This is a genomic window from Chryseobacterium oryzae (assembly GCF_022811665.1).
Lineage (GTDB): Bacteria > Bacteroidota > Bacteroidia > Flavobacteriales > Weeksellaceae > Chryseobacterium > Chryseobacterium oryzae.
Window position 1 is genome coordinate 57,672 of sequence record NZ_CP094529.1, and the last position, 922,746, is coordinate 980,417.

Here is a 922,746-nt window from a genome sequence, read left to right on the forward strand (position 1 = left end):
TAGATGTGGCGTGTCTTTCGAAAGCCATTCTTGCATCGGTTTCGGACATCCCTTTTCCGTCATCCACAACCTGAATAAGGTTTTTTCCGGCATCACGAATAATCAGTTCAATTTTTGTAGCTCCCGCATCAATAGAGTTTTCCAAAAGTTCTTTCACAATAGATGCAGGGCGTTGTACGACCTCACCTGCTGCAATTTGGTTGGCTACATGATCGGGTAAAAGCTGAATGATGTCTGACATAGATGAATAATGAACTTACAAAAATAGGTAAAGCAAATAAGATTTAAAATAATTAAAGAATGAATTAAAAATTAAGTTTCTTTGAGAGATTGGTTTCATCCATGAAAAAGCTCTCATTACGTTTTAATTTAATGAGAGCCAAAACTAAGTAAACTATGATTATGCTTGTGTTTGAAAAATTATTTACATCATTTTCTTTTCCAAAACGAGTTTAGATTTTTCCGGTCTTTTTTCTTTTACTGTTTCCTCTTCGGTTCCGTGTATTTTATCGTATATAAATGCCATGAAATTTGGTTTGTTATATATTTTGGAGTATCTGTAATTCGTATAAAAATGTCTTAAATGAATTTTATAAAAATCGTACCCGATAACTACGAGAAGACATGTACTGATGACATAGAAAACCCTAAATTCAAGATAATAATAGGTAAGTCCAGAAAAAATAGCTCCCAAAACATAAGAAATCATAATACTGGAAAGTAACTTTGCTCTTGCAATAAGTTCCGGATTTTTACGGTATTTCTTTTGGGTAAACATAGATGTTAAAATGCCCAAATCGGTAGTAGTTCCTGTTAAATGGGTTGTTTTTACTAAGAAATTAGAAATACTTGCTGTTAAACCATTCTGAAGACCTGTTGCAAAAAGCATTAGTGCAACCATTACTTGTGCTTCTTCAATGGTTTTCTGGTAATAAAACTGACCATAAATTCCGACAGATAAAAGACACACAATCTCCAGTACCAAAGGGAATGCATGGGCAAAATATTTACTTTTCTTGTTGAAATTAATTACCGAAAAATTTGCCGTAAAACTTCCGAAAAAGAAAAGGAAAATCCATGCGCCAACTATTGCAACCTGAGTCCAGTTGCCTTTGCTTATTTCTGCGGCAAAAACAGCGTAATGACCGGTTACATTGGAGGTAAAAGATAAAAAAATAAGGAGAGATGCTATATTTATAGTTCCTGCCGTAAAAGCAGTCAGCGTTCCCAGTCTAATGTTGTCTCCCAACGTTCTGCTGTTACTATAATTTCTTAACATGATGATTGATTTTGAGGTGAAATAATGTTTTAAATTTCTGCGAAAACTTCTGCAAGCCTGCCTTTTTCCGGCATTACTTTAGGTGTTTCTAATACAATTTCGGATGAAAAAGTTTCTTTACATTTCTTAATAAAAGGTGTAAGATCGAATTTGCCTTTAGTATTTTTATTTTTGAGCGATGGAGAATAGTATATTTCAGCAATATTTTCTGCCTTTACATAGTTGTTAAAAGATCTCTGCAGACTTCCGGTAAAAATATCGCACACTATTTTATCTACTAAATGAGAATATTTATTCGCAATGATAGAATAGGCATCGCAAAATTCTTTAGTTCTTATTTTGCTGAAAGTAGTTGTTTTTGTGTTGAATAAAAGATCTCTTATAGAATCTCCGGTATCATACCCCGAAACCAATAATATTCTGTATTTTGTATTTTGTTCGGTTGTACTTTTTTCTTTCAGTACCTTTTTTAAAATATTGAGGGATTCAAGAGAATAATCTGTTGCTATTAGAATTGTTGTGCTCATATATGGATGATTTAGTTGTGTAACATTTTTATATTACAAAATTATATCTGCCATATTAAAAGCTTTTTGGAAAGGAATTAAAATGTAATTAGAGAGATTAAAATCAGATTAAAATTTATCTTAAACTGAACTCGGGATAAGCAAGTTTTTTAGTGTTATCCTGAATTCACGTTATCCTAATATGTTGGATTAAGAATTATCCAGATTCATTAAAGTACCGTAAAGACTGGGAAAACGCATCTGAACTGTCGTTCCTTCATTCTCGTTTGAACTTACCAAAAGTTCTCCGTTATGCATTCTTACAATATTCCTTGCAAGAGGCAACCCGATTCCGTAACCTTCATAGTTTCGAGTGTTAGATGCCCGGAAAAAAGGATCGTATATTTTATTCATTTCAGACTGCGGAATTCCTATTCCTGTATCTTTTATAATGATATAAAGATCTGTGTCTGTTGCACCTAAAGAAACCCTTACCTGTTGATGATTAGAATACTTGCACCCATTATTAATGATATTGGCAACTGCTAAGTGAAGAAGCTGTTCATTTCCCTGAACTTTCAGTTTTTTGGGATTATCGGGAAGCATACTGATGTCAAGAAAAATATTGTTTCGGGAATCTATTCTTCTTAAGGTTTCGATAACGTCCCAAAGAAGCTGATCCATTCTAACACGGTCTATTTTCTGAATCTTTCCGTCAAAACCTGTTTGCGCAATAAGCAGAAGTGCTTTTATTTTTTTATCTAGTTTTTCGGCTTCATCTAAAATAATTTCCAGTGTTTCTTTATATTCTTCGGCAGTTCGGGTAATGGAAAGCGCAACATCTGCTTCTCCCATAATTGAGGTAAGAGGCGTTCTCAATTCATGCGAAACATTTCCGATGAGGTGGTTTTGAGTTTCAAAGGAAGTTTCAATTCTCGTAAGCATGGTATTGAATGTTTCTACCAGCTCATTCAGCTCTTTATTTCCGGGCTGAGGTTCCAACCTTAGATGAAGATTTTCCGAACTGATTTCCTTTACTTTTCCTGTAATTTTAAGAATAGGTTTAAAAAGGGTTTTAGAAAGGTAAAAAGAGAAAATCATGCTGAAAAATATCGAAAGAATCATACATGTAATTAATGTACGTTTCAAAAACCCGAGATAATGAACTACGTAATGATTTTTTGCTGAAGCAATCGCAATGTAGTCTTTATTTTGATACCGGAAGGTTTGCCCAATGTAATAAAATTCTTCATCATTGAAATTGGCTTCCCCTTTTTTGATGATGTTACGAAAAAAAGTATCCGGAATATGTATTTTTTGAGAAATATGGCTGAAATTAGAATCTGTAGGTACCGCAAAAACATAATCTCTTTCCATGGGAAGTTCTTCATCATTTGTACTGTTGAGAACGTAGTTTTCCGGAAGATCGAGAAGTTCTTTATTTTTTTCGATCTGAACAATGGTGGTTGTTCGTATTTTCAGCAATTCATAAAAACGTTGATGCGAAAAATTAACGATAGAAAAGTACACCGAACCTCCAAAAATAAGAATGACAGTTGTAAAAACAGCCATCAGAAGAATCATCGTTTTGGTTTGGTTGGTAATAACTTTTTTAAACATTTTCTAAGGTTTTTTAAGCACATATCCCATTCCTATAACCGTATGAATGAGTTTTTTATCTTCCTGACTGTCGATTTTTTTCCTGAGATAATTTACGTAAACATCTACAACATTGGTTCCTAAATCATAGTTTACGCCCCAAACCGCATCCAGAATTTCTGCTCTGGAAATTACTTTTTCAGGGTTGTTGAGAAAATACATAAGGAGTTTATATTCTGTAGAAGTTAGAGAAACTTCTTCTCCCGACCGGGTTACTTTTTTGGTGTAATCGTTTACAACAAGATCAGAAAACTGATGAACATATTCGCTGTCGGGCTTATCTTCGGTATTTTCGTTTTTCATGGGGTTGCTTCTTCTGAGAAGAGATTTTATTCTTGCAACCAATTCTATAAACTTAAAGGGTTTTACAAGATAATCGTCGCCGCCGTTTTCCAGCCCTAAAACGATATTTTCTGAAGTTCCCAAAGCGGTAAGAAAGAGAATAGGAACATTTTTGTTGGTTTTTCTGATTTCCTTGCAGACTTCCAGCCCGTTCATTTCGGGAAGCATAATGTCTAAAATAACAAGATCGAAATCATTTTCCTGTACGAGATTTACGCCGGTACGACCGTCGAATGCAACAGAAATTTCGTAGCCTTTTTCCTGAAGTCCTTTTTTAATAAAAGAAACCACGCTGGTTTCGTCTTCAATCAGCACAATTTTTTTCATATCAGTAACCAATATCACAAAAATAGGGAAAAGAATATTAATGAGTTGGAGATGATAAAAAATAGGATGTATTCAAGACTCAATTTTGAGTTTTAATATATTTATGAGAACGGCATAAAAAATCCGCTTCAATAGAAACGGATTTTTTTGTTATTGTAACTCGATAGGATTGCTGTTGTTTTTAGCCTCTTCTTTTATTCTTTCCTCCATTCTTTTTCGCATATCCGCAGGATTAGGATTTCCGCCACCGCCTCTCATTGGTGGCGCAATTCCACCACCACGACCTGCAGCTAAAAAAGACATGGGATCTTCTCTAAATTTTTCCTGCTGTTTAAGATAATCTTTACGTTTCAGTTTGATGATGTTTCCGAACTGGTTCATTTCAGGAAAATCTGAAATTTTATAGTTTTTCATTAAATCGAAAGAATAGTCTCCGGAAGAATCTTCCACTTTTATAATTAAACCCGGAAGACCGGTAAACTTATACGGGCCGTCCTGATAGGGTAAATCTGTAGTAAACCATGCAGTCCATTTTCTTCCCGCAAACTCAGTTTCGGCTTTCTGCACTTTGTAATCGCCAATTTTTGTAGTTTCGGCTAAAACTTTCCAATCTAAAGGACGGTCTTCCTCATAAGCGTAAATATCTCGTCCAATACGGTCTTTGAAAGTTGTTTTCTGAGATTTTTTATCCTTTTCAACAGAATAGTTAATATTAGATCTCAGACTTTCCATTTGTTCGCGGTTTACACCTCTTTCGCCTCCACTTTGGAAGTTAGAACGTAATATAGAATCTCTTTTTATTCTGTTTTCAGAGTAGAATAAAGATTTTTCCCCGGAAATATCTAAATATGCATTCTCGGTTTTTACATCTTTTTTATCGCTTGCGTTGGGTTTCATGGTAACTTGGTAAACGAATCTGTTCGTTTGCGCCATAGAAATTTGTGCCACAATTAATAATGCTACAACGGCAATTTTTTTCATTGTTATTTTGATTTATTCTTTTGATTTTAAAATACCTGCAAAGTTAAGCCCATCAATAATAAATATAGGCAAAATAAAATCACCAATTTTTATTTACTAATAATTGTTCGTATTTTTGCATGATTAAATCATTCTAAATAAATACAATGATAAAGGTTTCAGATCAGGCAAAGGTTAAAGCGGTTCAGCTGATGACAGAAGACGGCTTTAATCCTGCTGAAGATTATATAAGAGTTGGGGTAAAAAGTGGAGGATGTTCAGGCTTAGAGTATGTTCTTGGTTTTGATAATAAACAAAACGAGACAGATCAGATTTTTGAAGATAACGGAATAAAAATAGTCGTTGAAAAAAAATCGATACTTTATCTGGCAGGAACCACATTAGAATATTCCGGGGGATTGAATGGAAAAGGATTTGTTTTTAATAATCCTAATGCATCCAGAACATGTGGGTGTGGAGAGAGTTTTAGTTTATAGACACGAGATGAAAGGTGTTGGATGTCGGGCTTTTGTCTGAAATCTGATGTCTGGATTCTGAAATCTTAAAAAATGAGTAAATACACAGAAGACGATTTACGCGTCGATTTAGAAAATAAAAAATACGAATTCGGTTGGGAAACCAAAATTGATTATGAAGATTTCCCGACAGGATTGAATGAAGACATTATTCGGGCTATTTCTGCAAAAAAAGAAGAGCCGGAATGGATGACTGATTGGAGATTGGAGTCTTTCAAAATCTGGTTGAAAATGACTGAGCCAGACTGGGCAAATATTAAATATGAAAAGCCGGATTTTCAGGCAATTAAATATTATGCAGCCCCGAAAGCAAAACCAGAACTGGAAAGTCTGGATGAAGTAGATCCTGAGTTATTGAAAACCTTCGAAAAATTAGGGATTAACATCGAAGAGCAAAAAAGACTTTCTGGTGTTGCAGTAGATATTGTAATAGATTCCGTGTCTGTAAAGACTACTTTTCAGGATACGCTGATGGAAAAAGGGATTATTTTCTGTTCCATTTCTGAAGCCATTAAAAACCATCCTGATTTAGTGAAAAAATATCTCGGCAAAGTAGTTCCTAGAGGAGATAATTTCTACGCAGCTCTAAATTCTGCTGTTTTTTCAGATGGAAGTTTTTGCTACATTCCGAAAGGAGTAAGATGCCCTATGGAACTTTCTACCTATTTCCGTATTAATCAGGCAGGAACGGGGCAGTTCGAAAGAACTTTAGTGATTGCTGACGAAGGAAGTTACGTTTCTTATCTTGAAGGTTGTACAGCACCATCACGAGATGAAAATCAGTTGCACGCAGCTGTTGTAGAACTCATTGCGATGGACGATGCGGAAATTAAATATTCTACCGTTCAAAACTGGTATCCTGGTGATGAAAATGGTAAAGGTGGTGTTTTCAACTTTGTGACGAAAAGAGGACTTTGCGAGCGCAATGCAAAAATATCTTGGACGCAGGTAGAAACCGGTTCTGCTGTTACCTGGAAATATCCAAGCTGTATTCTGAAAGGTGATAACGCTGTGGGCGAATTTTATTCAATCGCCGTTACCAATATGCATCAATATGCCGATACGGGAACGAAGATGATTCACATCGGAAAGAATACCAAATCAACGATTATTTCAAAAGGTATCTCTGCTGGGAAATCGAATAATTCTTATCGAGGTTTAGTCAAAGTAATGCCTTCTGCAAAAGGTGCGAGAAACTTTTCTCAGTGTGATTCACTTTTGATGGGTAATGAATGTGGTGCACACACGTTCCCTTACATCGAAATCAAAGACCCAACGGCACAACTGGAACACGAAGCAACCACTTCAAAAATCGGGGAAGACCAGATTTTCTACTGCAACCAAAGAGGAATTGATACAGAAAGAGCCATTGCTTTGATTGTGAATGGATTCAGTAAAGAAGTATTGAATAAGTTGCCAATGGAATTCGCCATAGAAGCTCAGAAGTTGTTGGAAATTTCTTTGGAAGGTTCAGTTGGATAGTAGATTTAACATTAAGGAATTAAGAAAATTAAAGGCTTAACTTTTTAATGTTTAAAAATTAAGGAATTGATAAATCAATTCTTTTGAAGAAAAATTAAATATGACCAAAGCAGAAGTAACACAGCTTTCTTATGATATTGTAGGATGCGCAATCAAGGTTCATAAAGAATTAGGACCAGGATTGTTGGAAAGTGTTTACGAATTGTGTTTGGCTTATGAATTAAGAGAAAAAGGATATTTAGTTAATCAACAGGTTACTACAAAAATCAACTACGGAAAGATTGAAATCGAAACTCCGCTTAAGATTGATTTACTTGTCAACGAGATAGTCGTTGTAGAAATTAAAACTGTTGAAAAATTATTGTCTGTTCATCAAGCTCAATTGATGACCTATATGAAAATTTTGAAAAAACCTCAAGGACTTTTGATTAATTTTTATACAGATAATATTACTAAATCAATGATTCCATTAGTGAATGACTATTTTTCAAAACTGCCGGAATGAATCATATAACATTAAGGAATTAAGTTAAATAGTAAAAACTTAAAAACCTTAATTTAAATCAATTTATTGATTTACTTAAAATAGAAAACAAACATAAGATTACTTCAATCTTTAATGTTTAAAATATAATATTTAAGAAAATTTGCGATAATTTATATAATTAAAATGTTAAATATCAAAAACTTACACGCCAAAATTGAAGACGGCGATAAAGAAATTTTAAAAGGAATCAATCTTGAAATAAAACCAGGCGAAGTACACGCTATTATGGGGCCTAATGGAGCCGGAAAATCTACTCTTTCTTCTGTGATTGCAGGAAAAGAAGATTACGAGGTGACTGATGGTGAAATCCTCTTCGATGGCGAGAATATCATCGAAGATGCTCCGGAAGAAAGAGCTCATAAAGGGATTTTTCTTTCGTTCCAGTATCCGGTAGAGATTCCTGGAGTTTCGGTTACCAACTTTATTAAAGCAGCTTTAAACGAAAACAGAAAAGCCAACGGATTGGAAGATATGCCTGCTAAAGAAATGTTGGCAATGATTCGTGAAAAGTCTGAAAAACTAGGAATTAAAAAAGATTTTCTTTCCCGATCTCTAAACGAAGGTTTCTCTGGAGGTGAAAAGAAGAGAAACGAAATTTTCCAGATGATGATGCTTAATCCGAAATTGGCGATTTTAGATGAAACCGATTCCGGATTGGATATTGATGCCTTGAGAATCGTTGCTGATGGTGTAAATGCTTTCAAAAATGAAGGAAATGCAGTTCTTTTAATTACGCATTACCAGAGATTGCTTAATTATATTCAACCAGATTTTGTTCACGTTTTGGCAAACGGAAAAATCATCAAAACGGGAGATAAATCTTTAGCATTAGAATTAGAAGAAAAAGGTTACGATTGGTTACTAAATTAAGATTATTGAATTGTAATTAAATCATTGCAAATGAAATATACTCTTAAAATTTGGGGAATTACAAATTTAATTTCAGCAACATTTTTTTTAATTTCATATATTATCAAACCTTACGAACTATTTAGTTTTATAGTTGTTTATGTGATTTTTTTGGGATTAATTTTATCTATTCCAGCAATGATTATATTTTGGTTTTTGCAAAAAAAGCTTTTTGAAAAATATACTGTTATTAAATCAAAAGTAATTTTAAGTATATATTCTTTTGTTTCGGTTTGGGTTACTTTATTCCTTTTAAATATTTTGATGTATTCGATTCCGATTAAGAATTTTGTAAGCACATTTTATCGAATGGCATTTTTATATATAATTCCTATGATTTTTGCAATTTGGCTTTTTAAAAATTCTAAAGCATTAAAATTAAATTTAGAGTAAAAGTTGTTTCAAACCAACAAAAATAAAATAAATAATAAATGGTGCAAACCACAGAAATACCAGCAATGGCATTAAAAGAACAAATTTTAAATAATCACAGCGAATTTCTTGGTGCTCTTCGCCATCGTTTTTTAGATGAAACAAGAATTGAAGCATTGGCAAGATTTGCTCAGATTGGCTTTCCTACAAAGAAAGACGAAGAATATAAATACACGAATCTAAAAGAAATTACAGAAAAGGATTACAATTTCTTTCCAAAAGAAAATCATCATATTACTAAAGAACAGCTTAATGAGTTGCATTTAGGAGAAGAAAATTTCGACTGGATTGTGTTCGTGAACGGCAAGCTTCATAAAGAGCTTTCTAATATTTCGATTGAAAATGCTGAGTTTTTGTCTTTCAATTATGCTTTGAATGATGATAAACATAAAGATGTTTTCGAGCAGTATTTTAATACAATTGCTGCGAAAGATTTAGCTTTTACCAATTTGAATCAGGCTTACTGTAGACATGGTTTTTTCCTTAAAGTGCCTAAAAATGTAGTAATTGAAAAGCCAATTCATATTTTTTATCTTTCTCAGAATCAGGATGAAAACACTTTTTATAATACAAGAAACCTGCTTATCGTAGAAGAAGGTGCCAAAGTGGAAATTATAGAAAGTCATCATAATTTCGATGAAACGTATGTTTTTACGAATTCTGTGACAGAGATTTTCACTTCCCCTAATGCTAAAGCAGACTGGCATAAATTGCAAAATGATAATGACACGTCTTATTTGGTAGATCATACATTTGCAAAACAGGAAAAAGACAGTTTAACAACTGTAAATACCTTTTCTTTTGGAGGAAAGTTGGTGAGAAATAATTTAGATTTCATACAAAACGGATCGAATATTAATTCTTTCATGAACGGAATTACCATTATCGGAAAAGATCAATTGGTAGATCATCATACCGCTGTTCATCACAACCAGCCCAACTGCGAAAGTTACCAAAATTACAAAGGAATTTTTAAAGATCAGTCGCACGGAGTATTCAACGGGAAAGTTTTTGTAGACAAAATTGCTCAGAAAACCAATGCTTATCAGCAAAACAACAATGTTTTATTAAGCGAAGGGGCAACAATTGATACTAAGCCTCAACTTGAAATTTTTGCAGATGATGTTAAATGTTCTCACGGATGTACCGTAGGTCAGCTGAATGAAGATGCGATGTTTTATTTAAGAGCAAGAGGTATTTCTAAGAAAGAAGCTCAGGCACTGCTTTTATACGCTTTTGCCAATGATGCAATGCAAAATATTGATATTGAACCGTTAAAAGAGAAAATATCTAAATTACTTTCAGAAAAGCTTGAAGTAAATATTGAATTTTAAAATCTTAATAAAAATGGGCGGTTACTTTTGCAACCGCCCATTTTTTTTGTCATTGCTGACTATTTTTTCTGCCACCACTGGCTGTCTTTTCTGTTAGATCTTTTTACTCCATTGTCGAGATTATAAGCAAAGCCGATTCCTAAAGTTTGTTTCAGCTGTGTTTTTTGTATTTGGTTGTGGTCGTACATTAAATCTAAAGTAACAATTGAAGAAACGAATTTGTTAATCTTCATCTTCAGCAACATATTGTACGAAAGAACCATATGATCCGGATTTTCCAGATAATTGGAGAAAATAGAACCCGTATTGGTCATTTCAATATTCTCCATTAATTTAACTTTATAAATTGCAGAAGCCAAGAAACCTAATTGCATTAGGAAGAAATCTCCATCAGCCTTTAAACCATAGTTTCCGGCAAGCTGAAGATCTTTATCTAATACAAACGTAAACCTTCCGTTGATGGGTCTTAGAGTAACTGTTAGATTATCACTTGGTCTGTATGTAATACCAATACCGGCATTTACATAACCTGGTGCCATGAAATTTGAAATTTTATTAGCTTCCGGATTGTTTCCGTCATCAAATCCACCCGAAAACTGAGAAAGTAAGCTGGCTCCTGTAGAAACATACCAACTCTTAGAAAACTGAAGTCCATAGTTCGTAGAGATATTAAGAACGTCCTGGGTTTTTCTTGTGCCTACTCCTTTAGTCGTATTTTGCCCATAATTCATAATAATGATGTTTTCCCAAAGATTACGGCCTTTCTCGTAAACCAAATTATAATTTGCACTTGCAAGCCAACCAACATTATTGGCTCCACCACCTACCCAATTGGAGAAAGCAGCCTGATTAAACATGACACTGTTGTTAGCATTTATAGACCAATGTCTCGGTTTTTTGATGGTGTCTACAGCTACAGAATCATTAATTACCACTTGTGCCTGAGTGCTTAGACCAAAGAATAGAATAGAGAAAACAAAGAGTTTTTTCATAGAAATGTGTTTACTTAGTTTTAAATAATCAAAAAAATAGGTTTTTTTAAAATTTTTGAAGCATCAAATTTATTACTTTTTGTCTCAAATCACAACTCAACACCTCAATCATCGCCAAAATTACCGAAATTTATCCTTGGCTTTTGATTTGACAGCATACAGATATGATTAGAAATATTATTCATAAAAAAGCGATTCTTGCTCCAATAATAATGCTCGCCGCGATGTGGTTTGGCTTTTTGCTGCAACATTTTGGTTTTTTTTCAAGTTGTTTTGGGGCTATTATTCCTTTATTACCAGAGGGATTATTGGGTATTATTACTTCTCCCTTATTGCATGGAAATATTGATCATATTATAGGAAACTCCATTCCTATTGTTTTTCTGCTGTTTCTCCTTTACCAGTTTTATCCTGAAGTGGCAACTAAAGTTTTTATTACAGGCTGGATAAGTAGTGGTTTTCTTCTTTGGATACTTCCTCCAATAGATATTTTTTCGGGCGAATATCTCTACACATGTACTATTGGAGCCAGTGGTATTGTTTATGTACTCGCTTTTTTTCTTTTCTTCGGCGGTGTTTTCAGGTGGAATATGAAACTGCTTACCATTTCCCTGCTTGTCGTTTTATATTATGGAAGTTTAATTTGGGGAATGTTTCCCGAAGAACTATTTTATACAATGAACGAGCCGAGCAGGATTTCTTGGCAGGCACATTTATCGGGAGCAATTATAGGAAGTATCATGGCGTTCGTTTTCAAAAAATATGGAGAAAAAAAGAAGAAATATATCTGGGAGTTTCCCAATTATTACAGTGAAAAAGATGATAAATTGTGGCAGGAATACAAAGAAAACAATCCTGACGATTTTATGGAATTACCCTATAAAAAAAGAGATGATATTTGGGATCATTTAGAAGAATTAAGGAAAAAATAAATTCGTTAATTTTGGAAATAAAACACAAATGTATAAAGAAGAACATCTCTACTCAATCGCTTTAAGACAATGCAATTTTATAGGAGATATTACTTTTAATAAGCTTGTAAGAAACTTTGGAAGTGCTAAAAATGTTTGGGAAACTGCTAAAAACGAACTTGCGAAAACCCATGGAGTAGGAAAAAAAATTATTTCGGACATTGGTAATTCTGAACATTTGAAGTTTGCAGAAAAAGAGATAAACTTCTGCGAAAAAAACCAGATAAAAATAAATTTGCGTCATCAGAAAGATTTGCCATTTCTCCTGAATGAATGCGATGATGCTCCTGCAATACTATATCAAAAAGGAAATTTTAATCCTGACTTAAAATGCGTAAGTATAGTAGGAACAAGGAATATTACCTCTTACGGAAAAAAGTTTATTGAAGATTTTTTCGCTGAAACCAAGCAGTGTAAATATCAGTCTGTAAGTGGTTTAGCTTTAGGTGCAGATAAAGAAGTACACGAAAATTCTCTGAAAATGGAAGTTCCTACTATTGCAGTGTTGGCTCATGGTTTTCAGACACTTTATCCTTCTAAGAATAGGCAACTTTCCGAAAAAATATTAGAAAATGGCTGTTTGTTTACAGAATTTAATTCAATGCGCAAACCCGATAGGGAAAATTTTATTCAGAGAAACAGAATTGTTGCAGGAATATCATCTTCAACAATTGTAGTAGAAACAGCCTTTGGTGGAGGTTCCATAAGCACTGCCACTTTTGCGAATCAGTATAACCGGGATGTCTTTGCACTGCCCGGCAAAATTACAGATAAATACAGCCAAGGATGCAATCAGCTTATATTACAGAACAAAGCATCTGCAATTTCAACCATTAAAGATCTTTCGGAATCTCTAGGATTATGCCCGAATTCCCTTAATATGGAAGAACTTTTTCCTCAAAGTACATTTTCGATTCCGCTTACTGAAAATCAGGAAGAAATTTACAGGGTTATTGCAGATCATCCTCAAATTACTTTAGACGATTTGTCCGGGAAAATATTGCTTGCATCACACAAAATATTGCCTGTTATTCTAGAGCTTGAGCTTTTAGGTAAAATAAAATCATTTTCAGGGAGACAATTTGTTGCTTTGTAAGAATTAATGATTTCTTAATATTTCATCATTTCATAAATAACATTTAATTTTTAATAACATTTAAACAACTATTATTAATTTAATAATATTTTGTCGCATTATTATTTAATTTTTCATAAATAACAAAACTACTATTGTGAATATTGAAAAAAAAATTAAATTTGTTGAAATAATATTCAACCTTACCTAATATGGAACAATATAATGTTGACCAGAAAATTCAGGAGTTTATTGCAAAAATAGAAGCAAAAAACCCGAACGAACCAGAGTTTTTACAGGCTGTAAAAGAAGTTGCGGTTACTGTAATTCCTTTTATTCTAACAAGAAAAGAATATACCGGCATGAAGCTGCTTGAAAGAATGGCTGAAGCTGAAAGAGTTATCATTTTCAGAGTTCCGTGGGTTGATGATAAAGGAGAAATCCAAGTAAACAGAGGTTTCAGAATTCAGATGAACTCTGCAATCGGACCATATAAAGGAGGAATTCGTTTTCACCCTACAGTAAACCTTTCTGTATTAAAGTTCTTAGCTTTCGAACAGGTTTTCAAAAACTCTTTAACGACACTTCCTATGGGTGGTGGTAAAGGAGGTTCAGACTTCGATCCTCAAGGGAAATCTGATATGGAAGTAATGCGTTTTTGTCAGGCATTTATGACAGAACTTTGCAAACATATCGGTCCTGAAACAGATGTACCTGCAGGAGATATCGGTGTTGGAGCAAGAGAAATCGGATATTTATTCGGACAGTATAAAAAAATAAGAAACGAATTTACAGGAGTTCTTACCGGTAAAGGTCTTGCTTATGGAGGTTCGCTTATTCGTCCTGAAGCTACAGGATATGGTGTTGTTTACTTCGCAGAGCAGATGCTAAAAACTATCGGACAAACTTTCAAGGATAAAGTAGTAACAGTTTCAGGATTCGGAAACGTAGCTTGGGGAGTTATTAAAAAAGTAAACGAATTGGGCGGAAAGGTTGTTACCATTTCTGGACCAGACGGTTACATCTACGATAAAGATGGTATCGATGGAGAAAAAATAGAATATTTGCTAGAGCTTAGATCTTCGGGTAACAACAGAGCTGAAGATTATGCTAAAAAATATCCTTCAGCAGAATTCCATGCTGGAAAACGCCCTTGGGAAGTGAAATGTGATGTAGCGATTCCTTCTGCAACACAAAATGAACTCGATTTGGAAGATGCTAAAATTTTAGTAGATAACGGATGTGTATGTGTAACTGAGGCAGCAAATATGCCTTCAACATTAGATGCGATTAACTACTTCCTAGAGAAAAAAGTATTATTCTCTCCAGGGAAAGCTTCTAACGCTGGTGGTGTAGCAACTTCAGGTTTAGAAATGACTCAAAACTCTATCAGATTAAACTGGACTTCTGAGGAAGTAGATGCAAGATTGAAAGAGATTATGATCGGCATCCATAAAGCATGTAGAGATTACGGAAAAGAAGAAGACGGATACGTAAACTACGTAAAGGGAGCAAATATTGCAGGCTTCGTAAAAGTGGCAGAAGCAATGTTGGCACAAGGAGTAGTGTAAAATAAATATAAAGGTCGGAAGTTTTTTCGGCCTTTTTTCTTATAACCTGTCCCGGGTTAATGGGAAAAAAGTAAAGTGAAAGAAAAAGCACAGAAAATTATTTTTCTGCGCTTTTTTTGTAGTGATAGATAGAGTGAATTATAGCATTCCAAGTTCAAATTTAGCTTCTTCACTCATCATGTCTTTATTCCAACTTGGCTCAAAGGTAAGTTCAAGATCTACCTCATTTACATTTTCAACTGCTTTTACTTTATCTTTTACTTCCTGTGGCAGAGTTTCTGCAACCGGACAATTGGGAGTAGTTAATGTCATGATGATTTTAATATCTGCATCATCCGAAATCTGCACATCATAAATAAGCCCCAATTCGTAAATATCTACCGGAATTTCGGGATCATAAACGGTTTTAAGAACTCGTATAATTTCGTCACCTATATCTGCGATTTGATCGTCTGTAAATTTCATTATTTAATTTAATCTAAATTCAAATTTCTTTGTAGTAAATCTTCCTGACGCATTCGCCGGAAAATATTTGCCAAAGTTAATACATCTTTTTCACAATAATCAATTATTCTCTGCAAGTCTTTTTCTATGTAGTAAATTGATGAAACCATTGAGCCATCAATATCATCTTTAGGGGTTGGAATTCCAAAAACATGGGCTAAAAGCTCTAAAGAAACAAAACTTTTATAATCCCCGAATTTCCAGAGTTCCATTGTATCTATGTGAGGGATTTCCCAAGGTTTTTTACCAAACATCTGAAATGGATAAGGCGGTTGCATTCCGTTGATAAGAAAACGTCTTGAGATCCAAGGGAAATCGAATTCTTTTCCGTTGTGAGCACAAAGAATGACTTCCCGAAGTCTTGGGCTGTTAAAAATTTCTCCAAATTCAAGCAATATTTTTTTCTCGTCATCTCCAGCAAAACTTTTTATTTTTAAAGTTTCATTCTTCTCCAGCATACCAATGCTAATGCAGATAATTTTGCCAAATTCTGCCATTATTCCTGCTTTCTCATAAAAATCCTCAGCAGAAATTTCATCTTTACGCTGATATTTGGTTTTTTTGTCCCACAAAGCTTTCTCAGTTTCGGGAATTTCTTGCCAGTTTCCGTATAAAGGAACGGTTTCTATATCAAGAAATAAAACTTTTTCTAAAGGAATATTTTGTATCATATTTGTGTTTTAAAAATTTAGCTTTAACCTACTTGAAGCCCATTTTTTACAGGCAAAGACGGACTTAAAAGGGTGACATTTTTTACATCCTCTCCGTAAACGCCCAAAACAAGGCATTCGCTGAAGAAATTGGCAATTTGCTTTTTAGGAAAATTTACTACAGCTAAAATCTGTTTTCCTATCAATTCTTCTTTTGAATATAGAGAAGTAATTTGCGCAGCAGATTTTTTAATTCCTAAATCTCCAAAATCAATTTCAACCTGATAGGATGGGTTTCTTGCTTTCTCGAAATCTTTGGCAGAAATAATGGTTCCGCTACGGATGTCTAATCTCTCAAAATCCTGCCAGGAAATTTCAGGCTTTATACTCATTATTAGCTAATTGTTTGTGGTGTCTGTTTACACAAAAGTATAAAAAGACGTATAAAATTAGCAAAAAACAGCTTTAAAAAGTAACGAAAAGTTTTAACTTTACTAAAAACACAGCGATATGTTGATAAAAATTTATGGAAGTGCCATCTTCGGAGTTTCAGCTCAAACCATCACCATAGAAGTGAATGTAGATACTGGTGGAGTTGGTTATCATCTTGTTGGTTTACCAGATAATGCCATTAAAGAAAGCAGTTACAGAATTTCTGCTGCATTAAAAAATGTAGGCTACAAAATTCCTGGAAAGAAAATTACGATTAATATGGCTCCCGCAGATTTGCGGAAAGAAGGTGCTGCGTATGATTTGAGTATTGCTATGGGCATTCTGGTAGCTTCAGACCAAATTGTTGCAGAGAATGTACAAGATTATATTATTATGGGTGAACTTTCTTTGGACGGGAGCCTTCAACCTATAAAAGGGGTTTTGCCAATTGCCATTCAGGCTCGGGAAGAAGGTTTTAAAGGAATTATTTTACCAAAACAAAATACTAGAGAAGCTGCAATTGTAAATAATCTTGAGGTATATGGAGTTGAAAATATTAAAGAGGTTATTGATTTTTTTAATGAGGGGAAAGCTTTAGAAAAAACCGTTTTAGATACAAGAAAAGAATTCCAGGAAAAAATTAATCAGTTTCCTTTTGATTTTTCTGAAGTTAAAGGTCAGGAAACAGCCAAAAGAGCAATGGAAGTTGCTGCAGCAGGAGGCCACAACATTATACTCATCGGTCCTCCCGGAAGTGGAAAAACGATGCTCGCCAAAAGAGTTCCGAGTATTTTGCCTCCGCTCACCTTAAAAGAAGCTTTAGAGACTACAAAAATACATTCTGTTGCCGGAAAAATGGGTGCAGAAACATCATTAATGACGGTTCGTCCTTTTCGTAGCCCTCACCACACGATTTCGGATGTAGCCCTTGTGGGCGGCGGAAGTTATCCTCAACCCGGAGAGATTTCTTTGGCTCACAACGGAGTTTTATTTCTTGATGAAATGCCGGAATTTAAAAGAACCGTTCTTGAAGTGATGAGACAACCTCTTGAAGACCGGGAGGTAACCATTTCGAGAGCTAGATTTACGGTAAATTATCCTTCAAGTTTTATGCTGGTTGCCTCGATGAATCCAAGTCCCAGCGGTTATTTTCCGGATGATCCCAACAATACTTCTTCTGCGTTTGAAATGCAGCGGTATATGAATAAACTTTCGGGACCGCTGTTAGACAGAATTGATATTCATGTAGAGGTGCAGAAAGTAGAATTTGAGCAACTTGCAGAAAAACGGAAAGGTGAAAAAAGTGAAGATATACGGAAACGTGTTTTAATCGCACGTGAAATTCAAAATGAACGATATAAAGATTTAAAAATCAGTTATAACGCTCAAATAGGATCTCGCGAGATTGAACAGTTTTGCGAACTTGATGATGCTTCGTTTCAACTTATCAAAATGGCGATGGACAAGCTTAATCTTTCAGCAAGAGCTTACGACAGGATTTTAAAAGTTGCCAGAACAATTGCTGATCTTGAAGAATCTGAAAATATTTTATCACATCATATTTCGGAAGCCATACAGTACAGAAGTCTAGATCGGGAATTTTGGAATGTTTAATAAATATTTAATACATATTAGCTTCCAGAAATTTGATACCAATAGGTGCCATCCGATTGAAGGCAAACTGTAGAGGTTATGTTTATACTGTTTTGAGAGCCTGTAGATTTCATTATTTTGGGTGTTGTGTTAGTAGTTACGATTGTGTCTGTAGTTCCAACATTCATGATATGAAGAATTCTTCCAATATTCGTGCTTGAGGGATCGGGTAATGTAATTGTAATATTACTATTAGAATTTTTAATAATGGTATAATCTGAATCCGTAATAGTATAATCTGAACTTATGGTTTTAATAGACATACTAACGCTTCCAGCAACTTGGAGAGAACTGTTAGGAGTAGTTGTTCCAATCCCAATCTTTGTAGAAGCTGTCGCATTATTTATACCATTTATAGACCCTAAAACCAAAGAGTTGCTTGCCTCAACTCTAGAGTTTTGTCCTATAGCAGTGGCGTTAGAAAGGGTATCTGCAACGTCAGAATTTGTCCCAATAGTGGTATTGCCATTACCAGTCTTGTTAGAGTATGCGGTGTTATATCCTACTGCAACATTATCTTGACCAGAGAGAGAGGTTCCGCTGGAGGATCCAATCATGGTATTGTTGGCTGTAGAGGAACTTGCGCTTGATGCTGATAGAGCAGCATAACCCAAAGCTGTATTATTAGAGCCTTTCGCAAATTGTCCTGTGCTATTGCCTAAATATGTATTTTGTGCACTATTCCCAGCAGAAGCACCACTGTTGACACCAATCATGGTATTGTTATTACTACTGTTTTGAGAACCTGCACTTTCACCAATCAGTATATTGCCGTTGCCAGACAATGTATTTCCAGCAGATGCACCAAGGAGAATATTTTGATTTCCATGAGCTCTGGCACCAGCCTGCGAGCCAATCGCTATATTATTATTCATGCCACTATCGGTATTGTTAAAGGCTTGATTACCAATGGCAATATTGCCGCTACCTGTGCTTATGTTGTTTGCGGTACTTTCTCCAATAAAAATATTTTGGCTGCCGCTAGATAAGACTCTGCCAGAATAATATCCAATAACGGTATTGCTACCGCCAGTCATGTAAGCCGCTGCGTTTTGTGCGCCCAAAATAACGGCACCAGAGGCATTAATATTGTTGCCAGATCCTGCTCCAAATACTGTACTGTTGCTAAGGTTGGCATTGGTAGATTCGGAATCATAACCAATTATGGTATTGTTAACATCAATTCTCCCAGAACGGTTATTGTAGATCTTAAATTTGAGAGGATTACTGTCATTGGTCCCAATGTAGTTGGTTGCTGCAGATGTACCAGAATTTCCTGTTGTGCTCCAACTGCTTGTAGAAAGTGGGGTTACACGTACCCAAACAGTATCATTCCAGTAATGGAATCCTTGAAAATAAGGAGAAGCATCTGTAATTAGATAGACTAACTGACCATTAGTAGAGCCATTAGTAGATAAAGAATTTACACGAGGAACTAAAATACCGTCATTAGAAGTAACCGTACCAAGATGATTTTTTGCTCTTATATCTAGTGTAGATTCTGGGGTTGTAGTATTTATACCCACTTGTGAAAATAGATTTACAGAAATCATTAAGCACGCAGCTATTGATAAATTTTTATTTTTCATCCCTTTGTTTTTTAGTATAATAATTCAAAAATAAAAAAAATATATATTGTTTGTTACTTTAATTATTGAAAAGTATTTTATCTTTTAAACACACGAATGTTTAATAAAAAAACCGCAAAATTAAATTTTGCGGTTTAAATAGATATTTTTTAAAATATTATTTTTTCTTTTTTGCAGGGGTAGCTGTTTTTATTTTAGAAGCACCTGCATCAGCAGGAGTATTTTCATCTCTTACCAATTTCAATTCATCTACTAATCTTCTTGCACCTGCAAATTTATCAATCGTCCAAAGAACAAATCTAATATCAACATTAATTGTTTTTTGCCACTCTTTCTCGAAAACAATATCGCCACTTAAAGCTTCACTGTTCCCGTCAAAAGCAATACCAATAAGGTTACCTTCTCCATCAATTACCGGAGAACCAGAGTTACCTCCTGTAATATCATTATTAGATAAGAAATTTACAGGCATATATCCCGCTTTGTCTGCATATTGTCCGTAATCTTTAGCGTTATTAAGCGCAATAAGTCTTTGCGGTAAATCGAATTCTTCATCACCAGCTTTGTATTTTGCCACTAAACCGTTCATATCGGTATAATAGTTATCTGTAATACCATGATAATCTCTATCATTTCTCATTGGAAGAGTATCTACAGAACCGTATGTTAATCTCATTGTAGAATTAGCATCCGGATAGAATTTTTTCTCTGGCTGAGCTTTTCTCAAACCATCTAAAAACAGACGGTTGTTTTTTGCGAAGAAATCATCAACCAAAATAAATTTGTCGCTATAATACTTTTGGTCTGTTACAATACCTCTGGCAATTTTTAATAGTGGATCTGCATCCAGTTTCAAACGGTCAGGGTTGGCAATAAAATTACTTACAGAAGTTTTATTGGCAAAAATTGAAGAAAATGCAATATTAGAAAGAGTGGATGCATTAAGTTCCATTAAAGTTGGAGATGCAACTTCTTTATTTACTCTTGTCTGATAAAGATTTACCATAGAATTCAACATTTCTCCTTCAAGATCTGTATTGATGTTTTCATAAGTAGTCTTTACAGCTTCTTCCAGTTTTGGTTTCATAGCAAGTCTTCCTGCCATATCCTGTTTAGCATACGCATCTAGCATTGATGAAAGCTGATATGCAAGAGAAATATATTTAGCATTTCTTGTTAATAAAGAAGAATACATTTTTTCCACATTTCTGTCCGAAACCTGTTTGTAATATTCTCTTATGTTTTCTAAAACTCCATCGTACATTTCGTTTCCAGGCTGTAATGCCCAGTTTGCATAAACTTTTTCAAGATTCTGCTTATCTTCAATAGTTCCGTTTTTGTTTACGGCATCAATAGTTCCTTGTCTGTTTTTCCAATAATTGGCAACACTTGCATATTGAGAAGCGTAATTAAGCTGAGTTGCTTTATCTTTATCCATGTACTTCTTCATTACATCCATTGCCATTTTAGAACCTTCAACCCAAGCTGGGTAGTCTTTGGTTACCATTTGTTGGATTCCGTAAGATGTTAAATAACGGTTGGTTCTTCCCGGATAGCCTAAAATCATCGCAAAATCCCCAGGTTTTACTCCTTTAAGAGAAACCGGAAGATAATGTTTAGGTTTCAAAGGAACGTTTGTAGGCTTGTATTCGGAAGGATTTCCCGCAGCATCTGCATATACTCTGAAAACAGTAAAATCTCCTGTATGTCTTGGCCATTCCCAGTTGTCTGTATCGCCACCAAATTTTCCGATTGAGGATGGTGGTGCACCTACTAATCTGATATCTTTATAATCTTGGTATACAAAATAATAAAATTCGTTTCCGTTGAAAAAATCTTTTACAATTACAGTGTACTTTCCGTTTTCAGAATTTTCTGTCTGAATTGCTTTGGTTTCCGCATCAATTACTGCCTTTCTTTGGGCACCCGTCATGTCATTATTCAGTTTAGAATTAATTCTCTGCGTAGCATCATCCATTCTAACCAAAAATCTTACATACAAATCTTTAGCATTAAACTCATCTTTGTCTTTCATTGCCCAAAAACCATTCTTCAGGTAATCTTTTTCCGGGGTAGATGCTGCTGCAACTGCTCCGTAGCCACAGTGGTGATTGGTAAAAATTAAACCTCTGTCTGAAACTATTTCTCCGGTACAAAAACCACCGAAGCTTACAATAGCATCTTTTAAGCTAGAATTGTTTACAGAATAGATTTCTTCAGGAGTTAGATGAAGACCTTCTTTCTGCATATCCACGCCATTTAATCTCTTGATGAGCATCATTAGCCACATCCCTTCGTCTGCCCTCATTTGGACAAAACTCAATAAGAAAGTGAATAGTAAAAATATTCTTTTCATTGTATTAAAAAATTTTTGTGTGGCTAATTTACTAATTTTTGCGGTATTTCAGGTTTAAATGGTATGAAAATGGTTTTCTGCGAATAATGAAAAGGTTTCTTTCTGTTTTTTTCTCCTTCTTTGTTTTTATTTTATTATTGAATTGCCATTCTGTACAGCGGAAAAATGACTATGTCCAAAGACAATGGATGTTGGTTTCTTTTAATCAGTTTAAAAAAGCTGAACTGATAAAAAACAGAGCAGAAGTCAATCTCACATCAGAAATTAAAGACCGGAAAATAAATGGCTCCGCATTTATGGGTTGTAACAGAATTTTCTTTAAAATGGAATTTAAAACCAATAACAGAATCGAAATTTCAGGAATCAGAAGTACGTATATGTCCTGCGAAGCAATGGATTTAGAAACAAAATTTTTACAATCTTTTCAAAAAATGTCTCACTATCACATTGATGGTCATTTTCTTATTTTGAATGATAAGCAGGGAAATACAATAAAGTTTTTGGCAGCAGATTGGGATTAATAAATATCATCAAATTCAGTATTTATAGTTATTTTAAAGTTTTAAAAATAGCTTTCTCTTGGAGAAATGAATGGTTAATTTTCGAGGCTATAATTTGAATAAGAGGCTATGCCTTCGCTGCTTTAATGGTAATTTGTATTTCTTGTATAAAAATGTTATCTTGTGAAACATATAAAATAGGTAGATTTTAATGTTAGAAAAAAAACAGCACAATTACGAAAAATCAGTATTAGTAGGCGTTATTACGCAGCAACAGGACGAAGATAAACTGATAGAATATATGGATGAGCTGGAGTTTCTTGCTTTTACAGCTGGGGCTTCTGTAGATCGCCGTTTCACTCAAAAATTAACTCAGCCAGACTCTAAAACTTTCGTGGGCAGCGGAAAAGTTCAGGAAATTAAAGACTATATAAAAGAAAATGAAATAGGAACTGTCATTTTCGATGATGAGCTTTCACCTTCTCAGCTAAAAAATTTAGAGAGAGAAATGGAAGTTAAAATCTTAGACAGAACCAATCTTATTTTAGATATTTTTGCACAGAGAGCACAAACTTCTTATGCGAGAACTCAGGTGGAATTAGCTCAGTATCAGTATCTTCTTCCCAGATTAACAAGAATGTGGACTCACCTTGAAAGACAGAAAGGAGGTATCGGGATGAGAGGTCCCGGAGAAACCGAAATCGAGACAGACCGAAGAATTATCCGCGACAGGATTACTTTGCTAAAAGAAAAGCTGAAAACCATCGACAAGCAAATGGCTACCCAAAGAAACAACCGCGGAAAAGTGGTGCGTGTTGCTTTGGTTGGGTATACCAATGTGGGTAAATCTACCCTGATGAATGCTTTATCGAAGTCTGAAGTTTTTGCTGAAAATAAATTATTCGCAACACTGGATACTACGGTAAGAAAAGTAGTTATCGGAAACCTGCCTTTTCTTCTTACGGACACGGTAGGATTTATTCGTAAACTTCCTACACAGTTGGTAGAATCTTTCAAATCTACATTGGATGAAGTTCGTGAAGCGGATCTTCTTATTCATGTTGTGGATATTTCGCATGAAAGTTTTGAAGATCATATCGAATCTGTTAATCAGATTTTAATGGAAATCAATGCCCATCAAAAACCGATGATTATGGTTTTTAATAAAATTGATGATTTCAGCTACGAAAAGAAAGACGAAGATGATCTTACCCCAAGTTCTAAAAAGAATATCTCTCTGGAAGAATGGAAAAATACTTGGATGGCAAAATCTAAACATCCAACCGTATTTATTTCTGCACTTACCAAAGAGAACTTCCCGGAAATGAAGAGAATGATTTATGATGAAGTAATGAAAATTCATATTTCCAGATTTCCTTACAACGATTTCCTTTTCGAATATTTTGATAATGATGAGGAAGAAAACGAAAACAACAAGTAATGAAATGTAAAATTTTCTTCCTTTTGCTAATGATTCCTTTTTTGGGAATTGCCCAAATGAAACTCAATTTAAAAGAAATTGAGAAAGATTTAGGTAATTCCAAATCTCAGTATAATTACGAGAAACTGATATTCAAATTTAAAGGATATCCCAAGTCATTAGACAGCATCGAAGCCCAACATTTGTACTATGGTAGAAATTTTTTAAAAACAAAAGTTTCTGTAACCGATGAGGATTTTAAAAATCTTGCAGACGCTTTTAAAAGCGGAAATTTTGAAGAATGTATTAAATTAGGGAAAATTTTATACGAAAAAGACCCTACAAATCTAGATGTTATTCTTATACTTCTCAGAGCATACGATTTTACGAAAGATGCAGGAAATTTTGTGCATCACCTTAATCAGCTACGGTTACTTACAGAAGCAATAAAGGATTCTGGGGACGGAAAAACTGAGAAAACGCCTTACATCGTAAATTCTGTCGGAGATGAATACATTCTGCTGAATGTTTTAAATGTTGGAAAAGATTTTACAAGGAATTCCACAACCTATAAAGATTCGGTAGTTGATGTTTGGTCTAGAGATGATCAAAAAATTTACATCAAAGTTCTCTATTTAAATTTTTAATATTAATCAAATAACTATTTAACAAAACTTAATTTTGGAATTATATTATTCTTTTTCAGTACTCATTGTACTCGCTTCTATTTTTGCATACATCAATTACCGTTTTCTAAAACTGCCAAGTACAATTGGGATTATGGTAATTGCCATTGTTGTATCTATTATCCTGGTGTTTTTCGGACAGAGCTTTCTGCCAAAAACATTCAATCATCTAAATAATTTAATGAACAGTATAGATTTTACGGAGGTTCTAATGGGTGCAATGCTTAATTTTCTTCTTTTCGCAGGAGGAATTCATATCAACATCAACGATTTGAAAGAACAGTTGCGGCCCGTCTTGATATTTTCTACAGCCGGAGTCGTAATTTCTACTTTTATTGTCGGTTTTGGAATGTTTTATCTGCTGCCGTTTGTAGGGATAAATATGCCTTTCATTTATTGCCTTTTATTTGGAGCTTTAATATCGCCAACAGATCCTGTAGCTGTTCTAAGTATTTTGAAACAGGCAAATGTATCAAAGTCTTTAGAAACAAAAGTTGCGGGAGAATCTTTATTTAACGACGGGATGGCGGTTGTTGTTTTCACAGTTGTTCTTCAGCTGGCAATTGGGAAAGAAGTAGATTTGGGAATAGAAAGCATTACTCTTCTTTTGCTGAAAGAAGCCGGAGGCGGTTTGCTTCTTGGAGTGGTTTTAGGATACATTACATCCAGACTTATGCGGGAAGTAGACGATTATATTATTTCTGTACTTGTAACTTTAGCAGTCGTAATGGGAGGTTATCTTGTCGCAAGGCAACTTCATATTTCCGGACCGCTTACTATGGTTGCTGCAGGACTTTTTATGGGTAATTTTAATGTTAAATTTAAGATGAAATCGATTACTCAGGATTATTTAATTAAATTCTGGGAACTGATAGATGAAATATTGAATGCAGTTCTTTTCCTGTTCATCGGTTTCGAATTGTTGATGATTAAAGATCTGAACCACTACATTGTTCCTGGGATGATTGGTATTTTGGTGGTTTTGGTGGCACGTTTTATTTCAATTTGGGGACCTACCAAATTTATGTCTTTCAGAACAAGATTTAGTCCGCAGACGATTAAAGTTCTCTTTTGGGGCGGAATTCGAGGCGGGGTTTCTATCGCTTTGGCAATGTCGATCCCTAAAAGTGAAAACAGCAATATTATTTTAAGTATCACTTATTGTGTTGTTGTATTTTCTATTATTGTTCAGGGACTTACCATTGCTAAAGTTGCCAATCCTAAGCAGATTGCCAAAGAAGAGCAGGAAAAAGAAAGTGTTACTTTAGAATAGGTTTGTTAACGGATTGTATTTCAGACATAAATGGTAAATGAAATTAAAAATGCTCTTGCAGAATTAGCTATTCCTGAAAAAGCAGCATTTCTGCCGAAATTTTTCAAAACCGGAAAAGGAGAATATGGTGAAGGCGACTTGTTTTTAGGGATAAAAGTTCCCGACCAGAGAGCGGTTGCGAAAGAATATTATCTGCAATTAAGTTTAAAGCAAATCAGTGAATTGGTGCAATCTCCTTATCATGAACACCGTTTAACCGCTTTGTTTATGCTCGTCTTTAAATACGAAAAAACTAAAGACATAGATGTACAAGCTGAAATCGCCGATTTTTATCTGAATCATTTAAAATATATTAATAATTGGGATCTTGTAGACTCCAGTTGCTACAAAATTCTTGGCAGATATGCTTTTGACACTCAAAATGATGATTTGCTGAGGAAATTGTCTTTGTCTGAAGCAATGTGGCATAAAAGGATTGCGGTTGTAGGAACAATGTATTACATCAAAAAAGGTTTTTTTGAGCTTACCAAAGAATTTGTAATGCACAATTTGCAACATCCACATGATTTGATGCATAAAGCCAACGGATGGCTTCTGAGAGAAATGGGCAAAAAAAATGAAACTGAACTCATTTCGTTTTTAAATAAAAATTATCAAGAGATGCCAAGAACAACGCTTCGCTATTCGATCGAGAAGCTGGATGAGAATCTTCGGCAAAGTTACCTTAAAGGAAGAATATTGTAAAAATAGTCTTCACCAGAGTATGATATACGATAAAACATTATTTTTGCTTTTTTAATTCATTCGATGAAAATTATTATAAAAACTTTTGCTCTTTTTACGGCTCTGCTTTGTTTAACAAGCTGTTTTGATATTTTGGACAAAGTAAATCTTAAAGCCGATGGAAGTGGCGAATATTCTATCATTATAAACGGCAGCAAAAGCAAAACCAGATTGGCTTCTATTGCTAAAATGGAAACCATTAACGGCAAAAAAGTGCCCAAAAAAGCAGAAATTGAAGCGAAAATAAATGAGGCAGCTAAAATTTTTAAAGCCACACCGGGAATTTCTAATGTGAAAACTTCCATGGATTTTGATAATTATATTCTGAAGCTGAGCTGCACATTCAAGAAAATTGAAAATATTAATGCAGGATTGGAGCAGTTAAAAGCAAAAAATATTCTCGGGAAAATGGTTCCTACACAGATTTACAGTCATAACCAGGTTAAAAATATTTTTTCTAAAAATAAGGTGAACACCTTTAAAAGCGATTACGAAAAACTCAGCAAAGCAGACAAAGAGGTCTTCAACGATGCAAGATACGTTTCGGTTTTACAGTTCGAAAACAGCGTAAAATCCCAATCTAATCCTTCTTACCAAATGTCTCCCAACAAAAAAGCATTAAAGCAGGAAGGAAATATTCTGGATTTTATTTTTCAGAAAAAACAAATTCAGAATACCATTCAATTACAGTAATACAGTCAATCATGAAAACTCTATTCTCAAAGACATCGGTTTTATTATTTATTCTTATCAGTACAGTATTTTGGGCTCAAAAAAGCGCAAAACTTCCTGCGGATGCTGTTTTTTATATGGAAATAAATGGCAAACAGCTTAATAAAAAAATAAACTGGGATAAATTTAACCCGATTTTAAAGGAAATCAATAAAAAAGAAGATAAAAAGAATTCGTGGAATGATTACTCGAAGACAGGAATCAGATATGATGCAACTCAGTATCATTATGGAACAATTAACGATTCTGTACAATCTTACACCACGCTTTTTACTTTAGAAAATAAGGATAAGTTTCAGGAGTTCATCAATTCAGTGAAAAAACACGGTTTAGAAGTCAGTAAAAAGAACAATTATTCTTATGTAGATATTGAAAATGACATTTTCGTGGCGTGGAATGATAAAAAGGCTGTCCTAAAATTCATTAATTATAACAAGAAAGAAAAAAATGTTTGGGAAGATAATGCTGAGGTAGATAGTGCAGTTGCGGCAGTAGATACTGTAGCAATAGACAGTGCATATGCAGAAGTAGAAAAACCGTTCGACTATAAAGAAGAAATTGGGTATCTGAAAGACGATATTAAATATCTGAAAGAAAGTATTAAAGAAAATAATGCAGAAATAGCCAAGATTCAAAAAGATATAAAATATCTGCAGAAACACCACAAATACCCGGAAGAAAAGAAAGAAGATTCTGAAACAACCGACAGTAATTATCAGCACGACAGTGCAGAAGTTTCGCCGCCATTATCTCAGGATGATTATTACGGAAGCGATCAATATGAGTTTGATTCGGTGTATCAAAAACAGCAGGATTCTATCAGTATTGTGAGATTTAAAATGCTAAAAAAGTTTGCAGAAAATGATTTCGACGAATATTTCAGTTCTAATCTGGAACTGGATGTAGACAAAAACATGCTCAGCTTCCGAGATGCTAATTCCGATGCTTTTATTTACGCAGATTACGATAAAATTATCTCCAAAGGTTTGTACGATAAGCTTTACAAAGGCTTTAATTTTATGAGTGCTTTGGGGAAACTTTACAGTTCAGATTCTGCTTATAATTTGTATTTTGATAATGAAAAAGTACGTCTTGTAAACAACCACAGAAATAAAAATCCGGAGCTTCAGAAAAGTATTTCGCAGGTTTACAAAGGCAAAAAGAATAAAAAGCTTGCAGCACTTATTAATGATAAAAGTGTAGGGTATTATACAATGAATATCAACGGATACAAGTATTTTGATATGATGTACGATATGATGCAGAATGCCGGAGACGAAAAGTATCAGAAAGAAATTCAGCTGGTAATGGAAACCATTAAGATTGTTCTGGACGAAGAAGCGATTGCAAAAATTGCTCCCGGAAACGGAATTTTTGTACTGAATGAACTTAAAACTAAAAATGTAGAATACACAGATTACACGTATGACGACGACTATAATGAAAAAGAAGTAAAGAAGAATAAAGATATTGTAGTTCCGGATTTCACATTTGCATTTGCTACAGAAAACGAGAAGTATTGGAACAGAGTGTTCGATGTAATTACTAACAACAAAGAAATTGCAAAGAAATTTACAAAAGATGGAGATTTTTATGTGTTTAAAGATGAAAAAAACAAAAATAGCTACATAGACCAGCTGTTTTTTACGGTAAAAGACGGGATTGTTTATTTAACGACTTCCAAAAATACACTTGAGCAGCAAAATCAGTCTGAAATGTCTAAAAAATGGATGAAAGACTCTTCAAAATATCCTTTATCGGGGAGATTAGATATTCAGAAATTGATGTTGGGATTAGATAAAGAATTTAAGAAGAAATCTGAAAGAAAAATGCTTGATGCCGTAAGAAAGAATGTTGGAGAAATGTACTTTAAAACTGAAGTTAAAGACAACAGCATTCAGACCGAGATAAATTACAACATCAGAAACTCCTCCGAAAACAGTCTGATGTATTTCTTCGATCTTTTCGACGAGTTGTATAAAATTTCTGAAGAAGACCAACCAAGCCAGACTTTATAAATGAAGCCGAAAAAAATTGGTCTTGTTCTTATTGTTTTACTTTCTGTAGGAATCTATTTTCTGCTTTATCACAAAGACAAAAGCCTGAAATTTATTCCTGAGAATTCTGATGCCGTTATTTTAATCGACAAAAAAAAACTAATTAGGCAATACATTTCTGCACTTGCAGTTCATCCTTCCGAGTGGTTTGGAAGTCGCAAAAAAGAGCAAAAACAGATTTCAATTTTTAATTCGGGGATTAAAATTCCGGATTATGTACAGATATTTCACCTCAAAAATTCAAAACTGAACGAATGGTACAGTGTTTTTGAAATTGAAAGCCAAGAGAAACTTTCAGCTTTTTTAAAAGAAAGAAAGTTTCAGAATTTAGGAAACAATCTTTACAGAAAAGACTTTTTCTATATTAAAATTGAAAATAATCTGTGTATTGCAGGAACGAGTAAAAACTTAGAAACTATAGGGAAATCTTTTTACGGAAATTCCAGAACCAAAATCCTGAATGCAGATGTGTTTATGGAAGGAGGTGTAGGAAGTGTTGCATTTATTTCTGAAAGCAGAACCAGAAATATTTCCATTGAACTGAAAGATAACAGAATCGAATTCAAAAAAGGGGATGGTTATCAACATTTTCTTTCTTTAATTTCAGAATTGAACAAAGAAAACCTTTTCATAAACGCAGATTTAGACCAAGAAAATCTGTCTTTGTTAAGTAGAATTTTTCCAACTGTTTCTAAGGATTCTCTAAAGATGAATCGTCTTAAAATGAATGCGAAGCTGGAGCTTAAAAATGATACAATAATTACTTATGGCTACGATGAAGACTTCAACGAAGTGCAGAAGCTAAGTTACCAGAAAATTGTACAACCCGAATATTCTGTTCAAATTGACACAAAAAACAGGGACGAAGTCTGGAATTATTTTAAAAATAAAAAATGGCTGAACGATAAAAATGAATTTCTTGCCATTCCGTTTCAGCCAAATACAGCTTTCAAAACCAAAAATGGCATTGAAATAAAATCGGGGCAAAATTCAGCATTGCCAATAACTCATAAAAACAGAAATTTTGTTTTGGTAAAGAACGATCCTTTATTGTTCTCTTTCTTTAAGGGTCTGAATGATTTTAAACTTCTAAAAAATACAGAATACCTTTTCTACGGAAACGATAAGCAAAGTTTTTTTCTTACCTTGAAGTTTAAAGATAAAGAACTTCCCTTAATTCTTCAATAATTTTAAAATGTGCTCACCGGAAATTGTTGTCCTAAAAAACGTTACACACTATTTTTTACATTTTGGTTTTCCTGCGGTAGTAGCATTTTTATTTTACCGTAAAGACTGGAAGAAGGTTTATCTGATTTTTTTAGCCACAATGCTCGTAGATTTGGATCATCTTTTTGCGGATCCCATTTTCGATCCAGACCGCGGAAGCATAGGTTTTCATTTTTTACACTCGTATTATGCAATAGCGGTGTATTTTTTGCTTTTATTTTTCAAAGGAAATCTGAGACTGATTGGGATTGGTCTTTTATTACACATGTTAACAGATTTTCAGGATTTCCAATGGTGGTGCCATTAGAATAAAAGTATTTTTCTATCTGTATTACGGCAGATTACACAGAATTTTTGTATTTTAGAGACAACTATGAAACTTAAAGAAATCTTTCATTACACGTTTGTTTTTCCGATTATTTCGGTTATTTATTATTTCGCAGGATTATTAGGAACAGGAGCTATTTTTGATTTGATTGGCGGTGTATTATTAACAGGAAGTGTGCTTTCTGCCGTACATCATGCCGAAGTGGTTGCCCATAAAGTTGGAGAACCTTACGGAACAATAATTTTGGCACTCTGTATTACCATTATAGAGGTTGCTCTTATTATTTCTCTTATGGTTGCGGGCGGAGAACAGGCAATTACCTTGGCAAGAGATACTGTATTTGCCGCAGTAATGATTATTCTGAACGGAATTTTAGGAATATGTGTATTAATAGGTGGCGTAAAATATTTTGAGCAGTTTTTTGCTAGAACATCTGCAACTACTTATCTAGTGTGTATTGTTTCTATTTTAGTTATAACATTGGTTCTTCCCAATTTTACATCGAGTGTAAATGGTCCTTTTTATAATAATGCCCAACTGGTATTTGTTTCTATTGCCTGTCTTGTAATTTATGGAGTTTTCCTAATGGTTCAGACTGTTAGACACAGAAGTTACTTTGTGGCATCAGATAGCAATACTCAAGAATATTATATTCCAACAAAAAACCAGGCAATTTTAAGTTTTTTCTTTTTGGTAATTTGCTTAATCATTGTAGTTCTCATGGCGAAAGGTCTTTCTAAAACCATTGAAGATCTTGTACAAAGTATTGGTGCTCCAAAATCCTTAGTGGGAGTAATTATTGCAGGAGTTGTACTGCTTCCGGAAAGTTTAGCGGCAATTCGGGCAGCAAGAAACAATCAGTTTCAGTCGAGTTTAAATCTTGCATTGGGTTCTGCTTTAGCAAGTATAGGACTTAGTATTCCGGCAATTTCTGCGGTAAGTATTATGTTCGATATTCCTCTGGTATTAGGTTTAGACAAAAAAGATATTATTTTGCTTACTTTGTCTGTATTTATTGTAATGCTTTCTCTAAGCCGTGGTAAAACCAATATACTTTACGGAACGGTTTTACTGGTAAATCTGGCGGCATACATTTTTACAGTCGTAGTCCCTTAAAAATTGTCTAAAACCTAAATTTTTAAATTTTTCTTGCCATTCCCATTTTGTAGGACATCAATTTGGCGATATTCTCAGATTTGGTTATTGCCATTGAAGCATTTTCTCCTTCAAAATTTTCTGAAATTGTTTCCTTCCAAAGGCTTAGCCATCTGTCGAAATGCTTTTTCTCCATTGCAGTACTCTCATTAATGGGAAAATGTATAGCCATAGGGTTTCCTTTGTAGCTCATTTGTCCGAAAAGAATGCTTTCCCAAAAAGAATACATTTTGGGAAGGTGGAGATCCCAATTTACTTTTACTACTTCTTTAAAGAAGAAACCGATAACTTCATCTTTAACCACTTTGGAATAAAAGGAATTTACCAGCAGTTCTATATCTTCTCTTGATTCTAAATTTTTCATTTCAGTTTTAAAAATATTTCCAAATTTAAGGTGAAATTAATATAATTATTAATGAAAGATAAGATTGTGGTATTGATAAGATTCATAAAAACAATATTTTATCTTTGCATTTCGAAATAAAAAGAAAGTATTGAATTTAGACTTTTATAAAACTCAGGCTCTGCAAAAACAGAAAGAGCATAAAAAATTTTTAGACGGACTTAAAAAGAAGCCCCCCAAAAATCTGGACTATATCGTACAGGAAACCCATGATGAGGTTTTTGAAGAGATTGATTGCCTTCAATGTGCGAACTGCTGTAAAACTACGGGACCTCTATATACAGAGAAAGATATCGAAAGAATATCGAAACATTTGAGAATGAAGCAAGCCGATTTTGAGACTAAATTTCTCAGAACTGATGAGGATAATGATAAGGTTTTGCAAAATCTTCCATGTTTTTTTCTGAATGACGATAATACCTGTTCTATTTACGAAGTGCGTCCCAAAGCCTGTCGCGAATATCCTCACACAGACCGAAAGAAAATTTACCAGATTAATCACCTCATGATTAAAAATACGGTTATCTGTCCCGCCGCATTTGAATTTGTGGAAAAGATGATGAAGAATATTAATGCTAAATAAAATCATAAAAAACCGCAGAATTTCTGCGGTTATGCTTACTGATAAATAAAAACCATCGTCTGTACCAAATCTGGATGAAGACTTTTGGCAACAGGGCAATCATGGGCTGTTTCTTCAATGAAAGCTTTTTCCTCTTTAGAATATTGGTCAGAAAACACAAAATTACATACGATTTCTGTTATCCTTCGGGGGTTTGCAGCCATTATTTTCTGAAGATTACAATAGGCTCCTTCAATATTAATTCCTTTATCTTTTCCTAAAATAGCAATAGTTGTAAGAGCACATTCGGCTAAAGAAGTTGCACAAAGGTCGGTGGGAGAAAATTTTTCACCTTTTCCGTGATTATCCGTAGGTGCATCGCTTTCTATAATTGTTCCGGATTGTAAATGTTCTGCAGAACATCTTAAATCTCCTATGTAGGTTATTTTTGAAGTCATTTTTTTTAAAATTTAATGATTTTTGAGAATAATTTTTAGAATTCTTGTTTGTTGAATATCAACTTTCACTGAGTAATATTACAAAAACTATTCTCTTTTTTAAAAATGAAAAATATCTTTTGCTTTATTATATGAGCTTTCAAAATTCAGTAAATTAAGCTTATGATTTACCTTCTCTACACTCATAAAATTAATTACCTGTTCTGTTGGCATATTTCCTACTAAATCATCTTTTGCCATTGGACAGCCGCCTATTCCCTTTATGGCAGAATCGAATCTTCTGCAACCTTTGTCGTAGGCAGCTTTTAATTTAGAATAAGAATCTTCGTATCTGTTATGGAAATGGGCTCCAAAATCTATTTCTGGATATTTAGAAGGAATTTTTTCGAATAATAAACTTATTTTTTCTGGTGTTGCTACTCCGGTAGTATCCGAGAGTAAAATATTTTTAATTCCGATCTCCGAAAATCTCTGAGCCCAAAAATCCACATCTTCCCATTTCCACATTTCTCCGTAAGGATTTCCAAATGCCATGGAGAAATAGAGATTAAATTCTCTGTTTTCGGATTTTGTGAGTTCAAGAATTTTTACAATATCATCAAAAGCTTCTTCCTGATTTTTGTTGGTATTGCGATGCTGAAAGGTTTCAGAAATAGAAAAAGGAAATCCTAAAATATCTACAGACTGATGCTTCAAAGCCTTTTCTGCACCTCTGTAATTGCCAATAATAGCAGAAACTTTGGTGTTAGATAAAGACTTGTCTATATTTTCGGCAACTTCGGCAGAATCTGCCATTTGCGGGATGGCTTTCGGAGATACAAAACTCACACAATCGAGCACATCAAAACCCACTTCCATCAGCGAGTTGATGTAATCTATTTTTTTACTGGTGGGTATAAATTCGTCCCAACCCTGCATGGCGTCTCTCGGACATTCGGTAAGAAACATTTTACTTTTGATTTTCTCAAATATAATAAAACTAAACTATTTAAATCGGAATAGAGATTGTTAATTCATTTAATTGATTGTCAGTGTTTTATTTTGCATTCATAAAATCAATGAAATTTATTGGATAACAATAATCTGTTCGGACATTGAGAATTGCTAACTTTGTTAAAATTTAAAAATCAAAAATGAGTACAATAGAATTCAACTCAATGTGGAGAGAAAAACTGCTGAACCGTTTTATCAGCTATGTAAAAATATATTCAACAAGCGATGCGGAAAGCGAAACAACCCCTTCTACCAAAAGACAATGGGATATTGCCAATTATATTACAGAAGAATTGAAAAAAATCGGTCTGGAAGATGTTTCTATTGATGAGCATGGATATATTATGGGATATGTTCCTTCAAATTTGGAGAATGATAATCTACCGACCATCGGATTTATTTCCCATTACGATACTTCACCGGATTTCAGTGGTGAAGATGTAAAACCTCAGATTTGGGAAAACTATCAGGGTGAAGATTTGGTTTTAAATAAAGAAACAAATTTCACTTTATCTCCTTCAAGATTCGAAAGTTTAAAGAAATATGTTGGTCAGACTTTAATTACGACTGATGGAAATACCCTTTTAGGAGCCGACGATAAAGCTGGTTGTGCAGAAATTGTTACGGCGGCAGAATATCTTATTGCTCACCCGGAAATTAAACATGGAAGAATTGCTGTAGGATTCACTCCAGACGAGGAAATTGGGAGAGGAGCACACAAATTTGATGTAGCAAAATTTGGAGCAGAATTCGCTTATACAATGGACGGTGGAGAGGTAGGAGAACTGGAATATGAAAATTTTAATGCAGCCGGAGCGGTAGTTAAAATTCACGGGTTGAGTGTTCACCCAGGTTATGCTTACGGAAAAATGATTAATGCCGCTTTATTGGCATCTGAATTTGCACAAATGCTTCCTGCCAACGAAACTCCTTCTACTACGAAAGGTTTTGAAGGTTTTTATCATTTAATGGATATTAATGCAGATATTTCTGAAGCAAAACTTCAATACATTATCCGTGATCACGATGAAGAGAAATTCGAAGCCAGAAAGAAATTTATGGAAGAGAAAATTGCCGATTTTAATAAAAAGCATGGAGAAGGAACTGCCGAAATCGAGATTAAAGAGCAATACCGCAATATGAAGCAACAATTTGAAGGTAAAATGCACATCGTAGATCTGGCTGCAAAAGCAATGAAGGAAGCGGGAATTGAGCCTAAAATTAAAGCAATTAGAGGTGGAACAGATGGAGCACAATTATCTTACATGGGATTGCCTTGTCCGAATATTTTTGCGGGCGGAATCAATTTCCATGGGCCTTACGAATATGTAGCTTTGGAAAGTATGATGAAAGCAACTGAAGTGATTGTGAATATTGTGAAAAAAGATATTTTCTAAGAAATCAAGCTATCGGATTATAAAAAAGTCCGTTTTCACAATTTGTGAAAACGGACTTTTTAATTTAAGTCGAAAATTTTATTATTCGTCAGATTTCTCTTCTGTTGTAGGAACAAGAGGAGATTGATCTTTTACTTCTTCTTCTAATTCTTCATCTTCTTCATCCATTGCTGCTGCACCACCTTTCATTGCATTTCTAGACATCTTAACAGCTACAACAACTGCATTATCTGGGTGCATGAAAGAATATCCTTCTGCTTTAATGCTTCCTACATAAAGTTTGTTACCAATTCTTAATGGAGTAACATCTACAACGATTTCGTCTGGCAAATTAGCAGGAATCGCTTTTACTTTTAATTTTCTGAAAGACTGACGAAGAACACCACCAGCCACAACACCTTTAGAACGACCTGTAATTCTAACAGGAACTTCCATAACAACAGGTTTGTCTTCAGCTAACTGATAGAAGTCTGCGTGAAGAATTTTGTCTGTAATTGGGTGAAACTGAATATCCTGAAGAACAGCCGGAATAGTTTGTCCGTCAACCTCAATAGATACCGTGTGTGCTTCAGGAGTGTATACCAAACCTTTGAAAGATTTCTCTGTAGCAGAGAAGTTCAAAGGAGCTTCACCTCCGTAAACAACACAAGGAACTAATTCAGCATCACGTAAAGCTTTTGTAGACTTTTTGCCCACGCTTTCTCTTTTTGTACCTTGAATTGTAATAGATTTCATTTATAAAAAATTTAAAAAATTGTTTTTAATTTTAATTGCAAATGTTTGGTTATTAATTAAATAACAAACTTACTGCTGATAGATTGATGCTCGTGCACCATCTTCATAACATCTGCAAATAATGGGGCGCAAGATAGCACTTTTATTTTAGATGACAAAGATGTTTTTACAGGAATTGAGTCAGTTACAATAACTTCCAATAATTTTGAGTTCTCTATATTCTCATAAGCTTTTCCCGAAAGTACACCATGTGTAGCCATTGCTCTCACAGATTTTGCTCCTTTTTCCATTAAAATATCTGCAGCTTTACAAAGTGTACCGGCAGTATCTATCATGTCGTCGATAAGAATAACGTTTTTACCTTCAACATCTCCAATAAGGAACATTTCTTCAACTACATTTGCCTTTTTTCTCTCCTTATAAGCAATTACAACATCGGCTCCTAGGTGACCGGCATAATTTTTTGCTCTTTTCGCGCCTCCCATATCTGGAGATGCAATGGTAAGATTCTCCATTTTAAGATCTCTAATATAATCTACGAAAATGGTAGAAGCATAAAGGTGATCCACAGGGATCTCGAAGAACCCCTGAATTTGATCTGCATGGAGATCCATTGTCATAATTCTTGTTGCTCCGGCAGCTGTTAAAAGATTAGCAACCAGTTTTGCACCGATAGGAGCTCTTGGTTTATCTTTTCTGTCTTGTCTTGCCAAACCAAAATAAGGAAGTACTACAGTAATGCTTTTTGCAGATGCTCTTTTTGCAGCGTCAATCATGAGAAGTAGCTCCAAAAGATTGTCTGCCGGCGGAAATGTAGATCCTATAAGAAATACTCTTCCTCCTCTTACGGATTCGTCCAAAACAGGCTCGAATTCTCCGTCGCTAAATTCCTGAATGATGATTTTTCCTAACTCTTTCCCATAATACTGGGCGATTTTTTCTGCAAGATCCTTGCTCGTTCTTGTTGAAAACAGATAACTTTGTTGATCAGCCATTTTTACTTTTTAAAAGATTTTGCAAATTTAACAAAAAACCACAAGAATTAATCCTGTGGTTTCTAAGTTTTTATTTTTATTAATTTTTATGGGAAGGTAATCCCAGAATATTTGTTAGGATCTACTTGTGGAAGGGTAGATTTGTATTTAGCATTAATTGCTTTAATAAACTCGTTTGCTATAATGGCATACCCTCTTCCGGTTAAATGAACTCCATCTAAAGAGAAAGCTCCGCCTGTTACAAATTTAGCACTGTATCTTACTCCATCCCACACAATACCAGATTGTCCTCCAAGTTCATTCATCTTCGTATTTGCATCAACATAAGCAAGTCCTTTAGAAGCTGCAATATCTTTAAGGGCATCATTGTAAGCCTTTGTAGCAGTTATAACTTTTAAAGTTTCTTTTTGTGTAAGTACATATTTGTCTGCTAAAGGAACTGCAGTTCCTGCGCTCATTCCTTGAGGATTGCATGTCGCATCGAAAGGTTTGATAAGATTTGCAGCAGGTAATATGATGAAATCTTCGCTTGTTGTCTGTCTGTAAGATTTAAGTGCCGGATTCAATCCTGTTAAGTCTTTCAGATCTTTGTCTAAAATTACGGCACCGTTGGCAACGCTTCCTGCGGTAAATTTAATTACTCTGCTTTGATATTCTGCATCTGAAATTACCCCCATAGATTTCAACTGTAGAATTCCTGCATTGTAAGGAGCATAAGCTGTGTTCAGTTGGCTCGCTTGTGAATCAGTAAGGTTAGAAATTGGCTTACTAGGAACTGTAGTGAAAAAAGGAATTGATGTTACATTCGGAATATTTGCTAATACACCTTTAGCACCATTTGCAGTAAGTGCTGTTACGTAAGTGTTGATTACTGATTTGTAAAGGGTAGGATCTGTAATGTCATTATTGCCATAAGTTGTTACATTAGCATTACCTGTTTGGTCTACTCCTGTTCCTCCACTTGTGGCGTAAGAAAGGACATCGTTATTTCCTATCCATAATGAGAAAAATGTTGGAGCTTGAGAAACTGCGGCGTTTATCGGACTTACCCCTGTAGAAAATCTTGTATAGTAAGGGTTTAGCATTCCGTAACTGCTAAGTCCTAGATGAAATGACTTGGCTCCAGGAATTCCAAGGTTTTGGTAAGGGCCTCCAGTAGAGATATTGTCCAAAGCTGCTCCGGGTGCAGATGGTTTTGGTGCTAATGCATTATTACATCCAACACCTAAAACAATTTTGCCATAAAAATCTCCTGTCGCAGGATTGGCAAGATTAGAAAATCCTCCCGAATTGTTTGGCATCATAGGTTGTTTAAATGCACCTCCTCCTGCAAGTTTCATCTGGTTAGAGAGAATTAACGGATAAGATTCGTTCTGTCCGTCAATATACAATGCATTATCTCTAAAGCCTGAAGTAAGTGAGTTTCCAAGTGCTACATATTTCGAGAAGTTTGCTTCACCATTTGTAACAGCTATATCTTTTACATCAGTATCAAAATCTGTTTTACAACTTGTTGTAAAAAGAAGTGCGGATATAGCTAATGTTGATATTATAATTTTTTTCATATTCTTAATTAAAAACGTTATACGATAATCCAAGACCAAAATAGAATGCTTTAGCTTTAGCCTGTCCGTAGAAACCAATGTTTGGGTTTTTTACATCTCTTGCCTGTGGCATAGCATATCCTCCCGCAACATCTACACCGAATTGTTTCAGTTTAAATCCAAGACCTCCTGTTACTACATAAGTGTTGAATGATGGCGTTTCGGGGATGAAGTTTTCATCTGAATAAGGAGATTCGTCATAATATGCTCCTAAACGACCGTAAATCATATTGGAGAAAGCATATTGGGTTCCCAATCTGAAAGTTTTAGAGTTTTTGAAGTTTTTAGGAGCTACCAAAACTGTAGGATCTGCCTGATTTCCGATAGGAGCATTGGCGAAATCTAAAGTAAGTTTACTGTATCTTCCCCATCCGTGATAATTAAAATCTGCAGAAATAAGCCATTTTGAAGTGGCTTTGTATGTCATACCAATGGTGTATTCTTCTACAAGAGGGAGTGTTGCGGTAAAACTGTCTTGTCCTGCACTGTTTAGTCCCAAAAGAGCATTTACTGTGTTTTGAGAAGGAGCTTTAAAAGTTGCTGTACCATTTTTTGCTTTCATGTCTACAGGAGAACGGTAGGCAATACTCATATCAAACGAAGGGTCTGGTCTGAAGTAAAAACCAAATCCGTAACCATGTCCGCTGGCTTTATTATCATTAATATTAACAGTGCCTCCGAATTGTGTTACAGCCTTATCCCAGTCTACTTTTCCTTTAGCATAAATATAACTTGCTCCGAAAGAAAGCCAATCGGTCATTTTCACAGAAACCATAGGCTGAAAATAGAAACTTTTAAGTTCCATTTTCTGAACCAATTCTTTTCCTTCCCAATCGTTAGGATATTGCACCGTGCTCCCAAAAGGTGTGGAGAAGCTAAAACCTACTGAAATATTTTTAGCTGGTTTATACGCAATTGCCGCATAGATAGGAGTTCCAAGAGGGTTGTCGGTTTCTGCACTGCTTAAGGTGTTTAGATTTTGAAAAGTAACCTTATTGCTTGCCCCGAAACCTCCGGCTACAATACTCAATTTGGAAGGAATGAACGACATTCCCGCAGGGTTGAAGAATGCTACACTTGCATCTTCAGCATGAGCACTTGTATGAGCCATTGCCAATTGCTTTACACCTTGCAGAGAAACCCTGAAGCCTCCCGCATAAGATAAAACACCAGCCAATAAAGCGGTGGATATTAATATTTTTTTCATAGACTATATATTATATAAGTCAAATATAAAATTATTTTGAATACATCTGTTAATATTTCTTAATATTTTAAACGTAAGCATCAATTAAAACTATGTTTAAAATAGCAAATTGATTTAGTAAACTTCTAAATGCCTGATTAATAAATGATTAATTTTGATTTTTAGATTTGAATACCTTCTAGTTTAATATTAAACAATATCTGAAATTAATATTTAGTACATTTGGAAATGGTATAAAGATAAAAATCAATAAATTTGCAAGATTAAATAAATTATAATATGAGTTGTGGATGTAAAACATCCGGCGATTCTGGGCATTCATGCGGAACAAAATCTGCGAATGGCTGTGAAAATGTAAATACCTGCGGTAATAGTTATAAATTAAGTGTTTTCGACTGGCTTTCAAATATTCAAAATCCATCATCTAATAGGTATGATTTTGTTGAAGTTAGATTTAAAAATGACAGAAAATCCTTTTATAAAAATGTAAATAATATTCCTTTACATATAGGTAGCGTTGTAACAGTAGAATCTAGTCCGGGGCACGATGTGGGCGTAGTAAGTCTCACAGGCGAATTGGTGAAAATTCAGATGAAGAAAAAAAGATTTTCGGATGAAGGAGCACCCAAAATATACAGGCTTGCCAACCAAAAAGATATAGAAATTTGGCAGGAAGCCAGAAAAAAAGAAGAAAGTGTAAAAATAGAATCCCGTAAAATATCGCACAGATTGGGTCTTGAAATGAAGATTACAGATGTGGAATATCAGGGAGATGCTTCTAAAGTTACATTTTATTATACAGCAGATAGCAGGGTAGATTTCCGAATGCTTATTAAGGAGCTTGCAGGAACTTTCCGTACCAAAATTGATATGAAACAAATCGGTTTCCGACAAGAAGCCGCAAAAGTTGGAGGAATAGGATCTTGTGGAAGAGAATTATGCTGTTCTACTTGGTTAACAGACTTCAGATCAGTAAATACAAATGTAGCAAGATATCAGCAATTAAGCATCAATCCTCAGAAATTGGCGGGACAGTGCGGAAAGCTGAAATGTTGTCTGAATTACGAACTAGACAGTTACTTGGATGCATTAAGCGATTTTCCATCTTCGTCTACAACACTTGAAACTGAAAAAGGAAAGGCTTTTTGTATTAAAATTGATGTTTTCAAGAAGAAAATGTGGTTTGCGTATGTCGATAGTTCTATGGCATGGTACGATTTTGATGTAGCTTTGGTAAAAAAGCTGATTTCTCAAAATAAAAAAGGCGAAAGAACGTTACCTCTTGAAGAATTGAAACAGCCTGAATTGGCAGTTCAGACCGTGGATCTTATTCAGGAAAACAGTGTAGACCGATTCGAGAAAAAGAACCGAGGTTCCAACCGAAACAGAAATCAGAACAAACCGAACAATAGCCAGAACGGAAATAGAAAGAACCGTCCTGAATCGACGGATAAAAACGTACGTGCTGAGAAAAGTGAAAGACCGGTAAGACAAGAAAGAAGTACAAAACCGAATTCTAATTCTGCAAACACTCCAAAACCGCAGCAAAAGCAATCTCCAAAACCGGTATCGGAAAAAACAGAGGCAATAGTTGCTAACGATAGTGAGAAAAAACCTCAAAATCAGCAGCCTAAAAAGAAATTTAAAAAGAAATTTCCTCCCAAAAAAGATAATAATGCGTAAAATTTCAGGTTTTCTTCTTTTAATGAGTATTGTAGCATGTAATGCATCTGAAGATCAGGTAATGATGAATCATGTTGATAATAAATGGGATAAAAAAAATCAACAAAAATTTAATCTTGATATTTCCGATCCTGAAAATGCTAAAAATATTATATTTGTTGTAAGAAACAATAACGATTATCCTTACAGTAATATAAGATTTATCGTAAATTTTACCAATCTAAAAACCAAAAAAGCAGAGATAGATACGCTGAATTACATATTGGCAAATCCGAACGGAGAGTGGTTGGGAACGGGGTTTGGTGAAACGAAAGAAACATTATTTCAATATAAACTGAATTATAAATTTCCGGCAAAAGGGAAATATGAGATTGCAGTTTCTCAGGCAATGAGAAACGATGCACTTCCGGGAATTGAAGATTTAGGAATAAAAGTAGAAACGGCAAAAACCGTAAGTACAAATGGAACAAAATAATCAAAATACAAGCAGTACGGGAAATAAGTTCCCGCTTCCTCCTAAAAAAAATCAAAAAAATACTGCTTGGAAAAGATGGGTGAAAATCATCTGGGTAGGTTTTATTGCAGTGGTTTTAGGGATTTCGGGACTCTTTTTTGCGGTCTCGCAAGGTTTTTTGGGCGAAATGCCGGATGTGAAAGAGTTGGAAAATCCGGATATTTATGTAGCGTCTCAGATATTTTCTTCAGATGGAGTTCTGTTAGGGAAATTTGAGAAAGAAAAAACACAGCCGGTTGAGTACAAAAATCTTCCGCCTTATCTTATTTATGCTTTGCAGGCAAAAGAAGATGAACGTTTTAAAGAACACTCTGGGATAGATTTGCAGTCGGTGGTAAGAGCTGTAGTTTTCAGAGGTGGAAGAGGTGGTGGATCTACCATTACCCAACAGCTTGCAAAATTGCTTTTTACCAAAGAACCCTCCAAGAACTCTGTTAAAAGAGCGATTCAAAAGCTTAAAGAATGGGTAGTAGCAGTAAGTCTCGAAAAAAGATATACTAAAGAAGAAATCATAACTTTATATTTCAATAAGTTCGATTTTACCCACAATGCCAATGGTATTGAAATGGCATCTAAAATTTACTTCAACAAATCTGCTTCTCAGCTCACATTACCAGAAGCTGCGGTATTTGTGTCTATGTTGGAGGCTCCAAATGCCAATAATCCTCTTCGTCATAATAGTGCAAGACCAAAAGAAAGAAGAGATGTCGTTTTAAAGCAGATGCTGGAAACAGGTTATATCGACCAGCCAACGTATGAAAAAGCAGTTGCAACTCCAATTGTAACAGACTATCGTCCAATAAAAGATATTACCGATGATTATTCTGCGTACTATAAATTTTATTTGAGAAAAGAAATAGATAAATATCTTAAAGACTACGAAAAAGATACGGGTAAGAAACTTAATCTTTATAAAGATGGTTTGAAGATATATGTTACTTTAGATTCCAAAATGCAGAAGTATGCAGAAGAAGCCATTAAAGAACATTTAACAGACCTTCAAAGAAGATTCGATGCAGAACAGAGAGGAAGAAAAGACAGACCTTTTTATAAACTGAACTCCACTCAAATAAATAATTTGATGATGCAGGCTGTTAAAAGAACAGGTCGTTATAAACAAATGGTTGCAGAAAATATGCCTGAAGATTCAATCTTAATGGAATTTCATAAACCCGTTAAAATGACAAGGTTTACTTGGGCAGGAGAAGAAGAAGTAGAAATGAGCCCTTGGGATTCAATAAGATATCATAAGCAAATTGCACAGGCGGGGTTAATGTCTATGGTTCCGGGAACAGGAGAAATTAAAGCATGGGTTGGAGGAATCAATTGGCAGCATTTCCAGTATGACCACATCAAACAAGGGAAAAGACAGGTAGGATCTACTTTTAAACCATTTGTATATGCAACTGCAATCATGAAATTAGGTTTAACTCCATGTTCAACAATTTCTAATGCATCTTACAGAAAAGGAACCTGGAATGTTGTAGGTTCTGGTGGAATGTTAACACTTAAAAATGCTTTGGCTCATTCTAAAAACCCTGTTGCTGTTAGATTGGCAGAAATGGCAGGTACTCAGAGTGTTATTCAGACTGCAAGAGATTTGGGAGTTACGGAAGAAATATCTACCAGTTTACCGATGGCGCTTGGATCTTCCGATATCACAATTTATGAAATGTTGGGAGCCTACAGTACTTTTGCCAACTATGGTAATTACAACAAACCTGAAATGATTTGGCGTATAGAAGATGTAAATGGTAGAGTTATTAAAGAAGTAAATCAGGATCCCAAAGAGGTAATGAACCCTAATTATGCTTACACCATGATTGAATTGATGAAAGGTGTGGCAGAATTTGGTACAGCCTCCGGAGAATTAGGAAGAAGAGGAATATCTAAAGCTGTTGAAATTGCAGGAAAAACAGGTACTACACAAAATAATTCCGATGGTTGGTTTATGGGTATGGTACCGAAACTGGCAACCGGAGCTTGGGTAGGATGGGAAGACAGAGCTACTCACTTTTTAGGAACTGGTGAAGGGCAGGGAGCGAAAATGGCATTACCAATTTGGGCAATTTATATGAAGAAAGTATGGGCAGATAAGAGTCTTAAAATTTCTCCAGACGATAAATTTGTAAAACCAAGTGATTGGAAAGATGGCTGTAGCAATCTTCAAGGTTTAGGTGGTGGATATGGTGACGAAGGTGGTTTACAAACCATAGATGATCTCAAAAATCCTAGACCTGCAGATAATTCACCTAAAAATAACTCAGGTAAGAAAGAAGAAAACATCAATGAGAATCTCAACACAGGAGAAAATATTGATTTTAATAAGTAAACAATCTTAATAATTGTTATAAGACCTTTCAATAATTTGGAAGGTCTTTTTCTTTTTAGTTTTTAATATCTTTGATGTATGAACATCGACAAAATACAGCAACCTTTTACTGAGATTTTTCCCGGAGATTTTTCAGGAAATACCATGCAGAGAAACACTCCGAAAGTTCTTTTTTCTTTGGTGAAACCTGTTGGGTTTGAAAATACAACACTTATTCATTTTAATGAAGAACTGTCCGAAGAAATAGGACTTGGAAAATTTGAGGATCAAGATATTCCGTTTTTAACAGCTTCAGATTTACCACAAAATATTAAAACTTATGCAACTGCCTATGCGGGACATCAATTTGGGAATTGGGCAGGACAACTTGGAGACGGGCGTGCAATTTTTGCAGGAGAAATTATTAATGATTTCGGGCAGAAAACAGAAATCCAATGGAAAGGAGCAGGAGCCACACCATACTCACGTCATGCAGATGGAAGAGCGGTTTTAAGATCTTCAGTTAGAGAATATTTAATGAGTGAAGCCATGTTTCATCTGGGAGTTCCTACAACAAGAGCTTTAAGTCTCGCTTTGAGTGGAGAAAACGTGGTTCGAGATATGATGTACAATGGTAATCCAGAGTCGGAAAAAGGTGCAGTAGTCATCAGAACCGCAGAAAGTTTTCTCCGATTTGGTCATTTTGAATTAATTTCTGCACAAAAAGAATACGATACGCTTCGAAATTTGGCAGATTTTGCTATAGCCAATTATTTTAAGGATATAAAATCTGAAGGAGTTGAAAAATACAAAGATTTTTTTGCTCAAATATGTAAAAGAACAGCAGATTTAGTAGTAGAATGGTATAGGGTGGGGTTTGTACACGGTGTTATGAATACCGATAATATGTCAGTTCTTGGGTTAACCATAGATTATGGTCCATATTCTATGATGGATGAATATGATTTGAATTTTACTCCCAATACAACAGATTTGCCCGGCAGAAGATATGCTTTCGGAAAACAGGGACAGATTTCGCAATGGAATTTGTGGCAGTTAGCTAACTCTTTATTTCCTTTAATAAAAGATGAAAAATTTTTAGAAGAAACATTAAATCAGTACGGAAATTACTTTTGGGAAGCGCATGATACAATGTTATGCAAAAAATTTGGGTTTGATGAACTGGAAAAAAATGATGAAGAATTTTTCAGCAATTGGCAAGGGCTTATGCATGAATTGCAATTCGATTACACATTGTTTTTCCATGAAATTGAAAAGATGCGTAACGAAAAAGATGTTGATTTCGAAGCTGTGAGTTATGGATCTTTAGATCAAAATAAAAAAGACAAGCTTAATCATTTCCTTGAAAGTTATCAAAATAGACTGTTGGACAATACTTTCTCAAGAGAAGATTCTTTAGAAATTATGAAAAAAAATAATCCGAAATTTATTCTTCGAAATTATATTCTCTTCGAATGTATTGAAGAAATTAATGAAGGAAAGAAAGAATTGTTTGAAAAACTAATTTCAGCACTAAAAAACCCGTATAAAGAAATTTATCCTGAATTTTCCATCAAAAGACCCTCAAAGTATGATGATGTTTCAGGATGTTCTATGCTTTCATGCAGTTCTTAGAATAATTTTGCTTAAAATTTAAAAATAATTCATACATATAACGGTTTAATTATTAATTTTAAACAAAATTAAATCTTATGAAAAGAACTTTACTTTCTGCTTTTGTATTAATATTTTCTACATCAGCATTTGCTCAGTATTGGGGCACACAGAATTCCGGATTCAGTACGGCATCCAGAGGAATTTCAGGATTAGAAGTTTTCGATTCTAATGTTGTTTGGGCTTTTGCTTATGATGGAGGATCTACGAATCCACCGAATGTTCAGGAGTTTACTAAAACGTCTAATGGTGGTACTACTTGGACTGCGGGTAGTATTAATGTTGGAAACCCTGCACTTACCATTACAAATATCTCTGGAGTAAGTGCCACTACAGCATGGGTTGGTGCATTATTGTCTACTTCAAGCGATGGTATAGGAGCTGTTTATAAAACAACAAATGGCGGAGTAACTTGGACGGCTCAACAACCTTTTTCAACAGCTGGAGAATCTTTTTTGAATTTTGTACATGCTTTTGATGCTAATAATGTAATTGCCGGAGGAGATCCTGAAAATGGAGAATTTGAACTTTATACTTCTTCTAATGGAGGAACTTCTTGGACTAGAGTTGCTTCAGCAAACATTCCAAACCCGCAAGGCTCGGAATACGGATACAATGCGGGATATTATGCCGTAGGAAATAATATATTCTTTTATACTAATCAGGGTAGAGTTTATAAGTCTACCGATAAAGGTTTAACATGGAATGTAGCATTTACAGGATCTTCTTATGGATTAACAGATTTTGGAGGATCTAGCGTAAATGGTGATATGGCTTGGAGTGATGCTAACAGAGGTATTGTGATGAAGAAAACATTTACAGGAACAGGAAGCTCTGCTACACCAACTGGATTGGAAATTTACAGAACTACTGATGGTGGAACTACTTGGTCTTCAGTAACCTTTACGGGTATTAATGCTTCAAATAAAATAAATGACATAACATATATTCCAGGAACAAATTTTTTGGTTGCAACAAGTACATCGGGAGGATCGTGGAAGAGTTTAGATAATGGTACAACTTGGGCATCTCTTGATACCGGTGTGCAACATTTGGCTGTAAGATGTTCCGATGTGAATACATGTTTCTCAGGAGGTTTCAATACTTCTTCTACCGCGGGCGGAATGTTTAAGTCGACACAAAACCTCGGTGTTGCAGATGTTAAAAAAACTAAAAATTCTATAAATGCTTATCCTAATCCAACAAAAGATTTTGTTAGTATTAAAACAGATAAAAAAATAGTATCTTCTTCATTATTAGATTTTTCAGGAAAAGTAGTTTCTAAAGGAGATTTCTCTGGTAAAGCAGATTTAAGGTCTTTAGAAAAAGGTATTTACCTTCTTAAAGTAGAGTTTGTAGATGGTACTTCCGCAATAGAAAAAATTATTAAAGAATAATCTTATCATTTAAAACAAATAAACCCACTGCTAAGGTGGGTTTTTTATTTTATTTTTGCAAAAACTTCTCTTGTGTCATTTAAATCTAAACTGATTTCTTTTTTTAAAATTGTTTTTCCTTCAACTTTAGCAGAATTGCTATTGTTTGCTTTTTTTGTAACTATGTATGGTATTTTGGGTACTTATCTTGCTCAGCATTACAGAATAATCTTTGATGCAAGAATTCCTTGGGATGCTTACTTTAGTTTCGACAATAAAGCTATTGTAATGACCGGCGGAAGTTTTGAAAGACATCCTCTTTCTTACTATTTCTTTAACTGGGTTAGAGAATTGGCATTTTGGGTTTCCAACGGTAAAACAGGTGTGGGTTTCAGGCTTACATTAGCTTGGCTGAGTAATCTTACCATCAGCTTAAGTCTTATTCAAATTTTTAAATACCTAAAAAATATTGTAGAAATTCCGCTTTGGTTAAGTCTGTTAATTGTCTTGTTTTTCAGTGTGTTTTCCACAAATATTCTATTATCCTTTACTCCGGAAACTTATACGTATACATTTTTCCTTTTAATACTCTATAATTATTATACAGCTATTCAGATTAAAAAAAATAAAAAAATAGCTGGTTCTGCTATGGTTTTAGCTGGAGTTTCGATTGGCGGACTTACGGTAACCAATATTGTAAAAGTTTTTATCCCAGTTTTATTTGAGAAAGATATATTTAAAAGCTGGAAAAAATTCGGTAATGCAGTGATAAGAGTGGTAACTACAATTGTTGTTTTCGTTTTGCTGTATTTGTATCGAATAGATTTTAAGTATCAGAATATTCTTTCCAAATCTGGTGAGCAATATGAGAAATTTTCTAATGTGAAGTCGGTTCCGGTTTGGGATATGATTGTTTCATATTTTTTTGGAGGAAATATTTTGTTTCCTGCTTTTTTCATTCGTGAAAAACATAATATGAAGGGATTTTATTATCAGGCTTTATTCATGGATGTGTATACAACTTTTTTTCAGTATGCTTTTATAGTTATATTAATTGGGTTAGTATTATGGAGTTATGGTAAGAATTTTAAAAACAAATTGGTTCAGATTCTTATGCTTTCCTTTTTAGTAGATATTTTAATTCACTGTGTTTTGAGGTTTGGACTTCATACCTCGTATATTTATGGTGGACATTTTGTCTTTGTATTTCCTCTTTTATTGGGCTGGCTTTTCTATTCTTATAAAAACTCTCCCAAAATACTTTCTTTTTTAACCGCTGTTGTGGGAGTAATGCTTGTTTTTATTATTGAAAACAATTACATCAGAATGTATGAATTTTTCGATTTTATCAATCAATTTTACAGTTAAAAAAACCGGAAAATAATTCCCGGCAATGTGTTATTGTTTTAAATAAATATTATTTTGCTTCTGCACAGAAAACCCTGTATTGTACGGCAGTAGCAGATTTGAAGTATTCTTTTATTTTTGCAAGATCTCCCGATGCACTTTGTTTGTTGAAATAACTTCCGGCAAGTATTTTATAATTTGGTCTAAGTGAAGCATCTGTTTCCACCTTTATATTGGGAAATCTTTTTCTGAAATATGTTTTAATTTCATTAGCTTCGTCATTACTTTTTACAGTTGTTATCTGTATTTTATAACCTAAAATTCTAGGATTTCTTCTGCAAATTTCGGCATTGGTCAGTTCTCGGCTAGGAACAAACACTTTTGCGGGCTTTGTAAAGGTTTCTTCATCCGAAGTTTTAGAAACTGTAGAATTATTGCATTTATTTTCAAGTGCAGAAATTGCGTCATTTACCTTAGTATCCATAGTTAAGGTAAGAGCAGTTCCGGATAGAGTGTCTTTCTTTACAACTTGTTGTGCATCAACAGTGTAAAAGCCGGTGAAAGATAAAAAAGCAAATATTTTTATTAAATTTTTCATTTAAAGTTGTTTCAGCAAATTTAGGATAATTATAAAAACCCCACAAATGCTACTATTTAGAATAGTTATAAATTAAACTTAAATGACATTTTACCTTTTGTTAAGGTCGTTAAATTCTTCTTAAAAATATTATTTTTGCGGAATTGATTACATACTCAATATTTACTAACATAAGATAATTTAAATGATTAGTTGGAGAAAGCATTATAAAAAAGGGCTGGTTGCAATAGGATTATTGCTGTCAACAAGTGCTTCAATTTACGGGCAAGCCGGCGATCCTAAAAACGGCGAAAAACTTTTCAAGGCAAATTGTACAGCGTGTCACGCACTAGACAAACAGGTTGTAGGACCCGCATTGAAAGGTGTTGTTGATAGATTGAAAAAAGATCAAGGGCTTAATACAGATTGGCTTCATAAGTGGATTAAAGACAATGTAGCTTTAAGAGCTTCTGGCGACAAGTATGCCAATGAAGTTTTCGAAAAGCACAACAAAACTGTGATGCAGCAATTTCCAAATCTTTCGGATAAGGATATTGATGATATTTTAGAGTACACAACTAATCCGCCTGCTCCGGATACAGATAAAGCTGCAGATGCTACCAAAGCGGGTGCAGATACAGCGCAGGCTCCAGCAAGTAATAATACCACTTCTAATGTTGCTATTATTTCACTTTTGGCAATTGCTGGTCTTTTGGTTTGGATTTTAATCAAATTAAGACAGCTTGTAAAATTAGGTCAGTCTGAAGAATTATCAGGGCTTAATGAAACAAGAGTAAAATCTTTCAGCGAAATCTATGCAAAATATCATTACGTTGGTAAAGGGCTATTAGCAATTTTGGCGATTTTGGCAACTTATGGTATTTGGAACTGGATAATGTGGATTGGTGTTTACAAAGGATATAAACCAGAGCAACCAATTTATTTCTCTCACAAAATTCACGCTGGTGAACAGAAAATCGACTGTCAGCTTTGTCACTCAAGTGCTAAATACGGTAAAGTATCCGAAATTCCTTCGATGAATGTTTGTATGAACTGTCACAGAACAATTTCAGAATACAACGGTAAATACCTTGAACCAGGAAAAGATAAAGCATTCTATGATGGTGAAATCCAGAAAATTTATGCTGCAACAGGTTGGGATCCTGCAAAACAACAATATACAGGTAAAACAACTCCTGTAGAATGGACGAGAATTCACAATATGCCGGATTTCGTTTACTTTAATCACTCTCAACACGTTATTGCTGGTGAACAGGCGATTATCAATTCATTCAACAAGAAAAATCCTGACAACAAAATTGACGTAGTTTGTAAAGCTTGTCACGGAAAAATCGATACCATGAATGTTGTACAAATGGCGAACGACTTTACGATGGGATGGTGTATCGAATGTCATAGAACGACAGAAATCGATATGAACAACGGTTATAATAAAGAATACTTCAAAAATCTACACGAAAAGCTTAAAAAGCAATACCCTAAAGATGGCGGTAAGATTACTGTAGATGCAATTGGAGGTCTTGAATGTGGTAAATGTCATTATTAATAACTAAAAAATTAGAAGTATAAATGGCTTCAAACAAAATACAATTTAGAAGTATTCACGAACTTAAAGATCCGGCTTTAAATAATAAGCTGGCTCAGAAAGAGTTCCAAGAAGAAATTCCGGTAGAAGATTTCTTAGAAGGTGCTCAGAAGAACGAATCCGGAACGTCAAGAAGAGATTTCTTGAAACTGTTAGGATTCTCTACAGCAGCAGTTACACTTGCTGCCTGTGAAGCACCGGTAATCAAAACGATTCCTTACGTGGTAAAACCACACGAAATTATTCCGGGTATTCCTAATTATTACGCTTCAACTTATTTTGATGGATTCGATTTTGCAAGTGTTTTAGTAAAAACACGCGAAGGAAGACCTATTAAAATTGAACCCAATCCTGTTGCGGGAGATTTAGGTAAAACAAATGCAAGAGCTCAGGCAAGTGTACTTTCTCTTTATGATAATGATAAAGTAAAACAACCTAAGCTAGACGGTAAAGATGAAACTTTTGATAAAGTAGACGATTTTGTTATCAAAGGTCTTAATGAAGCTCAGGCTTCAGGAAAAAAGATTGTTTTGCTGTCGCATTCTTTTGCTTCACCAACATTCAAAAAATTATTTTCTGAATTTAAAGCAAAATATCCTACTGCCGAACTGGTAACTTACGATGCTTTTCCATATTCTGCAGGTTTAGATGCAGCACAGGAGGTATTTGGTACAAGAGCATTACCAGTATATGATTTTAAAGGAACAGAATTAGTTGTTTCTTTCCAGGCAGACTTCTTAGGAGATTATAATGCATCAGGTTTAGAGTCATCTTATGCTGCGGCTAGAACTCCGGGAGCAAATATGTTAAGACACGTTCAGGTTGAATCTAATATGTCTTTAACAGGAGCTAATGCAGACGAGAGAATCAGACTGAAACCAAGCTTGGTTAACAAAACTTTGGTGGAAGTTTACAATGCAGTTGTAGGAGGAGGTTCTTCAGATAAAGTTGCTTCAGGTATTGCAAAAGAACTTCAGGCGAAAGGTAGCAAAGCTGTCGTTTTTGCAGACGGTTCTAAAGCGGCTCAGGTCTTAGCACATTTAATCAACCAAAAATTAGGTTCTGTTGCTTTCACTGGTAAAGCAAACTTCCTAAAAGAATTTGACAAAGCAAGATTCCAGGAATTTTTAGGATGGGTAAATGCAGGTCAGGTTGGTGTTTTAATCACAAACAATGTAGATCCAATCTATTCTTACAATAAAGGAAATGATTTCAAAAAATCTTTAGAAAAAGTTCCTTATGTAATTGCGGTTACTGATAAAAAGAACGAAATGTATAAAGCAGCGAAAGCTGTAATACCAGTAGCTAACTGGCTAGAGTCTTGGGGAGATTTAGAACCTCAGACAGGTGTTTATACATTAATGCAGCCAACAATTCAGAAAATCTATAAATCTAGACAGATTGAAGAATCTTTATTGGTTTGGAAAAACGGTAAAAACAATGCTGCTAATAATTATTATGATTATTTGAAAGCAAACGCTGCATCTATCCTTGGTGGTACTTCTTTTAATAAAGCACTATATAATGGTTTTGTAAACTCTGCGAATGCAACTTCTTTAGCGTATGCAGGAGGAAATGCAAATCAGGCGATTGCAGAATTAGGAAACTTTAAAGCTTCAGATTTAGAATTAGTTTTATATACAAAGACTTCAATGGGAGACGGAACTCAGGCAAACAATCCTTGGTTGCAGGAATTACCGGATCCGTTAACAAGAATGTCTTGGGATAACTATTTAACTATTTCTCCAAAAGATGCTGAAAGATTAGGCATTGAGAACGATTTGAATGCAAGAATGCAGTTAGATGGTTCTGTAGTGAATCTTACAGTAAATGGCGTTAAAGTTGAAAATATTCCGGTATTCATTCAGCCAGGTCAAGCAGACGGATCTGTTGGTCTTGCAGTAGGTTATGGTAAAAAAGATTCTGGTGCTACAGCTGATACAGGAGTAAATGCTTATCCATTATACGATGGATCTAACTTAGCGGTTTCTAATGTTGCCATTGAGAAAACAGGTGAAGATCATGAGTTTGCTGGAATTCAGCTTCAAAATACTTTAATGGGTCGTTATGATATTGCTAAGGAAGTTCCTTTGGCTGAATTTATTAACGTACCTTTCGATGATGAGCATAAAGGTTGGAATAAACCATTGGAATATCACACCATAAGTGGGGCACTTCCAGCGGGTAAAATAGACCTTTGGGATGCTTTTGATGACACAGACGGCCCTCACTTTAATTTATCTATAGACTTGAACTCTTGTACTGGTTGTGGAGCATGTATCATTGCTTGTCAGGCAGAAAACAATGTTCCAGTTGTAGGAAAAGAAGAAATAAGAATGTCTAGAGATATGTATTGGTTAAGAATTGACCGCTACTATTCTTCTAAACAGAAAGTTGATGTTTATGACGGATTGAAAGAAGGAATGTCTGTTCCGGAACTTTACGGAAGCAGAGTTTTAGGTATTGAAGGAGCTTTAGAAAATCCTGCAGAAAATCCTGATGTTATCTTCCAGCCGGTGATGTGTCAGCATTGTAACCACGCTCCGTGTGAAACTGTTTGTCCGGTTGCGGCAACATCTCATGGTAAGCAAGGACAAAACCACATGGCTTACAACAGATGTATCGGTACAAGATATTGTGCGAACAACTGTCCATATAAAGTTAGACGTTTCAACTGGTTTACATATAACTTGAATGACAAGTTCGATTTCAACATGAATAACGATCTTGGAAGAATGGTTCTTAATCCTGATGTTGTTGTAAGAACAAGAGGGGTTATGGAGAAATGTTCTATGTGTATCCAAATGACTCAGAATACCATACTTGAAGCTAAGAAAGAAGGTAGAAAAGTGGTAGACGGTGAATTCCAAACAGCTTGTTCTAAGGCTTGTTCTACAGGTTCTATGAAGTTTGGAGATATGAATGATAAAGGATCTGAAGTTAGAAAACTATATTCTGATAACAGAAGATATTATTTACTTGAAGAGATCGGAACAAAACCAAATGTGTTCTATCATACTAAAGTAAGAAACAGAGTAGAAAAATAAAGTTTAAATAATAAATAGGTAAAAAATGTCAGGACATTACGAAGCTCCGATAAGGGAACCTCTGATTATTGGTCACAAAACTTATCACGATATCACAGAAGATATTGCACGACCTATCGAAGAAAGAGCAGGTAAATTATGGTGGATTTCACTATATGCAGCCTTGGTTCTGTTCATCTACGGATTTGGCTGTATCGCTTACACTATCGGGACAGGTATTGGAGCATGGGGGCTTAACAGAACTATTAACTGGGGTTGGGATATTACCAACTTTGTATGGTGGGTAGGTATTGGTCACGCCGGTACACTAATCTCAGCGGTATTATTATTATTTAGACAAAGATGGAGAATGTCGGTAAACCGTTCTGCAGAAGCGATGACAATCTTCGCTGTTGTACAGGCGGCTATCTTCCCGGTAATTCACATGGGTAGAGTTTGGGTAGGTTATTGGGTATTCCCTTTACCGAACCAGTTCGGTTCTCTTTGGGGTAACTTTAACTCTCCTCTACTTTGGGACGTATTTGCAATCTCTACTTATTTCTCTGTATCTACAGTATTCTGGTTCATGGGATTAATTCCTGACTTTGCAATGATTAGAGATAGAGCAAAAACACCTTGGACTAAGAAAATTTATACTTTCCTTGCATTTGGATGGGGTGGTAAAGCAAAACACTGGCAAAGATTCGAAGAACTTTCTTTGGTTCTTGCAGGTTTGGCAACACCGCTTGTATTCTCAGTACACACTACTGTATCTTTTGACTTCGCAACTTCAGTAATTAAAGGATGGCACTCTACCATTTATCCTCCTTACTTCGTAGCTGGAGCTATCTTCTCAGGATTCGCAATGGTACAGACGCTATTATTGGTTGCAAGAAAAGTTTGTCACCTTGAGGATTATATTACAATGTATCATATCGAGATTATGAATATCGTAATCATCTTAACAGGTGGTATGGTAACTGTAGCTTATGCAACAGAATATTTCATCGGATGGTATTCAGGTTCTAGATATGAAGACTTTACTTACCTTTCTCCTGGTGCAGCTGTTGGACCTTACTGGTGGGCATTCTGGTCTTTAATTATCTGTAACCTTGTTATCCCGGCTTCATTCTGGTTCAAGAGATTGAGAACAAATATTATCTGGACATTCATTGTTGCATTAATCATTAACATTGGTATGTGGTTTGAGCGTTTCGATATCATCGTAATTAACCTTTCTAGAGATTATTTACCAGGATCTTGGACGATGTTTAAGCCAACAATTATTGATGTGGGTGTATATCTAGGAACAATAGGATTTTTCTCTGTATTATTCCTATTATACGCAAGAACATTCCCTGTAATTGCACAGGCTGAATTGAAATCAATTTTGAAAATCTCAGGTGAAACTTATAAAGCAAAAGAAGGAGATGAGCACCACTAAAATTGTATACGGACTTTATGCTGATGACGACGATTTAATGAACGGCGTTAAAGCATTCAACGATAAAGGAATCGCAATCAACGAAGTTTATACTCCGTTTCCGGTTCATGGACTAGACAAAGCTTTAGGCTTAAAGAAAACAAGAATTTCTGATGCTGCTTTTATTTATGCTTTATATGGTGTGAGTATTGGTGCAACTGTTACCTGGTATGTTATGAATCACGACTGGCCTCAGAATATTGGGGGTAAACCTGCTTTCGACTGGGCACACAATATGCCTGCATTTGTGGTTCCAATGTTTGAATTGATGGTTTTCTGTGCAGCACACATGATGTCTTTAACTTTCTTGGTTAGAAACAAAATGTATCCTGGTGCTCCAGCACAAAACCCAGATCCTAGAACAACGGATGATAAATTCTTAATGGAATTTGTTACCAATGATGTTGAATCTGTGAAACAGTTACTTATTGAAACAGGAGTAGAAGAAATAACCGTTAAAGATGCTTAAAATGAAGAAAAATATTTTAAAAATTACAGCGGTTTTAGGTTTAACTACAGTTTTACTTAATTCTTGCGGACCAAAAGAAAACGCACCTCTTGTTTATTTTCCAGATATGTATTTCCCAGTAGCTTACGATCCTTTGATGAAAGCTCAAGATGCATACTCTGATCATGAAAATGAAATTCCTGCGTTTGTAAGAAATAATGGTGCTACTGGTCTTTCTCCTGTAGAAGGTTCGGTTGCTCAAAATAAAGATGGCGTATTTGAAGAAGGTAAACTTCCAAAAACACCAGATGAATATAATGCAGGATATGATGCATCAAAAGCAATTACCACTTCTCCGCTAAATCCTGCGAATGCTGCAAAAGATTTGGAAAGAGGAAAAATTCTTTTCGATCATACTTGTGCAGCATGCCACGGAACTGGTGGTGACGGACAAGGAACAATTGTACAAAGTGGAGCATATTCTGGTGTACCAAACTACGCAGATAGAGATATTACTGTAGGATCTGTACATTATGTATTAACAAACGGTAGAAATGCAATGGGATCTTATGCAGGTCAATTAAATGCTGGCGATAGATGGAGAGTTGCAATGTATGTAATTAATACATTCAAAAAAGCATCTGCTCCTGCTGCTGCAACTGCTGCTCCGGATGAGAAGAAAGAAACTACCGAAACTAAAAAATAAGAAAAGAAATGTATAGTTTTTCACCAAAATTAAAATCAGCTTCTATAATACTTCTTGTTGTAGGTTTAGTTCTTTTTGCTGTTGGTTTCTTTATGAACAAAGGGATGTCAACAGAAAAAATTGAGCACATGATGGAGGCATTACATGCTTCAGGTCATACTGCTCCTACACATTCAAGCGAAATGGTGGGTCCGCAGGATCATGAAGCACATCTTAAACATGCTGAATTGCAGGTTCATAATTCACCATTAGCAGCTATTCACTTTGTAGCCGTATTCTTTTTCGGAGTTAGCTGCTGTGTATTGTTTTTCTATTGTATTCAGCACGCTGCACACGCAGGTTGGCCAATTATTATCACTAGAGTAATGGAAGCTATTGCTTCTTACATTCCTTGGGGTGGTGCTATTTTGATTATTATTATGATTCTTAATATCACGCACAATGGACATCTTTTCCATTGGATGGATCCTGAATTAACTAGAGAAGGTTCGCCGGAATTTGATGTAATCCTGTTCGAAAAGAAAAGATTCTTGAATATTCCTTTCTACGCAGTTAGAACAATTATCTACGTTGTTGGAGCTTCGTTCTTCGCTTGGAAACTTAAGGCAATGTCTAAAAAAGTAGACGAAACAAAGTCTAGAGTAGATTACCAATATCTTTACAGATGGGCAGTAGGATATATTGCATTCTTCGGATTTGCTTCTGCAGCTTGGGCATGGGATTGGTTAATGTCTATTGACCCTCACTGGTATTCTACAATGTATATCTGGTACTCAATGGTTAGTTGCCTTTCTAGTGGAATTGCTGTTATTATTTTACTAAGTGTATTCTTGAAAAAGAATGGTTTCTTACCACAATTCAACGATAACCACTTACACGATTTAGGCGTATTCCTTTTTGCAACAAGTATGCTTTGGACATATACTTGGTTCGCACAGTTTATGTTATACTGGTATGCAAACGTTCCGGAAGAAGTTAATTATTTCTTCGGAAGATTCGAACACTATTCTTCTACTTTCTTGCCAATGCTTATTGTAAACTTCGTATTGCCATTATTGGTATTAGTAAGCAGCAGCATCAAGAGAAATTACAAAGTAGTAACTACAATGGCTGTAATAGTTATTTGTGGACACATTTTAGACTACTTTAATATGGTAATGCCAGGAACGGTAGGTCCTTACTGGAAGACACCTGAAGTTCTATTGCTGGTATTAGGTTCCATATTATTTGTAGCAGGATTATTTATGTTTACTGTGCTTTCTGCATTAGCTAAATTGAAATTAATTCCTACAGGTAACCCTTACCTACACGAATCTGAAATTTATGAATATCCTTTCTAAATTTAAGGATTACTAATATTAAAAGAGACTGATTTCAATAAATCAGTCTCTTTTTTTTGAACAATTTGTAAGTTTAATTTTTAAAAGGCAACCTTTTTATAATTTGGGAGTCTTTTAAGTGTATAACTTATTATCTTAATTCAATTAAAACTAAACTATGAAAAAGACCTATTTACTGAATTTTCTATTTCTGATATTTTTTAGCTTATTCAATTCACAAAATATCAGATTTGTATCTGAAAAAACAGGTTTACCATTATCTAAAGTGGTTGTTTTTGGAAAGGATGGTAATATTCTTGCAACTTCCGATATTGATGGGAAAATAGATAAATCTGCTATTAAACAAGATCAGGAAGATTTTCAATTGATATATGATAATTTTCCGTTAGCAAAACTTTCATTCAACGAGATCAACAAAGATATTGTTAAGCTTAATGATAAAGTAAAAGATATTGAAGCGGTTGTAATTAAAAACAACAAACCGGCGAAATATATTTTTCTTAAAGGGAATTTTAATGCTTATGTAACGGTTAACGGAAAGCTAAATTGCTACATTGATGGAATTGCCACTTATGTTTTTGATAATAAAACCAAAAAGCTTAAAAGTAAAAATATAGAACAGTATAGATTATTTACACTTCAAAATCCCACGGAAGATCATAAACAGACAAGTCTATTCGATTATAATGCTTTTCTTAATTTGCCAGAGCTTAAAAATGCAGGCAATATAGAAGATTTTAAAATTGGAAAAGCAAATATTAAAGAAATTAAAGGAACATCCAAAGACGAGATTGAAATAAGCGGAAGTGCTTTGCAGGAAAAAGAACTTGCTTTATTCGGTTATAGATTATACGATATCAGTGCTGTTATAGATCACTCTTATGAAAAAGCATCTCAAAAAACCTTACGAGACTTTTTGGAATCGGCTGAAATAGGATATATTAAACTGAAACATAAATCTGAACCGGAATATAATCAACTCATTTCTTACAGAAATTTTTATGTTACAGAAATAGATTTCAGTAACGAAAACGATGTGGAAGGAAAAGTAAGACTCAATAAAAATTATAGCAATTATTCTACAAATTACTGGCAAGAATCATCATTTCCAAATATGCAGTCCGTTTTCTCATCATTTTTTAAAGAAGATCTGAAGGAAAAAGAAAACAAAAAATAAAAAAACGGTATTAATAAAGGTTTTTACTAAATTTGTCGGAAACCATTATTAAAATGAAAAAGTTTTCTTTACTGTTGTTGTTCAGTCTATTCTTGTTTACTTCTTGTAAGAAAGACAGTGTAGATGCATCCACTACTCAGACTTTGCAGTCGAGTATCAACGATATGGCATCGAGTCTTACTACGATAAAGCAAATTAAATTTAATGAAGCTCTTTATATTCTTAAAACTTTCGGTGTTGAAGCAGATGGTGATGTTGCAGAATTAAAAGCACTCGGTCAACTCATTAATGGAAAAAAAGTGCCTGAAATTTTGGCAATGGCAGATCAGGTTGCTCAACAAAATGGAATAGAGTGGGCAAGTACTGCACCGCCTTCATTAGGTGAAATGAATATTTTCGGGGATGATTTAGCAAAAGAAAGCGATCCTAACGATGTTAAAGCAAGTGGATTAAGTATTGCGACTCAATTATCTGGCGATAACGGAAATGGTCCTACTGCTATTCAGATTATTCCTCGTTTGGTGGATAATGCCGGAAATCCGGTTGCATTTACAGGGGCTGGCTTAGAAGCTATATTGGAGGTTTACAGCAACGGAACAAAAATTTCTACGGCAAAAAATCTAATGCAGGATAATAATTTTAAAGGGTTCAATTTAAAATTTGCTTCTTTGTTGGCGTCGAAAATTTATGATAATAAGATCGACATTACTGTTTCTGTTAAAACTACTGCAAAAACGTTTAAAATGTCTAAAATTGGTTTGGATGTTAACCCTTCTGCTCTGAAAGTTCCGGAAGCTCCAAAAACAGATTCTACGATGGTTACCCAAGATCCTAATGCTGTTATCGATCCGAATAATCCCGCAGGAACTCCAACGGGTACAGAACCTTCTGTTTCTGCGCCGGTACAGTCTAAACAGCCAACTGCAGATCCTAAAAATACAGTGAGTAAATTTTTGAATAATGTAAATTCTCAAAATTTGAAAGCCGCTTTTGAGTCGTCCAATAATCCAAGTTGGGGAAGCTACGAATCATTCTCGAATCCTACTTCTGGTTTTGGTGCCATTAAAAGTGTGAGTGTGAAAAATATTACAACCAATGGTTCTTCCACTAATTCATCCAGTGTAAATGCTACGTATGATGTTACCGATAAAAACGGTAAAACCACATCTTTAAAAGCAACATTTGGTCTGAAGAATGTAAACGGAGAATGGAAAATATCCAGTTACAAGATTAATCCCTAAATTATGGTATCCAAAGAACTAATTGCCAAGCTGGAAGCAACTATAGAAAATATTGCAGATTTTCCTATTCCGGGAATTCAGTTTAAAGATATTTCACCTGTTTTTCTTGATCCTAAATTGTATGAAGAAGTCATTAAAGATTTTGTACAATTCAGTAAAGGTAAAGTAGATGCGGTATGCGGAATTGAAAGTCGTGGTTATCTTTTTGGGATTGCCATTGCTGTAGCATTGGATGTTCCGTTTATTTTAATCCGAAAAAAAGGAAAACTTCCGCCTCCTGTTATTTCAGAAAAATATGATTTGGAATACGGAAGTGCTGAAATAGAAACCAGAGAAGGACAAATAAAAAAAGGACAGAGAATACTCATACATGATGATCTTTTGGCAACCGGAGGAACTACAGAAGCTGCAGCAAAATTGGTAGAAAAACAAGGTGCTGAAGTCGTGCAGTTTAGTTTTTTGATTGGTTTAAAAGACCTAAAAGGGGATGATAAGCTAAAAAAATTTGGTGCAGAGATTTATCATATTTTAGAATATTAAAATTAATCTTAACGACATCAAAAAGGAAGATGTTTTTAAAATGAATTTAATTTTGAATGAAATGAGTTAATAGATTTTCAAGTATTTAAGAGGATTCATTAATAATACAAATAAACATTTTGTAAATCATTCAGAAACAATTAAATTTGCAGTTCAATTTTTAAGAATTTATGGCAAAATTGGGAAAAAATGCTCAGGAAGAGCTGGAAGGAAAAGAAACAGTAGAGTTTTTTAAAGATCTCGATAGAGAGGCTTTAAATACAGAAAAATTCCTGGAAAAATATCAAAAACCTTTAAGTATTGCTTTTGTAGTGCTAATTGCAGGAGTTTTAGGATTTTTCGGATATCAGCAATTTATTGTGGCTCCAAAAAATGCAGAGGCAGTAAAAACTTATTTAGCAGCACAGAAAAATCTTACAGAAGGTAAAGATAAAGAAGCTTTTGGAGGGAAATCAGGGGCAAATCCTGGTTTTATGGGAACCTATAACGAATATTCTTCTACTGAAATTGGGAAATTATCTGCTTACAATGCAGGGCTTATAAAGTTTAAAGAAGGTAAATTTCAGGAAGCTTACGATCTTTTAGATAAATTTTCTTCAGATAATAAGACTTTAATGGCGATGAAATATGGAGCAATGGCAGATGCAAAATCTGGTTTGAATAAGAATGATGAAGCATTGTCTTTATTAGATAAAGCAGCTTCTGCATCAGACGATCCATATACTTCTTATTATTTTACAAGAAAAGCTGGTATTTTGGCTTTAGGAATGAAGAAAAATACCGAAGCTAAAAAATACTTTACTACAATCGACGAAAAATATCAGGATTACGACAACGGAATGTCGGATTCTTACATTGAAATGTCTAAATATCTAAACTAAAATGGCAACAGTTAATCTTTCAGATTACAAGCCACTTGATATAACCAATGCCGAAGATTTTTCTATCGGCATTGTTTTTTCTGAGTGGAATGATTTTGTAACACATAATCTTCGTGATGCAGCTTTGGAAATTCTAGAAAAAGAGGGTGTAAAAGCAGAAAATGTAAAGGTTTTTTCTGTTCCCGGTGCTTTCGAATTAAGTTATGCAAGTATGCAACTGTGTAAGGAACGTAAATTTGATGCGGTAATTGCAATTGGTTGCGTTATAAGAGGAGAAACGCCTCATTTTGATTTCGTATGCGATGCTGTAGCGCAGGGAATAAAAGATTGTAATATCCTTACAGATACCCCGACTATTTTTTGTGTTTTAACGGACGATAAAAAAGAACAGTCGATTGCTAGAAGTGGAGGCGATTTAGGCAATAAAGGGGTAGAAGCAGCTGTTACTGCTCTAAGCATGATTAATTTTAGAAGAAATCTATCCGATAAAAAAGGGAATATAGGATTTGGGCATTCTCAAAACCAATAATTTCTGATTGAAGAAAATTTTTAACTTTACTTTAAAAATTACAAATTATGAAATGGACAGACGATAGAAGCGATAATGTAGACGACAGAAGAGGTTCCGGCGGAGGCGGAGCAATCGTTGGAGGTGGTTTAGGAACCATTATTATTGCTGCAATTGTGTTTTTCTTAGGTGGCGATCCTTCTGCAATACTTTCTTCGGGAGTTAGCTCACCACAAAGAACAGAACAGCGACAGCTTACACAAGAAGAGCTCAACACAAAAGAATTTATACGAATGCTTACCAAAGAGAATGAAGAAACCTGGACTCAGGTTTTTGGTCAAAACGGTATGCAATATCGTCCGGCTAGAGTGGTTTTATTTGAAAGAAATACAGATTCGGGATGTGGTACTGCACAATCTGCTATGGGACCTTTTTATTGTCCGGCAGATCAAACAGTGTATATGGATATGAGTTTCTTTAGTGAGTTGCAGCAAAGATTTGGTGCAAAAGTTACCGAGTTTACTGTTGCGTATGTTCTAGCTCACGAGATGGGGCATCATGTACAGAATTTGTTGGGAACACTAGACAAAACGAACGAAGCCCGAAGAAGCGGAAGATATTCTGAAGAACAACTGAATAGAATTTCTGTTGCCACAGAGCTTCAGGCAGATTTTTATGCAGGAGTTTGGGCGAGAATAACAGGCGATCGTGAAAAATCTTTTATTGAACCTGGAGATCTGGAATCTGCCGTAAATGCGGCTGAAGCCGTTGGAGATGATAATATCCAAAAAAGATCTCAAGGATACGTCAATCAGGAGAGTTTTACGCATGGTTCTTCCGAGCAAAGGAAAGAATGGTTTATGAAAGGATACAATACTGGAGATATTCGACAAGGGGATACCTTTAGCCAGTTAACGAGATAAATTTACAACCTGAAGTTTTCTTCAGGTTTTTTTATGAACCTAATAGATATTTTGAACCAAATTTTCAGGAAAAAAGCCGTAAATTTGAAGAGTTCTAAATAAGGAGCTTTATTATTAAAATTTTATTAAATGTTTGACATTCACGAAATTAGAAGTCAGTTTTCTATATTAAATCAGGAAGTAAATGGTAAACCTTTGGTTTACTTGGATAATGCCGCAACATCGCAAAAACCGAATTCAGTTTTAGAAGCTTATAACCGCTATTATACTGAGATTAACGCTAATGTTCATCGTGGAATTCATACTTTGAGCCAATTGGCAACAGAAGAAATGGAACTTTCCAGAAGAAAAATTCAGAAATTCATCAATGCAGAGCATGATTTTGAAGTTATTTTCACGAAAGGGACGACTGAAGGTATAAATTTAATTTCCTATATTTTAACTTCAGAATTAAAAAAAGACGATGAAATAATCATCTCATATCTTGAGCATCACTCCAACATTGTTCCTTGGCAAATGCTTTGCGAAAGAACCGGTGCAAAACTGAGAGTAATACCAATGGATGAAAATGGTGTTTTGCAACTGGAATATTTAGATGAATTTCTTAGTGAAAAAACAAAAGTTGTTTCTTTAAACCAAGTATCTAATGCTTTAGGAGTGGTTAATCCGATCTCGGAAATTACTGCTAAGACAAGGGCAGCTTCAGATGCTTATATCATTATAGACGGTGCACAGTCGGCTCCACATTTTAAGATAGATGTACAGACTTTAGATTGTGATTTTTTTGTTTTTTCCGGGCATAAGATGTACGCTCCTATGGGAACCGGAGTTTTATATGGGAAAAGAGAAATTCTTGAAAAGTTACCACCATTTCAGGGAGGTGGGGAAATGATTGCCACTTGTTCTTTTGACAGAACTACTTATGCAGGTTTGCCTTTCAAATATGAAGCTGGAACACCCAATGTAGGAGGAAACATCGCTTTAGGTGCCGCTGTTGATTTTATCGAAAGAGTAGGACATGAAAATATTCAAAACCATGAAAATGCTTTGTTGGAATATGCCCAAAGACAGCTTCTGGAAATTGAAGGATTAAAAATTTATGGTGAGAAAGCCAATAGAACTGGTGTAGTTTCTTTTAATCTTGAAGGAATAGGTATTTCATCCGATGTAGGGATGATCCTCGATAAAATGGGTGTTGCGGTAAGAACCGGACATCATTGTACGCAGCCAATTATGGATTTCTTTGATATTGCCGGTACTGTAAGAGCCAGTTTTGCGGTGTATAATACCTTTAATGAGATAGATATATTGGTAGAAGGAGTCAAAAAGGCAAAAAGAATGCTTGCTTAAATGGTTTTAGTTAGCCAAACAGAAGTTTTTTGATAACAATTTTAATGTAATAACATTTGTTACATTATAGATTTTAACAATAATTCAAATTTAGTTTTTATGCAGTTTTTGAAGTGTATTTAAATTAATTTTGTCAGCGAAAATTTATTCAATTATGGAATTGTTAGAAAAACTAAACTGGAGATTTGCTACAAAAGCAATGAATGGTAAAAAAATACCACAGGAAAAGATAGACATCATATTAGAAGCGGCAAGGCTTGCTCCTACTTCCAGTGGGCTTCAGCCTTACGAAATTTTGGTCATCACCAATCAGGAGGTTAAGGAGAAAATAAAACCTCACGCTTGGAATCAGTCTCAGATTACAGATTGCTCGCATCTTTTGGTTTTCGCAGCATGGGATAATTATACCGAAGAGAGAATCAATAATATGTTCGATTTAACAAACGAAATTAGAGGATTCAAAAATGAAGGTTGGGAAAACTACAGACAGCAGCTTTTACAGGTGTATCCTCCGAGACCGGCTGAAGAGAATTTTACTCACGCAGCAAAACAGGCATATATTGGTTTTGGAGCCGCTATTATCGCAGCAGCTTTTGAAGAAGTAGATTCAACACCCATGGAAGGGTTTTCTCCTGATGCAGTAGATGAAGTTCTGAATTTAAGAGAGAAAGGACTAAGAAGTGTTCTGCTTTTACCGTTAGGCTACAGAGATTCTGAAAACGACTGGTTGGTAAATCTTACCAAAGTAAGAAAAACAAAAGAAGATTTCATTACTGAAATTAAATAACGAGTGTTTGGGATAAGCAATATTTTAATCTTTAGTTTAACTTTGCATTTTATTATAAATCCTTATTTCAACTCAGATTAAATAACAATTATTTTATAAAAACCGGCTTTCAAAATTTTGAAAGCCGGTTTTATTTAGTTTAGAATTTCACAGATTAATTATAAGCAAGAATTGCTTTAAATTGTTAATCTGTTTAATAATTTGGTTTCCAATCTACTACAGCTCGTATAAATGCTTCTGCATTTTCTACAGGGATGTTAGGTAAAATTCCGTGTCCCAAATTAGCAATGTATTTATCTTTACCAAAACGGTTTATCATTTCAGTTACCATTTTTTTAATGGTTTCCGGAGTAGAATGTAATCGAGAAGGATCGAAATTTCCCTGCAATGTTACAGAATTGTTGGTGAATTTTCTTGCAAGTTCCGGAGTTATGGTCCAATCTACTCCAAGAGCAGATGCTTTAGATTTTGCCATATCTTCTAATGCAAACCAACATCCTTTTCCGAAAACTACAACATGAGTTAATGGGCTTAATGCATCTACAATCTTATTGATGTATTGTAGCGAAAATTCTTGATAATCTGCTGGAGAAAGCATTCCTCCCCAAGAATCAAAAACCTGAACTGCAGATACTCCTTTTTCTACCTTTCTTTTTAAATAAGCAATTGTGGTGTCTGTAATCTTCTGTAAAAGTTGGTGTGCCGCTTCTGGCTGTAAGAAACAGAAAGATTTAGCAATGTTGAAATCTTTGGATCCTCTTCCTTCAATACAGTAACAGAAAATAGTCCATGGGGAGCCGGCAAATCCGATAAGAGGAATCTCGTTGTCCAGTTTCTGTAAAGTAAGTTCAATGGCATCAAAAACGTATCCTAAAGTATCATCTACATCGGGAACAACCACATTATCTACCTGTTCGGCTGTTCTAATAGGTTCTTCAAGCCAAGGTCCTACAGATTCTTTCATTTTAAAATCTATTCCCATAGCTTGCGGAACTACCAAAATATCCGAAAATAAAATTGCAGCATCCAAAGGAAATCTGCGGATCGGTTGAACTGTGATTTCAGATGCTAATTCAGGAGTTTGGCATCTCGTAAAAAAATCATATTTATCACGAAGTGCAATAAATTCCGGTAAATATCTTCCTGCCTGTCTCATCATCCAAACAGGAGGTCTTTCTACAGTTTCTCCACGAAGTGCTTTTAAATATAGGTCGTTTTTAATCATAATCTTGATAGATATTATAGGTTTCAGGATTAGATTTTGCTAATCTTAACCTTGTTTTTGATAAGCGAAATTAAATTCAGCAAAGTATTCTCTTTACTGGTGAAAATTTCAGCTTTTGTAAGTTTTTTCAGTTCTTTGGAAGTGGTTTCACCTATCGAAAAAAGAAGAGTGTTTTCCAGAGAATTATTTTTCGCAAAACTACGAACTCCACTTGGGCTAAAAAAAACTATTGCATGATATTTTTCATGTACCTTAGGATTTAGTTCTTTCGTCTCATAGACCGTAACTTTTTTATACTGAATATTCTGTAGCGGAAGCTCCCGATCCAGAATATCTAATGCAAGATTTCCACAAAAATGAAGAAATCTTTCCTGAGCACAGTTTTCTATAATGAAACGGGAAAGAGTTTCTGCGTTTTTTAAGACTTTAAAGGTTCCAAACCTGTTTTTTCTAAGTTCTTTTTTGGTCTTCTCACCTACACAGTAGATTTTATTATAATTTTTTTCGGTAAAATCTTCATGAGGCTGAAAACCGTTTTCAAAAAATGCTTTTACACCGTTACTACTTGTAAATATGATAGATTTATCTTTTAAATCGAAATTTTTTACAGGAAGAGATGTTGTTTTTATGACCTCTATGCAGTCAGCCGAAATATCGTCTCCTAATTTCTCAGAAAGATAATTTTTATTGATATTTTTAGTGAATAAAATGTTCATTTCTCAATTGCCTTTTTTAAGTGGCAATATTTAATGTAAAGGTCGCAAAGTTTTTTTAAATGCTAACTATTAATGGGCTTGAAAAGCTTTGTTCTATTGGAGAAGAAATGGAAAAATTAGTTTATGAATTTATTTTAAGGCTTTTCCTTTAATTTTAAATCGGCTACTTGATATCTCACTTTGCTCATAAAATCTTTTCCGGGATCTTCTTTTTCTGTGAAATATTTAGAATCAGTTTCTTTCCATAATTTAGAATTTCTGAAAGCTCCATATTCAGAATGCCCGATCAGATATTCAATTTTATATTTTTGAGTTAAAAGTCTGATGAGCTGAGCATTGGCAACGACCTGTTTCTCTGTAAGCGGTTGGGTTTTACTGCCAATATTTTCAATTCCTATGGCGCAATAATTAAGACCGATGGTGTGTCTAGCAAATTGATAGGGTTCCATTAACTGATAAACAGTTCCGTCTCGGTCGATAATAAATTGTGAAGAAACGTTTAATTTACTTTGTTTTTTTAAGGTATTTCTTGCACTCTCAAGATAGGTTTTGTTGAAGTATTTAAAATTACTTTCAACATTTCCTGCGGCAGTATAATGAAGGACAATTATTTTCGGAGTAATGGTTGCCGTTTTCTGTATAAGACCATGATGGTCTTTGAGATATTCTAAACTAAGCTGAATTCTTTCCGGAGAATAATTAATGGGTTTTTTGATGATTTTTAAATCTGAATTTTGTGCAAAACTGAAATTCAGAATCATTAAAAAAATAATGGAAGTTATCTTCTTCATCATAAAATTATTTTGAATATTGATAATGCCCTGTAATGGTAAATTTAAAAAGACAGTCTTCCAAAACCTGTCCTGCACCGATGTTATGAACAATTAAATATCGTTTTCCGTCTGCGGATTTTTTGTTGACAACTATTCCGATATGGGTTAGATTTCCAGGAAGTAGCCATGTAACAATATCTCCGGGAACGTATAATTCAGGTTTTGTTTCCGTTGATTTGGAAATTCCGAATCTGCTGAAAAATACCATAAGATTAGGAACTCTTCGATGATCTATATTGGTGTCTGGTCTTTTTAAACCAAATTTTTTAGGATATAAAGAAAAATTCTTCTTCATATCTTCATGCACTTCTTTCTGTAAATCGATGCCTAATTTCCTGTAAGCTCTTATAATTACATCTGTACAAACTCCTTTATCTGCAGCAACATCCCCATTAGGATAATTTATCGTGATGTATGAAGGATCATAGGTTACCTTATCTTTGGTTAAAGCTAAGGCGGAGGTTGACAGTTTCTGTGCAAAAGGGTTTTGTGCATTTGCAGTAAAGAGGACAAATAAAAAAATAAAGAACGAAAAATACTTTTTCATAGGCAGAAAACTTAGAACCAAAAAGTGGAAAATTAAAAAGAAGTTCTGAAAATAAAGTATAATAACTTTATTAATTAACTGAAAAATAAAACTTTATAATTGAGTTTTAATTTCAGCCATTAATTCTTTACCCCCATTTTCTAATACAATATTAGCAAATTTTTCACCGAAATTTTCGTCCTCATTATATTCAAAACTTTCATCGGTTGAGATGCAATTTTTACCGTCCAAAGAACATAGTGCGGCTTTAAATCTTACCTGATTTTCTATTATTTCTGCAAAAGCACCAATTGGAGCTGTACACCCGCCTTCTAATGTACTTAGGAAATTTCTTTCAATTTCAACACAAATTTGGGTTTTCTGGTGATTAATTTTTTTAAGGATATCGTTTATTTCTTTTTTGTCAGAATGTCCTGCAACAGCAACTACGCCTTGTGCAGGGGCAGGAATCATCAATGGAAGCATTTCGTAGTTAATTTCCATATTCATTCTTTTAATTCCTGCTAAGGATAAAAGTGTTGCATCGAAATCCTGCTCTTCAAGTTTTTGAAGTCTGGTTTGTATATTTCCACGGATATCCGAAAATTCTGCTTCAGGATAATATTTAAGCCAAAAAGCTCTTCTTCTTAAACTGCTTGTTGCCAGTTTAAGTTCATGAAACTCTTTATTTTCTGCAGATTTTCTTCTGATAAGCACGTCTTGTGGATGATCTCTTTCGAGATACGCAACGAGTTCAATGCTTTCCGGAAGTTTTGTAGGAACATCTTTTAAAGAATGAACTGCAATATCAATCTCATCATTCAGCAGAGCAATATCCAAATCTCGGGTAAAAACACCTGTAATTCCTAAAGAATAGAGCGGTTTATGGAGGTTTTTATCGCCAGAAGAAACGATTGGGATAATTTCTGTAAGATAATTGAGGTTTTGTAATTGTCTTGCAACTTCTCTAGCCTGCCACATTGCAAGCGCCGAATTTCTGGTTCCTATTCTAATGCTTTTCATTGAATTCTTTATTGGGTTGTTCAACTAAAATTTCGTGCATTAATTTACTAATTTCTTCGGCTTTTAAAGGGTTATCGATGATATATTTTGCAAAACGGCTCGTAATTTTTTGAATCATTTTATCTGAAAGCTCCATGTCGTTGATATTGACATATTTATTCTTTCTGTAGAAATTATGCATTTCGTTGCGTTCCATATTTTTAAGAACAGCTTTGAAATGATGAATGTTAGGAGCCAATTTTCTCTTTTTTTCCCATTCGATAAAATCCTTAGCCATTTCTTTGATGATTTTTTCGGCTTTCGGAATTTCTTTTTCTCTTTGCTGAATAGTTTCCTGAATTTGTTTGGAAAGCTCATCAACATCAATTAAGGTAACATGTTCCAGTTCAGAAACACTTTTATCCACATTGTTTGGGATAGAAAGGTCGATAACCAGAATTTCTTTTCCGCTCGAAAAATGAGATTGGTTGATAATGGGAGATTTTGCCCCTGTTGCAACAATTAAAATATCGGTATCATTCAGTTCACGATCAAAATTATTATAATCGATATTCGGAATATTGTATTTCTCTGAAATCTTGGCAGCTTTTTCCTGAGTTCGGTTAGCGATTTTAATTTTCGGCTGATAAACGTGTTTTACCAAGTTTTCTACCGTGTTTTGTCCGATTTCTCCTACACCGAGAAGTAAAATGTTTTTTTCGGTAATTTTCTTTTGATTGTTTAAAATATAATGTACCGCAGCATAAGAAACCGAAGCTGCTCCGTTGGAAATGCCGGTTTCATTTTTTATTTTCTTTGAAATCTGAATCGCAGAATTAATCGATCTTTCTAAAAATGGATTAGAATTTTTTCTTTCCCTTTTAAAACGGGCGTAAGCTTTTTTAATTTGCCCTATGATTTCGAAATCTCCGATAATCTGGCTTTCCAAACCTGCTGCAACCCTAAAAAGATGGTTTAAAGCTTCATCTTTTGTTAAAATATTGGCAAACTGAAGAAAATCTGAAAGATTTACACCAATGGTTTTGCAGTATTCTTCTGCTACAAAAAGATAATTGGAAGTAGTGGTGTAAATTTCTGTCCTGTTACAGGTAGAAACCACAAATGCATCCCCAAGATTCTCCTGATGGATTCTTTCAACAAAATTTTTAATATTATCATCAAAAAAAGCAAATTTCCCTCTTGTTTCTACATCGGCTTTTTCGTAGCTCACCGATAGAACGGCAAAATTTGAGGTCTGATGAATATTATTATACTGTGTCATAATCAGCTGCAAATTTACATATTTTTTGCCGAATGATTCTCTGATTCTCTGTATGATAATTATCGTAAAAAGCTATAAAATTATGATGAGATTTAAAAAAATGTAAACAAAAAAAGCAGTCAATAGACTGCTTCTGTTTTATTTAAGATTTTAACCATTCCGAGGAAGAGAGATAATTTTCGTCTGGATAATAGATGAAAAGTACATTCTTACCTTTAATGGTATTAATAATCGGCTCAGCCAAATTTCTAGGAACTGCGGGACAACCCCAACTTCTTCCGATTCTTTTGTGGGCGGCTGCAAATTCTTCGCTTACATAATCTGCACCATGCATTACCACTGCTCTTTGTAAGGCAGCATCGTTAAAGCCTTTATCCATCCCTAAAAGTTTGAGAGAATAGCCATTTCCGCCTTCATAAGTTGTGTCTGTAATATAAAATCCTAAACTGCTTTGGTAAGAACTTTCGGTATTAGAGAATTTCTCTGCAAACTCTTCACCGGTATTTTTTCCATGTGCCACAAGAGAATTGAAGACAACTTTTCTCTCGTTCATGTCGATTACCCAAAGTCTTTTTTGGTTAGAAGACATAGAAAAATCGCATACAGTAAGAAGATGAGAATTTTCATCCAGTTTTCCTGCTTTTTTAAGATTGTTATATCCTGTTAATGCTTTTGCGAAAACATCAAAATTCAGTTTGTGGTCAGTTTCAAAAAGAATAGCATTATAAAGTTCTTCAGAAGAGCTTTCGGTACTTTTTATCGCCAATTTACTTTCTGCTTTTGTTTCTTTGCTGATGGAGGTATGATTAGAATTGTAAATCTTTTTATCCGGAGAAAGGTAAAAAGATGTTGTTACAAGATAAACCATTCCTAATAAGCTATAAAATCCTTTCATTAATATTATGTTAAATTAAACTCGGTCATGCAAAATTATAAAAACATAATTATCAATACGTTAATCTCAAAAAAGTTTAACTCAATTTAAGAGTATTTAACTCAATTTTCTCCAAAAAACGGGTGTTTTGTTGTTAGAAATTATGTTAAAACAAAATTATGGAATGTTTTTTGAAATGTTTTTTGGTTAATTATACACACCGAAACTTATCGTAAAACGGATTCATTGCGAATTTATTATATTTGATTATGAATGACGAAATTAAACGCAAACAGCTTAATAAATACAAAGCTTTTGCTACCGGACTTTTTGTTTTGATGGCTTTAGTTTTTATTGCAACCACTATTCTGCAAAAAACACAAGAATCTCATTGGATTGGCTATGTGCGAGCTTTTTCTGAGGCGGCAATGGTAGGTGCTTTGGCAGATTGGTTTGCCGTAACTGCCCTGTTCCGGCATCCGTTGGGATTGCCCATTCCGCACACGAATTTAATTGAAAACAGTAAACAGAAACTGGGTGATAATTTGGGAAATTTTGTGGTTTCTAACTTTCTTTCTCCCGAAAACATCCGCCCCTATATTCAAAAGCTTAAAATCTCAGGTTTTGTCGGGGAATGGCTCGGAAAAGAGAAAAATCAGGAAGTTTTAATTAAAAATCTATCAGATATTATTCTGGATATTTTAAATAAGCTTGATGACTCTCAGGTCAGTCATTTTATCAGTAAAAAAGTGTCTGAAATGACCGATAATATTAAGCTCAATACGATTCTCGGAAACGGAATTATTTATCTTTTAGACAAAAACGACCATCAGAAAATCATTACCAATCTTTCAAAACAAATTAAAGATTATATTATTGAGAATGATGAAATGATTCAGGAAAGGGTGAAGAGGGGAAGTTATTCTTTTATTCCTTCGTTTGTGGACAATAAAATTGCCGATAAAATTGCCAGCGGACTTTCAGATTTTTTTAAAGAAGTGGAAGAGAATTCTAATCATGAAATCCGGGATTTAATTACCAGAAAAATCTATGAATTTTCTAATGATTTAAAAGAAGATCCAAAATGGAATGATGAATTTAAAACCATTAAAAACGACCTTTTAAAGAACGATAAACTAGCAGAATATTCTACCGATATCTGGAATTCCATCAAAAAAACTTTAACAGAAGAGCTTCAAAATGAAGATTCTACGCTGAAAATTTATCTTTCAAAAAACCTGAATGAATTTTCTCAAAACTTAAAAACCGATGAAATTCTTCAGAATAAGATTGATTCTTGGGTAAGAGCGACGGCCTACAAATATATTTTAAGAAATACGCATCAGGCAGGGAACCTTATCAGTTCAACCGTCGGAAACTGGCAGGGAAAAGAGTTGAGCCAAAAACTTGAACTGGAAGTTGGGAAAGACTTACAGTTTATCCGCGTGAACGGAACTTTGGTTGGCGGTTTAGTCGGTTTGATTATTTACACGATTTCACATTTTTTCATCTAAAACAAAAAAAAGCGTATAAAATCCCTATCTCGGCAAACGACTTGCTCTCGTTAAAATTTCCTGATTAATATCGTTAATTAATTGTGGACCTTCATAGATAAATCCGGTATAAAGCTGAACTAAAGTTGCACCAGCATTCAGTTTTTCAATCGCATCTTTTGCAGAATGAATTCCACCCACTCCAATAATTGGGAAAGCTCTATTGCTTTTATCTGAAAGATATTTGATCATTTTTGTGCTTCTCTCACGAATCGGTTTTCCGCTTAACCCACCGTTTCCGATATGTTCTAAAACTTCAGGCGAAGTTTTCAGACCTTCTCTGTTCACTGAGGTATTAGAAACAACCACACCGTCAATTTTGGTTTCAGCAATCAATTCGATAATTTCATCAAGCTGATTGTTATTCAAATCCGGAGCGATTTTTAAAAGAATTGGCTTCTGAGTGGGTTTGCTTTGATTGATTTTTTTAACTGCTGTAATCAATTCTCTGAGGTATTCAACATCTTCCAGTTTGGCGTGGCTTCCCACATTCGGACAACTTACATTCAGCACAAAATAATCTACGTAAGGATGAAGTCCTTCAAAACATTCAAGATAATCCTGAGTATAATTTTCCGGTGTTGTGTTGGTGTTTTTTCCGATGTTTCCGCCGATGATTATTTTTCCTTTGTTGTCTTTCAGTTTTTCAATCGCTGCTTCTAAGCCGTCATTGTTAAACCCCATTCTGTTGATGATTCCACCGTCTTCAATTAAACGAAACAGTCTTTTCTTAGGATTTCCAGCCTGAGCTTTTGGGGTAACCGTTCCTATTTCTACAAACCCGAATCCTAAATCACCCAATTCATTAAATAAAACTGCATTTTTATCGAAACCTGCTGCTAATCCAACCGGATTTTTGAATTTTAATCCGAAAACTTCTCTTTCCAGCCGTTGGTCTTCAATAGGTTTTGGAAGAAATAATTTGGTAATAAAACCAAAATTTTTGAGCATTGAAAAAGTAAAATGATGAACTTCTTCAGGATCAAATTTGAAAAGAATGGGACGGATGAGCGATTTGTACATTGAAAAAAAGTTTTACAAAAATACTCATTTTAAAATTAATGAAATCTTGATGTGAGATAGTTTTTAAGAGTATGCTTTTAAATCGAAACCTAAAAGATCTCCTACTTGTCTGAATTCTTCATCAACAGTTGCATTAAGCATAATTCTATCTTTGGAAACCGGATGAGTAAACACCAATTGATGAGCGTGAAGCGTCATTTTGTTGATGCCGAAAGTTTGAAGCCAAAGTTTGTTCTGTTTATTGCAGCCATGCTTTCTGCACCCTAAAATCGGATGTAAAATGTGTTTAAAATGTTTTCTCAACTGATGGAATCTACCCGTTTCAGGGGTTGCTTCTACCAAACAATATCTTGAAGTTGGGTGTTTTAAGAAGGGGAGATCTATTTCTGAAGTCTGCAGTCTGCGATAATGGGTAACAGCATTTTGTCTAACCTCATTTTCGTTAATTAAATCATAATCAATGGTTTCTTCTTCTTTTGCCCAGCCCCGGAGAATGGCAATGTATCTTTTTTCAACCATTTTTTCCTCAAATTGGGTACTCATCGCTCTTAGCGTATCTTTATCTAAAGTAAACAATAAAACACCAGAAGTTTTTCGGTCTAGCCGATGCACCGGATACACTTTTTGCCCGATCTGCTTTCTCAGTTCCTGAATCGCATAAGTATCTGCTTCTCCGGAATAAAAAGACTTGTGAACCAGCAATCCGCTGGGTTTGTTGATGGCAACAAGGTATTCGTCCTGATAAAGAATTTCTAACATTTTGCAAAACTAAATATAATTAGCTCTACAACTCTCTTTTAAAAGTATAAATTATACCATAAGAGCTTCCTCCATAATCTCTACTTTCTGCAGTTACCAGTTCCCAACCTTCATTACCATGTTGGTTTAAAATTTTATCCATTTCAGCCGGTTCATATCTGGTTTTCCAAAAACCTTTAGGCTCAATAACAACTGTTTTGTACTCAAATCTTTTTTTCATGATGAATTTCTTTTATAATTCTAAATGTAGAATAAATTTTTGAAATTTAAACTTAAACCTAATGGGTTTCAAAAACCCGTTAGGTTTTGGACAATTATACGTGCTCCAGTAATATGATTTGTAGGTTTGCGGAGCTCCGGAGGAGCGACACCTTTGTGTTTTTTTTAATTTGAAGGCTTAACTATGCGAACAAATAGGTCTCTTAAAACTTGTTTTGTTTTACAATGGACTCGTAACTAGCCCTGATTGCAGTGGAAATCCCGCAGCGAGGCGGCGGAGCGAAGCGGAGCTGCCCGAGCGAGGAATTGAAACGGAAAGCAGGTTCCCGGCTCCTAAAAATTTTAAAGTTAAAAACTTCTCTTTTCCATCTTCCAACTTCCCGCTTTTTCACTATTTTTGCAGATAAGACGAAAAATTTATGGCAAAGCAAGAAGATGTTTTCAGGAAAGTGATTTCCCACGCTAAGGAATATGGTTTTATTTTCCCTTCCAGTGAGATCTACGATGGTTTATCCGCTGTTTATGATTACGGGCAAAACGGTGCAGAGCTCAAAAATAATATCAAACAATATTGGTGGAAAGCGATGGTACAGCTTAACGAAAATATTGTAGGTATTGATTCTGCGATTTTGATGCATCCTACAACATGGAAAGCTTCAGGACACGTAGATGCTTTCAACGATCCATTGATTGATAATAAAGATTCTAAAAAACGTTTTCGTGCGGATGTTTTGGTGGAAGATTATTGTGCTAAAATTGAAGACAAAGAAAATAAGGAAATCGAAAAAGCGGCAAAAAGATTTGGGGATGCTTTTGATAAAGATCAGTTCGTAGCTACAAATCCAAAAATTTTGGAATACAGAGCAAAAAGAGAACAAATTCTTTCCAGATTGGCAAAGTCTCTTGAAAATGAAGATTTGGCTGATGTAAAAGCATTAATTGAAGAGCTGGAAATTGCCGATCCTGATACCGGTTCTAAAAACTGGACGGAAGTAAGACAGTTTAACCTAATGTTCGGAACTAAATTGGGGGCTTCTGCAGATTCTGCGATGGATCTTTATTTGAGACCGGAAACGGCACAGGGAATTTTTGTTAACTTTTTGAATGTTCAGAAAACTTCACGTCATAGGCTTCCTTTTGGTATTGCACAGATTGGTAAAGCGTTTAGAAATGAGATTGTTGCAAGACAGTTTATTTTCAGAATGCGAGAATTTGAGCAAATGGAAATGCAGTTTTTTGTTGCTCCGGGCACAGAACTGGATTTCTACGAACAATGGAAACAAAAACGTCTGAATTGGCATAAAGCTTTAGGTTTAGGTGATGAAAACTACAGATTCCATGATCACGAAAAATTGGCTCACTATGCAAATGCTGCAGCTGATATTGAATTTAATTTCCCATTCGGGTTCAAAGAATTGGAAGGTATTCACTCAAGAACAGATTTCGACTTAAAGGCACATGAAAAATTCTCAGGAAGAAAGCTTCAGTTTTTCGATCCGGAAAGAAATGAAAACTATGTTCCTTATGTTGTAGAAACTTCAGTGGGGTTAGATAGATTATTCCTTTCCATATTTTCTCATTGCCTTAAAGACGAAGTGTTGGAAGATGGTTCAGAAAGAACGGTTTTATCTTTACCACCGGCTTTAGCACCAATTAAAGCAGCTATCCTTCCGTTGATGAAAAAAGATGGTTTGGCAGAATATGCAGAAAAAATCTTCAATGATCTGAAATATGATTTCAATTTATTCTATGAAGAAAAAGATGCCATCGGAAAGCGTTACAGAAGGCAGGATGCCATTGGTACTCCTTACTGTATCACCATAGATCACGATTCTTTAACCAATCATACAGTAACGATAAGAGACAGAGATACTATGGTTCAGGAAAGGGTTCCTGTTTCTGAGCTGAGAAGAATTATTGATGAGAAAACGAACTTCAGAAATTTACTTTCTAAAATATAAATTAAAGCCTTGAGAAATCAGGGCTTTTTCTTTGTTGGTAAGAGTGAATGATGATATTTGATATTAATGCAGTACAATACTTATATTTTCTTTAACATCAGGTGAAGAAATGTTTTGTCAGATATTCAGATTTTAACTTAATTTATTACATTTGGATTAAAATAATAGAGAATGAAGAAAATTTCCTTTTTAATTTTTGGATTATTCCAAACATTTGCTTTTTCACAAACTCAGGATCTGGCTTCGTTGGCATCAGGAACCAATGTCGGGATGAATGCCCTTTTTGATACTAAAGACAATCTATACGGTTACGTATCAATCTATTCTTACGGAAAAACGCATGATAAAATGCAGAAGTTTGAGTATGTACTGTTAGATAAGAACCTCAATCCTGTTGCGAATAAAGAATTTGAAGCCAATATGCTGGTCGCCAATTATTATGGTTATGTAGATTTTAAAGGCCAGATAATTCTTCAGCCATCAGAATTCAATTACCTTCAGGCTTTCTCTAAAGATGCCACAAGACCCGTTTCTATGGTTATTGATCCGCAAACCAATACTGTAAAGCCCAAAGTATATTATGACTATCTGGAAAACGGAACTTTTGTGGAAATTACTCAGCCAAAAAGCTTTAAGGAGGAAAGAAAGGAAAACCGTGCCGAAAAAAGAGAAAAAGGCTATAATTATATTTCTTCTGTATCAGAAATTAAAGAAGGTGGTTATCTTGCAGTGGAACTCAATGATTACGGTAGATATGTTAATAAAAACAGCCTGATAAGATTTGATGAAAACAAAAAGCAAATGTGGAAGTACAGTTATAATACTGATGGCAGCAAAAAGGTTTTTTCTGATCTCACTATTCTGGAAAGAGATGAAAACTATCTTTACGGAATCCTGAGAAAAGTAAACGATGATGACAAAACATTTTCGGTTCTTATATTGGATATGAAAACTGGAAAAGAGGTTTCCAACAAGCCTCTTACCGGGCTTTCGCCGGAGACAATTTATAATATTGATGTATTATACTCCAACGGCAGAAAAATAGATAATGATAAAACATTTGATGATAAAGTGGTTTATTTAGGCAGAAACTACGAAAAAGGCGTTAAAGGCTTTGCCCGTTTGATGCTTGATAAAAAGAATTTTAATGTTGATCTTAAAACGTTAAATTATAAACCGGATCTGTCTGCCCGAATTCCTAGGTTAAGTGCAGATGGCGGTGTAGAAAACGGATATTATCTTCAGACGAAAGATGTTTATTTTATGAGTGACGGAAGCGTAGGGATTTTATCAGAAAAATTTAAGCCTGAAGGTCAGTACAATGCCCCAAAAACTACCGATTTGGTATTTATTAATACCGATAAAGATTTTAAGGTAAAGGATGTTCAGGTTTTTGAAAAAGAAAAATCAAAATGGGTAAACAGCGATTATCTGTTTTCGCAATACCTGAATAACGGGAAAGATGTTGTTTTTTTCTTCAGAGATTATCAAAAAGATGAGGTAACAAGAGAAAAAAAATGGAATCTTTTTATCAATACCATTATCAACGGAAAATTTAAGCAGGAAGTTATCCCTATTTCCCAAAAAGATAATTATGTTGTAACACCTTATGTAGCCAAGGAAGGATACATTCTGCTCCGCGAGTTTAACGAGAAAGAAAAGTATAATAAAGTTCGTTTGGAGAGATTAAATTATTAATTCTAAAAACAATATTCAGATCATAAATATTTAAAGTATAAAAACCTAGCAGACCTCAATATCTGTTAGGTTTTTTTTTCTTTGAAAATCCAGGGAATTACTATTGAAAAGCTAAGATTCTTTTCTGTAATAATCAGCAATATTTTTTATTTCATCCAAACTCAGGTTCCACATAAAATTGAGAAACTGCTGATAGCTTTCGCTTTGGTTTTTTGGATCTACACGGTCCAAATATCGGTTTAAATTATAATTTTTGCGTGCCTCATAAATTTTAGAAAAGCATTTCCCGAGCCAGCCTTTATAATAACGTTCTTCCTCATCGTCCTGCAAAAACTGAAGGCTTGCGTAAATTCCTAATCCGTAATTTTCAGAATGAAATAAATTGGGCAGGGTTTCCATTCTGGCAATTTTTTCGAGAACAGTATAAGAACCGGATGGCTTTTCATCTTTGATCTCTGTCTGGAGCTCCGGAAAAAGTTTTTTTAGCTGGTTAATTCTTAGCGTAATTTCGGGATGTGATCGTATAGAGTCTTTATCTAATTTTTCTTTAAAATGATTATAGTTGTAGAGCGAAAAATCTTCTTTCTTCATCCATTCTTCTCTGAATGCCTGATTGGGAAGATTAAAATACTTTTTGTAGGTTTCAGTCTGGAGGGTTCTTGGCGAAATAGTATCGAAATTTTCAAGCCTTTTCAAAGTATTTACAAATTCAGCGGGTTTGAAGCTGCTTTTTTTAAACAGCACATAGCCTAGTGAATCTGCCTGCATTTCCTGTTTTCGGTTTTCAATACCTTTTTTATAAATGCGGTTTTTCAGAACATCAAAAGCTCTTTTATTACGGTTTTCTTTGTTTTGCTTTATATTCTGCACCACAAGACGATCCATTTTGTTTTGATCAATTAATCTTACAAAAGTTTTCAGGGTATGATTTTCAATTCTGTGACCCAATTCGTGTGCAATTACCGCAGTGAGCTGCTCATCGTTATTCAGCCAGTAAAAAAGTCCCATATTGATTACAAAGGTGCCGTCTGCAAAACAATATGCATTCGGTGTATTGTCTTTGGCAACGAGGATTTTCAGGTCTTGTGGAATTTGGCTGTTATTCTTTCTCAATCCCGCAATCAGGCTGTTTATTTTTTCGTTAAAAACAGAATGGAAAACAAAATCTTTGTCGCGCACCTTTTCGGCAAAATCTTTCTCGAATTCTTTGTATATTTTTGCCAGTTCATTCCCTTGTTTCCCGGAGAAATCTGTTTTAGCTTTCTTGATGAGATTTTCATTGTTCAGGGAAAATGTTTTAAGAAATTCTTTTCTCTGCGGGTAATCTGCCGTATCTAAAGGCTTATAAGTCTGCCCGAAAGAAATAAAAAAAACACAGAACAAAAAGAAAATAGAGATTTTTTTCATGATGATGTGATGACTGTCTACAAATGTAAATCATTTCATTTTAGTTTTCAAATTTGTCTTACATTTGTTTTATATCAAACTATAGTTATGTGGGTGTTTTTATACTTTATTTTAATTTTTGCGGTACTTTTAACGGTTTTTCACCTTCTTGGTTACGGCTATCTGATTAACGGAATTTCTAAAACCTACCTTAAAGGAAAAACGAGTGCCAATATTGATGACGGCAATTTTTTCTCTAAAAATAATATCGAAACGAAAGATCCTAAGCCGTGGGAAACTGCAGAAAATTACAATAAAACAGTTTTACCTAAAAATATAGTTGATGATTTAATACACTCTGATACTGCTTCTTTTTTAGTAGTAAAAGACGGGAAACTGGTTCACGAACAATATTATAAGAACTATAAAAAAACGTCGCTTACCAATTCGTTTTCTATGGCAAAGGCAATAACTGTAATGCTTTTTGGTAAAGCTCTGGAAGAAGGAAAAATTAAAAATATCGATCAAAAATTTTCAGATTATTTTGATGAATTTAAAAATAGAGATTTTGCCAAGGATTTAACGTTAAGACATCTTGCACAAATGGAATCTGGTCTAGACTGGAGAGAAGATTATAAAAATCCTTTTCTTCCCAATGCAAAGGCATATTATGGCAAAAACCTGATGGACGCTACTTTTAGAAGAATATTTAAAGAAAAACCAGGTGAGAGGTTCGAATATCAGAGTGGTACTACTCAGCTTTTGGGATTTGCTGTGAGAAAAGCGGTTAACCAAACTTTGGCAAGCTATCTTTCCGAAAAATTTTGGATTCCTTTGGGGATGGAACATAATGCCATTTGGAGTACAGATTCTTTGGGGATGGAAAAAACTTATTGCTGCATTCATGCTACTTCAAGAGATTTTGCTAAGCTCGGACAGTTATTTTTAAATGATGGTCAATTTGAAGGCAAACAACTTTTAGATCTTGATTTTATCAATGAGATGCGAAAGCCAACCCAGAAATCTGAAGAAATTTACGGAATGGGATTCTGGATCAATCATGATAATCCTATAAAGCATTACTATTTTTTAGGATTACAAGGTCAGTACATTATTATAATTCCTGAGCATAAAATGGTTATTGTAAGAACCGGAAGCTATCAAAATCTGCCGAAAACAGACAGGGGAAGACCCGATCAGGTAAAGTTTTTGGTAAACGAAACAGTGAAAGTGTTTGTTTGAGAAAAATTTCAGTGAAATCGGAAATTAGCTTCAGAAAGGGTGTTGCTCTTCAAAAATTTTTCATATTCCGGAGATAATTGTTTTCTTCCCCATGTGTTTTCACCGCTCATGCTTCCAAGGCGTACTTTGTCTTTTCCGAATTTTTTGTTCATGGCATCCATAGCTTTCATCGCTGGAAGATGTTGGTTTTGAGTATCTTTTTCGAAAAGGCTGATTTGTCTTTGGTCTTCCGGAACAAAATTGTTCACTATTACTCCCGCTTTTTTATAATGATATCCTTCTTTAAATAAAGCTTCGAAAAGATCGTTTACCATTCTGCCGATAAGAATAGATGAATTGGTAGGGTTGGGGATTATCTGGGTTTTAGAATTTCTGTATTCCGGCAAATCTTTTCTAAAGCGGTTGGTTTGCAGAAAAACAGTAATCATTGTGCAGCAGGAGTTTTGTTTTCTTAATCTTTCGGAGCAGTACATACCGAAAGTTTCTACACGTTCCCGAACGTCTTCTTTTTGGGTAAGCATTTCCATAAAGCTTCTCGTTACGGCAATCGACTTTTTGGGCGAAGGTACATCCAGTTCCAACTGGCGGATTCCTTTAAGTTCATTAATCATTCTTACCCCATGAATGCCCATTACTTTACGAACCCACATTTCTGGTTTTTGCAATAAATCCCATGCTTTATGAACGCCGTTGTCGTGCATTTTTATGGCGAGTCTTCTTCCGATTCCCCAAACATCGCCAATGTTGAGCCATTTTAAAGCTTTTTCAATTTTTTCTGGCGTGTCTAAAGCGAAAACACCATTAAATCTTTCGGGGTCTTTTTTTACAATTCTGTTGGCTACTTTGCACAATGTTTTTGTTGGTGCAATTCCTATGCTTACAGGGATTTTAGTGCTGGATTTAATTTCTTCTTTAAGCTGAATGCAATACTCAGAGACATCAAAATATTTAAAGCTTCTAAGATCCAGAAAAAGTTCGTCTATACTGTAAATTTCATAATCTCTTTCTCCAACATAAGATTTTGAAATATGGATAACTTCCTGGCTTTTGAAATTGTACAGTTCAAATTTTGCAGAGAAACATTTTACATGGTGTTTCTTAAACAGTTCTTTGTACTTAAACGCAGGAGCAGCCATGGGGATTCCCAAATCTTTTGCTTCTTTGCTTCGGGAAACCACACACCCATCATTATTACTAAGAACAACAACGGGTAGACCTTCAAGATTGGGGTCTAAAGTTCTTTCGCAGGAAACAAAAAAGTTATTGCAGTCTACCAGAGCGTACATCGGAAAAAGTTATTTTAGAAACACAAATCTAAAGATTTCTCAACGAAATTTTGTTCTGAATTTAAATTTTAACTTTTGAATTAACGTATTGGTATTTAGTGGTTTAAATACTTTTAAATACGACGATTTTTGTCGCTTAAAGCTGTAGTATTGGCTTTTCTTAAATTTAAAGAAACTAATATTTAATCATACAACTTAAAAAAAAAAAATTGTAATTTTATGCCTAACCCTTAAATATTCACCTATGAGAAAAATTGTATACTTTATTTTATTTTTCATTTGTTCCTTCTTCTCTGCGCAATCGTTCCCTTACGATCGTTCTTGGGGGACATATGTAGGAGGAGGAGGGACGGAAGTTTTGAATCTTGTAGATACTAAAGCATTTATTGTTAATCAGCAAGATGAGGTTTTTGTAAACGCCAATACATTAGATGGTAATAATGTTTACCCGGCTTCGTATCATAATCAATTTGCGATTTCTTCAGGGGGGTATGCTTATGATAGTAGCCAACAGAATCAATTTTTAAATATATTTTCAACCAATGGTACCCAGTTGTATGGTGCTTATAAAGGAACTGTGGCTGGAAGTTCTGAAAGGTTAATGGCTATAGATGCGCAGAATAATAGATATATATTAAAGCGATTTGCGGGATTGGTTCCCAATCTTGCCACTTCTGGTGCCTGGCTTTCATCCCCGGTTGGTTCCACCAATAAAACAGTGGTTTTGTATAAATATGCCCCTAATGGTAATGTAATCTATGCAACATATTTACCTTACTCTATTAGTGTATCTTGTTTTGCTGATGGCGATGCTGTATATGTGGTGGGAGATGTAAAGCAGGAAATTGCAGGGCTTTCCAACCCCGGTGTTTTTCAGGAAAATTACACCAACTTTGGTCCATCAGGTCTAAATGGCTTTTATGTAAAGCTTTCGGCAACAGGAAGTAAGCAAATAGGGACTTATTTTCCAACACCTATCTATGCGGCATATTACAATGGAGGACTGTATTTTTGGACAGATTTTTCTCTGAGTGGACAACAGTCTTTGGTTACTCCCGGAACCTTTCAGTAAAGCAGCGGCAACCAAGTTCTTTGTAAGTTTAATGCAGATACGGCTACTTTGGTTTGGGGAACCAGTATAGGGGTAAATAATCCCAGTGCAGCTGGTAGTGGGATTTTTAATTTCAACGTAAACCAAAATGGTATTTATCTCTACGGAATTGCAGATGGTGTTGTTGGCAGCTATTATGCTACACCCGGAACTTACAGAACACAAATATTGGGAGGTACAGATTTGTTCCTGAATAAATTTGATGATACCGGCAATCGTTTGTGGGGAACTTATTTCGGCGGGAATGGCTTTGATGACATACTGGGCAGTGGGGAAATAGCATTAGGGAATAATAAAATTGTTGTTGGAGGAAATACTTTTGGAACAGACAATATGTCTACTCCCGGAGCTTTTTTGGCAACCCCTCCTAATAATTCTTATTGGGGAAATGTGTTTTTTACAAGTTTCGATGATAGTGGTAACCGTCAGTTCTGTTCTTATTTCGGAGGGGCAAAGAATCTAAATTCTATATATGGAGAGTCTATAAATACATCTTTCGATCATGCAGGTAATTTGTATCTTTGGGGGTCTACCACTGCAATAAGCGGTATTGCAACCTCTAACGGAGCTTATCCTAATGCCATAAACCCACAAGATTTACCCTTTGGTTATTTGGTGAAGTTTTCTCCCAAAGAATCTGAAATGGGAACTTCCGAAGTAGAACTGCTAAAAGATCTGGTGCTTTATAATAATCCTAATAACGGAAATTTTACCTTGTCGGGAAATGTTTTAGAAAAGCAACGCTGTAAGGTTAAGATTTATGACAGTGCAGGAAGATTTTTGGCAAGTCCTCTATCTAAAAAAGCAAAAACCCAGAATTTTGATATGCATGGCTTCCTGAAAAACGGCATCTACATGATTCATATTCTTGATGAAAACGATAAAAATTTGAAAGTTTTTAAAATGACGGTTAATTAGAAATCCAATAAGAATATATATTGAGTATAATTTCAAGGCACCCCTTAAAAAATAGGGGTGTTTTTATTTTGTAATATATTTTTTGTAAATTTGCCCCGTAAAAATCAAACCTAATATGTCAACTTTAAGATTCAAAGCGTTAGAAACTTTACCATTTAAGGACTTTAGAAAAGATAATTCTGTGGAAGTTCCTGTAAAATTATCAGAGTTATTCTGTCAAAATGTTTTCTCTGAAGAAACCATGAGAGAATATTTAACGAAAGAGGCATTCAATTCTATTATGGATGCTGTAAAAAAAGGAAGTAAAATCCAAAGACACATCGCAGATCAGGTTGCAGTAGCTATGAAAGACTGGGCAATGAGCAAAGGGGTAACCCACTACACTCACTGGTTTCAGCCATTAACAGGATCTACGGCAGAAAAGCACGATTCTTTCTTCACTCCCATCGAAGGAGGCAGAGCTATAGAAAGATTCAGTGGAAATTTACTGATTCAGCAGGAACCGGATGCATCTTCTTTTCCGAATGGTGGTATCAGAAACACTTTTGAAGCAAGAGGTTATACCGCTTGGGATCCTACATCTCCGGCATTCATTATGGGAACTACATTATGTATTCCTTCAATTTTCATCTCTTATACGGGAGAAACTTTAGATTATAAAGCGCCGCTGTTAAGAGCTTTGAACGCTGTAGACGAAGCTGCAACCAATGTAATGCAGTATTTCGATAAAAACGTAACCAAAGTAACGCCTACTTTAGGGTGGGAGCAAGAATATTTCTTGGTAGATTCAGCATTGTATCAATCTCGTCCTGACTTAGTTTTAACAGGTAAAACTTTGTTGGGGCATTCTCCGGCAAAAGGGCAGCAGTTAGATGATCATTATTTCGGTTCAATTCCTACAAGAGTAATGAATTTTATGAAAGAATTGGAGGTAGAATGTATGAAATTAGGAATTCCTGTTACTACAAGACACAACGAGGTGGCTCCAAACCAGTTTGAACTTGCTCCAATGTTTGAGGAAGTAAACGTGGCAGTAGACCACAACTCTTTGTTGATGGATGTAATGGCAAGAATCGCACACAGACACCATTTCCATATTTTATTCCACGAAAAACCATTTGCGGGTGTAAACGGTAGCGGAAAACACAACAACTGGTCTTTAGCAACCGACACGGGTGAAAACCTTTTAAGTCCGGGTAAAAATCCAAAGAAAAACTTACAGTTCTTAACGTTCTTTGTTAATACCATTAAAGCTGTTCACGAATATGCCGATCTTTTAAGAGCAAGTATCGCTTCAGCAAGTAACGATCACAGATTGGGTGCCAACGAAGCTCCGCCGGCAATTATTTCTGTATTTATCGGAAGCCAGTTATTCCGAGTTTTAGAAGAACTTGAAAAAGTAACCGAAGGCAAACTTTCTCCAGATGAAAAAACAGATTTAAAATTGAATGTTGTTGGAAAAATTCCGGAAATTTTATTGGATAATACCGACAGAAACAGAACTTCTCCATTCGCATTTACAGGAAATAAATTCGAAATCAGAGCGGTGGGCTCTTCTGCAAACTGTGCTGAATCTATGACGGTAATGAACACCATTGCAGCTAAACAATTAAACGATTTCAAAAAAGAAGTGGATGCTTTAATTGAAACAGGTCTTAAGAAAGATGAAGCTATCTTCAATGTATTGAGAGAGTATATCAAACAATGTAAAAGCATTATGTTTGAAGGTGATGGATATTCTGATGACTGGGCTAAAGAAGCAGAAAAAAGAGGTCTAAATAACCTGAAAACGACTCCTGAAGCATTAAAGCAGGAAATGGACCAGAAATTCTTAGAACTTTACGAAGAGATGGGAATTTTTACGCACAGAGAAGTAGAAGCAAGAAACGAAATTAAACTGGAAAAATATTCTACAGTTATTGATATTGAAGCAAGAGTTTTAAGTGATATTGCAAGAAATCACATCATTCCTTCTGCATTAAACTATCAGAACAGATTAATAGAAAACGTAAAAGGCTTGAAAGATATCTTCGGAGAAAAAGAATTCAAATCTTTAGCAAAAGAGCAAATGAGTTTAATTACCAATATTTCTGAAAATGTTTCTAAAATTAAGTTGGGTGTAGAAGATTTAATAAAAGCCAGAGAAGCGGCAAAATCTGTTACAGAAAGCCAAACTCAGGCGGAAGATTACTGTAATAAAGTTAAGCCTTTATTCGATACAATTAGAGATGCATCAGACGACTTGGAGATGATGGTTGATGATGAGCTTTGGCCAATGACAAAATACAGAGAAATGTTATTTACAAGATAACATCTGTAAAGTTCCATATTAGTGAAGGTTCTCCGGTTTTCCGGGGAACTTTTTTTGTTGAAGTTTAACACAGTGTTGCTAAAGGTAAAATATTATAAATCCCGATTGGGAAAAGAGATAAAATCTATTTTGTTAAAAAATCTTAATAAAAAAAACCGCCGGATCGCCATAAATGGGAGCTTGCGGTTTGTTTTTCTTTAACATACTTAATAGATATGTTAAAATGTGTTAAATCAAGAGCCGGATACTGTTCATATACAGCTGTTTTTTGGGGGAATATCTACTTTTGTAATGCTTTAGAGAAATAAATATTCCTTTTTAACACGGATAATAAAATTTATATGAAGAAAAGAGTTTTGTTTTATTTAGTTGCTTTTGTTTCTACAATATCATTACAATCATGCGTTACAAATTATGTAGTTTCAAAACCGGCAACTTACACTAAAGAGTACAAAACAGATGCCAAACTAGCAGATATAGATACTCAGCTAGAAAAGGATAAGAAATTACTAATCAGCTCATTCGTTTCAGAAAAGGCAGTAGCTTTATCTAATGCAAAGAACTCTTTAAAAAATTCTGAAATTGCAAAAGCAATTAAGCATACCCAAGCTATTGATAATATTTTAGCAGAAGCTTCAACATATTTGGGAACTCCTTACAGATACGGAGGAACTACCAGAAATGGAATAGATTGCTCGGCTTTTGTGCTATCTGTATTTGGTGCAGCTGCAGGTCTTAGCTTACCAAGAGTGGCGGCTTCTCAGGCTCAGGAAGGAGAAAGTGTAGAGAAAGGAAATCTTCAGAAAGGAGATTTAATTTTCTTCTCTCACGGAAAAAGAATTTCTCACGTAGGAATTGTAGAAGAAGTTACAGAAGATGGAGAAATTAAGTTTATACATTCTGCTACTTCCAAAGGAGTGATGGTTTCTTCTCTAAATGACTCTTATTGGGGACCAAAGTTTAGGTTTGCAAAAAGAGTAATTAATGAAAACGGAGAAAACTACAATGCTCTTGCTGCATCTTCAACGTCTTCAGCAGTAGGTTTTTAATCTTAGATAATTGATTGATATAAATATAAAGCCATCAGATTCTGATGGCTTTGATTTTTTAAAATTGATAAAATTTACTGTTCTAAAATTTGTGAAGCATGATCTTTTGTTTTCACTTTATCTATTACTTGGCTACAGATTCCTTGTTCATCAAAAATAAAAGTGGTTCTCACAATTCCCATAAATTCTCTGCCCATAAATTTTTTCAGCTGCCAAACTCCGAATTTTTCGATGATATCATGATTTTCATCTGCTATAACATCAAACGGAAACTCGTACTTATCACTAAAAGCTTTCTGTCTTTTTACAGAATCTGCACTTACACCAAGTAATTGATATCCTTTGTCTTTCAGTAAAGAATAATTATCTCTCAAATTGCATGCTTCCGCTGTACAGCCTGGAGTACTTGCTTTTGGATAAAAGAAAACAACAAGTTTTTTTCCCAGCAGATTTTCCGATTTTACCATTTCCCCATTCTGATTTACCCCTTCAAATTGGGGTAACTGATCGCTGACTTTCAACATAATGATTTATTTTTGCTCAAATTTAGTGTTTTCAATGACAAAAAAGCAAAGAGCCGAGCTGGTTCAAACCGAATTAGAAAAATTATATCCACAGGTTCCTATACCTTTAGATCATACCGATCCTTATACTTTAATGGTAGCTGTTGCACTCTCAGCACAAACAACAGATAAAAAAGTAAACCAAGTAACGCCAGAACTTTTTGCGGTTGCAGGAACTCCACAAAGAATGGCTAAGTTGGAAGAATATCAAATTAAAGAACTGATTAAAGAAATAGGACTTTCGAATACCAAAGCCAAAAATCTTAAAAGAATGGCGGAGCTTCTTTTGGAAAGACACAACGGAATTGTTCCGCAAACTTATGAAGAGCTTGAAGCGCTTCCCGGAGTTGGCCATAAAACCGCCTCAGTTGTTATGAGTCAGGGATTTGGTTTTCCGGCATTTCCTGTAGATACGCATATACACAGATTAATGACACAATGGAAACTTACTTCCGGGAAAAATGTTGTAGAAACAGAAAAAGACGCCAAAAATCTTTGGAAAGAAGAGCTCTGGAACAAACTTCACCTACAGATTATTTTTTACGGTAGAGAATATTCTCCTGCACGAGGCAAAGGAGAGAGAGATTTTATTACTAAAATGATGTTTGAAAAAGATTTGTAAAATCTTTTCTTAAATAATCACTTTTAAAAATATGCATTCATAATTTATTATAATAAAAGTAAATTATATTTTATGCAAAGCATTGGTTTTGAGATATTTAAAATAATTTCATTTTTTCAATAAAAATACTGTAACAAAATTTAATTTTAAATACTAACTATTCGAGAGTTTGTTTTGTTTGCTTGTAAATATGTAATTGAAACATACTGATACTTGGTTTTTATTTTCAACTAAAATCTATTTTTATTATTTAAAAATCATTTATTATTTAAATATTATTCAAACTAAAATTTATACAAATGAAAAAAATCTTACTTTTTACAGCTTTAATGTCGATTTGCGGATTGCATAAAGCGCAATTACTCTCTGAAAACTTTGACGGAACTCAAGGTTCAGCATTACCTAGTGGCTGGACAACCACAAACCAAACACAACCCAGTACCTTATGGTATTCTGGTAATGATTACTACAACGTTCCTGTGCTTAGTAAAGCCGCAATGTTTGGTGCTGTAATCGTGTCTCCTTATCAGTTTTTTCCTACTACAGACGCGACTCTAATTTCCCCGGTAATGAATTTGTCTAATTACCCAAATGCAACGTTAAGTTTTAAAGCTTTTGTAAGCAATGTTTTATTAGACCCCGATTGCACTTTATACGCAGAGGCATACACAGGAACAGCATGGGTGCCAATTTGGTCATCGGCAGGCCAGCAACTAGGGAGTGCAGCTGGTACCGAGATAGATTTCTTTCAAGTTTCAAACATAAGTTTATCTGCTTTTAGCAATTCCGACTTTAGAATACGTTTTATTTACAGTACCGGTAATGCATTTATTGCATTCGGAGCCATTTTAGACGATGTTATTATAACAAATGGCAGTTTATCTACTGTAGAAACAAAAAACAATGCAGCGAAGATTTCTGTATTTCCTAATCCCGCTACGGATTACTTCAAAATAAAAGGGTTGCAAGACGAAACCACGCCAATAAAACTAGTAGACATTTCTGGCAAGGTTATAAGAATTTATAAAAACACATCCATATATCAATTGTCTGGAGTTTCGCCAGGCGTTTACTTTGTTGTTTCAGATTTAAACAAACTGAAAGAGAAAATAATTGTAAAATAAGTAAACAACCAAAGGTTAAAGTTTTTAATGAAATTTTAACCTTTTTTTTTCATTAATAAAATTTAGAATAATTCATTTTTCATATCTTTGTAAACTTAAATCAAGCAGAAAATTATGAGTTTATTCGATATGTTTACGCAAGAAATTGCGATAGACCTGGGAACAGCCAACACGCTTATCATCCATAATAATAAAATTGTTATAGACCAACCTTCCATTGTAGCTATTGAGCGTTCTACTGGAAGACCGATTGCTGTAGGTGAACAGGCGAAACATATGCAGGGTAAAACCCATGAAGATATTAAAACGATCCGACCACTAAAAGACGGTGTTATTGCCGACTTCCACGCTTCGGAACACATGATTAAAGAGTTTATTAAACTTATTCCGGGAATAAAAGGTAAATTTATCCAGCCGGCGTTAAGAATTGTAATCTGTATTCCTTCAGGAATTACTGAAGTTGAAAAAAGAGCAGTAAGAGACTCCGCTCAGAAAGTGAATGCAAAAGAAGTACGCTTAATCTATGAGCCAATGGCAGCTGCAATAGGTGTCGGGATTGATGTTCAGAAACCGGAAGGAAATATGATTATCGATATAGGCGGCGGTACAACCGAAATTGCTGTAGTAGCTTTGGGAGGTATCGTTTGCGACAAATCCGTAAAAATTGCAGGAGATGTATTTACCAATGATATTGCTTATTTCCTAAGAACTCATCATAATTTATACATCGGAGAAAGAACTGCCGAAAGAGTGAAGATTGAAGTAGGTTCTGCTGTTGAAGATCTTGATGTAGATATCGACGATATTCCGGTACAGGGAAGAGATCTTATCACTGGAAAGCCAAAAGAAATAATGGTTGGATATAAGGAAATTGCCCGTGCTTTAGATAAATCTATCATTAGAATTGAAGATTCTGTAATGGAAACTCTTTCTCTTACTCCACCAGAATTGGCAGCGGATATTTACAAAACAGGAATTTATCTTGCCGGAGGAGGTGCATTACTAAGAGGCCTTGCAGACAGACTTCACAAGAAAACAGGGCTTCCGGTATTTGTTGCAGAAGATCCTTTGAGAGCTGTTGTAAGAGGTACAGGGATTGCGTTGAAGAATATGGATAAATTCAATTTCTTAATTAAATAATTTTTAATTTTTACGACTTTTTATCGGAATGGGATTTTTGCTGAGATTATTTTCTAAGAATGCTCTATTTGTATTCTTTGTTTTCCTGCAAATTATTGCTATTGTTCTGATATTTTCTAAAAATGCGATGCAGAAATCCTGGCTTGCCGGGCAGACTGCAGCATTCAATTCTTGGGTTTCGGGTGGAATTGATGAGGGGGTTTCTTATCTCAAGTTAAAACAGGTAAATGAAGATCTTGTTGCACAAAACAAATCTTTAATGGTACAGCTTTACGGGAAGCAAGGTGCTGCAAATCCTCAATTCCGAAAAGTGCATGATACTGTGGGAGGCGGACAAATATACACTTTTACAGATGGTGAAATTGTTTTCAACAGCATTAATAGACGAGATAATTATTTCACTATAAATCGTGGAAGAAGAGACGGTGTTTTTCCTCAGATGGGAGTAATGGCTCCAAAAGGAATTGCAGGGATCGTTATTAATTCTACCGACAGCTACGCATTGGTACAATCTATTCTGAGTGTAAATAAAATCAGAATAAATGCAGCCTTGAAAAATTCAGGATATTTTGGGACTTTAACATGGAGAGGAGATAATTCTCGACTTATGCACTTATCAGATGTGCCCAAATATGTTTCCCTAAAAATTGGAGATACCATAGAAACAGACGGAAAATCTGCGATTTTCCCTAAAGGAATTATGATTGGTACCATAGCAGGATATACTGTAGACAATAAAACCGGTTTTTGGGACATTTCTGTAGAACTCAGCGAAAAAATGGGAGCTTTAAACAAAATATACGTGGTGAAAAATCTCAGAAAAGCTGAAGTTCAGAAAATTCAGGATACCATGCAGGCTGTAATAAAAAAAGAACATGATTAGCAGAACATTATTTACCGATATTTTGATAATGATGTTTCTTGTTGCATTACAATTTTTTGTTTTGAACAGGATCGTCATATTTGGTAAATATACACCGGTTTTATATCCGGTTTTTGTCATGTTTTACCCATTTTTCAGAAATAAATTTCAATTTTTGGCATTAAGCTTTTTAATTGGGCTTATCATGGATACATTTCTGAATACTGGAGGCATTAATGCTTTTGCTACAACATTTATCGCTTATTTCAGAACTTTAATATTCCGTACATCTACGGATACGTCAACAGATTTTTTCTCTTTTCAATCTCTCCAGTGGTCTCAGTTTTTGCTGTTTTTACTGTCGAGTATCTTTTTGCACCAGCTTTTTGTGCAGTATATAGAGTTTTTTAAATTCAGCCGAATTTTTGAAATCTTACTTAATGTGTTGGTAACTACCGGGATTTCCTTTATATTTATCATTATTTACGCATTAATCTTTAAAATCAAACAAAAAGTTTGAACCCACGTCATTTAAAAATCTTATCCGTTCTTATCATCATTGCTGTAATTTTTATAGCAAGACTTTCTTACCTACAGTTATTTACAGACCGCTACGCACTCAATGCAGCCAACACATCCATTAAGACTGAATACATCATACCTCAACGAGGCGTTATTTTCGACAGAAACGGTAAAATTTTGGTGGGAAATCAGCCTGCGTATGAAATTTCTTTCACTCAGGCATTGATGAAACCCGACTTTGACACAGTTGCTTTCTGTAACCTGATGAAAATTCCCGAGCAAGATTTTATCAACAGAATTAATAAAATTAAGACAGAAAAATACTATTCTAAACTTACCCCAATGACTTTTCTGAAAGATCTAAGCAGAGAAGACATTGCAAGAGTACAGGAAATTATTTTTAAGTTCCCTGCTTTCAATATCGTTCAGCGTCCACAGAGACAGTACGAAGTTTCTACTTCGGGAAATTTATTAGGATACACCAGTGAAGTTAACGAACGCGATATTAAAAAAGATTCGGCATATTATTTACCCGGAGATCTTATCGGAAAAACGGGTGTTGAAAAAGCTTATGAAAAAGAACTCAGAGGAATAAAGGGAATTAAGTATATTCAAAAAGATATTAAACTCAGAAATGTTGGCCCTTACAAAAACGGAACTCTCGATCGTGATGTTGTTACGGGAAAAGATATTACTTTAACAATAGACTACGATTTGCAAAGAATGGCTGAAGAAATGCTCGTGAATAAACACGGTGCCATTGTTGCCATAGATCCTAACAACGGAGAAGTTTTGGTTTCTGCTACAGGACCAGATATTGATCCTAATCTTTTTACAGGACCTTACAAATCGAAAAATTTGTATGCACTTTCAAAAGACACTATTTACGAAAATAAACCTACTTTCGACCGTTCTTTACAGGCTGCATATCCTCCAGGATCTACGTTTAAACTTCTGACTGCTTTGGCAGCAATGCAGATGGGAGTAATGGATGAAAAAACAATTTTCCCTTGTGGTGGTGGTTTTTTCTATAAAGGAAAAAGAATTAAAGGACATGGAGGGGCAGATCCGCTTATTCCTTCTATTCAGGTTTCGAGTAACTGTTTTTTCACATATGCTTTTATCAAGATAATCAAAAAATATCCAGGAAATCCGTCTAAAGGTGTTGATGAATGGAAGAAAATAATGAGCAGTTTCGGAGTAGGAGAATTTCTGAATAATGATTTTGCCGTAGGTGCTAAAGGCAGAATTCCTTCAGGTGATTTTTACGAAAGAAGATTCAAAGCAATTATGAAAGCGAGCGGATCCAAAAGGCAGGATTTTAAAGACTGGGATGAAATGTCTACCGGAGCAATTTATAACGGAATGGGACAAGGAGATGTTTTGGTAACTCCTATTCAGCTTGCTAATTATGTTGCAGCCATTGCAAATAAAGGTTGGTATTATACGCCACATATTGTGAAATCTATTGATGGTAAACCAAATCCTGATCCAAGATTTAAGAAAAAACACCAAACATTAGTAGATAAAAAATATTTTGATCCTGTTCTGAAGGGGATGGAAGCGGTTGTACTTGCAGGAACGGCAAGAGGTTTAAAGTCTAATGATTTTACTCAACTTGCAAAAACCGGAACTGCACAGGTACCTCAGGGAAAAGATAATTCAATTTTTGTACTTATTGCTCCTGCTGATAAACCCAAAATTGTGGTTGTTGCGGTTATGGAACACGCAGGTTTTGGTGCGACTTGGGCTGGTCCTGCCTCTACAGTGATTGCCGAAAAATATATTATGGGCGACTTAAAAAGAGAAAATCTCTACAAAAAAATGGTTACGGCCAGTTTTATGCCCGAGTATAAAAGACAATGGATTGCAGATCTGAAAAGGAAAGGTCTTTATAAAGAACCAAAACCAGATTCTGTGAAACTGAAAAGAATTAAAGACAGTCTTATCATTGTTCAGAAAAAGAAAGAAGAATTACTGAAAAAAACGAAAGAGCAACAGCAAAATACCAAAAGACAATGAAGTGGACAGAAGGAATAGATAAAATTGGGCTTGGTCTTTATTTTCTGCTTTGCATTTTTGCTATAGCCAATATTTACAGTGTAGATGAAGGATTAGGAAAAAAACAGTTATTGTTTTTTGGAATCTCGATTTTCGTAGGAATTATTATCTTCTTTAGCCGCAGCAAGTTTTTCGAAAATATGTCTGGTATTATTTATATCGGAGGTGTACTCATGCTTGCAGGACTTCACGTGTTCGGAACAGAAATCCTAGGACAGAAAAACTGGTATAAATTCGGAAGTTTTACCATGCAGCCCGTAGAGTTTTCCAAAATTGGTGTGGCACTTATGTTGGCAAATTACGTTTCTAGTGCAGATTTCAATCTTCATAACAGAAAATCTCTGCTCACTGTTTTAGCTATTATCGGAATCCCTGCTATTACGGTTTTATCTATTCCCGATGTAGGTTCACTGCTTGTTTTTACTGCTTTTTTTATTGCATTATACCGAGAAGGTCTTTCCGGGAAGCTTTTTGTTGTGGGCGGGCTTTTTGCAGCAGTTTTCTTAATTGCCAATTATCTGAATGATCCACTACAATGGAGTTTATGGTACTTTACGGTTTTTATTCTGGTTATTGGCGGAATTTGGTTTGCATTTAATGCCGCTTTTCTCCGAAAAAACATTTACAACCTTTTACCAGGAGTAGCAATTATTGTTTTACTTGCTGGTTTATCGGTTATTTCACCAATCATTTTCGAAAAACTACCAAAACACCAACAAGAGCGAGTTGAAGTTCTCTATAAAGGAGAAAGAGAATTTCGGGATACTTCCGGATACAATTTGCTGTATTCTAAAACAGCAATAGGTTCTGGCGGACTTACCGGTAAAGGCTATCGTGAAGGTTCTGTTACCCAAGGTAAATTTGTTCCCGAACAAGAAACCGATTATATTTTCTGTACAGTAGGAGAAGAATGGGGATTTGTAGGAAGTGCTATTCTGGTTCTTTTCTATTTAATTTATATCGGAAGAATATATTACCTCTCCGAACAACAGAAATCTGTTTTTAATCGCGTTTTCGGGTATTGCTTCGCCTCAATATTATTCATGCATTTTTCTATTAATTTGGGCATGGTTATGGGGCTTTTTCCTACCGTTGGTATTCCGTTGCCTTATTTCAGTTATGGGGGAAGTTCTTTACTTGCATTTTCTATTATGACTTTTATATTTTTTAAGCTTAATTATGCTGATAAAAATAGCTTAGTATAATTAAATTTGAGTTTGTTATACTTCATTTAAGTATTTTGTTTTTAAATTCAAAACAAAAATTATGAAAGACAATTATATTTCTGATGATACTTTCGATACCGTAAATTTCACTCAAATAGCTTTAGCAGGAGGAGAATATGAAAACTGTATTTTTAAAAACTGCAATTTCGAGAATGTAAACCTTTCGGGTTTTAAATTTACAGATTGTGAATTTATAGAGTGTAATCTGAGCATGACTCAACTTTTGGGAACTGCTTTTAGAGAAGTGGCTTTTAAAGACTGTAAAATGTATGGAATGTCTTTTTGTGACTGCAACGAATTTGGAATGTCTTTTACATTCGATAATTGTTCTTTAAATAATTCTATATTTTATCAATCGACCATCAGAAAAACTGTTTTCAAAAATTCTAAACTAATTGAAGTAGATTTTTCTGAATCCGATCTTACAGCATGTATTTTTTCAGGTTGCGACCTTAGTGGTGCTGTTTTCGAAAGAACAAATCTTGAGAAAGCAGATTTCAGAAATTCTTACAACTATACTATCGAGCCTTCGTTAAACAGATTTAAGAAAACGAAATTTTCACTTTCGGAAATCCAAGGACTTCTACGCCAGTTGGATATTGAAATTGATGAAAATAGCTGATTAATTTTCAAAAAAACCTCTTTCCTATCAGAAAAGAGGTTTTTATATTTTTTCAGTTAGACATTTATTTAAAATCTACAAGGTCAATATCAAAAATAAGAGTTGCTCCTGGAGGAATTACATTTCCGGCTCCGCTGTCTCCATAAGCGAGATTAGAAGGGATATAAAATCTGTATTTTGCTCCTTTGCTCATTAGTTGTATTCCTTCTGTCCATCCCGGAATTACACCCGAAAGATTAAGTTCAATTGGTTTTCCTCCGTTTTTATCTGTAGAATCGAAAACGGTTCCGTCCAGAAGTTTTCCTGTATAAAGTACATTTGCGGTATTTGTTGCTGTAGGCTTGGTTTTTCCGTCCCCTTCTTTCAAAACTTCATATTGAAGACCGCTTGCTGTTGTTTTGATGTTTTTCTTCAGTTTATTTTTTGCGGAGAAATCTGCCCCGATTTTTTTGTTTTCTTCAGCCTTTATTTTCATTTCGGCTTGTTTTTTTTCATTTTGCTTCTGCATGAAACCTTGTAAAAAAGTTGCCATTTCTTCTTTTGGGAATAATGTAGCCTTTTCTGTGAGTGCATCTTTTATTCCCTGAGCCAAAAGATCGGCATCTGCAGGAAATCCTTGCTTTTTCATATTGGAAGCGATGTCCAGACCAATATAATATGAGGCTTTTTGCTCATCTGTATATGTTTTTTGTGCAAAAACGATGTTTGCTCCTGCAAGAAATGTTAAGGTAATTAATGCTTTTTTCATTGTTGAATGTAATTATTTTTGCGAATTTAAGGTTTTGCAGTTAAATGCATGAAATTATAGAAAAGATAAACTTAATTTGGTAAGGTCAGGTTTCTGAAGTTGAAATTAAAAGAAACTATTTTCTCTTTTTAGGTGTTTTCTTAGGTGTTGTTTCTTTAGGAGTCTCTTCAGGTTGTTTTTTTTGAAGCCGAGGGTTGTTTGTGCATTTTTTGGTGTAAACCTCAGTGTAAGTTCCGTTTTCTTTTACATTGGTAATAATTCCTGAAGATTTATTAACCGTTAAAGTAAAATGCTTCTTTTGATAAGGGCATTCCGTAGAAGTTATTTTCCCAAGATCTAAATAATAATTGGTTTTATCTTCGTAATAATTGGCGGCAACATCTACAAATTGTTCATCAATCATATAGCCTTCCAAAACAGCAGATAATGCTGCTTCATCTACATTGTCGATTTTTCCGATGAAACTTTTAAGATCTTTAAGTTCTGTGATGTAAGAAATTTTACCTCCAGAAGAATAAACGATATAGAAAAAACTGTCTTCTCCAGGTCTTAGATTAAATCCTGAAAATTGCGGAACATAATCTTTTTTAGTTCCTGAAACTTTAATTTCTTTCCCCTTTCCGTAATGATTGTGAACCAAAACCCAAAAATCTAATTTGGAGTCGGGTTTAATATTCAGTAAAACGTTTTCAACATTGGGAAATTTCTTCTTTTCCTGAGAAAAAGTAAAAATTCCAAGAGATAAAAGAAACAGTAAAAAAATATTTTTATATATCGACATAGCTTAATATAAAGACACAAAACGTGCCATAATTATACATATTTTTCACCTTTTTTTAGGCCTTTCAAGTCTAAAACATAGTCTTTAATCTGCTGATCGTGTTCACGCGGACAAATGAGTAAAACTTTATCTGTATCTACAATGATAAAATCTTGTAACCCGTCAATTACTACCGCTTTATTGCTTTTAGCATGAATAATATTTCCTGTAGAATCGTAGGTAAGGGCTGTTTTGATATTCACCGAATTGTTGTGTTCGTCTTTTTCGCTGTGTTCAAAAATAGAATTCCATGTTCCCAAATCGCTCCATCCCAAGTCTGCCGGAATCACATATACATTTTTTGCTTTTTCTAAAATGCCGTTATCAATAGAAACTTTCTGTATTTTAGGATAAATCAGTTCAATACAGCTTTCTTCACTTTCTGCATTATACTCGCAGGCGATAAACTGCTGAGTCATTTCGGGAAGAAAAATTTCAAAAGCTTTACGGATAGATTTTACATTCCAGACAAAAATTCCGGCATTCCATAAAAAGTCTCCGCTTTCCAAAAAGGTTTTTGCCAGTTCCAGCATGGGCTTTTCTGTAAATGTTTTCACTTTGTAATATTCAGAATTCTTTTTTTCAACAAACTGAATATATCCATATCCAGTATCTGGTCTTGTAGGAGTAATTCCTAATGTTAAAAGATAATCATTATCTGAAGCAATTTCAAGGGCAATTTTTACCTTTTCGAGAAATATATCTTCTTTCAAAATAAGATGATCCGCAGGTAAAACGATCATGGTAGCATCGGGATTTACTTCTGCAATTTTATTCGCCATGTAAAGATTACATGCAGAAGTGTTTTTCATTAAAGGTTCTCCTACAATATTCTGCAAAGGAACTTCCGGAAGTTGCTGATGAGAAAGGGCAATATATTCTTTATTGGTGATTACAAAAATATTTTCATTGGGAATAATCTTACTGATTCTGTCGTAAGTCTGCTGAATCATCGTACGACCTGTTCCAAGAATATCCTGAAATTGTTTAGGGAATTTCTGTGTGCTTAATGGCCAGAATCTGCTGCCGATTCCTCCTGCCATAATCACGCAGTATTGATCTGATTTTGACATTTTTAACTGCATTTTATCACTCTTGCTAATGGCTTGAAAGAATATTTTCTTCCACTAGCCAGATGCATACAAAGATAGTTTTTTTTAATAAGACTTTGAAGAACGTATTTTTCGTTTCTGTAGATAAACTGATCTCCGTTTTTTAGCGCGTGGATGTATTCTGAGCCATCATCTTGATTTCTGATTTCAAAATATTTTACCAAATCGGGGCTCGCCATAAAGTTGGCTTTTGGAGAACGGGAGAAGTTGATGATAATAGGCTTTAAATTGTCTTCGTAAACCTCAATACTTTCTAAAAGCATATTTCTGAAGGTGTGTTTCCATTCTGCGCCGTGTGGAGCAATTTTCCTTCCATATTTTTCAAATGCAAGGAGATGGGCTAATTCGTGAGTTAAAACGAAAAAGAAAAGTTGTGGCGGAAGCGTGGAATTCAAACTTATTTCATGAGAATTATCCCTCAGTTTTCTGTAATCTCCAAGTTTAGATTCTCTGTTTTTAGTTATTTTGATATGAATATAATGGTTTGAAAACCAATTTTTTAAATATGGGAACGTGTTTTCGGGTAAATAATTTTGTAAAGACTGAATAGACATTCTACAAACTTAATGGAATTCCTGCATAGAAATTCAATAATTTAAGACTGAAAACATAATTGTATTTTGCCTGCTCCACAGAACCTTGAGCATTAGCATAATTATTTCTTGCAATATTTAAATCGTAAATGGTTGTGCGTCCTGCCGCAAAGCTTTTATCTGCAAAATCCATTGCCAGTTTTGTACTTTTCTCTGCTTCTACTGCTGCAAGATAAATCTCGTAATTGGCATCTACATCAAACTGAGCCTGCTGTACATTTTGTCGTACAGCCTGTTTTTGTTGCTCTAAAGAATTTTTTGCAATAAATTCATTAATTCTTGATTGTTCTACCTGAAGTTTTGTTATTCCTTTATTGAAAATAGGAATGTTTAAGCTTATTCCGCCTTGTTGCCCGAAATTATCTTTATACTGCTGGAAGAAACTTGCTTCTTTCACATAGAAAAATTCATTTCCTACATTATTGGTGTTCAGTAAATTGTTATAAAATGTTCCGATTCCCACATTGGCGGTAAGAGTGGGCCAAAAAGCTGTTTTAGAAACTTCTGTCTGTGCTTCAGCAGATTTTATTCTGCTTTGGGCCGCTTTTACCTGAGGCTGAGTTTCGTATGCTGTTTCCAGGACATCACCCACGGAAATTAGCTGTGGACTTAAGGTTTCTGAAATTTCTACATCCTCCACATCAAAGTCTTTATATTCTTTAAGCTGAAGGAGTTGTGCTAATGCAAAAAGGCTTCGGTTTACGTTAATTTCTGCGGTTTTAAGATTTTGTTTTTCTCTTGCCCAAGCTGCTTCTGCTTCTGCTTCAATCGTTTTTGCTGTAGTTCCTACTTCGGTAGTAATTTTTGCTCTGTCGAATTGCTTTTTAGCATTTTCTGTCGCACTTTGGGCTATTTTAACGATTTCTTTATTCAGTAAAGTTGTAAGATATTGTCGTGCAATTTGAAGTGAAATATCATTTTTTACGGTTTCAATATCGTATTGGCTGGCTTCAACATCAAACTGGGTTTTTCTGATATTTTTTTCAAGCCGTCCGTTATTGTAAATTAAAATATCTGCTCCAATGTTGGCATTGTTGCTAAATCTGTCGTTCCGGATACTTCCTGTTCCTAAAGAAGCCTGTCCAAAACTTACATTATTGCCCATATTGGCATTTACAGAAGGAAGATAGTTTTTCTGTGCAATTCTAAGATTAGAATCCTGCATTTGTTTTGAATATTCGTTTTGAATTACCTGTAGATTGTGCTTTACGGCATAATCTACACATTCTTTCAGAGACCACTTTTCCTGTGCATTAAATCCTACAAAGGTTAATCCTAAAACAATCGTCAAAACTTTTTTCATGGTGAAATGTTTATTCTTTTCAAATATTACCTAAGCTATTCTAAGCTGGGGTAGCTGCTTTTTCTGCATTAGACGAAGAGATTGCTAAAAAGTTACAAAAAACGAAAAATTTTGTGCAAGAATTATAAAAGATTTTAGAATTTTGCGGTATGACAAATCTAGACTATAAAGAGGCAGTAGAATGGCTTTTTGTGCAGGCTCCCAATTATCAGATTGAAGGTGAAAAAGCGTATAAGCCAGGATTAGATAATATAAAAAAACTCTGTAGTTTTTTTGGAAATCCACAAGAAAAAATCCGCTGTATTCATATTGGAGGAACCAACGGTAAAGGTTCTACAAGCAATATGCTGGCTTCTGTTCTTCAGGAATCGGGTTACAACGTTGGGTTGTACAATTCTCCTCACCTTATAGATTTTACAGAAAGGATTAAAGTAAATGGAAAAAACTGCGATAAACAATTTGTCTATGATTTTATTTTAAAATTGAAAAAACTTCCGCAAGATATCCGACCATCTTTTTTTGAATTTACAACCATTATGGCATTCGAATATTTTTCTCGGAAGAAGGTAGATTTTGCTATTATTGAAGTTGGTTTGGGTGGAAGACTGGATTCTACCAATATCATTACGCCGCTGGTTTGTGCAATTACAAATGTTCAGTTGGATCATCAGAATATTCTGGGAGATACCATTGAAGAAATTGCAGCGGAAAAAGCTGGGATTATTAAGCCGGAAATTCCGGTGGTTTCCGGAGATGAAAATATGGTAGTAAAAAACATTATTAAAGCTAAAGCTGAAAAAGAACATTCCTTATTGATAGATGCCACGAAAATAGAAACTTTATTGGTGTCCGATTTAAAAGGAGATTATCAAAAGAAAAACATTCGCGTTGTTTTGGGTTTGGTTGAGCAGTTGAAGCAGTTAAATGTTAATATTCCTGAAGAAAATATAGAGAAAGGCTTGTTGAAAGTTCATGAAAATACAGGTTTTATAGGTCGTTGGTTTGAATATTCTAAGAATCCTTTAACGATTTGTGATACGGGGCATAATCAGGCTGGTTTAGAATATGTTTTTTCTCAATTAAATTCTATTAATAAGGATAAGCATGTTATTTTAGGCTTTGTTAATGATAAGAAAATTGAAGAAGTGATGGGGATTCTTCCCAATAATTCTAAATTTTATTTTGCAAAACCTTCTATTCATCGTGGCCGACACCCTGAAGATTATAAAGATTTACTACAAAAAGCAAAAATTAATTATAAAATTTTCGATTCGGTACAAGAAGCCTATCTTTCTGCAAAACAGGAATGTAAAGATGATGAAATGATTTTTATCGGAGGAAGTAATTTTGTTGTAGGAGAATTTTTAGAAAAAAATTTGGAGATTTCTAAATAAGTCGTATATTTGCACCACTCTAATCGAGGAAACAACGATAAAGAGGGTTCTTAGCTCAGTTGGTTCAGAGCATCTGGTTTACACCCAGAGGGTCGGGGGTTCGAATCCCTCAGGACCCACAGAAAAGGAAACGAAACCTTTCAAAAAAATTCGGGTTCTTAGCTCAGTTGGTTCAGAGCATCTGGTTTACACCCAGAGGGTCGGGGGTTCGAATCCCTCAGGACCCACAAAAAGTCTTCTAATTTATTAGGAGACTTTTTTATTTCCGTAATTTTCCTTTATTCGTTGGGTTTGTAGAAGATTGGCTCTTCTATAACATTCTTTTTAAATTCTCAATATTTTTAATTTCAAGGCGTACTTTTAGATTGCCAACTTTTGTATTTCATTTCAATATTTTTGGAAAGAAATTTGCTTTTTAGGGTGATGGGGTTTAAAATTTGTGTTTTTTTAAGCTTATTTTAAGATAAAATTTGATAATATTCGTTTATTTTTGTCGTTTAAACTATAGTAAATAATCTTGTAATGCTATTAACCGAACTTACACAACTTGTGTTTGCACAGGCAGTAACGCCTGCTGTTACAATCAAAAAAACTGAATTTTCATTTTGGGAAATCCTTTTTCATGGTGGTCCTTTTGCGAAAATTGTAATGGTAACAGTTCTTTTGTTGGGTGTTTTCTCTGTTTATCTTTTTTTTGAGAGGTTTTTCTTCATCAGGAGAATGGCTTCCAAAACCGATTCTAATTTTATGAATAATATTGAAGATTTCATAAGAAACGGAAAGATTGAAGCAGCAGCAGATTATTGTAAGACCCAGAATTCTCCTGAATCCCGTATCCTAGAAAAGGGGATATCGAGATTGGGAAGACCTGTTTCAGATATTGTAAGTGCAATGGAATCTCAAGCGCAGGTGGAAGTCGCCAATATGGAAAAAAATCTTAATCTTTTGGCGGCTGTACCAAGTATTGCGCCTATGTTGGGGCTTTTAGGAACTGTTATCGGGATGATTATTGCTTTTTTTGATTTGTCTCACTCGGAAGATGCATTCTCTCCAAAAACACTTTCGGAAGGTATTTATACGGCATTGGGACAGACTGCTGTTGGTTTGGCAGTGGCAATTCCTGCAAACTTTTTCTATAATCTTCTGCTTACAAGAATAGATAAATTTATTTTGAGAGCTCAGAATATTTCTGGAGAATTTTTAGATATTATCAATAAACCTTTATAATCGCGAAGGATGAAAATTCAAAGAAGAAACAAAGCGCATCCGGAATTCAGTTTAGCAGCAATGACCGACGTTATTTTGCTGATGCTGATTTTCTTTATGATTACCTCTTCGGCGGCAAACCAAAGTGCGATAGATGTAAGCTTGCCAAAAACGGCAAGTGTGGAAAATAATATCTCGAATCCGATGACGGTAAGTGTGAAATCTGACGGTTCTTATTATGTAGACGATAAACCTGTTAAAAAAGAATTGGTAGAACAAACGATAATTAACGACTTGCAGAATAAATCGTCTCAATCTTTTACGATAAGAGCAGATGAAAATACAATGCATAAAGATGTTGTTTTCTTAATGGAAATAGCCGAAAAACATAAACTTAGCATTGCTATTGCCACGGTAAAAGAATAATAGCTTAAATCTGTATTTTTGATGCAATAAATAGAAATGAAAGGTTATACAATAAATAAAAACGAAGAATATAAGGATAAGATTAAAAGTGCAGTGCTTTCTGTGTTAATTTGGTCTGCTGTCTTATTATTTGTTTTTATCTACAAAATGAAACCTAGTGAGCCTGAAAAGAAGCCGGAAGTAATTACAACAATGCTGGTTAATTTCGGAGATAACAGAAACGGGTCAGGCATTGAAGAACCCGCAAATCAAGAAGGGAGTTTGGCGGCTAAAGCTATTGAAAATACTCCTGAACCTATCGAAAATAAGGTGTCTGAGCCTAAAACCATTATAAATCCCGAACCTAAGCCAGAACTAAAAAAAACTGAAGCTAAAGACCACTTTATTACCGGAAATAATACAAAACTTACAGTACCTAAAAAAGAAGAATCGAAAACAAATAGCAAATCTTCTGCAAGTTCGACTCTTAAAAGTGCAAAGCCATCTTCTAATGCCGCAAATTCTAAAATAGGTGTAGGCGATGGCAAAGGAACTGCAGCTATTGGAAATTTATTAAATGGGAGAGGTACAAAAGCTGGAGGTCAAGGTACTGGAAAAGGAATAGGTAATGCCGGCGATCCTTTGGGAGGAGATGGAAATGGTGATAGTAAAATTGGCATCGACAGAAGGTTGGTGGGATATATTCCTGGAACAATGGGAAGAGGAGGTGCGCAACCGAGTCATAATTGTTCAGGAAGCGGATCTATAACTATTTCATATACAGTAGACAAGGCAGGAAATGTTGTTTCTGCGAGGAGATCGGGAGGGATTTCGGATCCCTGCATTGTTTCCACTTCGGTCGGTTGGGTAAAAAAATATGTAAAAGCTGAAAAAGCTTCGGTATCATCAACCGGTAGTTACAATATTACTTTCTAAAATATAATAACTGTCCCTCGGGGCAGTTTTTTTATTCAATATAATATTAATAAAAACTTATTCTGAAAATCTTTCAGTTTATTCCCCAAAATCTTAATTTTAAAAATTCATAAAAACTAAAGGATTGTATTTTAATCATTGTTAAGTGGTTAATTTTTAGTGATTTAAAATATTAAAAATATTTTTCGTAACTTAGCAGACTTTTTATAAAAATTTTAAATATATGACAAATTCTAGAGCAAGAGAAACCACCGAGGCAATTGAAAGACTTTACATTTCTATGAGACACCTGTTTTATAGAGGTTTTTTCAAGCCGAGCGGAGTTTCAGGAGAAAGCATTAGAAGTTTGTTGAAGACGATCAATCCGGAAATTTACGGTACCATGAGTATTCCAAGCAAATTGGAATTGGATGGTTTGATGTATGTTTTAGACAGACTTCCAGAAGGGATAGAAGAGTGTGCATTCATTCATCTTACATCGGATGAAGGTTTTGATAAAGGAAGCTTTGAGCCAATTGTCCCTAAAAAAAGAAGAAGAAACTGTTACAGAATAGACGAGCACCAAATGAACATTGAGGTGCTTTTGGGACGTTCCGAAATTTATGATATTCTTACCCATTTAACGTTTCTTTTTATTGAAGCAGATAAAATAAGAAACCTTGCATTTATTCAGGATGAAAACTGGAAGCCAACCAGAGCCTTCAAAATTATTGAAGAAGTAGTAAAAGGCGAGAAGAAATTCAGCAGAAAAGAGAAAGAGGTTGCCCTGATTCATTTATCTTCTTTAATAGGAAGAACCTTCGATGAAACTTTAAACGCTTATAACACTTTTGGCGAAGACGATAATCCCGACAGATTATTCAAAATCATCTACCATTTGGCAAAAGTAAGTTTGGAAGATGCAAAACAGATCCGCGAAAGAGAGATTTATTTCAGTGCAATTCTGAAAGAAAGAGTGGGGCATCATTATTTTGGTGAAAAATGGGCTCATAAAGTAAAAGAAGTTTTGTTTGAAAATAATCTCCACATGCGACCGTTGCACATTATTTCTGCGAACATGCATTCGGTGAAAAATATGCTGTATGCCAATGATGCTCTCAAGAAAAAACAAAGCAAAGAGGTAGATTACAAACTGTATGAAGAGATTTCAAACAAAAAAGATCTTAGAGATAAAGTTTTAAAATATTCTTTAGAACAGGGTTTAATTTATATTGATGACAATACGGGAAGCAATATTGATGTTCAGATTATTGATTTAAGTAAAATTGATTTTAAAAATACACCGTTTAGTCATACCAAGTTCAGTGGTGATGATGTAGTTTTGGTTTTTGATTATGCTTTCGGAGAACAGGCGTATGAAATTATGGATGAACTTCTAAGACCTTTTGAACATAAAGGAGAAGTTTATATGATGAAAGTAAAATCTGTTTCAATTATGGGAAAAGCGGGTATTCTTGCTGGTGGAAAAGGGGATATTATGATCCCAACTGCCCATATCTTTGAAGGAACTGCAGACAATTACCCTTTTGAAAATGCGTTAAAACTGGATGATTTTCAGGATGATGAATTAAGAGCTTTTGAAGGACCGATGATTACCGTTTTAGGAACATCCCTTCAAAACCGGGATATCCTTTCTTATTTTATGAATACTTCTTGGAAGGCTATTGGGCTGGAAATGGAAGGAGCTCATTATCAGAAAGCCATTCAGGTTGCCTCAAAAATCAGACATCATATTGCACCGGATCTTTTCGTAAGTTATGCTTACTATGCATCAGATAATCCTTTGGAAACGGGTGCTACACTTTCTTCAGGCGGTTTGGGATTAACAGGAGTGAAACCTACCTATCTGATTACTCTAAGAATCTTAGAAAAGATTTTGCAAAGCGGAAAGAAAGAGGTTTCTGACAAGAAATAAATTTTACATTTTTAATAAATCAATCCTTCAAAGTTTTCAGAATTTTGGAGGATTTTTTTATGGTCAGAAATGTGTTTCTCATTCATGAAATTTGTTAAGAAAAACTTATATTTAACCTGAGTTCGGGATAAAGATTTATAAAACGCAAAGCTAAACAAAAGATTAAAATTTTTGATTTACATATGTTTAAGATAAACCAAGGCGTATAACTTAGCAAAGTAAACACAAAACTTTGTGTTATTTTCCTAAACAAAGTGCCTTTGTATAGCTTAAAAGCATTTCAAAAAGTAAACTTCTCTTTGTTTTTCTTTGCGATAAAATAATTAATATCTGAATATCAGAACTATTTAAACTATTTAAAATATTTCTTATCCCTAACTCACATTATATTTAGAAGAAAATTAAACAAATGAGTTCAACATTACAATTAGCCAAAAGATTCAGAGAAGTCATTTTGGATGGAAGATGGATTGCCAATACCAATTTTAAAGACCAGCTTTCGGATATATCCTGGGAACAGGCAACCACAAGAGTTGGAGAGCTAAACACTATTGCAATGCTTACTTTTCATATTGATTATTATATTTCAGGTTTAGTAAATGTTTTCGAAGGGGGAAATTTAGAAATCAGGGATGTGTACAGCTTTGATCTTCCACCAATTGAATCTCAGGAACATTGGCAAGATCTATTGGATAAACTTTGGATAAACTTTGGAAAAATTCTGAAAAATTTGCTTCATTATTAGAAAAAATGCCCGATTCTAAAATGAATGAGAATTTTGCTGATGAAAAGTACGGAACTTATCTAAGAAATATTGATGGCATGATTGAGCATCTAGGGCAGATTACTTTGTTGAAAAAGATAATCAATAATTCTCATAAACACTGATGTTTTAATAAAGTGTCTCAAGCTTCCTATTTTATCTTGTTTTAAAATTTACATACCTTTAGACAAATAAAAAATTAAATGAAAAAATCAGTTGTAATCTTGTTTGCATTTATTTTTATGCAATTTCAGGCTCAACAAGGGGCGTATTATCAGCAATTTGCAAAATATAAAATGGATATTGATGTAAATGCAGAAAATTTTACCTACAACGGAACCCAAACCTTAGAGTACTCCAACAATTCCCCGGATGACTTAAAAGTTGTTTACTTTCACTTATACTGGAATGCCTTCAAACCCAATTCTATGATGGATCAGAGAGTTGCCGGACAGGGGAAAAATGGTGATTCAAGGTTGCAAAAAAACGGAATTTCCAGGCTGGCTGCAATTCCTAAAAATGAAGAAGGCTCACAAAACATTCACTGGATTAAACAAAACGGGAAAAACCTGAAGTTTGAAATTCAGGAAACCATTATGAAAGTTTATTTGGCAGAGCCTGTTAAGCCTCATTCTAAAACTAATTTTACATTGGAATGGGATGCTGTAATTCCTCAACAAATTAGAAGATCAGGAAGAAATAACAGGGAAGGTGTGGATATGACCATGACGCAATGGTATCCGAAAATCGCAGAATATGATTACGACGGATGGGCAACTTTCGATTATGTTGGAAGAGAATTTCATGCACCGTTTGCAGATTTTGATGTAACGATTAAAATCAATAAAGACTATGTAGTAGGAGCTGGAGGAACACTTTTGAATCCTTCAGAAGTAAAAGGCTACGAAAGTTCAGCAAAAATTAAAGCCGATAAAAACAAAGCAACCTGGAAGTGGTCTGCCAAAAATATGCTGGATTTTGCGTGGGCGGCAGACAGAGAGTATTCTGTAGAAAGTTTTGAGGTTCCGCAAGGCCCGAAAGTATTTTTTGTTTATCAGAAAAATGATAAAACGAAAGCTTGGGGTGAAGCAAAACCTTATGTCACAAAATATTTCCAGATTATGAATTCCCGGTTCGGGAAATATGCTTACCCTTCTTATGCTTTCATTCAGGGAGGAGACGGCGGAATGGAATATGGGATGTGTACTATGATTTTAGGTGAAGCAGAAAGTGTTGAAGAGTTAATGGGATTAATGGTTCACGAAGGCTCACATTCCTGGTATCAGCAAATGTTGGCTACTAATGAGTCTATGCGTCCGTGGATGGATGAAGGTTTCACTAGTTACGCAGAAAGTATTGTGATGCACGAATTGTTTCCGCCTAAAGACAACAGACCCAATCCTTTTGTTGAAAAAATTGATGCGTATAGAAATTTCATTAAAAGAGGAATAGAAGAACCTGCTGTTTGGCTGGGAGATCATCACGATAACGGAACGGCATATTCTTATGCTAGTTATGTGAAAGGAGAATTGTATCTGGTTCAGTTGGGATACATTGTGGGCGAAGAAAATTTAGCCAAAATTATGCAGGAGTATTTTAAAGAATGGAGCCTGAAACATCCTACAGACAGAGATTTCTTGCATATTGCACAGCAAATTTCCGGGATGGATCTGAAATGGTTTCAGCATTATTGGATCAATACCACGAAAACCATTGATTATGGAATTAAAGATGTAAAATACGATGATAAATCTACAACGATAACTTTAGTTAATAATAGTCAGGTTCCCATGCCGATTGATTTTTCTGTGATAACGAGCGATAATAAAGTAATTCAGTATTACATTCCTTTAAACATGACACGTACCTGGAAAACTAAGGATGCATACGGAGATTTCACTACTTTGAAATACTGGCCTTGGACACAGAAAGAATATACGTTAACAGTTCCTTACACCAAATCTCAGCTTAAAGTTTTAGGAATAGATTTCAGCCAAAGAATGGCAGATGTAAACCCTGCAGATAATTTTGTTGAGGTAAAATAATTCATAAAGATGACCCCTGAAATTTATATTTTGGGGGTTTTTAATTTTAAAGTATAGATAAGCAAGAATTATTAAAATTAGTTTATGAAGAAATAGACTTTAGCAAAGGAGAACTAAAGGAGGATGAAATTGTTTGGAAAAATACTTTTGGAGCAGAGCATTTCGTTTCTAAGTATAATATTGCTTTTCAAAAAGATAGATTAGCTTGGTATGAAAATAATGAGGTAGGCTTAGATGTTGTAAAATTAAAATTGAACAAAAATTTTACGCTCGAATGGAAAGTTTCTGTAAATTCTATGGGTTTTTCTTATGGCGGATGTCGTTTTATTCAATTTTGTAACAAATTTTTAATTGTTGTGTATGCTGATAAACACACAAATTTTCTTGCAATTATCAATATCAAAACTTTTGAGTTAGAAAAATTGGCAATAAAAGATTACAGTTCGGTTAATTTGAATGGAAATGTGTTAACAGTTATTTCAAAAAATGATGAACATCCTAATCTAACAGTAGAATTTCATGATGAAGGTTATTTAATACATAAGTCTTAAATGGGTGTAATTTTTAATAATTGAATATTGAAATTAAGAAAATGTAACAATAATGAAATTATCTTTACTAATATTTAAAAGGAATACAGCATGTTTTTAAAATTTCTGAGATTAGAGATTAAAAGTTTTTTCCGGGGGAATTCTTTAGGGATTAATCTTGCCATGAAGATTTTCCGTTTTCTGGGAATCATTTGTTTCATTTTATATTTTATCGGCGGAGCATTTCTCGCTTATTTTTATATCAATGAGAATATGGAGCAGGATCCTCTGAAGGTAGTATCCAGGTTTATTGTCATCGTTTGGGTGGCAGATCTTATTCTTAAATATATGATGCAGCAGATTTCTTCACAGAATATTAAGCCTTTTCTTACCTTAAATATTCCTAAAAGATCTCTGGTAAATTATACTCTGGTAAAAACCTTTCTTTCCCCTTTCAGTTGGCTGAATTCTTGGTTTTTTATTACATTTTCGGCCATTCTTCTATTTAATGGATATAGTTTTGTTGGAGTTTTGGCTTGGTTTCTCGGGATTTCTTCTCTGCTTTATCTTAATAATTTCATCAATATTTTTATTAACGGAAAAGAAAAAGTTGCGGTTGCAGTAGGAGTTGCGATAGCTGTTTTATCTGCTTTAGAATATTATCATGTAGTTTCTATTTTAGATTACTCTGCTAAGGTTTTTTACAGCTTTTACGAGAGTCCGTTTTTTGCATTAATTCCCATCGCTCTGTTTATCTTGCTTTGGCAGTTATGTTACCGATATATTTTAAAAGAATTTTATCTCGATCAGGGTTTAGAGTTAAAAAAAGAAATCGGAAAAACTGAAAATATTGCTTTTTTAAACAAATATGGCTCTTTGGGAACATTTATCAATAATGATATAAAAATGCTCCGTAGGAATAAAATGACCAAAAGTATTCTCTTCGGAAGTATTATGTTCACTTTTTATGGTTTATTAATGTTTACCTCGCCTGTTTATAAAACGCCTTATATGATGATGTTCATGGGATTGTTTGTAACTGGAGGATTTCAGTTTCTTTTTGGGCAGCGGGTTCCTGCCTTCGACAGTTCGTATTATCCGTTGATGATGACGCTTAATGTTCCGTACAAAGAATATCTTAAAGCAAAATGGTGGCTCATGATTATTGTGACTGCTGTTTCCATGATTTTGGCCCTATTTTATGCTTTTATCGGGTGGGAAATCTATGTTACTTTTTTTGCAGCAGGATTGTACAATATTGGCGTAAATTCTCAGTTTACACTGTGGTCTGGAGCTTACAACAAAACGCAGATAGATCTTAATTCCAAGGAAAAAAGAATGGGGCAGAAGAATAGTTTTAATCTGAAAGCTTTATTACTGCTGATTCCCAAATTATTACTCCCGATGGCGGTATTCGGGATTACAAAATATTTTTACGGAATGACTGCCGCGGTAATAAGTATCGCAATTTTAGGAATGATAGGTTTCTTTCTCAGAGAGAAAATATTTGATATTATCGTTAAGCAGTACAAGCGCGAAAAATATTCTACCATAGAAGCATTTAAAAATAAAGATTAGTACAATGATTACAATACAGAATTTATCTAAAACCTACGGAAAAGCTACGGTTCTTAATATTGAAAATCTCGAAATCCCGAAAGGCGAAACGTTTGGTTTGGTAGGAAATAACGGGGCAGGAAAAACCACCCTTTTCAGTTTGATGCTCGATTTAATTCAGCCAACTTCGGGGTTTGTAAAGATAGACGATATAAAAGTAAATGAATCTGAAGCGTGGAAATCCAAAGTTTCTGCTTTTGTAGATGATAGTTTTTTAATAGGCTATTTAACTCCAGAAGAATATTTTTATTTCATTGGCGAATTAAGAGGTCAGAATAAAGCTTCTGTTGATGAATTTCTTAAGCAGTTTCATGATCTTTTTAGCGGTGAAATTTTAAATTCAGGTAAATATGTAAGAGATTTATCCAAAGGAAACCAGAAAAAAGTAGGAATTGTGGGAGCTCTTATAGGAAATCCTGAACTAATTATTCTCGATGAGCCTTTTGCCAATCTGGATCCTTCCACTCAAATTAAACTGAAAAATTTAATTAAAGTTTTGTCTCAGCAAAGTGGTGTTACTTTCTTAATCTCCAGTCACGATCTTTCTCATACAACCGAAGTCTGCAACAGAATTGTGGTAGTAAATAAAGGCCGTTTGGTAAAAGATATACAAACAAGTCCGGAAACTTTAAGAGATTTAGAACAATATTTTGCAGATCAGGTAAGTGTAATCGACTAATACTAAGCCGGATTTTCGACAAAATAAAAGCTAGACAAAAATGAATTCTGTCTAGCTTTTTTATGGATTTTATTTGAAATTACTTATTCAGTTTTCTGATTCCCATTTCATATAAAGCAAACGAGATTAAATCTGCATTTTCGCTGATGATTTGGTCTGTAGCTCTCCCTGCTCCATGTCCTGCATTTTTCTCAATTCTCAGTAAAATAGGATTTGCACAAGATTGTTTTTCCTGTAATTCTGCCCCGAATTTAAAGGAATGCGCCGGAACCACTCTGTCATCATGATCGCTCGTAATAATCATCGTCGAAGGATAGCACACTCCAGACTTTACATTATGTACTGGCGAATACGATTTCAGATAATCAAACATTTCTTTGTTATCTTCTGCAGTTCCGTAATCATAAGACCAGCCTGCTCCTGCGGTAAATTTGTTGTATCTCAACATATCCAAAACTCCAACTCCGGGGAAAGCAACTTTTGCCAGATCAGGACGCATCGTCATCGTAGCTCCTACAAGAAGCCCGCCGTTGGATCTTCCGGAAAGTGCCATATATTCTTTTGACGTATAGCCTTTATTCTGTAAATATTCTCCTGCTGCAATAAAATCTTCAAAAACATTTTTCTTCTGCATTTTCGTTCCTGCGTCATGCCATTTTTTTCCGTATTCTCCGCCTCCACGAATGTTCGGAACAGCGTAAATTCCTCCATTTTCCATCCAGATAGCATTTACCACAGAAAAAGAAGGCTGCAGACTGATATTAAAGCCCCCGTAAGAATAAAGAATGGTAGGATTTTTCCCGTCCAGCTTTGTTCCTTTTTTATAATTAATCATCATCGGAACTTTTGTCCCGTCTTTAGAAGTGTAAAATACCTGTTCAGAAACGTAATTTTCAGGGTTGAATTTTACTTTTGGTTTTTGATAGACTTCAGATTTTCCGGTGTCTGCATTAAATTTATAGGTGGTTCCCGGAGTAATATAGTTGCTGAAAGAATAATAAAGCTCTTTTTCTGATTTTTTTCCACCGAAACCACCTACATTTCCTTTTCCGGGAAGAATAATTTCTCTGATCAGTTTTCCGTTTTTATCGAATTGTTTTACCTGATCAATAGCATCAATCATATAGGTTGCGAAAAAATATCCGCCACCTCCGGAAATTCCCAGTACATTTTCAGTTTCAGGAATTACATCTTTCCATGTTTCAGGAGAAGGATTTTGAATTGTTGTTTTTACCAAACGCATATTCGGAGCATCTTTGTCGGTAAAAATATAAAGCGTATCACCATCTGTATCAACAATACTGGCATTAATATCAAACCCTTTATTAATCTGAACAAAATCTCCTCCTTTTTTTAAATCTTTAATGTAAAGCTCATTTCCATTCGTTGCATTGGCTGCGGAAACAATTAGATATCTCTGATCTTCCGAAACTCCAGCTCCAATATATCTTCTTGGTGTTTTTTCTCCACCAAAAATAAGTTTGTCTTCGGATTGCTTTGTTCCCAGTTTATGAAAATAAACCTTGTGTTTATCGGTCATTCCGGAAAGTACTGTTCCTTCTTTCGGCTTGTCGTAGCTGGAATAATAAAAACCTTCATCACCCAACCATGAAATTCCGCTGAATTTAACATCTACAATGGTTTCGTCAATTTGTTTCTTCGTAACAGCATCAATAACGATAATTTTGTTCCAGTCGCTTCCGCCTTCAGAAATGGAGTAGGCCGCAAGATTTCCTTTTTTGTTGAAAGAAAGTCCTGAAAGTGAAGTAGTTCCTTTTTCTGAAAATTTATTGGGGTCCAGAAATACTTCAATTGCTCTTGTCTTATTATTGGTTCTGTATAAAACAGACTGAGCCTGTAAACCGTTGTTTTTATAGTAATAAGTATAATTTCCCTCTTTAAAAGGAGCGCCTATTTTTTCGTAGTTCCAAATGTCGGTAAGCTGCTTTACAATTTCTTGTCTGTATGGGATTTTAGACAAATAATTCTGGCTGAAAGCTACTTCTTCATCTACCCATTTTTTGGTGGGTTCAGAATCATTTTCTAAATCTCTGTACGGATCGGTAACGGCGGTTCCGAAATAAGTATCGGTTTGATTTCCCTTGATAGCTTTAGGATATTGCATTTTCTGAGCATAAAATTAGCTGAAAACAATACTCCAGCTGTTAATAAGATTGGTTTAAAATTCATCTTAGAGGATTTTACCAAAAATACGGAAAGTTGCGGGAATAAAAAAAGCTTCCTTTTGGAGAAGCCTAATATTTTAATCTAACAAATCAGGAAGTAAACTTTTTATCCAATTAACTCTTTAGCCTGCGTTAAAGCGGCTTCGGTAATCTTACTGCCTGAAAGTAACTGTGCAATTTCATTCAATTTTTCTTCATCGTTCAGCGGGATAATAGTAGATTGGGTTTTCCCATTAACATCCTGCTTTATCACTTTATAATTGTCATTTCCTTTTGCAGCAACCTGTGCTAAGTGAGAAATAACAATCAGCTGCATATCTTCAGACATTTCTCGCATCAGATTTCCTATTTCTTCGGCAACTTTTCCGGAAACACCGGTGTCGATTTCATCTAAAATTAAAGTCGGAAGTTCATCACTTTCAGCAATAATTTTTTTTACCGCCAACATTACTCTAGACCTTTCACCGCCAGAAATTGCAGTCTGAATGGGCTTCAAAGGAAACCCCGAGTTTGCCTGAAATAATAACTGAATATTTTCTTTCCCGAATGAGTTAAAATCTTGGGAAATACCGAGTTCAATATCCACTTTAGCTTTTTCCAGACCTAATTTTTTAAGCAAATCTTCTGTTTTTTTTACGAAAACAGGGATACTCTTTTTTCTGTTTTTAGAAAGCTTTTGTACTAAACTTTCCATAGATTCTTCTTTGTTGGAAATATCTTCCAGAATTTCTTTTATCTGAATTTCTGTTTCCGCAGTTCCTTTTTGTTCTCCCGAAAGCTGATCTCTTATTTCAACCAAGCTTTTGATGTCTGAAACATTATGTTTTAAGAATAAAGCATTGATTTTATTGTTTAATTCTGAAATCTGGGCTAAATTTTCGGGATTAATTTCTACTTTGTCTGCTTCGTTCTCCAATTCAGAAATAATGTCTTTTACTTCCACAAACGAAGTTTCCAGCCTTTCGTTGAGTTCGGTAAATGTATGGGAAACCTCTGCAATTTTAGAAAGTTTAGATTTTGCCTCATTGAAGAATGAAAGAATTCCCACTTCTTCCTGATGAAATCTCGATAATATCTGAGCCAGATTTTCAGAGATCATTCCGGCATTTTCCTGTACGGAAAGTTGGTTTTGAAGATCTTCAAAATTAAGATCGTCTAATTTCAGATCTTCCAGTTCATTAAGAAGAAAAAGTTTGTAATCGCTTTCTTTAGTACTTTCTGAAAGTTGGGTTTGAAGTTTTTTCAGCTGATTTTTAAGGCTCTGAAACTCCAAAAATTCCTGCTGATAATTTTCTATAATTGTTTTATTCTCAGAAAGCCCGTCAATAATTTTAAACTGATATTCTTGGGTAAAAAGATTAGATGTTTCAAACTGAGAATGAATATCAATAAGTTGCGAAGAAAGTTCTTTAAGGATATCCAAAGTTACCGGAACGTCGTTAATAAAAGCTCTGGATTTTCCTGAAGGTAAAATTTCTCTTCGGATAATGGTTTGATGTTCATAATCCAGATCATTTTCAATGAAAAACTTTTTGAACTGATTGTTTAAATCAAACTCAGTTTCTACAATGCTTTTCTCATCGGTTTTAGAAATAGATTTTATATCTGCTCTTTCTCCTAAAATAAGCCTGAGTGCACCTAGAATAATAGATTTTCCGGCTCCGGTTTCTCCCGTAATTACCTGTAAACCATTGTTTAAGGAAACTTCAAGAGCATCAATTAGTGCAAAATTTTTAATGTAAATTCTCGAAAGCATAAATCGGTAGCAGATTTCATTTAATACTGCAAAGATAAAATTTGGAAATCAGAATTTGGGATTTGTACGGGGTTATTTCCATTTATTCCAACGAGAATCTGCATTTTTTGGAGAGAAAATAATCATTTGCTGCTTCAGTTCGTTCATGTTTACGCCACCATTATTGCCTGAATTGAAAATATTGAAAATTTCATCGGCTTTGGTATCCATAAACAGATTGAAGAAATAATTTTGCTGAAAAGTGTTTTCATATATTTTAAGCTGCAGCAAAGCATCAGCAATAATTTTCTTAGCCTGAGTCTGATCCTGATTGTATAAAGCGTCTAATCCTGCTCTGTGATAGGTGTACATTGTAGCCCGAAGCTGGCTCATATTAGGATTCAGTATTTCTCCAATTAAAATAGATCTGCTTCTTGGTTCATTAATTTGGTTCCAGCCTTCATAACCTCTGTTCTGAGAGTTTTGGGCAATTTGCTGGGCTTTAGAAAACCATTGCGATCCGCTCATAGATTGGAAGCTGTCTGCATCGTACCCTAAAATAAGATATACATAAAAACTGATGACATCGATGAGGTTTCTGCCAGAAAATTGTCTTTCATTAAATATTAAATTTTCGTTTTCTGCGTATTCAAAACCGAATTTTGTGTCCTGAAGATTAAGCAGCGGCGACTCGTAAGAGGTGTTGTAAACTGGGCGAACTGCCTGTACAACGATAGATCCTTTATACTTGTTTCCGTCTCTTTCGCTGAGAACAATTGCGAAATTAGATTTTACTTTTTCAAAATTCTGAAGTTTTCTGCCTGTCCAGCTCGTATTATTAATGAAATCTCTTAAGCTTTTCTCTAATGATTTGTATGCCTGAGTGTTACTTCCGCCTAAAAGTTGAGAGTTTACCTGAACTGTAGCAAGGATTTCCTGGGAAAAACCAAAATTAAACAGGATCAGAAAAAAAAGTATGATTGTTTTTTTCATTTTTTTATTAAATATTCAGAACGGAAATTTATAACAATTATTTTAAAATTTGGGTTTCAATACAATCAAGTATATCTTTAGCAACCTCTTCTTTAGATTTCAGCACAAAATCAAATACTTCTTTTTTTGAGAAAATTTTTATTTTGTTGGTGTCATTTTTAAAACCTGCTCCTTCATCGCGAAGAGAATTTAAAACAATGAGGTCTAAATTTTTCTTCTCTAGTTTAGCTTTTGCATTTTCTTCTTCATTTTGTGTTTCAAGGGCAAAACCTACGAGCGTCTGATGGGTTTTTTGCTCGCCCATCGCTTTTAGAATATCCGGATTTTTGATGAGTTCTATGGTTAGGTTTTCATCATTTTTTTTAATTTTTTCAGGAGAAACTTCTTTTGGAGTATAATCTGCAACGGCAGCACTTGCAATGGCAATATCGGTGTGACTGTAAAATTCAAAAACCTTATTGTACATTTCTTTTGCAGAGGTAATTCTATACAAATCAATATTTTGGTGGGTGGTTTTTAAAGATGAGGGTCCAGAAATAAGAATAACTTTGGCTCCTCTTTTTGCTGCTTCTTCTGCTAAAGAAAAACCCATTTTACCGGATGAATGATTTCCGATAAATCTTACAGGATCTATAGCTTCGTAAGTAGGTCCAGCTGTAATTAATACGGTTTTCCCCAGTAAACTTTTTTTAAGATGAGATTCAAAAAAATCTTCTATTGTTTTTACAATGGTTTCTGGTTCTGCCATTCTTCCTTGTCCGTACAAACCGCTTGCAAGCTCTCCGCTTTCGGCAGGAATTACGATGTGTCCGAAATCTTCTGCCATTTCCAGATTGTTTTTGGTGGAAGGATGTTGATACATATCCAAATCCATTGCGGGAGCAATAAAAACAGGGCATTTAGCAGACATATAAGTTGCAATAAGAAGATTGTCGCAAATACCGTGGATCATTTTTGCTAAAGTATTTGCGGTACATGGTGCAACCAGAATAATATCTGCCCAAAGTGCCATTTCTACATGGCTGTTCCATGTTCCGTTTTCGCTGTAAAAATCTGAATACACAGGTTTTTTGGAAAGGGTAGAAAGACTTAGTTTGGTTACAAAATTTTCTGCATCAGGAGACATAATTACCTGTACTTCTGCATCTTTTTTGATAAGTTCTCTAATCAGAAAATGAATTTTATATGCTGCGATGCCGCCAGAAACTGCAATGAGAATTTTTTTTCCTGATATGCTCATGAAAGAAATTTTTAAAGGACTAATTTACTTATTTTTTTTCACAAAGATTACTATAAACAGTAAAGGTCATAAAAGAACTCTTCTATGACCTTTGCCTATAATATTAAAAAATTGATTACTTCTGTCTGTCTTCAGTTTTTCTGAAGTAAACTTCACCATCTAACCATTCCTGAATGGCAATAGAAGTAGGTTTAGGAAGTTTTTCGTAGTGTTTTGAAATTTCAATTTGCTCTCTGTTTTCAAAAACTTCTTCCAAAGTAGAGTTGTGTACCGCAAATTCGTCTAATTTATTGTGTAATTCAGTACGGATTTCTGCGTTAATCTGTTCTGCTCTTTTTCCCATGATAACAATAGCTTCATAGATTGAGTTTACTTTGTCTTCAATCTTATCTTTATCGTAAGTAATGGTGTTTACTTCTGCTTTTGTATCTTTTACGCTCATTTTGAGAAAATTAATTTAATTATAAGTTGGCAAATTTACGAATTATCTTTGAATTCTGAAAGTCGCTGCAGGTGGTGGTGTATTTATCGCTGCACTGTCTCTCTGGATCTGCATTGCCTGCTTTTCGTGAGAGATTTGATCTTTAATCTGCTGTTCTGTTTTAGAGTCTTTCGCTTGTTTATCTGCTATTCTTTTCTGTTTGGCAGTAAGCAAAGCTATTCTTTCGTCATTTTGTTTTTTAACTATTACAAAATCTTTCTTTTCCTTTTCAAGCTTTTCTCTTAAGTCTGCAGCTGTTTTGGCGGCCTGAGAATTAGGAAGTTCCTTTTCTACTTGTTTGGTGAAAGCTAAAGCATTATCTATACGTTCGTCTTTCAGCTCAAAGTTGGATCTCATTGCCAGAAAATAACGTGCATTCAGGATATAATCATAGATTTTTGGACGAAGCTTTGTACTTGGGAAATCTTCCAGAACATTTTCAAATGCAACGGATGTAGATTTGTAATCTCCCATTTTGTAGTATTGTTTAGCATTTTCATAAGCTTTAAATTCCAGCTTATAAGAAAGCTCATCAATCATTGTATTGATGTTTTTTGATCTTTCGGAATTCGGATAATTGTTGATGAATTCCTGTAGCTCATTAATAGCCAATTCTGTGCTCGACTGATCCAGGTTATAGTCCATAGAGCCATTATAATAACACAAAGCAGACATGTAAGCTGCTTCTTCTTTGCGGCTGTCTTGCGGGAAACTTACAGAGAAGTTTTTAAACTGATTTCCTGCAAGTCTATAGTTTTTGTCGTAATAATTAGCGTATGCAGAATTGAAGACTACATTCGGCGCATCATCTGTACCGGCAACCAGATTAGGAAGTCTATCGTATAATGCTAAAGCATTTTTCCATTTCTTTTTAGCAAAATTTTCGTTAGCAGTTTTCAGAATAAAATTTTTATCTGCACTTCTCAGAGCTTTTTCCTGCTGACTTTTACATGCTGCCAAAACAGCAACGGCGAAAATACCTAAAATATATTTTTTCATATACATTGTAACAGTTCACGGGTTTACCGTACTATCAATTTGCAAAAATATAACTTTTTTGCTAAAAGATTTTTTTTTATGATTTTTTAACGTTAAAGGAAAGCAAAAGTGATAATTTTTCCTATTCTGAAGCGTATCCCAAAACGGCAAAAACACTCATCAGTAAATTCATTTTTACTTTTTTCTCAGCTTCTTTTTGGTAGGTTTCTGCGTTTTTATGAGGAACATACATTTCGTAAAAACTTTTATTCCGAATTACAAAAAGAGTAGAACCAATAATGGTGGTGAGAAGATCTTCAGGTTTTGGTGTAAAAGTGAAAACACCTGTAACGACTCCTTTTTTTATAACTTCATCCAGTTTTCTTACAAAAAGCTGGTAAAATTCCATCAATTCATCTCTTAAACTTTCGGTGTGCCGAAGTTCTTGGGTTACAAAACCATGAAAGTAATTGTATTTAAAAAGCTGATTTACAATGTACTTTATAATTTCCTTCATCTGCATTTCCGGCTTTCCGTTCTTTATTGTATCTGTAAATTCAGAAAAGTTTTCTCTGGTCTTTAGCACACGATATTGGTAAAGCGAAGACATCATTTTTTCTTTGGAACCGAAGTAATAAGAAATCATGGCTACATTAATATTGGCTTTTGAGGAAATATCTCTTACCGAAGTGCCTTCATATCCTTTTTGGGCAATAAGCTCTTCGGCAACATCCAGAATGTGCATCTGTTTATCCGTAAATTTTTTAGCCATATCAGTTTTTAGTAAAAATAAGTATTTTTAATTTGATGCAAAATGTTTGTTTGATGATTTTTTGCGATTCTTAAATAGAATTATCTGTTTTGTTTAGTTTTTGAATGGTTTAAAGGTTTTTAAAATTATATAGTGAAAATCTCTCTTCGTATTCTTTAATGATTATCTTTTTCAAAATTTGTATTTTTGGTTATGGAATTTTTTGATTTTCATCATCATAAAAAACAGGTAGCTTATGGAATTTATAATATAGATATAGAAACCAGTGCACCCGATTTTTTGTATTCTGCAGGAATTCATCCTAAAGATATTGACGAGGAAAATATAGAAAATCAGTTTAAATGGTTACAGTCCGTAATTTCTGAAAACTGTTTTGCGATAGGAGAGTGCGGTTTAGATTCTACAGTTCTATCAAGCATGAAACTTCAGGAGGATGTTTTTTTAAGACAGATTCAAATGGCAAATGATTTTAATAAACCAATTATTATCCATTGTGTGAGAAAGTTTTATGAAATTATTTCTTTTAGAAAATTTTCTCAACAGCCAATGATTATCCATGGTTTTAATAAAAAAGAAAAGGTAGCCGAAGATTTGCTAAAGAATAATTTTTATTTAAGTTTTGGAAAAGCTGTACTGTATAATTTATCTTTGCAGAATACGGTGAAAAAAATTCCTTTAGATAAATTTTTTTTAGAAACGGATAACGATAATTTTAATATCGCAGACTTATACCTCAAGGTTTCTGAACTTAAAGGGATTTCTTTGGAAAAACTTCATTCGCAGATTTTAGAAAATTTAGATACGTTAAAAAATGGATAAATATTGGCTGGAAAGAACAGAACTGCTCATTAAAGAAGAAGGTTTGCAAAAACTGAACAGTGCTTCTGTTCTGGTAGTAGGATTAGGAGGTGTTGGTTCTTTCGCAGCAGAATTTTTGGCTAGAGCTGGAGTAGGAAATATGACGATTGTAGATGGTGACACGGTAGATACTACCAATATCAATAGGCAATTGCCGGCTTTACATTCTACGGTAGGAAAAAATAAAGTAGATGTTGTGGCAGAAAGACTTTTGGATATCAATCCTGCCCTGAATTTAATTAAAATAAATGAGTTTCTGAATCCCGAAAGAATGGATGAAATTCTCGATAGCGGAAATTTTAACTATATTTTGGATTGTATTGATAGTGTTACCCCAAAACTTACTTTAATAAAATCTGCTAAAAGAAGAAGAATAAAACTCATCAGTTCTATGGGAGCTGGAGGTAAAACAGACCCGTCTAAAGTCATGGTAAGGGATATCAGTAAAACTCAAAACTGCTATCTTGCGAGACAGATAAGGAAAAGATTACGAAAGGAAAAGATAAATAAAGGATTCAAGTGTGTTTTTTCTAATGAACTTCAGAAAGATGACAGTTTAAAAATGACCGATGGAACTAATTATAAAAGGTCTTTTTATGGAACCATAAGTTACATTCCTGCAATTTTTGGGTTGTATGCCGCTGCGGAAGTAATTAATTATTTAGTGAATAAAAATTAATGTCAGACTACAAATACCCGAAAGCCGAAAAGCTGAAGAAAAAAGCAGAAATAGATATTCTTTTTGCCAAAGGAAAATGGAAAACTTCTGGAAACCTCAGGGCGATTATTCTTAAAAATCATCCAAATTTGCCAATGGAAGGGGTGAAGTTTGGTGTTTCGGTTTCAAAAAGATATTTTAAAAAGGCAGTTCACAGGAATCGAATTAAAAGACTTTTGAGAGAATGTTATCGCCTGAACAAAACCCTTTTTAGAAAAAGTTTCGGAGAGAAAACTATTGCCATGCTCTTTTGGATTTCAAAAGATATACCGCAAAAATTTCAGGATGTTGAGGCTGAGTTTATTCAGCTTTGCGAATCTCAGACCCCCCCAAAAAAACTAAATTTTTAAAGAAAATGACTGCACTCTTTGGGGTGCAATTTTTTTATCTCTCCAATCATATAAATTTTTGTAGCTTTAGTTAAATATTACACGAATGGATACTTTAAATCAGATTCCTTATTTTGATTTTCTACTTAGTGCTTTTTTAGGAATCGGACTTTCGGCTGCAACGGGATTTCGGGTTTTTCTCCCGATGTTTTTGGTAAGTCTTGCGTCTTATTTTCATTGGATTCCTTCTCTTAATACTTTTGAATGGCTTTCAACACTTCCTGCTCTTATTACTACAGGAATTACGACTTTAGTTGAGATTTTAGCATATTATATACCCGTTGTGGATAATTTTTTAGATACCATTGCGGTTCCAATGGCAAGTGTGGCAGGCTCTGTGCTTTTTGCGAGTCAGTTTGCAGGTTTGGGTACTGTTCCTCAATGGGGATTGGCGATTATTGCGGGAGGAGGAACAGCGGCAACCATCAGCTCTGGTTTTGCAGGAATACGGGCTGTTTCTACCACAACAACCGCAGGTGTGGGAAATAATATTGTAGGAAGTTCGGAAACTGCCGGAGCAGGAATTATGACTGTATTGGCAATGGTAATTCCTGTAATTGCGGCATTAATTGCTATTTTTTGTGTTGTACTGGTTGTTTTTTTCGGAAGAAAAGCGTGGAAAAAATTATTAAGCAAACAAAACTGAAATGAACTTATAGTTGAATTGTAAAATCATCTCTGTCGTTCAAAAACTGAAAATGGCTTCTGAAATTTTCTAGTTCAGTTATATTTAATTCAGCTGAAATTAAATTATCTTTTTTGTCGGAAACTTCTCTGCCATCTGCAAAAAAGCAATGAGAACTTTCTTGGTAGAAAAGATTATTTCCATCTGTGCCGGTTCTGTTTAATCCAAATACATAAGATAAGTTTTCTATAGCTCTGGCTTTTAGCAAATGTTCCCATGCGGCAACTCTTTTTTCCGGCCAGTTGGCAACGTATAAAATGGCATCGTAATCGTTATTGTTTCGGGAAAAAACCGGAAAACGAAGATCATAGCAAACTTGTAGTAAAAACCTGAAGCCGCCATATTCTACAATAACTCTTTCTTTACCGGGAGTATAAACTTTGTCTTCACCCGAAAAAGAAAAAAGGTGTCTTTTGTCATAAAAGATAACATCAGAATTCGGTTTCACAAAATACATTCTGTTATAAAAATTTCCTTCATGCTCAATAGAAGCACTACCACAAAAAGCTGCATTTTTTTCTTTGGATATTTTCTTTAAAAATTCTAAAGATTCTTCATTTCTGTCGGATATTTCGTCTGCATCCATACAAAACCCGGTAGAAAACATTTCTGGAAGAAGAAATAAATCTGCACTTTCGTTGTTCAGTATTTCAGAAATTTTTTCAAAATTCTGCTTTTTATCTTTCCAAATGATATCTAAATTGATTCCGGTAATTCTCATGCGGCGATTTTTTCTTAAATGTATTAAATTTGAATCATTCAAATGAAACCTATTTTCAGTATAAAAGTAAGATTTTAAATTGATTTCGGTTTTATTTTTGATGCAGATATTTTTTAATATAAATTTGAAGAGTATGAAGAAAATTGTTTTAATGATGCTGTTTTTTGCCGGAATCGCAACTAATGCTCAGGCATATACCGGAAAGGGAGATCATAAAGTAAATGCAGGGCTTAACGCTTGGGGGTACGGAACCGGTATTGCCGCAACGTATGATTATGGTCTCAACAAACTTATTTCCGTTGGAGCCGGGGGAAATATTTATTTTGATAATTATAGAGATAATAATAAAGACAATAGAGTTTTTGTTTTCGGGCGTGTAAATTTTCATCTTAGAGAAACGTTAGATTTGCCTCAGCAATTAGATATTTATCCCGGTGTGGATTTGGGTGTTTTAGGAAGAGATTTTGGTATCGGAGCTCATATCGGAGCAAGATACTTTTTCACAGATAGTATTGGTGTTTTTGCCGAAGTCGGTAATAACGGCAGTCTTGGGGTTTCATTTAATTTCTAAATACATAAAACATCTGACAAAGCTTCTCATTATGAGGAGCTTTTTTATTTGGCATCCTATTGATAATTCTTACCTTTGCAAATTAAAATTTAAAAATAATTAATGGAATTAGCAATCAAAATTTTTCAATTTATATTAAGTATCTCTATTCTGGTTATTCTTCATGAATTGGGGCATTTTCTGCCTGCGAAATGGTTTAAAACTAAAGTAGAAAAGTTTTACCTGTTCTTTGATCCTTGGTTTTCTGTGGTGAAAAAGAAAATTGGAGAAACAGAATACGGAATTGGTTGGCTGCCATTTGGTGGTTATGTGAAAATTGCCGGGATGGTAGACGAAAGCATGGATACCGAACAGCTTAAAAAACCTGCACAACCTTGGGAATTTCGTGCAAAACCAGCGTGGCAAAGGTTAATTATCATGTTGGGAGGAGTTACGGTAAACTTTTTTCTTGCATGGATAATTTTTTCTTGTCTTATGGCAAACAATGGAGAAAATATTTTTGAAGCTGAAAAAATGACTACGCCTTTAAGTTATTCGGATGCAGCAAAAAAAATGGGGTTTGAAGATGGAGATAAAATCCTTAAAGTGGATGGGAAAACTCAGAAGGACTTCAAAAAATTGGCATTAGACGTTTTATTGAGCGATGAAGTTACTGTGGAAAGAAAAGGTAAAGAAGTTACTTTTCATACCAACGATGACGGTAAAGCTTTGGCATTTAATGATCCAGAGCCAAGATCTTTTCTTACTCCGAGATTACTGCCGGTAATTGATACTATTGCCTTTAAAGAAGCAAAAGACGCAGGTTTAAAAGTTGGAGATCAAATTACTGAAATCAACGGTAAAACCATTCATTTTTTTGATGAGGTAAGACCAATTGCAACTCAGTTCGCTGGAAAAACGATTGATCTTAAAGTATTGAGAGATCATAATGTTGTAGATCTTAAAGTGCCTGTATCTAAAGAGGGAGCAATAGGAATTAATGCCATGAAACAGATTGAAAAGTACAATAAACACATAGATTATGGTTTTGCGGGTGCTGTTCAGAGAGGATTTACCTTAACCATTGAAAGTTTGACTTATCAGATTAAACAATTTAAACTTGTTTTTAACAAAAAGGTACAGGGATATAAAAAAGTGGGAGGTCCTTTAGCGATCATCAATAAAATGGAAGTAAAGAAATCAGAAAACGGAAGCCTTTCTATAGACTGGAGCTGGTTTTGGGGATTTACTGCAATGTTTTCTGTATGGTTGGCTTTCTTAAATTTAATTCCTATTCCGGGATTAGACGGTGGACATGTTATTTTCACACTGTATGAAATGATTGTAGGAAAACCTGTTCCGCAAAAAGTTTTGGAAAATGCTCAAATGGTGGGAGTTATATTCCTTTTAGGATTAATGGTTCTTATCTTCGGAAGCGATATTTTCAAGTGGATTTCGGGAACATTATAATTTTTTGAAAAATATTTGAAAAATATTTGCGTGGTATAAATATCTGTCCTATATTTGCACCACTTAAAAACAAGGACATTCCTCCTTAGCTCAGTTGGTTAGAGCATCTGACTGTTAATCAGAGGGTCGCTGGTTCGAGCCCAGCAGGAGGAGCAAAAAGACTTACAGAAATGTAAGTCTTTTTTTATTTCTTTTACAAGATTTCTACAAGAGTTTTGATATGTAAAACGACTTATAAAGTTAATTTTTCATTTTTGTTCAAAGTGCATTTCGGTAGTTCGTTTATGTTCCTGACAAAATATTCGAATCAATATAGGGTAGAATGTATTCAGGTATAAAAAAGAAAAGACTTTTTGCCTTTATAACTTTTTATCCTAGTCAATATCCTTTCAATTTTACATTCTTCAAAGACCATCACCTAAAAAAGAAAAGAGACTGCCGTAAAAACAGCAATCTCTAATTTTATTATAATTATATAATACGTAAGTAAGTCTTATAATTATTTTTTTATGAATTTAAAGCTCTTTATTTGTCCATTTTTATTAATATAATTACCAACATAATCCCCTTTCAGTAAGCTACTAATATTTAGTCTCTTTTCGGTAAGTTTAGATGTTAATACAAGTTTACCAGATACATCATAAATGTTAACAACGATATTATCATCTTTATCATTAATTTGAATAAAATCGCTTGCGGGATTAGGGAATACATCTACTTTCAAGTCATTATTTTTAACCAAATCATTAGTAGATAAATTAGATAAATTATCGGAGGTAACAATTAATGTGAAATTTTGGCTACCAGAACGTAAATTGCCTTTATTAGTAACTACTATAGTATAAGTTCCTGAAGGATTATTAATATCGACTCTCTCAAAGTTATCTACATCATTTGTTCCTGAGTTTGTTGCGGCTGCAGAAGGATTAGACATTCCTTGTAGTTTCCAAGGATAATATGTGTTACCATCTTTAATAACTTTTACATCTAAATCATTAACCAAATACTTGTCGTTTGGATCTGTAGCTCCATTATTTACAAGAAATTGAGAAGCTTGTGGATCTGTCCAAGATATAGAAACTTTTAAAGGGTTTGTGCCTGATGCTGTTATAGTTTTGCTGTAAGTAGACCCACTCGTAAGATTAAGTTCTTGGATAATGCTTTGATTTGCGCCAGTTGAGTTTTTATCTCTAATTGTAATAGCTGCTTTTTGTGCATTTACCAATCCCCATCCAAATTTGTAATCTGGACCAGGAGTACTTCCTGCTTCATCAGCGGTATGGAGTATTAATCCCTTTACTGAAGCAGATTTCAAATAATTAGAATATAATTGGTTATGATATTGCTGAAGCAATAAAGTGACTGCAGTAATACCAGGTGCCGCCATTGATGTACCAGACATTAATCCTGTTGCATTATCAGCGATTGCTAAGGTAGATCTTACGTCTACACCTTTCATTGAGATTTCGGGCTTAATTCTACCGTCATCCGATGGTCCCCAACTGCTAAAGGGAGACATTGTTACACTTGATGAACCAGTATAAGGATCTACCTTATAGACGGCAGCAACGGTAAGAGCATTTTTCGCATTTGCATGTCCAAATATTAAATCATAACCATTTTTCGCATTTAATTGTGATAATGCTGGTTGGGTTGTTACATTTCTGTCATTACCTGCTGCATATACAGGTAAATAAAATGGGTTGTTATAGGTAATGTTATCAACTTGTTGTGCACGAGAATCATACGCACCATAGTACCAAGCACTGCTTAGTTGGCCGGATGCATAAGAATGATTAGATACTAATAATCCGCTTCCAGCTTCACTTGTCATTTCAGATAAATCATTATCCCAATTGTAGGACCTTACAGAAGAATTGAATGCCACGCCTCTTACACTTGATAAAATAATACCTTGTGCGCATATTGTGCCTGCAACGTGAGTAGCGTGATCATGATAAGGTGAACCATCAAGATTTGTAATTTTACTAGCGCCGTTTACCATAAATTCTATATGGGTATCTCTTACATTTCCTCCATCCCAAACACCTGCTATCATATTTTGTCCTTGGATATTTATGCCTAGAGAACCTCCATTGTAAAGAGTGTTTGCTCTAGCTGTAAGAGCTGCTCCCTCATTATCTGTTCTAGCAAAAACTTTTTCTCCATTTGGTAAAACATCTAATAACTCCTGTGTCCCATATTCTCCTATTTTTGTAATAGGATTATAGTTTGGATTTGTTTTTAAAAAATTTGCAAGTCTCGCTTTTCTTTCTAAATTTTCTTGTGATAATTTCTGTTGTAATAAAATGTTACCAGATTTATTAGATTGTTCAGCAATTATTTTTCTTTCCGATGCAGTTTGGGCATTCAATAGAATCGGGCTTAAAAACAAATAGCTTAATAAATATACATGCTTTTTCATTATTAATTATTAAATTTAGACAAATATATGTAATTTCCAAATAATATATAAAAGTTAGACCCAAAATAAAAGTTAAAATATTTGGTGGTTTTAATAATTATTAACATATTTGCAACAAATAATATTAAATTTTTGTTAATATGAATGTGAAATTACGTGTAATAACTGCAGGTATGCTGTTTTTTATTGGAGGGCAAACAATATTAGCTCAAGAAAAAAAACCGAAACTTGACACAGGTACAACAGAAAAAAAAATTGAAGAAGTAGTATTGCTTGGTTTTTCAAAAACAATTACTCAGGCAAAATCAACTGTTGCATCTAACACTGTTGGAGAGATTTTCATGAAAGATCGTCCAAACATTAATATGCTTCAATCACTACAAGGTTCTGCGCCTGGTGTGCTTATGAATGCGGGATCTGGAAGCCCTGGATCTGCAAAATTTAGCCTTTTGATTAGAGGAACCAGTTCAATTAATGGTAATACTGATGCCTTAATTGTTATTGATGATGTTCCATCTAACTCATCTGAGTTTAGAAACTTAAACCCTAATGACATTGAATCTTATACTGTATTGAAAGATGCAGGTGCAACTTCTCTTTATGGAAATAAAGGAGCAAACGGTGTTGTAGTAATTAAAACTAAGAGAGGTAGATATAATAGTGGGCTTAAATTTAGCTATACGGCTAATACAGGTTTGTCATTACGTCCTTTAACTAAGTATAATCTAGCAAATTCTCAAGAGTATTTTCAAATTATGAAAAACTTTGGAATTGATATTAATCAGCCAGGTTATGAATTAGCTAAAGAAGGGTTTCAAAAAGGAACAGATACTGATTGGGCTAAACGTTTCTTCAAACCAGAACTTTATCAGTCGCATGATTTATCAATATCTACTGGTGGAAAAAACATCTCTACATATAACTCTTTTGGATATATGGAGCAAGGAGGAGCGGTTCCAACAACAAGTTTTAAAAGATTTTCATTAAGATCAAACTTAAATGCTAGATCTAATGATAATAAATTAAATGTTAACGCTCAGTTAGGACTAGGTTTTTCTAGAAGATACGAACTAAACGAAGAAACTAATTCTGGAATTAGAAATAACTCTGTACAAAATCCACTATTAGGTGTTTTACAAGGGTTACCTTATTTAGAAGCTAACAAATATCAAACAGGTAAAGATCTTCAAAATGCAATCGGTACAAATTTTGACCGTGGACAAAATATTTGGGTTTTAGAGGATATTTTAAGACCTAATAGTATACCAAGTTACGTAGATCAGTTAACTGTATTGGCAAACGTTGGTGCTACATATAAATTGACCGATAATTTTACAATCGGAAATAAAGCGGGTATTGATTTCCGTCAAAGTGATGGAGTATTTGGTCGTGCACCTTGGGCATATTTGTCATTAGTTACAATGGGATCTGCTAAATATGGAGGATTCGAGAGACAATCTACTGGTAAAGACTTCAGTTTTAATAATGTTGCTAGTGTTAACTATTCTGGTAAAACGGGAGAGCATTCATTTGATGCCTCTGCAAACATGGAATATAATAAAGTTCAAGTAAAGAGTACGTTATTTGGACAGAACGGACTAGATCCAAGAACTTATATACCTGGAGCAGGAACTGGATATATTCCATTTGATAACTCTGCTACATCTCCGTATGTGCCGAATGTAAGTGCGGGAAGAGTTAGAGCAGGTTCATTATCATTTTTTGGAACATTTAATTATGACTTCGCAGATAAATATGGCTTGAATGCAACTATAAGAAGAGATGCTACTTATAGATTTGTTGGAGAAAATAAGTGGGCAACATTCTGGGCTGTCTCTGGTAGATGGAACATCGAGAAAGAAGACTTTATGCAGAATTCAGGATTTAATGTGCTGAAGTTGCGTGCATCGTATGGTACTAATGGTAACCAAAATATTGTTGCTGCATCTGCTGGAGGTAATCCTCTAACACCAGCAAATAGAGCTGTAAGAGATCAATTTGTTAATGTTACCGGATATGGTAACCAGTCATCATTCAATTTTAGCTACGGGAATCCTTATGCTCAATGGGAAGAAGTTACTCAGGCAAATGTTGGTTTAGATTTTAGAACTTTCAATAATAGATTAGAAGGAACTATTGATGTTTATGATAAGGTTACAGATAAATTGTTCAATTCAGTTTATACATCTGGAGTTTCTGGTTCTTTCACAATATCGGGTAATAATGGTAAATTGTCAAACAGAGGTGTTGAACTAGGTCTTAGATATAAACTTATTAATAACGAAAATCTTGCACTTTCAATTTTTGCAAACGGAGCTTATAATTATACAAAAGTAATTGATTATGATAGAGGTTCTAAGCAAGAGCCAGGAAGTACTGTTATTGAGCCGGGTAGACAGCTATATCAGTGGTATGTATATAAATATGCAGGTGTAAACAAAAGTAATGGTAATTTATTATTCCAAACTAAAGATGGTGGTGTAACAGAAACTCCAGATATTTCTGATGCTTCTTATGTAAACGCCAGTACAATTCCAAAATACAACGGAAGTTTCGGATTTGAAGCTAATTATAAAGGGTTCTTCCTTAACTCACTCTTCACATTCCAACAAGGTATTAGAAAATTTGATAATGCATTATATTGGTTAGCAAATCCTGTTGGTCTTGGTTCTAATGCTGTGGGTTCTAGTAATTTGTCAAGCGACTTGCTTAATGCTTGGACACCAACTAACTCGAATAGCGATATTCCAAGTTTGAACGCAAGCAATTGGAATTATACGGCAGATTCGGATTATTTCTTGAAAGATGCTTCTTTCCTAAAAATAAGATCAGTTTCATTAGGTTATTCTCTTACAAAGCAACAATTAAGCTCTCTTCCAATACAAGGACTTAAACTGTATGTTCAAGCAGAGAATATCTATACATGGACAAAATGGAGAGGGTTTGACCCAGAACCAATTGTAGGATCTAGTTTAAGTATTTATCCTAACCCAAGAATGTTTATGCTTGGAGCAACAATTGATTTTTAACTGTCAATTAAATTATTAAATTATGAAAAAGTTTTTTTTATTATTATCATTTTTTGCTTTATTAACGTCTTGCAAAGATGCAATTGATATAACACAAGATGCGGAGATTAATGATATTCCTACAAGATTTCAAAATGTAGAAGATATGCAAAGATTCATTAATGGAGCGGTTTATCCTGCCTTTAATCCATTAAATGAAATATACTTTACATCTATTTTTACGGATGAAGTTGGATTTGGTCCTAGTAGTGTTAGTACTGATGATATTTTAACGCATAGATTTGTTTTAAACTCAGCTAATGGTTCTGTAGCAGGTATTTGGACGCATAATTATAATATTATTAATAAAGTTAATATTTTAATTAAAGGTAGTACTTATGTTAACTTTAATTCTTTATCTACTGGAGACAAAAATTTATATTTAAATATTTTGGCTCAAGCAAAAGCAATGAGAGCGTTAGCTTACACTACTTTAGAATCTTATTTTTCTACAGATATGAAGGATCCAAATGCTTTAGGAGTTATATTATCAACTGAACCTGCTGATATATTTGGTCCGAAACTACCAAGAGTAGCAAACTCTAGTATTTTTCAGTTAATTGAGTCTGATTTAACATATGCTTTAGCAAATGCTAATACAACTACAGTAAATACGGGTTCTGTACCAGTGCAAAATTCACTAAGTAAAGGAGCAATCAATGCAATAGCTGCAAGATATTACAATTATAGAGAAGATGATAATAAAGCTAGAACGTATGCAACTGCTGCAATTACTACTAGTGGATTATCATTATCTAGTGCATCGGTTTATCCTACAATTTGGGCAGATACTGCAAGAGGTGAAATAATTTGGTCACTATATCGTCCTAATAGTACAACAGGTAGCTGGTCTAATATTGCAAGTCTTTGGACTACCAATACAACAGATTTAGATGGTTCTGTTAACTGGGATATGGGTAGAAAATTATACAACCTTTTTGGTAATTCAGATGTTAGAAAAACTGCATTTGTAGATGCAACATCTATTTTTGAATATCCATCATCTTTCGATCCTCGTAATAGAGATGTAATTGTAATTAATAAATATCCTGGAAAAACTAATGCAGCTTCTGCGGCTTTACTTCTTAGAAATGATATTAAGATGTTTAGAGTTTCAGAAATGGCTTTAATTCTAGCAGAGGTAGCGGCTAGACAAAATGATTTTGCTACAGCAGCAAATTATATAAGTGCTATTCAAGGTGCTAGAAATAATGACCCTTCAATTACAGTTACCTATACAACAGCACAACAAGCGTTTAGAGGAATTTTAACTGAAAGAAGATTAGAGTTATGTTTTGAAGGTCATAGATATGTAGATATTAAAAGATTGGGTGGTACAAATAGAGCAAATATAGGTGTTGATAGAGATGCTTACGATGATACTGATACTACAATGCCACTTACATTACCTGCTTCTGATTACAGATTTACTCTTCCAATTCCATTAAACGAATTAAACTCAAATCCAGTAACACAAAATCCAGGATATAATTAAAATTAGTTTATTTATGAAAAATAATATTTTATCAATACTATCAACACTAACAATACTTTTATTTGTTACAAGTTGTAAAGATGAGCCAGTGGTATATGATGGCGATGCATTTTTGCATTTCAATAAAGGTACAGAGACAACAGCCGTTGTAGAAGCAGGTTCTGGCTTTAAGACAGTAACGGTAGACTACGGAACTGTGCAAACGTTAAGTTCGGACGCACAAGTAACTCTAGTTGCTGATAAACAATTCAGTACAGCAGTTGAAGGAACAGATTTCCAAATTGTTAATCCTACGCAAACTTTGCAAGCAGGTAAAATAAGTGGTCAATTTCAAGTTAGATTGCTAGAATCAGGAGCAACTACTTCTTCTAAACTTATCATTTTGAGATTGAAATCTAATACCATTGCTAATGCAAATTTTAATCAAACTTATGTAATAAGTTATACAAAAAAATGTCCTGTTAGCCAATTATATGGTAACTTTACAAATACAGAAACTTGGTTTAATGATCCAGGGGGAAATTTTTCAATTGTTGAAAAGACTCCTTTAGACACTCAGAATCCTGCTATCGTGGTAAAAGAGTTTTTTGGAGCAGGAATGGATCTTGTTGCACATTATAACCCTCTTACTTACGTAGTTACTGTAGATAACCAAAATACTGGAGTTTACAGTGCTACAAATGGAGGATACGTTTGGGCTAAACAATCTACTGATGCTACTCAAGTTTCATATTTTAACCCTTGTACTAGAGAAGTAAGACTTTTTGTAAACTACGCTATTCCTAACGTGGGTGGTTGGGGTAACCAAAAAGAAACTTTTATTGGTAATTAAAAATTATATCATAATATAACGAATATTGATATAATATAATTTCAAATATTTTTAACCAAAGCATTAATTTGCTTTGGTTTTTTTTGTACTTTTAATAAAATTTATCTAAAATAAATAGCACAAGAAATTAAATTTAATAATATGAGAACATACATTAAAATAAGTATTTTAGCTATCAATGTATTTGTGGTTAATAATTTAATAGCTCAAGCAACCAACACTCCGTCTTTGTCAAACAATGGAGGTTCTTTATTTTCAGATCATACATTGCATGATTTGAATTCTGTTACATCCAAAGATAAACCTTTAACTTATGAAGATATCAACGGAACTCCTTATTATGACAAATTTTTTAAATCGGCTAAATTTACTTTTGATAACAATTCTGAAATTGCTTTGGCTCGATATAATGCTTATAGAGATGAAGTAGAATTTAGAAAAGGTGATGAAATTTTAGCTTTAAAACCAGCTAATGTTAAGAATATTTTTTTTCAAGATTCTGGTACCACAATGGTTTATTTTGATGGTCCCAATGAAAATGAGAAAGGCTATTTTTTTGAACTTGTAAATGGTAATAATTCTTTATATAAGAAAGTACATATTAAATACAATGAGTTTGTTCCAGCAGCTAATTCATATTCTTCAGATAAACCAGCTAATTTTTCGAAGGCGGATGTAGTTTATTACCTTAAAACTAAAAATGCTTTTATTAAAATTTCTAAGAACAATAGAGATTTCCTTTCTAATTTCGATTCTAATAAAAATGATATAAAATCTTTTATTAATTCAAATAAAATTAAATTAGAGAATGAGAATGATCTCATTAAGTTGGTAAATTATCTAAACAAATAGATATTCTTTGTATCGTACAAACTGTATATATTATAAATTATTAATCGATATGTTTGTATTCTTAATAAATCTGATTAGGTTATAAAAACGACAAATTTTTTCTTACCTATTCTTTATAAAAATTAAAAATTGCAATTTGCAATTTTTAATTAAAGATATTACGAGGCCTAATTAATATAGAAATTAATTAGGCTTTCTTTTTCTCTAAATATGTTCTTACTTAGTAATACAATAGAGTTTAGCAGTTTATTAATATTCTCGGTTTCAAAATTTTTATCTAAAAATTTTGAAACCACGGCTTATATATGCTATAGGTCTTTATTTCCTTTTATTTCTTACTTTTGCCTAACAAAAAATATTCATGAAATACCTATTGCTCATCATATTTTTCTTCAGTTTTTCTGCTGAAGCACAATTTGTTAGAAATAAAAAAGATTCTAGTAGTGTTGATAAGAAAAAGTCTGACACTTTAATAGTAGACTCTGGAAAAAAAGATTCTCTGAAAATTTTTAAGCCAACCATTAATGATTATCAATATCAAACACAGTTTTCTGAAAAGAAAATTTTTGATACGGTTATGACGTATAACAAGACGTTCATTTTTTCTCAATATAATAATCGTGATAACTTTGGGCGTGCGCAATTTGCAAATATTGGTAGTGGATTTAATCCTCTCTCTTATGAATTCAATCCAGAGCAGAATCTTTCACTGCTTCCATCAAATAAATCTTACGGTATAGTTGGTATCAACGATGTTAAATATTATGATGTTAAGACACCTACAGCAACTTTCATCTATCATACCGCGATGAAAAATGGTGCTGCTTTGCAATCTACTTATACTCAAAATATCGGTAAACAGTTCAATTTTGCGATAGATTATATGGGACTTAGATCGCAGGGTTTTTATAGAAATGCTTTAGCTACAAATAATAACACTATATTTTCGGGGCACTATATTTCTAAAAAAGGCAACTACGAACTTTTCGCTCATTACATCCATCAAAACGTAAATAATCAGGAAAATGGTGGTATTGTAGATGATGATCTTTTCATGTCTGGCGAAAAACAAATCAAAAACAGACAATATGCATTAGTTAATCTACAGGCAACAAATTCTAAGTATTCATACAGAAGATATTATTTAAGCCATCAGTTCACCCCTTTTAATTCGGAAAAATTTCCTTTTAGAATTAGGCATACACTTTTCAATCAGGGAAATAAATATTACTACCATCAGGACAATATAGAGAATTACTGGTTTGTAAACCCTCAGGATCTTATTAATGGCTTTCCTCTTTCCACCAAAAAATATTCTAATAATTTCAGTAATACAGTAAGTCTTGTCTTCGATAATGAACGTTTTAAACTGGATGCAGGTGTAAGATATCAAAATTTAAAATTTGGAATTACAGATAATATTTTATCTAATATAGATATGCCTTCAGAACTGAAAGAGAACAGGATAGGAGCTGTTGGTAATATTCAAATAAAATTATTTGATAAGTTTGAGTTGAAATCCTTTCTGGAAATTTCTAAAGGCAGTCAGTTTGGTAATTATCTCAGAACAACCAATAACGTGAAGTTTGAACCTATAAAAGATTACTTTGTAGATGCAAAAGTAAATTTCCAAAGTTCTTACCCATCATTTAATTATCTTGCTAATACTTCAATCTACAGAAATTTTAATTATTTTCTTGCAGATGCTAAAAACCAGTCTGTAACAGAAATTGGCGGAAGTTTACATCTTAAGTGGTTTCAGTCTCAGTTATTTGCTAATTATTTCAGGATAGATAATTATACTTACTTTGGATCCGACTCAAAACCTAATCAGAGCTCTAATTCGCTTAATATTTCTCAGATAGGAGGAGATGCAACTTTTTCTTACGGAAAATTCCATTTGAATACGCGCTTGCAGATTCAGAATGTTTTAACCAATAAAGAGCTTATGCCATTACCAAGCGTTATTGGGAGGGCAGATTTTTTCTTTCAGTCTAAAGCATTTAAAGGAGCTGCAGAAATACAGACCGGAGTAAAAGTTTACTATTTTTCAAAATTTGCTTCGAGAGAATATTTTCCTGTTCTTAACGAATATATCTTGCCAAGAGACAATTCTTTTTCTATAGGTGGACAGCCAATTGCAGATCTATATTTTAATATGAAGGTGAAGAAAATGTTTTTTTTCATAGAAGGTCAGCAAATAGGAACTTTAATCTCACATAACAAGGCTTATGCATTTCCTCACTATCCAATATATGATTTTAGATTGAATATTGGTATTGTTTGGTATTTGTTCAACTAAATAATTAGTCGATATAGCTGAATTGTTCTATAAATAGCCTTTAACATTAAATATTAACTTTTGAAAACAATAAAAAAAATATCATTTAATGATATAGAAAGCATTCCTCAACTTGTAAAAGATTTTCTTAAATCTGATATTGAGGGTTTTGAAAATGCTGTTTTTTCAAAAAGAAACTTTGAAAATCAAATTCAAAGGAAGCAAAACTCTTTTTCTCAGGAAAAAAGAATGATTCTTGCCGAGACCATAGAAAATCAACTTTCTGAGTATATTCTTACTTCAAAACAATCTGAAAATTTAGGTTATCTAAGATCGAACAATACTTTTACCATAACAACAGGACATCAGCTGAATCTTTTTTCGGGACCGGTTTTTTTTATTTATAAAATTTTGCAGACGATTAAAACCTGTACTTATTTAAAAGAAAATTTTCCGGATTATAATTTTGTTCCGGTATATTGGATGGCTTCTGAAGATCATGATTTTGAAGAAATAAATCACTTTAAAACTGAAAATAATTTTTATGAAATCAATGAAAAAAGTGGTGTTGTTGTAGGCAAGATTAAAATTAGCGATACTTTTTTTATTTCAGAGTTTGAAAAGGAATTCAGAGATACTGTTTTTGGAACGGAACTTACTTTAATGCTGAAGGAAGCTTACAAATCCGGAAATACGTTAACACAAGCGATACGGATTTTAGTTCAGAGAATATTTTCGAAATATGGTTTATTGATTTTGGATGGCGATAATAAAGCATTGAAAAATGAAATGGTCGAGGTTTTCAAAAATGAATTAAAACACTTCCGTTTACAACATGCTTCAAAAGAAAAAGTTGAATCTCTTACAGAAAAATATGGTAAAGTTCAGGTAAATCCCCGCAAGATTAATTTGTTTTACCTCACAGATACAAGAGACAGAATTGATTTTGATGGCGTAAAATATTTTGTGGTAGACAAAAATATAGAGTTTACTCCAGAAGAAATTTTTGAAGAGCTAGAAAATCACCCGGAAAAATTCAGTCCGAATGCTTTAATGAGACCGGTTTATCAGGAAACTGTTCTTCCTAATCTCGCCTACATAGGTGGAAATGCAGAAATTATGTATTGGCTGGAATTAAAGGATTATTTTAACGAACTCAGTTTACCTTTTCCTATTCTTATACCGAGAAATTCGATGCTTTTTTTATCTGAAAAGATTCTGAATAAAATAAACAAACTCGATCTTTCTATAGAAGATTTTTTTGGGAACTTCACAAAACTGGTTAATGATAAAATTTTGAATGATAACAAAATTTTAGATGTGCTGAATAGCCGAGAAGAAATACTTCATAAACAATTTTCCGAAATAAAAGATTTGGCACAACTCACAGATCAATCATTTGGCAATCTTGTGAAGGCTGAAGAAACCCGACAGACAAAATCTTTTGAAAGAATGAAAAAAAGACTTTTAAAAGCTGAAAAAATAAAACAAAATGAACTGTTGGAACGTCTGGAAAATCTTTTTCTTGCTGTGCATCCGGCTAAATCATGGCAGGAAAGAGTCTATAATTTCAGCGTTTTTTACTCAGATTTTGGTTCAGAATGGATAGATTTCTGTTTGGATGAAATGGAGGTTGAAGAATCGAAACTGATAATTGTTGCCATTTAATTTTAAAGAAGTATTTTTGTAAACTATAATATAGATTATGATAAAGAGGTTTTTTGTATTATCTGGTTTATGTGTTTTTCTAAGTATGTCTGCACAGAAAACTCATACCGTTGTAAAAGGCGATAATCCTTACAATATTTCCAAAAAATATGGGATTACGGTTGAAGAATTGCTTAAAATGAACCCAAAAGTAAAAGACGGAAAACTTTCTATTGGGGATACTTTGAGTGTGAAAGCTGGAAGCAATACAGGGGTTAAAACTAATTCTGGTTCCAAAACCACTCAGTTGGGTAAAATTGTTCTGCAGCCTAAACAAACCATTTATGGCATTACCAAACAATACAAAATTTCTGAAGAAGAACTAAGAAGGTTAAATCCAGATTTAGATTCTAATATGAAGATTGGCAATGAAGTGGTTCTCCCTCTTGAAAATGTTAAAAAATATGGCGGAGCTTCGGTAATTTCTTCTGCAAAACCAGTTGAAAGTTCTTCTAACACTTCATCAAGCACAAAATCTAAAATAGATTCGGATATAGACAAATCTTCGCATTCAGTCTCAGATAATTCTCAGGATGAATATGCTACTTATACTGTAGAACAAGGCGATACCGTTTTTTCCATCGTTAATAAATTCGGAATTACAATAGACGAATTGGTTGCCTTAAATCCAGATCTTGCCAAAGGTCTTAAAGCGGGAATGGTTTTAAAAATAAGAAAACTTGATCCTGGTTATATAAAGAAGAACGGAGATGCTTTAAGCGTTGTTTTGATGTTGCCTTTTGGGTACAGTACCAATGAAACTCAATACCGATCCATGGCTTTAGATTTTCTTACGGGAGCTAAATTGGCAATCGAAAGAAATGCAGCTTCAGGGCAGAAACTGGATATTAAAATTGTAGATTCCGGAAATGAAAATTCTTTTAAGAGTTCGCTTTCTCAAATCAATACCAATAATACAGATCTTATTATTGGGCCATTTTTCAAGTCTAATGTTATAGATCTTTTAGATTTTACTAAAACTCAAAAAATTCCTGTAGTTGCTCCATTTGCAAATTCTTCAGAATTATATGGTTACAGTAATCTTATCATTTTAGAAACTACAGATCAAACCTATGCAGATAAAATAGCTGAAGAAGTTAAAAACGCATATTCTAATCAGAAAATCTATATTTTGGCAGATGCAAAAAAAGAAAATGCCAATTATCTGAAGTCAATTCTTGAAAAAAATTTGAAAAACGCAAATATCATCATTGTAAATTCAGCATCAGAAATTCAGCTCGACCAAAATATGATGACGGGACAATCTGCTCCTGTTATTGCTGTCTTGGCAAATGATAATGACGCTGTGGGAGAGGCTTTTTCAAACAAAATGATTGCTCTCTCTAAAGAAGTTCAGGGGATAAAAGCATTCAGTATGTACTCCACCCCAAGTTTTGAGAAAAAAATTGACGATTTAAGTCAGGCAAGTTTGGTGTATCTTATGGATAGAAAGATAGATACAGACGGAAGATTCGAAAAAGAAGTTTTAGCAGCTTATAAGACCAAATATTGTAAAACACCAGGGAAATATGCCATTATTGGCTTCGATGTGGTAAACGATATGCTTACAAGAGAGAATAAAAGAGGTGAAATTTTTAAACAAATCAATAAAGTGCAGACTCAGTTGGCAACTAAGTTTGAATTTGTAAGAACAAAGTCTAACGGAGCTTACATCAACAAAGGTTTCCGAGTGATAAGACTGGTACCATAATTTTATCTTTATTTACATAATATATTATATTTGCATTAATATTTAAATTTATAAATGAAAGCACTTGTATTTCCTGGGCAGGGATCGCAGTATGTAGGAATGGGAAAAGAATTATACGATTCCCGAAAAGACATCAAAGATTTAATGGAATCTGCCAATGAAATTTTAGGGTTTGACATCCTTTCACTCATGTTCAGCGGAACCGATGAAGATCTTAAAAAAACAGAGGTTACTCAGCCTTCTATATTCATCCATTCTGTGGCTGCTTTAAAAGCTATCAATGGCTTAGGTGCAGAAATGGTTGCAGGGCATTCTTTGGGAGAATTTTCTGCTTTAGTGGCAAATGGAGTTTTGTCTTTCGATGATGGATTAAAATTAGTTTCTGAAAGAGCTAAGGCAATGCAGGAAGCATGTGATGCCAATCCTAGCTCTATGGCAGCAATTTTAGGTTTAGAAGATGCTGTAGTTGAAGAAATCTGTGCTTCAATTAGCGGAATTGTTGTTCCTGCAAATTATAACTGTCCTGGGCAGCTTGTTATTTCTGGGGAAACTGTGGCGGTAGAAGAAGCTTGTGTAAAATTAAAAGAAGCTGGAGCTAAAAGAGCATTGCTTTTACCTGTAAACGGAGCATTTCATTCGCCTTTAATGAAGCCGGCACAAGAAAGATTGGCTGCTGCTATAGAAAACACTAAATTCAGAAAAGCTACCATTCCTGTTTATCAGAATATTACAACAACTGCTGTTACAGATCCGGATCAGATTAAGAAAAATTTAATCGAGCAATTAACCGGTTCGGTAAAATGGACTCAATCTGTACAGAATATGATTAAAGATGGGGCTTCTCATTTCGTAGAAGTGGGTCCCGGGAAAACTTTACAAGGATTAATTAAAAAAATTAATAGCGAAGTAACTTCTGCTTCAGCAATTTAAATAATAATATGGGCGAAATATATTCACCGGGAAAGCTGATGCTTACTTCAGAATATTTCGCTGTAGATGGAGCTCTTGTTCTGGCTGTACCCACAAAGCTAGGACAAGAGTTTTTTTTTGAAGAAAAGCAAGATTCAGCATCACATGTTTTTTGGGAAGCTTATCACCAGAATAAACTGTGGCTGAAAGCAATCATCAATTACAAAAATTGGGAGGTTTTAGAAACCAATCTTCCTTCGAGTGCGGAATTTATCTTGAAAACACTCAAAAATGTTCAGTCTCTCTCAGGAACTAAATTTCAGGCAACAGATTCTTATTGTCTAAAAACAAATCTACAGTTTCCACCCGATTATGGATTGGGAAGCAGTTCTACACTGATGAATAATCTTGCAGAATGGGCAGAAATCGATCCGTTTCAGTTAAACGAGATTAGTTTGGGAGGAAGCGGATACGATATTGCTGTTGCCAAAGCGAAATCTTCCGTGCTTTATCAGAATAAACCTAAACCTCATTTTGAAAGTATTCAATATTCACCAAAATTTAAAAATCAACTCATTTTTATTCACCTGAATCAGAAGCAGGATAGCCGTGAGGGAATTCGTCTTTATAAGTCAAAAAATAAATCTCAAAATTTAATTGATGAATTTTCTAATCTCACAAGAAATATTTTATTATGTAATGAATTGGAAAATTTTTCTCAATTAATGATATTACATGAGCAAAGAATTTCAGATTTTATTGAAATTCCGACAGTTAAGTCTGTTTTTTTTGAAGATTGCCCTGTTTTTGTTAAAAGTTTAGGCGCTTGGGGTGGAGATTTTGTAATGACAGCAAAATTTAGCGGTTACAAGGACTATTTTTGGGACAGAGGTTTTAGCACTATTTTCGATTGGGATGATATAATTTACTGAAATTCAATGATATAAATCTTCTTATTTTTATTTGCCATTTTCGCTTATATGTTTATATTTATCAACGTTTAACAATTAGTTCACATTAAATTGTTTAAACCAAAAAAAAGAAACAGAAAATATAAGTAAAATGAAAAACGCTAAAATCATCCAAGATTTGCAAAAATTAGGGATTAGAGGAGATTACGAATTAATTTATAATCCTTCTTACGAAGAATTATATCAAGCGGAAGTTTCACCTGATAATCAGGGTTTTGAAAAAGCTGAACTTACAGAATCTGGAGCAGTGTCTGTAGAAACAGGTATTTTCACTGGCCGTTCGCCTAAAGACAGGTACATTGTTCAGGATGACGTTACAAAGGATACTATTTTCTGGGATGGTAAAGTAAACTTACCCACTACACCTGAAATTTTTGACTCTTGCAAAGATTTAGTTTTAGATCAGCTTTCTTCTTCAAAAAAAATCTATGTTGTAGATACTTTTTGCGGAACGAACGAAGATACAAGACTGAAAGTAAGATTTATAATGGAAGTTGCTTGGCAGGCTCACTTTGTAACGAATATGTTTATCCGTCCGTCGCATTATGATCTTCAAAATTATGGAGAACCAGATTTTACTGTTATCAATGGTTCAAAAACTACAAATCCAAACTGGGAAGAACAGGGATTGCATTCTGAAAACTTTATCATGTTCAATCTTACCGAAAAGCTTCAGATTATTGGCGGAACTTGGTATGGTGGAGAAATGAAGAAAGGGATGTTTGCTATGATGAATTATTATCTTCCGCTTAAAGGAATGGCGTCTATGCACTGTTCTGCAAACGTTGGTGAAAAAGGTGATGTAGCACTGTTTTTCGGACTTTCCGGAACAGGGAAAACTACTTTGTCTGCAGATCCTAAGAGATATTTAATTGGAGATGACGAACATGGTTGGGATAACAAAGGGGTTTTTAACTATGAAGGAGGTTGTTATGCGAAAGTAATTGACCTTTCTGAAGAAAAAGAACCGGATATTTTCAGAGCAATCAAAAGAGATGCACTTCTTGAAAATGTGGTTGTAAAAGACGGTGTTTGCGATTATTCTGATGGTTCTATCACAGAAAACACAAGAGTTTCTTATCCTATATATCATATCAACAAAATTGTATTGCCTTCTAAAGCGGGACATGCTCAGAAGATTGTTTATCTATCTGCGGATGCTTTTGGGGTATTGCCTCCGGTATCTATTTTGGATGAAAACCAGGCACAATATCACTTCCTTTGCGGTTATACTTCTAAATTAGCAGGAACAGAAAGAGGAATTACTTCTCCTGAACCGTCGTTTTCACCTGCTTTTGGCGAAGCGTTTTTAACATTGCACCCAACGATGTATTCAAAAACATTAATTGGTAAAATGAAGGAGCATGGTGCAAAAGCTTATTTGGTAAATACAGGTTGGAATGGTACAGGAAAAAGAATTTCGTTAAAGGATACCAGAGCGATTATTGATGCAATTATAGACGGATCAATAGAAAATGCAGATAAAACTGTTATTCCTATCATGAATCTTGAAGTGCCAACTTCTCTGCCTAATGTTACAGAAGGTATTTTAGACCCTCGTAATACTTATAATGACGTAGCAGAATGGGAAGATAAGGCTAAAGATCTTGCTGCAAAATACATCAAAAATTTTGAACAGTATTGCAATAATGAAGAAGCAAGGAAGCTTATTTCTTCAGGACCTCAACTAGTAGAACAGACGATTTAATAATTGTAAAAGACGCTCCAAATTTTTGGAGCGTCTTTTTTATTTAAAATTAAAAAATCATAAATTAGTTATAAAAAAGCTATAAATTTTTGATAATTAACACTTTATGTTTGTTTGTGATATTTGTATTCAATTTACATATTATTTGTAATGATTTTAAATTTAACAATTAATAATTAATTATTTAACAATCCATTGGGTTGTTTGTTAGTCATAATTTAATCTAAATGAAAGACGGTGGTATTTACTGATTCCATACTCTTTTAATGCCTGCTGATGTTTTTTTGTTGCGTACCCAAAATTGGTATCCCAGCCATAATGAGGATATTCATGGTGAAGTTCCATCATTAGTTTATCTCTATAATTTTTTGCCAAAATAGATGCTGCAGCAATCGATAAAAATTTAGAATCTCCTTTGATGATGCACTGGTGTGGAATAAAGTTGTAAGGGTGAAATTTATTTCCGTCTACAAGTATAAGTTCTGGTCTTATCGTAAGTTGGTCTAAAGCTCTGTGCATCGCATGTATACTTGCATTCAGAATATTATGTTCATCAATAAAAGCAGGCGGAAGTTCTGAAATTGCATAGCATTTTACATTGTCTTTTATATATCCATCTAGTTCCATTCTTGTTTTAAAGTTAAGCTTCTTAGAATCATTAATAAGTCTTTGTTCGAAGTTTTCATCAACGATTACTGCTGCGGCTACAACAGGTCCGCTCAAACATCCTCTCCCCACTTCATCGCAACCTGCTTCAATGTAATTTTCTGACCATTTCTTTGCTAATTCCATAAAATACGTAATACTCTAGTTTATGTAATGTATGTATTATTGTGCTTTATAATTACTAAACTTCTTGAAGCCAAAAATAATGAATTCCATTTAAGTTAACACAAATATAATTTCTTTATAGATAATTATTCATATTTACCGCCTTCGGGCGGTTTTTTTATTTACGTATATTTGCTTTTTCAAATTAGAAATAATGAATATTAAAAATATTATAGAACAAAAACTGGCAGAGGTTATTCTTAATGTCTTTCAGCTTAAAGATATACACCTTGAAGTTCAGGAAAATAAAACCGAATTTGAAGGAGATTTTACAATTGTAATATTTCCTTTAGTGAAACAGTTAAAGAAAAGTCCGGAAACTATAGGTATGGAAGTAGGAGAAGCTTTAACAACACAGACAGAACTCTTCGAAAGCTTCAATGTAGTTAAAGGTTTTGTAAATGTAAAAGTTAAAACTAATCTTTTCGTTGAACAGTTTAAAGGGTTGAATGAATTTTTTTCGACTATAGAAAAGAAAAATGCAACTGTAATGGTAGAGTATTCTTCACCCAATACTAATAAGCCATTGCATTTAGGACACATCAGAAATAATCTGTTGGGATTTTCTGTGGCGAAAATTTTAGAAGAAGCTGGTTATGATGTGATTAAGACTCAAATCATCAACGACAGAGGAATTCACATCTGTAAGTCTATGTTGGCTTGGGAAAAATTCGGAGAGGGAAAAACACCTGCAATGCAGAAGATTAAAGGAGATAAATTTGTAGGGAATTATTATGTTGAATTCGATAAACATTATAAACAAGAAATTGCTGAACTTGTAGCCCAAGGTATTTCTGAAGATCAGGCTAAAAAAGATGCCCCATTAATGAAAGAAGCACAAAAAATGCTTTTGGATTGGGAAAACGGAGACGAAAAAGTAAGAAACCTCTGGAAGGAAATGAATTCTTGGGTGTATGAGGGTTTCAATGAGACTTATCGTAGATTAGGTGTAGATTTTGACCAGGTTCAGTACGAAAGTAATACTTATATTTTAGGAAAAGATCTTATTCAGGAAGGTTTAGATAAAGGTGTTTTATATAAGAAAGAAGACGGTTCGGTATGGTGCGATTTAACGGATGAAGGCTTAGACCAGAAATTATTGCTCCGTTCGGATGGAACTTCGGTTTATATGACCCAGGATTTGGGAACGGCTGTAGAGCGTTTTAAAGATAACAATATTCAGAAACTGATTTATACTGTAGGAAATGAGCAGGATTATCATTTTCAGGTTTTGTTTAAAATTTTAGGTAAACTTGGTTATTCTTGGGCAGATCAGCTGTACCATTTGTCTTATGGAATGGTTGAACTTCCGAACGGAAAAATGAAATCCCGAGAAGGAACTGTTGTAGATGCAGACGATCTGATGCAGGAAATGCACAATATTGCAAAAGAAAAAGCGGAAGAATTAGGAAAACTCGAACATCTTAGTGAAAAAGAAAAAGAGAATAATTATGAGAATGTAGGAATTGGTGCTCTAAAATATTTTATGCTGAAGGTAGATCCGAAGAAAAAGATGCTTTTCAATCCGGAAGAAAGTATAGATTTTAATGGAAATACAGGGCCATTTATACAATATACTTTTGCCAGAATTCAGTCCTTGCTTGTAAAGGCAGATTATCATTACCGAGAAATCTCTGATGTTGAGCTAAATCAGTCTGAAAAAGAATTAATTTTGCAGCTAGCAAATTACAAACCTATTGTTGAGAAAGCGGCAGAAGCCTTAAGCCCAGCCTTAATTGCCAATTATGTATACGATTTGGTTAAAACGTATAATTCTTTTTATCAAAGTAATCCGATTTTGAATCAGGAAGATGAAAATCTAAAACAGATGAGACTGAATCTATCTAATCTCACTGCAGAAACCATCAAAAAATCCTTACAATTACTCGGTATACAAACCGTAAACAGAATGTAAAAAAAACTAATCCTCCTGAAATTTTCGGGAGGATTAGTTTTTTCATTAATGAATTAGTTATACGAAATAACTTTTTTCATCATCCTATTTTTATGTTTTGTCTGTTGTAAAAAACCACATTGCTTCTTACATCAAAGAACAAAATTTCGAAAAATAAAAAAAAGAAAATTACGGTTTTCCGTAAGGCTATTCTAAAATAAAGGTTATGCTTCTAATATTTCAATGCCTAAAAATTTAAAAGTTTATTTTGAAGAAATGATTTATGAAGAAGCAATATTCTTAGTTTGGCTGTCTCTATACAGTTTTGCACTGCTCCATTTAGCGTGTTTCGAAGGTTCTATACGAAGACCTCTTTTATAAGTATAGACTTTGGTAAATTCAGCACCGAAAAAAATAAGCATACAGGAATAGTTAATCCACATCATAATCAGAATTACCGTTCCTGCAGTTCCAAAAGCTGAAGTTGGTTTAAACTGGCTGAAATATAAACTCAGCAAAAATTTACCAAGAGTAAAAAGTACCGCTGTAAGCATAGCTCCTTTCCATACAGATTTCCAGCTCATTTCTACGTCTGGAAGTACTTTAAACATTAAGGCAAACAATAAAATAACAAGTCCGAATCCTACACCGAAATTGATAAGTTCTACAATGAGGTACGTTTCCAGACCAAAATATCGGGTAATAAAATCGTTAAAAAGACTAATAAGAGAAGACATTATCATGGTAATCATCAGAAGAAATCCCAATATGAGAATCATTCCCAAAGAGTTGGCACGATCAATAAGAAATTTAGCAAATGCCTTTTTGGGAGCTGCTTCTACATCCCAAAGGTTATTTAAAGATTTCTGAAGCTGAAAGAACAGGGTAGTAGAACCAAATACCAAAGAGCCTATTCCCACAATTTTCATAAATATATTTTCTTTATCAATTAATGCTCCTGCAATCATTTCCTGTATGCTTTTAGCAACATCCTGTCCCATCATTCCGCTAATTTGAGAACTGATTTGTCCGCGTATGGCTTCTTCACCAAAAAAATATCCGGCAATCCAAATAATAATAATAAGTAACCCCGGAATCGAAAATATGGCATAATAGGCAAGACTGGCAGAATCGCCGGAAGCACTGGAGTTATTCCATTCAGTAAAGGTTTCTTTAACAGTTTCCCAGAAAAATTTCAGTTTTTTCAGCATAACTATAATGTTTGTGTAAATGGTGTATTGTTTCTTTACAATATTCAAAATAAAAATATTGTTGGTGTAAAAGTGCACGCAAAGATTGTTCCTTTAAGACAAATGAAAACAATTATGAAAAATTTGTTCCTAATATTTTCAATGTAATTAATATTTTAGAAAGGATATCCGATGGCAATATTCAGAATAAGATTATCTCTTCTCCAGGCTCCGCTTCCAAAATTAATTTTGTCGAAAGTCCATCGATCACCTTTTTCATAATAAGGAACCCGAAGTGGCATGGCAAGATCTAAACGAAGGATAAGAATAGAAAAATCTAAACGTAAACCTAAACCTGCTCCCACAGCCGTTTCACTTAAGAAATTTTTAGAAAATTTACCTCCCGGTCTTTCATTTTGAGGGTCTTCCAGAAGCCAGATATTACCTGCATCTATAAAAGCTGCAACATTTAAAAACTTATACAAATTGGCTCGATATTCGGCATTCAGTTCCAGTTTTACATCTCCTGCCTGATCAAATAATGCGCGGGTATTGGTTTCCGTTCTCGGATCGTAACTTCCGGGTCCTAATGTTCTTGCTCTGAAAGCTCGTATACTGTTACTTCCACCTACAAAAAACTGTCTGGAGAAAGGGATGAAGTTAGAATTTCCATAAGGAATAGCCACACCGGCGATAAATCTGGTTGCTAAAGAGGTTTTCTCTGTAAATTTGTGATAAAAACGAACATCATTTTCCACTTTTACATACTGACTGAACGGTACTCCAAATATATTTTTTTGATTTCCATCTCTTACATTTGCTCCGGAAATGAGCCCTGTGAGATTCCCTGCCAAATCTAGCATTCCTTTATAATAAAAAGTATTTCTTTGAGGAAGCATCGTGGTAGAGTAGGTGTAAGAATAGGTAGGACCGAAAATTAACTGTCGCTCCGTAATTCTTGTAAGGTATGGGTTTCCCTCTTTTAATGCAATAAATTTTGGAGTTTCGTTTGCCGGAGCAATATAGGTAACATCTATAAGTTTCAGCTCGTGTTCTTTTCGGATATTTTCTTTCCACTGATATCCAAAAGATGCACTGAATGTATTTAAAGTATATAAAGTAGTTCTGTTCTGGAATTCATATCCGAGTTGAATATTAGTTCTCGGAACAAATGCACTGGAAGAATTGAAACGGAAAGGCGCCACAATTCTTGGGATAGAAAGCTGGGTATTGGCTCCTGCTCTGAAGATGTTTTCGGCATCGGCGGGACCACCAATCTGCACATCGAATGCACCGTAAAGAGATGCCTTAAACTGCTCCGCTCCACGGAAAAAATTTCTTTGAGTCCAGTTTAAATTAACCTCGCTTCCGGCATAATTGGCAGAGTTGGTTCTTCCTAAAGCTTCAAGTCTTAGAGATTGTAGTTCTCTCGGAGTAAGAATATAATAAGCATCAAACTTATGATTTAAAGAATCTGAAACAACAAATTCATTTTTCACAAATTTAAAAACCCCAAGATTAATAAGACGGTTAAGAGAAAGGTTATGATTTTTTCTGTTGTATAAATCGCCTTTTTCGAAATACAGAGCACGGTCGAAAACTCTTGGTTTAAATTTTTTGTCCGGATCGACAACATAAATATTGTTATATTCGTATCCCTTCAGAGAATCTGCATTCATAGGAATGCTGTACTTTCCTCTTTTTGCATCTCGAAGATTATAATTCGGGAACACCACTACTTTATCTATAGTAAACTGATCTTTTGCTAAATCTGGTGTTTTATCTTTAAGCTTTACGATGAGTTCTACCTCGTGTTTTTTGCTCACCGTACTGTCTGCCTGAACAATAATATTATCCGGATTAAAATAATAAAAGCCACGGTTTTTCAGTCCGTCATCAATTCTCTGTCTTTCTGCTTTAATAACTTCCAAATCGAAAGGATTGCCAGTTTTTAATAAGGTTTTATCTTTTAAAGCACGTATTTCCTTATTTATTTCCGATGAATCTGCAGGAAATTTAACATTGCTGATTAAATATCTGCCACCCGGATTTAAAGTGTATATTACTTTCGCTTTCTTATTTTTAGAAACGGTATCGTATTTTGCTCTTGCATTGAAATATCCTTTATTTTCGGAATAATTTACAATAATATCTTTATTGAATTCTTTATCTACATCTCCAAGCAATACCGGTTCTTCTCCGAATTTGTATTTCAGCCAATACCGCAATCCTTTTTGTTTTTTAGGCTCTTTGGTTACATTGTAAGCGTACAATTTAGGTCTTAATCCTAAAAAAGAAGAATTCGGCTTTGGGGTAAGATTGTCTTTTAAAGCCGATTCAAGATCATTTTTTTCTTTTTTGCTGAGAGAATCATTTTCGATCTTAACTTCGGCTCCGGTGTAAAGCATTTGTCCTTCCTTTAGGAATTTGGTGTTGGAACAAGATACAACAGCCGCCGTCATTCCGGATGCCAGAAAATATTTGTAGTATGTGCTAAAATTAATCTTCATTACTTAAATTCTACGACTTCTTTGTCTTTATTTCTTTTATTCTGAATGCCTTCTTTGTTTCGGTTATTCTTAGATTTTCTGAAAATATCTCTGAATTTATCATAATCCAGAGTAATAACAAACCCAAGACCTGTTTCTACAATCTGCCCCTGAAGTGCTACCTGATATTCATTCTTACGATATGCTCTTAAGGTATATCTTCCATCTCGGGAAAGGCTGTAGTCTATAGTTACATCTCCTGCAATATTGGTGGTATTTTCGTTCTGTCTGGTTTCACCTTCAAGCCCGAAATTGCTTCCTACGGTTACTTTTAATCGGTCATTCAGCAATTTTTTGCTGATGTCTACATTAAGATCTGTTCTCGTATTTTGTTTTCCGGTAGAATAGTCTTCAGTAGATTCCAGATCAAAGTTGAGATCAACACCTTTTATTAAATCTGATGCCAAATTATTAAGCTGTTGAGAAAGAATTTTACTTACACTCTGTCTTGCCATAGTTTCTGCCGAAAGCCCCGAATTACTTTGGAATGGATTTTCTCCGATAAAACGGTTAAGAAGAAGAAGAGCAAAAACCTGCTTATTCATTTCGTTTTCGTCTTCCCGAAGTTGGGCAAGTTTACCTTCTACTGTATCGGCAACATTAGAAGATATCGCATTGTTTTTCTCATCAGTTGTAATATCAAAACTGATTTGTGGCTTCATAAGCTCACCTTTAAGTTTCAGTAAAGTATTAAAAGGAATTCTTTGTTTGAACTGATTCAGCTCCGACTGGCTTCCCGAAAATTGCTGCTCCACAAGGTCAATTGGTGCAGCCTGAGTATTGTAAACTGCGGTAATATCGAGAGTAGCGGTCGTGGGTTCTCCTGTCCAAGTAATTGTGCTTCCTTTCTGAATATCAAATTTTCTTTTTAAAACACTTACAGACATTTCGTAGCTTCCTTTTTCAACCTGATATACACCTACTAAAGTTGTTTTGCCTGAAGGATCTATTCCTCCTGTAAGATCTGCTTCTCCCTGAAGTTTTACAAAATCGCCGTTGGCTTTATCTATCAAAATAGAAAGTTTGGCTTCCTTGCTGAGTTCGATATTCACATTCACATCCATTCCTTTAATGTTGGTTTGCGAATCTATAGAATCTGCTTTAATGGTTTTAGAAAGGGCTACCTGATCCTGATCAATAAATTCTACAATACCATCTCTTTCCTGTAATGAAGGAGAAGACTGCGGAAGTACAAATGTGAAATCTGTTGTATCTGAAACCGAAAGTCTTCCGTCTACTTTTGGTAAATCTAAATTTCCTCTTACTTTAAGTGCTGCATCAATCGCTAACACTCCATACATTAAGGCATCATTAGATTTTTCTGAGTTTACAACTTTAAAATCTTTTGCATCTACATCTAAATTGAAGGCAAAATCTTTGTAAGTCTGGGTTAAAACCTGACCGTCTATTTTAAGCGAATTACCGTCTTTATCGTTTATTTTAAAGTTATCAAACTCGATTCCTCTATTCGTAAACTCTATTTTATCGTTAATATTTCGGAAATCACTTCCCGTTTTAGCAATCATTAAGCCGACATTATTCATTTTCAGGTCGCCTAAAATTTTAGGTGCGGTGGTTGTTCCTGTAATTTTTAAATCTCCGGAAAGATAACCTTCTGTATTGTTAATGGCATTCATCGTGAATCCTTGAAGGGTTTTCATCTGAAGCTGATTCATATCCAAATTCAAATCGAAACTACTCGAAGAAGTATTATAATTTCCTAAGATTTTTACATCATTATTATTTCCGGAAAGTGCAATATCGGCGTTGAGAAGATTGGCAGATTGGTTATTCACTTTAATATCGAGATTTCCAACAGGATTTCCAAATACAAATAAGTCGGTTACATCAATATCGGAGGTAAAAGTCATTTTTTTGGTTAAATCCCGTAACTGAGCTGTTCCGTTGATGGTTCCTTTTGCCAGAAGCGAATCTTTTTTGATGATTTCGGTAATGGTTTCAATTTTAAAATCTTTTAAAGAAACATTTAAAGGACTGCTTGGAGAATTGCTCTCAGATTGCAGCGATATTTCTGCTCCGGAATTCGAAAGCCTGAAATTATCCGCCACAATTCCCTGACTGAAAATTTGTATTTTATTATTTTCAGTAACATTCCAATCCATATAATTCAGCTTTAAACCGTTGGGATTTAAAGAAATTTCTGTAATATCGTTCATCGACTTCGCATTTCCTGCAATAAGGAACTGTGTAGCGTCTTTTTCGTCTTTTGTAGTGATGTTGTAATTGATGATGTTGTTGGAAACATCACCGTTAACATTCACTTTATTTAAAGCAAAACTTTCACTTTTTAATGCTGCAACACTTAAATCATACTGTAATGCCTGATTTTGGTTGGTAATCTTTAAACTGGTATTTTCCAGTGTATTGGTTCCGTACAATACCTGCGGAATTTTTGCATCAAGTTCGATGTTTTGAGAATCTGCATTATAATTTCCGTTGATGGTAATCGTTTCAAAACTTTTTAAATCCGGAACAAATTTTCTGATGAGGTCGTCATTTTTAATGGCAGCATTAAGAGTAAAAAACTGTCCGTTATTAATTTTCTGAGCTTTTGAAGGTTTTTGGAACTGATAATATTGGTTAACAGTCTGCGTTAAAGCTCCAAAAATCTGTGTGAGCTTATATTTTCCTTTTAATTCCAGATCAGCAATCTGAGAATTAAGCTGTATTAATGTGGAATCTGTTGTAGAAACAGCATTCAGTCTGATTTCCTGAACAGGATAAATTTCTTTAGTATCTGAAATTGCAAAATTCTGGAGATTCAAATATCCGTTTAAATGATCGGGATCTAAATTTTTAAAATCTCCGTCTATTCCACCGGCAATAATCATTGGGGAACTATAAAACCCAAGTTTATGTAAATCTAATTTATTGATTTTACCGTTTACTTTCACAGTCGGGCTGTCTCGGAAAACTCCTGAAGCCGCAAGATGCAAATTGGCATTCGGATCTTTAGAATTTAAGTCAATATCATAAGCACCACGTATAATTTTTCCTTTCAGATTCATATTCTGATAGGTGTAACCTTTGTAAGTAGCAGATCTTACGTCTCCGCTCAATACTGCAGTCATGATTTTAGGATCGAAACCTTGTCCTTTTGCATTAATTTGAGCGGTAATGCTGCCTAAATCTTTATTCTGAATGATTTTTCCGATTTGTAAACTTTGCAGATTGGCTTTTACATCGAAAGTTTCACTGTTTTTTCTTCGTAAATCTGCTTTGGCGATAACTGCCGCATTTCCTAAAGTTGAAGTAAGACGCAGATTGGTATCTACAATTTTTGTTGTTCCTTTAGCTTTACCGCGAACCGTTAAAAAAGAAGGGAGCGTAATATTTTTTGGGATAGTATTTTTGGGAACTAAATTGTATATGGTTTTAGATGCAGTAGAAAACTCGCCAATGTTCATGTCGTAGTAAAGCTGGTCGGGTTTCATTGCATTTTTAATATTTCCGGATGCCAAAACTTTAAGCTGGTCTAATCCTGAAACTTTCAGATTCTGAATAGACAAATCGTTTACCTTCCCTCTCAGAATCGCGTTGACATTTAATGTTGAATGAGGATATTTATTAAATGGAGCGGTATTTCGTAAGGTAGGAACTAAATTCAAAATATCAGAAAACCCAATTTTGGAATCCCGGATGTCTGCGGCTATTTTTATTTCTCCCGGATTGGAAGATAACTGTTCTATTGAGTTATAATTTAAAATAATCTGATCTCTTAAAACAGTTTTAGGGGTTTGAAGATAAAGGTTTTTAAGGTAGGCTTCTTTTTCTCCATAAACAAAATCGGTATTAAATTTCTGAATATTAAGACCTCTATTTTCCAGAATTTCTGCTGATTTTACAGATCCTGCAAAACCTCCGTTCTGCATTTTGAAATTTCTTACATCGAGATTCATCTTAGAGAAATCTAGATGGTTAAAATCCATTCCGGATCGGGTAGGAGCAATGGCAGTATTGTTGTAAGTGACTTTTACATCATCCAAAAGAAGCTTTCCTAAAAGGAGTTCCATAGCTTTTTGCTCCGCAGAATTTTTTTCTGGTTCTGTTTTTTTAGAATCTTTCGGGTTTGCGTTTTGGGAAGGTAAGTAAAGATTGGCATTAATATCTGCTTTTGTGAGATACACATTGCCTACATCAAAACTATTATTGTCCAGATCAATTTTATTTACTTTGGTACTCAGCTCTTTGAAGAGAACTTTTGCGAAAGTTTTGGTGTTGTCATCTCCGTAATCAATATCAAAATTGGTAAGCTTAATTCCGCTTAATCCCAGTTTCATTGTTTTTTTCTGGTTGAGAGAATCTACTTTCTTTTCTACTTTATGGGTAACCTCTTTTACAAAATCCTGTTTCAGCTTCAGTTTTAAACCGTCGAGATTAATATCATTTACCGCATACGAGTTGTTTTGCAGATCGAAAGTCTTTACACGGGTATCAAAATTATTGAAGTAAACTTTGATGTCATTTCTAGACTGCTGATCGTTGAAGGTAACACCAATATCTTTCAGTTTAATCTTATCTAATGAAATAATAAATGGTTTTGATGGTTTTTCTTCCTTTTCAGAAGTCGCAAAAGCATCAATAATATAATCGAAATTGAATTTTCCTTTAGGATCTCTTACCACATTGGCTCGAACTCCTTCTAGATCTATTGAAGTAATATCTGCTTTAGACTTTATCAGCTGCCACATATCTAGACCTACATCAAATTTCTTTACGGCTAAAAGGGTATCGATATTCTGACCTTTCAGATAAAGGTTTTCCATTACAAGACTGTTTGGGAAACCGATGTAAACTTTATCCAGACTTACTTTCGTTTTAATTTTACCTTCTAAATAGACAACAAGCTTATCTTTTACATAATTCTGAACTGCAGGAATCCTTAAACTTAAGATGAGCAACAGTATTAAAACAATAATAGAGGTAATTGTTATAACAATCCCTCTGAGAATTTTCCTTTTATTAAATTTCAGTTTCAAATTTCTGTGATTTATACAAATATACAATCGTTTTAGTAATGTGAAAAAAATTCACGAATAATGAGTGGATTGTGTACTCTAAATCTTTAGAGCTTGAATTTTAATGAGTTTTAGCATGATTAAATTATTTTTGAGTGAAGCTTTTGAAGACTTCCACTTCAGTTAAGCAAGATTTTTGCCAACTGTAGTCTTTTTACGATAATAATGCCTTTTTATGGTATATTTAAAAAACAAAAACCCGCTCAAAATGAACAGGTTTTTGCATTGATGTATGCTTTGGATGTTTTAAATATTATGGAATATTTAAAAGTGAATAGGTTTTCAGATGTTAGTTGAGTTACAACCAGAGCACACATCTGATGGAGATTCAATTCATAGAGTAAATATATTTAGAGATTTTTTATTCTTGGTTATTCTTGCCATTTTACTTCCTCACCTTGTGGAGCAGCTCCGCCGTTTGCAGGAGTTATAGGAGCTTTCTCCTGATTGATGTGGTAGATATAAGATGCTATTTTTTCTGCGTCTCTTCCTGTAATGGTTCCTTCTTTTATGAAAGGTCTCATGGTAGGATTGTTAGGAGAACCATTTTCCAGCATCCAGAAAACATTTTTAAATAAACTTTTTTCTTTAATGTTAATCCAGTGGTTATCGGTTAAGTTAGGACCAATTCCGCCTTTACCACCATCTCCGTGGCATGTTACACAATTGGTTTTGAACAGCTGTTCTCCTTCTGCTACATAATCTGCACTGTATTTTGCAGTTTCTAGATTAATGGCAGGAGCACTTTTTTCATACTCTTCTATGGAAGCCAGCTGAACTTTAGTTTCTTTATCGTACTCAACTTCCGGATGTGCATAATCTGTGAAAGCAAATGCAACCATGTACACTACACAAAAGATAATTCCAAAATAAAAGAGACCGATCCACCATTTTGGTAAAGAATTGTCGAGTTCCGTAATTCCGTCGAACCCATGGTCTATTAAAATGTCCTTTTCTTCAGATTGAGACTGTTTTTTGAAAGCCGAATTCCAAAGTGTCTGGAAATAAGATTTATTCTTATCTGTTAGAAATGCCTGTTTTTCTGCTTCGGTAAGTCTTTGGAATCTTTCATTTTCTACCAGATCTCCAATAGAATTCATAATGAGCAGCAAAATCGTAATGATTATTAAAAGTGCCCAAAAGAAAGGGGTGGAAAAATAATTGGAGTCTGAGGCAAACATTTCGAATGCCATAATGGTAATTCCTATTGTTAAAGCAATATATATAGATATGGGAGTTCTTGTTTTCATCTCGAAAAGTTTTTAAAATTAATCTACACTTGCTGTTTTAATCTCTGTGGTTTTAATATCTGTTCCCAGTCTTTGCAGATAGGCAATCATGGCGATAATTTCACGTTGTTCCAATGGTACAAACTTGTCACCTTTGGTAAGTTTATCTTTTTCAACCTGAGTTTTTACGTCTGCCGCTTCAGAATAAATTCTTTTAACGATGGCTTTAGACTGATTGTCTGCCCACTGATTTGCGGAATCTATCTGTGCTTTAGTATAAGGAACATCGAAAGTGTTTTTCATCAACATCAGTTTATCCGTCATTTGTGAACGATCCAGTTTATTGGTAATTAACCAAGGGAAACGTGGCATAATTGATCCTGCTGAAGTAATTCTTGGGTTGTACATGTGTTTAAAGTGCCAAGAATCTGGGTTTCTTCCTCCTTCTCTGTGCAAATCTGGTCCTGTTCTTTTAGATCCCCAAAGGAAAGGTCTGTCGTAAATGAATTCCCCTGCTTTAGAATACTGTCCGTTTTTACCATCGAATCTGTTTACTTCATCACGGAACGGACGAATCATTTGTGAGTGGCAAGCATTACAGCCTTCTCGTATGTAAAGATCTCTTCCTTCCAATTCTAGTGGTGTGTAAGGTTTTACAGCTGATATTGTTGGTAGATTGCTTTTTACTGTTAGAGTAGGAACAATTTCTACTAATCCACCAATAGCAACTGCTACGAATGCTAATATTGATAATAGCTGAGGTGTTCTTTCTAACCAAAGGTGTACACCTTCTCCTTGTTTTCTTGCAGTTCCAATATTTGCTAAAGCTGGAGCTTCTGCCGGTACATTTTTCTGGAATGATCCTGCTTTAATAGTTTTTACAACATTTATTACCATTAAAATTGCTCCACTTAAATAAAACAGACCTCCAACAAATCTCATTTTAAAGTAAGGAATAACAGCAGTTACTGTATCTAGCCAGTTTTTCCACAATAAAGTTCCGTCCGGATTAAACTGTTTCCACATCAAGCCCTGTGTAAATCCTGAAATATACATTGGGACAGCATAGAAAATAATTCCTAAAGTTCCCAGCCAGAAATGCCAGTTAGCCAATTTTACAGACCATAGTTTTGTTCTCCACATCACAGGGATAAGGTAATATATAACACCGAATGCCATAAATCCGTTCCAGCCTAAAGCTCCTAAGTGAACGTGTCCAATTACCCAGTCTGTGTAATGCCCAATTTTATTTAAAGATTTTGTAGCTAATAATGGACCTTCAAATGTTGCCATACCGTAGCAAGTAACAGCTACTACAAAGAATTTTAGGATAGGATTATCTCTTACTTTGTCCCAAGCTCCTCTTAACGTTAACAGTCCGTTCAGCATTCCTCCCCAAGACGGTGCAATAAGCATAATAGAGAAACCAGTTCCTACTGCCTGTGCCCAAGCTGGTAAAGCAGTATATTGAAGGTGGTGAGGTCCTGCCCAAAGATAAACGAAGATTAAAGACCAAAAGTGAATGATAGAAAGTTTGTAAGAGAAAACGGGTCTGTTTGCGGCTTTAGGCATAAAATAATACATTAATCCTAAAACTGGTGTTGTTAAAACAAAAGCAACCGCATTGTGTCCGTACCACCATTGTACCAAAGCATCTTTTACTCCTGCGTATGCAGAATAAGACTTCCAGCTTGTAAAAGATAAAGGAACTTCTAAATTGTTGAAGATATGGAGCATTGCAACAGCAATCCAAGTTGCGATATAGAACCAAATCGCTACATATAAATGACGTACCCTTCTTTTGGCAATGGTTCCAAACATATTGATTCCGAAAATAACCCAAGAAAAAGTTATTAAAATATCAATAGGCCACTCATGTTCTGCATATTCTTTAGAAGTATTAATTCCCATTAAGAATGTAATTACTACAGAAATAATCATAATTTGCCAACTCCAGAAATGAATCCAAGAAAGTGTATCGCTATACATTCTTGTTTTCAAAAGTCTTTGCATGCTGTAATAAGCACCACAATAGAAAGAGTTGCAGACAAAAGCGAAGATCACAGCACTGGTATGAAGCATTCTGATTCTTCCGAAGCCCAAAGCTCCTTGGGAATTAATTAATCCCTGAATATTTCCACTTCGTAAGCTTTGGATAGTTGTATCATCAGTTCCAAATAAAAACTCAGGTAATTCTGGATAAAATAGCATTAAAGCTGCTGTTAATCCTAAAAGAAAACCAATAATTCCAAATACAATGGTTGCGTAAAGGAATGCTCTGACAATATTATTGTCATAATTAAATTTTTGCGTCTCCATAACTTTTGTTTCTTGCAGCCAAAAATTATTTTCTTGAATTCTCCCTATTATAAACCTATATTAATACAGGAAAAAATAAATATAATGCTGCTTGTCTAATATTTTCACAAAGGTATTTACTAACTTTGTCTGCAGCTATTAGATATACTTCTAAAATATACCGAAAACTACTAAAGCAATTTATGATGAAAATTTGTGGACAGAATATAAGGAAAATGAGGAGAGACAGAGATCTTACTCAAGAATATATGGCATTCGAAATGGGTATTTCACAGAAAGCTTATTCAGATATAGAAAACTCCAAAGTGAAAATCAATCTCGATATTCTTACAAAAATTTCAGATATCCTAAAAATAAAACCTTCAGACATCTGCAGCATCTCTCATAAATGTGGTGCTAATGATTACGAAGAAAAATACAATGAATTGTTAGATTTTATGAAGAAGAATAATATTAATATGCCAGAAAACTTACGATAGAATTTCTTTTTTAAAAATTATTTATTGTTGAATGAATATGAATTGCAATTGGTGGACTCTCACCAACTCAATGTTAATATGCCTTAATATCAATTCAGTGATACTTGAATTTGTTTAAAAAATAATAAAAGAAAGCTTTTCTCTCCTTAAATCTACCTCCATTCGGAGGTGTTTTTGTGTGATTACCTTTATTTGTGGGGCATTTATTTGTGCAAATGATGATCGAATTCTAGCTTTAGAATAAAAAATCAAACAAAGCTTAAAAAAAATCAACTGATATCCATGCTGTTATGGATTTAATGTTATGTGATGGTAAATTTTATGTTAAATTAATTTGTTTTGTGTTTGTATGAATATCTATCTTTGCGCCACCGAAAAACGGAAGTTAAGTAGGTAGCGCAGGGGAGTAATTGATAAATAGCTTTAAAAGATGTAACGAAAAAAAACTTTAATTTTTTTTAAAAAAGGGGTTGTGGTTTTAAAAATAGTTATTATCTTTGCAGTCCCGATTAGGGGAGAGCAGAAGCGTTATTGATTGGGGTGTTTGGGAGTTAGGGTTAATTAAAAAAAACTTTAAATTTTCTTCAAAAACATTTGGTCATTAAAAAATAAGTTATTACTTTTGCACTCGCAAATACGGAGTGACACTGACAGAAAGATTGCTACGTTAAAAAGCGGAAGAAAAATAGATCATTGACATACAATATAACAACCAAGTAAGGAAAAACTAAAGCGTTAAAAAACTTTGAGTGAGTCAGACAAACATACAATGGAGAGTTTGATCCTGGCTCAGGATGAACGCTAGCGGGAGGCCTAACACATGCAAGCCGAGCGGTATTGTTTCTTCGGAAATGAGAGAGCGGCGTACGGGTGCGGAACACGTGTGCAACCTGCCTTTATCAGGGGGATAGCCTTTCGAAAGGAAGATTAATACCCCATAATATATTAGATGGCATCATTTGATATTGAAAACTCCGGTGGATAGAGATGGGCACGCGCAAGATTAGATAGTTGGTGAGGTAACGGCTCACCAAGTCGATGATCTTTAGGGGGCCTGAGAGGGTGATCCCCCACACTGGTACTGAGACACGGACCAGACTCCTACGGGAGGCAGCAGTGAGGAATATTGGACAATGGGTGGGAGCCTGATCCAGCCATCCCGCGTGAAGGACGACTGCCCTATGGGTTGTAAACTTCTTTTGTATAGGGATAAACCTTTCCACGTGTGGAAAGCTGAAGGTACTATACGAATAAGCACCGGCTAACTCCGTGCCAGCAGCCGCGGTAATACGGAGGGTGCAAGCGTTATCCGGATTTATTGGGTTTAAAGGGTCCGTAGGCGGATCTGTAAGTCAGTGGTGAAATCTCACAGCTTAACTGTGAAACTGCCATTGATACTGCAGGTCTTGAGTAAAGTAGAAGTGGCTGGAATAAGTAGTGTAGCGGTGAAATGCATAGATATTACTTAGAACACCAATTGCGAAGGCAGGTCACTATGTTTTAACTGACGCTGATGGACGAAAGCGTGGGGAGCGAACAGGATTAGATACCCTGGTAGTCCACGCCGTAAACGATGCTAACTCGTTTTTGGGCTTTATGGTTCAGAGACTAAGCGAAAGTGATAAGTTAGCCACCTGGGGAGTACGTTCGCAAGAATGAAACTCAAAGGAATTGACGGGGGCCCGCACAAGCGGTGGATTATGTGGTTTAATTCGATGATACGCGAGGAACCTTACCAAGGCTTAAATGGGAATTGACAGGTTTAGAAATAGACTTTTCTTCGGACAATTTTCAAGGTGCTGCATGGTTGTCGTCAGCTCGTGCCGTGAGGTGTTAGGTTAAGTCCTGCAACGAGCGCAACCCCTGTCACTAGTTGCCATCATTCAGTTGGGGACTCTAGTGAGACTGCCTACGCAAGTAGAGAGGAAGGTGGGGATGACGTCAAATCATCACGGCCCTTACGCCTTGGGCCACACACGTAATACAATGGCCGGTACAGAGGGCAGCTACCAAGTGATTGGATGCGAATCTCGAAAGCCGGTCTCAGTTCGGATTGGAGTCTGCAACTCGACTCTATGAAGCTGGAATCGCTAGTAATCGCGCATCAGCCATGGCGCGGTGAATACGTTCCCGGGCCTTGTACACACCGCCCGTCAAGCCATGGAAGTCTGGGGTACCTGAAGTCGGTGACCGTAAAAGGAGCTGCCTAGGGTAAAACAGGTAACTAGGGCTAAGTCGTAACAAGGTAGCCGTACCGGAAGGTGCGGCTGGAACATCTCATTTTAGAGCGTTGAAGAACGTTAAACAAACAAGTACGCAAGTACAAAAAAAACTTACTTAAAGTTCAAGCTTTAGTTTTTATTTGGTTGTCATATATAAAAGATAAATGATGAAAGATCATTGATTAATAATAGCAGAGATGCTTAATCACTCATCCAACATCGATTATCAATTATAAAATACAAAACCCACTAGAAATTAGTATAGGGAGAGAGACAAAAGATGGTAGATAAAAGAAGATAGACTTAATGGTCTTGTATCTGAAATCTATTATCTCAAATCTAAATGAAGTCTCGTAGCTCAGCTGGTTAGAGCGCTACACTGATAATGTAGAGGTCGGCAGTTCGAGCCTGCCCGAGACTACTAATTGAAAAGACGGGAAGACATCAGATAAGAGACATCAGACAAAAAAGTCTAAAGTCTGTAATCTGACATCTGAAGTCTACTAGCGGGGAATTAGCTCAGCTGGCTAGAGCGCCTGCCTTGCACGCAGGAGGTCAAGGGTTCGACTCCCTTATTCTCCACGGATTGTACGAAGTACGAAAGTACAGAGTATAATGTATGAGGGTAATAAAAGGAAATGTATACTACATAGTGACGGAGCCGTCATTAGAACATTTTACTTGATTATTTAAGTACAAGAAAATAAGATCATTGACATTAACGGTAAAGACATCACAAAGAGAAAACCGAGCACTTATAAGTGCTTGAGTAACCTAAAAATAGGAAAGAAATCGTTAAGGGCGTATGGCGGATGCCTAGGCTTTCAGAGGCGACGAAGGACGTGGTAAGCTGCGAAAAGCTCGGGGGATTGGCACACACGAATAGATCCCGAGATGTCCGAATGGGGCAACCCAATACATTGAAGATGTATTACCTCGTAAGAGGAGCAAACCCGGAGAACTGAAACATCTAAGTACCCGGAGGAAAAGAAATCGAAGAGATTCCGTAAGTAGTGGCGAGCGAAAGCGGATTAGCCCAAAAGTCTTTATATATTTAGAAGAACGTACTGGAAAGTGCGGCCGTAGACGGTGATAGCCCGGTATTCGAAAGGTATATATAGATGATAAATGAGTATGGCGGGACACGTGAAATCCTGTCTGAATATGGGGGGACCATCCTCCAAGGCTAAATACTCCTGAAAGACCGATAGTGAACAAGTACTGTGAAGGAAAGGTGAAAAGCACTTCGAATAGAAGGGTGAAATAGAACCTGAAACCGTACGCCTACAAGCGGTCGGAGCACCAATAGGGTGTGACGGCGTGCCTTTTGCATAATGAGCCTACGAGTTAATTTTACTAGCGAGGTTAAGGACTTCAGGTCCGGAGCCGGAGCGAAAGCGAGTCTGAATAGGGCGCTGAGTTAGTAGGATTAGACGCGAAACCTTGTGATCTACCCATGGGCAGGTTGAAGCTTTGGTAACACAAAGTGGAGGACCGAACCGGTTGACGTTGAAAAGTCTTCGGATGACCTGTGGGTAGGGGTGAAAGGCCAATCAAACTGGGAGATAGCTCGTACTCCCCGAAATGCATTTAGGTGCAGCGTCGCAAATGAGTTTATTAGAGGTAGAGCTACTGATTGGATGCGGGGGTTTCATCGCCTACCAATTCCTGACAAACTCCGAATGCTAATAAATGTTCTGCGGCAGTGAGGGCATGGGTGCTAAGGTCCATGTCCGAGAGGGAAAGAACCCAGACCAACAGCTAAGGTCCCCAAATATATGCTAAGTTGAAGCAACGCGGTTGAACTGCATTGACAGCTAGGATGTTGGCTTGGAAGCAGCCATTCATTTAAAGAGTGCGTAACAGCTCACTAGTCGAGCGGTTCGGCATGGATAATAATCGGGCATAAGCATATTACCGAAGCTATGGATTTATAATTTATTATATCTGGTAGGGGAGCATTCTGTTTGCGCCGAAGCAGTATCGTGAGGTATTGTGGAGCGGACAGAAAAGAAAATGTAGGCATAAGTAACGATAAAGGGGGCGAGAAACCCCCTCACCGAAAGACTAAGGTTTCCTCAGCCATGCTAATCAGCTGAGGGTTAGTCGGGACCTAACGCGCACCCGAAAGGGGAAGTGGATGGACAATGGGTTAATATTCCCATACTTGCTCACACTAAAAAGGGGACGGAGTGCCGTACTTACTGAAGACTGACGGAATAGTCAAGACCTAGCCTTCGGGCGAAGTTGCTGTAGGGAAAGTGCTTCCAAGAAAAGCCGAAGTGAAGCAACCCGTACCAAAACCGACACAGGTAGTCGAGGAGAGAATCCTAAGGTGCTCGAGTGAGTCGTGGCTAAGGAACTAGGCAAAATAGTCTCGTAACTTCGGAAGAAGAGACGCCATCAGCAATGGTGGCCGCAGTGAAGAGGCCCAGGCGACTGTTTATCAAAAACACAGGACTCTGCTAAATCGAAAGATGCTGTATAGGGTCTGACACCTGCCCGGTGCTGGAAGGTTAAGGAAGGGCGTTAGCGTAAGCGAAGCGTTTGACTGAAGCCCCAGTAAACGGCGGCCGTAACTATAACGGTCCTAAGGTAGCGAAATTCCTTGTCGGGTAAGTTCCGACCTGCACGAATGGTGTAACGATCTGGGCACTGTCTCAGCCACGAGCTCGGTGAAATTGTAGTATCGGTGAAGATGCCGATTACCCGCAATGGGACGAAAAGACCCTGTGAACCTTTACTATAACTTCGTATTGACTTTGAGTAAGTAATGTGTAGGATAGGTGGGAGGCTTTGAAGCAGGCACGCTAGTGTTTGTGGAGCCAACGTTGAAATACCACCCTTTACTTACTTGGAGCCTAACTTCTTTTAGAAGGACATTGCGTGGTGGGTAGTTTGACTGGGGTGGTCGCCTCCAAAAGAGTAACGGAGGCTTTCAAAGGTACCCTCAGCACGCTTGGTAACCGTGCGTAGAGTGTAATGGCATAAGGGTGCTTGACTGTGAGACCAACAAGTCGATCAGGTGCGAAAGCAGGACATAGTGATCCGGTGGTTCCGTATGGAAGGGCCATCGCTCATAGGATAAAAGGTACTCCGGGGATAACAGGCTAGTCTCCCCCAAGAGCTCACATCGACGGGGAGGTTCGGCACCTCGATGTCGGCTCGTCACATCCTGGGGCTGGAGAAGGTCCCAAGGGTTGGGCTGTTCGCCCATTAAAGTGGCACGCGAGCTGGGTTCAGAACGTCGTGAGACAGTTCGGTCTCTATCTATTGCGGGCGTTAGATGTTTGAGAGGGCTTGAATCTAGTACGAGAGGACCGATTTGAACAAACCTCTGGTGTATCAGTTGTACCGCCAGGTGCACCGCTGAGTAGCTATGTTTGGAAGAGATAAGCACTGAAAGCATATAAGTGCGAAACTCGCCTCAAGATGAGACATCTTTTAAGGGTCGTGGGAGATGACCACGTTGATAGGCTACAGGTGTAAAGTTGGTAACAGCATAGCCGAGTAGTACTAATTACCCGTAGATTTATAGCCTATAAGTTTACATTAAATCAAGCCTTATAAGTGCGACACTGGTTTTGCCTTTGTGATGAAATTTACCGATAAAAAGATGTCAGATATAAGACATCAGATACAAGACTTTAGTTAGTCTGAAATCTAATATCTAACCTCTGAAATCTATATACCTTATTTAGGGTGGTTTTAGCAGAGGGGCTCACCTGTTCCCATTCCGAACACAGAAGTTAAGCCCTCTAGCGCCGATGGTACTGCGAAAGCGGGAGAGTAGGTCGCCGCCAGTTTTTTTCAAACCTCATACAAAAATGTATGAGGTTTTTTTATTGTTTTTTATTCTATTCTATTTTAATTGAAATACTAATCATAATATCAATCCCAATCCAAATCCTATAAGAATACTATTAAACGCATTCATTAAACACTTAAAATATATTGAATTTTCAATTATATCATTAGTGGTTTAATCTTAGTTCAAAGTCAGAAAAATTACTTCTTTCGTTTTAATAAGTTTAAAATGTACTTTTTTTATCCTACCTTGGTAAATGGTTGTTTAAATATTTTCATCTTCAATATGTTGCTGTTATCATATGTTATTGGTGATCTGTCATATCTTATTCATAAATAACATTATTGTTGCTATTTTTATATTAATTAGCTATTAAAAAAATCTTAAAACAGTGGCTTTACTTTGTAAAACCTATTACTATTTGTAACAATGTTGTAATTTGGTATACTTATTTTAGAATAATATCATCATGAAAAATACCTCTTCACTATTGCAATATAATCAGCATAAAATTAATTGGTTCCAAAAATTTTTAATGATTTGTTCAGGAGCTAACATTCATATTCTCAGGAAAACACCCAGCGAATGGAATAAATTTGCGGGTATTGGTGGAATTGTCCTTTTCACCGCTGTTTTTGCCACCTTATCGTCAACTTATGCCATCTTTACCATTTTTGATCAGTTTTGGGCATCTCTAGGGTTCGGATTGTTGTGGGGATTAATGATTTTTAATCTGGATCGATATATTGTTTCATCTATTAAAAAAACAGGCACATGGTGGAACCAAATTTTAATGTCGATCCCAAGACTTATTTTGGCAACATTTTTAGGAATTATTATTTCTAAGCCATTAGAACTCAAAATTTTTGAAAAAGAGGTTAATAAACAACTCAACACCATTATTCAAAGAAATAAAAAGGATCTTCAAACACAGATGAACGGGAGAATTTTACAACAAAATGCTCCTTTTGAAACTGAAAAAAAACAAATTGCGGAAAAGCTGGCTCAATATCAAAAATCTTACGACTCTGCTTCGGTGGAACTCGAAAAAGAAATTCTGGGTAAACAATCTAATCTAACCAGCGGAAAAGAAGGCTTTGGACCTAATGCCAAAAGAAAGCAAGAATTGAAAGAGCAGCGAAAGAGAGATTTGGAAAACTATCAGAATCAAACAGCTGCAAGACTAGAATATCTTGACAAGGAAATATCTAAAGTGTATAATAATCTTGAAACTGAAAGGAAATCTACTGAAACTTTCGAGGACAAGTATAACGGATTCGCTGCTAGAATCCAAGCATTAGATGAGTTAGGAAAGGGCTCTGCAATAATTGCTACTGCTGCAGCATTTATAATGGGAATGTTTATTTGTCTTGAAGTTTCTCCTGTTTTAATTAAGCTCATTTCTTCTGTTGGTCCTTATGATTATCTTCTGGAAAAAACAGAGAATGATTTCAGGCTTTATTCTAAAGAAAAAATTGAAAAAGGAAATGCATTGACTGATTTCAGAATAAATGATTTTAAAAGCAAACTTTAACGTATCGATTATAAATAAAAAATCGCCAGTTATCAATACAACTGGCGATTTTTTTTCAATGAATGAATTATATTTCCTATAAAGAATAATTTGGAGCTTCCTGTGTGATGATTACATCGTGAGGATGCGATTCTTTTAATCCGCTTCCGGTAATCATTACCATCTTCGTGTCGGTTTGTAAAGCGGTAATATCTTTTGCTCCGCAATAACCCATACCTGCTCTTAATCCACCAGTTAGCTGGAAAATAACATCTTCTAATTTACCTTTGCTTGGTACTCTTCCTTCGATTCCTTCAGGAACAAATTTTTTAGCTTCACTTTGGAAATATCTTTCTTTTCCGCCTCTTTTCATGGCAGAAAGACTTCCCATTCCCTGATAAGTTTTGAATTTTCTTCCCTGAAAAATAATTTCCTCTCCCGGAGCTTCATCGGTTCCTGCAAGAAGCGACCCCAACATTACTGCACCAGCTCCACTTGCAATAGCTTTTACGATATCCCCGGAAAGCTTTATTCCTCCATCAGCAATTACAGCAACATTTTTAGTTTGAGCATATTCATATACATTATAAATTGCAGATAACTGCGGCACTCCAACTCCTGCAACAACTCTCGTTGTACAGATAGAACCGGGACCTACACCTACTTTAAGAACGTTTGCTCCGGCTTCAATTAAATCTTTAGCGGCATCGGCAGTTACAATATTTCCTCCAACGATATCCAAATCCGGATATGCTCTTCTAATTTCAGCTATTTTATCTAAAACTCCTTTTGAATGACCGTGAGCAGAATCTATTCCGATAATATCTACTCCGGCTTCTACTAAAGCTGCAATTCGGTCTAAAGTGTCTTCTCCAACTCCAACTCCAGCTCCAACAATTAATCTACCATTTTGATCTTTGTTGGCATTAGGATATTCTAACTGATTGTCGATATCTTTAATGGTGATTAAACCTACCAATTTATTTTCAGCATCAACGATCGGAAGTTTTTCAACTCTGTTTTTAAGAAGAATTTCTTTTGCTTTTTCGAGATTCGTATTTTTATCAGAAGTAATCAGCTTATCTTTCGTCATGATCTCTTCAACCTTTATATCTAGATTTTCCTGATACTTTACATCTCTATTGGTAATAATTCCTATTAATATATTATCTGCATCTACCACAGGCAATCCGGAGATTTTATAGCTAGACATTAGCTCTCTTGCCTGTCCAAGTGTATGATCTTTGGAAAGAGTAACAGGATCAGAAATCATCCCGTTTTCAGAACGTTTTACTCTGTTTACCTGAGCCGCCTGCTCTTCAATAGTCATATTTTTATGGATAAAACCTAAACCGCCCACTCTTGCCAATGCAATTGCCAAATCGGCCTCTGTAACAGTATCCATTGCAGCGGAAACGATAGGAACGTTCAGCGTAATTTTATCGGTAAGTCTTGATTTTAATGAAACCTGATTAGGTAAAACTTCAGAATAAGAAGGAACTAGAAGCACGTCATCGAAAGTGATGGCTGTCTCTACAATTTTGTTATGAATAGACATCTTTACTTTCTTGCAAAATTAAACATTTTTGTCGACATACGAAAATCACATATTATAGTTTAAACAAAACTTAACAATTCTTTATATAAATCGCAAAAAAGCCACTGAAACAGTGACTTTACAAAATTAAATATGTTAAATATGAAGTTGATATTATTTAAACCCGTCAATTTCAGTTCAAAAAAAATCCCCAAAAAGTATCTCTGCAAGCTAAAAATTGGGATTTCATCAAATTTGAATGAATAAAAAATCTTTTTTAATCTATCTGTTTAAGCATTCCTCCAGAGTTTTTACTGATGTTTGAATGTATCTGTGGATTGCCTTTAAATCTGATTATTCCGCCCGAAGAAGCTTTTGCAGACAATTCTTGCGTTACGTGGCTTGTAATAATCCCCCCCGAACTAACTTCTGCTTTTAGTTTGTTGAATTTCATATCTTTCGCATTACAAACCGCTCCGCTACTGATGTCTATAATTCCTGAATTTGCATTTCCGGTAAAATTTGCAGCTGCTCCACTCGCCGATTTTATGAAAATATCTTTTGTATTGATTTGCGAATTGATTATAGCACCAGAACTTACATCTATAAATGCTTTTTCCTGAATATTGAAGTTCGCATTTACAACAGAACCCGAAGATACATCTACTGTAATCTGATTTTCATTAATGTTATTAACAGAATTGAAAATTGAGCCTGAAGAAGTTTTAATTTCGTTTATTTTAGGTGAGCTTACGTTTACATTTACATTTTTAAACTTCAGATTTCTCTGTCCTTTTGTATCAATAGAAACTTTAAGTATACCGTCTTCAACTTTTGTTACGATGTATTGGAGTTTATCGGCATCGGCAATAACTTTCACCAAAGAATTGGGTTCCTGTTTGTAGTTCACAACAATCCCGGTACTTACCTGAACTCCAGAAAATTCTCCTACATTTCTGCTTTCACCATTCAGATAAGAACTGTTGTTTTTGGAATTATTTTTTGCAGAAGGATTAGAAACTGAAATCTGCATCTCGGTAGAGTTGATAATTTTATTAACGTCATCCATTTTCATTTTACCATTTAGTAGAAAAAGAATGTTTTCGTCATCAGAATCTATATTGAAGACAAGATTTTGCAAAATATCGCCTTTTTCGGCTTCTGCAAGAAATTTCATAGAAACTCCATCATTATTTATCGACATCAGTTTGTCGAAATGAAGTTCTTCCAGAGATTCATTGATTTCATTGGTCTTTTCGATATTCAGTTTTATATTTTCTATATTTTCAGATTCAAGTTCTTTTGGGAACGTTGCTTTTGGAACAATTACCAATTTAAGACCGTCAACATCCTTCAGAATAGGTTTTATTTTTTTTAAATAATCATCATCCAGTTCAAGATTGCTTAAAATTTTGAACATTGGTTTTTTGATGCTAATCGAGGTAATTCCATTCTTATTTTCAAATTGCTGGAAGAGTTTATCCAGTTTTTCGTTTTGGGCACTGCCAATGCTAAAGCAGCCTAAAAATAACAGTATGGAAAAGAATATATTTTTCATTTTAGTTTCAGTATTCGTTAGTAAAACTTTCTTTTTCCTGCGACGATGCCACAGTTTTTTTAAACTCACGACCAATCTTCATTAAGGAATAGGTGGCCACATCTATTGCCTCTTTTTCGCTGGTAATTCGTTTGCCGTTTACAATGACAAAAGAATCCTGATATCCGAGAGAATCGGCTAGATTTTTTTGCGGATTATTGTAAACATATTTAGGTTTTCTTTCTTTTTTAATTCGGCTTCTTTTAGATAAAATCTCATCCAAAACATCGTTCTCGGTGAATGACTTTTCGTTAAATATAGAGTCTTTTTTAGCACCAGAAACAGAATCTACCGTATGAACTGCCACTTGAGATTCATGATTATGATTTTCTGATATGAAATCGTTTTTTTGCTTTAAAATTTCATTTTCCACGAGATTCTGCTTTTCCGAAATTTTATTTTGATTTACAGTAAAAACAAAAATGAACCCCATTATTACCATAATACTTGCAGCCATCCAAAACCATTTCGGGAACGAAGGTTTGTTCTTGGAAATCGGAATAACCGGTGTTTCGTCTGATGATTCTGATTCTGCTTTTTCTGCTTTTTCAAGAAAATCTTCAAAATCCCAATCCATTTTTTCTTCCTTTAAACTTTGGAAGACTTCTTTATATTTATTTTGAAATTGATCGTTGCTCATAGCTCATTAATTGAGTGATTTGTTCTTTTACTTTCTGTCTGGCACGCATTAGATTTACTCTTACTGCGTTTTCTTCCATTTCCATAATTTCGGAAATTTCAGACACTTCGTACTCTTCCACATCTTTAAGATGTATCACCATCTTTTGTTTTTCCGGAAGCTGATTGATAAAACTTAGAATATGATCTTTCAAATTATTCACATCCATACTGTACAGTTCAGACCGATGAATTTGTAAGTCTGCAAAACCTAATTTTACATCATGATGCTTCAACCGGTTAAGACATTCGTTTCTTACTGATTTTAAAACATAAGACTTTAAATTCCCAAACGTTTCCAGCTCATCTTTTTTCTGCCAAAACTTAATCATCAGATCCTGTACAACATCTTCGGCTTCATCACTGCTCATCACAAACCTTTTCGCAAAACGGAACATCTCATCCCTGAGAATAAATACCGTATTCCTGAAAGTTTCCTGAGTCATAATTTTGTTTCTATTAATAAGACAATCTGAAATATGAATTTATTACACAGAAAATAAAAAAACTTCAAAAAAAATTGAAGTTTTCGTTTATTATTGATTAATATTCGTCAAAAATATGTTTCAAAATACCTTTATCTACATCTGTTAAAGGCATTTTTCTTCTTGCCATTACTTTTTCGGCAACTTCGTAGGCTTTGTCTAGTTTGAACTTTTCATCACCTTTAAAACCTCCCCAAGAAAAATTTTCAATAAGATTGGGTGGAAATCCTTCTTTGAAAATATTGGAAGCTACACCAATCACAGTTCCAGTATTTAATTGAGTATTAATGGCTGTTTTAGAATGATCTCCCATAATTAAACCTGCAAACTGCAAACCTGTATCCTGAAAATCTTTGGTTCTGTAATTCCACAATTTTACATTTCCGTAGTTATTTTTAAGATTGGAAGAATTGGTGTCGGCTCCAAGATTGCACCATTCTCCAATCACAGAATTCCCTACAAAACCGTCGTGTCCTTTATTGGAATATCCAAAAATGATAATATTACTCACTTCACCACCAACTTTAGAATGTGGACCCACTGTTGTTGCACCGTAAATTTTAGCTCCTAAATTAAATTTAGAACCTTCGCAAAGCGCAATCGGGCCTCGCAGATTACAACCTTCCATCACTTCGGCATTTTTCCCGAGGTATATTTTTCCTGTTTTTGTATTGATGGTAGAAAATTCAACTTCGGCACCTTCTTCGATGAATAAATCTTCTTTATTTCCTAAAAAACCATTGGTAGAAGATAATTCTTGTGAAGTTTTTCCTTTCGTTAATAATTCAAAATCAAAATCAATAGCTTCTTTATTATAAGTAAATAAGTCGGTTGGCTTTTTAAAGAAAACGAGTTCTTCCTTAATATCCGTCATTTTTTCAATCTGATTTAAAGAAAAACCTTCCATATTGATTTTTGCAGCGACCAATTCATCTTCATAAACTAAAGCTTCACCTTGTTTCAAATCTTTAATTTGTTGAATAACGGTTTCTGTCGGTAAAAAATTAGGAACCAAAAACAAACTTTCCTTTTTTTCCGGCTCTCTGAATTTCTGCTGAAGATACATTTCGGTAAACCACGAAATTTTGGTAGATTCTAAAAGTTTCTGCCATCTTTCGGAGAAAGTGAGAATTCCGCATCGCATTTCTGCAATGGGACGGGTAAAAGTAAGCGGAAGAAAATCTTCCCAATATTGTGCATCGGAGAATACGAGTTGCATGTGGGTTTCGGGTTTAAAGTTTTATGTTCAATGTTTCGAGTCTTCGATAAGCTCAGACTGACATCGGTTTGAGAACAAAAATACGAATCATTGTGGGAAGTTGTGCTATGTGAATTTTAAATCTGAGTAAAGTGCAGAAAAGTCTTCCCGACCAACACGTACATTTCTTCATAGTATATTTAAGTCCAATTTCTGACAACTTTATTATATGTTAATATAAAATGTTATCTATTACAATTACTGAATTAATCTTGTAACTCAAATGTTATACGAGTACCTTTATTATATTCTTTTGTTATAATCTTTGGCAATTCAATTTTATTCTCAAAATCTTCAACATCACAATTTATCAACAAAACAATATTTTTTAATGAATTTATAAGCCTTCTTTTAGCTTCTAAATCATTTACAGGATAGAAAAAAGATGTAGTAAGATAATTATCTTTTTTTTCTAAAATATACCCTTTATCATCTATTATCACTCTTTCAGATCCATGTGGAAGATTGATATGTATAAAGTCTATATCTTCTTGTCCATCCTCATTAAAATCATATAAGTCTATTGACCTCCCGCCTTTTATCATTTTTAAAAGTATTCTTGGATTAATTTCTTTTAAAATCATATTACCATTAATGTTTTCTTTTGTAGAAATTATATAAGAAATACTCTTATCATGCAAATTAATTATTACAGATTCATCCACAGGTTCTAAAGTTACAATATGCCTCTCATCATTTCTTCTCCACGCATATTTTTTAGCAAATACACTTTTTTGTATTGTATTAATAACTTTTACCTGTTCATTACAAGCATCATAAAGAGTAATTTTCCCTTCTTTTAGTAATTTTAAAATACTATCAAAATCATCAGGTACTGTAATCTTAGACTTCACTATTGAAGATTTAGTTTTTAATTTTATTTTATTTTGATTTTTTTGAGCTATAATAGAACCATCTAAAAGGACGACTAACAATAAAGAAATAACAAACTGTAACTTCATAAATTATTTTTTTGTAAATAAATTAAAAGGAATACCAAGTGTAATTTTAACCATAAAATTATCTAACGCTTTTGTCTTATAAGGTTCATTTTCAACGCCCGCAAGTATTCTGAAAGTAGCCTTATTAACATCCTCCTGATTATTGATTCTAAAAACCAAACCTGCTAATAAAGAATATCTATTTCTGTAGTCTGTTGCTTCCAAATTCTGCAAAGCAAAAGTATGTGATGTAAACCCTGAAAATCCAAAACTCTTAACAATAAAAAAAGTTGCCTGAAGACCTGTTTGCGATGTCCAGAATGCTCTTTTTAGCATATCATATTTTCCTATTTGCGTCCCGGAAGTATCAAAAACATAAGTTTCATTATTGTTATTTACCAAATAAGGTTTTTCACTATTAATATTAGCATCAAGAAAATTCCCCATTATTATTTTTGTGAAAGCTTGAAAATTAAATAAATATTGATTCTTCTGTCTGTTGAAATTATAGGAAAAGTCCAATGATAATTTTGGGAAATTGGTAATCTTATCCCCTACAAGTAGATTTAATGAATCCAAACTGACATTTTGGTTTGTAATATTTGCAGTTGCTTTTAACCAATGCAATTTACTACCTTGTAAAATATCATTTTTTTTATCAAATTCAATCATTTCTTTTTCCATATATTTTGCTGCGTCTTTCTTCACAACATCTACATATTTAATTTTCTCCTCTATACTGCTGATATCTTTTTCAATCTGTTCATTTTTTTTATCTCTCTCGGATATATCAGTGATACTATTATTATTCTTTTTTTGTTGCTTTAAATCTTCTAGCTTTTTTTCGTAACGACCATAATCCTTTGATAAATCATTAAATTTTGTTATAATTTTTTCTTTGTATTTTTCTCTTTCTATATAGAGTTTACTACATTCTTTTGTATTAAAGAATTGTGTTTCTTTTCCAATAACTCTATTCAATGTAAATGATGCTCCAACATCATTTTTCCAAGACTGTTTGGAATACAAAAGACCTGTATTAGCCGCAGCTGTCTGAACAGTGATATTTAAAAACCATTTTTCTCTATAGTTAAAATTTGCCCCAATACTTATTTTAGTGTCATTAGTTCCATTTGTAAAAGCTAAAGCATTATTGTTGGTAGCTTCATCTGAAGAATTGAATACAACTGCTCTTTTAATAATTCTTAGATTGCTATCCAATACAGAGTCATGAACAGCCTGATTATTATTACAATCATAGTCAAGGTTATCATAAGCGTCAATTAACTCATACTTTGTTATTTCATTTCTATCATATTTTTCATTCTTTACGACATCATCTTAAAAAAATCCTCCGTTAGGATAATAATAAAGTTTTTTATCACTATTGCCTTTAATCACAAATACTTTTGCCTTTAGTATATCATTAATTATCGGTCTCCCGTTTTTAGAATAAATTGTTTCATAAACAAGAGTATCCTCAGATACGACATTCTTATCAATATCAGAAAGCAGTAATTTAGTATTACTTTTAATTAACTCTTCAAGTTCAATACTGTTTTTATTTTTATTTAAATTAATAATAAAACCAGCAATTGTTTTAGATTCTTGCAAATCGGGAAATTTATCTGGTTTTATTTCAGATATTTTCTTCTGTCCCCATACCACTCCTGCCCAAAAAAGCAGTAGTAATATTAGTTTTGTATTCATAATTTTTAATTTTTCAATGGTTTACTTTAGTATATCATTTGAGTTCCAACATTACTTAATAGCATATCCTTCCTTTTTTTCTATAATCTTCATTGTTAAATCTGTTTTAATCATATCAACTTGAACAATGTATAATTTATGATCATATCCAGTAAATGTACCTTTTGGCTCAATGTAAGATTCTATTGCTTCTATCGCTTTTGACTTATTATCATAAAAGATTCTTTTCATCTTTGTATGCTCACTTTCTCCATATGCTTTAACAATTACTTGTCTAAAAAATTCTGGTTGAGATTTATAAATATAAAATCTAATTTCATCTTGACCTTCATCCAATATATAATAATTATTTCTTAAACCTAATATTGCATTCCCAAATATATCTAAAACCTCATACATATCAGTATTAACTATCCTAGCACTTAAAAAATAAGTGCCATTTATTTTATAAACGTCTACGTATTTATTTTTAGGAATAATTCCCAACTCAATATTATCATACTTTATAATAGAATTATCAGATTCATAAAAGATTTCAACTTTAGAAAAATCTATCTCTTTTAGTTTCGTAACATCTTTAAATCTATTCTCTATTTTTCTCCGTAATTCTTTTTCTTCAGCCAAACGATTTAATTCTTTAGTTTTATTCTCCGCTTCTATCCTTTCTTTTTCTCTTTTCTGCTCTGCAATTCTTTTATTTTCAGCTTCTTTCGTCTTCCGTTCCTGTTCTGCTTTGACTGCTTTCACCATTTCAACTCTTTTGTCTTCCTTGGTTTTTGCATCTTTTTCCTTTTTGTCTTCCTGACGACAAAGCGGACATGTATAACTTGCGGATGTCACACCCGATAATTTACATTCTCCGTCTTTATAGGTATGCGAACTGGGATCTTGTGGTTCTGCCGATTTTTTATTCTTATCCTCCTCCGCTTCTTCTTCGATTTTTTTTCGTGTCAATACAATACCTTCTTCAGCTTTTTGCTTGTCTTTGACATTAATATAGCTTGCATCATAATACTTTGACAATGCATGATCGTAATTTTGGGCTGAGAAAAGATTTCTCGCTTCCAATAACAACTTATTGTATTTATCCAGATTTTCTTTCTCACCATTCTTTTCCTTTTCCTTTTCGAGATATTTTTCTATCGCAAGATGAACTTCACTGGCATCAAACGAAATACTTGTCGGAATAAATTCTATATGGGTTTCTTTTGAAAAAGAAGTGGGCAATTTATTTGTAATTTCAATATTGTTCCCGCCAACACTTCCCGACTGATCCAAATATCCTCCAATGAAAACTTCAACATTTCTTTTTTTTTCCGACTCCGACAGACCGCCGTTAGAAATCTTCAAAACTCCCGAAACTTTCGTGATTTCGATATTATTAATTTCAGGTATTTGGGAAGACGAATATTTTTTTCCTTTATAAGTATAGATTCTTGAATAATTTTTTAATTCCGTAAATTTTAATCCCATCCGCAAAGAGCCTACATGGTCATAAATTCTATAACGGCCCGAGAAACTTTCGGATTCCAATCCATTCATACCGGTAGAAGTATTACGGTAAATAATGGTTGGAAAATCTTTACTAAAATCAATTTTTGTCTGTGCATTTGTTTTGTTGTATGAAAAACACAGCAACAACAGTAATAATGTAAAGCTTTTCATGATTCAAATTTTTATGATTAATACGCTACCTTAATAAATTATTTACGATTAATATTCATCAAAATTATTTTTTATTCATTTATCACAAAATCCCTCGAAAAAGGTATTTTTAACATAATTTTTGTTAATTTTATAGAAAACTAAAATCATGAAAGATAAATTTCAGACAGGTGCTATAAAAGCACATCAGCTTACTGAGGTATGGAATGATTATCCGGAAATCCTTCAAAATAAAAAAATTAAACTTCCTGTTCCCAAGATTGAAGATTTTATCGGAGGGATGTTTGCTCCGGGAGAATTTTATTACTACACCATCAACTTTCACGACAGCAGTATAAATGGTGTGCATCAAAATATTTTAAAAATACATAGTTTAGATAGGATTCCGCATAATCTAAAAGATATTATAGACCTTATTCATCCGGAAGATTTAGAGTTTGTAATGAAAGCCGAGAGAATGTCTATTGAGAAAATGTGTGAAATAGGATGGGAAAATCAAAAAGAATTAAAATCTAGCTACTGTTTTAGAATGGATACAGGAAATGGCAATTATGAAATGTTTCACCATCAAGCGATTCATACTTACAGAGACGAAAAAGGAAATTTACTTCAGGCAATTAACATTCATTCTAATGTTCAACATCTTATTAAAGAAAATCCGTACACCGTTATAATTTCAGGGATAGGCAGCCGAAGTGATTTTCACCAAATGTATTATGATAAAAAAGGAAAAATAAAAATAGATTTTTCTCTTACTAAACGAGAAATACAGATACTTTCTTCTCTAGTAGAAGGTTTGTCGGCAAAAGAAATTGCAGAAAAACAGAATATCTCTTACCATACAGTAACTACTCATCGCAAAAATATTCTCAGAAAAATGAATTGTAATAAAGTTTCAGAATTGGTTAAGAGAGCAATAGAATATGGTATCGTTTAAAGCAAAAAAAGTCTTCCGAATTTCGAAAGACTTTTAAAATATGGTAAAATCAAAAAATTACTTAGCGAATTTTTTGTATTTGTTCATGAATTTATCTACTCTACCTGCAGTATCAACTAATTTAGTTTTTCCTGTGTAGAAAGGGTGAGAAGTAGAAGAGATTTCCATTTTAATTAATGGATACTCAGTTCCTTCAAACTCGATAGTATCTTTTGTATCTGCTGTAGACTTGCAAAGAAACATTTCGTCGTTACTCATATCTTTGAAAACAACAAGTCTATAATTTTCTGGGTGAATTCCGTTTTTCATGTGTAAACTTTTATAATTTTAAAAAAATTAAACTTTGCTTTCGAAATAGTAATGGATATTTCTCTGCTAAATTTTAGGTTGCAAAAATACAAATATTTTTATTATTTGCAAATAGTATGTAGGGAAATTTTTAATAACAACAATATTGAAGTATTTTCGTTAAATTTGAAACGTATATAAATTAATTTCCGAAGACTTTTATACGCTTGAATTTAGATTTTTCAATTTTGTTGATGAATTTTAGAGCATAAAAGAATTTATAAAAGAAATAATAATTGGCTATGAAACTTAAATCATTACTGTTTTTCTCTTCTTTAATTTTGCTGTTCACGATTTCCTGCAATCAGGATGATATCAGTTTTGATTCTCCTTCTAGAGAGTTAAGATTTTCCAGAGATACGGTTTTCTGCGATACCGTTTATCATCAGATAAGATCCGAAACGTATGCCGTAAAAGTTTTTAATAATGAAGATAAAGATGTAATGATTCCCAGAATTCATTTAGAAAAAGGAGCATCTTCTTTATACAGAATTAATGTAGACGGAAAACCTGGCTACGATTTTCAAAATGTACCTTTAAGAAAAAAAGACAGTCTTTATATTTTTGTGGAAATTGCTCCGCAGGCTTCCGGACCCGAAGCAATCGCGGAAGACAGAGTTTTATTTACAACAGGAGCAGCACAGCAACATGTAACTTTGTTTTCAGTAGTTCAGGATGCCGAATTTTTCATTCAAACTCCTACCAATCCCAATGTAATAAGCAATCATACTACTTGGACAAATAATAAAGCCAAAATCATTTATGGAAATCTTACCATAAATCCTAATGTAAGCTTAGATATAGAAGAAGGTACAAAAGTTTATTTCCACAAAAACAGCGGAATGAAGGTTTCAGCCGGAGCATATCTTAATATTAATGGTACTTTAAATAAAGAGGTTGTATTACGCGGAGATCGAAATGATACTTATTACGACACTATTCCAAGAAACTGGAATTCTATTAAAATGGCAGAAGGTTCTACACTAAACATGAATCATGCAAGATTATTTGGTGGAAAAAGAGGTTTAGATATGAAACAGGTAACTGCCAATATCAGTAATTCATTCATTCATACTTTTCAGGAATATGGGATTTATGCAATTCGTTCCAATATTAATGCCTCAAATTTGGTAATGAATAACTGTGGAGAGTCTTGCGTTGGAATTTATAAAGGTGGAATGTATGATTTTACACATTCTACGATTGTAAATTATTCTCAAATAATGAATCAGTTCCCAAGAAATGCATTATTTGTAACCAATGAATATAAAAATGAAAGCGGACAGACAGAATTGGGTTCACTTCATCTGAATCTTAAAAACAGTATTTTTTATTCGGACAGAGATAATTCGGTAACATTTGAACCGGTTCCTGGGCAGTTATTTAATTTTACCATTCAGAACAGTTTATTGAAATATTCCGGTATTAGTGCTGCAGGTTTTAATTTTGATAGCAGTATGGATGTAATTCAAAGTTATAAAAATCAGGATCCTAAGTTTATAAATTATTTTACAGCTAAAATGAATTTACGAGTAAAAGCAGATTCTCCGGCAAGAAATAAAGGAGATTTGGCTGTAGCTAATTCTGTCCCTACAGATATTGTAGGAGTCTCCAGAACTTCTAATCCGACATTGGGTGCATATCAGTAAAACAGTTAATTTTTATAATTTCTTAAGAGCTATTTTTTACGGTTTTTTTTGAAAATGTTTCAGCAATATTTTTTTTAATATGGAAATAAAAAATCTCCAACATCAAGTGGATGAATGGATAAAAACCATTGGCGTCCGTTACTTTAATGAACTCACCAATATGGCGATGTTAACTGAGGAAGTGGGCGAAGTGGCGAGAATTATTGCAAGAAGATATGGTGAACAAAGCGAAAAAGAAAGCGATAAAACTAAAGATTTAGGAGAAGAATTGGCAGATGTGCTTTTTGTAACCTTATGTTTAGCCAACCAAACCGGAGTTGATCTGCAGGATGCATTCGATAAAAAGATGAAAATTAAAACAGACCGCGATAAAGACAGGCATCAAAACAATGAAAAATTAAAATAATGAAGAAATCTCTCTATTTGCTTATTCTATCCATAATTTCCTTATCGCTCTCGGCGCAGGATTCGCAGGTTTATGTTCCGTTCAGAATAGGCGATAAATTTGGTATTTCAGACGAAAACGGCAAAATGATTATTCCGGCTAATTATGATGAAATTTCAGTAGGATATAATAATGATTTTACCGTCAGAAAAGATAATAAAGCTTCTTATATTCTGAACAACAAAATTATTATAAAAGACGGCGATTATACTTATTTTGATAATCAGGAAGATTTTGTAATTGGCGTTCTTGTAAAAAACAGCAAGGATTTTATGTATTCTAATGGAAGTCCGGATTATCTCTCAGAAAATTTATACAACAAAAGCGGAGAACCTCTTTTAGGAAAAAGTTATAACAACATTATTGTAATAGATGGCAGAAAAAACGAAAAGCCTGCACTTACAGGAACAGCGTTACTTTTGCTATACTCCACGCAAAACCGGTACTCTTTACATTTGTTTGATAAAAAACAAAAAAAAATCATTAAGACTTTTTTTGAAAACTCTTATGAAGTAGATACTAATTACGATAAATTTCCCAAATCGTTTTCAATTATTTACCAGGATCTAAACCGATCTGAAAAAAATCTTACCCTAAATTTTAATAACGGAAAAATAGAATCTGAAAAGAGAGAACCTATAAAAGTTGTAAAAGATTATTATTCTGACCGTTCCTTGGGTAGTCCCACTTATTCTATGCCACCACCCGCAATGGAAGGGATAGAAATGCCGCCTGCGGGCAAACCGTCTATTCCTGAGAATGCTTTGGAAAAGATTGGGTATGCAGATTCTTTTTACCGATATATAGAGCCCGATAGAAGTGAAAAATTAACCATATCATACAAAGATGCCACCTTTGATTATGGATATTTGAAGAAAGAAAACGGGAAAATAGGTTATTTTCTTGTGAGAGATAACAAATGGCTTGTTCCTCCAAAATATGACGAAATTTTTTCAGCGGATGGGCATGCCATTTACGAATCTGGTTTTGTAGTGAGAACAGGAGATAATTATCAGTTTTTTGTTGCGAGCAATAAAAATCTGGAGTTTATTACTTCAGAATTTAAGGATTTTCCTTTATTTTTCAGAAGAGATTATGGGAGAAAAGGTTTTCATCTGTTTAAACTTTATGACAAAGACAAGAATTTTATAGGTTACGCAAATAAAGACGGCAAAATTTATTACAAGAAATGATCATCACAAAATCTAAATTAATTTCAGGAAGAAACATACAAATAAGCGGTTCGAAAAGCATTTCGAATCGTTTGTTGATTTTAGAAAAATTGTTTAAAAATATAGAAATTGGTAATCTGTCTAATTCTCAGGATACTCAATTGTTACAAAAGGCTTTGTCTGAAAACAGCGAAGTGGTCGATATTCATCATGCAGGAACGGCAATGCGTTTTCTTACCTCCTATTATTCTATTCAGGAAGGAAAAACCACCATTCTTACCGGATCAAAAAGAATGAAAGAAAGACCCATTAAGAATTTGGTAACGGCTTTGCAAAATCTTGGTGTTGAAATAGAATATTTAGAAAATGAAGGCTTTCCGCCATTGAAAATTATAGGAAGGTCTATTACAGAGACAACAGTGGATGTTCCGGCAAATATTTCAAGCCAGTTTATTACCTCTTTACTGTTAATTGCAGGAAAATTAGAGAAAGGTTTAGAAATAAATCTTATTGGTAAAGTTACTTCTAGGTCTTATATTGAAATGACGCTCAGTATTTTAACTTATTTCGGAATTGAAAATACTTTTGAAGGAAATTCGATTAAAGTAGAACCATTTATCAACCATCCATCATCCATCATCAATTATGAAGTAGAAAGCGACTGGAGTTCTGTGTCGTATTTTTACTCATTTGCGGCGATTGGAAGAGAAACCATTCATTTGAAAAGTTTTTACAAAAATTCTACTCAGGGAGATGCTGCAATTGCGAGAATTTATGAAGATTTCTTTGGAATAAAAACGATTTTCAATGAAGATGAACATCAACTTACTCTTCAGCCCATAGAAAACTTTAAGTTTCCTGAAAAGATTATTTTGGATATGAATAATTGCCCCGACATTGCTCAGACGCTTTGTGTAACGGCGGTTGCCTTAAAAATTCCATTTGAAATTTCAGGTTTGGGAACGTTAAGAGTGAAGGAAACAGACCGACTTTCAGCTTTAAATATAGAATTGAAAAAACTGGGTTGCGAAACCGAAATTACGCAATCATCCATCAAATCAGTTCATTTTACAGAGCCGGAAGAAAATATTTCTATTAAAACATATCAGGATCACAGAATGGCAATGAGTTTTGCACCTTTTTGTCTGATCAAAGAATTGAATATTGAAGACGAAAATGTGGTAGAAAAATCTTATCCGATGTTTTGGGAAGATTTGGATAAAATCCTTGTCAAGGAATGATATATTTTGTCTGATATCCGTTACCTATTAAATCGCTATTTTTATAAACTTAAAAAATAGACTAAAAATAAAATGTCAAAAACCATTATTATTACAGGAACTTCTTCCGGAATTGGTTTCGTGTTAGCAGAATATTTCGGGAAGAAAGGTCATAAAGTATACGGTTTAAGCCGAAAACTAACTGAAAGTAAGTATTTCAAGTCTATCCCAACGGATGTTACCGATAATGAAGCGGTACAAAATGCGATTGTAGAAGTTTTAAAAACAGAAACAAAAATTGATGTGCTCATCAATAATGCTGGAATGGGTATGGTAGGTTCCGTAGAAGATTCTTCCAAAGAAGATATTCTAAAATTATTCAATCTGAATCTTGTGGGTGCGGTGCAAATGATGAGTGCTGTAATGCCGAAAATGCGTGAAAATAAATTTGGACAGATTATCAACGTTTCCAGCATCGGAAGTGAGATGGGGCTGCCTTTCCGTGGGTTTTATTCTGCTTCCAAATCTGCTTTGGATAAAGTGACGGAAGCGATGAGATACGAAGTTTACCCTTGGAATATTGAGGTTTGTTCGCTTCATTTGGGAGATATTAAAACCAACATTGCAGAAAACAGAGTTCGTACAAAAGTTTCAGAACCGTACAAAAATGTTTTTGATAATGTGTATGCTTTGATGAATTCTCATGTTGGGGACGGAACAGAACCTTTGGAAGTTGCCGAATATGTTGAAGGTCTTTTAAACAAAAAGAAATGGAAAGCACATTATTATTTTGGGAAATTCGGGCAAAAAATTGGCGTTCCTTTGAAGTGGATTCTTCCGCAGGGAACATACGAGAATTTAATGAAGAAATACAATAAACTTGATTAAATCCGGTTAAATAATGGTATGATGCAAGTAGCTAAATATTTGTTTTTATTGCTTCCTGTTCTGTTTTGTGCTCAGAATGGCAAACTTATTCCGGTGAAAGTTGGTAGTAAATGGGGATTTATGGATGCTAAAAACACATTAATAATCCCAGCAAAATATGATAGAGCAAATTCTTTTGCGGAGTATGAACGGTATGATAAAACAGAGCGAAAAATAAAAAAAATAACTCTGGCAAAAGTTTTCGAAGACAGGAAAATGAAATGTATCCTTACAGACAATACCGAATTACCGTGCGACAATCTTTCGAGAGCCAGTGAAAATTCATCTTCGGATATTTTAGTAGAATCTGAAAGTAAAATTCGTCAGGCAGAAATGATGCAAAGAGAAAAGGATGAAAAAATAATTGATGATTTCAAAAAACAGAATATTGGTAAGTTTGATGATGTTAAAATAGCAGCTAAAAATCCATTATTGTTCAGAATTGCAAAAAATAAGAAATACGGAATTACTGATGAAAAAGGAACAGTTATTATTCCTGCAGATTTCGAAATAATAGAAACTAAAAGCTTCAGCAATTCCCAAGGGAAGCACGAGGTGTATTTTATAGGAAAATCTTTAGATCCCAAAACCTCCAATTTGTATTTTTCTGATCGCGGAAAGAAATTGGCGGAAAATTTCATGCCTTATTTTCCCGTTCATCCATCTGGAAATTTAATTAAAATACAAGACAGTAAAGGCAAATACAGAATTTACAACTTTCAGCAAAAAAAATACATTAATAAAAATTACTACGACAAATTAGATTCTTCCTACGATAATGGTTTACTATTAGCACAGCGAAACGGATCAGAATTCTATATTGATGAAACAGGAAAAGAATATGTTTATCGCTAAATTTTTACCTATAAAAATCTTTTCATTTTGCATGGTAGTAATGCTTTGCTGCTGTACTTTTTTCAAGGCACAGAAAAAGCAGTATTTTCTTATAGATACCGAAACCAAAGTAAAAAAGAAAGTGAAAGATTCTCTTTCTGCGGCAAAGTTTCTGGATTCCCTGGCTCAAAGCAATTATTTTTTCACAGAGCTGAAAGATGTAAAATTAAAAGGCGACAGTACATTGATTTATTATGATAAAGGGAAAAATTTTAACGAATCGTATGTTTCACTCTCAGATTCTATTGTTCATCAATTAAAGCTTGAAAAAGAGTTTTTTACTAAAAATTTAGATTCAGTAAAACAGAATATCAGTAAAAAATATATAGATGATGGTTTTGCATTCAGCAGAATTAAATCTAAATTCAAAGGACAGAAAAAGGGTTATCCTGTTGTAGAACTCGAAATTAATAAAAATAATAAACGTACTATAGATGGCTTTGTGGTAAAAGGGTACACTAAAATACCGAAACGTTTTATAAAAAATCTGGATAAAGACTTTAAAGGAAAAACCTACGACGAAAAAAACCTTATTGCCATTAATAAAAACTTCTTAAGTCATCCTTTTATCAGTTTAGAAAGGCAGCCCCAGACTCTCTTTACAAAAGATTCTACACAGATTTATCTGTTTATGGAAAAGAAGAAAACCAACAGTTTTGATGGTGTTATCGGTTTTGGAAACGATAAAAAAGACAAATTCACTTTAAACGGTACTCTTAATGTGAATTTTAAAAATATGTTCAACGGTTTCGAAACACTAAACTTATATTGGCAGAGAAACCCGGATAAAGGTCAGACTTTCGATTTACAGAGTGATATTCCTTATCTTTTCAGTTCAAATGTTGGTTTGAATATGAAGGTGAATATTTTCCGACAAGATTCTACATTTGCCAATGTAAAGGCTTTGCCTGCTTTTTATTATCATATCAACAACCGTCAGAGAATTGGCTTTAGAGGTACATTCGAATCTTCAACGATTATCGATAGTCTGTATACCCAAGGTAAAGACTACAACAAAAAAGGGATTGGGATTTTCTTCGATATGACCGAACCTTCGGATATAGATTTGTTTTTATATAAATCTAAACTGAATGTAGGATACGATTTTCTGGCAACAAAATATACGTTGGAAAATATAGATTCTAAACAAAATCAGTTCTATTTTTTTGGAGAATATAACTATAACATCAAGGGCAATCATTTCCTCAACATAAAAGGCGAAGGTGCAATGATGGATTCAAAAATAGATTTTTCTGCCAATGAGCTATACCGCTTCGGAGGATGGAATTCGTTACGCGGTTTTAATGAAAACTCACTTGCCGCAGATTTCTTTTATTACGCTGGACTGGAATACCGATATCTCATAGGAAATCAGGCATTTTTTGACGTGTTTGGACAGTACGGTCAGCTTAACAACAAATCCCTAAATGTAAAACCCAAATTGTACAGCGTAGGTCTTGGTTTTAACTTTTTTATTCCTATAGGATTAATGAGTTTTCAGCTTTCTAATGGGAACGAATTCGGTAATCCATTCAAATTTAATGATATAAAAATTCACTGGGGAATATTAAGTCGCTTCTGATTTTCAGATCTTTTTAGGGAGCTTTTTCCGGCTATTCACTTATACTCCTCGTTCGTTCGGCTCCGCTACGCTTCGCCGCCTCACTGCGGGGTAACCGCTTCTATCCGGGCTATGAAAGATGGAAGTTTAAAGGAAGACCGCAATTTATGATTAGCGATTTTTTTTGCAGTCATCAACTCGCATTAATTTCTTATTTTTGACGGATTCAAGATTAAACAATGAAATTACATCAATTTTCTTTATTCATGGTACTTCTCGGAGGAACAGCTTTTGCTCAGACTCAGAAATTTACCATGGCAGAAGCAGTGAACGGATTAAGGACGAACTTAGCAGTAAAAAGTATCTCGCAGTTCAGTTGGTCAGACGACAGCAAATCTTATATTCAGGGAGTAAAAGGAGGTTATCTCATTACCGACCTAAAAAACAATAAGCAGGATACCCTTATTTCACTTTATCAGGTAAACAAAAACTTTCCCGATAAAAAACTGAAAGCTCTGCCTCCTGTAAAATTTACCAATAAGGCTAATGGTTATTTTACCTTAAACAATACGATGTATTGGGTAGAAAAATCTGGAAACGAATGGAAAATCAAGAAAAATTATTCTCTAGATGCAGACGCCGCGAATGTTAAAACTTTAGCCGATAATCAAACTATTGTTTACACGGTAAAAAATAATCTTTATTTAAACAAAAACGGTAAAATTACATCCATTACCAACGATTCCAATGAAAATATAATTAGCGGACAGGCAGTTCACAGAAACGAATTTGGAATTAATGAAGGTATTTTTGCATCTCCAAATTCAGAAAACATTGCATTTTACCGCATGGATCAAACAATGGTTGCAGATTATCCTGTGATAGATTGGTCGGTAACTCCTGCCGTAAATCATAATATTAAATATCCTATGGCGGGTAAAACTTCGCACGAAGTCAGTTTAGGAGTTTATAATATTAAAAATCAAAATACTGCCTTTCTTAAAATTGATGGGGAAAAAGACCAGTATCTTACAGCAATTACCTGGAGCCCAGATTCCAAATATATTTTTGTAGGGGTTCTCAACAGAGGACAAAATCATATGAAAATGAATCAGTATGATGCATCTACAGGAAATTTTGTACGCACATTGTTTGAAGAAACTAATGATAAGTATGTAGAACCACAGCATCCACTTTTATTTTTCCCCAATTCTAATACCGATTTTATTTGGCAAAGCCAGAGAACTGGCTACAACCATTTGTTTCATTACAATTTAGAAAAAGGTTTGGTATCTCAGATAACCAAAGGAGATTGGCTGGTTACCGACATCTTAGGCTTTAATGAAAAGAAAAAAGATATATACTATGTTTCTACTCAGGAAACTCCTTTAGAAAGACATATTTACAGAGTTAACTGGAATACATTTAAAACGCAGAGATTAGACAGTGCAGAAGGAATGCATTCTGCTGTTTTAAGTAGCGATGGAAATTATGTGTTCGATATGTACAGTAATGCCAATAGTCCACGAACAGCAAACATCATTAATACTGCAACATTAAAATCTACAAATATTTTAACTTCCGAAAACCCGCTGAAGAATTATCAACGTCCGGAAATTAAAAATGTTACTTTAAAAGCAGACGACGGAACATTATTATATGGGAAAATTATTCTTCCTACTGATTTTGATCCTAATAAAAAATATCCAACCATTGTTTATCTGTATAACGGTCCTCATCTTCAGTTGGTAACCAATACTTTTCCGGCATCAGGCAATCTTTGGTACGAATATATGGCTCAGAATGGATACGTTATATTTACGATGGATGGGAGAGGCTCATCTAATCGTGGTTTGAAGTTTGAACAGGCGGTATTCAGAAATTTAGGAACAACTGAAATGAATGACCAAATGAAAGGAGTACAATATCTGAAATCACTTCCTTATGTGGATTCCGAAAGAATGGGAATTCACGGATGGAGTTTTGGTGGATTTATGACGACAAGCTTCATGCTCCGCCATCCGGAAGTTTTTAAAGTGGGAGTTGCAGGCGGTCCTGTAATCGATTGGAATATGTATGAAATAATGTATACCGAAAGATATATGGATACTCCGCAGGAAAATCCACAAGGATATAAAACTGCCAATCTTTTGGATAAAGTACAGAATTTGAAAGGGAAATTACTGATGATTCATGGAGCACAGGATGACGTTGTAGTTTGGCAGCATTCTATAAAATTCTTGAAATCTGCGGTAGATAACGGTGTTCAGATGGATTATTTTGTATATCCGGGACATCAGCACAATGTTGTAGGGAAAGACAGAGTTCATTTAATGCAGAAAGTAACAGATTACTTCGATTTGTATCTTAAAAAATAAGTTGAAATCCGGCACAATTTTGTGTCGGATTATTTTTTTAAATGATAATATGATTTTCGTCCAAAATATTAATATTAAGAATTATGAAAATAGATTATCTTTAACTGAAATTTCAAATAAGATTGATAATAAAATATTTAGTGTAAATTATTTGAACTCAATTACTTTATTAACAACGTAAAAAAAATAATTATGAAAAAAGCTTTACTTTTTATCTTTTCTGCCGGGTTATTTTCGGCGCAGACCACTATTACAAAAACATTCAATGATCCCGTTATTGGGGATGTTGTTAATAATGTTCTGGTTAATGGGGCGGTAAACAATTCTTCAACAGGTAATAATGTTATTTTTAATAATTCATCTCTTACGGCAGGTTCTCCCACAGTAGTCAATTATGTAGCTCCGACAACAAGCGAAATTTCGACATTTCCAGGTACGACCATAAAAATGACAGGAAACGGAAATACAGCATTGTATAAGTCGAGCACTTCCAAACTAGAAATAACTGGCTTGGTTACATCGGATGTAACCCTTAATTTTAGTACCAATAACGGAACTTTTATTGTTTATCCAATGTCTTTCGGGCAGACAGAAAATGATATAGTTGGCGGAACTTTCACTTCTGTATCGGCTGGAGTATCCGGAACTTTTACGGGAACTATTGTTATTACAGCAGATGCAGCGGGAACTCTTTTAATTGGATCTAAAACGTACAATAATGTTCTCAGAATAAAATCTGTACAGAATTTAAATCTTTTCGTTTTTGCATTTCCTGTGGGATCGGCAAACAATACTTCTTACGCCTATTACGACAGTCTTCATAAATTTCCTTTGCTTTCCACTACAAACGCAACAATTACTGCTCAGGGAAATCCGCAGACTACTGATGTTGCTCAGGCTTTAAATGAAACTTTTTTATCGGTTTCGGATGTAGCTAAAAAGGATAATATTCAGATTTATCCCAATCCTGCAAAAAATTTCATCAGCGTAAAAGGTGATGTAGAAAAAGGAAGTATTGTAAATGTATACAGTCTTGATGGGAAATTGGTAAAAAGTCTCCCATATACGTCTGAAAATATTGATGTTTCTGATCTTCCTGTTTCTTCTTATTTTATTGAAATCAATAAATCAAAATCAAGCAACTGGAAAAGTAAATTGATTAAGCAATAGTTTTCATCAAAATAAGATATTCAAAATCAATAAGAATTGATTTTCAAAATTTGCACCATAATTTAATTGAAACTATTACCATGAAAAAACTATTATTTTTTATTTCTGTATTATTGATGTCCGAAATTTCGGCACAAGACGTTGTAGGAAATACCACGCAAAATTCTGTACCTGAAGACAAGATGAATATCATTAAAACCAATGTTACGGCTTTTGCTTTCAGGAATATCAATCTATCTTACGAAAGGTCTATCAATCGTTGGTTTGCCATAAATGTTGGATTTGGAACTGTTTTGGAAGGTCCCGTTCCTTTTATGAATGCTTTTTTGAGTAAAGAGGACGAAAAAGATTTTCAGAATATCAGAGTAAAAGCCTCTAATTTTACTATTGAACCTCGTTTTTATATCGGAGAAGGATATGGAAAAGGATTTTATTTTGCACCGTATTATCGTTATTCCAAAGTTTCATCCAATACATTCGATTTTATGTATGATTACAATGCTTTAGGAACAACTTATGAAATTCCACTAAAAGGAAAAGGAGATGCTAATGGAAACAGTGGGGGACTCATGGTAGGAGCACAGTTTTTTCTAAACAAACAGCATAATTTAGTGTTAGATTTCTGGATTGCTGGAGCTCATTACGGATCTGGAACAGGGGATTTTACTTTAAGAAGTGATGTTTTGCTCACTCCGGAAATGCAGGCTCAGTTGAAAAAAGAAATAGAGAATCTGGATATTCCTTTTGTTAAATATACGGTAGAAACCAATTCTAATGGTGCAAACATTAATGTAAATGGACCTTGGGCGGGTCTTCGAAGTGGATTTTCTCTGGGATATAGATTCTAAAAATAAAAAAAGCGGTAAATGAAAATTTTACCGCTTTTTTATGCTAACTGTAACATTCTCTGAATCTTGAAATGAGATTGTCGAGTGTATGTCTTTGTACATAAACCGTTTTTACGTCTTCATATCGGGGAGATTTGTAAAATACTTCATGGAAGTCCATACTTCCGTTTCCTACTTTTACAATTTTTTTCACTTCGATATTTAATTTTTTTAGTTCTTCTTTGAAAACTGAAAATTCGTCTTGGATACTATTCATCTTATTATTTTTGGTTTTAGTTAATAAATTTGGTTTTTTATTGTAATGATCCCTTTAAAAAAAGTTAATTTTTTAAATTTTAATTAAAATTACATTTTTTTTTGGATTAATTGCAGGGTATTGGAAAGAATTTATATAAATGCAAAAGTTATACCTAACTACATTGATATTAACTAAATGTTAATTTAAAATGAAATTAATATTAATTATGTCCTTTGATTCTATACTTACCAATATAAAAAAGTTCAAATCTTAGATTTGAACTTTTAGGAGATTTTTTATAATCTTTATTTCGATTGATCTTCGTCTTCCTCTATTTCATGCTTTAGTTGGGCTTTGTATAGAGTAGAGTAATATCCGTTCTTATCGAGAAGTTCGATGTGTTTACCTTCTTCTACAATTTTTCCGTGCTCCATCACTATAATCTTGTCTGCTTTTTCAATAGTGGAAAGTCTGTGGGCAATAATAATAGAAGTCCTGTTTTTTGTAATTTTTTCGGTAGCTCTTTGTATTAATTTTTCACTTTCGTGGTCGATAGATGAGGTTGCTTCATCCAGAATTAAAATTTTAGGATCAGAAAGGTAGGCTCTGAGGAAGGATAATAACTGTCTTTGTCCCAATGAGATGGATGAACCTCGTTCACTCACAACGTAATCATATCCACCGGGAAGATGCTCTATAAACTGATCCACTTCAATTTCTCTGGCTGCTGCCTTTATTTTGTCTAAAGTAATTTCGTCGTCTCCAAAGGCGAGATTTTCGTAAATACTTCCATGGAAAAGAAAAACATCCTGTAAAACAACACCGATATGGCTTCGGAGATTGTACAGTTCGTAATTTTTCAGATTAACATCATCAATGAAAATTTCTCCGGAATTAATGTCGTACAACCTTGTAATTAAACTGATGATAGTAGATTTTCCGGCTCCGGTTGCTCCTACAATAGCAACGGTTTCTCCGGGATTTACTTTAAAATCAATCCCTTTTAAAACTTCCTGTTTTTCATCATAAGAAAAATGAACGTCTTTAAATTCTATCTTTCCTGCAAAATGATCTTTTTGTACGGTTCCTGTATTAGGCATCGCATAATCTTCATCCATAATTCCTAAAACTCTTTCTGCTCCCACAATACCGCGCTGAATATTATTGAAACGGTCTGCAATCTGTCTCAACGGGCGAATCAGCATCGAAATAAACTGAATAAAAGCAATAACAACACCTGCACTAATTGTGATATAACCGCCGTAAAAAAGTACAAAACCTATAAACAGTGAAGAAATAAGCTCTACAACAGGAAAGAACAATGAAAAAATAAATACAGTTCTTAAAAGTGCTTCTTTCAGAGTAATGTTTATTTCATCAAACTTTTTAAATTCTGCTGCCTGTCTGTTGAAAACCTGAATAATAGGCATTCCCGCCAAACGTTCCTGTACAAATGAGTTTTGAGTGGCAGTCCAAGATCTTTCGTCTCCAAATGCTTTTTTCAGTCTTTTCTGGAAAAATCTCGTAATAACTACCATTAATGGTAAAATTGCCAGTGAAATGTAACTAAGATGTACATCTACCTGAAACATCATAAATAATACGAATACGATTCTTAAAACATCTCCAAAAACCATTAGAAAACCATCTGTGTACACAGTAGCAATGGTTTCTACATCTCCAACTGCTCTTGTAACCAGCTGCCCAATAGGCGTTTTGTCGAAAAATGCAGTTCTAAAGTAAATAAGTTTGTGATATAGTCTCTCGCGTATATCTCGGATAACATTCTGAGAAATGTAGTTGGAGAAGTAAACCAAAAAGAAATTCAGAACAGTTTCTGCAAAAACCAATCCTACGAGCATATAAATATGCTTCATCATTAAGGCTTTGTCTTTCAGTTTGGTAATATCATTATCTACAATCTGCATTGTAAGATAAGGTCGGTATGTAGATACTATAGAAAGTATTACAGATATTATAAGGGTGACAATAAACCACGACCGGAATTTCATCCCGATAGAAAAAAGTCGTTTTATGATTGCCCAGGTGTCTTGTTTTTTCATTGTACGATACTTCGCAGGTAATTATTTACAAAAAAATCTCTGCAAAAATACAGCTTTATAAATTGAATGGCGGAAGAACTAAATAGAAAATGACAGATGATGATTATTGATTTTCTGAACTTATATCCAAATGAATTATCCAAATTTAAGATTAATTGTTTTTTCCGATATTCTCAATTTCGGCTTCTTTACGAATTTCGGCTTCTTTTTTCCACTTCTTTTCCAGAAAAATGCGGAGTCGCCAAACGACAATTAAAGAAACAATACAGCTTAAAATATTTACAATAGAAAATGGCCAGAATTCCATTTCCTGAGAAAAATGATTCAGATCTAGGATTAATCCTGCCATTCCATACATCAACCAAAATAAAAATTGAACAGCAAGACAAACTCCCATTCCCAGCAAGCCATATTTCCAATGAATTTTCCCGTACCGAACGGCCAAAGTCTGATAATATCTGAAAACGCCAATGGCAATAATAATTGAAATCATTTTATATATTTAAAATTTATAACCAACATCCACCAGAAAAAGTCCATGAGCAGGAGCCGAAGTTCCTGCGGAATTACGGTTTTTATTTTCTATTACTTTTCTTAAATCTTCAGGCTTTATTTTTCCTGATCCCACTTCTACCATAGTTCCTACAATGGCACGCACCATATTTCTTAAAAATCGGTTGGCAGAAATGGTGAATTTCAGCTCTGTGCCGTTCTGTTCCCATTTTGCGATGTAAATTTCACAGAAATTGGTCTTGTTATCGGTATGAAGCTTGGCAAAACTTGTAAAATCTTCATATTCAAATAAAATGCTGCAGGCTTCATTCATTTTGTTAATATCTAAATCTCTTCTCCAATGTTGCCATGCAGAATCTCTGGTGAAAGGATTTTTATCTAAAGAGATATAATATTCATAGGTTCTGAAGGTAGCATCAAAACGGGCATGAAAATCATTTCTTACTTCGAATATCCTTTTCACAGAAATATCATCAGGTAAAAAACTGTTGAGTTGATGCGTAAGTTTTTCAGGTAAAACCAAATGGGTGTCGAAATGGGCAAACATTTTCTTTGCATGAACTCCAGTGTCTGTTCGGCCTGCTCCTGTGGTTTTAATTTCTTCTCTTAAGATGGTAGAAAGTGCCCTTTCTAATTCTTCCTGAACCGAAATGTCTTTTGGCTGAATCTGATAACCAAAATAATTTTTGCCATTGTAAGAAAATTCTATGAAATATCTCAAAGCTGATTTTTATTAAATTGAATATGTTTTTTCGTAAAAAAATAAAATAATTTCTGTTGAAGGAAATCTTTTCTGCAAAAATACTTTAATTAATACTATTTATTATTATAATTAATTTCTAAAAAACCGGCTTAAAATTTCGTAAGATAGTTTTTAAAATTCTTATTTTTGCCAAAGTATGAAAAGATGGTATCTCTATCCTTTTTCTTTAGGTTTTCAAATGGTTACGGGCTTCCGTAATACAATGTATGATCTTGGAATTTTTAAATCTACAAAGTTTAAAACCCCAATAATTAATGTGGGGAATCTTTCTGTGGGCGGAAGCGGAAAATCTCCGATGGTAATGTATTTGGCAAAATTTCTGTCTAAAAATTATAGAACAGGTGTGCTTTCTCGCGGATACGGGAGGTTAACCAAAGGGTATGATGTAACCAACTACGACAGCAATTATAAAACTGTTGGTGACGAAGCTATGCAGCTTTTCGAGCGTTTTAAAAACAGATTTGTAATTGCCGTTTCGGAGCAGCGTGTTCCGGGAGCTAAAAAGGTGATTAGTGATATGGATTTGGATGTGCTTATTCTGGATGATGCAATGCAGCACAGAGCCATAAAACCAGGTTTCAATATTTTGATGACCGATTTTAATGATCCTTATTTTAAAGATTTTATTCTTCCTGCAGGAGATTTGCGGGAATCCAGATCTGGAGCCAGAAGAGCAGATGTTATCATGGTGAGTAAATGCCCGGATGAACTTACAGAAGAGAAAAAGCAGTATTATATTTCCAGAATAAAACCTGCAAGTCATCAGAAAGTTTTTTTCTCATCCATAGGCTACGACGAAAACGTATATTCCAAAGATAAAATGTTGCCGGATAATAATCTGAATTATTACGACATTCTTCTTATTACAGGAATTGCCAATCCGAAACCTCTTCTGAATCATCTTTCTAAATTTTCGCAACGTGTAAAGCATTTGAAATTCAGAGATCATCATAATTTTTCGGAAGCTGATATTAAAAATATCATTGCAGAATATAAGAAACTCGGAGAATACAAACTTATTCTCACTACAGAAAAAGATTATGTGCGGCTTAAAACATTCGATTATCTAAGAGATTTGGTGTATTACTGGCCTATTAATGTGATTATTGATAAAAAAGAGGAATTCAATCAGTTGATTATCAATTATGTAAATAAAAAATAAAAAAATCTGCAATCTCTTTGCAGATTTTTTTTGGATAGTTCTTGTCAGAATTATTTATAAAATAGATTCAATCATTTTTTTCTGAAAATTAAAACAACATCATTAGATTTGTATAAAAATGAGATAGAGATGAAGAAGATCATGATTTTTGCATGGTTAAGTATGTGTACTTTAAACTTTGCACAGGATATTCCTAAACAAAATAAGACTCAGTTTTCTAAAGAAGCTTTAACACAGAAACTAGAAGATGAGAACGGAAATAAAATAAGCGTGCAGCAGATTTTGGATCAGCATAAAGGAAAAATTCTGGTTATCGACTTTTGGGCAGGATGGTGTAGAGACTGTCTTCAGGCTTTACCTAAAGCAGAGGAGCTCGAAAAAAATAATCCTACTATAGATTTTGTTTTTTTTTCATTAGAAAGATCTAAAGAGAAATTCGACAGCAGTCTTGAGAGATTCAACATGAAAGAAAAAGAAAATTATTGGTTTTCTGAAGGCTGGAAAAATAATTTCAATAATTATATTGATTTGAACTGGATTCCACGCTATATGGTAATAGACCAACAGTCTAAAATAGCCAAATACTATGCGATAAATCCTCAGGATCCGGAAATTCAAAAAACTATAGACAGACTTTTAAAATAAATTAGTTAAGTATTTTAGGTTAAACTAAAACTTTAGATTTCGATGAAATATTAGAATCCATATCTTTGTGATATGGATTCTTCTTTTCCCAACCGTAAAATAATTCATGTTGATATGGATGCATTTTATGCTTCTGTGGAGCAATATGATAATCCTGCACTTCGGGGAAAAGCAATTGCTGTGGGAGGCGGTCATCGCGGAGTTGTTTCTGCGGCAAGTTATGAAGCCAGAAAATATGGAGTTCGTTCTGCAATGCCAAGTAAAACCGCCAAAGAGAAATGTCCGCATCTTATTTTTGTTCCGCCAAGATTTGCCAGGTATAAAGAAATTTCTAAAAAAATACGTGAGATTTTCTACGAATATACAGATCTTGTAGAACCACTTTCTTTAGATGAAGCCTATTTGGATGTTACGGAAAATAAAATGGGAATGGTTTCGGCAAATCAGATAGCTAAAGAAATTCGGCAGAAAATATTTGAGCAAACGGGATTAACCGCTTCTGCAGGAATTTCAATTAATAAATTCTTAGCAAAAGTTGCTTCGGATATTAATAAGCCCAACGGACAAAAAACCATTCACCCTGATAAAATAGAATCGTTTTTGGAAGAGTTACCTGTAGAAAAATTTTATGGTGTAGGAAAGGTTACTGCCAATAAAATGTTCAGTTTATCCATTTTCAAAGGAAAAGATTTAAAAAAGAAATCGCTGGAAGATCTAACCAGACTTTTTGGAAAATCGGGTGCATATTATTATAATGTGGTGCGGGGAATTCATTTGTCTGAGGTAAAACCTCACCGGATTCAGAAAAGTGTTGCTGTAGAACGTACTTTTTTTGAAGATCTTTCCGATGAACAGCAGATTACAGAAAAACTTCAGAATTTAAGTGAAGAACTGCACATAAGGCTTCAGAAAAATAATATTTTGGGACGTTCTTTAACTTTAAAGATAAAATATAAAGATTTCTCACTTTTTACCCGAAGTTTTACAAAAGACGAATATTTCAGTTCGCCCGAACAATATTTTTCAACCGCAAAAAAATTATGGGAACTCCGCCCTTTCGATAAAGCGGTACGATTATTGGGATTATCATTATCACACCTCAACACAGAAGAAAAAAAGCAGATCTCTGTTCAGCTTAAAATTCCTTTTGAGGAGTTTGAATAAGCAAAATCTCATTAATTGATATCACAAAATTTACTTTTATTATGAACTCAACCATGATACAGTTTTTCCATTGGTATTCTGAAGGAAAAGGAAAACTATGGAATCACGCAGCAGAACAATCGCAATATTTATCAGATTTAGGAATAACTTCAGTTTGGTTTCCGCCTGCTTACAAAGGAACAGATGGAGAAAATTCGATAGGATATGATGCTTATGATCTTTTTGATCTCGGTGAATTCGATCAAAAAAATGCTGTCGGAACAAAGTATGGAACCAAAGACGATTACCTCAATGCTATTAAAACTCTTAAAGATAAAAATATACAGATTATTGTAGATATTGTGTTAGGGCATAAAGCCGGTGGAGATGAGCTTGAAAAATTTAAAGCAGTAAAAGTGGATGAAGAAAACAGAGATAAAGTGATTTCCGATACCATTGAAATAGAATCTTATACAAAATTTACGTTTCCCGGAAGACAGAAAAAATATTCTGAATTCGAATGGAATTTTACCTGCTTCAGTGGAGTAGATTATGCAGAAGGTAAAGATTCGCACATTTATAAAATTATTTCGGAGTACGGCGATGGATGGGAAAAAATGATTGATGATGAAAAAGGGAATTATGATTATCTAATGTTCAATGATGTAGAACACAGAAATCCTCATGTTCGTGAAGAGTTGAATAAATGGGCTCAGTGGTATTTCGAACAGACAGATTTTGATGGAGTAAGATTGGATGCTTTAAAACATATTTCGTTCGATTTTTACAAAGAATGGCTTACACTTCTCCGCTCTAACACCGGGAAAAATATTTTTGCAGTAGGAGAGTATTGGGCTCCCGGATATTTGGATTTGCTTCAGAAATATATAGAAACTACAGAAGGTTGCATGAGTCTTTTCGACAGTTCTCTTCAAAATAATTTCTGTACCGCTTCAAGAGAGGGAAATTCTTATGATTTGAGAAGAATTTTTGATGAAACTTTAACTCAGGCAGATCCTATGCATTCTGTAAGCTTGGTAGATAATCATGATACTCAGCCTTTGCAGGATTTAGAAGCTCCAGTGGAATATTGGTTTAAACCTATTGCGTATGCATTAATTTTGTTGCGTGAAAATGGTTATCCCTGCATTTTTTATCCCGATTTATATGGTGCTCATTACAAAGATTATGACAGGGAAGGAAACGAACAGGAAATTTTTCTTAATAAAGTAGATGGAATAGAAGGGTTGCTAAAAGCGAGAAAAGATAATGCTTACGGAGTTCAGCGAGATTATTTTGAAGATGCAAATTGCTTAGGCTGGGTAAGAGAAGGAAATGATGAATATTCTGGCTGTGCAGTAGTATTGAGCAATAAAAATGCTTATGAAAAACCTATGGAAATGGGCAAAAAATATGCTGGTAAAACTTTTTTTGATCTACTCGGACGATTTGAAGATAAAGTTGTGATCGATGAAAATGGTTGGGGTAATTTCCCTGTTCCGGCAGGAAATGTAAGTGTTTGGATTGCCGAGTAAATGATAGCTCCCAAAACCAATAATTGTAGCATCCTACATTTATTTATAGCAATGATTTTTTCATACTATAATTACTTAAAACAAAAAAACCGCTTTAAGTGAAGTGGTTTTTGTTTTTTATTGTTCAAAATGGGGAAATTTTGGGTAGCAAGTGCATTTTCATTGGTTTATTTAGTGGAAAGCACTTCTTCGCTAATATCTGCAACCTGAATGCTTTTAATAGCTGATTTGGTTGATGATGTTGTACTTCCGCCCATGATGTATAATTTATTGTTATTGATTTCCGCGGCAGCGTGTCGTCTGGGAATCATGTTGGATGATAACTTATGCAACTTGTTGGTTTCTGTATCAAAATAAGCCAGAAAATTTTGATTGTTATAACCGCCTGCAATAAAAATCTTATTACCCGATACCGCTAATGAATGTCCCGATATCGCTGCAGGCATCGTATATTGCTCAGTCCACTCATTTTTGTTGAGATCAAACACATTGACCAGGCGCGATGATGTACCGTTAAAACCACCAATAACATAGAGCTTATCATTCACAATTTTACCTCTTGCTTCTCTGGCTGTTGGCATATTCGGTAATGTGTGCCATGTGTCTGAAGCAATGTCGTAACATTGGAATCTGTCAGAAAATACTGTGGTGGCGGCATTGTTTAATCCACTTCCTCCGAAGGTATATATTTTTCCGTTGTGGATGGCAGAACCGGCATTTCCTGTGTAGGCACGGTTAACAGCTCCTTTTGTTTTTTGATGCGTTTCTAGGTCTATAATTTCAAGATTGCTGTTTCCCCAACCGTTAAAAATATAGATTTTATTACCGTAAATTTCCGAATTGGCGAATCTTTTAGGAACCAAATTAGAATTGATGACAGTCCAACGGTTATCTTTAATGCTGTATTTTTCAATAATCGTGGCATTACCATCCGAATCTTTATAGCCATTGCTTACATAGATATTGTCGCCTGCAATGGTACTGCTTATCGCTCCTCTTTTCACAGACATATCCGAAAGATGTTTAAAGTTTAAGGTTTGCGCATTGGCTAAACATAAACCGAAAAGTGAAAGGAGGAATGATTTTGTTTTCAAGGGTGTGGAGGTTTGGGTTGAAAAATATCTTTTAAATATAGGGAAAAGTAGTGGATTGGAAATTTGGAACATTGTGAAAAGTGAAAACCGCTTCCCAAAAGCGGTTTTTATGTTTTTGTAGGTGAAATTGTGACTTTCACACCATCATATCGTAATTTTTTTAATCTTTAAAACCTGTAAATCTATAAATACGTTTAGTAACTTTTCTGCCTTCTCCAGACATTCCAGCTTTCAAAGATTTCTCTTCATAGTTTACACCAAGATTTCCTTTGCCGAAACCTTCAAAATATTCTTCAATTTCTACTATTTCGGCACTTTCTATTCTTTTAGATATAGCTAATTCTTGTGCAACTTTAGCTTCTAGCTCAAGAATTTCAGTTTCCACTTTTTTACGATTCAGTTCTTGATTTATTCTTGATTCATCATTAGTTTGTAATATGTCGCGAGAACTCTTTTGTGAATCAATAAATTGTTCTGCAATTGTAGATGCTATTCCATACAAAGGGAATGCTGTTTTTATAGTATCATTTATCATAGGCTTTTAACTTTTTAAAAAGTAATTAATATAAATTTATAGAAGTAAAAATAAATAAATAAATCTAAATACTAAAGATTACCAACATAGCCTTTTTATGTCTTTATTCTATTGCTCAAAATTTGAGACTGTGAGCAGTTGGGGATACTTGTACGAACTTTGGTTATATTTTTTAGGATTAAGATCGGGTTTGATTGTGTACCTAAAATTTAAACAAACTATTATAGCCCTTAGACACAATATGGTAAATCATCAAAATTATTTTATTTAGAACTGCTTCAAATTCAGAATATTTGTCAACATCTTTAATTTTCATCAGATAATTCCCAAGATTAAATTTATTTTCTTTCTGAAACTCAAACATATTTTGTTGAAAAGCAGAAATGCCAAATTGATTTATATGTCCTTGAAAATCAATTTTTCGAGAATTTTTTGTTCTTCTTATTTTTGATTATTTATCCAATTAGTAAAAGAGCTATTTAATAATTAATAGTACAAAAAAACCGCTCAGAAAAATCTGAACGGTTTAAATTTATTTATAGCAGTTAAGACTACATCATTCCTGGCATTCCACCACCCATTGGCATAGCTGGTTCGTCTTTTTTCACTTCAGTAATTACACATTCAGTTGTTAAAAGCATTCCGGAAACAGAAGCTGCGTTTTCAAGGGCAACTCTTGTTACTTTTGTAGGGTCGATGATACCTGCTTCAAGCATATTTACATACTCGTCGGTTTTAGCATTGTATCCGAAATCTGCAGTTCCTTCAGAAACTTTAGCAACGATTACAGAACCTTCACCTCCTGCGTTAGCAACGATTTGTCTCAATGGCTCTTCAATGGCTCTTTTTACGATTTTGATCCCTGTATTTTCGTCTGCATTAGTACCAGAAAGATCGTTTAGAGAAGCGATAGCTCTTACCAAAGCAACACCACCACCAGCTACGATACCTTCTTCAACTGCTGCTCTTGTAGCGTGAAGTGCATCATCTACTCTATCTTTTTTCTCTTTCATTTCAACTTCAGAAGCTGCACCAACGTAAAGAACGGCAACACCACCAGCTAATTTAGCCAGTCTTTCCTGAAGTTTTTCTCTGTCGTAATCAGAAGTAGTAGTTTCCATCTGAGCTTTGATCTGGTTTACTCTACCTTTAATTTTAGCTTCTTCACCACCACCGTTTACTACAGTTGTGTTGTCTTTATCAATAGTTACTTTTTCAGCAGTTCCCAACATATCCAAAGAAATGTTTTCCATTGTGAAACCTTGCTCTTCAGAAATTACCTGACCGCCAGTTAAGATTGCGATGTCTTCCAACATAGCTTTTCTTCTGTCACCAAATCCTGGAGCTTTTACAGCCGCAATTTTAAGAGAACCTCTTAATTTATTTACTACTAAAGTTGCCAAAGCTTCCCCTTCAACTTCTTCAGAGATAATTAATAAAGATTTACCACCTTGAGCGATTGGTTCAAGAACAGGAAGCAATTCTTTCATTGAAGAGATTTTTTTCTCTACTAAAAGAATGTAAGGATTTTCAAGTTCAGCTAACATTTTCTCAGGGTTAGTTACAAAATATGGCGATTGGTAACCTCTGTCAAACTGCATACCTTCTACAACATCAACAGTTGTATCGATACCTTTAGCTTCTTCTACAGTAATAACTCCTTCTTTACCCACTTTTCCGAAAGCTTCAGCGATTAAAGCACCGATAGTTTCGTCGTTATTCGCAGAAACTGAAGCAACCTGCTTCACCATTTCTGTAGAATCTCCAACAGTTTTAGACTGAGATTTTAAGTTTTCAACTACAGCAGTTACAGCTTTGTCGATTCCTCTTTTCAAATCCATTGGATTTGCCCCTGCAGCTACGTTTTTAAGACCTTCTCTTACGATAGCCTGTGCCAAAACAGTAGCGGTAGTAGTACCGTCTCCTGCAATATCATTAGTTTTGGAAGCCACTTCTTTTACCATTTGCGCTCCCATGTTTTCTACTCTGTCTTCAAGTTCGATTTCTTTTGCAACAGAAACACCGTCTTTAGTTACGTGAGGTGCACCGAAAGATTTTTCGATCACTACATTTCTCCCTTTTGGTCCTAAAGTTACTTTTACTGCATTAGCCAATGCATCAACCCCTCTTTTTAAAGCGTCTCTTGATTCAATATCGAATTTTATTTCTTTTGCCATTTTATTTAGATGTTAGATGTTAGACGTCAGATGTTAGACGCCAAGCATTATTTGAAAATTTGTTTTGTATTCAGTTTTAAGTCTGAAATCTGATGTCTTGTATCTGGAGTCTTATCCGATAATTCCTAAAAGGTCTCCTTCTTTAACAATTAAAAAATCTTTTCCGTCTAATTTTAATTCAGAACCAGAATATTTTCCATAAAGAACTTTGTCTCCCACTTTTACAGTTGTAGGCTCGTCTTTTTTACCTGGACCTACCGCTACTACAGTACCTTCCTGAGGTTTTTCTTTTGCAGTGTCCGGAATAATAATACCTGAAGCTGTTTTAGTTTCTGCAGCGATTGGTTCTACCAAAACTCTGTCTGCTAATGGTCTAAAGTTTACTGACATAATATATTTAAATTTTTAATTATTTCTGTGGTGATTTTCCCCAAATGTATGCCAATAGATAACAGAGAAATTTTTGGCAGAGTTTATTGAGTTGAGCGGAAATTTTGGCAGAAAAAAAGGACTGTAAATTTACAGTCCTTTCATGTTTGTTTTTAAACGTAAAATTTAGTTTTTCTTTCCAGCGGCCTGCATCGGGTTTACTTTTCCGTTGGCTCCGCCTCTTACGGTTGCTTTTTGTTTTTCTTTAAATACTTGGAATTTAGAATTTTCTGCAGAACTTCCATCATTACTCCAAAAGTTGTTAGAGGTATCAATATCCGCAGTTTCTCGCATTGGATCCAGCTGAATAGATTTTATTTTCTTATCAAAATAAAAAGTTTTAGATACTTTCTGTTCATTGTGCCTCCAAATTTGTGCTGAAGATTTATCTTTTAATTTTGAGCCGTCTTCAAAAGTAAATTCAAGAATAATAGGCATTACCATTCCGCCTTTATTGGTGAAATCAATTTGATATGCAGTCATGTTTCTGAACTTTTCTTGATCCTTTTTGTCTAAAGATTCATTTCCGTCAGATTTAAAAGAATATTCTTTATTGGTGTCTATTTTTTCCTGACCACGGTCATATTTATAGTAGAAATCCTGAAGACTTTTATCTTTTTCGACTTCAAAACTAATGTTTTTATCTTCTCTGTTTCTTTGTTTGGATATATCATCAAACTCATTTTGTATAGGTTTTTCAACCTTATATTTTATCTCTTTTTCTGGTTGCGAAACTTCGAAATCTGGTGTTGCAATGGTAACTTTATCTATAGCAATATCTACAGGATCTGTTCCGTAAAACCAGCCTCTCCAGAACCAGTCGAGATCTTCGCCGCTTGCATCTTCCATTGTTCTGAATAAATCTGCAGGTTCAGGATGTCTGAATGCCCATCTTTTCGAATATGTTTTGAAAGCTTTATCAAAAAGTTCTCTTCCCATAATGGTTTCACGAAGGATATTCAATCCCGTTGCCGGTTTTGCATAAGCGTTCGGGCCAAACTGAATAATGTTTTCCGAATTGCTCATGATAGGTTCCAGTTGGTTTTTCGGAAGTTTCATATAATCCACAATCGTCCAAGCGGGTCCTCGTTTAGAAGGGAATTTATTGTCCCATTTTTCTTCTGTTAAATATTCTGTAAAAGTATTTAAACCTTCATCCATCCAGCTCCACTGTCTTTCGTCTGAATTGATAATCATCGGGAAAAAGTTGTGCCCCACTTCATGAATGATAACCCCAATCATTCCATTTTTTGTGCCTTCGGAATAAGTGCCGTCTTTTTCGGTTCTTCCATAGTTAAAGCAGATCATAGGATATTCCATTCCATTGGCTGCTTCCACCGATTGAGCTACAGGATATGGATAAGGAATTGTAAATTCTGAGTATGTTTTGATGGTATGAGCCACCGCTTTCGTAGAAAATTTTCTGTACAAACCATAAGCTTCTTTAGGATAGAAACTCATTGCCATTACTTTATTATTGTTTTCCGGAATTAAAACTCCCATACCGTCCCACACAAACTTTCGGGAAGAAGTCCAAGCGAAATCTCTAACATCTTTAGCTTCAAAAACCCATGTTTTTCTCTGTTTAGAATGATTTTTTTCTGCTTTTTTAGCTTCGTCTAGCGTTACAATTTCAATGGGTTCATTAGAAGTCTGTGCTTTTTTATACCTCAATAATTGTTCTGAACTAAGAACCAGATCATAATTTTTGCACTCCCCGGTTCCGCCCACAATATGATCTGAAGGAACATTGATAGATACTTTGTAGTTTCCGAAAACTAACGCAAATTCTCCTCTACCTGTAAACTGATGATTTTGCCACCCGTGAAAATCGCTGTAAACACACATTCTCGGGAACCACTGGGTAATGGTGTACAAATCATTGCCGTCTTCTGCGAAATTTTCGTAACCGCCACGACCACCCATTTTTATTCGGTTCGGGATATTGTAATTCCAGTCTACTTTAAAAACAAATTTTTCTCCTTTTTTCAGACTTTTAGGCAAGTCAATACGCATCATTGTCTTGTTGACTGTGTACAGTAAAGAATTTCCAGATGCATCCGTAACTTTTTCCAAAGTAACTCCATAGCCATTGTCTTTTACGGGAAGCTCAGAAACTTTCAGCTGTTGATCATTCAAAGATTTCGGAAGAGTAGAAGAGAACTGATAGTCTGCTTTTTTTACTGTAGACTGTTGGTTTTCATCCAGCTGTAGCCAAATGTAGTCTAAATCATCCGGAGAATTGTTGTAATAGGTAACCGTTTCAGAACCTTTAAGATTTCTTTTGTCTTCATCCAAATAAGCGAAAATTTCGTAATCGGCTCTGTTTTGCCAATATGCATGCCCCGGAGCTCCGGAAGCTGTTCTGTAAACATTGGGAGTGGGAAGAATGGTTCCCAGTTGCTCGAATTTATTTCCGTGGTTGCTTCCAGGATTATTCTGAATTTGCTGTGCGGAAACACCAAAATATAAAAATACTGAAAGGGCAGTAACCTGTAGTTTCATGAAACGAAAATTTAATAATTATCAAATATAATAATAAGTAGTTGAAAATTTAGAAATGTTTAAGCCTTAAAAAGGAATTCTTTCTAAAGTCATCTTCATAGAAAGTGCAAAAACACCCGAGGAAACAAAAAGAATCCAGTCTTTTTTATTAATCTTAAATACATCTAAAAGAATAAACAGCAGAAGTAAAATACCTAAAACAATTACAATCTGCCCAAGTTCCAACCCAATATTGAATCCTAATAAAGGAACTGCAATACTTTGGCTTTTGGCTATCATTACTCTTGCGGTATTGGCAAATCCCATCCCATGAATTAAACCAAAAAATAATGCCAGATAATAATTGAAATTGCTTTTGGATTTATTGTTGTTTTTGTTAATAATATTTCCAAAAGACGTTAAAACAATCGTCAGCGGAATTAAAAACTCCACCCAATCTGAAGAAACTCGTACAATATCTAAAATGCTTAAAGCAAGCGTGATGGAATGCCCAATGGTAAAAGCAGTTACCAAAACAAGAATTTTTTTCCAGTCTTTGGATGTGTAGACTGCAATTAACGCTAAAACGAAAAGCTGATGATCTAGAGCATCAAGAGAAATAATATGTTCCCAGCCAAGTTTCAGATAAAATAAAAAGTCCTGCATGATGTTTTTGAATATTAGGGTTACGAAAATAATGATTAATTTCGGAACTGATTTTGAACGGCAACCGTATTCTACTTATGAAAAAGTTTTTTGTTTTTTTGCTTCCGCTTTTATTTTTGTTCTCTTTTACAAAATCCAAACATCCGTATCATGTTGGCTCGGTTGAGGTTAATTATAATTCTAAATCCAAATCTTTTGAGGTTACCGGGAGATTTTTTCTGGATGATCTGGAAAATGCTTTGTCTAAAAAATATGGCAAATCTCTTCATTTTAATGATGCGAAATATAAAAGTCAGCTCGATGAGGCAATTAAAAATTACAGTTTAGATTATTTTAAACTTAGAAATAATAATCAGTTTTTGAAGGTGAATTATATCGGTTACGAAGAAGACAGCGAATCTGTAAATATCTATCTTGAATCTGAGAAAACAGAAAGCCCCAAAAAAGTTGAGGCCGCAGTAAGCTTTTTGTATAATTTATTCGATGATCAGATCAATTTGGTTCATATCATCGTAAATGGAAGCCGTAAAAGTGAAAAATTGACTTATCCCAACAGATACGTATTTCAGCAATTTTAAATTTTATTTTTGAAGTTGCAGCAATGCATTCTCTACCTTTGCATGTGCTAAAAGATCCGGAAAAAATTCGTTGTAGCAATTTTGCAGGATATTTTTATTGTCTAAAAAAGCCTCGAAAACAGGGATGTCTTTTTCCAAATACTTAGCTTTATTCAACACATTCTGAATACTGAACTTAATTCCCCAATCTTCACGGTAGTTAAAAAGCCAGTCGTCTTGTTCCATTTTAGTCAGCATTCTTTTAAAAGTTTCAGGAAAGTAATGTAAATTCTCGTTAAGTACGCGGTATACGTTTAGAGAATGCTTTTTCCAGCCGTTCAAAGAATGTAATTTGAAGTCGGTAGCCAAGAAATAGTCCATAGAAACATCTACAAATGCTCCTGCGTATAATCTTACCAAAGGACTGAATACTTTTTTAGCTTCATGAATGGCAGGATGCGCATCAGTAAAAGTATCTATAGCTCTGTGGAGAGTAATGCCGTCCTGAATGTCTTTTGGAAAATTAAACCGCTCTTTATTACGGATAAAATCTTCGAGAAACTGCCCGACAATTTGTCCGTCATTAAAGGTTAGAAAAGAATGGGCAAGAAAATTCATGTATTGATGTTGATTTGTAAAAAGCAAAAACCTTTATCTTACAGACTAAGATAAAGGTTTTTGGTTTATTTTCAAACAAAAATTATTTTATAATAAACTTTTTGCTTGCTACAAAGGTGTTTTTATCGTTGTAAACATTCAGAAAATATTCTCCAGAAGGTAAACCTCTTAGATTGATGGTTTTATGGTTGCTCGAAGCCACAGTTTGCCCCAAAACATTAATGACTTTAAAAATATAAGACTCATCATTTTTAATCCAGATATTAATTTCATCCTTGGCGGGATTAGGGAAAATGCTAAAATCTTTTACATCCTTATTTCCAACTTCAAAAGTTCCCAAATTGGCTGTCGGCATAAACTGTGAAACAACACAGGCAAATTTAGAAAAACCTACTGCTTCATTGGAAGGGTTTGGATTTCCTACCGCAATACCTGTAGGTTCGGAGTTGTAATTTACTGCTGGGTTCGCCCATTTGTTGACTCTTGTACAGCTAATTCCGCTGTTTGCACATTCGTTATTATAAGCCATTATGGTTCTCCATCTTTGGGAAGGAGTGCTGGATGTTCCTCCCGTAATAGCGGTTTGATTGCTGTAGCCATGATAATTGCTGCACGGAGTAGTGCTTGTATCTACATACCAATCGTGTCTGAGACCCATATTATGTCCCATTTCGTGAGAAAGACTGTAGTTGCTTACCACACAGTTGACTAACGAAACAGAAAAAGCTATATTGGAAGAATAGTTGGTAGGATTGGTATTAAGATAACCTAATCCGCAGGTATTTGTAGGGGTAGATGTAACTAAGGCACAAAGATCTGCACCGTAAGTAGTTCTTAATGTATGAACATCATCTAGTTGGCCATCACCATTATTTCTGAAATTAGCTAAATCTATAGACAAATCTCCAGATTCTGCATAAATGATTTCTCCAGAATAAACAAGATTGATGAATGTATTGGTAACTCCGGAATTATTTAAAGCGATATTAAAATTGGTAATTGCTGTTGCTGCAAAAGAGTTACTTTGTGAAACGCCACCCCAAACATTCTTTGCATCGGTTGTATACACAATGAGAACATCAATTGTGGTAGATGGACAAACGGGTGTAGCATCTAAACATACATTTGAATTCACTTTTTGGGAAATCCCCGAAGTGGGCATAACAAAATCAACTCCATTAGAATCTTTTTGAATAAATGAAGCTTCACTCACTTTAGAAACAGCAAAAAGATTGTTTTCTAACTGATGAAAAATAATTTTTTCTCCCAACGAAGAAGCATACATCCCGGTTATGGCATTTCCTGCTTTAGACAGAACCAATTCAGAATTTGGTTCGTTTTGTACAGTAAAAATGGAAGATTCGCTGCCATTGCTATATTTAAAACTTCTTGAAAATTCAGCCTGAATTTCTCTGTTGGAAGGTAAAATTATTGTAAGATCAGACTTTATATCGAAAGAAGACTGTATATAATATTTGGTTGAAAGGTAAGTTTCAGAAAGCTTTTTATCAATCTTCTGATTAGGATTTAGGCTGTTTTCACCGATATTGTTTTGGAATATTTTGTTTTGGGAAAACATAATGATGCTGCAAAAAAGCATCAAAAAAGTAATGTTATTCTTCATTGTTTGAATTGAAAATTATTGAATGACAAATATATAGATAAGTGATGATGAAATAAGTAATCAGTTTGTTAATTTTCGATTTTGTTATCTTTCAGCAAAAATTCAAATTCCTTTAAAAAAGTCTTTCGTGAAAATCTTCCACTTTGCTTACTTCTTCAATCTTAATTCCGAATTTTCTTTTAGGAATTTTATTAAGGTTAGACACAAAAATTTTTTCATAGCCTAATTTTTCAGCTTCTGTAATTCTTTGTTCTACCTGAGCCACAGGACGAATTTCTCCGCTTAGCCCAATTTCTCCGGCAAAACAGAACTGTTCGGAAATAGCAATATCTTCATTGCTCGATAAAATGGATGCTACAACTGCTAAATCTAATGCGGGATCGTCTGTTTTTATACCTCCGGTAATGTTTAAGAATACATCTTTTGCACCCAATTGAAAGCCTGCTCTCTTTTCCAGAACTGCAAGAAGCATATTAAGCCTTTTAGAATCGAAACCTGTGCAGCTTCTTTGCGGAGTTCCGTAAACGGCACTGCTTACCAAAGCCTGAATTTCTAGCAGCATCGGTCTGTTTCCTTCTAAAGTTACCGCAACCGAATTTCCGGAAAGTTCTTCAAATTTTTTGGTGATTAAAATTTCAGAAGGATTTTTTATTTCTTTCAGACCTTGAGAAATCATTTCGTAAATACCAATTTCCGAGGTAGATCCGAAACGGTTTTTATTAGCTCTTAACAGTCTGAAAAGATGGTTTCTGTCGCCATCGAAGTTCAGAACTACGTCTACCATGTGTTCTAAAACTTTCGGACCGGCAATTTGACCGTCTTTGGTGATGTGACCAACCAGAAATACAGGGACATTGTTTTCTTTGGCGTATTTAATAATTTCGTTGGAGCATTCTCGGATTTGTGAAACTGTTCCGGGTGAACTTTCAATTAATTGGGACTGTAAGGTTTGTATAGAGTCGATAATGACAAAATCAGGCTCCAGTTTTTTGGCTTCATGCAGAATTTTTTCAAGATTGGTTTCCGTAAAAAGAAAACAGTTGGGATTTTTAATTTCTGCCAAACGGTCTGCTCTCATTTTTATTTGCGAAGCACTTTCTTCTCCCGAAACATAGAATATTTTTTTCTTCATTTTGAGTGCAAGCTGCAATAAAAGGGTAGATTTCCCAATTCCTGGTTCGCCGCCGATTAAAGTAACCGATCCAAGAACAATTCCGCCTCCTAGAACACGGTTGAGCTCATCGGAAGGAGTTTTTATTCTAGGTTCTTCTACTGCTTCAACTTCGATAATGTTAATAACATGCTGCTTCGATTTGGAAAATGGGGGAGTTTTGGATGAGGTTTTTTCTACAATTTCTTCCACTAAAGTATTCCATTCTCCGCAGTTTTTGCATTGCCCCGACCATTGCGGATATTGCGAACCACAATTCTGACAGAAATATGCTGTTTTAAGTTTTGCCATTTTGCGAAATTGAAGATTTTTTTTTACATTTTCTAATTTTTAGAAGGTAAAAATTTTACAGATATAATGTTGGGTATTTTGGAAATTATTCTTCAGATAAAACATTTTAAATGATGAAATTTATTGGTATATAATAAAAAACCACCTCTATTTGAAAGACAAATGTAAGAGGTGGTTTGCAGAATTATCTATGAAAGTTTTTAGCTATTGGCTATATCAATAAGGATTTTTACTTCGGAAGGATCTTTAATCAGAGCTTCAAATCCGTCATTTACGATATTGTCTAAGGTAATTTTGCGTGTTACCAGTTTTTCTACATCCATTTTTTTAGAATCGATAAGCTGAATGACCTGTGGAAAAATATTTCGATAGGCAATGACGCCTTTCACTGTTTTTTCTAGACAAACTGCATCGAAAGCATCAAAGGTTACCGGTTTTCCAAATAAAGCCACCAATAAGTTGGTTCCACCATTTCTTAAGGCTTTCATTCCGTTAGTAAAAGTAGACTGTACACCTGCAGCATCAATAACACGGTCTACACCCAATCCTGTTATTTTGCGGATTTGTTCGGGGATATCGGTATCTAAACCGTTAATAATGTAATCGGCTCCAAGTTCTTTTGCTTTCTGAAGTCTTTTCTCTGAAACATCAATAACAAAAGTTTTTCCAGCTCCGGCAGCCATTGCAGCTTGCAGACACAAAAGACCAATAGGACCAGCTCCGAAAATTGCGCAGCTTTCACCCATTTTCAGTCCGCTTTGCATAACAGAATATACAGCAACAGCTGCAGGTTCTACCAATGCTCCCTGTTCGAAAGTCATGCTGTCTGGGATTTTGTGTACCATATAATCTTCTACAACAACAAAAGGAGCAAAACCTCCGTTGGCACTTAAACCTACAAATCCCAGAGGTTCAGAAAGATTGTATTCTCCACTGTTTACAAAAGGGCTTTTCGGATTTTTAAATATAGGCTCTACAACCACTCTGTCTCCAGGCTTAATGTCGGTTTGAGAGTCTTCTGAAACTTCGGTAACTACGCCGGAAAATTCGTGTCCTAAAGTGGTTACTCCAAAATGATTGTTTAAAGGATAAGGTTCTGTTGAAGGGATAAGATTGGGTCCGTGTACATATTCATGTAAATCTGAACCACAAATTCCTGCAAATTTTACTTCAATCTTAATTTGTTTTGTGCCTACAACGGGTTCGGCTGTTTCTTCTACACGTACATCTTTTGCGGCGTACCATCTTGCTGCTTTCATAGTTGTTTATTTGATTTTTTTTCTCTAACAAAATTAGTCAATATAAAGTGAAATTTCTTTAATTGTTTTGGAAATCAGAAGGTTTGTAGGGTGAAATATATCAAGTTTCTTGGTTCAGGAATCTGGGAAAAGATTTGTATATTTCATAGAAATGAAAATAAAAAATATACTTATCATAGATCAATGTTTTAGAATGCTGTTAGAAGTAAATTTGCACTATAAAATTTTAAAAAAATGAAAAAAATCGTATTAAGTTTTGTTTTTGCTTTAGTAAGCATGTTCACTTTTGCACAAACAACATGGTCTGTAGACCCAATGCACTCTTCTGTTAATTTCAATATCAAACACATGGGTATTAGCTTTGTACAAGGTAGATTCGATAAGTTTGAAGGAAGTGTTGTTACTCCAGGGGCAAATTTAGATCGTGCTCAATTTAACTTTTCTGTAAATACACAATCTATAAACACAGGAGTTGAGATGAGAGATAAGCACTTAAAAAGTGCTGATTTTTTTGACGCAGAAAAATTTCCTGAAATGAAGTTTGAAGGTGTTTCTGTCGTAGTTGGAAAAAATAAGTCTTATACTCTTAAAGGTAAATTAACGATTAAAGATGTTACTAAAGACATCAGCATACCTGTTACTTTTGGTGGTGTTGCTAAAAACCAGCAAGGTAAAGAAATTGCAGGAGTACAGGCAAAATTTACAGTTAATCGTTTAGATTATAACATTAAATACGACCCAACAGGAGCAGGTATTGCAAAAGATGTTGAGGTAAATGCATATTTTGAATTGGTTAAACAATAATTTTCATATATAATTTGGTTTAGGTGAAAGCTTCTCGGTTTCGGGAAGCTTTTTTTTGTTGTCCAACAGATTATGGATTTCAAAATAAATTGCTTTGCATTTCTTTTTCCCATAACTTTGCACAAACCTAATCTAATGAGTAAAAAGAATACAAAGTACATCTTTGTGACAGGAGGTGTAACTTCATCTTTGGGAAAGGGAATCGTTTCTGCTTCTCTTGGTCTACTACTAAAATCGCGTGGCTTCAGTGTAACTATTCAAAAGCTTGATCCTTATATCAATATTGATCCGGGAACTTTGAATCCTTATGAGCACGGTGAATGTTATGTAACCGAAGATGGTGCGGAGACAGATCTGGATTTAGGTCATTATGAGCGTTATCTCGATTCGCCAACTTCTCAGAATAACAATGTTACTACCGGAAAAATCTATCAGACTGTAATAGAAAAAGAGAGAAAAGGAGATTTTCTGGGAAAAACGGTTCAGGTAATTCCTCATATTACCAACGAAATCAAGCGAAGAATCAAGATTTTATCTAAACAGAATTACGATATCATTATTACTGAAATCGGTGGAACTGTTGGAGATATAGAATCTTTGCCATACATAGAAACGGTACGTCAGTTAAAATGGGAATTGGGTGAAAACAACTCAATGGTGATTCATTTAACATTATTACCGTATTTGGCATCAAGTGGAGAACTGAAAACGAAACCTTCTCAGCATTCTGTTCGTCAGTTGATGGAAAGCGGAATTATGGCAGATGTTTTGGTTTGCCGTACAGAACATACAATTCCTAAAGATCAAAGGGCAAAACTGGCTCAGTTCTGTAATGTTCCTTTGGACAATGTAATTGAATGTAAGGATTTGGATACTATCTATGAAGTTCCTATGTACCTTCAAAAACAAAATTTTGATGATGTAGTTCTTAAAGAATTAGATCTTAAAAGCGATAAAGAAGCAGACCTTAAAAACTGGAAATCTTTCTTGAAAAAATTTCAGAATCCTAAAAAATCTATCGAAATAGCATTAGTTGGTAAATATGTTTCTCTTCAGGATTCTTACATTTCTATTGCTGAAGCTTTTAAACATGCAGGAGCCAATTTGGAAACTGAAGTAAAAGTAAGATGGGTTTACAGTGGCGATTTAACGAAAGAAAATATTAAAGAAGCTTTAGACGGCGTTTCGGGTATATTGGTAGCTCCGGGATTTGGAGACAGAGGTATTGAAGGTAAAGTTCTTACTGCACAATATGCAAGAGAAAATAAAATTCCGATGTTGGGGATTTGTTTGGGTATGCAGATTATGACTATTGAATTTGCGAGAAATGTTTTAGGATATTCTAAAGCCAATTCTATGGAATTTGATACTTCTACCGAACATCCGGTTATTTCTTTAATGGAAGAACAGAAAAATGTTGTAGAAAAAGGCGGAACTATGCGTCTTGGAGCCTGGAAATGTTCTTTGAAAAAAGGTTCAGCATTAAACGATATCTACGGTTCGGAAAATATCAGCGAAAGACACCGCCATAGATACGAATTCAACAGCGAATATATGGATGAATTTGAAAAAAACGGATTCTTAGCCACAGGAACAAACCCGGAAACTGGTTTGGTAGAAGCTTTAGAAATGCCGAATCATCCTTTTTACGTTGGAGTACAGTATCACCCGGAATACAAAAGTACAGTAGCAACTCCGCATCCTTTGTTTAAGGCATTTATTAAAGCCTGTACATCAAAATAACTAAAATAATGATAACAACTTACAGTTCAGCAAAATCTTAGGCATAAAACCGGTAGAATTTGAAAATTAAAGTAATTTCTGAATTGTAAACGTCATATAATAAACTCAGACTGATTATTCTCAGCCTGAGTTTATTATATACCAACATATTATAGTATAGAGTTTTGATAAAAAAACAGTATTTTTGTCGATTCTAAAAAGGAGCAGATTTGCTACTTCATTAAATTTAAAAATTTTAATAAAAATAAAATGCAACAGAACAACGGACTCGATAAAAGTCAGATTATCAGTTTTGCGGTTTTATGTTTAGTTCTTTTCGGATTTATGTTTTACTTCCAGAAAGATGAGCAAAAAAAAGAAGCTTTAAATGCTGGAAAACAGAAAACAGAACAGGCGCAAAATGCTGCAAAGCCTACTCAGGCAACGAATATCAATCCAAATGTAACGCCCAACTCTATTCAGACTGCTACGCTTGCCAACAAGGAGCTGAAGTTAGAATTTTCGAGTTTGGGAGGTCAGGTTTCCAAAGTTGAACTCCTGAAATACAAAGCTTACGATCATAAAACAGATAAAGCAGACCTTCCGCTGTATCTTATCGATAAAAATAATTCCAATTACGGGTTTCAGTTCAAAGATAAAACAGGAAAAACGGTTAATACAAAAGATTTAGTTTTTACCCCAGTGGTAAATGGTAATTCGGTTACTTTAACCGCAAACTATAATGGTGCTGCTATCCAGTTTATTTATACCATTAATACTACGGGAGAACTTAAAGATCAGTATGCTTTAGATTTTAAAGTGAAATCTCAGGGGCTTGCCAATGTTTCTTCCGACAATAAAGCAGATTTTATCTGGGATTATAATGTTAGAAACTTAGAAAAAGGTAGAGCACAAGAACAGTCTCACTCCGAGTTTTCTTATGCTTTTAATAATTATAAAGATTACGATTACGATGGAAGAAGCACGATGGATGAAAAAGATGAAACCCTTAATTGGATTGGTGTAAAACAACAGTTTTTCTCTTCAGTTATTGAGTCTAAAAGTGGTTTCACGCAAAGTAAAGGAAATCAGGATGCTATCGAAGAAGGCGAATATCTTAAAAAGCTGAATTTCGAAGGTTTCGTTCCTATGAATGGAAGTGAGCTTAATCAAGACTTTACATGGTATTTTATACCGTTAGATTTACCATTGCTAAAATCTTATGATAAGAATTTTGATGAAATTTTACCTTTGGGTTGGTCGTTTATTGGCTGGATGAACAGAGGGTTTTTTATCCCGATGTATAACTTTATTGCATCTTGGGGAATTGCAGCAGGTTGGGTGATTTTCTTAATGACGATTATCGTAAAATTAATTTTGTCACCTATTATGTACAAACAGCATAAGCTGAGTGCAATGATGAAAGTTATTCGTCCGGAAATTGATGAAGCTAATGCCAAATTCAAAGATGCAGATCCTATGAAAAAGCAACAAGCTACCATGGAAATCTATCGAAAAGCGGGTGTGAATCAAATGGCGGGATGTCTTCCTGCGTTGGTGCAGATTCCTATTTTCTATGCATTATTCCGTTTCTTCCCGAATTTTATTGATTTGAGAGGACAGGGCTTTTGGTTTGCAAAAGATTTAACAGCTTATGATGATTTAATTAAACTGCCTTTCAAAATTCCTTTTTTAGGAGATCACTTAAGTATTTTTGCAATAGCGTGTACCGTTGTTATCTTAATTTACACGGTAATGACTTCCGGGAACATGCAACAGCCACAACAGGAAGGAATGCCGAATATGAAAGTAATTATGTACATTTTCCCAATTACATTCTTATTTTTCCTTAATACTTCTGCTTCCGGTTTGTCCTGGTATTATTTTGTATCGAATGCGATTAATATTTTAATTATTCTTGTTATAAAATATGTAATCTTAGATGAAAAGAAAATTCATGCTCAGATTCAGGCGAATAAAGCTCAGCCTAAAAAAGAAGGTAAGTTCCAGAAAAGAATGAGAGAAATGATGGAGAATGCACAGGCTCAACAAAAAGCTCAGGACCAACAGAGAAAGAAATAATAAATGATTTATAAAAAAAGACTGCTATTTTATGGCAGTCTTTTTTTTGTTCATTATGAAAAACTTTTTTGAATATGAACGATGAGTGTAGAGTATTGTAAATAAGTTTGTAGCTTATTGAAAAATTCAAACTTTAAGCAGTAATAATTTTACCAGTAGATTTCAGGTACTTAATTCATCTTTATTCTGAGTTTTATTAATAAATTCAATCCAGATTTATACTATCTACTGAATTAACAAAGCTCTCTTTATTCATACAGATTCAAAGTTTTTGAAAAAGTTTTTATAACATAAAAAAGGCTGTCCTAAGTAAGACAGCCTTTTATTTATAATTGTAAAATGAATGTTTTTAAGGCATTTTAAACCCTTTAGTGTAAATTCTTCCGTAGTTGTCTACAAATTTTACCTGAACGTTTCCTTTGTAACCATCAAGGATTTTTTCTACATCTTTCTGGGAATTTACAGGCTTTCCGTTGATTTCTATGATGATATAATCATCTACAATACCAATTTTTGCCATCTCGCTTCCTTCTGTAACGTTTTTAGAAACGACACCACTATTAAGACCATATTCTGTTTTAAATTTGTCGTTAAGAGGTTCAAATTCGGCACCAATTTTTTCGCTAACGCTCAAATCTGCTTTGGTTCTGGTAGAAGTTCCTCCTTTCTGATCTCTTAGTGTAACAGTGGCAACATTGTCTTTTCCATTTCTGGTAAATGATACCTGTACTTTATCTCCAGGTCTTTTACTCCCGATGGCAACCGATAAATCTGCAAAATCAGTAATGTCTGAACCATCTACTTTGGTAATTACATCTCCTTTTTTAAGTCCTGCATCCTGTGCACCGCTATTTTCAGAGAAGCCAGTTACATACACTCCAGAACCGGATTTTATATTGGTTTTATTTTCTCTGTTGTATGCTGCAACCAACTGGTCGTTAGATAAATCCATAGAAGAAACTCCTAAGAAACCTCTTTGTACAATTCCGAATTTCTTAATGTCTTCGATAATTTTTCTTGCCAGATTAGCCGGAACCGCAAATCCGTACCCTTGATAATAACCATTTGTAGAGGATATTGCAGAATTAATTCCGATTAAATCACCATTTACGTTAACTAAAGCTCCGCCGGAGTTTCCTGGGTTAATAGCTGCATCGGTCTGTATAAAACTTTCAATAGGGTTGGTTGCTTTGCCTTGTCCGCTTAAGATTCCTATTCCTCGTCCTTTTGCAGAAATAATTCCGGCAGTTACGGTGGAATTCAAACCAAGTGGATTCCCAACTGCTAATACCCATTGCCCAACTTCAACATTGTCTGAATTGGCAAAGTTGAGGTAAGGAAGTCCTTTTTCCTCAATCTTTAATAAAGAAATGTCTGTATTTGGATCTGTACCCACCAAAGTAGCAATGTAAGATTTTTTATTGCTTAAAACGACTTCAAGTTTATTGGCTCCCGCAACAACGTGGTTGTTCGAAATAATATAACCATCAGGAGAGATAATTACTCCCGAACCTAGACCAGATGGCATATTTTCCGGTGCTTGTTGCTGAGGTCTCTGTCTTTGGTTTCTTCCGCCACCAAAAGGATCTCCAAAGAAAAAATCGAAAATATCCTGTTCGGAAGCCCTGCTCGAAGCTCTCGTCTGATAATTTTTAATAGTTACTACTGCAGGAACAGTGGTTTTTGCTGCTTTCACGAAATCGTCGCCTACTCCGGCTGTGTTCATTCCCACGAAGGAAGCATTGGTAGATTTTGTGAAGTATGATTGGTCAGAAGTAGTTGAATCGTGACCAATGTATTGTTGTACGCCGACTGTAGTTGCTCCTGAGATTACGCCAACGACAGCAAATGGTAATAGTTTTTTAAATGTACTCTTCATTGTCTTCTAGTTGTTTTTATTTTTTATTCTTAAACAAATTTAATGCTAAATAGGTATTTAATTATTCTTAACTGTTTCAATTTTAACTAAAATTTAACGACAATTATATCAATTTACAGTTTAAGTCGTAATTCTGCCTTACGTTTAACACTGCTTAAAAAATAATTAAAGACAGAATGTCATACCGATAATATGTTTTAATATGACATTATGTAGCCTAGAAAGATGATATATTTTAGTTCTGCTTCTATAAATTTATAAAAACCTTATATTTGCAAAAATTTTTCTCACTTAAAAAGTTTATAGCATGCAACTGTACAACACCTTAAGCGCAGAAGAAAGAGCTAAACTTATCGACGAAGCCGGTCAGGAACGTCTTACACTGTCTTTCTATGCGTATGCCAAAATTGAAAATCCTAAAAAATTTCGCGACGATTTATTTATAGCCTGGAATGAATTAGATGCTCTTGGACGTATTTATGTTGCTCATGAAGGCATTAATGCTCAAATGAGTGTGCCTGCGGATAATTTTGAGGCTTTTCGTGATACGCTGGAAGAATATGATTTCATGAAAGGTATTCGTCTGAATGTTGCTGTAGAGCAAGACGATCATTCTTTCCTTAAACTTACCATTAAAGTTAGAAATAAAATTGTAGCAGATGGTCTTAATGACGAGACTTTTGATGTTACCAACAAAGGAATTCACCTTAAAGCCAAAGAGTTTAATCAGCTTTTGGATGACCCGAATACTATTGTAGTAGATTTCCGAAATCATTATGAAAGTGAAGTAGGGCATTTTGAAGGAGCTATTACTCCGGATGTAGAAAATTTCAGAGAAAGTTTACCTATTATAAACGAACAGCTTCAGGATTACAAAGAAGATAAAAATCTTTTGATGTACTGCACCGGAGGAATTCGTTGTGAGAAAGCAAGTGCTTATTTCAAGCATCAAGGATTCAAAAATGTATATCAGCTTGAAGGAGGAATTATAGAATATACACGACAGATAAAAGAAGACAATATCCCAAGTAAATTTATTGGTAAAAACTTTGTATTCGACCACCGTTTGGGAGAAAGAATTACCGATGATATTATTTCTCAATGTCATCAGTGCGGTAAACCGTGTGATAATCATACCAACTGTGCAAACGATGCGTGTCATCTTCTTTTTATTCAGTGTGACGATTGTAAAGCAGCCATGGAAAACTGTTGCTCTACCGAATGCTTAGAAATTATACATTTGCCGGCAGAGGAGCAGAAAAAACTCAGAAAAGGTAAGCAGGTAGGTAATAAAGTTTTCAGAAAAGGAAAATCGGATTCATTGGTATATAAAAAATCCGGGAATCTTTCGAATCAGCCTTTAGCTAAAGCAATCTCGAACGATGTCCGCCAAAAAATCAAACAGAAAAAAGTTCTTATCGGAAAATCTGAACATTATTTTAAAAATGCAAAAGTTGCACAGTTTATACTGAGTAACAAAAATCTTTCTGTTGGAGATAAAGTGCTTATTTCTGGTCCTACAACTGGGGAACAGGAGATTGTAATTGCTGATTTGTTTGCAAATGGTGTTCAGGTGGAAACTGCAAATTCCGGAGATCAAATCACTTTTGAAGTTCCTTTCAGAACAAGATTGTCTGATAAGCTTTATAAAATTATTCAACCTTCTTAAAGTATTCTTTAAATGCTTAAAGCAGATCTTAGAAAAAAATATATGGAAAAAAGAAAAACCTTGTCGAAAGATGAGGTTTTATCGTTTTCTAATGATATTTTTAAGAATTTTCAGGGTTATTTTCAGCTGAAGCCCGGAGATAAAGTTCATTTGTTTATTCCGATTGATAAATTTAAAGAAGTTAAAACCGAATTTTTTATTGATTACTGTCTGCAAAATGCAATTAGGGTTTTCGTTCCGAAAGTATTAGGAGAGCATCTTATTTCTGTGGAAATTTTCGAAAACACCGCTTTTGAAACAAATCATTGGGGTATTTCCGAACCGGTTTCTTCCATAGATTCTGGAGTTCTAGACTTTGATTATGTTCTTACGCCACTATTATACTGCGATTCGGCGGGAAATAGAGTTGGCTACGGAAAAGGATTTTATGATGCTTTTTTTGAAAATATTTCTTCTACCTCAAAAAAAATCGGAGTTAATTATTTTAACCCCGAAGATATGATTGATGATGTGAGAGAAGAAGATATTCCCTTAGATTATTTGGTGACACCAACCGAAGTGCTGTCTTTTTTAGGCTTAAAATAAAAATTCGTAAAATAAAATTTGAATTCTTTTTTAAACTGAATTTCTTTAGATACTAAAGTATATTGGGCATTTCTTTCAAAAATTCCAATCGATTTATTTTGGTTGTCAAAATATTCTACATTAAATTTTGCAAGATTTAGAGTATCCTTATTTTTTATTTGCTGATATACATTAATAGAGTTTACCATCGCTTTTTTTACTTTAAGACTTTCCAGCTCTTTAAAAAGGTCTTTAAAGGTTAAAGAATCTGGTTTCTGGAAGTATTTTTCCATCTGAGAATAAATTGCGGTATCTATTTCGGTATTTCTATTTCCAGATAAATATAGCGCAGACAAATCCAAAACTTCCTGAATTTTTTGTTGAGTAATAGTATTAATCGCCTGTGCACTGTCCATTTGCACAATTCTGTTATTGGTGTTTCTCAGCTTTTGGAGATCGCTTAGAGATTCCGTTTCTTTTTTTACACAGGAAAGGGCAGCTAAGCCAATAATTATGCTGAAAAACAAAATTTTACTGATTGTTTTCATTGTTAGAGATTTTAAATTTTATCGAAACAATTTTTCCTTTATCTTTTTTCATTTCAATCAACTTCAGATTCTTTAAAGAAGTGGTTGGTGTGGTTACAAGAGTAATATATTTCTGCTTATCGAGTGTTTCAACACCGTAGATATCACTGTCATACACCTGAGTAATCACTGCGTCATTGCTAATGCGGCTTTCCAGCTGTTTTCTTTTTTGCTTTATCAATTCTTCGGTATTGGCTCCCTGGATGTCTTTAATAGAAAAATAGTAGACCGCCATTTTATAATCGTCTGGTTTTAAAGCAATCGTTTCTTTTTCTGGAGCGTTTTCGAGATTTCTATTGATTTCTAAGTTTTCGTAAACGGTAGAACTGATTTGCATTTTAAGGTTTTTATCCTTTGAAGGATATACAAAGCACTCTCCAGGCTTAATTCTATAGAAAATAGGAGATTCGTTTTCTTTAATAACTTTAATTTCAATATCTCTTTGTACACTCAGATTTCTATCGGCATCCGTAAAACAGTAAGTATAAGTTTTTTGAAAAATTTCATCTTTAAATCCTAAAAGTCCGGCTAAAACAATAAAAATCGAGCTTGCCGCAATCCATATTGCTTTTTGATAGTTCTTTTTGGGCTCTTTTTTTAACGATTGTAAACTGTTTTCCTGAGAATTGTTTTTTTCTTTAATTATTTGATTTTCAGAATTGTTATTTTGTAAATCATCATTTTTAGCCTCGATTTTGATGATTTTTGATGGGGTTTGATCAGGTTCTGGCAGATTTAAGGCACTGGAAATTGTTTTCTCCAATTCCTGAAGCTCGTCATCATTCAAATCCTTATCTTCTGTAAGAATTTCATCAGCAAAAAGATGTTTTTTCTTGAATTCATACCACGAGCTGTATCCCGCATAAATACTCAATAAATTGAGCATATCTATTCTCGGAAGTTTGGTAACGGGAGAAGATTTGAAATAGGTGTAAAAAGATTTTTCGCTGATGTTTCCTTTTGCTTTTTTTCGCAAATCTTCCTGAAAATATATGATATCAATCCCCTTCCATTTAGAAATATCATCATAAGATGGGGAATGATCTTTTAAATATTGAGCCTGAACATCCTTTTTCAGCTCTTCAAAATGTAATAGTTCTAAATCGGTCACTTTATCAAAAAGTAGTTAAAATATTGATTTTCAGTTATAATTAATTGTAAAACTGTTTTACAAAGGTATTACAATTATTTTTCATAAACAAACTTTCTATCTGCTATACCTTTGTCTTGTTCAAATAACCGAACAGAGAAAAAGATTTTAAAAAACAATATTAACAAAATTAAATTTAATTGATTATGAAAAAGTCATTATTCGTAGCTGCTATCGCTGCTATCTCTTTAGTTGCTTGTAAAAAAGGTGATGCTACAGAAACTAAAACAGATTCTTTAAAAGTTGAAGGAGATTCTACTCTTAACGCTATCGATTCTACTAAAACTGCTGCTGTAGATTCTATCAAAACTAACGCTAACGCTGCTGTAGATTCAGTTAAAACTGAAGCTAAAAACGCTAAAGAAGAAGTTAAAACTGAAGTGAAAAACGAAGTTAAAAAAGAAGAAGTTAAGAAATAATTAACTCCAACTTTAAAATAAAAGAACCGTTTCGTTTACGAAGCGGTTTTTTTGTTGTTTACAGTTTTAAATTTTTCTGGTTGTGCAATTTAATTAATCAAGTATAATCATTAAGATTTTTTCTGTCTTAAAGTTTCATAACAGGTAATTGCAACAGCATTACTAAGATTTAAAGAATCTATACTTCCTGCCATCGGTATAAGAGTGTTTTTGCCTTTTCCCACCCAAAAATCGCTCAATCCGGAATGCTCTGTTCCGAATAAAATTGCAGATTTCTGCTTAAAATCTCTAGTATAAAGATCTTCGGAAGTATTATCCATAATTGTTGTATAGATATTGAACTTATTTTTGTGAAGAAAATCCACTGTTTCCTGATTTTCTGCCTGAAAAACTTCCATTCCGAAAAGGCATCCAACGCTTGAACGAATTACATTGGGATTAAAAAAATCTGTTTTCCCATCTGATACAATTAATGCATCTATTCCAAATGCTTCGCAGCTTCTGAGAATTGCTCCTAAATTTCCGGGTTTTTCCACACCTTCCACAACAATAATAGTGGAATTATCTTTTGGGATAAATGCCGACAATTGGCTTTCTTTTGTTTTGTAAACGCCGATAATTCCTTCTGAGGTACCACGATAAGCTATTTTTTCATACACTTTATCGCTGATTAAATGGATTTTCCCTTTGGGTAAATCTTTTTGGAATATCTGTTCGCAAATGTAAAATTCTACAGCTTCAAAATTGTATTTTAAGGCACGTTCGTTTTCCTGCTGTCCTTCTACCGCAAAAAAACCAGATTTTTTTCTAAATCTGTTGTCTGTAAGAAGTTTAGAAATATATTTTACTTTTTCGTTTTGAAAGCTTTCTATTAACATGCTGCAAAATTAGGTAAAATTTGCTGTTAACAAAAAGTCTTATTGGTCTGCTGTAAGGAATGCAGATTATTCTTCCGAGTTTTCGGGCAAATTTTCTCTTGTTTCGACTAGGCTTTGCGGGAGTTCTTTTTTATTTTTAATTCCTAGAGCCTTTAATTTTTGAGTCTGAATTACAAGATTATCATTTCCGGTATAAAGTTGCTTGTAGGCATCATTGTAAATATTCTTTGCCTGATCCAGACTTTTTCCCACTTTCTCCAGATTTTCTACAAAACCAACAAATTTATCATACAGTTTCGCTCCACGATCGGCTATTTCTATAGAATTTCTGTTTTGATATTCTCTTTTCCATAAATCTGCTATCAGTTTGAGTGAAGTGATTAAATTACTGGGATTGAGCAGTAAAATTCTCCTGTCATAAGCGAAATTCCAGAGGTTTTGATCTGCTTGCATCGCTGCAATATAAGCCGGCTCACTTGGGATGAACATCATTACAAAATCCAGAGATTTTCCGTAATCGTCGTATGCTTTTTGGCTCAGCTGATTAATATGATTTTTTACGGAAGATAAATGCTGATTGATTTTAATCTGATAAATTTCAGGATCGGTTTCATCTACCAATTCTGTGAAAGCGGTAAGAGAAACTTTAGAATCTATAATTACATTTCTTTCGTCGGGATATTTTACAACGGCATCGGGACGCATTTTTTTGCCTGAAAATTCTGAAAAAATGGCTTTATGGTCTTCATCTCTAAGTTCGTGTTCCAGAAAATACTCTCTGCCTTTTACCAGTCCGGATTTTTCCAGTATGCTTTCCAAAATCATTTCACCCCAGTTTCCCTGGGTTTTACTTTCGCCTTTCAGGGCTTTGGTAAGTCTTTTTGCGTCTTCCGAAATCTGTTGGTTAAGCAAAGCAAGTTCTTTTACTTTTTCCGCTAAAGAAAATCTTTCTTTGTTTTCTTTTTCATAAGCTTCATTAACCCGATTTTTAAGGTCATTTATTTTTTCCTGAAAGGGTTCTAGAATATTTTTAAGGTTATTTTGATTTAAAACAGTGAATTTTTCGGTTTTTTCTTCTAAAATTCTGTTTGCTAAATTTTCGAACTGAAGTTGTCCTTCTTCCTGAATTTTTTTTGTTTCTTCTTTTTGGTTTTTAAGAAAAGTATTTTCTGCTGATACTTTTGCAAATTCGGTTTTTAGATCACTTAAAAGATCTGAAAGCTGAAGATTGATATCTTTTTCCTGCGAAACCGTTTGGTTTAGCTCCTGTATTTTTAAATTTAGATGATTAAGATTGGCTTGGTTCTGAATGTTGATAGTATGAAGTTCATCAAATTGTTTTCTGGAAACTGAATTTGATTTTATTAAAAAATAGGCTACAATAAAGCCTAAAATTACTCCAACGAAAAGATATAGAAATTCCATTATTCAAAATTACGAAAGAAAGTAGTCTTAGAAAATTTTTCTTTTCCACAAAAAAACCTCAAAGGTTGATAAGCCTTCGAGGTCTGAAAAATGTTATGTTTTTTTATTTACCGTTGAATTGTATACGCCCCGACCTTAGTGGAGCTCTTTTTGCTATTGCTATACACGAGAATTTTAATCTGATGACCTTCGTTGTTCGCAATAACAAAAAAGCGGGAACGGAGGGCGGATAAAGGCGCCCCAATAAAATTTAATCTTTAATTCTTAAGAATTCTTTCGCAAGTTCAATCATTTTAGGATCTCCTGTGTATTTACCATGTTCATCCGAAAGTTTTACGGTAGGAATCCATTCTTTGTTAATCGATTGAACACCAATTAATTTCATAACAATGTTCATTGGTTTTAAGCCGACGTCATTCGTGAGATTGGTGCCGATTCCGAAAGAAATTCCGATTTTTCCATTGCAATAATTGGTGATTTCTTCAACTTTTTCGAGATTTAAACCATCGGAAAAAATAATGTATTTGAATAATGGGTTAATGCCGTGTTTTTCGTAGTGGGCAATCGTTTTATCTGCGAATTCTAAAGGATCTCCGCTGTCGTGACGAACGCCATCGAAAAGTTTAGCAAATTTTTTGTCGAACTGTTGGAAAAAGACATCTGTAGTGTATGTATCTGAAAGAGCAACACCCAAATCTCCGCGGTAAACATCTACCCAATGTTCTAAAGCCAGTTGGTTTGCCATTTTGAATCCGTATTCTGCTGCATGAAACATGAACCATTCGTGAGCGTGTGTTCCAATTGGTTTTACTCCGTATTTCATGGCAAAATGAACATTAGAACTTCCGATAAATGTAGAGCGTTTATTTTTAGTTAAAGCCTCCATTACCAAATTCTGTACTTTATAAGAGTGTCTTCTTCGGGTTCCGAATTCTGCAAAAGTAACGCCTAAGTTGTTTAGAGATTCTGCTTTGTCTAGAGTTCTTTTCATAACGACTTCGTTAGAATCTCTTTCCATGTGATTCATTTCGTAATGAAGTTCGCTTATTAAAGATAATAATGGTACTTCCCACAAAATTGTTCTGTACCAGAGTCCTTCCACGATTACGGAAAGCTCTGTTCCGTCTTGTTGAATTTTTACTTCAGAAGGATCATAATGATATCCTTCCAAAAAGTCTAAATACGGTAAATCTATATATGGGCAGGTTCTTGCCATAAATTTCTTCTCTTCTTTCGTAAGCCTGAGTTCTGCCATTTTGTTCACGGCTTCTCTTAATGCCACATCAAATCCTTCAGGGAATTGATGTTTGCCTCTGTTGATAAATTCATACTTTACCACAGAACTAGGGAAAAGTTTTACCACGGCATTCTGCATGGTTATTTTATAGAAATCGTTGTCGAGAATCGAATTTAGAAGTACATTGCTCATTATTGTGTAATTTATACGCAAATTTAGTTATTATAAATAAAAATCACCCAAATTTAGGTGATTTTTTAATTTTATGCGATAATATTATTTGCCAAGGTAAGAGTTGTACATCCATACTTCTTTTTCCTGCTCTGTAATATAGTCGCTCATTTGAGAATTTGTTCCTTCGTCTCCTGCCTTTTCTGTAAGTTCTAAAAGTTCTCTCTGTAAATCTATTACCACTTTGAAAGAATTTAAGATAATTTCCACGCTTTTATTTCCATTGCTTACTTCTTTGCTTTCCTTAATGGTAGATACCTGAAGATAGTCTGAATAATTGTGAGCCGGAGTAGCACCCAAAGTAAGTATTCTTTCTGCAATTTCATCAATTTTCAATACCAAGCTGTTGTAAAGTTCTTCAAATTTTGGATGAAGGGTAAAAAACTGTTCTCCTTTAATGTTCCAGTGAGAACCTCTTGTGTTTTGATAAAATACGGAATAATTAGCCAAAAGGATGTTGAGCTTTTCTGAAATTTCCTGACAGTCCTGTTCTTTAAGGCCGATAATGTTAGCGTTTTTCATAAGTTTATTTATTTGCGACAGTAACAGGAAATATTATGCCGAAATATGGGTTTGCCCGATAGATGTTGGCTATTGATAAATTTTTGAAAAAGGTACCATTTAGATTTCTTATTATTGTGAAAAATTAATAAGTAAAGGATGTTTAAATATAAAATTCTAGCCGTAATAATAGTAATTGTCTATTTTTTGCAGCCTTTTTTCTTCTCAAATGGCGGGATTGGAGCCGACAGTCTTTCTTATTTTGGTATCGCAGCAGATTTGCCAAATCCTGAAACCAATCTTTTTCCGTTGGGCTATCCTATATTGTTGAGGGTTTTATATAATGTTGTACACGATTGGTTTTGGGCTTCAAAAATTCTGAATATTCTTTTTGTTATCGGTATTCTGAGTTTTTCTTATTTCAGTAAATTTTATTTTCGGGAAACTGTTTTGCTGTTTACAGGGAAAACATTTTTTTTTGTATTTCTCCAAGCGATGTCGGAAGGTCCGTTTATTTTTCTGCTGTACTTTCTTTTTTATTTTCTGCATCAGATTTTTGCTAAAAAAAATAGAGGCTTTCAGAATGCGGTAATGGCTTCAATTATTTTAATAGTAATGTTTTCTGTAAGGTATTCGGGAATCTATATATATGCATCTTTTCTGTTATTTTTTGCGCTGATGTTTTTCAAAATAAGAAAAGCATTCTATTTTAAACCATTGATGCTTTTTGGAGTTCTATCCGGAACGGGAATTTTTTCTTATCTGCTGTTTAATTATTTAGTATTTGGAACTTTTACTGGCGAGAATTTGCGGGGAGTGTCTATGACAAGCCTACCTATTGATATAATAAGGAGTATTCTTGGAGTTATGAATGTGGTAGACCCATTTATCGGAATAAAGCCATCTTCTGTGAGTTTTGCAAGTATGGCATTTCAATTTCTTATTTTTATAATAGATGTAGTGATATTTGCTTACTTACTTCAATTTTTCAGAAAAGCTAAAAACGATTCGTTATACTATTTTCATATACTATTATGGTTGATGTCTTGTATCTATGCTTTTGCTTTATTAATTTCCGGGTGGTTTCAGCAAATTGAGGAAATGAATGTAAGAATGATGGCTGCTGCAAATATCTGTGTTTTTTTCTCATTTCTCATTTTGTATTTTAAAAATGTAAATTCAGATAAGTATCTCTGGAGAATTTCATGCTTCTTTTTTGTTTTTCTTGTGGCTTATAATTTAAAAGATGCAGATGATTATTTGAAAAATAAAAGTAAAATAGAACCTCAAATGGTAAAATTTAAAGACAAGAAATATTTATATAACAATGAAAAGCATATTGAAACTATAACATCATACCAAATTTTGGGGATTGATAAAGTTTTTTATTATAAGCATACTAACAAGCAAAAAGGGACTATTAAGGAAAATATTGTGGGAACATTGAATCCGAAAATCAAATGGCTGATGAATGATAGTGTTCAAGACAAATCGAAAGTTCTGTACACATCTCAGATAAAATTCGATTAATATTCAGATTCATAATTTTAGTTTGGAATTTTATCATTGTATTAATTTTTATGCAACTAACTTACTTTTATTTTTATAACTGCTTGTTAATTAAAAAAATATTATTATTTTTGCACCCTAAAATAAAAAGCAATTAAATGCCTACTATTCAACAATTAGTAAGAAAAGGAAGAGCCACGCTTGCCAAGAAGAGCAAATCGGCTGCCCTTGATTCTTGTCCACAAAGACGTGGTGTATGTACGAGAGTATATACTACTACACCGAAGAAACCAAACTCTGCACTAAGAAAAGTTGCAAGGGTAAGACTTTCTAACGGTAAAGAAGTTAACGCCTACATCCCGGGCGAAGGACATAATCTTCAAGAGCACTCGATAGTATTGGTAAGAGGCGGAAGGGTGAAAGACCTACCGGGAGTACGTTACCACATCGTAAGAGGTGCATTAGACACCGCTGGTGTAAATGGAAGAACACAAAGAAGATCTAAGTACGGAGCTAAGAGACCAAAACCAGGACAAGCTGCTGCAGCTCCTGCAAAAGGTAAGAAAAAATAATCATTAAATAAGGTACAGAAACAATGAGAAAGACAAAAGCGAAAAAAAGACCGTTGTTACCAGATCCGAAGTTTAATGATCAATTGGTAACAAGATTCGTAAACAACTTGATGCTTGATGGTAAAAAATCAATCGCATTCAAAATTTTCTATGATGCATTAGATATCGTAGAAACTAAAAAAGGAGATACAGAAAAAACATCACTAGAAATCTGGAAAGATGCATTAACAAACGTTATGCCTCACGTAGAAGTACGTTCTAGAAGAGTAGGTGGTGCTAACTTCCAGATCCCAATGCCAATCAGAGCAGATAGAAAAATTTCTATGGCGATGAAATGGTTAATCAAATATTCTAAAGCTAGAAATGATAAGTCTATGGCTTTGAAATTAGCTAACGAAGTTGTAGCGGCTTCTAGAGAAGAAGGTGCTGCTTTCAAAAAGAAATCTGATACTCACAAAATGGCGGAAGCTAACAAGGCTTTCTCACACTTCAAATTCTAATCTGAAATGGGAAGAGATCTTAAATTTACAAGAAATATCGGTATTGCTGCTCACATTGATGCAGGTAAAACCACCACTACAGAAAGGATTTTATTCTATACAGGTGTAAACCATAAAATTGGAGAGGTTCACGATGGTGCTTCTACAATGGACTGGATGGAGCAGGAAGCAGAAAGAGGTATTACTATTACTTCAGCTGCAACTACTTGTTCTTGGAACTTTCCAACAGATCAAGGAAAACCTCTTGCAGATACAAAACCTTACCACTTCAACATCATCGATACACCGGGACACGTTGACTTCACTGTAGAAGTAAACAGATCTTTAAGAGTATTAGATGGATTGGTATTCTTATTCTCCGCAGTAGATGGAGTAGAGCCTCAGTCTGAAACAAACTGGAGACTTGCTGACAACTACAAAGTTGCTAGAATGGGATTTGTAAACAAAATGGACAGACAAGGTGCTGACTTTCTTAACGTGGTAAACCAGGTTAAAGATATGTTAGGATCTAACGCAGTTCCTATCGTTTTACCAATCGGTGCTGAAGAAGATTTCAAAGGTGTTGTAGACTTAATTAAAAACAGAGCGATCATCTGGGATGAAGCTGGACAAGGTGCTACTTTCGAAGTAGTTCCAATTCCGGAAGACATGAAAGATGAAGTTCTTGAATATAGAGAGAAATTAGTAGAAGCTGTTTCTGAATATGACGAAACTTTGATGGAGAAATTCTTCGAAGATCCGGATTCAATTACAGAAGAAGAGATCAATGCTGCATTGAGAGCTGCTACTATCGATTTATCTATTATCCCAATGACTTGTGGTTCTTCATTCAAGAATAAAGGAGTACAGTTTATGTTGGATGCAGTATGTAAATACTTGCCTTCTCCATTGGATAAAGATGATATCAAAGGTACTGACCCAAGAACTGATGCTGAAATCACAAGAAAACCATCTGTAGATGAGCCTTTCTCTGCTTTGGCATTCAAAATTGCTACTGACCCATTCGTGGGAAGATTAGCATTCTTCAGAGCATACTCTGGAAGATTAGATGCTGGTTCTTATATCTTGAACACTCGTTCAGGAGATAAAGAAAGAATCTCAAGAATCTATCAGATGCACGCTAACAAGCAAAACCCAGTAGAATATATTGAAGCTGGTGATATTGGTGCAGCGGTAGGTTTCAAATCTATCAAAACTGGTGATACAATGTGTGATGAGAAAAACCCAATCGTTCTAGAATCGATGGTTTTCCCTGATCCTGTAATCGGTATCGCTGTTGAGCCTAAAACTAAAGCTGACCAAGATAAAATGGGTAACGCTCTAGCTAAATTGGCTGAAGAAGATCCTACTTTTACAGTTAGAACTGATGAGGCTTCTGGACAAACGATCATTTCTGGTATGGGTGAGCTTCACTTGGATATCATTGTAGACCGTATGAAGAGAGAGTTTAAGGTTGAAGTAAACCAAGGACAACCTCAGGTAGAGTACAAAGAAAACTTAACAAAAGTTGCTAGCCACAGAGAGGTTTACAAAAAGCAATCTGGTGGTAAAGGTAAATTTGCTGACATTGTATTTGAACTAGGACCTGCAGACGAAGGTAAAGTTGGTTTAGAATTCATCAATGAGATTAAAGGTGGTAACGTTCCTAGAGAATTTGTTCCTGCAATTGAAAAAGGCTTTAAAGCTGCAATGAAGAACGGTCCATTGGCTGGTTTCGAAGTTGAAGGTATTAAAGTTACTCTTAAAGATGGATCTTTCCACGCGGTGGATTCTGATGCTCTTTCATTTGAAATGGCTGCTAAATTAGGATTTAAAGAAGCGGGACGTGCTGCTAAGCCAGTAATTATGGAGCCTATTATGAAGCTGGAAGTTGTAACTCCGGAAGAATATATGGGTAACATCATTGGTGACCTTAACAAGAGAAGAGGTACTATCAGTGGTCAGGAAGAGAAAAACGGTGCTGTTGTAATCAAAGGTTCTGTTCCACTTTCTGAAATGTTTGGATATGTTACTACTCTAAGAACACTTTCATCAGGAAGAGCTACTTCTTCTATGGAATTAGAGAAGTACCAAGCTACTCCACAAAACGTTGCTGAAGAAATCATAGCTAAAGCAAAAGGTTAATTTTTAAATTAAAGAAATGTCACAAAGAATCAGAATAAAACTAAAATCTTACGATTACAACTTGGTAGACAAGTCTGCTGAGAAAATCGTAAAAACGGTAAAGGCTACCGGTGCTGTTGTAAACGGTCCTATTCCATTGCCAACGAACAAGAGAATCTTCACAGTGTTGAGATCTCCGCACGTAAACAAGAAAGCAAGAGAGCAGTTCCAATTATCAGCTCACAAGAGACTAATGGATATCTACTCTTCTTCTTCTAAAACTGTTGATGCTCTAATGAAATTAGAACTTCCTTCAGGAGTTGACGTAGAAATTAAAGTGTGATAAATGAGCTTGAAGACTGAAGTCGGAAGATGGAAGTTTTTAGCTACACATTAATTATTAAATCCCTTTTCGAAAGAAGAGGGATTTTTTATATTTTAAAAATAACTTTTACAAAGTTTTGGAAATATAAGTTCGAAGTTAATAAAAGGCAAAGGAATTGTATAAAGTTTTTATGTACATTTAACAGCATAATAAAAACAAAATATATGTCAGACAAAAGTATATTTGAACGATTTTCAGATTGGGCAACAAAATTTACCGGAAGTTCTTATGCTTTTATAGGAGCCACACTTATTGTCATTATTTGGGCCGTTTCGGGACCGGTTTTTAATTATTCAGAAACATGGCAACTTGTCATCAACACCGGGACAACGATTATTACTTTTCTCATGGTTTTCCTCATTCAAAAAGCACAGAATAAAGATTCTAAAGCTATCCAGATAAAGCTGAATGAATTGCTTGCCGCAAACGAAAAAGCTAGCAACCGAATTGTAGATATTGAGGATCTTACCGAAAAAGAATTAGATCAGCTACATTGTTACTACGAAAAATTGGCAGATTTCGCAGAGAAAGATGAAGACATCCATACTTCACATTCTATAGATGCGGCTCAAAGAAATCAGGATTATAAGCATGAGTTTTTTAAAAGAAAGCATGAAGAGTGGCTGTTAAAACAAAAGAAATAAGCTTTTTTATTCAAGCTTCATCAGCGACTTTGTCGCCATTATTTGCTCCTTAAAATAATACGCTTAAAATTAAAACCTTTGCGTGGTAAAAGATTTTACTTAATTTCTTTTAGCTAGTTTAAATAATTTATCACACCGAAGTGTTTTTTTTTGACAATAAATTAGAACGAATTAATTTTTCATCTTACTTTTGTGTATAAAGTTATATTATATGTTGAAGGTTTTTATTTCAGTATTATTTTTTTGCATGACTTTAATTTCTGCCCAGCAAACTAAAATTATCGGTGATTTTTCGATGAAAGCAACATCTTACAGTGCAAAGGTTTTTGAGAAAAGCAATCTTAATATTTATTATCAGTTTAAATTTTTAAAAGACGCAAAAATTTCTGAAAATCCGAGAGAAGGATTGTGTGTTTTACAAATTGGCGAAAACTATTCAAAGTTCAGCGACACAAAAACATTACAGAAAGATTCTTTGTTTGAAAAATTTTCTCATCTCGAAAGTGTCAGTACGAAAGAAATGAATCAGCTTTTTATGTATAATCCTTTATGGGAAACAGAAAGTTTAAAATCTGTAATCGATAAAAAAGTTATTTATCAAAAAAGATATAAAACAAAATACGAATATGAAGAACTTCAGCCTGAATTTAAGTGGCAACTTCATAACGAATCGAAAAAAATTCTTGATTACAACTGTAAAAAGGCAACCGTAAAATATAGAGGAAGAGAATTTGTCGCTTGGTACACAACAGAAATCCCCATAAACAACGGACCGTATGTTTTTGAAGGATTGCCGGGTTTAATTTTAGATCTTGAAGATTCACAAAATAAATATCATTTTACAGCAGTTGGAATTGATAAAAAACCAATGGATATTTATCTACGAAACGATAAAGAGATCCTGAAAATAAGCAGAGCAAAGTTTAGAGAGGTAGAAAAAACGTATCACGATAATCCGGGTGCCTTTCATGGTAAAGCTTTAAACGAGGATGGTTCACCGATAGTTGTTAAATCAAAACCTTTTCCCTACGACCCTTTTGAATTAGAATAAAATTAAAGCCTTACAAAATCTGTAAGGCTTTAGTTTTTTAATTATCGTTTCATAAAGTAACTGAAATACGTACAGCTTCCCAATAGCTCTTTTGAAGTTTCAGTATCGGAATATTGGTTTTTCAGCTGGGTGAAATAATTTCGATATTTTTGATTTTTCAGGAGAGCCATTTCTTTTTCTTGAGCGTCGGTTTTTTCAGACCATTTGGGATCGGCATAATCTATATTGGCTTGATGCTTTGCTTCATATTGATAAAATTTCCCTTGTTCAGCACTCGCCATTTGAAATAAAATCCGAGCTTTCTCTTCTCTATTCGTACTAATATTTAAAGCTTTTTGGTAGTAATTGATGCTAAGATCAAAATTATCCGGCTCAATAAATGTTTCAGAAGAAAAGTTTTTGTAGTAGTATTGATATGGACTTTCTGTCGATGTTGTCCAGAAATCATATTTACCACCATTACTGTTGTCGACATCCATTACAAAAAGCTGACGGTAATAACCGAGGATAGAAGTGTTATAAAGTACATTTCCAATTAGCTGATTGGCTTTTGCTGCTTTGGCATCTTTACCTGTTCCTATTTTTTGCAACTGTATCATGGCGTCCGCAAGTTCCAGTTTATTCATTTTATGTTTAATGAACGGAAAGGCAGAATAATCTTCAGGTTTCATACTTTTTGTTTCTGGACTTTGGAAGCTTTCCCAAACATTATGTCCGAAAACCAAATTCGGAATATTGTTGTAGCCGTCGTAATTTTCTCCGTTGTAAACAAACTTTTCATATTTTTCGGTTTCAGGATTATATTTTTCGTAGTTGTCTCTCGGAATTCCGGAAAAGTTCAAAGCTTTTTGGTAATAAGATTTGGCTTTAGTGAAATCTGCAAGTTTCATGGCTCTGTCGCCGTAAATGGTAGCAAAAAATGCATCTATATTTCCTACATCATCCAGATTTTTAGCAATTATTTGCTGTTCGAATTTGGTTTTGTCCGGTTTTCTGTAAAATTCTTCAACACTTTTAACTAAATCTGAATTTGGGTTGTACTGCAAATCGGAAAGTTTATTATTCATGAGAAAAGATTTTCCGTCTTCACCTTGAAGAAAATAGCGGTTAGCAAGAACATCTTTCAGAAAATCTGCTGTGGAGGGAGCTTCACCATAATAATTATATTCATTTATTTCGGTGCTGTCTTTTTTTACAGGTGGTTTTTCAATAAAGTATTCAGCATAATTTTTCATTAAATGATCTTCGTATTCCGAATCTATTTTAGGCTGAGAAACAATGTCGTTAAGAACTTTCATTCTCTTAATTTCTTCTAGATATTCAGGATTGTTGGTTTGCATTTCAGACAAAATCTCACTGCTTTCTTTATAATCTTTTTTTAGGAATTTTAAATAAGCGTCTGCAATCTGCCAATATTCATCTTTAGATTTTTCTTTCGTTTTTGATGTGAATTTTTCAAGATCATTCAGAAAATCTTTTTCATTTTCGTTTTGAGAATAATAGTAGGCATTATTTTTAATGTAAGTAGGGATTCTGTCCGGATTTTCAAACAGCTCATCATTACTCTGTTCAGATTTTTCATTGGTTTTATCCGATTTTTTTCCACCAAAAAGGTTTTTGAAGAAAAGAACAATTTTCTGCCAGAAGCTCAGTTCTTTTTTCTCTATTTCTTTTTTTTCGGTTTCGCCAATATGTTCTTTTTTGTCTGAATTAATATTGCTGTCTTTCGAAGCATAATAATAAGTAGGAAGATAATTTCTTTCTAATTCATTAATACTTCTAGCAGCCATAACTTTTAGAATTTCAGAATCAGGATCTATTTCATACATTTTTTCCATCATAGGAATCGGATTGGTAAAATCTTCATACCCTAATAGAAAATATGCCATGTTTTTCTCTTCATTGTTTGCAGCTCTTTTCAGAATATTGCTGAACGAAGCAGAATCTGAAAGTTTCATCGATACAAAAGCAGATTCTTTCCTGCTTTTTGAATTTATAAAAACCTGAAAAAAATTCCAATTGGCTTCATTACCCATTTCGAGTCCTCTTTGTGCTCCTGCTAATTGGTCGAGAGCCATATAATAGACTGTACCTTTCAATTTATTAGGCAAAACGTAAGTTTTAAAAGCCTGTAGTGCAGCATCATAATTTCTCGTATAATGATTTAATCTTACGAGTTGATATCCGTAACGTTGCTTTATTTCGGGATTTTTTGTTGCATTATAGAGAGAAATTAAGGCAGAAGTTGTTTTTCTGTAATCTAATTGCTGTGCATTTTTAGTATTTTCGTTCTCGCGATAGTAAAAAGAATTGGCATCTTCCACATAATTTATTCTCATGTAAGGTTCCAGATATTTTGCTTCGATTAAATAATCTATAGCTTCGCGATATTTAGTGTAAAAACCGTTTCCTAATTTATTTAATAACGGATTGTTTGGGCTACCTTTTTTTAATTCATTTAAATCGTTCAGACTGATTTTGTTCACCAGATAATCTGTTTCGGAATAACTCATTTGGTTTCCGAAAAACTTACGCCAAGACTCAATGTTTTCATCCGGAATCTGCGAAGGTTTGTAATCGGTATAAAATCTTGAAGAATAATTATGGAGAAATGGAAGATAAGATTTATCTTTTATGATGCTCTGCGTAAAAAGGTTGAAATAATCGCTGTCCGGATCAGACCAGGCGCACGCTTGTGTATTAATATAAAAAAGCGATATTGTGGCCAATGAAAGAATGTGTTTTTTCATAATATTTTGTTAGTGTTGGTTGGTTCTTTCTGCTAATGAAAGGATGTCTTTTGTACTTAGGATACTTTAACCATTTCTTTGGAATCAAATTTATGGTTCTCAATATTTAAAAAGATCGGTTCTCTACAAATTTACTGTCTAATTGATAATATACAATGGTATAGTTCCCTATTTTTTGATCTAAGAACTGAATAGCATTATGAAGTTGTTTTTCAGAAACTTCTTCTACTTTTATTTTGAAACCTTTATTGAGAAAGTTGCCGAAATAAAATCCATCATTTAAAACTTCAGCTTCATTGGCTGATATTTTTTTGAAATCAGGATGATTTAAATCTTTAGTTGAAAGAGCATTAATCAGTTTGTGTTTCCCTAAATGATTGGTTACAATTCCCCATGAATAAATAGGCAGCGCAACTTCTATTTTTTTTATGGGATAGTCTTCAAGTTTAGATAAATAACTTTTCATAATATTCAAATCCAGAATAGAGTTTTTGTCCGAATTTTCCAATGGTGATGAAGTAGAATAGCACATGAGATATACTTTGTCAACAGGCGGTATTCCGGATGTTTCTTTGTCTTTTACCTGATGTAGACGCAAAGTACAGGTGATTTCTTTCTGAGAAATCTTTTTTAACTGTTTTAGGAACTCAAAATAATCCTCTTTTGTTCCTGATGTCCAGTCGCAGTCAATTTGAATTTCCCCATTTGCTTTAAGCTGGTAATCTGTAATTTTCTTTTTAATTAAAGTATTTATTTTCTCTGCCAAAAAAGGAATTTCTTTTTTTTGAATATTAATAAAACTTCTGTTGGTGATGAAAACTGTGGGGACAATCTCTTTTTCAGTTTCAAAATTCTGATTTTTGCTAATTACCGCTACAGGTTCGAATTTGCCGTTTATTTTATCAACATCGAAAAATCTTGTATATAAAAAAGGGTAATCGGCTTTAGATAAAGCATCTTTTTCTGGTTTATCTAATGCAAGATTGGTTTTCCAATAGTAAAAGGTAAAAGAGTGTTTTTCCTTTTTTGTGCAGGAAAATAATAGAAGTATAAAAAAAAGAAGTGCAGTTTTTTTCATAGTGAAATTTCGGACAGATAAAAATACTAAATCCTTTGGATGGTTTTAAATAAAGTTAAAAATCATTTAACTTTCTATAAATCAAAATATTTTATCGAAAATATTTGTCAGATAAAATATTATTCATAAATTTGCACACTCATTTTAGGGGAGGAGTATGCCTAAATTCAAAATTAGTAATTACTTGAGCACCCGAAAAATGACCGTGAACCCAAGAAAATTTTATAACATATTATATAAATAATGTCAGGTATTATTGGTAAAAAAATCGGTATGACATCTTTGTTTAACGAAGAAGGAAAAAACATTCCTTGTACAGTTATCCAAGCTGGTCCATGCTCGGTTTTACAGGTCAGAACCATTGAAAAGGACGGTTATAAGTCAGTTCAATTAGGTTTCGATGACAAGAGTGAGAAGAACGTTGGTAAAGCGTTAGCTGGTCATTTCAAAAAGGCTGGTTCGGCTCCTAAAGCTAAGTTGGTAGAATTCTACAGAGAGTTCGTAGACGAAGTAAAAGTAGGAGAAGAGGTGAAAGTTGATTTATTCCTAGAAGGGGAATATGTTGACGTTACAGGTACTTCTAAAGGTAAAGGTTTCCAAGGTGTTGTTAAAAGACACGGTTTTGGAGGTGTAATGCAGGCAACTCATGGTCAGCACAACAGACTTAGAGCTCCAGGTTCTATCGGTGCTGGTTCAGACCCTTCAAGAGTATTCAAAGGGATGAGAATGGCTGGAAGAATGGGAGGTAAGCAGGTAACTGTACAAAACCTTCAGGTGTTAAAAGTGGATCAAGAACAAAATCTTTTAGTAGTAAAAGGTGCTGTTCCGGGAGCTAAAAATTCTTATGTAATTATCAGAAAATGGAACTAGTAGTATTAAATACATCAGGAAAAGAGACCGGAAGAAAAGTAACTCTAGACGAAACAGTATTCGGAATTGAGCCAAATCAGCACGCGGTTTACTTAGAAGTAAAACAGTACCTTGCTGCACAAAGACAAGGAACTCATAAAGCAAAAGAAAGAAGCGAAATTACTGCTTCTACTAAAAAACTTAAGAAGCAAAAAGGATCTGGTTCTGCTAGATATGGTGATATTAAATCTCCAACTTTCAGAGGTGGAGGTAGAGTATTCGGACCAAAACCAAGAGATTACAGATTCAAATTGAACAAAGCGCTTAAGAGATTAGCTAAAAAATCTGTTCTTTCTCAAAAAATGAGAGATAACAGCATTAAAGTATTAGAGGCTTTCAATTTCGAAACTCCTAAGACTAAAGAGTTTATCAACATCAATAACGCTTTAGGATTCGAAGGTAAAAAATCTCTTTACATCTTAGATGAAGCAAACAAAAATGTTTATTTGTCTTCAAGAAACCTACCTAAAACTAAAGTTCTTGCTTACAACGAAATTAGTTCTTACGACCTAATTAACGCAGGTGAGATTGTATTTTTAGAAGGTGCTATCGAGAAATTCCAAGAAAATTTAAAGAAATAAGTCATGTCTATTATTATTAAACCAGTTATTTCAGAAAAGGCTAATTACCTTACAGATTTAAGAGGTTCTTATTCTTTCTTAGTAGATACTAAGGCGAATAAAATCCAGATTAAAAAAGCTGTTGAAGCGGCTTACGGTGTAAAAGTAGCAGACGTTAACACAATGATTTATGCTCCGAAGGTTTCTTCAAAGTACACTAAAAAAGGTCTTCAAGTAGGAAAGACAAACAAATTGAAAAAAGCGGTAATCAAACTTGCTGAAGGTGAGGTTATCGATATTTTTGCTGTAAATTAATTATTAATTATAAATAATAGTAATGTCTGTTAGAAAATTAAAACCTATCACCCCGGGACAGAGATTCAGAATTGTAAACAATTTTGAGGAAATTACTACCAACAAACCAGAGAAATCTCTAACAGTTGGTATTAAAAAGTCAGGTGGACGTAACCAAACAGGTAAAATGACCATGCGTTACACCGGAGGTGGACACAAAAAGAAATACAGAATTATCGACTTCAAAAGAAACAAAGCAAACGTTGAAGCAACTGTAAAATCTGTAGAATACGATCCAAACAGAACTGCATTTATCGCTTTATTAGAGTACGCAGACGGAGAGAAGAGATACATCATCGCTCCAAACGGTATTAAAGTAGATCAGAAAGTAGTTTCAGGTGAAAGCGTAGAACCAAACGTAGGTAACGCAATGAAATTGAAAAACATTCCATTGGGTACTGTAATTTCTTGTGTTGAAATGAAACCTGGACAAGGTGCTATTTTAGCAAGAAGTGCGGGTTCTTCAGCTCAACTTACTTCAAGAGACGGAAAATATGCAATCATTAAATTGCCTTCAGGAGAATCTAGAATGATCCTTACTGAATGTATGGCTATGATTGGATCTGTTTCTAACTCAGATCACCAATTAACGGTATCAGGTAAGGCTGGTAGAAGTAGATGGTTAGGTAGAAGACCTAGAACAAGAGCAGTTGTAATGAACCCTGTAGATCACCCAATGGGAGGTGGTGAAGGACGTTCTTCTGGAGGTCACCCAAGATCTAGAAACGGTAAACCATCTAAAGGTTACAAAACTAGAAAGAAAAACAAAGTGTCTAACCGTTACATCGTATCTAAAAGAAAATAATTATGGCAAGATCACTTAAAAAAGGACCATTCATTCATCATACTTTAGATAAGAAGGTTCAGGCAAATATTGAGTCTGGTAAAAAGACTGTTATTAAAACTTGGTCTAGAGCATCAATGATTTCTCCGGACTTCGTAGGACAAACTATTGCTGTACACAACGGGAAATCTTTTATCCCCGTATATGTTACAGAAAACATGGTAGGTCACAAGTTAGGCGAATTTTCTCCAACAAGATCTTTCAGAGGTCATGGTGGTAACAAAAACAAAGGAAGCAGATAATCATGGGATCAAGAAAAAGAGAAAGTGCTTTAGCACGTAAATTAACGAATCAGGATGTAGCGAAAGCGTTACACAACGATTGCCCGTCTTCTCCTAGAAAAATGAGATTGGTAGCTGATATCATCAGAGGAGTTGAAGTAGAAAAAGCTTTAAGCATTCTAAAATATTCTAAAAAAGATGCGTCAAACAAATTGGAGAAAGTATTACTTTCTGCAATGGCAAACTGGCAAACTAAAAACGAAGGTGCTGATATTGAAGAGGCAAACCTTATCGTTAAAGAAATTTTTGTAGACAGTGCAAGACAATTGAAGAGACTAAGACCAGCTCCACAAGGTAGAGGGTACAGAATCAGAAAAAGATCAAACCACATTACGCTAATCTTAGGTACAAAAGAAAATTAATCAAGGTATGGGACAGAAGACAAATCCAATTGGTAACAGATTAGGTATCATCAGAGGATGGGATTCTAACTGGTTTGGCGGAAACGATTATGGAGACAGAATCGCAGAAGACTATAAAATCAGAAGATACCTTGAAGCAAGATTATCTAAAGGTGGTATTTCAAGAATTTTTATTGAAAGAACATTAAAATTAGTAACCGTTACAATTACTACTGCAAGACCAGGATTAATTATCGGTAAAGGTGGTCAGGAAGTTGATAAATTGAAAGAAGAGTTGAAAAAATTGACTAAAAAGGATATTCAAATCAACATTTTCGAAATCAAAAGACCTGAACTTGATGCAGTATTAGTTGCAGACAGCATTGCTAAACAAATCGAGAACCGTATCTCTTACAGAAGAGCTGTGAAAATGGCAATTGCTTCTACAATGAGAATGGGAGCTGAAGGAATCAAAGTTCAAATCTCTGGTAGATTGAACGGAGCTGAAATGGCAAGATCAGAATCTTTCAAAGACGGAAGAATTCCATTGTCGACTTTCAGAGCAGATATCGACTATCATATCGGTGAAGCTTTAACTCAGTACGGAAAGCTAGGTGTAAAAGTTTGGATTATGAAAGGTGAAGTTTACGGTAAAAGAGAACTTTCCCCACTAGTAGGACAACAGAAAAAAGCACCAGCAGGAGGTAGAGGAGAAAGAAACGATAGAGGTGGAGATAGAAAGCCAAGAAGAAACAATAATAACAATAATAATTAATTAGAAGTTAGAAGATAGAAACTAGAAATTAGATCTTCCGTTACAAGAACTGAATTCAATTTTATCTAACATCTAACATCTAACATCTAACATCTAAATTAGAATTATGTTACAACCAAAAAGAACCAAGTTCCGTAAGGTTCATAAAATGAAGATGAAAGGAGACGCACAGAGAGGATCTCAGTTAGCGTACGGAACTTTCGGAATCAAAGCATTAGAAGGAGCTTGGATTACAGCAAGACAAATTGAAGCAGCTCGTATCGCTGCGACAAGATATATGAAGAGAGAAGGTCAGCTATGGATTAAAATCTTCCCAGATAAGCCAATTACCAAGAAACCAGCCGAAGTACGTATGGGTAAAGGTAAAGGTGCTGTGGAATATTGGGTAGCTGTAGTAAAACCAGGTAGAATTATGTTTGAAGTAGGTGGAGTACCTTACGAAGTTGCGAAAGAAGCTCTTAGACTTGCCGCTCAAAAACTACCTGTAGTGACCAAATTTGTAGTTGCTAACGATTTTGTTAAACCTCTTTAATCTCTGAATATAATGAAAAAAGCTGAAATTAAAAATCTAAGCGCGGGAGATCTTCAAAATAAACTGGCTGAAGCTAAAGCTGAATTTACAAAAATGAAATTAGCTCACAAAATCAGTCCGCTTGAAAACCCGATCCAAATCAGAGATTTGAGAAAAACAATCGCAAGATTAAACACTGAGTTAACTAACAAACAATAATTTCATTTTACAATGGATAGAAATTTAAGAAAAGAAAGAATCGGAGTGGTTTCCAGCAATAAAATGGAAAAAACTATTGTTGTTAGCGAAACTACGAGAGTAAAGCACCCGATGTACGGTAAATTCGTTTTGAAAACGAAAAAATATACTGCACACGACGAAAACAACGAATGCGCAGAAGGAGATACAGTTTTGATCCAAGAAACTAGACCTTTGAGCAAGAACAAAAGATGGAGATTAGTAAGAATCATTGAAAAAGCTAAGTAATAATGTTACAAACAGAATCAAGATTAAAAGTTGCTGATAACACAGGTGCTAAAGAAGTATTGGTTATCAGAGTTCTGGGAGGAACCAGAAGAAGATATGCTTCAGTTGGTGATAAAATCGTTGTTACTATCAAAGATTCTACACCATCAGGAAACGCTAAGAAAGGTCAGGTATCTAAAGCTGTAGTAGTAAGAACTAAAAAAGCAGTAAGAAGAAAAGATGGTTCATACATCAAATTCGAAGACAATGCTTGTGTATTGCTAAACGCAGCAGGAGAAATGAGAGGAACTCGTGTTTTCGGACCGGTTGCCCGTGAGTTGAGAGACAAAGAATATATGAAAATCATTTCATTAGCTCCTGAAGTACTTTAATATTTAAAATTTTAAAAAAAATGTCAAAGTTAAAAATAAAAAGAGGAGATAACGTAATCGTAACTACCGGTAAGAAAGGTCTTAAAGGTGGTACAGGTGAAGTTATTGAAGTGATCAAAAAAGAAGGAAGAGACCCTAGAGTTATCGTTGCAGGACTTAACATCGTTAAAAAACACGTTAAGCCTTCAGCTTCTAATCCTCAAGGAGGAATCACTGAGAAAGAAGCTTCTATTCATATCTCAAACGTAGCTTTAGTTGGTAAAGACGGAAAAGCTATCAAAGTAGGTTTCAAAATCGAAGGAGATAAGAAAGTAAGAATCAACAAAAAAACGGGTGAAACTTTATAATTTTTAAGAACATGGAATATATAGCAAGACCCAAAAAAGCATATAAAGAAACGATTGTTCCTGCAATGATGGAAGAATTCGGATATAAATCGGTAATGCAAGTACCTAAATTAGAGAAAATTATTTTATCTCAAGGTTTAGGAGATGCTACTGCAGATAAAAAAATTATCGATTATGCTGTAGAAGAACTTTCAAATATCACTGGTCAAAAGGCTGTTGGTACAATCTCTAAAAAAGACGAAGCTGCTTTCAAATTAAGAAAAGGTATGCCTGTTGGAGCTAAGGTTACACTTAGAGCTAACAAAATGTACGAATTCTTAGATAGATTAACTTCTTCTGCTTTGCCACGTATTAGAGATTTCTCTGGTATTAAAGCTGAAGGTTTCGACGGTAGAGGTAACTATAACTTAGGTATTACTGAGCAAATTATCTTCCCTGAAATCGTAATCGATAAAGTGAAAAAAATCCAAGGGATGGATATCACTTTCGTTACTACAGCAAAAACAGATAAAGAAGCTAAAGCATTATTAACTCACTTCGGTTTACCGTTCAAAAAGAACTAAGAAATGGCTAAAGAATCAATGAAAGCGCGTGAGCGCAAAAGAGAAGCTACTGTAGCTAAATATGCTGAGAAAAGAAAAGCTTTGAAAGAAGCCGGAGATTACGAAGCATTGCAAAAACTTCCTAAAAATGCATCTCCTGTAAGATTACACAACAGATGTAAATTGACAGGTAGACCAAGAGGATACATGAGAACGTTTGGTATTTCCAGAGTAACTTTCAGAGAAATGGCAAACAACGGTCTTATCCCAGGAGTTAAAAAAGCTAGTTGGTAAGCAATAAAAATTTTACAGCTGACTTCTATATTTTTATAAGTCAGCTGTATTTTAATAAATAGAATACAAAATTAAGTCGGTTTAGAGACAAAGAAAAAAATAAATTATTATTATTTTTTTTGTACTTTTGCACCCGCTCAGGAAAATTTTTGTTTTTCTGACAGACTAATCTTCGTTTTGGCTATGTTTATTAGAATAAAATGAAATTATAAAAAAATCAAAGTGGCAATTAAGTTGTTGAGATACTGCAGGTAAAGAGATTAGGTGAAGAACTATTCGGAGCTATATAATCTTTAATCTTCAAGTCTTTTCAATACTGGTTGTCATTAAACCAATAATTTAAAACAAAGAAATGGTAACAGATCCAATTTCAGATTTCCTAACTAGAGTAAGGAACGCACAAAGCGCAGGCCACAAAGTGGTGGAAATTCCTGCATCGAAAATCAAAAAGGAGATTACTAAGATCTTATTTGATCAGGGGTATATCTTAAACTACAAGTTTGAGGATAACTCTGTACAAGGAACGATCAAAATCGCTTTAAAGTACGACAAGCAAACCAACAAACCGGCTATTAAGTCTATCCAAAGAGCTTCAAGACCAGGTTTGAGACAGTACAAAGGTTCAGGTGAACTTCCAAGAGTACTAAATGGTTTGGGTATTTCTATCATCTCTACTTCTAAAGGAGTAATGACTGACAAGAAAGCTAGAGAAGAGAAAGTAGGCGGTGAAGTAATCTGCTATGTTTATTAATTTTTAATCAAAGGAAAATGTCAAGAATTGGTAAAGCAATTATAACAATTCCTGCTGGTGTTACCATCACTGAGAAAGAAAGTGTAGTAACAGTTAAAGGTCCTAAAGGAGAACTTTCTCAGGAACTTACAGAAGGAATTACTTTAGAGCAAAAAGATGGAGAACTTACAGTAAACAGACCATCTGATGCTAAACAACACAGAGCGCTTCACGGTTTATACAGAGCGTTGATCAACAACATGATCACTGGTGTTAATACTGGTTTCGAAAAGAAACTAGAACTAGTGGGAGTAGGATACAGAGCTTCTCATTCAGGTCAAAAACTTGAATTGGCTTTAGGTTTCTCTCACGGTATTGTACTAGAACTTCCAAGTGAAGTAAAAGTTGATACATTGACTGAAAAAGGTAAAAATCCAATTATTACTTTAACGTCTTACGATAAGCAACTTCTTGGAATGGTGGCTGCTAAAATCCGTTCATTCAGAAAACCTGAACCGTACAAAGGTAAAGGGGTAAGATTCGTTGGTGAAAATGTTAGACGTAAAGCTGGTAAATCTGCTTAATAAAATTTAAGAAAATGGCACTAAGTAAATTAGAAAAAAGAATAAGAATAAAAAGAAGAGTAAGAGGGAAAATCTCAGGATCTTCTGAATTGCCAAGATTATCTGTATACAAAAGTAATAAAGAAATTTACGCTCAGTTAATCAACGATAAAGACGGTAAAACTTTAGTTTCTGCTTCTTCCAGAGAGAAAGGAGTAGACGCTAACGGAACAAAAACTGAAGTTTCTGCTGCGGTAGGTAAAGCAATTGCTGCTAAAGCAATCGCTGCAGGAATCGAAAATATTGTATTTGATAGAAACGGTTTCGTATATCACGGAAGAGTTAAGGCTCTTGCTGATGGTGCGAGAGAAGGAGGGCTTAAATTCTAATCATTAAATTTCGGAAATATGTTAGGACTAGATAATATAGAAAGAGTAAAACCGGGAGGATTAGAACTTAAAGATCGTCTCGTAGCTGTTAACAGAGTAACAAAAGTAACAAAAGGAGGTAGAGCTTTCGGATTTTCTGCTATTGTTGTAGTAGGAGACGAAGCTGGTACTATCGGTTTTGGTTTAGGAAAATCTAAGGAAGTTGCTTCTGCTATTGCTAAAGCGGTAGAAGATGCTAAGAAAAACTTAGTGAAAGTTCCTGTAATGAACCACAGTATCCCTCACCAAACTACTGCTAGATATGGTGGTGCAGATATCTTTTTGAGACCAGCTTCTCACGGTACAGGGCTTATCGCCGGTGGTGCTGTAAGAGCGGTACTAGAATCTGCTGGTATTCACGATATTCTTTCAAAATCTAAAGGATCTTCAAACCCTCACAACGTAGTGAAAGCTACTTTCAAAGCGTTATTGGATATCAGAAGACCTGAAGAAATTGCTAGAATGAGAGGAGTTTCTTTAACTAAAGTGTTTAACGGTTAATATTTAAAACAATGGCAACAATTAAAGTAAAGCAAGTAAGAAGCGCTATTGGTAGAACAAAAACCCAAAAGAGAACGCTTGAAGCATTAGGATTTAAGAAACTTCACCAAGTTGTAGAACATGAAGCGACTCCTTCTATTTTAGGAATGATAGCTGCAGTAAGTCACTTACTTGAAGTTCAGAAATAATTAAAAAATTAAATGATTAAGGAATTGAGATTTACTTAATTTCTTAATCTTTAAATCTTTAAATCAAATACTACAATGAATTTAAATAATATAAAACCAGCTGCAGGTTCTACATTCAATTCTAAGAGAATTGGTAGAGGACAAGGTAGTGGTAAAGGTGGTACTTCTACAAAAGGTCACAAAGGTCAGAAAGCTAGAGCTGGTTATTCTCAGAAAATCGGTTTCGAAGGTGGACAGATGCCTTTGCAAAGAAGATTACCTAAATTCGGTTTCAAAAACGTAAACAGAAAAGAATTCAGAGCAATCAATCTAGACAGTATTCAAACTTTAATTGAAAATAAATCTATCACTGGAGATATTACAAAAGAAGTTTTGGTACAAAACGGATTAGCTTCTAAAAATGAATTAGTGAAAATTATGGGTAGAGGAGAATTGAAATCTGCGGTTTCAATTTCTGCTGACAAATTCACTAAATCTGCTGAAGAATTAATTTCTAAAGCAGGTGGGAAAGCAATTACCTTATAATAATTACTAATGAAAGAATTTATACAAACCCTTAAGAATATTTGGAGCCTTAAAGAACTTAGAGATAAAATTCTCTTTACTTTGGGTATTATCCTTGTGTATAGATTCGCATCTTATATCTCTCTACCTGCAATTAACCTTGCAGAAGTGGGAGATCTCTTAGAGCATTATAAAAGTCAGGGCGGTAACAAGCAAGGAGCAGGTCTCCTTGGCTTGCTTTCGTCGTTTACGGGAGGGGCTTTCAGCCACGCTTCTGTAATGGCGTTAGGGATTATGCCTTATATTTCTGCTTCTATTATTGTTCAGTTGATGGGGATGGCTATTCCTTATCTTCAGAAACTTCAGAAAGACGGAGAATCAGGAAGAAATACCCTTAATCAGATTACCAGATGGTTAACAATTGGCGTTTGTCTTGTACAAGCTCCTTCTTATTTGGGATCTATTACAGGATTATTTTTACCTTATGCTCAGTTCCAGTCTGCTTATCTTATAGATCCTAATTCGATTATGTTTTGGTTACCAAGTATTGTAATCTTGGTTGCAGGATCTGTATTTGCAATGTGGCTTGGTGAAAAAATTACAGACAAAGGTATCGGTAACGGTATCTCCATCCTAATTATGGTGGGTATTTTGTCTAGATTACCAGAAGCATTTGTACAGGAAGTAGCAGTACAGAACGGAAAAGGAGGATTAGGTTCTATCATGATTCTTGTTGAAGTAATATTCTGGATGTTGGTGGTTCTTTTAGCAGTAGTGTTATCTGTTGCGGTAAGAAAAATTCCTATTCAGTACGTAAGCAGAGCTCAAGCGAGAGGAGGTGTAAACAGAAATCTTATGCAGGGTGCAAGACAGTGGATTCCGTTAAAAGTAAATGCAGCCGGTGTAATGCCGATTATCTTTGCACAAGCATTAATGTTTGTTCCAGGATTGCTTACTAAATTTGACGAATCTAACACTTTCCTTGCAGGTTTTAAAAATGTATTCAGCTGGCAATACAATGTATTGTTTGCTTTATTAATTATTATCTTCTCGTTTTTCTATACTGCAATTACAATTCCGGTAAACCAAATGGCCGACGATCTTAAGAGAAATGGTGGTTTGGTACCTAAAGTAAGACCAGGTAAAGAAACGGCAGATTACCTTGATGATATTTTATCAAAAATTACCTTGCCAGGTGCGATTTTTTTATCTATCTTTGCAGTCCTTCCGGCAATAGTGCATGGAAGTCTTGTTCAGACAGATGCGTTTGCCCTGTTCTTCGGAGGTACATCGTTGTTAATTATGGTTGGAGTAGTACTCGATACTGTTCAACAGATTAATACTTATCTGCTGAATCATCATTATGATGGCTTAATGCAGTCTAAATTATCAAGATCGACTGGATATTAATTTATGGCAAAACAAAAACATATTGAGCAGGATGGCGTAATTACGGAAGCTCTTTCCAACGCCCAGTTTCGTGTAGAGTTAGAGAATGGGCATGTGCTTATTGCTCATATTTCTGGTAAGATGCGTATGCATTACATTAAACTGTTACCTGGAGATAAGGTAAAATTAGAAATGTCTCCTTACGATCTATCAAAAGGGAGAATTACATTTAGATACTAAAAAACAAGTGCCAAATGGATTCTTATGTTTCCATTTGGCTATTGTTGAAAATAAATACTAAAAATAAGATGTAACAATCTTATATGTTAGTAAAAAAATAAATACTATCAAATGAAAGTTAGAGCATCAATTAAAAAAAGAAGTGCTGATTGCAAAATCGTTCGCAGAAAAGGCGTTCTATTTGTAATCAACAAGAAAAACCCAAAATTTAAACAAAGACAAGGCTAAAATTAAATTATGGCGAGAATTTCAGGTATTGATTTACCAAAAAACAAAAGAGGCGTTATCGGTTTAACTTACATCTACGGAATCGGAAGAAGTACATCTTCTGAAATCCTTAAAGCTGCCGGTATCAGCGAAGACAAGAAAGTCAACGAATGGAATGACGATGAATTGGCTGCAATCAGAACATACATCTCTGAAAACATTAAAGTAGAAGGAGAATTAAGATCTGAAGTGCAATTGAACATCAAGAGATTGATGGACATAGGATGCCAACGAGGAATACGTCACAGACTAGGATTACCTTTAAGAGGCCAGAGAACGAAAAACAACTCTAGAACCCGTAAAGGAAAGAGAAAAACAGTTGCTAACAAGAAAAAGGCAAGTAAATAATCGTTAGGAATTATGGCAAAACAGACAAAAGTAGTTAAAAAAAGAAAAGTAAAAGTTGAGGCTATTGGTGAAGCGCATATCCAAGCTTCTTTCAATAACATCATCATTTCTTTAACAAATAAAAACGGAGAGGTTATCTCTTGGGCTTCTGCCGGTAAAATGGGTTTCAGAGGTTCTAAAAAGAATACTCCATTCGCTGCTCAAATGGCAGCAGAAAATTGCTCTGCTGTAGCTCACGAAGCTGGTCTTAGAAGAGTAAAGGTGTACGTGAAAGGTCCAGGTGCAGGTAGAGAATCTGCTATCAGAACTATTCACAATTCAGGTATTGAAGTTAGCGAAATCATTGATGTGACTCCTATGCCACACAATGGATGTAGACCACCGAAAAGAAGAAGAGTTTAATTTTTAGAATTTACCCATTATGGCAAGATATATTGGACCTAAAACTAAGATTGCTAGAAAGTTTGGTGCTGCAATCTACGGAGATGATAAAAACTTCGAAAAAAGAAAAAACCAACCGCCAGGACAACACGGTCCTAACAAAAGAAGAGGTGCTAAAAAATCGGAATATGCAGTTCAGTTAGCTGAAAAGCAAAAAGCTAAATATACTTACGGTATTTTAGAAAGACAATTTTCTAACCTTTTCGAAAAAGCACACAGAAGTAAAGGTGTAACCGGTGAAGTTCTTTTGCAACTTTGCGAATCTAGACTAGATAACGTAGTTTACAGATTAGGTTTTGCTAAAACAAGAGCAGGAGCAAGACAATTGGTTTCTCACAGACACATTACTGTAAACGGTGAAATTCTAAACATTCCATCTTATTTAGTAAAAGCGGGAGATGTAATCACAGTAAGAGAAAAATCTAAATCTTTAGAAGTTGTTGCTGATGCTTTGGCTTCAAAAGCAAACTACGAGTGGTTACAATTCAACGACGAGAAGAAAGAAGGTACTTTCATTTCTGCTCCAGAAAGAATCCAAATCCCGGAAGACATCAAGGAACAGTTGATCGTCGAACTTTACTCTAAATAATTTTTTAATCAAATTTTTGCTCAACCCAATAATATGGCAATTTTACAATTCATAAAACCCGATAAAGTAATCCTACTTAACTCTGATGAATTTAAAGGTCAATTCGAATTCAGACCTCTAGAACCAGGTTTCGGGCTTACAATCGGTAATGCTTTGAGAAGAGTGTTGCTTTCTTCTCTGGAAGGATACGCTATTTCATCTATCAAAATAGAAGGTGTAGAGCACGAATTTTCAACTATCCCGGGAGTAATTGAAGACGTTACTGAAATTATTCTTAACCTTAAGCAGGTAAGACTTAAAGCTACAGCAGAAAACCAAGCTTCTGAGCAGGTTGTTGCTAAAGTTTCAGGTAAAACTGCTATTACTGCTGGAGATTTAGGACAGTCAATCAACGGATTTGAAATTTTGAATCCAGAATTATTGATCTGTAATCTAAACTCTGATGTTACTTTTGAAATTACGTTTAATATAGAAAAGGGAAGAGGATACGTTCCTTCTGAACAAAATAAGTCTAACAATGCTCCTGTAGGAACTATTGCTATCGACTCTATCTTTACGCCGATTAAAAAAGTACAGTATAGTATTGAAAATTACCGTGTAGAGCAAAAAACAGACTACGAAAAACTTGTATTAGATATAGAAACTGATGGGTCTATTAGCCCACAGAATGCTTTAACTGAAGCTTCTAAGATATTAATTTATCACTTCATGTTGTTCTCTGATGAAAGAATTACTCTAGAAACTGAAGCTGTAAAAGCATCTATCCAGTACGATGAAGAAACTCTTCATACAAGACAATTACTTAAGTCTAAATTAGCAGATATGGATCTTTCTGTAAGAGCCCTTAACTGTCTTAAAGCAGCTGAAGTAGAAACTCTTGGAGAATTGGTTTCTTACAGTAAGTCTGATTTGATGAAATTCAGAAATTTTGGTAAAAAATCTTTGACAGAACTAGAAGAATTGGTGCATTCAAAAGGTCTTAACTTCGGTTTCGACGTTGCAAAATATAAATTAGACGCTGATAAATAATTAATAATGAGACACGGTAAAAAATTCAATCACTTAGGAAGAACGGCTTCTCACAGAAGTGCTTTGCTTTCTAATATGGCTTGTTCTCTAATTGAGCATAAAAGAATCAACACTACTGTTGCTAAAGCGAAAGCTTTGAGAGTATACGTTGAACCTCTATTAACTAAAGCAAAAGAAGATACTACACACAATAGAAGAACAGTTTTCTCTTATCTTCAGAATAAAGAAGCAGTTACTGAATTGTTCAGAACTGTAGCTCCAAAAATCGCTGAAAGAAACGGTGGTTATACGAGAATCATCAAGACTGGTTTCAGACCTGGTGATGCTGCAGATACAGCTTTAATAGAGTTAGTAGATTTCAACGAACTTTACAACCCTAATGCTGAAGAGAAAAAGACTACAAGAAGAAGCAGAAGATCTACAACAGCTAAAAAAGAAGCTGTAGTTGCTGAAGCTCCTGTAGTAGAAGAAAAAGCTGCTGAGCCAACTGCTGAAGCTGCTGATTCTACAGAGGAAAAAACTGAAGAATAATAATTATTCTCAGACATATAAAAAAACCGTTCAGAATTCTGAACGGTTTTTTTGTGCTTTATAATCTTGTTTTCACCAACTGTATAACATTATCTCCTTGGCGTATAACCAAACTGTCTCCTTTTACAGTTGCTTTCATATCTTCCTTTTCATAAACCGTTTCATTAGGTTTTGCTTCTGCTTTTTTTAGAATGAAAGTTTTATTATTACTTCTTATCGAAACATTTCTGTCATCTGGATTGTAATCGAAAATTACTTTTACCGGACTGCCGTCTGTTGCTTGGTAAACATAATCGGTCTTAATAGATTTATTTCCTTTTATATCCGTATTGTATCCTACAGTAGAATCTACCTCTCCGTTGTCTGCAAGTACAGTTTCTTGAGAATTATCTTTTTTGATTACCGCTTTGTTTCCTTCTTTTTTACATGATACAAAAGTTATAGTAAACAAGGCAATCATTGAAATATTGATTACTTTTTTCATGAATATATAATTATTAATAGTGAATTTTAAAATTTTTCTAAATGTATTAAAATCAAAAATAATTGATGTAATAATTTTAACTAACTAAACAATAGTTTAATTTTTATTGAATTTTTACATTCAGAAATTAACGAATATTTAACTACTAAATATGTTTAATAAAGTTAATGAATTCATGATAAAATTCAAAAAATCATTAAATTTGTCTAAACTATTAAAAAAAATTAAGATGAGTTACATTTCTTACATAGAAGCGAGACAAATTTTGGATTCAAGAGGAAATCCTACAGTAGAAGTAGATGTTTTTACGGAAAGTGGAGCAATGGGGCGTGCCGCTGTACCTTCAGGAGCATCAACCGGAGAACATGAAGCAGTAGAATTGCGTGATGGCGGTTCAGATTGGATGGGTAAAGGAGTTTCTAAAGCTGTGGAGAATGTAAGAGAAGTTATTGCTCCGGAATTGGTAGGACTTCCTGTTTTCGATCAAAACTTAATCGATCAGATTATGATAGATTTGGATGGATCAAATAATAAAGGAAACTTAGGAGCAAATGCAATCCTTGGAGTTTCTTTAGCTGCTGCAAAAGCTGCTGCAACAGAATTAAGATTGCCTTTATACAAGTATGTTGGAGGTGTGAATGCCAATACTCTTCCGGTTCCTATGATGAACGTTATCAACGGTGGTTCTCACTCAGATGCGCCAATCGCTTTCCAAGAATTTATGGTAATGCCGGTAGAAGCAGACTCTTTTTCTCACGCATTAAGAAAAGGAACTGAGATTTTCCATAATCTTAAATCTATTCTTCATTCGAGAGGGCTTTCTACTGCAGTTGGTGACGAAGGTGGTTTTGCTCCGACTTTCGCAGGAACAGAAGATGCTCTGGATACTTTATTACAGGCAATTGAAAAAGCGGGTTACAAACCGGGTGATGATGTAATGATAGCACTAGACTGCGCTGCTTCAGAATTTTATAAGGATGGAATTTATGATTACAGAAAATTCCAGACTGCGGATGCACCTCAGTTTTCTAGAAGCGAGCAGGTTTCTTACTTAGCAGAATTGGCAAATAAATATCCAATTATTTCTATTGAAGATGGTATGCAGGAAGACGATTGGGAAGGTTGGAAGATGTTAACAGAAAAAATCGGCGACAGAGTACAATTGGTTGGAGACGATTTATTTGTAACTAATGTAGAAAGATTATCAAGAGGAGTAAAAGAAGGTATTGCAAATTCAATTTTGGTAAAAGTTAACCAAATCGGTTCTCTTTCTGAGACTATGGATGCAGTACAAATGGCTCAACATAACAAGTATACTTCTGTAATGTCTCACAGATCTGGTGAAACTGAAGATTCTACTATTGCAGATTTAGCGGTAGCAATGAATTGCGGACAGATTAAAACGGGTTCTGCTTCAAGATCAGACAGAATGGCAAAATACAATCAGTTACTAAGAATTGAAGAGGCTTTAGGTGAAACTGCAGTTTTTCCTGGGTTAGATGCTTTTAAAATCAAAAGATAATTCATTGAATTTATAAATAACGGCAAGCGAAATTTTTTGTTTGCCGTATTTTATAATAAATAGTATATTTAGAAAAAAAATAAATTAAATAATGTCAGACAACAAAGTTATATTGAATTACGAAGGTAATTCATATGAGTATCCAATCGTGGATAGTACAATCGGAGACAGAGGAATAGATATTTCTAAATTAAGAGACCAAACGGGTCTTATTACTCTAGATTTAGGGTATAAAAATACTGGTGCAACCATTAGTGAGATTACTTACCTAGATGGTGACCAAGGAGAACTATTCTACAGAGGTTATCCAATTGAACAAATCGCTGAAAAGTCTAATTTTACAGAAGTAATGTATCTTTTACTTCACGGTGAATTGCCTACAGCAGATCAATTTCTTACATTCGATTCGAATATTAAAAAATATAATTTCGTTGCAGAAGAGATGAAGAAGATTATTGATGCCTTCCCTCGTTCTGCTCACCCAATGGGAGTTTTATCTTCTTTAACTTCAGCTTTAACAGCTTTTAACCCTAAAGCGGTTAACGTTAATTCTAAGGAAGAAATGGATCATGCTGCGGAATTAATGATTGCTAAATTTTCTCATCTTTGTGCTTGGACTTACAGAAAAACACAAGGTTTACCATTAAACCACGGAGATAATAGTTTAAGCTATGTAGAAAATTTCTACAAAATGACTTTCAGAATGCCTAATCAGGAATTCGAAATTGATCCGGTTGTTGTAAGTGCATTAGATAAACTTTTAATTCTTCATGCAGACCACGAACAAAACTGTTCTACTTCTACAGTAAGAATGGTAGGTTCTGCTCATACAGGTCTTTTCGCTTCTGTTTCTGCGGGTGTTTCTGCACTTTGGGGGCCTCTTCACGGTGGTGCAAACCAAGCAGTAATTGAAATGCTTGAATTGATTGAAAAAGATGGTGGAGATGTTAATAAATGGGTGGCTAAAGCTAAAGACAAAAATGACAGCTTCCGTTTGATGGGATTCGGGCACAGAGTATATAAAAACTTTGATCCTAGAGCAAAAATCATTAAAAAAGCTGCTGATGATATTCTTAATGCATTAGGAATTCACGATAAAGCTTTAGATATTGCTATGCAGTTGGAAAAAGTTGCTCTTGAAGACGAATATTTCGTAGAAAGAAAATTATATCCAAACGTAGATTTCTATTCTGGAATTATCTACAGAGCATTAGGAATTCCTACAGAAATGTTTACAGTAATGTTTGCATTGGGAAGACTTCCTGGATGGATTTCTCAGTGGAAAGAAATGAGACTGAAAGGAGATCCTATCGGAAGACCAAGACAGGTATATCAAGGAGCTCAAAAAAGAGATTATATTGATATCGCTAACAGATAAGATTAACTTCATATTGATTAAAATCCCAAAGTTTTCAAAGCTTTGGGATTTTTTTTTTTGCAATTTTTTTATTTTTTTTCTCAAGTTCTGTAACAAATCTGTCAAATTTATTGTCTTATAAAGTATAAGAAGCATTTGATTGTTTAAAATATTTAAAATTTAATTAATTTTAAATCAATATGTTATTCAAGCAACAAAAATATTTACACTACTTTGTATTGCATGATACTAAAAAATTAATATATCTTTGCAATGTAAAATATTAACAAATACAAGCTTCTGATAACTCATCGGTGATGATGTCCAAATTATCTTAAGAAAAAGAAAAAATTAAAAACAAAATCTAATATGAAAACTCAATTACTAATAGCTGCCATTTTTTTTAGTGGATTTACATTTGCCCAACAGAAAAAAACAGACTCTTTAAAAACAAAGAAAATAGATGAAGTTGTAATTAAAAAACAAGTATTCAAAAAACAAAGCGACCGTTTTGTTTACGATGTTGCAGCTTCTCCCATTGCAAAAGGGAATACAACATTTGATGTTTTGAAGCAAACACCGCTTGTTTCTACAACAGATGATAAAACCTTGAAAATTGCAGGAAAAAATAATGCTCAGATTTTTATCAACGGAAGAAAATCTAATATGGATGCAGAATCTCTTGTACAATTTCTGAAAAACACTCCGGCAGAAAATATTCAGAAAATAGAAGTAATTACGGTTCCGGGAAGTGAATTTCAGGTTGAATCTTCTGAAGGGATCATTAATATCGTTCTGAAAAAGAAAATGAGCGACGGTCTCAATGGAAACATGAGAATGGCAAATTATCAAAATAAGTTTAACGGAAGTTCTGCCAGTTTCTCTTTAAATTACAGAAAAGATAAATTGGGAATAAGTGCTAATCTAAGCGGAAGCGACAATATTCAGGCACAGAAATATACTCTAAAAAACGGTACAAATTTAATTCAGAACCAATCTGTAGGAGAAATGAACGATCCTAATAAAAATTTGGGAGGTTATCTGAATTTAGATTATCAACTCAATGACAAAAGTAATTTGGCTTTGTCTTGGAACAGTTGGGCAAACAGAAGTTATAATTCTACTGCAGATTTGCTGAATACACTAAAAATGTTCGATGAAGACGGAGTTTTAAAAAGTACAGAACTTACAAAATCGCAAAACCTGAAAAATTCTAGATCATATAACAATTCTTTCAATTTGAATTATGAACTTAAAACGGATTCTTTAGGAAGTAAATTAAATTTGAATGCAGCATACCTTAATTACAGAAAGTTTCAAAACGCAGAGAACAAAACTTTAGGAACGGCTACCAACGGAAATTTCAATCTTTATCGCCAATATGTATTGCAGGAAATTCCGCAGATTATCAATAATTTTTCAGGAATGGCAGATTACATCAAAAAGTTTCAGAAAGATTTTACCGTTTCACTGGGCGGAAGTTTCAATTCTACCAAAACAGATAACGATACCAAGAATTTCTTTGATTATTACGACAGTAACGGAAATTTAGTAAAATCTAAACCGGATCTCAACCATTTTATTTACGACGAAAAAATTTATGGTGCTTATCTTACTTTTGATAAGAAATTTTCAGAAAAACTTTCAGGAAAAATTGGTGCGAGATATGAAATCACGAAAAGTATGGGAAGTTCAGAGGTTCCCGGACAAACAATGCAGGAATTCGAAAGAAATTATAACAATTTGTTACCTTATTTGAGCCTAAATTATGCAATAAATGATAAAAATAACATTTCGTATGCTTTCTCCAGCAGAATGAGAAGACCAAGTTTTTGGGAACTTAATCCTGTGAAAAATATTTTAACTCAGGACAATTATACTCAGAATAATCCATTTGTTAAAGCCTCTACTAATTATAATCAGGAATTAACATACATGTTCAAAAATTCTTACTTTTTGGTGTTAAATCATTCATATATAAAAGATGTTATCACTCAGGTTCCTCTTCAGAGAAACATTGTAAGAGACGGTATTACATACAGACAACTTGCTTACATAAGAACTAATTTTGGCGACAGACAGGAAATGTCTGCCATGTTGGGAATGCAGAAATCATTTTTCAAGCAATATCTCACTACAAATTTTAATGTTGGGATGCAGCATAATATCAATAACGGAATGCTTAATACAGATCCTACAACTGGGGAAGTTTTCGATACCTACATCAACAACATCAATTCTACAAGTTTAGTGATTCAGGCTAATAATACGGTTCGTCTCGATAAAAAGAAAACCTGGTTTTTAGGAATTAACTATTTTTTCATAGATAAACAGCAAATTGAATTAGGAATGCTTAAAAATCTAATGAGTTTGGATATGAGTTTAAAAAAGAACTGGAACGACTGGACTTTTGCGCTCAACGTAACGGATATTCTCAACACCAATATTGTAGAAATTACAGATAACCAAACTAGCGGAAACTACAATTATATTCATCAAAACAGATACAACAGAGGCGGAAGTTTAAGCATAACTTACAGTTTTGGAAATCAGAAAGTGAAAAAAGTAAGGGATATTGAAGGCGCTTCGGATGGTATTAAAAGTAGAACGAAATAAACACAATCATTCTTCATATATTTTATTTTGTATTGAGACCTGTCGGGAAATCGGCGGGTTTCTTTTTTTCGAAAACATGAAAATCTTTAGTTAGTTCAAGGTACTGATCGGAGTATTTTCTAGGACTCTCTTCTATAATAAAATCAAATTCTGTTAATGCTTGTTTTTTTAAAGAAAACTCCAGAATAAGTCTTTTTATTTTTGAATGGGCAATTCCGCGAATATTTATTTTTCGGATTAAATACAGATGATTTTCTGAAGCAGTTTTTATAAAATGAGCACCAGATTCTTCCGGAATAATCACCGATAAAATTCCTTCCGGATTTAAAATTTCTGCAGATTTTGTAATGATTTGTTTGAAATTTAATTCTACAGTTTGTCTGGCAATTTTGTCTTTTTCCGATTCGGAAGCTTCAAAATAAGGAGGATTAGAAACAATTAAATCGAATTTTTCTTCAGTTTTAAAGCTTTTAAAATCTTGAAGGGTATTTTTTAATCGTTCCGAAAAAGGAGAATTTTTAAAATTAATTTGGGTAAGAAGTACGGCATCTTCATTAATATCAATGCCTGAAATTTCAGCATTTATTCTGCGTTGTGCCAACATAAGAGAAATGAGTCCTGTTCCGGTACCAACTTCCAAAACTTTGGATGCATTATTTACATTCGCTAACGCTCCGAGAAGCACTCCGTCTGTTCCTACCCGGAAAACGTGTTGAGATTGCGCAATTTCAAACTCTTTAAAACGAAAAGGTTTCATTATAGATTAGTTGGTAAAGTAATGGTGAAAGTTGTGCCTTTACCTACTTCAGATTTTACAGAAATTTCTCCTTTGTAATCTTCTACCATCTTACGAACCATAGAAAGCCCAAGTCCCATTCCGCTGTTTTTTGAGGTGAAATTAGGCTCGAAAATTCTTTCGAACATATCTTCCGGAATGCCAATTCCGTTGTCCTGAACAGAAATAATCACTCTTCTTTGGTGCTGTTCGAGATCTACATTGATGATAAGCTCTCTTTCATCACTTACTGCCTGTTTTGCATTGGTTACAAGATTGGTAATTATTCTGGAAAGAAAAACCTTATCAATCGTCATCATGATATTGTTTTTATTCGCATGAATAAATATCTGGTCGTCATTAAAAACCCTTAAAATATCTTCAACTTCTGCGTTAAGATTAATCGTTTCATTGTTTTTCTCGGGAAGTTTTGCAAATTCTGAAAAGGCAGAAGCAACCGTAGCAATTACATCGATCTGGTCTACCATTGTTTTGCTCATCTGCTTTACTCTTTCTCTTACGTTTGGATCTTCAGGATCAAATTTTCTTTCAAAATTCTGAATGGTAAGCTTCATGGGTGTTAAAGGGTTTTTTACCTCATGAGCAACCTGTTTTGCCATTTCTCGCCATGCTTCTTCGGATGCTTTAAAGCGTAATCTTTCTTTCTGATCCTGAATTTGAAGAATCATTCTGTTATAAGCACGGGCTAAAGCGTTCAACTCGTCGTTTTTATAGTATTTAATAGGACGCATTTCGTTTTCAAACAGGGTAATTCTTGTAATCATGTCAGAAAACTTAGTAATATTTTTAGCCAGATTATTAGAAGTAACCCAACTTAGCCAAATGCTGAACATGATGATTAAAAGATCAACAATCAAAATATACATGACATATTTATGAAGCACATTAAGATAAGCAGATTCATTATGATATAAGGGAATATAAACAATACCGATGGGCTCTAAAACATTGTTTTTCAGAACCAGATAAGATGAAGTGTAAACCGCATCTTTAGACTCGTCGAAATCTCGGATGTCGTATCTTGCTCCGTCGGATAAAATCTTATTAATGATGCTCAGCGGAACTTTTTTTCTTAAAACAGCATCATTGTCTTTATTGGAGAGAATATAATTTCCTTTCAGGTCGTATATTGCAATGTCATGCTGGTTAATATCCGAAATTTCGAATATTTTATTTTTTAATACAGTTTGTAAATCTTTAGTCTGAAGGGTAGATGAACTTACTGCATAATCTAAAAACCGTATTACAGCATTGGTTTTTTCCTGCATATCTATTTTGCTTTGCTGAAGTGCATTATTACGCAAAACAAAGTAAGGAACCAGAGAAGAGGCAGCTACACTCAAAAGACATACAAGAAGAAAACCGAAAAAAACTCGGTTTCTCAAACTGTATCCTTTATAAAGATTAAAAGCCATTCTGCCTATTAATTAATTTTGAAATGTATTTGCCGATAATATCGAATTCAAGATTCACTTTATCTCCTACCTGAAGTGTATTCATATTGGTAAATTCCCATGTATAAGGGATAATGGCAACAGAAAACCTGAAATCTTCACTTTTGGCAACTGTTAAACTAATACCGTTCATTGTAATAGAACCTTGAGGAACTGTTACAAAATTACCTTCAGAATCATATTCTACTGTAACAAAATAACTGCCATCTTTGTTTTCGATGTCAATAATTTTTCCGGTTTTGTCTACATGTCCCTGTACAATATGGCCGTCAAGACGTCCGTTCATAATCATGCATCGTTCAAGATTAACAACGCTTCCTTCCTGCCATTTTCCGAGATTGGTTTTTTCTAAAGTTTCGAGAATTGCTGTAACGGTATAAAAATGATCTTTAATATCTACTACCGTGAGGCAACAGCCGTTATGAGCCAGACTTTGGTCTATTTTTAATTCCTGTGTGAAGGGGCAACTTAGTGTAAAATCTATATTTGTTCCGTTCTGTTGTATTTTTTCAACAATACCTACTGCTTCAATAATGCCTGTGAACATATTATTTTTGCTAAATTTGTAAAATTATAATCTTCAAAGATAATCAAAATGAACCCAAAAAACCATACAGTAAGAGTAGGAATTTCAATTGGTGATTTTAACGGTATCGGTCCGGAAATCATCATGAAATGTCTGAAAGACAAAACGATTACAGATTTTTTCACTCCTGTTATTTTTGGTTCAGGGAAGTTGTTTACATACCAAAAAAATATTTTCAAGCTCAATTTAAACTTTAATTACATTACAGAAGCTTCTCAGGCACAGGCAGGAAAGCTGAATATGGTAAATCTTACCAAAGAAAATGTTAATGTAGAATTGGGCAAACCTACAGAAGAGTCTACAAAAATGGCTATTGATTCTCTTGAAGCTGCAACAGAAGCTTTAATGAAAGGAGAAATAGATGTTTTGGTAACGGCACCCATCAACAAAGATGAAATGGTGAAAATGGGTTTTAAACATGCGGGTCACACAGGTTATTTTGAAGAGAAATTCAATAAAAAAGGATTGATGTTTTTGGTAACTGAAGATCTTAAAGTAGCGGTTTCTACACATCATATTCCTCTTTCTGCAGTTGCTGAAAATATATCTAAAGAGAAAATAAAGAAACAGATTAGAATTCTTAACCAAACTTTAATAGAAGATTTTTCTGTAAGAAGACCGAAAATCGCTGTTTTGGGACTCAATCCGCATTCGGGAGATGGCGGAGTAATCGGGAAGGAAGAAATAGAAATTATTTCACCAACAATTAAAGAATTATCGGATCAAGGGATTTTAACATTCGGACCTTTTCCGGCCGATAGCTTTTTTCAGCCCGAAAAATATAAAAACTATGATGCTGTATTAGCCATGTATCACGATCAGGGGCTTGCTCCTTTCAAAACGTTGGCGTATGAAGAGGGAGTGAATTATACCGCTGGATTGCCTTTTGTAAGAACTTCACCAGATCATGGTACCGCTTATGATATTGCCGGCAAAAATATTGCGAACGAACAAAGTTTTATGGAAGCTATTTTTACGGCGATAAAAATTTTTAATAATAGAAATGATTATAAAGATTTAATGAGCAATAGACTGCAGCCAAGAAGAGTACCTTCGGATAATGGTGTGGATGAAGATCTTCCTGTAGAATCAGAAATCTAAGATTTGAGATAATTTGTTTTGAAAATTATTTGTAATATTAAAAAAAATGCATATTTTTGCACACTCATTTTATGGACAAGTTAAGAAACTATGACATAAGCTTTTCTGGATTGAAACCAGGAAAACACGAGTTCAAATTTGAGATAGATAAAGCGTTCTTTCAATTATTTGACACTGAGCAGGAATTTACAAATCCTAAAATATCAGTAGATGTTTTGCTTAATAAGCATACTACTTTTTTAGAATTTGAGATTAAGGTGATGGGTACTGTAGATTTAGTTTGTGATATTTCAAGCGAGAATTTCAGCTATCCGATAGAAAACCAAATAGATATTTTGGTAAAGTTTGGAGAAGAATATGATGATAGCGAAGAAGATGTAATCACTATTCCTTCCAATGATCATGCTTTTAATGTGGCGCAGCTCATATATGAAAACGTAGCATTGGCAATTCCAATGAAAAAAATATCACCCAACCTAAGTGATGAAGATTTAAAGATTCTCGAAAAATTCAGTCCGAAAGACACTGAAGAGAATGAAGAACCAAAAAGTGACCCAAGATGGGATGCTCTTAAAAATTTAAAGAATAAAAATTAAATAGTTTAATGATGGGATGATGAATCTCATCGCTCATCAATTAAAAAAGTTATTAGAAAATGGCACATCCAAAGAGAAGACAGTCGTCTACAAGAAGAGATAAGAGAAGAACTCAATACAAAGCTGTAGTTCCTCAATTAGCAAAAGATGCTACAACAGGTGAGATGCACCTTTACCACAGAGCTCACTGGCATGAAGGAAAATTATACTACAGAGGTAAAGTAGTATTAGAAAAAGAAGTAGCAACTACTGAAGAAAACTAAGAGCTAAATTTCGCCGAAATAAGCTCGTTTTATACAAAAACCGCTCGATTTTTATAAAATTTAGCGGTTTTTTGTTGTTTTTTGTTGTTTTTTGTTATCTTTGGCAGCAAATCAAATATCAATTTTATGGACATTAAAGACATACAGAATCTTATTAAGTTTGTGTCTAAAGCTGAAGTTTCAGAAGTAAAATATAAAACAAAAGATTTCGAAATTACGATTAAAACTCCACTTGGAGGCAATGAAATGAGTTATGTTGCACAACCGGCAATGTATCAGGCAGCGCCTCAACAAGCTGCACCGGCTCCAGTTGCTGCTCCTGTAGCTTCTGCGGAAAAAACTGAAGCAGCAACTGATGACAGCAAGTTTGTGACAATTAAATCTCCGATGATCGGAACTTTCTACAGAAAACCATCTCCGGATAAAGACGTATTCGTAAATGTAGGTGATGAAGTTTCCAACGGAAAAGTAGTTTGTGTAATCGAAGCAATGAAGTTATTCAACCAAATCGAATCTGAAGTAAGCGGGAAAATCGTTAAAATTTTAGTAGACGATGCAACTCCTGTAGAATACGATCAGCCATTATTCTTAGTAGACCCATCTTAGTTAGAAATTAGGTGTTAGACATTAGATGTTAGACAAAATTCTACATTCAAATAACATTAATCTAATTTTCAAATTATCTAATTTTCAATTTTAAGAAGATGTTCAAAAAAATATTAATAGCCAATCGTGGCGAAATTGCAATGCGTATTCTGCGTACTTGTAAAGAAATGGGAATCAAAACGGTAGCCGTATATTCTACAGCAGACAAAGACAGTCTTCACGTAAGATTTGCAGATGAGGCTGTTTGTATTGGTCCTGCAATGAGCAAAGATTCCTATCTGAAAATCCCTAACATTATTGCTGCGGCAGAAATTACCAATGCAGATGCCATTCACCCAGGTTACGGATTTTTATCAGAAAATGCCAACTTCTCTAGAATCTGCCAGAAAAACGGAATCAAATTTATCGGTGCTTCTCCTGAGCAAATCGAAAAAATGGGAGATAAAGCCAATGCCAAAGCTACTATGAAAGCGGCAGGGGTACCTTGTGTACCGGGTTCTGACGGATTAATTGAATCTTACGAACACGCTGCAAAAATTGCTGAAGAAACAGGCTATCCGGTAATGATTAAAGCAACTGCAGGTGGTGGCGGAAAAGGGATGAGAGCAGTTTGGAAAGCCGAAGACCTAAAAGATCACTGGGAATCTGCTATTCAGGAAGCTGTTGCAGCTTTCGGAAACGGAGGAATGTACATGGAAAAATTGATTGAGGAGCCAAGACATATTGAAATTCAGGTTGCAGGAGATCAATTTGGTAAAGCCTGTCACCTTTCTGAAAGAGATTGTTCTGTGCAGAGAAGAAATCAGAAATTAACAGAAGAAACACCTTCTCCGTTTATGACGGATGAACTACGTGAGAAAATGGGTGAAGCAGCAGTGAAAGCAGCAGAATTTATCGGGTATGAAGGGGTTGGAACTATTGAATTTCTTGTTGATAAGCACAGAAATTTTTATTTCATGGAAATGAACACCAGAATTCAGGTGGAGCATCCAATTACAGAGCAGGTTATTGATTATGACTTGATCAGAGAACAAATTCTTTTGGCAGCCGGAACGCCTATTTCAGGAATCAATCATTATCCGAAATTACATTCAATAGAATGCAGAATTAACGCAGAAGATCCGTATGCTGATTTCAGACCATCACCAGGAAAAATCACAGGATTAAATATCCCAGGAGGACACGGAATCCGTGTTGATACTCACGTTTATTCTGGTTATACAATTCCGTCTAACTACGATTCTATGATTGCCAAATTAATTACTACGGCTCAAACCCGTGAAGAGGCAATTGCAAAAATGAAACGAGCATTGGAAGAATTCTACGTGGAAGGTGTAAAAACAACCATTCCTTTCCACAGACAGTTGATGGAAGATGAAAGATACCTTTCAGGAGATTACACTACAAAATTCATGGAAGATTTTGTAATGGATAGAAAATATGATAATCATTAAGATTATTTAAACATATCTAAAACCGTCTTTTTTAAGGCGGTTTTTCATTTCAATACATTATGATTTTCATAATTCAAATACGAAATAAGATATAAACACTAAAAGTGAAGTGATGTTTGCTAAATATCTTCCGAATTACTCATTAATTCTTTAAGGACATTCTGTATGTTACGTTTAAACAGAAATATTTTGCTTTAATCAAGTTATTTATAATGTTTAAATTTGTGGAAAACCTACAATATATGTCAACAGCAGAACAAACAAAAAACTCACAGTATTTTATTGAACTTGAAGAAAAATATGGTGCACACAATTATCATCCGCTTCCGGTGGTTTTAGATAAAGGCGAAGGTGTTTTTGTTTGGGATGTTGAAGGGAAGAAATATTATGATTTTCTTTCCGCTTATTCTGCGGTAAACCAAGGTCATTCTCACCCGAAAATTGTTGATGCATTGATTGCACAGGCTAAAAAACTGGCTTTAACTTCCAGAGCTTTTTACAATTCAAATTTAGGAGAATACGAGAAAAAGATCACTACTTTATTCGGTTTTGATAAAGTTTTACCAATGAATTCCGGAGCCGAAGCGGTGGAAACTGCCGTAAAATTAGCAAGAAAATGGAGCTATGAAGTAAAAGGAATCTCTGAAAACGCAGCGAAAATAATTGTTTGCGAAAACAACTTTCACGGAAGAACAACGACGATTGTTTCTTTTTCTAATGATCCGGATGCAAACCAAAATTATGGACCTTTTACTCCGGGTTTTATTAAAATTCCATACAATGATATTTCGGCTTTAGAAGAAGTTTTAAAAAATGATGCTCAAAATATTGCAGCATTCCTTGTTGAACCTATTCAGGGTGAAGCTGGAGTATATGTTCCGGATGAAAATTTCCTGAAAAAAGCTTCAGAATTATGTAAGAAATACAATGTTCTTTTTATCGCAGATGAAGTTCAGACGGGAATTGCGAGAACAGGAAAGTTAATTGCTTGTCATCATGAAAATGTTCAGCCAGATATTTTAATTTTAGGAAAAGCACTTTCTGGGGGAATGTATCCTGTTTCTGCCGTTTTGGCCAATGATGAAATTATGAACGTGATTAAGCCCGGACAACACGGTTCTACTTTTGGGGGAAATCCAATTGCGTGTGCTGTTGCCATTGCTGCTTTAGATGTTGTGGAGGAAGAAAAATTATCAGAAAAAGCCGAGGAATTAGGAAAATTATTCCGATTTGAAATTGAAAAAGTGATTGAGAAAAGTGATTTAATTACGAAAGTTCGTGGTAAAGGTCTTTTAAATGCAATTTTAATTAATGATACGCCTGAAAGTTCTACTGCATGGAATATTTGTTTGCAGTTAAAAGAAAACGGTCTTTTAGCCAAGCCAACACACGGAAATATTATCAGACTGGCGCCGCCATTGGTAATTACGGAGGAACAGCTGTTAGACTGCGTAAAGATTATCGAGAGAACAATACTTAATTTTAAGAAATAAAATATTTTTTGTAAAAAAATAGCACTCTATTTCAGGGTGTTATTTTTTTTCTGTAAAATCCAACAAACGATTGATTAACTTTTGCCTGTTTTTTGTATCTAACGTTTTTCAAGAAGTGTGAAATATGAAAGATTCGAAAATTAGCGCATTACTCATTGTATTCAATGAAGAGAAAAACATTGAAGAAGCATTAAAAACTGTTGAATTTGCAGATGAAATAATTGTTTTAGATTCCTTTAGTACAGATAGTACAGTAGAAATTATAAAAACTAAATTTCCTAAAGTTCAGCTTTATCAAAATAAATTTGAAGATTTTACAAAACAGCGAAATCTTTGTATTTCTTACGCCAAAAGCGAATGGATTTTATTTTTAGATGCCGATGAACGCATTACTCCCGAACTTAAAAATGATATTCTGAAAGAAATAAAAAAACCGGTTACCCAAAAAGCTTATTTTTTTAAAAGAAAATTCTTTTTCAAGGGCGAAAAGGTTAATTATTCTGGAACTCAAAATGATAAAAATATTCGTCTTTTCAAACGAGAAGTTGCTCATTATGATGAACATAAAAGAGTACATGAAGGATTAGACTCCGTAGAAAATCCCGGTGTTCTGGAACATTATCTCTTGCATTATTCATTCGATTCTTACGAAAGTTATCATGATAAGGTAATTCATTATTCTAAGTTAAAAGCAAAAGATCTGTATGAGAAGAAAATTAAGTACAGACTAATTAAGCAACTCTCAAAAAGTATATTTAATTTTTTTAAAATGTATATTCTTAAATTGGGTATTCTTGATGGCAGAAAGGGAATCACATTATCTTATTTAAGTGCTTTAAGCTCATTCAAAACCTATGAATTTCTGAAGAAAGAATATGCATAATGATTATCTTGGGATTACGTTTATAATCTGGAAATAAACTGTATTTTTGCACAGTAACTTATATTTTTATGAGGCTTTCTGTAGCAATTATTACTTTTAACGAGGATAGAATCATCCAAAAAAATCTTGAAGCAGTTCAGGATTTGGCAGATGAAATCGTTATAATCGACAGCTTTTCCACAGATGCTACAGAAGAGATTTGCAGAAAATTTCCCAAAGTAAAATTTATACAGCATCAGTTTGAAGGTTTTGGAAAACAGAAAAATTTCGCCATCAGTCAATGTTCAGGGGACTGGATTCTGTTTTTGGATGCCGATGAAATTCCTGATGAAACAGCGAAAAATTCCATAAAAAATATCGTTGCAGAAAGTAATCCTAAGTTTTTGGTTTATAATATTGCATTCAATAATATATTTCTAGGGAAAACTTTAAAGTATGGAGGTTGGGGAAACACCAAAAGAGAGCGTTTTTTCAAGAAAAATGCAGGAAAGTATTCTGAAGATATCGTTCATGAATGTTTTATTACGTCTGAACCTGTAGGATTGCTTACCGGGAAGCTCAATCATTACACGTACAAAGATATTCATCACCATATCGAGAAATCTAATAAATATACTTCGATGATGGCAGAAAAGATGTATAGAAAAGGGAAACGATCTAGTATTTTCAAGATTTTGTTCAATCCCTTTTTTCAGTTTATTAAGTCTTACATTATCAGACTGGGCTTTTTGGATGGTTTGGTAGGATATTATGCGGCTAATACGGCAGCGTTTTATACTTTTCTCAAATACAAGAAACTGTACGAACTTCATAATGTGAAAAAACAATGATTCTGAATTTTATAAAAGGAATTTTCGGAATTTCTTCCCCCTCAGATCTCAGAATTTTAATGTATCATCAGGTTTCGCCTGAAAAAAATGAAGCAAGAAACGAACTTGATATTTCTGTAATAAAGCTGGAAGAACAACTTAAATATATCTCTCAAAATTTTGAAACTATCTTTTTTAAAGAGCTTGAAGCAAAGAGAGAGGTTAAAAAAAAGCTCATTATTACCTTTGATGACGGATATTACAATAATCTTGTCTATTTAGTTCCGCTTCTTAAAAAATATAAACTGAAAGCTTCGATTGGTATTCCTACAAAACTTATTGAGAAAGATCTTGAAAAAATCCCCGGGCTTTACATGAGTTTTGACCAAATAAAATCTTTGCCGGAAGAGCATGTAGAAATTGTGCTGCACAGCCACAACCATCACAATTATGCCGAAATGAGCCTTGCTGATGCAGAAAGAGATATTGACGAAAATATTACCACGCTGGAAAAACATCACATCCCTTTTTCGCGGGTTTTGGTTTATCCATATGGTAAATTTCCCAAAAAGGATGTTCAGAAAAAAATGTTTTTTAAGCTTTTGGAAAAGAAAGGTATTTTTGCGGCCTTACGAATAGGAAATAATCTCACCTCTTTCCCCTGGAAAAATAAATATGAAGTAAAACGAATCAATATTGAAAGCAGTGACAGCTTTGCCACATTCAGAAAAAAACTTCGGTTTGGAAAAATTAAGTTTTAGGAAAGCATTTTAGCATACAGTTTTTCGTAAGCCTCAGCCATCTTTTTATAACCAAATCCCAAAGCTCGTTTGTGAAGCATCTCGGGCATTTCTGCATCACTGTTATATTGGTTTATACCGTTCAGGTAAATTTCATTCATTTTTTCGGCATCGAAATCATCAAAATAAAATGCAAGGTTACCGCCAATCTCAGGAAGACTTGTCAATCTGCTCAAAAAAACCGGTTTCCCGAAGTACATTGCTTCTACAGGCGGAATTCCGAAACCTTCTGCCAAAGAAGGATGACAGTATCCCTCACAATTTTTCAGGAGAAAATATTTTTCTTCGTTACTTACATTTTCCAGAATATAAACCCTTTTTTCAAGATTTAAATCTTTAATTTTAGCTAAGAACTGATCTTTATAATCAGATTTTGATCCGGAGGTAATTACAACCAAATCCCGATCGTTTTTAGCAATCATATCTAATAAAACCTGCTGATTTTTTTTCGGAAAAAGAACGCCAATCGTGAGAATAAATTTTTTACTGATAAAATCAAACTTATGGGGAAAATTAATTATATCATCATCAGGAAACTGCAGTCCGTTATAGATTACTTCTATTTCTACATCTTTTTTAAGATTGAAAAGTGGTTTATTCTTAATAAAATCTTTCTTTACAAATTCTGAAATACAGACAATTGCATCTGCATTTCCTATATTTTTCTGCACCAGCTTTTTTGATTTGTTAATCTTTCTGTTAGAGCTCTGGTCGTGAAGAAAATTAAGATCATGAAGGGTTACAATTTTTTTTTGCCCTGCTCTTTTATGATGGAAATAATCTGAAAGCTGATGCGTAGTATGGATGAGATTGAATTTCTTTGTGCTAATTGCAATTTTCTTCTGCCAGAATTTCCATGGAATGATGTGGAATTTCTGTTGCATTTGGGGAATATTCTTTTCGGGACCATAAAAAGAAAAGTCAAAATCAGATTTAAGCTCATTAAAACCTTTAATCAGAGAAAAACATACATTGGCAATGCCAGATTTGGGGTATTTTAAACGTTCTACATCTATCAGAATTCTCTTTTTCATATCAATAAAATGACTTTGACCAAAAATATACATTTAAAGTTTAAAATCTTTATTTTTGTTTTATGAAAATTTGTTTAATCAGTTTCGATTTCTGGCATTACGATGAGCATATTGTCGCAAGGCTCAAAGAAAAAGGCGTAGATGCTCACCACATCAATATTGGCGCGTATACGCACAAAAATTTTGGAGCAAGATTAAAAAATACTTTCAGCAAAGTTTTTTTAGGAAAAAATCTGAAATACCAAAACCGGCAAAACTTCATTATTGACTCTCTTAAAAAGATTGGAAAACAAGATCAGATTCTGGTAATTAACCCGGAAGCAATAGAAGAACGTACTCACGAGGTGATCCGCAGTTATACAGAAAGAAATATTGCTTACCTTTATGACAGTATGCGTAGAAATCCTGCAGAGCATATACTTCATTTTTTTGATGCTGTTTTTTCGTTTGATTATGAAGATGTTAAAAAATATGGTTTCAAAAAGATTAATAATTACAATTATCTGCCCTATGATCCCGTAGAAAATCAAAATCCGGAATTGGATCTTTTCTACATTACTTCTTATGACAAAACGAGAATTAAAAGACTGAAAAAGCTTTGTGAAAATATTAAAAATTCGGGAATAAAATTCAGAGCTGTTATTGCAGGAAAAAAAAGCTGGAAGAAGCAACTTTTGCAGATTTTCAATAAAAAATATAGCAGAAATTTGGTTTTCAGAAGAAAAAATATCCCTCAAAAGCAACTTCCGGAATATTACAGAAAATCCAAAGCTATTCTTGATCTTCAGCGTGATGCACAGACCGGACTAAGCTTCAGGGTTTTTGAATCTATGGCTCTGGAAAAAAAATATATTACAGACAATCAGGATATTAAAAAATATGATTTTTATAATCCTGCAAATATCCTGATTTTGAACAGCGATTTTTCCAATGTAGAGAAATCATTCTTCGATAATCCATACGAAAAACTTCCTGCTGAAATTTACTATAAATATACGCTGGATCATTGGGTGACTATTGTTTTTAATTTAGACAAGTAAATGAAGAAAATTAAAAGAGTACTTATTGTAACAAAGGAATATAAGTGTTCTCTCAATCCGAAAGTTGGTGGGACAGGAGTTTTTTATAAAAATCTTTCTACGGAATTAGTCAGTAGAGGTGTAGAAGTTAATGTGTTTTTAATTTCTAAAAAGCAATTTGATATTCTAGAAGATGGGGTTAATATATACTCTATAAAAGATATTTTTAAGTCGAATCCTATTCTTGAACTTTTGAGATCCTTAACCGGTAAAGTGAATTTTCTTGAGAAATTACATGATAAAATTTATTTAACTGAAAAGAAAATAATTTCAAGGAAAATAAAAAACTGGATTCAAAAAAACAATTTGGTTTTTGATATTGCGGAAACACATGATTTTGATGGTTTAGCACTTTCAATCCCCAAGTCTTTACCTTATGTAATCCGATGTCATGGTTCATGGTCTGTTCTGGAAAAATATTTTGGATATAAAAAAGTACACAAAGGGCGAATATTTTGTGAAAAATTAGCTTTCGAAAAGTCTAAGAACATTATATGCATTTCAAAGTATAATGAAAAAATCAATAAAAGCCTGTTTTCAATTAAAAATCCTAGGTTAATTTATAACGGTATTGATGTAAACTTTTACAAACCATTTCCAAAGCCTAATATCATCCCCAAATCGGTTTTTTATTTTGGAAATGTTTCTTATGAAAAGGGTGCAAATACGATTATTGATTCATTTTTAATTGTTAAAAAAAAATATCCAAATTCGACTTTGCATTTTGTTGGTAATCCTAATCAATACGAAACTTTTATTTCTCAAAAAATTAATGAGTTAGAAATAAAAAAATCAATTATTTTTCATGGGAATAAAAATGGGACAGAAGCTGTTGGGCTTCTTAATCGGGCAGAAGTGGTTTGTTTCCCTTCAAAAGGTGAAAATTTTAGCTTATCTTTGTTAGAAGTAATGGCAATGCAAAAGCCTGTTGTTTGTTCGTCAATAGATTCTTTTAAAGAGATTATTGAAGATTCTGTAAATGGATTAATTGCTAAAGGAGATAATTTTCATGAAGAAATTGATTTAATTTTTAATGATGAAGCATTAAAAAATAAAATATCATTAAATGCCAGAAAACTAATAGAAACCGAATTTGGTATAGATAAAATGATCTCCGAAACTATTGATTTTTATAAAGAAATTATATGAAAGATTATACAAAACCATTCCTAATAGAATTTCCTAAAATTGGAGGTTCAGCCTTGGGATATATTTCTGTGGCAGAGAATGAAAACCTTCCTTTTGTGCCGAAAAGATTGTATTGGACTTATTTTACACCGGAAGAAGTAGAAAGAGGAGGACATTCTCATTACGATTTGCAGCAGATACTTATCGCTGTTGCAGGAAGAATTCAGGTAACAACAGAGTTGGTGAATGGAGATAAAGAAACGTTTCTTTTGGATAAGCCTAATGTAGGACTTTATATTCCCAAAATGTGTTGGAGGGATATGAAATACACCCATAATGCGGTACAAATCTGTATTGCAAGTATTGAATATGATGAAAAAGATTATATCAGAGATTATTCTGAATTTTTAAAACATGGACGCTAGAGAGCAAATAGAAAATTTAGAAATACAGCTTGTCTCTTTAAGGAAAAAATACTATATAAAATCTTTCTTCCGAAAAGCTAAGAGGTTAGTGACAGATTTTTTACCTCTAAATTTAATAACTTCAGAATATTATACTGAAAGAGAAATTGCTAAAAAGCCGGAGAATATTGAAATGTTTTTACCTAAAAACTTTTCTGATTCTCAAACTACTGTATCAACTACAATAAATGCTGTTGAAATTTTTGCTCTCAGAAATGTTTATTGTATTCCTAACTCAACTTACTTTTTAAATCTTAAAAAGGATAAAATTTTTTATGAAAAATGGCAAGATGATACCAGAATACATTATGTTTATAATACAACTAATTTAATTCAACATTCTGTTACATTAGCCAAAGTGAAGAACCATAAAAATATTAGTTTCAATAAAGAAGCTATTTTTTTAGGGGGTACTTTTACCTTTAATTATTATCATTTCTTTACGGAAATCCTTTCGAAAATTGAATTTTTTAATAATATACCTGATGCAAAAGATAAAATTATTGTTGTAGATAAGGATGTTGAAAAAACTGAGAATCTGAGGGAACTTTTATCAATTTTTCTTAAAGATTACAAGATAATGTTTCTTGAACATGAAAACTATTATCATTTCGAAAAATTATGGCATATAACAAGTCCTAATTATACCATTCCCAACATAATGCCGGGAGAAAAGTACGAATCTTCGTTTTCGAAACTTTCAAAAAATTCGCTTGAATATCTGAGAAAGAAATGCTTCGAAGGTATAAATTATAATAAAATAAAAATAAAACCTGTTGAAAGAGTATTTATCTCCAGAAAATCTAAATTTAGAAAATATAATGAGGATGAGATTTTTGCAGTTGCTAAACCTTATGGATTTGAAGAGGTTTTCTTTGAAGATTTAAACATTCATGAACAGATTTATTTGGTAAACAACGCAGAGTATATTATTGGCCCTAGTGGTGCAGCGTGGACAAATATTTTGTTCACAAAACCTAATGCGAAAGGATTAACATGGTTAAGTTCCGTTTGGGGAGATTTTTCCATTTATTCTACAATGGCTAAGCATATGAATTTTGATTTATATTTTTATATTTTCCCACAAATATCAGATGATTTTCATGAGAATTATATATTAGATGCTGAAATTTTTTCCGAACAATTAAAAAAACTAATTTCATTATGATAAAAATACATCCTACCGCTGACGTTCAAAGTACTACTATTGGAAATAATACGATGATTTGGCAGTATTGTGTGATTCTATCTCGAGCTGTAATTGGAGAAAATTGTAATATAAATTACAATGTTTTTATAGAAAATGATGTTTTTATAGGTAATAATGTAACCATAAAACCAGGCGTTCAAATTTGGGACGGAATTACTATTGAAGATAATGTATTTATTGGGCCGAATGTTACATTTACTAATGATAAGCATCCTGTTTCTAAAAATAAAGAATTTGAACTCTTAAAAACTTTTGTTAAAAGAGGCGCCTCCATTGGAGCAAATTCAACAATATTACCCGGTATTACTATCAACGAAAATGCTATAATTGGAGCCGGCAGTGTTATTACCAAAGATGTACCTGAAGGTGAAACATGGTTTGGAAATCCTGCAAGAAAGAGAGATTAAAAGTTTTTAATATTATCGGTAATTATCCAATCTAGATGAATGTAATTAATTATACCTATCCAAGAAAAGGGTTTAGCATTGTTTTACTGATATTATCTTTTATATATCTTGCATTTATAAGTATTTATTCAATTAATCAATTCGATTTGGGATATCAGCTCTCAATGGTTGAAAGAATAAAATCAGGACAACTTATTTATAAAGATTTTGATTATGTAAGACCCTTTTTTAGTATTGTTTTTTGGGATTATTTACTGAAGTTGATTCCGGTAAACTCTCATTATTTGATATTAATTGCTAGAATTCTTGTTATTATAGAGAGTTTTATTATTTGTCATATTATTCAAAAACTACTTTTTGAAAAAGCGAAAATTCAGCTTACGTTTTTTTTTCTTATTTGCTTTCTGCATTCTTTTCCTATTATGCCATGGCATACTATAGATGGAATATTATTCTCTCTATTGGCATTACTTTTTTATAAAAACAAATGGTTTTTAAGTGCTATCGCATTTAGTATTTTGGCAGCATTCACAAAACAGTCTTTTTTTATTTTTGGATTTGTAATAGGTTTAATGAGCATTTGGAAGTTATACAAAGGAAAAAATATAGAGAAAAAAGATATTTATATTTTTATCCCAACAATACTGTTTTTAATAATATCAATATTCCAATATAGAATTTTTGAAAACTTGGATTATTTTTTCAAACAAGTTTTTAATACATCTTCATCTTCACAATTTTATGAAAGTAGCGTTGCTGTTTATTTCTCTAATAAAACAACTACAACAATTGCATTTATTTTATTTTTAGCTTTAATTTATTTTATAAAAATTGGTAGAAAAATTGCTGAAATATTATTAGCAATAGTATTTCCGCTTATTATTATATTGCCATTTTTCAATCAAGGTGTATTCTTGGGAATCCATTCACTTTTTTTAATTTTAGTAATTCTATTCTGGAAGTATGAACGTGAAAATAAATTTATTTTTTTTATTTTATTCTTAGCATGGTCATCATCCATTTCTTGGGGTTACAATACTCCTATATTTTTTATACTCATATTACTTTTTAAGTTTATAGAAAAAAAGAGCAATTTGTTTGTGATTTTATGGGTAACAACATTAATAGGTTTTTTTGTTTATAGGATTAAGTTCACGTATCTTACGGATAGTTTATTAGAAGTAAAACATATTGTTACGAATAATACAAAATCGGTCTCAGGATTACTTATTTCAGAAAATGATTATTTTTACATCTTAGAAGCACAACAGATTAATAAAACATATAAAAATGTTATATTTTTACCAGGATCTCCACTTTTAGATCTCATTAATTTCAATTTTCCAAACAGAGCTTCTTGGGAAATGGATGTAGAATATCCTAATTGGAAATCTGATTTTTATAAGCTAAAAGATAATATTATTGCAGTAGACAACAAACAAAATTATTATAAAGAAGGGTTTTATATTAGTTCGTTTACTCTAGAATCAATAAAAAGAAAAAAAATTATTAAGAAAACTAAATATTTTACCATTTATGGAAATTAAATTTCTTGACCTACAAAAAATAAATATGCTTCATCAGGAAGAAATTGAAAATAATCTGCTAAAAACATTTCGAAGCGGATGGTATCTTCAAGGTGGAGAAACAAAGAATTTTGAAAAAAATCTTGCAGAATACATTGGTGCAAAACATACTATAGGAGTCGCTAATGGTCTTGATGCTTTAAGGTTAATCATCAGAGCTTATAAAGAATTGGGAATTTTTCAGGATGGTGATGAGATTATAGTTCCTGCAAATACTTATATAGCATCAGTTTTAGCGATTACAGACAATAATCTTACACCAGTATTTGTGGAGCCTGATGTAAATAATCAAAATATAGATATATCTAAAATTGAAAATAATATTTCAGAAAAAACAAAAGCCATTATGACAGTTCACCTTTACGGTAAAATTGCTTATAATGAGCAGCTCTCTGATATCTTAAATAAATACGATCTTAAATTAATTGAAGATAATGCACAAGCAATTGGTGCCGTATATAATGGTATAAAAACAGGTAATTTAGGAGATGCTTCAGGTTTTAGCTTTTATCCTGGGAAAAATTTAGGTGCTTTAGGCGATGGAGGAGCGGTTTCTACAAATAATGATGAATTAGCTTCGGTTATAAGAGCAATTGCTAATTATGGATCCAATGAAAAATATATAAATACCTATAAAGGATTAAATTCTAGATTAGACGAAATCCAGGCAAGTATATTGGATGTGAAACTTAAATATATAGATCAAGAAAATAATAAACGTAGGCAGATTGCCGAAAGATATTCTAAAGAAATAATTAATTCCAAAATTATTTTACCGGAAACAAAAGAAGGTAATCTGGAACATGTTTGGCATTTGTATGTAATAAGAAGTTCAGAAAGAGATAGGCTGCAGAAGTATTTGGCAGAAAAAGGAATTCAAACACTCATTCATTATCCTATTCCGCCACACTTACAAAAATGCTACGAAGAATATAGTGAATTTAAATTCCCGATAACAGAGCAATTGAGTGCTGAAGTTTTGAGCCTTCCAATAAGTCCTGTTTTGGACGAAGAATCTGTTGAGTATATTATCAATGCATTAAATAGTTTTAATTAAATGCTAAATAAGCCTCTAGTTAGTATTGTTATTATAACAATGAATCATGAAAAATTCATTGAGCAGGCTTGTATTTCGGCAATTAAACAAACTTATGCAAATATTGAAATTATCTTTTTAGACAATGCTTCAAAAGACAAGACTTTTGAAATTGCCAGTAAAATACTTTCACCATCGAATGTGAAACATAAATTAATTAAGAATAATGAAGTTTTTGGAGTATCAAAAAACCTTAATATATTAGTTTCGCATGCTTCAGGTAAATTTATTTCCATTCTTTCTGGTGATGATTGGTATACAGAAAACAATATCGCAGAAAAAGTAAAATATTTTGAAGAAAATCCACTTACCGATTTTGTACTTACTGATGGATACAAGTATTATCAGGATCAAGATCAATTAACCGAAGCTTACACTAAGAACGAAAAAGATCGTATTTTCAGAAATATCAGCAATTTTTTTCATCATAATGTTACGGCAAATAAAACTGTAAATGTAGGAACATTTGTAAAGAAAGAAATCTTAATGAAATTTCCTTTTGATGAAAATGTAAATACCGAAGATTGGGATATGAATCTCAGATTGGTGTCAAAAGGTTTTAACTTAGGTTTTATAAATAAAAAACTTTTTTACTACAGAATTGTTTCTACAAGCCTTTCTAGAAATTGGAAGCTTATGAAAGATTCTTATGAAAAAGTAACCCTCAAATATTTAGATTATATAAAAGCTAATCAAGACTTATATATAGACTATAGGCTAAAACTTCTTCATTTCAAATACGAAATTTTAATTTCAGAAGCTTCTTCTGAAAAAGAAAAAACAATTTTAATAAAAGATTGGAAAAAAGAAAAATACAAATTGAAGTACAAAAACCCTATTTTATTTTTCAAGCTTCTAATGTTGAAATAACATACAAATTAATAGGAGAGTACAATATATGCTCTCCTATTAAAATACTTCAATCATTCTAATTCTCAGTAACCAGAATTATAAGAATTCTCCCATTTATTCTTCTCAGTTTTTACAAATGTAGATAATAAGATTAAAAAACCAAATCTCATTGAGATTAATGCTCATCAAAAACATTTAATTTAAGTAAATTTGCAAAAATTTTATTTAAAAATGGACAAAGTAAGAGTACGTTTTGCTCCAAGTCCTACGGGACCTTTACATTTAGGAGGCGTAAGAACGGCATTATATGATTATCTTTTTGCTAAAAACCAAGGCGGAGAGTTTGTATTGAGAATTGAAGATACAGATACTGCAAGATATGTGGAAGGGGCAGAAGACTACATCGAAGAAGCATTAGAATGGTGCGGAATTATAGCCGATGAAAGTCCAAAAAAAGGAGGGAAATTTGCGCCTTACAGACAGTCTGAAAGAAGAGATATTTATGATAGATATACAGAGCATATTTTAAAAACAGATTATGCTTATATTGCTTTCGATACGGCTGAAGAATTAGATGCCATCCGTGCCGAATATGATGCTAGAGGTGAAGTTTTTTCTTATGATAACAAATCAAGGAACCGTTTGAGAAACAGCATTGCTCTTTCTGAGGAAGAAGTTCAGAAATTGCTGGAAGCAAAAACTCCTTATGTGGTAAGGTTCAAAATGCCGGTGGATAGAACACTAAATCTTATAGATATCATCCGTGGAAATTCTTCGGTAAATACCAACACCTTAGACGATAAAGTTTTGGTGAAAAATGACGGAATGCCAACTTATCATTTTGCTAATATCATCGATGATCATGAAATGGAAATTTCTCACGTTATCCGTGGAGAAGAATGGTTGCCATCATTAGGCTTACACACTTTATTATACGAGGCAATGGGTTGGGAAGCGCCGCAGTTTGCTCATCTTTCTTTGATTTTGAAACCAGATATTTCAACATTAATTACAAAAGAGAATATTGATAGCATTACGAAATCTTTCGCAGAAGAGTTTATTGCGAAAAACAATCAGTTTTCTTTTGATGAATCGGCTACTTTAATCAAATCATTTTTTGCCGAAGTTAAAAGTGCAAGATTTAAATCTATGCTTAATGAAAACGATAAAGATGATGAAATTACAGCATCCGTAAAACAATTTTTGAAGAAAGGTATTTCAGGAAAATTAAGCAAAAGAGATGGTGATAAATTCGGATTTCCTGTATTTCCATTAAATTTCACAGATCCTGTGACTGGAAATGTTTCTAAAGGTTACCGAGAAAGCGGATATCTTCCTGAAGCGTTTATTAACATGGTGGCGCTTTTGGGTTGGTCTCCTGCGGATGACAAAGAGATTCTTTCACTCGAAGAAATGGCAAAAGAATTTGATTTGAATAAAGTTCACAAAGCCGGTGCAAGATTTAGTAAAGAGAAAGCAGAATGGTTCAATCATCAGTATATTCAGAAAACTTCAGATGAAGAACTGATGAATATTCTTAAGAATTCAGATTTAAACATACATATTTCAGATGAAAAATTACTGCAAATTGTTCATTTGATGAAAGAAAGAACCGCTTTCCCGAAAGATATCTACGAAAACGGGAAGTTTTTCTTTGAGGCTCCAATTTCTTTTGATGAAAAAGCAGCGAAAAAAGCATGGAATGAAGACACTTCTGAGATTTTACAAGAATTAGCTCAAACCCTGGAGAAATCTGAATTTAATGCTGAAAATCTTAAACAAATCGTTCATGATTTCGCGGAGAATAAAGGTTTAGGGATGGGTAAAGTAATGATGCCGCTACGGTTAGCCTTAGTTGGAGAACTGAAAGGACCTGATGTTCCGGATATTATGCAAGTCGTTGGAAAAGAGGAGTCTATATCCAGAATACACAATGCAATCAATAATTTTAAATAGATTTTGATAATTTTTCATAAATTTGAAAGATTTAATTTACTTCAAGAATGGAATATTTAAGTTTCGAACTTCCTATAAAAGAATTAATGGATCAATACCAAACCTGTTCTTTAGTAGGAGAAGAAAGTGGTGTTGATGTAAAATTAGCCTGCAGCCAAATCGAGGATAAAATCATAGAAAAGAAAAAAGAAATCTATGGTAATCTTACGCCTTGGCAAAGAGTACAGCTTTCTCGTCATCCCGATCGTCCTTATACTTTGGATTATATCAACGGAATGGTCGATAAAGGCAGTTTTCTTGAACTTCACGGTGATAGAAATTTTGCAGACGATCCGGCTATGATTGGTGGCTTGGCGACTTTAGACGGTCAGAAAGTGATGATTATCGGTACTCAGAAAGGAAGAACAACCAAAGAAAGACAGTACAGAAGATTCGGAATGCCGAATCCGGAAGGATACAGAAAGGCTTTAAGATTAATGAAGCTTGCGGAAAAATTCAGAATACCTGTAGTTACATTGGTAGACACTCCGGGAGCCTATCCTGGTCTTGAAGCTGAAGAAAGAGGACAAGGTGAAGCTATTGCTAGAAATATTTTCGAAATGACGATGCTTAAAACCCCTATTTTCACTTATATTATCGGTGAAGGAGCAAGTGGCGGAGCCTTAGGAATTGGGGTAGGAAATAAAGTGTATATGCTGGAAAATACGTGGTATACAGTAATCGCACCAGAAAGCTGCTCTTCTATTCTTTGGAGAAACTGGGATCATAAAGAAGATGCAGCCAATGCACTGAATCTTACGCCTAAAGATGCTTTAAGAGAAAAATTCATCGATGGAATTATTGAAGAGCCACTTGGTGGAGCACATTACGATACAGAAGCTACTTATCTGAACTTGAAAAATTCAATTTTGCAAAATATCAAAGCATTTTCAAAATTTACAGGAAAAGAACTTGAAACCCAAAGACAAGATAAGTTTATTTCTATGGGACAGTTTAAAGGATAAGTCTTAATTGAACTTTTTAATATTAAATATAAAGCTACAGATATCTGTAGCTTTTTTAATTCCTTTAAATGATAGTATCAAGGCTCAATATTACATTTTCACCAATAAAAAAATAACCAATAAAAAAATGTATTGGTTATTTTTAGTATGATGAAAATCAAATTATTAGCAGACTTCAATATTGAAAAATGAAGTTGAATTAATTTACTTTCTGAATAAAAAGACTGATTTCTGTACGTATCAATAGTTTTTCATCTAAAAAAGTTTCGCAGAAAATCTGGCAGATGTTTTCGTATTTTGAAATTAATGAGGCTTTAGAAATGATCTTTTTTCCTACTGCGGGAAGTTCGAAAATTTCAATTTTTTTGATATTGGTAATAAAACCTATTACTTTGGTGTCGGAATCGAGGCTGGCAAAGAAATTTTGCCCCAAAATGGAAGAAGATGTCTGTGCAGAATGCTCAATTAATCCTGATTCCGAAAAAAAACCGTTTCTGACGAAAATATTGTCTGCTTTTATTTCAAATGAAGTGACTACTTTTTCAGGATTGAGCTCAAGGATATAATCTGCCATCAGCATTGGGGTACGATGTGGCAAAAATTGAGAAATATCGATGAGGTTTTCCTGTTTTGGTTCCATTGATTATTATTTAAACTTAGCGGGTTAAGTCCGCTAAGTTTTTTGTTTAATTTTAATCTTTCACTACGGTTTTCATCTGTGATTTGGCAATGATTTCGTTGTTGATTTTGGTGACGATTTCCACCAATGTTACGCCCATCATTTCATTTAAAATTGAAACTTCGGTTTTTAAAACATCATTTATTTTTGGTAATGCTTCGGCTTCAAAAGATTTTATCGCTCCGATATATCCTGTGGGAGCCTGTTTCCCCAAAAGATAAAACTGATACCCGGTATGAAGAGCCACACTCTGTGCCTGATGCTCGATTAGCCCCGATGCCTGAAAAATTCCGTTACTCACAAAAATGTTTTCTTCTTCTATAGTAAAGCCGGAGATTAAATGATTTTCTGAATATTCTGCGAGTTCACTTACCATAACGAAAGGGAACTTCTGAGGAATAAGGCTTTCTACAAATTGCTTGTCGGATGAAGGCAGTCTGTTTTCCATTAAACTACCGTTAGAAGTGAGCAAGAATAAGCAAATCTTCCGCTTTCCGGGATGCAGAGCAGCACTTTTTCCCCTTTTTTAAGTTTACCGGAATTCATAAGCTGTTCCAGGGCAATAAAAATAGAACCTGCACCAATATTTCCTACTTCAGAAAGATTGTAGAACCATTTTTCCCAAGGGAAATCTAAGCCTACGTTGGCAAACTCCTCTTTCAGGCCTTCTTTGAAATAACCTGAAGAAATATGTGCCAAAACGTGGTCAATAGAATCGGGATCGAGCTCGTGCTTATCAAAAGAAGCTCTTAAACTTTCGGCACCTTTCACCAGAATGTATTTATCTAAAATTTTAGTATCCTGCTTTAAAGCAAAAATAGACTGGTTCAGCCATTCTTCGGCAGGATATTCGGCCCAGGATTTCAGGCTTCCGTCTTCCTGTTTTTCGCAACCGGAATACATGCATGCTTCAATTTGATGTGCATAAGAATAAAAATCAATCCATTCTACTCTTAAAGAAGTGCTGTTTTCTCTCGGTTTATTTTCCAATAAAAGAGCTCCTGCTCCGTCAGAAAGCATCCATCTTAAAAATTCTCTTTTGAAGGCTACTATGGGCTTTTCTTCTAAAAGCTTAAGATTTTCGGCTTCGTGGTTGAATTTATCTGCGGTCATCCATGCAGAAAACCTTTCAGAACCTACGCAGATTGCATTGTCTTTCACACCTGCTTTCACATTTAAAAATGCATAATTGAAAGCATTCATTCCGGAATTGCATAATCCTGTAGAAGTGTTAATTTCTACAGATTTTCCCATGTTGAGTTCGCCGTGTACCATAGATGCATGGGAAGGCTGGATCTGATCTGCAGAAGTCGTTCCGCAGGAAAGAAGCTCCATATCTTCTTTTTTGAAATGCTCATCAAAAAGACCTTCCACAGCTTTTGCCGTAATCTGTGCGTTGGTATGTGTAGGTTTTCCGTTTTTGTCTAAAGCATAATATCTCGTGGTAATCTTATTGTTTCTCAGGATTAAAGCACGTGCTTTAGAAGGGGTATTATTCACCAGGCCAAGATAGCTTTCCATTTCATCATTAGAAATCGGCTCATTTGGCAAGTATGTAGATGCCTTGGTTATAAATACTTCGTTCATTTTTTTATTTTAAATTAATACCTTGTAAATATTCTCTTTGTTTTTTTCTCTTTTTCCATAAAAGGGGAGCAAGAAGCAGGTGAAATATAAGAACAATTGGCGAAATAATCCAAATCGCTGCCATCAAATATACCTTAAAGAGTTTAATAAGCAAAGGGCGTTTTTCTTTTTTTCTGATGATAAGGTTAGACCAGACAGTGAAGATTTTGTTGCCCACTTTTTCTACTCTTACCAAAAAAGGGCGTATTTCCACAGCTCCGTTTTTTACAAGTTCCGGCTGAAGACCAACAAAATTACTGCTGAAATGTTGCTCTATAATTCTGCCATATTTTACCGAGCCCTGTATCTCTTCATCCGAAACTCCTGCGGCGGGTAACATTCCGGATTTTTCTTTTTTACCCGTTGTAAGCCATCTCAGAATGGTAAGAACGCTGGTGTAATTATCATGTCTGTCTACCAAAGCGATATTTCCTACTAATTTTGAGTTGAGGTTTTTTAAATATACTTTTAATTTTTCCTGAGACAGCATCCACATATTTCTGGTGCCTGAAATAGTGACAACCGGTACATCTTTCATTATCTTTTCAGCAAAACCGCTTTTCAGAAAAGAAATAATAGGAATAGAAGGGGTAAGATACCATACCTGATATCCGAAAAGAATCAGATCAAATTTTGTATTGAGAACTTCTTCCGGTGGAGGTAAAATTTCACTTGGGATCTGTAAATAAGATTCTGGAAATGTATTGAAAAAAACATCACCCGGCCATGGGAATGGGAAGTCTTTTTTTAGCTGAATATTGTAATAAGTTACTTTGTATTCAGTTTTTTTATCTTCAAAAGGTTTCGCAATATTTTTTACAATATCTTCCAGCTGCCCGGTCTGAGTATAATAAATTACGAGTATGTTTTTTTGCATTAATCTTTTTTATGTATTACAAAAATATGATTTTAGATTTATTATTCGTGCCTAAATATTTTTAATGAACCAGAATTAAACAATTGTTTATAATTTTGGTTTTCAAAAACATTATTTTCAATATTGAGGAGAATAACGGTTTCCGGGCAATCTGTAATGCTGTTTAGATCGAAATTTTGATCTGAAATTAAAAGCACATCAACCTTTTTATTGATTTCTGCTTGGTTTTCAATATAAAACAGTTTTCTTTTCTTTACCAGATAATTGTTTTTTGCAACGGCTCTTTTTTCTGAATCTCGTATCTGGCTGAACAGCTTTCTTTTCGCCTGCTGAAGTGTAAGAAGAACATCTTTCTGCCCGAAATCATCGGCAATATGTAAGATAACCGCATCTTTGGCAATCCATTGATTGAGCTCGTAATAAAGAGATTTATTTTTGTTAAAATCTTCTTTTACCGCTTTTACTACTTCGTTTTCTTTGTATAAATAGCTTAAGAAAAGCTTGTATTTGAAATAATTTTCGTCTTCAAGCTCATTTCTCAGCTTGGCAAACTCTTCACGGAAATAAGCATTTATTTTTTTCGTTCGTTCAGAATAATTTTTCCCGAAAGACTTATCTTCATTAGAAATTCTGTCACCAATTTTAATGGTAATGCTTCCATTATAGATGATGAAATCTCCTTTTGGCAATACTTCAGAATTTCCGTGGATATATAAGGGTAAAACATCCAGATTCAGCTGTTCTGCAAGATAAAATGCCCCTTTATGAAAACGTTTTATATTATTGTCAAAAGATCTTTCTGCCTCAGGAAATACGATGAGCGAATATCCCTGATCTGTTTTTTCGCGAAGTTTATCAAGCCCGTTTTCTATGCCCTGAGAAACCGGATAAAACCCTAAAGCTCTCACCATTTTTCCGAAAACAGGCGAATTGTAGACCCAATCGTTCACGAGAAAAATAATTTTAGGATTCACCAATGCTACTGCCAAAGTATCTAGAAACGAAGTGTGATTAGCAATAATAATGGCAGGTTTGCTAAAGTTTTCATTCGGATTTCGGATTATTTTTTTCGTTACAAAAGGATTGGTGTATAAAACCGACCCCAAAAATTTTGCAACAAGCAGTTTAATCATATACAATGTTTTCCCATGGGATTTTTTAGCAAAAAAACTTCCGAAAACAGAGATGGTAAAACCAAATAAACCATAATATAAAAACGATAAGACAGAATGCAGGAAAAGCCTTAATGTAATGGGCGAAAGCCCTTTTTTTGTTCGGTTGGTAATGAGAAATCTAAACCAGAAAGGATACAAAGTTGAGGTAATCACAATAACCGAAAACATCCCGATTAATGCAACTAAAGCAAGAGAATGCAAAGCTGGATGCTTAGCGAAAATAAGTGATCCGATGGATAAAATGGTAGTGAAAACAGCCAGAATGATAGAAACTCTGTATGTGGGAAGCTCGTTTTTTCCTGTTGTATATTCTTTCTGCATTGCTTTGGTGAGAAAAATGCTGAAATCGTCTCCAACACCAAAAACCAGAGTGCAGACCACGGTACTGAAAATATTAAGTTCCAGACCTAAGAAATAGAGTAGCCCCGCCGTTACGATTCCTGTTAAAACAATAGGGAACATAGTTAAGAGCGATAATTCAAAATTTCTGAAGAAAAGAATAATTGTGATAACAATTGCAAGAAGCGAGTAATTGATTAAAGTATTGAAATCATTTTTCAGCAGACCCAAAAAATTCTCATTCATCTGTTGGCGGTCTATTGCCAGAGCTTTCTGGTTTTTTTCAACATCATTTATAAAGGCATCTCTGTTTTTATCATCTACTTTCACCACATTAGATAGGGTATAAAAACCCTTATCATTGCTTAAGAATTCCCCAATTTGAAGTGCTTTTATTTTTTCATATTCCTTTAGGCTTATAACAGAATAGGCTTTGTTTAAATTATGGCTGAACTGATCAAATGCAGAAGAATTGAAACCAAATTTATTTCCATTCTCAATCAGCTCGTTAATGGTCTCATTTTTTTTATTCTGATTCCAGAAGTCTTTCCATTGGGCAAGTTTTTTTTGCTGATCTTTTTCAGATAAAACGATACTTCCGATGGAGTTGTAGCTCAGTATTTTCCCTTGTTTTTTTTCTTTTTCTAAAAACTGAGACAGATCCGAATTTTTTTTCAAAGTCTGCTGTTCAGAATTGCCGTAAGCAATAGTATAAACAGATTTTGAAGTGATATCAGAAAGTTTCTGAATTTTAGCTTCGGTTATTTTTAGATCTTCCGGAATGAAATTAAGATCTCCGATGTTTTTATTAAAACCCACATGCCGGAAACCGAAAAAACAAGCCAATATGATAACCGAACACGCTATAATGAGCGGTTTGTTTTTTTCGTAAGGATAATTACCGATTTTGTCTATAAAATTGCTTTTGGAATGTTCGTTCTTTTGTTTTGGATGATACAATTGCGGAACAATAATAAGTGCTGCAAAAGAAGAAATGAAAACCGTCATTGCAGCAAAAAGACCAAGATCTTTTAAAGCTTCGGAACGTACAAATACCAAACAGAGAAATGAAACTGCCGTTGTGGCACTACTCAAGATAATAGGCTGCGTAATTTCTTTGTAAAGCTCTTCAATATTATTGTTGTGTTTGTAATGCGTAAGAATATGGAGTGCATAATCTATGGTAATTCCTATTAAGATGGCACCAATTCCGAGGGAAATGGCAGAAACTTTGTCTTTTATAAAATAAAGAATCAGCAAAGAGAGAAAAACTGAGAAAACTGTAGGTAAAAAAACAATGAGAGGGGTGAAGAAATTCCTGAAATAATACATCAGTAAAATAAGTAGAACCCCCATGGAAATAACAACGGTATTCTGAATGTCTTTTTTAATCTGCTGCGCATTGGCAACAGCAATGACGGGCGAGCCGAAATAGCTGATTTCTGTTTTTCCTTTAAATTCTTTGTTGAGATTGTCTTTGATATTATTTAAACTGTTGATGAAAATTTCATTGTTTTTGGTGTCGTTGCTTTTATTTTTCGGATTGATGAAAAGCAACAGGTTTTTTCCGTCTTTAGTGATGATATAGTTGTCTTCCAGCTTAAAATCTTTACTGATGTTGAGTGTATTAAGCTTCTTTATGCCTAAAAAAGTAATACCGAGCGGGTCTTTTTTGATGAATTCTTTGGTAACAAGACTTGCAGGCGAAATCAAAGACATATAATTGCTTTCTACCTGCTTAGAAATACTGTCTTTATCAAGCCTTCTGCTAATTTCCTGATAATCTTTTTCATCTAGAAACAGCGGTAAATTCTGATTGACAAAATCGAAAGTTTCAGAAATTTCATCGTCATTCACTTTTCCCTGAACTGAGGCAATGTATTTCTCTAAGGGCTGAATTTTATTTAAAAAAGAATCTGCAGTTTCAGAAAGCTGAAAATCATTCTCATTAGATTTTTTCTCAATGATTACAATAATTTTGTCTGAAAAATTGAGTTGATTCAGCACTTTTGCCGTAAGATCAGATTTTTCATTTTTAGGAATAATCTGCGAAATATCTTCTTCAAAATTAATTTTGGAGGCGAAAAATCCGCAAACCATCAAAAAAAACAAAGCGAAAGCTAAGGATGTTATTCTGTTCTTGGAAATTAAATAATATAAGTGAATAAAAATGCGGTGCATTGTAAGATAAAATCTGATTGCAAATTTAATTTTTTAGTCTCACGCTCAAAACTTTATTCATTAAGTTTTGCTGTTTATAGGTAAAAAATCTATTTTTGCAGAGTTAAGATTCACGGCAGAGCCTAACATTACATTCTGAGGTGTATGTTGCAAAACAATGATGAAAAAATAAGTTCCTTTCTTTTTACAGCAATTCTTCCGTTTTTGCTGATATTCATAGTTTATTACGGCTTTCAATCATCTTATGTTGCACTGAAAACCATGGAGAAAGCTCCTGATTTTATGTTTTCTTCAGTGTATGCCTACCGCGTGATACCCAATTTTTTGAGTGTATATTTTACTGATTTTCTTAGTTATTTCATTAATACCAATCTACCCGGAGCAAAATCATTCATTTTAAAGCACGGTACCATTTTTTATCACAGTATTTTTTTGATTAATGCTGTTTTTTTTACAGCATCGTCTGTGGTTTTAGATAAGATTTTAAAGTTCAGCCCCAATGTTTTGGCTTCTGATATAAGAATAAGAAGACTTTTACAATTGGTTGGTTTTTTTGTAATAGCCATTGTGCAGTATGTTCCTACCAATTGCGATTCTTTAGCAGTATTCTTTTTTCTTCTGGGAATTTATTTCAGTTTAAAATATTATAAATTCAGGAAGAATATAGATTTAATGATGCTGTGCAGTACTGTTTTTATTGCGACTTTCGTACGGGAAACAGCCTGTCTAAATATTGCTTTTTTTGGATCTCTGTTTTTCAATTACAGAAATTTTAAACTTAGCAACTTCAGATTTTACAGAGAATTGCTCATGGTGGTTTTTGCCTTTATAATTCCTTACGTTGGTCTGCGACTCATTATCCAGCAAGAAGCGTCATTAGCAGAAGGTTTTTATTTACAGCAGAATTTTAGCAGTCCGTTTAATTTGGCAGGTCTACTTTTTGGGACGATTTTTCTGTATTTTTTCTATACAATTTGTGGAACCGGGGAGCGTATTGTTTTTAAAAATTTTATAATTCTGTCTGTTCCTTACCTCGGAATGATTACTTTTGTGGGTCTGTTTTGGGAAACAAGGCTTTTCCTTCCCCTTATATTGGGAGGTTTGGTAATTTCTTCACAAAACACCCATTATCTTTATAAAGATTAAATGAGTTTACTTCACCCTTATTACCTGATTGTTATTGCTGTGTTGCTATTCTTTAGTGTACAGGAAGTTTTTGGTCGTAGAGTTGATAGGAAATACCAATGGTATCTTGCAATTTTCCTTATACTTATTGCTGGTTTGCGGAAACAAGTGGGACCAGATTATGGGAGTTATGTGGGGATTTATGCGTTTTCAGGTCAAATTGATTATGTTAGCATACTTTTTAAGGCATTTTATCTTGATCCACCTACTCCATTTGAGCTAGAGTGGCTTTTTATTTTGATTAATAAAGTGATGCTGAATATTTTCAATGCACCATTTTATATGTTTACTCTAGTGATTGCAGCAATTACTGTTTTTTTTAAAATGGAATACATTGATGATAATACTTTTTATCCTTTTACCTTTATTCTCTTCATGTTTATACCAGGTTTTTTTATTGGAGAAAGTGGGCAGATTAGGCAATGTTTGGGATCTTTTATTGCATATTATGCCATTAGATTTATAAAATCTCGTCAGCTTTTTTTATATATATTATTTATTTTAATCGGAGCCGGAATTCATAATGTTTGTTATGTTTTCTTACCAATGTATTGGATAGCGAGAATACCTATGAATAAATTGGTTATGTTGGGTGCATTTATTACATGTATTTTTCTATCTCCGTTTGAGGTTTATAGAGTTTTTGGTAATTTTCTAGATAGTATTGCATCAGATAATATGCTGGTGGAAGGGTTTAATGGTTATGTCGAAGAATCCGTTACCCGTCTAAATGGTGGTTTTGGTATTCCCGAGGGTATGATGGCTATACTCACTTTTTTTCTTTTCTTTTTTGATACCCCTATGAAAGAGAAATTTCCCTATTACGAATATCACAGAAATTATGCGGTTATAGGAATTTGTGCTTATTTTATTTTTAGAAACAATCCTATTTTCTCTTCCAGACTTGCGGGTGCATTTATTGGTTTTTCGTATATTATTATTGTTAATAGTATGTATGTAGTTAATGATAATACCAAAAGATTGATTTATACATTTATTATAACTCTCTTTATTTTCAATTTCGTGGTGTTTTCTACCTTTAAAAACATCGTCAACGGAAACTTTACCATCGAACGATACCAAAATTATTTACTTCCATAAAACTCTATCTTAAAATATTAAGCAGTCTTAACAGAGAGTGTCAGTTTTAAAATTCTTATTTGCTTGTGAAGTCTGTTTTTTTAATAATTCTTAAAATAGGTTTCAAAATAGACATAAATTCCTATTTTTGACACTGAAAAATAAGAAAAGCCAAATTTGACAACCATTTTTGGTGTTTTTATTGTTTTAAAACTACGCATTTGAAAAAAATATCCCAGTTTTTTACTGTCAGACTTCTGATTAATCTCCTTATTTTGGCGACAGCGGTTTTTGCACTCATTTTTACCTTTATTCATAATCAGAATTCAGACGGATATATTCTGGGTGACTGGCTTATTAATTATCAGGACGGAGGATTTAAAAGAAGAGGGCTTTCCGGATCTTTCTTTTTTCTCGTTCAGGATCTTACAGGTTTAAAGCTGAATTTAGCGGTTTATTTCTTTCAGGTAATCATTATTTGCGGATTTTTTTATACCTATTTTAAAATCATCCAGCGGAAAAATCCTGATCTCCTCTATCTTTCGCTTTTGCTTTCTTCTATAGGATTTATAGGTATTTTTAACTGTGTAGATTATGTTGGGAAAAAAGAGTTGATCGTATTTTTCATTTTTGCTGTATTCATCAATCTTTTAGATCAAAATAAATTAAGCAAAGCAAAAGAGTACCTCATTTGTCTGGCGTTACTTATTGCGATGTTTCTTCATGAAATCACCTTATTTTTTGTGCCTTACTTTTTAATTGCATTGTACATGAAAACAGGCAGATTAGAATGGCAGAGGTATCTTAAATACATTGCTGTTACCTTTATTCCCGCAGTTTTAATCTATTTTTTCGGAAAGGAAATTAATGAAGGAAATTCTCTTGAGATTTTACGAGACCGAGGTGTTATTTTAACTAAAGGAATATTCTTCTGGAATATTGATGAAAGAAAATATATTGCAGATCATTTTAATGAGTATAGACTTTATTTTTTAAGCTTTATCATCAGTGTAACGCAGGTTGCATTTTATTTAAAATATCAAAAGAAAAAAAAGTTTCTGTCTATTGCTTTGGTTTCGGCATTTCTCTTTTCATTGCCACTTTTTTATCTGGCAATAGATTGGGGAAGGTGGATGTATATTCATATGATATTTTTAATTATTCTTTTTGCGTTAAATCTTCCAAAACGCAGTACTAATGATGTTTCCAAAAAATTTGAGTTGGATTTGAAAAATGGAATTATTCTTATCTTTATCCTGTTTTCATTATGCTACCGAGTTGAGATGTCTGGCAGAGGTTTCACCTGGGAAGGGATCATCTACAGAGTGTTCTTTGTGCCTTTGGAACTGTTAAATAAAATGGTCTGAATCTTCTTTAATAAAAAAGACTTACTTTTGCAAAAATTTCAGGAATGTCGAAAAATTTAGTAATCGTTGAGTCTCCGGCAAAAGCAAAAACTATTCAGAAGTATTTAGGTAAAGATTTTGAGGTGAAGTCCAGCTTTGGGCACATCCGGGATTTGCCTAAAAAAGGAATGGGAATAGATTTGGCCACATTCAGCCCAGATTACGAAGTTTCTGCCGACAAAAAGAAACTGGTTACAGAATTAAAATCAGCAGTAAAGAAAGCCGAAATGGTTTGGCTCGCTTCCGATGAAGACCGTGAAGGAGAGGCAATTGCATGGCATTTGGCAGAAGAATTGAAGCTGAAACCCGAAAACAGAAAAAGAATCGTCTTTCACGAAATTACTAAAAATGCTATTCTTAAAGCCATAGAGCATCCAAGAGACATAGATCAAAACTTGGTAAATGCACAACAGGCAAGAAGAGTTCTCGACAGAATTGTAGGTTTCGAAATGTCTCCCGTTCTTTGGAAAAAAGTAAAACCGGGACTTTCTGCCGGCAGAGTACAGTCGGTTGCCGTAAGATTGGTGGTAGAAAGAGAAAAAGAGATCCGCAGTTTTGTACCAAAAGCCAGTTTCAAGCTGGATGGTATTTTCTTGAATGATGCCAATCAGGAAATTTCTGCAAAACTTAAAAAAGATTTCAATAAAGAATCCGAAGCTGAAAATTTTTTAGAATCGGCAAAAAATACAGAGTTCAAGGTTTTAAATGTGGAAACTAAACCGGGAAGCCGCTCTGCATCTGCTCCATTTACTACCTCTACACTTCAGCAGGAAGCATCATCAAGACTGGGATATAATGTAACCAATACCATGAGGCTTGCCCAAAGACTTTATGAAGAAGGATACATTACTTATATGAGAACCGATTCGGTAAATCTTTCTCAGGAAGCCATTGAAGGTGCTAAAAAACAAATTGTCTCAGAATATGGAGCCGAATACTCTTCTCCGAGAAATTATACTACCAAATCTTCATCTGCACAGGAAGCTCACGAAGCCATTCGCCCAACAGATTTTTCTGTAAAAGCAATTGGTGATGCTCAATTGAGCAAATTGTACCAGCTGATTTACAGAAGAACACTGGCTTCGCAGATGGCAAATGCTAAAATAGAGAAAACAGTTATAGAAATAGGTAACGCAAAACTTCCTCAGCATTTCGAAGCTCAGGGAGAGGTTATTATTTTTGATGGTTTCCTTAAGGCTTACGGAATTGTAAAGACTGAAGATGATGATGAAGAAAATAACGAAAAACTATTACCGAAAGTTACTGTAGGTGAGGTTTTAAGCTATAAAAAGATTACTGCAACAGAAAAATTCACCAAACCAAGTGCAAGGTATACCGAAGCTGGTTTGGTAAGAAAACTGGAAGAATTGGGAATAGGGCGTCCGTCTACCTATGCACCTACCATTCAGACAATTCAAAACCGTGAATATGTTGATAAAAGAGAAATAGAGCCACAAACGAGAGAGGTGGTGAAATTTTCTTTGGTTAAAGAGGTCATTAAAAAAGAAGTTCTTGACGAAAAATTCGGTGGAGATAAAAATAAATTTGTTCCTACCGACATCGGGGAAGTGGTTAATGACTTTTTAACAGATAATTTTACGGAAATTCTGGACTTCGGATTTACGGCAAAAGTAGAAGAGAGTTTTGACGAAATTGCGAATGGAGGTCAGAAGTGGAAAGAAATGATGACCGATTTCTACTCGAAATTCCATCCGAGAATTGAAGATGTGGAAGAAAATGCAGACAGAGCCAATGGAGAACGTCTTTTGGGAGTAGATCCCAAAACAGGAAAGAATGTGAACGCCAGAATCGGAAGATTTGGTCCTATGATTCAGATTGGTGAGCAGGATGATGAAGAAAAACCTGTTTTTGCATCGCTTTTATCAGGGCAAAATATTGCTACCATTACGTTGGAAGAGGCTTTGGAACTTTTCAAACTTCCATTTGATCTTAATGAAGTAGACGGTCATCCGGTTACCATTGGCGTTGGGAGATTCGGTCCATATGTAAAGTGGGGCGAAACGTACATCAGCATTCCCAAAGGTGAAGATCCTCTTTCTGTAGACCAAAGCCGTGCAGAAGAAATTATTAATGAAAAAAAATTGGCAGATGCACCGATTGCCAACTATAAAGGGGAGCCTATTACCAAAGGTAGCGGAAGATTCGGACCTTTCATAAAGTATAAAAGTGTTTTCATCAACGTTCCGAAAAGGTATAATTTCGATAATCTTTCTCAAAGTGATATCAACGAATTGGTGGAAGCTAAATTAGAGAAAGAAGCCAACCGTTACATTCAACAATGGGAAGCTGAAAAAATCTCCATTGAAAATGCAAGATGGGGTCCTATCGTAAAACACGGAAAAAATATTTATAAAATTCCAAAGAAAAAAGACGATACCAAGTATGAAAGTGAAGATTTGAAAGAAGTATCTTTGGATGAGGTGAAAAAATGGATTACCGCACAGGATCCAAAAGCTTTTGCCGAAAAGAAAAAGCCTACAGCTAAGAAACCTGCAACTAAAAAGGCAACGACAGCTAAAAAAACGGTTGCCAAAAAACCAGCAACAAAGAAATAATTATTTCTGAATAAATTATCAGCACAGATTTTTAGTCTGTGCTTTTTTATTAATACTCATTTAATTTTAATATTTTTGAGCTTTAATAAGTATTTGAACACATGAATTTTGAAGACTTCATCATTTCCCCACGAAATTTTAAGACGGAAAACTGGCAAATTGGGCACAGAATTACCAAAGAACTAAAGGAAGACAGTATTGTGCTTCTTTTTGTTTCAGATTACAGAGGTGCTAATGGTGATGCTGAAGTACAGGATTTTACAGCCATCCGAAAAGAATTTTACAAGCTTTCTCAGTTGGATTTTGAAATTCCGGTTGTGGATCTGGGGGATTTGGTTTCCGGGAAGTCGGTAGAAGATTCTCATTATATTTTGCAGGAAGTTTTATCGGCTTGCCATTATAAAAGAGCGATTCCGGTTATTATAGGTGGTTCAAACGATTTTGCTTTTTCACTTTTTTCGGCACTTCATTTTCATCAGAAAAATATCAGTTATACACAGCTGAGCAATATTATTTCTCTTAAACAAGGTGAAAGTATCAGCGAACATACATTTTTAAGCAAAATTCTTGGGTCTAAAAATTTTCAGATTAAAAATTATCATCATTTAGGGTATCAAAAGCATTTAAATGAAGCAGATTCGGTAAAACTTATTAAGGAAGTGGAGTTTGATATTCTCCGTTTGGCAGAAATGATGAATTCTACCGAAAAAACAGAACCATTTTTCAGAAAAGCAGATCTGGTTACGGTAAATTGCGATGCAATCGAAAGTTTTTCTGAGAGTTTTTCTATGAATCCTCAGGTAAATGGACTCAACAGACGTGAAATCTGTGCTTACATGAAAGAGATTGGCTTGAGTGAAAATTTGAAGTCTGTAGGGATTTTCAATTATAACATCTACTCGGAAAATCAGCTTAATCACCAGCTTTTAGCTCAAATGATTTGGTATCTTATAGAAGGAATCAACATACAGCATTCTCATCCGAAAGAAAGAAGCTACGAAATGTTTTATGTACTTGTTGAAGACCGACAGTATGCTTTTAAACGCGATACTTTCAGCAATCTTTGGTATTTTGGGGATGATGATAATATTGAAAACTGTATTCCATGTTCGAGAAGAGATTTTGATGAAGCCAAAAAAGGCTGGTTAAGTCCGAGATTTACAAAAGCTTAATTCATGAATGCTTTATCAAAAGTTTCGGTAATTGTCCCGGTATATAATGTTGAAAATTATCTTGCTAAATGTCTTAATTCCTTAGTTAACCAAACCCTGCAAAATATTGAGATCATTGTTGTAAATGATGGTAGTACTGATGATTCTCAGCGAATTATAGATGAGTTTTCTGCCCAGTTTCCATCAAAAATTAAAGCTTTTACAAAAGAAAACGGTGGGTTGAGTGATGCCCGAAATTTTGGAATTGATAGAGCTTCGGGAGATTATTTAGGCTTTGTAGACAGTGATGACTATGTTTCTGAAACCATGTTTGAAGAAATGCTCAATCTTGCTGAAAAATGTAGCGCAGAAATGGTTATCTGTAATATTCAGAAAGTGGATGAGCACGGTAAAGTCACCCAAAAACTTACGCAAATCCCCAATATGCCAGAAGAAATTGATTTGCGTTCTCATTTTTCTGTTTTTTCAGATTTAAGTTATTTTGCGTGCAATAAACTCTTCAAAAAAGAATTGTTTAAGGATAAGAGATTTAAAAAAGGGGTTCATTATGAGGATATTCAGCTGATTCCACAACTTTTGTTAAAGTGCACTGTTTTGGCTCAGACTCAGAATTTTCATTATCAATATTTTGAAAGAACAGATTCTATTTCGAAAACTCATAACGAAAAAGGACTTGATATTTTGAAAGCAGTAGAAGAGGTGGAATTGGCTTTTGCAACTTCTAAATATTCTGATAAAAATGAGGAATTAAAAAATTTTCAGATTCTTGAGGGTATTTATACTTTTCTCGCATATCTCGCTTTTGTGAAAAGTGATGAAGTGTTTTACAAAATGTCTGGGCAATTATCCTATTTTATTGAAAAAAGAGGGATTAAATTGAAAGATATATTGTTCTACAGTCGTTTCGGTAAAAATTATATTTTATCTTTGCCGCTGAAAAAAAAGATTTTCTATCTTCTTTTCTTTTCAGGACAGAAAAAGTTGATAAGAAAACTTATGTAACACAAATAGCAATATTGTTGTTTCTGTGCCCTGAAACAATGATTTTTTTACACTTTGCTTTCCCAAATTGGCAAAGTAGATAATAAAAACAGCGATGAAAAATTTTGAATTACTCTTAACTCAAACAGGAATTTCTATTTTTTATGTAAAAGTAGGGTTAGGGTTTTTATTCTCTTTTTTAATCACTTTTTTTTCTATTCCTACCATAATTAAGATTTCCAGAAGAAAAAATCTGATGGATGAACCAGGGGTGAGAAGTTCCCATCTCAGGAAAATCCCCAATCTTGGCGGAATTGCTATTTTTTATTCCATAGGAATATGCACCTCTATTTTTGCCTACGAAATTTTCGATTTATATAAATTTCTTTTTGCATCACTTATCATTCTTCTATATGTGGGAATAATGGATGATATTGTAGTAATGCGGGCTTACAAAAAACTCATTGCACAAATCGTAGTTTCTGTGTTTATTGTGATTGGATCCGATGTAAGAATTCGAAGTTTGTTTGGGATATTTGGTATTTATGAAATTAATTATTGGATAAGTGTTATTTTCTCAATTATCACATTCATTATTCTTATTAATGCATTTAATCTCATTGACGGGATAGATGGTCTTGCAGGAGGATATTCTGTAGTTTGCAGTGCACTTTTCGGTATCAGTTATTATCACTTAGGACCGTATAATTACCCCTTGGTAATTCTTTCTTCTGTAATTATTGGTTCTGTTTTGGCATTTTTATATTATAATCTCTCCAATTACAGAGCAGCAAAAATTTTTATGGGAGATACCGGTTCTATGTTACTAGGATTTTTGCTCGCTTTTACTTGTATCTGTTTTATTGATATTTTTATTGATAAAGAAAGATTAGACATCCCCAGATATCATTTGAAATCTGCACCAGTTATTGCAGTTGCAATACTTATATTACCCATTGTGGATACTTTAAACGTTATCGTAATTAGGCTTTTTAACCGAAAATCTCCATTTGAGGCAGATAAAAACCATATTCATCATAAACTTCTAAAACTGAATCTTACTCACAGAAGAGCTAGTTTTTATATCATTATATATTATTTATTTATTATACTTATTACCTACTTTTTAAGGCATTCTAATGTGAATATTCTTCTGGCTACGGTGTTGATTTTGGGTTTTATAGGAGCCTATATTCCGGATCTTATACTTGCTTTTCAAAACGATAAACAAAGAAGTATTAATTAAATCTCTATTTTTGCAACTACATTTTATGACGATGAAAATTTATAAAAATTTATTATTTCTGATTATTCCGCTTATTCTTACTTCTTGCCTTACTTCTAAGGACGTTAAATATATGCAGGAAAGTGAGAGTTTGGTTATTAACGAAGAAGGCTTAATCCCATATAATATCCCTATTTATAGAGTGACAAAAAATGACATGTTAACTCTTGATATTGTTACAACACCCAAAGGTGATGCGGCACAGTTTTATTCTTCCTTAAATACTTCAGGATTAGGAGGAGGAACTTCTATTAGTGTAATGGGTACTAATAATGGTACTGGTGTTGGAGGTGATGCTACTATTTATTTTAGAGGTTTGAAAGTTGATACTAAAGGTGAAGTTAATATATTTGGGATAGGATTTATTAAGGTAGAAGGAAGAACTCTGGATGAAATAACAGCTGAAATTCAGGAAAAAGTAAATGAAAATTTTCAGGAAGGTAAATCTCAGGTAAGACTAAATACAGATGGTATTACTTACTATATTCTTGGAGATATTGAATCAACAGGAATGACTGGAGAAAAAAAAGCATACAAAAATACACTTACCCTCACGGAAGCTATTGCTATGAATGGAGGAATGAACCGAACTATCGACCGTAAGAATATTGTCATTTACCGCAAACTTCCGGAAGGAATTAAAAAAGCAAAAATAGATATCACAAGAGAAGATGTTATGAATTCTCCGTACTTCTACATACAAAATGGAGACGAAATCTTGCTCTCTACTAATAAGAGAAGTCTTAATGGTTTTGGTAAAGATCCTTTACAAACAGTTATCAGCGGAGTTTCTGTAATTACTACCGCAATGTCCATCTATCTACTTATTAAAAATCTTTAATTATGATTCCGGGAAAAGACAATAATAAGGGAGCTAAGAATGATGCACCTAAAGAAAAATTCGGTTCTTTTGCGCTTTTTGATGTTGAACATTTTTTAAGAAGGTTACTTAAAAACTGGTATTGGTTTGTGCTCACACTTTCCATAGGATATGTTGTTTCTTGGTTTTATGGTAAATATTATGCGCAGAATATATATGCGTCTAATCTTTCTCTGAGTATCTCCAATAATACATCCAGTTATTTTACACCCAACCAGTCTATTAACTTTATTTGGGGACAAGGAGGAAATCAGGATGGGATTTACCTGAAAAAAATGCTTTTATCAAGATCTCATAACGAATTCTTGGTTCACGAATTAAATCTTTTTGTGAATTATCAGACAAAAGGAACCATAAAAGCAACTTACCTGGATAAAGATGATTCACCTGTGTTTTTGGATGTAGATAGAAAACATTTACAGCAGGTTAATTATCCGATAACGCTAATTCCCAAAGGGAATAATTCTTATGAAGTAGTACTGCCGAAAGATGGGCAATCTTCCAGTCTGTATTCTTATGAGTTTGAAGGTTTTCAAAATATTAATTCATTTCCAAGACCTGCGAATAAAATTATTAAAGTTAACGAATGGTATACGTCTCCTAATCTTCGTTTCAGGTTAGTGCCTAATCCTATTGAAACAAAGATTAAACTAGACAATGTTATTGTAAATCTAAGCACGGTGAATGATGCTGTAAATAACATTATTGGCTCTGTAGGAGTAGATTTTGATAAAGAAATTAATACAATAATGATTGTTTCTAAAACAGGATACAATCTGAACAGTACAGTAAATTTTCTCAATACATCTATTGAAGAGCTGCGTAAAAAAAGATTTAATGATCAGAATACTGTAGATCAGCGTACCGAAGCCTATCTAGCAGAAAATCTTTTAGACATACGAAAAAAGTTAGACTCTAGTGCTGCATATCTCAATCATCTAAAAGTTTCAGAAAAATTATATGATATTAATAACAGAGATGAAAAATCTCTAGATAAAATAAAGGAGCTGGAGGCGAAAAAAGCTGATTTTCTAAGCAAAATGAATTCTCTGAAGAATATTAGAAGTACAGTAGATTCTAAAAATTTTGATAAAATGATTAGTCCTTCTGCGGCAGGATTCGATGATGGAATGTTTACGGCTTCTGTTTCTGAATTGAAAGCTTTATATATGAAAAAAAGAGAGCTTTCAACTATTTATACTCCTAATTCAGAGCCAATTAAAGAGGTGAATAGGTTAATCAATGAAGCTATGAGCAATTCTTCAGGTTCGCTCAGAAATGTCTATAATGTTTATACCACACAGATTAATAAATTAGACCAGCAAATTGCCGAGGCAAGTTCAGATTTATCAACCTATCCTGAAAAACAGAGAAAATATTTGGATGCTGAAAGAGGGTATAATATGATTGAAGCAACCTATAATAGTCTTTTAAGCAGACAGAATGAGAGCAAAATGAGGTTGGCAACCAATCAGTCTGATATTACAGTAATCGATCCAGCTAAGAATTTGGGTCAAGGACCGATAGGACCGAATGTAAAAGCAACTAAAATGGCTATTCTGGCGGGGTTTTCAGCAATACCGCTGTTGATTATCTTACTGGGAAGTTTATTTGACAGTAAAATTAGAAATATTAAAGAACTTATCAGTGTTACTAAAATACCACTACTAGGGGTTATTGGTAATAATGCCAGCGAAAATATGCTCACCGTTTTAGATTCTCCTAAATCTTCCGTATCCGAAGCTTTTAGGGGTATTAGAGCTAATGTAAGATTTTTGTCTGGAGATGATAATAAAAGTAAGGTAATATTGGTTACTTCTTCTGTAGGAGGTGAGGGCAAAACGTATGTATCCATCAATTTAGCATCAGTTTTAGGATTGAGCGATAAAAAAACGATTTTACTCGGGATGGACTTGAGAAAGCCAAAGATTTTCGGAGATTTTAATATTGATAATAAATTAGGGATATCAAACTACCTTACTGGTGAAGCTACGGTTGAACAGATTATCAACAAAACAAGAATTCCTAATTTGGATGTGGCTACTTCAGGACCAATTCCGCCTAATCCATCAGAGCTACTAATGAGTGAAAGAAATATTAAATTTATAGAAGAACTGAAAAATCTTTATGATTTTATTATTATCGACTCTCCTCCTGTAGGTCTTGTAGCAGATTCTTATGAATTAATGAAGTATTCTGATGCCAATTTGTATATAGTTCGCCATGAATATACAGAAAAGTATATGCTTAAAATGATTACTGAAAAATATCATAACGGTGAAATTAAACATTTAGGATTTGTTTATAATGATTATGTGGTGAAACAAGGTTATGGCTACGGTTACGGTTACGGTTATGGCTACGGCTACGGTTATGGCTACGGATATTTTGATGAAGATAAAAATTATAAAGAGCCGTTACTTATTAAGATTAGAGACAAAATGAAATCAATATTCAATAGATAACGAAGTAAACCCCATAAACGTGGGGTTTATTTTTTTATAAATTATAGTTGTTAGTATTAAAAAAAGAATAAATTTGCTACTTTGCCGTTTACTTTATAACAAATTATATTTTTTTGTTTATTTTTAACTAAGCATTAAGAATATCTTTAATATAAAAATGTTTTATATTTGCAAAAATTAAATTTTTAAAATAACCATAAATCCGTATTCTTTATGAATAAAAAATTATTGTTTAGCTTTCTTACCCTTTTAGGAACTGTGGTAAGTTTGAAAGCACAAAGAAATGAATTGGGAATTCGATTAGGGATGAGTAATCTTGTAGGAGATATAGGTAAAACCAATTACATTTTGCAAAAGCCATTGGATTTGAGCAGGGTTTCAGATTTAGGATTTCCGTTTTATGGTGGTATTTTATATAGATTTAATTTTAACCCTCATCAGACAATAAGATTAGATCTAGGTTATAATCAGGTTCAGTTTAGCGATAAAGCTGCAAAAGAAGAATACAGAAGAAATAGAAATTCTTACGGGAAAAATAATATTTATGAAGCGAGTTTAATATTCGAATATAATTTATTTCCTGTAAATAATGAGCAGTTAAGTATGATTAGCCCTTACATCTTTGGAGGAGTTGGAGGATTGGTCTTCGATGCACCTAAAGCTACAGTTACTCATGATTTCAGAAGAAATTCTGATGGAGTTGCTCAGGCTCCTATTAATGAATTGGATTTCGTAACGACTACACAATATTCTTTGGGTAAAAAAGTGGTTGCGCACATTCCTTTCGGTGTTGGTTTGAAGTATAAATTTAACCACGGATGGGCTGTGTTTGCAGAAGCAACATTTAGATATTCACTTACAGATCAGTTAGATCACAGTAAGCTGTTAGATAAAGATGTAGTGTCTAAGTATAACGGAGATATTTTAAGTCCTAATACAAAAGGATCTCTTTTGGAGTCAGGAAATTATTATATTGTTTCGAAAGAAAGAGAAGCAGAAATTATACACAAGAGAGCTTTAGGAGATACAGAATCTAAAGATTGGATGAATACTTTCAGTGTAGGTCTTACCTATTCATTTGGAAGACCACCATGTTATTGCGATTAAGAAAAGATGTCATTAATAAAAGAAAAGATTAATTCTGAGAATTTGCCGAAACACGTTGCCATAATTATGGATGGTAATGGAAGATGGGCAAAATCCAGAGGAGAGGAGCGGACTTTCGGTCATAAGAATGCTATTAGTGCGGTAAGAAATGCCATTAATGCGTGTAACGAAATAAATATACCATATCTTACTCTATACACATTTTCATCTGAAAACTGGAAAAGACCTAAACATGAGGTTAATACTCTGATGACTTTGCTTACAGAAACACTTTTGCTGGAAGCAGATGAGATTTTCAACAAAGGATTGAGAATGCATGTCATAGGAAATTTAGATAATCTGCCGCCTCTGGTAAAGGATCAGTTGCTAAAAGTGGTAGATCTTACCAAAGAAAACACAAAAGGTAATTTGGTTTTGGCAATTAGCTATGGGTCTCAGAATGAGATACTCAATGCTGTTAAAAATATCAGTAAAGATGTTAAAGATGGTAAGGTAGAAATCGATGATATTAATGAGAATCTTTTTGAAGATTATCTCTATACAAAAGATTTTCCGCCTGTAGATCTTCTTATAAGAACAAGTGGTGAAATTAGAATCAGCAATTTTCTCCTTTGGCAGATAGCTTATGCAGAACTTCAGTTTTTAGACGTTCTGTGGCCAGATTTCACTAAAGATATTTTCTTCCAATGTATTGTAAATTATCAAAACAAAGAAAGAAGATACGGTCTTACCGGCGATCAAGTTCAAATCCAGTAAATTTTAAGAAAAGAAAGATTACGATAAAATGAAGTTTAGACTATTACCCATCATTATGTTTGCGGCTTCTGCACATTTTTATGGACAGGCAACTCCACAAGATAGTACAAAGGTAAATAATACCACTATCCTTGCAGAAAACCAAACAGGAACATACACTCTGAAAGATATTGTGGTAGATGGGGTGAAAAAATATTCTCCTGCGCAGATTTTAAGATTTACAGGGTTACTGAAAGGTGAAGAAGTAGATATTCCGGGGCAGAAAATCAGTAATGCAATAAAAAAACTTTGGGATACTCAGTCTTTCTCAGAAGTAGAGGTATATATCGAAAGTATTGAAGGCAAAACGGTTGTTTTAAAATTTCATCTTGAAGATTTAAAAGAACTCGGCGAAGTGAAATTTGTCGGGAGAGGAATTGGTAAATCTAAAAACGAAAAGTTAGCTAAGGATAATAATCTGAAGCCAGGGACAAAAATTACTCAGAATCTAATTTCTAGTCTTAAAACCAATATTCCTAAAGATTACGTAAAAAAAGGCTTTGCTGATGCTAAAATTACCATTGAGGATAAGATAAATGCCAGTGATCCTAATCTTGTGGATTGGACTATTAATGTAGACAAAGGAAAAAGAATCAAAATAAGCCATATTGAGTTTGAAGGGAACGAAAACGTTTCCGATAGAAAGCTTAGAAAAAAAGCATTTAAAGAAACTAAGCAAAAAAGATTTGGTATTGGAGGTATTTTAAAATCTTCAAAATTTGTAGAAGAAAAATATCAGGAAGATAAGCGTAATCTAATTAATTATTATAATTCTTTAGGATATAGAGATGCAAAAATTGTTTCAGATTCTGTTTGGAGAAACAAAAAGAACAATTTCGAAATCAATGTAAAACTAGAAGAAGGTAAAAAATATTATATTGGAGATATTACTTTTGTAGGAAATACAGTTTACCCTACAGAATATCTTCAGCGTTTATTGGGATATAAGAAAGGTGATATTTACGACGCAGTTGGATTCAACAAAAAGGTTGGTGAAGATGGAGGTAAAGAAGACGATTCCGATCTTAGATCTCTGTACATGAATAATGGTTACCTTTTCTCCAATGTAACTCCGATTGAAAAATCAGTTAATGGTGATGCTGTTAATTTAGAAATCAGAATTAATGAAGGAGAACAAGCTACTTGGAATAAAGTAACATGGTCTGGTAACACAACCACTCATGATCATGTAGTTTTAAGAGCTTTGAGAACTAAACCGGGAGAATTGTTTAAGAAAACAGATATCAAAAGAACATATTTCGATCTTGCATCAATGTCATTCTTTGATCCTCAACAAATTAAATATGATATCGATCCACAAGTTCAGGATAATACTGTAAATGTAAACTGGGGATTGGTTGAAAAAGGATCTTCACAAGTACAGCTTCAGGCAGGTTACGGTGGAAACAGCTTTATCGGAACATTAGGTCTTACATTTAATAATTTCTCTTTGAAGAACTTTCTTAAATTTAAAGACTTCAGACCTGTACCACAGGGAGATGGGCAAACATTGTCTATCCAGGCTCAGGCAGGACAATACTTTCAAAACTATGGTATCTCATTTTCAGAACCTTGGTTGTTTGGAACAAAACCAACAGCATTGTCTGTCAGCTTAAATAACTCTAGAGTAAATTACAGACAATATTCAGGTCCGGATCAAAGACTTAATATTTTTTCTGCAACAGTAGGTCTAAACAGATATTTGAGATGGCCAGACGATTATTTTTCTCTATATACAGGTATTCAATATCAAAAATATAATTTCAGTAATTACCCTTTTGAATTCGGAAATAGTACAGAGTTATATGGAAATGCAAATAACTTAAGTTTAAATATAGGTTTAAGCCGAAACTCTGCTGGTATAGATCCAATTTTCCCAACAGTAGGTTCTAATATAGAATTGTCGGGTAAATTTACTCCGCCTTACTCTTTATTCAGCAATAAAGATTATTCTACCATGACTCCTGTTGATAAATACAAATGGATGGAGTTTTATAAAATTAAGTTCAAAGCAGATGTTTATAATGAAGTAGTAGGAAAACTTGTTTTAAGATCTTCTGCGGAAATGGGCTTTATGGATGGATATAATAAACAACTGGGAGCACCACCTTTCGAAAGATTTTATGTAGGGGGTACAGGGCTTTTCGGAGGTAGATTTGATGGTAGAGAACTTATTCCGCTTAGAGGTTACGAAAATGCTTCCACTTATGGAGGTCAGCCACAAGATATTACTCAAAGAGGAGGAGGTACTATTTACAACAGATTTACGTTAGAGTTAAGATATCCGATTTCATTAAATCAAACTGCAAAAATTTACGGACTTACATTTGCAGAAGGAGGTAACGTGTGGAATACGTGGAGTAAATACAATCCATTCCAGTTAAAAAGATCTATTGGTGTAGGGGTGAGAGTTTATATGGGGGCATTTGGTTTAATTGGATTTGACTTTGCGTACGGATTTGATAAAACAATCAATGGAGATGTGTCCGGAAACAAAACACACTTCCTAATGAACCAATCATTATAAAATGAAAAAACTGAAAACACTTTTTTTAGCCTTAGCGATTTTGTCTTGCGGGTTAATCAATGCACAGAAAATGGGCGTTGTAGATACCCAGTATATTTTGGAAAATATGCCGGAATATAAAGAAGCTGAAGCAAGATTAAAAGCTCAGATTGATACCTGGGAACAGGATTTGCAAAGATTGCAAACCGAGTATGAGCAAAAAAGATCTGCTTTTGAAAATGAAAGAGTGTTGCTTATTGGAGATCAGCTTAAGCTAAGAGAAAAAGAAGTTTTGGATCTCGATAAAAGTATTAAAACTACAACCAGTTTAAGATTTGGAAAAAATGGTGAAGTTACACAATTGAGAACCAATTTGGTACAGCCGTTTCAAGATCAAATTTGGACGGCAATTAAAGCGATGTCTGAAAAAAATGGATTAGGTATAGTTTTTGACAAAAGCAATGATGTAAATGTAATTTTTCTTCAAAAAAGATATGATTACACAGACAAAGTGTTAGATATTCTTTTAAAAGGAACCGAAAAAGAAAAGAAAACTAATAAAAAATAGTAAAAGTTTTTATAGAACTTAACTTTTACTTAAATTTAAAATCTAAAAACAAATTAAATTATTTATTTACCAATTATGAAAAAATTAAGTGTATTATTTGCAGCAGTCATGATGGTTGTATCTGTAGGTATGGCAAAAGCTCAAAAAATAGCTACGATGGATGTGATAGGAGTTCTTAGCGCGATGCCGGAGAAAAAGAAAGCAGATGCTGATCTTAAAACATTTTTAGATACTAAACAGGCCGAGATTAAGAAAAAAGCTGATGCTGCTCAAATTAAATTTCAGCAATACCAAACAGAAGCTCCGAAAAAAACAGCTGATGAAAATGCAGCAAGAGAAGCAGAAATGAAAAAACTAGCTGAAGAAATTCAACAAATGCAGGAAAAAGCTCAAAAGGATTTACAGGCTAAGCAGGATTTAGCTTTCGCACCGCTTGAGAAAAAACTGAATGAAGCAGTAGAAAAAGTTGCTAAAGCAAATGGTTATGATTATATTATGGATGCTAACTCTACAGCATTCCTTTATAAAGCAGGTCCAGATGCAACTGCTGCGGTAAAAAAAGAATTGGGTATCCAATAATTTTAGGAATTAACAAACATTTATAAACCAACCATCTCTTTTTAGAGGTGGTTTTTTTATTTTTGTGGTATGGAAAAAGAAATTTCAACTACGGTAAAAGTTAGGTTCAGCGATTGCGATCCAATCGGTCATTTAAACAATGTAAAGTATCTCGAATATATGTTCAATGCGAGAGAAGATCATGTGGAGACATTTTACGGATTTACCTATGAAGAATATACAAAACGTACAGGTTGTACATGGATTGCTATTCAGAACGAGATTGCATATTTGAAAGAGGTGAGATACAATACTTCGGTTGTAATCAGTAGCAAGACCATCGAAGTAGGAGATCGTACGGCTAAAGTAGAAATCTTAATGAAAAGTTTAGATGAAAAAACAATTCATGCAGTTTTATGGGTTAATGTTATTTATTTTAATCTAAAAACGAGAAGATCAGAAGTTCATCCCGAAGATATTAAAGAAACTTTCGGGAAATTTTATGTAGATTTAGAACAGAAAGATTTTCAGTCAAGATCTAAGTTTTTAAGATCTCAAAATGCCAAAAATTCGTAAGTCATGCAAAAAAAAATATTAGTAGTAGGAGGAAACGGTCAACTTGGAAACTGTATAAGAAAAATATCTCCAGATTTCGAACTGGAATATGAATTTATATTTACAGATTCAGCAACTTTAGACATTACAGACTCCAGTGCAGTTGAAAGTTTTTTTGCAGATCATAAACCTGATTTTTGCATCAATGCATCAGCTTATACTGCAGTAGACTTGGCAGAAAAAGAAGAAGAGAAAGCCTTTGCTGTAAATGCTTTTGGAGTTGAAAATCTTGCAAAATCGTGTTCGGAATATAATGTAGTGCTTATTCACGTTTCTACCGACTATGTTTTTGATGGTGAAACCAATTTAGACTATTCGGAAGAAGATTTTACAAATCCTTTGGGCGTTTATGGTAAGTCTAAATTATTGGGAGAAGAACTCGCTTTAGAAAATAATCCCAAAACAGTTATCTTGAGAACATCATGGCTGTATTCGGAGTTCAATAAAAATTTCGTAAAAACCATGCTCAACTTGTTTTCTCAAAAAGATGAGCTGGGAATTGTTGCAGATCAGTTTGGTCAACCAACCAATGCAAACGATTTAGCCGAAGCTATTATGATGATTATTGAGAATCCAAATAAACAATTTGGTGTTTTCCATTTTTCAAATTATCCCGAAACATCTTGGTTTAATTTTGCGAAAAAGATAGCAGAATTTTCTAATTCAACAGTTAAATTAAATCAGCTCACTACTGCACAATATCCGACACCTGCAAAAAGACCAGTTAGAAGTACCATGAGTTTGGATAAAATAGAGCGGATTTATAAAATAGAACCTAAACATTGGGAAAATAGCCTTGAAGATTGTATCCAAATACTATTAAATAATAATTAATATGACCTTTAAAAATATTTCAGTGTGTCTGTTTTTTCTTTTGGGTTATTTTTTACATGCCCAGAAAGTTTACCTTTCAAAAGTAGAAAAGACAAATGATAATAAAGAAAAACATTTTTTTCAGATTGATAAAAATAATTCTGCTGCTGAATATTTAGGCGAAATAGAAGTGCAGGGTTTTTCCAATGATGATTTTGCTGTTTTTACAAATATTTACAAAAAAGCAAAAGATATTGGAGCCAATTCTTTTGCCTATCAACCTTTTGAAACGATTGATGAAAAAAAGCAGCCTTTTAATCCGGCGAATTACAAAATCAAGCTTTATTATACCAGTAAAGAAGAACTTTCAAGGCCTTCAGACAGTATTTTTCTGTTTTCTTCATCTGTAAAGCCACAAAAAATTAGTGTAAACAAAACAGAAATTATATTGCAGCCAAGATCTTTTGTAACAATTAAAACAATTCCGGGAGAAACCTATGTAATCTCCACCAAAAAACTGTTAGGATCTACAATTAAAGTCTTAGGGCAGAGCCATTCTCCTGCACAATATTTTCAAATGTCATCAATTAGAGTTCGTTCGAATAATTATGGTGAACCTGGAATCAATCTAAAATCTGGTGATATTACTGTTTTAGACAGATCCTTTGGAGATTTTCTCCGAATGATATATTCTGAGAATAAATGACGAATAAATAATTTGGCTTTTCCGCACCTTATATCTACCTCCATTCGGAGGTATTTTTATTTGATTACCTTTATTTGTGGGTTGTTTATTTAGACAAACGGTGATAGATTTCTAGCTTTAGAATAAAAAATCAAACAAAGCTTAAAAAATAGTGGCTGATCTCCATGCTGTTATGGGTTTAGTGTTACGTAATGGTAAATTTTATGTTAAATTAATTTGTTTTGTGTTTGTATGAATATCTATCTTTGCGGCACCGAAAAACGGAAGTTAAGTAGGTAGCGCAGGAGAGTAATTGATAAATAGCTTTAAAAGAGGTAACGAAAAAAACTTTAATTTTTTTTAAAAAAGGGATTGTGGTTTTAAAAATAGTTATTATCTTTGCAGTCCCGATTAGGGGAGAGTAGGAGCGTTATTGATAGGGGTGTTTGGGAGTTAGGGTTAATTAAAAAAAACTTTAAATTTTCTTCAAAAACATTTGGTCATTAAAAAATAAGTTATTACTTTTGCACTCGCAAATACGGAGCGACACTGACAGAGAGATTGCTACGTTAAAAAGCGGAAAAAAAAAAGATCATTGACATACAATATAACAACCAAGTAAGGAAAAACTAAAGCGTTAAAAAACTTTGAGTGAGTCAGACAAACATACAATGGAGAGTTTGATCCTGGCTCAGGATGAACGCTAGCGGGAGGCCTAACACATGCAAGCCGAGCGGTATTGTTTCTTCGGAAATGAGAGAGCGGCGTACGGGTGCGGAACACGTGTGCAACCTGCCTTTATCAGGGGGATAGCCTTTCGAAAGGAAGATTAATACCCCATAATATATTAGATGGCATCATTTGATATTGAAAACTCCGGTGGATAGAGATGGGCACGCGCAAGATTAGATAGTTGGTGAGGTAACGGCTCACCAAGTCGATGATCTTTAGGGGGCCTGAGAGGGTGATCCCCCACACTGGTACTGAGACACGGACCAGACTCCTACGGGAGGCAGCAGTGAGGAATATTGGACAATGGGTGGGAGCCTGATCCAGCCATCCCGCGTGAAGGACGACTGCCCTATGGGTTGTAAACTTCTTTTGTATAGGGATAAACCTTTCCACGTGTGGAAAGCTGAAGGTACTATACGAATAAGCACCGGCTAACTCCGTGCCAGCAGCCGCGGTAATACGGAGGGTGCAAGCGTTATCCGGATTTATTGGGTTTAAAGGGTCCGTAGGCGGATCTGTAAGTCAGTGGTGAAATCTCACAGCTTAACTGTGAAACTGCCATTGATACTGCAGGTCTTGAGTAAAGTAGAAGTGGCTGGAATAAGTAGTGTAGCGGTGAAATGCATAGATATTACTTAGAACACCAATTGCGAAGGCAGGTCACTATGTTTTAACTGACGCTGATGGACGAAAGCGTGGGGAGCGAACAGGATTAGATACCCTGGTAGTCCACGCCGTAAACGATGCTAACTCGTTTTTGGGCTTTATGGTTCAGAGACTAAGCGAAAGTGATAAGTTAGCCACCTGGGGAGTACGTTCGCAAGAATGAAACTCAAAGGAATTGACGGGGGCCCGCACAAGCGGTGGATTATGTGGTTTAATTCGATGATACGCGAGGAACCTTACCAAGGCTTAAATGGGAATTGACAGGTTTAGAAATAGACTTTTCTTCGGACAATTTTCAAGGTGCTGCATGGTTGTCGTCAGCTCGTGCCGTGAGGTGTTAGGTTAAGTCCTGCAACGAGCGCAACCCCTGTCACTAGTTGCCATCATTCAGTTGGGGACTCTAGTGAGACTGCCTACGCAAGTAGAGAGGAAGGTGGGGATGACGTCAAATCATCACGGCCCTTACGCCTTGGGCCACACACGTAATACAATGGCCGGTACAGAGGGCAGCTACCAAGTGATTGGATGCGAATCTCGAAAGCCGGTCTCAGTTCGGATTGGAGTCTGCAACTCGACTCTATGAAGCTGGAATCGCTAGTAATCGCGCATCAGCCATGGCGCGGTGAATACGTTCCCGGGCCTTGTACACACCGCCCGTCAAGCCATGGAAGTCTGGGGTACCTGAAGTCGGTGACCGTAAAAGGAGCTGCCTAGGGTAAAACAGGTAACTAGGGCTAAGTCGTAACAAGGTAGCCGTACCGGAAGGTGCGGCTGGAACATCTCATTTTAGAGCGTTGAAGAACGTTAAACAAACAAGTACGCAAGTACAAAAAAAACTTACTTAAAGTTCAAGCTTTAGTTTTTATTTGGTTGTCATATATAAAAGATAAATGATGAAAGATCATTGATTAATAATAGCAGAGATGCTTAATCACTCATCCAACATCGATTATCAATTATAAAATACAAAACCCACTAGAAATTAGTATAGGGAGAGAGACAAAAGATGGTAGATAAAAGAAGATAGACTTAATGGTCTTGTATCTGAAATCTATTATCTCAAATCTAAATGAAGTCTCGTAGCTCAGCTGGTTAGAGCGCTACACTGATAATGTAGAGGTCGGCAGTTCGAGCCTGCCCGAGACTACTAATTGAAAAGACGGGAAGACATCAGATAAGAGACATCAGACAAAAAAGTCTAAAGTCTGTAATCTGACATCTGAAGTCTACTAGCGGGGAATTAGCTCAGCTGGCTAGAGCGCCTGCCTTGCACGCAGGAGGTCAAGGGTTCGACTCCCTTATTCTCCACGGATTGTACGAAGTACGAAAGTACAGAGTATAATGTATGAGGGTAATAAAAGGAAATGTATACTACATAGTGACGGAGCCGTCATTAGAACATTTTACTTGATTATTTAAGTACAAGAAAATAAGATCATTGACATTAACGGTAAAGACATCACAAAGAGAAAACCGAGCACTTATAAGTGCTTGAGTAACCTAAAAATAGGAAAGAAATCGTTAAGGGCGTATGGCGGATGCCTAGGCTTTCAGAGGCGACGAAGGACGTGGTAAGCTGCGAAAAGCTCGGGGGATTGGCACACACGAATAGATCCCGAGATGTCCGAATGGGGCAACCCAATACATTGAAGATGTATTACCTCGTAAGAGGAGCAAACCCGGAGAACTGAAACATCTAAGTACCCGGAGGAAAAGAAATCGAAGAGATTCCGTAAGTAGTGGCGAGCGAAAGCGGATTAGCCCAAAAGTCTTTATATATTTAGAAGAACGTACTGGAAAGTGCGGCCGTAGACGGTGATAGCCCGGTATTCGAAAGGTATATATAGATGATAAATGAGTATGGCGGGACACGTGAAATCCTGTCTGAATATGGGGGGACCATCCTCCAAGGCTAAATACTCCTGAAAGACCGATAGTGAACAAGTACTGTGAAGGAAAGGTGAAAAGCACTTCGAATAGAAGGGTGAAATAGAACCTGAAACCGTACGCCTACAAGCGGTCGGAGCACCAATAGGGTGTGACGGCGTGCCTTTTGCATAATGAGCCTACGAGTTAATTTTACTAGCGAGGTTAAGGACTTCAGGTCCGGAGCCGGAGCGAAAGCGAGTCTGAATAGGGCGCTGAGTTAGTAGGATTAGACGCGAAACCTTGTGATCTACCCATGGGCAGGTTGAAGCTTTGGTAACACAAAGTGGAGGACCGAACCGGTTGACGTTGAAAAGTCTTCGGATGACCTGTGGGTAGGGGTGAAAGGCCAATCAAACTGGGAGATAGCTCGTACTCCCCGAAATGCATTTAGGTGCAGCGTCGCAAATGAGTTTATTAGAGGTAGAGCTACTGATTGGATGCGGGGGTTTCATCGCCTACCAATTCCTGACAAACTCCGAATGCTAATAAATGTTCTGCGGCAGTGAGGGCATGGGTGCTAAGGTCCATGTCCGAGAGGGAAAGAACCCAGACCAACAGCTAAGGTCCCCAAATATATGCTAAGTTGAAGCAACGCGGTTGAACTGCATTGACAGCTAGGATGTTGGCTTGGAAGCAGCCATTCATTTAAAGAGTGCGTAACAGCTCACTAGTCGAGCGGTTCGGCATGGATAATAATCGGGCATAAGCATATTACCGAAGCTATGGATTTATAATTTATTATATCTGGTAGGGGAGCATTCTGTTTGCGCCGAAGCAGTATCGTGAGGTATTGTGGAGCGGACAGAAAAGAAAATGTAGGCATAAGTAACGATAAAGGGGGCGAGAAACCCCCTCACCGAAAGACTAAGGTTTCCTCAGCCATGCTAATCAGCTGAGGGTTAGTCGGGACCTAACGCGCACCCGAAAGGGGAAGTGGATGGACAATGGGTTAATATTCCCATACTTGCTCACACTAAAAAGGGGACGGAGTGCCGTACTTACTGAAGACTGACGGAATAGTCAAGACCTAGCCTTCGGGCGAAGTTGCTGTAGGGAAAGTGCTTCCAAGAAAAGCCGAAGTGAAGCAACCCGTACCAAAACCGACACAGGTAGTCGAGGAGAGAATCCTAAGGTGCTCGAGTGAGTCGTGGCTAAGGAACTAGGCAAAATAGTCTCGTAACTTCGGAAGAAGAGACGCCATCAGCAATGGTGGCCGCAGTGAAGAGGCCCAGGCGACTGTTTATCAAAAACACAGGACTCTGCTAAATCGAAAGATGCTGTATAGGGTCTGACACCTGCCCGGTGCTGGAAGGTTAAGGAAGGGCGTTAGCGTAAGCGAAGCGTTTGACTGAAGCCCCAGTAAACGGCGGCCGTAACTATAACGGTCCTAAGGTAGCGAAATTCCTTGTCGGGTAAGTTCCGACCTGCACGAATGGTGTAACGATCTGGGCACTGTCTCAGCCACGAGCTCGGTGAAATTGTAGTATCGGTGAAGATGCCGATTACCCGCAATGGGACGAAAAGACCCTGTGAACCTTTACTATAACTTCGTATTGACTTTGAGTAAGTAATGTGTAGGATAGGTGGGAGGCTTTGAAGCAGGCACGCTAGTGTTTGTGGAGCCAACGTTGAAATACCACCCTTTACTTACTTGGAGCCTAACTTCTTTTAGAAGGACATTGCGTGGTGGGTAGTTTGACTGGGGTGGTCGCCTCCAAAAGAGTAACGGAGGCTTTCAAAGGTACCCTCAGCACGCTTGGTAACCGTGCGTAGAGTGTAATGGCATAAGGGTGCTTGACTGTGAGACCAACAAGTCGATCAGGTGCGAAAGCAGGACATAGTGATCCGGTGGTTCCGTATGGAAGGGCCATCGCTCATAGGATAAAAGGTACTCCGGGGATAACAGGCTAGTCTCCCCCAAGAGCTCACATCGACGGGGAGGTTCGGCACCTCGATGTCGGCTCGTCACATCCTGGGGCTGGAGAAGGTCCCAAGGGTTGGGCTGTTCGCCCATTAAAGTGGCACGCGAGCTGGGTTCAGAACGTCGTGAGACAGTTCGGTCTCTATCTATTGCGGGCGTTAGATGTTTGAGAGGGCTTGAATCTAGTACGAGAGGACCGATTTGAACAAACCTCTGGTGTATCAGTTGTACCGCCAGGTGCACCGCTGAGTAGCTATGTTTGGAAGAGATAAGCACTGAAAGCATATAAGTGCGAAACTCGCCTCAAGATGAGACATCTTTTAAGGGTCGTGGGAGATGACCACGTTGATAGGCTACAGGTGTAAAGTTGGTAACAGCATAGCCGAGTAGTACTAATTACCCGTAGATTTATAGCCTATAAGTTTACATTAAATCAAGCCTTATAAGTGCGACACTGGTTTTGCCTTTGTGATGAAATTTACCGATAAAAAGATGTCAGATATAAGACATCAGATACAAGACTTTAGTTAGTCTGAAATCTAATATCTAACCTCTGAAATCTATATACCTTATTTAGGGTGGTTTTAGCAGAGGGGCTCACCTGTTCCCATTCCGAACACAGAAGTTAAGCCCTCTAGCGCCGATGGTACTGCGAAAGCGGGAGAGTAGGTCGCCGCCAGTTTTTTTCAAACCTCATACACAAATGTATGAGGTTTTTTTATTGTATTTTATTCTATTCTATTCTATTTTAATTGAAATACTAATCATAATATCAATCCCAATCCAAATCCTATAAGAATACTATTAAACGCATTCATTAAACACTTAAAATATATTGAATTTTCAATTATATCATTAGTGGTTTAATCTTAGTTCAAAGTCAGAAAAATATTTCCATACTTCTTTCGTTTTAATCAGTTTAAAATGTACTTCTTTATCCTACCTTGGTAAATGATTGTTTAAATGTTCTTATCTTACAAATTTCTGTTAAGTAAGATATTTAATTGTACTTAATAATATTCATCCAAGATAATATTATCATTTAAGATATATTTTTGAATTTTGTAACTGATATTTTGACTGTTATTCTTAATTTATTTTAATTATTATAAAATTATTTATATGGTATGTTTAATCATTCTTTCACACTATAATTATCCTCTTTACTTTTAAATTTTAAAATTCGTAGATTTGCATCATGATAAAAATTGGGGATATAGAGCTGCCGGAATTTCCGCTTTTATTGGCTCCTATGGAAGATGTTAGTGACCCTCCATTCAGACGCCTTTGCAAGATGCATGGTGCAGATTTAATGTATTCAGAATTTATTTCTTCTGAAGGACTAATTCGGGATGCTATTAAAAGTCGTAAAAAACTCGATATTTTTGATTATGAGCGTCCAGTTGGAATCCAAATTTTCGGAGGTGATGAAGATGCTATGGCGATGTCTGCGAGGATTGTGGAAACAGTACATCCAGATCTAGTAGATATTAATTTTGGTTGTCCAGTAAAAAAAGTAGTTTGTAAAGGTGCAGGTGCAGGTGTTTTAAAGGACATTGATTTAATGGTTAAGCTTACAAAAGCTGTTGTAAGGTCTACAAGCCTTCCTGTTACGGTAAAAACCCGTTTAGGTTGGGACAGTCATACAATTAATATTGACGAAGTTGCTGAACGTTTGCAGGAAACAGGAATTAAAGCTCTCACAATCCATGCAAGAACACGTGCACAAATGTATAAAGGTGAGGCAGATTGGGAGCATATTTCAAGAATTAAACAAAATCCTAATATAGAAATTCCAATTTTTGGGAACGGTGATATTGATTCGCCTGAAAAAGCTTTGGAATATAAAAATAAATTTGCCTGTGACGGTATTATGATTGGTCGTGCTGCGATTGGTTATCCATGGATTTTTAATGAAATTAAGCATTTTTTTAAAACCGGAGAAAATCTAGATCCACCAACCATTTCTGATCGATTATTGGCAGTGCGACAGCATGCAGAATGGAGTGCCGAGTGGAAAGGTGAAAGATTGGGCCTTGTAGAAATGAGACAGCATTATAGTAATTATTTTCGTGGAGTGCCTCATTTCAAAGATTTCAGAAGAAAGTTTTTAGAAGTTTTTACTTTAGAGGAAATGGATGCAGTCATTCAGGAAGCTAAAGAATTTTACGCAGAATATCAAGCTCAATAAAAATATAAACCCATCAAATATTGATGGGTTTATATTTTATAACTATTTTATTAATATCCTTCCGAAATTTTATTTTGAATTAATGATATTGCAGAAGATGTTCCTATTCTTTTAACCCCCATATTAATCATTTTTTCTGCGTCTTCTGGGGTTCTTACTCCTCCGGCCGCTTTTACCGGTAATTTTCCAGCATTATCCAGCATTATTTTAATTCCTTCAAACGTTGCTCCATTAGGTTTATCGTTTTCCGTTTTATAAAAACCTGTTGATGATTTAATAAAAATGTTTTTTAAGTCTTTTTCATCAAAATTTTCTTCTGCCCATTCAGAAATTTTTTTCGTCAGATCTGCAATTTCCTGATTGGTTAATGCTGCAATTTCGATGATCCATTTTGCAATTTTTTTATTTTGAATGCATAAAAGAGTACATTTTATAAATTCATCCCTCACAAGGTTTAGATCTTGTTGCAAATAAGCTTTATAATTGATTACAAAATCGAGTTCGTCTGCACCATCTGCAATTGCTTTTTTGGCTTCTTCAATTTTTCTCTCTATAGAATCTGTACCTTCCGGAAAACCTATTACGGTTCCTACAGCAACACTAGAATTGCGTTCTTTAATATATTTTTTAATTTCAGCAACGCAGTCGGGACGAATCATAACGGCAAAAATTCCGTTATCGATAGCTTCCTGAGTTAGTTTTTTGTCTTTCTGTAATGTTTCTACTACAGATAATCCGGACTGTTCCGGAGTTTTTAAATAAGTGGAGTCTAAATATTCTGCAATATTCATAATTATTAAACTTTTAATTGTCGGTAAATACCTTGTTCCAAAGATATGAAAGTTTCTGTTCTTGTTACTCCTTTCATTTTTTGAAGCAATCTTAAAATTTCCATTAAATGATCGTTGTCTTTGCAAAGTACTTTCAGGAATATAGTGTAATTTCCTGTGGTATAATGCGCTTCTACCACTTCATTTACTTCTTTAAGTGCTTTTACAACATCAGAATAATGGCTTGGCTGATCGAGAAACATGCCGATATAGGAAACTACTTTATAACCAATCATTCGTGGATTAAGAATAGAAATTGCATTTTCTATTACGCCTGCAAGTTCAAGTTTTTTTATTCTTTGATGAACAGCGGTGGTGGAAATCCCTACCTGTTTAGAAATATACGCTAATGAACTTTTAGAATTATCCATAAGCATATAGATGATTTCTTTATCTAAATGATCTAATTCGTAAGTGGTGGTACTCGTGTTTCTCATATTTGTATTTTTATATTAAATTTTCTTTTAAACTCACCAAAACAGGGTAGTGATCGCTAAAACCACCAAGATATCTTGTACCTGCAAAAGTGCGAAAAGGTCTGTCTTCAGAATTTCTTTGTCGTGCTCTTATACTTTCCGGGCTGAATACATCGGCTTTATAAAACTGCCACTTTGTACCTTTATCGAAAAAATTTTCTGAGAGTATAATCTGATCGAAGAGTAAACCTGATTTATAATGAAACGTAGAATATTTTTTATTGTTGTAAAGGTTTTGAAACGGATTTCTTAAAACCTTATTTCTACTGTTGTCAAAAAGGAAATTAACAAGGTTTTCTTCATCGGGATTTTCATTGAAATCCCCGCAAACAATAACTTTTTCATTATCTGTCTGCATTATTTTTAAAACTTTGCTTCTTATTTCATTCAAAATAAAATTGCGCTTGGGAAGATTAATATCTTTTTCTCTTTTAGAAGGGAGATGAGCCACAAATACATTGATTATTTCTGATCCTAGCTTTAGTTTTGCAAAAAGTACATCTCTTGTTGTATCGTAATTTTCGGGGTTACGGTCTACTATTTCAAAGAAAAAAGTAATGGGTTCAGAGTCCAGAACTTCAATTTTAGATTTATCATATATTAAAGCAACGTCTACTTTTCTTTCATCCAAAGAATTATAATGAAGAATACCGTATTGAGAGCTAAAAGGATCGAGGGTAAGGAGATCTTCCAGAACTTTTCTTCCGGAAATCTCACAAAGTCCTATAATGCAGGGAAGAACGCCGTACTGTTCTTTCATCAGACGAAAAACATGCGCAATTTTTGAAAGTTTTATTCTGTATTTTCTTTCATCCCAATTTCTTAGTCCAGATCGAGTGGGATCTAACCTGTGAAGTGGAGGAGGATCGGGTAGGAACAAATTTTCAACATTATAGAAAGCAAAAAGCTCCATCATTGTATTTTAACTAACCAACTGAATTTTATTCGTATAAATTTATTAAAAATATTTAATTAAAAAGGTAGTTAATGATTAAATTCATATCATAAAATGTTATTTTATATTAAGAATGAATAATAAAATTAAAAAAGAGATTGAAATACAATAATTTTCAATCTCTTTTATTTTTCAATGTTATAATTTGAATGTCTTTACAATAAATCTGGTCTTTTTTCGGCAGTAATCTTTAAAGCCTGATCGTACCTCCATTCTTCAATTTTTGAGAAATTTCCGCTTAATAAAATTTTAGGAACTTCTAAACCTTTATAAGTTTCTGGTCGTGTATAAATGGGAGGAGAAAGCAAATCGTCCTGAAAACTATCTGTTAAAGCACTTTGTTCATCATTTAAAACTCCGGGAACTAATCTAATAATAGAGTCTGCTAAAACACAAGCTGCCAATTCTCCCCCAGTAAGTACAAAATCGCCAATAGAAATTTCTTTTGTAATGTGTAGTTCTCGTACCCGCTGATCTATCCCTTTATAGTGACCACAAAGAAAAATGAGATTATCTTTAATAGAAAGCGTGTTGGCAATTCTTTGGTTTAAAGTCTCACCGTCTGGAGTTAGATAAATAATTTCGTCGTAATCGCGTTGAGATTTCAGCTCAGATATGCATTTGTCTAAAGGTTCTACCATCATTACCATTCCTGCTCCGCCACCATAAGGCTCATCATCAATTTGTCTGTGCTTGTTTACAGACCAGTCTCTCAACTGATGAAAATGTACTTCTACAATTCCTTTATCTACTGCTCTTTTTAAAATAGAAGTTTTAAACGGGCTTTCCATTAATTCTGGAAGTACGCTTATGATATCAATTCTCATTGCTGTGTACTGTTTTTTTTATTGGGGGCAATTATTAACCTTAATGAAGAATCTTTATTGAAGTAGCTCCACATCCAGTTGAAAAAAATTGCCAGTTTATTTCGAACGCTCAAAATAAGCATTAAATGAAGAAACATCCAAAAATACCAAGCAAAAAAACCTTGAAATTTGATGAAAGGCAAATCTACAACAGCTCTGTGTTTCCCGATAGTTGCTAGAGAACCTTGGTCTTTATATTCATATTCTACCCATTCATTTTTATTTTTCCGAAGAAAGTTTTTGCCTAAATTTTTTGCCTGATTGATTGCTACATTAGCCACTTGTGGATGTCCCTGTGGATATTTTGGAGTTTCCATATACGCAATATCTCCAATCGCAAAAATATTATGATAACCTTTCACTTTATTGAAACGATCTACAATATAACGGTTTCGCATAAGATTTTCCGCAGGAAAACCATCAATCACGTTACCTGTTACCCCAGCTGCCCAAATTACATTGTTAGAAGGTATTTCTTTTCCACTTCTAAGGTAAACTTTATCACCATCGTAATCGGTAACCACTTCACCACTCAAAAATTTTACGCCAAGCTCTTTTAGATATTTTTCAGATTTTTCCTGAGCTTCGGGACTCATTACAGCCAATGGTTTTTCGGTAGAACTTACCAGAATAATTTCAAGATGGTCGAAATTCATATAAGGATAATCCCTTGGTAGAATCTCTTTTTTCATTTCTGCGAAGGCACCGGCAAGTTCAACTCCGGTTGGCCCGCTTCCAACAATCACAATATTCCAATTGCCATCATCGCTTCTGCTTTTCTCGAGAATAAGCTTTTCGAAAGTGACAAGTACATGATTTCGTATGCTAATTGCTTCCTGAGTATTCTTCATACCGAAAGCTTTAGTTTCTAATTCTTTGTTACCGAAAAAATTGGTTTTACAACCTGTGGCAATAATTAATTTATCGTAAGAAAATTCTGCTCCGTCTGTAATTACTTTATTTTGGGAAGGGATAATTTCTTTTACTTCCGTAAGCCTGAATTGTGTATTTCTGGATCTCTGAAATATTTTTCTGAAAGGAAAAGAAATGTTGGAAGGCTCTATTCTTCCACATGCAACCTGATAAAATAAAGGCTGAAACATGTGGTGGTTTACTTTATCCAGAACAATAACTTTTTTATTTTTATTGTTGAGCGATTTTGCCAGCTGAAGCCCTGCAAAGCCACCTCCAATGATAATAATCTTTTCCCTTGTTTCCATAATGAACAAATTTACTCTTTTTATTTAGTATTTTATGACGCAAAAAGTTAGTTTTGCAAAACTTTATGAGTGGTAAAAAGTACACCAAAAAAACTGCCAAAAGAATACATAAAAAGAGATGGAAAAATTATTTTTTCCGTAGAAGAATTCTATTGCTGATACTTATCCTTGCATTGGTGGGAACAGGTTTTTATCTAAAACAGTCTATTACTTATTACTACGCTATGTATTTTAATAAGTTTACACATAAAAAACTTCAGAATACTGAAAGTGAGTCTTTAAGAATTCAGAAAATACTTTCGGATAATCTGGATAAGACTTATGGATTCGATATTTCTCATTATCAGAATAAAGAAGATATAAAATGGGACAGTTTAAGTATAGGAAATAAAACGATTCCTTTAGAGTTTGTGGTGATGAGGGCGACAATGGGAAACCGCAGTGCCGATAAAAATTTTGATGAATTTTGGGAATCAGCAAAAAAACATAATCTTATTCGAGGTGCTTATCATTTTTACAGAGCAGATGAAGATCCGGTTATTCAGGCAAATAATTTTCTTGAAAATGTAAAACTTGAAAGTGGTGATCTCCCTCCTGTATTGGATATTGAAAAAATGCCAAGAAAAAAATCTAAAAAAAATTTAATTGAAGATTTGAAAGTTTGGTGTAAAATTGTAGAAAATACCTACGGAAAGAAGCCAATTATTTATACGTATTATCATTATTACAAAGATTTTCTGAGAGGAGAGTTTGATGGTTATCCCATTTGGCTTGCCAATTATAATGACGTTCCGGAGCCTTCCTCAGAAGACCAATGGCAGTTTTGGCAGTTTACAGAAAACGGAATTGTATATGGAATTAATTCTAAAATAGATTTGAATATTTATAACGGCGGAATTTGGTCGCTGAAAGGATTGACATTGGATTGAGTTAACTCTTCAACAAACTTTTTTAACTAATTTTTGTACTTCGGATTTTTCGTATTATCCAACACTCTTTCTATATAAAATTGTCTATATTGTTGTAGATTCTAAAATTTAAAAAAAACATTTTTTGATTTGTAATTCTTGTTCTAAATTATTAGTATCTTTTTCAATATTTCTTTATTAATAAATACTCCAATTATTAAAAAATAGATGTTAGGAAAAAATCCTAAATCTTGTAACTAAAAAAATGAAAATGAAAAAAATAATATATTTATTGAGTATAACCTTCAGTATAATCTTTTTTAATCAATGTAGTGTACAAAATGCTCCTCAACATATTTCAGATCCTGCAGCAGATAAATTTGAAGGAACTTGGAAATGGGGAAATCAAATCAATGGTTTGATATTAATTATGAAAAAAGAGAATAATACACAGCCTTTCAAAAATAATCCTAATATGTTACTAGACTCTTTGATAGGATTTCATAAGATATATAAAGCAGGTGTTTTAACTGAAGATAATACAACATTTAGCAGTTCAAATTTTATTGATAAAAAACAATCAATAATAGGAAATACGGAAAATAATGATCCTAATAAACTAAGAATTTGGATGACACATAAGAATAAAGGTATAGAATTGGAAATTTTATATATTGATTCAACACACATTAAAATAATTGATGTAAGTAATCAGGAAGGAGTAAGGTTTATACTTCCTGGAAAAGCACCTACAGATTGGTCTATAGATATTCCTAATAATATTATTTTAACAAAGCAATAAAAATGAAATGGTCTTTTTTATTAATCCTACTATTTGGAAAATGCTTTTCTCAAAATTCTGAAATCTCTATTGAAGCAAACGGGCAAGCTTCAGGTAAAAGAGAGATATACAAAGTAATGCTGAAAGACTCAACAGCACAAATTGTATATTTTAATAGAGACAGTATTTCAAAAAAATTTAATACAGATAAAAGAATAAAGAAGCTTTTTAAGAAGATGGATTTAAAGAACCCTAAAGACTCTGCAAAAGTAAAAGAATTTAAAAACATTTTAGAAAGTTACTCACATTACACAAGAGATACACTTAAGTTATCAAGTAAAACTGTTATAGAACTAAAAAGAATTATTTCAAAAATTGATGAAACTTCAACTTCAGATTTAGAAATTAAAATTCCTGGAACATTTGAGTTGATGATTGACGGTACAATATATAAACTCAATATTCCTTATAAAGGAAAGAATAGAATAGTATGGGCATCTAAAAATATAAAAAGATATCCATTAATTTATGAATTAATAGTTTTTGTGGAAAATATAAGGAAAAATAGTTCCCTGTAAATTGATAAATGTTCTGTATTAAATTTAAAAAAAGAGACTGGATTTGCTGAAAGTAAAAGCGGAGTATTTACAGAGTTGGCACAAGTAGCATCAAATGCTAACTCAGATGGGATGACCGTAACTGTAACACCCAGTCTTAAAGGATATATCCACACTCATTTAAATGATTATCCAACGGATACATTTAATGATTCAGGAGAGCCTTTAATAGCTCAACCTATCAGAATGTTTTCTCCGGCAGATGTAAATACCTTAATGACGATGGCTGGAATGGCAACTGATGGTAATTATAGAGAATTATATGGGACAATGGTTTCCAGCTATGGAAATTATACCATTATGTTTACAGGAACGGCTGCTGATATTAAAACAGGTTTTGACACAGAACAGTGGAGAAAGGACTATGTAAATTATAGGATACTACATAAATTTTGGTCTTTCGAAAAATTGTTCCTTAATTTTTTGAAAGAGAAAATGAATGTACAAGGTATTGATCTATATAAAATAAAAAATAACGGTACTGTACAGAAAAAAACCTTAAAATCAAATAACAATGTACAATCTAGCGATTGTCCTCAATAATTATAAAACTTAAAGAATGAAAAACATATTATTAATCTTTGTGTTCTTATTATGTATAATATCTTGTAAAGCACAAGTAATAGGAACTTTGGAACAGCTTGAAGAATGTGCAATGAGACCCAATCATGATGAAGGCTGTCCTGATTTAGAAAATATTACCTATGTAAAAGATACCAATAATAGACTTAATCAGTTTGTTGGAACTTGGAAAGGAAATTACGGAGGAAAACAATACGAAATACATTTTGAAAAAAAACTTCAATTTGGCGAGGATGTAAAATGGGATAGAATTTTCGGAAAAATGGTTATAAAAAATAATTCTGGTAATATCATTTATAATTCTATGAATGAAACAGATACTAATATATCTTTTTTTGGAGATAATTTTCAAAAAAGATCTTATGTAATGCATTTTGTAGGTAATTATAATTGTTTAGAATCCGGTGATGTTTTTATTGAGACAAAACTTAATAATCCCAATGAAATGACCTTGTTCTATTCTCAGGATAAGGATGGTCTTTTGAATCCGGCGAAATGTCCTAATTTCAGCAGTTTTACGCCTTTATTGCCCGGTGATAAAATGACATTAACGAAACAGTAAGATAAAGCCACCGGATTAGGTGGCTTATAAAATACACAACTATGAAAAATACATTTTTAATATTCGTATTCTTATCAGTTATAACATTTTGCAAAGCACAGGTAATAGGAACCTTAGAGCAATTTGAGGAATGCTCAATGCGTCCAAACCGAGATCAAGAAGGTTGTCCTGATTTAGAAAATATTACATATGTAAAAGATACAAATAACAGGCTTAATCAATTTGTTGGAACTTGGAAAGGAAATTATGATGGAAAACAATATGAAATCAAGTTAGAAAAGAAAATAAATTATAAAGAAAATATTTCTGATAATTTAAGTTGGGATAGAATTATTGGTAGGATTTTAGTAAAAGATAGTTCAGGCAATATTATCTATAATTCTATGAATAAACCAGATAAAGACACCTTTTTTTTTGGATATAATTTCCAACGCGGAGTGTATATGATGTATTTCGTAGGTAACTACAGTTGCTTAGAAGCAGGTGATGTTTTTATTGAAACAAGGATTAATAATCCAAATGAAATGACATTAGTATATTTTCAGGATAAAGACGGCCTTTTGAATCCGGCGAAATGTCCTAATTTCAGCAGTTTCACTCCATTATTGCCGGGTCAGAAGATGACATTAATAAAACAGTAAGATAAAGCCACCGGATTAGGTAGCTTATAAAATATTCAATGATGAAACAGATATTATTAATATTTATATTATTTTCAATTTATTGTAAATCACAAGAATACCCTCTTAATACGAGTTTAGATAATCTACCAAATAATACATATTTAAAAGATACCAATAATGATCTTAATAAATATATCGGTATATGGAGAGGCAATTGGAATGGTAAAACTTTATTTTTAGATTTAAGAAAAGTTAAATATCATTACACAAGAGATACACTTAAGTTATCAAGTAAAACTGTTATAGAACTAAAAAGAATTATTTCAAAAATTGATGAAACTTCAACTTCAGATTTAGAAATTAAAATTCCTGGAACATTTTGGTTGATGATTGACGGTACAATATATAAACTCAATATTCCTTATAAAGGAAAGAATAGAATACTATGGGCATCTAAAAATATAAAAAGATATCCATTAATTTATGAATTAATAGTTTTTGTGGAAAATATAAGGAAAAATAGTTCCCTGTAAATTGATAAACGTTCTTATAATATTATTTTTATTCATTGGGTTTTATAGATATTATAACAAAAGCTCTCTTGAATTATCGAAATTCAAGAGAGCTTTTTATTTAGCTTTTCAAATTGTTGAAATCAACTACAAAGAAGCTGCATGAATCAACATATCCACCAACTTGTTAGAGTATCCCATTTCATTGTCATACCATGAAACAAGTTTCACAAAGTTAGGAGAAAGCATGATACCTGCATCTTTATCGAAGATAGAAGTTCTCTTATCTCCTACGAAATCCTGAGAAACTACAGCATCTTCAGTATATCCAAGAATACCTTTCAATTCACCTTCAGAAGCAGCTTTAATTACAGCACAGATTTCTTCATAAGAAGCACCTTTTTCAAGTCTTACTGTTAAATCTACTACAGAAACGTCAACAGTTGGTACTCTGAAAGACATACCTGTTAATTTTCCGTTCAAAGAAGGGATTACTTTTCCTACTGCTTTTGCAGCACCAGTAGAAGAAGGGATGATATTGTTTAAAGCAGCTCTACCACCTCTCCAGTCTTTCATTGAAGGACCATCAACCGTTTTTTGAGTTGCAGTTGTAGCGTGTACAGTCGTCATTAAACCTTCTACGATTCCGAAGTTATCGTGGATAACTTTAGCCAAAGGAGCTAAACAGTTTGTAGTACAAGAAGCATTAGAAAGAATTTTTACATCATCTGTAAGGTCTTTATGGTTTACACCCATTACAAACATTGGGGTATCGTCTTTAGACGGAGCAGAAAGAATAACTTTTTTAGCACCTGCAGTAAGGTGTTTTGCAGCACTTTCTTTATCTAGGAACAAACCTGTAGATTCTACTACGTAATCTGCACCGATTTCGTTCCATTTTAGGTTAGCCGGGTCTTTCTCAGCAGTTACTCTGATTTTTTTTCCGTTTACCACAAGATCATTACCTTCTACAGAAACTTCTCCTGGGAAAACTCCGTGTACAGAATCATATTTAAGCATATAAGCCATGTATTCTGCATTGATAAGATCGTTGATACCTACAACTTCGATGTTGCTTCTTTCTGTCATTGCTCTGAAAACAAGACGACCGATTCTACCAAACCCGTTAATACCTACTTTAATTGTTGACATAGTGTTTTACTTTTTTTTAAATTATATAATATTTAGATTGCTAAAATTTCTGAAATCAACAAAAGATCTTTGTCGATTTCGTTGTGCTTTTTAATGGCTTCTTCTATAGGCGTGTATACTAGACTGTTAGATCTCATTCCTGCCATTACATTGGTTTGTCCTTCCATAAGTCCTACAACAGCTCCGAATCCCAGTCTGCTTGCTAAAACTCTGTCTGCACAGCTAGGAGATCCTCCTCTTTGGATGTGTCCCAAAATAGCGACACGAATATCGTAATCCGGAAATTCTTTCTTGGTTTTTTCGGCAAGTTCATAGATGTTTGCGAGTCTTTCGCCTTCTGCTATCACTACAATGCTGGAAGCTTTACCTGTTTTTTCAGCTTTTCTGAAATTGGCAAAAAGCTCGTCCATGCTGTCTTTTTTCTCAGGAATCAAAATATCGAGAGCACCGGTTGCCAAACCACTGTTTAATGCAATAAATCCTGCATCGCGTCCCATTACTTCTACAAAGAAAACTCTGTTGTGAGAAGTAGCAGTATCACGAATTTTATCGATTGCATCCATTGCAGTATTGAGTGCTGTATCGTAGCCAATCGTGTTATCTGTTCCGAAAATATCATTATCAATAGTTCCGGGCACACCAATTACTCGTATTCCGAATTCTTCGTTGAAGATTTTTGCCCCTGTAAAAGTTCCGTCTCCACCAATGCATACCAAAGCTTCAATACCATATTTCTGGCAATTGTCGAAGGCTTGTTGTCTACCTTCTTTGGTTTTAAATTCCATTGAACGGGCAGATTTTAGAATTGTACCACCCTGATTTATTATGTTTTTTACTGAGCGAGGTCCCATTTTAAGAAAATCATCATGAATAAGACCATTGTAGCCTTCTCTCACTCCGTAACATTCAATATTATAATAATTGGCAGTTCTTACAACTGCTCTTAGAGCTGCGTTCATCCCCGGAGAGTCGCCCCCTGAGGTAAGAACAGCAATTTTTTTTACAACGCTTTCTTTCATCTAGTAAAAAATTTCAAACACAAATTTACAAAAACAAGTTCAGATAACAGCAGATTGTTAGAATTAATCTCCAATCATATCATTCAGAACTGAAAGAATTTTAAAAGTTTTTGTTGAAAGTTCTACTAAATAATCCTAATGCCTTATTTTGCAGTTGTGATGCTACAAGTTTTAGATATGTTAAAATTCTAGTTCTTCAATTAAAGCAAAATAAAAGTGGATATTAAAACTGCCTTACCATAAAAACAGACTATTTTAGGGTAATCACAAGTAAAATTTATCCAATTTTCACACTTGTCATGCTTAATGATCCTCCAATAAGATGATTGTTGAAAAGTTTGATGTCTTCGTTGTTGCTTTTCAAACCTAAAGTATAGATTAATGGCAAAAAATGGTCTGGAGTAGGAACGGCGTATTGTAAGAATGTTCCTTGGTTTTGATAATTAATCAGATTTTGGAAATTTCCGTCCATTATCCATGAATTTGTTTTTTCATACGCTTCTACAGCCCAATCCCAGCCGAAATCTACAGTATTTATGTTTTTCCAGTCGATCATTCTCAGATTATGAACAATATTGCCGCTGCCAATAATTAAAATACCTTTTTCCCGAAGTTTAACAAGTTTTTTAGCTAAATCAAAATGATACTGTGGTGGTTGGGTGTAATCTATACTCATTTGGATGACAGGAATATCTGCATCGGTATATAAATGCTTTAAAACAGACCAAGCTCCATGATCTAATCCCCAATTGTAATCTTCTTCTGCCAGCAAAGGTTTTATAAGTTCGATGGTTTCATGTGCCAGTTCTGGACTTCCCGGTGCAGGATATTGAACATCAAACAAAGCTTTTGGAAAACCTCCAAAATCGTGTATAGTTTTAGGGTTTTGCATGGAAGTTACCAAAGTCCCTTGTGTAAACCAATGGGCTGAAATACATAATATTGCTTTAGGCGTTGGGATTTCTTTTGCAATATCTCTGAATCCTTGTACAAACTGATTTTCTTCTATAGCATTCATAGGAGAGCCATGTCCAAGAAAAAGAACGGGCATTTTTTCGGTATTTTTATACAAAGAAGCGATGTTGCTTAAATCTGTTAAATTCATTTACAGGTAGATTTAAAAAGGTTCAGATTCTTTAAAAAAATCTGAACCTTCCGATTAAAAAAACATTTTTATGAAAAACGCTGTTTCAGTTTGTGATGCTAGTAAATTATGCTTTTACAAATTGTAAATCTCCAGCAATTTTTACATCTTCGCCTACCATTACTCCTCCAGCTTCAAGAGCTGCATTCCAGTTCAGTCCGAAATCTTTTCTGTTGATTTTTCCTTCAAAAGAAAAACCGGCTTTTGTGTTCCCCCAAGGATCTACGTTAATTCCGCCAAAATCAACATCCAGTGTAATTGGCTTTGTAATACCATTTAAGGTAATATTCCCAGTTACAGAGTTATTTAAAGAATCTGCTTCAAAAGTGATTTTCGGATTGGCTTCTGCATTAAAAAAATCGGCAGATTTTAAGTGGTTATCTCGGTCTGTATTATTTGTGAAGATTGAATCTACATCTATAGTAGCGGTTGTTTTAGCATTAGTGAAATTGTCATCTTCAGATTCGATTTCAGCATTGAATTTTGTGAAACTTCCTTTGATGTTTGAAATCATCATGTGTTTTACTTTGAAAGTAATTTCACTGTGAGCTGGGTCTAAATTCCATTTTGTTGCCATTTGTAGTAATTTTTTTTGTTATTGTATTGTACAAATTTAGGGCAAGTTTAATACCTAAATCATTGATTTAAGATAAGAAAATGATACTTTAAGAAAAATTAATCATTTTAAATAAAAAAAAGCACTACAAGAGTGCTTTTTATGTTGTATCGGTAGCCTATAAGAGAATCGAACTCCTGTTGCAAGGATGAAAACCTTGAGTCCTGACCACTAGACGAATAGGCCAAATTTTGAGTTTGCAAAAGTATAAATAAACTTTCAAACTTCAAAATTTCAACCTTTATTTAAAATTCTTTTGGATAACAGTATTTTTTATACCCTTGTCTTCCAGCTCTTTCTGTAGTTTAATGGCATCTTCTAAAGTATAAACTTTTCCGTAAGTATAATAAAATATACCGTTGTCTTTGTTTCTGTCTACATCTTTAAGAGTCTGCAAAATAGGAGAATTGCTGCTTAGTTTATCTTTACCGACATATACTTCAATATTATAATATCCGGTAACGAGTTTTTGGTTAGGCATAAATCCAACGGCATAAGCGTTTTTAAAACCAGCATCTTTAGCTGTCTTTATATTGATATCTTTTACGGATGCCATATTGGTTACTCCATAATAATATTTATAAATTCCGTTTTCTTTTATCGGAAGAATGTAATTAAGACCACGAAGTTCAGGATCTGTTAAATTGTACTTGCTCGGAACAGTCATTAAAAGAATTCTGAAATCATTTTTCAGAGGCATTTCAACAGGTTTTGGAGCTTCCTGCTTTTTAATGATTTCCTGTATACCCGCTCTTTTATCTTTAGCTTTTTTGTAATCGATAATAGCCTTATAAATATTTTCTGCAACTTCGTCCTGTCCTTTTTCGGAATTAAGATAAGTAGCGTCTTCATAATTATTCACAAAACCGGTTTCAATAAGAATAGAAGGCATCGCACTTCTTCTTAAAATGTGTAAATTTTCCTGCTTTACTCCTCTGGAAAATCTTCCGCTTTTCTCAAAATTGGCTTCAACAAAACTCCCCACAATAAGGCTGTTTTCAAGATATTTGCTTTGCTGAAGTTTTAGGGCGATTAAAGATTCGGGAGAAGAAGGATCATAAGACGCAAAGGTTTCTTTATCTTTTTCGTCTAAGTAAATTACATTATTTTCCTGTTTTGCTACTTCCAGATTTTCTCTGTTCTGAGCCGGTCCCTGTACAAAAGTTTCGGTTCCTCTTGCGGTAGCAGATCTGCTTGGAGAAGAATTTACGTGTACGGATATAAATAAATCTGCTTTGCTGCGGTTAGCGGTGTTTGTTCTGTCTGTTAAAGATGGATATTCATCAATTTTTCTGGTGTAAATTACTTTAAAGTCCTTATTTTTTTCCAGCATTGCACCTAGTTTGAGCACAACTCCCAAGGTGATGTTTTTTTCTTGTACCACACCTATGTCTGGATAATTTCTGTAAGCACCATGATCACTTCCCCCATGTCCTGCATCTAAAACTACGATGAATTTTTTTTGACAGAAAATAAATGTGGAAGCGAATGTAAGAAGAAATGCTAAAAATATTTTAAAATTTAGTTTGTACATCTTTCAGTTTTAAAAATTATAGTAATTTTGAGCCAAATTATACTTAAGCAAAATTGGACAAAACCGTCTTCAAAAATATATTACAAATTTTAATTATCCTAATTTTTAACAGTTTTTTAGCACAGGAAAGTCCTAAAAAAATGATTAAACCTGCGATAATTAATGATACCATCGTCAAAAAAGATACCGTTATTTCTGCAAAAGAATCTCTGGAAGATGTTTTGGATACTAAAGCAGACGACATCCGAAGAGATGTTCCTAAACGCATGATTTATCTTAACAAAAATGCGCAGGTAAAATATCAGGATTTACAGATAGATGCAGATTACATTTCTATTGATGAGGAAAGAAATGTTTTTTATGCACGAGGAAAGTTAGATTCTTTAGGTAAATATAAAGAGTTGGTAAAGGTAAAGCAAGGTGGTAAAGATTATGAAACCGACAGTTTTTCGTATAATACAAAAACCAAACAAGCCATAGCATACAATGCAAGAACGGAGGAAAACGAAGGATTAATTGTAGCTGAAAAAACCAAAAAATATAATGATTCGGTTTTTGTCATGAGACATGCCGAATTTACTACCGATACATATTATATAGAAAAGAAAGATACCAGACCAGATTATCATCTTCTGGCTTCTTATATAAAAATGCAGAAGGGAAAGAATAGTTCTTCTTTAATTACGGGACCTGTGCAAATGTTTATAGAAGATGTACCTACACCTTTTGTTATGCCGTTTGCAATCTTACCTTTTTCCAGTAAGCGATCTGCAGGGATTTTAATCCCGAGTTTTGGGGAAAGGGAAGATGTAGGTTTTTTTCTTAATGGATTAGGGTATTATCAACCCATCGGAGAGCATTTTGATCTTAAAATTCTGACGGATATTTACACAAAAGGAAGCTGGAATATTCGACCTGAAATGAATTATCTGAAAAAATACAGGTACTCTGGTAATTTCTCTGCCGATATTGGTACTACTGTGAGAGGAATTAAAGGGCTAAACAATTATAGTAAAACAGGAACTTACAGAATTGCATGGAGGCATACACAAGATGCAAAGGCTAATCCTTTTCTTAATTTTTCTGCATCGGTAGATGTTACCAGCCAGACGTTTTATAACAATACCGTTAATAACGCCTATGTAATGAATCAAAGTTTTTTGAGAACGCAGCAGAATTCTACACTTACCCTTACCAAAAGATTCCTAACACTTCCGATAACGATAACAGGAACCGCTTCTTATTCTCAAAATTTTGCAACGAATCTTTCAGATTTAAGATTGCCTCAGATGAATGTGGCGATCAATCAGTTTTATCTTTTTAAATCCAGAACAGGAACCAGAAGTGGATTACTCGAAAATATCACCGTTAATACAGGTCTCAATCTCACCAACTTTGTAAGCACAAATGAAGGGGATTTATTTACCAAGGCAATGTGGGATAAAATGCAGACGGGGCTGAAGAATAATATTGCTTTAGGAACCAATGCTACTTTTGCAAAATATTTTACATTCAGTCTCGGAACTACTATTGATAACGCTCTTACGACTAAAACTCTTACTAAATTCTATGATCCTGTACAAAATGTACAAGTAGAACAGATTAATAAAAAACTTGCAGGATATACTATTTTTTCTTCTACGGCAAGTGTACAGACCCAGCTTTACGGGCAGGCAAATTTTAAAAAAGGGAGTGCAATAGAAGCTATCCGACATATGATGACCCCAAGTATAGGTTTTACTTATTCTCCTGATTTTGGAGGTCAGAAATTTGGTTACTTCAGAAACTTTTATGATGCCAACGGTGCACTTACCCCATATTCTATTTTTGATAAAGGTATTGTAGGAACACCCACTACGGGGATGGTTGGAGCATTGTCTTATAGTATCGGTAATAATATAGAGATGAAAGTGCGTTCTAAAAGCGACTCCACAGGAATTAAAAAAATCAAAATTTTTGAATCTCTTAATGTAAGCGGAAATTATAATTTTGCAGCAAAATCTCATCCTTGGTCGGTTATTTCGGTGAGTGGGCAGTCGTCTTTCTTTAATAATAAACTCAGTGTTAATACAAGTTTAGCGATTGAACCCTACAAAATCTTATTTGCTCCGGGTTCTGATGTAGGTATTAGAACTGAAGATTTTGGAAGTTTTAGTGTTCAGGCTTTTCAGGTTGGGCTTACTTACCCGTTAAGCAGCGAGCTTTTTGGAGAAAAAAAGGATCTCTCCAAAATATATTCGCAAAAAGGAGAGATTAGGAACGAAAATTATTATTTTGATGATGATAATTATGCACATTTTGATCAGGCTTGGACTCTCAATATAAATGCCAATTATCAATATTCTAAAACATTATCCAGAACACCAACAAGAATGGCATCTATCGGTCTAGATGGAAGTATTAAGCTTACTCCTTATTGGAACATCAACGGAAGTACCCATTATGATATGGTTACCAAAGAACTTGCTTACACAAGGATTGGGTTTGCGAGAGACCAAAGAAGTTTTACGATTAATTTCAACTGGGTACCTTTTGGACAATATAAACTTTACGATTTCTTTATAGGAATTAAAGCCAATATATTAAGCGATGCATTGAAATATAAAGACAGAAGTTTTACTCAGCCTAATGCACCTTTCTAAAATCATGTATATTTTAGAATTTAAATTTTATATTTGCACCCGAAATAAATTCTAAGGAATATTTATTGCTATCCAATCTTTGCTGTAAATATTTCATTGGTCATGAAATTATATAATTAATAATTATTATTTTTTGATCGATATTTGAAAAAATAAAAATGTGATTGGATTATAGCGAACTGTTTCAAGTAATATCTATATAAAAAAATGAAAACTATTATCAATACAGAAAATGCTCCTGCTGCAATAGGACCTTATTCTCAAGCAAATTTAGCCAATGGAGTTTTGTATATTTCAGGACAGATTCCTGTAGATCCTGCTACCGGAAAGCTCGTTGAAGGCATAGAAAAAGAAACTCATCAGGTAATGAAAAATCTTGAAGCAATTCTTACAAAAGCCGGAATGACTTTTAAAAATGTTGTAAAAGCAACGATATTTCTTAAAAATATGGATGATTTTACAGTAATGAATGACATTTATGCTTCGTATTTGGATGCTGAAAGTTTCCCTGCAAGAGAAACAGTACAGGTGTCTTGTCTTCCGAAAAATGTGGATATAGAAATTTCAATGATTGCTCACCAGGATTAAAAAATGAGTTTTTTAAGAAATACAATTGCGGTTTTGGTTGGTCTTGCTATTGCAGGTCTTATCATAACTCTTGGTATAAGAGCGGTTCCGCAATGGATTACTTTTGAAGCTTTTGCTCCTTTTAAGCATTGGGAAAGCTTTTTGGAAAGCATGAAAAATAATAATACCTTTTTTTGGTTTCTGTTATTTATTTCCGGCTTGGGGACTACTATTGGAGGAGTGGTAACAGCAATTATTGTAAAGTATGCGAAGGTTGCCTATGCTATACTTATAGGTTTTATCATGCTTTTTGTGGCGATGCTGGATGTTATTATTTTCCCTTATCACCCTACATTCTACAAAATTTCAATATTTTTAGTCTTTTTTCCTTTTGCATGGATGGGTGGAAAAATCGTTGAGGTAATTTATGAAAGAAAGAAAAAAAGGCAAATAGCCCATAAAATAAATGAGTAATTCTAGTTACTTTAAATAACAAAAAACAGTCTTTCAGGACTGTTTTTTTTATATGATGTTATTCAAGAAATTTAAATTGATATTTTTTTAAGAAGTAAGATTAAATAGAGCTATTCTGTAACCTTTCATCCCAAAACCAGACAAAATCCCATCTGTATTGGCAGCCGTAACAGATTTCTGACGAAATTCTTCACGTTTGTAAATGTTACTGATATGAACTTCTGTTTTGGGCTTCTGAATATTTTTCAGACAGTCAGCAATAGCATAAGAATAATGAGTAAAAGCACCAGGATTAATGATTAAAGCATCAAAATCGTTTTCCTGCATACGGTTAATGAGTTCTCCTTCTATATTAGACTGAAAATAATCAATTTCATGATTAGAAAATTCAATTTTTAGATTTTTTAAATAATCTTCCATAGAAATACTCCCATAAATATCGGGTTCTCTAGTTCCTAAAAGATTAAGATTGGGGCCGTTAACGATTAGAATTTTCATTTGAGGAAAGAATTTTGATTATTTTTTTATTGATAAAGATGTTTCTGCAAATATAATGACATTCATCATTACAGCCTCAAAATACGGAAATTGAATAGTATATTTGTACTAAAGATTTTTATTGTTGAAGTTCTTCATGTCTTTTTTCATAGTTTTTACCATCGCAATTCGTCCGGTTTTGCCATTGGTTAATTATGTGGTGAATTACGATTATATTGTCAAAAATCTTTGTGAAAACCGAACTGTCGAAAATTCTTATTGTAAAGGTAAATGTTACGTTGCAAGAGAGTTTTCTAAAACAGAAAAGCAGAACAATAATAATCAGAATATTAAGATTGCAGGTTTAGACGCATTTGTTTCCAGTGATATTTTTACTTGTTCTAATGTACAGTATTTTGAGCTTTCTGTTAAAAATCTATTTTCATCGGGAAATAGGTTTTACGATTCCGAATATTTTTCAAGAATATTTCATCCTCCTTTAGGGTAGATATTTTCATCTCTTTTTCAGCCTTTTAATTTATTTTAATAATCACTAAACGATTTTCTGTTTAGAATTTTCGGTGTGCATTATTTTAGTATTAAATTTGGTTGATAAACATTTTTTAAATCTAAACAATTCGTAATTTTCAAATCTAAATAAAATGAAATCAAAAATTTTATTCACAGCATTATTGTCGATATCATTGTTTGCTTGTGCGCAAGAAACTCCAAAAGTAAAACAGAAAAAAAATAATAAATCTGCCAAAACAGAAACTAAAACCGTAAAATTTGCCAATGCAGAAGATCCTATCTGCCACATGAAAACCGAAAGTACAATGAAAGATACCGCAGTGTACAAAAATAAGACCTACGGTTTCTGCAGCAGCTATTGCAAAGATGAATTCAAGAAAAATCCGGAAAAGTATGTCCAAAAATAGTCAACCGGGCAATAGTAAAAGAAAAATAATTATTCCTATTGTTATTATTGCTTTGCTTTTTGTAGGCATTGGTCTTGGGATGAGCTATTTTAAAAAGAGTCTTTACACTGTGATGAAAGTTCCCGATTTTCAACTTACAGATCAGAATAATAAGCAGATAAGCAATAAAGATATGCTTGGTAAAGTGTATTTGGTAGAATTTTTCTTCAGTAAATGCCCAACAATCTGCCCTGTAATGAATACCAATATGCGGGCAATTGAAGATGAAATTAATAATAAAGACTTTGGGATAATTTCCATTAGTATTGATCCTGAAAATGATACTCCTAAAGCATTAAGTGAACATGCTAAAAGAATTGGTGTAAAATCTCCAAATTGGCATTTTCTCACTGGTAATAGAGATTATATTGGTAAATTGGCTGATGAGTTTGATATTTATGTTGGAGATAAAGAAAATGAAGGTGAAAAACTCAATCACAGTGGGATGATTGCTTTAGTGGACCAACAGGGAAATATCCGCTGCAGATACAATAAAAATAATATGCCGATTCTTTATTATTCTGGACTTAACTATGAAGATCCCGAAGGAAATAATCCAAAACTCAATGGAAAATATCATCCTGACAGAGAAATTTTAATTGAAGATATTAAGAAATTATTGGAATGATTTTGGATGATCAATTCAATGTTACATTTTGTTATGTAATTGTCTGATTGTCAATTTAATTATAAAACTATAAAATAAAGATATGAAAGTTTTTAAAATCGCTGCCCTTGCTGCAGTTATGACCGCTCAGTTTGCTTTCTCACAATTTAAGCAGACTCCGTTACCTTATGCTTACGATGCTTTGGAAGGAAATATTGATGCCAAAACAATGGAGATTCATTATTCTAAACATGCTGCAGCTTATGTTAATAATCTTAATAAAGCCATTGCGGGAACTCCGCAGGAAAAGCAGACTATGTTTCAAATCCTTTCCAACGTGTCAAAATTAAGTCCGGCGGTAAGAAATAACGCTGGAGGACATTATAACCACGAACTTTTCTGGACTGTTCTTACTCCGCAAAAAAATACACAGCCATCTGCAAAGCTTTCTAAAGCAATTAATGATGCATTTGGTAGTATGGAAGCTTTTAAAGAGAAAATGAGCAAAGCCGGAGCAGACCGTTTTGGATCTGGATGGGCATGGCTTTCTGTAGATAAAAAAGGAAAGTTATTTGTTTCTTCAACGCCTAACCAAGATAATCCTTTAATGGATGTGGTGGAAGAAAAAGGAACTCCTATCTTCGGAATTGATGTTTGGGAACATGCATATTACCTAAAATATCAAAATAAAAGAGCAGACTATCTTACTGCCATTTGGAATGTTACCAACTGGAATGAAATCAGTAAGAGATATGATGAGGCTCTAAGTAAGAAGTAGTACTCTGAAAAATAAAATACAGCATACATTCAGATTTGATGGTTTTAAACTATTAAATATTGATTTGTATGCTGTATTTTTTTTATATCTTTTGTAAATATTTCTATTATATCATTAATTCAAAATAAAGATGCATCGCATATTTAAAATAAAGTCTATCCAAATTTTTTCAGTAATATTATTGTTTTCTTTTGCGTTTGTAAAAAGCCAGAATTCTGTTGTTGTAGATGTTTCTAAAACATATAAGAAAGAGAGTATTGCCGGTTTTTTGCATTTGAATAATATTGAAACATTAGATAATGATATTAAAGCTCTGAAACCGAAGTTCTGGAGATTTGGTAATTATATGTTTAAATCTCAAGAAAGAAAGGATATTATTTCTGGGCTAATTTCCAGAAAAATACAGCCAATTCTTATCATGAGCGATTTATGTATCTATAAAACCCTGAATGAAAATTCTACAGACGGAAATAGAATTTTACCGTATAGCGATCCTAAAAGCTATGAAGCTTTTGTAAGAAAAATGTACGCCGAGAACGGAAATACTGTTATTTACGATATTTGGAATGAACCCGATACTGGTTTTTGGTCGGGAACTAAAGAGCAGTTTTTTTTAGCTTTTAAAAAAGCTCATGATATCATAAGAAGTATGCCTGGTGGTAAAGATGCTGTAATTATGGGACCTAGTTGCTCTAGATTTTACAAAGAATTTATTGAAGATTTTTTAACTTTTTGTGAGAAAAATAATGTTGTTGTAGATATTTTAGCTTGGCATGAAGGCGGAGTTATTTCTGATATTAAAGAAATGAAGGCGAATATAAATTTTGCAAAAGAAGTTTGGCTTAATCAATTTAAAAAGCTGAAAATAAAAGAAATCTATATTCCTGAAATTATTGGTGAAAGTGTTCAGTTCAGTCCATTAGCTGTTCTTTCTTTTCTCAATACTTTTGAGGAAGGTGGAGTTAGTGGAGCGTGCAAAACTTGTCACGATAACCCGGCAGAAATTGGCGGTAACAGTTGCTTTAATAATTCTATGGACGGTCTGCTTATGCCGAACGGAAAACCAAGGTCGGTTTGGTTTGCATACAAGTTATATGCAGAAAGTCTAGATAATAGATTTAAATTAATTACTAAAAATGAGAACTTTTCTGTAATTGGTTATTATCTAAACAAAAATAAGTCTGTAAATATACTCATTGGCAATACTTCAGGATCAAATAAAGATCTTAATTTAAGTTTAAAAAATATCGATGTTAAAAAATATTTTTCGGGAAAAAGAAAACTACATTATAATCTATACTTGATTGAAGACACTAAAGAAAAAGAATTGAAATCTCCCCAACTTAAACAATCTGAATTCGTTTCCGTTAAGAACGGTATCATTAATATTAATCTGAAAAATATTGAGAGTAACGGTATTCTGGTATTAGAGTTGAAATAAAGATTATGTGGAAATTATATAATTACAACACCTTTTTTGAAGCATTTTTCTTATATTAAAATAAACCAAATTGTTAGAGTTTAACTCAATCAATAAATAAAATGCTCTAATCTCAAATCATAAACAAAAAAAGGATTGTTATTAAAAATAACAATCCTTTTTTGTAGCCCGTAGGGGAATCGAACCCCTCTTACCAGAATGAAAATCTGAGGTCCTAACCGATAGACGAACGGGCCCTCTATCTTCCATAATCCTAAAATTATGTGTTAGATTTTGTTTTTATAAGTATCAACTCTTAAAATTAGTAGCCCGTAGGGGAATCGAACCCCTCTTACCAGAATGAAAATCTGAGGTCCTAACCGATAGACGAACGGGCCTACTATATAATTACGCTAAATTATTAACGTGCTTAGTTAATTTGCTTTTTAAGTTAGCTGCTTTATTCTTGTGAATAATGTTTTTCTTTGCTAACTTATCCAATAAAGAGATAACTTTTGGCAATTGCTCAGATGCAGCTGCTTTGTTTTCTTCATTTCTCAAGACTTTCATTGCAGTTCTTGCAGTCTTGTGATAGTATCTGTTACGAACTTTTCTAACTTCGTTTTGTCTTATTCTCTTAAGTGCTGATTTATGATTTGCCATATCGTTCAAATGTGAGTGCAAATTTATAAACTTATTTGTTACCCACCAAATTTATTTTTAACTTTTTTTAATTTTCTTTAAATTTCTTCCGAAAGGTACTTTTTAAGCTTATCTAACGCCTGTTGTACTTTAATATTTTCGGTTTCTTTGTCTATTTTTTTGATGATATTATCCAGCATAATCATCGCATTGTTCCATTCTCCGGTAGAGTTGGAAAATGTGAGACCATCTATGGTAACTTCAAAAACGCTTCTCTCACCATTCCTATAAAGTCTGAAACTAATTCTTTCATCGCTGCCTGTGATTCCTTCCGTACTAGTTTTTAAATCATAACTTTTTGGGTTTGAGCGAATTTTATTAAAAAGCAGCTTGGCTTCCTGAATTTTCAAATCCGGCATGATATAAATTTTTAGCCTGAAAAGGAGTCTGAGATAATTTTAAATTGGTTTTTAAAAAATTTAAAAGAACATCGTAATCTCTCCTTTAAGGAGTTGCAAATGTAATACTTTTACGAAATCAAACAAAAAAATATTGTAAACAGAGTGAAAATCGTTCAAAAACTTTAAAATTTGGGTGTTCATGTACATTTATTTTAATCTATCCGGGTTTTGTTTCAGAAAGCTTTCCCAACCCGAATACGATTTGGTATCCGATAAACTTCCGGAGTTGAAGTGATGACAAACCGCTACCGCCAATCCATCCGATGCATCCAGATATTTGGTCGGGAATTCTTTTAGATTTAAAAGGTTTTGAAGCATCCCGGCTACCTGTTCTTTGCTGGCATTTCCGTTGCCGGTAATTGCCATTTTTATTTTTTTGGGAGAATATTCGGTAATGGGAATGTTTCTGTGTAAACTTGCCGCCATCGCAACTCCCTGAGCTCTTCCTAATTTGAGCATAGATTGTACATTTTTGCCGTAAAATGGTGCTTCCAAAGCCACTTCGTCGGGATGGAATTCGTCAATCAGGGCTAAAGTTTTATCAAAAATATATTTCAGCTTAGTTTCGTGATTGGGATATTTCTTTAAAATCAATTCATGGATGGAAATCATTTCCATTTTTCCTTTTATTACCGAAATCAGTCCGAAACCCATTACAGCAGTTCCGGGATCTATGCCTAAAATTATTTTTTCTGTTGAAACCATTAATGCAAAGATACTGTTTTGAATTTTTTTCTCTGAATTTTCGAATACATAAGAAAATTATGCATAGATTTGTAAGGTATTGTTTGAAGAATGAAAAAGAACAGTCTTTATAAAGGAACGCTCCAGAATATTATTTTAAAACTGCTTTCAAAAGAAGTTAAAATGTATGGGTATCAAATTACGCAGCGTGCAAAAGAATTAACGGAAGGTGAGCTGGAAATGACTGAAGGAGCATTATATCCATTACTACATAAACTGGAAGCAGACGGAATTATCACTTCTGAAGTGAAGGAAATAAACGGAAGAAGCAGAAAATATTACTTGCTTACCGAGAAAGGGAAAAAGCAGCAGGCAACTCAGGAAGACGAAATGAGATCTTATTTGTTTAATCTGAAAACTATTTTCGATATATGATTTCTTCTGAACAAAAATTGCAGATTGAGCAGTATTTAATTTCTAAAAACCTTTCTTTAGATATTTTGCTGGAAATAAAAGATCACATCATTTTGCAGGTGGAAGATTGTATGTGCAGTAATACAGTTAATTTTGATGAAGCTTTTTCAAAAGTTAAAGAAATTTGGGAAAATAATCTAACTCCAACAACCTACTGGTTTTTTTATGGCAGACAAAAAATGCCTAAAATCGCAAAAACTATTATTAAGAATAAATTTCAGCCAATTATTATACAATCTTTACTTATTGGATCGTTGTTTTTTGTATTGAGCCTTGTAATGGTTTTCTTTGCGGATAGTCTGGAAACGTACAGAATTTATTATATAGTATCCAATTCTTTATTATTATCCATTCCGATAATTCTTTTTTGTCTGAATTTTAAATACATCAACTACTTTAAAAAGAGTTTTGTTTATAAAGGAAGAATTAATTATTCGTTTTATCAGCAGAATCTCATTTTAATGGTAGTTTGCTCAATGGGACAAATTCAAAGTCTGATTAAAGGGGGAGATTTATTATATCATTTTTTTATTTCAGGAAAAGATGTTTCAGTTTTTGTGCTCATTGCAATTTCTTTATATAGATTCAGCCTTATTGTTTTATTTGTTTTCGGAATTATAAATTTTTTAGAACATAAAAGAACATTAAAGCAATTACAGATTTTAAACTAAATATAAGCATGGAAAAAAATGAAATTCTCGAAGTGCAGAATTATCTTAAAAAAAGGATAGTAAACCATACCATATTAATTGAAGTGTATGATCATTTTATCATGCAAATTTCAGATTTGATGAAAAATGGGATTGGTTTTCAACAGGCATTTACTCAGGTGAAAATAAAGTGGGAACATGAGCTTGAAATGGTTCCGTTAAGTTTATTTTCATTTAGAAAAATATCCAGAATAGAAAAGAAATCTTTGGGCAGTAAATATCGTAAAATTACCACTAACTCTATTTTAATAACCTTATTGGCTGCGATTTTAAACTATATAAATCCTGATTTTCTTGTGGTGATGGTAATGATTTTGGCAGGTTTATGCTTTTTGGTTTTACTCTATAATTTTTTGTTCAAAAAAATGAGTATAAAGGAGTATATGCAGCTTTCTTATCACCCTTTAATTGTAAGAAATATGCTTTTTGGGGTTTTGGTATTTTCAATTGTGTATTTTGTGAGTAAAAATAGATTTTTCTGGGAAAGTTCTTATAATCAGCTTTTCTTGGTTTTTGCGGTGTGCGTTCAAATACAACTGCTTTTTATGAGGACACAAAAATTAAATATTGCAATCGTATGACTATAGAAGAAAAAACTGAAGTAAGAAATTATCTAATTGCTAAAAAACTTCCTGTGGATTTGCTTATGGAGGTGGAAGATCATTTTGTAAGTCAAATTAATCATCTTCAATCTGAAAAAAATCTTTCATTTAATGATGCATTCAATGCTGCTATTATTTCCTGGCATGATGATTTAAAATTGAAGTGGGATGGAAATTTTTCGTTGGAAGATACTTCAGACTTTATTAAAAAATCGGCAAATAATAAAATTTATCCGGTTTTTAAACAGGCAGTTTGGGTGGCATTTGCAACTTCGGGTTTTATTTGGATGGTTTCTGTTATAATTCCATTTTATATATTTCATGTGTTGTTTTGCTTATTTATAATATCACTTGTGACGATACCGATACTTATTTTTTGGCAAAATAGAAAACTATATAAAGATTTGGGACGTTTTCAGACTTTGCCTATTTCACCTTATCAATCTTTAGGGAGGTTGTTCTTTTTTCCGGTTTCTTTTTTATGGACTTTCAGTTTTGGCTTAGAAATAGACAGTGGATTCATGAGTTCGTTATCTTCAAAAGACATCGCTGCTAAAGTTATACTCTTTCTATTTATTTACTTTGAAGTAATTGTAATTGTGTTTCAGCAGAAATACATTAAAACAATGAAGAATGTTTATCCTTATATTCAAGAGAATTTTTAGAAATAAAATAATAAGAGAAATTTTTAAATGGCTAAAAACATACTTTAGATTTGCTTGTTGAGATTGGATATCATTTTGGCTAAGTTTAATTTTCAGAAAATTCAAGCTGAGAAAACATAAAAGAGATGTGATTTTATTTATCCTTTTTTGAAATCAATTTTTAAGTTTACGGTGCAGTTTCTAAAATATCAGCAATTTCTTTAATCTTTTTATGAACTGAAAAAGAGGAAGATTTGCCTTTTTCCTCATCAGCAAGATTGGATAGAATAATAATAGAAGTTTTCGTTTTGGGATAATAAATATTGAGTGATGGTGCACCTTTTACATATCCACTGTGGAAGTAGGAGAGTGGTAGATGATTATTCGTCATAATACCCAATCCATAACCCATTGTTCCGAAAATAGGATGCTTTCTTTCTGTACTTTTTTGCATGAATTTTTTTAAAGTTTCTGCACCGATAATTTTTCCGCTATACAAAGCGTTATTCCAAATGTGTAAATCATCAACAGTAGATAAGACGCCGCCTGCGGGAATTCCGATTTCCTTATTGGCTAATCTTTTGGGCATGCCATTCACTATTTTCTGCGTTTTATGATTTCCAATGTAGGTATGAGCAAAATTTTTTCCGTTGAAGGAAGTTCCTGTAAAAGAATTTTTCATTCCGGCTTTTTCGAATAATTCTAGCATATTTTCATCGAAAGATTTTCCGGAAACAGTTTCTATTATCTTACCTAATGCATTGTAACCGTCATTAGAATAGTTGAATCCTGAGCCGTTTTGAAAAACAAGCTTTTCTCCAAAATTATTTAATCCTGAACTGTGGTTTAAAAGCTGGCGAATAGAAATGTTTTCATATTCTGTGGTCTTGAAATCTTTAAGATATTTCGAAACTTTATCATCGAGTGTAATTTTTCCTTGTTCTACTTGTAGTAATATCAAAACTGCGGTAAACTGTTTGCTGATTGATGCTATGGAAAATATGGTGGAATTGTTGATTTTATTTTTAGTTTCAAAATCTGAATAGCCTCTATTTTTACGATATAATTCTATGCTGTCTTTAAAAATTCCTATACTTCCATTAAAGTGGTATTTATTAACAACAGAATCTATTTGCGATGAGTATATTTTTTGCTGATAAGCATTAACCGCAGAATCGGCGATATTTTTTTTGTTATAAATTTCGGAATTTTCGACCTTTTGACAGGAAAATAAAAATATAAATAAAGAAACCAAGGCAAGGGAGAATTTCATAAGGTGTTTTTACTTTCTCTAAAATAAGAAAAAGTTTATAATTCAGAAATTCAGGGTAATTCAAAGTTGTTTTGTAATCAAAAAGCCAGATAATTTTTATCAGGTTTACTTACCTGGTTTACCGTAATTATTATTCCAGTCAATTTCAATTTTTGTTGCGTCCTGCTTTTTCTGTAATGCTTCAGTATTTTTAGTCATTTCGCTTTTTTCAGAAGTATTTGCTGTAGTACCACAAGAATTTAGAAAACAAATAAAATAGAGTGAGATTGCAATTGTAATTAGCTTTTTCATAGATCATTTTTAACGGATACTAATAAACAAAAAACCTCAAAGGAAATTCTCTGAGGTCTATTTACAATTATGTAAAACATTTAGTAGTCAATAATTGGCTACGGCCCTGCCGTTACATATTTCTTCTATATTTACCGCCTACTTCAAAAAGCGCATTGGTAATTTGTCCAAGCGAACAATATTTTACAGCGTCCATCATCACCTCAAATAAGTTTTGCTGATTAATGGCGGCGTGTTGTAGCGTTTTAAGTGCTTCTTCAGATTTTGCTTCATTGGCTTTTTGAAAATTGTGCAAAGTTTCGATCTGAGCTTGCTTTTCCTCCTCAGTCGAGCGGATCACTTCCCCCGGAAGTACCGTTGGCGAACCATCTTTTCCTAAAAAGGTATTCACACCGATAATTGGATATTCTCCGGTGTGTTTCAGCCATTCGTAATGCATCGATTCTTCCTGGATTTTAGAACGCTGATACATTGTTTCCATCGCGCCCAAAACACCGCCTCTTTCGGTAATTCTGTCGAACTCTGCATAAACAGCTTCTTCCACCAAATCGGTTAATTCTTCTATAATAAATGAACCTTGCAACGGATTTTCGTTTTTCGCTAAGCCTAATTCTTTATTGATAATTAACTGAATTGCCATTGCTCGTCGCACAGATTGTTCAGTCGGTGTAGTAATCGCCTCGTCATAAGCATTCGTGTGCAAAGAATTACAGTTGTCGTAAATCGCATACAATGCTTGAAGCGTTGTTCTGATATCGTTAAAATCAATTTCCTGAGCGTGAAGCGAACGTCCAGAGGTCTGGATATGATATTTTAACATCTGACTTCTTTCATCGGCGCCGTATTTCAGTTTCATGGCTTTTGCCCAGATTCTTCTCGCCACACGTCCGATAACCGAATATTCTGGGTCAATACCGTTGGAAAAGAAGAAGGAAAGGTTTGGTGCAAAATCATTGATATCCATCCCTCTTGACAGATAATATTCAACATACGTGAAACCATTTGCCAAAGTAAATGCCAACTGGGAAACCGGATTGGCACCCGCTTCTGCAATGTGATACCCGGAAATAGAAACTGAGTAGAAGTTTCTTACTTTTTCTTTGATGAAATATTCTTGAACGTCACCCATTAATCTCAAAGCAAATTCAGTTGAGAAAATACAAGTGTTTTGTGCTTGATCTTCTTTTAAAATATCAGCCTGCACCGTTCCGCGGACGGTTGCGATGGTTTTAGCCTTAATTTCTGCATAAGCATTGGCAGGGATCACTTCATCACCCGTTATGCCCAATAATTTTAAGCCTAAACCATTATTAGAAGGAGGCAATTCGCCGTTATATTTTGGTCTTTCTAAACCTTTGTCGTCAAATTTTGCTTTTAAAACAGCTTCAACTTTAGCTTCTAAATGATGTTCAGTAATGTATTTTTCAACATTCTGGTCGATGGCAGCATTCATAAAAAATGCCAACAGCATCGGAGCTGGTCCATTAATCGTCATCGATACTGACGTCAATGCATTTACCAAATCAAAACCGGAATACAGTTTTTTTGCATCATCCAGTGTGGCAATCGAAACTCCCGCATTCCCGATTTTACCATAAATATCCGGTGGTAAAGCCGGGTCTTGTCCGTAAAGCGTTACTGAATCGAAAGCCGTAGATAAACGTTTTGCAGGCATTTCTGCAGAAACGTAGTGGAATCTCCTGTTGGTTCTTTCCGGACCACCTTCCCCGGCGAACATTCTCGTTGGATCTTCTCCGGTTCTTTTGAAAGGATAAATCCCTGCGGTGTAAGGGAAGCTCCCCGGGAGATTTTCCTGTCCTTTCCATTGGATGAGGTCGCCCCAATCGTTGTATTTTGGTAACGCAATTTTCGGAATTCTAAGATGAGATAAAGATTCTGTTGAGGTCTCCACTTTAATTTCTTTGCCTCTTACGAAGTAGGAATAAAACTCTTCGTGGAACGCCTTTTTCGTGTCGTCCCAAGTTTTTAGGAAGTCGATATTTTCTTGTTGAAGTTCTTTCTCGGCTTTTTGATATTCGGCGTCTAAAGTTTCGTTGGAAATGATTTTTTTAACCCCATCAATCTGATACATTTTTCGGGCTAACTCCGCTTGTTTTTCAACGTTTTCGTCATACTGTCTGTTGTTTTCAACAATTTCAGAAAGGTAACGGACTCTTTTGGGAGGGATAATCGTTACTTCATCAGTGATTTCTTGTTCGACAAATGTTTTTAAATCCAAATCAGCAAATTTATCATTCACTTTAGACACCAATCTGTTGTATAATTCAGTGGTGCCGTGATCGTTAAACTGCGATGCTTTGGTCGCATAGACTGGCATTTCGTCCAATGGTTGCTCCCATAATAAATGATTTCTTTGGAACTGTTTTCTCACCGCTTGTAGCGCATCCAAAGCGCCCCGTTTATCAGATTTGTTTAGTGCCACCAAATCGGCGTAATCTAACATGTCGATTTTCTCTAACTGCGTAGATGCACCATATTCAGGCGTCATCACATACATAGAAACATCCGAAAAATCAGATACTTCTGAGCCAGATTGTCCGATACCCGAAGTCTCAAGAATGATAACATCTGGATGAGCCAATTTCAATACATTCAAGGCAGAATGAATAAATGGCGAAACCGAAACGTTGTTCTCTCTCGTCGCCATAGAGCGCATGTAAACTCTTGGGTCATTGATGGCGTTCATACGGATTCTGTCTCCCAAAAGTGCGCCTCCGGTTTTCTTTTTAGAAGGATCAATCGAGATAATGGCAATCTTTTTTTCCGGATTTGAGCGGATAAAACGCCTTACCAATTCGTCTGTTAAAGAAGATTTTCCCGCGCCGCCAGTGCCTGTGATACCAATAATTGGGATGTTAAGGTCTTTTGATTTTTCGTTGATGGTAGCTACCAAATCTGGTTTTTCTTCGGAGAAGTTTTCTACCGCAGAGATGATTTTGGCAATACTTGTCGGGTTTTCAAAACTGATGCTGTCCAGATCTTTTGCTTCTACATCTTTGCCTGTGGCAAAGTCCGAGCGGTTTACCAGATCATCAATCATCCCTTGTAATCCGAGTTCGCGACCATCGTCGGGAGAATAAATTCTGTCGATGCCATAATCCATCAGATCTTTAATCTCTTCTGGCAAGATCACGCCGCCACCGCCGCCAAAAATCTTGATTTGTGGCGAGTTTTTTTCTCTCAGAAGATCGTAGATGTATTTAAAATATTCGTTGTGACCACCTTGGTAAGACGTAAGGGCAATGGCATTGGCGTCTTCCTGAATGGCGGTATTCACCACTTCTTCTGCAGATTTGTCGTGACCGAGGTGGATGACTTCGCATCCGGTGCCCTGGATGACACGGCGCATGATATTAATCGCAGCATCGTGCCCATCGAACAACGAGGCGGCTGTAACAATTCTTACTTTATTTTTTGGGGTGTATTTTTGGGTTTCCATAAAAGATTTAGAAAATTTCTTAATTTCCAAATATAATAATAAAATAACAACCTTTATTTTGTTTTTAGTTGTTTGATTGTTTGTGTTTTATATGTTTTGTGAGAATTTGATTATGTATAAATTAATGTGTGTGTTCTGTGGTTTATTATGTTGTTTTATTATTTTAAATTTTCCGGATTAAATTTTTATTTTTGCAATACATTATATTATATGAAAAGAGCATTCGTCTATTTTACATTGGGTACGGTCATCAGTTTTTTAATTAATTATTTATTTGTAGACGGGGAGCATGTTGGGCTGGAAGTATATTATGCTATTGCATTCGGTCTTGCGTGGGGAATGGCTTATTTTTTAGATAATCCAAAATTTTCTTTACTTCAAAAAATGGGTTCTTCATTTGGTGTAATGGCGCTTTTGGTGGTGATAGGAGCACTAATATTCAATCTTGAAAAGGCAATACCATCCATTTTAAAGTTTTCTACTGTTTTTGTTGCTTATTATTTAATCGCAAGCTTTAGGGCAAGTAAATCTTTACGAAACTAAATTTTTTGAGCTTTTCAACTGTAACACAACAGCTTTTAAGAAATTAAAAGCTTCATTTTTAATCAATTTGATTCTAGATAATATCCTTATTATCATTATTTTCAATACTTTAATTGAAAATATATTTTCAGAATAGAAAAATATTTGTACCTTTGCACACCCTTTTAGGGGAAAATTATGTTTAATCTTTAACTAAAACGTGTGAATACATTAAGTTACAAAACTGTTTCAGCGAACAAAGCTACTGCTAATAAAGAATGGGTTGTGGTAGACGCTGAAGGACAACCGTTAGGAAGACTTGCTTCTAAGGTTGCAAAGATTTTGAGAGGTAAGCACAAAGCAAACTTTACACCTCACGTAGATTGTGGTGATAATGTTATTGTTTTGAATGCTGGGAAAGTAACCCTTTCCGGAAACAAGTGGAACGATAAGACTTATATCTGGCATACAGGGTATCCTGGTGGTCAAAAGTCTATGACAGCTGCAGAACTTCAGAAAAAAGATTCTTTAAAAGTATTGGAAAAATCTGTAAAAGGTATGCTTCCAAAAAACAGATTAGGATCTGCATTGTTGAAGAATCTTTATTTATATGAAGGAACTGAACACAAGCACGAAGCTCAACAGCCAAAAACAATTAATGTTAACGAAATTAAATAATTAATTATGTCTATAGTTCACAAAATTGGTAGAAGAAAAACTTCTGTAGCAAGAGTTTATGTAAAACCAGGTGCTGGTAACATTACGGTAAACGGTAAAGATGCTAAAGAATATTTCTCTACAGACGTTATGGTTTACAAATTGAACCAGCCGTTCATCCTTTCTGAAACTGTTGGTCAGTACGATGTTACTGTAAACGTTTTCGGAGGTGGAAATACAGGTCAGGCTGAAGCTATCAGATTAGGGATTTCTAGAGCTCTTTGCGAAATTAATGCTGAATTCAGATTGGCTTTAAAACCAGCTGGTTTACTTACAAGAGACGCAAGAATGGTGGAAAGAAAGAAGCCAGGTCAGAAAAAAGCAAGAAAGAGATTCCAATTCTCAAAACGTTAATTTTTTTCAGACATCAGATTGGAGATGTCAGATTTCAGACCTTTTTTCGTCTGCTATCTTATATCTGAAATCTATTAATCTAATTTTAAAAATTGCCCGTTACGTTTAGCATCCAAACGCTTCTCCCATCTAAAGAAGTTGTTGATTGTTTAAAAAACGGAAAGTAAACTAACAAAAACAGAAAACATGGCAAAAGCAAATGTAAAAGACCTTCTAGAGGCTGGTGTACACTTCGGTCACATGACTAGAAAGTGGAATCCAAATATGGCTCCATACATTTTTATGGAGAAAAACGGTATTCACATTGTAGACTTACATAAAACAGCAGTTAAATTGGATGAAGCTTGTAACGCTTTAGAAAAATTAACTTCTGCAGGTAAAAAAGTTCTTTTCGTAGCTACTAAAAAGCAAGCGAAAGAGGTTGTTGCAAAACACGCTGCTGAACTTAATATGCCTTATATTACAGAAAGATGGCCAGGAGGTATGTTAACAAACTTTGTTACTATCAGAAAGGCTGTAAAGAAAATGAACGCTATCGACAAAATGAAAAAAGACGGTACGTTCGAAACTTTATCTAAAAAAGAAAGATTACAAGTAGACAGACAAAGAGCTAACTTAGAGAAAAACTTAGGTTCTATCTCAGACATGGTTCGTCTTCCTTCTGCAATCTTTGTTGTAGATATCATGAGAGAACATATCGCTGTAACTGAAGCTAAGAAATTAGGTATTCCAGTTTTCGGTATTGTTGATACTAACTCTGATCCTAGAAAAGTTGATTTCGTTATCCCAGGAAACGATGATGCTTCTAAATCTATTGATATGATTTTGAACGTTGTTTCAGACTCTATCAAAGAAGGTCAGTCTCAAAGAAAAGCTGATAAAGAAAAATCTAAAGAAGAAGGAGAAGTAGTTTCTGCTGATAAAGATGCAGATTTCGATTCTGCTGAATAATTAAGATTTATCTTTAAAATAAGTAAAACCGCTGAATTTCAGCGGTTTTTTTATGGATTAAGCTCTTCTTTTAGATTTGGATGTATTCCTTTTTTTAACTGTGCTTTTTAAATTTGGCGATTTTTCTAATCTGTCTATATTTTCATTATATCCAGGGTTGTTCAAAACCATAATAAAGCTTTTATTGATTTCTTTTTTGTTTTGATACATTACATCGCAAAGACTTCCCGATAAGCTGTAATTATCTTTATTTACTACAATAGAATTCTCTCCTTTAGAAGGAACGGGTAAATTATAAAATTTTTTCCCCGAAATTTCTAGGACCAAATTACAGTCAGAATTATTTTTAATAAGAAGAATAACCTCATTACTATTAATATCTTTATTAAATAATGTATTCAGAAGTTTTACTGTTTTTTCTTGGTGCTCCTCTGGAGTTTCCGCCATCAGTTTTCGGAAAAGTTCATCTCTTGCCTCTGTATTTTTTTTCGCAGAAGCTAAGTCTGGCAGATTAAAAAAAAGCGGTCTTGCTTCCATAGGCTTGGCATCTTTTCTTCCCTTTGTCCATTCTGTATTTTTAATGGCAATAAGATGTTGCTTCAGAATTCTGCGTTTAGGATCTTCAGGATGTGCCTGAGACAAATATTTTTCTATTTCCTGAATGTTATTGCTTTTCAAAATCTCTTCATTAGCCGAGTTGGAAGCACATGAAGAAATAAAAAGACCGAATACAATAGCCAATAACCAATTTTTCCTCATTAAAAGTAATATTCCTTTAATTTATTTTGAATTTTATGTAAGTGATGGTTTTGCCTTTAGACGAGAAAAGCTCTTCATAATGTGTTTTTATATCACGTAAATGTGGCGTTTCTGGATCGTACTCCAATGCACCATAAATGTCGTGATGAGCACTTATGATTTCGTAGCCTGCACCCTGTAAGTATCCTAATGTGTAGCCGTGGAGAAATTCTGAATCTGTTTTTAGATGGATAATACCTCCCGGTTTTAAGAATTTTTTGTAACGCTCCAGAAAATCGGGGTGGGTGAGTCTGTGTTTGGTTCTTTTGTATTTAATTTGCGGATCGGGAAAAGTAATCCAGATTTCATCTACTTCATTTTCAGCAAAATAATAATCTACCAATTCTATTTGAGAACGTAAAAAAGCTACATTTTTCATATTATTTTCTACAGCTTCTTTGGCTCCAAACCAGAATCTTGCCCCTTTAATATCAATTCCGATAAAATTCTTATCAGTAAATGTTTTAGCGAGTCCTACAGAATATTCGCCTTTTCCGCAACCTAATTCCAGAACGATGGGTTGGTTATTTTTAAAGAAATGATCTCTCCATTTTCCTTTCAATTCAAAACCATTCAGAGCTTCATCTCTGGTTGGTTGAATGACGTTAGGTAATATCTTGTTTTCTGCGAATCTTCTTAGTTTATTTTTGCCCATGAATTATAAATGAAATGCTGCAAAATTACGAAAATTATGCAGCATAAAAATTTTTAATTTGATGGTGAGCAGATTATTTTGAAGAGCTTCCTAAAGCAACCATCAAGGGTTTTTGAATGGTTTTTTGTGATGCATACTGAGCGCCACAAACGATACTCGAAAGAAGGTAATCTCCTTTTTGTACAACTATAGAATTATCCGACTGAGCAGGAACAGGAAGTCTGTATTTTGTGTTTCCAACCCCGTCTATTCTAACGATAATATTACAATCCGATTTATTCTGGATAAGTATGATGCATTCTTTAGAGTTAGGATCGTTATCGAAGAGTGAATTAAGAATTTTTACGGTCTTATCTTTATGTTCAGCAGGGTTTTCTGCCATTAGCATATTAAATTCTGCTGCTTCGGTGTCAGGAATTGCGATGGTTGTATTTTTTGCAGATTCCGAGTTTTCAATATATACATTCTTTGGAGAACTTTTAGTGTAAACGATTGCTGCCTGACCGACTTGTAACTGCTTTTGATATTTTAATATCTGTTTTTGCTTAATTTTAGCATTATATTCTTCAAAAGATATTTTAGTAGAATTTCCTCTCTTCAGTCTTGCGAGATTTTCCTGCATTTCTCTTACTTTTCTATCGCCGGGAGCAGCATCTGCGATGTACTCTTTCATTAAACTCATTACTCTGGGTTTAAGAACAGATCTGCGAGGATCATCGGGATGTGCATCTCTCAGAAAGGCATTAATCTCGTATATGCTTTTACTCTTAAGAATGTCGCTATAGTCTTTATTTTGCTTTTGGGCAGAATAGAGTACAGAGAATAATGTTATAAAAATTAAAACTAATTTTTTCATTGATATTTAAAATTGATTACTGAAATCATTCATAAAATTCTCAAAAAAACTCAAAATTTTTTTATAAAAATAGAGAAATTTAAAAAAAAGAACATCAGTATATAGATTAAAAACTTATTTAAATTTTAAATGATATTTAATTGACTACTTCCTGTAAATGAGAATTTTTTAATCTTTTTTGATAAATAGGAAGATATTTTTCAATAGGGAGTTTTACTGCCTCGAAATTGCCTGTCTGCACAAAAACTTCAATATTTTCTGAGGTATAAACAAACTGTAAAAAATTATCGATAAGATTTTCAGGGATTTTGAAGCGGGTAAAATAATCTTTACCCAAGTAATTTTTTATTTGAGTAACAGAATTAGACATTCTTTCGTACGCAACTAGTCTCTGTTTCTTCTTTCTTTCCCCGGATAATGCATCAAAAATACTTTCTATACTAAGTGAAAGACCACCATCTCTGAAACTGGCAATAGGAAGTTCTTGCGGAGTTCCGTCTCCTTTGGGTTCGGGAAGTCCGATTGCTTTTTTTATAGCCAGCGATTTATCATCCTTACGGATTGAATTTACATCGTATCTTAAATTTCCTGTGGGCCTGAATCTGTTGATAACCACTTCCTGAATATCCTGATAAGCAATTTTTAGTTCTACCAGATTATTGGAGTTCAGCATTTGAGGGGTTAGTTTTACATCTTTTCTTTCCGTAATAATTGAAGTAAAACGTATGACATCTCCAGGTTCTGCTGCTAATTTAAAATCTCCGTTATAAGTCGTAAGCACTGTTTTAAGCTTATTAAGATTGGTAACATATACCTGATTAAGATATAGCATCGAATTATCTCTCAGGAATACTTCACCGGAAAAAACCTGTGCATTTATTTTACCCAAGAAAATAAAAAAACAAATAATTAAAATTTTATTCATATCTCATGCAAAAATACATAAGAATACAGAAGCGATCACTGATATTTACCTAAATAAGGGTTAAAATTTTATTAAACTTTAAAATGAAATGTTAATGACCTAATAATTATTTGTCCCACAGATTGTTATTCCTGTGTTTTACCAACAACCAGCTGGAATATTTTACTGTAGTTATATTCCCCAACTCTGTCCAGCTGATAAAATACCAATATGTGGCGGTAGGCACTGGCCTACCTTTCATATTTCCGTCCCATGTAAAATTATTGTTGGGCGTACCACGGAAAACTTCAGCACCATAACGATCAAAAATTCTAAATTCAAGATTTTTTTTGTTCATCAACGAAGAGTAATTAATTACATCATTTCTGCCGTCACCATTTGGGGTAATAGTATTGATAAGGTCGATGATGACAAAATCTTCTTTTACGATGTTGCATTTCAAAGAGTCTCTCACATATACCGTATAAGTACCTCGTGTTACATTTGTAAATACGTTAGAATTTTGCCAGATAAAGCCATCTAGCGAGTATTCGTAAGCCGGGTTTCCGCCACTTACTCCTACGGTTACTGTAGTTCCGTTAATTTCGATGGAAGTTATTACTGGTAAAACCGAATCTGATACATTTACAAATTGTTTATAAACACATCCATCAAACGTCAGTTCTACCCAATAATTCCCGGTAGAGACATTAGAGATAGATTGAGTTGTAGCCCCTGTACTCCATAAGTAAGAAGAGAAGCCAGGTCCTGCATCTAATATAGTAAGAGTTTTTGGGCAAATAACTTTATCTTTTAATATTTCAGATTTTTTTGGAGTTTTAAGGGTGATTCTTAAAGTGGCAACTTCAGCACATAATCCGGGTTTTGTAAATCGGATATAATAAGTTTTTGTACCTGTGAGCGTAACTGCTCCGTTAATAGGTGATACATTGTTCTGAGCATCGGCTAAACTTGCATGGTAAGTCGCCGAAACCTGTGGATCTGTGGTAAACTGACTGATGAACTGTGATAAGTTTACTTGTTTGGTTCCGTCAAGATCATCATCACAATAATTTTGTACAAGCAATGTTGTAAGGAGTGGAACTTTGCCTCCAATACTGAAAGAAACCCACTGAACAACAGCTCCACATCCATCGGGAGATTCTACTCTTACATATATGGTTGTATTGGTAGAGTAGCTCCAGTTATTCGGTAATGTATTGTTGGTATTATTCATTGCATCCGAAAGACTGGCATAATACTTTACATTGGTGAAATACGTGGGATTAGTTAGAATAATTGGGGTAATATCCGATAAAACAACATTTACAATGCCATCAAAATTTTCATCACATAACGCATTATTGTGATTGGGTAATATATTGATTGTTGGATAGTGATTAAGGGTAATTTGTGCAATGTTTTTACAGCCTGCGGGATTTTTAACAACAACATATACAATTGTTCCTGCCGGAGCCGAATAAGATGTAGGAGCAGAAATTAAACCAGCAGCATTTTCGGTCTGTGCTGCCGCTAAACTTGTATAATAAGTTTTGGTTACAGGATTATTGTTAGTAATATTGGCTGTTGTAAGATTGAAAGTTCCTAAGCCATTTACACTACAAGAAGTCATCGTAGCATTGGTAACAGTTACCGGTTGAATGTTTATTGTTACTGTGATAGATTCGCAGTCTGGGAATATAGTGTCGTTTCCACAAAATGTATATGTGAAAGTGTCTGTTCCCGCTACTGTAGGGTTTGTTGCGGTATAAGTAATAACACCGGTTGTTGTATTTATAGTTGCTGTTCCCAAAGTTGGGGCTGTCGTAATTGCTACTGTTGAAGCAACTGGAGTCTGTGTAGAAACAGAAAATGTCGGAGTTATGTTTTTAACATCACAAACATCAAGAGTTTGATTGGTAATTTTCAGACAGTTTAAAACTTTAAAAGGTTCTGTAATTAGAGGAGCACAGCTTCCCATGGTAACCGAACAGGTATAATAACCAGATTGGGTAGGTGTATAAGTGGGTAATGTAGCTCCTGGAATTATACCTCCGTTGTGATACCATTGGTAGTTTTCATAGATAATAGGATCCACTGTAAGAACAATCCCTGGAACACAGTCGCCTCCAGACTTTATAATCACTGGTTGAGTAGGAAATCCTGCAAAAAAACCACCATATCCCACCGCATCACTACCTGCATTAATTCCTGCAGTAATGGCTTTTGTAGATGTTATTCTTATGGTTCCTACCGTATTAGGTATTCCGTAGGTTACCCAATTGTTTGTTCCTGTCATATCAAAAGGTCCGGTTCCTGCAGGAGGAGGAGCTCCGTTTACATTCACTACTGCACCTCTTTCTGTGATAAGGTTGAGTTTTGTAGGAATATTGAGTATTCCCGATGGATTGGCATTGGTATGAACAAAATTTTCATTTATAAATCCTAGCTCATCAATCTGCTTAGGAAGATAACAATTCAAACTAGGGATGAAATTAAAACCTCCTGTGGCAACTTCGGTTCCGGTATTGGATGCTCCTGCAAGCATTTGATATACATAGGCTTTCTTATTGGTTACAATATACATATTGTAATGTCCGTTGCCTTGTGCAATGTACTTAGTGTCAGGAATAACGAAATATTGTCCAGTGTTGATTGTTGTAATAGGTAAAGTCTCGTTATTTACATAGATGGCTGTATTGTCTTCGGTTGCAATAACTAGAGCTCCTTCCATATTGCTTCCGATATTTCCATTTCCTTTTACTAAAGCGAATGTACTTCCAAGTTGATTGACAGGTACAGACTGATCCATCAGAATATCTGAACTTAAAGGTTGGTTTCCAGCGTATTGTCCATTAAAATTACCATTGGTGACATTTACAGGTTTTGTAGTAACTATTTTTGCACCGATAAAACCATCAGAATTTCCAGTGATATCACCAATACCATCTAATATATAAGATTGTCCTTTATTTAAGTTAAAAGTTAATGTTGGGTTGGTTGCCCCAGTAAATCCGTTAGAAAATTGTACTGTGGGTTTGTATCCTGAAATGGTGACCGTTGTATTATCTTCGGTAGCAAGAATACTGGTCATAAAATTCAGAATATTATTGCTAACGGTAATAGGAGCTGAAGCTACGTGGAATGTTAATCCTTTGGATGCAGTTCCTTTAGAGGTAATAATTTCGGCATGATTGAATACCGAAAATCTCAAATTTGCATAAAAGGGAAAGTCTGCCTGAAGATAAAGCCCTTTTGTAGTTGGGGTAAATAAATCTGTCTGCTGTGTGGTAATAATATATTCTCTTAGAACATCAAACTTTTGAGGATTGTTCCTGTTGATTGTTACTGTACCAATCAACACATTATTGTTATAAATTTTTACAGGGAATGGAGTTGCCCTGTTCGTTGAAAGATATAGTTTTTGGTAAGGATTTGGGTTTCCCGTTCTGTCTACCATCGGAGCAAACCAATGTTCTCTGTCTAACTGTGCAAGAGAGGTATAGAATATATAGAAAATAAGAAAAAAAGATAAAATTTTCTTCATATTGGATTTGACTTTATCACAAATTTAACAATAAAAAGCATAATTGTTTTCAAAATAATAAAAAAACCGCGATAAAAGTCGCGGTTTATGTTTTAAAATTTTATTGAAAAGAACTATTCCCTGTTTTTAACAAGAATCCAACCTGAAAATTTAACTGGAGTTTTGGTTCTGTTGTTTTCATTCCAGCTGATACTATACCAATAGTTTCCTGTAGAAATCTTTTTTCTGTCGTTGGTGGTACCGTCCCATTGATATCCGTTTTCTTTATTTCCTCTGTGGATTCTGTTTCCATATCTGTCAAAAATATCGAATACCAAATTAGGTTTATTGGCTAATGCAGAGTAATCTAATATATCATTTACACCATCAGAGTTAGGAGTAATAACATTGATGATATTAGGAACTGTAATGCTCACTTCAGTCGGTACACAATTATAAGTATCTCTCACATAAACTTTAATATCTCCTCTAGGTAATTCTGAAAACTTATTAGAAATTTGCCAGTGAATATTGTCAATAGAATATTCATAAGGTGCATTGCCACCTACAACATCAATGGTTATGTTGTTCGTAGATATTTCTATATTGGAGATTACAGGTTGTTCAGAAGCATATACTTTTACTTCCTGTTTAGCTACACAGTCTCCGGTTTTTAATTTTACCCAATATGTTCCTACACCAACATTGGTAATGGTTTGTGTAGTTGCTCCGGTGCTCCATTCATATCCGCTAAATCCGGAACCGGCATCCAATGTAGTTTTATTTTCTATGCATATTACTTTATCTTGAAGTACAGTAGAGAAGGTTGGAGGAAAAACTACAAGTGTAATCTGAGCAACACGATAACATCCGTTCGCATTAGCTACTCTTACATAGACAACACCATTAGGAGCTATATAGTTTGCCGCATTGGTGATTTCGTTGGTTTGATTATTGGCATCTGTTAAAGACGGATAATACGTTTTGGTTACCCCGGTTTGCAAAGTTACATTGGCATTGGGAAGATTAAATAATCCTGTCGCAATGTTATTTTCTAAAAAGCAGGTACGAAGAGTTGCGTCATTTACTGTAGGACTTTCAGCAACAGTTAAATTCAAAGTTACTTGTTCGCAGTCTACAAATTCAGGAGCATTCCCACAAAATTTGTAAACAATCTTGTCTGTACCGGACAAACCATAAGTTGGAGTATAAGAAATAACACCGGTAGTAGTATTTACCAATACCGATCCATTTGCTGGAGGAGTTATGATTTGTACAGTACCAGGAACGAAGTTTTGAGTAGAAGTTGAAAATTGTGGTACAATATTAAGATAGCCCTCGCAAACAGTTTTTGATTTTGAAGTTTCTTCAAGACAAGAAAAAACTTTATATACCGGAGTAGTAACTGGAACACAAGAACCAACAGTAATTTTTACGGTATAATTTCCTGTTTGTGTAGGAGTGAAAGAATTGTTTGTTGCTCCCGCAATCGGAATGTCGTTTCTGAACCATTGATAGGTATCATAACTGTCATCAACTTCCAAAATCAATCCCGGAATACAGTTACCTGTTTGTTTAGCAATTAAAGGGATGGAAGAGAATCCTGAAAAATATCCTCCGTATCCGGCTGTGCTGAATCCTCCGTTAATTCCTGCAGTTACCGCTTTGTTAGAAACTACGGTAATGTTACCTGTAACTCCGGATAAGCTATAAGTTACCCAATTAGGATTTCCTGTAAGTTGAAAAGGACCTTGAGCAGCAGTTGGCGTATTTCCGTTTACTGTAACAGTTGCACCTGTTTCTGTAAGGATGTTAAGTTTTATAACTGTATCACTAGGAGAAGTATTTTCTCCCAAGTTTCCGGCAGGCATTTCGTTTATTTTTCCAATTTCATCAATTTTTCTTGGAAGAAAGCAGTTTAATGGTGGTATATAGTTGAAACCACAAGAGTAATTATTGTTATTTACAGAAACAAACTGATATAAATAAACATTTTTATTGGTGCTGATGAGCATATTGCTGTGTCCAGAGCCTTGTGTTATATAATTACTTCCTGAAATTCTGTACCACTCACCTTGAGCTAATGTAGCAGCAGGTGTTGCCGATCCATTGATGAAAACTTGGGTTCCGCTTTCTGTTGCAATAATTAAACCTCCTTCGATATCATTGGCAGTATTAGATCTTGTTCTTACCATTGCAAATGTATTTCCAAGTCTTTCTACTGGTACGGATTGGTCTAAGATAGAATCTGAACCTCCACTGGAAGCAGCTGTACCAAAATTCCCATTCATGTTTCCATTGGTTAACGTTATAGGTTTATCCGAAACTATTCTTGCTCCGGTAAATTTATCCATATTTGCAGCAATAGCACCAGAACCGGCAAAAATAAAAGATTGTCCTTTATTTAAAGTAAAAGTATGGGTATTTGTTGTCGGAGTAGCTCCGAAGAAAGAAATATTTGCTGTGTTGCCCCAAGTTACTGTAACTGTAGTATTGTCTTCTGTGGCTAGAACTCCTGCTGTGAAATTATTGGTTGTACTATTGTACGGAGATGGGGTAGTAGCTACGAAAAACTCTTTTCCGATCCCGGCTTTACCTTTGCTGGTCACAATTTCGGCGTGAGTGGTATTACTGGCTAATCTTAATGTACAATAAAACGGTTTTTCACCTTTTATATATAAACCTTTATTGATAACAGAAAAAGCTTCACTGGTACTGGCTGTACTAATAAATGCCTGTTGTACTGTAAATGTTTGTGGAGATCCTTTGCTTATTGTTACAGTTCCTCTTGCAATGTTATTACTGTATATGGTAACATCAAAAGGTTGTACGGAGTCTGTTGAAAGGTAAAGCATACGACCAATATGCGACGTAGTTTCGTAAAATGGTGCAATCCAATGATCGGTGTCCCGCTGAGCGAAAACTAGATTACCGTAAAAAATAAAGAATAAAAAAAATAGTAGACTTTTTTTCATAATATAAAATTGGGATAATTACAAAAATAGTAGAAAAATTTGTATTAAATCTGTTTTTCAATAAATAAATTCATTATTAATAAAAAATACCACAATTTTTACATTGTGGTATTTTTGTTTTCATTATCATTTAAAATTATTCTCTGTTTTTAACTAAAATCCATCCGGAATATTTAATTGGGGTTTTAGCCGCATTTGGCTCATTCCAATTAATGTGGTACCAATAAGTTCCCGTAAGAATTTTTTTATCTTGGTGAGTTCCATCCCATTTATAGTTGTTAAACTTATCACCTTTAAAGACCATATTTCCATATCTGTCATACACTACAAAAGTAAGATTTTCTTTATATGCTAATTCTTTATAGTCTATATAATCATTTACTTTGTCGCCATTTGGAGTAATAACATTTACTAAGTTTGGTACTGTAAGTTCTACTGAAATAGGAGCACAGTTAAAAGAATCTTTTACAAAAAACTTATGTTGCCCTCTTGATAGATTGGTAAATACATTTGAATCTTGCCAGTTGGTTCCATCCAAAGAATATTTATATGGAGCTGTTCCTCCGTTTACAAGTACAGTTGCCGAGTTATTTGATATTTCGATATTGGTGATTACCGGATCCTCTGCTTTTTTCACGCTTACCAATTGTGTCACATAACATCCGTTACTTTGTAAGGTAACCCAATATTCTCCAACTCCCACACCAGGTAATGTTTGTGTAGTCGCACCAGTGCTCCATAAATACGACTGATATCCAGGTCCAGCATCTAAAGTAGTTCTGTCATTAATACAGATATATTTATTTTTCAATACTGTAGATCTGTTTGGTGGAGTTACATTTAAACTGATTTTTGCAATTGCATAACAGTTATTAGAATTAAATACTCTTACATATACTGTGCTATTTGCAGAAATATACAAAGTTGAATTTAAAGTAATTTCATTGGTTCCGTTGCTTGCATCAGTAAATGTTGGGTAATATTTTTTAGTTACCGGAGTCTCGGAAGTTACATTCGCTGAAGTTAGATCAAAAGCTCCTTTTGTTTCATTATTTGGAATATAGCAAACCGTTAAACTAGCATCTTTAACTACTGGTGTTGGGTAAAAATCTAAGGTGATTTTTGCAATACCAGCACAGCCTTCATTGGTTGTAACATACACATATACAAAACCAGCAGCTGAAAAATAATTTGAAGGGTTCGTAATTTCGTTTGTACCAGCATTTAAATCTGCTAAAGTAGGATAGTACTTTTTAGTAGTAGGTACTGTATTGTCTGTAACATTTGCAGAAGTCAAATCAAAAAATCCGTTTCCAGAATATTTACAAGCATATACTGTTCTGTCTGTTAATACAAATGGTACTAGCATTAAATTTAAAGTTACTTCTTCGCAATCTACAAACTCTGGAGCTGTTCCACAGAATTTATAAACGATTACATCTTGTGTACCAGGAGTATTCCCTGTATTAGGCATATAAGTTATAACACCGGTACTTGGATTAATTGTTGCCGTACCTTTTGTGGGTTGTGTTATAATTGTAACACTTCCTGGAGATAACGTTTGAGTAGAATTTGTAAATGTTGGAGTAATTGTTTTAGCTCCACAGATGTATATCGTTTTATTAGTTTGTTGTAAACATTTAAATACTTTATATACAGGTGTAGTTACTGGAGGACATGTACCCATTGTTACTTTTACAGTATAGTTACCTGCCACTGTAGGAGTATAAGTGTTTGAAGTGGCTCCAGGAATAGCAGTGCTTTCTAAATACCACTGGTACGTGTCGTAGCTGTCATCAACTTCTAAAATAATTCCTGGAATACAGTCTCCTGTTTGCTTAGCAATAATAGGAGTTGAGGAGAATCCCGCAAAATAACCGCCATATCCAGAAGTTGAATATCCTCCATTGATTCCTGCGGTTACAGCTTTTGTAGACTGAATTGTTAAGTTACCAGTAACTCCTTCTATTCCGTATGTTACCCAGTTGGTATTACCTGTAAGCTGAAAAGGTCCTTGTGCTGCAGTTGGTGCAACTCCATTTACGGTAACGTTTGCACCTGCTTCAGTTAAAATATTTAGTTTAATAACTACACCAGACGGAACAGTACTCGTACTTCCTGTACCCAAAGGCATTTCGTTAATAAGTGGTATTTCATCAATTTTCTTAGGTAAGAAACAGCTTAAAGGTGGTATGTAGTTAAATCCACATGTTGCATTGCTATTTAGAACAGATACCAATTGGTATACATACGCATTTTTTGAAGTAGAAACCAACATGTTATAATGATTGGAAGAAGCACCTCCTTGCTGTATATAGCTAGCTCCTGTTACTCTGAACCATTCACCTTCATTTTTTGTAGCAGCAGGAATATTAGACCCATTCAAGAAAATTTGTGTGTTATCTTCTGTAGCTACAATAATAGCACCTTCTAAATCGTCATTGGTAGATCTTGTTCTTACCATTGCAAAAGTGCTTCCTAATCTTTCGACAGGAACAGACTGATCCAAAACAGCATCTGAACCTGAAGGATTGTTTCCAAAATTACCATTAACGTTTCCATTGGTAAGGGTTATAGGTTTATTAGATACAATTTTAGCACCTGTAAATGGTGATGTACCATCACCACTACCTGCAAATATAAATGACTGTCCTTTATTAAGTGTGAATGTTTTAGTGTTACTTGGCGGAACACCTCCACCATAGAAACTGATACTTCCAGTCCATGTAACAGTAACTACTGTATTGTTTTCTGTTGCCAATACACCCGCTGTGAAATTGTAAAGACTATCAGTAGAGCCATCATAAGGAGTTCCGGCTACATAAAACTTATTACCAATACCTGCTTTACCTTTACTTGTTAATATTTCTGCGTGAGTGGTACTGCTTACCATTCTTAATGTACAGTAAAATGGCTTTGCACCATTAAGATACATTCCTTTGTTAATAACATTAAAGGCTTCCGAATTGGAATTGGTAGATACCGTTCCTGCTGGTACCGGAAAAACAACAGGATTATTCTTGCTTATCGTAACCACTCCATTAGGTAAAGGAGTATTATTACTATAAATTGTTACCTGAAATGGTGTTACAGAGTCTGTAGATAAATACAAAGCCTGAGTGTACGATGTCGAGTAATAATATGGCGCTATCCAATGCTCTGTATCTCTTTGGGCAAAGAGGGAAGAGAAAGATAGAAATATTAATACTAAACTCAGTAGAAATCTTTTCATAAGTTAAAGAATTAGGATTTCTACAAAATTAATATAAATATTAATATATTCTTAATAAATCATAAAAAAAAATAAAAAATTATTCTCTATTCTTAATTAAAAGCCATCCAGAATACGAAACTGGTAATTTGGTATCTGGTTCTATCCATTTCAAGATATACCAGTAGGTTCCTGTAGGTAAATTTCTACCTCCAATTCTTCCGTCCCAAACGTAATCTTTCCCCACAGATTTGTACACCGCTGCACCGTATCTGTCTACCACTTCAATACTTACCTGCTCTTTTATTTTTAAATCAGAATAGTCTAAGTAATCATTTTTTCCGTCATGATTTGGCGTAATGGTATTAATTAAATTAATAATCAAAAACTCTTTTGTTACAGGTTGGCAGCCATCTTTGCCAATTACATAAACTTTATACGTACCTCTTACCAAACCGGTAAAAACATTGGAACTTTGATAATCCATTCCGTTTAAAGAATATTGATACGGAGCTGTTCCGCCAGTTACATTAATTGTAGCAGTATTTCCTGTAACTGTAATACTGTTGATAGATGGGAGAGGAGCGGGAGCTACAGTAACTGTCTGTCTGTAAACGCATCCGTTAAATCCTAAATCCACAAAATAAATACCTTCTCCTGCAGTAATAGATTGGGTAGTGGCGCCTGTACTCCAAGAATATGAAGTAAATCCTGTTCCTGCATCTAATAAAGTCTTTTCATTTGTACAGACAATTTTATTTTTAAGAACTTCAGATTTTTTTGGAGGTTTTAAATTAATGATTAGTTTACCAATATTTGCACATGCAGTACTGCTTGTAAATCTTAAATAAAATGTTGTTATTCCGGAAATATTCTGTGCAGGTGAAATAGTATTAGTTCCAGATTGAGCATCTGCCAATGTACTGTAAAATGTTACAGTTACAGAAGGGTCTGTAGTATAAAAGATTTTATAATCATTAAGACTGATGTTTTGTGTACCATCCAAATCACTATCACATATATCATAAGAACCACTATTAGGAATTAGGTTTATGCGGCTGCCAATTTTAAAGTTAATCTGTCCTAAAGCAGGGGTACAGTTGGTATTATTTCCTTCCACTCTTACATATACTGTTGTATTGCTTGTATAGGTCCAGTTATTGGGTAATGTATTATTATTTCCTGCATTTGCGTCAGCTTGGTTCAGGTAATATTTTATTATAAAACTTCCCGAATTTGTAACGATTTGAGGCGTGATGTTCGAAAAATTCACATCTACTATTCCATCAAAATTATCATCACAAAGGTTTGCGTTAAAATTTGAGGTGTTGATATTAGGTAATGGATTTACTGTTAAATTAATCTGTGCGGTTTTTGTACATCCAAAAGTTGAGGTAACCTGAGCGTAAACCGTTCCGCCTGTAGAGTTATAGTTTGAAGGCGTTGTAATAGGTGTTGTAAGTGCAGCATCTGAAAAGTATGATACCGTTGCACCCGGAGTTGAAGTAACGACTGCTGTGGTTAGATTGAAAGTTGCTGTTCCGGTACTGTTGGAACAAGCTGATAATGTCGCATTAGAAGTTGATAGTTGATCTAATGATACCGTTAGCTTGGCAATGTTAGAACAAACTCCCGATTTTTGAAAACGAACATAAAAAACTTGCGAAGGAGCAATGGTCTGAGTTGCAGCAATGGTATTTACAGCATTTTGAGCATCAGCATAAGTACTGTAAAAGCTAAGTGTTACCGCTGGATCTGTGGTGAAATTATTTTTGAAAGTATTCAAATTTACTACCTCTGTTCCGTCCCAATTGGTATCACATATCAATGTAGAATAATCTGATGTAGATAAAGATATTTTCGATCCTATGGAAAAGTTAATCTGTCCAAAAGCTGGAGGACAATTGGTGTTAACTCCATCTACTCTTAAAAAAACAGGTGTGTTGGTAGTATAAGTCCAGTTATTGGGTAGTGTGTTGTTATTTCCTGCATTTGCGTCTGCCTGATTCAGGTAATATCTTACTGTAAAATTTCCCGAATTGGTAACTATTTGTGGCGTAACCGTAGAAAAATTCACATCTATTATTCCATCTAAATTATCATCGCATAGATTAGCATTGAAATTTGCAGTGTTGATGTTAGGCGAAGGATTTATCGTTAAATTAATCTGTGCTGTTTTTGTACATCCAAAAGATGAAGTCACATTTGCGTAAATAGTTCCTGCAGGACCGTTATAATTTGCAGGGTTGGTAATCTGCCCGGTTAAATTTGGGTTAGTGTAATAACTGAATGTAGATCCGGTGCTTGATGTAATATTGGCACTCGTTAAATCAAAAGTTCCGTTTCCGGAAGAATTGGTACAAGAAACCAAACTTGCGTTATTGGTTTGAAGAATATTGGTGTTAATGATGATTTTAAAATATTCAAAATCAAAAGGATTACCGTTTCCTTGAATATAATAAATAAATGTATCTGTTGTGTTGGCTGTAAGATTATTATTGGGAGTATAAGTAATTTGCCCGTTTATGGGGTTTACAGTTGCAGTACCCGATGTTGGCTGAAGAATAATTCCAGTAAGCGACGGAACGATAGTTTGTGTTGAATTTGTAAAAGCAGGAGTAATGGTTTTAGTATTACACGATCCAATATTGTAGGTAGTAGTAGTTATTGGTGGGCAAAGTGTATAAGCGTATACTGAAGTTAGTTTGGTCTCACAGTTAAGTTTGGTGACTTGGCAAGTATAATTTCCAGCACCGTGAAGTTCCGGGTTAATAGAATAAGAAGTTGCTCCCGGAATAGGATTTCCATTCAGAAACCACTGATAAGAATCATAAGAATTATCTACCTGTAATAGAATTCCTGCATAACAGTCGCCTGTTTTGGATATTGCCGGAACCGAAGAAAATCCTGCAAAATATCCTCCATAACCTACAGCTCCACTTCCTGCTGCAATACCTGCTGTAACAGATTTGGTAGAATTTACAGAAATAGTTCCTGAAACATTCGGTACCGAATAAGTTACCCAATTGGGATTTCCGGTTACAGGATACGGTCCGTTGTTGGCAGCTATTGGAGCTCCGTTTAAAGTTACTGTGGCTCCGGATTGGGTGATAATATTGAGTTTGGTATTGAAAGATTGTCCTCCAATTTTATTGATAAATCCTATTTCATCAACCTTATTAGGCATAAAACAGCTTAGAGGCGGGATGAAATTCATTCCTCCGGTAGCAAATTCATTATTGGAAGGACTACCCATGATACCCGCAAGTAACTGATAAACATAGATATTTTTGTTTGAGCTAATGCTCATGTTATAGTTCCCATTTCCCTGGTTGATGTAATAGTTGGTAGGAACCATATAATATTGTCCGGTATTCAATGTTGTAGCTATTCCAGCTCCATTAAATGCTATTTGAGTGTTGTCTTCTGTAGCAATAATAAGTGCCGTTTCCATTTGGTTGTTTGCGTTTCCATTTCCTTTCACCAAAATGAAATCTTTTCCCAATCTGTTTACAGGAACCGACTGATCCATCAAAACATCATTATTGGTAAAGTTTAAATTGGTGTAAATTCCGTTGAAATTACCATTTGTAACCGATATAGGCTTTGTGGATTCAATTTTTGCACCCACCAATCCTGTTAAATTATAAGGGCTATCAGCACTTACTGCGTCTAGTATATAAGACTGTCCTTTATTTAAGGTAAATGTTTTAGTAGGCGAAGAAGTTCCGTTAGAGAAAACGACATTTGGGTTGTATCCTGAAACAACGACATTAGTATTATCTTCCGTAGCAGTTATACCAATTGTTGAGTTTATGTATGTCTGTGAACCTGTAAGCGGTATTGGAGCGGCAAAGAATTTGGTTCCTAAACCGGCTAAACCTTTAGAAGTAATTATTTCTGCATGATTTTGAAGTGAAAATCTGTAATTCGCAAAAAATCTTTTTGTTCCTTTTACATTTAACCCCATAGAGTTGGGTGTAAAAAGATTAGATTGATTGGTAGTAATTAAAAAATTATTAGGGATGTTCACCTCTACAGGATTTCCTTTGCTTACCTGAACAGCTACAAATAAAGTATTATTATTAAAAATTTGTACTGTAAATGGTGTAGTTTCATCTGTAGAAAGATATAAATAGCCTTCAAGACCAGAACTTCCGGCTTTGGAAGCCATCGGGGCAAACCAGTGTTCTGTATCTAACTGTGCTTGGAATAATAAGCAAAAAAATGTGCAGATTAATAATAGAATTCTTTTCATACCTAAATTTAAGGGCGACAAATTTAAGTATTAATAATCAAAATTTTACGTAATTTTTTCATATTTAATAAATGTTAATATTCCGGAGTTGATAAATTTATATGTGGTACATTATTTTTGTGGAATTCTATAAAAAAAATCCCGATGAAAATTTCATCGGGATTATATTTTCAAAAATTGAAAAAATTACAAGCTTACTCTTACAAAACCTGTTACTTTAAGATCTCCACTTACAGATTTTACGTAATCTGCAACAGAAATACCGTTGTCTTTAATGAAAGACTGGTGTACTAAAGTATTGTCTTTGTAGAATCTCTGCATTTTACCTTTTAAGATATTATCGATAATGTTTGCAGGCTTACCTTCTTTAGTTAACAATTCTCTTTCGATTTCTAATTCTTTGTCGATAGTTTCCTGAGAAACCTGAGTTTCGTCTAGAGCGATAGGGTTCATTGCAGCAACCTGCATAGAAACAGATTTTGCAGCTTCTTCAGCTCCTTCTACATTAGCAGAAAGTGCAGTGATAGCAGCAATTTTGTTACCAGCGTGGATGTAAGCACCCAAGAATGGTCCTGAAATTCTTTCGAAAGCACCAATTTCAATTTTCTCACCGATTACTCCTGTTTGCTCAACCAATTTTTCAGCAACAGTAATTCCGTGGAAATCTGTAGCTAATAATTCTTCTTTAGTTGCAGCGAAAATTGCCATTTCTGCCAATTCGTAAGCAAGTTCGATGAATGCTTCGTTTTTAGCAACGAAATCAGTTTCGCAGTTTAAAGAGATGATAGCACCCAAAGTACTGTCTTCGTTTACTCTTGCGATTACAGCTCCTTCAGTAGATTCTCTGTCGGCTCTGTTAGCAGCAACTTTCTGACCTTTTTTTCTAAGGATGTCTACTGCTTTTTCAAAATCTCCTTCTGCTTCCGCTAGAGCTTTCTTGCAGTCCATCATACCTGCACCTGTTTGGTTTCTCAATTTTGCTACATCTGCAGCAGCTGGTGAATAAGACATAATATGTATTGTTTTTATTTTAAAATTATGATTAATTTTAATAGTTTATTTTTGAACCGTGCAAAGATAATGATTTTAATGATAAAATAAAAAAATCACTTTTAACGTTATAGTATATATTTAATGAAATTTAAAATTCAATTGATGAAAAAAATATTTCTAATTTTATTTTTAAGTGTTTTCAGTCTTGGTATAGCGCAAAAGAAGAAAAAGACAGGCTCGAAAGCAAAGGTAGTTGCAGAAAAAGAAACGGTGATTATATATACATTGCAAGAAGCTGAAACCAGTAACGAACCAAGAATTATCGCAGGTTTTATTAAGCAAAATCCAGGTCACGAAAAAACTGATGCTCTAAAGAGAAGATTAATTAATATCATCATGGCAGATAATTCTATCGAAGCCAAACCAACCATAAAACCTTTAAGCAAAGATAAGATTGAAAAAATTGTAAGCAATAACGAACTGAATAAAGGTAAGAATTTTGCTGCAAATAAAACTTCTTCAGAAAAGAATGTAAGTCTGGCTTCTGCGGGAAGTAATAAGAATTCCGAGGTCAGCGAGCAAGGTAAAAAAACAGCTTCAATGCTTAGTCATATTTTTAATAATGATCCGAATGATAAGGAAGCGTATATCAATATTAAAAATAAATCTAAATGTAATCTTATCGTAAAAATAAGTGGCAATAAATATTATAATTTAGAAGTTCCGGCAAGAGGACAGAATTTTGTAATGGTTGAAAAAGGAGAATATATTCTTACAACACAAGTTTGTGATGCTAAATATTCTTCTCTGAAAAAAATACAAAAAGATATTCAGATTGAACTTAACGTAGCTGAATAATCTGCTTTGTTTTTGAAGTCTAAAGTGTTTTAGATTTAAATGCTTAACTAAACGATAGTTAAGGTAAAAATACTTACATTTGAGATATGTAGTAATTCTATTGCTTATGAAATATCTCAATTCTGTTTTTCTTCTTTTTGTTTTATCAATTGTTAATGCTCAAAGTCCGGCTATCCAATGGCAGAAATGCTTTGGAGGGAGTAATTCTGAAACAGGAAACTCTATAAAAATTACTTCGGACGGAGGTTATATACTTGCGGGAAGTTCTAATTCTGTAAATGGCGATGTTACCCAGAATTTTGGCGGAGTAGACTATTGGATTGTAAAAATGAATTCTGTTGGAACCATTCAATGGCAAAAATCGTATGGAGGTAGTGGAGATGATTATGCAAATTCTGTTCAGCAAACATCTGATGGTGGATATATTGTGGCGGGAACTTCCAAATCAAATAATGGGCACATTAGTAATAGCCATGGGAATAATGATTTTTGGATTATAAAATTAGATTCTACTGGTAATTTGATTTGGCAAAAGTCTTTGGGCGGAACAAGTAATGATTCCGCTCAATCTGTTCAGCAGACAACCGATGGAGGGTATATCGTAGCGGGTTCATCATCTTCTAATAATGGTGATGTTAGTGCTAATCATGGATATTCTGATTTTTGGATTGTAAAACTCAATTCTACTGGGAATATTATATGGGAAAAGTCTTTGGGAGGAAGCGGAGAGGATGTGGCAATGTCGGTTCGACAGACTTCAGAAGGAGGATATATTATTGCAGGTTATACTAATTCTTCCAATGGAAATGTTACTCAGAATTTTGGAGGTTCAGATTACTGGGTTATAAAATTGAATTCCTTGGGAAATTTAGAATGGGAAAAATCTATTGGTAATTTATTCGACGATATTTCTTACTCAGCAGAGCAAACAATGGATGGTGGCTATATTGTGGCAGGAGCTACCACACTCAATTCTGAATCTGGAGTTCCGGATTACCGGGTTTTAAAGCTAAATAGTGCGGGAGGAATAGAATGGAGCAGGTATTTTGGGGGTAATGCTCACGATAATGGTCAGGAAGTTCGTCAGACGCCAGATGGCGGATATATTGTTGGTGGATGGACGGTATCCAACAATGGAGATGTAACGGGTAATCATGGTATTCAGGACTTTTGGCTCGTAAAATTAAATTCACAAGGAAGTTTAGTTTGGCAGAAAACTTTAGGAGGAATTGATGTTGATGCTTTCTCGTCTCTTGAAGTTACTCCGGATAATGGTTATATTGTTGCGGGTTATACAATGTCTAATTCTGGTGACGTTTCTGGTAATCACGGAGCTATGGATGCTTGGGTAGTTAAATTAAATCCTGAACAGCTAGGTGTTTCAGAATCTATACATACTAATCAGATTCTGATGTATCCCAATCCTGCAAAAAATTTCTTTTATTTGGATCATCTTCCTGCAGATGTTCTTGTTGATTTTACCGATATTTCTGGAAGAAAAGTTTTTTCAGAATATTTTAATACTGAAAAAATAAAAATCAATACATCAGAATTTACCAACGGAACTTACATCGTGAGTGTTAAGAAGAAAGATGGTACGTTTGTTTTCTCAGAAAAATTAATAATCAGTAAATAGAAAATCACTTTTAAATTCAAAATAATATCATTGAATAAAATATTAATCCTTTTGCGTATGAAATATTTTAATTTTCTTTTTTTATTACTTCTGCTTCCTGTTGTAGCAAAAAGCCAAAATTCTACAATACAATGGCAGAAATCTTTTGGAGGTGGCTTTGAAGAGTCTGCAAGATCTGTGGCTCAAACTCCCGACGGTGGATATATTGTTGCAGGAAAATCTAAATCCTATGAAGGAGATCTTACCGTAAATTATGGGAATTTTGATTTTTGGATAGTGAAAATAAATGCGATGGGAATTTTGCAATGGCAAAAATCTTATGGAGGTTCCGGAGAGGATGAGGCAACATCTATTAGGAACACTTCGGATGGTGGCTACATCGTTGCAGGATTTACTTTTTCTTCCGATGGCAACATAACTGTTAATAAAGGTGCTGCAGATTATTGGATTGTAAAATTGAATGCAAATGGAGATGTACAATGGCAGAAAACATATGGCGGTCCTGGAAATGATCGGGCAAATGCAATAAAACAAACACCCGATGGTGGTTATGTTGTGGCGGGGTTTTCGAACTCAGTTTCAGGAGATATAACAAATTCTCATGGAAGTAATCTGGATTTTTGGATATTAAAGCTGAGTAGTACAGGGAATATCCAATGGCAGAAATCTATTGGCGGACTAAGTGACGATAAAGCGTATGATATAGATCTTACTTCGGATGGTGGTTATATTGTAACTGGAGATACTTCATCATCATCTTCAGGAGATCGATCCGGCAATACACAAGGTGGAGCAGATGTTTGGGTAGTGAAGCTTTCTTCGGCAGGAAATATTGTGTGGGAAAAAGCATTTGGAGGAAGTGCTGCAGATCTTTCATTTTCAGTAAAACAGACAAAGGATGGTGGGTATATTGTAGCTGGAGATACCAAATCGCAAAATGGTGATATTATATTCAATAATGGAGGAAATGATTATTGGATTATTAAATTGAATTCCGCAGGAAATCTGGAATGGCAAAAAACATTGGGCGGAGGTGCTTATGATAGAGCTCAATCAATTATTCAGCTTAGTGACGGAAATTATATGGCTGTCGGATATAGCCCGTCATCAGATGGAGATGTAATAGGTAATAACGGAGCTGTAGATTACTGGTTGGTAAAACTGAACCAAAGCGGAGATTTCATTTGGCAAAAATGTTTAGGAGGTTCCGGATCAGAATTTCCATATTCTCTTATTCAGTCATCAGATGGAGGTGTAGTTATCGCGGGTGAATCTGATACCAATAATAATTCTGGAGATGTTACAGGAAATCATGGGTTTCGAGACTTTTGGGTTGTAAAACTAAATTCGGTTCTTGGTGTCAATGAAAGTACTATTGCGAACGGGATTTCTATTCATCCTAATCCTGCCAAAAACTTTTTCAAAATAAATAATTTACCAATTGGAACAGCTGTAACTATTTATGATATTTCCGGCAGGGTTATTTTATCTCAAAAATATAATCAGGAAAATATTTCTGTTGATATTTCACAAATTAAAAATGGAAATTATATTGTAAAAGCAGAAAATTCGGGAAAAGTCCTGTTAATCGAAAAACTCATTATTCAGTAATTTTATTAATAGTTGTATTTTAATATTAAATAATTTGGTTTTAATGGTTTTGGGTATGAATTTTGCATTGAAAATGAATATTTTGAATGTTATTTGTAAATTTAAAAAACTGAATTATGGCTGAAGTTGTTATCCAAGAAAAGCATGGCGGCAAATCCCGTCAGAGAAGAAAAAGAATAGGAATAGATATGACACCTATGGTAGATTTAGGTTTTCTCCTGATTACCTTTTTTATGTTTACTACCAATTTTACAAAACCCAATGTGATGGATTTAGGGTTGCCTGCAAAAGATCCGGATCCTCATCCTGTCAACCAACCCGTAATTGGGGATAAAAATCAAATTACCTTTATTATAGGTAAAGATAACCGTATTTTTTATCATCAAAGTAATGAGAAAGATTTGAAGGAATCAGGTTTGAAAGAAACCGATTACAGTGGAGTAAAAGTTGCTAAAATTATTTCTGAAGCCTACGAAAATGCTCCAAAAAAAGAAATTTTTACAATAATTGTAAAGCCTACGGAACAATCTAGTTACAAAAATTTTGTGGATATGATGGATAACATTTCTTTAGCTAAAAAGGAGCGTTATGGCATAAGTGATATTAAGCCCTGGGAAAAAAGAATTTATGAAACTAAAATTAAATAATATCTAAAAGAGCATTGTAAAAATGCTCTTTTTTTTAATTAAATTTGAGGAAATTTCAATACTGAATGAAAAAAATATTTTACTCAACTCTTATTGTAGCAGTAGTGGTTTCGTGTTCGAAAAAAGAAGCCTCTTCGCATATTGGTAAAACAGACAGTGAGAAAGTAGATTCTATAAACACAGCTCGTACTCGTTATAACGATAGTATAAAGATTCTAAACAGCAGCAACAGATTCAAAGATTTCAGCGGCAGCCACAGGCTTAGTTACGAAAGTGAAGGATACAATAAAATGTCCGGAACAGTAAATTTCGATAAAATTACCGGTGAAAGAGATAGCTATCATATTTCTGGAAACATTCAGTCAGAAAAAAACTCTTTGAAAATGAATGGCTCTGTAAAAATTGTTTCGCCTAAGCACATGAATTTTACCGGAGAAATTACCCAAAAAATTTCTGATAACGACAACGGAAAACCTTACATCAGAAAAGGCAAAAAAACCTTCATGTCTAAAGATGGCGGGAAAACTTACCGTTTGCAGGATATGGTAAATGGTTCGGGTTTTGTTGATTATATTGATATTTACTTTTAAAGAAAGGAAATAATGCTGCATTTTGAAAAAAAAGGAGTAGGAAAGGAGATATTGGTTCTTCTTCATGGTTTTATGGAGAACAGTTCAATTTGGACTGATATAGAAAAGAATCTTTCCAGCGATTTTAGTCTATTAAAGATAGATCTTCCCGGTCATGGAAAATCTGAAATTTTAGCAGAAGTCCATACAATGGAACTGATGGCGGATGAAGTAAAAAAAGTTTTAGATCATGAGAAAATAGAGAATGTTCATCTTTTGGGGCATTCCATGGGAGGGTATGTTGCGTTGGCGTTTGCAGAAAAGTTTCCTCAGAGTTTAAAAAGTTTAACTTTATTTTTTTCAACATTCTTAGGAGATGATGAGCAGAAAAAAGAACAGCGTAAAAAAAGTTACCGCATTATAAAAGATGCATTTGCTCATTATGCAAGAGCAGGGGTTCCTAATCTGTTTAATCCTAATGAATTGGATGTTTTGGAAGGAAAAATAGAAACCGCATTAGAAATTGCTCTGTCTACAAATAATCTCGGTGCTTTGGCATGTGTAAAAGGGATGGTAGAACGACAAGACAGAAAAGAAATTTTAGAAAATCTTGAAGCTAAAATCCTTGTAATTGCCGGTAAACACGATAACGCCGTTAAAACAGAACTTGTGATGAAAAATCTTCCCGACAGAACCAATATTAAATCTTATATTTTAGATTGCGGACATAACGGACATTGGGAAAAGCCCAGTATTTGTGCGGAAATAATCAATACCGAACTTCTTCATCATCTACCTAAAAAATTAGTTTTGTGATGAGGTTTTTTACAGGTGTTTTTTTATACTCAGTAATCATTCTCTCTTTTGTAGGATGTAAAAAAGAAAGTTCTTTAACTAAAAATAATAAAGATTCTGTTGCGTCTTCTGTAACAAATAAAGTGGCGAAAGATTCTTCAATCATAAAAAGCAGTGCAACTGAAGTTTTTGGTTTTCAGACCGAGCTTTGCAACAATAAAGCGTATTTCAATCCTCAAAAATATACCGTAGAACAGCTGGAAGATACTTATAAACTGTGGTATCATTTGGGCGGAGTAAGTTTCAATACTCCATCGGTTTTTAATGTAAACAGTCTTTCGGAGGTTAGAAAAAATAGAGAAAAAATATTAGCAAAATTAGATAAGGATTTTGAAGAAAAGAAAAAGCTTTATAATCAATTAAAAATAGTAGATAATACTTATTGGCAAAAGATTAAAGAGCAGAGATATAAAGCTTTGCATCAGGAATATGAAAAAGAAAAACTGCAGATGGAGGCGTATTCGGATCCGTCGGTTTTGCTGAACAGTAAATTTTCTGGAAAGTGCAAAAATTTTGCTTCAGCTTTGAATTCTACGGATGATGCAATAATTTCAGAATGGAGAAAAGTTCGTGAAAGAGTAAGCAAATCGAATGCAGATCCCGAAAGAATAATGAACGATTTTGAAACTCATCTTAAAGAACCTAACTGGAAAGATTATGCGATAATAGATTTAATTACTTTTGGATGGGGAAACTGTGCCAATGCTCAGATTGAACGCCCTGCACAGGACGAAAAAATGAATAAAGAATTTGAAAATCTTTTTATAAAAATAGATTCTGAATGCGATGAACCTTAGTAAGTCGCTCTAATCTCTTCTGTAAAGTTGAAATCTAATGGGAATATTTTCGTTCAAGACAAAAAAGCCAATTATAGGACTTACACTTTCAGGTGGCGGAATGCGTGGGATTGCCCATATTGCTGTTTTGAAGGCTTTGGAAGAATATAATTTAAAACCGGATATTATTTCGGGCACAAGTGCGGGTTCTGTGGTGGCTGCATTTTATGCATTAGGAAAAACTCCGGATGAAATGTTAGAAATTGTAAAACAAACTACATTTTTTTCAAGATCTTTTCTAAGGCTTTCCAAAAACGGAATTTTTAGTTCTAAATTTATTATGAAACTGTTTACGGATTATTTTCCGGAAAATGATTTCAGGGTTTTGAAAATTCCGGTCTATGTTGCTGCCACAGAAATGACTCATGGTATTGTAGATTTCTTTTCTGAAGGAGAATTGTTTGCTCCGCTTTTGGCATCATCCAGCGTTCCCTTCATTTTGCCACCTGTAAGAATTGGCGAAAAAATTTATGTAGACGGTGGAGTATTAGATAATCTTCCCATTGAGCCTATTGTAGATAAATGTGATTTTCTCATAGGTTCACATGTTAATTCGATCAGCTATGATGGATTAGAAAATATGAGCTTAATGAAAGAATTCGACAGAATTTTACATTTAGCCATTGCAAAATCTGTTTATTCTAAAGTGAAATTCTGTGATATATTTTTGGATCCTCCGAAAATGACAAAATTCAGCCTGTTCAATAAAAAACTTTTGGATGTAATGTTCAGCGAAGTTTACGAATATACCTGTAAAGAACTCGAGGAGAAAGGTTACAGCCGTAATTCCTGATTCTTCTGAGGATTTAAGCAAACTTCAGGTAGTTCTTTATAATTCTTCTTCCGTTGCAATTTTCTCCTTAAAGGTTTCGATGGTGTCCATTAAGTTTTGATGAGATTTTCCTCCGGCGGCATTAATATGACCTCCCCCGTGGAAGTACTTTCTTGAAAACTGATTTACGTCTACATTTTCTTTACTTCGGAAAGAAATTTTGATGAAATCTTCATACAGATCTTCCATGAAAAATGCTGCCATTTTTACCCCTAAAATACTAAGTCCGTAATTCACAAAACCTTCCGTATCGCCTTTTTGGAAGCCATATTCTTGTAATTCTTTTCGGGTGAGATATAAAACAGCTACTGTGCCATTATTTACCACTTCTATCCGTCCTAAAATTAAAGCCAGTAAATGCATTCTCGAAACGGTGTTCGTGTCCAGTGTATTGGAAGTAATAACGGAAGGATCTGCACCTTTTTCGATTAAATTAGCAACAATTCGGTGTGTTGTAGCACTCGTAGAACGGAATCTGAAACCTCCTGTATCTGTCATAATTCCTGTATAAAGGCAGTCTGCTATATCTTTGTTCACAAGTTTCTCATCATCCATCGCTTCGATAAAATGATAAACCATTTGGCAGGTTGCAGGGATAATGGTATCAGAATACACAAAATCAAAATCTTCAGGTTGTTGGTGGTGGTCAATAAGTATTTTTTTTGCTTTTGCTCTCATCAACCAATCTCCTAAAAGTCCGATTCTTGAAGGTGAATTAAAATCTAGGCAGAAAATAACATCTGCGTCATTTATCAGTTCAAATGCTAGTTTTCTTTTGTATTCCCCGATAATATTTTTCTTTGCTTCTGGCATCCATTTCAGAAACTTCGGAAAATCGTTAGGAACGACTACTTCTGCTTCAAGACCTTTAGCTTTAAGATAATGTTTTAGACCTAAACTAGAGCCAATTGCGTCACCATCCGGATTGTAATGGGTAAGAATAATAATTTTGTTTTCAGGGACAAGAAGGGTGTTAATTTCTAAAAGCTCTGCAGGTGTAAACATTTTCTTTGGATTTGAGTTTCCAAAGATAGAGTTTTTTGATTTGTTTTTTCTTGCGGAAATAACTCTTAGAGATATTTTGATGATTAAAATGATATTTATATAACAAAAAATATTAAAAAAATCTTCCGAATATTTGTATCTGATAAAAAATTCTATATCTTTGCAACCTGAAAAAATAATAGATAATTACGACTTAAACATATAGTAATGAGCAAAAGAACATTCCAACCATCAGAAAGAAAGAAAAGAAACAAACACGGTTTCAGAGAAAGAATGTCTACACCAAACGGTAGAAGAGTTTTAGCTGCAAGAAGAGCTAAAGGAAGAAAAAGCTTAACAGTAAGTTCTGCAAGAGCTAAAAGATAATTCTTTAGTTACAATATACAAACTATGCTTGAAAAGTACTTTTTCAGGCATTTTTTGTTGTTAAAATTTGCTAAATTTTTAGGTTTGTAAAGTATCTTTTTTTACTTTTAAAATCTGAAATAAGCTTTTTGAAAAGTTTCACAAAAACAAGATTATGCCACATTCAAATATTTCGGGAGACAGCATTGTATATTTACAGGATGCAAAAATTTCTCAGAAAAACTTTACCGTACTTACAGATGTAAATCTCAATATAAAAAAAGGAAGATTCTGTTACCTGATTGGTAAAACAGGATCCGGAAAAAGTTCACTTCTTAAAACTTTGTACGGGCATATTCCTTTAGCAATGGGAAAAGGTGAGGTTGTAGGTTTTGATATTGCTAAGCTTAAAACCTCTGATATTCCGAACCTGAGAAGAAAACTTGGGATTGTGTTTCAGGATTTCCAGTTGCTGTCTGACAGAACTGTCGAGAAAAACCTCAAATTTGTACTTGAAGCAACAGGCTGGAGCGACAAACATAAAATGGATGATCGTATTAATGAGGTTCTTTCTAGTGTAAACATGAAAGGGAAGAAACATAAAATGCCGCACGAACTTTCTGGAGGAGAACAACAGCGTATTGCTATTGCAAGAGCACTTCTCAATCATCCGGATTTAATTTTAGCAGATGAGCCTACAGGAAATCTTGATCCTGAAACTTCTAATGAAATTATGACGCTTCTTAAAAAAGTAGCCGAAGATAATCACGCTGCGGTGGTCATGGCAACTCACGATTATCACATGATTCAGAATTTCCCGGGAGAAGCAATAAGATGTGAGGACGGAAAAGTTTCTGTTTTAGATACATCAGAGCTTTTCGAATAAAAATTATACATTAGAAATAATTTTCATAAAAAATAGATAAAAAAGTCCGGGAAAACTCTCGGACTTTTTCAATTTATAAACTCAAAATGATGTAATTTTTACATTTTTAGACACAAAAAATGCCCAATAAATCGGGCATTTCATATTATTGAAAATGTTTTTTTAGTGACCTTGGTTTCCGTCAATTCCATGAGCATGACCGTGAGAAAGTTCCTCTTCTGTAGCTGGTCTGATATTCAAAACTTCTACTTGGAAGTCTAAAACTTTTCCAGCCATTGGATGGTTTAAATCTGCCACTACCGCTTCAGGAGTTACTTCAACTACAAACGCCTGGAAATTATTTCCTTGGTTGTCAGATAAAGGCAAAATTGCTCCAATTGGTGGAATTCCAGATTCTGCAAACATATCTATAGGAAGCTGTGCAATAGCATCTTCTTGTTTAGGACCGTATGCTTCTTCAGGCTGAATAACAAATTCTGCTTTATCACCTGCTTTAAGCCCAAGAATATTCTGCTCAAATTTAGGAATCATCATTCCTACGCCATATAAAAATGTAAGTGGATTTTCTGCTGTAGTTTCTTCTACTAAAGTTTTAGTTCCATCTTCTTCGATAGTGTGAAGAATATACTTTACAGCTACCACATGATTGTTTTCAATTGTCATATTTTTCTTTTTTCCGTGAAAATTAATCACGATTACAGTGCAAATATAATCTTTTTGAAATGATTTTTATGGCAGCAAATTATATAAAAATAGTTGAGGTTTAATCGTTTTTTTCTTCATTTTTAGACTGCTTTTTCTTTTGCCTTAGTACATACAGATACAGACTTTCTACTTTGTCTCTTGCCCAAGGTGTTTTCCTTAGAAATTTCAAAGAAGAATTAATGCTGGGATTCTCGTTAAAACATCTTATATTAATCTGTTTTCCCAATTCTCCGAAACCATTGTAATATTCTACCAATTCTTCAAGAATGGTATCTAGTCTTTTTCCGTGAAGAGGATCTTTAGATTGATTTTCCATAATGGTGTAAAGGTAAAAATTCATTTTTAAACCAATAAATTTTCAAACCAGATTGATGCCATATTCCGTAAATTTGAAAGATGATATTTCTGCTATAATTATAGTCTTGTAATTTTTTTTAAAGAAATAAGGCTATATTGGTGAACAGCAGAGAAAAGATAAAAATTATTTTAAATATAATTGATGATGAGCAGGAATACCGATGCCAACAGAAAATTACATAAAAAGAAAATCGACCAGAAAAAGCGTAAAACACAAAACGCCGAAGCAGAAAGAAAAGCGCGCCTAAAGCAAATTCGGGAAGATTTTAAAGCAAAAGAAAAAGGGGATATTTTATGAAAATTCTTCATACCGCCGATTGGCATTTAGGAAAACGTCTCGACCGTTTTTCCAGACTGGAAGAGCAGATTTTGGTAATGGACGAAATTGTTCAGATTGCTGATGAACAAAAGATTGATTTGGTTTTAATTGCAGGAGATTTGTTTGATAATTTTAACCCTGGTGTAGAAGCTGTTGAACTTTTTTATAAAACATTAAAACGTTTATCTTTAAATGGAAAACGTCCTGTTATTGCCATTTCGGGAAATCATGATTCTCCTAATTTTATTGATGCTCCGGATCCTTTGGCTCGGGAATGCGGAATTATTTTAATAGGACATCCTAAAGCGGTTATTCAGCCTTTTAAACTGGATTTTTTTGAAGTTTCCCAATCGGCAGAAGGTTTTATAGAACTCAAACTGAAAAATCAGGACGATCCGGTAAGAATTATTCATACACCTTATGCCAACGAAATTCGCCTTAAAGAATATTTTGGTGAAAATAAAGAAGCCGAATTGAATCAGATTTTAGACGATAGCTGGAAAAAAACAGCCGATGAATTTTGTGATGATAAAGGCGTTAATCTTTTGATAGCTCATTTGTACATGAATAAGAGAGGAGCTGCAATTTTGGAGGAACCAGAAGGAGAGAAGCCTATAAAAATTGGGAATGCAGATTTAATCTGGTCAGAAATTATTCCGTTTCAAATACAATATACGGCTTTAGGGCATCTTCATGGATTCCAAAACATAGGAACTGCAGAAAAACCGGTGATTTATTCTTCTTCTCCACTTTGTTACAGTTTTTCTGAGGCCGGACAGACAAAATATGTCACCATTATTGAAGCTGAGCCCAATAAAGAGGTTTCTTATGAGAAAATTGCATTAAAGAATGGAAAAAAGCTTATCCGGAAAACATTTAATTCTGTAGAAAATTCGGTGGAATGGCTCATCGAAAATCCAAATTGCCTGATTGAACTCACCTTAGAAAGCGATACTTTTTTAAAAGCTGAAGAAAGAAAACTTATTTATCAGTCACACACCGGAATTGTGCATTTGATTCCGAAACTGAAAAATCAGGATTTTATAGATGATGAAGTGAAGGAAATCAATTTAAGTCAGGATCCTCTGCCGTTATTTATCGACTATTTTAAATCTAAAAACAACGGACAAGCACCGAACGAAGATCTAATAAATCTATTTAAAGAAATTGAAAATTATTAACGTATGATTCCTATTCAGTTAACCTTAGAAGGTTTATATTCTTATCAGGAACGCCAAAAAATTGACTTTGAGAATTTAACAGAAGCTGGTCTTTTTGGGATTTTCGGTTCTGTCGGTTCGGGAAAGTCTTCTATTTTGGAAGCTATTTCTTTTGCACTGTACGGAGAAACGGAACGTCTGAATAAACAGGATAAACGTGCGTATAACATGATGAATTTAAAATCGAACAAATCTTTTATAGAGTTTGATTTTTTGAATTATGAAAATAAAAAATTTCGTGCAAAGAGAGAATTTAAACGCAATTCTAAGAATTTCACCGATGTAAAAACACCTACCGTAACTTTTTATGAATCTGTAAATGAAAATTGGGTTCCTTTAGACCATACAAATGCCGAAAAAATTATTGGTTTGAGTTATGCGAATTTCAAAAGAACCATCATCATTCCTCAAGGGCAGTTTAAAGAATTTTTGGAACTGGGTGCAACAGACCGTACCAATATGATGAAAGATATTTTCGGTCTCCAAAGGTTCGATTTGCAGAATAATGCTTCCCTTTTACACAATAAAAATAAATCTGAACTCGATCAGCTGGAAGGTCAACTGAAGGGTTTTGAGGAAGTAAATGAAGAACAAATTTCTGAGCAGAACGATATTCTGAAAGAAGCACAGCAAAAGTTTGATGAAGTAAAAATTCAGTTTAAAAATACTGAAAATAAATACCAACAGTTAAAAAATTTAAAAACCGATTTTGAATTACTTAAGCAAAAAGAATCCGATTTTGAAAAACTTAGTGCTCAAAAAAAAGAAATTGACGAATTAGAAATTAAAACAGATGTTTTTGATAAGCTTTTCAGAGCTTTCACTCCCCTAATTTCGGAGAAAAATAAGCTGGAAAAAGAAATTGCTGAACAGTTGAAAAGTAAAGAGCGTCATCTTAAAATTTTAAAGGAAACCGAGATTCAGTCAGAGAATATTAAAAATAAGCTTTCGGTGGTTCAGCCAAAATATGAAGCTTTGAATCAGACTAAAAATCAGGAAAATGATTTGGCGTTAATTCTTCAGATGCTTAAGTTTTCGGAGGAAATTGTAGAATTGAGAAAAAGAACTGAAAATGGCAGCAGCAAAGTAAAAGAGGTTGAAGAGCATCAAAATTCAGTTCAGGAAACCATTAATGCTTTATCGGAAAAAGCAGAAAATTTGAAGTCCCAAAAATTAGATTCTAGTTTGCTTTTACACGTTGGAAACTGGTTTTCTGATAAGAAAAAGTTGGAAGAAATACTCCTGAATCAGACTACTAAAATTGAGGCTAAAAAAACTGAAATCAACGCAATTTCTAATGAACTGAAAGCATTAGAAATTAACGAAGAAACTTACAAAAATCAATTCCAAACACAAATTGAAGAATTAGAGAATCTCAGTAAAAAATTGTCCGAAAAACGTAGTCATTTCGAGGTTCAGCAGAAACTTGCTCATTTTGCCAATGATTTGCACGATGGCGAAACTTGTCCGCTTTGTGGATCTTTGGAGCATCCGGAAATTGTAAAATTTGAAGATGTAAATTTCGAGTTAAACGAAATTCTTAGGCAAACTAAAGAAACCGACATTCAAAAAGAAAAACTTCAAAAACAGTTTTTGGAAATTGAAAAAATTCTCGACAGAAAAAAGATTTTCCAGGAACAGTTGAAATCGGAAGAGATTATTGTGCAAGAGATTAATAAAAATATTGAAGAACATCATCAAAATTTCCATTGGAACAATTTCCATGCTGAAAATGAAAAAGAATTTCAAGAAAAAAGAAATCAGTCTTTTGAAATTGAGAAACAGATTGAAGAACTGAATACCAAGATTTCTTCCGAGCAAAAAAATATGACAACCCTAAGAGATAATCTTAATCAAGACAATAAAGCGTTAGAAAAATTTAGGTTAGATGAGGCGAAAAAAGAAGAACAAATAAAAGCAAATGAAGCCAATCTAAAAACCTTAAAATGGACAGAATATAAAGAAAGAAAGATTACTGAAATTGATGAAGCTTACCAAAATCTCTCTCAATCTAACCTTGAAACAGAACAGAATTATCTGCAACTCAGCAAAGAAAATGGAATTATCGTTCCTCAATTGGCAGAACGTAAAACAATTGTTGATCAGTTGATTAATAGAATTCAAGATTTAGAAAATGAAGCTTTAGAAAATAAAAATTCTATCAATAAAACTCTTTCTGAGCATCAATTTGGAAGTTTAGAAGAAATTCAGGAAATTATTTTGCAGGATATTGATGTAGAGAATGTAAGAACTAAAATTCAAAATTTTAAGATTCAGTTTGAAACGCTGAAAAACAGCATTTTTGAACTGCGACATAAACTGAACGATTTTTCTTTCGATGAAGAAGAGTTTTCAGCCATTGAAAATCAGTTCAAAAATTTGGAAAACGAACAGAAAATAGCCAATAATTCTGTGGTAAAAATCAGTTCGGAAATAGAACGTTTGCAAAATGAATTTAAAAAGAAAGAAAATCTTTTGAAAGATTTGGTAAAACTCCAAAAACGCGATGAAAATTTGAAAATAATGAAAAATCTTTTTAACAGAGCGGGTTTTGTAGAGTATGTTTCTTCCATTTATCTCAGACAGTTGTGCGATCATGCAAACGTAAGATTTCACAGAATGACGCGAAACCAGCTCAGTCTTCAACTGAATGAAAGTAATGATTTTGAAATTATAGATTATCTGAATGAAGGGAGAAGCCGAAGTGTAAAAACGCTTTCTGGCGGACAGGCTTTTCAGGTTTCTTTAAGTTTGGCTTTGGCTTTGGCAGAAAGTGTTCAGACCAACGCAAAAGCAGAAAGAAACTTCTTTTTCATCGATGAAGGTTTTGGGACGCAAGATTCAGAATCTGTAAATGTGGTATTTGAAACACTGATGAATCTTCAGAAAGAAAACCGTATTGTGGGAATTATTTCGCACGTAGAAGAGCTGAAAGAAAAAATTCCGGTCTCACTTACCATTGTAAAAGATGAAGAAAAAGGAAGTTTAATACAAATTGTTTAGAAACTGTTTTATAATCGTTATTTTTGAAACATTAAAACCATTATGCAAAATTTACCCATCATTTTAAAGCCATCTAAAGTAAAAAGTGTTGTACTTATCATCATCAGTATTTTGTTTATTGTAATGGGAATTTTTCTGTTAGATAAAAATATGATGATTGCTGTTTTGAATATGGTCTTTTTTGGTCTTTGCCTTATTGTTTTCGTCATCAATTTAATCCCAAATTCTTCTTATTTAAAAATTGATGTTGTAGGAATTGAAATGAAAAATCTTTTTAAAACGACTTTTATCCCGTGGCAGGCTGTAAGTGGTTTTAGAACGAAATATATTTTTGTGAACAAAATGGTTGTTTTTGATATTGATCCCAAGTTGCTGGAAAACTCAAAACTGAAGGGTAAAACGGGTGCATTTCCCGATACTTACGGGATGTCTGCAAAAAGACTTGCCGAATTACTCAACGAGTATAAAGCAAAATCGGAATCTTTTTTATAGAAAAAACCTCCTTTGAAAAACTTCAAAGGAGGTTGTTGTTTTATCTAACCTGAGGAGCGACTTTTTCACCAAACAGTTCAATAGATTTTCTCATGATACTGTCTTCGGGAGCACCTACATCCATGTGACCAATAAATCTTGTAATTCCGAAAATTTCTTTCATATAAGCAATTTTATCGGCAACTTCATTGCTGTTTCCAATGAACAGTGCGCCTTCTTTTGCTCTTCCGCCATCGTACTGCATTTTTGTATAAGGAGCCCATCCTCTGGATTTTCCTATTCTGTCCATTTGAGATTTGTAGTTTTCAAAATAACCTTCCACAACATTTTTATCATCACTTACAAAAGTGTGAGAATGAATCGCAATCTGCATTTCAGATTCTGGAAATCCTACTTTTAGATATTCCTGTTTGTAAAATTCAATTAAATTTTTAAACTGAACCGGCATTCCGCCAATAATGGCAACAATAAGCGGCATTCCCAATTGTGCTGCACTTAAAACCGATTGTGGAGTTCCGCCAACAGCTCTCCAAATAGGAATTTTACCATTATTTTTTGCTCTTGGATATACGGTCTGATTTTGCATTGAAGGACGCAGTTTTCCGCTCCAGGAAACATTTTCTTCTGAATTTATTTTCAGCAATAATTCAAGTTTTTCATCAAAAAGCTCTTCGTAATCGTTCAACGAATATCCGTAGAGAGGAAAAGATTCAATAAAACTTCCACGTCCTACGAAAATTTCTGCTCTGCCATCCGAAATTAAATCTATTGTCGAAAAATCTTCATACACTTTTACGGGTTCAGAAGAACTTAAAACCGTTACACCGCTCGCTAATTTAATATTTTTGGTAACACTCGCCGCAGCTGCTAATACAATCTCGGGCGAAGAAACTGCATAATCCGGACGGTGATGTTCTCCCATTGCAAAAACATCAATTCCCACTTCATCCATCAGTTTTACCTGATCGATAATTTCACGGATTTTAATACCCGCATCTTTATATTTTCCTGTTTGCTGGTCGATTGCTAAATCGCCAAACATTCCTATTCCTAATTCCATTTGCTTAAATTTTATAAAACAAAATTAGCCCAAAACAAAATTAAAAACATTGATGAATGATAAGAACCGAAAATGCGAAATTCTTTAAAAAGGAATTATTATTTCTGATTTCCAAGAAGTCCGAAAAGGATTTTGTCTCTAATTTCTGAGGTGATATCTGTGGCAGATTCAGAATTTCTTTTAAACCAAAAATAAGAATTGTTTAGAGTGTGAAGAATGAATCTTGTGGTAAATACAGGAGATTTCAGTTCCCAGTTTTGTGCTAGATAAATTTCACAAAGAAGTTCTTCCACATCTTGCTGATATTTTTTTCTAAGAAGAACAAATTCTGGTAATCTTTCCTCAAGATGCTTCCATTCGTTAGAATAAATATGGGTAACATCTCGGTTTTTTAAAACTACCGACAAATGCTTATCTATAAAGAAACTCAGCTTATCGTATGGTGCAAGATTGGTGTTTTTGACTTCCTTCAATGCTTTGAAAAAATCTTCAGCAACGGCAAAGCAAATCCATTCTAAGATTTCTTCTTTAGAACGGATGTGTGCATACAGAGATGCCGCTTTAATATTTAGTTTTGTAGCCAAATCGCGAACGGAACTGCCCATGTAGCCCTTTTCTTTAAAAAGTTCTACTGCAACATCCAATATCTTAATTTGTTTTTCTTTTAGCTCCATTGATGTTGCAAAAGTAGTTATAATCTATTTAATGCAACAAATTATATAGATTTCGTGGTTTAAATTAATCTAGATAAACTTTTTAAACGTCATTTTAAATTGAAAAGCATGTATTTCTATGAGCTTGTCTAAAAAATCATCAAAATCGGAAATTTTGACTTACAAAAAATTCTATCAAATTGTGTTTTTCGGAAATTTTGTCTTGTTTTTGTGTAAATTCAATAATTGAATGGTTTTTGAAATAAACCTTTCGAATTAAATGATTAAAACGGTTTGGGATATCAGATATTAGAAAAATACAATGAAAATTTAATATTTATTGTGCTTATTTGGTCTGAAATCTGATGTCTTAAATCCAACAAAAAAACAAAAACTTAGATATGAATTTAAATCAATATACTGTAAAATCACAAGAAGCCATTCAAGCTGCACAACAAGTGGCAATGGAATTTGGCAATCAACAAATAGAACCACAACATATTTTGGAAGGTATCTTCCAGGTAGATGAAAATATTTCGCCTTTTTTACTTAAAAAATCTGAAGCTGATGCAACTTTGGTAAGAGAACGAAACAGAGAAAATCTTGAACGTTTGCCCAAAGTGGAAGGAGGAAATATTTACCTTTCTCAGTCGGCTAATAAGGTTTTGCTGGATGCACCCAATATTGCTAAAAAAATGGGTGACGAATATGTAACCATAGAACATTTGTGGCTTTCGCTTTTAGAAACCAATTCTGAAGTTTCTAAGATGCTGAAAGATATGGGAGTTACCAAAAATCTTTTGGAAGGAGCAATTAAAGAATTGAGAAAAGGCAGCAAAGCAACATCGGCAAGTTCGGAAGAAACCTACCAAAGTTTAAATAAATACGCCAAAAACTTTAACGAACTCGCTGCAGAAGGGAAATTAGATCCTGTAATTGGTAGAGATGAAGAAATAAGAAGAGTTTTACAGATTCTTTCCAGAAGAACCAAAAACAATCCAATCCTAATTGGTGAGCCGGGTGTTGGTAAAACTGCAATCGCAGAAGGTATCGCCCACAGAATTATTAATGGCGACGTTCCGGAAAATTTACAAGACAAAACCTTATATTCTTTAGATATGGGAGCTTTAATTGCCGGTGCAAAATATAAAGGAGAGTTTGAAGAACGTTTGAAATCTGTTGTAAATGAAGTCATCAAATCAGATGGGCAGATTATTCTTTTCATCGATGAAATCCACACGTTGGTAGGTGCAGGCGGTGGAGAAGGTGCAATGGATGCTGCCAATATTCTGAAACCTGCCTTGGCTAGAGGAGAATTAAGAGCTATTGGTGCAACAACTTTAAACGAATATCAAAAATATTTCGAAAAAGATAAAGCTCTAGAAAGACGTTTCCAAAAAGTAATGGTGGAAGAACCGGATACTGAGTCTGCAATTTCTATCCTTCGTGGGATTAAAGATAAATATGAAGCACACCACAAAGTGAGAATTAAAGATGAGGCTATTATTGCAGCAGTAGAAATGTCTCAGCGTTATATTTCTGACCGATTTTTACCAGACAAAGCAATTGATTTAATTGATGAAGCTTCTGCAAAATTAAGAATGGAAATCAATTCTAAACCCGAAGAGTTGGATGTTTTAGACAGAAAACTGATGCAGCTGGAAATTGAATTAGCGGCTATTTCGAGAGAAGGCAACCAAACCAAAATAGACCATGTTAAAGAAGATATTGCAAAAATATCTGAACAACGAAATGAAATTAATGCAAAATGGTTGAAAGAGAAACAGAAATCTGAAGACCTTACCAACATTAAAAAAGAAATAGAATCTCTAAAACTGGAAGCAGAAAGAGCATCAAGATTAGGAGATTATGCTAAAGTAGCCGAAATTCAGTACGGAAAACTTCGGGAAAAAGAAGATGAGCTTTCTAAATTAGAAATAGAAATGCAAAATCATCAAAATGAATTAATTAAGGAAGAAGTAACTTCGGAAAACATTTCTGAAGTCATTGCAAAATGGACCGGTATACCCGTAACCAAACTCATTCAATCTGAAAGAGAAAAACTTCTTAATCTCGAATCTGAGCTGCATCATCGTGTTGTAGGGCAGGAAGAAGCTATTCAGGCAGTTGCAGATGCTATACGTAGAAATCGTGCAGGATTAAGTGATGATAAAAAACCAATCGGTTCGTTCTTGTTTTTAGGAACTACCGGTGTCGGGAAAACCGAGTTGGCAAAAGCATTGGCGGAGTTTTTATTTGATGATGAAAACAATATGACAAGAATTGATATGAGCGAATATCAGGAAAGACACAGCGTGTCTAGACTTGTTGGTGCGCCTCCGGGATATGTTGGGTATGATGAAGGCGGACAGTTAACCGAAGCGGTAAGAAGAAGACCTTATTCTGTAGTGCTTTTAGATGAAATCGAGAAAGCGCATCCGGATGTATTTAATACTCTCTTGCAAGTCTTAGACGATGGTCGACTAACGGATAATAAGGGTAGAGTAGTGAATTTTAAAAATTCAATTATCATTATGACTTCGAATTTAGGTTCGCATCTTATTCAGGAGAACTTCGAAAATCTGACTGAAGAGAATGTGGATGAAGTGGTACAAAAAACCAAAACAGAAGTTTTTGATTTGTTGAAGCAAAGTCTTCGCCCGGAATTTTTAAACAGAATTGATGAGGTAGTATTATTTCAGCCTTTATCCAAAAAAGAAATCGGAAAGATTGTTCAGTATCAGTTGAGAGGTTTCAACGATATGTTGGCAAAACGAAATATTATTATGACAGCCACTCAAGATGCGGTAGATTATTTGATGAACAAAGGATATGATCCTGCTTTTGGTGCAAGACCATTAAAAAGAGTAATTCAACAGGAAGTTCTTAACAGATTGTCAAAAGAAATTCTTGCCGGAAATGTAAACGATGGAGACAGAATCACTTTAGATTATTTTGATGAATCTGGTTTGGTTTTCCGTCCTACTAATATGTAAGTAGTTTTTTTCATATATTATTTTTGTAATAAGTGCTGTAGATTTCTGTCTACAGCACTTATTTTTTTGAAATGTGAATGAAATTAAGTTTTGGTAAAGTTTAGAAATTTATAATGAAATTTTCAGTTTTAATAGTGTAATTCATCTATTACAATCTTTCCTGTTCATCGGATTTTTTAATGGTTTTGGTATTTTTTACAGATTGATTTCCAAAATTATACTTTAGAGAAATAGTAAAACCTTGTGTATCCTGATAATCTAAAAAATAATTATCCTGATTGCCATATTTTGTACTTACTTTTTGTTTTGTTGATTTAAAAATATCATTAAAAATAAGAGCAGTTTCTAATTTTTTATTGAAAAACTTTCTGTTCATTACAAAGTATGCAGACCATGAACTGGATATTCTGAAAGTCCCCTGAATTGCCGGTGAATAATAATTTTGTCCGATTTCCATTTTCCAGTCAGAATTTTTATCCAAAGTAAAACTTGTTGAAATATTAGACACCCAGTTCCAAACTTTATTTTTATTTAAGACTCCATCAATTCCCTTGAAGTAATTTTCATTGTGCTCAAGATTTTCAGAAACCACTAAACTCCACCATGGTTTTATTTCAAAATTTTTATAAAGACTTATTCCGAAAGCTTCTCCTTTTTCAATATTAGTATAATAATAGATCAAATTATTATTTTCGTGTTCTTGAAAAGAAATTTCCATGGAAGGGAAAAGCTCTTTACGGTAGTAAAAATCAATATTCCAGTTTTTAAAAGAGTAAGTTAAATTAAGATTATGAGTAATGGTTGCTTTGAGTTTGGGATCTCCCTGATAATAGGAAAACAGATTGTAGTAAGATTTCGCAGGATTAAGCCAAGAATAAAATGGTCTGCTGATTCTTTTTCCGTAGGAGAATCCAAATTCGTGCTTTTTATCTGTAGTATATTGAGCATAAAATGTTGGAAATAAGCTCCAGTAATTATTTTTATTCACTTCATAAGGTTCCGAAACGATGCCTTCAAGATTTGTCATTTCAGTACGGAGTCCACCTTTAAAATTCCATTTTCCGACATTATAGGCCAAAGATGCATAAAGAGCAAAATTGTGTTCTTTATAATCAAAATTACTGCTTTTTAAAGGTTTGTATTCGAATGAACCATTTTCGTTATCAGAAAAGCTGAGTTTGCTGTCTGTTTTTACAAAACTATATTTAGTACCCGATTCTAATTCTAGCCGATTGCCTTTCCATTGGTAATCTAGCTGTGTGGAATAAAGCTGGACGTTATTTTTATGATCTGTGATGAAGTTATTCTCTTTAGGATTTTGATTGGCGAAATTCAGAAATGTAAGTACATCTTGATATTTCGTGGCGTTATTTCCTGTGAAATAATTAATCCATGAAATACTGCTTTTGTTATTCAGTTTTCTGTCTAACTGAAAGCTTAAAGAATTATTAATAGTCCTCGAGTAATGATCATTAATAGTAGTATAGTTAGATTGAGCAATGTTCTGCGAATTGTAAATAATGGTAGGAACATGGTATGTACCAAAAGATTTTGGATTGAAGTAACCCGAATAATTCAAACTTGCTGTGGTGAGAGTATCGATTTCATATTCAATATTAAAATTTAAGGTATTTTGGCTTTTTGCCTGATCTTTTCGGTTCATTGTGCTTATCCATGTGGTACCATCTTCAGGGTAATTTACATATCCTGTTTCTTCCCTGTAATAAGTGCCTGTTCCTCTAAAATAACTTGCCATCACAGAAATTTTGTCTTTTTTATAATATTGAGAAATACCCGAAACACCTTTTGCATATTGAGTCTGAACGTATTTGGAAGAAATAATTCCGCGATATCCTTCAATTTTGTTCTTCTTCATTACAATATTTAAAACTGCAGAACCTTCAGCTTCATATTTTGCCGGTGGATTGGTAATGACTTCCACAGATTTTACATCATCACCTTGAGTGTTTTCGAGAAAATTTTTGAGTTCTTCGCCACTCATCATCACTTTTTTATCGTTGATGGTTATCAGAACAGACGTTCCGCCCTTTACTGCCAAAAGGTCATTGTTAACAGTTACCTGAGGTGTTTTTTTTAGAATTTCCCATGCATTGAGAGAAGATATATTAGAATTTTCTACATTAAATTCAAGCCTGTCTACTTTTCTTTTCACTAAAGGTTTTTTTTTGGTGAGAGATACTCCTTCAATTTCTTTCTGATTGTTTTTCAGAATAATTTCTATTTTTTTATTGGTGTTTTCAGTATTGATGATCTTTTCGTAGGACAGATAATTTTCGTCCTGAATTTTAATTTTAAAAGACTGATTCGGAATATTTTCAAATGAAAATTCTCCTTCCTGATTCGTGAGTAAACTTTTAAATAAAATATTATCAGCAGAAAATAAATCAATTCTAATAGAATCGAGCGGTTGTTTTTCGGTATTCGATATACTTCCCGATATTTTTTTTGATTGTGAAAAAATGAAAACAGGAAATACCAGAAGTAAAAGATATTTATACATGACAATTGTTTTTGATTGATTGAACACGACAAAATTCTTTATTGAAAATGAATATTTGGGTTAATGGAAGGTTAATGAGAGGTTAATACAAAAAACTAAGTTTTCTAATTGTATATATTTGCCAAGATGATTTCTAGAAGTAAATATCTGGTTTGGCTTTTTGCTGGTCTGTTCCTGCTTTTGTTAGGAATACAGGTTTACTTTATGTATAAGACCTATCAGGTGAAGAAACGAGAAATCTATACTTCGGTTCTTTCTAAAATCACTAAACATATTGATGATTTGGAAGATTTGGGCGAGCTGGATGAACAGGATAAGAAAAGTTCAAAAAATATTCTTACAAAATACGCTCATAAAGAAATCAGTAAAAAAGAATTTCTTAATTATTTTACAGAAAACAGAAATAAAACCAGAAATAAACTCAGCTATTACATTGACAGTCAATTTAAAAAAGAAGGATATAATGTTGCTGCAAGAATTGTTTATTTATCCATTATTTCAATTCCAGACAGTACAAAGCTAATTAAGAATCCTATCATTTTTTATGAAACAAATAATAAGGTAGGGCAACCCGGTGTATCCCAAACCGGAAAATGGGAAACAAAATCTACTTCTACCTCCGGAAAAAATGATACTTTTAAGAAAACAGATTCTTTTCTTATACGAAGTAAAACCGATTTTGAAATTTTAAATATTAACATAATCGTTTTTAAGGAACTCACTTTGCTTATTTTATGTTGTATCGCCATACTTCTCAGTGTTTTACTTTTATATATTTTTACGGTTAATAATCTCATTAAACAGCAAAAACAGGTGGAAGTTCTCCATACCGTGGTAGATAATATTTCTCATGAATTTAAAACCCCAATTGCCACTCTGAAAATTGCATCTAAAACATTAAAAAAAGAGTACAATCCAGAAATTTTTCCTTTAATAGACCGACAAATCTCCAGATTAGAAGATCTCATGCTGCAACTTCACGCCGAAGAAACTATTGAGGGAAATTCAAAAATATATGGGGAAGACTGGGATTTTTTTGTTAATGATTTAGCTTTTACCTATCCAGATACAGTGTTCAAACTGAACAATTTTAGTCCGGAAGTGCTTCCCTTCGATAAAAAGTTAATGGAGACGGTAATTAAAAATCTCTGTGAAAACAGCGTTAAATATGGTGCTTCTAAAATTTTCATGGAATTAAAAACCATTCAAAATAAACTGGAAATTACCATTTCTGATAACGGAATCGGAATGGAAAAAAAAGAACTGAATAGTATTTTTGAAAAATTCTACAGAATACAGTCTAATAACATCCACAACAGTAAAGGATTAGGCTTAGGTTTGTTTTTTGTAAAGAAAATCATCGAAAATTATAACGGTAAAATAGAAGTTTCTAGCGTGGTGAACGAAGGAACAATATTTAAAATTTTTATTCCTTATGAATATTAAAATTCTTTTGGCAGAAGACGATTCAGACTTCGGAATGATTTTGAAACAGTATCTGGAGTTGGAAGGCTTCGAAATTTTTTGGTTTCAGAATCCGGAAGATATTGTTTGTGCTTTAAAGTCGGATTTTAATTTTAATATTGGGATTTTAGATATTATGATGCCCAATATTGATGGTTTTTCTTTGGCGAAAATAATTTTGAAGGAAAAACCAGACTTTCCTATTTTATTTTTAACTGCCAAAAACCAGAAAATAGATCGTTTAACAGGGTTGAAAATTGGTGCCGATGATTATATTTCTAAACCATGCGATCCCGAAGAACTTACTTTGAGAATTAAAAATATTCTGAAAAGATCTGTAATTTCAGAATCGATTACTCAATATAAAATAGGGACTTACATTTTAGATACGGAAAAACTTCTTCTCATACATCCAAATGAAAAGATAAGATTAACGATTCGAGAAAATGAGTTGTTGCTTTATCTTCTTAAATTCAATCATAAAACCATAAAAAGAGATGATATTCTTAATAATCTGTGGGAAACCAACGATTATTTTACAGGAAGAAGTCTCGATGTTTTTATCAGTAGGCTGAGAAAATATTTTCAGCATGATTACGAAATAAAAATCCAATCCCTCAGAGGAATTGGATTTGAAATAAATTTTCCTGAAAACTGATTTCCGTCTAAATTATAATTGTACAGAAGAAAATTTAAGCAAATATTATAATCAATTTGATTTTTTAGCTTTAATCATTGCTTCTAAAGCATCCCACATTTCTTGGGGAATGTCTTCCAGCATATTAAATTCACCTGCACCCTGAAGCCATTCGCCACCGTCTATCGTTACAACCTCGCCATTCATGTAAGCAGAATAATCTGAAACCAAATATGCGGCAAGATTTGCCAATTCCTGATGTTCTCCAACTCTTCTGAGCGGAACTTTTTTTCTCATATCAAATTTTTCCTGCAAATCTCCCGGAAGCAACCTGTCCCATGCACCTTTTGTAGGGAAAGGTCCCGGTGCAATCGCATTAAAACGGATTCCATACTTTGCCCATTCTACGGCAAGACTTCTCGTCATTGCCAAAACGCCGGCTTTTGCACATGCAGAAGGAACTACATACGCAGAACCCGTCCAGGAATATGTGGTTACAATATTTAGAACTGTTCCCGGGATTTTATTATCGATCCAGTATTTCCCGATTGAAAGTGTGCAGTTTTTAGTTCCTTTCAATACGATATCCAAAATAGAATCAAAAGCAGAATGCGTTAATCTTTCGGTTGGCGAAATGAAGTTTCCGGCTGCATTGTTGAGGAGAATATCAATTCTTCCAAACTCTTTTATTGCAGCTTCTTTCATTGCTTCCACTTCGTCCCAGTTTCTAACATCACAAGCTACAGAAAGTACTTTTCCGCCAGTCTGTTCTTCCAGTTCTTTAGCGGTTAACTGCAATTTTTCTAAATTTCTGGATGTGATGACAACTTTTGCGCCGAGTTCCAGAAAATATTTTGTCATTGCTTTTCCGAGACCGCTTCCGCCGCCTGTTACGATAGCAACTTTGTCTTTTAATGCTCCTTCACGAAGCATGGGTTGGGTATATAAGTTCATATTAAATAATATTTTTAATAATGTAAGCTTTGTAAATTTACTGTAAAATTTCTTTTAATTGTTTTTTAAAGCTATGCATGAGATATTAAGTTTCAGGAACAATAAAAAAAGAGGCTATCCCATTAGAGACAGCCTCGTGCTACAATTATTAAATTAAACTAACTGGTTATTTATTAGCTATTACATTTCCTTTAAAAGAAAGGGTTTTAGGAGTTTTCGTATCGCTGGTTGTAACAGTTACTGTTTTAGTAAATGCTCCTGCACTTGCAGCATTATAACTTGCTTCTACAAAACCTTTTGCTCCTGGCTTAATCTCACCTTTTGTATAATTGGCTGTTGTGCATCCGCAAGACGGAGCTACATTTTCTATCATAATTGGTTTTCCTGTTGTATTGGTAAACTCAAATCTGATTAATTTTGGTTTTCCTTGCGGAATGTTTCCTACATCAATAGTTTCAGATTTCCATTTGATGTCTGCTAAAACTTTAATTACAGAAAGGTTTTCAACAGGTAAAACATTTGCATAAAAAGGTGAAAATGCCAAAGCTGCTAAAAGTGCAGAAATTGTAAATTTTTTCATAGGTTTTTTGATTTTAAAAATTAATAATTATTCTAACGTTTATTTGATATAACAAATGTAAAACCCAACTCCGAAAAAAATTGTTAATTGGTATCTAATGTTTGTTAATGAGTTGTTAACAGTATTAAAATTATCTTTTTTTTAAATAATATTGCTTGGAAATATGGAGATTAAAAGACTAAACATCATCATCAGCTTAGGTTTTGTGGCAATTATTGGGATTTTAGTTGCTCAGCTTCTCTGGACAAGGCAGGCTTATCATCTCGAAGACAAAAAATTCAATCAGAAAGTTAATTTGGCTTTACTAGAAGTGGTTAAAAAGCTGTATGGTTCTAAAGTGACTTTTACAGAAAATCCGGTTCAGAATGTGGCAAACGATTATTATGTAGTTAACATTAACAACGAATTTGATCCCGGTATTTTAGAACATTATTTAAAAACTGAATTCACGAGATTTCAGATCAATACAGATTATGTGTATGCTGTTTATAACTGCCACAGCGACCGAATGGTTTACGGAAGATATGTTTCTACCCATGAAGAAGACATTCAGGATAAAGTAATTACCTTCCCGAAGCACAAAAATCTGGTATATTATTTTTCGATTCGTTTTCCGGACAAAACGGCTTATCTTGTAAGTTCTCTTAAATTTTGGTATTTACTTACGATAGCTTTAATTATTATACTTTTTGTATATGTTTACTCTATTTATACCATTATTCAGCAGAAAAAGTTCTCAGAACTTCAGAGAGATTTCATTAATAATATGACGCATGAGTTCAAAACTCCTTTATCATCCATACTTTTGGCGGCAGAAGCATTACATCAGCAAGAAGAGGTTCAAAACAGCAAAAAACTGAAAACTTATGCTTCCATCATCGCCAATCAGGGCAATAAGCTCAATCTTCACATAGAAAAGATTCTTAATATTGCTAAAAACGATGCTTCCGGAGTAAAACTGAATCTCCAAAAACTGAATCTTTCTTTATTTTTGAATGATATTAAAAATCAGATAGAACAAAAAAATGAAAATGTAAAAATCGACATTCAGGTTGAAAACTCCACTCATATTGTTGCAGACGAATTTCATTTCAGCAATATGGTGCATAATATTATAGACAATTCCATAAAATATTGTGAAGAAAATCCTCATATTCAAATTTTTGAAACCAAAGATGCAAAAGGATTATATTTGAAATTTAAAGATAATGGGATTGGGATTTCAAACCATAATATCAATTCTGTCTTTACTCAGTTTTATAGAATTAATACTCAGAAATCGGATGAGGTAAGCGGTTTTGGTCTTGGTTTATTTTATGTAAAAAAGATGGTTCAGCTACACCACTGGAAGATTTCTTTGCAAAACAATACAGATAAAGGCATTACATTGTCGATTTTTATACCCTATCAAAATTAAAAGATGAGTAAATCTAAGATTTTATATGCCGAAGACGATCAAACAATTGCTTTTCTAATTCAGGACAGTTTAGAAAATCATTATGATATCCATTACTGTTCAGACGGAAAATCTGCAATGGAAGCATTTAATAATAACGATTTTGATATTTGCCTTCTCGATATTATGATGCCTAAAATGGATGGTTTTGAACTCGCACAATACATCAGAAACAAAAATTCGGATATTCCTATTATTTTTATTTCTGCAAAATCTTTAAAAGAAGATCGTATTAAAGGACTGAAAATTGGGGCAGACGATTATTTGGTAAAGCCTTTCAGCATTGAAGAATTAATTTTAAAAATTGAAATTTTTCTGAAAAGATCCCGAAAAACAGATGTTCAATCCTCCAATTATGCAGTGGGAAGTTTCTCCTTCGATCCAAAAAATTATATTCTGCAAGATAAAAACGGTAAAGAGGTTTCGCTTACGCAAAGAGAATCAGATTTGTTGTTACTATTCATCAAGAACAAAAATTCTGTTCTTAAAAGACAGGAAATTCTGAATGCAATCTGGGGAGATGATGATTATTTTATGGGACGAAGTCTGGATGTTTTTATATCGAGACTAAGAAAAATATTTTCTGAAGAGGAAAGTATTGCTATAGAAAATATTCACGGAGTTGGATTTCGTTTTGCCGAAAAAACAGATAAAAAATGATAAAAGAAAAGAAACAAGAATAACTGTAAATTTTAAAATCTAAATCTATCCTTGTTTCTTTTACGATATATAAAATTTAATTTTCCACTTCAAAAAGCAGTCGCTCTCCGAATTTTTCTTCATTTATTTTTCCGTTATCGTACACCAAATTTCCGTTCACAAACGTATGGGTAACTTTGGTACTGAAATTCATTCCTTCCAACGGGCTCCAACCGCATTTGTAAAGGATATTTTCTTTCTCAACCGTCCAGTTTTTATTCAAATCCACCAAAACCAAATCTGCCTTGTAGCCTTCTCTGATAAAACCTCTTTTCTCAATTCTGAATAAAATTGCTGGGTTATGAGCCATTTTTTCAACAATTCTTTCTAAAGAAATTTTTCCTTGTTGGAAGTTTTCCAGCATCACCGTTAAAGAATGTTGTACTAAAGGTGCTCCGGAAGGACATTTGGTGTAAACATTTTGTTTTTCTTCCCAAGTGTGGGGTGCGTGGTCGGTCGCAATCACATCAATTCTGTCATCCAGCAACGCTTCCCAAAGTCCGTCTTTATCTTTTTGCGTTTTTACAGCGGGATTCCATTTTATTAAGCCGCCTTTTGTTTCATAATCTTCGTTGGTGAACGTTAAATGGTGAACACAAACTTCAGCCGTTATTTTTTTATCTTTTAGAGGAATATCATTTCTGAAAAGGTCTGTTTCTTTCGCTGTTGACAAATGGAAAACGTGCAATCTTGCTCCCGTCTTTTTTGCCATTTCAATGGCTTTTGAAGAAGATTTGTAGCAAGCCTCTTCACTTCTAATTAAATGATGAAATTTTACCGGAATATCCTCGCCATATTCATCCAGATATTTTTGAGTGTTTTCACGAATTGTAGCTTCATCTTCACAGTGAACGGCAATCAGCATTTTGGTATTGCTGAAAATATTTTCCAAAGTTTCCGGGTTATCAACCAACATATTTCCTGTGGATGAACCGAGAAACAATTTAATTCCGGGAACATTTCTTGGATTGGTTTTCAGAACTTCTTCAAGATTATCATTCGTTCCGCCCATCATAAAACCATAATTCGCAAATGATTTCTTTGAAGCAATCTCGTATTTATCAGCCAATAATTCCTGAGTTACGGCATTCGGAACGGTGTTCGGTTGCTCAATAAAGCTTGTAGTTCCACCAGTGATTGCAGCTCTAGATTCAGATTCAATATCACCTTTCCAGGTTAAGCCCGGCTCTCGGAAATGCACCTGGTCGTCAATCACGCCTGGTAAAAGATATTTTCCGGAAGCATCGATAATTTGGTCTGCTTCTTCAGAAATATTTTTGGCAATTTTAGAAATAATATCATTTTCAATAAGGACATCATTTTCAGAAACTATTCCTTCATTAACGATTTGGGCATTTTTGATGAGAATCTTCATTTTTATTTTTGAGTTTTATTTCTCTGTAAAGTTACGCAATTGCTTTTTGAAAATTGCATATGAAACTCTCAAGAAAACTACGTAAAAAACCTATGAGGTTTGTATTTCTTAAAATTTTACCTTTGTGGAAAATTTTCTACTTTGAAAAAACTACTCAACGAAACCATTATCTACGGAATGGGATCTATTCTGCCAAGAGTAATCACGTTCATCCTGAATCCGTTTTTCATTTATTTTATTAATAAAGAAGAATTTGCCAAGTTTACCAATTTGTATGCTTGGGTTTCGTTCGTGAATATTGTTTTGTCTTTTGGCTTCGAAACTTCATTTTTCCGATTTTCGGCAGAAGAAAAAAATCGTGAAAAAGCTTTTTACACCTCATTTTGGTTTTTACTGGGAACAGCGAGCGTATTTTTAATTTCCGTATTACTTTTTCTGCAACCCATTTCCGAAGCTATTGGTTACGGTGCATATCCAGAATATGTAAAATGGTTCGCTTGGATTGCCTTTTTCGATGCGATTATTGTGATTCCGTTAGCGTGGTTAAGATTCAATAATATGCCGATAAAATACACCGCAATTAGAATCACACAAATCTTGGTTCAGACCTTAGTGGTTCTTTCTTTGTTTTTATTTGTCCCAAAATCAACTTCACAAAATTTAGGGATGGAAACAGGAGTTTCTTACACTTTTGTAAGTAATTTGATTGGAAGTTTAACGGGAGTACTCTTACTGATTCCTATTTTTATGAAAGTAAAATTTCAGTTTTCAGGAGATTTATTTAAGAAAATGCTGAAATATTCCTATCCGATTATGTTTGCTGGTCTGGCATTTATGGTGAATGAAAACTTTGATAAACTCGTTCAAATCAGACTCATCCCTGAAGGTAACGCAGGTGCTTATGGCGGTTGCTACAAACTTGCTGCTTTAATGACGCTTTTCGTTACTGCTTACAGAATGGGTGTAGAACCTTTCTTTTTCAAAAAAATGCATGATGCGAATGCCAAACAAAGCTATGCTGAAGTCACCGAATTTTTCAGTCTTTTTGCTGCCATTACCGCTTTAGGAATCATCGCAAATATTTCTTGGTTGAAAACTCTATTCGTACCCGATCAAGCGTTTTGGGTTGCGATTGATATTGTTCCGATTATTGTTATAGCGAATTTGTTTTTTGGAATTTACTACAACCTTTCTACATGGTATAAAGTAACCGACAGAACCCGAATTGGAACTTATATTTCTTGGAGCGGAGCAATTATTACGATTGCTTTAAACCTGCTTCTTTTACCAAAGTATGGATTGATGGTTTCCGCTTGGGCAACAATTGCAGCATACGGCTTTATGATGATTATCTCCTATATTTTAGGCCAAAAATATTACCCGATTCCTTATAAAACCAAGAAAATTGGTGTAGTGATTTTTGTTTTAATCGTTTTCAGTTATCTTTCATACTCTGTTTTCGACTCTAATGTTTGGATCGGTAATACATTATTGTTAATTTTTGCTGGAAGCATTGCTTTCGGTGAGAAAAAACTACTACTTTCGATCCTTAAAAGGTGAAATAAAATTTATTATATTTGCGGCTTTAGTAAAACGCAGAAAAAATCATTTAGTAACAAAATCAACCTTTAGTATTATCACTATTTACAAGGTTTTAAATAAAAAAATACATGAAAATTATCGTCCCTATGGCGGGAAAAGGTTCCCGATTAAGACCACATACTTTAACGGTGCCTAAACCTCTTATTCCTATCGCGGGCAAACCAATTGTACAGAGATTGGTAGAAGATATTGCAAAAGTTGCTGGAGAAAAAATTGAAGAAATTGCATTTATTATTGGAGATTTCGGTGCAGAAGTAGAGCAATCTTTAATTAAAATTGCAGAAAGCCTTGGTGCAAAAGCGAGTATTTATGTTCAAAATGAAGCTTTAGGAACCGCTCATGCAATAAAATGTGCAGAACAGTCGATGCAGGGTAATGTTGTGATTGCTTTTGCAGATACTCTATTTAAAGCAGATTTTACTTTAGATACCAATGCAGATGGTGTTATTTGGGTGAAAAAAGTAGATGATCCTTCTGCTTTTGGGGTGGTAAAATTAGACGATTATGGTTTCATCACAGATTTTATAGAGAAACCTCAGACTTTTGTTTCAGATCTTGCTATTATTGGAATTTATTATTTCAATTCTGCTGAAAAACTAATGGCTGAAATTAATTATATCATGGAAAATGATATTAAAGTGAGTGGAGAATACCAACTAACAACAGCATTAGAAAATCTTCGTAAAAAAGATGCTAAATTTTCTTTAGGAAAGGTTGATGACTGGATGGATTGTGGTAACAAAAATGCAACGGTAGAAACCAATGGAAAAATTTTAGAGTACGAAAAACATCTTTTTACAGAGTATCCGGAGTCTGCAAATATTCAGAATTCATTAATTATACAGCCTTGTTATATTGGTGAAGGAGTAGAAATTTCAAATTCTAAAATCGGCCCTTACGTTTCATTAGGGAAAGGAACTAAGGTGATTAATTCGAATATAGATAATTCCTTAATACAGGAAAAAACTGTTATCGATCACGGAAACCTTTCCAATTCTATGATTGGAAGTTCTGCACAATATTTTGGAGTAGCCAGAGAGATTTCCTTAGGAGATTTTTCCGTACTCGATTTCCTGTCTAAATAATATTTAAAATACATCATACTAAAACCACACAATACTATTTTGTGTGGTTTGGCGTTAATATTGCAAAAAAAATGAATATGGTTTTAACTTGATAAGGTTTATGACCACTTCAAAGTAAATTTTAAAGATATTTTATGAAAAACTGGGGCTTTTTACTGTTATTAATATTATTGGTGGTTTCTTGTAGGTCTAAAAAAGCTTTGGCTCAGAATTCATCCGAATACGACAGCACTCAGGTGAAAAAATCGGACAGTATAATGGTTCCGAAAGATGCAAAAAATATACAGGACCGTTTAACTTTCTATGAAAACATTCTTCTTCACCCAAAATTCGATGCAGTAAAAATCAGCAGTAAAATTACAGCCGACCAGCTCAGAGTAAGCCCTTTAGACGCAACAATATACATTGAAAACGATAAAAAAATATGGGCAAATATCTCATTTTTAATAATTCCGGCAGCAAGAGCACTCATTACCCCAGAGGGAATTAAAGCTATCGACAGATACAATAAAAATTATATCGATTCTGATTTTGAATATCTTAACAACCTTCTAAATGTTAATTTTATCGACTATAAAACGTTGGAAAAAATACTGATGGGGCGCACCTTTATGAAAATTACGAACAGTAATTCTAATATTGTAAAAAATTCTATGGGTTATCAGCTAACTTCTATTGCGAACCAGAAAATTGTAACAGAAGACAATGTGAGAGAATACAAATTAGAAATGCAGTATACCAACGATTTCAATCTGAATTGGGTTAAATTACAAGATGTAAAATCCAATGACGCTATAGAAATAATTTACGAAAATTGGGAAACATTTCCCAACGAAGTAAAGCTTCCAAAAAATGTTAAAATAATTATAAAAGGGTCAAAATCGAGCCAAATTTTAATTGAAAATACGAAATTTGACTTTTCCAGGATGGAAACACCTTATTCCGTTCCGGGCAGCTACAAGAAAATTGATATTAAATGATTAAAAAAATTAGCATTTTAATAGGCTTTTTGACGTTCGGATTGCAGTTTGGTCAACAAAATAAGGAACAGTTGCAAAAACAGAATGCAGATCTTAAAAAACAAATAGCTCAAATAAATTCAGATCTGGCAAAAACCAGAAATGAATCTAAATTATCTTTATCTTATCTTAATAATGTTAACCAAAAATTAGCACTTAGAGAAAAGGTTTATAACAATACTCAGAAAGAAAAAAGATTCATTGAAGACGAAATTTATCTTCGCCAGTTAGAAATAAACAGACAAAATAGAGAACTTGCCGTTTTAAGAAAAAACTATGCGCAGGTTTTGGTAAATGCCTATAAAAGCAAAGGAGTTCAGAATAAAGTTACTTTTATTTTGTCATCCAAAAGTTTGGGCGAAGCTCTAAGAAGGGTTCGCTACTTAAAAAAATATTCAGATTATCAAGATAAAAAAGCTGCAGAAATTACTACTGCTGCCCAAGATTTGAAAAAATCTGTCGAACTGAAGAAAAAATCTGCTACAGAAAAGGAAACATTATTGGTGAATCAGCAAAAAGATTTAACAACTATTAATGTTGAAAGACAGCAGAAAGAACAATTAGTAAACGATTTTAAGAAGAACGAAACCAAACTTACGGCAGAACTCAGACAAAAACAGGCTCAGTCTAAAGCTCTTGAAGGAAAAATAAGATCTATTATTGCAGAGGAAATAAGAATTGCCAAAGCTGAAGAAGAAAGCAGAAAAAAAGCTGAAGCTGAAAAAATTCGTTTGGCAAAACTTGCTGCAGAAAGAGAAAAGGCAAGAATAGATGCAGAAAATAAAGCAAGAGCTGAAGCTTTAGAAAAACAAAGAAAATTAGCCGAAGCTGAAGCTAAAAAAGCCGCAGATTTGGTTGCTAAAAGAGCAGAAAGCGAAGCTGCCGCAAAAGATGAAGCAAGAAAGTTAGCCGCTAAAAAAGCGTCTGATGAAGCTGCATTGCGTGCCAAAGAAGCCAACGATAAACTTATTGCTGCCAAAGCCGCAGAATCGGATTTGGAAAAGAAAAAGGATGCTGAGAAAAAAGCTGCAGAAACAAAAGCAATGACCAATTTTGGGGTTTCATCTTCCGCAGGAAGCAACTTTGCTGCGAGTAAAGGGAGAATTTCGATGCCTGCGTCAGGAACCATTACTCACAGATTCGGAAGACAGCAACACCCTGTATTCAAATCTATTTGGGAAGAGAATAATGGTATTAAAATAGCTGTATCTAAAGGAACTTCTGCAAGAGCGGTTTTTCCGGGAACAGTTTCTCAGGTAATTCCTTCGGCAGATGGTACAAAAACCGTAATGATAAAGCATGGTGATTATTTCACCATCTATTCTAATCTTAGCAATAATACAGTTTCTAAAAACCAGCAGGTTTCAGCGGGAACTGTTGTAGGAACTGTTGCAGAAGATTTTGATGGAACATATACCTTAGATTTCCAGATATGGAATGGGAATAATGCAGTCGATCCATTAAATTGGGTTGCATATTAAAAATTTAAATTAACTTTGCAAAAATAAAAAAAATGAATTTTTTAACGATATTAACACCATTTGCACCGTGGCATTGGATTTTGGTAATACTTGTAATCTTATTGCTTTTCGGTGGAAAAAAAATCCCTGAATTAATGAAAGGTCTAGGATCTGGAATTAAAGAATTTAAAGATGCTGCTAGAGAAGATAAACCAGAATCGAAAACGGAAAACACATCTTCTAACAATACAACGAACAGCAACTAAAAACTCTTTGTTTTCATGAATTTTTCGGAAACTGCCTGGAAAGTCTTCAATCAATCTATTGAAGACTATCATGTATTAGATAACGTAGAAACAATACCATCAAACCCATTTTCTGAAGGAAGTTTGGAACGTATTTTGTATGCTAAGAACTGGATTGACACCGTGCAATGGCATTTAGAAGATATTATCAGAGATGAGAATATTAATCCGTTGGAAGCTTTGCAACTTAAAAGAGCAATAGATGCATCCAACCAAAAAAGAACAGATCTCGTAGAATTTATAGATGGTTGGTTTTTAGATCAATATAAAAATATAGATCCTAAAGCGGAAGCGAAAATTAATACTGAAACTCCTGCGTGGGCAGTAGACAGACTGTCTATTTTAGCTTTGAAAATTTTTCATATGGATTTAGAAGCGAATAGAGAATCTGCAACAGAGCAACATAGAATTGCATGTCAGGCGAAATTAGATGTTCTTCTTTCTCAAAAGAGCGATTTATCTACTTCGATTGATCAGTTATTGAAAGATATAGAAAACGGTGATGTTAAGATGAAAGTATACAAACAGATGAAGATGTATAATGATGAAAGTCTTAACCCAATCCTTTACCAAAAGGAGAAAAAATGAAAAGACTTTGTATTCTCGGAATAGTATATATTTTTATGACTTCCTGTGCTACAGAAAAGCTGAATCTTTCCCCAATTTCCAGTAATGTATCATCTGGTGGAGATTCGGACACAAGCAAGGGAATCACGATTAATATTTCCGAAAATATAAATGCTTCCGAAATTACCAAACTTATTTCTTCATTTCCGAAGTTTTCCAATTCAGCTTTAAACGATGAAATTGTAAGTTTAAAGTATACTCTTCAGAATTATCTTTATGCAATTGAAGCTGGAAACATCAGCGGAAAAAGCAAAACCTTAAAGAGCATGGAGAAATCTTACAAAAACATGCAAAAGCTTCGCAAGTACCTTAAGAAGGATGACGATGAAGTTCTTAACAGATATTTGGTAAGAATAAAAACCAATATTTCTGTCATAGAAAATGCTGTAAATACCAAAAAATAAACAAATTATAATTATTCAATGATTAAAATTCAGGCGGAAGCTAACGTTCCTACAGAACATGGTACTTTCCGAATGATCGCTTTTTCGGATAACGAAAACGACTGGATGCCTCACATGGCAATAATTGCTGAAAATACCGACTTTTCAAAACCCGTTAATGTACGTTTTCATTCTGAATGCATTACAGGAGAGGTTTTTCACTCTAAAAAATGCGAATGTGGGCAACAGCTGGATGCGGCAATGAAATTTATGCATGAGAATGGAGGTGTAATCGTATATCTCCGACAGGAAGGCAGAAACATAGGGATTATCAATAAACTCAAAGCATATTCACTTCAGGAAAAAGGATATGATACTGTTCAGGCAAACCTTCAGCTTGGACTTCCTGCAGATGACAGGAATTTTTCTGTAGCTATAGAGATTTTGAACCAACTTAATATTAAAAATATCAATCTTCTCACCAATAATCCTGAAAAGGTAAAATTTGTTGAGCAGAGTAATGTTCATCTCAATTCCAGAATTCCTTTACAAATTCCTGCTAATGAAATAAGTAAAGGTTATCTTAAAACCAAGAAAGATTTCTTCGGTCATTTTTTAGATGAATGAGAACAAATCAAAATTAAAAAAACAAAAGCTCCGAATTACAGAAGTAGTTCGGAGCTTTCTATTATAAAAATTTGAAAAGATTCTTATTTATTTTATAATTTGTCATTAATATTAAAATATTTAATAACTGCATTATAATCACTGTAATCTACAGGTGTAGATGTTTTACCTGCAACTCCAGGAACTAAAACAATTCTGAATGTTTGGTTTACTAAAAATTGAGATTTTTCATCATTCGTCATCTGTGTAGACTGGTTGAAATTAGCTTCTGTTCTTATTTGAACATCTGTTGTAGTAAAATCGAAGTTATAATCTAACTGTCTGTCTGCAGGAAAAGATAAGTTATCATCTAAGTAAAATGTTTTTGGAATTTGTTGCCAAATTGCACCATTACCTGTTCCAACATTTCTATAAACTAAAACCACAGTAGTATTAGAAATACTTAGGGGTTGTGTTAATTTGTAACCCCCACCAGAAGTGAATGTACCTGTTACATCTTTTACTTGTGCATGTGCTGTATTATCTACAACAGTAGTATCATCTCTATTGTCACAACTTATAGTTACGGTTAATAAAGATATCGCCAATATGGAAAATAGTTTTTTCATTTTAAAAAGTTTAATTGTATAATCGAAATCAAAACATATACCAAAAAATATAAAAAGTTTAGTTTCATCTTTTTTTTAGTTGTATTTTTGTTTACGTTCGCAATCTTATGAATAAATTATTATTTAACACCCTTTTCTTTGTTATTATTTTCGGCTCAAATGTAGCGGCACAATATCAGCCTAAGAATATTTCCAAAGGAGATTTAAAAAAAGCTGAGGAATGGGTAAGTAAAACCTATGACAACCTTTCTCAGGATGAAAAATTGGGGCAGCTTTTTATTGTTGCACTTTATACTAATAAAGACGAAAATCACATAAGCCAGATTAGAAATATTGTCGTAAACGACAAAATTGGAGGGTTGATTTTGATGCAGGACGATGCTGCAAGAGAAATATCGCTCGTTAATGAGTTTCAGCAGAAATCTAAAATTCCTTTAATGATCGGGATGGATGCAGAATGGGGAGTCTACCAGAGAATTGCAAAAGCACACAAATTCCCTTGGGCAATGACTTTGGGAGCTATCCAAGACAAGGAATTAATTTATGAAATGTCGTCTAAAATTGCCGAAGACTGCAAAAGAATGGGAATTAACTGGGATTTTGCTCCCGTTGTGGATGTAAATACCAATCCGAACAATCCCATTATCGGAAACAGGAGTTTTGGATCTGATGTTTCTAATGTTACCAAATCAGCATTATCTTATGCAAACGGTTTACAGGATCATCAAATACTTGCGGCAATAAAGCATTTTCCTGGACATGGAGATACCAATACCGATTCTCATTTAGATCTTCCAGTAGTTTCGCACCACTTAGACAGATTGAATTCGGTTGAACTTGCTCCTTTCAAATCTTTAATGAATAAAGGTATTGGCGGTGTAATGGTTGCCCATTTGTATGTGCCAAGTTTGGAATCTGAAAAAGGAATTCCGGCTTCAATATCTAAAAATATTATCACCGGATTATTAAAAGAAAAATTAAATTATAAAGGTCTTATCATCACGGATGCTCTTAATATGGGAGCTGTTGCCAATAAATATAAGCCCGGAGAATTAGATGCTCTTGCTTTTAAAGCTGGAAACGACATTATGCTTTTTTCGCAAGGTGTTTCCGAAGGTAAAAGATTAATCCAGAAGGCAATTGATAATGGAGAAATTTCTCAGCTGAGAGTAAAAGAAAGTGTAAAAAAAATACTTCTTACAAAATATTTTTTAGGACTTCATCAATATACTCCAAGAAATCCTGAGAACATCGATTACGATCTCAATAATGATTCGCATAAAAAAATTGTTCAGAATCTTTATTCTAATGCTCTTACATTATTGAAAGATGAAAAAAAACTTCTTCCCCTAAAATCTGAAAAAACATACTATTATGTCCCTTTAGAAGAAGCGCCATACCAGAATTTTGCAGAACGGGTAAATATAAACTCTAATGTTATTTTAAAAAAAGCTTCAGAAATATCTTCTATCCCTGTAAATTCTACAGTGATTATAGGGTTTCACAAAGATAACTCTACAGCTTATAAGCCTTATAAAATTTCTGCAGAGTCTAAAAAAATATTGGCGGAATTAGCAAAAAAACATCAGGTTATTCTAAACGTTTTCGGAAGCCCATACGCATTGAAAGATGTTGATATTTCTAAAGTTTCTACAGTTTTGGTTGCTTATGAAAACAACGAAGATTCTATGAATGCTACTGCTGAAGCACTGAACGGTAAAACCAAAATATGGGGAAGACTGCCTGTTTTAGTAAATGATAAATTGAAAGCCGGAATGGGAACAGATTTAAAATCCTGTTCAAAATAAATAATATAAAAATATGAAAATAGGAATACTTTGCTACCCAACTTACGGCGGAAGCGGAATTGTAGCTACAGAACTTGGGATGTCTCTTGCCAATAAAGGGTATGAAGTACATTTTATTAGTTCTGCACTTCCTGCAAGATTAGATATAACCAATCCCAATATTTTTTTTCATAAGGTAAATGTACAGACTTATCCTCTTTTCCAATATCAACCTTACGATATTGCATTAAGCTCTATGATTTACCGGGTGGTTAATCTCTACAAGCTCGATCTTCTTCATGCACATTATGCAATTCCTTATGCGTATGCTGCTTTTACAGCAAAACAAATGCTGAAAGAAGACGGTAATGATATTCCTTTGGTTACCACTCTCCACGGAACCGATATTACCTTGGTTGGGCAACATCCAAGCTACAAACATGCGGTAGAATTTTCCATCAACCAGTCGGATGCGATTACTTCTGTTTCTGAAAGTCTTAAAAAAGATACCTTACAGTTTTTCAATATTAAAAAAGAAATTCAGGTGATTACCAATTTTATTGATAATTCTGAGTTTGATGAATGTAATGATTGCCAAAGAACTCAGTTTGCCAATCCCGACGAAAAGATTCTCATCCACGTTTCAAACCTCAGACCTGTAAAAAGGGTTGAAGAAGTATTGCAGATTTTCAAAAATGTAGAAAGAAAAGTAAAATCTAAGCTTATTATTATTGGGGAAGGACCAGAAATGGAAAAAGTAAATCAGTTTTTGGAAGAAAACCCACATCTAATTTCAAAAATAAGACTTTTAGGAAAAGTGAATGATCTTTATAGAATTTTGCAGCTTTCTGATGTATTTTTATTGCCTTCTGAACAGGAAAGTTTCGGTTTGGCGGCTTTGGAAGCGATGGCTGCGTATACTCCGGTAATAAGTTCCAACGCAGGAGGAATTCCGGAAGTGAATATTCAGGGAGAAACCGGTTATCTTGCAGAAATTGGAAATGTAGAAGCAATGAGCAATTACTGCATTAAATTATTAAGTAATGAAGAGCTTTTAGCTCAAATGAAAATTAATGCTAAAGAGCAGGCTGTAAAATTCGATCTTAAAAATATTCTTCCTGTTTACGAGCAAATGTATAAAACAACCATTGAAAGATTTAAGGAAGAACTAACTTCATCATAAATTTATGATCTATTAATAAAGATATTTTTATAAATAACAAACCCATCAAATTACTGATGGGTTTGTTATTATTTTTTAGGTAAAAAAATCTCTGCGAGCATACAGCGTGCACTTCCTCCGCCATTTACTTCAATTGTATGGAGATCCAAATAGATAATTTCACAATATTTTTCAATATTTTCAATCTGATTTTTATCTAAAGATTGGTATGCAGTCTGGCTCATTACCAAAAACTTTTCACCCTCTTTATTTTGTAACTGAAGCATATTTCCGGCAAACTGTTGCATTTGCTCTTCGGTAATTTCTATAATTTCTTTTCCCGAATTTTTAATGGTTTCAATTACTTTGCTTCTTTCCAGTTCATCATCAATACAATCTAAGCAGATGACTACAAAGCGGTCTGCAACGCACATCATTACATTGGTATGGTAAATTGGCAGTCTTTCGTCTCCAACCGTCTGAAAAGAATGGAAAACGATGGGTTGAAACCCGTATTTTTCGCAAAATTCTCTGAAAAGATGTTCGTCTAATCTTAAGGAAATAGATCCGTAAGCAATTTTATGATCATGATCGAAAATCATGCTTCCTGTTCCTTCCAAAAAATGACCCTGAGTTTCAGGAAAAGACCAATCATCTATTTCTGAAACTTCAAAACCTTGGTTTTTAATGGTTTCTATGATGTCTTCTCTTCTTTCCACTCTTCGATTGGATGCAAACATTGGGTAAAGAACTACTTTTCCGTCTTTATGAAAACTTACCCAGTTATTAGGGAAAATAGAGTCTGGAGTATGAGGATCTAAAGTATCTTTAATACTGATAACATTAATTCCTTTGCTTTTCAGTTTTTCAGCAAAAACTTTATATTCAGCTAAAGCTTTAGACTGTATATCTGCTCCTTTTTGTTCAATCTGAAAATAATTATTCTCTGCCGTTTCTGCATTATATCCGAATGCAATGGGCTCTATCATTAATACCGTATCTGTTGTCTGCATATTTTATTTTTTTTGAATTTTGCTGAACTTCCGTAACAAATTTTTGCTTTAAAATTTATAATTCAGTTACCTGAACTTTATTATTCTCTAACCAATGGCATGGTAGAACAACGAAGGAGTCCGCCCATTTTAGAAATTTCTCGGTAAGGAATTTCTTCCACCGTGATTCCCCATTCGTTTCTAAAATGATTATTCATTCTTGTAAAAGTTTTATCTGAGACGATAACTTCCGGCGAAATAGAGAAAATATTAGGAAACATTTCAAACATTTCTTCGTCTGTAACTTGGAAGCAGTTTTCTTCTCCGAAAATATCAATAATTAAATTATAATCGCTTTCATCTACAAATCCGTTCTTATAAATAATGCATTTGTCTTTCCCAATCGGATTAAAAGTACAGTCTAAATGTAAAATTCCCTGATATGGCTCTTTGTCATTTTTTTTCAGCTCCAGATCAATAATTCTCTTTTTCGGAAAATATTCTTTAAGAATTTCAATTGCATATTCGTTGGTACGTGCTGTTTTATAGCTTCTGTAATCTTCACTAAAGCAGGTTCCTATGAAAAGAAAATCGTTCCAAACAATTACATCGCCTCCTTCAATATGAGCAGTTTCCGGTAGGTTGATGATTTTTCTCCATTCTACCTTTTCAAAAACTTTTTTGTATGCATCCTGCTCATCGGCTCTGTCTGTAATTACATTAGAAATAATCATTTTGTCGTCTATAACGAACGCGACATCTCTTGCAAAAACCTGGTTGTAATCTTCAATAATATCGGGACGGAAAACCTGCACATCGTATTTCTTAAGAACGGCTTCAAAAGCATTCATTTCGCTAATGATATCCTGTTCTTTAGGGTAAATATTGTGTTGTATAGTATGATAAGATTTGGCATCGTAACTTTCTTCCAGAGTAGGAACCGATCCCATAGAACTTGGCTGTCCCAGTACAACAGATTTTAATCTTCCTGTTTCGTTTTTAATATTTAATTTCATAAATAATGAGAATTAAGCAAATATAAACAAACGAAGGCTAAAGGAAAAGTTTTTTGCTTTACGGAAACCATAAGAAAATTTCAGGAATTTTGAAATTGGAAGAAATGCAATTTAAATCATCTGAAGTTTAAATAAAATTCAGATAGAATTATTAAGATTGATGTTTTTTGTGAGGATAAAATCTTCCTATTTTATTTGCGGAATTTTTATTCTCTGTCAAAACGGGCTAGTTTTTTATCAATCCAAATCGTTGCAAAAGGGAAAAATGCAGCAATAATAGTAAACACAGTATCTTCATCATCCCACTGATATATTTTTCTCATCGAAGAAAGAAAAAGCAGATACATGGAGAAGAAAAGACCGTGCAAATTTCCGATTACAATAATGTATATTGTAGGCAATATACTTTCTTTGTCGGTACGAATCCAGATCATGGCTGTAAAAAGAAAAAACCAGGAAACGGCTTCTGCAAGACAGATTCGCTTAAACCATCTTATCATCTGTTCCTGAGAATATTTTGAAAAAAACCGTTCTATAAAATTCATTATTAACTAACTTTAAAAGTTATTTTTAGCATCTGCATTTAATCTCTATAAAAATTGCTTCCGTCCAGATAATCGAAAACTTCCGGTGGCAACATTGGTCTAACATTCTTTCCGTCTTTAATCATATTTCTTATTTCTGTGGCAGAAAGCTCAATGATGGGAGCATGTATTACAGAAATATTATCGTGTTGAATGTTAGAAGTTTCTTTTGCCTGATTTGTGTCTATTCTTGGGTAAACAATTATATGATGATTTTCTATGAGAAGATCAGCATTTTTCCATTTGTGAAGAGAGTTTAAATTATCTTCACCCATAATAAGGCTGAAAGAATAGTTTGGATATTTTTCTTTTAAATAAGTAAGAGTGTCTATGGTATAGCTGGGTGTGGGAAGTCCGAATTCTACATTAGAAGCTCGCATAGAAGGATAATTTTTTATTGCAAGTTCTACCATTTCTAGTCTGTTATTATCTTTTAAAAGAGTTTTTTTCTCTTTGAAAGGATTTTGGGGACTCACTACAAACCAGAGCTCATTCATGTCCGAATTTTCCAGAATATAGTTTGCCAAAATTAAATGCCCAATATGAATAGGATTAAAAGAACCGAAAAATAAGCCGATTTTTTTCATTTTTAGAACTTTGAAATTATTGTAGCTTCTGGTTTTAAATTAATTTTGAATTTAGAATTGAATTTCAAATCAGTTTTAAGTTTCCAATGGAACTTTCCGTGAAATTTACCTTAATCTCTGAATTTTACGTCTTTTATATTCAGGCAGTGGGTAACATTTCCTTTCCAATGATTTTCTTCGAGAGTAAAGGCGATATCGAAAGATTTACTTCTGAAATCATCCGCAAACTGTCCCAATTTAAAGCCAATACATTCAATATTTCTACCGGTAGATTCTTGTCTGATGTAAAATTTAAGGTGATTATTATCTTTTCCCATCGTTTTTACATACCCTGAAATTTTTTGGTTTTTCAAAACAAGATTTGGTTTCATATTGTGAGGTCCAAAAGGGGCAAGCTTTCGGTGAAAATTAATAAAATCACGGTTAATTTCATCAATATGAACCTCAGAATCTATTGTAATAGAAGGTTCTTTCTGATGTTCCTGAATTTTTTCGGCAACTATTTTTTCAAATTTAATTTTGAATTCCTCAAAATTGCTCTTTTCCATAGAAAGTCCTGCTGCGGCATGATGACCGCCGAATTTCAGGAAATATTCCGAACACATATCCAATGCTTCATGTACATCAAAATCGGATACAGACCGAGCCGAAGCTACCATTTCACCATTATTACCGTCTGTAAAAACCAAAGTAGGTTTATAATACGTTTCGGTAAGCCTTGAAGCTACAATTCCTATAACGCCTTTATTCCATTCCGGATGATAAACGATGGTAGAAAATTTGGTTTCCTGCTGAGATTCTATAATTTGGTTGAGTGCTGAAAGAGTAGAATTCATGTCCAGCTCTCGCCTTTCATCATTCAGATTCATGATATCGCTTACAATTTGATGGGCATGCTTCAGATTATCCGAAACCATGAGTTCAACAGCGGCTTTACCATGTGAAATTCTTCCTGCGGCATTAATTTTTGGAGCGATTTCAAAAACAATATTAGATATTTCGAAATGAGATAGCTTATCTTCAGGAATTAAAAGTCTAAGCCCCATATTTCGGGTTTTTCTCAGAGTTTTAAGTCCCATTTTTGCCAAAACTCTGTTTTCTCCCGTCATAGAAACGATATCTGCTGCAATAGAGATAGCCAGAAGATCTGTAAGCTCAAAAAGTTCTGCTTCCGGAATTTTGTAAATCGTATTAAGTCCTTGGCAAAGCTTAAAACCAACACCACAACCCGAAAGTTCTTTAAAAGGGTATCTACAATCACTTCTTTTAGGATCGAGAACTGCTGTAGCATTAGGAATTTCTTCTCCCGGCAAATGGTGGTCGCAGATAATAAATTCAATATCCTTGCTTTTGGCATAATTAATCATGTCGATTGCTTTTATACCGCAATCTAAAGCAACAATAAGGGTAAAACCGTTTTCTTTGGCGAAATCTATTCCTTCGGTGGAAATACCGTAACCTTCGGAATTTCTGTCGGGAATATAAAAATCTAAATATTTTTTCTGAACAATTTTACTCAAATAAAGATACATTAAGGCAACAGCAGTGGTTCCGTCTACATCGTAATCTCCATATACCAATATTTTTTCTCCGTTTTCGATAGCTGTAGCAATGCGTTCTACCGCTTTTTGCATGTCTGCCATTAAAAACGGACTGTGGATATCGGTCATATTGGGTTTGAAAAATTCTCTTGCCTTCCGATAATTGTCAATTCCTCTGAGAACTAGCAGTTTGGATTCAAATGTTCCAAAACCAAGTGACGAACTTAATCCGTCCACAATTTCTTCATCGGGTTCGGGCTTGTAAATCCATTTTTGACTCATTTCACAAAAATAGGGAATTAAAATTTAAAAGTAACGTTTATTGCTTACGTTAAATGTTAAAAAAAACCGTTCAGAAATTGAACGGTTTTAAATAGTTAAGAATACATTTTTTCTCTTAATTCTTTTACCTTTTTATCGGCTAGATATTCATCGTAAGTCATTTCTCTGTCGATAATTCCTTTTGGAGTCAGTTCGATAATTCTGTTACAGACTGTGGAAAGCATTTCGTGGTCATGAGAAGCCAGTAAAATATTTCCTTTGAAGTTAGACAAAGAGTTGTTCAAAGTAGTAATACTCTCAAGGTCTAAATGGTTGGTAGGTTCATCTAGTAAAAGAACATTTGCTTTCTGAAGCATCATTCTACTGAACATACATCTCATTTTTTCTCCTCCCGAAAGCACTTTACAAGATTTTAAAGCCTCATCTCCAGAGAAAAGCATTCTTCCCAAAAATCCTCTTACGAATTCTTCGTGACGCTCTTCATCATTTTTCGTGAATTGTCTTAACCAATCTACCAAACTTAAATCTTCCTGAAAGAAGTTGGTGTTATCCAAAGGCATGTGAGACTGGTTGGTGGTAACTCCCCAAGCAATGCTTCCTTTATCGGCTTCGGTATTTCCAGCTAAAATTTCGAAAAATTCGGTAATTGCTAATGAGTTTTTAGACAAAACAGCAACTTTATCGCCTTTCTTAAGATTTAAATCGATGTTTGAAAACAATAATTCTCCATCTTTTGTTTTTTCTAAACCTTTAACATCTAAAATTTGGTCACCTGCTTCTCTTTCCATTTCAAAAATAATGGCAGGATATCTTCTTGAAGATGGCTTAATATCGTCGATATTTAATTTATCGATCATTTTTTTTCTTGCCGTTGCCTGTTTAGCTTTTGCAACGTTAGAACTGAATCGTGCAATAAAATCCTGAAGTTCTTTCTTTTTCTCTTCTGCTTTTTTATTAGCCTGAGCTCTTTGTCTAGTTGCTAATTGCGAAGCCTGATACCAGAAAGAATAGTTACCTGTGTAAAGATTTAGTTTAGCATAATCTAAGTCGCCGATGTGTGTACAAACCGTATCTAGGAAGTGACGGTCGTGAGATACAACGATTACGGTATTTTCATAATCTGCTAAGAAATCTTCTAGCCAAGAAATTGTATCAATATCCAAGTCGTTCGTAGGCTCATCAAGAATAAGTACATCCGGATTTCCGAAAAGTGCCTGAGCAAGTAGAACTTTTACTTTGTCTTTGTTTTCAAGTTCGCTCATTAATTGCCAGTGCATATCGTCTGTAATACCAACGTTAGAAAGCATGGTTTGCGCATCAGATTCTGCAGTCCATCCTCCCATTTCATCGTATATTACACCAAGTTCACCTGCTTTAATCCCGTCTTCATCAGAAAAATCTTCTTTCGCATAAAGCGCATCCATTTCTTCTTTTATCTCGAATAATTTCTTGTTACCTCTCAAAACCGCTTCAAGCACCGTATATTGGTCATAAGCAAAGTGATCCTGCTCTAAAACCGACATTCTTTTTCCTGGTTCCAGCGAAACATGCCCAGTGGTTGGATCTTGCTTTCCGGTTAATATTTTAAGGAATGTAGACTTTCCTGCTCCATTTGCTCCGATAATTCCGTAGCAGTTTCCTTTCGTAAACATAATGTTCACCTCGTCAAAAAGAACTCTTTTCCCGAATTGTAAAGATAAGTTAGATACTGTTAACATATAGTTTTGTAAATTTGGCGCAAAATTACGAAAAGAAATTGGGTAATTTATAATATTGTAATAGTCAAGTTTTTATACGAAAGCAAAATTTGTATATTTAACTTATAAAATCAGAAATAATGAAGATTGAAAAAACCGTAAGAATACTTAATAAAAGAGCTCGATTTGAGTATGAAATTTTAGAAGAAATAGAGGCAGGTATGGTCTTGACGGGTACAGAAATAAAATCTTTGCGTTCTTCCAAGGCTTCTATTACAGAATCGTTCTGTCAGTTTATTGATGGGGAATTGTATATTATAAATATGATGATTGATGAGTATAAATTAGGTACTTTTTACAACCACAAAACAAAAAGGGAACGAAAGTTGCTGTTGCACAAAAAGGAATTGGCAAAATTCGAAAAAAAGCTGAAAGATGCAGGGAATACGATTGTTCCTTTAAAGCTTTATATTAATGATAACGGTAAGGCTAAAATATTGATAGCCTTAGCAAGAGGAAAAAAACTCTTCGATAAAAGGGAAGCCATTAAAGATAGAGAAAATAAAAGAAACCTCAGTAGAATATTAAAGAAAAGTTAAAAATCATCTTGAAAACTTTGTTTATAAAGAAAAATTATATTTATTTTGCAATATCAATTATTTAATCATTTAATTCTATGAAAAATCTAAAATTAGGAATTTCAGCATTGGCGCTTACTGTCGCTTCTACTGTGTTCGCTCAGACTACCAACAATCCGTGGATGATCGGAGTTGGTGCTCACGCGGAAAATCACCTTGCACAGGGAAGTAATTTCAGTAATACATTCTCTGCTACAAATTTGACGAAGACTATGTTCAATACGAGCAACTTCTCAATCACTCCACCATTGTCTAAATTAACTGTTGCCAGAAATATTGGTAAAGGTTTTGTAATTGACTGGCAGACTACTGTTGGTAATGTTGAAAACAAGAGATTCAACATGGGGAAAGAATTTTTCCTACAAACAGGTCTTGGTTTACAGGTGAAAGCTGCAGGTATTCTTTGGAACGAAGAATCTTGGTTTGACCCTTACTTAAGAGTTGGTGCTAACTATTTAAGACACGATCATACTTCTCTTTCTTTCCCAAGAACTGATGCTAATGGTGTTTACGTTTTAAATGGAGAGAACGGAAATGAAATGGGTAAAGCAAACTTCTTTAGCGTTGCTACTGGTGCTGGTCTTAACCTTTGGTTAACTAAAAACTTCGGTTTAGGTGTACAAGGTGATTATGTATCAACTCCAGGAGACAAATCTAATGTTGCTAACTTCTGGCAAGCTTCTGCTTCTTTGAACTTTAGATTCGGGAACAGAGATAGAGATAAAGATGGTATCTTAGACAAAGACGATTTGTGTCCAGATACTCCAGGTTTACCAGAATTCCAAGGATGTCCTGATACAGATGGAGATGGAGTTCCAGATAAAGACGATCAATGTCCAGAAGTTCCTGGTCCAGTTGAAAACAATGGTTGTCCTTGGCCAGATACAGATGGTGACGGTGTAATCGACAAAGATGATGCTTGTCCTACAGTAGCAGGTCCTGCTGAAAACAACGGTTGTCCTTGGCCAGACACAGATGGTGATGGTATCTTAGACAAAGATGATGCATGTCCTACAGTTCCTGGTTTACCAGAATTCAACGGATGTCCTCCTCCACCAAAACCAGAGCCTGTTGAAGTAGTAATAACAAGAGAATTCAAAGATTTATTATTTGATTTCAACAAAGCTACAATTAGACCGGAATCTAGTGGAAAATTAGATAACGCGGCTAAAATTATTAAAGATGCTCCAGCTCAAAACTTCATTATCGTTGGTATGACTGATGCTAAAGGTTCAGTTGCTTACAACCTAAACTTATCTAGACAAAGAGCTGCTGCTGTAGTTTCTGCTTTAGAAGCTAGAGGTGTTAACGGTAATTATCTTAAATCTATTGGTATTGGATCGCAAGAGGCTACTCAGCCAGCTACAGCATCTGATGCAGATAGATTAGTAGACAGAAAAGTTGTTGTAAGAGCAATTTCTGGTGCTGACTGGGATACTTACAAGAAAAATGACTTGCCAGTGAAAAAAACTTCAGGTAAGAAAAAAGTTTCCACTAAAAAAAGAAAATAATTAAATTTTCTAAATAATTAATACCTCTGGTCTTCCAGAGGTATTTTTTTTGTTGTTGATTTTAAGTAATTTTGTGAAAATTTTAAAAACAAATGGGAAGAGCGTTTGAATATAGAAAAGCCTCTAAAATGGCTCGTTGGGATAAAATGGCTAAAACTTTTTCTAAAATAGGAAAAGATATCGCATTGGCTGTAAAAGCAGGTGGTCCTGATCCGGAATCTAATCCGGCGTTAAGAAGATGCATACAAAATGCAAAAGGGGCAAATATGCCGAAAGATAACGTAGAAAGAGCCATTAAAAAAGCTAGTGGTGCCGATGCCGAGAATTATGAAGAAATTACCTATGAAGGTTATGGACAAGGGGGTGTTGCATTTTTTGTGGAATGTACAACCAACAATACAACCAGAACAGTTGCTAATGTAAGGGCTGTTTTCAATAAGTTTGATGGCAATCTTGGCAAGAACGGAGAGCTTGCATTCATTTTCGATAGAAAAGGTATTTTTACAATCGACTTATCCAAAATCACTATGGATTGGGACGATTTTGAAATGGAAATGATTGATGGTGGCGCTGAAGATGTTGAAAAAGATGATGAAGAAGTAATGGTTACTACAGCTTTTGAAGATTTTGGTTCGCTTTCTCATAAATTGGACGAATTGGGTATCGAAGCTAAAAGTGCAGAGTTGCAAAGAATTCCTAACAATACAAAAGAGGTTTCTGAAGAGCAGTTTAAGGCAAATATGAAAATGCTGGAGCGTTTTGAAGAAGACGATGATGTACAAAACGTATATCACAATATGGAAATTACAGATGAGCATTTAGAATCTCTGTAAAAAATAATATTACATTCATATACAATTAATCTTCAATTGTTTTCTTTGCAAAAGAATCAATTGTGCAATCGCCATATTTGGTAACAGAAAATACTGATTGATGGCGACCACATTTGGTTTCGAAAGATAAATAACTGCAAATGAAACGAGATGTTGAATTGGTTGTAATTTCGGATGTCCACTTAGGAACTTATGGATGTAAGGCTAAAGAACTTTTGCGGTATCTCAATTCTATTCAACCGAAAACACTGGTTTTAAATGGTGATATTATAGATATTTGGCAGTTCAAAAAGTCTTACTTCCCTAAGCCTCATCTAAAGATTATTAAAAAAATAATCTCTTTAGCTACTAAAAGTACCGATGTTTACTACATAACCGGTAATCATGATGAATTTTTCAGAAAATTTACAGATTTTGAGCTTGGAAAACTTAAAGTCTGCAATAAATTGTGTCTGACTGTAAATAACAAAAAAGCCTGGATGTTTCACGGCGATGTTTTCGATGCTTCCGTTCAGCATTCTAAGTGGATTGCAAAACTGGGGGGTAAAGGATATGATCTTCTTATTATCATCAACAATTTGGTGAATTGGTTTCTAGAGAAATTAGGCAAAGAGAAATATTCTTTCTCAAAGAAAATTAAAAACAACGTAAAAAAAGCAGTAAAATATATAGGTGATTTCGAGCTCACTGCTTCCGAACTTGCTATTGATAACAATTATGATTATGTAATCTGCGGACATATCCATCAACCTCAAATACGTGAAGTTGCCAATAAAAAAGGTTCTTGTACTTATCTCAATTCAGGAGACTGGATAGAAAATCTTTCAGCTTTGGAATTTCATAATAACGAATGGAAAATTTTCTATTATGAAGATCATAAACACATACTGAAAGAAGATGATTCTGAGGAAATCCGAGAAATCAACAATAGCGATTTAATGAAAATAGTAACCCAGTTTACATAAGATGAAAGTTTTGTATGCTTTTCAGGGAACGGGGAACGGACATGTGGCAAGAGCACAAGAAATTATCCCTATTCTTAAAAAATATGCATCGGTAGATACATTAATAAGCGGACATCAGTCGCAGTTGAAAGCAGATTTTCCCATAGATTTTTCTCACAGAGGTATTTCGTTGCTTTATAATAAAAAAGGCGGTATTTCCTATAAAAAAATTCTTTTCCAAAATAATTATCTTCAAGCATTCAAAACGATAAAAAACATCAATCTCAGTCAGTATGATTTAATCATCAACGATTATGAACCTCTCACAGGATGGGCTTCTAAGCTAAGGAATTTGAATATGATTGAATTGAGTCACCAAGCTTCAATGAGTTTTGAAGAAACTCCCAAACCTCTAAAAAAGGATTTTTTCGGAGAACTGATTCTTGAATATTATGTTCCAAGTGAACGAAAAATAGGTTTTCATTTTGAAAACTATCATCCTCAAATAAAAAAACCGGTAATACGACATAAAATCAGGAATTTGAATCCACAAAAAAAAGGATTCTATTTGGTGTATTTGCCTAGTTTTTCAGATGAGAATATTTTTAAAGTACTCAATGAAATTCCAGTAGAATGGAAAGTTTTTTCGAAAAACAGATTGTCTTACGAAAGAAATAAAAATATAGAATTTTTCCCAGTTGATGAAGTAGAATATCTCAAAAATTTCGAGAATTGCGATGGTATTTTATGCAACGCAGGTTTCGAAACTCCTGCTGAAGCATTGTTTATGGATAAAAAATTATTTGTAATTCCTATTCATAACCAATATGAACAAGAATGCAATGCGGCAGCATTAGATTTGATGGGAGTGTCGAATTCGAAAATTTTATGTAAAAATGAAATTGAAAAATGGCTCAATTCTCAACTTCATTTTAAAGTAGATTATCCTGATGATATTGAAAATATTCTTCTGAAAGATGTTTTAGCTCTGTAAAAAAATATCTTCCACATCGTTCATTCTTCTCATTACGGCTCTGGCGTAAGAACAGTGCGGATATACTTTCCAATTGTTTTCTCTTGAAAATTTAATAGCCTCTTCTACTAAAAATTTCCCCATTCCCCGACCTTCAAATTCTGGATGCACCAAAACAAAGGAGATAATTAGCTTATGCTGATCAGGGAAAATAGTGTACGTTAATCTCCCAACTTCTTTTATTTCATTGCTTAGCGTGATAACTCCGCCATTTCCGGATTTGTTATTTTCGAATTTCATAACCTGTCAATTTGTTATTCTTTTATAAAATACAAAAATTGAACCGCAGAAATTTTCATCAAGATTATTTCAGACTAACTACTTTCTTTAAGAATCATTTTAAGTATTAAATTCATTATTACACATTCTTTCAAAACAAAATAGAGAATATTCCGTTTAATTCTTAAATTTGATGAATGCAAAAGTATTTTTACCTTATCCTATCATTGTGTCTTGTGAGCTGTTATACGTATCAGGTTAAAAAACCGGCGGAAATTACCATAGACAGTAAGAATAATCCTAAACAGAATGTAGCTGTTAATCAATCTGTTGTTAGTCAGGAAGATATTGAAAAAGCACAGTCGCAAAAACAGAATGTTCCCCAGACGAATGTTCCCTTAAATGTTCAGGAAAAGCTGATCGCCAATAAAAATTATAAAATTGATGTTGGTGGCAGAAAATACAAGATAATAGTCGATAAGTGGGAAAATGATAGTTTAGTAGCTCATCCGGTTGGGAAACCAAGTAAGATTTTGAAGTTTCATAAAAACCAGATTAATAGTGAGAATATTGCTGAAAAACGTTTTTCGCAGCCTATTGCCGATATTATTACAGTAACTGTTTATGCAGGAATTGGTGTTGCAGTTTGGGCTCTCTTGCAGTAGTTTTTTAGAGGGATTTCAAATAATCAAAACAAATTTAATTGTCTTTCCCTGTATAATAATTGTAATCTTTTATAACGATTCCTATAAATTGTCTTTCGGTCATTTTGGTAGAATCGAATTCAATTTTCAAAATGCTTTTAATTTTATCCGAAAGTCTGGAGATAACGTGTCTGTCATCTATTTTTAATGCTTTTAGGTAATTGTCTTTAATAATTCTCATGTCATTATCTGTTAAGCCAATAACCTGCGGAAAAGTAGGAATGTAGTTCTCCTGAATGTTTTCTAAAATAGTATGAGAAATATTGATTTGATTTTTTAAAGAAATTACTGCCGTTCCGGAAGCGATGTCTCCCAATCTTTGGTTGTTTTTAGAAACAATCATAGAAACCAACCCGATAATTCCCAAAAGGGAAGTATCTACCAATCTGAAAACCCATCGGATAAGATAATCGCCAAAACTTGCTTGGTAACCGTCTATTTTCACCACCCGTATTTTTACTATTTTTTTTCCCGGAGTCTGTCCTTCCATCAGAGATTCAAAAACAATAGGGTAGAGGGAAACCGGAAGTGTTAAAACAATATAAACAGTTGCTTGAGACCAGTTATCCATGCCATCTAAAATATATCCCAGATTGAGAACGCTGAAAAATAAATAAAATACAGTAAAAAGGTAAGCCGCTTTTATCGCACCGTCGATAATGTACGCCAAAATTCTTTCTCCAATGCTTGCTACATTGAAATTAATATTTACATTTTGAGAGGTATTTATCGCAATTTGAGACATATTTTTTATTATTTTAGCCTTACAATTATGAGAGAAGTTTATTTCATCAAACAAAATAAAGAAAAATGGTTGGGAATTGAGCAGGTTATTCAGGGTAAAATCAAAAAAAATCCTGATGATTTGTCATCTTTGTATATTAACCTTATCAACGATTTGTCTTTTGCCCAATCTTATTATCCCAAAAGCAATACTACGGTTTATCTGAATCATTTATCTTCTCAGATTTTTCAGAAAATTTATAAAACAAAAAGGATCGAAGAAAACAGACTTCTGTATTTTTTTAAAACTGAAGTTCCTATGATTGTATTTGAATACAGACGATATTTATTGTATTCTTTTATTTTTTTCTTTTCCTTCATGCTCATCGGTGTTCTTTCGGCAATATATGATAAAGATTTTGCCAATCTTATTTTAAGTGAAGGTTATGTAAATATGACCATAGAAAACATTAAAAATGGAAATCCTGTAGGAGTATATCAGGAAGGTTCTACGTGGGGAAGCACCATTGGTATCACTTTTAACAATATTATTGTGGGAGCCAAACTTTATCTTTACGGAATTTTTCTTGGAGTGGGAACATTCTTCGTCCTGATGCAGAATTCTATTATGGTAGGTACATTTCAGTATTTTTTCTATGAACATGGTGCTTTGGCAGACAGTGCAAGAGGAATTTGGCTTCATGGAGCTTTTGAAATTTTCAGTATGATTGTAGAAGGGATGTGCGGGTTAATTTTGGGAGCTTCAATTTTATTTCCGAGAACATTATCAAGATTTAATTCATTCAAAAACGGATTTAAAAATTCATTCAAAATATTTTTAAGTACAATTCCATTTACCATTTGTGCAGGAATTATAGAAGGTAATGTAACAAGACATGCATTAAAAATGCCTTTAGCCTTAAATCTTATTATTATTTTCGGATGTCTGGGAATCATCAGCTTTTATTACTTTTTTTACCCAGCAATCGTTAACAAAAAAATTAAAAAACAAATTAAAAATGCAATTATTTAAAAAAAGAGATTTTGGAACTTTTATAAGCGATACCTTTTCGTTTTTCAGACTTTACGGGAAAAATTATTTTAAAAATTATATTCTCCTCAATGGTCTTTTGCTAATTCTGTTGGTGCTTATTTTTATTTTTGGATACAAAGAGCTCTTCATGCAGGCTTTTGCATCTAATAAAGGGGGTGAAAGTTATTATTTTGAAAGTTATTTTCAGGAAAATTTAGGCATTTTTATTATTACGGGGATTATTACGTTCATTGTATTTATGGCGTTAATGATTATTAATTACCTGTACCCTGTGTTTTACATGAAAAAACTTGCACAAGGACAGAAAAACATTAAAGTGGACGATATCATGTCTGAGTTTAAAGCCAATGCAGGGAAAATAGGAAAACTATTGTTGGGATTAATTTTTATTGTGACGCCGTTGTCATTAATCGTAGTCGGAATTTCTTATGCTTTAATTCTTATTATCATTGGTATTTTTCTTCTCTTGCTGGTATTACCGGTGATGATTAATGTTATCAATTTCCTGATGTTCGATTACTTCAACAGTTCGAGAGGATTTTTTGCAAGTTTAAGCTATAGTATCCGTTCGCAGTTTTCTTATTCTAATGCCCGAGAAGGTTCACCATTTTGGAAATATTGGGGAGCTACACTGGTAATCTACATTATCATTTACGTAATTACGACTGTTTTTACGATGATTCCTATGATATTTTTCATGGTAAAACTTACGACTTCTGCACCAGATGGTAGTTTTGAGCAAAATCCGTTTTCCGGAGGATTTGGAATTCTTCTGTTTGTAACGTATGGGGTTTCTCTTCTTTTTTCATTTCTTCTTTCCAATTTAATGTATGTAAATTCGGGATTAATGTATTTCGACAGCCGTAGAGATCTTCATCAGCAAGTCGATTTGCAGGAAATAGATACTATCGGAATTAATGAATAAATTTCTTTTATTTCTAGCTGTTTTTTTTAGTCTTGGCTTTGTAAAAGCTCAGGAAGAATATGCCGAAGAGGTGATTGTAGATTCTGTAGCGACTACACATTACAGAAATATGTATGTTGCAGATTCTGTTCTGAGAGAAAACCCGATAACTAATACTGCTGTATTTCCGAAAAAATTTAAAGAAAAACTGGCTTCCAGATACAAGGATAAAGACTTCGATTATTCTGCATCACAACCCAAAGAATCTTTTTTTGAAAAACTGCAACGCAAAATTGCAGAAATCATCAGAAGTATATTCGGAGAAACCAGCATGGAAACTTCTTCCAAAATTACGACAGTTATTATTCGTCTTTTTGCAATTGTTTTGGTAGGTTTTCTTCTGTATTTCATTGTTAAATTTCTCATTAAAAACAACGGAAATCTGTTTTTTGGAAAGAAAAACAAAAAAATAGAGATTAAAGATGAAGAACTTCACGAGAATATCCACGAGATTAATTTTCCACAAAGTATTTCATCTTTTGAAACCAACAAAGACTACAGGTCTGCGGTGCGGTATCAGTTTTTGTTTGTACTGAAAAAGCTGAGCGATAAAAAACTGATCCAATGGAATCCCGAAAAAACCAATAAAGATTATGTTGCCGAACTGAAAACTGGAAATCTGAAAAATGAATTTTTTGAACTTTCTTATATATTCGATTATGTTTGGTACGGAGAGTTTACGATTGATGAGAATAGTTATAACCGGTTCAGAAATCAGTTTCAGAGCTTTAAAGCTTAATTGGAGTTCTGTAAAATAGTTTTTCGAATATGAATAAAACTTTCAAAATATATGGTGTAGTCTTTATTGTTAGCATGGTCATTGTTGCTTTATTTGAAGTTAACAAAAAGGAGGTTGTAGATTGGCGTAAAAATTTTGATGTTAATAAAAAATCACCTTTCGGACTGTTCATTTTCAATAAAGAATCCAAAGATTTATTTAAAGGAAATATTAAGAAAATAGATGTTTCCCCGTACAATTATTATTCAGAAAACAAGAATAAAAACACAGGTAAAAAAAATATTTTAGTTATAGAAAGTAAGCTAGATGCAGAGTCTTGGTATAAAATTTTGGATCAGGCAAAAAGTGGCAGCAATGTAATGATTATTGGCTCGGATATTCCAAAGAAGATATCAGATTCAATAGGTTTTTATAATTCTCATAATTCTTTCGAAGACAAAAACTCGCTGCAATTTACCGATTATAAATTCCTAAACGATTCAATTAATTTGGATAAGTTTCCCTCGGGAGTTGGATTTACTTACATTAAACCAAAAGTTGAGGTTTTAGGAAAAACAGTTGAAAAAGATAACGACGATCAGGCAAATTTCATTAAAGTTTCTTTTGGAAAGGGCAATATCTTCGTACATAGCGAACCGCTTTTTCTTACCAATTATTACTTACTGAAACCTCAAAATTTAAAGTACACTCAAAATGTATTTTCATATCTGGATGATAGCGAAACTTTGTGGTTCACAGAAGCTAATACTCAGGAATCGAGATGGGCACTGCGTTTTTGGTTATCTCATCCTCCGTTGAAGTATGCTTGGTGGGTTCTTTTGGGCGGTTTGGTGCTTTTCATAGTCTTTAATGCAAAAAGAAAACAACGTATTGTTCCTATCATTGAGCCTTTAAAAAATACGTCTGCAGATTTTGTAAAAAGTATTGGGAATTTATATCTTCAGGAAGGAGATTTTCATGATATGATGGCAAAAAAAGCCCAATATTTTCTAAATAAAATTAGAATTGATTTACTAATTGATACTAAAAGTTTGGATGCCGATTTTGCCAAAAAACTTCATTTAAAAACAGGAAAATCGTTAGAAATAATTGAAGAAGCTATAGTTTTAATAAAAAAAGGTCAAGATCCTTATGCAAGTGTTGTTAAAGAGGATTTATCGAGAATGAACAGACTTTTGGATGATATTTTTAAATAAAAAACATACAATAAAAACAGAATAATATGGAATTTAATGAAGAACAGAATATAGAAAACAACAATTCTATTAATATAGATAAAGAACAGCAAGAGCCGGAGCAATTTCAATCCAGAATCGATATGTTGGAATTGAGACAGAGTTTAGATAAAGTAAAAGAAGAAATTGCCAAAGTAATAGTTGGACAAGAAAAAATGGTAGAACATCTTTTGGCGGCATTACTTTCTAACGGTCATGTCCTTATTGAAGGGGTTCCCGGTGTTGCCAAAACCATTACTGCAAAACTTTTGGCAAAAACTATAGATGTAGATTTCAGCAGAATACAGTTTACGCCCGATCTTATGCCTTCTGATATTCTGGGAACTTCAGTTTTCAGCATGAAAAATTCTGAGTTTGAGTTTAAAAAAGGGCCTATTTTTTCAAGTTTTATTCTTATTGATGAAATAAACCGATCTCCTGCAAAAACTCAGGCTGCACTGTTTGAAGTAATGGAAGAAAAGCAAATTACAATAGACGGAAAACGTTATGAAATGGAAGATCCGTTTTTGGTAATTGCTACCCAAAACCCAATTGAGCACGAAGGAACTTACAGACTTCCAGAAGCACAGCTAGACCGTTTTCTGTTTAAAATAAATGTGGGATATCCCAATTTGGAACAGGAAGTAGCCATCATTAAAAACCAACACGATAACAGACTCGAAGATAAAACTGAGGCTGTACATAAAGTTATTACGGCACAACAGCTTATAAGATACCAGAAATTGGTTAAAGAAATCATTGTAGAATCTCAACTTATCGAATATATTGCTAAAATCATTATCAATACAAGAGAAAATCAGTTCTTGTATTTGGGTGCTTCTCCTAGAGCAAGTTTAGCATTATTAACTGCTTCTAAGGCTTTTGCGGCATTAAGAGGAAGAGATTTTGTAACTCCTGAAGATATTAAAGAAGCAAGTTTTGCAGTTTTAAGACACCGGGTAATTGTTTCTCCGGAAAGAGAAATGGAAGGTTTGTCTGCAGATGAAATTATCAGACAGATTCTTGAAGGAATTGAAATCCCAAGATGAGTTTGAATACTTTAGACACACAAAATCTAAAACCCACAGCTTGAAATCATGAAAAACTTATACATCAATACACGCTTTTTTTTCGCATTAGTTGGCGTAGGAATGCTCTATATTTTGGCATTCTTCTTTCCGTTTTTCATGGTTTTAGGACACGGTTTTTTAATCTTGGTTTTCTTAACGGTTTTTGTAGATTATTTGCTGATCTTTCGTCCAAAAGATGTTCTTCTTGCCCAAAGAATTTTACCGGAAAAACTTTCTAATGGGGACGAAAATTTCGTTAAAGTAGATATAAAAAATGAATACAGCTTCAAGATTAATGTTAAAATTATAGATGAAATACCTTTTCAGTTTCAAAAGAGAGATTTCTTAATTACAAAAAATATTCTTCCGGGTAAAAATGTATTTTTTCAGTATTCTTTAGAACCAAAAGAGAGAGGAGAGTATAATTTTGGGGCTTTAAATATTTTTGCGTCTTCTCCAATTGGTTTTGTGTCTAGACGTTTTATTTTTCAGAAAGATGCTTCTTTGGCGTGTTATCCGTCTTTTATTCATCTCAGAAAGTATGAATTAATGGCTCTTCAAAACGAATTTCTACTTGGCGGAATCAAGAAAATAAGAAAACTGGGACATACCATGGAGTTTGAGCAGATTAAAGAATATGTTCCCGGAGATGATGTAAGAACTATCAATTGGAAAGCGACTTCTAAAACCAATCGTTTAATGGTTAATCAGTTTCAGGACGAAAAATCGCAGCGTATTTTTATGTTGATCGATAAGGGGAGAACGATGAAAATGCCTTTCAATGGTTTAAGTCTTCTCGATTATTCTATTAATGCAACAATGGCTCTTTCTCATATTATTCTGAAAAAAGGCGACCGCGCAGGAATGATGACTTTCTCCAAGAAAGCAGATAACAGAGTTGCAGCCGATAATAAGTCGGGACAACTGAAAAAGATTTCTGAAGCTCTTTATAATATTAAAACCGATTTTTTTGAAAGTGATTTCAACAGACTTTATCAGGATGTAAAATATTCTATCAACCAGAGAAGTTTAGTTTTACTTTTCACGAATTTTGAAACTCTGGACGGACTCAACAGACAAATGAAATACCTTCGCGGAATTGCCAAAAATCATTTGTTGGTGGTTGTTTTCTTCAAAAATACTGAAGTTCAGAAAATCATCCATTCTAACCCTGAAAGTATGCAGGAAATTTATGATGAGATTATCGCAGAGAAATTCGAGTATGAAAAGAAACTCATCATTCAGGAATTAAGAAAGTACGGAATTTACTCAGTTTATACCCTTCCGGAAGATCTTAATGTAGAGGTAATTAACAAATATCTGGAGATAAAAGCGAGAGGAATTTTGTAATTTTAAAAGTGAAATTTGAAAACGGTAAATACTTTAATTTTTATTCCCAATAAGTATTTATATTCGTTATTTTCCAAACTGCTATTATATAATTAAAAAACAATATCATGAAGAAAATTTTAATTATCGGATTGCTTTTACTACTTGCATTTAGCTGCGAAAATAAAAGAGAAAAACTTCATAGGGATGGTGAACCCGATGTTTTATTTGTGGAAAGTGAAGACCATGAAATGAATGCTGCCATAGAAAAAGCAAAAGAAACATTCAATAGAGATTTTCAAACTGCACTAGAAAGCAAAAATCCTCAATATTCTAATTTTGCAATTAAACAGAAATTCAATACTGATAATGGTGGAGAACATATTTGGATTGGTGATATTAAATTTGAAAATGGAAAATATTCTGGCATTGTACAAAATACACCCATAAATCCTATTGGAATTCAATTGGGTGATAATATTACTATAAATCCAAATGAAATTTCAGATTGGATGTATTATGATAAAAATATTGTAAAAGGAGCTTATACGGTAAAACTTCTCAGAAAAGGAATGACTGATGAAGAGAAAAAAGAAATGGACGCAGATGGTCTTATTTATGAATAAGCTTTTTAATATTATGAATTATTAACTTTAAATTTAAAAATGAAAATAACACTCAATAGAATCAACGAAGATTTTTTATTTGAATGCACCAATACTCAAGGGAATTCAATTTTGTTAGATAATACTTCCCAACCGGGAGCAAAAGGTGTTTCGCCTATGGAAAGTGTTTTAATGGCAGTAGCAGGTTGCAGCGGGATAGACGTAGTTTCAATTCTAAAAAAACAAAGGCAGGAAATTACAGATTTTAAAGCGGAAGTCGAGGGAGAAAGAATTCTTGTGGATGATGCCAAACCTTTTAAATCGATCACCGTTAAATTTTTTCTTGAAGGAAATATAGATCCCAAAAAAGCTTTAAAAGCATCGGAATTATCTTTCGAAAAATACTGTTCGGTTTCCAAAACTTTAGAACCTAATGTAGAAATACATTATGAAGTTTTTGTGAATGGGACAATAGTTGATGCATAAGATATAAAAAAAGCTGTCGGAAAATTTTTTCTGACAGCTTTTTTAGGTATAATTTATTTATTTTTTAATTGTTTTCATACTCTTCACAGATCCATCTTTCATGGTTAAGGTAAGAATATACATACCGGATTTTATTCCTCCTAAATGTAACGTAGAAGATGGGTTTTCAAAAGTTTTTACAACGGCTCCGGAAGGATCTATTAATATTGCCTTTTTTATATTATCCTTATTGTCTATATAAAGTGTTTCATTGAAAGGATTAGGATAGGCTATTCTTTCTTTTTCTTTAACATTTGCTTCGTTGGTTGCCATAGCCGATGTTGGTTGTAAGGTTACAGTTACTGTAAAGCTTCCATTGTCTACTCTATTAAAGTCTGCATTGCAATCCGCTCCGCCATACGTTCTCCATGCTCGGAGCTCATAGTTAACAGTTCCTGTAAGATTGTTTGCAATGCTAAGCCCTGTTCTGTTGTAAGAATATGTTCCACCATTACCAGAGCCAGAAATTACTGAACTTTCAGTGTTCCCGTTTGTTGTGCATACTAAAAAGCTTCTTTGTTCAGACATCCAGCCATTGCTTGATGTTGTCATTGTATAAGAAACGTCAGTGGATTGAATTTTATATCCTGTAGGAATAGTAACGAATAAATTTCCTGGGCATGTTGTAGTAGACGTTGTAGTTATTTGGGAAGAATTTTCTAATAGGGTGTTAATATTTCCTGCTGTATAGGTTACAGCGATCTGACCAGGTGTAAATTGTTTCATTCTCCAGAAACTTTGTGAAGAACCACCACAATTTGAACGTACCCAGAAATAATAAGTTTGTCCTGTGGTGAGAGCGTTTCCTAAATCTACCGAAGTTCCGGATGTAACGGTTCCTGAAGGTGTAGTTGTTGCAGACGGCGGAGTAGAAGATGTGCTGTAATAATACTGGTAGCCTGAAGACGGGGTGCCATTTGCAGGAGCAGTCCAGCTCACGGTAGCTCCTGTCATACTTGTTACCGCCGAAATATTTGAAACTACACCACATGGATTAAAAGCATTAGCAGAAAAACCAAAAATATTAGGAATTCCTCCAGTTCCTGTCTTAGTGACCGTTACACTTTTTACAGTTTTAGATTGGTTAGCAGCGTCAATAGCCAGAGGAAGTTGGTAAAGTCTTGGGTTTGTTCCGGAACCGGATTCGAGAGTGTTGTTAACTTTGTTTATTCTCCCGATTCCTTGGATGGCATAATTACTTCCGCCATACCAGTCTGAAATAGCAATCCCCGTAAATGTCTGTGATGTGTTATCGGTAAAATTAACAGTAGCATTTACTGTACAAGCGCCACTTCCTCCTGTTGCGAGCATATAAACTACTGTGGCCGAGATAGGATTGGAAAACTCTAATGTCCCGCTATCATTTGCATTCTGCAACCTTAAAGAGTTATTGGCACTGTAAGATCCCAATTGGTAGTTAAGACCAGGCGTGGAAGCTACTGCAGAATTAATAAGTCCATTTATGGGAAGCCCATAGGTAAGTGGTTGGCTACTTGCTGTAAGTTGGAAATCTCTGGAAATGAATGCGTAATTTACTCCATCTACGTCATTACTGGTAGATGTAGCAGATGATCCAACGCCATTAGCAATAACATCTGCGTTAAACCCACTTTGGATTTGAAGTGGTTCGTAGTCTTGGGCATAAAATTCATTAGTTAGCAGACTAATAAGAATTAATCCACTTAGAGAAAATAGTTTTGTTTTCATAAAATACTTTTTTGTAATGCTAATATAAGTATTTTATTGTTTTATTTTCATTTTTATTGTTAATTTAATGGTAATAATTAATTGAAATATTGATTTGATTGATTTTGTAATAAAATTCGGGTTTCAGATGTAAACTTAGTTATAGATAGTTGATCACTAATTATTGACGAAATTTAATTTTCATGGATGGTTTTAAATTTAAGTTGTCAGTCTTGGCTTCAGAAGTTTAGCAACAGTGGCAGTCCAGCCTGTTTGGTGAGATGAACCGACTCCTCTTCCGTTGTCACCATGAAAATATTCGTAAAAAGTGATATAATCTTTAAAATGGGGATCATAATTAAATTTGTAATTTCCACCATTAAAAGCACGTTGTCCGCTTTCATCTTTCAGAAAAATAGAACACAGTCTTCCGCTGATATTTTGGGCGACTTCATCAAGATTTTTCTCTTCTCCGCTTCCGGTTGGAAATTCTACTTTTAAGCTGTTCCCGTAATAAAAATGAAATCTCTGTAAGCTTTCAACAATCAGAAAATTAATAGGAAACCAAATAGGACCTCTCCAATTACTGTTTCCGCCAAACATTCTGCTGTCACTTTCCGCAGGAGTGTAATAAACTACATTTTTATTGCCGTGAACGGTGAAAACAAAGGGTTCTTTTTCGTAAACTTTAGACATTGCCCGAATTCCATAAGAACTTAAGAATTCTTTTTCATCCAACATTCTGCTCAGCACTTTTGTAAGTCTGTTTTTTCTTAAAATACTCATTAGATGTTTTCTTCCGCTGCCTTCTTCATCCCAGTGAGAAACCAGTTTGGTAAGTTCGGGCTTGTTTTTAAGCACCCAATCCATTCTTTCTCGGAAATTAGGCATTTTGTCGAGCAGATGATGATCTATAATTTCAACGGCAAACATCGGTATAAGTCCCACAATACTTCTTAATCTCAGAGAAACGCTTTCTCCATTACCGAGCTGTAAAACATCGTAGAAAAAGCCGTCTTCTTCATTCCAGAGTCCTTCTTTGCCTTCACCCATATTTTCCATAGCTTCTGCAATGTAAAGGTAATGCTCGAAAAACTTAATCGCCATATCTTCGTATACCTGATAATACTGTGCAAGTTCCATAGCGATTCTCATCATATTGAGAGCATACATTGCCATCCAACTCGTTCCATCCGCCTGCTCTAGATGTTCGCCGTCTTTCAGTTCCATGTTTCTGTCAAACGCACCAATATTATCAAGTCCTAAAAAGCCACCTCCAAAAATATTTTTACCATTTTTATCTTTTCGGTTCACCCACCAAGTGAAATTGAGTAATAATTTCTGAAAAACTTTTTCAAGAAAGAGCAAATCGGGTTTGCCATTCATTTTTTCATCAATTTTAAAAACTCTGAAGCAAGACCAAGCATGAACGGGCGGATTTACATCACTTAAATTCCATTCGTAAGCCGGCATTTGCCCATTGGGATGCATATACCATTCTTTGGTAAGTAAAAGGAGTTGGTTTTTGGCAAATTCGGCATCAATAATAGCAAAAGGAACACAGTGAAACGCCAAATCCCACGTTGCATACCAAGGATATTCCCATTTATCTGGCATGGAAATAATGTCTTTATTGTGAAGATGTTCCCATTCTGCATTTCTTACATAATATTTGAAATCTCGTGGAGCTTCGTAATTAGGATCGCCGTGGAGCCATTTTCCGACATTATAATGATAAAACTGTTTGTTCCAAAGCAACCCGGCAAATGCCTGTCTTTGAACATTTTTTTCATCTTCAATGTAAGTGTCCTGTTGGATTTCACTGTAAAAATCATCCGCTTCTTTAATTCTTGCAGCAAATATTTCATCAAACTGATAAAAAGCATCATCCATATCATACGGAGATAAACGGAATTCAAAAGTTTTTGATTCTTTTGCTTTAATTATTTCATCTATTACAAATGCGGCTTTGGTCCCTCTTTGCTCCGGGTTTATTGTTTCGTGATGATGAATGATATAATCATTAATTCCGTCTTTGTAGTAAGTGTTTTCTACCGCAGGAACTCCATCTAATTTAGGATGGTTGGTTTCATTTTCACAAAAAACTCTTTTTGCATTTTTATTTTTGCTGTAAAACTTTTTTATAGAAATACTATTGTGTAATACATTAATGCAGCCATCTTTTCCCGCTTCAGTCTGTCCTTTGTATTCGTTGTAACCCCATTTCCAGTTGTTTCTGTACCAAATAGTTGGTAAAATAACCAAAGGAGCATCTTTATCGCTTCTGTTGCACGCTGTTACTCTTATCAAAATATCATGGGCATCAGATTTACAGTATTCTATAAAAATATCGAAGTATTCATCATTATCAAAAATTCCGGTATCGAATAGCTCGTATTCTGGATCTTTTTTGGAACGGCTTGCATTTTCATTGAGAATGTCCTCGTAAGGAAACTCGTTAATGGGATATTTGTACACCATTTTCATATAACTGTGAGTAGGCGTATTGTCGAGATAATAAAAAATTTCTTTAATATCTTCTCCATGATTTCCCTGCGGATTGCTAAGTCCAAAAAGACGTTCTTTTATTCTGATGTCTTTTTTATTCCAAAATGAAAATGCAAAACAGAAAAGTTGTTTTATATCCGAAATCCCGGCAATACCTTCTTCTCCCCATCGGTAAGTGCGGCTTTCTGCATTGTCGTGATTGGCAAAATTCCAGGCATCACCGTTTGGACTGTAATCTTCCCTTACATTGCCCCATTGTCTGTTGCTTACGTAAGGACCCCAGTTTTTCCATTCTTTATCTAGTAATCTTTGCTTTTCAGTATTCATTTTCAACCTATTTTCATTACGAAGGTAGTTTTTTTGATAAAAAATTCCAACTCATACCATTTCAAATATCATTAATGTTTATCCAAATTGCCTATGATAAGGCATGTTTGAAGTAAAATTAAATTTTCATCAATAATTAAAATTAAATTTTTATATTTGCATCATTCGTTCATTCAAATATTGAAAATGTTATCAAGAAAGGTTGAGGGATTAGACCCTGTGAAACCTTAGCAACCCTTTGCTCATGCAATGAAGGTGCTACGTTCTACCAAATTATTTTTTTTTGGACAGATAACTTACTGAAGTTCTTTTCAGCCATTTCCTGTGGCATTTTCAATTGTATTAAAATAATAGAATTGAAAGCTGAGCTTAAACATATTACTTTTTCGTATCACACCAATTCCGGTAAGGAATATAGCATCCCGTTGAGCTATCAGTTCTTTGGGAAAGACTTGTTTTCTGCACCGATTATTTTGGTGAATCATGCCTTAACCGGAAATTCAAATGTTTCTGGGGAAAAAGGATGGTGGAAACAATTAATTGGTGAAAAGCAGGTAATTGATACCCAGAGATTTACTGTTTTGTGTTTTAATATTCCAGGGAACGGGTTTGATGATTTTTTTGTAGATGAGTATGAAGATTTCACACCTTCAGATATTGCCAATATCTTTTTGAAAGGTCTTGAAGTTTTAAACATTAAAAAACTATATACCATTATAGGAGGTTCTTTGGGCGGGGCAATCGGTTGGGAAATGCTGGTGAAAAAACCGGATCTTGCCGATATTTTCATTCCTGTTGCCAGCGATTACAAAACCCACGATTGGCTTCACGCACAATGCCTGGTTCAGAAATTTCTGCTAAATCAACCTAATGAGCCTCTACAGAAAGCCAGGATTCATGCGATGTTATGCTACCGAACGCCACAGTCTTTAAATGATAGATTTCAAAATAAATTTAACAACGAAAAAGACAGATTAGAATCTGAAGACTGGCTTATTCATCATGGAAATACATTAAACGAAAGATTTAGTTTAAAATCTTACAGGTTGATGAATCATCTGCTGATGAATATCAATGCAGAAGAGGAAAAATTAGAGAAAATTCAATCTCGAATGCACATGATCTCCGTTGATACCGATTTATTTTTCCCGGCTTCTGAAATACGAATGGGCTTCGAAAAACTTAAGGAGAAAAAGGAAAATGTCTTTTATCACGAGATCACTTCAATACATGGGCACGATGCCTTTTTAATGGAATACGAACAATTAAATACAATCATTAAAAATATATTAAGATGAAAAATAATACCAACGAAATAAAATTTTTAAAAAACAGATCCATCATCAAATTTGAAGGGGAAGATTTTCTTGGAGAAATAGGGATTGATGGAAGAATTTTTAAGGCACTTACCTTAGCACGAATTAGCGTAGGAGTCATTTCTCAACAGGCTATTGAAAACGGATTATCTATTTTGGTGCATGAAAATGATTCTGAAAAAGCAGTAAATTGCTTAATTGATGAGTTTGAAGCAGAAAGAAAATCAGGAAAGGTTTCCCAAATTTACAGCATCAATAATGTTTCGGTTTTAGGCTTTGTTACCGAAGATTTCAATAAAGTATTGGCAGAATTGGCAAGAAATAATGTGTTTCCTTTACTTTTGAACCAAAATGCAGCTGAAAAAAGAGTAAATATTGTCGTAACTTCTTCACAAGACGAGAAATCAAAAAATATTATTGAGTCTGAAATTTCTAAAAAGCCGAAAACGGTTCATTTAGCGATTATTGGTCACGGAAATGTGGGTGAAACATTAATAGAACAGGTTTTAGAGTCTTCAGAAGAAATCAGAAGGCGTAAAAAAATAGACCTTAAAATAGTAGCAGTCGCTAATTCTAAAAAAATAGCTTTCAATAAAAAAGGTTTTGATAAAAACTGGAATGATGAGGTACTCACCGCAGAAAATTCTTCGGATATTGAAAAACTCATCCAGTTTTCCAAAGACAATCAACTGGAAAACCTAATTGTGGTAGATAATACGGCAAGTAAAGATTTTGTAAACAATTATCCTGTTTTAGCAGAAAATGGTTTTGATCTGGTTTCATCCAACAAAATTTTCAATACACTTCCGATTTCAGAATACCGTCAGCTAAGATATATTTTGAATAAAAATAACAGAAGATATCTTTACGAAACCAATGTAGGTGCAGGATTACCTTTGATAGATACGATTAAATTACTCCATCTTTCCGGGGAAAATATCACAAGAATAAAAGGAGTTTTCTCAGGAACTTTAAGTTATGTATTTAATAATTTTTCTCTGAGAGAAGACAGATTTTCTGTCATTATCAAAGAAGCATTAGAAAAAGGCTTTACAGAGCCAGATCCCAGAGAAGATTTATCCGGAAATGATGTTGCAAGAAAACTACTGATTTTGGCAAGAGAATTAGATTTAATTAATGAATTTAATGATATAAAAATTCAAAATTTAGTTCCTAAAACTTTGCAGTCGGTTTCAAAGCAGGAATTTCTTGAAAGGTTGGAAGAATTGGATGAAGAATACGAAAAATTGAAGAAAAACCAAGAGCCTGATCATGTTTTAAGGTATGTGGGAGATCTTCATGGAGATTTACAGAAAGAAAAAGGTGAGCTCGATGTAAAACTTGTTTCCGTATCTGCGACGTCAGCTTTAGGACAGTTAAAAGGTTCAGATTCAATTTTCGAAATCTATACCGAAAGTTATGGTGAAAATCCAATCGTTATTATGGGAGCCGGAGCGGGAGCTAAAGTGACAGCAAGAGGCGTTTTTGGAGATATTTTAAGACTTAGTGAAACCAAATAATTTTTGTACAACGTACAAAGTAAAATGTATTAATGATGAACAACGAAGAAAAACCATCAACAGAGAACCTTCAACCTTCAGTCAATTTTGAAACTCTTGCGATAAGAACCCAAACGGAAAGAACTCAGTTTGATGAGCATTCTACGCCGCTTTTTCTTACATCAAGCTTTGTTTTTGAGGATGCAGAAGATATGAGAGCAAGTTTTGCTGAAGAGAAATCGAAAAATTTATACAGCCGTTTTTCAAATCCGAACGTCTCCGAATTTACAGACAAAATCGTACAAATGGAAGGCGCAGAAGCGGGATATGCTTTTGCTACAGGAATGGCGGCTATTTATTCAACATTTGCGAGTTTGCTCAATGCAGGCGATCACATTGTGAGCTGTCAGTCGGTTTTTGGTTCAACTCATACTCTGTTTACAAAATATTTCCCTAAATGGAATATTGAAACGACTTATTTTAAAGCAAATGATGCCGGAAATGTTGAAAAATATATTCAGCCAAACACCAGAATACTTTATCTTGAAACCCCTACAAATCCTGCCATCGAAGTTTTGGATCTCGAATTTTTCGGAAAAATAGCCAGAAAGCATAATCTTCTGTTTATTGTAGATAACTGCTTTGCCACACCTTATCTTCAACAGCCCATAAAGTATGGAGCAGATATTGTGGTGCATTCTGCTACCAAATTAATTGACGGTCAAGGTCGAGTTTTGGGTGGTGTTGCCGTGGGAAAGGCAGATTTAATCCGTGAGATTTATCTCTTTGCGAGAAATACAGGACCGGCAATGTCTCCATTTAATGCCTGGGTTTTATCTAAAAGTTTAGAAACTTTAGCCATCCGTGTTGAAAAACATTGCGAAAATGCCTTAAAAGTAGCAGAATTTTTAGAAAATCATCCTCAGGTAGAATTGGTGAAATATCCTTTCCTAAAGTCTCATCCTAGTTACGAAATTGCCAAAAAGCAAATGAGATTAGGAGGGAATATTGTTGCCTTTGAAATTAAAGGAGGCATAGAAGGCGGAAGAAATTTTTTAGACAAAATTAAAATGTGTTCTCTTTCTGCCAATCTTGGTGATACAAGAACGATAGTAACGCATCCGGCTTCTACAACGCATTCTAAACTGTCTGATGACGAAAGAAATGAAGTTGGCATTACTGCAGGTTTGGTTCGTTGCTCTGTTGGTTTGGAGCATGTGGATGATATTATTGCAGATCTGAAACAAGCGTTGGATTAATTCAATGAATGGGCTTTAGCCTGTTTGAATATAAAAGAAAAAATGGCTTTAGCCTAAATATAAAATGAAAAATTCAGAACAATTATACAAAGCATTATCCGACAGAATTTTAGTTCTGGACGGAGCAATGGGAACTATGTTGCAGCGGTACAAATTTGAAGAAGAAGATTATCGTGGCGAACGTTTCAAGGATTGGGAACATCCGGTAAAAGGAAATAACGATTTACTTTCATTAACGCAGCCTCATGCAATAAAGGAAGTTCATAAAAAATACTTGGAAGCTGGGGCAGATATTATAGAAACCAATACGTTTTCGGGAACTACGATTGCGATGGCAGATTATCACATGCAGGATTTGGTGTATGAATTGAACTATGAATCTGCAAAAATTGCCAGAAAAGTTTGTGATGAATTCACAGCTCAAAATCCTGATAAACCGCGATTTGTTGCCGGTTCTATCGGGCCTACCAACAGAACAGCGAGTTTAAGTCCTGATGTTAATGATCCGGGTTTTCGGGCGATTACTTTTGAAGAATTGCGTGTAGCTTACAAACAGCAATGTGAAGCTTTATTAGACGGAGGTTCAGATATTTTGCTGGTGGAAACCATCTTTGATACCTTAAATGCCAAAGCGGCATTATTTGCTATTGATGAAATTCAGGAAGAAAGAGGGATTTCAATTCCTATTATGGTTTCAGGAACAATTACCGATGCTTCAGGAAGAACATTAAGCGGACAAACCGCAGAAGCATTCTTGATTTCTGTTTCACACCTAAATTTATTAAGTGTGGGTTTTAATTGTGCACTCGGAGCCAATCAGTTAACTCCCTATTTAGAAACATTGTCACATAATTCAGAGTTCCATATTTCAGCTTACCCGAATGCGGGTCTTCCCAATGCTTTCGGGCAGTATGATGAATCTCCGGAATTTATGGCTGAACAGATCAGAGAATATGCCGAGAAAGGTTTAATTAATATTATTGGTGGATGTTGTGGTACAACACCAGACCATATTAAAGCAATTGCAGATTTGGTACAAACCTACCAGCCAAGAAAACTTAACGTAACAATATAACAATGCATCAGTTTATTAGTTGTCTAACAAAATATTATTCTGAACGAAGTAAAGAATCATATTGTTATATGGGTAAACTTTTATATTGGTAAATTAAAAGATGAAATACTTAAAATTATCAGGGCTTGAGCCCCTTATTATAACTCCGGAGTCTAATTTTATTAATGTTGGAGAGAGAACCAATGTGGCGGGTTCCAAAAAATTTCTTCGATTAATTAAAGAAGAAAAATTTTCAGAAGCTTTAGATATCGCCAGAGATCAGGTAGATGGAGGAGCTCAGATTTTGGATGTCAATTTTGATGACGGTCTTATTGATGGTAAAGCTTCCATGGTCAAATTCCTTAATCTTATTGGGTCAGAGCCGGATATCTCTAAAATTCCGATTATGATTGATTCTTCCAAATGGGAAATTTTGGAAACCGGTCTTCAGGTGGTACAGGGTAAATGCGTGGTAAATTCCATCAGTTTAAAAGAAGGAAAAGAAGAGTTCGTAAAACACGCCAAAGCTATTAAGAGATACGGTGCGGCGGTTATTGTGATGGCTTTTGATGAGGTTGGGCAGGCTGATAATTACGAAAGAAGAATTGAAATTACCAAAAGATCGTACGATATATTGGTTAATGAGGTTAAATTTCCTGCAGAAGATATAATTTTCGATTTAAATATATTTCCGGTAGCTACGGGAATGGAAGAACATCGCAAAAATGCCATCGATTTTATTGAGGCAACGCGCTGGGTTCGTCAGAATCTTCCGTATGCGTCTGTGAGCGGAGGAGTTTCTAATGTTTCGTTTTCATTTCGTGGGAATGATACCGTGAGAGAAGCCATGCACTCGGTTTTCCTGTATCACGCTATTCAGGCTGGGATGAATATCGGAATCGTAAATCCTGCAATGCTCGAGGTTTATGATGAAATAAATAAAGAGCTTCTGGAATTAGTTGAAGATGTGATTCTTGACAGAAGAGATGATGCCACCGAAAGGCTTTTAGATTATTCTGAACGTAATAAATCGGTTAAAAAGGAAAAAACAGAAGAACTTGAATGGCGTACCCACTCTTTACAGGACAGAATTACCCATTCTTTAGTGAAAGGAATAGATCGTTTTATAGAAGAAGATGTAGAAGAAGCAAGGCTTCAGTCTGAAAGACCACTGCATGTGATTGAAGTTAATCTGATGGTGGGAATGGGTGTTGTGGGCGACCTTTTCGGAAGCGGGAAAATGTTCCTTCCACAGGTTGTAAAATCTGCCCGTGTTATGAAAAAGGCGGTAGCATATCTTCAGCCGTTCATAGAGGCAGAAAAAGATCATACCCAGAAAGCCAATGGTAAAATTCTGATGGCTACGGTAAAAGGCGATGTTCACGATATTGGTAAAAATATCGTAAGTGTAGTTTTGGGCTGTAATAATTACGAAATTGTTGATTTGGGGGTGATGGTTCCTGCCGAAAAAATCATTCAGGCGGCTGTTGAGCATCAGGTGGATGTGATTGGTTTGAGCGGATTGATTACGCCAAGTTTGGACGAAATGGTGTATATCGCTTCAGAATTAGAGAGACAAAATTTAGATTTTCCTTTATTGATAGGCGGTGCAACTACTTCAAAAGCCCATACCGCTGTGAAAATAGATTTAAAATATAAAAATGCCGTTGTGCATGTTAATGACGCTTCCAGAGCGGTAAATGTAGTGAGTTCATTATTGGGTGACAGAAACAAAGAATATGTTGAAGATTTAAAAACCGATTATTCAGATTTTAGAGAAAAATTTCTGAACAGGCAGGTGGAAAAAAATTATGCTTCTCTTGAAGATGCCCGAAAGAATAAGTTTAAAATAGATTGGGAAAAAGAAGAAATTTTTACACCGAACAATTTAGGTATTCAGGTTTTTGAAAATCAGGATTTGAGAGAATTATTACCTTTTATCGATTGGTCGCCGTTTTTCAGAAGCTGGGATCTCCATGGGAAATATCCGGATATTTTAGAAGATGAGGTAGTAGGAACTCAGGCAACAGAATTATTTAAAGATGCACAGGTTATTTTAAAAAGAATTTTAGATGAAAAACTATTGACGGCAAAAGCAGTTTTCGGAATCTTTAAAGCAAATTCCAATGAAACGGATGATATTTTGATCTTCGATGAAAATGGTGTTCGGCAGTCAAAATTCATTACTTTAAGACAACAGGCACAGCGTTCTCAGGGAAAAGATTATCTGGCTTTAAGCGATTTTATTGCTCCTCAAAATTCAGAAAAAACCGATTATGTGGGAGCTTTCTGTGTAACAACAGGTTTCGGAACCGATGAACTGGCTGAAGAATATGAAAAAGCGAACGATGATTATAATGCGATTATGGTAAAAGCTTTGGCAGACCGTTTTGCAGAAGCTTATGCCGAATTTTTGCATAAAAAAGTCCGTACAGAATATTGGGGCTACGCCAATCAGGAAAATTTAAGCAACGAAGAATTAATTGCCGAAAAATATAAAGGAACCCGCCCTGCTCCTGGATATCCTGCATGTCCGGATCATTTGGAAAAGCATGCAATTTGGGACTTGCTAAAAGTAGAAGAAAAAATTGGAGTTTATTTAACCGAAAGCTTAGCGATGTTCCCAACGGCATCGGTTTCGGGGTATTATTTCGGAAGCCCACACGCCAAATATTTTGGTTTGGGTAAAATTGACGAAGACCAGTTGAAAGAATATTCCGAAAGAAAAGGTATTTCTTTACAGGAAGCAAGAAAATGGCTGAATCCTAATTTGGCAGATGGAATTTAAGCTGAAAAAACAAAAAATTAAACTTACTATCATTACATGAAAATCACCGACCATATAAAAAATGCAAACGGAAAAACTTTATTCTCTCTCGAAGTTGTTCCGCCTCAAAAAGGTATTGGAATTGAAGATTTATATAAAAATATAGACCCTTTAATGGAATTTAAACCTCCGTTTATTGATGTCACCACTTCCAGAGAAGAATATATCTACATTGATAAAGGTAATGGTTTGATGGAACGCCGAATCACCAGAATGCGTCCGGGAACTTTAGGGATTTGTGCCGCAATTCAGCATAAATATAATATAGATACCGTTCCGCATTTGCTTTGCGGAGGTTTTACCAAAGAAGAAACCGAATATCTTTTGGTAGATTGTATGTATCTGGGAATTGATAATATTATGGCACTTCGTGGCGATGCGATGAAAGGACTTCAGTATTTTGAGCCAACTCAGGGAGGTCATGCGAGTGCAATGGATTTGGTTCATCAAATTAATGATTTGGGGAGAGGTAAATATCTTCACAATCAGGACGAAATTTGTGATGAACACAACAAATTCTGCATAGGCGTGGCCGGTTATCCCGAGAAGCATATGGAAGCACCCTCTATGAATTATGATCTGAAATGGTTAAAACAAAAAGTTGATGCCGGTGCAGATTATATTGTGACGCAAATGTTTTTCGACAATAAAAAATTTATAGAGTTTGTGAAGAAAGCAAGGGAAATGGGAATTACTGTTCCTATTATTCCCGGAATTAAGCCTATTGCAACCAAAAAGCATTTGAAATTACTGCCTCAGGTATTTAAAATAGATTTACCGGAGGATTTAATTAACGCTGTTGAAAATGCCAGAAATAATGAAGCAGTTAAACAAATTGGGATAGAGTGGGCAGTCAGCCAGTGCAGAGAGTTGCTGGATTTCGGAGTTCCTGTACTGCACTTTTATTCTATGGGTAAAAGTGATAATATTAAGAAAGTGGCAGGAGAACTTTTTTAATTGAATATTTAAAATTAGGGCGGAGCCTTTGGCTCCGCCCTAATTTTATCCTGAAAAATTCAACTTTATGCTGTAGTATCGGGTGCAAAAACTCTTTTTGCCAATTCCTGATCAAAAAGATATAACGCAGACGGATTATCGGATACCATTTTAATTTTCGTTACCAACTGAGAGGCACTTGCTTCTTCTTCTACCTGCTCATTAATAAACCACTGCAAGAATGATGTAGTTGCAAAATCTCCTTCCTCATTGGCATTTTTAACAATGTTAAAAATACTTTTTGTTACTTTTTTCTCATGCTCCAGAGCCTTTTCAAAAATGTCGATTGCACTTTCGAATTCATGTGGAGGTTTAGAGATTTCCCCTAAAATAATGTTACTCCCAACATCGTTAAGATAATCAAACATTTTGTCGGCATGCATTAGTTCTTCTTTGCTTTGTACACGGAAGTAATTGGCAATTCCGTCTAAATCTTTTGAAGAAAACCATGCAGACATCGAGAGATAATATTGTGCTGCGTACTGCTCATGAGCAATTTGCTCGTTAATGAGCTGTGCAATTTTTTCACTAACCATAATATAAATTTGTATTCAAAAATAATCATTAAAAGGGAAATTCAAAAGTTTTAGACTCAATTTAAGTTTAGAACGAATACAAAAAGGACAGGAAATATCCTGCCCTTTCAACATTAAAATCAAAATTATAAACTACTTTTCTTTTTACATAGAAGCATCCGGATGAGGTTTTTTCATCATTTTTCTTTCCCCATTTACTGCTCTGTCTTTCATCATCGCCTTTCTTTCTTCTATTTTTGCTTTTCTGGAAGCCTGCCATTTTTCAAACTGATCTGGTGAAAGAATGTTCTTCATTTCGTTGTCCATTTGTTGTTTTCGGGCTTTCATCTGCTCAAATTTTGCCTGTCTTTCACCTTTGTTTTTCTCGAACTCTTCACGCATTTCAGCTTTGCGTTGTTCGTGTAAGTTTTTTATTTTATCTACCTGAGCTTGGTTCAAATTCAGTTCCTTTTGCATATCAGAGAGTCTTTGCTGTTCCTTCATCTCCATTTTTTTCTGCATTTCTTCTTTATTAAATTTTTTACCATCTGGTTTTATTTGCGCCATTGCTAAACTTCCTGTTGCAATAAATAACGCTAATACTAATTTTTTCATGGGTTTGAATATGTATTTGTTATATCTTTTTGATGAAAAAAAATAGTTGAGGTTAAAAATTAAATTCATAAAATAAGTTAAATTTTATTATTAAATATTTAATAATATTTTAAAAATAAAAGAGAGTAAATAAAAATATTTACTCTCAATACCACTCAAATATAATATATGAAAACTAAAAAAAACTAATTTCTTACTAAATTTCCTCGGAATCCTGAACTTCTTCCCTCGCCACGGTTATTATTTTCCTGTCTTGGCATGCTGTTCTGAATTCTTGGACTTGAATTTTCCATTCTTGGCTGGTTTCTAAATCCTCCGTTGTCTCTCGGAGTTATAACCTGAGGTCTGGGAGACTCAAAATTTCTAGGTTGATTATTTCTGAAACCACCATTATCTCTTGGAGTAATTACTTCTGGACTTGATGCATTGGGAGTACTTGGCTGATTATTTCTAAAACCGCCATTGTCTCTTCCTCCAAATCCGGAATTTCCTCTCGTTCCCATATCCGGATTTCTAAAACCTGAATTGGATCTTGTATTTCCAGTATCGTTTCGGAATCCTGAATTTCCATTCGGAGTACCATTTCTAAAGCCAGAATTTCTTACAACATTCAGTGTAGGATTATCATTTCTAAAACTGTTTCTATCTACTCTGTAAACATTAATATTTACGTTTCTATATCGCGGCATCACCCGAAATCTCGGAACATAATAAGTTCTTCTATAATTCTGGAAATAAGCAATAGGATTGTAACCATTATAATATCTGTTTTGGAAAACTACAAATACTCTTGGTCCTAAAATTCTTTCCATTGCATAAAACCTGTCATAATACCATCTGTCCGGATTGTATCGGTAAAAATTATCCCAAGCTGCAAAATTAGAATAGAGATTATTAAGGTATAAAATCTGATCTATTTGCCAACGGTTGAGTCTCTGCTGTACAAAAAAACGATTCCAGTCTATATTATAGATACTTTGTCGGTAATCATTATAATAACTTTGGTAATAATCCTGTGGATAATAATCTTGCGGATAATTGTAATAGTAATCGTCTGGGAACAAATTTCGGTCATCTTCGTCACTATAATAGTCATCATTATTGCCGTAATAACCATTGTTGCCCCATCCGTTATTTGGATATTGCTGCGCAAAAGCAAAAGATGCTAAGCCGAGCGCTAATCCTATAAATATTTTTTTCATTTCTTAAATAGTTAATTGGTTGGTTAAATAAAAACTTTCGTTCTTGTCTTTTTGATGCAAATACAAAAAAGAAGTTAAATCTTAAGATTTAACTTCAGGTTTAATTTATTTTAAATATTTGATAATCAGTGAAATATTTTTTAGTTTCTTCCGCTGTCATTAATCCATTCTGAAATTTTTTGGTTAAATTCTGAATAATTCACAAGAGTATCCAAATTTACATGCATTCTGTATCGCCAATAGTGAGGAAATACTGCGGGATTATTAATTCTCTCATTGTCTTCAAGATGATTAACTAGATTATAATCTGTGGCAAAAAATTCCTGAATAGGAAAAATAACCAACATAGCATCATTATACAAATGCTGTTTCATAATTATTTCAGCTAAATATGGTTCTAAATTTTCAGGAGCTTTTCCGAACTGTCCTAATTGCTCATTAAAATATTTCTGAGTTAATTCCGCATTTTCTTTCCACCATTGTCTTAATGTAGAACTATCGTGCGAAGAAGCGGTTACCACATTCATATATCCAGCATTTTTCGGATTGTAAAACGGAATGCTTTCTGATGGCATTCTTTGTACTTTTAGCGCGATAATGGCTAATTCGTCCATTACTTCAGGGACACACGCCGGAACTAATCCTAGATCTTCTCCGCAAATCAGCATATCTGTTGCATTTAGAATCACGGGAAGTTTCTCCATTGCACTTTGCTTCCATAATTGGTCTTGTCTTTTAAAGAAATAATCCTGATAAAGTTCATAAATAGAAGATTTTTCCCAATCGGTAAGGTAATAATAAGATTCTGTTCGGAATGCATTAAACCTTGGATGATAAACCGTTTCTCCATTTTTTTCTTCAGTTACAAAAAGAACATTCGCACAAAGTGTTATCAGATTTTCAGAAAAATCATCAGACTTTTCTTTGAAGTAATCTGAAATTTTTCTCTGAGTATTAAATTCTTCCTTGAACCTAAAAGTTCCATCTTCTTTCTTTTCTAAGAATTCGAGAGCTTTTTCGGTTTCATTTCCGAAATATTTCCTTACAATTTCTTCATTGATGAATGGTGTACAATATCTTTCAAAATTAAAAGGGATATGACGGATGTTGAATTCTTCTGTTGTTACAGGAACTGCGGGATAAAAATATCCTAAAATGCCTTGTGTAGCAGAAATTGGCATTCTCCAGATCCGGAAAAACCCTAGAATATGGTCTATTCGCATTGCATCAAAATATTGTTCCAATGCTTTGAAACGGTTTTTCCACCATTGGTATTGGTCTGCCTTCATAGCTTCCCAATTATAAGTTGGGAATTCCCAGTTTTGTCCGATTTCTGTAAATTGATCTGGTGGTGCTCCTGCCTGAAAATTCATACCGAAAAGTTCAGGTTCTGTCCAAGCTTCAACAGAATATCTGTAAATACCAATGGGTAAATCACCTTTTAATGAAACTCCTACGGAATGGATATATTGCAGAGCTTCCTTTAACTGCCGATGAAGCTGATACTGAACCCAGGAATGCAGCATAGCTTCTTCGTAATCTTTATTTTTTGGATTGAAAAATGGAGCAACTTTTCCTGCAATATATTTTTTGTGAGTTTTCCAGTGATTGAAATTTGGGGTTTTATTTTTATCTCTCAATACACAGAAAGCTGAGTAAGGAAGAAGCCAACGTTCATTGTCTTTAAGGAATTTTTTAAAATTTCTGTCTTTAAAAATATTCTCTTTTTCAGATTGAAAAATGGCTTTCAGATATTTCCATTTACCTGCAATCATTTTTTCGTAATCGATAAGATTCAGCGAATTTAAGTAAGCTTTTTCTTTTAGAAAATCGTTTTCTAAATGTTGAGGAATCTCATAATCAAGATTTTCAAGAGAAATGTACTGTGGATGTAACGCATATACAGAAATCGCGGCATACGGATAAGAATCTGTCCAAGTGTAATTTGCGGTGGTATCATTAATGGGTAAAACCTGAATAATTCCCAGTGAGGTTTTCTGTGCCCATTCTGCAAGTTTTTTCAAATCTGAAAATTCACCAACTCCAAAACCGTTTTCAGAACGTAAAGAAAAAACGGGAACTGCAACTCCTGCAGCATGATACATATATTGAGATTTGAATTTGAAATAATAGTCATTCATTATTTGCAGCACTTCCTTTTGGCTGTTTGGGAAAGCCGATCGGTTACTGCCTGTTTCTACATCGATTATTTTTTGAAGTTTGTTATCGAAAACCGAATATTTATATTCTATGATATTGTTTTCAGGAATTTCTACGGCAGCTTCCCAAATTCCTGCATCGGTTTGTACCATGCGAACTGCTTTGCCATAGTTCCATCCGCCTAAAGATGGTGTATTGCCAATAATTGCTATTTCCCAATCGGGGTTATACAGCGGAGCTTCAATTTTAAAGAGATGCGTATTTTTTTTTAAAATAGAAACCTTTTTAAAAGATAGGTTTCTGAGCTTATTCTTTAATATTTTGTTGTTGAGATAATTTTCGGGAAGATTCTTAGAATTCCACTCATCAAAAATTGCAAATTCTTTATAATTGTGAGGGAAGTTCAGAAGATGATTCACAGGTTCTTTTCTTAAAATATTCCCTTCATTATCTGCGATATGATAGTAATATTCTATGTTTTTAGAAAAAAAATCTATTTCAACTTTCCAAGCTCCGTTGCCTGTATGAAACATTTTATGGCTTCTTGGTGGTAAATTTTTTTCTAAAAGGATGAGTTCTAAATTTTCACCCGGTTTTGTATAATAGATTATATTGAAATATAATTTCATCTCATATTTTTTTTAAAAATACGGTTAAAATTTTGAAAATTAATACGTAACCAAATCAAATTTTCATTAAAAAACCTCTTCTGTAATGGAAGAGGTGGAGATTTTTAGTATTTTCAGAAAATTATTTTGTTACTAATATTTTTTTTGACAATAAAACTTTCCCTTTATCATTTTTAATATTTACTAAATAAGCTCCTGTTGGAACATTTCTTAAGTTAATCTGCTGAGAAAGATTTCCGCCTTTCACAAATAAGTTTGTATTAAAAATTACTTTTCCGGAGGCATCCAAAACCGCTAATTTAATATTTCCCTGAATATTTTTGTCATTCACATTCACGGTAAAAGACTGATCTTCTATTTTAGTAGGAAAAACATCAATATTTGCCATTGCTGGCGTTGCTGTAACTCTGTCGTTTACAAAATATTTGCTTGCCAAGTCGTAAATATGAAGGTTTTGCTCTCCGGGAAGTTGCTTTGCTTCAAGGTTTTTTAAGCTTAATTCGTATAAGGGTGCTCCTTTTGCACTGGCAATTACAATATTCCCTTTTGCATTTACGGCCGCTCCGTTTACCGAATAATTTTCGGGTAAGCCGCTTATTTTTCCGATAAATTTTGCCGTTAATTCTTTTGGTGAAATTTTAAAAATGTTTCCTGATACAGAAAATACATAAAAATTGTTGTCTGCATCGGCAATCATGTCTCCTCCGAAGCCGCTTTCTATCGCAGTAAAAGAATTTTTACCGTTTGAAACATCATCTTTAATAATTCCCAGATCTTTTACAGAATATTCTCCATTCTTTTTGCTTATCTGAATAAATTGTGTTCCGGCATTATTGATCGCATAAATATTTCCATCATATCCCGTAGCCATTCTGGTAATATGCGAATTAATATCGCATGGAGTTACTTTTGCAACAGAATTTTCAATTAAAGTAATTTCTTTTGTGTTTTGGTTTAAAATATACACATTGGACGAAAACATAGGCATGTAGACCAGATTGTTCCCGGATAAATCGTATGCCAATGCAGCTAGATTGTTGCCTGAGCATTGTGATAGGAGTTTTTATCTTCCGTTACAGCCGCTTTTTTCGATTGTGAAATTACATTGGTAGAAGTTGTAGATCCTAAAAGAGTTTTTCCTGAAGTACCATCTTCATTCATTGCACGAAAATCATTGAATTCAATTCTAGGAGAATCTTTGCCGGTAAGTGCAAAAAAATCTTGTTGTGCGCTTACAGAATGTGCTGCAAAAATGAAGAGGATAGGGAGTAAATGTTTTTTCATAATTAATTTGTTTTATGTATAAATGTTTTAATATGACTAAGTTACATTTTTTTTGAATTGAATGAAATAAAATGAAAAATTAAATTGAAAGTTGTTTTAAGATGAATTCTCAAAGATTTTAAATAAAAAAGCATTCAAAATAAATGAATGCTTTTTAAAAATTATTTAATGAAACCTCTGTTTCTTAAAAGTGGTTTAATGTCTGGATCGTGCCCAGTAAAATCTCGAAATGCCTGGTTAAGATCTACCGAGTTTCCTACAGAAAGAATATATTTTCTGAAACGGTCTCCGTTTTCACGGGTGAGGCCGCCATTATTTTCTATCCATTCCCAGGCATCACTGTCTAACGTTTCAGACCAGAGATAAGCATAATATCCTGCAGAATACCCACCGCCCCAAATGTGAGCAAAATAAGGACTATGATATCTAGGCGGAACCGTAGATAGAGTAAATCCGTTCTTTGCTAAAGATTGTTTTTCAAAATCCAAAACAGGAATGAGCTGGTTTTCACCAGTTACCGTATGCCAATCCATATCCAGTTCTGCGGCAGAAACCAATTCAGTAGTCATATATCCTTGGTTGAAAGTTACCGCTTTCTTTATTTTATCCACAAGAGTTTGTGGGATTGGTTTTTTAGTTTCGTAATGAAGAGCATAATTTTTCAGTACCGTAGGATTTAAAGCCCAATGCTCATTAATCTGTGATGGAAATTCAACAAAATCACGCGGTACATTTGTTCCTGAAAGAGAAGGATATTTTTGGCTTGCAAACATACCATGAATAGAGTGCCCAAACTCATGGAAGATAGTTTCCACATCATCAAAACTAATTAAAGAAGGCTTTCCTGCGGCGGGTTTCTGGTAATTATAGCAATTTACAATTACAGGTTTGGTTCCCAAAAGATAAGACTGTTCCACAAAATTGCTCATCCAAGCTCCGCCATTTTTAGAATCTCTTGTATAAAAATCCAGATAATAGATGGCTAAGGATTTCCCATCATGATCGAACACTTCATAAGTTACCACATCGGGGTGATAAACCGGTAGATCTGTTCTTTTTTTGAAGGTAAGACCGTAAAATTTTTCTGCAGCAAAGAATACACCTTTTTCCAAAACAGTGGTAATTTCAAAATAAGGTTTAATTTCGCTTTCATCAAGATCGAATTTAGCTTTTCTTACCTGTTCAGCATAATAATTCCAATCCCAAGGTTCTAGCTTGAAACCTCCTTTTTGCTGATCGATTAAATCCTGAATATCTTTAGCTTCTAGTTTTGCCGTTTCTACAGCAGGGATAGCCAATTGGTTCATAAGTTTGGATGCAGCTTCGGGAGTTTTTGCCATTTGATCCTGAAGTTTCCACTCTGCAAAACTTTTTTTACCTAAAACCTGTGCTTTTTTCAGTCTTAGTGCAGCTAATTTTTCGATGGTTTCTCTTGTATCGTTGCTGTCGTTTTTCTCGGCTCTCGTCCAAGAAGCCTTAAAAAGCTTTTCTCTTGTAGCTCTGTTTTTAAGATTTTGAAGAAGAGGTTGCTGCGTTGTATTTTGCAATGCCAACAAATATTGTCCTTCTTTTCCTGCATTTTTAGCATCATTTGCAGCGGCAGCAATTTCGTCGGCAGTAAGTCCGTCCAGTTCTTTTGCGTCAGAAAAAAATACTCCGCCCTGTTTTCTTGCTTCGAGTAATTTATTAGAATATTGTGTGGAAAGAGAAGCTAATTCCTGATTGATTTGTTTGAGTTTTTCTTTATCAGAGACCGATAAATTAGCTCCCGCAATTTCAAAATTTTGTTTGTAGAACTGCAGTAATTTTTTGCTTTCAGCATCTAAACCGTTTTCTGAAATCGATTTTATTCGCTGATAAAGCTTTTCATTCAGGTACATTTTATCAGAATGAGCTGCAAAAATGGGAGCATATTCTTCATCCAAAGCCTGAAGAGTAGGGTTGGTATTGGCTCCGGTTAGATTAGAAAAAATAATGATGGCTCTTTTCAGAACTTCGCCACTTTTCTCGAGAGCTACCAATGTATTATCAAAAGTAGCTTTTTCGGGATTGTTGGCGATTTTTAAAATTTCGGCATCGTGTTGCTTCAAGCCAAATTCAAAAGCAGGTTTAAAATGCTCGTTTTTAATTTTGTCGAATTCCGGAGCTTCATATTGCAGTTTGCTCTTCTTCATTAATGGATTGGATGAAAGAGAAGCATCGGGAACAGGAATTTCCTTTTGGATGTCTTGTGTTTTCATTGTTGTACATGAATAATTGAATGCTAATGCTGCCATCAGCAATACAGATGAGACGTTTTTAATATACATTGAATAAGTTTTTTCAAAAAAATAATCTAAATCTGATATTTTCAGCTTTCTTTTAACTGCGGATTGTAACAGATTTCCTATTTTAGTTGTTAACAAAGTATAAAGATATTAAAAACTAAACTTTTTAAACATTATATCATGAAATACAGTACAATTTTACTTTTCTCAGGATTTATTTTACTCTCTTCATGCAAAAAGAACGACAGTAAAGAAAAAAAATCAGATTGGCTTCCCAATGTTACTCGTTCGGATCATGGACCTTCAAAAACAAAAGAATATACTGGTGATTTTGATGAAATTGAAATTTCTCAAGCTATTGAAGCTGAAATTATAAAATCTGATGTGGAAAAAGTGGTGATTTCTGCACCGGAAAATATTATTAATGAAATTTTGGTCGAAAATGATGGAAAGGAGCTCTATATTCATTACAAAAAAGGATTTAGGGTAATTAATAATACCAAAGTTAAGGCGAAAATTTATGCAAGAGATTTCTCTAAGCTGGAAGCTAATTCTGCAGCAACTATTGTGGTTAGAGATCAGTTTACGCAGGATAAAACAGATTTGGAGATTTCCAGCAGCGGACATATTTCCGGAAAATTAGAAGCCAACGAATTTAAAATTGATGCAGGAAGCAGCGGAAGTTTTAAAGGTAATATCTGGGCTGTTAATCTTGAAGTAGAAGCGTCTTCTTCGGCAACAGTAGAACTGTCGGGTAAAGCAAAAACTGCTACGCTAAAAGCTTCTTCGGGAAGTGATATTTCTGCGAAAAATCTATTGGCAGATTTGGTGAAAGGAGAGTCTTCCAGCGGAGCAAACATAGAAGTAGGAGTGGTTTCTCAGTTTGAAGGAAGTGCATCTTCCGGAGGAAGTTTGAAAGGCATAAAGAAAGGAAATGTAAATGTAGTTTCTAAAGAAGAAAGCAGTGGCGGAAGCGTAAGTCTTCAATAAATTAAGTGTTTTCTTTTTCTTCATGGTTAGAAGACAATGTTTCCCAATCTTTATGGTCGAAATTCAAGTTGTCGAAAGCTAATAAATCCTCCTCTCTCTGGAGGATTTCTTTTGTGGTAAAGAGATGCATGTCTTCATCTTTGTTTGTTTTTGCCAGTTTTCTTACCGAATCTTTATCAATCGCCATAAATCTCTGTCCTAATCTTCTTGCGGCATATTTTCTCATTCCGGTTTCATGCAAAACATCAACCGCCATATCTACCGCTGTTCCTAAAGTTTCCCGGTAAATATTATCAATTCCCTGGTCAAGATAGGCATACGCATCAATTCTGTTTTTTGCCCGAACAAATATTTTTACATTGGGATACTGTTCTCGCACAAATTCTGCAATAAATTTATTATCATCAGGATCATCAAGACACAATACCAGAATTTCAGCATCTTCAATTCCTGCGGCTCTAAGTACGGGTAGTCGAGTGGCGTCACCATAATATACTTTAAAACCGTAGCTTCTCAATAGTTTTACACGATCCGAATCTCTGTCTAAAACAGTTGCGGAAATTTTGTTGGCTTTTAAAAGTCTTCCCACCGTACTTCCGAAATGTCCGAAACCAACAATGATAATTTTTTTCTGAACAATATTTTTATCAAGAATATTAAAATCGGAATCCGTATCTGGGATTTCTTTTATAAATTTTGGAGTGATTAATTTTTCGTTGATGATGAGCAGAATGGGAGTAATACACATGGTAATTGCTGTAACTGCCATCATTTGTGCATTAATTTCCGGAGTGAAAAGGTAAAGATCGGATGCATAATTAATCAATACAAAAGCAAATTCTCCAACCTGAGATAAGGCAAAGGCGTAAAAAAGACTCTGAGGATTATCAAGCTTAAAAAACTTTCCGATGGCAAATAAAACAAGAAACTTTACTGCCAAAACCACAAAAACAATGCTGAAAATAAGCACAGGATCTCGCTGAATGACATTAAAATTCATTGTAGAACCTACACTCACAAAAAATACGGCAAGCAATAGACCTTTAAAAGGATCGATCTGTGCTTCCAGTTCATGTCGAAATTCACTGTTGGCTAGCATGACTCCTGCGAGAAAAGCTCCCAAAGCGGGAGATAAACCAATGGCAACCATCAGTTCTGAAACTCCTATTACCAAAAATAAAGAAGACGCGGTGAGTAATTCTGTCATTCCGGCTTTAGAAACGTATCTTAAAAATGGAACAAAAACGTATCTTCCCAGTAAAATTAAAATAACAACCCCGAAAATTACCGTGCCTGCCTGAAGCCATTCAGGAAGTTTTTGGATAAGAATCTGAACTTCATTATCGTGATGTCTTGCTTTGTAATTTGCTATTAATGGTAAAATTGCCAAAATAGGAATTACAGCAATATCCTGAAACAATAGTGTAGAAAACGAAGCTTCTCCTGCCAGCGTTTTAAGATTGTTTTTTTCCTGAAGAGTCTGCAGTACAATTGCGGTGGAAGAAAGTGCAAAACACATGGCAATAGCAATAGATTTATCTACTTTCCATCCTGCCAAAACAAAAATTGCAAAAAGAATAGATATGGTTAAAACCATCTGTGTAAGACCTAATCCGAAAATTTTCTTTCGCATTTCCCAAAACTTTCTGGGTTCTAGCTCCAGCCCAACTAAAAAAAGCAGCATGATTACTCCAAATTCGCTGGCGTGCATAATGTCGTTTACATCATTTCCGGTAAGTTTCAGTATGTAGGGACCAATGATAATTCCACCTAAAATATATCCAATAACAGAACTCAAACCCAATTTTCTGGCTAACGGAACCATAATAATGGCAACGCCTAAGAATAAAAGAGTGTTCATGGCTAAAGTGGTTTCCATACTATTGGTTTAAGGTATCTACAAATTTCTTTTTCTGTAAAATAATTTCTTTTTTGGATAATTTATGGGCTTCGTAAACCACTGTAATATCTTTTACGTTAGCTTTAAAAACATTCAGGGAAACAATAAGTCCGCTGATGATTTCATCTATGGTATATTTATAGGTTCCGTTTTTCGAGAACGATCTTTCTTTTCCGCCGGTGGTTACTACAATATAAATATCTTTGTTTTCTAAAGGATTTATTTCTTCTCCAGTGAGCCAATTACGGTCCAAAACTTCATCGATCCACAATTTTAAAAGTGGAGGTATGCCAAACCAAATAATAGGAAACTGAAAAATAAAACGGTCATATTGCTGAAGTCTTTTCCGTTCTCTGAAAGCTGCAATATGAAAATCAGGATATTCTTCATACAAATCCCTAAGAGTAAAATGCTGGTGTCGAACGTAGAAATTAATCAGTTCTACATTTGAATTAGAATGTTCAAGATAAGGATGGGCAAAAACCACCAGCGTTTTTTTCATAGAACCCGTTTTTCGTAAATATAAAGAAAATTGCGTGAAATATGAATTGCTGTGGGAATATTAATTAAATTTTAATACTGAAATCTAGAAGAGATTTAAAATTATTTTTATTTCGAATATTAAAATTGGATATTTTTTGAACTTGTACTATAAGAGATTTAAAAATTACCATCCGCCCGAAGCACCACCGCCGCCAAAACTTCCGCCGCCGCCGAATCCTCCAAAGCCACCGCCTCCAGAACTGCCTCCACCGAAACTACCACCACCAAAACTTCCGGGGAAAGGGAAAAATCCGCCAGGATAATTTCTTCTGCCTCTTCTGCTTAGAGTAATGTCTCCATCATTATCGTTGCCACCGCCTTTGCTCATGATAATAATTAGAATGATGAAAATAATAAATGCAATAATAATCAGTTTCTCTTCATTGGAATTATTACTCTTATGTTTTTTTTCTAAAGGCTTGAATTTTCCCTGAACGGCTTCCATAATTGCCGATGTTCCGCCATTAATTCCATCATACCATTTTCCTTTTTTGAATTCTGGAGTAACAATATAATCTATGATCTGACCGGCAACTGAAGCTGTAAGATAAGGTTCCACAGCACGGCCTTGCTGTATAGAGATGGTTCTGTCATCTTTAGCAATCATAAAAACTACACCATTGTCTACATCTTTTTGCCCGATTCCCCATTTTTCGCCGAATCTGGCTGCAAGAAAGTTAATGTCTTCCCCATTAGTAGTGGGAATTATGATAACCTCTATCTCGGTGGAAGTAGAGTCTGCAAACTGGATGAGTTTATTGTTAAGATCATCTTTTTCTTTTTGTGTAAGAAGGTTTGTTTCGTCGTAGATAGGATATAAAACCGCTGGTTTTTCGGGAATTGTGTACTGTGCTGAAATAGTGTTATAACAGCAGATTACTAGAAAAAGTAGAAAAGTTTTAAGAGAATGTAATCTCATCTGGTAGTTCGTTGATGTTTTTTCCTTTTGATGGAAAATGTTTTTTCAGTTCTATTCCTGTTTTTAGAATAGCACTTTTTAAAGCCGGATAAAAATTTTTTTTAGCAAATTCGGAGGTAATATAATCGTGTAAATGATCCCAAAACGATTGATGTACTTTTTCATGAATCCCCGTATCACCAATAATGGTAAGGTATTTCTGTTCAAAGTTAACGTGAAAAAGCACAGCATTTTTTTCAGTGGTCTTGTCACGACAAAGAGTTTTGAAAACTTCAAATGCTTTTTCGGCAATTTTTTCATCGGTTGTAGAATCTATATGTACACGTATTTCTCCGGTAGAAAGACTTTCTGCCGACTGAATAGCTTCCACAAGGGAAGCTATTTGTTGGTCTGTTAAAAAACGATTCATTATTATTCTGTGAAAACGCTTGGTGCATTTTCTGCTCCCGCCTGAGCTTTAAATAAAGGTTTTTCTTTAAAATTCGTAAAATTTGCCAGAATATTATTCGGAAACTGTTTAATAGCGATGTTGTAATCTTTTGCAGCATCGTTATAATTCACGGTTTCTACTCTAATGCTGTTTTCTATAGCAATATACTCTCTTTGGAAATTAATGTATTGCTGATCTGCTTTTAAGTTAGGGTAAGATTCTACAACAGCCATCAATCTGCTTAAAGCTCCCGTTAGTTCTCCTTGTGCAGCCTGAAATTTCGCCATATCTTCTTCGGTTAAATTTGAAGGATTGATGTTGATAGATGTTGCTTTCGAACGTGCCTCTACCACTTTTGTTAAAGTTTCCTGTTCAAATTTAGAATACGATTTTACTGTTCTTTCGAGATTAGGAATTAGATTGGCTCTTTTCTGATAAACTGTTTGGATATTAGACCATTTTGCGTCTACCGTTTGCTCCTTGTCTACAAAATTATTGTACCCATTTTTAGCCCATAATCCTCCGATTAATAAGATAACTATAATTACAACTCCGATAATTATTGCGCTAATGCAACCTTTATTTTTCATAGTTTAAAATTTTTAATGCTTTTTGTGCTACTCAAATATACAAATTAAGTGCTAATTTTGCGTAAAAATTAATAAATGACAACAATTGTGGTTGCAATGGGAGAAAATAATGAAATTGGTTCTGATAATCAGTTGTTATGGCATCTTCCAAAAGACTTAAAACATTTTAAAGATTTAACTTCAGGTCATCCCATCATTATGGGTAGAAAAACCTACGAAAGTATAGGTAAAGCACTTCCTAACCGTACTAGTATTGTTGTTTCCAGAAAAAAAGACTGGTTTGAGGAAGGAATTTTAATTGTGGGAAGCATTAAAGAAGCTGTTAAATTTGCAAAAAAAATAGACGAAGATATTTTCATCATCGGTGGTGGTAATATCTACGAGCAGACAATAGATATTGCCGATAGATTGGAAGTAACTTTAGTAAAAGCAAGTCTTAAAGCAGATACGTTTTTCCCATCAATTGATGCAAAAATATGGGTGAAAACCGATGAGATTTGTCATGAGAAAGATGAAAAAAATCAATACGATTTCTGTTTTCAAACCTACGAAAAAGCTGAAATAAAATAGTTGGAAGAATTCTAAGCTTCAACATTTAGCTTCTAACCGCTAAATGTTTTATCTTTGCACTTCTTAAAATTTAATCATGAACAAAAACATAAAAATAGCAATAGCAGCAATTCTTATTTTGGGAGGTCTTTACATGATGTTTTATACCAGAAGTTTGGGATGGGGAATTGTTGTATTTATCCTTTCTGCTTTTCCTATATTTCTATATTTCAAGAATGAAAATATCTTACTTGCTTTCTGGCAATTGAGAAAACAGAATATGGAGAAAGCTTCCAAATTTTTAAATAATATTAAAAATTACAAAACAGAACTCCATAAAAACCAGTATGGGTATTATCATTATCTTCAAGGTTTGGTTTTGGCACAAGATCACCCTACAAAAGTAGAACCGTTGATGAGAAAGGCTTTGGAATATGGGTTGAATATGAAACACGACCGTGCAATGGCTACGCTTAATCTTGCAGCAGGAGCAATTTCTAAAGGTAGAAAACAGGAAGGGCAAAAACTTTTGGAGGAAGCGAAGAGATTAGATTCTGCAGGAATGATGACCGACCAGATTAAAATGCTGAAGGATCAGCTGAAAATGCCAACTATGCAGAAGCATATGCACAACCCGAATATGAGAAACAGAGGTAAATTCTTTTAACAGAAAAAGATTTTATAATACAAAAAACGGCATCATTTATTTGATGCCGTTTTTATTTTTTTAATCAGTTTTTACATTTCAGAATTATTTTCATATCCGTAAAACTTTGGGATTTGCCAATGGTACTTTACGGCAAAAGTTCGGATGGCAACGATGAGTAATATGGTGAAAATCTGTATAAAGGTGTAAGAAAGCATGGTGAAATTGGTGAGTAGCAAAAATGCTGTACCTCCAATTATACACGCACTGGCATAAATTTCTTTACGGAATATTAAAGGAATTCTGTTGAGGAGAATATCGCGGATAATTCCTCCAAAACAGCCGGTTATGGTTCCTAAACCAATGCAGATTATTGGATGAATTCCTGCATTAAGACCTTTTTGAACTCCAATTATGGTAAATAATCCCAAGCCGAAACTATCGAAAATAAACAAGGTTACTTTAAAATTCTTTTCCATAGATTTGAAAATCATAGCAAAAATACTGGTTCCTAAAATCAGTCCGCACGTTAGCAAATCGCGCATCCAGAAAACCGGAATGCCCAACAGTAAATCTCTAACAGTTCCACCGCCAACAGAGGTAATAAACGCAATAATAAGAACCCCGAAAGGATCCAGCCTTTTCTGCATTGCAGCAAAACTTCCCGACATCGCAAAAGAGATCGTTCCAAGAATTTCTATAATCAGATTGAAGTTTTCGTGCATTCTGAAAGCTGTTTATGAAGTATTTTCGCTGAATTTTCAGCTTTTAATTCAGTGAAGAATATTTTAAGTTGTTTATTTTTCAATTCTTACGGCTTCGGGAACCAAAAGTTCGTACTCTCCGTTATGATTGATGATTTCTCTTACAATACTGCTGCTGATAAATGATTTTCCTGATGAGGTTAAAAGAAAAACGGTTTCCAGTTTTTTGTGTGCCAAAGTTCTGTTGGTATGTGCAATGGCTTTTTCAAACTCGAAATCTGCGGGATTTCTGAGTCCGCGAATAATGTATTGAGCATTTTTTTCGAAGCAATAATCTACGGTAAGACCTTCAAAAAAATCTACTTCAACATTCGGGAACTCAGCAACAGAATTTCTAATGAACTCCATTCTTTTTTCCAAAGGAAACATGTATTTTTTCTGAGAATTTTGTCCTATTGCAATAATTAATTTGTCGAAAAGAGGAGCTGCTCTTTCAATAATGTCATAATGTCCTAACGTAATCGGATCAAATGATCCTGGGAAAACAGCAATTTTCATGCGCAAGAGTTTTAAGTTTCGGGTTTAAATTTCAGCCGAATACAACCAAATTTAACCTCTAATTCTAACTTATGTAATTATTATTTATTTAAAGCTTTCTCCACTTCATTACCGCAGAGATCTTTAATAGAAATTCCGTAAATTTTGGCTTGTTGCGGAAGAATACTTGCGGGAGAAAATCCCGGATTGGTATTCATTTCGAGCATGTAGGGTATTCCGTCCATCAAAATAAATTCACTTCTGGAAAAACCACTCATACCGAGAGAATTGTATGCTTTTTTAGCAATTTCTTCGATACGGATTTTGGTTTCGTTGTCTATTCTTGCGGGCGTAATTTCTTCGGAAGCTCCTTCATATTTAGCTTCATAATCGAAAAATTCATTTTTAGGAACAATCTCGGTAATTCCAAGAACAATAGTTTCTCCTTTGAAATCTATAACACCTACCGAAACTTCCATCCCGTTTAAGAAACTTTCAATTAAAATTTCATCATCTTCTTTGAAGGCAATTTCTGTAGCAGCAAGGAGTTCAGATTTTTCTTTAACCTTAGATATTCCTAATGAAGAGCCAGATTGGTTAGGCTTAACAAAAAGTGGTAACCCTAGATTTTCTGTAATTTCTTCAACATTAATTTCTTCGCCTTTTCTAAGATAAATACTTTTTGCAGAAGGAATTCCGTACTTAGAAAGAACTGCCAATGTATCTTTTTTATTGAATGTTAAAGCACTTTGATAGAAGTTGCACCCCGTATATTTCTGTCCGATAGCGTCCCAATATGCCTGTAAAATTCCGTTTTCTCCAGGACTTCCGTGGATGATATTAAAGCATACATCAAATTTTAGATTCGTATTACCGTCTAGATTTACAGAAAAATCTCCTTTGTTAATAGGTTTTTTCTCATTATTTTCATCTAAGAAATACCATTCGTCCTTTAGAACAACTACTTTATACACATCATACAACTCACGGTCTAAAGAATCGTAAATTAACTGTCCGCTTTTAAGAGAAACTTTATATTCGTCAGAATAACCGCCCATCACTACGGCGACTTGCTTTTTACTCATATCAAAATTGTCAATAAAGGCAAATTTAAACAAATTATGTTTGGTAATATGTAATTTTTTCAATTTTAAAATCTAAAATGGTTCTAAAAAAGAAAGGAGAGGTTCTAAATTTTGAATTTTAATTTGTAAGCGGATATTTGCCTTTTCCACGAAGATTTTTATTGCAGATTTTGGTTGGGAAGCTAAAATAAGTTTTCGGAATATTTTCAGATTTCGATTATTAATTTAAAACATCAATAAATTTCTTTCCTGCTTTGTTCATTTTTAGTAAATTTGTCAACCTTTAAACTTTTAAAAAATTAAATACTAAAAATAATATGAATCTTCACGAGTATCAATCAAAAGAGATTTTATCAAAGTATGGAGTAGCTATCCAACGTGGTTTCGTTGCAAACAACGTAGATGAAGCTGTAGCAGCTGCTGAAAAATTGACTGCTGAAACCGGAGCACAAGGATGGGTTGTAAAAGCTCAGATCCACGCAGGAGGTCGTGGTAAAGGTGGTGGTGTTAAGTTTTCTCCGAATATGGATAAACTTAAAGAAAACGCTCAAAACATCATCGGAATGCAGTTGGTAACACCGCAAACTTCTGCTGAAGGTAAAAAAGTAAATTCTGTTTTGGTTGCAGAAGATGTATATTATCCTGGAGAAACAGAAACTAAAGAATTTTACGTTTCTATCCTTTTAGACAGAGCTGAAGGTAAAAATACAATCGTATATTCTACTGAAGGAGGTATGGATATTGAGCATGTTGCGGAAGTAACTCCTCATTTAATTCACAAAGAAATTATTGATCCTGCATTGGGGCTTCAAGGTTTTCAGGCTAGAAAAATTGCTTTCAACTTAGGTCTTGAAGGGAATGCTTTTAAAGAATTTACAAAATTCATCTCTAATCTTTACGCTGCTTATACAGGAATTGATGCTTCTCTTTTCGAAATTAACCCTGTTTTGAAAACTTCAGACAATAAAATTATTGCTGTAGATGCTAAAGTAACTTTGGATGATAATTCATTGTTCCGTCACAAAGATTTAGCAGAACTTAGAGATACAAGAGAAGAAGATCCTATGGATGTTGAAGCTGGTGAAGCTGGTCTTAACTTCGTGAAATTGGATGGTAACGTTGCTTGTATGGTAAACGGAGCTGGTCTTGCAATGGCAACAATGGATATCATTAAATTATCTGGAGGTAACCCTGCAAACTTCCTAGACGTTGGAGGAACTGCAGATGCACAAAGAGTACAGACTGCTTTCGGAATTATCTTAAGAGATCCAAACGTAAAAGCTATTTTAATTAACATTTTCGGGGGTATTGTAAGATGTGATAGAGTTGCTCAGGGAGTTGTAGATGCTTACAAAGCTATGGGTAGCCTTCCTGTTCCGTTGATCGTAAGATTGCAGGGAACTAATGCTGTTGAAGCTAAAAAATTAATTGATGAGTCTGGTCTTCCGGTTCACTCTGCAATTACTTTAGAAGAAGCTGCTAATAAAGTAAAAGAAGTTTTGGCGTAAGAACCGAAATTTTAACAATATTACAAACCGTTTCAATTTTGAAACGGTTTTTTTATGTGAAATCTTTTAATTGTTCAATTATTTACAAGGTTAAAAACACTGCGTATAAAAGCAATTATTATACGAGAAACATTCAATGAGAAACTGAATCTGGAAACACTCATTAAAAATGCTTATTTTTGTAAAAATTTTGGAACATTATCCGAATTTAAATTTTTAAAACTTCCCTATGGAATTGATACACAGAAACCTCGCGATCGGAATTCACGATGCTTTGCAGGAAACTTTTTTTGAGAAAAATAAATATGCAGATAAAGTTATAGAAAGACTTTTAAAAGCCCATAAAAAATGGGGAAGTCAGGATAGAGCTGTTGTTTCTGAAATCTTTTACAATATCATCCGTTGGAAAAAACGTTTAGAATATTACATGGGAGAAGGAGTAAAGCCAAACAATGTTTATAAGCTAATGTTGGCTTATCTCTTGTGGAGTAAAACCAATTATAAAAAGTTTGAGGAATTCGACGGAATAAAAATCGCAGATATTCTTACCAAACTCAAAAAAGGAACTGTTCCTACCAAAGCTATAGAGCATTCTATTCCCGAATGGCTTGCAGAAACTTTGGAAAAGGAGCTGGGTTCTAAGTGGGAAAAAGAAATGATGGCATTAAATGAACAGGCTCCTACTGTTTTAAGAGCCAATTCTTTAAAAACAACTACAAAAGAATTAATTTCTGACTTATCTGATGAAAACGTAGTTTCTTATCCCGTAAGAAATTATCCAGACGCCGTTCAGCTTGAAGAAAAAAAGAATGTGTTTCTTACCACAGCTTTTAAAGAAGGTTTGTTTGAGGTTCAGGATGCTTCATCACAGAAAATTGCCTATTTTTTAGATGTTAAAGAAGGTCAGCGTGTTGTTGATGCTTGTGCTGGAGCAGGAGGTAAAACGCTTCATTTGGCTGCGTTAATGGGAAATAAAGGTCAGATTATCGCTTTGGATATTTTCGATTGGAAACTTGCAGAGCTTAAACGCCGAGCAAAAAGAGCGGGTGCTCATAATATTGAGACAAGAACGATTACAGATAACAAAGTAATTAAACGTCTTCATGAAAAAGCAGACCGTTTATTAATAGATGCACCTTGTTCTGGTTTGGGTGTTCTTAAAAGAAATCCGGACAGTAAATGGAAAATAGATCAGGATTTTATAGACAGAATAAAAAAAGAACAGCAGCAGATAATTCAAGATTATTCTAAAATGCTTAAAGTTGGGGGTAAAATGGTGTATGCAACCTGTTCTGTACTGCCTTCCGAAAATAACGAACAGGTAGCGGAATTCATTTCGAAAAATCCTAATTTTAAACTCATAAAAGACGAAAAAGTAATGCCAAGTGAAGGTTACGACGGGTTTTATATGGCGTTGATAGAAAGGGTTTCTTAATTTTAGCAATACAAAGACAAACTGCTTTATCGTTGGTAAAGTAGTTTTCTGTTTTAAAAAGGATGATACTCTTTCGTGATTTCCTGTTTCACGAAATCCTGAGAATAAAAAACTTCATTATAAAATTATTATTTATCTTTGCCTTAATATTAAAGTATTTTAAAATATGCTTAAATCACTTTTCAACTGGAAAGTTTTACTCAATTTACTTCTTGCTATAGGTGTTTTTGTAGGTCTTATTTACCTTACTTTCCGATGGTTAGAATATCACACCAATCACGGACAAGAGGTTCCTGTTCCTAACGTGATGAATAAATCGGTGCACGATGCTGTAAAAATATTAGAAGATGCCGGGTTAGATTATGAAGTAGACAGTGCTGCTTACGATCCTAAATACAAACCGCTTCAGGTTTTAAAAGTATATCCGTCTCCGGGATCCCGTGTAAAAGACGGAAGAGCAATTCAGCTTATGGTAAATCCTAAAAGCTGGGCTCCTGTTGCAATTCCGGATGTTATCAATAAATATTCTGGTCTTGCATTCCAAAGATTAGAACAGGTTGGTCTGAAGGTTTCGGATACTATCTATGAGCCAAGCATTCAGAAAGATGCCGTTTTAAGGATTTTGTTTAAAGGAAATCCTGTGAACCCTGGTACAAAAATCCCAAGATTTTCTTTGGTAGACGTTGTGGTAGGTTCTGGCCCTCTAAGAAATATTGGTGTGCCTAATGTGGTAGGATTAACGGTAAAAGAAGCTAAAATGGTTATTGCCAAAAATCTTTTCGAACTGGGTGCTGTAAACCATGAAGACGGAGGTAATAGTGATTCTGATATCGTTTATTATCAAGATCCTGCATCGGGAGATATTCGTGATCAGGGAATGCAGATAGATTTGTGGGCAAGTAAAAAAACGCCTGCCGAACTTCGCAGTAAGATTGATGAGCTTAATTCTATGTATCGTATGAAAGTAGATACCACACTTCCGCCCATCCGATATGAAGAAGTTTCGGAAGTAGAAGAACCAAAAATAAAGGAACCTGCACCTGTGGTTCATCAGAAAAAAGAAGTTCCAAAAACAGAAAATGCAAAACCTTCGGGCGGAACTTCAGGAAAAAGCAATACACCGGCTGAAAAACCTAAAGCATCAGCTACGCCTTCTTCGGGGACTCAGGAGAAACCCAAGGCGAAAAAACCAATTATTAATTAATATAATTTCAAATATAAATTACAGCTTCAACTGAAATAATGTTGAAGCTTTTTATATAAATTAATATGATGACAGAAGATAACGAAGAATTTTTGGAAGAAGAATTTTCAGATTCTCAAACATCCGATTTTGATGACGAAAACAAAGGCCTCTATGAGCATTTCAATATTACGGTGGATAGTAAGCAGGAGCCTTTAAGAATTGATAAATACCTGCAGATTTTCAGACAAAACTCTTCAAGAAATAAAATTTCTCAAACCTGCAGAGCAGGAAATGTTGTCGTAAACAATATTCCGGTAAAGCAAAATTATCGAGTGAAACCGGGTGACCAAATTTCTGTGTTACTCGCTCATCCTCCAAGAGAAAACGTTATTATTCCGCAAGATATTCCCATTAATATTGTATATGAAGATGATGATTTGGTGGTGGTCGATAAAGAAGCCGGAATGGTTGTGCATCCCGGATTTGGAAACTGGGATGGGACTTTAGTAAATGCCTTAGCTTTCCACTTTCAAAATAATGGCGAAAAATCTGATCTGGATAGAGTAGGTTTGGTGCACAGAATCGACAAAGATACCTCCGGACTTCTCGTAATTGCTAAAAACGAATATGCTTTAAGTTTTCTCGCTAAACAATTTTTTGAAAGAAAAACAAAACGCCTTTATTGGGCATTTGTCTGGGGAAATGTTCAGGAAGATCAAGGGACAATTACGGGGCATATTGGCAGACATCCGAAGAACAGAATGCAAATGTATACTTACGTAGACGGAAGCCAAGGAAAACATGCGGTAACGCATTACAAAGTGTTAGAAAGATTTAAATACATGACTTGGGTAGAGTGTAAACTCGAAACCGGAAGAACACATCAGATACGGGCTCATTTTAAACACATCGGTCATACATTATTCAATGATGAGAGATATGAAGGGAATGTAGCTTTAAGAGGGGTTAATCTCCCAAAGTATAAACAGTTCATTAAAAATGTTTTTGAAGTTTTACCAAGACATGCCTTGCACGCACATACACTTGGTTTTATACATCCCACAACAAAAAAGGAATTGTATTTTGAAAGCCCTATGCCTAAAGATATGGCGGATGCCGTAAAAAAATGGAGAAATTATTTAGAAAACTAAAAATATATTGAGATTTTTTTTATATTTGTTGAATTGAAATCAAGATTTGTTATGAGAAAACTATATGCTATCGTATGTTTAGCTCTTTTGTCGAATGCATACAAAGCACAAGAATCATTACCATACTATCAGCAATATCTTTTAGATGGTGAGTTCCTGTTCAACCCTGCACAATACGGTAAAACTGACTATGTACAGCTTAATCTAAATTATCAGCAACAATTTTCAAAATTCAGCGAGTCTCCAAACGTACAGTCTGTGGGGATTAACGCTAATATTTTTGATAGAGTTGGAGCCGGTATTTCTGTTTTTAGAGACAGCAACGGTCCTATTTCTGCCGGTGGTATTACTGCGGGAGCTTCTTATTTTATCCCATTAAGCAGTGAAGGGGAAAGAAAAGATCAGTTTTCTTTTGGTACAAGTGTTAATTTTTATAATATGAATTTCGATTATTCTAAAATTAATACTCAAGATGGTTACGATCCTTTGTTACAAGGTAATGAAAGTAATATCTTTATGGTGTATGCTAACTTCGGTTTGGCTGCAACCTACAGAGGGATTTATGGAGGTGTTTCGGTAAATGATATCGCTTTAAGCAACGATCAGGCTATTGTAAACAATTACGAGCCTTCTCCAATTAAATTCTTCCTGAATTTAGGATACGATTGGAGATTGGCAGACAACATCGCTCTTACACCATCTGTTTTGGTTAATTTGAATACTAATTCTACGAGAATGACAGATTTCAACTTGATGGCAACTTTTTCTAACGACATCAACGCTTTCTCAATCGGTGCAAGTTACAGAACAGTACAAAACAGATTCGATAATCAGCAGTTAAGCATTTCACCAATTGTTAAAGTAAGATTCAACAAGTTTATGGTGGGAGCAACTTATAACCTTGGGATGTCCGATATTCAGACTTACGGAGGAAACAGCTTCATGATTGGTCTTGGTTATAACTTCGACAACTTTATCAATCATAGAGGATTTAGATATTAATATCAATTTAATTTGAATACATTTGAGCTCTGAAATTTTCAGAGCTTTTTTATTTATGATTTACCTTCACATTCCCTTTTGCAAACAGAAGTGCAGCTACTGTAATTTTCATTTTTCTACTTCTTTACAGTTTAAAGATGAAATGATTTCTGCAATGAAAAAGGAAATCTTTCTCCGCAAAGAAGAACTGCAAAATAATAGCTTAAAATCTCTTTATTTTGGAGGAGGAACACCTTCCATTCTTACAACCGATGAAATTCATTCTTTAATTGATGAGGTTTTAAAATATTTCAGCTTCGAAAAAGATGTTGAGATCACCTTAGAAGCCAATCCTGATGATCTGAATAGAACTTTTTTGAAAGATCTTTCAAAATCCCCGGTAAACCGCCTATCCATAGGAACACAAAGTTTTTTTGAAGAAGATTTAAAACTCATGAACCGTGCACATAACGCTTCGGAAGCAGAAAGCTCTATTAAAAGAGCTCAGGATTTTGGGTTTGATAATTTAAGTATCGACTTAATTTATGGTTCACCAAGTTCTAATTTGGAAATTTGGAAAGAAAATCTCAATAAAACGATTGCCCTGGAAATTCCTCACATTTCTTCGTATGCTTTAACGGTAGAACCTAAAACAGCCTTAGAAAACTGGGTTTCTAAAGGTAAAATTTCTACTCCGAAAGAAGAAGATCAGAATCTGGAATTCTATTACATGACCGATTTTTTAAAAGATCATGGTTTTGAACATTATGAAGTTTCCAATTTTGCAAAATCTGGATTTCATTCCAGGCATAATTCTGCCTATTGGAAGTATAAAGAATATCTGGGAATTGGCCCTTCCGCACATTCTTATAACGGAACAGATGTAAGAAGCTGGAATGTTGCCAATAATCAGCAATATATAAAGCAACTGAATTCTAATATTTTAGCCAAAGAAACCGAAATTCTTTCAGAGCAGGATCAGTTCAACGAAATGATTATGATTGGTTTAAGAACAATTTGGGGTGTAGATTTAGAAAATTTAAATCAGAAATTCTCAGAAAACATTTTGAATTATTTTAATAAAGAAATTCAGAATAAAATAGAAGAAGGAATTCTGGAAATTGAAAATAATCACCTCAAAATTCCTGAAAAACATTGGTTTATGGCAGACGGAATTGCTGCAGATTTGTTTCAGGTCTAAAAATTTTTAATCCCGAATCTCAGATTTAAAATCTTTAAGTATTTTTGCATTAAATTTCAAAGCATTTGAAAACTAAAAAACAAGATTATTCGCATCTTTCGTCTAAACAGCCCATTGGTATTTTCGATAGTGGAGTGGGAGGACTTACTGTGGCTAAAGAAATTAAAAGGCTGCTTCCAAACGAAGATTTAATATATTTTGGAGATACAAAACACCTTCCTTACGGTGAGAAATCCAAAGAAGCAATTATAGGGTATTCTACAAAAATTGCTAATTTTCTTCTAGAACAAAACTGTAAAGCGATTGTAATTGCATGTAATACAGCAACAGCAAATGCTTTGAACGAAGTGATGGAATCCGTAGCCGGAAAAGTTCCTGTTATTGACGTTATTAATCCTGTAGCCGAAAAAGTTTCATACGAAATTCATAATAATGTGGGCGTAATTGCGACGAAGGCAACGGTAAATTCTGGTTTGTACAAGAAGAGTATAAGAAAGCACAATAAATTTATTAAAGTAGATGAACTGGCAACTCCTCTTTTGGTTCCTGCCATAGAAGAAGGCTTTAAAAATCATCCTATTACTCATGCGATAATTTATAATTATCTAAGCAACAGTAAATTAAAGAATATTGAAACCTTGATTTTGGGCTGTACTCACTATCCGTTATTAATTGATGAAATTAAACAGTATTACGGAAACCGCGTACGAGTGATAGATTCTCCGAATATTGTTGCGAGTCATCTCAAGATTATTTTAGATAAATATCATCTGCTGAATGAAAACAATGCACATCCGGTATATCAATTCTATCTTTCGGATATCACGAAAAATTTCGAAAAAATCTCTAAAAAATTCTTTGGTAAAACAATAGATTTAGAGCTGAAAGTATTATAAAAAATCGGGATTCAAAAAAATGAATCCCGATTTTTTTATTCTGTGGAAAGTTCTGGTTCAGTTTCTTCTGTATTAGGTTCATAAAAACTGAAGCTCACATTTCCGTATTTCCTTGTATATTTATAGTTGGGATGGTCTAGTTTCAGTCTGCTTTGGTGTTCTACAATTAGCACGCCGTTAGGTTTAAGGTATTTGTTATTCAGCACTAAAGAAATAAGTTCCTGATATTTTTTTTCTTCCGTTTCAAAGGGAGCATCGGCAAAAACAATCTCAAAAGATTTCTTATTTCTGAATTTTTTCAGCCAATCGTACACATCACCACGTTGTGTACTTATTTGAAGGCTCATATCCAATTCTGATGCTGTAGAATTAATAAAAGAAGTGTGTTTGGGATTCATCTCCACAGAGGTTATATCTTGGCAACCTCTTGATGCAAATTCAAGACTTATGGAGCCAATTCCTGCAAACAAATCGAGTACAGAAACAGACTGCATATCGTAAGTGTTTTCCAGAATGCTGAAGAGTGCCTCTTTGGCGAAATCTGTGGTAGGTCTTACATCAAAATGTTTTGGTGCGGCTATTTTCTTTGCTTTCCATTTTCCGGAAATGATTCTGTACATTGTAATGGTTTTTTGAATTGTAATAGGTAATAGATAACAGGAAATCTGAGATTAATCTGTATTCTAAGCCTAATTTAGGATGAAATTCTTATTCGGAATATTATCGTAAACTACTTTAAGATTTTTTACAAACTTCTGAAGTTCAGATATAAATGTTTCGTTTTCGGTAGTTTCTCCGTAAACATAAAAGTTGGTTTCTTTTATCCCGAACCCAATTTTACTAAGCGTAAACATCACAAAGTAAAGAAAATCTACTTCAGAATTTACATCTAAGTTATTGTAGAGAATTACTTTCTTATTCAGAATAGCAAAAAACTCGCATTGGTTATGGTAGAGATTGATGTGGATTTCCTTGCTGTTTTTATTGCTGATTGAGTTCAGAAACTTTTCTCCCGAAAAATTAAATCTAACAGGAATAGAAAGATCTTTTATTTTTTTGTAAAAATTTCTCGGAAAAGTATAATAAAACTGAACTTTGAATTTTTTATTCACAGAAAGCATCAGCTCTTCATTTTCTTTGTCTACTGGTGCGTTAAAGGCAATTAAATCATATCCAGAGTCATGATCTTCAAAACCTTCAGGCATCAAAGTAAAATGGTTGAGGGCAGAAATAACAGAAACCTCGTCATATCTCTGCTTCAGTAAGATTTCTTCCAGTTTGCCGAGAATATAATTTTCTGGAGATTCTTCGGTCACGAAAAAAGAATTTTCTTCCAGAATGCTTTTATTTTTAGCAATTTGGTAAATAAGTCCGTCTTTTGTAAAAAGTAAATGTAGTACGTTCATATTGCAATTGTTGCAAATTTAGTGAAATTCTACCATTACCGCACCCGATTGATGATGCAGAATGTCTTTATTATAAAAATCCAGACCAGTCTGGCTTTCGAGAACGTCTAATACCATTTTCTGCAAAACGCCATCGCCGATTCCGTGTATAATTTCGAGTTTTTTCAAATGGTTTTTTCTACAAAAACTAATGGTTTCCAGCAGTTTTTCTTTTTGAATAAAAAGTCTTTCAAAACTATCGTATTCATTAGTGTTTTTCACTAAATAATGAAAATGAAGATCCAAAACAAATGGATTTTTGTCGTGCTTTTTAGAACTTATTTTTCGGGGTTCTGCTTTTTTAACGATCTCAATGTTATCGTAGATTGAAGCGTTTTTCGGGACCAGTTTTTGTTTCGGATAAGAATGTGTAAATCCATATTCATCTTTAAAAACAACAGTATTCCCATTCACCGAAGTAATTACCCCGCCTAAATCTTCATCTACCACAGAAACTTTATCTCCAATTTTCACACGATATTATTTTTTTTAGGAGCCGGGAACCTGCTTTCCGCTCATACTCCTCACTCCATTGCATTTGCCATTTCCTGTTGCGGGGTAACCGCTACAATCAGGGCTAAAATATTTCACACCAATCAAATGACGTTCAATACTACTTTGGGTAAAACTGAACTCTGCAAAAATAAGAATTCAAACTTTTTTACCCAATTCAATCAGGGCTAAATCTTTTATTTCTTCACCATCTATTACAAACTGCAACATTGTTCTCATGGTATGCCATCCTTGTTTTCCGCAAGCTCCGGGATTCAGATGAAGAAGCTTGTTTTTTTCATCATACATTACCTTCAGAATATGAGAATGCCCCGAAATAAATAATTTCGGACTGCTTTCTGAAATTTCTTTCTTAGCTAAAGGCGAATATTTCCCGGGATAACCACCGATATGAATCATCATTACTTCTACCTTTTCACACATAAAACGATGTACTTCCGGGAATTCAGAACGGATTTTTGCTCCGTCTATATTCCCGTAAACACCTCGTAAAGGCTTTGTTTTTTCGAGTTGTTCGATAATTTCAAAACTTCCGAAATCTCCGCAATGCCAAATTTCATCAGCCTGCTTCGCATAATCTAAAATTCTTTCATCAATATAAGAGTGTGTGTCGGAAAGAAGCAGAATTTTAGTCATAGAATAGTAACTTTTAATTGGAAAACTCAGATTTAGAACAAAGTAAATTCAAAAAAATATTTTAATGATCTATTTCTGGTTTTAATCTAAAAACAAATTTACTCAATAATACTGAATTGATTAAATTTGAGAAAATTTAAAAAAAATATGAAACGATATTTGTCTTTCTTCTTTATTGTCTTTTCTTTAATCTCTTTTGCACAAGTTGAAGAAAAAAAACTGGACGAGCTAATTCAGAATACCTTGAAAACATTTGATGTTCCTGGAATGTCTGTAGGAATTATTAAAGATGGAAAAACGGTATTTTCCAAAGGATTTGGGGTTCGTTCTTTAACTACAAAGCTCCCGATGGACGACCATACTTTGGTGGGAATAGCTTCCAATTCAAAGGCTTTTACCTGTGTTGCACTTGCCATTTTATCCGACGAAGGAAAACTGAATTGGGATGATAAAGTTTCTAAATACATTCCCGAATTTCAGATGTATGATCCTTATGTTTCTCAAAATGTAACCATCAAAGATTTGGTAACACACAGGGCTGGTTTAGGTCTTGGACAAGGAGATTTAATGTTTTTTCCTGAAGGTGGAAATTTAACGGTAAAAGATATTGTGCACAATGTGAGGTATTTAAAACCTGAAAATCCTTTCAGAACAACTTTAGATTATAACAATATCATGTTTATCGTTGCAGGAGAGGTGATTACCAGAATTTCCGGACTAAGTTGGGCAGAATTTATCGAACAGAGAATAATGAAACCAGTTGGGATGAATGCAAGCTTCGGAAGTTATAACAGAGCAAAAGCGATTGCCAATAAAATTGATGCACACGCACCGGTAGATGGTAAAGCGGTAGCCATTACTCACGATTGGAATGAAACTGCCAACGCAGCCGGAGGAATTATGAGTAATATTAAAGACATGACAATCTGGGCACAATTTCTTCTGAATAATTTTACAACAAAAGATGGTAAAAAACTGGTTTCAGATAAAAATATCCAACAGCTTTGGAGTTTACAAATATCCAGTCCGGTTTCACTAAAAAATTCTTATGATACCAATTTTTATGGTTACGGATTGGGCTGGTTTTTAAGCGATGTAAAAGGTCATAAACAAGTTCAGCACACAGGAGGTTTAAATGGAACTGTAACGCAGTTTACATTAATCCCCGATATGAAGCTGGGAATTGTGGTTTTAACCAATCAGCAGTCGGGTGCAGCTTTCAACACGATTACCAATACTGTGAAAGATTCTTATCTTGGTATTGCAGATAGAAACTGGCTGAAAACTTACAGCGAAAGAATGAAAAAAGCAGACGGAGAATACAGTAAGCAGAAAAAGGAAGCATTTGCTAAGTCGGAAGCATTCAGAAAAGAGAAAAATCTACATCCGAGACCTGAGCAGTTTGTAGGAACGTATAATGACCAGTGGTTTGGCGATATAGAGATTTCTCCAGTAGGAAATACATACAGAATTTCATGTAAAAATTCGCCAAGATTAAAAGGAGAACTGCTTCCTTTTTCCAATAATTCTTTCATCATCAAATGGGATGACAGAAGTTATGATGCCGATGCTTATCTTATATTTAATTATGATGAAAACGGTAAAGCCGAATCTGCAAAGATGAAAGCTATTTCAGATGTTACCGATTTTAGCTTCGATTTTGATGATTTGGATCTAAAAAGAAAATAAAATTTATAAATGAAAAACGGACTTTCGAGAGTCCGTTTTTTTTTAATGAATGAATTAAATTTTAGCAGGCTCGTAAAAGAAAAGAAGTTTTTTTCTTGCTCCTTCGAATTGAGACCACGAATCGCAGTCGATTTCAAATCCGGCAACACCACAAGTCGGAAAATGAAAAATATGATCTGTAATGGAGTTGGCAAAATTTGAAATCCCATTATTATGCGAGAAAATAGCAACAGAATTTACATCATCATGAAGATCGTAAATAACAGAATGAAAGTTATTTTCTGAAGGATTGTAAAGTTTATCATTGGTTACCAAATCTAAATGATAAGTATCATTAAAGATTTTCCCGGTATTCAATGCTCTTACCGCAGGACTCGAAACCAAATAATCTATGTTAATACTGCTGTTTTTTAGATGTTTAGACATTTTTAAAGCATCCTGAAGGCCTTTGTCTGCCAAAGGTCTGTCGAAGTCATCTGTTTCTTCCGGCCAGTCGCTTTTTGCATGTCTTACGAGTATTAGTTTTTTCATAGCATTGATTTTGAGCAACATAAAATTAAAGAAAAATTAATTAATAAATGGAATTTTATAAAAAAAACTGTGTTACAGATAAAATCAGTAAATTTTATTAAATTTGCAGACTTATGGGACAAATCCTTGCAATAGACTATGGAAAAGCTCGTTGCGGCATTGCAGCAACAGATGATATGCAGATTATTGCAAGCGGATTAGATACTGTGGAAACACATTTTTTGATTAGTTTTTTAGCGCAGTATTTCAGTAAGAATAGAGTAGATGCAATTGTGGTAGGACTTCCCGTAGATTTAAAAGGACAGATTTCCGAGGTGGAAACCGATATTTTAAGTTTTATCGAAAAGTTTAAAAGTGAGTTTCCGGATATTAAGGTTGAAAGATTAGACGAGCGTTTTACTTCTAAAATGGCATCGTTTTTTATATCTCAAAGTGGAAAATCTAAAAAGCAGAGACAACAGAAGGGATTAATAGATAAAGTAAGTGCAACCATCATATTGCAGAATTTTTTAGAACAGAAAATAAGATGATTTTACCGATAAGAGCTTTTGGAGATCCGGTTCTGAGAAAAACCGGAAAAGAAATAGATAAAAATTACCCTGATCTTCAGGAGCTGATTGATAATATGTTTGAAACCATGTACAGCGCAAACGGAATAGGACTTGCTGCACCACAAATTGGGTTAGATATCAGATTATTTGTTATAGATGTAACTCCTTTGGCTGAAGACGAAGATTATGAAGATATTGCCGAGGAACTTAAAGAATTTAAAAAAGTTTTTATCAACGCAACAATTTTAGAAGAGTCGGGCGAAGAATGGAAATTCAATGAAGGATGTCTTTCTATTCCGGATGTAAGAGAAGATGTAAAAAGAAAAAGCACCATTTTAATCGAATATTTTGATGAAAATTTTGTAAAGCATACAGAAACTTTTTCCGATATTAGAGCCCGTGTAATTCAGCATGAGTACGACCATATCGAGGGTACTCTTTTTACGGATCATCTAAGTGCACTGAAGAAAAAACTTGTAAAAGGCAAACTTGCCAAGATTACTCAGGGAGATGTCTCTATCAGTTATAAAATGAGATTCCCAAAATAGATTAACATAAACAAAGTAAATAATAAATAGAAAGCCGAAAGCTTTTGTTGAAATTAAAAAAATAAAAATTATGCTGTTAGAAAAAATAATTTCGATTTCGGGAAAACCAGGTCTTTATAAACTGGTATCGCAGTTGAGAAACGGTTTTATCATTGAAGATGTTACTTCAAAGAAAAAAGTAAGCATCGGAAACTCCAGTCAGGTAAGTCTTTTGGATAATATTGCGATGTTTACATTCGACAAAGAAGTTCCTTTGTTTGAAGTATTCGAAAACATTGCAAAAAATACAGAATATAAAGAAACTATTTCTCACAAATCTTCAGATGCAGAACTTACTGAGTTTATGACTGTATCGCTTCCGAATTACGATACAGACAGAGTATATACTTCTGATATTAAAAAACTGGCTCAGTGGTACAATATTCTTCATAAAGCAGGATACATCACACCGGAAAGTTTTGTAAAAGCAGAACCGGAAACTTTGGAAGGAGAAAAAGCAGAAGAAGTAAGTTTAGACAAAGATGCTCCAAAAAAAGCAGCACCAAAAGCTGAAAAACCAGCAGCACCAAAAGTAAAAGCAAATACAGGTGCAAAAGCAGCTGCGAAAAGCACACACAGAAAAATGGGATAATTTAATCCTGAAATTTACCATATTACCTTATCATTACTGATAAGGTTTTTTGTTTTATAATGGCTATAACAACTGATGTAAACACAGTAATAAGAAATTTAGAATAGGTAGTTTTTTTAAATGTTTACAAACCCTGAACTTTTGGTTATTTTATTTAAAGATAAAAAAAACTCAAGATTTCCCTTAAATTTGCATTAGTTTCAAGCTTAATTATGAATACCAAACAAGAAAAACTGGACGCTTTCGGAAGATTACTCGATATTATGGATGATCTTCGGGAAAAATGTCCGTGGGATAAAAAACAGACTTTAGAATCTTTAAGACATTTAACTCTGGAGGAAACCTACGAACTTTCTGATGCGATTCTGAAAAACGATTTGCAGGAGATTAAAAAAGAACTCGGAGATGTGCTTCTTCATCTTGTTTTTTATGCTAAAATAGGTTCAGAAAAACAGAGTTTTGATATTGCAGACGTAATTAATTCCTTAAATGAAAAATTAATTTTCAGACATCCTCATATTTATGGAGATACAACCGTGAAAGATGAAGAAGAAGTAAAACAAAACTGGGAAAAACTGAAGTTGAAAGAAGGCAATACGTCTATTTTAGGCGGAGTTCCTAAAAGTCTTCCGAGTTTGGTAAAAGCGTACAGAATTCAGGATAAAGTAAAAGGAATTGGTTTTGAATTTCATGATGCCGAAGATGCCTGGAAAAAAGTGGATGAGGAAATACAGGAATTTCATCAGGAAACAGATCCCGAGAAAAAAGAAACAGAATTGGGTGATGTATTTTTTTCGTTGATTAATTATGCAAGGATTTCGGGCATCAATCCAGATTCTGCACTGGAGAAAACCAATAATAAGTTTATTTCGAGATTTCAAAAAATGGAAACATTAGCCGTTGAAAATAATATGAATCTTGCAGAATTATCGTTAGAAGAAATGAATGTTTTGTGGGAAAAAGCTAAACTTTTACAATAAATGAAAGTTCAGAATCCCGCTCCTCATAGATTTCAATATTTATTGGAATTCAAACAGACAGACAGAAAATGGCATTTCCCTTTTTTGGCAGCATTATGCGTAGGAAGCTGTCTGTATATAGGATATTTTTTAGATAAACCCAACTATGGTGCTCTTTCAAGTTTGGGAGCATTAACCATTTTATACTTTACATCTGCACCTATCACGCAGAGAATGATTCATCTTGCCGTTTGTGCTTTCGGAATTATTTTATCGTTTGCAGTAAGCTCTTTTTTCGGATTTAATATTTATTTTGCGGCTCTTTCTGTAGGAATTGTTGCTTTTCTTGCCCATTTTATTACCTCTTACTTTAAAATTCCCCCTCCCGGAAATTTTTTCTTCATCATGATGGCTTCAATGGCAAGTACCTATAAATTCGATCTGGAGATGATTCCCACAAGGGTAGGATTGGTAGCTATGGGAGCTATCCTTTCCTGTTCGTTTGCATTTCTCTATTCTGTTTTTATCGCAAAAAGTAAGGTGGTAATGGTTCCGAGGAGAAGTTTTAATAAAAGAAGATATACCAAATTTGTAGAAAGCGCCATCATCGGTTTTTTTATGGCTCTTACACTGGTGGTTGGGCATCTTCTCGAATTTAAAAATACTTACTGGATTTCTATTGCAACCGTTGCCATCATTCAGGGACGAAATTTCGAGCATGTAAGACAAAGAAATATGCACAGGATTTTGGGAACATTTGTTGGAATTGGTTTTACATGGCTGATACTTTTTTTTAATCCTGAAAAAATTTTTATTATTCTCATAATTACGGTTTTGCAGTTTTTAATTGAGTTTTTTGTAATAAGAAATTATGGTTTGGCAGTTATTTTTATTACTCCGCTAACGATTCTTCTGGTAGAAGCAGCAAGTGAAGTTCATCACGATGTAGAAACGCTAATGTATGCAAGACTTCTAGATACCATTATCGGAAGTTTATTAGGTTTAACTGCAGGATTTTTTCTGCATCATCAGAAAATAATTAACAGCATTGAGAAAAATGTGAGGTATTCTTACTTTCAGTTTAAAAAATTAAAAAAATAGATATGTTGCGCATAATCATTTTAGGTGTGCTTTTATTATGGAGTTGCAACCCGAAATCTCAGAATTCATCCAGTTCGGATGTTTTAAAGACAGAGTTTTCATTGCCTAAAAAGCTTAAAGAAGTTTCAGGAATTGCACTTTCTCCAGATAAGAAAATAATTTGGGCGATAGAAGATGCCGGTAATAAAAATATGGTGTATGGTTTGGATCGGGGAGGAATGCAAGTTGCTGATGTTTTGGTAAAAAACACAGAAAATAACGACTGGGAAGATATTACATCCGATAAAAATGGCAATCTGTATATTGGAGATTTTGGTAATAACGATAACGACCGGCAAAATCTTTCAATTATTAAAATTGATTTGAAAAGTGAAAATCAAAAATCGACAAAAGTTATCCAAAAGACAACATTTCATTATGAAGGTCAGACAGATTTTCCTCCAAAAAAATCGAACTGGCTGTACGATTGTGAAGCTTTTGTAGAAAAAAACGGATATTTTTATTTATTTACAAAAAACAGAAGTAAAGGATTTGACGGTACTTTTTTGGTATTCAAAATTCCTAATCAGGCAGGTGATTTTGAGGCAAAACTTATCGGCAGACTTAAGTTGGAAGGAACTTATGATGATGCTGCAATTACTTCTGCAGCGATCAATTCTAAAAATCAGATTGTACTTCTAACTCATAAAAATATTCATATTGTATCCGGCTTTGGAAATGATAATTTTAATTCAGCCAAAATTCTCAAGATTTCTTTAAATCACAATTCACAAAAAGAAGCTGTTGTTTTTCTTGATGATAAAACATTGCTAATTGCCGATGAAAGAAACAAGAAAGAAGGCGGAAATGTATATAAATATTCCTTACAATAAGAAACTGTAAAATCTCGAAATAGCTTGAAGTTATTTTTACGAAAAAAGCATCTCAAAAATGATTAATTGAGATGCTTTTTTAATATTTTCTATCACTTAATGGTTTTTTGGGCTTAGAAATTCATTCCCAAACCACCGGAAACTCTTCCACCATCTTCTCCTACAAAATACTGTATTTTTGCTGAGAAAGATTCGAGAATATTCAGCCAAAAACCTGCACCAGCACCTTGATGCCATTTGCGGGAATATTCATTATCAATCCAGACTCTTCCAACATCATAACCTACCAAGATTCCCATGTTTACCGGGACAATACTGTTCTTTATTCTGCCGAAATCCCATCGTATCTCCGAATTATTGGCGAGATAAGACTTTCCGGCAAATCTTTCATTTCGGTAAGCTCTCATGGCATTATTTCCTCCAATTGCAGCCGCCTGAAAAAATTCAAAATGATTATTATTAATCATCATCGCATAAGTAGAATTTGCGAAAACAAATTTTCCTTTCTTATCTATTCTATGGAAAATACTCATTTTTCCTGAAAGTGATGCGAAATTCCTGTTAAGCTCCTGAAGATTGGTTTTCCAACCTGCGTTAACTAGAAATTCCATTCCCAAAGTAGGAAAAGCATTATTATCCATATTTTTGAAGCTGAATGTATAATTAACTCCTGCAAATTGCTGATTATAAAAAACTTCTGGTCTTACATCTGAAGAAACAGCAATAAAACGGTCGTTATTTCTTTGCACTTTACTGTTTTCGAAGCTAAGCTGAAACTGATGCTTTAAATTCAGCCAGTTAGTTGTAGAAATAGAAGGAGCAAATCTGAACTGCGAAATTCTTGCACGGTTAAAATTTTTGTCGTCTTCTCCGGCATCATTTACGCTATTATTCCCCAAACCAAAGAAAGTTCTTGCGAAATAAGGCGTGGTATATGAAGCATCTATTGCAGCATCCCATCCCATAATAGCTTTTTTGAAAATTCCGTTATATTTTAGGTTGAATCCGCCTGTTGCAGTATAAAAATTGGCACTCAAACTGTGTTTTTGAGTAAAAGGATTTCGGATAAAATTGTTTACGGTATAATTGGCTAAAAACCCTAAAATTACGCCGTCATCCGGATTGAAATTAACATTTGGATATCCTGCTACAAAATTATACTTCGGATGTTTCCAATTATAGGTATTTACATCATAATCATCTGTTATTCTTTTGGTTGTGTTATTTGCATTGTACGTATTTTTTTGCGATTTAAAATCGTAAATTTTTACTTTACCGCCATCCGAAACGTTATAAGTGTCGTGATTGTACCCGCCAATAAGACGAATGTTGGTTTTTGGATTTCCAGTTCCGGAAACTTCAAAAATATCATCACCTTCCAATCCGTAAATCCAGAGTTCTTTTGTTTTTTCAGAGGAATAATTTTTTTCGAAAACAAGTTCTTCCGATTGGTCTTTGTTAATTTTAAATTGTTTTACATCTACAGAGTCATGATGTTTGATAATGACAAATTTATCTCGGTTAACGGTTCCTGCTAAAGGAACTTTTTCCTGTAAAATCTGGTAATATTGGCTTGCATAATGCGTTACTTTCTGCTTTCTGAGTTTTAATTTCCTTTTAATATCCGATAGGGTCTCATCCTGTACTTCTTTTGGGAGATTTTGGAAAGCTTCATCAATATCTTTGTCGGTAAGATGTTCCTGAATGTATTTTGCCTGAATTTCCCAGTCTTTAATATCCGAAGATTTTAAAAGAATTAAATCTAATGGATAAGGTTCCATATTTATCCAACGAACATTTTTAAGATCATCTTTAAAAGATTTCATGTGGCGGATTGCAGGGATATTCATAATAATCTTAAAAGCTGCTCCGTCATAATTACTGAAAGCCTGATCTCTGTCCCTCGGAATAGGTTTGTAAACCACTTTATTTCCGGTTTTGTATTCTGCCCATTTCCATTGGTCTTCGTGGCGATCCCAATCACCAATCAGCATATCGAAAATTCTCGCCCGAATATATGTTTCTTTGTCTACCGAATATTTGCTGTCTTTCAGCATGTTTTTCAATAAATCCGAAGTCGAAATTATATCTGATGCATTATCCAAAGACTGAAGCGTTTTTTTATCCGAAGAAAATCTTTCTTCAATAATGTAAAGTTCATCCCCGTAGTTTTCATTGTATTTTCCTAAACCTTTTTGTTTAGGAATAAAATAGAGTTCTGGGTTGCTGTGGAAAAGATGAATTTTATCTGCCATATTATTTACAGCTAAACCTGTAAAAGGATGACTTGTGGTATAAAAATCTAGTAAGAATCTTTCCGGAAGAGTATTGGTAAGTTCGTTGCCCAGATTATTTTTCTTGAATGCCTGTGCGTTAAGAAAACGAACGGCACTTTTTTTAATTCCGCGCATCACAAATTCCTGTCCGTTGTCGGCTTTCAGACGAAGACTGTTAGATTGGTTGCCTCCACCTTCTCTAAAAGGAGAATAGCCAGGATCCATATCCGAAAGATTTCGCACTTTAGCCTCAATCGATAATGCATAATATTGTCTGTAATGATCTCCCCAAAGCCAACGGTATATTTTTCCTTTCTGAGTAAGTTTTTCTGAATAAATTGTTGAAATTTGGGTGTTAGGCAGGTTTTCTGTGAAATTATATTCAACAGTTTTTGGTTTTTCGATCACTGAGATTTCCGTAAGCTTTTCGAGCTTATTGTTTTTTGTAGAAAAAAATTCTACCTGAGAACTTTGGTCTTTTTTTAAATTTAAAACAACGAATCCGCTACCGCCGTAAGAGAAATCTGTGTTGTTTACAATGGTAGATGGATCGGTTTTAGAACCGGCTCCGCTAATGATCTGCCGGATGTTTTTATCTTGATGGTATTGTAGGTTATGATCGTGACCGGAAACCAAAGTAACATTCTCTTTATCCTGAATAATGCTTTTTATCCTGTTGGCAAAATCGGTGTAATGGCTGTTGCTTAGGTCTTCCATACTCGCTCCGGAAGAACTTCGCAGAATATTGATAAGTGAAGCAACTCCCGGAACAGGTATTTTACTCTTCAAAGGAAAAAGATGAGATTTTGCCGAGTTGAAACCTGCATGAACTCCCGAACTCATTACAGGATGATGTACTGCAACAATAATCCTTTTATCCTGATTTTTTATGATTAACTCTTTAAACTCTGTGAAAAAATCGTCACGGGTGGTAATATCACAGTTTTTGTTGATTCCCGGGTATTTGTCCCAGTCTATTAATGCCCATTCTGAATCTATCACAATAAGCTTAATATCTTTAGACAGACTGATATCGTCTATTGGACATGAGTTTTTGGGAAGAAAAGATTTTTTATCTTTCAAATAGCTTTTTACGAAGTCTTCCTGTGCTTTCAGTCCTTCCAAACCATGGTACCAATCGTGATTTCCGGGAATTACGAGAGTTTTTCCTTTGAAGTTTTTGGTAATGGCAAGTTGGTTTTCCATTTTTTGTTTTGCCAGCGGATATTCTTTATCGGTTTCTTTCGGCATTCCGAGTGGATAAATATTGTCTCCCAGAAAAATAACCATGGAGTTTTCGTCTGCAGAATCTAATTTGTTTTTTAAAAAATTTAAAGTCTGCTGTGCCTGTATTTCTTCTGCATTTCCTGCATCACCAATCAGAAAAATCTGGTAGTCGTTTTCCTTTTCTTCTTTGCCTTTTTGTACTTCGGGAAGATTTTTTCCTTTATTTACGGTGTAGGTTGCACACGATAGCATGGCTGCTGAAAAAAGAATGATCTGAAATATTGCAGAAAAATATTTGGGAGTATATTTAGAAGATAAATTCATACATTTACAGTTAGAAAAATTTAGTGATGAACATATTAGACAAGGCTAAAGTGTATGTTGAAAACTTATTCAAAGATAAGTTATCTTCTGTATATTTTTATCACAATTTTATTCATACCACAAGTGCTGTAAACAAAGCCGAAGAAATAATAAAGCACTCGGATATTTCTGAAGCAGATAGAGAAAAAGTAATCCTTGCCATTTGGTTTCATGATGTGGGATTTACCGACTGCAATGCTGAAGGTCACGAAAAAAGAAGTGCTGAGATTATGAAAGAGTTTCTGCAGAAAGAAAATTATCCGCAGGCGTATATAGATGATGTTTATCAGCTCATTTTATCTACTGAAAAATGTTATCAGCCGAAAAATTTATCTGAGAAAATTATAAAAGATGCAGATTTCAGTCATTTTGCAAGCCCTACTTATCACGATATTTCTGAAGCTTTGCGCAAAGAGTGGGAGCTTACCGGCGGAACCTGCTTTTCTAATGAAGAATGGGATAAACTGAATGTAGATTTCCTAAAAAACAAGCATCGGTATTTCACCAATTATGCTCAAGAAAACTGGGAACCTTTGAAGATGAAAAATGTAAAAAAGATTGAGAAAAAACTCAATAAAGAAGATAAACAGAATAAAGATGATTCGGATAAAAAAGATTCTAAATCTGACCGAAGCGTAGATACTTTATTTCGTGTTACCCTGAATAATCATACAAGATTAAGCGATATTGCCGACAGTAAGGCCAATATTTTGCTTTCTGTAAATGCAATTATTATTTCGGTATGCCTTTCTGTTTTGGTGCCAAAATTAGATACTCCGAAAAATGTACATTTAATAATTCCTACGTTTTTACTTCTTTTATCGAGTGTTCTTACGATTGTTTTTGCAATATTGTCTACCAAGCCTAATGTTACTAAAACTCATTTTACCCAAGAAGACGTTGCCAAAAGAAAAGTAAACTTATTGTTTTTTGGTAACTTTCACCAGATGCTTTTTGATGATTTTCATTCGGCTATGCGAGATTTGCTGAAAGACCGAGATTATATTTATGATTCTATGATTAAAGATTTGTATTTTCTCGGAAAAGTTTTAGACAGAAAATATAAACTTCTTTCTACAACGTACACCATTTTCATGGCAGGAATTATTATTTCTGTTTTGGCATTTGCCTACGCATTTTTAACCCTTTAATGAAGCGAAACCCTTAAAGCCAACAAACCGGAAATTCCCTGTAAATCTTCTACTTTCAATAATTCGACATCGTTTTTCAGAATGTTTTGTTTTTGAAGGGTATTAATGTATTGAAGATATTCTTTTTGGTTTTCCATTCCGAAATAAACAATGACGATTTTTCCCGGTGAGGTTATTCTTTCCTCACGATCTTTTATATGGGCTTTATCCAACCTTTTTTTGATGATTTCATAATAAGAATTGTAGGCTCCGTCTACATCAAAACGTTTTTCGTCCATTCGGAAACGGATGTCTATTTTTTCATTATAAACAAAAATTAAAGAAGCAATATTCAGCGGAATAGGAAGGCTTGGCTGAAATTTTCTGAATTCAGTTTCCATTTTGCAAATGGTTTCAAGCTGCCAGAAACGCAGTTGGTTCAGATGTTTTTGAGAATATTCTAGATTCGGAGCAATGGTTTGTCCCACATACAGATTATGTTCAATTCCGTCCGATTTAAAACGTTCATAATAGTGAGGGAAAATCTGTTGGGCAATGTTCTGTCTGCTGTCTAAAATATCGGCAAGCATACGGTTAACCAACGTTATCGATTCGTCCAGGTTTTTTCTTTGATGATAAAAAAGCTGATTTTGAGTATTTATCTGCCGGAAATAGGATTTTATCTTTTCTTTAGCCTGAATATTGTCTGCAGTTTCCAGTTTTGCCTGTAAAAAAGGATGTATTTCAGTCTGAATCATTCGCTGAAATCTTTGTTCGGTATCTGCTTTTATTTCGTTATTTATTTCGTTTTTTAGAATTTCAACAGCCAAAATATATTTTTCTGAGTCTGAATTGAATTGGCTGAAAACATCCAGAAGAACATCTAACTGCTCGTTGAGGTCTTCTTTCATCAGCATAAAACGTTTTTCCGAAGAAGATCGGATGTCCGAAAAACCGAATAGGGGAGTGAGGTTTTTAAAAGATATTTCTTTAAGTGTATAAATTTTTCTGGTGAGTGATGCATTGAAATACTTTTCGGCTTCATTCCTGAATTTCCAAAATACACTATCGTGAATAGAAGTGTACTCGCGCTGAATAATCGCTTCAATATGGTTGTCTCTTTCTGAGTTGAAGCGGGAAACCGAGAAAAGGATCATTTCGGTGAAAAATTCCATTTTCTTAAGTTTTAAACCATTCAAACTGTTGGGTAAAGAAGAAGTAAATTCCATAATGGCCATCAATTCCCCATTTTTCATCACCGGAATAATAATGAAACTCTTTATATTGGCTTCTTTGATAAGCTGAAAAGAAGGTATTTTTTTTATTTCCTCATCCAGTTTATTTACGTTTCCAACCACAATGGGCTGAGAATTATAAGTAATGTTTTCGAGCGTTGCTTTTCTTACTTCTTCATTAAAGGTTTTGAGCCAGAAATCTAAAATATAGCTTGTAAAAACATTTTCGTAAATAGGCAGATTTTCAAGTTTTTTATATTTCTTGTTGTAAATCATCAAGCCAAAATTCAAATCGGGGACATCAAAATAGGATTTGAAAATTTCAAGAAGATCTTCATTGGAAACAGGGTTTTCAGGATCAATTTCAATAATGGTTGATTTTAAATCTGAAAGTGCAATTTCCGTTGTACAGTCTACCAGACTAATGATGGTAAAACCACGCAATATCCAAGATTTTGGCGGAAAATGTTTTTTCCACAGAGAAATGTCGTCAATATTTTCCAAAAGCATTTCTGCTGTTTCCAAACTGGGGATTTTAGTTCCGTTTTCAGGATAGATATCAATAAAATCGGAATTAAATGTAATTTTATAGTGTTTTAGAATTCCGTTTTTATTTGGGATATCGTAATAGAGTGGAAAATTAGCTCTAAAATCTGTGTTGTAGTGAAGCTGCAAAATAAGACAACAGCAGAAGATGTAAAATTCGTCCGGATTAATATCTCTCAATTTAATTTCAAAATCGGTTCCGGCATCCGAAAGAATGTTTTTAAATCTTTCGGTATAGTTGAAAGTAATACTTGCCAAAGGAACACTGGCGGCTTTAATTTCGTTGTAAGTAAGTCCTTTAGGAAATAAATCTGCAAGCAGCAGTTTAATAAGTTCTGAATGTTTTTCCAGCAGTGATAGATCCTGAAATCCATCTCTTAATTCAGGGATTTTTTTAACTTTTTCGATAAGAGATTCTGCATATTTGGCTCTGTATTCCAAACGGTCGTTATAGCGTATATGCTCCAATACATCCAAATATTTTTTGAACGAAACGAAAACCTGAAATGGATTGTCTTCTGTGAGAAACACTATCTAAAACCTCTAAAAATTCTTCGGCAAAGTTAAAGAAAACATCAGTTTGGTTTTAAGTTTTTTTAAAGCGATTACTCTGAAAAAAAATAAACCCTTGAATATTAATGTATTCAAGGGTTTGGTTGTGGTCCCACCTGGGCTCGAACCAGGGACCACCTGATTATGAGTCAGGTGCTCTAACCAACTGAGCTATAGGACCTCAAAATTTGGTTAAATTTTGTGATTGCAAAAATAGTAAAATTTCTTTATCTGCAAAACTTTTTAAGGTTTTTCTTGACATAATTCTATCAAAACTCCGTTTGTAGATTTAGGATGTAAAAAGACAACTAATTTGTTATCAGCGCCTTCTTTGGGTTCTTCGGAGATAAAAATAAATCCTTCTTTTTTTAATCTTTCTACTTCTTCTAAGATATTTTCTACTCCAAATGCTAAATGATGAATGCCTTCTCCTTTCTTATCTATAAATTTTGAAATTGCACTTTCTTCTTTACTGGCTTCCAAGAGTTCAATTTTGCTTTCGCCAACTTCATAGAATGAAGTGATAACCCCTTCTCTTTCTACAGATTCTTTTTTATAGTGTTCTTTTCCCAAAAGCTTAGCGAATAGTTCGTCTGAAACGCCTAAAGATTTTACCGCAATACCAATATGTTCTAGTTTCATATATCAATAATAGTTTATTTGGTTATTAAGCCAAATTTTCAAGTTAGCAATTCAAACAAAAATACTAAATTTGCATGAATTATGGAAAGTAACAGACAAAGAAAAGTATCACAGATTATTCAGGAAGATTTCGCAGAACTTTTCCGCAAACAGGCATCAGAAAGTAAACAAAGTATTCTTGTTTCTGTTTCGGATGTTAAAGTAACGCCCGATCTTGGTATTGCTAAAATCTATCTTAGTGTTTTTCCTCAGGAGTTTCGACAAGCTGTAATGAAAGAAATTGAAGAGAATAAAGCACAATACAGAAACTTTATCGGACAGAAAATGGCGAAACAAGTTCGTATTATTCCTCAATTAAACTTCTATCTAGATACAACACTGGATGATGTGGAAAAAATAGAAAGAGAACTGAGAGGAGAAGGCGATAATCCTGTTTTATAATCATTTTGAAAAACATTGCGTTTTATATAGCATCTCGTTACCTCTTGTCTAAAAAGGGGAGTACGGCTGTAACTTTTATTACATGGCTTGCAGCTGTGGCAATGAGTGTTGCGGTGGCTGCAATGTTTGTTATTATTTCGGTGTTTTCCGGACTGGAAGATTTCAATAAAACTCTTATATCTAACCTCCATGCAGATCTTACTGTAAAAAGCACTTCTGGTAAAACCATTAAAAATTTCCAAAGAATAAATGAAATTTTAAAAAAGGATAAAGAAATTTCAGATTTTTCACGCGTAATTGAGGAGAAAGTTTACGTAAACTTTAATGGAAAAGGAGATATTGCTTTTTTGCGCGGGGTAGATTCTTCTTATACAAAAGTAAATCCAGTTAATAAAACTATTTTTTTTGGTAATTATCCGTCTTTTGAGTATAAAAACGAGGTAATTATGGAGCATTCTCTAAAGATTAGATTGGGAATACCTGTGGATTCGGACAAAGATTTTGCTACTATTTTTATGCCTAAATCGGGAACAGGAATTATTAACAAGGAAGAAGATATTTATAATAAAAGAGATATTATCGTTACAGGGATTTTTCCGGGTAATGAACAATTGAATAATTATGTAATTGCACCGATTGAATTAGCCGAGGAACTTCTTAACCTTCCCAAAAATTCTGCCTACCAAATTGTAATAAAACTTAAAAATCCAGAAAATGCAGATTCTGAAAAGGAAAAACTGCAAAAAGAAATTGGTGGTAATATTGAGATAAAAACAAAAGAAGAAGAAAATGCAGCTTTCTGGAAAATGATTAATACCGAAAAGCTGTTTATATATCTTATTTTCGCTTTGGTCATTTTCATAACAACGTTTAATCTTGCAGGAGCAATTATTATTCTTCAGCTTGATAAAAAACAGCAGGCAAAATCGTTAATTTCTCTAGGATTCCCCTTAAAGCATCTTAGGATGACTTATTTCTATACAGGAATTCTTATTGTTGTTTTGGGAATTTTGTCTGGTTTGTTGTTGGGAACGGCGTTGTGTTATTTTCAGCTATACACAGAATTGTTCAAAGCGGTTGAAGATCTTCCTTTCCCGGTGAAGATTGTTGGTAAAAATTACCTTATTGTTTCTGCTATTGCGGCGTTGTTTGGTGTTTTAATCTCTTGGTTTTTCTCCAAAATAAGTAAAAATTATATTACTTAAAATTAATACATTATAGATTAAGAATATTTGTAAATTTGCCGTCCAATTCAAAAAAAATGAAGCAAATTTTTTATTCTTTATTAATCGCGGTGTTTCCTGTGTTTGTTTCTGCTCAAATTCCTCCAGGGTATTACAATAATGCAACGGGTACAGGAGCTACGCTTAAGACCAACCTTAAAAATATTATTACTGCAGGGCATTCAACCAATATATCTTACGGTGATTTATGGACCGCCTATCAAACGACCGATAGAGACAAATATTACGAGGGAGACAACTCAATTTTAGATATTTATTCTGAAAGTTCAGCAAATCCTGATTCTTATAATTATAGAATTACCACAGACCAGTGCGGGAGCAACGGTTATAGCGCAGAAGGAGACTGTTACAATAGAGAGCATATTGTACCTCAAAGTTTGTTCAGTGAGAATCTGCCTATGAAATCTGACGTACATTTCATACGTGCCACAGATGGTAAAGTAAATGCAGAACGAGGAAATTTTCCTTTCGGACTTGTAGGAACTCCAGATTACCAGTCTCTAAATGGTTCTAAAAGGGGGAATTCCATTTCTGCAGGTTATTCACAAACTGTATTTGAACCTATCGATGAATTTAAAGGAGATGTCGCAAGGATGATTTTTTATTTTGTTACCAGATACGAAAATCAGCTAAGTTCATTCGCTTCAGGAGATATGCTGGGTAATAGTGCATATCCAGGACTGCAAACTTGGGAACTCAATCAGTTGTTAGCTTGGCATAATCAGGATCCCGTTTCTCTTACCGAAATTGAAAGAAATAATAGAACATATATTTTTCAGGGGAATAGAAATCCTTACATTGACAATCCTAATTTTGCAAATCTTGTATGGAATACTGCTGTAACTGAAACTCAGGCTCCTACCTCACCAACCAATCTTACAGTAAATAACATAACTTCTAATTCGGTTGTTTTAAACTGGACAGCTTCTACAGATAATGTTGGAGTATCAGGTTATATAGTGTATGTAAATGGAGTGCTTTATCCAACTTCGGCAACCAATTCTTCTACTATTGTCAACTTAAATCCATCTACAGTTTACAGTTTTGCCGTAATTGCACAAGATGCTGCAGGAAATTTATCTGCACAAAGCAATACTGCAACCATTACTACTTTGGTGGGATCTTGTGGTTCTGAATATTTTGATAATATTCCTGCTGCTTCATCCACTTACAGTACAAGATCTTGGACGGGTAGTAGTGCTTCTTGGACAGCTACCAATGCAAGAACGGATCAGATGATTACTAATAAAGCAATAACTTTCAAGAACGGAAATCTTACAAGTTCTTCAATTTCAGGAGGAATTCAGGGTTTAACAGTTACCGCTCAACAAAAATATTCTGGAAATCCCGGAAGTCTTGCTGTGGAAATAAACGGAGTAAATGTGGGAAGTATTCCTTATGGTAAAAATCCGATTACCACTACTTTGAACAATCTTAATGTTTCAGGGAATTTCACTATAAAATTAATCAACTCTGTTGCTTCTAATGCTGTTGCTGTAGATAATATATACTGGACTTGCAGTACATTGTCTACATCTGAAGCTACTCGCAAAGATGTTTTCGTAGTTTATCCGAACCCTGTGAGAAACCATGAGATTTTTGTAAAAGGTGAGAACGTAAATAAAATTACAAAAGCTGAGATTTACGATCTTTCCGGGAAATTGGTGATGAGTGTTGCCAATCCTTTTAAAGATTCTAGTAAAATCAGCTTAAACGGACTTGTTAAAGGAAGTTATATTTTAAAAACGGATACTTTTTCAACAAAATTTATAGTGGAATAAGTTTAAAAATCATCCATTTTAATTTCATTAAAAGACCAATTGTTATTGGTCTTTTTTTTATTTTTGATACATGGAATCTAAACATAAACTCGGGCTGATTGGTAAGAATATTTCCTATTCTTTTTCTAAAAACTATTTTGAGCAAAAATTTAAAAAAAAGAACCTTACAGAATATTCTTACGAAATTTTTGATATACAGGAAATTGAAGAAATTGAAAGAATTTTCTCCGATACAAATATTTTTGGGCTGAATGTAACGATTCCGTATAAAGAAAAAGTTATTCAATATCTTGATGAACTGAGCGATGAAGCAGAAAAAATAGGAGCTGTAAACTGTATTGCTATAGTAGATGGAAAAAGAAAAGGTTATAATACAGATGCTTTCGGATTCGAAAAAACTTTGGCTGCCCATCAGAAATCTCACCATCAATCTGCTCTTATTTTAGGAGATGGCGGAGCTGCTAAAGCGGTTCAGTATGTTTTAAATAAACGCCAGATTCCTTTTAAAACAATCTCAAGAAAATCTGAATTGAATTTTGATAATATTGATGCCCATATTGTTTCTGAACATACATTAATTATTCATTGCACACCTGTAGGAACTTTCCCGAATGTGGAAGATTGTGTTCGTTTTCCTTTCGAAGCACTTACAAAACAGCATTTGGTAATAGATTTAATTTACAACCCAGAGTGTACGCAATTTCTTATAAAAGCTGCAGAAAACGGAGCAAAAACAGTTAATGGATTGTATATGCTCGAGCAACAGGCAGAAAAAGCTTGGGAAATTTGGTCGTTTCAAAAAAAATAACATAAATTAGTAACTTAATTGGTGGCTTGCTATCATGGGTAAGTAATGTAAAGCCATTATCATAAAAGATTTGCTATGACAACAGAAAATAATCTTTCTGAAAACGAAGAAAACAAACCTTCTGTAGAAATTCAGGAAAACGAAGCGAAAATCGAGAAAACTGAAGAAAACAATTATGAAGAACAACATTCTGATGAAGATCAGCACGTTGTTGCCGAAGAATTGTCTCTTGCAGATACGTTAAAGGAAATGGAGAAAATCATCAATTCCAGCGATGCAGGAGAGAGGTTTAGGGAGTTCAATGCGTTGAAGGATAAAGCAAATCATTATATTCACGATGAGGTGGAAGATAAAAAACATGAATATGTAGATGCAGGAAATGCACCGGAAAATTTCAGTTTTGAACATCCTTCTCAGTCCAAACTTTCCGCACTTATCAATATTTTTAAGGAAAAGAACGATCATTTCCAGAAAAATCAGGAAGAAGAGCAGAAAAAAAATCTCGATCAGCGACAGGGGATTATCGAACGTCTAAAGAATCTTTATACCAATTCTGAACCGGGAACCAATCTTTTTAAATCTATAAGAGAAATTAAAGAAGAGTGGTCTAATGCAGGTCAGGTTGCAAAATCCGAATTTAAAATACTGAATAACAATTATTTCCACCATCTGAATCAGTTCTATCAGATGTTGGATATGAATAAAGAATTTTTGGAGCAGGAGTACAGCCATAATTTAGAAAAAAGACAGCATATTATTGCTCGTGCTAAAGAGCTTGAAAATGAACCTGTTGTGCAAAAAGCACTCAACGAACTGCAATATTTGCATAAACTTTGGAAAGAAGAGGCAGAACCGGTGGCGGAAGAATTTCGTGAAAAAACTTGGGATGAATTTAAAGAGATTTCCAACAAAATTCATGAAAGAAAAACTGAGCTTTCAGCAACAATTGAAGCAGAACAGAATGCTAATCTTGAGAAGAAAAATGAAATTATTGCCAATATAAAAAAGCTTGCAGAGAATCTGGAAAATGCCAATCATAATTATTGGCAAAATGCCATTAAGCAGGTTGAAGCTCTCCGTACAGATTTTCTGAAGACAGGAAGTGTACCAAGAAAGCTTTCTAATGTGAATTGGAATGATTTTAAAACGACATTGAGGAATTTTAACACTGTTAAAAATAACTACTATAAATCTCTTAAAGGTTCTCAGCAACAGAATCTTGAAGAAAAACTGAAACTCATCCAAACTGCTAAAGACAATATGTTGTCTGAAGATTGGGATATTGCTGTGAGTTTGTTTAAAAAACTTCAGGAAGACTGGAAGAAAATTGGTCATGTACCCAAAAGTATGACCAATAAAATTTGGGATGAATTCCGTGAAGCTTGTAATACATTTTTTAATAATTACAGAGAAAAAAGCAGTGCTTCTACCGATAACTGGAAGGAAAACTACAAGCTTAAAAAAGATATTCTTGAAGAACTTAAAGCAATCTCGGACGAGGAAGGCAGTGTAGAGAAAATTGAAGCACTTAAAACTTCTTGGAACAATATTGGGAAAGTTCCGAGAGATAAAATGGCAATAAATTCTGAATTTAACCGTACGCTAAGAGAAAAACTGAAGCTTAATAAAATTAATGAGCTGGAACTGAAAGAAGAAGGTCTTTCTGAAAATCAGCTAACGGATAAAGCTAGAAAAATTAAAAATCAAATCGCTGATTTGGAATCTGAAATCGTTAAACTTGAAAATAATTTAGCGTTTTTCAATAAGCCAACGAGAGATAACCCGCTTTTGAGAGATACTTTTAATACCATTGATGATAAAAAAGCTCATCTTGAAACTTTAAAACAAAATCTTCACAGCATTATTTCTGGTGAATAAAAAAAATAAACTTTAATTTTAATAATGTAAAGCGAAGCAAAGAAATTTGTATTCGCTTTTTTGGTCTTATGCAGCACGAATTTTTTATCAGACGGTGTATTGAATTGGCACAGAAAGCTACCGGAAATACATATCCAAATCCTTTGGTGGGAAGTGTTATTGTACACAACGGAAAAATAATAGGAGAGGGATATCATCAAAAAGCAGGAGAAAATCACGCAGAAATTAATGCTATTAATTCTGTAGAAGACAAAAGTCTTATTCCGGAATCAACCATTTATGTATCATTAGAGCCATGTGCTCATTTTGGGAAAACTCCACCTTGTGCTCTCAAAATTGTGGAGTTGGGTTTTAAAAAAGTGGTTATTGGAGCATTAGATTCCCACGATAAAGTAAACGGGAAAGGAAAAAAAATAATTGAAGATGCAGGAATTGAAGTAATTTCGGGAGTTTTGGAACAGGAATGCATCAATTTAAACAAAAGATTTTTTACTTTTCACGAAAAAAAACGTCCTTTTATCATTTTAAAATGGGCGGAGTCGGGCGATCATTTTATGGATAAAGATTTTAAACCCACTCAGATCAGTAATTCTCTTACCAAGCAGTTTGTGCATCAGCTTAGAAATAACGAGCATTCTATTCTTATCGGAACCATGACGGCAATGAGGGATAATCCAAGTCTTACTACAAGAGAAATCGTTGGAAGAAATCCTGTTAGAGTTCTTATTGATATGGATTTGAAAGTTCCTGAAAACTATCATATTTTTAATGATGAAGCAGAAACTTTAGTGTTTAATTCTGTAAAAGAATCGCACGAAAAACATGTAACATTTATTAAAATAAGCAGAGAAAATTTTATTCAAAATCTTTTGAACAAGCTTCATGAAATGCAGATTCAATCGGTAATTGTAGAGGGTGGAAGCATTGTTTTGCAACAATTTATAGATGCCGGTTTGTGGGACGAGACTTTGGTTATCAGAAATAATAATCTCACTTTAGAAAATGGAACTCCGGCTCCGAAATTTTTATTTACTCCTTCTTTTGTGCAGGATTTCAGAGATAATGTTATTGAGTTTTATAAAAATTCTAATTAGAAGCGTGAATGTTGTACGAATATCAAACCATCGAAAGACCTGTTGAAAATATTCTGCTGAAAGAAAAAGGCAGCAAGTTTATAGGATTTGCCTTCCCGGTTCAGGATGAAACCGAACTTAAAGAAACCTTAGAAAAAGTGAGAACAGAGCATCCTAAAGCAACGCATCACTGTTATGCATTCCGTTTTGGTTTGAAAGGTGAGTTGTACCGTGCCAATGATGATGGAGAACCTTCCGGAAGTGCTGGTTTACCAATTTACAATCAGCTTCTCGCTAACGAACTTACCAATATTCTTCTTGTGGTGGTAAGGTATTATGGAGGTACAAAACTGGGAGTTTCTGGTTTGGTAAAAGCATATAAAGAATCAGCAAAAGTTACTTTGGAAGAAGCTGAAATAATTACAAAAGAACTCGAAACAAAGATTGAAATTACATTTAACTTCAATCAGCAGAATGTTATTTTTACCTTACTCTCAAAGTTTGATGCTAAAGTGTTGAACTTCGATGCTGAACAGAACGCCGTTATTTTAGCAAGAATAAAAACCAAATATACAGACGATATTGTAGATTCTATACACAATATTCAGCACACCAATTGTATCATTATTAACTGAAATAATTTATAAAATAACATCTCAGACATTTTGTCCGAGATGTTATTTTTTATTTTAAAATCTGTCTTATTTTAATCTCTTCTTCCGCCCATTAATAGAGAGGCAAAGTAAAGTAACTGAACTAATGATCCTATCGCGGCAACTACATAAGTTCTTGCTGCCCATTTTAAGCTGTCTTGTACTCCAACAAATTCTTCAGAAGTAACTGTTCCGGTATCTTTTAGCCATTTCATTGCTCTTTCACTCGCATCATATTCTACAGGAAGTGTTATAAAAGCAAACAGGGTTGTTGCAGCGAACATAATTACTCCAATTGTTAATAATAATTTGCTTCCACTTGCAATCATTACCGCAATTCCTGCAATAATAACGAACTGCATTAAGTTGGAACTGATATTTACAACAGGAACAAGTTTAGATCTCAATTGTAACATAGAATAACCCACTGCATGTTGCACTGCGTGACCGCATTCATGTGCTGCAACTGCCGCCGCTGCTGCATTTCTCTGCATATAAACTGCCTCAGAAAGATTTACTGTTTTATCTTCGGGATTGTAATGGTCGGTTAATTGTCCGGGAACAGAAATCACCTGAACATCGTTTATATTGTTGTCTCTGAGCATTTTTTCTGCCACTTCCTTTCCAGACATTCCGTTTCTCAGGTGGACTTTGGAGTAATATTCAAACTTGGATTTTAATCTTGAGGAAACCAGCCAGCTAGCCAGCATAATAATTCCTATTATAAGATAATAACCATTCATTTTTTTAAAGTTTAAAATTTAATAATCACTGAATTCATATAAAAATTGTGCCAAAACATTGGGTATTATTAATTATATTTGTCATTCACTTTACCCGAAAATCATGTCAGAAATTTCAATTTTTGAAGTAAAAACTCAAGAAGATCTCAATCATTTTGTGAAATTCCCTATGGATTTGTACAAAAATAATCCTTTTTTTGTGCCTTCATTCGTTAATGATGAAAAAAATATTTGGAATTCTGATGAGAATCCTGCACTTAGTTATTCTGAAGCTAAAAAATTTTTAGCAAAAAAAAATGGTCAGATTGTTGGGAGAATCGCTGTAATCATCAATCATAAGGAAGAAAAAGAGCTTGGAATAAGAAAAGTACGTTTTGGCTGGATAGATTTCATTGATGATTTGGAAGTGTCTAAAACCCTTATTAATGCTGCTGTTGATTTTGCTAAGGAACATCAAATCAATATGATTGAAGGTCCGATGGGATTTACAAATCTTGATAAAGCCGGAATGCTCACATTGGGCTTCGATAAACTGGCGACAATGATTGGTATTTACAACCATAAATATTATCCCGAACACCTTGAAAAACTAGGTTTGGTTAAAGAAAAAGAATGGGTAGAATTTGAACTGAAATTTCCGGAAATTCTTCCTGAGAAAGTGCATAAATTCAACGATCTTATATCGCAGAAATACAAACTGAAAGTTCTCCATTTTAAAAATAAAGAGGAAATATTAGAGTATGTAGATCCTATGTTTGATTTGCTCGATGAAACCTATAAACATCTTTCTACCTATACGCCAATTTCCGATGAACAAAGGAAAACCTATAAAGAAAAATACTTTAAACTTATCGATAAAGATTTTATTGTCTGCGTTGCCGATGAGAATAATCAACTGGTATCTTTTGCCATCACAATGCCTTCCTATTCCAGAGCTTTACAGAAGTCTAAAGGAAAACTTTTACCTTTCGGATGGTGGTATTTTCTTCAGGCAGGCAGAAAAAACGACAGAGCAAATTTTTATTTGATAGGGATTCATCCCGATTACCAAAGACGTGGGGTAACTTCTATTATTTTTAAAGAAATATGGAAAATTTTCCGCAAAAAAGGTGTTAAATATCTGGAAACTAATCCCGAACTTGAAGACAATAAAAGTATTCAGCTTTTATGGCAAGATTACAATCCGGTGAATCACAAAAGAAGAAGAACTTATTCCTTAAAATTTTAATATGAAAATACATCTTTTCATCTTTGCTGTGCTTATTGCGGGGTTTGTATCGTACAATTTATTTCTTAAAGTGGATGATGATAAAACGAATACTGTAATCAATATCGTTTATGCAAGTATTCTTTTTGGTTATATTTCTTTTATGGCATTTACCCTGCTAAAAAAAATGAAGAAATAAATTATTTTTATTCATTCTAAATTATCGCTTTTTCCTAATTTAATCAGACTTTTAAGTTGATTAATTTCACCCTTTATTGTTTATTGCCTAAATTTGCAACTTGAGATAATAATGTAAAAATGAATTTACCTGAAAGTTATATTCCGATACTTATCCAAGCTGGTGTTGCAGTGGGCTTTGTAGCCATTTCTCTATTAGGTGCACATTTCTTGGGACCCAAACAAAAGAAAGGAAATTCTGTAAAGAACCAAAGTTGGGAGTGTGGTGTGCCTGTTGAGGGAAATGCCAGAACTCCTTTTTCTATTAAATATTTCTTAACAGCAGTATTATTTGTGCTTTTCGATATCGAAATTGTATTCTTCTATCCTTATGCTGTTAACTTTAGAGAATTTGGTCTTGAAGGTTTTTTTGCAGTGCTTACCTTCGTAGCGATATTCTTTCTAGCGTTTTTCTACGTTTGGAAACGCGGAGCATTAGATTGGGATAAATAAATTCGGATTATTTTAAAGAATGCGAAATCGCAAAACCGATAATTTGTTTTCACGAAGAAGCGGTTAAACAATTTAAGAATTAAAAAAAATGTCAGATCAAAAACCAATTATACGAACAGATGCGCCGGCTCCTGAAGGATTTGAAGGAGAAGGTTTTTTTGCAACGAAACTGAGCAGCGTAATCGGGATGGCGAGAAAATTTTCTCTGTGGCCGCTTCCGTTTGCTACCTCATGTTGTGGTATCGAGTTTATGGCGACTTTAAATCCTACTTATGATGCCTCAAGATTTGGGATGGAAAGAAACTCTTTCTCACCAAGACAGGCAGATATGCTGATGGTTTGCGGAACTATTTCTAAAAAACTGGGACCTGTTTTAAAGGAAGTTTATACTCAGATGGCAGAACCGAAATGGGTGGTAGCTGTTGGAGCATGTGCTTCCAGCGGTGGTATTTTCGATACATATTCTGTTTTACAGGGTATTGATAAAATTATTCCGGTAGACGTTTATGTTCCCGGATGCCCGCCAAGACCGGAACAGATTATTGAAGGTGTTATGCAGGTTCAGGCTTTGGCAGAAAGCGAAAGCATCAGAAGAAGAGATACGCCGGAATATCAAGCCCTTTTGGATTCTTATAATATTAGCAATTAAAATTCAGTACACGAATTTTTAATTTTGAATTGAATTATGACCAACGAATTTGTATTAGAAGCCATTACGAGAGAATTTCCTGAATCGGTATTGTCGCATTCAGAACCTTACGGAATGCTTACGATGGAGATAAAAAAAGAAGATATTAAAAAAGTTATTCATTATCTTAGAGATTCTTCTTTAGAATTTAATTTTCTTACAGACATTTGTGGAATCCATTATCCTGAGATTAAGGAAAAAGAAATTGGAGTAGTATATCATCTGCATAATATGATGACGAATGTTAGAATACGTCTGAAAGCATTTATGACAAGAGAAAATATGGAGGTAGATTCTATGACAGAACTCTTTGCAGGAGCCAATTGGATGGAACGAGAAACGTATGATTTCTTCGGAATTAAATTCAAAGGTCACCCGGATTTGAGACCTATCCTGAATATGGAAGATCTTGGCTATCATCCTATGCTGAAAGAATATCGTTTGGAAGATGGTACAAGAACCGATAAGAATGACTCCATGTTCGGAAGATAAAAAATATAATGATTAATGATGATGGATTAATATCGATTATCACCTATCAATTATCAATTATATATTATGAAAGACAACTCTTTATCTAACATACTTAATCAATACGACAGTAAAGAACAGATTGATGGGCAGCTTTATACCCTGAATCTGGGACCTACTCACCCTGCAACTCACGGAATCTTTCAGAATGTTCTTACCATGGATGGAGAAAGAATCTTGCATTCTGAGCAAACTGTTGGGTATATCCACAGAGCTTTTGAAAAAATTTCCGAAAGAAGAAATTTCTCTCAAATTACTACACTTACAGACCGTATGAACTATTGTTCTGCACCTATCAATAATCTTGGTTGGCATATGACAGTAGAAAAGCTGATCGGCGTTGAAGTTCCCAAGCGTGTAGATTATATGCGTGTTATTTTGATGGAATTAGCAAGAATTGGAGACCATTTAATCTGTAACGGTGTTACAGGGATGGATTCTGGTGCGATTACAGGTCTTACCTATATGTTCATCGAAAGAGAGCGTATCTATGATATGTATGAGCAAATATGTGGAGCAAGAATGACAACCAATATGGGAAGAATCGGAGGTTTTGAAAGAGATTTCACCCCGAAGTTTCATGAGTTGCTCAAAGATTTCTTAAAAACCTTTCCGCCAAGATTTCAGGAGTTCTGTAATCTTTTGGAAAGAAACAGAATATTTATGGACAGAACCATCGGTACCGGAGCAATTTCGGCAGAAAGAGCTTTAAGCTATGGTTTTACAGGTCCTAATTTACGTGCAGCAGGTGTAGATTATGATGTAAGAGTTGCTCAGCCTTATTCTTCATATCAGGATTTTGATTTTATCATTCCGGTAGGAACTGCAGGCGATACTTATGATCGTTTCATGGTTCGTCAGCAGGAGATTTGGGAATCTATTAAAATCATTAAGCAAGCTTACGAAAATCTTCCTGAAGGACCTTTCCATGCGGATGTTCCGGATTTTTATCTCCCGGAAAAAGCAGACGTTTATCAAAAAATGGAAGCTTTGATTTATCACTTCAAAATTGTAATGGGAGAAACAGATGTGCCAAAAGGAGAAGTTTACCATGCGGTAGAAGGCGGAAACGGAGAACTAGGCTTCTATTTGGTAAGTGACGGTGGAAGAAGCCCATACAGACTGCATTTCAGAAGACCTTGCTTTATCTATTACCAGGCATATCCGGAGATGATTACAGGTTCTGTAATATCGGATGCTATCGTAACGATGTGTAGTATGAATATTATTGCGGGCGAGTTAGACGCATAAAAATGTAAAATGTATCATTGTAAAATGTATTAACGATTTGCAATGAAACAAAATAAAAAGTCATTAGTACATTGTACTTTGTACAATAATACATTAAGAAAATGAGCGAAACAATTGCTTTTAAACCTGAAAGTTTAGCACAGGTACATAAAATTATTGCGAGATATCCTGAAGGAAGACAAAAATCTGCCCTTATTCCTGTTTTGCATTTGGCACAGAAAGAATTTGGGGGTTGGTTAGACGTTCCTGTAATGGATTATGTTGCAGGATTATTAAGCATTAAACCAATTGAAGTATATGAAGTGGCCACTTTTTATACCATGTTTAATATGAAACCTGTAGGTAAATATGTATTGGAAGTTTGCAGAACAGGACCTTGTATGGTTTCCGGTAGTGAAAAAATCCTTGACCATATCAGAACAAAACTAAACATTAAAGACGGACAAACTACAGAAGACGGGATGTTTACCTTAAAACCTGCAGAATGTCTCGGTGCTTGTGGCTATGCTCCGATGATGCAGTTGGGGAAATTTTTCCACGAAAATTTAACGATAGAAAAAGTAGACGAAATCCTTGATCTTTGCAGAGAAGGACAGGTTGACTTAGGCTAAATAAATTTTAAACTAATAAAAAAAGCGAATAGTAATAGCCGAAAGCTATATCCAGTCGCTAAAAGCATATAACAATGAGTAAAAAACTTTTACTTAAAGACGCACATATAGAAGGAATTCGCTATTTTGAAACCTACCGTAAACAAGGAGGGTATAAGTCAGCGGAAAAAGCCCTGAAAATGACTCCCGATGAAATTCTTGAAGAAGTAAAAACTTCAGGACTTCGTGGTCGTGGCGGAGCTGGTTTCCCTACGGGAATGAAATGGAGTTTCCTTGCAAAACCAGAAGGCGTTCCAAGACACTTGGTAGTAAACGCTGACGAATCTGAACCTGGGACTTTCAAAGACAGATATTTGATGGAATTTCTTCCTCATCTTTTGATTGAAGGGATGCTTATTTCATCTTACACTTTAGGCTCAAACACTTCATATATCTACATACGTGGAGAATATTCATGGATTCCTGATATTTTGGAAGAAGCCATTGATGAAGCTAAGGCAGCAGGATTTTTAGGTAAAAATATTTTAGGAACAGGTTTCGATCTTGAAATTTATGTTCAGAGAGGAGCCGGAGCTTATATTTGTGGTGAAGAAACCGCTTTGCTGGAATCTCTTGAAGGTAAAAGAGGCAATCCTAGACTAAAACCACCATTCCCGGCTGTAAAAGGACTTTGGGAAAGACCAACGGTGGTAAATAATGTAGAATCTATTGCAGCTGTTGTCCCAATTATTGAAATAGGCGGTGCAGAATATGCCAAAATTGGTGTAGGAAGGTCTACGGGTACAAAATTGATTTCTGCATGTGGAAACATCAATAAACCTGGCGTTTATGAGATTGATATGACCATTACCGTTGAAGAATTTATTTATTCAGACGAATATTGTGGAGGTATAAAAGATGGGAAAAAGCTGAAAGCCTGTATCCCGGGAGGAAGTTCTGTTCCGATTGTTCCTGCCAATTTGTTATTGAAAACCGTAAACGGAGAACCGAGATATATGAACTATGAATCTTTGGCAGACGGTGGCTTTGCTACCGGAACCATGATGGGTTCAGGAGGGTTTATCGTTTTGGATGAAGATCAGTCGGTTGTAGAACATACGATGACTTTAGCTAGATTTTATAACCACGAAAGTTGCGGACAATGTACTCCTTGTCGTGAGGGAACAGGTTGGATGTATAAAATTTTAAAGAAGATTTGGAAAGGCGAAGGAAAAATGGAAGATATAGATTTGCTTTGGGATATCCAGAGAAAAATTGAAGGAAACACCATTTGTCCTTTAGGTGACGCAGCAGCTTGGCCTGTTGCAGCAGCCATCAGACACTTCAGAGATGAATTTGAGTGGTATGTGAAAAATCCTGAGCTTAGCCAGACACAAAATTACGGATTAGCACATTATGCAGATCCAATTCCGGCAGTTGAAAAAAATGCTTAAGATGAAAAATTTATTGGTTGTCGGATTAATGGTGTCGGGTTTAGTTTTTGGTCAAACCAAAGAAAGAGATACATTACGAGAAAGATCATTGGACGATGTGTATACTGCTCCTTATGCGAAAAAGGAAAAGCCTTTGCCCTTAAGCAAAAAAGGTCAGGTATTCGTTTTCTTTGGTTGGAACAGAGGAGCATTCAGTAATTCTGATATTCATTTTACCGGAAACGGGTATGATTTTCAGCTGAATAATGTACAGGCGACAGATAAACCTACAAAATTTGGAATTGTTTATTTCGATCCAAGTTGGTTTACAGTAACACAATATAATTTCAGACTGGGATATTTTATTAAAGATAATTTAGCTTTGGTTCTTGGGATAGATCATATGAAATATGTAATGAAGCAAAATCAGACGGTTGATTTTTCAGGAACTATTTCTGATCCCAAATATGCAGCAATGGTACAGAATGGAAAGGTAGATTTATCTGATACACAGTTTCTGACTTTTGAGCATACAGATGGGTTGAATTATGAAAATTTAGGGTTAGAAAAATATCATAACCTTATTCATAAAAAAAATATAGATCTGGTATGGTCTTACGGAGCCGGAATTGGCGTAATGTTCCCGAAAAGTAATATTAAACTCTTCGGAAATGAAAGAAGCGACCGTTTTCACGTAGCAGGAATGGGAACCGATATAAGATCCAGCTTAAATTTGGTATTCTGGAAAAACTGGATGTTGAGAGCAGAAGCAAAAGCCGGATACATTAATATGTGGGATATAAAAACCACATTGAACAACAAACCGGATAAAGCCCGTCAGGATTTTGTTTTCGGGCAGGTTTTGGCAGGAATCGGATATACATTTAATACGAAAAAGTATAATTAAAACAGAGCTTAATGGCTAAGGCATAAGCGAAAAGCATAGAATATGAGCGAAGAGGTTAAAAAATTCAAAATAACGATAGACGGACAAACTACCGAAGTTTTGCCTGGAACTTCTATTTTGGAAGCTGCAAGACAAATCGGCGGGAAATCTGTTCCTCCGGCAATGTGTTATTACAGTAAGCTGGAAACCAGTGGCGGAAGATGCAGAACTTGTCTTGTAGAAGTTTCTAAAGGGTCTGAAGCAGATCCTCGTCCTATGCCAAAACTGGTAGCAAGCTGCAGAACCAATGTGATGGACGGGATGGAAGTAAAAAACCTTTCTTCCGAAAAAGCTCAGGAAGGAAGAAAAGCCGTTACCGAATTTCTTTTGGTAAATCACCCGTTAGATTGCCCGATTTGTGACCAGGCCGGAGAATGCCATCTTCAGGATTTAGGGTATGAACACGGTGTAGAAAATACAAGAACAGAGTTTGAAAGAAATACGTATGATGCAGACGATTTAGGTCCGCACATCAAGCTTAATATGAACCGTTGTATCTTGTGTGCAAGATGCGTTTTAGCTGCAAATCAGCTTACCGGAGAAAGAGAACACGGAATTCTTTTCAGAGGAGATCACGCCGAAATTTCTACTTACTTAAATAAAGCTTTGGATAATGATTTCATCGGAAACGTTATAGATGTTTGTCCGGTAGGTGCATTAACAGACAGAACAGCACGTTTTGCGAGCAGAGTTTGGTTTACAAAACCTTTAAATGCTACCTGCAAATGCGATAAATGTTCAGGAAAAGCAGTGGCTTGGATGAAAGGTGAAGAAATCGTGAGAGTTACTGCCAGAAAAGACCAGTGGGGAGAAGTAGAAGAGTGGATTTGCGATACTTGTCGTTTTGAAAGAAAAAATGTTTCCGACTGGAATATAGAAGGACCAAGACATATAGACAGACATTCTGTAATTTCTTTGAATCATTACGAAAAGAAAACAGATAGCTATAATGTGCTAGAAAATACAGATGCAAAAGAAATTGGTTCTCAAGACGAAAAAGAAATTCAAAAATTAGATAACGAAGTACTTTAATGAGAGATATTCTCCATTAAAATTCAAATAAATTAATATGGATTTAATTACATTTAAATTAATACTTGTACTTGCGCTTTTCCTTTTATCTTTAACGATAGCGGCTTACTCTACGTGGGCAGAAAGAAAAGTAGCATCTATCATGCAGGACAGAATAGGACCCAACAGAGCAGGACCTTTCGGTTTGCTACAACCTCTTGCAGATGGAGGTAAATTTTTCTTTAAAGAAGATTTTACACCGGCAAATGCAGAAAAATTTCTCTTTGTATTAGGACCTGCATTGGTAATGTTTATCTCATTAATTACAGGTGCGGTTATTCCGTGGGGAAAAACATTAAATTTTGGTGGGATTTCTTACGATTTACAAGTTGCTAATATTGATGTTGGTGTACTTTTCATCATCGGTATGGCTTCAATCGGAGTTTATGGAATTATGATCGGAGGCTGGGCTTCTAACAATAAATATTCATTATTAGGTGCCATCAGAGCTTCTTCACAGATGATTTCTTACGAATTGGCAATGGGACTTGCACTGCTTTCTATCATTATGATGACAGGAAGTTTAGATTTAAAAGTAATCACCGAAAATCAGACTGAAGGTAAACTTTGGGGAATTATTCCTTTTGGTTCCGGGATGAACTGGAATATTTTCTATCAGCCATTGGCATTCTTAATTTTCTTTGTAGCCGCTTTGGCAGAAACCAACCGTCACCCTTTTGATTTACCTGAATGTGAATCTGAATTGGTAACAGGATATTCTACCGAATATTCTTCAATGAAATTAGGTTTATACATGTTTGGAGAATATGTGAATATGTTTATTTCCAATGCTTTCATGGTCGTTCTTTTCTTCGGAGGATACAATTATCCGGGAATTGAATGGGTTATCCAAAATTGGGGAGAAAATACTGCAGGTATTTTGAGTATTGTAGCATTTTTAACTAAAACAGTAATCGGAATCTTAATTTTTATGTGGATCAGATGGACGTTACCAAGATTCAGATACGACCAGTTGATGCACTTAGGATGGAAAACTTTAATTCCTTTGGCATTAGTAAATTTGATGATTACAGGAGCAGTGATTCTTGCTTTCGGTAATTAATTTGAAAATGAAATAATTTGAGAATGTTGAAAATGACATAAACTTTTTTAACATTCTCAAGAAGATATAAATTTGAAAATGAGCTGATGAGAAGCAGCGATGGAATACACTTTCATCACCCGGCTTCCATCTTCCAACATTTAATAATAAAAGAAAATGAAACTTACAAACAGATCGAAAGTTGTTTCAAATAAAGAGATGACCTTTTCTGAGAAAATCTACCTTCCGGCGATTTTTAAGGGAATGGGAATCACCTTTAAGCATGCTGTAAGAACCGTTGTAAAACGTGCTCCGGCAGTTTATGCCTATCCCGAAGTACAGAAGCCAAGAGCAGATATCTGGAGAGGGCAACATGTTTTAAAAAGAGACGAAGAAGGGCGAGAAAGATGTACTGCTTGCGGATTGTGTGCTGTAGCTTGTCCTGCAGAAGCTATTACAATGACTGCCGCTGAAAGAACCAAAGAAGAGAAAAATCTTTACAGAGAAGAAAAATATGCTTCAATATATGAAATCAATATGTTGAGATGTATCTTTTGCGGAATGTGTGAAGAAGCTTGTCCGAAATCTGCAATTTATCTTACAGACAGATTGGTGGATGTTGAGACCAACAGAGGATCTTTTATCTATGGTAAAGATAAATTGGTTGAGAAAATAAATGAAAGGATTGATATCACCGAAAGACAATCCGAGAAACAAAAAAATGCGGTAAAATAATGGATCAGTTTTTATTTTTCTTGGTGGCGTTTTTAGCAGTGGCAAGTGCGGTTTACTTCGTTTTTGCAAAAAATCCTTTATATGCTATTCTGTCATTAATTGTTACAATGTTTTCTATTGCAGGAATGTATATTCTTCTGAATGCACAGTTTCTTGCTATTATTCAGATTATTGTTTATGCAGGTGCCATTATGGTTCTGTTCCTTTATATTCTGATGATGCTTAATCTTAATAAGCAAGACGAAAGTAAGAAGAACAATACTTTAAAATTTATTGGAGTTTTTACAGCAGGTCTTCTATTGGTTGGAATTTTAGGCGTTTTCAGAGGTGTTCAGGAAAAGCATGTATTGGTAGAAAATGTAGATCAAGGAGTTGGTCTTACAAAAAATCTTGGAAGACTTTTGTTTAATGAATATGTTTTACCGTTCGAACTTGCTTCCATCCTGATTTTGGCAGGTATTGTAGGTGCGGTACTAATTGGTAAAAAAGATTTATAAAATTATGGGAGAAGTAAATACATTTATGCAAAGCATCCCTTTGGAATATTTCATCACTCTTTCTTCGGTATTATTCTGCCTTGGAGTTTTGGGAGTATTAATCAGAAAAAACGCGATTGTAATTTTGGGCTGCGTAGAGCTTATGCTGAATTCTGTAAACCTTTTACTGGCTGCATTTGCTGCTTATAATGGCAATAGCGACGGTCAGCTTTTAGTTTTCTTTATTATGGTAGTTGCAGCGGCAGAAGTTGCGGTTGGGTTGGCTATCATTGCAATGCTGTATAGAAACACCCGTTCTGTGGATGTAGGAATTTTTAATAAATTAAAAGGATAAGAAAGAATGGAGAATTTAATTTATGCAATAGTACTTTTACCACTAATCGGTTTTCTTATCAACGGACTGTTTGGGAAAAATCTTCCAAAAATTGTTGTCGGAAGTTTAGCAACAGCTGCTGTTTTTGGATCTTTTTGTATTGCAGTAAGCTTATTTTTGAAATTTGATTCAGAAAGCCCGGCTGTAATTGTTAAAGCTTTTGAATGGTTCAGAGTAAATGGGGTTTTAATTAACTTCGGGTTTCAGATTGATCAGTTATCCTTAATGATGGTGATGATTATTACCGGAATCGGATCTTTAATTCACTTGTATTCTATTGGATACATGAGTCATGATAAAGGTTTTTATAAATTTTTCACGTACTTAAATCTTTTTATCTTCTCTATGTTACTTTTGGTAATGGGAAGTAATTATATGATTTTGTTCATCGGTTGGGAAGGTGTAGGTCTTTGTTCTTATTTATTAATCGGATTTTGGTATACCAATCAGGAATATGGTAAAGCTGCAAGAAAAGCTTTCATTATGAATAGAATTGGTGACCTTGGCTTACTTATAGGAATCTTCATGATTGCAGCTCAAACCAATTCTGTAGATTATATTTCGGTTGCACAAAATGCTGCTAAATTTGAGTTGGATGGAAATATCATCATATTTATTACAGCGAGTTTATTTATTGGAGCTATCGGTAAATCTGCACAGGTCCCATTATATACTTGGTTACCGGATGCAATGGCGGGACCAACTCCTGTTTCTGCATTAATCCACGCGGCTACGATGGTTACAGCGGGTATCTATTTGGTAGTGAGATCTAATTTCTTATTTACACTTGCACCAACAGTTCAGGACGGAATTTTATTAATAGGGTTCTTAACTGCAGCATTGGCCGGTTTCTACGCTTTGCGTCAGAACGATATCAAAAAAGTTTTAGCATATTCTACAGTTTCTCAACTTGGTTTTATGTTCATTGCTTTAGGATTGGGAGCTTATACAACAGCAATGTTTCACGTGATGACTCACGCTTTCTTTAAAGCTTTATTATTCTTGGGAGCAGGTTCTGTAATCCATGCGATGAGCAACGAACAGGATATGAGATTTATGGGAGGTTTAAAGAAATATATTCCATTAACGCACATCACTTTTCTTATAGGAACATTGGCAATTTCAGGATTCCCTTTCTTTTCAGGGATGATTTCTAAAGATGAAATTCTAGTGGCGGCTTTTGCTAAAAATCCTATCTACTGGGTAATGTTGTTTATATTGGCAGCAACTACGGCGGCATATATGTTCAGACTGTATTACTTAACTTTCCACGGAGAGTTTAGAGGAACAGAAGAGCAGAAACATCATTTGCATGAAAGCCCAATGAATATGACTTTGCCGCTTATCATTTTGGCTATACTTTCAGTAATTGGAGGTTTCATCAACTTGCCGCATTTCATTGGGCATGGTCATTATGCTAAACTTATGGAGTGGCTGAAACCGGTACTTACTGAAGAAAGTTTTAAAAAAATGGAAGCAACTCTTTCCGGAGTTGATTTTAATACGGAAATGATTCTTTTGGGAGCAACAGTTTTAATGTTCTTTGCCGTTTGGTTTATCGTTAAAAATATGTATGTCAACAAAAAGAAATTGGCGAAAGCTGAAGAAGATTATACTGGCTGGGAAAAACTTTCTGCGAAGAAATTATATGTGGATGAACTTTACAATGCCTTAATTGTAAAAACTTTTGAAGGACTTGGACGCGGAGGAAAAATGTTCGACAAAGGAGTTTTAGACCGTTTTGTGAATTACGTAGGTGAAGGTGCAGAAGATAGCGGAAAATCTATGAAACGTATTCAGAACGGTAATGTAGAGAACTATGTTCTTATCATGGCCTTAGCTGTGGGAATTATACTGATTGTTAACTTTATACTACAATAATGTCTTATTATTTACTATTAACATTATTACTATTACCTCTCGTTGGTTCGGGATTAGTTTTTGCATGGAGAAATACTTCCAGCAAATATTTGGCGCTGGGAATCGCATTGGTTCAAATGTTCGTTACATTTTATATGCTTTCGGATTTTGATTTCAATCTTACTGTAGACAGCAGTTTGCAATATGAGATTACCTATCCTTGGTCTAAATTCATTAAAAGCAGCATTCATCTAGGAATAGACGGAATGAGTATGCTTCTACTGTTGCTCACCAACATTCTTTCGCCTTTAATTATTCTGTCATCTTATAACGAAAATGTAAGCTACAAAAATTCTTTTTACGGACTTATTTTGATGATGCAGTTTGGTCTTGTGGGGGTTTTTACTGCTTTAGATGGTTTGTTATTTTACATTTTCTGGGAAGTAACTTTAATTCCGATTTGGTTTATTGCGGCACTTTGGGGGCAGGAAAACAAAAGATTTGAATTTACCACAAAATTCTTTGTATATACATTTGTAGGATCATTATTTATGTTGGCGGGGATTATCTATGTAGGTATTCATTCGGCTTCATTTGCGGTTACCGATTTGTATAATGCAGATCTTACAGATACACAGCAGATTGTAGTATTTTGGTTTATTTTCTTTGCATTTGCAGTAAAACTTCCGGTTTTTCCATTTCATACTTGGCAACCAGATACTTATACTTATTCTCCTACTCAGGGATCGATGCTATTGTCGGGAATTATGCTGAAAATGGCAATTTATGGAGTAATCCGATATTTGCTTCCTATTACGCCAACAGCAATCTTAGGAATTTCAGGACAAATTGTAATTATCCTTGCAATTATTGGGATTGTTCACGGAGCTTTAATTGCAATTATTCAGAATGATATGAAGAGAATCATTGCATACTCATCATTTTCACACGTTGGATTAATGGTTGCAGGTATTTTTGCCTCTGCGGTGCTTACTTTAAGAGGAACTTTTACAATAGAAGGTGCCGAAGGAGCATTAGTACAAACTTTTGCACACGGTGTAAACGTAGCCGGTTTATTCTTCTGTACAGATATTTTGTATAAGAGATTTAAAACAAGAGACATCAGACAAATGGGTGGATTGGCAAAAGTGGCTCCTAAATTTGCAGTACTTTTCCTTTTAATTATATTAGGATCTATGGGAGTACCTTTAACCAATGGGTTTATTGGAGAATTTATCCTGATTAAATCTATTTTTGATTTTAATGTTTTAGCCTCTGTAATTGCTGGTCTTACCATTATTTTGTGTGCGGTTTATCTTTTAAGATTTTACGGAAAAGCAATGTTTGGAGAAGGAGATGCTTCAGTTTTGAGTACTGCTAAAGATTTATCGCCTGTTGAGTTTTCAGTTTTAGCGAGTATAGCTGTTTTTGTAATTCTTTTGGGTATTTTTCCTCAACCGATTATTGATATGGTAGGTACTTCGTTAAAATTTGTTTATACATCTTTAATTAATTAAAAGATCGTAAGATTCAAAAATTAAAAGATTAATTAAATAATTTAAAAAATAAGAGAATAATGAAATTGAGATGTATAGATTTCTCTGAATCTCAATTCTCGAATCTCAAATCTATATTATGAGTGTTTTAATTATTGTTTTCCTGACAGCCGTTGCTGCATTATTCACGGGAGTTTTTGAAAAAGGAAAATTCGCAAGATACATTGGGATTTTTGGATTAATCGTCGCTTTGTATGTGAGTTTTTTACCCGAAGCTTCTTTCTTCGAAAAGTACAGATTAATGTATGAATACGGAGCCAATACAGCTTTGTTTACCAAAATTTCAATCGTAATAACGCTGCTTTTATTCTTTTTAGGAGGTTTTGCATTCAGCAATCACAGAAACCATCAGTCCGAATTATATGCATTAATGCTTTTTGCATTATGCGGGAGTTTCATACTGTTCGGATATCAGAATTTAGTAACATTATTTATTGGTATCGAAATTCTGTCTATTCCTTTATATGTAATGGCAGGAGCGAATAAAACTGATTTGAGATCCAATGAAGCTTCATTAAAATATTTTTTAATGGGTGCTTTTGCGACAGGTTTTTTACTGTTAGGAATTGCATTCATATATGGAAGTACCGGAACGTTTGATTTATATAGAATTCAGGATTTTACCACAGTAAACCCTAAAAACGGAATGCTTATTCTTGGAGCTGTTTTAATGCTTTGTGCTATGGCTTTTAAAGTGGCATTAGCTCCGTTCCACATGTGGAGCCCAGATGTTTATCAGGGATCACCATCTTTAATTACTGCTTTTATGGCAAGTGTTGTTAAGATTTCAGGATTTTTTGCTTTATTTAGATTAATGACTATCGGATTCTCTGGAGTAACGCATGAATGGATTAATATTCTTGGAGTATTTATCATCATAACATTACTGTTGGCAAACGTAATGGGATTGGCTCAAACCAATGCAAAAAGAATGTTGGCGTATTCGTCTGTATCACATGCGGGTTATATTGGTCTAGTTTTCTTTGGAATGAATACTTTATCTACTTATACTTTAGCATTTTATTTATTTGCATATTCTTTAGCTACAGTTGGCGTTTTTATGTGTTTAATTTGGGTAGAAAAACTAAAAAGGGAAACCTCTTATGGAGCTTTTAAAGGATTGGCGAAATCTGAGCCGCTTTTGGCTGTTGTAGCCACTGTTTCTTTACTCTCCATGGCAGGAATACCGTTAACCGCAGGTTTTATGGGTAAATTCTCATTGTTTTCTCAAGCTTTATCAAGAGACAACAATGCATTTTTAGTTATAGTAGCGGTATTAGGTTCTGCAATTTCAATTGCTTATTATTTAAGGTTGATTATTGCCATGTTTTTTTATAAAGAATCTAGTTTTAAAACAACAGAAAGAGTTACAGTTACTTATAATATTGTAGCAGTTGTTATTATTGCATCATTGGTTATTTTGGGTATTTTCCCAGACTTATTTGCTAAGCAATTTGGATTATAAATAATTATTACTAATAATAAGAAAAAAGCACGGCTATTAGCTGTGCTTTTATTATGTGATGCTAATTCTATCTTAAAGTTATTAAAATTGGCATTCAATTAATTTTTGATATTATATACTTTGTAAATTATTACTAGAATGAAATAAATTTTTAAAAAATATTTGAAATTTAAGTTTCTGAAATATAGTTTTATAGGGTGTTTATGGGAATTTTATTGAAGAAATATTTGGTTAATATTATTTTTCATTTTATATTTGCACCACTTAAAAACAAGGACATTCCTCCTTAGCTCAGTTGGTTAGAGCATCTGACTGTTAATCAGAGGGTCGCTGGTTCGAGCCCAGCAGGAGGAGCAAAAAGACTTACAGAAATGTAAGTCTTTTTTATTTTAAGGATGATTATTGCTATTAAAATTTTTTTGAATAGGAAAAGGCTATTTTATTTTATGAAAAATAGATTTTGAGCGGAAATAAAGGATTTCATTACTTTGTAACGACCTTTCACTATTGAATTAAAAAAAGGAATATCCTTAATAGTGCAATGTTTTTGTTGTCATCGTTTTCATTACCCTTTTCAACAATCAAACCATTTTTTTTTGACTTAAATTTAACCTCAAAAAAATTGATAGCTTATATTTCAAGGCAAGAAATCTTATTCTTAGGCTTTAGTGAAATGCTATTAATTAAATAGAGCAATCACGAAATCTTACTCCACTTATTCTTCCCTTTATAATTCTGTAAATAATAATTTTTAATAATCTGATTGTCTGGTTTTGATAAATGCGGATCGGCTTCCAGAATTTTTTCGACCAAACCTTTGGTGTTTTTAATGATTGCGGCATCATTGACTAAATCCAGTCTTTTAAAATCTACGACACCGCTTTGCTGAGTTCCCAAAATATCTCCCGGACCACGAAGCTGCATATCAACTTCAGAAATTTTAAAACCGTCGTTGGTTTCTACCATAGTTTTAATTCTTGTTCGGCTGTCGCTTGATAATTTATCGGAAGTCATGAGAATACAATAGCTCTGTTCTGCACCTCTTCCCACTCTTCCACGAAGTTGATGAAGCTGAGAAAGCCCGAATCTTTCAGCACTTTCAATAACCATCACCGAGGCGTTCGGAACATTTACACCCACTTCAATTACCGTTGTTGCTACCATAATCTGCGATTTTCCCGAAGCGAAATAATTCATTGCAGCATCCTTTTCATCCGGTTTCATTTTCCCATGAAGCATGGTAACGCTGTAATTAGAAAAATTATCCATGACATGTTCCAGACCTTCCATCAGGTTTTTATAATCTAAAGTTTCAGATTCTTCAATTAAAGGATAAACGAAATAAATTTGTCGTCCATTTCTTATTTCTTCATGGCAGAAATTATACACATAAGCCCTATCTTTTTCTCTTCTGTGGGCGGTGATAATGGGTTTTCTTCCAACGGGCATTTCGTCTATTACAGAAACATCAAGGTCAGAATAAAAGCTCATCGCCAAAGTTCTCGGAATAGGGGTTGCCGTCATCACCAGAATATGGGGCGGAATTTTATTTTTTGCCCAAAGTTTAGCTCTTTGTGCAACGCCGAAACGGTGCTGCTCATCAATAATTGCCAAACCGAGGTTTTTAAATTTCACCTTATCTTCCAAAATAGCATGAGTTCCCACTAAAATAGAAAGTTCGCCATTTTCCAATTCCTCATGAATCATTTTTCTTGCGGAAGCTTTTACAGATCCGGTTAGAAGACTTACTTTTATTTCGGTATCTTTCAGTAAATCTTTAATTCCATTGTAATGCTGTTGGGCGAGAATTTCTGTAGGAGCCATTAAACAGCTTTGAAAGCCGTTGTCTAAAGCAATAAGCATCGTTAATAAAGCCACCATCGTTTTTCCAGAACCTACATCGCCCTGCAAAAGTCGGTTCATCTGGATGGGCCTTTTCATATCCATTCTTATCTCCTTTAAAACTTTTTTTTGGGCATTTGTTAAATCAAAAGGAAGATGATTTTCGTAAAATCTGGTAAAATAATCTCCTACAATGGGGAAAGGATTTCCTACGGACTGTGTTTTATGATGAAGCTTTTTTAAAGCATAACCCAATTGGAAAAAAAAGGATTCTTCAAATCTTAACCGATAATCTGCCCTTTCAAAATGTTGCTGATCTTTTGGGAAATGAATATTCAGAAAGGTGTGTTGTCTGGATAAAAACTGATAATGACGAATAAGAGATTCCGGCAGATTTTCCTGAATTAAACCAGGGATTTCTTTGCAGATATTCCTTAAAACATTCTGAAAAAACTTTTGGTTTAAACCTCTTTTGCTGAGCTTTTCCGAGCTTGGATAAATGGGTTTGAGCCTTGTTTCTGCTTCTTTATTTTCTTCAGCTTCAATTTCAGGATGAGGCATAGAAAACTGATGATTAAAAACATTGATTTTTCCGAAAATATAGACTTCACGGTTGATAGGAATCTGTTCTTTCAACCATTTTGAGTATTGAAACCATACCAAATCCATTGTTCCGGTAGAATCATTAAATTTTGCCGTTAACCTCTTTGTTTTTCCGGTCTGAATTTCCTGAACAGAAGTTATTTTTCCTTTCAGCTGAACTTCAATGCTGGTTTCCTGAAGACCAGAAACGGTAAAAACCTTGCTTTTATCCAGATATCGTATAGGATAAAAATTAAGAAAACCTTCCACAGTAGAAATTCCCAACACATTTTTGATGAGTTTGGCACGTTCGGAACCGATTCCTTTTACAAATTCTATGGGAGTTTCTAAAGTCATTTATTTAAAATTCCTGATACGGATTTAATATGAAAATAAAGTTTCGAATTTCGGTAAAATAAAAAAGACTTCCAAAATTTTGAAAGTCTTAATTCTACATTTTCGCAATGTATTAATCTTTTATTTTTGATTTGAATTTTTTCTGATAGTCTTCCCAGTCTTCACGCGTTTTAATTTTTTTGTATAAATCCCCGGAAATAAACGAAAGATAAGGCTCCAGCTCTTTCGCAGACAATTCACCCTGCAAAATTGTAATCGGTTTGCCTTGCTCATCCAAAAAAACTGTGCTTGGAACTGCATTAACGTTCATAAACTGTGTAAATTGGTGTAGAGAATTTCGTCCTCTTTTCTGTGCTGAATTTTCATTTGAAAATTTTCTTCCAAAAATTTCTATCGTCTTTTTCTCTTCAGCATTAAATTTTACAGGGTAATAATTTTCATTCAAAAATTCTGAAATGGTAGTGTGTCCGTATGTTTTTTTATCCATTATTTTGCAGGGACCGCACCAATCTGCATAAAAATCAATAAGTATTTTTTTAGGCTGTGTTTTTTGGGCTTTCAAAGCTTCTTCAATAGTCATCCATTTTACCTGAGCAAAATTCAGAGTAATCAAAAAAAGGAAAATAAAACTTATTGATCTTTTCATACTAGAAATTTATGATATGCCAAAAGTATTATTTTACTTCCTGCATTAATTTTTTGATGAATGGAGATATCAAAATTAATACCACTCCGGCAATTAGTGCATATATAGCCAATTGGTAATATCCGTCCGTGTAAGACTGCAATTTAGAAACTAAGTCTTTTCCTGTATTAGATTCTGAAATTTCTGCACCCAATTTTCCCGCAGCAAGCTGACCGAATGCACTTGCCAAAAACCATAAACCCATCATCATTCCGAATAGTCTTTTCGGAGATAGTTTTGTGATAATCGACATACCAATAGGTCCCAGACAAAGTTCACCAATGGTAGTGATGAAGTAAGCAAAGGCAAAAACATTCAAAGAAGTGATCCCTTCTGCATTGGCGAAGAATTTTGTGTAATAAAAGATATAAAATGAAGCGGAAAGAAATAAAAATCCTATCCCAAATTTAATCAGAGTGTTCGGTTCCAGCTTTTTCTTTGCTAACCAAAGCCACAATAAACCGATGATGGGGCTTAAAATGATAACAAATAAAGTGTTCGAACTATTATTCACAACGTTAGGATCCATATTGAATCCTAATAAATTATGATCCAAATTATCTTTGGCAAATAAAGAAAGTGAGCCGCCACTTTGCTCGTAAATGGCATTAAAAAGAAAATAGAAAAATATAAATGCAAAAGCAGCAATTAATTTTTTCTGAAGATTTGAAATCTCCAGTCTGATTAATTCATAAACAAAATAACCTACTGCAATAATTCCGATAGTGTACATAAAATAGTCTGTATAATCGGTATTTTTCACCATAATGAAGATTAAAGGGATGCTTAATATGGAAAGTACATACACAGCAATTTCGCGCATTCTTCTTTTTGATGGTTCCAGATTGAGCAGGGGAGAGTTTCCGATAGGTCCCAGATTTTTTTTGGTAAAAAGGAAAGTTAATAAACCAATAACCATCACCAAAGCAGCTGCAAGAAAACATAAAGTCCAGGAATGATATTTTCCTAAGTAAATACATAGAGCACCTCCTAAAAGGCCTCCAATATTAATTCCGGCATAGAACATCCCGTATCCGGCGTCTCTTCTCGGATCTTTTTCATCGTAGAGTTCTCCAACCATCGAAGACACGTTAGGTTTAAAAAATCCCGTTCCGATGATTGAAAATGCAATTCCAATATAAAAAAGTTCTTTTGGTGAAAAAGCAATCAGTGAATTACCGATTACCATCACGATTCCGCCAAAGAAAAGAGATTTTCTAAATCCTAAAATTTTATCTGCGAAAATTCCGCCAATAAAAGTAAATGCATATACAAAAGCCTGAATGGCACCATATTGCAGATTTGCTACGCCATCTTTTAATAATAGCTGGTCTACCATAAAGTATGTAAGTACCCCTCGCATTCCGTAGAAGCAGAAACGTTCCCACATTTCTACGGTAAAAAGTGTCCAAAGTTGTTTAGGATATTTTCCTTTAAAATTTTGTATTTCTTCTAGGCTAAGACTCATAAGTGATTGTTTATAAATGAAAAAAACAATAATTTCTTATTATTGATAAGTAAGAATTATTGCCAAACGAATTTATAAAAAAACCTCTGAAAAAATCAGAGGTTTAATTAATATTTTAAAAATAGTTTATTTTACTCCGTGCATCATTTTCTTTAAAATTGGTGAAATTAATGCAAGAATTACTGCTGCAATTCCACAAAGAACTACGAATACCATGAAGAATTCAAATAGATTGTGAATTGTAAATCCTGCAAATCTATTATATTCTACTGTAATAATATTGTCTGATTTAAGCTTTGATAATTCTGGTTCAGAAAGGTAAGTCAATTGTTCAGGCTTGACTTCTGCTTTTTTATCTGCTTTCTTGATCTTGTTTATTGTTTTATTATTTTTTTCAATAGCTTCATTTAGCTTGATTCCGGTTTTGTCGAGTTTTTCTTTATCAATCTTCGCAAGGTCATATTGTGCTAAGATAAACAATTCTTTTCCTGAAACGTCATATTTTTTATCTAAAACTGCTTGAAGATCGATACCCTGCTTTTCGGAAGCTATAAATTTATCTCCAGTTGCAGGCAAAATAGAACCTAAAGTTCCTGCTAACGCATAGCCTGCAGCATTCGAAATAAAGAATACACCGTACAACAATGAAGCAAATCTTTTTGGCGATAGCTTTCCTACCAAAGAAAGCCCAATTGGAGAAAGACAAAGCTCTCCACAAGTTTGAATAAAATATAGTAACACTAACCATTTAATTGCTAGAAGACCGTTGTTTCCTAAATCTTTAACATTGTAAGCAATGATGAAATATGATAAAGCAATCAGAGCTAATCCCATAGCTTGTTTCAGTGGAGAAACCGGTTCTTTTCCTTTTGCTCTTAGTTTATCCCATAGAAGACTGAAAGGTACAGCTAGAATTACCACAAATAATCCGTTGAAAATTTGAACCATAGAAGCAGGCATTTTCCAACCGAATAAGAATGTTCTGTCTGTTTGATTGTCAGCAATAAAGGTTAAAGAAGAACCAGCCTGTTCAAAAGCTGCCCAAAAGAAAATAATAAAGAATGATACAATATAAATTACTAAAATTCTTTGAATTTCTATTTTCGTCAAAGCTTTATCCAATAAGATAAGAATAGCTAATGAAATCCCTGAAGCATAAATGATTGGATAAATTATACCTTTAACCAGACTTCCGATTTCAAATTTACTGAAGAAAACTTCATTTACATGTAGGTACCTGAAAACAAAGAAAAGAACTACAAATAGGCCTACTGTAATACCTAAAGATGCTGAAGAGAATTTTGCTTTTTCTCCCTCTTCTTCTTTGTTTCTTGATTTTGAAGGTAATCCACCAATAGGTTTACCTTCAGGGTCAACTACATATTTATCTTTTAAGAATAGAAATATTAGAGTTCCCAAAACCATCGCAATACCAGCAGCTAAATATCCCCATTTGAAAACAAAAATATCTCTTTGCCCATCTACCACAACATCTGCAATAATCGGTACAAAATATTGGCTTAATAAAGCTCCAATATTAATTCCCATATAGAAAATGGTAAAAGCCGAATCTAATTTTGATTTTTCTTGAGCAGGGTAAAGGCTACCCACCATGGAAGAAATATTAGGTTTGAAGAATCCGTTACCAAAAATAATAACCAGCAAACCTAACCAGAATGCTATTTTTGAAGTTTCTAATCCGGTATCAAATATTGTAGCACTGTAGAAAAGTAAAAACTGACCAACTGCCATCAATGTACCTCCTAAAAGAATGCAGTACCTGTTTCCCAAGAATTTATCTGCAATAAAACCTCCTAAAAGTGGTGTTAAATAGCATAGAGCCAAAAAACCACCATAAATAATTGATGCATTTGATTCTCCTAAACGCAAAGCATTTACCATAAACAGAGTTAAGATTGCTCTCATTCCATAAAAATTGAAACGCTCCCACATTTCCGTTCCGAAAAGTACCCACAATCCCTTTGGGTGTTTGGTCTTCGACTGAACTACTGTATCCATATATACTTGTTAAATTTTTGTTAAGACTAGCAAATATAGTTTTTTTTAGGTTTTTGGCAAGTTTTAATTTAATTTTAAATAAAAAAAGCCGCAGAATAATCTACGGCTTACTGTTTTCGGATTTCAAAAATTTAATTTATTTCTCTATCCTTCATTATTTTATTGAGACGTTTCAGAATCGAAAGACCAAGTAAAGTTGCCAGAAGTAATAAGCCAAAATTCACGATAAAGAAATTAGCTTTGTTATCATAATCATACCAAAAGCTGGCTAAAACTCCGGAAAGTTTGTTTCCGATTGAAGTAGAAAGAAAAAATCCTCCCATCATTAAAGCGGTAATTCTTGGAGGAGAAAGTTTAGAAACCAAAGACAATCCCATTGGCGAAAGGCAAAGTTCTCCTACAGTTATTACTCCGTAAGCGGCTACAAGCCATAAAGCTGAAACTTTTATAAAACCATTTTGTCCTGCATACACAGCTCCTACCATTACTAGACAAGATAACGCAGAAATGAATAATCCCAATACAATTTTTGAGGGAGTGCTTGGTTCTTTGCCTTTTCTTCTAAGCATCATAAAAAAAGCAACAACAACCGGCGTTAGAAGAATCACCCAACCCGGATTGATGGATTGGAATAATTCCGTATTGTAAAGATGAACTGTTTGCGAAGGATCTACTTCTAATTTTGCTTTTTCAGATTCAGAAACATTTCTAAAATAAATATCTTTTCCTTGTTCTTTCAAGGCTTTACCATTTGCATCTTTTTTCACCTGATATTGGTGGTCGTAAACAGAAACTTCTTTGTTTTGGTAATCTTTTTTGTCAACCAAATAAATTGCTTCTAAAGGCTTTTCTACCGCTTTGGGAACTGTTCTGTCTGTATAATAGTTTGCCCAGCGGGTTAAAGCGGTTCCGTTTTGTTTAAAAACAGCCCAAAACATTAAACTTACTGCAAAAATGGCTAGAAGAGCACCGATAGGTTTTTTGTCTTCGGCATTTGCCTTTACGTAGAGCATTACATAAAAGTATATAACCGGAATACAGGCGAAAATAAAAGCATCTGTGCTGTCGCTTCCAAAAATATTTTTCGGAATGAACCATCCTATTAGTCCGAAAATAATAGCGGGTAAAAATACTTTTACCAAGATATCAGAAATTTTGGTACCTCCTTCTTGTGCAGGTTTTAAAATATTTGCCTGTATAATATGTTTTTTTCCAATTGTAAAAATCAACAAACCTACGAACATTCCTACTCCGGCAGTCATAAACGCAGGACCCCATCCATATTTATTACGCATAAATGCAGCAATAATATTGCATACAAATGCCCCAATGTTAATTCCCATATAGAAAATATTGTATCCGGCATCTTTATTTGCTTTGTAAGGCTCTTCGTTGTAAAGATTTCCCAGAAGTGTAGAAATACTAGGCTTGAAGAACCCATTTCCTATAATAATTAAAGCTAATGAACCATAAAAGAGTGGTAATTCTTTAAACAAACCAATTCCTAAATAGCCTAAGCCCATCAAAAAACCTCCAATATATATTGCTTTGATATATCCTAAAACTCTATCCGCTAAAAATCCGCCTAAAAAAGGAGTTAGATACGTTAAAGCGATAAAAGTTCCGAAGATGTCGTCCGCATTTTTATCATCAAACGCCAATCCGCCTTTCTCACTGTCAATCATATAAAGCACAAAAATTCCGAGGATCAGATAATATCCGAAACGTTCCCACATTTCTGTGAAAAACAGATAGGGTAAACCTTTAGGGTGTTTAGTTTTCATAATTTTTTTGAATTTTTTCAAAAATAGCTTTTTAAATTTAAATGAAGAAAATTAAATGAATGCCCGGATTGAAATCGTATTTAGCGATGATCAAAACTTGTTTAAAATTTTCTTTGAGTGTATATCAATTTTGAATAAATTTGTCATCATTAAAAAATTAAAAATGAATACACCGTCAGAATTAAAGTACACTAAAGATCATGAGTGGATTAAGATAGAAGGAAACACTGCCACTATCGGGATTACAGATTTTGCACAAGGAGAATTAGGAGATATCGTTTATGTAGATGTTGATACCGTGGATGACGAAATAAGTGGAGGAGATGTTTTTGGAAGCGTTGAGGCTGTTAAAACCGTATCAGACCTTTTCTTGCCTATCTCTGGGAAAGTAACCGAATTTAATTCTGCTTTAGAAGATCAGCCGGAACTTTTAAATTCTGATCCGTATGGAGAAGGTTGGATTATTAAGCTTGAAATTGCTGAAGATGCAGATCATTCAGAATTGCTTTCTGCGGAAGAATACCAAGCATTAATTGGATAAAATTTCAAACATATTTAAAAAGATATTGCCCATTTATTGGGCATTTCTTACATATATGCTTTTACGTCCTGGGGAAGAAAATCATGAATATTGGTTTATGTTTTCGGGAATAGACAAAGTATTGCATGTAAGTATCTTCGCTGCATTAGGTTTCTGCCTTATTGCATCATTTCCTAGATTAAAATTTTCTTATTTTTTTCAGATTATTCTTATTTACGCCTTTCTAACAGAGATTTTACAAGAAGAAATGAAACTTGGGCGATCTATGGAAGCTCTGGATATTATTGCAGATGTTGCAGGTTGCTTATTAGGATACTATACATATCGATTGTTTATAAAGAAGTTTTTCTCTCATTAAATCTACCTCCATTTGGAGGTATTTTTATGTGATTAGCTTTATTTGTGGGGCATTTATTTAGACAAACGATGATACATTTCTAGCTTTAGAATAAAAAATCAAACAAAGCTTAAAAAAAATAGTGGCTGATCTCCATGCTGTTATGCTGTTAATGTTACGTGATGGTAAATTTTATGTTAAATTAATTTGTTTTGTGTTTGTATGAATATCTATCTTTGCGGCACCGAAAAACGGAAGTTAAGTAGGTAGCGCAGGAGAGTAATTGATAAATAGCTTTAAAAGAGGTAACGAAAAAAACTTTAATTTTTTTTAAAAAAGGGATTGTGGTTTTAAAAATAGTTATTATCTTTGCAGTCCCGATTAGGGGAGAGTAGGAGCGTTATTGATAGGGGTGTTTGGGAGTTAGGGTTAATTAAAAAAAACTTTAAATTTTCTTCAAAAACATTTGGTCATTAAAAAATAAGTTATTACTTTTGCACTCGCAAATACGGAGCGACACTGACAGAGAGATTGCTACGTTAAAAAGCGGAAGAAAAAAAGATCATTGACATACAATATAACAACCAAGTAAGGAAAAACTAAAGCGTTAAAAAACTTTGAGTGAGTCAGACAAACATACAATGGAGAGTTTGATCCTGGCTCAGGATGAACGCTAGCGGGAGGCCTAACACATGCAAGCCGAGCGGTATTGTTTCTTCGGAAATGAGAGAGCGGCGTACGGGTGCGGAACACGTGTGCAACCTGCCTTTATCAGGGGGATAGCCTTTCGAAAGGAAGATTAATACCCCATAATATATTAGATGGCATCATTTGATATTGAAAACTCCGGTGGATAGAGATGGGCACGCGCAAGATTAGATAGTTGGTGAGGTAACGGCTCACCAAGTCGATGATCTTTAGGGGGCCTGAGAGGGTGATCCCCCACACTGGTACTGAGACACGGACCAGACTCCTACGGGAGGCAGCAGTGAGGAATATTGGACAATGGGTGGGAGCCTGATCCAGCCATCCCGCGTGAAGGACGACTGCCCTATGGGTTGTAAACTTCTTTTGTACAGGGATAAACCTATTTACGTGTAAATAGCTGAAGGTACTGTACGAATAAGCACCGGCTAACTCCGTGCCAGCAGCCGCGGTAATACGGAGGGTGCAAGCGTTATCCGGATTTATTGGGTTTAAAGGGTCCGTAGGCGGATCTGTAAGTCAGTGGTGAAATCTCACAGCTTAACTGTGAAACTGCCATTGATACTGCAGGTCTTGAGTAAAGTAGAAGTGGCTGGAATAAGTAGTGTAGCGGTGAAATGCATAGATATTACTTAGAACACCAATTGCGAAGGCAGGTCACTATGTTTTAACTGACGCTGATGGACGAAAGCGTGGGGAGCGAACAGGATTAGATACCCTGGTAGTCCACGCCGTAAACGATGCTAACTCGTTTTTGGGCTTTATGGTTCAGAGACTAAGCGAAAGTGATAAGTTAGCCACCTGGGGAGTACGTTCGCAAGAATGAAACTCAAAGGAATTGACGGGGGCCCGCACAAGCGGTGGATTATGTGGTTTAATTCGATGATACGCGAGGAACCTTACCAAGGCTTAAATGGGAATTGACAGGTTTAGAAATAGACTTTTCTTCGGACAATTTTCAAGGTGCTGCATGGTTGTCGTCAGCTCGTGCCGTGAGGTGTTAGGTTAAGTCCTGCAACGAGCGCAACCCCTGTCACTAGTTGCCATCATTCAGTTGGGGACTCTAGTGAGACTGCCTACGCAAGTAGAGAGGAAGGTGGGGATGACGTCAAATCATCACGGCCCTTACGCCTTGGGCCACACACGTAATACAATGGCCGGTACAGAGGGCAGCTACCAAGTGATTGGATGCGAATCTCGAAAGCCGGTCTCAGTTCGGATTGGAGTCTGCAACTCGACTCTATGAAGCTGGAATCGCTAGTAATCGCGCATCAGCCATGGCGCGGTGAATACGTTCCCGGGCCTTGTACACACCGCCCGTCAAGCCATGGAAGTCTGGGGTACCTGAAGTCGGTGACCGTAAAAGGAGCTGCCTAGGGTAAAACAGGTAACTAGGGCTAAGTCGTAACAAGGTAGCCGTACCGGAAGGTGCGGCTGGAACATCTCATTTTAGAGCGTTGAAGAACGTTAAACAAACAAGTACGCAAGTACAAAAAAAACTTACTTAAAGTTCAAGCTTTAGTTTTTATTTGGTTGTCATATATAAAAGATAAATGATGAAAGATCATTGATTAATAATAGCAGAGATGCTTAATCACTCATCCAACATCGATTATCAATTATAAAATACAAAACCCACTAGAAATTAGTATAGGGAGAGAGACAAAAGATGGTAGATAAAAGAAGATAGACTTAATGGTCTTGTATCTGAAATCTATTATCTCAAATCTAAATGAAGTCTCGTAGCTCAGCTGGTTAGAGCGCTACACTGATAATGTAGAGGTCGGCAGTTCGAGCCTGCCCGAGACTACTAATTGAAAAGACGGGAAGACATCAGATAAGAGACATCAGACAAAAAAGTCTAAAGTCTGTAATCTGACATCTGAAGTCTACTAGCGGGGAATTAGCTCAGCTGGCTAGAGCGCCTGCCTTGCACGCAGGAGGTCAAGGGTTCGACTCCCTTATTCTCCACGGATTGTACGAAGTACGAAAGTACAGAGTATAATGTATGAGGGTAATAAAAGGAAATGTATACTACATAGTGACGGAGCCGTCATTAGAACATTTTACTTGATTATTTAAGTACAAGAAAATAAGATCATTGACATTAACGGTAAAGACATCACAAAGAGAAAACCGAGCACTTATAAGTGCTTGAGTAACCTAAAAATAGGAAAGAAATCGTTAAGGGCGTATGGCGGATGCCTAGGCTTTCAGAGGCGACGAAGGACGTGGTAAGCTGCGAAAAGCTCGGGGGATTGGCACACACGAATAGATCCCGAGATGTCCGAATGGGGCAACCCAATACATTGAAGATGTATTACCTCGTAAGAGGAGCAAACCCGGAGAACTGAAACATCTAAGTACCCGGAGGAAAAGAAATCGAAGAGATTCCGTAAGTAGTGGCGAGCGAAAGCGGATTAGCCCAAAAGTCTTTATATATTTAGAAGAACGTACTGGAAAGTGCGGCCGTAGACGGTGATAGCCCGGTATTCGAAAGGTATATATAGATGATAAATGAGTATGGCGGGACACGTGAAATCCTGTCTGAATATGGGGGGACCATCCTCCAAGGCTAAATACTCCTGAAAGACCGATAGTGAACAAGTACTGTGAAGGAAAGGTGAAAAGCACTTCGAATAGAAGGGTGAAATAGAACCTGAAACCGTACGCCTACAAGCGGTCGGAGCACCAATAGGGTGTGACGGCGTGCCTTTTGCATAATGAGCCTACGAGTTAATTTTACTAGCGAGGTTAAGGACTTCAGGTCCGGAGCCGGAGCGAAAGCGAGTCTGAATAGGGCGCTGAGTTAGTAGGATTAGACGCGAAACCTTGTGATCTACCCATGGGCAGGTTGAAGCTTTGGTAACACAAAGTGGAGGACCGAACCGGTTGACGTTGAAAAGTCTTCGGATGACCTGTGGGTAGGGGTGAAAGGCCAATCAAACTGGGAGATAGCTCGTACTCCCCGAAATGCATTTAGGTGCAGCGTCGCAAATGAGTTTATTAGAGGTAGAGCTACTGATTGGATGCGGGGGTTTCATCGCCTACCAATTCCTGACAAACTCCGAATGCTAATAAATGTTCTGCGGCAGTGAGGGCATGGGTGCTAAGGTCCATGTCCGAGAGGGAAAGAACCCAGACCAACAGCTAAGGTCCCCAAATATATGCTAAGTTGAAGCAACGCGGTTGAACTGCATTGACAGCTAGGATGTTGGCTTGGAAGCAGCCATTCATTTAAAGAGTGCGTAACAGCTCACTAGTCGAGCGGTTCGGCATGGATAATAATCGGGCATAAGCATATTACCGAAGCTATGGATTTATAATTTATTATATCTGGTAGGGGAGCATTCTGTTTGCGCCGAAGCAGTATCGTGAGGTATTGTGGAGCGGACAGAAAAGAAAATGTAGGCATAAGTAACGATAAAGGGGGCGAGAAACCCCCTCACCGAAAGACTAAGGTTTCCTCAGCCATGCTAATCAGCTGAGGGTTAGTCGGGACCTAACGCGCACCCGAAAGGGGAAGTGGATGGACAATGGGTTAATATTCCCATACTTGCTCACACTAAAAAGGGGACGGAGTGCCGTACTTACTGAAGACTGACGGAATAGTCAAGACCTAGCCTTCGGGCGAAGTTGCTGTAGGGAAAGTGCTTCCAAGAAAAGCCGAAGTGAAGCAACCCGTACCAAAACCGACACAGGTAGTCGAGGAGAGAATCCTAAGGTGCTCGAGTGAGTCGTGGCTAAGGAACTAGGCAAAATAGTCTCGTAACTTCGGAAGAAGAGACGCCATCAGCAATGGTGGCCGCAGTGAAGAGGCCCAGGCGACTGTTTATCAAAAACACAGGACTCTGCTAAATCGAAAGATGCTGTATAGGGTCTGACACCTGCCCGGTGCTGGAAGGTTAAGGAAGGGCGTTAGCGTAAGCGAAGCGTTTGACTGAAGCCCCAGTAAACGGCGGCCGTAACTATAACGGTCCTAAGGTAGCGAAATTCCTTGTCGGGTAAGTTCCGACCTGCACGAATGGTGTAACGATCTGGGCACTGTCTCAGCCACGAGCTCGGTGAAATTGTAGTATCGGTGAAGATGCCGATTACCCGCAATGGGACGAAAAGACCCTGTGAACCTTTACTATAACTTCGTATTGACTTTGAGTAAGTAATGTGTAGGATAGGTGGGAGGCTTTGAAGCAGGCACGCTAGTGTTTGTGGAGCCAACGTTGAAATACCACCCTTTACTTACTTGGAGCCTAACTTCTTTTAGAAGGACATTGCGTGGTGGGTAGTTTGACTGGGGTGGTCGCCTCCAAAAGAGTAACGGAGGCTTTCAAAGGTACCCTCAGCACGCTTGGTAACCGTGCGTAGAGTGTAATGGCATAAGGGTGCTTGACTGTGAGACCAACAAGTCGATCAGGTGCGAAAGCAGGACATAGTGATCCGGTGGTTCCGTATGGAAGGGCCATCGCTCATAGGATAAAAGGTACTCCGGGGATAACAGGCTAGTCTCCCCCAAGAGCTCACATCGACGGGGAGGTTCGGCACCTCGATGTCGGCTCGTCACATCCTGGGGCTGGAGAAGGTCCCAAGGGTTGGGCTGTTCGCCCATTAAAGTGGCACGCGAGCTGGGTTCAGAACGTCGTGAGACAGTTCGGTCTCTATCTATTGCGGGCGTTAGATGTTTGAGAGGGCTTGAATCTAGTACGAGAGGACCGATTTGAACAAACCTCTGGTGTATCAGTTGTACCGCCAGGTGCACCGCTGAGTAGCTATGTTTGGAAGAGATAAGCACTGAAAGCATATAAGTGCGAAACTCGCCTCAAGATGAGACATCTTTTAAGGGTCGTGGGAGATGACCACGTTGATAGGCTACAGGTGTAAAGTTGGTAACAGCATAGCCGAGTAGTACTAATTACCCGTAGATTTATAGCCTATAAGTTTACATTAAATCAAGCCTTATAAGTGCGACACTGGTTTTGCCTTTGTGATGAAATTTACCGATAAAAAGATGTCAGATATAAGACATCAGATACAAGACTTTAGTTAGTCTGAAATCTAATATCTAACCTCTGAAATCTATATACCTTATTTAGGGTGGTTTTAGCAGAGGGGCTCACCTGTTCCCATTCCGAACACAGAAGTTAAGCCCTCTAGCGCCGATGGTACTGCGAAAGCGGGAGAGTAGGTCGCCGCCAGTTTTTTTCAAACCTCATACACAAATGTATGAGGTTTTTTTATTGTATTTTATTCTATTCTATTCTATTTTAATTGAAATCCTAATCCAATCATAATATCAATCCAAATCCTAAAAGATTACTCTTAAACGCATTCATTAAACACTGAAAATATATTGAATTGACAATTATATATTTGAGTGGTTTAATCTTAATTCAAATACAGAAACATATTCTTTTTTATTAACTAACGTTAAATCACAATTTAATACTAAATGAAATACCTACGGAATCAACAATATTATCCAATTCTACTCATTACTTATTATCTATAAAAGTATTGCTATTCGCAAATTGCATAAACTATGATATTAAGTTTATTAATATTATTTTTGTTAAAATTTTAATTCTTCGATGAATAATAAATTCTTATTAATTTAATAATTTTAAAATGAGAAATATGCGTACTGTTACGGTTGTTCGATATATCTTACCTCTAAGGGAAGGAGGTTCGCTTCCAGCATTGGCCGATGCAGATGATGATTTTAAGTACGTATTGAAATTTCGCGGCGCTGGACATGGTGTTAAAATGCTTATTTCTGAACTTTTGGGAGGTAAAATAGCTGAAGCACTTCAACTTCCCATTCCTGAAATTGTTTTTGTGAATTTGGATGCTGATTTTGGAAGAACAGAGGCAGATGAAGAGATACAGGATTTATTGAAATTTTCTGAAGGGCTCAATTTAGGACTTCATTATTTGTCTGGTGCAATTGCGTATGATCCGAGTGTAAAAATTGATCCTTTATTAGCATCTAAAATCGTATGGCTCGATGCTTTTATTACTAATATAGATCGAACTTTTAAGAATACAAATCTTCTAATGTGGCACAAAGAGCTTTGGGTTATTGATAATGGAGCTTCATTTTATTTTCATCATTCCTGGCAGAATTTTGATACTGCTGCTAAAACTCCTTTCAAATATATAAAAGACCACGTACTTCTTCCACAGGCATCAATGCTGAATGAAGCTGATTTGTTTGCTCATAATATATTAAATGATCAGGTTTTTAGAGATATCGTAAATATGATTCCTTTAGAATGGCTGCAATGGAATGACGCTGAAGAAAGTCCTGATGAAATTCGTGAAATCTATTTTAATTTCATGAAAACAAGATTACTAAACTCACCAATTTTTTTAAACGAAGCGAAAAATGCAAGACTATAAAATTTACGAGTATGCTGTAATACGTTTAGTTCCTAAGGTTGAGAGAGAAGAATTTTTCAATGTAGGACTTATTTTATTTTCAAAAAAAGAAAAATTTATCAGATTTAAATTTCATTTATGTGAAAATAAATTCAAGTTCATGCATAGTAAATTGGATTACAGAGATGTAATAGAAAATCTTGTTAGTTTTGAGAAAATTTCCAAGGGTGACAAAGAAGGCGGACCCATCGCATTATTAGACATTCCCGAACGCTTTAGATGGTTAACAGCTGTACGCAGTTCTGTTATTCAAACTTCTAGACCGCATCCGGGAAAATCTAAAGATCTCGAACAAACTTTTTCAAAACTTTTTCAGGAATTGGTATTATAATTTTTATTAGTCTCCATATTCTTTATGTTTTTGTTTGTGAGTCCATTAAAATGGTAACAGGACCATCATTTAGTAAAGAAACTTTCATGTCTGCTCCAAATATTCCACTATCAATTTTTAGATCGGATTTTTTGAGTTCATCTTTAAAAAAATCAAAAAGAGGGATTGCTTTTTCTGGTTTTGCGGCTTTTATAAAAGAAGGACGGTTACCTTTTTTATAATCTGCAATTAAAGTGAATTGGCTTATACACAAAATTTCTCCCTTAATATCTGTAACCGATAAATTCAGTTTCTCATTTTCATCACCAAATATTCTCAGATTTAAAATTTTTTGTACCAACCATTCTGCATCCGTTTCTTGGTCATTTTCTTCCACTCCAACAAGCAGCATTAGACCATGTTTTATTTCTCCTACAATAATTCCGTCTACTTTTACACTGGCTTCAGAAACTCTTTGTATAACGACTCTCATTTAATTATATAAGTTTAAATTTTTGGTTGATGCATCATAATTGTAAAAATAAGTTTTGGGAGGAAGAGAAGATCCAGAAGTAGGATTTCCGGTTAAGAGAATCCAAGTGGCATTGTCTTTAGGACACACGATACTGATATTATCTTTTACTTCTAAAGTCGTGTTATTATCGGGACAAATATGTGGTGCATTTCGGTCGTATACCTTAAAAGTTGCAGGATTATCTCCGGTTCTCACTACAATAAGACCTCTTGTTCCGGACTGTTGTTCGTTTACATAAATCCAGCCATTAATATAATTGAGATTATTATACGCGGCAAGATTTAGATTTAAACTAACATTAATCGGGGTTTTAGGAAAGCAGCTTACTGTATCCTCCCTATTACTGCATGAGTTTATATTTAAAAAGCTGACTGTCAGTAATATGAAAAAGGATACTGCTGAAAAAGTTTTTTTCATTTGAATATAAAATTTTATATATTTGTAAAATAATAACGATTAACAAGCAAAAACATTGTCCGACAAATGTCGGATAATTTTTTTATACTAAAACAAAATTTTAAAATTATGGCAAGCTACGTAACAAAGGAAGGATTGGATAAAATGAAAGCTGAACTGGAGCAGTTGGAAACTATCGAAAGACCTAAGATTACTCAGCAGATTGCGGAGGCGAGAGATAAAGGAGATTTATCTGAAAATGCTGAGTATGACGCCGCTAAAGAAGCTCAGGGAATGCTGGAAATGAGAATATCAAAATTGAAAGATGTAATCTCTACTTCTAAAATTATAGATGAAAGCCAGCTGGATACTTCTAAAGTTTCTATTCTTACCACTGTGAAACTCATGAACAACGATACAAAAAAAGAACAGGTTTTCAAATTGGTTCCTGATAATGAAAGCGACTTAAAAAGTGGTAAAATTTCTGTAAATACTCCTATTGCAAAAGGATTATTGGGTAAAGCAATTGGAGAAACTGCGGAAATTGTACTTCCTAACGGAAATAAATTGTCTTTTGAAATTTTAGACATAACTTTGTAACTTTAATTTCAAAAAAAATGAGTTCAGTTTTTACTAAAATCATCAATGGAGAAATACCTGCTTATAAAATAGCAGAAAATGAAAACTTTATCGCATTTTTGGATGCAATGCCTTTGGTAAAAGGTCATACTTTGGTAATTCCTAAAAAAGAAGTCGATCTTATTTTTGATCTTGAATCTGAAGAGTACAAAAACCTTTGGTCTTTTGCTCAGGAAATTGCGAAAAAAGTAAAAAATGCCATTCCATGTGTAAGAGTTGGAGTTGCGGTTGTCGGTTTAGAAGTTCCTCATGCACACATACATCTTATTCCGCTAAATACAGTAGAAGACATGAATTTCAAAAATGAGCGATTAAAACTGTCTCCTGAAGAATATTCTGAAATACAACAGTTAATTATAAATTCCTAACATTAAAATAAAAGTCGTAAAAAAGAAATTTTTTACGATTTTCTTTACTAATATATTTAATTAAAATGAATCCAAACCAATGCTCTTTCTGCGGAAAAAAAAGAAGTGAAGTACAGATGCTGATCTCCGGACAGAATGGTTTTATTTGTGAAAACTGCATAGAACAGGCTCATGCAATTGTAAAAGATAATTCTTCAAACGGAGGATTTTCTCCTGCAGAAAGTATTGATGAGCTAAAAAAGCCAAAGGAAATAAAAGAGTTTCTTGATCTGTATGTAATAGGGCAAGATCAGGCAAAAAAACAGCTTTCGATTGCTGTTTACAATCATTATAAAAGGTTGCTGCATGCAAAAAGTGAAAACAGAGAGGTAGAACTGGAAAAATCCAATATCATCATGATTGGTGAAACCGGAACCGGGAAAACCCTTTTGGCTAAAACTATTGCAAGAGAACTGAATGTCCCTTTTTGTATCGTAGATGCTACCATTCTTACAGAAGCAGGATATGTAGGAGAAGATGTGGAAAGTATTTTGTCCCGACTTTTAATGGTTGCAGATTATGATGTAGAAAAGGCCGAAAAGGGAATTGTTTTTATTGATGAGATTGATAAAATTGCAAGAAAATCAGACAACCCGAGTATTACAAGAGATGTTTCCGGTGAAGGAGTGCAACAAGGATTACTGAAGCTTTTAGAAGGGAGTATTGTAAATGTTCCGCCACAAGGAGGAAGAAAACACCCAGATCAGAAGTATATTCAGGTAAATACCCAAAATATATTGTTTATTGCGGGAGGTGCTTTCGATGGGATAAAAGAAATTATCGAAAGAAGACTGAATAAACAGGCAATTGGTTTCAGTTCAGAAAAAATCAATAAAGTTGATGAAGATGAATATGTTCTTAAGAATCTTAATGCTATAGATTTAAGATCTTTTGGGCTAATTCCTGAGTTATTAGGTAGATTTCCAATTATTACATATCTGGAAAAACTCACCAAAGAAACCATGATAAGAATTATGAAAGAGCCTAAAAATTCTATTGTAAATCAATTTGTAGAGTTGTTCAAGATGGATGGGACTAAGTTGGTTTTTACAGATGACGCCATAGAAACAATTGTGGAAGAAACAATGGAAAAAGGTTTAGGAGCAAGAGGATTGAGAGGAACTACTGAAAAGGTTTTGGAAGATTATATGTTTACAGTAGGTGAACAGCATGAGATTGTACTAAAGAGAGATAATATTCTGATTAATAAGTAAATTTAGGGTGTTTTTTAGAAAAAAGTATTATCTTTGCACGGAAAATTGTACAACACAAAACTATGATACAATGAAAAAAAATTTAATAACGTTATCTCTATTGGCTATTGGCATTTCTATGCAGGCACAGACTGCCACAATACTAACTCACTTAGATGGTACAGCTAAAATGTATATAAGCAAGGGAACTCTTGTTTATAATGGAGGAGGTATGGAAATTGTTTCTGGAGGAAGTATTGAGAACCATGGTAATTTTATGATGGTTCGTTCTAATTCTGGGGACGATGTATATAGAAATTTAAACTCTTCGGGTAATCCTGTTGTGGGAGGTATAGCTGGTTCTTTTGTAAATAAATTAAATGAACCCAATGAATATGGTGAAGTAAATGAAAATAAATCAACTTCAGTTCCTAAATATACTTATGGGCAGTTTTATATAGATGGTTTTAATCAAGATAAAATCACTGGTGCTGTAGATATAGAGTTCAGACAAAATAGTCATGGAGATTATCAGCAGATGGGTCTTCCTTTCTCTAATAAAGTGTTTTCAACTTTTAATCAATCTACTGCATCTAATCCTACTCCTGCACAAATTGCTCTTGGTAAAACATTCAATGAAAATAGAAGATCTAAAAATGAAATTCTTATTTGGAGTAATGATTCATCTGTGTTTCAAAAGGTTCTTCAGACTGATGCTACCACTTGTACTTCTTGTGCTGCTGATTTAATAGTTACTCCAACGGCATATTATATTTTTGGTGGACTGAATTTGAATGTCTCTACAGTTACCAGAACATTATCTGGTGTTCCAGTTGCTACTTATTTAAATGGTAGTACCTCTAATACTGCTTATACCATAATTACGAACGCTGGTGGTTCGTTGGCTAATTTTGGAAATAATGGTAATGGAATTAATAGTTACAACGAGAGATACAACAGCTATATACAGGATTCTTTTAACGAAAGTGCGGGGGTATGGACAGGTAATTTTGGAAAAAATATCTACCAGTTTGGTAATCCTTACATGACAAACTTAGATTTGTCTCAAATTGCAAATAATGAAACTAATGGTGACGGAACTTATTTAGACGGTATTTATGGAGTGAGATTAGAAGTACAAGGGGTACAATATTCCGCACTTTCGGGAGGTGGATCTTCTTCATATAAATATATCACTTTTGGTGATAGCTCTGCAGGTTATCAACCAGCTGGAGATGTAAATTATGCAATGGTAAGACCAATGGGTACATTTGCGGTAAAAATGAAAAAAGATTCTCCAACGGCTACTTTAGATTTTGGTAAATTAAGAAGATTTAATTACTATTCTAGAGCTGCAGCAACACCTTATACAGTTACAGCAGCAAAAAATGTTACTAATACACTTAAGCAATTAGGAGTAATTGGTTTAGATGCTAACGGAAAAGAAATCGAAAGAACATACTATGTTGTATCCCCAACCACAGTTTCTGGTCATACAAATGCTCCTACAGTGCAGGTTACTGTAGGTGGTGGTTATTCTTTTGGTACTTTTGAAGAAGATGCTATTAATGGCGGTTATGATTTGTCTAATGTGAGTTATTGGCTTTATATAAATGAAGCTAATGAAGCAAATTTCAAAGGAAAGAATATTAAATTGGTAAATTATAATCCTAATATTGTATCATTTAAGTTCGAGATTAGAGAAAATGCGGCGACGATTCCTACAGGTAGTCATGCCTTATCTTCAGGAGAAGGATTCTATTATAAAGCAGAAGGGGCAACCACTGCAAGTCAGGCATTGCAAGATCAAGTAATTTCTGTTCAGCCCGGAAATTCTAATGGTGTAGAATATGATCTGTATTACGGTCTTCCTACAGGTACTCTTAATACTACAGATGTTAGTAAAAAGAGCAGAACTTTAGTGGTATATAACGCAGATACAAATGGTTATTTTGTTAGATTCGATCCAAACTGGAAAAAAGCTGATATTCAGGTTTTTGATATGAGTGGAAAATTAGTATTATCTAAAAAAGATGTAAATGCTAATAAAGATTATAATTTAGATCTAGCACAAGATGTAAAAATTTCTTATATCGTTACCGTTGTCTCAGAAAAAGGCGAAAAAGTAACCTCTAAGATTATAAAGTAAAAACACAATGAAAAATATGAAAAAAATTTTTGTTCTCCTTTTTATAAATTGTTTCCTACTGGTGTTTTCTGGTCCCCCATGTCCTACATGTACAACACCAGGAAAAGGCGGGGTGGGAGGAGTAACGCCAGGGTCTGCTGCAACTCCCATCGATATGTATGTATATGTTTTAGCGATTGTTGCATTTTTAATTATTGCTTTTGTTGCTAAAAAATACAAAACTCAAAAAATATAAAATTATATTAAAATATTTTTAAAGTCTCCGATTAGTCGGAGACTTTTTTTATTTTTACACTATGAAAAGAATATTTCTATTACCAGGTTTATTGGTTGTTGCCACTATTAATGCACAGTTTTCTGTAAGTATTGAAACTCCACAAAATTTCATCGAAAAAGAAGCCGTTTTATATACATTAAACGGATCTAAAGATATTATAGTTACAAAAGAAAAATCTAAAAATAATTCTTGGCTGTTTAAATATCCTAAGAATTATATTGGGATGATGAAAGTGTATTTTCCGGACACCAATAATACCGTAACATTTATCTCTGAGAATAAAGATGTAAATATTAAAATTGAAACTAAGGATAACAAGATTCAAAATATTTTATACAAAGATGACGCGAATGCTTTAATGAATAGCATACAAGAAAATTCTCAGAAAAAAGAGCTTATTCTTCCGGCATTGGTTCAGATTAAAGAATATTATAAAGATAATACAGATTTTGGAAAAGCTTTGATATCTGAAATGGGTAAACTGTCTGGTGAAAGTGCAGATTTAGATCAGGCAAAACATCCGTTTGTTTATTATTATAATACTAACTATAATAAATTTTTATCTAATAATTCTTCTAAAAAAAATAGTCAGGAAGAAATCATCAATTTTATTGATAAATCGAATGATCTTTTAGAAACATCTTCATTATTAAGACCGATTCTTGTGTCTTATCTTAATGTAGGAGGTAATAGTAATATTAATTCTTCAGTAGATCAGCTAATCAATAAATTAAATATCGAAACGCCAAGAGGACAGACCGTTTTATCGGAGCTTATAGATATTTTTGATGCTTATGATATGGCAGAACTTAAAAATAAATATTTAAGTCAGGCTAAAAACTTAAAATGTACAATTAATGACCGGTTGGCTTCTACCATAAAGTCGAATACAGATACAGATCTTGGAGCTGTTTTTCCCAATTATACATTTCATTCGCCTGTAAATACTAAAGCGAAAACTATTGCTGATGTAAAAGCAGATAAGAAAGTAATCGTTTTTTGGTCTTCAACATGTTCCCATTGCGAAAATGAATTGCCACAACTTTTAAATAAATATAAAGAATTGCAGGCTAAAAATATCCAGGTTATTGGTCTGTCTCTAGATTCGGATAAAAATTCTTATACTTCTAAGATTGCAGCATTTCCATGGATTAACGATTCCGAATTAAGAGGCTGGAATAGTTCTTTTGCAGATAAATATAATATTCATGCAACGCCTACTTATTTTATTTTGGATGCTAACAATAAGATTATCAGTAAGCCAGACCATGTAGGGGATGTTTTGGAATATTTTAAACTAAAATAATTTTGGAGAATTGTAAATATTTTCTATATTTGCACCACCAAAACGGCGAGGTAGCTCAGTTGGTTAGAGCGCAGGATTCATAACCCTGAGGTCACGGGTTCAATTCCCGTCTTCGCTACAAAAAATCCGTAAGATGTTTGTCGAACATTTTTACGGATTTTTTTTGATTTAATATCAGATATTCAATTCTACTAAAGCGGGGCAGTGATCAGAATGAACGGCTTCTTTAAGAATAACTGCTCTTGATAATTGATCTTTCAAAGAATAGGAAGTAAAATTGTAATCTAAACGCCAACCTTTGTTGTTGGCTCTGGAATTCTGACGGTAACTCCACCAAGTATAATTTTCTGGTTCGCTGTTAAAATAACGGAAACTGTCGATAAGTTCGCATTCTTCAATAAACTGAGTCATCCATTCTCTTTCCATGGGTAGAAAACCTGAGGTGTTTTTTAAGCCCATCGGATTATGAATATCAATTGCCTGATGACAGATGTTAAAATCTCCTGAAATAATAAGATTCGGAATGGTTTTCTTTAAATCTTTGATGTAATTTAAAAAATCGTAGCAGAACTGCATTTTGAAATCCAGCCTTTCTATATTCGAAGCAGAGGGTACATAGACAGAAATAACAGAAAAATTATCAAAATCGGCTCTTATTATTCTGCCTTCATTATCATAACTTTCAATTCCGCAGCCATATTCTACATGATTGGGTTTCAATTTAGAAGCAATTCCCACTCCGCTGTATCCTTTTCTTTGTGCAGAATGCCAAAAGCTGTGATAGCCTAATTTTTCGAGACTTTCAATATCAATTTGATCATTTCCAGCCTTGCTTTCCTGAATGCAGATCACATCAGGATTGGCAGTTTTCAGCCAGCCTAAAAAGTCTTTGGTAAAGGCGGCTCTAATTCCGTTAACGTTGTATGTTATTAATCTCATATTGATTTTTTATCTTAAAATAATTTCTATGTAAGTTCAATTGCAGATTGTTTTATCTACTTTTAGTAATTCTTTAATTCAAATGTGCACACAAAAATAATTAAAATATTTGCGCTATATTAATATTGCTTATTTTACTGTAAATTTGATATTCTGGAATTTTATTAAGTATATTTGCTTCTTAAGAGGAGTATGAAGCTAAGTACTGTATAAAATATCTTTTATCTTGAGATAAGGAAATTTTTTAATTCCGAACAAAAAAAATTGGAGGCTATACATTTGATATTACCCAACTATACCAAAAATCGTAAAATTAAAATATTGAAATGTTGATGCTTTTAAAAAAATCAAAATTGATTATTGTTGCATTCTTATTATGTTTTGTGAAAGGTTATTCTCAAACACCCATTGAGAAATGTAAACTACCACAATCACATTATGAAAGTATTTACTCTGTAACAGTTGATGATGTAAAATGTCTGGCTAAAAATTCTGAACAACCCAATACACTTTTTTATACTTTTGGGAGTTGGTGCACACCTTGTATTTATCATATCCCGACGTTTTTTTTAATTGAGAAGTTTTATAAAGCCGATATTTATGTATTGTTAGTTGATCCGGAAGCTAATAATTCTATAGAGAAATCTAAAGATATGGTTTTGGAAGCGTATCCTCATGCTAAAATTCTTGTGATAAAAGATATTCAAGGTAAAGGGAAGTCAAAAAAATACAATGAATTTCTTACTAAGATTACTCCCGCACAATTTGAGAATATCGAAGATATGTCGAAATATATTGTGTTGAATCAAAAAGGGGAAGTGCAATTAGTAACAAGCTACAAAGACTCTGAAAATGATCCGGACTGGAAAAATGATCGACCCATGGTTAAAAGAATTGTTCTGCCTTTGCTAGCGAAAAAAGAAACTGAAACAAAAGAATAAAGTTAACATAAAATTCAAAAAACTAACTCCACAGATTACTGTGGAGTTTTTTCATTTTAAAAGTAATTTTAAGTCGCTGAAATGATAAAAGCAAGTCGCCAATATCTAGAAGAAATCTGCTATTTCGGCTCCAGAATACTTATCGGAATAATACATTCCTCCAAAGAAATTCCGCCGTGCTGATAAGTTTCTTTATAATAATTTACAAAATGATTGTAATTTTTAGGATAAGCTAAAAATATATTGTTTTTGGCAAAAATATATTTAGAACTAAGGTTTCCTTTTGGTAAGAATATTTTTTCCGGATTGGTAACTGCCCAAACATCATTTTCTTCATACGTTAAGCTTTTTCCGGTTTTGTAACGGATGTTGGTAGAGGTTTCTCTGTCTCCCACAACGCGGCTTGGTTTTTTTACATAAACCGTTCCGTGATCGGTAGTAATTACCAGTTTAAATCCACTTTCCGCAGCAAGTTTAATAATTTTAAGCAAAGAAGAGTTTTCAAACCAATTCATTGTTAAAGATCGGAAGGTTTTATCATCTCGTATTAACTGATCTACAATATGATTGTCTGTTTTTGCGTGGGAAAGTATATCAATAAAATTATAAACAATTACCAAAAGATCATTGTTTTTATGCTGATTAAAATCGTCATAAATCTTTTTTTCAAAATCTGCATTCAATACTTTTAGGTATTTCATAGATTTCGAATTAAGACCTATTCTTTTCATTTGATCTTCAAGAAAATCTCTTTCAAACTCATTTTTATTGCCTTCTTCATTGTCGTTAAACCATTTGTCGGGAAAACGTTTTTCAATTTCTGAAGGTAAAAGACCTGCAAAGAAAGAATTTCTTGCATATTGAGTCGCTGTAGGCAAAATGCTGTAATAATAATCTTCCGAAACTTTATTGTAATACTTCGTGAAAAGCGGCTCTATTACTTTCCATTGGTCGTAGCGGAGATTGTCGATCATCAGTAAAAGAACCTTGTCTTTTTCTACTTCAGGTTTTACTTTATCTTTGAAGAGCGTGTGGCTCATCATAGGTTTTTCGGAGCTTGTTAACCAGTCTTCATAATTGTTTTCAATAAATTTTGCAAACTGAATGTTGGCTTCTTCTTTTTGGGACTGAAGTAAATCTGCAAATTCATTATCGGTTACTTTATCGAATTTCAGTTCCCAGTTGATGATTTTTTTATAGTAATCTGCCCATTCCTGATAGGTTCTCAAATAAGAAAGCTCCATAGAAAGATTTCGGAATTCCTGCTGATATTGCAAAATGGTTTTCTGCTCAACCAGGTTATCTTCCTGAAGATTTTTCTTTAAAGATAGGAGAATTTGGTTTGGGTTTACAGGTTTCAGGATATAATCGGCAATCTGAGAACCGATGGCTTCTTCCATAATATGCTCTTCTTCACTTTTCGTCACCATTACGATTTTAAGCGAACTGTCGCGTTGCTTAATCATAGGAATAGCCTCTAAACCTGAAATTCCGGGCATATTTTCATCAATAAGTGTTAATGCGAATTTTTCAGATTCAATGAGTTCTAAAGCTTCGTTTACATTATTAACCGGAGTTACATGATATCCTTTTTTCTCCAAAAAAACGATGTGCGGCTTTAGTAAATCGATTTCATCATCAATCCATAATATTTTATCTGACATATAAGTTTTATTTCTCTGTTGGTTACAGCATCAAAATTACGACCAATTAATTTTAAATTCTCACAAATTGATGTTGTTAAAAGTTAAATCTTAGTTAAAACTATTTTTATCGTTAACTATAATATAATTATTGTATTCAGAAATCGTAAATAATATAATTTTAACGATAGATTATTGTTGTATTTAATTAAATTTAAGTTTAAAAACCTACTTTTGCAAGTATCATGCAGAATAAACTAAAAATTATCAACGATCCGGTACATGGTTTTATAAAAATTCCTCATGAAATTCTTTTTGATGTGATAGAACATCCTTATTTTCAAAGGTTGAGAAGAATTTCACAGACCGGACTTTTAAATTTAATTTTTCCCGGAGCCACACATACCCGTTTTCACCATGCAATTGGCGCGATGCATCTCATGTTTACCGCCTTGGAAACTTTAAAGCAAAAGGGTGTTGAAATTTCTGTAGAAGAAGAAAAAGGAGCCATGTTGGCAATTTTAATGCATGATATAGGACATGGGCCATTTTCTCATGCATTAGAAAGTATGTTGATGGACGATTGGCACCACGAAAATCTTTCTTTACTTCTCATGAATCGTCTAAATGATCATTTTGATGGGCAATTATCAGTTGCCATAGAAATGTTTCAGGGGAAGTACCACAGGAAGTTTTTCAACCAACTTATAAGTTCGCAGTTGGATGTAGACCGTTTGGATTATTTAAATCGAGACAGTTTTTTTACAGGCGTTTCCGAGGGAAATATCAATACCCAAAGAATCATTTCGATGATGAATGTCTGCAATGAAGAATTGGTAATCGATGCAAAAGGAGTTTATTCCATAGAAAATTTCCTTACCGCAAGGATGTTTATGTATTGGCAGGTATATTATCATAAAACATCGGCTTTGGCAGAGTTTATTCTCGTGAAAATTTTAGAAAGAGCCAAATATCTTGTTTCTCAGGGCGTTGATTTACCGGCAACAGACAATCTGAAATATTTTCTTAACCGTTCTAAAAGTTCAGCAACAGAAGAAGATATACAGCGTTTTACAGAATTAGACGATAACGATATTATTCAGGCAATGAAGCTTTGGCAAAATGCTGATGATTTTATTCTTTCTTATTGGTGCAAATGTGTCGTGAAAAGAAATCTTCCTAAAACAATTATTTCTTCCAAACCTTTTGATGAAGATTTTATTAAAGAAAAGATAAAAATTACTAATGAATATTTTGGAATTGATAATGCAGAGGAACTTGTTAACGAGATTAAGAGAGAGTTAAGACCTTATAATACAGAAAAACAACCGATATTTCTTCTACAGAAGAACGGAAAAATTATAAAACTGAATGAGTCTGAAGATCAGTTATTATCAGGTTTAATTATGAATAAAACAACCCGATATATTTTGGCATTTCCAAGAATTTAAGTGTTATTTTTCTCGGAAATTATAAAAATCAATCTACGAAAAACCAAAAATAGGTTTGCGAATTATAGAATTTCTTATCTTTGCAGAATATGGAATTTACAGCTTCGCAGATTGCAAGTTTTATTAATGGAAAAATTATAGGTGACGCAAACTCGCTTATAACAGGCGTTTCTCCTGTAGAAAGTGGAGAAATTGGGCATCTATCTTTTATTGCTCAAGAACGTTTTGCCCATTATTTAGATACTTCAAAATGTTCAGTTCTTATCGTTAGTGAAGCACTTATCACTAAAGAACATTACAATTCAACCATTATTTCGGTAAAGGATGCTTACCTTTCTTTTCAGATTTTAATGAATCTTTATCAGGAAATGCAGGGTAAAAAGGAAGGGATTGAAGATGGCTCTTCTATTCACGATACTGCCGTTATCGGAGAAAAAGTATATATCGGTGCATTTACGTATGTTTCCCAAAAAGCAAAAATTGGAGACGGAACACAAGTTTACCCCCAGGTTTACATTGGTAAAGGCGTAAAAATCGGTAAAAACTGCAAAATTGATAGTGGCGCAAGAATTTACGACTATTGTATTATCGGGGATAATTGCATTATCCATTCTAATACAGTAATTGGTGGTGATGGTTTTGGTTTTCAACCTACGGCAGAAGGATTTCAGAAAATTCCTCAACTTGGAAATGTAATTATCGAAGACAATGTAGAGATTGGTTCTAATTGCAGTATAGACCGTGCAACAATAGGTTCTACAACCATTGGCAAAGGGACTAAAATAGATAATTTAATCCAAATTGCTCATAATGTAAAAATTGGTGCCAATAATGTAATTGCAGCTCAGGCAGGAATTGCGGGTTCTACAACAATAGGAGACTGGAACCAAATTGGCGGTCAGGTAGGTATTGTGGGACATATTAAAATTGGTAATCAGGTGAAAATTCAGGCACAGAGTGGTGTGAATTCTAGCGTAAATGATAAAGAAACTGTTTACGGATCTCCTGCGATAAGCTATAATGATTATCTGAGAAGTTATGTTCATTTCAGAAATCTTCCTGAGATCGTAAAAAGAATAAATAATCTTGAGAATAACTCAAAAGATAATACTAATGAGTGATATGCAAAAAACTCTTCAGCAAGAAGTTACTCTTTCTGGAATAGGTCTTCATACTGGTAAAGAAGTAAAACTTACCATCAAACCCGCAAAAGAAAACACAGGTTTTATTTTTGTAAGAACAGATTTGGAGGGACATCCTCAGGTAGAAGCCGATGTAAATTATGTCGTGGCTACGGAGCGAGGTACAACACTTGAAAAATTAGGCGTAAAAATTAATACGTGTGAGCATCTTTTAGCTGCTTTGGTGGGTTGCGATATCGATAATGCAATTTTAGAGATGAATGCTTCTGAACCTCCAATTTTGGATGGTTCTTCAAAATATTTTGTTGAAGCAATCGAAAGTGCAGGAGTAGTTGAGCAGTCTATGGCTAGAGAATATCTTGTGGTAAAAGAGGTTTTAAGCTACAGCGATCCGGCAACAGGTTCCGAGATAACTATTATTCCTTCAGATACTTATGAAGTAACAACAATGGTAGATTTTGGAACAAAAGTTTTAGGAACTCAGAATGCTACAATGAAAAATATTTCCGAGTTTAAAGAAGAAATTTCCTCAGCAAGAACTTTCAGCTTTTTGCATGAACTGGAAATGCTTTTGGATCATGGCTTGATTAAAGGTGGCGATATTTCAAACGCGATCGTTTATGTAGACAAAGATTTAACTCCGGAAACTACAGAAAAACTTAAAAAAGCTTTCGGAAAAGACAATGTTTCTATCCGTCCGAACGGAATTTTAGATAATCTTAATTTAAACTATCCAAATGAAGCTGCAAGACACAAATTGCTTGATGTAATTGGTGATTTGGCACTTACAGGAGTTAAAATTAAAGGTAAAGTGATTGCTAATAAGCCGGGTCACTATGTAAATACTCAGTTTGCCAAAAAACTGAACAGACAGTGGAAACTTCAGAAAAAGAAAAACGTTCCGGAATTTGATTTAACCAAGCCACCGGTTTTCGATATCAACGGAATTATGAGATTAATGCCTCACCGTTATCCGTTTTTGTTAATTGATAAGGTTCTTGAGCTTTCTGATACTCATGTTGTAGGGTTGAAGAATGTAACATTTAATGAGCCATTCTTCGTAGGGCATTTCCCTAAAGAGCCGGTTATGCCTGGAGTTTTACAGGTAGAAGCTTTAGCACAAACGGGAGGAATTTTAGTTCTTGCAAGCGTTCCGGATCCTGAAAATTATTCTACCTATTTCATCAAAATAGACAAGGTGAAATTTAAAAGAAAAGTAATTCCGGGAGATACACTCGTTTTTAAAATTGAATTAATTACGCCTATCAGAAGAGGAATCGTTCACATGCAGGGTTATGGATATGTAGGAGATCAGGTAGCTGTAGAAGCAGAATTAATGGCTCAGGTAGCAAAAAATAAAGTTGATTAAATGATTCATCAGTTAGCTGCCGTAGATAAGCGTGCAAAAATTGGGAAAAATGTAGTTGTTGAGCCTTTCACAACCATCGCTGCAGATGTTGAAATAGGTGAAGGTACTTGGATAGGATCTAATGTAACCATTATGGATGGTGCGAGAATTGGCAAAAACTGTCGAATTTTTCCAGGTACTGTAATTTCTGCAATTCCACAAGATCTGAAATTCGACGGAGAAGATACACAGACAATTATAGGGAATAATACCACTTTAAGAGAATGTGTTACCGTAAATAAAGGGACAAAAGCTTTAGGATATACAAAAGTAGGAGATGACTGTCTAATTATGGCAACTTCGCATGTTGCTCACGACTGTATTATCGGAAATAATGTAATTATTGCCAACGGATGCGGTATTGCGGGACATGTGGAAATAGGAGATTTTACTGTAATGGGAGGTCTTTCTGCGGTACAGCAATTTGGTAAAATAGGTAAACATACCATGATTTCCGGGGGGTCACTCATCAGAAAAGATATTCCGCCTTACATAAAAGTAGGTAGAGAGCCTATTTCTTATGCCGGAATAAATTCTGTAGGATTAAGAAGAAGAGGTTTTACCAACGAAAAGATTTTCGAAATCCAGAAAATTTACAGATATATCTTTCAGATGAAAATGAATGTTACCCAAGCATTAATCTACATTGAAAAAGAAATGCTTCCTACAGCAGAAAGAGATGAGATTTTAGAATTCATCAAAAACTCTCCGAGAGGAATCGTAAAAGGATACGGAACAGGAAAAGAATAATATAAATTAAGATGAAAAATTTAGTGTTGATTTTTATGGTATTTTCTTCTTTTATTTTTGCTCAGCAGAAAAAAGATTTGTCATTGAGTTTTAAAGATTCAATAGCAGTAAGAAATGTAAATTCAATTCTAGATTATTCAAAAAAAACTTTTTCAAGTTTCAATTCAGACCTAAAAAGTTCATCAGAAGTCAACAAAAATTTAGACCAGCTTTTAATTAACACTATCAATTTCAATACGGTAATTAATAATCGTGCTGTAACTTCTACAGATGTAGGAACATTTTACAGACCTAGAGTTGATGCAATGGATATGTTGGGAAGAAAAGTTCTGAGTCTTCAGGTCTACAAATCAAAATAAAGAAAATAATATAAAAAATTAATGGCAACAAGTAACGATATCAGAAAAGGTCTTTGCATCGAATATAGCAATGATATTTTTAAAGTAATCGAATTTCTTCACGTAAAACCAGGAAAAGGTCCTGCTTTCGTAAGAACAAAATTAAAATCAGTAACCAACGGTAAAGTAATCGACAATACTTTCTCTGCAGGTCATAAAATTGATGAAGTAAAGGTAATCACAAGAAAATTCCAGTATCTTTATGATGATGAGAATGGTTTCCACTTTATGAATAATGAAGATTTCTCTCAATTATATTTAAACAAAGAAATGATTGAAAACTCCAACCTGATGAAAGCTGGGGAAGAAGTGACAATTATTCTTAAAGAAGCAGACGAAACTCCGCTTTCTGCAGAACTCCCTCAGTCCGTTTATCTGGAAGTGGTAGAAGCAGATCCGGGAGTAAAAGGAAATACAGCAACCAATGCGTTGAAAAATGCAATTGTTGAGACCGGAGCAAGAGTAATGGTTCCTTTGTTCATCGAGCCGGGAGACAAAATTAAAGTAAGCACAGAAGACGGTTCTTATCTGGAAAGAGTAAAGTAAGAATCTTACAATATCATGAAGCTGGAAGATCATACCTTTCAGCTTTCATTTTTTTTATGGCAGCAATTTCCGCCCTCCGTTCCCGCTTTTTTGCCTCCGCTTCGCTCCGGCAAAAAGAGCTCCACTCAGGTCGGGCTGCAAAGTAGACAGAAAACAAAATTTGTCAGAAAATTAGATTTTGACAATATTTATTCAAAATATTAGAAAAACTAAAAAAAAAGTTTTCTTACAGATTAGAAAAACTCTCAATGTTTTCTGTGTAATCAACTCTCATTTATCGCTCATTATTTATAATTTATGACGTTTCATCAGCCACAAAAACTAAAAACCATAGCAGAACTTATCGGAGCCAAATTTATAGGTTCTGAAGATTTCGAAGTTTTAGGAACCAACGAAATTCACAGAGTAAAATCCGGCGAAATTGTTTTTGTAAACCATCCCAAATATTACGACAAAGCTTTAAATTCTGCCGCAACCATTATCTTAATCGACAAAGAAGTAGAATGTCCCGAAGGGAAAGCACTTTTGGTTTCAGACGATCCTTTCAGAGATTTCAATAAAATCAATACCCATTTTACGAGAATTTACAATTTTACGGAAACACTTCACGATGTAGAAATAGGAGAAGGAACTCAGATTCATCCTTCCGCAGTTATAGGAAACAACGTAACAATCGGGAAAAATACCCTTATTTTCCCAAATGTTGTAATTGGCGACCGAACCGTAATTGGCGACAATGTTATCATACAATCTAACACTGTTTTGGGAGGCGATGCATTTTATTACAGAAAACTGAACGGAAACTTCGATCGTTTAATTTCTGTAGGAAATATCATCATAGAAAACAACGTAGAAATAGGAAACGGATGTACCATTGATAGGGGAGTTACAGACTCTACCATTATTGGGGAAGGTTCAGTTCTGGATAATCAGATCCAGATCGGTCATGATACCGTAATTGGCAAAAGATGTCTTATTGCATCGCAAGTGGGCATTGCCGGTTGCTGTAATATTGGTGATGAGGTAACTATTTGGGGGCAAGTTGGTATGGCTTCAGGAAATAGTGTTGAAAGTGGAACTGTACTTTTAGGTAAAACTGGAGTAAACAGAGATTTGGCGAAAGGTACTTATATCGGCATGTTTGCAGAAGATTACAAAACTTACCTTAAAAAAGAAGTAAAATTGAGAAATCTAGAATAAACAAATTACTCTGTTTTATTTAAAATTAAAGAAAAATAAGTAAATTTGTGAGCGTTATCAAATAAATATATGAAGAGATTTTTCTCATTTTTTTTAGTTTTAGCAATGTCTTTAGTTTTTGGTCAAAAAACTCTTGATGCGAAAATTTTAACGGCAGACAATGATACTCTTAAAGTTAAAATTAAAGTGAGAACAAATGCGTTTGATCCTGATTTGCTTTATGTTACAAGTTTTAATACGAAAGTGACATCGGTAGATGAAAATGGGAAGAAAGTAAAAATTGAAATTCCTAAAATCAAAGAGCTTTCATTAATAGATTTTTATGGAAAAAAACGTTTTTTCATCAATAAATCTGATGATAATAAAGTTCTTTTGGAGAGAATGTATGATAGTGATAATGTAGAATGGTTTCGTAATTATTCTTCAACGATGGGAGGTGAAAATGCCAACGATTTTTTATTTAATAAGAAAACAAATAAGGGAGTTGGCTTTATATATTTTACGGGATTGCCGAAAAAAAGGCTGAAAGAATTTTTTGCCGATGAGCCCGAAATGTTAAAAATAGTAGATGATATTCGTAAAGATGGAGGTTTCTCACATACTTCAGACTACGATAATGCTATGATCAATATTCTCGAAAATTTTGATAAGATTAAGAATAATAAATAAAAATAAATTTAAAAAACAATAAAATGTCAATTTTAGTAAACAAAGATTCTAAAGTAATTGTACAAGGTTTTACAGGAAATGAAGGTACTTTCCATGCAAGCCAAATGATTGAATACGGAACCAACGTTGTAGGAGGTGTTACTCCCGGAAAAGGTGGAAGCGAGCATTTGGGTAAGCCGGTATTTAATACCGTTGCAGACGCTGTAGAAAAAGCGGGAGCCAACGTAAGTATTATTTTTGTACCACCTGCATTTGCTGCAGATGCAATTATGGAAGCTGCTGAAGCGGGGATTAAAGTAATTGTTTGTATTACAGAAGGTATTCCTGTTGCAGACATGGTAAAAGTAAAATCTTATATTGCCGACAGAGATTGCCGATTAATCGGACCAAACTGCCCGGGAATCATTACTTCAGAAGAAGCTAAAATTGGTATTATGCCAGGTTTTGTTTTCAAAGCAGGTAAAGTTGGTATTGTGTCTAAATCTGGTACTTTAACGTATGAGGCTGCAGATCAGGTTGTAAGAGCTGGTTACGGTATTTCTACTGCTATCGGTATTGGTGGAGACCCAATTATCGGAACAACTACTAAAGAAGCTTTAGAATTATTCATCAACGATCCTGAAACTGAAGCGGTTGTAATGATCGGTGAAATCGGTGGAGGTCTTGAGGCAGAAGCTGCAAGATGGTACAAAGCAAGTGGTTCTACAAAACCGGTTGTAGGTTTCATCGCTGGTCAAACGGCTCCTAAAGGAAGAACAATGGGACACGCAGGTGCTATCGTTGGTGGTGCTGAAGATACTGCTCAGGCAAAAATGGAAATCATGAGAGAAAACGGTATTAACGTTGTAGATTCTCCAGCTGATATTGGTGCTACAGTTGCAAAAATATTAGGTTAATAAAAACATTTGATGATATGAAAAAAATTTTATTGGCATCTGCAATGGCTTTATCAATTTCCTCTTTTGCACAGATAGATTTAAGAGGAACAAGATTTGGTCTTACTGCGGGTGGTAATTATTCCAGAGTAAAAAATGCACACAATCCTTCGGGTGCCCGTTTTGCTTTTCAAGGAGGTGTTTTGGCACTTATTCCGATAGGTAAAGCAGATCAGTTTTACTTGCAGCCAGAAGTTGTGTACTATGGAGCTGGAGAATCTGGTAAAGATAAAAATGCAAAAGGGACTCCGGGATACAATGCTATGTATGCAAATAATTATATTAGTGTACCGGTATCTTTTAAAGGGTACTTTTCTGAAGCTGAGTCAGAATTTTTCGGATTGATTGGTCCAAGATTTAATTTTCTTTTGAATCAGAAAGTTACCAATGAATCTCGTGATATTTATAAAACAGATCAGGAAGGAAAGGCAAATTCATTTAATTTTGCCATCGGTGCAGGAATTGGATATAGTTACAAAAGACAGCTTGAAGTTGCTTTAAAATATGATTTAGGGTTATCTAATACTTATCCTAAATTGGATGAAAGTAAATTAGATCCAAATTCATTGAAAAAGAAATCTGAACAGGTTTTGAGCATCAGCTTAAGCTATATTTTCGAATAATTTTTTTCTATATGAGAAAATATAAATCCCAAACTTTATCGGTTTGGGATTTTTTATGAATTACATGCTTAAACCAATACCCCGTTTTTGGACGAGATAGGATCAGGAAGTTCTGTTTCTCCCATTATCTGCAAGAGATCTATCTCGATGTTTCTGCAAATGGAAAGCATAGGAATATCGAACATAAGACCTTCAAAAGGGTTTTCAGAATAATCTCCTACGAGTTCCATAATGATGTAAATCCATCCTATAATAATGCAGAAAGGGATAGACATCCATATTCCATAATCTCCCAATTTAGAAAATTCATTCACCAATCCTAAAGGAAGTAGCATAATAAATAAAACATTAAAAACAAACGCTGTACTTGCAAATTGTCTTGGTAAAGGGAACTTTTTTATTCTTTCTGCCTGACCTTGAAGGGTGTAAAATTCATTTAAACAATCTTGAAGTTGCATTTGGTTAAAATCTGAAATAGCATTCTCGTTTTTAAGTTCATTAACATCTTTAGACTGTTGTGCTATAAGATATGTAGCAAAATTTTTGTAATGAGATTGTAATTCAACCTCTTCTTCGGTAAGATATTTATTAAGGAAAATGGGAGTTCTGCCATAGTCTGGAAATCCCGCTTTTATCAGTCTGTTTCTTCGTCTGTTAATTTTTTGGGTGTGTTGCTGATCCGATTTGATATGTTCCCAGTCTGTAGGAACTAAAATTTGTTCTCTAAAAGCATAAAGCCAGGCAATATGCCGGTTCACAAGTCTTTTTCTGCGATCTTCTAATTCAAATGAACCCATTTTTTCGTGTTGAGTATCAAAAGCATATACCATTGCAGCGAAAGATCTGCTTGAATTAACGATTCCGCCCCATATTTTTCTTGCTTCCCAAAGTCTGTCGTACGCCTGGTTATTTTTAAAACCTACAAGAAAAGCTTCTGCAGTACCAATTAACGCTACAGGAACCCAAGGAATAATCATCCATTCCCAATTGAAAAAATGGAATAAAACAGCAATTAAAGTACACCAAATAGATATTAAAATTACATGAAAACCAGATAAATTGAGTACCTGTCTGTAATTAACGTATTTTGTAGTAATCATAGTTTTTAATCTTATAAAAATCTATTCAAAGTAACAAAAAGTGTACAAAAAAACCTCTAAAGCTAGAGGTTTGTTAATATTTAATTATTAATGTCAATTAAAAATTGAGCATTTCTTCAATTTTCACTGCTAATTTCTCGGCATTAGGCAGCATTTCTTTCTCTAAAACCAAGTTAATAGGAACAGCAGGAGTATCTAAAGATCCCATTGTTTCCACAGGAGCATCGAGATATTTAAAGCAGTTTTTGGAAATTCTGTGTGCGAATGCTTCTGCAAAAGAGTTGTTGAGTTGTTCTTCTGTTAAAACAATACATTTTCCGTGAGCTTTTACTCTTTCGAAAACCAATTCTTCATCCAAAGGAATTAATGTTCTTAAGTCAATGACTTCAATTCTTCCGTTGAATTTTTTAGCAGCTTCTTTTGCCCAGTAATTACCCATTCCATAGGTAACTACCAATAATGTTCTGCCTTTTTCGGTTTCAGTTTTATCAGCTTCAATTATTACTTTTCCCTTTCCGAAAGGTAAAATATAATCTTCGGCAGGTTCTACGGTTTTCGCATCTTCTGTTCCCGGAACTTTGCTCCAGTACAAACCTTTATGTTCGAGCATAACCACCGGATTGGGATCGTAATAGGCTGCTTTCAGTAAACCTTTAAAATCGGCTGCATTACTCGGATAAGCTATTTTAATTCCTTTAATGTTGGCTAATATGCTTTCTACACTTCCGCTGTGATAAGGTCCGCCACCTCCGTAAGCTCCTATCGGAACTCTAATGATATTGCTTACAGGAAATTTACCTTGACTTAAATAGCATGATTTGGAAATCTCTGTAATCAACTGATTGATTCCAGGGTAAATATAATCGGCAAACTGAACTTCAACAATAGGTTTTAAACCAACTGCACTCATTCCCGTGGTAGAGCCAATAATATAAGCCTCCTGAATTGCGGTATTGAAAACTCTTTTACTGCCAAATTTTTTCCCTAAAGTAACTGTTTCACGGAAAACCCCACCAATTCTTTCACCTACGTCCTGTCCATAGAGCAATGCTTCAGGATGTTTCCACATCAATTCCTGAATGGCATGAATGGCAGCATCTACCATCACAATTTTTTCACCACCTTCAGGTTCGCGTGTTCCAACTTCTTCTGTAATGGGAGTTGGAGCAAAAATATGATTCATTACTGTTTGTGGCTCCGGATCTTTAGCATTTTGAGCTTTTTCGAAAGCTTCTTCTGCTTCAAGACGGGCCTTTTTGGTCATTTGCTTTAAAAGATCTTCGTCCGTTCCATTTTCAAGAAGATAATTTCTTAAAATTTCTCCCGGATCTTTTGCTCTGTGTTTTACCAAATCTTCATCGTCCCGGTAAAATTCTCGTCTTACGCCGGAAGTATGATGGCCTATTAAAACAGTCTTAGCACAAACAACTAAAGGCTTTCGTTCTGTTCTCACAAAATCGAAAGCGTTTTTCATTACTTCGAAACTTTCAACAAAATCGGTTCCGTCTACTCGCATTCTGCCAAGTCCTTCAAAACCGGCAACAAAGTCGTAAGCATCACACGTTCTGGCTTCTTCTTTGGTTACAGAAATTCCCCACTCATTATCCTGTACAAGAAAAATAATAGGAAGTTGGTGTAACGCAGAAAACTGAAGTGCTTCACTCACTTCACCTTCTGTAACAGAATTATCGCCAAGACTGCAGACTACTACAGGATTGTTTTCGAACTGCCGCAAATTAAAATCCTGAATATATTTTATTCCCTGTGCAACACCGGCAGTTGGAATAGTCTGCATTCCTGTTGCGGAACTCTGATGAATTATTTTGGGTTTGTCTTCTTCTCTGCTGGAAGGATGAGAATAATAAGACCTGCCTCCCGAAAAAGGATCGTCGGCTTTTGCCAACAGCTGAAGCATCAGTTGATAAGGTTCAAAACCAATTCCTAAAAGAATACTTTCGTCTCTGTAATAAGGAGAAACCCAATCTTCTTTTTTTAGCTGATAAGCGGTAGCCAACTGAATGGCTTCGTGACCTCTGGATGTACTGTGCACGTATTTACAAATGCTTCTGTTTTCCTCATAAATATCTGCCATTGCTTTGGCGAGCATCATGTGGTGATAAGCTTTTAGTAAAATATCCTGAGAAACTTTTTCGTGAAGTGTATTTTCCATAGTAAGCAAAGATATACAAAAAAATAAAATACGAACAAGTGTTAGTATTTCTCTTTAAATCTATGATTTTAAGAATTTATTACTGTTTTTATCCTGCGAAATGTACCGATAAAATAATTTATAAATAAATTTTTGATAATCAATAAATTATATTTAACAATGAAAATAAATTTTTAATGTAGATTTGTATAGTGTTTTAAAGGAAACTGGCTTTAAAGAATGTGAAAATGATGAGGTGGAAGCTTGGTGGAATGATAACAGAAAATCATGTGTAGGAATACAAGATTAGCTAAATTCTAAAATCAAGAGATATCAATATCTCATAAAATTGATGTGAATTGTAATAATTATTTTAAAAAAATTCCTTCTTGTTTAAGCATGAATGATAATTTAAAAAAACAAAAAAACTATTTCAGATGACAGGTAAGATTATAGGTGTGGGAAATTGCATCCCCGAAGAAACTATAACTCATTTATTTTTTAATCAACATATTTTTCTGGACGAAAATGGTATTCTCTTAAAAGACGACAATTTTTCGATTAGTGAAAAACTTAAAAAAATTACAGGAATTGAAGAAAGAAGATATGCAGAAAGTAATCAGGTAACTTCAGATCTTGGTTTAATTGCTGCTCAGGCTGCCATAGAAGATTCAGGAATAGATCCCGAAACCTTAGATTATATTATTTTTGCACATAATTTTGGGGACGTACAATTTGGTACTGTGCAATCGGATATGGTTCCTAGTCTTGCATCGAGAGTAAAACATTCCCTAAAAATTAAAAATAATCTTTGTGTAGCATACGATTTAATTTTTGGATGTCCTGGTTGGATCGAAGGTATCATTCAAGCCAATGCATTTATAAAATCAGGGATTGCAAAACGGTGTTTGGTTATCGGAGCAGAAACATTGTCCCGTGTTGTTGATATTCACGACAGAGACAGTATGATTTATGCAGATGGAGCAGGTGCCGTTGTGTTGGAAATGAATAACCAGGATGACTCGGGAGTACAGTCGCATCTTTCTGCTTCTCATACGTTGGACGAAAAAGATTTTTTATTTTTCGGAAAATCGTACAATAATGAAGGTTGCGAAAATACAAAGTACATTAAAATGAATGGGCGGAAAATTTATGAATTTGCCTTACAGTACGTACCTGATGCAATGAAAAAATGTCTGGATGACAGCAAATATTCTATAAATGAGCTTTCAAAAATAATAATTCATCAGGCAAACGAAAAGATGGATGAAGCCATTGTAAAAAGGTTTTATCAGTTGTATGATGTTGCAATGCCTGATGATATAATGCCAATGGTTATCCAAAAGCTTGGTAACAGTAGTGTTGCTACAATTCCATCGTTGCTTACCATGATTTTGAAAGGCGAATTAGACGATCATGACATCAAAAAAGGAGATATAGTTTTATTTGCTTCAGTTGGGGCAGGGATGAATATTAATGCTTTTGTCTACAAATTTTAATTTTGTTTTCATTTTTACTTATTTAGCAAATATTTTGAATCATTAGATTTAATTATTTTCTCAAAAATTGCGGATATAAAACATCTTTATTAATATTGTAATGTATGTTGATTTTAAAAGCTTTGAATTCGATAAAAAAATTACAATTTTACAAATATGTTGTGCTTTTACTTCTGATATTGTCAGCTTGTAAAGATTCTCAACATTCGTCTTCACAAATAAATATCGGTTTTGCACAAGGTTTGGGAAACCATCCGTGGCGTCAGGCTATGAATCACGCCATGGAGATTCAGGCTTCGCTCCATTCTGATGTAAATTTAACAATCAGTAAAGCAGACGGTTCTATAAAAAAGCAGATTAACGATATCCAGAAAATGATTGATGACAATCTGGATATTATTATCATTTCACCATTGGATCCGAATGCTTTGGTTCCGGTAGTGGAAAAAGCTTACGCCAAGAAAATCCCAGTGATTTTGTTGGATCGCAAAATAAATTCTGATAAATATGTTACATATATTGGTGCAGATAATGTGGAAATTGGGAAAGAAGCAGCACAATATATTCTTTCCGACTCCAAAACTCTCAAAAAAGTCCTCGAAATAAGAGGTGACGACAATTCTTCGCCCACTACAGAAAGAAGTTTGGGTTTTGAACAAACTCTGAAAAACAATCCCAATGTTGAACTGATAAAAACTTTTCGAGGTCTTCCTGTCGAGGCATTCAGGAAAACGCTGGATTCTCTGGGAAATCAAAATCTTTATGTTTTTTCATTTAATGACGAGTTGGCTTCCAAAGCTTGGCAAGTTGCCAGAAATGCAGGAACTGAAAATCAAATTAAATTTATCGGTGTAGATGGTCTAAATACCAAGGATGGCGGAATTCAGTTGGTTTTAGACGGAAAACTGAATGCTACTTTATTGTATCCAACTGGCGGAACAGAAGCCATAGAAAGTGCCATTAAAATTCATAACGGCGAGACTTTACCAAAGAGAATTAAGCTCAGTACAACCATTATCGACAGGCTGAATGCTGAGATTATGCGGAACCAGTTTGATAAAATTATTGAGCAGCAGGGCGTTATCGAAAATCAGGTGAATGCAGTGAAACAGCAGACAAAATTGTATTCTTCCCAAAAAGAGCTCTTCCGCTGGTCGGTTGTATTACTCATTTTAATGTTTTGCCTTATTGCTTATGCGATTTACCTCATTTATGCTATTAAAATCAAAAATAAGCAGTTAACACTAACCAACGAAAGAGTAACCATCCAAAGAAACCAAATTGAGATGATTGCCGATGAACTTAAAGAAAGCAACGAAGCAAGAGTTAATTTCTTCACCGGGCTTTCTCACGAATTTAAAACGCCTATAACGCTTATTTTGAGCTCATTAGAATCCCTTAAAGATACTTTTAAAAGCAAAGGTACAAAACCGGCTTACGAGTTAGAATTAATCAGTAAGAACTCTAATAGATTATTGCGATTGGTTGATAATCTATTGGATTTTAGGAAGATAGAAAATAAAACCTTTAATCTTCGAGTTTCTAAAACCAATATTTACGATTTTACCTACGGAATTTTTCGGGATTTCGAAAACGAAGCCAAAAAACGAAATATTAAGTTTGAAATCTCTTCATCCAACAAAAATATTGAGTTGTATATCGACCGGAATTTGATGGATAAAGTGTATTTCAACTTATTATCAAACGCCTTCAAATTCACGCCAGACAACGGTAAAATTGAAATTAATATTCAGGACAAAGGGAATCAGGTTGCAATCAGTTTCAAAGATAATGGGATTGGTATTCCTGAAAAAGAAATTTCCAACGTATTCGAAGCCTATTTTAAAGGCTCTAATAATAGAAAAAACAGTTCTGGAATTGGTTTGCATCTTAGCCGCCAGTTCATCGAATTGCATTTGGGGAAAATTGAAGTCAGTTCGTTCCAAGGTACCGAATTTGTTATCAGCCTTTATAAAGGAAACAAACATTTTAACGAAGACCAAATGGTAAAAGAGGCGAGTGTTACAAATGCTGAAACTTTGGCTAAAAATGCAGTCAATCACGATTTTGATGACGAAGGATTTATCCATTCTGCACCTAACGATAATGAGCGTTACTCTCTTCTTTTGGTGGAAGATAATACCGATTTGTCGTTCTTTTTGAATAATAAATTAACTGCCGAGTTCGATGTGATGACTTCGGACGGCACCGATGCGATTGACAAAGCTTTGAGCGAGATTCCGGATATTATTATTTGCGATGTCAATCTTCCTGACAAGAATGGTTTTGAAATCTGCGAAATTCTTAAAAATGACCTTCGGACATCGCACATTCCAATTATTCTGCTCACGGCTTTGGATAATAAAGAATCTTATCTGCAAGGTCTGAAATCTGGAGTAGATTTATATTTAACCAAGCCATTCAATTATCCAATCTTGATTCAGTCGCTGCGTGCATTACTGTATAATCGGGAAAAACTGCGTTATTATTATACCAACAATATCGGCAAAATTGTGGATAGCAAGTCGTTTGGAAGTATCGAGCAAACTTTTGTCAATAAGCTAAACCAAATTATCAAATCTAATATTGATAACCCTGATTTTTCAGTGGAAAATCTCGCAGATTTACTGAATATTTCCAGAATTCAATTGTACCGGAAAATTAAAGCGATGTTTGATGTTAATGTCAGCGATTATATCAATAATATCAGGTTGGAACAGGCTAAATCAATGCTTCAAAACCCCGAACTGACGATTTCTGAAATTGCTTATAAAACTGGTTTTTCCTCGCCCAATTATTTTTCTACGGTGTTCAAAAATAAATTTGGCGTTTCACCTAATGTGTTTAGAAAATCTGCTGGAGAAGATTAATTACAGATAACTTTTTTATTTCTTTGATTCACTCTTGATAAAATCAACAACAGCATCCATAGCGACTTGTGCTTTTGGGTGCGCAGCCGACCATAGACCGCCCAAATGATCTTCGTTAGGAACATCAACTAATTTGGCTTCCACATTGGCTTTTTTCAGTTTCTCATACCACGCAATGCCTTGTGGTTTTAGCATATCTTTTTCGCAAGTGATAACAAGTGTTGACGGCGAAAACGAAATATCTTTTGCAAGAATTGGCGAAATGATAGGATCATCAGGCGATTTTCCTTTGAGATACATTTTTGCAACAATATTATAATAAAAATCTTTAATATCTCTGAGATCCACAGGAGGATTAACCAAAACCACATTGCTAATCTTTTTCTTACCCTGTTCTTTTACAAGTAGAGAAGTAGCTAAAAGTGCACCGCCACTATCGCCTAATAATGTCAGATGTTTGGCATCACCATTCCACTGGGAAGCGGTTTTTAGAATCCAGGATAAAACAGCATCACATTCATTAAGACCTGTAGGATAAGGATATTCCGGAGGTCTTTTATAGTCGATAGCCACAACAATGCTTTTTGTTTTTGCAGACAGATAACGGGAAATGTTATCGTGCGTGTTGAGATCACCACCAACCAATGCGCCGCCGTGAATTTGGAATATAAGAGGAAGTTTTTTATTAGTGATTTCTGGATAATAAAGCCTTATTTTTATGGAATCACTACCATCCATCACCACCTTGTCCTCCGTTTTGGCAACTGGCGTTGGTGCAATATGAAACGATGTGATTTCATCAGCTATGGATTTTCTAACCATTGCCGCAATTTTTTGATCCTCTTGTGCGAAAAAGTACGTAAATAAGAATATAAGCAAAATGGAAAATGATGTTTTCATAAGATATATTTTATGATTTAATTGATTTTTTAAAATTAGTAATTTTCCATCAAGTTTAAATTTTAATTTAATTGATTTTCAAAGTATTGCATTTTTGGTGCTTATATTATCAATTAACCTGTTGTGCATTTAGCACAGATTAATTTTTAATTTGTTCAAACTTATTTTGCACACGAAAAAATTCAGGTATTGAATCATCGTAAAAGAAGTTATTTTTGATACTATTCTTGTTGCCAAACCCTGAAAGGTTTTTGCAAAGTTGATGTTTATTGTGAACTGTCCGCACAGTTGCGATATATTCGTTTCAATCCGCTTTCTGATTTTTGATTTCGCTTTTGAAAACTCCACAAAATTATGTTGATTTTACGCATTGCAACCGAAAGATTAATCTTGGAATAGTTGAATAAATCTACCTGAAGTTCTTTGCTGATGTATCCTCTATCTCCAATTAACAGGCAATTTTTAAAATTTTCTTTAATGTCATGAAGATAATTCACATCATGAAGATGAGCAGGCGAAAAATCGAAAGAGTGAATTGCGAAGCACATCACGAATACCTTTAAAAAATGAAAAATAAATGAGTAAAGATTCCGTTTTTCTTGCAAACTGCATGAAGTTTGTAGCCAAAATATCTTGACTTCTGTGCAGCACAATATCCAAATGCGGGTTTTATTTCTTGCATGGAGCAGATTGCGGAACGATTTGCTCTGCTTATTTTACAGATTTCAATGGGTGTTGAATCCACAATGAAGACATCTGTAAAATCAGAAAACTTGCTGCTCAAAGTTTCTCTAATTTTTTCAATGTATGGAAAAAGCTTCCTTCTCCTTTTGTATAGACGCTTCTTTCAATTTTTCCGTCCAAATTAGTTCCGGAAATATATCTAAATAACTGTAATTCAGAATTAATAGACATATATTCAGCAGTAATATTGAGTGCGACAAGTTCCAAATCAGACATTTTTGGAAGCCCGATCTGTTTAGTCGTCGCAATATGTTTGCAGGTTGTTGTCAATTGGCTACACCGAACCACTTCGCTAGGTTTCTTTTAAAATATTTTCGTAGTTTTGAAAAAGATTGTTCATATATATAATCGATTAGCAGTCAATTAAATATACGGTTTTTTATTCAAATGGACAATCTTTTTTATTTTTTAATTTCTAAATGCACAATGGGTTAAAATATTATAATCCAATTGAAATAGACAAACCTTTTTTCCTTGTAATGATGACAAATAAGTGATTTTCTTACTAATACAAGATAAAATGCAAAACTTTAGTGTAAAAATTTTAACTAAGAATCTTTAGCTACTGCCAAAATAAACCATGCAAAATTATATTGAGATAAAATGTAAATTTTTAAAACAATATTTTATATACTAAAAGATATTCTAATCATAATTATTTTTTTTTAATTTTGCAAAAAAAATAATGTTCAGAAATTTTTTTTTATTTTCTATATTCTTTGTTACAATTACAATATACAGAGGGCAAAGTGTAGGAATAAATACACAAACTCCTGAAGCAAGTGCAATCTTAGATTTAGAAAGCTTCGTAGGAACAAAAGCCACCGCCACTGCAACTATCTCTAATGGTGCTGTTACAGGTATTACTATAACAAATCCTGGAGAAGGTTATACTTTTACACCTAGCATTTCTTTTGTAGGGGGTGGAGCTGTTCTTAATGGCGGTACAAGAGCCACAGCTACAGTAACAGTAAGTGGTGGCAAGGTTACAAACTACAGTATTACAAACGGAGGTTCCGGTTATACCTCTGCGCCAACTGTTGTATTTGGTAACAATAATAAAGGGTTATTGATACCAAGATTAAATATCGCATCTCTTTCTAATTTTACAAGTCCTGTAAACAACCCTGCAGATGGACTCTTAGCATACAATATTGGAAGCCCTACGAATAGCAATGAGAAAAGTATCTATTATTTTGATAGTATTAAAAATAGTTGGGTCAGCGGATTGAAATCTGTAAATACGCCAAGAATAGCATACTTGGATGTAACAGGAGATACAAGTGTCTTGACGAATGCAGGGGCTGGATATACAAATGTCGCCCTGCAAAATAAACCAAAGATTGCACCCGTATCTAACATAGCTGGTTTAGATATCTATACTTATAACAACAATCAATATGGTATAATACTACCTCAAGGTGATTATGTTGTAGAGATTAATTTTAATTTAACAACACCGCCACCAAGTTCTACAGATAGTAATTATTACATAATGGGATATTTTATAGATTTATATAATGACAATTATAATAATAGTACAAAAACAATAACATCATTTGGAAGTGACTTTAACCGAAAAGAGAATGTTGTAACCTCGAAACTAAATACAAATCATTTTGTGCCCTGGATGTATTTTGTACATGTACCTACAACGAGTAATCCAAGGCAGATGTATTGTTTAAGAATGTTCATTGGAAGGATGCAGGACAGCACCTATAATACCACAGCAATCATAAAAGACATTGGTTCATATATAAAGATATCAAAGATAAAATAATGAAAAAAAATAAATCATTTCTTTTCCTAATTTTTTTAGCAACAAGTAATTTGTTTTTGGCGCAATTAGGTATTGGTACAACAAGTGTAAAGCCATCTGCTGGATTAGAAGTTTCTAGCTCAACCAATAAAGGGTTATTATTACCAAGAGTAGATATTAGTGACATTACCGATAGTACCAAACCTATAAACAATCCAGCCACTGGACTTATTGTCTTTAACATTGGATCCATGCTAACATCCGGAATATATATATGGTACGATGCACAATGGAACTTAGTTTCCGATTCAGCAGGTTTAGTTGGTTTTATGTTATTACAGAAAAAAGGTGATGTATCTATATTGGGAGGTCTCGATAATGGGACTTATCAAAATTTCACTTCTGGGTTTAATATGAATGTTCTTAAAAATGATATTGGTGCAAGTTATACCTCAGAGGGAGCAATAACTTTACCTGCCAACAGTGGTTATGTGCTTAATTTATGTATTAATATTAGAAACACAAAAGAAACAAAAACATCTGGAATCAAGAATTTTCCTATTCAAGTCCATTTGTATCAAATAAAACTAATAGATCCTAGTACAAATACTCAGTATGGAGATACAATAAGTATCAATGCAACATCTAGTACCCTAGATAACAGTACAAATACCTTTGTTGGGAATCATTTAATAAATGCTAGTTTTGCTTTTTCAACAAAATCAGAGATAAAACTTATACCAGCAATTACACACTATGATGGGGGAACCTATCAGAAAAGTTCTACCGGTACGCCAGACGGCAGTGTAATTGTAGAAAATATTAAAATTGATATACAAAGAGGAATTTTAGTACAGTAATTATGAAAAAAACATTAATAATAATTTTATTTTTAAAATTTTGCTCGGTTTATTCACAAGTACAAGTAAAAAATACAAGTAATACGGCACCCTTAGAACCATCATCAATGCTAGATGTAAATTATTCTGATAAAGGTATCATAATACCATCATATGATTTACAGAGCCTTACCAGTACAACTACTCCAATTGTAAATCCTGTAGATGGGCTAATTATTTTTAATAAAGGTGGTAGCACAACATCTTATCCTAGAGGTATTTACACTTGGTCGAATAATAGTTGGAACAAAGTTACAATCAGTGGTAACGAAGCACAATCAATGGTATTAAACATTACAAGAGCTAGTCCTCAGTCTGGCAGTCCAACACTTATTCCAGCAAATACTTATAATAATGTCATCAACAATTTTACGGTTAGTACAAATTCTATTATCGGAGCGTCATTATCGAATGGAGATACTATAGTCTTACCAAAAGGTATTTATGTTATAAAATATAGTGTGGATACTATTAACAACCAATCAAATACCAACACAGGAGATGATAATATTAGTTACGAATTATCTGGAAATAATAAAGAAATTACGACCTGCATAAGAAGTTTTATGATAAATTCTTCTAACAGTACTACACCTCTTTCTGGTACAAATAGAGATTGCAAAACCTCCAACTCCTTCTCAGTTTACAATGGTACCTTCTTCTTAGATTTAAGCAATGCAACAGGTAATACAAATGTGCAGCAAAGGTTTGAGTTTGATGACACTGGCAATATAAATGGTTTAAAAAGAAATCCATTGAGAATTAGAACAAACTATGTTTTGTTAATTACTAAAATGCCGAGCTAAAGATTTTATAATACTTAAAACAAAAAAATTGGCAATTAATTAATCGCCAATTTTTTTCTCATCATCTGTACTAATACTTTGTGGAGTGGCTATCTTGTCGTATAACCACCGTTTGCAAAAATCGTTTGTCCGGTAATCCACCAACCATCAGTTACTAGAAATTCCACAAGCGGTGCAATGTCTTTGATGTCGGTTAATCCACCTAAATCAGAAGCTTGTTTGTGGTAAGCCACAGCGTCATCACTTTCTTGTCCATAGAAAAATGGCGTGTCCATAGGTCCTGGCGCTACTGCAGTTACGGAAATACCACGAGAACCAAATTCCTTAGATGCGGCTCTTGTAAAATGTTCAACAGGGGCTTTTGCACCGGCATAAGTAGAGTAGTAGCCTGTGAACGCTGCAAGCAATGACGTTACAATCGTGTTGATTTTACCGTTATCATTGAGTTTTTTTCCTGCCTCCTGGATGAAGAAATAAGCGACTTTCGAGTTGATATCACTCATGCTGTCATATTCTTCTTCTGTGGTTTCTGCAAAAGGTTTTTTTAGCACTTTTCCTACCGTGTTGATGGCAATATCCACGCCTCCAAATTTTTCGATGGCTGCATCGAAAAGCTTGCTAATGTTTTTGACATCGGTCAAATCGGCTTGGTATAAAAATGCTTCTCCGCCAGCGTTTGTAATGTCTTCCAATGTCTTTTCTGCATCGGATTTGGTGGTGTCGCTGTTATAATGAATCACCACTTTTGCACCTTTTTTGGCAAAATCACGGCTTAACAATCCACCAAGATTCTTTGCGCCACCAGCGATTAAAACCACTTTGCCTTTTAAATCGTTTCTGCTCATATCTTTTAAATTTTTTAAATTTTTAAAATTGATATGGCAAAATTGCGAAAGACTTGGATTTTTTTTATGGTGAACTTTTCGGAACTTTTATTTTTTCTGAATTTTCCGGAATTCCCCCGGCGTTTGTCCCGTGAATTTTTTAAAAAACTTAGAAAAATTAGAAGGGTCGTAGGTCAATAATTTTGCAATTTCAGAAACCGATTGCTCGCTGTTAAGCAATAGATCTTTAGCTTTTTCAATGATTTTGTCATCGTAAAAATAGCAAGGATGATGCCCGGTTTCCTGTTGTAAAGTATCGGTAAGATGCTTGTGCGAAATAAACAGCGCGTCTGCAATTGCATTGATTTCCATAAACTCATCGATTTTACCGGAAACCACATCTTCGATATGCCCATCTAAAAATCGAAAATAATTTTCAGTAATTTCCTGGCCTCGTTTTAATAAGTCATTATTAGAATCACGCATCATTTTTCATTATTAATGATGCTGTAAAAGTATTATTTTTTTACTTGTATTGAAATGAATTTTATTTTAAAAGAGATTTAAGGGCTTAATTTGTTGTCAAACAATTGTTTAAAGAAAAAGCATAACCGAAAATTGGTTATGCTTTTTAATAATTTAGAAGATATCTGGTTTTAGCCATTGGCTTTAGCATCTGCCAAAAGGGCTTTTGCACTCATTTCGCCAAAAAGGTTGGCAGCCAAAGGGCTGTCGCCAGTAATTAATTTTCGGTCGGTATGACAAGCACCGGAAATATTGTCGTTTAGAAATTCTACGCCCAATTTTTGAAGTTTCTGTCCATAAAACCAAGGCATTTCACCCGGCTGATAACCAATTTCTGGCAATGTTACATCGATATTGTCCGGAAACGCATTGATTTTGTACGCATTGTAAGGATAAGTTTCAGCAGTTTCACCAATGCCTGCAGCCAAAAGTGCAGCCGGTCCGTGGCAGATGGCGAGCATAAATTTATCTTCTTTCACTACCCAATTGATCAATTTTTTTAGGTCTTCGCTTTCTGGTAAGCCCAACATAGCACCGTGCCCTCCGGGTAAGAAAACCGCAACGTAATCGGTATCAGAAGCAAAATTTCCGGCAACAAAATCTTTTAAACTTTTGGGTTGAGACATTTGCTCAGAATACTTTTCAATAATATTGCTAACGCTTGCATCCTGCAATGGCAATGCCCAAAGTTCGAGTTTTACAGATCCTCCTGTTAGCGTGAAAAAATCCACTTCGTATCCGGCATCATTGAGGTGAAGAATCGGTAAAAAGGTTTCAACCGGATGATTTCCGGTAGAGAATTTTTTCCCATTCGCCATAGCCATATATTTCTCTTCTGTGCAGACTACCAATACTTTTTTCTTTTTATCGGTATTGATATTGCCGTAATCAAGTGGCTCGTAATTCGTTTTCGGAGCAACAAATTGAGACCGGGAATAGAAAGAAGGTTCATAACCAATGCCGTCAAAAACGGGTGCTTTGCTTAAATCTTGTGCTGATAATGACATAATAATTTATTTTTTAGTTAATATTTTGAATTTAATTTTAAATGAAGCTTAATCGAAATCAATCTCTTGGCTGATACCTAAACATCTTAATCAATCTGTGTGGATTTCTTTATAATTAATTCCTTACAAAATTATACATTAAAATAAGGTAATGACAAGGACCTACATCACAAAAAATCGTGAAAAAGCTCACGATTATGTTTTATAAAAAAGAAATTAAAACTGCAATCGGCTAAGTGTTTCTCTGGTGACACCCAGATAATTGGCAAGGGTTTGTTTAGAAATTCGTTGAAAAAGATTGGGATATTGCCGGAGAAAAGCCTCATAACGTTCCTTGGCAGTGTCGGACATCAGGGACATAATCCGGCGTTGCAAAGCCACATAGCCCAAATTGGATTTGACCCGGAAAAAATGTTCCATTTTAGGAATATCCCTACAAAGACTTTCAAAATTCTCGAAGCTAATCGCAAACAGCACACAATCCTGAAGACATTGCACATCTAAGCTTGCATTTTCCTGGCGAAAAAATCCCTGGAAATCAGTAATCCACCAATCTTGGGTCGCAAATTGCAAAATATGTTCTTTCCCGCTGTTGTCCATCGTGCCACATTTTAACAAACCATCTGCCACAAAAAACATTTCATTAACCGGATGATTTTCCTTTACCAAAAGATGTTTTTTAGGGTGATTTTGAAGCGTAAAGTAGGTTTTTATAACCGTAAACTCTTCAGTCGTTATATCAACAAGTTCACGGATATGATTTTTTAATAGATTTTCCATTAAGGTTTAGAAACATTGAATAAGGAAATATACAACATAATTTTTCGATGGATACAGCATATTTCCTTTTGGGTTAAAAAAGAACATATTTTGGTTAATTTTTTAATAACGTTTATCGTTCAAGCCTTTCCAAAACTTATAAAATCCCGTAACATAATTGTAAGATGAGGTTACATTTTCGAAACAATACTTCATTTTTATAAAATTCAATTCAAAATAAAACATTGATAATCAATTAAATGTAAAATATTAACATTCAATTAACGTTCTCGAAACATTTTGTTACAAATTTAGACCTGCCCAGTCGCATCTCGGGATATATTAGCCATCAACAAATAAATAATTTCTTTGAGATGAACAAAATTATGATGTGGTCTATTACCGCAGCCTTAGCAGGATTTCTTTTCGGGTTTGATGTCGTGGTAATTTCCGGCGCCGATAAAAAATTACAAGCATTATGGCATAGTTCAGACGCCTTTCACGGCGCCGTTGTAATGGGAATGGCATTATGGGGAACAGTGATTGGTGCTATCTTTGGCGGCATCCCAACCAATAAATTCGGAAGAAAGAAAACCCTGTTAGCCATTGGTATTTTATATGCGCTTTCAGCTATCGGAACGGCCTTCTCTCACGACCCTTATATATTTGCCTTTTTCAGATTTATGGGCGGTTTAGGCGTTGGAGCTTCTACCATTGCGGCGCCGGCTTACATTTCCGAGATTGCACCGGCCAAAGACCGTGGTAGATTGGTTTCTTTGTACCAGTTCAACATAGTTTTGGGGATTTTGGTGGCGTTCTTGTCCAATTATTTGTTAAGCGGCATTGGCGATAACGATTGGCGTTGGATGTTGGGTGTTCAGGCCATTCCAGCCATTATTTATACCATTTGTGTCGCCGCCATTCCGGAAAGTCCAAGATGGCTGGTTTCACAAGGCAAAATTGATGACGCCAAAAAAGTGATGAAAATCATCACGCCGGACCAGGATATTGATGCGGTAATTTCTCAGATGGAAGATGACCACGCCGAAGCACCAAAGGAAAATATTTTTATGAAAAAATACCGTTTTCCGCTGATGTTGGCTTTTCTCATCGCCTTTTTTAACCAAATGTCGGGGATTAACGCCTTTTTATATTATGCACCAAGGATTTTTGGGGAAGCCGGTTTGGGCGAGAAAACCGCTTTGCTCAGCAGTATCGGAATTGGCATCGTGAATATGGTTTTCACCTTAGTCGGGGTTAATCTGATTGATAAAGTCGGCAGAAGAACCCTGATGTTTATTGGCTCCATCGGCTATATTATTTCGTTGGGATTGGTTTCTATGGCGTTTTATTTCCATTGGACAGGTCTCGCCATTCCAATCTTTTTATTTCTGTTCATCGCGGCGCACGCCATTGGTCAGGGCACGGTGATTTGGGTATTTATTTCAGAGATTTTCCCCAATCAGCTTCGCGCATCGGGACAAGCTTTTGGCAGCTCCACGCACTGGGTTTTGGCGGCGATTATCCCGTCTCTGGTTCCGATGTTGTTCTCCACAATTGGCGCGGGCACAGTGTTTTTAGTGTTCACCATCGCAATGGTTTTCCAGTTGTTGTTCGTCATTTTTATGATGCCGGAAACCAAAGGCGTTTCATTGGAAAAGCTAAGTAAAATTTTAACCAAAGAATAGTTAATCACAATAAAAATTTGGGCAGCTTATCCGTCCTCCGCTCCCAATCTTTTTTTGCCAGGGCTTATTTCCTCCGCAAAAAAAAGGATTTCCGCTCAGGCCGGGCTGCGGGATTCGGCATAAAACAGATTTTGTCATCCATTCAACATTGGTTCATCCAATTGAGAAGATTTCAGAAAAAGAAGGAGAAACATTAGGTTCAACGAAAACCAATTTAGACCATTTGGCTTCAATAACTTAAGAAAAATCAATCAATTGATTTCTTAATTATTCCATCTTAATTAACTAAAAATCTTAATGTTAAAAAAGCTCAGAAAGAAATTATTAAAACTTAAATAATTCCAAACAAACAAAATCCTTAAGTCATCAAGCTTAAGATTAATAAAGAAAATAATCGTAATGAAAAAAATCATATCCACATTCATCATCGCTGCCAGCTTTTACAATGGTCTGCACGCACAGTCGGCGCCCAAAGTTTCGGAAGAGCAGCTTTACCGACCCAACTTCCATTTCAGCCCGAAAAAAGGCTGGATGAACGACCCAAACGGACTTTATTACAAAGACGGCGTTTACCATTTGTTTTTCCAATATTATCCCGATGGGAATAAGTGGGGACCAATGCATTGGGGACACGCCACGAGCAAAGATTTGGTAAAATGGGAAGAGCAGAAGATTGCCTTGGCGCCGGATGCTTTGGGTTATATCTTCTCCGGAAGTGCCGTGGTGGATAAAAATAATACTTCTGGCTTCGGTGATGCCAAAAATATGCCGGTTGTCGCCATCTACACCTACCACAATCCAAACCGTGAGAAAGACGGCAAAATCGATGTCGAATCTCAGGGGATTGCCTACACTTTGGACAACAGCAAAAGCTGGACAAAATTCAGTAATAACCCGGTATTGAAAAACCCGGGAATCAAAGATTTCCGCGACCCGAAAGTCACTTGGGACAGCAAAAGACAACAGTGGATTATGGCTTTGGCAGCACAGGACAGAGCGCATTTCTACGCCTCCAAAAACCTGAAAGACTGGACTTTCCAATCCGAATTCGGGAAAGATTTGGGTGCTCACGGTGGCGTTTGGGAATGCCCAGATTTGTTTCCGATAAAAGTGGAAGGCACCAAAGAAGAAAAATGGGTACTGATTGTCAATATCAACCCGGGAGGACCAAATAAAGGTTCTGCAGGACAATATTTTGTCGGGGATTTTGACGGAAAAACTTTCACGGTGGACGCCTTGTTCACAAAACAACTTCAAAAAGACAAAGCCGCTTGGCTCGATTGGGGAAAAGACAATTACGCCAGCGTGTCTTTTGATAATATTCCCGACGGAAAACGGGTGATTATCGGCTGGATGAGCAATTGGGAATATGCACAGGAAGTGCCTACAGAAGCTTGGAGAAGCAGTATGACGGTGGCAAGAGAGGTCTCCCTGAAAAGAACAAAAGAGGCTTATATCTTAAAAAATGTTCCGGTAAAACAACTTCAAACGTATGAAGGAAAAGCCATTCAGAAAAAAATCAATCTAAAAGCTGAAAATAAGGTTTTGGGATCGTCAGAAATCGACCTTAGCAAAGCAATTTTGGACTTGGATTTGAAAAAATTGACGGCCGGAACCTATACCTTCTCACTTAAAAATTCTTTGGGCGAAGAAGTGCTTTTCGGGATTGATAACAACAGCAAGGAACTGTTTGTAGACCGTTCAAAATCTGGCAAAATAAACTTTGGAAACCATTATGCAACGCCGGTGACAAAAGCACCTTTAGACCAATCGCTTAGCAATGCAAAAATGAAGGTGGTTTTGGACAAAACGTCGATAGAGATTTTCTTTAACGATGGCGAAAAAGTTTTAACCGAAATTTTCTTCCCGAACGAAAAATTCTCGGAATTAAATCTGTCAACGGATTCAAAAGGGGCTTCTGTAAGCGTGATTGCGCATCAACTTAATATCAAATAAAAACTATATCATATGAAGAAATATAAAATAGCCGTGGCGTTTTGCCTTCTTCCTTTTTCCTACATTTTTGCACAGGAAATCGTAAAAGGAAAAGTCGTTGCACCCAACCAGAAACCTCTGAGCGGTGTTACGGTAACTGTTTCAGAAACAGGCGTGAGTACGACAACGGATAATAGCGGTGCATTTCAAATTAATGATTTGCAGAAAGGTAACAAACTGATTTTCACCTATCCGGATTATTCGACTCAGGAAGTTATCGTGGATGAGAAAACGGTTCTCAACATTGTTTTGGCTGCCGATAAAGTAAAAACTATTGATGAAGTTATCGTAACGGGGTATACCAAACAGAAAAAATCAGACATTACCGGCGCTGTGGCGGTGGTTGATATGAAAGATTTGAATAAGCAAGCTGAGCCCAACCCGATTAAATCATTGCAGGGTAGAGTAGCAGGGGTAAATATCAGTACAGACGGTTCGCCTTCCGGTGGCAATACAAAAGTCCTGATTCGTGGGGTTGGAACCTTGAACAATACCGACCCGCTTTATGTGATCGACGGCGTACCAACCAAAGCCGGAATGCACGAGCTGAATCCCGCCGATATCGAAACAATGCAGGTGCTGAAAGATGCTTCTTCTGCAAGTATTTACGGTTCCAGAGCGGCAAATGGCGTTATCATCATTACCACCAAAAAGGGTAAAAAAGGCAAAATGAGAATCGACCTTAATTATTACACGGCCTTTTCGCAATATGCTAAGAAAACTTCTGTCCTCAATGCAAAACAATTTGGGCAGGTGCTTTGGCAAGCCAATATCAATGATGGATTGAATCCTAACAACAATAACCTGAGTTACAATTTTGATTGGGGTGTTCAGAATGGTGTTCCAACACTTTACAACAGCTATGTTCCGGAATATCTGGATGCTGCAAAAACCATTAAATCTGCCAACACAAATTGGTATGATGAGGTGTCTCAAACCGGTGTTGCCAACTCGTTGGATGTTGCAGCGTCAAGTGCTTCAGATAAAGGGTCTTACTATTTCTCAATGGGATATTACGACAACAATGGTATCGTGAAACTGACGGATTTCAAAAGATTGTCGGCGCGTGTAAACACTTCTTACAATTTCTTCGACGGCAAACTGAAAATCGGTGAAAACTTCACTTATAATAAAACCAACGAACTGATGGACCCGGGCGTTCTGGACCCCGCTTTGAGAGCTTTGCCGATTATTCCGGTTCATACCGTGGATGGCATCGGTTGGGGCGGACCTGTTGGCGGGATGAACGACCGTCAGAATCCGGTTCGTTTGCTTAATTACAACAAAGATAATGGCTACCGTTACCAAAGGTTTTTCGGAAATGCCTTCGCCGAATTGCAGGTGGTTAAAAATTTAACCTTGAAGTCAAGTTTCGGTGTAGATATGTCGAATTATTACAAGCGAACTCTACAGAGAAGCTACGTTTCAGGCTATCTTAAAAATGATAAAAACGCTGTAAACATCGACCAATCCGACACTGAAAAGTGGACTTGGACAAACACAGCGCAATACACTGCTAAAGCAGGAAATCACCACTTCGATTTGTTGGGCGGAACGGAAATGTACAAAGAAACGTATAACAATACCTGGCTCAGGAAAGAAGGCTTTTTAATTGAAAATCCAGATTATATGTATCCGGATGCAGGAACTGGCGATGCTTTCAACGGCGGAACTTCCACATATTACAGCTTATTGTCTTACTTCGGAAAATTCTCTTATGATTATGACAATCATTATTTGTTCTCGGCAACTTTGCGTTATGACGGTTCGTCCAGATTTGGGAAAAACAACCGTTTCGGAACATTCCCGGCATTTTCTGCGGGTTGGAGAATCAATAAAGAAGATTTTGCAGAGAAATTGATCCCATTCTTTTCGGATTTAAGATTGAGAGCAGGTTGGGGACAGACGGGTAATCAGGAAATCAGCAACTCGGCGGTGTATTCGCTTTACATTGCGAACTATGCAGGCGGAAACCCAACCTGGGCAACTTCTTATGGCACAGCTTACGATATTTCAGGCGTCGGAAGCGGTTTATTACCATCAGGTTTCATTGCAACGCAGACCAAAAATGATGATTTGAAATGGGAAACCACAACGCAAACGAACCTTGGTTTGGATTTCGGATTTTTCAATCAGAAATTAACGGGAAGTGTAGATATTTATAAAAAAGCGACAAAAGATATCTTGGTTTTGCCACCGTATTTAGGTGTAATCGGTGAAGGCGGAAACCGTTGGATTAATGGTGCTTCGATGGAAAATAAAGGGATTGAAGTCGCTTTAGGCTACGGCGATAAAACAGCCGGTGGCTTTGGTTACGACATTTCTGCGAATTTTTCGATGAACAGAAACCAGATTACAGCCTTGCCACAATCGGTGATTAATAATTATGGAGGAAACGGAACTACGGATAATATTCTCGGCAGACCCATCAATTCAATGTACGGTTATGTGGCAGATGGCTTATTCAGAACGCAGACGGAGGTTGATAATTCAGCAACGCAACCGGGTAAAGGTTTAGGGAGAATCCGTTACGCTGATTTGAATCACGACGGCGTGATTGATGATAAAGACAGAACTTGGATTGGAAACCCGAATCCTGGTTTTATGTATGGTTTTAACATTAATTTTTCGTACAAAAATTTCGATTTATCAACTTTTTGGCAGGGAATCGGCGATGTGGACGTCATCAATGCTAAAAAATACCAGACCGATTTCTGGAGTGTGGATGACGTTGGCTCCAACAAAGGAACACGATTGCTGAATGCGTGGTCGCCACAAAATCCAAATTCAACAATTCCAGCATTGACGACGGTTGACAGCAATGCAGAATCCAGATTTTCGTCCTATTATGTTGAAAACGGAAGTTACCTGAAATTAAGAGTGTTACAGCTCGGTTACAGCATTCCGAAAAACGTTTTGGAACAATATAAAATTACCAATTTCAGAATTTACATCAGTGCTCAAAATCTTTTGACCATCAAGTCCAAAAGCTTCACAGGCATCGATCCGGAAACGCCGGCATTTGGTTATCCATTGCCTTTAACCGTGAATTTTGGAGTTAATTTATCCCTTTAATTTTTAAATGATAATTACAATGAAAAAGAATATACTTTTAACAATAGCCACTGCATTTTTATTGGGAACAACGTCCTGTAATGATTTTCTGGACAATCAGCCAAGAGGTGTGCTTTCCGAGACCGATGTGGTAACACCGCAAAATGTAGATGGTTTCGTGGTTGCAGCATATGCCTCTATGGGAAATGACCATTATGACACGCCTTTCAGCCTTTGGCCATACGGCAATGTACGTTCAGACGACGCTTACAAAGGCGGAAGTGGTACGAACGATATCCAGGCTTTTCACTTTTTTGAAATTTCAAATAACATCCGTTCAGATTTTGGGGAGTTAGACCGTCTTTGGTATCTCAATTATGTCGGAATTGGCCGATGTAATAAGGCGATTGCAGCATTGAACCAATTGACAGATGCGCAATATCCGAACAAGCAGAAACGTATTGCAGAAATGAAATTCGTGAGAGGTCATTTTTACTTCTTGCTTAAAGAATTGTTTAAATATGTGCCTTATGTAGACGAAAATACGCCGCTAGACGATTATCCGAAAATTTCCAACCGTGCTAAAACCGACCAACAGCTTTGGGATGCAATTGCTTCAGATTTTGAATTTGCAGCTGCTAATTTGCCAATGACACAATCGGAAGTCGGAAGACCAAAGAAAAGTGCCGCGTATGCGTATTTAGCCAAAGTGAGATTGTATCAGGCTTATGAGCAGGATAATAATTATACAGTAACCTCAATTAATCCGGCAACGCTTCAGAAGTCCATTGATGCAGCGAATCAGGTAATTGGGAACTATACACTAGAATCTGATTTTGGTTATAACTTTTTACCGGGAGCCCACCAAAACGGACCGGAATCGGTGTTTTCTATTCAGTTTTCAGCCAATGACGGAACACTTTTCGGAAGACTAAATTATGGTGACGTTTTGTCTTTGCCACAAGGTTTGGGATGCTGTGATTTCCACAAGCCGAGCCAGAATTTGGTCAACGCTTTCAAAACCACGCCGGATGGTTTGCCGATGTTTGATAATTTTAATGATACGGATTTGAATTACAATCAGTTGAGTAATTACAAAGTAGACCCTAGGTTGTACCATACGGTAGCATTGCCGGGATTGCCTTGGAAATATGATGAAAATAAAATCTATCAGGAAAGCTGGAACAGAAGCCCCGGAACTTACGGTTATTATGCTTCTCTAAAAGAAAATGTACCGGTAGGTTGTGGCTGTACCGTGAATGTAGACCCGTTCTATGGCAATTCTAAAAACAGAATCATCATCCGTTATTCCGATGTTTTGTTGATGAAAGCAGAAGCTTTGATAGAATTGGGACAACAAGATGCCGCTTTACCATTGATTAATCAGGTAAGACAGCGTGCCGCTAACAGTACCATTTTGACAGGCAGTTATACAACCAACAACCTGATTAGCAAATATCAGCCGGGTGTTAACTGTACGTGGACACAGGATTATGCAAGAAAAGCCTTGAGATGGGAACGTAGAATGGAGTTTGCGATGGAAGGCAGCCGTTTCTTCGATTTGGTAAGATGGGGCGTAACTGCAAGCACGATGAACACGTATTATTCGGGTGAAAAAACGAAACGTTCTTATTATTCTCAGGCAGGCTTTGACCACGGCATTGAAGAATATTGCCCGATCCCTTTGGCTCAAATCAACTTTAGCCAAGGCTTGTACAAACAAAATAATGGGTACTAAATTCAGGATTTGCAACTGCAAAATGTTCAAGAAAGCTTTTGGCGGTTTGTAAATCATTTTAAAACAAACAATCATTTATGAAAACAATATTTAAAAATTTCCAATTAATCATCCTTCTGATGATTTCTGCAGCATTGGTCTGGTCTTGCGATAGCCAGATGGAAGACGGTTTGGTGACGGATGTTTCGGTGAATGTCGCTTCTTTCAAAGTGAATGGTGTGTCAGGTGTTATCGACAATCAAAATGATAAAATAACAGTGACTTTGCCATACGGAACGGCGGTTACAGCTATCTCTCCGGTTATAGAAATTCCGCAAGGTGCGAGTATTTCTCCGGCTTCCGGTGTGGTTCAGGATTTTACGCAGCCTGTAAAATACCGCGTTAAAAACGGAAATATCTACAAAGATTATACAGTAAGCGTTCAGCCTCAGGCTCCGATTATCAGTTTTAAAATCAATGGATTATCAGCAACGATTAATTCATCCAACAAGACGATTTCGTTGGTAATGCCGGAAGGAACCGACCTTACAGCTTTACAACCTATTATTGAAACTGCAACTGGAGTCAGCATCAGCCCAGCTTCCGGTACTACGATTAATTTTACAAGTCCGGTATCTTTCACGGTGTCTAATGCCAATCTTACGGAAGTTTATACCGCAAAAGTAACAACACCAGTTTCAGGACCTTCTATCGCTTTTATCGGAATGGCAGCTACCAGAACGGGGCTTACAAACCCGGACGAAATTGCTGCGGCGGACTGGTTATTTGGGAAATTCTCAGGTGCAGTTTACGTGTCGATGGCGGATATTGCAAGTGGCGCAGTTAATTTAACAGGAATCAGCGTACTTTGGTGGCATTTTGATTCTGCAACAGCACTTCCGGGAGATGCGCTGAATGCGAATGTTACTTCTAAAATTAAAACCTATCTGAATGCTGGCGGAAATATTCTATTAACGAGTTTCGCTTCTCAGTATGTGGATGCTTTGGGCGTTGTTCCAGCTGGTAAAGGACCGAACAACGTGTTTGGAGATTTTCCACCCAATGGCTTTGTAGATGCCAACAACGATTGGGGGATTTCGTTCAAAGGGCACGAAACGCATCCAGTTTTCGATGGATTACAGACTTATGAATCCGGAAAAGCAAATCTTTTGCAAAAAGGGACTTTTAGATTGAATCATACCGCTTGGTGGTTTTTACCAGATTGGGGTGGTTACGTCAACGGAGCAGGCTGGAGAACCCAAACTGGCGGTAACAATTTAGCGAGTGAAGCTTGGGATAATAACCTTGATGGTCGTGTCGCAATAGCTGAATATCCTGGTGGAACGGCGAATAAAAAATGCATCACGATTTCTATGGGCGCATACGATTGGTACAACGAGACGTCTAACGGAACGCCAAGCCAAGCCAACAGCTATCTTGATAATATCAAAAAACTGACGGAAAACAGCCTTAATTATCTTGTAACGAATTAAAATCAGAACCAATGACAATCAGAAAAATATATTTAACCGCCGTGATGGGTTTGGCGATGTTTTCTTGCCAGAATAATGACTCGGTGACGGATGTGAATCCGGATGACATTTTTAAACAGACCAATGTATTTCCGGTTCCGCCAAACCAGTGGATGGGAGGGAATAATCCTTATTACACCGCAGGTTACGTGGGGGATGTGATGCCGTACTACGAAAACGGAATCTTCCATTTGTTTTTCCTGCACGATGCTAAAACCAAACCGGCAGGCGAAGGTTTCCACGATATTCACAGCTTTGATACCTCTAATTTTAAAGATTTTAACTATCAGGGAAGACAAATTCCTTATGGATTGGCTTCTGAACCTGATTTTGGCGTCGGAACCGGAAGTCTTGTGAAAGTGGGGAACACTTATTATTACTATTATACTGGGCACAACGAGGTGGCATCCTTCATCTCGAACAATCCTAGAGAAAGTGTTTTGCTGGCAACCAGCACCGATTTGAAGAACTGGACGAAAGTTAAAAACTTTAAAATGACCGCTCCGGCAGGTTATTACGATTATGAATACCGTGACCCACACGTATTTTTCAATTCTGAGGACGGCAAATACTGGATGTTGGTTTCGGCGCAGACTTCAGCTAAAAAAGCGGTCGTTTTAAAATATACCACGACCAATCCTGCAAGTGGAAACTGGACGGTAGAAAATCCGATTTATACCACATCGGCATCCGAAAATTATATAATGCTGGAATGTCCGGATTTATTTAAAATGGGCAATTACTGGTATTTGGTATTTTCCGAAAACTGGAGCAGCAACAGCGGAACGCATTACCGCATCGCCACTTCTCCTAACGGACCTTGGACAACGCCTGCAAACGACCGTTTGGATGGTTCTTATCTTTATGCTGCAAAAACAGTCTCTGATAACACCGACCGCTATTTGGTGGGATGGACGGCAAGAAAAGTCCCTGAAAGCAATACAGGCGGAAAAGACTGGGCGGGAAATCTCGTTACGCATAAACTTGTCCAAAACTCAGATGGAACTTTAGGTGTAAAGCCAGTTTCTTCCATCGCATCGGTGTTTGGAAATAATACATCGCTTTCAGTGGATAAAATCAGTGGAACGGCTTCCCAAAACGGCAATAGCTTTAATCTGTCAGGAACGTCTCAGGTAATGTTCAGCAAACTGCAGAAAGCCAATCAAATTAATTTTACGCTAAATGCATCTTCCAGCGGACAATCGGGATTGATTCTTTCACAGGATAATGATGGTCAAAATGGCTATAAAATTGCTTTTGAACCCGCTAACAATCGTATTGCAAGCTATGTGATGAGCAGCGGAAATGAGACTTTGGACAACAGTTATCCTTTGTCGGGCATTTCCGGAACCAATTATAATGTCACCGCTTATATCAGCAATGATGTTTGCGTGGTTTATGTGAATGACAAAGTGGCGTTCAGCAACCGTGTTTACGATGTTGTTAACAAAAAATGGAGTATTTTTGGAACATCAAACAGTACATTCAGTAATATTAATATCAAAAATCCTTAATTAATGTTTTCAAATAAAAATATCAATGCCGTCAGTTATGGAGAGGTGCTTTTCGATGTATTCGGGGAAGAAAAGAAAATTGGTGGTGCGCCGCTTAATCTGGCACTCAGAACCGCTTCTTTTGGTTTTCCTGTAGCGATGATAAGCGCGATTGGGAATGATGAAGACGGCAAAGTAATTTGCGATTATGTCAAAGACCATCAGCTTGACGCCAGCGGCATTATTACCGTTGAGGATTACAATACCGGCGTAGTGCAAGTTTCTCTTAACGAAAGAGGTTCGGCAACCTACGAAATCAAGTTTCCGTCTGCGTGGGATTTTATTACGATGAATGAAGAAACTGAAAAATTGGTCAAAAATGCGGATGTTTTCTTTTACGGTAGCTTAATTTGCCGCAATGACGTTTCGAAAAATACGCTTTTTCAATTATTGGATTCTAACCCCAATATGTTTAAGGTTTTTGATGTGAATCTTAGAAAGCCGCATTATAATATCGAAGTTTTAAAACAACTGATGGATAAAGCGGATTTTATCAAGTTTAATGATGAAGAAATTCTGGAAATCGCTTCAGAACTGGGTTTCAATTCCGAAGATTTGGAAGAGAACATCCGTTTTATTTCTGACAAAACCAATACAAAATCCATCTGCGTGACTTTAGGAAAACACGGTTCAATCCTGCTTTGGGAAGGCGTAATGTACAGACACGGCGGATATCCTGTGAAAGTGGCGGATACCGTTGGTGCAGGTGATTCTTTCCTGGCGAGTTTGATCGCAAAATTGATATCTGACAAAAATCCTGATGCTGCACTGGATTTTGCCAGTGCTGTTGGTGCTTTGGTGGCGAGCTATACCGGTGCCAATCCGAAGCTTGATAACGCGGAAATTGAAGAATTTTTAAAAGAAAATGTTTAAGCATTTTTCGAATCATAAAAATTGCGCTATTGTACGTCATTAGCGCAATTTTTTTTAATATTTTAACAAAAATATAATTACCATTTTAATTATTAAATATTTAAATAATTTGTTCTGAGGATTATGTGGAGACTGAATTATCTTCACTAAATTAGCAGATATATTTGCGTTTTATATGATAAGCCCGTTTCTGAAAAGCATTTTTTCCTTCTTTATTTTAGCATCTGTATTGCTTTCTTGTAAAAAAGAAAATAAAGTAAATGCCAATGAAATACTCCTGCGACAATTGGATAAAACCATCCGTGAAAAAAAATCTTTTGAAATTAAAAAGAAAAGAAAAATTAATCATTTAAAATCAAAAATAAATATTGGAGGTAATTCAGACAGCATTAATTTTCAACTTAATTATTTAATTGTAGAAGAATATTTGGGTTACCAGTGCGATTCTGCTTATTCTTATTCTTACGCCAACGAAGAATTGGCTCTTAAAAACAAAAATGATTCCTGGCTATACCAGACACTTATCCAAAGGTCGGTTCTTCTTTCTACTTCGGGTCTTTTTTTGGAGTCAGAAAATATTCTGAATAAAATTGATCAGAAAAATTTACCTCTTCCGCTTCGTTTTTCCTATAATTCTGCGTATGAATGCCTTTATTCTAACCTTTTAGATTATACAGGCGAGGAAAATCTTTATGGCAAAATTTACAAAAAGAAATTAGCAGATTACTACGAGTCTGCTTATACCTCTCTAAAGCCTAATGATCCGTTTTATTATCTTTTTTTAAGCCATAAAAACAGGATAAATGACGACTGGGAATCTGCTAATAATAATATTGACAAGTTTCTTCAAACCACAAAAGCAGGAACCAGACTACACGCGATAGGAAGCTATTGTAAAGCTGTTATAGAAGCTAGGTTGGGAAATATAGATTCTCAGGAAAAGTTTTTAATTTATTCCGCAATATCAGATTTGCAGTCATCCACGAAGGAAAACCGATCTATGCAGGAGCTTGCAAGTGTGGAATATAAAAAAGACGATACCGAAAGAGCTTACAATTATATACAATCTGCGCTGGAAGATGCTAATTTCTATAACGCCAGATTTAGAAGTATACAAATAAGTAAAGTCCAACCGATTATTGAAAATTCTTACCTTCTTACCATCAATTCGCAGAACACAAAATTGCGCTGGTCGGTCTTTTTAATCAGTTTTTTATTATTGGGATTAATTGTTACCACGTATTTTATTTACAGACAGTTAAAAATTATAGCTAAATCGAGAAATGAACTTTCTCTTTTAAACACAGATTTGAAGGCAACCAACGCTAAGTTAGACGAAGCAAATCATGTAAAAGAGGAATATGTTGCCTTTTTCATCAACCAGTGTTCTATTTATTTGAAGAAATTCGAAAAATATAAAAATCTGATTGCTAAAAGATTGTCTGTTGGTCAGATAGATAAATTAACCGAAATGGTTAATAACAAAAACAGCGTAGAATTAGACTTAAATGACCTATACATCAGTTTCGATAAAGCCTTTCTTAGAATTTATCCCAATTTTGTTACAGAGGTGAACAAACTCATCAAGAAAGATTCTCAGTACGAAGTTACGGATGTACTCAATACAGAACTTAGAATCTATGCTCTAATAAGATTAGGAATTAATGATGCGGCTCAAATTTCAGATTTTTTAAGATACTCTTTAAGGACGATTTATAATTATAAGAGTAAAGTGAAAGCAAAATCGGTGATTGAAAATGATGATTTTGAAGCCAAAATCATGGAAATTGGCTCTATAAATACTCAATAGATTTACTTTTTATTTTATAGGTTAAAATGCTAATGATTTAATTATCAGTAGTTATTTTTTGTAAAACTCTTTTAAACCTTTACCTAAATACCCGTAGATATCTTCTGCGGGTATTTTAATTTTTAAGTAGGGATATATTAGCAACAATCAATTAACCTTATGTTAATGATCGGTTCACGAAACTGAAATCTTAACATTCTTTTTGAATTTTAAAAAGGAAATTCAGAAAAATTTTAACAAGAATTATTACAAACTATATAAATAAACCTTTACTAAATGAAAATTAAATATCAGAAATTATCTTTTGCGGTAATAGCGCTTTACTTTTCTGGAAACATGTTTGCTCAGGAAAAAGACAGTTTGCAAAAAGAACAGAAGATTGATGAGGTCGTTGTAATTGGCTACGGTAAAGCTAAAGCAAAAGATCTTACCGGATCTGTTTCCGTAATTAATTTGAATAAAGCCCAAAATCAGCCCGTTGCAGATATCGGACAGGCAATTCAAGGTCGTGCTTCGGGGGTTAATGTTATCAATTCCGGAGAACCGGGAAGCAATGTAACATTCAGAATTAGAGGAACGGGAACTATTCAGAACAATGATCCTCTAATTGTAGTAGACGGAATGCCTTTAAATGGCGGACTGAACCAAATCAACATGAGCGATGTGGAAACCATTAATATCCTAAAAGATGCTTCTTCCACTGCAATTTATGGTGCAAGAGGTGCTAATGGAGTAGTAATTATTACGACAAAAAGAGGTAGTAAAAAAGGCGTACTTAATTTTGACACTTTTACTGGAATTCAGAGTGTAAGCAATATGATAAAGCTTTTGGATGCATCGCAATACGCACAGCTGAATAATGATATGCTCCGAAATGCAGGAATGTCTGTTCTTCCGGAATTTTCTGATCCTTCTTCTTTAGGTACAGGTACAAATTGGGTGAAAGCTTTATTCAGACCTGCTGTAATGTCTAGTTACTCACTTTCTTATGGCGATCGTTCAGAAAAGAGTAATCTGTATGTTTCTGCGAGTTATTTCAATCAGAAAGGGGTTGTTTTGAATACCAATTACGACCGTTTTATTGTTCAGATTAACGGAGATACGAAGATTAAACCTTTCCTGAAAATCGGAAACAGTGTTAAATTACAACATGATGTAAAAAAATCCGGTGGTTATGATATAAAAGAAACCATTCTTTCGCTTCCGACAAGACCTGTTTATAATGCAGACGGCAGCTATGCCGGTCCCGGAACTAATCCGTTGTTGTATGGAGATATAGATAACGCGATTGGGAAAGCTTCTATCATCGAAAAATCGACTAAAGGGTATAATATGCAGGGGAACATTTATGCAGAATTAGAGCTTTTAAAAGGTTTGAAATTCAAATCTTTGGGTGGAGCAGAAGCAAACATCTGGTACGACAGAACGTGGTCGCCTAAATACAATTGGGGTGTAAAATCTCAGGAAAACTCTTACCTGTACGAAGGTTCGAACAGAAGCATCACTTTATTATGGGATAATACGCTTACCTACGATAAAATCTGGGGAAATCATAACCTGAATGCAGTAGTGGGAAGCAGTGCACAAACCAACCAGTTCAATTATCTTAATGCATCTGTACAGAAATTCGCCAGTGAGAATACACAACAGATAGATAACGGTATTTTGCAGCCGGTTCAGCACGGAAATTCTTCAGAATGGGCACTCATGTCTTACTTGGCTCGTGCAAGTTATAATTATGCCGAAAAATATTATCTTACCGCTACCATCCGTAGAGACGGATCTTCAAGATTCGGTGCAGGTAATAAATGGGGATGGTTCCCTTCTGCTGCTTTGGCATGGAGAATTTCAAACGAAAACTTTCTTAAAGATTCCAAAACAATCAATAATTTAAAACTGAGATTAGGATACGGGATTACCGGAAACCAAAATATCGGAAATTATTCATTTGCATCTTCTTACAACACCTATCAGTACAATTTCAACAATCAGTTTGTAAGTGCGGTAATGCCAACAGTACTTCCGAATCCTTATGTGAAGTGGGAAGGACAGGAACAGTATAACGTAGGTTTCGATTTGGATATGTTTAACAACAGAGTAAGTTTGGTGGTTGACGGATATGTTAAAAATACAAACGATATGCTTGTTCCGATGTCTGTACCGGTAACTTCAGGTTATTCTGATGTGTATACGCCTTCCATTAATGCAGGTAAAATTCAGAACAAAGGGATTGAAGCAATGCTTTCTACAAGAAATATCGTAAAAGATGATTTTAAATGGTCTTCTGATATTGTGTTTTCTCACAACAAAAATAATGCAGTAGACATCAACAGCAATACATTTATTCCCGGAGCAAAAGATGGCAATAACCTGAACCGTATGTTTGGAATTATCCAAGCTGGTTCTCCTGTGAATGTATTTTATGGATATGTTACAGACGGCATCTTCCAAAATCAGGCAGAAGTAAGTGCACATGCCACTCAAAATCCGGGCAACAATCCTGCAACAAGCACGGCTCCCGGAGATATCCGTTTCAAAGATTTGAATGGTGATGGGGTAATTAACGATAAAGACCGTACCATAATCGGAAATCCAAATCCTAAATTTACATTCTCTTTCAATAATACATTTACTTATAAAAATTTCGATTTCACAATTTTCCTTCAGGGAAGTTATGGTAACGATATTTACAATGCCAATAGAATGTATACCGAAGCAATGGCGGTCATTCAGAACCAAGGAGTAGGAGTTCTAGACAGATGGACAGGTGCAGGAACGAGCAACGATATGCCAAGGGCTATCTATGGTGATCCTAACCAAAATACACGTGTAAGCAGCCGCTATGTGGAAGATGGGTCCTACATTAAAATTAAAAATATTAATCTCAGCTATACGCTTCCGAAAGGTGTTTTTGGAGAAAATCTAAGTCTTGTGAAAATCTTTGTATCCGCACAAAATCTGGTAACCTGGACGAAATATTCAGGTTTTGATCCTGAAGTTCCGGTAAACGGAGTAGACAATGGTACTTATCCAATCACAAGAACAGTTTCTCTAGGACTTAATGTTGCATTTTAAATAATATCAGACATGAAAAAGATAAAAATTACACTATTGGCACTTATTGCACTTACACTGACGAATTGTAGCGACGATTTTCTGGATAAAGTGCAGCCCGATACCATCAATACAGGAAATTATCCTAAAACGGAAGCCGAGCTTATCACGATGGTAAACGGTGCTTATCAACCGCTTCAATGGCCCAAGCTCTACAACATGAGAATGTGGACTACCGATATATTCGCAGGGAACAGTATCGTAGGAGCAGGAGGAGGTGATGACGGTATAGAAACTACTCAGCTTTCTAATTTTGTAACCAGTACCGATAATCAGGGAGTTTTGGATCTTTGGAGAGGTCCATGGCCCGGAATTCTTTCAAGCAATATTGTTCTTAAAACAGCTCCGTCTCTCAATATCAACAGCGATATTAAAAACCGTTGCATGGGAGAAGCGTATTTCCTGAGATCTCATTATTATTTTGTTCTGGTAAGATTTTTTGGGGATGTTCCTTTGGTAACAGAGCCTCAGGATGTAAACGGAGATTTATACCCTTCAAGAGCTCCAAAATCAGATATTTATAATCTTATTATTTCAGATTTAGAAAAAGCAATTTCACTTCTTCCCGCAAAAGAAAGTTATGGAAGCATAGATAAAGGCAGAGCAAGCAAAGGTGCGGCAATTGGTGCTTTGGCAAAAGTTTATCTCACTCTTGGAAACTGGCAGAAAGTGGTAGATTTAACAACACAGCTGGAAAGTATGGGATATACACTTAATACAGATTATTCTGATAATTTTAATGTAAATACAGAAAACTCCAACGAATCTTTATTTGAAGTGCAGTATGCATCCGACGGAAACTATGATTTCTGGGGAAACCAAAATCAGGCATCTTGGGCAAGTACCTTTATGGGACCAAGAGGTTCTAATTTCGTAGGTGGCGGTTGGGGCTGGAACCAGCCAACGCAGGAATTTGTAAACAGCTACGAAGCGGGAGACAATCGAAAAGCAAAATCAATTTTTTATGATGGATGTCCTCAATATGATGGGAAAACATACACCTCATCTTATTCTCTAACGGGGTATAATGTTAGAAAATTTTTGGTTCCTCTTTCAGCATTTCCTTCCTATAACAATAGTCCTTTAAACTTTCCTGTAATGCGTTATTCTGAAGTTTTGCTGATGAAAGCAGAAGCTTTAAATGAATTGGGACAGACCTCTTTGGCGGCAGTACCTCTTAATACGGTAAGAGCAAGAGCAGGATTGGCTCCGGTTTCAGGTTTGTCACAATCTGCATTTAGAGATAAAGTTCTTCACGAAAGAAGAATGGAGCTGGCTTTCGAAGGACAGAGATGGTTTGATCTTGTTCGTGTAAACAACGGACAATACGGGTTAGACTTTTTACATTCTATCGGTAAAACCAATGCAACAAATAAGCACCTTCTTTTACCGGTTCCCCAGATTGAAAGAGACAGAAATCCTAATCTTTCACAAAACCCAGGATATTAAACATTCACCTATTTAACAATTTTAATTATTGACAACCGCAGCATTTAGATAGACTATATTTAACTGTTGCGGTTTCAAAATGATAAAAAGTATGATAAAAAAGATAAGTTTCCTGATCTTAGCCTTATTCTTTTCTTCGCAACTTTCAGCCGGCGAGGTCACTTCATTCACGAAAAATGCCAATCAGGTTGTCTTCAATTGTAAAGACGGCGCCAAGTTGTCGTTAACCATTAACAGCAGTTCTGTAGTGAAAGTCTGGTTCGATCCGTCGGGCAAATTCTCACGACAGAATCCTTCTTTTGCCGTGGTGAATGACAAATTGGAGAATATTGGAGATATTTCGGTAAATGAAGAACCGTCAGCTTACGAAATTTTCACGTCCAAGTTGAGAATAAGAGTGAATAAAAACCCAATGCAACTTCAGATTTTTGACAAATGGCAAAAACTGATTTACAGCGATTACGCCGATAAAGGCAATGTCGTTAACGGAAAGGGCATCAAATCTTACAAAAACCTCCGAAGTGACGAGCAATTTTTTGGCTTAGGCGAAAAAACGGGAACCCTGAACAGAAGAGGGAAGAACTATAAAATGTGGAACAGCGACAAACCTTGTTACAGCACCACAGAAGACCCGATTGCCAAGAGTATTCCGTTTTTTATGAGCAGTTATAATTACGGAATTTTCCTCGACAATACCTTTAAAACTGAATTCAAATTCGGGACAGAATCGGAAGATTATTATTCTTTCGAGGCGCCGGACGGAGCATTTGTGTATTATTTTATTTTTGGCAAAGATTATAAGGACATCCAGAAACAGTATATAACACTTACGGGTCAGCCGATTATGCCTCCAAAATGGGCTTTGGGATTTGCACAGAGCCGTGGCTTGTACACCAAAGAAGCTCAGGCTCTGGAAATTGCAGCTGAATTCAGAAAACGAAAAATTCCGATTGATGTCATTTATCAGGATATCGGCTGGACACAGAATCTTCAGGATTTTGAATGGCGAAAAGGCAATTATACAGACCCGAAAGGAATGTTAAAAAAGTTAAAGTCCAACGGATTCAAAATGATTGTTTCCCAAGACCCGGTTATTTCCAAAAAAGACAATAAGCAATACCTCGAAGCCAATAAGCTTGGTTATTTTGTGAAAGATGTCCGCACGGATAAAGCTTACGAAATGCCGTGGCCGTGGGGCGGAAACTGTGGTGTTGTCGATTTTACCATTCCTGCCGTAGCCGATTGGTGGGGCAAATATCAGCAAAAACCCCTGGACGATGGGGTCAGCGGCTTTTGGACCGATATGGGCGAACCCGCTTGGAGCAATGAGGAAGATACTGATCGGCTCAATATGAAACACCATCTCGGGATGCACAATGAAATTCATAACGTGTTTGGCCTAACCTGGGACAAGGTGGTGAAAGAACAGTTTGAAAAAAGAAACCCAAACAAACGTATTTTCCAGATGACGCGCTCGGCTTATGCCGGTTTGCAGCGCTATACCTTTGGCTGGACCAACGACAGCGGAAATGGTAATGACGTTCTCGACGGATGGTCGCAGATGGAAAATCAGGTTGCCGTTGGAATATCTGCCGGTTTGGGCGGTATTCCGTTTTGGACCACCGATATTTCCGGTTACTGTGGCGACATCACAGATTACCCGGCGATGGCTGAACTTTATACAAGATGGATGCAGTTCGGGGTATTTTGTCCTTTGAGCCGTGCCCATCACGAAGGCGACAATGCCGTAGAACCCTGGAAATTTGGAGAAGTGGCAGAGAAGAATACCAAAGCGGCCATCGAATTGAAATACCAGTTGTTTCCCTATCTCTATACTTATGCCAGAAAAGCCCACGATACGGGATTGCCGATTACAAGAGGACTTTTTATGGAATATCCTAAAGATTTGGATGCCGCTAAAATTGATAACCAGTTTATGTTTGGGGAAGAAATTCTCGTAGCACCAGTGCTTAGAAAAGGTGAAAGGGTAAAAAGGGTTTATTTCCCGGAAGGCGAATGGATTGATTTTAATGATAAAAAAACCGAATATCTGGGCGGCGAAAAGCTGCCGTACAAAGCCCCGCTCAATACCATTCCTATTTTTGTCAAAAAAGGTTCTATTGTGCCGATGATGCCTGTAATGCAGTACATCCACGAGAAAAAAGATTATCCCGTAACCTTCCATATTTTCCCGAATTATGAGGATGAGAAGGCCAGCTTTAGCTTGTATGAAGATGAAGGTGAAAATCAGGATTACCTGAAAGATATTTATTCATTGACCAACATCGTCTGTACCACTTTAGCTAAGGCTTATGTCATCGATATCAAGCCAGAGGATAAAGGTTTTCATCAGTCCGACAAAAGAAATTTTGTGTTGAGTCTTTTAGAGGAGGTCAAACCGAATTCGGTGATGATAGATGATAAAGAAGTTTCTTTTATAGCATTTGAAGCTTTTGAGGATGGAAAGGAAATACCAGGCAATGCTTGGAGCTGGGATGAAAGGGGAAACAAAATTCTGGTTAAAACACCGGATTTAAGAAAGAATATTAATATTAAAATCAATAAAAATTAGTAGAATGAAGAAGTTATTATTGCTTGTAGCATTAAGTTTTGTGAGCCTGATTTTTGCACAACAGCTAAAATCACCGGATGGCAAATTTGTGATGGATTTTTCCATCCAAAATGGGGGATATCCTACCTATAAACTGATTTACAAAGGTAAAGAAGTGATTAAACCAAGCCATTTGGGATTGGAACTGAAGTATAAAAATGTAGCTCAAAACGACCCTCAGAATTCATTGTTCAGCAATTTTGAAGTCATTGGTTCCAAAGCAGCCACTTTTGATGAAACCTGGAAGCCGGTTTGGGGCGAAACAAAAAGCATCCGCAACCATTACAACGAAGTGTTGGTCAGCCTGAAACAAAAGGGAACCGACCGTTATATGGATATTCGTTTTCGTTTGTTTGATGATGGCTTGGGCTTCCGTTACGAGTTTCCTCAGCAAAAAAATCTGGTTTATTTCACCATCAAAGAAGAGCGAACGCAATTTGCTATGACAGGCGACCACACAGCATACTGGATTCCGGGCGATTACGATACGCAGGAGTACAATTATACAACGTCAAAATTGTCAGAAATCAGAGGTTTGATGTCCAAATCTTATGAAAAAGGAAATGTGTCTCAGACTTCATTTTCGCCAACGGGTGTTCAGACCTCTTTGATGATGAAAACGGCTGACGGCATTTACATCAACCTGCACGAGGCGGCTTTAATCGATTATTCTTGTATGCATCTTAACCTGGATGATAAAAATATGGTGTTTGAATCTTGGTTAACACCGGATTCTCACGGGGACAAAGGTAAAATGCAGGCGCCACGCCACACACCTTGGAGAACGATTATTGTCAGCGATGATGCCCGAAATATCTTAGCATCCAAAATGACTTATAACCTGAACGACCCAAGCAAAATCACGGATACGTCTTGGATCAAACCAACAAAATACGTGGGTGTTTGGTGGGAAATGATTTCCGGGAAAAGCAGCTGGGCGTATACTGATGAGTTTCCTTCTGTCCAGTTGGGAATTACAGATTACAGCAAAGCAAAACCAAACGGAAAACACGGTGCAACCAACGAAAATGTAAGAAGGCATATTGATTTTGCCGCAAAAAATGGTTTCGATGCTGTTTTGGTAGAAGGCTGGAACACCGGTTGGGAAGATTGGTTTGGTAATGATAAAGATTACGTGTTCGATTTTGTAACGCCGTATCCTGATTTTGATATTGCAGCACTTAATGCTTATGCGCATTCAAAAGGGGTAAAACTCATTATGCACCACGAGACTTCTGCTTCTATCAGAAACTACGAACGCCATATGGATGAAGCTTATAAACTGATGAACAAATACGGTTACGATGCCGTGAAAAGCGGTTATGTAGGAAGCATCCTTCCACTTGGAGAAACACACTACAGCCAATGGACAAACAACCATTATCAATATGCAGTAGAAAAAGCGGCTGATTATAAAATTATGGTCAATGCCCACGAAGCAGTTCGCCCAACAGGGATTGCAAGAACTTATCCTAACCTTATCGGGAACGAGTCTGCAAGAGGAACAGAATATCAGGCTTTCGGGAATGATAGAAACAATCCAAATCACGTAACCATCTTGCCATTCACCAGATTAATTGGTGGCCCGATGGATTATACGCCTGGGATTTTCCAAATGGACGTCACCAACGGTTCCCACGTTAATGCAACCATTGCTAACCAGTTGGCATTGTATGTGACGATGTACAGCCCATTACAAATGGCAGCGGACTTCCCTGAGAATTATGAGAAATTCCCGGATGCTTTCCAATTCATCAAAGATGTAGCGGTAGATTGGGATGACAGCAAATATCTGGAGGCTGAACCGGGACAATATATCACCGTAGCGAGAAAAGCAAAAGGTACAGACAAATGGTTTGTCGGAAATGTAGCCGGTTACAAACCTTTTACGTCCAAAATTTCTTTTGATTTCTTGGATAAAGGAAAACAATACATCGCAACAATTTATTCTGATGCCAAAGATGCCGATTATCTTAAAAATACGCAGGCTTACAACATCCGCAAAGTGGTGGTAACCAGCAAATCAAAATTAGAGCAACTTTCTGTTCCTGGCGGCGGTTATGCCATCAGCATCGTTCCTGTGAAAGATAAAGCAGAAATCAAAGATTTAAAATCATTGTAAACCTTTTATAATGCGTAAAAACAAATTCTGTAAAACATTTTTGTTCGCCATTTTATGTGTGACGACATTCAATGCGCAGCAGAAAAAATCACTCTGGACTATTGAGGCAACCAGCACCGACAACTATGTCGGTGCGCCCATAGCCAGCGGAAAAATTGGGATTCTTCCCTGGAAAGAACCTTTTTCTGTGCAGCACGTGATGCTGAATCACGTTTTTGATATAGGTGATGCGGGCGTTAATCAGGCTTTGCAGGGCATCAATCCGTTTCATTTGGAAATGTTGGTGAATCAACAGAAAGTCGACTCCAAATCAATAACGAATTGGAAACAGTCGATTGATATGAAAAAAGCCATTCACAGCACATCTTTTACCATTCCGGGGCAAGCGGAAATCAAATATCATATCGCTGCATTGAGGAATTTACCGTATTCAGGGTTGATAGAAATTGAAATCAAAGCTTTAGACAATATTAATCTTCAATGTCTTAACCAGATGGATATTCCGGGCGGTTACATCGATGTTAAAAACCGCTTGGTCACCGCGAATGTTGGTTTGGATGGTGGCAAAGCGATGATTCTGCAAACCGAAGCATCCTCATCCAAAAAAGCCCATAATGTGGTGGCTTCGTCCGAATTTATTTTTGACAGAAAGAAGGTGACCGTCAGAAATGAAAATCAACAAAAAAATATACTCGAAGGTCAAATCAAAAAAGGGGAGACGATTAAGTTTTCTTTGGTAGGTTCTGTTTGTACCACAAGGGATTTCAACGACCCAAAAAGTGAAGCAGAACGAGAAGTGATTTATGTTTCGTTTTTGGGAACAGACCGAATCCTGAATGAACATTATGCGCTTTGGGACGAGCTTTGGAAAGGCGATATTGAGGTAGAAGGCGATGATGAAGCGCAATTGGTGGCAAGGTCAGCCTTGTTTAATCTCTATTCTAATGCCTTGGAAAATTCGAGGTTGAGCATTTCTCCGATGGGATTATCCGGAACTTTTTACAGCGGACATATCTTTTGGGATTCCGAAATCTGGATGTATCCGCCGATGCTTTTTATGAATCAGGGCATCGCCAAATCTATGATTGATTACCGAACCGACCGTTTGCTAGCTGCCGAAAACCGCGCATTATCTTACGGTTACAAAGGTGCTATGTTCCCGTGGGAATCAGATGATAAAGGGGAAGAGGCAACGCCGATTAATGCATTGACAGGACAGTTTGAACATCATATCACAGGCGATGTTGCCATTGCGTTCTGGAATTATTATCAGATGACGAAAGATAAAGACTGGCTGATGAAAGAAGGTTTTCCGGTGTTGCAGAAAATCGCTGAATTCTGGACGTCCAGAGCGGTGAAAAATACCGATGGTTCTTACTCCATTAATTATGTGATTGCGGCTGATGAATATGCAGAAGGCGTGGATGATAATGCTTTTACCAACGCAGCTGCCAAAAAAGCCTTAGAATATGCTTCCCAAGCAGCTATTATTTGTGGCAAAAAAGCACCTGAAATCTGGAAACAGATGAGCGACAAATTGGTCATTAACAAAATGTCTAACGGTGTAACGCAGGAATACAAAGGCTATAACGGGCAAATGATAAAGCAAGCCGATGCAAATCTATTGGCTTATCCTTTAGGGATTATTACGGAAGATGCTCAGATTAAGAAAGATTTAGCCTACTATTCCGAGAAAGTCGATAAAAACAATGGTCCGGCGATGACATTTTCGGTATTCTCTGTTCAGTATGCGAGATTGGGCGATGCAGATAAGGCTTATGCTTATTTTAAGAAAGCCTATCAGCCTAATCAACGTCCGCCTTTTGGGGTGTTGGCTGAGACTGCAACGAGTTCTAATCCGTACTTTATGACCGGAGCAGGCGGGATTTTACAGGCTTTCATCAATGGTTTCGGCGGTTTGGATATTACCGAAAATGGAATTATCCAGCATAAAAGCGTTTTGCCAAAACACTGGAAAAAGCTAACCATAAAAGGGGTTGGACCGGAGCGTAAAGATTTTACGGTGACGAGATAAATTATCACATTCAATTATTAACAAAAGACCGCTGATTTTTAGAAATCGGCGGTTTTTTGTTTAAATAGAAATTTAAAAACCTTTAATTGATAAAAAACTAATTTTTAGGAAACTGAATTTTAAAAATGCTGCCTTTTCCCTCTTGCGATTCGAGAGAGATGGTGCCGTGGTGAATTTCTATAATTCGCTGAACGATAGATAATCCGATGCCATTTCCCTGATCGTAATTTTTGTTTGCTCCTCTGTAAAAAAGATCAAAAATTTTCAATTGGTCTTTTTCCGATATTCCGATTCCGTGATCTATAAAACGGATTTCCAAACTGCTGTTTCTTACCTCAATTTCAACATTACAGGACTTATCTTGCGAATATTTGCATGCGTTTTCCATTAAATTTAGAAAAGCAATCTGAAGAAGATAAGGATTTCCGCTGAGGTCATAATTGCTTTCATCTTCATTGGCGAGATCGTCCATGTAATTGATGCCTACGTTATAATTCGGATTTTTTTGGCATAATGTAATTTTAGAATCGACAAGGATTTCGTCTAACCGAAGTGCCACAAAAGTAATCTGGGAAACATCATAACTTGCTCTGGCAAAGTCTAAAAGTGCGGTGGAAAGATGTGATGCCTGATTGGCATCTTGCAAAGCATTTTCAATAGAAGTTTTGTAGTCTTCTAATGTTACATTCAGTTCTTTGGCAAGTTCGAGCTCTGCAATTAAGGTAGAAAGCGGTGTCCGAAACTCGTGCGAAATAGTAGTAACAAACTGTCTGTGGTTATTAAAGGATTTCTCCAGCCGGTTAAATGTGGAATTAAATGTTTCCGTAAGTTCATAAATTTCATCCTTAGCTTTGGGAACAATAAGTCTTTTGTTGAGGTTATGTTCAGAAATATCTTTAATCTGAATGATAATATCCTTTAAAGGCTTTAAAGTATAATAAGAAAAAATAAAACCAATTACAAAAATGATGATAATGGAAATAACGTAGATAATGATAATATCTTTCTTAAAATCGGCAATGTGTGCATTTCCTGTTACATCTACGGCACTCCCTATGATATAAAACTTTTTGTCATGGAAAGGATATTTTACAGCCATATATTGGCGGTCTTTTTTTTGCCATGTTATTTTTTCCTTTTGAGAACGAATTAACTGGTCTAAATAATGCTCATTTTCAGAAGAAGGTTGTATGTCTGTGAAAATCAACTTCTTGTTGCTGTCGTAAACGCTGATGTCGGCTTCGTTCAGTAATTTTTTATTTCTTTCATGCAGTTCCTTAATTTTTGAATCGCTTAGTTTTAAATCAAATAAAAATTCCGACCGCCAGGTAATTTTATATCCTAAACGGTCATTGAACTCGTCTTCCCGATTTTTTTCTGAAACAAAATACAGAACGTAAGCAAAAATGAATAGAATTCCTGCGGTAAGAAGTGCGTAGCTTAAAGCTGTTCTGGTGGCAATTTTCATAATTGATGGCTGAGAATAAAGCCCATTCCCGGTTTTGTGTGAATAAGTTTTTTCTCAAAATTTTTATCAATTTTCTTTCTGAGATAAGCAATGTAGACGTCTATGTAATTGGTACCTGTATCGAAATGATTGCCCCATACATTTTCGGCAATTTCTTCTCTGCTCAGTACACGTTCAGGATTATCCATCAGGAAAACTAGAAGTTTAAACTCTTTTGGGGTAAGGTTTATTTCTTTCCCATCGCGAAAAACACGGCTGTTTTTTTTATTGATTTGAAGTTCCTGATAGGCAAGAATATCCGAAATTTCGTTCTTCGTCGTTTGCGAAGATTTTCTCAGCAAGACAGCTTTTATCCTTGCGTACAATTCTCTTATCTCGAATGGCTTCACCATATAATCGTCTGCACCGGCATCAAAACCCTCTATTTTTTCATCAATAGTTCCTAATGCAGTAAGCATAATGATTGGCAAATCAGGATTTTTCTTTTTCAGAATTTTACTGAGCTCAATACCGTTCATCGTGGGCAGCATGATATCCATTATTACCAAGTCAATAAGTATTCTGTCTGCCATTACAAGGGCGTCTTCGGCATCTTCAGAAATGTATATCTCATAGCCCTGGCTCTCTAATCCTCGTTTGATAAGAGCAGATACACGTGCATTATCTTCTACTATTAAAACCTTCATCTATAAAAGTGAATTTAAATTATAAAAAAATCAAAAAAAATCGGTCTGATAATTACTGGCTTTTTTTAAACTTCATATCGCTGTACAAAGGTATTTCATATTTTTAGTTTTTACCTGTATTAATGAATTTCTAAAGAATTTCTAATAGTTTTCTAACGATGTTCTTTGTTTCCACGATCTAATTTTGTCCCATCAAAACGAACGAAATTAATTAAGATAATTAGAAATTATGACAAGGAGAACCTTTAAACTCGGTCTTGCAGTATTATCAATGCTGGGTTTGTATTCTAAAGTGGAAGCACAGAAAAAAAATGATTTTAATAACCCGATGCTCACCCATTATCTGAACAATGAACGTACCCGCTACATTTCTCTAAGTGGTTATGCAGAATTATGGGCAAGATATACGCAGCTGAATCCCGGAAGTCTTATCAACAATCAGGCAAAATCTGATGTTTCTGACCTTTCGCTGAGAAGAGTAAGGGTAAAAATGACCTACAAACCTACAGAAAAATTGATGTTCGTTCTGCAGGGTGGTACCACAAACGTAAATATGAATGCAAAAGGCAGTAATTACTTCGATCTTTTGGATGCTTATGCAGAATATGGTTTTAGTGATAAGATTGCTTTTGGTGCAGGGCGTTCTACTTGGAGAGGTTTATCGAGATTTACTACCGGACCGCTCAATACATTGTTGTTTGATTTGCCGGCTTATGCTACCTCTAACGCTGGTGCAACAGATTATACTGTAAGAGAATTGAGTGCCTATATAAAAGGTCAGCTTGGCAGATTCGATTACCGTTTGGTATTGGCAGATCCTTATACAATGGCAACTGCAGATCCTAAAGTGAATGTTGCCACGTTCAGTAAAAATGCACCGGGTAAAGACTTTTCAGGATATTTCAGATATGCTTTTCTCGATAAAGAAAATATATCAACCCCTTTCAATTCCGGAACCTATGCCGGGAAAAAGAACGTGTTGAGCTTAGGAGCAGGTTTCGATTATATTCATAATGCAATGTGGCATCAGGATTTGGATAAAAATACCATTAATGATGATATGAAAAACTTTGCTGTAGATTTATTTTATGATGCTCCGCTCAATAAAGAAAAAGGAACTTCTATCAGTGCATATGGTATGGCAATGCACAATGATTACGGTCCCAACTACATCCGTTACGTAGGAACCAATAATCCTGCTACATCTGTAGATCCGAAACTGGCAACTCTTAATGGAGCAGGAAATTCTATGCCTGTTATAGGTACAGGAAATACGTATTATCTGCAGGTAGGAGGTACGCTGCCTTACTTCAATAAAGAAAAGAAAAATCTGCAATTGCAGCCAGCAGTAGGAATTCAGATGTCTAATCTTGATGCTTTGAAGGATAACGTAGTCATCTATGATGCAGGAATCTCACTTCTTATGAACGGAATGTCTTCAAGATTAACTTTTGATGCGCAAAACAGACCTATTTATACCAACAGTGCAATGGATAATGGTATTGTATCTGATAGAAAATGGCAGTTTGTTTTGAAATACAGAATAGATTTCAACTAAAAATAATCATTATGGAAAGGAGAAAATTTTTATTTCGATCTCTTCAGGCTTCTGCATTTTTACTGGTCTCAGGGAATATGTTTGCCTCCATGTTTACTAATGTTAAACCTTTAAAAAATAAAAAAGTGTACGCACATAACTTATTCTTCTGGCTCAGAAAAGATCTTTCTGCAACAGAAGTGAAAAATTTTGAAAAATTCTTCGAAGGTCTTAAAAAATTGCCTTATCAAAAAAATCTTCGCTACGGAGTACCTGCAGGATCTTCTCCAAGGGCGGTTTTAGACAGCACATACACTTATAATTGTGCGATGCAGTTTAATTCTTTAGAAGAACTCGAAGCTTACGGAAAATTACCGGAGCATCTAGCATTAGTACAGCAATACAAACCATTTTTTGAGAAAATGTTAGTATATGATACCGTTTACAATTAAGAAACAACAATAATATTATTTAAATTTTTATTACAATGAAAAATATCATTAAAGGAATTTGCGTTATTATGGCATTTAACACAATCGCAATGGCAAACGCTCAAAATAAAGAAAGCAAAAATTTAAGCTTTAAAGTTAACAAAGAGGAGTCTAAAGATTATATCCCTGCATACAGGTTAATTAATAATGCAGATGGTACTTGTGCGTTTGAGAAAGGCAGAATACCTACTCTTAAACACATGAATACCACTACTTTCTGGCTTAGCAACAAAACAGAAGAGTGGGAAAAAAATGCACACCCTGCACCAAGAAGACAATATGTAATTACTTTAAAAGGGAATATTAAATTTAAAGTATCAGATGGTTCTACATTTATCATCAAACCTGGTACGATACTTTTAGCGGAGGATCTTAAAGGAAAAGGACACAGCTGGGATATGGTGAACAGTAAAGAATGGGAGAGACTTTACGTTCCTATTGCAGAAGATGCCGATGATTTTTTCATCGCAGATAATGGAGCTAAATAAATTGGTTCAGTTTAAAAAAAGGCTTGTCTCAACAATGAGACAAGCCTTTTTTGTATCAATAAAAATATGCTTATAAATCATTACAATATTTATTAGGCAAATAATGCAATGATTTTCATACTTTAAAGCAAATCTTTGATATGTTTGTAGTTGGTTTTTACAGTATCTAAAGCTTCCTGCATTTTTCCTCCCAACATCAATTGTGTCATAGATTTTGTCATTCCTAGAACCTGCTCAATCTCAATTTTTGGAGGTAATGCCAATGCATTAGGATTGGTAAAAATATTTAAAAGATAAGGTCCGTTATGATTTAAGCAATCCTGAATAGCCTGTTCTACCTCTTCCGGCTGATGTACATTTTTGCCAGGATAGCCCATTGCCTGAGCAATCATTGCAAAATCCGGATTTACCATATCGGTTTCATTATCCGGCATTCCGGCGACTTCCATCTCCAATTTTACCATTCCGAGGCTTCGGTTGTTGAAAACAATCAGTTTAACTGGCAATTTGTATTGGAAAATCGTCGCCATATCGCCCAAAAGCATAGATAAACCTCCATCACCGCACATCGCAATTACCTGTCTGTCGGGATGTGCAAGAGATGCACCGATTGCCATTGGTAATGCATTTGCCATAGAACCGTGATTGAAAGAGCCCAATAATTTTCTTTCTCCTGTTCCTGTAATGTAACGTGCTCCCCAAACGCAGCACATTCCTGTGTCTACTGTAAATATAGCATTTTTAGCAGCGATACGGTCTAAAATATGGGTGACAAATTCTGGTTGTATGGCATTTTCCTTTCCTGAGTCTTTAACATAGGTAAGCTGGTTTTCTTTTACTTTATCATAAAATTCCAACTGTTGTTTAAGGAAACTACCATCTTCTTTTTCCTTTAAAAGAGGGATAAGCGCTTTAATTGTTTCCTTTACATCACCCGCTAAACCAAGTTCCAGTTTGGCTCTTCTTCCCAGTCTTTCCGGGTTTTCGTCTATCTGTACAATCTTGTTTTTTACAGGCATAAATTTCTGATAAGGGAAATCTGTTCCCAAAAGTAAAAGCAAATCTGAATCGTGCATCGCATGATATGCCGAAGGAAGCCCTAATAAACCTGTTAAACCTACTTCATTGGGATTGTTGGGCTGTATAGACATTTTTCCTCTGAAAGAATATCCTACCGGAGATTTTAGCAATTTTGATAACTGAACCACTTCTGCATTAGAATGTTCCGCTCCAATTCCGCAATAGATTGTAACTTTTTTACTTTCGTTGATGAGCTTTGCAAGATCTTCCAATTCATAATCAGAAGGGCGGATAACAGGGTTAGTTCTGAATATTTTATTGGAAGTTGTAGCCTCTTCTGCATTCATTTCCGAAACATCACCAGGAAGTCCGATAACCGCAACTCCTTTTTTGGATATGGCATGTTGCATAGCTGTCTGAACTGTTCTTTGTACTTGTTCGGGTCTGGTTATCATTTGATTATAATAACTGCAGTCATCAAAAAGTTTTATAGTATTGGTTTCCTGAAAATAATCCATTCCCATTTCCTCGCTCGGTATTGTAGAGGCTATTACCAACATAGGAACATGGGATCGGTGTGCTTCGTAAACACCATTTATTAAATGCACATGACCAGGACCGCAGCTTCCTGCACAGACTGCGAAACCATCGAGTTCTGCTTCGGCGGCGGCGGCATAAGCGCCCACTTCTTCATGCCGAACATGAATCCATTCTATACTGCTTTTTTTTACTGCGATATTAAGATGATTAAGACTGTCTCCCGTAACTGCATATATTCTTTTTACATTAGCGTTTTCGAGCATTTCTACGATCTGCTCAGCTACATTTTTTGCCATAAATATAATTTTTATACGTTTATTACTCTCAAGTTTATTTTAAAATAATTGAAGTACAAAATATCGACCAATCTACATTCAAATCATTATAATATAGCAATAGGTTCACTGGTTCTTAAACGTTGTTTTAAAAAAATATATATTTTATTCACCATTAAAGAAATCATAAATCACTTTTGCTTTAGATTTGCCTAAAATTTCTTCTAAAGTTTCCAGATTAGATTCTTTTATTCTTTTAACAGATTTTAGTTTAGACAGAAGAAGTGCAATTGTTTTTTCTCCAACGCCTGGTATTTCTTCGAGCTCAGATTTTATGGTAGAATTTTTTCTTCTTGTACGGTGATGTTTTACTCCAAAACGGTGTGCTTCGTCTCTTACCCGTTGCAGAACCTTTAAAGTTTCAGATTTTTTGTCTAAATAGAAAGGTATAGAATCTTCCGGAAAGAAAATTTCTTCCAGCCTTTTTGCTATTCCCACAATGGTTATTTTTCCGTACAGACCTAATATTTTCAAGCTTTTTACAGCGGAAGAAAGCTGTCCTTTTCCACCATCAATTAAAATTAGCTGCGGTAGATTTTCGCCTTCATCAAGCATTCTTTTATATCTACGGTAGATTACCTCTTCCATGGTAGCAAAATCGTTGGGGCCTTCCACTGTTTTTGGATGAAAAATTCTATAATCTGCTTTACTTGGTTTTCCGTCTTTAAAAACTACGCATGCAGAAACAGGATTGGTTCCTTGGATGTTAGAGTTATCAAACCCTTCAATATGTCTTGGTTCAACCGGCATTCTCAAAAGCTTTTGCATTTCTGCCATAATTCTGTTGGAATGTCTTTCGGGATCTACAATTTGTACCTGTTTCAGTTTTTCAATGCGGTATTCTTTTGCATTTTTTTCCGAAAGTTCTACAATTCTTTTTTTATCACCTACTTTAGGAATAATCAGTTTTACATCCGGAATTTCTATTCCGAGATGAAAGGGAAGCAGGACTTCTTTGGAATTGGAGTTGAATTTTTGCCGAATTTCAATTAAAGCTTCCTCCATTATTTCTTCGTCTGTCTCCTCAAGCACTTTTTTTATTTCTGTAGTGAAACTTTGGATGATATTTCCGTTTCGGATTTTAAAATAATTAACGTAAGCAGCTGTTTCATCGCTTGTCATTCCAAAAACATCAACATCATCAATATTCGGGTTTACAACAGTGTTTTTTGACTGGTAATCTTCTAAAATATTCAGTCTTTCTTTAATCATCTGAGCATTTTCGAACTGAAGATTGGCAGCATATTTAGTCATTTGCTTTATCAGATAATCTTTTGCAGCCCGGAAATCTCCTTTAATAATTCCGCGGATTGCGTCTATTTTTTCATCATAATCTGCTTTGCTTTCCAAGCCTTCGCAAGGTCCTTCGCAGTTTTTGATATGAAATTCCAGACAGACTTTATATTTACCTTCATCAATTTTACTGGGAGCTAAATTGAGGTTGCAGGTTCGGAGTTTATAAATATGTTTTATGGTATCCAGCAAAATTTTTGCGGGACGTACTTTTGCGTAGGGGCCGTAATATTCAGAACCGTCTTTTATTTTATTTCTTGTAAGGAAAATTCTCGGGAACTCTTCGTTTTTAATACAAATCCAAGGGTAGGTTTTGTCGTCTTTCAGCATCACATTGTAGACTGGCTGATGTTCTTTAATGAGGTTGTTCTCCAACAAAAGTGCATCGTATTCGCTGTTTACAATCGTTGTTTCCAGACGGACGATTTTTCCAACCATTATTCTCGTTCGGTAACCGGATAGTGTCTTGTTGAAATAAGACAGTACTCTTTTCTTTAGATTTTTTGCTTTCCCAACATACAGGAGATTCTCGTTTTTGTCGTAATAACGATAAACACCGGGTTCGGAAGGTAAAGTTTTAAGCTGTAACTCTAAAGAAGGATTCATAAGGCAAATTTAAGCAAATTCAGTGCAAAAAAAAGCTGCAGTATTTCTGCAGCTTGTAATATTTTATTTTAAAGGATTAGCTTTCGCTCATTTGGGTATATTCGCTTACCAGAAAGCTGAAATAATCCCATTTTACCGAATTTTTAGGATATTTTTGGATGAATTCTGCATTATCTCCAAAAAGAAAATCGTAATTGTCTTCAAAATCATCTTTGTGAAGCCAAATTACTTTATCTCCTTTTTTTACATAATAGGATTTTGTAACTCCGCCACCCAACTGTGGAGATCCTCCGATAGAAAAACCTCCTGTTTCTTTGGCTACAGGATCAAAATAAACTGCTATAATATCGCTGAATTCAGGATTAATCAACTGCATCAAAAACTCTTTTTCGTCTTTTTTATTCTTTAAAGAAACAGTTTGATTTACAAAATGAATGGTTTCGTTGGTTGTATTTTTAGTAAGTTTTTTAGTTCCGAAATTTCTAATATTTCCGAAATATTTCCCCACTTTGGCTACTTTTTGTGCATTGGTTGGGTAAATATACATTTCGCTTACATTTTCTGCGTTTAGTTTCAGTTCTTTTTTAGTAGCACTGTCTTTAATGCCAATTTCATAAATCTGTCCTTTTTTTCGGTCTACATCATTGCAATATCCTTTATAAACTGTACCATCTTTCATCACAATGGTAGATATTTTCTTTGAAGATGGAACCGTGAAACCTTCATTAAATAAATAGTTTTCCATTTTTTTAATGTCTTCTTTAGAATATTTTACTTTGTCCTGAGAGAAAGCAGAAAGACTAATCATAAAAAAAGCGAGTAATAAAGCTTTAATTTTCATACATTTTTGAGTTTAAAATTTAGATGTAAAAGTAAAAAAAATGATGATTGTAATATGAACTAATTTTCCTTTTTTCTAATACACTAAAAAGTGTAATTTTAGGGAAATTTTATTAAATGATTTACGGAATAGATACGCTTAGTTTTCATGATGTTTTAGCGATATGTAAAGATCCAGGAAAAGTTAAGCTGAATGACTCAGCGAAAAAACAGATTTTAAAATCACAGAAAAACGTTCAGCAGATTGTAGATTCAGATCGTTGTGTGTATGGTATAAATACAGGTTTTGGTCCGCTTTGCGATACCAAAATATCTGCGGATGAAACTGCTCAGTTACAATATAATCTAATTATTTCTCATGCAGTTGGAGTAGGAAAGCCCATAGATAAAGAACTTTCTAAAATAATGATGATTTCAAAAATTCATGCGTTATCTAAAGGGTTTTCGGGAGTTTCTCTGGAGGTAATCGAAAGATTAATTGTAATGTTGGAGAAAGATATTATTCCGGTGGTTCCGGAACAGGGTTCTGTGGGAGCTTCAGGAGATTTGGCTCCTCTTTCGCACTTGGTTTTGCCTCTTTTGGGAATCGGACAAGTTTGGATTGGGAACGAGATTTTCGAAACTTCAGAAATTTTAGAAAAAAATAATCTTGAGCCTTTGGTTTTAGGGCCGAAAGAAGGTTTAGGTTTAATCAACGGAACTCAGTTTATTCTGGCTCATGCCATTAAAGGATTAGAAAAATTTGAGTATCTGCTGGATTTGGCAGACATGACTGCAGCGATGAGTTTGGAAGCATACAGAGGTTCTGCAAGTCCGTTTAAAAAAGAACTGCATGAAATAAGACCTTTTGCAGGAAGTAAAAAAGTTGCGGCAAGAATGCTGAAATTCCTGAAAAATTCTGAAAATCTGCAAGCTCATGAAGATTGCGAAAGAGTACAGGATCCTTACTCAATGCGTTGTGTGCCTCAGGTTCACGGAGCCAGCCGAAATGCATTTGAACATCTTAAAATGATGGCGGAAACCGAACTGAATTCTGTAACAGATAATCCAATTGTTTTAAGTGCTGAAGAATCTATTTCCGGAGGTAATTTCCATGGACAATTGATGGCACTTCCTTTAGATTATGCTACTTTAGCCGCTGCAGAGTTAGGTAATATTTCAGATAGAAGAAGTTATCTTTTACTTGAAGGAAAGTATGGTTTGCCGAGATTGCTTACAGAAAGTTCCGGATTAAATTCTGGATTCATGATTCCGCAGTACACCAGTGCGGCGTTGGTAACCGAGAATAAAACGCTTTGTTTTCCGGCTTCTGCAGATTCTATTCCTACCAGTTTAGGGCAGGAAGACCATGTTTCTATGGGGAGCATTTCAGGAAGAAAATTTAATCAGGTTCTGGGTAATTTAGTAAATATTTTAGCAGTTGAACTAATGTTTGCTACACAAGGCTTAGAGTTTAGAAGACCTGCAAAATGTTCTAAAATTATTGAAGAAAATTTTGCTATTCTTCGTTCTAAAGTTACAAAACTGGAAGATGACCGTTTAATTGGAAAAGATATGTTGTCAATTGCCGAGCTCATCAATGAAAGAAAATTTGTAGTGAATTAACAATGTCAAAATTATAAGGCTGAAAACCCGGTGAAATTACTCCGGGTTTTATTTTTTCACAAATTTGAATCATTTTTTTATCCGCATAGAAAAGCATAAAGTTTTCTGTAGTTTAAAATATTCATTATATTCGTCATAATGAAAACATTACAATTATTTTTGCTGTCTTTGGGTGGGTTTATCTTTGGGCAGAATATACAAAGCATACAGTTGTTTAATCCTCAGACAAATGATGAAACTCCTGTAATTTATAATGGACAGCAGCTTATTCTGAGGTTTGATGATCTTACGAATTCCAGCGAAATATATCGCTATACTATAAAGCATTACGACAGAAACTGGGAATACGATAATCTTTTTTTTAGTGAAATTGCTAATGGGCAGATGAATGCAATGTTGGATGAGTTTCAGTATTCGTTTAATACTCTGCAGCCATATACTCATTATGTTTTAAAATTTCCCAATGATAAAATTCAGCCTAAAATTTCAGGGAATTTTGAGTTGATAGTTTATAAAAGATCCGCAGATGAACCGCTTTTTACAAGAAGATTTTCAATTGTTGAAGATCAGGCAAATTTAGCGTTAAATATTTCAAGATTTGCAGACGCCAAAAACCCTAATGTTAACCAAAGGGTAGAAGTACAGGCTGTTGCAAAAGCCGGTGATCTTACATCGAATGTTAATTCTATAACCCTTACTCTTTTGCAGAATAATAATCCCAATATGCAGATTTCCGGACAGAAGCCGAGTTCTACCATGGGAAATAAATTGCTTTTCCAGCAACTGAATCTTGTCTTTCCCGGTAATAATGAATTTTATTACTTTGATAATAAAAATATGAAAATGGCAGCCGATATGGTTCGTGCAACAGATATTTTAGATGGAGTTAATCAGACTTATCTTCATTCGGTTTGGGCGTATCCGCTTAATTATCAATATCAGCCAGATGTAAACGGAGCGTGGTATTATCGTAGAAATGACTTAGGTTTAGAAAGAAATGCAGAGCGGGAAGCAGATTATTCTTGGTTATATTTTTCTTTAGATTCGGAACCTATAGATAAAGAACTCTATGTTTTGGGAGGTTTTAATGATTTTCAGCCGAAAAAGGAATTTCAGATGCAATACGATGAGGCTTCAAAAAAATATATGGCAAGAATTTACCTTAAACAGGGTTTTTACAATTATGTTTTGGCAACAAAAGAAAACAACGGAAGCCTGAATTTTGGCGAAGTGAATGGTAATTTCTGGCAAACAGAAAATCTTTATCAGGCTTTTCTGTATTATAGACCGTTTGGAAGAAATTATGACGGATTAATTGGTTATGGTGAATTCAGAACTCCGGTGAGGTAAATGGTCTTTTCTGGATATGAAATTTTTTCAAATAAAAACCTTGCAAATGCTTTATTTGCAAGGTTTAATATAATAATAGTCTGGAAATTTTTTACGTTTTGAAAACTGCAGTAACAAAAAGATTATCTTGATCTTCAAACATGTAATGAATGCAGATAGGAAAGTTTTCAGAATGATACATTTGCATTTCTTTACTTTTAATATGTTTCTGTTCGGATTCTTTTATAATTTGCTGTACAGAATCTTTCAGTTCTTTTAAAAATAAACGATCCTGATCTTTTTTTTGAGCATTGAGCACTCTCATCAGAAGCTGAATGTCATTCTTTGCCATGGAAGAAAGTAAGACTTTCATTAGGCACAGTTTTTTTCAAGTTCAATAATGTTTTCAAAAAAATCTAGTTTTGTGGAAGGGTTTTCTGTATGGAAGCTGATTCTGTATTGCAATTCTTCCTGATAAAATTGTGGAATATCAACAGTTGCCAATTGATTCATGCTTTCAACTATTTTAATGAAAGCTTCAATTATTTCTGGACTGAAACTTTCAATTTTGCTTTTTAAAAAATCAACTCTTGAATCCATTTTTATGTAAATTTAATTATTACCCTTGTTTTTGATGAGGTAAAATTACAAAAAATAATTTATTTTCAATACTAACCCCTTTAAATTTGAATGAAAACTTTAAAAATTAATGTAAATTAATTAACACCCTTATTTTTTTTTTAAGGGGTGTTAATTAAAAAAGCACTTATTATGAATAAGTGCTTTGTTTTTATACAACGTAAAAATCCTGAAGTTTTTCTTCACATAAAGTTTTAATTACCGAAATCCATCGGTCTTCATCATTCAGACAGGGGATATAATGGAAGTTTTCTCCACCTGCATGTGTAAACTGCTCTTTTCCTTCTACCGAAATTTCTTCTAATGTTTCCAAACAATCTGAAACAAATGCAGGGCAGACAACAGCAAGATTTTTTATTCCTTTCTTGGGGATGGTTTCCAGGGTTTCATCGGTGTAAGGTTCAATCCACTTGTCTTTACCTAATCGTGACTGAAATGAGACGATTGTTTTTTCTTTAGAAATTCCTAGTTTTTCAATCACCATGTTGGTAGTTTTGTAACATTGATGACGGTAGCAGAATGAGTGGCTCGGATTGTTCTCCCGAGAACAGCAATCGTTAAGATTGCAGGTTTTTGTAGGGTCAGTTTTATAAATATGTCTTTCCGGAACTCCGTGATAAGAAAACTGTAATGCATCAAAATTTTCCGGAAGTTTTTCTTTTATGCTTTCCGCTAAACAGTTGATGTAAATTTCCCTGTTATAAAATGGCTGTATATAATTAATTTTAATGCCCGGAAACTTAGCTTTTCTTACTTCTTCTGCTTTTTCAATAACGGTTTCGGTTGTGCTCATTGCATATTGCGGGTAGAGTGGAAAAAGAACAATTTCCGTAATTCCTTTATCAACAAGTTTTTGAATTCCGCTTTCGATACTTGGCTGTGCATACCGCATTCCTATTTCTACAGGAACATCTACAAGCTTCTGAAGTTTTTTCTGAATTTGCTCTGTTATTACAATGAGAGGAGAACCTTGGTCTGTCCAAACTGTTTTGTAAGCTTCTGCAGATTTGGCAGGTCTTGTATTTAAAATAATTCCGCGAACCAATAGTGCACGGAAAAACCAGCGGTAATCAATCACTTTTTCATCCATAAGAAACTCATCAAGATATTCCTTCACATCGGGTACGGATGTGGACCTTGGTGATCCGAGATTGACTAATAATATTCCTTTCATATAATTTAAAAGTAATTGGTAATAAGTATTTTGCTATATTCAGCGAAGGTTATCCGTTTACGGCTTCTACTTTTTCTACTAAATCGGGAATGAATTGTTTTAAAATATTTTCAATTCCGCCTTTAAGCGTTGCTGTAGAACTTGGGCATCCGGAACATGCTCCCTGTAAAAGCATTTTGGCTGTTTTGGTAGCTTGGTCGTATTCCATTAAAGAAATTTTTCCGCCATCATTTTCTACGGCAGGAGCAACATATTCGTTCAGAATGTCTGAAATTTTCTGCTCATCATCGGTATATTCTCTGTTGATGATTTTTTCTACAGGATTCTCGTGCTTCTGAGCTTCTATGTTTGAAATTTCTCCTCCATTTTGAAGATAATCTGCGATAAGTGCTCTTACTGTAACCATTACCTGATGCCATTCTACACTGTGGTCTTTCGTAACAGCAACAAAATTGTCGGATATAAAAACTTCTGTAGCGAAATCAAATTCCTTGAAAATTGCCTGTGCTAATGGAACTCCTTCTGCTTCGTTTCTGGATTTTACTTCAACAAAACCTTCTAAAAGTAATTTGTTAGAAACAAACTTCATTACATTCGGATTGGGTGTCATTTCAGCGTAAATCTGATACATTTCCTTTTTCTTCTGCAGATAAATTCTTGGGTTAGCGAGTAGTTCGTCCTCAATTGCGTTTTTAAGACTTTCGGCAACGTGTTCCCATTCTACGGTATCTTGTTTGGCAACTGCGACAAAATTGGCTGTAATGAAAATTCTTTCCACAAATGGATAATTGAAAAGTTCCTGCGCCAAAGGAATTTCGGATATATCTGAATCTCTGTCTAACTCCAAAGAACCCGGAATTAAATTGTAATCGGCTACAAATTTCATCACTTTTGGGTTTTCTGTTGGTTCTATAAGGATTGTACGCATTTTTTATTTAAATTTGAGAGTACAAAAGTACGGATTTAGAAGTTAGAAGCCAGATGCTGAGATTTAGATTTTTGCTATCGCTGTAATTTGTAATGACAAGATTCGATTTCAAAAATGGCTTATGATTAAATTTTTTTAAAATATGGCACTTATAAAAGAACTTTTAGGGAAAACTCCGCAAATCGGTAAAAATACTTATCTGGCTGAAACTGCTACAGTGGTAGGAAATGTGGTAATGGGAGAAAACTGCAGTATTTGGTTTAATGCAGTGATTAGAGGAGATGTTAATTATATAAAAATGGGGAATAAAGTAAATGTGCAGGATAATGCAATGCTTCACTGTACTTACGAAAAATATCCATTAGAAATTGGCAATAATGTTTCTATCGGTCATAATGCGATAGTTCATGGCTGTACCATTAAAGATAACGTTTTAATCGGGATGGGTTCTATTGTGATGGATAATTGTCTTGTTGAAGAAAATTCTATTGTAGGAGCTGGTTCGGTGGTAACACAGGGAACGCATATTAAATCCGGTGAAGTTTGGGGCGGTGTTCCTGCCAGAAAAATAAAAGATATTTCTACTTCCTTATTAGAAGGTGAGGTTAACAGAATTGCAGATAATTATGTAAAATATTCTTCTTGGTACAAAGAATAATCAGGATAAAACAAAGCTCTACAATATTCTAGAGCTTTGTTTTTTTATTGATAAGTTAAAACTGCATTCCCGTTATCGCATCTCACGCCAGTTGGTTCTGCGGTCATCATACAATCGGAAGTAATGTTGTATTTTTTATTATATTCAGACATTTTTTGGGTATAATTACTGATTTTAGGTTTGATGATGTTTTCGAGTTTTCTAGGATAGGCAATATATTTTGTGGGTCCACCACATGCTTTCGATCCCATTGCAGAAAACGTCCATTCAGAAGATTTTGTGCAGTTTTCTTTAGAAATAATAGATTCTATATCATTTCGGAGTTCGTCCAGTAATGCTTCATCGTATTTTTTACTGTTTTCGTCTGAAGGTCTTTCGGAAATATCTTTTGGTAAAGTGGAATCGTCCAGGTTACTGGTAGATTTACACGAGACGAATATTGCTAAAAGAAAAATAGATAAAAATGTAGCTGTAAACAGTTTTTTTTTCATAATTAAAGAATGAATTGTGTGCAAAACAGGTTTCTGGAAATTGTTTTTCTTCAGGATATACAAAAATGATAATATTTTTTAATTGAATCAAAATTTATTCCCTAAATACTTTTTCTGTAATTTTGTGGATGATGAACAATCATTTTTTTGAACTCATAGAATTTACCAGCAGAAGTGTTTTTTTAACCGGAAAAGCAGGAACGGGTAAAACAACTTTTCTCAACGAATTTGTAAAAAAAACGAAAAAAAAGCATATTGTAGTGGCTCCTACCGGGATTGCTGCGATTAATGCGGGTGGTGTAACCATACATTCTATGTTTGGTCTTCCGCTTCGTACTTTTTTGCCGACTTCAGAGCGTATAGACAGCAATATTGCGAATAATATTGTAGATCTTCAGCAACATTTTAAGTACCGGAAAGATAAACTGAAGCTTTTGCGTGAAGTGGAAGTTATTATTATTGATGAGGTTTCTATGTTGCGTGCAGATGTTTTGGATATGATGGATTTTTCTCTTCGTTTCATCCGTAGAAATAATCATCGTTTTGGAGGAGTTCAGATGTTGTTTATTGGAGATTTGTATCAGCTTCCGCCGGTGGTAAGAGATGAACATGTGTTGAAGATGTTTTATAATTCGCCATTTTTCTTCGACAGTTTGGCAATTAAAGATATTCCGCTTCTTACGATTGAACTTACAAAAGTTTACCGCCAGACAGATGCTCATTTTCTTGAAATTCTGAATGCAATTCGCGATGGTGATGTCGCAAATATCGATTTTGATGAGTTAAATACAAGATATAATCCCGATTTTAAAACCGAAGATCAGCCTTATGTTTATCTCTGTTCTCATAATAAAATGGCAGATGATATCAATCAGGAAAAGCTTAAAGATATTAAATTAACATCCGGAGTTTATGAAGCTAAACTTTTTGGTGAGTTTAAAGAAAATCAGTTTCCGAACGAGCAGTATCTTGAGCTGAAAGTTGGAGCTCAGATTATGTTTATCCGTAATGATATTTCGGGAGAGAAAAAATACTATAACGGTAAACTTGGTGAAATTTCTGCTTTGGATGATAATGAAATTAAGGTTGTTTTAGACGGAAGTGAGCGGGAAATTACGGTAAAACGAGAGGTTTGGGAACAGAAAAAATATTCTTTAGATTCTGATAAGATGATTAAAGAAGAGGTTTTGGGAAGTTTTGAGCAGTTTCCTATCAAGCTTGCATGGGCGGTTACAATTCATAAAAGTCAGGGACTTACTTTTGATAAGGTGATTATTGATGCCGGTAAAAGTTTCACTGCGGGACAGGTTTACGTGGCTTTATCCCGTTGCCGTACTTTGGAAGGAATCGTTTTGAAATCCAAAATTACTCCCGAAGTTATTTTTAAGGATAATAGAATCCTGAAATTTCAGGGAGAAACCCAAGCTAATGATCATATTGAAGATATTCTGAATCAGGAAAAATATGATTATTCTATTCGGAAACTTTTGCGAACACTGGATTGTAAATGGATGATGAAAGAAGTAGAGCATTGGAATAATTTATCTCTTGTAAGCAAAGGTGTAGATCGCAATAAAGCCAATCAGCTTTATTTACAGCTAAAGCATGAAGTTCAGAATCTTGCTAAGATTTTTGATAAGCTCGAAAGGATTATTTTTCAAAAAGTGCATCTTTTTATTCAGAAAAAAGAAGAATGGATAGAGATTGAAAATAAATCGAAAGGAGCGGTTAATTTCTTTTTCAGAGAAATAAATGATAAGATTTTTAGTCCTTTAAAAGATTTTTATTCAGAAATTAAAGGATTGAAAGGTTTAAAACAATACAACGAAGAACTTAGAACCTGGTTGGAGGATATTGAAGATTATCTGAATGGTTTAAAAGAATTATATCTTCTCGAAACAAAACTTTTGGAGGAAAAAAACAATAAAGAAGTAAGCATGAAAATTGCAAAAGTTCCTTCTCAGGTTCTTACTTTTCAGTTATTTGAAGAAGGAAAAACGGTTTCTGAAATTGCTCTGGAAAGAGGTTTGGTGAAAGAAACTATTTTGGGGCATCTTGCTAAATTTGCAGAACAGGGTTTGTTGAATATTTCCAGAATTATTACTTCGGATAAAATTAAAGCTTTTGAAGTTGAGTTTTCTCAAAATTCCCATGAAACACTTAACGAATGGAAAAATGCTTTGCCAAAAGATTTTGAATTCAATGAGATACGCATTCTTATCAATCATTTTACTTATCAAAAGACAAAAAATAATGCTTAATTAATTATTAGGTTACTTTTTTATAAAATTTTCTAAATTTTCAATTCTTTTCAGGATGTCAGAAAATACATTTTTTCGATGCAGCGAGAGATGTCCTGCTATTGTGTAAATTTCCTTTTCTTTCCATTTTTTTTCTGGAATTTCGGAAAGGTTATGGATGTTTTCATTTTCTAAAAAGAAAAGTGTTTCGTTTCTTTCCGAATTAAAATCGGCTTTTACTAAAAAAAGAATATCTCCAGAATTGTAAAAAGGAAGAGTTTTTTTCTCATCGGTAAATTCATGTACAAAATCAACGTTTGCTAATATTTTTTGCAAAATTTTATTTTTTGATGAATTTGCATCGCTAAGATTTTGCTCTGTTTGGGTTTTCTTAAAATTTTCGATAGGAGAAAACATTAAGGTATCTATCACCGATCCGCTTACTAAATCGTTTACCTGTAGTGGTTTCGTTAGAAAATCGTCAATATCTAAATTGAAGTAGTGGGCAACTTTCAGCAAAGTTTCAATTTTGGGTTCTGCTCTTCCTTCTTCGTAAGCACTTATTACGCCTCTGTTGAGTTCAAACAAATCTCCAAAAGCTTTTTGGCTCAAACCTTTAACGTGTCGTATTTTCTTAATATTGGTTCCGAAAAAACTCATAAGTCTAATCTTTTTTGCAAATATAAGGTTATTTATCATAAATTTTGCTAAAAATATTTGCAAATTGTATTATTTTTATTATTTTTGTGGAACTAAAAGCTAAAACTCACGAAATATGGGAGAAGATAATAAAATATTTAACAGAGTTAAAGAATGGTTGTTGGATTATGAATTCAATATTAGTTTTGAAGATGAAAATCAAAAAGTGCTGATTATCGAAAAAGAATCGAATGGTATTAAAAATATGATTCTAATTGTTTCAGATTCAATTTTAATTATGGAGCAGTTTCTTTTTGAAATTAAAAATCCTTCGTTAGAAATTTATAAAACCTTACTTCAGAAAAACAGAGATATTGTGCATGGTGCTTTTGTTTTGGATTATTCCGGGATGAAAGTAATCTTCCGAGATACTTTGCCAACCGACAATATGGCACAGAATGAATTAATGGCTTCGATAGATTCTCTTGGGATTTTGGTGGGCGAATTTAATAGTGAAATGATTAAAATGAGTAAATAAAATCTCTACGGAGTGGCGAAGTCTAATAAACATCAAATTATAAAACAATAAATATCTAGTTATGAATATTTTTAAAAGATTATACGCAATAGGAAAAGCTGAAGTTAATTCGGTATTAGAAAATTTTGAAGATCCTATAAAACTTACAGAAGCAGGAATTGCCGATATGAAAGATCAGCTTACCGAAAGTGTCGAAGCTTTAGCTCAGCTGAAAGCACTTTCTATTCGTAAAAAAAATGAGGCGGAAGCAGAAAGTCTATCGGCGAAAGATTACTATGCAAAAGCAGTACTTCTTATTCAGAAATCTGAAAAGGGTGAAGTGAATGCGGCAGATAGTGATCGTTTAGCAAAAGAAGCTTTAAAAAAACAGACTGAAGCCCAGAAAAATGCTGAACTTTTAAGATCAGAAACTGAAAAACTTCAGGACGAGTGTGAAAAAATGCAGACCAATATCCATCAACTGAAATCTAATATTTCGAAATGGGAAAATGAACTCCGCACTTTGGAGGCAAGAGTTCAGGTAAGCGAGGCAACTAAAGATATTAATCGTAAAATGACTCAGATCGACAGTAGCAGTGCGGTTTCTATGCTGGAAAAACTAAAGGAAAGGGTGGTGCAGCAGGAAGCTGTTTCGGAGGCTTATTCCGAGTTGGCAAAAACCGGCAAGTCTGTGGATGAAGAAATCGACAGTCTTGTAAATAATGCAGATACTGAAGCGGAAAAAGCTTTACAGAAATTGAAAAAAACACTTAAAAAAGGCTAAAATATGACCTTTCAGGAATTTTTACATATCGCTTTTACTCCGGTAAATACTGTTTTAAGTGTTCTCCTGATTCTGGCGGTAATCTATTGGATTTTTACCATTATAACGGGTTTGGATATTGATATTGGCTTCGATGCTGATTTCGATGCAGATGCACCTGATGGTCATGTACATGTTCCTGATGATCCTTCTTCATGGATTCAGTTCTTGAAATTTCTGAATCTGGATATTGTTCCGGTAACTTATTTCCTCACAATTTCTCTACTTTTTACGTGGCTTACTTCATTTTACATCGAAGTATTTATTTCACCGGCTTTTTGGCTTGCGGCAGTATTGGTAATTCCTTCCTTAATCATCAGTATTTTGATTACGAAAATTATTTTGAAACCATTAAATCCTTTTTTTAAAGAAATTAATCATAAAGGTGAAAAAGCACACGATTTTTTAGGACGCGAAGGAAGAATGAAATCTACAATTCATGGAACTAAAACAGGGATTTTGGAAGTTTTTATCGGAAGTGATCCTATGACTTTAATGGTGAAAAGCAAAAATGGCGAAAGAATAGAACACGGAACAAAAGTCATTATTGTAGATGAAGGTCCTCAAAAGAAATTTTATTATGTGGCTACAGAAATTCAATTTTAATAGAATGAAAATATGATTGCCTTTTTTATAATGATTTTCAGTTATATTCTGGGAGTAATGCTTACATGAAATAATGGTCTGTGAAGCATGTTCTCATCATAACTAAAATAGAAAAGCTTTGTATAAAGCAAAAAAAAATAAAACACATTACAATAAATAAACTAAAAAAATATGAACACCACTTTAATTGCAGGAATTGTTGTTATAGCAATAGCTTCTATAGGTTTAATTTTCTGGATTTTATCCATGTACAAAAAAACCGTACAGGGAATTGTTATTTTACGTACAGGTTATGGAGGAACCAAAGTATTCTTTAATGCAGGGATAGTTATTCCGGTCATTCACAGAATGGAATCTATGGATATTTCCGTAAAAAAACTGGAAATTGCCAGAGAAGGAAGAGCCGGATTAATCTGTAAAGACAATATGAGAGCAGATATTCAGGTGGCATTCTTTATCAGAGTTAATAAATCGGTGGATGATATCGTGAATGTTGGACAGACAATCGGCTGTCAGAGAGCGTCAGACATTAACACGTTGAGAGAGTTGTTTGAAGCTAAATTTTCTGAAGCTCTAAAAACCGTAGGTAAAAAATTTGAATTTATAGAATTGTATGAAGCGAGAAGTGAATTCCGTCAGGAAATTTTAGATATTATCGGCACAGATCTCAATGGATATGTTTTGGATGATTGTGCGATTGATTATCTGGAACAGACTAAAATTGAAAATCTAGATAAAGACAATATCTTAGATTCTGAAGGGATTAAAAAAATTACAGAACTTACAGCAAATCAAAATATTAAAGCCAATCAGGTTCGTAGAGATGAAGAAAAAACCATTACAAAACAAAATGTAGAAGCCCGTGAAGCGATTTTAGAACTCGAAAAGCAATTGGCTGAAAAAGAAGAATCTCAAAAAAGAGAGGTTGCGAATATCAAAGCCCGTGAAAATGCAGAAATTCTAAAGGTGGAAGAAGAAGAAAGGCTGAAATACGAAACCGTACGTATATCTACAGAAGAAAAACTTCAGATTGCCGAAGAAAATAAACTGCGACAGGTCGTTATTGCTGCTAAAAATAAAGAGCGTGCAGATTTGGTAGAAACCGAAAGAGTTCAAAAAGATAAAATGTTGGAGGCAACCGAAAGAGAGAGAATTGTTTCTTTAGCTCAGATTGAAAAAGAAAAAGCCATCGAATTAGAAAAGAAAAATATACAGGATGTTATTCGTGAACGTTTAACAATGGAAAAAACGGTGGTAGAGGAGCAACAGGGAATTAAAGATCTCGAAGCTTTCAAAACTGCAGACAGAAATAAACAGGTAGAAATTACTTTGGCAACTCAGGAAGCAGAGAAAAAATTAATTGAAGAAACCAGAGCTGCAGAAGCCAGAAAATTGGCGGCAGAGAAAGATGCTCAAAAGTATGTTATCGAAGCTCAGGCGAAAAGAGATGCCGCAGAAAAAGAAGCGGAAGCCAGAAAAATTATTGCTGATGCTAAAGCTAAAGAAGAAGCTACTGTTGGTTTGTCTGAAGCACAGGTAATGCATGCTAAAGCAGAAGCGCATGAAAGACAGGGAATTGTAGAAGCGGTTGTTATTGAGAAAAAAGCGGATGCTGTTAAGAAAGAAGGAATTGCTCAGGCAGAAGTTATTAAAGAAAAAGCTTTGGCAGAAGCTGCGGGAATTACCGAAAAGGCAGAGGCGATGAAGAAATTAAACGATGCCGGAAAAGATCACGAAGAATTCCGATTGACTTTAGCGAAAGAAAAAGAAGTAGAATTGGCTCAGATTTCAATCCAGAAAGATATTGCTCAGGCGCAAGCTGGAGTTTTGGCGGAAGCATTCAAATCTGCAAAAATTGATATCGTTGGAGGAGATAATACATTCTTTGATAATGTAATTCGCCAGGTTTCTGCAGGAAAAGGATTAGACAAATTCATTAGTCACAGTGAAAATGCAACCTTGGTAAAAGAAAATCTTTTAGGCGATGGCGAAAATATCATCGGAAAAGTGATGGGAATGGTAGAGAAATACAATGTTTCTTCGGAAGATATCAAAAATATGAGTATCGCAAATCTTATTTTTAAGCTCAATGGTGTTGCAGACCAGCAGGAAAGAGGAATTCTTGGAAGAGCGATGGATATGGCAAAACATCTTGGAGTAGATCAGAAACCTATCCGATAAAAAAGCAAACTATATTATATTGTAAAACTCTCTTTGTATGATTTTCAATGATGCTTGGAGAGTTTTTTCTAAGAAAATAAATGGTTTAAAAAGCATTTTACAGTACGATGATAGTCTAAATCTAGCATCTAACATCTAATATCTCAAAATATGTCAGAACAATTAAATTCAGGGACATACGAAATTATACAAAACCGTCTGAATGAGCAGAAAAATGATCTTATTCTCAGGCTTTCTAAGTTAAATGAAAATCGGAAAGAAATTTTTGGCGGTGTAGATTTTTCACTCATAGCCAACGAAAGAATTTCTACAGAGCACAACTGCATAGCCAAAGACATTTTTTCGTTGAAAGATGTACTGATTTTCGGATCGAATGCTCATCTGGGATTGCAGACGGAAATTAATGTTTCCGATGTTTTTTCGGTATATAAGATAAATAACAAACGTTTTGAACCTCAAAATGATTCATTAATTAATGATGAAATTTTCGTTGATGAATTTAAAAATTTATACAAATATTACAGAAATACATTCTTTGCACGTTTCCATTTTAACGAAAACTATCTGTATATGGTTTTTCAGTTATCAGAAAGTTCATCTGATATCAAAGCGTTCAAATGGCTGATAAAAGACGGTAAATTAACCTACATCGATTCTCGAAGTGCTTCGGAAGTAAACTATCCGCCACAACATGGTTTTTCGTGGACAAAAGCAACCAGAGATATGCAGCGAAGTGGCAGATTTCCGCATATTTCTTTAGGAGATAAGGTATTTGTTGAATCTATTGGTGGAGATTTAACCATTAAAATTGAAGATAATACCGATACCGGAAAAGGAATTTATTCTGAGGATGTTATTCACAAAGATCAAAATCTGGATGATGCGGAAATTCATTTCTGCGATCTGGATAACTTGGTTTTGTTTAAAATTAAACCTTATCAGGAAACCGAAAGGTATTTTATTTACAATCACAAAGAAAAAACGGTTTCCAGAGTAGATACTTTAAAATATTCGGCAGTTTTACTTCCCGAAAATCAAGGGGTTTTATTTTCGAATGGTTATGCTTTGCAGACGGGAGGTTTGAAGGTAATTTCTCAGGATGTCAACAGACTTCATTATCTGAAAACCATTTCGGAGCCCAATGGTGAAAATTTCATGTATGTTTTCTATGATGATAAAACTAATAATTATCAGCTTATTTCATATAATATCATTTCTCAAACCATAGAAACGCCTATTCGTTGCAGCGGATTTTCTGTGTTGAATGATGGTAAACTTATTTATCTAAGAGAAAGTGTAGAAGCTACCAAACATCATTTGGCTCAAATCTGGCAGACTCCGTATTCTAAAGAAATGCTGCCCAATACAGAAAAGTCGAATACGCTTCTTTATAAAATAGGAAATAAGGATATTGTAAGAGTAATGGCAGAAAGCCAGGAACTTATAACACTTTTGAATAAAAAAGATTCTTATAGCGGTTTGTATGATGATATTGTTAAGCTTTCTACCACAATTCTGGATGCATATTATTTTCTTGCAGATGAAGAGGTAGAAAATCTGGAACAACCGTTAAAAGAAATAAGAAAAATTGCTCATTCTGCCATTAATGAATACGAAAAAGTTGTAGAGCAGAAAAAAAATACCGCCGAGGCTGTTGAAAAAATAAAACTTGCCTGTGAGAAAATTTTAGATGAAACTAAAAGAATCAGCTATTCTCAGCTTACGGAATATATAGATATGCTTTCTCAAATCAGGGCATTACGGGGAGAAATTACCGGAGCGAGAGATTTGAAATATGTTGATACTGCCATTCTGGATTCGTTAGAAAAATCATTGGCTGAAAGGTCAGAAGAACTTTCCAATGCTTGCGTTAATTTCCTGTTGCAAGATGAAGCGCTGCTTCCATATCAAAACAGGGCACAGCAGATTTCAGAAAATATTATTAATTTACAGAAAGCAATCGATGCAAAAACGATTGAAGAAGAAGTCAATAATTTATCTGCACAGCTTGAGCTTTTGGTAGATATAGTTAATAATTTAAAAATTGAAGATACTTCACAGTCTACGCAGATTATAGAAAATATTTCGGTAATTTTTGCAAGATTAAATCAGGAAAGATTAGAACTTTCAAAAAGAAAAAGAGAAATTTCGGGAAAAGAATTATCTGCGGATTTTCAGGCACAAATGACTTTGTTTGATCAGTCTGTTATTAATTTTCTTGAGCTTTCTCAAACTCCCGAAAAGTGTGATGAATATCTTACCAAGCTTTCCATTCAGCTGGAGGAAATGGAAACAAAATTTGTCGATTTTGATGAGTTTATCCAAATAATTGAAGAAAAAAGAGAGGAAGTTTACGGTCATTTTCAAAATAAAAGAGTTCAGTTAACCGAATCCCGAAACAAACGTACCCAAAGTTTATACGATTCTGCCCAGCGGATTTTAAAATCTGTTCAGACAAAATCTGAGTCTTTCGATTCTGAAAATGAAATCAATGGCTATTTTGCGACCGATTTAATGGTTGAAAAAGTTCGTGATATTTCCCGACAGCTCATGGAAATGGAAGATTCTGCAAAGGCCGAGGAAATTCAGACTTTGCTGAAAACTTCGCAACAGGAATCGGTAAGAAAACTTAAAGATAAGAAAGAAATTTACGCAGACGGAGATCATGTAATTGCTTTGGGCGATTATAAATTTGCAGTAAACCGTCAGAAATTAGATCTTACTTTAGTGATGAAAAATGCACAGTATTATTATCATTTAACGGGAACTGCATTTTATGAACCATTGAATTTTGAGGCGGTTTCAGATTACAAAGAAGTCTGGAATCAGGAATATATTTCTGAAAATTCTAATGTAAAACGTTTTGAATATTTAGCTTGGAATATTTTTTCAAAAAATAAAAATATCAACACCGAAGAACAGAACCGAGATGCCATTCAGCAATTTATGACAGAACATTTTGGAGAAGGCTTGGTGAAAGGAATTCATGATGAAGACGCTCTGAGAATTGTTTCGAAATTGCAGCAGATGCACAACGAATTGGGTTTGATGCAGTTTACACCGAAAGAAAGAGCTTTAGGACAGTTATTTTGGTATTTCTTGAATCAGGAGAAAAAAGAATATTATCAAAATCAGTTTGAAGCAGCAGATTTAATTTCGAAATCGTTTACAACAGATAGAGGTTTTCAGTATCTTAACGAAGAATTGTCGAATGAAATAAAAACTTTTGCTCAGAATCATCATCTTTTTGTGGATGTGAATTTTTTGAATGCAGCAATTTATTTAAAAAGAGAGAATAAATCTGCATTCTTGGTTTCGGAAAAAGCGGGTTCGTTGTACAATACTTTTTTAAGGAACTTAAAAGAAAAAGGAAAAGATTTAGAATTTATCGACCAACTTAATGTTCTGAAACAATATCCTGCGGCTTGTTTTTCCATTGCTGAAAGTGCTTTAAATGCATTTTTATTAAGTTCAGAATCGGATTTTGAAGATGAGATTAAAAAAGAAACAGCGGTGTTTTTTGTCACTCAGAGCTTTAATGAAAAAAATATCCATCATGTTACTTATGAAATAGTTCTTAAAGAATTAAAATCATTAGAAAAAGAGGTAGATTTTACTTTGAATTATTATGAATTCAGTTCACGTTTATCTAATTTCAACGAAGTAGTAGTTCCTAAATACAGACAATTTCAGGAGTTGAAAGCAAAATGGGTGAATGATAAAAAGAAAGCCCTGAAATTAGACACTTTCAAGTCTCAGGTTTTGAGCTCTTTTGTAAGAAACAGATTGATTAATGATGTGTATTTTCCTTTAATTGGAGCTAATTTAGCCAAACAATTAGGAACTGTCGGAAACGACAAACGTACCGACAGAATGGGAATGTTGCTTTTGGTTTCGCCTCCGGGTTATGGTAAAACAACGTTAATGGAATATATGGCAGACCGAATGGGATTGGTTTTTATGAAAATCAACGGTCCGTCAATCGGTCATGATATCGTTTCTACAGATCCGAATGAAGCAAAAAATGCCGGTGCAAAACAGGAGTTGGAAAAACTGAATTTAGCTTTTGAAATGGGCGATAATGTAATGTTGTATCTGGATGATATTCAGCATTGTAATCCTGAATTTTTGCAGAAATTCATTTCTTTGGCAGACGGACAGAGAAAAATTGAAGGAATTTATAACGGCGAAAGTAAAACCTACGATTTACGGTCTAAACGTTTCTGTTTAGTAATGGCAGGAAATCCTTACACCGAAAGTGGTGATAAATTTCAAATTCCGGATATGTTGGCAAACCGTTCCGATACGTATAATTTAGGTGAAATTTCCGGAAGTAAAGCAGAATTGTTTGATTTGAGTTTAATTGAAAATGCTTTAATGTCGAATGATTATCTTTCCCGATTGACGCAATACGGAATGGGAAATCTCTATAATTTGTACGACAGCATTCAGTCTAATTCGCCGAATGTGGATTTGGCTGGAAACTTCAGTTCAAATGAAATTTCCGATTTCAGAAAGGTGCTTGAAAATACTTTGAAAGTGAGAAATGTTGTTTTAAAAGTCAATAAACAATATATCGCTTCTGCTGCAATGTCCGATGAATACAGAAATGAACCTTCATTCAAGTTGCAGGGATCTTACCGAAATATGAATAAACTTATTTCGCAGATTCAGCCTATTCTGAAAGATGAGGAGATTATTCAGATTATTGTAAGTCATTACCAAAATGAATCCCAGACTTTAACTTCCGGAGCAGAATCTAATATGCTAAAACTGAAAGAATTAATGAATATTATTTCTGAAGACGAGAAAATCCGCTGGAAAGAAATAAAAGAAACTTTTGTTAAGAATAAAATGATAAAAGGATTGGGTGAAAATGACCGTATGTCGCAAATTGTTGCATTATTGGCGCAATTCAGCGAAGGTCTCGATGGGATAAAGAATGTTTTAAATAAAGAATAAAAAAATACTACGCCGAAAAGCGTAGTATTTTTTTGTTGATGATTTTTTATAAATCTTTTTCAAAGATTTTTTTCCATTTTGAGAAAGTGGTGCGGCTTATTTTATGTTTTCTGGACATATAGCTCGTAGATAATCCATGTTTTTTCTGGTATTTTAGCAGTTTCAACATTGTTTTTTTATCGTAAGTTTTTAGCTGCTGATTGGTTTTTGCAGTTTCGTGTGTGGTTTTAAAAAGACTTTCATTAAGCTTTAAAATTTCTTCTGTAGAATTTAGCTTTTGAAGTTGCTCTCTAATTTTCGGGCATTCCAGTTTTTCAGGATACTTTATGTTCAAAAGATCATGATAAATCTTGTGGTAATTAGGTCTCATAAAAATATAATATTTTGATTTTGGTGTCAGCTTTTCTTTAAAATCCAGCGGTGAAGTGTGCTTTTTGGGATAGAATATTCTTTAATAACATCTGCTTGAGTCATTTCTCCGGATTCTATTCTGCCAAGAATAAAATCTTTAATTTCCTGCGTATAGATGTTTTTTCTGAATTGAGGAATGGAATCATTTTTTTTATCTGTTTTTCTGCCCACCGATGATGGTGGCGAATACAAGATTAAATGTGAAGTGTATAATCTGAAAAAATCGAACTCCAGAAGTTTGCTGAATCTTAAAAGAATATCGGTATCCAGTGAGGGTTTTTTGTATGTATCTTCTACGAAATCTTCGTCTTTCCCTAAGAAATTGCAGATTCTTTCCAAAGAAATTTCTTTACTTTCTACCATTTCTTTGATGTACTTCCCTATATGTATGTTTTTATATAACATTTTTATTAAAAACTGATTATTTTTAAATTTATCGTATTTAATAAAGTAATAGCTTGATTATGAAAGCTTTTAAATAGGGAAAGTGAATTATTATAACATTAATTATAGATAATTATTTTAAAGCTGTATCATTCTTTTACAATATTAAATTTACATTCAACTGTAAAATTTTGATTTTCAGCATTTTGTGTTTGCGTGATTTGTGGTGTTAAAAGTAAGAATTATTTTTTTACTTCAAAATAAATTTTCAAATTTTATGGGGTTGTCTCTTTTTTGTGAATAAAAAAAACTACCTTAAATTCTGATTTTCAATTAAAAAATATGCTTTTTAAAATTTAAGAAATTTATTAGTTGATGATAAAAAGATTGCTTACCTGTTTTCAAATGTAAGAAAAAAATATTACAAATAAGTACTTTTTGTAATTATTAAATTATTAAAAATAATAATCATAAATTATTTTATATTTATGCATAAATATTTATGATTAAATTATATAATTTTTTAATAGATTTTAATTAAAAATATTTTATTGATTGTGTTTTATGGTATTGTTATATTTCTTTTATATGCACATACATTGCTGGTTTATTAATGGTAATTTTGCCACAGATATAGAGCTTCTTTGTTATTCTGATAGTTTTGTTGGTTTTTTAGAGTAGGTTGAATTTATATCATTTGTATTAATAATCAATTATTATTTTATTTATTGTAATTTATAATGGCTTCTCTATCAATATTTAATATTTCTCAAAAAATTAATCTCAAGAATGAACTTTTGGCGGGTCTTACTGTAGCGATGACTATGATTCCTGAATCTTTGTCTTTTGCTATTCTGGCAGGTTTGTCACCATTAACCGGACTGTATGCCGCTTTTATGATGGGATTGGTAACTGCTGTTTTGGGAGGAAGACCGGGAATGGTTTCTGGTGGAGCGGGGGCAACGATAGTTGTTTTAATTGCTTTAATAAAATCTCATGGAGTAGAATATCTTTTCTCGGCTATTATTCTAGGTGGTCTTTTGCAAATATGTGTGGGCGTTTTTAAGTTTGGTAAATTTGTCAGGCTTATTCCTCAACCGGTAATGTATGGGTTTTTAAATGGCTTGGCGGTGATTATTTTCATGGCTCAGGTGGAACAGTTTAAAATTATAGATGCTAATGGTAATGCAGAGTGGATGCAAGGTTTGCAGTTTTACATCATGGCAGGTCTTACGATCCTTACGGTAGCTGTCGTTTATTTTTTTCCGAAAATCACAAAGATTGTTCCTGCATCATTGGTGGCAATACTCGTTATTTTTGGGTTGGTGTCCGGATTGGGAATTAAAACTAAAACTGTGGCAGATATTGCAAGTGTAAGCGGAAGCCTTCCTTCGTTTCATATTCCGTCTGTTCCTTTTTCTCTGGAAACTTTACAAATTGTTTTTCCTTATGCTCTGGTTATGGCAGGTGTGGGTCTTATAGAATCGCTGCTCACTCTTTCTATGGTAGATGAGATTACAAATACTAAAGGCAATGCCAACAAAGAATCTGTAGCTCAGGGCTTAGCAAATATAACCAACGGGTTTTTTGGCGGAATGGGTGGTTGTGCTATGGTTGCACAAACTTTGGTTAATCTTAATGCGGGGTCCAGAGCTAGAATTTCGGGCATTATTGCGTCTGTTACTATTTTAATTATCATTTTGGTGGGAGCTCCATTTATTGAGAAAATTCCTATGGCAGCCTTGGTTGGCGTAATGATGATGGTGGCAATAAGTACGTTTCAGTGGGTGTCGGTAAGAATTGCTAATAAAATGCCCAAGTCCGATGTTTTTGTGGGAATTACTGTTGCACTTATTACCATTGTTCTTCATAATTTAGCTTTGGCGGTTTTGGTGGGTGTCATTATTTCTGCGTTGGTCTTTGCGTGGGATAATGCGAAAAGAATTCGTGCAAAGAAAAGTGTAGACGAAAATGGGGTAAAGCATTATGAGATTTACGGGCCTCTTTTTTTTGGTTCGGTAACTGCTTTTGTTGAGAAGTTTGAGCCTGAAAACGATCCCGAAAACGTGGTGGTGGATTTTAAAGAAAGCAGAATTGTAGATATGAGTGCCATTGATGCTTTAAATAAGCTATCTAAAAAATATGCTCAGCAAAATAAAAAACTGCAACTGAAACATTTAAGTGAAGATTGCAGAAGAATGCTTAAAAATGCAGAAGCGGTAATAGAAGTAAATATTCAGGATGATCCCACTTATAAAGTGATGCCCGAAAAATAATGTGAATTACAGGATGTTGAAGAAAAAATTCTTCCTGAATTACCAGAAATTTTGTAACTTACCTAAGCAGTTCGGGATAAGGATTTATTAAAGGTAAAGCTAATAACTTTCTTGTCCTGAACTCAGGCTAAGTAAGATTTTTATATAAAGATTAATATGGAAAATCAGGAAAACGATTTTGAATTGGCAAACGAAAATAGTGGATCACAAAATTATCCTTCGGTGGTTATGGATAAGGATGGAAACGTAGATTTAAGCCGATTAAACGAAAAAGATCTTGAAAAATATACATCGGTTGCAGCATCTATAGAAGAGGGTAATGTATCGTCTGTAGTAAATTATGGTTCTGAACTTCAAAAAACATTAGCTAATCAGAGTGACAGCTTTTTGTCGAATGTAAGAAAATCGAATTCAGGGGAAGTGGGTGAGTTGATTAATAATCTTTTGGTTGAGCTGAATTATATTGATATAGACCAGCTTCAGGGAAATAAAGTGAAAGGATTTTTAAGCAAACTTCCTTTCATGAAAAAGGTACTTACAGAAGTAGATAATCTTTTTGCAAAGTATGATAAAATAACAAATAATATCGAACAGATTTCCCATAAAGTAAAGGCAGGAATTATTATTTCTACTAAAGATAATGCTGTTTTGCAGACGGTTTTCGATAGTAATATCAATTCCATTAAAGCCATTGAAGATTTGGTAATTGCGGGGTATGTAAGAATTCAGAAAGCTGCTGAAGAATTAGCTGAAATGGAAAAGAATGCCGAGCATTATGCAGATTATCAGATTGCTGATAAAAGAGATTTTATTTCACGATTAGACCGTCGGTTAGCAGATCTAAAAGTGGTGCGTTTTATTTTATTGCAGTCGCTTCCGCAAATCCGATTGGTTCAAAATAACAATATTTCTATCGCAGAAAAGGCACAGACTATCCTCAATACAACTTTGCCGGTATGGAAAAATCAGCTTTCGTTAGCTGTTGCCATGCACAGACAACAGCAAAGTATAGAAGTTCAGCAAAAAGTTTCTTCTACCACCGAAGAAATTCTAAGAAAAAATGCAGAACGGCTTGGGGAAAATTCTAAAAATGTGGCAAAAGCTAATGAGCAAACCATTGTTTCTGCTGAAAAACTCAGAGAAACCACAGGAATGCTTATAAATACCCTAAATGAAGTGAAAGCAATTCAGAAGCAAGGTAGCGAAAGTCGAAGAAAATTAGATCAGGATCTTCAAAATCTGGAAAATGAGCTTAAATCTGTAGTGAAAGGTAAACAGTAAACAGTGGAATTCATAAGATTTCTTTTGAAGCAAAATTTACCAATATCATAAATTATAAACCGAAAATACTTACAATAGCTGTATCTTTACGGCTGTTGTTTTTTATGCAATAAATTTTTTATAGTGGATCAGCATCAGAATATTTTAGATATACACCCAGGTTTGGTATGGGGTTTTGCAGTAACGGTGGTTGTCATGTTACTTTTAGACTTGGGAGTTTTCAACAAGAAAAGTCACGAAGTTTCTTCAAAGGAAGCCACAATCTGGTCTGTGGTGTGGATTTCTCTTTCCATGATATTTTCAGGAGTAGTCTATTGGGTTTACAATTCGGACTTAGGAGCAGAAAGCCATGCGATTGCCGTAGAGAAATTTACTCAATATCAGGCTGCGTATTGGATTGAGAAAGCACTTTCTGTAGATAATCTTTTTGTCTTTATTTTGGTTTTCGGCTTTTTTAAAGTTCCCAAATACCTGCATCATAAAGTTCTTTTCTGGGGGATTATCGGAGCACTTATTTTTAGAGCAATTTTCATTTTTGCGGGAGTTGGTCTCATTAACCTCACTTATCTTCCAGAAATGGAAATTTTTGGAGAACCTGTAAAGATTAATGTCGTGATGGCGCTTTTTGGGTTGTTTTTGGTGTATGCGGGGATAAAATCCTGGGGTGGTGGCGACAAACATGAAGATGAAGATTACAGTAATACTCCCGGTGCAAAACTTATTAAAAGATTTTATAAAGTTGCAGATAAGTATGATGGAGACAAGTTTTTTACGATTCAGAATGGTGTAAAAATGGCAACGCCTTTACTGGTCGTAGTGAGTGTAATCGAATTTACAGATGTTCTTTTTGCAGTAGATTCTATCCCTGCGATTTTTGCCATTTCTAAAGATCCTTTTATATTGTATACCTCCAATATTTTTGCGATTTTGGGTTTAAGATCCTTATATTTTCTTTTGGCGAATTTTATTCACATGTTCAGCAAATTGCCTTACGGTTTGGCAATTATTCTAACTTTTATTGGGTTTAAAATGCTTATAGCTCCTTGGGTTCATATTCCGTCACCTGTTTCTTTGGGTATTGTGGCAAGTGTTTTAATAATTTCGGTTCTTGCATCAGTAATTTTTCCGGATAAAGAGCAGAAAAATTAAATTTTTATTGATATTTCAGCAGTTTATTAATCTTTTTTCTTGCCTGTAAGGAAGTTTTGTACGCTTCATTTCTCAGCTGTTGAATTTTTCCTACGGGCTGAAGTATTTCAGCACTTTCAAAAGGATTGAAAGACAGTAATTCGTTTTCGCAGCTTTTAGGGTTGAGAATCGAGTTTTTGTTGAATTTAATTACTCCTAATTTCAAATATGGAGAATTTTTCCACTCTCGATGTAGTTTGTCGATGGGTTGGTTTTTTAAATCATAACAAAACTGTACAAGAACTTCAGCTACATATTCATTAGAAACAAAAAATTTTTCGAGAGATTCTTTTACAGAAATTTCCTGCTCAAATTTTTTTGGAACTGAAACCGGACTGATTTTAATTTTAATCATTTTATCGTCAAAGCGATACGCACCTACAGAATAAAAATCTGAAGAAAGAATAAAATCTTTTCTTTTCAAAAGTAAATTCCAGCAATTTTTGAAGAAAGAGAATCTTAAAATAGCAGGAATATTACAGCCAATCTGTTTTAAGAGAGGTAAAATTCTGGTCCAGCCTTTTATCTGATAATGATTCATTGCGATAAGAATCTTCAAAAGACGAATTGGCGAATTTACGGGCAATAGTGGGAAATTAACCAATGGATAATTAGCAATGGTTTTATCTTGTTCGTTTTTTATTTTAAATGCAAATCCGTAAGCCGGAAATACATTTTTTTGATTGCTTATTTTGGGACTGGCATGAGAAAGTCTAGCTGTAACCGTATATTTTTCATCACCGAAAATTTTACGGACATTTTCATCCAAATCTTTATTAATTATCAATTCCCCTTTCAAAACAGCATAAGTTTTGGCGTGTACATTTCTGGTTGCATATTCCACATCACTTAGCAATGCAGAGTTTTCTACAAAGTCGGATATGCTTTTTTTAGCCTTTTCTAAAATTTGTATTTCATTGTAAGAAAGTTTATCATAGTTTTTGCTGTACGATAAGGGTTCACTCATTAATCAATCGGGTTTAAATTATAAAGTCATTACTGGCTTGTTCTTTCAAAATTTTTTTTCTGATATTAAAATTTCAATAATACCGACAAGTTTTCAATTGTATGTTAATATATTATTAATCATTTTTGAATATTTGATGTGTTTTGTGATGAATACATGAAAATGTGTTGATTTTTCTATTGTGTATTATACATTTAGTAATTAATTCAATAATTTTATTTTTTCTGAATGTTCATCGGTTTTATTTTAAGTTGAATACCTTATTATATCATAATTTTACATTCATACATAAATCTTATCTTTGCTAAAAAAGAAATTATGGGAGTAGCAGATATGTTATTTAAACGCAAAAAAGAACAGGCAGAAAAAAATCTGAAAGATGGAGCAGAGTACATGGTAGAATATGGTAAGAGAGAATCTGTTGTACAGTTACCAAGCGGACTGCAATATGAGATTATTACAGAAGGAGACGGCGAAAAACCCGGCCCAAAGTCGATGGTAAAATGTCATTATCACGGAACTACCATTTCGGGAAAAGTTTTCGACAGTTCTGTAAAGAGAGGAACACCGGCTTCTTTCCCGTTAAATAAAGTTATTAAAGGCTGGACTGAAGCTTTGCAACTAATGCCTGTAGGAAGTAAATGGAAGCTGATTATTCCTCCGCATCTTGCTTATGGAGATCAGCAGATTAGCAAAGAAATTGGGCCAAACAGTACATTGGTTTTTATTGTTGAGTTGTTGGATATTAAATAATCATTTTTTGAGCTATATTTAAAAAATTCAACTCTAACAGGGTTGAATTTTTTTTGTTTTTATAAAAGTTTGTATATTTATTTTCAAAGGTTTTTATGAAGAAGCTTATTTTCATTGTATCGGTTTTATGTCTGTTTCAGTCCTGTGTTTCCAAAAAAAATCAGGCTATAAAGCAGAATATTCTCACTTTAAAAGACAGTTATTGCAAAGCGCCCTTCAAATATAATTATGAAAATAAACTGCCTTCATATAGTTCAGATTCTATTCTCAATGCGAATAAGCATCTAAAATCTATTTTTACAGATCAGAGTATTTTAATTCTCAATGCTTTAGATAATCTGGATGAGGTTGATGAGATTTTAAAACTAAAAAAAGATTCTTCTTTGTATTCTCAGGTTAAGGTTTTACAGTTGAAAAGTAAAATTAACAGTAAAATTACCATTGCCCTTACAGAGTTAGATGCAGTAGCTGCAGAATTCGACTGTGAAGGTGAGCGTGTAGCACAGATTGGTAATTATGTAGATAATCTTAACCAGTCTAGAAACAACAAACTTATTTTGTATTCTATTGCGGCAGGTGCGGTAGCTTCCATTGCCGGAGGAATTGTTAAAGATGAAGGATGGAGCAGTGCAATAGATATTACCGGAGGGGCTTTGGGAGCGGGTTTCGGCTTGGCTACACTCAACCCAAAAGGCAAAAAAGTAGAATTTATACACCAAAGAAATCTGTTGCGTGACATTTGGCATGAAAAACTAGATTCACCTAACTTTCCTCCATTTATTTGGTATATGTACACTGAGAAAAGATTTTCCAATAAAGAAGATCGGTCTATCATTCAGCATATGAAGGAAAGATGGCTTCATTATCAGTTTGATGATGATAAAAATGCAGCAGATCATTCGGTTATCTTTAATGATGGTGGTTTTTATAGATATAATGACCTTCAGAATCGTGCTGCAATGCTCAATCAAATGCAGTCTGCGACTAGAACCATCAATCAGACAATCAATTATTTACTTTTAGATTTGGATAAGTTGATTTTGTAAGAGAACTTTATTCAAATTTTTTAAATAGGAATAAATTTTAAATTTAATTGTAATTATTTTTGTTACATTTAAAAATTGTAGTATATTTGCATCATGAACAATACAAGATTTGCCACCGCAATACATATTATGACTCTTCTTGCGAAAGATTCGCAGGCGTGGTTAACATCCGATTGGATTGCCGGAAGCTTGAATGTAAATCCTGTTATTGTTCGCAAGGAATTGATTAATCTTAAAAAATCTGCTCTGGTAGAAAGCCGTCAGGGAAAAGAAGGAGGGGTAAGAATTGCTAAAAATCCTGATGAAATTTATATATCTGATATTTATGAATCGGTAAAAAATTCTGAAGTTTTGGGGAAGAAAAATCAGAACCCGAATCCTCTTTGCACTATCGGAAAAGACATCAACAAAAATCTTCAAATTTTATTCTGTGAAACAGATGAATTGGTTTTTCAGTTTTTGAAAGCAAAAAAATTATCAGATTTTACGGGGCAATTTCAATAAAAATTTTTTAAATATAAATGTAACAAAATACATTACAATTAATTAAAATTATCATTATGAGCAAAAAAGTAGCAGTAATCGGAGCAACAGGCTTCGTAGGAAAGCAAGTTGTAAATGAATTATCTAACAGAGGTTATGAAGTAAATGCCATCGCAAGAGATAGTTCTAAAATTGAAACGAAAGACCATGTAACGCCCATTAGTGCAGATGTAAATAACGTGGAAGAATTGGCAGAAGTTCTTAAAGGGAATGATGCGGTTATCAGTGCATTTAATGCAGGTTGGACGAATCCGAATTTGTATAATGACTTTTTGAACGGTTCAAGAAACATTGAAAAAGCGGTTGAAGAATCTGGTGTTAAAAGATTTATTACTGTTGGAGGTGCAGGAAGTTTGTTTATAGACGGACATCAATTGGTAGATGGTGCAGATTTTCCTGCAGATATTAAACCGGGTGCAACTGCCGCGAGAGATTACATGAACGAAATTAAAAAGAATGATACACTAGACTGGACTTTCTTTTCACCCGCGATTGAAATGCACGCAGGAACTGCAGGAGTGAGAAAAGGGACTTACAGAACAGCTTTAGAAAATCCTGTTTTCGATGAGAACGGTAGAAGTGTTCTTTCTGTGGAAGATGTAGCGGTAGTTTTAGTAGATGAGTTAGAGCAAAATAATTTTGTTAAAAAACGTTTTACAGCAGGATACTAAAACTAAGTTTATTTTTGATTTAGTTAAATAAAAAGTTAGAAAAAATCGGCGACGCCAAAGGCGTCGCCGATTTTTTAATATTTTAGAATAAAGAATTTAATCAACTAAATGATTTTTTTAACGTATTACATCCCCATAAACAATTTAGGATTTACCGGAGTATTGTTTTTATGAACTTCATAATGTAAGTGAGGACCGGTAGATCTTCCCGAATTTCCTGATTTTGCAATTAATTGTCCCACCTTTATTTTATCATTTGTTTTAGCAATAAGTTGCGAAAGGTGACCATAAAGAGTTGCTAAACCATTTCCGTGAGAAATAATTACGCAGTTTCCGTATCCACTTTTCTGCCCAGAAAAAATTACTGTTCCTGCCGCAGTTGCCAAAACATCAGAACCTGATGGCAACGCAATATCTAAACCTTTGTGAAACTGCATCTGATCTGGTTCTGCAGGAGCATTGTTTTTCTCAATATTTTTCTGAGGAGAAGGGTTTTTGTTGACTGCCATTTCAGGTGTAGGATTACTTGCTTTTGGAGTTACCAATACTTTTACTTCTCTTTTATTGCCGTAGCTGTCTGTAACTTCTATAATTTTCTCATAAGGTTGGGCTTTTACTTCTGGTTTTGGTGTAGAAACGGGCGTACTTACAGTAGATTCTGGCGATTTTACAGAAGCATAAGCTGTTTTGTAAGGGATAGGATTTTTTCTGATTCCGAAATTAGAAGATATAGATCCGCCACTAGGCATTCCCAGCGGAACATAAATTAATTTCTTCTGAAGATCCATTAAATATTGGCTGTAGCGGTTAGATTGCTTGGCAAGATAAATAGAGTTGGATATACTGTCCTGATCCAAAACCATTAGCTTTTCGTTAGGAATATTCTTTGCTTTTAGAAAAGAATTCAGCTGGGTAATCGTTTTATCTACCAAACCAAGATCAGATTTTATTTTCAGATAGTCTATACTGTCTTTCTCGGTGTTTATTTTTACCAGATTTACTTCATAGTTTTTGTCATCTTTTTCCGAAAATAACTTGGTTATAATGATGCTTTGAGCAAAAACGATGGTTAACAGGCTTCCTAAGATAAAAGTTACTTTCTTTTTGCTGCTTAAAAATTTCTTCATTTTTCTTTTTTAGAATTTAATAAAGGTTTTAAGGGGGCAAATTTAATTAAAAATAATTTTTTTCGATTATTTCCAATAAAATTCAGACCTCAAATAGGTATAAACGTAATAATTTTAAAAAAATTGTATCAATAAGTTTTTTTCTCCTAAAAACTATCCCGTTGCCAAAATTTTTATATCTTATGGTTTTAATATATTTGCATTTCACATCATAATTATGGCGAAGAAGAAAAATAATTCAGACAACTCTGTGGGTAAAAATGCCAAAATAGATACTGCAGTTGGAGTTGTGGGAAGTGGAAGTTTTGCTACAGCAATTGTAAAAATGTTGGTAGAAAACTGCAAAACTGTTCATTGGTGCGTAAGAAATGAATTTGTAAAAGGAGCCATAGAACTCCGCGGTCATAATCCTACTTATCTTACGGCGGTAAATTTTAATCTGAAAAGTCTTAAGCTTACCACAGATATTAATGAACTTGTAACAGCCTGTGATATTGTGGTTTTGGCAACACCTTCCATTTATTTAGCAGATACTATGGAAAAAATGAGTTGCGATTACAGCAATAAAATTTTTGTCTCTGCCATCAAAGGGATTATTCCTAAAGTTAACGATGTGGTGGCTCATTATCTAAAAGAAGAGTTTCAGATTGGTTTTAGAAATCAGGCGGTAATTGCAGGTCCTTGTCATGCAGAAGAAGTTGCGATGGAAAGATTATCTTATCTAACATTGGCAACCGTTGAAGATGAAGTTTCGCAGAAATTGGTGGATATTTTTAATTCAGATTTCATTAAAGTTCATTCAAGTAAAGATATTTTAGGGAATGAATACAGTGCAATTCTGAAAAATATTTTTGCAATCGGAGCGGGAATTGCAAGTGGTTTGGGATATGGGGATAACTTTACAGCAGTTTTTGTTTCTAATGCTATTCGCGAAATGGAAATTTTTCTTGAAGCAATTTATGAAGCTCCAAGAGATGTTAATGAAAGTGCTTATTTGGGAGATTTACTGGTAACTGCGTATTCATTGTTTTCAAGAAATAGAAATTTAGGAAACTTAATAGGGAAGGGCTATACGGTGAAATCTGCCATTCAGTCTATGAACATGGTTGCGGAAGGTTATTATGCAGCAGACTCCATTTATAAAACAGCAAAAGATAAAGGCTTAAAACTTCCTATTATAGATACCATTTACGGAATTCTCTATGAAGGAAAAAATGCCGAAAAACAATACAAAAAATTAACAGCAAAACTCAATTAAACTTTAAAATATTGAATGTTACAGGCTGGAAAAGTTTGTCTTTAATATTGGCATGATAAAAGTCTTACTATTAATGAATCTTTTTAAAAATAATAAAATTTATCTTTAGTGAGCGAAAAATGATAATGAAATTCTATGGATAAATTTATAAGTGCTGAAGAAGCTATCTATACTGTAAAAAGTGGTAACCGTGTATTTTTTCATGGTAGTGCCTGTACTCCTAATTACCTGATTGATGAGTTGGCAAGACAATCTCACCGGTTAGAAAATGTAGAAATAGTTTCTATTACTCAACAAGGGAATGTAGAAGTGGCAAAACCTCAGTATAAAGGTAGTTTTTTTGTTAATTCTCTCTTTGTTTCCTCTCCAGTGCGTGATGCTGTAAACTCAGATAGAGGAGATTTTGTTCCTGTTTTTTTAAGTGAAATTCCTATCCTGTTCAGAAAAAATATTCTACCATTAGATGTTGCGTTAATTACGGTATCTCCGCCAGATAAACATGGTTTCTGTACTTTGGGGACTTCTGTGGACGTGGCAAGAGCAGCTGTAGATACGGCAAAAATAATTGTTGCTATAGTAAATCCTTTAATGCCGAGAACCCACGGCGATGGGATGATTCACATGAGTAGAATTCATAAAATGGTATGGCATGAAGAAGAACTTCCGACTGTAGATTACGGTGCAAAAGTTGGGGCTGAAGAAATGCAGGTGGGAAGAAATGTAGCCGAGTTAATCGAAGATAAATCTACTCTGCAAATGGGTATCGGGACAATACCGGATGCTGTTTTGAAGTGTCTTGGAAATCATAAAGATTTAGGAATTCATACAGAGATGCTGAGTGATGGAGTGGTAGATTTAATTCAGAACGATGTTATAAATAACAAATATAAAGGCTATAATGACAATAAAACGATAACCAGTTTCTGTTTTGGTACGCGAAAATTGTACGATTATGTAGATGATAATACTGTTTTCTCGTTTGATGATGTAAGTACGGTGAATTTTCCTATCAATATCATGAGAAACAAGAAAATGGTTGCCATTAATTCTGCAATTGAAATTGATCTTACCGGTCAGGTTTGTGCAGATTCTATCGGTACTATGCAGTATAGCGGAATTGGCGGACAGATGGATTTCATGCGAGGTGCGGCACTTAGTGAAGATGGTAAACCTATTATTGCCATCACTTCAAGAACTAAAAAAGGCGTTTCCAGAATTGTACCTTTCCTTAAACAGGGAGCGGGTGTTGTAACAACAAGGGGTCACATCCATTATGTGGTTACAGAATACGGAACTGCATATCTTTATGGTAAAAATCTACGCCAGAGAGCACAAGAACTCATAAGTATTGCTCATCCTGATGATCGGGAAATGTTGGAAAGAGCAGCTTATGAAAGATTTAATTCAAATTAATTCTCTGCATTAAGTGATTTGGTCATCTTTTTGTTCAGAAATTTTTATAGATAATATTTTTGAAAACAATTTATAATTCAATAAAAGAGGATATTTTAAAACATTCAAAAGTGTCTAATTCTGTATTGGGCAATTCTTTTGAATGGAAAAGAAGTCATTTTGTTATTTTATCTGAAATAATTAAAAATGAACTTGCAACTTCTCCTGTACTTAAAGATGGTAAAAAGTTTGAAGTAGGAAATACGATTTCTCATGTTACTTTACAACGTTTTTTTGAGAATGAATATCATGAAAAAACGCATAATGATCTTCGGTTTCTAAAAACTCTGGATAAAATATGCATTTTTTTGGGATTCAAAGATTTGAATTCATATATAGAAAACTATAAAAAATCTTCAACAAATTCTAATAAGTCTATTTCTAATAATATTACAGAGGATATTGTTTATCGTTATTGTGCAACAGTTTTTGAACTTTACAAAAATTTTCCGGTTCTGAAGATGGAGTTGTTTGATGATTTGGTTTTTGATAATTCTCCCTTTAAAGAGCGTGCATCACTATTTAGTAAAGAGCTTTGCGAAAGAAAATTTGAATTGACTACTAAAAATAATCGTTCCAATTATGAAGTTTTTGATATTAATGTTCTTACCGACGAGCCCGATAAAAAAATTTTAGAAGCACAGGAATTTTGGAATCTGCTCTTCAAAGTGGGCGAATCCGGGGAAGAACATTTCGTTAATCAGCTAAATACTCAGATTTATTTTATTCGTAAAATTGATAATGAATGGAAAATTTGGGATAATTATAACCCTGATGCCGGAGTGTTGAATAATAAAAAGTAAAAGCCGTAATTAATTACGGCTTTTTTAGATTTAAAATAATTTCTCTTCATCACCTATCTTCTTTTACAAATGTATTATTTTAAATCTACTAATATTAAACTTAAAATAACTTAAATAAACTTTTAATTTTTTTGTTTATTTCGTAAATGCATATCCTGTTTTTCTATATTATTTATTATTTGCAGGAATTTTGTAATTTGCAATCATAATAAAAGTAAAAATAGAAAATATGTCAACACTCACATTTGCCGAGAAAATTGCTCAGGCAGAAAATTTTTTGCCAATCAACGGAACAGATTATATCGAATTTTACGTGGGAAATGCAAAGCAGGCTGCACATTTTTATAAAACAGCATTCGGATTTCAGTCTTTAGCGTATGCTGGTCCGGAAACCGGTGTTAGAGATCGTGCTTCATATGTACTTCAGCAGGGAAAAATCAAATTGATTCTTACTACAGGCTTAAAATCTGAATCTCCCATTAATGAGCATGTAAAAAAACACGGAGATGGAGTGAAAATTTTAGCACTTTGGGTGGATGATGCTTATTCAGCATTTGAAGAAACTACAAAACGAGGGGCTAAATCTTATTTGGAGCCGGTTACTTTAAAAGATGAACACGGTGAAGTAAGAATGTCCGGAATCTATACTTACGGCGAAACTGTTCACATGTTTATCGAAAGAAAAAATTACAGCGGAACTTTTATGCCTGGTTACGAAAAGTGGGAAAGCGATTACAATCCTGAAGAGACAGGTTTACTTTATGTAGATCATTGTGTAGGAAATGTAGGTTGGGACAGAATGATTCCTACCGTAGAATGGTACGAAAAAGTAATGGGATTTGTAAATATTCTTTCTTTCGACGACAAACAGATTAATACAGAATATTCTGCTTTGATGTCTAAAGTGATGTCTAATGGGAATGGATATGCAAAATTTCCTATCAACGAACCCGCTGAAGGTAAGAAAAAATCTCAGGTAGAAGAATATCTGGATTTCTATGAAGGAGAAGGAGTTCAGCATATTGCAGTAGCAACTAAAGACATTATACATACTGTTACAGAACTGAAAAAAAGAGGAGTAGAATTCCTTTCTGCACCTCCGGAAGCTTACTATGACATGGTTCCGGAAAGAGTTGGGCATATAGATGAAGATTTAAAAAAGTTACAGGATCTTGGTATATTAATTGATCATGATGAGGAAGGATATCTCCTTCAGATTTTTACAAAACCTGTAGAAGACCGTCCTACATTGTTTTTTGAAATTATCGAAAGACATGGAGCTCAGAGTTTCGGGGCAGGAAATTTTAAGGCATTATTTGAAGCTTTAGAAAGAGAGCAGGAAAAAAGAGGGAATCTTTAAAATTAATTTATAATACAAAGTTTTGTCAGGATTAAAAAGTCTTGGCAAAACTTTTTTTAATACCACAATAATGAAAAAACTTTTTATCGTGATGCTTTTTTGGGTAAGCATTACTTCTTTTGCTCAAAATTACAGTGCTATTAACGATATTCTCACTTTGCTTGAAGAAAAAAGAGGAATTAATCAAAATCTTGAAAATCTAAGTGTAGACAATAAAAAATTTGTACTGATAAAAGATTTTCCGGATCATACCGAAAGAAGTTTTATCATTATAAAAGGTAAAGATGCAACGTATGTTGAAATGTTTGATGACAAATCTAACAACGAAACCACTTCTAATGTTTTCAGTGGAGATGTTCTCAGAAAAAAGAATATTGTTTCTTTAAGAGCAGATAAATTAGAAGGAAAGAAAATTCCTATTCCTGTTACCAAAACACTTCTTCTTACGAAGCAAAAAGAAATTCTTTATCTTATAGATATCAACTCCCGCGAACGTTGGATTGACGAAAAAGCGTATTCAAAAAAATAAAAAACAGATTCAGTTTTTAAGAATCTAAAACTTTAAAAATTATGAAATCATTTGTAGAATATTCATCAAAATCAGACTTCTCTATCCATAATATCCCATTCGGTGTTGCCGTTTTCAACAAAGAATTTATTGCATGCTGTACCAGAATCGGCGATCAGGTAATCGACCTTGCAACATTGTACGACTTGGGGTATTTTGAAGAAATAGATGGCTTAGACGATAATATTTTCGAAGCCTATACTCTCAACGAATTTATTGAATTGGGTAAACCGGTTACTAATTTGGTCCGCCTTAAATTACAGGAATTACTGTGCGAAGGCTCAACACTTTCTAAAGATGAAAAAACAATTGAAGAAGCTTTCTATAACCTCGATGAGGTAAAAATGATGATGCCTGTTCATATTCCGAATTACACAGATTTTTACAGCAGTATAGAACACGCTACCAATGTCGGGAAAATGTTCAGAGACCCAGCAAATGCTTTGCTTCCCAACTGGAAACATCTTCCAGTAGGTTATCATGGTAGAGCATCTTCAATAGTAGTTTCAGGGACTGAAATAAACCGCCCTAAAGGTCAGATGAAACCTGCAGACGCAGATAAACCAGTATTTGGAGTGTGTAAACAGCTGGATTTTGAGTTGGAAATGGCATTCATCATCAATAAAAATACAGAAATGGGCGAAAGTATCTCTACTAAAGAGGCAGAAGATGCCATTTTCGGAATGGTTATTTTCAACGATTGGTCTGCAAGAGATATTCAATCTTGGGAATATGTTCCGTTAGGGCCGTTTTTAGCGAAAAATTTCGGTTCGTCTGTTTCTCCTTGGGTGGTAACTCTGGAGGCTTTAGAACCATTCAGAACTGCTTCGCCTACGCAAGATCCGGAAGTTTTAGATTATTTAAAATTTGAAGGAGATAAAAATTATGATATTAATCTTGAAGTGTATCTGCAACCTGAAAATGGTGAACATAATTTAATTTCTGAAAGCAATTATAAATTCATGTACTGGAATATGACTCAGCAATTGGCTCATCATACCGTAAATGGCTGTAATCTTGAGGTTGGAGATATGTATGCTAGTGGAACTATTTCTGGAAGCGATCCAAAATCTTTCGGATCTATGCTGGAATTAACCTGGAGAGGACAAAATCCTATCCAGTTAACAAATGGAGAAGAAAGAAAATTTATTAATGATAACGATACGGTAACCATGAAAGCTTGGGCAGAAAAAGACGGAGTAAGAGTTGGTTTCGGAGAAGTTTCAGGAAAAATTATTCCTACTAAATAAAGGTAATACCATCTTAGGATTTATTATAATCCTAAAAAATTTTTTTTTAAAATTGATTAATGATAGAATTAATATCAGCATGAAAACTATTATTCCATCCGAAATTACTCCCGTACAATTACAGACTGTTATGCAGACAGCAGTTTCTCCGCGTCCTATTGCTTTGGCTTCTACCATAGACAAGGAAGGAAATCCTAATCTGTCTCCGTTCAGTTTTTTTAATATGTTTAGTACGGTTCCTCCGGTTTTAATTTTTTCACCTTCCAGAAGAGTTCGAGATAATACGACAAAACATACTTTAGAAAATGTGCTGGAAACTTCGGAAGTAGTTATTGGGACGGTAAATTTTCCTATTGTTCAGCAGATTTCATTGGCGTCTACAGAGTATGGTGATGGTGTTAATGAGTTTATTAAATCTGGACTTACCATGAAAGATGCAGATTTGGTGAAGCCCAAACTAATTGAAGAATCTCCAGTAAATTTTGAATGTAAGGTTTTAGAAGTTAAATCTTTGGGAAATTCAGGCGGAGCCGGCAATTTGGTGATTTGCGAAGTTGTTAAAATCCATATTAGAGAAGAATATTTGGATGAAAATGGTAATCTCAGTCAGGCAAAATTAGATATGGTTGCAAGATTGGGAGGAAACTGGTATTCAAAAAACAATAAAGCTAATCTTTTTGAAGTTCCCAAACCTTTGGTTACAAAAGGAATAGGATTCGATTTGCTTCCTAATTCTGTAAAATACAGTAAGGTTTTTACAGGAAATGATTTGGGAATGTTAGCAAATGTGGAAGAACTTCCATTTGGAGAATTTCATGAAGATGAAAATATACACCGTTCCGCTCAAGAGCTTCTTATTCAAAATAATGTTGAAGAAGCCTGGAAAATTTTAATGAAATAATCTTTTATACAGGAAATAATACAATAAATGGCTTGAGAGAATCAAGCCATTTTTATTTCGTCATAATTTCTGAAGCCGTTCAGGAAATCTTTAACATTCATTCTTTTTTTACCTTCAAGCTGTAATTCTAAAGGATAAAAAATGCCGTCGTTTGTGTAAATTTTGAATTCATTCTTAGAAATTTCAAGGCTTCCTGCATTTTTACTATGATTTAAAATTTCATATTTTCCTCCGAAAATTTTCAAGCCTTTTTCTTCTTCTTCAGCAATATGTATGGTTGTAAAAGCGGCAGGGTAGGGAGACATTCCCAAAATAAACTGGTGAATTTCCTTGGAATTTTTTTTCCAGTCTATTTTTGTATCATCCTTAAAAATTTTAAAGGCATTTTTAGGAAATTCTACTTGGGGTTGAGGTTTTTCTTCAATAGAATTTTCTGCCAATCCGTCTAATGTTTTTACTACAAGATCGGCTCCCACAGACATCAGTCTGTCGTGCAGACTTCCGGCATTTTCATCAGGTGAAATCTCCAGCTCTTCCTGAAGTAGAATATTACCTTCATCTATTTTTTCATTAATGAAAAATGTTGTAACACCTGTTTTTTTCTCGCCATTAATAACGGCATAATTAATAGGAGCAGCACCTCTGTAATCGGGAAGTAAAGAGGCATGAAGATTAAAAGTTCCCATTTTAGGCATTTCAAACAAAACTTTTGGCATCATTCGGAATGCTACAACCACAAATACATCTGCATTTAAGTTACGAAGCTCATCAAGAAATTCAGGATTTCGAAGTTTTTCTGGCTGAAAAACCGGAATATCATTTTCTACGGCAAAAATTTTCACGGGAGACTGATTGATTTTCTGCCCTCTTCCGCTTGCTTTATCTGCTACGGTTACTACACCCACCACTTTATGATGAGATTGATGAATGGCTTTTAATGAATTTTTTGCAAACTCTGGAGTTCCTAAAAATACAACTTTCAGTGATTTCATGCTGCAAAGATAAAAATCTTGATTTACAGTGGGAAATTCTATGATGCGAATTTCTGCGAATCGTTGATAAATAAATTAAGTTAAAGAATAAGTTCTGAAATTCAGCATTTTTACTTTTCCAGAATCTAAAAGATAAATAAGGTGTTCTAATATTTTTTCTTTTGCCTGAAATTGAAGCTGAACAGAAATTTCTTCAATAGTAGATGCTTTTTTACTTAAAACTTTTACAATATCGTCAGAAATATCTTTACCGAATAGTGTTCGTTTATTTTTCTCACAAACAGTACATTGTCCGCAGTTTTTTGTATTTTTTTCTCCAAAATAAGATAAAATAAGCTTCATTTTGCAATATTGGCTGTCTTCTACAAAAAATTTCATCTCTTCCCATTTTTGTATCTTATTTTTTTGGATGTGTTCAAAAAGTTTCCAATAAATTCCGCTATTGGCTCTTTCGTCCCTCGGTTTTAGAAATTTTACGCTCGCCAATGCACCATCAATATATTCAAGATAGTTTTTATGCTGCATTTCCTTTAATCTTTCTTTAAGTAAAGGAATACTTACTCCAATTTTATTGCTCACATTCTGCTCGCTGAACATCACTTTATGGGTAGTTATGCCAGAAATGGAGCGTAAAAGTAATTCAATAAAATAAGCATCTTTTGCAGGGAGCTGATCTATTTCATCTGCATTCATCAGAAGTTCTACAGAGGAAAGACTTTTGTTGTTATTGTAAAAAATAATTTCCTGTGTATGAAGAAAATTCAAAACATTTTTAATTTTTGCTGTAGAAAGTTTTGTGAAATTCTGTATTCCTGAAGTGTTGAGCTGAAATACCTTTTCCGGAAGTTCAAATTCAGCAACTTGAAATTTAGAATATAAATAGCTTATAATTTTTAAAAATTCTGCTTTGTTGGGAATCTGATTTTTTAAAATCTGATCGAAATTGCTTATTTCCTGCTTATTCCAAAGCATAAAAGCAAAACTTTTTTTTCCGTCTCTTCCTGCTCTTCCAATTTCCTGATAGTAGTTCTCTATAGATTGTGAGGGCGAAAAATGAATGACAAAGCGGACATTATCTTTATCAATCCCCATTCCGAATGCATTGGTGGAAATTAAAATATTTTTATCGCTATTGTTCCAGAAGTTTTGTTTTTCGTGTTTTTCTTTTGTTGTAAGACCGGCATGATAGAAATCTACATTCTGCATCTTATTACGATGAAGGTATTCTGTAAGCAATTCTGCTTCTTTTCTCGTTCTCACGTATATAATTCCGGATTCTTTGGCATACTGCAGAATATGGAAAACTTTGAGGTATTTGTCTGATATTTCTTCAGAGAAAATTTTAATGTTATCTCTTCTAAAGCTTTTCTGGAAAACAATTGGTTTTTGGAGATCCAGTTTATTTTTTATCTCTTCCAAAACTTTTGCCGTTGCCGTTGCCGTTAAGGCTAAACAAGGAATTTCAGGATTGTTTTTTCTGAAATCTTTGATGTTTTGATAGCTTGGTCTGAAATCTTGCCCCCATTCTGAAATACAATGTGCTTCATCTACTGCAATAAATGAAAGTTCTATTTCAGCAATATTTTGTAAAAACTGTTTATTGGTAATTCTTTCCGGAGAAATGTACAGTAGTTTAGTTAGTCCGTCTTTGCATCGGTTATAGATTACTTCAGCATCAAATTCATCTAATTCTGAGCTAAGATATTCAGCTTCAATTCCTCTAAATTTTAACTGGTTTACCTGATCTTTCATTAATGCAAGTAAGGGCGAGATAACTAGGCAGGTTCCCTGCTGTAAAAGTGCAGGTAACTGATAGCAGAGAGATTTTCCCGCTCCGGTTGGCAATAAGACTAAAGTGTCTTTTCTCTGAATGATTGAATCTATAATTTGTTCCTGACTTTCACGAAAATAATCGTAACCCCAAAAGTGTTTTAGGGTTTTATTTTTTAGTTCATTAAAATCCTGAGAAGAAATCATAAGGTAAATGTAAGAAAAGTATTTAAACAAAAAAAGCCACGCATTACGTGACTTTTATATGAATAAAATAATTTTAAAATTATTTAGCTTCGAAATAAACCCTTCTATTTGCTCTGTTTTTCCATTCAGGGCATTTAGTTGCTGGATCACATTCTGGGTATTTCAGGTCTTTTTTACCTCTACCTACAGCATTTAATTTGGATGCGTTTACTCCGTTGCTGATTAAGTAATTTTTAACACTGTTCGCTCTTCTTTCAGAAAGTTTCTGGTTGTACTCTTCAGATGCTCTTGTATCTGTTGCACCGATAACTGTATAAGAACCGTTAGATGAATTAATGTAATTTACAGCATTATTAAGAATAGGAGTATTGTTTGGTAAAATTCGGTCAGAATTCAAATCAAATTCAATTCCTTCAAGATTCATTTCATTAACAACAACTGGTCCTGTAGCTGGCGGTGCAGTAGTAGTAAGTGGACATCCTTGGTTTTCTACCGGTCCTGGAACTGTTACACATTTGTCGTAAAGGTCTATTACACCATCTAAATCTGTATCCAGAGCAACCCCTGCACCATCTACTCTTGCACCAGCAGGAGTATCAAGCTGTCTGTCCCAATCATCGCAAACTCCGTCGTTATCAGCATCTCCTTTTTTACAAACTTCGATATCCTGATTTTTATTAGCTAACACATCAATTTTGTAATATAATTCTTGAAGAGGATCATGCCACATTAAATGAGATTCGTGTTTTCCCAATTTTAAAGACATACCAACTGTTGCATTGATAAAATTATCAGAAGTTTGTTCTTCACGCTGATTAATTGCGCTATACTGTGCACCTCCACCATCAAATTCATCATCACCCGTATAAACATACATTACTCTAGTTTCCAGATCAATTCTTCTGTTAACTTTAAATTTAAGACCTGCACCCGCCTGAGCAAACATAGAACCAAATTTAAAAGGTTTTACTTCAGTCATCAGTCTTTGTCCGTTAGCATCTTTCTGATAAGCTCTGTAAGCCAATGTTCCTACACCTGCATAACCGTGAATCGCCCATCTGTTAGTCGACTTATTATCAACCCTTCTTAAAAGATTTGAAAAGTTAATATCTCCCAATAAAGATATTGCATCATATTGTGTTCTTGCTCCAACTAAGCTTAAATCTGCAGGAGCAGCATCTTTTGTATTAAACCAACCTTGTCTTGTTTCTCCTCTGTCATATTGTAAATTGATGCCGAAAGCATGAGTAATTGCCTTATCAATACTTACAAAAGCAGAATATCCGAATAAATTCTTTCCGTTACCATTTTTAATAGACGTTAAATCTGCAGATTGCATCAATGGTACTCCCACACCAGCAGAGATCGACCAATCGTTGAATCTTTTAGATTTTTGCGTAAATGGTGAAACATTTGCAGAACCTGAAGAAAATGTATTAGGATATTGATCGGAAGATGTTGTATCTTTTAAGTCTTGTGCAAAGCCTACTGTAGGAACAGCTAATGCTAATGCAACTATTGCTAAACTTAATTTCATAGTGTATTTATTTAGTTATATTAATTGGTTTTAGGTGGATGTATTATTTAATAGGACATCCATTATTTTCTGGAGAACCAGGAACTGTTACACATTTGTCGTAAAGATCTATAACTCCGTCAAGATCCATATCAAGAGCAACCCCTGCACCATCTACTCTTGCTCCTGCAGGAGTATCGAGCTGTCTGTCCCAATCATCACAAACTCCATCATTATCTTTATCGCCTGATTCGCAAACAACAAACTCTTGTGTTGTATTTTCTAAAACGTTTGTTTTGTAATAAGCTTCCTGTAAAGGATCATGCCAAGCAAGGTGAGAAGCATGCTTGCCTAATTTAAAAGATACTCCTAAATTTACTGTTAACATGTTATCGGATCTTTTATCGTTAATCATGTTATATTTAGAATTGGAACTTTTTGGATCGTAATCATGAGGACCGGCATATCCGCCGCCATCAAATTCATCATCACCGCTTATAATATACATTGCTCTAGCTTCTATATCTATAAGTTTAGAAACTTTATATTTTAAACCTGCTCCCAGTTGATAATAAAGTGAATTAATATCTAAATTTTGATTTATAAATAGCGGAACCCTTTTAGGATTGCTACTCCATCTGAATTCATCATTATCATGTAACGAAGTATTAAAATTTTGAAATCCAAATCCTCCATAAGCATGAACTGCCCATCTGTAAGGAGAGTGATTGTCTACTCTTCTTAATAGGTTTGAAAGATTGATGTCTCCTATTAGCGCAATTTGGTTATATTTGGTTTTGGCAACACCTACACCTGCCAATTGCCCACGAAGACCATCCTGCATTCCTTTTTGGTTGGTTTCTCCTCTTTGATATACTATGCTAACTCCGAAAGTATGAGATATTTGTTTATCAATACTTACATAAGTGTTATATCCCCAGTTGATCTTTTTATCATAAAAGGATGTAAGATCCGCATTGGTCATAAAGGCACCTCCACCACCTATAGAAATAGCCCAATCATTAAATTTTCTTGCCTTATTATCAAATCTTTTAATATCTGCTGATCCTGAAGAAAAGGTATTAGGGAACTCATTAGTAGAATTTACGGCAATACTGTCCTGCGCATATGTTGCAATAGGCAAAATGGCCAATAATAATAAACCTAATTTCATACAATATGTTTTATTTGTTGTTTTTAAATAATATCTTTTAATAGAATTTTAGAAAATTCTCGTTCATTAAGATGTTTGGAATGAGGGATTGTTAATCTTTCTGATGAGAATTTCAATTCATTAAACTTCACTATATCAATGTCAATAATCCTGTCAGTGTAAACTTTTGAAATTGTTGAGTCATTTATTCTACCCATGGTAACTTCAATTCTTTTCACATAATCAAGCAGTTGAACAGGTGATAAGTGAGTCTGTATTATCGTTGCAATATTACAAAAAATATTAGAACTGGCAAACTCTACGGGCTCTGATAATAGATATTCACTTTTTCTTAAAATAGTACATTTCTGTTCTAATGCTTCAAGGGCTTTATCTATATTATATTTTGTATCCCCAATATTACTTCCGAGTAACAAAACCACTGTATGTTGCGACATATTGAAAAATGATTGTTTATGAAGGGTTTCTTTAAAAATGTATTAGCAAATATAGTGGCTATTGTCATACTATGCTTCGTATTTTTCTTCTTTTTTATCATAATGATTGCTTTCGGATCTATGAGTAGCAGCGAATCTGTAAGCGTGAAGAAAAATTCTGTATTAACCATTAATCTTAAAACGGATATTATAGATAGTCCTACCGAAGAAAAACAGGATATCTTCAATATTAAAAATAAAAACATGAACGTTCTTATTTACGATGCAATAGAGGCTATTCATAAGGCAAAATCTGATGATAATATTAAAGGAATTAGTATTGAGGTAGATCATCTGAATGCAGGAATTACCCATATTGATGACTTACGTTCAGCCATAGAGGATTTTAAAAAGAGTGGGAAGTTTGTATATGCTTATGGGAACGGAGTTTCTCAGACGTCGTATTATTTGGGTTCCGTTGCCGATCAATATTATTTGAATCCTTCGGGAGGTATAGAGCTTAAAGGTCTTGCTACCGAAGTTACTTTCTTTAAAGATTTTGCTGAAAAATACGGAATCGGAATCGAAGTTATCCGTCATGGGAAATATAAAGCAGCGGTAGAGCCATTCTTGAGAAATGAAATTTCTCCCGAAAATAAAGAGCAGTTAAGCACTTTACTTAATGATATTTGGGCTAATACTTCATCGAAAATTGCGGCTTCAAGAAAAATGAGCTCGGAGGATTTTAAAACAGCAGTAGATAGTTTGTATGGTATGATCCCAGATTTAACCTTAAAATATAAACTGGCAGATAAGCTTATTCAGAAGACTGAATATGATGATATTATCAGAAAAAAACTTAACCTTTCAGAAAAAGATAAGCTCAATAAAATATCTTTACACAAATATGTGGATTCTTTTAAAGATAAAGATTCTGATAGTGAAAAAATTGCAGTTTTATATGCTTCAGGTTCTATAAACAATGGAGATGAGTATAACGAGATTTATTCCGAGAAATATGTTAAGTATATTAAAGAACTTCAGGATGATAAAAATATTAAAGCTGTTGTACTGAGAATTAATTCTCCAGGTGGAAGTGCCAATGCATCAGACGAAATATTATTTGAACTTCAGCAGCTGAAGAAAAAGAAACCTCTCATTGTTTCTTTTGGAGATTATGCGGCTTCCGGCGGTTATTATATAGCGATGGCAGCAGATAAAATTTATTCTGAACCTAATACTCTTACTGGTTCTATCGGTGTTTTCGGAATCCTTCCATACTTTAAAGATATTGCCAATAAAAACGGTATTCGCTCAGATATTGTTGCTACAAATGCCAATTCTGCATTTTATTCTTCACTTCACGGTCTTACTCCTTATGGTGTAAACATGATGACTAAAAGTGTGGAAGGTACATATAAAAGATTTGTATATTTTGTTACTCAAAACAGGAAAAAAACTTTTGAACAGATAGATAATGTCGGCGGAGGTAGAGTATGGAGCGGAACAAGTGCTAAGAATATTGGTCTGGTAGATGAATTGGGAACTTTGCAGGATGCTGTAAAATTTGCTGCTCAAAAAGCTAATTTAAAGTCTTATAGTGTAGATTCTTATCCAAAGGCATTGAATACTTTCGAAAAGTTTTTTGGAAATATGGATGAAGATGAAATTTCTGCAAGAGTGATTAAGAATAAAATAGGTAAAGTGAATTATGAAATTCTGGAACAGCTTACCGATGAAAAACTGAAATCTGAAGTAAAAATGGAAATGCCTTACAAAGTAAGTATTAAATAAAATAAAACCCGGTTTGAAATTTTCAAACCGGGTTTTTTATAAGTGATTGAAACTAATCTATTTCTTTGTCACCATTCTGTAAATTGCTAAAAGCAAAACAGAACCTCCAATTGCAATAAGGAAGCTAGAAAAATTAAATCCTGTTACATCCACTCCAAATATAAGAGATCCTAGCCATCCTCCAATCATTGCACCTAAAATACCAATGATGATGGTTACAAGCCATCCTCCCGGATCTTTACCTGGGTGTAAAGCTTTTGCAATTGCTCCTGCGATAAGTCCGAAAATTATCCATGTTAAAATTCCCATAGTTTAAAATTTAATGTTAATAAGTTGGTTTATTCTATTCTAAGAAGATTATCTCTTCTTGAAGAACGAATCTACAAACTCTGTACCATTAAAAAGTTGAAGGTCCTGCATTTTTTCTCCAACTCCAATATATTTTACAGGAACTTGAAACTGATCGGAAATTCCAATTACAACACCGCCTTTCGCTGTTCCGTCTAGTTTGGTAACGGCCAAAGCATTTACTTCGGTGGCTGCAGTAAATTGTTTCGCTTGTTCAAAGGCGTTTTGACCAGTTGAGCCATCCAAAACCAAAAGAATTTCGTGTGGAGCATCCGGAATTACTTTCTGCATTACTCTTTTAATCTTAGAAAGTTCATTCATTAAATTAATTTTGTTATGAAGTCTTCCTGCCGTATCAATAATAACAACATCAGCATTTTGTGCTACCGCACTTTGAACGGTGTCAAAAGCAACTGAAGCAGGATCCGAACCCATATCCTGTTTTACAATAGGAACGCCAACTCTTTCACTCCAAATTACAAGCTGATCTACAGCGGCGGCTCTGAAGGTATCTGCGGCTCCTAAAACTACTTTTTTACCTTCAGACTTAAACTGATGAGCCAGTTTTCCGATTGTGGTAGTTTTTCCAACACCATTTACGCCCACTACCATAATTACAAAAGGTTTTTTGGAGGTGTCTATATTGCCCGTTCCTTTATGAGGGTTTTCTAATAAAAGCCCGGAAATTTCTTCACGAAGAATTCTATCCAGTTCGTTTACGCCGACGTATTTGTCTTTTGCTACTCGTTCTTCAATTCTTTCTATGATTTTTATGGTTGTAGATGCACCTACATCGGAAGCAATGAGTATTTCTTCGAGGTCATCAAGAACTTCATCGTCTACTTTGCTTTTGCCGACAACGGCTTTAGTCATTTTTTCGAAGAAACCCTGATTAGATTTCTCCAAACCTTTATCTAATGTTTCTTTTTCTTCTTTTTTGAAAATGTTTTTAAACCAACTCATTGTATGAATTTCGGAATTTTAATTAATGTTGGAAGCTGGGCACAGGAAACCGGATATTTACAAAATAAAACATTATAATTGTAAACATCCAGCTTCCAACATCTTGCTTCCTGCTTAGAAAAGCAAAGATAACAAAAAAACTACCCAAAATATGAGTAGTTTTTTGTATTGTAAATAAAGTAAGAGATTATTTTTTCAAATAAGCATCTACTTCGTCTGCATTCATTACTTTTTCTTCGAAAACGTAAGCATCAGATTTTGATGACTTCACCATTTTCACCACTTTAGTCATTTTTTTAGACTGTCCGCTTTGTAGGGTTGCTACTACTTTCTTTGCCATGGTAAATTATATTTTATAAATTACTTGATTTCTTTGTGTACAGTTACTTTCTTAAGAACAGGATTGTATTTTTTCAATTCCAATCTTTCTGTAGTGTTCTTTTTATTTTTTGTAGAAATGTATCTAGACATTCCTGGCATTCCGCTTTCTTTATGCTCTGTGCATTCAAGAATTACTTGAACTCTGTTTCCTTTTTTTGCCATGATTTAGTTTTTTTTAATCAATCCGTTTCTTGTAGCTCTTTCGACAGCTTCCTCGATTCCAATCTTGTTAATTACTCTCAATCCGTGAGCAGAAACTCTTAGTGTTACGTGCTTATCTTGCTCTGGAAGGTAAAATTTCTTCTCTAATAAGTTAATTTCAAAACGACGCTTCGTTTTGTTATTAGCGTGAGAAACGTTGTTACCAACCATTGCACGCTTTCCTGTTATCTGGCAAATTCTTGACATATCTCGATGTTCTTATTTGTATAATATTTGAGGTTGCAAAATAACGAAGAAAATTTTAGATAGACAAGTTTTGTATATAATTTTTTGCAATAAATATTTAATTTTTACGCTCATTTGCCAAAATATTTTTCTGTGAAGCCTTTATTGTTGGTGTTTAGAGCATTTATATATACATTTCTCTTCCAAAAATTATTTTAGTTTTTCTTTTTCTGAGTTTTAGCCTGAAACCATTTAATTAAAAAATAGAACAAGAGAAAACCAAAAGAAAACATAGAAATTCTCGAGAGAAAATCTCCCGATCTTACATAAAATGTTTCGCCATCGTAAAGATTTATTTTAGCAAACAAAGCAGTTTTATCTCCATAAAATGTATCTTCCAAAATTTCTCCTTTCGCATTAATGTGCGCAGAAATTCCGCTGTTTGCCGCTCTTGCAATTTCTCTTCGGGTTTCTATAGCTCTTAGTTTTGCGTAAGAAAGAAGCTGCTTGTGTCCTTCCGTAACTCCCCACCAAGAGTCATTCGTCATAATTGCGAGGAAATTAGCCCCTTTTTTTACATATTCAGTGGTGAATTCTCCATAAATACTTTCATAGCAGATAATGGGAGCTAATTTTCCTTTGTTAAAAGGGTTTGAAAAAGCAGTCCGCTCTTTATCTGTACCCAACGAGGCTACAGTACCACCTAAATTAAGCATTGCATCGCCTAAAAGAGGTTTCAAAACGTTCATATAAGGGAAAATTTCTACTCCGGGAACAAGTTTTCCTTTATGATAAACTGCTACTTTGTGATTCGGAATGATTTGCACTGCAGAATTATAGCTTTCCACCCACATCCTGTCATTGATGGCATAAGCGTCTTTTGGCAAATTATTTTTGTCTAAAAAATAACGGTGCGAAGAAATTCCTGTTGCGAAAACCGAACCGGGGTGTTTTGTGAGAAAGCTTTTCACATTATTTAAAAGCTCACTTTTTTCAAAGGCAGTTTCAGAAATAGATCCGCGTCCGGGAATGGCTGTTTCGGGAGCAATATAATAATCAATTTTTCCTTTTGAGTTGTTTTCTGCCAAAGCTAGAAGCTCTTTTAGGATTGTAATGCTGTCTTTGGAGTATTTTTCACCATAAGGATTAAGATCCGGCTGCAGCATGAGTACATTAACTTCTCCTATGGGTTTCTCATTAAACTGATTGTATTTTACCAAAGAAATAATCATTGGAAAACCTATAAGAAGAACGATAATTAAACTGTTGATAATTAAACTTTTTCTTTTTCTTCCGGCTTCCCAAATTCTTACCGTATAAAAAATAAAAACATTAATCAGTAATATCCAAAAGCTTCCTCCTGTTGCTCCTAAAGTATCGTACCATTGTATGATTTTAGGATAATCTGAGAAAACATTACCCAAATTCAACCAAGGCCAAGTTAGCTCCCAGTTAAGATGGAATTTTTCAAAACTCATCCATATTGCCACAAAAAAAGCCAAACCCCAATACGTTCCCTGAGCATTTTTATACCAATGATAACACTGGAAAACCAAAGAGTACAAAAGTGAGTTTATTAAAACTGGAAATAAAACTGCTAGTAAAGAATGACTTCCGTCCGGATTTTTGGATCCATATAACCAACCTGTGGTTACGATATTCCAAATAATGAAACATAAATAAGAAAGTCCGAAAACCATCCAGCTTTTTCTTTTATATTGTGAAAATTTAGAAATTCCGTGTTCCATCATCAAAAGAGGAACTAAGGCGAAAAATATAAAAAAAGGAACTCCGTAAGTTGGCCAGGAAACCGAAAGCAACATCGCAGAAATCAGCGTAAGCAATAAGTATTTCATCTAAAGATTTTAATACACAAATTTACTACTTTTGAAATGAATATTTTTGCAGTTGATGTTAAAGAAAATTTATAAACTATTAATCATTCCGTACACCCTTTTTCTCTTGTATCTAATGTTTTTAGGAATGGGGAGAAGTCAGTATAGCGATAATGTAATAAGAGTACAGCCTATCTTTGCAACATTGGGTTTTATAAAAAATACAATTCGTTGGTGGGATAGTATGAGAATCGTGCTTGGGAACATCATCATGTTCATGCCTTTTGGGTTTTTAGGTTGGATTTTTCCTAAATTGAATAATCTGAAAAGCAATATTTTCACCTTCATTTCGGCAATAACCATCGTAGAGGCTTTGCAATATTTTACAAGACTGGGAATTTTTGAAGTTGATGATATTATCCTTAATACATTTGGCGTTTTTCTCGGATTTTTATTAAAACAAGTAGCCGAAAAAAGATTCTTGAATTGGGTTTCTTAAAGAAGTGAAAAAAAACTCTTTTAGAGGATTCAGCCATTCAGTTCCTTGGCTCTTTTTTCAGCATTTAAAATTCCGTTCTGTAAAATTTCCTTTAATTGATTTTCATTAAAAGTCTTCAAGGCAGCTTCTGTGGTTCCTCCTTTAGAAGCAACATCTTGGATGAGTTCTTCAAGATTTTTCTCAGAATTATTAATCAGATGATAAGCTCCCAACATCGTCTGTTTTACGAAAAGTTTGGAGAGATTTTCGTCTATTCCCATCTGGATACCCGCTTTTATCATAGCATCAACTATATAATAAAAGTAGGCAGGTCCGCTTCCTGAAAGAGCCGTAACACCATCCAAAAGCTCTTCGTTTTCGAGATAAACTGATCTTCCTGTGCTGTTTAGAAGTCTTTCGATATTCATTAATTGATTAAAAGAAATTCCTTCTGCAGAAGTATATCCCGTAATTCCCATTCCCAACAGAGTAGGAGAGTTGGGCATAGCACGAACTACTAAAGAATGATTTAATGATTTTTGTATTTTCTCAATTTTAATTCCTGCCATGATGGAGAGAATCATCTGGTTTTCATTGAATGAAAAGTGTATGTTTTCGGCGGTTTTCTGAAAATCCTGTGGTTTTACAGCGATAATGATTAAATCGGCATCAATTGTATTTAAGTTTTCAAATAAAGAGATTTTCGATTTTGGAAATTCTTCAGAAATTTTCTGGATTTTAGATTGATTTCGGGTAATGAGATGAAGATTCTCAGGCTTTATCAATTCGTATTTCAAAAATGATTTCGAAAAAGATAGCCCCATGTTTCCGGCTCCGATTATGGCAATTTTCATATAGATGTGTTGTTTTAAAAAAAATTCCACCAACTTGAGTTGAATTTCAATCAGTTTCGCGATTTTTTATTGAATATTAGTAATCAGATTGAAATATGCTGAAATCATACTTTTTGCGAATGTAATACTTTTTATGAATAAAACGATATTCTTTACCTATAGTTGTAGGTTGTGTAATTCTAAATAATTGCATGTATAAAAATAAATATTAATTTTATGCTAAATTTATGAAAAAGAAAATTTTAATTGGTGCTTTAGGTTTAGCATCAGTGTTCGAAATACCTTCATTTTCTTGCTAAATTTCAGAGATGAGGGTTGTAGATTTAATAATCAATTTATTTATAGGAAAAGGGTTTTTGCTCTTTTCCTTGTTTTTGTTTTTTACAATAACTAAAAGTCAAATATTTCAAAGATTTTCAGATCAAAAAAAAATTGAAGATTTAACTATTATTCGAGATCAGCAAAAAATCAATCTGAATAAAAATAATTTAAAAAATTTTATTTTTAAGGATGGTGATAGAGTTTTATATGAAGATAAACTTACAGAGTTTACCATAGATAATGATACTCTTATATTTTTTGATAAAGTAAAAGAAATAGAAAGCGTTGCTTTAAAAAATATTAACTTCAACAATAAAGTTGAAAGAGATTTATCTATTACTAAGTTAAAAAATAACCTTTTTTGTCTACAAACAAATTATGAAACCGGCGTGTTGGTTAAAGTTGATACGGATAATAAAAAAGTATATATTAAATCGATAACCTTATATCCAAAAATCATTGCTAATCTTAAAGATGATGAAATAATATTAGAAATATCATTATTGCCAGTTATTAATAATTTTCCCGATAGTAATAACCCTATTCTGACTTTTACAGAAAATTATTCAAATATAAAGAAGAATAAATGGACAATTCTATTGCCAAGAATTATTAAGTATCCTGAAAATGGATTTGTACTTTCATTCAACCTAAAGTACAGTAAAAATAATGTTAATGCTCTTTATTTTCAATCTTCACCAGATACCTTTACCTTTCAGTATAATCCTAAATATTATGGAGGCTGGAAAATGACAGAACCAATAGGTTTTATGTACAAATTAAAAATTCTTCAGTAAAGAATCGCTATTAGGTTTAAGCGTATTTTTAAATGACTAATTCTTGTTTTAAAGAATATTCACTTCTCTTTCCAGTTCAATCCCGAATTTCTCCTTCACAGAATCAATAATCATAGTAGAAAAATCGAAAATTTCTTTTCCGGTTGCATTTCCGGTTGCATTTACAATGACCAGTGCCTGTAATTGGTGTGAAGCGACGTTGCCAATTTGCTTTCCTTTCCAGCCACATTGCTCGATAAGCCATCCTGCGGGAACTTTTACAGAATCACCGTTTGGATATCCCTGAATGTTTTCAAATTGCTGTTGTAATTTTTCAAATTGTTGCAATGGGATGGTTGGATTTTTGAAAAAACTTCCAGCATTCCCCATTTTTTTAGGATCGGGTAATTTACTCTGGCGAATATTAATAACTGCCTTAGAAACATCCTGAATGGTAGGATTTTCAATTCCCAAATTATTTAATTCGGTCTTTATGGCTCCGTATTCTGTTTTAATAAGATGGTTTTGAGTTGTTAATTTAAAACTCACTTCCAAAATAACATATTTATCTTTTCCTTCTTGCTTAAAAATAGAATCTCTGTACCCGAAACTGCATTTTGCGAGATCAAAAACTTCTATTTCGAAAGTTTTTCGGTTTAAAACCTTGCATTCGGTAAAAACATCTTTAATTTCGGTTCCATAAGCACCAATATTCTGCATTGGAGAAGTTCCTACATTTCCCGGAATTAGGGATAGGTTTTCTAATCCGCCGTAGTTTTTATTCAAACAATATAACACGAATTCGTGCCAGTTTTCTCCGGATTTTGCGGTTACAGAAATTTCATTCTCATTCAAAATCTTTTCCGAAATTCCTTTTAAATTGAGTTGGATTGCTACACCTTCAAAGTCTTTTGTCAATAAAATATTGCTTCCACCACCAAGAAAAAGAACCGGAAGGTTTTGCGATTGAGCATATTGGAGAGCGGCAGTTAATTCATCTACAGAATTGGCTTCAACAAAATATTCTGCATTGGCATCTACTCCGAAAGTATTGTAAGGTTTCAGTGAGAAATTTTTCTGCATTATTTCTGAGATTTTTTTACGGTTGAAGGTTGTTTTTTGGAAATAATATTATTCAGTCTGTTCTTGAGGGTTTCAATCTGATTATAGTGGATGTCCTTATAAGAATTAACGAAAATGTGAGATTTTTTGCTGGTTTTTATAATGAGAGTTTCGTCTATTCCGTCAAGATGCTGAATGCTTGGAGAACTGCGGATGCTGTCTAAGTTTTTTATTTTAATAGATGAAGATAATAATTGCCAGTCATCTTTGCTTAGGGAATTTTTCCAATTGTTGTTTTTGCTTGGTTTTGATGTTCCACTATCAAAAAAAATAGAGTCTTTTTTAATTTTGATAATTTCATAGAAGCCGTTTTCTCCACCAATATGAGAAAGAGTCATTACTTCTATTTTTTCTTCGTCTGTGTTTTGCGTATCGCCTTTTTTATAATCACAGGAAAGAAAAATCAGCAGTAAAAATGTTAGAAAAAAACTTTTTGAACGGATTATTTTTACTGCTGACATTATTATTTATTTTTTAGATGTTAAAATCTAATTTATATTTTTCCAGTGCATTTCTAAGGATTTCTACACTTTTTCTTAAATCTTCTTCTTTAAGAACATACGCAATTCTTACCTGTTTTTTGCCCAGTTCAGGATCGCTGTAAAATCCACCAGCAGGAGCTACCATAATGGTTTCGTTGTTAAGAGTATATTTCTCCAAAAGCCATTGTGCAAATTTCTCTGTATCATCTACAGGAAGTTCGGCAACACAATAAAATGCACCTTTAGGTTTCGGGCAAATTACTCCGGGGATAGAATTTAATAAATCTACCAAAACATTTCTTCTGTGGGTGTATTCTTCTCTTACAGATCGGATGTATGCGCCATCGTTTTGATGGGCAGCTGTAGCGGCAATCTGCCCCAAAAGAACAGGGCTTAATCTTGCCTGAGCAAAAAGCATAGCTGCATCACGAATTTTCTTAGAACGGGTAATCATGCATCCGATTCTTACTCCGCACATAGAGTATCTTTTTGATTCTGAATCTATTATAATGCAGTTTTCGCTTAGTTCAGGAAATGCAAGCATAGAAATCTGCTGTTTTCCATCATACACATATTCTCTGTAAACTTCATCTGAAATAATGACGATATCGTATTTCAAAGCGATTTCTGCTAATTTCTGAAGCTCTTCTCGGGTGTAAAGATAGCCGGTTGGGTTTCCGGGGTTGCAAATAACGATAGCTCTGGTTCTTGGCGTAATTTTTTTCTCAAATTCTTCAATCGGAGGTAAAGCAAATCCGGTATCAATAGAAGATGGAATGGCTACTACATTTACATTGAATGTACTGGTAAATCCATTATAATTGGCATAATAAGGTTCTGGAATGATAACTTCATCACCATCATCACATAATGTAGAGATAGCAAAATTAAGTGCTTCGGATCCTCCGTTTGTAACAATAAAATTATCGGGTGTAAGATCTGCAAAACCTAAAGAATGGTAATATTCTGTAAGAGCCTTTCTGTACTCTATATTCCCCTCAGAAAGAGCATATTCTAAAACTTTTAAATCAATATTTTTAAGAGCGTTTAGCGCAGTTTCTGGTGTTTCAATGTCTGGCTGACCGATGTTGAGGTGATACACTTTGGTGCCTCTCTGTTTTGCTTGTAAAGCAAAAGGAACGAGTTTTCTTACCGGTGAAGCCGGCATATTCTGTGCTCTGTTTGATATGTTTGGCATTTTGTAATAATTTAAAATTACAAAGCCACCTCACAATTTTGTGAAGTGGCTTTTTGCAGAGAGGAAGGGATTCGAACCCTCGATACAGTTACCCGTATACTACCTTTCCAGGGTAGCTCCTTCAACCACTCGGACACCTCTCTTTGTTAGAAGACTGCAAAAATAGGTTATTTTTTCGAATAAAACAAAGCAAATGGGAGTCTCTGTTCAAAAATTATTCAATAAATAGTTTTTTACTTTTTACTTATTAAAATCAAATTAATCTTGTATTCTCAGTTTCCTGAATATTGAAATATTTGAAATTTTAGATTGAAATTAGATTTTGAAAATAAAGTCCTTAATTATCTGTTAATTGCTTATTTCTCCACAAATATTTTTAGAGAAATTTTCTGCAAAAGTTCCTTTGTAATTAGGATTGTCCATAAGGTGCATCGCTTTGGTAATTGCAGATTCTGCGGTAATATCTGTTCCGCTAATGGCACCGATTTTTGAAAAAATATTACTGTTTTCATACTTTCCGAAAGAAATTCCTCCTGAAATACACTGGCTTACTACCACGATTTCGGTTCCGTTATTTCTTATTTGCTGTAAAGTTTCCAATGTTTTTTCGCTGCTGAAAATCGTTCCTGAACCGAAAACCTGTAAAATCAATACTTTCATTTGGGAGATTTCTTTAAAGTGATTGAGTTTCATACCGGGGAAAATTCTCCAAAATAGGACATCTTCCGAAAGGTGTTCGTCAATATAAAAACTTTCTTTATTTGTATTTCTTAAAAGATTGTCTTTATTAATGTTTAGATGCACTCCGGATTGCCCGAGAATAGGATAGTTCGGACTAGAATATGCATCGAAATACTCTGCAGAATACTTTAAAGTGCGGTTTCCTCGGAGTAATTTGTATTCAAAATAAATGGCTACTTCCTGAATGACCGCTTCATTATTTTCGTAGAGACTGGCGTAGTACAAGCTTGTTAAAAGATTTTCTTTTGCATCGGTTCTTAAATCTCCGATGGGTAATTGAGAGCCTGTAAGAATTACCGGTTTTGTAAGGCCTTTCAGCATAAAACTAAGTGCAGAAGCCGTATAAGACATTGTATCTGTACCGTGAAGGATTAAAAATCCGTCATATTCTTTATAATTTTCGAAAATAAGACGGGCAATCATTCGCCATTCTTCTGGTCCCATATCAGACGAGTCTAAGGGTTTTGCAAAAGGATGTACAAATACTTCACATTCCATAAGCCTCATTTCCGGCATTTTTTCAAAAATATTTCCAAAATCAAAAGCACGGAGGCTTCCTGTTTCGTAATCTTTTTCCATACCAATGGTTCCGCCGGTATAAATCAACAAGACTTTTCTTTTCATGTAAACTTTTCTTAGAATTTCAAAATTACGTTAATTTGCAAAGATTTGAAAGAAGATGAAAGATTTAGAGAAAACTTACGAGTATTTACAACAATTTTTAACGGAAGAAAGATTAAGAAAAATTGAACATTTCGCCCCGGAAAGTTCAGATTTTATACTTCCTGTTATTGAAGATATTTACCAGTTCAGAAATGCAGCGGCAATCGTGCGTTCTGTGGAAGCATGTGGTTTTCATAAAGTGGTTGCTTTGCAGGAAGAGTATAGTTTTGAGCCCAATTTAAGAGTGACCAAAGGTGCAGATACGTGGGTGGATGTAGAAAAAATGCCGAGAAATTTAGAGTCTTTTCAAAAAATAAAAGACAGAGGATATAAAATGGTAGCAGTTTCTTTAGAAAATAATGCCAAATTTTTACCGGAATACGAAATTACAGAACCCATTGCTTTGGTTTTCGGTACCGAAATGCAAGGCGTTTCTGAAGAAATTTTAGATTTTGCAGATGAAACACTGGCAATTCCTATGTATGGTTTCACCAGAAGTTTTAATGTTTCTGTGGCAGCCTCAATCTGTATGTACGAACTGAAACAGAAGTTGATAAAATCTAATATAGATTATAAACTAAATGAAGAAAAACTCTTGCGAATGAAAATCCGTTGGGCAGTAAATTCTATGCGAAGCGGAGAACAGATTTTTGAAAAATATTTAAGAGATCATCATCTTAATTTTGCTTAGAACATCTTGTTGTAGTTCCATGCTGCTACAAATACTCCCGCAGTTTCGGTTCTTAATCTTTGGTTTCCTAAAGAAACGGCTTTAATTCCTTTTTCTGCTAAAAATTGAATTTCTTTATCCGAAAAATCGCCTTCCGGACCAATGAGAAAAGTATAGTTTTCTAATTGTGGAATTTCATTCAAGTTAATTCTCTCTAAATTTTCGTTGCAATGAGCGACAAAAGTAGTTTCAGAGTTTGTGGTTTTTAGAAAATCCTGAATTTTGGTTAAATCATTAATAACAGGAAAATGAAATCTTAAGCTTTGCTTTGATGCTGCAATTGCCTGCTTTCTGATTTTATCTATGTTGATGTTTTTTCTCTCCGTTTTTTCGGTATGAAGAATCGTTATTTCAGAAATACCCATTTCTACGGCTTTTTCTACAAAAAATTCAATTCTGTCTATATTTTTGGTTGGAGCAATGGCAATGTGAAGCTTTGGAGTGAAATTTGGAGTTTCATTTTTAATTTCAGAAACTGTAATTCCAGCTTTTTTTCCTTCAATGAGTAATGTTCCGGAAGCAAGATTTCCTTTTCCGTCGGTTACATGAATTTCTTCGCCATCTTTCATGCGCAGAACTTTTATAATATGCTGCTGCTCTTCATTGTTGATGATTGCTTTTCCGTTATGTATTTCTCCAAAAAAAAGTTTCATAGAAAAAAATGATTGTTTTTAAAATATAATTTCGTTTTCGCTTATAAAAGCTACACCCGTTTTTAATGTTGTATAAACATCACCTTCGCAATCTCTGTAAGAACACATGTAGATTTCTTCAACCCAAAGATTATTCATGAAGATTAAATTCAAATATTCCTTTTTTCTTAAATTATTTTTGATGGATAAGTAATCTCCCTCTTTTGGTTCAAAATCAAAATTGAAAACATTTTCAGCATTAATTTTCTCGATAATTTCTTCCTTTATATTTTGAATAAAACCTGTTTCCGAACTCATCATTTGAAAATCATCTTCATCAAATTCTGTTGAAGTATCATTTTTTCCTGTTATTGTTTCTAAAACCCAATAATATTTGGAGTTTTTTTTAGACTGTTTTCCGAGTATTTTTTCTTCTAAAAGAATCTTCATTACAAATCGTATTTGGAGATGGCACTGGTTTTTAAATCTGTAAATTCACCTCTTTCGAATTTCAGTTTTGCCACCATGGCGATCATTGCAGCATTGTCTGTGGTGTATTCAAATTTTGGGATATAAATATTCCAGCCTAATCTTTTTTCGTTGTTTTGCATTACCTTTCTTAGTTCAGAATTGGCAGAAACACCTCCTGCAATGGCAACTTCGTTAATATGTAAGTCTTTTGCTGCTTTTTCCAGTTTGTTCATTAAAATTTCAATAATGCATTTCTGAACCGAAGCACACAAATCATTCATATTCTCCTTAATAAAGTCTGGGTTTTTCTTTAATTCTTTCTGAATGAAATAAAGAACCGATGTTTTAATTCCGCTGAAAGAATAATCGTAATTCTCTAATTTAGGCTTATTAAATTTAAACGCATCCGGATTGCCTTCTTTTGCTAAACGGTCTATGATAGGACCAGCGGGATAATCTAAGTTAAATATTTTTCCAATTTTGTCGAATGCTTCTCCGGCAGCATCATCGGTTGTTTTACCAATAATTTCCATATCGAAATAATCTTTCACAAGCACAATCATCGTATGACCGCCACTTACCGTTAGGCATAAAAAAGGAAATTTTGGAGGCACAGGATTTGCATCGTCGATGAAGTGTGCCAAAATATGAGCCTGAAGATGATTTACTTCTATTAAAGGTACATTAAGGCTCATGGCGAGTGATTTTGCAAAAGATGTTCCCACAAGTAAAGATCCCAAAAGTCCGGGACCTCTTGTGAAGCCTATGGCTGAAATTGCATTTTGTTGTATATTTGCTTGGAGTATAGATTTTTCAACAACAGGAATAATATTCTGCTGATGTGCACGAGAAGCAAGCTCGGGAACCACGCCACCATATTCTTTGTGGATTTCCTGGTTGGCTGCGATATTAGAAAGAATAGAATTCCCCTGGATAATAGCTGCTGAAGTGTCATCGCAAGATGATTCGATACCTAAAATTATAGAGTCGCTCATAATAATGGCAAAGTTAGAGAATAATAACGAAAATGAGAATAAAAAATCGGTAGCCGAAAACCTGGGAAATCAGGTTCAGAAAACTGTGGATAACGTTCAGGAAACAGTAAAAGAGGCTGCGGAACTTGCTTCGGATGCAATAAACCATCCCATAGATACAGCTCAGGAATTTGGTAAACAGGCTGCTAAAGATGTCGTAAGTTATTCTTGGTGGGCAAAATTGTTACTTATTCTTTTCTGGACTCTTTTATCTATTATTATTCTTGTTTTTATTGCCATTAATTTACCGGTTACCAAAAGATGGGCTGCAGATCAGGCTTTGCAGTTGGTTAATAGAGATTTTAAAGCAGATATGTCCACCGAAAGTGTCGAGGTTAATTTTTTCGGTGATGTTACCATTAAAGGTTTAAAAATTAAAGACTATAAAGGTCTGGATTTTATTAAAGCAAAAGAATTTATCGCCAATTCCGACTGGTTTTCTTTGGCATCCAATATAGGAAAGCATAATTCTTTAAGCTTCAACGGAGTTACCCTTAAAGATGCAGATGTAAGAGTAATTACCTATAAAGGAGACAGTATTTCAAATTTTATAAGATTTACAAAACTTTTCGATAGTGGTAAAAAGCGTGATCCTAAAAAACCTCCTTTTCAGCTTAACTCCAGACTGGAAATTCTTAATTCTAAAATTTCGATTGTCAATGAGAATTCTCCTGGTGAAGCAGGTAAATGGTTAACTGCAGAGAATGTTAGTTTAATTGCCCCAAAAGTTAAGGTGAATGGTGCAGACATTAACGCAACCATAGATAATTTTACATTTGTTACTAAAAGATGGGGTAAATCTCACTTTGTAGAAACATTTTCTACCGATTTTTCGATGACAGAAGATTTTTTAGCTTTAAAAGATCTTACGCTAAATACCGATCATTCTCTTCTTCAGGGAGGTATTAAATTTAATCTACATAATGGTTCTTGGGCAGACTTTACCAATAAAGTAAATTGGGACATGAATATGAAGTTGGGAAGCCAGATAAGCGGCTATGATATTAGTTATTTTGTGACGAACTGGGATAATTTTATTCCGTTTAATGCAAGCGGAAAAATGACTGGTCCCTTAAATAACTTCACTTTAGAAAACTTCCTGATTAGAAACCCTAATGTAAATATTGCTACTAAAAAGCTACAAGCAAAAGACTTGCTGAAAGGTAATTTTTTAATTGAAACCAATAATCTTTCTACAGATTTTACGTACAAAGATCTTAAAGCGATGATGCCGGCTTTTATTTCTTCAAAAATGAAAAATTTTGCAGACGATTTCGGTAAACTAAAATATAACGGAGCTGCAAAAGTTACTCCAAAACAGGTGTATGTTTCTTCTGGTAATTTAATGACTGGAATTGGTCGGGCGAAGATTTCTAATTTTTCTCTGTCAGATTACAGCTCTACAATGCCCAAATATAAAGGATATGCAGAAGTTAATGATCTTAATACTTCTGTTATCACTAAAAGTAAAGCGGTCGGGCTTATTTCTGGTAAATTCAATTTAGACGGGCAAAGTTTTGATGTCAATACGATGCGTCTGAGTACAAAATCTCAGATTTCTAGCATTGAAATCATGAATAAGGAAATTAATAATGTGGTTTTGGATGGTCTTTTGGATCATAAAAAATACAACGGGCTTATCACCGTAAATGATGAAGAGGCAAAAGCTACGGTTAAAGGTTTAATTGATTTCAGCACCAAAAGAATTTCTGCGAATGTAGATGCCAATGTCACCTATCTTAATATGAATTATTTCAGTGGTAAATCTGGTAGGCAGATCGTAAGCGGAAACGTCAATGGAAAGATGGCAATGTCCGGAATTAATGATCTTACTCTGGATGTGGAAGCTTCGGATGTGAATCTTGCAACAGCAGATCAAAAATATCATATTCAGAAAGCTAATCTTAAAACATTTTTAGAAAATGGTAGCCGTTCAATCGTTGTGAATGCTCCTGGAGCGGTAAACGGGAAAATATCCGGTAAATATAACCTCGGAGATTTGGCGGGAATGGTAGAAAATGGTTTAGGGAAAATTTTAGTAGGTCCAGAACCAAGAAAATTATATCGCGGACAATCTTTTAACATGGATTTTGATGTGGAACAGGGAGTTGTAGCCTATTTTTTACCAGATCTTAAATTGCCACAAGGAGCTAAAGTTGTAGGTGAGTATGATGGAAATTCTAATCATCTCATTCTTAATTTAGACGCTGCTTCTTTGAAGTATATTATGACCAAGAAAGAAGAAATTTCTGAAGCAGACCGACTTTTGGCAGAGGCAAATCCCGATTATAAAACAGACGATCGTATTCGTGTCACTCGCGACAGTGCAATGGTAGACAGTATGATGGTGAGAATTAATACTGCCAATGCAGATCAACAGCTTTATGCAAAGATTAACAGACTTGAGTATAATAAAAATATTCTAAAAGATCTTGTACTTACCGGGAAGAATGAGAATAATTCTTTGCTTAGAATTGCTACTAATTTTAAATATGGATCTCCTCAGGATGAAATAGAAGAGGATATGCAATCTTATGCAATCAATTTTAATCAGTCAACCAATGCTGCCGGAGATTATGTTTTCAGATTCGAACCTACTGAAATCACTCTTAACAATACAAAATGGGCGGTAGATACAAGTCCAGATTTAGACCAATACATTAGTTATCGCAAGAACACAGGAGATTTTGAAATTAAAAACCTTAAAATATTTTCAGATAACAGTTCTCTGCTCATTAATGAATCTACTTTCAAGTCGGCAAAAGATTTCTATTTGGATGCTGAAGTACAGAATTTTGCTATCGAAAAGATTTTTGATATGCAATCTGGTGGTAACCCAATGGATATAAAAGGGATTGCTAATGGAAATGTGAAAATAAAAATGGATAAAAGCACATTGCAGCCATTGGTAGATCTTACCGTAGATAATATCATGATGAACGGGAACGATATGGGTGATGTTACCATTTCTGCAGTAAACGGGTTTTCTCTAAATGTATATGATGTAGACGTAAAAGTAGCTTCAGCAGGAATTATTGGAGGAAATAATCTACATTTAACCGGAACGGTAAATAATAATACACCTTCTCCAACGATTGATCTGAATACGGAACTGAGAGATTTTGACCTCTCTTTTACACAGCAGTTTGTACAGAATATTTTTGGAAATTTAAGAGGAAAAGCTACTGGAGATCTTAAAATTAACGGAACTTTTAAAAACCTGGATTATAGTGGGGATATTGCATTGAAAGATTTTGGATTAAAGCTTTTGTTTACAGGAGTAGATTATTCTTTTGATGATACGGTTATTCCTCTTTCCAAAGGTTTGGCAGTTTTGAATAACATTGGTGTAAAAGACGGACGATCCAATTCTCAGGGAACTATTTCCGGAGCGATTCAGTTTGAAACGCTTTCGTCAATGGGAGTCAACTTAGTAATGAGGGCAGATAATCTTCTGATGCTTAATACGGCACAAAAAGATTATGATTTGTTTTGGGGAAGGGTTTATGGACAAGGAGATTTATATGTGGACGGACCGGTTTCTGCACTAAACCTGTCTACTCCAAATATGAAAGCACTGAATGGAAGTACATTTACTTTCAATTCCAGTTCCACATCTAATGTTGATGAGTTTAAAATGCTCAGATTCTTAAAAGAAGGTAAGGATGGTACTGTGACGTTAGAAGAAAAGAAAAAATCGGGTTCTAATATGGATATTGATTTTAATGTTGATGTAGATAAAGGAACCACCGTTAACGTTCTCGTAGGAGATGATGCAGGAAATATCAGTGTGAAAGGTGCTGCCCAAAATCTAAAATTTCAGATGAGCAGACAGGGAAATATAGCCATGAACGGATCTTATATGGTAGAAAGTGGAACTTTTGTTTCTAAAGTGATTCTCAATAGAACTTTTCAGATTCAGAAAAATAGTAGTATTAGATGGGATGGTGATGCAATGAAACCGGCTTTGGATATTACTGCAAATTATACAAAAACAGTTTCCAATGCCGGTCAGTATCTTAATATGGGACAATTACCACCTATTAATGTTCTACTTCAAATGAAGATTACAAATACTTTAAAAGATCCAATATTGACACCTAATGTTGTCGCACTAGATGTTTCCAGTCAGGTGAAAGAAACATTAGCTGCAAAAATCAATCAGACTGAAGGCGAAAATGTATTGCAGTTCAGTTCTATACTTTTATTGAATTCATTTAATGTTACCAATACAGGAAGTTTCAATATTGATGCGGTTGGAGTTGCAGAATCCTCTGGATATAATATGATATTGAAACAGCTTGGTTCTGTACTGAACACCCTGAGTAATGAGTTTCAAATTGACTTGAATTACGTACGCGGAGATCAGTTATCTAATTTTGGCGATAGAGCCAACGCTGGTGTAAGTTTCAACTTTTCTCCTAGAGTTACTGTTAAGACAGGTTTAGGAATACCTTTAACAAGAACTGAAACTGCCAATAACAACTATCTCTCCGGAGAAGGTTCTATAGAATACGATATTTCTAAGAAAAACGATGGTACACTGGTGGTAAGAGGTTATTCTAAGCCTACCAATATCGGTATGGGAGCGGGTACTGTAGGTACCAATGGGTCTGCAAATCAAGCTTATGGAGGTGGTATTGTTTGGAGTAAAAGCTTTAATTCTTTCTTCAAAAAGAAGAAAAAAGACAAAAAGTCAGACGGTGACAGTTCTATCATAAAAACAGATTCTGTAAAATACAAGCTCAAATAGTTAGAATTTTTTAATGATTTTTATCATCCGTGTTAATTATTGTTAATATTTAAGATAATTTTTTTAGTTTAATTATTTTTTTTAATTTTGTAAAAAATTTAAAGATTTTTTAGGAAAAATATAATTTCACTAATATGAACTATCAACTGGACGAAATAGACAAGAAAATTCTTGATTTTCTGGTAGAAAATACAAGAATGCCTTTTACAGAAATTGCTAAGCAGATGGATGTTTCTGCGGGTACAATCCACGTAAGGGTAAAGAAAATGGAAGATGCAGGTATTATTTTAGGATCATCTCTTAACCTTGATTATGGTAAATTAGATTACCATTTCACGGCTTTTATAGGAATTCTTTTAACAAAATCAAACCGTACACAAGAGGTTTTGAAAGAATTATCAACCATTCCGAATGTTATTGAAGCAAGCGTTATTTCAGGAAAATATAATATTTTCTGTAAGGTAAGAGCGAAAAATACAAATGATGCAAAAAGAATTATCTATCAAATAGACGATATTCAGGATGTTATGAGAACTGAAAGTATGATTTCGATGGAAGAATTCCTGAGCGACAAAAACAGATTGATCAACGCGATCTCTATTTAATCAATTTTAACGATATAAATACCGAAGAACTTATGAAATCATTCATAAGTTCTTTATTTTTGCATTATGGAAAAAGAATATAAAGAATACAACTATTTTGATGAAAATCCTAAGAAAGGATGGGGATTTATTCTTACATTGGCATCACTCGTGTTATTCACTTTTATGGGGATAGGTATTGATTTTGACGAGTATCTTCAGCACGAAATCCTCAATATTCCCAAAGGATATTTTTACATTATTTTCTCGGTAAATATTTTGATGCTTGTAGCGATTGTACTCATGTATTTTTATAGGAAAGAAGGGTTGGTGATATTTCCCATCATGCTTTTAACACATTTTTTTATGCAAAATTATTATCTTTCAACATTCTTATATTCAGATGTTATGAATCTTTTTATTTTTACAGGATTCGGAATGTTGGCGATTATTCCCAAATGGAAATTTTTCAGATGGTAATTATAAGTGTTTAAAAAAGACATTTATTGCGATTGAAACAAGTTGATAAAATTTTAACTTAATATATTGATTTAAATTATGAATACTCCCTCAAATATGATAGCGTTGGGAACAAAAGCTCCTTTTTTTGAGCTTCCAAACCCCTCCAAAAGTAACGAATTACAATCTCTTGACGATTTGAAAGGAGAAAAAGGCACTTTGGTAATCTTTATGTGCAATCATTGTCCGTTTGTTCTTCATGTAATTGATAAATTGACTGAACTATACGAGGACTACAACGAAAGCGGAATAGAATTTATTGCCATAAACGCGAATAATGTAGAAAAGTATCCTGCAGATTCTCCGGAAAAAATGATTGAATTTCAAATTGAAAGAAAATTCGATTTTCCTTACTTATATGATGAAAGCCAGGCGATTGCCAAAGCGTATGATGCGGCATGTACACCAGATTTCTTTTTCTTTGATGAGAAATTGGATCTTATATATCGTGGACAAATGGACGATTCCAGACCGGGTAACCATAAAGAAGTAACGGGAGAAGATTTAATCATTGCTTTTGAAAATCTTTTAATTGGTGAGCCACAGGAAGAAATTCAAAGACCAAGTATGGGTTGCAATATTAAATGGAAATAACTTTAATGTAATGGGTAAATCGTAAAGATATCACTACATTTTCACAATAAAAAAGGCTGTTCAAAATTATTTGAACAGCCTTTTTTTATACATTTATTAAATGATTATGCATTCTGAAATTCACTGATAAAATGCAGTTTTACATTTGGGAACTTCTCCTGCGTCATATGAATAGTAAAAGAAGAATCTGCCAAAAATACTAGCTGATTATATTTATCTCTTGCCAAAAATCTTTGTTTTAATCTTGCAAACTCCTTAAATTCTTCAGATTTCTCATCGGCTTCAACCCAACATGCTTTATGCATAGAAAGCGGCTCATAAGTGCATTTTGCTCCATATTCGTGCTCTAAACGGTATTGTATAACTTCATACTGAAGTGCACCAACAGTTCCTATAATCTTTCGGTTATTCATTTCAAGCGTAAATAACTGTGCAACACCTTCATCCATTAGTTGGTCGATTCCTTTTGCCAATTGCTTAGCTTTTAAAGGATCGTTGTTATTGATGTATCTGAAATGTTCCGGAGAGAAGCTCGGAATCCCTTTAAAGCTCAGTTTTTCTCCACCGGTAAGTGTATCACCAATTCGGAAACTTCCCGTATCATGAAGACCTACAATATCTCCCGGAAAACTTTCATCCACTACTTCTTTTTTATCTGCAAAAAATGCATTGGGTGAAGAAAATTTCATCTTTTTGCCTTCTCTTACAAGAAGATAGTTTTCGTTTCTCTTAAATGTTCCTGAAACAATTTTAACGAAAGCTAATCTATCTCTATGTTTAGGATCCATATTGGCGTGAATTTTAAATACAAATCCTGTAAATTGATTTTCTTCTGGTTTTACCAAACGGGTATCGCTTTCTTTAGCTTGTGGCATTGGAGCAATATCTATAAAGGCATCCAGCAATTCCCGAACTCCAAAGTTATTTAAGGCAGAGCCGAAGAAAACAGGCTGCAAATCTCCTTTCATATAATCTTCACGGTTAAATTCAGGATAAACAGACTGTACAAGATCGAGCTCTTCTCTTAGTGTAGATGCAGCTTTCTCACCGATGGCTTCATCTATAGACTGGTCATTAATATCATCAAATTTAATAGAGTCTCCAACTTTTTGTTTTTTCTCTTCCAGAAATAACTGAATATTGTTTTCCCAAATATTATAAATCCCCTGAAAGTCGCTTCCCATACCGATTGGTAAAGAAAGCGGACAAACCGTTAATCCTAATTTCTGTTCAACTTCATCCAGTAGATCAAAAGCATCTTTTCCTTCGCGGTCTAGTTTATTGATAAAAACCAGCATAGGAATGTTTCTCATTCTGCAAACCTGTACGAGTTTTTCTGTCTGCTCTTCAACCCCTTTTGCAACATCAATCACAACAATTACTGAGTCTACCGCTGTTAAAGTTCTGTAAGTATCTTCTGCAAAATCTTTGTGTCCCGGTGTATCGAGAATATTTATTTTGTGGTTTCTGTATTCAAATGCCAAAACCGAAGTTGCAACGGAGATTCCTCTTTGTCTTTCAATTTCCATGAAATCGGAAGTTGCCCCTTTTTTTATTTTGTTAGATTTTACTGCACCTGCTTCCTGAATTGCTCCCCCGAAAAGTAGTAATTTTTCGGTAAGAGTGGTCTTTCCGGCATCCGGGTGAGAGATAATCCCAAAAGTTTTTCTTTTTTCTATTTCTTTGATTAAGTCTGACATATTCTGTTTTGAATTTGCAAAAATCGTGAATTTTAATGGATTGTGAAAATCAAATTATTTTAGACCAACCAGAAAAAAATTCAGCAACCCAATTTTATTTAAAAGCCATTTAAAAGGTATTTTGCTTTCCACAAAAAAATTATCTTTGCCGTGTAATCTTAAAAATATGGAAAAAAGCAGATATCCGAAATTTATTTTTGATTGGGTAGGAGGGTTAATTCTTTTTGCAGGATATATTCTAGGCAGTATGATAGTAGGTTTTGCTGTTTTGGCAGCAAAGTTCTTTTTCAAAATAGATGTTTCGCAGAAACCTTGGTTTTTAATGATGGGAAATGCTTTGGTTTTCCCTTTGATTATTGCTTTTTTTGATTTTTTTGTGGTTAGACCTTCAACGAAAATGAAGCTGAATTTTAATTTTTCAACAACAAATTTTTCTACCTATCTGCTTATTTTTCCGATGATGTTTGGGATGATGCTTATTGGTGAATTTACAACTTCACTTATTCCTACAACAGGTGCTTTTTTTGGAGATTTTTATCAGTTTTTCGAAAATCTGATGAAGAGCGTAGTCGAAGATCCGGCAGTTATGATTATCACGACTGTATTTATGGCGCCCATTTTCGAAGAAATTATTTTCAGGGGAATCATTCAGAAAGGAATGATTAATAATGGAGTAAAACCTTGGAAAGCTATTGTGATTTCATCATTTTTATTTGGTCTTATCCATGGCAATCCATGGCAATTTATTGGTGGAATGCTGTTAGGGACAGTTTTAGGATTGGTGTATTATAAAACAAAATCGCTCCTTTTGCCTATGCTTTTGCACGGATTTAACAATTTGTGCTCATCATTGCTTATCTTTTTTATTCAAAAAGAAAGTTTTGCAGAAGTTTTTCATTTGCCTGAATGGATGATTTTACTGATTGGTATTTTCATATTTTCTGTATTCTTCTTTTTGTTTACAAGAAAATATAGAGTGCATTACGCCGAGGCATAATTATTTCAGTAAAAATATTTAAAATAAAAAAACAGAGCTTAAAATAATAAGCTCTGTTGATGTATATTGTATCAATAAATATTACTCCGGTTTGTAAGAATCTTTTAAAGTAACAGTTCTGTTGAAAACAAATTGCGTATCTGTAGAGTCTTGATCTTTAGTGAAATAGCCAATTCTTTGGAATTGAAGAGGTTCTCCAACTGCCACATCTTTTAAACTCGGCTCTGCAAACCCCTGAATGGTGGTTACCGATTCCGGATTGATAAAATTAAGGAAGTCTACATCTTTTTCAGCATCAGGCTGTTCTACAGTAAACAATTTATCGTAATTTCTCACTTCTACAGGGATAGCGTGTTTTGCAGAAACCCAATGGATAGTTCCTTTTACTTTTCTCAAACTTTCTTCTGTGCCGCTCCCAGACTTAGATTTTTCATCGTAAGTGGCATAAATAGTTGTGATATTTCCGTTTTCGTCTTTTTCTACTCTCTCTCCTTTAATGATATAAGCAGATTTTAAACGGACTTCACCGCCTAATTTTAATCTGAAAAACTTATTATTCGCTTCTTCTTTAAAGTCTTCACGCTCGATGTACAATTCCTTAGAGAAAGGAATTTCTCTTGTTCCCGCATTCTCCTGTTCAGGATTATTTTCTGTTTCCAGCCATTCTTCCTGTCCTTCAGGATAGTTTTCAATGATTAATTTTATGGGATCCACTACTGTCATTACACGTTTTGCGATTTTGTTTAAATCTTCACGAACGCAGAATTCCAATAACTGAAGTTCTATTAAATTTTCTCTTTTGGCAACTCCCACTTTATCAATAAAATTTCTGATAGAAGTTGGTGTGAAGCCTTTTCTCCTCATTCCGGAAATGGTAGGCATTCTCGGATCGTCCCATCCGTTCACTACATTTTCAGCAATTAATCTTTGCAGTTTTCTTTTGGAAGTAATCATGTAAGAAACGTTCATCCTTGCAAATTCTCTCTGCTTGTTTTTCACTTTTCCTTCTTCGTAAACCTGATCCAAATACCAGTTGTAAAGAGGTCTGTGATTTTCGAACTCCAAAGAACATAAAGAATGCGAAATTTGCTCAATATAATCAGATTCTCCATGTGCCCAGTCGTACATAGGGTATATTTTCCATGCAGTTCCTGTTCTGTGGTGAGGTTTATTCAAAATTCTGTACATAACAGGATCACGCATATTCATATTCGGCGAAACCATATCTATTTTTGCACGCAAAGACATAGAGCCGCTTTCGAATTCTCCGTTTTTCATTCTCTCGAATAAATCTAAAGATTCTTCAACAGGGCGGTTTCTGTATGGTGATTCAATGCCTGGTTCTGTAGGATTTTTTCTTTGTTCGGTAATGATTTCAGATGGCTGTTCATCCACATACGCTTTTCCTTCTTTTATGAGCTGAACGGCCCAGTCGTAAAGTTGCTGGAAGTAATCGGATGCATACAAGACTTTGTCCCATTTAAATCCTAACCATTCAACGTCTTTCATAATAGAATCTACAAATTCCTGTTCTTCTTTTTCAGGGTTTGTATCGTCGAAACGAAGGTTTACGGGTGCATTGTATTTTTCTCCCAAACCAAAATTGATGCAGATGGCTTTAGTATGACCAACGTGCAGATAACCATTTGGTTCGGGTGGAAATCGGAAACGGATCTCTTCTTGTTTAAGACCATTTGTCAAATCATCTTCTATAATTTGCTCAATAAAATTGAGTGATTTTTTTTCTTCTTCCATTAAATTCACTTTAGTAATCGCAATAAGCGAGAATTTGCAAATTTAGTAAATTTAGATGTGCAAAAAAAGTAAAGATTTTTTCATATAAAATTCACCAAGTTTGGATGTTTTTCCCGATATTAGCAGAACCGATTTAACTAAATATTAACTGTCGATATGAAAAAGTTCAAAAAGAAATTTTCTGAGTTTTTAGACTACATCAAAAAAGCAATTTTTGTGGATGGAGTAGTTTAACTAGTTGTAATAATACCGTTTTCGAAGAAAAGTTTGTCGCCTTGTAATTGTAAGGTGCTGGGGAAATTATTTGTAAATAAATTGCCTGTACCTAATCCTTGCGGCATATTGCTTTTCTTCGTGAATGTGTATTGAGAAATTGCATTCAGCCCAATATTACTTTCTAAAGCGGAGGTAATCCACCAACCTATATTGTGTTTTTCTGCAAGCGAAATCCACTCATCAGAACCGGAAAATCCACCAATTAATGCAGGTTTTAGAATAATATATTGCGGACGAATTATTTCCAGAAGCTCCTGTTTCTTTTGAATATCTAAAATTCCTATCAGTTCTTCGTCCAGTGCAATAGGTGTTTCCGTATTACTGCATAATTCTGCTATATCTTTCCAATTTCCAGCTTTTATAGGCTGTTCTATGGAATGAATTTCTAGATTGGCTAATTGTTTCAATACTGTTTTAGCTTCTTCTTTATTAAAACCACCATTGGCGTCCACACGGAGCTCAAGTTGATTTTTAGAAAATTTCTCTCTTAATTTTTGAAGAATTGTATGTTCAGATTTCCAGGCGACACCTATTTTCAGTTTGATGCAGTGGAAGCCACCTTGCAGTTTTTCACGAATTTGTTCTTCCATATAATCTGCATCTCCCATCCAGATAAGTCCGTTGATGGTAATAGCCGATTTTCCTTCTGTAAATTCGCTGGGAAAATATACGTTTTCGCTATGTTTTAAATTAAGCATTGCCTGTTCGTAACCAAACCAAATAGAAGGGTAGTTTTTTAAATGCTCTTTTAAAATTTCAGGTTTCTGCTGAATATTCTCACAAAGCCACTGTAATTTTTCTTCATAGTCGGGTTGGTCATCAAAACTTAATCCTCTGAAAACGGCACATTCGCCAATTCCTTTTTTTTGATTGTCGGAAATTTCGAGAATAAAGGTTTCTTTATCAAGCAAAACGCCACGAGATGTTCCACTCGGGCGTTTGAAGTTTAATAGATGTCTGTAATATTTTGCTGTCATTACTTAACGCTGTCTATTCTCATGAATTCTTCTGCTTTTTCTACCATTTCTACAGAACCACAGAAAAAAGGTATTCTTTGGTGAAGTTCTGTAGGTTCAACTTCCAGAATTCTTCGGAATCCGTCTGAAGCTTTAGCACCCGCCTGTTCTGCCAAAAATGCCATCGGATTGCATTCGTATAATAAACGAAGTTTTCCATTAGGTGCCTGAGAATAAGATGGATAGATGTAAATTCCGCCTTTCAGCATATTTCTGTGGAAATCTGCCACCAAAGAGCCAATATATCGCGATGTATACGGTCTGTCTCCTTCTTCCATTTGGCAGTATTTCAAATAATTCTTTACTCCCTGAGGAAATTTAATGTAGTTTCCTTCGTTAATAGAATAGATTTTTCCGGTTTTAGGAAAAGTCATATTCGGGTGAGAAAGATAGTAAGTTCCTAAAGAAGGATCTAATGTAAAGCCGTTTACTCCGTTTCCGGTAGTATAAACAATCATGGTAGAAGAACCATAAATAACGTATCCTGCCGCAATCTGATTGATTCCCTTTTGTAAGAAATCTTCAATCTGAACGGGAGTTCCTGGCTCTGTTACTCTTCTGTAAATAGAGAAAATAGTTCCCACAGATACATTTACATCAATATTGGAGGATCCGTCTAAAGGATCTATGAGAACAACATATTTGCTTAGATGTCCGTTTTCGCCACATTTAATATCGATGAAGTCATCATTTTCTTCAGAAGCAATTCCGCACACAACTTCTCTTTGAGATAATGCGGTAATGAAAATATCATTGGCAATTACATCTAATTTCTGCTGTTCTTCACCTTGTATGTTTTCATTTCCTGCTTTCCCGATAATATCTGCAATTCCTGCTTTGTTTACTTCACGGTTTACCACTTTAGAAGCTAGTCTTATTGCACTCAGAAGTCGAGAAAATTCTCCCGTAGAATACTGGAAGTCATCCTGTTTATCAATAAGAAATTCCCCTAAGGTCTGTAATGGCTGCTCTGACATGTTTTCCTTTTTTTACGATTTCTCCAAATTTCGTAAAAATAATTACATTTGAAACAAAAAATTAACAAAAGACTTAATTTGTTAATTATTAGATATTTACAGGTGGGTTTTATCTTGAGCTTATCATTTTTTAAGAAACTCTGTATGCAGATTCTATGTTAAGAAATGGTGAAATTTAAAGATTTATCAATTTTAATAAAATCTTAAGGTGGTGTCTGTAAGAAGGTATTTCATATCTCGGCGTAAATTTATAATTTTGTGACCCGTAAAAAACTGTCGTTCATTTTTTTCTAACAATTTTATTTCTAAGTATTTAATGAAAATTTTTAAGTTTGGTGGAGCGTCTGTAAAAGATGCTGAAAGTGTAAAAAACGTATCTATGGTTCTTGAAAGCCAAGGCTTTGAAAAATGTCTTCTTGTAATTTCTGCAATGGGCAAAACAACCAATGAGCTGGAAAAAGTTGTTGAGCTTTACTTCAGTAAACAGAACTACCAAACCGAAATTGAAAAAATAAAACGAAAACATATTGAAATTGCTGAAGGATTATTCCCTCAAAATCATGCTGTTTTTGCGGAAATAAACCTGTTTTTTGACGATATAGATTCTTTCTTAAGAAGAAATAAGTCTCCTAATTATAATTTTGTTTACGATCAGGTAGTAAGTTGTGGTGAAATGATTTCTACAAAGATTGTAAGTGAGTATCTTAATGAAATTCAGTTTAAAAACCAGTGGCTGGATGCAAGAGATTACATTAAAACCGATAACTCATACAGAGACGGTATTGTAAACTGGGAGAAAACGGAAGAATTTATTGCTCATTTAAGCAAAGATATATGTTATGTTACTCAGGGATTTATTGGGTCTGATGAAAACAATTTTACTGTAACTTTGGGGAGGGAAGGTTCAGATTATTCTGCTGCAATCTTCGCTTATTGCCTTAATGCCGAAGCAATGACGATTTGGAAGGATGTTCCGGGAGTAATGACCGGAGATCCAAGAAAATTTGATGATGTTGCCTTACTTTCTAATATTTCTTACGAAGAGGCAATAGAAATGGCTTATTACGGAGCAAGCGTAATTCATCCTAAAACTTTACAGCCATTAAAACAAAAAAATATTCCTTTTTATGTGAAGTCTTTTGTAGATCCGTCTAAAGAAGGTACTAAAGTTGGAATTTCAGATAAAAATCAGAATGAAGAATCTTATATCCTGAAAGAAGGACAGATTTTACTGAAAATTTCTACAAGAGATTTTTCATTTATTGCCGAAGATCATATGTCTTTGATTTTTAATAATCTGGCTAAATATAAAATTAAAGTTTCTCTCATGCAGAACTCTGCGATATCATTAGAATTATGCCTTGAAGATAAATTTAATAATATAGATGAACTTAATGAAGAGCTTCAGAAAATTTTCAAAACAGATGTTGTAAAAAATGTATCTTTATTTACGGTAAGAAATGCAAAAAAAGATAACATCGACAAATTTTACCAAGGAAAAAACGTATTATTGGAGCAAATAGCAAAAAATACGTTACAAATGGTAACACAATAAAACTAATTTCGACTAAACACACATGAGCTTAATCTCGAAAAATGATTTAATACAAGCTTCCGGTCTAAGTAAAATAGGTTTTCTGAAAAATCCTGTCGCTTCTGCCGTAATGCGTATTACCAAGATAAATGAAGTTAACAGACTTTACGATAAACTGAAAGATAAAGAGGGAAAAGACTTTTTCGATTCTTTTGTGCGTGAGAGAAATTTAAGCTACATCGCTTTTGAGGAAGATTTGGCAAAAATACCAAAAACAGGACCTTTCATATTAGTTTCTAATCATCCGCTGGGTGCAATAGATGGTATTCTGATGTGTAAAATTCTGTCGGAAATTCGTCCGGATTTTAAAGTAATGGGAAATTTTCTTTTGGAGAAGATAAAGCCAATGGAGCCTTATGTAATTCCCGTAAATCCTTTTGAGGGAAGAAAGGAGATCAGAAACAGTGCTTCAGGGATGCGAGAAACTCTTAAACATCTGGAGAATGGTGGTTGTGTAGGCATTTTCCCGGCAGGAGAAGTTTCTAATAAAAATAATCCTTATGGTGAAATTTTAGATAAAAATTGGGAAAAACCGGCATTAAAACTTATAAGGATGGCAAAAGTACCTGTAGTTCCTATGTATTTCCATGCCAAGAACAGTAGCTTATTTTATCAGATTGCTAAGATTCATCCCAATTTACAGACTCTTATGTTGCCTTCAGAAATGATGAACGACAGAGAAAAGCCCATCAGAATCCGTATAGGTCGTCCTATCTCTGTGAAGGTTATGGATGAAATGGAAAGTATTGAAGAATTGGGAGAGTTTTTAAAGACCAAAGTCTATATGATGAAGTCTTATTATGAAAAAAGAAAATCTTTAGCCCAGTCTATTAATCTTAAAAATTTGTCGTTAAAATTTCCTCTTTTAAAGGAAGAAAACATTGTACAGAATATTATAGATGAAACTCCTAAAGAAGACATTCTGAAAGATATCTCTAAACTGAGAGGAACAGACAGAATGCTTTTCACTAACGGAAACTACGAAATTTACTTTACACCTTACGACGAAATTCCTTCGGTAATGAGGGAAATCGGAAGACAAAGGGAACTTACTTTCAGAGCCGTAGGAGAGGGCAGTAATTTACCGTTCGATTTAGACGAATATGATCAACACTATCATCATCTTTTTCTGTGGGATAACTCAGCTGAGAAATTGGCCGGAGCGTACCGTATGGCACTCGGCAGAGATGTAATGAAAAAATTCGGAATAAAAGGGTTTTACACGAGTTCTTTATTTGAGTTTGAACAGGATATTCATCCTTTCTTCAAAAAAGTTATAGAAATGGGAAGAGCTTATATAAGTGAAGAATATCAGCAGAAACCGCTTCCTTTATTTCTTCTTTGGCGCGGCATTGTGCATGTTTGCTTAAGAAACCCGGATCATAAATTTTTAATGGGCGGAGTAAGTATCTCCAATAAATTTTCGGAGTTTTCTAAATCTCTCATGATAGAGTTTATGCGGTCCAATTATTATGATTCTGCGGTGGCACAATACATTACTCCTAAAAACGATTTTAAAGTAAGGCTGAGAGATAGAGATAAACATCTTTTTCTTAATGAAATGAATGCAGATCTTAATAAGCTGGATAAGTTTATTGATGATCTTGAACCAGAGCTCAGAATGCCTGTTTTAATAAAAAAATACATTAAGCAGAATGCAAAGGTTATTGCCTTTAATGTAGATCCTAATTTCAATGATGCAATAGATGGATTGATGTATATTCGCATCAGCGATCTTCCCGAAAGTACCATAAAGCCTGTTTTGGAAGAGATGAGCGAGCATATAAGAAAAGAACAGGAAAATAATCAGACTGAAAATCAGTAAGTTTTTGTTTTTGCTGAAAAAACTTCGCTTAATATTTGCTTCATATAGCAAAACTTACTACTTTTGCAACACTTTAAAACAAAGAAGTAAGGTTTCTTAGCTCAGTTGGTAGAGCAACGGACTGAAAATCCGTGTGTCCCTGGTTCGATCCCTGGAGAAACCACTTTTAAAACCGCCTGTTAAAGGGCGGTTTTAATTTCAGAGTTTTAATTGGTTTCTTAGCTCAGTTGGTAGAGCAACGGACTGAAAATCCGTGTGTCCCTGGTTCGATCCCTGGAGAAACCACTTTCAAAATATTTTAAAAACAACCTTCATTAAATTATGAAGGTTGTTTTGTTTTGAATAATAATAAAATAAAATCAATCAAACGTTTGATTTTATGAAATTAAAATGTAACTTTGCGCCCGCAAAACATTAAAGTTTATGATTTCAAAAGAAGAAAATATTTTATTTGCTGCCGAAAAACTCTTTGCTGAAAAGGGTTTTGAAGGAACTTCTACCAGAGAAATATCCAAAGCTGCGAATGTTAATATCTCGATGATCTCTTATTATTTCGGTTCTAAAGAAAAGCTTTATGAGAAACTCGTGGAATACAGAACCAATGAAGGACAGTTTTTTGCCAAAGATATTTTAGAAAGAACGGATATTAATGAATGGGAAAAAATGATGATTATTGTAGATAAGTTTTCCAGCAGAATACGCGAGCATAAATGTTTCTACAGAATAATGCAGCGCGAGCAGCTTTATAGTGAAAATTTGAAAATTGTAAAATATTTAAAAAATACAAAACTTATTTTCCTGAACATTTATTCTAAAATTTTAGAAAAAGGGATAAGCAACGGTATTTTCAAAAAAAATCCACCTCTTTATCTTTTACATTCTACCATTAGTGGAACCTTGTTTTATGCCTCCAATTCTAAAGAAATGTACAAAGAATTTCTTAAAAATGAGGAGCCGGATGAGGTTTTCAATCAACATTACTACAAAGAACTTACACAACACATTAAACATATTTTAAAAGACCTTTTAGGTTATGAAGAAAATAAATAACTCCGCTATTGCTCTATTGTTTTTTGGAGCAGTGCATTTTTTCCACGCGCAGGAAGTTAAACAGCTGAGTCTGGATGAAGCCGTACAGCTTGGTATATCTAACAGCAAAAGTCTAAAAATAGATGCTGCGAAAATAGAAGAAGCAACTGCAGATCTTTTGGAAGCTAAAAACAGGCAATTGCCGGAACTTAAGGTTTCAGGAAGCTATATGTATCTCCCTTTAAAGCCAACCATTGATCTGAAAATACCAGGTGTTTCTGCTGCAGGCGGACCGGAAGTTCATCAGGTTGCTTTTGGTTCTGCAAATCTTAGTATTCCTGTTTACAGTGGAGGAAGAATTAAATACGGAATTCAATCTGCTAAATATTTGGTGGAGGCCTCTAAATTGAGTTCAGAAAATGACAAAATTGCGATTGCATACAATGTCGCTCAGGCATATAATAATCTGTTTAAAGCTAATCAGGCAATTAAAGTTTTAGAGGAAAATCTTACCGCATCACAAAAAAGAGACGAAACATTTCTGAAACTTGAAAATAATGGTGTCATTGCAAGAAACGACCGTTTAAAAGCTAATCTTCAGACTTCTAATATTGAACTTCAACTTCTGGAAGCTAAAAACAATTACAATATTGCTAATATAAATATGGATTTGCTTTTAGGACTACCAGAAACTACAGAACTGAAAGTTGATGAAAATTATATTGATGAGAATTCAGATTTAAAACCTGTATCATATTATCTTTCTGAGGCACAGCAAAACCGTAAAGATCTTCAGGCTATCGACCAACAGAGAAAAGCCGCCGAACTCGGAACTAAAGCTGCTAAAGCTGAAAATCTTCCATCAATAGCACTAACCGGAGGTTACATCGCAGCAGATATTCCGAAATTTCTCACAGTATATAATGCTATAAATTTTGGAGTGGGAATTTCTTATAATCTGTCTAATATTTGGAAGAAAAACTCTTCTCTTCAACAATCGAAAGCAAGAGAAATGCAGCTATCTGCCACAAATGAGTTATTAAACGATAATATTAAACTGGAAGTTAATAAAGAATATCAGAATTCAGATTATTCTAAAAAAAGAATCTCAGTTTTCGAAAAGTCTGCAGAACAGGCAAATGAAAATTACAGAATTACTAAAAACAAATATGATAACGGTCTTGCAACCATGACTGAACTCTTGGATGCAGATGCTGCACAGATTGCTGCCAATGTTGGAGTTATAAATGCTAAAGCAGATGCTGCACTTGCTTACAGAAAACTTTTACAGACTACAGGAACTTTAACAATCAAATAATAATTAAAACAAAGAATATCATCCAAAATGGAAAATAATAATACACAAAACGCACAGCCGAAAAAGAAAAAAAGTTTGGTTTTTCCAATTATTTTAGCTGTCGTTGTCATCGGTGGCGGAATTTTCGGTTACAGATCATACAGTTACAGCCAATATCATGAAGAAACCGATGATGCACAGATTGCATCGAATATGAGCCCTGTAATATCTAAAATTTCAGGCTATGTTTCAGAAATTAAAGTAAAAGACAATCAATTTGTAAAAAAAGGAGATACTTTGGTTATTCTGGATAATAAAGATCAGAAAATGGCTCTTGAACAAGCTGTTGCCGCGTTAGGAACTGCCAAAAGTAATATTTCTTCTGCACAGTCTGCTACCAATGCAACTTCTCAGAATATCAGCAGTTCTGAAGCTGCCGTAAAAACGGCGAATGCTCAAATTGAAGCTGCCAAAGTAAACGTTTGGAAAACATCTCAGGATTTGAAAAGATATGAAATTTTAGTAAAAGATCATTCCATAACACAACAGCAATACGAGCAGGCTTTAGCTGCCAAACAATCTGCAGACAAGCAGTTACAAGTATTAGTAGATCAGAAAAACCAGATTGCACAGCAAACCAATATAGCTTCTTCACAAACAGCGGCAAGTTCTCAGCAAATTTCGGTTGCAGGTTCTGTAGCTAAACAAAGAGAAGTAGATGTGGAAAACGCAAAACTCAATCTTTCTTATACAGTAATTTTAGCTCCTGAAGATGGTTTTGTGGGTAAAGTTCCCATTCAGAGAGGGCAATTTTTACAGGCAGGTTCTCAACTTTTTTCTTTGGTGAAAAACGATCAGAAATGGGTAATTGCCAACTTTAAAGAAACTCAGGTTTCAAAAATGGTGGAAGGACAAAAAGTAAAAATTGAAATTGATGCTTTTCCTGATCAGGATTTTGAAGGTAAAGTAAGTTCATTTTCTCCGGCAACAGGATCAACATTTTCCATTCTGCCTCCGGATAATGCAAGTGGAAACTTTGTAAAAGTAGTTCAGAGACTTCCTGTGAAAATAGATTTTGTAAATCTCGATAAATCTATCGCTCATAAATTGAGAACCGGAATGAACGTGAAAGCAGAAGTTTCTCTTAAATAATTAATATTAAAGGATTAAGAGGTTGAATTTAAAGTTTCAGATTTTCAGATTTCTCAATCTCTATGTTTTTTAATAAACTAAAAATAATATGCAAGATTCATTAGTAGAATATGGTGCAAGAAGGGTAATTATTACAATTACTGCCATTCTCTGTGCTTTGCTGGAAATCGTAGATTCTACGATTGTGAATGTCGCTCTTAATGAGATGAAGGGTAATCTTGGAGCTACACTTTCTGAGGTTGGATGGGTAATTACAGCCTATGCAATCGGAAATGTAATCATCGTTCCTATGACGAGCTGGCTTTCGCAGCAATTTGGAAGACGAAATTATTTTGCAGCATCCATTATTATATTTACTTTATTCTCCTTTTTATGCGGAAACGCAACCAATATCTGGGAACTGGTATTTTTCAGGTTGATGCAGGGAATTGGTGGCGGAGCTTTACTGGTAACCTCACAAACAATAATTACAGAGTCTTATCCCGTTGAAAAACGAAGTATGGCTCAGGCAATTTACGGTTTGGGAGTAATTATCGGTCCTACTTTAGGTCCGCCTTTGGGAGGGTATATTGTAGATAATTACAGTTGGCCTTATATTTTTTACATTAATATTCCAATTGGGATTGCAGCTACTTTAATGACACTTCAATTCGTGAAAAGTCCAAAATTTTCAGAGAAAAGAAAAGTTTCTGATGTAGATTGGTTAGGAATTGCCCTGTTAGCATTAACGGTAGGTTCATTACAGTTTATTTTAGAAAGGGGTCATGAAGAAGATTGGTTCGAAAGTGGTGTAATTGTAACATTTACCGCAACAGCTGTTTTAGGATTTATACTGTTTCTCTGGAGAGAACTTACCTTTAAATACCCCATTGTAGAACTTCGGGTTTTAAAGAATGGAAATTTAAGGATAGGAACCGTAATGTCATTTGTTTTAGGATTTGGGTTGTACGGATCTACATTTATAGTCCCTTTGTATACTCAAAGTATTTTGGGTTGGACGGCTCTACAATCTGGTGCATTAATGATTCCTGCAGCATTAACAACTGCATTTATGATGCCTATCATTGGTAAGTTATTATCAAGAGGAGCAAAACAGCAGATTTTGGTATCTTTAGGATTATTTATATTTTTCGTTTACAGTTTTTGGGGGTACAAAATCCTTACACCGGATACAAGTAAAGATGCATTCTTTTGGATGCTTATTGTGAGAGGAATGGGATTAGGACTGCTTTTTATACCTATAACCTCACTATCTTTAAGCACTTTAAAAGGTCAGGAAATAGGGCAGGGCGCAGCTTTTACAGGTATGATGAGGCAATTGGGAGGATCTTTTGGGATTGCGGCAATTACAACATTTATTGCCAACGCCAGCCAAAAGTATAGGATTAATTTAATAAGCCATCTCGATTCTAATGATTTTGATGTACAGCAAAGAATACAAGGATTAAAAGCGAGTTTTATTGCTAAAGGAATGACTCCTGATGCAGCATTGAATGCAGCTTACAAAATTCTGGATCTTAATGTCACAAAACAGGCAACAGTATTATCTTATATGGATGTATTTCTCTATTTGGGAATTGCTTTCCTAGTCTGTATCCCTTTTATTCTTTTCATTAGAGAAAGAAAAAGTAAAGAAAAAATAGATTTAAGTGAAGCATTACACTAAAAATAAAAACCTTTGAAATTTTTCAGAGGTTTTTTTTATGGAAAATAAGTGTTTTAGAGTTTGTAGTTGATGATATTTTTTTTCCAACCAAATAGAAATTATCTTATTTAGACTATCCTTCAACCCTTTTAAATAAAGGGTTGAATTACCTTTTTCCTTTCTAGTTTACAGTTTTACTATAAAAAACCATTTTGATAATCTGTTATTTAGCTTAAATATTAAAAATATTCTTAGTAAGAATTTGCAGATTGCTAAAAAAGCTATATATTTGCAACCACAATAATCGAAGATAGCTTTTTCCAAGAATATTGTTAAAGATCCGGTAGTTCAGCTGGTTAGAATGCCGCCCTGTCACGGCGGAGGTCGCGGGTTCGAGTCCCGTCCGGATCGCTTAAGTTTTTACAATTTTAACTTTAAAAAAATTGATCCGGTAGTTCAGCTGGTTAGAATGCCGCCCTGTCACGGCGGAGGTCGCGGGTTCGAGTCCCGTCCGGATCGCAAGCAGAAATGTAAATTATTACAAAACCCTTTAAATCCTGAGATTTGAAGGGTTTTTATTTTTGTTAAAATAGTTTGTAAATAAATTTTTTTTATTTTAAACTCAAGTACAGATTAATTATTTCATTAAAAAAATGAAATAAAATTTATAAAATTGTTATAGGATAAAATTTTATATAATTCCCATATCCTTGCAAATAACAATCATTTCGATATTGTTTTTTGCACCGAGAATTTCTCGCAATTCGCTTAATCGTTTTTCGATTGAACTTTTACTGTGTGGCTGTATTTTATTCTCTTTAAAATGTTTTTCTATGTCAGTTTGCTTTTGTCCTTTTGTAAGAAGATGCAGTAAGGTTAAGTCGTAATCCGTAAAGTTGAATGAATAATTGCGGATTGTATTAAGAATTTCCAAAGGAATTACTGTTTCACCTCCGAATACTTTTTTCATCGTGTTTCTCAGTTCTTTTCCATCGTTTCTGCCTTTGCTCACGAAACCATCTATATGGTGTGTTTTAAAAAGATCATCAATTATTTTGGGCTTATTTTCTATTGATAAAACAATGATCTTTAATTCAGGCTGAATTTCTCTTGCCTTATGTATTAATTCTTGTCCGGAACGAATATTTTGTTGAAGATAATCTGCATCGAAAGATAAATCGGTAATGAGCAAATCATAAGGATATTCTTCTTCTAAAGCAGTCTGTAATTTCTCTACAGCCTCATCACAATAACTTACAAATTCAAAATTTTGAATATGCATATCAGTTAATGTGTTGATAACTCCGAGGTTTCTTATTTCGTGATCTTCTGCAATTAAAATTTTTTTAAACATACTTCAAATGTGTTGGAATGGTAATTTGTATTATTAATCCACCATTCGGATTTTTTTCAAAAATAATATCTCCACGCATTACTTCAATACGGTTTTCCGTATTTCGAATTCCGGTTCCCTTTTTATTTTCTAAATTGTGTATGCCTACGCCGTTATCAGTGTATTTTATGGTAATATTTTTTTTATTTTTTTCGAATTTTAGAGAGGCTAAAGTTGCTTTGCTGTGCTTTTTCATGTTAACCAGAATTTCTCTGATGATATAATACAGCTCCGACTGTACATTATCTGATATGTTTTCCCAAATGTCTTTTTGGTAACCCACCGCCAAAATTCTTTGATTTTGAGATGAATAAGAATTTATCATCATACTGAATCGGGAATAAAAATCTTTTTCCGGAATTCTGTTATGTGCAATATCTCTAGATTCTTCATACATTTTTTCGATGCGGTTAAGAATTTTTTCTTTATCTAAGTCAGGTTGGTTTTCGATTTCAATCATGGTATGATAAAGTCCGTTTGCAACCACATCATGTACTTTTTTAGAATATTTCAGTTCTGTATTTTTTATTTCTAAAAGTTTTTCCTGCTGAAGTCTTTGCTGCCTTTTTGTAAACCATAAAACCAACACGATTAAAATCGTAATGATCACCCCCATTATAATATATTGCTTAATGATATGGTTTTGTCTTTCAGTGCTTTCAGCTTTTGCGGCTAGTAAGCTTGTTTTATTTTTTTCAGTTTCGTAACGAATCATCGCAAACTGATTTTTAGCTTTATTTCTCGCTGTCTGAACGCTGTCGCTAAGATTTTGATAAATCTTAAAATATTTTTTTGAATTCTGAAGATTGTCTAAAGGAATTAATTTTTGTAGTGCTTCCATTTGATCATCGGGACTTTGTAATTCTTTGGCGACTACATACATTTTGTGGGCATAAAATAATGCAGAATCGGGCTCTTTTTCAGTATAGTAATCTGAAAGATGGGCATAAGTGGAGTTGAGTCCCCAATTGTCTTTTTCGTTTAATCTTATTTTTAAAGCTTTCTGATACTCCGGAACAGGATTGTAGTTTGGATTTTCCAGATATTTTGCCAGAGCAAGATTATCCAATATTCTAGAAGAAGAATTGCTGTTTTCGGAAGCTTTTGGTAAACTAGAACTCAGTATTTCTATGGCTGTCTTATAATTTTTATTTCTTCTGTAGTTATTGGCAAGATTAGTGGTATAAATATTTTTATTGATAGAATCTTGAGAGAAAGAAATCGCTTTTTTATAAAACTCTATAGCCTTTTTATAATCTTTTAGTTTGCTTGAAAGCATTCCTAAAGTGTTGTAATTTATAGATAAATAGGTGTGGTTAAGCGTATTATTTTCGTTGAGATATTTTAATGCACTTAATCCTGTTTCTTGGCTTCCGAAATAATCACCTTTTGTTTCTTGTATTATGGCAAGATTTGCCAAGCATTTCCCTATACCAAAACTGTCTTTTTGTTGAAAAAAAACATCTTTTGCTTTATAAAAATATAAAAAGGAGCTGTCGGTTTTTCCTTCTTCCTTATAATCAAAAGCTTTTTCATAAAAAGCATTGGTTTCTTTTTTTTCTTTGGGAGAATTTTTTGAACAGGATATTATTAATAGACAAAGAAATAATAAAAGTGGAAAATTTTTCAAGGACTTTAGTTTTGTCTAAATTATAAAAAAATAGCGAAAGAATGAACTTTCGCTATGTGTAGATTTTTTATTCTCCAGTTTTTCTTGGCGGAATAGGATGTCCGTCCTCTCCTCCCGTTCCTCCTGGGTTAGGCGGAGTAATAATTGTTGTTGTTCCTCCTTCATCACCTAGATTTGAGGTGTTATTATTAGAGTTTGTAGGATTAGAAATTAATCCCATTAATATTAAAATAAATTGTAACATAACTTTAAAAATTTAAAAATTGCATAAGTGTTATTCCTCACAAAACAGATTGTGAGCATTTACCACATTTTTGAAAAAAGAAGCGCTTCTTAAATTTTTGGGAAGTAAACCTTCAAAAACGGAAGAGAAATTTCTGCTTCCCAAGTCAGAGTTTTCCTCCGTCTTATCAGGTTGGTTTTGAAATCAGTTTTGTAACTTTGTTTTCAAATGTTTTTTTCTTACCGATTTCTTAGGCAAATATGAGTAAGAAACGAAGGCTAGGGTTAGAAAGTTTTTGGAAAATTTCTGGAAAGTTTTTACACAGAAATACGGAAAACCGTAAAGTGTTTTTCTTCAATATTCATACATTTCCAACTAATATCATGATATGTCAAAATTTTTATCTCAAAAGAAGAAATTAATAGAAGATGTTTTTGAGAAAGCTTCCAATGATGCGACAGAGCAATCATTCAGCGGTATTTTAAAGTCTTTGGAAAATACCTTGAAAGAAGATTTTAGAATAGTATTAAGCTATAAGACATTCGAAAATTATTATAATTCTCTGGTCATAAGAGGGGAAGATTACAACATTAAGCTGCAAATACTAGATGATTTGTGCATCTATTTAGGGTATAATAATTTTAAAGAATACTGTGCGGATTGGAAAACTGTAGAGTTTTCTGTAAAAGAATCTATCTCTAATGTTGTCATCAATATTATTAACAAGCCACTTCTAAAAATGCCTGAATTTTTAACAAAACAAAATGGACTAGGTGTTTTAGGACTGTTGGTAATTGGCGGATTTTTTGCAGGAAATAAATTTATTGACAAAAATGAGAACCTTACCGAAAACGATAAATATAGTATAGAACAGCGGAATATACAAGGAAATATTTCTAACGTTGAAAAAATCAGAATTGTAGAAGATAAAGTTCAGGAATCAAATGAGCCAACGAAACATTATATGTATTGGAATGGTGAAAAATTTATTGCAACTGCCGATGCTCATCTGGGAACACGTTTTAAAATCATTCCTATGGATGAATTCAAATTTAAAAATTTTAGAAAAATTATGAGACCGGATACAATTGCGTTAAAGCATGTTAATAGAATATGGTATTCTAAATATAAAAATAATGTAGAGTTTTTCACCGAAGACGGTAGTAATCCTGAAAATGATAAAGAACTGAAAAGGATGAGTTATTACATTTTTACAAAATATGTAGAAAATAACTAACTATTTCAAACAGCTTAGTTAAATATACAATCCCCGATTTAGATTTCTAAATCGGGGATTGTAAATATTAAAATTTGTAGAATATCTTACTTTTAAGATTAGTTTCCTCCAAACTTGAAACCTACACCAACCTGTAAAAAGCTGTTGGTAAGTTTTCCGTCACCAGAATCTTTCGCAAGGTTAGAAACTCCATAATTGTATCTTGCATCAATAAACAATCCGTTTTCAAATGCGTATTCTGCACCCAAAAATGGAGCGATATTTAAAGTGTTTACGTGGTCTTTAATATCGCTTTCATCACTTCCTGAAAGCTCAAAACCAGGAACCAATCCAAAACTAACATCAGCTACTGTTTTAGATTTCGCAGAAAGAATGAATCCGAAACTTGCACCTGCAGAAACTGAAAAGTTTTCTGAGATAAAATATTTAGCTGATACCGGAATGAGTACTGTACCAAAAGTAGTTTTGTTGTGTACTTTTATGTAAGTTGACATATCATCCGGATCTTCAACTTTTTCGTTGATTTTTCCACCAAGCGGAGAGTATAAAACTTCTCCCTGAAGTCCAAAATTGTCATTAAGTTTATATTCTGCAACTCCACCCACAAAAAAAGAATGCATAGGATCTGTGTTGTCAACATCCTTATTATCCTTAAATTTAAGTGTAGATAATGAATAACCTGCTTTAGGCCCGAATTTGAATTCTTGAGCATTCATACTTGCTCCTGTAACAATAGCAGCAGCTACCAATAGAAGTTTTTTCATAGTTTTTTAATTTTTATAATAATTTTAGCGTTCAAATATATCACTTTTCATGGAATATTAAAATAATTTTATAAAAATCTGAAAACTTATTAATCATAAACAGAATTTATTCTCTATTTCTTTTTTCTTCCTCGTTATATGCAAGAATAATCTTCTTCACAACCGGATGTCTTACCACATCTTCCTCTGTGAGATATACAAAACCAATTTCTTTTACTTCTTTCAGAATTCTCATGGCTTCTTTTAGTCCAGAGTGCTGTTTTGGAGGTAGATCTATCTGAGTAGGATCTCCGGTAATGATAAATTTGGCATTCATACCCATTCTCGTAAGAAACATTTTCATTTGAGCGTGTGTGGTATTTTGTGCCTCATCTAGAATAACAAAAGCGTCATCTAAAGTTCTTCCTCTCATGAAAGCTAACGGAGCAACTTCTATTACTTTTTTTTCAATAAAACCTTCGAGTTTTTCATGTGGAATCATGTCACGAAGAGCATCATAGAGCGGTTGTAAATAAGGATCGAGCTTTTCTTTAAGATCACCGGGTAAAAAACCGAGACTTTCTCCTGCTTCTACAGCCGGTCTTGTGAGAATAATTCTTTTCACCTGTTTATCTCTTAGAGCTTTTGCGGCTAATGCAACACTTGTGTACGTTTTACCGGTTCCGGCAGGACCAATAGCGAAAACCATATCTTTTTTTTCGGTTTCTTTTACCAGTTTTTTAAGATTGGTGGTTTTTGCCTTAATAATCTTGCCATTTACACCTTTTACAATAATGTCCTGATCAAAAACAAGCTGTTTCTCATTTTCATCTTTTATATTCAGGATATTTTCTACATCTTTCAGCTCAATAGAATTGTTTTGGGAAATGTAAGCAACAATATCATCAAGCTTTTTTCTGAATATATCTAAAGCTTCCTTATTCCCCATGGCAAAGATGTAATGATCTCTACCTGTAATTTTTAGAGTCGGAAAGCTGGATTTTATTAAATTGAAATATTGGTTATTAACTCCGTAAAAGTTTTTTGCATCAATACCTTCTAAATCATACGTTAATTCAAACATGCAAATATTTTTTAGTTCTTAAATTTAATGGTTTTTTTCAGATCTTCATCAAAATTCTTATCCACAAATTTTATTCCTTTCCTTTTATTTTGAATAAATTTGCAAATCCATCATTTTTATCATGTCGATTATTACCCTTACTTCAGATTTCGGATATTTAGATTACAGAGTTTCAGCAATGAAAGGAAAAATTCTGTCTTTAAACCCCGAAGTTACAACGGTGGATATTACGCACGACATTCAGGCACATAATTTAATACAAACTTCATATATCGTTAGAAATGCGTATCAGTATTTTCCTAAAGGTGCTATACATATAATTTCTGTAGACAGTTTTTTTCATAAATCAAGAAAAAATATTGTGTACAAGGCGGATGGTTCTTATTTTATTGCAGCCGATAACGGATTACTGAGTCTTATTTTTTTCGACATTAAGCCAGAAGCGGTTTATGAAATTACGTTAAACAACCGTTTTGATGATATTGTAAATTTTACTTCTACAGATGTTTTTATTCCTGTTGCTGTACATTTGGCAAACGGCGGATTGCCCGAAGTTATAGGAAGAAAAATAGAATCACCGAAACAATTGCTGTTTCCAAAACCTGTTTTTAATGAAACTGAAAAAATGATTATTGGTGAAGTAATGTATATTGATAATTTCGGAAATATTATATCCAATATCAGCAAAGATTTTTTTGAAAGTTTAGCAAAAGGTTATGAGAACTTTACCATCAAATTTAGGAATCTGAGTTTGTCTAAAATTTATTCCAGCCATTGTGAAGTTGTAACAGATTGGGATAGAGAAACCGAATACCACGGGCAGTCTGCGGCAATCTTCAACGATAGTGGCCAATTAGAACTTACGATTTACAAAGGCAGCAGGAAGAATGGGGCAAAAACACTTTTCGGTCTTAATGTGGGAGAAAATATTTACATCGAATTTTTCTAAAATTATCTATTTCATAAAAAAACCGATTTTTTTTATATATTTGTCAAAATCTAAAATTTAAAAATGGCAGAATACAAATTATTGCTTCCTTCTATGGGAGAAGGTGTGATGGAAGCTACGGTTATCACTTGGCTGTTCAACGAAGGAGATCAGGTGAAAGAAGATGATTCGGTAGTAGAAATTGCGACAGATAAGGTAGATTCAGACGTTCCGACACCAGTTTCGGGAAAAATTGTGAAAATTCTTAAACAGAAAGATGAGGTTGCAAAAGTTGGGGAAGCCATCGCTATTTTAGAAATTGAAGGCGAAGGTGAAAGTACACCTTCTGAAGAGGTTAAAAATGAAGTTGCGGCTACTACTCCGGATACCGAAACTTTAAAAACCATTGAAGAACCATTAAAAGTTGCTGCATCAACAGAGTTTTCGGGAGATTTATATCTTTCTCCTTTAGTGAAATCTATTGCACAACAGGAAAATATCTCAGAATCTGAACTTAAAACGATTAAGGGAAGTGGTTTAGAAGGAAGAATTACCAAAGAAGATATTTTAGCTTACGTAAAGAATAGAGAAAATCAACCAGTTCAGCAATCGGCTCCGGTTCAGCAGGCTGTTTCTGCACCTCAAACTGTTGCTACAGCTCCGGCTACAACTATTTCTACATCTGTAGGGGACGAAGTAATTCCTATGGACAGAATGAGAAAGATTATTGCTGAAAATATGGTGAAAGCAAAACAAATTGCTCCTCACGTTACTTCTTTCATAGAAACAGATGTTACCAATGTTGTAAAATGGAGAAATAAGTATAAAGATATTTTTGAGAAACGAGAAGGAGAAAAACTTACCTTCATGCCGATTTTTGTAAGAGCGGTTGTAAAAGCAATTCAGGATTTCCCGATGATTAATGTTTCTATTAACGGAGAAAATATCATCAAAAAGAAAAATATTAATATTGGTATGGCAACAGCTTTACCAGACGGAAATCTTATTGTTCCGGTTATTAAAAACGCAGATCAGTTATCATTATCTGGTTTGGCAAAAGCGATAAACGATTTGGCTTACAGAGCAAGAAATAAAAAATTAAGACCAGAAGATACACAGGGAGCAACTTATACCATTTCTAACGTTGGTAGCTTTGGAAACCTTATGGGAACGCCAATTATTCCTCAGCCACAAGTTGCTATTTTGGCAATTGGAGCTATTGTTAAAAAACCAGCAGTTCTAGAAACAAAAGATGGGGATGTAATTGCCATTAGACAGTTAATGTTCATGTCTCATTCTTACGATCATAGAGTTGTAGATGGTTCTCTTGGAGGAATGATGTTAAAGCATGTTCATGATTATCTTCAGAACTGGGATCTGAATACAGAAATATAAAATCAATTATTTATTTTAATGATAAACCTTCGGAATTTTTCGGAGGTTTTTTTGTTTAAGAATTATTTTTTTCTGATAAATTGTGTATTTACAATGTTTAACTTTATTCTTTTGGCTAAATTTTGTAAATACTGTGGTTCTTAAAGGCTGTATAAATATTTATTTTTCTTTTAATTATTACATAATAATATAAAATCGCGTTTGGAAATAAAACCAAACGCGATTCTTTGTTAATATGAAGTGTCTTTTCTGAATTTTATTAATTCATTGCATCGGTAGTATCGAAAGAGCTTACTCCGCTCCAAGATTTAGCCCAATCTGGTAAAGCAGTTCCGCTTCCTGCACCGTTTGCATTTGCATTTTCTGAGAAAATTGAAGAAATATCTACTGCTGTTCCTGCTGTGTTTTTAGCTTTAGATTTCGTTGTAACGTTCACGAAGTTTAGGTTTTTAATGTAAGAACCACCTTGGAACCAAGATAATGTTCTGTCAGTTTCAAAATCTAAACCTGTAGCGAAGTTTGCTAAAACGATATTGTCGAATTTTCCGTTTGATCCAGCTCTTACTTTCATACCTTGAGATTCAGAACCTGAAGTGTTTCCTAAGAAAGTTGCATTGGTGATGTTTGGATTAGAAACTCCGTTTCCAAAAGTTGTATTTGGATTGGTATCCTGAGTATCTGCTTCAACACCTCTGTTTCCTGGCTCTGCAGCGGTTTGATATTGTTTTTTTCTTGCAGCATAAATATAGTTAGCGCTTCCTTGCCATCCTTCAGTCCAGTCTATACTGTCATCACCAACACCTAGTACAAGTAAGTGATCTGCGTTTACATTTCCACCGAAAAATTCAATACCATCATCTGCACCGTCGATTACAGCAACATAAGAAACTGTTGTTCCGCTACCAACTCCGAATAAAGATAGACCGTTAAATTCTTTTTCAGGATTGTATTTGAAACCACTGTCTTTAATTACTACGTATTTCATAACTCCAGAATTATCAGACGTGTTAGTACCACCATATGTTAAATCTCCAAGTTCAGAAGTAGAAGTTCCTGCAGCAGTTCTGTTTGTAGGAGCATTTCCTAAGATAACAATACCTCCCCAATGTCCTTGCTTGTGTGCAGTACCTTCGAATACGATTGGTTTTGCTGCTGTTCCGTTCATGAAAATTTTACCACCTTTATCTACGATAAGATAATTAGCACCTTCAGCTACAGTAATTCTTGTTCCTTCAGGAATAATAAGAGTAGCACCGTTTTCTACTAAAACTCTACCTGTAATGGTATATACTTTTGAAGCATCTAATGTTACTACAGTTCCTGCTGCAATATTTCCTTTGAAGTTAGAAGGATCTAAAGAAGAAACAGTTTGTGAAGAATCGTCATCAGAATTACTACACGATATCGCCGTTGTAGAAACTGTGGTAACCATTGATAAGAATAAAGCTGCGTTTAAAAATGTTTTTTTCATAATTCTTTTATTGATTTATTTTTTATTAAAATTTATAAGATAAGTTCAGACCTAATTGGCGTCCTTTTGTATAATCTTTATGGATAAAAGTCTGAGAAGTATTTTCTTGTTCAATTTTGAAATGAGGATTTAATAGGTTTCTTGCAGAAATACCAATACCAATATTCTTTAAGTTGAATGTTATGTTAGCATCCAGAATTTCTCTTGGTACTTCATAAAAGTTACCAATACCTCCAGTTCCTACTGTGTAAAGGTTTTTTCCTATGTGAGAATAAGAAACTACAAAATCTAAACTGTTTAGATTGCTGTTCCATTTGTAGTTGTAGCCTAAATTAACGTTGGCAATAAAGTCTGCCACACCTTGCACTGCATCTTTTTCTGTGTTGAAAACAATTCTTTTTCCGCGATTGATGTCTTTTTCACCACCATTTTCTCTTGAAATTTGATCTTCAGATTTAAATTTCTGTTGAGAATGCATATATGTAGCATTAATGAATGTGTACAATTTAGAATTGTTCCAAGAATAAATGTCTTTTCTGAATTCTGCTTCAGCACCTGCAATGTATCCCCAATCTGAAACATTGAAATACGACATATCACTTGGTGCAGAACTCGCATAAGAAGTTCTTGCAATAGCATTTTGGATATATTTACCAAAAGCGGTTAAAGAAATTACTTCACCAGATTTCGGGAAAAATTCCCATTTAAGATCTGCATTATAATTATCCGAAGGATATAGATATTCGTTACCGTAAATGTTGTTTGTTACGTCATAATATGCAATCGGTATGATTTCCTTTGCTTGTGGTAAAGTGTACGTTTTAGAGAAAGCTAATCTTAGATTTTGTTTGTCGTTAACGCTATATTTTGCATTTAGAGCAGGTAAAAACTTATTGTATTGTTTATTTTTATTACCTTCTCCAGCTATCGCGTCTAACCATTTCATTTTCATATCGATGTAGTCGAAACGTCCTCCAACCTGTACAACAAAATTGTCTGAAATATTAATATCTACATTTGCTAAGCCAGATTGGATGTTCTGTTTTGCAGTATAAAAGAAAGGAGTAAATAATTTATCTGTAGGTTGAAATGTTTGGTAAATAAATAAAGAATTATTCATCGGGTTTATGAAACCATCAATATTCGTAGGATCTATTTGGGTAACAAGATTGTAGCTCATACCGATGGTAGTATTCTCAAATCTTCTGTCTTTATATTGACCGTCGTATCCTAAGGTAATTTTAAATCTGTCTAATTTTTTTGTAAGATATGCATGTCCTAAAACAGTATTGTCTTTCAGTTCATCAAAATATCTGTGATTATTAATGGCACTCGCTGCAATAAGCTGCATGATTGTTGCATCGATGGTATTTTGCAAACGATCTGGTCTTTTACTGTTTAGCATATTGTATCCAACTGCCCATTCTCCAGTCCAGCTATCATTTAGCTTATGGGTTCCTAATAATTGGTTTACCCAAGTATTTGTAATTTTATTATCACCTCTGTTGATGATTACATCTCTATCAACATCATAAGAATATCCTTTGTAGATTTTCGCAGACTGATCAGAAGAATGTATAAAGTTTGAAGTAAAGTTAACTTTGTTATTAGCATTGAATTTATATGCTAAATTTAATAATGCAGTTGTATTCGTTGTATATTTCGAACGTTCTACATCTGTAAATTTTTTGCTCGGAGTATTGTCATGGAAATAGTAACCTTCCTCTCCTTGGCTAAATTCATAAGAATTTTCAAAACCTGCATAAGCAAAAACTGACAATTTTCCGAAACTTACACCTCCTTCAATGTTCATGTCAGAATTAAAAGGATTGTCTGCGTTTTTAAAATTCCATTTTGTGGTAATAGGATAGGTTTGGTAAGGATTTCCTTTAATAAATTTACTTTCTTTAAATCCAAAAAATCCAGGTCCTCCGTCTTGAAGTTTGAAATCTTTTTTATTATAAGTTTGCAGATTGATACTGCTTCCTAAACCTATTTTAAAATAAGGTTTTCCTGTATGTTCTTTCGAAACAATGTTTACACTTGCACCTCCAAAGTCACCCAACATTTTTGGGTTGTAAACTTTATCTAAAGAAAGATATTCAATCATTGAAGTTTTAAAAATCTCAAGATTGATGTTTTTATATTCCGGATCGTCCGAAGGAATTGGCAATCCGTTTAATGTTGTACTATTGTATCTGTCACCAAGTCCTCTTACAAAAATCTGCCCGCTACCTTCTTGTTTTGTAGTTCCTGTTGCTTTTGTTACAGCTGTTGCTGCATCGCCCACACCTTGTTTTGCCAATTGTACAGCACCCACTCTTTCTATTACCTCAACAGATTTTTTCTGCATATTAATAAGGTTGGCTTCAGTAGATTTTTTGGTAGATCCTTTAATAACTACCCCTTCAATTTTTTTCTCATTTTTCAGGGTGTCATTCTTTTCTTGAGCGTAAAACAATGTTCCTGTTGTAGTAAGGAATAATGCAGCGATACTCAGTTTTCTAAAATTCATTTTCTTTTTACTATTACTTTCGGTGCAAAGGAATAAAAGTTTCGTGCTTCGTCTGGTTTAGTAAAATTTAAATTTTTCTTAACTAAACATTACGAAAGCTTTATAATTGTTAACTTTATATGAACGATAAGCATTATGTTAATTCATCATTCAAAAATTGTTAACTTTGAAACGTAAAAATTTAAAATGAGCCAAAAGAAAATACTTCTAATAGACGATGAATTGGATATTCTTGAAATTCTTTCTTATAATTTGGAAAAAGAAGGTTATCACATATTCACCGCTACAAATGGTAATGAAGGAATAGAAAAAGCAAAAGAAATTATCCCGGATCTTATTTTGCTAGATGTAATGATGCCGGAGAAAGATGGTATTGAAACCTGCCAGGAACTTCGTAAAATAAAAGAACTGCAAAAAACACTTATCGTATTTCTTTCTGCAAGAAGCGAAGAGTTTTCTCAGTTGGCCGGTTTTCAGGCGGGAGCGAATGATTATATCGTGAAAATCATTAAACCTAAAATTCTTATATCTAAGGTAAATGCACTTCTTAAACTCACTTCTCAGGTTTCAGATCAATCTAAACTGATAGAAATAGGAGATTTAATTATTGATAAAGATAATTTCAGGGTTTCTAAAAGCGGACAGCAGTTTTTATTGCCAAAAAAAGAATTTGATTTGTTGTATCTTTTAGCTTCCAACACCGAAAAAGTTTTTAAACGAGAAGAAATTCTGGAAAAAGTTTGGGGAAATGATGTTATTGTAGGCGAAAGAACAATAGATGTTCATATCAGAAGGCTTCGCGAAAAATTGGGTATTAATACCATACAGACTTTAAAAGGAATAGGATATAAACTTATCGTTTAATAATTCCGATTTCTTACATTTATACCTAATCCAAAAAAATGTAAAATTGAAATTTTACAGACTTACCTTTGTTTCTGCCTGTCTTTTAACGATCGTTATGTTCGTTTTGGTCATCAGTTTCGATGCTCTCAAAGACATTTACTATCCTACATTCAAGTTTACGATAGGTTTTATTGTGGGAATTGTGCTGATGTTTTTCATCAATTATTTGGTTATCGAACTGCTGTTTAATTACTACGCCAAAAAGCAGGTAAGAAAAATATCTAAAATACTACCGGACGAAATAGCATACAGCGATCAGAATAACATCACCCTGAAAGAACTGGGAGAGAGATTTTCAGATTTCAATCAGCAGAAAGTCACAGAAATGGACATGATGAAGGAAATGGAAAGTTACCGGAAAGAATATATAGGAAATGTTTCCCATGAGCTTAAAACTCCTTTGTTTTCAATTCAAGGTTATGTGGAAACGTTAATGGACGGTGGCGTTGATAATCTGAATATAAGAGATAAATATCTCGAACGAATAGACAATTCGGTAGAAAGACTCATTGCAATAGTGAATGATCTGGATATGATTAACAGACTGGAAGCCGGAGAAATAAACCTTAATGTTTCTAAATTTGATGTCAATCTTTTAATTAGAGAGATTTTTGATCTGCTGGATCTCGAAGCAGAGAAAAAAAATACCGTATTACAGATTCAGACCTTACAGCCACAGATTTTTGTGGAGGCAGATAAGCAGAAAATTTCGCAGGTTTTTATTAATTTAATATCCAACGCTATACATTATGTCAACAGACAAGAGGCAAAGGTAGTGGTTAAAACCAGTGTGCTTAGGAATAAAGTACTTATTGAGGTCATAGATAATGGGATGGGGATAAAAGCGGAGCTCCTTCCAAGAATTTTCGAACGTTTTTACAGAGTAGAAACCAGCCGAAGCAGAAGACAGGGAGGATCTGGTCTGGGACTTGCGATTGTAAAGCACATTCTGGAGGCTCACAATGAAAATATTACCGTAGAAAGTGTCTATCTGGAAGGAACAAAATTCAGCTTCATGCTAGAAAAAAGCAAATGATTGCTGCGAAATGTAAGAAAAAAAAACTTTCTAAAAAAAGAATAATTATTTTTGGCGAAATATCAATTATTATATATTTGCAACGAGAATTTATCATAATAAATAAGGCAAAAAAAGTAATTGAAATACTGATATGGTTTACAAAATCCGTGTAATATTAGATACGAAAGAAGATATTTTCCGAGATGTAGAAATCAAAGGAAAACAGACACTGTGGAACTTACATTTGGGTATTAAAAGTGCATTCAATCTTAGTGGAGATGAGCTGTCTACTTTTAATCTTCTTGAAGAAGATGGGACAGTAGTAAAAAGCGTTCCTCTTGAAGATATGAGTGATGATGGCGATGGCGAAATAATGTCGGACGTATATGTGGATGAAGCATTTGAAGCTGCGGGAGATAAAGCACAGTTTCAGTACGGGCTTTTAGATCTTTGGGAATTTTTCTGCGAACTTGTTGAGGTTGTAGAGGAAACAAAAGGAGTAAATTACCCGATTACGACGTACAGATTTGGTAATGCACCTCTTAAAGCACCGGTGAAAAGTGGAAATTCATCAGGTTCAAAAAACAAAAAGTCTGCAATGCCTTTGTTCGATGAAGATTTTAATTTCGATGAAGATTTTGGAGGAAGCAATAATTTCGAAGATGAAGACGACGATTTCGATGATGATGAAGACGACTACAATGACGATGTTTTCGATGATGAGGATGAAGATAACGAAAGATAAAAAAATAAATACAAGCCCTGAAAATTCAGGGTTTTTTTTGTTCTATAATGAAGAAATAATTAGGTTTAATATCAATCTTGTTTGGTTAAAATTGAAATGAGTTCATTGAGCATAATGATTCTATCTTAACATTGGAAAAAATTTATATTGTTATATTCATTTCTTTAAATTTGTTTCGGCAAAAAAAGCTGTTAATTTCGTAGAATATTAAAATTATGTTTCTCAGAATATTTTAATTCTAAAAATTTATTAAAGATTATTTTGTGTTTTTAGAATCATGAATTACTTTACTATACCCAATTTACTATTTCTTATTTAAAAGTATATTTAAACTAACAGAAAACCTCCTTCAACTGAAAGAGGTTTTGTTATTTAAATCTGAGAATTATTCTATTTCACAGAAATTTCATCTACAAAAATATACGCTTCACCGCCTGCGCCTTGGTGCCATTCTGGAAGTTTACCATAATGATAGGCTTTTACTTTTAAGAATCGGGCTTCGGTCGGCAAAATATCCGTTGAAAAATCTTTTATCTGAACTTTTTCATCTTTAGGATCGATATTATTTTCTACAGTTTTCAGAAGAATAAATGTTTTTCCGTCCATTGAGGCATAGTATTCTACTTTTTTAGGCATTAAAATCCATGCACGGCTGTCTTGTAGATAAGTTGAAGAAATATGGCTGATTTGTTGTGGAGACAGGAAGTCAATAACCGCTTCAAATGTTTGTCCCTGATAACCTTGCCATTCTCCTTTTCTCCAGTTGACATCACCATTTATTCCGTCAATAATCGCAAGTTTTCCACCTGCTGTATACTGAGGATGAACATTTGCATTAATTGTTACGTTCCAATGGTTAGGTCTCCTGTTGAAATTTGAAATGGTAATTCCGCTTTTCTCGCCATTTCTTTCTGAATATGCCGAAACCTGAGTAGTTTTACTGATGATGAATGGTTCTTTATATAGTTTATACGTTTTTTCAGTATTTTTATCATCTTCATCCCGTGTTATGTAGTAAATTTTGTCTTTTTCATTCAAAGGAGTTATTTTAACCTGAGAGGTAAAGTCAAAAAGTCTGTCTGCTGCAATAATAGGAGAAGCTGTTTGCTGAGGATATTTTAGATCTTTAAATGCTTTTACATTTTCAAATCCTAAATATTTAAGCTCATTTTTGGAGGTGTTTTTCGTAATTGTTTTGATGGTTCCGTCTTCCAGATGTATTTTAATTTCATCAAAATAAGGCGTTGTAGTCTGCCATTCCGAAAGTCCGGGTGTCACGGCATAAATTCCCATTGCGCTTAAAATATACCATGCACTCATTTGTCCGCAATCTTCATTTCCTATTAATCCGTCTGGCGAATTTTTATAGAAATTATCCAGTATATATTTATTTTTTTCATTGGTTTTTTCAGGCTTATCAACATAATTGTAAAGATAAGCGATGTGATGGCTTGGCTCGTTTCCCTGTGCGTATTGACCGATTAAGCCTGTAATATCCACCTGTTCTCTACCTGTAGTTTTATCGGGTGCCGAAAAAATACCATCAATAAACTGCTCGAATTTTTCTTTCCCGCCGTGTGCCTCAATTAATCCCGGAATATCCTGCGGAACAAAATAAGAGTAATGCCATGAATTTCCTTCTGTGTAATTATTATTCACTTCTCTCGGGTCAAAAGGTTCATACCAGTTTCCGTTCTTTCTTGCCTGCATAAAACCATTGTTCGGGTTGTAAAGGTTTTTCCAGTTCTGAGAACGTTTCATAAAGTATTGATAATCTTCTTTTTTACCTAAAATTTTCGCCATTTGAGCAATACACCAGTCATCATACGCATATTCTAATGTTTTGGAAACACTTTCATGCTCGTCATCAATGCTGATGTAGTTTTTCTGCTTGTAAGCGTCTAAACCAAAAATATCCTGCATTGCAGAGTTTTTTGCGGCTTCATAAGCCTTTTCGTAATCAAAACCTGTAATACCTTTTGCCATTGCGTCTGCAATTACAGAAACACCATGATAGCCGATCATACATTCGGTTTCGTTGGAAGCCAGCTCCCAAACCGGAATTCTGCCGCCCTGTTCTCGTTGTTTAATGAACGTATTGATAAAATCTGCTGTTCTTTTTCTGTCGATAAGCGTCATTAATGGATGTGCAGCCCGGAATGTATCCCAAAGTGAGAAAACAGAGTAGTAGTTAAAATCTTTAGCATAGTAGAATTTGTTATCTCTGCCTCTGTATTTTCCATCCACATCCATATTGATGTTAGGCTGCGTAAAGACATGATACATTGCGGTGTAGAAAATTGCCAGTTTGTTTTTATCGTCAGATTTTACTTCAATTTTAGAAAGTTCTTTATTCCAGTCTGCAGCTGCTTGATTTTTTATCGTTTCAAAATTGTCAGTTTTTGCCTCTGCCAGAAAGTTTTTGGCTGCACCATCATAATCTGTAGGTGAAAGACTAACTTTTAACAATATTTTTTCACCTTTTTTCACTTTCGAAGAGAAAGCGAGAGCCAGCTGTGTACCAGAATAAAAATTATTTCTCTGAGTTCCGTTTGCAATTGTAGAGACAATTTTCATGGGTTTAGAAAACTCGATTCTTGCATAAATGTATTGGTTGGTAGCCCATGCTTCACTTCTTCTGAAAACTTCAATCGTTTTATCGTCGATAATTCTTACTTCGCCTTCCAAAAGTTTATCACGATGATTTAAGTCTAAAATAATATTGGCAACACCTGCTTTATTGAATGTATATTCATGATAACCGACTCTTGCTGTAGCTGTTAAGCGAACATCTATATTGTGCTTATCCAATTTAACAGAGTAAAATCCTGCGGACGCTCTTTCGTTTTTATGCGAAAATTTTGATGAATAATCTTTTGGGTTAAAGCTTGCATTTCCCATAGTTGGCATAAGCATAATATCCCCATAATCGGAAACTCCAGTACCATTAAGGTGTGTATGAGAAAATCCGTAAATCACCGAATCGGAATAATGATAACCACTGCAACCATCCCAGCTTCCGTCAATTCTTGTATCCGGAGAAAGTTGTACCATTCCGAAAGGCACGATAGCTCCTGGAAAAGTGTGACCATGACCACCAGTTCCAATAAAGGGATTTACATATTGCGAATAATTTTGCGAAAATACATTATGACTAAGCAACCCTAGAAGGATGAATAAAAATTTCTGCATGAGTTCAAATTTAAAATCGTCCTAAAATACTACAATATTTTGTTCCACAAAAGATTTTGTCTATAGGTGTGTTTATTGATTCTAAATAATTAAAATTTCCGTAAATTTGTACTCAATTTATATTTGTATGTTGAATAAAGAAAAGGTTCAGAGTTTCCTTAAAGAAATAGAAGTAGATGATTTGGTAAATAATTTTCAGATAATGGGGAATGATGTGTATATTGATATGACTGCACATTCGCCTGCCATGCATGAAAAGAAAAAGCTTGAAGCTGCCATGAAACAGGCTTTTGCCAGTGAATTTGGAGAGGAAATTAATTTAAAGCTTAAAATTGTATCTCCTGAACCAAGCGAAATTCAACAAAGTCAAATTAAAGGGAAACAAATTCCTGGAATTCAGAATATTATTGCTATCGCATCAGGAAAAGGGGGAGTAGGGAAGTCTACTGTTTCTGCGAATCTTGCGGTAACTTTAGCCAAAATGGGTTTCAAAGTAGGTTTATTAGATGCAGATATTTATGGTCCCTCTGTTCCTACCATGTTCGATACAGAAGGTCAAAAGCCAATTTCTGTAGAGATTGATGGTAGAAATTTAATGAAGCCAATAGAGAATTATGGCGTGAAAATGCTTTCTATCGGATATTTTTCGGGAGCCAATCAGGCGGTAGTGTGGAGAGGTCCAATGGCTTCTAAAGCGTTGAACCAAATGATTAGAGATGCTGCTTGGGGAGAATTAGACTTCTTATTGATTGATCTTCCTCCGGGAACGGGAGATATTCATTTGTCTATTATTCAGGAAGTTCCGGTTACCGGAGCCGTAATTGTAAGTACACCTCAACATGTTGCTTTGGCAGATGTTAGAAAAGGTATTGCAATGTTCCAGATGGAAAGTATTAATATTCCGGTGCTGGGATTGGTAGAAAATATGGCATATTTTACTCCGGAAGAATTACCGGACAATAAATATTATATCTTTGGAAACCAGGGAGCACAATATCTTGCAGATGATTTGGGAATTCCTGTTTTAGGAGAAATTCCTCTTATTCAGAGTATCAGAGAAGCGGGAGATGTCGGAAGACCTGCAGCATTACAGGAAGGTTCTAAGATTGCTGAAATTTACACTGAAACTGCTAAAAAAATGGTGGAAAGTCTGGTAGAAAGAAATAAGTTTTTGCCACCTACTGAAGCTGTGAAAATCTCAACAATGGCAGGTTGCTCACCAAAAAAATAATTAAAATAATTTCAAAAATAATTTTTGAAAACCAAACTCAAATATGGAAATAAAAACCACCCACGAAGATACAGTAACCCGAGTTATAGAAGCTTTAGACAGTATTCGTCCTTTTCTGAATAAAGATGGGGGAGATATTGAGTTGATTGATGTGAAAGATGAAACTGTTTTTGTAAAACTTTTAGGCAATTGTTCGGGCTGTTCTCTTAATTTTTCTACATTAAAATTAGGTGTGGAAAATACTATTAAACAGCATGCTCCCGAAATTGAAAAGGTAGTAAATGTAGAATAAAAAAAATACGATATATTTTTTTAGACAGATCTCTTGAGGTCTGTCTTTTTCTTATAAAAAAAGCCGCAATTATAAAAACTGCGGCCGAAAATAATAAAAACTATAAATTGAAAAAACTATTTAGTTAAGAAATGAGTCAATATTTCATTAAGTTGCTTAGAGTGTGTTACATTTAGACCGTGAGGAGCACCTTCAATGGTGATAAAATCATTATCTGAAATACCTTTTGCTGCTTGTTGTGCAGAGGTTTCAATAGGAACAATCTTGTCATTGTCACCATGTACAATAAGTGTTTTTACATTAATATTGCCAAGTTCTGGTCTAAAATCTGTATTTGCCCAGCTTTCTGCACATTTTATAGTTGCAATAGGTGATGCTGATGATGCAATATTCCAGTCATAATCCAGTTGTTTTTGGCTTACCGTTTGAGATAGCATTCCGTAGCCATAAAAATTTTTATGAAAAGATTCTAAAAAAGTAACACGGTCGGTTTTAAGGTTTTTCATTATTTCATCCAAATCATTTTGAGGTACACCATCAGGATTATCATCTTTTTGTTTAACTAATGGAATGATAGAGGATATGAGGGCAATTTTATCAATATTTTGCGAACCGTAATTGGTAATATATCGAACTACTTCGCCTCCGCCCATAGAAAACCCTAAAAGAATTACATTTTTTAATTCCAATTGAGAAACTAATTCATGTAAATCGGCAGCAAGACCATCGTAATCATATCCATCTAATGTAGGGGTAGATTTGCCAAATCCTTTTCTGTCGTAGGTTACTACTCTGAAGCCTAAGTCTAAGAGAACCGGTACCTGAAGCTCCCAAGATTTTCCGCTTAACGGCCATCCATGGATTAAAATAATCGGTTGTCCCGATCCGAAATCTTCATAATAAAGCTCAAAACTTTTATCGTCTTGTTTTTTAATATAAGGCATATATGTATTTTTTGGTGTAATATATGGTACACAAAATTTAAGCCATTAAAATATATTGTGGTATATTTAATTTTTTGAAAAATTGTAACAAAGAAACAAACCGCTGTACTAATCATTATAGCTTTTAAAAATATCTTTACTGGAAAAAGAATTTCTGGAGAAAATTAATAAGCATAAAGGGGTTATCTTCAAAATCTCCAAAATGTATATGGATAATCCCGACGATCAAAATGACCTCTATCAGGAGATCATCTATCAGGCATGGAAATCCTACGGCGAATTTCAAAATAGAAGCGAATTTTCTACCTGGCTCTACAGAACAGCTCTCAACACTGCAATAGTATTTCTCCGAAGCGAAAAAAAACGTGGTTTTATACAAAACCAAAATGTGGAAAATATTAATATACATCAGGAATCTTACAACGATACAGATGATGAGAATATGAAAATGATGTATGAAGCTATTTATGAACTCAGTTCTATTGATAAAGCCCTGATTTTCTATTTTCTTGAAGGTTTTTCGGGTAAGGATATTGCACAGCATTTAGGGATTACAGAAGTGAATGTGAGGGTGAAACTGAACAGGGCAAAAAGTAAACTGAAAGAAATTATCGAAAGAAAAAAGTTTTCTCAACATAAATAATACACTATGGAATTAGAGAATTTAAAAGAATTGTGGAACAAAGGAGAGCAGGAGCTTCCGGAAATATCTTTAAAAAAACAGGATGAAATTCATTCGCCTTTGGAAATGATAAGAATAAATATGCAAACTGAATTTTGGATACTACTTCTTACGCTTCCAATGCTGTTAATAGGTTTTCCTTTTGCTACAAAAGATATCAGTATTAGAATAATTTCTTTTTCTATAGCTTTTCTCACATTACTAATAATTATTTATTTTTATTCGAGACTGCTGAAACTGTACAAGTTGCTTAAAAAGAGAGGGGTTAATACAAATTATGATCTTTTTAATATTAAAACCCAGCTTTTGGTTTCCAAGGAGATTTATATATCCTATTATATATCCTATATTCCTTTAGCTTTTTTATCTTGTTTAGAACGCATTCATTTCGAATTCAATTCCGGATATAATATTGCTATTTTTATAGGTAGCTTTTTAATTACAATACTTCTCTTGTGTTTTCTCATTAAATATTGGACGTATTATATGTACGGAAAATACATTCAGCAGGTCGTAGATCTTGTTGATGAACTTAACCGATTGGAGGTGATCCCCAATAGAAAGAAAAATAATTCTTGGTTTGAGCGTTCACAAAAATATTTTATGAAGAAGTTCGGAATTAAAGGCAATGTTCTTAATACCATAATATGGCTAATATCCGTTTATATTTTCATTACTATATTCTTCTTAATTGTCATACTTATCATAGTTTTCATTGGGGAAAAGCTTAATATTATAGACTTGAAAACACTTCTGAAAGCTTTAAATCAAGAATAATAGTGGAATTCTTTAACATAAATAATTGAAATTTAATAAAAATGTAATCGTCTTGTAACATATTGAATGTTTTTGTACTAACTGTAAGATTTAATCAATAAAAATAGTATGAAAAAGACCGTCATTCTTATTAAAACATTAATTTTCTCTTTTACAGTTGGTGTTACTCCTTTTTTAGTTGTAAAAGGTCAGAAAAAACAAAATGTTGAGCTCACTGTAAAGGATCTTCCTAAAAAAATAACTACTTCTGCCTTAGGAAATTTTAGTGCAGATTTTAATGGAAAAAATATTTCATCAGAATATCTAATCAATCATCTTGGAGAATGGTTGGGAGGAAACAACGATCATACTTTTAATCTTATAAATACTTCTGTTGATGAGTTGGGAATTAAGCATTCGTCCTATCAGCATTATTACAAAAATGTAAAAGTAGCCGATGAATTAATATTGCTTCACGAAAAAGATGGCTTGCTTACATTTGTTAATGGTGAATATACTAATGATATAGATATTCCTTTGGGGCAAATTCTAGACAAATCTGAGATTGAAAGCATAGTATCCAAAGATATGAAATTGCCAAATATCACTTTTGCAGAATTCGAAAATGTGATTACTAAAGTATTATCGGATAGAGGAGTGAAGTTATATTCGGCTTCTACGATTAATGCTTTAGCTTTAAAAAATCTGAAAGGCTACACCTACTATGTTGATAATGCTTCCAAAAATATTGTTAAAAAACTGGAAAAAATTCATCATCATAATAATATTAATGTAGCAGAAGCTTCTTCTCTTAAAACGATGAAGCCATTGGTGGATACGCCATCTACAAGCGCAACTTTTTATAAAGGAAATCAGCAGATTACGGTAGATTCTTATAATGGATTGTACCGATTGAAAGATAATGCAAGAAATATTTACACTAGAGATGGTACCAACTGGGATGGAGGCGGTAATACTTTTACCGGAGAATTTACGGGTACAATCACAGAATATACTAGTGCAAGTCCAAATTTTACAGCAAATGATACAAAGCCTCCAGTGGAGGTTCATTGGGCGATGTCTAAAGCTCATGATTATTATGTAAGCAGACATAATAGAAATTCTTACGATGGAAATGGTTCTATTATAAGAAATTATTATAATGTTAATTTTGCACCTGCTAATCAGCCTGCGAGTGGCATTAACGCAGCTGCAGTGGATGTACAGGGTATTGTAGGGATGGTTTATGGAAATGGTCTTTACCAAGGACAAGCTGGATATTTTAATCCTTTCGTAGCGTTAGATGTGGCAGGACACGAGTATTCTCACCTTATTGTAAGCAGAACTGCAAATCTCGCTTATCAAGGTGAGTCTGGTGCATTAAACGAGTCTTTCGCAGATATTTTTGGTGCTTCTATCGAGTTTTATACTAATATAAGCCCAAACTGGACGATTGGAGAAGGAATTCCAAATCCGGCACTAGGTTTTACATTTTTAAGAAGTATGTCTAATCCTAATTCTGGTCCTGCAATATTGGGTTCGCAACAGCCAGATACTTATCCGACCAATCCCACTGTTAGTGGCTCTACACAATATTGGGCATCTACAATTCCAACATATAATGCTAATGGTGAAACGACAAACGATCATGGTGGAGTACATACCAACAGCGGGGTAGGTAATTATTGGTTCTATCTTCTTTCAGCCGGTGGATCGGGAACAAATGATATTGGAAATAATTTTAATGTAACTGGTATTACCATCCAAAAAGCTGAAAAAATCGCCTATAGAACTTTAGCCAATTATCTAACAGCGAATAGCCAATTTATTGATGCTTATAATGCAAGTAAACAAGCGGTTACAGATTTGTATGGTGCAAACGGAAATGAACAGTTGCAAAATGTGAAAGCTTGGTATGCTGTAGGAATAGGAAATGGACTGTTATCTACGTCAGAAATAAAAAATAAGATAGAAAATCAATTGGCTGTTTATCCAAATCCTGTTAAAAATGGTATATTTACTATAGAAAATAATAGCAGCGAAGGAATTTATGAAATTTATGATGCTTCAGGAAAGCTTATCAAAAATAGTGATAAATTGCAGAAGGGTAACAATAAAATTAATGTTACCGGAGTAGAAAAAGGAGTTTATTTCGTTAAAATTAATATTGAAGGATCTATTGTATCTAAAAAAATTGTCATTGAGAAATAATTAATCAGCAATTTAATGATAAAAAACCGGCAAACTATTTAATAGTTTGCCGGTTATATTTTTTTAAATATTGTTATACTTTTAAAGTATTTTAGAAACTTCATTACAAAGCCATTCCAACAATTCTAAATCATCTTTTGTAAAAGGATCTAAAGTATGGGAGTCAATATCAATCTGACCAATATTTTCTCCGTTTTTAAAGATAGGAACTACTATTTCTGCTTTTGTATCTATGGAACAGCTTAAATAATTCTCCTGTAAATGAACATCCGGCACAAGAAAAGTTTCGTTAGAGACGGCGACTTGCCCACAAATACCTTTACCATAAGGGATTATGGTATGATCTGTTTCTGCCCCCACATAAGGTCCTAACTTAAGTTCGTTTTTATCTCCGTTTTTAAAGTAAAATCCAGTCCAGTTAAAATAAGAAATTTCTTGGTCTAAAAGATGACAAACTTTCTGAAGCTTTTCTTCGGTATTATGTTTCGGACTTTCCAATATAGACGAAATCCTTTTTTTTAATTCAGACATTATCAGTAATAATTTTATGAAAACTGTTTTAGAGATAATTCGTTTTTAAATCCGAACATTGCTCTTTCTTTAATCATTTCCGCAACACCTTCCGGTACCTGATTTTCCCATCCGCTCATATTGCAGGCAATTTTTCTGAGAATCTCTCGGGAATAAATTTCCAAAAATTCAGGATTGTAGTTTTTAATGTCTACAATACGGTTGTTCAGCTTAAAATATTTGTATAACTCTTTAAGATTTTCTTCCACTTTCAGATTGTCAGAATCCAGAAGTTCGTGCGTTTCAGGATCTTTGTAAGGATAGAGGTAAACTCTCATTCCGTTTCTGAAAAACTTACCAAATGCTTCCAAAATTCCTCCTGAAAGATCTTTATAATATTTTTCATCAAAAACCATCAGCATATTGTTTACGCCCATTGCAACGCCAATATTTCCGTTGGTGTAATGCGAAAAATAATCAATCAATCTGTAATATTCGGAGAAGTTAGATATAATTACGGTGTATCCTAATTTACCAAGAACGTCGACTCTGTCGAGAAAATCTCTTTCATTAATATCTCCGTCTGCTCGAAGGTTGGATATGGTAATTTCTATTAAAACTTCTGTTTCCTCCATGGTACAGGTTGCATCTTTCAGAAACATATCCATACCGCTGCGAAGCATATCAATATTTACCTTTGTAACAGGTCTGAAACTTCCCCTTACCGCAAAAATATTTTTTTTGTACAAAATATCGGCAGGAAGCATATTATTACCTTCAGAATTGAAGATTACAGCATCGGTCATATTGTTTTTTACAAGTTGTAAAGACATCAGTCTGTTATCAACATAAGCAAAAGCAGGTCCACTGAAATCAATCATATCAATTTCGAGGTTATCTGTCGCAACATCATCGTAAAGAGACTCTATGAGCCTTCTAGGATTATCGTAATAATTAAAAGCCCCGAAAATAAGGTTAACTCCAAGATTTCCTAATGTTTCCTGTTGAAGTGTAGCATCATTTTCTTTGAATTTAACATGAATGACAATCTCATTATAATCCTGATTTTCTTCTACCTGAAAACGAATTCCTACCCAACCATGACCTTTAAGAGTTTTGTCAAAATTAATTGTAGTAACCGTATTGGCATAAGAGAAAAACTTTCTTCCCGGATGATTTTCTCTGGAAATTCTTTCCTCAATTAAAGATACTTCATAACGAAGCATTTTTCTGAGTCTGTTTTGGGTAACATATCTGTTTTTTACCTCTTTTCCGTAAATGGCATCACTGAAATCTTTATCGTACGCCGACATTGCCTTAGCAATTGTACCTGAAGCTCCTCCAGCTCTAAAAAAGTGTCGAACAGTTTCCTGCCCAGCTCCAATTTCTGCGAAAGTACCATAAATAGTAGGATCTAAGTTAATTGTTAATGCTTTTTGTTTAGGAGTTAGTTTCTGATACATTAGGACATTAAATTTTTCGTAAATTTACCAAAATTAAAACAACCTCAAAAGAAATGAAGTTGAAATTTTTAGGAACAGGAACATCACAAGGCGTTCCGGTGATTGGTTGCCAATGTGAGGTATGTACATCAGATAACCCGAAAGACACACGCTTTAGGGCATCTGCAATGATTACTACAGACGAAAACAGGAAAATTCTTATCGACTGCGGACCAGATTTCAGGCAGCAAATGCTTCTTAATCATGAAAATCATATTGATGTAACGCTTCTTACCCATGAACATAATGACCATGTTATCGGTCTCGATGATATGCGCCCTTTAATCTTTAAAAGTGGTAAAAATATGCCTCTTTATTGTATGAAAAGGGTTGGTGAGGAAGTGAAAAACCGTTTTCCATACGCTTTTGCCAATGAAAGATATCCAGGTGCACCCGCTTTTGATCTGCATGAAATAAAAAATGAAAAATTTACAGTTGCAGATACTGAGATTCTTCCTATTGAAGTTACTCATTTTAAAATATCGATTTTTGGATATAAGTTTAAAAACCTGGCTTATATTACAGATGCGGGTTCAATTTCAGAGTCAGAGAAAGAAAAATTGAAGAATCTGGATGTACTTATTTTGAACTGCATCCGTAAGTTCGATCCTCATCCTGCTCATTTTATTTTGCCGGACATCTTGCAGCTTCATAAAGAATTAAAACCTAAAAAATTATTTCTTACTCATATCAGTCATCATTTTGGTCTGCATGATGTTGAAAATAAACTGCTTCCCGACGGTATTAGCCTTGCTTACGATGGTTTAGAAATAAATTTTTAACAAAAACTGAAAAATGTTTTTGAATAGTAAAAAAAGTTTCTATATTTGCACACCGATTTACACGAGCCCAAGTGGCGGAATTGGTAGACGCGCTGGTCTCAAACACCAGTTCTTAGGAGTACCGGTTCGATCCCGGTCTTGGGTACAAAAAACCTCTGAAATCATCTGATTTTCAGAGGTTTTTGATTTTTATAAACTGTTTAGACTGTTCTTTCTGTTTTTTGTTAATTAAAGAAATACAAAAATTAAGTATCTTCGCTTTTTTAAAATACATATAAATGAAAAGGTTAATCTCCGGATTATTGGTCTTTTTTAGCATTCTTTTATGGGCTCAGGAAGGAATTCAGTTTGATGAAATTCCGTTTAAAGATTTGCTGTCAAAAGCAAAAAAAGAAAATAAACTTGTGTTTATTGATGCTTATGCTTCGTGGTGCGGACCGTGCAAGATGATGGAGAGAAATACTTTTCCCCGAAAGTCTGTTGGAGATTTTTACAACAAAAATTTTGTGAATTCCAGAATTGATATGGAAAAAGGAGAAGGAAGAGAAATTGCGGCTAGATTTGCAGTAAGATCTTATCCTACCTATCTTTTTCTTAATGCTGATGGAGAACTTGTAGCTCAAAATTACGGCTACATGGAAGAAAGCGTTTTTTTGGCGATGGCTCAGGATATAAGCTCTCCTAAAAATAAAAAAGGTTCGTTTAAAGAAAGGTTTGAAAAGGGAGAAAAAGATCCTGAATTTCTGATCAGTATTATGAGACTTAATGCTAATGCAGATTACGATTTTGCAAAAAAAGCATCTGAAAGATATTTTACCAACAAATCTAAAACCGAATTACTCAACAAAGAAGAGATTGGATATTTGCTTTTTTTTCTGAAATCTCCGCAAGATCCCAATTATAAAGTATTTGAAGATAGAAAATCTGATATTCTACAATATTTCCCTGAGCAGAATTATAATGATTTTAAAAATCAGCTTCTTTTGGCAAAAATAGTTCAGGAATCTATTGATGAAAATAATAAAAAGATTAATGATGATTATTTTCTTAAAACTGCGGAGCCTATAGTTGGTAGAGAAACTGCACTGTTAAAGCTTAATCAAACCCAACTTGCTTATTACGAACAGAATGCTAACTTCCAAGAATATGCTAAAGCCGCTTTAGAATATTATAAAAATGCAGATTCTTTTGATACTAACGAGCTGTTAAAAGCTGCATGGATTTTTGCGGATCATATTAAAGATAAGTCTTCATTGAAAAAGGCAGCAGAGTGGGCAGAAAAATCTGTAATGAGGGGAGAAACTTCCGAAAATACCTATATTTTAGCCAAAATATATTTCAATATTGGGAATAAAGAATTAGCTAAAAATTTTGCTGAATTATCCAAAGATATCGCAATAAAAAGTGGGAAAGATGCTCACTTAGCTCAAGAATTAATTAATCAGATAAAATAAGATGAAAAAAAAATTTTTTAACATTAAACTTTTGATGACATTTTCGTTGTCATTACTTGCTGTTTTAAGTATTCAAGCTCAACAAACCACCGATAAAACTGCGGTAGAAAAAAAGCTTTATGTAAAAGGAAATGTTCTATTGGCTCCAATCGGTATCGTTAATTTAGGATTAGAAAAACAGATTAATAACAATTTTACAGTTCAGGGAGACGTAGTGATTTCACCGTGGAAATCTTTTTCAGGGCACGAACTTCAGTACTATTCTTTGTCTGGAGAAGGTAGATATTATTTTAATGAAGCATTTCAAGGTTGGTTTGTGGGAGCGAATATTTCTGTTGCAACTTTCGTGCTTCAAAAATGGAATTATTGGAAGGATGAGCCATTTCCTAGTAAAAATGAAGAAGGTGTAACGTATACAAAATCAAATCTTTACCAAAAGGGTTTTTCTGTTTTGTTTGGTGCAACTTTAGGGTATCAGTTTAAATTATCAGACAAATGGAGAATGGAATTGTATGGAACCATAGGTACCTCTCAGGATTTTTACAAAGGATACGATAGAATTTCCGGTAAAAGATATGATGAAGATCCAAACGGATATAATAGAAGTGGAGAGATTATTCCCTACAGAGGTGGTTTAATGATTTCTTATCAGTTGAAATAATTTATTTAAAAATATTATCATGAAGCTATTCGGGAAACATCATCTTATTATATCTGCGATTACTTTTGTAATTCTTTTTTTGATGAATTATATTGGGAACGACGAAGCAGATAAAGTGCAAAGAGCCCTTATGATTGCCGTTTCAGGAGTTATTGGTTTAACCTTGGGTTTAATTATTATGAACAAAGGGAAGAACGATAAAACCCCTCCCCATAATTTTGATTGATTTTTGTTGTTCTTAATGAATATTAGCTCTTGATGTTTTCTTGAGATTCTATTTCTTTAAGCTGCTTTAGGTTTTTGTCTAATCTGCTCATGATGATTCCGTAAACCAAGCGGTAATAAATCCAGATTAAAAATATGCAGAGAATTGTACTAGCAACGATTCCAGCAACAAATCCTGTAAATTCGGAGTTACTGAGTTGGATATGTTGGGTATTGAGTATATAAAATGCAAATCCAGTTAAAACTAAAATCAAAACAATCAGCAAACCAATGTTGGTAAGGATAAATGCGTTAACTGTTTTCTTGAAAGTAATTATTCTGATGATGAACAGTTTAAGATCTTCCTGTACTTTTATTTTGATGTAATTCAGATAAAATTTAACTACAAAAAAACCTGTTACTAAGAGGCTTAAAACTTTTATAAGCAGGTAAATATGATTGAGTTTTGTTTCAAGCTCAATATCTTTTTTCACACCCATTTTTTCTAAAATGGAGAGGAAACTTTCGGAATCATTGCTTTTTATGATGTAAAATAATGCTAAAACCGTAAAAAATAAAAATTCGGCTACACTAATCCAGAAAATATATTTCATGTAGTTGCGCGATTTTTTATTGAGCATTTTCAGAATCTCATTATAATCGTATTTAGGCTGTACAGGTTGTTCCTGCCAGGTTTTCTTAAAGCTGTCTAAATCAAATTCAGGCATGTTTTTCCATTTTTTCTTTAAGTACTTTCTTAAGTCGGTTCATCTTTACGCGTGCATTCACTTCGGTAATTCCTAAATTTTCTGCAATATCTTTATAAGGAAGATCATCCAGATACATCATTACAATTGCTCTTTCTATATTTGGTAAAGTTTTAATTACGGTGTAAAGCAGTGAAATTTGCTGTTGCTTATCATCATCATCTTCCAAAAAATCCCGATGATTAATATCCAGCTCATTGGTTTGAATGCTTTTGGTTTTCTTTCTAAAAAGTGTAATAGCAGTATTCAACGCTACACGATACATCCATGTGGAAATTTTAGAGTTTCCTTTAAAAGAATCGTAGCTTCGCCACAATTGGAGTACGATTTCCTGAAAAAGATCTTCTTCATCTTCCAGAGAATTGGTATAAAGACGCGAAACTTTAATAATCAGTCCCTGATTATCTTTTACAAGCTGCGCAAATTCTTTTTCTTTATAAACCAAAACAAATTTATGACAGCACGAAGATAATAATTTTAATGTAACAATCTAACAATGCAGGAATCTAACAATTTTTAAATAAATTATAACTTCTTTTAGATTGGTAAATTGGTACACTGCTACAGTGTTATATTAAATTGTATCTTTGCAGCCACGAGAAAATCGGCTTGTTGATTCTTACTTCGGTAAGGGTAGGAAAGTCCGGACACCATAGAGCAGCAAAGCGGATAACATCCGTCATCCGTGAGGATAGGACAAGTGCAACAGAAAGCAGGTACAGTTCGGCTGTAGTGAAACCAGGTAAACTCTTTGCGGTGCAATGATAAGTATATCGGTTCTTTTCAGCAATGAAAATAGGGGCGGCTCGTCCTGAAAGCCGAGGGGTAATCAGCTCAAGTTTTGCAGCAATGTAAAACGTAGATAAATAACAGGCACTTTTTTAAAGTACAAAATCCGGCTTATAGGTTTTCTCGTGTTTTTTGATAGTGACGAATACGCAAATTCATTTTCTGATTCCGTATCCGCCACATTTTTTAGAATTGAATTTTCTATTCGCTTTCTAATTTCTTTTTGGCTTCATCCAAACCTTTTCTGTCTTCTTTTGAAAGTTCTGGGAATTTCAAATTCATTTTTTCTAGAGTATCAATAATAATTTGCAGTGCAGAAAGTCTTGCAAACCATTTGTTATCCGCCGGAATTACATACCAAGGTGCTTTATCTTTTGAAGTTTCATTAATGGCTTCTTCATAATATTTCATGTAATCATCAAACAAATCCCTTTCCGGAAGATCAGATGCAGAGAATTTCCAGTTTTTTTCCTGCTCATTAATACGATCCAGAAGACGTTTCTTCTGTTCTTTTTTAGAAACATTTAAAAAAATCTTCACAATTGTGGTTCCGTTATCAGCGAGATGCTTTTCGAAATTTCTGATGCTTTCGTAGCGGTTTTTCCAAAACTGATCATCAAAATCTTTTACAGACTTCCATGTTTTTTCGCTCAGATTATATTCCGGATGAACTTTACATACCAAAACGCTTTCGTAGTGAGATCTGTTGAAAATTCCAATCATTCCCTTTTGAGGTAAAGCTAAATAATGTCTCCATAAAAAATCATGAGAATATTCTTTAGAAGTGGGTGTTTTAAAACTGGTAACATTGCAGCCCTGCGGATTTACACCTCCAAAAACATGTTCTATTAAACTGTCTTTACCTGCGGCATCCATTGCCTGAAGCACAACAAGAAGAGATTGGCTTCCGTCTGCGTAAAGCTTTTCCTGCAATTCGCGAAGTTTATCTTTTTCTTCACCTAATATTTTTAATCCCTCTTCTTTGGTAAGATTACCTTCATACTCGGTAGAAGTTTTTTTTATAGAAAAATTTCCTTTTACAAGAAAATCGTCAGAAAAATTAGTATCCATATTTGCGTAAAAATTAAATGGGTGTTTAGGGTTTCTAAAAGATTTTATGTGATCTTTAAAGTTTGAAATAAATATAATAAAAAATCCGTCTCGAAAGAAACGGATGATATAATTTTCTGTGCAGCTATTATTTTGCAGCAGCAGCTTTTCTAGCTTCTTTAGCTGCTTTTTTTTCAGCTTTAGCTTTAGCTTTCAGTTCTTTAGGTGTTAATGGCTTCGGATCTGGAGCATTAGGAGTTACTTCACCTTTAATGTAAATTACGCTTCTGCTGTTAACAGGATCGTTAGAAAAAACTTCAATCATTTTTTGAAACGGAGCCACATTAGCTGTTGCATACCCTACTTTTATCTTCGCAGATTTTCCCGGTGCAATAGGCGTAGTGCTGAATTCTGGTGTAGTACATCCGCAAGATGCTTTTACATTAGAAATAATAAGTGGCTTATCACCAGTATTGGTTACAGTGAAAAATCTTGTACCGTCAGAATTTGGTTTAATTTGACCATATTCGTAAGTGGTTTTGTCAAAAGTAATAGTCTGTGCAGATGCTAAAGCGAAAGTTCCGAATAAAGCAATTCCTGCGATTAATTTTTTCATATTCTTTGAATGTTAAATACGTTGTTAGATAAATTTTGAAGAACAAAGTTAAAAATTATTTTAATTAGTGCTTAGATTTTTTTACTTTAAACTATTTTTGCAAATTGTAAGATAAAGAAATTAAAATTCTATGCAGATTTCAGAAAAATATAATCCACAGGAAGCAGAACAGAAATGGTATAAATATTGGCTGGAAAATAAATTTTTCCACTCAGAACCCAACGAAAAGCCACCTTACACCATTGTCATCCCTCCGCCAAACGTTACGGGGATTTTGCACATGGGGCATATGTTGAATAATACCATTCAGGATGTTTTGGTTCGCCGTGCGAGAATGCAGGGCTTTAACGCTTGTTGGGTTCCGGGAACAGATCACGCATCCATTGCCACCGAAGCTAAAGTGGTAGCAAAACTGAAGTCTGAAGGAATTAATAAATCTGATATTACCAGAGAAGAATTCTTAAAACACGCTTGGGAATGGACGGATAAATACGGAGGAACCATTCTCGAACAGCTTAAAAAGCTAGGATGTTCCTGCGATTGGGAAAGAACACGTTTTACCATGGAGCCAAAATTATCTCAACAGGTAATTAAATCTTTTGTTGATTTATACAATAAAGGATTAATTTACCGAGGCTACAGAATGGTAAACTGGGATCCGGAGGCAAAAACCAACATTTCAGATGAAGAGGTAATCTTTAAAGAGCAAAACGGAAAATTATATTTTCTAAAATATAAAATTGAAGGTTCAGAGGAATTCCTTTCAGTAGCAACCACACGTCCTGAAACGATTTTCGGGGATACTGCGATTTGCATCAATCCTAGTGATGAGCGATATGCCCATTTAAAAGGTAAGAAAGTAATCGTACCGATTGTTGAAAGAGTAATTCCGATTATCGAAGACGAATATGTGGATATAGAATTCGGTACAGGTGCTTTGAAGATTACTCCGGCTCATGATATTAATGACTATGAAATTGGGCAGAAGCATCATCTTCCAATGATTGATTCTTTGGATGACGATGGTAATTTGAATGAGCACGGTCTGCATTACGCCGGAAAAAACAGGTTTGACGTAAGAAAGCAGATTGCGAAAGAACTGGAAGAAAAAGATCTTTTGTTGAGAGCGGAAGATTATGTCAATAAAGTAGGAACTTCAGAAAGAACAGGTGCGGTGATTGAGCCTAAAGTTTCCGTACAGTGGTTCTTAAAAATGTCTGAAATTGCAAAACCTGCTTTGGATGTGGTAATGGATGATGAGGTAAAATTCTATCCTGAAAAATTCAAAAATACCTATAAGCACTGGATGGAAAACATCCGCGATTGGAATATTTCCCGCCAACTTTGGTGGGGACAGCAAATTCCTGCCTATTATTACGGTGATGGAGAAAATGATTTCGTTGTAGCTGAAAATATTGACGATGCTGTAAAATTGGCACAGGAAAAGACTTCCAACTTCCAACTTCAGGCTTCTGACTTGAAACAGGACGAAGATGCCCTTGATACCTGGTTCTCATCATGGCTGTGGCCAATGTCGGTTTTTGATGGTCTTCTTGATCCTGAAAATAAAGATATCAATTATTATTACCCGACTTCAGATTTGGTAACCGGTCCGGATATTATCTTTTTCTGGGTAGCAAGAATGATTATGGCTGGTTTGGAGTACAGAAAAGAAGTTCCTTTCAAAAATGTTTATTTTACAGGAATTGTAAGAGATAAACAGAGAAGAAAAATGTCTAAATCTTTAGGAAATTCGCCCGATCCGTTGGAATTGATGGACAAATACGGAGCAGACGGTGTTCGTGTAGGGATTTTATTGAGCTCTGCAGCCGGAAATGATCTTCTTTTTGATGAAGATTTAATGCTTCAGGGAAGAAATTTCATGTCTAAAATCTGGAGTGCATTCCGTCTGATTAATATGTGGAATCATGAAGATAAGCCGGCAAATTCAACAGAAATTCAGGCAATTGAATGGTTTGAGCATAAATTAAATAAAACAATAACCGAAATTAACGATCAGTTTGAGAAATTCAGAATTTCTGATGCTTTACATTTAATTTATAAGCTGATTTGGGATGATTTCTGCTCTTGGTATTTAGAAGCAATTAAGCCCAACTACGGAGAAGGAATTTCTAAAGAAGTATACTATAAAACGGTTGCTCTTTTTGAAGAATTAATGAAGCTCCTGCATCCGTTTATGCCTTTCCTTACGGAAGAATTGTGGCAGACTATTTCAGAAAGAAATATTGAAGATGCTTTAATTATCGCTCAGCAGAAAAAAGCAGAAGCATTTAATGAAGATATCATCAAAAACTTCGAAACTGCCTCTGAAATTATTTCCGGAGTTAGAAATTACAGACAGACTAAAGGAATTTCGCCAAGAGAAAATGCCGAAATCTATACCAATGCTTCAGAATTTGCCAACGAATCTGTTATTAAAAAACTGGCTAACGTTTCTGAAATTCATTTCGGAACCAAAACAGATAAGCCAAGCTTTACATTTTTGGTAGGATCAACAGAAATTTCTATTCCGCTAAGCGAAAACTTAGATTTGGGCGAAGAAAAAGCAAAAACAGAAGAAGAATTGAAATATCTAAAAGGGTTTTTGATTTCTGTAGATAAAAAATTATCCAACGAAAAGTTTGTTGCCAATGCAAAACCTGAAGTGGTAGAAGTAGAGCGCAAAAAACAAAAAGATGCTCTCGATAAAATTGCAATTCTGGAAGAGAAGCTAAAAACATTGTAGGATGCCGGAAGCCAAGTGTGGGATAGTTTTTATATCATCATCAAACATTCGGTTTCCATCATCAAATACTCAGTAAAAAAATAATGACACACATAGAAAACATAAAACGACTATTCTCAAAAAACTTTGTAGAAAGCCCGTTGCTGGAAAGTTTTGAAGTAGGAAAAATATATCTATCGAGCGGTAAGATCGTGACGTGCGATCCTGTTCTTACCAATGATATGAAACCTTTCAGTACAGATTTCCCGAAAGGTGAATTTCAGGTTTTACTGCATAAAGAAAGAGAGAGCAATTGTGTTGCATATGCAGAAATTGTTTTTAATGATTCTGAAATTGCAAAGTGGGAAATGGCGGTTACCGAAGGTCAAAATATTAAAGACCTTTCCGGTGAGGAAGTTTTCGGTTATCCGGTAGAAAGCGGTATGGGATGTTTTATGGATTTTGAGACGCAAAATCTTTTAAATACACTTGAAGTAGAGCTTTTCGAGAAAAAAGGAGATGATTTTATGGGAATTTACGAAGAGTTTTTCCACGAGCATTTTTTTGACGAAAAAGGAGCCATAGATCAATATGCATTCTTAAAACCTTTTGAAGATAAACCGGGAAATATTTGTGCTTTCGAAACAGGCTATGGAGAAGGTTTTTATGCCAGTTACATCGCTTTCGATAAAGATAAAAATCCTGTAAAAATAATTACTGAATTTATAGAAATTTTGGTAAGCTAAAAATACTTACATTTAAAAATTAAATTCAGAAGATAAGATTTAGTACCATGAAAATTTCATCAGAAAATCCCAAAATAGCTGTTGTAGGAAGCTGTTCCCTCGATTTGGTTTTGTATACAGATAAAATTCCTGCCGGAAACGAAACTGTATTGGCTCATCGTTCTGAGAATTTTTTTGGGGGGAAAGGAGCCAATCAGGCAGTTGGAACCGCAAGATTGGGAGCTAATGTTTATTTTGTAGGTTGTGTAGGAATGGATCCTCTCGGGCAACAGATTTTGCGTAATTTGGTAGATGAAAATGTAAATGTAGGATATGTCTCCGAAACCGATAAAGATTCTACTGGAATTGCTTATGTAACCAATTATAATGGTACTTTTTCAATTGTTGTAGATCCGGCTGCGAATAAATATCTCAATATTAAAACTGTTCAAAATGCCGAAAAATATATTGTTGCTTCAGATTTGGTATTGCTACAGCTCGAAATTCCGATTGAAGTAGTAGAGTTTACCGTAAAAATGGTGAAATCTCATGGTAAAAAAGTCGGTTTATATGCTTCGCCCGGAAAAAAACTGAGTGAAGAAATCCTAAACTCTGTAGATTTTATTATTGCTAAATCTAATGACCTTTCAACGATTTTTGGTGAAGGAGAAAGAGAAAAAATATTAGAAAAATACTTCAATAAGTTGTTTGTAAGAGATGAAACCAATTCTACGTTATACTTCGATGGTACAGAGATGAAATATTACCGTAATGAAAACGAAAGCATGATTTATAAAATGGGAATGGGCGATGCTTTTACATCAGGCTTCTCTGTTGCGTTGTGCCATAAAAACAGCATCGAAGATTGTGTGAAATTTGGTAATCTGGTTTCTTCCAAAGTTTCTATGGGAAAAGGTGCGCAGACTTCTCTTCCTTATCTTAAGGATGTCTTGTAATCTTTATTTGATGCATAGAAAAAGTAATGAAATTATCTTATTTTTAAAACTAAATATTCCACATTTACTGTGGATTTTTTATTTCTGCAATGCAACAAATTACTCTTAAAACAGCTCAAAATATTACCCTGACTGCACATCTTTTTCAACCTGAAAAGTCTAATGGGCAGATTTTGGTGATTAATTCTGCAACTGGTGTTAAACAACAGATCTATTTTGCATTTGCAGGTTTTTTAAAAGATCATGGGATTACTGTGATTACCTACGATTATTTTGGAATAGGCTTATCTAAACCTCAGAATATTAAAAAATGTGATGCATCTATGAGATCCTGGGGGAATTCCGATTTTAAGGCGGTTACAGATTATGTAAAAACTAATTTTGGCAGTTATAAAAAAATCTGTCTTGGTCATTCGGTGGGTGCGTTATTGTTGGGAATGAACGATGATTCTGTAATTTTTGATGAATTCATTTTTGTTGGAACTCAAAATGCTTTTGTTGGAAATCTAAGGTGGAAAACAAAGATTGAAGCGTATCTGGGATTCGGAATATTGCAGCCTTTATTTACTTCTTTTTTAGGGTATTTTCCTGCAAATTGGTTCGGGTTGGGAGAAAGTTTGCCTAGAAATTGTGCATACGATTGGAGAACCTTAATTTTGAATCATAAATCTACCAATAAACTGTTGGAGAAAATACAAAACTATTCTAATGCTTTAACACAGAAGGTATTAGTAGTTTATGCTGAAGATGATGATTGGCTTACGGAAAAGGGCGTAAAAACTCTTTTGCAAAATACTTACCCCAATTTACAGCCGGAATATCGGTTTTTAAAAAAACAAGAATCGGATAAGGGAGAAATCGGTCATATTAACTTTTTCAGAAGCTATAATAAAAAACTGTGGAATATTATTTTAAAAAAGATTGAAGAATGAGCGATATTATAAACAATACTATTGATTTTGTAAAAGATAAGCTAAATGGTGCAGAAGCAGGTCACGACTGGTTTCATATAGAAAGAGTTTGGAAACTCTCCAAAAAAATTGCTAAAACCGAGAATTGCCAACATGAAGTGGTAGAACTTGCTGCTTTGCTTCATGATATTGCAGATCCTAAGTTTCACAATGGAGATGAAACTTTAGCTTTAAAAATTTCCAGAGACTTTTTAAAAAGTCAGAATGTTGAAGAAGAAATTATTAATCAGGTTTTATTTATCATTCAGAATATTTCTTTTAAAAATAGGGGGGAAGCTCCTGAAATTCTTCCTATTGAACTGAAAATCGTGCAAGATGCAGACAGAATAGATGCAATTGGTGCAATAGGAGTTGCGAGAACGTTTAATTTCGGAGGTTTTAAAAATAATTTGATGTATCATACCGATATTGCTCCAAAACTGAACATGTCTAAGGAAGAATACAAGAAATCTAACGGAACAACCATTAATCATTTCTACGAAAAACTGTTGCTGTTAAAAGATTTAATGAATACCAAAGAAGGAAAAAAAATAGCCGAAGAAAGACATCAGTTTATGCTGACTTTCCTCGACCAGTTTTATAAAGAGTGGAATGTAGATTAAAAAATATTATATCCTAAAATTATTGAAGTATAACTATATTTAGCAGTTTGTAGTGTCTTTTTGTCAATGATATTATTAGGCGTGTCGTAACGTACTTCAACAGTATATTTATTTTTGTATGTATAACCACCTCCAAAAGACATACTTTTAAATATTTGGTTAGAGGATAGAGGAGTTTTGTCAAAAATAGTTCCATTATAATAGAAATCTATATTTTTTGCATTTCCTGTATTGAATCTGAATGAATTTATACTTGCATTTACAAAAAATTTAGAATTCTCATTTAAAAACATAGAATGTCTTATTCCAATAGGGATATTTATGAACGAATAAGAATCCATCCCCATACTATATAAGCTATTAGAAGAAACAGCGGTGACTTCTTTAAATGTATGAGCAGAATACGTAGGCTCGACGATAATTGCCCATTTGTTTCTGTTGAAAGGTAAAGTTATAACAGCTTCTACTCCTAATCTAAAATTGGTTGTAGACGGGAAATTATCTCCCTGTGATATTAAATTGGTAGTTTTTATAGGTGAATAGAAGTTAATTCCCGGTCTGATATTTAAGCCGAAGTTAATTTTTTTATCTTCACCTTTGTTGAGATTGTTTTTAATATCTTGAGGGCTATTATATGTGAAAATTTGTAACAAACTTTTTTCATTGTACTTAGCCTTAGTTATTAAAGATTTTATTTTTGGATCGTTTTTAAAAATATCTTCCAGTTGTTTAATATAAGTGTCATTTGTTGCAATACGAGATTCATTACCTTCTAAATAATACTTTTTGTAGATAAGGGGTTTTATTTCCGGATTTTCTTCATCAGAATAAAAGAATTTTGAGGCGTTGTTAATTCCGTGAAAAGTATATAAACGCTTATTCCCAGAAGTTAATTCTTTTAGAAAGACAGAGCTGTTTTTATATTCTGGTTCATATTGGCTAGACAGGTTAGATAAATCTGTAGAAGATATATCAATATTACCATTGTAAAAGACATATTTTGTTTTACCATATATACCAAATTCCTTTGTGTCAGAAAGAGATCCTACAACTTCTTTAGAATTATTGTCTAGTTTGTAATAAAAACTGCTAGGAGTAATTTCCCAATCCATGTTTTTAATGTAGACTTCTTTTTTATTGTCTTTTTTGTCAATTACGTACCCTTTTTCAAACTTCACTTGTGCAAGAGAAAATGATGAGAGGAAAAGAGCTGTCCCAAGAATAATTTTTTTCATAGTCAATCGAATTTAAGATCCAAATATACTTAATTTCCTATATTTGCCAAATGGGATTTATCATTTTTGTTATTTTTCTTAGCCTTATTTTTTCGCTTTTTCTATCCAAGGTAAAAAGAGGAATTGTCGGGAAATATGCCAAAATTTTTAGATTTACGAGTGTCATATTTTCGATTTCTATTTTCAGTTATTGGTTTGTAAAGAAGTCTTCTATAGGTATTGTGAATGATTCTGTTTCTTTGCAGGTCATCAACAAGCTTCCGCAACCGTTAGATTTTTATGTGATTAATGTAAATAATCTAGATCCGAATCTTCCGATGGAAACGAAACACATAGGAAAAATTCGTCCGGAATTTTATAGAATTGAGCATCTTAAGATGAATAAGTCCGATGAATATTGGATTGCAGGTTATTTAGGCAAAAAAAATCTTGTGTACTTTTCTCAACAGGCTATACCCAATAAAAACATGGATCAGATTGTGGAGGTTCAGAATTATATAAACCAAAGCGAAAAGCTTTCATCTATAGCTAAAAAAGAAGTAGAAGCCTACAATTACGAAAATATGCAATTGGGAATTTGGGTAACGCTGTGTTTCCTTTTGATATTCTTGAATTTAGGGTTGTTATTTAGGAAAAATTAAAATAATGTAGGCGGATTTTCCGGAGCCATTTTGGGAACAGTGAGATCAGTTTGCCATTCTTTATTCATTTTTTCGATAAAGTAAGCTGATAAAAGTGGTGAAGCCTTTTCAACATTCTGGTGAACAAAAAAATAGAGATTTTGTAATCCTTCTTTTTTCCATTGTGTTAGGTGATTCAACCAGTCATTCAGTCTGTCATAATCGCTTTCTGCATTCGCTCCCACATATCTTATAAATGCGTTGGGTGTGGTAAGCCTCATGTGGAGCATATCGCGTCTTCCTGCAGTGTCTACGATGATATTGGTGATATTATTATCTTCAAATAGCTGACAGGTTTTTTCTAGAATATCTTCATCCGTAAACCATTCTGTATTTCTGAGTTCTATGGCTAGAGGAACTTCTTTGGGCCATTTAATTACAAATTGTTCCAGTCTTTCGTAATCTTTAGGTTTGAAATTATCATGAAGCTGAAGAAAAACCATTCCTAACTTTTCTTCAAAATTCAGAACAGCAGTTGCAAATTGAGTAACTACATCATCAATATTCAAAAGTCTTCTGAAATGAGAAACGGTATTGGTGATTTTTGGAAAAAATTTAAAATCTTTCGGAGTTTTATCCTTCCATGCCTGTACCTGTTCTTCAGAAGGCATTCCATAGAAAGTAGCATTGAGCTCAATAGAATTAAACTGTGTAGCATAATAAGAGAGTTCATCTTTTGTACCTTTCGGATAAAAACCTTTTAGGTCTGTTTTATTCCATTTTGCACATCCAATTGAAATGTTTTCCAGACCTTTTTTGTTCTGTTTTAAAATCTCTTTGGTTCTAGGATGATCTTTTGGTAACGTAAAATTTATATTGGAAGGATCTTCTACTTGTCCGAATTTCATTATGCTAAATTTTGATATATGATTAGTAAAAGTAAGGAAATTTATAATGATAACTTCCTTTCTCATCTCTTAATGATTAAATGTATCTAGTCTTCATCTTCCAGCACAAAAATATCTTCCACTTTTTTGGTGAAATATTTTGCAATCTTTAAAGCTAAAACCGTTGAGGGAACATATTTTCCTGCTTCCATAGCATTAATGGTTTGTCTGGAAACTCCAATCGCTTTGGCTAAATCTTCCTGAGTGATGCTTTTTAAAGCGCGTTCTATTTTAATGGTGTTTTTCATTTTTTAAGCAGTAAATAATTAAATCTGAAAATATATAAAACCAAAGGTAAGAACATGGTAATAATCATCATAGTAAAAAACACTGCTCCGAAAACGGTTAAAAACAGAATTAAAACAATAGAGTAGGACACAATCAAACTCCAGAAAACCGATTTTAACCTTAAATTTGAAATATACTCATCTTCAATTTTTTCTTTCGAAAAACCTACGAGTATTCCTCCAATAATAATAAGCACACCAAATAAATTCGGAAATAAATCAATTTCGGCGGTTTGGAAAAAGCCTTTTGCTTCGGAGCCAAAAAATCCTGAATTATAAACAACAGGCAAAGAAATTTGAACATCCATAACTCCCGAGAGAGAAATTGCTCCCAAAATTAATGATGGGACGAAAATAAACCAACCAAGATTTTTTAATCGGTTGGGTAAAAGTTGTAAAGTATTCATATCAGTAAATTTTAATGATACAAATGTAAAAAATATTTTACAATATGTAAAGTTTATTTTACTTTTTTTTAAAAATTTTTATTGAAACATTTTTTAGAAAAAAACGACACTAATATTTTTCTTTTGAAGTATTAAGAACTGTTTCCCAAATATACTCTCCTCTAAATATTTTATAGTGTCCATCAGAAAAAATTACAATTGCAGAATTACAGGGATATTTCATTCTAAAAAATAAATTTTCTATAGTTCCCGATGTGTCATCCACCCAATTAGCCTTCTTTAGCCTGTTTTTTAGTCCATTTTTTTCTCGATAAACGAAATATAGATTTGAATTGATGCTTTTAAATTTACGGGTATATGTCTTTATATCATCAATCACATACGGATTAGTATCAGAATGTTCATTGCATTTATCTAAACCTTGATAATAATTAATTACAATATTTTTAGTATTGTTTTCGGGGATATTTAAGCGTTTTTTTACAATATTAAGATTAGAAGTGGTTAGTTTCCCATTTCCTTCATGTTCAATGCGTACTTTATACAGAACAGAATCTGTTTCAATGCTTTGAAAACGGTAATTTTTATTGCGTTTATTATATTCATCTTTAGAAATTTCTTCAAGATTATCGTTGATATAAATTTCTTTCTTCTGTGAAAATAAAATTTGATGTGCGGCAATTGCGAATAAGAGAATTATTATTTTTTTCATCATTTTCAAATTTATAAAAAACTTCAAAATGTTTCTTGATTAAAATAAAAAACCGCAGATTTTTTCTGCGGTTTAAAATATTTTCAATAAGTGGTCGACTTACTTTATTTTATATTTGATGAATATTAAGCTTCACAAGCCGAACAAGTCACAAAATTCACCATCATTTCTTTAGAAACAGAAGAACTTCTTTGGTAATACAGAGTTTTCACGCCTTTTTTCCAAGCTTCTATGTAAAGATAATTTACATCTTTTACAGGCATTGTGGAAGGAATCTGCAAGTTCAGAGACTGAGCCTGATCAATGTATTGCTGTCTTTGTGCAGCCTGCGAAATAATCTCCATTGGAGAAATTTCTTTAAACGTTTTGAAAACAGCTTTTTCTTCGTCAGTAAGTTCAGCCAAGTGCTGTACAGATCCATGATTTAACATGATGGTTCTCCATGTTTCTTCATTGTCAAGACCTTTTTCTTCCAGCAATCTAGCAAGATATTTATTCTTACGCATAAAGTTTCCTTTGGCTAAACCTGCTTTATAATAATTGGAAGCGAACGGCTCAATTCCCGGAGAAGTCTGTCCTAAAATAGCAGAACTGGAAGTGGTAGGAGCGATTGCCATTGTAGTTGTATTACGGATTCCATATCCTTTCAGCAGTTCTGGTTCTCCATAGATATTAGCGAGTTCTCTTGTTGCCTGATCTGCCTGTTCCTTAATGCGTCTGAATGCTCTTGCATTAAACTGCGTAGCTTCAAAACTCTCAAAAGGAATCATATTTTTCTGAAGATAAGAGTGATATCCTAAAACTCCTAAACCAAGTGCTCTGTGTCGCATTGCAAAATTTCTTGCTCCTTGAAGATAATAGTTTCCTTCAGTTTTCTCTATAAATTCAGATAAAACGGCGTCTAGAAAATAAATAGCAAGTTTAACGGCATCGGTGTCTTTCCATTCATCAAAAAGTTCCAGATTCATAGAAGAAAGGCAGCAGATGAACGATTCTTCCCTTGTAGAAGGAAGCATAATCTCCGAACAAAGATTACTTGCATTGACCGTTAATCCCAAATCTTTATAAACCTGAGGTTTGTTTCTGTTCACGTTATCGGTAAAGAAAATATAAGGAAGCCCTTTTTGCTGACGGCTTTCCAAAACTCTTGCCCAGACTTTACGTTTTTCCATATCACCGTCTATCATATCCTGCATCCAGTAATCTGGTACGCAAACTCCCGTAAAAAGGTTCTGAATTGGACTTCCGATGTCTTTTATGGATAAAAATTCTTCAATATCTCCGTGGTCAATATCCAGATAAGCAGCAAAAGCACCTCTTCTTACTCCTCCCTGAGAAACTACATCCATTGCAGTATCAAAAAGCTTCATGAAAGAAACTGCTCCTGAAGATTTTCCGTTATCGGTTACGGCAGTTCCTCTGTTACGAAGTTCCCCGAAATATCCTGACGTTCCACCTCCGATTTTCGTCTGCATAATCACTTCGCCCATTTTATGGGTAATTCCTTCAATACTGTCTGGAATATGTACATTGAAGCAAGAGATTGGAAGACCTCTCTGTGTTCCCATATTTGCCCAAACCGGAGAAGAAAAACTGATCCACCCTTTGGTAATCATTTCTTTGAAAGCAGGCTGCAATTCAGGTTTGTATAATCTTTTTGCGGCTGCAGTGGTAATTCTGTCAATCGCTCCGTCTACAGTTTCTCCTTTCAAAAGGTAACCTCTGTTCAGCATTTGCTCAGATTCTTCGTTGAGCCACCAGATATTTGTATTTTGTTCTTCCATGTTTTTTATATTGTAAAATGTACGTTGTACATTGATTTTTTATTTTTTTAGGAGCTTCAAGTTTTGTGTTTCTCCTCACTTTTCTACCTGCTTTCGCTACTCGCTTTTTTCTTTTGCAAAGAAAAAGAGCTCAGACATGCCGCTCAATCAGGGCTAAGACGATGTTTTGTTATCTTTACTTCTGAATACTCTCATTGCAAGTAACAAGTGCTATTTTTAAGTTTTGCCTAAAGCCCGTTTCTATTGAATTTTCCAATCAAACCTAACGGGTTTTCAAAACCCGTTAGGTTTTTACAATGATCTATTCTGTGTACTATAAACATCGCAATTATTCGTATGTAAACTCCAATATCCAATATCCTACTAACTGTTTTGGTGCTCGCTTCGCTCGCTCCACTTTTTATTTATTCAGCCCCGACAGACTGTAAAATTTCTACTTTATGAGAATCATTCAATCCGCTTTCGTCTCTTAATCTTTGAAACTCTTTGAAAGACGGAATATTTAAAATCATATTCTGTACTTCTTCGTTTTCATAATTTGAAAAATGAACAAACGTAACACCATCTTCTTTTACAAAAACTTTATACTCAAATTTTGACCGGTCTAAAGTTTTAAAATCATTCAAAAATTTCTGAATGTTGCTTTTGTTTTCAGAAACAAATTCAGGTTTTACGGTATAAGTTACAATTACGTTAATCATATTTTCTCTTTTATTATTTATAATGATGCAATTGTAAACGCTTTAAATTAAGTCATTAATTGAATTTTACAAAATATTTCGTTTGAGATACTTTGTGAATCTTTAGTTTGTGCTCAGAATGAAATAGCTATACTAGCTGTTTCGACGCTCGCTTCGCTCGCGCCCCGACTTGAGTGGAGCTCTTTTTTCTGAAAATCAGAAAAAAAGCGGGAACGGAAGGCGGATTAAGGCGCCCAAATTCTAAACTACCCCGTCAAAAATTCTCTGAATTTTCGACACCCCTTCAAAGAAGGGGAATTAAAATAAATCGTTCGCTGTGATAGACTTGTCATGTTTGGTATAATCTACCGGTCTTTTTGCAAAGAAATCATCCATAGAATTGGCGAAAACCTCTTCTTCAAACCACATTAATGGGCGGTATTGTTCAGGAGAAATATTGTATCTCGGCGCCATGTTGATTTTTTTCAAACTGTCGTCTACACGGTATTTCATAAAATTGATAAGATCTTCTTTTGAGAATTTATCAAGCTCACCCAGTTCGAAAATCCAGCTTAGGATTTCACCTTCCAGATCTACAGACTGATCTACCAAAGTATAAATATCTTCTATATCGGAATCTGTAAGAAGATCCGGCTGCTCCTCACGAATTTTGTTGATCAGGTAAATACCTCCGTTGGCGTGAATCTGCTCGTCAACAGAAGTCCAGGCAATAATATTGGAAACGTTTTTCATGTATCCTTTAAATCTTGTGAAAGAAAGAATAATGGCAAACTGAGAAAATAAAGACACATTTTCTATAAGAATACTGAAAAGCAAAAGAGAAGAAACATACTCTTTCGGCGTTGCAGAATTGGCATGCTTTAAAACATTAGATAAAAATTCGATTCTTTTTTTAAGAGCAGGAACTTCTACAACATGGGTAAATTCTTCGTTATAACCCAATACTTCCAATAATCTGGAATAAGCTTCCGAATGGCGGAATTCGCATTCTGCAAATGTTGCTCCCAAACCATTAAGCTCAGGTTTTGGAAGATGATTGTAAAGGTTTCCCCAAAAAGATTTTACAGAAACTTCGATTTGAGCAATAGCTAAAAGTGCATTTTTAACCGCATTTTTTTCGTGTGGTTCCAACTGAGAATGGAAATCCTGAACATCGGCAGTAAAATCTACTTCAGAATGTACCCAGAAAGATTTGTTGATGGCTTCTACAAACTGTAGAACCTCAGGATATTCAAATGGCTTATAACTAACTCTTTTGTCGAAAATTCCCATATCAAAAAATTAATGTTTTATACTTACTAAATCGTTGGTGACGAATGTCTGGATGTCTGTGGTTTTGAATATGTTTCTGTTTTTCTGCACTTTACAGTTTATAAACAGTTCGGTTTATTCACACTACAAACTCCCACAAAGTTAGAAAATGAAGCTCTATTTTGAAAGAGCAAAAGACTAATCGGCTGACTTTTAACCCTAAAAGTTTTCCACATTTACATGAAACTCCCTTGTGTATTGGATCACAGCGATTTAATATCTTCAAATGAATATGAACTAAGGTTTTTAGTTAAACGATTTTTTATAAAGTATTGAATTTTAATAATTTATATATTAAACAACGTTAATATAAAAGAAATTTTAAATATTGTAACAAATGTAATCTTACGACTACTTATTGAAAACAAAAAACAGCTTTGCTTAATGTTAGTAATCCAGGATTTACATAAGTCATACGATACGGGAAAGAGTAAATTACACGTTCTCAAAGGGATTAACCTCAATATTTCCGAGGGCGAATTTGTCTCCATTATGGGAAGTTCGGGTTCGGGGAAGTCTACTTTGCTGAATATTATCGGGATTTTAGATGAAAAAGATTCAGGTGTCTATGAACTGGACGGAATTCCTATCGAACACCTCAATGAAGTAAAAGCTGCAGAATATCGGTCCAGATTTTTAGGATTTGTTTTTCAGTCATTTAATCTCATTGGTTACAAAACAGCGGTAGAAAATGTGGCATTGCCTCTTTATTACCAAAATGTTCCCAGAAAAGAAAGAAATCAAAAAGCTTTGGAGTATCTGGAAAAAGTAGGGTTGGGGCAATGGGCAAATCATCTCCCAAATGAGCTTTCGGGTGGACAGAAGCAGAGAGTTGCCATTGCAAGAGCCCTCATTACAGATCCGAAAGTAGTTCTTGCCGATGAACCTACCGGTGCTTTGGATTCTAAAACGACACATGATATTATGAAGCTCCTTCAGGATATCAACAACGAAGGGAAAACGATTATTGTGGTAACCCATGAACCTGATGTAGCCGCACAGACCAAGCGAAACGTTGTGCTTCGTGACGGCATTATCGAAAGTGATGAGTTCATTGAGCAGATTGTTTTGTAGCTGAAAGATGGTGTTGGAAGCTGAAAGTTTTATGTTTTCATAACTTTCAGAATTAGGCAAGATAACAAAAGCTTATTGTAAAATTAAAAAAAAATCGGCGGTAAGATCGGAAGGCTACCATCATCCAGTTTCCCGCTTCAAACTAAAATTATGTTCGACCTAGACAGATGGCAGGAAATCTTCAGTTCTATCCGCAGTAATATTTTGCGGACAGTACTGTCAGGGTTTACTGTAGCATTGGGACTTTACATTTTTATTGTACTTTTTGGTATTGGAAATGGTCTTCAGAATGCATTTCAGCAAGGTTTTACGCGGGATGCTCAAAATCTTATTTCCATTTTTACAGGGCGTACCAACGTTGCCTACGGAGGTTTGCAGGCCAACAGAGATATTACCTTAAATAATGCAGACTATGATGCTATTGTAGGTTCTCAACCTGAAAATGTACAGTATTCTACTCCGAGATATTCTACCAATTTTTTAGTCAAATACGGAAAAGAAAGCGGTAATTATCAAATTTCCGGAGCGAATGATGAAGAGTCTTTTATTGAAAACCAAAAACTGATGAATGGAAGATTTATCTCCAAACGAGATATTGAAAACAATCAGTATGTAGCGGTAATCGGAAGAATGGTTCAGCGGGATTTGATAAAGAATGGAGATCCTGTAGGGAAAGAGCTCAATATTAATGGAAGTATTTTTAAGGTAATTGGCGTTTTTGCAGATGACGGAGGCGACTGGGACGAAAGAATGATTAGTTTGCCGGTTTCCACTTTACAGCAGATAAAAAAAGGTTCGGACACAATAAGCAGCGTCTATATTGCTTATAACGAAAATATGAAGCCCGAACAGGCAATAGAGTATGGTAATCATCTTGAAAAAGAGCTGAAAGCCAGAAAAAAAGTGTCTCCCGATGACGAAAACGCGGTAATCGTGAATAACAAAGCGAAAGGACTGCAAGATTCTTTTACGTTTTTATTTGTAATTACTATGATTGTAGGTTTTATCGGTTTAGGAACTTTATTGGCAGGAATTATCGGAATCAGCAATATTATGGTGTATATCGTAAAAGAAAGGACCAAAGAAATTGGGGTAAGAAAAGCCATTGGAGCAAAACCAAGAAGTATTGTAGGTCTTATAATGCAGGAAAGTATTGTAATTACGGTAGTTTCCGGATTTATAGGGGTGGGAATTGGTGTTTTAACCCTCAAACTGATTGGAGGCAGTCTCGAAAAATATTTTATTAAAGATCCAAGTGTAGGTTGGGGATTAATTTTTGCGGCATTTATCTGCTTGGTGATTTCTGGGCTTATCGCAGGATTTATTCCGGCTTACAGAGCATCGAGAATTAGACCTATTGAAGCATTGAGAACGGAATAATTTGTATGAAAATGAAGCAAATTGAGTTCTTTTAAGCTATTAAATTTCATAGTTTATCAAATGAAAACTCAGATTGTAATTAAAATTTAAAAAACATATAACTCGAAAAAAGTGAACATCTTATTCAGAAAAGATACATGGCAGGAAATTTATTATTCCCTCAAAAATAATAAACTCCGAACCTTTCTTACGATGATTGGCGTAGGATGGGGTATGTTTTTGTATGTGAGTCTTTTAGGAGCTGCAAAAGGTATGGAGAATGGTTTCGATAAGCTTTTTTCGGGCTTCGCTACCAATTCTATTTTTCTTTGGGCTCAGAACACTTCTATTCCGTACGATGGTTTTCCTAAAGGGCGGCAGGTTTCGCTTCATTTACCGGATATGGGTTTGCTCGAAAGAAAAATCCACCAGATAGATTATATTTCTCCACAAAATTCGCGAGGGAGTTTTGGTAATCCGGGTGAACGCATGAGCAGAAACGGAAAAACCGCAGTTTATACCTTAACGGGCGATTATCCTTTGGGAAATAAAATATCAGAAAAGAAACTGATTTTCGGAAGATATCTTAATGATGCAGATGTTTCCGGGAATAAAAATGTGGTTGTAATCGGAGAAGGAATTTACAAGAATTTTTTTGATGCCAATAAAAATGAAAATCCAATCGGGCAGTCTATCAACATAAAAGGGATTTTTTTTAACATCATCGGTGTTTATAAAGTTGGAAGAGCAGGAGGTCCCAATAATAACGATACCACTGCTTTTATCCCGCTTTCTACTTTCACGAAAATGTTTAATGATGGAGATCGTGTAGATTTTTTCGCTATTGTAAGCAAGCCCGATGCAGATTTAACGGTAGTAGAAAATCAGGTTAAAGACGAACTGAAAAGTAAAAACCATGTTTCTCCTGAAGATACCAACGCTTTCGGCACATTCAATCTTGGGAAAATGTTCGAAAAAATGACAGGTTTTCTTACCGGGATGCAGCTTTTAACCATCATTGTAGGAACGTTAACGATTATTGCGGGAGTTATTGCTATTTCAAATATATTGCTCATCACGGTAAAAGAACGTACCAAAGAAATCGGGATTCGCCGTGCTTTGGGTGCAAAACCTTCTGAAGTAAGAAACCAGATTTTGCTGGAAAGTGTAGTTATTACACTGGCTTCAGGACTTATTGGCTTTATGTTCGGAATTATTTTGCTGATGATTATAGATATTCTTACTAAAAATCAGGATACATTTCCATTTTATAATCCTACTGTAAACTATGGTGATGTATTTTCTGCAATGGGAGTAATGATTTTGCTTGGGTTGATTATCGGGATGATTCCTGCACAGAGAGCCGTGAAAATAAAGCCTATAGAAGCATTAAGAAGCGAATAGATATGATGAAAAAGCATTTTTTTCTGTTGATATTCTTTTGTTTTAGCTTTGCTAATGCACAGAAAAGAGATTTTTTCATTTTTAAAGAAAGCGAAGTGTACAGTCTGTTCAATTTTATGGAAACAGCTGCAAAAAAACATTCGACTTCCTCCAATTACAGAAATTATATTGAATCTAAATTATCCGATAATCAGGATTTTCAGAAACTTATTAATGATTTTAAAACTTTAGATTTTAATGAAGGCATTGTAAGACAAGATTATCCGAAAGGTAGAAATTACCGCAAAAGTTATTTAACTTTATTGGTAACACAGTCTTTAAAATCTAAGGATTTGAATGATTTTAACGAAAGAATTACCGGACTTCTCCCTGTTAGTGAGCAGATAAAAATGATGAATGTCTTAAAAGATGCCCAACCTTACTTCAGGAAGTACGTCTGGAATGACAGCGAATTAAAAATAAAAAAACAGATTGCAGAACTCAAAAAGTTTAAAGATTTAAGTTCTGAGATGTTTATAAAATTCAACAAATTTTATCAGTCTTCGTGGGATCGCGAAATTCCTTTTTATGTTACCCTTTATCCTATTCCGGGAAAAACGGGAAGTACAATGTCTACACCGCATGGGAATGCTCTGTGCATAGGTACATTAACGGATGCCGATGATATTGAAGGTACTTTAAGCGTCACAATGCACGAAATGTGTCATATTTTATACGCAGAACAAAATATTGATGTACAGAAGATTCAGGAAAAGTATTTTGAAGAAAATCCTTCGAAATATTCTCAACTGGCGTATTCTTATTTTAATGAAGCCGTGGCAACAGCTTTAGGAAATGGTTATGCAGGGAAAATTTTGAATAAGGGTGTTTTAGATAAAGGTGAGTGGTACAATAATCCGATAATTAATCTTTTCGCCAAAGCAATTTATCCGATGACGGAAAAATACCTGAACAGTAATAAAAGTATGGATAAAAATTATATTGATGAAGCTATCAGAATATTCGGAGATACTTTTCCGGATTCTATTTATGAATACAATCAAAATTTTAACACGGTAAATATTTATACCGACGATATAGACGGAAATTATATTTTCGATAATTTTTTCGAATATTTTAATGCCAATAATGTCGGAGTTTCCAGTCCATTGAAAAATATTTCCCAAAGTCCAAAGCTTTTGGATGATAACTCTTCTTTCATTATTATTTTAGATAAAAATCAGAAAGAATATCTGGATGAGCTTAAAACGGTTTTCCCTGAAATTAAAAATATAAACTATAATCGCAATATTCAGAATATAAGTTTTCTGGATTCTAAAGGCAGAATGATTGTATTGCTTTTCATTAATAAAAAAGAAGACCTGAAACAGGCAATGGAAAAGCTTTCAAAACATCAAAAAATAGATCAACGTAACCCTGTTCAATATTAAAAAATAAAGATTATATATGAAAAAGAAGTTTACCTGGAAAAAAGCAATTTACATTTTGCTTGCCCTTATTTTTGCATTTGCATTATTTTCCGGAATCAGCTATCTCGTAAAATCCAATTCTAAAGAAAGTGTAAATTTTCTTACCCGCAAGCCAACCGTACAAAATATGGAAGATAAGGTAATGGCTACCGGAAAAATTATTCCTAAAGAAGAGATAGAAATAAAACCGAATATTGCAGGTATTATAGAAAAAATTCTAGTAGATGAAGGCGACCGTGTAGAAGCAGGACAGCTTATTGCTACGGTGAGGATTGTTCCGAATATTGCAGAGGTAAACAACGCTCAGCAAAATGTCCAGAATGCACAATTGCAGATAAGCAATGCCAAGATGAATGTTTCTAATGTTCAAACTCAGTTTACCATGTCCGAAAAGCTTTTTAAACAAGGTGTTATTTCAAAACAGGAGTATTTAACTGCTCAGCAACAATTGTTTGCACAGCAGCAGGCTCTTAAAAATGCCAATCAGCAACTTTTAACGGCTCAAAAAGCATTGCAGATAGCGAAAACGGGTGCTACTCCCGATTTACAAAATCTTGCAACCACCCAAATTCGTTCTAAAGCGGCAGGAACTGTTCTTGAAGTACCTGTAAAAGTGGGTAGTCAGGTAATTGAAGCCAACTCCTTCAATGCAGGAACTACTATTTGTTCGATTGCGGATCTTAATTCTTTGATTTTTCAGGGTGAAATTGATGAAGCTCAGGCCGGAAAACTAAAGCAAGGAATGAATATGAATATTGTAATTGGAGCACTTCAGAACAAATCTTTTCCCGGAACTCTTACCATGATTGCTCCTAAAGGGAAAGATAATAACGGAACGATTAAATTTCCGGTAGAAGGCGATGTAAAAAATCCTAATAATGAATACATAAGAGCGGGATTTTCTGCCAATGGAGAAATTGTTTTAAGTTCTCAGAAAAATGCCCTTCTTTTGGATGAATCTCTGGTTCAGTACGAAAAAAATAATGGGAAAGACCAGCCTTTCGTAGAAGTAAAACAAAAGGATGGAAAATTCAAAAAAGTATATGTAAAATTGGGAGCAAGTGACGGAATTAATGTGCAGGTACTTTCCGGTATCGACAAAAATGCTGAGGTAAAAGTCTGGAACCCATCAGACAAAGATAAAGAAGAATTGAAAGAAAAATCTGCTAAATAATCTTTATTAAGGATTGGTTTAAAGCGATTTATAAAATAAAAAATCCGTCTCACATAAAATTGAGACGGTTTTTTTAAGAAAACCTGTTTTAAAATCAGCTTAAAAACTTAATTTCTTTGTCTTTGAATTTGTTAGTGGTTACCAGTTTATTCATTGTTTTCAGCATCTTTTTACGAAGTTTTGCCAGTTTACGAACGTTTTTATCTTCGCTGTAATCAAAAATATTGTCTTCGAAGCTAAAAGTATCTCCGTCTTTAAATTCTATTTTGTTTTTTTTCATTTCCCCGAACAACATTAGATTAGTCATGCTTTCTAATACGTAATGTTCGGTGTTTTCTAAAGATTTTAAGGTGTTTACCAACTGCTTTTTATACTTTTTCTTGCCCATAGTTCAGATTTTTTTCTTTTAGATTAATGCAAATATAAATTTTTATTAATAGGTTTTTAAAATTGTTCAAAATTTGTTCCTGTTCTTTATATTTTTTAGTTGGAGTGTTCATATTAAGAAAAAAATTATTTTAAAAGTATATAAAATTTCCAGAGAAAAATCAATTGCAAATTATAAGCTGATTGATAATAAATAATCCTCGGAAATTCCGTAATTTTGGACTTGAAAATTTTAAATCTAAAAGTAAATGGACATTATTTTTGACCTTATCGAAAAAGAAAAAGCGAGACAATCTCACGGATTAGAGCTGATTGCTTCAGAAAATTTTGTTTCTGAAAATGTAATGAAAGCTATGGGAAGTGTTCTTACAAACAAATATGCAGAAGGATATCCCGGAAAAAGATATTACGGAGGTTGTGAAGTAATAGATGAGGTTGAAACTTTGGCTATTGACAGAGCGAAACAGCTTTTTGGTATAGATTACGTGAATGTACAGCCGCATTCTGGTTCTCAGGCGAATGCTGCCATTTATCTTGCAGTTTTAAAACCTGGAGATAAAATTATGGGTATGGATCTTTCTATGGGAGGTCACCTTACTCATGGTTCTGCTGTAAATTTTTCGGGAATTCAGTATGATGTGGTTTCTTATGGAGTTCAGCAGGAAACCGGTCTTATTGATTACGACCAGATGAGAGAAGTTGCCTTAAGAGAAAAACCAAAAATGCTTATTGCAGGATTCTCGGCGTATTCCAGAGATTTAGACTATGCTAAATTCAGAGAAGTTGCAGACGAAATTGGGGCAACACTTTGGGCGGATATTGCACACCCTGCAGGTTTAATTGCCAAAGGACTTTTAAATAATCCGTTCGAACACTGTCATGTTGTTACCACAACAACTCACAAAACTTTGAGAGGTCCACGTGGTGGAATGATTATGATGGGTAAAGATTTCGAAAATACTTACGGGCACAAAACACCAAAGGGTGAAACTAAAATGATGAGCCAAGTTCTGGATGGAGCAGTATTTCCGGGAATTCAGGGAGGTCCTTTAGAGCATGTAATCGGAGCTAAAGCCGTGGCTTTTGGAGAAGCTATCGACGATAAATTCTTAACTTATGCAAAACAAGTAAAAGCTAATGCACAAGCATTGGCAAAAGCTATGATTTCTAATGGTTTTGATATTGTAAGTGGTGGAACAGATAATCATTTAATGCTTATTGACCTTAGAAATAAAGGTGTGAATGGTAAAGAAACCGAAAAAGCGTTGGTTAAAGCAGAGATTACTTGTAATAAAAATATGGTTCCGTTTGATGATAAATCACCTTTTACTACTTCCGGGATCCGTTTGGGAACTGCGGCAATTACCACCAGAGGTTTAAAGGAAAATGATATGGAAACTATTGCCGGACTTATTTCTGAAGTTGTAGATAATATTAAAAATGAAGAAGTTTTATCTTCAGTAGGAAAAAAAGTTAACGAGTTAATGGAAGGAAAAGCTTTGTTCAATTATTAGTGATTGTTTTTTTTAGCTTTTTAATATAAAAACAAATTGAGGTGCAATTATTTTGCGCCTCATTGTTTTATAATTCAATATCAATTTTAATAAAAAGATGAATTCAGATAAAAAGTTGTTTACATATGAAGAAATAAAGCAAAAGCTTGTAAATTATTGTGTTTATCAGGATCGCTGTCATGCAGAAGTAGAACAGAAAATGCACGAATTTGTTTTAATACCCGAAGCTAAAGATGAAATTCTCTTATATCTTATGAGAGAAAATTATTTGAATGAAGAACGATTTACCCGAAGTTATATACGAGGGAAGTTTTACATTAAAAATTGGGGTAGAACTAAGATAAAACTCAGCCTAAAACAAAAAGGGATTACCGAAAAATTAATCTCTTCCTGCTGGGATGAAATAGATGAAATAGATTACGAAAAAATTATTAAAAAGATTTACGAAAATTATGATCGTAAATTGTTTGGATTGAAAGAATATCAAAAAAAACAAAAAACTATTAAGTATTTACTAAGTAGAGGCTTTGAATATGATGTAATTTTACGAATATTTGAAAATTAACATATATGTAATTTTAACATTCATTAATATTATTTAAAAAAAGTTTAGATTTGTCAGACGAAAAAAAATAATTATGAATTTAAAATTACAATGTAAATCGAGGACGATATATGCGTTTTTGATGGCTCTTTTCTCGGTGTGGGGATGGGGACAGACGACAGTGACTTTAACTAATGGAAATTCTTGGGTTGTACCACAAAATGTTTACAGTTTACAAGTTGAATGCTTAGGTGGTGGTGGTTCAGGAGGAAGTGCTATTAGTTCATCATCTGGTAGTAGAGCTGGTGCTGGTGGAGGAGCTGGTGGAGCTTATGCAAAAATTAATACTATTGCTGTAACACCAGGAACTACTATAAACTATTCAATTGGTTCCGGTGGAATAGCATCGTCCACGGTTGGAGCTGTCGGAAATGGTGGAGATACTTGGTTTTTATCAAGTTCAACAGTATTAGCTAAAGGAGGTGCAGGTGCTGAAAGTATTACAGGTGCTAATGGGCTGACAAATGGATTAGGAGCTACAGGTACTATTGTAGGTTCTATTGGTAATGTAGTATATAAAGGAGGTGACGGTGCAGATGGGTCTGCAGTTACATCTGGTAATATAGGGTTTTCAGGTGGTGGTGGTTCAAGTGCTGGTAGAGGATTCAATGGGAACAATGCTTCTTCAAATATTGGTGGTATTGCTCCGACAGGAGGCTATGCTGGTGCCGCTGGTGTTGGATCAGGTACAAATGGTAGTTCTCCTTCAGGTACAAGTTATGGATCTGCTGGTAGCGGGGCACATGCTGCTTCTTCATCTACACAGAGGAATGGTGGAAACGGAAAGGCTGGAAGAATTATAATTACTTATTCTTTAGGAAATCCAACACAAGTAGCAGTACCTACAATCGCAGCTACAGGTGCAGCAAACGGAACAGATACTTATTGGAGTACAGCGAATATCACATTGGCATCCTCAACATCTGGGGTATCAATTTATTATACAACGGATAATACGCCACCAACAGCTGCTTCTTCATTATATACATCTCCATTTTCAATAACTTCTACTAGTACTATAAAAGCAATAGCAGTTGATGGTACGGGAAATTTGACCGATAGTAGTATTGCGTCAAAATTAATTACAATTACAAACCCAGCTACAGCAACAATTCCTTATAGTCAATCATTTAATAATACTTTAGGAGATTGGATAAACTATAAGGAATCAGGTAATGCAAGTTATTCTGGTTGGACGACAGCTGCGAGTGGTGCAGAAAGTAATGGATATAACCAAGGAACCACAAAAGCATGGTTAATATCTCCAAAATTTACTAGTGTACAATCAAATTCTCTTTTATCTTTTAATTATGCCTCTCAATATGAAGGAGATGATTTGAAGGTTGTATATTCTGCGGATTATGCCGGATATGGAGATCCAAATACAGCTACTTGGACTAACCTTACAACAATTACAGAAGCTTCTGGAACATCAGTTTCTACAGGTAGTTTAACCAATTTTGTTGTACCTGCCTCAGGGAATGTACATTTTGCATTTGTTTACCAAGATGCAAGTGCGGGTGGTTGGGCTTTATGGAGAGTCAGCAACCTAACAATTAATGCCCCAACTCCTCTTGCTACTACTTGGAATGGAACAACATGGTCAAACGGTGTACCAACAGCTTCAGTAGATGCAATTGTAACGGGTAATTTATCTATTAACTCAAATATTTTTGCCAAAAATATCACAATTCAAAATGGAGGAGTTTTAGAAATCACTGCTGGTAATACAGTTAATGCAGTAGATGTTACCGTAGAAGATGGTGGTAACCTTATCCAGAAAGATGGTTCTACTTTATCTTATACAGGTACTTTTAAAGTTTTGAAAAATGGAAATAGTGATGTGGGTAAATATGCATTTTGGTCTTCTCCGATAGATGGTCAAAGTTTAAATGCGATCTATGGTTCACTTGCTCCAGATTATATTACAGAATATGATACCCCAACAGATTACTTTGTTAATGCTGGATCTACAACTTCTGTTTTTGGTAAAGGTTATTCTATTAAAACTCCAAATGTTTCTAGCAATCATGTTGTTACCTTTACTGGGGTGCCAAATAACGGAACGCAAACTTTTGCATTATCTAATGGAGGAAACAGATATAATTTGGTAGGAAACCCTTACCCGTCAGATTTAAATTTAGATGCATTGTATGCTTTAAACACAAACAAAATTACCAGTACATTCTATTTTTGGGATAATACCAGTGCATCTGTAACTACGCAATCTGGAGGAACAACAACCAATTATGGGTATGCAACTTATAATGCGTCAGCAACTTCCGGAACATCAGGAACTTTTGTAGCATCTCCTAATGTTGGTTCTATAAATCCTTCTGGGAATGTGGCAAAAATTGGACAAGGGTTCTTTGTAAGATTAATGCCTAATTTATCAAATAATACATCATTGAATTTTGATAATAGTTTGAGAGTAGCATCTACAGGTACTTTCTTTAACAAAAACAATAATTCTGGGGTTGGTAAATATTGGTTGAGATTAAGCTCATCTTACGGTACTAATAATACTTTAGCGGTTACTTACTCTCCAGCTGCCTCTAACTCTTATGATGCTTTTGATTCTAAAGCAATTGCAATGGGATCCGATGGTTTTTATACTGTAGCAGATGCACAAAAACTTATCATTCAGGGTAGAGAAACGTTTAATATTAATGATGTGGTTCCTGTTGGAACGAAGCATTTCGAAAATGGAAACTTTACTATTGCTTTAATACAGAAAGAGGGTCTTTTCAATAACGGACAGGCGGTTTATCTTCACGATAAAGTAATGGGTACTTATACAGATCTTCAGAATGGTAGTTATTCTTTTGCAGCAAACTTTGGAGAAAACTCCAACAGATTTGAGATTGTATACAAACTGGGAGTATTGTCTACTTCTGAAGTTACAAAAGATGCTTTCGAAGTATACAGAAATGGAGAAGATTTCTTTGTGAGAAACGATAAAAATATAGACAGCGTGACTATTTACGATGCTTCTGGAAGACAAATTCAGACTTTAAATGGAGGAGCAAAAGAAATTAGAATTTCTTTAAATGCAAAAGGGGTTTACCTTGTAAAAGCAGTATCTCAAGGAAAAGAATACACTAAAAAAATTATTAAATAAAAAAGAAGTACAGCAATAATATAACTGAGATATTGTCAATCTCTTTATAAAAATAATTGTACAAAATTCTTTATAAAATAAATTAAGTTATGAAAAAGATAATACTAGTCGCATTGTTTGCCGTTTCAAATTTTGCCTTTGCGCAACAAAATGATTCGAACAATCCTTATGTGTACGAGACTCAGAATGATCCTGCTGATGCTGACGAATTTCCTAGTAACCCAGGAGATCCTAAGATTCTTCCAATTGATGACTATATTCCGGTACTTTTTATTATTGGATTGGTTATAGCATTCGGAGTTTCAATGAAAAAGAAAACTCAGATTACGGAATAATCCAATATTCAATTTATATAAAGAAAACTCCCAATTTTTTTGGGAGTTTTTTGTTTTGAAATTTAAATAAACTTAGTTCAGGGGAGTAATAACCGATTCCAAAACTCAGATTAAAAAAATTATCTATTAGGTTTCACAGGTTGAATTTCTCCTGTACTCATATGTTCGAAAACTGTTGGGAAAAACATTACAAGTACAAAGTAAATAACAATCATTAATATAACTAAAGCAAATAAGATAAGTACTAAACTATTAGGTTTATTTCTTTTTTGTGGTTCCATGATTTTGGTGGTTTTTGAATTAATACTTATTCTTAAGCCAATTTCTTGCCACACTGTTTGCAGTAGCGTGCATCGTCATCAATATCTTCATTCCCGCAACGTTCGCAGACTTTTTCTAAGTTTTGTCTTTTGCTTCTCATTTCTGCGGTCACAATTCCTGTGGGAACTGCAATGATAGAATAACCCGCAAGCATGAGAATAACAGCAAAAAATTTTCCCATGGGTGTTATAGGAGAAACATCACCATAACCTACTGTTGTTACCGTTACTACTGCCCAGTATATAGATTGCGGTATGGTTTCAAACCCGGATCTTCCTCCTTCCACCATAAACATGAGTGAACCTACAATTACAGAGAAAATGATGAGAAATAAAAGAAAAATATAAATTTTTCTTGAACTGTTTTTAAGGGCTCTTACGATGAGGTATCCGTCATCCATAAAATCCAAAAGATTGAAAATTCTGAATACTCTAAGCATTCTCAACATTCTGAAAATTAAAAAATACTTCGTTATCGGAAAGAAAAAACTAAGATAAAAAGGTACTAATGCAAGAAAATCTATAATACCAAAAAAGCTGAAAATATAATTTTTTTTATTTTTTATAACTGCAATTCTCAGAAAATATTCTGCACTGAAGAAAATAGAAATTATCCATTCTGTAATAACAAAGTAATTGTGAAATTTTTTGTCGAACTTCGGGATACTTTCCATCATAATGATGGCTGTACTTAATAGGATAAGAACAAGAAGAACAACATCAAAAAGTTTTCCCAGCCGGGTATCCGAACGGTAAATCACCCGATACAAAAACCTTTTCCAAAGTTTATCTTCGGGAATTAGATTGTGTTCTCTTTCCATGAGTGTTTTTTGTTTAACTAAATTATAACTAATTTCGTGACAAACATACAGAATAAAATGACAATAAAAGAGGTAATTTCTATCATAGAATCGCAGATTGCTATTCCACAAGCGGAAGATTTTGATAATGTAGGACTTTTATGCGGACTTCCCAACCGCAACGTAAGCCGAATTTTGGTTTGTCATGATGCATTAGAAAAAGTAATTGACGAGGCTATAGATAAAAACTGTAATCTTGTTGTTTGCTTTCATCCCATTATATTTTCTGGTTTAAAATCTATTACAGGAAAAAATTATGTTGAAAAAGCAGTTTTAAAAGCTATTGAAAATAAAATTGCTATTTATGCGATTCATACTGCTTTAGATAATGATTTTTTTGGAGTAAATGCAAGAATTTGCAATCAGTTGGGCTTGAGAAATTTAAAGATTCTTCAGCCTAAAAAAAATAATTTAAAACAGCTTACTGTTTTTGTTCCTAATAACTATTCTGAAAATGTAAAAGAAGCACTTTTTGCGGCAGGAGCAGGGAATATAGGGTTTTATGATGAATGCAGTTTTACCATCGAAGGAAAAGGAACTTTCAGACCGATGGAAGGTTCTACACCTTTTTCTGGGCAACTCAACAATAGGGAAGATGCAGAAGAAAAGATGATTTCGGTAATTTTTGAGTCCTATAAACAAAACCAAATCGTTTCAGCGATGAAAAAAGCTCATCCTTATGAGGAAGTGGCACATCAGATTTATAGTTTAGATAACCAAAATCAGTATTCGGGTTTAGGAATGTATGGTGAGTTTGAAAATGAAATGGAAGAGAAGGATTTCTTGAGGTTTATAAAAGATAAGTTTAAAGTTGATATCATTAAACATTCAGATTTTACTGGAAAAAAAATTAAAAAAGTAGGGGTTTTGGGTGGTTCTGGAGCAAGTGCTATAAAATCTGCTTTGGGCAATAACTGTGACGCTTTCATCACCGGAGATCTTAAATATCACGATTATTTTCAGGCAGAATCTAAGATGTTAATTTGCGATGTAGGACATTATGAATCTGAACAGTGGGTTGCAGAACAAATATTTGAAATTTTATCACAAAAAATTAGTACATTTGCAATCTTAAAATCTAGTGAAAAAACAAACCCAGTAAATTATTTCCTTTAGATATGGCAAAAACCACCGAAATTTCAGTCGAAGAAAAATTAAGAGCTTTGTATGATCTTCAAATCATCGATTCAAGATTGGATGAAATCCGTAACACAAGAGGAGAATTGCCGATCGAAGTGGAAGATCTTGAAATTGAGATTGAAGGTCTTGAAACAAGAGCAGAGAAATTTCATGCAGAGATCAAAGATCAGAACGATCAGATCAATACAAAAAACGAAGTTATCAGCCACGCAAAAAATCTTATTGATAAATACAAATCTCAACAGGATAATGTAAGAAACAATAAAGAATTTGAAGCTTTAGGTAAAGAAATAGAATATCAGGAACTCGAAATTCAGCTTTCTGAAAAGAGAATTAAAGAATTTGGTGCAAAAATTGGGCACAAAGAAGAGACTTTAGCAGAACTGAATAATAAAATCAGCGATCTTAAAAACCATCTTAAATTCAAAAAAGAAGAATTGGAAGGTTTAATTTCTGAAACTCAGAAAGAAGAAGAATACCTAATCGAAAAATCTAAAGAATTTGCGTCTAAAATCGACGAAAGATTATTAGCTTCTTACAACAGAATCAGAAGTAACTCTTCTACAGGTTTAGCGGTTGTAGGATTAGAAAGAGGTGCTCCAAAAGGATCATTCTTCACTATTCCGCCTCAAAAACAGATGGAAATCGCTCAGAGAAAGAAAATTATCATCGACGAGCATTCAGGAAAAATCTTAGTAGATGATGAGTTGGTAATGGAAGAAACAGAAAAAATGAATTCTGTTATTAAATTCTAATTAGATATTCTAAAAAGACAAGACCGGAAATTTATTTTTCGGTCTTTTTTATTTTTATGGTTTACTTCTTTAATAAGGTATAATCAAATAAAAGCCGATTCAAATATTTTGAATCGGCTTTATTAGTTAGGCTTGTTGAAAGAAATTTTTATTCTTTATGGTCATACATTTTATTGTAAAGATCGATGAATTTTTCTTTAATTGCTTTTCGTTTAAGTTTAAGCGTAGGCGTAATAAGTCCACTTTCTATGCTCCAAACTTCTGGTGTTAATTCAATTTTTTTAATTTTTTCCCAATTACCCAGATGTTCGTTAATTTTATCTACTTCTTTTTCAATTCTGGCTTTCAGTTCCGGGCTTTTTGCGATTTCTTTAGGTGTGGTTCCCAAATTTAAATTATTTCTGGCTGCCCAGTTTTTAGCAAATTCAAAGTCAGGCTGAATGAGTGCTGTCGGCATTTTTTCACCATCGCCAACTACCATAATCTGCTCAATAAACTTAGAACCTTTGGCTAAATTTTCTATGGTTTGAGGAGCAATGTATTTTCCGCCAGAAGTTTTAAACATTTCCTTTTTTCGGTCTGTTATCTGGAGGAAACCTTCGCTGTCTATATGTCCGATGTCTCCCGTTTTAAAGAATCCGTCGCTGGTAAATGCCTCTTTGGTCATTTCTTCATTTTTAAAATATCCTTTAAAAACGGAAGGTCCTTTTACGGTAATTTCGCCGTCTTCCTGAATTTTCACCGTTAAATTATCCAAAGGATGTCCTACGGTTCCTACTTTCATCTGTTGAAAAGAGTTTACAGATATTACAGGAGAAGTTTCAGTTAACCCATATCCTTCCAAAATAGGAATTCCTGCATTTTGAAACATTAAATTGAGTCTTGTAGACAGAGCTGCAGATCCCGAAACTAAGGTAATGATTTCGCCACCTAATCCTTCTCTCCATTTTTTAAAAACCAATTTGTCTGCAATAATTTCAGCCAATCCCGATGGTTTTGAAATTTCTTTCTTTTTCTGAATTAAATTTAAAGCCCAGAAGAATATTTTCTCTTTTAATCCTCCTGCACTAGAACCGGTATTGTAAATTTTATCATAAACCTTTTCTATTAATCTGGGTACAACACTCATGTAATGGGGTTTAACCTCTTTTACATTTTCACCCATTTTTTCGATGCTTTCGGCGAAATACACAGAAAAACCATGATACTGAAACAGATAGAACAACAAACGTTCAAAAATATGGCAAATGGGTAAAAAACTCAGAACTCTGGTATCTTTATAATCGAGATTTTTCTTTTTTGGGATTCTGGGCAGACATGCTAAAAGATTAGAAACAATATTTTCATGGCTCAACATTACTCCTTTGGGTCTGCCGGTAGTTCCGGAAGTGTAAATAATGGTTGCAATCTGGTCTGGATTAATAGCTTTAGACAAATCTTCTACTTCAATTTGAGTAGAATCATCTTCCCCCAAATCCAAAATTTCTTTCCAATTAGCAGCTCCGTTAATATTATCGAACGTAAATATTCCTTGTAAACTCGGTACCTGATGCTTAATTTTCATCACTTTGTCGAGTAATTCTTTGTCCGAAACAAAACAGTATTTTACTTCTGCATTGCTGAAGATAAATTCGTAATCCTCCGATGAAATGCTTGGGTAAACAGGTACGGATACAACACCAATTTGCGAAAGCCCCAAATCCATTATTGCCCATTCTGTGCGAGAATTTGTAGTAATAAGAGCAATTTTATCTCCCGGTTTTATACCCAGTTTTAAAAGCCCTCTGGAAATCTTATTCCCCTGATTGATAAATTCCAGCGTAGAAGTTTTTTTCCACTCGCCCTGATATTTTGTTACAAACATATCATTTTTAGGCAGGTTTTGCAGAGCATAATAGGGTATATCGAATAATCTTTTTATAGACATAATGGTATTATATAGTTAGAAATTTAAATATAAGCATTTTTTTTAATAATGAAATTTTATCTAATGATTTGATAAATTAATAAAATGTATGCCATAATATCTTGTTAGATTTAATTTTAATCTAATTTTAATGAATATAATTTAATTGAGGCAATTTTAAAGTAACGATTCTTTTTTAGATTAGGTCAAAAAGTGTAAATTAGCAACTATATAATTTTGAATTTTTTATGAACTTTAATTTATCTGAAGAACAGCTGATGATTCAGCAGGCAGCAAGAGATTTTGCACAGAACGAACTATTACCTGGCGTTATAGAAAGAGACCGCGACCAGAAGTTTCCCGCCGAACAAGTGAAGAAAATGGGAGAAATGGGTCTTTTGGGAATGATGGTAGATCCTAAATACGGTGGTGCAGGGATGGATAGCGTTTCTTATGTTTTGGCGATGGAGGAAATTGCCAAAATAGATGCTTCTGCTGCAGTAGTAATGTCTGTAAATAACTCTTTAGTATGTGCCGGTCTGGAGAAGTTTGCTTCCGAAGAGCAGAAAGTAAAATATCTTACTCCTCTTGCTAGTGGTGAGGTAATTGGTGCATTTGCATTGTCTGAGCCTGAAGCAGGTTCGGATGCTACTTCACAGAAAACAACTGCAGAAGACAAAGGAGATTATTATCTTTTAAACGGAATTAAAAACTGGATTACCAATGGAGGTACAGCTTCTTACTACATCGTAATTGCACAGACTGATCCAGAAAAAAAACATAAAGGAATTAATGCTTTTATTGTTGAAAGAAATTGGGAAGGTTTCGAAGTTGGGACTAAAGAAGATAAACTGGGGATTAGAGGAAGTGATACTCACTCTTTAATTTTCAATAATGTTAAAGTTCCGAAAGAAAACAGAATCGGAGAAGACGGTTTTGGTTTTAATTTTGCAATGGCTGTATTGAATGGCGGTAGAATTGGTATTGCTTCACAAGCTTTAGGAATTGCTTCTGGAGCCTATGAATTGGCTCTTAAATATGCAAAAACAAGAAAAGCCTTCAAAACTGAAATTATCAATCATCAGGCTATCGCTTTCAAATTAGCGGATATGGCAACACAAATTACGGCAGCAAGAATGCTTTGCTTTAAAGCTGCTTGTGAGAAAGATGAAGGAAAAGACATCTCAGAAAGTGGTGCTATGGCAAAATTGTATGCTTCTCAGGTGGCGATGGATACTACGATTGAAGCGGTTCAGATCCACGGTGGTTACGGATATGTAAAAGAATATCACGTAGAAAGATTAATGAGAGATGCAAAAATCACTCAGATATATGAAGGAACTTCAGAGATTCAGAAAATTGTAATTTCTAGAAGCATTTCAAAATAATTTTAATAAATTCAAAAAAACACTACTATGAAAAAGCCTTTGTGGATTACAGCCGGAGTCGTTTTACTTCTTTTAGGAGTCTTCTTTTGGTATAAATATTTATTTGTTTTTGGAGAAGGCGTAAAATCGGGTTACTTAAATTATGCAATCAAAAAAGGATATGTGTTTAAAACTTACGAAGGCAAATTAATTCAAGAAGGTTTTGGAAAAGGGAAAACGGGAACCATAACCAGTTATGAGTTTGAATTTTCTGTATCAGATCCTGAAGTATTCAAACAGCTTGAGTTGAATAGCGGGAAAATTTTTGACCTTCATTATAAAGAATACAACGGAGCTCTGCCTTGGAGAGGAAACACAAAGTATGTAGTAGACAAAGTAGTGAATATGAAATAAACAGTGAAGGCTCTCAATTGAGAGCCTTTTACTTTACCAACCAAATATTTAATTAAATATTATGAAACAAAAGTAATGAGTTTTCTAGTAAATTCATAATTCTTAATATTAAAATCTTATTAAAATAATTGGTATTTAACTATTGTTATCGGATTTATTATTTAAGCTTCTTTTGTAAAAATAATACCCCAATCCTCCCAAAACAAATAGCGGCCATAAAGGAAGAATGAAAAGAAATATGGAAGTAATAACATTCCATCCAGAAGAAACGGCAGCCAAAGATTTATTGCCAAAACTTTTCTCTTCTGCTGCTTTGTTTTTGTTGTCTGAATAACCATAAAGAGTTATTTCCACATCACATAGCGTATTATTAAGGTAATCTTTACCGTGTACTTCTATGTTTTTATTTTGAACTATTCCTAAATGATCGCTCAAATCATCTACGAAATAATCGAATTGCTGTATTGGGACTTTAGCTTTAATATATGCGATTTGCTTATCATTATTATTAGATGAAGTATTTTCGCTTTTTAAAAAGCCATCATATCTACTCAAAAGCTGTTTAACGATATTTTTTGATGACTCTGTATTCTCTACATTGATTTCGATTTCTACATTTTTCGTAAGTTTATCCAAAGAAGGTTCTTTTGGCTTAGGAGCATTCTTGTAAATAACTTTAGTTTCTTTAATGATTTTCGGAGCAGAATTTTTAACAGCAATTTTTTCATTTGATTGATTTGATGAATCTTTTGCAGACGTTTTAGATTCCAATTTTAAAGATGAAATTTTCTTCGAAAGAGAATCTATACTTTTGGAAGTTTCTTCTATGGTTTCCATTGCCTTGCTCTTTGTTTTGTCGAAGTCTTTTATTTTGATGCTTGCGGAATCGTAAACTGATTTAACCTCGTTTTTAGAATCATTCAGTTTTTCAGTAATATCAGCCATTGTACTGTCTGTTTTTCCGGAAATACTGTCAATGGATGAATTTGCAGCTTCTCCTTTTTTACACATTGTAAACATGCTGCATACAGTTAGGGTTAAAATGATTTTTTTCATAATGGATTTATTTATTGTTTTTTAAATTTTATAAAAGGTTAAGGATTAAACAATTTTGAAGTGTTTCTTAACTGAATGTAAATCTAGAAAGAACTTCACAGGATGTTTTGTAAATAAAATGTATGATTTAAGTAAATATTTATGTTGTTGGTAATGAGTGTTTTGTAAAATTTATTTATGTGTTTTACAAGAAAAAATGTTAATTATATCTGATATTTAAAAAAAACTTTCTTTGTAAATGCAATAATAATTACCTTTGCTTTTTGAGACTTTCATAATGAAAAACTCTTTTTTGTTAACATTATCACTTTCTGTGTTTGTTGCTGTTGTAAGCTGCAGCAATTCTGTTGCGTATAAAAGTGAATTAAAGCCTAATTCTGAAGTGAATCAGCAGTCGGATAAAATAGAATTTTCAGAAGTCAAAAGATTTAATAGAAATGTAGTCATTCCGGAAACTTCTGTCATAACTACATTTAAGCAAACTATAGAGCTTTACAGGAAGTTAGCAGACAAAGCTTTCGGAAGGTCAGAGCCTATTCCAACATTGGGAGATAGCGAATATTTTCTTGTGTTAAAGCCAAAGCTGAAAAAGATTGCTTACGGAGATATTGAGGTAGAAAAAATTGAGAATAAAAATTCTAGTCTTACAGTAAGCTATAAAGAAGTAGAAAGCACTGAATATGGAACGGAAAAGCTTACCAATCCAATATTAATTATAAAAATAAAAGGGAAAGTTCCTGATTATATAAAACTAAAATCTATCAATTGAAATTAAAGAAAAATTATATGAAGAAAAAACTATTAGTTCTGGGTGCAGTACTGGTCTTTTCGGCTATGGGATTTGCCCAGCAAAACCAGTGGGGAAAACTTGGCACTGCTCCTATTGGTGAAATTCGTGAGAGTAATGCAAAAGTTAGCAATTATTCTCTATTTACTTTAAATGTAAGTGAACTTCAGAATAAACTGAAAGATGCTTCAGACAGAGACTATAAGGCTTACAGAAAAGGTATTACACTTAATTTTCCAAATACTTCAGGAACATTTGATGCTTATGAAGTATACGAATCGTCTACAATGCATCCCGATTTGCAGAACAGATATTCTGATATTAAATCTTATATAGGTTTTAAGAAAGGAGATAAGTCTGCAACATTAAGATTTACATTAGATCCGTATTTCGGGTTTAATGGAATGGTTGCGGGTAATGACGGTATTTATTATATAGATTCTTATACTGAAGATAATCATGTGTACAGAATTTATAACAGAAAAGATGCATCATCCACAATTCCTTTCGAATGTCTTTTTAAAGGAGACAGCGATATGAATGACGTTGCATCTGTTGCTCAGAAAACCGTAATAGATGGCTTAAAGAGAAAGTACAGATTGTCTATTTCTACCACAGTAGAATATACTGCTTATATTGCAGGACAGGCTGGAGTAGGATCTGGTACTGTTGCTCAGAAAAAAGCGGCTGTTTTAGCAGCAGTCAATTTGGCAGTTGCCAGACTTAATGAGGTGTATGAGAGAGATATGTCTATCAGATTACAGCTTATTGCTAATACCGATGCATTATTTTTTATCAGCAGCGATACTTTTGATCAGTTCGATGCATCACAGATGCTGAATGAAAACGTTACAGTTACAAACTCTGTAATTGGTGCGGCTAACTACGATATAGGTCACCTGTTTTTCAAAGTAGATAATGCAAACGATAATAATGGTTTAGCAGCAACACCTTCTGTTTGTGGTACTTATAAGGCTGGTGGTGTAACCGGATGTGTAGTTCCTGTTGGAGATCCTTTCGTAATCGATTTTGTAGCTCATGAAATGGGGCATCAGTTTGGAGCGATGCACACTCAGAATAATGCTTGTAACAGAAATGTTCCTACTACGGTAGAGCCGGGAAGTGCAAGTACGATAATGGGATATGCAGGTATCTGTCCGCCCAATGTTCAGCAGAATAGTGATGCGTATTTTCATTCGGTAAGTATTAATCAAATGTATAATGCTTTCACTTCTGGAGGAACTTCTCAGTGTGCTGACAAAACTCCAATTGCTAATTCAGAACCAATTGTAAATGCGGGTTTAGACAGAAGTATTCCGAAAAGTACACCTTTCATGCTTACTGCAACGGCTACGGATGCAGACAATGATCCACTTACTTATGATTGGGAGCAAATAGATGCAGGAGTTGCACCTATGCCTCCGGTGGGTACGAGTACTGTGGGACCTCTTTTCAGATCTCTTATGCCTACCTCATCACCATCAAGATATTTTCCGAAATTGGCAACAATTGTAAATCCTGCTAATGCTTCAATTTGGGAGGTACTTCCGTCAGCAGCGAGAAATCTTAATTTTTCTGTTTTGGTGAGAGATAATAATCCTTTGGGAGGACAAACGGGTAGAGATGATATTAAACTTACTGTGGTAAGTTCTGCAGGACCTTTTACGGTAACTTCTCAAAACACTCCTGGAGTAGTTTGGAATGAAGGACAATCCCAAACTGTTACCTGGGATGTTGCCAATACTACTGCGGCACCTGTTAGTACACCAAATGTTTCAATTTTATTGTCTACAGATGGTGGAGTTACCTTCCCTTTTGTATTGGTTGCCAGTACACCAAACGACGGAACTCATACTTTTACAGTACCCGGAAATTTGGGAACAAGTTCTAATTCAAGAATCATGGTGAAAGCAGTAGATAATGTTTTCTTAAATGTTAACTCACAAAACTTTACTGTAAATTCTTCAGCAGTAGTAATTCCACCAGTAAATCCAGGAAACCCAAGTAATCCAGGAACTCCAGGAAATCCTGGGACAACACCATCTGTGTTCTTCGAAGGTATGATGATTTATCCTGTACCATCTTACGATGGATATGTGTATATCAAATTAGATTTCCCAAGATTAAACCCACTTCGCCCTTATGCATTTAATTATACAATTTATGCAATGGATGGTAAATTGGTAATTCCAAAAAGATCAAGATTATTCTTTTCAGATCATTTGGAAAAAATAGATTTAAGACATCTTCCAACGGAGACTTACATGATAGAAGTTGAACTAGAAGGAAATAAGATTGTTAAAAAGCTTGTAATGTTCAATAATAAATAATATTTACATCAAGTTTATAATACGAAAAAGGCTATCCAAACAGGGTAGCCTTTTTTATGAATAATTCTAAACTTTTGTTCTCTACTGAATTATAAGATTCTTACGAAAGAGTATTGGTATTTGAATTTAAAAAAAAGGATTATGCTGTTTTTCGAATCCAATACTGGTAGGATTTCCATGTCCTGAAAAAACCTGTGTTTCGCCATCGAGAACAAAAAGTTTCGCTTTAATTCCTTCGATAAGTTGTCCGTAATTCCCTTTATAAAGATCCGTTCTTCCTATACTTCCTTCAAAAAGAACGTCGCCAGAAATAATGAATTTCCCATTCTCATTATGATATACAACACTTCCTGGAGAATGTCCCGGAACATGATAAATTTTGAATTTTTCTCCATCAAAATCTAGTTCGCTGTTTTCATCAATGTATTGTATTTCAGCTTTAATATGGTTTAATTGCATTCCGAATCTCATACCGCTGATTTGAAACATATCAAAAACTTCCTGGTCTTCTTTGTGCATCAAAACGGGAACTTTATAAGTGTCGACAGCCCATTGAAGTCCTAAAATATGATCAATATGAGCATGTGTTAAAAGAATTTTTTGAATTTTAAGTTGCTTTTCGGAAATAAATTTTTCTATCGCATCTGTTTCTTGTTGAGTAGAATTCCCGGGATCAATCAGCCAAGCATTTTTATTTTCATTATAGACAACATAAGTATTTTCACTGGCAAAATTAAAAACGAAAGCTTGAATATTTAACATAATTATATTTTTATTTCTGCAAAAATAAGAACTATAATGTTTTTTCTGAAAAAGTAACCAAAAAACTATAAATTCATTTAGCCAAACTATTTTGAACTTAATAAAATTAACTTAGATAATGAGTGCGTTTTAGAAATCAGACATAGTTAAATTACCATTTTTCTGTCAGATATTTCCAATAACGTTTCGGAACGTGCTGTATGTGTAGTTTGGTGTTTTTCCTTTCCTTGATGTTGGTTTTGGTAAAATAACTTTGCCAGAGCGTTTGGTATTTTTTCTCTTCATCGTGGAACTTTTCCTGATATTGGTTGAGATTCAGTTTTTCTTCGGGATAGAAGAATTCGCAGTTTTCTAAGTCATAGAACAATCCATAATGTCTCCGCAAATCATAAATCATCCATTTTTGGTCGGCATAGCGGTCTTTGAAATGTTTCCAAATCAAAGGCAGAACATTGAAATCCGGATCAATTTTGGCGAAATAAATATCATCCTGCATTTTCTCGAATCTTACAAAAGCGGTCATTCTATGTCTTTCCCGACTTACAGATTTACATATTTTTGAAATTCTGAGAATATCATCGTTGGCGAAATTTTTAAGGACATTTTCTTTAGGGTGTTTAATGGATTGTTTTACTGCGGATAAAATCAACTGTTCCAGTTCTGAATCTTCCGATAGGTAAACTCTCAGCAAATCATTAATCCCAGATTTCCCGATGTTCGTTTCCAGTTTATTCAACACTCTTTCGGATTTTTCCTGTTGAGTCAACACCTCGTGAGTCTCGGCAAACATATTCTCCTGCTGAAATGTTTCTCTGTTTTTGATTTCCACATCTTTATACTTATATTCAAAAACCTCAAATATCGCAGTTAAAAGTCCGTCGAAAGTTCCGTCGTAGAGAAGGGTTGTCATTTTTAGTTGGTGGGTTGGAGAGTTTGGGGGTGAATTACAATTTCAAATTAATATTTGTCTTTCCGTAGGAATTAATATTTATTTTTAAATAGTGTTGTCGAAATTCTTTCCAAATGACAAAAGTAATACTCTTAAATATCTCAGCCTTAGACTTAAATATTTTTCGAATTAAAATAAAGTCAACTGTTGAGAAAACTGATTTTGAAATTTAGACTGACTTCCGCCAATAATCAATTTTCGGAGATTTAAATCTGTCAAATGTTTCAAAAATGGATTACCATACGTGAAATCAATAAAATATTTGGCTCGATTTACGGCTGCTCCAAGTTTCTTAAGATGGTCAATCGTTAAAACCTGAAACTGTCTCGCACTCACAATTTTCTGTGCTGTTTTTACGCCAATTCCGGGAATTCTGAGAATCATTTTGTAATCCGCTGTTTGCAAATTCACAGGAAACTGTTCCAAGTGTCGCAAAGCCCAGCTCAATTTTGGGTCCACTTCCAGATCCAGAAACGGCATATTGAAATCCAGAATTTCATCAGCTTTAAAACCATAAAAACGCATCAGCCAATCTGATTGGTACAAGCGGTTTTCTCTTAAAACAGGAACTTCCGAAGTGATTGCAGGCAAACGATTATCCACTGTAACAGGAATGTAACCTGAATAATAAACCCGTTTCATTCCATAATTTTTATAAAAATGATCTGCTACTTTGATGATTTGCAAATCGTTTTCGTTGGTTGCTCCTACAATCATTTGGGTTGATTGTCCGGCTGGTGCAAATTTCGGGGCGCTTCGGATGATTTTTTTCTCGTCTTTGTATTGCTGAATGCCTTTCTGAACAATCCGCATTGGCTGTAGCATATCTTCACGGTTTTTATCAGGCGCCAATAATTTGAGTCCTGATTCTGTCGGAATTTCAAGATTTACTGATAATCTATCAGCATAAAGAGCAGCTTTATTCATCAAATCATCACTTGCTCCGGGAATTGATTTTAAGTGAATATAGCCGTTGAAATTGTGTTCTTGTCTTAATTTTTTCGCCACCCGAACCAGACGTTCCATGGTTGTGTCGGCATCTTTGAAGATTCCTGAACTTAGAAATAGACCTTCGATATAATTTCTTCTGTAAAAGCTAATCGTCAAATCAACAACTTCTTCTACGGTAAAAGCCGCACGTTTGATGTCATTTGATTTTCTGGAAACACAATAGATACAATCATAAATACAATGATTGGTCAGAAGGATTTTGAGAAGCGAAACACATCGTCCATCTTCGGTATAAGTATGACAAATTCCGCTTGCAGAGCTATCTCCCAAACCACCATTGTTTTTTCTTTTTCCGCCACTTGAAGAGCACGAAACATCATACTTAGCAGCGTCTGCAAGTATTTCGAGCTTTTCTTTGATACGGTCGAAATTCATTTTTGAATGATTATTTTTTGAATGGGAATTGTTCCAAAATTGAGTGTCAAAAATAGTTCCGAAAATGCGAAAAGGCAAGGATTTTAAGATTTTGTTACTAACAGAAAATTTGTTGTCAAACTTTAAGTTGGCGCTCATCGCGATTTCCATCCCAAACAGATAAAACTTTTAATTGCTTGTCATCAAATTTGTAAAATAGAAGATAATCCCGAACAATTTTGACACGAATATTTTCATCAAAATCCGTTTTTCTTCCAATTGCAGGATTCTCAGCAGTCTTTTTTAAGATTTCAACAAAAAGTTTATTGAGTTTTATGCTATATCTTTTGGATTTATTTCGGTTTATCCAATATTGGAGAATTTCTTTTCTTTCGAAGTTAGCTTTTTCCGTCCAGTTTATTTTTCGTTTAGCCATTTCTCAATATCATTGTTGGCTTGTTCTTCACTTAAAACATTGTCGAATTCAGCTTCAATCAGTCGTTGTTTTTGCGCACTACTTAATTGAAAGACACTATTATCTAATTCAAAATCAAGAAGTTGTTTTATCTCATCGATAATATAAGAATCCTTGAGATTTTGGATTCTGTTGATGATATCTGATTTTAATTCTGCTGTGCTCATTTGTTTTTGATTTGTATCAAATTTACAAAAAAAAATTATTAATACTTTTTAGATTCTGATTCAAAAGCTATTTTTTTGAAGGGAATTAATGCAAAAATTAATGTCAAAAGTAATTCAATAAATGAGAAATGTCAATATATGTTAACTTACCAACAAAATCCTCCAAAATCTCTATCTTTACCAGCAGAAATTTTTATTATGACTCATCAACCTGTAGAAGGCTTTTCAAAGCTCTCCAAACAAAGAAAAATCGATTGGCTTATTTCCGAATATTTAAGCAACGACAGAAGTTATGAGCAAATTTTGCAGCAATATTGGAACAACGACCACGATTTGCAAAAACTTCACGAAGAATTCTCGGAAAACACCATTTCCAATTTTTATATGCCTTACGGAATTGCCCCGAATTTCCTCATTGACGGTAAACTTTTGGCACTTCCAATGGCTGTAGAAGAAAGTTCGGTAGTAGCAGCGGCTTCCAAAGCTGCAAAATTCTGGTTGGATAAAGGCGGATTCAAAACAACCATTATCAATACAGAAAAATTAGGTCATACCCATTTTATTCTGAATGTTGAACCTCATAAACTGCTTCATTTTTTCAATTTTAAATTAAAGAAAAAACTGCTTGAAGCAACCGAAGATATCACTGCCAATATGAGAAAAAGAGGTGGTGGGATTTTGGATATCAAACTGATTGATAAAACTGCCGAATTGGAAAATTATTTCCAATTGAAAGCGAGTTTTGATACGGTTGATTCGATGGGTGCTAATTTTATTAATTCCTGTCTGGAGCAATTTGGAAAGACTTTGAAAGAAGAAGTTGCCAACGAAGCAGAATTTTCTCAGGAAGAAAAAGAATCCCTGCAAATTGTAATGAATATTTTGTCAAATTTCACACCGGATTGTATTGTAAGAGCCGAAGTTTCCTGCAAAATCGAAGATTTGAAGGATGACAGTGGTATCTCGAATGAAGAATTTGCCTGGAAATTCAAACAAGCGGTTACCATTGCAGAAATCGAACCTTACAGAGCTACGACACACAACAAAGGTATTATGAATGGTGTAGATGCTGTTGTTATTGCAACAGGAAACGATTTCCGTGCGACTGAAGCTTGTGCACACGCTTACGCATCACGAAACGGAAAATATTCTTCATTAACACATTGTACAACCGATAATGGGATTTTCCGTTTTTGGATTGATTTACCCATTTCTGTTGGCGTTGTCGGAGGCTTAACGAACCTGCATCCCTTGGTTAAATTTTCTTTGGCTTTATTAGGAAAACCTTCGGCTCAGGAACTGATGAGTATTTTAGCAGTTTCCGGACTGGCGCAAAATTTTGGTGCACTTCGGTCTTTGGTAACTACGGGAATCCAGAAAGGGCACATGAAAATGCATCTTTTCAATATTTTGAATCAATTTGGAGCTACGGAAGAAGAGAAACAGCATTTTGTAACATATTTTAAAGATAAAACGGTAAGTCATCACGAAGTGATTTCGGAACTGGAAAAATTGAGGAATAAATAAATCAAAATATAAAATGAAAACAATTACCTTAGTCTTCGGTGCTGCTTACGGAATGTTATCCGTTGTTTTAGGCGCGTTCGGAGCACATGCTTTAAAGAAAGTTTTGTCGATAGAAAGACTGGAAAGTTTTGAAACCGGTGTAAGATATCAAATGTATGCTGCTTTTTTCCTGCTTATAGTGGGGTATATTTTAAAATTTGAGACTTCTTCAGAAAAATGGATTTCATGGATGATGATTGTAGGTACAATGCTTTTTTCATTCAGTATTTATGCTTTGAGTATGCAGGATTATTGGGGAATGAATCTGAAATTTCTAGGACCGATTACGCCACTTGGAGGACTGCTGATGATTTTAAGCTGGGCATTTCTCATTTTTTATTTTGTGAAAGTAAAAAATTAAAGTTAAGTTTTTTGATTGGTTAACTGTAGCTTGTTTTCAGTTAACCAATCATATCAACTAAATTTCTTCCAAAGGATTCCAGAAAATATTTTTAAAGTTCTTTATCCTCAAATTTTCTATTTCTACACCTTCATTTTCTAATTTTATCTGAAATTCAGGAACCGAAAGTATTCCGGATGAAGAAATAACCCGATGTGCAGGAACATCTTCAGGACATCCTCCCATCGCTTTTCCAACATGACGAGAGTGATTGGGAAAACCAATAGCTTTTGCTATGGCTCCGTAGCTTGTCACTCTTCCTTTGGGAATCATTTTGGTAATTTCCCAAGTCTGTTTTTTGAATATTTCGTTCATGTTTCGCAGTGAAATTTATTAATGAAATTGTTTAAAAATCATTAATTCATAAGATTTAATTTTGAATTTTATGAATAATGATAAGAAATTTTAGCCTGAGAAATCATCAAGCATATCTACACTTGGTATAAAAAATAAAGTTCCGGTCTGTGCCGTACTGAAATCGAGAATTCGGTCATAATTACCCGGCGGATTTCCAATGAACATATTGGTAAGCATTTTTTCTACGGTACTAAAAGTGCTTGCGTAACAGATGAAATAAGTTCCCATTTCGTTGGTAGTTACATTTCCGAAAGGCATGTTATCTCTCACTACTTTAAAATCGTCCCCAACATTTGCCAGAGCAATGTGAGAATTTTTTGGTTTTACATCATCTTCCATTTCAATATCAAGATCTTTTGATCTGCCGATTACTTTCTCCTGATCTTCTACCGAAAGTGCTTTCCAGCCATCAAGATTATGAACGTATTTTTGCACAAAAAGATAGCTGCCTCCTTCATATTGAACATCGGAATCGTCTACAACGGCAAAGCGTTCACGATCTTTACCATGTGGGTTTTCTGTACCGTCTACAAAACCTAAAATTGAACGGCTGTCCCAATAACGGAAACCTTGTACCTCTACTACGCAATCGGCTATTTCTTTAATATAATCTGAAATTACAGATGCCATATCATAGGCAAAACTCTTGACATCTGCACGAATATGAAAATGAAGATCTCCTCTTGTGCTTACAGCAGTATGTTTGCTGCCTTTTATTTCCTGAAATTTTTTGAATTCCTTTGGAAGTGGTTGCGGCAGTTCCAGTTGTAACCATGCTTCATAGCCAATTCCCATTACACAGCTCGCTTTAGAATCAGGAAATCGGTCTAATGCAGAATTATTAAGATTGATTACCAAAGCGCAAAGTCTTTGGAAAACCGATTTTATTTTATCAGTTTCAACATTATTTTTAAAATTCCAAACCAAAAAATAGGTATTGTTGTTTGGGTAATCGGTAACATTCTGTGCGTTGTAATCGCTAGAGAAATTAGTGTTCATGAATGAGGAAAATATCGTTTTTTATTTATCAAATTTAATAAATACCTTTGGGATAATATTAGTGGTATCTTAAAAATAGGAAAATCATGATATTTCTCGTATAGAAATTATCTGAATTTTTTTTGTTCCCTGAATTTTCTTTTAAGGATGTTGTAAGAAAAAATATTTTAAATTTAGTTGAATAATGATTATAAGAAAAAAAGAACATTGGTTTAGAATGCTTTTTGTGTGGCATGGCTCGGTTTTGCCTGCGTTGTTGCCACGTTTGGGTTTGCTTTTAATACTTTCTTTATTCGTATCGTATTTCCACGGAATGATTTTTTCGTTTAAAGTACCTTTAAATCCTGTACCATTAACTTTATTTGGTTTTGTTTTGGCATTATTTCTCGGATTCAGGAACAATGCAAGTTACGACAGATTTTGGGAAGGAAGAAAATTGTGGGGAGCATTACTGAATACTTCTCGTGCTCTTACACGTCAGGCAATGGCTCTTCATAATCAGAGCAATGATAATGAATCTCTTCATTATTTTGTGCAGTTACTGAGTGCTTTTGTTTTTGCATTAAAACATCAGCTAAGAGAGACAGAAGCCTATGAAGATTTAAAATTGAGACTTAATGAAGAACACCTGAAAATTGTTGCATCATCCAAATATAAACCTGCAGTTATCATGCGGCTTTTGGCAGAATGGGTACAGAACTCCAAGGATAAAAACTGTTTAGATTCTATACAGCAATCGAGATTTGATGAGAATTTGGATAAACTTTCGGACATTTTGGGAGGATGCGAAAGAATAATTTCAACACCTATCCCTTATAGTTACAGAGTTTTACTGCACAGAACCGTTTATATTTACTGTCTTTTGCTTCCATTTGGGCTTGTAGACTCACTAGGTTGGTTTACAACTCTTATTGTAGTGTTCATTGCCTATACATTTGTCGCTTTTGAAGCCATTGCAGACGAAATCGAAGAACCGTTCGGAACGGATGCAAACGATTTGGCACTCAACAGTATGTGTGTGATGATTGACGAAACTATTCATGAAATGGCAGGAGAAAAAATAGCTGTAACTCCAAAAATAAAACAAAATATTATAGATTGATTTTTTTGAAATGAATCTAAAATTTCAGCAATAATTTTTCGAGCTTAAAATTACAATAGCTAAATGTAATAGCATTCAGTATTCGGCGATTCTCCTTTTATTGTGTTCATTAATTCATTTGCAGCAAAAACACCCATGGTAAAACCGTTATTAATAATGAATTCGTAGTTTTCATCCAGATGTTTAGGAAGGGTACCTTCGCTAATGGCAATCACTTTTTTACCAGAATTGTTTAAATTTTTCTTGATTAAGGAGCTGTGAAGCCCCATTAAAGTTTCATCACTCATTGCGAAAAAACCATCGAAGTTATGTTCTTTCAAAACCTCGTTAAGCTGTTGTTTTACGCTGTCTGTAGATTTGCAAAAAATGGTGTGGAGTTCAATGTTTTCGGCTTTTTTAATAGTGTTTTGAAATGCTGCGAGTCGGCTTTGGGTGATATCAAGATTTTCATCGCCAAATATGCCCAAAATAGTACGACAACCGTAATTAATCAGTTTTTCTGCACACAGTTCAGCATTTTTTACATTATCAAAAACTACAGAAGCAAATTGACGCTGCGGAATCGTTTTATCGAAAATAACAACCGGTATTTTCATCTCTTTTACTTTATTTAAATGGCTGCTGTCGGCTGTTTCATTAGTCATAGATAATAAAATCCCATCTACTCTCGAATTGATGCAGGTTTCAATATGCTCCTTTTCGGTTTCATAAGATTCGTTAGAAGATAATATAAAAAACCGATATCCTTCCTTATTAAGAACTGAAGAAATTCCATTGATAATGGACGGTATAAAAAACATAGAAATTTCCGGAACAATAAGACCTACAACTTTCGAGTGGTTCTTTCTGAAATTGATGGCAAAATCATTTGGAATGTAATTAAATGTTTCTGCGGCCTCTTTTACTTTAAGTTTTAAAGAACTGCTGATATCGGGATGATCTTTAAGGGCACGCGAAACCGTTGAAGCACTTATATTAAGCATTTGTGCCAAGTCTTTTATGGTTGTTCTTTTCATTTGCTATTCTAGAGTCAATTCTTGGGAAAATTTAAGCAAAAATTTGCTTATATATTTTGTTAAAATATGTTAAATTATAACGGTTATTTTGTTAAAGAAAAGTTAATTTAAAATAAAGTTATTCACCGCAAACGTTTGCACAAACGTTTGAAATTAACATTCTGTTCATACCCAATTCAAAATAGGTTATTGATTGGTCAAAAAAAATACATTTGGAAAAACAACAAAAACCTAAAAACTATATGGAACCTAAACTAGTAAAAAAGTTATTGATTTTCGGAACATTAAATGTTGCGGCATTCATGTTTTCTCAGACTGCAGTAAGCGATACACTTTCCAAAAAAGACAAGGTAATCGATGAAGTGGTAATTACGGGTAATTCCAATCCGAAATCTTCTGTTAAAACCAGTTTATCAATTTCAACTCTAAAACAGGCAGAAATTATAAATGCGGCTCCAAGAACAACGGCAGAAATTTTCAGAACTATTCCGGGTATTCGTGCCGAGTCTTCCGGAGGTGAAGGAAACTCGAATATTACCGTAAGAGGGGTTCCTGTTTCTGCGGGTGGATCTCGTTATCTTTTAATTCAGGAAGATGGTTTGCCGGTAATGCAGTTCGGGGATATTGCCTTTGGAACTCAGGATCAGTTTACGAGATTCGATTCTTTTGTATCACGAGTTGAAGCATTAAGAGGAGGTTCTGCTTCTGTTTTTGCCTCAAATTCACCGGCGGGAATCATTAACTTCATCACAAAAACAGGTGAAAAAGCAGGTGGAAGTATTACACAGCAAGTAGGTTTGAATTATAAAAATTTCAGAACAGATATCGATTACGGAACTCCACTTGGTAAAGATTTTTATATTGGTATCGGTGGGTTTTACAGAGGAGGAGATGGTCCTAGAAAAACAGGCTATACTTCGAATAACGGCGGACAGTTCAGACTTTCATTACTAAAGAAATTTGAAAAAGGAAGCGTAAGAATTTACGGTAAATATTTAGATGATCGTACAGCGCCATATATGCCGATGCCAATTGCCGTTTCCGGTTCAGATTCTAACCCGGATTACACTTCTCTAAGTAATTATAATATTTTAACGGGAGCATTACAGTCTTCTAATTTTAGAAACGATCTTACTTTTGGCGGAAACGGACAAATTCTAAAAAGCGATATCAGAGATGGAATGCATTCGGTTTCTAAAGCCGTAGGTATGGAATTCAACTACGATTTCGGTGCTGGTTGGAAGTTGGATGCAAAAGCTAGATATGCAGCAAATGACGGTCAGTTTTTAGCACCTTTTCCTGCTTCAGTAGGAAGTAAATCCGAAATATTAGATACTGTTCCGGGTTACGGAAGTGCAGTTTATGCCGGTACAAATACCGCTGTAGACAATAATGCAAAATACATGAAAACTGTTTTATTCAATACCAAACTGAATAACCTGAATAATTTCTTCAGTGATGTGAACATCAGTAAAAAATGGGATAAAATAAAACTTAATGCGGGAGTTTACAACAGTTCGCAAAACATTAATCTTTCTTGGAACTGGAATACTTATCTTATGGAAGTTTCAGATAAAAATGCAAGATTGGTGGATGTTATCAGCAATACAGGAACCAAAATTACAGACAATGGACTTCTTCATTACGGCGTTCCGGAATGGGGTGGTCTTAACAGAAACTACGATACAAAATATTCGGTAATTGCACCTCACGCTCAGGTGGAAATCAATCCGACTGAAAAATTAACTTTAGATTTTGGAGCAAGATATGATTTCGGAAATGTATCTGGAAGTTTTTCAGGCGTAAAAAATACAACCCGTACAATAGATATAAACCAAAACGGAACTATCGAAACCCCTGAACTTGCGGTAGGAGTAGTAGACGGAACAGTTCCGGTAGATTATAAATACGGTATCTTCGGATATTCTGTGGGAGCAAACTATGCTTTCGATACTCATAATGCTGTTTTTGCAAGAGTAAGTCAGGGAGGAAGTGCTTCGGCAGACAGAATTCTTTTCGCAGGGTACAACTATACCAATAGCAACGATCCTGCTTTAGACGCTGTAAAAGTGAATAAACTGAATCAAATTGAAGTAGGTTACAAATTGAGAGGTTCAAAATATTTCCTAAATACTACTTTGTTCCAGGCAAGAACGATTGAGGCAAATTACGAAGCAACGACTCAGCTAAGAACTGAAAATAAGTATCAGTCTTTCGGAGTTGAATTCGATGGTTTCTACAAAGTCAATAAAAACTTTGACGTTAGAGCCGGGCTTACTTATACGCATGCAGAAATTAAAAATGCAATCGATAATACGATTATTGGAAATATGCCGAGAAGAACTCCAAAATTCATGTATTCAGTTAACCCTAATGTGAATATTGAAAAATTAAGCTTTGGTTTCTTTGCAGTTGGATCAACAAAAGCTTATACTCAGGACAGCAATAAACTGATAATGCCGGGTTACGTTATTGTAAATCCTTATATTTCTTACAAATTAATGAAAAATCTTACGGTAAACGTAAACGCAAACAATGTGTTCAATGCATTGGCAATTACAGAAGCGGAAGAAGGTACTTTGCAGGGAACAAATGGTATCGTTCGAGCAAGAACACTTACCGGAAGAACCTTTGGTGCAAGCGTAAAGTTTGATTTTTAATGAATTATCTGTACATTTCTTACAGTTCAGTTAAAAATTCAATCATATAAAAAACTAACAGCATTTTTTGCTGTTAGTTTAATTTAATCCTATTTAGAAATTTATGTTTACACAACAAGCTTTAGAGGTTATTCTACGTGCCATATCACCACAGGGGCTTCTCGCATCTTCCGAAAAAAAAGACAATTATGCGAGAGTATGGTCCAGAGATTCTATGATGACGGGAATTACAGGAATTCTCATTGAAAACGAAAAAATTGTAGAAGGTTTAAAAAAATCTATTCTTACACTTGCAGAATACCAAGCGGAAAACGGACAAATTCCCTCCAATGTCTACGGAGAAAAAGCAAGCTACGGAACACTTGTAGGGCGAACGGATGCAACAATTTGGTGGATTATCGGTACCTGCGAATATATTGCTTATTCTAAAGATGAAACGCTGAAGGTAATTTTGAAAGATAAAATCTACAAAGCATTTTCTTGTTTGAAATCTTGGGAATTTAACCAGCGTGGTCTTTTATACAGTCCGTTGGGTGGAAATTGGGCAGACGAATATGTAACTTCTGGCTATGTTCTTTATGATAATGTGCTGCGGTATTGGGCTTTTAGACTTGCAGCAGAAATTTATCAGGATGAAAACCTAAATTCTTTAGCAGAAACAACTAAAAAGCTAATTGAAACGAATTTCAGGAAAAATAATTCCGGAGACGTCAAATATCATGAAACTGCCTATCAGAAAGCTCAAGAAAAACCTTATTTATGGGCTTCTTTAAATGCCAATGGATATGATGAACGTTTTGATCTCGCAGGAAATGCACTGGCAATTCTCTTGGGTTTAGACTTAGATTTGGATGCTTTCACTCAGTTTTTAGAACAGCTGAATCAGGAATTTAATCATTGGATGCTTCCTGTTTTTTATCCCATAATCTTTCCAAAAGATCCAGATTGGAATTTGCTTGAAAATAATTTCAGTTATGATTTCAAAAACGAACCTTATCAGTTTCACAACGGAGGTTCATGGCCCATTTATCTTGGTTGGCTTTGCTTAGGTTTGAAGAAAAGAGGCTACACAGAAATCCCCGAAAAGATATTGAAGCAGTATGAAACTCTTCTTGCGGAAAAAGGCTCTTCGTTTCGGGAATATTATTCTACAGACGAGTTAATTCCTTCAGGTACCGACCAATTGTGCTTTTCAGCTTCCGGTTACCTTCTGATGAAGAAATAGTCCGGAAGATGAATCATTTAAAAGAAACTATTATTTAAAAAAAGATTTAAAAGATGATTGGAGATGTTATAAATTTAGAACAAAGACATTTAGATACCGCTGAAAATATTTACAAAATTATTGCTCAAAGTAATAAACAAAACGGTAAATGGACAGTAGGAATCTGCGGTGAAAGCGGCAGTGGAAAATCGGTAACGGCATTTGCTCTTAAAAAAGTGCTGGAAGATCACGGGATTAAAAGTTTTGTCATTCAGATGGATGATTATTTTAAGCTTCCTCCCAAAACCAATCACGAAAACCGGGAAAAAAGCCTTGAAAATGTGGGAATGCATGAAGTTCATTTGGATATCATCCAAGAAAACATACATGAGTTTAAGAAAGGAAATCCTTATGTGAAAAAACCGCTTGTGCATTATCAGGAAAACTTAATTTCTGAAGAAACGGTATCAACAGATGATTTACAAGTGATGATCGTTGAAGGTACTTATATATTGGATATTGATGATTTTGATTTTAGTATTTTCATCAACCGAAATTATAAAGATACCTACGATAACAGAATGAAACGAAATCGTGATGAACAAAGCGATTTTGTAGAAAAAGTACTCGAAATTGAGCATCAGATTATCCGTCAGCTCAAAGAAAAAGCAACTATTGTTCTTGAAAAAAATTATCAGATTGTAAAGCCGTAAACCATGAATAAAAAAATAATTCCCAAGCTCAGTTTTTGGCAGATTTGGAACATGAATGTCGGTTTTTTCGGCATCCAGTACAGTTTTGGTCTTCAGCAGACTGCGGTAAATCCTTTATATTCGTTTTTGGGTGCACATGCAGAGCAGCTTCCGATACTTAATTTGGCAGGACCTGTAACTGGATTGCTTATTCAGCCTTTAATCGGAGCAATTAGTGATAAAACCTGGAGTGTAAAATGGGGTCGCCGAAAACCATTCTTTTTATTGGGAGCTATTTTTTGCAGTCTTGCTCTTTTTGCTTTCCCGTTCAGTTCGTCTATTTGGATGGCAGTCGGTCTTCTGTGGATTTTAGATGCGGCAAATAATACTGCAATGGAACCTTACAGAGCCTTTATCGGTGATAAATTGCCGGAAGAACAGCAAACCTATGGCTTCCAAATGCAAAGTTTATTTGTAGGAGGAGGAATTACTCTTGCCAATCTTTCACTTTTTGTTTTTCAGAAATACTTTGGAGGAACTTCAGAGTCGGGTGGTATTCCAATTTGGGTATATTATTCGTTTTTCTTAGGATCTTTCTGTTCTATAGCTTCCGTGGTTTGGTCGGTTTATAAAACACCCGAAATTCCGCCAACAGAAGAAGAGCTCATAAAACTGAAAGCCGAAAAGGAAAATGATACCCTTTTTACCCCTTTTATTGATATTTTTAATGCTATTGTAAAAATGCCTAAAATATTATGGCAATTGGCATTGGTATATCTTTTTCAGTGGTATGCATTATTTTGTTACTGGCAGTTTGCTACACCCATGATTAAGCAGACCATTTACCATGTTTCTGAAGCCGACGAAGAAAAAGCCAATCGACTGATACAGCTTTCACATAAAGGAATTTCTGTGGTACAAAGCGATCTTTCCTGGGCAAAAGATATTTTGAATCGTGTGGAATTGGCTGTGGGACAAACCGGTCTCATGAACGGGTTTTATAATTTTATTACCATGATTTCGGCTTTGTTGCTGATTCCTTTTGCAATTAAATATTCCTCAAAAAATGTATATACTTTTTGTTTGATGGGAACAGGAGTTTCCCTTTTATTACTTCCTTTAATTAATGATGAATTGATGATTCTTTTGCCAATGGTTCTTTTCGGAATTGGTTGGGCAGCTATGATGGGGCTTCCGTATTCGATGGTTTCGCCATCTATACCTTCAGAGAAAAGAGGAGTGTATATGGGAGTAATTAATATGATGATTGTAATACCAATGCTTATTCAAACTCTTACATTCGGATTTTTTTACAAACATGTGCTTAGCAGCAATCCTTCGAACGCCATTACAACTGCAGGAGTTTTATTTCTTTTTGCTGCTGCTTCTGTTGCTCTTATCAAACAGAATAAAATTTCAGGGATTATTGTGAAATAATTCATCAAAACTAATTCATCAAAACTAATTCATGCAATACAGTTGCGGGAATTATTATAAAATAAAAACCGACATGAGAAATTGAATATTTCAAATGTCGGTTTTCTTTTAACCGATAGGTTTTAGGTTAATTAATGAAAGTTATTTTTCTAAGGTATTCTTAATTTAAAAGGTCCTTCAAAATAAGTCTGATAAGAATCTACTAACTTGCCTTTCATGTCATATACTCCAATCGTAATATTTTGTTTTGAGAGACTCATTTCAGCTTCAGGAAAACTGATGTTAATGGTTCCTTTTGATATTTTATCGCGATCAACAGTAATTTTACTGGTAGAACTGTAACTAATTTCTCCATGGGCAGGTTCCAGGACTTTAATGGTTACCACTTTTTTCTCATTGGTTTTATTTAGGAATGTATAATTGTAGGTATTGGTAATTTTACCATCTCTTACAAAAAATGTGCTTCCCATTGGCTTAATGAATTTGGTTTCCATATCTCCTCTGTTGTACAGTAAGAATACTAAAAACCCAACCAGCAGAACCAATATAGCTGCAAAGCCTTTCATTCTTCCTGTAAACTTAAACTTGGTCTGGTTTTCTATCTCGTTTTCAGTAGCATAGCGTATTAAACCTTTTGGTAATCCTACTTTTACCATAACTTCATCACAAGCGTCAATACACGCTGTACAGTTAATACATTCTAGCTGTTGCCCGTCTCTGATATCAATTCCTGTAGGACATACCACAACACATTGTTGGCAATCGATACAGTCTCCTTTACCAGCAGTTTTTCTATCTTCTCCGTTTCTCCATTTAGATCGGTTTTCACCTCTTTTAAAATCATAAAAAACGTTAACCGTATCTTTGTCGATTAAAACACCCTGCAATCTTCCGTAAGGACAAACCAATGTACATACCTGTTCTCTAAACCATGCAAATACAAAATAAAATGCAGAAGTGAAAAGAATCATCACAATAAAATTCGTAGGATTTGCAAACGGACCTGCTTCAATAATATTAAAAACTTCCTGATAGCCCACGATATACATGAACATAAAGTGCGTTATTACTAAAGAGATAATGGCATAAACAGTCCATTTTAAACATCTTTTCCAGATTTTTTCTGTGTTCCATTCCTGTCTGTCCAGTTTCATCTGTTTGTTTCGGTCACCTTCAATAAGATATTCTATTTTTCGGAAAACAGATTCCATGAAAATCGTTTGCGGACAAATCCATCCACAAAAAATTCTTCCGTAAGCAATAGTAAAAACAATTATGAATATTAAAGATGTAATAGCCCCTAAAGTTAAAATGAAAAAATCCTGCGGATAAAAAGGCTGTCCGGCAATAAAGAATTCTCTGTCTATAATGTTAAACATGAACAGAGGATTGCCGTTTATCTTTATAAATGGGATTGTAAAATAAACCAGAAGCAAAAAATAACTTACTAATTCTCTGTAATTAGTGTATTTACCTTTCGGTTTTCGGGGGAAAACCCACTTTCTTTTTCCCGATTGTTCCATGGTTCCTATAGAATCTCTATAAGTTTCGGGAACCATTACTTGTCCCTGTCCACCTTTTACAGCTTCTTCATCTATTTTTGACATTAAGAGTATGTTTTAATAAATTATACTTTTTTTGATATTGAATAATACTGCATACAACTAATTCTACTTCCTCTAAAATTTCAAATGCCTGAAAAAGAGGAGCAGTACCAAAGAAATTTAATAGAATTCTTACTTTTAAGAGTATCAGAATTATGCATATATCATTGTAAATTAGCTTTCATATTTTAGAACTGTTTCCATCCAAATGCTTGAGTTAATGGGTGTTTTCAGACTTAATACTATTGAAAGTTTTAACACTTCAAAATTATATAATCGCAATATAGATTTTATGGTAGTTTTTACTGAAAAAATTGTTATTTTTATCAGAGAATACAGAAGTAGAATGAAAGATCTCTATCCCACATTTGACATAAACAATCTCTCAACATGCAATTCTCTTAATGAAATTTTCAGTATAGATCAGTTTTCAGATTATTTAACGGGAAATCCTAATACAGCAAAAATTCACAGGCATTCATTTTATCATCTTACCTATTTCGTGAACGGAGGTGGAGATAATGTTATAGATTTTAAAATGTACGAAGTTTTGCCGCAAAGCATTTTTTTTATGAGACCGGGGCAGGTTCACAGTTGGGATTTACATTCGTCTGTTGAAGGATATGTTATAAATTTTGCACCTACATTTTTCGATCAGTTACAAATAAGTTCTTCCATTTTAGACGAATTTAGCTTCTTGAGTATTTTTCACGAAGACCAGAGGGTTGTTTTATCCGAAAACAAAAAAGATAAAATTAATAATTGTTTTCAGCAGATTTTGGCAGAATCTTCAAATGAAATCAACCGGAATTCTCAAATAATAATTGCTTCTGCAATTTTGCAAATCTGCGGTTGGGCAAATGAGGAGGTTCAAAATGGTTTACCAATTGTTGAAACAGGATATAATTCATTGATTTTTAAACAGTTTATAGAGCAAATAGAACTTAATTTTTTAGAACTGAAAATGCCGAAAGATTATGCAGCACTTTTGCACATTACCCCCAGTCATTTAAATTTTATTTGTAAGCAGCAATCTAACTTATCTGCCGGAGAATTTATTAGAGACAGAATTATTCTGGAAGCTAAGAGAATGCTCGTAAATTTCAAACTTTCTGTTTCGGCAATTGCAGAAATGCTTAATTACTACGATTCTTCTTACTTTGTTAAATTTTTCAAGAAAAATACGGGTTTAACACCGGAAGCTTTCAGAAAGCAGTATTACAAAAAACAGCATTAAAAAATAAGAACATATTTTTTTTTAAAATATTTGTTGCTGAATTAATCGCTGAAATGGTTTTGTAAATTATACAATAAAAACAGCGGTTGAAGTATCAACCGCCATTTAATGTAATAAAGTTACGTTAGCGCATTTACACCAGTTCAAAAAAAACTCTTTTTCCGATTTTGATTTTTGTATGTTTTTTGAGTTCGATATTCTCGGCAGGTTCGGTAATTTTTTCATCATTAATCTGTACCGCTCCACTTTCTATAAGTCGTCTGATTGCCGATTTCGATTCCCCATTTTTTAACTGTATGCACAAATCCAACAGACTGATTGCGTTATTTTCTGCAACAATTTCGGAAATCAAAACAGGCTCAAATGCTTTTTCCTCAAAGTTTTTATTCTGAAACTGATTCACGAAAAATTCCTCCGCTTGTTCTGCTTCTTCCGGATTGTGGTATTGAGAAATGATATTTTTAGCGATAATTTTTTTAATATTCATTGGGTTTTCTCCGGCTTCTAATCGTTCATCAATCCATTTTTTCTCCTCGACAGAAAAATCGGTGGTGAGGTCCAAAAATTCAGAAATCAGGCTGTCTGGGATAGACATGGTTTTCCCGAACATTTCGTTAGGTTCATCTGTCAGGCCAATGATATTGTTTAGGGATTTGCTCATTTTTTCTTTGCCATCCAAACCTCTTAGCAAAGGCATGCACATCACAATTTGCGGATTCATTTCAAAGGTTTCCTGCAGTTGTCGTCCCATGGTACAGTTAAAAAGCTGATCGGTACCGCCCATTTCGATATCGGCTTTTATTTTTACCGAATCATAACCTTGCAAAATTGGGTAAACCAACTCGTGCATGGCGATGGGCGTGTTTTCCGTAAATCGTTTGTTAAAATCGTTTCGGTGCATCAGTTGCGCCACGGTCACTTTGGACAATAGCTGGATGACCTCAGAAAAAGAAAGCGCGTCTAGCCAATCCGAATTAAACACAATCTCTGCTTTTTCTACATCAATAATCTGAGACAATTGGTTGAGATAAGTTTCGGCGTTGTGTTGTACATCTGCTACAGAAAGTGGTTTTCTGCTTTTGTTTTTTCCTGTAGGATCTCCAATTCTTGCAGTAAAACTACCGACCAAAATCACGATCTGATGTCCCATATCCTGAAATTGCTTTAGTTTTTTCAGTACTACGGCATGTCCCAAATGCAAATCTGGCGCAGTAGGATCAAAGCCTAATTTGATGATGAGTTTTCGGTTTTCTTGGTGTGCCTGTTTTAGTTTTTCTTCCAAGCCATTTTCTGGCAGAGTGATGGCAACGTTTTCTTTCAGTTTGCTAATGTTATCCATTTTGTTTTAAAATTTTGAGAATAAAAAAAGCCCGGGCATCGGCTCGGGCTTATAGGTTATGGTAAGATATTTTTCTAAATGTCAGTCAGTTCAGAATAAACATACCTCCTCCGAGCAGTTACTATTCTGTAATAATAAGTGCTGAAAAAAGGAAGACGTAATATACTGTTTAGGTGTTTCATCCGGTTGCAAAGATAAATAATCTATTGTAAGCATCAATACTTTTGGCTTAATTTCCTTTTGGTTTGATAATCATTTTGCGGCTTTTTGATTCATCAGGTCAAAATCATTTAATATCTACTTTCTGCATTTTAGGTTCTAATTTTTGCACTTCGGTACGGTGTCTTTTATAATGATAAACGGCTTCGTCTAATTTTGATGTTTATAATGGTCAAAATACAACAAATAATGAAGCGTCTTATAAATACAAATGTCAAGCGGTCTGTTTTGCTTTTCGCAGTTCTAGTGATGGCAAGTGCCTGCAAAAACTCCGATAAAGAAACCGAACAACCAACACCAAGTGTAGAGGCAGAGATTCTTACACTACAACCTACCGATGCGGTTATCGACCAGACTTTCCCCGCAAGTTTGCAAGGTAAAGACAACGTGCAGCTTCGGCCACAAATCAGTGGTTATATCGATAAAATCTTTGTGGACGAAGGTGCTTTTGTACGTGCAGGTCAACCACTTTTTCGCATCAATGCCAGTGTTTATCGCGAGCAAAAAAATACGGCTTTGGCTTCTTTGGCAATGGCAAAATCACAGTTGGCATCGGCTAAGTTGGAGTTGGATAAATACAAAGTTCTTACGGATAATAAGGTGGTAGCAGATTTTCAGTTCAAAAAGGCAAAAACCAATTACGAAAATGCCAAAGCGGCGGTAACCCAACAACAGACATTGGTGGCTTCTGCTGATGTTAATTTGGGATTTTCGGTAGTTAAGGCACCGGTTAGCGGCTATATAGGGCGCATCCCAAACCGATTGGGCGCGTTGGTTGGTCCTAATGATGCACAACCCCTTACCACCTTATCTCAGGTAAATGAAATCTATGCTTATTTCTCACTTCCCGAGAATGAAATCCTGAAAATTAATGTGACACGACCAGGCGCTAATCTGTTAGAGAAACTAAAAAGTTTCAGAGACATCACCTTGTTATTGGCGGATGGCAAGCCTTATAACCATTCCGGGAAAATCGATATGATGGATGGTCAGTTTGATGCCACAACGGGTTCGGTTACGCTTCGTGCTTCTTTTCCCAATCCCGAAAGTTTACTCAGAACCGGCAACACAGGGCGGATTGTGATGCAATCTACAGAACAAAATGTATTCAAAATTCCTTTATTGGCAACTTATGAGATTCAGGATAAACTGTTTGTCGGTTTGCTCAACAGCAAGAATAAAATGGAACGTGTCGCCCTCAAAAATTATATCAAATCAGGAGATTTTTACATCCTGAAATCTGGTTTTAAATCCGGAGACAGAATCATTGCCAATGAGCTTTCCAGCATTCCGGAAAATAGTATCATCCAGCCTAAAAAAGTACAATAAAACTCAATAAAAATGTTAAAAACAATCATAAAAAGACCGGTACTGGCTACCGTTATTTCCATTATATTGGTTTTGTTGGGGATTTTGGGATTGTTACGAATCCCGATGACGCAGTTTCCGGAAATTGCGCCGCCTACCGTTTTTGTATCCGGAACTTACCCGGGCGCAAATGCCGAAAGTGTAATTCGGTCTGTTGTTACACCTTTGGAACAAGCGATAAATGGGGTAGAAAATATGCAGTATATGACCTCTAACGCATCTAATGACGGTAGTTTTTCTATTACCATTGTTTTTAAACAAGGTGTAGATCCGGATCAGGCTGCCGTAAATGTCCAGAACCGCGTGGCTCAGGCAAATGCGCAATTGCCGTCGGAGGTGATACGTTTGGGATTAACCACCACCAAACAACAAACAAGCTATCTGATGATTGTCAATATCAATAGCGATAAACCCGAAAAATATGACGAGGCTTTTTTGCAGAATTATGCTAATATCAATCTGATTCCGGAGCTAAAACGTATCCCCGGTGTGGGAAATGTGAGTTTGTTTGGAGCGAAAGATTATTCGGTGAGGGTTTGGATCAATCCGACAAAACTCTCGTCCTACGGGCTTGTGCCCGCAGATGTGGAGAATGCAATACAACAGTACAGCTTCGAGGCTTCTCCCGGAAGTTTGGGGCAAGAAACCGATGCCTCTCTGCAATACGTTTTGCGCTACAAAGGGAAACTGAATAAGCCCGAAGAGTTTGAAAAAATCATTCTTCGGTCTAAAAATGATGGCTCTATTCTCCGTTTGGGAGATGTGGCGCGCATCGAGTTTGGATTGTCTAATTACTCCAGCGATACGTTTACCGATGGCAAACCATCTGTGGTTTTTGCCGTGTTGCAAGCCAGTGGTTCTAATGCCAATGACATCGCTATAGAAGTCGGAAAATCATTAGAGAGCTTCCAAAAAAGTGTGCCGGATGGAATCCATTTCGAGGTCATTCAGAGTATGAAGAATCGTCTGGATGCATCCATTGCCCAAATGAAATCAACTTTGATAGAAGCCTTTATCTTAGTATTTATCGTCGTTTTGATATTCTTACAGGATTTCCGTTCTACGATTATCCCGGCAATTGCCGTTCCTGTTTCCATTATCGGGACATTCTTTTTTATCTATCTGATTGGCTTTTCGGTAAATGTTTTAACGCTTTTTGCATTGGTCCTCGCAATCGGGATTGTGGTGGATGATGCTATTGTGGTGGTAGAGGCGGTGCACGCCAAGATGGAGGAGACAGGAGACGATGCCAAGACTGCAACGGTTTCTGCGATGAGCGAAATCAGCGGGGCAATTATTTCGATTACTTTGGTAATGTCGGCGGTATTTCTCCCGGTTGGTTTTATGGAAGGTCCTGCGGGTATTTTTTACAAGCAGTTTTCTTATACCTTGGCGATTGCGATTCTAATTTCGGCAGTCAATGCACTGACTTTGAGTCCGGCTTTGTGCGCCTTGTTACTCAAAAATCATCAACATAACAATAATGGCAAACCGAAAAAATTTACCCAACGTTTTTCTGAGGCTTTTAATGCCAGTTTCGAACGTCTTACGGATAAATACATTGGTGCGGTACGCTTTTTAGGCAAAAAGAAAATAATGGCTTTGGGTGCGCTGATTGTGGTTTCGTTAGGTGCTTTCCTTCTGATGAATTCTTCCCAAAAAGGCTTTGTGCCGGAGGAAGATGATAACAATTTAACCTTTGTGGTTAATCTTCAGGCGGGTGCCAATCTTCAGTTCATCACCAAAGAAATGGAAAAGGCGACCAAAATTGTTCAATCTTTACCCGAAGTAAAAAGTGTCAGTACGGTTTCGGGATTCAGTTTGTTTAGTTCAGGATCTTCGCCCAATGCAGCAATGGGATTTATTACTCTAAAAAATCCAAAAGACAGAGGTGCCGTTTCGGATATTAATGATGTGATGCACAAAATCGAAAACCAAATGAAGGGAAAAATAAGAGGCGAGTTTTTGATTTTCAGAAATCCTGCGGTAGAAGGTTTTGGGAATGCCGGCGGTGTAGAATTTGTGCTGCAGGACAGAACTTCTGGTAATATCAACGATTTTGAAAACATCAGTAAAAAAGTTATCGAAGCCCTCAATAAAAAACCGGAAATCGGGATGGCATTTACCACATTCCGAAGTGATTTCCCACAATACGAAGTGATTCTGAACGAGGATAAAGCGCAACAATTGGGCTTAACACCAAAAGAAGTAATGGATGCCTTGCAGTTGTATCTTACCGGTTCGCAAACCACCGACTTTGTGCGTTTTGGGAGATTATACCGTGTGAATGTCCGTTCCGAAGCCGAATTTCGGAAGAACGAAGCATCGCTGGATAATATTATGATTCGCAACAATCAAAACGAGATGGTACCGATTTCTACTTTGGTTACCCTCAAAAAAGTGTTTGGTCCGCAAGGTATCAGCCGATATAATTTGTACAATAGCATCAGTATTAATGTGAATGCCGCTAATGGCGCAAGTACCGGAAAAGTAATGGCGGTTATTGATGAGGTTCTGAAAAAAGATTTGCCCAAAGGCTACAGCTACGAGTATAACGGGCTGAGTCTGCAAGAAAAGAAATCGGGCTCGCAGATGGTCTTTATTTTCGGGTTGAGTATCTTGTTTGTGTACTTTTTACTATCTGCACAATACGAGAGTTATCTGTTGCCATTGGCAGTAATGTTGTCTTTACCTACGGGGATTTTGGGTGTGTTTCTCGCCACAGGATTTGCAGGGATAGATAATAATATTTATGTACAGATCGCCTTAATTATGCTGGTAGGCTTGCTCGCCAAAAACGCCATCCTGATTGTAGAATTTGCTATCCAACAACGCAAATCCGGATTGTCGGTGTTTGAGGCTGGTCTTGCCGGTGCCAAAATGCGTTTGCGACCAATTTTGATGACGTCTTTTGCCTTTGTTGCGGGATTGGTACCGTTGATGTTCGCAACGGGCGGTACAGCAATTGGTAACAAATCTATTAGCATCAGTGCTGCCGGCGGAATGCTGAGTGGCGTGCTTTTAGGCGTTCTGATTATCCCGGTTTTGTATATGATTTTCCAAACTTTGCAAGATCGGATTTCGGGGGTGAAATAATTCATGTCATCAGCAAAATAGAGTAGCGGAGCAGTTTCGTTACTCTATTTTTTTTGATTAGAACCGATCTTTTTTAGTTTCTTTCTTCTTATTTTTGTAAAGCAATTTTATCAATACAGAAGCACATTAGCGGCCTGTTGCTGAATTTAAAAATACACTTGTACTGTGAAGATTATGAAGAAGATAGCTATTATCAGCGATATACACGGCAACCTGCCGGCGTTGCAAAAAGTACTCGAAGATCTGGAATCCCGTAATATATCCGACATTTATTGTCTTGGAGATTTGGTAGATTTTGCACCGTGGGGCAATGAGGTTATCAATCTCATGAAGGCAAAAAATATCCCTTGTCTTTTAGGAAATCATGACGAGCGGATTGCATACGATTTACCGATTATTCCATTAAGTCATCATAGCGAAAAGGAAACTGCCAATCGTTTTGTGGCAATCAATCACAGTAAAAAATACATTACAGACGAAAACAAGCAATGGCTCGGTTCATTACCGCTGAATTTAGAACTTACCGTTCCTACCTCAAAAGTGAATCTGAATGTCCTTTTGGTTCACGCTTCATTAAACAGCAATGACGAGTACGTTTTTGAAAAAGATAATAAAGAACAAATGCTTCAGGAATTGAAAAACCGACAAATAAATATCGTTTGTATGGGACATACCCATTATTCTTATATCCAGAAAACAGAGGATATTTGGGTGATAAATGTCGGTTCTGTGGGGCGTTCTAAAGAAGCCGACCGGAAGGCAACTTATGGAATCATCACCTTTCGGGATGAAGAAATTTTACCCGAAATTGTGAAAGTTGATTATAACATCAATGCCGTTGCCGATGCTATCTATAAAAGCGAAATCCCTGATTTCTATGCCGATTTTCTTTTGAGTTTGGATTGATTATTTAGTCGTGTTTACATTTCGAACTTCAATTTCATAAGAAGTTTTTTTTAGAAAAAAGAATTGAAATCGGTAGAATCTGTATTTCCTCATTTCAGTTTCCGATTTCATCACTTCAAGCATCTTTATAATCTTCGAAGAAAATTACAGCTTAATTTTGAATTGAGAACTAAAGTTAATCTCAAATGAAATTAATAAGTAAAAATAGTATAAAGATCGCAGTGGCTTCAGTACTTTTGCAATCCTGTAAAGTCACCAAAGATTACCAACGCCCCGAGCTAAATCTTCCGCAAAGTTATGAAAATAAAGCTGCTGCGGATGATGCTTCGATTTCGGAAACTCCCTCTTACAAACAATTTTTTACGGATGCTGCATTGGTGAAATTGATGGATGATGTAATGGCAAATAATCCTGATCTTGGTACAGCTACAGAGCAGATTTTAGCCTCAGAAGCTATGCTGAAAAGCATCAAACTGAACTACTTGCCAGATATTAATTTGCAGGTGAATGCCGGTGTGCAAAGGCTTTCTAAAAACAGTATGATGGGATCGGTGGCCGGAGATAATGTTTTTGAGGAATACAATTTTGCAGTTCCGGTCTCTTGGGACATCGATTTTTGGGGAAAACTGAAAAAACAAAGAGAAGAAGCCTTGTCCAACTATCTTAGCCTTGCCGAAAATCGCCGTGCTTTGCGGGTTCAGCTCATTGCGCAAACTGCACAGGCTTATTATAATCTCCTGAGTCTGGATGAGCAGTTGCGTATCACACAAGAAGTGGAAAAAAGTATGCAACAAACTCTGGATATGCTCAAGATACAATACAGCGTAGGCGATGTTACGTCTTTGGCAATAAAACAATCGCAGGCACAGTTGGCAGAAACCAGAGCCTTAATTCCTGAAATAAAAGCGAGCATCAAAGCGCAGGAAAACGTTTTGCAAACGCTTGCCGGCCGCTATCCCGAGCCGGTAGAACGCACCCATACTTTTGGCAGAATGGCTTTTGGATCGGATATTAATGCGGGCATCCCGGCAGATGTGCTCCAAAACCGTCCCGATGTAAAACAGCAGGAGTTGGTTTTGCAAGCGGCTTCTGCACGAGTGGGAATAGCCAAAACCGACTTTTATCCGAGTCTTAAAATTAGCGGACAAGGTGGTCTCAATGCTGTGAAAGCCAGCCATTGGTTTTCGATTCCGGCATCATTGTTCGGAAATGCGGCGGCAGGTCTTACGCAACCTATTTTCAATAGAAGAACGATAAAATCTGCTTATGAACAGGCGGTGCATCAGCGGGAAGCTGCTGTGCATCAGTTCCGGAAATCGGTGCTGAATGCCGTAGAAGAGGTTAGTACATCATTGAGTAATATCAACCGGATCAAAGAACAACTGGTTGAGGTTAATAACCGGAAAACCGCCATGGATAAAGCGATTAAAGATGCTCAAATCCTTTATAAATACGGAGAAGCCAATTATCTGGAAGTGCTTACCGTGCAGCAAAGTTATTTCCAAACCGAATTGGCTTATACCATGGCGATTCAGAAAGAAATAAATACGTATATTGCTTTATACAAATCTTTGGGCGGTAATTAAATGAACAATCACGATACCATCTGGAAAAACTCTTTTTGGAAATTTTTTTTCCACTGGAGTGGCGTGTTGGTTTCTTTGGCATTGGCAAACTTTATCCAGTTTCTTCTTAATCCGCAAAGCAGTTGGTGGGATTTTTACAAACAAGCAAAATGGACGGAGATTGGTGCCACCATTTTGGGCGGCATTGCAATGTATGGCATTTTGTTCTGGATTATCCGACTGCTTTCTGAAGGTGCCGAAAAATGGAAGCTGGTAAAAAACAATATGGTGATTCATTTTCTGATCACCACATTGGTGGTAATTGGCTGTATGTTCTTGTTACTGTATCTGGAAAATGTGGTGTACGAATGGATTTGGCCCGAGCCTTCTGAAACAAGTCAGGAAATTGAGTTGGGAATAAAACAATATTTGGTGGTGAACATTGTGGTAGCCGCGTTTGTAAACAGTTTTTATAATTCTTATTTCTTTTTCGAAAAATGGAAAGCCAAAGTAATCGAAAGTAATAAGCTGGAAATACACGCCCATCAGCTCAAAGAAAATGCCTTACAGTCGGAGTTGGAGATTCTCAAATTGCAGTTAGATCCGCATTTTCTCTTCAATAATTTCAGTATTTTAACGCAACTGATTGAGACCGATAAAGAAGCAGCTCATGCATTTTTGTCTAATCTTTCCCGTGTTTATCGCTATATTTTGACCACGGCAAAAAAGGATATGGTTTCTCTGGATGAAGAATTAAAGTTTGTAGAAATGTATTTTCATCTCATCAAAATTCGTCACAGAGAAAGTATCCATTTAGAGATAAATGTGAAAGATGGCGACAAGGGCAAAGGCATCCCGCCGGTTACTTTGCAACTGTTGATTGAGAATGCCATTAAGCATAATATCTCGACACTTAAGCAGCCACTCACGATTTTTATCGAAAGTGATGAAAATTGTGTCATCACGGTAAAAAATAATCTGCAACGTATCAATATCGATTATAAAAGTACCGGAATGGGACTCAAAAACATCCGGGAAAGATACCAATTGCTGCAAGGGAAAATGCCTGAAGTTATAACCAAATCTGACCAGTTTGAAGTTAAATTACCTTTATTAATGCTGTAAAAAATGCTATGAAATATCTTATTGTAGAAGACGAATTGCATAACGCCGAATTGCTGAAAAGCAGTGTCGAAAAGTACGATGATACGGCAGAACTGCTCGCTGTTTTACCAAGTATCGAAGAAAGCGTGGAGTGGCTGAGCAGCCATTCTGCACCGGATGTTATCTTTATGGATGTCCGGTTGGCAGACGGTTTGTCGTTTGAGATTTTTAAGCAAACCAAAGTGCAGTCACCGGTGATTTTTACCACGGCTTATGACGAGTATGCCTTGCAGGCTTTTAAGGTGTACGGTTCTGCATATCTTCTAAAACCGATTGTTAAAGAAGAACTGGAAGAAGCAATGGAGAAAGTAACGCGCATAAAACCACAATTTTCCGAAGACGATTTGGGCGCATTGATGGAGATGTTCCGCACGCATCAAAAAAAATACAAAAGCCGGTTTTTACTGCACTTTCGGGAGACTTACAAAATGGTGCAGGTAGAGGATATTGATTATGCTTATCTTGAGCATAAGAATGTCTATTTCCGATTGTTAGATGGCTCTTCAGTTGCCGTGCCGTATAATTTGGAAGAGCTGGAAGAACAGCTGGATCCGCAGTTTTTTTTCCGTGTCAATCGGCAGTATATTCTGAGCATCAACAGTATCGATAGTATTCATAAATATTTTAATGAGAAATCAAAAATCATTCTGAAACGTGACCGCGAAGCAGAAGTAATCGTCAGCCGAATCAAAATGCCGCAATTCAAGTTGTGGTTAGATCGGTAATCAATCAATTAAAATCAGAAAAAAAATGGAATTTTTTAGAACAGAACGCTTAATCATTCGCCGATTCGAAAAAGAAGATGCACCCGATTTGTTTGATTATTTTGAAGAGCCGAGAGTCAATTGTTTTATGGACGAAAAGTTATCGGACCTCGGCGAAGCACTTGCCGAAACCGAAAAAAAGAGTTGGGATTCCTCGCAATTTGCAGTTTGTTTAAAAGAAAACGGAAGTCTCATCGGAAACTTGTTTGCATACCCCGAACGGGATAGCGATACTTATGGCGTAGGGTGGAATTTCAATTCCAAATTCGGAGGTCAGGGTTTTGCCAGCGAGGCTGCCAAAGGCTTATTCGATTATTTATTTGAGGAAAAAAATACCCGCAGAATCTATTGCTACGTAGAAGAGGATAATTTGCCTTCCCAAAAATTATGCAAACGCCTCGGCATGCGTCAGGAAGGGCTGTTTCTGGATTATGTTTCGTTCGTGAAAAATGATGATGGCAGTTTGCGGTACGAAAATACCATGCAATTGGCTATTTTGAAACGGGAATGGGAGAGGAAATAGTTTTAATAAAAGAGGCTCAGATAAAAATCTAAGCCTCTTATTTTATTAAGTTTTATTGAATTTAAACCTGAATAACTCCTAAGTTAAATTTCTCTGTAATTGGAGAATGATCGGCTGCTTCTATTCCCATAGAAATCCATTTTCTGGTGTCAATAGGATTAATGATGGCATCTGTCCACAGTCTTGCAGCAGCATAAGTAGCTTCTGTCTGTTTCTGGTATTTTTTTGAAATTGTATCTAGAATTTCTTTATGTTCTTCCGCGGAAATCTCTTTTCCTTGCTTCTTTAAAGTAGATTCTTGTATTTGTGCTAAAACTTTAGCAGCCTGTGCACCGCCCATTACCGCAAGATCTGCCCATGGCCAAGCTACAATTAATCTTGGATCGTAGGCTTTACCGCACATTGCGTAATTACCTGCTCCGTAAGAATTACCTGTAATAATAGTAAATTTTGGAACGACAGAATTAGAAACGGCATTTACCATTTTGGCTCCGTCCTTAATAATTCCGCCATGTTCGGATTTTGAACCCACCATAAAACCGGTAACATCCTGCAAAAATACCAAAGGGATTTTTCTCTGGTTACAATTGGCGATAAATCGGGTTGCTTTATCTGCAGAATCGGAATATATTACACCACCGAACTGCATTTCTCCTTTTCCGCTTTTTACCAGTTTTCTTTGGTTGGCAACAATTCCTACAGACCATCCATCAATTCTTGCTGTTGCACAAATAATGCTTTTTCCGTAGTCTGGTTTATATTCTTCAAATTCAGAATTGTCTACAAGACATTTAATAATATCCGTAGTATCATATTGTTCTGCACGGGATACCGGCATGATTCCGAAAATATTTTCAGGTTTTTCTTTTGGCGGAAAACTTTCAATTCTGTCGAAACCTGCTTTTTCGTAAGTTCCAACAGATTTCATGATGTTTTTTATACGATCTAGAGCGTCTTTATCGTCTTTAGCTTTATAGTCTGTTACTCCTGAAATAGAGCAGTGGGTAGTGGCTCCTCCTAAGGTTTCATTATCAATAGATTCCCCGATTGCAGCTTTTACCAGATAACTTCCGGCTAGAAAAATAGAACCGGTTTTATCTACAATCATGGCTTCGTCGCTCATAATTGGGAGATATGCTCCACCCGCAACACAGCTTCCCATTACTGCAGAAATCTGGATAATTCCTGCGGCACTCATTTTTGCATTGTTTCTGAAAATTCTGCCGAACATTTCTTTATCAGGAAAAATTTCGTCCTGCATAGGAAGATAAACACCTGCAGAATCTACCAAATAGATAATTGGGAGTCTGTTTTCCATCGCAATTTCCTGTGCTCTCAGGTTTTTTTTGCCGGTTATAGGAAACCAGGCTCCAGCTTTTACAGAAGCATCATTGGCAACAACAATACATTGTCTTCCGGAAACATATCCCATCACCACCACCACACCACCACTTGGGCAGCCTCCATGTTCTTCATACATTTCGTATCCGGCAAAAGCTCCGATTTCTATAGAATCTGAATTTTTATCAAGAAGATAATCTATTCTTTCTCTTGCCGTCATTTTTCCTTCATCACGAAGTTTCTGAAGTCTTTTTTCGCCACCTCCTTTTTTAATTTCGTTGAAGAGACGGTTAATTTCAGAAAGTTTTAATTTATTCTGATCTTCCCTTTTATTAAATTCAATATCCATGAAATCTATTTTTTAAACTGCCTAAAGATACTATTTTTGGCAAAATAACAATAAAATGATAAGGAGTATATTTAAGTTTTTGGTTTTCAGAATTTTATGAAAAGTTTAACAAAGTTAAGTTTTGTTATGTTCGTAATATTTTATAATTTTACCCAAGAGTATCAGAGTAAATACTTTGGTGAAATACTCTAAGTTCCTAGTTTATTTTTTTAATAGTTTATTATTTGAAGGCCCTGAAAGTTTCATAGACTTTCAGGGTTTTTGTTATAAAAACGATTTTTATTTAAAAATATTTCAGCTTTAATTAATTCCTTCTCAATGTGAAAACAGATTAGTAGATTTGCACTTGGGATATTTAGGAAGACATTATGCAGAAATTAGCACTTTTCAGATTACATTTTATTGTTTTTTTGTGGGGTTTCACCGCAATTTTAGGTAAACTGATTACCGCTAATGCACCCATTCTTGTATTTTACCGTATGCTTTTTGCGTCTATTTTTCTGTATGTTTTTCTTAGGTTTTTTAAGAAAGAAAGTATTAAGGTTTCAAAAAAGCTTTTTTTTCAGTTGGCAGGAGTGGGCTTTTTTATGGCACTGCACTGGTACTGCTTTTTTTATTCTATAAAAGTTTCTAATGTTTCTATTGCATTAAGCTGTCTTTCTCTTTCTACGCTTTTTGCGTCGGTTCTGGAACCTTTGGTGTATAAAAGAAAAATAGATATTTCTGAAGTTATAATGGGAGTCGTTATTGTTTCGTGCATTCTCTTAATTTTTAAAACTGAATTTCAATATAAAGAAGGAATATTTTTCGGAATATTATGTGCTGTTTTTGGGACAATTTTTTCGGTATGTAACGGAAAACTTTTTGGTAAAACCAGCTCTGGGAATATTATTTTTTATGAAATATTTACCGGCTGGTTCATATTAATGCTTTTTTATGTTGCTACAGGACAAATTGTTGAAATGAACGAAATAAACTATAGAGATTTGGCGTTAATAGGCTTATTGGCAAGTGTATTTACCGCTTATCCCATGTTTGAATCTATTAAGCTAATGAAATATATTTCGCCATTTACATTAATTTTAACAGTAAATTTGGAGCCGGTTTACGGAATTATATTAGCTTTTTTTATCTTTGAAGAATCAGAAAATATGAGTCCGGTATTTTATATTGCCTCTTTGGTCATGATTTTAGCAATATTAGCTAATGCTGTAATAAAAAACAGGAAACAGAAAAAACTTAATAAGCATCAATCTATATGATGAAAAAATACTTTTTATTATTGCTAACAACGGTTTTTGCGACCTACCAGTCACAGATTATCAGAAAATATTCCAACGAATTTTTAAATATCGGAGCTGGAGCAAGAGGAATAGGAATGGGTGGTGCAGTAATTACCAATCAGGATGATGTATATTCTCCGATGTGGAATCCTGCAGGGTTAATGTCTATTCAGAAAGATTGGCAGGGAGCAGCAATGCACGCAGAGTATTTTGAATCTATTGCCAAATACGATTACCTTGCATACGCTAAAGTTTTAGAAACAGGTGTTTTCGGAGTTTCTGTGGTGAGATTGGGTGTTGATAATATTCTTAATACCACCCAACTTATAGATACAGAAGGAAATATTGATTATGATAAAATAACAAGATTTTCTCAGTCGGACTATGCCGGGATTATTTCTTATGCCTTTAATCCGGGAGGTAATCCTAACTTAGATGTCGGGATTAATGCAAAAATTGTGTACAGAAATGTAGGGAAATTTGCCAATGGATATGGTTTTGGTTTTGATATCGGAGCCATCTATAAATTAGATAACGGCTGGAAAATAGGAGGTATGCTTCGCGATGCAACAACTACCGTCAACTTTTGGAACATCAACCAAAAAGAACTTTCTACGGTGGTAAATGGTGAAGAGTTTAACCCCGCTCCGAAAGATAAAATGGAACTTACAATGCCGAAACTTAACGCCGGAGCCAGTAAATTGTTTGAAATTAACAGCAGTCTTTATGTTTTACCTGAAGCCGGCATTAATGTAGATTTTGCGAAAACAGCGGCACTGCTTTCTACAGATTTTGCAAGCATAACACCTTATGCAGGAGCAGAACTGGGGTATCAGAAAATGATTTTTGTGAGATTGGGAGTTAACAGATTTCAGTCGATAACCGATATAGAAGATCTTAAAAGAAAAGTTTCTTTTCAGCCAAGTGCGGGTATTGGTATTAGATACAGAGGTCTTACTTTAGATTATGCTATCAGTAATTCAGGAATTGGAGGATCAAATTTTTATTCCAATTTCTTCTCTCTGAAACTGGATATGGGTGAATTTAGAAACGATTAATGAATTTTTATTTTGAGCATGAAAAAATTATATATATCCTTACTAATCTCTGTTTCTGCAATCTCTTTTGCTCAGAAAGTATCAGATTATCAATATATTTCAGTACCGGAAAATTTTAAGAGCTTTAAAAAACAAAATTACGGTTTAAGTAAGGTTATATCTCAAAATCTGAAATTTAAAAAATATATAATCCTTTCTGAAAATCGCGGAGAATGGCCTTCAGAAGCCAATTCTAATCCATGTAATGTTTTGGATGTAGATGTGCTGAACGACAGTGGTTTTCTAAGAAATAAAGTTGTGGTAGAATTTAAAGATTGCAACAGTAAAGTTATTGCTTCACAAAAAGGAAGTTCTTCTATAAAAGAATTTGAAGAAGGATTTCAGGATGCTTTAAAGCAGGCTTTGCTTACAATTCCGACAGCCAATCCTAAAGAAATCTTGAACCAAAACCCTGCAAAAGAGGAAAGTAAGCAAGTGTATCTAAAAGAGGCAACTATTCAGAAACCTGAAAATATCAGAGAAAATTCAGGGAAATATGGTAATGGGAAAATAGTTTTGCAGAAAATACAGCTTGATGATCATCAGTTTATTTTGGTGGAAAATAACAGTTCTGTACCTTTTGCTACTTTTAAATCTACAACGAAAAAAGATAATTTTAAAGTAAAATTAAAGTCTGGCGAAAATACCTTCGGATACTTTGAAAATGGAACTATCGTAATTGAAATTCCAAAAGGAAATGAAGAGTATTCTAAAGAAGTTTTTTCTGAAATAAAATAGCATAAAATTGCTATAAAAACCTTTATTATTGAATTTTTATTGAAAAACAGTGAAATTTTGGCATTGAAGTTTCATTATTTAAACATAAACCAATCATAAATATAAAATGAGAAAGTCTGTTTTTAAAGTTTTAAATAAGATCAATAAGATGGTTTTACCGAAACTTAGCGATAAAGATCCCTCCAAGTTAACAAAATTGCAGAAAGGTATTTTAGCATACCGTTATTTTGTACTGGTTAATTCGATGGAGTAATTTTTTCTGAACCGCTTATCCTGAAATCTTGTAACGCAAAATCCGTATCTTTGCAGAATGATACGTATTACAAAAATTTTTACATTCGAAACCGCTCATGTTCTATACAATTACGATGGTAAGTGTAAAAATATGCACGGACATTCCTATAAACTTTTCGTTACCGTAAAAGGAAAACCTATTAATGATATAAACCATCCCAAAAACGGAATGGTTGTAGATTTTGGAGATATAAAAACAATTGTAAAGTCTGAAATTGTAGATGTTTGGGATCATGCAGTTTTAATTAATGGTCTTTCTCCTCATAAAGAACTGGGCGAAAGCCTAGAAGACCAAGGGCATAAAGTTATTTACTGTACCTTTCAGCCAACTTGCGAAAATATGCTATACGCTATTGCGGCAAAAATAAAGTCTAAACTTCCGGAAGGTATTTCACTTGCTTATCTTAAGTTGCACGAAACCGAAAATTCTTATGGAGAATGGTTTGCAGAGGATAATTAATTTTGTTTATAGATAAAAAAGTTAATAGTGCTTAAAACTACCATTCATTTGGATCCGGGAAAGAAGGTTTATTTTGCTTCAGATCAGCATTTTGGATCTCCCAATCCTAAACAAAGTAAAATTCGCGAAGAAAAATTTATCCGTTGGATGAACGAAATTAAGAAAGATGCTCAGGTAATTTTTCTGATGGGAGATTTGTTCGATTTTTGGCACGAATGGAACTATGTAGTTCCTAAAGGTTACGTTCGGGTTTTAGGGAAAATAGCAGAACTTAAAGACAGCGGAATTCACATTTATTTCTTTGTAGGAAATCACGATTTGTGGATGAAAGATTATCTTGAAGAAGAAATTGGCTGCACCGTATTTTACCAAAAGCAATATTTTGAAATTGGAGGTAAACAGTTTTTACTCGCTCACGGAGACGGTTTAGGTCCCGGAGATAAAGGCTATAAAAGAATGAAAAAACTTTTTACCAATCCTGTTGCACAATGGTTTTTCAAGTGGCTTCATCCTGATATTGCCATGAAACTAGCGTTGTATATGTCTCAAAAAAATAAGATGATTTCTGGCGACGAAGACAAAGAATTTTTAGGAGAAGACAAAGAATTTCTCATTATCTATTCTAAAAAGAAGCTGGAAAAAGAAAATATAGATTATTTTGTCTACGGACACCGTCATTTACCATTGGTTTTAGATTTGAATAACCATTCTAAATACATCAATTTAGGAGATTGGATTTCCTATTTCACTTATGGAGTTTTTGAAAAAGATTTCGAATTAAAAACTTTTGAAGCAGAACCTAAAATATCCTCATAGAAACGGATGATTTTTATTCTTAATAACTTTCTATTAAAAGAATTATAAAATTTAAAATCGTTGAAAAATATATTCGCCATCGACACCGAAGCAGAGTTTTTTGAAGCTTGCCTAGATGTTTTTAAATTTCAATACGAAAATATTGAAGTGTACAGAAAATTTGTTGATTATCTTAATATTCGCCCTGAAAATGTAACATCTTTAGCAGAAATACCGTTTCTACCAATAGAAATATTTAAAAATCATACCGTTTTAGATAAAAATAAAATTACAGATTTTTACTTTCAAAGTTCGGGAACAACGCAGATGAATCTTTCTAAACATTTTATTGCAGACGAAAAACTTTATCAGGAAAGTATTGAAAAAAGCTTTGAGAAATTTATAGGAAAACCTGAAGATTTTATTTTTCTGGGTTTATTACCCAATTATCTCGAAAGACAGAATTCTTCACTGGTGTATATGGTAGATTATTTAATAAAGAAATCCGGAAAGCCTGAAAATGGTTATTTTCTTTACAATCATACCGATTTGTTTGATCTTTTATCGAGTATTAAAGATAAAAAAGTCATTCTTTTCGGGGTTTCTTTTGCACTTCTCGATTTCTTGGATACTTTAGAGTCGCAGCAACTTTCTCTTGCAGAATCTCAAAATCTTACGGTGATAGAGACGGGCGGAATGAAAGGAAGGAAAGAGGAAATGACCAAAGATGAATTGCTGAAAATACTTCAAAAAGGTTTTAAAACTTCAAAAATTTATTCTGAATATTCTATGACAGAATTGCTTTCGCAGGCATATTCTTTGGGAAATAATGAATATGAATTTCCCAATTGGATGAGAATTTTAATTAGAAATACAGAAGATCCTTTCAGTTACGAAAAAGACGGCAGAACCGGTGCTATTAATATTATAGATTTGGCAAATATTCATTCTTGTTCTTTTATTGCTACTCAGGATTTAGGGAAAATCAATCAAAATAAATTTCAGGTTTTAGGCAGGATAGATCATTCGGATATTCGTGGTTGCAGCCTTTTGGTGAGTTAGTTATAATTTATCTCTTGAGAATTTAGAAATATTTTCATTTAATCTGAACAGTGTTAAAAATTGAAGAACTTGTACATGCATATATTCATTCTCAATGCGATTTTGAGAAAGAAATTGTGCTTACAAATCATTTTCAGGCAGATTGGGAGGCAGATATTTTGGTCATCAATTCCGAAGGTTTCAGTCATGAAATAGAAATTAAACTGTCTAAAAGTGATTTTAAAAACGATTTTAAAAAGTCATACATCAATACTTCAACCGGAGAAAAATTTCTGAAACACGATAAAATTGGTTGCGGAGATTATATTTGTAATACTTTCAGTTTCTTGCTTCCAATGGGAATGATAGATCACCAACAAATTCCTGAACATTGTGGAATTATTGAATTCTATCACAACGTAGATTCTTGGGAAACGGAATTTTATATCATCAGAAAACCTAAAAAAGTTCATGAAGATTCTTATTGGAAACTAGCCGATAAAGATTTGTTTATCCGTAAAATGGCTCTCAATCTTCTCTATCGCAAAATGGAAATTAAAGGAAAACATGAAGAACTTATTTTTAAAAATCCGTTCGACATTAAAAAGAAAAAATAAATCCCGCCTTGTATAAAGAAAGCGGGATCTATTATAAATAATGAAAATTAATAATTGCTATATTTTTTCTGGCTTCTCAATCATTAAATTATAAGTGAAAGCTGCGGCTATACCACCCAAAACCGGTGCTGCAATAAACAGCCAAAGCTGAGAAAGTGCCTCTCCTCCTGCAAATATTGCCGGTCCTATACTTCTTGCAGGGTTTACGGAAACTCCTGTTATTTTTATACCAACAATGTGAATGAGTACCAAAGAAAAGCCTATTGCTAAACCTGCGAATCCGCCGTTGATGTTTTTGGTAGATGTAGATCCCAAAATAACCATAAGGAAAATAAAGGTGAACACAAATTCGGCTACAAAAGCTGCGGTAGTATTATAAGCGTCCAAATATCCTGTTCCCCAACCATTGGATCCAAGTGCCCAAGGTTTCATCTCTGCGCCGGGATGATTGGTGAAAATTACATACAGAATTCCGGCTCCGATAATAGCTCCGAGAATTTGTGCAATGACGTAACGAACAGCTTCGTCCATCTTCATTCTTCCTGCGGCAACCATTGCGATAGAAATAGCCGGATTAATGTGGCATCCGGAAATATGTCCTATTGCGTACGCCATGGCAACAACACTCAGTCCGAATGCAAAAGAAATTCCTAATAGTCCAACCCCGGTTGTGCCATCTGCTCCGGCAATTACTGCACTTCCGCAACCCATAAGAACAAGTACCATTGTGCCGAACATTTCGGCAATAAATTTTGAAGTTTTTGAAATCATTTTGATGTTTTTAATTGATTGCTAATGTACAAAAATTAAATATTCAATGATTAACCTTTTTATATAGGAAAAATATATTTTATTTGATTCTGTTTTGTCTTTTTTGTTGTGAATAGTATTAATTTTATGAAATATTTATAATGTAATTTTGCTTTTTAGAAGGATTTTAAAACAATAAATGATTATTAGTAAAGAGAAATATTGTTTGGATTTTAAATAATTCACTTTTCAATAAGAATTTAAGCGTTCCGGTTTTTAAGTAAAATCCCTATATTTGAAAACTTTACAGAAAAAAAGAAGTTCAAGATAAAAATACCTTAATGAAGAAGCTGCTGTACTTATTTTTGTTATTATTTCATCAGTTTTTTTATGCACAGTCGGCAAAGAAAAATATTCCTTGTTATGACTTAAATACGGTTCTGAAAGTTCAGCCAACCATACTTTATCTTCCACACTTGGAAGCTTCGAGGAGTTTTAAAGTAAAATTACTGGAGAATGCTTCTCATGTTCAGAAATACATCAATAAAGGTAAATTTCATACCGTAAAAAAGAAAGGTAAAGGGTATTGTGTTCAGAAGTTAGATTACAGCAGAGCTTATCTTGTTTCCAAAGCTAAAACAACCTTAGAAAATATAGGAACAAAATTCAGTAAAGAAACAAAAGGTCAGTTATTTACGGTTTCTTCTCTTACAAGAACTCTTGAAGACCAATGCAGACTGAGGAGAGTAAACAGTAATGCATCTTTAGGAATCAGCTCTCACAATTATGGAAATTCTTTCGATATTTCTTATGTGAGATTCAATAATGTTCTTAAAAATAATCCAAAACTTGAAGCCTCTCTGGAAAAAGTTTTAAAGCATTATGCCGATTTAGGTCGTATTTATTACATCAAAGAAAGACAGCAAAGTTGCTTTCATGTTACGGTAAGAAATTACTGATATACAATTCTTTTATTTTCCTTACTTTTGCACCCGAAAAACATTCGCAGTCAATATTCATCAATAATTATATATAAAGATGCTTTCGGTTCAGGGTTTAGGATTACATCATTCGGGAAATTATTTGTTTCAAAATGTCAATTTTACCATCAAAAAAGATGATAAAGTAGGCTTGGTCGGTAAAAATGGAGCCGGAAAATCTACATTATTGAAAATGCTTTCAGGAGAAATTTCTTTCTACGAAGGAAATGTGGTTCCCGAAGGAAATGTTACCATTGGTTTTTTGAAGCAGGATCTTGATTTTGTGAAAGGGAGAACTGTCTGGAACGAAACAATGCAGGCTTTTGAGCAGATTAATGCCTGGAAAGAAGAACTGGAAGAGGTTAATCACCAAATGACTGTAAGAACCGACTACGAAAGCGACTCCTATTCGGATTTAATTAACAGAATGACCGAATTGAATGATCTTCTTCTGAATCATGATGCCTATAATCTGGAAGGCGATATGGAAAAAGTTCTTTTCGGTCTGGGCTTTAAAGCAGATGATTTTCAGAAAATTACCGACGAGTTTTCAGGAGGTTGGAGAATGAGAATTGAACTCGCAAAACTCCTTCTTCAAAAGAACGATATTATGCTTCTCGATGAGCCTACCAACCACTTGGATATGGAATCTATTATCTGGCTCGAGAACTTCTTAAAAGATTATCCGGGAGCGATTGTTTTGGTGAGTCACGATAAACAGTTTATGACTGCTGTGTGTAACCGAACTTTCGATATCAACAATAAAAAAGTAGACGATTATAAAGCCAATTATTCCAAATATCTGGTGATGCGTGAAGACCGCCGAGAAAAACTGATTCAGGCTAAGAAGAATCAGGATGCGGAAATCAAGCAGATGGAAGACAATATCAATAAATTCCGAGCAAGTGCTACCAAAGCATCTTTTGCACAGTCTTTAATAAAGAAGTTAGATAAAATCGAGCGTATAGAGGTTGATAATGAAGATGTTTCTAAATTTAATATTCGTTTTGTGCAATCTCAAGTTCCGGGAAAAATCATTTTTGAAGCCGAAAACTTAGGGAAAGCGTATGGCGAAAAACAGATATTTGATGATGTAGATTTCATCGTACAAAGAGGAGACAGAATTGCTCTTTTGGGACAGAACGGACAGGGAAAAACGACTTTGGCTAAAATTTTGGCAGGTGATATTAAAGATTATTCCGGAAGCTGGAATTTAGGACATAATGTGAACATTGGATACTTTGCTCAAAATCAGGAAGAAGTTTTAACGCCGAATAAAACCGTTCAGGAAGAAGCCGAAGATGCTGCAACCGAAGAAACCAGACCCAGAGTAAGAGATTTACTGGGTTCTTTCCTTTTTCAGGGTGAAGCTGTGAATAAAAAAACTAAAGTGCTTTCCGGAGGAGAAAGAAACCGTCTTGCACTTTGTAAACTGTTGTTGCGTCCGTTCAATACGCTTATTATGGACGAACCTACCAATCACTTAGATATTCAGTCGAAAGAAATTATTAAACTCGCTTTACAGAAGTTTGAAGGTACTTTAATTGTAATTTCTCACGACAGAGAATTTTTACAAGGACTTTGCGATAAAATTTATGAATTCCGTGACGGTAAAATGAAAGAATTCTTAGGCGATATCAACGAATATTTAGAATTCAGACAAAAAGAATCCATCCGTGAAATTTCTGCAGAAAAAGCAAAACTGCACAGCGATGATGCAAAAAAGGCTGAAACTAAAAAAGTGGAAGAAAAACCTGCCGCCAATAATACTCAGTCTTCCTCCATTGTTACTAAAGAGCAGAAAAATATTCAGAACAAACTGAAAAAAGTAGAAGAGCAGATTACTGAACTCGAAACGAAGATAGAAAATTTTGAAACTTTATTTACTAAAGAAAATCCTTCTGAGGAAACGTTGGAAAAATACAACAAAACCAAAGAAGAGCTCGATCTTGCCCTTCAGGAATGGGAATATTTGGGAACTCAGCTTAATTAATTTTCAGAAAATATAAAAAGATGAACTTGTTTGAGTTCATCTTTTTTGTTGAAAAAAATATTAATGCTTAAATTATAAAGTCTATTACTTAATTTTAAATCATAATCTTATTGTCTTCCGTTTATTTTTTATAATTTTGTATCATGATTTGTAAGAAAAGCAGAGCTATAAAGAGTTTTATCTCCAAACTGATGTTTGGGATTTACTTTTTTGCGTTATTTTCTCAGACATTTCATGACCACGATTTTTCTGATACATTGAAAACTTTCAATCTTAAAAAATCAGAAAATACCATTACGAAATCCGATGCTAAAGAATCTAAAGGCGACTGTTTAGCCTGTCATTTTATTTCTACGGGAAATACGCTTCTTCCTGAAGAATTTGTTTTTCAGGCAATTCAGCATTCAGAAGAAACGCATCAGATTTTTACTTTACAAGAAAAAATTTGGGCACAATCCAAATATTCTTTTCAGCTTCGCGGTCCACCCGCCATTTCTTAATTTTTTTAATTCTTTTTTTTGGTGTTGAACGAAGTCTGATTTCAGATTGTTTCTGCTGTTAATCTATTTTATCATTAAAATATAATTGAAGGTATTCAATAATCATAACTTCTGAAATATTTTATTCAAACTAATTGAGTGATGATTTTTATTTCAATTTTAAAAACGAAATAAATGACTCTCTTTATTGCGGATGTTTTAGATTATTTGTAGAATATATTTCGTAATCCGGCTTAAAAGTTCTGAATTTTTCAATTCGACCTACCAAAAATTTAAACCTTTTTTTTAACGAAAATGAATTTGATGTGTTGAAATACGCTAATGTTTTCAATATTTCAGATCATATCATTCAATTGATTTAACTATGAAATTGATCGTAAGTTTTTTGCTGATCCTTACAGGATTAGTCAATATTAATGCGCAAAAATCTTTTACTGTAAAAGGTGTCGTACAGGATTTTCATGACAAAACCAAGCTGGGAAATGCAGAAGTTTACATAGGAGAGTATTCTGCCAAAACCGATAAAAACGGGCAGTTTTCTTTTGAGAAAATTCCAGCCGGAAATTATAAACTCATTGCTAAGCATCCCGATTGTAACGATTATACTGAAAATATAGGAGTTACAAAGGATATATATATTACCATTACTTTAGAACATCATGTTCAGGACATTGAAATGGTAACAATACACGGAAGCCATAAGAATAATGGGAGTATGATCGTAAAAACAATAGACCAATCTACAATTTCCAGAAATGTAACCGAAAATTTAGGAAATCTTTTAACCAATATTTCGGGTGTAAATGTTCTTAAAACAGGAAATAACATTAGCAAACCGATTATCCACGGCTTGTACGGAAGTAGAGTTTCAATCCTTAATGATGGTGTAAAACTTGCCGAACAGGAATGGGGTGTAGAACATGCACCGAATGTAGATGTTAATAATTTTGAGCATGTGGATGTGGTAAAAGGAGCGTCTGCTCTAAAATACGGCAGTGGAGCAGTAGGCGGAGTTGTAGTTTTACAGCCGCAGATTCTTCCTAAAAAAGATACCATTATGGGAAATGTTTCCCTTTCGGGCATCTCTAACGGAAAAGGAGTTAATCTCAGTGTGAAACTTGCGAAAACTTGGGAAAACGGATGGGCAGTAAAAACCAACGGAAGCTACAAAAAACTTGGCGATCTGGAAGCTCCGGAATATGGTCTTATGAATACAGGTGCAGAAACTTCAGGATTTAATTTTGGGGTTCAGAAAATGAATTTTAATCAGGGTTTTTCTTTCGATTATTATCTTACCAAAAGTTCTATAGGAATTCTTAGAAGCTCCCATGTGGGTAATTCTGAAGATTTACTGAGAGCACTTACAGCACCGGAGCCTTTTTATCAGAGAGATTTCAGCTATGAAGTGGGAAATCCAAGACAGGAAATTGAACACCATATAGCAAAAGTTTCCGGATATAAAAGATTCGAAAACTTTGGGAAAATTACTGCAACGTACAGTTTACAATATAACCACAGAAAGGAATACGATATAAGACGTACCGAAGAGCTCAGTAAAAAGGCTGCACTGGATTTGGAACTGGTAACCAACGATTTTAATGTTAATCATTTAATTGAAAGAGGAAAATGGAATCTTGAATCTGGAATTAACGCAGGATATCAAAATAATTATTCCAATACCAATACCGAAGCCAGAAGATTAGTTCCGAATTACGACCGTTTTTACGGCGGAGTATATTCTGTATTGAAATATAAAGTTGCTCCGGAATTAGACTTAGAAGCAGGAGGTAGATACGATTATGATCGTTATGAAGTAACGAAATGGTACGATTTAAGCGACTGGAATAAGTTGTATGCTTCAGATTTCAGTGATTTTGTAACGAGAATCAATAAAAACAGAATTCTTACAAAACCGGTTTTAAATTACCATAATATTTCTGCCAATGCGGGTATTGTATATCATCCATCGGCATATTTCGATTTAAAACTGAATTATGCCAGAGTTTCCAGATCGCCAAATATTGCAGAATTATTTGCAGATGGGCTGCATCATTCTGCAGCGATTATTGAAAGAGGAAACATGAGAATGAAAAATGAAACCGGAAATCAGTTCAATCTTGTTGCGAATATGAAAGCGAATGTTTTAGGCGGATTAAATGTTTCTGTAAATCCGTATCTTTTTTACACCAAAAATTTTATTAATCAAATTCCTACAGGTTATCAAAATACACAATGGGGTGGTGCATTTGTCGTATATAATTACGAACAGGTTAATGCTAAAATGTATGGTGTAGATGTAGATGTTCAGTTGAAAATATCAGATAATCTTCTCTATAAAGGAAGTGGTTCTTATGTGTATGGACAAGACCTTACGAACGATGTTCCTCTAATTATGATGATGCCTCCGAATTTTAACAATTCATTGGAATTCAGCAAAAAAGAGTGGAAGAACTTTTATTTCAACGTTAGCAATAATACGTATCTTAAACAGACGAGATTTCCGGTATATAACGTTCCTATCAGATTGTTCGATTCAGATGGAAACCCTTACAACCAGATGGTGGATATTTCTACGCCGCCAAATGGTTACTCACTTTGGAATCTTCAGACCGGACTGAATTTTTCTAAAAATTTCGGGATGGATTTTTCTGTCCGAAATGTATTCAACAAATCTTACAGAGATTATCTCAACAGACTTCGTTTCTTTTCTAATGAAATGGGAAGAAACTTTATTTTAACTCTAAAATATCAATTTTAACAACTTTAAAACTTTAAAAAAATGAAAAATACTTTCAAAAATACCAAACTTATTATAGGTCTTTTTTTCTTAGCTTTATCTCTAAGTTTATCTTCATGCAGACATAATGATGATAACGAAAAAGACGATCTTCCTCAGGAAGAATTATCAGATGTGCTTTTAAAAGTTACCGATCAGGCAACTGGTGTTCCCGTTACTTATGATTATCAGGTGAACAGCACTTCTAATCCGAATATAAAACTAATAGACGGGCATACTTACAATGTAGAAGTAATGTTTAAAAATGGTGCTGAAGATGCTACACAGGAAATAAAAGAAGCTGTAAATGAACACTTTTTAGTGTATAATTTCCCTAATTCGGATATTACACTTACCCGTACCGATTCTTCCGATTTTACAAGAGCCGATGGGAACAGAGTGGGGATAAAAACAAAATGGGTAGTGAATACTGCCGTTAAAAATACAGCCGCTCCAGCACAGTTGGTTCTTACATTATTTCATGAGCCGGTAACAGTATCAGAAGCTTCATCGGTAAGTGGTAATGGTGTAATTTACGGAACTCATACTGGTGGAGAGACCGATGCACAGGCAAATTATAATATTACGTATTAAAATATTTTTTAATCTTGTAAGCAAAAACCATCGAATTTTTTCGATGGTTTTGTTTTTAACAACATTTTGCTTTTTTTAGTTGATTTAAATGAATGATTTTCATAAAAATTTCCTATTTTTGCAACCTAAAATTTTAATCGATAATGAACGTTACAGCTCAAAATCATGATGATGTAAGTGCATTGCTTACAGTTACATTAGAAAAATCTGACTACAAAGATAAAGTAGAAAAACAGTTGATTAACTATGCCAAAAATGCGCAGGTTCCTGGTTTCAGAAAAGGAAAAGTGCCTTTGAGTATGGTAAGAAAACAATATGAAGCGGGTATTGCATTCGAAGAAATCAATAAGCAGGTTTCTGATGCTTTAAACAATTATATCAACGAAAATAAGCTAAGATTAGTAGGTCAGCCGGTTCCTCAACCTGTTAATGACTTCAATCATAATGCTGAAAAGCTTGAAGTGGCTTTCGAAGTTGGTTACGAGCCAGAATTCTCTATCGACCTTTCTAAATATGAGGCTCCTCACTACAAAGTGTCTGCTTCAGAAAAAGAAATCAGCAAGAGCATCGAGAATATGCAGAAGCGTTTTGCAGAACAAGTTCCGCAAGATAAAATTACAAAAGATTCTTATGTTGCTTTAGAAATTACTCAGGTAGTTGAAGAAAATGCAGAAGGAGAACACCACCACCATCCAAAGAACGTTACCATTACAGCAGAAAACAAGGCTACTTTCAAATTGGTGAAGTCTTTAAAAATGGATGAGTCTGTAAAAGTATCTAAAGAAACTTTAGTGTCTGATGAAGATTTGGCTAAAGATTTAGGATTCTCTAAAGAAGAGGCAGAAAGCTTACACCACGCTGAGGTTGAAGTAAAAGTAAAAGATTTTTATTCTTTGAATCTTGCTGAGCTTAACCAGGAACTTTTTGATAAAGTATACGGTGAAGGAAACATTAAAACTGAAGAAGAGCTTAAAGAAAAAGTAAAATCTGAATTGGATGAATACTTCCAGCAAAATGCAGATGTTCACTTCGTGAATAAAGTATTGGAGCAGGTTTCTGAAAAAGAAGAAGTAAAACTTCCTGAAGAATTCTTAGTAAAATGGTTGATGTTCTCTAACCAGAATATCCACACCGAAGAGCAGGCAAAAGAAATCTTTGAAGCAGAAAAAAATCAGTTGAAATATCAGATCATTGAAGGGAAACTGATGAGCGAAAACGAAATTCAGTTAGACTACGCAGACATCTTGTCTCAGGCAGAACAGTTGGTGAAAAACCAGTTGGCAATCTACGGAATACACCATTTAGGTGACGAAGAAATTCAGAAATATGCTGTTGAAATGCTAAAAGATCAGGAGCAGGTAAGACAAATTTCTTCTGAAGTTGCAATGACTAAACTGAAAGATGTTATTTTAGAAAAAGCTACAAAAAAAGAAACTGAAATCTCTCATGACGAGTTTTTAGAAGAACTTAAAAAGTAATTTTTTATAATATATTGAAGTGCCTCCAAAATTTTTGGAGGCATTTTAGTTTTCTGTTTTCAAATTAAACTCGTCTTTTTTATTTTGTATCTTTACGTATAAAAAATTATATGAAAAAAATAATAATTCCAATATTCAGTGCGCTGTTATTTTCAACTTCTATGGATGCAAAAGTTTCTGCCATAGTCATTGAGAAAGAAATTATCAATACCAATGTAACTCCGCAAGTTGTTATAGAAAAATACATTGATGCACTTGGAGGAAGATCGAAATTAAGTGCCGTAAAATCTACGGTAAGTGAAGATGTTATCTATGCTCAAGGAATCGAGATTACTTCGGTAACCAAGAAGATGGGCAATAAATTCAGATCCGTTCAGAATGTTATGGGTAAAGAAATTATGAGTGTGTTCGATGGAGAAAAAGGATATTCTACGCAAACCGGACAAAGAGTAGATTTTACTTCAGAAAAAATTGCAGAACTGAAAAAGGGTAAAACGATTGATGCTTTGGGATTTGATGCTTCCAAATATACTTCTGCTGTAGAAACTTTAGAAGGTAAGGAGTATAATGTTTTAATTTCTAACGGTACTAAGCTCTATTTTGATGTTTCTACAGGATTGCTTTACAAAACAGTTAATGCACAAAGTAGTGCTTTAATTAAAAGCTACATCACAGTTGACGGAATGAAATTTCCCGAAGTTATTGAAGCTGAAGGTGGAGGACAAAAAGTTGTAATTAAAACTTCAAAAGTTACCCTGAATACTGATATCAGCGATAATGATTTTAAATAAAATTATTTATTTAACATAATATAACCGGATTTATTCCGGTTTTTTTATTTCTGAAAGTATTTTAACTAATGTTTAACTAAAAAACATACGTTTTGTTGTTTGGGTATATTTATTTTTACCGTCAGATAAAATATAATTACTATTTCTTCGTTAGGTGAATAGTTATATTATAAACTATAAATTAATAATCAAACAATTATGAAAAAAAAGTTTTCGTCGTTTGCAGCAATTTTCCTTTTGTCTGCAACTGCTTTTGCACAGAATATCCCCGTAGATCCGTCTGTAAGGATTGGTACTCTTCCCAATGGGATGAAATACTACATCAAGAAAAACACTTTACCGGAGAAAAAAGTAGATTTCAGGCTGGCTATTAACGCCGGATCTATTCTGGAAGATGAAAATCAGAGAGGTCTTGCCCATTTCATGGAACACATGAACTTTAATGGAACCAAAAATTTTCCAGACAATAAATTGGTAGATTTTCTACAGTCGATTGGCGTGAAATTCGGACAACATTTAAATGCTTATACAAGCTTCGACGAAACTGTTTACATGCTTCCTGTTCCGCTAGATAAGCCAGGGAACTTAGATTCCGGACTTAAGGTGATGGAAGATTGGGCTTTTAATGCTACTCTTACAGATACTCAAATTAATAAGGAAAGAGGTGTTGTTTTGGAGGAACTTAGATTAGGTTTGGGTGCCGATAAAAGAATGTCTGATAAATATCTTCCGAAGTTGCTTTATAAATCTCAGTATGCAGAAAGACTTCCTATTGGTAAGAAAGAAGTTTTGGAGAACTTTAAGCCAGAAGTTATCAGACAGTTTCATAAAGACTGGTACAGACCAGACCTTATGGCACTTGTAGTGGTAGGAGATATTAATGTAGATGAGGTAGAAAAGAAAATTAAAGATAACTTCAGCAAGTATAAAAATCCTTCTAAACCTAGAGAAAGAAAAGTTTTTGAACTTCCAAACCATCAGGAAACGCTGGTTGCAATAGAGACAGATCCTGATGCTACCAATTCTATGGTTCAGTTTATCATGAAAGATAAGGAAGCGTATAAACCCGATGTTACAGTAGAGCAATATAACCAGAGCTTAATCGAAAGTCTGGCTACAACTATGCTAAACAACAGGTTGAGAGAATTGGTAAATTCTAACAATCCTCCTTTTACATTCGGATCGGTTTATCATGGCGGAACATATGCAAGAACTAAGGAAGCTTTCCAGGGTTTTGCAATGGTAAAAGAAGGAAATCAGGTAAATGCCTTGAAGGTTCTTCTGGAAGAAACCGAAAGAGCAAAAAGATTCGGTTTTACTCAGGGAGAATTAGACAGAGCAAAGTCTCAGACAATGTCTAATATGGAAAGATCTTACAATAACCGTGACAAAACAGAAAGCGATATGCTTGTTAACGAATATGTAAGAAATTTCCTGGAGCAGGAGCCTATGCCGGGAATTGCTTGGGAATATGAAGATGTTAAAACTTTCTTACCAACGGTTACTTTGGCTCAGACCAATGATGTGATTAAAAAAATGGTGAAAGATGACAGTAGAGTTATTGTTATTACAGGTCCTAAAAAAGACAATGTAACAATGCCAACAGAAGCTTTAGTTTTGAAAACTTTTGATGATGTGAAAATGGCAGATCTTAAGCCTTATGAAGAGAAAGCTGCTATCAAGAATTTGGTAAAACCTTTTAAATCTGAAGGTAAGATTGCTAAATCAGAAACCGATGCCAAATTAGGAACAACTACATGGACGCTTAGCAACGGTGCAAAAGTTACTTTTAAAAAGACAGACTTCAAAGACGATGAAATTGTATTCACGGCAAGAAGTATGGGAGGAAACTCTTTGTTGAATGATGCAGATTACAATAAAACGCAGTTCGCTTATCAGGCATTGTCTGAAGCGGGAGTAAATGGCTATTCTAAAGCAGATTTAACCAATTATCTTGCCGGTAAACAGGTAAGTGTAAGTCCGTTCATTAGTGGTATTGTAGAAGGAATTTCAGGAAGAACAAACCAAAAAGATTTAAGTTCTGCAATGGAGTTAATGTATTCTTACTTTACAGGTCTTAATTACAGTCCGGAAGCATTTAATGCTTATAAAATGAAGCAGTCTGCAATGCTGGATAATATGCTTTCTAATCCTCAAACTTATTTCGCCAGTGAGCATGCTAAATTTACCAATCAGAAAAACCCGAGATTTATAGGAATTCTTCCTTTAGAAAAAGATTGGGCAGCAACAGATTATAAAAAAGCGTATGATGTTTACAAAGAAAAATTTGCCAATGCAGGAAACTTCCACTTTTACTTTGTAGGAAATATCGATGAGGCAAAATTCAAAAATGAGGTTTTACAATACATAGCAAGTTTACCTACAACAGGTAAAGCAACCAACTTTAGAGATACAGGTTATAGATCGATTACCGGAGATTATAATAAAGTCTACAAAAAAGGAAAAGATCCTAAAAGTATGGTTCAGATTGTATATTCTGGTGAAGCACCTTACAACGAAAAAGAAGCTATGGCACTTTCTGCTTTGGGAGAAGTGGCTACGATTAAAGTAATCGAAAAATTAAGAGAAGACGAAAGCGGAATTTATGGTGGTGGTGCAAGAGGTTACATGGGAAAAGTTCCTTATGGTAGCTACAGCTTCAGTGTAAGTTTCCCTTGCGGACCAGAAAATGCAGATAAATTAACGAAGAGTGCTATTGCCGAAGTTCAAAAATTAATTGACAAAGGTCCTGAACAAAAAGACCTCAACAAGTACAAAGAAGGTGAGATGAATGACTATAAAACAGACATTAAAGATAATTCTTACTGGATGAGTGCTATTGCTAAAAATCAACTGGATGGAAGCGATAAATATGATATTCTGAATTACGAACAGAAAGTAAAAGCTTTAACCGTAAAAGATTTGCAGGATGTTGCTAAAAAATATCTTACAAAAAACAGAATTATTGCTACATTAATGCCTGAAGACGGATGGGAAAAATCTGTAAAAAAGGAAGGTACTGAAGTGAAAGCTACAGTGAAAAAATAAATTTAATAGCACTGTTTTAAAGTGTAACATAAAAAATGCTCAGAGGTATAATCTGAGCATTTTTAATTTTAATAGTTTGAATTTAATTAATTGTAGATTAATTTTTGAAATATAATTCATTAATAATCAATTGGATATTTTTGAAAGTGTTGGGGAAAACTTCATTTTCTATCTGATTTCTATTTTTCCATGCAACTTCGGTAATACCTTCTTCAATTTGTGGTTTAGAAGTGTCTTTTCCATCGAAATACATTTCAAACCAATGCGTGTACTTCAAAACCTTGTCACCGTTTCTTTCGGTGTAGATATGATAAGTTGTATTGATGAAATCTTTAAGCTTTACCTCTCTCAGACCGGTTTCTTCCTCTATTTCTCTTACAGCAGACTCTTCCCGAGATTCTCCTTTTTCCATCTTACCTTTAGGAAGATCCCATTTGCCGAGCCTTTTAATAAATAAAATATCACCGTTGGGTTTGCTTACCAATCCTCCGGCAGCTTCAATAATTCGGAAGAGTTTTTTAAATTCTTTCCAGATTTCATCGATATTTTCACCATACACGTTCAGTTCCGAGGTGGAGGTATTCTCAAGAAGATCCAATGCAATTTCTAAAGTTGTGAAACTTTCGAAGCTAATAGATTTCTCTAAGTTTTCCTGGTTCTTAGATATCAATAATTTTTTTTCGTTCACAAAAACTTTATACATTTGTAAGAATTTAAATACAAAAATAAAAAATGAATTTAGAAGGACGAAAAATTATTGTCAATAAATCATCTAAAGATTTGTCTGAACTGCTAAAATCTCCTGAAAACTACAAAGCATTTATGCCGGATGGGCTTCAGAAGTTTGAAACAAGGGAAGACGGCTTCAAATTCGGACTTCAGGGAATGCCGGAAATTGCTTTGAAAATTGACGAAGTAAACGACGATAAAGCCGTACTGAAATCGGCTAGTTCAAGCTTAGATTTTGCATTAACAGCTACATTGAAACCGCTGAACGAAAACCAAACAGAAGTTCAGATGCTTTTTGAAGGGAAATTTAACCCATTCATTAAAATGATGGTTGAAAAACCGCTTCAAAATTTTATCAATACGCTTACAGATAAGATCGAAGCTTATAAATAGAAACAGAACCTTCAGTAATGAAGGTTTTTTTATGCAATGATGCCGGAACAGTGGTCTTTGTAGCTTCCGGTTGCCGAAGAAAGTACATTAATCTCATTATTCAGTCTTAAAACTCCCATAAATGCAAAGATGAGGGCTTCTTTAAAATCAATAATATCTTTTTCAGGAATCACCAGTTCTGCTTTGGTTTTATTTTGCAGTTTCTCTATAAGAAAAGTATTGTAAGTTCCGCCACCGGTTAAAAGGACTTTTTTAAGCTGAAATTGGTTGATAACTTCTGAAATCTGACAGGCAATATGCTCTGTGAAAGTTGCCAAGAGATCGTTTGGATCTTCATCTTCGAACAACGGAAAAATATGTGTATTGCACCATTCTATCCCTAAAGATTTCGGGAAATTTTGAGAATAAAAATCTAAACTGTTGAGCTTTTTTAAAAGCAAGTCATCTATTTTTCCTTTGCGGGCAAAATCTCCGTTCTCATCAAATTTTTGGGACAGGTTTCTCGAAAGTTTATTTAAAATAATATTTACCGGACATACATCAAAAGCGATACGCTTATTTTCAGATGTAAAAGAAATATTAGAAAAACCTCCGAGATTAATGCAGGCATTGTAATCAGGGAAAAGATACTCATCACCAATAGGAACTAATGGAGCTCCGTTTCCACCCATCAAAACATCCTGAGAACGAAAATCGTAAACTACAGGAAGTCCAGTTGTAAGTTTTATGGCTCTTCCGTCTCCAATTTGCAAGGTGAATTTTCTTTTAGGCTGATGAAAAACGGTATGTCCGTGTGAAGCTACAAGGTTTACCTGTGGCAAATTATTTTCGGAGATAAATTCTTTTACTTTTTCACCGAGATAAAAACCGTAACTTGAATTCAGAGCTAATAATTCTTGTGAAGATAAATGGATAGAATCTCGCAGTTGGTTTTCTAAAGAGTCTGGATAAGCAATTGTTTCTGCCTTTATAATCTTGAATTTCCAGCAGAAATTGTCTTTCCAGAACTGGGCAAGACAGATATCAAGACCATCCAGGCTTGTACCAGACATCAGACCAATTGCGGCAATCATAATTTATGGCTTTGGTTGTGCAAATTTAGCATTGTTAATGCTCACGTCACCAGAATTCTTGTAGAAAGTATATTCAGAAAAATCATCTTTTGCCGTCATTCCTTTAGCGTGTACAAGGGTAGAGCCGTCTTTCATGGTTGCATAAACGGTATCGTTGGTGTAAATTCTTTTCTTTTTCTGATCCCAATAGACACTTTGTGTAGCAAATCTCTGCCCGTCATTAGTAAGGATTTTTACATCGCCCTTTGCTTCATAAAACTGTTTATACTCATAAATTTTTGCGTATTTGGCAGTAATATTTCCTGGGTTATTTGGTTTTTTCTTGTCGAAAAAATCGATTCTCATTCCCTTTTTTGCTACAGTATAAGGGCTGTCTATTAACTGATATTTCTCAATGATAGGAGCGGTTGCCCTCAATTTTACAAAACCGGAATCTCTTTGAATAATTTTAGCATTATAGATAATCTGAGAAGGGAAATTTTTATTATCGTTACCGTTAATTTTGGTAAGATCCTCTTCACAAGACGTTAATATAAAAAATATAGCACAACTAAAAAGGTATGCTATATATTTATTTTTGTTATGGGAAATAACTTTCATTATTAGTTATAAAGAGATTTTCTGAACCATTTGTCGGCAAAGTTGAAACCAATTTTTAAGTTGACAAAATTCTGGTTAATGAGGTTGTTCTTAAGAGTTCCTCTTTTGCCAAGTTCTACAGCAATTTCCAAACCGCTCATTCTTGTAATGTTACTATTTTTGAAAGGAAGCATAACTCCGGCAGAAATACCAAACTTATTAATGCTGTTTCCGTAAAGTTCTATTCCTCCTTTTTCGTAGAAAGCTCCGTAACGGTATACCACTCTGGAGAAGTAATTTCTAAAGTTGTTATAGTTTGGCAAATACCAACCTCCGGCAGAAATTCTGTAAGAATCTTTGAAAGCGAAAGTGTTTCCGAAATAGCTTATAGTTTCTCCTTTTTTATAATCAATCTGTCCGGAAAGAAACCATTCGTTTTCGCTACCATATCCAACTCCTACGGAAGCCTGAAGAGGCAAAAGGTTGTTAGAAGTTGTATTTTTCTGGTCTATAATAGTTTCGCCTGCTTTTACATCGACACCAGAATAATAATAAGTACTGTTTATGTACTCATTAGTCATATTACTGGTATTTCCAAATGTAGCAGTTGCTCCTAAGGTAAACTTTTTATCGGTTCTTGTATTGAGTTTCTGATAGCTGGTTCCTAAAGTGAAATTAAAATTCTTGATGCTGTTTTTAGTCTCGTAACCATTGATTAATTCGGCGGTAGAAGAAGTAAACTCATTCAGATCATATAAACTTCCAAAGTAATAATTTGCACGGGCTCCTACAGAAAATTCAGAATTAATTTTATAAGAAACGGCAGCCTGTGCTGTATTTAAAGTTCCGTTACCTTTAAATCTGTTTCCATAAATAGTTCCGTCACCCAATGTTTCTGTATGAATGATGTCATAACTTTTTGAACTGTAAGGCTGGTAAAGAAAACCCATTTTCACTTTAGATGAAATAGGGAATGCTATAGCAATATTAGATAAATATGTAGAATGTTTTGTAGATTTGGTATTGTTATAATTAGTTTTGAAGTAATTATTTTCATTGGTTGCTTCAAGTCTGATACTGGTAAGTTCAAAATTGTTGTTGTTTGCAGGGTTACCAAAGTTGAAATTACTCGTAAAATCACTAATATAAGCAGTAGAAATTCCTCCCATTGAAGAAGTTTCAATCGTATTATCATATTTTACATCTCCAATTCCATAAGTTGCATAAGGAGAGTTGCTTAAACTCTGCGCGTTAAGGAAATACCCCACCGAAATGAATGATAGTACAAAAATTTTTTTCATTCTAGATTTTTAAAATAATGCGCAAATATCTTAAATATTAATGAATTGTAAAAATTTACTGAGGTTAAAGTTTGTTAAGGGGATTGATATGGTAATTCATTAAGTAATTTTAATTCATCAGACATTTTTGAATCAAGACGGAACAGTATAAAATTCGCTGTCTGGTTTTTAGCTCTTCCTCAAATTTATTTATCTTTGATGCATGAATTGGGAAAACATTGCCGGACAGGAAAATCTTAAAAAACTCCTGAAAGATAGTATTTCGAAAAACAGAGTAAGCCACGCCCAGCTTTTTATAGGCAAAGAAGGATATGGTACATTGCCTTTGGTTTTGGCGTATGCGAAAGAAATTCTGCAAGGTGAAAACGAACATGCAGCATCAAAAGTGGAGCATCTTAATCACTTAGATCTGCATTTCAGTTTTCCGGTATTTACTGAGGGCAAAAATGCTGTTAGCAAAAACAGGTTTGATGATTTTAGGGATATGATTCTTCAGTCTCCGTATGCAAGTTATGATGACTGGACTGCACTTTTGGAATCCGAAAACAAACAACTTTTTATCTCTGCCGACGAAGTAGATGAACAAAACCAAAAGTTTGCTCTAAAAAGCTTTGAAGGGGGGACAAAAATTTTAATTGTCTGGAGAGCCGATAAAATGAATATTGCTGCATCCAATAAATTTCTTAAATTTTTGGAAGAGCCTCCTGCAAAAACCCTTATTTTTCTTACTGCAGATTCAACCGATGATATTCTCCCTACAATTCTGTCGCGTACTCAGATTATTGAAGTTCCAAGAATTTCAGATGAAGACATTCATAATTATCTGAAAAAGAATCTGGATTTGTCTGAAGATAAAATTCAGGAAGTTGCTCATCAGGCACAGGGAAACTTGAACGATGCACTTCGGTTTTTGAAATCTGAAACAAAAAATCCTGAGTTTGAAAAACTATTTGTGCAATGGGTTCGTGATGCTTTTATGGTGAAAAAGAAACCCGAATTTCTTAAAAATATTATCCTTTGGGCAAGAGAAATTGCAGGCTGGAACAGAGAAAAACAAAAGAATTTTCTGGATTACGCTGCCGAAATTTTCAGATTGGCATTATTGCAGAACTACCAGTCTCCAAATCTTGTTTATAAAAAGATTGATGCTAATGGTTTTAATTGGGAAGGGTTCTCAAGATTTATTAGTGGAGCGAATATTGTGAATATTTTAGAAGAAATAAGCACGGCAGATCATCATTTAACCCGAAATGGTAATCCCAAAATAGTGTGGACAGATTTGGGAATTAAACTTTCGAGATATATTCATAAAAATACATAAGGCTATTGAATTTATTCAATAGCCTTTTTAATACAAATAAAACTTTGATTCTTAATTGTTTTATATGTATTAAAAATATAAAATTATTCATAGCTATTTTAAAATATTGATTGTGCCTATAGAAAATGTATTTATGATAATGATAAAAGTTGTTGCTAGAGTTACTTGATGTTGAAGAATAATTCTTTGGAAGTAATAAGAAGAAACTGAAATCAAATATAGGTAACCTTAATTAAATTGTACATTAATTAATCCCCTTCTTTTTAAGATAATCGTTTGGAATTTAGATAGTTGTATTTTTCTATTTAAAAATAAAAAAAAACACTCTGATTTTCAGAGTGTTTATAACTAATAAGTAGACCCACAGGGATTCGAACCCCAGATGACTGAACCAAAATCAGTAGTGTTACCGCTACACCATGGGTCTCTGTTTGTTTTGTGGTGCAAATATACAGCGTTTTTGTTTATTTGCAAATAGTTTTGAAACTTTTTTTTAAATTTACTTCGAATTCATAAGGCTTACAACATGAAAATAGACTTCAATAATCTCAAAATTAATCAATTAAATGCCGGAAGTATTTTCGAAAAAAAAATCATTTTTTTTTTAGAAGAATGGGTTTCGGACTCAAAAACTGTTAAAATTCAGACATCGGGTTCTACCGGAACACCAAAAATTTTTGAAGTCGAAAAAAACAGAATGCTTAATTCTGCAAAAATGACCTGCAATTTTCTTGGTTTGAAATTAGGAAACTCTGCATTGCTCTGTCTTCCGATAGAATATATTTCAGGGAAAATGATGATTGCCCGGGCTTTTGAGAGGAAACTCAAGCTTATTGTGGAAGAGCCATCTCTTACTCCACTGAAGAAAATTAATGAAAAAATAGATTTTTGTGCGATGACTCCGCTTCAGGTTGAAAATTCTTTAGATAAAATTCATTTAATTAAAAATTTAATCATAGGTGGAGCAGCAGTTTCAGAAAACCTTAAAAATAAGATTGATGAAATTTTGAAGGCTTCCCCAACAGAAAATAGAATTTTCGAAACTTACGGAATGTCTGAAACTCTTTCGCATATTGCCCTGAAACAGATATTTCCACAGAAAGAAGAGTTTTTTACCGTACTTGAAGACGTAGAAATTTCTCTGGATGACAGAAACTGTCTTGCTATTTTTGCCCCAAAACTAAATCCTGAGAGGTTGCAAACTAATGATATTGTAGAATTCGGATATTCGGAGTCTGATCAATCCAATAAAAATAGATTTAAATTTTTAGGAAGATACGATTATGTGATAAATTCAGGAGGTGTTAAGATTTTTCCTGAAAAAATTGAAAACTTACTTAAAAAAACAATTGATAAAGAGTTGATATTTGCAGGTAAACCAGATGAAATGTTAGGAGAAAAATTGGTTTTGGTTATTGAAGGGAAAGAGTCAGACGAAATTAATCAACAGCTTTCAAAAATTAATTATGAAAACAAATTTCATGTTCCGAAGAAAATTATTTATTTGGAAAAATTTCCAAGATCTGATAATGGTAAAGTGCTTAGAAAAGAAGTTGTTAAGTTAATCTGAAAATACAGAATGCAATTAAACTCGAATTATATATGAAAAATTTCGATCATGAACTTTCCTATAAAACTTCCAGAAGCAGCGGAAGTGGCGGACAGAACGTAAATAAAGTGGAAACTTCTGTAACCGTAATGTGGAAGGTGGAAGAATCTGTAGTTTTTACAGATGTGGAGAAGGAAAGAATTTTTTTAAAACTCAAAAACAGAATTAATGCTGAAGGTATTTTGCAGATGACGGTTTCGGAAAGTAGAACTCAGCTTCAGAATAAAAAAATTGCAGCAGAAAAAATTCAGGAAATGGTGAATCAGGCATTAATTATTCCCAAAAAAAGGATTGCGACAAAACCCAGTAAAGCCAAAATTGAAAAAAGGCTTGAGAGTAAAAAGAAAATTTCAGAAAAAAAGGAAAACAGAAAGTTTAGATATTAATTCTCACTCTTTAGAAAAAAACATTATTTTCGCAAAAAAAATAATTATGTTTAAAAAACTCATCATTGCAGGAGTTGCTTTTGCTCCGTTTCTTTTTTCTGCACAAGAAGTACAGGTAAGTAAAAGTGAGCCGAAATTTGCCGTTATTCCGTACGTTGGATATGCTTGGCGTCTTGCAAAAATGCCTTCTGGAATTTCCAATGAAACAAGAAATTATCTTAAAGGTTTAAAACATGGTGTAGATACAGGTGTTTCTGCATATTACCTTATTAAAGGAAACAGTGGTGTCGGCTTAAAATATTCAGGGTACTTTGCATCAAGCAATGGGAAAATAGCCGTTCAGAATATGTATGGTCAAAATACCGTTGCGACAGTAAGTACCAAAGATCAGATTCATTTTGTGGGTGCATCTTATATGTTCTCCAATTTTAAAGAAGATACTAAACATAAATTGTTTTATGATGTTGCTTTAGGAGTAATTACCTATACAACTAAAACAGGGAATGTATTAGGAAAGGGATCTACTCTGGGTGCAGAATTTAATTTTGGCTACCAATATGCGGTAACTAATAATATTTTTATAGGTCCTACAGTAGGTTTAACGGGTGGTACTTTAAATAAAATGACCTATAACGGAACTACTGTAAATTTTGCAGACAACGAAAAAGAAGGTCTTACAAGACTTTCTTTAAGTGCAGCGGCCACTTTCAGTTTTTAAATTTTTATCTTTGCAAAAAAATAAAAAATAATGAGCAAGCCAATTACGGAGTTTATTGAGAAATATTATCTGCACTTTAATTCTGCAGCGTTAGTAGATGCATCCAAAGGATACGTAGCACACCTGAAAGATGGTGGTAAAATGATGATTACTTTGGCGGGAGCAATGTCTACTGCAGAATTAGGAAAGATTTTAGCTGAAATGATCCGTCAGGATAAAGTTGATTTCATTTCTTGTACAGGTGCTAACTTAGAAGAAGATTTAATGAATCTTGTAGCACATTCTCATTACGAAAGAGTTCCTCACTACAGAGATTTAACACCTCAGGAAGAATGGGATCTTTTGGAAAGAGGCTTAAACAGAGTTACAGATACATGTATTCCAGAAGAAGAAGCATTCAGAAGATTGCAGAAACATATCGTTGAAATCTGGAAAGATGCGGAAGCGAAAGGTGAAAGGTATTTCCCACACGAATTTATGTATAAAATGATTCTTTCCGGAGTTTTGGAGCAATATCACGAAATTCCTAGAGAAAACTCGTGGATGATTGCTGCTGCAGAGAAAAACCTGCCAATTGTAGTTCCTGGATGGGAAGATTCTACAATGGGGAATATTTTTGCATCGTATTGCATTAAAGGAGAGCTTAAAGCAACCACAATGAAATCTGGGATCGAATATATGGCTTATCTTGCCGATTGGTACACAAAAAATTCAGGTGGAAAAGGAGTAGGTTTCTTCCAGATTGGTGGAGGTATTGCCGGAGATTTCCCAATTTGTGTAGTTCCTATGCTGTATCAGGATATGGAAATGCATGATATTCCTTTCTGGTCATATTTCTGTCAGATTTCAGATTCTACCACATCTTATGGTTCTTATTCTGGAGCGGTTCCGAATGAAAAAATTACTTGGGGGAAATTAGACATCACGACTCCGAAATTTATTGTAGAAAGTGACGCCACAATTTGTGCTCCGTTAATGTTCTCTTATATTTTAGAAAACTCATAAAAGGTTTCGGTAATTTATTTTACAGAAAAATTTAAAATGACCACCGAAATTCTCGGCGGTCATTTTTTTTGATACTTATTCGGAATGATTTAATGGAAATTTGGTATTTTTAATATTTAAAAACACACTAATGATACTGGATATTTTATTTCCCAACCGCTGTATAGAGTGCAGTTCTATTATAGAAAGTGATTTAATTGTTTGTGGTAATTGCATGGACCAGGTTCATTTTACCCATCAAGATTATTTCGCAGATAATTTTGTAAAACAAAAATGCAGACTTCTTTTTCCTGTTGAAAATGCTTTTGCTCTGATGAAATTTGAAAAGCAAGATGTCAGCAGAAAAATCATTCATGAATTGAAATACAGAAGCCGAGAAATTATCGGAAAAAATTTAGCAGAATGGACAATCAATTCACTTGATTTTAAAAATGAAAGACCTGATCTTTTTGTTACTGTTCCGCTTCATCCTAAAAAATTAAGTGAGCGTGGATATAATCAGTTGCATCTTTTTACGCGTGTTCTTTCAGATTTTTATAATATTCCTTACGATAACGAATTACTCAGGAGAAATCATTATTCTAAAGCACAGGCACTCAAAAATAAGCGAAACCGCCTGAATACAGAGCATACATTTTCGGTTACAAAAGATGTTTCTGAAAAACATATTCTGCTGATTGACGACGTTTTTACCACAGGAAATACATTGGCAACCATTGCATGGGAAATTCTCAGAAAAGGGAATAATAAACTGAGTATTTTGGTAATGGCAATGGATGAATAGAGTGTATTTTCAAAATTGATATTTGAAGATTATTTTACCGTTGTAGTTTTTCTCCGTAGCTTAGATCTCCCGCATCACCCAATCCCGGACTGATGTAACCTTTTGAAGTTAAATTTTCATCAATGGCACCCACCCAAATTTTTGCGTCAGGGTAAGCTTTTTCTATAGTTTCAACACCTTGTCTGGATGCAATTGCTGCCACAATGTGAAGACTTGTTGGTTTTCCGTGGGTTAATAAATCTTTAATCGCTTCTATAAGAGACGCTCCTGTTGCCAACATGGGATCTGCAACAATTAAAGGCCTGTCTTGTATATTAGGGCACGTTAAATAATCCTGTTTTATGGAAAAATAATCGTTTGCATCGTGTTTTCTGTATGCCGCCACAAATCCGCAGTCTGCTTTATCAAGATAATTTAAAATTCCTTCAAATAAAGGAACTCCGGCTCTCAAAATTGTTGTAATAACGGGCTGAACAGCGATTTCTTTAACTGCAATCTTATCAAGTGGAGTAGTTATCTGAATTTCTTTATGCTGCAATGTTTTACTGATTTCAAATGCGGCAATCTCACCAATTCTTTCCATATTTCTTCGGAATCTCATGCGGTCATGCTGAATTTCTACATTTCTGAGTTCATTAATCCATGAATTAACTAACGAAAATTGTTCTGATAAAACGATTGTGTTCATTATTTTGAAATACCTTTTTAAGTTGAGTTTTACTGTTGATTATTGTTTGATTGAAGAAAATTACACAACCATTTTTCAACTATTTAAATCTATTGATTTTTAAGAATAAAATCCCTCTTAGAAAAATCTAAAAGGGACTGTTATTTATTTTTGTCTGAAATATACTTCGATAGGAACTCCGGTAAATCCGAATTCTTTTCTTAATTGGTTTTCTGTAAATCTTTTGTAAGGTTCTTTTACATACTGAGGCAAATTGCAAAAGAAAACAAACTGTGGAGATGGTGTAGGAAGTTGTACACAGTATTTAATTTTAATATACTTTCCTTTATTTGCCGGTGGAGGAGTAGCTTCAAAAATAGGAAGCATAATTTCATTCAGCTTAGAAGTTTTAATTTTCTTTTTGCGGTCTTCATAAACCGTCATCGCTGTTTCTACCACTTTTAAGATTCTCTGCTTCGTTAAAGCCGAGACAAACAAAATAGGAATATCGCTAAACTGACCAATTTTGTCGCGGATTGCTTTTTCAAAATCTCTGATGGTATTGGTTTGTTTATCTTCAATTAAATCCCATTTATTCACTACAATAACAATTCCTTTTCTGTTTTTCTGAGCTAAACCGAAAATGTTCATGTCCTGAGATTCCCATCCTAAAGTAGCATCTACCATGATAATTACTACATCAGAATACTCAATAGAACGAATAGAACGCATTACAGAATAAAATTCCAAATCTTCAGAAACCTTAGACTTTCTTCTCATTCCGGCAGTATCTACCAAAACAAACTCATGCCCAAACTTATTGTACAAAGTCTGGATACTGTCTCTTGTGGTACCTGCAACATCGGTTACAATGTTTCTGTCTTTATCGAGTAAAGCATTGGTTAAGGTAGATTTTCCAACATTAGGACGACCTGCAATGGTAATTTTTGGCAATCCTTCGAAAGGATCTTTATATTCTGTAGTTGGAAAATCTCCTACGATATCGTCCAATAAATCTCCTGTTCCGGAACCTGTTGCCGAAGATAAAGTATAGTATTTATCAATTCCCAACTGATAAAATTCTGTGGCATCCAATTCTTCTCTTGCCGAATCTACTTTGTTTACTACAATATAAACTGGCTTATTGGATCTTCTGAGCATTTCATAGATTTCATAATCCGTATCGGTAAGACCTTCTTCCACATTCAGCATGAAAATAATAGAAGTAGCTTCATCTACCGCAAGCTGTACCTGTTTAGAAATTTCTCCCTGAAATACATCGTCATTATTTACATCATAACCTCCGGTATCAATTACAGTGAAATCTACACCATTCCAGTCAGACTTACCGTAATGACGGTCTCTGGTTACTCCAGCTGTAGAATCTACAATGGCTTCTCTTCTTTCTAATAAACGGTTAAATAATGTGGATTTTCCTACATTGGGACGCCCAACGATTGCAACAATATTGCTCATAAAATTTGTTTCTTTTCTTTAAAAACCGGAGATTGATGCATTCATCATTTCTGAAACTATTTTCGTAATACCGAAATAGTGATTCAAAATTAATCTCCTGATGATTAAATTCTGATTAAGAATGGGTTACTTCGACTTTCGAAGCCCAAAATTTTTGCAAAGATAAGTGTTTATTATCTAATTTTACCCTTTACGTATCTTTGAAATGCTTTAAAAGATTTACTTTAAGAATATTTTGTTTTTATGTTGTTGATTATTAGAATTTTATGTTTTTTTTATTATGTAATAAGCATTAGCGGACTATAATCTCTTTTGTTTTATTGAAGATGAAATAAAGTGATATGTTATTCATTTCCTATTAAAAGATTTTCCGTGTATCTTTGCTTTCGTTTGAAAGTGAAAATTCATTTATGGAATCAATATCAGTTTTTGAGATTATTAAAGTAGGAATAGGACCGTCGAGTTCTCATACGATGGGACCGTGGAATGCGGCTGCAGCGTTTATCAGAATTATAAAAAGAGAACGGTCAATAGATGAGGTAAAAGAAGTTTTCGTAGAATTTTTCGGCTCTTTAGCTAAAACAGGAATTGGTCACGGAACCGATATTGCCGGAATGCTCGGTCTAAGCGGTGAAGATTTTAAAACCATTGATACCACCAAAATTGATGATAAAATTGAGCATATTAAAAAATCTGAAATTCTAAATTTAGGCGGAGAAAAAGAGATTTCCTTCATTTATGGATATCATTTGGTTCTGAATATGCAGAAAACTTTAGATTATCATCCCAACGGAATGATTTTCAGAGCCATTTTTGAAGACGGAACAGAGCTTGTTCAGGATTTTTATTCTGTAGGGGGAGGTTTTATCATGAGTCAGGAAAAAAAATCTATAGATAAGCATTGTGTCCGCACTTTATATCCTTGTCATAAATCTTCGGATATTGTAAAATATTGCGAAAAACTCGGACTTTCAAAAATGTCTGATCTTATTCTGATGAACGAAGAAAGCTGGAGAACTAAGGAAGAAACCAAAGCAGAAGCATTATACATCTGGAAAAATATCAAAGAATGTATATATAAAGGCGTAAATAAAGAAGGAATTCTTCCTGGAGGCCTCAATGTTACCAGACGTGCTGCCGGAATCAACAGGAAACTGTTGGGCGATAAAGTTTATAAAAACATAGACGAGTGGTTTCAGCTTGTGGTAGATGCAGAAGAAAATTTCACTAATATCAACAAATGGATTTCCTGTTTTGCGCTGGCGGTGAATGAAGAAAATGCAAGCTTCGGAAGAATCATTACTGCTCCCACCAACGGAGCAAGTGGTGTAATTCCTGCTGTTTTGATGTATTCTCAGGCGTTTACGGATGCTGTAAGTGAGGATGATATTGCGAGATTTATTCTCGTTGCAGGAGAAATAGGGACTTTATTCAAGAAAAATGCTACGATTTCTGCGGCAATGGGCGGATGTCAGGCGGAAGTAGGCGTTTCTTCGGCTATGGCAGCTGCGGGCTTAACTGAGATTCTCGGAGGAAGCGTAGGGCAGGTTTTGATGGCGGCAGAAATTGCTATGGAGCATCATTTAGGCTTAACCTGTGATCCTATTAAAGGTCTGGTGCAGATTCCGTGTATAGAACGAAATACAATGGGTGCCATAAAAGCCATCACGGCGGCTAATATTGCTTTAGAGAGTGATCCTACGAAAGCCCGAGTAACTTTGGATGAAGTAATTCAGACCATGTGGGAAACGGCCCTGTCTATGAATGACCGATTTAAAGAAACTTCAGAAGGCGGTTTAGCTATTGCGGTGAATGTTCCTGAATGCTAAAAAAACCTTAGAATAGTATATAAAACGTCCTGATGTTTTCTTTAAATCATCAGGACGTTTTGGGTAAAAGATGCGGACGATTTCAGTAAAACATCTCCATCTTTTATTTAAGCAAATTTTTAATTTATTTTTGGCAGATCGTATTTTTTACCATACAGAAAACTGAGTATTGCTACTGCAAATTCGTTTCCGGCAATTCCTGTTCTGTCGGCATTTAAAGAATAAGAAATAGAAATGTTTTCTTCTCCATTATATATCATTAGAGAATTGGTTCCGTATGTTCCACCGCTGTGGCCAACAAAAATTTTCCCGTAAAAAGGCACAATAGATAGTCCCATCCCGAATTTTTGGGTATCGGGCATCATCTCGTGTAAAGATTCTTTGGAGATTATTTTTTTATCAAAAATAGAATTGATGATAATGTTGAGCTGATAAGGAGTAGTAGCAATATCTCCTACGCCTACCACATTATTGAAATCAAAATCCTTTACGCGAACCCATTTTTTATCGTAAAGAAATGAAGGGTATATGACAGATGATTTCTGACTTGCGGTATAAAAATCTTTTAATTTTAATGGATTGATAATATATTTTTTTAAATTTTCTGAATACGATTTATCAGAAACCTTTTCTAAGATTTTTGTAAGTAAATAATATCCTGAATTGGAATATTGTTGCCCCGTTCCGGGCTCAAATAGAGATCCTTGCTGTATAATTCTGTCTATGATAGCTTTTTCGGACTGCGGAGTTACCAACCATCTTGTATTCTTTTCTCCCTGTATATAATCTCCCAATCCTGAACTGTGATGCAGGAGCTGAGCAATCGTAATTTTTTTAGCATTAGGAATCTGAGGGAAAAACTGATCCAATGTTGTATCAAGATTCAGTTTTTTTTCTTCTATCATTTTAAAAATCATAATTGCGGTCATCGTTTTGGTAATAGATCCAATCTGAAAAACGGTATTGCTATTCTTAAAATCGGGAAGATTTTTTTCTCCAAATGTCTTTTTATAAACCTCCTTGCCTTCTTTGAAAACGGAAATTTCTCCTGCAAGTGCATTATTTTTTTCAAGATAAGATAAATACTCATCCATTTTCTTTGAACTTTCTGAAATATCTGCTAAACTTAAATTTTCAACTTCGCCATCTTGATGCTTTGCTTTATCAAAAGGTTTTAAAAGAAGAGGAAGAACCATTCCGTTTTGGCTGAAATTTCCTTTAATTTCAGAGTTATTCAAAATTCCTTTAAAAGAAGCATTTATTTTTTTAATTTCAAAAAACAACTCTTTATTCTTAAAGGTGGTGCGGTCTACAGGAATTCCTTCTGCACCTTGTAACGGACTGTCTAAAGTAGCACTATAAACACTATCCACTTGCTTAATATTAACAATTAACGGAAGTTTTGTAGCCTGAATTTCAAGTTCGCCCATCCAGGAACCTACAATTTGCTGAGCAAAACTTAAATTGAAAATCAAGAAACTGAAGAGAAGTGAAAATTTGTTTTTCATTGTTTATTATTTATTGTAAAAATTGCATGCTTATCATTAGCGTTAAAAGTAATACGGCAAATACCACAATATGATACCAATTTTTCATATTAGTAGCCGTTTTAAAGCCGTTGTAGAACAGAGCGATTCCATAAACAGAAATAGTTAACGACAAAATTGAAAATACAAGTGTTGTAATAAGTGTAATTGGTGAAAAATGGGGCGCAATATTTTCTGTAGATGACAAAATTTCTTGCTGGGCATTTTTTACTAATGGGATTTCTGAAAGAAGTACTACAAAAATACCTACGCATTGGGAAATAAGAACAGGAGTAATAATATCAATAAATCTTGTTTTTTTATTTATTATTTTTCCGTAGATATAGAAAACGAGACTGCTTATTGCATATACAAGCAGCGTATATCCAATACTTTTAAGGAAAGAATCTTTCTTATCGAGATAATTAAAATGAAATAAGCTATCCATCTGATAACCGAGCAAATAACTTATAGAAAAAACAATAATTGCAGAACCTATCCCTGCAAGAAGCAATTTTTTCTCGTCAAATTTTACAAAAGGATTAAAAATAGTTTTCCAGTTCATTTTTTTATTTTACTACTTTAATATTTGGGTTTATTGCAAGAAGCTCACGCTCGAAATCCATAAAATTTTTAGGAGAAATAATAATATCGCCATCTTTAGAATATATTTTTACTCTTCCTATAACAGCTGGAGCAGGTGATGAAAGCATATTCCATGTTTTCTCTATTTTAGAAATTCCCGTAATCCTTAATCTGGTGGTTCCAAAGACGGAGTTTCGGATGTATAAAAATTCCCTATCCATTTGGTAACGAATGGTGTAAGTTAGTATCATAACTATTGCATAAATAATGGAAGGCAACCATACAATATTCCAGTTACCATTTTTTATTTCTAAAAAAACAGGAAAAAATATAATAATGAACATGGGTATATAAAGTTCCCAACCTACTTTTACAGGTATATTTTTCATTATTTACAGGGTATTTAGCTTCGTAATTTTCTCAATGAGATCATCCATCTTATTTCTCATGGTTGGGTAAGAAAGGTCTGCCTGTTTTGCCATTTCTTTAATACTTCCGCTGGAAATAAAAAAATTGAGAATAAAATCCTGCTCATCTCTCTTAAGCTTTAAAAAAACAGGAAGCTCATAATCTCCACTCACTTGCGTTCCGCAGTCGGGACACTTCATCTGGCTTACATTAAGATTATGCTCGCAACTCGGGCAAGTTATAGGAAGTTTCATTTAATTTTTTTTGTAAATGTAATAATTATTTTAATAAAGTTAAATATTTTTTTAATAAAGTTAAAAAAATAAATTTGTTTGGTATTCTCTTCAAATCATTTTAAAATAAAAAAACTCCCTAAAGGAAGTTTTTAAAACATAATTCAATGAAATTTTTATTTATCTAGAATTCCACGTATTTTGTTGGCATTCACAATTAATTCTTCAAGAAATTCAAAATTTTCTTTCTCCAACGCAGATTTGAATTTTTTAAGCTGGAAAATATGCTCATTAAGCACATCCAAAACATTTTCTTTGTTTTGTTTAAAAATCGGAACCCACATTTCAGGATGAGATTTCGCCAGACGAACCGTACTCGAAAAACCCGAACTCGCCAATTGAAAAATAGTTTCTTCCTCTTTTTCCTTCTCCAAAACGGTATTAGCTAAAGCATAAGAAGTGATGTGCGAAATGTGCGAAATATAGGCTGTATGTACATCGTGATCTTCAGCATTCATGTAAATTGGATGCATTTCAAGGTTTTTTACAATATTTTCTACAAGTTCCAATGCATCCGGAGAAGATTTTTCTCTGTCGCAGATTACACCTGCTTTGTGGGCAAAACTTTCGGCTGTTGCAGATTTTGCACCGTGGTTTTCTGTGCCCCACATCGGGTGAAATGCCACAAATCTTGATCTTTTAGGATGATTTTCCACAGATTTTCCAATTCCGGATTTGGTAGAACCCACATCCATCACCGTTTGGCGGTCATTGATTAAATCTAAAACTTCCGGCAGAATATTTTTGGCAGAATCTACCGGAACAGCTATGATGATAAGGTCTGCTGCTTCAATTCCTGTTTTGAAATCTGCTTTTTCATCAATGATATTTAAAGAAAGAGCATCTTTAAGATTTTCAGAATTATTATCAATTCCATAAATATATTCGGCAGCTTTTTTCTGTTTTAATTTTAATGCGAGCGAGCCTCCAATAAGACCTACACCAATAATGCTTATTTTCATGTTATTTTAATTTAAAAAAGAAACCCCGTCTTTCGGACGAGGTTTATATATCTATATCAGAAATCCTTATCCCAGAAATGAGGTAAAAATTCCATAATAATATGTGTTGTTCATAATCATAAAGCGAATGTAAGAATTTTTTTGAAATTATATAGGTTTTGGAATCAATTATAAAAAACTTCATTTTTCTTGAACGGGGTTTATGTTTCACCGCTCATCCCGATTTCATATATTTGTTCATTATTCAAAATATGGAGGCAACACAAGATAAAAGGCTTTTTCTTATTGATGCGTATGCAATGATTTTCAGAGGATATTATGCACTCATCAGAAGTCCTAGAATTACCAGTACAGGGATTGATACATCTGCTATTTTTGGTTTTACCAATTCTTTGATAGAGCTTATCCGAAGAGAAAGACCAACCCATTTGGCTGTAGTTTTTGATGTCGGACAGGCAAGTGTGAGAACCAATGACTATACCGAATACAAAGCCAATAGAAGCGAAACTCCAGAAGCAATTACAACAGCAATTCCTTATATAAAAAGGATTTTGGAGGCAATGCATATCCCGCACTTGGGTGTTGAAGGCTATGAAGCGGATGATGTTATTGGAACTATTGCATGCAAAGCAGAAAAAGAAGGTTACACTACTTTTATGGTAACTCCGGATAAGGATTTTGCCCAATTGGTTACCGATAAAATTAAAATATATAAACCAGGCTTAAAAGGTAGTGATATCGAAATATTAGGTGTTGATGAAGTAAAAGCAAAATATGAGATTGAAGATCCGAAGCAGGTCATCGATTTTCTGGCAATGATGGGAGATGCAGTAGATAATATTCCCGGATTGGATGGAGTAGGAGAGAAAACAGCTATGAAATTCCTTAAAGAATTCGGAAGTATCGAAAATCTTTTAGCCAATACAGACCAGTTGAAAGGTAAGCTTAAAGAAAAAGTTGAAGCTTCGGCTGAACGCGGTATTTTATCTAAAAAATTAGCAACCATTATCTGTGATGCTCCAATTGAATTCCATCAGGAACAATACGATCTTGAAACTCCCGATTTCGATAAAGTGAAGGAGATTTTTGATGAAATTGAATTCAGAAGGCTTTATGAAAATCTTTATCGTGCTTTTGCTCCATCCGAAACGCTGTCGGTGAAGAGTGCTCAGATTTCGGAAGTTGAAATTCAGATTACAGAAACTCCACAGCAGAAAGTTGCCAAAAATGTAGGACAGCTCGACCTTTTTGCTACTTATGAAGAACTCGATCAGGCAACTTCCACAAAAACAACTATTGAGCAAAACGACCATTTGTACCAGTTCGTAGACAATCCGAAAGCTCAGAAAATTTTAGTTGAAAATTTACTCAGACAAAAAGCGGTGTGTTTTGATACCGAAACGACTTCTTTAAATGAAATGGAAGCCGAGCTTGTGGGAATGAGCTTTTCCTACCAAAAAGGTTTGGCGTATTATGTTCCGTTTTCTGAGGATCAGGCTGAAGTTTTGCAGACTTTGGAAATTTTCCGACCATTTTTTGAAAAAGAAGATTTAATTAAGATTGCTCACAACTTAAAATACGATTATAAAGTTCTTCAAAAATATAATATTACCGTAAAAGGTGCAATGTTCGATACCATGATTGCACATTATCTTCTAAATCCCGACGGAAGACACGGAATGGATTATCTTTCTGAAGTTTATCTTCATTATAAACCCGTTTCCATTGAAACAATTATTGGGAAAAAGGGTAAAAAACAAGGTAACTTTAGGGATGCAGATTTAAGAACCCAGACCGATTACGCTGCGGAAGATGCAGATGTTACTTTTCAGTTATACGAATTGTTCGCACCACAGCTCAAAAAAGAAAATTTAGAAGATTTATTTTTTAAAATTGAAATGCCTTTAATGGAAGTTTTAGCTAAAATGGAATTGGCAGGAATTTCCTTAGACGAAAAATGGCTGGCTCAGGAAAGTATTGATCTGGAAAATGATTTAAGGCAGTTAGAATCTACCATATTTGAAATTTCCGGTGAAGAATTTAATATGAATTCTCCAAGACAGTTGGGCGATATTCTATTTGAAAAAATGCAGCTGGATCCGAAAGCTAAAAAAACCAAAACCGGACAGTATGCTACTTCCGAAGATGTTCTGCAAAAATTAGCTTCAAAAAACGAAATTATACAGCATATTTTAGAATACAGAACTTATCAGAAGCTGAAATCTACTTATGTTGATGCTTTGCCATCCCAGATTGATAAAGAGGATAACAGAGTACATACCAATTTTTCTCAGACCACTGCTGCAACGGGGCGTTTGGCGAGTGTAAATCCTAATTTACAGAATATCCCAATCCGTACTTTGAGAGGGCAGCAAATTCGTGGAGCTTTTGTTTCGGGTGAAGGTAAAAAAATTATTTCTGCAGATTATTCTCAAATAGAACTGCGTCTAATTGCCGAGATTTCGGGTGAAGAAAATATGATTAAAGCCTTTCAGAACGGTGAAGATATTCACGCTTCTACAGCGGCAAAATTGTTTAAAATTCCATTAGAAGAAGTTTCAAAAACACAGAGAAGTCAGGCGAAAACGGTTAATTTTGGAATAATTTACGGTCAGGGTGCCTTTGCTTTGGCAGAACAAACCGGTCTTTCGAGAACCGAGGCAAAACAAATGATTGAAGCATATTTTGAAACTTATCCAAAACTGAAAGCATATATGGCAGAACAGGTTGCCAAAGCTAGAGAGTTGGGGTATGTAGAAACGATTTTAGGCAGAAAGAGACATTTAAAAGACATTAATTCCGGAAATTTCGTGATTCGAGGTCATGCCGAAAGAAATGCGGTGAATGCTCCTGTACAGGGAAGTGCTGCAGATGTTGTAAAAATGGCGATGATTAAAATAGACAAAGAGCTTCAGGAACAGAATCTTCAGACCAAAATGCTGCTTCAGGTGCATGACGAATTGTTATTTGAAGCACCTATTGAAGAAGTAGAAACGGCGAAAAATCTTATTAAAAAAGAAATGGAATCTGCCATTGAAACCAATGTTCCGTTATTGGTAGAGGTGGGTGTAGGAAATAACTGGCTAGAAGCACATTAATCAAAATGAAAACTTCTGTCAAAAGACAGAAGTTTTTATTTTACAGTAAATCTAAAATTTCCTGTATGGCATCTTTGCCTCTATTTTTGGCGTAATAAACCTGCAGATCGTTATAAAACATATCTTTGGTATAATTTTCCGGATCGGCTTTGTATTTAAGAAGTAATCCATGTCCGAATTTTGGACGTGGTCCCCAAGAATTTTTCACATTATAATCCTTATCTAAAACAAGAACTTTTGGGATAGATTCTGTACCGTTGGTTAAATATTGGTTAATCAAACTTTTATCGCTGTCGCGAAGAAAAATTTTCACTTCGTTTTTTCCTTCAAAAAACTTTACCAAAGCAGGAACTGTTGCACTTGCATCACCACACCAGACTTCAGAAATTATCATGATTTTTCCGTCAAAATTTTTAGATACTAGTTCTGCAAGTTGCTCTTCGTTGGGAGTATATTTTTTTAAAGTACGGTCAATTCGTTGAAGTCCGAGTTCATAATAATGTTTAAATTCGGCTTCCTGCTGATTGGCAGGATTTTCGAGTCTGCTTTTCCCGATTTTAATATATTCGTCGAAATAAATGGCTTTGTCCCAATAATTTTTCATTACTCAAAAGATTATTTAAATTGGTTTATATTCCTTGTTTTATTAATTAAAAATAGATCTGCTAACACAAAAGCAGCCAGATTTTCTACAATTGGTACAGCTCTTGGAACTACGCATGGATCGTGTCTTCCTTTACCTTCCACAATAACAGGATTTCCATATTTGTCTACACTTTCTTGAGGTCTCAAAATAGTGGCTACCGGCTTGAAAGCGACTCTGAAATAAATATCCATTCCGTTGGAAATACCACCCTGAATTCCTCCTGAAAGATTGGACTTCGTACTGAAATCGGGATTAAAAGAATCATTATGTTCAGAACCCGTCATTTTTGCACCACAAAATCCACTTCCGTATTCAAAACCTTTGCAGGCATTAATATTCAACATTGCTTTTGCGAGTTCAGCCTGTAATTTAGAAAAAACAGGTTCACCAATTCCTACAGGAACGTTTTTTATAACGCAAGTAACCGTTCCGCCTATCGTATTGCCTTCTTTTTTAATCTCTTTAATTCTGGCAATCATTCTTTCGGCAGTTTCTGCATCTGGACATCTCACATCATTATTTTCAGTTTTAGAAAAATCTAAAGCCTGATATGGTTTTTCGCAGAAAATATCACCTACGGAAGAAACATACGCATTTATTTCTATTTCTGGTAAAAGCTGCTTAGCTAAAGCTCCTGCAACAACCCAGTTGATAGTTTCGCGTGCCGAAGATTTTCCGCCGCCGCGATAATCACGGATACCAAATTTTTGATCGTAAGTAAAATCTGCGTGACTTGGGCGGTACATTTCAGCGATATGATCGTAATCTTTCGACTTCTGATTTTCATTTTCTATTAAAAAACCAATGGGTGTACCCGTAGTTTTTCCCTCGAAAATTCCGGACAGAAATTTTACTTTATCGCTCTCTTTTCTTTGTGTAACGATTGCTGACTGACCGGGCTTTCTACGATCGAGTTCGTACTGTATTTTCTCTAAATTTATTTCTACGCCCGAAGGGAAATTATTAATAATTCCGCCATACGCTATGCCGTGGCTCTCACCAAAAGTTGTGAGGTTAAGAAGATTACCTAATGAATTGAACATAATACAAAATTATTGCTTTTTATTTAGAAAACCTGCAAATTATTTCTCAGTTTGTGGATAATGACTTTTAATCGCATGAACTGTTTTTTCCACTTCTTTTTCTTCAGCATGGTTCAGTTTCTTCCAGATGAATCCTTTTTTAATGTCGTTTTTGTGAATCATTTGAGGAAAGATTTTGGCTTTTTGGTAATCAAATACATAATTTTCTGAAATTGCAGGAATTGGAGTGTCAAAATTAAATGGATATTGCTTCGTTACATTAAATTTCAGATTGCCAATTTTGAATTTTTCAAAGTTTTTGTATTGATAATGAGAAGGTTTGTATAACTGCATCCAATCTTTTTCAACAATAAATTTACCCAACTGAAAACTCGGAATCGATTGCTGAATGAGCTTCGGAAAAGTGAAAATTCCACAAAATAAAAGACTCATAATCAGCGAAAAAGAAACAATTATTTTCTTACTGAATATCTGATAACCCATTACCAAAAACACGACAAAAAATACTTCAAGAAAAAATCTGTACTGGGCAGAAAAAAGTAAAACCAAAATACTTTTTAATAAAACAGATATACAAAGAATACTTATGATTTTGTTTTTTTTGATAAAGCTGAAAATAATAAATCCTACCAAAGTCAGGACAAAAGCTATATGAATAAAAGATTTAATTCCCGGAATAAGAAACCAGTTTTTAATATATTCAAACCAAGAGAACTTCATAATTTCCTGATAAGAAAACTGTTCGTCGTATGTTTTTACAATTGCCAACTGGGAGGATGAATATAAAAGTTCCGGATTGGGTTTCCACGAAAATCCTAAGTCTAAAACCGCAACCGGGAAAACTGGATACCCAAATGTCCAAATGTTTTTAAATATGAACAGCAAAAAAATGCAAAACCCGAAAATGAGTTTCTTTACGTCTAGTTTTACACAGAAAATAGAGTAAAGTATAATAAAAAAAGGAAGCCAAATAATGGTTGGTTTAATTGAAAATGCAAAAACCGATAAAGCAAATAAAAATGATATGGCTTTATTTCCTATGAAAATTTCATTCAAAATAATTAAAGAAAGTACTATGACCGGCAAATCGGGACTTGGAGATTGGGTGAAAAATAAAAGAACGGGAATGAAAAACAAATGAATCCAGCTTTTATTTTCTATGATGTAAAAAAGGTAAATAATTAGTAATATGGTATTCAGTTTAAGAAAAGGATCGCAAAAATTACTGAATCCTGCCTGTAAAATATGCCACATCGACATTTGCCCTAAAATAAGGTCGAGATTAGAAATTCCTTTTACCAATCCCACTTCTGTAAGCCATTTTATTGATGGAACATAATACCCAAAATGGTCTAAGATAAATGGATAAGAAGAACCACAATAAAGGACTATGGCACTGAAAATACAAAGTAAAACAGCATTTCCTTTAGGTATTTTATAAAAATCCAAATAGAGTTTATCCTTGAAAAAATAAAATAATCCTATAAGTACAGCGGGAATTTCTACATAAATATTTAAAGCTATAAAAAATGATAATGCTGTGAAAATTAGCCCTAAAAATAAAATACCACTTATCATTTTTCCCGAAATTCCTTTTATTTTGCTCGGGAAAATCTTGTCCAACAGATTTCCCCAACCCATAAGGAGAGGAATGATAAATACCAATGAGAAAAATATAAATAACATAAAAAAGATTGCCTAAAAATAAGCAATCTCTTCGAAAGTATATATGTAAAAATTATTTGAAATTTATCTTGGCTGAACTCTGCCACTTTTTCTGTCCTGAGCTCTTCCTAAAGTATATCCTGTAGCACCGCCAATAATACCTCCAACTACGGCACCTCCACCTCGGTTTTTCTTGTTCACTAGAGCTCCTAATGCAGCACCACTTACAACACCGATAGCTGTACCTTTAGCGGCTTCGCTAATTCCTTTTTTCTTTGCTGTTGTACCTTGTGATGTTCCATTGCTATTTCCCGAACTGCTTCCGCTAGAAGATCTAGGTGCATCACGATAAACAGTTTTGGTTTCTCGTATAATTTGAGGTTTCGCAGCTGCGGCAGTTTTTGCTCTTTCTTTTTCTACGATTGCAATACTGTCGGCTCTTTTTTGGGTTTCATATTGAAATCTTTCTCTTTCTATAGCTAGTTTTTGTTTTTCTATTTCAAGCTGTCTTACCTGAAAATCCATTTTCTGTTGTTCTAAAGTTTTTTCTGCTACAGAATCTTGGTTCTTCTTACAGGCCGTCAATGCAAATATTGAGATTACTCCTGCTAAAACTATATTTTTCATAACTCAAAATTTTTAATTATTGGTGAGCAACGACTACTCACGGAAATGTATTTTCAATAATGAAGCCAAATTTTAGTTAACGAAATGTTAAAAAGATTAAATTATTTTAAAAATTATTTAATAAGACATTAAATAAAATAACTTTATTGCATAAAAAAACCTCTAAAAATCTATTGTAGATTATTACAGGTTTTATGAGGTACCTAGCGGATTCGAACCGCTGTAGATGGTGTTGCAGACCACTGCCTAGCCGCTCGGCCAAAGTACCATTTTTTAGTGGTGCAAATATAGTGAAAATAAATTTTGATGCAAATTTTTCATGCAATTTCTTTATTCCCGATTTGTTCTATTTCTCTTTTGTACTGTATTTCAGCATTATATTTTTCTATGTTAATTACTCTGGTATCGCTCCAAGAGTCATGCCATCCGTTTTCTCCTAAAAACGAAAGAAAATCAAAAGGAACAATTCTCGATATGTATAGTTATTGCTTTGGTACCTGTAATGTACTTTGCAATGGTGCGCCCTTTTGTAAAAAACTCCATTAGAAAGGTGTACGTAAAAAAGAGTATTGAGGTAATAAGCATATCCCAAAGTCTTCCGATTTCTGAAAACTCAATTAATAAATCTGTAAAATAATACTGTTCTAAAATCCTATCCAGAAATGCTCCTGCAAATCCGATCACCAAGAAAAATAGGTTAAAAATTATTCTATCTATAATAAGATTGGCGAACCTTTTCCATTTTGAAGCCCGGTTACGGTCTACAATCTGTAAATATTTTCTCATAGTTTTTCGTTTAATAATTGTAGGTTTACATTCCTTTCATAATAAGTTTCAGATATGCTTTGGTATCAATTACCGCAGTAAGTCCGTTTTCATTCAGAAGAATTTGCTGAGGTTTTAAATCCGATACTTTTCCATTCAGCTTTAATCCTTTATAATATTCTTTATTGAAGGCGTCTTCGATACTTTTTTTAGAAGAAATTTCAAGTTCGGAAGTAGGAATTCCGTATTCTTCCTCAATCATTTTTACAATTTTTCCCCGAAACAGAAGAGTAGCTGTTTTTTGAAGAATATTATTGGTTTTAAGCTTGAATTTTGTTTCAGAAAGTACAATTTTCTTTTTAAGTTCATCGTAAACAGGAATTCCGGAAATAAAAGCAGTACCGTTTACATAACCTTCTGTTTCTGCTTCTATCATTATTCTGTTTTCGTCTTTATACACTTTAATATCTGTGATTTTCACTTTAGAATGCCGAATGTCGTATTCTTTATCCAAAAAAGTTTTTCTGGCAATATGAGTCGCTTCAGAAAATGGAATATTCGCTGTCGTTTGCAAAAGAAATTCATTGGCAAGAACAGGGATAGAATTGAAATTCATAACACTTTTCGCAGTTGGAGAAGATTCCGGCTTTGTTCCTGTAAAGGTTTCAGAAAAAATATCAATCCCAATATTGGTGTCAATTTGGTTTCCGTAAAACTTTAATGGTGTAATATTTATATTGATGGGCGTAATTTTCAGCCAAGTATTGTACTCTTCAGAGATATGGAATGGTTGGGAGAAAGCATTCCAGGCTAAAACGGCGTACTCCTGAAAGTTGAGCTGCGATGCCATTTGCTCGTCCATTGTTTTGCAGAACTTATACTGTTGTTCTTTCAGGCTTGTTTCCACCAAAGAAGTAATCGGAATTTTTATTTTACCGAAATCTAAAACAGGTTTTGCTACCCATTTAAAACCCATGGGTTGCGTAAAAGTGCTTACCGACCAATTATTTTTTAAACTGACGGCAGTTTTAAAATACATCACCGTTTCAAATGTGGTCTGCTGATAAGTATAGATTCCCAATGTTCCGATTCCTTTTTCTGCCCATATTTTTAGCGGAACTTCAATTAGAATATTTCCGTTGGTGTCGCCAACTAACCGTATTGGTCGGGTTTTCCAGACTTTTACTTTAAACTGATCATCATTATTGTCGTTGTAAGAATCATCCATGTAGATAAGATCTTTTACAGACTTATTCACCATATTGCTAATCTCATCAAGCGGAATCGTAACCGGCATTGTGATGCTCGATTTTATTTTAGGAAAATTATAAGTAGCAGAAATATTGCTGCTTTGTCCGGAATATTTTGCGAAAAAAAATAGCAGGATAAAGAAATAACTAATTCTCACTTTTAGATTTATGTTTTTGAAATTATTATTTTTCAGTGATTCCACCTAATAGAAAGCTTTTTTCAAGTTCGATACTTGCTCCTTTCATTTCGCCTTTCATTGGCGGACTTGTTTTGGTAATTTTTAATTTGATGTAGGAAATCTGACTGAATTTTTCTCCAATTTTTGTGATAATTCTTCCCGCAACATGCTCCAATAATTTAGAAGAAATCTTCATTTCTTCATGAATGATTTCATTAATATCTGCATAGCTAATCGTGTCATTCAAATCATCAGAAGCTGCTGCTGCCCACAAATCTGTATGAATTTCTGCGTTTAAAATATAATTCGTTCCGATAATGTTTTCTTCAGGAAGAACACCGTGATAAGCGTAGATTTTTACATCTTCTAAAAAGATTTTGCTCATGATTTGTTGTTTATTTGACTTCAGTTTTAATGATTTGAATTCTATTTTTAGAATACAGTTGTGAAACAAATATAAAAAAAGCGAGTTGAAAAACCCGCTTATATTTTATTTGATGCTTTTAGAAAGATCGAGCATTGCTTCAATAGGTTTTAATGCTTTCAGGCGAAGTTCTTCATCAATTAAAATTTCAGGAAGCTCGTATTTCATGCACAAATACAGTTTTTCCATCGTATTTCTCTTCATGTAAAAACATTCTGAACAGTTACAGCTTTCGTCGAAAACAAGAGCCGGTATCAACTCTTTATGAGGAGCCCTTTTCTTCATTTCGTGTAAAATACCTTCTTCTGTTGCTATAATAAACTTTTGGCAGTCGTCTTTTTCCACAAAATTAAGAAGTGCAGATGTAGAACCGATAAAATGAGCAAGTTTAAGAACTGCTTCTTCACTTTCTGGGTGGGCAATTAGCTTTGCATCAGGATTATCTGCCAATTGTTTGGCAATTCTTTCCATAGAGAAAGCTTCGTGTACAATGCAGCTTCCGTCCCAAAGAATCATGTCGCGGCCAGTTTTTTGGGATAAATATCTACCTAAATTTTTATCGGGAGCAAAAATAATAGGTCTGTCTTTTGGCAAAGCTTCGATAACCGTTTCTGCATTTGAACTGGTAACAATAATATCGCTTTCAGCCTTGGTTTCTGCATTACAGTTGATGTAAGTTGCCACTAGAGCATTGGGATGCTGTTCGCGCATTTTTCTTAAACCTTCACCAGAACAGCCATCTGCCAAAGAACATCCCGCCATTGTATCCGGAAGAACTACTTTTTTTGTCGGATTTAAAATTTTTGCTGCTTCAGCCATAAAATGAACTCCACAGAAAACAATCATATCTGCATTGGTATCTTTTGCCTGTCTTGCCAACTGCAAAGAATCCCCCAAAAAATCTGCAATATCCTGAATTTCTCCTGGTTGATAATAGTGTGCAAGAATAACTGCGTTTTTCTCTTCTTTAAGCTTTAATATTGCTTTTACCAACTCTTCGCCTTGAGGAATCTGAATTTCTTTTATATCTAAAAATCCCTTTACAGGAAGATTTGCTTTTGCTTTGTCTAATGTTTCTGTACTCATATAAGACTTTGTTTATTAAGGAATTAGGAATGTGTTTTTATCTTAAAATTTTTGTGTTCCTAATTTCAAAATTTAGTTTTTAATAAAACTTTCTATTAAATTTTTTATTTCACCTTTCGCCCGATCGAGATTTTCATTAATTACAATAACGTCAAAATCTTTTGCATAAGACATTTCTTCTTCCGCTTTTTCGACTCTAGTTTTAATGGTTTCTGCATCGTCTGTATTTCTATTAATCAACCTTCGTTCCAATTCTTCAATGGAAGGCGGTTCTATGAAAATCGACAAAGCTTGATCTTTAAAATATTTTTTAAGTGAAATTCCACCTTTTACATCAACATCAAAAATAACAACTTTTTGGTTATTCCATATTTTTTCGACCTCAGATTTTAGCGTTCCGTAATACTTGTCGGTGTAAACTTCTTCGTACTCAACAAAAGCATCTTCAGAAATTTTCTGTCTGAATTCTTCCGGAGATATAAAATGATAATCTATGGTATGAATTTCGTTTCCGCGTGGCTGTCTTGTAGTGCAAGAAATAGAAAATTCAAGCTCTGGAAATGTTTCCAAAGCATATTTCACTAAAGTTGTTTTGCCGCTTCCCGATGGTGCCGAAAATATAATAACCTTATTCATAAATAACGATAGACTTTTTGCTTAAGGATTTTATTTATAAAACGTTTAATGTCTGTTCTTTAATTTTCTCCAAATCATCTTTCATCTTTACTACAAGTTTTTGAATTTCAGCATGATTGGCTTTCGATCCTAAAGTATTGATTTCTCTTCCGATTTCCTGAGAAATAAAACCTAGTTTTTTTCCGTTAAAATCTTCAGTATCCATTACTTCTTTGTAGTATTTCAAATGTTGGGATAATCTTACTTTTTCTTCAGAAATATCCAGTTTTTCGGTAAAATAAGCCATTTCCTGATAAAAACGGGTTTCATCAAGGTTTTCAAACTCTTTTAACGTTTTTTCGTAACGTTCTTTTACGGCATTAATTCTCACTTCTTCGTAAGGAAGAACCTGAGAAAGGTAACTTTCTATATTCTGAATGTTTTTTTCGAGCTCTTCGTGAAGAATTGCCCCTTCTGTTTTTCTAAATTCCTGAAATTTATCTAAAGCAGAATTCACAATTGTTGCCAAAGCTTCCCATTCACCTTCATTCAGTTCATCTGGTCTTGAGGTAATTGCGTCTGGAAGTCTTACCGCCATTTTAAGGTATTCGAAATCGGGACCGTCGTCTGCAATTTTACGAAGTTCCGAAATATAAGAATCGATAAGATTTTTATTGATTTTTACGTCGCTGCTTTCTTCAAGATTTTCCAGATTGATGTAGCAGTCTACTTTTCCGCGGATAATTCTGTCATTAAGAATTTTTCTGATTTCAAATTCTTTTTCTTTGTATCTCAACGGAACTTTGATATTCAGATCAAAACTCTTAGAATTGAGTGATTTAATATCTATTGAAATTTTTTTTCCTTCAAAAACACCTTCGGCTCTACCAAAGCCGGTCATTGATAAAATCATAGTTTTTTATTACTCTACAAAGATAAACATTTCATTTGATGTCTTGAGGAGATTTTTTTTTCGTACTTTAATTTAAACTCTGTTGAAACAATAGGATTTACGCCAATAAAAACTGAAACCAAAGTGAACACATTTTTGTAAATTCGCATCGTGAAAAATAAAATCTTAATTTCTGTAGTAGGACCCACCGGAATTGGTAAAACACGTTTGGCGATTGACTTGGCAAAACATTTCAACACCGAAATTGTTTCCTGTGATTCTCGCCAGTTTTTTAGAGAGATGAAGATTGGCACCGCTTCTCCTTCGGCAGAGGAATTGGCTGAAGCAAAGCATCATTTTATAGGAAATCTTGGTGTTGAAGAATATTATTCGATTGGGCAGTACGAAACGGATGCACTAAACAAGCTTAATGAAATTTTTGAAAATCATACTATAGCCATTCTTGTTGGCGGAAGCATGATGTACGAAAAAGCCGTAATTGAAGGTCTGAACGATTTGCCAGAATCTAATGAAGCAAATCAGAAAAAATTACAGGAAATTCTGCAAAATGAAGGGATTGAAAAACTTCAGGATATTTTGAAAGAGCTGGATCCAAGCTATTTTGAGGTTGTAGATATACACAATTACAGAAGACTTCTAAGAGCCATTGATGTTATTTGGCAAACCGGAAAAAAATATTCTGAACTGATTGCTGTGTCGCAGAATTCCCGAGATTTTAAAGTGATCCGTATCGGAATTGAAGCTCAAAGAGAAGAACTCTATGAAAGAATTAACAGTAGAGTAGACCTGATGCTGGAAAACGGTCTTTTGGAAGAAGCAAAAAGCCTCGAACACTTCAAAGATTTAACGGCTTTAAAAACCGTAGGTTATACAGAACTCTTTACATACTTTGAAGGCGATTGGGATTTGGATTTTGCCATTTCAGAAATTAAAAAAAATAGCCGAAGATATGCAAAGCGACAATTAACATGGTATCGTAAAGCGGATGATATTCATTATCTTTCTTTGGGATATTCAGATAAGGATTTTCAGGATTTATTAGAGTATATTCAGCAAAAAAAGTAAAGAATAAGATACCAGAAAAGTCCCCTGAAAAGAGGACTTTTATTGTTATATATAAAAAGCAATTACGCTAAAATTCTTTTCACCGCTTCTTTTACAGCTTCAGAATCAATTTTATATTTTTTCATCAATTCAGCTGGTGTTGCAGATTCTCCGAAAGTATCATTTACGGCAACAAATTCCTGTCTTGTAGGTCTTTTTCTTGCCAACATTCCTGCAATAGATTCACCTAAACCGCCAAGATAATTGTGCTCTTCCGCAGTTACGATTTTACCTGTTTTTTCAACAGATTTTAAGATGATTTCTTCGTCTAATGGCTTAATTGTGTGGATATTGATTACTTCACAAGAAATACCTTCTTTTTCAAGTTCGTCTGCAGCGATTAAAGATTCCCAAACCAAATGTCCGGTTGCTACTATTGTTACATCGGTACCTTCCTGAAGCATAATTCCTTTTCCGATTTCGAAAGGCATATCTTCCGGGATGAAAACAGGAACTACCGGTCTTCCGAATCTTAAATAAACCGGCCCATGATGATCTGCAATTGCAAGCGTTGCCGCTTTGGTCTGGTTGTAATCGCAAGGGTTTATTACCGTCATACCAGGAAGCATTTTCATCATTCCTATATCTTCCAAAACCTGGTGTGTAGCACCATCTTCTCCTAAAGTAAGACCTGCGTGAGAAGCACAGATTTTTACGTTTTTATCTGAATAGGCAACCGACTGACGAATCTGGTCATATACTCTGGAAGTAGAAAAGTTGGCAAAAGTTCCTGTAAAAGGGATTTTTCCCGTGATGCTTAATCCTGCTGCAAGACCAATCATGTTGGCTTCTGCAATACCTACCTGAAAGAATCTTTCTGGTGCTTTTTCAATGAATTTTTCCATTTTCAAAGAACCGATAAGGTCTGCACAAAGAGCAACTACGTTAGGATTGGTATCTGCAAGTTCAGCCAATCCGGCTCCGAATCCTGAACGTGTATCTTTTTTTTCTGTATATGTATATTTCATTTTATTTTTTTTTAAAAAGGAGGTTTATCCATTACTCCCGGAGACTTAAATTTACTTTTTTCTTTTTGCTCTCTCTCATTATTCTTTTTGATATCATTTTCGATATCATATTTAATAATGTGATTAATTTCCGTAATTTTTTTTAGTTCAAAAAAAATGACATCTTGATTTTTCTGGTTTTTTAATCCTACAATTAATCCTTTTGGAAAATTAATTTCAGAAAAAGGAACATTAAGAATCATGTTTAAAAAACCTGTGTTGTTTATTTTAGAGTCGGTATCTATATAAACTCTGAAAATAAGTTCGTTGTTTTTTAAAACAATATATTCTTTAGCCTTGAATCCATTAATAGCTAAAATTCCTTTTTTCTCGTTGTAAAAGATTTCAAATTTATTTACAACGTCATCAATTCCCCAATTATATTTATCTGTAATTGTTAAATCGAATTTGTTTTTTACGCTGCCTTCAAAACAATTATATTTTTGGTTCTGTAAGGTAACGATATTACAAGGAGTGATTTTGGATTGTTCAAAAACCAAAAAACTATTATCATTATTTACATACATTTTTTCTTTAGTTGCATAATCAATTTCATATTTTAGAGTAATTGATTTCTGACCGTAAATTACAGTATAAGCAAATATTGAAAAAACAATAAATAATGTTTTCATTCTTTTACTAATAGTCTGCCGGAGCTTCTAAGTATAATTGTTTGAATGCAGTATCCAATTGCTCATCATTAGGAGCTTTCCCGTGCCAAGCGTGTGTTCCCATCATATAATCTACACCATTACCCATAATCGTGTGAAGAATGATTGCCACAGGTTTTCCTTTTCCGGTTTCTGTTTTCGCTCTTTCCAGAATAGCAATAACCGCTTCAAGGTCGTTACCGTTTTTTTCTTCCAGAACTGTCCATCCGAAAGCTTCCAGTTTTGCATGAAGATTTCCTAGAGAAAGTACATTTTCTGTACTTCCGTCAATCTGCTGTCCGTTATAATCTATGGTAGAAATAATATTATCCACTTTTTTGGCAGCAGCATACATTAGAGCTTCCCAAACTTGCCCTTCCTGCAATTCTCCGTCACCGTGAAGTGTGTAAACCAAAGACTGGTCTCCGTCTAATTTTTTTCCCTGTGCCACACCCAATGCAACAGAAAGCCCTTGTCCTAAAGATCCCGAAGCAATTCTTACGCCCGGTAAACCTTCGTGAGTAGTAGGGTGACCCTGTAATCTAGAATCTAATTTTCTGAAAGTTTTTAATTCTTCTACCGGAAAGAAATTGAATCTTGCCAAAGTAGAATAAAAAACAGGAGAAATATGTCCGTTAGAAAGATAGAAGTGGTCTTCATTTTTACCTTCCATGGTGAAAGGAAGATTATAGTTCATCACTTTGCCGTAAAGTGCAGTGAAATATTCTGTACATCCTAAACTTCCGCCGGGATGACCTGAATTTACAGCGTGAACCATTCTTAAAATGTCTCTTCTGATTTGTGTTGCAAGAGATTTTAGCTCTTCAATACTTTTACTCATTTTTATTAGATTTATTAGAATGCAAATCTACATTTTTTTGTCGGCTTACGGAAATACAAAAATCCGGGAAATGTACCCGGATTTTGATTTTATTATAAAAAAAGGTTAGTTTTTTTATAAAATTATGTTTTGAAGTTCCTAAACAAGTTTCAGATAATTTTTATTTTTCACCAGCCACAATCCAATAAAGGTGAGTAATCCGTTCAAAATAATCAGTTCTACACCAATTCTGTAATCCGTATTTTCGGTCACCAAATAATTTATGATGTACGTTAAAACAGGAGCCAAAACAGTAACTGTAAGAATTGCATATTTTCTGGAAATCTGAAATTTTGTGAAAATCCCGAAAGCGAAAAGCCCTAAAAGCGGTCCGTAGGTATAACCCGCAACTTCCATGATTAAGTATACGATGGATTTGTCATTCAGTGCCTTAAAAACCATGATTAAGATAAAGAATATTACCGTAAATGTTAAATGGATTTTCATTCTCAGGCGTTTTTTTTCTTTTTCAGATTTCTTTTGGTCTTCATTCAAATTCAGAATGTCTACACAGTAAGAGCTTGTAACTGCAGTTAAAGCCCCATCGGCAGACGGAAAAAGTGCAGAAATAAGACCAATGATGAAAATTACCGAAATCGCCATCGGGAAATAACCATTTAATGAAAGTGCAGGAAATAAATCGTCTCCCATAATGTTGGTAATATGCCCTGAAGCATCTTTAAACCCGAAAATATGAGTCACCACTTCTTTGCCGTTTACGATATTGGTAACTTCAGAATACCCTGCGCCATTCTGTAAGGCAAAAAGATAAAGCAGACCGCCTAAGAAAAGGAAGGCGATGTTTACAAAAAGTAAAGTTCCTGCAAAAGTGAGCATATTTTTCTTGGAATTTTTAAGACTGTCTACAGAAATGTTTTTCTGCATCATTTCCTGATCTAGTCCGGTCATGGCAATGGTTATAAACATTCCACCCAAGATGGTTTTCAGAAAAAATGTTTTGGAATTAGGGTCTAAATTAATAAAATGCGTATAATTTTTATGTTCTAAAATGGTGTAAGCTTCACCAAAAGAAAGATTTAAATTGAATAAAATATATGTAATACAGGCAATTAAGCTGATAATCATAAATGAAGTCTGCAATGTATCTGTAATCACGATGGTTTTTACGCCACCTTCAAAAGTGTAGAGAAGTACCATTAATAAAAGCACCGATGCAGTTACCCAAAACGGAACACCCAAAGCTTCCAGCAGGAAAATCTGCAGTACATTCACAACCAGATATAATCTTGCCGTTGCCCCGATTGCTCTGGAAACAATAAAAAATACAGAGCCGATTTTGTGAGCTTCAACATTGAATCTTTTACCCAAATACGTATAAATTGAGGTAAGATTCATTTTATAATAGAGTGGAAGAAGAATTGCGGCAACGATAAAATACCCGATAAAAAACCCGATCACCATCATATAGTATTCAAAACCGCCGAAGATGTATTCGCTTCCCGTCATTTTTCCTACAGTTCCGGGAACGGAGATGAAAGTAACACCGCTTAAGCTGGTTCCTATCATTCCAAAGGCAACAAGCCACCATTTACTTTTTTTATTTCCGATAAAAAACGACTGATTGTCTGAATTTCGGCTGGTAAAGTAAGAAATTACCAAAAGTCCGATGAAATAAATAAATACAAACAGTAAAAGAACAGTTCCCTGATTCATGCTTTGTTAAATTTCAGCAAATATAGTTTTTTTGAAATTTAGAAAGATGAAGATGGAAGATGGAAGTAGGAAGTGAAAAGATAGAAGAGATTTCTAAAGTTGATTTCGGAAGCCAATCATCATATTGGTAAGATGGTAACAGTCAGAATATAATTTCTGAAAATTTTCTTCAGAAATATAATTTCGGTTTTTTGCTTTGTACAGGCAGGTTACAACTTCTGCACAAGAACGAATTGAGTATCCCAAAAATTTTTTAAATTCTGCGTTTGACTGAAGGATAGAACCTTCAGATATATTGAGAGCAATTGAATCAACTGCTCTCCGTATCTGACTTGTGAGATTAAATTTTTCGTCTGATGGAAATTTGATCGTTATTAGGAAAATATTTTCTCCTATCTCCATAGATTTTTGCCAAATAATCAGCTTTTCAAATTTGAAACTCATGCTATAAGTATTTTAAGATCTTTAATCTTAGTCTTCAGTTTTCCATCTTCCATCTTCTTTCCTCTTACAAAACATCCTGAAGATCTGCGTTTTTCTGAAAAGTTGCTTTTGCAAACGGACAGAGAGGAATGATTTTCTTGTTGTTTTCCCTTGCAAATTCCACTGCTTTTATGAGCATTTCTTTGCCTACTCCTTTACCGTTGTAAGCTTCTTCTACCTCAGTATGATCGATAATGAAGCGTTCTTCTCCCGCCCAAGTGTAGGTCATAAGTCCGGCTTTTTGTCCGTCAATGTAAGCTTCAAAGCTTCCGTTTTTTTCGTTGTTGTTTTGTTTTACGTCTATCATTTTATGAAAATTTGGTTTGAATTTCTATTTCGTTGGTTAACATTTTATGTACAGGACATGCATCTGCAATTGCATTGAGTCTTTTATGCTGATATTCACTCAAATTCGCACCTTCAAAACGAATGTTTCTCTTAAAAACAGCCAATTTGGTGAGTGGGAAATTTTCCAGTTCAACTTCTACGTGAATGTTTTCTACAGTCCACTCTTTTCGGTCTATATACATCCTCAAAGTCGCCGCAGTACAGCTTGCCAAAGAAGTTGCAAGAATTTCAAAAGGGTTGAAACCTTTATTCTGACCGCCTTTGTCCAAAGGCTCGTCGGTAATAATTCTATTTTCGCCAGCAATAACTTCGGTATAATATTTTGTAGTTCCTAAACTTGCTTTTACAGTTACAGACATGGTTTTAAAAAAATTAATTTTAAAAATGTATGAGAAAAAAGAAATCTGATATTTCTTGTGAGAGAATATCAGATTTCGAATATATGTTTATTTTAAAGGAATATTGGCAAGGATATCTTTCGTGAAATCCCAAAATTTCTGTGTAGAAGAAATATTGGCTCTTTCGTCTGGCGAATGTGCTCCTCTAATGGTTGGTCCGAAACTTACCATTTCCATTTCCGGGTAATTTGCACCGATAATTCCGCACTCTAAACCTGCATGACAAGCCACTACATGAGGTTTTTTGCTGAATTTTTCTGTGTAAATTTTCTCCATGAGCTGAACAATTTCCGAACCTGGTTTTGGTTTCCATCCTGGATAAGAACCGCTGAATTCTACATTCATTCCGGCTAACTCTGCCACAGATTTCAGCTGATTAGCGACTGATATTTTAGATGATTCTACAGATGATCTGGATAAATTTAAAATTTTTAAATCTCCGTTTTTCAACTCTACTCTTGCAACGTTATTGGATGCTTCTACCAAATCCTGTACATCTGGGCTCATTCTGTAAACACCGTTGTGAAGAGCATTCAATGTTAAAATAATTTTTTTAGAATCTGTTTCCGAAATGGCTTTTTCTGTATTGGTTGTAAGCTCAATATTGATCTGAAGAGCCTGTTCTATGGAAGCAAATTCTTCTAAAATTTCTTTTTTTAAACCATTAGAAATATTTTCTATGTACTCGTTGGCATTTCTTACCGAAATTATAGCAAAAGCTTCTCTCGGAATAGCATTTCTAAGACTTCCGCCATCAACAGAAACCAACTGAATGTTTTGATTGTTGAGTCCTTCGTTTAAAAATCTTCCCAAAATAATGTTGGAATTTCCAAATCCTTTATGGATGTCCATTCCGGAATGACCGCCCTGCAAACCTTTTACTTCAATTCTTACAAACTGGCCTTTAGCTTCTTCAACAGAATAGGTTTGGGTAATGGTAACATCAATTCCACCTGCACAGCCAATATCGATTTCATCATCTTCTTCGGTATCAAGATTCAGTAAAATATTTCCTGTAAGTTGCCCGGGTTTCAATCCTAAAGCACCGGTCATTCCTGTTTCTTCATCAATCGTAAACAATGCTTCCAAATCAGGATGCGGAATATCCGAGCTTTCTAAAATCGACATTATTGTAGCCACACCTAAGCCATTATCTGCACCCAAAGTGGTTCCTTTTGCCTTTACCCAATCGCCGTCTACTTCCATCTGTATTCCTTGGGTTTCAAAATCGAAATTAACATCGTTGTTTTTTTGGCATACCATATCCAAATGAGATTGCATTACGATAGGTTTGCGGTTTTCCATACCAGAAGTTGCCGGTTTTTTGATGATAACATTGCCGGTTTCATCTACTGTGGTTTCAAGTCCTAGATTTTCTCCGAATTCTTTAATAAATGCAATTACTTTTTCCTCTTTTTTTGAAGGTCTGGGTACAGCATTCAGTTTAGAAAAGTTTTTCCAGATAATCTGAGGTTCTATATTGGATAGTTCCATAAAATTTTATTTTTCTCAAATTTACGGATAAAAAAAATGCTCCCGAAATTCAGGAGCAGTATTTTTTAATTGCTTAACATCCGCATTCACCGTAAATGGGAATTACAGTTTTGCTTCCGTCTGGCTTTTCTATGGTTAATGTACCTTCAAAAAGCAAAGCTTCTTCGTTTTTTATTTTTTTTCCTTTTACAGAAATTTTATAATTTTCGTTTTCAATTTCTTTGCTCAGTTCATCGTCTGCTTCCATATCGCTGGAAGAAATAAGATTCATTACCAGTCTTTTTCCGTCGAGCTTCATGTAGGCTGTTTTTCCTGCATCATCAGCATAAATGTAGTTCTCGTCTTCGAAATCTGCTTTGCTTTTAGCAAAATAACAAGAACATTCTTTAATTTCTTTCGGAAAAGGAAATGTATCAACTAAAATGTTGGCATTCTGAGTATCTGCTTTTACAGAATCCTGAATAATATTAGTAGAATCTACTTTTGTAGAATTAGAAACGTTTTCTTGCTCCTTTTTGCAGGCAACTAATAGAAATGCCGAAAAGAAAATGATTAAATATTTCATTCATTAAAAATTTAAAAATAATAAGGCTTCAAATGATAAGCCAATATCTGTAATTTAACCTCTTGCTCTTTCTAAGAGAACCATCATTAATAAAGATAAAACTACTAAGCTTTCATCTTCATCATCAATATCAATGAGTCTGTCGAGTTGAAATCTTCGTCCAAACATCGAAGGCATTTTTTTGAGTCTGAAATAATCTTTTCCATCTGTACCTTTTACGGTGTAAGAAGGATTAAGGAAATACCCGGTAAACATACTAACGATAGGGATTTCTCCTACCATACTGTCGAAAACCTTTACCCAAGGATTATCTTCTGTAATGGTGAATTTTGGCTGATCGGCTTCATCTAAAACATTGTAAGTAGATTTCCAAATAGAACGCATCCCTTTTCTGGCGAGTCTCCCAAAGTTTTTACCGCTTAAAATACTTTTGATAGAGTAAGAAGCATTGAAATCGATCCATTGGTTTGCCTGAATCCTGAAAAGTTCTTTGGTTTTATTTTCATTATCAAAAACAATTACATCTTCTTTTAGTTTAAACATTTTTTGTCGAACATACGCAACGTAGTTTCCGTTCTTGTCGGTAATGTTAAAATCGCTTGCGAGTGTTGTAATTTTAAACTTAAAATCCAGCGGATAATTCATGTTATTAAGATTCATCTAGATAATTTTTTTCTTGTTTTGCCCAAAGATAGTTATTTTCTGAAGATTTATACAACGATTTTAGACGTTCAGCTTCGTAGGTTTTCAAGTATAATTAGTATTTTTGCAAATATGGATTACCCGAGTAAAGTATTGGCAAAAGCAGTCGATGAAATTTCCGGACTTCCCGGAATAGGAAAAAAGACCGCTTTACGCTTAGCTCTTCATCTTTTGAAGCAGCCCAGCTCCAGAGCAAATGGATTGGGTAATTCTATCATTAATCTGGTTAATGATATAAAATACTGCAAAGAATGCCATAATTTTTCAGATTTCGAAATTTGTGAAATCTGCAGCAGCTACAAAAGAAACAATGAGTTAATCTGCATTGTAGAAGATGTAAGAGATGTAATCGCTATAGAAAATACGGGAAAATATACGGGAAAATATCTTATTTTAGGCGGAAAGATTTCTCCTATGGAAGGTGTGGGTCCCAATCAGCTTAATATTCCCAGTATCGAAAAGAAAATTAACGAAGGAAATGTAAAAGAATTAATTTTTGCATTAAGTGCAACGATGGAAGGCGATACTACGGCATATTATATTTACAAAAAGTTCAAAAATTTTAATGTGAATTTTTCAAGTATTGCAAGAGGGATTTCGGTAGGAGATGAGCTGGAGTATGCAGACGAAATCTCTTTAGGAAGATCTATTATCAACAGACTTCCTTATAATGAAAAAGATTAAATGATGATGGTGAAACTTTCTTTTATTATCGTGAATTATAATGTAACTCAATTTCTGAGGAACTGTCTTCATTCTATACAAAAATATGCTGCAGAGATAAATTATGAAATTATTGTTGTGGATAATAATTCTCCTGACAGTTCTTGGAAAAACCTAATTTCCGAATTTCCTGATGTGCGTTTTATTGCTTCTGAAACAAATGAAGGTTTTTCTAAAGCAAATAACAAAGCGATAAAATTTGCAAAAGGAGAATATCTGCTTATTTTGAATCCCGATACAGAACTGGAAGGTTTTTATGTAAAAGAAATCCTAAATTTTGCCGATTCCAAACTGAAGTTAGGGTGTCTTGGTGTAAGAATGCATGATGCTTCAGGGAAATTTCTTCCAGAAAGTAAAAGGTCGGTTCCGGATATGTTTAATTCATTCGAAAAACTTTTTGCCGGATTTAAAAAGAATAATTCGAAATCATATTACCATAATGACATTAGCGAATATGATATTTCTGAAACTGAAGTTATAACAGGAGCTTTCATGCTTATTAAGCGAGCTACATACCATTTTGTAGGAGGATTGGATGAAAAATATTTTATGTATGGTGAAGATATTGATATTTGCTATACATTATTAAATAATGGTTTCAATAATTATTATTACGGTAAAGTTTCTATCCTTCATCATAAGGGTGAAAGCACCGTAAAAAATAAAACTTACCTTAAAAGATTTTATGGAGCCATGCAGATTTTTATAGATAAGTATTATAAAAATCAGAAACCGGTACAGTATTCTTTCTTAAAAGCCGGATTGAAGCTGAGGTATCAGATTGAAAAGATAAAATTGAAATAAAATCAATATTACTCAACTAAAAAAGCAACCTATTAAAGGTTGCTTTTTTTAATATCTAAATATAAGTTTTTATTTAGTTGGTGAGGCAGGAGTCTGAGTTCCAGAAGCCGGAGCTGTTTTGTTCGCAGGAGCTTCAGTTTTAGCAGGAACTGGCGGAACCGGAATAGCTGTTTTCTTTGGTTTACCCGTTACTATCACGCTTATCAGAATTAAAACGATAATTACTGTTCCTAAAGTCCAAGTAGATTTTTCCATAAAATCATTAGTTCTCTGAACTCCGAATTGTGCAGAAGATGCACCTCCGAATGTACTCGAAAGACCTCCTCCTTTAGGATTCTGAGCCATAACAACGATTACCAGAAGTATGCAGGCAATCATAATAAGAACCATCAATAGTGTAAATATAGTATCCATTAATTTTGATATCTTTTTGAATGGGCAAATTTAATGTTTTTTTACTGAACAGCAAAATAAGATTTATATAAAAATAAAAACGGCAACTCAATGTCGCCGTTTAATTAAAAATATAATGATTTTTATTTGAAGTCTGTATCTTTAGCCTGATTTACTTCATAAGATTTTACCTTCATGGTCATATCCATTCCCATTTGGTTTACCGTAATCGTGAAAGGCATTTTTACCCCAGAAACTTCTTTGTAATCTGAAAAAGTTGTTGGGATTGTAAAAGTTTGCCCTTGAGCAGATTCAGTTTTAGTTTCACCGGTTTTTAAACCAGATTTTACGCTGTAATAATATGTGTCTCCACCAGAAGATTTAATAGCATAAGAATCTTCTCCGTTAATTTTTTCGATTCCTGCTAATTTGTAATCTGCAGATTTAGCAAAACCTAATTCTTCGAAAAGCTCAGGATTTTTTAATCTGTCAGCAATTTCTTCTTTGCTCATTTCAGCTTTTTGTCCCATTGCTTCAGAGTAACCTGTTTTACCGTCAAAAACCTGTTTTTGTACAGTCATACCTCCTGCAGTAATGGTCTGCGACTCTTTTCCGCCTTTAGCTTTTACAATCTTGAATTCAAGATTCTGTCCCTGCATAGACAGAGAAGCATTGGTTGTGTAAGAATTGATTTTTGCAACATTTTCTTTTCCTCCGATAGCAGCAATATATTTATCTGCAATAGAAGCAACAGTTACATTAGCATCTACTTTCTGAACGGTTGGTTTTGCAACCGGATTGGCATTTCTGTCATAATATTTTACAGGATAGCCAAGTTTTTCTAAGTTTTCAGAAATATCTGATGCTTTACCTGCAACAAAAATTCTGCTTTGGTTAGGAAGTATAGTTGTTTTTACAGCATTAGAAACATCTGCAGCAGTTACTTTGTCAATAGATTTTAAGTAATTGGTGTAGAAATCCGCAGGAAGATTCTGAACTTTTTGGTTTACAGCAAATCTTGCGATAGTAGCAGGTTGCTCCAAAGACATAATGAAGCTACCTTTCAGTTTTGCTTTAGCATTTTCAAGTTCATCAGCTTTTACTGTAGAAATTGCAGTAAGCTCGTTCATGAATTCTTTTACCGCTTTATCTGTAACTTCGTTTCTTACACTGGCTTCAGCAGAAAATGAAGGAGAATATTTGCTTGCACTCATGCTAGAGTAAGCACCGTAAGTAAATCCGTTTTTCTCACGAAGATTCATGAAAAGTCTAGCTTCACCACCACCACCTAAGATATAGTTGGCAATTGTTGCAGCAAAATAGTTAGGATCTTTCATCTTAAGGTTGTTGAGATTTCCTACAGATACCACAGACTGTACTGCAGAAGGAACATCTACAACATCAATTTCAGTTTTAGCAACGTTATTGGCAGGCTCTAGAGCAGCAAATTTAGTATCTGCTTTTTTCCAATTAGCAAATGCTTTTTCTACCATCGGTTTTACCTGATCGTATTTTACATCTCCCACGATTACCAAATACGAATTGTCTGGAGCGTAATATTTTTTGTAAACATTCTGTACGTCCGCAAGTTTAATTTTGTTGATAGATTCTTCAGTGTCGAATTCACCTCTTGCTGTATTTTTTCCGTATGCCAAAGCGTTAGAAACTCTCGATGCAATTGCGTCTGCACTTTTTTCTGAAGATTTTAAACCTTCAATAGCTCTTTCTTTAGATTTTTGAATTTCGTCTGCTGAAAATTTTGGGTTGATGATTGCATCAGCCATTAAATTTAATACCTCAGGAAAATATTTTGAAAGTGAGTTAGAAGCTGCTCCTCCAGAACTGAAATTTAAGTTTGCACCTAAATAATCTACTTTCTTATTAAAATCATCTTTGCTTAAAGTTGTTGTACCATTACCCAACTGATCTGCCATGATTTCGCTTACTCCGGCAATATCGCCTTCAAAATAAGGCTGTCTGTCCATAGAAAGGCTCATGTTTACTCTAGGCAACTTGTTGTTTTCAACTACCATTACGGTCATTCCGTTCTTTAGTTGAAAAGTTTTAGGTTTTGCAATGTTAATGGCAGGAGTTGGTCCTGGCTTCGGCATTGCGTTCAAATCAATTTTTTGTGCTGAAAGCATTCCTGAAAATAAAAATGCTACGGCTATATATGTTAATTGCTTTTTCATTTGTAAAAATTTTAAATGTATAATCTTTTTAAACTGTTACGTTTTGTAAGATTATTTTTTCTCAGGTAAGTAATTAAGGATGATTCTTTGGTTAGAATTCAAATACTTTTTGGCAGCATTTTGCAAATCCTGCTTAGTGATCGATCTGTAAATATCAATTTCTTTATTGATTAAATTAGTATCTCCCATCAAAACATGGTTTGTAGCTAAAGAAGCTGCAATACCCTGAATGCTTGAATTGGCATTAACGAATTGATTTTCGAACTGATTTTGAAGCTTTTGATAATCTTCATCAGAAATTAATGTCGTCTGAACTTTTTTAATTTCCGCATCAATATCAGTCTGCAAAGTTTGTTTGCTTGTATTTCCCATAGGTATAGCGAAAAACGCAAAAATACCGTAATCCTCAAGTCCTTGGTTGAAAGCTGCTACCTGAAGTGCTTTTTTCTCCTGATCTACAAGTTTTTTATACAAAACTGAAGATTTCCCGCTGCTTAAATAAGAAGAAAGCATATCTAATACATACGCATCTTTTTCTTTATTACCAGGTGTTCTGTATGCAAAAACATAAGCAGGAAGCTGGATGTTAGGATCGTACGCTGTTACTTCTGTTTCTTTTGTAATAGGCTCGTCTTTAGGGAAGTTTTTAGGATAAACAGTTCCTTTAGGAATACCTCCGTAATATTCTTCTATCCATTTTTTGGTCTGTTCCGGCTTAATATCACCTGCTACAACCAAAGTTGCATTGTTCGGAACATAATATTTTTTGTAAAATGCCTGAAACTCTTCCAGTTTTGCAGCATTCAAATCATCCATAGATCCAATTGTAGACCAGTGGTATGGGTGTTTTGTGAAAAGATTTTTTTGTACGTTGTTAAAGAGATTTCCATAAGGCTGGTTATCCATTCTCATTCTCTTTTCTTCTTTTACAACTTCTCTCTGCGTGTCTACACCAATTTGGTTAATCTGTGCGTGGCGAAGTCTTTCTGCCTCCATCCAAAGACCTAACTGCTCGTTGTTTGAAGGGAATGTTTCGTAATAATACGTTCTGTCATTTGTTGTGTTTGCGTTGTTTTGACCGCCGTTTGACGAAACAATTTTAAACCATTCTCCTCTTTTAATATTAGGTGTTCCTTCAAATAAAAGGTGTTCGAAGAAATGCGCAAAACCTGTTCTTCCTACCACTTCGTCTTTAGCTCCTACATGATACATTACACCAGTGGTAACTACAGGTGCAGAATTGTCTTGGTGAAGAATTACATGTAAACCGTTTGGTAAATCATACTCTTCAAATTTGATTTGCTGTGCGTTTAGCATTGCTCCAAAAAAGGCTGCCGCTGCGACACTAAGAAGTCGTTTTTTCATAAATAGAAATTGTTTTGTCAATAAGTTTCAAAAATACATCATTTGTTACAATTTTGGAAAAACTTTTGCATTTGTTTTTTGTTGTTAAATTTTACCAAGTTTCAGCAAGGGTGTTTTTAATATCCAACTCCAATACATTAACAAATAAAAATTAATTTTGAATTTCGAAATCGAATAATGAAAAATATTTTACCGTCCAACGTTTCATGCGAATCTCTAGTAACTTTATTCAGTCAGGCTCCCATTGCGCTCTCTCTTATAATGGGAGATAATTTTATAATACATACGGCAAATCCAAAGATTCTTGAGCTTTGGGGAAAAGACGAATTGTGTATAGGTAAACCTTTATTTGAGATTTTCCCCGAATTAAAATCACAAGGGTTTGAAGAAATTTTCAATAATGTTTATAAAAAAGGCGAAATTTTTAAAGGAGATAAACTTTCAATTTTCTTGAATAAATACGACGTTTATGAAGAACATTTTTTCGATTTTATTTATTCTCCTGTGTACAACAGCCAGAATTCCTCTGAAATTATTGGTGTAAGTGTTGTTGCAACAGAAGTTACCGATCAGGTTTTATCCGCAAGAAAATTGAAAGAAAGTGAATATAAATTTGAAGATTTAATAAAAAATTCAGATTATTCAATTGCTTTATACAGATCAAAAGATTTAATTATTGAATTAGCCAACGATCCTATGCTGAAAACTTGGGGAAAGCCAAAATCTGTAATAGGAATGAAATTAGAAGATGCTCTTCCTGAACTAGAAGGACAGCCATTTATAGGTTTACTGAAAGATATTTTTGAAACCGGCGAAACATATACAGCCAAAGAAGACAAAGTAGATTTGGTGGTAGATGGCAAGCTTCAGACTTTTTATTATAATTTTTCTTATAAACCGCTTAAAAACTCTCAGGGTGAAGTATATGCTATCTATAATGTAGCTGTAGATGTAACGCATTTGGTAAACGGAAGACAAGAAATACAAAAAAATGAGCAGGAGCTTAGAAAAATGGCAGATTCTATGCCTCAGATTGTGTGGACTACAGATCATAAAGGTGTCCTTAAATACATGAATGAGAAATGGTTTACTTTTTCTAAATATGACAGAGAAATGGATCTTACAGAATCTGTTAAAAATATGATGAAACCTGGTGTCTATGAACATGTAGACCAAATTTGGAAAGAATGCATACAGACAGGAAAGCCTTTTGAGGTTGAATGCGAATTTTTAAGTCCAAATACAATAGAAGAATTTAGATGGTTTTTGGCAAGAGCTGTACCGAGTTACAACGAAAAAGGAGAGGTGAAAGAATGGATAGGAACTTTTACGGATATTGATGATTTTAAAAAGTTACAAAATCAGAAAGATAACTTTTTGGGAATTGCAAGTCATGAATTGAAAACGCCTCTTACCAGTCTGAAGCTTTACACTCAAGTTATCGAAAGAAATCTTTCGCAAAACGGAGATCAGAAAAATGCTGCTATTGCATCGAAAATGGATTCTCAGATTGAACTTCTTAATGGTTTGGTAAGAGATCTTTTGGATGTTACCAAAATTCAGAAAGGGCAGATTCAGCTTAATGAATCCTACTTTGATTTTGATGATCTTATTGATGATGTCGTTACAGAACAGCAAATGGCTTCAAGGCATAAAATCTTAGTGGAAAAAAGCAACGTAGGAAAAGTTTTTGCAGACCGACACAGAATTGCACAGGTAATGAGTAATCTCATCGGGAATGCAATAAAATATTCTCCTGAAGCAGAAGAAGTTCATGTAAAAGCTCATGTTTCCGGGGATTTTATCCATTTTAGCGTAAAAGATTTTGGAATCGGAATACCGGAAGAAAAGCAACCTAAAGTATTTGAGCAGTATTATCGGGTAAGTGGTTCCAAAGAGCATACATTTCCCGGTTTAGGTTTGGGGCTTTATATTTCTTCGGAAATTATTAAAAGGTCCGGAGGTAAAATATTTGTAAATTCTATAGAGGGAAAAGGGTCTGATTTTTGCTTCCAAATTCCAACAAATAAAGGAGTCAACAACATAAATTAATAAAATATGTCTGAGTCGATGAAGGTGATGGTAGTGGACGATAGCCCTGCCATAGTAGATTCAATAGGAATGATGCTGGATTTTGAAGGTTTTAGAGTGGAGAAATTTTATAAAGGTTCTGATATGTTCAACACCCTAAATCCCGAATCTAAACCCAACGTAATCCTCATGGATATGTGGCTTTCCGGTGAAGATGGAAGAGATATTTGCCGCATGGTAAAATCAGACGAAAATCTGAAAAATATTCCTGTGCTTATAATGTCTGCAAGTCGTGGTTTAGAGCAGTCTGCACTGGATGCGGGTGCAGATGCATTTATTGCAAAACCTTTTGATATTAATGATATGATAGAAACCATTAGGCTTCATTCAAAATAAAAAATCAGCTCTTAACCGCTGATTTTTTGATATCCATAATCTATAAAACAGCATCTTTAAATTCATCTAATTTGAATTCTCCTTATAAAACACTATTTTTGTTTTCCAAATTTTTTTTGTAGTATGGATTATCTGAATGGACTGAATGAATCACAATATGAAGCTGTTACAACACTTGAAGGACCTTTGATGGTACTCGCAGGAGCGGGTTCGGGTAAAACCAGAGTACTCACTATGCGTATTGCCCATCTTATAACCAATGGAATAGATCCTTTTAATATTCTTGCTTTAACCTTTACCAACAAAGCTGCAAAAGAAATGAAAGAACGTATTGCAAAAGTGGTTGGGCAAAGCAATGCGAGAAGTCTGTGGATGGGAACTTTTCACTCGGTTTTTGCAAGAATTCTCAGAAGCGAAGCCAATTATTTAGGATATCCATCCAATTTTACCATCTACGATCAGCAAGATGCCCTCAATGTTATTAAAAAAGCAATAAAAGACCTGAATATTGATGCAGATTTGTATAAACCAAAGAAAGTTCAGGCAAGAATTTCTTCGTACAAGAATAATCTTATCACTGTAAAAGCATATTACAATAATCCCGAATTATTGGAGGCTGACGAAAAAGCCAACATGAAATTTCTTGGTAAAATCTACGAAAAATACGTTGATGCTTGTTATAGAAACGGCTCAATGGATTTTGATGATCTGCTTTTGAAAACCAATGAGTTGCTTACAAGATTTCCTGAAGTTTTGGCAAAATATCAGGACAGATTCAGATATATTTTGGTAGATGAGTATCAGGATACCAATCATTCTCAGTATTTAATTGTAAAAGCTTTGGCTTCAAAGTTCGAAAATATCTGTGTGGTTGGAGACGATGCACAATCTATTTATTCGTTCCGAGGAGCGAATATTTACAATATTTTAAATTTTAAAAAAGATTATCCTGATGCCGTAACTGTTTCTTTGGAGCAGAATTACCGTTCTACACAAAATATTGTAAATGCTGCTAATGTTGTAATTGCCAAAAATCTTCAGCAGTTTAAGAAAAATGTGTTCAGCGAGAATGAAGAAGGTGAAAAAATTAAAGTTTACCGTTCTCTTTCGGATGCCGATGAAGCCAATTTCGTTGCCGGAAACATTTGGGAACTTCATAATCGTGACCAAAGAAAATTTGGAGAATTTGCCATTCTTTATCGTACCAATTCTCAAACCAGAGCTTTTGAAGACGCTCTGAGAAGAAAAAATATTCCGTACAAAGTGTATGGCGGTCTTTCTTTTTACCAAAGGAAAGAAGTAAAGGATTTAATTGCGTATCTACGGCTGTTAATTAATCAGAACGACTCTGAAGCGTTGATGAGAATCATCAATTATCCAGCCAGAGGAATTGGTGAAACTACACAGAATAAACTCATTGTTTTTGCCGATTCCCAGAATCTTTCTGTATCTAAAGTTTTAGATAATCTTCCTATTTATGCCCCGCATTTGGGCTTTAATAATGGTATTATTACCAAATTGAGCGATTTCTGGTCGATGATTAAAGCATTTCAGGTATTGCTTAAAACTGAAACTGCATATAATGTAGCGATGGAAGTAGCGAAAAGAAGTGGTTTGATTAAATTTTTGAAAGACGACCAAACTCCTGAAGGTATTTCCCGTGTAGAGAACGTACAGGAATTGATGAACTCTATGCAGGGTTTTATCGATGAGCAAATGCAGTTGGAAGATGGCGATCCGAGTTTGCCCAACTTTCTGGAAAATATTGCACTTTCCGCAGACACACAAAAAAAAGACGATTCCGACGATGCGGTTTCATTAATGACTATCCACCTTTCTAAAGGGCTGGAATTTCCGGTGGTACATTTGGTTGGGTTGGAAGAAAATCTTTTTCCGAGTTTTATGAGTTCTGCAACGAGAGAAGATTTAGAAGAAGAAAGAAGGTTGTTTTATGTTGCTTTAACGAGGGCAGAAAAGCAGGCATTTTTCTCTTATGCCGTTTCCAGATTTCAGTGGGGAAAAATTACCGATGCAGAGCCATCAAGATTTTTAAGTGAAGTGGATGAGGAATATATAGAGTTTCTGAATCCGGCAATGCAGGGCAGATTCATCAATAATTCAGGTATTTCCTCTAATATTTTCGATGAACATCCTTCAGAAATCAGAAGTTTTAAGAAAGTAGAGAAAAAAACAATTACTAAAGCCGACAAAGATAAGCCTATTGCAGAACCACGTAAACTGAAGCCTGTAGCTACTGCAAAAATTATCAATCCGAGCGGTGCATCTTCTCAGGATATTGAAGTGGGAGATAAGGTAAGACATGATCGTTTCGGAGTCGGTGAAGTAGCTTTTTTGGATGGGACAGATCCTCAGAATATTAAAGCAAAAGTTGTTTTTTTACATGAAGGAGAAAAAAACCTGATCTTAAAATATGCAAAACTTACTAAGATTTAGATAAGTTTTCTTCAATTCAATGAATAGAATATTGAAAAAGGTTTAAAAAAAATAAAGGTACAGAATTGAACTCTGTACCTTTTTTATTTTTTGAAATTAAGTTAAAAACTATCTTTCTACCAATTCTTTTACGGTTTCTCCATAATAATCGGTTTCCGAGGTTTTTACCTGCAGAAGTTTATACCATTTTCTGAATGCTCCAATGAATACGGCAAGCATTAAAACCATTGCAATTATTGCAAGTGAAGCCAATAAATACTGTTCTTTCGGAATATAAATTGTGGTAACTTGTATATAACCTGCCCAAAAGGTAATAACTGCCATAAAAACACCGGGAATTGCCGAACACAGTGCATATTTTCCTCTGTTGAGTCTGATGAGCATTGTTGTACATACAATAAGACCACATGCGGCAAGTAACTGATTACTAATTCCGAATAAAGGCCAAATGCTGCTTACATTTCCGGTGAAAACCAAATATCCCCATGCAAAAGTAAAAAGCAAACTGCTGATAATAATTCCGGGAGTCCAGTTCTTATCATTAAATTTTGGAATAACGGAACCCAACATTTCCTGCAGGAAAAATCTTCCCACTCTTGTTCCTGCATCAATTGCGGTTAATATAAATACGGCTTCAAACATAATGGCGAAGTTGTACCAATATGCCATTAACTGATCCATGTAAGGTATTTTATTGAAAATATGAGCCATACCCACCGCTAAAGAAACGGCACCTCCTGTTCTTCCATGAAGGTCAATACCAATTTTTTCTGAAAAATAGCCTATATCTACTCCGTGTAAATCCGGATGAGCTGCTAAGAAAGTATCATACACTTCTTTTGGTGTATTAATAGCGAAATAATCTCCAGGCATTAAAGTACACGCTGCAATTAGTGCCATTAAAGCCACAAAACCTTCTACTAACATTGCTCCATAGCCTACAAAAAGAATTTCTCTTTCTCTATTCAGCATTTTTGGAGTAGTTCCTGTAGCAATTACCGCATGAAAACCTGATATAGCTCCACAAGCGATAACAATAAAAATAAAAGGTAATACGGGTCCGCCAATAATAGGACCGCCACCATTTACAAATTGAGTAAGAGCCGGCATTTGTATCGTTGGATGAATTGCAATTACACCTATTGCAAGCATAATAATGGTACCAATTTTTAAATAAGTGGATAAATAATCTCTTGGAACCAATAATAACCATACCGGTAAAACCGAAGCTAAAAATCCGTAAAGAGGAATAGCAATAGATATAGTGGTAATATCCCAACTGAATAAATTATTTATGGTTTCATTCTGCATAAGATTATGTCCGCCAATAATTCCTGCAATTAATAAAATACCCCCTAAAATACTTGCAAATGTTACCGAATTTTTTCTGTAACGCATTATTAAACCCATGATGATGGCAATCGGCATGGTTATAATAACCGTAAATAAAGACCAGGAAGCTTCATGCATTGCATTAATGCATGCTAAAGATAATCCGGCAAGTGTTAGAATTAAAATGAATAAAATTGCGAAACCAGCAACTGTTCCGGTTGTTTTTCCAATCTCTTTGGAAGCAATCGTTGCTAAACTTTGCCCTTTATGTCTTACAGAAGCAAAAAGTACCACCATGTCGTGAACTCCGCCTCCTAGAACACACCCGATTAAAATCCATAATGCTCCGGGAAGATAGCCGAACTGAGCCGCCAAAACTGGTCCTACAAGTGGTCCTGCTGCTGCAATTGCCGCAAAATGATGCCCGAAAAGTACATTTTTGTTGGTTGCAACATAATCTTTACCATCAGCAAATTCTATTGCAGGAGTAGTATTTCTGTCATTAAGACGAAGCACTTTGTTTGCCAAAAAGATTCCGTAAATACGATAGGATATTGCAAAAATTAGTATAGATACAAATACCAAGGTTAATGCATTAATTCCGTTTAGAAATTCCATATAATTATTAATTTTTTATAGATATGTTTCAATGATTTGAAATTAAATTTCATAAAAATTTAATTAGATTGCAATTTACTTATTTTGAGTATAATTTATTTAAAATGTATATTAAATTAGCAAATATGTGTCTTATGAAATTATTTTTAGTTGATTTTTAAATTTTTAGGATATCTATATTTACGATAAGTATATAGATTAGATTCTGTTTCATGATAAGGTTTTAAAATTAAAAATATCTTTTTTTAACGGATTTAATTAACGTGAGTTCGGGATAAAAAATGTTTTAAATAGTTGATATTCAGATAGTGATTGTTTTATTGGAAAAACTGGGATAAGTTTATTTTTAGAAATGCTTTTAAACTATACAATGGCACTTTTTTCAGTAAAATAAAACAGAGTTTTGTATTGCTTTGGTAAGTTCTACGCCTTGGTTTATGTTAAACATATGTAAATCAGATGTTTTTACCCATCGCATTTTATAAATCCTTATCCCGAACTCAGGTTATTAAATACAGATTCTATATCATGAAATTAAATACCATAATAAATAGAAAAACCGGCATTATTAAAAGCCGGTCTTTCTAATATATGTTAATATTTTTTATTTGAAATTATCAATAGCTTTATTAATAGCATCAATTTGAGGGTTGATGCTGGAAGCTTTTCCTAGATTTTGTTTTAATAATTCCATTTTTTTGCTTAGTCCGTCTTTCAGCATTTGGCTTATCATCATTTTTACCTGAGGATTTTCTCCCATCTGACCTTTTGCCTGACCCAATATTTTGGTAATGCTTGTCGTTGCTTTTAAATTATCCGAAGACATAATCCAATTATATCCTTCTTCGGCAACTTTTCCAAGTTCCGGATCCTGAAATTTAACAAATGGATAAAAAGCAGCAATAGGAGCAATATTCGCCATTTGGGAAATCACTTTATTTTTTACAACGATTGGTAATAACTGCGAAAGCATTTCTTCAGAAGCCCCTTCAAGATCAATCTTATCTGCCAAAGAACTGGCTTTCGAAGGATCTACTGCTAAAATTGCAGCCAAAGAGTTGCCTTTTACAGAATTGGATACAGCATTAATTCCTTTTTCAAAAATCGGAACATATTTTTTGTCTTTTGTTTTTGCCAAAGCTGCTATTGCCGCTCCCTGAACCAAAGTTTTAGGATCATTTGTTGCCAGTTTTTCAACATCGCTTCCTAATGCTTTCATCATTTCTGCATTCGACAGATCTACAAGTTCCAGTGCCTTTATTCTTGTTCTGAAAAATGGATCTTTTACTGCGGCAGCCAATAGTTTTGTGGCAGCGGGATTTTTTCCTACCTGATCTTTAATTCCTGTTAGTGCAATGTATTTACTCTTAAATTCTTTAGAACCTAAGAATTGGGCTAAATATTGGTCCGGAGTTTTAGATTCTGTAACATCTGCAAGAAGAATTCCGTCTGCATTGATGTTGATAAGTTCAGGGTTTTTAGATGCATCAAAATTAAATGTATTTTTTGCTTCTGCATTTACCCAAACCTGATATCTTTTTGGTTTACCGTTTTCGTAAACATCAATAGCCAAAGGAAACTGAAAAGGCTCATCCTGAGTTTGGCTAATGGTTACGGTTACCTGTTTTTTTACAGGTTCAAAATTATAAGTATAATTCAGTTTTGGATTTCCGCTACCGAAATACCACTGATTAAAAAACCAGTTCAAATCTTTACCTGAAACTTTTTCAAAAGACAATCTTAACTGATGAGCTTCTGCCGCCTGATATTCGTTGGTTTTCAGATAATCTGTAATTCCTGCAAAAAATGCATCGTCTCCAAGATAATTTCGCAGCATGTGTAAAATTCCACCACCTTTTTGATAGGTTACCAAATCAAAAACATCTTCTCTTGAATTATAATTGAATCTTACCAAATCTTTTTTGAAATCTGAAGAATTATGGATGTAATGGTTTACATCTTCCATTTGGTGATAATCTGCCTGATCTTTACCATACTTAAATTCGTTCCAAAGATACTCCGAATAGTTGGCAAAAGATTCGTTTACGGTAAGATTACTCCAGCTTTCTGCGGTTACAAGATCTCCGAACCAATGGTGGAAAAGCTCATGGGCAATGGTGTCTTCCCATTTGTTTTCATCTATTAATTGTCCCGGTTTTTGTAAAATATCGCTCCCGTGAAGTGTAGCAGTTGTATTCTCCATAGCACCACTTACGTAATCTCTACCCGAAATCTGTGCATATTTTTGCCAAGGATAATCGTAACCCAATTTTTTCGAAAAGAAATCTATCATTTCAGGAGTATTCCCATAGATTTGTTTTGCGTAGGGTTCATATTCTTTTTCAATATAATAATCTACAGGAACATTTTTCCACTTGTCTTTAACTACGGCATATTCTCCGACACCCATAAAGAAAAGATAGGTGGAATGTCTTTTATCCATCACCCAATGATCGGTTCTCAATCCATTGGCCTCTTTTTGAGAATTTTTGAGAATTCCGTTGGAAAGTGTTACATATTTGTCTGGAACAGTCATGTAAATTTCCTGAGTGGTTTTTTGGTTGGGTTTATCTATGGTAGGAAACCAAGCAGATGAAGATTCTGTTTCTCCCTGAGTCCATATTTGGGTTGGTTTATCCGGATCTTTCCCCTGTGCATTAATGAAATAAAGACCTTTGGCATCATTAATAGCTGCACTTCCTTCCTGTTTTACTTCATTGGGTCTAGATGTGTATTTAATATAAACCGTATAATCTTGGTTTCGAGCATATACTTTATCCAGATTAATTTTTAAAACATCATTTTTATATTCATACTTTAAAGGTGTTTTTTTACCATTATTATCCAATGCAACTTCATGAATCAGCATCCCTTTGGCATCCAGAACAAGTTCATTGGTAGAGTAGAAAAAAGGAGATGCAGTAAGCCATTCTTCACCATTCATCTGCTCTTTCTCATAGTCGAAATTCACCTTCAGTTTGGTGTGCTTCAGTTCTGTAGTTTTGGTATGGGTCGCTCTGTAAGGAACTGTTCTTCCCGAAGTTTCTGTCTGAGCGAAAGTTACATTCGAATTAAATAGTGCACCCAGAAAAAGGGCTGTTATGAATATTTTTTTCATTCTTACGAATTTATGTATTGATGTTATTTTTAAGGTAATAAGTAGGAAATTTTTTGAAATTGTTACAGAATTAATATTTTGCATTCTGATTATTGGAGATACCCTTTGAAAAAAGCATTTAATTGTTTAATCATATCGTTGGTATGATTGTTAATCCCATGATTGTCATTTTCATATACCAATAATTTTGTAGAAAACTGATTAGAATTAAGCTCATTGAACAAGGCAAAAGCATTGCTTACATTCACTCTCTCATCTTTTGCTCCATGAATGATAAAACTTTTCAGCTGCTTATTTTTTATTTGAGGAACTGCAAGTAATGAAGAACGTTTATTGAGTTCCAATGTAGGATTTTTCTCAAAATCGGGTATAAGTTCTTTGTAAAGCCCGTACATTTCCGGTCTGTCTTTCTGGTTAAGATCTGCAATACCACCAATAGTTGCATTGGCAGATATTCTGTCTGTTTCTTTCAAAACCAGAAAATTAGTCATGGAACCTCTGCTAATTCCCAGCATTCCTATTTTTTTTGAATCTGCATTTGTTTGATGATCTATAATATTTAATAATTGCAATACATCATTAATATCTTTTCCTCCGAATTCATCCTTACCTTCACTTCTTGAGCTGCCCCGAAGCTGAGAACCGATAATAATAAATCCTTTTGCAGCTATTTTAGATAAAAAATTGGTAAGTGTAGCGATGCTTACAGCACCGAAATCACGATTTCCACCGCGGTTGAAAATAATCACCGGAAATTTTCCTTTTGTTTTCGGTTCAATAAGAAATCCCCGGATTTTCAGATTGTCATGAGAGCGATAATCATAACCGTAAATACTTACAGAATCCAAATATTTATACTCTTCTTTGAATGTTTTTTTACCATCTTTACCATCTACAGTATATTCTGGAAAATTTTCAGGAAAAGTCTGTTCAAGAGATACGGAAGTATTCTGAGCATTGAAAAATACAGAGAACAGTACTAAATTTAAGTAAATTAAATTTTTCATATTTACAACCGAGAAATACTTTTAATAAGAGAATGATTGATTTTGAATTATCATTTCAGCAAAAAAATGTGGAATTTTTATTATTTTTTAAATCTTGTTCAAATATTCAAGAAAACGATTCAAAAATAATTATTTATATCGCCACCGGTGCTTTTATGCCTGGATGTGGATCGTAGTTTTCTAAAGTAAAATCTTCAAAATCAAAATCAAAAATATTTTTAATTTCTGGGTTCAGTTTCATTGTGGGTAAAGTTCTTGTTTCTCTTGAAAGCTGTTTTTTAACCTGCTCAAAATGATTGTTGTAAATATGTACATCTCCAAAACTATGAACATAATCTCCAACTTCAAGACCGGTAACCTGAGCGACCATCATCAATAAAAGCGCATAACTCGCAATATTGAAGGGAACACCCAAGAAAACATCTGCACTTCTTTGATAGAGTTGTAAAGATAATTTTCCGTCTGCCACATAAAACTGAAATAAAGCATGACATGGTGCTAATGCCATATTGGGGATTTCTGCAGCATTCCATGCAGAAACAATTAATCTTCTGGAATCGGGATTGGTTTTAATCTGCTCAATTACTTCCGAAAACTGGTCTACTACTTTACCATCTGCACCAGACCAACTACGCCATTGTGCTCCGTAAACAGGCCCCAAATCTCCATTTTCATCTGCCCATTCGTCCCAAATGGAAACACCATTGTCTTTAAGATATTTAATATTTGTTTCTCCTTTAATGAACCAAAGAAGCTCGTAAATAATAGATTTCAGGTGAACTTTTTTTGTTGTTACCAGAGGAAAACCTTTAGACAAATCATAACGGAGCTGATACCCGAAAATGCTTCGTGTTCCTGTTCCTGTTCTGTCGGTTTTGTCGGTTCCGTTATCTAAAATATGCTGAAGTAAATCTAAGTAGTTTTGCATTGCGAAAATATAATAGCCTCAAATTTAGAAAAACTATGTTGAAAATCTTTAATTTGAGCCTAAATAATCCATATCGCAATCATTGATTTTTTGGATTGAATGAAGATGATATTTTTAGCTTTCTTTTTTTGTTATTTTTCTTTAAAAATTAAATGATAATTTATTTACTGTCAATATATTCAAATGCTTTTTTGAAATAAGTTTCATCAATTTTTTTCTTGTCTGATGAATTTTCTATTGAAATATTAGGTGCAATTCCTTCCCCGATTTTATTATATTCTTTTCCGTTTCTGTCCACAATATTTCCAATTGTTAATACAAGAAAAGAGCCGTCTGATAATTTATATTCTTGATTTGCAGAGGTTAAACCTTGAGTATTTACGCCAATTAATTTTACATTTTTCTGATCAACAAAAGACGCTGTGATAAATTCTCCCGAACTTCCGGTTACTTTATTGATTAAAACCGCAATAGGTCTGTTTATCGTTTTAGGTTCTTTTTGTATGATTTTAAATTGTTGAGTTGCTTTTGAACCTTCATAAAATTTACCATCTTTGTAATTAAAATACTCAATTTCTCCTTTGGAATCTTTAGTTCCCACCACGTTTTTATGATCTAAAAATGGAGCAACAGCGGCATACATAGGATAAAGCATTCCTCCGAAATTGTCTCTTAAATCAATAATCCAACCTTTTGGATTTTGTTTTTGCAGTTCGTTTACTTTTGAATAAAAAGTGTTGATATATAAATTCCAATCGTCGTTGTTAAATGATCCAATATCTGGCAAACTGATATAAGCATATTTGTTTTCTAACAAATCACTTTTAATCACCGGAAATTCTTGTCCTGTAGCCTTATAACCTAAAGTATATTGCTTCACAACTTCTGCCGGATAAAAGTTGGAATGGGAGTCTTCCAACGAAACAAGAGCATTTTTTAGAATAGGAAAAGTCTCTTTAATCGTCTTTACTTTTGAAGCTTCCGCTAAAGTTTTACTGTAAATTTTATCCCAATTTATCTTTGATTTATTTACCGATTTGTCCTTCATAATTTTCAAAGCATCGGTTACATAAGTTTTCACACTATCAGATTGAGCTGAAATAGTATTCGTAGACAAAGTTGTTATCAAAGATAAGATCAGTGAAATTTTTTTCATAGTAAGAATTTATTCCTTCAAAAATAACAATACTAAGCGAACGAAGTATCTAAATATTTTTTAGAATGAAGAATTATTTTGAAAGAATACTTTGAATAATCATTTCCGCATGAATTCTCGAATTTTCAATGAACCAAAGATGTGTATCTTTTCCGCCACAAACTACACCAGCAAGATATAAATTCGGAACATTAGTTTCCATTGTTTCAGGATGATAAAGTGGATTCAGACAATCTCCTTGTAACTCGATTCCTGAGTTTTTTAGAAAATCAAAATCGGGAAGATAACCTGTCATTGCCAATACAAAATCATTTTCAATTTCATTGATTTTTCCATTTTCATCTTTAAAAATGACCGAATTTTCTTTAATTTCAAGCAATTCGGAATTAAAATGTGCTTTAATACTTCCTTCTGAAATTCTGTTCTCAATGTCTGGTTTTACCCAATATTTTACACTTTTGGAAATTTCGGAGTGGCGAATAATCATAGTCACTTCCGCACCTTTTCTGTAAGTTTCTAAAGCGGCATCTACCGAAGAATTGCTTGAGCCCACCACTACAATTTTCTGTTTTGCATAAGGATAAGGCTCTGTATAATAATGTTTTACTTTCCATAAATCTTCTCCGGGAATATTCATGAGGTTGGGAATGTCATAAAATCCGGTAGCGATAATCACATTTTTGGCAAAATATTTTGATTTTGATGTTTCAACAGAAAATATTTCCTGATTTTTAGAAACATTTATTACTCGTTCGTAAAGATTAATGTTGATATTTTTCTGTCTTGTAATGCCTTGATAATATTCTAATGCTTCCTGTCTTCCTGGTTTGGTAGCTGCAGAAATAAAAGGAATTTCTGCAATTTCGAGTTTATCTGCTGTTGAGAAAAACTTCATATATAAAGGGTAATTGTACAGAGAGTTTACAATGGTTCCTTTCTCAATAATCAAATAGCTGAGATTATTTTTTCTAGCTTCCAATGCACAGTTTAGCCCAATAGGTCCTGCTCCGATGATGAGAATATCTAAGATTTCCATTACACAAATTTACGAAATCAAAGGATTTCTCTGCCTAAATTTCTGAAAATTCGGCATCACTTTTGGAACTTTAAAGAAAATTTAAATATGAAACATTTTCTGATATCTTTACTTGTAGTAACTTTATTTTCTTGTAACAAAAAAGCAGAAGAAAATTACAAACCGTCTATTGATAGCATAAAAACTTCCGTTCAAAAGAAAGAAAAAAAACAGCAATCTCTTCCTAAGGAAGTTGTATTGAAAAAAATGAATAGCGAACTTCTGCAGGCTATAAAAATGGTAGATTACAATGCTTTCGCCAACCATATTCATCCCGAAAAAGGGATTCGTTTTTCTATGTATGCATTTACAAACCGTAATGAAGATAAGCACTTTTCAAAATCAGATTTCCAGAAATATTTTCCTACAAAGACTATTTTTACGTGGGGATCTCTTGACGGAACTGGCGAAGTGTATCAGGCAACGATTAAGAATTACTTCAGAAAATGGGTTTTCAAAAAAGATTTTACCCATTCAAAATATTCTTACAATTCTTTTCAGGGAGGAGGAAATTCGCTCAATAATCTTGAGGAAATATATCCTAAATCCGATTTCACCGAAAACTACATTCCCGGTTCGGAGCAGTATAGCGAAATGGATTGGAAGTCGCTCCGTTTCGTTTTTGAAGAATTTAAAGGTGAATATTATCTCGTTGCTGTAATTAATGATGAATGGACAGTCTAACCCAGCAATTCGGAAAGTTGTTTTGTTAAATTTTTTCTTGAAAACTGTTCGATATTTTTTGTGTTTTCAGATAAATTACCGTTTTTCCAGAGTTTAAATTTCTGTATTATAAAATCTTCAATTTCTTCTGAATCTTCGTAGCTAAAGTGCTTTCCGGCACTAGTTTCCTGTAAGATTTTAGAAACATCTGCCTCGTTGGGACCAAACGAAAGAATCTGTTTTCCGGTGGCGAGATACTCAAATATTTTGCCCGGAATTATTCCTTTGGAAGAAACATTGGGGAAGTTGGTAATCAATAAAATTGATGAGTTCGACATTTCCTGAACTGCCCGGTCATGCGAAACATACCCAAGCTTCAGAATATGATTTTTCAAATCTGAATTTTCCAAACTTGTCAAAATTTTATCATCAATTCTTCCCACGAATTTTAATCTGAAACTTTCAGCAAAATCTGAATTGTTTTTGATTAAATTATTCAGTGCTGCCCAAAGATTTTCAGGATTTCTCAGCTGTTCCAAAACACCGATATAGCTCAGTGTAAAATGATCAGAAATAGCGGACTGATTTAGTTTTTTTCCTGAATCTGTTTCATCAAAACCATTCGTAATGCAAACCGCATTGGCTCCGTTTTTTCTGAAATTTTCTGCATCTGTATAGCTTGTTGCCAAAGTAATATCTGCATTTTTAAAAACCTCACTTTCAAGAAAACGATGCTTTTTATCTGATCTGTTGGTAAGCTTTAAATGCTTGTAATATGAAATTTCTGTCCAAGGATCACGGAAATCGGCAATCCATCGGAGATGGGGGAGTTTCTTCTTTAAATTCAGACCAATAAGGTGCATAGAATGAGGTGGACCCGAAGTTACAACGGTTTCTATGTTGTTTTGCTGAAGATACTTTTCTAGAAATTCTGTGGAAGGTTTTACCCAGAAAACTCTGGCATCGGGAATAAAAAAATTTCCTCTCACCCAAATCGAAAGTTTAGATTTCCAGCTTTGATTATTTCCCACATCAAACTGTCCTGCTTTGAATTTTTTATTGCTTTTATTAAGCTTTTCGGCAAGTTGATAAGGTTCCCAGATTTTAGTTTTTACAATTTCTAAATCTTCAGGAACATCTTTCATTAAACTTTCATCCAGCAAAGGATAACTTGGGTTTTCCGGAGTGTAAATAATGGGTTTCCAGCCAAATTCGGGAAGGTATTTTGCAAATTTTAACCACCGCTGAACTCCCGGACCTCCCGCAGGTGGCCAGTAATACGTGATGATTAATATCTTTTTTGTCTGAATTCCTTCCATTTTAACTAAAAGTCCTTGATTTTTTAAGCGTTTGAAGTTTCAGTATTTTTAGGTTTTCGGAACATTAGAGAAATTCCAAAACCACTTAAAACTATAAATAATCCAAAACAGATTAGGGAAATCCATTTTCCTTTTTCGATAACCTCAGGCTCAAAAACCATTTTTATATTATGATTTCCTGCGGGTACATGTAATGAACGTAGAAAATAGTCTGCTTTAATATAAGGAACTTCCTTTTCATCTATGAAGACTTTCCAGCCATGAGGATAATACACTTCAGAGAAAACTGCCAATTGTGGAGTTTTAGAAGATGATTTAAATTCTAATTCGTTAGGCTCATATTTGGTAAGATTAATCGTAGCCGTAGAGTCTATTTGAACAGGTTTTCCCTCAAAATAAGTTTTGTCTACATTATTAATTACAGCCGTTTTCTTACTATCGATTTCTCCAATTAGATTAATTTCTTCGTTAGGTGTTGCAGCAAATTTTAAATCGCTTACAAACCATGCATTTCCGTTGGCATTAGGGTTTGGAACAACTTGCGGAGAAGAAGTTTCCCCAAAAATCATGTATTTTGTATTGAGAAGATTTAAAATCTTTGGTGTTTTAATACTGTCTACATTAGAAATATATTGGTTCATAACATCATCAAACCTTCTCAGTCTTACAGCATGATAACCTCCCACCGAAGATTTAAAATATGACGTATTGGTTTCGCTATTTACACCCAACACCTGATTGTATATTCTGTAATGCTTTTTGTCTTTTTCAGCAATAGTTTCCAGAGTTTTATTTACCGGAATACTTGCTAAAATAGACTGTAAATTTTCGTTATCTCCCGCTTTCTCCATAAGATAATCGCTGCTCTCTGTCTGGAAAGGATTTTCTGCGAAAATTTTATCTACATAATTGTCGTCATTCAGGTAACGTTTGTTCACGCTCCACAAATCAAATAAACTTACCGCACCAATAATTAAAAGTGCAATATTTTGATTGAGTTTCTGTTTCAAACTGAAAAACAACACAGCACAAGTAATTCCAACATATAATAATGCTTTAATAGCATCTGTACGGAACATTCCGAATCTTGCGTCGATTAAATAATCCAATAAAAATGGAGGAAGATAGGTTCTTTCGTTATCGGTTGCAAATCCTAAAAGAGATTTTCCAAAAATGATTAGAATGAATGTTAAGCCTAAAGTTCCCGCACCAGTATAGGTTAGTATTTTCTTTTTGTATTCTTCGTCTAGATTTTCACTTTTGAAAAACCTGTATAATCCTATGATTGCTATAAGTGGGAAGAGTAATTCTACAACTACCAAAATAGATGACGGAGCCCTGAATTTGCTATAAAAAGGGATGTAATCTATAAAAAAGTCTGAAAGAACCATGAAATTGCTTCCCCAAGCCAATAAAATGGTTAAAATAGAGGCTCCTAAAATCCAGTAACGGTATTTTTTCGGAGCAAAAAAGAATCCTAAAAGTGCAAGAAAACATACCACGGCTCCTTGATAAGCCGGACCTGAAGTTCCCGGCTGATCTCCCCAATAAGTAAGACTTCCGAATCCTTTCGAGATACGTTCGTATTCTGCCTGCGAACTTACATTTTGCTGAACCATCTCGCGAACCTTTTCCATCATTTCTTTTCCTTCCGGTTCCTGGCTTCCACCACCCATTAGTCTTGGTATGAAAAGATTTAAAGTTTCCAGTTTACCGTAGCTCCACATCAGGATGCTTTCTTTATCCATACCGGTATTTCCGGCTTTGTGACTGTCGTTGGTTAAGATTTGTTTTCCTCTTACTGTTTCTTTTATGTATTCGGAGTTTGCCATAATTCGCTGAGAATTCATCCCAACACCTATCGCAAGAGAAGCAGCAATAATCCCTGAAGAAACTAAGAAATGTTTCATCGGAACTTTCTTTTTTATAGCTCTTACTAATTCAGAAATAAATAAAAATCCTAACCCTAAAAACAAATAGTAAGTCATCTGCGGATGGTTCGCTGCAACCTGTAATCCGAAGAATAGGGTAGTAACGATAAATCCGAGGATGTATTTTTTTCTGATGTATACCAATAAAATTCCGGCTAAAAGAGGAGCAAAATATTCTATGGTATTTACTTTTCCGTTGTGCCCTGCTGCAATAATAATGTAGAAATACGTGGAAAGACCAAAAAAAGTGGCTCCTAAAAGAGCATATTTCCAGTTTCGGACGGCAACCATTCCCAAAAGGAAAAATCCTGAAAAAAGTAAAAACAGATAATTAACCGGTCTTGGCAAAATATTTAGATAACTGTCTATTTTTTTGATAATATCTCCTTCAAAACGGCTTCCCATCTGGTAAGTAGGCATACCTCCAAACATAGAATCGCTCCAATACGTTTCTTTATCGAAATTTTCGCGGTAATCTAGAAGTTCTTTTGCACCACCACGGTATTGTACAATATCGTGCTGAAAAAGCTGTTTTCCTGTAAAAACGGGAGTAGAATATAAAAATGCTAAAACTAAGAATACAACTAATGAAGCTGCAACATAGATTAAGTTTTTATTTTTTGCCATAAAATTGGTTGTTATCTTTAATATTGGGATGTTAACGTTTTTCGTTGCTGTCTTTTACCTCTTCATAATCTACAGTTTCGGCATCCCATTTTACTTTTTTCTCAATATTATTTTTTGAGTTTTTTATTTCTTCTTTCTCGCTGTTCTGAGGTCTGAAACCAGTGTATTTATAAAATTTATTAAAGAAAATCCTTTTAAGAATATTCCAAACAAAAAATAATACTATGGTTATGAGGATAAATTCAAGAATGTGCTTAAACATAATCTATCTTGTTTTTTTGAGCGTAGCAAAAGAATCCATCCTGAGCAACGCTTTTCGTAACTGAATTTTTTAAATTATTTTGCAGAAGGATTTACCATAACAGAAGAATTAGAAATACTTTTCATAGACTTCGACTGTTTTCCATCGGAATATGTTTCTACCTGAGTGGTTTTTACATTGATGTTCTGGTTGTAAATCCATCCCGTATTTTGGTCAAACTTTATAGAACCGCTTTGTGCAAGCTCACTGCTTAAACTATGATTAATTCCGTTTTGGCTTTGTTTTTCTGTTTTCTTAGGAATTCCTCCGGAAATAGAAATTTCTGCAATACCATTTCCAACACTTTTTAAAGTATAATTAGAGGTAACTTTTATTTTTCCTGCTCCGTCAGCATTTTCGGAAGTGCTCCATTTATCCCCAATTTTAGCTCCTTTTTTAGGAAGGATAGAAAGGTTTTTTTCAAACTGGTCTTTCAGGATCTTTTCGTTGAAAGTTTCTTTCAGATTGGCAATTACGGCTGTTCTTTGGGTAGGATCTTTTACGATGTCTTTCAGTGCGTTAGAAATTTTTGTATAAACGGCATCAAACCCTGTAATAGAGATAACATTGCCTTTATCGTCCATTTTCATGTTCAGTTTATTTCCCGTAAGTGCTTTGTTGATGTTCCAAAGCATCTTAAGATCGTCTTCTTTCGGAATTTTCTGATTGGTATCTACAACGATTGTTTTTCCTTGTGCAGACTGAGAATTTCTTTTAGAAATAAGATTAATGGTCATGTCATAAACATGTCCTTTAATATCATTAACCGTAAAGTTCATTTCGTCTGTAGATTCGCTGGTTCCGCTCATGCTTTTCCCTTCAGGATCAGTCATGGTTTTCGTATCTCTTTGGTAGGTTGTTAATGGGTAGGTTTTACCTTTTTCAAGCTTAAATGTTTGTTTGAAAATACCTGCAGAATCTTTAATTGCCGCATCTGCTTTTACTTCCTTTACAGAATCTGAAGGAACTTCTACAGTAATGGTTTTGCCGGTTTTGGGATCTACTTTTGTAATGGTTGCTGTTTCTTTTTTACATGAAATAACAGCTAACGAAATAATGGCTAATGCGAATATATTTTTCATAAATTTTTCTTTATTTGAATCGGTTAAATCTTAATTCAGATGAAAATGAAAAGTTTTAATCGATATTTTTCTTAATTAAAGTTGTGTAATTTTTTGTCTCATTGCTTCATAAAGGATAGCTCCACAAGCAACCGATACGTTTAAAGACTGGGTTTTTCCTTCGATAGGAAGCTTCACTTTTTCGTCCGAATGATGAAGAACTTCTTTAGAAATTCCTGTTTCCTCGTTCCCCATTACTATAGCACAAGGTTCGGTGAAGTTTACATCATAGATAAGTTTTTGTGCTTTTTCGGTTGCAGAAAAAACAGAAATTCCGCTTTGCTGAAGAAAATCTACAACATGCGCGAGATTAGGCTCTTTACATATTTTGATATTGTACATGGCTCCGGCAGAAGTTTTAATGGCATCAGAATTTACCGGAGCTCCTCCTTTTTCAGGAATTACTACCGCATCAATACCCACACATTCTGCTGTTCTGCATATTGCACCAAAATTTCTTACATCGGTAAGTCTATCCAGAATAAGAATGAAAGGCGTTTTTCTTTCCTCAAACAATTCGGGTACCACATCTTCAATTTTATAAAACGGAACATCAGAAATAAATGCGACTACACCCTGATGGTTTTTTCTTGTAAAACGGTTCAGTTTTTCAACCGGAACATAATTGGGGCGGATTTTATTTTTAGCCAAAACAGCCTTTAATTCCGCATAAATTTCTCCCTGAAGTGCATTTTGCACAAATATTTTATCAATTGTTTTTCCAGCTTCAATAGCTTCTAATACGGGACGGAGCCCAAATATAAAATCGTCTTTCATTTCTTAATTGCCTGTTTTAAATTCAAAATCTAAAATGGTATATTTTTGTTTGAATTTTTTGCCTTTTTCAAGGTTTTTCTAATTTTTTTCTCCTAAAATAGCTCTTTTCTGTGCCATTACGTAGCCATAATGTAAGCTTTCGTGGATGTTGTTGAATATAATCGCATCCTGAATGCTCTTCAAATCCATTCCGAAACTGGTGGTGTAAGGAGTGTAATCTGAAAAAAAATCGCTGTCGTAATCTTTCATTAATGTTTTTGAAGTTTCTGTAAGTAGAAATTCAAGATCTTCAACTTCAGATTTCTGCACATTTAGATTCGGTAAAGTTCCCTTTTTATAAGTTTCTATCCAGTATTTATCTATTCTGAAAGGATTGCCGCTTAGATAATAATGCAGCAATTGCTGTGTCGCCACTGTATGAGCGATATTCCAGTAAATATTATTGTTAAAACCATCAGGAATCAGCAAAAGATCTTCGTGGGAAGTGTTTTGGAGAATATCTAAAAGGTTTTTTCGAACTTGTCTGTGCGCTTGAAAATGATAATTCATTTTGCGAAAATTTAATTGCCAAAATTAGTTTAATAAACTGAAAATGACAATTCTTAAACCGCTTATCCTTCAAATATTACGTATTTTTATGATATTCTTGCCTGAGTATATGATTTTTAAACGAAACTCCTGAAAAATGAAAGGTTTGTTTTGAAATTTATTTAACAAACTTTAACTCAAAAATGGCATTTATTGTGTTGATTAATGTAAGTTTTTATCAGAAATTTACCCATTATTTTAATTTAAATTATGTCAGATTCATATCAAGCAGAAGACATCCGTCAGCTTACGGAAAAAGTGAAAGAACAGAATTACTTTTTCAGTCTTCTGAGGCAGGAAATCAACAAAGCAATTATCGGTCAGCAATATATGATAGACCGTCTTTTAATAGGGCTTTTGGGAAATGGGCACGTTCTTCTGGAAGGGGTTCCTGGTTTGGCAAAAACTTTAGCGATAAAAACTTTGGCAGAAGCGGTTCATGGGGAATTTTCCAGAATTCAGTTTACGCCGGATCTTCTTCCTGCAGATGTTGTTGGGACGATGATTTTTAATATTAAAGACAATGATTTTTCTATTAAAAAAGGACCTGTTTTTGCAAATTTTGTTTTAGCAGATGAGATTAACCGTGCACCGGCAAAAGTACAGTCGGCTCTTTTGGAAGTAATGCAGGAGAAACAGGTAACCATTGGTGATGAAACCATGTCTTTACCGAAGCCATTTTTGGTTTTGGCAACTCAGAACCCAATAGATCAGGAAGGTACTTATCTTTTGCCTGAAGCACAAAGCGACCGTTTTATGCTGAAATGCAAAATAGATTATCCTGAATTTGAAGATGAAAGAAAAGTAATGAGAATGGTTTCTACTTCGCATCAACCGGAAATTAAACAGGTAATTTCACTTCAAAATATTGTTGAAGCGAAGTTATTGGTTAATCAGATTTATCTGGATGAGAAAATTGAAAAATATATTTTGGATATGGTTTTTGCCACTCGTTATCCTGAAAGATACGGGCTTTCCGATTTAAAAAACTATATCAGTTTTGGAGCTTCTCCAAGAGCATCCATCAATTTGGCTATTGCATCCAGAGCCTATGCGTTTCTGAAGGGCAGAGCATTTGTTATTCCTGAAGATGTAAAATCTTTAGCTCAGGATGTTTTAAGACACAGGATAGGTCTTACTTTTGAAGCAGAAGCGGAAGAAATTTCAGCTGAAGAAATTATCAACCGAATTTTAGCTAAAATCCAAGCACCTTAATTATTTATTAAAATTATCTTTTATGGACTGGAAGTATTTAAAAGAAAAAATTTATTTTTCTGACGGATCATTAAGAGATATTTATGTTTTAAATACTTCAAGAGAAGACTGGCAAAAGTGGATTGATTTTGTAAATGGAAATTATAAAGTAGATTTTCAATATTCTAATGAGCAGGAAATTAGATGTTCGAGTGATAAAATAATTGCAAAATATGTCTACGACTATTGGGATGCTAAAAGTGAATTTATGGTTAATGCTTCGATAAAGGTTGGGTCGGTTTTAGTTAAATGTTATTTCTTTGATGAGAGTGAAATTGAAAATGATATTACACCAGTCGAAGTAAATAGTATAGAAAATCATAATGATATTGTAGACTATTTAAAAAATGTTTCGTGCACTTTAAATAAAGAAACGATAATGACGCTCGAAAATTATTCCCCTGAATACGAAGAGGTTTTAATGATAATTAATAATGAGCAAATTATTATAAATTAAATGCAAATAAAAGATATTGTAAAAAAAGTAAAGCAGATAGAAATCCGTACCAGAAAGAAAACGGAAGCTTCGCTTATGGGGCAGTATCATAGTGCTTTTAAAGGGCAGGGAATGACGTTTTCTGAAGTTCGTCCTTATCAGTTTGGCGACGAAATCCGAAGAATAGACTGGAATAAAACGGCTCGTTTTCGGGAACCTTTTGTAAAAGTAATGGAAGAAGAAAGAGAATTAACCATGATGATTCTGGTAGATATTTCTGCTTCTATGGATTACGGAACCAAAACCCAACTAAAAAGAGAATATGTAGCTGAAATTGTCGCAAGTCTTGGTTTTTCTGCAGCAGGAAATAACGATAAAGTTGGTCTTATTCTTTTTGCAGATAAAGTGTACAAAGTAGTGCCTCCGGGAAAAGGAAGAAAACATATTTTATCTATTATCAGTCATGTTTTAACGGCAGAGTATGTTCCAGCTGTTTCAAAAGTAGATAAAGCTTTAGAATATATGATGGGTGTTTTTAAAAGAAAATCTTTGGTTTTTCTGCTGTCGGATTTCGAAGACGATTACGATTCTAAAACGCTTCGTGTGGCTTCCAAAAAACATCAGCTTTTAGGAATGAGAGTGTATGATGAAAAAGATAACGAGATTCCTGATGTGGGATACGTTCTCCTGAATGATTCGGAAACGGGAAAACAAATATGGGTGAATACATCCAGCGCGAGATGGAGATATACTTTTGCTGAAGCTCAGAAACAAAAGCTAAGAATTGTGGAAGAAGATTTTTCGAAATCTTCGGCAGAATTGGTAAATGTTAGCGTGGGAGGAGATTATTCAAAATTATTATACAACTACTTTCAAAAAAAATAATTCAATTAAAAAATGTTGGGCTCAGTTTTAAGCTTACATTTTTCAACCTAGAATGATACATTAAATTGAAAAAAATATTTTTATTACTGTCATTTTTAATCTGTGCAAACTTGTTTTCGCAGCTGCTTTCTTCAAATCTCGAGAAGAAAACTCTGGCGTTGGGAGAAGTGAACCGCTTGGTTATAAAAATTGATAATTTAAGAAGCAAATCTGTAATTGCTGCTCAAAAAAACGAGCTTCTGCCTTTTCATTTTGAAGAAGTAAAAGACAGCATAGGGATAAATTCTTCCAGTTACGAAAGAGTTGTAGAATTTGCTGTTTATGAAGAAGGAAATTTTAAAATACCCGAGCTTGAATTTAAAGTAGGAGATAAAATTCTCAAAACCATTCCTTACGAAGTTGAAGTCATTAATACTGCCAAAAAAGAAGATCAGATTAATGATATAATGAATAATAAAGAAGTCAATCTTGAAGCTGCAGATTATTGGGATTTATACAAATGGTACGTTTTAGCAGCTTTGGCTTTTATTGCATTAATTATTGCTGTGGTAATCTTGTTAAAATACGGAAGAAAAAGCAAAGATCCTGCAATTGTCGCTACCAACCAGACTTTAAAAGAACTGGATTCTTTGAAGAAGAAAAAATACATTGAAGAAGGAAATTACAGATCTTTTTATGTGGAATTAATTGATATTTCCAGAAAATTCATTACTAAACAATACAATATTCCTGCAGATGTTTTGCTTACCGATGATCTGATTTCTTTAATGAAACAGAACAACACTATTTCTCCGGAAAACGAAAAAATTGTGGAAGATGTATTTTTACGAGGCGATTTGGTGAAATTTGCAAAAACCTTTCCCGATCAGGAACTTATGCAGAAAGATTTTGGAGGAATAAGAGATTTGGTGAAGCGTTCATCCAAAGATATTGAATTCGAAAACCTGAGAAAAGATGTTTAATTTAGATTTCGAATTTTACAGTCCGTGGTTTTTTCTGCTGTTTTTGGTTTTTCTTCCGTTATTATTCAGAGATTTCAGCCAGAAAAAAAGAAAAGGAGTTAAAGTTCCCACCATTCAGAATATGGATGAGAACAACAGTATCTTACCGGTTCTTTCTTTCCTGAAAATCTCCAAATACATTATACTTTCGGCACTTATTATTGCAATGGCGAGACCGAGAACGTTTTCTGTATCTCAGGAGAGAGACGAAACCAAAGGTGTGGATATTATGCTTGCGGTAGATGTTTCGCTGAGTATGTTTTCTAAAGATTTTGAACCCGACCGATATTCTGTTCTAAAAAATATTGCGGTAGATTTTATTAGAAAACGTCCGAATGACCGATTCGGGTTGGTTAATTATAAAATGGAAGCCTTTTTGAAAGTTCCTTTAACTTTTGATCATAATGCCGTTATCCATGAAATAGAAAATCTCAACCAAAGAGAAATGATGGACGGAACTTCTGTGGGAGACGGGTTGGCTGTTGCGGTAAATCATTTGGTGAAAAGTAAAGCCAAAAGCAAAGTGGTGATTTTAATGACGGATGGCGTAAGCAATAAACTAAACGGATTATTTCCGCCTCAGGTTGCGGCTATTCTAGCAAAAGATAACAATATCAAAGTTTATTGCATCGGGATAGGAACCAATGGATATGCACTTATGCCTTATAACTATGATGAATTCGGATTTTATTACACCGAACAGCAGGTTTCTATTGATGAGGATACTTTAAAGGAAATTGCTGCCACTACAGGAGGAAAATACTATCGTGCAGATTCTGAAAATAAACTACAAGAAATCTATTCTGATATTAATAAACTCGAAAAAACAGATCTTAAGGTTACAAAAAATTATAATTATGAAGAGCATTTCAGGATTTTTCTCTGGATAGCTTTTGGAGTCCTTATTTTAGATGCAGTGTTACGTTGGATACTTTATAAATTTTTAAGCTGATGAACTGGTATTTAGGAAATAATTGGTATTTACTTTTGCTCTTGGTCTTACCACTTTTAGCATGGATAATTGTGAAGTATCTTGGCTGGAAAAAAAACAAACGGAAACTCTTTGCAGAATCTAAATTTCATCAAAATTTATTTGAAAAAAACACGTCTTTCAGCAAGTTTTTTCCTGTTCTGTATATTTTAGCTGTATTTTTTCTTGTACTTTCAATAATAGATATTCTCAGTGGTTCCGAGAAAATTAAGTCTGTACAGAAAATGAACAATGTGATGTTTGTGATGGATGTTTCCAATTCTATGAATGCAGAAGATATAGATCCGGATCGTCTTACACAGGCGAAAAATATCATCATCAATACGATTAAAGAACTGAAGAATGATAAGATAGGAATCGTAATTTTTGCAGGAGAAGCCGTTTCTGTAATGCCTTTAACTACCGATTATAATTCTGTGGAAACTTATATTTCAGATTTGCAGACGGATAATATTACCATTCAGGGAACCGATTTTCTTAAGGCAATGGAAGTTACCGTTTCAAAATTTAAAAATATCAGTAAAGGATCAAGAAAAGTAGTTCTTATTAGTGATGGTGAAGACAATGAAGGTAATGACAATGCAGCAATAAGACTTGCCAATTCAGAAGGGATTAGCATTACTTCAGTAGGTATTGGGACAGATGAAGGAGCGCCTGTTCCTGTGTATGAATTCGGGCAACTTGAAGGTTATAAATTAGATGCAAACGGAGAAACGGTTATTTCTAAAAGACAGACAGAAGCTCTTAAAAAAATGGCTGCATCTACCGGAGGAAACTATATCGACGGAAACAATATGAAAGATGCTCCCAAAAGAATTGCTGAGGAGTTGAGTAAAAAAATGTCGTCAACAGATACCGAGGTAAACTCCAGAAATGCAAATCATTATTATCAATATTCTCTAGCCGTTTCAATACTCATTTTCATGATTATTTTTATTTTTAATCCGAAAAGAGATTTCAATATTTAGTCTTAAATAAATCTGTATTCACTTTAACCCAATTTTAACAATTAAAACGCTGTTTATTAACATTTAAAGAGATAATTTTGCAAGGGATGAATACTAAATTTTTATTTTCAGCGTTTATAATGTCTTTTTTATTTTCGGGTTTTATTTTCGGACAGGAAAATTACAGAACATTAGTATTCGAAGGAAATCAAAAATTTAAGGGGAATGATTTCGATGGAGCTTCTTCCAAATTCATGGAAGCGATAAAATCTAATGCAAAAGATTTTACTGCTCATTATAATCTGGGGAATGCGTTATATAAAAAGCAGAAATATCAGGAAGCAAAAGAAGAATATTCTAAAGCCGAGAAACTTTCTCGTACTTTGCCCGATAAAGCCGCTGTACTGCATAACTTAGGAAATACCATGATGCAGATGAATGAAGCCGAAAAAGCTGCCGATTATTATAAGCAGTCTCTTAAACAAGATCCCTACAATGAAGCCACAAGAAAAAACTATGAGATTGCCAAGTTGAAGCTGAAAGAACAACAGCGTAACAGTGGAGATAAAAACAAATCTCAGGGAAAAAGTGGAGAGGGAGAAGATAAAAATAAGGGCGAAAAGGGAGATTCTAAAGATAAGAAGAAAGATAAGGGAAATGGTCCTCAGCAAAGTAAAGGTGAAGATCAAAAGCCTAAAGGAAACGGAAATCAAGGTAAACTTCCAAAAGATTTACAGAAAGCAATTTTAGACAGTATAGACGGCAGAGAAAAACGCACTGCCAGAAGAATTTTAAACAATAAATCTTATTCTCCGCCTGCAAGCAACGAGAAAGATTGGTGATGAAGCAAAAAATTATTTACGCGATTTTTACCCTTATATCTGTAATTTCTTACGGACAGGTTGATCTCAAGATGAAGCCTGATAAAACAGATTATAACGGGAACGAAATTGTAAATCTTACCATTATTCTACAGTTGAATGGCGATAATCTTGTTCAGCAAAGTAAAATAATGCTTCCGGATTTGTCTAAATTCAATATGATAGGCAATGGCTCTTACAGCCAGAGTTTTGTTGAAGCAGGAGCTAATTCTTCTGAAGATCAGTTTGTTAAACAATATGTAACCAGAATAGCATTAGAACCGAAGCAGAAAGGTAAAATTAAAATTGGTTCTGTACTGGTAAACATCAATAATAAGATATATAAAACTGAGCCTTTCAATATTTTCATTAGAGATGTAGAGAAAAAAACAGCTTCAAATATCAGTAACGATGTGTATCTCAATATGGAAATTGAGGACAAAGAAGTTTACCAGGATCAGCCAACAATTGCTGTATTGAGAGTGTATTCTAAAAATATGGATCACCTCAGAAAAGTAAAAAATATAAAACTTCCCAATCAGGAAAATATTAATGTACACCCTGTCAGTTTAAAAAGATCAGAAATAGATCCTAATGGATACGCCAACATGGCATCGCAGGTTTTGGCTGTTTTTATGGTTTTTCCCAACGAATCCGGGTATGTTGAAGTACCGGCTGTTTCGGCATCTGTAAATACATTCGCCAATAAAAATTCCATAATATCTAATAAAGTAAAGCTTAACGTTAAAAAACTTCCGGAAGGTTCTCCCGAATCTTTTAAAAATGCGGTGGGAAATTTTAAGGTAGATGTTTTTCATAATTCTAAAGAAAAAATTGAAGTCCAAAAGCCCTTTAATGTTACGGTGAAAGTTTCTGGCGAAGGAAATTTAGCCGATTTGTCGCTTCCTAAAATAGAAGATTCGCCTTTTTATGAGGTATTTGCTCCCAAAATTTCGTCTTTTGTACGTCCCGGAAAAACAGGCATGAAAGGTGAAATCCTGGCAAAATATGTTGTAATTCCTAAAAAAGCAGGAGATTTTGTTGTTAAAACCGAGTCGTTTTCATTTTTTGACCCAAGAAATAAAGAATACACAGATTTAGGCGAGAAAAAAATGGCAATAACTGCCTTTTCGCACGATGAGGTTTTAGAATCTAAATCTACTGTAGAAAAGGTGAACGAATATACCAATACTTTCCTTGAAACAGTAGACAGCCCCGTTCTGAAAACAACTTCTTTTAAAGTTAAGGAAAAAAGCAAACTAAACTGGAATGTATTTTTTATAAATGTTGGGCTATTTTTGAGTTTGATTATTATGTATTTCGGTTTCAAAAATTGGCAGAAAAAACGTTTTATTGTTAAAGAAAAATCAGTTGGTAAAGATTTGGGATCTGTAGCAGAAACTGAAGCTGAGATTCGGGAAAGTCTGAAAACAGATGTATCAGATTATTTTGCATATTTAGAAAATCTTAAAGCTTCTGGAGATTATTCGAAATTTTTTCAGACATTCGATGAATTGGATCACGAAGTGAGAAGCCAGTATTTTCAAAGTTCAAAGCAGGATTTTGTTGTTTTTCTGGAAAGAGATAAAGGACGTTCTGTGGCAGAACAGTATCAGGAACTTCAGCAAAAAATTCAAATCGAGAAATATTCTCCTCTTACATCAGAAGATTCTATTGCGAATATACTTACAGATGTTGTTAAATTATACAGTTTGATTAGTAAATAGTCATTTTTTATTTATATTTTTGCGAAATTAATAATCGTAAAGATATGGAGGTTTTCAACGGTTTTGCAATTAAAGAGGTTTTTACCAGTTTTATGGTATTGTTTGCGGTAATAGATATTATAGGTTCTGTTCCTATTGTAGTAAGTCTGCAACAAAAGTTCGGTCAGATTGAAGCAGGAAGAGCTTCGGTTACGGCAGGGCTTATTATGATAGTCTTTCTTTTTGTAGGGAATAAAATTCTTAAATTTATTGGTGTAGATGTTAATTCATTTGCTATTGCCGGTGCTTTTGTGATCTTTATTATTGCTTTGGAAATGATTTTAGGAATTGAAATCAATAAAACCACAGAAGCGAAATCTGCCTCTATTGTTCCCATTGCATTTCCTTTAGTTGCGGGTGCGGGTACATTAACAACTACTTTGTCTTTACGTGCAGAATTTCATGATATTAACATTATTTGCGGTATTATTCTCAATACAATTTTCGTATATTTGGTGCTGAAATCTGCTAAGTGGATTGAGATGAAAATGGGAGAAGCTTCTCTGGCAATTCTTCAGAAAGTTTTCGGGATCATTTTGCTGGCAATTTCAATAAAATTGTTCACCGCTAATTTTGCACAGCTTGTACAGAATTATTTTAATTTTTAATGATCATGCAGAAGTTTTATAAAGTATTTTTGGTACTGTTTATCGTTTTTATTGCTGTTAATTTATATGCATTAGACTGGAGATCTGAAGTTTTATCTGAAGATAATCTTAAATTTGTATTTTCAATTCTATGTGCAGTTTTGGGCTTAATCCTGCTTTTTGTACTCAATACCTGGAGTAAAATAGGATTAAAGAAGCAATAATGTATACTATTTAAAAATATAATCCTCTTTCAAATCACTGAAAGAGGATTTTTGTTTTAATCGAAAGAAAGATTTTTCAGCACGGCTTCAGATTTAAGTTCTGTTTCCATCCATTCTTTTTCTGGCGAACTTTCGGAAGTAATTCCTCCGCCTACAAAAAGGTGAACTGCATTTTTGTAAAGTTTTGCACATCTAAGATTCACGAAATAACTGATGTGGGTATTATTTTCAATTTTAATATATCCGGCATAAAGTTCACGAGGAAATTTTTCTGTTCTTTGAATTTCATTTTTGCAGAAATCTTTCGGAATTCCACAAACGGCGGGAGTAGGATGGAGTTCTGATATAATTGAATCTAATTGATCCTGATTTATTTTTAATCGAAAATCTGTTTTAAGATGTTTAATATTTCCAGAAATATGATCGTAGGTTTCAGACTCTTTTAATGTATTTTGAGTGTCGTAGTTTTCGAGGATTGATCTGATATAGTCGGATACAGGTTTCTGCTCTTCAATTTCTTTGTGCGACCAGTTTTCATTTACTGCAATGGTTCCTGCAAGACTCATGGTTTCAAATTCCTGAGTGGTTTTATTGAATTTGCCTAGAACTTCAGAGAATGCACCTATCCAACATTCTTTTCCATCAAAAAAGAAATATTTGAAGGCATTTGGGTAATTTTTGCAAAGATTTGAAAAGCTTTTTTTCAAATGTATTATTTTAAAACCCCGAATAATCTTTCTTCTCGATAAAACAAGCTTGGGGAGATTATTTTTTTTAATTATCTCAATTACTTCATTTAATTTTTGAATATACTCTTCTTGATTTTCTGCAGTGTATTCTTGTTCCTCATGGAAAAGAATAGAAGAATCTATATTAAGTTTTTCGAATTCCTGAGCATGTATTTCCGTAAGGGTTCCTTCAAATTTTTTGATTTCTGAATTATCGAAAGAATGAAATTCTATGGGATGATCTTCAGAATTTTTGGTAACGGAGTAAATTTTTTCATCAAAAGGAAACTGGAAGTAAATCATATATCAATGCATTGCTAAAGAATTTCCATTAACATAAGAGATAATTGGAAAATCCTTTTGGCAAAGGTATTATAGGTTTAAAGTATCATTTTTAATTGAATTGAGAATTAACCTGATTAACAATTCAATCTCATACAAAAAAAGACTCGGTGTTTTGAGTCTTTAAAGTTTATAAATTATCTGTTGATAATATTATTCGTCATGGTTGTATGGTTAATTAGCTGGTTTTTTTCATCGCGTATTTCGATTTCAGAAACATGCATAGTTTTACCTTTTCGGATAAATCTTGCAACAGCCGTTACGATACCGTCTTTTTTACTTCTTAAGTGGTTAGAATTGATGTTTGTTCCTACGCCATAGTATTTGCTGCCATCAATAAAGAGATTAGACAGGCTAGAACCTAAAGTTTCTGCCAAAACACAACTTGCTCCGCCGTGTAAAATCCCAAAAGGCTGATGAACTTTTGGTTGTACTGGCATTATTGCGGTAAGTGTTTCGTTTTCCAGATCAATATCTGTGAATTTTATTTCCAGAGTTTTAGCCAGTGTAATTCCTCCACCCCAGTTGTTTAAAAATTCAAGAATTTCTTCTTTAGATTTATTTTCTAAGTCCATGTTTTTATAAATGATGATGAAATAATATTACTAATTTTCCTTATTTGTAGCTTCGTGTTCCGTGCCCATGATATTGGGGTTCCAGTTGGCTGCGATTTTTGGAGTAATATCATATTTTATATAATAATCCTGTATTTCCTGCATAATTTCGGAAAAGCTTACAGTTTCCAGTCTTTCGTAAGGAATTTTGTATCCCAGAAAAACTGTATTACGTTTAAAATCGCCTGCAGCCAATACAATAGGAACTTTTGCAGCCAATGCCATGTGATAAAAGCCTTTTCTCCATTTTGGAACCCAGCTTCTTGTACCTTCCGGAGTAATTACCAGACTGAAATCTTCTTTTGCAAACTGTTTTGCCACAAAATTTACCAAATCATTTTTTTGGCTTCTGTCTATCCCAATTCCTCCTAATCCTCTTACAATGGCACCGTACCAAGCTTTTGTATGTGCGTCTTTAATAATAATTTTAAGCTTTTTTCCTAAAGACCAATAAGCAAGATTTCCCAAAAGATATTCCATGTTATGGGTGTGCGGAGCCACAACAAGAATACATCGGTTAAGATTATTAACATCTCCCTGAAGTTCTACTTTCCAACCCATTAATTTCAGCACTAATTTGCCTATCAGTTTCTTCATTTTTATCTAAGTTTAAAACAAAAAAGTATAACCAAATAATGGTTATACTCTACAAATATATTGATTTATTGTGGCTCTTAAAATAAACTGCTGATAAAATCTGCAATTTTTACGGCGATTTCTAAAACTACCTGTACCATGATTTATTTTTGTTTAAAATTTAACGATTTTAAAGTACGAATATAAGAATATTTTCTGTAATAAAACACTTTGTGTTGAAAAAAAATATCTTTTTTTTGAGAGAAGAAGGGTGTGAATTTCAAACGGTTGTCTTACGTTCACACCTTCATCACTCTCTAGCGTTTAATTATTTGGTTTTAATAGATAGTTCTTTTTTGCCGTCTTTAATTTTAATGTCCATATTTTTTATTTTACCCACATTCATCTTCACGGTATCGGTTATTTTCTTTGCTTCGTCTTTAGGGTATTTTTTTCCGTTAATGATTACGCTGTCCTTATCATCCGGATTATATTTTATGGTAGATCCGTTTATTTTTATCACATTTTCATATTCATCCTCATCTTCATGATTTTCAATGTCCTGTTCTTCATTGCTCAAATCAATATCATCTTTTTTTAATGAAATAACTACCATATTCTGAGGAACTACCAGTTCATAATCTATATGATAATTTCTGAAACGATGATCGTATGGGTATTTTACGTAGTTTGGAAGAATAACTTTATTATTGTTTATTTCTATCGGTACATTTACATTAAGCGGAATATTATAGCCTTTTGCTTCTTTTTTAATAACAAGATAAGGTGTTTTTATATCTGCTTTACGAATAACATTTACCTCTACCCAGTCTTTTTTGTAAACATAATTTTTGTCTGAGTATAAATCGTCATCATATCCAATAAAATTCTGAGGAATGGTAATTTGTTTTACATCAACAAAAAGAGTGTCAGATTTGGTATTAATGGCTATTTCTTCGGTGTCTTCTTTATTTCCTGTAAAAAGCATATCTCTTTTTGCCATACTTATTCCGAAGTAGGTAGATAATCCTATTACTGCAAGAAATAGTGCTCCAACAACCCATCCGATATTTCTCAGTTTTGTTTTAGGAGAGAAAATTTTAATGCTCAGTAATGTAAATAATATTGCAGGTATTAAAGATCCTATAATAATTATTGCTGCCAAAACATCGTACAGACCATTGTCATCAAAAAAGAATCTCATTTCGTTTGCCCCGGGAAAATTAGAATCAATTCCAAATAGTCCGAAAACTACAAATACTCCTATTATGCTGCTTACTGCCATTATGGCGAAGAAAATTCCGATAATGTATTTTAGAACATTCCATATTCCGCTCCCTGCATTATTTATGTATGGCTTATTTTCGTTATAAATTTCTCCTGCTCTTGCAGTTGTTTCATTGGCAAACTGTACAATTTTACTAGATTCTTCCTTTAGATTATCAAAATTCAGAGGTTTACCTTTCATTTTCAAAAAATCGGATGCCGTTTCTGCTTTTGGTAAAACTGCCCAAAGAATGAAGTACAAAACAATCACTAATAAAGAAGATCCAGGAGCTACCCAAAGAAAAATGAATGCTCCAACCCAGATAAGTCTCATCCAGGTAATATCCATTCCGGAATATGCTGCTAAACCCGCACAAACACCGGCGATTTTTTGGTTTTCAGGATCGCGGAATAATTGTCTCTTGTCAGAATAATAAGTTCCTGAGCTGCTTTTCTTAGAATTTTTCTCTGAATAGTATGCTTCTTCCTGCTCTTCAATCTTTTCTGGAGAACCAATCTGAGCAATAACTTTTTCTACATCCGCGTCATTAATTACTTCTCGTCTGCTCAAAGTTTCTTTGAAGATTTCTACCATTCTTATTTCTATATCGTGCATTACTTCATCTGCTTCGGAAGCATCTAATGAGCTTCTCAGAGCATTTAAGTAATCGCTGAGCTTAATATATGCATGTTCTTCTATGGTAAAAGAAAAACCTGCGAGTCCTATTGAGAGTGTCTTGTTCATAGCTTTTGTTTTTAATTTTTTTGAGTGATTTGGTTTACAGAATCTGTAAGTTCTTTCCAGGTGTTTTGCAGTTCGGATAAAAACATTTTGCCTTTTTCTGTGATCTGATAGTATTTTCTGGGAGGTCCTCCTGTAGATTCTTCCCATCTGTAGGAGAGAAATTCTCCGTTTTTCAATCTTGTAAGAAGAGGGTAGAGGGTTCCTTCCACTACATCCAGTTTTCCTTTTTTTAATTCATCTATCAAATCCGAAACATACATTTCACGATGATTGATGAGGCTTAAAATACAGAATTCCAGAATCCCTTTTCGCATTTGCGCTTTGGTATTTTCGGTATTCATTGTTAATTGGTTTTGTTAATTTGTTATCATTATTTCAGAAAAAAATTCTCAGCTAATGAATCTATTCTGATTTTATATTACAAAGATATGTAATTAAAATGGTATTATGCAATACAAAGTAGTAAAATAAATTTTAAATTAAATTTAAGTATTTGGTAATCATTAATTTAAATTTAAAGATAATTTTGCTTTTGGAAAAATTATATGAATTGAGCATTAAATTTTGATTGTGTTGATAAAATCTAAGCGGATCGTTTTGTTCAAAACAAATAGGAATTCTTAATTTTGTGGGATGAAAATTCAAAAAGAAATCGATTTTATTATTGCAGTAGATGCATTAAAAAATGTTCAGCGCAGAAATTATAATGCAGACGATTCGCGAAGAGAAAATACGGCAGAACATTCTTGGCAGATTATTATTTTGGCTCAGATTCTTTATCCTTATGCAAAAAATAGAGCAGATATAGATTTGTTGAGAGTAATAAGAATGCTTTCTATTCATGATTTGGTGGAGATTGAAGCGGGAGACACTTTTCTTTTTGATGAAGCTGCTATGATTGGCAAATTTGAAAGAGAAAAGCTTTCTGCACAGAATATTTTTGGAATTTTAGACGAGCCCATCCGTTCAGAATTTTATAATCTCTGGCTGGAGTTTGAAGAGGAGAAAACTCCGGATGCGATTTTTGCCTGTGCAATAGACAGAATAATGCCCTTCATTTTAAATTCTCATACTTCAGGGAAAAGCTGGACTGAAGCGAAAGTAACCGAACAGCAGATAAGAAAAATGCTCGAAAATGCTATATGCAGAGCTTCTGATGAGATGGAAGAAGCTTTTCATGCTCTTCTGAATCTCAGTTTGGAAAACAAAAAAGTGGTAAAGCAATAATAATTTCGGCGGGCAAAGCCCGCCGAAATTATCAGATATTATAATATTTGTATCGGTTTTTTGTGCTCATCAATGGCTACAAACGTGAAATCTCCTACAATTGCCCTTTCTCTTTCGTATGAATACATTTGCTCGGTGTAGATCTCAACATTTACTTTCATACTGGTTCTGCCAACATAAGAAACTTTGCCAATAAGTTCTATAATGGTTCCTGCGGGAATTGGCTTTTTAAAATCAATTTTATCGCTACTTACTGTTACAACGCGTTTTCTAGCGAATCTTGTTGCGGCAATAAATGCCACTTCATCCATAAGCTGCATCGCTGTTCCTCCGAAAAGAGTATCGTAATGATTGGTAGTGCTTGGGAAAACGGCTTTGAAAATTCTTGTTTCGGAAGCTTTAATTCTTTCTTCTGTTGTCATTTTACATATTCAATTTAAAAGCGAAAAAGCATTTAAACCAACAGAAAGAACTTGGAAGATTATAAAATCTTCAAGCTGCTGTCAATCTAAAAACTTCAATCGCGAAAGTTTTTATTTTAAAAGAAAAATTGGCAGGTCTCCTGGCTTGTAACTCTCATATATCTCCTTCCCATACTTTGTACAGTGGTTTATGATAAAGATTATAGTTACTAACAGTTGCGCGACAGCTCGTGATTTTCACACGATTCCCTTTTCATTTGCGGTTAAGCAAAACCATTTTTTCGAAAACCATCTAAGGTATTCTTTTGCAAAGGTAAAAAAATAGAATTATTCTGGATTGCTAAAAATAATCTGACTGATTACTTTTCCTTCTTTAATAGTCCAAAGAGTGGTGTATCTATGTTCTCCAGATCCGTTTATCATATAAAGAAAAATATGATCTTTGTCGATAGATGAAACGGCTACCTTATCAAAATCCATAGTGGGCTGAAACATGTTTTTTATGGCTTCTCTTACAAAAACAGAACCTCTTCCGGGTTGCTGTACTCGGATAGATTTTATTTCGGTAAGACCTTCTGGGAGTTCTTTACCTATTCCCCATGTTTTTACTTTATCAATTTTAATAATATTTCCTTCCGAATCTTTCTCCTGTTTCCTGTAGCTTGCATTGGAAGGATAAATATCTATAATGACTTTTGTACGCTCGTTTGTTGGAATTTTTTGGTTGGTATCGTCAGTAAAAATAAGGGATTTCCCATTTTTAGATTTAGAAGGCGTAAATTTTGGAAGCTGATCTACATAAGCAATTCTTTCTTTGTTTACCATTCCTTCTTTGGTGAGACTGTCGTATCGTACGAACGGTTTAGGAATTTCTTCTTTTTCGGGATATTTAATCCAAATCCAATCTGTTTCTCCGGGAGCGGGTTTTACGTAAAAAAAAACATCACCTTTACGCATTCTTATTTTATCAACAATTTTTCGGTAATCTTCTTTATGAACACGTACCATTGCATATCCTTCCTCTGCTTTTACCACACCAAAAGGTACTTTGTTTTGTGCAAATATTAAACATGAACAAAAAATGAATACAGATAAAAAAAATGCTTTATTAAAAAATTTCATTGTTTACAGGAATATTTTTGTAGTTCAAAGATATAATTAATTATTTTTTTTGTGATAATAATATTGTAATTCTTCCGAATCTTTAATTTTCTTTACGCAATGATTAGAAAGGAAGTAAATTTCATCCGAAAGATTTATAATATTTTCGCTAACAAAATCAGAAATTATAAATCCCTTTTCTTTAGAAATTTCTTTAATAATCTTCATCGCTTTTTCTGCAAAAATGGGAGAGAGACCAGTAAAGGGTTTTTCTAGTAAAATGAATTCTGCTTTGGAATAAACAATTGTTAATAATTCCACCATTTTTATTTCTCCTCCGGAAAGATTTCTTGTATAACTATTTAAAAAAGACTTCATGATGTCGATATGAGACAGTTTTTCGGCATTTTCCAAATCACAAAACAAGAATATTAAATCTTTAACCTTAATATTTTTAGGAAAAATACTTTCTTGAGGTAAATAAGCGATTCTGTTTCTTCTGTCGGATTGTTTTGTGAGTATTTGGTCATCAATTTTTATAAATTGACTGTCTGCCTTAGTGGTTCCAAAAATTATTTCTAATAATGTTGATTTCCCAACGCCTTAGTTTCCTAATAATGCTACAATTTTACCTGTTTCGCATTTTAAGTAAATATATTGTAAAATCTTTTTAGATCCATAAGCCTTTGTTACGCTGTCAACATGAAGAACACTCATAAAAATGATGTAATTAATTTTAAAATTACAACAGACAAAATGGTAATAATCCAAAGATGCAACCTTGAAAATCCAAAATTAGCATAGAAAATGTATTCGTTTTTTAATCTAAGTTCATAGATGAAGTAGTGCATCATAGGAAAAATAAGTAAAAAACTTGTACTGAAATTTTTCAGACTAATTCCTGCTGAAAAAGAAGTTAATAAAGAAAATAAAACTCCTGGAATCAAAAGTTTTCTATAAAAAATCCAAAGAATTTTTAAGTTTAAAATCATACATTAATTCAGCCAACTATATATAAAAACTCCAAATCAATCGAACTAGATTCTCTCCAGCTCATCTCCATCAATCGTAGTTTTAAATGTTCCATAATTCACAATCACTTTATTTCTGGAAATCTTCTCAATGGTTCCCACACTTGTACTTCCGGTAATTCTTACCCTTTGCCCCACTTTCATCCATACAGCACGGTCTGTTTTACGCTTTTCTTCTATTTTTTCGTTGGTTTCGGTGATTTTTTCGATCACTTCTTCTTTTTTCAGCTGTTGGGTAATTTTTCTTTTAACCACCTGAAGCCTTTTAGATTCATCTTTATCTGCACCAATTTTTCTGAATTTCTCCTGCTCCAGAATTTTCACAAAATCTTTCACCACATCTTTTCTGGATTTACCTTTCACATAGCTATCTATAAAAGATTCAATTTTGTTTCCGAACTGAAGTTTTCTATGCTCATCTTCGTATAGTTTCTGGAAATTAAATAATTTCTGCTGAAGCTGCTCATTGAGTTTCTGCAGATTATCACGCTTATCTTCCACAGATTCTTTTCTTTCGGCAAGATCGGTTTTCAGTTTTTCAACTTCATATTTTTCCTGCTGAAGTTTTACAATCGTTTTATCTAAATTAACAATATCGTGCTCTACTTTTTTCTTGGCAGAATGAATGATGAATCTCGGGATTTTATTCTTCTCGGCGACTTCAAAAGTAAACGAGCTTCCGGCTTGTCCTACTTCAAGTTTATACATCGGCTCCAGAGTTTCTTCATTAAAAAGCATGGCTGCATTTTGAGCGTTCGGAAGCTGTTCTACCACCAGTTTTATATTAGTGTAATGGGTGGTAATGATGGCGAAACTTTTTTTATCATAGAAAAATTCAAGAAAACTTTCTGCTAAAGCTCCGCCGAGCTCGGGATCGGAACCTGTTCCAAATTCATCAATCAGCAAAAGGGTATCTGCATCTGCTTCACGAATGATTCCGCTCATTTTTTTCAGACGGGAAGAGTATGTGGAAAGGTGGTTTTCAATAGACTGATTGTCACCAATATCCGTCATGATTTTACTGAAGAAAAACATTTCGGATTTTGGATGAACGGGTACTAGAATTCCGCTCTGAATCATCAATTGAAGAAGTCCAACAGTTTTCAGAGTGATAGATTTCCCTCCCGCATTCGGACCGGAAATACAGATAATCCTGTTGTGCTCTGTGAAAGTAAGCGATTGCGGATGTATGGTTTTGTTTTCTGCTTTATTTCTTAAAAATAATAAAGGATGAAACGCATCTTTTAACCGTAAAGTTTTATGTCTGTTGATTTTAGGTAAAACTCCGTTGATGAGTTCTGCAAATTTTGCCTTAGCCCTGCTTAAATCGAGATCGAAAATATATTTCTGATATCTCCAAAGCTGAGGCTGAAACTCAGCAAGTTCTGCTGTGAGCTGTCTTAAAATCTTATCAATTTCCTTTTTTTCTTCGTCTTCACTTTCTTTAAGCTTAAAGTAGTGTTTTATGACACTTTCCGGCTGTATATAAGTAATTGAGCCGGTTTTAGAAAGACCTAAAACCCTTCCCGGCACTCTTTTTTTGAATCCCGATTTCACGGCTAAAACTCTCTGGTCATCAATTATCGTTTCGCGGATATCGTCCAGAAATTCACTTTGTCCGTAATTAAACAGAGCACGGTTAAAATTTTCTGTAATTGCTTTTTTGGCGTGCTGAATTTCTGCTCTTAAACCTTTTAAAACAGGGGATGCTTCACTTTTTACTTCGCCAAAACGGTTGAAAACTTTGTCTATTTTATCAATAATTTCTTTTTTGAATTCCAATACAGAAACATCCTGAATTAAGCTTGGGAACGTTTCGGGCATCGTAGGGAAAAATTTCTGTAGTTTTCCTATCTGCTCCGTTAGGGTTTTTATTTTAATAAATGCTGAGTTTTCTAGCCGGTAGTTTTCTATCAGCATCAGTTTCAGTTCGTTCTCAATATCTTCGTATTCGTCAAAAGGAATTGCATTAGAACTTTCAAAACTTGAAAGATATTCTGAGGTCTTTTTTAATGAAATTTCGGCCTCATCAATATTCATTGGGCGAAGCTGAAGAATTTTTTCTCTGGTTTTCGGAGAGTATGCAAATGGAGCAATTTCCGCAAGCAACTGCGGAAATTCAAGCTCGTCTAAGTCTTCGTTATCTATATACACTCTGCAAAGATAATTATTTTGAAAATGAAATAATTTGAGAATTTGAAATTGCACTTCAGATTTCAAATCATTTAATTAAATTTGGCTTATGAAACTTGAAACCGAAAGACTTATCCTTTATCAAAATTCAGTGAAAATTCAAAGGCTTTTCAAAAAGTGGATTCGTTTTGGAAGAGGGAATAGAGTTTTAAAAGTGAGATGTTTTATAAAAAATTAGAAATACAATGTCAGTTACGTTTGAATTAAAAATTAATTACAACATTTAAATAAATGATCAAATTAACTCATTCTCAAATTTTCAAATTCATACTATGACCTGGACCGACGTTTTAGCACCGATAAAAAATACCCCTTATTTTGAGCAGCTTTGGGAAAAAGTGAAGCAGGAATACGCTATCACACAAGTTTTTCCACCTAAAAAACAAATTTTCAGAGCCTTAGAAATAACACCTTTTGAAGAGGTGAAAGTGGTTATTATTGGTCAGGACCCTTATCATAATGATTTTCAGGCTAATGGTTTGTGTTTTTCGGTTTCAGAACAGGTTGCAGCACCGCCTTCTCTCAAAAATATTTTTACCGAACTGAAAGATGATCTGGGAATTGAGCGACAATCCAAAGAGCTCGATGACTGGGGAAAACAGGGTGTTTTAATGCTCAATGCAACGCTTACTGTACGTGCTCACTCACCCAATTCCCACAAAGACTTGGGATGGGAAAAATTTACAGATTTTATTATTAAGGAAATTTCAGATAAAAAAGAAAATGTAGTTTTTGTTTTATGGGGAGCTTTTGCACAAAAAAAAGCCGAACTGATTAATCCGGCTAAACATCTTATTATAAAGTCTGCACATCCTTCTCCGTTTTCGGTTTACAGAGGTTTTTATGGAAGCAAGCCTTTTTCTAAAATTAATGATTATTTGGTTTCAAAAGGAGAGAAAGCTATTTCGTGGTAATGTTTTCTCCTGCTTTTTTAATGATAATCCCTATGCTGTAATTGCTTTTTAAAGCATTTTTTTTCTTTGAGGATACGGGATAGGGCGTTACATCTGCCAAACTGATATCATAACCATTGAAATTTACAGTTTTATGATAGTTTCTATCTCGATCATCAATGCTGGAAATCTGTAAAATCATTGGTCTGGTTGCAGTTCCCATAACTTCAATTTGTGCAACGGCAACACCGCTCCAAATACATTGCACATCTTTAGGACAACGGCTGTCTTCAGAAATTCCTTTAAAAGTTACATTCATTTGATAATCTTTCAGAAATTTGTTTTCACCTTCTTTAAAGTAGATTATTTCATCACTATTTTTTTTATGAATTTCTGCTTTTTCAGTTGTGACATCGGTTTTTATTTTTTGAGATTGGCAGTTAAATAAACTTAAAATTCCCAAACTCAGAAGAAAATTTTTGTAAAACATTTTATATTACATTAATAACATTCAAAACTACAACTAAAAACATTGCCACACCAACTACAAAACTGAATCCGGTTCCGTAAATAAAACCAATGAAAGCACCTTTTGTAGATTTCCAAGCTTTCGTAAAATCTTTGCTGTCATGCAATAATTCTCCTATGAAGACTCCGGCAAACATTCCAACTAAAAATCCCAGCGGAATTGGCAGAAACATTCCTACAATTGTGCCAATTACAGATCCTATGCTTCCCCAACGGGTTCCACCATATTTTTTAGTGGTTTTGGCTGGGATAACATAATTCAAAACTACAGAAGCGAGAGTTAGAATTAAAAATGCCCAAATATAAATCATAGAAAGGTCTGCATCGGTTCCGTATTTATAAATGAGAAGTCCGGCAAGACTAAGAACCAATCCCGGTAAAATAGGCAAAAACGTTCCTAAAATACCAAGTATCAGTAAAACGATGCTTAAAAAAGTGATAATCGAATGATCCATGAAAGATTAAATAAATTCTCAGGATACTTGGCAAAAAGTATGCTAATTTTATGGTTGCAAAATATTGGGGAATTTTTTTCTCTCTATATAATAATGAAATTGGAAATTATAATTTCAAGAAATTGGAGAGAAGATGTATGTATTCCAAATATTGAGTTGGAAAAAATAAGTTCAGTTAAAGAAGAATTTTTATGATTAGCGTTTTTTCTGCGATCTTTTAGGTGCAGTTTTTACTCTAATTTTAAATCTTTTCTGAGATTTTGATTTTTTCGGCATATTTGTGATTATTTGATAGTTAAATTTAATATAATTTTCAATTAAAATAAATACTTTTAGCAAAAAATTGAATTAATTTTTGTTTACATAAAATGAGAAAAATAAGTATTAAATCTATTCTGGTTGTTCTGTTGAAAATACTCGGCTGTATTGTAGGAACTGTTTTAATTTATGCACTTTTGGGCTACTTGCTTCCGTTTATAGAAATTTCGGCAAAAGATGACGGAGAAATAAAGGAAATTCCAATTTATATCTATACAAATGGAGTACATACAGATATTGTAATGCCGGTAAAGAATGATATACAAGACTGGAGTGCAAAAATACCTTTTTCAGATACAAAATCTAAAAAAACAGATTATCATTTTATAGGAATTGGGTGGGGCGACAAAGGTTTTTACCTCGATACTCCTACTTGGGCAGATCTTAAATTTTCAACAGCTTTTAAAGCTGCTTTTTGGTTAAGCGAATCGGCTATGCATTGTTCTTATTATCAAAAAATGACAGAAGCGGAAGATTGTAAAAAAATTATGATTAGCAGAAATCAATATAAAAAATTAGTGAATTTTGTCGATGCTAAATTCGATAAAGATTCTAACGGTTCGTATCAGTTTATCCCTACTAAAGCCGTTTATGGAGATAATGATGCTTTTTATGATGCCAAAGGAAAATATAGTTTTTTGAATACCTGTAATACTTGGGCGAATAATGCCTTAAAAGCTTCCGGTCAAAAAGCAGCTTTTTGGACACCATCAGATTACGGAATTTTCTTACACTATAAATAATACATTAATACATACGTAATTAAGAATATTCAGTAAATAAAAAGAGACTCTCTAAAATTAGAAAGTCTCTTTTCGTATGTGTTGTTGTCTGAATTATTTCTTGTAAGGAACGTCTTTAATTCTCGCTTTTTTACCTCTAAGGTCTCTGAAGTAGTAGATTCTAGATCTTCTAACTTTACCTCTTCTGTCTACTTCAATTTTCTGTAAAGCAGGCATGTTGATAGGGAAAACTCTTTCTACACCTACATCGCCAGACATTTTTCTGATCGTGAAAGTTTTTGTAGAACCAGTACCTCTCAATTGGATAACTGTTCCTTTGAAGAACTGAGTTCTTGTTTTTTGTCCTTCTTTAATTTCGTAATACACAGTAATTGTGTCTCCCGCTTTGAATTCTGGGAATTCTTTCTTAGCGATGTACTTGTCTTGTACGTACTTTAATAAATCCATTATTAATAAAATAAAATGTTAAAGCTAAGCAACTTACACGTTCTTCGTCAGAGGTTGAATAACAGATTGCAAAAATAAAACAAATTTTTATGACTACCAATACTTTATGAAATATTTTTCAGAGAATTTCTTTCTTCAATAATTTGAAAAAATAACGTTGAATATTCTAACGAGATTTCTTTCAGATTATAATTTGGGCGTATCCCTCGCCTTGGCTTTTTCCTGTGCCCGGGTCGCTACGTCCGCTACAATCTTTAAAAATTCGGCGGCTTTGCCGCCGAATTTTTAAAGGATTTCCACTACCATCGCTCACGCAGAAGTATTCTCGTACCATATTATTTCAGCCAAAAATTTCATGAGAGAGAGAATAGCAAAATTTTTAAAATCTTTATTTTTTCAGTTTAAAAGAAAAATACTAATTTAAGACCTTCAAATTGTATACTTAAAATGATCGATAAAAGAGTAAAAAATGCCCAAGAAGCTATCGAAGGAATTAAAGACGGAATGACACTCATGTTAGGTGGTTTCGGACTTTGCGGGATTCCCGAAAATTCTATTAATGCTTTGGTGGAGAGCGATGTAATAGACCTTACCTGTATATCAAATAACGCGGGAGTTGATGATTTCGGTTTAGGTCTGTTACTTCAGAAAAAGCAAATTAAGAAGATGATTTCATCGTATGTAGGAGAAAATGCCGAATTCGAAAGACAGATGCTTTCAGGAGAATTAGAGGTCGAATTAACCCCACAAGGAACTTTAGCAGAGAAATGCAGAGCGGCTCAAGCCGGAATTCCTGCTTTTTATACTCCTGCAGGTTTCGGAACTGAAGTGGCAGAAGGGAAGGAAGTAAAAGATTTCAAAGGAAAACCTCACATTTTGGAGCATGCTTACGAAGCAGATTATTCTATTGTAAAAGCCTGGAAAGGAGACCATGCCGGAAATTTAATTTTCAAAGGTTCTGCAAGAAACTTCAATCATCCTATGGCTGGAGCAGGAAAAATCACCATTGCAGAAGTTGAAGAATTGGTAGAACCGGGCGAATTAGATCCTAACCAGATTCATATTCCGGGAATTATGGTTCAAAGAATTTTCCAGGGAGAAAAATTTGAAAAAAGAATAGAGCAGCGAACAGTGAGAAAGAAAGCAAACTAAAAACTGTTTTCAGTTAAAAATCTGTAAGCCGTTGTTAAGAATTGAGTTTTTTTTGATTTTCACAGTAAATCAGAAATAGATTTTTCAAATTATTACATCAACAAATTTTCAAATTAAGCAAAATGTTAAGTAAAGAAGATATAGCAAAACGTATTTCCAGAGAAGTAAAAGATGGGTATTACGTAAATTTAGGGATAGGAATTCCCACATTGGTTGCCAACTACGTTCCAGACAATCTTTCTGTAGAATTTCAGAGTGAGAACGGTGTTTTGGGTATGGGGCCGTTTCCTTTTGAAGGAGAAGAAGATGCAGACATCATCAATGCCGGAAAACAGACCATTACTATTCTTCCGGGCGGTTCTTTTTTTGATTCGGCATTCAGTTTCGGGATGATTAGAAGTCAGAAAGTAGATTTAACGATTCTTGGAGCTATGGAAGTTTCCGAAAATGGAGATATCGCCAACTGGAAAATTCCCGGGAAGATGGTAAAAGGAATGGGTGGCGCAATGGATTTGGTGGCTTCTGCCGAAAATATTATCGTGGCAATGATGCACGTAAATAAAGCTGGAGAAAGCAAAATCCTTAAAAAATGTACACTTCCTTTAACGGGGGTAAACTGTGTGAAGAGAGTAGTAACAGAATTGGCTGTTTTAGACATTACACCTGCCGGATTTAAGCTTGTGGAAAGAGCTCCGGGAGTTTCTGTAGAACATATCGTTCAATCTACGGAAGCAGATTTAATTATTGAGGGTGAAATTCCTGAAATGCAATTCTAAGTGTTTTTAAAGCATAAATTCAAGCCGAAAATCTTCAGATTTTTCGGCTTTTTATTTCGTTAAAAGGAGTGATAAAAATCCTCAGAAAAGAATTATATTCGCTAAACTCAAATCAAATTCAGAAATGCAGCGTTTTTTACTTCTATTTTTCATAATATTTTCGGGATTTTTCTATTCCCAAACCCAATTGAATTTAATTCCTTATCCAAATCATATTAATTTTACAAAAGGTGAATTTTTAATTCCTAAAACTTTAAAATTTTATGATGTTCCTAAAGAGGATACAGAATACTTAAGAAAAAGGTTGGGTTCAATGTTTAAATATGAAAATACAGGTAAAGAAATAGCAAATTTTACCACTGGAGATTATCCCTATCCAGGTAAAAGAAGAAATCATGGAGCAGCAAATGACAGTTATAGGATTTCTATAACTCCTGATAAGATATTTATTATGTATACTGGAAATAATGGTTATTTTCTTGCTATACAAACATTAATTCAGCTATTTGAACAGTTTAAAGATTCAGGTAAAATTCCTGCCATGACAGTCGAAGATGAACCAAAATTCGCTTGGCGCGGAATGCACCTCGATGTCTGCCGTCATTTTTTCACAGTTGAAGAAGTAAAACAGTACATCGATTATTTAGCAATGTATAAGTTGAACACTTTTCACTGGCATTTAACAGACGATCAGGGTTGGAGAATCGAAATAAAAAAGTACCCCAAGCTTACCCAAATTGGCTCAAAACGGAAAGAATCGATGATAGGTCCCTACGTAGATAATACTTTTGACGGAAAACCTTACGGACCGTATTTTTATACTCAGGAACAGATTAAAGAAGTGGTAAAATACGCTCAGGAAAGACATATCACGGTGGTTCCGGAAATCGAAATGCCAGGTCATGCATTAGCAGCACTTGCAGCATATCCGGAATTGGCTTGCACAAAAGGTCCTTTTGATGTAGCTACAAAATGGGGCGTTTTTGATGATGTTTTTTGTCCTGAAGACGATACTTTTAAGTTTTTAGAAAATGTTTTAGATGAAGTGATGGCACTTTTTCCTTCTCAGTATATTCACATTGGCGGTGATGAATGCCCTAAAACTCGTTGGAAAGAATCAGCTTTTTGTCAGGATTTAATCAAAAAAAATAATCTGAAAGACGAACATGGTTTACAGAGTTATTTCATCCAAAGAATAGAAAAATATCTGAATTCTAAAGGCAGAAAAATTATCGGTTGGGATGAAATTCTTGAAGGCGGACTAGCTCCCAATGCTGCCGTAATGAGCTGGACGGGCATTAAAGGCGGTGTAGAAGCAGCAAAATCAAATCATTTTGCCGTGATGACGCCCGGTGCTTATTGTTATTTTGATCATTATCAGGGAGATCCTCAAACAGAACCGAATGCTTTCGGCGGTTTTACGCCTTTGGATAAAGTTTATTCTTACAAACCTATTCCTGAAGAACTTACGAAAGTGCAGTCTAAATACATTTTAGGGGTTCAGGCAAATTTGTGGACAGAATATATAACAGATTTTAAGCAGGTTCAATACATGGTTTTTCCAAGATTATTCGCCCTTTCAGAAGTGGCTTGGGGAACTTCAAAACCCGAAAATTACAAAGAATTTGAAAATAGAGCCATCAGTCATTTTAAAATTCTAGATAAAATGGGAGTAAATTATGCCAGAAGTATTTACAATATCAACGGAAAGGTAGTTCCGAGCCAAAATGGTATTGCTTATGAACTTTCCACTTCGCAAAATCCGGAAGGAATTCATTTTACTATAGACGGAAGCATTCCTACAGCACATTCCCAAACATACAAAAGTGCAATTCCGGTTTTAAAATCAATGGTCATTCAGTCAGCTTATTTCGAAAATAATGAACTGAAAAGTGCGGTTTCTTCACAGGATTTTATAACTTCGAAAACTACTGGCAAAAAAATAACCTTAGAAGATCAGCCTAGCGAAAACTATTCTTTTGGTGGAGCATTTACTTTGGTTGATGGCATTATGGGTAACCAAAAACAGTTGGGAAAAACTTGGCTGGGATTTCAGGGGAAAGATGTGGTTGCCACAATTGATTTCGGTGAAAAAACTCAGTTTTCGGAAGTATATTTCAATACTTTAAATAATAAAGGAAGCTGGATTCATCTGGCAAAATCTGCAACAGTTTATATTTCTGATGACGGAAAAAATTTTAAAGCCATTAAAGAAATCGGAAAAGACCAGATTCTTTCCGCAAAAGGAAAAATTAAAATAAATGTAGGAAATCAAAGCTCAAAATATTTAAAACTGAAAATAGAAAACGCAGGAATTATTCCCGCAGGAAATCCGGGAGCAGACTCAAAAGCGTGGCTTTTTGTAGATGAAATAGGAGCAAATTAAATTTTCAAACTCATTATGTATGAATTCAAGAAGAAAATTTTTAAAAACAACAGGTATATTATCTTCCGCATTGCTGATAAATCCTTTAGATTTAATAGCTAAAGAAGCTTCTGACAGTAAATCAACAGTTACCAATAAACCCATTGTACTCTCCACATGGAATTTTGGCCTGAAAGCCAACGAAGAAGCCTGGAAAATTCTTGCAAAGGGCGGTAGAGCCTTGGATGCTGTTGAAAAAGGGGTTCGTGTGGTAGAAGATGATCCCAATGAAAGAAGTGTGGGTTATGGTGGCAGACCAGACAGAGACGGAAGAGTAACACTGGACGCCTGCATTATGGATGAAAATTATAATATAGGTTCTGTAGCCTGTTTAGAAGATATTAAAAACCCGATTTCTGTAGCAAGAGCAGTGATGGAAAAAACGCCTCATGTAATGCTCGTAGGTGACGGTGCTTTACAGTTTGCTGTTTATCAGGGTTTTAAAAAACAAAATTTATTAACCCCGGAATCAGAAAAAGAATGGAAAAACTGGCTGAAAGAAAGCAAGTATAAACCCATCGTTAATATAGAAAATCATGATACCATAGGAATGATTGCCCTTGATGAAAAAGGAAATCTTTCCGGAGCGTGTACCACAAGCGGAATGGCGTTCAAAATGCACGGAAGGGTAGGAGATTCCCCAATTATAGGTGCTGGTTTGTTTGTAGATAATGAGGTAGGTGCCGCAACAGCAACGGGACATGGCGAAGAAGTAATCAGAATGGTAGGAACCCACCTCGTTGTAGAATTAATGAGGCAGGGTAAAAATCCTCAACAGGCTTGTAAAGAAGCAGTGGAAAGAATTGTAAAAATCACCAAAAGCAGAAGTAAAAATTTGAAAGATATACAGGTGGGTTTTATTGCTCTCAATAAAAAAGGAGAATACGGCGCCTATTGTATTCAGGACGGATTTAATTTTGCGGTGTACGACCAAAAAGGAAATCGTCTGGAAAAACCGGAATTTGCCCTGAAATAATTTCAAAATAATTGCAAAACATTCAAAGACAAAACTTCAAACCTTAGACTTATTATGTTTTTAGAAATTGCCACGTTCGACATTACTTCTGCCGAAATTGCCTTAAATTCTGTAGCAGACCGAATAGAATTTTGTGCAGACATCAACTCCGGAGGCATTACTCCCGATTATGAAGAATTGAGGTATCTGAAAGAAAAATATTCAAAACCCATTCATGTGATGATTCGTCCTGTTGGCGGAAATTTTCTTTATTCTGATTCAGAATTTCAACAGATGCAAAAAAGTATTCTGCAATTTTCTAAGGCCAATGCAGATGGCTTTGTTTTCGGAATTTTAAATGAAAATCAGGAAATTGATGTTGAAAAAAATAAAATTTTACTAGATTTAGCCAACGGTAAACCATGCGTATTTCACAGAGCGATAGATAGAACTCCCGATATTTTTGAGTCTACAGAAAAATTAATTAATCTGGGTTTTAAAGAAATTCTTACTTCCGGAGGCGAAAATTCTGCTCTTGAGGGAAAAGAAAATCTAAAAAAACTGGTTGAAAATTATGGAAGCCAAATTAAAATTCTGATTGGAGGCGGTGTTCGTTCAAACAATATTTCTGAATTGAAAACGGTAACGAAGGGAAATTATTTTCATTCATCGGCGGTCTTGCCTTACGAAAGTTTTGCCAATGCGGAGGAGATTAAAAAACTGAAGTTTAAATAAATTAATTTTTCTGCATCATTATGCGTCTTGTCTGTCATCCTGAAAGAATCTAAGCAATATTTAAATAATCTTCACCTTACATCAAATTTAATGAGATATTTTATAATTTTTCTCTTTCCTATCTTTATCAAATCACAAATCGGATTGACATTTAACATGGCATTTGATAAAAAGAGTGCAGTTGTTACTCTTGAGAACAAAACTGATGATAATTATATTATTCCTGTAGACTTGACTAATCTAAAAGCTTTTTTCAACTTTGAAACTTGTGCATATTTTTCAGAATATCATTCTTCATATAATCCACTAGCACTTACATTAGTGGTATTAGATGCTAACTCTGGAGAAAAAATTGAAGCTAATAGAGGAACTGCATATATGGAAGATAATTTCGCTGAAAAATATATAAAAGAGATTTCTCGATGCGACGTAATTGATAATACTTATGTTAATTGGTCTAAAGAGCATGGAATTAGTGATGAATCAAAATCAATTATTAACTATTATTTAGTCAGAAATTTAGTTTTTCTTAAACCCAAGCAAAAAATAAATTTTAGAGTTGTAATTGATCTGAAAAATGTTTCAACAGAAAGTTTGTACGTTTTTGATTGGTATAATTTAGATGAAAGTAAAAAGTATAATCTACAACTTCAGTATGATGTGCAGAATTGTGTTTATGATTTCTTGACAAAAAAACAGCGAGAAGAATTATCAAAATATAAATTATTTACTGGAAAAATTGAAAGCAATATATATCAATGTGCATTTGTTGAATCGAATTGAAAACTTATTTTTTTTTAGTTATTTATAAAAAGAGAAATCTCAAAAGCTTTAATAGATTTTTCAAAGTTTTTACTAAATGTTGAAATATTACTAATACTTCAAGTTACAATGAACAAAACCCTACTTTTTCTTTTTTGTCTTATCCAAAACCTCCTTTTCGCTCAATTTTTCGAGCGAAATTTATCGTCCGAAAAATGGCAATTCAAAAATTCCAAAGAAAATAAATGGCTTACCGCTAAAGTTCCGGGAACAGTGCATTTGGATTTGATGAAACATCGGATTATTCCGGATCCTTACAAAGATGAGAACGAAAAAAAAGTTCAGTGGGTTGAGAATGAAGACTGGTGGTATCAGACAAAATTCAAAATTTCTTCAACCGAATTAAATAACCAAAATATAGAACTGATTTTTAACGGATTGGATACTTTTTCTGAAATTTATCTGAACGGAATACTCCTTCAGGTTACTGATAATATGTTCAGAACTTGGAAAATTCCGGTAAAGCAATATCTGAAAAGCGGTGAGAATATTTTAAAGATAAAATTCAAATCTTCGGTGAATGCAGGCAAAGAACTGGCAAAAAAAGTAGCTTTCACAATGCCGGAATCACCAAGAAGTTTTGTAAGAAAAGCACAGTATCAGTTTGGCTGGGATTGGGGACCAAGATTGGTAACTGCAGGAATCTGGAAAGAGGTAAAGCTAGAATTCTGGAACAATGCCCAGCTTGAAAATATAAAAATTGAGCAAAAAAATGTAACAGAACAAAAAGCAGAGTTAAATATTTTTACCGAAATTTTTGCTGATAAAGAGGGGCAATATTTTCTGTCTTTTAACAATAAAACCAATACTGTTCATTTAAGAAAAGGAAAAAATGCAATACAGATTCCTTTCACTATCGAAAATCCAAAACTTTGGCAGCCAAATGGTTGGGGCAATCCCAATGTATATCATATTAAGGTTTCGTTAAAAAAAGATTCGAAAATTCTGGCAGAAAAAACAGAAACAATCGGTTTAAAGACGATAGAGCTCATTCAGGAAAAAGACGGAAAAGGAAAATCTTTTTATTTTAAAGTAAACGGTAAACCGTTGTATGCAAAAGGAGTAAACTGGATTCCCGGCGACAGCTTTTCACCGAGAATGACAAAAGAAAAATACCATCAGCTCATCAAAGCCTGTAAAGATGCCCATATGAATATGATTCGGGTTTGGGGCGGAGGAATTTATGAAGATGATGAGTTCTACAAAGCCTGTGACGAAAATGGAATTTTGGTATGGCAGGATTTTATGTTTGCAGGAAGTTTTTATCCGGCAGACGAAAATTTTCTCCAAAATGTGAAAGCGGAAGTGAAAGATCAGGTTCAAAGGCTACAAAATCACCCATCTATTGCCTTGTGGTGCGGTAATAACGAAATTGATGAGGCTATTGTAAACTGGGGTTATCAGAAACAGTTCAACTATTCAAAAGAAGATTCTCTGCAGGTCTGGAAAGACTATAAAAAGCTTTTTCATGAGGTAATTCCTAATGCAATTCAAGAATTTGCAACACGCGACAAGCAAATCTATTGGGAAAGTTCACCATCCATCGGTTGGGGGCATAAAGAAAGTTTAACGGAAGGAGATTCTCATTACTGGGGCGTTTGGTGGGGCGAACAGCCGTTTGAAATATTCAATGAAAAAGTTCCCAGATTCGCTTCAGAATATGGTTTTCAGGGAATGCCGAGCTTAGAAACCATAAGATTTATGTTTTCTGGCGAACCAGAACTGCGTTTACAGAACGGAACTGTTAAAGCACACGAAAAACACGCAAAAGGTTGGGAAATCATAGAAAAATATATGCAAAGGGATTATTTTGTTCCTAAAGATTTTGTAAAATATAATTATGTTTCTCAGCTTCTGCAGGCTCGGGGAATGCAGATTGCTATAGAAGCTCACCGTCGTTCAAAACCATATAATATGGGAACATTATATTGGCAGTTGAATGATTGCTGGCCGGTGGTTTCGTGGTCTTCTATTGATTATTTGGGGAACTGGAAAGCTTTGCAGTATCAGGTAAAAAGAAGTTTTGAAAATCAGGTGATTTTTACAGAAGAAAAAGACGGAATTTTAAATTTTTACGGCATTAATGATGAGCCTAAAAAATTTGAAGATGTTTTTATTGAAATACAGGTGATTGACTTTAACGGAAAAATTTTAAATGAAATTACAAACGTTCCTGATGGTAAAATATTAGATGAAATCATCAGGTTTGATCCTATCGAAATTGAAAATATAATCTCAAACAATCTTAAAAATAAAGTTTTTCTGAATTTGATTCTAAGAGATAAAAATCAGCAAATAATTGCGCAAAACCTTCATTTCTTTGCGAAACCAAAAGATTTAAAACTTTTAAAACCTAATATTAAGATCAGGAAAATCTCCGCAACCGAAATTGAAGTTTCCACAGATGTTTTTGCTAAAGATATTTACCTGATTGGAAATACCCATTTTAGCGATAATTTTTTTGATCTGTTGCCCGGAACTGCTAAAAAAATCAAACTTTCAGTTCCTTTAGAAAAAATAGAAGTGATGAGTCTTTGGGATACCATTTCTCCATAAAAAGACCGGTTTTTAATAGAAAAACCGGTCAGTTTCAAAATTATTTATCTACCTCAACATATTTTAGTCTGAATTCTTCTTCATTATTGGTATAACGTAGCGTTTTCAATTTTATTTTAGAAATATTTAAAAAAATTATATGTTAAATTTCTGCTGACAAACTGTTGTCATATCTTGCCGTTATCTTTGCTTTAGAATTAACAAAAAAATCTAAAAAATTATGACAACAAGAGCAAAACAGTTTATTTCTGCCGACCAATTATTAGAACATTGGCAAGGTCACAGAAATCTTACCCGAAGAGTTATAGAAGTATTTCCCGACAAAGAATTGTTTGAATTTTCTGTGCAGGGAATGAGACCGTTTTCTACCATGGTAGTGGAGTTAATCAGTATTGCCGGACCTGCCTTAAAAGGAATCGTAGAACAACAGATTACTGAATTTTCGGAAGAAGTATTTCAGCCTAAAACCAAAGAAGAAATTCTTGCAAGATGGGACGCTGAAACTGAAGTTATCAACCATTATTTTAATCAGATTTCGGAAGAAAAATTTCAGGAAACATTCAATTTATTTGGACAGTATGAATTTCCGGTTTATCAGAACATCCTTTATTTTATAGATAACGAAATTCATCACCGTGCACAGGCTTATACTTACTTACGGTCTTTAGGTATTGTGCCGCCTTTCTTTTGGGAAAGATTTTAAAATTGATAAAATGCAGATGTTTTAAATCAACATTTGTAAAATCAAATTAAAAATACCGCTCCATATCTATTGCAAAATTTTTCAGGTTAATTCGGTTTTATCTGAAAGGATTTGTAATAAATATGGAGTTTTCTATGAGTATTGGCTGAGGTTTTTAGAAATCTTTTCAATGAGTTCTTTCATGGTTGTTTTCAAAGATTCAGGTTCAATAATTTTGGCGTAATCTGTAAAAGTTATCAACCAGCGCGGAAATCCTTCAGAAATCCATTCTGTTTCGAAGGTTAATTCAATTCCGTTTTCAGTTTCTTTTTCTTCGGTTAAACCGTAGTAGATTTTTGAATTTCCCAAGTGAGGCATTATCTTTTTTTCAACCAAAAGCTTTACGATAGTTTTGTTTGCGTTAGGATTTTTCCGGTAGTCGTTTATTTGTCCGTATTCCTGTAAAAAAGGATTTTGAGTTTTGTTCAGTTTTAAGATTCTGTCCACTCGAAACTGCCTGAAATCCTTTCTCAAAGTACAATATGCAATAAGATACCAATAATTGAACTCGAAGAAAACACCTACAACCTCAATTGTTCTTGTAGAAATTTTTTCATCTACCGTTTTATAATCTATACATATCTGAACTTTTTCTGCAATACTTTGCAAAATGGTGGGAATGATATTTTTGATGTAATCTTCCGTTTTTGGATAATAATTGTAAATATCAATTTGCTTTTCAATATTTTCCAGCAGCTTCTTATCCGAATATTTTAAAATAGAACGCAACTTTTCCATAGCTGTTTTGTAGTGAGCCCCCAAACTTTCATGTGAAAAATGCTGCATCAGTTTTTCTGCGGTAATAAAGCTCAAAACCTCATCTTTTGTAAACATTACGGGAGGTAATTTGTATCCGTCCATCAAAGAATATCCGTTTCCGGCTTCTCCAATAATGGGGATTCCTGCATTTTCGAGCGTTTTTATATCACGGTAAATGGTTCTTATGCTTACTTCGAATTTTTCTGCCAAATCTTGGGCTCTTACAATCGGTTTAGATTGCAGCTGAGTAAGAATTGCGGTTATTCGGTCTATTTTTTTAAGATAATGGTCATTCATATTCTTGGCAAAAAGGATGCTTTGGTTTTAAATGAAAAAAGTACCGTTCTATAAGGAAATGGTACTTTAGTTTTCTTTAATTTCAACAAAATTCAACAGTAAATGAAAGTTGTTATTTTTATTTTGAAATTTAATTTATACTTCAAAAACATAGGTTGTTGCATAAGCCAGTTCAGATGTACTTGCAGCTTTTGAATCTGATTCTGCCTGTTCTAAAGAATATGTAGAATTGATTTCTTTTTTCTGAAATACAAAAGAATTGTAAGCATTTTTATCTATAATTTCATTGAAAATATGCTCTATTTCTGAATTGGATAGTGATGCAAAACTGATGTCTTCAAAACCATGCATTAATCTTAAATCATCAAACTGTGCAAAATTTTCTTTTACAAAATCCTGAAATTTATTTTTAGAATCAAAATTTCCTGCCCAAATATTATAAGCATAGCTTTTTTTACTTGGCTTATCGAAAATACTTTGATAGACGAAGTTTTCCCCTAAATAGGCTTCTCTTACCTGCGGATCGTTTGCAAGATCTTCAGGAAGTCCTTCTTTCAGAATTTTACCTTCAAACATAATATACGTTTTGTTGGTAATGGCTAAAGTTTGCTGTACGTTGTGGTCGGTAATGAGAATTCCGATGTTTTTATCGGTTAAACTCCGCACAATTTTTTGGATGTCTTCTACGGCAATTGGGTCTACTCCCGCAAAAGGTTCATCTAAAAGGATAAAACTTGGGTCTGTCGCCAAACATCGTGCAATTTCTGTTCTACGTCTTTCTCCTCCAGAAAGTAAATCTCCTCTGTTTTTACGAACGTGCTGTAAAGAAAACTCTTCAATAAGTTCATCACATTTTATCTGCTGCTCTCTTTTGGAAAGTTTGGTTAGCTGAAGAACGCCTAATATATTATCTTCAACCGAAAGTTTTCGGAAAACTGAAGCTTCCTGAGCAAGATAACCGATGCCTTTCTGAGCACGGCGGTACATAGCATCTGAAGTAATTTCTTGTTTGTCGAGAAAAATTTTTCCGGAAGTAGGTTTTACCAACCCAACAATCATATAAAATGAAGTGGTTTTCCCTGCACCGTTTGGTCCCAGCAAACCAACAATTTCTCCTTGCTGTACCTGCACAGAAACTCCTTTCACTACTTTTTTGGGACCGTATTCTTTTATTAAGTTTTCTCCTCGTAAAATCATAGTCGCAAAGATAAAGTTTTTTTGAATTAGAAATTTATATTCTCAAATTGAGAATTTTAAAGCATTCGAAATTTATGTTCATTTAATATTAGGATTGAAAATATTAATTAAATAGATTTGAGAATATGTTTCTTCATTTTTTTTCTCTAACTTTTAAGTAATTCATTTTATTTTGTTTTATTTACCAAAAAATAACTATATTTATCAAGTTTTTAACAGTTATTTGTTTTCACTATGAAAAAAATTCTATATTCTTTACTTATTTGTGCATCTGCAACGGCATTTGCCCAAAAAAATCCTAATGTAAGATTCGCAGTATCAAACAATGCCGTTGGTACGGTTTCTATGTTTGATGCCAACAAAAAGTATGTACAAAGTGTAAATGTTTTTAAAACTAAAGCAAATATTCCACAAAATCTAAAGAAGTACGATTTTTTGGCAGACAATGGTTTAACTGAAGTGAAATTTAAAAAAGATAGTGATGTCTTGGATAAATTATTACTAAGCAACTATAATATCCAGCATAATCTCCCGGAAAATAACCCGGTTTATATTGACGGTTACGAATTTAAAGATTCTAGCATGATGATTTTTGCAGATATTATAGGTTCTACAAAAGTGGATATGGTAAATGGTCAAAAAGTGTTGACGATTACTACGCTAAAGAAATAATCTTTTTCTTTGGATGTTTAATAGTCAAAAATAGTTGATAAAATTCTGTGTAATCCGGATGATTACTGACGATAAAAAAAGTTTATTGAAACAAAGTTTCAATAAACTTTTTTATGCCTAAAAATTAAAAAAATCATTGTTGGATGTGTAAATGTCTAGCTGTAATTTCTTAGGGAAACAAAGAAGCAAACCTCGTTTAAATACAAAGATTGTGGCATATATTTCATAGCTGAGAATAGATATGTTAGTTTTAAAAATAAGAATTTAAAACTTAAACAAGATTTAAATCCCCCTTAAATTAAACTTCCAGTTTATCTTCAATTTTATTAGGATTGTCGAGGGCAAACTGTAATTGTTCTTTGTCTAACTGCTTTTCCCAATTGGCGACAACTACTGTGGCAACCGAATTTCCGATAACATTGGTTAGAGCACGGCATTCACTCATAAATTTATCTATTCCCAGAATTAAAGTCATTCCTGCAATAGGAATTTCGGGAACTACCGCTAAAGTCGCAGCTAAAGTAACAAATCCGGCTCCGGTAACTCCGGCTGCTCCTTTAGAGCTTAGCATCGCAACCAAAAGCAGCATCAGCTGTTTTTCGATGGAAAGATCAATTCCTAATGCCTGTGCAATGAATAGTGAAGCTAATGTCATGTAAATATTGGTTCCGTCGAGATTGAAAGAATATCCTGTAGGAACCACCAAGCCAACAATTGCTCTGGAACAGCCGGCTTTTTCCAGTTTTTCCATAATTCCCGGAAGTGCAGATTCTGAAGAGCTTGTTCCTAAAACCAAAAGAAGTTCTTCTTTTAGATAATAAATGAGTTTAAATATATTGAACCCATTGTACCAGGCAACTGTACCCAAAACCAAGACTACAAATAGAATGGAAGTTATATAAAACGTGCCAACCAAAAAAATTAAATTTAAAACCGATGCAAGACCATACTTACCAATTGTAAATGCCATCGCTCCGAAAGCGCCAATAGGAGCCAGCTTCATCAACATGTGTACAATTTTGAATATCGGAGTAGAAAGTGACTGTAGTAATTCTGTAATTTTTCCGCTTTTTTCTTTTGTTAAAACCAAAGCTACTCCCATAAGAATTGCCACCAGCAAGACCTGCAGAATATTTTCTCCAACTAACGGACTAAACAGGGTTTCGGGAATAATATTCATCATAAATCCTGTAAGGGTAGTATCGTGTGCTTTTTGCTGATACTGAGAAATGTCGCCGGATAAGCTTGCAGGATTTATATTTAAACCAGCTCCGGGCTGAATAACATTTCCTACAATTAATCCTATAATTAAGGCTAAAGTAGAGAACGTGAAAAAATAAATCATTGCTTTTATTGCAATTCTTCCCACTTTCTTCAAATCTGTCATGTGAGCAATTCCTAAAGTAAGCGTAATGAAAATAACAGGGGCAATAATCATTTTTACCAATTTTATGAATCCATCACCCAATGGTTTCATTTTTTCACCCATTTCAGGATAAAATTTTCCCAGAAGAATACCTGCAATAATTGCGATGATAACCTGAAAATAAAGCTGTTGGTATATTTTTTTTGCTTTCAAAGAGAATGTTTTTTTAGGATTGAAATTTAATAAAATTTGTTTAAATAGAAGGCTAATACAACAATTCAGTTTCGGCTCGGGCGAAGCCCGAGCCGAAACTGAATGATTCTAATAAAAATATTACTCTATAAAATGATGAAGTCGATTTAATTTGACAAAAAATTACCTGAAAACTGAATTATTCCACCGCAACAGAATCGTCGCCACGCCCGTCTGCAACGGCATTAATATTTCCATTTTCATCAATTAGAATCATTTCAGTCCGCCCTATCTGTTTTACTTTTTCAGATTTATAGCCTAACTTTTCGAGTTCTTTCACAATAGATTCCGGGAAGTTTTTTTCAAAAGCTACAGTTTCAGGTAACCATTGGTGGTGAAATTTGGGACTGTTTACGGTAATATTGGCATTCAGTTTAAAATCAATTACATCAACAATAGATTGGTAAACAGAGGTCGGAATGGTAGTTCCTCCCGGTGTACCAACAATTATAATGGGTTTTCCGTTTTTCAAAACAATAGTAGGAGTCATAGAAGAAAGCATTCTTTTATGAGGCTGAATAGAATTTGCTTCTCCACCCACTGCTCCAAACATATTGGGAACACCCGGTTTTACAGAAAAATCGTCCATTTCATTATTCAGGAAAAAACCGGCTCCCGAAACAACAACTTTACTGCCATATAAGCCATTCAGAGTAGTGGTAACCGAAGCAGCATTTCCCTCTTTATCAATTACAGAGATATGCGTAGTTTCCGTAGATTCTTTAGGTTGAGGAATAATTTTTCCAACTTCAGAGCTTAAGGTAGCTTTATTGAAGCTGAAGTTTTTCCATCTGTTTTTAAGATACTCATCAGAAATAAGGTAGGAAGTTTTATCTTCAATAAAATCCGGATCGCCCATATATTCTGCTCTGTCGGCAAAAGCTCTCCGTTCTGCTTCCACCATAATCTGAACAGCTTTCACAGAATTTTGTTGATATTTTTCTAAATTTTCGAATTCCGCCATTTTCAGCATTTGAGCAAGCAGGATTCCGCCACTGGAAGGCAATGGCATAGACACAATGTTATTGCCTTTATAGTTGAACTCTAATGGTTTTCTTTCGGCAACTTTATAATTTTTTAAATCATCAAGACTAATGATTCCGTTGCCTTTTTTCATTTCAGAAACGATAAGATTAGCAGTTTTTCCTTCATAAAAACCTTTTGAACCCAATTTCTGAATTAATTTTAATGATTCTGCAAGCTCTTTTTGGGTTAAAATATCTCCTGCTTTCCAAGGAATGGGTTTAACAAAAACGATAGACGAAGAATTGTGTTTCTTAAAATTTTCTTGGTTCGAATTTAATAAATCTGCTTCTTTTTCTGTGATTGCAAACCCTTTTTCGGCTAAATCTATAGCTGGCTGAATCAATTTGCTCATTGGGAGTTTACAATATTTCAATGTAGCAAAAAATCCGGCAACACTTCCCGGAATTCCCACTGCTAATCTTCCGTTTTGAGAGAGATTGGTATCGGCTTTTCCGTTTTTGTCGATATACATATCATGGCTGGCTTTTTGGGGAGCCGTTTCACGGTAATCAATGGTGAATTTTTCTCCCGTACTTTTTACTCCTACAAGAAAACCACCTCCGCCTATATTTCCTGCTTGAGGATAAACTACTGCCAAAGCATATTGCGTTGCAACAATAGCATCGTAAGAATTTCCTCCGAGTTTTAAAATTTTTGCTCCAGCTTCACTTGCCAATGGGTGAGCAGAAACTACAACACCTTTATTTTTTACCCTAACTTCTTTTACAATGGTAATGTCTTTATACTGAGCCGAAAAAGAATGGCTCATCATAATACATAGAAACAAGATTTTTTTCATCTGTAAATTTTATAATCTAATTTACAATTTTGTTTTCTTATCGTAAGCAAAATTTTTACTTTTGCTTATAATCAACTAACAGTAAATAAAAATGGAGTCCTTCACGGAAAAAATACTTATAACAGGAGCTTTAGGGCAAATCGGAACAGAACTTACCAATAGACTTGTAGAAATTCATGGTGCAGAAAATGTTGTAGCTTCGGGTTTAGACAGATTTCAGCAGGGTATTACATCAGCAGGATACTACGAAAGAATGGATGTAACCAATACGCAATTGGTAAGACAGGTTATTAAAGATTACGAAATAACAACGGTTTATCATTTGGCTTCTCTTTTGTCCGGAACTTCAGAAAAACAGCCGATTTTTGCATGGAAACTGAATCTTGAGCCTTTATTACATTTTTGTGAAATGGCAAAAGAAGGATTGATAAAAAAGATTTTCTGGCCAAGTTCTATTGCCGTTTTTGGTAAAGGAATTCCAAAAGAAAATGTTGGGCAGGATGTGGTTTTGAATCCTACTACTGTTTACGGTATTTCTAAAATGGCAGGCGAAAAATGGTGCGAATATTATTTTGATAAATATGGAGTAGATGTTAGAAGTATCCGTTATCCTGGGCTTATTTCCTGGAAAACTCCCGCAGGTGGAGGAACTACAGATTATGCAGTTGAAATTTTTTATGAAGCAATTGAAAAAGGAAAATATACAAGTTTTATTTCTGAGAATACGGGAATGCCGATGTTGTATATGGATGATGCCATTAATGCAACACTTAAACTGATGGATGCTCCCAAAGAAAGTTTAACGGTTCATACTTCTTACAATCTTGGCGGAATGTCTTTTACTCCTAAAGAATTAGCTGAAGAAATTAAAAATGAAATTAAAGATTTTGAGATAGAGTATAAGCCAGACTTCAGACAGGCAATTGCCGATTCTTGGCCGGCTTCTATTGATGATTCTGTAGCTAAAAAAGATTGGGGATTGTCTTACGATTTCGGAATTTCTGAAATGACAAAAGATATGATTAAAAATCTTAAGGTTAAGCTAAACAAAAATTAAGCTTCCCAATTTGCATGATATTACTTACGTTTAACATAATTTCTATCGAAGCCGAAACCCAAAAAGGCTTTGAGATTTCTAATGAGGAAAGATTACAGATTACGCAAAGTAATACAAGGGCAATTTTGAGAATTTTAGATATCCATGATATTAAAGCAAGCTTTTTTGTAGAGATTTCTATTATTGAGAAGCTTAAAGATCTTTTAAAAGCAATCTCGGCTCAAGGGCATGAGATTGCTTTTTACCATCAAAACAGTTCTTTGGAAAGGGTAGAGCTTGTAAAACATAGTATTCAGGATGTTCTCGAAAAAAATATAAGAGGAATTCGTTATAAAAACAACAGTTTTACGTTACAGGAGCTGAAACAGTCTGGGTTTAATTATGTTTCAGCGATAGATCATGCAGATATTCTCTTTCCGTTCAAACGGCTTAAGAAATCTCCGGAGATTATAGAAGAAGATGGAGTAAGCATTATTCCGGAAAGTATTTCTCCTTACAGTCAGCTTCCGTATAATGATTTTGTTTTTCAGGTTTTACCTATGAAATATTATCAGAATATGGTGTTCGAAACGTTGAAAAAAGACGATTTTGTAATGATTTACTTAGATTCTTGGCAATTTACAGATGTCAATAAACATCATTTTAAGATACCTTTCCACAGAAAATGGAATTTAGGAAAAAAAATGGAAGATAAACTGGAGTCTTTTCTAAGTTGGATCAACGAAAAAGAAATGGCTACTTCTCGTGTGAAAGATTATATTTTCTAATATTGAAACTCTAAAAATATCTTATGAGAAAATATTTTTTGGTAATCGCTGTCTTCCCTTTTCTGGTTTTTGCTCAGGAGGTTCCGAAACTTTCAGACGAAATGGCAATAAAGCTATCTGAAAAACCGCTACACTGCATTACTCAGGAATATCCTAATAAAACTGCACATATCATCAATAATTCTGATGAGGTTGCATTAAGTCCTAAAGATTTACATCCCAGTTTTTATGGGTGTTTCGATTGGCACAGTTCTGTTCACGGACATTGGATGTTGGTAAAATTGTTAAAATCTAAACCACATCTTTCTGTTGCAAAAAATATTGAGGCAATTTTGGAAAGCTCTCTTACCAAAGATAATCTTCAGGCAGAAGCCGATTATTTTACCAAATATCAGCTTACCGCAACTTTCGAGAGAACTTACGGTTGGGCTTGGCTGCTTAAGCTGGATGAAGAACTTACTACTTGGGATAATCCTAAAGCGAAGATTTGGCATCAGAATCTAAAGCCTTTAACAGATAAAATTCTGGCTTCTTGGAAATCTTTTCTTCCCAAACAAACTTATCCCAACAGAACGGGTGTGCATCCCAATACTGCTTTTGCGATGGGATTTGCAATAGATTGGGCAAGAGCCAACAAAGATTCTGAATTTGAAAAGCAACTTACCGAAAAGGCAAAATATTTTTATTTGAAAGACGAAAAAACGCCTGCATATCTGGAGCCGGATGGATCCGATTTCTTTTCTCCCAGTTTGGAAATTGCAGATTTAATGAGAAGAGTGTTACCTCAAAAAGATTTTGTGCAGTGGCTGAATACATTTTATGATCAGCGAAGTCTTAAAAATATCGAAAAAATACCTGTAGTAAGCGATTTGAATGATTTTCAGACCGTTCATCTGGTGGGATTGTCTTTTTCTAAAGCTTGGTGTATGAAAGGCGTTGCCAAAAGTCTTCCGCAAAGTCATCCTTTGAAAAAAGATTTTCTGAAAACAGCCAATATTTTCCTGAATAATGGTTTACCGTTACTTTTTCAAGGTAATTATGGTGGCGATCATTGGTTAGCCAGTTTTGCGGTGTATGCACTGGAAGAATAATCCTTTATTTACTTTAATTTCATTTCCAAATTCATTTTTAGTTTGATGATTTTTAAAATCTTCAAAAAAAATCATATTTTTAAAAGAATAAAAATGGTTTCTTCAATCTGGATATTATAGAAGTTCTAAATTTCAATTATGGTTCAAAGATTGTAGCTTTCTGAAATCTATACCAATCTAATTATGAAATTAATACAACTCGCAAAAGAACTGAATGTTTCTCCGGAAGCCATAAAATGCTTTATACAGGATTTTGATCTTGATCTTACAGATTGTATTTCAACCAATTTCGAAGTAAAGGAAGATTTCGAAAAATTTGCCCGTGAAAATTCCGAATTTTTAAAGCAATATGAAAAAGATTTAGATAAAAACAAGACGGTAGAACAGATTGCAGAAACCATTAATCAGCCCAAAGAAAAGATAGAAAAAGCAATTAAAGAAAATAATATATTCGATAACGGATTTTACCGCTCGTCTGTTTCCAGTTACGGAATAGATAAAAGATTAGGAGGCAATTATAAATTTGTTTACGACTATTTCGGGAATAAAACCAGTCTTCAGAAAAGAGATTTTATCGGGTACAGAGATTTGTTTTTTTACATTTCGGAAGTTTTGGAACCTTTTCTCAATCCTCAGCAGATTAAAGATTGGGGAATTTATAAACCTGCCGGAATTATTCTCTATGGGCCTCCCGGAAGCGGAAAAATTTTCTGGGCTAATAAGATTGCAGAAATTATCAATTATCAGTTCAAGGAAATCAAAAAGTACGATCTCGGAATTTCTTTCGTGAATGGGAATGAAACCAATTTCAACGATTATCTGTTAGCGATAATGAAGCACGATCGAGTTTTACTTTTTCTGGAAGATTTTGATGAAATTATGATGCAGCGAAAGGCAGAAAATAATATTTCGTATGCCAATCTCGAAGCTCAGGAAATGGTGTTGCATCACATTTCTAAATTTGAAAGTGAAGATATACTGATGGTAGGTTCTGCAAATTCGGTTTCAGGTATTGATGAGGAAATACTTGCACCAGGAAGATTTGATGTGTTGATTCCTGTTTTCCCGCCTAATGCAGCAGAGAGAGCCGAAATAATCTTATTTCAGATTACCAGAAATTTGGATAAAGATTCTCTTTTGTATAAAATTCTTAAAAACAATCAGGCAGACAAAATTCCTTTCTGGAATAATGTGGCTTCTCAGATGAAAGTTTTCAGCAATACGATGCTCATAGATTTCACACAGAGTTTGAAAAAAAGAATTAAAAATGCATATCAGAAAAGTAAAAATGAAAATCTGATTATTGATGAAAATCTTCTTCACGGAGCTTTAAGAGATGCTGCCGCAAAGCTTACCAACGAATATCTCGACTTGGTAGAGCAGTTTTTGGCCGATGCTGTTCTGAATAATTTAGATTACTTTCAAACCAGAATTCAGGCAGTTAAAAATGAATTGGAGGCTTATAAAATTGTACAAGAACCTCGAAGAGCTATTGGATTCCAAATTCAGAATGATGAAGAAAGCAAATAAGTTGTTTTGTTATTTGGTTTTAATTTGTTAATAATCAGAATGTTCTACATTTGTTTTAAACTAAAATATAATTTTTTGTTAATTCTCTTAACTTTTAATTCTCTTTTTTAACATTCTTTAACATCGTATCCTTAAGCCTTTAAAATAAGCTGTTTACCGAAAAAATTAGTATATTTTTATGATTTTGTTAACTTTTATTAACGTTTGAACTAGGCAAGTAAAAAGTTTCCCTATACTTTTGCCTCGTCAAACAAGTAAAAAAGTTCAAAGTGATGAAAAGATTTATTCTCGTAATCATAATGATGATTTCAACCTTCGGTATTTATTCTTTCAAGAATAATGCCGCAGATGCGAAGAAAACAAGTTATGCGTCTTACTACCACAGTAAATTTAATGGTAGAAAAACAGCCAGCGGAGAGATTTTTGATAATAAAAAACTTACCGCAGCTCACAGAACAATTCCTTTTGGTACTGAAGTAAAAGTTACCAATCTGAATAATGGAAAAGAGGTAATCGTAGTGATTAATGACAGAGGACCTTTCCATTCTTCAAGGGCATTAGATATGTCTAAGGCGGCGTTCGAAGAAATCGGAAATACCAATCAGGGTACTATTCCGGTTGAATATGAAATTGTCGATTAATTTATGATTTAATTAAAAAAAACAGGTTTCAATAATTTGAGACCTGTTTTTTTATGACTTTTTCACAGCCCATATTTGCATTGTTTTTAGCGGATTTGTTTAAAGGCTTTTTAGTAAATTAGCACCAAATAAATTTAATTATATGATTTCAGCAAAATATCTTGAAAACTTACAGAACGAACTCAAAAATATAGAGAATGATGGTCTTTATAAGAGAGAAAGAATCATTACATCCCAACAAAGTGCAGAAATAGAAGCGAACGGAAAGAAATTGCTGAATTTTTGTGCCAACAATTATTTGGGTTTATCCAATAATCCGGAAGTGATGAAAGCTTCTCAGGATATGATTGAATCTCATGGATACGGAATGTCTTCGGTACGTTTTATTTGTGGAACGCAGGATATTCATAAGCAACTGGAAGAAAAAATATCAAAATTCTTAGGTCTTGAAGATACAATACTTTATGCAGCATGTTTTGATGCCAATGGAGGAGTTTTCGAACCCTTATTCTCTGAAGAGGATGCTATTATTTCGGATGAACTGAATCATGCTTCTATTATTGATGGTGTTCGTCTTTGCAAAGCCGCAAGATACCGTTACAAGAATAACAATATGGAAGATTTGGAAGCACAGCTTATCGCCGCTTCTGAAAAAAATCACAGATTTAAAATTATTGTTACCGATGGCGTTTTTTCTATGGACGGTATTGTTGCAGATCTAAAAGGAGTTTGCGATTTGGCAGATCAATATGATGCACTTGTAATGGTAGACGATTCTCATGCTACCGGATTTATCGGAAAAACAGGTCGCGGAACCCATGAAGCCAATGAAGTAATGGGAAGAGTAGATATTATTACTTCTACACTAGGAAAAGCTTTAGGAGGTGCTTTAGGAGGATTTACTTCAGGAAAAAAAGAGATTATTGATATGCTGAGACAACGTTCCAGACCTTATTTATTTTCTAATTCTCTTGCACCAGGAATTGTGGGAGCTGCAATGAAGGTTTTGGATATGATTTCGGATGATACTTCTCTTAGAGACAAAGTAATGCAGAATGCAGAATATTTCAGAACCCAAATGAAAGCAAAAGGCTTTGATATTCCCGATGGAGATGCTGCGATTGTTCCGGTAATGCTTTATGATGCACCGTTATCACAAAAAATGGCAGAGAAACTGATGGATGAAGGAATTTATGTAATCGGGTTTTTCTATCCTGTAGTTCCTAAAGGTAAAGCCAGAATAAGAGTTCAACTTTCGGCAGCCCATACTCAGGAGCATTTAGATAAAGCTATTGCTGCTTTCGAAAAAGTTGGAAAAGAGTTAGGAGTTATTTAAATTGGATTCATATACCTAAAAAAAGCCGCTGAAAAATTGTTCAGCGGCTTTTTTTGTATTTTAAACTGATAATAAAATATCATAAATTCAGAAAATTAATATTACTTTCTAAATTATGGAAGTTTTTTTAGGGAAAGTAAAACTGCTTTATTTTCACACTTTTCGAAAGTAATTTCGTAGGCAGGTTTTTTTTCCGGATACGTTAAAAGATAGTCTGGACAAGGTTTTTTCTGAGCATGGCTTTTGTCGAAATCTATTTTTCCGTTGGTAATAATGCTGTCTTTCAGGAATTTTTCGTTGATTTTTAAAGCATTCATCTCTGTTTTGAATTGATCTGAATATTCAAAATCTTTAGAAAGTGTTTCGGCAATAACCCTGCTGTTGGGTAAATAACCACTGCAGCTTACACCTTTTTTATTAAGTACAAAAAAAACGATAATAAGTCCGGGAACCAGACCAATTACAAAGAATTTTATTTTTTTCATTAGAAAATTAAAAGATTGATGTCGTGATACGTAAGTCCGAAACGGTCGCAGATTACTTTTTTAGTATGTCGTCCTTTGTACATATATAAGCTTTGCTTCATTTCATTTTTGCGTAAAAGCATATTTTCGAAACCGCCTTCTTCGTCATAATTCAAAATATAAGAAAGAAAGAAATTAGAAATTGCCTTGGTTGTAGTTCTCGGCATTTTTGAAGTTAAATTCGGAAGTCCACAATGAATTACGCCATGTTTTATAATATACGGATCTTCCATTGTTGTAAGTTCGGAAGTTTCTATTGCTTTCCCGTTGTCGATTCCGATGTCTATAATAACACTGCCTTTCTTCATTTTTATAACCATTTCTTCGGTAACAATAGGCTGCATATTGAGTCTTGGTAAAGCTCCGATAACAACATCTGCTCTTCTTAAGCTTTTGCTGAGCTCTTTAGGATCGATTATTGAAGTAGGAACTCTGCTGTCTACCAAAGTATGAAGCCTTCTCAGTTTGGAAAGAGAATTATCGAAAACTTTTACACTTGCCCCTAAACCTATGGCTGCTTTTGTTGCAAATTCTCCTACAATTCCGGCTCCTAAAACTACTACTTCCGCAGGTCGAACACCGGTTATTCCGCCAAGCATTAATCCATTGGATAATGCTAATAATTCTGATGAATAAAGAATAGAAACTGTACCGGCAATTTCGCCGATTAACCTCACCAATGTAAGTTGTTTGTATTCGTCTGCAATAAATTCGAACGCAATAGCATTAATTTTTTTCTCAGCGAGTTTCAGAAAATAATCTTTATCTCTTAAATTGATCTGTAGAGCAGAAACAAGATAAGAATTAGGTTTAAGATATTCTGTTTCTTCTTCTGTGGGAGGGTTAATTTTAAGAACTAAATCCTGAGCAAATGCTTCTTTAGGATCTTCTGTAATTCTGGCTCCAGATTCTGAATATTGTAAGTCGGTAAAGAATGAGCTTTTTCCTGCACCAGATTCAATAATAATTTCGTGACCATGTTCTACCAAAACCTGTACAGCATCTGGCGTAATACACGTTCTTCTTTCGTTGAGACAGGTTTCTTTTGGAATTCCTATACTGAATTGTTTCCCTTTTTTAATTACATCCAGTTTTTCTTCTTTCGGCATCAGTTCTTCTTCTGAAAAAGGTGTAAAAATATGTGTAGTACTCATGATTATTCAATTAAAGACTTACTATTTTTATCAGACAAAGATATCATTTTTAATCGAATGAAATCTCTCTGCTTTCACCAGTATTTTCAATAGTCATTGTATGAAAATTCAAGCCCTGCAATTCTGCTTCATATACTTCCGGCCATTCTATTATACAGAGATAAGAATTATCTAGATATTCTTCAATACCGATATCGTAGACTTCATCAATGTTTTTAAGTCTGTATAAATCAAAATGAAAAATTTTTCCTTTTGGAGAATTATATTCGTTTACAATAGAGTAGGTGGGAGAGCTTACTTCATCTTCACTTCCCAGATTTTTAATCAAAAATTGGGTAAATGTTGTTTTACCCGCTCCTAAATTTCCTTTTAACAGCAAGATATTATTTTTGAATTCAGGAAGAATAGAATCTGCGACTTTTTGCCAGTCGCTCTTTTGATGAATGATGAATTGCATAAGCAAATATAAGTATTTGTCCTAAATTTTTGTCGTAAGTATAAAATAAAACTGACTGAAACAAATCAGTCAGTTAGAGGTAACTTCAAAGTTTTATATGAATGTGAAGTCTTAAAATCTTTCACAAGTTATGGTGTAAAAGTAAGGCGTAACCCCGTTTTGAGTGTCACCACTTTGTCTTTGCAAAAAAGTAATACGATAAAGAGCATTGGTATTAGGATAGCTTAAATATACTTCGTCGAACACATTATGATCAAAATTCGCATCTAATTTTTGCCATGTAGAACTCGTTATATTAACGGACTGCTGCATAGAAAGGACGTTAGGTGACACAAAACTAGAGCTACTTGCATTGGTTTTATGTATATAACTATAATATACTTTTGTTGAAGAATTAACCGGTGCAGGATCGGATGAAAGCGAGATAAATGGATACACTTTATTGTTTTCAACATCGAATTTCAATCTAAATCTGTCACATTTCATTTCGGAGCCATATGTGGATAGATTGGAAACGTAATTAATCTTCTGATTTGTTAAAATTTCATCCTGAATCTTTGCTATCATATTTGCTTTATCCCATCTTCCAAGATTACCGTTAGCATCTGCTACTACTACATCTTTGTAGCTTGTATCTGTGGTTTTGTCTGTTAGGGTACGAACTCTTAAATTTCCGTTTAAATCTAATGTTGCTGTAGGGTTAGTAGTTCCTATTCCGACATTTTGTGCGTAAAAAAACAGATTTAATAATAAACTGATTAGTAAATATAAATTTTTCTTTTGCATAATTTTATAAAGATTGCATTGAAAACCGCTCACAGATGATCCCGTAAAGATATTTGTTAGTTCCGGAATCGTTATTCGTATTCTTTGTTAAGGTTACTCTATACAGTGTTTTTTGGTTGGGTGGCACAATGGTATAAATTCTTATCGTATTGTCCGTAGAAGACGGAAAGAGAGTAGCATCTAAAGTTTGGAAGGTGTTGTAATTCGTAGACGTAAATGTGGTAAATCCATTTTGGTAAGTATATATCGGGCTGTTATTAGACCACCTTTTTATACCATATCCCATTACAAATTGAGTAGCATTATTATTTGTGGTGAAAATAGTATTAGAATTTAATTTAAATTCTGCAGTATTATTGTTGTTAATTCTAAAAGTGAGATCGCTACAGGTACATTCATTAGCCGTTACAGGAGTATCTGCCAAATAAATTTTTCTTTGAACATCAGAATTATTGTTTGGAGCTTTAAAAAGATCAGAGATAAGGATATAGTCTATATTTCCAGAAGTTTTATCAGAATGCAAGATTCTGGAATAATCTACATTACCAGTTTTAACAGGGATGCTGCTTACTTTTAAATTACCATTTACATCGAGTTTTCTCGAAGGTTCAGCTGTATTAATTCCTACGTTTTGAGATATAAACAGTGCAGGAATAAAAAAAACTGACATTAAAATTTTCTTCATTTTTCTAAAATTTTTCGCATACTACGGCAAAATCCCTACTGTCTGGAGTAGATCCTACGCTTTGTTTAATTCTATAGATGATGAGCCGGTAAAAATCAGAATCACCAGGATATTGAAAGTTGAGAACATTTTGTTCGAAATCAGCAAGTTGTGCTTCGGCTAAATTTTGCCAGACTGTATAGTTTGTAGAATCAAATAGGAATTTTTCGTCAGGTGTTCCGAAATAGCTTTTTCCTTGGAAAAATTGATAACCGTTAGAATCCCAGTTTTGTTCCATGTTCATATAAATTCCCACTTGGGTATTAGGATTGTCATTCAATCTAAATCTAATCTTAGAATCGCTGGTAGATGTCAGCGAAAACTGAAATTTCCCGCATTTTAAAATTTTGTTTCCATCACCATTTCCGTCTGTAGTATTGTAAATTTGGCTAAAGCTTTCCTTGTCTGTATTATTACTGTTTCCAGATGGCAAAAGGCTAGATTTTTTTGTAAAATCTATATTACCATTGCTGTCGGTTACTATAGATTGGTCGTAATCTGCATTGGCATGGGCATCGTTCAAATTGTGTACTTTCATTGTGCCTTCAACATCTAACATTCGTGAAGGATTATTGGTATTAATCCCGACTTGTGCGTTGGCAAAATGAAAAAAAACAATAAAGAAAAAAGAAGATATTTTATTTAAAATACTTTTCATCTTAAATACTTATTTAATTTTGCAAAATTAAAAAGATCTAAGCTTTTGATAAACGTTTTAAGCATATTTTAATATGATTATAATCATTTTAAATATAAAGTTAATCGGTTTAATTATTTTCATCATTTTTATATTATGATTTCCAAACAGACAATAGATAAGATATTTTCCACAATTCGGGTAGAAGAAATTGTTGGAGAATATGTACAGTTGAAAAGGGCAGGATCCAATTTTAAAGGGTTAAGTCCGTTTCATGAGGAAAAATCGCCCAGCTTTGTGGTTTCTCCAAGTAAACAGATTTGGAAGGATTTTTCTACAGGAAAAGGAGGAACAGCAATTTCTTTTCTCATGGAAATCGAAAATTTTACGTATCCTGAAGCATTAAGACATGCAGCAAAAAAATATGGGATAGAGATAGAAGAAGATCAACGAGAATTTTCTGAAGAAGCCAAAATTGCACAGTCTGAAAGAGATTTACTGTATAAAATTCATGAAGTAGCCAACGAGTTTTTTCAGAATATCCTTTGGGAAGATGGTGAAGGTAAGGCAATTGGTCTTTCCTATTTCAGAGAACGAGAACTGAAAGACGATATCATCAAAAAATTCCAACTTGGTTATTCACCAGAAAAGAAAAACGCATTCACAGAATTTGCATTAGAAAAAGGTTACACAAAAGAAATTTTAGAAAAATCTGGACTATCTATTTTTCCGGAGAACTCTCCTGCGGGTTTAGATCGTTTCAGAGAAAGAGTAATTTTTCCTATCCACAGTTTTTCCGGAAGAGTTTTAGGATTTGGAGCCAGAATTCTGAGAAGCAATGTGAAAACCGCAAAATATCTCAATTCCCCTGAAACAGAAATTTATCATAAGTCTAATGTTTTATATGGCTTAAACCAAAGTAAACAGGCAATTTCCCGCAAAAATGTCTGTCTTTTGGTAGAAGGTTATATGGATGTAATTTCTCTTCATCTTTCCGGGATCGAAAATGTTGTGGCAAGTTCCGGAACGTCATTAACAACAGAGCAGATTAAGCTTATTAAAAGACTTACAGAGAATGTAACCATTCTTTTTGATGGTGATAATGCGGGAATTAAAGCTAGTTTCAGAAGTATTGATATGCTTTTGGCTGAAGGAGTGAATATTCGTGTTCTTCTTTTCCCCGAAGGTGATGATCCCGACTCTTTCGCCCGTAAGCATCCGCAGGAATATGTTGAGAATTTTATTGAAAATGAAGCAACAGATTTTATAGATTTTAAAGCTGAAATTCTTTTAAAGGATGCAGGAAACGATCCTATTAAAAAAGCCGATGCGATAAGAAATATTGTAAAATCGGTTTCTTTTGTTCAGAATGCATTAAAAAAGGAAATTTACTTAAAAGAAGTTTCAAAAAAATTCCAGCTTTCGGAGCAAAGTCTGTTTAATGAACTGGATATTCAGCGGCAGATTACAGATAACCAAACACAGAAAACGCATCAGCAAAAAGAAAATACACCAGTAAAAATGGAAATTGTACCTTTTGATAAAGAAAAGGAAGATCCGTTTTTGTTTGATGTTTTATTTATGGAAAATAAGCTGATTGATCATATGCTGATGTTTGGAGATGTTGTTCTAAAGCGCACAGACGGGGAAAATACAGAATATCAGATTACCGTTATTGAAGAAATTCTTCATCATTTTGAAGAAGAACATTACGGCTTTTTAGCAAAAAACAACGAAATTATCATCAACCAGATTAAAGAAGGAATTCAGAATGATGAACTGAGAAGCGGAAGTTTTTTTGTGACTTTTATGGATGAAGAGATTACCACCAAAGTAGTAGATGCACTTCTTCCAAAAGATGAACTGGAAAACTGGGCTTCGAGAAATATCTATCCGCCTAATTACGGAGATAAAGTAGGGGATCAGGTAAAAGGCGATATTTTACTTCACAAATACCGTTATATCGATTATTTAATTAAACAAGCTATAGCCGAACTCGAAAATTACAGAACCTCAGACGAATCCAAATATTTTGAGCTGATAAAAAAAATAACATTACTAAAACAGGCTTCTATGCGCTTGAACGATATGATAGAATACTCACCCATTAAAGGGATCTATCTGGATAAAATGAGATAAATAAAGGGAATAATAAGTAATAACGATTTTTTCTTCTGCCATAATGTCCTTATATTTGTTTGGAACGATATTGGAAAAAAATAAAGAAATTATAAGCGAATGGATATTAAAAAAGAATTCAGAGATTTCTCAGTAAAGCATATGGGAAATAACGGTTTGGTAACCGATCAATATATGGGAGCATTCAATCCTACCAATCTTACACCTTATATTATGGAGGAGAGAAGAATGAACGTTGCACAAATGGACGTTTTTTCTAGATTGATGATGGACAGAATTATTTTCCTGGGAACCGGAATCGACGATCAGGTGGCAAATATTGTGACAGCACAGCTTTTGTTTCTGGAAAGTTCGGATCCGAATAAAGATATTCAGATTTATATTAATTCTCCTGGAGGAAGTGTTTATGCAGGATTGGGAATTTATGACACGATGCAGATAATTAAACCAGATGTAGCAACAATTTGTACTGGTATTGCTGCATCTATGGGGGCTGTACTTTTAGTTGCAGGAGAAAAAGGTAAGCGTTCTGCATTAAAGCATTCTAGAGTAATGATTCACCAACCGAGCGGTGGTGCACAAGGTGTTGCTTCTGATATGGAAATTAACCTGAGAGAGATGCTGAAACTGAAAAAAGAATTGTATGACATTATTTCTGAACATTCCGGGCAAACCTACGAATGGGTAGAAAAAGCATCCGACAGAGATTACTGGATGACATCTGAAGAAGCGAAAAGCTTTGGAATGGTAGATGAAGTTTTACAGAGATCTAAAGAAAAATAATTTTTCGTTGAAATTAAAAAAATGCGGCGTGCCCAAAGGGCACGCCGCATTTTTTACGTTATGAATTTGTTATTTTTTATCTAATAAAGAAATGTACTCTCCGTATCCATTTTTTTCCATTTCAGCTTTTGGAATAAATTTTAAAGATGCAGAATTAATACAGTAACGAAGTCCTCCTTTATCTGCGGGACCATCATTGAAGACATGACCTAAATGTGCATCACCGGTTTTACTTCTCACTTCAACTCTCGTCATTCCATGAGAGCGGTCAATTTTTTCATCAATTAACTTTTTGGTAATAGGTTTAGAAAAACTGGGCCATCCACATCCTGATTCAAATTTATCAGTTGAGATAAATAAAGGTTCTCCGGTGGTAATATCAACATAAATTCCTTCTCTGGTTTCATCCCAGTATTCGTTTTGAAAAGGTCTTTCTGTTCCGTTTTCCTGTGTAACATTATATTGTTCTGCAGTCAATTTAGTTTTTAGCACATTTTTATCTTGCTTAGTGTACTGAACTTCTTTTTTAGGAAGAGGATTGGCGTTTTTTGCCATTTCGAAAAGTCCTGGTTCAATATGGCAGTATCCACCTGGGTTTTTATCCAAATAATCCTGATGATAATCTTCAGCTTTATAAAAATTTTTCAAAGGTATAGTTTCTACAACGACAGGTTTACTGTAATTTTTTGCTAGTTTTTCTACTTCTGTTTTAACTGTAGCTTCCGTTTCATTATCCGTAGAATAAATTCCTGTTCTGTATTGGTTGCCTCGGTCGTTGCCTTGTTTATCAATACTTGTAGGATCGATGGTTTTAAAATAAAGATCAATTAAAAGCTTCAAATCTACTTGTTTTGGATCGTAAATTACTTTTACTGTTTCTGCAAAACCTGTGGTATGACTTACTACTTCTTCATAGGTTGGGTTCTTGGTATTTCCGTTGGCGTAACCTACTTCGGTTTTTACAACACCTCTTACTTGTTGAAAAAAATGCTCCGTTCCCCAAAAGCATCCACCTGCAAAATAGACTTCTTTTAAATTTTCAGTGTTCATAATTGTTTTGTTATCTTTTTTATTTTCTGTAGATTGTGGTTTAGCTTCTCCACAACTCGCTGCGAATGCGGCAATTCCGATACTTAAACCCAATATTATAAGAATATTTTTCATTGTTCTCTTATGATTTAAATTCATTTTTTTACGATTTAAATTTTTTATTCCAATTTCAAAAGCATAATTCATTTTTGAGATTATTGAAATTGACTGACCAATCATTTTTGAAGACTTTTTAAAATATATTCAAAATTTGAGTTTTTTGACGGTTTTAAATTAATGCAAATTTCGCACTAAACTTCAATAAAACAATAATGATAATCTCTATCATCCCGATTGTGTTTGTTTTCATTCAGTTCATTATTAAAAATAAAAATCAAACAAAATCTAATATGATTCAATAAATTTCTCTCTTCAATTAGACTTGATTCATAACTGAACGTTAAATTGGCAGAATAAATATTTATGAATTCATTAGAACAAAAAAATCGCCAAAATTAAATTTCGGCGATTATATATTTTCAGTGTAGTTTTTACAACTTAAAACTCAGCATTTTTCGGAGTTCTAGGGAAAGGAATCACATCTCGGATGTTTGTCATTCCCGTTACAAAAAGTACCAGTCTTTCTAATCCTAAGCCAAAGCCGGCGTGTGGAACAGATCCGAATTTTCTCGTGTCTAAATACCACCACAATTCATGCTCATCAACGTGCATTTCTGCCATTTTTGTTTTCAAAACATCTAATCTTGCTTCTCTTTCGGAACCTCCGATAATTTCACCAATTCCCGGGAAAAGTACATCCATTGCTGCAACCGTTTTGTTGTCATCATTCAGCTTCATGTAGAATGCTTTAATTTCTTTAGGATAATCAAATAAAACTACAGGGCATTCAAAATGTTTTTCAACTAAAAATCTTTCGTGCTCAGATTGCAGATCTGCACCCCATTCTTCGATTGGATAGACGAATTTTCCTTTTTTATTTTCCTTTGAATTTAATAAAATCTCTATTGCTTCTGTATAAGAAACTCTCTTGAAACGCTTGGTAATTACATTTTCCAGTTTTTCAATCAAACCTTCTTTTGCTCTTTCTTTTTCAGGTTTAGATTTTTGCTCTTCGGCAAAACGTTTGTCCAAGAAATCCAAATCGTCTTTACAGTTATCTAAAACATACTGAATTACATATTTAAGGAAATCTTCTGCAAGATCAATATTGTCTTCAAGATTATTGAAAGCAACTTCTGGTTCAATCATCCAGAATTCTGCCAAGTGACGCGTTGTATTGGAGTTTTCTGCACGGAAAGTTGGTCCGAAAGTATAAATTCTTCCCAATCCCATTGCTGCAGTTTCACCTTCAAGCTGTCCTGAAACGGTTAAATTGGTCTTTTTTCCAAAGAAATCCTGAGTAAAATCGATATCTCCCTGCTCATCTCTTGGGATATTATTTAAATCGAAATTAGTTACACCAAACATTTCTCCGGCTCCTTCTGCATCTGCACCCGTTATAACCGGTGTATTGATGTAAAAAAACTGATTTTTGTTGAAGAACGAGTGGATTGCGAAACTTACCGCATGACGCACTCTGAAAACAGCTCCAAACAAATTGGTTCTGAATCTTAAATGTGCCTGATCTCTTAATACTTCCAAAGAGTGTTTTTTAGGCTGAAGAATAGTTTTATCTCTCTCTTCTGTAAAGTTATCTCCTAAAATAATGATTTTTTTAGCGATAATTTCTACAGTTTGTCCGGCTCCCTGGCTTTCTACAACTTCACCAACAACTTTAAGGGAAGAAGCTGTGCTTATTTTACTGATTAATTCTGCATCGAAATTTTCGAAATCAACAACAATCTGCAAATTATTAATTGTAGAACCATCATTAAGCGCGATGAAGCGGTTAGAACGGAAGGCTCTTACCCAACCGTAAACGGTAATGTCATGATGTAATACTTTTTTGTAATCCTGTAGGATTTCTCTAATCGTCTGCTTTTTCATTGGTTGATGATAAATTTTTGTCTAAAAATTAATGAGTGCAAAGTTACAAAAAAACAACGCAAATTAAAGTTTACGCTGTCTTTTTAAAAAGAATATCTATTATTTAATTTTGAGATGAAGATTTTTATTGAGCTTGCACTACAGATTTCTAATCGTGAAAAAGTTCTGTAAATATTATTCTACTTTAGGAGAATTAAAATAATATCCAAAGTTCTGAATGTATTTAAGTTTCTATATACCAATAGTTCTGAAAAAGAATTATTTCAGAATAAAATAATAAAAATTACTTATAAAATATGAATGACTAGTAAATGAACTAATTATTATAAAAGTGAATTTTATTCATCTTTTTTAGAAGGAACTAAGAAAACATCAATAAGACCTTCCGGAAGCTGCATTTTAATAAAACGTTCATTTCTGTCTACTTCCAAAATCCAGTCTTTAATGATAGGAATAACAACCTCTTTACCATCAAGATTTGTGATGAAATAAGATTGTGCAGTCTGATCGTTCACAGAGCGAATTACACCACAGTCATTATCATTTTCATCCAAAATATTGTATCCGATAATTTCGTGGTAGTAGAACTGGTTTCCTGTTAACTTTGGTAAAGTGGATAAAGGAAGATAAACATTTTTTCCTAAAGACTGATCTACCAATGCCTCAGAAGAATTTTTGAAAGCGATATTCAGTGCATCTGTTTTACTCCAAGAAGATTTTTCAATAAAAAAAGGAACT

General features: G+C 34.4%; 820 protein-coding genes, 23 tRNA genes, 9 rRNA genes, 1 other RNA gene, 2 pseudogenes and 2 riboswitches (2 of these 857 running past the window's edge). Of the genes and pseudogenes, 517 read left to right on the plus strand and 338 right to left on the minus strand.

Annotated elements, in window-relative coordinates; all coding sequences use genetic code 11:
* The 6 genes from mutL to MTP08_RS00305 all read right to left on the minus strand — a co-directional run.
* On the minus strand, positions 1–241 hold the start of the coding sequence (mutL, locus tag MTP08_RS00280; protein WP_243576556.1) for a DNA mismatch repair endonuclease MutL. 1,538 nt of this gene lie to the left of the window's left edge; 241 of the gene's 1,779 nt are visible here — the first part of the coding sequence; its start codon is at positions 239–241; its stop codon lies off the left edge, out of view.
* A 183-nt stretch (positions 242–424) separates the two neighbouring features.
* Positions 425–1,279: a YoaK family protein gene (locus tag MTP08_RS00285; protein ID WP_243576557.1), complete on the minus strand. Its 855-nt coding sequence runs from the start codon at positions 1,277–1,279 to the stop codon at positions 425–427.
* 29 nt (positions 1,280–1,308) lie between these two features.
* Positions 1,309–1,806 (minus strand): hypothetical protein, encoded by a 498-nt coding sequence (locus MTP08_RS00290; RefSeq protein WP_243576558.1) that lies wholly within the window; start codon positions 1,804–1,806, stop codon positions 1,309–1,311.
* Positions 1,807–1,995: 189 nt separating this feature from the next.
* Complete coding sequence (locus MTP08_RS00295) at positions 1,996–3,405, minus strand: sensor histidine kinase (RefSeq protein ID WP_243576559.1); 1,410 nt, start codon at positions 3,403–3,405, stop codon at positions 1,996–1,998.
* A gap of 3 nt (positions 3,406–3,408) precedes the next feature.
* Positions 3,409–4,113 (minus strand): response regulator transcription factor, encoded by a 705-nt coding sequence (locus MTP08_RS00300; protein WP_209388606.1) that lies wholly within the window; start codon positions 4,111–4,113, stop codon positions 3,409–3,411.
* Between the two features lie 150 nt (positions 4,114–4,263).
* Positions 4,264–5,094, minus strand: a complete 831-nt coding sequence (locus MTP08_RS00305) for a GLPGLI family protein (protein ID WP_243576560.1) — start codon at positions 5,092–5,094, stop codon at positions 4,264–4,266.
* A 146-nt stretch (positions 5,095–5,240) separates the two neighbouring features.
* On the opposite strand from MTP08_RS00305, the gene MTP08_RS00310 reads away from it, so the two are divergent.
* The 6 genes from MTP08_RS00310 to sufD all read left to right on the plus strand — a co-directional run bounded on the left by MTP08_RS00310 (position 5,241) and on the right by sufD (position 10,313).
* Entirely contained in the window at positions 5,241–5,570 is a 330-nt protein-coding gene (locus tag MTP08_RS00310) for a HesB/IscA family protein (RefSeq protein WP_243576561.1), read from the plus strand.
* 72 nt (positions 5,571–5,642) lie between these two features.
* The gene (sufB, locus tag MTP08_RS00315) at positions 5,643–7,091 is read left to right on the plus strand and encodes a Fe-S cluster assembly protein SufB (RefSeq protein ID WP_243576562.1); all 1,449 of its coding nucleotides are present in this window, start codon (positions 5,643–5,645) and stop codon (positions 7,089–7,091) included.
* A 100-nt stretch (positions 7,092–7,191) separates the two neighbouring features.
* A complete protein-coding gene (locus tag MTP08_RS00320; RefSeq protein WP_243576563.1) occupies positions 7,192–7,596 on the plus strand; it encodes a GxxExxY protein in 405 nt (134 codons plus the stop codon).
* 165 nt (positions 7,597–7,761) lie between these two features.
* The gene (gene sufC / locus MTP08_RS00325) at positions 7,762–8,508 is read left to right on the plus strand and encodes a Fe-S cluster assembly ATPase SufC (RefSeq protein ID WP_243576564.1); all 747 of its coding nucleotides are present in this window, start codon (positions 7,762–7,764) and stop codon (positions 8,506–8,508) included.
* A gap of 30 nt (positions 8,509–8,538) precedes the next feature.
* On the plus strand, positions 8,539–8,940 hold the full coding sequence (locus MTP08_RS00330; protein WP_243576565.1) for a hypothetical protein: 402 nt from the start codon (positions 8,539–8,541) through the stop codon (positions 8,938–8,940).
* 65 nt (positions 8,941–9,005) lie between these two features.
* Entirely contained in the window at positions 9,006–10,313 is a 1,308-nt protein-coding gene (sufD, locus tag MTP08_RS00335) for a Fe-S cluster assembly protein SufD (protein ID WP_243577766.1), read from the plus strand.
* Between the two features lie 59 nt (positions 10,314–10,372).
* On the opposite strand, the gene MTP08_RS00340 is transcribed toward sufD, so the two are convergent.
* Positions 10,373–11,305, minus strand: a complete 933-nt coding sequence (locus MTP08_RS00340) for a DUF3078 domain-containing protein (protein ID WP_243576566.1) — start codon at positions 11,303–11,305, stop codon at positions 10,373–10,375.
* A gap of 164 nt (positions 11,306–11,469) precedes the next feature.
* On the opposite strand from MTP08_RS00340, the gene MTP08_RS00345 reads away from it, so the two are divergent.
* The 3 genes from MTP08_RS00345 (at position 11,470) to gdhA (ending at position 14,922) form a co-directional block, all read left to right on the plus strand.
* Entirely contained in the window at positions 11,470–12,237 is a 768-nt protein-coding gene (locus MTP08_RS00345) for a rhomboid family intramembrane serine protease (protein ID WP_243576567.1), read from the plus strand.
* Positions 12,238–12,265: 28 nt separating this feature from the next.
* Entirely contained in the window at positions 12,266–13,372 is a 1,107-nt protein-coding gene (dprA, locus tag MTP08_RS00350; protein WP_243576568.1) for a DNA-processing protein DprA, read from the plus strand.
* 191 nt (positions 13,373–13,563) lie between these two features.
* A complete protein-coding gene (gene gdhA / locus MTP08_RS00355) occupies positions 13,564–14,922 on the plus strand; it encodes an NADP-specific glutamate dehydrogenase (RefSeq protein ID WP_209388597.1) in 1,359 nt (452 codons plus the stop codon).
* A gap of 138 nt (positions 14,923–15,060) precedes the next feature.
* On the opposite strand, the gene MTP08_RS00360 is transcribed toward gdhA, so the two are convergent.
* From MTP08_RS00360 to MTP08_RS00370, 3 genes are read right to left on the minus strand one after another with little or no spacing between them, the layout of a single operon-like run.
* Positions 15,061–15,387 (minus strand): SUF system Fe-S cluster assembly protein, encoded by a 327-nt coding sequence (locus MTP08_RS00360; protein WP_209388596.1) that lies wholly within the window; start codon positions 15,385–15,387, stop codon positions 15,061–15,063.
* Positions 15,388–15,395: 8 nt separating this feature from the next.
* On the minus strand, positions 15,396–16,097 hold the full coding sequence (locus MTP08_RS00365; protein ID WP_243576569.1) for a 3'-5' exonuclease: 702 nt from the start codon (positions 16,095–16,097) through the stop codon (positions 15,396–15,398).
* Between the two features lie 23 nt (positions 16,098–16,120).
* On the minus strand, positions 16,121–16,468 hold the full coding sequence (locus tag MTP08_RS00370) for a tRNA-binding protein (RefSeq protein ID WP_243576570.1): 348 nt from the start codon (positions 16,466–16,468) through the stop codon (positions 16,121–16,123).
* Between the two features lie 118 nt (positions 16,469–16,586).
* Here MTP08_RS00370 and MTP08_RS00375 point away from each other — a divergent pair, with 118 nt between their 5' ends.
* Entirely contained in the window at positions 16,587–18,122 is a 1,536-nt protein-coding gene (locus MTP08_RS00375) for a YifB family Mg chelatase-like AAA ATPase (protein WP_243576571.1), read from the plus strand.
* A gap of 17 nt (positions 18,123–18,139) precedes the next feature.
* Here the strand turns inward: MTP08_RS00375 and MTP08_RS00380 are convergent, their stop codons facing one another.
* Together MTP08_RS00380 and MTP08_RS00385 are read right to left on the minus strand one after the other, a co-directional pair.
* Positions 18,140–19,687: a hypothetical protein gene (locus MTP08_RS00380; protein WP_243576572.1), complete on the minus strand. Its 1,548-nt coding sequence runs from the start codon at positions 19,685–19,687 to the stop codon at positions 18,140–18,142.
* Between the two features lie 220 nt (positions 19,688–19,907).
* Positions 19,908–22,106 carry a S46 family peptidase gene (locus MTP08_RS00385; RefSeq protein ID WP_243576573.1) on the minus strand — a complete coding sequence of 733 codons (2,199 nt, stop codon included), beginning with the start codon at positions 22,104–22,106 and terminating at the stop codon, positions 19,908–19,910.
* An 86-nt stretch (positions 22,107–22,192) separates the two neighbouring features.
* On the opposite strand from MTP08_RS00385, the gene MTP08_RS00390 reads away from it, so the two are divergent.
* From MTP08_RS00390 to MTP08_RS00435, 10 genes are all read left to right on the plus strand, one after another.
* A complete protein-coding gene (locus MTP08_RS00390; RefSeq protein WP_243576574.1) occupies positions 22,193–22,627 on the plus strand; it encodes an META domain-containing protein in 435 nt (144 codons plus the stop codon).
* Between the two features lie 190 nt (positions 22,628–22,817).
* Positions 22,818–24,047 carry a GTPase HflX gene (gene hflX, locus MTP08_RS00395; protein WP_243576575.1) on the plus strand — a complete coding sequence of 410 codons (1,230 nt, stop codon included), beginning with the start codon at positions 22,818–22,820 and terminating at the stop codon, positions 24,045–24,047.
* Complete coding sequence (locus MTP08_RS00400; protein ID WP_243576576.1) at positions 24,047–24,673, plus strand: DUF4919 domain-containing protein; 627 nt, start codon at positions 24,047–24,049, stop codon at positions 24,671–24,673. The genes hflX and MTP08_RS00400 overlap by 1 nt, the downstream gene beginning before the upstream one ends.
* Before the next feature lie 34 nt (positions 24,674–24,707).
* Positions 24,708–25,985, plus strand: coding sequence for a cation:proton antiporter (locus tag MTP08_RS00405; RefSeq protein WP_243576577.1), 1,278 nt, complete (start codon positions 24,708–24,710; stop codon positions 25,983–25,985).
* A 30-nt stretch (positions 25,986–26,015) separates the two neighbouring features.
* Positions 26,016–26,729, plus strand: a complete 714-nt coding sequence (locus MTP08_RS00410; RefSeq protein WP_243576578.1) for a DNA alkylation repair protein — start codon at positions 26,016–26,018, stop codon at positions 26,727–26,729.
* A gap of 63 nt (positions 26,730–26,792) precedes the next feature.
* On the plus strand, positions 26,793–27,461 hold the full coding sequence (locus tag MTP08_RS00415; RefSeq protein WP_243576579.1) for a hypothetical protein: 669 nt from the start codon (positions 26,793–26,795) through the stop codon (positions 27,459–27,461).
* 11 nt (positions 27,462–27,472) lie between these two features.
* Positions 27,473–29,518, plus strand: a complete 2,046-nt coding sequence (locus tag MTP08_RS00420; protein ID WP_243576580.1) for a hypothetical protein — start codon at positions 27,473–27,475, stop codon at positions 29,516–29,518.
* Positions 29,519–30,745, plus strand: coding sequence for a hypothetical protein (locus MTP08_RS00425; protein ID WP_243576581.1), 1,227 nt, complete (start codon positions 29,519–29,521; stop codon positions 30,743–30,745).
* Between the two features lie 7 nt (positions 30,746–30,752).
* On the plus strand, positions 30,753–31,091 hold the full coding sequence (locus tag MTP08_RS00430; protein ID WP_243576582.1) for a DUF6122 family protein: 339 nt from the start codon (positions 30,753–30,755) through the stop codon (positions 31,089–31,091).
* A gap of 66 nt (positions 31,092–31,157) precedes the next feature.
* Positions 31,158–32,228, plus strand: coding sequence for a calcium:proton antiporter (locus MTP08_RS00435; RefSeq protein WP_243576583.1), 1,071 nt, complete (start codon positions 31,158–31,160; stop codon positions 32,226–32,228).
* 22 nt (positions 32,229–32,250) lie between these two features.
* On the opposite strand, the gene MTP08_RS00440 is transcribed toward MTP08_RS00435, so the two are convergent.
* Positions 32,251–32,631, minus strand: a complete 381-nt coding sequence (locus MTP08_RS00440; protein WP_243576584.1) for a group III truncated hemoglobin — start codon at positions 32,629–32,631, stop codon at positions 32,251–32,253.
* 130 nt (positions 32,632–32,761) lie between these two features.
* Here MTP08_RS00440 and MTP08_RS00445 point away from each other — a divergent pair, with 130 nt between their 5' ends.
* Positions 32,762–33,253, plus strand: coding sequence for a YkgJ family cysteine cluster protein (locus tag MTP08_RS00445; RefSeq protein WP_243576586.1), 492 nt, complete (start codon positions 32,762–32,764; stop codon positions 33,251–33,253).
* A gap of 35 nt (positions 33,254–33,288) precedes the next feature.
* On the opposite strand, the gene MTP08_RS00450 is transcribed toward MTP08_RS00445, so the two are convergent.
* Both MTP08_RS00450 and MTP08_RS00455 read right to left on the minus strand, forming a co-directional pair.
* Positions 33,289–33,690 (minus strand): OsmC family protein, encoded by a 402-nt coding sequence (locus MTP08_RS00450; RefSeq protein WP_243576587.1) that lies wholly within the window; start codon positions 33,688–33,690, stop codon positions 33,289–33,291.
* Positions 33,691–33,789: 99 nt separating this feature from the next.
* Complete coding sequence (locus MTP08_RS00455; protein ID WP_243576589.1) at positions 33,790–34,638, minus strand: hydroxymethylglutaryl-CoA lyase; 849 nt, start codon at positions 34,636–34,638, stop codon at positions 33,790–33,792.
* A gap of 185 nt (positions 34,639–34,823) precedes the next feature.
* Here MTP08_RS00455 and pepT point away from each other — a divergent pair, with 185 nt between their 5' ends.
* Positions 34,824–36,080: a peptidase T gene (gene pepT / locus MTP08_RS00460; RefSeq protein ID WP_243576591.1), complete on the plus strand. Its 1,257-nt coding sequence runs from the start codon at positions 34,824–34,826 to the stop codon at positions 36,078–36,080.
* Positions 36,081–36,161: 81 nt separating this feature from the next.
* Here the strand turns inward: pepT and MTP08_RS00465 are convergent, their stop codons facing one another.
* The 4 genes from MTP08_RS00465 to MTP08_RS00480 form a co-directional block, all read right to left on the minus strand.
* A complete protein-coding gene (locus MTP08_RS00465; protein ID WP_209389629.1) occupies positions 36,162–36,815 on the minus strand; it encodes a 50S ribosomal protein L25/general stress protein Ctc in 654 nt (217 codons plus the stop codon).
* Positions 36,816–36,871: 56 nt separating this feature from the next.
* Positions 36,872–37,810, minus strand: coding sequence for a ribose-phosphate pyrophosphokinase (locus MTP08_RS00470; RefSeq protein WP_209389628.1), 939 nt, complete (start codon positions 37,808–37,810; stop codon positions 36,872–36,874).
* An 86-nt stretch (positions 37,811–37,896) separates the two neighbouring features.
* Positions 37,897–39,375, minus strand: coding sequence for an SGNH/GDSL hydrolase family protein (locus MTP08_RS00475; protein WP_243576593.1), 1,479 nt, complete (start codon positions 39,373–39,375; stop codon positions 37,897–37,899).
* A 4-nt stretch (positions 39,376–39,379) separates the two neighbouring features.
* Positions 39,380–40,621, minus strand: coding sequence for an OmpP1/FadL family transporter (locus MTP08_RS00480; RefSeq protein ID WP_243576594.1), 1,242 nt, complete (start codon positions 40,619–40,621; stop codon positions 39,380–39,382).
* Between the two features lie 279 nt (positions 40,622–40,900).
* Here MTP08_RS00480 and ricT point away from each other — a divergent pair, with 279 nt between their 5' ends.
* The 6 genes from ricT (at position 40,901) to MTP08_RS00510 (ending at position 49,547) form a co-directional block, all read left to right on the plus strand.
* A complete protein-coding gene (ricT, locus tag MTP08_RS00485; protein ID WP_243576596.1) occupies positions 40,901–42,304 on the plus strand; it encodes a PSP1 domain-containing protein in 1,404 nt (467 codons plus the stop codon).
* Complete coding sequence (locus tag MTP08_RS00490; RefSeq protein ID WP_243576597.1) at positions 42,297–42,779, plus strand: gliding motility lipoprotein GldH; 483 nt, start codon at positions 42,297–42,299, stop codon at positions 42,777–42,779. Before ricT ends, MTP08_RS00490 begins: the two co-directional genes overlap by 8 nt.
* Positions 42,766–45,150, plus strand: coding sequence for a transglycosylase domain-containing protein (locus MTP08_RS00495; protein ID WP_243576598.1), 2,385 nt, complete (start codon positions 42,766–42,768; stop codon positions 45,148–45,150). The genes MTP08_RS00490 and MTP08_RS00495 overlap by 14 nt, the downstream gene beginning before the upstream one ends.
* Positions 45,151–45,228: 78 nt before the next feature.
* Complete coding sequence (locus MTP08_RS00500; RefSeq protein WP_243576599.1) at positions 45,229–46,764, plus strand: protein adenylyltransferase SelO; 1,536 nt, start codon at positions 45,229–45,231, stop codon at positions 46,762–46,764.
* A gap of 77 nt (positions 46,765–46,841) precedes the next feature.
* On the plus strand, positions 46,842–48,200 hold the full coding sequence (locus tag MTP08_RS00505) for a T9SS type A sorting domain-containing protein (RefSeq protein WP_243576601.1): 1,359 nt from the start codon (positions 46,842–46,844) through the stop codon (positions 48,198–48,200).
* A gap of 72 nt (positions 48,201–48,272) precedes the next feature.
* Complete coding sequence (locus tag MTP08_RS00510) at positions 48,273–49,547, plus strand: DUF6080 domain-containing protein (protein ID WP_243576602.1); 1,275 nt, start codon at positions 48,273–48,275, stop codon at positions 49,545–49,547.
* Positions 49,548–49,596: 49 nt separating this feature from the next.
* On the opposite strand, the gene MTP08_RS00515 is transcribed toward MTP08_RS00510, so the two are convergent.
* Complete coding sequence (locus MTP08_RS00515; RefSeq protein WP_243576603.1) at positions 49,597–50,124, minus strand: SPOR domain-containing protein; 528 nt, start codon at positions 50,122–50,124, stop codon at positions 49,597–49,599.
* 184 nt (positions 50,125–50,308) lie between these two features.
* On the opposite strand from MTP08_RS00515, the gene MTP08_RS00520 reads away from it, so the two are divergent.
* From MTP08_RS00520 to MTP08_RS00585, 14 genes are all read left to right on the plus strand, one after another.
* Positions 50,309–51,670: a c-type cytochrome gene (locus tag MTP08_RS00520; protein WP_243576604.1), complete on the plus strand. Its 1,362-nt coding sequence runs from the start codon at positions 50,309–50,311 to the stop codon at positions 51,668–51,670.
* A 23-nt stretch (positions 51,671–51,693) separates the two neighbouring features.
* Complete coding sequence (locus tag MTP08_RS00525) at positions 51,694–54,756, plus strand: TAT-variant-translocated molybdopterin oxidoreductase (RefSeq protein WP_243576606.1); 3,063 nt, start codon at positions 51,694–51,696, stop codon at positions 54,754–54,756.
* A gap of 25 nt (positions 54,757–54,781) precedes the next feature.
* Positions 54,782–56,179 carry an NrfD/PsrC family molybdoenzyme membrane anchor subunit gene (gene nrfD, locus MTP08_RS00530; RefSeq protein ID WP_209389606.1) on the plus strand — a complete coding sequence of 466 codons (1,398 nt, stop codon included), beginning with the start codon at positions 54,782–54,784 and terminating at the stop codon, positions 56,177–56,179.
* Positions 56,166–56,687: a DUF3341 domain-containing protein gene (locus MTP08_RS00535; RefSeq protein ID WP_243576607.1), complete on the plus strand. Its 522-nt coding sequence runs from the start codon at positions 56,166–56,168 to the stop codon at positions 56,685–56,687. The genes nrfD and MTP08_RS00535 overlap by 14 nt, the downstream gene beginning before the upstream one ends.
* The gene (locus MTP08_RS00540) at positions 56,680–57,372 is read left to right on the plus strand and encodes a c-type cytochrome (RefSeq protein WP_243576608.1); all 693 of its coding nucleotides are present in this window, start codon (positions 56,680–56,682) and stop codon (positions 57,370–57,372) included. The genes MTP08_RS00535 and MTP08_RS00540 overlap by 8 nt, the downstream gene beginning before the upstream one ends.
* 8 nt (positions 57,373–57,380) lie before the next feature.
* Positions 57,381–58,712, plus strand: coding sequence for a quinol:cytochrome C oxidoreductase (locus MTP08_RS00545; RefSeq protein ID WP_243576609.1), 1,332 nt, complete (start codon positions 57,381–57,383; stop codon positions 58,710–58,712).
* 157 nt (positions 58,713–58,869) lie between these two features.
* Complete coding sequence (locus MTP08_RS00550; RefSeq protein WP_243576610.1) at positions 58,870–59,889, plus strand: hypothetical protein; 1,020 nt, start codon at positions 58,870–58,872, stop codon at positions 59,887–59,889.
* 53 nt (positions 59,890–59,942) lie between these two features.
* The gene (locus MTP08_RS00555; protein WP_243576611.1) at positions 59,943–61,130 is read left to right on the plus strand and encodes a hypothetical protein; all 1,188 of its coding nucleotides are present in this window, start codon (positions 59,943–59,945) and stop codon (positions 61,128–61,130) included.
* A 3-nt stretch (positions 61,131–61,133) separates the two neighbouring features.
* Complete coding sequence (locus tag MTP08_RS00560) at positions 61,134–61,670, plus strand: adenine phosphoribosyltransferase (RefSeq protein ID WP_243576613.1); 537 nt, start codon at positions 61,134–61,136, stop codon at positions 61,668–61,670.
* Positions 61,671–61,840: 170 nt separating this feature from the next.
* Complete coding sequence (locus MTP08_RS00565; RefSeq protein ID WP_243576614.1) at positions 61,841–62,551, plus strand: tetratricopeptide repeat protein; 711 nt, start codon at positions 61,841–61,843, stop codon at positions 62,549–62,551.
* 1 nt (position 62,552) lies between these two features.
* A complete protein-coding gene (ribH, locus tag MTP08_RS00570) occupies positions 62,553–63,080 on the plus strand; it encodes a 6,7-dimethyl-8-ribityllumazine synthase (protein ID WP_243576615.1) in 528 nt (175 codons plus the stop codon).
* A 47-nt stretch (positions 63,081–63,127) separates the two neighbouring features.
* A complete protein-coding gene (gene ypfJ / locus MTP08_RS00575; protein WP_243576616.1) occupies positions 63,128–63,982 on the plus strand; it encodes a KPN_02809 family neutral zinc metallopeptidase in 855 nt (284 codons plus the stop codon).
* 129 nt (positions 63,983–64,111) lie between these two features.
* Positions 64,112–65,332: an aminotransferase class V-fold PLP-dependent enzyme gene (locus tag MTP08_RS00580; protein ID WP_243576617.1), complete on the plus strand. Its 1,221-nt coding sequence runs from the start codon at positions 64,112–64,114 to the stop codon at positions 65,330–65,332.
* 154 nt (positions 65,333–65,486) lie between these two features.
* Complete coding sequence (locus tag MTP08_RS00585; protein ID WP_243576619.1) at positions 65,487–66,119, plus strand: NAD(P)H-dependent oxidoreductase; 633 nt, start codon at positions 65,487–65,489, stop codon at positions 66,117–66,119.
* A 193-nt stretch (positions 66,120–66,312) separates the two neighbouring features.
* Here the strand turns inward: MTP08_RS00585 and hemE are convergent, their stop codons facing one another.
* The 7 genes from hemE to MTP08_RS00620 all read right to left on the minus strand — a co-directional run bounded on the left by hemE (position 66,313) and on the right by MTP08_RS00620 (position 72,598).
* Positions 66,313–67,344, minus strand: a complete 1,032-nt coding sequence (gene hemE, locus MTP08_RS00590; protein WP_243576620.1) for a uroporphyrinogen decarboxylase — start codon at positions 67,342–67,344, stop codon at positions 66,313–66,315.
* Between the two features lie 29 nt (positions 67,345–67,373).
* The gene (locus MTP08_RS00595) at positions 67,374–68,060 is read right to left on the minus strand and encodes a uroporphyrinogen-III synthase (protein WP_243576621.1); all 687 of its coding nucleotides are present in this window, start codon (positions 68,058–68,060) and stop codon (positions 67,374–67,376) included.
* Between the two features lie 134 nt (positions 68,061–68,194).
* Entirely contained in the window at positions 68,195–68,854 is a 660-nt protein-coding gene (locus tag MTP08_RS00600) for an N-acetylmuramoyl-L-alanine amidase (protein ID WP_243576622.1), read from the minus strand.
* Positions 68,855–68,858: 4 nt separating this feature from the next.
* Positions 68,859–69,440, minus strand: a complete 582-nt coding sequence (locus MTP08_RS00605; protein WP_243576623.1) for a DUF1287 domain-containing protein — start codon at positions 69,438–69,440, stop codon at positions 68,859–68,861.
* Positions 69,441–69,533: 93 nt separating this feature from the next.
* On the minus strand, positions 69,534–70,442 hold the full coding sequence (gene hemC / locus MTP08_RS00610) for a hydroxymethylbilane synthase (protein WP_243576624.1): 909 nt from the start codon (positions 70,440–70,442) through the stop codon (positions 69,534–69,536).
* Positions 70,429–71,703 (minus strand): glutamyl-tRNA reductase, encoded by a 1,275-nt coding sequence (hemA, locus tag MTP08_RS00615; RefSeq protein ID WP_243576625.1) that lies wholly within the window; start codon positions 71,701–71,703, stop codon positions 70,429–70,431. The genes hemC and hemA overlap by 14 nt, the downstream gene beginning before the upstream one ends.
* Before the next feature lie 142 nt (positions 71,704–71,845).
* Positions 71,846–72,598 carry a murein L,D-transpeptidase catalytic domain family protein gene (locus tag MTP08_RS00620; RefSeq protein ID WP_243576627.1) on the minus strand — a complete coding sequence of 251 codons (753 nt, stop codon included), beginning with the start codon at positions 72,596–72,598 and terminating at the stop codon, positions 71,846–71,848.
* Between the two features lie 248 nt (positions 72,599–72,846).
* Here MTP08_RS00620 and MTP08_RS00625 point away from each other — a divergent pair, with 248 nt between their 5' ends.
* Positions 72,847–74,091, plus strand: coding sequence for a DUF445 domain-containing protein (locus MTP08_RS00625; RefSeq protein ID WP_243576628.1), 1,245 nt, complete (start codon positions 72,847–72,849; stop codon positions 74,089–74,091).
* 24 nt (positions 74,092–74,115) lie between these two features.
* Here the strand turns inward: MTP08_RS00625 and MTP08_RS00630 are convergent, their stop codons facing one another.
* From MTP08_RS00630 to MTP08_RS00640, 3 genes are all read right to left on the minus strand, one after another.
* Positions 74,116–75,153, minus strand: coding sequence for a quinone-dependent dihydroorotate dehydrogenase (locus MTP08_RS00630; protein ID WP_243576629.1), 1,038 nt, complete (start codon positions 75,151–75,153; stop codon positions 74,116–74,118).
* Positions 75,154–75,216: 63 nt separating this feature from the next.
* Complete coding sequence (locus MTP08_RS00635) at positions 75,217–75,912, minus strand: pseudouridine synthase (RefSeq protein ID WP_243576630.1); 696 nt, start codon at positions 75,910–75,912, stop codon at positions 75,217–75,219.
* A 25-nt stretch (positions 75,913–75,937) separates the two neighbouring features.
* Entirely contained in the window at positions 75,938–76,132 is a 195-nt protein-coding gene (locus MTP08_RS00640; protein WP_243576632.1) for a DUF4177 domain-containing protein, read from the minus strand.
* A 418-nt stretch (positions 76,133–76,550) separates the two neighbouring features.
* Here MTP08_RS00640 and MTP08_RS00645 point away from each other — a divergent pair, with 418 nt between their 5' ends.
* The gene (locus MTP08_RS00645) at positions 76,551–78,092 is read left to right on the plus strand and encodes a glycine--tRNA ligase (RefSeq protein WP_243576633.1); all 1,542 of its coding nucleotides are present in this window, start codon (positions 76,551–76,553) and stop codon (positions 78,090–78,092) included.
* Between the two features lie 171 nt (positions 78,093–78,263).
* Positions 78,264–79,790: a hypothetical protein gene (locus MTP08_RS00650; protein WP_243576634.1), complete on the plus strand. Its 1,527-nt coding sequence runs from the start codon at positions 78,264–78,266 to the stop codon at positions 79,788–79,790.
* Positions 79,791–79,901: 111 nt separating this feature from the next.
* Here the strand turns inward: MTP08_RS00650 and MTP08_RS00655 are convergent, their stop codons facing one another.
* Positions 79,902–81,197, minus strand: coding sequence for a M48 family metalloprotease (locus tag MTP08_RS00655; protein WP_243576635.1), 1,296 nt, complete (start codon positions 81,195–81,197; stop codon positions 79,902–79,904).
* A gap of 87 nt (positions 81,198–81,284) precedes the next feature.
* Between MTP08_RS00655 and MTP08_RS00660 the strand changes: the two genes are divergently transcribed.
* Positions 81,285–82,418, plus strand: coding sequence for a serine hydrolase domain-containing protein (locus tag MTP08_RS00660; protein WP_243576636.1), 1,134 nt, complete (start codon positions 81,285–81,287; stop codon positions 82,416–82,418).
* Between the two features lie 8 nt (positions 82,419–82,426).
* Here MTP08_RS00660 and MTP08_RS00665 read toward each other — a convergent pair whose 3' ends face one another.
* Positions 82,427–83,704, minus strand: a complete 1,278-nt coding sequence (locus MTP08_RS00665; RefSeq protein ID WP_243576637.1) for a Y-family DNA polymerase — start codon at positions 83,702–83,704, stop codon at positions 82,427–82,429.
* Positions 83,705–83,948: 244 nt separating this feature from the next.
* Between MTP08_RS00665 and MTP08_RS00670 the strand changes: the two genes are divergently transcribed.
* From MTP08_RS00670 to MTP08_RS00685, 4 genes are all read left to right on the plus strand, one after another.
* The gene (locus MTP08_RS00670) at positions 83,949–84,776 is read left to right on the plus strand and encodes a hypothetical protein (RefSeq protein WP_243576638.1); all 828 of its coding nucleotides are present in this window, start codon (positions 83,949–83,951) and stop codon (positions 84,774–84,776) included.
* A gap of 48 nt (positions 84,777–84,824) precedes the next feature.
* Complete coding sequence (locus MTP08_RS00675) at positions 84,825–85,733, plus strand: T9SS type A sorting domain-containing protein (protein WP_243576639.1); 909 nt, start codon at positions 84,825–84,827, stop codon at positions 85,731–85,733.
* 115 nt (positions 85,734–85,848) lie between these two features.
* Positions 85,849–88,044 (plus strand): glutamine synthetase III family protein, encoded by a 2,196-nt coding sequence (locus MTP08_RS00680; RefSeq protein ID WP_209389541.1) that lies wholly within the window; start codon positions 85,849–85,851, stop codon positions 88,042–88,044.
* Positions 88,045–88,385: 341 nt separating this feature from the next.
* On the plus strand, positions 88,386–89,093 hold the full coding sequence (locus tag MTP08_RS00685; RefSeq protein WP_243576640.1) for a C40 family peptidase: 708 nt from the start codon (positions 88,386–88,388) through the stop codon (positions 89,091–89,093).
* Between the two features lie 74 nt (positions 89,094–89,167).
* Here MTP08_RS00685 and bcp read toward each other — a convergent pair whose 3' ends face one another.
* Positions 89,168–89,617 (minus strand): thioredoxin-dependent thiol peroxidase, encoded by a 450-nt coding sequence (gene bcp / locus MTP08_RS00690; RefSeq protein WP_243576641.1) that lies wholly within the window; start codon positions 89,615–89,617, stop codon positions 89,168–89,170.
* Positions 89,618–89,651: 34 nt separating this feature from the next.
* Here bcp and MTP08_RS00695 point away from each other — a divergent pair, with 34 nt between their 5' ends.
* From MTP08_RS00695 to MTP08_RS00730, 8 genes are all read left to right on the plus strand, one after another.
* Positions 89,652–90,278 carry an endonuclease III domain-containing protein gene (locus MTP08_RS00695; protein WP_209391238.1) on the plus strand — a complete coding sequence of 209 codons (627 nt, stop codon included), beginning with the start codon at positions 89,652–89,654 and terminating at the stop codon, positions 90,276–90,278.
* 299 nt (positions 90,279–90,577) lie between these two features.
* A complete protein-coding gene (locus MTP08_RS00700; RefSeq protein WP_243576642.1) occupies positions 90,578–91,402 on the plus strand; it encodes a T9SS-dependent choice-of-anchor J family protein in 825 nt (274 codons plus the stop codon).
* Positions 91,403–91,516: 114 nt separating this feature from the next.
* On the plus strand, positions 91,517–92,542 hold the full coding sequence (locus MTP08_RS00705; RefSeq protein WP_209391268.1) for a rod shape-determining protein: 1,026 nt from the start codon (positions 91,517–91,519) through the stop codon (positions 92,540–92,542).
* A 28-nt stretch (positions 92,543–92,570) separates the two neighbouring features.
* Positions 92,571–93,425: a rod shape-determining protein MreC gene (gene mreC, locus MTP08_RS00710; protein ID WP_209391267.1), complete on the plus strand. Its 855-nt coding sequence runs from the start codon at positions 92,571–92,573 to the stop codon at positions 93,423–93,425.
* The gene (locus MTP08_RS00715; protein WP_209391266.1) at positions 93,418–93,924 is read left to right on the plus strand and encodes a rod shape-determining protein MreD; all 507 of its coding nucleotides are present in this window, start codon (positions 93,418–93,420) and stop codon (positions 93,922–93,924) included. The genes mreC and MTP08_RS00715 overlap by 8 nt, the downstream gene beginning before the upstream one ends.
* Positions 93,921–95,948 carry a peptidoglycan D,D-transpeptidase FtsI family protein gene (locus MTP08_RS00720; RefSeq protein ID WP_243576643.1) on the plus strand — a complete coding sequence of 676 codons (2,028 nt, stop codon included), beginning with the start codon at positions 93,921–93,923 and terminating at the stop codon, positions 95,946–95,948. The genes MTP08_RS00715 and MTP08_RS00720 overlap by 4 nt, the downstream gene beginning before the upstream one ends.
* On the plus strand, positions 95,945–97,192 hold the full coding sequence (rodA, locus tag MTP08_RS00725) for a rod shape-determining protein RodA (protein ID WP_209391264.1): 1,248 nt from the start codon (positions 95,945–95,947) through the stop codon (positions 97,190–97,192). Before MTP08_RS00720 ends, rodA begins: the two co-directional genes overlap by 4 nt.
* A gap of 61 nt (positions 97,193–97,253) precedes the next feature.
* Positions 97,254–97,835: a pentapeptide repeat-containing protein gene (locus MTP08_RS00730; protein ID WP_243576644.1), complete on the plus strand. Its 582-nt coding sequence runs from the start codon at positions 97,254–97,256 to the stop codon at positions 97,833–97,835.
* 64 nt (positions 97,836–97,899) lie between these two features.
* Here the strand turns inward: MTP08_RS00730 and MTP08_RS00735 are convergent, their stop codons facing one another.
* From MTP08_RS00735 to MTP08_RS00755, 5 genes are all read right to left on the minus strand, one after another.
* A complete protein-coding gene (locus MTP08_RS00735) occupies positions 97,900–98,583 on the minus strand; it encodes an FKBP-type peptidyl-prolyl cis-trans isomerase (RefSeq protein WP_243576646.1) in 684 nt (227 codons plus the stop codon).
* Between the two features lie 115 nt (positions 98,584–98,698).
* A complete protein-coding gene (locus tag MTP08_RS00740) occupies positions 98,699–99,364 on the minus strand; it encodes a hypothetical protein (protein ID WP_243576647.1) in 666 nt (221 codons plus the stop codon).
* A 32-nt stretch (positions 99,365–99,396) separates the two neighbouring features.
* Positions 99,397–100,476, minus strand: coding sequence for a mannose-1-phosphate guanylyltransferase (locus MTP08_RS00745; protein WP_243576648.1), 1,080 nt, complete (start codon positions 100,474–100,476; stop codon positions 99,397–99,399).
* A 2-nt stretch (positions 100,477–100,478) separates the two neighbouring features.
* Positions 100,479–101,069: a SprT-like domain-containing protein gene (locus MTP08_RS00750; protein WP_243576649.1), complete on the minus strand. Its 591-nt coding sequence runs from the start codon at positions 101,067–101,069 to the stop codon at positions 100,479–100,481.
* Position 101,070: 1 nt separating this feature from the next.
* On the minus strand, positions 101,071–102,411 hold the full coding sequence (locus MTP08_RS00755; RefSeq protein WP_243576651.1) for a TolC family protein: 1,341 nt from the start codon (positions 102,409–102,411) through the stop codon (positions 101,071–101,073).
* A gap of 149 nt (positions 102,412–102,560) precedes the next feature.
* Here MTP08_RS00755 and MTP08_RS00760 point away from each other — a divergent pair, with 149 nt between their 5' ends.
* From MTP08_RS00760 to MTP08_RS00820, 13 genes are all read left to right on the plus strand, one after another.
* Entirely contained in the window at positions 102,561–103,805 is a 1,245-nt protein-coding gene (locus tag MTP08_RS00760; RefSeq protein ID WP_243576652.1) for a bifunctional folylpolyglutamate synthase/dihydrofolate synthase, read from the plus strand.
* 44 nt (positions 103,806–103,849) lie between these two features.
* A tRNA-Val gene (locus tag MTP08_RS00765) sits at positions 103,850–103,924 on the plus strand.
* Positions 103,925–103,957: 33 nt separating this feature from the next.
* Positions 103,958–104,032, plus strand: a tRNA-Val gene (locus MTP08_RS00770).
* A 295-nt stretch (positions 104,033–104,327) separates the two neighbouring features.
* Entirely contained in the window at positions 104,328–105,032 is a 705-nt protein-coding gene (locus MTP08_RS00775; RefSeq protein ID WP_243576653.1) for a MotA/TolQ/ExbB proton channel family protein, read from the plus strand.
* A gap of 9 nt (positions 105,033–105,041) precedes the next feature.
* Entirely contained in the window at positions 105,042–105,437 is a 396-nt protein-coding gene (locus MTP08_RS00780; RefSeq protein WP_209391251.1) for an ExbD/TolR family protein, read from the plus strand.
* A 36-nt stretch (positions 105,438–105,473) separates the two neighbouring features.
* A complete protein-coding gene (locus MTP08_RS00785) occupies positions 105,474–106,352 on the plus strand; it encodes a ferric siderophore ABC transporter substrate-binding protein (RefSeq protein ID WP_243576654.1) in 879 nt (292 codons plus the stop codon).
* 223 nt (positions 106,353–106,575) lie between these two features.
* On the plus strand, positions 106,576–108,267 hold the full coding sequence (locus MTP08_RS00790) for a DUF6909 family protein (RefSeq protein ID WP_243576655.1): 1,692 nt from the start codon (positions 106,576–106,578) through the stop codon (positions 108,265–108,267).
* A gap of 409 nt (positions 108,268–108,676) precedes the next feature.
* Positions 108,677–109,012, plus strand: coding sequence for a hypothetical protein (locus MTP08_RS00795; protein ID WP_243576656.1), 336 nt, complete (start codon positions 108,677–108,679; stop codon positions 109,010–109,012).
* 5 nt (positions 109,013–109,017) lie between these two features.
* The gene (locus MTP08_RS00800) at positions 109,018–109,155 is read left to right on the plus strand and encodes a hypothetical protein (RefSeq protein ID WP_243576657.1); all 138 of its coding nucleotides are present in this window, start codon (positions 109,018–109,020) and stop codon (positions 109,153–109,155) included.
* A 78-nt stretch (positions 109,156–109,233) separates the two neighbouring features.
* A complete protein-coding gene (locus MTP08_RS00805) occupies positions 109,234–111,075 on the plus strand; it encodes a M1 family metallopeptidase (RefSeq protein ID WP_243576658.1) in 1,842 nt (613 codons plus the stop codon).
* A 251-nt stretch (positions 111,076–111,326) separates the two neighbouring features.
* Positions 111,327–111,626: a hypothetical protein gene (locus MTP08_RS00810; protein ID WP_243576659.1), complete on the plus strand. Its 300-nt coding sequence runs from the start codon at positions 111,327–111,329 to the stop codon at positions 111,624–111,626.
* A gap of 90 nt (positions 111,627–111,716) precedes the next feature.
* A complete protein-coding gene (locus tag MTP08_RS00815) occupies positions 111,717–113,183 on the plus strand; it encodes a DUF5687 family protein (protein WP_243576661.1) in 1,467 nt (488 codons plus the stop codon).
* Positions 113,184–113,187: 4 nt separating this feature from the next.
* Positions 113,188–113,901, plus strand: coding sequence for an ABC transporter ATP-binding protein (locus MTP08_RS00820; RefSeq protein WP_243576662.1), 714 nt, complete (start codon positions 113,188–113,190; stop codon positions 113,899–113,901).
* Positions 113,902–113,980: 79 nt separating this feature from the next.
* On the opposite strand, the gene MTP08_RS00825 is transcribed toward MTP08_RS00820, so the two are convergent.
* The 7 genes from MTP08_RS00825 to MTP08_RS00855 form a co-directional block, all read right to left on the minus strand.
* Positions 113,981–116,026, minus strand: a complete 2,046-nt coding sequence (locus tag MTP08_RS00825) for a prolyl oligopeptidase family serine peptidase (protein WP_243576663.1) — start codon at positions 116,024–116,026, stop codon at positions 113,981–113,983.
* A gap of 167 nt (positions 116,027–116,193) precedes the next feature.
* Positions 116,194–117,843, minus strand: a complete 1,650-nt coding sequence (locus tag MTP08_RS00830) for a DNA repair protein RecN (RefSeq protein ID WP_243576664.1) — start codon at positions 117,841–117,843, stop codon at positions 116,194–116,196.
* A gap of 72 nt (positions 117,844–117,915) precedes the next feature.
* Positions 117,916–118,815 carry a type IX secretion system protein PorD gene (gene porD / locus MTP08_RS00835; protein WP_209390901.1) on the minus strand — a complete coding sequence of 300 codons (900 nt, stop codon included), beginning with the start codon at positions 118,813–118,815 and terminating at the stop codon, positions 117,916–117,918.
* A 37-nt stretch (positions 118,816–118,852) separates the two neighbouring features.
* Positions 118,853–120,055, minus strand: a complete 1,203-nt coding sequence (coaBC, locus tag MTP08_RS00840; RefSeq protein ID WP_243576665.1) for a bifunctional phosphopantothenoylcysteine decarboxylase/phosphopantothenate--cysteine ligase CoaBC — start codon at positions 120,053–120,055, stop codon at positions 118,853–118,855.
* A 115-nt stretch (positions 120,056–120,170) separates the two neighbouring features.
* Positions 120,171–120,497, minus strand: a complete 327-nt coding sequence (locus tag MTP08_RS00845; protein WP_209390903.1) for a DNA-directed RNA polymerase subunit omega — start codon at positions 120,495–120,497, stop codon at positions 120,171–120,173.
* 42 nt (positions 120,498–120,539) lie between these two features.
* Positions 120,540–121,535: an outer membrane protein assembly factor BamD gene (locus MTP08_RS00850; RefSeq protein WP_209390904.1), complete on the minus strand. Its 996-nt coding sequence runs from the start codon at positions 121,533–121,535 to the stop codon at positions 120,540–120,542.
* A 121-nt stretch (positions 121,536–121,656) separates the two neighbouring features.
* Positions 121,657–122,286, minus strand: coding sequence for a TetR/AcrR family transcriptional regulator (locus MTP08_RS00855; RefSeq protein ID WP_209390905.1), 630 nt, complete (start codon positions 122,284–122,286; stop codon positions 121,657–121,659).
* Between the two features lie 192 nt (positions 122,287–122,478).
* On the opposite strand from MTP08_RS00855, the gene MTP08_RS00860 reads away from it, so the two are divergent.
* The 4 genes from MTP08_RS00860 (at position 122,479) to MTP08_RS00875 (ending at position 124,897) form a co-directional block, all read left to right on the plus strand.
* Complete coding sequence (locus tag MTP08_RS00860) at positions 122,479–123,105, plus strand: TatD family hydrolase (RefSeq protein WP_243576666.1); 627 nt, start codon at positions 122,479–122,481, stop codon at positions 123,103–123,105.
* Entirely contained in the window at positions 123,098–123,823 is a 726-nt protein-coding gene (locus MTP08_RS00865; protein ID WP_209390907.1) for a tRNA threonylcarbamoyladenosine dehydratase, read from the plus strand. Before MTP08_RS00860 ends, MTP08_RS00865 begins: the two co-directional genes overlap by 8 nt.
* Entirely contained in the window at positions 123,823–124,212 is a 390-nt protein-coding gene (gene rnpA, locus MTP08_RS00870) for a ribonuclease P protein component (RefSeq protein ID WP_243576667.1), read from the plus strand. Before MTP08_RS00865 ends, rnpA begins: the two co-directional genes overlap by 1 nt.
* An 85-nt stretch (positions 124,213–124,297) precedes the next feature.
* Entirely contained in the window at positions 124,298–124,897 is a 600-nt protein-coding gene (locus MTP08_RS00875; RefSeq protein ID WP_243576668.1) for a DUF4126 domain-containing protein, read from the plus strand.
* A 7-nt stretch (positions 124,898–124,904) separates the two neighbouring features.
* On the opposite strand, the gene MTP08_RS00880 is transcribed toward MTP08_RS00875, so the two are convergent.
* Positions 124,905–125,657 (minus strand): nitrilase-related carbon-nitrogen hydrolase, encoded by a 753-nt coding sequence (locus tag MTP08_RS00880; RefSeq protein WP_243576669.1) that lies wholly within the window; start codon positions 125,655–125,657, stop codon positions 124,905–124,907.
* 133 nt (positions 125,658–125,790) lie between these two features.
* Between MTP08_RS00880 and MTP08_RS00885 the strand changes: the two genes are divergently transcribed.
* From MTP08_RS00885 to MTP08_RS00895, 3 genes are all read left to right on the plus strand, one after another.
* Positions 125,791–126,228: a DUF6646 family protein gene (locus MTP08_RS00885; protein WP_243576670.1), complete on the plus strand. Its 438-nt coding sequence runs from the start codon at positions 125,791–125,793 to the stop codon at positions 126,226–126,228.
* Positions 126,229–126,330: 102 nt separating this feature from the next.
* Positions 126,331–127,677, plus strand: coding sequence for an RIP metalloprotease RseP (gene rseP / locus MTP08_RS00890; protein WP_243576672.1), 1,347 nt, complete (start codon positions 126,331–126,333; stop codon positions 127,675–127,677).
* A gap of 79 nt (positions 127,678–127,756) precedes the next feature.
* A tRNA-Asn gene (locus MTP08_RS00895) sits at positions 127,757–127,830 on the plus strand.
* 346 nt (positions 127,831–128,176) lie between these two features.
* Here the strand turns inward: MTP08_RS00895 and MTP08_RS00900 are convergent.
* Positions 128,177–130,102: a S8 family serine peptidase gene (locus MTP08_RS00900; RefSeq protein ID WP_243576673.1), complete on the minus strand. Its 1,926-nt coding sequence runs from the start codon at positions 130,100–130,102 to the stop codon at positions 128,177–128,179.
* Between the two features lie 140 nt (positions 130,103–130,242).
* Here MTP08_RS00900 and MTP08_RS00905 point away from each other — a divergent pair, with 140 nt between their 5' ends.
* From MTP08_RS00905 to pckA, 10 genes are all read left to right on the plus strand, one after another.
* Positions 130,243–133,131, plus strand: a complete 2,889-nt coding sequence (locus tag MTP08_RS00905; RefSeq protein WP_243576674.1) for a SusC/RagA family TonB-linked outer membrane protein — start codon at positions 130,243–130,245, stop codon at positions 133,129–133,131.
* Between the two features lie 22 nt (positions 133,132–133,153).
* Positions 133,154–134,665, plus strand: a complete 1,512-nt coding sequence (locus MTP08_RS00910) for a RagB/SusD family nutrient uptake outer membrane protein (protein ID WP_243576675.1) — start codon at positions 133,154–133,156, stop codon at positions 134,663–134,665.
* Positions 134,666–134,753: 88 nt separating this feature from the next.
* The gene (locus MTP08_RS00915) at positions 134,754–135,497 is read left to right on the plus strand and encodes a hypothetical protein (RefSeq protein WP_243576676.1); all 744 of its coding nucleotides are present in this window, start codon (positions 134,754–134,756) and stop codon (positions 135,495–135,497) included.
* 141 nt (positions 135,498–135,638) lie between these two features.
* Positions 135,639–136,349 carry a hypothetical protein gene (locus MTP08_RS00920; RefSeq protein WP_243576678.1) on the plus strand — a complete coding sequence of 237 codons (711 nt, stop codon included), beginning with the start codon at positions 135,639–135,641 and terminating at the stop codon, positions 136,347–136,349.
* A gap of 361 nt (positions 136,350–136,710) precedes the next feature.
* The gene (locus MTP08_RS00925) at positions 136,711–138,651 is read left to right on the plus strand and encodes a putative porin (protein WP_243576679.1); all 1,941 of its coding nucleotides are present in this window, start codon (positions 136,711–136,713) and stop codon (positions 138,649–138,651) included.
* A gap of 60 nt (positions 138,652–138,711) precedes the next feature.
* Positions 138,712–140,298 (plus strand): bacillithiol biosynthesis cysteine-adding enzyme BshC, encoded by a 1,587-nt coding sequence (bshC, locus tag MTP08_RS00930; protein ID WP_243576680.1) that lies wholly within the window; start codon positions 138,712–138,714, stop codon positions 140,296–140,298.
* An 85-nt stretch (positions 140,299–140,383) separates the two neighbouring features.
* Entirely contained in the window at positions 140,384–142,048 is a 1,665-nt protein-coding gene (locus tag MTP08_RS00935; RefSeq protein ID WP_243576681.1) for an amino acid ABC transporter substrate-binding protein, read from the plus strand.
* A gap of 54 nt (positions 142,049–142,102) precedes the next feature.
* Positions 142,103–142,978, plus strand: a complete 876-nt coding sequence (gene fabD, locus MTP08_RS00940; protein WP_243576682.1) for an ACP S-malonyltransferase — start codon at positions 142,103–142,105, stop codon at positions 142,976–142,978.
* A gap of 8 nt (positions 142,979–142,986) precedes the next feature.
* Positions 142,987–143,889 carry a GYDIA family GHMP kinase gene (locus tag MTP08_RS00945; protein ID WP_243576683.1) on the plus strand — a complete coding sequence of 301 codons (903 nt, stop codon included), beginning with the start codon at positions 142,987–142,989 and terminating at the stop codon, positions 143,887–143,889.
* 130 nt (positions 143,890–144,019) lie between these two features.
* Positions 144,020–145,636, plus strand: a complete 1,617-nt coding sequence (gene pckA, locus MTP08_RS00950; protein WP_243576684.1) for a phosphoenolpyruvate carboxykinase (ATP) — start codon at positions 144,020–144,022, stop codon at positions 145,634–145,636.
* A gap of 207 nt (positions 145,637–145,843) precedes the next feature.
* Here the strand turns inward: pckA and MTP08_RS00955 are convergent, their stop codons facing one another.
* Entirely contained in the window at positions 145,844–146,428 is a 585-nt protein-coding gene (locus MTP08_RS00955) for a ribonuclease HII (RefSeq protein ID WP_243576685.1), read from the minus strand.
* A gap of 193 nt (positions 146,429–146,621) precedes the next feature.
* On the opposite strand from MTP08_RS00955, the gene argS reads away from it, so the two are divergent.
* Positions 146,622–148,382 carry an arginine--tRNA ligase gene (argS, locus tag MTP08_RS00960; RefSeq protein ID WP_243576686.1) on the plus strand — a complete coding sequence of 587 codons (1,761 nt, stop codon included), beginning with the start codon at positions 146,622–146,624 and terminating at the stop codon, positions 148,380–148,382.
* A 260-nt stretch (positions 148,383–148,642) separates the two neighbouring features.
* Here the strand turns inward: argS and MTP08_RS00965 are convergent, their stop codons facing one another.
* The 5 genes from MTP08_RS00965 to ccoN all read right to left on the minus strand — a co-directional run bounded on the left by MTP08_RS00965 (position 148,643) and on the right by ccoN (position 160,687).
* A complete protein-coding gene (locus MTP08_RS00965; RefSeq protein WP_243576687.1) occupies positions 148,643–149,572 on the minus strand; it encodes a YihY/virulence factor BrkB family protein in 930 nt (309 codons plus the stop codon).
* Between the two features lie 155 nt (positions 149,573–149,727).
* Entirely contained in the window at positions 149,728–152,061 is a 2,334-nt protein-coding gene (tamL, locus tag MTP08_RS00970; RefSeq protein ID WP_243576689.1) for a translocation and assembly module lipoprotein TamL, read from the minus strand.
* Positions 152,061–157,100 (minus strand): translocation/assembly module TamB domain-containing protein, encoded by a 5,040-nt coding sequence (locus MTP08_RS00975; protein ID WP_243576690.1) that lies wholly within the window; start codon positions 157,098–157,100, stop codon positions 152,061–152,063. The genes tamL and MTP08_RS00975 overlap by 1 nt, the downstream gene beginning before the upstream one ends.
* 410 nt (positions 157,101–157,510) lie before the next feature.
* The gene (locus tag MTP08_RS00980) at positions 157,511–158,389 is read right to left on the minus strand and encodes a cbb3-type cytochrome c oxidase N-terminal domain-containing protein (RefSeq protein WP_209390805.1); all 879 of its coding nucleotides are present in this window, start codon (positions 158,387–158,389) and stop codon (positions 157,511–157,513) included.
* Positions 158,390–158,407: 18 nt separating this feature from the next.
* Complete coding sequence (gene ccoN / locus MTP08_RS00985; RefSeq protein WP_209390806.1) at positions 158,408–160,687, minus strand: cytochrome-c oxidase, cbb3-type subunit I; 2,280 nt, start codon at positions 160,685–160,687, stop codon at positions 158,408–158,410.
* 182 nt (positions 160,688–160,869) lie between these two features.
* Between ccoN and MTP08_RS00990 the strand changes: the two genes are divergently transcribed.
* The 7 genes from MTP08_RS00990 to MTP08_RS01020 all read left to right on the plus strand — a co-directional run bounded on the left by MTP08_RS00990 (position 160,870) and on the right by MTP08_RS01020 (position 168,730).
* A complete protein-coding gene (locus tag MTP08_RS00990) occupies positions 160,870–161,166 on the plus strand; it encodes a helix-turn-helix domain-containing protein (RefSeq protein ID WP_243576691.1) in 297 nt (98 codons plus the stop codon).
* Positions 161,167–161,932: 766 nt separating this feature from the next.
* A 16S ribosomal RNA gene (locus MTP08_RS00995) occupies positions 161,933–163,449 on the plus strand.
* Between the two features lie 286 nt (positions 163,450–163,735).
* A tRNA-Ile gene (locus tag MTP08_RS01000) sits at positions 163,736–163,809 on the plus strand.
* An 87-nt stretch (positions 163,810–163,896) separates the two neighbouring features.
* Positions 163,897–163,970: transfer RNA gene (locus tag MTP08_RS01005), tRNA-Ala, on the plus strand.
* 203 nt (positions 163,971–164,173) lie between these two features.
* Positions 164,174–166,928: ribosomal RNA gene (locus MTP08_RS01010) — 23S ribosomal RNA — on the plus strand.
* A 158-nt stretch (positions 166,929–167,086) separates the two neighbouring features.
* Positions 167,087–167,194: ribosomal RNA gene (rrf, locus tag MTP08_RS01015) — 5S ribosomal RNA — on the plus strand.
* Together the 16S, 23S and 5S rRNA genes with 2 tRNA genes alongside form the textbook arrangement of a ribosomal RNA operon.
* A 471-nt stretch (positions 167,195–167,665) precedes the next feature.
* A complete protein-coding gene (locus tag MTP08_RS01020; RefSeq protein WP_243576692.1) occupies positions 167,666–168,730 on the plus strand; it encodes a DUF4407 domain-containing protein in 1,065 nt (354 codons plus the stop codon).
* A 76-nt stretch (positions 168,731–168,806) separates the two neighbouring features.
* Here MTP08_RS01020 and guaB read toward each other — a convergent pair whose 3' ends face one another.
* The 9 genes from guaB to MTP08_RS01065 all read right to left on the minus strand — a co-directional run bounded on the left by guaB (position 168,807) and on the right by MTP08_RS01065 (position 178,580).
* Positions 168,807–170,267: an IMP dehydrogenase gene (gene guaB, locus MTP08_RS01025; protein WP_243576693.1), complete on the minus strand. Its 1,461-nt coding sequence runs from the start codon at positions 170,265–170,267 to the stop codon at positions 168,807–168,809.
* 256 nt (positions 170,268–170,523) lie between these two features.
* Positions 170,524–171,804 (minus strand): DUF4252 domain-containing protein, encoded by a 1,281-nt coding sequence (locus MTP08_RS01030; RefSeq protein WP_243576694.1) that lies wholly within the window; start codon positions 171,802–171,804, stop codon positions 170,524–170,526.
* Positions 171,805–171,811: 7 nt separating this feature from the next.
* Positions 171,812–172,483: a hypothetical protein gene (locus MTP08_RS01035; protein ID WP_243576695.1), complete on the minus strand. Its 672-nt coding sequence runs from the start codon at positions 172,481–172,483 to the stop codon at positions 171,812–171,814.
* Positions 172,458–172,967 carry an RNA polymerase sigma factor gene (locus tag MTP08_RS01040; RefSeq protein WP_243576696.1) on the minus strand — a complete coding sequence of 170 codons (510 nt, stop codon included), beginning with the start codon at positions 172,965–172,967 and terminating at the stop codon, positions 172,458–172,460. Before MTP08_RS01040 ends, MTP08_RS01035 begins: the two co-directional genes overlap by 26 nt.
* A gap of 97 nt (positions 172,968–173,064) precedes the next feature.
* Positions 173,065–174,225: a GlmU family protein gene (locus tag MTP08_RS01045; protein ID WP_243576697.1), complete on the minus strand. Its 1,161-nt coding sequence runs from the start codon at positions 174,223–174,225 to the stop codon at positions 173,065–173,067.
* A 245-nt stretch (positions 174,226–174,470) separates the two neighbouring features.
* Complete coding sequence (locus tag MTP08_RS01050; protein WP_243576699.1) at positions 174,471–175,226, minus strand: hypothetical protein; 756 nt, start codon at positions 175,224–175,226, stop codon at positions 174,471–174,473.
* Positions 175,227–175,229: 3 nt separating this feature from the next.
* Positions 175,230–176,234, minus strand: coding sequence for a hypothetical protein (locus MTP08_RS01055; protein ID WP_243576700.1), 1,005 nt, complete (start codon positions 176,232–176,234; stop codon positions 175,230–175,232).
* 312 nt (positions 176,235–176,546) lie between these two features.
* On the minus strand, positions 176,547–176,915 hold the full coding sequence (locus MTP08_RS01060; protein ID WP_243576701.1) for a hypothetical protein: 369 nt from the start codon (positions 176,913–176,915) through the stop codon (positions 176,547–176,549).
* Positions 176,916–176,966: 51 nt separating this feature from the next.
* On the minus strand, positions 176,967–178,580 hold the full coding sequence (locus MTP08_RS01065; protein WP_243576703.1) for a cell envelope integrity protein TolA: 1,614 nt from the start codon (positions 178,578–178,580) through the stop codon (positions 176,967–176,969).
* A 148-nt stretch (positions 178,581–178,728) separates the two neighbouring features.
* Between MTP08_RS01065 and MTP08_RS01070 the strand changes: the two genes are divergently transcribed.
* Positions 178,729–179,517, plus strand: a complete 789-nt coding sequence (locus MTP08_RS01070; RefSeq protein WP_243576705.1) for a response regulator transcription factor — start codon at positions 178,729–178,731, stop codon at positions 179,515–179,517.
* Between the two features lie 57 nt (positions 179,518–179,574).
* Here the strand turns inward: MTP08_RS01070 and MTP08_RS01075 are convergent, their stop codons facing one another.
* Positions 179,575–179,826, minus strand: a complete 252-nt coding sequence (locus MTP08_RS01075; RefSeq protein WP_209391185.1) for a type B 50S ribosomal protein L31 — start codon at positions 179,824–179,826, stop codon at positions 179,575–179,577.
* A gap of 281 nt (positions 179,827–180,107) precedes the next feature.
* On the opposite strand from MTP08_RS01075, the gene MTP08_RS01080 reads away from it, so the two are divergent.
* From MTP08_RS01080 to MTP08_RS01125, 10 genes are all read left to right on the plus strand, one after another.
* Entirely contained in the window at positions 180,108–181,514 is a 1,407-nt protein-coding gene (locus MTP08_RS01080; RefSeq protein WP_243576706.1) for a hypothetical protein, read from the plus strand.
* Between the two features lie 79 nt (positions 181,515–181,593).
* Positions 181,594–181,920, plus strand: a complete 327-nt coding sequence (locus MTP08_RS01085; RefSeq protein WP_243576707.1) for a nucleotide pyrophosphohydrolase — start codon at positions 181,594–181,596, stop codon at positions 181,918–181,920.
* Positions 181,920–183,152, plus strand: a complete 1,233-nt coding sequence (locus MTP08_RS01090; protein ID WP_243576708.1) for a WG repeat-containing protein — start codon at positions 181,920–181,922, stop codon at positions 183,150–183,152. The genes MTP08_RS01085 and MTP08_RS01090 overlap by 1 nt, the downstream gene beginning before the upstream one ends.
* Positions 183,149–184,372 (plus strand): 3-phosphoshikimate 1-carboxyvinyltransferase, encoded by a 1,224-nt coding sequence (locus MTP08_RS01095; RefSeq protein ID WP_243576709.1) that lies wholly within the window; start codon positions 183,149–183,151, stop codon positions 184,370–184,372. Before MTP08_RS01090 ends, MTP08_RS01095 begins: the two co-directional genes overlap by 4 nt.
* Positions 184,373–184,444: 72 nt before the next feature.
* Positions 184,445–185,239: an SDR family oxidoreductase gene (locus MTP08_RS01100; RefSeq protein ID WP_243576710.1), complete on the plus strand. Its 795-nt coding sequence runs from the start codon at positions 184,445–184,447 to the stop codon at positions 185,237–185,239.
* Positions 185,240–185,257: 18 nt separating this feature from the next.
* Entirely contained in the window at positions 185,258–186,133 is an 876-nt protein-coding gene (locus tag MTP08_RS01105; protein ID WP_243576711.1) for a WG repeat-containing protein, read from the plus strand.
* Positions 186,102–187,754 (plus strand): BamA/TamA family outer membrane protein, encoded by a 1,653-nt coding sequence (locus MTP08_RS01110; protein ID WP_243576712.1) that lies wholly within the window; start codon positions 186,102–186,104, stop codon positions 187,752–187,754. The genes MTP08_RS01105 and MTP08_RS01110 overlap by 32 nt, the downstream gene beginning before the upstream one ends.
* Positions 187,755–187,972: 218 nt before the next feature.
* Positions 187,973–190,111 (plus strand): S9 family peptidase, encoded by a 2,139-nt coding sequence (locus tag MTP08_RS01115; RefSeq protein ID WP_243576713.1) that lies wholly within the window; start codon positions 187,973–187,975, stop codon positions 190,109–190,111.
* A gap of 192 nt (positions 190,112–190,303) precedes the next feature.
* On the plus strand, positions 190,304–191,281 hold the full coding sequence (locus MTP08_RS01120) for a T9SS type A sorting domain-containing protein (RefSeq protein ID WP_243576714.1): 978 nt from the start codon (positions 190,304–190,306) through the stop codon (positions 191,279–191,281).
* Positions 191,282–191,361: 80 nt separating this feature from the next.
* Positions 191,362–192,129, plus strand: coding sequence for a DUF3575 domain-containing protein (locus MTP08_RS01125; protein ID WP_243576715.1), 768 nt, complete (start codon positions 191,362–191,364; stop codon positions 192,127–192,129).
* Between the two features lie 43 nt (positions 192,130–192,172).
* On the opposite strand, the gene MTP08_RS01130 is transcribed toward MTP08_RS01125, so the two are convergent.
* The 4 genes from MTP08_RS01130 to truA all read right to left on the minus strand — a co-directional run bounded on the left by MTP08_RS01130 (position 192,173) and on the right by truA (position 195,664).
* Positions 192,173–192,385 carry a hypothetical protein gene (locus MTP08_RS01130; protein ID WP_209391245.1) on the minus strand — a complete coding sequence of 71 codons (213 nt, stop codon included), beginning with the start codon at positions 192,383–192,385 and terminating at the stop codon, positions 192,173–192,175.
* A gap of 287 nt (positions 192,386–192,672) precedes the next feature.
* Positions 192,673–194,430, minus strand: a complete 1,758-nt coding sequence (locus MTP08_RS01135) for an ABC transporter ATP-binding protein (protein ID WP_243576716.1) — start codon at positions 194,428–194,430, stop codon at positions 192,673–192,675.
* Positions 194,431–194,581: 151 nt separating this feature from the next.
* Positions 194,582–194,923 (minus strand): hypothetical protein, encoded by a 342-nt coding sequence (locus tag MTP08_RS01140; RefSeq protein ID WP_243576717.1) that lies wholly within the window; start codon positions 194,921–194,923, stop codon positions 194,582–194,584.
* A gap of 9 nt (positions 194,924–194,932) precedes the next feature.
* A complete protein-coding gene (truA, locus tag MTP08_RS01145) occupies positions 194,933–195,664 on the minus strand; it encodes a tRNA pseudouridine(38-40) synthase TruA (RefSeq protein ID WP_243576718.1) in 732 nt (243 codons plus the stop codon).
* A gap of 178 nt (positions 195,665–195,842) precedes the next feature.
* Between truA and lpxK the strand changes: the two genes are divergently transcribed.
* The 4 genes from lpxK to MTP08_RS01165 all read left to right on the plus strand — a co-directional run bounded on the left by lpxK (position 195,843) and on the right by MTP08_RS01165 (position 200,191).
* Positions 195,843–196,868, plus strand: a complete 1,026-nt coding sequence (lpxK, locus tag MTP08_RS01150; RefSeq protein ID WP_243576719.1) for a tetraacyldisaccharide 4'-kinase — start codon at positions 195,843–195,845, stop codon at positions 196,866–196,868.
* Between the two features lie 129 nt (positions 196,869–196,997).
* Complete coding sequence (locus tag MTP08_RS01155) at positions 196,998–197,513, plus strand: TlpA family protein disulfide reductase (RefSeq protein ID WP_243576720.1); 516 nt, start codon at positions 196,998–197,000, stop codon at positions 197,511–197,513.
* A 72-nt stretch (positions 197,514–197,585) separates the two neighbouring features.
* On the plus strand, positions 197,586–198,677 hold the full coding sequence (gene dinB / locus MTP08_RS01160) for a DNA polymerase IV (RefSeq protein ID WP_243576721.1): 1,092 nt from the start codon (positions 197,586–197,588) through the stop codon (positions 198,675–198,677).
* 41 nt (positions 198,678–198,718) lie between these two features.
* Positions 198,719–200,191, plus strand: coding sequence for an alpha-amylase (locus MTP08_RS01165; RefSeq protein WP_243576722.1), 1,473 nt, complete (start codon positions 198,719–198,721; stop codon positions 200,189–200,191).
* Between the two features lie 167 nt (positions 200,192–200,358).
* Here the strand turns inward: MTP08_RS01165 and MTP08_RS01170 are convergent, their stop codons facing one another.
* The 6 genes from MTP08_RS01170 to MTP08_RS01195 all read right to left on the minus strand — a co-directional run bounded on the left by MTP08_RS01170 (position 200,359) and on the right by MTP08_RS01195 (position 207,576).
* Positions 200,359–201,285, minus strand: coding sequence for a Kelch repeat-containing protein (locus MTP08_RS01170; RefSeq protein WP_243576723.1), 927 nt, complete (start codon positions 201,283–201,285; stop codon positions 200,359–200,361).
* 160 nt (positions 201,286–201,445) lie between these two features.
* Entirely contained in the window at positions 201,446–201,820 is a 375-nt protein-coding gene (locus MTP08_RS01175) for a hypothetical protein (protein ID WP_243576724.1), read from the minus strand.
* A 551-nt stretch (positions 201,821–202,371) separates the two neighbouring features.
* A complete protein-coding gene (gene groL / locus MTP08_RS01180; RefSeq protein WP_243576725.1) occupies positions 202,372–203,997 on the minus strand; it encodes a chaperonin GroEL in 1,626 nt (541 codons plus the stop codon).
* Between the two features lie 111 nt (positions 203,998–204,108).
* Positions 204,109–204,387, minus strand: a complete 279-nt coding sequence (locus MTP08_RS01185) for a co-chaperone GroES (RefSeq protein ID WP_243576726.1) — start codon at positions 204,385–204,387, stop codon at positions 204,109–204,111.
* 165 nt (positions 204,388–204,552) lie between these two features.
* A complete protein-coding gene (locus MTP08_RS01190; RefSeq protein ID WP_243576727.1) occupies positions 204,553–206,931 on the minus strand; it encodes a M1 family metallopeptidase in 2,379 nt (792 codons plus the stop codon).
* Positions 206,932–206,997: 66 nt separating this feature from the next.
* Positions 206,998–207,576 carry a HupE/UreJ family protein gene (locus tag MTP08_RS01195; protein ID WP_243576728.1) on the minus strand — a complete coding sequence of 193 codons (579 nt, stop codon included), beginning with the start codon at positions 207,574–207,576 and terminating at the stop codon, positions 206,998–207,000.
* Between the two features lie 77 nt (positions 207,577–207,653).
* On the opposite strand from MTP08_RS01195, the gene MTP08_RS01200 reads away from it, so the two are divergent.
* Positions 207,654–208,154, plus strand: a complete 501-nt coding sequence (locus MTP08_RS01200; protein ID WP_243576729.1) for a DUF6702 family protein — start codon at positions 207,654–207,656, stop codon at positions 208,152–208,154.
* A 3-nt stretch (positions 208,155–208,157) separates the two neighbouring features.
* On the opposite strand, the gene MTP08_RS01205 is transcribed toward MTP08_RS01200, so the two are convergent.
* From MTP08_RS01205 to MTP08_RS01220, 4 genes are all read right to left on the minus strand, one after another.
* Positions 208,158–208,751, minus strand: a complete 594-nt coding sequence (locus tag MTP08_RS01205; protein WP_243576730.1) for an acyl carrier protein phosphodiesterase — start codon at positions 208,749–208,751, stop codon at positions 208,158–208,160.
* 82 nt (positions 208,752–208,833) lie between these two features.
* Complete coding sequence (locus tag MTP08_RS01210; protein ID WP_243576731.1) at positions 208,834–210,375, minus strand: zinc-dependent metalloprotease; 1,542 nt, start codon at positions 210,373–210,375, stop codon at positions 208,834–208,836.
* Between the two features lie 112 nt (positions 210,376–210,487).
* Positions 210,488–211,837, minus strand: coding sequence for a DNA repair protein RadA (gene radA, locus MTP08_RS01215; RefSeq protein ID WP_243576732.1), 1,350 nt, complete (start codon positions 211,835–211,837; stop codon positions 210,488–210,490).
* 200 nt (positions 211,838–212,037) lie between these two features.
* A complete protein-coding gene (locus MTP08_RS01220) occupies positions 212,038–213,096 on the minus strand; it encodes a 2,3-butanediol dehydrogenase (RefSeq protein WP_243576733.1) in 1,059 nt (352 codons plus the stop codon).
* Positions 213,097–213,330: 234 nt separating this feature from the next.
* Here MTP08_RS01220 and MTP08_RS01225 point away from each other — a divergent pair, with 234 nt between their 5' ends.
* The 3 genes from MTP08_RS01225 (at position 213,331) to yidC (ending at position 217,704) form a co-directional block, all read left to right on the plus strand.
* Entirely contained in the window at positions 213,331–213,900 is a 570-nt protein-coding gene (locus tag MTP08_RS01225) for a YceI family protein (protein WP_243576734.1), read from the plus strand.
* Positions 213,901–214,035: 135 nt separating this feature from the next.
* The gene (locus MTP08_RS01230; protein WP_243576735.1) at positions 214,036–215,643 is read left to right on the plus strand and encodes a CTP synthase; all 1,608 of its coding nucleotides are present in this window, start codon (positions 214,036–214,038) and stop codon (positions 215,641–215,643) included.
* 249 nt (positions 215,644–215,892) lie between these two features.
* Positions 215,893–217,704 (plus strand): membrane protein insertase YidC, encoded by a 1,812-nt coding sequence (yidC, locus tag MTP08_RS01235; protein WP_243576736.1) that lies wholly within the window; start codon positions 215,893–215,895, stop codon positions 217,702–217,704.
* 349 nt (positions 217,705–218,053) lie between these two features.
* Here yidC and MTP08_RS01240 read toward each other — a convergent pair whose 3' ends face one another.
* Positions 218,054–219,583 carry a trypsin-like peptidase domain-containing protein gene (locus tag MTP08_RS01240; RefSeq protein ID WP_243576737.1) on the minus strand — a complete coding sequence of 510 codons (1,530 nt, stop codon included), beginning with the start codon at positions 219,581–219,583 and terminating at the stop codon, positions 218,054–218,056.
* Positions 219,584–219,890: 307 nt separating this feature from the next.
* Between MTP08_RS01240 and trhO the strand changes: the two genes are divergently transcribed.
* Both trhO and MTP08_RS01250 read left to right on the plus strand, forming a co-directional pair.
* Complete coding sequence (gene trhO / locus MTP08_RS01245) at positions 219,891–221,252, plus strand: oxygen-dependent tRNA uridine(34) hydroxylase TrhO (protein WP_243576738.1); 1,362 nt, start codon at positions 219,891–219,893, stop codon at positions 221,250–221,252.
* Between the two features lie 42 nt (positions 221,253–221,294).
* Complete coding sequence (locus MTP08_RS01250) at positions 221,295–221,837, plus strand: 5-formyltetrahydrofolate cyclo-ligase (RefSeq protein ID WP_243576739.1); 543 nt, start codon at positions 221,295–221,297, stop codon at positions 221,835–221,837.
* Here MTP08_RS01250 and MTP08_RS01255 read toward each other — a convergent pair.
* A complete protein-coding gene (locus MTP08_RS01255; protein ID WP_209390021.1) occupies positions 221,789–222,364 on the minus strand; it encodes a hypothetical protein in 576 nt (191 codons plus the stop codon). The genes MTP08_RS01250 and MTP08_RS01255 overlap by 49 nt on opposite strands.
* Positions 222,348–223,514, minus strand: a complete 1,167-nt coding sequence (locus MTP08_RS01260; RefSeq protein ID WP_243576740.1) for a hypothetical protein — start codon at positions 223,512–223,514, stop codon at positions 222,348–222,350. Before MTP08_RS01260 ends, MTP08_RS01255 begins: the two co-directional genes overlap by 17 nt.
* Before the next feature lie 185 nt (positions 223,515–223,699).
* Between MTP08_RS01260 and MTP08_RS01265 the strand changes: the two genes are divergently transcribed.
* Positions 223,700–223,972, plus strand: coding sequence for a hypothetical protein (locus MTP08_RS01265; protein ID WP_209390026.1), 273 nt, complete (start codon positions 223,700–223,702; stop codon positions 223,970–223,972).
* Between the two features lie 110 nt (positions 223,973–224,082).
* Here the strand turns inward: MTP08_RS01265 and MTP08_RS01270 are convergent, their stop codons facing one another.
* The 4 genes from MTP08_RS01270 to MTP08_RS01285 form a co-directional block, all read right to left on the minus strand.
* Complete coding sequence (locus MTP08_RS01270) at positions 224,083–224,850, minus strand: TrmH family RNA methyltransferase (protein ID WP_243576741.1); 768 nt, start codon at positions 224,848–224,850, stop codon at positions 224,083–224,085.
* Positions 224,851–224,916: 66 nt separating this feature from the next.
* The gene (locus tag MTP08_RS01275; RefSeq protein ID WP_243576742.1) at positions 224,917–226,275 is read right to left on the minus strand and encodes a DNA recombination protein RmuC; all 1,359 of its coding nucleotides are present in this window, start codon (positions 226,273–226,275) and stop codon (positions 224,917–224,919) included.
* Positions 226,276–226,525: 250 nt separating this feature from the next.
* On the minus strand, positions 226,526–227,704 hold the full coding sequence (pncB, locus tag MTP08_RS01280) for a nicotinate phosphoribosyltransferase (protein WP_243576743.1): 1,179 nt from the start codon (positions 227,702–227,704) through the stop codon (positions 226,526–226,528).
* 84 nt (positions 227,705–227,788) lie between these two features.
* The gene (locus MTP08_RS01285; RefSeq protein ID WP_243576744.1) at positions 227,789–228,265 is read right to left on the minus strand and encodes a Dps family protein; all 477 of its coding nucleotides are present in this window, start codon (positions 228,263–228,265) and stop codon (positions 227,789–227,791) included.
* A 138-nt stretch (positions 228,266–228,403) separates the two neighbouring features.
* On the opposite strand from MTP08_RS01285, the gene MTP08_RS01290 reads away from it, so the two are divergent.
* The 7 genes from MTP08_RS01290 (at position 228,404) to MTP08_RS01320 (ending at position 235,008) form a co-directional block, all read left to right on the plus strand.
* The gene (locus tag MTP08_RS01290) at positions 228,404–229,774 is read left to right on the plus strand and encodes a hypothetical protein (RefSeq protein WP_243576745.1); all 1,371 of its coding nucleotides are present in this window, start codon (positions 228,404–228,406) and stop codon (positions 229,772–229,774) included.
* A gap of 137 nt (positions 229,775–229,911) precedes the next feature.
* Positions 229,912–230,325, plus strand: a complete 414-nt coding sequence (rpsL, locus tag MTP08_RS01295; RefSeq protein ID WP_002983146.1) for a 30S ribosomal protein S12 — start codon at positions 229,912–229,914, stop codon at positions 230,323–230,325.
* Positions 230,326–230,348: 23 nt separating this feature from the next.
* The gene (gene rpsG / locus MTP08_RS01300; protein WP_072997610.1) at positions 230,349–230,825 is read left to right on the plus strand and encodes a 30S ribosomal protein S7; all 477 of its coding nucleotides are present in this window, start codon (positions 230,349–230,351) and stop codon (positions 230,823–230,825) included.
* 6 nt (positions 230,826–230,831) lie between these two features.
* Positions 230,832–232,949, plus strand: a complete 2,118-nt coding sequence (gene fusA, locus MTP08_RS01305) for an elongation factor G (RefSeq protein WP_243576746.1) — start codon at positions 230,832–230,834, stop codon at positions 232,947–232,949.
* Positions 232,950–232,965: 16 nt separating this feature from the next.
* Positions 232,966–233,271, plus strand: a complete 306-nt coding sequence (gene rpsJ / locus MTP08_RS01310; RefSeq protein WP_002661363.1) for a 30S ribosomal protein S10 — start codon at positions 232,966–232,968, stop codon at positions 233,269–233,271.
* Positions 233,272–233,477: 206 nt separating this feature from the next.
* Entirely contained in the window at positions 233,478–233,957 is a 480-nt protein-coding gene (locus tag MTP08_RS01315; protein WP_243576747.1) for a low affinity iron permease family protein, read from the plus strand.
* 247 nt (positions 233,958–234,204) lie between these two features.
* Positions 234,205–235,008, plus strand: a complete 804-nt coding sequence (locus tag MTP08_RS01320; RefSeq protein WP_243576748.1) for a GLPGLI family protein — start codon at positions 234,205–234,207, stop codon at positions 235,006–235,008.
* 41 nt (positions 235,009–235,049) lie between these two features.
* Here MTP08_RS01320 and MTP08_RS01325 read toward each other — a convergent pair whose 3' ends face one another.
* On the minus strand, positions 235,050–237,758 hold the full coding sequence (locus MTP08_RS01325; protein WP_243576749.1) for a hypothetical protein: 2,709 nt from the start codon (positions 237,756–237,758) through the stop codon (positions 235,050–235,052).
* Positions 237,759–237,864: 106 nt separating this feature from the next.
* Complete coding sequence (locus MTP08_RS01330; RefSeq protein WP_243576750.1) at positions 237,865–238,836, minus strand: hypothetical protein; 972 nt, start codon at positions 238,834–238,836, stop codon at positions 237,865–237,867.
* 243 nt (positions 238,837–239,079) lie between these two features.
* Here MTP08_RS01330 and rplC point away from each other — a divergent pair, with 243 nt between their 5' ends.
* From rplC to rplQ, 28 genes are all read left to right on the plus strand, one after another.
* Positions 239,080–239,706 (plus strand): 50S ribosomal protein L3, encoded by a 627-nt coding sequence (rplC, locus tag MTP08_RS01335; RefSeq protein ID WP_209390006.1) that lies wholly within the window; start codon positions 239,080–239,082, stop codon positions 239,704–239,706.
* Positions 239,697–240,326 carry a 50S ribosomal protein L4 gene (gene rplD / locus MTP08_RS01340; RefSeq protein WP_209390005.1) on the plus strand — a complete coding sequence of 210 codons (630 nt, stop codon included), beginning with the start codon at positions 239,697–239,699 and terminating at the stop codon, positions 240,324–240,326. The genes rplC and rplD overlap by 10 nt, the downstream gene beginning before the upstream one ends.
* A 3-nt stretch (positions 240,327–240,329) precedes the next feature.
* Complete coding sequence (rplW, locus tag MTP08_RS01345) at positions 240,330–240,620, plus strand: 50S ribosomal protein L23 (RefSeq protein WP_042720941.1); 291 nt, start codon at positions 240,330–240,332, stop codon at positions 240,618–240,620.
* 22 nt (positions 240,621–240,642) lie between these two features.
* Entirely contained in the window at positions 240,643–241,464 is an 822-nt protein-coding gene (rplB, locus tag MTP08_RS01350) for a 50S ribosomal protein L2 (protein ID WP_072953574.1), read from the plus strand.
* 2 nt (positions 241,465–241,466) lie between these two features.
* On the plus strand, positions 241,467–241,745 hold the full coding sequence (gene rpsS, locus MTP08_RS01355; RefSeq protein ID WP_002983209.1) for a 30S ribosomal protein S19: 279 nt from the start codon (positions 241,467–241,469) through the stop codon (positions 241,743–241,745).
* Between the two features lie 2 nt (positions 241,746–241,747).
* Positions 241,748–242,146: a 50S ribosomal protein L22 gene (gene rplV, locus MTP08_RS01360; RefSeq protein WP_209390004.1), complete on the plus strand. Its 399-nt coding sequence runs from the start codon at positions 241,748–241,750 to the stop codon at positions 242,144–242,146.
* Between the two features lie 7 nt (positions 242,147–242,153).
* Positions 242,154–242,900: a 30S ribosomal protein S3 gene (gene rpsC / locus MTP08_RS01365; protein ID WP_209390003.1), complete on the plus strand. Its 747-nt coding sequence runs from the start codon at positions 242,154–242,156 to the stop codon at positions 242,898–242,900.
* 106 nt (positions 242,901–243,006) lie between these two features.
* Positions 243,007–243,432 carry a 50S ribosomal protein L16 gene (gene rplP / locus MTP08_RS01370; protein ID WP_209390002.1) on the plus strand — a complete coding sequence of 142 codons (426 nt, stop codon included), beginning with the start codon at positions 243,007–243,009 and terminating at the stop codon, positions 243,430–243,432.
* Positions 243,433–243,444: 12 nt separating this feature from the next.
* The gene (rpmC, locus tag MTP08_RS01375) at positions 243,445–243,630 is read left to right on the plus strand and encodes a 50S ribosomal protein L29 (RefSeq protein WP_089745117.1); all 186 of its coding nucleotides are present in this window, start codon (positions 243,445–243,447) and stop codon (positions 243,628–243,630) included.
* A gap of 12 nt (positions 243,631–243,642) precedes the next feature.
* Positions 243,643–243,897: a 30S ribosomal protein S17 gene (gene rpsQ / locus MTP08_RS01380; RefSeq protein WP_029297775.1), complete on the plus strand. Its 255-nt coding sequence runs from the start codon at positions 243,643–243,645 to the stop codon at positions 243,895–243,897.
* A gap of 2 nt (positions 243,898–243,899) precedes the next feature.
* Complete coding sequence (rplN, locus tag MTP08_RS01385; RefSeq protein WP_007839504.1) at positions 243,900–244,268, plus strand: 50S ribosomal protein L14; 369 nt, start codon at positions 243,900–243,902, stop codon at positions 244,266–244,268.
* A 20-nt stretch (positions 244,269–244,288) separates the two neighbouring features.
* Entirely contained in the window at positions 244,289–244,615 is a 327-nt protein-coding gene (gene rplX / locus MTP08_RS01390) for a 50S ribosomal protein L24 (RefSeq protein WP_209390001.1), read from the plus strand.
* A gap of 11 nt (positions 244,616–244,626) precedes the next feature.
* Complete coding sequence (rplE, locus tag MTP08_RS01395) at positions 244,627–245,178, plus strand: 50S ribosomal protein L5 (protein WP_209390000.1); 552 nt, start codon at positions 244,627–244,629, stop codon at positions 245,176–245,178.
* A gap of 3 nt (positions 245,179–245,181) precedes the next feature.
* Positions 245,182–245,451, plus strand: a complete 270-nt coding sequence (rpsN, locus tag MTP08_RS01400) for a 30S ribosomal protein S14 (RefSeq protein ID WP_027383308.1) — start codon at positions 245,182–245,184, stop codon at positions 245,449–245,451.
* Between the two features lie 352 nt (positions 245,452–245,803).
* Positions 245,804–246,202 carry a 30S ribosomal protein S8 gene (rpsH, locus tag MTP08_RS01405; RefSeq protein WP_209389999.1) on the plus strand — a complete coding sequence of 133 codons (399 nt, stop codon included), beginning with the start codon at positions 245,804–245,806 and terminating at the stop codon, positions 246,200–246,202.
* Between the two features lie 17 nt (positions 246,203–246,219).
* A complete protein-coding gene (rplF, locus tag MTP08_RS01410) occupies positions 246,220–246,765 on the plus strand; it encodes a 50S ribosomal protein L6 (RefSeq protein ID WP_243576751.1) in 546 nt (181 codons plus the stop codon).
* 14 nt (positions 246,766–246,779) lie between these two features.
* A complete protein-coding gene (rplR, locus tag MTP08_RS01415; RefSeq protein ID WP_209389997.1) occupies positions 246,780–247,133 on the plus strand; it encodes a 50S ribosomal protein L18 in 354 nt (117 codons plus the stop codon).
* Between the two features lie 18 nt (positions 247,134–247,151).
* Complete coding sequence (gene rpsE / locus MTP08_RS01420) at positions 247,152–247,673, plus strand: 30S ribosomal protein S5 (protein ID WP_209389996.1); 522 nt, start codon at positions 247,152–247,154, stop codon at positions 247,671–247,673.
* Between the two features lie 11 nt (positions 247,674–247,684).
* Complete coding sequence (gene rpmD / locus MTP08_RS01425; protein WP_007839493.1) at positions 247,685–247,861, plus strand: 50S ribosomal protein L30; 177 nt, start codon at positions 247,685–247,687, stop codon at positions 247,859–247,861.
* Positions 247,862–247,936: 75 nt separating this feature from the next.
* Entirely contained in the window at positions 247,937–248,386 is a 450-nt protein-coding gene (rplO, locus tag MTP08_RS01430) for a 50S ribosomal protein L15 (RefSeq protein ID WP_143884923.1), read from the plus strand.
* A 9-nt stretch (positions 248,387–248,395) separates the two neighbouring features.
* Positions 248,396–249,775: a preprotein translocase subunit SecY gene (gene secY / locus MTP08_RS01435; protein ID WP_243576752.1), complete on the plus strand. Its 1,380-nt coding sequence runs from the start codon at positions 248,396–248,398 to the stop codon at positions 249,773–249,775.
* A gap of 3 nt (positions 249,776–249,778) precedes the next feature.
* Complete coding sequence (infA, locus tag MTP08_RS01440; protein ID WP_029297754.1) at positions 249,779–249,994, plus strand: translation initiation factor IF-1; 216 nt, start codon at positions 249,779–249,781, stop codon at positions 249,992–249,994.
* 111 nt (positions 249,995–250,105) lie between these two features.
* Positions 250,106–250,222, plus strand: a complete 117-nt coding sequence (gene rpmJ / locus MTP08_RS01445; RefSeq protein WP_007839480.1) for a 50S ribosomal protein L36 — start codon at positions 250,106–250,108, stop codon at positions 250,220–250,222.
* A 9-nt stretch (positions 250,223–250,231) separates the two neighbouring features.
* Positions 250,232–250,609: a 30S ribosomal protein S13 gene (gene rpsM, locus MTP08_RS01450; RefSeq protein ID WP_076444023.1), complete on the plus strand. Its 378-nt coding sequence runs from the start codon at positions 250,232–250,234 to the stop codon at positions 250,607–250,609.
* A gap of 12 nt (positions 250,610–250,621) precedes the next feature.
* Positions 250,622–251,011, plus strand: a complete 390-nt coding sequence (gene rpsK / locus MTP08_RS01455) for a 30S ribosomal protein S11 (RefSeq protein WP_048504755.1) — start codon at positions 250,622–250,624, stop codon at positions 251,009–251,011.
* A 19-nt stretch (positions 251,012–251,030) separates the two neighbouring features.
* A complete protein-coding gene (gene rpsD, locus MTP08_RS01460) occupies positions 251,031–251,639 on the plus strand; it encodes a 30S ribosomal protein S4 (RefSeq protein ID WP_209389994.1) in 609 nt (202 codons plus the stop codon).
* A gap of 33 nt (positions 251,640–251,672) precedes the next feature.
* Positions 251,673–252,668, plus strand: coding sequence for a DNA-directed RNA polymerase subunit alpha (locus MTP08_RS01465; protein ID WP_243576753.1), 996 nt, complete (start codon positions 251,673–251,675; stop codon positions 252,666–252,668).
* Between the two features lie 6 nt (positions 252,669–252,674).
* Complete coding sequence (rplQ, locus tag MTP08_RS01470; RefSeq protein ID WP_209389992.1) at positions 252,675–253,199, plus strand: 50S ribosomal protein L17; 525 nt, start codon at positions 252,675–252,677, stop codon at positions 253,197–253,199.
* 58 nt (positions 253,200–253,257) lie between these two features.
* Here the strand turns inward: rplQ and MTP08_RS01475 are convergent, their stop codons facing one another.
* Complete coding sequence (locus tag MTP08_RS01475; protein WP_243576754.1) at positions 253,258–253,683, minus strand: hypothetical protein; 426 nt, start codon at positions 253,681–253,683, stop codon at positions 253,258–253,260.
* Positions 253,684–253,912: 229 nt separating this feature from the next.
* Here MTP08_RS01475 and eno point away from each other — a divergent pair, with 229 nt between their 5' ends.
* From eno to MTP08_RS01490, 3 genes are all read left to right on the plus strand, one after another.
* Positions 253,913–255,205, plus strand: coding sequence for a phosphopyruvate hydratase (gene eno, locus MTP08_RS01480; RefSeq protein WP_243576755.1), 1,293 nt, complete (start codon positions 253,913–253,915; stop codon positions 255,203–255,205).
* A gap of 91 nt (positions 255,206–255,296) precedes the next feature.
* Entirely contained in the window at positions 255,297–256,583 is a 1,287-nt protein-coding gene (locus tag MTP08_RS01485) for a citrate synthase (RefSeq protein WP_243576756.1), read from the plus strand.
* Positions 256,584–256,931: 348 nt separating this feature from the next.
* Positions 256,932–259,178, plus strand: a complete 2,247-nt coding sequence (locus tag MTP08_RS01490) for a TonB-dependent receptor domain-containing protein (protein WP_243576757.1) — start codon at positions 256,932–256,934, stop codon at positions 259,176–259,178.
* A gap of 22 nt (positions 259,179–259,200) precedes the next feature.
* Here the strand turns inward: MTP08_RS01490 and MTP08_RS01495 are convergent, their stop codons facing one another.
* From MTP08_RS01495 to MTP08_RS01505, 3 genes are read right to left on the minus strand one after another with little or no spacing between them, the layout of a single operon-like run.
* Positions 259,201–259,935 carry a tRNA1(Val) (adenine(37)-N6)-methyltransferase gene (locus MTP08_RS01495; RefSeq protein ID WP_243576758.1) on the minus strand — a complete coding sequence of 245 codons (735 nt, stop codon included), beginning with the start codon at positions 259,933–259,935 and terminating at the stop codon, positions 259,201–259,203.
* Entirely contained in the window at positions 259,935–261,389 is a 1,455-nt protein-coding gene (locus MTP08_RS01500; RefSeq protein WP_243576759.1) for a sensor histidine kinase, read from the minus strand. Before MTP08_RS01500 ends, MTP08_RS01495 begins: the two co-directional genes overlap by 1 nt.
* Positions 261,379–261,975, minus strand: a complete 597-nt coding sequence (locus MTP08_RS01505) for a riboflavin synthase (protein WP_243576760.1) — start codon at positions 261,973–261,975, stop codon at positions 261,379–261,381. The genes MTP08_RS01500 and MTP08_RS01505 overlap by 11 nt, the downstream gene beginning before the upstream one ends.
* A 48-nt stretch (positions 261,976–262,023) precedes the next feature.
* Between MTP08_RS01505 and pdxA the strand changes: the two genes are divergently transcribed.
* The 9 genes from pdxA (at position 262,024) to MTP08_RS01550 (ending at position 269,980) form a co-directional block, all read left to right on the plus strand.
* The gene (gene pdxA / locus MTP08_RS01510; protein ID WP_209390548.1) at positions 262,024–263,115 is read left to right on the plus strand and encodes a 4-hydroxythreonine-4-phosphate dehydrogenase PdxA; all 1,092 of its coding nucleotides are present in this window, start codon (positions 262,024–262,026) and stop codon (positions 263,113–263,115) included.
* A gap of 71 nt (positions 263,116–263,186) precedes the next feature.
* Positions 263,187–263,711, plus strand: a complete 525-nt coding sequence (locus MTP08_RS01515) for a YceD family protein (RefSeq protein WP_243576761.1) — start codon at positions 263,187–263,189, stop codon at positions 263,709–263,711.
* Between the two features lie 59 nt (positions 263,712–263,770).
* Complete coding sequence (rpmF, locus tag MTP08_RS01520) at positions 263,771–263,974, plus strand: 50S ribosomal protein L32 (RefSeq protein WP_243576762.1); 204 nt, start codon at positions 263,771–263,773, stop codon at positions 263,972–263,974.
* A 126-nt stretch (positions 263,975–264,100) separates the two neighbouring features.
* Positions 264,101–264,580 carry an acetyl-CoA carboxylase biotin carboxyl carrier protein gene (accB, locus tag MTP08_RS01525; RefSeq protein ID WP_243576763.1) on the plus strand — a complete coding sequence of 160 codons (480 nt, stop codon included), beginning with the start codon at positions 264,101–264,103 and terminating at the stop codon, positions 264,578–264,580.
* Positions 264,581–264,678: 98 nt separating this feature from the next.
* Positions 264,679–266,034, plus strand: a complete 1,356-nt coding sequence (accC, locus tag MTP08_RS01530) for an acetyl-CoA carboxylase biotin carboxylase subunit (protein ID WP_209390544.1) — start codon at positions 264,679–264,681, stop codon at positions 266,032–266,034.
* Between the two features lie 242 nt (positions 266,035–266,276).
* On the plus strand, positions 266,277–267,527 hold the full coding sequence (gene rocD / locus MTP08_RS01535) for an ornithine--oxo-acid transaminase (protein WP_243576764.1): 1,251 nt from the start codon (positions 266,277–266,279) through the stop codon (positions 267,525–267,527).
* Positions 267,528–267,651: 124 nt separating this feature from the next.
* Positions 267,652–268,410, plus strand: coding sequence for a glycosyltransferase family 2 protein (locus MTP08_RS01540; protein ID WP_243576765.1), 759 nt, complete (start codon positions 267,652–267,654; stop codon positions 268,408–268,410).
* A 68-nt stretch (positions 268,411–268,478) separates the two neighbouring features.
* On the plus strand, positions 268,479–269,240 hold the full coding sequence (locus MTP08_RS01545) for a glycosyltransferase family 2 protein (protein WP_243576766.1): 762 nt from the start codon (positions 268,479–268,481) through the stop codon (positions 269,238–269,240).
* Positions 269,237–269,980 (plus strand): polysaccharide deacetylase family protein, encoded by a 744-nt coding sequence (locus MTP08_RS01550; protein WP_243576767.1) that lies wholly within the window; start codon positions 269,237–269,239, stop codon positions 269,978–269,980. Before MTP08_RS01545 ends, MTP08_RS01550 begins: the two co-directional genes overlap by 4 nt.
* Here the strand turns inward: MTP08_RS01550 and MTP08_RS01555 are convergent.
* Entirely contained in the window at positions 269,977–271,053 is a 1,077-nt protein-coding gene (locus MTP08_RS01555) for a glycosyltransferase family 4 protein (protein ID WP_243576768.1), read from the minus strand. The genes MTP08_RS01550 and MTP08_RS01555 overlap by 4 nt on opposite strands.
* A 62-nt stretch (positions 271,054–271,115) precedes the next feature.
* Here MTP08_RS01555 and MTP08_RS01560 point away from each other — a divergent pair, with 62 nt between their 5' ends.
* The 10 genes from MTP08_RS01560 to MTP08_RS01605 all read left to right on the plus strand — a co-directional run bounded on the left by MTP08_RS01560 (position 271,116) and on the right by MTP08_RS01605 (position 281,835).
* Positions 271,116–272,093, plus strand: a complete 978-nt coding sequence (locus MTP08_RS01560; protein ID WP_243576769.1) for a glycosyltransferase family protein — start codon at positions 271,116–271,118, stop codon at positions 272,091–272,093.
* Entirely contained in the window at positions 272,094–273,281 is a 1,188-nt protein-coding gene (locus MTP08_RS01565) for a glycosyltransferase family 4 protein (protein ID WP_243576770.1), read from the plus strand. It begins immediately after the preceding gene.
* Entirely contained in the window at positions 273,278–273,685 is a 408-nt protein-coding gene (locus MTP08_RS01570; RefSeq protein ID WP_243576771.1) for a sugar 3,4-ketoisomerase, read from the plus strand. The genes MTP08_RS01565 and MTP08_RS01570 overlap by 4 nt, the downstream gene beginning before the upstream one ends.
* Before the next feature lie 88 nt (positions 273,686–273,773).
* Positions 273,774–274,892 carry a glycosyltransferase family 61 protein gene (locus MTP08_RS01575; RefSeq protein ID WP_243576772.1) on the plus strand — a complete coding sequence of 373 codons (1,119 nt, stop codon included), beginning with the start codon at positions 273,774–273,776 and terminating at the stop codon, positions 274,890–274,892.
* Positions 274,889–275,341, plus strand: a complete 453-nt coding sequence (locus MTP08_RS01580; protein ID WP_243576773.1) for an N-acetyltransferase — start codon at positions 274,889–274,891, stop codon at positions 275,339–275,341. The genes MTP08_RS01575 and MTP08_RS01580 overlap by 4 nt, the downstream gene beginning before the upstream one ends.
* Before the next feature lie 35 nt (positions 275,342–275,376).
* A complete protein-coding gene (locus MTP08_RS01585; protein WP_243576774.1) occupies positions 275,377–276,888 on the plus strand; it encodes a hypothetical protein in 1,512 nt (503 codons plus the stop codon).
* A complete protein-coding gene (locus MTP08_RS01590; protein WP_243576775.1) occupies positions 276,878–277,984 on the plus strand; it encodes a DegT/DnrJ/EryC1/StrS family aminotransferase in 1,107 nt (368 codons plus the stop codon). The genes MTP08_RS01585 and MTP08_RS01590 overlap by 11 nt, the downstream gene beginning before the upstream one ends.
* A gap of 39 nt (positions 277,985–278,023) precedes the next feature.
* Complete coding sequence (locus MTP08_RS01595) at positions 278,024–278,893, plus strand: glycosyltransferase family 2 protein (protein ID WP_243576776.1); 870 nt, start codon at positions 278,024–278,026, stop codon at positions 278,891–278,893.
* Between the two features lie 213 nt (positions 278,894–279,106).
* Positions 279,107–280,831: a glutamate--tRNA ligase gene (gene gltX / locus MTP08_RS01600; protein ID WP_243576777.1), complete on the plus strand. Its 1,725-nt coding sequence runs from the start codon at positions 279,107–279,109 to the stop codon at positions 280,829–280,831.
* 47 nt (positions 280,832–280,878) lie between these two features.
* Entirely contained in the window at positions 280,879–281,835 is a 957-nt protein-coding gene (locus MTP08_RS01605) for an acetyl-CoA carboxylase carboxyltransferase subunit alpha (RefSeq protein ID WP_243576778.1), read from the plus strand.
* 199 nt (positions 281,836–282,034) lie between these two features.
* On the opposite strand, the gene MTP08_RS01610 is transcribed toward MTP08_RS01605, so the two are convergent.
* Genes MTP08_RS01610 through MTP08_RS01630 form a run of 5 tightly spaced genes read right to left on the minus strand, consistent with a single transcriptional unit; the run spans position 282,035 to position 288,712 of the window.
* Positions 282,035–282,475, minus strand: coding sequence for an ABC transporter permease (locus MTP08_RS01610; RefSeq protein ID WP_243576779.1), 441 nt, complete (start codon positions 282,473–282,475; stop codon positions 282,035–282,037).
* Between the two features lie 52 nt (positions 282,476–282,527).
* Positions 282,528–282,962 carry a hypothetical protein gene (locus MTP08_RS01615; RefSeq protein ID WP_243576780.1) on the minus strand — a complete coding sequence of 145 codons (435 nt, stop codon included), beginning with the start codon at positions 282,960–282,962 and terminating at the stop codon, positions 282,528–282,530.
* Positions 282,962–284,101 (minus strand): beta-ketoacyl-ACP synthase III, encoded by a 1,140-nt coding sequence (locus MTP08_RS01620; RefSeq protein ID WP_243576781.1) that lies wholly within the window; start codon positions 284,099–284,101, stop codon positions 282,962–282,964. The genes MTP08_RS01615 and MTP08_RS01620 overlap by 1 nt, the downstream gene beginning before the upstream one ends.
* A 4-nt stretch (positions 284,102–284,105) precedes the next feature.
* Positions 284,106–285,017 (minus strand): dialkylrecorsinol condensing enzyme DarA, encoded by a 912-nt coding sequence (locus MTP08_RS01625; protein WP_209389850.1) that lies wholly within the window; start codon positions 285,015–285,017, stop codon positions 284,106–284,108.
* Between the two features lie 41 nt (positions 285,018–285,058).
* On the minus strand, positions 285,059–288,712 hold the full coding sequence (locus MTP08_RS01630) for an MMPL family transporter (RefSeq protein ID WP_243576782.1): 3,654 nt from the start codon (positions 288,710–288,712) through the stop codon (positions 285,059–285,061).
* Positions 288,713–288,856: 144 nt separating this feature from the next.
* On the opposite strand from MTP08_RS01630, the gene MTP08_RS01635 reads away from it, so the two are divergent.
* The 23 genes from MTP08_RS01635 to dusB all read left to right on the plus strand — a co-directional run bounded on the left by MTP08_RS01635 (position 288,857) and on the right by dusB (position 316,828).
* A complete protein-coding gene (locus MTP08_RS01635; RefSeq protein ID WP_243576783.1) occupies positions 288,857–289,858 on the plus strand; it encodes a hypothetical protein in 1,002 nt (333 codons plus the stop codon).
* Positions 289,859–290,998, plus strand: coding sequence for an EpsG family protein (locus MTP08_RS01640; RefSeq protein ID WP_243576784.1), 1,140 nt, complete (start codon positions 289,859–289,861; stop codon positions 290,996–290,998).
* Positions 290,999–291,198: 200 nt separating this feature from the next.
* Positions 291,199–292,344: a hypothetical protein gene (locus MTP08_RS01645; RefSeq protein WP_243576785.1), complete on the plus strand. Its 1,146-nt coding sequence runs from the start codon at positions 291,199–291,201 to the stop codon at positions 292,342–292,344.
* 44 nt (positions 292,345–292,388) lie between these two features.
* Positions 292,389–294,959 (plus strand): type I DNA topoisomerase, encoded by a 2,571-nt coding sequence (gene topA / locus MTP08_RS01650; protein ID WP_243576786.1) that lies wholly within the window; start codon positions 292,389–292,391, stop codon positions 294,957–294,959.
* Positions 294,960–295,060: 101 nt separating this feature from the next.
* On the plus strand, positions 295,061–296,131 hold the full coding sequence (locus tag MTP08_RS01655) for a formimidoylglutamase (protein ID WP_243576787.1): 1,071 nt from the start codon (positions 295,061–295,063) through the stop codon (positions 296,129–296,131).
* Positions 296,132–296,134: 3 nt separating this feature from the next.
* On the plus strand, positions 296,135–297,133 hold the full coding sequence (locus tag MTP08_RS01660) for a glycosyltransferase family 2 protein (protein ID WP_243576788.1): 999 nt from the start codon (positions 296,135–296,137) through the stop codon (positions 297,131–297,133).
* Positions 297,134–297,227: 94 nt separating this feature from the next.
* Positions 297,228–298,358 carry a glycosyltransferase family 4 protein gene (locus MTP08_RS01665; RefSeq protein WP_243576789.1) on the plus strand — a complete coding sequence of 377 codons (1,131 nt, stop codon included), beginning with the start codon at positions 297,228–297,230 and terminating at the stop codon, positions 298,356–298,358.
* Between the two features lie 31 nt (positions 298,359–298,389).
* Complete coding sequence (locus MTP08_RS01670; protein WP_243576790.1) at positions 298,390–299,238, plus strand: polysaccharide biosynthesis/export family protein; 849 nt, start codon at positions 298,390–298,392, stop codon at positions 299,236–299,238.
* A gap of 2 nt (positions 299,239–299,240) precedes the next feature.
* Positions 299,241–301,742, plus strand: a complete 2,502-nt coding sequence (locus MTP08_RS01675) for an exopolysaccharide transport family protein (protein WP_243576791.1) — start codon at positions 299,241–299,243, stop codon at positions 301,740–301,742.
* Positions 301,743–301,955: 213 nt separating this feature from the next.
* Positions 301,956–302,849, plus strand: coding sequence for a DUF6089 family protein (locus tag MTP08_RS01680; RefSeq protein ID WP_209390689.1), 894 nt, complete (start codon positions 301,956–301,958; stop codon positions 302,847–302,849).
* A gap of 6 nt (positions 302,850–302,855) precedes the next feature.
* A complete protein-coding gene (locus MTP08_RS01685) occupies positions 302,856–303,605 on the plus strand; it encodes an isoprenyl transferase (protein WP_243576792.1) in 750 nt (249 codons plus the stop codon).
* A 28-nt stretch (positions 303,606–303,633) separates the two neighbouring features.
* On the plus strand, positions 303,634–306,171 hold the full coding sequence (gene bamA / locus MTP08_RS01690; RefSeq protein WP_243576793.1) for an outer membrane protein assembly factor BamA: 2,538 nt from the start codon (positions 303,634–303,636) through the stop codon (positions 306,169–306,171).
* A gap of 1 nt (position 306,172) precedes the next feature.
* Positions 306,173–306,718: an OmpH family outer membrane protein gene (locus tag MTP08_RS01695; protein ID WP_243576794.1), complete on the plus strand. Its 546-nt coding sequence runs from the start codon at positions 306,173–306,175 to the stop codon at positions 306,716–306,718.
* 75 nt (positions 306,719–306,793) lie between these two features.
* Positions 306,794–307,297, plus strand: a complete 504-nt coding sequence (locus MTP08_RS01700; RefSeq protein WP_243576795.1) for an OmpH family outer membrane protein — start codon at positions 306,794–306,796, stop codon at positions 307,295–307,297.
* Between the two features lie 69 nt (positions 307,298–307,366).
* Positions 307,367–307,852: an acyl-CoA thioesterase gene (locus tag MTP08_RS01705; RefSeq protein ID WP_243576796.1), complete on the plus strand. Its 486-nt coding sequence runs from the start codon at positions 307,367–307,369 to the stop codon at positions 307,850–307,852.
* A 3-nt stretch (positions 307,853–307,855) separates the two neighbouring features.
* Positions 307,856–308,725: a dTDP-4-dehydrorhamnose reductase gene (rfbD, locus tag MTP08_RS01710; RefSeq protein ID WP_243576797.1), complete on the plus strand. Its 870-nt coding sequence runs from the start codon at positions 307,856–307,858 to the stop codon at positions 308,723–308,725.
* Between the two features lies 1 nt (position 308,726).
* Positions 308,727–309,410, plus strand: coding sequence for a hypothetical protein (locus MTP08_RS01715; protein ID WP_243576798.1), 684 nt, complete (start codon positions 308,727–308,729; stop codon positions 309,408–309,410).
* Positions 309,411–310,057: 647 nt separating this feature from the next.
* A 16S ribosomal RNA gene (locus MTP08_RS01720) occupies positions 310,058–311,574 on the plus strand.
* Between the two features lie 286 nt (positions 311,575–311,860).
* A tRNA-Ile gene (locus MTP08_RS01725) sits at positions 311,861–311,934 on the plus strand.
* Between the two features lie 87 nt (positions 311,935–312,021).
* Positions 312,022–312,095 (plus strand) — tRNA-Ala (locus MTP08_RS01730).
* A 203-nt stretch (positions 312,096–312,298) separates the two neighbouring features.
* Positions 312,299–315,053, plus strand: a 23S ribosomal RNA gene (locus tag MTP08_RS01735).
* A 158-nt stretch (positions 315,054–315,211) separates the two neighbouring features.
* Positions 315,212–315,319, plus strand: a 5S ribosomal RNA gene (gene rrf, locus MTP08_RS01740).
* A gap of 516 nt (positions 315,320–315,835) precedes the next feature.
* On the plus strand, positions 315,836–316,828 hold the full coding sequence (gene dusB, locus MTP08_RS01745; RefSeq protein WP_243576799.1) for a tRNA dihydrouridine synthase DusB: 993 nt from the start codon (positions 315,836–315,838) through the stop codon (positions 316,826–316,828).
* Between the two features lie 50 nt (positions 316,829–316,878).
* On the opposite strand, the gene deoC is transcribed toward dusB, so the two are convergent.
* The 5 genes from deoC to MTP08_RS01770 all read right to left on the minus strand — a co-directional run bounded on the left by deoC (position 316,879) and on the right by MTP08_RS01770 (position 321,175).
* Positions 316,879–317,622 carry a deoxyribose-phosphate aldolase gene (gene deoC, locus MTP08_RS01750; RefSeq protein WP_243577709.1) on the minus strand — a complete coding sequence of 248 codons (744 nt, stop codon included), beginning with the start codon at positions 317,620–317,622 and terminating at the stop codon, positions 316,879–316,881.
* A 2-nt stretch (positions 317,623–317,624) separates the two neighbouring features.
* The gene (locus MTP08_RS01755) at positions 317,625–318,095 is read right to left on the minus strand and encodes an Lrp/AsnC family transcriptional regulator (RefSeq protein WP_243576800.1); all 471 of its coding nucleotides are present in this window, start codon (positions 318,093–318,095) and stop codon (positions 317,625–317,627) included.
* A 10-nt stretch (positions 318,096–318,105) separates the two neighbouring features.
* Positions 318,106–319,050 carry an endonuclease/exonuclease/phosphatase family protein gene (locus MTP08_RS01760; protein WP_243576801.1) on the minus strand — a complete coding sequence of 315 codons (945 nt, stop codon included), beginning with the start codon at positions 319,048–319,050 and terminating at the stop codon, positions 318,106–318,108.
* 194 nt (positions 319,051–319,244) lie between these two features.
* Positions 319,245–319,916 carry a tRNA (guanosine(37)-N1)-methyltransferase TrmD gene (gene trmD, locus MTP08_RS01765; RefSeq protein ID WP_209389177.1) on the minus strand — a complete coding sequence of 224 codons (672 nt, stop codon included), beginning with the start codon at positions 319,914–319,916 and terminating at the stop codon, positions 319,245–319,247.
* Positions 319,913–321,175 (minus strand): NAD(P)/FAD-dependent oxidoreductase, encoded by a 1,263-nt coding sequence (locus MTP08_RS01770; RefSeq protein ID WP_243576802.1) that lies wholly within the window; start codon positions 321,173–321,175, stop codon positions 319,913–319,915. The genes trmD and MTP08_RS01770 overlap by 4 nt, the downstream gene beginning before the upstream one ends.
* A 65-nt stretch (positions 321,176–321,240) precedes the next feature.
* Between MTP08_RS01770 and MTP08_RS01775 the strand changes: the two genes are divergently transcribed.
* The 7 genes from MTP08_RS01775 to MTP08_RS01805 all read left to right on the plus strand — a co-directional run bounded on the left by MTP08_RS01775 (position 321,241) and on the right by MTP08_RS01805 (position 325,781).
* Positions 321,241–322,104 (plus strand): glycoside hydrolase family 25 protein, encoded by an 864-nt coding sequence (locus tag MTP08_RS01775; protein WP_243576803.1) that lies wholly within the window; start codon positions 321,241–321,243, stop codon positions 322,102–322,104.
* Positions 322,105–322,354: 250 nt separating this feature from the next.
* The gene (locus MTP08_RS01780; RefSeq protein ID WP_243576804.1) at positions 322,355–322,885 is read left to right on the plus strand and encodes a DUF6705 family protein; all 531 of its coding nucleotides are present in this window, start codon (positions 322,355–322,357) and stop codon (positions 322,883–322,885) included.
* 2 nt (positions 322,886–322,887) lie between these two features.
* Positions 322,888–323,442 carry a hypothetical protein gene (locus MTP08_RS01785; RefSeq protein WP_243576805.1) on the plus strand — a complete coding sequence of 185 codons (555 nt, stop codon included), beginning with the start codon at positions 322,888–322,890 and terminating at the stop codon, positions 323,440–323,442.
* Between the two features lie 75 nt (positions 323,443–323,517).
* Positions 323,518–324,024 carry a hypothetical protein gene (locus MTP08_RS01790; RefSeq protein WP_243576806.1) on the plus strand — a complete coding sequence of 169 codons (507 nt, stop codon included), beginning with the start codon at positions 323,518–323,520 and terminating at the stop codon, positions 324,022–324,024.
* A gap of 16 nt (positions 324,025–324,040) precedes the next feature.
* Complete coding sequence (locus MTP08_RS01795) at positions 324,041–324,625, plus strand: DUF6705 family protein (protein WP_243576807.1); 585 nt, start codon at positions 324,041–324,043, stop codon at positions 324,623–324,625.
* Between the two features lie 41 nt (positions 324,626–324,666).
* The gene (locus tag MTP08_RS01800; RefSeq protein ID WP_243576808.1) at positions 324,667–325,266 is read left to right on the plus strand and encodes a DUF6705 family protein; all 600 of its coding nucleotides are present in this window, start codon (positions 324,667–324,669) and stop codon (positions 325,264–325,266) included.
* Positions 325,267–325,307: 41 nt separating this feature from the next.
* Positions 325,308–325,781 (plus strand): DUF6705 family protein, encoded by a 474-nt coding sequence (locus tag MTP08_RS01805; protein WP_243576809.1) that lies wholly within the window; start codon positions 325,308–325,310, stop codon positions 325,779–325,781.
* Between the two features lie 126 nt (positions 325,782–325,907).
* Here MTP08_RS01805 and gap read toward each other — a convergent pair whose 3' ends face one another.
* The 6 genes from gap to MTP08_RS01835 form a co-directional block, all read right to left on the minus strand.
* Positions 325,908–326,912, minus strand: coding sequence for a type I glyceraldehyde-3-phosphate dehydrogenase (gap, locus tag MTP08_RS01810; protein WP_243576810.1), 1,005 nt, complete (start codon positions 326,910–326,912; stop codon positions 325,908–325,910).
* Positions 326,913–326,944: 32 nt separating this feature from the next.
* On the minus strand, positions 326,945–327,931 hold the full coding sequence (gene pfkA / locus MTP08_RS01815) for a 6-phosphofructokinase (RefSeq protein ID WP_243576811.1): 987 nt from the start codon (positions 327,929–327,931) through the stop codon (positions 326,945–326,947).
* A gap of 277 nt (positions 327,932–328,208) precedes the next feature.
* The gene (gene ygiD / locus MTP08_RS01820) at positions 328,209–329,036 is read right to left on the minus strand and encodes a 4,5-DOPA-extradiol-dioxygenase (protein ID WP_243576812.1); all 828 of its coding nucleotides are present in this window, start codon (positions 329,034–329,036) and stop codon (positions 328,209–328,211) included.
* Positions 329,037–329,142: 106 nt separating this feature from the next.
* Complete coding sequence (locus tag MTP08_RS01825) at positions 329,143–329,652, minus strand: YceI family protein (protein WP_209389186.1); 510 nt, start codon at positions 329,650–329,652, stop codon at positions 329,143–329,145.
* Between the two features lie 153 nt (positions 329,653–329,805).
* A tRNA-Glu gene (locus MTP08_RS01830) sits at positions 329,806–329,877 on the minus strand.
* 55 nt (positions 329,878–329,932) lie between these two features.
* Positions 329,933–331,225, minus strand: coding sequence for an N-acetylmuramoyl-L-alanine amidase family protein (locus MTP08_RS01835; RefSeq protein WP_243576813.1), 1,293 nt, complete (start codon positions 331,223–331,225; stop codon positions 329,933–329,935).
* Between the two features lie 53 nt (positions 331,226–331,278).
* Between MTP08_RS01835 and MTP08_RS01840 the strand changes: the two genes are divergently transcribed.
* From MTP08_RS01840 to MTP08_RS01850, 3 genes are all read left to right on the plus strand, one after another.
* Complete coding sequence (locus MTP08_RS01840) at positions 331,279–333,867, plus strand: putative LPS assembly protein LptD (protein WP_243576814.1); 2,589 nt, start codon at positions 331,279–331,281, stop codon at positions 333,865–333,867.
* A 207-nt stretch (positions 333,868–334,074) separates the two neighbouring features.
* Positions 334,075–334,455, plus strand: a complete 381-nt coding sequence (locus tag MTP08_RS01845) for a RidA family protein (protein ID WP_243576815.1) — start codon at positions 334,075–334,077, stop codon at positions 334,453–334,455.
* Positions 334,456–334,458: 3 nt separating this feature from the next.
* The gene (locus MTP08_RS01850) at positions 334,459–334,908 is read left to right on the plus strand and encodes a hypothetical protein (RefSeq protein WP_243576816.1); all 450 of its coding nucleotides are present in this window, start codon (positions 334,459–334,461) and stop codon (positions 334,906–334,908) included.
* A gap of 87 nt (positions 334,909–334,995) precedes the next feature.
* Here the strand turns inward: MTP08_RS01850 and MTP08_RS01855 are convergent, their stop codons facing one another.
* Positions 334,996–335,406, minus strand: coding sequence for a type II 3-dehydroquinate dehydratase (locus MTP08_RS01855; protein WP_243576817.1), 411 nt, complete (start codon positions 335,404–335,406; stop codon positions 334,996–334,998).
* Positions 335,407–335,542: 136 nt separating this feature from the next.
* Between MTP08_RS01855 and MTP08_RS01860 the strand changes: the two genes are divergently transcribed.
* From MTP08_RS01860 to MTP08_RS01880, 5 genes are all read left to right on the plus strand, one after another.
* The gene (locus MTP08_RS01860; RefSeq protein ID WP_243576818.1) at positions 335,543–335,893 is read left to right on the plus strand and encodes a hypothetical protein; all 351 of its coding nucleotides are present in this window, start codon (positions 335,543–335,545) and stop codon (positions 335,891–335,893) included.
* A 154-nt stretch (positions 335,894–336,047) separates the two neighbouring features.
* Positions 336,048–336,323: a YHS domain-containing protein gene (locus tag MTP08_RS01865; RefSeq protein WP_243576819.1), complete on the plus strand. Its 276-nt coding sequence runs from the start codon at positions 336,048–336,050 to the stop codon at positions 336,321–336,323.
* Positions 336,310–336,990 (plus strand): SCO family protein, encoded by a 681-nt coding sequence (locus tag MTP08_RS01870; RefSeq protein ID WP_243576820.1) that lies wholly within the window; start codon positions 336,310–336,312, stop codon positions 336,988–336,990. The genes MTP08_RS01865 and MTP08_RS01870 overlap by 14 nt, the downstream gene beginning before the upstream one ends.
* A gap of 82 nt (positions 336,991–337,072) precedes the next feature.
* Positions 337,073–337,747 carry a superoxide dismutase gene (locus tag MTP08_RS01875; protein WP_317233004.1) on the plus strand — a complete coding sequence of 225 codons (675 nt, stop codon included), beginning with the start codon at positions 337,073–337,075 and terminating at the stop codon, positions 337,745–337,747.
* A 130-nt stretch (positions 337,748–337,877) separates the two neighbouring features.
* The gene (locus MTP08_RS01880; RefSeq protein WP_243576821.1) at positions 337,878–339,188 is read left to right on the plus strand and encodes a GH39 family glycosyl hydrolase; all 1,311 of its coding nucleotides are present in this window, start codon (positions 337,878–337,880) and stop codon (positions 339,186–339,188) included.
* A 164-nt stretch (positions 339,189–339,352) separates the two neighbouring features.
* Here MTP08_RS01880 and MTP08_RS01885 read toward each other — a convergent pair.
* The 5 genes from MTP08_RS01885 to ruvC all read right to left on the minus strand — a co-directional run bounded on the left by MTP08_RS01885 (position 339,353) and on the right by ruvC (position 340,975).
* Positions 339,353–339,424: transfer RNA gene (locus MTP08_RS01885), tRNA-Glu, on the minus strand.
* A 69-nt stretch (positions 339,425–339,493) separates the two neighbouring features.
* Positions 339,494–339,565: transfer RNA gene (locus MTP08_RS01890), tRNA-Glu, on the minus strand.
* A 10-nt stretch (positions 339,566–339,575) separates the two neighbouring features.
* Positions 339,576–339,830, minus strand: a complete 255-nt coding sequence (rpsT, locus tag MTP08_RS01895; RefSeq protein ID WP_209389197.1) for a 30S ribosomal protein S20 — start codon at positions 339,828–339,830, stop codon at positions 339,576–339,578.
* A 77-nt stretch (positions 339,831–339,907) separates the two neighbouring features.
* Positions 339,908–340,228: a hypothetical protein gene (locus MTP08_RS01900; RefSeq protein ID WP_209389198.1), complete on the minus strand. Its 321-nt coding sequence runs from the start codon at positions 340,226–340,228 to the stop codon at positions 339,908–339,910.
* Between the two features lie 189 nt (positions 340,229–340,417).
* Positions 340,418–340,975, minus strand: coding sequence for a crossover junction endodeoxyribonuclease RuvC (ruvC, locus tag MTP08_RS01905; protein ID WP_209389199.1), 558 nt, complete (start codon positions 340,973–340,975; stop codon positions 340,418–340,420).
* A gap of 90 nt (positions 340,976–341,065) precedes the next feature.
* On the opposite strand from ruvC, the gene MTP08_RS01910 reads away from it, so the two are divergent.
* Genes MTP08_RS01910 through MTP08_RS01925 form a run of 4 tightly spaced genes read left to right on the plus strand, consistent with a single transcriptional unit; the run spans position 341,066 to position 343,405 of the window.
* A complete protein-coding gene (locus MTP08_RS01910) occupies positions 341,066–341,389 on the plus strand; it encodes a PadR family transcriptional regulator (RefSeq protein ID WP_243576822.1) in 324 nt (107 codons plus the stop codon).
* Positions 341,386–342,099 (plus strand): hypothetical protein, encoded by a 714-nt coding sequence (locus MTP08_RS01915; RefSeq protein ID WP_243576823.1) that lies wholly within the window; start codon positions 341,386–341,388, stop codon positions 342,097–342,099. The genes MTP08_RS01910 and MTP08_RS01915 overlap by 4 nt, the downstream gene beginning before the upstream one ends.
* Positions 342,100–342,107: 8 nt before the next feature.
* Positions 342,108–342,719: a hypothetical protein gene (locus MTP08_RS01920; protein ID WP_243576824.1), complete on the plus strand. Its 612-nt coding sequence runs from the start codon at positions 342,108–342,110 to the stop codon at positions 342,717–342,719.
* On the plus strand, positions 342,716–343,405 hold the full coding sequence (locus tag MTP08_RS01925; protein WP_243576825.1) for a hypothetical protein: 690 nt from the start codon (positions 342,716–342,718) through the stop codon (positions 343,403–343,405). Before MTP08_RS01920 ends, MTP08_RS01925 begins: the two co-directional genes overlap by 4 nt.
* A 166-nt stretch (positions 343,406–343,571) precedes the next feature.
* Here the strand turns inward: MTP08_RS01925 and MTP08_RS01930 are convergent, their stop codons facing one another.
* From MTP08_RS01930 to MTP08_RS01940, 3 genes are all read right to left on the minus strand, one after another.
* On the minus strand, positions 343,572–344,657 hold the full coding sequence (locus MTP08_RS01930; RefSeq protein ID WP_243576826.1) for a serine hydrolase domain-containing protein: 1,086 nt from the start codon (positions 344,655–344,657) through the stop codon (positions 343,572–343,574).
* Between the two features lie 105 nt (positions 344,658–344,762).
* Positions 344,763–344,948 (minus strand): hypothetical protein, encoded by a 186-nt coding sequence (locus MTP08_RS01935; protein ID WP_243576827.1) that lies wholly within the window; start codon positions 344,946–344,948, stop codon positions 344,763–344,765.
* 112 nt (positions 344,949–345,060) lie between these two features.
* Positions 345,061–348,408, minus strand: coding sequence for a methylmalonyl-CoA mutase family protein (locus MTP08_RS01940; protein ID WP_243576828.1), 3,348 nt, complete (start codon positions 348,406–348,408; stop codon positions 345,061–345,063).
* Positions 348,409–348,618: 210 nt separating this feature from the next.
* On the opposite strand from MTP08_RS01940, the gene MTP08_RS01945 reads away from it, so the two are divergent.
* The 4 genes from MTP08_RS01945 to rpsB all read left to right on the plus strand — a co-directional run bounded on the left by MTP08_RS01945 (position 348,619) and on the right by rpsB (position 350,952).
* Entirely contained in the window at positions 348,619–348,951 is a 333-nt protein-coding gene (locus MTP08_RS01945; protein WP_243576829.1) for a hypothetical protein, read from the plus strand.
* A gap of 201 nt (positions 348,952–349,152) precedes the next feature.
* Entirely contained in the window at positions 349,153–349,608 is a 456-nt protein-coding gene (gene rplM / locus MTP08_RS01950; protein ID WP_089744155.1) for a 50S ribosomal protein L13, read from the plus strand.
* 6 nt (positions 349,609–349,614) lie between these two features.
* Positions 349,615–350,001, plus strand: a complete 387-nt coding sequence (gene rpsI / locus MTP08_RS01955; RefSeq protein WP_243576830.1) for a 30S ribosomal protein S9 — start codon at positions 349,615–349,617, stop codon at positions 349,999–350,001.
* A gap of 186 nt (positions 350,002–350,187) precedes the next feature.
* On the plus strand, positions 350,188–350,952 hold the full coding sequence (rpsB, locus tag MTP08_RS01960) for a 30S ribosomal protein S2 (RefSeq protein WP_243576831.1): 765 nt from the start codon (positions 350,188–350,190) through the stop codon (positions 350,950–350,952).
* A gap of 57 nt (positions 350,953–351,009) precedes the next feature.
* Here rpsB and MTP08_RS01965 read toward each other — a convergent pair whose 3' ends face one another.
* The 9 genes from MTP08_RS01965 to tsf all read right to left on the minus strand — a co-directional run bounded on the left by MTP08_RS01965 (position 351,010) and on the right by tsf (position 369,146).
* The gene (locus MTP08_RS01965) at positions 351,010–351,711 is read right to left on the minus strand and encodes a DUF6759 domain-containing protein (protein WP_243576832.1); all 702 of its coding nucleotides are present in this window, start codon (positions 351,709–351,711) and stop codon (positions 351,010–351,012) included.
* A 16-nt stretch (positions 351,712–351,727) separates the two neighbouring features.
* On the minus strand, positions 351,728–352,405 hold the full coding sequence (gene trmB / locus MTP08_RS01970; RefSeq protein WP_243576833.1) for a tRNA (guanosine(46)-N7)-methyltransferase TrmB: 678 nt from the start codon (positions 352,403–352,405) through the stop codon (positions 351,728–351,730).
* A gap of 73 nt (positions 352,406–352,478) precedes the next feature.
* Positions 352,479–353,261: a DUF6759 domain-containing protein gene (locus MTP08_RS01975; RefSeq protein WP_243576834.1), complete on the minus strand. Its 783-nt coding sequence runs from the start codon at positions 353,259–353,261 to the stop codon at positions 352,479–352,481.
* Positions 353,262–353,397: 136 nt separating this feature from the next.
* Positions 353,398–354,186 (minus strand): hypothetical protein, encoded by a 789-nt coding sequence (locus MTP08_RS01980; RefSeq protein WP_243576835.1) that lies wholly within the window; start codon positions 354,184–354,186, stop codon positions 353,398–353,400.
* Between the two features lie 106 nt (positions 354,187–354,292).
* Complete coding sequence (locus MTP08_RS01985) at positions 354,293–357,712, minus strand: T9SS type B sorting domain-containing protein (RefSeq protein WP_243576836.1); 3,420 nt, start codon at positions 357,710–357,712, stop codon at positions 354,293–354,295.
* 113 nt (positions 357,713–357,825) lie between these two features.
* Complete coding sequence (locus MTP08_RS01990; RefSeq protein WP_243576837.1) at positions 357,826–360,666, minus strand: T9SS type B sorting domain-containing protein; 2,841 nt, start codon at positions 360,664–360,666, stop codon at positions 357,826–357,828.
* Positions 360,667–360,802: 136 nt separating this feature from the next.
* Positions 360,803–363,898 carry a T9SS type B sorting domain-containing protein gene (locus MTP08_RS01995; protein ID WP_243576838.1) on the minus strand — a complete coding sequence of 1,032 codons (3,096 nt, stop codon included), beginning with the start codon at positions 363,896–363,898 and terminating at the stop codon, positions 360,803–360,805.
* A 79-nt stretch (positions 363,899–363,977) separates the two neighbouring features.
* Positions 363,978–368,135, minus strand: a complete 4,158-nt coding sequence (locus MTP08_RS02000; RefSeq protein WP_243576839.1) for a T9SS type B sorting domain-containing protein — start codon at positions 368,133–368,135, stop codon at positions 363,978–363,980.
* Between the two features lie 186 nt (positions 368,136–368,321).
* Positions 368,322–369,146, minus strand: a complete 825-nt coding sequence (tsf, locus tag MTP08_RS02005) for a translation elongation factor Ts (protein ID WP_209389221.1) — start codon at positions 369,144–369,146, stop codon at positions 368,322–368,324.
* Between the two features lie 144 nt (positions 369,147–369,290).
* On the opposite strand from tsf, the gene MTP08_RS02010 reads away from it, so the two are divergent.
* The 8 genes from MTP08_RS02010 (at position 369,291) to MTP08_RS02045 (ending at position 376,933) form a co-directional block, all read left to right on the plus strand.
* Complete coding sequence (locus MTP08_RS02010; protein ID WP_243576840.1) at positions 369,291–369,986, plus strand: DUF6759 domain-containing protein; 696 nt, start codon at positions 369,291–369,293, stop codon at positions 369,984–369,986.
* Between the two features lie 106 nt (positions 369,987–370,092).
* On the plus strand, positions 370,093–371,622 hold the full coding sequence (locus MTP08_RS02015) for a T9SS type A sorting domain-containing protein (protein ID WP_243576841.1): 1,530 nt from the start codon (positions 370,093–370,095) through the stop codon (positions 371,620–371,622).
* Positions 371,623–371,679: 57 nt separating this feature from the next.
* The gene (locus tag MTP08_RS02020) at positions 371,680–373,233 is read left to right on the plus strand and encodes a T9SS type A sorting domain-containing protein (protein ID WP_243576842.1); all 1,554 of its coding nucleotides are present in this window, start codon (positions 371,680–371,682) and stop codon (positions 373,231–373,233) included.
* A gap of 116 nt (positions 373,234–373,349) precedes the next feature.
* On the plus strand, positions 373,350–373,880 hold the full coding sequence (locus MTP08_RS02025) for an ExbD/TolR family protein (RefSeq protein WP_243576843.1): 531 nt from the start codon (positions 373,350–373,352) through the stop codon (positions 373,878–373,880).
* Between the two features lie 65 nt (positions 373,881–373,945).
* Positions 373,946–374,470 carry a hypothetical protein gene (locus MTP08_RS02030; protein WP_243576844.1) on the plus strand — a complete coding sequence of 175 codons (525 nt, stop codon included), beginning with the start codon at positions 373,946–373,948 and terminating at the stop codon, positions 374,468–374,470.
* Positions 374,471–374,482: 12 nt separating this feature from the next.
* The gene (locus MTP08_RS02035) at positions 374,483–375,265 is read left to right on the plus strand and encodes an alpha/beta fold hydrolase (RefSeq protein WP_243576845.1); all 783 of its coding nucleotides are present in this window, start codon (positions 374,483–374,485) and stop codon (positions 375,263–375,265) included.
* Positions 375,265–376,101: a hypothetical protein gene (locus MTP08_RS02040; RefSeq protein WP_243576846.1), complete on the plus strand. Its 837-nt coding sequence runs from the start codon at positions 375,265–375,267 to the stop codon at positions 376,099–376,101. The genes MTP08_RS02035 and MTP08_RS02040 overlap by 1 nt, the downstream gene beginning before the upstream one ends.
* Positions 376,102–376,138: 37 nt before the next feature.
* Positions 376,139–376,933 (plus strand): patatin-like phospholipase family protein, encoded by a 795-nt coding sequence (locus MTP08_RS02045; protein WP_243576847.1) that lies wholly within the window; start codon positions 376,139–376,141, stop codon positions 376,931–376,933.
* Between the two features lie 36 nt (positions 376,934–376,969).
* Here the strand turns inward: MTP08_RS02045 and MTP08_RS02050 are convergent, their stop codons facing one another.
* Positions 376,970–377,977, minus strand: a complete 1,008-nt coding sequence (locus tag MTP08_RS02050; RefSeq protein ID WP_243576848.1) for a DHH family phosphoesterase — start codon at positions 377,975–377,977, stop codon at positions 376,970–376,972.
* 207 nt (positions 377,978–378,184) lie between these two features.
* Between MTP08_RS02050 and rpmH the strand changes: the two genes are divergently transcribed.
* Positions 378,185–378,343, plus strand: a complete 159-nt coding sequence (gene rpmH / locus MTP08_RS02055; protein WP_034679005.1) for a 50S ribosomal protein L34 — start codon at positions 378,185–378,187, stop codon at positions 378,341–378,343.
* Positions 378,344–378,497: 154 nt separating this feature from the next.
* Positions 378,498–379,208 (plus strand): cell division ATP-binding protein FtsE, encoded by a 711-nt coding sequence (locus MTP08_RS02060; RefSeq protein ID WP_209389229.1) that lies wholly within the window; start codon positions 378,498–378,500, stop codon positions 379,206–379,208.
* 162 nt (positions 379,209–379,370) lie between these two features.
* Here the strand turns inward: MTP08_RS02060 and MTP08_RS02065 are convergent, their stop codons facing one another.
* Both MTP08_RS02065 and MTP08_RS02070 read right to left on the minus strand, forming a co-directional pair.
* Positions 379,371–379,871, minus strand: coding sequence for an FKBP-type peptidyl-prolyl cis-trans isomerase (locus MTP08_RS02065; RefSeq protein WP_243576849.1), 501 nt, complete (start codon positions 379,869–379,871; stop codon positions 379,371–379,373).
* A gap of 100 nt (positions 379,872–379,971) precedes the next feature.
* A complete protein-coding gene (locus MTP08_RS02070; RefSeq protein WP_243577711.1) occupies positions 379,972–380,229 on the minus strand; it encodes a VF530 family protein in 258 nt (85 codons plus the stop codon).
* Positions 380,230–380,415: 186 nt separating this feature from the next.
* On the opposite strand from MTP08_RS02070, the gene MTP08_RS02075 reads away from it, so the two are divergent.
* From MTP08_RS02075 to MTP08_RS02090, 4 genes are read left to right on the plus strand one after another with little or no spacing between them, the layout of a single operon-like run.
* Entirely contained in the window at positions 380,416–380,568 is a 153-nt protein-coding gene (locus MTP08_RS02075) for a hypothetical protein (RefSeq protein ID WP_243576850.1), read from the plus strand.
* Positions 380,565–381,770 carry a metallophosphoesterase family protein gene (locus MTP08_RS02080; protein ID WP_243576851.1) on the plus strand — a complete coding sequence of 402 codons (1,206 nt, stop codon included), beginning with the start codon at positions 380,565–380,567 and terminating at the stop codon, positions 381,768–381,770. Before MTP08_RS02075 ends, MTP08_RS02080 begins: the two co-directional genes overlap by 4 nt.
* A 3-nt stretch (positions 381,771–381,773) precedes the next feature.
* A complete protein-coding gene (locus tag MTP08_RS02085; protein WP_243576852.1) occupies positions 381,774–384,812 on the plus strand; it encodes an AAA family ATPase in 3,039 nt (1,012 codons plus the stop codon).
* Between the two features lie 42 nt (positions 384,813–384,854).
* The gene (locus tag MTP08_RS02090) at positions 384,855–385,304 is read left to right on the plus strand and encodes an STM3941 family protein (protein WP_243576853.1); all 450 of its coding nucleotides are present in this window, start codon (positions 384,855–384,857) and stop codon (positions 385,302–385,304) included.
* 40 nt (positions 385,305–385,344) lie between these two features.
* On the opposite strand, the gene MTP08_RS02095 is transcribed toward MTP08_RS02090, so the two are convergent.
* The gene (locus tag MTP08_RS02095; protein WP_243576854.1) at positions 385,345–386,364 is read right to left on the minus strand and encodes an LLM class flavin-dependent oxidoreductase; all 1,020 of its coding nucleotides are present in this window, start codon (positions 386,362–386,364) and stop codon (positions 385,345–385,347) included.
* A gap of 98 nt (positions 386,365–386,462) precedes the next feature.
* Positions 386,463–387,038 (minus strand): TetR/AcrR family transcriptional regulator, encoded by a 576-nt coding sequence (locus tag MTP08_RS02100; RefSeq protein ID WP_243576855.1) that lies wholly within the window; start codon positions 387,036–387,038, stop codon positions 386,463–386,465.
* Between the two features lie 380 nt (positions 387,039–387,418).
* On the opposite strand from MTP08_RS02100, the gene clpB reads away from it, so the two are divergent.
* Entirely contained in the window at positions 387,419–390,013 is a 2,595-nt protein-coding gene (clpB, locus tag MTP08_RS02105; RefSeq protein WP_243576856.1) for an ATP-dependent chaperone ClpB, read from the plus strand.
* Between the two features lie 148 nt (positions 390,014–390,161).
* Here the strand turns inward: clpB and MTP08_RS02110 are convergent, their stop codons facing one another.
* The gene (locus MTP08_RS02110) at positions 390,162–392,534 is read right to left on the minus strand and encodes an outer membrane beta-barrel family protein (RefSeq protein WP_243576857.1); all 2,373 of its coding nucleotides are present in this window, start codon (positions 392,532–392,534) and stop codon (positions 390,162–390,164) included.
* A 126-nt stretch (positions 392,535–392,660) separates the two neighbouring features.
* Here MTP08_RS02110 and MTP08_RS02115 point away from each other — a divergent pair, with 126 nt between their 5' ends.
* Positions 392,661–393,980, plus strand: a complete 1,320-nt coding sequence (locus MTP08_RS02115; protein WP_243576858.1) for a sensor histidine kinase — start codon at positions 392,661–392,663, stop codon at positions 393,978–393,980.
* Positions 393,970–394,656 (plus strand): response regulator transcription factor, encoded by a 687-nt coding sequence (locus tag MTP08_RS02120; protein ID WP_243576859.1) that lies wholly within the window; start codon positions 393,970–393,972, stop codon positions 394,654–394,656. Before MTP08_RS02115 ends, MTP08_RS02120 begins: the two co-directional genes overlap by 11 nt.
* A 51-nt stretch (positions 394,657–394,707) precedes the next feature.
* On the opposite strand, the gene MTP08_RS02125 is transcribed toward MTP08_RS02120, so the two are convergent.
* On the minus strand, positions 394,708–395,589 hold the full coding sequence (locus MTP08_RS02125) for an SDR family oxidoreductase (RefSeq protein ID WP_209390300.1): 882 nt from the start codon (positions 395,587–395,589) through the stop codon (positions 394,708–394,710).
* A 166-nt stretch (positions 395,590–395,755) separates the two neighbouring features.
* Entirely contained in the window at positions 395,756–396,169 is a 414-nt protein-coding gene (locus MTP08_RS02130) for a DUF1573 domain-containing protein (protein ID WP_209390301.1), read from the minus strand.
* Positions 396,170–396,332: 163 nt separating this feature from the next.
* Between MTP08_RS02130 and MTP08_RS02135 the strand changes: the two genes are divergently transcribed.
* Together MTP08_RS02135 and MTP08_RS02140 are read left to right on the plus strand one after the other, a co-directional pair.
* On the plus strand, positions 396,333–397,586 hold the full coding sequence (locus MTP08_RS02135; RefSeq protein WP_243576860.1) for a sensor histidine kinase: 1,254 nt from the start codon (positions 396,333–396,335) through the stop codon (positions 397,584–397,586).
* A gap of 3 nt (positions 397,587–397,589) precedes the next feature.
* Complete coding sequence (locus tag MTP08_RS02140) at positions 397,590–398,285, plus strand: response regulator transcription factor (protein ID WP_243576861.1); 696 nt, start codon at positions 397,590–397,592, stop codon at positions 398,283–398,285.
* Positions 398,286–398,361: 76 nt separating this feature from the next.
* On the opposite strand, the gene MTP08_RS02145 is transcribed toward MTP08_RS02140, so the two are convergent.
* Positions 398,362–399,699: a dihydroorotase gene (locus MTP08_RS02145; protein ID WP_243576862.1), complete on the minus strand. Its 1,338-nt coding sequence runs from the start codon at positions 399,697–399,699 to the stop codon at positions 398,362–398,364.
* 141 nt (positions 399,700–399,840) lie between these two features.
* On the opposite strand from MTP08_RS02145, the gene MTP08_RS02150 reads away from it, so the two are divergent.
* The 8 genes from MTP08_RS02150 (at position 399,841) to ribA (ending at position 406,807) form a co-directional block, all read left to right on the plus strand.
* Entirely contained in the window at positions 399,841–401,259 is a 1,419-nt protein-coding gene (locus MTP08_RS02150) for a lipopolysaccharide biosynthesis protein (protein ID WP_243576863.1), read from the plus strand.
* Between the two features lie 110 nt (positions 401,260–401,369).
* A complete protein-coding gene (locus MTP08_RS02155) occupies positions 401,370–402,386 on the plus strand; it encodes a sugar phosphate nucleotidyltransferase (protein WP_209390305.1) in 1,017 nt (338 codons plus the stop codon).
* Between the two features lie 134 nt (positions 402,387–402,520).
* Positions 402,521–403,366 carry a DUF4292 domain-containing protein gene (locus MTP08_RS02160; RefSeq protein WP_209390306.1) on the plus strand — a complete coding sequence of 282 codons (846 nt, stop codon included), beginning with the start codon at positions 402,521–402,523 and terminating at the stop codon, positions 403,364–403,366.
* Entirely contained in the window at positions 403,363–404,886 is a 1,524-nt protein-coding gene (locus MTP08_RS02165) for a murein hydrolase activator EnvC family protein (RefSeq protein ID WP_243576864.1), read from the plus strand. Before MTP08_RS02160 ends, MTP08_RS02165 begins: the two co-directional genes overlap by 4 nt.
* Before the next feature lie 32 nt (positions 404,887–404,918).
* Positions 404,919–405,131, plus strand: a complete 213-nt coding sequence (locus MTP08_RS02170; protein ID WP_243576865.1) for a twin-arginine translocase TatA/TatE family subunit — start codon at positions 404,919–404,921, stop codon at positions 405,129–405,131.
* A gap of 15 nt (positions 405,132–405,146) precedes the next feature.
* Positions 405,147–405,758: a DUF4254 domain-containing protein gene (locus MTP08_RS02175; protein ID WP_243576866.1), complete on the plus strand. Its 612-nt coding sequence runs from the start codon at positions 405,147–405,149 to the stop codon at positions 405,756–405,758.
* A complete protein-coding gene (locus MTP08_RS02180) occupies positions 405,755–406,201 on the plus strand; it encodes a hypothetical protein (RefSeq protein WP_243576867.1) in 447 nt (148 codons plus the stop codon). The genes MTP08_RS02175 and MTP08_RS02180 overlap by 4 nt, the downstream gene beginning before the upstream one ends.
* A gap of 18 nt (positions 406,202–406,219) precedes the next feature.
* Entirely contained in the window at positions 406,220–406,807 is a 588-nt protein-coding gene (gene ribA, locus MTP08_RS02185) for a GTP cyclohydrolase II (RefSeq protein ID WP_243576868.1), read from the plus strand.
* A 92-nt stretch (positions 406,808–406,899) separates the two neighbouring features.
* On the opposite strand, the gene MTP08_RS02190 is transcribed toward ribA, so the two are convergent.
* The gene (locus MTP08_RS02190) at positions 406,900–407,415 is read right to left on the minus strand and encodes a hypothetical protein (protein ID WP_243576869.1); all 516 of its coding nucleotides are present in this window, start codon (positions 407,413–407,415) and stop codon (positions 406,900–406,902) included.
* A gap of 107 nt (positions 407,416–407,522) precedes the next feature.
* On the opposite strand from MTP08_RS02190, the gene MTP08_RS02195 reads away from it, so the two are divergent.
* Together MTP08_RS02195 and bshA are read left to right on the plus strand one after the other, a co-directional pair.
* A complete protein-coding gene (locus MTP08_RS02195; RefSeq protein WP_243576870.1) occupies positions 407,523–409,223 on the plus strand; it encodes a glycoside hydrolase family 3 protein in 1,701 nt (566 codons plus the stop codon).
* Between the two features lie 13 nt (positions 409,224–409,236).
* Positions 409,237–410,385: an N-acetyl-alpha-D-glucosaminyl L-malate synthase BshA gene (gene bshA / locus MTP08_RS02200; protein ID WP_209390314.1), complete on the plus strand. Its 1,149-nt coding sequence runs from the start codon at positions 409,237–409,239 to the stop codon at positions 410,383–410,385.
* 68 nt (positions 410,386–410,453) lie between these two features.
* On the opposite strand, the gene ctlX is transcribed toward bshA, so the two are convergent.
* From ctlX to MTP08_RS02230, 6 genes are all read right to left on the minus strand, one after another.
* Positions 410,454–411,377 carry a citrulline utilization hydrolase CtlX gene (ctlX, locus tag MTP08_RS02205; RefSeq protein WP_243576871.1) on the minus strand — a complete coding sequence of 308 codons (924 nt, stop codon included), beginning with the start codon at positions 411,375–411,377 and terminating at the stop codon, positions 410,454–410,456.
* A gap of 80 nt (positions 411,378–411,457) precedes the next feature.
* Positions 411,458–412,372, minus strand: a complete 915-nt coding sequence (locus MTP08_RS02210; RefSeq protein ID WP_243576872.1) for a dimethylarginine dimethylaminohydrolase family protein — start codon at positions 412,370–412,372, stop codon at positions 411,458–411,460.
* A 206-nt stretch (positions 412,373–412,578) separates the two neighbouring features.
* A complete protein-coding gene (locus MTP08_RS02215) occupies positions 412,579–412,917 on the minus strand; it encodes a DUF3817 domain-containing protein (protein WP_243576873.1) in 339 nt (112 codons plus the stop codon).
* Positions 412,918–412,955: 38 nt separating this feature from the next.
* Entirely contained in the window at positions 412,956–413,543 is a 588-nt protein-coding gene (nadD, locus tag MTP08_RS02220) for a nicotinate (nicotinamide) nucleotide adenylyltransferase (protein ID WP_209390318.1), read from the minus strand.
* Positions 413,544–413,653: 110 nt separating this feature from the next.
* Positions 413,654–415,366, minus strand: coding sequence for a single-stranded-DNA-specific exonuclease RecJ (gene recJ / locus MTP08_RS02225; protein ID WP_243576874.1), 1,713 nt, complete (start codon positions 415,364–415,366; stop codon positions 413,654–413,656).
* A gap of 95 nt (positions 415,367–415,461) precedes the next feature.
* The gene (locus tag MTP08_RS02230) at positions 415,462–417,084 is read right to left on the minus strand and encodes an ABC-F family ATP-binding cassette domain-containing protein (RefSeq protein WP_209390320.1); all 1,623 of its coding nucleotides are present in this window, start codon (positions 417,082–417,084) and stop codon (positions 415,462–415,464) included.
* 119 nt (positions 417,085–417,203) lie between these two features.
* Between MTP08_RS02230 and smpB the strand changes: the two genes are divergently transcribed.
* From smpB to MTP08_RS02255, 5 genes are all read left to right on the plus strand, one after another.
* Entirely contained in the window at positions 417,204–417,662 is a 459-nt protein-coding gene (gene smpB / locus MTP08_RS02235; protein ID WP_209390321.1) for an SsrA-binding protein SmpB, read from the plus strand.
* Positions 417,663–417,739: 77 nt separating this feature from the next.
* The gene (locus tag MTP08_RS02240; RefSeq protein WP_243576875.1) at positions 417,740–419,212 is read left to right on the plus strand and encodes an OmpA family protein; all 1,473 of its coding nucleotides are present in this window, start codon (positions 417,740–417,742) and stop codon (positions 419,210–419,212) included.
* A 92-nt stretch (positions 419,213–419,304) separates the two neighbouring features.
* A complete protein-coding gene (locus tag MTP08_RS02245) occupies positions 419,305–420,045 on the plus strand; it encodes a YebC/PmpR family DNA-binding transcriptional regulator (RefSeq protein ID WP_243576876.1) in 741 nt (246 codons plus the stop codon).
* A gap of 140 nt (positions 420,046–420,185) precedes the next feature.
* Positions 420,186–421,010, plus strand: coding sequence for a UDP-2,3-diacylglucosamine diphosphatase (locus MTP08_RS02250; protein ID WP_243576877.1), 825 nt, complete (start codon positions 420,186–420,188; stop codon positions 421,008–421,010).
* A gap of 1 nt (position 421,011) precedes the next feature.
* Positions 421,012–421,983, plus strand: coding sequence for a glycosyltransferase family protein (locus tag MTP08_RS02255; RefSeq protein ID WP_243576878.1), 972 nt, complete (start codon positions 421,012–421,014; stop codon positions 421,981–421,983).
* Here the strand turns inward: MTP08_RS02255 and MTP08_RS02260 are convergent.
* Entirely contained in the window at positions 421,972–422,262 is a 291-nt protein-coding gene (locus tag MTP08_RS02260) for a GNAT family N-acetyltransferase (RefSeq protein ID WP_243576879.1), read from the minus strand. The genes MTP08_RS02255 and MTP08_RS02260 overlap by 12 nt on opposite strands.
* 176 nt (positions 422,263–422,438) lie before the next feature.
* On the opposite strand from MTP08_RS02260, the gene MTP08_RS02265 reads away from it, so the two are divergent.
* Positions 422,439–422,906, plus strand: coding sequence for a hypothetical protein (locus MTP08_RS02265; RefSeq protein WP_243576880.1), 468 nt, complete (start codon positions 422,439–422,441; stop codon positions 422,904–422,906).
* A gap of 34 nt (positions 422,907–422,940) precedes the next feature.
* On the opposite strand, the gene MTP08_RS02270 is transcribed toward MTP08_RS02265, so the two are convergent.
* A complete protein-coding gene (locus tag MTP08_RS02270) occupies positions 422,941–423,690 on the minus strand; it encodes an RDD family protein (protein ID WP_243576881.1) in 750 nt (249 codons plus the stop codon).
* Between the two features lie 27 nt (positions 423,691–423,717).
* Between MTP08_RS02270 and MTP08_RS02275 the strand changes: the two genes are divergently transcribed.
* The 8 genes from MTP08_RS02275 to MTP08_RS02310 all read left to right on the plus strand — a co-directional run bounded on the left by MTP08_RS02275 (position 423,718) and on the right by MTP08_RS02310 (position 431,129).
* Positions 423,718–424,701, plus strand: coding sequence for a stage II sporulation protein M (locus tag MTP08_RS02275; protein ID WP_243576882.1), 984 nt, complete (start codon positions 423,718–423,720; stop codon positions 424,699–424,701).
* Positions 424,688–425,647: a DUF4013 domain-containing protein gene (locus MTP08_RS02280; protein ID WP_243576883.1), complete on the plus strand. Its 960-nt coding sequence runs from the start codon at positions 424,688–424,690 to the stop codon at positions 425,645–425,647. The genes MTP08_RS02275 and MTP08_RS02280 overlap by 14 nt, the downstream gene beginning before the upstream one ends.
* A complete protein-coding gene (locus MTP08_RS02285; protein WP_243576884.1) occupies positions 425,640–426,425 on the plus strand; it encodes a DUF4129 domain-containing protein in 786 nt (261 codons plus the stop codon). The genes MTP08_RS02280 and MTP08_RS02285 overlap by 8 nt, the downstream gene beginning before the upstream one ends.
* Positions 426,426–426,454: 29 nt before the next feature.
* Complete coding sequence (locus MTP08_RS02290) at positions 426,455–427,621, plus strand: hypothetical protein (RefSeq protein WP_243576885.1); 1,167 nt, start codon at positions 426,455–426,457, stop codon at positions 427,619–427,621.
* 122 nt (positions 427,622–427,743) lie between these two features.
* Positions 427,744–428,688, plus strand: a complete 945-nt coding sequence (locus tag MTP08_RS02295; RefSeq protein ID WP_394803769.1) for an AAA family ATPase — start codon at positions 427,744–427,746, stop codon at positions 428,686–428,688.
* A gap of 48 nt (positions 428,689–428,736) precedes the next feature.
* On the plus strand, positions 428,737–430,059 hold the full coding sequence (locus MTP08_RS02300) for a DUF58 domain-containing protein (protein WP_243576887.1): 1,323 nt from the start codon (positions 428,737–428,739) through the stop codon (positions 430,057–430,059).
* A 107-nt stretch (positions 430,060–430,166) separates the two neighbouring features.
* Positions 430,167–430,664 carry a YegJ family protein gene (locus MTP08_RS02305; protein WP_243576888.1) on the plus strand — a complete coding sequence of 166 codons (498 nt, stop codon included), beginning with the start codon at positions 430,167–430,169 and terminating at the stop codon, positions 430,662–430,664.
* A gap of 39 nt (positions 430,665–430,703) precedes the next feature.
* Complete coding sequence (locus MTP08_RS02310) at positions 430,704–431,129, plus strand: OsmC family protein (RefSeq protein WP_243576889.1); 426 nt, start codon at positions 430,704–430,706, stop codon at positions 431,127–431,129.
* A 57-nt stretch (positions 431,130–431,186) separates the two neighbouring features.
* Here the strand turns inward: MTP08_RS02310 and MTP08_RS02315 are convergent, their stop codons facing one another.
* A complete protein-coding gene (locus tag MTP08_RS02315) occupies positions 431,187–432,875 on the minus strand; it encodes a T9SS type A sorting domain-containing protein (protein ID WP_243576890.1) in 1,689 nt (562 codons plus the stop codon).
* Between the two features lie 198 nt (positions 432,876–433,073).
* Entirely contained in the window at positions 433,074–435,689 is a 2,616-nt protein-coding gene (locus tag MTP08_RS02320) for an MGH1-like glycoside hydrolase domain-containing protein (protein WP_243576891.1), read from the minus strand.
* A 186-nt stretch (positions 435,690–435,875) separates the two neighbouring features.
* Positions 435,876–435,987, plus strand: a riboswitch (SAM riboswitch).
* A 58-nt stretch (positions 435,988–436,045) separates the two neighbouring features.
* Between MTP08_RS02320 and MTP08_RS02325 the strand changes: the two genes are divergently transcribed.
* From MTP08_RS02325 to metF, 6 genes are all read left to right on the plus strand, one after another.
* Positions 436,046–436,987, plus strand: coding sequence for an alpha/beta fold hydrolase (locus MTP08_RS02325; RefSeq protein ID WP_243576892.1), 942 nt, complete (start codon positions 436,046–436,048; stop codon positions 436,985–436,987).
* Positions 436,984–438,525, plus strand: a complete 1,542-nt coding sequence (locus MTP08_RS02330) for an ACT domain-containing protein (protein ID WP_243576893.1) — start codon at positions 436,984–436,986, stop codon at positions 438,523–438,525. Before MTP08_RS02325 ends, MTP08_RS02330 begins: the two co-directional genes overlap by 4 nt.
* A gap of 32 nt (positions 438,526–438,557) precedes the next feature.
* Positions 438,558–439,763: an O-succinylhomoserine sulfhydrylase gene (locus MTP08_RS02335; RefSeq protein ID WP_243576894.1), complete on the plus strand. Its 1,206-nt coding sequence runs from the start codon at positions 438,558–438,560 to the stop codon at positions 439,761–439,763.
* 64 nt (positions 439,764–439,827) lie between these two features.
* Positions 439,828–440,838: a homocysteine S-methyltransferase family protein gene (locus MTP08_RS02340; protein ID WP_243576895.1), complete on the plus strand. Its 1,011-nt coding sequence runs from the start codon at positions 439,828–439,830 to the stop codon at positions 440,836–440,838.
* 100 nt (positions 440,839–440,938) lie between these two features.
* A complete protein-coding gene (gene metH, locus MTP08_RS02345; protein ID WP_243576896.1) occupies positions 440,939–443,605 on the plus strand; it encodes a methionine synthase in 2,667 nt (888 codons plus the stop codon).
* A 36-nt stretch (positions 443,606–443,641) separates the two neighbouring features.
* The gene (metF, locus tag MTP08_RS02350) at positions 443,642–444,601 is read left to right on the plus strand and encodes a methylenetetrahydrofolate reductase [NAD(P)H] (RefSeq protein WP_243576897.1); all 960 of its coding nucleotides are present in this window, start codon (positions 443,642–443,644) and stop codon (positions 444,599–444,601) included.
* A gap of 65 nt (positions 444,602–444,666) precedes the next feature.
* Here metF and MTP08_RS02355 read toward each other — a convergent pair whose 3' ends face one another.
* The 7 genes from MTP08_RS02355 to MTP08_RS02385 form a co-directional block, all read right to left on the minus strand.
* Positions 444,667–445,176, minus strand: coding sequence for a ferritin (locus MTP08_RS02355; RefSeq protein WP_209390716.1), 510 nt, complete (start codon positions 445,174–445,176; stop codon positions 444,667–444,669).
* A gap of 144 nt (positions 445,177–445,320) precedes the next feature.
* Positions 445,321–445,770 (minus strand): hypothetical protein, encoded by a 450-nt coding sequence (locus MTP08_RS02360; protein ID WP_243576898.1) that lies wholly within the window; start codon positions 445,768–445,770, stop codon positions 445,321–445,323.
* Between the two features lie 185 nt (positions 445,771–445,955).
* Positions 445,956–446,972, minus strand: coding sequence for a hypothetical protein (locus MTP08_RS02365; protein WP_243576899.1), 1,017 nt, complete (start codon positions 446,970–446,972; stop codon positions 445,956–445,958).
* A 140-nt stretch (positions 446,973–447,112) separates the two neighbouring features.
* Positions 447,113–449,761 (minus strand): 4-alpha-glucanotransferase, encoded by a 2,649-nt coding sequence (locus MTP08_RS02370; RefSeq protein ID WP_243576900.1) that lies wholly within the window; start codon positions 449,759–449,761, stop codon positions 447,113–447,115.
* 121 nt (positions 449,762–449,882) lie between these two features.
* The gene (locus MTP08_RS02375) at positions 449,883–450,785 is read right to left on the minus strand and encodes a T9SS type A sorting domain-containing protein (protein ID WP_243576901.1); all 903 of its coding nucleotides are present in this window, start codon (positions 450,783–450,785) and stop codon (positions 449,883–449,885) included.
* 5 nt (positions 450,786–450,790) lie between these two features.
* Entirely contained in the window at positions 450,791–451,045 is a 255-nt protein-coding gene (locus MTP08_RS02380; protein WP_243576902.1) for a hypothetical protein, read from the minus strand.
* A gap of 161 nt (positions 451,046–451,206) precedes the next feature.
* Positions 451,207–453,348 (minus strand): M3 family metallopeptidase, encoded by a 2,142-nt coding sequence (locus MTP08_RS02385; protein WP_243577712.1) that lies wholly within the window; start codon positions 453,346–453,348, stop codon positions 451,207–451,209.
* A 144-nt stretch (positions 453,349–453,492) separates the two neighbouring features.
* On the opposite strand from MTP08_RS02385, the gene MTP08_RS02390 reads away from it, so the two are divergent.
* Positions 453,493–454,302 carry a head GIN domain-containing protein gene (locus tag MTP08_RS02390; protein ID WP_243576903.1) on the plus strand — a complete coding sequence of 270 codons (810 nt, stop codon included), beginning with the start codon at positions 453,493–453,495 and terminating at the stop codon, positions 454,300–454,302.
* Position 454,303: 1 nt separating this feature from the next.
* Here the strand turns inward: MTP08_RS02390 and MTP08_RS02395 are convergent, their stop codons facing one another.
* The 5 genes from MTP08_RS02395 to MTP08_RS02415 form a co-directional block, all read right to left on the minus strand.
* Positions 454,304–456,181, minus strand: a complete 1,878-nt coding sequence (locus MTP08_RS02395; protein ID WP_243576904.1) for a monovalent cation:proton antiporter-2 (CPA2) family protein — start codon at positions 456,179–456,181, stop codon at positions 454,304–454,306.
* Between the two features lies 1 nt (position 456,182).
* Complete coding sequence (locus MTP08_RS02400) at positions 456,183–456,704, minus strand: NAD(P)H-dependent oxidoreductase (RefSeq protein WP_243576905.1); 522 nt, start codon at positions 456,702–456,704, stop codon at positions 456,183–456,185.
* A 165-nt stretch (positions 456,705–456,869) separates the two neighbouring features.
* Positions 456,870–457,664, minus strand: a complete 795-nt coding sequence (locus MTP08_RS02405) for a TPM domain-containing protein (RefSeq protein WP_243576906.1) — start codon at positions 457,662–457,664, stop codon at positions 456,870–456,872.
* Positions 457,645–458,076, minus strand: a complete 432-nt coding sequence (locus MTP08_RS02410; protein WP_243577713.1) for a TPM domain-containing protein — start codon at positions 458,074–458,076, stop codon at positions 457,645–457,647. Before MTP08_RS02410 ends, MTP08_RS02405 begins: the two co-directional genes overlap by 20 nt.
* A complete protein-coding gene (locus tag MTP08_RS02415) occupies positions 458,076–458,684 on the minus strand; it encodes a LemA family protein (protein WP_209390885.1) in 609 nt (202 codons plus the stop codon). Before MTP08_RS02415 ends, MTP08_RS02410 begins: the two co-directional genes overlap by 1 nt.
* 75 nt (positions 458,685–458,759) lie before the next feature.
* Between MTP08_RS02415 and MTP08_RS02420 the strand changes: the two genes are divergently transcribed.
* Positions 458,760–459,254, plus strand: a complete 495-nt coding sequence (locus MTP08_RS02420) for a dihydrofolate reductase (RefSeq protein ID WP_243576907.1) — start codon at positions 458,760–458,762, stop codon at positions 459,252–459,254.
* A 76-nt stretch (positions 459,255–459,330) separates the two neighbouring features.
* Entirely contained in the window at positions 459,331–459,900 is a 570-nt protein-coding gene (locus tag MTP08_RS02425) for a DUF2892 domain-containing protein (RefSeq protein WP_243576908.1), read from the plus strand.
* Positions 459,901–459,971: 71 nt separating this feature from the next.
* On the opposite strand, the gene MTP08_RS02430 is transcribed toward MTP08_RS02425, so the two are convergent.
* From MTP08_RS02430 to MTP08_RS02440, 3 genes are all read right to left on the minus strand, one after another.
* Positions 459,972–460,604 carry a trimeric intracellular cation channel family protein gene (locus MTP08_RS02430; protein ID WP_243576909.1) on the minus strand — a complete coding sequence of 211 codons (633 nt, stop codon included), beginning with the start codon at positions 460,602–460,604 and terminating at the stop codon, positions 459,972–459,974.
* Positions 460,605–460,676: 72 nt separating this feature from the next.
* Positions 460,677–461,141: a pantetheine-phosphate adenylyltransferase gene (gene coaD / locus MTP08_RS02435; RefSeq protein WP_209390881.1), complete on the minus strand. Its 465-nt coding sequence runs from the start codon at positions 461,139–461,141 to the stop codon at positions 460,677–460,679.
* A gap of 80 nt (positions 461,142–461,221) precedes the next feature.
* On the minus strand, positions 461,222–462,205 hold the full coding sequence (locus MTP08_RS02440; RefSeq protein ID WP_243576910.1) for a D-alanine--D-alanine ligase: 984 nt from the start codon (positions 462,203–462,205) through the stop codon (positions 461,222–461,224).
* A 317-nt stretch (positions 462,206–462,522) separates the two neighbouring features.
* On the opposite strand from MTP08_RS02440, the gene sucC reads away from it, so the two are divergent.
* The 7 genes from sucC to murI all read left to right on the plus strand — a co-directional run bounded on the left by sucC (position 462,523) and on the right by murI (position 470,563).
* Complete coding sequence (gene sucC / locus MTP08_RS02445; protein WP_209389097.1) at positions 462,523–463,713, plus strand: ADP-forming succinate--CoA ligase subunit beta; 1,191 nt, start codon at positions 462,523–462,525, stop codon at positions 463,711–463,713.
* 229 nt (positions 463,714–463,942) lie between these two features.
* Entirely contained in the window at positions 463,943–465,148 is a 1,206-nt protein-coding gene (locus MTP08_RS02450) for an RsmB/NOP family class I SAM-dependent RNA methyltransferase (protein ID WP_209389098.1), read from the plus strand.
* Positions 465,149–465,314: 166 nt separating this feature from the next.
* Entirely contained in the window at positions 465,315–466,352 is a 1,038-nt protein-coding gene (locus MTP08_RS02455) for a PASTA domain-containing protein (RefSeq protein ID WP_243576911.1), read from the plus strand.
* A gap of 68 nt (positions 466,353–466,420) precedes the next feature.
* A complete protein-coding gene (locus MTP08_RS02460; protein ID WP_243577714.1) occupies positions 466,421–467,485 on the plus strand; it encodes an RluA family pseudouridine synthase in 1,065 nt (354 codons plus the stop codon).
* Positions 467,486–467,536: 51 nt separating this feature from the next.
* Entirely contained in the window at positions 467,537–468,487 is a 951-nt protein-coding gene (locus MTP08_RS02465) for a PorP/SprF family type IX secretion system membrane protein (RefSeq protein ID WP_243576912.1), read from the plus strand.
* A gap of 55 nt (positions 468,488–468,542) precedes the next feature.
* Complete coding sequence (gene hemW / locus MTP08_RS02470) at positions 468,543–469,667, plus strand: radical SAM family heme chaperone HemW (RefSeq protein WP_243576913.1); 1,125 nt, start codon at positions 468,543–468,545, stop codon at positions 469,665–469,667.
* A 65-nt stretch (positions 469,668–469,732) separates the two neighbouring features.
* Positions 469,733–470,563, plus strand: a complete 831-nt coding sequence (murI, locus tag MTP08_RS02475) for a glutamate racemase (RefSeq protein ID WP_243576914.1) — start codon at positions 469,733–469,735, stop codon at positions 470,561–470,563.
* A 35-nt stretch (positions 470,564–470,598) separates the two neighbouring features.
* Here murI and MTP08_RS02480 read toward each other — a convergent pair whose 3' ends face one another.
* The 4 genes from MTP08_RS02480 to MTP08_RS02495 all read right to left on the minus strand — a co-directional run bounded on the left by MTP08_RS02480 (position 470,599) and on the right by MTP08_RS02495 (position 473,157).
* On the minus strand, positions 470,599–471,183 hold the full coding sequence (locus MTP08_RS02480) for an RsmD family RNA methyltransferase (protein ID WP_243576915.1): 585 nt from the start codon (positions 471,181–471,183) through the stop codon (positions 470,599–470,601).
* A gap of 69 nt (positions 471,184–471,252) precedes the next feature.
* Positions 471,253–471,969: a DUF3822 family protein gene (locus tag MTP08_RS02485; RefSeq protein WP_243576916.1), complete on the minus strand. Its 717-nt coding sequence runs from the start codon at positions 471,967–471,969 to the stop codon at positions 471,253–471,255.
* An 18-nt stretch (positions 471,970–471,987) separates the two neighbouring features.
* Positions 471,988–472,482, minus strand: coding sequence for a Smr/MutS family protein (locus MTP08_RS02490; RefSeq protein WP_209389105.1), 495 nt, complete (start codon positions 472,480–472,482; stop codon positions 471,988–471,990).
* A 177-nt stretch (positions 472,483–472,659) separates the two neighbouring features.
* On the minus strand, positions 472,660–473,157 hold the full coding sequence (locus MTP08_RS02495) for a metallophosphoesterase family protein (RefSeq protein ID WP_243576917.1): 498 nt from the start codon (positions 473,155–473,157) through the stop codon (positions 472,660–472,662).
* A 147-nt stretch (positions 473,158–473,304) separates the two neighbouring features.
* Here MTP08_RS02495 and MTP08_RS02500 point away from each other — a divergent pair, with 147 nt between their 5' ends.
* Entirely contained in the window at positions 473,305–474,846 is a 1,542-nt protein-coding gene (locus tag MTP08_RS02500; RefSeq protein ID WP_243576918.1) for a serine hydrolase, read from the plus strand.
* Positions 474,847–474,900: 54 nt separating this feature from the next.
* Here the strand turns inward: MTP08_RS02500 and MTP08_RS02505 are convergent, their stop codons facing one another.
* The gene (locus MTP08_RS02505; protein ID WP_243576919.1) at positions 474,901–475,377 is read right to left on the minus strand and encodes a SixA phosphatase family protein; all 477 of its coding nucleotides are present in this window, start codon (positions 475,375–475,377) and stop codon (positions 474,901–474,903) included.
* Between the two features lie 113 nt (positions 475,378–475,490).
* Between MTP08_RS02505 and ruvX the strand changes: the two genes are divergently transcribed.
* The 6 genes from ruvX (at position 475,491) to MTP08_RS02535 (ending at position 480,039) form a co-directional block, all read left to right on the plus strand.
* Positions 475,491–475,907: a Holliday junction resolvase RuvX gene (gene ruvX, locus MTP08_RS02510; RefSeq protein WP_243576920.1), complete on the plus strand. Its 417-nt coding sequence runs from the start codon at positions 475,491–475,493 to the stop codon at positions 475,905–475,907.
* Positions 475,904–476,476 (plus strand): peptide deformylase, encoded by a 573-nt coding sequence (gene def, locus MTP08_RS02515; RefSeq protein WP_209389110.1) that lies wholly within the window; start codon positions 475,904–475,906, stop codon positions 476,474–476,476. Before ruvX ends, def begins: the two co-directional genes overlap by 4 nt.
* A gap of 70 nt (positions 476,477–476,546) precedes the next feature.
* Entirely contained in the window at positions 476,547–477,107 is a 561-nt protein-coding gene (locus MTP08_RS02520) for a DUF5606 family protein (protein WP_243576921.1), read from the plus strand.
* Positions 477,108–477,319: 212 nt separating this feature from the next.
* Positions 477,320–478,087, plus strand: coding sequence for a nucleoside triphosphate pyrophosphohydrolase (mazG, locus tag MTP08_RS02525; protein WP_243576922.1), 768 nt, complete (start codon positions 477,320–477,322; stop codon positions 478,085–478,087).
* Entirely contained in the window at positions 478,088–479,167 is a 1,080-nt protein-coding gene (locus tag MTP08_RS02530) for an FUSC family protein (RefSeq protein ID WP_243576923.1), read from the plus strand.
* 2 nt (positions 479,168–479,169) lie between these two features.
* The gene (locus MTP08_RS02535) at positions 479,170–480,039 is read left to right on the plus strand and encodes a hypothetical protein (RefSeq protein ID WP_243576924.1); all 870 of its coding nucleotides are present in this window, start codon (positions 479,170–479,172) and stop codon (positions 480,037–480,039) included.
* A 113-nt stretch (positions 480,040–480,152) separates the two neighbouring features.
* On the opposite strand, the gene MTP08_RS02540 is transcribed toward MTP08_RS02535, so the two are convergent.
* Positions 480,153–483,866 carry a metallophosphoesterase gene (locus MTP08_RS02540; protein WP_243576925.1) on the minus strand — a complete coding sequence of 1,238 codons (3,714 nt, stop codon included), beginning with the start codon at positions 483,864–483,866 and terminating at the stop codon, positions 480,153–480,155.
* Positions 483,867–483,892: 26 nt separating this feature from the next.
* On the opposite strand from MTP08_RS02540, the gene MTP08_RS02545 reads away from it, so the two are divergent.
* Positions 483,893–485,056 (plus strand): Pycsar system effector family protein, encoded by a 1,164-nt coding sequence (locus tag MTP08_RS02545; RefSeq protein WP_243576926.1) that lies wholly within the window; start codon positions 483,893–483,895, stop codon positions 485,054–485,056.
* Here MTP08_RS02545 and MTP08_RS02550 read toward each other — a convergent pair.
* The 3 genes from MTP08_RS02550 to mce all read right to left on the minus strand — a co-directional run bounded on the left by MTP08_RS02550 (position 485,053) and on the right by mce (position 488,010).
* Positions 485,053–487,347, minus strand: coding sequence for a GAF domain-containing protein (locus MTP08_RS02550; protein WP_243576927.1), 2,295 nt, complete (start codon positions 487,345–487,347; stop codon positions 485,053–485,055). The genes MTP08_RS02545 and MTP08_RS02550 overlap by 4 nt on opposite strands.
* Positions 487,348–487,475: 128 nt before the next feature.
* A tRNA-Ile gene (locus MTP08_RS02555) sits at positions 487,476–487,549 on the minus strand.
* A gap of 62 nt (positions 487,550–487,611) precedes the next feature.
* Positions 487,612–488,010 carry a methylmalonyl-CoA epimerase gene (gene mce / locus MTP08_RS02560; protein ID WP_243576928.1) on the minus strand — a complete coding sequence of 133 codons (399 nt, stop codon included), beginning with the start codon at positions 488,008–488,010 and terminating at the stop codon, positions 487,612–487,614.
* An 81-nt stretch (positions 488,011–488,091) separates the two neighbouring features.
* Here mce and rbfA point away from each other — a divergent pair, with 81 nt between their 5' ends.
* From rbfA to MTP08_RS02595, 7 genes are all read left to right on the plus strand, one after another.
* On the plus strand, positions 488,092–488,451 hold the full coding sequence (gene rbfA, locus MTP08_RS02565) for a 30S ribosome-binding factor RbfA (protein WP_243576929.1): 360 nt from the start codon (positions 488,092–488,094) through the stop codon (positions 488,449–488,451).
* A 5-nt stretch (positions 488,452–488,456) separates the two neighbouring features.
* Entirely contained in the window at positions 488,457–489,656 is a 1,200-nt protein-coding gene (locus MTP08_RS02570) for an ABC transporter permease (RefSeq protein ID WP_243576930.1), read from the plus strand.
* Between the two features lie 56 nt (positions 489,657–489,712).
* Entirely contained in the window at positions 489,713–491,476 is a 1,764-nt protein-coding gene (locus tag MTP08_RS02575; protein ID WP_243576931.1) for an endonuclease, read from the plus strand.
* A 70-nt stretch (positions 491,477–491,546) separates the two neighbouring features.
* Positions 491,547–492,284: a shikimate dehydrogenase family protein gene (locus MTP08_RS02580; RefSeq protein WP_243576932.1), complete on the plus strand. Its 738-nt coding sequence runs from the start codon at positions 491,547–491,549 to the stop codon at positions 492,282–492,284.
* A gap of 75 nt (positions 492,285–492,359) precedes the next feature.
* Positions 492,360–494,162 (plus strand): DUF349 domain-containing protein, encoded by a 1,803-nt coding sequence (locus tag MTP08_RS02585; RefSeq protein ID WP_243576933.1) that lies wholly within the window; start codon positions 492,360–492,362, stop codon positions 494,160–494,162.
* A 68-nt stretch (positions 494,163–494,230) separates the two neighbouring features.
* Complete coding sequence (gene ribD / locus MTP08_RS02590) at positions 494,231–495,256, plus strand: bifunctional diaminohydroxyphosphoribosylaminopyrimidine deaminase/5-amino-6-(5-phosphoribosylamino)uracil reductase RibD (protein ID WP_243576934.1); 1,026 nt, start codon at positions 494,231–494,233, stop codon at positions 495,254–495,256.
* Between the two features lie 8 nt (positions 495,257–495,264).
* A complete protein-coding gene (locus MTP08_RS02595) occupies positions 495,265–495,870 on the plus strand; it encodes an IMPACT family protein (RefSeq protein ID WP_243576935.1) in 606 nt (201 codons plus the stop codon).
* A 71-nt stretch (positions 495,871–495,941) separates the two neighbouring features.
* Here the strand turns inward: MTP08_RS02595 and MTP08_RS02600 are convergent, their stop codons facing one another.
* Positions 495,942–496,631, minus strand: coding sequence for a zinc metallopeptidase (locus MTP08_RS02600; protein WP_243576936.1), 690 nt, complete (start codon positions 496,629–496,631; stop codon positions 495,942–495,944).
* A 103-nt stretch (positions 496,632–496,734) separates the two neighbouring features.
* Between MTP08_RS02600 and MTP08_RS02605 the strand changes: the two genes are divergently transcribed.
* The 18 genes from MTP08_RS02605 to MTP08_RS02690 all read left to right on the plus strand — a co-directional run bounded on the left by MTP08_RS02605 (position 496,735) and on the right by MTP08_RS02690 (position 512,920).
* Positions 496,735–497,859: a GNAT family N-acetyltransferase gene (locus MTP08_RS02605; protein WP_243576937.1), complete on the plus strand. Its 1,125-nt coding sequence runs from the start codon at positions 496,735–496,737 to the stop codon at positions 497,857–497,859.
* Between the two features lies 1 nt (position 497,860).
* Positions 497,861–498,037, plus strand: coding sequence for a hypothetical protein (locus tag MTP08_RS02610; protein WP_209389157.1), 177 nt, complete (start codon positions 497,861–497,863; stop codon positions 498,035–498,037).
* Positions 498,038–498,156: 119 nt separating this feature from the next.
* Entirely contained in the window at positions 498,157–498,528 is a 372-nt protein-coding gene (locus MTP08_RS02615; RefSeq protein WP_047482647.1) for an NADH-quinone oxidoreductase subunit A, read from the plus strand.
* Between the two features lie 88 nt (positions 498,529–498,616).
* Entirely contained in the window at positions 498,617–499,177 is a 561-nt protein-coding gene (locus tag MTP08_RS02620; RefSeq protein WP_209389159.1) for an NADH-quinone oxidoreductase subunit B, read from the plus strand.
* 36 nt (positions 499,178–499,213) lie between these two features.
* A complete protein-coding gene (locus tag MTP08_RS02625; protein ID WP_243576938.1) occupies positions 499,214–499,708 on the plus strand; it encodes an NADH-quinone oxidoreductase subunit C in 495 nt (164 codons plus the stop codon).
* Between the two features lie 66 nt (positions 499,709–499,774).
* The gene (locus MTP08_RS02630) at positions 499,775–500,998 is read left to right on the plus strand and encodes an NADH-quinone oxidoreductase subunit D (protein WP_209389161.1); all 1,224 of its coding nucleotides are present in this window, start codon (positions 499,775–499,777) and stop codon (positions 500,996–500,998) included.
* Between the two features lie 101 nt (positions 500,999–501,099).
* Complete coding sequence (locus tag MTP08_RS02635) at positions 501,100–501,609, plus strand: NADH-quinone oxidoreductase subunit NuoE family protein (protein ID WP_209389162.1); 510 nt, start codon at positions 501,100–501,102, stop codon at positions 501,607–501,609.
* 74 nt (positions 501,610–501,683) lie between these two features.
* Entirely contained in the window at positions 501,684–503,042 is a 1,359-nt protein-coding gene (gene nuoF / locus MTP08_RS02640) for an NADH-quinone oxidoreductase subunit NuoF (RefSeq protein WP_243576939.1), read from the plus strand.
* A gap of 1 nt (position 503,043) precedes the next feature.
* Positions 503,044–503,928: a hypothetical protein gene (locus MTP08_RS02645; protein WP_243576940.1), complete on the plus strand. Its 885-nt coding sequence runs from the start codon at positions 503,044–503,046 to the stop codon at positions 503,926–503,928.
* 42 nt (positions 503,929–503,970) lie between these two features.
* Entirely contained in the window at positions 503,971–504,999 is a 1,029-nt protein-coding gene (locus MTP08_RS02650) for a 2Fe-2S iron-sulfur cluster-binding protein (protein ID WP_243576941.1), read from the plus strand.
* 37 nt (positions 505,000–505,036) lie between these two features.
* Positions 505,037–506,101 carry an NADH-quinone oxidoreductase subunit NuoH gene (gene nuoH / locus MTP08_RS02655; protein ID WP_243576942.1) on the plus strand — a complete coding sequence of 355 codons (1,065 nt, stop codon included), beginning with the start codon at positions 505,037–505,039 and terminating at the stop codon, positions 506,099–506,101.
* A gap of 156 nt (positions 506,102–506,257) precedes the next feature.
* Positions 506,258–506,815, plus strand: coding sequence for a NuoI/complex I 23 kDa subunit family protein (locus tag MTP08_RS02660; RefSeq protein ID WP_209389167.1), 558 nt, complete (start codon positions 506,258–506,260; stop codon positions 506,813–506,815).
* Positions 506,815–507,312 carry an NADH-quinone oxidoreductase subunit J family protein gene (locus MTP08_RS02665; protein WP_209389168.1) on the plus strand — a complete coding sequence of 166 codons (498 nt, stop codon included), beginning with the start codon at positions 506,815–506,817 and terminating at the stop codon, positions 507,310–507,312. Before MTP08_RS02660 ends, MTP08_RS02665 begins: the two co-directional genes overlap by 1 nt.
* Positions 507,313–507,316: 4 nt before the next feature.
* A complete protein-coding gene (gene nuoK, locus MTP08_RS02670) occupies positions 507,317–507,646 on the plus strand; it encodes an NADH-quinone oxidoreductase subunit NuoK (protein ID WP_209389169.1) in 330 nt (109 codons plus the stop codon).
* A 6-nt stretch (positions 507,647–507,652) separates the two neighbouring features.
* A complete protein-coding gene (nuoL, locus tag MTP08_RS02675; protein ID WP_209389170.1) occupies positions 507,653–509,566 on the plus strand; it encodes an NADH-quinone oxidoreductase subunit L in 1,914 nt (637 codons plus the stop codon).
* Positions 509,566–511,062, plus strand: a complete 1,497-nt coding sequence (locus tag MTP08_RS02680; protein ID WP_243576943.1) for a complex I subunit 4 family protein — start codon at positions 509,566–509,568, stop codon at positions 511,060–511,062. The genes nuoL and MTP08_RS02680 overlap by 1 nt, the downstream gene beginning before the upstream one ends.
* A gap of 118 nt (positions 511,063–511,180) precedes the next feature.
* Positions 511,181–512,566: an NADH-quinone oxidoreductase subunit N gene (locus MTP08_RS02685; RefSeq protein WP_243576944.1), complete on the plus strand. Its 1,386-nt coding sequence runs from the start codon at positions 511,181–511,183 to the stop codon at positions 512,564–512,566.
* Between the two features lie 280 nt (positions 512,567–512,846).
* Positions 512,847–512,920, plus strand: a tRNA-Asn gene (locus MTP08_RS02690).
* 342 nt (positions 512,921–513,262) lie between these two features.
* Here the strand turns inward: MTP08_RS02690 and recG are convergent.
* The 5 genes from recG to MTP08_RS02715 form a co-directional block, all read right to left on the minus strand.
* Positions 513,263–515,347, minus strand: a complete 2,085-nt coding sequence (recG, locus tag MTP08_RS02695; protein ID WP_243576945.1) for an ATP-dependent DNA helicase RecG — start codon at positions 515,345–515,347, stop codon at positions 513,263–513,265.
* 112 nt (positions 515,348–515,459) lie between these two features.
* The gene (locus tag MTP08_RS02700) at positions 515,460–515,993 is read right to left on the minus strand and encodes a thioredoxin family protein (protein WP_243576946.1); all 534 of its coding nucleotides are present in this window, start codon (positions 515,991–515,993) and stop codon (positions 515,460–515,462) included.
* Between the two features lie 28 nt (positions 515,994–516,021).
* Positions 516,022–517,500, minus strand: a complete 1,479-nt coding sequence (locus MTP08_RS02705; RefSeq protein WP_243576947.1) for a peptide MFS transporter — start codon at positions 517,498–517,500, stop codon at positions 516,022–516,024.
* Positions 517,501–517,626: 126 nt separating this feature from the next.
* Entirely contained in the window at positions 517,627–519,519 is a 1,893-nt protein-coding gene (locus MTP08_RS02710) for a peptide MFS transporter (protein ID WP_243576948.1), read from the minus strand.
* A gap of 131 nt (positions 519,520–519,650) precedes the next feature.
* Positions 519,651–521,303 (minus strand): peptide MFS transporter, encoded by a 1,653-nt coding sequence (locus MTP08_RS02715; protein ID WP_243576949.1) that lies wholly within the window; start codon positions 521,301–521,303, stop codon positions 519,651–519,653.
* 163 nt (positions 521,304–521,466) lie between these two features.
* Here MTP08_RS02715 and gcvH point away from each other — a divergent pair, with 163 nt between their 5' ends.
* The 9 genes from gcvH (at position 521,467) to MTP08_RS02760 (ending at position 529,652) form a co-directional block, all read left to right on the plus strand.
* On the plus strand, positions 521,467–521,844 hold the full coding sequence (gene gcvH, locus MTP08_RS02720; protein WP_209389894.1) for a glycine cleavage system protein GcvH: 378 nt from the start codon (positions 521,467–521,469) through the stop codon (positions 521,842–521,844).
* 55 nt (positions 521,845–521,899) lie between these two features.
* Positions 521,900–522,202, plus strand: coding sequence for a VanZ family protein (locus MTP08_RS02725; protein WP_243576950.1), 303 nt, complete (start codon positions 521,900–521,902; stop codon positions 522,200–522,202).
* Between the two features lie 617 nt (positions 522,203–522,819).
* Positions 522,820–524,336, plus strand: a 16S ribosomal RNA gene (locus tag MTP08_RS02730).
* Between the two features lie 286 nt (positions 524,337–524,622).
* A tRNA-Ile gene (locus MTP08_RS02735) sits at positions 524,623–524,696 on the plus strand.
* An 87-nt stretch (positions 524,697–524,783) separates the two neighbouring features.
* Positions 524,784–524,857, plus strand: a tRNA-Ala gene (locus tag MTP08_RS02740).
* Between the two features lie 203 nt (positions 524,858–525,060).
* A 23S ribosomal RNA gene (locus tag MTP08_RS02745) occupies positions 525,061–527,815 on the plus strand.
* A 158-nt stretch (positions 527,816–527,973) separates the two neighbouring features.
* Positions 527,974–528,081 (plus strand): 5S ribosomal RNA (rrf, locus tag MTP08_RS02750).
* Positions 528,082–528,508: 427 nt separating this feature from the next.
* The gene (locus tag MTP08_RS02755; protein WP_243576951.1) at positions 528,509–529,282 is read left to right on the plus strand and encodes a HipA family kinase; all 774 of its coding nucleotides are present in this window, start codon (positions 528,509–528,511) and stop codon (positions 529,280–529,282) included.
* A complete protein-coding gene (locus MTP08_RS02760; protein WP_243576952.1) occupies positions 529,269–529,652 on the plus strand; it encodes a DUF3037 domain-containing protein in 384 nt (127 codons plus the stop codon). The genes MTP08_RS02755 and MTP08_RS02760 overlap by 14 nt, the downstream gene beginning before the upstream one ends.
* A 22-nt stretch (positions 529,653–529,674) precedes the next feature.
* Here MTP08_RS02760 and dtd read toward each other — a convergent pair whose 3' ends face one another.
* Positions 529,675–530,124, minus strand: coding sequence for a D-aminoacyl-tRNA deacylase (dtd, locus tag MTP08_RS02765; RefSeq protein WP_243576953.1), 450 nt, complete (start codon positions 530,122–530,124; stop codon positions 529,675–529,677).
* On the minus strand, positions 530,125–530,583 hold the full coding sequence (locus MTP08_RS02770; protein WP_209390410.1) for a hypothetical protein: 459 nt from the start codon (positions 530,581–530,583) through the stop codon (positions 530,125–530,127).
* Between the two features lie 108 nt (positions 530,584–530,691).
* Between MTP08_RS02770 and greA the strand changes: the two genes are divergently transcribed.
* From greA to MTP08_RS02805, 7 genes are all read left to right on the plus strand, one after another.
* A complete protein-coding gene (gene greA, locus MTP08_RS02775; RefSeq protein WP_209390409.1) occupies positions 530,692–531,162 on the plus strand; it encodes a transcription elongation factor GreA in 471 nt (156 codons plus the stop codon).
* A 17-nt stretch (positions 531,163–531,179) separates the two neighbouring features.
* Positions 531,180–531,569 (plus strand): HIT family protein, encoded by a 390-nt coding sequence (locus tag MTP08_RS02780; protein ID WP_209390408.1) that lies wholly within the window; start codon positions 531,180–531,182, stop codon positions 531,567–531,569.
* Positions 531,570–531,634: 65 nt separating this feature from the next.
* Positions 531,635–532,822: an ATP-dependent Clp protease ATP-binding subunit ClpX gene (clpX, locus tag MTP08_RS02785; protein WP_243576954.1), complete on the plus strand. Its 1,188-nt coding sequence runs from the start codon at positions 531,635–531,637 to the stop codon at positions 532,820–532,822.
* A gap of 70 nt (positions 532,823–532,892) precedes the next feature.
* Positions 532,893–534,950 (plus strand): T9SS type A sorting domain-containing protein, encoded by a 2,058-nt coding sequence (locus tag MTP08_RS02790; protein ID WP_243576955.1) that lies wholly within the window; start codon positions 532,893–532,895, stop codon positions 534,948–534,950.
* Between the two features lie 16 nt (positions 534,951–534,966).
* On the plus strand, positions 534,967–535,185 hold the full coding sequence (locus MTP08_RS02795) for a signal peptidase (RefSeq protein ID WP_243576956.1): 219 nt from the start codon (positions 534,967–534,969) through the stop codon (positions 535,183–535,185).
* Positions 535,186–535,246: 61 nt separating this feature from the next.
* Entirely contained in the window at positions 535,247–536,533 is a 1,287-nt protein-coding gene (locus MTP08_RS02800) for a TlpA family protein disulfide reductase (protein ID WP_243576957.1), read from the plus strand.
* Between the two features lie 44 nt (positions 536,534–536,577).
* Positions 536,578–536,651, plus strand: a tRNA-Met gene (locus tag MTP08_RS02805).
* Between the two features lie 56 nt (positions 536,652–536,707).
* Here the strand turns inward: MTP08_RS02805 and MTP08_RS02810 are convergent.
* Positions 536,708–537,472, minus strand: a complete 765-nt coding sequence (locus MTP08_RS02810; protein ID WP_243576958.1) for an exodeoxyribonuclease III — start codon at positions 537,470–537,472, stop codon at positions 536,708–536,710.
* A 332-nt stretch (positions 537,473–537,804) separates the two neighbouring features.
* Between MTP08_RS02810 and MTP08_RS02815 the strand changes: the two genes are divergently transcribed.
* Positions 537,805–538,413, plus strand: a complete 609-nt coding sequence (locus MTP08_RS02815; RefSeq protein WP_243576959.1) for a hypothetical protein — start codon at positions 537,805–537,807, stop codon at positions 538,411–538,413.
* 119 nt (positions 538,414–538,532) lie between these two features.
* Here MTP08_RS02815 and porX read toward each other — a convergent pair whose 3' ends face one another.
* Complete coding sequence (porX, locus tag MTP08_RS02820) at positions 538,533–540,077, minus strand: T9SS response regulator signal transducer PorX (protein WP_243576960.1); 1,545 nt, start codon at positions 540,075–540,077, stop codon at positions 538,533–538,535.
* Between the two features lie 224 nt (positions 540,078–540,301).
* Between porX and MTP08_RS02825 the strand changes: the two genes are divergently transcribed.
* The 10 genes from MTP08_RS02825 to MTP08_RS02870 all read left to right on the plus strand — a co-directional run bounded on the left by MTP08_RS02825 (position 540,302) and on the right by MTP08_RS02870 (position 549,178).
* Positions 540,302–541,507 (plus strand): HD domain-containing protein, encoded by a 1,206-nt coding sequence (locus MTP08_RS02825; RefSeq protein ID WP_243576961.1) that lies wholly within the window; start codon positions 540,302–540,304, stop codon positions 541,505–541,507.
* Between the two features lie 89 nt (positions 541,508–541,596).
* The gene (gene lpxD, locus MTP08_RS02830) at positions 541,597–542,628 is read left to right on the plus strand and encodes a UDP-3-O-(3-hydroxymyristoyl)glucosamine N-acyltransferase (RefSeq protein WP_243576962.1); all 1,032 of its coding nucleotides are present in this window, start codon (positions 541,597–541,599) and stop codon (positions 542,626–542,628) included.
* Positions 542,621–544,018 carry a bifunctional UDP-3-O-[3-hydroxymyristoyl] N-acetylglucosamine deacetylase/3-hydroxyacyl-ACP dehydratase gene (locus tag MTP08_RS02835; protein ID WP_243576963.1) on the plus strand — a complete coding sequence of 466 codons (1,398 nt, stop codon included), beginning with the start codon at positions 542,621–542,623 and terminating at the stop codon, positions 544,016–544,018. The genes lpxD and MTP08_RS02835 overlap by 8 nt, the downstream gene beginning before the upstream one ends.
* Positions 544,019–544,807 carry an acyl-ACP--UDP-N-acetylglucosamine O-acyltransferase gene (gene lpxA / locus MTP08_RS02840; protein ID WP_209390396.1) on the plus strand — a complete coding sequence of 263 codons (789 nt, stop codon included), beginning with the start codon at positions 544,019–544,021 and terminating at the stop codon, positions 544,805–544,807.
* A gap of 11 nt (positions 544,808–544,818) precedes the next feature.
* The gene (locus MTP08_RS02845; RefSeq protein ID WP_243576964.1) at positions 544,819–545,166 is read left to right on the plus strand and encodes a hypothetical protein; all 348 of its coding nucleotides are present in this window, start codon (positions 544,819–544,821) and stop codon (positions 545,164–545,166) included.
* A gap of 21 nt (positions 545,167–545,187) precedes the next feature.
* A complete protein-coding gene (gene efp, locus MTP08_RS02850) occupies positions 545,188–545,751 on the plus strand; it encodes an elongation factor P (protein ID WP_143883968.1) in 564 nt (187 codons plus the stop codon).
* A 297-nt stretch (positions 545,752–546,048) separates the two neighbouring features.
* A complete protein-coding gene (locus MTP08_RS02855; protein ID WP_243576965.1) occupies positions 546,049–546,951 on the plus strand; it encodes a UDP-3-O-(3-hydroxymyristoyl)glucosamine N-acyltransferase in 903 nt (300 codons plus the stop codon).
* Between the two features lie 69 nt (positions 546,952–547,020).
* A complete protein-coding gene (locus MTP08_RS02860; RefSeq protein WP_243576966.1) occupies positions 547,021–547,620 on the plus strand; it encodes a hypothetical protein in 600 nt (199 codons plus the stop codon).
* A gap of 23 nt (positions 547,621–547,643) precedes the next feature.
* A complete protein-coding gene (sucD, locus tag MTP08_RS02865; RefSeq protein WP_243576967.1) occupies positions 547,644–548,516 on the plus strand; it encodes a succinate--CoA ligase subunit alpha in 873 nt (290 codons plus the stop codon).
* Between the two features lie 17 nt (positions 548,517–548,533).
* A complete protein-coding gene (locus tag MTP08_RS02870) occupies positions 548,534–549,178 on the plus strand; it encodes a porin family protein (protein ID WP_209390392.1) in 645 nt (214 codons plus the stop codon).
* A 68-nt stretch (positions 549,179–549,246) separates the two neighbouring features.
* Here MTP08_RS02870 and MTP08_RS02875 read toward each other — a convergent pair whose 3' ends face one another.
* The gene (locus MTP08_RS02875) at positions 549,247–550,278 is read right to left on the minus strand and encodes a bestrophin family protein (RefSeq protein WP_243576968.1); all 1,032 of its coding nucleotides are present in this window, start codon (positions 550,276–550,278) and stop codon (positions 549,247–549,249) included.
* Positions 550,279–550,375: 97 nt separating this feature from the next.
* Complete coding sequence (locus tag MTP08_RS02880) at positions 550,376–552,448, minus strand: alpha-ketoacid dehydrogenase subunit alpha/beta (RefSeq protein WP_243576969.1); 2,073 nt, start codon at positions 552,446–552,448, stop codon at positions 550,376–550,378.
* 416 nt (positions 552,449–552,864) lie between these two features.
* On the opposite strand from MTP08_RS02880, the gene MTP08_RS02885 reads away from it, so the two are divergent.
* The gene (locus tag MTP08_RS02885) at positions 552,865–553,926 is read left to right on the plus strand and encodes a 3-oxoacyl-ACP synthase III family protein (protein ID WP_243576970.1); all 1,062 of its coding nucleotides are present in this window, start codon (positions 552,865–552,867) and stop codon (positions 553,924–553,926) included.
* Positions 553,927–554,030: 104 nt separating this feature from the next.
* The gene (locus MTP08_RS02890) at positions 554,031–556,796 is read left to right on the plus strand and encodes a substrate-binding domain-containing protein (protein WP_243576971.1); all 2,766 of its coding nucleotides are present in this window, start codon (positions 554,031–554,033) and stop codon (positions 556,794–556,796) included.
* A 15-nt stretch (positions 556,797–556,811) separates the two neighbouring features.
* Here MTP08_RS02890 and MTP08_RS02895 read toward each other — a convergent pair whose 3' ends face one another.
* Positions 556,812–557,696 (minus strand): alpha/beta hydrolase, encoded by an 885-nt coding sequence (locus MTP08_RS02895; protein ID WP_243576972.1) that lies wholly within the window; start codon positions 557,694–557,696, stop codon positions 556,812–556,814.
* 129 nt (positions 557,697–557,825) lie between these two features.
* Positions 557,826–558,780: pseudogene (locus tag MTP08_RS02900) on the minus strand (transposase).
* Positions 558,781–559,125: 345 nt separating this feature from the next.
* On the opposite strand from MTP08_RS02900, the gene MTP08_RS02905 reads away from it, so the two are divergent.
* From MTP08_RS02905 to MTP08_RS02915, 3 genes are read left to right on the plus strand one after another with little or no spacing between them, the layout of a single operon-like run.
* The gene (locus tag MTP08_RS02905; protein ID WP_243576973.1) at positions 559,126–560,220 is read left to right on the plus strand and encodes a hypothetical protein; all 1,095 of its coding nucleotides are present in this window, start codon (positions 559,126–559,128) and stop codon (positions 560,218–560,220) included.
* Positions 560,220–561,059, plus strand: coding sequence for a hypothetical protein (locus MTP08_RS02910; RefSeq protein WP_243576974.1), 840 nt, complete (start codon positions 560,220–560,222; stop codon positions 561,057–561,059). The genes MTP08_RS02905 and MTP08_RS02910 overlap by 1 nt, the downstream gene beginning before the upstream one ends.
* A 2-nt stretch (positions 561,060–561,061) precedes the next feature.
* Positions 561,062–561,904 (plus strand): hypothetical protein, encoded by an 843-nt coding sequence (locus tag MTP08_RS02915; protein WP_243576975.1) that lies wholly within the window; start codon positions 561,062–561,064, stop codon positions 561,902–561,904.
* 89 nt (positions 561,905–561,993) lie between these two features.
* On the opposite strand, the gene MTP08_RS02920 is transcribed toward MTP08_RS02915, so the two are convergent.
* The 4 genes from MTP08_RS02920 to MTP08_RS02935 form a co-directional block, all read right to left on the minus strand.
* Positions 561,994–562,749 (minus strand): SDR family oxidoreductase, encoded by a 756-nt coding sequence (locus MTP08_RS02920; RefSeq protein WP_243576976.1) that lies wholly within the window; start codon positions 562,747–562,749, stop codon positions 561,994–561,996.
* A gap of 87 nt (positions 562,750–562,836) precedes the next feature.
* The gene (locus MTP08_RS02925; RefSeq protein ID WP_243577715.1) at positions 562,837–563,214 is read right to left on the minus strand and encodes a helix-turn-helix domain-containing protein; all 378 of its coding nucleotides are present in this window, start codon (positions 563,212–563,214) and stop codon (positions 562,837–562,839) included.
* 170 nt (positions 563,215–563,384) lie between these two features.
* The gene (locus tag MTP08_RS02930) at positions 563,385–564,260 is read right to left on the minus strand and encodes a DJ-1/PfpI family protein (protein WP_243576977.1); all 876 of its coding nucleotides are present in this window, start codon (positions 564,258–564,260) and stop codon (positions 563,385–563,387) included.
* Between the two features lie 216 nt (positions 564,261–564,476).
* Entirely contained in the window at positions 564,477–565,040 is a 564-nt protein-coding gene (locus tag MTP08_RS02935) for a Crp/Fnr family transcriptional regulator (protein WP_243576978.1), read from the minus strand.
* 353 nt (positions 565,041–565,393) lie between these two features.
* On the opposite strand from MTP08_RS02935, the gene MTP08_RS02940 reads away from it, so the two are divergent.
* From MTP08_RS02940 to MTP08_RS03000, 13 genes are all read left to right on the plus strand, one after another.
* Positions 565,394–566,707, plus strand: a complete 1,314-nt coding sequence (locus MTP08_RS02940; RefSeq protein ID WP_243576979.1) for a sugar porter family MFS transporter — start codon at positions 565,394–565,396, stop codon at positions 566,705–566,707.
* A 399-nt stretch (positions 566,708–567,106) separates the two neighbouring features.
* Positions 567,107–568,663 carry a glycoside hydrolase family 32 protein gene (locus MTP08_RS02945; RefSeq protein WP_243576980.1) on the plus strand — a complete coding sequence of 519 codons (1,557 nt, stop codon included), beginning with the start codon at positions 567,107–567,109 and terminating at the stop codon, positions 568,661–568,663.
* Positions 568,664–568,675: 12 nt separating this feature from the next.
* On the plus strand, positions 568,676–571,777 hold the full coding sequence (locus tag MTP08_RS02950) for a SusC/RagA family TonB-linked outer membrane protein (RefSeq protein ID WP_243576981.1): 3,102 nt from the start codon (positions 568,676–568,678) through the stop codon (positions 571,775–571,777).
* Between the two features lie 19 nt (positions 571,778–571,796).
* On the plus strand, positions 571,797–573,494 hold the full coding sequence (locus tag MTP08_RS02955; protein WP_243576982.1) for a RagB/SusD family nutrient uptake outer membrane protein: 1,698 nt from the start codon (positions 571,797–571,799) through the stop codon (positions 573,492–573,494).
* Positions 573,495–573,571: 77 nt separating this feature from the next.
* The gene (locus MTP08_RS02960; RefSeq protein ID WP_243576983.1) at positions 573,572–574,966 is read left to right on the plus strand and encodes a DUF4960 domain-containing protein; all 1,395 of its coding nucleotides are present in this window, start codon (positions 573,572–573,574) and stop codon (positions 574,964–574,966) included.
* Between the two features lie 11 nt (positions 574,967–574,977).
* Positions 574,978–576,519, plus strand: a complete 1,542-nt coding sequence (locus tag MTP08_RS02965; RefSeq protein WP_243576984.1) for a glycoside hydrolase family 32 protein — start codon at positions 574,978–574,980, stop codon at positions 576,517–576,519.
* 3 nt (positions 576,520–576,522) lie between these two features.
* On the plus strand, positions 576,523–577,431 hold the full coding sequence (locus MTP08_RS02970; protein ID WP_243576985.1) for a carbohydrate kinase family protein: 909 nt from the start codon (positions 576,523–576,525) through the stop codon (positions 577,429–577,431).
* Between the two features lie 175 nt (positions 577,432–577,606).
* Positions 577,607–579,241, plus strand: a complete 1,635-nt coding sequence (locus tag MTP08_RS02975) for a DUF6377 domain-containing protein (RefSeq protein ID WP_243576986.1) — start codon at positions 577,607–577,609, stop codon at positions 579,239–579,241.
* Between the two features lie 276 nt (positions 579,242–579,517).
* On the plus strand, positions 579,518–582,316 hold the full coding sequence (locus MTP08_RS02980; protein WP_243576987.1) for a SusC/RagA family TonB-linked outer membrane protein: 2,799 nt from the start codon (positions 579,518–579,520) through the stop codon (positions 582,314–582,316).
* Between the two features lie 12 nt (positions 582,317–582,328).
* The gene (locus tag MTP08_RS02985; RefSeq protein WP_243576988.1) at positions 582,329–583,804 is read left to right on the plus strand and encodes a RagB/SusD family nutrient uptake outer membrane protein; all 1,476 of its coding nucleotides are present in this window, start codon (positions 582,329–582,331) and stop codon (positions 583,802–583,804) included.
* 91 nt (positions 583,805–583,895) lie between these two features.
* On the plus strand, positions 583,896–586,376 hold the full coding sequence (locus MTP08_RS02990; RefSeq protein ID WP_243576989.1) for a glycoside hydrolase family 31 protein: 2,481 nt from the start codon (positions 583,896–583,898) through the stop codon (positions 586,374–586,376).
* 4 nt (positions 586,377–586,380) lie between these two features.
* Entirely contained in the window at positions 586,381–588,537 is a 2,157-nt protein-coding gene (locus MTP08_RS02995) for a glycoside hydrolase family 97 protein (protein ID WP_243576990.1), read from the plus strand.
* A gap of 10 nt (positions 588,538–588,547) precedes the next feature.
* Positions 588,548–590,572: a glycosyl hydrolase family 95 catalytic domain-containing protein gene (locus tag MTP08_RS03000; protein WP_243576991.1), complete on the plus strand. Its 2,025-nt coding sequence runs from the start codon at positions 588,548–588,550 to the stop codon at positions 590,570–590,572.
* A 97-nt stretch (positions 590,573–590,669) separates the two neighbouring features.
* Here the strand turns inward: MTP08_RS03000 and MTP08_RS03005 are convergent, their stop codons facing one another.
* Both MTP08_RS03005 and MTP08_RS03010 read right to left on the minus strand, forming a co-directional pair.
* Entirely contained in the window at positions 590,670–592,040 is a 1,371-nt protein-coding gene (locus tag MTP08_RS03005) for a sensor histidine kinase (RefSeq protein WP_243576992.1), read from the minus strand.
* The gene (locus tag MTP08_RS03010) at positions 592,037–592,726 is read right to left on the minus strand and encodes a response regulator transcription factor (RefSeq protein WP_243576993.1); all 690 of its coding nucleotides are present in this window, start codon (positions 592,724–592,726) and stop codon (positions 592,037–592,039) included. The genes MTP08_RS03005 and MTP08_RS03010 overlap by 4 nt, the downstream gene beginning before the upstream one ends.
* Before the next feature lie 229 nt (positions 592,727–592,955).
* Between MTP08_RS03010 and MTP08_RS03015 the strand changes: the two genes are divergently transcribed.
* From MTP08_RS03015 to MTP08_RS03025, 3 genes are read left to right on the plus strand one after another with little or no spacing between them, the layout of a single operon-like run.
* On the plus strand, positions 592,956–594,284 hold the full coding sequence (locus MTP08_RS03015) for a hypothetical protein (RefSeq protein WP_243576994.1): 1,329 nt from the start codon (positions 592,956–592,958) through the stop codon (positions 594,282–594,284).
* An 11-nt stretch (positions 594,285–594,295) separates the two neighbouring features.
* Complete coding sequence (locus MTP08_RS03020; protein ID WP_243576995.1) at positions 594,296–594,715, plus strand: Dabb family protein; 420 nt, start codon at positions 594,296–594,298, stop codon at positions 594,713–594,715.
* A 35-nt stretch (positions 594,716–594,750) separates the two neighbouring features.
* Positions 594,751–595,242, plus strand: a complete 492-nt coding sequence (locus MTP08_RS03025; RefSeq protein ID WP_243576996.1) for a cupin domain-containing protein — start codon at positions 594,751–594,753, stop codon at positions 595,240–595,242.
* 122 nt (positions 595,243–595,364) lie between these two features.
* Here the strand turns inward: MTP08_RS03025 and MTP08_RS03030 are convergent, their stop codons facing one another.
* The 3 genes from MTP08_RS03030 to MTP08_RS03040 form a co-directional block, all read right to left on the minus strand.
* Positions 595,365–597,098 carry a thiamine pyrophosphate-dependent enzyme gene (locus tag MTP08_RS03030; protein ID WP_243576997.1) on the minus strand — a complete coding sequence of 578 codons (1,734 nt, stop codon included), beginning with the start codon at positions 597,096–597,098 and terminating at the stop codon, positions 595,365–595,367.
* A gap of 144 nt (positions 597,099–597,242) precedes the next feature.
* Entirely contained in the window at positions 597,243–599,036 is a 1,794-nt protein-coding gene (gene uvrC, locus MTP08_RS03035) for an excinuclease ABC subunit UvrC (protein WP_243576998.1), read from the minus strand.
* Positions 599,037–599,112: 76 nt separating this feature from the next.
* Positions 599,113–599,877, minus strand: coding sequence for a hypothetical protein (locus tag MTP08_RS03040; protein ID WP_243576999.1), 765 nt, complete (start codon positions 599,875–599,877; stop codon positions 599,113–599,115).
* A 116-nt stretch (positions 599,878–599,993) separates the two neighbouring features.
* Here MTP08_RS03040 and hutH point away from each other — a divergent pair, with 116 nt between their 5' ends.
* Both hutH and MTP08_RS03050 read left to right on the plus strand, forming a co-directional pair.
* Entirely contained in the window at positions 599,994–601,481 is a 1,488-nt protein-coding gene (hutH, locus tag MTP08_RS03045; RefSeq protein WP_243577000.1) for a histidine ammonia-lyase, read from the plus strand.
* 138 nt (positions 601,482–601,619) lie between these two features.
* Positions 601,620–602,831: a type IX secretion system plug protein gene (locus MTP08_RS03050; RefSeq protein WP_243577001.1), complete on the plus strand. Its 1,212-nt coding sequence runs from the start codon at positions 601,620–601,622 to the stop codon at positions 602,829–602,831.
* A 91-nt stretch (positions 602,832–602,922) separates the two neighbouring features.
* Here the strand turns inward: MTP08_RS03050 and MTP08_RS03055 are convergent, their stop codons facing one another.
* The 4 genes from MTP08_RS03055 to MTP08_RS03070 form a co-directional block, all read right to left on the minus strand.
* On the minus strand, positions 602,923–603,183 hold the full coding sequence (locus MTP08_RS03055; RefSeq protein ID WP_209388851.1) for a hypothetical protein: 261 nt from the start codon (positions 603,181–603,183) through the stop codon (positions 602,923–602,925).
* The gene (locus MTP08_RS03060) at positions 603,183–603,410 is read right to left on the minus strand and encodes a hypothetical protein (protein ID WP_209388852.1); all 228 of its coding nucleotides are present in this window, start codon (positions 603,408–603,410) and stop codon (positions 603,183–603,185) included. Before MTP08_RS03060 ends, MTP08_RS03055 begins: the two co-directional genes overlap by 1 nt.
* 190 nt (positions 603,411–603,600) lie before the next feature.
* Entirely contained in the window at positions 603,601–604,623 is a 1,023-nt protein-coding gene (gene hemH / locus MTP08_RS03065; RefSeq protein ID WP_243577002.1) for a ferrochelatase, read from the minus strand.
* Positions 604,624–604,672: 49 nt separating this feature from the next.
* Entirely contained in the window at positions 604,673–605,551 is an 879-nt protein-coding gene (locus MTP08_RS03070) for a NifU family protein (RefSeq protein ID WP_243577003.1), read from the minus strand.
* Positions 605,552–605,693: 142 nt separating this feature from the next.
* Between MTP08_RS03070 and MTP08_RS03075 the strand changes: the two genes are divergently transcribed.
* A complete protein-coding gene (locus MTP08_RS03075) occupies positions 605,694–606,209 on the plus strand; it encodes a gamma carbonic anhydrase family protein (RefSeq protein ID WP_209388855.1) in 516 nt (171 codons plus the stop codon).
* A gap of 44 nt (positions 606,210–606,253) precedes the next feature.
* Here the strand turns inward: MTP08_RS03075 and MTP08_RS03080 are convergent, their stop codons facing one another.
* Entirely contained in the window at positions 606,254–606,700 is a 447-nt protein-coding gene (locus MTP08_RS03080) for a hypothetical protein (protein ID WP_243577004.1), read from the minus strand.
* Between the two features lie 131 nt (positions 606,701–606,831).
* Here MTP08_RS03080 and MTP08_RS03085 point away from each other — a divergent pair, with 131 nt between their 5' ends.
* Entirely contained in the window at positions 606,832–608,961 is a 2,130-nt protein-coding gene (locus MTP08_RS03085) for a helix-turn-helix domain-containing protein (RefSeq protein WP_243577716.1), read from the plus strand.
* Positions 608,962–608,973: 12 nt separating this feature from the next.
* Here MTP08_RS03085 and MTP08_RS03090 read toward each other — a convergent pair whose 3' ends face one another.
* Positions 608,974–609,600: a helix-turn-helix domain-containing protein gene (locus tag MTP08_RS03090; protein ID WP_243577005.1), complete on the minus strand. Its 627-nt coding sequence runs from the start codon at positions 609,598–609,600 to the stop codon at positions 608,974–608,976.
* A 115-nt stretch (positions 609,601–609,715) separates the two neighbouring features.
* Here MTP08_RS03090 and MTP08_RS03095 point away from each other — a divergent pair, with 115 nt between their 5' ends.
* The 5 genes from MTP08_RS03095 to MTP08_RS03115 all read left to right on the plus strand — a co-directional run bounded on the left by MTP08_RS03095 (position 609,716) and on the right by MTP08_RS03115 (position 618,668).
* On the plus strand, positions 609,716–610,117 hold the full coding sequence (locus MTP08_RS03095) for a YbjN domain-containing protein (protein WP_209388858.1): 402 nt from the start codon (positions 609,716–609,718) through the stop codon (positions 610,115–610,117).
* A gap of 61 nt (positions 610,118–610,178) precedes the next feature.
* Positions 610,179–610,880 (plus strand): PspA/IM30 family protein, encoded by a 702-nt coding sequence (locus tag MTP08_RS03100; protein WP_243577006.1) that lies wholly within the window; start codon positions 610,179–610,181, stop codon positions 610,878–610,880.
* A 3-nt stretch (positions 610,881–610,883) separates the two neighbouring features.
* Positions 610,884–611,525 carry a hypothetical protein gene (locus MTP08_RS03105; protein WP_243577007.1) on the plus strand — a complete coding sequence of 214 codons (642 nt, stop codon included), beginning with the start codon at positions 610,884–610,886 and terminating at the stop codon, positions 611,523–611,525.
* A 171-nt stretch (positions 611,526–611,696) separates the two neighbouring features.
* Entirely contained in the window at positions 611,697–613,706 is a 2,010-nt protein-coding gene (locus MTP08_RS03110; protein WP_243577008.1) for a flotillin family protein, read from the plus strand.
* A gap of 150 nt (positions 613,707–613,856) precedes the next feature.
* The gene (locus tag MTP08_RS03115; RefSeq protein ID WP_243577009.1) at positions 613,857–618,668 is read left to right on the plus strand and encodes a DNA repair ATPase; all 4,812 of its coding nucleotides are present in this window, start codon (positions 613,857–613,859) and stop codon (positions 618,666–618,668) included.
* Between the two features lie 46 nt (positions 618,669–618,714).
* Here MTP08_RS03115 and MTP08_RS03120 read toward each other — a convergent pair whose 3' ends face one another.
* Positions 618,715–619,038, minus strand: a complete 324-nt coding sequence (locus MTP08_RS03120) for a helix-turn-helix domain-containing protein (protein WP_243577010.1) — start codon at positions 619,036–619,038, stop codon at positions 618,715–618,717.
* Between the two features lie 26 nt (positions 619,039–619,064).
* Positions 619,065–619,484, minus strand: coding sequence for a transposase (locus MTP08_RS03125; RefSeq protein ID WP_243577011.1), 420 nt, complete (start codon positions 619,482–619,484; stop codon positions 619,065–619,067).
* Positions 619,485–620,203: 719 nt separating this feature from the next.
* Between MTP08_RS03125 and MTP08_RS03130 the strand changes: the two genes are divergently transcribed.
* The 3 genes from MTP08_RS03130 (at position 620,204) to MTP08_RS03140 (ending at position 624,169) form a co-directional block, all read left to right on the plus strand.
* Positions 620,204–621,739, plus strand: a complete 1,536-nt coding sequence (locus MTP08_RS03130; RefSeq protein ID WP_243577012.1) for a SulP family inorganic anion transporter — start codon at positions 620,204–620,206, stop codon at positions 621,737–621,739.
* Between the two features lie 156 nt (positions 621,740–621,895).
* Positions 621,896–623,020, plus strand: a complete 1,125-nt coding sequence (locus MTP08_RS03135) for a toxic anion resistance protein (RefSeq protein WP_394803745.1) — start codon at positions 621,896–621,898, stop codon at positions 623,018–623,020.
* Positions 623,021–623,215: 195 nt separating this feature from the next.
* Entirely contained in the window at positions 623,216–624,169 is a 954-nt protein-coding gene (locus MTP08_RS03140; protein WP_243577718.1) for a TerC family protein, read from the plus strand.
* Positions 624,170–624,173: 4 nt separating this feature from the next.
* On the opposite strand, the gene MTP08_RS03145 is transcribed toward MTP08_RS03140, so the two are convergent.
* Positions 624,174–625,175, minus strand: coding sequence for a catalase family protein (locus tag MTP08_RS03145; RefSeq protein ID WP_243577013.1), 1,002 nt, complete (start codon positions 625,173–625,175; stop codon positions 624,174–624,176).
* A gap of 318 nt (positions 625,176–625,493) precedes the next feature.
* On the opposite strand from MTP08_RS03145, the gene MTP08_RS03150 reads away from it, so the two are divergent.
* From MTP08_RS03150 to MTP08_RS03165, 4 genes are all read left to right on the plus strand, one after another.
* Entirely contained in the window at positions 625,494–625,928 is a 435-nt protein-coding gene (locus MTP08_RS03150) for an FKBP-type peptidyl-prolyl cis-trans isomerase (protein WP_243577014.1), read from the plus strand.
* Positions 625,929–626,023: 95 nt separating this feature from the next.
* Positions 626,024–626,974, plus strand: coding sequence for a hypothetical protein (locus MTP08_RS03155; RefSeq protein ID WP_243577015.1), 951 nt, complete (start codon positions 626,024–626,026; stop codon positions 626,972–626,974).
* Positions 626,975–627,067: 93 nt separating this feature from the next.
* A complete protein-coding gene (locus MTP08_RS03160; protein ID WP_209388871.1) occupies positions 627,068–627,478 on the plus strand; it encodes an Rrf2 family transcriptional regulator in 411 nt (136 codons plus the stop codon).
* 56 nt (positions 627,479–627,534) lie between these two features.
* Positions 627,535–628,188 (plus strand): NAD(P)-dependent oxidoreductase, encoded by a 654-nt coding sequence (locus tag MTP08_RS03165; RefSeq protein WP_243577016.1) that lies wholly within the window; start codon positions 627,535–627,537, stop codon positions 628,186–628,188.
* 125 nt (positions 628,189–628,313) lie between these two features.
* Here MTP08_RS03165 and MTP08_RS03170 read toward each other — a convergent pair whose 3' ends face one another.
* Positions 628,314–629,315: a M23 family metallopeptidase gene (locus MTP08_RS03170; RefSeq protein ID WP_243577017.1), complete on the minus strand. Its 1,002-nt coding sequence runs from the start codon at positions 629,313–629,315 to the stop codon at positions 628,314–628,316.
* 217 nt (positions 629,316–629,532) lie between these two features.
* Between MTP08_RS03170 and MTP08_RS03175 the strand changes: the two genes are divergently transcribed.
* The 7 genes from MTP08_RS03175 (at position 629,533) to MTP08_RS03205 (ending at position 636,907) form a co-directional block, all read left to right on the plus strand.
* A complete protein-coding gene (locus MTP08_RS03175; RefSeq protein WP_243577018.1) occupies positions 629,533–630,573 on the plus strand; it encodes an NAD(P)H-dependent glycerol-3-phosphate dehydrogenase in 1,041 nt (346 codons plus the stop codon).
* 135 nt (positions 630,574–630,708) lie between these two features.
* Complete coding sequence (locus tag MTP08_RS03180) at positions 630,709–631,986, plus strand: acetyl-CoA hydrolase/transferase family protein (protein WP_243577019.1); 1,278 nt, start codon at positions 630,709–630,711, stop codon at positions 631,984–631,986.
* Positions 631,987–632,096: 110 nt separating this feature from the next.
* Positions 632,097–632,828, plus strand: a complete 732-nt coding sequence (locus MTP08_RS03185; protein WP_243577020.1) for a hypothetical protein — start codon at positions 632,097–632,099, stop codon at positions 632,826–632,828.
* 229 nt (positions 632,829–633,057) lie between these two features.
* Positions 633,058–634,188 (plus strand): 4-hydroxyphenylpyruvate dioxygenase, encoded by a 1,131-nt coding sequence (hppD, locus tag MTP08_RS03190; protein WP_243577021.1) that lies wholly within the window; start codon positions 633,058–633,060, stop codon positions 634,186–634,188.
* A 70-nt stretch (positions 634,189–634,258) separates the two neighbouring features.
* Positions 634,259–634,717 (plus strand): hypothetical protein, encoded by a 459-nt coding sequence (locus tag MTP08_RS03195; protein ID WP_243577022.1) that lies wholly within the window; start codon positions 634,259–634,261, stop codon positions 634,715–634,717.
* Positions 634,718–634,758: 41 nt separating this feature from the next.
* Positions 634,759–636,006, plus strand: coding sequence for a fumarylacetoacetase (fahA, locus tag MTP08_RS03200; protein WP_243577023.1), 1,248 nt, complete (start codon positions 634,759–634,761; stop codon positions 636,004–636,006).
* A 79-nt stretch (positions 636,007–636,085) separates the two neighbouring features.
* Positions 636,086–636,907 (plus strand): flavin reductase family protein, encoded by an 822-nt coding sequence (locus tag MTP08_RS03205; protein WP_243577024.1) that lies wholly within the window; start codon positions 636,086–636,088, stop codon positions 636,905–636,907.
* Positions 636,908–636,948: 41 nt separating this feature from the next.
* Here MTP08_RS03205 and fmt read toward each other — a convergent pair whose 3' ends face one another.
* The 5 genes from fmt to folK all read right to left on the minus strand — a co-directional run bounded on the left by fmt (position 636,949) and on the right by folK (position 643,003).
* Positions 636,949–637,899 (minus strand): methionyl-tRNA formyltransferase, encoded by a 951-nt coding sequence (gene fmt, locus MTP08_RS03210; protein ID WP_243577025.1) that lies wholly within the window; start codon positions 637,897–637,899, stop codon positions 636,949–636,951.
* A gap of 75 nt (positions 637,900–637,974) precedes the next feature.
* Positions 637,975–639,876, minus strand: coding sequence for a RecQ family ATP-dependent DNA helicase (locus MTP08_RS03215; RefSeq protein ID WP_243577026.1), 1,902 nt, complete (start codon positions 639,874–639,876; stop codon positions 637,975–637,977).
* Positions 639,877–639,955: 79 nt separating this feature from the next.
* Complete coding sequence (locus MTP08_RS03220) at positions 639,956–641,413, minus strand: OmpA family protein (RefSeq protein ID WP_243577027.1); 1,458 nt, start codon at positions 641,411–641,413, stop codon at positions 639,956–639,958.
* Between the two features lie 43 nt (positions 641,414–641,456).
* Complete coding sequence (locus MTP08_RS03225) at positions 641,457–642,566, minus strand: OmpA family protein (RefSeq protein ID WP_243577028.1); 1,110 nt, start codon at positions 642,564–642,566, stop codon at positions 641,457–641,459.
* A gap of 23 nt (positions 642,567–642,589) precedes the next feature.
* The gene (gene folK, locus MTP08_RS03230) at positions 642,590–643,003 is read right to left on the minus strand and encodes a 2-amino-4-hydroxy-6-hydroxymethyldihydropteridine diphosphokinase (RefSeq protein WP_243577029.1); all 414 of its coding nucleotides are present in this window, start codon (positions 643,001–643,003) and stop codon (positions 642,590–642,592) included.
* A gap of 18 nt (positions 643,004–643,021) precedes the next feature.
* Between folK and sppA the strand changes: the two genes are divergently transcribed.
* Complete coding sequence (sppA, locus tag MTP08_RS03235) at positions 643,022–644,776, plus strand: signal peptide peptidase SppA (RefSeq protein ID WP_243577030.1); 1,755 nt, start codon at positions 643,022–643,024, stop codon at positions 644,774–644,776.
* 57 nt (positions 644,777–644,833) lie between these two features.
* On the opposite strand, the gene MTP08_RS03240 is transcribed toward sppA, so the two are convergent.
* The 6 genes from MTP08_RS03240 to lnt form a co-directional block, all read right to left on the minus strand.
* Positions 644,834–645,085, minus strand: a complete 252-nt coding sequence (locus tag MTP08_RS03240) for a GlsB/YeaQ/YmgE family stress response membrane protein (protein WP_209388887.1) — start codon at positions 645,083–645,085, stop codon at positions 644,834–644,836.
* Positions 645,086–645,133: 48 nt separating this feature from the next.
* Positions 645,134–646,087, minus strand: a complete 954-nt coding sequence (ftsY, locus tag MTP08_RS03245) for a signal recognition particle-docking protein FtsY (protein ID WP_243577031.1) — start codon at positions 646,085–646,087, stop codon at positions 645,134–645,136.
* A gap of 187 nt (positions 646,088–646,274) precedes the next feature.
* Entirely contained in the window at positions 646,275–646,427 is a 153-nt protein-coding gene (locus tag MTP08_RS03250; RefSeq protein WP_066755245.1) for a DUF4295 family protein, read from the minus strand.
* Positions 646,428–646,447: 20 nt separating this feature from the next.
* A complete protein-coding gene (gene rpmG / locus MTP08_RS03255; protein WP_027379950.1) occupies positions 646,448–646,630 on the minus strand; it encodes a 50S ribosomal protein L33 in 183 nt (60 codons plus the stop codon).
* Positions 646,631–646,633: 3 nt separating this feature from the next.
* Positions 646,634–646,876 (minus strand): 50S ribosomal protein L28, encoded by a 243-nt coding sequence (gene rpmB / locus MTP08_RS03260; protein WP_243577032.1) that lies wholly within the window; start codon positions 646,874–646,876, stop codon positions 646,634–646,636.
* 194 nt (positions 646,877–647,070) lie between these two features.
* Complete coding sequence (gene lnt / locus MTP08_RS03265; protein ID WP_243577033.1) at positions 647,071–648,711, minus strand: apolipoprotein N-acyltransferase; 1,641 nt, start codon at positions 648,709–648,711, stop codon at positions 647,071–647,073.
* A 55-nt stretch (positions 648,712–648,766) separates the two neighbouring features.
* Here lnt and MTP08_RS03270 point away from each other — a divergent pair, with 55 nt between their 5' ends.
* Positions 648,767–649,189: a VanZ family protein gene (locus MTP08_RS03270; RefSeq protein ID WP_243577034.1), complete on the plus strand. Its 423-nt coding sequence runs from the start codon at positions 648,767–648,769 to the stop codon at positions 649,187–649,189.
* A 29-nt stretch (positions 649,190–649,218) separates the two neighbouring features.
* Here the strand turns inward: MTP08_RS03270 and proC are convergent, their stop codons facing one another.
* The gene (proC, locus tag MTP08_RS03275; protein WP_243577035.1) at positions 649,219–650,022 is read right to left on the minus strand and encodes a pyrroline-5-carboxylate reductase; all 804 of its coding nucleotides are present in this window, start codon (positions 650,020–650,022) and stop codon (positions 649,219–649,221) included.
* 308 nt (positions 650,023–650,330) lie between these two features.
* Here proC and MTP08_RS03280 point away from each other — a divergent pair, with 308 nt between their 5' ends.
* Positions 650,331–651,140, plus strand: coding sequence for a hypothetical protein (locus MTP08_RS03280; protein WP_243577036.1), 810 nt, complete (start codon positions 650,331–650,333; stop codon positions 651,138–651,140).
* A gap of 48 nt (positions 651,141–651,188) precedes the next feature.
* On the opposite strand, the gene murB is transcribed toward MTP08_RS03280, so the two are convergent.
* The 5 genes from murB to MTP08_RS03305 all read right to left on the minus strand — a co-directional run bounded on the left by murB (position 651,189) and on the right by MTP08_RS03305 (position 655,286).
* Positions 651,189–652,202, minus strand: a complete 1,014-nt coding sequence (gene murB / locus MTP08_RS03285) for a UDP-N-acetylmuramate dehydrogenase (protein WP_243577037.1) — start codon at positions 652,200–652,202, stop codon at positions 651,189–651,191.
* Entirely contained in the window at positions 652,202–652,702 is a 501-nt protein-coding gene (locus tag MTP08_RS03290) for a hypothetical protein (protein WP_243577038.1), read from the minus strand. The genes murB and MTP08_RS03290 overlap by 1 nt, the downstream gene beginning before the upstream one ends.
* Positions 652,703–652,715: 13 nt before the next feature.
* Complete coding sequence (locus tag MTP08_RS03295) at positions 652,716–653,921, minus strand: pyridoxal phosphate-dependent aminotransferase (protein ID WP_209390433.1); 1,206 nt, start codon at positions 653,919–653,921, stop codon at positions 652,716–652,718.
* A gap of 56 nt (positions 653,922–653,977) precedes the next feature.
* A tRNA-Ser gene (locus tag MTP08_RS03300) sits at positions 653,978–654,064 on the minus strand.
* A gap of 205 nt (positions 654,065–654,269) precedes the next feature.
* Complete coding sequence (locus MTP08_RS03305; RefSeq protein ID WP_243577039.1) at positions 654,270–655,286, minus strand: asparaginase; 1,017 nt, start codon at positions 655,284–655,286, stop codon at positions 654,270–654,272.
* Positions 655,287–655,341: 55 nt separating this feature from the next.
* Between MTP08_RS03305 and MTP08_RS03310 the strand changes: the two genes are divergently transcribed.
* Complete coding sequence (locus MTP08_RS03310) at positions 655,342–656,016, plus strand: TrmH family RNA methyltransferase (RefSeq protein ID WP_243577040.1); 675 nt, start codon at positions 655,342–655,344, stop codon at positions 656,014–656,016.
* On the opposite strand, the gene MTP08_RS03315 is transcribed toward MTP08_RS03310, so the two are convergent.
* The 3 genes from MTP08_RS03315 to tsaD are packed head-to-tail and all read right to left on the minus strand — an operon-like array spanning position 656,013 to position 658,153.
* Positions 656,013–656,708: an RsmE family RNA methyltransferase gene (locus MTP08_RS03315; protein ID WP_243577041.1), complete on the minus strand. Its 696-nt coding sequence runs from the start codon at positions 656,706–656,708 to the stop codon at positions 656,013–656,015. The two genes, MTP08_RS03310 and MTP08_RS03315, sit on opposite strands and share 4 nt — an antisense overlap.
* Before the next feature lie 18 nt (positions 656,709–656,726).
* Positions 656,727–657,137 (minus strand): hypothetical protein, encoded by a 411-nt coding sequence (locus MTP08_RS03320; RefSeq protein WP_243577042.1) that lies wholly within the window; start codon positions 657,135–657,137, stop codon positions 656,727–656,729.
* On the minus strand, positions 657,137–658,153 hold the full coding sequence (gene tsaD / locus MTP08_RS03325) for a tRNA (adenosine(37)-N6)-threonylcarbamoyltransferase complex transferase subunit TsaD (RefSeq protein WP_209390428.1): 1,017 nt from the start codon (positions 658,151–658,153) through the stop codon (positions 657,137–657,139). Before tsaD ends, MTP08_RS03320 begins: the two co-directional genes overlap by 1 nt.
* Positions 658,154–658,157: 4 nt before the next feature.
* On the opposite strand from tsaD, the gene MTP08_RS03330 reads away from it, so the two are divergent.
* The 4 genes from MTP08_RS03330 (at position 658,158) to MTP08_RS03345 (ending at position 664,642) form a co-directional block, all read left to right on the plus strand.
* Positions 658,158–662,945, plus strand: a complete 4,788-nt coding sequence (locus MTP08_RS03330; RefSeq protein ID WP_243577043.1) for a translocation/assembly module TamB domain-containing protein — start codon at positions 658,158–658,160, stop codon at positions 662,943–662,945.
* A 134-nt stretch (positions 662,946–663,079) separates the two neighbouring features.
* Positions 663,080–663,550, plus strand: coding sequence for an Lrp/AsnC family transcriptional regulator (locus MTP08_RS03335; RefSeq protein WP_209390426.1), 471 nt, complete (start codon positions 663,080–663,082; stop codon positions 663,548–663,550).
* 66 nt (positions 663,551–663,616) lie between these two features.
* Positions 663,617–664,009: a hypothetical protein gene (locus tag MTP08_RS03340; RefSeq protein WP_209390425.1), complete on the plus strand. Its 393-nt coding sequence runs from the start codon at positions 663,617–663,619 to the stop codon at positions 664,007–664,009.
* Between the two features lie 75 nt (positions 664,010–664,084).
* Complete coding sequence (locus MTP08_RS03345) at positions 664,085–664,642, plus strand: thioredoxin family protein (RefSeq protein ID WP_243577719.1); 558 nt, start codon at positions 664,085–664,087, stop codon at positions 664,640–664,642.
* 104 nt (positions 664,643–664,746) lie between these two features.
* Here MTP08_RS03345 and MTP08_RS03350 read toward each other — a convergent pair whose 3' ends face one another.
* A complete protein-coding gene (locus tag MTP08_RS03350; protein WP_243577044.1) occupies positions 664,747–666,342 on the minus strand; it encodes a peptide chain release factor 3 in 1,596 nt (531 codons plus the stop codon).
* 166 nt (positions 666,343–666,508) lie between these two features.
* Here MTP08_RS03350 and MTP08_RS03355 point away from each other — a divergent pair, with 166 nt between their 5' ends.
* On the plus strand, positions 666,509–667,339 hold the full coding sequence (locus tag MTP08_RS03355; RefSeq protein ID WP_243577045.1) for a CPBP family intramembrane glutamic endopeptidase: 831 nt from the start codon (positions 666,509–666,511) through the stop codon (positions 667,337–667,339).
* Between the two features lie 81 nt (positions 667,340–667,420).
* On the opposite strand, the gene MTP08_RS03360 is transcribed toward MTP08_RS03355, so the two are convergent.
* The 3 genes from MTP08_RS03360 to fbp all read right to left on the minus strand — a co-directional run bounded on the left by MTP08_RS03360 (position 667,421) and on the right by fbp (position 671,363).
* Positions 667,421–669,094, minus strand: a complete 1,674-nt coding sequence (locus MTP08_RS03360) for a glutamine--tRNA ligase/YqeY domain fusion protein (protein WP_243577046.1) — start codon at positions 669,092–669,094, stop codon at positions 667,421–667,423.
* A 230-nt stretch (positions 669,095–669,324) separates the two neighbouring features.
* The gene (locus MTP08_RS03365) at positions 669,325–670,347 is read right to left on the minus strand and encodes an o-succinylbenzoate synthase (RefSeq protein ID WP_243577047.1); all 1,023 of its coding nucleotides are present in this window, start codon (positions 670,345–670,347) and stop codon (positions 669,325–669,327) included.
* Positions 670,347–671,363, minus strand: coding sequence for a class 1 fructose-bisphosphatase (gene fbp, locus MTP08_RS03370; RefSeq protein WP_243577048.1), 1,017 nt, complete (start codon positions 671,361–671,363; stop codon positions 670,347–670,349). Before fbp ends, MTP08_RS03365 begins: the two co-directional genes overlap by 1 nt.
* 316 nt (positions 671,364–671,679) lie before the next feature.
* Here fbp and MTP08_RS03375 point away from each other — a divergent pair, with 316 nt between their 5' ends.
* From MTP08_RS03375 to MTP08_RS03420, 10 genes are all read left to right on the plus strand, one after another.
* A complete protein-coding gene (locus MTP08_RS03375) occupies positions 671,680–672,918 on the plus strand; it encodes an aspartate kinase (RefSeq protein WP_243577049.1) in 1,239 nt (412 codons plus the stop codon).
* Positions 672,919–672,940: 22 nt separating this feature from the next.
* A complete protein-coding gene (locus tag MTP08_RS03380; RefSeq protein ID WP_243577050.1) occupies positions 672,941–674,782 on the plus strand; it encodes a lysophospholipid acyltransferase family protein in 1,842 nt (613 codons plus the stop codon).
* Between the two features lie 90 nt (positions 674,783–674,872).
* Positions 674,873–674,945: transfer RNA gene (locus MTP08_RS03385), tRNA-Phe, on the plus strand.
* Positions 674,946–674,994: 49 nt separating this feature from the next.
* Positions 674,995–675,067: transfer RNA gene (locus MTP08_RS03390), tRNA-Phe, on the plus strand.
* A gap of 138 nt (positions 675,068–675,205) precedes the next feature.
* A complete protein-coding gene (locus tag MTP08_RS03395; protein WP_243577051.1) occupies positions 675,206–675,832 on the plus strand; it encodes a TetR/AcrR family transcriptional regulator in 627 nt (208 codons plus the stop codon).
* Positions 675,816–677,129: a TolC family protein gene (locus tag MTP08_RS03400; RefSeq protein ID WP_243577052.1), complete on the plus strand. Its 1,314-nt coding sequence runs from the start codon at positions 675,816–675,818 to the stop codon at positions 677,127–677,129. The genes MTP08_RS03395 and MTP08_RS03400 overlap by 17 nt, the downstream gene beginning before the upstream one ends.
* A gap of 27 nt (positions 677,130–677,156) precedes the next feature.
* The gene (locus tag MTP08_RS03405) at positions 677,157–678,260 is read left to right on the plus strand and encodes an HlyD family secretion protein (RefSeq protein WP_209390415.1); all 1,104 of its coding nucleotides are present in this window, start codon (positions 677,157–677,159) and stop codon (positions 678,258–678,260) included.
* Positions 678,261–678,348: 88 nt separating this feature from the next.
* On the plus strand, positions 678,349–679,926 hold the full coding sequence (locus MTP08_RS03410; protein ID WP_243577053.1) for a DHA2 family efflux MFS transporter permease subunit: 1,578 nt from the start codon (positions 678,349–678,351) through the stop codon (positions 679,924–679,926).
* Between the two features lie 316 nt (positions 679,927–680,242).
* Positions 680,243–680,316, plus strand: a tRNA-Asp gene (locus tag MTP08_RS03415).
* Positions 680,317–680,350: 34 nt separating this feature from the next.
* Positions 680,351–680,424, plus strand: a tRNA-Asp gene (locus tag MTP08_RS03420).
* Positions 680,425–680,596: 172 nt separating this feature from the next.
* Here the strand turns inward: MTP08_RS03420 and MTP08_RS03425 are convergent.
* The 3 genes from MTP08_RS03425 to MTP08_RS03435 all read right to left on the minus strand — a co-directional run bounded on the left by MTP08_RS03425 (position 680,597) and on the right by MTP08_RS03435 (position 683,172).
* Positions 680,597–681,259: a response regulator gene (locus MTP08_RS03425; RefSeq protein WP_243577054.1), complete on the minus strand. Its 663-nt coding sequence runs from the start codon at positions 681,257–681,259 to the stop codon at positions 680,597–680,599.
* Complete coding sequence (locus MTP08_RS03430; protein ID WP_243577055.1) at positions 681,252–682,928, minus strand: tetratricopeptide repeat-containing sensor histidine kinase; 1,677 nt, start codon at positions 682,926–682,928, stop codon at positions 681,252–681,254. The genes MTP08_RS03425 and MTP08_RS03430 overlap by 8 nt, the downstream gene beginning before the upstream one ends.
* Positions 682,929–682,995: 67 nt before the next feature.
* A complete protein-coding gene (locus MTP08_RS03435) occupies positions 682,996–683,172 on the minus strand; it encodes a hypothetical protein (RefSeq protein ID WP_243577056.1) in 177 nt (58 codons plus the stop codon).
* 367 nt (positions 683,173–683,539) lie between these two features.
* Between MTP08_RS03435 and MTP08_RS03440 the strand changes: the two genes are divergently transcribed.
* Entirely contained in the window at positions 683,540–684,388 is an 849-nt protein-coding gene (locus MTP08_RS03440) for a hypothetical protein (RefSeq protein ID WP_243577057.1), read from the plus strand.
* Positions 684,389–684,486: 98 nt separating this feature from the next.
* On the opposite strand, the gene MTP08_RS03445 is transcribed toward MTP08_RS03440, so the two are convergent.
* Positions 684,487–685,152 (minus strand): porin family protein, encoded by a 666-nt coding sequence (locus MTP08_RS03445; RefSeq protein WP_243577058.1) that lies wholly within the window; start codon positions 685,150–685,152, stop codon positions 684,487–684,489.
* A gap of 106 nt (positions 685,153–685,258) precedes the next feature.
* Positions 685,259–686,215, minus strand: a complete 957-nt coding sequence (locus MTP08_RS03450; RefSeq protein ID WP_243577059.1) for a PhoH family protein — start codon at positions 686,213–686,215, stop codon at positions 685,259–685,261.
* A 121-nt stretch (positions 686,216–686,336) separates the two neighbouring features.
* Here MTP08_RS03450 and MTP08_RS03455 point away from each other — a divergent pair, with 121 nt between their 5' ends.
* Both MTP08_RS03455 and MTP08_RS03460 read left to right on the plus strand, forming a co-directional pair.
* Entirely contained in the window at positions 686,337–687,164 is an 828-nt protein-coding gene (locus MTP08_RS03455; RefSeq protein ID WP_243577060.1) for an SAM hydrolase/SAM-dependent halogenase family protein, read from the plus strand.
* A 63-nt stretch (positions 687,165–687,227) separates the two neighbouring features.
* Positions 687,228–688,538 carry a dihydrolipoamide acetyltransferase family protein gene (locus tag MTP08_RS03460; RefSeq protein WP_243577061.1) on the plus strand — a complete coding sequence of 437 codons (1,311 nt, stop codon included), beginning with the start codon at positions 687,228–687,230 and terminating at the stop codon, positions 688,536–688,538.
* A gap of 259 nt (positions 688,539–688,797) precedes the next feature.
* Here the strand turns inward: MTP08_RS03460 and MTP08_RS03465 are convergent, their stop codons facing one another.
* Both MTP08_RS03465 and MTP08_RS03470 read right to left on the minus strand, forming a co-directional pair.
* Positions 688,798–690,009 (minus strand): hypothetical protein, encoded by a 1,212-nt coding sequence (locus MTP08_RS03465; protein WP_243577062.1) that lies wholly within the window; start codon positions 690,007–690,009, stop codon positions 688,798–688,800.
* Positions 690,010–690,034: 25 nt separating this feature from the next.
* Positions 690,035–692,524, minus strand: coding sequence for a TonB-dependent receptor domain-containing protein (locus MTP08_RS03470; protein ID WP_243577063.1), 2,490 nt, complete (start codon positions 692,522–692,524; stop codon positions 690,035–690,037).
* Between the two features lie 186 nt (positions 692,525–692,710).
* Between MTP08_RS03470 and MTP08_RS03475 the strand changes: the two genes are divergently transcribed.
* From MTP08_RS03475 to MTP08_RS03485, 3 genes are all read left to right on the plus strand, one after another.
* On the plus strand, positions 692,711–693,388 hold the full coding sequence (locus MTP08_RS03475; protein ID WP_209388955.1) for a response regulator transcription factor: 678 nt from the start codon (positions 692,711–692,713) through the stop codon (positions 693,386–693,388).
* Positions 693,389–693,434: 46 nt separating this feature from the next.
* Positions 693,435–694,466 (plus strand): sensor histidine kinase, encoded by a 1,032-nt coding sequence (locus MTP08_RS03480; RefSeq protein ID WP_209388956.1) that lies wholly within the window; start codon positions 693,435–693,437, stop codon positions 694,464–694,466.
* Positions 694,467–694,599: 133 nt separating this feature from the next.
* Positions 694,600–695,193: a plasmid pRiA4b ORF-3 family protein gene (locus tag MTP08_RS03485; RefSeq protein ID WP_243577064.1), complete on the plus strand. Its 594-nt coding sequence runs from the start codon at positions 694,600–694,602 to the stop codon at positions 695,191–695,193.
* Positions 695,194–695,583: 390 nt separating this feature from the next.
* On the opposite strand, the gene MTP08_RS03490 is transcribed toward MTP08_RS03485, so the two are convergent.
* Positions 695,584–698,385, minus strand: coding sequence for a GH92 family glycosyl hydrolase (locus MTP08_RS03490; RefSeq protein ID WP_243577065.1), 2,802 nt, complete (start codon positions 698,383–698,385; stop codon positions 695,584–695,586).
* A 127-nt stretch (positions 698,386–698,512) separates the two neighbouring features.
* On the opposite strand from MTP08_RS03490, the gene MTP08_RS03495 reads away from it, so the two are divergent.
* Both MTP08_RS03495 and MTP08_RS03500 read left to right on the plus strand, forming a co-directional pair.
* The gene (locus MTP08_RS03495; protein WP_209388898.1) at positions 698,513–699,616 is read left to right on the plus strand and encodes an Mrp/NBP35 family ATP-binding protein; all 1,104 of its coding nucleotides are present in this window, start codon (positions 698,513–698,515) and stop codon (positions 699,614–699,616) included.
* Positions 699,617–699,659: 43 nt separating this feature from the next.
* A complete protein-coding gene (locus MTP08_RS03500; protein ID WP_209388899.1) occupies positions 699,660–699,908 on the plus strand; it encodes a NifU family protein in 249 nt (82 codons plus the stop codon).
* Between the two features lie 116 nt (positions 699,909–700,024).
* On the opposite strand, the gene MTP08_RS03505 is transcribed toward MTP08_RS03500, so the two are convergent.
* Complete coding sequence (locus tag MTP08_RS03505) at positions 700,025–700,852, minus strand: alpha/beta fold hydrolase (protein ID WP_243577066.1); 828 nt, start codon at positions 700,850–700,852, stop codon at positions 700,025–700,027.
* Between the two features lie 130 nt (positions 700,853–700,982).
* Between MTP08_RS03505 and MTP08_RS03510 the strand changes: the two genes are divergently transcribed.
* From MTP08_RS03510 to MTP08_RS03520, 3 genes are all read left to right on the plus strand, one after another.
* Entirely contained in the window at positions 700,983–701,495 is a 513-nt protein-coding gene (locus MTP08_RS03510; RefSeq protein ID WP_243577720.1) for an RNA polymerase sigma factor, read from the plus strand.
* Between the two features lie 6 nt (positions 701,496–701,501).
* Positions 701,502–702,311, plus strand: a complete 810-nt coding sequence (locus MTP08_RS03515) for a hypothetical protein (protein ID WP_243577067.1) — start codon at positions 701,502–701,504, stop codon at positions 702,309–702,311.
* 108 nt (positions 702,312–702,419) lie between these two features.
* Positions 702,420–704,501 carry a M4 family metallopeptidase gene (locus MTP08_RS03520; RefSeq protein WP_243577068.1) on the plus strand — a complete coding sequence of 694 codons (2,082 nt, stop codon included), beginning with the start codon at positions 702,420–702,422 and terminating at the stop codon, positions 704,499–704,501.
* A gap of 81 nt (positions 704,502–704,582) precedes the next feature.
* Here the strand turns inward: MTP08_RS03520 and MTP08_RS03525 are convergent, their stop codons facing one another.
* Together MTP08_RS03525 and MTP08_RS03530 are read right to left on the minus strand one after the other, a co-directional pair.
* Entirely contained in the window at positions 704,583–705,032 is a 450-nt protein-coding gene (locus tag MTP08_RS03525) for a GAF domain-containing protein (RefSeq protein ID WP_243577069.1), read from the minus strand.
* Between the two features lie 14 nt (positions 705,033–705,046).
* Positions 705,047–706,474: a TonB-dependent receptor gene (locus tag MTP08_RS03530; protein WP_209388905.1), complete on the minus strand. Its 1,428-nt coding sequence runs from the start codon at positions 706,472–706,474 to the stop codon at positions 705,047–705,049.
* Positions 706,475–706,527: 53 nt separating this feature from the next.
* Between MTP08_RS03530 and MTP08_RS03535 the strand changes: the two genes are divergently transcribed.
* The 5 genes from MTP08_RS03535 to MTP08_RS03555 all read left to right on the plus strand — a co-directional run bounded on the left by MTP08_RS03535 (position 706,528) and on the right by MTP08_RS03555 (position 709,636).
* Complete coding sequence (locus MTP08_RS03535) at positions 706,528–707,295, plus strand: MBL fold metallo-hydrolase (RefSeq protein WP_209388906.1); 768 nt, start codon at positions 706,528–706,530, stop codon at positions 707,293–707,295.
* Between the two features lie 65 nt (positions 707,296–707,360).
* A tRNA-Leu gene (locus MTP08_RS03540) sits at positions 707,361–707,440 on the plus strand.
* Positions 707,441–707,573: 133 nt separating this feature from the next.
* Positions 707,574–708,749, plus strand: a complete 1,176-nt coding sequence (locus MTP08_RS03545; protein ID WP_243577070.1) for a thioredoxin family protein — start codon at positions 707,574–707,576, stop codon at positions 708,747–708,749.
* 1 nt (position 708,750) lies between these two features.
* On the plus strand, positions 708,751–709,410 hold the full coding sequence (locus MTP08_RS03550) for a DUF3575 domain-containing protein (protein WP_243577071.1): 660 nt from the start codon (positions 708,751–708,753) through the stop codon (positions 709,408–709,410).
* Between the two features lie 19 nt (positions 709,411–709,429).
* Positions 709,430–709,636 carry a hypothetical protein gene (locus tag MTP08_RS03555; RefSeq protein ID WP_243577072.1) on the plus strand — a complete coding sequence of 69 codons (207 nt, stop codon included), beginning with the start codon at positions 709,430–709,432 and terminating at the stop codon, positions 709,634–709,636.
* 22 nt (positions 709,637–709,658) lie between these two features.
* On the opposite strand, the gene MTP08_RS03560 is transcribed toward MTP08_RS03555, so the two are convergent.
* Complete coding sequence (locus tag MTP08_RS03560) at positions 709,659–710,342, minus strand: beta-carotene 15,15'-monooxygenase (RefSeq protein WP_243577073.1); 684 nt, start codon at positions 710,340–710,342, stop codon at positions 709,659–709,661.
* Positions 710,335–710,826, minus strand: coding sequence for an RNA polymerase sigma factor (locus tag MTP08_RS03565; RefSeq protein WP_209388911.1), 492 nt, complete (start codon positions 710,824–710,826; stop codon positions 710,335–710,337). The genes MTP08_RS03560 and MTP08_RS03565 overlap by 8 nt, the downstream gene beginning before the upstream one ends.
* Before the next feature lie 151 nt (positions 710,827–710,977).
* Here MTP08_RS03565 and rnpB point away from each other — a divergent pair.
* Positions 710,978–711,300, plus strand: an RNA gene (rnpB, locus tag MTP08_RS03570) — RNase P RNA component class A.
* A gap of 71 nt (positions 711,301–711,371) precedes the next feature.
* Here the strand turns inward: rnpB and MTP08_RS03575 are convergent.
* On the minus strand, positions 711,372–712,241 hold the full coding sequence (locus MTP08_RS03575) for a PPK2 family polyphosphate kinase (protein WP_243577074.1): 870 nt from the start codon (positions 712,239–712,241) through the stop codon (positions 711,372–711,374).
* 127 nt (positions 712,242–712,368) lie between these two features.
* Positions 712,369–712,836 (minus strand): DUF1573 domain-containing protein, encoded by a 468-nt coding sequence (locus MTP08_RS03580; RefSeq protein WP_209388913.1) that lies wholly within the window; start codon positions 712,834–712,836, stop codon positions 712,369–712,371.
* Between the two features lie 130 nt (positions 712,837–712,966).
* On the opposite strand from MTP08_RS03580, the gene MTP08_RS03585 reads away from it, so the two are divergent.
* From MTP08_RS03585 to MTP08_RS03605, 5 genes are all read left to right on the plus strand, one after another.
* The gene (locus tag MTP08_RS03585; RefSeq protein WP_243577075.1) at positions 712,967–715,582 is read left to right on the plus strand and encodes a valine--tRNA ligase; all 2,616 of its coding nucleotides are present in this window, start codon (positions 712,967–712,969) and stop codon (positions 715,580–715,582) included.
* 83 nt (positions 715,583–715,665) lie between these two features.
* Entirely contained in the window at positions 715,666–716,307 is a 642-nt protein-coding gene (locus MTP08_RS03590) for a DUF4241 domain-containing protein (protein ID WP_243577076.1), read from the plus strand.
* Positions 716,308–716,354: 47 nt separating this feature from the next.
* Positions 716,355–717,242, plus strand: coding sequence for a ribokinase (locus MTP08_RS03595; RefSeq protein WP_243577077.1), 888 nt, complete (start codon positions 716,355–716,357; stop codon positions 717,240–717,242).
* 89 nt (positions 717,243–717,331) lie between these two features.
* A complete protein-coding gene (locus MTP08_RS03600) occupies positions 717,332–718,174 on the plus strand; it encodes an alpha/beta hydrolase family protein (protein WP_243577078.1) in 843 nt (280 codons plus the stop codon).
* Positions 718,171–718,815 carry an HD domain-containing protein gene (locus tag MTP08_RS03605; RefSeq protein ID WP_243577079.1) on the plus strand — a complete coding sequence of 215 codons (645 nt, stop codon included), beginning with the start codon at positions 718,171–718,173 and terminating at the stop codon, positions 718,813–718,815. Before MTP08_RS03600 ends, MTP08_RS03605 begins: the two co-directional genes overlap by 4 nt.
* Here MTP08_RS03605 and MTP08_RS03610 read toward each other — a convergent pair.
* On the minus strand, positions 718,812–720,050 hold the full coding sequence (locus MTP08_RS03610; RefSeq protein ID WP_243577080.1) for a PorT family protein: 1,239 nt from the start codon (positions 720,048–720,050) through the stop codon (positions 718,812–718,814). The two genes, MTP08_RS03605 and MTP08_RS03610, sit on opposite strands and share 4 nt — an antisense overlap.
* A gap of 50 nt (positions 720,051–720,100) precedes the next feature.
* Here MTP08_RS03610 and MTP08_RS03615 point away from each other — a divergent pair, with 50 nt between their 5' ends.
* On the plus strand, positions 720,101–720,691 hold the full coding sequence (locus MTP08_RS03615; protein ID WP_243577081.1) for a hypothetical protein: 591 nt from the start codon (positions 720,101–720,103) through the stop codon (positions 720,689–720,691).
* Here the strand turns inward: MTP08_RS03615 and MTP08_RS03620 are convergent.
* The 7 genes from MTP08_RS03620 to MTP08_RS03650 form a co-directional block, all read right to left on the minus strand.
* Positions 720,688–721,578, minus strand: a complete 891-nt coding sequence (locus tag MTP08_RS03620; RefSeq protein ID WP_243577082.1) for a DUF72 domain-containing protein — start codon at positions 721,576–721,578, stop codon at positions 720,688–720,690. The two genes, MTP08_RS03615 and MTP08_RS03620, sit on opposite strands and share 4 nt — an antisense overlap.
* 86 nt (positions 721,579–721,664) lie before the next feature.
* Entirely contained in the window at positions 721,665–721,865 is a 201-nt protein-coding gene (locus MTP08_RS03625) for a helix-turn-helix transcriptional regulator (RefSeq protein ID WP_209388920.1), read from the minus strand.
* Positions 721,862–722,311, minus strand: a complete 450-nt coding sequence (locus MTP08_RS03630) for a hypothetical protein (RefSeq protein WP_243577083.1) — start codon at positions 722,309–722,311, stop codon at positions 721,862–721,864. The genes MTP08_RS03625 and MTP08_RS03630 overlap by 4 nt, the downstream gene beginning before the upstream one ends.
* A 109-nt stretch (positions 722,312–722,420) precedes the next feature.
* Positions 722,421–723,026, minus strand: a complete 606-nt coding sequence (locus tag MTP08_RS03635) for a hypothetical protein (protein WP_243577084.1) — start codon at positions 723,024–723,026, stop codon at positions 722,421–722,423.
* 122 nt (positions 723,027–723,148) lie between these two features.
* Positions 723,149–724,807 carry a ribonucleoside-diphosphate reductase subunit alpha gene (locus MTP08_RS03640; protein ID WP_243577085.1) on the minus strand — a complete coding sequence of 553 codons (1,659 nt, stop codon included), beginning with the start codon at positions 724,805–724,807 and terminating at the stop codon, positions 723,149–723,151.
* 404 nt (positions 724,808–725,211) lie between these two features.
* Positions 725,212–725,508, minus strand: coding sequence for a hypothetical protein (locus MTP08_RS03645; protein WP_243577086.1), 297 nt, complete (start codon positions 725,506–725,508; stop codon positions 725,212–725,214).
* Positions 725,509–725,805: 297 nt separating this feature from the next.
* Positions 725,806–726,780, minus strand: coding sequence for a ribonucleotide-diphosphate reductase subunit beta (locus tag MTP08_RS03650; protein WP_243577087.1), 975 nt, complete (start codon positions 726,778–726,780; stop codon positions 725,806–725,808).
* A gap of 423 nt (positions 726,781–727,203) precedes the next feature.
* Between MTP08_RS03650 and MTP08_RS03655 the strand changes: the two genes are divergently transcribed.
* From MTP08_RS03655 to MTP08_RS03675, 5 genes are all read left to right on the plus strand, one after another.
* Complete coding sequence (locus MTP08_RS03655) at positions 727,204–727,893, plus strand: ABC transporter ATP-binding protein (protein ID WP_243577088.1); 690 nt, start codon at positions 727,204–727,206, stop codon at positions 727,891–727,893.
* 150 nt (positions 727,894–728,043) lie between these two features.
* Complete coding sequence (locus tag MTP08_RS03660) at positions 728,044–729,273, plus strand: ABC transporter permease (RefSeq protein ID WP_243577089.1); 1,230 nt, start codon at positions 728,044–728,046, stop codon at positions 729,271–729,273.
* Positions 729,274–729,384: 111 nt separating this feature from the next.
* Entirely contained in the window at positions 729,385–730,656 is a 1,272-nt protein-coding gene (locus MTP08_RS03665; RefSeq protein ID WP_243577090.1) for an ABC transporter permease, read from the plus strand.
* Between the two features lie 116 nt (positions 730,657–730,772).
* Positions 730,773–732,086, plus strand: a complete 1,314-nt coding sequence (locus tag MTP08_RS03670) for a hypothetical protein (protein WP_243577091.1) — start codon at positions 730,773–730,775, stop codon at positions 732,084–732,086.
* 16 nt (positions 732,087–732,102) lie between these two features.
* On the plus strand, positions 732,103–733,299 hold the full coding sequence (locus MTP08_RS03675; protein WP_243577092.1) for an efflux RND transporter periplasmic adaptor subunit: 1,197 nt from the start codon (positions 732,103–732,105) through the stop codon (positions 733,297–733,299).
* A 94-nt stretch (positions 733,300–733,393) separates the two neighbouring features.
* Here the strand turns inward: MTP08_RS03675 and MTP08_RS03680 are convergent, their stop codons facing one another.
* Positions 733,394–733,687 (minus strand): hypothetical protein, encoded by a 294-nt coding sequence (locus MTP08_RS03680; RefSeq protein ID WP_209388930.1) that lies wholly within the window; start codon positions 733,685–733,687, stop codon positions 733,394–733,396.
* Between the two features lie 247 nt (positions 733,688–733,934).
* On the opposite strand from MTP08_RS03680, the gene glyA reads away from it, so the two are divergent.
* The 4 genes from glyA (at position 733,935) to MTP08_RS03700 (ending at position 739,260) form a co-directional block, all read left to right on the plus strand.
* Positions 733,935–735,200, plus strand: coding sequence for a serine hydroxymethyltransferase (glyA, locus tag MTP08_RS03685; RefSeq protein ID WP_209388931.1), 1,266 nt, complete (start codon positions 733,935–733,937; stop codon positions 735,198–735,200).
* A gap of 97 nt (positions 735,201–735,297) precedes the next feature.
* Positions 735,298–735,765, plus strand: coding sequence for a regulatory protein RecX (locus MTP08_RS03690; protein ID WP_243577093.1), 468 nt, complete (start codon positions 735,298–735,300; stop codon positions 735,763–735,765).
* Positions 735,766–735,838: 73 nt separating this feature from the next.
* Positions 735,839–738,925 (plus strand): chitobiase/beta-hexosaminidase C-terminal domain-containing protein, encoded by a 3,087-nt coding sequence (locus MTP08_RS03695; protein WP_243577094.1) that lies wholly within the window; start codon positions 735,839–735,841, stop codon positions 738,923–738,925.
* 89 nt (positions 738,926–739,014) lie between these two features.
* Positions 739,015–739,260, plus strand: coding sequence for a hypothetical protein (locus tag MTP08_RS03700; RefSeq protein ID WP_243577095.1), 246 nt, complete (start codon positions 739,015–739,017; stop codon positions 739,258–739,260).
* A 313-nt stretch (positions 739,261–739,573) separates the two neighbouring features.
* Here the strand turns inward: MTP08_RS03700 and MTP08_RS03705 are convergent, their stop codons facing one another.
* The gene (locus MTP08_RS03705) at positions 739,574–740,401 is read right to left on the minus strand and encodes an ion transporter (protein WP_209391197.1); all 828 of its coding nucleotides are present in this window, start codon (positions 740,399–740,401) and stop codon (positions 739,574–739,576) included.
* 57 nt (positions 740,402–740,458) lie between these two features.
* Between MTP08_RS03705 and MTP08_RS03710 the strand changes: the two genes are divergently transcribed.
* Positions 740,459–741,556 carry a Nif3-like dinuclear metal center hexameric protein gene (locus MTP08_RS03710; RefSeq protein ID WP_243577096.1) on the plus strand — a complete coding sequence of 366 codons (1,098 nt, stop codon included), beginning with the start codon at positions 740,459–740,461 and terminating at the stop codon, positions 741,554–741,556.
* A 2-nt stretch (positions 741,557–741,558) separates the two neighbouring features.
* Entirely contained in the window at positions 741,559–742,335 is a 777-nt protein-coding gene (locus MTP08_RS03715; protein WP_209391195.1) for a zinc ribbon domain-containing protein, read from the plus strand.
* Positions 742,336–742,483: 148 nt separating this feature from the next.
* On the opposite strand, the gene MTP08_RS03720 is transcribed toward MTP08_RS03715, so the two are convergent.
* A complete protein-coding gene (locus MTP08_RS03720; RefSeq protein ID WP_243577097.1) occupies positions 742,484–744,262 on the minus strand; it encodes an AMP-dependent synthetase/ligase in 1,779 nt (592 codons plus the stop codon).
* Between the two features lie 227 nt (positions 744,263–744,489).
* Between MTP08_RS03720 and MTP08_RS03725 the strand changes: the two genes are divergently transcribed.
* Together MTP08_RS03725 and MTP08_RS03730 are read left to right on the plus strand one after the other, a co-directional pair.
* Positions 744,490–745,629: an acyl-CoA dehydrogenase gene (locus MTP08_RS03725; RefSeq protein WP_243577098.1), complete on the plus strand. Its 1,140-nt coding sequence runs from the start codon at positions 744,490–744,492 to the stop codon at positions 745,627–745,629.
* Positions 745,630–745,656: 27 nt separating this feature from the next.
* Complete coding sequence (locus MTP08_RS03730) at positions 745,657–746,022, plus strand: hypothetical protein (RefSeq protein ID WP_209390488.1); 366 nt, start codon at positions 745,657–745,659, stop codon at positions 746,020–746,022.
* Between the two features lie 135 nt (positions 746,023–746,157).
* On the opposite strand, the gene MTP08_RS03735 is transcribed toward MTP08_RS03730, so the two are convergent.
* Positions 746,158–747,078, minus strand: a complete 921-nt coding sequence (locus MTP08_RS03735) for a DUF4349 domain-containing protein (RefSeq protein WP_243577099.1) — start codon at positions 747,076–747,078, stop codon at positions 746,158–746,160.
* Between the two features lie 277 nt (positions 747,079–747,355).
* Here MTP08_RS03735 and MTP08_RS03740 point away from each other — a divergent pair, with 277 nt between their 5' ends.
* Both MTP08_RS03740 and MTP08_RS03745 read left to right on the plus strand, forming a co-directional pair.
* Entirely contained in the window at positions 747,356–747,847 is a 492-nt protein-coding gene (locus tag MTP08_RS03740) for a hypothetical protein (protein ID WP_243577100.1), read from the plus strand.
* Positions 747,848–747,864: 17 nt separating this feature from the next.
* Positions 747,865–750,195: a reprolysin-like metallopeptidase gene (locus MTP08_RS03745; RefSeq protein WP_243577101.1), complete on the plus strand. Its 2,331-nt coding sequence runs from the start codon at positions 747,865–747,867 to the stop codon at positions 750,193–750,195.
* Between the two features lie 126 nt (positions 750,196–750,321).
* Here MTP08_RS03745 and MTP08_RS03750 read toward each other — a convergent pair whose 3' ends face one another.
* The 5 genes from MTP08_RS03750 to MTP08_RS03770 all read right to left on the minus strand — a co-directional run bounded on the left by MTP08_RS03750 (position 750,322) and on the right by MTP08_RS03770 (position 753,913).
* The gene (locus MTP08_RS03750; protein WP_243577102.1) at positions 750,322–750,957 is read right to left on the minus strand and encodes an MBL fold metallo-hydrolase; all 636 of its coding nucleotides are present in this window, start codon (positions 750,955–750,957) and stop codon (positions 750,322–750,324) included.
* A gap of 151 nt (positions 750,958–751,108) precedes the next feature.
* Positions 751,109–751,867 carry a TIGR03915 family putative DNA repair protein gene (locus MTP08_RS03755; protein ID WP_243577103.1) on the minus strand — a complete coding sequence of 253 codons (759 nt, stop codon included), beginning with the start codon at positions 751,865–751,867 and terminating at the stop codon, positions 751,109–751,111.
* A 168-nt stretch (positions 751,868–752,035) separates the two neighbouring features.
* Positions 752,036–753,292: a putative DNA modification/repair radical SAM protein gene (locus tag MTP08_RS03760; protein ID WP_243577104.1), complete on the minus strand. Its 1,257-nt coding sequence runs from the start codon at positions 753,290–753,292 to the stop codon at positions 752,036–752,038.
* 115 nt (positions 753,293–753,407) lie between these two features.
* Positions 753,408–753,707, minus strand: a complete 300-nt coding sequence (locus MTP08_RS03765) for a type II toxin-antitoxin system RelE/ParE family toxin (protein WP_243577105.1) — start codon at positions 753,705–753,707, stop codon at positions 753,408–753,410.
* Complete coding sequence (locus MTP08_RS03770; protein ID WP_243577106.1) at positions 753,689–753,913, minus strand: hypothetical protein; 225 nt, start codon at positions 753,911–753,913, stop codon at positions 753,689–753,691. The genes MTP08_RS03765 and MTP08_RS03770 overlap by 19 nt, the downstream gene beginning before the upstream one ends.
* Positions 753,914–754,111: 198 nt before the next feature.
* On the opposite strand from MTP08_RS03770, the gene MTP08_RS03775 reads away from it, so the two are divergent.
* Both MTP08_RS03775 and MTP08_RS03780 read left to right on the plus strand, forming a co-directional pair.
* Entirely contained in the window at positions 754,112–755,440 is a 1,329-nt protein-coding gene (locus MTP08_RS03775) for a hydroxymethylglutaryl-CoA reductase, degradative (RefSeq protein ID WP_243577721.1), read from the plus strand.
* Between the two features lie 13 nt (positions 755,441–755,453).
* Positions 755,454–755,840, plus strand: coding sequence for a DUF423 domain-containing protein (locus MTP08_RS03780; protein WP_243577107.1), 387 nt, complete (start codon positions 755,454–755,456; stop codon positions 755,838–755,840).
* A 57-nt stretch (positions 755,841–755,897) separates the two neighbouring features.
* Here the strand turns inward: MTP08_RS03780 and MTP08_RS03785 are convergent, their stop codons facing one another.
* Together MTP08_RS03785 and MTP08_RS03790 are read right to left on the minus strand one after the other, a co-directional pair.
* Positions 755,898–756,194: an MGMT family protein gene (locus MTP08_RS03785; protein ID WP_243577108.1), complete on the minus strand. Its 297-nt coding sequence runs from the start codon at positions 756,192–756,194 to the stop codon at positions 755,898–755,900.
* A 90-nt stretch (positions 756,195–756,284) separates the two neighbouring features.
* Positions 756,285–757,235, minus strand: coding sequence for a Dyp-type peroxidase (locus tag MTP08_RS03790; protein WP_243577109.1), 951 nt, complete (start codon positions 757,233–757,235; stop codon positions 756,285–756,287).
* 184 nt (positions 757,236–757,419) lie between these two features.
* Between MTP08_RS03790 and MTP08_RS03795 the strand changes: the two genes are divergently transcribed.
* Positions 757,420–758,337: a bestrophin family protein gene (locus tag MTP08_RS03795; protein WP_243577110.1), complete on the plus strand. Its 918-nt coding sequence runs from the start codon at positions 757,420–757,422 to the stop codon at positions 758,335–758,337.
* Between the two features lie 59 nt (positions 758,338–758,396).
* Here the strand turns inward: MTP08_RS03795 and MTP08_RS03800 are convergent, their stop codons facing one another.
* Complete coding sequence (locus MTP08_RS03800; protein WP_243577111.1) at positions 758,397–759,353, minus strand: LacI family DNA-binding transcriptional regulator; 957 nt, start codon at positions 759,351–759,353, stop codon at positions 758,397–758,399.
* A 242-nt stretch (positions 759,354–759,595) separates the two neighbouring features.
* Between MTP08_RS03800 and MTP08_RS03805 the strand changes: the two genes are divergently transcribed.
* From MTP08_RS03805 to MTP08_RS03820, 4 genes are all read left to right on the plus strand, one after another.
* On the plus strand, positions 759,596–762,013 hold the full coding sequence (locus tag MTP08_RS03805) for a TonB-dependent receptor (protein WP_243577112.1): 2,418 nt from the start codon (positions 759,596–759,598) through the stop codon (positions 762,011–762,013).
* A 103-nt stretch (positions 762,014–762,116) separates the two neighbouring features.
* Entirely contained in the window at positions 762,117–763,238 is a 1,122-nt protein-coding gene (locus MTP08_RS03810; RefSeq protein ID WP_243577113.1) for a glycoside hydrolase 100 family protein, read from the plus strand.
* 53 nt (positions 763,239–763,291) lie between these two features.
* Positions 763,292–763,930, plus strand: coding sequence for a uridine kinase family protein (locus tag MTP08_RS03815; protein ID WP_243577114.1), 639 nt, complete (start codon positions 763,292–763,294; stop codon positions 763,928–763,930).
* Positions 763,931–763,933: 3 nt separating this feature from the next.
* Positions 763,934–765,346, plus strand: coding sequence for an MFS transporter (locus MTP08_RS03820; protein WP_243577115.1), 1,413 nt, complete (start codon positions 763,934–763,936; stop codon positions 765,344–765,346).
* A 149-nt stretch (positions 765,347–765,495) separates the two neighbouring features.
* Here the strand turns inward: MTP08_RS03820 and ccoG are convergent, their stop codons facing one another.
* Complete coding sequence (gene ccoG, locus MTP08_RS03825; RefSeq protein WP_243577116.1) at positions 765,496–766,953, minus strand: cytochrome c oxidase accessory protein CcoG; 1,458 nt, start codon at positions 766,951–766,953, stop codon at positions 765,496–765,498.
* A gap of 217 nt (positions 766,954–767,170) precedes the next feature.
* Here ccoG and MTP08_RS03830 point away from each other — a divergent pair, with 217 nt between their 5' ends.
* Positions 767,171–768,187: an AraC family transcriptional regulator gene (locus MTP08_RS03830; protein ID WP_243577117.1), complete on the plus strand. Its 1,017-nt coding sequence runs from the start codon at positions 767,171–767,173 to the stop codon at positions 768,185–768,187.
* 133 nt (positions 768,188–768,320) lie between these two features.
* Here the strand turns inward: MTP08_RS03830 and tyrS are convergent, their stop codons facing one another.
* On the minus strand, positions 768,321–769,526 hold the full coding sequence (gene tyrS, locus MTP08_RS03835) for a tyrosine--tRNA ligase (RefSeq protein ID WP_243577118.1): 1,206 nt from the start codon (positions 769,524–769,526) through the stop codon (positions 768,321–768,323).
* 408 nt (positions 769,527–769,934) lie between these two features.
* Here tyrS and MTP08_RS03840 point away from each other — a divergent pair, with 408 nt between their 5' ends.
* The 7 genes from MTP08_RS03840 (at position 769,935) to MTP08_RS03870 (ending at position 779,131) form a co-directional block, all read left to right on the plus strand.
* Positions 769,935–771,074 (plus strand): efflux RND transporter periplasmic adaptor subunit, encoded by a 1,140-nt coding sequence (locus MTP08_RS03840; protein WP_243577119.1) that lies wholly within the window; start codon positions 769,935–769,937, stop codon positions 771,072–771,074.
* 12 nt (positions 771,075–771,086) lie between these two features.
* On the plus strand, positions 771,087–774,209 hold the full coding sequence (locus MTP08_RS03845) for an efflux RND transporter permease subunit (RefSeq protein ID WP_243577120.1): 3,123 nt from the start codon (positions 771,087–771,089) through the stop codon (positions 774,207–774,209).
* Positions 774,210–774,383: 174 nt separating this feature from the next.
* Positions 774,384–775,115, plus strand: a complete 732-nt coding sequence (locus tag MTP08_RS03850) for a metallophosphoesterase family protein (protein WP_243577121.1) — start codon at positions 774,384–774,386, stop codon at positions 775,113–775,115.
* Positions 775,116–775,300: 185 nt separating this feature from the next.
* Positions 775,301–776,701, plus strand: coding sequence for an efflux transporter outer membrane subunit (locus MTP08_RS03855; RefSeq protein WP_243577122.1), 1,401 nt, complete (start codon positions 775,301–775,303; stop codon positions 776,699–776,701).
* Positions 776,702–777,805: a sensor histidine kinase gene (locus MTP08_RS03860; protein ID WP_243577123.1), complete on the plus strand. Its 1,104-nt coding sequence runs from the start codon at positions 776,702–776,704 to the stop codon at positions 777,803–777,805. It begins immediately after the preceding gene.
* Between the two features lie 8 nt (positions 777,806–777,813).
* A complete protein-coding gene (locus MTP08_RS03865; RefSeq protein WP_243577124.1) occupies positions 777,814–778,569 on the plus strand; it encodes a LytR/AlgR family response regulator transcription factor in 756 nt (251 codons plus the stop codon).
* Between the two features lie 25 nt (positions 778,570–778,594).
* The gene (locus MTP08_RS03870; protein WP_243577125.1) at positions 778,595–779,131 is read left to right on the plus strand and encodes a GNAT family N-acetyltransferase; all 537 of its coding nucleotides are present in this window, start codon (positions 778,595–778,597) and stop codon (positions 779,129–779,131) included.
* A gap of 61 nt (positions 779,132–779,192) precedes the next feature.
* Here the strand turns inward: MTP08_RS03870 and MTP08_RS03875 are convergent, their stop codons facing one another.
* Positions 779,193–780,821, minus strand: a complete 1,629-nt coding sequence (locus tag MTP08_RS03875) for an acyl-CoA carboxylase subunit beta (protein WP_243577126.1) — start codon at positions 780,819–780,821, stop codon at positions 779,193–779,195.
* A gap of 368 nt (positions 780,822–781,189) precedes the next feature.
* On the opposite strand from MTP08_RS03875, the gene MTP08_RS03880 reads away from it, so the two are divergent.
* From MTP08_RS03880 to MTP08_RS03910, 7 genes are all read left to right on the plus strand, one after another.
* Positions 781,190–782,083, plus strand: coding sequence for a DMT family transporter (locus tag MTP08_RS03880; RefSeq protein ID WP_209390918.1), 894 nt, complete (start codon positions 781,190–781,192; stop codon positions 782,081–782,083).
* Positions 782,080–783,162: a putative type IX sorting system protein PorV2 gene (locus MTP08_RS03885; protein WP_209390919.1), complete on the plus strand. Its 1,083-nt coding sequence runs from the start codon at positions 782,080–782,082 to the stop codon at positions 783,160–783,162. Before MTP08_RS03880 ends, MTP08_RS03885 begins: the two co-directional genes overlap by 4 nt.
* A gap of 18 nt (positions 783,163–783,180) precedes the next feature.
* Positions 783,181–783,939, plus strand: a complete 759-nt coding sequence (locus tag MTP08_RS03890) for a hypothetical protein (RefSeq protein WP_243577127.1) — start codon at positions 783,181–783,183, stop codon at positions 783,937–783,939.
* A 310-nt stretch (positions 783,940–784,249) separates the two neighbouring features.
* On the plus strand, positions 784,250–784,693 hold the full coding sequence (gene queD, locus MTP08_RS03895) for a 6-carboxytetrahydropterin synthase QueD (protein ID WP_209390921.1): 444 nt from the start codon (positions 784,250–784,252) through the stop codon (positions 784,691–784,693).
* Positions 784,694–784,720: 27 nt separating this feature from the next.
* Positions 784,721–785,509: a UDP-2,3-diacylglucosamine diphosphatase gene (locus tag MTP08_RS03900; protein WP_243577128.1), complete on the plus strand. Its 789-nt coding sequence runs from the start codon at positions 784,721–784,723 to the stop codon at positions 785,507–785,509.
* A gap of 60 nt (positions 785,510–785,569) precedes the next feature.
* Entirely contained in the window at positions 785,570–786,550 is a 981-nt protein-coding gene (locus tag MTP08_RS03905; RefSeq protein ID WP_243577129.1) for a LuxE/PaaK family acyltransferase, read from the plus strand.
* 50 nt (positions 786,551–786,600) lie between these two features.
* Entirely contained in the window at positions 786,601–787,146 is a 546-nt protein-coding gene (locus MTP08_RS03910; RefSeq protein WP_243577130.1) for a hypothetical protein, read from the plus strand.
* A gap of 57 nt (positions 787,147–787,203) precedes the next feature.
* On the opposite strand, the gene aqpZ is transcribed toward MTP08_RS03910, so the two are convergent.
* A complete protein-coding gene (gene aqpZ, locus MTP08_RS03915; RefSeq protein WP_243577131.1) occupies positions 787,204–787,917 on the minus strand; it encodes an aquaporin Z in 714 nt (237 codons plus the stop codon).
* A 320-nt stretch (positions 787,918–788,237) separates the two neighbouring features.
* Between aqpZ and MTP08_RS03920 the strand changes: the two genes are divergently transcribed.
* From MTP08_RS03920 to MTP08_RS03955, 8 genes are all read left to right on the plus strand, one after another.
* Positions 788,238–788,855, plus strand: coding sequence for a DUF5715 family protein (locus MTP08_RS03920; RefSeq protein ID WP_243577132.1), 618 nt, complete (start codon positions 788,238–788,240; stop codon positions 788,853–788,855).
* A gap of 79 nt (positions 788,856–788,934) precedes the next feature.
* Positions 788,935–790,869 carry an ABC-F family ATP-binding cassette domain-containing protein gene (locus MTP08_RS03925; protein ID WP_243577133.1) on the plus strand — a complete coding sequence of 645 codons (1,935 nt, stop codon included), beginning with the start codon at positions 788,935–788,937 and terminating at the stop codon, positions 790,867–790,869.
* A 143-nt stretch (positions 790,870–791,012) separates the two neighbouring features.
* A complete protein-coding gene (locus MTP08_RS03930) occupies positions 791,013–791,369 on the plus strand; it encodes a hypothetical protein (RefSeq protein WP_209390928.1) in 357 nt (118 codons plus the stop codon).
* Positions 791,370–791,733: 364 nt separating this feature from the next.
* The gene (locus MTP08_RS03935; RefSeq protein WP_243577134.1) at positions 791,734–794,127 is read left to right on the plus strand and encodes a TonB-dependent receptor; all 2,394 of its coding nucleotides are present in this window, start codon (positions 791,734–791,736) and stop codon (positions 794,125–794,127) included.
* 21 nt (positions 794,128–794,148) lie between these two features.
* Positions 794,149–794,739, plus strand: coding sequence for a hypothetical protein (locus MTP08_RS03940; protein ID WP_243577135.1), 591 nt, complete (start codon positions 794,149–794,151; stop codon positions 794,737–794,739).
* Between the two features lie 143 nt (positions 794,740–794,882).
* Complete coding sequence (locus tag MTP08_RS03945) at positions 794,883–796,217, plus strand: trigger factor (RefSeq protein WP_243577136.1); 1,335 nt, start codon at positions 794,883–794,885, stop codon at positions 796,215–796,217.
* Positions 796,218–796,327: 110 nt separating this feature from the next.
* On the plus strand, positions 796,328–797,008 hold the full coding sequence (locus MTP08_RS03950) for a hypothetical protein (RefSeq protein ID WP_243577137.1): 681 nt from the start codon (positions 796,328–796,330) through the stop codon (positions 797,006–797,008).
* Positions 797,009–797,206: 198 nt separating this feature from the next.
* Positions 797,207–800,056 (plus strand): M16 family metallopeptidase, encoded by a 2,850-nt coding sequence (locus MTP08_RS03955; protein ID WP_243577138.1) that lies wholly within the window; start codon positions 797,207–797,209, stop codon positions 800,054–800,056.
* Positions 800,057–800,153: 97 nt separating this feature from the next.
* Here the strand turns inward: MTP08_RS03955 and MTP08_RS03960 are convergent, their stop codons facing one another.
* Positions 800,154–800,759 (minus strand): NUDIX hydrolase, encoded by a 606-nt coding sequence (locus tag MTP08_RS03960; RefSeq protein ID WP_317233005.1) that lies wholly within the window; start codon positions 800,757–800,759, stop codon positions 800,154–800,156.
* Positions 800,760–800,788: 29 nt separating this feature from the next.
* Here MTP08_RS03960 and MTP08_RS03965 point away from each other — a divergent pair, with 29 nt between their 5' ends.
* A complete protein-coding gene (locus MTP08_RS03965; protein ID WP_209389983.1) occupies positions 800,789–801,178 on the plus strand; it encodes an SRPBCC family protein in 390 nt (129 codons plus the stop codon).
* Positions 801,179–801,207: 29 nt separating this feature from the next.
* On the opposite strand, the gene MTP08_RS03970 is transcribed toward MTP08_RS03965, so the two are convergent.
* From MTP08_RS03970 to MTP08_RS03980, 3 genes are read right to left on the minus strand one after another with little or no spacing between them, the layout of a single operon-like run.
* Positions 801,208–802,251: an anhydro-N-acetylmuramic acid kinase gene (locus MTP08_RS03970; RefSeq protein ID WP_243577139.1), complete on the minus strand. Its 1,044-nt coding sequence runs from the start codon at positions 802,249–802,251 to the stop codon at positions 801,208–801,210.
* 3 nt (positions 802,252–802,254) lie between these two features.
* Entirely contained in the window at positions 802,255–802,851 is a 597-nt protein-coding gene (lptC, locus tag MTP08_RS03975; RefSeq protein WP_243577140.1) for an LPS export ABC transporter periplasmic protein LptC, read from the minus strand.
* 2 nt (positions 802,852–802,853) lie between these two features.
* On the minus strand, positions 802,854–804,131 hold the full coding sequence (locus tag MTP08_RS03980; RefSeq protein WP_243577141.1) for a hypothetical protein: 1,278 nt from the start codon (positions 804,129–804,131) through the stop codon (positions 802,854–802,856).
* A gap of 202 nt (positions 804,132–804,333) precedes the next feature.
* Here MTP08_RS03980 and MTP08_RS03985 point away from each other — a divergent pair, with 202 nt between their 5' ends.
* Complete coding sequence (locus MTP08_RS03985) at positions 804,334–805,452, plus strand: DNA polymerase III subunit (RefSeq protein WP_243577142.1); 1,119 nt, start codon at positions 804,334–804,336, stop codon at positions 805,450–805,452.
* Positions 805,453–805,808: 356 nt separating this feature from the next.
* Here the strand turns inward: MTP08_RS03985 and MTP08_RS03990 are convergent.
* Positions 805,809–805,879: transfer RNA gene (locus MTP08_RS03990), tRNA-Gln, on the minus strand.
* Positions 805,880–805,978: 99 nt separating this feature from the next.
* On the opposite strand from MTP08_RS03990, the gene MTP08_RS03995 reads away from it, so the two are divergent.
* The 5 genes from MTP08_RS03995 (at position 805,979) to MTP08_RS04015 (ending at position 809,954) form a co-directional block, all read left to right on the plus strand.
* Positions 805,979–807,022: an AMP-binding protein gene (locus tag MTP08_RS03995; RefSeq protein WP_243577143.1), complete on the plus strand. Its 1,044-nt coding sequence runs from the start codon at positions 805,979–805,981 to the stop codon at positions 807,020–807,022.
* A gap of 32 nt (positions 807,023–807,054) precedes the next feature.
* On the plus strand, positions 807,055–807,447 hold the full coding sequence (gene arfB, locus MTP08_RS04000) for an alternative ribosome rescue aminoacyl-tRNA hydrolase ArfB (protein WP_243577144.1): 393 nt from the start codon (positions 807,055–807,057) through the stop codon (positions 807,445–807,447).
* 46 nt (positions 807,448–807,493) lie between these two features.
* On the plus strand, positions 807,494–808,165 hold the full coding sequence (locus MTP08_RS04005) for a hypothetical protein (RefSeq protein WP_243577145.1): 672 nt from the start codon (positions 807,494–807,496) through the stop codon (positions 808,163–808,165).
* Positions 808,166–808,195: 30 nt separating this feature from the next.
* Entirely contained in the window at positions 808,196–809,170 is a 975-nt protein-coding gene (locus MTP08_RS04010; RefSeq protein ID WP_243577146.1) for a deoxyhypusine synthase family protein, read from the plus strand.
* A 130-nt stretch (positions 809,171–809,300) separates the two neighbouring features.
* Positions 809,301–809,954, plus strand: coding sequence for a ComF family protein (locus tag MTP08_RS04015; RefSeq protein ID WP_243577147.1), 654 nt, complete (start codon positions 809,301–809,303; stop codon positions 809,952–809,954).
* Positions 809,955–809,988: 34 nt separating this feature from the next.
* On the opposite strand, the gene upp is transcribed toward MTP08_RS04015, so the two are convergent.
* Together upp and der are read right to left on the minus strand one after the other, a co-directional pair.
* Positions 809,989–810,642 (minus strand): uracil phosphoribosyltransferase, encoded by a 654-nt coding sequence (gene upp, locus MTP08_RS04020; protein WP_209391289.1) that lies wholly within the window; start codon positions 810,640–810,642, stop codon positions 809,989–809,991.
* A gap of 144 nt (positions 810,643–810,786) precedes the next feature.
* Positions 810,787–812,097 carry a ribosome biogenesis GTPase Der gene (gene der, locus MTP08_RS04025; protein ID WP_209391290.1) on the minus strand — a complete coding sequence of 437 codons (1,311 nt, stop codon included), beginning with the start codon at positions 812,095–812,097 and terminating at the stop codon, positions 810,787–810,789.
* A gap of 410 nt (positions 812,098–812,507) precedes the next feature.
* On the opposite strand from der, the gene MTP08_RS04030 reads away from it, so the two are divergent.
* Positions 812,508–813,926: an L-serine ammonia-lyase gene (locus tag MTP08_RS04030; protein ID WP_243577148.1), complete on the plus strand. Its 1,419-nt coding sequence runs from the start codon at positions 812,508–812,510 to the stop codon at positions 813,924–813,926.
* 119 nt (positions 813,927–814,045) lie between these two features.
* Here the strand turns inward: MTP08_RS04030 and MTP08_RS04035 are convergent, their stop codons facing one another.
* The 5 genes from MTP08_RS04035 to MTP08_RS04055 form a co-directional block, all read right to left on the minus strand.
* Positions 814,046–815,434: a serine hydrolase domain-containing protein gene (locus MTP08_RS04035; RefSeq protein WP_243577149.1), complete on the minus strand. Its 1,389-nt coding sequence runs from the start codon at positions 815,432–815,434 to the stop codon at positions 814,046–814,048.
* A 10-nt stretch (positions 815,435–815,444) separates the two neighbouring features.
* On the minus strand, positions 815,445–816,017 hold the full coding sequence (locus tag MTP08_RS04040) for a YIP1 family protein (RefSeq protein WP_243577150.1): 573 nt from the start codon (positions 816,015–816,017) through the stop codon (positions 815,445–815,447).
* A gap of 4 nt (positions 816,018–816,021) precedes the next feature.
* Complete coding sequence (locus MTP08_RS04045; RefSeq protein ID WP_243577151.1) at positions 816,022–816,426, minus strand: PH domain-containing protein; 405 nt, start codon at positions 816,424–816,426, stop codon at positions 816,022–816,024.
* A gap of 3 nt (positions 816,427–816,429) precedes the next feature.
* Positions 816,430–816,699: a DUF2089 family protein gene (locus MTP08_RS04050; protein ID WP_243577152.1), complete on the minus strand. Its 270-nt coding sequence runs from the start codon at positions 816,697–816,699 to the stop codon at positions 816,430–816,432.
* 155 nt (positions 816,700–816,854) lie between these two features.
* Complete coding sequence (locus tag MTP08_RS04055; RefSeq protein WP_243577153.1) at positions 816,855–817,700, minus strand: prephenate dehydrogenase; 846 nt, start codon at positions 817,698–817,700, stop codon at positions 816,855–816,857.
* Between the two features lie 251 nt (positions 817,701–817,951).
* Here MTP08_RS04055 and polA point away from each other — a divergent pair, with 251 nt between their 5' ends.
* Complete coding sequence (gene polA / locus MTP08_RS04060; protein ID WP_243577154.1) at positions 817,952–820,798, plus strand: DNA polymerase I; 2,847 nt, start codon at positions 817,952–817,954, stop codon at positions 820,796–820,798.
* A 40-nt stretch (positions 820,799–820,838) separates the two neighbouring features.
* On the opposite strand, the gene MTP08_RS04065 is transcribed toward polA, so the two are convergent.
* From MTP08_RS04065 to MTP08_RS04115, 11 genes are all read right to left on the minus strand, one after another.
* Positions 820,839–821,402, minus strand: a complete 564-nt coding sequence (locus MTP08_RS04065; RefSeq protein ID WP_243577155.1) for a thioredoxin family protein — start codon at positions 821,400–821,402, stop codon at positions 820,839–820,841.
* Positions 821,403–821,413: 11 nt separating this feature from the next.
* Positions 821,414–822,487: a chorismate synthase gene (gene aroC, locus MTP08_RS04070; protein ID WP_243577156.1), complete on the minus strand. Its 1,074-nt coding sequence runs from the start codon at positions 822,485–822,487 to the stop codon at positions 821,414–821,416.
* 39 nt (positions 822,488–822,526) lie between these two features.
* A complete protein-coding gene (locus tag MTP08_RS04075) occupies positions 822,527–824,173 on the minus strand; it encodes an LIC_10190 family membrane protein (protein WP_243577157.1) in 1,647 nt (548 codons plus the stop codon).
* 63 nt (positions 824,174–824,236) lie between these two features.
* Complete coding sequence (locus MTP08_RS04080; RefSeq protein WP_243577158.1) at positions 824,237–824,779, minus strand: glycine zipper domain-containing protein; 543 nt, start codon at positions 824,777–824,779, stop codon at positions 824,237–824,239.
* A gap of 197 nt (positions 824,780–824,976) precedes the next feature.
* Positions 824,977–825,047, minus strand: a tRNA-Cys gene (locus MTP08_RS04085).
* 185 nt (positions 825,048–825,232) lie between these two features.
* Positions 825,233–825,565 carry an RDD family protein gene (locus MTP08_RS04090; protein WP_243577159.1) on the minus strand — a complete coding sequence of 111 codons (333 nt, stop codon included), beginning with the start codon at positions 825,563–825,565 and terminating at the stop codon, positions 825,233–825,235.
* A 25-nt stretch (positions 825,566–825,590) separates the two neighbouring features.
* Complete coding sequence (locus MTP08_RS04095; RefSeq protein ID WP_243577160.1) at positions 825,591–826,952, minus strand: DUF4403 family protein; 1,362 nt, start codon at positions 826,950–826,952, stop codon at positions 825,591–825,593.
* A 25-nt stretch (positions 826,953–826,977) separates the two neighbouring features.
* A complete protein-coding gene (gene folB, locus MTP08_RS04100) occupies positions 826,978–827,361 on the minus strand; it encodes a dihydroneopterin aldolase (protein ID WP_243577723.1) in 384 nt (127 codons plus the stop codon).
* A 102-nt stretch (positions 827,362–827,463) separates the two neighbouring features.
* The gene (gene nadA, locus MTP08_RS04105) at positions 827,464–828,483 is read right to left on the minus strand and encodes a quinolinate synthase NadA (RefSeq protein WP_243577161.1); all 1,020 of its coding nucleotides are present in this window, start codon (positions 828,481–828,483) and stop codon (positions 827,464–827,466) included.
* Between the two features lie 72 nt (positions 828,484–828,555).
* Complete coding sequence (gene gmk, locus MTP08_RS04110) at positions 828,556–829,119, minus strand: guanylate kinase (protein ID WP_243577162.1); 564 nt, start codon at positions 829,117–829,119, stop codon at positions 828,556–828,558.
* Positions 829,120–829,153: 34 nt separating this feature from the next.
* Entirely contained in the window at positions 829,154–830,011 is an 858-nt protein-coding gene (locus tag MTP08_RS04115) for a YicC/YloC family endoribonuclease (protein WP_243577163.1), read from the minus strand.
* A 150-nt stretch (positions 830,012–830,161) separates the two neighbouring features.
* Here MTP08_RS04115 and miaA point away from each other — a divergent pair, with 150 nt between their 5' ends.
* A complete protein-coding gene (gene miaA, locus MTP08_RS04120) occupies positions 830,162–831,076 on the plus strand; it encodes a tRNA (adenosine(37)-N6)-dimethylallyltransferase MiaA (RefSeq protein WP_243577164.1) in 915 nt (304 codons plus the stop codon).
* A gap of 62 nt (positions 831,077–831,138) precedes the next feature.
* On the opposite strand, the gene MTP08_RS04125 is transcribed toward miaA, so the two are convergent.
* The 10 genes from MTP08_RS04125 to MTP08_RS04170 form a co-directional block, all read right to left on the minus strand.
* Positions 831,139–832,083 carry a transketolase family protein gene (locus MTP08_RS04125; protein WP_209390755.1) on the minus strand — a complete coding sequence of 315 codons (945 nt, stop codon included), beginning with the start codon at positions 832,081–832,083 and terminating at the stop codon, positions 831,139–831,141.
* Between the two features lie 11 nt (positions 832,084–832,094).
* The gene (locus tag MTP08_RS04130) at positions 832,095–832,754 is read right to left on the minus strand and encodes a hypothetical protein (protein ID WP_243577165.1); all 660 of its coding nucleotides are present in this window, start codon (positions 832,752–832,754) and stop codon (positions 832,095–832,097) included.
* A 7-nt stretch (positions 832,755–832,761) separates the two neighbouring features.
* The gene (locus tag MTP08_RS04135; RefSeq protein ID WP_209390753.1) at positions 832,762–833,613 is read right to left on the minus strand and encodes a transketolase; all 852 of its coding nucleotides are present in this window, start codon (positions 833,611–833,613) and stop codon (positions 832,762–832,764) included.
* 138 nt (positions 833,614–833,751) lie between these two features.
* Positions 833,752–835,326 carry a sodium:solute symporter gene (locus tag MTP08_RS04140; protein ID WP_209390741.1) on the minus strand — a complete coding sequence of 525 codons (1,575 nt, stop codon included), beginning with the start codon at positions 835,324–835,326 and terminating at the stop codon, positions 833,752–833,754.
* A 93-nt stretch (positions 835,327–835,419) separates the two neighbouring features.
* On the minus strand, positions 835,420–835,770 hold the full coding sequence (locus MTP08_RS04145) for a four helix bundle protein (RefSeq protein WP_243577166.1): 351 nt from the start codon (positions 835,768–835,770) through the stop codon (positions 835,420–835,422).
* A 64-nt stretch (positions 835,771–835,834) separates the two neighbouring features.
* Entirely contained in the window at positions 835,835–836,116 is a 282-nt protein-coding gene (locus MTP08_RS04150; protein WP_243577167.1) for a GNAT family N-acetyltransferase, read from the minus strand.
* Between the two features lies 1 nt (position 836,117).
* Positions 836,118–836,516, minus strand: coding sequence for an OsmC family protein (locus MTP08_RS04155; RefSeq protein ID WP_243577168.1), 399 nt, complete (start codon positions 836,514–836,516; stop codon positions 836,118–836,120).
* Between the two features lie 87 nt (positions 836,517–836,603).
* Positions 836,604–838,049 carry an aminoacyl-histidine dipeptidase gene (locus tag MTP08_RS04160; RefSeq protein ID WP_243577169.1) on the minus strand — a complete coding sequence of 482 codons (1,446 nt, stop codon included), beginning with the start codon at positions 838,047–838,049 and terminating at the stop codon, positions 836,604–836,606.
* A 73-nt stretch (positions 838,050–838,122) separates the two neighbouring features.
* A complete protein-coding gene (locus MTP08_RS04165) occupies positions 838,123–838,614 on the minus strand; it encodes a hypothetical protein (RefSeq protein WP_243577170.1) in 492 nt (163 codons plus the stop codon).
* A 54-nt stretch (positions 838,615–838,668) separates the two neighbouring features.
* The gene (locus MTP08_RS04170; protein WP_243577171.1) at positions 838,669–839,274 is read right to left on the minus strand and encodes an LURP-one-related/scramblase family protein; all 606 of its coding nucleotides are present in this window, start codon (positions 839,272–839,274) and stop codon (positions 838,669–838,671) included.
* A 114-nt stretch (positions 839,275–839,388) separates the two neighbouring features.
* On the opposite strand from MTP08_RS04170, the gene recR reads away from it, so the two are divergent.
* The gene (gene recR, locus MTP08_RS04175) at positions 839,389–840,000 is read left to right on the plus strand and encodes a recombination mediator RecR (RefSeq protein WP_209390747.1); all 612 of its coding nucleotides are present in this window, start codon (positions 839,389–839,391) and stop codon (positions 839,998–840,000) included.
* Positions 840,001–840,003: 3 nt separating this feature from the next.
* Entirely contained in the window at positions 840,004–840,843 is an 840-nt protein-coding gene (locus MTP08_RS04180) for a glycosyltransferase family 2 protein (RefSeq protein ID WP_243577172.1), read from the plus strand.
* Between the two features lie 69 nt (positions 840,844–840,912).
* Here MTP08_RS04180 and secG read toward each other — a convergent pair whose 3' ends face one another.
* The 3 genes from secG to MTP08_RS04195 form a co-directional block, all read right to left on the minus strand.
* Positions 840,913–841,257 carry a preprotein translocase subunit SecG gene (secG, locus tag MTP08_RS04185; RefSeq protein WP_243577173.1) on the minus strand — a complete coding sequence of 115 codons (345 nt, stop codon included), beginning with the start codon at positions 841,255–841,257 and terminating at the stop codon, positions 840,913–840,915.
* Positions 841,258–841,379: 122 nt separating this feature from the next.
* The gene (locus MTP08_RS04190; protein ID WP_243577174.1) at positions 841,380–843,428 is read right to left on the minus strand and encodes a M16 family metallopeptidase; all 2,049 of its coding nucleotides are present in this window, start codon (positions 843,426–843,428) and stop codon (positions 841,380–841,382) included.
* Positions 843,429–843,479: 51 nt separating this feature from the next.
* Positions 843,480–844,793, minus strand: a complete 1,314-nt coding sequence (locus tag MTP08_RS04195; protein WP_209390750.1) for a M16 family metallopeptidase — start codon at positions 844,791–844,793, stop codon at positions 843,480–843,482.
* Between the two features lie 177 nt (positions 844,794–844,970).
* Between MTP08_RS04195 and MTP08_RS04200 the strand changes: the two genes are divergently transcribed.
* The 3 genes from MTP08_RS04200 to MTP08_RS04210 all read left to right on the plus strand — a co-directional run bounded on the left by MTP08_RS04200 (position 844,971) and on the right by MTP08_RS04210 (position 849,674).
* Positions 844,971–846,845, plus strand: coding sequence for a PAS domain-containing sensor histidine kinase (locus MTP08_RS04200; protein ID WP_243577175.1), 1,875 nt, complete (start codon positions 844,971–844,973; stop codon positions 846,843–846,845).
* 6 nt (positions 846,846–846,851) lie between these two features.
* Positions 846,852–847,220 carry a response regulator gene (locus MTP08_RS04205; RefSeq protein WP_209390752.1) on the plus strand — a complete coding sequence of 123 codons (369 nt, stop codon included), beginning with the start codon at positions 846,852–846,854 and terminating at the stop codon, positions 847,218–847,220.
* Between the two features lie 123 nt (positions 847,221–847,343).
* Positions 847,344–849,674, plus strand: coding sequence for an ATP-dependent helicase (locus MTP08_RS04210; protein WP_243577176.1), 2,331 nt, complete (start codon positions 847,344–847,346; stop codon positions 849,672–849,674).
* A gap of 108 nt (positions 849,675–849,782) precedes the next feature.
* Here the strand turns inward: MTP08_RS04210 and MTP08_RS04215 are convergent, their stop codons facing one another.
* The 6 genes from MTP08_RS04215 to MTP08_RS04240 all read right to left on the minus strand — a co-directional run bounded on the left by MTP08_RS04215 (position 849,783) and on the right by MTP08_RS04240 (position 858,869).
* Positions 849,783–851,624 carry a carbon starvation CstA family protein gene (locus MTP08_RS04215; RefSeq protein WP_243577177.1) on the minus strand — a complete coding sequence of 614 codons (1,842 nt, stop codon included), beginning with the start codon at positions 851,622–851,624 and terminating at the stop codon, positions 849,783–849,785.
* A 604-nt stretch (positions 851,625–852,228) separates the two neighbouring features.
* On the minus strand, positions 852,229–854,742 hold the full coding sequence (locus MTP08_RS04220; protein WP_243577178.1) for a M1 family metallopeptidase: 2,514 nt from the start codon (positions 854,740–854,742) through the stop codon (positions 852,229–852,231).
* 89 nt (positions 854,743–854,831) lie between these two features.
* Positions 854,832–855,749, minus strand: coding sequence for an alpha/beta hydrolase family protein (locus MTP08_RS04225; RefSeq protein ID WP_243577179.1), 918 nt, complete (start codon positions 855,747–855,749; stop codon positions 854,832–854,834).
* 133 nt (positions 855,750–855,882) lie between these two features.
* Positions 855,883–856,677, minus strand: a complete 795-nt coding sequence (locus tag MTP08_RS04230) for a thymidylate synthase (RefSeq protein ID WP_243577180.1) — start codon at positions 856,675–856,677, stop codon at positions 855,883–855,885.
* A gap of 160 nt (positions 856,678–856,837) precedes the next feature.
* Complete coding sequence (locus tag MTP08_RS04235) at positions 856,838–857,833, minus strand: S41 family peptidase (RefSeq protein WP_243577181.1); 996 nt, start codon at positions 857,831–857,833, stop codon at positions 856,838–856,840.
* 73 nt (positions 857,834–857,906) lie between these two features.
* Complete coding sequence (locus tag MTP08_RS04240) at positions 857,907–858,869, minus strand: YpdA family putative bacillithiol disulfide reductase (RefSeq protein WP_243577182.1); 963 nt, start codon at positions 858,867–858,869, stop codon at positions 857,907–857,909.
* Between the two features lie 87 nt (positions 858,870–858,956).
* Between MTP08_RS04240 and MTP08_RS04245 the strand changes: the two genes are divergently transcribed.
* The gene (locus tag MTP08_RS04245; RefSeq protein WP_243577183.1) at positions 858,957–859,592 is read left to right on the plus strand and encodes a hypothetical protein; all 636 of its coding nucleotides are present in this window, start codon (positions 858,957–858,959) and stop codon (positions 859,590–859,592) included.
* On the opposite strand, the gene MTP08_RS04250 is transcribed toward MTP08_RS04245, so the two are convergent.
* From MTP08_RS04250 to MTP08_RS04275, 6 genes are all read right to left on the minus strand, one after another.
* Positions 859,589–860,881 carry a glycosyltransferase family protein gene (locus MTP08_RS04250; protein ID WP_243577724.1) on the minus strand — a complete coding sequence of 431 codons (1,293 nt, stop codon included), beginning with the start codon at positions 860,879–860,881 and terminating at the stop codon, positions 859,589–859,591. The two genes, MTP08_RS04245 and MTP08_RS04250, sit on opposite strands and share 4 nt — an antisense overlap.
* A 32-nt stretch (positions 860,882–860,913) precedes the next feature.
* Positions 860,914–863,448 carry a YfhO family protein gene (locus MTP08_RS04255; RefSeq protein WP_243577184.1) on the minus strand — a complete coding sequence of 845 codons (2,535 nt, stop codon included), beginning with the start codon at positions 863,446–863,448 and terminating at the stop codon, positions 860,914–860,916.
* Between the two features lie 31 nt (positions 863,449–863,479).
* Positions 863,480–863,710 (minus strand): hypothetical protein, encoded by a 231-nt coding sequence (locus tag MTP08_RS04260; protein WP_209389756.1) that lies wholly within the window; start codon positions 863,708–863,710, stop codon positions 863,480–863,482.
* A 74-nt stretch (positions 863,711–863,784) separates the two neighbouring features.
* Positions 863,785–864,831 (minus strand): DUF6263 family protein, encoded by a 1,047-nt coding sequence (locus MTP08_RS04265; protein ID WP_243577185.1) that lies wholly within the window; start codon positions 864,829–864,831, stop codon positions 863,785–863,787.
* A 75-nt stretch (positions 864,832–864,906) separates the two neighbouring features.
* A complete protein-coding gene (rlmB, locus tag MTP08_RS04270) occupies positions 864,907–865,647 on the minus strand; it encodes a 23S rRNA (guanosine(2251)-2'-O)-methyltransferase RlmB (RefSeq protein WP_243577186.1) in 741 nt (246 codons plus the stop codon).
* A gap of 78 nt (positions 865,648–865,725) precedes the next feature.
* Complete coding sequence (locus MTP08_RS04275) at positions 865,726–866,196, minus strand: DinB family protein (RefSeq protein WP_243577187.1); 471 nt, start codon at positions 866,194–866,196, stop codon at positions 865,726–865,728.
* Positions 866,197–866,445: 249 nt separating this feature from the next.
* Here MTP08_RS04275 and MTP08_RS04280 point away from each other — a divergent pair, with 249 nt between their 5' ends.
* From MTP08_RS04280 to MTP08_RS04325, 10 genes are all read left to right on the plus strand, one after another.
* Positions 866,446–867,450 (plus strand): AAA family ATPase, encoded by a 1,005-nt coding sequence (locus MTP08_RS04280; RefSeq protein ID WP_243577188.1) that lies wholly within the window; start codon positions 866,446–866,448, stop codon positions 867,448–867,450.
* A gap of 22 nt (positions 867,451–867,472) precedes the next feature.
* A complete protein-coding gene (locus tag MTP08_RS04285; protein ID WP_243577189.1) occupies positions 867,473–867,946 on the plus strand; it encodes a hypothetical protein in 474 nt (157 codons plus the stop codon).
* Positions 867,947–868,810, plus strand: a complete 864-nt coding sequence (locus MTP08_RS04290; RefSeq protein WP_243577190.1) for a DUF58 domain-containing protein — start codon at positions 867,947–867,949, stop codon at positions 868,808–868,810.
* Positions 868,811–868,875: 65 nt separating this feature from the next.
* Positions 868,876–869,772, plus strand: a complete 897-nt coding sequence (locus MTP08_RS04295) for a BatD family protein (protein WP_243577191.1) — start codon at positions 868,876–868,878, stop codon at positions 869,770–869,772.
* Positions 869,765–870,763, plus strand: coding sequence for a VWA domain-containing protein (locus tag MTP08_RS04300; protein ID WP_243577192.1), 999 nt, complete (start codon positions 869,765–869,767; stop codon positions 870,761–870,763). The genes MTP08_RS04295 and MTP08_RS04300 overlap by 8 nt, the downstream gene beginning before the upstream one ends.
* Entirely contained in the window at positions 870,763–871,770 is a 1,008-nt protein-coding gene (locus MTP08_RS04305) for a vWA domain-containing protein (RefSeq protein WP_243577193.1), read from the plus strand. The genes MTP08_RS04300 and MTP08_RS04305 overlap by 1 nt, the downstream gene beginning before the upstream one ends.
* A gap of 119 nt (positions 871,771–871,889) precedes the next feature.
* On the plus strand, positions 871,890–872,591 hold the full coding sequence (locus MTP08_RS04310) for a tetratricopeptide repeat protein (protein ID WP_243577194.1): 702 nt from the start codon (positions 871,890–871,892) through the stop codon (positions 872,589–872,591).
* The gene (locus tag MTP08_RS04315) at positions 872,591–874,336 is read left to right on the plus strand and encodes a BatD family protein (RefSeq protein ID WP_243577195.1); all 1,746 of its coding nucleotides are present in this window, start codon (positions 872,591–872,593) and stop codon (positions 874,334–874,336) included. The genes MTP08_RS04310 and MTP08_RS04315 overlap by 1 nt, the downstream gene beginning before the upstream one ends.
* A gap of 44 nt (positions 874,337–874,380) precedes the next feature.
* A complete protein-coding gene (locus tag MTP08_RS04320; RefSeq protein ID WP_209389745.1) occupies positions 874,381–874,983 on the plus strand; it encodes a MarC family protein in 603 nt (200 codons plus the stop codon).
* A 5-nt stretch (positions 874,984–874,988) separates the two neighbouring features.
* On the plus strand, positions 874,989–875,186 hold the full coding sequence (locus MTP08_RS04325) for a hypothetical protein (RefSeq protein ID WP_209389744.1): 198 nt from the start codon (positions 874,989–874,991) through the stop codon (positions 875,184–875,186).
* A 56-nt stretch (positions 875,187–875,242) separates the two neighbouring features.
* On the opposite strand, the gene MTP08_RS04330 is transcribed toward MTP08_RS04325, so the two are convergent.
* The 5 genes from MTP08_RS04330 to MTP08_RS04350 form a co-directional block, all read right to left on the minus strand.
* Complete coding sequence (locus tag MTP08_RS04330) at positions 875,243–876,217, minus strand: chorismate-binding protein (protein WP_243577196.1); 975 nt, start codon at positions 876,215–876,217, stop codon at positions 875,243–875,245.
* Positions 876,218–876,393: 176 nt separating this feature from the next.
* Complete coding sequence (locus tag MTP08_RS04335) at positions 876,394–876,831, minus strand: PaaI family thioesterase (RefSeq protein WP_209389742.1); 438 nt, start codon at positions 876,829–876,831, stop codon at positions 876,394–876,396.
* 30 nt (positions 876,832–876,861) lie between these two features.
* Positions 876,862–877,467 (minus strand): 1-acyl-sn-glycerol-3-phosphate acyltransferase, encoded by a 606-nt coding sequence (locus MTP08_RS04340; RefSeq protein ID WP_243577197.1) that lies wholly within the window; start codon positions 877,465–877,467, stop codon positions 876,862–876,864.
* A gap of 307 nt (positions 877,468–877,774) precedes the next feature.
* Complete coding sequence (locus MTP08_RS04345) at positions 877,775–879,457, minus strand: PspC domain-containing protein (protein WP_243577198.1); 1,683 nt, start codon at positions 879,455–879,457, stop codon at positions 877,775–877,777.
* An 11-nt stretch (positions 879,458–879,468) separates the two neighbouring features.
* Positions 879,469–879,798: a PadR family transcriptional regulator gene (locus tag MTP08_RS04350; RefSeq protein ID WP_209389739.1), complete on the minus strand. Its 330-nt coding sequence runs from the start codon at positions 879,796–879,798 to the stop codon at positions 879,469–879,471.
* A gap of 292 nt (positions 879,799–880,090) precedes the next feature.
* Here MTP08_RS04350 and MTP08_RS04355 point away from each other — a divergent pair, with 292 nt between their 5' ends.
* Positions 880,091–880,684 carry an HD domain-containing protein gene (locus tag MTP08_RS04355; protein WP_243577199.1) on the plus strand — a complete coding sequence of 198 codons (594 nt, stop codon included), beginning with the start codon at positions 880,091–880,093 and terminating at the stop codon, positions 880,682–880,684.
* Positions 880,685–880,722: 38 nt separating this feature from the next.
* On the opposite strand, the gene MTP08_RS04360 is transcribed toward MTP08_RS04355, so the two are convergent.
* The 4 genes from MTP08_RS04360 to MTP08_RS04375 all read right to left on the minus strand — a co-directional run bounded on the left by MTP08_RS04360 (position 880,723) and on the right by MTP08_RS04375 (position 885,392).
* Positions 880,723–881,106, minus strand: a complete 384-nt coding sequence (locus MTP08_RS04360) for an acyl-CoA thioesterase (RefSeq protein ID WP_243577200.1) — start codon at positions 881,104–881,106, stop codon at positions 880,723–880,725.
* A gap of 113 nt (positions 881,107–881,219) precedes the next feature.
* Positions 881,220–881,399: riboswitch (cobalamin riboswitch) on the minus strand.
* 34 nt (positions 881,400–881,433) lie between these two features.
* Positions 881,434–882,228 (minus strand): hypothetical protein, encoded by a 795-nt coding sequence (locus MTP08_RS04365; protein ID WP_243577201.1) that lies wholly within the window; start codon positions 882,226–882,228, stop codon positions 881,434–881,436.
* Positions 882,229–882,264: 36 nt separating this feature from the next.
* A complete protein-coding gene (locus MTP08_RS04370) occupies positions 882,265–882,783 on the minus strand; it encodes an ATP-binding cassette domain-containing protein (protein WP_317233008.1) in 519 nt (172 codons plus the stop codon).
* A 461-nt stretch (positions 882,784–883,244) separates the two neighbouring features.
* The gene (locus MTP08_RS04375) at positions 883,245–885,392 is read right to left on the minus strand and encodes an endonuclease MutS2 (protein WP_243577202.1); all 2,148 of its coding nucleotides are present in this window, start codon (positions 885,390–885,392) and stop codon (positions 883,245–883,247) included.
* A gap of 311 nt (positions 885,393–885,703) precedes the next feature.
* Here MTP08_RS04375 and MTP08_RS04380 point away from each other — a divergent pair, with 311 nt between their 5' ends.
* The gene (locus tag MTP08_RS04380) at positions 885,704–886,345 is read left to right on the plus strand and encodes a uracil-DNA glycosylase (protein ID WP_243577203.1); all 642 of its coding nucleotides are present in this window, start codon (positions 885,704–885,706) and stop codon (positions 886,343–886,345) included.
* Here the strand turns inward: MTP08_RS04380 and MTP08_RS04385 are convergent.
* A complete protein-coding gene (locus MTP08_RS04385) occupies positions 886,332–886,814 on the minus strand; it encodes a hypothetical protein (protein WP_243577204.1) in 483 nt (160 codons plus the stop codon). The genes MTP08_RS04380 and MTP08_RS04385 overlap by 14 nt on opposite strands.
* Before the next feature lies 1 nt (position 886,815).
* Complete coding sequence (locus MTP08_RS04390; RefSeq protein WP_243577205.1) at positions 886,816–887,307, minus strand: DUF456 domain-containing protein; 492 nt, start codon at positions 887,305–887,307, stop codon at positions 886,816–886,818.
* A 368-nt stretch (positions 887,308–887,675) separates the two neighbouring features.
* On the opposite strand from MTP08_RS04390, the gene MTP08_RS04395 reads away from it, so the two are divergent.
* Entirely contained in the window at positions 887,676–888,368 is a 693-nt protein-coding gene (locus MTP08_RS04395; protein ID WP_243577206.1) for a TIGR02117 family protein, read from the plus strand.
* Positions 888,369–888,461: 93 nt separating this feature from the next.
* On the opposite strand, the gene rplS is transcribed toward MTP08_RS04395, so the two are convergent.
* A complete protein-coding gene (rplS, locus tag MTP08_RS04400) occupies positions 888,462–888,815 on the minus strand; it encodes a 50S ribosomal protein L19 (protein WP_089742977.1) in 354 nt (117 codons plus the stop codon).
* Between the two features lie 447 nt (positions 888,816–889,262).
* On the opposite strand from rplS, the gene MTP08_RS04405 reads away from it, so the two are divergent.
* The 8 genes from MTP08_RS04405 (at position 889,263) to MTP08_RS04440 (ending at position 898,939) form a co-directional block, all read left to right on the plus strand.
* Positions 889,263–889,967: a CoA transferase subunit A gene (locus MTP08_RS04405; protein WP_243577207.1), complete on the plus strand. Its 705-nt coding sequence runs from the start codon at positions 889,263–889,265 to the stop codon at positions 889,965–889,967.
* A 122-nt stretch (positions 889,968–890,089) separates the two neighbouring features.
* A complete protein-coding gene (locus MTP08_RS04410; RefSeq protein WP_209389730.1) occupies positions 890,090–890,743 on the plus strand; it encodes a CoA transferase subunit B in 654 nt (217 codons plus the stop codon).
* A gap of 124 nt (positions 890,744–890,867) precedes the next feature.
* Positions 890,868–893,129 (plus strand): glycoside hydrolase family 20 protein, encoded by a 2,262-nt coding sequence (locus MTP08_RS04415; RefSeq protein ID WP_243577208.1) that lies wholly within the window; start codon positions 890,868–890,870, stop codon positions 893,127–893,129.
* A 19-nt stretch (positions 893,130–893,148) separates the two neighbouring features.
* Entirely contained in the window at positions 893,149–894,144 is a 996-nt protein-coding gene (locus tag MTP08_RS04420; protein WP_243577209.1) for an isoaspartyl peptidase/L-asparaginase family protein, read from the plus strand.
* A 54-nt stretch (positions 894,145–894,198) separates the two neighbouring features.
* Positions 894,199–894,858, plus strand: a complete 660-nt coding sequence (locus MTP08_RS04425) for a copper homeostasis protein CutC (protein WP_243577210.1) — start codon at positions 894,199–894,201, stop codon at positions 894,856–894,858.
* Positions 894,859–895,014: 156 nt separating this feature from the next.
* On the plus strand, positions 895,015–895,641 hold the full coding sequence (locus MTP08_RS04430; RefSeq protein WP_243577211.1) for a hypothetical protein: 627 nt from the start codon (positions 895,015–895,017) through the stop codon (positions 895,639–895,641).
* A 108-nt stretch (positions 895,642–895,749) separates the two neighbouring features.
* On the plus strand, positions 895,750–898,236 hold the full coding sequence (locus MTP08_RS04435) for a beta-mannosidase (RefSeq protein ID WP_243577212.1): 2,487 nt from the start codon (positions 895,750–895,752) through the stop codon (positions 898,234–898,236).
* Between the two features lie 220 nt (positions 898,237–898,456).
* Positions 898,457–898,939, plus strand: a complete 483-nt coding sequence (locus tag MTP08_RS04440) for a DinB family protein (RefSeq protein ID WP_243577213.1) — start codon at positions 898,457–898,459, stop codon at positions 898,937–898,939.
* Between the two features lie 132 nt (positions 898,940–899,071).
* On the opposite strand, the gene MTP08_RS04445 is transcribed toward MTP08_RS04440, so the two are convergent.
* Both MTP08_RS04445 and lptB read right to left on the minus strand, forming a co-directional pair.
* Positions 899,072–900,034, minus strand: coding sequence for a helix-turn-helix transcriptional regulator (locus MTP08_RS04445; RefSeq protein ID WP_243577214.1), 963 nt, complete (start codon positions 900,032–900,034; stop codon positions 899,072–899,074).
* Between the two features lie 471 nt (positions 900,035–900,505).
* Positions 900,506–901,231, minus strand: a pseudogene (gene lptB, locus MTP08_RS04450) (LPS export ABC transporter ATP-binding protein); the annotation flags it as partial.
* 234 nt (positions 901,232–901,465) lie between these two features.
* On the opposite strand from lptB, the gene MTP08_RS04455 reads away from it, so the two are divergent.
* Positions 901,466–901,903, plus strand: coding sequence for a hypothetical protein (locus MTP08_RS04455; RefSeq protein ID WP_209389415.1), 438 nt, complete (start codon positions 901,466–901,468; stop codon positions 901,901–901,903).
* Between the two features lie 298 nt (positions 901,904–902,201).
* Here the strand turns inward: MTP08_RS04455 and MTP08_RS04460 are convergent, their stop codons facing one another.
* Together MTP08_RS04460 and ggt are read right to left on the minus strand one after the other, a co-directional pair.
* Positions 902,202–903,482: a dicarboxylate/amino acid:cation symporter gene (locus MTP08_RS04460; protein WP_243577216.1), complete on the minus strand. Its 1,281-nt coding sequence runs from the start codon at positions 903,480–903,482 to the stop codon at positions 902,202–902,204.
* A gap of 178 nt (positions 903,483–903,660) precedes the next feature.
* Complete coding sequence (gene ggt, locus MTP08_RS04465) at positions 903,661–905,346, minus strand: gamma-glutamyltransferase (RefSeq protein ID WP_243577217.1); 1,686 nt, start codon at positions 905,344–905,346, stop codon at positions 903,661–903,663.
* Between the two features lie 91 nt (positions 905,347–905,437).
* Here ggt and MTP08_RS04470 point away from each other — a divergent pair, with 91 nt between their 5' ends.
* From MTP08_RS04470 to kbl, 6 genes are all read left to right on the plus strand, one after another.
* Positions 905,438–906,403: an NAD-dependent epimerase/dehydratase family protein gene (locus MTP08_RS04470; protein WP_243577218.1), complete on the plus strand. Its 966-nt coding sequence runs from the start codon at positions 905,438–905,440 to the stop codon at positions 906,401–906,403.
* 14 nt (positions 906,404–906,417) lie between these two features.
* The gene (locus tag MTP08_RS04475; protein ID WP_209389264.1) at positions 906,418–907,170 is read left to right on the plus strand and encodes a polysaccharide deacetylase family protein; all 753 of its coding nucleotides are present in this window, start codon (positions 906,418–906,420) and stop codon (positions 907,168–907,170) included.
* Between the two features lie 23 nt (positions 907,171–907,193).
* Complete coding sequence (locus MTP08_RS04480; RefSeq protein WP_243577219.1) at positions 907,194–908,261, plus strand: DUF2891 domain-containing protein; 1,068 nt, start codon at positions 907,194–907,196, stop codon at positions 908,259–908,261.
* Positions 908,262–908,444: 183 nt separating this feature from the next.
* Entirely contained in the window at positions 908,445–909,791 is a 1,347-nt protein-coding gene (locus tag MTP08_RS04485) for an AAA family ATPase (RefSeq protein WP_243577220.1), read from the plus strand.
* A gap of 269 nt (positions 909,792–910,060) precedes the next feature.
* Complete coding sequence (locus MTP08_RS04490; protein ID WP_243577221.1) at positions 910,061–910,432, plus strand: septal ring lytic transglycosylase RlpA family protein; 372 nt, start codon at positions 910,061–910,063, stop codon at positions 910,430–910,432.
* Between the two features lie 142 nt (positions 910,433–910,574).
* The gene (gene kbl, locus MTP08_RS04495) at positions 910,575–911,768 is read left to right on the plus strand and encodes a glycine C-acetyltransferase (RefSeq protein WP_243577222.1); all 1,194 of its coding nucleotides are present in this window, start codon (positions 910,575–910,577) and stop codon (positions 911,766–911,768) included.
* Positions 911,769–911,881: 113 nt separating this feature from the next.
* Here the strand turns inward: kbl and MTP08_RS04500 are convergent, their stop codons facing one another.
* The 6 genes from MTP08_RS04500 to MTP08_RS04525 all read right to left on the minus strand — a co-directional run bounded on the left by MTP08_RS04500 (position 911,882) and on the right by MTP08_RS04525 (position 916,071).
* Positions 911,882–912,253 carry a hypothetical protein gene (locus tag MTP08_RS04500; protein WP_209389259.1) on the minus strand — a complete coding sequence of 124 codons (372 nt, stop codon included), beginning with the start codon at positions 912,251–912,253 and terminating at the stop codon, positions 911,882–911,884.
* A complete protein-coding gene (locus MTP08_RS04505; RefSeq protein ID WP_243577223.1) occupies positions 912,253–913,446 on the minus strand; it encodes an alanine dehydrogenase in 1,194 nt (397 codons plus the stop codon). Before MTP08_RS04505 ends, MTP08_RS04500 begins: the two co-directional genes overlap by 1 nt.
* A gap of 49 nt (positions 913,447–913,495) precedes the next feature.
* Positions 913,496–913,903, minus strand: coding sequence for a tRNA (adenosine(37)-N6)-threonylcarbamoyltransferase complex ATPase subunit type 1 TsaE (tsaE, locus tag MTP08_RS04510; RefSeq protein WP_243577224.1), 408 nt, complete (start codon positions 913,901–913,903; stop codon positions 913,496–913,498).
* A gap of 111 nt (positions 913,904–914,014) precedes the next feature.
* Entirely contained in the window at positions 914,015–914,689 is a 675-nt protein-coding gene (locus MTP08_RS04515; RefSeq protein ID WP_243577225.1) for a hypothetical protein, read from the minus strand.
* A gap of 4 nt (positions 914,690–914,693) precedes the next feature.
* Positions 914,694–915,374 carry a hypothetical protein gene (locus tag MTP08_RS04520; RefSeq protein ID WP_243577226.1) on the minus strand — a complete coding sequence of 227 codons (681 nt, stop codon included), beginning with the start codon at positions 915,372–915,374 and terminating at the stop codon, positions 914,694–914,696.
* Positions 915,375–915,378: 4 nt separating this feature from the next.
* The gene (locus MTP08_RS04525; protein ID WP_243577227.1) at positions 915,379–916,071 is read right to left on the minus strand and encodes a hypothetical protein; all 693 of its coding nucleotides are present in this window, start codon (positions 916,069–916,071) and stop codon (positions 915,379–915,381) included.
* A 135-nt stretch (positions 916,072–916,206) separates the two neighbouring features.
* Between MTP08_RS04525 and dnaG the strand changes: the two genes are divergently transcribed.
* Together dnaG and clpP are read left to right on the plus strand one after the other, a co-directional pair.
* A complete protein-coding gene (gene dnaG / locus MTP08_RS04530) occupies positions 916,207–918,189 on the plus strand; it encodes a DNA primase (protein WP_243577228.1) in 1,983 nt (660 codons plus the stop codon).
* A gap of 99 nt (positions 918,190–918,288) precedes the next feature.
* Entirely contained in the window at positions 918,289–918,972 is a 684-nt protein-coding gene (gene clpP / locus MTP08_RS04535) for an ATP-dependent Clp endopeptidase proteolytic subunit ClpP (protein WP_243577229.1), read from the plus strand.
* Positions 918,973–919,041: 69 nt separating this feature from the next.
* Here the strand turns inward: clpP and msrB are convergent, their stop codons facing one another.
* From msrB to rimM, 3 genes are all read right to left on the minus strand, one after another.
* A complete protein-coding gene (gene msrB / locus MTP08_RS04540; RefSeq protein ID WP_394803747.1) occupies positions 919,042–920,136 on the minus strand; it encodes a peptide-methionine (R)-S-oxide reductase MsrB in 1,095 nt (364 codons plus the stop codon).
* A gap of 423 nt (positions 920,137–920,559) precedes the next feature.
* Positions 920,560–922,008: an asparagine--tRNA ligase gene (asnS, locus tag MTP08_RS04545; protein ID WP_243577230.1), complete on the minus strand. Its 1,449-nt coding sequence runs from the start codon at positions 922,006–922,008 to the stop codon at positions 920,560–920,562.
* A 338-nt stretch (positions 922,009–922,346) separates the two neighbouring features.
* On the minus strand, positions 922,347–922,746 hold the 3' portion of the coding sequence (gene rimM, locus MTP08_RS04550; RefSeq protein WP_243577231.1) for a ribosome maturation factor RimM. It continues 143 nt past the right edge of the window; the window shows 400 of its 543 coding nt (coding positions 144–543); its start codon lies off the right edge, out of view — the gene reads right to left on this strand; it ends in the stop codon at positions 922,347–922,349.

Excerpts from the sequence above, each read along its gene's own strand:
- MTP08_RS00285 (WP_243576557.1), bottom strand. The coding sequence starts at position 1,279 with ATGTTAAGAAATTATAGTAACAGCAGAACGTTGGGAGACAACATTAGA.
- MTP08_RS00290 (WP_243576558.1), bottom strand. The coding sequence starts at position 1,806 with ATGAGCACAACAATTCTAATAGCAACAGATTATTCTCTTGAATCCCTC.
- MTP08_RS00295 (WP_243576559.1), bottom strand. The coding sequence starts at position 3,405 with ATGTTTAAAAAAGTTATTACCAACCAAACCAAAACGATGATTCTTCTG.
- MTP08_RS00300 (WP_209388606.1), bottom strand. The coding sequence starts at position 4,113 with ATGAAAAAAATTGTGCTGATTGAAGACGAAACCAGCGTGGTTTCTTTT.
- MTP08_RS00305 (WP_243576560.1), bottom strand. The coding sequence starts at position 5,094 with ATGAAAAAAATTGCCGTTGTAGCATTATTAATTGTGGCACAAATTTCT.
- MTP08_RS00310 (WP_243576561.1), top strand. The coding sequence starts at position 5,241 with ATGATAAAGGTTTCAGATCAGGCAAAGGTTAAAGCGGTTCAGCTGATG.
- sufB (WP_243576562.1), top strand. The coding sequence starts at position 5,643 with ATGAGTAAATACACAGAAGACGATTTACGCGTCGATTTAGAAAATAAA.
- MTP08_RS00320 (WP_243576563.1), top strand. The coding sequence starts at position 7,192 with ATGACCAAAGCAGAAGTAACACAGCTTTCTTATGATATTGTAGGATGC.
- sufC (WP_243576564.1), top strand. The coding sequence starts at position 7,762 with ATGTTAAATATCAAAAACTTACACGCCAAAATTGAAGACGGCGATAAA.
- MTP08_RS00330 (WP_243576565.1), top strand. The coding sequence starts at position 8,539 with ATGAAATATACTCTTAAAATTTGGGGAATTACAAATTTAATTTCAGCA.
- sufD (WP_243577766.1), top strand. The coding sequence starts at position 9,006 with ATGGCATTAAAAGAACAAATTTTAAATAATCACAGCGAATTTCTTGGT.
- MTP08_RS00340 (WP_243576566.1), bottom strand. The coding sequence starts at position 11,305 with ATGAAAAAACTCTTTGTTTTCTCTATTCTATTCTTTGGTCTAAGCACT.
- MTP08_RS00345 (WP_243576567.1), top strand. The coding sequence starts at position 11,470 with ATGATTAGAAATATTATTCATAAAAAAGCGATTCTTGCTCCAATAATA.
- dprA (WP_243576568.1), top strand. The coding sequence starts at position 12,266 with ATGTATAAAGAAGAACATCTCTACTCAATCGCTTTAAGACAATGCAAT.
- gdhA (WP_209388597.1), top strand. The coding sequence starts at position 13,564 with ATGGAACAATATAATGTTGACCAGAAAATTCAGGAGTTTATTGCAAAA.
- MTP08_RS00360 (WP_209388596.1), bottom strand. The coding sequence starts at position 15,387 with ATGAAATTTACAGACGATCAAATCGCAGATATAGGTGACGAAATTATA.
- MTP08_RS00365 (WP_243576569.1), bottom strand. The coding sequence starts at position 16,097 with ATGATACAAAATATTCCTTTAGAAAAAGTTTTATTTCTTGATATAGAA.
- MTP08_RS00370 (WP_243576570.1), bottom strand. The coding sequence starts at position 16,468 with ATGAGTATAAAGCCTGAAATTTCCTGGCAGGATTTTGAGAGATTAGAC.
- MTP08_RS00375 (WP_243576571.1), top strand. The coding sequence starts at position 16,587 with ATGTTGATAAAAATTTATGGAAGTGCCATCTTCGGAGTTTCAGCTCAA.
- MTP08_RS00385 (WP_243576573.1), bottom strand. The coding sequence starts at position 22,106 with ATGAAAAGAATATTTTTACTATTCACTTTCTTATTGAGTTTTGTCCAA.
- MTP08_RS00390 (WP_243576574.1), top strand. The coding sequence starts at position 22,193 with ATGAAAAGGTTTCTTTCTGTTTTTTTCTCCTTCTTTGTTTTTATTTTA.
- hflX (WP_243576575.1), top strand. The coding sequence starts at position 22,818 with ATGTTAGAAAAAAAACAGCACAATTACGAAAAATCAGTATTAGTAGGC.
- MTP08_RS00400 (WP_243576576.1), top strand. The coding sequence starts at position 24,047 with ATGAAATGTAAAATTTTCTTCCTTTTGCTAATGATTCCTTTTTTGGGA.
- MTP08_RS00410 (WP_243576578.1), top strand. The coding sequence starts at position 26,016 with ATGGTAAATGAAATTAAAAATGCTCTTGCAGAATTAGCTATTCCTGAA.
- MTP08_RS00415 (WP_243576579.1), top strand. The coding sequence starts at position 26,793 with ATGAAAATTATTATAAAAACTTTTGCTCTTTTTACGGCTCTGCTTTGT.
- MTP08_RS00420 (WP_243576580.1), top strand. The coding sequence starts at position 27,473 with ATGAAAACTCTATTCTCAAAGACATCGGTTTTATTATTTATTCTTATC.
- MTP08_RS00425 (WP_243576581.1), top strand. The coding sequence starts at position 29,519 with ATGAAGCCGAAAAAAATTGGTCTTGTTCTTATTGTTTTACTTTCTGTA.
- MTP08_RS00430 (WP_243576582.1), top strand. The coding sequence starts at position 30,753 with ATGTGCTCACCGGAAATTGTTGTCCTAAAAAACGTTACACACTATTTT.
- MTP08_RS00435 (WP_243576583.1), top strand. The coding sequence starts at position 31,158 with ATGAAACTTAAAGAAATCTTTCATTACACGTTTGTTTTTCCGATTATT.
- MTP08_RS00440 (WP_243576584.1), bottom strand. The coding sequence starts at position 32,631 with ATGAAAAATTTAGAATCAAGAGAAGATATAGAACTGCTGGTAAATTCC.
- MTP08_RS00450 (WP_243576587.1), bottom strand. The coding sequence starts at position 33,690 with ATGACTTCAAAAATAACCTACATAGGAGATTTAAGATGTTCTGCAGAA.
- MTP08_RS00455 (WP_243576589.1), bottom strand. The coding sequence starts at position 34,638 with ATGTTTCTTACCGAATGTCCGAGAGACGCCATGCAGGGTTGGGACGAA.
- pepT (WP_243576591.1), top strand. The coding sequence starts at position 34,824 with ATGAGTACAATAGAATTCAACTCAATGTGGAGAGAAAAACTGCTGAAC.
- MTP08_RS00465 (WP_209389629.1), bottom strand. The coding sequence starts at position 36,815 with ATGAAATCTATTACAATTCAAGGTACAAAAAGAGAAAGCGTGGGCAAA.
- MTP08_RS00470 (WP_209389628.1), bottom strand. The coding sequence starts at position 37,810 with ATGGCTGATCAACAAAGTTATCTGTTTTCAACAAGAACGAGCAAGGAT.
- MTP08_RS00475 (WP_243576593.1), bottom strand. The coding sequence starts at position 39,375 with ATGAAAAAAATTATAATATCAACATTAGCTATATCCGCACTTCTTTTT.
- MTP08_RS00480 (WP_243576594.1), bottom strand. The coding sequence starts at position 40,621 with ATGAAAAAAATATTAATATCCACCGCTTTATTGGCTGGTGTTTTATCT.
- ricT (WP_243576596.1), top strand. The coding sequence starts at position 40,901 with ATGAGTTGTGGATGTAAAACATCCGGCGATTCTGGGCATTCATGCGGA.
- MTP08_RS00490 (WP_243576597.1), top strand. The coding sequence starts at position 42,297 with ATGCGTAAAATTTCAGGTTTTCTTCTTTTAATGAGTATTGTAGCATGT.
- MTP08_RS00495 (WP_243576598.1), top strand. The coding sequence starts at position 42,766 with ATGGAACAAAATAATCAAAATACAAGCAGTACGGGAAATAAGTTCCCG.
- MTP08_RS00500 (WP_243576599.1), top strand. The coding sequence starts at position 45,229 with ATGAACATCGACAAAATACAGCAACCTTTTACTGAGATTTTTCCCGGA.
- MTP08_RS00505 (WP_243576601.1), top strand. The coding sequence starts at position 46,842 with ATGAAAAGAACTTTACTTTCTGCTTTTGTATTAATATTTTCTACATCA.
- MTP08_RS00515 (WP_243576603.1), bottom strand. The coding sequence starts at position 50,124 with ATGAAAAATTTAATAAAAATATTTGCTTTTTTATCTTTCACCGGCTTT.
- MTP08_RS00520 (WP_243576604.1), top strand. The coding sequence starts at position 50,309 with ATGATTAGTTGGAGAAAGCATTATAAAAAAGGGCTGGTTGCAATAGGA.
- MTP08_RS00525 (WP_243576606.1), top strand. The coding sequence starts at position 51,694 with ATGGCTTCAAACAAAATACAATTTAGAAGTATTCACGAACTTAAAGAT.
- nrfD (WP_209389606.1), top strand. The coding sequence starts at position 54,782 with ATGTCAGGACATTACGAAGCTCCGATAAGGGAACCTCTGATTATTGGT.
- MTP08_RS00535 (WP_243576607.1), top strand. The coding sequence starts at position 56,166 with ATGAGCACCACTAAAATTGTATACGGACTTTATGCTGATGACGACGAT.
- MTP08_RS00540 (WP_243576608.1), top strand. The coding sequence starts at position 56,680 with ATGCTTAAAATGAAGAAAAATATTTTAAAAATTACAGCGGTTTTAGGT.
- MTP08_RS00545 (WP_243576609.1), top strand. The coding sequence starts at position 57,381 with ATGTATAGTTTTTCACCAAAATTAAAATCAGCTTCTATAATACTTCTT.
- MTP08_RS00550 (WP_243576610.1), top strand. The coding sequence starts at position 58,870 with ATGAAAAAGACCTATTTACTGAATTTTCTATTTCTGATATTTTTTAGC.
- MTP08_RS00555 (WP_243576611.1), top strand. The coding sequence starts at position 59,943 with ATGAAAAAGTTTTCTTTACTGTTGTTGTTCAGTCTATTCTTGTTTACT.
- MTP08_RS00560 (WP_243576613.1), top strand. The coding sequence starts at position 61,134 with ATGGTATCCAAAGAACTAATTGCCAAGCTGGAAGCAACTATAGAAAAT.
- MTP08_RS00565 (WP_243576614.1), top strand. The coding sequence starts at position 61,841 with ATGGCAAAATTGGGAAAAAATGCTCAGGAAGAGCTGGAAGGAAAAGAA.
- ribH (WP_243576615.1), top strand. The coding sequence starts at position 62,553 with ATGGCAACAGTTAATCTTTCAGATTACAAGCCACTTGATATAACCAAT.
- ypfJ (WP_243576616.1), top strand. The coding sequence starts at position 63,128 with ATGAAATGGACAGACGATAGAAGCGATAATGTAGACGACAGAAGAGGT.
- MTP08_RS00580 (WP_243576617.1), top strand. The coding sequence starts at position 64,112 with ATGTTTGACATTCACGAAATTAGAAGTCAGTTTTCTATATTAAATCAG.
- MTP08_RS00585 (WP_243576619.1), top strand. The coding sequence starts at position 65,487 with ATGGAATTGTTAGAAAAACTAAACTGGAGATTTGCTACAAAAGCAATG.
- hemE (WP_243576620.1), bottom strand. The coding sequence starts at position 67,344 with ATGATTAAAAACGACCTATATTTAAAAGCACTTCGTGGAGAAACTGTA.
- MTP08_RS00595 (WP_243576621.1), bottom strand. The coding sequence starts at position 68,060 with ATGAACATTTTATTCACTAAAAATATCAATAAAAATTATCTTTCTGAG.
- MTP08_RS00600 (WP_243576622.1), bottom strand. The coding sequence starts at position 68,854 with ATGATGAAGAAGATAACTTCCATTATTTTTTTAATGATTCTGAATTTC.
- MTP08_RS00605 (WP_243576623.1), bottom strand. The coding sequence starts at position 69,440 with ATGAAAAAGTATTTTTCGTTCTTTATTTTTTTATTTGTCCTCTTTACT.
- hemC (WP_243576624.1), bottom strand. The coding sequence starts at position 70,442 with ATGAAAAGCATTAGAATAGGAACCAGAAATTCGGCGCTTGCAATGTGG.
- hemA (WP_243576625.1), bottom strand. The coding sequence starts at position 71,703 with ATGACACAGTATAATAATATTCATCAGACCTCAAATTTTGCCGTTCTA.
- MTP08_RS00620 (WP_243576627.1), bottom strand. The coding sequence starts at position 72,598 with ATGAAAGGATTTTATAGCTTATTAGGAATGGTTTATCTTGTAACAACA.
- MTP08_RS00625 (WP_243576628.1), top strand. The coding sequence starts at position 72,847 with ATGAATGACGAAATTAAACGCAAACAGCTTAATAAATACAAAGCTTTT.
- MTP08_RS00630 (WP_243576629.1), bottom strand. The coding sequence starts at position 75,153 with ATGTACAAATCGCTCATCCGTCCCATTCTTTTCAAATTTGATCCTGAA.
- MTP08_RS00635 (WP_243576630.1), bottom strand. The coding sequence starts at position 75,912 with ATGTTAGAAATTCTTTATCAGGACGAATACCTTGTTGCCATCAACAAA.
- MTP08_RS00640 (WP_243576632.1), bottom strand. The coding sequence starts at position 76,132 with ATGAAAAAAAGATTTGAGTACAAAACAGTTGTTATTGAGCCTAAAGGT.
- MTP08_RS00645 (WP_243576633.1), top strand. The coding sequence starts at position 76,551 with ATGGCAAAGCAAGAAGATGTTTTCAGGAAAGTGATTTCCCACGCTAAG.
- MTP08_RS00650 (WP_243576634.1), top strand. The coding sequence starts at position 78,264 with ATGAAGAAAATTTCCTTTTTAATTTTTGGATTATTCCAAACATTTGCT.
- MTP08_RS00655 (WP_243576635.1), bottom strand. The coding sequence starts at position 81,197 with ATGAAAAAAATCTCTATTTTCTTTTTGTTCTGTGTTTTTTTTATTTCT.
- MTP08_RS00660 (WP_243576636.1), top strand. The coding sequence starts at position 81,285 with ATGTGGGTGTTTTTATACTTTATTTTAATTTTTGCGGTACTTTTAACG.
- MTP08_RS00665 (WP_243576637.1), bottom strand. The coding sequence starts at position 83,704 with ATGTACGCTCTGGTAGACTGCAATAACTTTTTTGTTTCCTGCGAAAGA.
- MTP08_RS00670 (WP_243576638.1), top strand. The coding sequence starts at position 83,949 with ATGAGAAAAATTGTATACTTTATTTTATTTTTCATTTGTTCCTTCTTC.
- MTP08_RS00680 (WP_209389541.1), top strand. The coding sequence starts at position 85,849 with ATGTCAACTTTAAGATTCAAAGCGTTAGAAACTTTACCATTTAAGGAC.
- MTP08_RS00685 (WP_243576640.1), top strand. The coding sequence starts at position 88,386 with ATGAAGAAAAGAGTTTTGTTTTATTTAGTTGCTTTTGTTTCTACAATA.
- bcp (WP_243576641.1), bottom strand. The coding sequence starts at position 89,617 with ATGTTGAAAGTCAGCGATCAGTTACCCCAATTTGAAGGGGTAAATCAG.
- MTP08_RS00695 (WP_209391238.1), top strand. The coding sequence starts at position 89,652 with ATGACAAAAAAGCAAAGAGCCGAGCTGGTTCAAACCGAATTAGAAAAA.
- MTP08_RS00700 (WP_243576642.1), top strand. The coding sequence starts at position 90,578 with ATGAAAAAAATCTTACTTTTTACAGCTTTAATGTCGATTTGCGGATTG.
- MTP08_RS00705 (WP_209391268.1), top strand. The coding sequence starts at position 91,517 with ATGAGTTTATTCGATATGTTTACGCAAGAAATTGCGATAGACCTGGGA.
- mreC (WP_209391267.1), top strand. The coding sequence starts at position 92,571 with ATGGGATTTTTGCTGAGATTATTTTCTAAGAATGCTCTATTTGTATTC.
- MTP08_RS00715 (WP_209391266.1), top strand. The coding sequence starts at position 93,418 with ATGATTAGCAGAACATTATTTACCGATATTTTGATAATGATGTTTCTT.
- rodA (WP_209391264.1), top strand. The coding sequence starts at position 95,945 with ATGAAGTGGACAGAAGGAATAGATAAAATTGGGCTTGGTCTTTATTTT.
- MTP08_RS00730 (WP_243576644.1), top strand. The coding sequence starts at position 97,254 with ATGAAAGACAATTATATTTCTGATGATACTTTCGATACCGTAAATTTC.
- MTP08_RS00735 (WP_243576646.1), bottom strand. The coding sequence starts at position 98,583 with ATGAAAAAAGCATTAATTACCTTAACATTTCTTGCAGGAGCAAACATC.
- MTP08_RS00740 (WP_243576647.1), bottom strand. The coding sequence starts at position 99,364 with ATGTCGATATATAAAAATATTTTTTTACTGTTTCTTTTATCTCTTGGA.
- MTP08_RS00745 (WP_243576648.1), bottom strand. The coding sequence starts at position 100,476 with ATGTCAAAATCAGATCAATACTGCGTGATTATGGCAGGAGGAATCGGC.
- MTP08_RS00750 (WP_243576649.1), bottom strand. The coding sequence starts at position 101,069 with ATGTCTATTCAGTCTTTACAAAATTATTTACCCGAAAACACGTTCCCA.
- MTP08_RS00755 (WP_243576651.1), bottom strand. The coding sequence starts at position 102,411 with ATGAAAAAAGTTTTGACGATTGTTTTAGGATTAACCTTTGTAGGATTT.
- MTP08_RS00760 (WP_243576652.1), top strand. The coding sequence starts at position 102,561 with ATGACAAATCTAGACTATAAAGAGGCAGTAGAATGGCTTTTTGTGCAG.
- MTP08_RS00775 (WP_243576653.1), top strand. The coding sequence starts at position 104,328 with ATGCTATTAACCGAACTTACACAACTTGTGTTTGCACAGGCAGTAACG.
- MTP08_RS00780 (WP_209391251.1), top strand. The coding sequence starts at position 105,042 with ATGAAAATTCAAAGAAGAAACAAAGCGCATCCGGAATTCAGTTTAGCA.
- MTP08_RS00785 (WP_243576654.1), top strand. The coding sequence starts at position 105,474 with ATGAAAGGTTATACAATAAATAAAAACGAAGAATATAAGGATAAGATT.
- MTP08_RS00790 (WP_243576655.1), top strand. The coding sequence starts at position 106,576 with ATGACAAATTCTAGAGCAAGAGAAACCACCGAGGCAATTGAAAGACTT.
- MTP08_RS00795 (WP_243576656.1), top strand. The coding sequence starts at position 108,677 with ATGAGTTCAACATTACAATTAGCCAAAAGATTCAGAGAAGTCATTTTG.
- MTP08_RS00800 (WP_243576657.1), top strand. The coding sequence starts at position 109,018 with ATGCCCGATTCTAAAATGAATGAGAATTTTGCTGATGAAAAGTACGGA.
- MTP08_RS00805 (WP_243576658.1), top strand. The coding sequence starts at position 109,234 with ATGAAAAAATCAGTTGTAATCTTGTTTGCATTTATTTTTATGCAATTT.
- MTP08_RS00815 (WP_243576661.1), top strand. The coding sequence starts at position 111,717 with ATGTTTTTAAAATTTCTGAGATTAGAGATTAAAAGTTTTTTCCGGGGG.
- MTP08_RS00820 (WP_243576662.1), top strand. The coding sequence starts at position 113,188 with ATGATTACAATACAGAATTTATCTAAAACCTACGGAAAAGCTACGGTT.
- MTP08_RS00825 (WP_243576663.1), bottom strand. The coding sequence starts at position 116,026 with ATGCAATATCCTAAAGCTATCAAGGGAAATCAAACCGATACTTATTTC.
- MTP08_RS00830 (WP_243576664.1), bottom strand. The coding sequence starts at position 117,843 with ATGCTTTCGAGAATTTACATTAAAAATTTTGCACTAATTGATGCTCTT.
- porD (WP_209390901.1), bottom strand. The coding sequence starts at position 118,815 with ATGAAAAAAACAATCATACTTTTTTTTCTGATCCTGTTTAATTTTGGT.
- coaBC (WP_243576665.1), bottom strand. The coding sequence starts at position 120,055 with ATGAGCATATCAGGAAAAAAAATTCTCATTGCAGTTTCTGGCGGCATC.
- MTP08_RS00845 (WP_209390903.1), bottom strand. The coding sequence starts at position 120,497 with ATGAGCGTAAAAGATACAAAAGCAGAAGTAAACACCATTACTTACGAT.
- MTP08_RS00850 (WP_209390904.1), bottom strand. The coding sequence starts at position 121,535 with ATGAAAAAATATATTTTAGGTATTTTCGCCGTTGCTGTTTTGGCAGCA.
- MTP08_RS00855 (WP_209390905.1), bottom strand. The coding sequence starts at position 122,286 with ATGGCTAAAAAATTTACGGATAAACAGATGCACATTCTGGATGTTGCC.
- MTP08_RS00860 (WP_243576666.1), top strand. The coding sequence starts at position 122,479 with ATGGAATTTTTTGATTTTCATCATCATAAAAAACAGGTAGCTTATGGA.
- MTP08_RS00865 (WP_209390907.1), top strand. The coding sequence starts at position 123,098 with ATGGATAAATATTGGCTGGAAAGAACAGAACTGCTCATTAAAGAAGAA.
- rnpA (WP_243576667.1), top strand. The coding sequence starts at position 123,823 with ATGTCAGACTACAAATACCCGAAAGCCGAAAAGCTGAAGAAAAAAGCA.
- MTP08_RS00875 (WP_243576668.1), top strand. The coding sequence starts at position 124,298 with ATGGATACTTTAAATCAGATTCCTTATTTTGATTTTCTACTTAGTGCT.
- MTP08_RS00880 (WP_243576669.1), bottom strand. The coding sequence starts at position 125,657 with ATGAGAATTACCGGAATCAATTTAGATATCATTTGGAAAGATAAAAAG.
- MTP08_RS00885 (WP_243576670.1), top strand. The coding sequence starts at position 125,791 with ATGAAGAAAATTGTTTTAATGATGCTGTTTTTTGCCGGAATCGCAACT.
- rseP (WP_243576672.1), top strand. The coding sequence starts at position 126,331 with ATGGAATTAGCAATCAAAATTTTTCAATTTATATTAAGTATCTCTATT.
- MTP08_RS00900 (WP_243576673.1), bottom strand. The coding sequence starts at position 130,102 with ATGAAAAAGCATGTATATTTATTAAGCTATTTGTTTTTAAGCCCGATT.
- MTP08_RS00905 (WP_243576674.1), top strand. The coding sequence starts at position 130,243 with ATGAATGTGAAATTACGTGTAATAACTGCAGGTATGCTGTTTTTTATT.
- MTP08_RS00910 (WP_243576675.1), top strand. The coding sequence starts at position 133,154 with ATGAAAAAGTTTTTTTTATTATTATCATTTTTTGCTTTATTAACGTCT.
- MTP08_RS00920 (WP_243576678.1), top strand. The coding sequence starts at position 135,639 with ATGAGAACATACATTAAAATAAGTATTTTAGCTATCAATGTATTTGTG.
- MTP08_RS00925 (WP_243576679.1), top strand. The coding sequence starts at position 136,711 with ATGAAATACCTATTGCTCATCATATTTTTCTTCAGTTTTTCTGCTGAA.
- MTP08_RS00935 (WP_243576681.1), top strand. The coding sequence starts at position 140,384 with ATGTCTGCACAGAAAACTCATACCGTTGTAAAAGGCGATAATCCTTAC.
- fabD (WP_243576682.1), top strand. The coding sequence starts at position 142,103 with ATGAAAGCACTTGTATTTCCTGGGCAGGGATCGCAGTATGTAGGAATG.
- MTP08_RS00945 (WP_243576683.1), top strand. The coding sequence starts at position 142,987 with ATGGGCGAAATATATTCACCGGGAAAGCTGATGCTTACTTCAGAATAT.
- pckA (WP_243576684.1), top strand. The coding sequence starts at position 144,020 with ATGAAAAACGCTAAAATCATCCAAGATTTGCAAAAATTAGGGATTAGA.
- MTP08_RS00955 (WP_243576685.1), bottom strand. The coding sequence starts at position 146,428 with ATGGAATTAGCAAAGAAATGGTCAGAAAATTACATTGAAGCAGGTTGC.
- argS (WP_243576686.1), top strand. The coding sequence starts at position 146,622 with ATGAATATTAAAAATATTATAGAACAAAAACTGGCAGAGGTTATTCTT.
- MTP08_RS00965 (WP_243576687.1), bottom strand. The coding sequence starts at position 149,572 with ATGCTGAAAAAACTGAAATTTTTCTGGGAAACTGTTAAAGAAACCTTT.
- tamL (WP_243576689.1), bottom strand. The coding sequence starts at position 152,061 with ATGAAGATTAATTTTAGCACATACTACAAATATTTTCTGGCATCCGGA.
- MTP08_RS00980 (WP_209390805.1), bottom strand. The coding sequence starts at position 158,389 with ATGAAAACAAGAACTCCCATATCTATATATATTGCTTTAACAATAGGA.
- ccoN (WP_209390806.1), bottom strand. The coding sequence starts at position 160,687 with ATGGAGACGCAAAAATTTAATTATGACAATAATATTGTCAGAGCATTC.
- MTP08_RS00990 (WP_243576691.1), top strand. The coding sequence starts at position 160,870 with ATGATGAAAATTTGTGGACAGAATATAAGGAAAATGAGGAGAGACAGA.
- MTP08_RS01020 (WP_243576692.1), top strand. The coding sequence starts at position 167,666 with ATGAAAAATACCTCTTCACTATTGCAATATAATCAGCATAAAATTAAT.
- guaB (WP_243576693.1), bottom strand. The coding sequence starts at position 170,267 with ATGTCTATTCATAACAAAATTGTAGAGACAGCCATCACTTTCGATGAC.
- MTP08_RS01030 (WP_243576694.1), bottom strand. The coding sequence starts at position 171,804 with ATGAAAAATATATTCTTTTCCATACTGTTATTTTTAGGCTGCTTTAGC.
- MTP08_RS01035 (WP_243576695.1), bottom strand. The coding sequence starts at position 172,483 with ATGAGCAACGATCAATTTCAAAATAAATATAAAGAAGTCTTCCAAAGT.
- MTP08_RS01040 (WP_243576696.1), bottom strand. The coding sequence starts at position 172,967 with ATGACTCAGGAAACTTTCAGGAATACGGTATTTATTCTCAGGGATGAG.
- MTP08_RS01045 (WP_243576697.1), bottom strand. The coding sequence starts at position 174,225 with ATGCAACTCGTATTCTCCGATGCACAATATTGGGAAGATTTTCTTCCG.
- MTP08_RS01050 (WP_243576699.1), bottom strand. The coding sequence starts at position 175,226 with ATGAAGTTACAGTTTGTTATTTCTTTATTGTTAGTCGTCCTTTTAGAT.
- MTP08_RS01060 (WP_243576701.1), bottom strand. The coding sequence starts at position 176,915 with ATGAATACAAAACTAATATTACTACTGCTTTTTTGGGCAGGAGTGGTA.
- MTP08_RS01065 (WP_243576703.1), bottom strand. The coding sequence starts at position 178,580 with ATGAAAAGCTTTACATTATTACTGTTGTTGCTGTGTTTTTCATACAAC.
- MTP08_RS01070 (WP_243576705.1), top strand. The coding sequence starts at position 178,729 with ATGAAAGATAAATTTCAGACAGGTGCTATAAAAGCACATCAGCTTACT.
- MTP08_RS01075 (WP_209391185.1), bottom strand. The coding sequence starts at position 179,826 with ATGAAAAACGGAATTCACCCAGAAAATTATAGACTTGTTGTTTTCAAA.
- MTP08_RS01080 (WP_243576706.1), top strand. The coding sequence starts at position 180,108 with ATGAAACTTAAATCATTACTGTTTTTCTCTTCTTTAATTTTGCTGTTC.
- MTP08_RS01085 (WP_243576707.1), top strand. The coding sequence starts at position 181,594 with ATGGAAATAAAAAATCTCCAACATCAAGTGGATGAATGGATAAAAACC.
- MTP08_RS01090 (WP_243576708.1), top strand. The coding sequence starts at position 181,920 with ATGAAGAAATCTCTCTATTTGCTTATTCTATCCATAATTTCCTTATCG.
- MTP08_RS01095 (WP_243576709.1), top strand. The coding sequence starts at position 183,149 with ATGATCATCACAAAATCTAAATTAATTTCAGGAAGAAACATACAAATA.
- MTP08_RS01100 (WP_243576710.1), top strand. The coding sequence starts at position 184,445 with ATGTCAAAAACCATTATTATTACAGGAACTTCTTCCGGAATTGGTTTC.
- MTP08_RS01105 (WP_243576711.1), top strand. The coding sequence starts at position 185,258 with ATGATGCAAGTAGCTAAATATTTGTTTTTATTGCTTCCTGTTCTGTTT.
- MTP08_RS01110 (WP_243576712.1), top strand. The coding sequence starts at position 186,102 with ATGAAACAGGAAAAGAATATGTTTATCGCTAAATTTTTACCTATAAAA.
- MTP08_RS01115 (WP_243576713.1), top strand. The coding sequence starts at position 187,973 with ATGAAATTACATCAATTTTCTTTATTCATGGTACTTCTCGGAGGAACA.
- MTP08_RS01120 (WP_243576714.1), top strand. The coding sequence starts at position 190,304 with ATGAAAAAAGCTTTACTTTTTATCTTTTCTGCCGGGTTATTTTCGGCG.
- MTP08_RS01125 (WP_243576715.1), top strand. The coding sequence starts at position 191,362 with ATGAAAAAACTATTATTTTTTATTTCTGTATTATTGATGTCCGAAATT.
- MTP08_RS01130 (WP_209391245.1), bottom strand. The coding sequence starts at position 192,385 with ATGAATAGTATCCAAGACGAATTTTCAGTTTTCAAAGAAGAACTAAAA.
- MTP08_RS01135 (WP_243576716.1), bottom strand. The coding sequence starts at position 194,430 with ATGAAAAAACAAGACACCTGGGCAATCATAAAACGACTTTTTTCTATC.
- MTP08_RS01140 (WP_243576717.1), bottom strand. The coding sequence starts at position 194,923 with ATGATTTCAATTATTATTGCCATTGGCGTTTTCAGATATTATCAGACT.
- lpxK (WP_243576719.1), top strand. The coding sequence starts at position 195,843 with ATGAAAAGATGGTATCTCTATCCTTTTTCTTTAGGTTTTCAAATGGTT.
- MTP08_RS01155 (WP_243576720.1), top strand. The coding sequence starts at position 196,998 with ATGAAGAAGATCATGATTTTTGCATGGTTAAGTATGTGTACTTTAAAC.
- dinB (WP_243576721.1), top strand. The coding sequence starts at position 197,586 with ATGGATTCTTCTTTTCCCAACCGTAAAATAATTCATGTTGATATGGAT.
- MTP08_RS01165 (WP_243576722.1), top strand. The coding sequence starts at position 198,719 with ATGAACTCAACCATGATACAGTTTTTCCATTGGTATTCTGAAGGAAAA.
- MTP08_RS01175 (WP_243576724.1), bottom strand. The coding sequence starts at position 201,820 with ATGATAAATGATACTATAAAAACAGCATTCCCTTTGTATGGAATAGCA.
- groL (WP_243576725.1), bottom strand. The coding sequence starts at position 203,997 with ATGGCAAAAGAAATAAAATTCGATATTGAATCAAGAGACGCTTTAAAA.
- MTP08_RS01185 (WP_243576726.1), bottom strand. The coding sequence starts at position 204,387 with ATGTCAGTAAACTTTAGACCATTAGCAGACAGAGTTTTGGTAGAACCA.
- MTP08_RS01190 (WP_243576727.1), bottom strand. The coding sequence starts at position 206,931 with ATGAAACTACAGGTTACTGCCCTTTCAGTATTTTTATATTTTGGTGTT.
- MTP08_RS01195 (WP_243576728.1), bottom strand. The coding sequence starts at position 207,576 with ATGCAGGACTTTTTATTTTATCTGAAACTTGGCTGGGAACATATTATT.
- MTP08_RS01200 (WP_243576729.1), top strand. The coding sequence starts at position 207,654 with ATGAAAAAGTTTTTTGTTTTTTTGCTTCCGCTTTTATTTTTGTTCTCT.
- MTP08_RS01205 (WP_243576730.1), bottom strand. The coding sequence starts at position 208,751 with ATGAATTTTCTTGCCCATTCTTTTCTAACCTTTAATGACGGACAAATT.
- MTP08_RS01210 (WP_243576731.1), bottom strand. The coding sequence starts at position 210,375 with ATGAAGAATAACATTACTTTTTTGATGCTTTTTTGCAGCATCATTATG.
- radA (WP_243576732.1), bottom strand. The coding sequence starts at position 211,837 with ATGGCAAAACTTAAAACAGCATATTTCTGTCAGAATTGTGGTTCGCAA.
- MTP08_RS01220 (WP_243576733.1), bottom strand. The coding sequence starts at position 213,096 with ATGAAAGCAGCAAGATGGTACGCCGCAAAAGATGTACGTGTAGAAGAA.
- MTP08_RS01225 (WP_243576734.1), top strand. The coding sequence starts at position 213,331 with ATGAAAAAAATCGTATTAAGTTTTGTTTTTGCTTTAGTAAGCATGTTC.
- MTP08_RS01230 (WP_243576735.1), top strand. The coding sequence starts at position 214,036 with ATGAGTAAAAAGAATACAAAGTACATCTTTGTGACAGGAGGTGTAACT.
- yidC (WP_243576736.1), top strand. The coding sequence starts at position 215,893 with ATGCAACAGAACAACGGACTCGATAAAAGTCAGATTATCAGTTTTGCG.
- MTP08_RS01240 (WP_243576737.1), bottom strand. The coding sequence starts at position 219,583 with ATGAAGAGTACATTTAAAAAACTATTACCATTTGCTGTCGTTGGCGTA.
- trhO (WP_243576738.1), top strand. The coding sequence starts at position 219,891 with ATGCAACTGTACAACACCTTAAGCGCAGAAGAAAGAGCTAAACTTATC.
- MTP08_RS01250 (WP_243576739.1), top strand. The coding sequence starts at position 221,295 with ATGGAAAAAAGAAAAACCTTGTCGAAAGATGAGGTTTTATCGTTTTCT.
- MTP08_RS01255 (WP_209390021.1), bottom strand. The coding sequence starts at position 222,364 with ATGAAAACAATCAGTAAAATTTTGTTTTTCAGCATAATTATTGGCTTA.
- MTP08_RS01265 (WP_209390026.1), top strand. The coding sequence starts at position 223,700 with ATGAAAAAGTCATTATTCGTAGCTGCTATCGCTGCTATCTCTTTAGTT.
- MTP08_RS01270 (WP_243576741.1), bottom strand. The coding sequence starts at position 224,850 with ATGTTAATAGAAAGCTTTCAAAACGAAAAAGTAAAATATATTTCTAAA.
- MTP08_RS01275 (WP_243576742.1), bottom strand. The coding sequence starts at position 226,275 with ATGGAATTTCTATATCTTTTCGTTGGAGTAATTTTAGGCTTTATTGTA.
- pncB (WP_243576743.1), bottom strand. The coding sequence starts at position 227,704 with ATGAGCAATGTACTTCTAAATTCGATTCTCGACAACGATTTCTATAAA.
- MTP08_RS01285 (WP_243576744.1), bottom strand. The coding sequence starts at position 228,265 with ATGAAAAACGCTAACATTATCGGCCTTAAAGAACAGGACTGTCAGGAA.
- MTP08_RS01290 (WP_243576745.1), top strand. The coding sequence starts at position 228,404 with ATGTTTAAATATAAAATTCTAGCCGTAATAATAGTAATTGTCTATTTT.
- rpsL (WP_002983146.1), top strand. The coding sequence starts at position 229,912 with ATGCCTACTATTCAACAATTAGTAAGAAAAGGAAGAGCCACGCTTGCC.
- rpsG (WP_072997610.1), top strand. The coding sequence starts at position 230,349 with ATGAGAAAGACAAAAGCGAAAAAAAGACCGTTGTTACCAGATCCGAAG.
- fusA (WP_243576746.1), top strand. The coding sequence starts at position 230,832 with ATGGGAAGAGATCTTAAATTTACAAGAAATATCGGTATTGCTGCTCAC.
- rpsJ (WP_002661363.1), top strand. The coding sequence starts at position 232,966 with ATGTCACAAAGAATCAGAATAAAACTAAAATCTTACGATTACAACTTG.
- MTP08_RS01315 (WP_243576747.1), top strand. The coding sequence starts at position 233,478 with ATGTCAGACAAAAGTATATTTGAACGATTTTCAGATTGGGCAACAAAA.
- MTP08_RS01320 (WP_243576748.1), top strand. The coding sequence starts at position 234,205 with ATGACTTTAATTTCTGCCCAGCAAACTAAAATTATCGGTGATTTTTCG.
- MTP08_RS01325 (WP_243576749.1), bottom strand. The coding sequence starts at position 237,758 with ATGAAAAAACACATTCTTTCATTGGCCACAATATCGCTTTTTTATATT.
- MTP08_RS01330 (WP_243576750.1), bottom strand. The coding sequence starts at position 238,836 with ATGAAAAAAACTGCACTTCTTTTTTTTATACTTCTATTATTTTCCTGC.
- rplC (WP_209390006.1), top strand. The coding sequence starts at position 239,080 with ATGTCAGGTATTATTGGTAAAAAAATCGGTATGACATCTTTGTTTAAC.
- rplD (WP_209390005.1), top strand. The coding sequence starts at position 239,697 with ATGGAACTAGTAGTATTAAATACATCAGGAAAAGAGACCGGAAGAAAA.
- rplW (WP_042720941.1), top strand. The coding sequence starts at position 240,330 with ATGTCTATTATTATTAAACCAGTTATTTCAGAAAAGGCTAATTACCTT.
- rplB (WP_072953574.1), top strand. The coding sequence starts at position 240,643 with ATGTCTGTTAGAAAATTAAAACCTATCACCCCGGGACAGAGATTCAGA.
- rpsS (WP_002983209.1), top strand. The coding sequence starts at position 241,467 with ATGGCAAGATCACTTAAAAAAGGACCATTCATTCATCATACTTTAGAT.
- rplV (WP_209390004.1), top strand. The coding sequence starts at position 241,748 with ATGGGATCAAGAAAAAGAGAAAGTGCTTTAGCACGTAAATTAACGAAT.
- rpsC (WP_209390003.1), top strand. The coding sequence starts at position 242,154 with ATGGGACAGAAGACAAATCCAATTGGTAACAGATTAGGTATCATCAGA.
- rplP (WP_209390002.1), top strand. The coding sequence starts at position 243,007 with ATGTTACAACCAAAAAGAACCAAGTTCCGTAAGGTTCATAAAATGAAG.
- rpmC (WP_089745117.1), top strand. The coding sequence starts at position 243,445 with ATGAAAAAAGCTGAAATTAAAAATCTAAGCGCGGGAGATCTTCAAAAT.
- rpsQ (WP_029297775.1), top strand. The coding sequence starts at position 243,643 with ATGGATAGAAATTTAAGAAAAGAAAGAATCGGAGTGGTTTCCAGCAAT.
- rplN (WP_007839504.1), top strand. The coding sequence starts at position 243,900 with ATGTTACAAACAGAATCAAGATTAAAAGTTGCTGATAACACAGGTGCT.
- rplX (WP_209390001.1), top strand. The coding sequence starts at position 244,289 with ATGTCAAAGTTAAAAATAAAAAGAGGAGATAACGTAATCGTAACTACC.
- rplE (WP_209390000.1), top strand. The coding sequence starts at position 244,627 with ATGGAATATATAGCAAGACCCAAAAAAGCATATAAAGAAACGATTGTT.
- rpsN (WP_027383308.1), top strand. The coding sequence starts at position 245,182 with ATGGCTAAAGAATCAATGAAAGCGCGTGAGCGCAAAAGAGAAGCTACT.
- rpsH (WP_209389999.1), top strand. The coding sequence starts at position 245,804 with ATGGTAACAGATCCAATTTCAGATTTCCTAACTAGAGTAAGGAACGCA.
- rplF (WP_243576751.1), top strand. The coding sequence starts at position 246,220 with ATGTCAAGAATTGGTAAAGCAATTATAACAATTCCTGCTGGTGTTACC.
- rplR (WP_209389997.1), top strand. The coding sequence starts at position 246,780 with ATGGCACTAAGTAAATTAGAAAAAAGAATAAGAATAAAAAGAAGAGTA.
- rpsE (WP_209389996.1), top strand. The coding sequence starts at position 247,152 with ATGTTAGGACTAGATAATATAGAAAGAGTAAAACCGGGAGGATTAGAA.
- rpmD (WP_007839493.1), top strand. The coding sequence starts at position 247,685 with ATGGCAACAATTAAAGTAAAGCAAGTAAGAAGCGCTATTGGTAGAACA.
- rplO (WP_143884923.1), top strand. The coding sequence starts at position 247,937 with ATGAATTTAAATAATATAAAACCAGCTGCAGGTTCTACATTCAATTCT.
- secY (WP_243576752.1), top strand. The coding sequence starts at position 248,396 with ATGAAAGAATTTATACAAACCCTTAAGAATATTTGGAGCCTTAAAGAA.
- infA (WP_029297754.1), top strand. The coding sequence starts at position 249,779 with ATGGCAAAACAAAAACATATTGAGCAGGATGGCGTAATTACGGAAGCT.
- rpmJ (WP_007839480.1), top strand. The coding sequence starts at position 250,106 with ATGAAAGTTAGAGCATCAATTAAAAAAAGAAGTGCTGATTGCAAAATC.
- rpsM (WP_076444023.1), top strand. The coding sequence starts at position 250,232 with ATGGCGAGAATTTCAGGTATTGATTTACCAAAAAACAAAAGAGGCGTT.
- rpsK (WP_048504755.1), top strand. The coding sequence starts at position 250,622 with ATGGCAAAACAGACAAAAGTAGTTAAAAAAAGAAAAGTAAAAGTTGAG.
- rpsD (WP_209389994.1), top strand. The coding sequence starts at position 251,031 with ATGGCAAGATATATTGGACCTAAAACTAAGATTGCTAGAAAGTTTGGT.
- MTP08_RS01465 (WP_243576753.1), top strand. The coding sequence starts at position 251,673 with ATGGCAATTTTACAATTCATAAAACCCGATAAAGTAATCCTACTTAAC.
- rplQ (WP_209389992.1), top strand. The coding sequence starts at position 252,675 with ATGAGACACGGTAAAAAATTCAATCACTTAGGAAGAACGGCTTCTCAC.
- MTP08_RS01475 (WP_243576754.1), bottom strand. The coding sequence starts at position 253,683 with ATGAAAAAAGTAATCAATATTTCAATGATTGCCTTGTTTACTATAACT.
- eno (WP_243576755.1), top strand. The coding sequence starts at position 253,913 with ATGAGTTACATTTCTTACATAGAAGCGAGACAAATTTTGGATTCAAGA.
- MTP08_RS01485 (WP_243576756.1), top strand. The coding sequence starts at position 255,297 with ATGTCAGACAACAAAGTTATATTGAATTACGAAGGTAATTCATATGAG.
- MTP08_RS01490 (WP_243576757.1), top strand. The coding sequence starts at position 256,932 with ATGAAAACTCAATTACTAATAGCTGCCATTTTTTTTAGTGGATTTACA.
- MTP08_RS01495 (WP_243576758.1), bottom strand. The coding sequence starts at position 259,935 with ATGAAACCTTTTCGTTTTAAAGAGTTTGAAATTGCGCAATCTCAACAC.
- MTP08_RS01500 (WP_243576759.1), bottom strand. The coding sequence starts at position 261,389 with ATGGCTTTTAATCTTTATAAAGGATACAGTTTGAGAAACCGAGTTTTT.
- MTP08_RS01505 (WP_243576760.1), bottom strand. The coding sequence starts at position 261,975 with ATGTTCACAGGCATTATTGAAGCAGTAGGTATTGTTGAAAAAATACAA.
- pdxA (WP_209390548.1), top strand. The coding sequence starts at position 262,024 with ATGAACCCAAAAAACCATACAGTAAGAGTAGGAATTTCAATTGGTGAT.
- MTP08_RS01515 (WP_243576761.1), top strand. The coding sequence starts at position 263,187 with ATGGACAAGTTAAGAAACTATGACATAAGCTTTTCTGGATTGAAACCA.
- rpmF (WP_243576762.1), top strand. The coding sequence starts at position 263,771 with ATGGCACATCCAAAGAGAAGACAGTCGTCTACAAGAAGAGATAAGAGA.
- accB (WP_243576763.1), top strand. The coding sequence starts at position 264,101 with ATGGACATTAAAGACATACAGAATCTTATTAAGTTTGTGTCTAAAGCT.
- accC (WP_209390544.1), top strand. The coding sequence starts at position 264,679 with ATGTTCAAAAAAATATTAATAGCCAATCGTGGCGAAATTGCAATGCGT.
- rocD (WP_243576764.1), top strand. The coding sequence starts at position 266,277 with ATGTCAACAGCAGAACAAACAAAAAACTCACAGTATTTTATTGAACTT.
- MTP08_RS01540 (WP_243576765.1), top strand. The coding sequence starts at position 267,652 with ATGAAAGATTCGAAAATTAGCGCATTACTCATTGTATTCAATGAAGAG.
- MTP08_RS01545 (WP_243576766.1), top strand. The coding sequence starts at position 268,479 with ATGAGGCTTTCTGTAGCAATTATTACTTTTAACGAGGATAGAATCATC.
- MTP08_RS01550 (WP_243576767.1), top strand. The coding sequence starts at position 269,237 with ATGATTCTGAATTTTATAAAAGGAATTTTCGGAATTTCTTCCCCCTCA.
- MTP08_RS01555 (WP_243576768.1), bottom strand. The coding sequence starts at position 271,053 with ATGAAAAAGAGAATTCTGATAGATGTAGAACGTTTAAAATACCCCAAA.
- MTP08_RS01560 (WP_243576769.1), top strand. The coding sequence starts at position 271,116 with ATGAAAATTTGTTTAATCAGTTTCGATTTCTGGCATTACGATGAGCAT.
- MTP08_RS01565 (WP_243576770.1), top strand. The coding sequence starts at position 272,094 with ATGAAGAAAATTAAAAGAGTACTTATTGTAACAAAGGAATATAAGTGT.
- MTP08_RS01570 (WP_243576771.1), top strand. The coding sequence starts at position 273,278 with ATGAAAGATTATACAAAACCATTCCTAATAGAATTTCCTAAAATTGGA.
- MTP08_RS01580 (WP_243576773.1), top strand. The coding sequence starts at position 274,889 with ATGATAAAAATACATCCTACCGCTGACGTTCAAAGTACTACTATTGGA.
- MTP08_RS01585 (WP_243576774.1), top strand. The coding sequence starts at position 275,377 with ATGAATGTAATTAATTATACCTATCCAAGAAAAGGGTTTAGCATTGTT.
- MTP08_RS01590 (WP_243576775.1), top strand. The coding sequence starts at position 276,878 with ATGGAAATTAAATTTCTTGACCTACAAAAAATAAATATGCTTCATCAG.
- MTP08_RS01595 (WP_243576776.1), top strand. The coding sequence starts at position 278,024 with ATGAATCATGAAAAATTCATTGAGCAGGCTTGTATTTCGGCAATTAAA.
- gltX (WP_243576777.1), top strand. The coding sequence starts at position 279,107 with ATGGACAAAGTAAGAGTACGTTTTGCTCCAAGTCCTACGGGACCTTTA.
- MTP08_RS01605 (WP_243576778.1), top strand. The coding sequence starts at position 280,879 with ATGGAATATTTAAGTTTCGAACTTCCTATAAAAGAATTAATGGATCAA.
- MTP08_RS01610 (WP_243576779.1), bottom strand. The coding sequence starts at position 282,475 with ATGGAACCAAAACAGGAAAACCTCATCGATATTTCTCAATTTTTGCCA.
- MTP08_RS01615 (WP_243576780.1), bottom strand. The coding sequence starts at position 282,962 with ATGGAAAACAGACTGCCTTCATCCGACAAGCAATTTGTAGAAAGCCTT.
- MTP08_RS01620 (WP_243576781.1), bottom strand. The coding sequence starts at position 284,101 with ATGAACGAAGTATTTATAACCAAGGCATCTACATACTTGCCAAATGAG.
- MTP08_RS01625 (WP_209389850.1), bottom strand. The coding sequence starts at position 285,017 with ATGCAAAAAAACATACTCGTAATTTATTATACTCAGACCGGGCAGCTG.
- MTP08_RS01630 (WP_243576782.1), bottom strand. The coding sequence starts at position 288,712 with ATGCACCGCATTTTTATTCACTTATATTATTTAATTTCCAAGAACAGA.
- MTP08_RS01635 (WP_243576783.1), top strand. The coding sequence starts at position 288,857 with ATGTTGCAAAACAATGATGAAAAAATAAGTTCCTTTCTTTTTACAGCA.
- MTP08_RS01640 (WP_243576784.1), top strand. The coding sequence starts at position 289,859 with ATGAGTTTACTTCACCCTTATTACCTGATTGTTATTGCTGTGTTGCTA.
- topA (WP_243576786.1), top strand. The coding sequence starts at position 292,389 with ATGTCGAAAAATTTAGTAATCGTTGAGTCTCCGGCAAAAGCAAAAACT.
- MTP08_RS01655 (WP_243576787.1), top strand. The coding sequence starts at position 295,061 with ATGAATTTTGAAGACTTCATCATTTCCCCACGAAATTTTAAGACGGAA.
- MTP08_RS01660 (WP_243576788.1), top strand. The coding sequence starts at position 296,135 with ATGAATGCTTTATCAAAAGTTTCGGTAATTGTCCCGGTATATAATGTT.
- MTP08_RS01665 (WP_243576789.1), top strand. The coding sequence starts at position 297,228 with ATGAAAAATTTTGAATTACTCTTAACTCAAACAGGAATTTCTATTTTT.
- MTP08_RS01670 (WP_243576790.1), top strand. The coding sequence starts at position 298,390 with ATGAAAATTTATAAAAATTTATTATTTCTGATTATTCCGCTTATTCTT.
- MTP08_RS01675 (WP_243576791.1), top strand. The coding sequence starts at position 299,241 with ATGATTCCGGGAAAAGACAATAATAAGGGAGCTAAGAATGATGCACCT.
- MTP08_RS01680 (WP_209390689.1), top strand. The coding sequence starts at position 301,956 with ATGAATAAAAAATTATTGTTTAGCTTTCTTACCCTTTTAGGAACTGTG.
- MTP08_RS01685 (WP_243576792.1), top strand. The coding sequence starts at position 302,856 with ATGTCATTAATAAAAGAAAAGATTAATTCTGAGAATTTGCCGAAACAC.
- bamA (WP_243576793.1), top strand. The coding sequence starts at position 303,634 with ATGAAGTTTAGACTATTACCCATCATTATGTTTGCGGCTTCTGCACAT.
- MTP08_RS01695 (WP_243576794.1), top strand. The coding sequence starts at position 306,173 with ATGAAAAAACTGAAAACACTTTTTTTAGCCTTAGCGATTTTGTCTTGC.
- MTP08_RS01700 (WP_243576795.1), top strand. The coding sequence starts at position 306,794 with ATGAAAAAATTAAGTGTATTATTTGCAGCAGTCATGATGGTTGTATCT.
- MTP08_RS01705 (WP_243576796.1), top strand. The coding sequence starts at position 307,367 with ATGGAAAAAGAAATTTCAACTACGGTAAAAGTTAGGTTCAGCGATTGC.
- rfbD (WP_243576797.1), top strand. The coding sequence starts at position 307,856 with ATGCAAAAAAAAATATTAGTAGTAGGAGGAAACGGTCAACTTGGAAAC.
- MTP08_RS01715 (WP_243576798.1), top strand. The coding sequence starts at position 308,727 with ATGACCTTTAAAAATATTTCAGTGTGTCTGTTTTTTCTTTTGGGTTAT.
- dusB (WP_243576799.1), top strand. The coding sequence starts at position 315,836 with ATGATAAAAATTGGGGATATAGAGCTGCCGGAATTTCCGCTTTTATTG.
- MTP08_RS01755 (WP_243576800.1), bottom strand. The coding sequence starts at position 318,095 with ATGAGAAACACGAGTACCACCACTTACGAATTAGATCATTTAGATAAA.
- MTP08_RS01760 (WP_243576801.1), bottom strand. The coding sequence starts at position 319,050 with ATGATGGAGCTTTTTGCTTTCTATAATGTTGAAAATTTGTTCCTACCC.
- trmD (WP_209389177.1), bottom strand. The coding sequence starts at position 319,916 with ATGAGAATTGATATCATAAGCGTACTTCCAGAATTAATGGAAAGCCCG.
- MTP08_RS01770 (WP_243576802.1), bottom strand. The coding sequence starts at position 321,175 with ATGGAAACAAGGGAAAAGATTATTATCATTGGAGGTGGCTTTGCAGGG.
- MTP08_RS01775 (WP_243576803.1), top strand. The coding sequence starts at position 321,241 with ATGAGTGGTAAAAAGTACACCAAAAAAACTGCCAAAAGAATACATAAA.
- MTP08_RS01780 (WP_243576804.1), top strand. The coding sequence starts at position 322,355 with ATGAAAAAAATAATATATTTATTGAGTATAACCTTCAGTATAATCTTT.
- MTP08_RS01785 (WP_243576805.1), top strand. The coding sequence starts at position 322,888 with ATGAAATGGTCTTTTTTATTAATCCTACTATTTGGAAAATGCTTTTCT.
- MTP08_RS01795 (WP_243576807.1), top strand. The coding sequence starts at position 324,041 with ATGAAAAACATATTATTAATCTTTGTGTTCTTATTATGTATAATATCT.
- MTP08_RS01800 (WP_243576808.1), top strand. The coding sequence starts at position 324,667 with ATGAAAAATACATTTTTAATATTCGTATTCTTATCAGTTATAACATTT.
- MTP08_RS01805 (WP_243576809.1), top strand. The coding sequence starts at position 325,308 with ATGAAACAGATATTATTAATATTTATATTATTTTCAATTTATTGTAAA.
- gap (WP_243576810.1), bottom strand. The coding sequence starts at position 326,912 with ATGTCAACAATTAAAGTAGGTATTAACGGGTTTGGTAGAATCGGTCGT.
- pfkA (WP_243576811.1), bottom strand. The coding sequence starts at position 327,931 with ATGAAAGAAAGCGTTGTAAAAAAAATTGCTGTTCTTACCTCAGGGGGC.
- ygiD (WP_243576812.1), bottom strand. The coding sequence starts at position 329,036 with ATGAATTTAACAGATTTAAGCAACATCGCTTCTTTGTATAAAAATACC.
- MTP08_RS01825 (WP_209389186.1), bottom strand. The coding sequence starts at position 329,652 with ATGGCAACAAAATGGAATTTAGACCCAGCTCACAGTGAAATTACTTTC.
- MTP08_RS01835 (WP_243576813.1), bottom strand. The coding sequence starts at position 331,225 with ATGTACAAACTAAATTTTAAAATATTTTTAGCATTTCTTCTTACATTC.
- MTP08_RS01845 (WP_243576815.1), top strand. The coding sequence starts at position 334,075 with ATGAAAACTATTATCAATACAGAAAATGCTCCTGCTGCAATAGGACCT.
- MTP08_RS01850 (WP_243576816.1), top strand. The coding sequence starts at position 334,459 with ATGAGTTTTTTAAGAAATACAATTGCGGTTTTGGTTGGTCTTGCTATT.
- MTP08_RS01855 (WP_243576817.1), bottom strand. The coding sequence starts at position 335,406 with ATGAAAATTCTAATCGTTAACGGCCCCAATCTTAATCTTTTAGGAACT.
- MTP08_RS01860 (WP_243576818.1), top strand. The coding sequence starts at position 335,543 with ATGTCTTTTTTCATAGTTTTTACCATCGCAATTCGTCCGGTTTTGCCA.
- MTP08_RS01865 (WP_243576819.1), top strand. The coding sequence starts at position 336,048 with ATGAAATCAAAAATTTTATTCACAGCATTATTGTCGATATCATTGTTT.
- MTP08_RS01870 (WP_243576820.1), top strand. The coding sequence starts at position 336,310 with ATGTCCAAAAATAGTCAACCGGGCAATAGTAAAAGAAAAATAATTATT.
- MTP08_RS01875 (WP_317233004.1), top strand. The coding sequence starts at position 337,073 with ATGAAAGTTTTTAAAATCGCTGCCCTTGCTGCAGTTATGACCGCTCAG.
- MTP08_RS01880 (WP_243576821.1), top strand. The coding sequence starts at position 337,878 with ATGCATCGCATATTTAAAATAAAGTCTATCCAAATTTTTTCAGTAATA.
- rpsT (WP_209389197.1), bottom strand. The coding sequence starts at position 339,830 with ATGGCAAATCATAAATCAGCACTTAAGAGAATAAGACAAAACGAAGTT.
- MTP08_RS01900 (WP_209389198.1), bottom strand. The coding sequence starts at position 340,228 with ATGCCGGATTTGAAAATTCAGGAAGCCAAGCTGCTTTTTAATAAAATT.
- ruvC (WP_209389199.1), bottom strand. The coding sequence starts at position 340,975 with ATGGTTTCAACAGAAAAAATAATTTTAGGCATAGATCCCGGAACTGCT.
- MTP08_RS01910 (WP_243576822.1), top strand. The coding sequence starts at position 341,066 with ATGAAAAAGAACAGTCTTTATAAAGGAACGCTCCAGAATATTATTTTA.
- MTP08_RS01915 (WP_243576823.1), top strand. The coding sequence starts at position 341,386 with ATGATTTCTTCTGAACAAAAATTGCAGATTGAGCAGTATTTAATTTCT.
- MTP08_RS01920 (WP_243576824.1), top strand. The coding sequence starts at position 342,108 with ATGGAAAAAAATGAAATTCTCGAAGTGCAGAATTATCTTAAAAAAAGG.
- MTP08_RS01925 (WP_243576825.1), top strand. The coding sequence starts at position 342,716 with ATGACTATAGAAGAAAAAACTGAAGTAAGAAATTATCTAATTGCTAAA.
- MTP08_RS01930 (WP_243576826.1), bottom strand. The coding sequence starts at position 344,657 with ATGAAATTCTCCCTTGCCTTGGTTTCTTTATTTATATTTTTATTTTCC.
- MTP08_RS01935 (WP_243576827.1), bottom strand. The coding sequence starts at position 344,948 with ATGAAAAAGCTAATTACAATTGCAATCTCACTCTATTTTATTTGTTTT.
- MTP08_RS01940 (WP_243576828.1), bottom strand. The coding sequence starts at position 348,408 with ATGGAAACCCAAAAATACACCCCAAAAAATAAAGTAAGAATTGTTACA.
- MTP08_RS01945 (WP_243576829.1), top strand. The coding sequence starts at position 348,619 with ATGAAAAGAGCATTCGTCTATTTTACATTGGGTACGGTCATCAGTTTT.
- rpsI (WP_243576830.1), top strand. The coding sequence starts at position 349,615 with ATGTCTATAGTTCACAAAATTGGTAGAAGAAAAACTTCTGTAGCAAGA.
- rpsB (WP_243576831.1), top strand. The coding sequence starts at position 350,188 with ATGGCAAAAGCAAATGTAAAAGACCTTCTAGAGGCTGGTGTACACTTC.
- MTP08_RS01965 (WP_243576832.1), bottom strand. The coding sequence starts at position 351,711 with ATGAGGAAAAATTGGTTATTGGCTATTGTATTCGGTCTTTTTATTTCT.
- trmB (WP_243576833.1), bottom strand. The coding sequence starts at position 352,405 with ATGGGCAAAAATAAACTAAGAAGATTCGCAGAAAACAAGATATTACCT.
- MTP08_RS01975 (WP_243576834.1), bottom strand. The coding sequence starts at position 353,261 with ATGAAAAAATTAGTTTTAATTTTTATAACATTATTCTCTGTACTCTAT.
- MTP08_RS01980 (WP_243576835.1), bottom strand. The coding sequence starts at position 354,186 with ATGAATAAAATTTTAATTATTTGTTTTTTTATTTTCTTGGGTAAAATA.
- MTP08_RS01985 (WP_243576836.1), bottom strand. The coding sequence starts at position 357,712 with ATGAAGAAAATTTTATCTTTTTTTCTTATTTTCTATATATTCTATACC.
- MTP08_RS01990 (WP_243576837.1), bottom strand. The coding sequence starts at position 360,666 with ATGAAAAAAAGTCTACTATTTTTTTTATTCTTTATTTTTTACGGTAAT.
- MTP08_RS01995 (WP_243576838.1), bottom strand. The coding sequence starts at position 363,898 with ATGAAAAGATTTCTACTGAGTTTAGTATTAATATTTCTATCTTTCTCT.
- MTP08_RS02000 (WP_243576839.1), bottom strand. The coding sequence starts at position 368,135 with ATGAAAAGAATTCTATTATTAATCTGCACATTTTTTTGCTTATTATTC.
- tsf (WP_209389221.1), bottom strand. The coding sequence starts at position 369,146 with ATGTCTTATTCACCAGCTGCTGCAGATGTAGCAAAATTGAGAAACCAA.
- MTP08_RS02010 (WP_243576840.1), top strand. The coding sequence starts at position 369,291 with ATGAAAAAAATATTTCTAATTTTATTTTTAAGTGTTTTCAGTCTTGGT.
- MTP08_RS02015 (WP_243576841.1), top strand. The coding sequence starts at position 370,093 with ATGAAATATCTCAATTCTGTTTTTCTTCTTTTTGTTTTATCAATTGTT.
- MTP08_RS02020 (WP_243576842.1), top strand. The coding sequence starts at position 371,680 with ATGAAATATTTTAATTTTCTTTTTTTATTACTTCTGCTTCCTGTTGTA.
- MTP08_RS02025 (WP_243576843.1), top strand. The coding sequence starts at position 373,350 with ATGGCTGAAGTTGTTATCCAAGAAAAGCATGGCGGCAAATCCCGTCAG.
- MTP08_RS02030 (WP_243576844.1), top strand. The coding sequence starts at position 373,946 with ATGAAAAAAATATTTTACTCAACTCTTATTGTAGCAGTAGTGGTTTCG.
- MTP08_RS02035 (WP_243576845.1), top strand. The coding sequence starts at position 374,483 with ATGCTGCATTTTGAAAAAAAAGGAGTAGGAAAGGAGATATTGGTTCTT.
- MTP08_RS02040 (WP_243576846.1), top strand. The coding sequence starts at position 375,265 with ATGAGGTTTTTTACAGGTGTTTTTTTATACTCAGTAATCATTCTCTCT.
- MTP08_RS02045 (WP_243576847.1), top strand. The coding sequence starts at position 376,139 with ATGGGAATATTTTCGTTCAAGACAAAAAAGCCAATTATAGGACTTACA.
- MTP08_RS02050 (WP_243576848.1), bottom strand. The coding sequence starts at position 377,977 with ATGTTTACACCTGCAGAGCTTTTAGAAATTAACACCCTTCTTGTCCCT.
- rpmH (WP_034679005.1), top strand. The coding sequence starts at position 378,185 with ATGAGCAAAAGAACATTCCAACCATCAGAAAGAAAGAAAAGAAACAAA.
- MTP08_RS02060 (WP_209389229.1), top strand. The coding sequence starts at position 378,498 with ATGCCACATTCAAATATTTCGGGAGACAGCATTGTATATTTACAGGAT.
- MTP08_RS02065 (WP_243576849.1), bottom strand. The coding sequence starts at position 379,871 with ATGACAATTGAAAACAATCATGTGGTAGCTGTAAAGTATATTCTTCAC.
- MTP08_RS02070 (WP_243577711.1), bottom strand. The coding sequence starts at position 380,229 with ATGGAAAATCAATCTAAAGATCCTCTTCACGGAAAAAGACTAGATACC.
- MTP08_RS02075 (WP_243576850.1), top strand. The coding sequence starts at position 380,416 with ATGAGCAGGAATACCGATGCCAACAGAAAATTACATAAAAAGAAAATC.
- MTP08_RS02080 (WP_243576851.1), top strand. The coding sequence starts at position 380,565 with ATGAAAATTCTTCATACCGCCGATTGGCATTTAGGAAAACGTCTCGAC.
- MTP08_RS02085 (WP_243576852.1), top strand. The coding sequence starts at position 381,774 with ATGATTCCTATTCAGTTAACCTTAGAAGGTTTATATTCTTATCAGGAA.
- MTP08_RS02090 (WP_243576853.1), top strand. The coding sequence starts at position 384,855 with ATGCAAAATTTACCCATCATTTTAAAGCCATCTAAAGTAAAAAGTGTT.
- MTP08_RS02095 (WP_243576854.1), bottom strand. The coding sequence starts at position 386,364 with ATGGAATTAGGAATAGGAATGTTTGGCGATTTAGCAATCGACCAGCAA.
- MTP08_RS02100 (WP_243576855.1), bottom strand. The coding sequence starts at position 387,038 with ATGGAGCTAAAAGAAAAACAAATTAAGATATTGGATGTTGCAGTAGAA.
- clpB (WP_243576856.1), top strand. The coding sequence starts at position 387,419 with ATGAATTTAAATCAATATACTGTAAAATCACAAGAAGCCATTCAAGCT.
- MTP08_RS02110 (WP_243576857.1), bottom strand. The coding sequence starts at position 392,534 with ATGTATAAATATCTTTTACTTCTGGTATTTCCTGTTTTCATTTTTTCA.
- MTP08_RS02115 (WP_243576858.1), top strand. The coding sequence starts at position 392,661 with ATGATTTCTAGAAGTAAATATCTGGTTTGGCTTTTTGCTGGTCTGTTC.
- MTP08_RS02120 (WP_243576859.1), top strand. The coding sequence starts at position 393,970 with ATGAATATTAAAATTCTTTTGGCAGAAGACGATTCAGACTTCGGAATG.
- MTP08_RS02125 (WP_209390300.1), bottom strand. The coding sequence starts at position 395,589 with ATGAACTTATATACCCAACCCATGCTTCGTGAAGGAGCATTAAAAGAC.
- MTP08_RS02130 (WP_209390301.1), bottom strand. The coding sequence starts at position 396,169 with ATGAAAAAATTTACAATTTCTGCACTTTTAGCAGCTTTGGCATTTTCA.
- MTP08_RS02135 (WP_243576860.1), top strand. The coding sequence starts at position 396,333 with ATGGAGATTAAAAGACTAAACATCATCATCAGCTTAGGTTTTGTGGCA.
- MTP08_RS02140 (WP_243576861.1), top strand. The coding sequence starts at position 397,590 with ATGAGTAAATCTAAGATTTTATATGCCGAAGACGATCAAACAATTGCT.
- MTP08_RS02145 (WP_243576862.1), bottom strand. The coding sequence starts at position 399,699 with ATGAAGATTCTCATCAAAAATGCCCAAATCGTTAATGAAGGAATAGTT.
- MTP08_RS02155 (WP_209390305.1), top strand. The coding sequence starts at position 401,370 with ATGAAAATTATCGTCCCTATGGCGGGAAAAGGTTCCCGATTAAGACCA.
- MTP08_RS02160 (WP_209390306.1), top strand. The coding sequence starts at position 402,521 with ATGAAAAACTGGGGCTTTTTACTGTTATTAATATTATTGGTGGTTTCT.
- MTP08_RS02165 (WP_243576864.1), top strand. The coding sequence starts at position 403,363 with ATGATTAAAAAAATTAGCATTTTAATAGGCTTTTTGACGTTCGGATTG.
- MTP08_RS02170 (WP_243576865.1), top strand. The coding sequence starts at position 404,919 with ATGAATTTTTTAACGATATTAACACCATTTGCACCGTGGCATTGGATT.
- MTP08_RS02175 (WP_243576866.1), top strand. The coding sequence starts at position 405,147 with ATGAATTTTTCGGAAACTGCCTGGAAAGTCTTCAATCAATCTATTGAA.
- MTP08_RS02180 (WP_243576867.1), top strand. The coding sequence starts at position 405,755 with ATGAAAAGACTTTGTATTCTCGGAATAGTATATATTTTTATGACTTCC.
- ribA (WP_243576868.1), top strand. The coding sequence starts at position 406,220 with ATGATTAAAATTCAGGCGGAAGCTAACGTTCCTACAGAACATGGTACT.
- MTP08_RS02190 (WP_243576869.1), bottom strand. The coding sequence starts at position 407,415 with ATGAAAAAACTATTTTCCATATTGGCGATATCTTTATTAACCGTAACT.
- MTP08_RS02195 (WP_243576870.1), top strand. The coding sequence starts at position 407,523 with ATGAATAAATTATTATTTAACACCCTTTTCTTTGTTATTATTTTCGGC.
- bshA (WP_209390314.1), top strand. The coding sequence starts at position 409,237 with ATGAAAATAGGAATACTTTGCTACCCAACTTACGGCGGAAGCGGAATT.
- ctlX (WP_243576871.1), bottom strand. The coding sequence starts at position 411,377 with ATGCAGACAACAGATACGGTATTAATGATAGAGCCCATTGCATTCGGA.
- MTP08_RS02210 (WP_243576872.1), bottom strand. The coding sequence starts at position 412,372 with ATGAAATTAAATATTAAAAACGAAACAGGAAGATTAAAATCTGTTGTA.
- MTP08_RS02215 (WP_243576873.1), bottom strand. The coding sequence starts at position 412,917 with ATGAATTTTATAGAACGGTTTTTTTCAAAATATTCTCAGGAACAGATG.
- nadD (WP_209390318.1), bottom strand. The coding sequence starts at position 413,543 with ATGAAAAAAATCGGCTTATTTTTCGGTTCTTTTAATCCTATTCATATT.
- recJ (WP_243576874.1), bottom strand. The coding sequence starts at position 415,366 with ATGAGTCAAAAATGGATTTACAAGCCCGAACCCGATGAAGAAATTGTG.
- MTP08_RS02230 (WP_209390320.1), bottom strand. The coding sequence starts at position 417,084 with ATGTTAACAGTATCTAACTTATCTTTACAATTCGGGAAAAGAGTTCTT.
- smpB (WP_209390321.1), top strand. The coding sequence starts at position 417,204 with ATGAAGATTGAAAAAACCGTAAGAATACTTAATAAAAGAGCTCGATTT.
- MTP08_RS02240 (WP_243576875.1), top strand. The coding sequence starts at position 417,740 with ATGAAAAATCTAAAATTAGGAATTTCAGCATTGGCGCTTACTGTCGCT.
- MTP08_RS02245 (WP_243576876.1), top strand. The coding sequence starts at position 419,305 with ATGGGAAGAGCGTTTGAATATAGAAAAGCCTCTAAAATGGCTCGTTGG.
- MTP08_RS02250 (WP_243576877.1), top strand. The coding sequence starts at position 420,186 with ATGAAACGAGATGTTGAATTGGTTGTAATTTCGGATGTCCACTTAGGA.
- MTP08_RS02255 (WP_243576878.1), top strand. The coding sequence starts at position 421,012 with ATGAAAGTTTTGTATGCTTTTCAGGGAACGGGGAACGGACATGTGGCA.
- MTP08_RS02260 (WP_243576879.1), bottom strand. The coding sequence starts at position 422,262 with ATGAAATTCGAAAATAACAAATCCGGAAATGGCGGAGTTATCACGCTA.
- MTP08_RS02265 (WP_243576880.1), top strand. The coding sequence starts at position 422,439 with ATGCAAAAGTATTTTTACCTTATCCTATCATTGTGTCTTGTGAGCTGT.
- MTP08_RS02270 (WP_243576881.1), bottom strand. The coding sequence starts at position 423,690 with ATGTCTCAAATTGCGATAAATACCTCTCAAAATGTAAATATTAATTTC.
- MTP08_RS02275 (WP_243576882.1), top strand. The coding sequence starts at position 423,718 with ATGAGAGAAGTTTATTTCATCAAACAAAATAAAGAAAAATGGTTGGGA.
- MTP08_RS02280 (WP_243576883.1), top strand. The coding sequence starts at position 424,688 with ATGCAATTATTTAAAAAAAGAGATTTTGGAACTTTTATAAGCGATACC.
- MTP08_RS02285 (WP_243576884.1), top strand. The coding sequence starts at position 425,640 with ATGAATAAATTTCTTTTATTTCTAGCTGTTTTTTTTAGTCTTGGCTTT.
- MTP08_RS02290 (WP_243576885.1), top strand. The coding sequence starts at position 426,455 with ATGAATAAAACTTTCAAAATATATGGTGTAGTCTTTATTGTTAGCATG.
- MTP08_RS02295 (WP_394803769.1), top strand. The coding sequence starts at position 427,744 with ATGTTGGAATTGAGACAGAGTTTAGATAAAGTAAAAGAAGAAATTGCC.
- MTP08_RS02300 (WP_243576887.1), top strand. The coding sequence starts at position 428,737 with ATGAAAAACTTATACATCAATACACGCTTTTTTTTCGCATTAGTTGGC.
- MTP08_RS02305 (WP_243576888.1), top strand. The coding sequence starts at position 430,167 with ATGAAGAAAATTTTAATTATCGGATTGCTTTTACTACTTGCATTTAGC.
- MTP08_RS02310 (WP_243576889.1), top strand. The coding sequence starts at position 430,704 with ATGAAAATAACACTCAATAGAATCAACGAAGATTTTTTATTTGAATGC.
- MTP08_RS02315 (WP_243576890.1), bottom strand. The coding sequence starts at position 432,875 with ATGAAAACAAAACTATTTTCTCTAAGTGGATTAATTCTTATTAGTCTG.
- MTP08_RS02320 (WP_243576891.1), bottom strand. The coding sequence starts at position 435,689 with ATGAATACTGAAAAGCAAAGATTACTAGATAAAGAATGGAAAAACTGG.
- MTP08_RS02330 (WP_243576893.1), top strand. The coding sequence starts at position 436,984 with ATGAAAAATAATACCAACGAAATAAAATTTTTAAAAAACAGATCCATC.
- MTP08_RS02335 (WP_243576894.1), top strand. The coding sequence starts at position 438,558 with ATGATGAACAACGAAGAAAAACCATCAACAGAGAACCTTCAACCTTCA.
- MTP08_RS02340 (WP_243576895.1), top strand. The coding sequence starts at position 439,828 with ATGAAAAATTCAGAACAATTATACAAAGCATTATCCGACAGAATTTTA.
- metH (WP_243576896.1), top strand. The coding sequence starts at position 440,939 with ATGAAATACTTAAAATTATCAGGGCTTGAGCCCCTTATTATAACTCCG.
- metF (WP_243576897.1), top strand. The coding sequence starts at position 443,642 with ATGAAAATCACCGACCATATAAAAAATGCAAACGGAAAAACTTTATTC.
- MTP08_RS02355 (WP_209390716.1), bottom strand. The coding sequence starts at position 445,176 with ATGGTTAGTGAAAAAATTGCACAGCTCATTAACGAGCAAATTGCTCAT.
- MTP08_RS02360 (WP_243576898.1), bottom strand. The coding sequence starts at position 445,770 with ATGAAAAAATTAGTATTAGCGTTATTTATTGCAACAGGAAGTTTAGCA.
- MTP08_RS02365 (WP_243576899.1), bottom strand. The coding sequence starts at position 446,972 with ATGAAAAAAATATTTATAGGATTAGCGCTCGGCTTAGCATCTTTTGCT.
- MTP08_RS02370 (WP_243576900.1), bottom strand. The coding sequence starts at position 449,761 with ATGAAATTATATTTCAATATAATCTATTATACAAAACCGGGTGAAAAT.
- MTP08_RS02380 (WP_243576902.1), bottom strand. The coding sequence starts at position 451,045 with ATGAAAAAACATTTACTCCCTATCCTCTTCATTTTTGCAGCACATTCT.
- MTP08_RS02390 (WP_243576903.1), top strand. The coding sequence starts at position 453,493 with ATGAAATACAGTACAATTTTACTTTTCTCAGGATTTATTTTACTCTCT.
- MTP08_RS02395 (WP_243576904.1), bottom strand. The coding sequence starts at position 456,181 with ATGGAAACCACTTTAGCCATGAACACTCTTTTATTCTTAGGCGTTGCC.
- MTP08_RS02400 (WP_243576905.1), bottom strand. The coding sequence starts at position 456,704 with ATGAAAAAAACGCTGGTGGTTTTTGCCCATCCTTATCTTGAACATTCT.
- MTP08_RS02405 (WP_243576906.1), bottom strand. The coding sequence starts at position 457,664 with ATGAGATTACATTCTCTTAAAACTTTTCTACTTTTTCTAGTAATCTGC.
- MTP08_RS02415 (WP_209390885.1), bottom strand. The coding sequence starts at position 458,684 with ATGAAAAATAAAGGTTGCATTAGCGCAATAATTATCGGAGTTGTAATT.
- MTP08_RS02420 (WP_243576907.1), top strand. The coding sequence starts at position 458,760 with ATGACAACAATTGTGGTTGCAATGGGAGAAAATAATGAAATTGGTTCT.
- MTP08_RS02425 (WP_243576908.1), top strand. The coding sequence starts at position 459,331 with ATGAACAAAAACATAAAAATAGCAATAGCAGCAATTCTTATTTTGGGA.
- MTP08_RS02430 (WP_243576909.1), bottom strand. The coding sequence starts at position 460,604 with ATGCACGAAAACTTCAATCTGATTATAGAAATTCTTGGAACGATCTCT.
- coaD (WP_209390881.1), bottom strand. The coding sequence starts at position 461,141 with ATGAAAATTGCTGTTTTCCCAGGATCATTTGATCCGATTACGTTAGGA.
- MTP08_RS02440 (WP_243576910.1), bottom strand. The coding sequence starts at position 462,205 with ATGAGTAAAAAGCAAGTCGCCGTAGTGATGGGCGGTTATTCTGACGAA.
- sucC (WP_209389097.1), top strand. The coding sequence starts at position 462,523 with ATGAATCTTCACGAGTATCAATCAAAAGAGATTTTATCAAAGTATGGA.
- MTP08_RS02450 (WP_209389098.1), top strand. The coding sequence starts at position 463,943 with ATGGAATTGATACACAGAAACCTCGCGATCGGAATTCACGATGCTTTG.
- MTP08_RS02455 (WP_243576911.1), top strand. The coding sequence starts at position 465,315 with ATGCTTAAATCACTTTTCAACTGGAAAGTTTTACTCAATTTACTTCTT.
- MTP08_RS02460 (WP_243577714.1), top strand. The coding sequence starts at position 466,421 with ATGACAGAAGATAACGAAGAATTTTTGGAAGAAGAATTTTCAGATTCT.
- MTP08_RS02465 (WP_243576912.1), top strand. The coding sequence starts at position 467,537 with ATGAGAAAACTATATGCTATCGTATGTTTAGCTCTTTTGTCGAATGCA.
- hemW (WP_243576913.1), top strand. The coding sequence starts at position 468,543 with ATGATTTACCTTCACATTCCCTTTTGCAAACAGAAGTGCAGCTACTGT.
- MTP08_RS02480 (WP_243576915.1), bottom strand. The coding sequence starts at position 471,183 with ATGTACAGAATCATTTCCGGAAAATGGAAAGCAAAGAAAATAGCCGCA.
- MTP08_RS02485 (WP_243576916.1), bottom strand. The coding sequence starts at position 471,969 with ATGAACGTACTACATTTACTTTTTACAAAAGACGGACTTATTTACCAA.
- MTP08_RS02495 (WP_243576917.1), bottom strand. The coding sequence starts at position 473,157 with ATGACTAAAATTCTGCTTCTTTCCGACACACACTCTTATATTGATGAA.
- MTP08_RS02500 (WP_243576918.1), top strand. The coding sequence starts at position 473,305 with ATGAAACGATATTTGTCTTTCTTCTTTATTGTCTTTTCTTTAATCTCT.
- MTP08_RS02505 (WP_243576919.1), bottom strand. The coding sequence starts at position 475,377 with ATGAAAAAACTAATACTCGTAAGACATGCAAAAAGCGACTGGCCGGAA.
- ruvX (WP_243576920.1), top strand. The coding sequence starts at position 475,491 with ATGGGACAAATCCTTGCAATAGACTATGGAAAAGCTCGTTGCGGCATT.
- def (WP_209389110.1), top strand. The coding sequence starts at position 475,904 with ATGATTTTACCGATAAGAGCTTTTGGAGATCCGGTTCTGAGAAAAACC.
- MTP08_RS02520 (WP_243576921.1), top strand. The coding sequence starts at position 476,547 with ATGCTGTTAGAAAAAATAATTTCGATTTCGGGAAAACCAGGTCTTTAT.
- mazG (WP_243576922.1), top strand. The coding sequence starts at position 477,320 with ATGAATACCAAACAAGAAAAACTGGACGCTTTCGGAAGATTACTCGAT.
- MTP08_RS02530 (WP_243576923.1), top strand. The coding sequence starts at position 478,088 with ATGAAAGTTCAGAATCCCGCTCCTCATAGATTTCAATATTTATTGGAA.
- MTP08_RS02535 (WP_243576924.1), top strand. The coding sequence starts at position 479,170 with ATGTTGCGCATAATCATTTTAGGTGTGCTTTTATTATGGAGTTGCAAC.
- MTP08_RS02540 (WP_243576925.1), bottom strand. The coding sequence starts at position 483,866 with ATGAATTTATCTTCTAAATATACTCCCAAATATTTTTCTGCAATATTT.
- MTP08_RS02545 (WP_243576926.1), top strand. The coding sequence starts at position 483,893 with ATGAACATATTAGACAAGGCTAAAGTGTATGTTGAAAACTTATTCAAA.
- mce (WP_243576928.1), bottom strand. The coding sequence starts at position 488,010 with ATGAAACTAGAACATATTGGTATTGCGGTAAAATCTTTAGGCGTTTCA.
- rbfA (WP_243576929.1), top strand. The coding sequence starts at position 488,092 with ATGGAAAGTAACAGACAAAGAAAAGTATCACAGATTATTCAGGAAGAT.
- MTP08_RS02575 (WP_243576931.1), top strand. The coding sequence starts at position 489,713 with ATGAAGCAAATTTTTTATTCTTTATTAATCGCGGTGTTTCCTGTGTTT.
- MTP08_RS02580 (WP_243576932.1), top strand. The coding sequence starts at position 491,547 with ATGGAATCTAAACATAAACTCGGGCTGATTGGTAAGAATATTTCCTAT.
- MTP08_RS02585 (WP_243576933.1), top strand. The coding sequence starts at position 492,360 with ATGACAACAGAAAATAATCTTTCTGAAAACGAAGAAAACAAACCTTCT.
- ribD (WP_243576934.1), top strand. The coding sequence starts at position 494,231 with ATGCAGCACGAATTTTTTATCAGACGGTGTATTGAATTGGCACAGAAA.
- MTP08_RS02595 (WP_243576935.1), top strand. The coding sequence starts at position 495,265 with ATGTTGTACGAATATCAAACCATCGAAAGACCTGTTGAAAATATTCTG.
- MTP08_RS02600 (WP_243576936.1), bottom strand. The coding sequence starts at position 496,631 with ATGAATGGTTATTATCTTATAATAGGAATTATTATGCTGGCTAGCTGG.
- MTP08_RS02605 (WP_243576937.1), top strand. The coding sequence starts at position 496,735 with ATGTCAGAAATTTCAATTTTTGAAGTAAAAACTCAAGAAGATCTCAAT.
- MTP08_RS02610 (WP_209389157.1), top strand. The coding sequence starts at position 497,861 with ATGAAAATACATCTTTTCATCTTTGCTGTGCTTATTGCGGGGTTTGTA.
- MTP08_RS02615 (WP_047482647.1), top strand. The coding sequence starts at position 498,157 with ATGAATTTACCTGAAAGTTATATTCCGATACTTATCCAAGCTGGTGTT.
- MTP08_RS02620 (WP_209389159.1), top strand. The coding sequence starts at position 498,617 with ATGTCAGATCAAAAACCAATTATACGAACAGATGCGCCGGCTCCTGAA.
- MTP08_RS02625 (WP_243576938.1), top strand. The coding sequence starts at position 499,214 with ATGACCAACGAATTTGTATTAGAAGCCATTACGAGAGAATTTCCTGAA.
- MTP08_RS02630 (WP_209389161.1), top strand. The coding sequence starts at position 499,775 with ATGAAAGACAACTCTTTATCTAACATACTTAATCAATACGACAGTAAA.
- MTP08_RS02635 (WP_209389162.1), top strand. The coding sequence starts at position 501,100 with ATGAGCGAAACAATTGCTTTTAAACCTGAAAGTTTAGCACAGGTACAT.
- nuoF (WP_243576939.1), top strand. The coding sequence starts at position 501,684 with ATGAGTAAAAAACTTTTACTTAAAGACGCACATATAGAAGGAATTCGC.
- MTP08_RS02645 (WP_243576940.1), top strand. The coding sequence starts at position 503,044 with ATGAAAAATTTATTGGTTGTCGGATTAATGGTGTCGGGTTTAGTTTTT.
- MTP08_RS02650 (WP_243576941.1), top strand. The coding sequence starts at position 503,971 with ATGAGCGAAGAGGTTAAAAAATTCAAAATAACGATAGACGGACAAACT.
- nuoH (WP_243576942.1), top strand. The coding sequence starts at position 505,037 with ATGGATTTAATTACATTTAAATTAATACTTGTACTTGCGCTTTTCCTT.
- MTP08_RS02660 (WP_209389167.1), top strand. The coding sequence starts at position 506,258 with ATGAAACTTACAAACAGATCGAAAGTTGTTTCAAATAAAGAGATGACC.
- MTP08_RS02665 (WP_209389168.1), top strand. The coding sequence starts at position 506,815 with ATGGATCAGTTTTTATTTTTCTTGGTGGCGTTTTTAGCAGTGGCAAGT.
- nuoK (WP_209389169.1), top strand. The coding sequence starts at position 507,317 with ATGGGAGAAGTAAATACATTTATGCAAAGCATCCCTTTGGAATATTTC.
- nuoL (WP_209389170.1), top strand. The coding sequence starts at position 507,653 with ATGGAGAATTTAATTTATGCAATAGTACTTTTACCACTAATCGGTTTT.
- MTP08_RS02680 (WP_243576943.1), top strand. The coding sequence starts at position 509,566 with ATGTCTTATTATTTACTATTAACATTATTACTATTACCTCTCGTTGGT.
- MTP08_RS02685 (WP_243576944.1), top strand. The coding sequence starts at position 511,181 with ATGAGTGTTTTAATTATTGTTTTCCTGACAGCCGTTGCTGCATTATTC.
- recG (WP_243576945.1), bottom strand. The coding sequence starts at position 515,347 with ATGACTTTAGAAACTCCCATAGAATTTGTAAAAGGAATCGGTTCCGAA.
- MTP08_RS02700 (WP_243576946.1), bottom strand. The coding sequence starts at position 515,993 with ATGAAAAGATCAATAAGTTTTATTTTCCTTTTTTTGATTACTCTGAAT.
- MTP08_RS02705 (WP_243576947.1), bottom strand. The coding sequence starts at position 517,500 with ATGAGTCTTAGCCTAGAAGAAATACAAAATTTTAAAGGAAAATATCCT.
- MTP08_RS02710 (WP_243576948.1), bottom strand. The coding sequence starts at position 519,519 with ATGGATACAGTAGTTCAGTCGAAGACCAAACACCCAAAGGGATTGTGG.
- MTP08_RS02715 (WP_243576949.1), bottom strand. The coding sequence starts at position 521,303 with ATGAAAACTAAACACCCTAAAGGTTTACCCTATCTGTTTTTCACAGAA.
- gcvH (WP_209389894.1), top strand. The coding sequence starts at position 521,467 with ATGAATACACCGTCAGAATTAAAGTACACTAAAGATCATGAGTGGATT.
- MTP08_RS02725 (WP_243576950.1), top strand. The coding sequence starts at position 521,900 with ATGCTTTTACGTCCTGGGGAAGAAAATCATGAATATTGGTTTATGTTT.
- MTP08_RS02755 (WP_243576951.1), top strand. The coding sequence starts at position 528,509 with ATGAGAAATATGCGTACTGTTACGGTTGTTCGATATATCTTACCTCTA.
- MTP08_RS02760 (WP_243576952.1), top strand. The coding sequence starts at position 529,269 with ATGCAAGACTATAAAATTTACGAGTATGCTGTAATACGTTTAGTTCCT.
- dtd (WP_243576953.1), bottom strand. The coding sequence starts at position 530,124 with ATGAGAGTCGTTATACAAAGAGTTTCTGAAGCCAGTGTAAAAGTAGAC.
- MTP08_RS02770 (WP_209390410.1), bottom strand. The coding sequence starts at position 530,583 with ATGAAAAAAACTTTTTCAGCAGTATCCTTTTTCATATTACTGACAGTC.
- greA (WP_209390409.1), top strand. The coding sequence starts at position 530,692 with ATGGCAAGCTACGTAACAAAGGAAGGATTGGATAAAATGAAAGCTGAA.
- MTP08_RS02780 (WP_209390408.1), top strand. The coding sequence starts at position 531,180 with ATGAGTTCAGTTTTTACTAAAATCATCAATGGAGAAATACCTGCTTAT.
- clpX (WP_243576954.1), top strand. The coding sequence starts at position 531,635 with ATGAATCCAAACCAATGCTCTTTCTGCGGAAAAAAAAGAAGTGAAGTA.
- MTP08_RS02790 (WP_243576955.1), top strand. The coding sequence starts at position 532,893 with ATGAAAAAAAATTTAATAACGTTATCTCTATTGGCTATTGGCATTTCT.
- MTP08_RS02795 (WP_243576956.1), top strand. The coding sequence starts at position 534,967 with ATGAAAAAAATTTTTGTTCTCCTTTTTATAAATTGTTTCCTACTGGTG.
- MTP08_RS02800 (WP_243576957.1), top strand. The coding sequence starts at position 535,247 with ATGAAAAGAATATTTCTATTACCAGGTTTATTGGTTGTTGCCACTATT.
- MTP08_RS02810 (WP_243576958.1), bottom strand. The coding sequence starts at position 537,472 with ATGAGATTAATAACATACAACGTTAACGGAATTAGAGCCGCCTTTACC.
- MTP08_RS02815 (WP_243576959.1), top strand. The coding sequence starts at position 537,805 with ATGCTTTTAAAAAAATCAAAATTGATTATTGTTGCATTCTTATTATGT.
- porX (WP_243576960.1), bottom strand. The coding sequence starts at position 540,077 with ATGTCAGATAAAATATTATGGATTGATGATGAAATCGATTTACTAAAG.
- MTP08_RS02825 (WP_243576961.1), top strand. The coding sequence starts at position 540,302 with ATGCAGAATAAACTAAAAATTATCAACGATCCGGTACATGGTTTTATA.
- lpxD (WP_243576962.1), top strand. The coding sequence starts at position 541,597 with ATGGAATTTACAGCTTCGCAGATTGCAAGTTTTATTAATGGAAAAATT.
- MTP08_RS02835 (WP_243576963.1), top strand. The coding sequence starts at position 542,621 with ATGAGTGATATGCAAAAAACTCTTCAGCAAGAAGTTACTCTTTCTGGA.
- lpxA (WP_209390396.1), top strand. The coding sequence starts at position 544,019 with ATGATTCATCAGTTAGCTGCCGTAGATAAGCGTGCAAAAATTGGGAAA.
- MTP08_RS02845 (WP_243576964.1), top strand. The coding sequence starts at position 544,819 with ATGAAAAATTTAGTGTTGATTTTTATGGTATTTTCTTCTTTTATTTTT.
- efp (WP_143883968.1), top strand. The coding sequence starts at position 545,188 with ATGGCAACAAGTAACGATATCAGAAAAGGTCTTTGCATCGAATATAGC.
- MTP08_RS02855 (WP_243576965.1), top strand. The coding sequence starts at position 546,049 with ATGACGTTTCATCAGCCACAAAAACTAAAAACCATAGCAGAACTTATC.
- MTP08_RS02860 (WP_243576966.1), top strand. The coding sequence starts at position 547,021 with ATGAAGAGATTTTTCTCATTTTTTTTAGTTTTAGCAATGTCTTTAGTT.
- sucD (WP_243576967.1), top strand. The coding sequence starts at position 547,644 with ATGTCAATTTTAGTAAACAAAGATTCTAAAGTAATTGTACAAGGTTTT.
- MTP08_RS02870 (WP_209390392.1), top strand. The coding sequence starts at position 548,534 with ATGAAAAAAATTTTATTGGCATCTGCAATGGCTTTATCAATTTCCTCT.
- MTP08_RS02875 (WP_243576968.1), bottom strand. The coding sequence starts at position 550,278 with ATGATTACTACAAAATACGTTAATTACAGACAGGTACTCAATTTATCT.
- MTP08_RS02880 (WP_243576969.1), bottom strand. The coding sequence starts at position 552,448 with ATGGAAAATACACTTCACGAAAAAGTTTCTCAGGATATTTTACTAAAA.
- MTP08_RS02885 (WP_243576970.1), top strand. The coding sequence starts at position 552,865 with ATGACAGGTAAGATTATAGGTGTGGGAAATTGCATCCCCGAAGAAACT.
- MTP08_RS02890 (WP_243576971.1), top strand. The coding sequence starts at position 554,031 with ATGTTGATTTTAAAAGCTTTGAATTCGATAAAAAAATTACAATTTTAC.
- MTP08_RS02895 (WP_243576972.1), bottom strand. The coding sequence starts at position 557,696 with ATGAAAACATCATTTTCCATTTTGCTTATATTCTTATTTACGTACTTT.
- MTP08_RS02905 (WP_243576973.1), top strand. The coding sequence starts at position 559,126 with ATGTTCAGAAATTTTTTTTTATTTTCTATATTCTTTGTTACAATTACA.
- MTP08_RS02910 (WP_243576974.1), top strand. The coding sequence starts at position 560,220 with ATGAAAAAAAATAAATCATTTCTTTTCCTAATTTTTTTAGCAACAAGT.
- MTP08_RS02915 (WP_243576975.1), top strand. The coding sequence starts at position 561,062 with ATGAAAAAAACATTAATAATAATTTTATTTTTAAAATTTTGCTCGGTT.
- MTP08_RS02920 (WP_243576976.1), bottom strand. The coding sequence starts at position 562,749 with ATGAGCAGAAACGATTTAAAAGGCAAAGTGGTTTTAATCGCTGGTGGC.
- MTP08_RS02925 (WP_243577715.1), bottom strand. The coding sequence starts at position 563,214 with ATGCGTGATTCTAATAATGACTTATTAAAACGAGGCCAGGAAATTACT.
- MTP08_RS02930 (WP_243576977.1), bottom strand. The coding sequence starts at position 564,260 with ATGTCATTATCAGCACAAGATTTAAGCAAAGCACCCGTTTTTGACGGC.
- MTP08_RS02935 (WP_243576978.1), bottom strand. The coding sequence starts at position 565,040 with ATGGAAAATCTATTAAAAAATCATATCCGTGAACTTGTTGATATAACG.
- MTP08_RS02940 (WP_243576979.1), top strand. The coding sequence starts at position 565,394 with ATGAACAAAATTATGATGTGGTCTATTACCGCAGCCTTAGCAGGATTT.
- MTP08_RS02945 (WP_243576980.1), top strand. The coding sequence starts at position 567,107 with ATGAAAAAAATCATATCCACATTCATCATCGCTGCCAGCTTTTACAAT.
- MTP08_RS02950 (WP_243576981.1), top strand. The coding sequence starts at position 568,676 with ATGAAGAAATATAAAATAGCCGTGGCGTTTTGCCTTCTTCCTTTTTCC.
- MTP08_RS02955 (WP_243576982.1), top strand. The coding sequence starts at position 571,797 with ATGAAAAAGAATATACTTTTAACAATAGCCACTGCATTTTTATTGGGA.
- MTP08_RS02960 (WP_243576983.1), top strand. The coding sequence starts at position 573,572 with ATGAAAACAATATTTAAAAATTTCCAATTAATCATCCTTCTGATGATT.
- MTP08_RS02965 (WP_243576984.1), top strand. The coding sequence starts at position 574,978 with ATGACAATCAGAAAAATATATTTAACCGCCGTGATGGGTTTGGCGATG.
- MTP08_RS02970 (WP_243576985.1), top strand. The coding sequence starts at position 576,523 with ATGTTTTCAAATAAAAATATCAATGCCGTCAGTTATGGAGAGGTGCTT.
- MTP08_RS02975 (WP_243576986.1), top strand. The coding sequence starts at position 577,607 with ATGATAAGCCCGTTTCTGAAAAGCATTTTTTCCTTCTTTATTTTAGCA.
- MTP08_RS02980 (WP_243576987.1), top strand. The coding sequence starts at position 579,518 with ATGAAAATTAAATATCAGAAATTATCTTTTGCGGTAATAGCGCTTTAC.
- MTP08_RS02985 (WP_243576988.1), top strand. The coding sequence starts at position 582,329 with ATGAAAAAGATAAAAATTACACTATTGGCACTTATTGCACTTACACTG.
- MTP08_RS02990 (WP_243576989.1), top strand. The coding sequence starts at position 583,896 with ATGATAAAAAAGATAAGTTTCCTGATCTTAGCCTTATTCTTTTCTTCG.
- MTP08_RS02995 (WP_243576990.1), top strand. The coding sequence starts at position 586,381 with ATGAAGAAGTTATTATTGCTTGTAGCATTAAGTTTTGTGAGCCTGATT.
- MTP08_RS03000 (WP_243576991.1), top strand. The coding sequence starts at position 588,548 with ATGCGTAAAAACAAATTCTGTAAAACATTTTTGTTCGCCATTTTATGT.
- MTP08_RS03005 (WP_243576992.1), bottom strand. The coding sequence starts at position 592,040 with ATGAAAATTGCCACCAGAACAGCTTTAAGCTACGCACTTCTTACCGCA.
- MTP08_RS03010 (WP_243576993.1), bottom strand. The coding sequence starts at position 592,726 with ATGAAGGTTTTAATAGTAGAAGATAATGCACGTGTATCTGCTCTTATC.
- MTP08_RS03015 (WP_243576994.1), top strand. The coding sequence starts at position 592,956 with ATGACAAGGAGAACCTTTAAACTCGGTCTTGCAGTATTATCAATGCTG.
- MTP08_RS03020 (WP_243576995.1), top strand. The coding sequence starts at position 594,296 with ATGGAAAGGAGAAAATTTTTATTTCGATCTCTTCAGGCTTCTGCATTT.
- MTP08_RS03025 (WP_243576996.1), top strand. The coding sequence starts at position 594,751 with ATGAAAAATATCATTAAAGGAATTTGCGTTATTATGGCATTTAACACA.
- MTP08_RS03030 (WP_243576997.1), bottom strand. The coding sequence starts at position 597,098 with ATGGCAAAAAATGTAGCTGAGCAGATCGTAGAAATGCTCGAAAACGCT.
- uvrC (WP_243576998.1), bottom strand. The coding sequence starts at position 599,036 with ATGAATCCTTCTTTAGAGTTACAGCTTAAAACTTTACCTTCCGAACCC.
- MTP08_RS03040 (WP_243576999.1), bottom strand. The coding sequence starts at position 599,877 with ATGAAAATTAAAGCTTTATTACTCGCTTTTTTTATGATTAGTCTTTCT.
- hutH (WP_243577000.1), top strand. The coding sequence starts at position 599,994 with ATGATTTACGGAATAGATACGCTTAGTTTTCATGATGTTTTAGCGATA.
- MTP08_RS03050 (WP_243577001.1), top strand. The coding sequence starts at position 601,620 with ATGAAAACATTACAATTATTTTTGCTGTCTTTGGGTGGGTTTATCTTT.
- MTP08_RS03055 (WP_209388851.1), bottom strand. The coding sequence starts at position 603,183 with ATGAAAGTCTTACTTTCTTCCATGGCAAAGAATGACATTCAGCTTCTG.
- MTP08_RS03060 (WP_209388852.1), bottom strand. The coding sequence starts at position 603,410 with ATGGATTCAAGAGTTGATTTTTTAAAAAGCAAAATTGAAAGTTTCAGT.
- hemH (WP_243577002.1), bottom strand. The coding sequence starts at position 604,623 with ATGAAAGGAATATTATTAGTCAATCTCGGATCACCAAGGTCCACATCC.
- MTP08_RS03070 (WP_243577003.1), bottom strand. The coding sequence starts at position 605,551 with ATGCGTACAATCCTTATAGAACCAACAGAAAACCCAAAAGTGATGAAA.
- MTP08_RS03075 (WP_209388855.1), top strand. The coding sequence starts at position 605,694 with ATGGCACTTATAAAAGAACTTTTAGGGAAAACTCCGCAAATCGGTAAA.
- MTP08_RS03080 (WP_243577004.1), bottom strand. The coding sequence starts at position 606,700 with ATGAAAAAAAAACTGTTTACAGCTACATTTTTATCTATTTTTCTTTTA.
- MTP08_RS03085 (WP_243577716.1), top strand. The coding sequence starts at position 606,832 with ATGAACAATCATTTTTTTGAACTCATAGAATTTACCAGCAGAAGTGTT.
- MTP08_RS03090 (WP_243577005.1), bottom strand. The coding sequence starts at position 609,600 with ATGAGTTTTTTCGGAACCAATATTAAGAAAATACGACACGTTAAAGGT.
- MTP08_RS03095 (WP_209388858.1), top strand. The coding sequence starts at position 609,716 with ATGGGAGAAGATAATAAAATATTTAACAGAGTTAAAGAATGGTTGTTG.
- MTP08_RS03100 (WP_243577006.1), top strand. The coding sequence starts at position 610,179 with ATGAATATTTTTAAAAGATTATACGCAATAGGAAAAGCTGAAGTTAAT.
- MTP08_RS03105 (WP_243577007.1), top strand. The coding sequence starts at position 610,884 with ATGACCTTTCAGGAATTTTTACATATCGCTTTTACTCCGGTAAATACT.
- MTP08_RS03110 (WP_243577008.1), top strand. The coding sequence starts at position 611,697 with ATGAACACCACTTTAATTGCAGGAATTGTTGTTATAGCAATAGCTTCT.
- MTP08_RS03115 (WP_243577009.1), top strand. The coding sequence starts at position 613,857 with ATGTCAGAACAATTAAATTCAGGGACATACGAAATTATACAAAACCGT.
- MTP08_RS03120 (WP_243577010.1), bottom strand. The coding sequence starts at position 619,038 with ATGAGACCTAATTACCACAAGATTTATCATGATCTTTTGAACATAAAG.
- MTP08_RS03125 (WP_243577011.1), bottom strand. The coding sequence starts at position 619,484 with ATGTTATATAAAAACATACATATAGGGAAGTACATCAAAGAAATGGTA.
- MTP08_RS03130 (WP_243577012.1), top strand. The coding sequence starts at position 620,204 with ATGGCTTCTCTATCAATATTTAATATTTCTCAAAAAATTAATCTCAAG.
- MTP08_RS03135 (WP_394803745.1), top strand. The coding sequence starts at position 621,896 with ATGGAAAATCAGGAAAACGATTTTGAATTGGCAAACGAAAATAGTGGA.
- MTP08_RS03140 (WP_243577718.1), top strand. The coding sequence starts at position 623,216 with ATGTTACTTTTAGACTTGGGAGTTTTCAACAAGAAAAGTCACGAAGTT.
- MTP08_RS03145 (WP_243577013.1), bottom strand. The coding sequence starts at position 625,175 with ATGAGTGAACCCTTATCGTACAGCAAAAACTATGATAAACTTTCTTAC.
- MTP08_RS03150 (WP_243577014.1), top strand. The coding sequence starts at position 625,494 with ATGGGAGTAGCAGATATGTTATTTAAACGCAAAAAAGAACAGGCAGAA.
- MTP08_RS03155 (WP_243577015.1), top strand. The coding sequence starts at position 626,024 with ATGAAGAAGCTTATTTTCATTGTATCGGTTTTATGTCTGTTTCAGTCC.
- MTP08_RS03160 (WP_209388871.1), top strand. The coding sequence starts at position 627,068 with ATGAACAATACAAGATTTGCCACCGCAATACATATTATGACTCTTCTT.
- MTP08_RS03165 (WP_243577016.1), top strand. The coding sequence starts at position 627,535 with ATGAGCAAAAAAGTAGCAGTAATCGGAGCAACAGGCTTCGTAGGAAAG.
- MTP08_RS03170 (WP_243577017.1), bottom strand. The coding sequence starts at position 629,315 with ATGAAGAAATTTTTAAGCAGCAAAAAGAAAGTAACTTTTATCTTAGGA.
- MTP08_RS03175 (WP_243577018.1), top strand. The coding sequence starts at position 629,533 with ATGGCGAAGAAGAAAAATAATTCAGACAACTCTGTGGGTAAAAATGCC.
- MTP08_RS03180 (WP_243577019.1), top strand. The coding sequence starts at position 630,709 with ATGGATAAATTTATAAGTGCTGAAGAAGCTATCTATACTGTAAAAAGT.
- hppD (WP_243577021.1), top strand. The coding sequence starts at position 633,058 with ATGTCAACACTCACATTTGCCGAGAAAATTGCTCAGGCAGAAAATTTT.
- MTP08_RS03195 (WP_243577022.1), top strand. The coding sequence starts at position 634,259 with ATGAAAAAACTTTTTATCGTGATGCTTTTTTGGGTAAGCATTACTTCT.
- fahA (WP_243577023.1), top strand. The coding sequence starts at position 634,759 with ATGAAATCATTTGTAGAATATTCATCAAAATCAGACTTCTCTATCCAT.
- MTP08_RS03205 (WP_243577024.1), top strand. The coding sequence starts at position 636,086 with ATGAAAACTATTATTCCATCCGAAATTACTCCCGTACAATTACAGACT.
- fmt (WP_243577025.1), bottom strand. The coding sequence starts at position 637,899 with ATGAAATCACTGAAAGTTGTATTTTTAGGAACTCCAGAGTTTGCAAAA.
- MTP08_RS03215 (WP_243577026.1), bottom strand. The coding sequence starts at position 639,876 with ATGATTTCTTCTCAGGATTTTAATGAACTAAAAAATAAAACCCTAAAA.
- MTP08_RS03220 (WP_243577027.1), bottom strand. The coding sequence starts at position 641,413 with ATGAAATTAAGTTTAGCAATAGTTGCATTAGCATTAGCTGTTCCTACA.
- MTP08_RS03225 (WP_243577028.1), bottom strand. The coding sequence starts at position 642,566 with ATGAAATTAGGTTTATTATTATTGGCCATTTTGCCTATTGCAACATAT.
- folK (WP_243577029.1), bottom strand. The coding sequence starts at position 643,003 with ATGTCGCAACATACAGTGGTTTTGTTACTCGGAAGTAATATTGGGGAT.
- sppA (WP_243577030.1), top strand. The coding sequence starts at position 643,022 with ATGAAGGGTTTCTTTAAAAATGTATTAGCAAATATAGTGGCTATTGTC.
- MTP08_RS03240 (WP_209388887.1), bottom strand. The coding sequence starts at position 645,085 with ATGGGAATTTTAACATGGATAATTTTCGGACTTATCGCAGGAGCAATT.
- ftsY (WP_243577031.1), bottom strand. The coding sequence starts at position 646,087 with ATGAGTTGGTTTAAAAACATTTTCAAAAAAGAAGAAAAAGAAACATTA.
- MTP08_RS03250 (WP_066755245.1), bottom strand. The coding sequence starts at position 646,427 with ATGGCAAAGAAAGTAGTAGCAACCCTACAAAGCGGACAGTCTAAAAAA.
- rpmG (WP_027379950.1), bottom strand. The coding sequence starts at position 646,630 with ATGGCAAAAAAAGGAAACAGAGTTCAAGTAATTCTTGAATGCACAGAG.
- rpmB (WP_243577032.1), bottom strand. The coding sequence starts at position 646,876 with ATGTCAAGAATTTGCCAGATAACAGGAAAGCGTGCAATGGTTGGTAAC.
- lnt (WP_243577033.1), bottom strand. The coding sequence starts at position 648,711 with ATGAAATACTTATTGCTTACGCTGATTTCTGCGATGTTGCTTTCGGTT.
- MTP08_RS03270 (WP_243577034.1), top strand. The coding sequence starts at position 648,767 with ATGTTAAAGAAAATTTATAAACTATTAATCATTCCGTACACCCTTTTT.
- proC (WP_243577035.1), bottom strand. The coding sequence starts at position 650,022 with ATGAAAATTGCCATAATCGGAGCCGGAAACATGGGGCTATCTTTTTCG.
- MTP08_RS03280 (WP_243577036.1), top strand. The coding sequence starts at position 650,331 with ATGAGGGTTGTAGATTTAATAATCAATTTATTTATAGGAAAAGGGTTT.
- murB (WP_243577037.1), bottom strand. The coding sequence starts at position 652,202 with ATGCAGAAAAATTTCTCACTGAAACCTTACAATACTTTCGGAGTAGAT.
- MTP08_RS03290 (WP_243577038.1), bottom strand. The coding sequence starts at position 652,702 with ATGTCAGCAGTAAAAATAATCCGTTCAAAAAGTTTTTTTCTAACATTT.
- MTP08_RS03295 (WP_209390433.1), bottom strand. The coding sequence starts at position 653,921 with ATGCCAAACATATCAAACAGAGCACAGAATATGCCGGCTTCACCGGTA.
- MTP08_RS03305 (WP_243577039.1), bottom strand. The coding sequence starts at position 655,286 with ATGAAAAGAAAAGTCTTGTTGATTTATACCGGCGGAACCATTGGTATG.
- MTP08_RS03310 (WP_243577040.1), top strand. The coding sequence starts at position 655,342 with ATGAAAGATTTAGAGAAAACTTACGAGTATTTACAACAATTTTTAACG.
- MTP08_RS03315 (WP_243577041.1), bottom strand. The coding sequence starts at position 656,708 with ATGAAACTTTTTTTTGGAGAAATACATAACGGAAAAGCAATCATCAAC.
- MTP08_RS03320 (WP_243577042.1), bottom strand. The coding sequence starts at position 657,137 with ATGAAGATTCTTTTAGAAGAAAAAATACTCGGAAAACAGTCTAAAAAA.
- tsaD (WP_209390428.1), bottom strand. The coding sequence starts at position 658,153 with ATGAGCGACTCTATAATTTTAGGTATCGAATCATCTTGCGATGACACT.
- MTP08_RS03330 (WP_243577043.1), top strand. The coding sequence starts at position 658,158 with ATGGCAAAGTTAGAGAATAATAACGAAAATGAGAATAAAAAATCGGTA.
- MTP08_RS03335 (WP_209390426.1), top strand. The coding sequence starts at position 663,080 with ATGAACTATCAACTGGACGAAATAGACAAGAAAATTCTTGATTTTCTG.
- MTP08_RS03340 (WP_209390425.1), top strand. The coding sequence starts at position 663,617 with ATGGAAAAAGAATATAAAGAATACAACTATTTTGATGAAAATCCTAAG.
- MTP08_RS03350 (WP_243577044.1), bottom strand. The coding sequence starts at position 666,342 with ATGTCAGACTTAATCAAAGAAATAGAAAAAAGAAAAACTTTTGGGATT.
- MTP08_RS03355 (WP_243577045.1), top strand. The coding sequence starts at position 666,509 with ATGGAAAAAAGCAGATATCCGAAATTTATTTTTGATTGGGTAGGAGGG.
- MTP08_RS03360 (WP_243577046.1), bottom strand. The coding sequence starts at position 669,094 with ATGGAAGAAGAAAAAAAATCACTCAATTTTATTGAGCAAATTATAGAA.
- MTP08_RS03365 (WP_243577047.1), bottom strand. The coding sequence starts at position 670,347 with ATGACAGCAAAATATTACAGACATCTATTAAACTTCAAACGCCCGAGT.
- fbp (WP_243577048.1), bottom strand. The coding sequence starts at position 671,363 with ATGTCAGAGCAGCCATTACAGACCTTAGGGGAATTTCTTATTGATAAA.
- MTP08_RS03375 (WP_243577049.1), top strand. The coding sequence starts at position 671,680 with ATGAAAATTTTTAAGTTTGGTGGAGCGTCTGTAAAAGATGCTGAAAGT.
- MTP08_RS03380 (WP_243577050.1), top strand. The coding sequence starts at position 672,941 with ATGAGCTTAATCTCGAAAAATGATTTAATACAAGCTTCCGGTCTAAGT.
- MTP08_RS03395 (WP_243577051.1), top strand. The coding sequence starts at position 675,206 with ATGATTTCAAAAGAAGAAAATATTTTATTTGCTGCCGAAAAACTCTTT.
- MTP08_RS03400 (WP_243577052.1), top strand. The coding sequence starts at position 675,816 with ATGAAGAAAATAAATAACTCCGCTATTGCTCTATTGTTTTTTGGAGCA.
- MTP08_RS03405 (WP_209390415.1), top strand. The coding sequence starts at position 677,157 with ATGGAAAATAATAATACACAAAACGCACAGCCGAAAAAGAAAAAAAGT.
- MTP08_RS03410 (WP_243577053.1), top strand. The coding sequence starts at position 678,349 with ATGCAAGATTCATTAGTAGAATATGGTGCAAGAAGGGTAATTATTACA.
- MTP08_RS03425 (WP_243577054.1), bottom strand. The coding sequence starts at position 681,259 with ATGTTTAAAAAAATTTTAATTGCAGAAGATCACGAAATAAGAAACCTC.
- MTP08_RS03435 (WP_243577056.1), bottom strand. The coding sequence starts at position 683,172 with ATGTTACAATTTATTTTAATATTAATGGGATTAATTTCTAATCCTACA.
- MTP08_RS03440 (WP_243577057.1), top strand. The coding sequence starts at position 683,540 with ATGTCAAAATTTTTATCTCAAAAGAAGAAATTAATAGAAGATGTTTTT.
- MTP08_RS03445 (WP_243577058.1), bottom strand. The coding sequence starts at position 685,152 with ATGAAAAAACTTCTATTGGTAGCTGCTGCTATTGTTACAGGAGCAAGT.
- MTP08_RS03450 (WP_243577059.1), bottom strand. The coding sequence starts at position 686,215 with ATGTTTGAATTAACGTATGATTTAGAAGGTATTGATGCAAAAAACTTT.
- MTP08_RS03455 (WP_243577060.1), top strand. The coding sequence starts at position 686,337 with ATGTCGATTATTACCCTTACTTCAGATTTCGGATATTTAGATTACAGA.
- MTP08_RS03460 (WP_243577061.1), top strand. The coding sequence starts at position 687,228 with ATGGCAGAATACAAATTATTGCTTCCTTCTATGGGAGAAGGTGTGATG.
- MTP08_RS03465 (WP_243577062.1), bottom strand. The coding sequence starts at position 690,009 with ATGAAAAAAACATTTTTAAACGCAGCTTTATTCTTATCAATGGTTACC.
- MTP08_RS03470 (WP_243577063.1), bottom strand. The coding sequence starts at position 692,524 with ATGAATTTTAGAAAACTGAGTATCGCTGCATTATTCCTTACTACAACA.
- MTP08_RS03475 (WP_209388955.1), top strand. The coding sequence starts at position 692,711 with ATGAGCCAAAAGAAAATACTTCTAATAGACGATGAATTGGATATTCTT.
- MTP08_RS03485 (WP_243577064.1), top strand. The coding sequence starts at position 694,600 with ATGGTTTACAAAATCCGTGTAATATTAGATACGAAAGAAGATATTTTC.
- MTP08_RS03490 (WP_243577065.1), bottom strand. The coding sequence starts at position 698,385 with ATGCAGAAATTTTTATTCATCCTTCTAGGGTTGCTTAGTCATAATGTA.
- MTP08_RS03495 (WP_209388898.1), top strand. The coding sequence starts at position 698,513 with ATGTTGAATAAAGAAAAGGTTCAGAGTTTCCTTAAAGAAATAGAAGTA.
- MTP08_RS03500 (WP_209388899.1), top strand. The coding sequence starts at position 699,660 with ATGGAAATAAAAACCACCCACGAAGATACAGTAACCCGAGTTATAGAA.
- MTP08_RS03505 (WP_243577066.1), bottom strand. The coding sequence starts at position 700,852 with ATGCCTTATATTAAAAAACAAGACGATAAAAGTTTTGAGCTTTATTAT.
- MTP08_RS03515 (WP_243577067.1), top strand. The coding sequence starts at position 701,502 with ATGGAATTAGAGAATTTAAAAGAATTGTGGAACAAAGGAGAGCAGGAG.
- MTP08_RS03520 (WP_243577068.1), top strand. The coding sequence starts at position 702,420 with ATGAAAAAGACCGTCATTCTTATTAAAACATTAATTTTCTCTTTTACA.
- MTP08_RS03525 (WP_243577069.1), bottom strand. The coding sequence starts at position 705,032 with ATGTCTGAATTAAAAAAAAGGATTTCGTCTATATTGGAAAGTCCGAAA.
- MTP08_RS03530 (WP_209388905.1), bottom strand. The coding sequence starts at position 706,474 with ATGTATCAGAAACTAACTCCTAAACAAAAAGCATTAACAATTAACTTA.
- MTP08_RS03535 (WP_209388906.1), top strand. The coding sequence starts at position 706,528 with ATGAAGTTGAAATTTTTAGGAACAGGAACATCACAAGGCGTTCCGGTG.
- MTP08_RS03545 (WP_243577070.1), top strand. The coding sequence starts at position 707,574 with ATGAAAAGGTTAATCTCCGGATTATTGGTCTTTTTTAGCATTCTTTTA.
- MTP08_RS03550 (WP_243577071.1), top strand. The coding sequence starts at position 708,751 with ATGAAAAAAAAATTTTTTAACATTAAACTTTTGATGACATTTTCGTTG.
- MTP08_RS03555 (WP_243577072.1), top strand. The coding sequence starts at position 709,430 with ATGAAGCTATTCGGGAAACATCATCTTATTATATCTGCGATTACTTTT.
- MTP08_RS03560 (WP_243577073.1), bottom strand. The coding sequence starts at position 710,342 with ATGCCTGAATTTGATTTAGACAGCTTTAAGAAAACCTGGCAGGAACAA.
- MTP08_RS03575 (WP_243577074.1), bottom strand. The coding sequence starts at position 712,241 with ATGGATACTAATTTTTCTGACGATTTTCTTGTAAAAGGAAATTTTTCT.
- MTP08_RS03580 (WP_209388913.1), bottom strand. The coding sequence starts at position 712,836 with ATGAAAAAATTAATCGCAGGAATTGCTTTATTCGGAACTTTCGCTTTA.
- MTP08_RS03585 (WP_243577075.1), top strand. The coding sequence starts at position 712,967 with ATGCAGATTTCAGAAAAATATAATCCACAGGAAGCAGAACAGAAATGG.
- MTP08_RS03590 (WP_243577076.1), top strand. The coding sequence starts at position 715,666 with ATGACACACATAGAAAACATAAAACGACTATTCTCAAAAAACTTTGTA.
- MTP08_RS03595 (WP_243577077.1), top strand. The coding sequence starts at position 716,355 with ATGAAAATTTCATCAGAAAATCCCAAAATAGCTGTTGTAGGAAGCTGT.
- MTP08_RS03600 (WP_243577078.1), top strand. The coding sequence starts at position 717,332 with ATGCAACAAATTACTCTTAAAACAGCTCAAAATATTACCCTGACTGCA.
- MTP08_RS03605 (WP_243577079.1), top strand. The coding sequence starts at position 718,171 with ATGAGCGATATTATAAACAATACTATTGATTTTGTAAAAGATAAGCTA.
- MTP08_RS03610 (WP_243577080.1), bottom strand. The coding sequence starts at position 720,050 with ATGAAAAAAATTATTCTTGGGACAGCTCTTTTCCTCTCATCATTTTCT.
- MTP08_RS03615 (WP_243577081.1), top strand. The coding sequence starts at position 720,101 with ATGGGATTTATCATTTTTGTTATTTTTCTTAGCCTTATTTTTTCGCTT.
- MTP08_RS03620 (WP_243577082.1), bottom strand. The coding sequence starts at position 721,578 with ATGAAATTCGGACAAGTAGAAGATCCTTCCAATATAAATTTTACGTTA.
- MTP08_RS03625 (WP_209388920.1), bottom strand. The coding sequence starts at position 721,865 with ATGAAAAACACCATTAAAATAGAACGCGCTTTAAAAAGCATCACTCAG.
- MTP08_RS03630 (WP_243577083.1), bottom strand. The coding sequence starts at position 722,311 with ATGAATACTTTACAACTTTTACCCAACCGATTAAAAAATCTTGGTTGG.
- MTP08_RS03635 (WP_243577084.1), bottom strand. The coding sequence starts at position 723,026 with ATGATGAAAAAAATAATAATTCTCTTATTCGCAATTGCCGCACATCAA.
- MTP08_RS03640 (WP_243577085.1), bottom strand. The coding sequence starts at position 724,807 with ATGGAAGAACAAAATACAAATATCTGGTGGCTCAACGAAGAATCTGAG.
- MTP08_RS03645 (WP_243577086.1), bottom strand. The coding sequence starts at position 725,508 with ATGATTAACGTAATTGTAACTTATACCGTAAAACCTGAATTTGTTTCT.
- MTP08_RS03650 (WP_243577087.1), bottom strand. The coding sequence starts at position 726,780 with ATGGGAATTTTCGACAAAAGAGTTAGTTATAAGCCATTTGAATATCCT.
- MTP08_RS03655 (WP_243577088.1), top strand. The coding sequence starts at position 727,204 with ATGTTAGTAATCCAGGATTTACATAAGTCATACGATACGGGAAAGAGT.
- MTP08_RS03660 (WP_243577089.1), top strand. The coding sequence starts at position 728,044 with ATGTTCGACCTAGACAGATGGCAGGAAATCTTCAGTTCTATCCGCAGT.
- MTP08_RS03670 (WP_243577091.1), top strand. The coding sequence starts at position 730,773 with ATGGAAACAGCTGCAAAAAAACATTCGACTTCCTCCAATTACAGAAAT.
- MTP08_RS03675 (WP_243577092.1), top strand. The coding sequence starts at position 732,103 with ATGAAAAAGAAGTTTACCTGGAAAAAAGCAATTTACATTTTGCTTGCC.
- MTP08_RS03680 (WP_209388930.1), bottom strand. The coding sequence starts at position 733,687 with ATGGGCAAGAAAAAGTATAAAAAGCAGTTGGTAAACACCTTAAAATCT.
- glyA (WP_209388931.1), top strand. The coding sequence starts at position 733,935 with ATGGACATTATTTTTGACCTTATCGAAAAAGAAAAAGCGAGACAATCT.
- MTP08_RS03690 (WP_243577093.1), top strand. The coding sequence starts at position 735,298 with ATGAATTCAGATAAAAAGTTGTTTACATATGAAGAAATAAAGCAAAAG.
- MTP08_RS03695 (WP_243577094.1), top strand. The coding sequence starts at position 735,839 with ATGAATTTAAAATTACAATGTAAATCGAGGACGATATATGCGTTTTTG.
- MTP08_RS03700 (WP_243577095.1), top strand. The coding sequence starts at position 739,015 with ATGAAAAAGATAATACTAGTCGCATTGTTTGCCGTTTCAAATTTTGCC.
- MTP08_RS03705 (WP_209391197.1), bottom strand. The coding sequence starts at position 740,401 with ATGGAAAGAGAACACAATCTAATTCCCGAAGATAAACTTTGGAAAAGG.
- MTP08_RS03710 (WP_243577096.1), top strand. The coding sequence starts at position 740,459 with ATGACAATAAAAGAGGTAATTTCTATCATAGAATCGCAGATTGCTATT.
- MTP08_RS03715 (WP_209391195.1), top strand. The coding sequence starts at position 741,559 with ATGGCAAAAACCACCGAAATTTCAGTCGAAGAAAAATTAAGAGCTTTG.
- MTP08_RS03720 (WP_243577097.1), bottom strand. The coding sequence starts at position 744,262 with ATGTCTATAAAAAGATTATTCGATATACCCTATTATGCTCTGCAAAAC.
- MTP08_RS03725 (WP_243577098.1), top strand. The coding sequence starts at position 744,490 with ATGAACTTTAATTTATCTGAAGAACAGCTGATGATTCAGCAGGCAGCA.
- MTP08_RS03730 (WP_209390488.1), top strand. The coding sequence starts at position 745,657 with ATGAAAAAGCCTTTGTGGATTACAGCCGGAGTCGTTTTACTTCTTTTA.
- MTP08_RS03735 (WP_243577099.1), bottom strand. The coding sequence starts at position 747,078 with ATGAAAAAAATCATTTTAACCCTAACTGTATGCAGCATGTTTACAATG.
- MTP08_RS03740 (WP_243577100.1), top strand. The coding sequence starts at position 747,356 with ATGAAAAACTCTTTTTTGTTAACATTATCACTTTCTGTGTTTGTTGCT.
- MTP08_RS03745 (WP_243577101.1), top strand. The coding sequence starts at position 747,865 with ATGAAGAAAAAACTATTAGTTCTGGGTGCAGTACTGGTCTTTTCGGCT.
- MTP08_RS03750 (WP_243577102.1), bottom strand. The coding sequence starts at position 750,957 with ATGTTAAATATTCAAGCTTTCGTTTTTAATTTTGCCAGTGAAAATACT.
- MTP08_RS03755 (WP_243577103.1), bottom strand. The coding sequence starts at position 751,867 with ATGACAACCCTTCTCTACGACGGAACTTTCGACGGACTTTTAACTGCG.
- MTP08_RS03760 (WP_243577104.1), bottom strand. The coding sequence starts at position 753,292 with ATGAATTTCGACCGTATCAAAGAAAAGCTCGAAATACTTGCAGACGCT.
- MTP08_RS03765 (WP_243577105.1), bottom strand. The coding sequence starts at position 753,707 with ATGGCTAAACGAAAAATAAACTGGACGGAAAAAGCTAACTTCGAAAGA.
- MTP08_RS03770 (WP_243577106.1), bottom strand. The coding sequence starts at position 753,913 with ATGAGCACAGCAGAATTAAAATCAGATATCATCAACAGAATCCAAAAT.
- MTP08_RS03775 (WP_243577721.1), top strand. The coding sequence starts at position 754,112 with ATGACTCATCAACCTGTAGAAGGCTTTTCAAAGCTCTCCAAACAAAGA.
- MTP08_RS03780 (WP_243577107.1), top strand. The coding sequence starts at position 755,454 with ATGAAAACAATTACCTTAGTCTTCGGTGCTGCTTACGGAATGTTATCC.
- MTP08_RS03785 (WP_243577108.1), bottom strand. The coding sequence starts at position 756,194 with ATGAACGAAATATTCAAAAAACAGACTTGGGAAATTACCAAAATGATT.
- MTP08_RS03790 (WP_243577109.1), bottom strand. The coding sequence starts at position 757,235 with ATGAACACTAATTTCTCTAGCGATTACAACGCACAGAATGTTACCGAT.
- MTP08_RS03795 (WP_243577110.1), top strand. The coding sequence starts at position 757,420 with ATGATTATAAGAAAAAAAGAACATTGGTTTAGAATGCTTTTTGTGTGG.
- MTP08_RS03800 (WP_243577111.1), bottom strand. The coding sequence starts at position 759,353 with ATGAAAAGAACAACCATAAAAGACTTGGCACAAATGCTTAATATAAGT.
- MTP08_RS03805 (WP_243577112.1), top strand. The coding sequence starts at position 759,596 with ATGGAACCTAAACTAGTAAAAAAGTTATTGATTTTCGGAACATTAAAT.
- MTP08_RS03810 (WP_243577113.1), top strand. The coding sequence starts at position 762,117 with ATGTTTACACAACAAGCTTTAGAGGTTATTCTACGTGCCATATCACCA.
- MTP08_RS03815 (WP_243577114.1), top strand. The coding sequence starts at position 763,292 with ATGATTGGAGATGTTATAAATTTAGAACAAAGACATTTAGATACCGCT.
- MTP08_RS03820 (WP_243577115.1), top strand. The coding sequence starts at position 763,934 with ATGAATAAAAAAATAATTCCCAAGCTCAGTTTTTGGCAGATTTGGAAC.
- ccoG (WP_243577116.1), bottom strand. The coding sequence starts at position 766,953 with ATGTCAAAAATAGATGAAGAAGCTGTAAAAGGTGGACAGGGACAAGTA.
- MTP08_RS03830 (WP_243577117.1), top strand. The coding sequence starts at position 767,171 with ATGGGTGTTTTCAGACTTAATACTATTGAAAGTTTTAACACTTCAAAA.
- tyrS (WP_243577118.1), bottom strand. The coding sequence starts at position 769,526 with ATGGATAACATTAGCAAACTGAAAGAAAACGTTGCCATCACTCTGCCA.
- MTP08_RS03840 (WP_243577119.1), top strand. The coding sequence starts at position 769,935 with ATGAAGCGTCTTATAAATACAAATGTCAAGCGGTCTGTTTTGCTTTTC.
- MTP08_RS03845 (WP_243577120.1), top strand. The coding sequence starts at position 771,087 with ATGTTAAAAACAATCATAAAAAGACCGGTACTGGCTACCGTTATTTCC.
- MTP08_RS03850 (WP_243577121.1), top strand. The coding sequence starts at position 774,384 with ATGAAGAAGATAGCTATTATCAGCGATATACACGGCAACCTGCCGGCG.
- MTP08_RS03855 (WP_243577122.1), top strand. The coding sequence starts at position 775,301 with ATGAAATTAATAAGTAAAAATAGTATAAAGATCGCAGTGGCTTCAGTA.
- MTP08_RS03860 (WP_243577123.1), top strand. The coding sequence starts at position 776,702 with ATGAACAATCACGATACCATCTGGAAAAACTCTTTTTGGAAATTTTTT.
- MTP08_RS03865 (WP_243577124.1), top strand. The coding sequence starts at position 777,814 with ATGAAATATCTTATTGTAGAAGACGAATTGCATAACGCCGAATTGCTG.
- MTP08_RS03870 (WP_243577125.1), top strand. The coding sequence starts at position 778,595 with ATGGAATTTTTTAGAACAGAACGCTTAATCATTCGCCGATTCGAAAAA.
- MTP08_RS03875 (WP_243577126.1), bottom strand. The coding sequence starts at position 780,821 with ATGGATATTGAATTTAATAAAAGGGAAGATCAGAATAAATTAAAACTT.
- MTP08_RS03880 (WP_209390918.1), top strand. The coding sequence starts at position 781,190 with ATGCAGAAATTAGCACTTTTCAGATTACATTTTATTGTTTTTTTGTGG.
- MTP08_RS03885 (WP_209390919.1), top strand. The coding sequence starts at position 782,080 with ATGATGAAAAAATACTTTTTATTATTGCTAACAACGGTTTTTGCGACC.
- MTP08_RS03890 (WP_243577127.1), top strand. The coding sequence starts at position 783,181 with ATGAAAAAATTATATATATCCTTACTAATCTCTGTTTCTGCAATCTCT.
- queD (WP_209390921.1), top strand. The coding sequence starts at position 784,250 with ATGATACGTATTACAAAAATTTTTACATTCGAAACCGCTCATGTTCTA.
- aqpZ (WP_243577131.1), bottom strand. The coding sequence starts at position 787,917 with ATGATTTCAAAAACTTCAAAATTTATTGCCGAAATGTTCGGCACAATG.
- MTP08_RS03920 (WP_243577132.1), top strand. The coding sequence starts at position 788,238 with ATGAAGAAGCTGCTGTACTTATTTTTGTTATTATTTCATCAGTTTTTT.
- MTP08_RS03925 (WP_243577133.1), top strand. The coding sequence starts at position 788,935 with ATGCTTTCGGTTCAGGGTTTAGGATTACATCATTCGGGAAATTATTTG.
- MTP08_RS03930 (WP_209390928.1), top strand. The coding sequence starts at position 791,013 with ATGATTTGTAAGAAAAGCAGAGCTATAAAGAGTTTTATCTCCAAACTG.
- MTP08_RS03935 (WP_243577134.1), top strand. The coding sequence starts at position 791,734 with ATGAAATTGATCGTAAGTTTTTTGCTGATCCTTACAGGATTAGTCAAT.
- MTP08_RS03940 (WP_243577135.1), top strand. The coding sequence starts at position 794,149 with ATGAAAAATACTTTCAAAAATACCAAACTTATTATAGGTCTTTTTTTC.
- MTP08_RS03945 (WP_243577136.1), top strand. The coding sequence starts at position 794,883 with ATGAACGTTACAGCTCAAAATCATGATGATGTAAGTGCATTGCTTACA.
- MTP08_RS03950 (WP_243577137.1), top strand. The coding sequence starts at position 796,328 with ATGAAAAAAATAATAATTCCAATATTCAGTGCGCTGTTATTTTCAACT.
- MTP08_RS03955 (WP_243577138.1), top strand. The coding sequence starts at position 797,207 with ATGAAAAAAAAGTTTTCGTCGTTTGCAGCAATTTTCCTTTTGTCTGCA.
- MTP08_RS03960 (WP_317233005.1), bottom strand. The coding sequence starts at position 800,759 with ATGTATAAAGTTTTTGTGAACGAAAAAAAATTATTGATATCTAAGAAC.
- MTP08_RS03965 (WP_209389983.1), top strand. The coding sequence starts at position 800,789 with ATGAATTTAGAAGGACGAAAAATTATTGTCAATAAATCATCTAAAGAT.
- MTP08_RS03970 (WP_243577139.1), bottom strand. The coding sequence starts at position 802,251 with ATGATTGCCGCAATTGGTCTGATGTCTGGTACAAGCCTGGATGGTCTT.
- lptC (WP_243577140.1), bottom strand. The coding sequence starts at position 802,851 with ATGAAAGTTATTTCCCATAACAAAAATAAATATATAGCATACCTTTTT.
- MTP08_RS03980 (WP_243577141.1), bottom strand. The coding sequence starts at position 804,131 with ATGAAAAAAATTTTTGTACTATCATTCATTTCGGTGGGGTATTTCCTT.
- MTP08_RS03985 (WP_243577142.1), top strand. The coding sequence starts at position 804,334 with ATGAATTGGGAAAACATTGCCGGACAGGAAAATCTTAAAAAACTCCTG.
- MTP08_RS03995 (WP_243577143.1), top strand. The coding sequence starts at position 805,979 with ATGAAAATAGACTTCAATAATCTCAAAATTAATCAATTAAATGCCGGA.
- arfB (WP_243577144.1), top strand. The coding sequence starts at position 807,055 with ATGAAAAATTTCGATCATGAACTTTCCTATAAAACTTCCAGAAGCAGC.
- MTP08_RS04005 (WP_243577145.1), top strand. The coding sequence starts at position 807,494 with ATGTTTAAAAAACTCATCATTGCAGGAGTTGCTTTTGCTCCGTTTCTT.
- MTP08_RS04010 (WP_243577146.1), top strand. The coding sequence starts at position 808,196 with ATGAGCAAGCCAATTACGGAGTTTATTGAGAAATATTATCTGCACTTT.
- MTP08_RS04015 (WP_243577147.1), top strand. The coding sequence starts at position 809,301 with ATGATACTGGATATTTTATTTCCCAACCGCTGTATAGAGTGCAGTTCT.
- upp (WP_209391289.1), bottom strand. The coding sequence starts at position 810,642 with ATGAACACAATCGTTTTATCAGAACAATTTTCGTTAGTTAATTCATGG.
- der (WP_209391290.1), bottom strand. The coding sequence starts at position 812,097 with ATGAGCAATATTGTTGCAATCGTTGGGCGTCCCAATGTAGGAAAATCC.
- MTP08_RS04030 (WP_243577148.1), top strand. The coding sequence starts at position 812,508 with ATGGAATCAATATCAGTTTTTGAGATTATTAAAGTAGGAATAGGACCG.
- MTP08_RS04035 (WP_243577149.1), bottom strand. The coding sequence starts at position 815,434 with ATGAAAAACAAATTTTCACTTCTCTTCAGTTTCTTGATTTTCAATTTA.
- MTP08_RS04040 (WP_243577150.1), bottom strand. The coding sequence starts at position 816,017 with ATGAACTGGAAAACTATTTTTAATCCTTTTGTAAAATTTGACGAGAAA.
- MTP08_RS04045 (WP_243577151.1), bottom strand. The coding sequence starts at position 816,426 with ATGAAAAATATACCTGTAAAAGTAGGTTGGGAACTTTATATACCCATG.
- MTP08_RS04050 (WP_243577152.1), bottom strand. The coding sequence starts at position 816,699 with ATGAAACTTCCTATAACTTGCCCGAGTTGCGAGCATAATCTTAATGTA.
- MTP08_RS04055 (WP_243577153.1), bottom strand. The coding sequence starts at position 817,700 with ATGAAAATAAGCATTATTGGTGTAGGTCTTATTGGAGGCTCGCTCGCA.
- polA (WP_243577154.1), top strand. The coding sequence starts at position 817,952 with ATGGAGGCAACACAAGATAAAAGGCTTTTTCTTATTGATGCGTATGCA.
- MTP08_RS04065 (WP_243577155.1), bottom strand. The coding sequence starts at position 821,402 with ATGAAAAATTATTGGGACAAAGCCATTTATTTCGACGAATATATTAAA.
- aroC (WP_243577156.1), bottom strand. The coding sequence starts at position 822,487 with ATGTTCAATTCATTAGGTAATCTTCTTAACCTCACAACTTTTGGTGAG.
- MTP08_RS04075 (WP_243577157.1), bottom strand. The coding sequence starts at position 824,173 with ATGTTATTTATATTTTTCTCATTGGTATTTATCATTCCTCTCCTTATG.
- MTP08_RS04080 (WP_243577158.1), bottom strand. The coding sequence starts at position 824,779 with ATGAAAAATATAGTTTTAGCAGGAGTAATCTCAATATTTGCATTGACG.
- MTP08_RS04090 (WP_243577159.1), bottom strand. The coding sequence starts at position 825,565 with ATGAGAAAATATTTACAGATTGTAGACCGTAACCGGGCTTCAAAATGG.
- nadA (WP_243577161.1), bottom strand. The coding sequence starts at position 828,483 with ATGAGTACAGAAACATTAGACAAAGCAAAAGCAAATCTTCCTGTAAAG.
- gmk (WP_243577162.1), bottom strand. The coding sequence starts at position 829,119 with ATGAATAAGGTTATTATATTTTCGGCACCATCGGGAAGCGGCAAAACA.
- MTP08_RS04115 (WP_243577163.1), bottom strand. The coding sequence starts at position 830,011 with ATGATTTTATCAATGACCGGCTTTGGTAGAGCCGAAGGTGTTTTTGAA.
- MTP08_RS04125 (WP_209390755.1), bottom strand. The coding sequence starts at position 832,083 with ATGAAATATACATATACAGAAAAAAAAGATACACGTTCAGGATTCGGA.
- MTP08_RS04130 (WP_243577165.1), bottom strand. The coding sequence starts at position 832,754 with ATGAAAACATTATTTATTGTTTTTTCAATATTTGCTTATACTGTAATT.
- MTP08_RS04135 (WP_209390753.1), bottom strand. The coding sequence starts at position 833,613 with ATGAGTAAAAGTATTGAAGAGCTAAAATCTCTTGCAACACAAATCAGA.
- MTP08_RS04140 (WP_209390741.1), bottom strand. The coding sequence starts at position 835,326 with ATGAATCAGGGAACTGTTCTTTTACTGTTTGTATTTATTTATTTCATC.
- MTP08_RS04145 (WP_243577166.1), bottom strand. The coding sequence starts at position 835,770 with ATGAGTTTCAAATTTGAAAAGCTGATTATTTGGCAAAAATCTATGGAG.
- MTP08_RS04150 (WP_243577167.1), bottom strand. The coding sequence starts at position 836,116 with ATGATAGACGTAAAACAAAACAACAACGAAAAAAACGGAAGCTTTGAA.
- MTP08_RS04155 (WP_243577168.1), bottom strand. The coding sequence starts at position 836,516 with ATGTCTGTAACTGTAAAAGCAAGTTTAGGAACTACAAAATATTATACC.
- MTP08_RS04160 (WP_243577169.1), bottom strand. The coding sequence starts at position 838,049 with ATGGAACTATCCAATATAGAACCTCAGATTATCTGGAAAAACTTTTCT.
- MTP08_RS04165 (WP_243577170.1), bottom strand. The coding sequence starts at position 838,614 with ATGAAATATTTAATCATTTTCTTTTCGGCATTTCTATTAGTTGCCTGC.
- MTP08_RS04170 (WP_243577171.1), bottom strand. The coding sequence starts at position 839,274 with ATGAATCTTAATAACATGAATTATCCGCTGGATTTTAAGTTTAAAATT.
- recR (WP_209390747.1), top strand. The coding sequence starts at position 839,389 with ATGGATTACCCGAGTAAAGTATTGGCAAAAGCAGTCGATGAAATTTCC.
- MTP08_RS04180 (WP_243577172.1), top strand. The coding sequence starts at position 840,004 with ATGATGGTGAAACTTTCTTTTATTATCGTGAATTATAATGTAACTCAA.
- secG (WP_243577173.1), bottom strand. The coding sequence starts at position 841,257 with ATGGATACTATATTTACACTATTGATGGTTCTTATTATGATTGCCTGC.
- MTP08_RS04190 (WP_243577174.1), bottom strand. The coding sequence starts at position 843,428 with ATGAAAAAGCAATTAACATATATAGCCGTAGCATTTTTATTTTCAGGA.
- MTP08_RS04195 (WP_209390750.1), bottom strand. The coding sequence starts at position 844,793 with ATGAAAAAACGACTTCTTAGTGTCGCAGCGGCAGCCTTTTTTGGAGCA.
- MTP08_RS04200 (WP_243577175.1), top strand. The coding sequence starts at position 844,971 with ATGAAAAATATTTTACCGTCCAACGTTTCATGCGAATCTCTAGTAACT.
- MTP08_RS04205 (WP_209390752.1), top strand. The coding sequence starts at position 846,852 with ATGTCTGAGTCGATGAAGGTGATGGTAGTGGACGATAGCCCTGCCATA.
- MTP08_RS04210 (WP_243577176.1), top strand. The coding sequence starts at position 847,344 with ATGGATTATCTGAATGGACTGAATGAATCACAATATGAAGCTGTTACA.
- MTP08_RS04215 (WP_243577177.1), bottom strand. The coding sequence starts at position 851,624 with ATGGAATTTCTAAACGGAATTAATGCATTAACCTTGGTATTTGTATCT.
- MTP08_RS04220 (WP_243577178.1), bottom strand. The coding sequence starts at position 854,742 with ATGAAAAAAATATTCATAACAGCCCTTTTTCTGGGTGCACTATTTAAT.
- MTP08_RS04225 (WP_243577179.1), bottom strand. The coding sequence starts at position 855,749 with ATGAAAAATTTAATTTACTTAAATTTAGTACTGTTCTCTGTATTTTTC.
- MTP08_RS04230 (WP_243577180.1), bottom strand. The coding sequence starts at position 856,677 with ATGCAAAACTACTTAGATTTACTTCAGCATATTTTAGATAACGGAACC.
- MTP08_RS04235 (WP_243577181.1), bottom strand. The coding sequence starts at position 857,833 with ATGAAAAAAATTTCACTGATCTTATCTTTGATAACAACTTTGTCTACG.
- MTP08_RS04240 (WP_243577182.1), bottom strand. The coding sequence starts at position 858,869 with ATGGAAATCTTAGATATTCTCATCATCGGAGCAGGACCTATTGGGCTA.
- MTP08_RS04245 (WP_243577183.1), top strand. The coding sequence starts at position 858,957 with ATGAAACATTTTCTGATATCTTTACTTGTAGTAACTTTATTTTCTTGT.
- MTP08_RS04255 (WP_243577184.1), bottom strand. The coding sequence starts at position 863,448 with ATGGCAAAAAATAAAAACTTAATCTATGTTGCAGCTTCATTAGTTGTA.
- MTP08_RS04260 (WP_209389756.1), bottom strand. The coding sequence starts at position 863,710 with ATGTTTAAGCACATTCTTGAATTTATCCTCATAACCATAGTATTATTT.
- MTP08_RS04265 (WP_243577185.1), bottom strand. The coding sequence starts at position 864,831 with ATGAAAAATATATTCGCATTAGCCATTATTTCGTTAGCTGTTATTTCA.
- rlmB (WP_243577186.1), bottom strand. The coding sequence starts at position 865,647 with ATGAAAGACGATTTTATATTTGGGCTCCGTCCCGTATTAGAAGCTATT.
- MTP08_RS04275 (WP_243577187.1), bottom strand. The coding sequence starts at position 866,196 with ATGAATTATCATTTTCAAGCGCACAGACAAGTTCGAAAAAACCTTTTA.
- MTP08_RS04280 (WP_243577188.1), top strand. The coding sequence starts at position 866,446 with ATGTCAGATTCATATCAAGCAGAAGACATCCGTCAGCTTACGGAAAAA.
- MTP08_RS04285 (WP_243577189.1), top strand. The coding sequence starts at position 867,473 with ATGGACTGGAAGTATTTAAAAGAAAAAATTTATTTTTCTGACGGATCA.
- MTP08_RS04290 (WP_243577190.1), top strand. The coding sequence starts at position 867,947 with ATGCAAATAAAAGATATTGTAAAAAAAGTAAAGCAGATAGAAATCCGT.
- MTP08_RS04300 (WP_243577192.1), top strand. The coding sequence starts at position 869,765 with ATGTTTAATTTAGATTTCGAATTTTACAGTCCGTGGTTTTTTCTGCTG.
- MTP08_RS04305 (WP_243577193.1), top strand. The coding sequence starts at position 870,763 with ATGAACTGGTATTTAGGAAATAATTGGTATTTACTTTTGCTCTTGGTC.
- MTP08_RS04310 (WP_243577194.1), top strand. The coding sequence starts at position 871,890 with ATGTCTTTTTTATTTTCGGGTTTTATTTTCGGACAGGAAAATTACAGA.
- MTP08_RS04315 (WP_243577195.1), top strand. The coding sequence starts at position 872,591 with ATGAAGCAAAAAATTATTTACGCGATTTTTACCCTTATATCTGTAATT.
- MTP08_RS04320 (WP_209389745.1), top strand. The coding sequence starts at position 874,381 with ATGGAGGTTTTCAACGGTTTTGCAATTAAAGAGGTTTTTACCAGTTTT.
- MTP08_RS04325 (WP_209389744.1), top strand. The coding sequence starts at position 874,989 with ATGCAGAAGTTTTATAAAGTATTTTTGGTACTGTTTATCGTTTTTATT.
- MTP08_RS04330 (WP_243577196.1), bottom strand. The coding sequence starts at position 876,217 with ATGATTTACTTCCAGTTTCCTTTTGATGAAAAAATTTACTCCGTTACC.
- MTP08_RS04335 (WP_209389742.1), bottom strand. The coding sequence starts at position 876,831 with ATGGACTTAGAAAATAAATCTAAAGAAGAAATTCTTGAATTTTTAAAC.
- MTP08_RS04340 (WP_243577197.1), bottom strand. The coding sequence starts at position 877,467 with ATGAAGAAACTGATAGGCAAATTAGTGCTGAAATTAATGGGTTGGAAA.
- MTP08_RS04345 (WP_243577198.1), bottom strand. The coding sequence starts at position 879,457 with ATGAACAAGACACTCTCAATAGGACTCGCAGGTTTTTCTTTTACCATA.
- MTP08_RS04350 (WP_209389739.1), bottom strand. The coding sequence starts at position 879,798 with ATGAATACCGAAAATACCAAAGCGCAAATGCGAAAAGGGATTCTGGAA.
- MTP08_RS04355 (WP_243577199.1), top strand. The coding sequence starts at position 880,091 with ATGAAAATTCAAAAAGAAATCGATTTTATTATTGCAGTAGATGCATTA.
- MTP08_RS04360 (WP_243577200.1), bottom strand. The coding sequence starts at position 881,106 with ATGACAACAGAAGAAAGAATTAAAGCTTCCGAAACAAGAATTTTCAAA.
- MTP08_RS04365 (WP_243577201.1), bottom strand. The coding sequence starts at position 882,228 with ATGAAATTTTTTAATAAAGCATTTTTTTTATCTGTATTCATTTTTTGT.
- MTP08_RS04380 (WP_243577203.1), top strand. The coding sequence starts at position 885,704 with ATGACCTGGACCGACGTTTTAGCACCGATAAAAAATACCCCTTATTTT.
- MTP08_RS04385 (WP_243577204.1), bottom strand. The coding sequence starts at position 886,814 with ATGTTTTACAAAAATTTTCTTCTGAGTTTGGGAATTTTAAGTTTATTT.
- MTP08_RS04390 (WP_243577205.1), bottom strand. The coding sequence starts at position 887,307 with ATGGATCATTCGATTATCACTTTTTTAAGCATCGTTTTACTGATACTT.
- MTP08_RS04395 (WP_243577206.1), top strand. The coding sequence starts at position 887,676 with ATGAGAAAAATAAGTATTAAATCTATTCTGGTTGTTCTGTTGAAAATA.
- rplS (WP_089742977.1), bottom strand. The coding sequence starts at position 888,815 with ATGGATTTATTAAAGTACGTACAAGACAAGTACATCGCTAAGAAAGAA.
- MTP08_RS04405 (WP_243577207.1), top strand. The coding sequence starts at position 889,263 with ATGATCGATAAAAGAGTAAAAAATGCCCAAGAAGCTATCGAAGGAATT.
- MTP08_RS04410 (WP_209389730.1), top strand. The coding sequence starts at position 890,090 with ATGTTAAGTAAAGAAGATATAGCAAAACGTATTTCCAGAGAAGTAAAA.
- MTP08_RS04415 (WP_243577208.1), top strand. The coding sequence starts at position 890,868 with ATGCAGCGTTTTTTACTTCTATTTTTCATAATATTTTCGGGATTTTTC.
- MTP08_RS04420 (WP_243577209.1), top strand. The coding sequence starts at position 893,149 with ATGAATTCAAGAAGAAAATTTTTAAAAACAACAGGTATATTATCTTCC.
- MTP08_RS04425 (WP_243577210.1), top strand. The coding sequence starts at position 894,199 with ATGTTTTTAGAAATTGCCACGTTCGACATTACTTCTGCCGAAATTGCC.
- MTP08_RS04430 (WP_243577211.1), top strand. The coding sequence starts at position 895,015 with ATGGCATTTGATAAAAAGAGTGCAGTTGTTACTCTTGAGAACAAAACT.
- MTP08_RS04435 (WP_243577212.1), top strand. The coding sequence starts at position 895,750 with ATGAACAAAACCCTACTTTTTCTTTTTTGTCTTATCCAAAACCTCCTT.
- MTP08_RS04440 (WP_243577213.1), top strand. The coding sequence starts at position 898,457 with ATGACAACAAGAGCAAAACAGTTTATTTCTGCCGACCAATTATTAGAA.
- MTP08_RS04445 (WP_243577214.1), bottom strand. The coding sequence starts at position 900,034 with ATGAATGACCATTATCTTAAAAAAATAGACCGAATAACCGCAATTCTT.
- MTP08_RS04455 (WP_209389415.1), top strand. The coding sequence starts at position 901,466 with ATGAAAAAAATTCTATATTCTTTACTTATTTGTGCATCTGCAACGGCA.
- ggt (WP_243577217.1), bottom strand. The coding sequence starts at position 905,346 with ATGAAAAAAATCTTGTTTCTATGTATTATGATGAGCCATTCTTTTTCG.
- MTP08_RS04470 (WP_243577218.1), top strand. The coding sequence starts at position 905,438 with ATGGAGTCCTTCACGGAAAAAATACTTATAACAGGAGCTTTAGGGCAA.
- MTP08_RS04475 (WP_209389264.1), top strand. The coding sequence starts at position 906,418 with ATGATATTACTTACGTTTAACATAATTTCTATCGAAGCCGAAACCCAA.
- MTP08_RS04480 (WP_243577219.1), top strand. The coding sequence starts at position 907,194 with ATGAGAAAATATTTTTTGGTAATCGCTGTCTTCCCTTTTCTGGTTTTT.
- MTP08_RS04485 (WP_243577220.1), top strand. The coding sequence starts at position 908,445 with ATGAAATTAATACAACTCGCAAAAGAACTGAATGTTTCTCCGGAAGCC.
- kbl (WP_243577222.1), top strand. The coding sequence starts at position 910,575 with ATGATTTCAGCAAAATATCTTGAAAACTTACAGAACGAACTCAAAAAT.
- MTP08_RS04500 (WP_209389259.1), bottom strand. The coding sequence starts at position 912,253 with ATGAAAAAAATAAAATTCTTTGTAATTGGTCTGGTTCCCGGACTTATT.
- MTP08_RS04505 (WP_243577223.1), bottom strand. The coding sequence starts at position 913,446 with ATGAGTACTACACATATTTTTACACCTTTTTCAGAAGAAGAACTGATG.
- tsaE (WP_243577224.1), bottom strand. The coding sequence starts at position 913,903 with ATGCAATTCATCATTCATCAAAAGAGCGACTGGCAAAAAGTCGCAGAT.
- MTP08_RS04515 (WP_243577225.1), bottom strand. The coding sequence starts at position 914,689 with ATGCAAAAGAAAAATTTATATTTACTAATCAGTTTATTATTAAATCTG.
- MTP08_RS04520 (WP_243577226.1), bottom strand. The coding sequence starts at position 915,374 with ATGAAGAAAATTTTAATGTCAGTTTTTTTTATTCCTGCACTGTTTATA.
- MTP08_RS04525 (WP_243577227.1), bottom strand. The coding sequence starts at position 916,071 with ATGAAAAGTATTTTAAATAAAATATCTTCTTTTTTCTTTATTGTTTTT.
- dnaG (WP_243577228.1), top strand. The coding sequence starts at position 916,207 with ATGATTTCCAAACAGACAATAGATAAGATATTTTCCACAATTCGGGTA.
- clpP (WP_243577229.1), top strand. The coding sequence starts at position 918,289 with ATGGATATTAAAAAAGAATTCAGAGATTTCTCAGTAAAGCATATGGGA.
- msrB (WP_394803747.1), bottom strand. The coding sequence starts at position 920,136 with ATGAAAAATATTCTTATAATATTGGGTTTAAGTATCGGAATTGCCGCA.
- asnS (WP_243577230.1), bottom strand. The coding sequence starts at position 922,008 with ATGAAAAAGCAGACGATTAGAGAAATCCTACAGGATTACAAAAAAGTA.